Source organism: gamma proteobacterium SS-5, from assembly GCA_009497875.2.
Taxonomy (GTDB): Bacteria; Pseudomonadota; Gammaproteobacteria; order Chromatiales; family Chromatiaceae; genus Magnetovirga; species Magnetovirga frankeli.
Window position 1 is genome coordinate 403,701 of record CP032508.2, and the last position, 922,746, is coordinate 1,326,446.

Consider the following 922,746-nt stretch of genomic DNA (forward strand, 5'->3'; position numbering starts at 1 on the left):
AACACCGAGCCACAGCTGGGCTGGCTGGTGGGCTGGCTGGCGGCGCGTTGCTCCAGCAGGGTCTTGATGCGCGCCATGCCCGATTCGGCATCCCCCGCTTCCAGCTGCCAGACCCCGGCCAGGAACCACTCCTCTGCCGGGCCGCTGACGCTGCGATAGCCCACCTGGTATTCCTCTGCCGGACGCTGGCGCATCTGGCCCTGGCGGTCCAGGGTCTCGACCCGCAGCAGGCGCTGCCAGGTCTCGCCGCCGAAGGCACCGGCGTTCATGCGCAGGGCACCACCAACGGTGCCGGGGATGCCGGCCAGAAATTCCAGGCCGCAGAGGCCGTTCTTCACCGCGAAGCGGGCCAGATGGGCGCAGGCCACGCCGGCCTCGGCGCGTATCTGCCCCCGGTCCAGCAACTCCAGGCCGGTCAGAGCGCCCTGGGTGGCGATAACGCTGCCGCGGATGCCGCCATCGCGCACCAGCAGGTTGCTGCCCAGACCGACCCAGGTGATGGGCTCATCGGTCGGCAACTGGGCGATAAACCGGGCCAGATCGGCCGCGTCCGTCGGCTTGTAATAGCGCTGCGCCGGGCCACCGACGCGCCAGCTGGTGTGGCGGGCCATGGGTTCCTGCTCCAGCAACTGTCCGCGCAGTCCTTTCATTCTAAAAGGGCATTTGGCCACAGAGTACACAGAGAAAAATCAATGTATTGAAGACTGAACATTAACACCTTCCTATGCCTTTCAGGTGAGCGTGATTAAGGCGTAACGCATTTAAAAAACTCCGTGATCTCTGTGGCTTGCTTATCTTCATACCAAGGCCTCCAGCTGTTGCGGCAGGCGCGCCGAGGCGCTACCTATGTTGCCCGCGCCCAGGGTGAGCAGCAGGTCATGGGGCTGCAACTGGGCGGCGAGTACCTCGGCCAGCTCATCCAGCGGGTCCACCAGCACCGGCTCCACCAGCCCGCGCTGGCGGATGGCGCGGATCAGGCTGCGCCCATCGGCACCGGGGATGGGCTCCTCACCGGCGGGATAGACCTCGCACAGCAGCAGCACGTCGGCCTTGGACAGGCAGATGACAAAGTCGTCGAACTGCTCCTGGGTGCGGCTGTAGCGGTGCGGCTGGAATACCAGCACCAAGCGCCGCCCCGGCCAGCTATCCCGCGCTGCCTGTAGGGTGGCCTCGATCTCCCGTGGGTGGTGGCCGTAGTCATCCACCAGGCTGATGGGGCCCTGGGGCAGGTCCAGCTCGCGCACCTGAAAGCGCCGCCCTATGCCCTGAAAGCCGAGCAGGGCGGCGGCCATGGGCGCATCCTCCACTTGCAGCAGACGCGCCACCGTGATTGCCGCCAGGGCGTTGAGCACGTTGTGCCGTCCCGGCAGGTTGAGGCACAGGGGCAGATCGGCATGGCCGCTCTGGCGCAGGGTGAAACGGGTTTGCAGGCCCTCGAAGCGGATATCCAGGGCGCGTACATCGGCCTCGGGGTGCTCGCCGTAGGTGATCACCGGCCGGGCGATCTGCGCCAGCAGCCCACGGGCGTGCTCGTCGTCGATGCAGACCACCGCCCAGCCATAGAAGGGCAGATGGTGCAGGAACTCGAGAAAGGTATCGCGCAGGCGCTCGAAGTCGTTGCCGTAGGTGCCCATGTGATCGGCATCCACGTTGGTGACCACGGCGATCATCGGCTGTAGATAGAGAAAAGAGGCATCGCTCTCATCCGCCTCGGCGACAAGAAAATCGCTCTCGCCCAGCTTGGCATTGCAATCGGCGCTGTTGAGCTTGCCGCCGATGACAAAGGTCGGGTCCAGCCCGCCCTCCGCCAGCAGGCTGGTAGCGAGGCTGGTGGTGGTGGTCTTGCCGTGGGTGCCGGCGATGGCGATGCCGAAGCGAAAGCGCATCAGCTCGGCCAGCATCTCGGCGCGGCGCACCACCGGGATCAGCGCCCGCCGCGCCGCCTGGATCTCTGGGTTGGTCTCGTCGATGGCGCTGGATACCACCACCACGTTGCAGCCACTGATGTGGCCTTCGGCATGGCCGATATGCACCTCGATGCCGACGCCGCGCAGATGCTCTACCGTAGGGCTGTCGCGCAGGTCCGAGCCGCTGACCCGGTAACCCAGGTTGGCCATGACCTCGGCGATGCCGCTCATGCCGACGCCGCCGATGCCGACGAAGTGGATGTGCTGCACCCGATTTCTGATCCAGTCCTGACGCGCGCTTGGGCTCATGCTGTCAGCACCTCCTCGCAGATATCCGCCACCCGCTCGGTGGCATCGGCCTGACCCAGGGCGCGGGCCTGCCGCGCCATCTGCAGCAATCCAGCACGATCGGTCAGCAACTCACCGAGCAGCCCCGCCAGGCTGGCCGGGGTCATCTGCTCCTGGGGCAGCAGCCGTGCCGCCCCGGCATCGGCCAGATAGGCGGCGTTGCGCGTCTGATGATCATCCACCGCATGGGGATAGGGCACCAGGATGGCGGGCACCCCGGCGGCGGCCAGCTCGGACACGGTCAGGGCACCGGCACGACAGAGGATCAGGTCGCACCAGGCATAGGCCTCGGCCATGTCCTCGATGAACTCGCTGACCTGGGCCTCTATGCCCAGGCCGCGATAAGCGGCTGCCGTGCTCTCGGCCTGGTTGCGCCCGCTCTGATGGCGCACCTCCAGGGCCGAGGTTGGCGACAGCGACAGCCCGGCCAGGGCCAGAGGGGTCTGTTCGTTCAAGGCCTTGGCACCCAGGGAGCCGCCGATGATCAACAGCCGCGCCGGGCCTTGGCGCAGGCCATAACGCTGCTCGGGGGCGGCCAGCTCGGCGATCTCCCGGCGCACCGGGTTGCCCACCGTGCGCAGCTTGGCAGATTCGGCGAAACTATCGGGAAAGGCCTGCAGCACCCGCTTGGCGATGCGTGACAGCAGGCGATTGGCCAGACCCGGTACGGCATTCTGCTCATGGATCAGCAGGGGGATGCCCAGCAGCCGGGCCATGAGCCCGCCGGGACCGCTGACAAAGCCGCCCATGCCGATCACCAGATCGGGCCGACGCCGACGCAGCACCGCAGCGGCTTGCCAGAGGGCGCGGGCCAGGCTCAGCGGCGCGGCCAGCCAGCGTAGCAGGCCGTTGCCGCGCAGGCCCTTGATGGCGATGGCGTCCAGTTCGATCCCGGCGCTCGGTACCAGGCGATTCTCCATGCCATTGGGCGTACCCAGCCAACTGATGCTGTGGCCGCGCCGGATCAACTCACGGGCCAGGGCCAGGCCAGGGAAGACGTGGCCACCGGTACCGGCGGCCATGATCAGGATCCTTGCCATCTGGCCTCCTCATCCGATAGATGCCGGTTTTCCCAGTCCACCCGCAACAGCAGGGCGGCAAACACGCAGGCGGCGAGGATACTGTTGCTGCCGTAGCTGATGAAGGGCAGGGTCAGGCCCTTGGTGGGAAACAGTCCGATGTTCACGCCGATGTTGATGGCGGCCTGGACGAATACCCAGAGGGCAAAGCCATAGGCCAGGTTGGCGGCAAAGCGCCGCCCCCGCTGCTGGGCCTGGATGGCGATGACGAAGGCGCGCCAGATGACCAGGCCAAACAGGCCGATCACGCTCAGGGTACCGAGCAGGCCCAACTCCTCGCCAATCACCGCCAGGATGAAGTCGGTATGCGCCTCGGGCAGGTAATAGAGCTTCTGGATGCCAGCCCCCAGCCCTACCCCCAGCCATTCGCCCCGGCCGAAGGCGATCAGCGCCTGGGTCAGCTGAAAGCCGGAGTTGAGCGGATCGGCCCAGGGGTCGAGGAAGCTGGTCACCCGCGCCAGGCGATAGGGCTCGAACACCACCAGGAACAGCCCGGCCGCCACCACGCCGCCCACCAGGATGGCAAACTGCCAGACCGGTACGCCGCCGAGAAAGAGCATGCCCAGCACCGTCATCACCAGCACGGCGACGGTGCCGAAGTCCGGCTGCATGAGCAGCAGCACGCAGGCGATGGCCACCAGCAGCATGGGCTTGAGGGCACCGCCCAGGGTGTGTACCACCTCTCTTTCGCGGCGCACTATGTAGCTGGCGACATAGATCACCATGAACAGCTTCATGAACTCCGAGCCCTGGAAGTTGATCGGCCCCAGGCTGATCCAGCGCACCGCGCCGTTGACCTCACGGCCCACGCCGGGGATCAGCACCAGCACCAGCAGGGCCAGGCCGATGACATAGAGCCAGGTGCCGAAGCGCTGTAGATGGCGCAGGGGTATCTGCAGGGTCAGATAGGCCGCCACCAGGCCCAGCGCCAGGGCGAGCAGGTGGCGGTTCATGTAGAACAGCGGATTGGTCCCGGAGCGGTGCAGGGAGGCGGAGGTGACCATCACCAGCCCCAGCGCGAGCAGGCCGAGCAGGGTCAGCAGCAGGATGTAGTCCATCGCCGGTAGGCTGCTCAGGCGTACGCTGATGGCCTGGCTGGGGCTGAAGGCCTGGCTGGAGTTGGCGCTGCTCATGTCGGCAGGCCCTCCACGGCGCGGATGAAGACATCGCCCCGGTGCATGTAGTTATCGAACATATCTAGGCTGGCGCAGGCCGGTGACAGCAGCACGCTATCGCCGGGCCGGGCCTGGGCCTGGGCCTGGGCCACCGCCTGTTTCATGTCGGCGGCATGGAGCAGGGGCGTATGACCGGCCAGGGCCGCCTCGATCAGGGGCGCATCGCGGCCGATGAGGATCACCGCCCGGGCGTGGGCCGCCACGGCCGGGGCCAGCTCGCTGAAATCAGCGCCCTTGCAGTCGCCACCGGCGATCAGCAGCACCCGGCCCTCGCCCTGTTCGGCCAGCCCTTGCAGCGCCGCCAGGGTGGCGCCGGGATTGGTTCCCTTGGAGTCGTTGTACCAGCGCACCCCGCGCAGCTGGCGCACCAGCTGGGTGCGGTGGGGCAGGCCGGTGAAGCGGCGCAACACCTGGGCGATGCCGACATCATCCAGGCCCAGCCCCTCGGCCAGGGCCCAGGCGGCGAGGGCATTGGCCCAGTTATGGCGACCGGGGATGAGCAGCTCGGCGCAGGCGAGCAGGGCCTGCTGCCCACGGCACAGCCAGGGGCGGCCGTCTATCTGGCGCAGGCCGTAGTCATCCCCCTCCGGCTCGTCCAGGCCGAAGCTGCGGCAGGCCAGGCCCAAGGGCAGAGTCTGCTGGATCAGGGGATCGTCACGGTTGATCAGTCCCGCCTCGGCCCCCAGAAACACCCGCGCCTTGGCGTCTCTATAGGCCGCCAGGTCCGGGTAACGGTCCATGTGATCGGCGGAGATGTTGAGCAGGGCCGCCAGCCGGGGGCGCAGGGAAGACAGGCAGTCCAGCTGAAAACTGGACAGCTCCAGGATGAAGAGCTCAGCCTTCTGGCCCAGCAGGTCCAGCACCGGTTCACCCAGATTGGCCCCAGCGACGGCCTGGATACCGGCGGCCTTGGCCATCTCCGCCAGCAGGCTGGTGACCGTGCTCTTGCCGTTGGAGCCGGTGATGGCCACCACCGGGGCCTGCACGGCGCGGGCAAACAGTTCCACATCCCCCAGCACCGGCTTGCCCTGGCGTATGGCCTGGGCAATCAGGGGCTCCTCCAGGGACACACCGGGGCTGACCACCAGGGAATCGGCGGCGGCAAAGGCGCTGGCCTCGAAGCCGCCGACAAACAGCGGCAGGTCCGGCCAGTGCTCACGGCACGCCTCCAGCCCCGGCGGCTGCGCCCGGCTGTCGGTCACCGCCACCTCATGGCCCCGCTGCATCAGGTAGCGCACCACCGACAGCCCGGTCTTTCCCAGGCCCACCACCAGCACCTTGCCCTGCAGGGGGCGGGCAGAGAAATGGCCCTGGCCTTGGAGTGGATGTTGATGTTGGGTTCTGGCCAGCATGTCAGCGGATCTTCAGGGTGGAAAGGCCGATCAGCACCAGAATCAGGGTGATGATCCAGAAGCGCACGATCACCTTGGGCTCGGCCCAGCCCTTGAGTTCAAAGTGATGGTGGATAGGTGCCATGCGGAAGATGCGTCGCCCGGTGAGCTTGAATGAGGCCACCTGCAGGATCACCGAGACCGTCTCCAGCACAAAGATGCCGCCCATGATGAACAGCACCAGCTCCTGGCGCACCACCACGGCGATGACGCCCAGGGCCGCGCCCAGGGCCAGGGCACCCACATCGCCCATGAACACCTGGGCCGGATAGGTGTTGAACCAGAGAAAGCCGATACCTGCACCCACCAGGCCGCCGCAGATCACCGCCACCTCACCGACGCCGGGCAGATGGGGGATGAGCAGGTAACTGGCGAAGTTGGCATGGCCGGCGGAGTAGGCAAACACCCCCAGGGCACCGGCCACCAGCACCGTGGGCATGATCGCCAGGCCATCCAGACCGTCGGTGAGATTCACCGCGTTGCTCGCCCCCACCACCACCAGGTAGGTGAGCAATATGTACCAGGCCCCCAGGTTGATCACCACGTCCTTGAAGAAGGGGATGATCAGCTGGGTCTCCGCCGGGGTCTGCGCCGAGCTGTAGAGAAACAGCGCCACGCCCAGGCCGGCCACCGATTGCCAGAAGTATTTGTAACGGGCGATCAGGCCCTTGGGGTCGCGGCGCACCAGCTTGATGTAGTCATCGACAAAGCCGATGACGCCAAAGATCAGGGTGGTGAGCAGCACCGCCCAGACATAACGGTTGGACAGATCGGCCCAGAGTAGAGTGGCCAGGCTCACCGCCAGCAGGATCAAGGCACCGCCCATGGTCGGCGTACCGGATTTGCTCAGATGGCTCTGCGGGCCGTCATCGCGCACCGTCTGGCCGATCTGGTGATGGGTCAGGCGGCGGATCATCAGCGGGCCAAGCACAAAGGAGAACACCAGGGCCGTGAGCACCGCCAGTATGCCGCGCAGGGTGATGTAGCGAAACACGGTAAAGCCGCTGTTCCACTGGCTCAGATAGTCGGCGAGGATCAACAGCATGAGTTCTTCTCCGGCAACAGGGCCGCCACCACCCGATCCATGGCCGAGCTGCGCGAGCCCTTCACCAGCAGGGTCTCACTACCCCGCAGGGCCTGGCCCAGGGCCTGGATCAGGGCCTGCTGATCACTGAAATGGGCCGCGCCCGGACCAAAGGCCTCCACCGCCTGTTGCGCCAGGGGGCCGACGGCGTATAGCCGATCAATACCGGCCGCGCGGGCCTTGGTGCCGATCTCGGCATGCAGGCTGGCGCTGTCCGCGCCCAGCTCGGCCATGTCGCCCAGCACCAGGATGCGCTCGCCGGGGGCGCTTCTGAGCACCTGGATGGCGGCGCTCAGGGATTCGGGGTTGGCGTTGTAGCTGTCATCCAGCAGGAAGCCGCTGCCCAGAGGGCGGCAGTGCAGGCGTCCCGGCACCGGGGCGATGCGGGCCAGACCCTGCTGCACCTGGGCATCGGGTATGCCCAGGCAATAGCAGGCGGCGATGGCGGCCAGGGCATTGAGCCGGTTGTGCTCACCGGCCAGGGCCATCTGCACCTCGAAGCTGTCCGCTGGGGTCTCCACCAGAAAGCGGCTGCTAAAGCCCTGGGCATCCCAGCGGGTCTCCACCTGGGCCGGGCTGCGGATCTCCGCGCCCTTGGCCAGGCCAAAGCCCAACCGCCGCTTGCCCGCCGCCAGCTGCCGCCAGAGGGCGGCCCAGGGGCTGTCGAAGTGATAGACAAAGCAGCCATCCTCGACCAGGCCTTGGATAATCTCGCCTTTGCCCCGGGCCACGCCCTCCAGGGAACCAAAGCCCTCCAGATGGGAGCGACCGGCGTTGTTCAGTATGGCCACATCGGGCCGCGCCAGCCGGGTCAGGTAAGCGATTTCACCACCATGATTGGCCCCCATCTCGATCACGGCCAGGGGCTCGTCACGCAGGCGCAGCAGGGTCAGGGGCACGCCGATGTCGTTATTCAGATTGCCCTGGGTGGCCAGTACCGGGGTGCCGTTCTGGCCGAGGATGCAGGCCAGCATCTCCTTCAGGGTGGTCTTGCCGTTGCTGCCGGTCAGGCCCACTACCTTGGCCGGGCTGGCCTTGCGCCAGGCGGCGGCCAGCTGGCCCAGGGCCAGGCGGCAATCGGCCACCAGCAGCTGAGGCAGGTCGATGGGGCTGGGGCGCTCCAGCATCAGGGCGATGGCACCGCCGGCCTGGGCCTGCTGCAGATAGTCATGGCCGTCGAAGCGCTCGCCGCGCAGGGCGATGAACAGGGGCTGGCCCTGCAGCCGACGGCTGTCGATGGCGACCGAGCCAAACGCCAGGTCTTGCCCCACCAGCAGACCGCCGGTGGCCGCCGCCGCCTGACTGAGCCGCATGTTCAGCATGCCCCGGCCCCCTCTGCTTTCCTGACCCCGAGCAGTTGCGCGGCCAGATCGCGGTCGCTGAACGGGCGCGTCTGATCATTCAGGGTCTGGCTGTCTTCATGGCCCTTGCCGCAGATGGCCAGTACGTCGCCGGGACCGGCCTGGCGGAACATCTGCTCCATCGCCAGGGCGCGGTCACGCTGGATGAGGATGTCAGCGGGCCGCCGTACCCCGGCGAGGATCTCATCGATGATGGCCTGGGGGTCTTCACCACGGGGGTTGTCGTCGGTGAGCATGACCCTATCGGCCAGGCGCTCGGCCAGTGCGCCCATCAGCGGGCGCTTGCCCCGGTCGCGCTCGCCGCCGCAGCCGAACACGCACAGCAACTGTCCAGCGCAGTGTTCACGCAGGGCCAGCAGGGCCTGTTCCAGGGCATCCGGGGTGTGGGCGTAGTCCACCACCAGCAGAGGTTGGCCGGGGGCGCTGAAGGCCTCCATCCGCCCCGGCGGCGCCGGGGTCTGCGCCAGCAGTTGCAGGGCGCGCTGCTCGCCCACCCCCTGTTCCAGCAGCACCGCCAGTACGGCCAGCAGATTGGCGGCATTGAAGCGGCCCAGCCAGGGGCTGTCCAGCCGACTCGGCTGGCCGTTGATGCGCAGCCGGATGCTCAGGCCGCTGGCATGGGTGTCGATCTGCTCGGCCTCCAGACGCAGGTCGGCCCGCTGGGTTAGGTTTGGATCAATCTGGCTGCCGTAGAGGGCCAGACGTACCTCGGGGGCCAGCTGCGCCACCAGTTCGGCGGCGAAGGGGTCATCGGCGTTGATCACCGCCAGCCCCAGCCCGGCGAAGCGAAACAGGCGCGCCTTGGCCTGGCCGTAGCGGGCCATGTCGCCGTGGTAATCGAGATGATCCCGGCTGAGGTTGGTGAAGACCGCCGTATCGAAATGAATTGCCGCCACCCGGCCCTGGTCCAGGGCGTGGGAGGAGACCTCCATCACCGCCACCTCGCCGCCCTGATCGAGAAAATGCGCCAGATGGCGCTGCAGCTGGATGGCATCGGGGGTGGTGTAACCCGTGGGCCGCAAGGCACCTGGCCGTCCCAGGCCCAGGGTGCCGATCACCAGGGTGGCGGCGAACTGGTCCAGGCATTGGCCCAGGGCCAGGGCGCAGCTGGTCTTTCCGTTGGTGCCGGTGATGCCGATCACGCGCAGGGCGGCGCTGGGGTTGGCGTAGAAAGCGCCGGCCAGGGCGCTGGCCCGTTGACCCAGATCGGTCAGGGGCAGTATGGGTACAGGGCTTTGGCCAGCCAGTTGTTGGATGCGCTCCAGCGGCCAGCGCGGGCCGGGCTCGGCGAGGATGGCGGCCACGCCCTGTGCCTGGGCGGCGGCATAAAAGTCCAGCCCGTGGCTATGCAGGCCGCTGCGGGCGAGGAACAGATCGCCCCGCTGCAGTTCGCGGCTGTCCTGGCTGATGCCGGAGAGGGGGCAGTCGCGCTCGGCGGGCAGCCCCTCCAGCAGGTCGCTCAGATGCAGGTCAGGCCGAAATGGGGCCGGTCTGCTGGGGCCTGGCCTGCCGCAAGCGGTCCGGTTTGGCTGGGTCTGGACGATCTGAGTCATCTTGGCCCCCCGGCGGCGACCAGCGTCAGGCCCTCGGCCTGGGGGGCGTCCGGGGCGATGTTCATCATGCGCAGGGCACCGGCCATGACCTCGGCAAACACCGGCGCGGCCACCTGACCACCGTAGTATTTGCCGCTGCGCGGCTCGTCGATCATCACCACCATCACCAACCGGGGATCGGACATGGGGCCCATGCCGACAAACACGCCCTGGTATTCGTTATCCGCATAGCCCTGGGCACTGTGCTTTTTCACCGTGCCGGTCTTGCCGCCGATGCGGTAACCGGGCACGGCGGCACGCCGGGCGGTGCCCTGCACCGACACCACCTGCTCCAGCATCGCCTGGACCTGGCGAGCGGTCTTGGCATGCATCACCCGCTGTAGCTCGGGCATCTGCGACCGCAGCAGAAAACCGGGCTCCACCAGCAGGCCGTCATTGGCCAGCACGGCATAGGCCCGCGCCAGCTGCAGGGCGTTGAGCGAGATGCCGTAGCCGAAGGAGATCACCGCCTGATCGAATTCGCGCCATTTGGCCGGGTCGCTGAGGCGGCCATTGATCTCGCCGGGAAAACCGGTGTGCAGGGGCTGACCGACGCCGACCCGGCGGTAGGCGTCCCAGATGCGCTCCGGGCCCAGGTCCAGGGCGATCTTGGTGACGCCTATGTTGCTGGACTTGCGGATCACCCCGGCCACATCCAGCAGGCCGTAGTTGTGTACATCCTTGACCCGGCCAGAGCCCACCCGCAGATAGCCTGGATCTGTGTCCACCGGGGTATCGGGCTGGTAGCGGCCGGACTCCAGGGCAGCGGCGACGACAAAGGGCTTGATGGTGGAGCCGGGCTCGAACAGATCGGTCACGGCGCGGTTGCGCAGCCGACCGCCGGTGCGGGCCTTGTTGCCATTGGGGTTGAAGCCGGGCTGATTGACCATGGCCAGGATCTCGCCCTTGCGCGCATCCAGCAGCACGGCGGTGCCGGCGATGGCATTGTGTTCATCCATGGCGGATTTCAGTGCCCGGTAGGCGAGAAACTGCAGGCGCAAGTCCAGACTCAGCTGCACTTGCTGGCCGGGGCGGACCGGCTCGATGCGCTCCACGTCCTTGACGATGCGCCGCCGACCATCGCGGATCACCCGCTTCTTGCCAGGCCGACCGGTGAGCCGCTCGTTGAAGGCCAGCTCCAGCCCCTCCTGGCCCTGATCGTCCACATTGGTGAAGCCAAGCACATGGGAGACCACCTCGGCGGCCGGATAGAAGCGCCGATACTCCCGGTCGGAATGCACCCCAACCAGCTTAAGACCCTGCACGGCAGCGGAGATATCCGGCGAGACCTGGCGCTTGAGATAGACAAAGCTGCGCCCCTGGCTCTTTTGCAACAGGGCCGCAAGCTCGGTGGGCGGCATCTCCAGCGCCTTGGCCAGTTGGCCGAGGGATTGCCGATCCAGCTCCAGCTGGCGCGGGTCGGCCCAGATGGAATCCACCGGGGTGCTCAGGGCCAGGGCCTCGCCGTTGCGATCGACGATGGGGCCGCGATCGGCCGGCGTCTCGATCACGCGCAAATAGCGCCGCGCCCCCTCCTGCTGCAGGAACTCGGTCTGAATCACCTGCCGCTCCAACGCCCGCCCCACCAGGGCCACGCCCACCAGACCCATGAGCACAAACAGAAAACGCCGCCGAGCCGAGTAGCTGGGCAGCTTGAGGCGCTTGGCCTGTCCGGTTTTCTTCAGTTTGGCTGTGGGCATCCCAATTCACTACTCGATGACGATGATTTCTTCGGCCTTGACCATGCGCATGTTCAGGCGCTGTCTGGCCTCCTCCTCAATCCGCGCGGGGGAGGCCCAGGTGCTTTGCTCCAGCTGCAGCCTGCCCCGCTCAATCTCCAGGTTATCGCGCTCTTTCCGCAAGCGCTCCTGCTCTACAAAAAGAACACGACTACTATACTTCGCATATACCACGCCAAGCCCGCTGGCAGCCACCAGGGCAAACAACACCAGCACCCCGATGACCTGCCGATGGCCGCTCACAGCCGCTCCGCCAGGCGTAACACGGCGCTGCGCGCACGGGGATTGGCCACCACCTCGGCAGCGCTTGGGCGAATCGCCCCGCCCAGGGGGCGCAGACGCCGGTTGAGCTGATCCTGGGTGACCGGCAGCCCGGCGGGCAGGTGGTCGCCACGGGCCTGATCCCGGATAAAACGCTTCACCCTGCGATCCTCCAATGAATGAAAGCTGATCACCGCCAGCCGCCCCCCCCCATGCAGAAGATCCAGGGCCTGCTCCAGCCCGCGATCCAGGTCCCCGAGTTCATGGTTGAGGAAGATCCTTATCCCCTGAAAGCTCTTGGTGGCCGGATGCCGACCCTTCTCCCAGGCCGGATGGGCCAGCTTGATGATCTCCGCCAGCTGGCCGGTACGTCCGATCGGCCCCTGCAGGCGCGCCGCCAGGATGGCAGCGGCGATGCGCCCGGCATGGCGCTCTTCGCCAAACTCGCGCAGCACCCGGGCCAATTCCTTCTGGGTCACCCCTGCCAGCCACTGGGCGGCGCTCTGACCCCGGCTGGGGTCCATGCGCATATCCAATGGTCCGTCATGCAGAAAGCTGAAGCCCCGCTCGGCCTGATCCAATTGCGGCGAGGATACCCCCAGGTCCATCAACACCCCATCCAACCCGCTCCAGCCCTGGCCGCGCAGCAGTTGGGCCAGATCGGCAAAGCTGCCGTGGATGATGCCGAAACGCGGTTCCTGCTCGGCCAGGGCCTGGCCCTCGGCCACTGCCTGGGGGTCCTTATCCAGGCCCAGCAGACGTCCCGCGCTACCCAGCTGGGCCAGGATCGCGCGGCTGTGGCCACCCCGGCCGAAAGTGGCGTCCAGGTAACGCCCGTCCGGTCGGATCGCCAAACCCTGCAGCGTTTCTTCCAGCAGGACCGACCGATGCCGGTCCTGGCTCAATAGGTCAGGCTCCGTAACGGGGAATCCTCCGCCATGGCGCTCAGGTCCAGCTCCTCGGCCCAGGCATCGCAACGGCTGCTCCACAGGGCCTCGTCCCAGATCTCAAAGCGATTGATCAGGCCCACCAGCACCACCTGATTGCCCAGACCGGCATATTCACGATGCTTGCCCGGCAACAGGATGCGCCCCTGGCGGTCCATCTCCACCTGGATGGAACGACCGACGAACAGACGCCTGAAGGTATTGGCCTGGGGATCGGCATTGGGCAGGGTCTTGATCTGTTCGACCACCGAGCGCCATTCGTTTTGCGGATAGAGCAACAGACAGGGCTCGCGGGAGCCCGGATCGACGGTAATCACCAGCTGCGAGGCGCAACTCTCCCTCAACCCGTCCCGGAACCGGGCAGGTATGGCCAGACGACCCTTGTCGTCAAGACTGAGATAGCTGTCCCCACTGAACAATGGAAAGCCCCCACATGAGTGCCAACTGACACCACTTTCCCCCACTTCCCTCCATCTTAAGTAACCGGATAGGCCAGTGTCAAGACAAAACAGCTTTCAGGACAGTAACTTATGCAAGAAATTTGAGACAGACGGAGGACGGCCGATTAAAATTGTTTAATCAGAGAGTTATGTTTAGAAGTTAATGTAGATTATTAAGAAAGGGGCCTGTTCCACTGAAGAACATTGAGGAGAAAGCCGATCGACCTGCCTCAGCCCTCTACCAGCGCCCCTGCACCGCCTGACCGGGCTGCAGGGCTGTTTCTGGGGGCAGGCTGAAGAGTACGTCCAGCCGGGTTCCGTTTTCTGCATCCCTGCGCAGGGCTTGTGCCTGGCCCTGAATCTGCCTGCCTGCCAGGCTTAGCTCTACCTGCTGGCCAAGCTCGGGTGGGGTTTGCTCGGGGGTGAGCCGGAGCCGGGCGATGCCTTGCCCCGCTGCCGCCAGCCCAAGCACCGCTTGCGGGCCGCAGTGGCCGCGCAGGGCCTGACCGGGATGGGCGTGCAGCTGGAGTATCAGGGCATCGAAGGGGGCGCGCAGTTCGCTCTGTTGCAGGCGGAAGGCGGCGCGTACCTGCTCGGCCTGGGCCTGCGCCAGCTGGGCCTGGGCCAGGGCCTGGGCGATCTGCGCCAGCTGTTTGTCGTGCTCTGGCAACTGGCCGCGATCATACAGCTCCAGGGCGCGGTCCAGCTCCCGCTGGGCCTCTCCCAGGGCCAGTTGACGAGCGGCCAGGCGCTGTTCGGCGGCGTTCAGAGCGGCCTGGTAGGTACGTCCGTCGAGCCGGGCCAGGGGGCTGCCCTGGGCGACGCGCTGGCCGGGGCGGACGGGGATCTCGGCGATCACGCCGTCCACCAGAAAGCCCAGTTGCCGGGACTCATGCCAGTGGACCTGACCCTCGGCCTCGGCCGCCCAGGACTTGCTGCCTGGGCCCAGCAGCAGGAGCAGGATGGCATAAATCAGGGGGCTGTTGAGCGGGCGTTTCATCCTGGGTTGTTCCTCTTTGACAGGCGGCCGCCAAGGGCGTCGATCTCGGCCCAGACCAGCTCGGCGCGGTAGTTGAGTTCGGCCTCGTCCAGGCGCTGTTGGGAGATGCGCAGCATGGCATCGCCCAGGTCGGTGCTGACCTCCATCTGGTAGAGGGCGCGGCTGCGATCCAGATTCAGTTCGTGGTAGTCGGCCGCCTGTTGCAGCGCGGCGCGGCGGGCTTGCAGGTCGTGCAATTCGCTCCACAGCTGGGTCAGACGGTGGCGCAGTTCCAGCTCGGCGGCCTTCAGCTCGGCGCTCTTGAGCAAGACCTCAGACTCGGCCTGGGCCTGTTCGGCGCGATTGCGGGCACCGGCAAACAGTGGGATCTGCAGGGTCAGTTCGGCGGTCAGTGGGCTGTAGCTGCCCATCTGCCGGGCGTAGGCGGTGGCTCCCAGGCTGCCGCTGATGCTGGGCCTTTGCTCGGCAATCACCTGTTTTACCCGCTGGCGCTGCTGGCGTATCTCGCTGCGCAGGGCGGCGAGCAGGGGGCTGTCGCTCAGGGCCTGCTCGATCAGCCCCTCCAGTGCCGGTATGGCGCGGCGCAGGCCGGACAGCTTGCCCGGCTCCAGCCTGGCCGAGAGCTGGCCGGGCCGGTTCAGGGCCAGTGCCAGGCGATGGCGGCTGCTGCGGCGGGCGTTGTCGCTGATCTTGAGATGCTGCTGGCTGAGCTGATAGGCCTGTTCCTGGCGCATCAGGTCCAGCTCGGACAGCTGTTGCTGCTGCTGGCGGCTGCGCGCCTTGTCCAGGCCGACATAGGCCACCGCCATGGCCTCGCTGTTGCGTTCGTGACGCAGGTCGGCAAGGAGCACGGCGAAGAAGCACTGCATCACCTCCAACCGGCGTTGCTGACGGGCATTGAGCAGGTGCAGCTGGCTGCCGGCGATCTGCGCCTCGGCCAGGGCCTGGCCGGCCTGCTGGCGGCCGAAGTCGTACAGCCTTTTCGATACAGACAGACGCAGATAGCTATCATTGCTTGTCTGGTCGGCGGCCCGAGAAGCGGGATCCACCAGCCGCAGGCCGGCGCTGAGGTTGGCCTCCAGGTCATTCGCCCGCTCGGCCAGATCGCGCTGCGCCAGGCCGGCGGCAAGCCGGGCGCGGGCCTTGAGCAATTCCGGGTGATCGGTCTGCGCGGCCAGGCGCAGGGCCTGCTGCAGATGCAGGGGTTCGGGCAGGGGCGAGGCGTTGAGGGCCGTTGTCCACAGCAGCAAGGCGAGCAGCCAGGGCGGGTTCGGCCTCACCGCCTAATCCTGCTGGCGCTTGGCTTGCTTGAAGCGGGTGAAGTTGGTGGTCTGGTAATGGCCATCGGCAACAAACTCACCCAGCCAGAGGAATTCCTCCACGCTGGAGGCGGCACCGGTGAAGCGGTGGACCAGCCTGCCATCGAGATCAAAGAAGGCGATTACCGGGGTGGCACGGACCCGGTATTGCTTCAGGGCAAAGTCCTTTTGGATGCTTTCATTGCCTTGAAAATCGACCACTTCCAGGTCGCCCTCCACGTCCACCGGGAAGAGCAGGAAGTGCTCCCGGTACCAGTCCTGTACCTGCGGCTGGTTGAGTATCTTGCGCTTCATGCGTTGGCAGAAGGGGCATTCGTCCATCTCGAAGAACAGCATTATGCCCTTCTTGCCCGTCTCCCGCGCCGTCTCCAGTTCCTCCTGGAAGTTGCCGAAACTGCTGTGGAAGAAGTGGCTGTAGGGGTCACGCTCGGCCTCGGCCAGGGCCTGTCCGCCAAACAGCAGCAGCCAGGCCAGAATCAGGGGTTGCAGCGTCTTCATGGGCTCGGGTTCCTGGTATTCATGCCGATGGGTGGGGTGGCGGCGGATCGATCTTACTGCTGGTTGGTGATGAAGCCCTCCAGCTCCTCGGCGGTGATGCCGCCCTCCTGCTTGGCCACCAGCCTGCCCTCGGGATTGACCAGGTAGGTGGTGGGCATACCCCCCAACTTGCCGAACACCGACCGGCTGGATGGCTTGGTGGGCACTATGGGAAAGCTGACCTGACGCTTGGCCAGGAAGCTGCGCAGCCGCTCCTCGCTGATCTTCTCCATGTTCATGCCCACCACCACAGCCCTTTCGGCCTTGTGGGTGTTGTGAAAGCGCTCCAGCTCGGGCAGTTCCTTGATGCAGGGTGGGCACCAGGTGGCCCAGTAGTTGACCACTACCCACTTGCCCTTGTAACCGGCCAGGTTCTGTTCCTTGCCGTTGAGGTCCGTGCCCAGCACCGCAGCGGCCAGGGGCGCACTGAGGCAGAACAGCAGGGTTGCGATGAGAATATAAGACGGCTTCATGTGGTTTGCCCAGAATCTGTGTCGTGAATGGTCTTTTGTACCCCATTCGGGCTAAGGGTTCAACGAAAAACGGGGACCTGGGTCCCCGTGTCGGTAGTCAATCCCGCTGTGGCCGATCAGGAGCAGCCACCGCCCTGGGATTGGGACGAGGAGCAGCCACCACAGCCGCCACCACCGCCCATGCTGGGCAGGTTGTTGAAGACGAAGCTGGCATTGCCATCGCCACGGTCAACAAAATCTATCTCTACGCCCTTGAGGTATTGCAGGGTGCCCTGATCGACGATCACCTGAAAACCCTCGCATTGCAACACGCCGTCTTCTTCGGCGTTGATCTGATCGGTGAAGTTCATGCCAAAGCTGACGCCGCTGCAACCGCCGGGGCTGGCAAATACGCGCACGCCGGCAACGTGATCGTCCACCTGCTGCATGAGTTCGGTAAATTTTGCCTGGGCACCTGCGGTCAGGCTCAGGTCTTCGGCCCCCAGGGCGGTTACTGCTTCGGACATGGGTAATTCCTCTCTATTTTAGTCAACAATAGGCTTATCATAGTCAGTTTGAGCGGCGCAAGTCAAATCGACGCACGGATCGGGGTTCTATACCCCCATAATCGGTCGGCTTGGCATCCTAACGGACATGGGGCGATCCCACCCCGATCTGAGCTCGGCGTGGGCACCCCGAAACACGAAACATCTCTTACTGTGTTTTCGCCTGCTCGGCCTTGACTGCCCAGCCAGGTACCCTTTTCCTTCCAATGCGGGTCGGCAACTCAGGAACGGATGACGGATGGATGGCAATTTGTTTGCAAATGCGAACCCTTCTCATTTAGAATCGCATCTCGCAATTCAGTTGTTAACGGTTTCAGCCCTTGCCGGGTCGTCGAACACCCGGCCAATGGTGCTAAACTCCTTGATTCAAGAGGATACTCCAGTGGAAGCCAAGGCCGAATATTTCCCTCAAGACCCTGCTCCTGTGACCGAGACCGTCCGCACCAAGTCGGCCGCCGCCAATTGCGCGGTCGCCTCTCCCCGCCAGGGCAAATGTCCCCGCGCCGCCAGCCAAGGACGCAGGCGACCGGTTGCCAGCAAAAGGCGCGTAGGCAAGGAGGCGGTGAAGGCGGGCATGGCCACCTCTCTGGGGGTGGCCATGCTGACGGGGCTGAAGATCCTCAAGCCCATGAGCCTGCACGGCCCGGCCAGCTGGATCTTCGTCGGCCTGACCCTGGTACACACCCTGGTCTATGAACTGCCCAATAGGTCATCGCGCCAGTAGCCTGTGCGGGTTGGCACAGACCGGGTTCGACAAACGCCGGTTGCCGCTGGTCGAGGCCTTCCCTTTTAGAATCCTCTGCGTTCCGCTCCTGGCCTCGGCAATGCTTAGCCTTTAGCCTTTACGCCCCTACAACAGCACCTGTTCCACGCCGCCATTTTGCAGCTGACGCAGGTAGTCCTGTTGCCAGTTCAGCCCCAGGCGCTGTTCCGCCAGCTCTACGACGATGTAGCGCGGTTTCAGGCCGGTTTGCTCGGTGTAGCGGCTCAGGCCCTGCTGGCAGGCCGGGCAGCTGGTGAGCAGGCGGGTTTCACTGCCAGCCTGGGCATCCAGCAGGCTGCGCGCCTTGTCCAGCTCCTCCTGTTTGCGGAAGCGCAGCTGATTGGCGATATCCGGCCGCGCCGTGCCCAGGGTGCCGGCCTCGCCGCAGCAGCGTTCGGTCTGCACCACCGGCCGGGCGAGCAGGCGCTGCGCCACGCCGAGGGGGGACTGGGTCTTGATCGGGCTGTGGCAGGGGTCGTGATAGAGGTATTGGCGCTGGCTCGCGGGCTTCGCGCCCAGGCCCTTTTCCAGCAGGAACTCATGGATATCCAGCAGGCGGCAGCCGGGGAAGATGCGCTCGAATTCGTACTGCAGCAGCTGATCCATGCAGGTGCCGCAGCTCACCACCACCGTCTGGATGTCCAGATAATTCAAGGTATTGGCGACGCGGTGAAACAGCACCCGGTTCTGCGTGCTGATCTGCCGACCCAGCGCCGCCTGACCCACGGCGGTCTGCGGGTAGCCGCAGCACAGGTAGCCCGGCGGCAGCACGCTGCGCACCCCGGCCTCGCCGAGCATGGCCAGGGTGGCCAGGCCGATCTCGGTGAACAGGCGCTCAGAGCCGCAGCCGGGGAAGTAGAACACCGCCTCGGACTCGTCACTGACGCGCTGAGGGTTGTGCAGGATCGGCACGTGGCTGGCGTCCTCCAGCTGCAGCAGAGATCTCAGACCGGGGCCGCTCAGCTGCACGCGCACGCCGTGCTGCAGGCTGTTGCTGATCAGGGCCTTGGGCGCGCCCGAGCTGGCGGCGGGCAGGCTGCCGGGGCGCTTGAGCAGGCCGAAGCGCTTGAATACCTCATGGCCCAGGTTGATGCCGGCAAAACCACCCTTGAGCAGCAGCAGGCGCAGCAGCTCTATGCCCTTGGGATGATGTAGGTTGAGGAAGGCCAGCGCCGCCTTGGCCAGCAGGCTGCCACGCTTTTGCCCGCGCTCCACCAGGATCTTGCGCATGCGCGTGGTGACATCGCCAAAGTCGATGTTCACCGGGCAGGGATTGAAGCATTTGTGGCAGACGGTGCAGTGGTCGGCCAGATCGTTCATCTCGGCGAAGTGGTTGCGCGAGATGCCGCGCCGGGTCTGCTCCTCGTACAGAAAGGCCTCGATGATCAGGCTGGCACCGAGGATCTTGTTGCGCGGTGAGTAGAGCAGGTTGGCCCGTGGCGCGTGGGTCATGCACACCGGCTTGCACTTGCCGCAGCGCAGGCAGTGCTTGATGTCGTCGTTGAGATCCCCCAGCTCGCTTTCTTCCAGGATCAGCGCCTCCTGCTCCACCAGTTGCAGCGAGGGGGTGTAGGCCCGCTCCAGACCGGCGCCAGCGAGCAGCTTGCCCTGATTGAAATGGCCCTGGGGGTCGATGCGCTGTTTGTAGGCGGCAAAGGCGGCCAGCTTTTCCGGTTCCAGGTACTGTAATTTGGTCAGGCCGATGCCATGCTCGCCGGAGATGACGCCGCCGAGGGACTCGGCCAGGTGCATGATGCGCTCCACCAGGCGGTCGGCCTCGCGCAGCATGCGGTAGTTCTGCGAATGCACCGGGATGTTAGTGTGTACATTGCCATCCCCGGCATGCATGTGCAGGGCGACGAACAGCCGCGCATTGCGCAGCCGGGCATGGATATCGAGAAAGCGCCCGCGCACCCCGGCCAGCTCTTCGCCGCTGAAGATCTCCGCCAGGGGCTGGCCGATCTCGCGCCGGTAAGAGTGCAGCAGCCGACGGCGCAGCATCAGCTCCAGCAGGCTGCCGGGCTCGTCTGTCGCCAGACCCTGGCGCGCCAGCAGCTCGGGGAACTCGGCGGCCGGCCGGTCCAGCCCGTCCAGCACCCGCTGCCAGCAGGCCATGGATTGCGCCAGCAGAACCAGCGCCGCCTGCCGCTTGCCGCCGATAATAGCGCTGTTTTCCTCGGAGGCCTCGAAGTTGTCACTATAGCGCACCTCGGCCAGATCACCGCTCAGGTACGCTTGCAACCCCGCCATGATCTCCAGCTTGTTGGCGATGGACTGCTCGATGTTGATCCGCTCTATGCCCTGGCTGTATTCGGCCAGGCGCTGCAGGGGGATGACCACGTCCTCGTTGATCTTGAAGGCGTTGGTGTGGGCGGAGATGGCAGCGGTGCGCGAGCGATCCAGCCAGAAGCGCCGCCGCGCCTCCGGGCTCTTGGCAATGAAACCCTCGGCACCGCGCCGCGCCACCAGCTCCACCAGACCGCTGCAGCTCTGCTCCAGCAGGGCCTCGTCGTCGCTGATCAGGTCCGCCAGCAGTACCATCTTCGGCCGTTGCGAGCGGGCGGATTTGACCGCGTACTTCACCGCCTTGATGTAGCGCTCGTCCAGATGTTCCAGGCCCAACAGCTGCACCCCGGCAGTAACCTCCACCTGCTGCATCAGCTCGACGATGGCCGGCACCGCCAGGGCGATGTCATCACCAAAGAACTCCAGGCAGAGGGTGCGGATATGCGCCGGCATCCGGTGCAAAATAAATCGCGCCGAGGTGATCAGGCCGTCGCAGCCCTCCTTCTGCACCCCCGGCAGACCGGCGAGGAACTTGTCGGTGACGTCCTTGCCCAGGCCCTGCTTGCGAAACAGCTGGCCGGGCATGCTGAGAATCTCCTCACTGCCGTCCTGGCGCTTGAGGCGAAAGCGCACCTGTTGCTGCAGGTGAATCTTGCCCAGATTGTGCTCCAGCCGTTCCACCTCCAGCCACTGGCCATCGGGCATGACCATGCGCCAGGAGGCCAGGTTGTCCAAGGTGGTGCCCCAGAGCAGGGCCTTCTTGCCGCCAGCATTCATGGCGATGTTGCCGCCGATGGTGGAGGCATCCTGGGAGGTGGGATCGACAGCAAAGGCCAGGCCGTGGCGATCCGCCAGCTCGGAGACGCGGCGGGTGACCACCCCTGCTCCCACCTCTACCGTGGCCACCTCTTGCTCCACACCGGGGAGCTGGCGGTATTCCACCGCGCCGATGCGCTCCAGCTTTTCGGTGTTGATCACCGCCGACAGGGGCGTCAGCGGCACCGCCGAGCCGGTGTAACCGGTGCCGCCGCCGCGGGGGATCAGGGTCAGACCCAGCTCGATGCAGGCGCGCACCAGCTCGGCCACCTCCTCCTCGGTGTCCGGGGTGAGCACCACCAGGGGCAGCTCCACGCGCCAGTCGGTGGCATCGGTAGCATGGGCGACGCGGGCGGTGGCAGAAAAGTCGATGTTGTCGCGTCGGGTAATCTTCAGCAGACGCCTGAGCACCCCCTGGCGCAGCCCCTGCTGGCGTGCCAGCCCCTGCTCGAATGCCTCCACCGCGTTACGCGCCAGGCCCAACAGCTCAATCGCCATCTGGTTGCCGTCGGTGCGCTGCTCGAACTGCTCCAACCGGTGCTTGAGTGCGCCGATCAGGGCCTGGCGGCGCTTGGGGTTGGCCAGCAGGTCGTCCTGCAGCAGGGGGTTGCGGCTGACCACCCAGATATCGCCGAGCATCTCGAACAGCATCCGCGCCGAGCGGCCGGTGCGGCGGGTGCCGCGCAGCTGTTCGATCAGCTGCCAGCCGCGCTCGCCAAGAAAGCGGATGAGGATCTCGCGGTCGGAGAAGGAGGTGTAGTTGTAAGGGATTTCGCGGATACGGGGCTGGGTCATGGCGGTCACTCTCGGCGCGGGCTCGCTATTGTAGCCCCTCAGCGGTGAAATGCCGGAATTTTGCGTTGCAGCATTGATGAGGGGATTGGCCGGCGGGGGAAATCGGGACGCAGAGGGCGCAAAGAAGCGCAGAGATCGCAGAGTTATACAGGTTTTACATTCATTCCTCTGCGTCCTGAAGGCCGTTCACAGAATCCTGAGGATTTTGCAGGCGATCTGATATTGGCCTGAGTCGGCCTGGTTGCAGCGGACCACCTCCAGCTCGGCTTCTAGCGGCGGGGTGATGGGGTGACCGGGGGTGATGCGCACCTGCACCTGGTCGGCCTCCGCCAAGACGAAGTCCGTCAGCAGAAGCATACCGGCGGCGCTCAGGTCGCTGACGCGGCACTGCCGATGAGCGCTGTCTCCCTGCAGGACCAGTTGTGCCTCGGCCTCAACGGACATACGCAGAAAATCACGGTTATCGCCGATGATCATGTTCTCTCCCAGAGGCCAGTGAAGGGATATTCAGGAGTTTGTCCGTTAAGAATAGGTAACTGATTACTCCCTCTCCCCCAAGGGGCGAGGGGCTTAACAGCCTGAGTCATTGGGTTTCAAATCCAAATCTCTGCGCTCTTCGCGCTCCTCGACTCGGGCTTCCTGCTTCGTTCTACCTCCTGCGTCCATGCAGTCGTTTGCGCCATCTGCGTCCTTTTACTGTGAAACAACATTGCCGTCTGTCGATCTGGGAGCTCCGAGCGCTGGCTCGGAGGTGCAACGGGGTAGCCATGTCTAACGGCAACCCCGGATTCCGTTTCACTCCATCCGGGCTACTTCTTCCTCATTCTTCTCTGCGTCCTTTGCGCTCCTTTGCGCCCTCTGCGTCCTTTTAGGCCCTCTCGCTCAGTTGATTTGGCAGGAAGCGCCGCTGGCGGTTTGCTGGTCTTCCGGGGTGGCGTCGCGCACTTCTTTGATGTCCACGGTGAGCTTGAGGTTCTTGCCGGCGAGGGGGTGATTGCCATCCACGGTGAGCTTGCCGTTTTCGATGCGGGTGACGAAGAAGCTTTTTACGTCACCCTGGTCGTTCTGCATCTGTACCTCGGCACCCAGTTGGCGGAATTCCTCTGGCACGTTTTCGATGTCGTCGGTGAAGGTGAGGTTGGGATCGTGTTCGCCAAAGCCGGCATCGGCGGCGCTGATGTCGATCTCGACCCGATCACCGGCCTGCTTGCCGCGCAGGGCGCGATCGACGCCGCCGAGCAGTTCCATCTCGCCACCAAAGACATAGCTGACCGGGATGTCGTTCTGCTCCAGGACATTGCCTTGGTCATCGGCGATGACGTAGGTCATGGAGACAAATTTGCCGAATTGGATGCTATCGCTCATGGTGTATCCTGATCCTGTGTGACTGGTTCCAGATAAAGAAGGACGCAGAGGCCGCGGAGTAGCGCAAAGATCGCAGGGTTGAATGATGTTGCGCATGAGAAAGGGAAAACGGCAAGCTCAGCCAGCATTCAGCGCTGGCTTGGCGTTGGTCCGGTACTGGCCCAAGCAAGGCTAGCTGCGGTTGCCCTTGCGGATCTTCTCCAGGGTGCGCAGTTGGGCCACGGCCTCGGCCAGCTCGGCCTGGGCCTTGGCGTATTCAAACTCGCCGGCGCGGTTGGCCAGGGCCTCCTCGGCCTTGCGCTTGGCCTCCAGGGCGGCGGCCTCGTCCAGGTCCTTGGCGCGCACGGCGGTATCCGCCAGCACGGTCACCACATGGGGCTGGACCTCCAACATGCCGCCGGAGACGTAGATGTGTTCCATCTTGCCCTCGTGCTGTACCCGCACCTCGCCGGGCTTGAGCCGACACAGCAGGGGGGCGTGACGCGGGGCTATGCCCACCTCGCCTAGCTCGGCCGGGGCATAGACCATCTCTGCCTTGCCCGAGTGGATGGCCCCCTCGGCACTGACAATGTCAACATGAATGGTCATGGCCATAGTGCGCTCCCCTCGCTCAACCGCGCGTCGCGGCCTCGTCGATGCTGCCGATCATATAGAAGGCCTGCTCCGGCAGGTGGTCGTATTCACCGGCCAGGATGGCCTTGAAGCCACTGATGGTGTCCTTCAGGCCGACGTACTTGCCCGGCGCGCCGGTGAACACCTCGGCGACGAAAAAGGGCTGCGATAGGAAACGCTGGATCTTGCGCGCCCGCGCCACGGTGAGTTTGTCTTCTTCCGACAGTTCGTCCATGCCGAGGATGGCAATGATGTCCTTCAGTTCTTTGTAGCGTTGCAGGGTGCCCTGTACGCCACGGGCCACGTCGTAGTGCTCCTGGCCGACGATGTGCGGGTCGAGGATGCGCGAGGTGGAGTCGAGCGGGTCCACCGCCGGGTAGATGCCCAGCTCGGCGACCTGACGCGACAGCACCAGGGTGGCGTCCAGGTGGGCGAAGGTAGTGGCTGGGGAGGGGTCGGTGAGGTCGTCGGCGGGCACATAGACCGCCTGAAAACTGGTGATGGAGCCGGTGTTGGTGGAGGTGATGCGCTCCTGCAGGACACCCATCTCCTCGGCCAGGGTGGGCTGATAACCCACCGCCGATGGCATGCGCCCGAGCAGGGCCGATACCTCGGTTCCAGCCAGGGTGTAGCGGTAGATGTTATCCACGAACATGAGCACGTCACGACCTTCATCGCGGAAGTACTCGGCCATGGTCAGGCCGGTCAGGGCCACGCGCAGGCGGTTGCCCGGCGGCTCGTTCATCTGGCCATAGACCAGGGAGACCTTGTCCAGCACGCCGCCTTCTTTCATCTCATGGTAGAAGTCGTTGCCCTCGCGGGTACGCTCGCCGACGCCGGCGAACACCGAGAAGCCCGAGTGCTCGACGGCGATGTTACGGATCAGCTCCATCAGGGTCACCGTCTTGCCCACCCCGGCTCCGCCGAACAGACCCACCTTACCGCCCTTGGCGATAGGCATGATCAGGTCGATGACCTTGATCCCGGTCTCCAGGATCTCGGTGGCGGCGGCCTGCTCTTCAAAGCTGGGCGGGGCGCGATGGATGGGCATGGAGGCCTCGGCACCGATCTCGCCCTTTTCGTCGATGGGCCGACCGAGCACGTCCATGATCCGGCCCAGGGTTTTTTGCCCCACCGGGACCGTGATCGGCTGACCGGTGTTGCTCACCTCCAGGCCGCGGCGCAGGCCATCGGTGGAGCCCATGGCGATGGTGCGCACCACGCCGTCACCCAGCTGCTGCTGCACCTCCAGGGTGAGGCCCTTGCTGTCAATATTCAGGGCATCATAGATCTTGGGCATGGATTCCCGTGGAAACTCCACATCGACCACGGCACCAATGACTTCGACTACTTTACCGGAGCTCATTGCTGATTCCTCGTACGCAAATAATTCGTGTTAACCCGTTACCGCCGCGGCACCACCGACGATCTCGGCGATTTCCTGGGTGATGGCGGCCTGGCGGGCCTTGTTGTAGATAAGCTGAAGCTCCCTGATCAGGTCACCGGCGTTGTCGGTGGCCGACTTCATCGCCACCATGCGCGCCGATTGTTCGCAGGCGGCATTTTCCACCACGCCCTGATAGACATCGGATTCGATGTAACGAATCAGCAGATCGTTCAGCACCGAAGCGGCCTCGGGCTCGTAGATATAGTCCCAGTGATGGGTGAGCTTTTCGTCCTTTTTTGCCTGGATGGGGATCAACTGGCGGGTCACGGGCTGCTGGGTCATGGTATTGACGAAGCGGTTGTGGGCCAGGTGCAGGGCATCGATCTCGCCACGCTCATAGGCATCCAGCATGACCTTGACCGGACCGATGATTTCGCTGATGGCCGGGCTGTCGCCCAGGTGGGTGGCCTGGCACAGCACGTTGCCGCCAAAACGCTGGAAGAAGCCCAGGGCCTTGCTGCCAAACACGCAAAAATCCACCTGTACGCCCTGCTCCAGCATCTGCTTGATGTCCTTCACCAACCTGCGAAACAGGTTGCTGTTGAGGCCGCCGCAGAGACCGCGATCGGAGGAGATGATGATGAAGCCAACCCGTTTCACCTCCCGCTCCTTCATGTAGATATGCTGATACTCGGGATGCGCGTGGGCCAGATGCTGGATGACGCTGCGGATCTTCTCGTCATAGGGGCGCGAGGCGCGCATGCGTTCCTCCGCCTTGCGCATCTTGGAGGCCGCCACCATCTGCATGGCGCTGGTGATCTTCTGCGTGCTTTTGATCGAGGCAATCTGGGTGCGTATCTCTTTGGCGCCTGCCATATCTGCTGATCCTGTTGTCGCTTACCAGGTACTGTGGGTCTTGAAGGCCTTGATCGCCTGGTGCAGATCCTCGGCTATGCCGTCGTCAAAGCCGCCTTCCTGGTTGATCCGCTCGATCAGTTCGGCATTATGGCTCTTCACATGGGATTGCAGGGCGGCCTCGAAATCCACCACCTTGGTGACATCCACATCGTCCAGATAACCCTCGTTGGCGGCGAACAGGGAGAGGGCCATCTCACCCACGCTCATGGGCGAGTATTGCCCCTGCTTCATCAACTCGGTGACCCGCTGACCGCGCTCCAGTTGCAGTCGGGTGGACTCGTCCAGGTCAGAGGCGAACTGGGAAAAGGCGGCCAGCTCACGGTACTGGGCCAGGGCCAGGCGGATGCCGCCACCGAGCTTTTTGATTACCTTGGTCTGGGCCGAGCCGCCGACACGGGATACCGACAGGCCGGCGTTGATGGCCGGGCGAATCCCTGAGTTGAACAGGCTGGTTTCGAGGAAGATCTGTCCATCGGTGATGGAGATGACGTTGGTCGGCACGAAGGCCGAGACGTCACCGGCCTGGGTCTCGATGATCGGCAGGGCGGTGAGCGAGCCGGTCTGGCCCTTGACCTTGCCCTCGGTGAGCTTTTCCACCTCGGCCTCGTTGATCCGGGCGGCGCGTTCCAGCAGACGGGAGTGCAGGTAGAAGACATCACCCGGATAGGCCTCGCGGCCCGGTGGGCGGCGCAGCAGCAGGGATACCTGGCGATAGGCCCAGGCTTGCTTGGTGAGATCGTCATAGACAATCAGGGCATCCTCGCCCTTGTCACGGAAATATTCGCCCATGGTGCAACCGGCGTAGGGGGCGAGAAACTGCATGGCGGCAGAATCGGCGGCGGGGGCGGCAACTATGATGGTGTGCTCCATGGCACCGTGCTCTTCGAGCTTGCGCAGCACCTGGGCGATGCTGGAATTCTTCTGCCCCACGGCGACATAGATGCACTTAACCCCGGTGCCCTTCTGATTGATGATGGCGTCTATGGCCACGGCGGACTTTCCGGTCTGGCGGTCGCCGATGATCAGCTCGCGCTGGCCACGACCGATGGGCACCATGGCGTCGATGGCCTTGATCCCGGTCTGTACCGGCTGATCGACGGATTTGCGCGCGATGACCCCAGGGGCGACCTTTTCCAGCGGTGAACTGGCCTCGGCCTGGATCGGACCCTTGCCGTCCACCGGGTTGCCCAGGGCATCCACCACGCGACCCAGCAGGGCCTCGCCCACCGGCACCTGCAACAGACGACCGGTGCATTTCACCGGATCGCCCTCGGTCAGGTGTTTGTAGTCGCCGAGGATGACCGCGCCCACCGAATCGCGCTCCAGGTTCAGCGCCAGGCCGTAGGTATTGCCAGGGAACTCCAGCATCTCGTAGGACATGACATCCTCCAGCCCGTGCAGGCGGCAGATGCCGTCGGTCAGACTGACGATGGTGCCTTGGGTACGGGCCTCGGTCTTGAGATCGAAGCCCTCGATGCGGCTTTTGATGAGTTCACTGATTTCTGAGGGATTGAGTTGCATGTTGGCTTCTCACTTAGATTCCGAATTCTGTGGCCAGGCGCGACAGTTTGTTTCTGATGGATCCATCGATCACCAGATCGCCGGCGCGAATCTTTACCCCACCGATCAGGCTGGAGTCTTTCTCTGTGCTGACCCGGACCTCGCGGCCAAGGCGTTTCTTCAGGCCCTCGGCCAGTTTCTTTTCCTGGGCCTTGTTCACCGCATAAGCAGAGATGATGGTGACATCTATACTGCCCAGGCGTTTGTTCTTCAGCGCCTCATAGGACTGGGCGATATCGGGCAGCAGGCCGATACGGCCATTCTCCAGCAACAGGTCGATCAGGTTGACGCAGGCCGGGTCGATCCGTCCCTCGGTGATATCCAGCAACAGCTGCCTGAGACGCGCCCTGCCCAGCTCCGGATTGTCCATCAGGCGCTGCATTTGCGGGTCGCTGATGATCCGGCGCAGCAGTTCCAGCATCTCCGACCATTGCTCCAGGGTGTCGCTGGCATCGGCCAGTTCAAACAGGGCCCGGGCATAGGGCCTGGCGATGGTTTGATTGTCTAAGGCCATGGGCGGCTAGATCTCCGCTGCCAGTTTGTTGACTATGTCCTGATGCACCTTGGCGTCAATCTCCTTTTCCAGGATCTTTTCCACGCCGCTGATCACCAGCCCGCTCAGCTGCTCCCGGAGCTGCTCCCGGGCGCGGTTGGCTTCCATCTCGATCTCGGCTTGGGCGGCGGTGAGGATGCGCTCACCCTCGCTGCGGGCATGATCCTTGGCTTCTTCGATCATCTCTGTGGCCCGCTGCTGGGCGTGACGGACGATCTCGGCGGCCTGCTGCCGGGCATCCACCAGCACCTCTTTGGCGCGGTCCTGGGCCAATTCCTGGGACTGCTTACCCCGCTCGGCAGCCGCCAGACCCTCGGCAATGCGCCCCTTGCGTTCCTCCAGCGCCTTGATGATCGGCGGCCAGATGAAGCGCATGGTGAACCAGACAAAGAAGATGAAGGCGACTGATTGTCCAAGCAGCGTCGCGTTGATATTCATGAGGCTATCTCCAGGCTGGAAATCGGTTTGACTTCGTACTTGGGGGCTCTATCAACCGGCAACGGCAAACATCACGTACATGGACAGACCGACGGCGATCATGGGTACGGCATCGACCAGGCCCATGACGACGAAGAACTGGGTGCGCAGGACCGGGATCAGCTCCGGCTGGCGGGCCGCGCCATCGAGAAATTTACTACCCAGAATGCCGATGCCGATGGCCGCGCCCAGTGCGCCAAAACCCATCATTACGGCGGCTGCGATGAACAGTATTGCTTGTTCCATGAGAGTCTCCCCTAGAGGTTTCGTAAAAAGAAATCAGTGATGTTCCTGGTGCGCCATGTCCAGATAGACGATGGTCAGGGTCATGAAGATGAACGCCTGCAAGGTGATCACCAGGATATGGAAAATGGCCCAGCCCAGTTGCAGAAGGGCACCAAAGGCCCCCACGCCGAGGGATACGCCGTACATGAGCGCTATCAGAATAAAGATCATCTCGCCGGCGTAGAGGTTGCCGAACAGCCGCAAGGACAGCGAGACCGGCTTGGCCAACAGGGCCACGCCTTCCAGGATCAGGTTGGCCGGCAGGCCCCACTTGCCCAGGGGCTGCAGGGTCAGTTCGGCGGCGAACCCGCCCAGACCCTTGATCTTGATGCTGTAGTAAAGAATCAGCACGAACACGCCCAGGGCCAGGCCAAAGGTGGCATTGGGGTCCGTGGTGGGCACCACCTTCATGAAGTGGAACCAGCCCAAGCCGTGGTCGCCCAGGACATGGGGAATCCAGTCCACCGGCACCAGGTCCATCAGGTTCATCAGAAAGATCCAGACGAATATGGTCAGCGCCAGGGGGGCGACCAGGGGGTTGCGCCCGGAGAAGGAGCCACGCACGCTGGTATCGATGAATTCAATGACCGCTTCGGCGAAATTCTGCAGGCCGCTGGGGACATCCGCCGTGGCCTTGCGCGCCGCTTGATGGAAGATGGCTACAAAGACCGCGCCCAGAAACACCGACCAGAACAGGGTATCCACATGAAAGGCCCAGAAGCCCATGGCCGATGCCTGTTCAGCGGTTTCGGCAAGCCCCCAACTGCCATCGGGTCTTTGCCCGAAGGTGAGATTGGTCAGGTGATGCTTGATGTATTCCGTAGAGGTCAGGGCTTGGTCGGCGGCCATATCACTCAGCTCGTTCGTGTTTCGATGCCCCCAGCCGGCCACTCGGCCTGGCCATCAAGGGTGCCAGATATACCACAATAAATGCCAGCAAAAAGGGCAGGTGAAGCAGCCATTTCTGCGTCTTGAAAATCAGTGCGAAGGCGGCTGCGAAGAACAGCAGCTTGAATACCTCGGACATCAACATGCCCGCCAGCAGCGCCCCCGGCTGCGCCGCCCTATAGGGGCGAAAAAACCGCAACGCCTGCCAGGCCAGACCGCTGCTTGCCACCAAGCCACCCAACAGGGCGGAGCCCGCAGCCTCCATGGAATGCGCCGCGAATACCAGCGGGGCGAGGATTGTGGCCGCAAATTGCGTGACAAGCAAGTGTTTCAGGGTGTCCCTTGCCGGTTTGCTCTGGCCCTGTTGGCTGGGCGGGCGGGTAGAAAGCGCCACGTAGTATAGGTTTTATCGATTAATGGGTCAAACTGATATCCGCATTTTATAAATTTATGGCCCGACCGGGCCAGGGGGATATCACTGGATATGGTCGAGTATGCCGTCCAGCTCCTCCAGGCTGTTGTAGCTGATCACCAGCCGACCCTTGCCGGCCCGGCCCTGCTGCAACTTGACCTGGGCCCCGAGCTTTTCGCTCAGGCGGGTGATCAGGCGCTCCACATCGGGGTCGGACTTCTGTTGGGTCTTGGGTGGGGCCTCGGGCTGTGGCTGGTTCTGCTGCAGACTGCGCGACAGCTCTTCGGTCTGGCGTACCGACAGCCCCTTGCTCACCACCTCCTGGGCCGCCTGGGTCTGCATCTGGGGGCTCAGGGGTAACAGCGCCCGGGCGTGGCCCATCTCCAGCTGGTGGCCCTCGATCAGGCCCTTGACCTCTTCGCTCAGCTCCAGCAGGCGCAGCAGGTTGGAGACCGCCGAGCGGGATTTGCCCACCGCATCGGCCACCTGCTGGTGGGTCAGGCCAAACTCATTGAGCAGCCGATGCAGGGCACCGGCCTCTTCCACCGCGTTGAGATCCTGGCGCTGGATGTTTTCGATCAGGCCCATGGCCATGGCGGCCTGATCGTCCACCTCGCGGATCACCACCGGGATCTGACTCTTGCCGGCCAGCTGGCTGGCGCGCCAGCGCCGCTCCCCGGCGATCAGCTCATAGCGGCCGCCCTCCACCGGACGCACCACCACCGGCTGCACCACGCCCTGGGCGGTGATGGAATTGGCCAGCTCTTGCAGGCCCTCCTCGTCAAAGTCACGCCGTGGCTGATAGCGGCCACGATCGATCAGGTCCACCGGCAGTTCGCTCAGACCGGCCTGGGCCGATGCCGGGGCCTGCTCCTCCTGACTGCTCAGCAGCGCATCGAGCCCACGCCCCAGTCCTCGTTTTTTTAGTGCCATTGCAGGGATATCCAGAAGAAAAGCGGCTCAGCTTAGAGCCAGTTCAAAAACCATGGGGCAACTCAGGCCCAAGCCCTTCGCCGCGGACGCAGAATAGTAAAGGTATTTATTTGTGAATATTCAATCCTCTGCGTACCCTGCGCTTGGCGACTCTGGCTCCCTGCCTCGTTCTGCCCCCTGCACCCTGAAATTTTCGCCATCTTGTTCAGTGCTTCAGTGGCCTGCAATCAAGCGCCTGCCTCCGCCGCAAGCATTTCCTTGGCCAAATCCAGATAGGCCAGGGCCCCGCGCGAGGTTTTATCATACATCAAAATCGGCAGCCCATGGCTGGGGGCCTCGGCCACCCGCACGTTGCGCGGGATGATGGTGCGGAACACCTTGTCGCCGAAATACTGGATCAGCTGGGCCGAGACATCGTTGGCCAGGTTGTTGCGCGGGTCGTGCATGGTACGCAATATGCCGACTATATCCAGCTGGGTATTGGCCGATTTCTGAATCTTGAGGATGGTTCCCATCAGGGCGGACAGTCCCTCCAGGGCGTAGTATTCGGTCTGGATCGGCACCAGCACGCCATCGGCCGCCACCAGGGCATTGAGGGTGAGCATGTTGAGCGAGGGCGGGCAGTCGATCAGCAGGTAGTCGTATTCCTTACGCACGTCCTCCATCGCCAGGCGCAGGCGTTTCTCGCGCAGGGGGGCATCCATCAGACCTACCTCGGCGGCGGTGAGGTCACCATTGGCCGGCACCACGTCGTAGCCCAGATCCTTGGGGCTGTAGGTGGCCTGGCGGAAGTTGGCCTCACCCAGCAGCACCTCACAGGAGGAAAAGGCCAAATCGTGCTTGTCCACCCCTGAACCCATGGTGGCGTTGCCCTGCGGGTCCAGGTCCAGCAACAGCACCTTCTTCCCAAGGCTGCCCAGACTGGCGGCCAGGTTGATGGTGGTGGTGGTCTTGGCGACCCCACCCTTCTGATTGGCTATGGTTATGACTTGGCCCACGGTTTGACTCCGGTATAAGGAGGGGGATTCTAGCAGATAAGCCTGGGAAGCTGGGCATTGCGGACCCTTGGCTACGGCCCAAGCTACATGCTCAACCCAACAGCAGGCGCTTTTCGTCGGCGCTGACCTCGGTGTCGGCCGGGCGCTTGGGCGTGGGGGCGCAGACCCGGTTGCGGCCGGCGTCCTTGGCCTTGTACAGGTAGTGATCGGCGTGGGCGGTGAACTCCTGACGGCTGATGAATTCGCCACCGGTGAATACAGCCACGCCGTAGCTGGCGGTGAGCGGGAGGCCCTCGCCATCGGGTAGGGGCACAGGCTCCTGCTCACGCAGTTGGCGCAGGCGCTCAGCCACCTCCATGGCCTTCTCCAGCTGGGTATTGGGCAGGATCAGGGCAAACTCCTCACCGCCGTAGCGGCAGCCGATATCCAGCTTTCTCAGGTGGGTCTGAATCTGCTGGGCGGTCTGCTTGAGGGCCAGATTGCCCACCTCATGGCCGTGCTCGTCGTTCACCCGCTTGAAAAAATCCAAATCCACCAGGATCAGCGCCGTGGGTTGCAGGCTGCGCCGGGTGCGCTCCATTTCGTTGTCCAGGGATTCGGCAAAGTGACGAAAGTTGTACAGCCCGGTGAGCGGGTCGGTGCGTACCTGGGTCTCCAGCAGGGCCAGCTGACTTAGGCAGTGTCGCAGCCGATCGATCTGCGGGCAGTCTTCTGCCCCCATTGGGCAGATCCGTTCCTCTGTGTAGCTCTGATTTGGACTCATGGCTGTGACCTGCGGTAGATCAGCAGGTGGCGCTGCTGGTCAGGGAGAAAGGGGATGTTCAGTGGCACTATATTTAATGACTGGTTTAATGAATGGCTTGATACGTTGGAATCCAGGCCTCGGGTTTCTTCGCCAATGCTTTCGCGTGCCCCCTTGAGGGCGAGGAGCTCGCCTCCAACCACAAGCAAGGGCGAGGCCAATTGCATGAGTTGATCTAAGCTTGCGAAGGCACGCGCGGTGATCTGGTCAAATTGGCCGCCAAGCGCCTCTGCGCGCTGCTGTATGGGGTGGATATTACCTAGCTGCAGCTGGAGTTGCACCTGACGGATGAAGCGGATCTTTTTGCCATTGCTATCCAGCAAGTTAAACCGCAGGTCTGGCCGGGCTATGGCCAGGGGTACGCCGGGCAGGCCAGCGCCGGTGCCCATGTCCAGGAGCCTGGGGCCTCGGATGTAGGGCAATATGGCCAGGCTGTCGAGCAGGTGCCGACTGACCATCTCCAACGGGTCTCGCACGGCGGTGAGGTTGTAGGCCTGGTTCCACCGATGCAGCAGCTGCAGATAGGCCATGAGCTGCCCCTCGCCCCCCTCGGGCAGCGTGATCTGCAATTGATGCAGGCCTTGGCTGAGCCGTTGCCGACAGGTATCGAGCTGTTCCAATCCGAGGTTCAAAGCAACCTTCAACCCAACCTCGCGCTCTTTTTCAGGTGGATCAGCAGCAGACTGATGGCCGCCGGGGTAACGCCAGGGATGCGGCCGGCCTGGCCCAGGGTCTGCGGGCGGACCCGTTGCAGTTTTTCGCGCACCTCGGTGGAGAGGCCGCGTACCTCGGCATAGTCCATATCCATGGCCAGGGCGATGGACTCGTTGTTCTGCTGGCGCTGGATTTCCTCGGCCTGACGCTTGATGTAACCGGCGTATTTGGTCTGGATCTCGATCTGCTCGGCCACCTGTTCATCGCCCACACCTGGACCCATGCCGGGTAGCTGCATCAGCTTGGCGTAGCTCAGCTGGGGCCGAGTGAGCAGTTCCAGGGCGCGGGTTTCCTTGCTCAGGACCGCGCCAAAGCGTTGTTCCTGCTCACTTTCCGGCAGATCAGAGGGGCGGATGAGCAGGCCCTGCAGACGCTGGCGTTCCCGCTCTATGGCCTCGCGCTTGTGCTCGAAGGCTCGCCAGCGCTGATCATCCACCAGGCCCAGATGGCGGCCGGTCTCGGTCAGGCGCAGGTCGGCATTGTCCTCGCGCAGCAGCAGGCGGTATTCGGCGCGGCTGGTGAACATGCGGTAGGGCTCGCTGGTGCCCCGGGTGATCAGGTCATCCACCAATACGCCCAGGTAGGACTGATCCCGGCGCGGACACCAGGGCTCTTGCTCCCGTGCCCGCAGGGCGGCGTTGGCGCCGGCCAGCAGGCCCTGGGCGGCGGCCTCTTCATAGCCGGTGGTGCCGTTGATCTGACCGGCGAAGAACAGGCCGGGGATGGCCTTGGTCTCCAGGCTCTGTTGCAGGCCCCGGGGGTCGAAGAAGTCGTATTCGATGGCATAGCCGGGGCGGGTGATGCGGGCCTGCTCGAAACCGACCATGGAGCGCACCAGTTGCAGCTGGATATCGAACGGCAGGCTGGTGGAGATGCCGTTGGGATAGACCTCGTTGACCTCAAGGCCCTCGGGCTCGATGAAGATCTGATGCGAGTCCTTGTCGGCAAAGCGCACCACCTTGTCCTCGATGGACGGGCAATAGCGCGGCCCCACGCCCTCGATCACCCCGGCGTACAGGGGCGAGCGCGACAGACCGCTACGGATGATGTCGTGGGTCAGGCCATTGGTGTGGGTGATGTGGCAGAGGGCCTGCCGCGGGTGATCCTCACGGCTGCCGATAAAGGAGAACACCGGCCTGGGCTCATCACCGGCCTGGGCCTGCAATTGGCTGAAGTCGATGCTCCGGCGATCGATGCGCGGCGGGGTGCCGGTCTTCAGCCGCGCTACCTGCAGGTCCAGTCCACGCAGCCTTTCTGCCAGGGCATTGGCCGGCGGATCACCGGCGCGTCCTCCTTGATAATGACTCAGGCCGATGTGAATACGCCCGGCGAGAAAGGTGCCCACGGTGAGCACCAGGGCCTGGCAATGAAAACGCAGGCCCATCTGCGTCTGTACCCCTATGACCCTGTCCTGCTCCAGCAGGATGTCATCCACCGCCTGCTGAAACAGGTCCAGACGGGGCTGATTTTCCAGGGCCTGGCGCACGGCGGCGCGATACAGGACGCGATCGGCCTGGGCGCGGGTGGCCCGCACCGCCGGGCCTTTGCTGGAGTTGAGGGTGCGAAAATGGATGCCGGCCCGGTCGGCGGCCCGCGCCATCAGGCCACCCAGGGCATCCACCTCCTTCACCAGATGGCCCTTGCCGATGCCGCCGATGGCCGGATTGCAGCTCATCTGCCCCAGGGTCTCGATGTTGTGGGTCAACAACAGGGTGCGCGCCCCCATGCGGGCAGCGGCCAAGGCGGCCTCGGTACCGGCATGGCCACCTCCTACGACAATTACTTCATATCTTTGCGGGTATTGCATCTCGGCCCAGGTCTTATCTGTTTTATCATGCGATCTATTCGCTGCCTGCAACAGGGCCTGCAAGGGCCGCGTTGCACAGGGCGCTATAGTACTTGACCCAGCCTCAGGATGTCCCGGCATGAACCCATTGTTACACGCAGTCGCCGCCCAGATGGGGCAGATCCTCCTCGGCAAGGAGTCGGCCATCAAGCTGTCCCTGGCCTGTCTGCTGGCCCGTGGCCATTTACTGATCGAGGACCTGCCGGGGGTGGGCAAGACCACCCTGGCCCATGCCCTGGCACATCTGCTGGGGTTGGAGTATCGGCGCATCCAGTTCACCAGCGATCTGCTGCCCTCGGATGTGGTGGGCGTGTCCATTTTCGAGCGGGACTCTGGCGAGTTTCGGTTTCATCCAGGCCCGGTCTTCTCCCAGGTGCTGCTGGCCGATGAGATCAACCGCGCCACGCCCAAGGCCCAGAGCGCCCTGCTGGAGGCCATGGAGGAGCGGCAGGTGTCCGTGGAAGGCCAGACCCGCAGCCTGCCGACGCCCTTTTTCGTCATCGCCACCCAGAACCCCGGCTATCAGGTGGGCACCTATCCCTTGCCCGAATCCCAGCTGGATCGTTTTCTGATGCGTATCCACATCGGTTTTCCCACCGAGGCCGCTGAACGGGAGCTGCTGCGCGGCGAGGATCGCCGCAGCCTGCTGGCCCGCACCCAGTGCCTGGTCAGCGTTGAGCAGTTGCTGGAGTTACAGCGCCAGGCGGCTGACATTTATACCTCGGATGCCCTGCTCAATTACTGCCAGGCCCTGCTGCAATTTACCCGGGTGTCGGATGATTTTATCCACGGCCTCTCCCCCCGCGCCGGGCTGGGCATGTTGGCCGCTGCCCGCGCCTGGGCCATGATCGAGGGGCGGGATATGGTGATCCCCGAAGACGTGCAGGCGGTATTGCCCGCCGTCTGTGGCCACCGGCTGCAGGGTACCGACAGCCAGGGGCAGAATGCCGAGCGCCTAGTGGACCTGCTCATAGGCTCAGTCGCCATCCCATGAAATGGGATCTGACCAGCCTGGCGCGGGTCAATAGACCGGCTGAGACCGGGGCCATACGGCTGCGGCCGTCGGCTATCTACATATTGCCCACGCCCTTTGGTCTGGTGTTCTTTATCCTGCTGGTGCTGCTGCTGATCGGCTCGATCAACTACGCCAATAATCTGGGCTTTCTGCTGACCTTTTTCCTCGCCTCCGTGGGCCTGCTGGCCATGATCCACAGCTGGCGCAATCTGCTCGGCCTGTGCCTGATGCCGCGTCGTTGCCACCCGGTTTTTGCCGGTGAGGCCTGTAGCTTCGAGTTCGATCTGAGCGCGCCCACGGAGCGTCTGCGGGGTGATCTGGAGTTGAGCCACCCCAGCGGCGCCCTCAGCGCCCTGGATTTTGGCCCTGGACAGATTCAACCACGCTTTCATCTGGAGCTGCCCAGCAAGGTACGCGGCCTTCTGCCCTTGGGCCGCTGCCGACTGGAGACCCGTTATCCCCTGGGTATTTTCCGTGCCTGGTGCTATATCCATTCCGATCTGCGTGGCCTGATCTATCCCCGGCCCGAGCCCTGGAATCTGGAGATGAGCACGGGCAGCGAGGCGGCGGACAATCAGGGTTTTCCCCGGCGGACGCCAGCGGGCCAGGACTTTCATGGCATTCGTCAATACCAACCCGGTGACCCGCTAAAAAGTATCCACTGGCAGTCCCTGGCCCGGGGCAATGAGCTGATGAGCCGGGAGTATGAAAGCCAGATCGCCCGTGACTTCTGGCTGGACCTGGCGGCGATGCCCGGCCCCCATACGGAGATACGCCTGGGTCAGCTGTGCTACGCCGTGCTGCAAGCGGTAGAGCAGGGCCATCCCTTTGGCATCCGTTTGGGTGGTCTGGAAATAGCCCCAGACCTGGGGGAGCAGCACCTGCAGCGGGTACTGCGCGCCCTGGCCCTGTTTGGCAAGGCTGAAACAGCCACTTAGAATTTGAAACCTCAGGGTGGCGTGGTGGGTGGGGTTTGGCCAACTTCATTTGAACAAAAGGTTACCTCTTTTGCTAATACTTACCCAAACGGACGCTTTTTCTATCCGAGTTGGACTATGCAAGCTAATCAGCGGGTTATGAACAGGTATCAGGCATGGCACGTATAGGCCGTAAATGGGTACAGCAAAGCCCGCTAGTGCAGGTTCCTGATCGGTCCCTGTTACTACTGCTGCTTGGCTTCATGGGCCTGGCCGCTGCCCCCTTGCTGGCCCATCTAAAGCCCCAATTCATCGGCCTGTTTTATCTGTTTCTCCTGTTCAAGCTGGTCATTGCCTTCGTGCCCCGGCTGCAACCCCATAGATTCATTCTGTTGGCACTCACTCTGGGCGGTTTTGCCTTGGTGCTCGGCCTGAGCCAGCCCTTGGTCAATTCCCAGACCGGGATATCCCTACTGCTGGTCATGGCCGGCTTGAAGTTGCTGGAGATTACCCGGCGGCGAGATATTCAGTTCAGCGTACTGCTGGGGTTTTTCATCCTCATCACAGTGTTTCTCTACGAAGATGCCATGCAGATGACGCTGCTCCTGCTGGCCGTTGCCATAGGCCTTATATCCGTACTGATTCGCATCAATTCCCTGCGAGAAATCGCCTATTGGCGGACAGCGCGCCAGGCCATGGGCATGGCCTTGCAGGCGCTGCCCTTTACCCTGCTGCTGTTTTTCATCTTCCCCCGGCTGCAAGGCCCCCTGTGGGCCTTTCATTCCACCGAGCAGGCGGCCAAGACCGGCCTTTCCGATAGCGTGACCCCGGGCAGCATCAGCAACCTGATCCAGTCCCGCGAGACCGCCTTTCGGGTAGAATTCGACCAGGCAAAGCCGCCCAAGGCCCAGCTTTATTGGCGCGGCCCGGTGATGTGGCAGACCGATGGCCGCCGTTGGACCCGCTCGGCTCAGATGATGCTCCCCCTGCAACAGCCAGTCACCGGCCTGGAGAGCTACAGCTATCGCATATTTCTGGAGGCTACCGACAATAAACGCTTGATTCTGTTGGATCTGCCGGCCAAGGCACCAGGCAAGGCCAAACTGACCCGTGATTTTCAGGTAATCAGCCAGGAGCAGGTGAGCAAGACCAAGTCCTACAGAGGCACCTCCTTTACCCAGTATTTTTCTGCCGATTTGAGTCTGGATGAACGCCGTCTGGCCCTGCAATTGCCGGATCAGGTCAGTGACAGGGTGCGCGATCTAGCGCTGGGCTGGCGGACCAAGGCCAGCTCAGATCGGGCCGTGGTGGAGCAGGCCCTGAGTCATTTTCGTGAACAGCCCTTTGTCTATACCCTGCGTCCCCCACTGTTGGGCAAGGACCCCACAGACGGCTTCCTGTTTGAGACCCGACGAGGCTTTTGCGAGCACTATGCCACCAGCTTTACCCTGCTGATGCGCCTGGCCGGCATCCCCAGCCGCTTGATCACCGGCTATCTGGGTGGTGAGCAGAATCCCCGGGGGGATTATCTGATCGTGCGTCAATCCGACGCCCATGCCTGGAGCGAGGTCTGGCTGGAGAGCGAGGGATGGGTGCGGGTGGACCCCACCGCCGCCGTTGCCCCGGAACGGATTGAACAACAGTTGGACCTGGATCAGGGAGGCGATCGAGTCGGTTTTGTGATGCAACGCAATTCTTTCACCGATCTGCTGACACGCAATCTGCGCTGGGGCCTGGACGCCCTGAACATGTCCTGGTATCGCTGGGTCATAGGTTATGACCGTGGGGCACAACGCAATCTGCTGGAACAATTGGGCCTGGCCAATCTGCCTTATCGCAGTCTGGGGGTGATTGCTGCCTTTATCCCCCTGGCCCTATTGCTGGTCTATTATCTGTTTTATTACCGCCGGGCAGGCCCACCCAGGGATCAGGTAGAGCAGGCCTTTGAACCTGTATTGCGCCATTTAATCAGGCTGGGTTTGAACCGCCGGCCCAGCGAAGGCATGCGGGATTTTGGTCAACGCGTAGCCAGGATCAGACCGGATATAGCCCCTCAACTGGAGCCTTTGATTCAGGTTTATGTAGAATTGCGCTACGGTCAATCAAACCAAATCCAGGACTTTATTCAAAGCTGCAAGGTGTTTAAAGTCTGATTTTTCTGCAATCGGCTTTTACACAGTGCCGCTTGCGTTTAGAGTGCGGCGGGTAAGCCTAAATTTTGGCTGCCTTGCTACTTTCCAATACAAAAACGGGAGAATATTTCTCCCAAGAGGTCATCGCTGGAGAATTCCCCTGTGATCTCACCCAGGGCGGACTGGGCCAGGCGCAATTCCTCGGCGATCAATTCCCTGCCCAACTGGGCCTGATTCAGTTCCTGCGCCTGCTGAACATGACCTCTTCCCCGTGCCAAGGCCTGCAGGTGGCGCCTTCGGGCAATGAATTCCCCTTGGTCGTTTTCCCTCAGGCCTGCATTTTTTTTTATCTGCTCGCGCAAGGCCTCCATGCCCGCCCCAGTCTTGGCCGAAACCCCAATCTCAACCCAGGGTTGTTGAGATAACACACCAGCAGGGCTGAGACTGAGATCGATCTTGTTACGAATCAGGGTCAGATCGATCCCCTCAGGCAAGTCTTCGGGTATCTGCTGGGCTTCGTCCAGGCTGTCATCCAGAATCCACAACAATTGATCGGCCGTTTGCATGGCCTTGCGGGTACGCGCTATACCCAGTAGCTCAATAGGATCTTCAGATTCCCTCAGACCCGCAGTATCTATGATCTGCAGGGGAATTCCATCCAGATTGATCTGCTCATGCAAGGTGTCACGGGTAGTGCCAGGGATTTCAGTGACTATGGCCGAATCCTGACCGGTGAGACAATTCAGCAGGCTTGATTTACCCGCATTGGGCCTTCCAGCTAGAACCAGTTTGAGGCCCTCCTGCATCAGCCTACCCAGCTTGGCAGAGGCTATTACTGCATCATATTGCCCCATCAGACGGAACAGTTTCTCATGCAACTGACTGCAAGAGAGGAACTCTATTTCATTCTCACTGAAATCAAAATCTGCCTCAAGATGCAGGCGCAAATGGACCAGCTGATCAAGTAGTCCCTGAATTCGATGGGAAAATACACCGTTAAGGCTGAGACTGGCCAGTCGTGCTGCCTGACGCGATCCAGCATCGATTAGATCGGCAATGGCCTCGGCTTGGGTCAGGTCTATCTTATCATTCAGCAGGGCCCGATAGCTGAATTCTCCCGCTTGAGCCAAGCGCGCACCCAGCTTGATTGCCTGCTCAATCAGCATATCCAGAACATGGGGACTGCCATGGACCTGAAACTCTGCTACATCCTCTCCGGTAAAGCTGAAGGGTCTGGGAAAAAAAAGGCCCAAGCCAGTATCAATAAGACGATCCAGATCATCTTTAAAATGACAGAAATGGGCCTTTCTGGGAGTAAATTTTCGTTCCCCGCTTATGCGGTTAAGGATAGAGTAAGCAAGCGGGCCTGAAAGACGTACTATGCCAATGCCACCACGTCCCTGTGGGGTCGTTTGAGCGACTATAGTAGAGGCATCATTGCTGGTCAGTTGCCCTTGGCCTCTATGAGCTTGGTAATGCGCCATTGTTGCAGTATGGAAAGTAGATTATTCACAACCCAGTAGAGCACCAGGCCTGAGGGGAAGAAGGCAAAAAATACAGTAAAAATAAAGGGCAGGCTCATCATGATTTTGGCCTGCAATGGGTCTGGTGGAGCCGGATTTAGTTTCTGCTGTATGTACATGGATACACCCATGACCAGAGGCAGAATATAGTAGGGGTCTTTGACCGATAGATTGTCAATCCAGAGAATAAAGGGTGCATTGCGCAACTCGACACTTTCCAGGAGCACCCAGTACAGGGCAATGAAAACCGGAATCTGTACCAGGATGGGCAGGCATCCACCTACTGGATTGATCTTCTCCTTTTGATATAGCTCCATCATTGCCTTATTGAATTTTTCCTTGTCATCTCCATAACGCTCTTTAATCTGCTGCAAGCGCGGGGCCAGTTGACGCATACCAGCCATGGATCGATAACTGGCGGCTGAGAGTCGGTAAAAGGCCAGTTTGATCAGGACGGTTAGCAATACTATGGCCCAGCCCCAGTTACCCACCAAGTCATGGATACTTTTTAGTATCCAAAACAAAGGCTTCGCAATCACAGTTAACCATCCGTAATCAGTAGTTAATTCAAGTCCAGGGGCCACATCCTCCAAATGTTCTTGGAGTTTGGGTCCCAACCACATACGGCCAGTGAATTCTGCTGATTCGCCAGGTGCTAGATTCTTTGATGCGCTATAAAGGCCTAGGATAAAACGTTCATCAGAGGCCTTCTTGGAGTAGAAATGCTGCGGTTTATCATGATCGGGAATGAAGGCCCCCAAGAAATAATGCTGCATCATGGCAATCCAGCCACCTGTAACATCCTTTGACAGTGTCTCTTTGGCCAATTCATCAAAATCAAGTTTTGAAAATTTCTCTTCTGGGGAAAAGATAGCACCACCAGTATAGGTGTAGATAAATGCCGACTCCTGAGACATGCTGTTGTTGCCACGCATGAATTGACGATAGTCACGGATTGGCAGATCTGAGCTGGATAGGTTTTTTATTCTATGGATTAACTTTATTTCATAGGAACCACGCTGAAATTCATATATTTTTTCTACCTCAAGATTATCTGATTTCCAGCGCAACAAAACACTTAGCTCATCGGAATTCTCAGCCAGTGCATAATCTCTCTTCTCTGCCCTATAGGTCTTTTTATGATTTGGTACATCAACTGATTCATCAGATAATAGGCCAGACTGAGCAATAAAATAATTGTTTGGATTATCTGACATCAATCTAAAAGGTATATCATCATTTTCCGGAGATAAAGGATATTCCAGAAGGTCCAATTCCTTGATAGTTCCGCCCTGAGTGTCTAATTCAAGTGATAAGACATCCGTCCTGACTAGAATACGCTCACCCTTTGTGTTGTTTTGTGTAGATTCTTTACTTTCTGAAGGCAGGGAGGTATTACCTTGGGGTTCTACCCTGGCCTCAGGAATATCAGAACCTGTAGGTTTGACCGGATTTGCCTGATTTCCAACCTGTGCAGAAACGGAATTGTTATAGTCATTCTGCCAGCTTGACCATAGCATAACGCTCAGGAAGGCCAATGAAACGATCAATATTAATCGGTAGTTATCCATGGGTTATATTTCCTGTGCTGTCACTTCCCCATGAGTTTTTGCCAAAACGACTCAAGGGATTGAAATATCTGTTTGTTGCTTGCCAATCTGACTTCCTTTTTGGCAAGCACCACAATATCCAGGGCCGGCAGATCGCCCCAACTCTGTCTGAATGATTCTCGGGTCAAGCGCTTTACCCGGTTACGATCAACAGCCCGGCGTAGGTTCTTTTTTGCAATAGCCAACCCCAAGCGTGCCCTTTCTTGGTCTGAGATGGCATAAACCAGTGAAAATAACCTATCTTGGATTCTATTCCGAGCTAAAAAAACCCGATTGAATTCACCGGTCTTGGTTAACCTTTTCTGGCGTGTGTAAGCGCATGGCATAGTCGATGAAAAAATCCTTGCCTGGAATTCTATTGACTTGCTGAGACAGGATTAATTGGCATTATGGACCGCACCTGACAGATGATCCTATCAGCTTAAACGGTAAGGCGTTTGCGCCCCTTGGCGCGTCTGGCGCTGAGTACCTTGCGACCATTTTTGGTGGCCATTCTGGCCCTGAATCCGTGAGTACGTGCACGCTTAAGTACGCTGGGTTGAAAGGTTCTTTTCATAAGTCTATCTCCTGGATAATGCTATTGTGTTTAATGCTAAGATGCCGGTTGAAAAGGTGCGAGATGGTAGCGTAGTATGTTCCATTTGTCAATCAAACCTGTATAACAGCCTCAGTAAACCCTATGCAACACCTTAAAATATGACAAATAGTGAAGAAAAACTCTGCTGGCAGCAGTGCCAGGAAAGATTGCGATCAAATCTCTCAGCGCAATTGTTCAACACTTGGATATTGCCCCTACAAGCAGTGACCGAACCAGGCAGCATCATTCTGCTTGCGCCAAACCGTTTTGTATTGGATTGGGTTAGCAAGGAATATTTTTCCTTGATCAAATCCTATATTGCAGACATAAGTCATTCACATTTCAAGGTCAGACTGGAGATAGGTAGTACAAAGAAACAAAATATTTCCGATGTCAGCCCTCTCACCGCAAACGATCGTCCCTTAGCCCAGCATAGGGTTTCTACGGGGACGCAAGCCACTATCTCAAATCTTAACAAGGACTTTAGCTTTTCAACCTTTGTTGAGGGTAAATCAAATCAATTGGCGAGAGCCGCTGCTGTGCAGATAGCAGAAAACCCAGGAACAGTATATAACCCCTTGTTTGTTTATGGTGGTACTGGTCTTGGCAAGACCCATCTGCTACACGCCATAGGAAATGCCCTGTTGGCCAAGGACCCTGGATTGAAGGTCTGCTATCTTTATGCAACAGGTTTTATCAATGAAATGGTAAACTCTTTGCAGCAGGGCAATATTGAACAATTTAAGAAGAAATACCGTGATATGAATGCACTGCTGATAGATGATGTGCAATTCTTTGCCAACAAGGAAAAAACCCAGGAGGAATTTTTTCATACCTTCAACTCCTTATTTGAAAGTCGGCAACAGATTGTACTTACCAGTGATAAATATCCCAAGGAATTAAACCTGGAAGATCGACTCAAGTCCCGTTTTGGTTGGGGTCTGGTAGTAAGAGTAGAGCCCCCAGATTTGGAAACCAGGGTAGCAATTCTAAAGAAAAAATCGATAGATCTTTTTCAAACAGACCTTCCCGATGAAGTAGCCTTTTTCATTGGCAAGCGGTTTCAAGCCAATATTCGGGATGTGGAAGGTGCCTTGAGGCGGGTCATCGCAAGTACAAAGTTTACCGGCCAGGAGATTAACCTGGAGACTACCCGGCGTTCGCTGAGGGATATGCTGGCTGCTCAGGATAAATTGGTGACTATAGGAAATATTCAGAAGACAGTGGCTGAGTTTTATGGCATAAGAACCTCAGATCTATCATCCAACAGCCGCAGCAGGAATATCGCCAGACCCAGACAGATCGCCATGGCCCTTTCGCGGGAATTGACGAATCAGAGTATGCCGGAAATCGGTAAATCCTTTGGTGGAAGGGATCACACTACAGTACTCTATGCGGTACGTAAGGTAGATGAGTTACGTGGTGAAAACAGCAGAATCGATGAAGACTACAATAACCTGTTGAGAACACTGACCAGTTGATTGGACAAGTTTAATGATCCTTATCTTTACTGAATTTACAGTTTTTTTACTGGCAGCTTATCCACAGGTAAAGAGACTGGTTAAAATCTTTCGATTTTTATTTAACTAAATGAAATTAAAAAATTTTTTAATTTTATACACAGATTTCTTTTCCTTAATCTTAATAATAAGTTTTTAATTTATGCTTTTATCTATTACCAAGAAAAAATTATTCGATGTGACCCAACAGGTTTCCGGTGTCATAGAAAAAAGGCAAACGCTGCCTATTTTGTCGAATATGCTATTCGAGATCGGACAGGGGAGATTGAGTGTTGTGGGTACAGATATGGAAATTGAGGTACGTGCAGCAACTGAGATCGATACCGATACCGAAGAAGCCTTCACCGTAGGGGCGCGTAAGTTTATTGATATCATCAAACTTATTGATGATGATGCCAGCATAGAATTGGAACTGAAGGATGATCGTCTGAAGCTAAAGACGCCATCCAGTAAATTTGTTTTAGGTACATTGCCTGCAAATGGCTATCCACAGATTGAGGCATCGGCGGCCAATCATAATTTCAAGATAAAGGAATCGGCGCTGAAGAACTTGGTGCGTTTTACCCAATTTGCCATGGCTCAACAGGATGTAAGATATTATCTGAACGGCATGTTGTTTGAGATCAGCAGTAATTCATTACGCGGTGTAGCAACGGATGGACACAGACTGGCGATGGCGGACAAGGAAAAGGACAAACAAATAATTGAAAATCTACTTCAAGTGATAGTGCCCAGAAAAACTATTCTTGAATTAAATCGTCTGCTGACCTTTTCTGATTATGAGGTGGGTATTGAACTTTCATCCAATCATATTAGTTTCTATCTACCCTCGGTAAGTATCACCTCAAAACTAGTCGATGGGCGGTATCCTGATTATTTAAGAGTGATACCCGCTGATCTTGATAAAGCCATTACCTTGAACAGACAAGATCTAAGAAACAGTCTGCAACGTGCCTCTGTGCTATCTAATGAGAAGTTTAAAGGAGTACTTTTTCAGTTTACCGAAAACCATCTCACAATAAGTGCTCATAATCCGGAGCATGAAACAGCTGAGGAAACCTTGGATATAGAATATAGTTTTGATGACCTCTCGATTGGATTCAACGTTCTTTATCTCTTGGATATATTGTCTGTAGTAGAGGCCGATAATATTGTTATGAATCTGAGCGATTCTAATACCAGTGCCCTAATACATGCTGAACTGGATGAAGAAACGAAGTATGTGATTATGCCGATGCGGCTTTAATGAATGTTTCTGAAATCTGTTCATGTTAAGCAGGTTCGCAATCTGGATTCAGTAGAGATAAAGCTAGCAAAGGGAATAAATTTCTTTCAGGGCCTTAGTGGATCAGGCAAGACATCTATCCTTGAATCTATTTATGTGGCACTGCGTGGTAAATCATTTCGTGCCAGACGCTTGGATAAACTTATTCCCTTGACCAAGCAGGTTAAGCCTCAGATAGATTTGGTAGCTATTTCTGACTCAGAAGCTTCTTATAGAATTCAATTTTCCTTGAACGATTCGGCTATTCTAATCCGGATCAATGAAAGGCCACTACCTCGGTTGTCTCAATTGGCACGGCTTGTGCCTGTTCAATTTTTTGGTACTTCTGTTGCTCATTCTTTTTTTGGTATGAGGCAAGAGCGTTCTGCTTTCTTAGACTGGGGATTGTTTCACGTGAAACACGATTTTCACGATGTCCTTATTCAATATAATCGTTGTCTAAAGCAAAGAAATGAAGCTTTAAAACAAAATAATCATGCAGTTATCAAATCCTTTACGGGAAACCTTATACAACTTGCTAATAAATTAGATGAATATCGGGCTGAGCATATCAAAGATATTGGCTTAACATTATGTAAATTAGCCCAGTTGGATCTTGAATTGCGCTATTCTCGTGGCTGGTCGGTTAATAGGCCTTTAGTCGAGGTGTTAGAATCGAATCTACAAACCGATATTAAACGGGGATTTACCTCTGCTGGTCCACATTACTGCAATATAGATTTAATCAAGAATAATTATTCATTAATTGATTACTGCTCCAATGGTGAACGAAAATACTTTCTCCTCCTTCTTTATTTGGCTCAGATAGATTTGTTAGCCAATCAGACTGATAATAAGCCTATTTTTCTTTTAGATGATTTTGATTCTGAATTTTCTACAGATATTCAGGAGTTATTCTTGAGTACTCTTAAACAAAAAAATATTCAGTGTCTAATTACAGGTAATTTTTCAACTCTTGAACTAAAACGATTTTCAAACTCTGTGTTTCACGTGAAACACAGCAAGGTTTCGACTGACTCAATTGGAGAATAAATGTCATATCAAGCATCTAGCATTCAGGTACTAAAGGGTTTGGACGCAGTACGCAAGCGCCCTGGCATGTATATAGGTGATACCGATGATGGAACAGGTTTGCACCACATGGTGTTTGAGGTGGTGGATAATTCAATCGATGAAGCCCTTGCTGGGTATTGCACACAAATCGATGTGATCATCCATGCGGACACAAGTGTGACGATTTCTGATAATGGACGTGGTATTCCAGTTGATATGCATGAAGAGGAACAAGTATCTGCAGCTCAGGTCATTATGACAATTCTGCACGCTGGAGGTAAATTTAATGATAATTCCTACAAGGTCTCGGGCGGACTCCATGGTGTAGGTGTCTCTGTAGTAAATGCGCTGTCAGACCAGCTGCTATTGAATATTCACAGGGATGGAAAAAAATACTTCCAGGTGTATCACCTCGGGGTACCAGAAAAACCCTTAGAGGCTATTGGAGATTCGGATAAAACAGGTACAACAATAACCTTTAGAGCAAGCCCTGAGATATTTACAAATATCGAGTTCCATTACGATATTCTTGCAAAACGCTTGAGAGAACTCTCTTTTCTTAATGCAGGGGTCCGAATTCATTTAAAGGATGAGGGTAAAAACAAGGAGGATACTTTTGAATACCAAGGCGGTATAAAGGCCTTTGTAGAGCACCTTAATATAAATAAAATTCCTGTGCATGAAGAAGTTATCTACTTCAAAAAAAATAAAGAAGGTATTGAGGTAGAGATCGGTATGCAATGGAATGATACCTATCAAGAAAATATCTTTTGTTTTACCAATAATATTCCGCAAAAGGATGGTGGATCTCATCTTGCTGGTTTTAGATCTGCACTCACTAGAACAATGAATAGTTACATTGATCAAGAAGAATTAGCAAAAAAAGGCAAGGTTAACACTACCGGAGATGATGCCAGAGAGGGGTTGACGGCAATAGTCTCTGTAAAAGTGCCAGACCCCAAATTTTCATCTCAAACCAAAGATAAGCTGGTTTCATCCGAGGTAAAGACGGTTGTTGAAAGCCTGGTGAATGAAAGCCTTCACGAGTTTTTGTTGGAAAGGCCAAGCGATGGTCGCGCTATATGCAACAAGATGATCAGCGCAGCTAGGGCCCGTGATGCAGCCCGCAAGGCCCGAGAAATGACCCGGCGTAAAGGCGTATTGGATATTGCAGGACTACCAGGAAAATTGGCCGATTGTCAGGAGAAAGATCCAGCGGAATCCGAACTCTATCTAGTGGAAGGGGACTCAGCGGGCGGCTCTGCTAAACAGGGTAGGGACCGTAGAACTCAAGCCATTCTTCCCCTGAAGGGTAAGATTCTCAACGTAGAAAAGGCCAGGTTTGACAAAATGCTCTCCTCAGCCGAGGTGGGTACTCTGATCACGGCACTGGGATGCGGAATAGGCAAGGATGACTTTGACCCAGATAAACTGCGTTACCACCGCATCATCATCATGACAGATGCGGATGTGGATGGTGCACACATACGAACCCTTTTACTGACCTTCTTTTACAGACAAATGCCAGAATTGATAGAGCGCGGCTATATTTATATAGCTCAGCCACCCCTTTACAAGCTAAAGAAAGGCAAGCAGGAACGCTATCTAAAAGATGAGCAGGAACTTAATCAGTACCTACTTCAGTTGGCCATGGAAAATGCAGAACTGCATATATCACGAGATGCCCCGGCACTTTCAGCCAAGGCTTTTGAAGAGATAGCCAAGGAATACATTACCGTTCAATTAATTATCAAACGTCTGGCAAGGCAATATCCAGAGGAACTGGTATCACTTCTGCTTTCCACGCAGACCTTAAATACAGAGGATTTGGATAGTACAGACAAGATAGAGGCCTGGATAAGAGAGATAGAAGAAAAACTCTCACATACCAATGAAAAACGCATGTCCTTAACCCTTACTTACCATGGTGGCAAAGAGATAGAGATTAGGGCACAGACCCATGGGATCACCAATGTCACCGTACTGGATTTAGACTTTTTCAAGACCAATGAGTACCGAAAGATTAAGGGCCTATCGGACAAACTCTGGGGTCTGATCGAGCCTGGTGCCTATGTAAGGCGCAAGGATAAAAGCCAGGAAATCAGTAATTTTGGCCAGGGCTTGGATTGGCTGATGGAAGAAGGCAAGCGGGGAATAAGCACCCAACGCTATAAGGGTTTGGGTGAGATGAATCCAGATCAACTCTGGGAAACCACTATGAATCCCGATAGCAGACGACTGCTTCAGGTACGCATAGAGGATGCCATTGGTGCCGATGAAATATTCACTACCTTGATGGGCGATGTGGTTGAACCCAGAAAGGAATTTATCGAGCGCAATGCAATGGCGGTAGAGAATCTAGATATCTAAGGTTAGAGAGGATAGATTGGATTAATGCTTAGTTGAACCAACCAATCTATCCATTTCAGATTCTATCTGTTGCTCAATTCGAGTACCAATTTCTCTAGCCTTGAGTCCCTGGGTAGGGATGGGTTCACCGATTACGAGTTGAACAACTCCAGGTTGGATGATAAAACCCTTAGGCCAGAGCAAACCGGCATTGTGGGCTATGGGTATTACCTGCGCCTGGGAGCGTTCGGCCAGCATGGCACCACCCTGATGGTACTTGCCTTTGCTACCAAATGGAGTGCGTGTTCCCTCCGGAAATATGATCACATTAAAGCCTTGCTGTAGGGCCACAATGCCCCTTTCAAACAAGGTGCTCAATGCCTTCTTGCCTTGGGAGCGATCAATGGCTATCTGACCTGTTGCCCTGAGCGCCCAGCCAAAAAACGGATAGGCGAGCAACTCCTTTTTTAATACCCAGGCTTGATTCCACGGAAGTAGCCCGCGCAGGGCTATGGTCTCCCAAGCGGATTGATGCTTCACCATGATGATACTGGGTACCTCAGACTGATGCAGTTTTTCAAGACCGCGAACCTCATAGGATAGACCACAGATAAATCGCAATAAACCCAGATTGACCCACCCCCAGTGGGTAGCAATACGAGACAAAAAACCCTTCTGAAGAAAAGGGGAAAGGATAAGTATCAGGCTGGCATAAAGGGCAACACTGACCCCCATGCAGACCAGATAGAGGATAGAGCGCAGCAGGGTCACAGGCAGGTTAGATCAGCAGGGGCAAGCAACAACAGGCGCAACTGATCCAGCATTGCCAAGCGATTAAGACGCAGTTCGGTATTTTCATCCATAACCATGACAGCCTCAAAAAAGGCTGCAACCGGGTCTTTCAGGCTTAGCAACAGACCCAGCGCATTCGCGAAGTGCCCCTCCTGCACCGCTTGCTCGATCTCTGTATGCACTGCTTGCAAGGCGTTGAACAAGGCTGTTTCCTCTACCTGCTGGAACAGATCTGCTGAGGGTTGGCCAAGGTCATGCTCATCTTGTTTACGCAGGATATTGTTAATTCGCTTGTTCAATTCAATCAACTCGGCAGCTGCCTGTGTTTGAGTAAATTCACTGATGGCCTGAATCTTGGCATTCATCTCGGCAAAGGATGAGGGGCAGGTAGCCAAAACGGCCTGAATGCTGGAAAGGCTAAAGCCCGCATCCAGATAGACCGCCTTGATGCGTTCGATGAAATAATCCTCAACCTCACGGCTATCACCTATCTGGGATCTCGGTTGATTATTCAGTGAGGCCTGGATCAATTCCCTGAAATTTATCAGCGGCTGATAATTTTTCAGTATACGAATGATACCTATGCTGGCACGCCGCAAACCGTAGGGATCCTTATCGCCACTGGGTTTCAGGCCTACAGAGAAGATACCGCACAGGCTATCCATGCGATCTGCCAGGGCCAAGCATTGACCAATCTGCCCCTTGGGTAAATCATCGCCGGCATGTCTGGGTAAATAGAACTCAGCCAGGGCAGTGGCAATTTCTTCATCTTCGCCATCGCGAAGCGCTTGATACCTACCCATGTGACCCTGCATCTCTGGGAATTCATAGACCATCTCGGTAATCAGATCGCAACGGCTGAGCAGGGCAGCACGATCAACAGCCTGGATATCGGCTCCAGTCCTTTCTGCCAACCAATGTGCAAGCTTCTGAACTCTGAGGGTCTTGTCGAAAAGTGAACCCAGATCCTTCTGAAAGGTAACCTGAGAAAGTCGTTGCACCCTGTCTTCTAAACGGATCCTGCCATCTTGCTGCCAGAAGAACATGGCATCGCTCAAACGTGGACGAATAACCCTTTCATTGCCTTCTTTGATCAATTCGGGTTTTGGGCTATCGATATTGGCAATGGTGATGAAATGATTGGCGAGTCTGTGTTGGGCATTGTATAAAGGAAAGTATTTCTGGTTCTGCTTCATGGTCAGTACCAGGGCCTCTGTCGGCACCTGCAGAAAACCGGCATCGAAGGAACCACTGATGGCAACAGGCCATTCGGTTAGAGCGCAGACCTCATCCAACAGGTGGGTATCTAAATCCACTTGCAGACCCAGACGCTGCGCACTTTGCTCAATCTGCTTGGCTATGCTGGAACGGCGCTTGCTAAAATCGGCAATCACCTTACCTGGTTCCTGTAAGCGGGCCTCATAATCTGCTGGGCTGTCCAATTCAATGGCTTGGGGGTGATGAAACCTGTGCCCATGGGTATAGGCAGCGGCCTGAACACCATACAGGGTACAAGCCACCGTTTGATTGCCAAAAAGAAACAGCAGCCAGTGGACAGGACGCAGAAATTGAAAATCCTGATTGCCCCAGCGCATACGTTTGGGGATGGGCAAGCTGGCCAGGGCCTGCTCGGCAATGTGCGGTAGCAGATCCCGGGTTAAGGAGCCTGGCTTGATGTAGCTATGCCCCATCCATTCACCCTGATCGGTTTTTATGCTTATCAGTTGACTTGGATCCACCTTGCAAGAGCGGGCAAAGCCCAGCAGGGCCTTGCTGGGCTGACCATGCTCATCAAAGGCGACCGTTCGGGCAGGTCCACGCCGCTCTATCTGCTGATCAGGCTGACGGCATTCCAATTGGCTGATCATCAGGGCCAGGCGGCGTGGGCTTGCAAAACTTTTTATGCTGGAATAGTTGAGCTGCTCTTGCTCAAGCCCTTGGGCAAAACCTTGTTGCAGGGCATCGGCTAACCTGAGCAGGGCCTTGGGGGGTAGTTCCTCGGTGCCAATTTCAAACAGCAGATCGGCGCGATCAGACATTGGCAGGCTCCTGAGTCATCTTGTTCATGGGAAATCCCAGTTTTTCTCTGGCTTCATAGTAGGCCTGAGCCACGGCGCGGGCCAGGGCGCGTACGCGCAGGATAAAGCGTTGACGTTCAGTGATAGAGATGGCATGTCGGGCGTCCAGCAGATTAAAGCTGTGAGAGGCCTTGAGAACCTGTTCGTAAGCCGGCAGGGGCAGATTGGCGTTGATTAGTTGATTGGCCATGCGCTCGCATTCATCGAAATACTGAAACAGAAACTCCACATTGGCCTGCTCAAAATTGTAGGCGGATTGTTCCACCTCATTCTGATGGAATACATCACCATAGGTCACAGGACCATTCGCCCCCTGGGTCCAGATCAGATCAAATACGCTCTCTACACCCTGCAGATACATGGCGATACGTTCCAAGCCGTAGGTAATCTCCCCGGTAACCGGGCGGCAGTCAAGCCCCCCCACTTGCTGAAAATAGGTGAACTGGGTAACCTCCATGCCGTTGAGCCAGACCTCCCAGCCCAGACCCCAGGCACCCAGGGTGGGTGATTCCCAATTGTCTTCCACGAAGCGAATATCATGCACCAGGGGGTCAATACCCAGCATCCGCAGGGAATCCAGATACAAATCCTGGATATTCGCCGGTGAGGGCTTGAGAACCACCTGATACTGGTAATAGTGCTGAAGGCGGTTGGGGTTCTCGCCATAGCGGCCGTCCGTGGGGCGGCGTGAGGGCTGTACATAGGCGGCACTCCAGGGCTCGGGACCTATGGAGCGCAGGAAGGTAGCAGTGTGAAAGGTACCGGCACCCATTTCCATATCAAAGGGCTGCAGTACCACGCAGCCCTGTCTTGACCAATAGGACTGAAGTGAAAAAATCAGTTCCTGAAAGGTAAGCAGTTGTGATTCATCGTTATTCATATACATTCAAAATGCTTGCTATCTGTTTGATTAAGTGAATTATATCTTATTTATAAAGCATACAGTATCAATTTATTGACAAGGACGATAGCCTTGCGTCCCGTCAAGGGATCTCAAATCCTTTAGCAAGCATTGGCTCGGCCAGGCCCAAGCCCACGCCCTAAGGGATTTTCGACCTTATGCATACCCTATCCAGCCAGATTGTAAGCCATGAAGCATAGAAAGAAAGCCGTTGTACTGATTTCGGGGGGGCTGGACTCCATGCTCGCCGCACGCGTCATGCAGGAGCAGGGGATCAGGGTCGAAGGGATCAATTTCTATACGGGATTCTGTGTTGAGGGGCATACCCGGGCGATACGAAACAGGGGCGCAAAACAGCGCCACAACGCCCTCTGGGTGGCAGAACAACTCAAAATAAAGCTACATATAATCGATATCATGGAAGAGTATAAGGATGTGGTCCTCAATCCCAGATACGGCTATGGTGCCCATCTCAACCCCTGCCTGGATTGCAAGATCTTCATGGTGCGCAAGGCGCATGAATGGATGCTGCAAAATGGCTTTGATTTCATAGTCAGCGGTGAGGTCAAGGGCCAGCGGCCCATGTCCCAGCGTAAGGAAACCCTGCCCCTGATAGCCAGGCATTCCGGTGCCGATGACCTGCTGCTGCGCCCTCTGTGCGCCAAATACATGCCTGCTACCTTGCCCGAACGGGAGGGCTGGGTGGATCGAGAAGGCTTGTATGGCTTTACCGGCCGTTCGCGCCGACCGCAGATCCAGCTGGCCAAATCCTTCGGCATCCAACAATGGGCGCAACCGGCAGGCGGTTGCTGCTTTTTGACCGATAAGGACTATTCGGTGAAATTGGCCGATCTCTGGGCATCCAGAGGGGAACGCCACTACGAGATCGACGACATCATGCTGCTCAAGGTGGGTCGGCACATACGCCCGGCAGAGAATTACAAACTCATCGTCGCCCGCGAGGAAGGTGAAGTAAAATACCTGCAAGGCTACCGCAAGGACTACGCCCATCTGGACAGCGAAAGCCATCCCGGTCCGCTGGCGCTGATCGATGGCGAGCCGGGGCCGGAGCAGATCGAACAGGCGGCGCGCATCCTGGCCCGCTACGGACAGGGCCGCGAAGCTCAGCAGGTGGGTATCTCCCACACCGACCGGCAAGGTCAGACCCGCCTGCTGCAGGTGGCCCCCCTGCACCCCGATGACCTGAAAGCGGACTGGTTGCTGTGAAGGTCTCACTGGATGCCCGCCGCCTGCTCTGCCCCTTGCCGGTCATCCGGGTGCAGGAAAAGATGGGGCAATTGCACGCGGGTGATCAATTGCAGCTGATCTGCACCGATCCTGGCACCCTGCAGGATATCCCCGCCTGGTGTAGGGTGCAGGGTCACAGCCTGATCGCGCAGCGTCAGGAGGGCGATGAATACCACTTTCTGCTCCAGGCAGAGGAAACCGAAGATGAATGAGATAACGGATGCAAAGGAGCGCAGCGGTGCTGCGCAGCGGGTGACCCTGATCGGTGCCCTGATCAACCTGTTACTCTCGGTGATCAAGATCATCATCGGCTACACGGCCAGCTCCCAGGCCCTGATTGCCGATGGCATACACTCCCTATCGGATCTATTTTCTGATGCCGTGGTCTGGTTGGCGGCGCGCCAATCCATCAATCGGCCGGACCGGGATCACCCCTATGGCCATGGCCGTTACGAGACCCTGGCCACCCTGTTTCTGGGCACCTTGTTGCTGTTGGTGGCCATTGGCATAGGCTGGGATGCAGCGGAGCGCCTGTTCAACCCCGATGAATTGCTGATCCCCGGCGTGTTGGCCATCTATGCCGCCCTGGCCTCGATCCTGGCCAAGGAGGCGCTGTACCATTACACCCTGCATGTGGCGCGGCAAAGTCGATCCAAGTTGCTGGTGGCCAATGCCTGGCACCATCGCTCGGATGCCATCAGCTCCATCGTGGTGTTGATTGGCGTGGCTGGGGTCATGGCTGGGCTTGAATACCTGGACGCCATCGCCGCCATCGCGGTCGCCCTGATGATCGCCAAGATGGGCCTGGAACTGGGCTGGGAGGCCATGCAAGAACTGGCCGACCGGGCCCTGGCAAAGACTCGGGTAGAGGAGATCAGGCACTGGATCGGCCAGGTTGGTGGGGTACGGGATGTACACATGCTGCGCACCCGCAGCCTGGGCGGGGATGCCTCGGTGGATGTCCATGTGCTGGTAGAGCCGCGCATCAGCGTCTCTGAAGGGCATTTGATCAGCGTATTGGTAGAGACCGGCCTCAAGCAGCACTTCGATGAGATCATGGACGTCACCGTACACATAGACCCAGAGGACGACGAAGACCCGCCCGATGGGCCCATCCTGCCCCAGCGCTCCCAGGTGGTGGCCGACCTGAGGCAGCGCTGCGCTGATCTGCTGCCGGACCTGAACAGCCTGGACCTGGTACTGCACTACCTGAACGGTCAGGTCCATCTGGAACTACAGTTGAATGATGCCGCAGTGGCCGAGCAGGACCTGGCCGCCCGCCTTGGTGATCTGGGTTATCTGGGCTCGATCAAACTGCTACGCACAATTCAGGTGCAAGACCCAAATAAAGCGCACCCTAATGGTGCGTAGGTCAGGGCTTGCGACGAAAAAATCCCCTTCAGCGTCGGCAAAGTCCCTGGCTCAGATTAAAAAAACCTATTAAATCAACAGCCCTGATCTTGACCCATGAGGCTGGCACAATTACTGCTCACACTTGCAGCGAAACCCCGCAACAAGCGGATAGTTAAACCCCGGTTGGAGACCCTAAGCAATGTCCAAAGTCATCGATATCATCAAGGAAAACGAGGTCAAATTTGTTGATTTTCGTTTCACCGACACCCGTGGCAAGGAGCAGCACCTGAGCGTGCCGGCCCACACCATAGACGAAGAGGTATTTACCGACGGCAAGATGTTCGATGGCTCCTCCATCGCAGGCTGGAAGGGCATCAACGAATCGGACATGGTGCTCATGCCCGACGAAAACACCCTGGTGCTGGACCCCTTCACCGATGAGGTCACCCTGAACATCCGCTGCGATATCCTCGAACCCAGCACCATGCAGGGCTACGAGCGCGATCCCCGTTCGGTGGCCAAACGCGCCGAGGACTACCTCAAATCCACCGGCATTGCCGATCTTGCCTTCTTCGGCCCTGAACCCGAGTTCTTCATCCTGGATGACATTCGCTGGGGTGCAGACATGAGCGGTTGTTTTGTCAAAATCGATTCGGAAGAGGCCGAATGGAATTCGGAACGGGTGTACAACGACGGCAACATGGGCCACAGGCCCACGGTCAAGGGCGGCTATTTCCCGGTCCCCCCGGTGGACTCCCTGAACGACATCCGCAGTGCCATGTGCCTGGCCATGGAAGAGATGGGTGTACCCGTGGAGGTCCACCATCACGAGGTGGCCACCGCCGGCCAGTGCGAGATAGGCACAAAGTTTTCAACCTTGGTAGAGCGGGCCGACTGGGTACAGATCCAGAAATACGTCACCCAGAACGTGGCCCACGCCTACGGCAAGACGGTCACCTTCATGCCTAAGCCCATCGTCGGCGACAACGGTTCCGGCATGCATGTCCACATGTCCCTGGCCAAGGGCGGGGAGAACCTGTTTGCCGGTAACAAATATGGCGGCCTGTCCGACCTGGCGCTGTACTACATCGGCGGGGTGATCAAGCACGCCCGCGCCCTTAATGCCTTCACAAACGCCTCCACCAACTCCTACAAGCGTCTGGTGCCCGGCTTTGAGGCCCCGGTAATGCTGGCCTACTCGGCCCGCAACCGCTCTGCCTCAATCCGCATCCCCTACGTCACCAACCCCAAGGGACGCCGTATCGAGGTCCGTTTCCCCGACCCCACCGCCAACCCCTACCTGGCCTTTGCCGCGCTGATGATGGCCGGGCTGGATGGCATCCAGAACAAGATCCATCCCGGTGAGGCCATGGACAAGGACCTCTACGACCTGCCGGCGGAAGAGGCCAAGGCCATCCCCACCGTCTGTCACTCACTGGATCAGGCGTTGGAGTCGCTAGATGCCGATCGGGCATTCCTCACCGCCGGCGGGGTATTTACCGATGACCTGATCGACGGCTACATCAAATTGAAGATGGATGAGGTCACTCGCCTGCGCATGACCACCCATCCAGTGGAATTCGATATGTACTACAGCCTCTGATCGAAGCACTGGCAGCACAACAGACAAACGCCCCGCAAGGGGCGTTTTTTTGCCCAATGCCAGACAATTCACTAGACTAGCCCCATGCACCCTCTATTTATTGCCCTGCTGCTCTTGCCCCAGCTGCTCTGCGCCGCTGAGGTATATCGCTGGACCGATGCCCAGGGCCGGGTCCATTTTGGCGATGAGTACCCAGATGGGCAGGCAGAGGTCAAACCGCCAGAAAAGATCAAGCTCAAGCAACCCAGCGTCTATACCGCACCGCCCCCCGCCACCCAGCCGGAAACGGCCCAAAAGGCGAAGGAAGCGCCCATCGCATACCGGCTGGAGATCCTCTCCCCCAGGCCGGAGCAAAGCATCCACAGCGCCGCAGGCATAGTCCAGGTACAGGCCCGGCTGAGACCTGCCCCGGAGCCAGGCCTGGAGTTCCAGTTCCTGCTCGACGGCCAGGTCCGGGCCCGCGGTCCGCAGCCCTCAACCCAGCTGAGCGGCGTCCAGCGTGGGGCCCATGATCTGCAGGTCATAGTGCGTGATGCCGAAGGCCGCCGCCGAGCCGCCAGCCGCCTGATCAGCTTCTATCTGCACCAACCCAGGGTAAAAAAGTCTCCATAAGCCTCAAGCCCCTGCCTGCATCCCCCTATGCACCAAAATAGTGCATAATCCCCACTTAAACAAAACCCGCGCAGCCCGAGCGGGATAGATTTCCATAGATGGCATGATTCAAACCCTGAATAAATATAATAACACTTTGTTTAAAAAAGCATTTATTCATACAGTTGGGAGCAACAAACAAGACTGGATCGGATATTGCTAAAGGGCAAGGAAACATCCGGCTAGAAGGGCTCATGCAACAGATCGAACAAGGCATTCTCGACAATCTCAACAGCTCAATCCTGCTGTTCGATGCACAACTGCGGCTGCTGTATATCAACCCCGCCGGCGAGATGCTGTTTGCCGCCAGCAGCAAGGTATTGTTGGGCCGCTCGGTGGATCAGCTGCTCAGCAGCCCCAGGCCGGGCAAGCGCCAGCGCCTGTGCCTGAGCATGAGCCGCAACCGCCCCTTCACCGAGCGTGGCCTGCTCCTGCAACTGGCCGATGGCCAGGAGATAAGGGTGGATTGCACCGCCACCCCCCTGCAAGACAAGGTTGGCAGCCAGGGCCTGCTGGTGGAGTTGCAACAGGTGGACCGGCAGATGCGCATCAGCAAGGAAGAACAGTTGATCTCACAGCAGAAGGCCGCCGCCGCCGTGGTGCGCAATCTGGCCCATGAGGTAAAGAACCCCCTCGGCGGCCTGCGCGGTGCCGCCCAGCTGTTGCAACAGGAGCTGCACGACCCCAGCCAGCGGGAATACACCCAGGTGATCATCGAAGAGGCCGATCGTCTGCAGGCCCTGGTCAACAAACTGCTCGGGCCGAATAAGCTGCCCGCCTTTACCCGAGTGAACATCCACCAGGTCCTGGAACGGGTGCGTCAGCTGATCCTTGCCGAAAGCGCCCAGAGCATCGAGGTGCAGCGGGAATACGACCCCAGTATCCCGGAGTTCATGGCCGAGCCGGACCTGCTCATCCAGGCCCTGCTCAATATCGCCGGCAACGCCGCCCGTGCCGTGGGCGAGAACGGCCACATCCGGTTCCGCACTCGGGTCCAGCGCCAATACACCATAGGCAACCAGCGCCACCGGCTGGTGCTGCAGGTGGATATCCAGGACGACGGACCGGGCATTGCCGAAGACCTGCAAGAGAAGATCTTCTTCCCCATGGTCAGCGGCCATGCCGGTGGCGTAGGCATTGGTCTGTCCATTGCCCAGTCCCTGATCAGCCAGCACGGCGGACTGATCGAATGCGCCAGCCGCCCCGGTGAAACCACCTTCACCCTGTTACTGCCACTGGAGCCGGTCGATGCATAGGGTCTGGATCATAGATGACGACCGATCGATCCGCTGGGTGCTGGAAAAGGCCTTGAAAAAGGCCGGTCTGGACTGCACCGCCTTCACCAGTGCCGCCGATGCCCTGCGCGAACTGGCCCGCTCGGCACCGGACGTGATCCTCTCCGACATCCGCATGCCCGGCATGGACGGTCTGAGCCTGCTGCAGCGCATCCGCGCCGAGCAGCCGCAGATCCCGGTCATCATCATGACCGCGCACTCGGACCTGGACAGCGCCGTATCCGCCTACGACGGCGGTGCCTTTGAGTATCTACCCAAGCCTTTTGATCTGGATGAAGTGATAGAACAGGTAGGCAAGGCATGTCGATTCAGCAAGGAGCGCAACCCCACCCGCCCAGGCGGCGAGCAAAGGGTCAGCGAAATCATCGGCGAGGCCCCGGCCATGCAGGAGGTGTTTCGCGCCATCGGCCGTCTGGCCAAATCCAACATCACCGTGCTGATCAATGGCGAGTCCGGCACCGGCAAGGAGTTGGTGGCCCATGCCCTGCACCGCCATAGCCCCAGATCGGGCGGGGCCTTCATCGCCCTCAACATGGCCGCCATCCCCAGGGAGTTGCTCGAATCCGAGCTGTTTGGCCATGAAAAGGGTGCCTTTACCGGTGCCCAGGGCCGCCGCAGCGGCCGCTTTGAGCAGGCCAATGGTGGCACCCTGTTTCTGGATGAAATCGGCGACATGCCCGCCGAACTGCAAACCCGCCTGCTGCGGGTACTGGCCACCGGCGAGTTCTATCGGGTCGGCGGCCATGAGCCGGTATCCGTGGATGTCCGCATCATCGCCGCCACCCACCAGCATCTGGAGCAACAGGTGGCGGAGGGCCGCTTCCGCGAAGACCTGTTCCACCGTCTCAACGTGATCCGCATACAGTTGCCCGCCCTGCGCGAGCGGCGCGAGGATATCCCCCTGCTGATGCAGCATTTTCTTCGGCAGGCGGCAACCGAGCTAGGTGGCGAGCCCAAACGCCTGCTGCCCCCTACCCAGGCGTTTCTCAAGCAACTGGACTGGCCGGGCAATGTACGCCAACTGGAAAACACCGCCCGTTGGCTCACGGTGATGGCCTCGGGGCAGGAGATCCACGTCGAGGACCTGCCCGCGGAACTGGGTCAATCGGGCCTGCGTAACGGGCAGGGCCAACCCGCCTGGCAGGATATGCTGCGGCAATGGACCCAAGAGGCTCTGACACAGGGCCGCGATGACCTGCTCAGCGAGGCTGCGCCGGACTTCGAGCGCATCCTGTTGGAAACCGCCCTAAGTTATACCGGCGGGCGCAAGCAAGAGGCCGCCAAACTGCTTGGCTGGGGCCGCAACACCCTGACCCGCAAGCTCAAGGAGTTAGATATTTCCGATTGACCCTGACCCGGCGAAGCCTTAACCAAAAAGGACGCAGAGGACGCAAAGAAGCGCAGAGATCACAGAGTTGAACAAGGAAATAGTCAGAGAAGAGCATGGTAAACATTGCCTGGGCTGCGATTTTCGTCTCTGCCATCCTTGCTTTCTTCTGGCCCTCAAGTTCCGCCTCAGCCCAGGCCGCACATGCCGCCACCGCAGCCGCCACTGCCACAGCTGGGCATGGGCGGTAGGTCGCCGCCGCCACTGCTGGCACCGATGATGTTGCCACCGGTGGCCATGCGCGTCACCGGGGTTTCACTGGGGGTGTCACCGGTCTCCAGCCCGGCCTTGGCGCAGAGCTGGCCCCAGTTCTCCATCTTTTCGCTCATGCGGTGGTTGACCTCGACGATACGGCCATTGGCCTCACAGCGGTAATCATAGGTTGGCATGGATAATTTCTCCGTAAGTAGAATGTGCCGCAATTCGGCGGTAAATGACATGTATTGAACCCAAAAAGCGCAATTAGCCACAGAGCCTCAGAGCGCACAGAGAAGGATTTATCCGTTGCGCTGCTGCCGAGCCACTCATCCTGGGAGCTTCGAGCGCTGGCTCGGAAGTACAAAGGGGCAGCCCGGATTCCGCCCTTCGACAGGCCTTTCGGCAGGCTCAGGACATCGCTTAGTTGCATCCGGGCTACGGGTATTGTTGATTCCCGAAGTGGCCAAGCGATGTTTAATGTTCCTGAGTGGCTTTGCTGGCCCCTGGCCTTAACCTGGGGCAATTCTATGGGCGCTGCGGAGGCTTTTCAATCCGCTGCTGTCTGTGGTTGAGCGGCTTTTCGGGTAAAGTACGCGCCTTTGAGATCTTACCCAAAGAGGCCCGCCATGCAGATTGGACCCCGCGAAATCACCACCCCCTTCCGTCCCATCCCGCTGGAGGTGCCGGAGGGGATGAAGCCCAATGAGTTCTTCAACAGTACCGAAAACCTCAATGATCTGATCCACAACAATGGCCTGCTGGTCAACGCCGAGGACCTGTTGCTCTACCGCAAGGCCCTGGGGCATAGCACCGAGTTCGACACCTCCATCATCTACAACACCTCCAAGACCGTGCTCAACCCCCTGGGTCGGCCGGTACGCCGTACCCAGGTACCGACCGAGGTGAAACAGGTCTGGAACCGCATGAACCAGATCATCATCGACTACCTGCTGGAGCGCTACCCGGACCCGGAGCAGGCCCTGGTGCTGGCCGGCGAGGCCAGCCTGGATGCCACCTGGCCGCTGACCTCGCCCGGCGTGCCCAGCATCCGTATGCTACACAACCATTTCATCGTCTTTCCCATGGAACAGTTGCGCCAGGCGCGGCTGGCCGATGTGGCCAACCCCAATCTCACCGATGGCGGCCAGCATTCCCTGTTTCAGGCCTATATGCGGGATGTCTATCGGCAGTTTTTTGAACAGGCGCTGGACCTGCGCATCCTCAAACCCCTGGATAATCACGAATCCAGCCTGCGCCTGACCGGCTACCCCCAAGGCCTGCCCTGCTGGGAGATCCAGGGCGGCACCGAGGCCCTACAAGAGATCCGCTTCTGGCAGGAGTACGACGAGATCCTCAAGGGCTTTCTCGACTTCTACCGCAGCTTTTTCGCCCAGGTCTCCAGCCGCAATTCGCCCATGCTGGCGGATGTCTATTACCCGCAGCAGGTGGAGAGCGTGCTGTTGTTCAACAACTGCTTCATGGGCGCGGCCAAGAAGGTGCGCGAACAGTGCATCAAAGACCCGGCCTACGCCAACGCCATCCGCTGGCAACCGGCCTTCAAGCAACTGATCTACCGCAACGAGGCGGGCAAGCTGATCGTCACCATCAGCCAGAACTCCATCGGCAACGCCATCACCGAGTTGCTTGGCGTGGTGGTCAAGCGCGAGCCCGATGCCGAGGCCTACGGCCGTTTTGAACCGGCCCTGATCGAGCGCCTGCTGGAGGTACGCGCACGCCTGATCCAGGCCGACCTGGGCGATGCCATAGCCACCGAGCAGTGGGGCGCGGAATAGGGCTGATCTGGGGCCAAAATCAGATCACGCCCTGGGCCAGCATGGCATCGGCCACCTTGACGAAACCGGCGATGTTGGCCCCATCCACATAGCTGACGCTGCCATCGGCGCGGGTGCCATGCTTGACGCAGGCGGCGTGGATGCCCTGCATGATCTGCAACAGGCGGCCATCCACCTCGTCTCTGGGCCAGGACAGGCGCAGGGCGTTCTGGCTCATCTCAAGCCCAGAGGTGGCCACGCCACCGGCGTTGCTTGCCTTACCCGGGCCGTACAGCACGCCGGCACCTTCGAACGCCTTGACCGCTTCGGCGGTGCAGGGCATGTTGGCCCCCTCGGCCACGCACTTGACGCCGTTTTTGATCAGGGTGGCGGCATCGGTACCGGACAGCTCGTTCTGGGTGGCACAGGGCAAGGCGATATCGGTGGCCAGGCTCCAGGGGTTGATGCCCGCCTCAAAGTGTGCGCCGGTGCGCTCGGCATAATCACTGACCCGGCCATAGTGGTGGTTTTTTACGTCCATCAGGATAGCCAGTTTCTCCGGGGTGAAGCCTTCCTCATCGATGATGGTGCCGCTGGAGTCAGATACGGTGATCACCCGCGCGCCCAGGGCCATGGCCTTCTCCACCGCATACTGGGCAACGTTACCGGAGCCGGAGACCGACACGCGCAGGTTCTCCAGGGACAGGTTGCGGGTCTTGAGCATCTCGGCGGCGAAATAGACGGTGCCATAGCCGGTGGCCTCGGGGCGGATCAGGGAGCCGCCAAAGCTCATGCCCTTGCCGGTGAATACGCAGTCGGCCCGGTTGGTCAGCTTCTTCAGCATACCCGCCATGAAGCCGACCTCGCGCCCGCCCACGCCGATATCACCAGCGGGGACATCGGTATCCGCGCCCACATGCCGGTACAACTCGCTGATGAAGGCCTGACAGAAGCGCATCACCTCGCCCGGACTTTTACCCTTGGGGTCGAAGTCGGAACCTCCCTTGCCGCCACCCATGGGCAGGGTGGTGAGGGCGTTCTTGAAGGTCTGTTCAAAGGCCAGGAACTTGAGCACCGACAGGTTCACCGAGGGATGGAAGCGCATGCCGCCCTTGTAAGGCCCTATAGCCATATTGTGCTGGATGCGGTAGCCCCGATTGACTTGCACATCGCCATGGTCGTCCACCCAGGAGACGCGGAACATTACCACCCGCTCCGGCTCCACCAGCCGGTCCAGCAAGCCATGCTCGGCGTACTTGGGGTGTTCCGCGATAAAGGGCCAGAGGCTATCCATGACCTCGGTCACGGCCTGGAGGAACTCAGGCTGGCCTGGATTCTTGTCGCTGACCTGTTGAAGAAATTCGTCAAGGCTGGTGTATCTCATCAATAAAACCCCAAATTGGTGCAGGTAAAAGGAGCGCTATCTTACAACAAAGATTTGGCCAAGCCGTGGCCATGGAGGGTTTTTTTATTCTGCATTTGGGCCGCGCAGGTCCGGTTGCCTCAAGTTAGTGCCCAATACCGATGCCTTGCGCACAAAAACAGTGCATGGCCCGAGGTGCTCTTCATGGCCAGCCTGAGCCGAGCGAATGGCTTAAATCGACGCCGTGGCAAAAAGGCATTTGGCCACAGCGCTTGAGATACAGGGGTCAACAGGCAGGTCAATGGTCCGAGCCCTTGGCCTATTAGATTATTTAATTGGCTTATTACTGACTATTCTGCTAAGTTATTAATCAGCATCACCCGCCCCATGCTGCTAATGAGCACCTTGGATAAGGTTGGGGTTTTCGAAAGGGAATCTGCACAGTTTGTGCAACCATACAGAAGGTAGGTGGTGCTTCAGGAGAATGACATGCACACGACATCCCCCGTCCAGACCGCACCGGCCATCCGATTTGAATTCGCCAATTGGACCGCCACCGATCCACTGCCCCGTGACCAGACCCAGAGCCTGAGGCTGCATGAACCGGAGTACCGGGTCGATACCATAGACCCCATGACCGGCAGGGACATCAAAGACATTGGCGGCCACCCCTACCTGATCGATGGCAATCTCACCATCTATTTTGAGACAGAGGCCAGCCGCCAGGCCTATGTCGATATGCCCCTGGACCACCCCAATCCACGCCTGCCCTTCCCTGCGAGCGTTGAGGATGATCGGGGTGGCTGAGCCTGAATGCATGGCCTAAACGGACCCCTACCGCCTTGTGGCACTGGCCCTGAGCAAGGGCCTAACCCAATGTGACCGGGTCGCAAGGGCCTGTGGTTGAACTAAACCCTCTCTGTAGAGGGTTTTTATTTGCCCGCTAAAAAGGGCTGGCCGGGTGGACGCATTGAAACCGCCTCACTGACGCCAAAAGGCCGGGGTGAGGATCACCAGCAGGGTGAAGATCTCCAGGCGGCCAAGGATCATGGCAAAGCAGAGTATCCACTTGGCGGTGTCGTTGATGCCGGCGTAGTTGGTTCCTACCTGGGCCAGGCCGGGGCCGAGGTTATTGATCGAGGCGGCCACCGCCGAGAAGGAGGTCATCAGGTCCAGGCCGGTCAGGGCCAGGGCCAGATACATCAGGGTAAAGGTGCCCACATAGAGGGCAAAGAAGCCCCACACCGACTCGATCACCTTGGGTGAGATGATACGCCCGCCCAGGCGGATGGGGATCTGGATGCTGGGGTGGATCAGCTTGATGATCTCGCGCATGCCCTGCTTGATCAGCAGCAGGATGCGGATCACCTTGATGCCGCCGCCGGTGGAGTTGGCGCAACCGCCGATGAAGCTGGTAAACAGCAGCAAAATGGCGATAAAACCGGGCCAGACGTGGTACTCGGCGGTGGTGAAGCCGGTGGTGGTGCCGATCGATACCGCCTGAAAGATGGCCTTGAGAAAGGCGGTCTCCCAGTCCAGGTAGATGTTCTGCCAATAGAGCACCAGGGTGACCACCAGGGTGACCGTGGCCAGCACGCCGATGTAGAAGCGAAACTCGGCATCCTGCAGATAACCGCGCAGGCTGCGATGGCGCCAGGCGAGAAAATGCAGGCTGAAGTTGACCCCGGAGATGAGCATGAACAGCACCGCGATCATCTCGATCAGGCTGCTGTTGAAATGGCCCATGCTGGCATCGTGGGTGGAAAAGCCACCTATGGCCACGGTGGAGTAACTGTGGCCGATGGCATCGAACAGGCTCATGCCTGCCGCCCAATAGGCCAGGGCGCAGGCCACCGTCAGGCCCAGGTAGATATACCAGAGGGCCTTGGCCGTCTCCGTGATGCGCGGCGTCAGCTTGTTGTCCTTCATCGGCCCCGGCGTCTCGGCGCGGTACATCTGCATGCCGCCTATGCCCAGCATGGGCAGCACCGCCACCGCCAGGACGATGATGCCCATGCCGCCGAGCCATTGCAGTTGCTGGCGGTAATAGAGGATGGAGCGGGGCAGATCATCCAGGCCAACAATGACGGTGGCACCCGTGGTGGTCAGGCCGGAGATGGACTCAAACACCGCATCGGTAAGGCCGATGTGCAGGTCGGACAGGAGCAGAGGTACCGCGCCACTGAGGCCGAGCACGGTCCAGAACATCACCACGATAAGAAAGCCATCGCGCAGGCGCAGCTCACGCTTGAAGTCGCGCACCGGTGCCCAGGCGCTCAGCCCCAGCAGAAACAGCAGGGCCAGGCCATTGAGGAAGGCCAGCAGGGCACCGTCCTGGTAATACCAGGAGACCAGCAGCGGCGGCAGCATGGTCAGGCTGAACAGCATCAAAAGGATGCCGAGAATGCGTTGGATGCCTTTCAACTGCATGAATAACTCAGGGGTCGTGGTGTTCTGTCTGCGGGTGGCATGGCCTGCTGTGGCTACTGGGAAACAGCATTGCCGCAGCCAGCCATCCTGGCGGCTCCGGGCGCTGGCTCGGAGGTGCTAAGGGAAGGCGTGGCCCTACCCAGCGGCAACCCCGGATTCCGTTGCGCTTCATCCGGGCTACAGGAGCAGCCGAACCCCGAGGTGGCCAGGAGTTTCATGTTCCGGGGCGATGCTGTCCGTTTCATGTGCCTTACTGTGAAAGTCGCGAAGCGCTCGTTTGCCCCCCCTCCCCCCTGATCGTTAGGGTGAAGGGCGCGATCAGGGAGCAGGCACCTGTTGTGCCAGCCAGGTCTCCAGGATCAGCTTGGCGGCGAAGGCGTCCAGCCCCAGACGCCGCGTAGCCTTACTGAATTCACCAAACTCGGCCTTGGCCGCCTTGCTGGTCAGGCGTTCATCCACCAGTTCCACCGGCAGTCGGTAGCGGCCCTCCAGTTGCCGGGCAAAGCGACGCGTGCGCTCGGTCAGGAAGGTCGGCGTATCGTCCATGTTGAGTGGCAGGCCGACAATCAGCCGCTGCGGCCGCCATTCGGCTATCAGGCGGCCGATGGCATCCCAGTCCGGCCGTTGCTGGACCATGGCCAGGGTGGTCAGGGGCGCGGCCTGGCCGGTCAGGTCCTGGCCGCTGGCCACGCCGATCTTGCGCGTGCCGTAGTCAAAGCCAAGCAGGATCACCCTGAGCGGCTGCCCGGCTGGGGCCGTTCGCTGGCCGGGTCAGGCATGTCCCGCCTGGGTAGAGATCAGGTTCAGGTCTATGCCCAGCTGGCTGGCGGCCAGGGCCAGGCGTTGCTCCGCCGGGGCGCGGAACAGGATCTCGTCACTGGCCGGACCGCTGAGCCAGACGTTGTCGCTCAGCTCGGCCTCCAGCTGGCCCGGCCCCCAACCGGCGTAGCCCAGGGCCATGAGGATGTTGGCCGGGCCTTCACCCTTGGCGATCGCCTCCAGGATGTCGCGCGAGGTGGTCACGCTAATGTGCTCGCTGACCGCCATGGTGGAGTCCCAGACGCTGTTGTCGCTGTGGATAACGAAGCCCCGCTCCGGTTGCAGCGGACCACCGTGATAGACCGGCTGGCGATAGACGATCTCGCTGCCGGTGTTGTAGGAGAGCTGGTCGAGGATGTCGCCCAGCACCAGTTCCGCCGGCCGGTTGATGATGATGCCCATGGCGCCCCCGGCGGAATGTTCGCAGACAAAGCTCAGGGTGCGGCTGAAATTGGGATCCTGCATCCCGGGCATGGCAATGAGAAACTGGTTGGTCAACTGGTTGTTATCCGGATTCATCATCTGTCTCTGTCGGTCAGTTACTCTTGAACAGCGGCTGGCCACTGACGAATTGCCAGGTGCGCATGATCTCTAGAATATCAGTCTCGGCGGCAATATTCGCGGGAAAAGGGGCAAAAGGGGCAGACAGGCGGACGATGCGGATAGCGGCATCGTCCAGCACCCGGTGCCCGGAGGACTTGCGCAGCTGTATGCCCTCGATGCTGCCATCGGCCCGCAGCGCCACCTGCAGCACCAGGTTGCCGTACAGTTTCTTGCGCTTGGCCTCATCCGGGAAGTTCAGCGTGCCGACCTTCTCCACCTTCTTGCGCCAGGCCTGCAGATAGGCGGCGTATTTGTATTCCTGGGTGGAGGCGCTGACGTATTTGCGCCTGGGCTGCTTGGCCGAGGCGTCCAGCTTGTGATCCAGCTCGGCGGTGAGGCGGGCGATCTCCAGATCCCGCGCCGCCAACAGGGCACCCACCTGGCGCTGCGGCTTGGACTTGCTGCGCGGGGCGCTGTCGGCGGGGGGGCTGGGCTTGCGGCTGGGCCGACTGATGGCCGCTGGCGGCGGGCTGGCCTCGGGCTCGGCCAGCTCCATCTGCGGTTGCGGCGGTTGCTCCTGGGGTCGCTGCGCGGGTGGTATCTGGCGCGTTTTTGGCGGTTTCTTCTGCGTCTGCTCGCCTGCCCCCAGCTGGCTGGTCTGGGCGAGAAAGTCCGCCTCCGGGTTCTCCTCCGGCGGCCGGGGGTGGCGCACCAGGGTGATCTCCAAGGCCCGCTGCAGACGCTGGGCAGGCCCCGGCTCGAACTCGAAATGGACCAGCAGCAACATCCCATGCAGCAGCAGCGCAAGCAGCAGGCTCAGGCTGAAACGATCGATCTGTGAAAGGTCAGATACAGGCATAGGGCCTATTATGATCCCAACCCGGCAGGGTCGAAACCCGAATTTCAGGGATTGGGCAGGATCTATTGGTTGGGTTTGGACCCCAGTAACTCAGCGATCAGCCCCAGCAACCGCTGGCCGGCCCCGCGGTTGGCCTCTACCACCGCCCTACCGCGCTCGCCCAGCTGTTCGCGCAGGCTGGCATCGCTCAGCCACCTGGCCATCAGCTCGGCCAGTTCGCCGGGGCCTTGTACCCTGCTTGCGGCACCGGCATCCAGCAGCAGTTGGCTGATGGCGGCAAAGTTGAACATGTGCGGGCCAAAACATACCGGTTTGCCCAGTACCGCCGCCTCCAGCACGTTGTGCCCACCCAGGGGCACCAGGCTGCCGCCGACAAAGGCGGCATCGGCCGCCGCCAGCAGCAGGGGCAGCTCGCCCATGCTGTCGCCCAGATAGACCTGGCAATCGGCCTGACATTGGGGCTGGCGCGAGCGCCGCTGGACCACAAAACCCCTCTGCCGACAGAGGGATTCCACCGCGTCGAAGCGCTCCGGGTGGCGTGGCACCAGGATCAGCAGGGCATGGGGCAGGTGCTGCAACAGGTCGTGCTGGGCCTGCAGGATCAGCGCCTCCTCGCCGTCACGGGTGCTGGCCGCCACCCACACCGGCCGTTGCTGGCCAAAGCCCCGGCGCAGTACCTCGGCCTGTTCGTAGAGGCTGGCGGGCAGGTTGAGATCGAACTTCAGGCTGCCGGTGACCTGCACCCGCTGCGGCGCAACGCCGAGACCGCGGAAGCGGGCCGCATCGGCCTCGGATTGGGCGGCGATACAGTCGATCCAGCCGAACACCTGCTGGGTCAGGTCACCGGCCTTGGCATAGCGGCGGGCAGACTTCTCCGACAAACGGGCATTGGCCAGCAGGCTGGGGATGCCGCGCTTACGGCAGGTCTGTAGCAGGTTGGGCCAGATCTCGGTCTCCATCAGCAGCAGCAGGCCAGGTTGCACCCGGTCGAGAAAGCGACCTACGGCACGGGGCAGGTCGATGGGGAAATAGCAGTGATGGACCCGCTCGCCGTACAGCTTGAGGACGTGATCGGCCCCGGTGGGGGTGGTGGTGGTGAGTAATATCTCCCGCTCGGGGTAGCGCTGCAGCAACTGGCGCACCAGGGGCTCGGCGGCCTGGGCCTCGCCCACGGAGACGGCGTGGATCCACAGACAACCGGGGATCATGGTGATCGGGCAATGGCCCAGCCGTTGGCGCCATTTCTGCCGATACACCGGATTCTTGCGGCTGCGCCAGAGCAGGCGCAGAAAGATCATCGGCGTGGCCAGGCGCAGGATGCTGTTATAGGTGCGAAAATTCATCCCGGACGCGACCGTGCAGGGGCTGACTTCATAGACTTCAATCCCATCCGGCAGCTGCCGGGACCCAGAAACAGGCGGCGATTGTACTGGAATCCGGTCATTCAACCACCCGCTCAGGCATTCGGCCCCTTGTCATCCAGGGCCACCAGCCAGTCGGCCTGATCCAGGCGGGCTATCTGGCTTGCCGGGTAGGCCGGGTCCCCTTTGTGCAGCACCCGCTGGAGCATTTCGGCCTTGTCTGCCCCGGCCACCAGGACCAGGATGCGGCGGGCATTGGCGATCACCGGCAGGGTCAGGCTGATACGCCAGCTATCCAGCGCGGCCACAGGGCAGGCCGAGACCGGCTTGTCCCCTTCCGCCAGATTGGCCGAGCCGGGGAACAGGGAGGCGATATGGCCGTCCGCCCCCATGCCCAGCATGACCAGATCAAACAGCGGCCAGCCACCGCGCTGGGGCAGGCTGCCCAATTGTTTGGCATAGCGCTCGGCGGCCAGGGTCGGCTCCAGCTCGCCGGGTATGCGCTCCAGCTGCACGCCCAGCTCGGGATTCAGACCGGCCTCTAGCACCATGCGGTAGTTGCTGTCGGCATGTGCTGGCGGCACAGCCCGTTCATCACCAAACCAGAGGCCGATCTGCCCCCAGTGACCGCGCAGCAGGCGATTGCGCGCCAGGCGTTGATACAGCCGACGCGGGGTACGGCCACCGGAGAGGGCGACATCAAAGCGGCCACGCCAATCGAGAGCGGCCAAGGCGCAGTCCACCCACCAATTTTCGGCGGTGGCAATCAGTTGTTGCGAGTGGGTTTGAATCAGCATGGTTGTGGTTTTGCTGGGGAACAGGTCCGCCGATGGGTGCCAATGAACTGTACAACATTCAAAGATGCACAGGGCACGCAGAGGCGGACAAGTTTAGCGCAAGCTGTGGTACATTTCGCCGCAGATTTTCCTGATCCTATTCCCCATAGGCAAGCCGTAACCTGGCTGTAATACCCTGGGGCCTCCCTTTCATTTCATTGCAGGAGTTTTTGTTGATGAGCAGCGTCTTGATCATTGGTGCCGGTGGCGTTGGTCGGGTGGTGGCGCACAAGTGCGCCCAGCTGCCCGAGGTGTTTTCCTGTATCTGCCTGGCCAGCCGAACCCAGTCCAAGTGCGAGCAGATCGCCGAAGAGATCCAGCAGAAGACCGGCCGCCGCATCGATACCGCCCAGGTGGACGCCGATCAGGTGCCCGAGCTGGTGGCGCTGATCCAGCGGGTCAAGCCGGAACTGGTGATCAACGTCGCCCTGCCCTATCAGGACCTGACCATCATGGATGCCTGCCTGGAAACCGGCGTGCATTATCTGGACACCGCCAACTACGAACCCCTGGATGAGGCCAAGTTCGAGTACAAATGGCAGTGGGCCTATCAGGAGCGCTTCGAGAAGGCCGGGCTGATGGCCCTGCTCGGCTCCGGCTTCGACCCCGGCGTGACCAATGTATTCACTGCCTATCTGATGAAGCATCATTTCGATCAGATTGATTACTTGGACATCCTCGACTGCAACGGCGGCGACCACGGCTACGCCTTCGCCACCAACTTCAACCCGGAGATCAACATCCGCGAGGTCACGGCCAACGGCCGCTACTGGCAGGACGGTGCCTGGGTCGAGACCCAGCCGATGGAGATCCGGCGCAAGTTCGACTTCGACCAGGTGGGCGAGAAGAACATGTACCTGCTCTACCACGAGGAGATGGAATCCCTCGCCAAGCATTACCCCGGCATCAAGCGCATGCGCTTCTGGATGACCTTTGGCGACGCCTACCTCAAGCACCTGGAGGTGTTTCGCAACATCGGCCTGGATTCCATCGAGCCCATCGAGTTCCAGGGTCAGCAGATCGTGCCCATCCAGTTCCTCAAGGCCCTGCTGCCGGACCCCGCCAGCCTCGGCCCGCGCACGGTCGGCAAGACCAACATCGGCGTCATCGCCAAGGGCAGCAAGAACGGCCAGCCGGTGCAGCGCTATGTGTATAACATCTGTGACCACCAGGAATGCTACCGGGAAACCCTTGCTCAGGCAGTGTCCTACACCACCGGTGTGCCGGCGATGATCGGCGCCCTGATGATGCTGCAGGGCCACTGGATGAAGCCCGGCGTCTGGAACATGGAGCAGTTCGACCCCGATCCCTTCATGGCCGCCCTGAACCAACACGGCCTGCCCTGGGTGGACGTCGAAAACGACATCGATATCGACAGCCTGCCTGAATAATTCAGGACGCGGAGCTCGCGGAGAAGCGCAGAGCACGCAGAGATTTTGATTTTCTCCGCGTCCTCTGCGCTTCTTTGCGCTCTCTGCGTCCTTCTTTGACTGGACAAAGCCATGCCCGAACTTGATATTTCCCAGATACCCACCCCTTGCTACGTGCTGGAGGAGGCCAAGTTGCTGGCCAATCTTGAGCTGATGCAGCGGGTGCAGGCCGAGTCCGGTGGCCAGATCATCCTGGCGCTGAAGGGCTTTGCCATGTGGAGCACCTTCCCGCTGGTGCGCCAGTACCTGCAGGGCTGTACCGCCAGCTCGCTCAACGAGGCCCTGCTGGCCAGCGAGGAGTTTGGTCGCCAGGTGCACGTCTATTGCCCGGCCTACACGGATGCCGAGATGCCCCGGCTGCTGGAGCTGGCCGATCACCTGATCTTCAACTCCTTCAGCCAGTGGGCGCGGTTCAAGGACCAGGCCCTGGCCGCCGGCGTGTCCTGTGGCCTGCGCGTCAATCCCCAGGTGTGCGAAGTTACCACCGACATGTACAACCCCTGCGGTACCACCTCGCGCCTGGGCATTACCCCGGATGAATTTCACCCCGAGCTGCTTGACGGCATTGAGGGCCTGCACTTCCACGCCCTGTGCGAAAGCGGCACCGACAGCCTGGAGCGCACCCTGACGGCCTTCGAGCAGCGCTTTGGCGCCTATCTGCCGCAGATGAAATGGGTCAACTTCGGCGGGGGTCACCTGATGACGCGAGAGGGCTACGACGTCGAGCTGCTGATTCGCCTGATCCGCGACTTCCGTGAGCGCCATGGCGTCAAGGTCTATCTGGAACCGGGTGGCGCCGTGGCCTGGCGCACCGGCGTGTTGGTGGCCTCGGTGCTGGATGTCGTGCGCAACAATGTGGCTATAGCCATGCTGGACACCTCAGCGGCGGCGCACATGCCCGATGTGTTGGAGATGCCCTACCGGCCCAGGGTCACAGGCAGCGGCCAGCCCGGCGAGAAGGCCCATAGCTACCGGCTCGGCGGCAACACCTGCCTGGCCGGTGATGTGGTCGGCGATTACAGCTTCGATGAGCCCCTGCAGGTGGGCGACAAGCTGGTATTCGAGGACATGATCCACTACACCTTCGTCAAGAACACCACCTTCAACGGCGTCAACCTGCCGGCCCTGGCCATCTGGACTCGTGAGGGCGAGCTAAAGCTGGTACGCCAATTTGGTTACCAGGACTTCAAATCCCGGCTGTCCTGATGGCGATTCCGGGCTATAGTTTGGCCAATTTTAGTTGGGACGCAGAGAACGCTGAGAAGCGCAGAGTTCGCAGAGCATGCACTTTAATTATCTCCCGAATTGCTTTTTAGCTCCGCGATCTCTGAGCTTCTCTGCGTCCTCTGCGTCCTCTGCGTCCTTTTATGATCCCCGCCTCGCCGGGTTAGGAAGAATTCATGGCCAAAGCCGACCACAACAAAACCAAAAAACCGTCAAAAAAAATCGCCAAGAAAAAGGACCAGGCGCATAAGCTGGTCCTGCGGCCCTTGCTGGAGTCTGACTACCCCAGCTTCAAGCTGGCCATGGACGCCGCCTATCCAACCCTGGACGGTGCCTGGAGCAAGGAGCAGTTTCTCTCCCAGCTCAAGCACTTCCCCGAGGGCCAGCTGTGCATCGAGGACCGGGGCAAGGTGATTGCCGCCGCCATCAGCCTGGTGGTGAACTATGACCTGTACGGCGATGAGCACAGCTACAAGAAGATCACCGCCAACGGCTTTCTCACCACCCACGACCCCAAGGGCGATACCCTCTATGGCGTGGATATCTTCGTCCACCCCGATTACCGCGACCTGCGCCTGGGTCGCCGCCTGTACGAGGCGCGCAAGGATCTGTGCGTGCGCCTGAATCTGCGTCGCTTCGTCGCCGGCGGCCGCATTCCCGGTTACCGCAAGCAGGCCAAGGAGATGAGCCCGGCCAAATACATCGAGCTGGTGGTGAACAAGGAGCTGCACGACCCGGTGCTCAGCTTTCAGCTGGCCAACGGCTTTCATGTGCGCCACATGATCAAGAACTACGCCCCGGACGACCGCGACTCCGGTGCCGCCGCCACCCTGCTGGAATGGATCAACATCCACTATGAGGCCGACAGCAAGGACCTCAACAGCCGCCGCAACTCGGTGCGGGTAGGCACGGTGCAATGGCAGATGCGCCCGGCCGCCAGCTTCACCGACCTGATGCAGCAGGTGGAATACTTCGTTGACACCATTGCCGGCTACAAGTCCGATTTTGTGCTGTTTCCCGAATTCTTCAACTTCCCGCTGATGGTGCAGTTCAACCAGGAAAACCCGGCCCAATCCATCCGCGACCTGGCCAGCTACACCGATCAGCTACGCGACGAAATGCTGCGCCTGGCCCTGGAGTACAACATCAACATCATCGCCGGCAGCATGCCCGAGTACGAAAACCAGGTGCTGCGCAACGTCTCCTACCTGCTGCGCCGTGATGGCACCTGGGATAGGCAGTACAAGCTGCACATCACCCCGGACGAGTTCGGCTATTGGGGCCTGCGCGGTGGCGAGGGGCTGCGGGTGCTCGAAACCGATGCCGGGCGCATCGGCATCCTCATCTGCTATGACGTGGAGTTCCCGGAGCTTGGTCGCCTGCTGGCGGAGCAGGAGCTGCAGATCCTGTTCGTACCCTACTGGACCGACACCAAGAACGCCTACGAGCGGGTGCGCCGCTGCGCCCAGGCCCGCGCTATTGAGAACGAGTGCTATGTGGTCATCACCGGCAGCGTGGGCAACCTGCCCAATGTGGAGAACATGGACATACAGTACTCCCAGGCGGCGGTATTCACCCCCTCGGACTACAGCTTTCCGCACGATGCCATTGCCGCCGAGGCCACCCCCAACACCGAGATGAGCCTGATCGCCGATCTGGACCTGCACAAGCTGCAACTGATGCACCACACCGGCAGTGTGCGTAACCTGCGCGACCGCCGCCAGGACCTGTATCGCGTACAATGGCTGAAAGAATAGCGGCCAGCTTTACCAGCATTTAGCCACAGAGCCACAGAGAGCACAGAGTATTGAATTCATGCATTGCTAACATGCTGATTTTGATATTTCAGCCTAATTTATCTCTGTGTGCTCCGTGGCTTAACTGCCGACTTTAGGTTTATTGACTTTATCTGCGTGCATTTGTGTTCATTTGCGGACTTTTCCCCCATCCAGAGAGACTTTCATGAGCGGTCCGAATCACCACCACTACGGCATCCAGCGCTGGGGCAACGGCTATTTCGAGATCGATGGCGCGGGTCGCCTCTGCGCCAAGCCCGATCCCGATGCCAGCACCACCATCGATCTCTACCAGCTGGCTCAGGAGATCCGTGAGTCTGGCCTGTCCTGGCCCATTCTGGTGCGCTTCACCGACATCCTGCATCACCGCGTTGGCGTCATCTGCAAGGCCTTTCACACAGCCATGGAAGAATTCGAATACCAGGGTCATTACAACCTGGTCTATCCGATCAAGGTCAATCAGCAGCGCGTAGTGGTGGAGGAGATCATCAACGGCAGCCCCAGTTGCGTTGGCCTGGAGGCGGGCAGCAAGCCGGAGCTGATGGCGGTGTTGGCCCTGTCGCGGCCCGATGGGGTGATCGTCTGTAACGGCTACAAGGACCGTGAATACATCCGCCTGGCGCTGATCGGCCAATCCCTGGGGCACCGCATCTACATCGTCATCGACAAGCTCAGTGAGCTGGACCTGGTTCTGGAGGAGGCCGCCGACCTGGCCATCACCCCGCTGCTGGGGGTACGCCTGCGCCTGGCCGCCACCGCCTCGGGCAACTGGCAGGACAGCGGCGGCAACAACTCCAAGTTCGGCCTCACCTCGCTGCAACTGCTGCAATTGATCGAGCGCCTGAAGCAGGAGAACATGCTCGACTGCCTGCGTCTGCTGCACGCCCATATCGGCTCCCAGATACCCAATCTGCGCGACATCCGCCGCGCCATGGCCGAGGTGGCCCGCTTCTATGGTGAATTCATGCGCTTAGGGGCCGGCATCGAGGTGATCGATGTCGGCGGTGGTCTGGGCATAGACTACGAGGGCACCGGCACCCGCCATCACTGTTCGATGAACTACAGCGCCGAGAGCTACGCCCGCGAGGTGGTCAAGGCGCTCAACCGCATCTGCCAGGAGCAGGACCTGCCACCGCCGGACATCTTCAGCGAATCCGGCCGCGCCGTCACCGCCCATCACGCCCTGCTGCTGGCCAATGTCAGCGACCGCGAACACGCCCCCGGCAGCCCGATAATGCCCACATTGCCGGAGAATGCCCCGGAGGTGCTGCAGATGATGGCCGACAATCTGGAGCAGCTGGATGAGTTCTCCGCCCTGGAGCTGTTTCACGAGGCCGAACACGCCCTGGACGAGGCCAATGAGCTGTTCCAGCAGGGGGCCCTCAACCTGGAGATGCGCGCCCTGGCCGAGCAGCTTTACTACCACAGCTGTCGCACCGTGCAGCCCCTGTTGCGAGCCGACTCCAAGCGCCACCGCGAGACCCTGGATCAGATCAACAAGATCCTTGCCGACAAACTGTTCGTCAACATGTCCCTGTTCCAGTCCCTGCCCGATGTCTGGGCGGTGGACCAGATCTTCCCGGTGATGCCCCTGCACCGGCTCAACGAGCCCACCACTCACAGCGCCAAGCTGCATGATTTGACCTGTGATTCCGACGGTTGCATCAACCAGTACGTCGAGCAGGAGGGCATAGAGTCCACCCTGCAGGTCCACTCGGACAAGCCCGGCGAGCCCTACCTGATCGGTTTTTTTCTGGTGGGGGCCTATCAGGAGATCCTCGGCGACCTGCACAACCTATTTGGCGATACCGACACGGTGAACATAGAACTCACCCCCAGCGGCTATCAGCTGAGCCGTCCGGAGCAGGGCGACACCATCGACGAGATGCTGCGCTACGTCCACTTCGACACCGACGCCATGCTGGAAAGCTACCGGCAGAAGCTACAGCAGGCCAAGATCCCGGCCCGCATCGCCGATCACTACTACGATGAACTCAAGGCCGGGCTGTACGGCTACACCTATCTGGAGGACTGACGCCCTGCGGGCCCTTTGGCAATTGGGACAGGACGCCGCTGGATGTGGGATATCCCGGCTGCGCTGTTAGGAGAGACTCAAACCCCCCTTTACAAAGGGGGGCTAGGGGGGATTTCTTCAATCCCCCTTTTGCAAAGGGGGAGGCCAACCGCTTCAAATTTTTTGAGTAGCAAGCCCGGATTCCGTTGCACTCCATCCGGCTACAACCTATCCGCCGCTGCTGTGACGCTATTCACTCACCGTCTGCAGCATCTTGTCGGTCAGACTTTGTGGGGTTTCCGGCGCTTCATCGCCGCTATCCTTGCCGAAGGTCGAGTCGAAGCGAGGTTCCAACTCCAGGCGCTGCACCAGTAGCTCCTTCAGCATATCGCTGGGGTTGCCAAAACGCTCGCCCAGGGCCAGACCGGCCCGTTCACCGCTGTCACGCAGCTGCTGTAACAATTGACCTGGCGGGGTGCCCGGAGCCCTGTCCCTGGGGCGGCCTTCCAGTTGATCCACCTGTTGATAGGCGCTGGCCGCCAGGCGGCTCTGGCTGTGGTTCATCTGCAGGTTGAAGCTACCCAGCTGGTCTGAGTCAAAGCCGTTCTTCAGCCCTGTCTTGAGCAGGTCCGGGGTGTTGCCGGCAAAGAAATCATCGGCCAGCTTGTCCACGTCCTTGAGCAGGTCCTTGATCGCCCGCTCCTCTTCCTGGTTGAGGTTGCCTTCTACCCGGTATTGGAAGGAAAACTCGCTCTGGCGCTGCTGCATGTTGAGGGAGAAGCGCCCGTTATCATCCTCCGCCTGATAGGCCAGGCTGGCGTTGCTGCTGCTGCGCTGCAGGTCGATGCTGATCTTGTCGCCCTCGGCGGTCTGGATCTCCAGGGTGAGGCTGCGGGACTCGGCCTGGGCATTCACCTCCAGCCCTGTGTTGGCCTTTTCCGCCTCGCCCGCCAGCAGGGGCTCGCCCCGGTCCATGCGGTCCAGGCCCTGTTGCAGGAGTTCGTAGGTCTTTTCCACATCCTCCTTGACCTTGCCCTGCATCATGCCCAGCCCCTCAAGCATGTCATAGGCCTTTTTGTAGCCCGCCTCGACCCCGGCACGGGCCTGCTCGCGCATACGCTCCAGCTCGTCGGCGTCGGCCCCCTTGGCCTCGGCCTGCTTGATAGACAGATCGATGAAGTTGAGGATGCGATCCGAGACCTTATCCGGGGTGTAGTCGGCCGGATCGAGGCGTTCTATGGTCTCAAAGCCCTCCGCCTTGAGGTAATCGTTGAGGCCGCCGATGGCCTGCATGATCTGGTCATTGAGCAGTTGCTGGGCAGAGGGCTTGCGCAGTTCAAGGCTGTCATCGGCCACCGCGCCGAGAGCGCCTGTTTCTGCCCGGGAAGCCGCCGCGCCGCGCTCTTTCAGCGCCCCGGCCTGGGCCGAATTCTGCGCCTGGGTCTGAGGCGGAAGACCGATGGATTGGATACTGTTGGCCATGTGGGTTCCCCCGTAAATCCGGTAAAAAATGTCAACTCGATAGACCTGTCTTGACGCATATCATCGCCAATTACCCGATCAGGTTGGCGGCAGGCGCGCTGGAAACTTGAGCGAAAATCGGCCAAATGGTCCCAACCCCATCAGGCCCTGTCTTCCTGGGCAAGATTAAAGCGCTTCTGCGCCAGCTTCACCAGCAGTAGAACGGGCACCCCCATAAGCGAGGCGATAATGAAGAAATTGCTATAACCGAGGCTATCTACCATAGTGCCCGAATAGCCGCCGATGATCTTCGGCAGCAGGGTCATCAGGGAGCTGAAGATGGCGTACTGCACGGCGGTGAAGGAGACATTGGTCAGACTGGACAGGAAGGCGATGAAAGCGGCGCTGGCCAGGCCTGCGGTGAGATTGTCGGCCGAGATGACAAAATACAAGATAAACAGATCATTACCGGCACTGGCCAGGAGCAGATAGAGCAGGTTGGTGAGCACGGTGAGCAGGGCGCCGAGAAAGAGTATGCGCATCACCCCAAAGCGCATGGCCAGAAAGCCCCCCAGAAAACCGCCGAACAGGGTCATGAACAGGCCGAAGGTCTTCACCACGCTGGCGATCTCGGTCTTGGTGAAGCCCAAATCCTGAAAAAACACGTTGGAGATCACCCCCAGGACTATGTCCGAGATGCGGTACAGCCCCACCAGGGCCAACAGCAGCCAGGCCAGGCCCAGGCCGTAGCGGGCAAAGAAATCCCGGATCGGCTCGATGTAGGTCTCCTGCACCATCTGCCGCTTGACCAGACCGGCCAGGATGCACAGCCGCGCCAGCAGCACCGCCAGCAGCAGGGCAAGGCCCAGGCGCAGCAGCTCCACCAGAAACTCCGCCAGATGCCGATTGCCCAGGGCCGAGGCCAGGGCGGCCTTGGCGCTAGCGGCCACATCGGCGGAATAGACAAAGCCCAGGATAAAACCGGCCAGGGCGATGGCGAACAGGGCGACAAAACCCAGGTAATCCCGGGTATCCCGCTGCGTCTCAAGGCTGCGGTTGACCTCGGGCTCGTCGATGATCAGGGTGGTGGCCAGGCCCACCAGCAGGGTGGCGGCCATCAGGCTATAGGTCCAGGCCCAGGCCTGATAGCTGTAGCTGCCCAGCTCCGAGCCAAACCAGCTGGCCAGAAACAGGGCGCCCGCGCCGGCCACCAACATGCCGATGCGGTAACCGGCGATATAGGCCGAGGACATCAGCGCCTGTAGCTCGCTGCCCGCCGACTCAATGCGGTAGGCATCGATGACAATGTCCTGGGTGGCGGAGGAAAAGCCCAGCAGCACCGCCGCCAGGGCCATGCGGGTGAGCTGGCCGGGGTCCAGGGGGTCGGTGCTGGCCATCCAGAGTATGGCGCCGATGATGCCCAGCTGGGCCAGCAGTATCCAGGCCCGCCGCCGCCCCAGGCGGCGCGTCAGCCCCGGCACCGGCAGCCGGTCGATCAGGGGTGCCCAGACAAACTTGAAGGAATAGCCCAGGGCCGCCCAGCTGAAAAAGGTCACCGAGGCGCGATCCACCCCCGCTTCCCGCAGCCACAGCCCCAGGGAGGAAAAGATGAGCAAGATGGGAATGCCGGCGGAAAAGCCAAAAAACAGCATGGTCAGCACCCGAGGGTGCAAAAAGGCGCGCAGGGTTTGCTGCCAGCTCATCGCGCTGCCGCTGTGATCGGCCATGGGTCTGCTCCGGTGAAAATCCGGTGTCATCTTAACCCCAGAAAGGGCAGACCGCTTGGAAGTGCAAGTACTGGCTCATTACCACAATCCCCGTAATAAATGGCGCGAAGCGACCATAACAGCCCCCTGCCCTCCGTCCTCCGTCACGCCGGGTTGTTTTGATCGAGGAAGGTCATCTCCAGGCCGAACTCCTCTGCCAGGTGGTGGCCCAGGGCCTGTACGCCGTAGCGTTCGGTGGCGTGGTGACCGGCGGCGAAGTAGTGTAGGCCCAGCTCAGCGGCCAGGTGGTAGGTGGGTTCGGAGACCTCGCCACTGATGTAGGCCTGGGCCCCGGCCGCGGCGGCTTGTTCGATGTAGCCCTGGGCCGCGCCGGTGCACCAGGCCACGCGTTGGATCTCCCCCTTGGCGGTAAAGCGCAGCGGGGTGCGGCCCAGTGCCAGGTCCAATCGCTGGGTGAACTTGCCCACCCCCAAGGGTGTCTCCAGATCGGCGATCCAGAGTAGGCCATGCTCTTCCAGGGGCCGGCCCTCCAGCCCCAGCCGTCGGCCCAGTTCGGCATTGTTGCCCAGCCCGACATGGGCATCCAGCGGCAGATGATAGGCCAGCAGGCTCAGGCCGCCCTGCATCAGCTGCCGAACCCGCCGCCCTTTGATCCCCACCAGGGGCTGCGCCTCGTTCTTCCAGAAATAGCCGTGATGCACCAGCAACAATTCCGCCTGCCAGCGCAGGGCCTGTTCGATCACCGCCTGCGAGGCGCTCACCGCCGTGGCCAGCCGCTTGATTTCCACCGCTCCGGCATCTACCTGCAGGCCATTGGGGCAGTAGTCGCTGAAGGCCTGCACCTGCAACAGGGTGTTACAATAACGCTCGATCTCGTATAGGTTTGGCATAGGTTCTCCGCTGATGAAATTCACTCTTGGCCCGCGCTTTGTGCTCAAATCCAGCCTCGCCGGGCTGGCCCTGACCCTGATCGTCCTGCTGCTGCACAGCCAATTGCTGGCCCAGCCTTCCGCCCCCGCAAGGGCACCTGCCTCAGCCCCCCTGTCCTATGCCGACGCCGTGGAGCGGGCACTGCCCTCGGTGGTCAACATCTACATCGCCAAGGTGCGGGTGCAGCCTGGGCTGTCCCTGTTCAATGACCCTCTGTTCCAGCACTTCTTCGGCGATCAGTTGCGCATCGAACCGCGCCAACGGCTGGAGACCAGCCTGGGCTCTGGGGTGGTGGTGCGCGATGGCTATATTCTCACCAATCACCATGTGATCGAAGGGGCCAACCGTATTCAGGTCGCCACCGCCAGCGGCCGTACCCTGGACGCCGAGGTCATAGGCACCGACCCGGACACCGATCTGGCGCTGCTGCGCGCCGAGCGCAAGGACTTGCCTGCCATTGGCATTGCTGATATCAACCGCATCCGCATCGGTGACGTGGTGCTGGCCATAGGCAATCCCTTTGGCGTCGGCCAGACCGTGACCCAGGGCATCATCAGCGCTACCGGGCGCAACAAGCTGGGCATCAACACCTATGAGAACTTCATCCAGACCGATGCCGCTATCAATCCGGGCAACTCCGGTGGTGCCCTGATCGATGCCCAGGGCCGCCTGGTCGGCATCAATACGGTGATCTTCTCTAAATCCGGCGGCTCCCAGGGTATAGGTTTCGCCATACCGGCCGATCTGGCCATGGGCGTGATGGAGCAGATCATCCAGTACGGCCGAGTGCGCCGGGGCTGGCTGGGGCTGTCCGGCCAGGAGATGACGGCGGAGCTGGCCGAGACCTTTGATCTGAAAAACATCAAGGGCGTGCTGGTCACCGCCGTGATGCGCAATGGTCCGGCGGACCAGGCCGGTCTGGCACCGGGGGATATCATCACCCAGTTCAACGCCAAGGAGGTGCGCGATACCCTGCTGCTGACCCAGCTGATCGCCGATACCCAGCCCGGCACCCAGGTCAGCATCCAGGGCTGGCGTGGCAAACACCGCTTTCGTTTCAAGGCAAAGATGCAGGAGCGGCCCAAGCAGCGGCAGCGGTTGAATTGACCCCAGTCGTTAGGGCACGCGGATGCTCAGCGCGGTCTGCAGCGCCCGCAGGCAGGCCTGATTCTCTTCCGGGGTGCCTATCGTCAGGCGCAGACAGTCCCTGAGACTGGGGTGGGCACCATGCAGATTTTTCACCAGCACGCCCTGCTGTTTCATGGCGGCGAACACCGCGCTGGCGCGCCCCTCGGGCAGGCGCAGCAGGATGAAATTGGCCTCTGAGGCATAAGGGGTCAGCCCTGGCAGGGTCTGCAGCTGGCCCTGCAGCAGGGCGCGATCCCGGCGAATCTGCTGGGTTTGTTGCTGCAGCACCTGGATATGGCGCAGGGCGAAGGCGGCGCTGGCCTGGGTCAGGCTGTTGATATTGTAGGGCATGCGCACCTTGTCCAGCTGTTCAAGCCAGGACCTGGGCCCGGCCAGCAGGCCCAGGCGCAGCCCGGCCAGACCCATCTTGGACAGGGTGCGCATCACCAGCAGGTTATCGAACTGACCCAGCCGGGCCATGAAGCTGGCATCGGTGAAGGGGGCATAGGCCTCGTCGATCACCACCAGCCCCGGCGCGGCCTGGATGATGGCCAGCAGGGCCTGCTCATCGAACAGATTGCCGGTGGGGTTGTTGGGGTAAGCAAGGAACACCAGCGCCGGCTGCTCCTGCTCCAGGGTCTGCAGCAGGGTCGGCAGGTCGAGGCTGAAGTCCTCGGGGTTCAGCGGCACGCCGCAATAGCGCAGGCCGCAGAAGCTGGCGATCAGGCGGTACATGACAAAGCCGGGCTCCACCGAGAGCAGCGTGCGCCCCGGCCCGGCCAGGGCCAGGCACAGCATCTGGATGATTTCGTCCGAGCCGTTGCCCAGCAGCAGGCCCATGTCATCGGCTATGCCCATGGCGGCGCGCAGCGGCCCTTGCAGTTGCGTTGCCTGGGGGTCCGGGTAGCGGTTGATGGCCACCTGGCTGAGCAGCGCCGCCCACTCCTGCTTCATCCCCTCCGGCCAGCCATAGGGGTTCTCCATGGCATCCAGCTTGATCAGACCCCGGGCATCGGCTACCTGATAGGCGCTCAAGGCCCGCAGTTCGGGGCGAATCCAGTGATCAATGAGATGGTGCATGGTGTTTGGCCTGGGTGATGAGTGAGGACGCAGGGTACGCAAAGGAGCGCGCAGATCGCAGGGCCCAAGGCCTAGCCTGCCCGCTAATCCTTGCTCTGAGGTGACTATTTCAGGGGCGCAGGGCCCTGTTTTTGCTGTGTTACATAATCATCAAGCAACTTGCCTATCACCCGTTGGTAGGGCAGGTGGTGCTTCTCCGCCACGCCTTTGAAATAGCTGAGCGCCTCAGTACTCAGGGGAAGGGTAACCTGAGTTTGCTCCTGCCTGAGGATCAATTGGTCAGGGCCTGGCAAAAAGTCAGCCACCTTTTTGCCGTCTGCCATAGGCTCATCCTGATAGTGAATTGACTTGCTCATAGATTTTCTTGCCTTTGCGCCAATATCCAGCGCCAATCAGCCGAATGCGCCCCTTTCGATAGGTGAAGCGCACTGTGAGAATGCCGGTTTTCTCCTCATTCAGCCCGAAGCAGAAATAACGGGGTTCATCCTGGCTATGGCTGAGGTCTTCGGCAATGACGCGTTGCTTATCGAGAAAGGCATACTGGGCCTGATAAAAGGAAACCCCGTGCTTTTCTTGGTTCTCTCGATTCTTCGTGTCATCCCATTCAAAACTGGCCTTTTTCATTTTTCAAAGAATAGGCCGACGCTGACCACAATGCTACCTGATTCGTTTAGAGCCTCGGTCTGTTACTGTGAAATAACACGGGGATTTGCCCCTCATCCTGGGAGCTCCGAGCGCTGGCTCGGAGGCGCAATGGGGCAGGTGTGGCCCTGTCTAACGGCAACCCCGGATTCCGCTGCGCTGCATCCGGGCTACGGGGCTGCCGAGTCCCGAACCCCGAGTCCCGAAGCGGCTAAGAGATGTTTCATGTTCCGGAGTGGTGCTGTCCGCTCCATGTCCGTTGGGTAAGGCAGCGCAAACCCTAGAGTCTGCCTTACTTCAACCGATACTCCGCCGAGCGGGCATGGGCGGTGAGGCCTTCGCCACGGGCGAGGATGGAGGCGGTGCGGCCCAGGCTCTGTGCGCCCTGGGCCGAGGCCATGATCAGGCTGGAACGCTTCTGGAAGTCATAGACCCCCAGGGGTGAGCTGAAGCGGGCGGTGCGCGAGGTGGGCAGGACGTGGTTCGGCCCGGCGCAGTAGTCGCCCAGGGGCTCCGAGGTATAGCGGCCCATGAAGATGGCGCCGGCGTGGCGGATCTTCGGCAGATAGGCCTGGGGGTCGGCCAGGGACAGCTCTAGGTGCTCGGGGGCAATGCGATTGCACAGCTCGGCGGCCTGGTCCAGGTCGCGGCAGTGGATCAGGGCGCCACGCTGGCGCAGGGCGCTGGCGATGATCTCGCGCCGCTCCATGCCCGGCAGCAGGCGGTCGATAGCGGCTTCCACCCGGTCGATAAAGGCCGCATCCGGGCAGAGCAGGATGGACTGGGCGTCCTCGTCGTGCTCGGCCTGAGAGAATAGGTCCATGGCGATCCAGTCCGGCTCGGTCTGGCCGTCGCAGATGATCAGAATCTCCGATGGCCCGGCGATCATGTCTATGCCCACCTGACCGAACACATGGCGTTTGGCGGTGGCCACGTAGATGTTGCCCGGGCCGACGATCTTGTCCACCGCCGGCACGCTCTGGGTGCCGTAGGCCAGGGCCGCCACCGCCTGAGCGCCGCCGATGGTAAACACACGATCCACCCCGGAGACACGTGCCGCTGCCAGCACCAGTTCGTTGAGGGCGCCACCGGGGGTGGGCACCACCATGATCAGCTCCGCTACCCCGGCCACCTTGGCCGGTACGGCGTTCATGATCACCGAGGAGGGGTAGGCCGCCTTGCCGCCGGGGACATAAAGACCGACCCGGTCCAGCGCTGTCACCTGTTGGCCGAGCAGGGTGCCTTCCTCGTCCAGATAGTCCCAGGAGGCCATTTTCTGCCGCTCGGCGTAGCGGCGTACCCGCTCGGCAGCGTGCTCCAGGGCCTGTTGCTGTTCGGCGGGAATGCTGTCCCAGGCCTGCTGCAGGCGCTGCGGCGGGATGATCAGATCGGCCATACTGGAGGCGCCGCACTGGTCGAAGCGGTTGCTGAACTCCACCAGGGCGTCATCGCCACGGGCGCGGACCTGATCGATGATCTCCAGCACGGTGTCGTTGACGCTGCGATCGGACACCGATTCCCAGGTCAGCAGGGCATCCAGCTGGGGCAGAAAATCGGCAGCAGCGGTATCGAGTTTGCGTATGTCAGTCATGTTGATCACCTAAGTTTTGACGCTGGAGTGTTTAGGACGCAGAGGACGCGGAGAAGACGCAGAGCACACAGAGAAAAATAATGTTACTTCAGTCTCACTCTCCCCTTGAGGGGAGATGGTGGGGGTGAGGGGGGCTTTACAGCCTCATTTTTCTCTGCGTTCTCTGCGCTTCTCGACTCGGGCTTCCTGCTTCGTTCTACCTCCTGCGTCCGTGCAGTCGTTTGCGCCCTCTGCGTCCCTCCAGCATCGCTAATCGGTACAAACCGCCTCGCGCAGCACTTCCACCAGGCCGGCGAGGCTGCTGTGTTTCATTTTCCAGCTGGCCTTGTTGAGGATCAGCCGCGAGCTGATGTCGGCCATGTGCTCCAGGGGCTCCAGGCCATTGGCCTTGAGGGTGTTGCCGGTTTCCACCAGATCGACGATGAGATCGGACAGGCCGACCAGGGGCGCCAGTTCCATGGAGCCGTACAGCTTGATGACCTCGATCTGCTGGCCCTTGGCGGCGAAGTGGCGGCGTGCGCTGTTGACGTATTTGGTGGCGATGCGCAGGCGGCGGGCGCTCAGATCGGCACCGGGTCGGCCGCAGACCATCATGCGGCAGCGGGCGATGTTCAGGTCCAGAGGCTCGTAGAGACCCTCGCCGCCGTGCTCCATGAGCACATCCTTGCCCGCCACGCCCAGGTCCGCCGCGCCCCACTGCACATAGGTAGGCACGTCGGTGGCGCGGATCAGCACCAGCTTTACCTGCGGCTGGTTGGTGTCCAGAATCAGCTTGCGGCTGGTTTCCGGGTCCTCGGTCGGTTCAATCCCGGCCTGGGCCAGCAGCGGCAGGCTGTCCTGGAAGATGCGCCCCTTGGACAGGGCGATGGTGAGGGGTGCGTCAAAATTCATCGGCAATCCTGTTGGGTTCAGTCTATCCCGGCGAAGTCGGCATCAAACAAGGACGCAGAGTACGCAAAGAAGCGCAGAGACCGCAGAGTATTAAAATCGATAGCCTCTCAAGGGGCATCTCCCGGAGAGAGCGCTAGGTTCAGGCTGCAAGAGCTTGATTTTCTCTGTGTGCTCCGTGGCTCTGTGGCTAAATACTGAGCTGTTTTTGGGCTTGGCTGCCAGCTTTACATTTCACTGTTCAAACCTCAGTCTTCAGACTTTGGGCTTAGCCCGGCACGCGGCGTATGTTGGCCCCCAGGCTGGCCATCTTTTCTTCGATGTTCTCGTAGCCACGGTCGATATGGTAGATGCGATCCACCAGGGTGTCGCCCTCGGCCACGCAGCCGGCCAGTACCAGGCTGGCGGAGGCGCGCAGGTCGGTGGCCATGACCTCGGCGGCGGTGAGCCGCTCCACCCCCTTGACGATGGCGGTGTTGCCCTCGACCTTGATCTGGGCACCCATGCGCTGTAGCTCCTGGACGTGCATGAAGCGGTTCTCGAACACGTTCTCGGTCACCGTTGCCACCCCCTCGGCCACAGCGTTCATGGCCATGAACTGGGCCTGCATGTCGGTGGGAAAGGCTGGATAGGGCGCGGTGTGTATGTCCACCGCCTGGGGCCGACGGCCCTGCATGTCCAGTTCGATCCAGTCCGCCCCGGTGTCGATCCTGGCCCCGGCCTGGGTCAGCTTTTGCAGCACGGCGTCCAGCAGGGTGGGGTCGGCATCCAGCACACGCACCCGGCCACGGGAGATGGCCCCGGCCACCAGGAAGGTGCCGGTCTCGATGCGATCGGGCAACACCCGATGGCTTGCGCCCCTGAGCCGCTCCACCCCGTCGATGACAATGGTGTCCGTACCCGCGCCGCTGATCCTGGCCCCCATGGCGATGAGGAAATTGGCCAGGTCCACCACCTCCGGCTCGCGCGCGGCATTTTCGATCAGGGTACGCCCCTCGGCCAGGGTGGCGGCCATCAACAGGTTCTCGGTACCGGTCACGGTCACCATTTCCATGATCAGCCGCGTGCCCTTGAGACGCTTGGCCCTGGCCTTGACGTAGCCGTTCTCCACGCGGATATCCGCGCCCATGGCCTTGAGCCCGTCGATGTGCAGATTCACCGGCCGCGTACCTATGGCGCAGCCGCCGGGCAGGGATACCTCGGCCTCGCCGAAGCGGCTGAGCAGCGGCCCGAGCACCAGGATCGAGGCACGCATGGTCTTGACCAGGTCATAGGGGGCGATGTAGGAGTTGATGGTGCGGGTATCGATCTGGATGCGCATGCGCTCGTCGATCTCTATGTCCACCCCCATGCGCCCGAGCAGGCCGACGGTGGTGGTCACATCCTGTAGATGGGGCACGTTGCTGATACTCACCGGCCCCTCGGCCAGCAGGCTTGCCGCCAGAATGGGCAGTGCGGCGTTCTTCGCCCCGGCGATGCGTACCTCGCCATCCAGCGGCTCGCAGCCGCTGACAATCAGTTTATCCATCGCCAACCTGTGTGATGTATTCGGGAAAGCGAGACATCATACTATGGATCGGCCATTTTTTGGGACAACCCCCCTCAAACATCCCAAAGCCTGCCCTCATGCAGGTCCAGCTGCCTTTGACAGCGGCGGGCGAAGGCGCGGTCGTGGGTGACCAGGACCAGGCTGGTCTGGCCCTGCAGGGCGAGCAACAGGTCCTGCACCTGACCGCCGGTGGTCTCGTCCAGGTTGCCGGTGGGTTCGTCGGCGAACAGGATGCGCGGCCGGGTGACCAGGGCGCGGGCTATGGCCACCCGCTGCTGCTCGCCGCCAGACAGGGCGCTGGGGGCGTGGCGCAGGCGATGGCTCAGTCCCACCTGCGTCAAGGCGGCGCTGGCCTGTTCGCGGGCCTGGCCCATGCCGAACAGCTCCAGCGGCATCATCACGTTTTCCAGGGCGTTCATGCCCGGCATCAGCTGGAAATTCTGGAACACAAAGCCCACCTGACGGGCCCGCAGCCGGGCCCGCTGGTCCTCGTTGAGGGTGCCCAGGTTCTCACCAAATAGGGCTACCTGGCCCGAGCTGGGGCTGTCCAGCCCGGCCATCAGGGCCAGCAGGGTGGATTTGCCGGAGCCAGAACGGCCGACAATGGCCAGGCTCTGGCCGGGTTCGACACTGAGCGTGCAGCCCTTTAGGATGACCACCTCTTCCCCTTGGCTGGTCACGCGGTAATGCACATCGTCCAATTGCAGTATGCTGGTTTCAGATTCGGTTTTGGCATCCATCTTGGCATCCATCAGGCTAGGCTTTGGCTCCGGGGGCGCGGGTGGCGTGGTCTGGGGCTGGCCCTGCTGCTGCTTTGGCCCCTGACCGGTTCGACGCTACAGGCGGCAGAGCGCTGGCTGGTGCTGGGCGATAGCCTCAGTGCCGCCTATGGTATCCCACAGCAGGCCGGTTGGGTGGCCCTGCTGGGACAAAGGTTGGCGGCCTTGCAGCCGCCCATCGAGCTGATCAACGCCAGCCTCAGCGGCGAGACCACCTCCGGCGGCCTGCAACGCCTGCCGGATTTACTCAGACAGCATCGGCCAACACGGGTTCTGTTGGAGCTGGGTGCCAACGACGGCCTGCGTGGGCAGGATCTCAGGGCGAGCCAGGCCAATCTGGAGCGAATGGTGCAGATGATCCAGCGCCAGGGCGCGGAGGTGGCGCTTCTGGGCATCCGCCTGCCGCCCAACTACGGCCCGGCCTACAACCGCATGCTGGAGCGGATGTATGCCGATATCGCCGAGCGGCACGGGTTGCTGTTCGACCCCTTCTTTCTGCAAGAGGTGGCGCTGCGGGCCGAGCTGATGCAGGACGATGGCCTGCACCCCAACGCCAAGGCCCAGCCGCTGATCCAGGAACGTATCTGGGGCCTGTTACGGCCAGGCGCAGGCAATTAGCCTGCTGCCCTTGGCCTCCCCCTTTGCAAAAAGGGGATTGAAGCAATTCCCCCTGACCTCCTTTGAAGGGGGGAATCTGAATCTCTCCTTAAAGGTGAGAGGGAGCAAGGAGTTGGTTTACTGCGCTTGCGCCCATTAACCCGCAGACCCCAGCTCCTTGTAATTGCCCCGGCCTTTGGTTAACTTAGCCCGACGCTAGGGGTGCCTGCCAAGGCTGAGAAAGTCCCTTTGAACCTGTCCAGGTAATGCTGGCTAGGGAAGCTGACCGCCCTGCGCTCACCTTCCCTCATCACCACTGAGAGATACCATGAGCGCCATCCCTGAAGACTTTGTCCGCAAGACCACCGCCCTGTCCGCCGAGGTCACCCGGCCCTTTCCCAAATCCCGCCGCGTCTATGTCACTGGCAGCCGGGCCGACCTGCGCGTACCCCTGCGCCAGATCGAACAAGACCCCACCCCGGCCAGCTTCGGCATGGAGGAAAACCCGCCCATCTGGGTCTATGACACCTCCGGACCCTACACCGACCCCGAGATGCAGATCGATCTGCTGCAGGGCCTGCCGGAGCTACGCGCCAGCTGGATTGCCGAGCGCGACGACAGCGAGCAGCTATCCGGCCCCAGCTCCCAATTCGGCCAGGCCCGCCAGGCCGACTCCAGCCTCGCCAGCCTGCGCTTCGAGCATCTGCGCGCACCGCGCAAGGCCAAAGCCGGGCGCAACCTGAGCCAGATGCACTATGCCCGTCAGGGGATCATCACCCCGGAGATGGAATTCGTCGCCATCCGCGAGAACTGCCGCCTGCAGGAGATGCGCGCCGACCCGCGCTACGCCAAGCTGCTGCGCCAACACGCCGGCCAGGGTTTTGGTGCCCGAATTCCCGAAGAAATCACCCCGGAGTTCGTGCGCAGCGAGGTCGCCGCCGGGCGGGCCATCATCCCCGCCAACATCAACCACCCGGAGCTGGAGCCGATGATTATCGGCCGCAACTTCCGCGTGAAGATCAACACCAACATCGGCAACTCGGCGGTCACCTCGTCGATTGAAGAAGAGGTGGAAAAGCTGGTCTGGTCCTGCCGCTGGGGTGGCGACACCCTGATGGACCTGTCCACCGGCAAGAACATCCACGAGACCCGCGAGTGGATTCTGCGCAACTCGCCGGTGCCCATCGGCACTGTGCCCATCTATCAGGCCCTGGAGAAGGTCAACGGCGTCGCCGAGGATCTGACCTGGGAGATCATGCGCGACACCCTGATCGAGCAGGCGGAGCAGGGGGTGGACTACTTCACCATCCACGCCGGGGTGCTGCTGCGCTATGTGCCACTGACCGCCGAGCGCATCACCGGCATCGTCAGCCGCGGCGGCTCCATCATGGCCAAGTGGTGTCTGGCCCATCATCAGGAGAATTTTCTCTACAGCCACTTCGAGGAAATCTGCGAGATCATGAAGGCCTACGATGTCGCCTTCAGCCTGGGCGATGGCCTGCGCCCCGGCTCCCTGGCCGATGCCAACGATGCCGCCCAATTCGCCGAGCTGGAAACCCTGGGCGAGCTGACCCAGATCGCCTGGCGGCACGATGTGCAGGTGATGATCGAAGGCCCCGGCCATGTGCCCATGCAGATGATCCAGGAAAACGTTACCAAGGAGTTGAGTGACTGCCATGAGGCACCCTTCTACACCCTGGGGCCACTGATCACCGACATCTCCCCCGGCTACGACCACTTCAGCTCCGGCATAGGCGCGGCGCAGATCGGCTGGTATGGCACCGCCATGCTCTGCTACGTCACCCCCAAGGAGCACCTGGGCCTGCCCAACAAGGAGGACGTGCGCGAGGGCATCATCACCTACCGCATAGCCGCCCACGCCGCCGACCTGGCCAAGGGCTTCCCTGGGGTGCAGGTGCAGGACAACGCCATGAGCAAGGCGCGCTTCGAGTTCCGCTGGCACGATCAGTTCGCTCTCGGCCTGGACCCGGAAAAGGCCATCGCCTCCCACGACGAAACCCTGCCCGCCGAGGCCCACAAGGTGGCGCACTTCTGCTCCATGTGCGGACCCAAGTTCTGTTCCATGAAGATCTCGCAAGAGGTGCGCGAGTACGCCGAAAAGGGCATGAACGAGATGGCACAGCAGTTCAAACAGGGCGGCTCGGAGATCTATCGGGAGTTGTAGCCAAGGGTTGTTCTTCCCCTTTACCAAAGGGGGTAATCCCCCCCCGGCCTCCCTTTTGCAAAGGGGAGGAAAATCCCCCCCCTTTGTAAAAGGGGGGGTTAGGGGGGATTTACAAATACCGGCTCGATCATCGACGCAATAAAAAGACCACGGGCCGAAGGCGCGGACCGGTATGCGATGCCATTGGATGGGGACTTGGTTGCTCGAACCTGATGGGATAGATTTCGTTGCGGATCGATGTTCAGCCTGGTTTCAGCTTAAGCCGTTACACTTCCCCTCATTCCGGCTATCTCCCCTTGAAGGGGCTAACTCCTTACAATTTGGCAACCTAAGGGTCTGCAAGATTCTTGCGCTCTGTGCCACAATCCCTTGCCTAACCACCCCGGAGATCACCATGTTCAATCCCCTGAAGCCGCTTCTGTTTGGCCTGCTCGCCCTGGCTCTGGCGGACCCCCTCGTGGCTGCCGAGGCCGATGCGGCCCAGCCCAGCCTGCTGGAGCGCTGGTTCGGTGGCAAGGAAGGGCCGGACGCCTATCGCCAGGATGCCGATTTTGCCCTCTACCAACAGGCCTGCAGCGACTGTCATCTGGCCTATCCGCCGGGGCTGCTGCCCGGCAGCTCCTGGCAGCGCATCATGGGCGGGCTGGCCGATCACTTCGGCCAGAAGGCCGCCCTGGATGATGCCTCCGTGCTGCGCCTGCAGGCCTATCTGTTGCGCCATGCCACGGAGAAATCCGCCGCCCCCTATGCCCAACAACTGGCCCGCACCGCCGGGTATAAGCCAATCAATCTGCGGATTACCGAGTCCGAATACTTCAGCATCAAGCACCAGGACATCTCCTTAACCGAGGTCAAGGCCAACCCCAGGATCGGTAGCCTGAGCCAGTGCCAGGCCTGCCACAGCAAGGCCGATCAGGGATCCTTCAAGACGGATGAGGTGGTGGTGCCCGCCCCCGAATAGGCTACAAACGGAGGCGGATACGGCTGCGCAGGCCGCCAAGCTCGGTGGAGCGGTCCATCTGTAACTGGCCGTTGTAGCTCTCCACTATGTCCTTGACTATGGCCAGGCCCAGGCCCTGGCCTGGGGTCTGCTCGTCCAGCCGCTTGCCGCGTTGCAGCAGGGCCTGGCATTGGCTGGCGTTCAACCCTGGGCCGTCGTCCTCCAGACAGATCAGCAGGCCCTGCGCGTCCTGTTCCAGCCGGAGGCGTATCCGCTGTCTGGCCCACTTGGCGGCATTGTCCAGCAGGTTGCCGAGTAGCTCCATCATGTCGTCCTGATCCAGCGGTAGTTGCTCCGCGCACTGGCAGCGCCAGTCCAGGTGGAGCTGTCGATCGGCGTACAGGGCCTGGATGCCTTCAACCAGATCGGCCAGGTCGTGCTGGGCGACAAAGTGTCTTCCGGCCATGGCGCTGCCGGCCAGGCGGGCACGGTGCAGCTCCCGCTCGATCAGGTGGTGCATCTGTTCGGCCTGTTGCTGCAGGCCCTCATGTCCAAGCTTACGGCCCTGATGGGCAATCCGCTGCAGCGGCCCCTTGAGGGCGTGGGCCAGGTTGCCCGCGGCCAGGCGGCTGCGCACCAGATGCGCTTGCAGACGACCGAGCAGCTGATTGAACTCCGCTACCAGCGGCTGGATCTCGCTGGGAACCGGCGCGTCCAGCTGCTGGCGCTGGCCACCGCTGACCTCGGCCAGCTGGCCGCGCAACCGATCCAGCCGTTGGAACAAGCGCCGCAACAGCCAGCCCTGGGCCAGCAGCAACAGGGCCACCATGGCCAGGGCCAGCAGCAGGCCGTACAGGAGCAGTTGGCGAAAGTGTAGGTGCAGGCTGCTGATATCCTCCGCCACATGCAGGCTGAAGGCCAGGCCATCCTTTTCGTAACCGGCCGACCAGAGCAGCAGGCGCTGCCCGCTGGGTCCGGCCAGGTGCCGGGTCTGCTCCTCGCCCAGGGCCGGGCTGGGCGGGTCCAGCGTCTCGTCCCACAGGGAGCGGGAGCGCAGCTCGCCGCCGTCGGCAAAGCGCACCAGCAGATAGTGACCGGACAGGGGCTGGCGGTAGATGGGTGGCAGCGGGCTGTGCAGCCGCTGGCGGTGGGGGTCGATGGCGCTGAGCATGGCCTCGCCATCGTGGGCCAGGCGGGTGGCGACGAATTGCAGGCTGCCAAGCCAGGTCAGGCGCAGCCCCAGCACCAGCAGCACGGCCAGCATCAGCACCAGCAGCCCGCCCAGCAGCCAGTGCAGGCGGGATTCGATCGAGCCCTCAGGGCTCAGGATGGAAGACATAGCCCTGACCACGGCGGGTTTCGATGTGTTGCGGGCCGAGTTTCTCACGCAAGCGGCGCACATAGACCTCTATCAGATTGCTGTCGCGATCAAAGTCCTGGTCATAGACATGCTCGGTGAGGCGGGTCTTGGACAGGATCTTGCCCGGATGCAGCATGAAATAGCGCAACAGGCGAAACTCGGTGCCGGTCAGGGCCAGCGGTAGCGCATCGGTCCTGCACAGTTGCTGGCGCTCCTCGTCCAGGCGCAGATCCGAGGCCCACAGCTGGCCCTCGGCGCGGCCCTGGGCACGCCGGATCAGGGCCTGCAGCCTGGCCAGCAATTCCTCCGGGTAGAAGGGCTTGGTCAGATAGTCGTCGGCCCCCGCCTTGAGGGCATCTACCTTGTCCCGCCAGCTGCTGCGCGCGGTCAGGATCAATACCGGCATGAGCCGCCCCGCGCCGCGCCAGCGATCCAGTAACTGCCTGCCGGGCAGGCCCGGCAGCCCCAGATCGAGGATCACCGCGTCGTACTCCTGGTGCAGGCCCATAAACAGGCCATCGCTGCCGTTATCGGCCAGGTCCAGGGCATAGCCTGCGGCCTTCAGCTCCGGCCGCAGTTGCTCCACCAGGTCGGCGTCATCCTCCACCAGCAGCAGGCGCATCGCTCAGTCCTTTTGCTCGCGCTGGAGGATTTCCGCGCTCAGGGCATCCACCTTCAGTTCCTCCACCCGGCCATCGGGCAGCAGGTATTCGATCTCATACAGGTGACGGTCGCGCTTTTGTTCGTACTCCACCTCCAGCACCCGCGCATCGACGGGTATGTGTACTCGCTGCAACAGCACTTGCAGCGGCAGCACCTGGTGGGATTGGCGCAGGGCGTAGGCCTTGTCGGCGTCTTTATCCTCGCTGGCCCAGGGTTGACTGGACAGGCCCAGAACGAGACCGAGCAGGGCGCTAAGCCCCAGGGCTTTCATGGCTAGGTTTTTCATGCGTGTTACTCCCGTGTGATCAGGTTGGCAAGGCAGGGGCTATCCCCTGCAATACAGCCTATCAAGCCAAGCTGAAACCAAACTGAAAAGTAACGGTCTGGGCACCAGTCGGGTTTAGGTGCCCGTAGCGGGCATCCCAAACCCGACAGGCTCCTAGATCAATTGCACATGGCGCCCGGCCACGGCGTAGGTGCTGATCAGCAGGCCGAGGATGAGATTGGTCAGGATCAGCTTGCGGATCAGGCCCAGGGCGCTGGCGGCATCGGGCCAGCGCTGTTCACCCACGGCCAGGCCCATCTTGCGGTAGGGGACAAAGTAGAGGAAGGCGAAGATGGCCGCCATCACCAGACCGACCGCTGACATCAGGTGTACATGCAGGCCGGCCTTGCCCTGGAAGGGGCCGAGGAAGACCCAGAAACCGCTGCTCAGCAACAGACCGATGCAGCCCCAGACCCAGGGAAAGAAGCGCCGGAATACCCCCAGCATCAGTTGCAGGCGCTGCGCCGGTTCCAGTTCGGCGGCCGCCGGGCGCAGCATCAGATGGGCGAAGAACATGCCGCCGACCCAGATCAGGGCGGCGAGAAAGTGCAGGCTAATGGCTAGGGCGAACATAGGGCTCCCTTTGGAATCAAGGTGGTGACCTAACCTCTTGCCCCTCCCTTAAGGCCTGTGAGGGCCAAGGGAATAAGCGGGGGGTTGGCGGCTAAGCTCAATTGGACCCAAAAAAACCCGCAACGTTGCACAGCCTGGCGATATTTTGCAGGGCCTCGGGGATGGCGTGGAAGCTCAGTTGCCCCTTGGCCCTTTGTGATTGCTCCAGCCATTCCAGCATCAGGGCCAGGCCGGCGCTGTCGGCGTGCCGGATCTGCCCCAGGTCGATGTGCAGGGCCTGGCTGAAATCCAGCTGGCCCTGGGCTTGGCGTAACAGATCGGGGACCGAGTGAAAACCCAGGTCACCCAGCAGTTGCCAGTGATTGGCCTCGCCTTGCAGTTGACAGGGTTGGAGTTGGCTCACGGGCGTTGTCCAGGTTAGGGCCAGGGGCTGCGGCAAGATCAGCCGCAGGCTCCGGCTAGCGGTTTTTCGTCTTCATCTCCTGAATCAGGCCGGATACGCCGATCTGCCCTACCCGGCCGCCGAAGCTGGTGCGGTAGTTGGAGACCAGACTGACGCCGCCGACCTTGATATCCACCACCTTCCAGCTACTGCCGCCACCGCGCAGACGGTAATCCACCGCGACCGGCGCGCCGCCGGAGCGGGGCACCTTGGTGCGGACCACGGCGTATTTGCCGCTGACCTGGGCCGGCTTGTAGTCGATCTGGCCGCCGGAGTAGTTCAGCAGGGCGGTGCCATAGGTGCGCACCAGCAGCTGGCGAAACTCGCGCACAAAGGCGTTGCGCTGGCTACCAGAGGCCTGGTTCCAGTACTTGCCCAGTACCGAGCGGGACATGCTGTAGAAGTCCACATGGGGCAGCACGCTGGAGCGGATGATGGCATAGAGCTTGTCTGGATTGGCCTTGAGGCTGGCCTTGTTGGCCAGTACCTTGTTCAGCACCCGCTCGGCGTGGTTCTTGACGAAGCTGTCGGCACCGCCGGCCAGGGCCTGCCCACTCCAGCCGAACAGCAAAAGGACGAGGATCAGGGGCCAGAGGCCGGATTTTGCGGGGATCTTTTGCATCATGGGCATCATAGTTTTTCTCCTTCGGGCTTGGCACCCTCTGCCGCCTTGTTGAACAGGAATTGGCCAACGATCTCTTCCAGCACCATGGCCGATTGGGTCATGCCGATCTCGCCCCCTTCGCGCAGATACTCGGGGCTGCCGCCGGCCTCCAGGCCGATGTACTGCTCGCCAAGCAGGCCGGCGGTGTAGATCTTGGCGAAGGTGTCATCGGGTATCCTATCGTACTGGTGATCTATGGTCAGGGTCACCAGGGCCTGATAGCTGTCGCTGTCGAACCCTATGGCGCTGACCCGGCCCACGCGCACCCCGGCCATGCTCACCGGGGCCTTGACCTTGAGGCCGCCGATATTATCGAAGCGGGCGCTGATGCGATAGCCCTCGCCATTGGACAGGCCGCTGAGGTTGCTCACCTGCAGGGCAAGGAAGAACAGCGCCAGGATACCGGCGGCCATGAAGGCCCCTACGCCTATTTCGAGGCTGCGCTTGTGCATGATCGATTACTCCCCAAACATGAGTGCGGTCAGGATGAAGTCCAGCCCCAGCACCGCCAGGGCCGAGTGCACCACGGTACGGGTGGTGGCGCGGCTCACCCCGGCCGAGGTGGGCAGGGCGTCATAACCCTGGAACAGGGCGATCCAGCTGCACACCAGGCCGAACACCAGGCTCTTGATGACGCCGTTGTAGATGTCCTCGCGCAGGTCGATGGTGGACTGCATCTGTGACCAATAGGCTCCGCCATCCACCCCCAGCAGGTTGACCCCAACCAGATGGCCGCCGATGACCCCCACGGCGCTGAACAGGGCAGCGAGCAGGGGCATGGCGATAAAGCCGGCCAGAAAGCGCGGCGTCAGCACCCGCCTGATCGGGTCCACCGCCATCATCTCCAGGCCGGACAGCTGTTCGGTGGCCTTCATCAGGCCGATCTCGGCGGTCAGGGCAGAACCGGCCCGGCCGGCGAATAGCAGGGCCGTCACCACCGGGCCCAGCTCGCGCACCAGGGAGGCGGCCACCATCACGCCCAGGGTCTCGGAGGCGCCAAATTTGGACAGGACATAATAGCCCTGCAGGCCCAGCACCATGCCGACGAACAGACCGGAGACGAGGATGATCATCACCGACAGTACGCCCACGGAGAACAGCTGCGCCACCAGCAGGCGCGGCCGTGGCAGCAGATCCCCCAGCCCCTGCAAGATGCGCAGCAGCAGCAGATGGGCACGGCCCACGGCGGCCAGATAGTCCAGTCCAAAGCGCCCCAGCCGGGCCAGGGCGTCAAACACGCTCGGTCTCCAGCAGGTCGGCGGCCAGGTCCGGGGCCGGATAGTGAAAGTGCGCTGGACCATCGGCCAGGCCCTGCATGAACTGCTTGACCCAGGCGGAGTCCGATGCGGCAATCGCCTGGGGCGTACCCGAGGCCACCACCCGGCCATCGGAGATGACGTGGATGCAATCGGCAATGGAGGCGGTCTCGGCCACATCGTGGGAGACGATCACCGAGGTCAGGCGGCTGGCCTCGTTAAGGTCGTGGATCAGTTTCACCAGCACCGCCAGGGAGATGGGGTCCTGGCCGGTGAAGGGCTCGTCGTACAGTACCATCATCGGGTCCAGGGCAATGGCCCGGGCCAGGGCCACGCGCCGCGCCATGCCGCCGGACAGCTGGGCGGGCATCATCGCCCTGGCACCGCGCAGGCCCACCGCCTCCAGCTTGAGCAGCACCAGCTTGCGTATCATCGAGGCCGGCAGGCGGGTGTGTTCACGCAGGGGATAGGCAACGTTATCGAACACATTGAGATCGGTGAGCAGGGCCCCGCTCTGAAACAACATGCCCATTTGCTTGCGCAGCTCGAACAGCTCGACATGGCCGAGCCGGTGCACATCCTGGCCATTGAATTCGATCCGCCCCGCCGCCGGGCGCAGCTGACCGCCGATCAGCTTGAGCAGGGTGGTCTTGCCGCTGCCGCTGGGGCCCATCACGGCGGTGACCGCGCCACGGGCTATGTCCATATCGACCCCATCGAAAATCACCCGCTCGCCGCGCGCAAAACGCAGGCCACGGATCTTTACCAGGGGTTCCTCGCTATTCACTTGGGGCCGGTCCTGTGTGATGGGACCGAAGATTCTGACCCCCATTGCCATCGGGGTCAAGATGGGGTAGTGGGGAATGAGGTGACAGAGGCACAGAAAACCTTGCCTTTTCTGACCCAATTGGCGTACTTTTGCCCTTCTTCAATACGGGCCTGGGTTAGCAAAAAACAAGGGGAAAGCGGATGGAGACTATCGAAAGTCTGATTGGTGGCCTCAATGGCATTGTCTGGGGTCCGCCCATGCTGGTGTTGATCCTGGGCACCGGCCTGTTTCTCACCGTGGGTCTGCGCTTCATGCCCATCCGCCATCTGGGCGCGGCCTTTCGTACCCTCTGGCAAGGGCGCAAGTCCGAAGAGCAGGGTGATATCACCCCGTTCAACGCCCTGATGACCTCCCTTTCCGCCACCATAGGCACAGGCAATATCGCCGGGGTGGGTACCGCCATCGCCATCGGTGGGCCGGGGGCCATCTTCTGGATGTGGTGCACCGCCCTGGTGGGCATGGCCACCAAGTACGCCGAGGCGGTGCTGGCGGTGAACTACCGTGAGGTGGACGAGGCGGGCAACCACGTCGGCGGGCCCATGTACTACATCAAAAACGGCCTGGGCAAGAACTGGGCCTGGCTGGGCCTGCTGTTTGCCGTCTTCGGTGCCCTGGCCGGGTTCGGCATAGGCAACATGGTGCAGGCCAACTCGGTATCCCATGCCATGCAGGCCAACCTGGGTGTGCCCGAGTGGCTGACCGCCGTGGTCATGGCCTTCTTTGTCTTTCTGGTGCTGATCGGCGGCATCAAGCGCATCGCCCAGGTGGCCGGCAAGCTGGTGCCGCTGATGGCCGCAATCTATGTGTTCGGCGGCCTGGCGGTGATCGTGGTGAATATCGCCGAGGTGCCAGCGGCGCTCTGGGGCATAGTGCAGGCCGCCTTTACCCCCACTGCGGCCACTGGCGGCTTTGTCGGGGCCGGGGTGATGCTGGCGGTGCAGATGGGCGTGGCACGGGGCATCTTCTCCAACGAGGCTGGGCTTGGTTCGGCCCCCATCGCCCATGCCGCCGCGCAGACCAATAACCCAGTGCGTCAGGGCACCATTGCCATGCTGGGCACCTTCATTGATACCATTATTATCTGCACCATCACCGCGCTGGTGATCATGATCTCCGGCCAGTGGGACAGCGGCCTGAAGGGTGCCGAGTTGTCCTCCGCCGCCTTTGCCAGCGGTATCCCCGGTCTGGGCCAGTTCGTTGTCACCTTCGGTCTGGTGATCTTCGCCTTTACCACCATCCTCGGCTGGAGCGTCTATGGCGAGCGTTGCGTTGAGTATCTGCTGGGCATCAAGGCGATACTGCCCTTCCGCCTGCTCTGGGTAGCGGCCATCCCGCTGGGTGCCCTGGTCAAGCTGGACCTGGCCTGGCTCATTGCCGATACCCTCAACGCCCTGATGGCCATCCCCAATCTGATCGCCCTGCTGCTGCTCAGCCCGGTGGTATTCAAGCTGACGCGGGAGTACTTCGACGCACAGGGCTGAGGCATTATTTACTGCCCCGGCAAGGCGGCCAGCGCCTCCCCCACCCGCGCCATGCGCTGCTCCAGCGTGCCTGACAACAGGATGTAGGGCCGCAGGCCACGCTCCAGTTCGGCCCGAATCGCCTGCTGCATCCGCTGTCGATTGGCCGCGCCGGAGCGGTCCCAGGTATCGGCATAGGGAATATCATCGGCACACAGAAAGCACAGCGCATACCGCTGCGGGCACTGGGCCGCCAGCTGTTCCAGGCGGGGCGGCACCCTGCCGTGATAGTAGAGGGCGAACTGGCGGGTGGTGCTGGCATCGGTATCCACGAACAGGTAGCGATTGGCCTGCTCCGCCCAACGGTCCTCATGCCGACAATGCCCCTCGGCAATCGCCACCAACTGCTCCGGGCTGAGGCGGCGCTGACGCTGATGGGCCAGCCAATATTCCCGACCGTACTCCGGCATCCAGCAACTGGAATGGCGTTGTGACAGGGCCTCGGCCAGGGTGCTCTTGCCGGTGCTGGGGGCACCGATGAACGCTAGGCGGTGGATCAGGTCGCGATACACCAGCGGTTGCAGAAAATGCCGGTTGGCGAAGGGCGCGGCGCGGATGGCGGTGGCGGAAATGGGCACGCGGACGCGGGCCGGGTCGATGCGCCTATCCTCAGCGCCCAGGGCGCGGCTGACGTGGTCGCCGTAGAACTCGCTGGAGTAAAAGCGGTCGATCCGGCACCCTGCCAGCCGGGACAGGATATAGACCTCGTGCAGGCGCATGATCTCGGGCGCGTCACTCACCTGGCAGGGGCCGTCCCAGGCCTCGATCACCTCCACCTGGGGGTAGAGGGCGCGAATCCAGCCCGAGCGCACCGGCAGCGGCACCTGGGTGACCTCGCTGGCCGGGTAGATCAGCAGCAGCACCCGCTCATTTTCCGCCAGCGCGGTCTCGATCAGCAGTTGATGACCGCGATGCAGGGGGGCGAACTTGCCCAGCAGCAGGCCGGTGCTCATGCTGGCGCTGATTCGGGCAGCAATTGCCTGGACCGGACGCGGTAGTCGCGCCGCCAGGCCAGCAGGCCCAAAAGGGCCAGGATCAGAAAACAGGCGTATAGCCCGCTGGTGAGATACAGCGCCTTGAACCAGTAGATGCCAATGGCGGCCAGATCCACCAGGATCCAGAACAGCCAGGTCTCCAGCAGCTTGCGCGCCAGCAGCCACTGCGCCACCAGGCTGGCCACCGTGGTGAACGCATCGGCATAGGGCAAGGCGGCATCGGTCTGGCTGGCCATCAACCAGCCCCATACCAGGCTGGCGCTGATCACCAGCAGCGGCCAGCCGATGCGGGCGCTGGCGCTCAAGCGACGGATTGGCAGGCGAGAGACAGGGGTACCGGCCTGCCGACCGCCGTGCAGCCACCAGTACCAGCCATAGAGCTGCATCAGCACATAGATGCCATGCAGCAGCATGTCCGAATAGAGCTTGACCTCATAAAAGATGAACAGGTAAAGCACCACCTGCACCAGTCCGGTGGGCCAGCACCAGATATTCTGGCGTATGCACAGCCAGACACAGACCAGACCGAAGACCACGGCGATGGCCTCAATAGCGATCATATCTACCTCCATCAGCAGCTGTTGGTCTTTGATACAAGTGTTTCGCGTTCCCAGGCGCCAAGTGGGAACGCCGAAGTTCCGCGCTGCGGAACCTCTTTGCCCGAGCAATCTGTCCGCGCCCACCGCGCGCCCCAAATAGGATAGGCCCAGTGGGAGCGGCCTTGCCCGCGATTTCAGAAAGCACACGCCGAATCTTGATGATGCCCCAGTCAGGAAAACAATTTGATTTCAATCCTGGGATTTCCTAACCTCACAAAGTCAAGGGAACAAAAAACAGGGCCGCCCCATGCAAACCGCTACCGCACCGGACGCCAACAGCCACATCCCCATCGACACGGACAACATCGTCCGTGGCTCCATGCTGCTCGGTGACCTGCGTGACCTGCTGCGGCGCAAACACTACAGCATCAGCACTGAACAAGCCTACCTTGACTGGGCCAGGCGCTACATCCTCTTCCACGGTAAACGCCACCCCAACGACATGGGCGAGGCCGGGATCGTCGCCTTCCTCAACCACCTCGCCGTCCACCGCAAGGTCGCCGCATCTACCCAAAACCACTTTATATCAAGTATCGTGTTCAATCGATAAAGGACGAAATAATTGTTAAGGACGAGATTCAGAGGAAAAAAAGAAAGAAGAATTAATAGCCAGCAAAATGAGGGAAAAAGAAAGGCGAGAAAAGATTGCCGCTCAGCGTAAAGAAGAATTCAGAAAACAGCTTATAGACGCTCTGCTTTTTATTGGCATTCTCATTATTCCGTATATTTTTTCTTGGTTTACATTGCAAAAAAGATATTCCACCACATGGAAAGTAATGAGTTTTGGCTGGTTGGGTTTGATGCTGCGGGTGGCTTTCAACGGCAACAGCGACTAACAAGGCAAATCCAGCCGACGCCTTCAGTCGCTACCGCTCCTTACAGCTCGGCAGATTTGCAGCGCTAGCTGCTCAAAAACCGCCAATCTCTCAAGTTTATGGACAATCAGACGTAATTACATTATAGTTACATCTGATTCAGTTAATAACGGGAGTACATTCAAATGACTCAGCTAGTACGGATAGGAAATTCCCAAGGCATAAGAATACCTAAGCCTTTGATCGAACAGGCTCATTTAGAAGGAAAAGAGATTAAATTACAATTGGTTAACGGTGGCCTCCTCATAACCCCAGAGAATGGAGTTAGAGAAGGCTGGAAAGAAGCTATAGAGCGAACAATTTCGGCTCACGGTCAAGAGTCGCTAGATGATGAATGGTTGGATTTCACTCTGGACTCGGATGATGAGCTGGAGTGGTAATGATAACGCGATTTGAAGTTTGGCTAGTTGACCTCAATCCCACGAAAGGAAGGGAAATCAATAAAACACGCCCTTGCGTCGTGATTTCTCCCAATGAAATGTCAGCACTCTCTACAGTGCTTATGGCTCCAATGACGACCAAGGGTTTCGAGTATCCTTGTCGTGTTTCTTGTAAATTCAAAGGAAAAAGCGGTCTAGTTCTTCTGGATCAGATTAGGGCCGTTGATAAATCAAGGCTTATTAAAAAGGTTGGGACAGTGAGTGCAAAGACACAAAAAGAACTGTGTTCGTGCTTACAAGAAATGTTTGAGTATTAAATGCAGCTAACAAAGCAAATTCACACGGAAAAATTTCCGCAACGTTCATTTGTGCTATGAATAGCACAAGCCTCACATTGCTACAATTTGCCGGTGATTTGCGGCGTTATATTTCGGAGGTCGCGTGAGTGACGTAGTTGATAAATCAGCAATCAAAATTGTCAGGATGATTGATAGAAGCAGTGATATGGCGTATTGGAAGTCACAATCATACTCTAGCAGGTTAGAAGCGTTAGAAGAAATTAGATCAGAATATATAAACTGGAAATACGGTGTTAAACAAGAATTTCAAAGAGTTTATAGAGTTACTAAACTCAAATCATGTTAAGTACATGATCGTTGGTGGGTATGCGCTGGCTGTCCATGGATATCCTCGGTACACCAAAGATATTGATATTTGGATATTAACTGACCCGCAAAATGCAAAAAATATCGTTCAAGCCACTAGTGTCCCGTTAAATTATCGAATAAATCCAATTGCTTAGGGTTGCCATGGTCTTCCTGCGCGCGATCTCTTAAATTAAGTACTTGTTCTATAGATGTTTTCTCAAACAAGGTTAGGCTCAGAACCTGTAGGATTGTGTAGAGATCGGCCTTGATGTCGTGGCGCTTTTTGATGATGGCCACGAGCACGTAGACTGAGATGGCAATCCAGATTTGGCTTTTGACCGCATTCTCTGTGGTGCCGAAAAACGACTTGATGCGTAGATGCTGCTTGATCCATTTGAAGAACAACTCCACTTGCCAGCGATAGCGGTATAGGTCGGCCACCGTCTGTGCCTTGACGCTGAAATTGTTGGTCAGAAAATCGAATGTCTTGCCGGTCTGGGTATCGTGATACTTGATCCGGCGTAACGGCTGCGGGTAATCGACGGCTGAGCGCACACCCGTGAGTACGACGGTCTGATCGCAGCGCACCCCGCCGGCGGTGTCGACGGGATGGGAATAGCGGCGCCGATACTTGGTATTGGATTTGGCGCGGATGACAAAGAATGCGCCTGCGGCGTTCAAGGTGAATAAGCGTCGGAAGTCCACATAGCCACGGTCCATGATGTAGAAAGCGCCCGGTTCCGGCAGCAACATATCGAGGGCGTTGACGTCGTGTACCTTGCCGTCCGTGATATGGATAAACGTGGGGATGTTGCCACGCAGGTCCAGCAGGGTATGAAGCTTGACGGCAGACTTGGTGGTACGAAACAGCGCCCAAGGGAATATCGATAGACACAGGTCGATGGTGGAGGCATCCAGCGCATAGACCGTATTGTCCAGTTCCAGCCCTAGGTCTTCGTCGGCATAGAGAGGGCGGGCGACACGAATCAGGGCTTGTGCGAAGTCGGCGTAGATACGCCAGTCCCGACGCTCGTTGGCTTTTGCCAGGGTATTGCGCGCGACGGAGGGAGCACGAAGCCCCATGTGATAAAGCTTGCTCTGGTGGGCACGAAGGCAAGCCTCGATGTCGCGCAAGCTCTCCCGATAAGTGAGCTGGGCAAAGGCCATGACATAGTATTGGTCGAGACAGCGGAAATGCTTGACGTAGTGTTCGCCTCGATAGCGAGCGACACAACGCCGAAAAGTGTGCAGTGGCAAGTGCGCCATGACCTGCGAGAAAATCAGCCTGCCGGTGTACATGATCTATCCTCGTTGGAGTCCAGCAGGAATGATCAATGGGTATCGGATCGATTTTCAAGTTGCTAACACCACAAATTTTAGAAATTACCAAATAGAAACATTATCTTGCAGGGATCTATGGCTTTTTTAACGGGACACTAGTGCGTTCAAGCGTTAAAAGACTTTGGATTTTCACAACTGGGTTTGAAAGAGGATGATTTTATTATCCCCGGAAATGTCATACAGCTGGGATATCCTCCAAATAGAATAGATATTATCACCCAAGCAACGGGTATTGATTTTGACAAGTGCTACCCTAATAGGGTCGAAATACAAATTGATGGAATAGCAATTAGCGTCATTGATGTGGAAAATCTTAAGATAAATAAACAAGCAATAGGCAGGTTGCAAGACTTGGCAGATATCGAAAAACTTGAAGACGAAATATAACATGCGGCTAAACTCGGACCACCCAAAGCGGTGCTTTTTATTCGCTACGTGCCACGGCACGGCTCAAGGCCGCCATCCCCTTCAGCTTCGACGACTACCTGGAACTGGTGGAAAGCACAGGGCGTTGTCTCAGACCGGACAAGCGCGGTGCCATCCCGGAACAGGTACCCCGCCTGCTCCAGCGCTTCAACATCGACCCCGAGCACTTCCTGACCTGCGCCAATCCCCTGATGACCGCCTTCGGCAGCGCCATCGGTGTCCCCGCGCACCTGACCCAGCTCTGTGTTCAACGCCAAACCAAGTTCTTGCATGGTATGCGGGCGGCAAGGGCGGTGTTTGAGCAGAAGGCGGCCTAGGCTAGCCAACCGCCCCAACCCATGCCACACTCCCCCCATGAGCCATACCGAAAGGACATCCACTTTGTTTTTCTCGTTCCCACGCGCCGCGTGGGAACGTCGATACTCCGCGCTGCGGAGCGTTGAATTGGTATCCGTCCGCGATTTCGCTATGGTGCAGAGCGAGGGTGGTGGGAAATCGCGGTGATCGGTGTTCGTTGACGGTCGTGAGGCGTTTGCGCTGGTTAGGTTCCGCGCTGCGGAACCCCTACTTTCTAGTGAATGAGTCCACCACTGGTTATAGACTACATCAAGGTCCAATGGCGTAAAATTAAGCTGTTCGTTGTCTCCGCAGAGCGGAGGCGCTGCGTCCCCACGCAGCGCGTGGGAACGAGAAAAAAGCCGTCAACAAAATTTGCTCAGTGAGCCGGGCGTTATGCGCAGGAAAAGAAATGAGTCCAACCGTATTTAGAGATAGAGGCTATAGATTTTTCTTTTTCTCAAGAGAAGAGGAAAGAATGCATGTACATGTGATTTCGAGTGATGGTGAAACGAAATATTGGCTAGAACCAGAAATAGAGCTCGCAAAAACCACAAACATACAAGAAAACAACTGAAACAAATAGAAGTATTAATTGAGGCTCACTATAATGAACTCGTTAGCTCATGGCAAACACAATTCGGAAGTTGAAATTGGGAACATTTCAATCCATGGGATTTGGTTAATAACTCACAATAAAGAGCTATTCATGCCATATGAAACTTTCCCATGGTTTAAAGACCAAATAATAAATTCAATAATTAATGTCGAGGAGCAAAGCCCAGGCCATTATTATTGGCCAGACCTGGATATAGATTTAACTGATGAAATTATTGAACACCCTGAGCGCTTTCCCGTATTTCGTCGCAGCGCATAACATGCGGGTCAACCTGACCTACCAAGGCGGTGCGCCCATCGGCTTACCGCTTTGGTGGGCAGGTTACCCTTGACGTTAACACCACAAGAAATAAAGCTGTATCCTCTGGAATTTTCTCGTTCCCACGCGCCGCGTGGGAATGAGAAGGAAAAAGGATCAGCAGTTTAAATTAGTGTAATTGGTAAGGTGTCACCGAAATTCCTCTGTATCAGGCAGGCCAATGGACAGCAGCGCCGCCAGCAGGACAAAGCCGGTGGACCAGAGCAGGCAGCCCTCCAGCCCTTGGGTCTGGTAGGCCCAGCCGGAGATCAGGGTGCCGATCAGGCGACCGCCGGCGTTGGCCATGTAGTAAAAGCCGACGTTCATCGCCACCCGGTTCTGGTCCGAATAGGCCAAAATCAAATAGGAATGCACCGCCGAGTTGATGGCGAACACCAGCCCGAACAGCACCAGCCCAACCACCACCACCCAGTCCGCCGGCCAGCCCTGGCTCAGCCCCAGCGCCATCAGGGCCGGAAACAGCGCCAGCACAAAGGCCCAGAGCCGTGCCGTACCGCCGCCGGGCCCCTGACCGCCGTGACTGCGCTTGAGCAGGCGCGGGGCGCTGGCCTGGACCAGGCCGTAGCCGATCACCCAGGCGGCCATGAAGCCGCCGATCAGGCTCAGCTGCCAGCCCAGTACCTCGTACAGGAACACAGGTAGGCCGACCACGAACCAGACATCCCGCGAGCCGAACAGAAAGAACCGCGCCGCCGACAGCTGATTGATCGCCCGTACCTTGGAGAATACCTGGCTGAACTTGGGCTTGGCCTTCATCTTGCCCACACCGCTTGGCAGCAGCCAGGCGGTGAGGATCAGCACCAGCAGCAAGGCCCCGGCCAGCACCGCCAGGGCACCGCGAAAACCCAGCCATTCCAGCAAGGCCCCGCCGAGAAAGAAGCCCACCCCCTTGAGCGCATTCTTCGAGCCGGTGAGCACCGCCACCCATTTGAACAACTTGCCCTCACCACTGCTGGCAATCGCCTTGACCGACGCCTTGGCGGACATCTTGTTCAAATCCTTGGCAATCCCCGACAGGGCCTGGGCCGCCATCACGTATCCCACCGACAGCCAGGCATCGGGCACCGTCAGCATGGCCAGCGCCACCACCTGCAGGCCCATGCCGATGTGCATGGTCAGATTCAAGCCGATGCGGGCCCCAAGCCAACCGCCGACGAGGTTGGTGACAATGCCAAAGAACTCATAAAACAGAAACAGCATGGCCACTTCCAGCGGGGAGTAGCCAAGTAGGTGAAAATAGAGCACCACAAGCATGCGGATGGCGCCGTCGGTCAGGGTAAATGCCCAGTAGCCGCCGGTGACCACAAGGTAATTACGCAGATTACTGGACATCAGCACCCTCAGGGCGGGGGAAATCAGCCAAACAGCAACGCCCCGAGGGATTTCTTGCCTCGCAGGCACACTGACCCTTCTGGGTTTGCGCAATGACAAACTGGCGCAGTGAGGGCTCAACCGATTGCTCTTTGCTAATGCCATAGCAATAACAGACCGTTGCCTGTGGCGATGCGGACTTCAGACCCACCTGGGTGCGAATGTCAGCTTGGTAGACGCAAGTCCCGGTTGAAGCGAAATAAATCGTGTCACAGCTGGGGTTGGCGCAGAAGTTGAAATCTCCAGCCCTGTCCGCCCACTGCCAAGGGGCTTTCAGATGGAGCAAGACCCAGTGCCAGGAGATAGGACGACCCTTATCCCCGCAATCGGGGCATAGATTTGAGCTTACTCCTGGGGTGCCACTGGAACAGCAACTACTCACGTGGGACTACTTCAGACCGAGGGCCACTTTGCACGCCAGGTCCATCATGCGATTGACATATCCCCACTCATTGTCATACCAAGCATAAATCTTCACCTGGGTGCCGTTGATGACCATGGTGGAGAGGGCATCGACGATGCTGGAGCGGGGGTCGTTGACGTAGTCCACCGACACCAGCGGGCGTTCTTCGTAGCCCAATATGCCTTTCAGCTCGCCCTCGGCGGCGGCTTTGAAATAGCCGTTGATCTCCTCGGCGCTGACCGGGCGCGCCGCTTCAAAGACGAAGTCCGTCAGCGAGGCGTTGAGCAGGGGCACGCGCACGGCGTGGCCGTTGAGCTTGCCTTCCAACTCGGGGAAGATCTTGGTGATGGCCTTGGCCGAGCCAGTGGTGGTGGGGATCAGGGAATTGCCGCAGGCCCGCGCCCGGCGCAGGTCCTTGTGGCCTTTATCCACTATGGTCTGGGTGTTGGTGATGTCGTGGATGGTGGTCATGCAACCGTGCTTGATGCCGACCTTTTCGTGCATCACCTTGACCACCGGCGCCAGGCAGTTGGTGGTGCAGCTGGCGGCAGTGATCAGGTGGTTGACCGCTGGGTCGTAGAGATGGTCGTTGATGCCGTAAACGATGTTGAGCGCACCCTGGGTTGGGGCGGCGACTATGACCTTCTTCACCCCCTGGTCGAAATAGGCCTGCAGGCTTTCGGGCTTCTTGTGGTGCTTGCCGGTGGCCTCGATGACGATATCGCAGTCGGACCAGTCGCCATCGGCAATGGCAGCATGGCTGCTGTAGGCCAGCTGCTGGCCGTCGATCTGCATCTGCTCCCCTGCGCCGCTGCACTCGGGAGCCCAGGTGCCATGCACCGAGTCAAACTTGAGCAGGTGCGCTGAGCCCGCCGCATCGGTGGCGATCTCATTCACTCGCACAAAGCGCAGCTCCGGCTTGCCCCAACCCGCCCGCAAACCCAGCCGTCCCATACGGCCAAAGCCGTTGATACCTAATCTGATAGTCATCGTGATACTCCTGAAAATTGAATCAAGGGACGCAGAGGACGCAAAGAAGCGCAAAGACCGCAGAGTGGTTTCAAGCTGTAATCTGGCTTCAGACCAATGAGCACGGGCGGGTCACAGCCGCCCGCGCGCCCATTCAGCCCGCGACCGCAGAAACAACTTGGCGTTAATTCGCGTTCATTTGCGGACTCATTCTCTGTAGAACAAAGGACTTCCTTCTCTGCGCTTTCTGCGCTTCTCAGCGCCCTCTGCGTCCGAAACTCTTACAAATCAAAATCGCCGCTGTAGGGCTGTTCGCCCTCCACTACCGGCAGGGTCAGCTGGTTGCCCCAGTGCGACCAGCCGCCGTTATAGAGTCGCACATCTGTGTAACCCAAATGTTTCAGCTGCACATAGGCCAGGCCCATGCGAAAGCCGTCGTGGCAGTAGGCGTAGATGCGCTTGTCCTTGGGGATGGCCTGATACATGGCCGCAAGCTCCGCGTCCGACTTCCATTTCTGGCTGCTGGTACCGTCCAGGCTGACCACGTTGATGGCGCCGGGGATGTGGCCGGCCATGATGGAGTGGCGAATGACCTTGCCGGTATACATATCCTTGGGTCGGGCATCCAGCAGGACCACAGCGGGGTCGCGGCGGGAGACCACGTCGTCATAGACCTGCGGCCATTCAACGAACAGCTCGGGGTTGGCCTGTTTGAGGGTCACTGTGCCCGGTGTTGGCGTCGGCGTTGGCTCCTGAGTCAGTTCTTCAAAGGCCGCCCAGTCGAGGGTGCCGCCGTTGAGAATCTTCACCTGCGCCATGTTGAAGCCGTAGAGCTCCAGCAGGTAATAGAGGCGCGCAGCCAGGGCGGTGCTGGAGTCGTCATAGAGCAGCAGGGTGGAGTCGTCGTTCACACCCCAGCGGCGCAGGGTCTGCTCAAAGGCCTGGCGCGAGGGAAAACGCATCAGGGTCGCGACCTGGTTGTCGCCCAGGTCCTTGAACCGCTGCACCTGGATGGCGCCGGGCATATGGCCGACGGTGTAATAACGGTGCGGGTGATAGCGCACCTCCAGGATCACCAGCTTGTCATCGTCGATACGCTCACTCAGCCAGTCGGCATCGACGAGGAAATCCGCCGCCCAGAGGGGGCCGGTCAGGCATATCAGGAGCAGCGCAATGACTTTATTCATGTGTTTTCCTAGATAAGATTCAAGGGCATTTGCAGGTCTGTCCGCGGCTGGCCAAGGCCGTCAGGTACACTGCGGTGGCTGCTGGCGTCCGGCCATCACCGCATCTGGCGGTCGGTCCAGCAGGGGTGGTAGATCGAAGGACCGGGCCGCTTCGCGCAGCACACCCATGGCCCAGTCGGGTAGCTGAGGGTTGATTCGGTAATGCACCCACAGCCCCTGGCGCCGGTCGAGCAAGATGCCGTCCTTGCGCAGCTTGGCCAGGTGGTGGGAGACATGGGGCTGGGCCAGCGCCAGCGCCTGGGTCAGCTCGCAGACGCACAGCTCGCCGTGCTTGAGCAGCAGCATCAGGCAGGTCAGGCGGGTCTCCTGGGCCAGGGCGGAAAACAGGGTCAGATGCTTGATCATTCTCGATCCCTACGGATGGGCAAAGACAGGGCCAGGGGAAGCCTGAGAAGGCGCAATATATAAATATTTATGTATATTAGTACAGGTTGAGCAGATTTCAAAGCGCTCGTCCAGGACCATGACAATCAGACGTTAACTTTTTAAAATAATAAGATAATTGACCTGATGCCTTGCTTACCGGCGGCCATACCGGATATGATTGCACAGTCAAAACATGTTATTGCTTTTATATTGAAATAATTAGATATAATCGCCCTGTATCTGATTTCATCCCGATCCGGAAAGGTAGAACCCATGTCCGTTCAACGCGAAATCACTGCCAAGGCCTTCGCCAATCATTCAAGGATTGTCACCCATGTTTGACGCCCTTGCCCAGCTGCTGGTGTTCGATCTGCTGGGCCTGGAGCCTGCCTCCCAGGTCGGCGCGGCGCTGCATTTCTTTGTCATGGACCTGGTTAAGATCTTCGTCATGCTGGTGCTGATCATCTACCTCATGGGCCTGCTGCGCGCCCTGCTGTCAGCGGAGAAGGTGCGCGACTACGTGCGCGGCAAGCCCAAGTGGCTGGCGCGCAGCGCCGCCGTCGGCCTGGGCGCGGTGACGCCTTTCTGCTCCTGCTCCTCGGTTCCACTGTTTATCGGTTTTGTCGAGGCCGGTATCCCGCTGGGCGTCACCTTCTCCTTTCTCATCGCCTCGCCCATGATCAATGAAGTGGCCGTGGTGCTGTTGATCGGCATCCTCGGCTGGAAGCTGACCCTGATGTATGTCGCCGCTGGGCTGACGGTTGCCTATGTGGGCGGGGTGGTCATGGAAAAATTCAGGCCAGAACGCTGGGTAGAGGGCTATGTGTGGAAGATCCAGATGGGCCAGATGCAACTAGCAGAACCCGACACCTCCCTGCGTGGCCGCCACCGTTATGCCTGGGGCGAGGTCAGGGAGATCCTGCGCCGCCTATGGAAATGGGTGGTCGCCGGCATCGCCGTCGGTGCCCTGTTTCACGGCTATGTGCCGCAAGACTGGGTCAGTCAACACCTGGGTGGTGCCAGCAACTGGCTGGCGGTGCCCGCTGCCGTGCTGCTCGGCGTACCCCTGTATTCCAACGCCGCCGGCGTCATCCCGGTGGCCGAGGCCATGCTCGGCAAGGGGGTAGCCATAGGCACCACCCTGGCCTTCATGATGAGCATTGCCGCCCTGTCCCTGCCGGAGATGATCATCCTGCGCAAGGTAATCCAATGGCCCGCCCTGGCTCTCTTTGCCGGCGTACTGGCCACAGCCTTCACCCTGGTAGGCTGGGGCTTCAACCTGTTTGCCTGAGGGCGTTGCAAGCAGGCTTGCAGTCTCACCCGCCGGGCTTAGGCCCCGAGTTCCGGAGCCGCCAGGGGATGTTTCGTGTTCCGGGATGCCCCGCACCTGGCTCAGATCGGTGTGGGGCTGCCCCATGATCGTTAAACTGCACCTGTCGGCAGCAGGCGTCTGCTGATATCCGCCAACAGGGCCTCAAGATTCGCTTGGGGGAAGAAATGTCCCCCCTCGATCATCAGGGTATCGCTGCCCCAGCGGCTGTGCTGGGACCAGGCATCCAGCTGGGCAGGCGTCGTGGAGCTATCCTGGGTGCCGCCGTAAACGCTGATGCGGCAGTCCAGGAGTGTGCCTGGGCTATGGCAGTAGGTCTCCAGCAGGGTCAGATCGGCGCGGATGATGGGCAGGAAATAATCGAGCAGTTCCCGGCTTTCGCGCACCACATCCGGCAGGCCGCCGTATTTCTGCTGCAACTCCTGGATGAAGGCCTCATCGGGTAGATGATGAATCGGTCGATCATAGGGCAGATGGGGTGCGCGCCGAGCCGCCACCAAGAGATGATTGAGGCCGATCCCGGCTTGCCCGGACAGGCGGTGCGCCACCTCGTAGGCGAGCAAGGCACCCATGCTGAAGCCAAACAGGGCGATGGGTCTATCGGTCATGGCCAGCACATCGGCGGCAAACTCATCTGCCATGGTCGCTATGTCGGTCTGCAAGGGCTCATGCCGACGCCGCTCCCGCCCCGGCAACTGGGCCGCGTGCAACTCGATACCCTCGGGCAATAGCTCCGGCCAGGCATGAAAGGCCGTCACCCCGCCCCCGGCATGGGGAAAACAAAACAGGCGCAAGCGTGCCCCTGGCCTGGGCAGGCGGCAAAAGAAAGACCTGAGTTCTGCTTTACTCATCAGATTTACCCATCAGCTCCTAACCACTCGCCCACTCTTGATCCTAAAAAGAGCATTTGGCCACAGAGCCACAGAGCATACAGAGAAAAATCAATGTGTTGGAAAGCGAACGTTCATCGCCTTTTATGTGTAACTCTTTGAAACAACTCTGTGATCTCGGCTCTGGCTCCAGGCTTCGCTCTACCTCCTCCGTCCCTGGAGTCGTCGGCTCTGGCTCCAGGCTTCGCTCTACCTCCTCCGTCCCTGGAGTCGTCGGCTCTGGCTCCAGGCTTCGCTCTACCTCCTTCGTCGGGCCTACAGGGAGGTAGGTCATGCCAAACCGATGACTGGATCATCGGTGGCCCTGGAGGCGTCTGTGTCTCTGTGGCTTAACTGAGGAATATAGGTTGATCTCTAAGGAGAGCGAGTCAAATCCTCCTTTACCAAGGGGCAACTCAAATCCCCCCCTTTTGCCAAGGGGGAGGCCAAGTCTCTACCCATATTGTTAAGAGAATCGTGCAATATAACTGCTCAACCGGTTGCGCCGATAGGCCCGCTCCCCTGGTGATACAAGGGTTATTGCCCCTGGCCAGGCGGGATTGGGTTAACATGCGCGTTTCAATCATGTCAGGAGTTATCTTAAATGAAACAGATCAAGGTGCTGGGTTCCGGCTGCGCCAATTGCGAAGCCACGTTGAAGCTGATTGAAGAGCAGGCCAAGGCCCAGGGCATCGAGGTACAGCTGGAAAAGGTAGAGGATGTTGCCGCCATTGCCGCCTATGGCGTGATGACCACTCCCGGCGTGGTGGTGGATGAGCGGGTGGTGCATGCCGGCGGGCTGCCCTCGCGGGATGCGGTCAATCTCTGGCTTGGCGGCGGACTGGTCGGCCGCTGCGCGGGCAACGCCAATGCCGAGAGCTGCTGCGGCGGTTAGTTCTACCTGACTACTCAGGCCGTTAGCTCCCCTGTCCCTCAGCGGGATCAGCATTAACCCCGGATTCCGCTGCGCTCCATCCGGGCTACGCCCGGTTGTCGGTTGCTTCTGGGTTTAATCAACTCGGGCTGTCCTGGGCCTTGCCCCATCGCCGCTTTTGAGCTGGGCCTCCAGCTCGTTCAGGCGCTGCGGGGTGCCTATGTCCATCCAGCAGCCTGCATGGCGCTCACCGCTGACCTGGCCCCTGGCCATGGCCCGGCGCAGCAGGGGGGCCAGGGGGAAGGGGCCATCCGCGCAGCCAGCGAACAGCTGTGCCCGATACAGGCCTATGCCGCTGAAGGTGAGCCGTTCGGCCCCGGCCGTTTCTGTGTCCGTATCCCGCACCTGGCCTTGTTGCAGGTAGAAGTCCCCGGTCGGATGATGGGGCGGGTTGGGTACCAGGATCAGGTGGGCCAGGCCCTGGGGTTGGAGCCGATGCAGTCGGGCCAGGTCCAGGTCGGTCCAGACATCGCCGTTGATCACCAGAAAGGGCCCGCTACCGAGCAGGGGCAGGGCGCGGAAGATGCCGCCGCCGGTCTCCAGGGCGGGGGCCTCGGGGGAATAGCGGATGCTCAGCCCCCAGCGGCCGCCATCGCCCAGGTGGCGTTCGATCTGCTCGCCCAGGTGGGCGTGGTTGATCACCAGCTGGTCGAAGCCCGCCTCGGCCAGACGCTCGATGTGATACTGGATCAGGGGTTTGCCGGCCACCGGCAGCAGTGGCTTGGGACAGTGGTCGGTGAGGGGCCGCATACGCTCGCCGCGCCCGGCGGCCAGGATCATTGCCTTCATCATCGAGACTGGCGGCGCTGCGTCAATGCAGCGCGTGCAGTCCGCTGCCGCCCGGCCCCAGGGCGTCGGGCATCCAGGGGTTGATCAGATCCCAGTCCTCGACCTTGGCCAGCATCTCGGCCAACAGCTTGTGCAGCTCCGAGATAGTTAGCACCAGGATCACCTCCTGCTGACGGTCGCCGTTGATGAAGCTCAGGCGTACCGAGCCGTTGCCCAGCAGATTCATGTTGAGGGTTTCTATCAGAAAGCTGGCCGATGGGGCCGCCAGGGAGACCTGATTCTGCATCACCGGCACCTGCTGCTGGGCCTGCTGGTGCTGTAGCTGCTCTATCTCCCGCCGGTATTGCGAGTTGGCGTGGGGTGAGTGCTTGCTCAGCCAATCCGGCAGCAGATCCAGCCAGCCCTTGAGCAGACGCCGGGTGAGCACGCCGGTCAGGCGTTGCTGTTCGGCATCGAGGAACAGCAGGTTGAGCCGGTCCCGCCCCTGGTCGTAATACAGGGTGATGGATTGGGCAATCAGCGCCATCAGGCGGTTGGCAATTCTGTTTGGAGTATCTGCAGGTAGGTGTTGCGCGCGGTCTGGGCTATGGCCAGCTGGGTGTTGAGGCGCTGGATCTCGGCATCGGTCAGCTGGATGTTTTGCACCTGCGCCTTGGCCGCATCGGACAGGTCGGCCATCTTGTATTCCTTGCCATCCAGGGTCAGTGTGGGTTCTTCGCTCATGGGATTTCCTCTTGGGCTTGTGGGTGTAAACCGGGTTCAGGCCAGCCAGCCGTCGTCATCGAGCAGGGTGCGCATGGCGGTGAGTTTGACCACGCCGGGGCCGAAGCTGCCGCCGACCGGGTTGAATACGTCCAGATAGAAGGTCTCATCCGGCTCGGCCAGGGTATCACCTATGACCTCCACCGGGATCACCGCCTGGTTCTCTCCGGGGTAGAGATTCAACCGGCCACTGACGGCGATGTAGTCGCTGCCGGCCTGGGCGCTGCCATCGCGGCTGGCATAATCCACGCTGACGATGGCCTCGGGCTGGCTGCGCACCCCGCTGAACTGGAGCAGAAAAAAGACCAGCTGGGTGCCGACATCGCCCTCGGCCAGGGCCTTGATCACCTCGGCCGGGCTGGTTGGGGCCTCATTGTACTGGCTGCGCAGGCTCTGGTCGATCCATTGCTGGTAGTGACTGGCCCGCTGCCAGGCGGCCAACTCGCCGAAGCTGCTGTTGCTGTATTGATCGATATCCGGATTCACGCCCGCACGGCTCAGGCTGGCGGTGTAGGTGGCAATGCCGAGGATCTGGCCGCCAAGCAGCGCCGGGCCGCCGCTGTCACCCTGGGCGATCAGCCCCTCCGCCAGCCCCAGTCCCAGGTCGTTCAGGCCCATAAGCCGTCCCAGGGCATCATGGGCGGCGCTGCCGTCGTCGAAATCCGCCAGCAGCTGGCTGCCTGGGGTGGGGCTCCAGGACATGCCCGCGCCCATCTGCGTCTTTAATTCATCGCCCTCGGCCTCAAAGCGATTCTCTGCCCGGTAACGCACTATGCTGCCAGTCTGGCTGCTGGCACCGCTACTGCCACTGCCGGTGGCACCGTAGCCCACCAGGCTGAAGGCTTGCCCCAGTTCATCGGCATCCCGATAGAGGTTGTAGCGATCGGCATCCGCCGGTGCCTGCTCCAGCCAGACCAGGGCCAGGTCGTTGTTGCCCTGATCACTGTTGTAGTCGGGGTGAATCAGCACCCGCCCGGCCTCCTGGGTGCTGCTGCCCGAGGGGGTATCAAAGCGCACCTGGACACGGCCGCTGACGCCATCGAACAGGTGCGCGGCGGTGAGCAGGGCGCGGCCATCGTAGAGCAGGGCCCCACTGCCGCTGTGGCCGTTGATGCTCAGCCGTGCCACGCCGTCGTAGCCCTCGCCGCTGTTGGCGCGATAGCGGGGGTCCGTGGTGCTGGTGGTGGTGACCATGGGTCAATATAAACCTGTAACAGGGGGAGATGCAGGATAAAGGAAGTGCTGGTTATTACGAAAGCCGCCAGTTTTCAGCTTTCAGCGGTCAGCACCAGGCCCAGGTTGTCGATCAGCCGCGCCTGGCCCAGTTGGGCGGCGGCCAGCAGGCGCAGGCTGTGGTCTTGGGGGCCGGCTGGGGCCAAATCCTGGCTGCGCCGAATACTGACGTAATCCGGCTGGAAACCGGCCTGGCTCAGGCGTGCGCAGGCTTCCTGCTCCAGCAGCGCAAAGTCCCCTGCGCCCGCCTTCAGACCCTCGGCCAGCCAGCACAGGGTGCGGTAGAGCCGTGGGGCCTGCTGGCGCTGCTCGGTGCTCAGGTAGCGGTTGCGTGAACTCAGGGCCAGGCCATCGGCCTCGCGCACCGTGGGTACGCCGATGATCTGCACCGGCAGGGCCAGATCGGCCACCATGCGGCGGATCACCAGTAACTGCTGATAGTCCTTCTCGCCGAACAGGGCCAGCTGTGGCCGCACCAGGTTCAGCAGCTTGCACACCACGGTGGCCACGCCGCTGAAGTGCCCCGGCCGACTGGCACCACAGAGTTGCGCCGAGATATCCGGCACCTCTACCTGGGTATGCCCCTGCTGGCCCTGGGGATAGACCTGCTCGACGGGCGGGGCAAACAGCAGATCGGCCCCCTGTGCCTGCAACAGCTCCCGGTCCGCCTGCAGGGTGCGCGGGTAGCTGGCAAAGTCCTCCTGGGGACCGAACTGCAGGGGGTTGACGAAGATACTCACCACCACCCGCGATGCCAGGGCCTGGGCCTCGCCCACCAGCCGCAGATGGCCCTCGTGCAGGTTGCCCATGGTCGGCACCAGGGCGATACGCTCCCCAGCTGCGCTCCAGTCCTCAAGGCTGGCCTCCAGTTGCCCCCGCGTCTCGGCCAGGATCATGTCCGGGCCTTGGCCGTGGCAGGAAACTGCCCCTGACGCACGGCCTTGACATAGGCCTTGAGGGCCGCCGGGATGGTGCCCGTAGCCTGCATGAAGTCCTTGGCGAAGGGGGGTGGGGCGCTGGTGATGCCGAGCACGTCGTAGAGCACCAGCACCTGGCCGTCGCAGTCCGGGCCTGCGCCTATGCCGATCACCGGGATGCTCAGGGCCTGGCTGATGCGTGCCGCCAGCGCGGCGGGTACGCATTCGAGCACCAGCATCTGCGCCCCGGCGCTCTCCAGCAGGCGCGCCTCGCGCTGCATGCGCTCGGCGCTGTCGACGTCCTTGCCCTGGGTGCGGTAACCGCCCAGTTGGTGTACCAGCTGGGGTTGCAGGCCGAGATGGCCGCACACCGGTACGCCATGGGCGGCCAGATTGGCCACCCGCGCCAGCTGGCCCTCGCCGCCCTCCAGCTTGACCATCTGCGCCCCGCCCTGCTGCATCAGCTGGGCGGCGCTGCGCAGGGCACTGGCCTCGTCGTAATAGCTGAGAAAGGGCAGGTCGGCGATGACGAAGCTGCGCTGGCGGGCACGGCTGACGCAGGCGCAGTGATAGACGATCTGCTCCACGGTCACTGGCAGGGTGGTGCCATGGCCCTGGATCACCATGCCCAGGGAGTCGCCCACCAGCAAGACATCCACCCCGGCCTGCTCCAGCAGGGGGGTGAAGCCGGCGTCATAACAGGTGAGCATGGCGATCTTCTCGCCATCTTGTTTCATCCCCAGCAGGGTCTGGATATTGATCTGGCTCATGGTCTGGGTCCATGGATTGGGTTCAGGCGGTCAACAGGGGCATGGGGTTGAAGTAATGGCGGCCGTATTCGCATTCAATGATGCGCTGCATGAGCAGGTTGAAATCCTCTTCGCCCTCGGCCAGGTTCAGCCCCTCGGTGTTGACTATGAGCAGGGGTGAGCGGTCATAGTGGTAGAAAAACTCACTGTAGGCATCACTCAGGCGTTGCAGGTAATCGGCATCCATGTTGCCTTCACTGGGGCGATTGCGCCGTTTGATGCGCTCCAGCAGGCATTCCACCGGGGCTTGCAGGTAGATGACCAGGTCCGGCCGGGGGGATTCCAGCCGCATGTTGGTGAATACCTGTTGGTACAGCTCCAGCTCATCGCCGTCCAGGTTGACCCGGGCGAACAGGGGGTCCTTGTCCAGCATGAAGTCCGCCACCAGGCGCGAGCGGAACAGGTCGCCCTCCATCAGGGCCTGGATCTGGCGGCTGCGCTGGAACAGGAAATAGAGCTGGGTGGGCAGGGCCAGATTGCATTTTTCCTGATAGAAACGTTCCAGAAAGGGGTTTTCCTCCGGTGCCTCGAACAGGGTATCGCTGCCCAGGTGGTCGGCCAGACGCTGGGCGAAGCTGGTCTTGCCCACGCCAATGGCCCCCTCCACCACCACGAAGCCGAGCCGTTGCAGCTTCTCGGTGCTCATGCCGCTAGGCCTGACCTAGTGATCATTGCCAGGGTCAAGGTCGATCGCCTCAAGCTCATAGGTGTCACAGGCCTCCAGCAGCTTGGCCACCGAGCCCAGGCCGGGCACCACCAGCTCCGGGGCGATTTCATACAGCGGCAGCAGGACAAAGGCGCGCTTGGCAAGGCCAGGGTGGGGCACGGTCAGGCGCGTGCTATCGATGAACTCCTCGCCATAAAGCAGTATGTCCAGGTCCAGGGTGCGCGGCCCCCAGCGTTCACCATTGCGCTCGCGGCCGTGTTCGTTTTCGATCCGCTGCAGCTGCTCCAGCAGGGCCTCGGCGGGCATGTCCAGCTCCAGCTCGACCACGGCATTGATGTAGTCCGGCTGATCCTGCGGCCCCATGGGCGGGTTGCGGTAGAAGGAAGATGTCTGACGCAGGCGCACGCCGGGCAGGGCGGCCAGCGCCTGCAGGGCGGTTTGCAGCTGTTCGACCGGGTTCTCCAGGTTGCTGCCCAGGCCGATGTAGCAGGTCTTGCTCATGATTGGCTTTGCTCCGGTTTTTTCCGTGGTCGTCGGCGACGGCGTTTTTTGGGTGCCGTATCCTCGCTCAACTCGGGGTCTATTGTCACCCCGGCACCCTCGTTTTGCTGGAACTGGGTCCACCAGTCGGCCAGCTCCTGTTCCACCTCGCCGGCCTGGGCGCGCAGCAGCAGGAAGTCGTAGGCGGCGCGAAAGCGCGGGTGGCTGGCCAGGCGCAGCGGTCGCTTGCCCTGACGCTGATCAAAGCGCGGCTGTAGCTGCCAGATCTCGCGCATCATCAGGCTGAAGCGGCGCGGTACCGCTACCCGCCTGACCAGACGCGCAATCATCTCGCCACCGGCCTGCTGCAGGGCGGGGATCTCGGCCTCGCCCTCCTGCTCACGCAGGATTCTGGCCTGACGCCGCACCGGCTCCCACAGCAGGACGGCGAACAGGAAGGCGGGGGTCACCGGCTTGTCCTGATTGATGCGCTGGTCGGTATTGTGCAGGCCGTGGCTGACGAAGGTGATGGGGAAGTGCTCTTCTTCATCTGCCAGGCAGCGCTCGGTGTCGGGAAAGAGCACCTCGAACAGGTGATAGTGGCGCAGCTTCTCGAAGGTCTCCAGGGCCTGGCCGCCGTGGAACAGCTTCAGACATTCGTCATACAGCCGGGCCGAGGGTACCTCCTTGAGCAGGTCGGCGTGGCGCGGGATCAGGCGCTCCATCTGGCGATCTATGTTGAAGCCCAGCTTGGCGGCAAAGCGCACCGCCCGCAACATGCGCACCGGGTCTTCCTGGAAGCGCTGCTGCGGATCGCCGAGCAGGCGCAGGGTGCCGGCACGCAGATCGACCATGCCCTGGCCGAAATCCAGCACCGAGAAATCGGCAATGTTGTAGTACAGGGCATTGATGGTGAAGTCGCGCCGCAGGGCGTCTTCCTCGATGCTGCCGTACACATTGTCCTGCTGCAACATGCCGTTGCCGGGGTCCGCCCCTGGCTTGGCATCGGCCCGGCCGCGGAAGGTGGCCACCTCGATGATCTCGCGCCCCATGCGCACATGGGCCAGGCGGAAGCGGCGGCCAATCAGGCGGCAATGGCGGCCGAACACCTGTTTGACCTGATCCGGATGGGCGTCGGTGGCCACGTCGAAGTCCTTCGGCTCACGCCCCAGCAGCAGGTCGCGCACGCCGCCGCCTACCAGATGGGCGGCAAAGCCGGCATCCTTCAGCTGGCGCAGCACGCGCAGGGCACCCTGGCTGATGTTGGCGCGGGAGATGTTGTGCTCGGGGCGGGGGATCAGGGTGGGTTGAATCGCTGTCGTCCTCTGGCGGTTGGCGGTCATTTTTTCCACCCCCCGGTTCAGCAGGGTGCCCAAATTACGCACAAGGGGTGAAACTATGGGGGAAAGATCGAAGGCCATGGCGCTATTTTACATAGCCAAAGACAAGACGACCAAGGATTTGCTAAACCCTCTCCCAGTTTCTTGCCCGTGAAATGCCGAATAAAATGTCAAGAAATTGCATCCTACCCATGCGGGATTCCGCTGCGCGCCATCCGGGCTGCGGCCTTTCAATTTGTATAAGGCTTTGCGTTGTTAGCGTTTTCTTTGCGATCTTTGCGTTCCGATTGCGCCAGGTTAAGGGCATCCTAACGGACATGGAGCGGACAGCGACACCCCGGAACATGAAACATCTCTTGGCGGCTCCGGGACTAGGGACTCGTGAGTTGCCACGGATGTTTCACAGTAAATCCGGCAGGCTCCTGGTGTAAACTCAAACGCTGTCGGCCCACGCCCGACCCAACGGCTGAAAAACCCATCCACCACCTGGAATAGCCCGGCATGCCTGAAACCGAAAACAAGAAAGTCACCCTGCTATTATCCGACCTGCGCGGCTTTACCGGCATCTTCGAGACCACCAGCGCCGAGGACGTGGTGGGCATGCTCAACCGCTATTTCGCCCAGATGAACGAGATCATTGCCCAGTACGAGGGCACTATCGACAAATACATGGGCGACTCCATCATGGCCGTGTTCGGCATGTTGGATGAGCACGAGGACGACGCCCTGCGCGCCGTCGCCTGCGCCGTGGAGATGCAGCTGGCGATGGACGACGTCAACCGCACCAACCAGGAGCTGGGCCTGCCCGCGCTGCACATGGGCATAGGCATCAACACCGGCACGGTCACCGCCAGCCTGCTCGGCTCTTATCTGCACAACGAATTCACCGTGATCGGTAACGAGGTGAATCTGGTCTCGCGGATCGAGGCGCAGACCCTGCGCGGCCAGATCCTGCTGAGCGAAAACAGCTACCGCGAGGTGGCCGACCAGGTCGAGGTAGGCACACCCAACGCCATCCGCGTCAAGGGCAGCGAGAAGGTAGTCACCCTGTACGAGCTGCTCTCCACCCGCTGGCCCCTGCCCATGGACGTGCCCCGGCGCGAGGAGCGGGCCGGCCCACGGGTGGCCTTTGATGCCCCCTTCGAGTTCCAGGTGGTGGAGAAAAACAAGCAGGTGCTGCCTCAGGTCTATACCGGCCGGGTCAAGGACATGAGCTATCAGGGCATGTTCGCCCTCATCCCCCACATCGAGCCGGCCCCGGTGGAGATCAAGCTCAGCTTCGCCCCCTCCCTGCTGAGCAGCCAGACCCGGCCCATCTACGCCAGGATACAGGCCCTGCGCCAGGTCGGTGACCGGCTTGGCTGCGGCATCGAGTTCACCAGCATGGACCAGGCCTGCCAGCAGGCCCTGAAGGACTTCGTCGATCGCATCATCCAAACCGCCTGAGCCTGACTCCCCACCCTCAACCCCAGGAGCCACACCATGCGCTATCTGATCCTCGGCCTGCTGTGCATCGGCCTCAATGGCCAGGCCGCCGTCTGGCCCAACAAGAATCAATGGAATGAGCGTTGGGAGCAGCGCTTCAGCGACTGGGTGGCGAAGGAATTCGGTGCCGACTTCTTCACCCGAGGCCCCTATGCCGGGATCCGGCACGACTGCGCCGATGCGGTCTATTACGCCCGGCTGATCTTCGCCTATGAGAACCGGCTGCCATTCGCCGCCCTCAACGGCCGCCTGAGCAACAGCAGCGGCGAGTTCGATCACCTGCCCGCACGCCAGCGTCTGCGCCGCTTCATCGACCAGGTCGGCAACGGCGTCAGCTCGGTGACCATCATGCAGGATACCTATCCCATAGCGCTGGAGCGAAAGCACTTCCGCCCTGGCGTGGTGGCCGCCCTGCCCAGACGCCTGAAGGACGGCAGCGAACAGCCGGGGCATGACCAGATCGTCACCCGGGTGGAGCGCAACGGCGTCGTCCACTACCTCAAATCCACGGTGCCGGCCAAGGTGCAGCGCCTGGAGCACACCACCCTGGTCAGCTTCATCCCCGAGCGCAAGGGCGGCTCCTTCCGCTGGTGGAAGCAGCCCGGCCAGTTCAACCAGGCCGAACGCCGTCTGCCCGGCTACGGTATCGATCAGTACGACCTGCCCAGCGCCAGCGAAGGTATCTACGCCGACGCCCTGCAACAGAAACTGGCCCTGGAGGCAGAGCCCAAGCAGGCCAAGCTGACGCGTCTGTCCGGTGAGATCTGCCATCAGATCCAGCAACGGGTGGGCAGCGTGGATGAGGCACTGGCCTTCAAGCGCAAGATCGGCTCGCGCTGCATGGACTACGCCGAATACGACGCCTACTCCACCCCCTCCCGCGATGGCAAGATCAAAAAGGCCCTGGCCCACCTGAGGCTCACCGCCACAGGCTCGGAAAGCGGCAGCCTGGATACCATCAGCCCCTATCTGGACCAGGCCTGCGGCCGTATCCAATACCAGCCGGGCAAGCAGATCAGCGCCGCTCGATTCGCCCGACGCCTGTTGGCAGGTCAGGTCGCCTACGACCCCAACCAAAACGCCGCCGCCCGCTGGGGCGATGCCGAGCCGGAAAAGCTCGGCTGCAAGGTGTTCTATTAGTCGGCTGTAGCCACAGGCCCCCTGCTAATATCTTGTCCTCAGGTCCTTGAGCTTTTTCAGATCGATAAAACGGTTGTTCTTGTCCAAACGCAACTCGAATCGACCGTAAATGCCTTCGTGGGTAATGAAGTCGCGCAGGTGCCGAGCGGGAAACCGAATGCGTCGGCCATCCTCGGCGGTTACCGTGACAATGGCGGCCTCACCCTGGTAATAGCGCAGAAATTCCGCCGCGCTGATGAACAGCCAGAAGCGGATCTGCTGCTGACCCGGCCGTTTCAGGGGGCCCGTGAAGAAGGGGACGCGTCGCTGCATGAAAAAGATTCATCCAATTGTGAATTGTCATTGTCGATAAGTGATTAGAAGAGGATTATAACCCCCACAGTTAGGTGGCTCTAACTGCACTCCTCCACTTTTCCGCCGGACCTGCAAAGCTCCGGCGGTTTTTTTTGCCCGCAACAAAGGGACAGAAACCCAGGCTAAACAGGGCACCGTCCTGGGTCTGGCAGAAGGGTCGAAGCCTGCCGCCCCTGGCCTTTTTGCCGCTCTTGATGTATATCAAGAGACCAATTTCTTCCCTCATCCTGGAGACCCCTATGTCCACCGCTTACGAAAAAGCCCTGACCCTGTTCGATGCCGCTAATGGCGAAGACCCCAATCAGGAAATGGCAGACGGCAAGGCCTGGCCCAAGGAGCTGCTCTACTCAAGGCGCATGGCGGATATGATCGATCGTTTTGCCCCGGATGCCAACGAGGTCGTCAAGCTGGCCGTGCGTGCCCAGCACATAGAACGCTGGAAATCACCCCGCAGCGACTACCCCATGGACCGCAACGGCTACCTGCAGTGGCGTACTGCACTCTACAAATTCCATGCCGAAACCGCCGCCAAGCTACTGGCCGAGGCCGGCTATGCGGCGGAGTTTATCGAAGAGGTAAAAAAGGCGGTAGGCAAACGCGGCCTCAAGGTCAACGCCAACAGTCAGCTGCTGGAAGACTGCGCCGATCTGGTGTTCATCGAGCACTATCTGCTCGGTTTTGCCGAAAGGCACCCAGAATACAGCGAGGAAAAATGGCTGGAGATCATCCGCAAGACCTGGCGCAAGATGTCCCAGCAGGCGCGGGATTTTGCCCTCAGCGGCAAGCTGAGGTTGCCCGAATCCCTAACCCCCCTGATCCACAAGGCCGTGACCGGGGACGCGGCCTGAGCCAATCCCGCCAGAGAGCCTATTTCCGAATAGGCCGGTCCGAACCTGCCTCCCCCTTTCGGAGGCAACTTCAGCCTTGTTGATGAATATGGCCCTGAGAGATTGATGGAGCAGGCGTTTCAAGATGACAGCAATGAGGTTCTCAGAAACAAGGGCCAGTATCCGCTGGCCACAGCTCAGTGTCCAGCCCCTGTTGCAAGGGCGGGAGTCGCGCTTGGAGGACAAGCAAATGACTGATCCCCGAAAACAAAAATTGATGGATCTGGGGCCAGCGGCCCTTGCAGATGCCTTGTTGAGTCTTGCCGTCTATTCCGCTGAGGCAGATGATCTAATAGAACAGCTGATTGCCACAACAAAGGAAAATACTCAGCGCTTCAAGAAGAAGCTTGCCGCCCTGAAACGTTCAAGGCGGTTTTTTGACTGGCGGGATGCTGGTGGTTTTGCCCAGGATCTGGTAACCCTGCTGAAGGATTTGGAATCCGGCGTGGATGACCCACTAACCGGCCTAGAACTGGTTGCCGCATTTTATGAGGCAGACGAGACCGTTTTTGAGATGTGTGATGACTCCAGCGGGTATATTGGCGATGTGTTTCGCCATGATGCCAAAGTGCTGTTTGTTGACTATGCCAAACGATGTTCCGACAAGGACAAAATTGCGGACATCATGCTGAAAGTGAATAAAAAAAATAACTACGGAATCCGGGACGCCTTAATTGATTGTGCCGGAGAGTGCTTGCCCGAAAAGGTTATCCGCACCATGCTCACAAGGCTTCAGAAACGGGCAGACAATGAAACAGATGAATATAACAAGCGCCATCACCTGATCCTAATTGAATCACTGGCCCGCCAGATCAAGGATGCAAAACTGTTTGAAAAGACTCGCATCGTGGCATGGGGCGAGCTGCCCACGGCAGCACTTATCGACATTGCCCGCGTCTATCTGGAAAGCGGTGATGTTGAAACCGCCCATTCCTGGCTTAAGAAAATTCCTGAAGGTGAAACCTATCAGGCATACGAACGGGACAAGCTCCTTGAGGACATCTACCACAAGCAAGGCGACTCTGAAAAACTGACGGCGCTTCTGTACCAGAAGTTCAGGTCCTATCATTCCCTTGACAGCCTGCAGGCACTGCTGGATGTCATCGGTCATGACCAGAGGGATGATGTTATCCGCGATGAAGTCCAGCAAATCCTGAAAACCGACAGGTTCCGGGGATCAGATGCAGAATTCCTGATTGCAGTCGGGAAAATAGATGAAACCGAGGCATATCTCCTGAGGCGTACCGATCAACTAGATGGTGACCATTTCGGCAGCCTGCTCTCTCTGGCAGACGCAATGGAGGCAGAAAACCGACACCTTGCTACCAGCCTGATATACCGTGGTCTGCTTGTCTCAATTCTGCGCCGCGGCTACACCAAGGCCTATCCACACGGAATTAAATATCTAAAAAAATTAGATAAACTGGCAGCAAGGGTCATCGACTGGAAGGAATACAATCACCATACAGTGTTCAAAGAGCAGATCATTCAGTCCCATGGCCGAAAACGCAGTTTCTGGTCAAAATATGAGATGATGAAATGAATGAAGAATCGCCGACCCAGGGACTCGCTATATACTCAAATCCGCGTGAAACGTCGAGGGGCCGTTTGGTGATTTCTCTCTCGTGAATCATTTGTGCGCATCCTGCCTAACCAAGTCTGCCTGCCACTCAAGAATTTTACTGTCTGCGGTAACCAGCAGCGCATCATGCTGCATAGCGGTGGCGATAATAAAACGATCGGCAGGGTCTCGATGTAAATCATGAAAGGATGCTGCCAACATGGCAATGCGCCCGTTGACAGAGATTTCCTGAACACCTGCCTGCAACAAATCCGCACGCAAAGTCTCCACTGCCACCGGCAATACAATGCGCCCGCGCTGGGCAAGCATCGCTACTTCCCAAAAACTGATTGCACTCACGGCAACCGTATCCCTGTGCCACGCATCTTCAATCAGGTGACGCGACTGGGATCCCAAGGATGCATCATTACGATCCATCCACAGTAGCGCATGAGTATCCAGAACGATCACTCAAGCACCTTCCAGTCGTCTTCCTCTACTGGCGATAAAATATCCCCGGTAATTTCAAGCCCTGAATGCAAACCAAAAGGCGATCCCTGTTTACCCCCGGAATAAGGTCGCAATTCAGCAACCGGTCGCCCATTTTTGGTGACCACCAACACCTCGCCCGAGCGCGCTACATCATCCATCAAGGCAAGGCATCTCGACTTAAATTCAGATGCTTGGATTGTCTGCATAATGATCCCTCAAAACATAATAGACACACTGATGACTATAGTCTCCAAACTGGTCAACATCAAGAGGAAGCTGGAAGCTTGGGGTCAGGTCTAGAATAGAAGCCTTTATTCGGCTAGGTCGGCAAGCGTTTGCTGGCGTAAGTCCTCGGCAAGCTGTAGAGAATCGTCGGGAACCCGAGTCATGTCGTGTCCGCATCGTCGATCAGCTGTTAGATGTCAGTCCCAATTCAATGCCCCGCCGGTCTGGTATTCGGTGACCCTTGTCTCAAAGAAGTTCTTTTCCTTGCGCAGGTTGGCCTGCTCGTCGAGCCAGGAGAGGACGTTCTGGGCACCGGGGAAGGGCTCTTGCTCGAAGCCGAGCTGGCGAGCGCGGCGGTTGGCGATGTAGCGGAACTGCTCCAGGTGGTCCGCCGCCGAGTAGCCGAGGATGGGATCGCGCAGTATGTAGTGGGCGTATTGGCTTTCCGCCGCTTCGCATTCGTCCCACAGGTCGCGCAGGGCCTGGGGCTGGGGCTTGATCTTCTCCTCGTGCATGATCTGCTTGGCGACACGGATGCCGAAAGAGGCGTGCAGGACCTCGTCGCGCATGATGTACTGAAACTGCTCGGCGGTGCCCTTCATCAGGCCGCGCCTTTGTAGGGAGAAGATGGGGCTGAAGCCGTTGTAGAACCAGCAGCCCTCGAAGATGCCGGCGAAGAAGATGTAGGCAAGGAGAAAATTCTCCAGCTCGTCGCGGTCGTGCAGGTCGATGTCGGCGCGCAGCACCGAGTTGAGCCGCCGGTTGGCGATCTGGATCTTGCCGTTGATCTCCGGCACCACCCGGTAGCGGTTGTAGATCTCGCCCTGATCCAGGCCCAGGGTCTCGATGCAGTGTTGGTAGGTCCAGGTGTGCAGGGCCTCTTCATAGACCTGGCGCGCCTGGTAGATCTGCAGCTCGGGGGCGGACATCTTTTCCATCACCGCCAGGCCGATGTTGCGCATGGCGAGGACGTCGGAGGTGGTCAGGTAGGCGAGCACGTTCTCATAGACGTGACGCTCTTCCACCGTCAGCCTGTGGTGGTAGTCGTGCACATCCGGGGCCATGTTGATGTCCAGCGGGGTCCAGTGGTTCTTGTTGGCGTTGAGGAAGAACTCCCAGGCCCAGGGGTATTTGAAGGGTGCCAGCTGGTTGATGTCTGTCATGCCGTTGACCACCCGCTTGTCGTCCGGGTTCACCGGCTTGCGCTCGGCCAGGGTGTGCAGGGGATTGGCCGCATGGGTAGCCATGAGCTGAGCGGCACGGTTTTCCAGCAGGGGGTTGGCCTCCTGCTGTGGCTGTTTCTCTATGGCTGTGGCTTTGGTCACAACGGTCGGTGCGGCAAGGGGGTCATCCCAGTTCAACATGGCGGTGGACTCCTGTAATCGGTATTTAGGGCTGTTCGGGAATTTCAGTCCGCAAAAAACGCAAATAAACGCAGATCAATAATGGCTAAAGGCGTGATTGCTGCGAGCTGAGCCCCGCGCTGCTGCCTGCTTTCAATGCCTTCTATTTGCGTCCATTCGCGTTCATTTGCGGACCAAAGTCTTTTACTGACAGGCCTCGCACTCGGGGTCGAGGATGCTGCAGGCCTTGGGAGCGTCGCTGTTGGCGGCGAACTCGCTCGGGCCGAGCTTGTTGGCCGAGCCGTCAGTGACATTCTTTTCTATATGGGTCGCGCCCATGGAACGCAGGTAGTAGGTGGTTTTCAGTCCCCGCACCCAGGCCAGCTTGTACAGGTTGTCGAGTTTTTTGCCCGAGGGTTCGGACAGGTACAGGTTCAGGCTCTGCGCCTGATCCAGCCATTTCTGCCGCCGCGCCCCGGCCTCCACCAGCCAGCGCGGGTCGATCTCGAAGGCGGTGGCGTAGAGCGCCTTGAGGTCCGCCGGGATGCGGTCGATGGGCTGGACCGAGCCGTCGTAGTACTTGAGGTCGTTGACCATCACCTCGTCCCACAGACCGCGCTGCTTCAGCTCCCGCACCATGTAGGGGTTGACCACGGTGAACTCGCCGGAGAGGTTGGATTTGACGAACAGGTTCTGATAAGTCGGCTCGATGGACTGACTGACGCCGACGATATTGGAAATGGTCGCCGTCGGCGCTATGGCCATGCAGTTGGAGTTGCGCATGCCCACGCTCATGACGCGCTGGCGCAGGCTGTCCCAGTCCAGGGTCTGGCTCATGTCCACTTGCAGGTAGTTGCCGCGCTGTTCCGCCAGGCGCTGCATGGAATCGATCGGCAGCACGCCCTGGCTCCACAGCGAGCCTTCAAAGCTGGAATAACGACCGCGCTCTTGCGCCAGATCGGTGGAGGCCTTGATGGCAAAGTAGCTCAGCGCCTCCATGGAGCGGTCAGAGAACTCCAGGGTCTGCTCCGAGGCATAGGCGTAGCCGAGCTTGTACAGGGCATCCTGAAAACCCATGATGCCCAAGCCCACCGGGCGGTGGCGCAGGTTGGAGCGGCGCGCCTGGGGCACGCTGTAGTAGTTGTAGTCGATGACGTTATCCAGCATGCGCATGGCGGTGCTGACGGTGCGCTCCAGGCGGGCCAGGTCCAGGCCATTGGCGTCCACATGGGCGGCCAGATTCACCGAGCCCAGGTTGCACACGGCGATTTCCTGATCGTTGGTGTGCAGGGTGATCTCGGTGCACAGGTTGGAGCTGTGCACCGAACCCAGATGCTGGTTGGTATAGCGGATGTTGCAGGGGTCCTTGAAAGCAATCCAGGGATGACCGGTCTCGAACAGCATACCCAACATCTTGCGCCAGAGGTCCACCGCCTGGAGCTTGCGGGTGATACGCATCTGCCCCTGCTCGGCCTTTTGCTCGTAAGCGGTATAGGCCTGCTCGAAGGCCTTGCCGGTGAGATCGTGCAGGTCCGGCACCTCGTTGGGGCTGAACAGGGTCCAGCTGCCGTTCTCCGCCACCCGCTGCATGAACAGGTCGGGAATCCAGTTGGCGGTGTTCATGTCGTGGGTGCGGCGGCGCTCGTCGCCGGTGTTCTTGCGCAGTTCGAGGAAATCCTCGATGTCGATGTGCCAGGTCTCCAGATAGGCGCAGACCGCGCCCTTGCGCTTGCCGCCCTGGTTCACCGCCACCGCAGTGTCGTTGGCTACCTTGAGGAAGGGCACCACGCCCTGGCTCTTGCCGTTGGTGCCCTTGATGTGCGAGCCCAGGCCGCGCACCCGGCTCCAGTCGTTGCCCAGGCCGCCGGCGTACTTGGATAGCAGGGCGTTGTCCTTGATCGCGCTGTAGATGCCATCCAGATGATCCGGCACCGAGGTCAGGTAGCAGCTGGACAGCTGCGGTCTGAGGGTGCCGGAGTTGAACAGGGTCGGCGTGCTGCTCATGAAATCGAAGGAGGAGAGCAGGCTGTAGAACTCGATGCTGCGCTCCTCGCGGTCGATCTCGTTGATCGCCAGACCCATGGCCACGCGCAGGAAGAAGGCCTGCGGCAGCTCGAAGCAGCTCTTGTCCCGGTCGTGGATGAAATAGCGGTCGTAGAGGGTCTGCAGGCCGAGATAGCTGAAGTTGAGGTCACGCTCGGGCTGGATCGCGGCGATCAGCCGGTCCAGGTCATACTGGGCCAGGCGCGGGTCGAGCAGCTCCAGCTCAATCGCCCGCTGCAGATAGGCCCTGAAATAATCGGCATAGGCCTGCCCCATCTCCGCCTGGTTGTTGACCGCCTCCAGATGCAGAAAGCCCAGCGCCTCGCGGCGCAGCTGGTCGAGCAGCAGGCGCGCGGCCACCTGGGAGTAATTTGGCTCCTGGTCGATCAGGGTGCGCGCGCTCATCACCAGCGACTGGGCCACGTCGATTTCACTGACGCCATCGTAGAGATTGCGCAGGCAGTGTTGCAGCACGGCCTCGGCCGCCACCTCATCCAGGCCGTTGCAGGCCTCCTCCACCAGGGCGCGCAGGCGCTGGATATCCAGCGGCCGCTTGCCGCCGTCGGCCAGGCTGACCTGAATCCGCTGCTCCTTGGCCAGGCCGGCATCCTCACCGCTACGCGCCGCCTCCTGCTCGCGCTCCTTGGCACGCTCGGCGCGGTAGAGCACATAGGCGCGGGCGGCCTTGTGCTCGCCGGAGCGCATCAGCACCAGCTCCACCTGATCCTGGATGTCTTCCACATGCACGTTGGAGGCGGTGCGGGTCAGGGCCTGGATGACTTGGCCGGCAAGCTTGTCCACCGTCTCGTGAATCCGTCGGGAGGCAGCGGCATTGCCGCCCTCCACGGCGAGGAAGGCCTTGGTCATGGCCACGCTGATCTTGTTTGGATCAAAGGGCATCATCTTGCCGTTGCGGCGGATGACGTGGAAGTCGTAGCTATGCTCCGGGGTGATGGGCCCGGAGTGCTGCGCTGAATGGGGGGCTTGGGGCAGGGGGGGCTGATCGGAAATCACGGGGTTCAGGGCTTCTTGTGCCATGCCATCTCCTGGGCGCTGGGGTTACTGGATAGGGTGTTTTTGCAGGTCGGTTGGTTTTATTTCGTTAAATTGGGCTTGGCTGTCCCGGCAAGCCCTTGGTCAGGACGCCGTAAACCCGTCCCTGGGGACTTGACGCTCCCCGTCCAGGGCAGAGACACCTGCCCAAGGGCTCGCCGAGACGCCTCTGATAACTCCGACATAAGGCGAATTAGGATAGCCTCAGACCCGGCCCTTGGCAAGGGTCGGCACAAGATATGGTGTTTTGCCAGCAGATGAGACACAAGATGTTGTGTTTTGCTGAATAAAGGGTGATTTAGCTGTGGATCAGCTGTGGATAAGTTTACGGCCTCAGTGGCCGGGGTCGGCCGACTGCGCCAGGATCTCTTGTGCGCGGGCGAATACGGCGGCGAACATCGGCGCGCTGAGGCGGCCGGTTTGGGTGTTGTAGCGGCTGCAGTGGTAGGAGTCGATCAGCCTCAGCCGACCCAGCTGGTGCTCGGCGGCGTGACCGAATTTGTACTGGGCGGGCCTCAGCCCCAGGCCACGCAGCACGGCCTGATGGGCAATGGCCCCCAGCGCCAGCACCAGGCTGCCATCGGCCAGGCCCGCCAGCTCGGCGGCGAGGAAGGCGTTACAGCGGCGAATCTCCTCGCCGCTGGGCTTATTTTGTGGCGGCAGGCACTTGACGGCATTGGTGATGCGGCAGTCGATCAGTTGCAGGCCATCGTCCTGGCCGATGGACTCGGCAGCCGAGGCAAAACCGTACTGATGCAGGGTGCGATAGAGCAGGATGCCGGCGTGGTCCCCGGTGAAGGGGCGGCCGCTGGCATTGGCCCCGTGCATACCGGGGGCCAGCCCGACCAGCAGCAGGCGCGGCCGTTCCACGCCGAAGGGGGCTACCGGGGCGGCATGATAATCGGGGTACTCGCGGCGTACCTGGTCAAGAAATTGGCTCAGGCGCGGGCAGGCACGGCAATCGGGGTCAAACACTGGCGGTTTCATTGCTCCTATCCTTCAGTAGGCCGTGGCGCAGGCAGAGCAAGAACAGACCCAGGTCCGTATCCACATCCAGCTTGCAGCGAACGCGGTGCAGATAGGTGCGCACGGTGCGGGGTTTGAGGTCCAGCAGCTCGGCGATCTCCTGCTGGCTGTGGTTGGCCAGCAGCAACATGAGCACGTCCAGTTCCCGCCCGCTGAGCAGGCTGAGGGGGTTGGTCTCGCGGCCGCGTATGCCGCTGATGCTCAGATTTTGCGCCACCTCGGTGGAGATAAAGGGCCGCCCCTGACCGACCGCGACCAGGGCCTTGAACAGCTCCTGTGGCGTGCAGCCCTTGCTGATGTAGCCCAGCGCCCCGGCCTTGTGCAGGGAGTTGGGAAAGGGGTCTTCAGACAGGGCGGTGAGGGCGATCACCCGGGTATCCGGATAGGCGGCAGTGATGCGCCGGGTGGCCTCTATGCCGCCCATGCCGGGCATATTGAGGTCCATCAGCACCAGATCCACCGGCTGCCGTTGCAGCAGGACGAGGGCCTGTTCGCCGCAATCGGCCTCCCCCACCACCTCAAATTCGGGGCGGGTGGCAATGATATGGCGCATACCGACGCGGACCAGGTCATGGTCATCGACAAGAAGGATCTTGATCATTTGGCCAACCTTGTGTCATCGCCTTCCCATTCAGCGCTGGGCCCTTATTCCTGGGCAAGTCAGGGCTGCAGGAGCGATGCAGATTATTGTTTGAATGGCAGATGTCGAAGATCTGCTGGCCGGGCCAGGCAAGGCCCGTCAGAAAGTTGTAAGCCTACAACAAATTGGCGGAAAATACCCCATCTGTTGATTCTCTGATGGATTCTGGCGCTGTCTTGGGGGAGCGCCGGTTCGGCCCGGTTGGACCCGGTCTGGGATGAAACTGGCATTCGGGCTTTCAACCTGTTTGCAGGGAGGCTAAACTCGCCCCTCGTACTTATTTGGAAAGGGAACCGCACCGCGATGACCGACGAGCCCAACGGCCAGAAGAGCAGCGCTGAAGACGTGCTCCAGCAACAATACCTCAGGGCCCTGAGTTCCTTTGAGGGCATAGTGCTGAGCCAGATCGACCTGAAGAATCGCCTCGGCGACCGGCTCAACTACAGCATCCGCACTGGCGTCATCATCCTCGGCGTAATCGCCATCTCCATCCTCATCCTGCTGCTCAGCCTGTCTTCCCAGGTCAACCGCATTGCCAGCGTGGTGGGGGACATCAACAGCCACTTCCGCGTCATCTCCAGCAACATGCAGCAGATCAGCCTGCACATGGACACCATGGAGCAGAAGGTGCGGCTGATGGAGTCGATAAGCCAGCAGATGGCCCTGATGGACAAGGAAATGGCGGCCATAGATACCGATATGAACGACATGAATGCCACCGTCAACGGCATCCGCCAGAACCTGGGCCTGGTGCGGCAGCGGGTAGGCTCGATGGCGCTGAATGTGGATCAAATCAACCGCGAGATGCAGGGCATCACCCATGAGGTGCACCGCTTTGGCGCACCGGCCCGTAGCCTGAACAAGATGTTTCCCTTTCAATAGGGCAATCCACAACCCAGCCCCCTGCCCCCGCTCCATCCGGGGCCGGGGGTTGACGGCCTGAGCAGTTACTCCAGCAACAAGGACCAATGATCATGCAAGAAGACCCAAGACGCGCCATAGTCGAGGTCATGGCCCGGCTGGGCAAGGAGACCCAGTTTCACCTGGACGAGCGCGACAGCAGCTTTCAGGTAACCGACCTGGTGATTATCGTTGTCTCCCTGCTGCTGGTGGTGCTGGCCACCCTGAACATCTACTACATCCGCGTGCTCTACACCGATCTGGGCAAGATAGTCACCAACATGGACTCCATGTACGAGAACCTGGTGACGGTGGATGAGGATATGGGCAAGATCACCAAGATCGTCGGCCGCTTTGACCAGCACATCCGCCACATGCAGCCGATCCACGACCACATGGAGAACATCGCCCAACGCCTGCCCAACACCCGTGGCAACATGGACCAGCTGCGCGATGACATGCAGCTGATCCAGGCCGACATGGGCCTGCTCGGCGGTGCCATGACCCACATCGACCTGAACATCTTGCAGATGAAGGGCGGCATGGGGGTGATGCGCAGCAACATGCGCAAGATCGCCAACCCCATGTCCATCATGAATCCGATGATGCCTTGAACCCCTCAGCTGAAATCCAAAGTTAGGACGCAGAGGGCGCAGAGCAGCGCAAAGAGCGCAGAGTTAATAGAGTGTCGATTGCGCTACTGAACAGGTAAACTTTGCGTCCTCCGCGCTTCTCTGCGCCCTCTGCATCCCATTCAACATGCAACCTCCAGGATACCCATGGCCCAGTACATCTTTACCATGAACCGCGTCGGCAAGGTGGTCCCGCCCAAGCGGGTGATCTTGCGCGACATCTCCCTGTCCTTCTTCCCCGGCGCCAAGATCGGCGTGCTCGGCCTCAACGGCTCGGGCAAGTCCAGCCTGCTGCGCATCATGGCCGGGGTGGATACCGACATCGAAGGCGAGGCGCGGCCGCAGCCGGGCATCAACATCGGCTATCTGCCGCAGGAGCCGCAGCTGGATCCCAACAAGGACGTGCGCGGCAATGTCGAGGAGGCCCTGGGGCATGTGAAGGAGGCCATGATCGAGCTGGATCAGGTCTATGCCGCCTATGCCGAGCCCGATGCCGACTTCGATGCCCTGGCCGCCAAGCAGGCCAAGCTGGAGGACATCATCCAGGCCGCCGATGGGCACAATCTGGAGCGCAAACTCGAAGTCGCCGCCGACGCCCTGCGCCTGCCGCCCTGGGAGGCCGATGTCACCACACTGTCCGGTGGCGAGCGCCGCCGCGTGGCCCTGTGCCGCCTGCTGCTGTCCAACCCGGACATGCTGCTGCTGGACGAGCCCACCAACCACCTGGATGCCGAATCCGTCGCCTGGCTGGAGCGCTTCCTGCACGACTACCCCGGCACCGTGGTGGCGGTGACCCATGACCGTTACTTCCTCGACAACGTCGCCGGCTGGATTCTGGAGCTGGACCGCGGCCACGGCATCCCCTGGGAGGGCAACTATTCCTCCTGGCTGGAGCAGAAGGAGGCCCGTCTGGAGCAGGAGCAGAAGTCCGAGGCTGCCCGCATCAAGACCATGAAGCAGGAGCTGGAATGGGTGCGCTCCAACCCCAAGGGTCGCCACGCCAAGAGCAAGGCGCGCCTGGCCCGCTTCGACGAGTTGCAGAGCCAGGAATTCCAGAAGCGCAACGAGACCAACGAGATCTACATACCGCCGGGCGAGCGCCTCGGTGACCTGGTGGTGGAGGCTAAGGGCATCAGCAAGTCCTTCGGCGACAAGCTGCTGTACAAGGACCTCAGCTTCAACCTGCCCAAGGGCGGCATCGTCGGCATCATTGGCCCCAACGGTGCCGGCAAGACCACCCTGTTCCGCATGATCACCGGCCAGGAGCAGCCCGATGGCGGCGAGCTGCGCATCGGCGAGACGGTGCAGATTGCCTACGTCGATCAGTCCCGCGATGCCCTGGATGGCAAGAAAACCGCCTGGGAAGAGATCTCCGACGGCCATGAGATCCTCACCATCGGCAAGTACGAGCTGAACTCCCGCGCCTGGCTATCGCGCTTCAACTTCAAGGGTGCCGATCAGCAAAAGCGCGTCGGCGACCTGTCCGGCGGCGAGCGCAACCGCCTGCACCTGGCCAAGCTGCTGCAGACCGGAGGCAACCTGCTGCTGCTGGACGAACCGACCAACGACCTGGACGTGGAAACCCTGCGCGCCCTGGAAGAGGCCATCCTCGCCTTCCCCGGCTGCGCCGTGATCATCAGCCATGACCGCTGGTTTCTCGACCGCGTCGCCACCCACATCCTGGCGTTTGAGGGCGACTCCGAGGTGGTCTGGTTCGAGGGCAACTTCGCCGACTACGAGGCCGACAAAAAACGCCGCCTGGGGGCCGAAGCCGACCAGCCACACCGGATCAAATACCGCCGTATCGACGCTTGATAAACCGGATCGAAAAGGACGCAGAGGACGCAAAGAAGCGCAAAGCACGAAGAGCTTGCAATTCTTCTCAGCCCATGACTGCTCACACGTCATTCCGGCATGGATTGCCGGAATCCAGTCGCCAGGGAGGGCAAGGCCTTCGTGAAGCCTGTTGGGTTTGGGTGCCCGTAGCGAGCACAAATTTCCATGATTTTGAGGCGCATAGTGTACCTAAGCAACCAAAAATCGGGGAATTTTAGGCCATTCTCCCGCCGGTGGAGTAGGTGTATCCTAAATCCGATAGGCTCCTCGGGCTGACATAGATTTAGCGGGACGTGACAGCTTTTGGGTTCCGGCCTCGCCGGGTTAGGATAATCCCCCATGAGCCCAGCCGAGACCCCCTTCGATCCCCAGGCCTTCGTCAAGACCCTGACCCCGCGTCCGGGGGTGTATCGCATGCTGGACGCCGAGGGTAACTGCCTCTATGTGGGCAAGGCAAAGAACCTGCAGCGGCGTGTGGCCAGCTACTTTACCCGCTCCCTGAGCCGGCGCATCCAGCTGATGGTGGCGCAGATCGCCAGCATGGAGGTGCTGGTGACCCACACCGAGGCCGAGGCCCTGATCCTGGAAAACAACCTGATCAAGGACCTCAAGCCCAAGTACAACGTGCTGCTGCGCGATGACAAGAGCTATCCCTACATCCACCTCACCGACCACCCCTTTCCACGCCTGCGCTCCCATCGCGGCGCCCGGCGTGAGGGCGGGCGCTACTTCGGTCCCTATCCCAACAGCGGCTCCATCCGTCAGACCCTGCAGCTGCTGCAGAAGCTGTTCCCGGTGCGCCAATGTCAGGAGAACACCTACCGCAACCGTTCACGGCCCTGCCTGCAATACCAGATCAAGCGCTGCAGCGGGCCCTGTGTCGGCCTGATCAGCGAGCAGGACTATGGCCGCGATGTGGCCGATGTAAGCCTGTTTCTGGAGGGCCGCGCCAACGAGGTGGTGGAGCGACTGGTGGCGCGCATGGAGCAGGCCGCCGCCGCGTTGGAGTTCGAGCAAGCCGCCCAGCTGCGCGATCAGGTGGCGCTGTTGCAGCGCATCCAGGAGCGCCAGTACGTCAGCAACGAAAAGGGCGATCTGGACCTGCTCGCGGCGCACTGCGCGGGTGGCCAGGCCTGCGTGCAGCTGTTTTTCATCCGTGGCGGGCGTAATCTGGGTAACAAGGCCTTCTATCCCCGTGTCGGCGGCGAGGAGGACGAGCAGCAGGTGCTCAGCGCCTTCATCAGCCAGTATTACCTGGGCAGCCAGGCACCGGCGCAGCTGCTGCTCAGCCATGCGCCGACGGAGCTGGCGCTGCTGCAGCAGGTGCTCAGCGAACAGGCCGGACATAGGGTGCAGCTCAGCTGCCACCCCCGGGGCGATCGTGCGCGCTGGCTGCAGATGGCGCGGCAGAACGCCCAGCTGGCGCTACAGGCCAGGCTGGCGCGCAAGGAGGGCACCGAGGCGCGCCTTGCCGCCCTGGCCCAGGTGCTCGGGCTGGAAGAGCCGCCGCAGCGGCTGGAGTGCTTTGACATCAGCCACACCGGCGGCAGCAAGACGGTGGCCTCCTGCGTGGTGTTTGATCAGAACGGCCCGCTCAAGTCCGACTACCGCCGCTTCAATATCGAGGGCATAGCGCCGGGGGATGACTACGCCGCCATGGACCAGGCCCTGCAGCGGCGCTACACCCGGCTCAAGGCGGGCGAGGCGGCCCTGCCGGATGTGCTGCTCATCGACGGCGGCAAGGGCCAGCTGGGCCGGGCGGCCGAGGTGCTGGCCGAGCTGGGCCTGGTCGATGTGCTGCTGCTGGGCGTGGCCAAGGGCGCCGACCGCAAGCCGGGGCTGGAGCAGCTGTTCTTGTGGGGCGATGAGACCGCCACTATACTGCCCGCCGACTCCTCGGCCCTGCACCTGGTGCAGCAGATCCGCGACGAGGCCCATCGCTTCGCCATCAGCGGCCATCGCCAGCGGCGTAACCGGGCGGCCACGGTCTCGGTACTGGAGTCCATTGCCGGGGTCGGTGCCAAGCGCCGCCAGCGCCTGCTCAAGGCCTTTGGCGGCCTGCAAGGGGTGGCCCGCGCCGGGATCGAGGACCTGAGCCGGGTCGAGGGCATCAACAGCGCCCTGGCTCGGTCGATCTATGACGCCTTTCACGGCGAAGGGGACAGCCCATGAACATACCCAATCTGCTTACCCTGCTGCGCATCGGCCTGATTCCGGTGTTCGTGGTGCTGTTCTATCTGCCGACAAAATGGGCCTACCTGGCCTGCGCCCTGGTGTTCGCCATTGCCGCCCTCACCGATTGGCTGGACGGCTGGCTGGCGCGCAAGCTGAAGCAGACCTCGGCCCTGGGTGCCTTTCTCGACCCGGTGGCGGATAAACTCATGGTGGCCGCCGCCCTGGTGCTGCTGGTACAGCGCGACCCGGCACCCTGGATGGCGGTGCCGGCCCTGGTCATCATTGGCCGCGAGATCACCATCTCCGCCCTGCGCGAATGGATGGCCGAGCTGGGCGAGCGCGCCCAGGTGGCGGTGAGCACCATCGGCAAGGTCAAGACCGCCGTGCAGATGGTCGCCATACTGCTGCTCATCTACCGCGACCCGGTGGGCGTAGTTCCCAGCTACACTGTGGGCTACGTCCTGCTCTACCTGGCCACCCTGCTCACCCTATGGAGCATGCTGCTCTACCTGCGCGCCGCCTGGCCGGCACTGATGCGCAACGAGACCCAAGCCTGATTGTTTTGTTGCAGAGGCTTGACAATTCCCTCGGGCCGACTAGAATACGCCGCACATTATCCCAGCGGGAATAGCTCAGTTGGTAGAGCACAACCTTGCCAAGGTTGGGGTCGCGAGTTCGAGTCTCGTTTCCCGCTCCAATTTCTCCCCAACGCATTGAATAACCAAACAGAACCTGAAATTACTGTTTGGTTTATATCCATCTGCACTGCACAAAACACCTTCCCTGAAAATCTCAGTCCCCAGCGGCAGTCCCGGTCCATAGCCAGGATTGCGTGTCGGCTTCCCTTACCCAACTCCATGGACCTCAACCAGCGTTTCTGCCGCCCCTGTATCTGAGGTTCGGGGTTGCGGGAAATTGGCGTCGCCACTTACTGGGTGGGATAATGGCAGCCAGACTTTATTCTTGACCCGGTCAGCCTAAAAAGAGTATTTGGCCACAGAGCCACAGAGCCACAGAGTACACAGAGAAAAATCAATGTGTTGGAAAGCGAACATTCAACACCTTCCAGGTGAGCCCGGTCTGATAGGTAACTCACTTGAACCAACTCTGTGATCTTTGCGCTTCTTTGGGTCCTCTGTGTCCTTTTGTCCCGGCTTCGCCGGGTCAGGTTAATCTCTCTCAAACCGCGAGGAAACCACCATGGCCAAATCCACCTTTCCCGTACCCATCAACCTCCTGCTGCTGGACCTGGTCGGTGCCCTAATGACCGCCCTGGGCATTATCGAGACCGCAGACCCTGGCGTTTTTCTTGACCCCGAGCAGCTCTATCCGGGCTATAACTGGTTTCTGGTCATCATTGGCAGCCTGCTGATGCTGCCCATGGTGCTGCACATGGTCAAACGTGCCAAGCAGCAGGCCGCCGCCCAACGCGCTGCGGCCGACGGCCAGCCTGCCAGTCCGCCGAGCCAGCCCAAGGCCCCGAAGACAAAGACAGTGCAGCGGCGCAGGCCCTGAGCCAAGGTCATCAACCTAACGATCATGGGGCAAGGCGGCCATCCCAGAAGATGAAAGTCGTCTGTGGTTCTGTGGCTAAATGCCCTTAATTTGGATAATCCGCTTTACCCATAGGCCAACCCATGAACGCTGAACAATTCGCCGCCCTGGCCAAGCAGGGCTACAACCGTATCCCTGTGGCCTGCGAGGTGCTGGCGGACCTGGACACCCCGCTGAGCACCTACCTAAAATTGGCCGATGGGCCTTATTCCTATCTGTTTGAGTCGGTGCAGGGCGGTGAGAAGTGGGGGCGCTACTCCATCATCGGCCTGCCCTGCCGCACCCGGCTGCTGGTGTATGGCCAGCAGGTGCGGTTGGAGGACGATAATGGCCTGATCGAACAACACGAGGTGGCCGACCCCCTGGCCTTCATCGAGCAGTTCCAGGCCCGCTTCAAGGCCGCCGAGATCCCCGGCCTGCCCCGCTTCAATGGCGGTCTGGTGGGCTATTTTGGCTACGATTGCATCCGCTACATCGAACCGCGCCTGGGCCTCTGTACCAAGCCCGATGCCATAGGCGCGCCGGATATCCTGCTGATGGTCTCAGACGAGGTGCTGGTGTTCGATAACCTCAAGGGGCGCTTGTATCTGATCGTGCATGCCGACCCCAGCCGGGGCGATAGCCTGGAGAGCACCCGCGAGCGTATCGATCGGCTGGTGGCGCAGATGCAGCGCGGCGCGCCGCGCCATCGGTTGGAGCTGAAGCGCGAGGTGGGCGAAACGGACTTTGTCTCCGGCTTCACCGAGGCGGGCTTCAAGCAGGCGGTGGCGCGGATCAAAGACTACATCCTGGACGGCGACTGTATGCAGGTGGTGCTGTCCCAGCGCCTGAGCATCCCCTTTGCCGCCGCCCCCCTGGACCTGTACCGTGCCCTGCGCGGGCTCAATCCCTCGCCCTATATGTATTTTCTCAACCTGGGCGGCTTGCATATCGTCGGTTCCTCGCCGGAGATCCTCGCCCGGCTGGAGGATGGCCTGGTCACCGTGCGCCCCATCGCCGGGACCCGCCACCGTGGCCGTACCGAGGCCGAGGATCAGGCCCTGGAGGCGGAGCTGCTGGCCGACCCCAAGGAGCTGGCCGAGCACCTGATGCTGATCGACCTAGGGCGTAACGATGCCGGGCGCGTGTCCGAGATCGGCAGCGTGCAGCTGACCGATAGGATGGTGGTGGAACGCTATTCCCACGTCATGCACATCGTCTCCAATGTCACCGGCAGGCTGCGCGCCGGCCTGAGCGCCATGGACGTGCTGCGTGCTACCTTCCCGGCCGGCACCGTGTCCGGCGCGCCCAAGATCCGCGCCATGGAGATCATCGACGAGCTGGAGCCGGTCAAGCGCGGCATCTATTCCGGCGCCGTCGGTTATCTGAGCTGGAACGGCAACATGGACACCGCCATTGCTATCCGCACGGCGGTGATCGAGGACGGCCAGCTGCACATCCAGGCCGGTGCCGGGGTGGTGGCCGACTCCCAGCCCGAGCTGGAATGGCAGGAGACCCTGAACAAGGGCCGCGCCGTATTCCGCGCCGTGGCCGAGGCCGAGGGCGGGATTCATGATCGCGTTTGCCTGACGGAGGTTGGCCTCCCCCCTTTGCAAGAGGGGGAATTTGATGCTCTCCTTGAAGGTGAGAGGGAGCGAGTAGTTACGCAAAAATTAGACTAATCTTGTCAAGGAAAGGCAAATTTCAGCGAGCAGACTATCCATCTCACACCCTGAGTGAAGCGAGCCATGGCGATTAGCAGCGATACCGATGTCAATGCCCTGTTGAGCGGCGTGCTGGAGACCATTCAGGCCTATGTCGGGCGGCAGAATGACCACATCCAGAGCCTGTACCGCATCGGCGCGGCGCTGTCTTCCGAGACCCGGCTGGATCACCTGCTGGAGATGATCCTGACCGAGGCCATGGGCTTCTCCAACGCCGATGGCGGCACCCTCTACGTCACCAGCGAGGATGCCCGTTACCTGCACTTTCGGGTGGTTGAGACCCGCTCCCTGGGGATCAAGATGGGCGGGGCCGGGGAGGCCATCAGCTGGCCCGACCTGCCCCTGTATAAGGCAGACGGCGAGCCCAACCGTGAGATGGTCGCGGCCCTGTGCGCCCTGGAAGACCGTACCATCAACATCGCCGATGTCTATCTGGCCGATGAGCGCTACAACTTCGAGGGCACCCGCCAGTTCGACGCCAAGACCGGCTACCGATCGCGTTCCATGTTGGTCATCCCCATGCGCAACTACGAGAACCAGGTGATAGGCGTCTGTCAGCTGCTCAACCGTATCGACCCGGATAGCGGCGAGGTCACCCCGTTCAGCGAGGAGGACGAAAAATCCCTGCTCTCGCTCGCCTCTCAGGCGGCCATAGCCATGACCAACGTGCAGCTGATCCAGGACCTGCGCAAGCTGCTCGACTCCTTCATCGACGCCATCGCCCGGGCCATCGACGACAAATCCCCCTACACCGGCGGCCATGTACAAAAGGTCGCGCAACTGGCGATGATGCTGGCCAGGGCTGTGAATCAGGCCGACAGTGGCCCCTACCAGGAGGTCCATTTCAGTGACGAGGAGCTGGACCAGATCCACATCGCCGGGCTGATGCACGACGTGGGCAAGATTACCACCCCCGAGTACATCATGGACAAGTCCACCAAGCTGGAGACCATCTACGACCGCATCGAGACGGTACGCACCCGGTTTGAGCTATATATCCGCGAGATCGAGCGCGATGCCGACCGGCAAAAGCTCGACCTGCTGCGCCAGGGTGCCCGGTTTGACGACCTGAACGACATCGACGAGCGCACCCAGGAGGCCATAGACCAGGCCCGCGCCGACCTGGCCTTTCTGGAGAACGCCAACTTCGGCGGCGAATTCATGCGCGATGAGGATATAGAACGAGTCCAGCAGATCGCCAGGCACTGGCTCCATCGGGATGGCGAGATGATCCCCCTGCTGAGCGAGAACGAGGTAGAGAATCTATCCATCCGCAAGGGTACCCTGACCCTGGAGGAGCGGGCCAAGATCAACCACCACGCCTATATGTCCACCGAGATGCTGGAGGCCCTGCCCTTCCCCAAGAGCCTGCGGCGGGTGCCGGAGATCGCCGGTGGCCACCACGAAAAGCTCAACGGCAAGGGCTACCCCAAGGGACTCAGCGCGGAGCAACTGAGCCTGGAGGCGCGTATCATGGCCTTGGCGGATATCTTCGAGGCCCTGACCGCCTCGGATCGGCCCTACAAGCGCCCCAATACCCTGAAAGAGGCCATGCGCATCATTGGCTTCATGGTCAAGGATCAGGAACTGGACGCCGACCTGGTGGACTTCTTCTACCAGGCCGGCCTGCACCTGGAATACGGCAGGCAATCCCTGCTGCCGGAGCAGTTGGATGTTTAAAGCGGCCAGCCGTCAGCGGCCAGCCTTCAGCCAAACCGCTGGCCGCTGATGGCTGGCGGCTCAGCCTAACCCACAGGAGCCCCCATGGCAGACTGGTATTTGAGTTACGACGGCCAGCAGATTGGCCCCTTCGACCTGGCCGAGGCACGCCAGCGCGCCCAATCGGATAGCGACGGCTTTGCCTGGCGCAGCGGCATGGCCGACTGGCTGCCGATCAACCACATTGGCGAGCTGCACGGCAGCAGCGGCGGACCGCCGCCGGTGACCCAGGCCCAGCACGCCCTGACCCGCCGCTCGGACGAGATCGACTACGAGATCTTCGGCAACGAGAGCCAGTACGTGGTGATCGAACTGGACCCCGGCGAGAGCGCCGTGGCCGAGGCCGGGGCGATGATGTACAAGGATGCCAGCATCGAGATGACCACCCTGTTCGGCGACGGCTCCGGCGGTCAGGATGAGGGCTTCATGGACAAGCTGCTCGGTGCCGGTAAGCGCCTGATCACCGGCGAGAGCCTGTTCACCACGGTGTTCACCCACCAGGGGCATGGCAAGGCCCATGTCGCCTTTGCCGCCCCCTTTCCCGGCAACATCATGCCGGTCCATCTGGGTGAAACCGGTGGTCGGCTGATCTGTCAGAAGGACAGCTTTCTGTGCGCCGCCAAGGGGGTCTCCATCGGCATCTATTTCCAGAAAAAAATACTCACCGGCCTGTTCGGCGGCGAGGGCTTCATCATGCAAAAGCTGGAGGGCGACGGCATGGCCTTCGTCCAGGCCGGTGGCGCGCTGATGGAGCGCCAGCTCGGCGCGGGCGAGGTGCTGCATGTGGATACCGGCTGCCTGGTGGCCATGCAGGACAGCGTCCAGTTCGACCTGCAACAGGCCGGCGGCATCAAGACCGCCCTGTTCGGCGGCGAGGGGCTGTTTTTCGCCCAACTGCGCGGGCCGGGGCGGATCTGGCTGCAATCCCTGCCCTTCTCCCGCTTCGCCGGGCGCATGCTTGCCGCCGCGCCCCAGGGCGGCGGCCGTGATGTGGGCGAGGGCTCCCTGCTCGGCGGCATCGGCGACATTGTCATGGGCAACCGGAAATTCTGATACGACAGGAACCAAGACATGACCCAGACCCTGATCAAAAACGCCCTGCTGGTCAACGAGGGCCAGCGTTTCGAGGGCGACCTGCTGATCGAGCAGGGACGCATAGCACGCATTGGCGCGGACATCCCAGCGGCCGGGGCCGAGGTTTACGATGCCGCGGGTCGACTGCTGATGCCGGGAATGATCGACGATCAGGTGCATTTTCGCGACCCCGGCCTGACCCACAAGGCAGACTTGGTCAGCGAATCCCGCGCCGCCGTGGCCGGCGGCATCACCAGCTTCATGGAGATGCCCAACACCAACCCGCAGACGGTGACCCTGGATGCCCTGGAGGCCAAATACCAACGGGCCGCCGGACGCAGCCACGCCAACTTTGCCTTCTACCTGGGCGGCACCAACGACAATCTGGAGCAGATCAAGCGCCTGCGCCCGGATCAGACCTGCGGCATCAAGGTATTCATGGGGGCCTCCACCGGCAACATGCTGGTGGACGACCCGGCCATACTGGAGGCCATCTTCCGTGAGGCCCCCATGCTCATCGCCACCCATTGCGAGGACACGCCGAGCATCCAGGCCAACGAGGCGCGCTACCGTGAGCAGTACGGCGCAGACATCCCCATGGCCCTGCATCCCCGGATTCGCAGCGCCGAGGCCTGTTGGAAGTCCTCTGCCCTGGCGGTGGAGCTGGCCCGGCGGCACGACACCCGCCTGCATGTATTGCACATCACCACGGCGCGGGAACTGGCCCACTTCAGCCCAGGCCAGGGGGACAAGCGGATCACCGCCGAGGCCTGTGTGCACCATCTGTATTTCGATGAGGGCGACTACGCCGAGCTGGGCGGCCTGATCAAATGCAACCCGGCCATCAAGACCCGAGCCGATCGCGATGGCCTGCGCCAGGCCCTGATCGATGGCCGCATCGATCTGATCGGCACCGACCACGCCCCCCACACCCTGGCGGAGAAGGCCGGCAGCTACTTCAACTGCCCGGCCGGCCTGCCGCTGGTACAACACGCCCTGCCCATGGCCCTGGAGCTGTATCACGACGGCCTGATCGCGCTGGAACTGCTGCTGGACAAGCTCACCCACAGCCCGGCACGGCTGTTCGACCTGGCCGAGCGCGGCTACCTGCGCGAAGGCTACTGGGCCGACCTGGCCCTGGTGGACCTGAACGCCGAGGATCGGGTAGAGCGGGAACGGCTGCTGTACAAATGCGGCTGGTCGCCCCTGGAGGGCCGCCGCCTGCGCTCGCGTATCGCCGCCACCTGGGTCAACGGCCTGCAGGTCTATGATGGTGAACAGGTAGCGCAACAGGCCAACGGCCAGCGGCTGAAGTTCCAGCGCCAGCCCTGATCACGAGGATTTCCGCCCAGACAGGGCGGCCTACCCAGCCCGCCCCGGTCAGAACTCAACTTGAGCATCGGAGATCAGCGGCCAGCGGCATTTGCGCGGCAAATGACCTTTCCGGGATAATCCGGCCCAGTTCAACCCCACAAGACAGGCCCCTACCCATGCATCAAGCCCTACTCGAAACGGCGCGCCACAACATGATCATGCAGCAGATCCGTCCCTGGAGCCCCATCTCTGACCGGGTGCTGGAGACCCTGCAAAGCATCCCGCGGGAAGACTTTGTACCCGCCGCCTACCGCAACCTGGCCTTTGCCGATCTGGAGATCCCCCTGGCTGGGGGCCGCTGCCTGCCGCCACCCCGAGTCGAGGCGCGCATGCTCGACGCCCTGGCCATCCGCGCCAACGACAACATCCTTGAGATAGGCACCGGCAACGGCTACCTCAGCGCCTGTCTGGCCCGACTGGGGGGCTATGTCACCAGCATCGACAGCAACCCCGACTACAGCGCCGAGGCCGGCAAGCGGCTGGCGCGGCTGGGCATCCACAACATCTCCCTCAGCCGGGGCGATGTGCAGCACCTGCCCGGTGGCTCCTTCGATGTCATCCTGCTCAACGCCGGTGCCCTGCAGCGGCGTCATCCCGGGCTGGAACAGGCCCTGGTCCCCGGCGGCCGCCTGTTTGCCGTCATCGGCCAGGCCCCGGCCATGCAGGCCTGCCTGATCCGCCGCAGCGCTCAGGACCAATGGCAATGCCAAGCCCTGTTCGAGACCCAGATCCCCCTGTTGGAAGAGGCACCAGCACAGGCCCAGGGCTTCAGCTTCTGAGGCGGTACGGGGCCCTGTGCTATGCTCGGCACAGCAGCAGGCGATGAGTGGCAAACCCCAATGTTGTTCACAGCAACCCAAAGGAACCCCATGAAGCTCGGCATCATCATTCTCGCCGCCGGTCAGGGCACGCGCATGCGTTCGGCCCTGCCCAAGGTGTTGCACGACCTGGCCGGTCGGCCCTTGTTGCAGCATGTCATCGACACCGCCCTGGAGCTGCAGCCGGAGCTGATCGCCCTGGTCTATGGCCATGGCGGCGAGCTGCTGTGCCAGAGTCTGCCGGATGCGCCGGTGGTCTGGGTGGAGCAGGCCGAGCGGCTGGGCACGGCCCATGCGGTGGCCCAGGCGATGGAGGCGGTGGCCGGACTGGATCGGCTGCTGGTGCTCTATGGCGATGTGCCCCTGATCCGCGCCGAGACCCTGCGCCATCTGCTGGACTGCGCCGAGGGCGGGCTGGGGCTGTTGACCGCCGAGCTGGCCGATCCTGGCGGCTATGGCCGCATTGTGCGCAATGATCTGCGCCATGTGCAGCGGATTGTCGAGCACAAGGACGCCGATGCCGAGGAGCTGGCGATTCGCGAGGTCAACAGCGGCATCATGAGCCTGGATCGGGCGCAACTGCAGGGCTGGCTGCAGCGCATCGGCAACGATAACGCCCAGGGCGAGTATTACCTCACCGACGTGGTCGGCCTGGCGGTGGCCGATGGGGTGCCGGTGGAGGGGGTGGTGATCGCTGATCCCAACGAGATCCTCGGCGTCAACGACCGCGTCCAGCTTGCTGACCTGGAACGCCGCTACCAGCACCGCGCGGCGGAGGGGCTGATGCGCGCTGGGGTGAGCCTGCGTGATCCGGCGCGGTTTGATCTGCGCGGTCGCCTGCAGGCGGGGCAGGATTGCCTGATCGACATCAATGTGATCATCGAGGGCGAAGTGGTGCTGGGAGATGGGGTGCAGATCGGCGCCCATTGCCTGCTCAAGGACTGCCAGATCGCTGCCGGCACCCAGGTGCTGCCCCACTGCGTCATCGACCAGGCGCTGATCGGCCCGGATTGCCGCATCGGCCCCTTCGCTCGCATCCGCCCCGGCACCGAGCTGGCCGGGCACAACCACATCGGCAACTTCGTCGAGACCAAGAACGCCCAGGTGGCCGAGGGCAGCAAGATCAACCACCTCAGCTACATCGGCGACAGCCAGATCGGCCGCAAGGTGAATGTCGGCGCCGGCACCATCACCTGCAACTACGACGGTGCCAACAAGCACCGCACGCGGATCGGCGATGGTGCCTTCATCGGCTCCAACAGCGCCCTGGTGGCGCCGGTAGAAATCGGCGCGGGTGCTACCATTGGCGCCGGTTCGGTGATCAATAAGAACGCCCCCGATGGGGAGCTGACCCTGACCCGGGCCAAGCAGATGACCCTCAAGGGCTGGAAACGGCCACAGAAGGAGCAGAAATAATGTGCGGCATTGTCGGCGGCATCGCCCAGCGCGATCTGCGCGAAATCCTCATCGAAGGCCTGCGGCGGCTGGAATACCGCGGCTACGACTCCGCTGGCCTGGTGCTGATTCAGCCGGACCAGCGCCTGCAGCGCTGCCGCCGCCTGGGCAAGGTGCAGGCCCTGGCGGAGGCGGTAGCGGCGGAGGGGCTGAGCGGTTCGCTGGGTCTGGCACACACCCGCTGGGCCACCCACGGTGCCCCCTCGGAGCAGAACGCCCATCCGCATCTCAGCGGCGACCAAGTGGCCCTGGTGCACAACGGCATCATCGAGAACTATCAGGAGTTGCGCAGCGCCCAGCGCGCCGCCGGCCATAGCTTCAGCTCGGAGACGGATACCGAGGTCATAGTCCACGCCATCGCCGATCAGATGGACCAGGGCCATGACCTGCTGCAGGCGCTGCAGGGCACCCTGGGTCAGCTCAAGGGGGCCTACGCCCTGGGGGTGATCTGTCAGGCCGAGCCCGAGCGGCTCGTCGCCGCCCGCCACGGCAGCCCGCTGGTGATCGGCCTGGGTTTTGGCGAGCACTTCATCGCATCCGATATGGCCGCCCTGCTGCCGGTGACCCAGCGCTTCATCATCCTCGAAGAGGGCGACATCGCCGAGCTGAGCCGCGACGGCGTTAAGGTCTATGACGCCGAGCTGCGGCCGGTGGAGCGGCCGGTGCATGAGTCGCGCCTATCCGCCGATGCCGTCGAGCGCGGCGAATACCGCCACTTCATGCTCAAGGAAATCCACGAGCAACCCCGCGCCCTGGCTGACACCCTGGAGGGGCGGCTGTCTGCCGACTGCCTGCTGATCAGCGCCTTTGGCTACGCCGCCGAGGAGCTGCTGGGGCGGGTGCGAGCGGTGCAGATCGTCGCCTGCGGCACCAGCTATCACGCCGGCTTGACCGCACGTTACTGGATAGAGCGCTATTGCGGTCTGCCCTGCAGTGTCGAGGTGGCCAGCGAATTCCGCTACCGCCAGCCGGTGGTGCTGGCCGATTGCCTGTTCGTCAGCATCTCCCAGTCCGGCGAGACCGCCGATACCCTCGCCGCCCTGCGTCAGGCCAAGCAGCTGGGCTATGTCGCCAGCCTGGCCATCTGCAACGTGGCGGAAAGTGCCCTGGTGCGCGAATCTGACTTGGTGCTGCTGACCCACGCCGGGCCGGAGATTGGCGTTGCCTCTACCAAGGCCTTTACCACCCAGCTGGCGGCGCTGCTGCTGTTGCTCGGCGCCCTGGGACGTAGCCGTGGCCTGATCGGTTGCGACGAGATCGAACTAGTGGCCCAGCTGCGCAGCCTGCCGGGGCTGTGCGAGCGCATCCTGCAGCTGGACGAGCCGATCCGCGCACTGGCCGAGGCCTTTGTCGATAAGCAGCACGCCCTGTTTCTCGGTCGCGGCAGCCTCTACCCCATCGCCCTGGAGGGCTCCCTCAAGCTCAAGGAAATCTCCTACATCCACGCCGAGGCCTACCCAGCGGGTGAGCTCAAGCACGGCCCCCTGGCGCTGATCGACGAGGACATGCCGGTAGTAGCGGTAGCCCCCAACAACGCCCTGCTGGACAAGCTCAAGGCCAATCTGGAAGAGGTCCGCGCCCGCGGCGGCCAGCTCTATGTGTTCGCCGATGAGGCCGTCTGCCTCAGCGAGACCGGCGAGGGCTATACCGTGCTGGCCCTGCCGCATTCGGCGCAGCTGGTCGCCCCCATCGCCTACACCCTGCCGCTCCAGCTGTTGGCCTACCACGTCGCCGTGCTCAAGGGCACCGACGTGGATCAGCCGCGCAACCTAGCCAAGTCTGTCACCGTGGAATGAGCCGCCAGGATAACAGCGCGGAAAGCGGCCAGGAGCGGCGTTTTGCCGGGGTGGCCCGGCTCTATGGCCAGACCGCTGTGCAGGGCTTTGCCAGCGCCCATGTCTGCGTGGTCGGGGTAGGAGGGGTAGGTTCCTGGGCGGTGGAGGCGCTGGCGCGCAGCGGTATAGGCCAGCTCAGCCTGATCGACGCCGACCACCTGGTCGAATCCAACATCAACCGCCAACTACAGGCGCTGGACACCACCCTGGGCATGGCCAAGACCCAGGCCCTGGGCCAGCGCATCGGCCAGATCAACCCCCAGGCCAGGGTGCATTCGCTAGAACAGATGCTGAGCGAGGAAAACCTAAGCGCGCTGCTGCCAGGGGACTGTGATTATCTGCTCGACTGCATCGACAACTTCCGCGTCAAGGCCGCCCTGATCCACCACTGCAAGCGCCGCAAGCTGCCCCTGCTGACCCTGGGCGGCGCTGGCGGCAAGCGCGATCCGGGCCTGATCCGCCTGGCCGATCTGAGCCGCACCGAGCACGATCCCCTGCTGGCCAAGACGCGCAAGCAGCTGCGTCAGGGCTACGGCTTCTCCAGCAACCCCAAGCGCCGCTTCGGCGTGCCCTGCATCTATTCACAGGAGCAGTCCCGCCCCAGCCAGGGCTGCCCCCAGTCCGACGCCAGCCTCAACTGCTCCGGCTTCGGCTCCTCCATGGCGGTCACTGCCAGCTTCGGCCTGTTCGCCGCCGCCCAGGTGCTCAAGTATCTCAGCGAGCGAGAATTACGAACAGAATAGGGTCAGGTCTAGAATCATAGTCATTTCCTTCTTTTAGAGTAAAAGACATACTTTGTAGTCTAAAATCTAGACCTGACCCCTTTTCCCGCTTGACCCCTTTTCCCGCATGAGCTGATCATGCCGGTTTCCGATGAAGGCCGCCAAGGTCAAGAACTCCCCGGATTCCGCCCTTCGACAGGCCCTTCGGCAGGCTCAGGACACCGCTCAGGACATCGCTTCGCTACATCCGGGCTACAGGGCAGATACGATGCCGAGAAGCGCAGCGCGTGCGTGGAGCGTTGAGTTATTCTTTCTGCAAGAACACCTCTGTACCTCTACGATCTCCACGCTTCTTTGCGTTCTCTGCGTCCTGACCTGTTTTGGCTTGATCGGGTAGGTTCGGTGGTTATCCAGAGGTTAAATCAAATCCGGAGTTAGCATGAAATTCAGCCGCGCAGAGGACATCCTCCAGGGCCTCAGCCATGAGGCCGGCCACCTGGCCCTGGCCCTGGCATTGGCCTGGGAGGCCCAGCCCAAGACCACACTGTATAAGATACTTGCCCCCCTGGACCTGAAGAACGCCGCTGGCAAGGCCTACCAGGCGGGAGAATTGACCGCCATGGTGCAGGAGCTGAAACAGAAAAAGCTGCTGGACACACCCAAGCCGCGCCTGCTTAAAGGTCGATACCCGGCTGAATTCCTGGTCCTCAAGCATGAAATCCGCGTCCCGCTGTATGAGCATCTGCTCAATCGCTATACCGCAGGCCAGCTGACAGGAGCCCTTTATCCTGCCGTCGGCTATATCCACCGCAGCATCTATAGCTGGGGACTGCACGATCTGGCCTCAAGCCTGGGGGTACTGCGCCTGATGCTGGCCACGGCGGAAAATGCCGATACATTCCATGCCAGCCTTGACCTGTTCGCCTCACATAACGGCTTCTATTATGAGTATCTTGCACTGCTGGGCCTTGATCCCTGGGACCCCCTGCTGGTGGAGCGCATGCTACCGGCCATTCGCAACAACTTCCTGCATCAGGCTCTGACCCAGCAGGTTAATCTCTACACCAACCCCAATCGACCCCTGCTGGACTATATCCACCAGCAGCTGCAGACGGTGCCGCAAAACCTGGATGAAAATGTCCGTCTGACGATGGTCGAAAACCTGCTGCAACAGGGCCAATGGCAAGCCATAAAGCCATGGCTGGAGGGGCTGGAAAAGGCTCCCGTAACAGCCCACTACTGCCAGTACTTCGAAGGCTCGGTCCTGACCCTGCAAGGCCAGTTCGACAAAGCCATACCCCTGTTTGAAGAAGCCCTGAAGCAGGGGCGTAAGTTCACCGGCCTGAAACGCAATCTGCTGCCCCATAGCTCAGCCTGGCACTATCCCCTTGCCCTCATGGCCAGCAATGATCAGGCGCAGCTGGAAAAGGCGTTGAAGTATTGCCTCGCGGAATCACGCAAGCGCAAGCCGGAACCCTCCAGCTACTGGGGCCTCTGGGTGCATGTTCTGGAGGTGCGCCTGGGGCTGAAGGAAAACCAGTTTGATCTCAGCGAGACCCTTTCCGATGAGGTGCATTTGGGCGATGTGACCTTTCTGCTGGCCTGCGCCTGGCTCGGCCCCCAGACCCTGGGTCTGACCCCGGCCAGGATCAAGACCCTCCAGCCGAAGATCGATGCGTATCGCCGACAGCTACGCGATAGCGGCCGTCAGGCCCTGCTGGACTGGCTCAATGCCGCCTGGGACCGGCTGCAGGACAAGCCCGTGCCCGACTGGTTCTTCACCGCCGCGCAGCCAGAGCCCTGGCGCCAGACCCTGGAGATGCTGCGCAGCCTGGCCGAACCCCAGGAACAAACCCCAAGCCGCAGCACACGCCTGATCTGGACCCTGAGGATCGACGCCGATGGAGCCCTCAAAGGCATCAAGCCCCTGCAGCAAACCCATGGCAAACGCGGCTGGAACAAACCCAGAGCCATCAGCTTCAACCAGCTGATGAAGGCCGCCGACCTAGCTCCCTGGGATCTGAAACTGCTCGCCTCGATTCGGCCGGATCGTTACGACAAACGCTATTTCAGCATTGACCTGGCCAGCGCCATCGCCGCCCTGGTCGGCCACCCGGCGGTAGCGCTGGAAGATCAGCCCGAGCAACTGCTGGAGCTGGTTGAAGGCCAGCCGGAACTGGAACTCAAGGCCCAGCGCGGCGGCTTCGTCCTGCGCATCAATCCCAAGCCCCGTGGCTTGGAGCATCTGAGCCATTACAGCTATCTGAGTAACGCCGAGCAGGATTCCCTGCGGGATCTCTGCTTCACCACCCTGGTGCAGGACAGCCCCAGCCGCCTGCGCTTGATCCGCTTCAGCCCGGCGCAGCAGCGCATCGCCCAGGTGTTGGGCGAGAGTCTGAAGCTGCCGGAGCAGGCCAAGGAACCCCTGCAAGAGCTGATGCACAGCTTCGCCGGTCAGTTCCAGGTGCAGGGCGAGGCAGTTCAGGCCAGCCGCGAGGTAACGGCGGAAAGCCGCCTGCGCGCCGAGCTCAGCCCGGTCGGCGAAGATCTGCTGCTGCGCCTGGTGGCCGCACCCCTGGGTCCCGATGGCCCACGCCTACCGCCGGGGCAGGGTCGCAAGCAGCTGATCGGCCGTATAGGCGAGGAAACCCTCGGCTGCCAGCGCGACCTCAAGGCCGAACAGCAGCATCTCAATCAACTGCTGGACGCCCTGCCCTTTCTCGTCGATCCGCAACTGCAAGGCGGCTGCGAATGGCTATTGGATGACCCCGAGCAAGCGCTGGGCACCCTCGAACTACTACCGCAACTGGACGGCCTGGCCGGGCTCGACTGGCCCAAGGGCAAGCCGGTGCAGGTCATCCCACTGGAAGGCTCGGCGGTCAAGCTGCAGGTCAAATCCCAGCAGGACTGGTTCAACCTGCAGGGCGAGGCCGAGCTGGACGAAGGCCTGGTGGTCAGCTTCGAGCTGTTGCTGCAAGCCGGGCGCAGCGGCAGCCGCTTCATCCCCCTCGGCGAAGGCCGCTACGCCGCCCTCAGCCGCCGCCTGAAAGAGCGCCTGAGCGAACTGGCTGGGGTGGTGGAAAGCCAAAAGAACCAGCTGCAAGTGCCGCGCCTGGCCCTGCCCTGGCTGCAGGAGCAGCTCGACGGCCTTAACGCCCAGTTCGACAAGGGCTTTCGTCAATCCCTGGAGCAACTGCAACAGGCCCAGGACCTGCAGCCCAAGCTGCCCAAGGCCCTGCAGGCCGAGCTGCGCCCCTATCAAGAAGACGGCTACCAATGGGCCATGCGCCTCGCTGCCGCTGGCTTTGGCGGCTGTCTCGCCGACGACATGGGCCTGGGCAAGACCCTGCAGGCCCTGGCCGTGCTGCTCGCCCGCGCCGCCGATGGCCCGGCCTTGGTGGTCGCGCCCACCTCGGTGTGCGGCAACTGGCTGGCGGAATGCGCCCGCTTCGCCCCCAACCTCAACGCCAGCCTCTACAGCGAGGCCGACCGCGAAAGCCTGATCGCCGAAGCCGGGCCGATGGACCTGATCATCGTCTCCTACGGCCTGTTGCAACAGGCCGGCGATCGCTTCGCCAGCCGGCGCTGGCACAGTCTCATCTGCGACGAGGCCCAGGCCTTCAAGAACGCCGCCGCCAAGCGCGCCCAGGCCATCTTCGAGCTGGAGGCCGACTTCCGCCTCGCCCTGTCCGGCACCCCGGTGGAAAACCGCCTGGCCGAGCTCTGGTCGATCATGCGCTTCGCCAACCCCGGCCTGCTCGGCAGCCTGCCCCGCTTCAACCAGCGCTTCGCCAACCCCATCGAACGGGACCAGGACCGCAACGCCCAGCACATCCTGCGCCGCCTCATCGCCCCCTTCGTCCTGCGCCGCACCAAGACCCAGGTACTGCAGGAGCTCCCCGCCCGCACCGAACTGGTGATGGACATCGAACTCCCCCAGGCCGAGGCCGCCCACTACGAGGCCCTGCGCCGCCAGGCCCTGGTGGACATCGAACAGAGCATGAAGGAAGGCGGCCCCGGCAGTGCCCGCTTCCACATCCTCGCCCAGCTCACCCGCCTGCGCCGCGCCGCCTGCGACCCGCGCCTGGTCAACGAGCGCTTCGCCAGCCAGGGTGCCAAGTTGCAGGCCTTCGCCGAACTCGCCGCCGAACTGGTCGCCAACGGCCACAAGGCCCTGGTGTTCAGCCAGTTCGTCGATTTCCTGCAAATCCTGCGTCAGCCGTTGGACGAAGCCGCCATCAGCTACCAATACCTCGACGGCAGCACCCCTGCCACCGAACGCACCCGCCGCGTCAACGCCTTCCAGGCCGGCGAGGCCGACCTCTTCCTCATCAGCCTCAAGGCCGGCGGCTTCGGCCTCAACCTCACCGCCGCCGACTACGTCGTCATCACCGACCCCTGGTGGAACCCCGCCGCCGAAGACCAAGCCATGGGCCGCGCCCACCGCATGGGCCAACAACGCCCGGTCACCGTCTATCGCCTGGTCAGCCAGGGCACCATCGAAGAGCGCATCATCCAACTCCACCACGCCAAACGCGCCCTCGCCGAAGGCGTGCTCTCCGGCGAAGAAAGCACCGCCCTGCCCTCAACCGATGACCTGATGGAATTGATGCGGGGTGGGGAGTAGGATTTGGGGTTTATGGGTTAGGATGTTCAGATTCAGAAAAATCCACGGAACGGAAGAACAAGGTAATAGGCAAACTGTCACCGTAATTAAATCGGGTATGCACATATAGAGATCTAAATGTAGATATCTATATGTGCATGCCTAAATATAGAGACAAGATAACTAAATCTAGATATTCATCTCTACATTTAGAGATTATTCACGGGACGGCTTGTCCGTCCATTACATGTTAGCTGCATGAACCCAAAATTTTACGGAGTCGAAATTTGAAGAAGCAAGAGTTACAAGCCATAAGCCTGTTTTCGGGTGCTGGTGGCATGGACATAGGCGTACGGGATGCAGGTTTCAATATTCTTGCAGAGATAGAGTTAGACCAGCACTGCTGCGCAACACTTGAGGCCAACGCCGAAGCCCAAGGGTATGGTTCTAAAGTCATTCATGCAGACATACGAAATCTTAACCCAAAGCAATTAATGACCGAATTATCCGTAAAGAAGGGTGAACTTGATTTACTTTTCGGTGGGCCACCTTGCCAATCCTTCTCTTTGGCAGGAAAGCAGCGTGGCTTGGAAGATGAACGAGGACTACTCCTTTTTGAAATAATTAGGTTTGCTAAAGAGATGCAGCCTAAAGTTATTTTTCTTGAGCAAGTCAAAGGGTTGCTTTCCTCAAAGGGGCAAAACAATAGGCGGGGCGAAGTATTTGAAAAGTTCCTTGGAGAACTGGAAGCCATAGACTACACACCGAAGTGGCGCGTCATTATGGCAGCCGATTACGGTGTTCCACAATTAAGGGAACGGCTTTTTGTCATAGCAACCAGAGGACGCAACGGATTTTATTACCCTGAACGAACACACGCGCCTATAGAGGAATGCAATGGGTTATTTTCGTACAAGCCATACATCGGAATAGGTGAAGTTCTAAATGGACTGTCAGAGCCAGACCCAAAAATTAAAGGCAAAACTGTGTACGACAGGGAGGACAGCCATGTCGATGTAACTCCACCACGAGATCGTGAGCGAATTGCTCAAGTCCCTGAAGGCTCTTATTTAGCGGCCCAAACCCACCTTGGGGAAGAACTCCGTTGTGGTTTGTCACCAAAGGATACAACAAAATATTTACGCCTTCACCGAAAACGCCCCTCAAATACATTGCGGTGCGGGGAAATCTTTTATCACCCTACTAAAAGTCGATATTTGACTCCTAGAGAATACATGCGAATACATGGTTATCCTGACAGCTACATATTGAAGGGGCCTATTCGATCAAGAACGGGGTCGGTTCCAAACTTAGATCAGCACAGGCAAATTGCCAATTCTGTCCCGCCCCCCTTGGCTACAGCAATGGCACTCCAAATCAAAGGATTTCTAGATGAGCAAAATATTTGAACTGTACGGTTATCGTCTTGACTGCTGGAATGTAGAAGCCTCTGACAACAGAAAAAAAGCATGGTGCCCTTTTATGGATGCCGAATGTGACGGTGGTGGAAACCGTTACCTTTCCGCACTAGACATCAGTAAGAATCCAAAGCTGGGGAAGTTTTTCCCAGGAAAGAAAATAGTCCAGTCCGGTGTTTGCTCTTTGCGTTTGCGAGATTCTGAACAGCCATGGATTGTTTGCCCACGTCGTTTGTTGTCCTTGAAAGGGCAGAAGTCCAACTATCAAACTCATGTTCGTGAGCAATTGGTCAAATATTCAAATCTTGAACAGGGAAAACTCTACCGGGCATGGTCTGAAGTTAAAATGAAAGTGGAAACCACCAATGATGACGAGGAGGCAAAATCCTTCGATTACACTTTTGATTATGTCATAGCTGGCTCGAGCCGAAAAAAACTATCTGAAGTAGCCGTCCTTGTTGGAAAGGGTCTTGGCGCAACCCAAAAAATGGCTGAAGACAATCAATATACATTAGCATCCCGAAACGGCGAGCTTTGGATTGATGACTTTCCTTCTGATCCAATTGTTATTGTTGAAATCATGACGTCAAGCACATCAGGGGGAGATAAAAAGAAGCGAACCCAGATTGCAATGGCTTGTGAGGATGCCGTTGTTTCTCCAGAAAATCATAACGGTCCAGGAATTAACTATCGCCAAGTATGGGCGAGAATGGTTAGTCAGTTGATCGTAAAATCTCAAGTCGGGCTTGCTTGGAATGGCAAAACCATCTGGCTTCTTCAGGATCTTCTTGCCCAATACATTTCATCTACTACAGCGCTGGATTTGTCAAAGTATATCTCACAACATCCTGATGAGGTGAATATTCTTGCATTCGGTTATGGCGAAGTCGATGCGAAGCCTACAGTTCCAATCATTGAATTGCGCGATTCTACTTTTTATGCAGGGCCTATTACTGAAAACGCGGGCAATTCTGTTTCTAAAGGATTTGTTGAGATTGTAAAAATTGGTGCTCCACCTGGGAAAGAGCACCTATGGCGATCTTTGTTTAAGAAAAAATCATGTGGAAATGTCACTTGGAAATGAAGAAACAAGCAGCTAACGCATATTAGGGGACAGACCCCAATTTTTTCCAAGAAAGCCAGCCAGCGTTGAAGTTTAGAAGACATTCAAAATCATCTTTTCCATCACTCTTAATGTCATCAAGTGAGAGCAAGCAGTTGTAATATGTTGTTTCTATGCTGATATTCATGTTTTATTATTTCAGCTAACGCCAAGCCTCAGCGGACCCGCGCGCCTTTGGCGCGGGGTCCGCTGGAGGCTAATGTTAGCATTCGTTGTGGACTTTTAGTTTTTCTAAACTATAAATATATGGCTGGTGTCTGCCGCCTAAAAATCCTTTCATATAAACGATAGCTTTGTTGTTCTCTGGGCCAACACTTACATGAAATGGACTATGCGGCGAGTAAAAATATAGACGATCATAGTTTGTATTTTCTGCTACCCAGCACGCCACGACAAGAGAACTAACTCCGCCAACATAAAAATCAACTGCTATCCCTCGCCGATCACAAATCAGCTTATTGTTTTTGTTTAGCTCTGACCCAGAATGCTGATCACCCGATGGCGTAATGTTTGGATAATGGTTCTTTTTTATTTCCTTCACCAATGTTGGGGAGCTGAAACCATAAGTAAGATTTACTTTGCCAAAGTATTCTTGGACAGGATCAAGTATTTCCTGAGTGATTCGTTCGATGGCGCGGTACGTATCTATTTGTTGCGGGACGTTGCGTATACGGGTTTTTTTCCATGTATCACTACATTCTATAAAGTCACGGTATGAGAAATGCAGTCCGCATTTATCATCTATGTTTGGCAATTCCATAATTCAACCCTGCAAAATTTATAATGCTAACGCCGCAAATCAGCCGCGCACGCCTTTGGCGCGTCGGCTGAATTTTCCGTGTTAGGAATGCGCCATAGATGCCGACTAAGCATGACTTTGAACTGGGCTGCTATAATGCAAGCCAAACTCAACTCTAAAGTCCGTAGCTTTTACTTTTGGTACTAGTTTGCTACCTTGCTTAGGCAATTCAACAATGCCATATCTCTCAAGCGTTTTTAGGGTTCGAGATAAATTCGATTTCTTTCTATGGCTAAGGGTTTCAAGCTCAGCGAGAGAACGAGGTTTATGCTCGATAATTATTTTAAGCAATTCCTGATTGTCGCTACTTAAAATCTGTGCCATTGAACTCAAAGATTCAAACCAAACTTTTGGCTCGTCTCTCCTAGGCTTATATTCACCTTTAGCTATAGCTATAGTTCTTTTCATATAATCTTGCCTAGATATGATTCCAACTTTCATTACTTTTGTAGCCATATCAATTTCACCTATTAAGAACCATTTATAATACCATTTACATCATTCCAAAAATCTTCGAGCAACTGCGCTGCAGTTTCAAACTCGTATAGTGTTACTATGTGTCTTTCATGCTTATGGTCCCATTCTAACCTTTTGCCATAGTAATTATTTCGTTTGGGCTTAATGCCGTGCGCATTATCATACCCTATAATTCTGGTATTATATTTATCGTGTAGAGTTAATGAGTATTTTATCCCGTGCGGTATCATATCATTCGGATCTACGACTTTGGCTTCGATCTTGGTCCAATACTCGTTATCCATAGGGAACACCTCTCCATTCATGTCTAGCAAGGTGGATAGCCCGTGATCAAAGCTAAATTTATCAGTCATTTGCGCTCGCTGATTGACAAGTTATCATCTGCTGATAACGCTAATATAGCACAGTTCCATGGATATTTCTAATATATAATAGACGGCGCAGCCGTCATTCTCGAATATATCTATATGTAGATACTTATTTCTGTATCTAGATATACAGATGTAGATACCCTATTATTCCATTCGGGTTGCTTCTATTTCAATATCGTCAACTAAGCGCGGAAGCGCTGGCTGAGCGAAGCCGAAGCCAGCCGCTGCTGGCTTCGACTCCGCTCAGCGAACGGCTCAAGCAGCCAGAAAATGACTCCATTGGATTCTAAACCCAACGATCATGGGGCGACCCCACACCTATCTGCGCTAGGTGTGGGGCACCCCAAACAATGAGCGTCGTTTTGCCCCTGATTATTCCCCCCCCCAACCCCGTCCCGGGGGGAGGGGGAGCAAACGCGCGCTTCGCGACTTTCACAGTGAAGCTACCACTCCTGAATAGCGAAGTGCCCACGGTCTCGACCTTGGTCTCCAGATTCCGCCAGCGGCCTTAGTCTTGTCACACAGTTCGGAACGAGGATCGACGGCGGTTCCAGGTTTTGAATGGGCAGCTCACTAAGCAGCTTGGAGCCTCGGGCGATGTTGTCCGTGTCGATGGGGATGTGGCTGTTGGCGTCCGGTGCGGTGGCGGTTTGACTGGGGCCGTTGCTTTCCATCCAGGCCAGTGGCGGTTGTTAAACCGGCGATAGTTCCGAGCTGTAGGACAGCAGCTTGCCGCCGGGTTGGTCATTGCCCAGATGGGGGGTCTCGATGATCTCCAGGGGTAGTGGGCCGAACAGGGCGTCGAAGCCTTGGCGCAGGGCCTGCTGGTCGATGCGCACGCCCAGCGCCGGGCGGACGCACAGGCGCAGGGAGCCGTCGGCGGCCTGATGCAGTTGGTGCTGCACCCAGACCTGGCCGCGCAGCACATAGCCTATGTCCAGCGGGTGGATGCTGGTGCCGTTGTGGGCGCGAAACAGCACCGGTTGGCGTGCCTGCAGGTCATACAGCCGAGGGGCTGGGTCGGCGCGGCTGCCGACGTGGTCAAGGCGGGCGTAATCGCCGGTGCGGTAGCGCAGCAGGGGCAGGTAGGGGTTACGGCCGCCGCTGATGCAGATCTCCCCCAGCTCGCCTGCCGCCACCGGATAACCCTCGGCATCCAGCAGTTCCAGATAGATGTCCGGCGGCAGCTGGCTGAAGCCGGCATCGTCCGGCCCGGCGTAGGCGATGGGGCCGGTCTCGGTGCTGGAGTAGAAGTCGATCACCGGGCAGCCGTAGCGGCTTTGCAGTCGTTGTTTCAGCCCGCTGGACAGGCAGCTGGCGGTGGAGATCATGGCCTTGGGGCGGTAGTCCAGGCCCCAGTCGGCGTAGGTGGCCAGGGATAGGGGGTCGCCGGTGAGAAACTCGGGGCGCAGATCGGCGAAGAAGCCCTGGGCCTGCTCCCGTCCCCAGCTGGCCGGGTGCAGGTTGACCTTGGCGAAACCGGCATTGCCCCAGGCGGCGAAGACATTGGCGAAGGTGACGGTGCGTGCCTCGCTGCCCAGGTTGATGCAGGCGACATGCTGGGCGTCGAGCTTAGGCCGGACCCCGTGCTGGGCCAGGGCGAATTCCAGCAGGGGATGATTGAGGGCCACCGCCGCCGGGTGGTTGGGCACGTCCAAGGCATGGCCGCTGCTGGTGCCGCTGGTCTCATAGACGATCAGCCGTTCCAGCTCGGCCTCTTGCGGCAGCAGCTGTTCGATACGGCTGGCGATGTCCTCGCGGCAGCTGGTGGGGATCTGGGTCCAGTCGCGGCGCAGGGCAAACCCGGCCGGCAGCCGCTGGCGCCACAGGGGCACCTGGGGTCTGAGGCGTTCGATCCAGGCCAACAGCCAGTCCGGCGGGCCGGGCTGCCAGCGAGGGCGCTCCTCGGCGATCTGGCGTCTATAGGCGTGCAGCGCGGGCAGGTCAGCGGCCTGCAGGCGGTCGCCGACGCGGTAGTTCCAGCGCGGTGCCAGGGGATGTTGGTGCAGACGGCAGAACATGCGCCAGCCGGCCTCATCCAGTAGGGGATTGCGCTCCTGGCGGGCGGCAAATTCGGCGTCCCAGGCTACCATTCGCGGTTGGCCTTGGCGGCGGCCTCACGCGCCTGTTGTTCCGCCATTTGCTTCTTCAGCTGGCGCGCCTTGGCCGCCTCCTTGCGGGCGCGGGCCTGGCTCAGCACCCGCTCACGCTCGATGCTGTCCAGGGCGCTCAGACGATCGGCGGCCTGGTGTTCCGACTCGCCAGCCGGGCGCAGCTGCAGCCAGGCCAGCACGCGGCGCGCCAGTTCCTCGCGCCGCTCTGCCTCGCTGATGAAGCGCTCGGCATCGATCAGCCCGGCCAGCTCGGCCAGCTCGCCCGGCCCCAATCGCAGCCGCTCGGTCAGCAGGGTCAGGCGCTCGGGTTGTTGGGCCAGCGCGGCGCGCAGCTCCTCGGCATACAGCAGCCAGCAGCAGATGGCCAGCAGGCGGGCCTGGTTGCGCTGGGTCTTGTCCTTGGGGCTGAAGGCGGCGGCCTGCTCCACTGACAGCGGGGCGCCGCCGAGGAGTAGCAGTAGGTCACTGACCAGGGCGGGCAGGTACAGCTGGCCGTGGCGGCCCAGACGCGGCTCGGCCAGAAAGGGCGCCGGGGTCTCCGCCAGATGCCGGGTCAGCGCGTGCAGCAGGGGGGCTGGGTTCATGCCAGGTCCTCCCGGTGGTAGGTGGCGCGGGCGAAGGCGCGGGCAAAATCCAGCATCTGCTCCTGGCTGGAGACCCGATGCACGCGCCAGCCGCTGGCCTGCAGGCGGGCGATGGCGCTGCCCTCCGCGCTGCCATAGGTGTAAGGCAGATTGAGCACGGCGCTGGCCCCGCCGCCGGCGCGTCGCGCCGCCTGTTCGGCCAGCTGCCAACCGTTGCCGTCGCTGTTTTTGTAGTCATCCAGCATGCTGAACAGGTCGGCATCGCTGATGATCAGCAGGTGCAGCGGTCGCTTCGGTGGCGGCGGGTCCATGATGGCGTCCTGCAGGCGGCCGATGCCAAAGGCGTAGCCCGTGCCCAGATAGCCGGTGAGCAGGCGCAGCACCTCCTCGGCGCTGCGGGTAAAGCCCTGGGTCTGAGCGAACTCACCGGGTTCGCCGGACAGGCAGGCCATCACCCGGGCGTTGGCGCGTAGGGCGGAGAGGGCGATGACGGCCCCGGCCAGCACCGGGTAGGACAGCTGCCGCTCCGGGTTGGCCATGGAGCCGGAACAGTCTATGCCCAGATAGAGGTCCAGGGGCAGACGCGCCGGTTCGCCGCCCGGGCTTTCGCCATAGCGGCGTTGCAGGGTGGTCAGGCCGGGGATGAGCAGCGGGCTGCGGCTGAGGGACTCCAACCAGTCCACCGCCGCCAGGGGCTCGCCCGTGTCCCAGGGGTCCAGCCCCTCCGGCAGGGGGTCACTGGCCTGCTGCGCCCGGCGGCTGGGGTAGGGGATCAGATGGGGCCGCGCCAGTTCCTTGTAATAGCGCATGACCAGCTCCTTGCGCGGCACCCGCACCCCGGCGGATTGCATCAGCCCCAGATAGTCCTGCGGCCCTCGGTAGCGGCGCTTGCGGCCGCCCTGTTGCTCGCGTCCGCTGGTGGTATTGGGCGTCTCGGCCTTGTCGGCAGCCTCCGGCGGCTCGGCGGGCCGGTCGATGCCGGACAGGCGCGGGTCATCCCGTGGGTCCAGGTTGGCCTCGGTCTCGGTCGGGTCCAATTCCGCCAGGCCATCGGGGATCTGCTCGCCGCTACCGGCCGCGCTGGCGTCCAGCAGGCGGCCAAAGGCCTGCTGCGGCCGGTTCCGCTCTCGGCTCAGATAGGGATAGAGCAGGCCGGCGAAGCGTCCGGCGCCCTCCAGCCAATCCTGGCTATAGACCCGGATCAGGCGGGCGCCCAGGGCGGCATCGGCGGCTAGCTCCGCGCTGATGCGGCCCTGGCTCAGGCTACCGCTGGGCAGGGACCAGAGCTGTTCATAGATGCGCATGTAGAGATTCCACAGCGGACCGGGGTCTTCCTTGGGGCGCAGGGCGCGATACAGACCGGCCAGGTCGAGACCGGCGCTGCGCGCCAGGCGGTCATTGATCAGCAGATCGGTATAGAGATTGCCGACCCAGGCGGCCTGCTGTTGCAGGCCGGGCAGGGCGGCGCGCAGGCGGGCCAGCAGGCGGGCGTTGTCCGCCAGATCGGCCGGGGCCAGTACATGATGGCCCACCTCATGGGCCAGCACCTCGCGGGCGAAGCCCTCAAGCCCCAGCTCGACCACCTGCCGCAGACTGACCAGCACGGCGTGGTCGTTGAGGCGGATCATGGCGAAGCTCTGCGCCAGGCCCTCGGCCTGTTCCGCCGCCTCATCCAGCAGAAAGCGCGGCGGCGGCAGGCGGGTAAAGGGGCTCCAGCTGGCCAGCGCCTCGGGCCAGGCCTGACGCCAAGCGGGCAGCAGGGCCTCGGCGCGGGATGGGCCGCTAACCAGGCGGGAGAGCCGCTCTAACACAGGGCCACCAGGAACAGATAGTGGCTATGGGGCAGGGATACCACCAGGCAGTGCTCAGTGGATGCCGCTGAACTCCAGCCGGCCAGCTGGCTAAACTGGGCGCGGTGCGGGCCACGGCTGACGCGGCCATCGCGCTCCAGGCCAAAGTGGGTCCAGCTGTCCGGCTCGCCCTCGGGCAGGTCGTTGCCCACCGGCTTGAGGGTCTGGCCATAGGCGTCGGCGTAGAGACGCCAGGCCTGGCGGCTGTCCAGGGCATAGATGGCTTGATCGAAGCGCATCAGCTCGGGCGGGTCGGCAAAGGGGCCGTCAAAACCGATAAAGCCGCCGATTCGGCCCAACAGGCGCAGGGTCTTTGCGTCGCCTTCCGGTTGGTCTGGCCGGTACCAGGGGTCGGCCAGCTTAGCTAGCAGGGCGGCATCCGCCAGCTCTGGCCGCTCCATGAGCGCGCCCACTAGCCCAGGGGGCAGGGCGGACGCGGCCTGCAGGGCACCCTCGCGGTAATGGGCCAGACCGCAGCGCCAGGCGGCCAGCTGGCCGACACGCAGCAGGCTATCCAGATCCCGCAGCCGGGGTGCCAGGGCGGTCAGGCGCTCGATCCAGCAGGTCGGGTCAGCCCCTGGCTCCTGTGCCAGGTTATAGACGGCATTGCCCAGGGCGGCGAGGAGCGGCCGCGGCTGGGCCAGCAGCAGCGGGGTCAGGGCGGGTAGCAGGCGCTCGAACAGCAAGGCCAGCGCCGGCAGCCTTGCCCCTGCTGGAGTCCCTGGCCCCAGCAACTCTTGCGCCGTCAGTTGCAGGCAGAGGTCGTAGAGTGGCGAGACCAGCCGGTCCAGGGCGCTGTCATCGGCCTCGGCCAGGGGCTCCAGTAGGGGCGCGGCATACTGGCGCAGTACCGCAAAAAAGGCATCCGCCTGCAGGTGCCGGTGCAGATGCCGGGCCTGGGCAAAGCGCTGATTGTAATCGGCGCGCTGGCGCAGCAGGGCCTGGGCCAGGACTAGGTTTGCCACTTGAGCCAGCCCAGATAATTACTGTAGCGCTGATGCAGGTACTTGAGCTTAAGGATGTCGTCGAACATGTGGCCATAGAGCTTGCGCCCGTTGGACCAGTCGCGCAGCACGCCTTCGATACGCGCCAGGCGCTTGCGCACCTCGCTCGCGCTCAGGCCCTCCAGACCGCGCTCAAACTCCGCCTCCAGCTCGCTCAGGGGGTCGTCCCGCTCCAGGCCCAGGCGGTCGAACTCCTGACAGGAACGGTCAAACAGGCCGCGCAGCCAGCTGATGCGATCCACCCGCAGGGTAAGCTGCCCTTCCTGCTCGAAGGCCGGGGCGTCCGGGTTCTGGCTGAGCTTGTCGTGCATGACGAAGGGGATCATCTGGCGCATGTCCTCAAAGCCCACGGCGCGGGCGCCGCGAAAATAGGCCATGGCCTTGATGAAGACGATGCAGGTCATCAGGGCGCGCACGGAAAAGCCGTTCAGCGACTGGCTGCCCAGGTCCATCTGCGCGCTCTTGCCGCTGGACTCGACGTTCAGGCTGGCAAATTCCAGGCCGGAGAGCTTGACCGTGTCCTTGGTCAGGTATTCAAACTGATTGGCGGCCGGTTCAAAAAACTCAAAATGGCTGGCGAAAAACTCCAGCCGCCGACGCAGGTCGGGCGGGAACTCCACCGCCAGGATCTCGCCCTCCAACCGCTCCAGCTCGGCGGGGCTGAAGATGATCTGGTCGGGCACCAGGCGCTCCGGCTGCAGGCCCTCCTCGATGCGCAGCAGCAGCTCGCCGAGAAAGCGGGTGTTGAAGTGCAGGGCCTTGACCACCACGTCGATGCGATCACGCAGGGCCTCTATCACCTGATAGGTGCCGCCGCCGGCATCGTCGTTGGCGGTCAGATACCAGGCCGCCGGTGGGCACTCGTAGATCTGGTCGTAGATCTCGGCGTAGTTGTCCGCCAGGGTGGTGAGCAGGGCCGACTGGGTGCGAGTGGGGATGCGGTTGTATTCATCGATGATCTTGACCCGCATGGACAGCCAGCGGCGCCAGGCGATCTTCACCTCGTCCATGGACTGGGCGCTGACCAGGCTGGAGGGCAGCGGATTGCCGAGCAGATCGGCAATGGTCATCTGCGGCTGGCCGTGCTGGATGGCGCGACGGATCTCGTGCAGGTCGTAGCCCGCCAGCACCCCCATGAGGATGGCGATGGCGGTCTTGCCCCGCCCCGGACCGCCCACCAGCAGGCAGCGCCGCCGCACCGCCAGATTCAGCAGCGGCACCAGGGCGTAGCTGGAATAGCTTTGATCCGTGGGCAGGTTGAGGCTTAGCTTGCGGTCGCCCAGGGTAAAGTGCATGGGCGGCGTGCTGTTGTATTCGATGTCGTAGAAGGGCGAGATGATGGCGTGGTTGACGACCCAGAAATAGGCCTGGCGCAGCTTCTCATCCAAGGGTTGGTCCGCTGCCGCGCTGTCTGTCTTTTCTAGCGCTAGGGGGCCGCTGTAGAGATCGGCCACGTCAAACGCCTGCCGCGCACCTGGGCTGCCGGGCCGGGTCGGGGCTTGGGAAACCTTGGTAAAGCGGTCGATCTGGCTCATCGGCAGGCTCCGGTTGAACGGCTTGCTATGGTACAGCGGCTCGATTCAGCACAAGCCAGGGCCTGCGCAAGGGGCCCTGCAGTGGCTTGGCGGTGGCCGCGGACAGATTGCCAGGGCAAAGAGGTTCCGCAGCGCGGAACTTGCGCTACATCAAGGTCTAATCCTATCCTTGTGTATTCTGGTCCACCAGAATAAAGGCTTCTATTCTAGACCTGACCCCTGTTTCCTGACCCCTGTTTCCTGGTAGAAAAAAAGGACGCAGAGAGCGCAAAGAAGCGCGGAGATCGCAGAGTTGAAAAAGCTCTAGCCACGTAGCCCGGGTGCAGCAAAGCGGAATCCGGGCAGGCCCTGCAAAGCAAGCGAGCACCTTCCCAACGGCAATCCCGGACCCCGAAGCACAGGGATGTCGTGAGGCTGGGTGGCAGAAAGGATCGTTGCACTCCAGGGTACAAAATACCTCAGCTGATCACCTGCGCCGCAAAATTGGGTCGTTACCACCCTGGCGCATGGAAATCATTAACCTAAAAAGAGCATTTGGCCACAGAGCCACAGAGTACACAGAGAAAAATCAATGTGTTGGAAAGCGAACACTCAATACCTTCTAGGTGAGCCCGGTCTGATAGGTAACTCATTGAAACAACTCTGTTATCTCGGCTTTGGCTCCAGGCTTCGCTCTACCTCCTCCGTCCCTGGAGTCGTCTGTGTCTCTGTGGCTTAACTGAGGAATATAGGGATTAAAACTCTCCGTGCTCTGCGCTTCTCAGCGTGCTCTGCGTCCTAAAATTCGTGTTCATTCAGCGCTTTTTCGGTGGCAGCAGGTCGGTGATGCTGCCTTCGGCCATTTCTGCAGCCAGGCCCAGGGTTTCGCACAGGGTTGGGTGGGGGTGGATGCTCAGGCCGATGTCTTCGGCGTCGGCGCCCATTTCCAGGGCCAGTACCGCCTCGCCGATCAGCTCGCCGGCGTTGACGCCGACGATGCCGGCACCGAGGATGCGCTTGGTCTCGGGGTCGAACAGCAGCTTGGTAATGCCCTCCTCCCGGCCAATGCCCAGGGCGCGGCCGCTGGCAGCCCAGGGGAAGACACCCTTGTCGTAGGCTATGCCCTTGGCCTGGGCCTCGGTCTCGGTCAGGCCCATCCAGGCCACCTCGGGGTCGGTGTAGGCCACCGAGGGGATGGTCAGGGGGTCAAACAGGGCCGGCAGGCCGGCGATGACCTCGGCGGCCACCTTGGCCTCGTGGGTCGCCTTGTGCGCCAGCATGGGGTTGCCCACCACGTCGCCGATGGCGTAGATCTTCGGCACATTGGTGCGCATGTGCTGATCCACCGGAATGAAGCCGCGCTCGTCCACCTGGATGCCGGCAGCAGCGGCGTTGATCTTGTGGCCGTTGGGGCTGCGCCCCACCGCCACCAGCACGCGGTCGTACAGCTCGGCCTGCGCCGGTGCCTGCTTGCCCTCGAAGCTGACCTTGAGTCCGTCCTTTTGTGGGCTGATCTGGCTGACCTTGGTCTCCAGCATGATGCGGTTGAGCTGCTTTTTCAGGCGCCGCTCAAGGGGCTTGACCAGGTCGCGGTCACAGCCGGGGATCAGCCCCGGCTGCAGCTCGACGATGTCGATCTGGCTGCCCAGGGCGCTGTACACCGTGGCCATCTCCAGACCGATGATGCCGCCGCCGATGACCAGCATCCTGGCTGGAATATCGGCCAGTTCCAGGGCATCGGTGGAGTCCATAAGACGTGGGTCTTCGTTGGGGAAGCCGGGAATCTTCACCGCGCTGGAGCCGCAGGCGATGATGCAGTGATCGAAGCTCACCTGCTGGGTACCGTTCTTGCCCTGCACGGCGATGCGGTTGGAGCTGACAAACTGCCCCACCCCCCGCACCAGCTGTACCTTGCGCTGCTTGGCCAGGGCCGCCAGACCGCCGGTGAGCTTGTTCACCACCGCCTGCTTGCCGACACGCATCTGTTCCAGATCGATCTGCGGCGCGCCGAAGCTCACTCCCATGTGACTGATCTCCTTGGCCTCGTTGAGGATGGCGGCGGTATGCAGCAGGGCCTTGGAGGGGATGCAGCCGACATTGAGGCAAACCCCGCCGAGACTGGGATAGCGCTCGATCAGCACCGTCTTCAGGCCCAGATCGGCAGCACGAAAGGCCGCGGTATAGCCGCCAGGGCCAGCCCCCAGCACCGCCACCTGGGCCTGGATCACCTCGTTAGTCTGTGTATCGGTCATGTCGGACTCCTGGTTAAGAAAAGGGACGCAGAGGACGCAAAGAAGCGCAAAGAACGCTGAGAAACAAATATGTTACCACTGCAGCCAGCATATCCCGGCGCGCTGGGTATCCATTTGTTGTATGGCATTGCCGCCGTCCGTCATTCTGGGAGCTCCGAGCGCTGGCTCGGAGGTGTAAAGTTATAGTCTGCTGAGCAGACAATCGTATGCTTTGCAGCGCATCCCCAAATTCCGCCCTTCGACAGACCCTTCGGCGGGCTCAGGACATCGCTCAGTACATCGCTTCGCTGCATCCGGGCTAGCGGCCGCCGAGTCCCGAGTCCCGCAGCGGTGTCGAGTCCCGGCTGATCATCAATGCTTTTATTCATCTTAGCAATTGCCGGCTGTTTAATATGCAGCGTCTCAGCTATCAGCTCTTGAGAGAGTCCGCGAGCCCGGCGAAGTTCATGCAAAGGCATCTCCGCAAGTATGGCAGCGGTTTTTGCCCTCGCTCTTTCTCTCGCCTCGGGTGACATCTTCTCCCGTAGTTCTGCGTATTTCTTTGCCATCAGAGGGCACCCTCTCTATACAATTGTTCAAGGTGTTCGTCATACAGCCGATCAGCGACGGGAATCATTCTGTCATACCAGAAATTATCACCCGTCTTATCTCCACCAATAAGCAAAGAAATAGGGGGCTGACCCCTAATTTTCATTTATGCACTTGTTATGTGCTCCGACGAAATACGAGGGAAGCGCTCGGGATGCTCAATAATCTCTTCGGACAAATCAACATCCAGGTCTGGCCAATAATAATGACCTGGGCTTGGCTCCTCGACATTGATTATTGAATTTATTCTTTGGTCTTTAAACCATGGGAAGCTTTCATATGGCAGGAACAACTCTTTGTTGTGAGTTATTAGCCAAATCCCATGGATTGAAATGTTCCCTATTTCAACTTCTGAAGTGTGTTTGCCATGAGCTAACGAGTTCATTATAGTGATCCTCTATTAATCCTTCTATTTGTTTCAGTTGTTTTCTTGTATATTTGTAGTTTTTTTCGAGTTCGATTTCTGGTTCTAGCCAATATTTCGCTTCACCTTCCCCCGAAATCACATGAACATGCACTCTTTCCTCTTCTCTTGAGAAAAAGAAAAATCTATATCCGCTGTCTCTAAATACAGTAGGACTCATTTCTCTTCCTGTATAAACAAAGGGACCAGTTTCGATTTTTTCTCCAGCCTAAGACCACAATTAATTTAAATGGTAATGTGTCACCGTAATTCTGGTTCGAGTTTATGCTTTTGTTATGCCTTGACTGCTCAATTGATTAGAAATTTCAATGTCTTTTTTCAGCAACGAATTGATAACTTGATTTAACGAGAACTCTTGACCTTTGATTTTAAGCCTCTCGATAAAAAACGCCTTTACCTCTTTATCAAGGTAGATTGGTATATCAAGCTCTTCGATTGGCCTATAGAACTTGCCCTGCTCTGCACCACTAAAATCATACTCATCTTTCATCATGGATGCCTTCTTTGATATTCTTTACTTTCATTATTGCTCGCTTTTCGAGCACTAATAATTCTTACTAGCTCTATGCCATCTTGATCTTTGTTGTTCCCTCGTGCTGTGTGGGAATGCAGTACATCCGCGCTGCCGATCACGGCGAATGGTCTGACCCCTATTATTCTGCGCGTGATGGGTTGCCCTTATCGGAGTAGTCAGAGAAGTTATCGATACGCACATCGCCGTCGGGGAAATGAGCTATTACATCCAGGCGACCGCCCATAGCCTCGATGAACTTGCGCATGGTCGATAGATACATATCCGTCCGCTTCTCCATCTTGGCAATTGCCGGCTGCTTAATATGCAGCGTCTCAGCCAAAAGGCAGATGGACGCGTCCAAATCGATCTGCTCCCCTCGGTTAAGGACTCCCACCGCGCCTCAAATTCATCGGTGTATTCGATTTCCCAGTTCATGCCTTAGAGTATTAACCAGAAGAAAACAGAGGCCTGACCCCTAATTTGCAATCAAATTAGTTCAAATAATCGTGGTCTGTCCCCTATTATTCGCTATTATTTCGCTTCGCTTTCCCTAGCAGTCAGCGTCTGAACGGTTTGGCGGCGTGGGATTTCCACAAAGTGAAATCCCAAAGCATGGCAATGTGATTCAGCCGCTTTTGAATAAGCTAGCAAATCGTTATGGTATTGATCGGCGAGCAGCTCACGAGCAGCATGAATTTCAGCCACAATAGAATCGCGCCATGTTTCAGTGGTATTCATAGTGAAACCTCCATTAGCTCAAAAGGTGTTACCAATTCGGGTAGCTTATACCCCTTGGCGGCACATAAACCACGCATCACGGGTAATTGCGCCGGATTGGCAATGTGTGTGCAATTCCAGGTAAGAAGAATATCGATTTGATGATATGCTGCGCAGGCAATATGTAAAGCATCAATTCGCGCTTTAGCGGGTAAGCCACCACCCAGTAAGAGAAATTCCGCTAGCTCTGGAATTTCAGGGGTGATTGGGAGAACTGAAATATCGCGTAATGCGTTTAACCGCTCAGATGCGGCTTGCGGATCGCCCAAACTAGCTTCTTCGACAACATACGGCGAAATATAAGATATTATGATTACCCTTACATGCTCCCACCATGACTTGGTAATCTTCTGGTAGGCCGACTTTATCATGTCATTACTTGGGCGCGAGGTTAGATATTAATCGTTGCATAAGTTCTTGCAGTTGATGTTATTCACTGGGCGCTTCTAATTCAGGCATCAGGAAGGAATTTAAACTGCCATTACTTTTGCAACAATTAATAGCTAACAATGGAAGTTTCGATGTAAACAGTTTTGCCCATTCGTTCCCCTTTATTCAAGCACCTAAAATGGCGGATGCGCTGTCGCCAACCCGCCAGCAGCGCTTATTAACGCAAAGTTTCAATCCTCAGCATAACGTTCGACTGCATAACGCTGACCACTATCCTATGTTATGCTTATCCGTCACGCTGCATAACGACTAGCGTAACCGGCGGGCTTTGGAGCGCAGCGGAAAAGCCGGTCCGAGTTGACGGTTCTGTTAGCTGTGAATTGATGCATGTACGAAAGGCTTAAACCCCTCCTTGTACATTTGAACAATAGTTTTCTGTGTCATAACTTGCACAACCTGATTATTAGAGGGTGACGGGAGCATTACCTGTTTGTTCCAATCGATAACGGCCTCCCAAAAAAGCGCATTTCGGCAGATCAAAATCAGTTATTAGCAATACAAAACGGGATATAATCAGTTTCTTTTTGGCAAAACCAGATGTTGGGACAATCAGGTAATGCTCCCGCAAAGTACAGGGAGCTGTCCTTTATTGCCAACCATGCATTCAGTAAATTAATAATCAAATTGGTTAAAATAATCGTGGTCTGTCCCCTATTATTCGCTGCTGGGTATAGACCGAATCAAGCCCAAGGGCGTCAAATCAAGCTGTCCGTTGTCTCCGCAGCGTGGATGTACTGCATTCCCACACATCGCGAAAAGGAAATAGGGGTCTGACCCCTAATTTTCCTATACAGTCGATCAGCGACGGGAATCATTCTGTCATACCAGAGATTATCACCCGTCTTATCTCTACCAATGAGTAGGATAGCCGTCCGTCTCGGGTCAAAAGCAAACAATGTCCGGTAAGGTGATCCGTGAATCTGCGTGCGCAATTCCTTCATATTGGCGTGCCTCGAACCCTTCACATGATCCGCATGAGGTCGGGCCAAGAGGGGACCACGCTCAGCCAAAAGGCAGATGGACGCGTCCAAATCGATCTGCTACTCCTAGGTTAAGGACTCCCACCACGCCTCAAATTCATCGGTGTATTCGATTTCCCAGTTCATGCCTTGGAGTATTAACCAGAAGAAAACAGAGGTCTGACCCCTGATTTTCAATCAAATTAGTTCAAATAATCGTGGTCTGTCCCCTATTATTTGTCCCCTATTATTCGAGCTGTGCGGCACAAACGGAGCGAGCGTAGTTTGCGTCCGAACGAGCGCCTTGTTATGTGTTGCCTTCAATTTTGTATGGTTCTAGGATTTGACTGAAGCGTGACGTTAATTTTGTTTGAAAATAAGTGCCTTTTTCTTGCCATTTTTTATCCGATATGACCTGCTCTACTTGATTTAAGATTTCGTCGTGTGGATATAGATAGACATTGCCTTCACTCATAAAACAGATGTACAGTTTTTTGGCACGGTATTTTTTAGCGAATGACGGGCCTCCTTTTAATTGAACCTTAATATCAGAAACCCCATCAATATGAACCGCAATGAAGTCAGCGCCATTCCAATCATTAGATAGCCATATTGACGTGTAACCATAATCAGCTAGAACTGCAGCCACTTTGTGGAAATTGTACATTTCCTGAGCTTTGGCATTTAGATCTCTATAATTGATTCTTTCAAGCTTCATGATTTTTACACATAACGGTTAAGCTAAGGGGTAGAAAAAGGCGCTAGCCTGTAATACCACGCATATTGCCACACACAGAACATTTTGCCTTTGTTTTATTATTCAGAGCAATAATAAGCCATATAATTGCCCAAGAACCAACAGTTACAATTGTAAGTATAAAATGGATAACATGAGCAGTATTTGGAGCTTTATGTATTGTTTCTCTACCACATTTTTTACACATTCGTAAATTGCTTTCCATACCTTTCGATATAGGTAATCCACAATGTGGACATGAAGGAGCACTATCTGATATTTCTTTTTGACACTCTGGACATTCTATTAAAGCCATAATGACTCCGTTGGTGTTTATATTTGTTTGCATATAACGTTGCCGGTAAGTTGCCCAAAATTACGGCTTACCGAAATTGAAATTTGCCACAAAACTCGAGCTGCGTTTTTGGGTCAACTTGAGCGTCCTTGTTATGCGATGGAGTTGAACTATGACGAGTCACTTGAAGTCACCGCCTGCAAACTCATTAGCAGTGTTCAGCCGGAGCAATGGCATGCAACTGTGATTAAACATAGACGATGCCAACAATATGAAACGAAGGCGGAGGCTGAACACCAGCAATATTTTAATGGATGATAGCGCAATGCTTTGGAAGTAGGAGTTATCTTGACGCATAGTATTATTTTTGATGAAGCGCATAACAGTGAAATAGACTAACGTCTTCCAGTATTGTGCTAGACTGTAATCATCTAGCATAGAATTTTAAGAGAGAAATAGGGGTCAGACCCCTGTTGTCCCAATCGGGTGATTCTATCAACTGGCGGGTAACCAGCCATCCTGCAGAACTTCATCAAGCATTGACCAAAGGCAGGTCTCTGGAAAATCAGCCAAACCGGTTTCGCTAGCGGCCTGTGCAACGGCATCAGCCCAAATCTCTGCTTGCCAATCCGCATCGGCAAGAACGGGCTGCAATCCAGGACTCTTTGCCAGACGCTTTTTGATGCCTTTTCTCTGTTCAGTAATGGTTCGCGCCCAACTTGCTGTTTGGCGACCAGGTTGATATTCCCACTTCAGCAAGTGAGCCAACAACAAAGCCATCCGGTTTGCCAATTCGCGTTGCTCACTTTTGCCTACGTCCTCAATCTCCTCCGCAATGTGTTCTATATCCAGGAGGTCAAAGCGGCCAGCACGAATAAGGCCCGCCTGTTCCTTCGCCCAGGCAACAACATCGGCTTCGTACGTATGCATGCTCAACACCTTTACTAAGAATCCAATACAAGCACAGAGCGGGTTTACCGCTGGACGCATAGCTCTACCAATTTCTGCGGCTTGCTAGGGCACTGCCGAATTCCTTGAGGAAGCGGTGGGCGTAGTTAGTGCCTGAAATGAGGCTTGCAGGCTCGCCAACCCGCTGGAAAAGGCCCATTAAACTCTACCTGATTACCCACAAACCTCAGCCTATCGGAGAGACTGGCCTTTACCTGCACCTGACAGCACATAGGGCGGCCCATGGCCGCTGCGCCCTCGCAAGGAGCAATCTCATTGCAAGCGGCTTGGCGGCGGGCGCGGCCCGCCCTATGCCTCGCGGCAAGCCAACGCCAGACGAAGGCTGAGATACATGGGTCATCAGGTCAGACTTTGCGCCCTTTGCGTTTCCCTATTTAACTGTGAAACAACATGGCCGCCTGTCAATCTGGGAGCTCCGAGCCCCGGAAATTCCGATCTGATGCTCGGAGGGGCAAAGGTTAGGCGTGGCCCTGCCCAGCAGCAACCCCGGATTCCGCTGCGCTGCATCCGGGCTACTTCTTCCTCATTCTTCTCTGCGTCCTTTGCGCTTCTTTGCGTCCTCTGCGTCCCATCGATTTGGAGATGTTTCATGTTCTGGGGTGGTGCTGTCTGCCCCATGATCGTTAGGTTTAACTACAACAACAACCGGCGGATGTCACCCAGCAGGCTGGTCAGCAGGCTGGTGAAGCGTGCACCCTGGGCACCGTCGATGACGCGGTGGTCGTAGGACAGCGACAGCGGCAGCATCAGCCTCGGAGCGAATTCGCTGCCGTTCCACACCGGTTTCATCGCCGCGCGGGACACACCCAGTATCGCCACCTCCGGCGCGTTGACTATGGGGGTGAAGGCGGTGCCGCCGATGCCTCCCAGGCTGGAGATGGAGAAGCAGCCGCCCTGCAGGTCGCCGGGCAATAGCTTGCCCTCCCGCGCCTTGGCACTGAGCTGCATCAGCTCGGCGGCCAGGTCGAACAGGGATTTCTGCTCCACATCCCGCAGCACCGGCACCAGCAGGCCGTTGGGGGTGTCCACCGCCACACCGATGTGGACGTATTTTTTCAGCACCAGGCTATCGCCCTCGGGACTAAGGGAGCTATTGAACTCAGGCAGGGCCCTGAGGGCGGCGGCGCAGGCCTTGAGCAGGAAGGGGAACAGGGTCAGCTTGAGGCCACGCTGTTCCGCCTCGGCCTTGAGCCCCTGGCGGAAGGCCTCCAACTCGCTGATGTCCGCCTCGTCGAACTGGGTGACGTGGGGAATGTTCAGCCAGCAGTTGTGCAGATGGCCGCCGCTGAGCTTTTTGATCCGACTCAGGGGCTTGATCTCAATGCCGCCGAACTTGCTGAAATCCACCTGGGGCAGCGGCGGCAAAGCGAAGGCGCCGCCGCTCGCCGCTGGCGCACGTGCCTCGCCGCCGAGGGCCTTTTTGACGAAGTTCTGCACGTCCTCCTTGAGCACCCGGCCCTTGGGTCCGCTGCCGCTGACCTGGGCCAGTTCCACCCCCAGCTCGCGGGCAAAACGGCGCACCGCAGGTCCGGCATGGGCCTTGCGGCCGCGGGCTATGGCCTGCATGTCGTTGGGGGTGGGCATTACCGGCGGTCGCCGCCTTTGCTGCTCTCCGGCCGGGCGGGCGGTCTGTTCTGTATCGGGCTCGCTTTCGGATTGGCCAGCGGGCTCGGCCTCGGGTTGCAGCTCGGCGGCAGGCAGGTCGTCCAGTTCGCTGACCTCGAACAGGGCGATGATGTCGCCCTGATTGAGCCTGTCGCCCAGCTTGATGCGGTATTCCAGCAACTTGCCGCTGAAGGGGGCGGGTACCTCCATGGAGGCCTTGTCACTCTCCAGGGTAACCAGGGAGGCGTCCTTTTCGACCTGATCGCCCGGCTGGGCGAGGATTTCGATCACCTCCACGTCCTTGAAGTCGCCTATGTCCGGCAGGGTCACCTCGACCTGGGATGCCGCGCCAGTGCTGGGATCGGGCTTGGACTCGGTCTCGGACTCTGCCTGCTCGGCTGCGGCCTGTTGTGGCGGCTGCGGCTCCTGTTGCGGGGCTTGCTCGACCTGTAGCTGGAGGATCAGATCCCCCTGGTTGAGTTTGTCGCCGATCTTCACCGCGATGGACTCCACCACCCCGGCCTGGGGGCTTGGGATCTCCATCGAGGCCTTGTCGCTCTCCAGGGTCAACAGGGAGGTCTCGGCCTCTACACGGTCACCTGGGGCAACCAGGATCTCGGTAACCTCCACATCGCTGAAATCACCAATATCCGGCAGCAGTACTTGGCTTTGCTTTGACATCTTCGCTCCCCCTGCCTTAGGCCGAGATCGGGTTGGGCTTGGCGGGATCGATCTTGTATTTCTTGATCGCCTGATCCACCACCTCGGTCTTGATCCTGCCCTCATCGGCCAGGGCCTTGAGAGCCGCCACCGTCGTGTAGTAGCGATTCACCTCAAAGTACTTGCGCAGCTGGGTGCGCAGGTCGGAACGGCCAAAGCCGTCCACGCCCAGGGTGAAGTAACGCCGCCCGTCCAGATAGGGACCAATCTGCGCCACATGGGCGCGGATGTAATCGGTCACCGCAATCAGCGGGCCCTGGCTGGGGCCTATCTGTTGCGCCAGGTAGCTGGTGCGCGGCTTCTCGCTCGGGTGCAGCATGTTCCAACGCTCCACCGCGGCGGCATCCCGCTGCAGTTCGCTGAAGCTGGTCACGCTCCAGACATCAGCGGCGATGTTGAAGTCCTGCTCCAGCAGCTCGGCCGCGGCCAGGGCCTCGCGCAGTATGGTGCCGCTGCCGAGCAGTTGCACCCGCGCCTTGGCCTTGGGCTTGGCCGACTCGCGGCAGCGGTAGATGCCACGGATGATGCCCTCTTCCGCGCCCTCGGGCAGGGGCGGCTGGGGGTAGTTCTCGTTCATGGTGGTGACGTAGAAGAAGACATTCTCCTGCCGCTCCATCATGCGTTGCAGGCCGTTGTGGATGATTACGGCAAATTCGTAGGCGTAGCAGGGATCATAGGCGACGCAGTTGGGGATGGTGCTGGCCACCAGCAGGCCGTGGCCGTCCTGGTGCTGCAGGCCCTCGCCGGCCAATGTGGTGCGCCCGGCGGTGGCACCGATGAGGAAGCCGCGCGCCTGCATGTCACCGGCCGCCCAGGCCAGATCGCCGATGCGCTGGAAGCCGAACATGGAGTAGTAGATGTAGAAGGGGATCATGCCGATGCCGTGGTTGGCATAGGCGGTGGCAGCGGCGATCCAGGAGGACATGGCACCGGCCTCGTTGATACCCTCTTCTAGGATCTGACCCTGCTTGTCCTCGCGGTAGGACATCACCTGGTCATGGTCCACCGGCTCGTACAGCTGGCCGACGGAGGAGTAGATGCCGAGCTGGCGGAACATGCCCTCCATGCCGAAGGTGCGCGCCTCGTCCGGCACTATGGGGACGATGAACTTGCCCAGGGCCTTGTCGCGGCTGAGCAGGGTGAGCAGGCGCACGAAGGCCATGGTGGTGGACATCTCGCGCTCGCCGCTGCCCTCGGTCAGGCTGCCAAAGGCGCTCAGGGGCGGGGCCTTCAGCGCCTCGGCATCGGTGCGCCGGGCCGGCAGATAGCCGCCCAGCTGCTGCCGACGCTCATGCAGATATTTGATCTCTTCGCTGTCGTCGGCGGGCTTGAAGAAGGGCGCTGAGGCGATCATGTCCTCGGGGATGGGGATATTGAAGCGGTCGCGGAAAGAGCGCAGATGGGCCTCGGCCATCTTCTTCTGCGAGTGGGTGATGTTCTGCCCCTCGCCGGCCACGCCCATGCCGTAGCCCTTGACCGTCTTGGCCAGGATCACCGTCGGCTGGCCCTGGTGGTTCATCGCCGCGGCATAGGCGTTGAATACCTTGATCGGGTCATGGCCACCGCGATTCAGGCGCCAGATGTCCTCGTCGGACATGTTCGCCACCAGGTCCGCCAGCTCCGGGTACTTGCCGAAGAAATACTTGCGCGTGTAGGCACCACCGTGGGCCTTGTAGGCCTGGTATTCGCCGTCCACCGCCTCTTCCATGCGCTTGACCAGCAGACCCTGCTTGTCGCGGGCAAACAGGGGGTCCCAATAGCTGCCCCAGACCACCTTGATCACGTTCCAGCCGGCACCGCGGAATACCGCCTCCAGCTCCTGGACGATCTTGCCGTTGCCGCGCACCGGGCCATCCAGCCGCTGCAGGTTGCAGTTGACCACGAACACCAGATTATCCAAACGCTCGCGCGAGGCCAGGGAGATGGCACCGAGGGATTCGGGCTCGTCCATCTCGCCATCGCCGCAGAAGGCCCAGACCTTGCGGTTGCCGGCGTTGATCAGACCGCGATCGTGCATGTAGCGCATGAAGCGCGCCTGATAGATGGCCATCAGCGGCCCCAGGCCCATGGAGACGGTGGGGAACTGCCAGAAGCCGGGCATCAGCCAGGGATGGGGATAGGACGACAGGCCCTGGCCATCCACCTCCTGGCGGAAGTGGTACAGCTGTTCTTCCGTAATGCGGCCTTCGAGAAAGGCGCGGGCGTAGATGCCGGGGGCCGAGTGGCCCTGGAAGAACACCATGTCGCCGTCGTGGTCCTTGTCGCGGGCATGAAAGAAGTGGTTGAAGCCCACATCGAACAGGGTGGCACTGGAGGCAAAGCTGGCGATGTGCCCGCCCAGCTCGGTGGAGATGCGGTTGGCCTGCACCACCATGGCCATGGCGTTCCAGCGGATGAAAGAGCGGATGCGCCGCTCCATCGCCTGATCCCCCGGATAGGGCAGCTGCTTGGTCACCGGGATGGAGTTTACATAGGCCGTGTTCGGCGTATAGGGCAGATAGGCGCCGGAGCGGCGAGCCTTGTTGATTAGACGGGTAATCAGATAATGGGCGCGCTCGGTCCCTTCGTTTTCCAGCACGGAGTCCAGAGCATCCAGCCATTCCTGGGTCTCCTGGGGATCGGTATCGGGTTTTGCAGTCATAAGCAGGGATTTCCTCGCCGGACAGGTAAACCTGGAAACAGCATTTGACCAGGGAGCCACAGAGATCAGAGCGAATGCTCAATGCGTTACATCTCAGTCCCGCTGACCTTGAAGGTGTTGAGCGTCAACCCTGCAAGCCATGGATTCTGCTCTGTGGGTGCTGTGGCTTAACTGCCGAATTTTGGGTAAATAGGGTGTGGTCCGTTTTGGCCGAAGGGTGCATTAAACGGCCTAGACGGGCGAAGTGCAAGTGCAGAAATTCTGAGCCATGGGGCAATTCTTTTTTTATTCAAACAGTTGAACTGCATCCACTAGCCGGTTCGGGGACAAAAAAAGGGCGCAGATCACTCGGAACTGCGCCCTCGGAGAGGATTGACCGGTCTGGCCGATTAGCGGGTAAGGCTGGGCTGTTCCGGATAGAAAGGCGCAGGAGCAGCACCCATCATCTGGCTGCGGCGCTCTTCCATCTGCTGCATCATCTCAGCGCGACGCTGTTCGGCGGCCTTGCGCATCTCATCTCTGGAGCTGTTCATGGCCATGCCGGGCCGGGCCTGACGGCGCTCCTCGGCCTGCTGACGCATCTCGTCTCGACGCTGCTGGGCCTGCTGCATACGCTGTTCCATCACCTCGTTGCCATAGCCGGGCATGCCAGCGCGCTGCTGCTGCATCCGTTCCTGCATGGCCTTGCGCTGGGCCTGCATCTGTTCGCGGCGCTGTTGCAGATCGGCAGGCATGGCCGGGGTGGTGCCCATGCGTTGCTCCAGAAACTTGCGCTGGGCCTCGGCGGCCTTCTCGAAGGCGGCCATTTGCTGTTGCTGAAACTGTTGCATCTGTTCCGCGCTCTGCTCGGGGGCCTGGTGGCCGGGGGCCACTGCCGGGCCGTAGGCGTGCGGCGGATAAGCGTAGTAGTAGGGTGCATCATAACCGTAACCACGGCCCCAACCGTTGCCACGGGCGTTCATGCTCATGTTGAAGTCACCAACACCATCACCGAACCAGTCATTCATGCCATGGCCGGGACCACCCCACCAGGCTTGCGCGGAGGCAGAGAAGGCCAAAGCGGCAGTGGCCGCCAACAGAGAAATCTTTTTCATAGTGCACCTTGGGAAAATAGTGTGGGGAGGGCGACACATCCCTGTGCCAGGTACCGGTGCGATTACGCGGGCCTTGGGCCTGCCGCGCCGGTGTTTAGATCCTGGGCAGGATCAGTCGGCCTGCTTGGCAGCCGGGGCGGCGGGAGCGGCCGGTGCGGCATAGGGGGCGTAGCCGTAGGGCGCGCCATAGGCGGGGTAGCCATAGCCGTAGGGGCCATAGTAGTAGGGGTTGTAGTAGTTGTTGTAACCACGGCCCCAGCCGTTGCCACGGGCGCTCATGTTCATGTTGAAGTCACCCCAGCCGTCACCGAACCAGCTGTTGTCGTTGTAGCCATTGTTCCAGGGGCCCCACCAGGCCTGGGCAGAGGCAGAGGCGGCCAGCAGGGTGGCGATAGAAGCGGCTTTGATCAGATTTTTCATTGAGCAATCTCCAAAAAAAGTAGAAATGTATTCGTCAACAGCCGCGCTGTGCGACCGTGAGGAGAAGTCTATAAGTAAATGCTTAAATTGCTAAATACTATTTTTTTATGGAGAGATAGATTTTTTTATGAGATAGGGGGGGGACAGAGGACAGAGGCGCTTCTTTGCGCCCCCTGTCCCTGCGTCCTTTTTGGCTCTGGCCGTCCTTACCAGTCTGCTGGGGCGTCTTCCGTGCCCAGGTCGCCCTCGAAGCTGATCTGGCCGTCTCTGACCAGGCTTTCGCGCCGTTGCAGATAGGCGTCACGCACGAAGCTGTAGGGGTCTAAGGCCGCTACCTCCAGTACATCGCTGGCGGCCAGGTTGTCGGCGCGCATATCGACGAACTCCAGCACCTTCAGGCCGTATTGCCAGTCCTTGTCGATATCGTATTTCCAGTGATCGGGCCAGTCGTCGTGGGCGGCGTAATTGACCGGGTCCAGATAGGAGTCAGCCACCATGCCCAGGGTGTCGCGGATGTTGCGCGGGCCGAAGAAGGGCAGCACCAGATAGGGGCCGGGGCCTATGCCCCAGTAGCCCAGGGTCTGGCCGAAGTCCTCGCCGTATTTCTCCAGCTTGAGCTGGCTGGCGACATCGATGAGACCGAGCAGGCCCAGGGTGCTGTTGATTGCCACCCGGCCCACATCGGAGGCGGCCCGGGTCAGCTTCAGCTGCAACAGGTTGTTGACTGCCGAACCCACATCATCGAGATTGGAGAAGAAGTTGGTGACGCCCTGATCCACGGGCTCCGGGGTGATTGCCCTGTACCCCTTGGCGACGGGCTTGACCAGTACCCGGTCAACGCCGTCATTGAAGGCATAGACCACCCGGTTGACGCCCTCCAGGGGGTCACGCGGGTCGGTGCTGGCGCAGCCGCCAAGGCCGCTCAGCAGGGCGATGATGAGGAGGGTCTGTAGTGGGCGCTTGCCGGACATCTCAGGGCTCCTTGGCCAAATTCCCGCATGGAGAAGTCGATTCTGCGGTGAGTTTGCCGCCAAGGATAGAGAATCAACCGTCTTCAGGCAACATTATTTCGCATTTTTCGCTATACTGGGCCAAGAATTTTGCCCTGATCTAGATTTTAACAATCAATCGGTTGCAAATACTAGCTCAGGCTGCATCTCAATTTCAGGCCGCGCTATCGGCAAGGGGACTCATGGCACAGACAGATCAAGACATTGGCATGCACAACCGCTTTCGCGGCTATCTGCCCGTGGTGGTGGATGTAGAAACTGGCGGCTTTGATGCCAGAACCCATGCCCTGCTGGAGGTGGCGGCGGTGACCCTGCGCATGGACTCCACCGGCATGATCCACCCGGACGAGTGCCTGGCCTGTCACCTGGAGCCCTTCGCCGGTGCCAAGCTGGACCCCAAGGCCCTGGAGTTCAACGGCATAGACCCGCAACACCCGTTCCGCGACGCCCTGCCCGAGGCCGACGGCCTGCGCCAGCTGTTTGCGCCAATCCGTCACGCGGTGAAGGAAAACGGCTGCAAACGCGCCATTCTGGTGGGGCACAATGCCTTTTTTGATCTGGGCTTCATCAATGCGGCGGTGGAGCGCTGCAAGATCAAGCGCAATCCCTTTCACCCCTTCAGCACCTTCGATACCGTCTCCCTGGCCGGTCTGGCCTATGGTCAGACGGTACTGGCCAAGGCCGCCCTGGCCGCCGGGCTGAATTGGAACAGCAAATCCGCCCATTCGGCCATCTACGATGCCCAGCGCACCGCCGAGCTATTCTGCCGAATCCACAACCAATGGCAGGAATTCAGCCCCAAGCGGCCTTGGCTGGGGGCTGATTAGAGTGCTCATCAGGCTTTTCAAACTTCACCCTTCAAACTTTCTTTAGCCACCGCATCCTTGACCATCTGCTGCAACTCACCGCTTTCGTGCATCTCCAGGGTGATGTCGCAGCCGCCAATCAGCTCGCCGTTGATATAGACCTGGGGGAAGGTCGGCCAATCGGCAAAGCGCGGCAGGTTCTCGAAGATCTCCTGATCCTGCAGCACATTGACATAGGCGAACTTCTCGCCGCAATCCTGCAACGCCGCTGCGGTGCGCGAGGAAAAACCGCACATGGGGAACTGCGGCGTGCCCTTCATGTAGATCACCACCGGGTTGCTCTCGACCTGCTCTTTGATTCTATCCAATACGTCCACGTCATTAACCTCGTCTTGAAACGGATGCCAGCTGGCCAGTTTGGGGTTCATGGCCGGAATGTCAACCATCGAAGCCTTGCAGGTATTGCCCTACCCCGCCGCCCCATCGACCTGCTGCTGTAGCCAGTACTCCAGCAGCGCCAGCTGCCAGAGCTTGCTGCCGAGGATGCGGGTGTGGTGCATCTCCGGGGCCGACAGCAGCAGCTCGACGTAGCCGCGCCGGTAGAGACCGCGCTCGCGGCAGGCCTGGGCGTTGAGAATGTCGCGCATGAAGTCGAGGAACTCGCCACGCACGAACTTCAGCGCCGGCATGGGGAAATAGCCCTTGGGGCGGTCGATCACCGCGTCCGGCAGCAGGCCACGGGCTATGGCCTTGAGGGGAAATTTGCCGCCGCTGGCCAGCTTGAGGCTGGGCGGGCAGCGCGCCGCCAGCTCCACCAGCTGGTGATCGAGAAAGGGCACCCGCGCCTCCAGGCCCCAGGCCATGGTCATGTTATCCACCCGTTTGACCGGGTCATCGACGATCAGGGTGCTGGCGTCCAGGCGCAGCACCGCGTCCATGAACTCATCAGCGCCGGGCGCTTCCAGCTGCTCGGCCAGCCAGTCGCCGGTGTAATCGGCACCGGCAAACGGCGCCTGCACCAGGCTCAGGAATTCGGCGTGGTCGCGATCCAGATAGTGCCTGGCGAAGCGATCCGACCGGCTGCCCTGGGTCTCCGCCTGCATCCTTGGGTACCAGAAATAGCCGCCGAACACCTCATCCGCCCCCTGCCCGGACTGCACCACCTTGACCTCCTGGGATACGCGCTCGGCGAGCAGGTAGAAGCCGATGGCGTCCTGGCCGAACATGGGCTCAGCCATGGCCGCCACCGCCTCCGGCAGCCGCTTGAGCACCTGATCGTTGGGCACCAGGAACTTGTGATGCCGGGTGGCATAGCGCTCGGCCACCGGGTCGGAGTACTCGAACTCGCTGCCTTTTTCCTCCGGGTGATCCTCAAAGCCGACGGAGAAGGTGCGCAGGTCCGCCACCCCCGCCTCCGCCAGCAGGGCCACCAGCAGACTGGAGTCCAGACCGCCGGAGAGCAGCACACCCACCGGCACATCGGCCACCTCGCTGCGTTTCTTGACTGCCTGGCGCAGGCCCTGGTGAATCGCCTCGATCCACTCTGGGTCGGACATGGGCCGCTCTGGCCGGGTCGCCTGCAGCTGCCAATAGCGCACCGGCGCGGCGGTTTGCGCTGATTCTCCCGCCGACAGGGTCAGATGATGCGCCGGCGGCAGCTTGCGGATGCCCTGCAAAATGGTGCGTGGTGCCGGGATCACCCCGTGCAGGCTGAACAGGAAATGCAGGCCCACCGGGTCTATGGCCGTATCTATCTCGCCGCTGGCGAGCAGGGCCTGGCTGTTGGAGGCAAAGCGAAAGCCGCTGGCATTCTGGCTGAAATACAGCGGCTTGATGCCGAAGCGATCGCGGGCGAGAAACAGCCGCCGTGGGCCCCGCTCCCAGATGGCGAAGGCGAACATGCCGTGCAGACGCGCAACGCAGGCCGCGCCCCAGCGGTGATAGGCCTTGAGGATGACCTCGGAATCGCCCTCGGAGAAGAAGCGATAACCCAGCCCGCCCAGCTCGGCGCGCAGGGCCTTGTAGTTGTAGATGGTGCCGTTGAACACCAGCACCAGACCCAACTCATCGTCCAGCAGGGGCTGATTGGAGCGCGCCGACAGGTCGATGATCGCCAATCGGCGATGCCCCAGGGCCATCTCGCCATCGACAAAGCGCCCGCCGCTATCCGGCCCGCGCCGTTCCAGCCTGGCCAGCATGCGCTCGATACGCTGGCCGTCGGCCGGCCGCCGGTCATATCTCAACTCACCGCAGATTCCGCACATCCTCGGGTTGCCCTCAATCGGCCCGGGCTTTTGCGCCGTCGGCGGACAGCGGCGCAAAAGCCCAGGGTTTGCATGGAAAGTTTGCCATCCGCTTGCATTTTCGTCCCCTGCACCCCATGTCGCTGGTTCAAATTCATCAACCAAAGGAGCGCCACCATGGCCCATGAACTGCCTGTCCTGCCCTATGCCATCGATGCCCTGGAGCCGGTGATTTCCAAGGAAACCCTGGAGTTTCACCACGGCAAGCACCACAACACCTATGTCACCAACCTGAACAACCTGGTGCCCGGCACCGAGTTCGAGAACGCCAGCCTGGAAGACATCATCCTGAAGTCCGAAGGCGGCATCTTCAACAACGCCGCCCAGGTGTGGAACCACAGCTTCTATTGGAACTGCCTGCGCGGCCCGAGCGACAGCAACGCCCCCAGCGGTGAACTGGCTGCGGCCATCGACCAGGCCTTTGGCTCGTTCGATGAGTTCAAACAGAAGTTTGCCGCCTCTGCCGCCGGCAACTTTGGCTCGGGCTGGACCTGGCTGGTGAAAAACAGCGACGGCAGCCTGGAGATCTTCAATACCTCCAACGCCGGCACCCCCATGACCAGCGGCAAACAGGCCCTGCTTACCGTGGATGTCTGGGAACATGCCTATTACATCGACTACCGCAACGCCCGGCCGAAGTACCTGGAGGCCTTCTGGCAGCTGGTCAACTGGGACTTCGTCGCCAGCAACCTGGCCGCTTAAGCCGACCCAGTATCCCTTGAGCCTATAAACCGCAGATTAAGCCGATTATTGCAGATTAAATAATTTATTTTCATTGGGTTAGAGTGACTTGGCCAGTCACCCGCTGGGTGAGTGGGTGTACTTGGCAAACACACTGAAAAATCTGTGTAAATCGGTGAAATCTGCGGTTCAAATGCTCTTTTTAGGTTGAGTAAACCAGGCAAGGCCGGGCGCTATCGCCCGGCCTTTTTTATTAAAACCACTCCGGCAATGGCCCCGCCCCCGAGGGCTGTCATAGCCATCGTTTGATTCTGGCCCATAACTGTTCGGCATCCAGGCCGGCGTCGGCTCGCTGCTGATCCTGACTGCCGTGCTCGATGAAGCGGTCCGGCAGGCCCAGATTGCACAGCCTGACCGGTCGGCCCTGGGCCGCCAGCCACTCGTTCACCGCCGAGCCAGCGCCGCCCTGCACGGCGTTCTCCTCCAGGCTGATCAGGGTAGCGTGACCATCCGCCAGCTCGCCCAGCAGGGCCTCATCCAGGGGTTTGACAAAGCGCATGTCCGCTACCGTGGCGTTGCACCGCTCGGCCACGTCAAGAGCACTCCCGAGCAAGCCGCCAAAGGAGAGGATGGCCAGCCCCTCACCCTGGCGTACAATCCGCCCCTTGCCGATCTCCAGCGGCTGCGGCGGCGTACCCGGCTGGGCACCGGGGCCCGTGCCACGGGGATAGCGCACCAGCGCCGGGCCGGGATAGCGGTAGGCCGTCTCCAGCATACGCTGGCATTCGACCTCGTCGGCCGGGGCCATGACCAGCAGATTGGGGATGCAGCGGCAGAAGCTCAGATCAAAGGTACCGCCGTGGGTGGCACCATCGGCCCCCACCAGACCGCCACGATCCACGGCCAGGGTGACATCCAGGTTCTGCAGGGCGACATCGTGGATCAGCTGGTCATAGCCGCGCTGCAAGAAGGTGGAATAGATGGCCACCACCGGCTTTAGACCGTCACAAGCCATGCCGGCGGCCAGGGTGAGGGCATGTTGCTCGGCGATGCCGACATCGAAGTAACGGTCGGCAAAGCGCTCACGGAAGGCAACCATGCCCGAACCCTCGCCCATGGCCGGGGTGATGGCCACCAAACGAGGGTCTTGCTCCGCCTTGTCGCACAGCCACTGGCCGAAGATCTGGGTGTAGGTCGGACGGCCGGAACCGCCGTTCATCTCGCCGGTGTCCGGATCAAAGGGGGTGACGCCGTGATAGACGCAGGGGTCGTTCTCCGCCGGGTGGAAGCCGCGCCCCTTCTGGGTCACCACATGCAGCAGGCGTGGGCCCTGCATCTCGCTCATGTTACCCAGGGTGGTGAGCAGGCTGGGCAGGTCGTGGCCGTCCAGTGGACCGATGTAGTTGAACCCCAGCTCTTCGAAAAAGGTGCCGGGCATGACCATGCCCTTCATGTGTTCCTCCCAGCGGCCCATGAAATCGCGCATACCGGGGATCTTGCCGATGGTGGCCTTGCCGCCGTCGCGCACGCTGTTGTAGAAGCGGCTGGAGAGCACCTTGGCCAGGTAGTTGCTCATCGCCCCTACCGGCTTGGAGATGGACATATCGTTGTCGTTGAGCACCACCAGCAGGTCCAGGTCGCGCATGGAGCCGGCGTGATTCAGGGCCTCCAGGGCCATGCCGCCGGTCAGGGCACCGTCACCGATGACGGCGATACTGTGGCGCTTGAGGCCTTGCCGCCGGGCGGCGATAGCCATGCCCAGGGCGGCGCTGATGGAGGTGCTGGAGTGGCCCACACCAAAGGTGTCGTAGGGTGATTCGCTGCGCTTGGGAAAGCCGGAGATGCCTCCGCTCTGGCGCAGCCCGGCCATCTGCTCGCGGCGGCCGGTGATGATCTTGTGCGGATAGGCCTGATGACCCACATCCCACACCAGGCGGTCCTCCGGGGTATCAAAGACATAGTGCAGGGCCAGGGTCAGCTCCACCACCCCAAGCCCCGCCGCCAGGTGGCCGCCGGTGCGGGATACGGACTGGATCAGAAAGCGACGCAGCTCATCGGCCAGCGGCTGTAACCGCTGCGGCGGCAGGCGGCGCAGGTCGGCCGGACTGTCCAACAGACTCAGCAGCGGATAATCCGCCCCCTCGGACGCGACATTGCTCATGTTTCCCCTTTGCCAAGCAAAGCGGCCATAGTACCCCCGCCCCTGCCTGAGCGTCCATGCGTTCTCCCTTCTCCCTTAATCCTCCAGGGTTTCAACAAAATCACATTCCTTTTGTGGACAGACCTTCTGGCTGCCGCTGCGCTTGGTGGTCTTCAGGGTCAGAATCGGCCAGCCGCACTTGGGACAGGGTTCGTTCAGCGGCTCATTCCAGGTGGCATAGTCACATTTCGGGTAGGTAGAGCAGGAATAAAATATCTTGCCGCGCTTGGATTTGCGCTTGAGCAGGCTACCCTGCTGGCACTGCGGGCAGTCCACGCCAGTGTCCTCGGGTTTGTCCAGGGGTTCGATGAAGCGGCACTTGGGGTAGCCGGTGCAGCCGATGAACTTGCCGTAGCGACCCTGCTTGATCACCAGGGCCGAGCCGCATTCCGGGCACTCACGGCCCTCTATGGTCTCGGGCTGGGCCTGGGGCTCGCTGCCGTCGCTGTCCAGGTTGCGCGTGTAGGAGCAGGTCGGGTAGTCGGTGCAGCCGATAAAGCGGCCATGCTTGCCCAGCCGTATGGCCAGGGGCTTGCCGCATTCGGGACAGGCCTCGTCCATCTGCTCCTGGGTCACGTCGCTGCGCTTGACGTTTTCCTGGGTGTGATCGACGCGGTCCTTGAACGGCTGCCAGAACTGCTCCAGCAGGCCGACCCAGTCCTCTTCGCCACGGGAGACGGCGTCCAGCTCGTCCTCCAGCTTGGCAGTGAAGTCGTAGTCCACGTACTGGGTGAAATAGGCGGTGAGGAACTTGTTCACCACCCGGCCCACATCCGTGGGCTGAAAGCGTTTCTTATCCAGGGTAACGTATTCCCGGTCCTGCAGGGTGGAGATGATGGAGGCGTAGGTGGAGGGGCGGCCGATGCCGTATTCCTCCAGGGTCTTCACCAGGCTGGCCTCGGTGAAGCGCGGCGGCGGCTCGGTGAAGTGCTGTTCCGGGCGGATGGCGCGCAGATCGACCTCATCGCCCTCCTGCATGGGCGGCAGCAGGCGGTCCTCGCCATCGGTTTTCTTGGCATCGTCCTGGCCCTCCTGATAGAGCTGGATGAAGCCGGGGGTGACCAGGGTGGAGCCGCTGGCGCGGAAGATATTGCCCACCCCGGCGCTCAGGTCGATGGTGACCACCGACAGGGTGGCGTGGATCATCTGACAGGCCAGGGTGCGCTTCCAGATCAGCTGATAGAGCTTGAACTGGTCGTTGTTCAGATGGGATTTGATCTGCTCCGGGCTGTGGTAGGCCGAGGTGGGGCGGATCGCCTCATGGGCCTCCTGGGCGTTCTTGGATTTGGTCTTGTATTGGCGCGGCGTGCTGGGCAGGTTGGCCTGGCCGTATTTTTCGGCGATGTACTGACGCAGCTCGGCAATGGCCTCATCCGCCAGGTTGACCGAGTCGGTACGCATGTAGGTGATCAGGCCCACCGCGCCTTTGCCGATGTCTATCCCCTCGTACAGCTGCTGGGCGGTGCGCATGGTGCGCTGGGCGGTGAAGCCGAGCTTGCGCGCCGCCTCCTGTTGCAGGGTGGAGGTGGTGAAGGGCGGTGCCGGGTTGCGCTTGCGCTGTTTCTTCTCGACCTTTTCCACCCTGAGCCGACCCTGGGCCTCGGCCTGCAGGGTCTGCTCCACCGAGCGGGCGCGGTGTTCGTCGGTGATGCTGAACTGCTCCAGCTTGTCGCCGCCGAAGTAGGTCAGCTTGGCCTCGAAGGCCTGGCCCTGATGGGCGGCATCGGCCTCTATGCTCCAGTATTCGCGGGCCTCGAAGGCCTCGATCTCCAGCTCCCGCTCGACGATCATGCGCAGCGCCGGGCTCTGCACCCGGCCGGCCGACAGGCCGCGGCGGATCTTCTTCCACAGCAGGGGGGAGAGGTTGAAGCCCACCAGATAGTCCAGCGCGCGGCGGGTCTGCTGGGCGTTGACCAGGTCCATGGACAGGCCCCTGGGGTTGGCCACCGCATCGCGCACGGCGTTCTTGGTGATCTCGTTGAACACCACCCGATGCACCGCCTTGTCCTTGAGCAGCTTGCGCGTGTTCAAAAGCTCGTACAGGTGCCAGGAGATGGCCTCGCCCTCGCGGTCCGGGTCAGTGGCCAGGTAGAGGGCATCGGCATTCTTCAGCGCCTTGCTGATGGCCTGGACGTGCTTGTCGTTGCGCTCTATGACCTGATACTTCATGCGGAAGCGGTCATCGGGATCGACCGCGCCCTCCTTGGGTACCAGATCGCGCACATGGCCGTAGGAGGCCATGACCTCAAAGTCCTTGCCCAGGTATTTCTTGATGGTCTTGGCCTTGGCCGGGGATTCGACGATGACCAGGTTCATGGATAGACAATTCCTGCGGTTGCGGATGGTGGGTGCTTTTTTAGTAATACGGGGCAGGGGGATGGGATGTCAATAGCCCCAGGGCGAAAGCGTTGGATGGGTTCAGGCGGTCGCCGGGTAGCGCCTTGCGCAGCCTAGGCAGCTGGCTGACCGCTGACGGCTGATTGCTTCAGTGCAAATAGACCGGCTCGTCGTTATACACCAGGTCTTCCATGCGGGCGAAGGCCAGCTCCTCGCCGGGCTGGTTCATCAGCACCAGCAGCACCGTCCATTTGAGTTCTTCTTCGCTGATCAGGGGGGCATCCAGGGCCAGTACCCGCTCGATCACCAGTTCCCGGGTGAGCGGGCCGATCAGCTCGTTCTGCTCCAGAAACAGCAGGTAGCCACGGCAGTCCAGGTCCAGCCGCTGCTGCTCCTCGTCGGTATAGATGCGCATGGCGTTGAGTTGCGGGGCGCGCCCTGTGGGCTCTTGCTGGATCAGGGCCAGCTCGTCGAGCCATTGAATGGCCTTTTCCACCTGCCGGTTGGGAAAGCCGGCCATGTTCAGCTCGTCCAGCAGGTCTTCGTGATCGACCGGCGGCGGCGCTTCGGCATCCATATAGTTCTCGTACAGATAGATGAGTACATCCACCATGGTATCTGTCATAGTCGCTCCGCTAGAGTGTTACTGTGAAACATCCGTGGCAACGCACGAGTCCCGAGCCCCGAGTCCCGAAGCGGCCAAGATAGGTTTCATGTTCAAGGGTGTCGCTGTCCGCTCCATGTCCGTTAGTGCAAACGGCAGTATAGCCCGCCGGGGACCGATGATACATGACCCTCCAGTTCGAGCAACAGCAGCATGGAGGCAACCTCCTCCACGCGCAGCCCGCACAGCGCCACCAGCTGATCCACCGAGATCGGGTCAAAGCCCATTTGATCAAGCAGTTGGCGGTGATCTGCGGGCATCTCGGTCGGTGCGTCCGGGGCCGTTTGCGCGGCCTGCCCCGACACCAGCAGGCTGCCCAGCAGGGGGGCCAGTTCCTCGACAATGTCCTGCGCCGTCTCCACCAGCTTGGCCCCGTTCTTGATCAGGAAATGACAGCCACGGGCCTGGGAGTTGTGGATCGAACCGGGGATGGCAAATACCTCGCGGCCCTGTTCGTTGGCCAGGCGGGCGCTGATCAGCGAGCCGCTCTTGAGCGCCGCCTCCACCACCAACACCCCCAGGGACAGGCCGGTGATGATACGGTTGCGGCGCGGGAAGTTGCTCGCCTGCGGGGCGCAGCCCAAAGGGAATTCGCTGACCAGGGCCCCGCCGCCCTGGACGATGGCATGGGCCAGGTCACGGTGGCGCGGCGGATAGATGCGGTCCACCCCGGTACCCATCACGGCCAGGGTATGGCCCCCGGCGTCCAGCGCGCCCTGATGGCTGGCACCGTCTATGCCCAGGGCCAGGCCGCTGGTGATGCACAGGCCGCGTTCGGCCAGATAACGGGCAAATTGACGCGCCGTGCGCTCCCCGCTCGGGCTGGGGTTGCGGCTGCCCACCAGGGCCAGCTGCGGCAGGTGCAAAAGCTCGGCATCGCCGCAGACAAACAGCAGCGGCGGCGGGTCGGGCAATTGGCGCAGCAGTTCGGGGTAGTCGTCCGAGGTGGCCAGCAGGAGCCGGTTGCCGGGCTGCTCAAGCCAGGCCAGATCGGCCTGGATGCGGCTCAGGTCGGGCCGCGCCAGCCAGTCCAGGGCGGCGTCCTTGAGCCCCTCCTCGCTCCAGCCGGAACGGCCCGCGCCAAGGATCGGCAAGGGGCCGCCGAAGCGCTCCAACAGCCGTTGCAGCCCCCGTGCGCCGAGCCCAGGGGTGCGATGCAGGATCAGCCAGGCGCTGAGTTCATCCATCTCCAGGCCGATGGGCCGGGCTCAACGATCCGGGCTGCGCGCCCGGTCCAGCAGGCTGATGGCGTCGGTGGATTGCATGATCAGGGCAAAGCTGACCTGATCAAAGGTGCGGAACACCATGAGGGTGCCGACGGGCTCGTCGGGCAGCTCCAAGCGGGAGTTTTCATCCGGGAACACCCAGCGTTCGACGCGGCTGTAGGACTGCGGCTGTTCGTATTCGTCCAGCCAGCGGTGACGGGTCTGGATGCGTCGTTCGGGGGCATCGCGGTCGAACCAGACCGGGTCATAGATGGTATCGCCGCGCTGGTCAATGGTAAGCACATCGCCGGGCACCACCCCCTGATCCTCGCCGCAGTCGATGGCCACCACATCGTAGCGGCCCATCTTGGACAGGCCGCTGAGGTTGTTGATCACGGCACAGTCGATGGGGTCTTCCGGGGCGCTGGGGAAGAAGCGGGTGATTACCTGCTCCTCCGAGGCGGGCTTGAGGCGGTCGCCTACCTTGAGTTCGATCTCCGATTGCAGCACCACGGCGGTGGCCGGATCGCCCCGCCGCACCGTCTCTACCTCGCCCACATAGATGGCCTCCTGGCCAATCACGGCATTGCTCACGGAGTCCCGGTAGAGCTTGCCGGGGCGCAGCACAAAGTAGCGCTGATCACGCAGGCGGCGGCCGTTGTCACGGATGTAGATCTTCTGCCCGGGGCCGCCGATGATGTGACTCTTGCCGGCGTTGACCACATAGGGTGCGTCCTCCAGCTCGCCCGGCTCCACCACATAGGGCCGGGTGAGAAATTGATGGATGATGTTCAGCGGGATCTCGGGGATGGGGTTTTCGATATGCTCTGCCCGCACCCTGGGGCTGAGCTTGACCACCCGCAGTTCGGCGCGCTGGACGCTGAGGCTGGGCAGGCCATCGGCATCCCGGCCCAGCACTACCGTATCGCCGGGGTAGATCAGGTTGGGGTCGCTCAACTCGGGGTTGCCCTTCCATACCTGCGGCCACTGCCAGGGTGCGCGCAGGAATCGCTCGGCGATGCCCCACAGGGTATCATCGGCCTGTACCTGATAGCTGTCGGGGGCATCCGGCCTGAGGGCAATTGTATTCTCCACCGCCAGCACAGGTGCCATGAGCAGGCCCGTCAGGAGAATCCCTGCGATTTTTAGGCTGAACTTGGACATGGAAATTCCTTATAGTTGAGTATTGCTGCGAAGTTTAGCCTAAAATTTACCCAATTCAAAGCCGATCGTCAAATTTGTTTCTAGCCCAATCAGAGGGTTAGCGTACAAAGCTTTTGCGGCTTCATAAGAACGGCACTCAGCAGCCCAATTCCACTAACGATATGTGACTCATCCATGGCCATTCTCGATATCCTGCACTTTCCCGATCCCCGTCTGCGCACCCTGGCCAAACCGGTCGAGGAGGTGGATGATGACCTGCGTCAGCTGATCGACGACATGTTCGACACCATGTACCAGGCCCCCGGCATCGGCCTGGCCGCCACCCAGGTCAACGTCCATCGGCGTCTGATCGTGATCGACGTGAGCGAGGACCAATCCGACCCCCTGGTGTTGATCAACCCGGAGATCATCGACCGGGGCGGGGTCGAGAGCATGGACGAGGGCTGTCTGTCGGTACCGGGATTCTACGAAAAGGTCAGCCGCGCCGATTGGGTGCAGGTACGCGCCAGCGGCCGTCTGGGCGAGCCCCTGGAATTGCGGGCCGAGGGCCTCAAGGCGGTGTGCATCCAGCACGAGATCGACCACCTGGACGGCAAGCTGTTCGTCGATTACCTGTCCAGCCTGAAGCGCCAGCGCATCCGCAAAAAGCTGGAGAAAGAGGCCAGGGACAGGCCGGACGGTCGGGCCGATGCCAGCCACAAACAGCAGTTGATCTGATGGCCGGGCCGGGCTGCCCGTTGCAACAAACAGAATAAGGGGAGACAGATGACCCAACTCAAGGCATTGATCGTGGATGACATGCAATCCATGCGTCTGATGATAAAGCAGGTGTTACAGCAACTGGGCTTCGGCCAGGTGGATCAGGCCCCCAACGGGGCCAAGGGTTTCGAGCTGGTCCGCCTGAACGGCTACGACCTGGTCATCTCCGATGTGGAAATGCCGGAGCTGAGCGGTCTGGACATGCTCGGCCTGATCCGCAAGGATGCGAAACGCAAACAAACCCCGGTGATCATGCTCACCGCCGTGCAGGACCGTCAGCAGATCATGCGCGCGGTGGAGGCCGGGGCCAGTGGCTACCTGGTCAAGCCGGTCAACCCCGCCAGCCTGGCCACCCGGGTACGGGCCGTGATGAACCAGAACAACAAGCCTCTGCCGCCCCGGGGGGCCTGATTCAGCTGCCTACCTCGCGCATCAAGTCCTCCTTCTTCTGCTCTGCCCGGGCGATCTCGGCCTGACGGCGCAGCTCCCAGACCTCCTGGCGCTCGACCACGCGCCGCTCCCAGACGCCCTCCTGTTCCTCGATGGTCTTCTCGCCAAACAGCACCTGCTTGAGGAAGGCCATGGCGAACTGCAGGGCGAAGACGTCGTCGTGCTCGATCTGCTCGAACACGCTGGCATCCAGGGCATAGGAGGCGCGGAAGGAGGCACTGGCGACAAACTTGCGGAAGCGGTCGATGTCGTAACAGGCCATGAAGAACAGCTGCAGGCTGGTCTCCGAGGGGCGGCCGATGGCGGGCCCGGCAGACTTCTTTTTCAGGATCAGCTGCAGGAAATCACGGTTGTGCTCGTCGTAGTCGATCACCCCCTGTTCGGCGCGGTATTCGTCGATGCTCTGCTCCTGCTCCTCCTCGTGCCCCTTGCAGTGCTCCTCCTTGACCAGGCTGTAGGCCTGTTTCTCGTTGGGCTCGTCGCTGGGCTTCATGGCCAGCAGGGCCACCGGATAATAGCGGCAGGCGGTGGGGCGGTTCGCATAGATGCTACAGCCCTCGCCCTCCACCATGAACAGGCAGGCACCCTCGTCGGTGGTACGCATCTTGATGCCGGGTATGCCGTGGTTATCCATCTCAAAGGGCACCGTATGCCTCTGCAGTACCTCGGTGGAACCCAGCCCCAGGTGCTGCTTGATGCGGATCAGGTCATAGGGGGTGAGGGTGATATCGGCCTGGCGACAACAGGCATTGAAGCAGGATACCTGCGGGTGACAACGGAAGTTAAAGCGCTTGCCCTCCACCATCAATTCGGGAAGGACGCTGCTCTTGAAGGGAATTTCCATGGAATCGCTCATAATTGAATTACCGGGTTGGATGGGCTGGCACTCTGCCAAGTGGTGAAAGAAGTTAAGTATAGAGGCTTGGGTGATGAAAGCGGACCGGGATGGCTTAAATTCAGGCAAAAAAAATCCGGGCCTCCGCAGAGGCCCGGATGAGAGAGTTTTACCGCGCCCGCAAGCGCGGCTCAATCACTCTTAGTGGCCGCCCTGGAACAGCTTGGCCTTATCCACCACATCTACGTGCGCCCGCTTGAAGCACTTGTAGGTCTTGGCTTCCTTGTCATAGATGGAGTTCACGAAGCACTTCCAGTTTTCCTCATCGACAAAGTTCTTGTCCATGCGGTAGTAGAAGCCCGGATAACGGGATTCTTCACGGAACTGGATGTGTTTCATGTGGGCCTCAGCCGTCATCACGCGATGGTAGTTTTCCCAGGCGCGCAGCAGTTCGTGCAGGTCTTTTGCACGCAGCTTGAGGGAGTCTTCCTTCAGCATTTCCAGCTTCTGCTCGGCCAGTTCCAGCATGTGCTCGTTGGTGGTGTAGTAGGTGGCCACACCGGCAACGTATTCGTCCATGACCTTCTGCAGACGGAACTGGAACATCTTCGGCGTGATGTAGTTGGGGTTCACGTCGATGGCGGTGCTGTAGTCCTTGTGCTCCAGGTAGTTGCGTACCGGACGGTAGATCTCATCCACCAGGTCTTCCACCGAGGTGTCCAGCTCGGGCTTGAGGTCCTTGTTGTCCATCACGTACTTGACCATGGCCTTGGCCGCCAGACGGCCTTCGGCATGGGAACCGGAGGAGAACTTGTGGCCGGAAGCGCCAACGCCGTCACCGGCGGTGAACAGGCCAGACACCGTGGTCATGCCGCGGTAGCCCCAGTTCCAGCCCTTGGGCAAGTGCTCGGGAACGCCGGCCTCGGTCTCGTCGGTGGGCGCGCCCACATCTTCCGGGCCAGAGGTCCAGATGCCGCAGCAGCCGGAGTGCGAGCCCAGCAGGTAGGGTTCGGTGGGCATCAGTTCGGAGTTCTTCTTCTCCGGTTCGATGTTTTCACCGGCCCAGATACCGCACTGGCCGATACACATGTCGAGGAAGTCTTCCCAGGCTTCGGCTTCGAGGTGCTTGACTTCACGCGGCGAGAGGGTTTCACGCAGGTTGGCCAGAGCAGTGACGGTATCCATCCAGATGGGACCGCGACCTTCCTTCATTTCCTTCAGCATCAGGTGGTTACGCAGGCAGGATGCGGGTACGGCGGCCTGGCCATAGGGCGGGTAGTCGTCCAGCATCTCCTTGTTGGAGACCATGTAGGGTTCGCCGTAGGCATTGGTGGCCTTGGACTTGAACAGCAGGAACCAGGCACCCACCGGGCCGTAACCGTCCTTGAAGCGGGTGGGCACGAAGCGGTTTTCCATCATGGTCAGCTCGGCACCGGCCTCGGCGGCCATGGCATAGGTGGAACCGGCATTCCATACGGGATACCAGGCGCGACCCGTGCCTTCACCGACGGAGCGGGGACGGAAGATGTTGACGCAACCGCCAGCGGCCAGCAGGATGGCCTTGGCCTTGTAGATGAACAGCTTGTGTTCACGCACCGAGAAGCCGACAGCGCCGGCGATGCGGTTCTTGTCGTTCTTGTCGTTGACCAGCTTGACGATGAACACGCGCTCGTCGATGTTGTCCACGCCGATGGCCTTCTTGGCCGCTTCAGCGACGATCCACTTGTAGGATTCGCCGTTGATCATGATCTGCCACTTGCCGGAACGCACCGGCTTGCCGCCGTCCTTCAGCGGGGTCATGCCCTTGGAGCCGTCGTGACGCTCGCCGTTTTCGTCCAGCTTCCAGATCGGCAGGCCCCATTCTTCGAACAGGTGCACGGACTCGTCCACGTGACGGCCCAGGTCGTAGGCCAGGTCGTCGCGGGTGATGCCCATCAGGTCGTTGGAGACCATGCGCGCATAGTCAGCCGGATCCTGTTCCGAACCGATGTAGGTGTTGATGGCGGACAGACCCTGGGCGACAGCGCCGGAACGGTCCATGGCGGCCTTATCGACCAGCTTGATGCTGATGTTGCCACCGGCGGCCTTGACCCAGGGGCCAATTTCATAGGCCGCGCCACAGCAAGCCATGCCACCGCCGATCAGCAGGATGTCGACCTCTTCTTGGACGACTTCCGGATTTCCGAATTCTCCAGCCATTGGATATATACCTCTATAGATTACACATTGGGTTTGCTTGAACGAGCGCGCTTATTTGCGGATCAGTTCGCTGGGGTCGCCGGCACGGTAGCCGTTCTGCTCGTTGTGATTGAAGAAGCCAGGCTCTGCAATCTTGGCGATATCCGCTTCGGGCTTGTTGCCGTAAGGATCGATGGAGCCTTCAGCGGTGGTGCGGATGGGGAACTTGAAGCGCTTCATGGTGCCGTTGCGGAACTTGATGGTCCACATGATGGAGTCGGTGCCGCGCAGGGGTTGCACGGAAGCGCCCAGGGGCACGATGTCGGCGTAAGGACGGGCCTCGATGGCCTGCTGCGGGCAGATCTTGACGCAGGAATAGCATTCCCAGCACTGCTCGGGTTCCTGATTGAAGGACTTCATGGCATGGCCGGTTTCGGAGCCGTCCTTGTCCAGTTTCATCAGGTTGTGCGGGCAGATGTACATGCACGCAGTCTTGTCCTGGCCCTTACAGCCATCGCACTTCTCAGTACGCACAAATGTTGGCATAGTCGGTTTCTCCTAATTCACTGCTGTGAAACGTGCCCCAGATGGGGCTTGGTTAAATGCGGCCGACATCGCCTGCCGCTGTAACTGCATCTGAGCGGACCAATGCGGGTCGGCCCGGGCGGTCAGAATCCGCCAGTGTCAGTGGGTAGGGGAAGATAAAGCCAATGGGCCAAAAGCGCCAAACAGTTTTACCCACGGCGGCCATAAAGCAGCTTTATTTGAGTGGTTTGATAGGTTATTGCCCCCTCCCCCAGACACGCTCAGGCCGGGCAGTCCGGATCAATAATGCGGCGGCCGCTCTGGGCCATCCGCACCCAGGGGCGAGGGGCTGATGGCCTTGAGCCGATCCTTGAGCTGCTCGACCTGCTCGGCCAGCCGCTCGATCTGCCGCTGCTGGTTGAGCACGGCCTGATTAAGCCCGTCTATGGCCTCGTCCTGAAACGCCAGGCGGGTCTCCAGTTCAATGAGTTGATCGTTCATGACATTTGAATAGCCAAAGAGTGAAAACCAAAATCGGAGCGCAAAGAACGCGAAGAAGGCGCAAAGGACGAATCGCGGGCAAGCCTTGAGCGCTAGCTAGCTAGCGATAGCGGTCATCCAGATTGGCCGGGCAGAGCACCGAGCGCATGATGCCGATCAGCTCCAGCAGCTTGGGATTGCGGATGCGGTAGAAGATGCGGTTGGCCTCCTTGCGCGAGACCAGGATGTTCTTGTTGCGCAACTGCTCCAGATGCTGGGAGATGTTGCTTTGCGAGGTGCCGGTCTGATCGACGATATCGCCCACCGACATCTCCTCCTCGCCCAGGGTGCAGAGGATCTTCCAGCGCAGCGGATGGGCCATGGCCTTGAGGGCGTTGGCGGTCAGTTCGGTGTCCTCTTCATCCTGCGGCGCCTGGTCCGTGGCGGTTGGCCTGGGTGCGGTGTCGCTCATGGGTTGTCTCCGGCGCTGGCGAGCAGCTCACAGCCTGCGTCCTGGCATTGTTTGATGTAGCCACTCATGTTCTTTGCAATACAGAGGATATCACTGATGCCACCGTCCTCATCGCGCAAGGCCGAGCGGGAGAACAATATAGGTACGCGTCGCCCATCGTGGGTGATGAAACGCGCCTCTATGTCCTTCAACGCGCCGGTACGGATCAGCGCCTCCAGCCAGGTGCCCATGAAGGCCCCGGCCTGCTCGTCGTCCGGCTCCTCGAACACATCGCCTATGCCCATGCCGAGCAGGTCGGCCTCGGCATAGCCGAGCATGGCGCAGGCGGCGGGGTTGACCCGCTGAATCACCCCCCCAGGGTCGAGCACCAGCAGGGCCTCGCCCATGAACTGGATGATGTTGTGCAGATACTGGTTGCTGCGCTTGAGTTCGGCGGTGCGCTCGGCAACCTGGCGCTCCAGTTCCTGATTGAGCTGGCGCTCTTTTTCGATCAGGCGGAAATAGGTGCTGATCTTGTTGATCAGCTGGTTGTCGTCGATCGGCTTGAGCAGATAGTCCACCGCGCCCACGTCATAGCCCTTCTGCTGAAATTCCTCGGTCTTGAAGGCGGCGGTGAGGAAGATGATGGGGATGTCCCGGGTGCGCTTGCGGATCTTGAGCATGGAGGCGGTCTGAAAGCCGTCCATCTCCGGCATCTGCACATCCAGGATGATCAGATCGATATCGGGCTGGTCCAGGGCCAGTTGCAGGGCCTGCTTGCCCGAAGCGGCCTCGACGATCTCCACCTCCATGTGCTGACGGATCAGCTGGCGCAGGGTGAACAGATTATGGGCGTTGTCATCAACGGCAAGCAGTTTGAATCCGGTGTAGCGTTTCATCATGGATAGGGATCGGGCTGGTTTTTGATTGGTCCGCGAATTATGAGCCTCCAGCGGTCAGCAGCCAGCCGCCAGCTGAATGAACTGATCGTTCCCACGCCAAGCGTGGGAACGATCCAACGCTCCATTATTGGGGCAGCTTTTAGCTGGCGGCTGACCGCTGGCCGCTGGCCGCTTCCGAGATCAGCCGACTGATGGCCTGTTGCAGGTGCATGGGGTTGAAGGGTGGATCCAGCACCCGATCAACACCCTCCAATTGTTGCCCCTGGGTCTTGGCCAGCAGCAGCACCCTGGGGCGCTGGTCCGGCTCCAGGCTGGCCAGCAGGCCGATGGTAGCACGCAGGCCGCTGCCGCCCATAGCGCCATTGAGCAGCACCAGGCCGCAGTCGCCGCCCTGATCGCGCAGGGTGTCGGCCGCCTCCTCGCTATCGGCGGCGGCGCAGACGCGCATGCGCCAGCCCTCCAGCAAGGGGGTCAGGCGCAGCAGGGAGTCGATGTCGTTATCCACGATGAGTATGCCCTGGCCGGAGAAATCCGCCTCCGGCGAGCCCGCCAGTTCCAACTCCGGCAGGCTCAGCTCGGCGGGTTCGTGGCCGATGCGGCGGCCCTCGGCCAGTTGCTCATCGAACGCCTGCGGCAGTCCCAGGGTAAAGCAGGAGCCCTGGCCTGGGGTGCTCTCCACCAGGATATCGCCGCCGAGCAGCTGGGCCAGCTGGCGGCTGATGGTCAGGCCCAGGCCGGAGCCGCCGTAGCGGCGGCTGGTGGAGCCGTCGGCCTGATGAAAGGCGGCGAAGATGCGCCCCAGGCTGGCCGAAGGGATGCCGATGCCGCTGTCCTCGACGCTGATGCACACCGGGTAGCGCTTGTCCGGCCGGTTGCCGTGCAGGCGCAGGGTGGCACCGCCACGGTCGGTGAACTTGACCGAGTTGGAGAGGAAGTTGCGGATGATCTGGGCGATCTTGTCCGGGTCGCTGTGCAGCAGCGTGGGCGCACCAGGCTCGATCACCAGCCTGAGGTTCAGTCCCTTGTCGGCAAACTGGGGGGCAAGCAGGCTATGGATGTCGGCGAGCAGGTCCGGCAGGGGTACATCCTGGATGCTCAGGGCGGCACGGCCGGCCTCGATGCGGGACATATCCAGGATATTGTCGATCAGGCTCTTGAGGTTGCCCGCCGCCTCGTGGATCACCCGCGCCTGCTCGGCGGACTGGGCCGGTAGCCGGGCGCTCTCCTGGGCGAGCATCTTGGACAGCAGCAGGATGGAGTTGAGCGGGGTGCGCAGCTCGTGGCTGACGTTGGCGAGAAACTCGGATTTGTAGCGGTTGGAGGCCTCCAGCGCCTGGCTGTGGGCGCGCAGGCGAGCGATGTTCTCATGGTGTTGCTGGCCCAGGGCGGTGAGGCTCTCGCCGAAGCGGCGCAACTCGCTGGGGCGCTTCCAGTCAAACAGCACCGGCTTGTTCAGCTCCACCACCTGGCGGATGCCCTCGGTGACCCGGTGACTGACCCGCGCCGCCCGCTTGGCCACCCAGTGGGCGGCGATCAGGGTGAGTATCACCAGGCCTGTGATGATCGCCGCCACCCGCAGCGACAGGGAGAAGCTGACGCTGTCCAGGGGCGAGGGGTCCACCGCCCGGCCCACCCAGAGGATGCCGTCGCCATCGGTGGGGAACATGGGTAGCCAGATGGCCTGCTGGCGGCCGCTCTGCCACAGCGCCAGCTGCTGGCTGGCGAACAGCTGCTCCAGCCCGGCGAAATCGGCAAAGGCGTTGCCGCTGTCCTCTTGCACCCCCTCAAAGCGCAGATAGCTGCCGTCCTCCAGCACCCAATGGATATCCCGGTATTCCCGCGCCATGCCGCCGATATCCACCGACATCACCGCCGCGCCCACCGGGTCCTTGCTGCCGTTGAAGGCGATCGGGGCGACTATGTGCAGGTGCATGCTCTCCTGCGCTGCCTGGCGGTCGCCAATCACCAGCGGGCTCACCAGCACGGTATCGTGGCGCTCGGCCAGGGCCGCCTGAATCAGCTCCTGGGAGGGCATCACCGGCATCTCGGGGTCCGGCTTGAGGGGGGCATCCGCGTCCTTGCGGCTGAGCCAGAACTGGGGCAGACCGGCCTGATTCAGAAACAGCACCTGCTCGATATCACCCATATTGGCCAGCAGCCGGTTCATCCAGTTGCTGTAACGGGCGCGCTCCTGGTCCAGGCGCTGCTGGTCCAGCTCCTCCTCCCGGCCCTGGCGGAACATGATGCCCGGCTCCGGCAGCTTGGCCAGCACCCGAGCCATCTCGTTACGCCGGGCCAGGTGCTGGTCCAGGTTGCGAAAATCGGCGCGCAGGTTCTGCAGATGTGCCTTGTGGTAGAGCGACTCCATGCGCTCCAGTACAAAGGGCAGATTGAGAAACACCGCCCCCAGCAAGGGCAGCAGGCCAAACAGGAACAGAAACAGCAGGATCTGGGTGCGGAGTTTCACCTGGAACGGGATTCAGGGTTTGGGACTCGGGGCTCGGCAGCCTCTGTAGCCCGGATGGAGTGCAACGGAATCCGGGGTTGCTGGTGGGCAGGGCCACCCCGGATTTCGCCCTTCGACAGGCTTCCTGTGCTGAGCATCGTCGAAGCAAGGACAGCGCTCCGCTGCATCCGGACTAGCATTTTGCGGCTCCCAGTCAGGGCTCGGAGCTCCCAGGATAAGAGGCAACAGCCAGGTTGTTTCACAGTAAGTTTAGATATGTGGCGGCAATCAGCTTACAGGCCGCTCTTGGCAGCCCCACCTCAAAGCGCTTTCACCAACTCCAGGATCTGCGCCGCATGGCCTTTGGGCTTGACGTCGTAGAGGGCGTGGCGGATGACGCCCTGCTGGTCGATGATGAAGCTGGAGCGGACTATGCCCAGACGCCGCTCGCCGTTGCGCTCCTTCTCCTGCCAGACGCCAAAGGCCTCGCACAGGGTGCCGTCGATGTCTGCCAGCAGGTTGACGGTGAGGCCGTGGCGATCACGGAAATCGGCGTGACTGACGCAGTCATCCCGGCTGATGCCGAACACCAGGCTATCGGCGGCATCGAATTCCTCCATCAGGTCGGTGAACTCTATGGCCTCCAGTGTGCAGCCGGTGGTGTTGTCCTTGGGGTAGAAAAACAGCACCAGGTTCTTGCCCGCCAGGCTGGTGGAATCCCACATGCGCATGTCGGCATCGGGCAATTCAAAGACAGGTGCGGGCTGGCCGGGTTGAAGCATGCGGGTTCTCCTCGGAACGGGTGCCCTAAGGCTGGGCAGATGGGGCGAATCCTAACGGGGATTGGCCGACTGTCAACGAAAAATTGCGCGGTCGTGAGTCAGCTTTCAGCCTTCAGCCATCAGCCCCCTGCTCCTGGCCAGCGCCAGTTGCAATCCTGTCTCCACCCCTTGGCGCATGGCCTGCAGCACCTGCCGCTGGCCGGGTAGTTGCAGCAGGGCCGCTACCTCGGCCCAGTCCCGGCCCTGTAGCACCTTGAGGATCAAGGGCCGCAGCAGTTCGGCGTCCAGTCCGCTGGCCGCTGCCCGGCAGGTCCAGCGCCACAGGGCCAGGCGCGCCCCGGCGTAATCCCGCTGGCCCTGGGCGAAGGCCTGCGCGTCCCGCCAATCCGTCTCACTGAGCGCGGGCAGTCGGGAGGCGGAATGAAACAGCAGGGCGGCGACCTCCGGCTCCAGCTGACGCAGGGGGTCGCCCAGCAGATAGGGTAGCTGCTCGTCAAAACGCCCTTGCAATTTCCCCTGCAATGCCTGACCCGCCGCCGAGAGCCCCTGCAGCATGAGCGCCGAATGCTGGCCGCTGGCGGCATCCCGACGCACCCCCAGGCGTACCGGCACCAAGCCGGCGGCATACCAGAAGGGCAGCAGCTGGGGGCTGGCACCAAAGCTTGCGCCGATACAATCCAGCCCCTGCTGACGGCAATGCTCGATCAGCTGGCGCAGCAGGGCGCTGCCCAGCCCCTGCCGCTGGCGCTGCGGATGCACGGCAATGCGCATGATGCGGCCATAGCGCAACTGCGCCGCCTCCGCCCGACCGCTGTGCAGGGCCAGGCCCTGGGGCAGCAAATGGCCGCGCAGCCGCCGCTCGCCCCGGCTGACGGCACAGGCCAGGGTCTTATCCAGACCGCCCTCACGCAGACAAAGCAGCACCGCCAGGGGGCCTTGGTCCGGATCGGGGCCATCCAGCAGCCAGCAGGCAAGCTCCGGGTCATCCAGCAGGCGGCGCAGGTCGGAGGGCCGGGTCTGGTAATGGGCCGCCAGCAGCAGGCCATGGACCTGGCGCAGCAGGCCCTCGTCCTGGCTCAGCCGCTCGCCATCGACCCGGCGGCAGGACAGACCCTGCTGGGCTAGGGGCTGAGTGTGGATGATGCCAGGGTCGGCCTGCTGCCTGACCCGCCCCCCTGAGCTAAGCGAAGCACCTGGGCTGAGCGAGGCCTCGGCATCCAGCAGCAAGGCCTGATAGAGAAAGCCCTCCAGGGGATCATCAAGGGCCCAGCGAACCGGTTGCCGCAAGTGGCACTGACGCCAGCCAGGGGCGAGCCGGTCCAGACGCTGGGCAAAGCGCAGCACGAAGCCGCGTCCGGTGCCTTCGTAGCCCTGTACCGTGGTGGCGAAGACCATGCGGTTGTAGCGCTCCAGCAGGGTCTCCAGCAGGGGGCCGGGGATGGCGGCGGCCTCGTCCACCAGCAGCAGGTCGGCATCTGGCTGGCAGCGTAGCAGCGCATCCGGCGCTACAAAGACGAGGCTGCCGCCCGCTATGTCCAGTCGCCAGCCCCGGCGCCTGGCCCCTGGCAGGGCCTGCTCGGCCTGGGCAAACAGGGTCTCGACCATATCTACCCTGGGGGCAGTGACCCGGATTCGCGCCAGCCCCTGCTGCAACAGCCCCGCCGCCGCCAGGCCCAGCAGGCTGGACTTGCCCCGCCCACGATCGGCCACCAGCACCAGGGGTTGCCGCGCTCGACCCAGGGCGGTACGCCGCAGGGGCTCAAGCGCCTGCCGCTGATCCGGGGTCAGGCACAGGGGCTGGTCGGCCAAGGGCCGGGGCGGGGCCTGCCACTGGGGCAGATCGGTGTCGGCAGCAAACCAGCGAAAGCCGGGCTGTTGGCGCAACATGCGCTCCAGCCGCTGCATGAAATGGTGACGAAAGCCCTGCGGGTGGTCGCTGATGCGTTGCAGGTAGGGGTCGGGGACAGATCCGTCGGACAAGGACGCCGGCAACAGCAAGAGCAACAGACCGCCGCCGCGCAGACAACCACAGCCGGCGGCCAGGGCATCGGGGTCCAGTCCGCTGTGGGCGTCGAACACGAGCAGATCCAGCTCCTGGCCCAGCTTCTGGCGGATTCGCTGGGCGGGCAGGCAGTCCATCCCCGGCGGTCCCTGCTCACCCAGCCAGAGGGCGCGGCAGGGCGCTGCGGCCAGCGGGGTCAGCCGAGGCCACAGGGATTCAGGGGGGGCCTGGCTGATCCAGACCTGGCGGATTTCAGGAGACAGGGGACAGATGACAGAGGACAGAGGGTGAGGGGCTGAGGACGGAGGTCAGAAGACAGAGGGCGTGCCTTGGTGTTGCTCCGCGCCGCCGCACAGCGACGCAAAAATCTGTCTTCCGTCCTCCGTCTTCTGTCCTCAGCCCAGCAGCCCGGACACCAACTGGGCATTGATGTTGCTGGCCTGGCCCATCATGGCGGCGGAGGATTGTTGCAGGATCTGGCCGCTGGTCATGCTGGAGGTTTCGCGGGCAAAGTCGGCATCCATGATGCGGCCCTCCGCCCTTGCCTGGGCCTCGGACATGCTCTGCAGGTTGCTGATTACGGAGTCCATGCGATTGGCGCTAGCACCGATCTCGGCCTGGGTCGAGGCGACCTGATCCATGGCGGTATCCAGGGAACCCAGTGCCGCGCTGGCGTCGGCGGCGGTGCCTATGGAGAAGCTGCTGTCCAGCACGTTGCTCAGGTCCGATTGGAGGTTGCCGGTAGGTACGCTCAGGGTATCGCCATTGTTGGCCCCCACCTGAATTTCCACTGAATCCCCTGAGGTGAACAAGGGTTTGCCATTGAAGGTGGCGTTGCCGAGGGTATCGCTGACCTGGCTTTGCAGCTGAGAGAACTCCTGCTGCATCATGGCCCGGTCGCTGTCGCTGTAGAGGCCGTTGGAGGCCTGCATGGCCAGGTCCCGCATACGCATCAGGCTGTCGTTGACCTCACTGGTGGCGGCATCGGCCACCCCCAGCATGGAACTGGCATCACCGGCATTGCGCTCGGCCATGTTCATGCCGTTGAACTGGGCCAGCATACGCTGGGCCACCGCCAGACCGGCGGCATCGTCCTTCGCCTGATTGATGCGCTGGCCGGAGGACATGCGCTGCATGGCCTGTTCCATCTGGTTGTTTGTCTTGTCCATCCGGTTGCCGGTGAACAGGGACATGGACTGATTGTTGGCGGAAATGCTGGCCACCATCTGAACCTCCGTCTGTGCGTCTGCTAGGGAATGATCCCGGACCGCGCTACCCCCGCAGGAGGTCTTTGGTCTGGGATGACTGTACCTTCAAGCATAGCAATTTTTTGCCGAAAGTTTCCAGCCGTTTGCCAGGTAAAGGCAAAACTGTGACGCAGTACACAGAATGGGGCCGCAGGCTGGTGCTGTTTCCCGCAAATGCCTGGGTTATACTGCCCGGCCAATGTGATGGCCACGATGGCTGCCCCCTCCCCGACCCCAAGGCCCATCCGATGAAGATCGCCCTGCTCTCGCGCAATCCCAAGCTCTATTCCACCCAGCGCCTGGTGGAAGCCGCCCAAGAGCGCGGCCATGAGATCCGCGTGCTCGATGCCCTGCGCTGCTACATGAATATCACCATGAACCGCCCCAGCGTACATTACCGAGGCGAGGAGCTGGCCCTCTTCGATGCCGTGATCCCGCGTATCGGTGCCTCGGTCACCTACTACGGCACCGCCGTGCTGCGCCAGTTCGAGATGATGGGCACCTTCCCGCTCAACGAATCGGTCGCCATCACCCGCTCCCGCGACAAGCTGCGCTCCCTGCAACTGCTGTCGCGCAAGGGCCTGGGCCTGCCGGTGACCGGTTTTGCCCACAAGCCGGACGATGTAGAGGACCTGATCAAGATGGTCGGCGGCGCGCCGCTGGTGATCAAGCTGCTGGAGGGCACCCAGGGCATAGGCGTGGTGCTGGCGGAGACCCCGCAGGCGGCGGAGAGCGTGATCGAGGCCTTCATGGGCCTGAAGACCAATATTCTGGTACAGGAGTTCATCAAGGAGGCCGGCGGCTCCGACATACGCTGTTTCGTCATCGGCGAGAAGGTGGTGGCGAGCATGAAGCGCCAGGGCAAGGAGGGCGAATTCCGCTCCAACCTGCATCGCGGCGGCACCGCCAGCCTGGTGCGGATCAGCCCGGAGGAGCGCTCAACGGCGGTGCGGGCCGCCAAGACCATGGGCCTGAACGTGGCCGGGGTCGATCTGCTGCGCTCCAACCACGGCCCGGTGGTGATGGAGGTTAACTCCTCGCCGGGGCTGGAGGGCATAGAGCGGGCCACCGGCAAGGATATCGCCGGGATGCAGATCCAGTTCATCGAAAAGCGCCTGGAAGAGCTGCACACCAGCCGCTCCAATCCGAGCAAGACGCGGGGCCGTGGCTGATGCGCAAGGCCTTTGAGCTGCTCGGCCAGCAGGTCCCTGCCGGTAGCCGCCGGGTCGTCGAGCTGCCCATGCCCAAGCTCAACTCCCACAGCCAGCTGGGCATGCCGGTACATGTCATCCACGGCCGTCAACCAGGCCCCGCGCTCTTTGTCAGCGCCGCCATCCACGGCGATGAACTCAATGGCATAGAGATCATTCGCCGGGTACTGGCCAGCAAGACAGTATCCCGTCTCCGTGGCACCCTGATCGCGGTGCCCGTGGTCAATGTCTATGGCCTGATCCAGGAGAGCCGCTACCTGCCTGACCGACGTGATCTCAACCGCTCCTTCCCCGGCTCTGACCACGGCTCCCTGGCGGCGCGTCTGGCCGATCTGTTCATGCAGGAGATAGTGCAGCGCAGCAGCCACGGCATCGACCTGCACACCGGCTCCCTGCACCGCAACAACCTGCCGCAGATCCGCGCCAATCTGGACAACCCGGAAACCCTGCGCCTGGCCCACTGCTTCGGCGTGCCGGTGCTGCTCAACTCCCTGCTGCGGGATGGTTCCCTGCGTCAGGCCGCCTGTGAGCGCGGCGTGCCCATTCTGCTCTACGAGGCCGGCGAGGCCCTGCGCTTCGACGAGCTGGCGATTCGCGCCGGTTACAGCGGGGTGCTCAATGTGATGCGTGAGCTGGGCATGTTGACCGCCCCGCGCAACCGACCCAGGCCCAAGCGGCCGCCCTTCATCGCCCGCAGCAGCAAATGGGTAAGGGCACCGGACAGCGGGATGTTGCGCACCCGGGTGGCGCTGGGGGCCTCGGTGGCGGTGGGGGACCTGCTTGGCTTTGTCGATGACCCTTCCAGCGGCAGCCGCGAGGAGATCCGCGCCGAATATGCCGGGGTCGTCATCGGCCGCCTGGAGATGCCGCTGGTACACGAGGGCGATGCCATTTTTCACATCGCCCGCTACAAGGATGAGATCGCCGAGGTCAGCGAGCAGGTGGAGAGCTTTCAGGCCAACTATGCCCAGATCATCGAACCCGGAGCCAACCCATGAACCTGTCCGTGCTCGGCTGGCGCGAATGGCTGGGGCTGCCCGAGCTGGGCATAGCCCAGATCAAGGCCAAGGTGGACACCGGCGCGCGCAGCTCCTGTCTGCACGCCTTCTTTGTCGAGCGTTTCCGCCAGCAGGGCCGGGACTTCGTCCGCTTTGGCGTGCATCCGCTGCAAAAGAGCAGGGAACAGGCAGTGATCTGCCAGGCCCCATTGCTCGATCAGCGTATCGTCTCCGACTCCGGCGGCCATCGCGAGCAGCGCTGCGTGATCCAAACCCCGGTGCTCATAGGCCAGGCCCGGCACCCGATCGAGATCACCCTCAGCGACCGCGACAGTATGCGCTTTCGCATGTTGCTCGGCCGCACCGCCCTGATCGGCCGCTATCAGGTCGATCCCCAGGCCTCCTACCTCAGCGGCAAGCCTGTCCTCCCACCTTCGATCTGAGCCGAAGCGATCAACCCGCCTGAGCGACGCGGGTATCCTCTGTGTCACCGCCTGGGCGTTTGATGAAATACACATCCTTGAGGTTGTAGGCCTTGTAGCGGCCGGGCTTGCGTCGGCCCTCGCCGCCGTAGCTGAGCACCTTGCCGATCTTCCGGTCGAAGTCGATCCAGTGGACAAAGATGCCACTGTGCCCGACGCGGTTGTAGGAGTGATTGACGAAATAGAGCCAATCGCCAGGGCGGATTTGCCCAGGCTTGGCGTAGGGGCCCTGCTTCCTGCCCTTGAACAGGATGCGATTGTTGTCGCCATAACCGGCACGGTGAAACACGGTATTGATCCAGTTCCAGCAGCTGCCGCGGATAATGGCCCGCTCCTCCAGCGCCAGCTTGCGCCCGGTGCGCAACACCTCCCGCGCCGCTGGTGCCGCCTGCACCTCGGCCAGCACCACCTCGCCCAGAGCAGGGTCTGTAGCCTGCCCCTTGCCTGTAGCGGCCCTGGCGGCTGGGGTCAGGGCCGCCACCATGGGTTGGACCACCGGCCTCAGCACCGGGCCGGACAGGTCCAGATCGGTGCGGGTGCAGCCTGAGAGCAGGCCAAGCAGCAAGACTGGGTATAGGTAAATCTTCATTTGCCACGCAGGTATTCTTCGTCGCGGAAAGAATAAACCCACTCCGGCTTGAATACCACCAGCAGGGTGATGATCCAGCCATTGAGCACGGCCTCGGGGAAGAACATGATAGGAAAAAAGGGCAGCAGGCTGTCTTCCAGGGCGGCGTAGCTGGTCACCCCGCTGGCCGCCAGCAGGGCGGCGGACAGGTAGCCGCAGAGCATACCGGTGAGACCACCGGCGACAAAGGCATTGATGAAGACGAAGACAAAGAAATGCCGGGGCAGGAACTGGCGCACCAGCAGCAGGAACAGATAACTGATGGAGACAGGTGCCAGGGCCACGGTGATCAGGCTGAAGGGGAAGGCGGCCCAGTCGTTCCAGCCGGCCAGGGTGACCCCGAGCAGGGCCAGGCTGGCACCGAGCAGGCCCAGGGCCCAGCCCTGCATCAGGGTCAGGGCGGTAACGCCCAGCAGATGAAACTCAAGCCCGGCACTGACCTCGGTACGCAACAGCCAGAGCATCATCAGGCCGACGATGGCCGCCAGCCAGCCGTTGCCCCGCGCGGGATCGGCCATCAGCGCCCGCCAGGGGGCAAAGCGGATCGCCGCCGCCAGCAGCAGGCCCATGGCCAGCAGGGTGCCCCACCAGAGCGCGGGGCTGAACAAGTTTCCGGTAAATTCCATACAGCTTGGCCGTTGCAGTCTAAACCCAGATTGTAGCCCGGATGGAGGCGATAGCCGGAATCCGGGGTTGTCGCCAGGCATGGCCCATGCCTACCCCGTTGCGCCTTAGAGCCAGCGCAAACCTCAGACCTCCTCCGGCAGGGGCTCGGGCACCCGTGGCAGGTGGAAGGCGATGACCAGGGTGGCGAGCATCACCGTCAGGCCCAGCAGGCCCAGGGCTATTGCTGGATTGGCTTGCTGGGCGGCGGCCCAGGTGTAGAGACCAACCCCTGCCAGCATGGCCAGGTTCTCGAAGAAGTTCTGGATCGCCACCGCGTTGCCGGCGCCGATGGCACGGTGGCCGATCTCCTGCAGGGTGGCGTTGAGTGGCACCAGAAACAGGCCGCCGCTGATACCGATCAGGCTCAGGGTGATGGCGGCGCTGGCGCTGTTCTGCATCAGCCCCAGCAGCAGGATCAGGGCACCCATCAGATAGGCCGCCATGCGCGCCCGGCGCAGCAGCTGCGCCGGGATCAGGCGCGGGGCCAGGGCGGCGCCGGCCACCACCCCCAGGGCCAGCCAGAGGGTCAGGCCGCCGATCTGCGCCGAGCTGTTCATGCCCAGCACCAGCGCCGCCCAGCCCACCAGGGCCACCCGCAGCACCGCCGCCGCGCCCCAGAACAGGGCCGCGCCGAGCAGGCTGAAGCGGGCCCTGCCGGTCTGTAGAAAGCGCCGGGTACGGCCGATGAAATGGCGCAGGGGCTGGGGCTCGGCACCCCGTGCGGGCAGCCGGGGCAACAGCAGGGCGATGCCGATGGAGGCGGCAAAGCTGGCGATGATCAACAGCAGGGCCAGGTCGATGGAATGGTCCGCCAGCTTGCCGCCCACCAGGGTGCCCAGCACGATGGCGACTATGGTGGAACCCTCGATCAGGGCATTGGCCTTGACCAGCTGGTTGCTGCCCACCATCTCCGGCAAGATGCCGTACTTGGCCGGGCCATAGACGGCGGCCCCGGCCCCCACCAGGGCGTAGGCCAGCAGGGGGTCGGTACCGAGCAGGATCAGGGCGGTGCCGAGCAGCTTGAGCAGGTTGCCGGCCAGCAGTACCTGCGGCTTGGGCCAGGCATCCGCCAGCTGCCCCACCCAGGGGGCGAGCAGCACTGGGGCGATGAGAAACACGCTCTGCAGCGCCGGAATGTACCAGCCGCTGGCCATGCCCACCTGCAGGGCCATGGCGATGGCGGTGAACAGGATGGCGTTATCGGCGAAGGCGGTCAGAAACTGCGCCGCCATCAGGGTATGCAGGGGCTGGGTAGGCAGGGATTTCATGGCTTATTCTCCTGTCAGGGCCAGCTGGCTCAGGCTGGGGTAGTCGATCTTGCCGGTGGCCAGCAGGGGGATCTTATCCAGCCGGATCAGGCTGCGGGGGACATGTAGCTCACTCACCCCCTGAGCGCGGGCGTACTGGCCCAGGGCGGCGCGTTCGGCCTCCGGCTGGGTGGTGAACAGCACCAGCTGTTCGCCCTTGCGCGCATCCGGGCGGCTGACCACGGCGTGCTCCGCCGCTGGCCAGAGGCCCTTGGCCAGCTCCTCCACCAGCCCCAGGGAGACCATCTCACCGGCGATCTTGGCAAAGCGCTTGGCCCGACCGAGGATATGGATGAAGCCATCGCCATCCACCTCGACGATATCGCCGGTGTCGTACCAGCCCCCCGCCGGGGCCACCAGCTGGCCGGGTTGCTCGGCCAGCAGATAGCCGAGCATGACATTGGGCCCGCGCACCCGCAGACGACCGCCGCGCTCCACCCCAGGCACAGGGTCCAGCACCCAGTCGATGCCGGGCAGGAAGCGGCCCACGGTGCCGGAGCGAGCCGCCATGGCGCTATTGACGGCGATCACCGGGCTGGTCTCGGTGGCGCCATAGCCCTCCAGGATGCGCTTGCCGAATTTGTGCATCCACAGCTCGCGGGTCTCCGGGGTCAGCTTCTCGGCCCCGGCGAAGACGTATCTCAGGCTATAGAAATCATAGGGATGGGCATGGCGGGCATAACCGGCCAGAAAGCTGTTGGTGCCGAACAGTATGGTGGCGCCGGTGTCGTAGGCCACCTCGGGCACCATGCGGTAGTGCAGCGGCGAGGGGTAGAGAAAGCACCGCAGGCCATTGAGCAGGGGTAGCAGGGTGGCGGCGGTGAGGCCAAAGGAGTGGAACAGGGGCAGTGCGTTGCACACCAGATCCCTGGGTGAAAAATCCACCCTTGCGGCCATCTGCGCCTGATTGCTGAGCAGGTTGTGATGGGACAGCACCACGCCCTTGGGCGCGCCCTCGGAGCCGGAGGTGAACAGCACCACGGCGGGGTTCTGGCTGTTGCCTCGGCCCGCCGCCGGGTAGAGACCCAGCCGGGCGCGCAGCCAGCCGCCAAGCTTGTCGCCCAGGCCGATCTGTTCGGCCAGATCTTCCAGATAGATGATTTGGATGTCCGCGCCCAGCTCGGTCAGGGTCGCCTCCAGCTTGGCCATCTGGGCAAAGCGGCGCGAGCTGAAGAGGACGCGCACGCCAGCGGTGGCGCAGGCGCTGCGCAGGGCGCGGCTGCCCAGGGTGAAGTTGAGCATGGCCGGGGTGCGGCCCTGGCCGCTGAGGGCGAAAAACAGTACCACGGCGGCATTGGACGACGGCAGCAGCAGGCCCACCCGATCCCCCGCCGTGGTCCACTGGTCGAGCTTGCCGCCGAGGATCAGGCTGCGCGTGATCAGGTCGTTGTAGCTCAGGGGCTTGCGCTGTATGTCCTCCAGCACCGGATGACCGCCGCCGTGGACGCGGCGGGCATCCAGCAGGGCCTGGAACAGGGTCTTATCGCGCTGGCTGGTGTGAAACAGCATCCGCGCCATCAACTCGCCCAGCTCATCGCCCAAGGCGCGACGGCGGGCCCGGCCACGGATCGCAAGCCCAGCGCCCAGGTATTGGGGGGCGAGCAGGCTGATGCGCACCGGCGGGAACCAGCGCAGACGGTAGATGCCCTTGAGGTAGGAGAAGGGGGTGTACTGGGGGCCATCCAGACGTACTGGTAGCAGCGGGGCCTTGGCCCGGTCGGCGGCCATGGCGGCACCGTCATAGACCTTCATCAGGGCGCCGGTGCGGGTGATGCGGCCCTCGGGGAAGATCACCACCTGCTCATCGGCCTTGAGATGGCGGATCAGGGTCTTGATCGAGATGGGGTTGGTGGGGTCCATGGGCAGCAGCCGCACCAAGCCGTGGAAGGGCCGCATCCACCAGCGCTGGGCCACCAGGGTATTGATGGCGAACACCGGCCGACCGGGCAGGAACAGGGCCAGCAGCAGGGCGTCCAGATAGGAGGTGTGGTTGGCGATGATCAGGGCGCGGCCCTGCAGCCGGGCGGCGTGCTCGGCCCCCTCCAGGCGGACCCGGTACAGGCAGGTAAGCAAAAGTCGCAACAGGGTTTTGAACAGGTTCATGGGTGGCTCCGGTTTTGGGGTCTGTGTACCCTTGCAGTCAATTTCTGTGCCATGTCAGAGGGCGGAGGACAGAGGACGGAGGACAGAAGACTGACCGCTTGGGTGCATTTTATGTCATGATGGCATGCAAAATTTGCCCAAGGTTCTAGCTCAGAGACCCAGCCCCATGCCCGAAACCCCGCTCGCCGCCGAGGACCGCCGTTTTTTCGATCTGGTGGCCGATGTCATCTTCGCCAATCCCTTCAGCACCCAATATCAAGAGGTGGCAGCGCGTCTGTCCGAGGTCACCCGCCTGCCGGCCAGCGACAGCAAGCAGCGTTACCTGGATGCCGTGGCCGAGATCCTTTGCGAACGGCTTGCGCAGCTGGCCGGGCGGGGTATCCGCCGGGTCGGGGATGTGCATCCCCGCGATCAGAAGGCCCTGGAATACGTGCTGCTGTTCCGCTGCTATCACAGCTATAACGCGGCCTTTGACGGGCTGATCGAGACCCAGCTCAAACGCGGCGATGAGTCCGTGCCCGTGCCCTTTGCCGATGAACTGCTCGGCGAGCTGGCCGATTGCGGCGTGGCGGCGCTGGATGCCCTGCGCTACATCAGCCTGTTCTATCAGCTGCGCCGTGCCTATCACTTCATCGACCAGACCCTGATCGGCCAGAGCCCCTGCATGGTACGCCTGCGCCATGCCCTGTGGAATAACGTCTTCACCACCGATATCCGCACCTACGGCAACCAGCTGTGGGGGCGCATGGAGGACTTCTCTACCCTGCTGCTGGGGGAGACCGGCAGTGGCAAGGGTGCTGCGGCGGCGGCCATAGGCCGCTCCGGGGCCATCCCCTTTGATCCGGCCAGCGGTCGTTTCAAGGCCAGCTTCACCACCAGTTTTATCGCCACCAATCTGTCCCAGTTCCCGGAGAGCCTGATCGAGTCCGAGCTGTTTGGCCACCGCAAGGGGGCCTTTACCGGTGCCATCGACCACCATCAGGGGGTGTTTCAGCGTTGCAGCCCCCACGGTGCCCTGTTTCTGGATGAGATTGGCGATGTCAGCCTGCCCACCCAGATCAAGCTGCTCAATGTGCTGCAGGAGCGGCGCTTCTCACCCGTGGGCAGTCATCAGGTGATGAAGTTCTCCGGTCGGGTCATAGCCGCCACCAACCGCCCCCTGGACCGGTTGCGCCAGGAGGGGCGTTTTCGCGAGGATTTCTATTATCGACTCAGCTCCGATGTCATTTTGGTGCCCAGCCTGCGCGAGCGCCTGGCGGAGCAGGCCGATGAGTTGGACGCCCTGCTGGCCCTGCTCATCCAGCGCATGACCGGCGGCCAGAATACCAGCCTGGTGGAGCAGGCGCGCCGGGCGCTCAAGGCCCAGTTGCCGCCAAACTACCCCTGGCCGGGCAATGTGCGCGAGCTGGAACAGGCGGTGCGGCGGGTGCTTCTCACTGGCAGCTATCGCCCCGATCTGGATAGCAACCTGGACGCCAATGGCCCAGCCGACCCCTGGCTGGAGGCCCTGACCCAAGGCCAGCTCAGCGCCCAGGAGCTGTTGGCGGGCTATTGCCAGCGGCTTTATCGGCAATGGGGCAGCTATGAAAAGGTAGCGCAACAGACCGGGCTGGATCGGCGCACGGCGAAGAAGCATATAGAGGCCTGTCGGCTTTAGCTCCCCCCTACAGCGCCGGTGGGGGCGACCAGATGCAGCATATCGTGCTCCATCAGCAGGCGTTCCATGAGGATTTTCACCGTCTCCGGTTCCTCGCAACAGAGGGCGGAGGCGGCCATGTGCTGGGCCAGGGGCAGGTCGATGTGGCTCAGCGCGTATTTGATCTTGAGCAGGCCGCCGGCGCTCATGCTCAGGTGACGATAGCCCATGCCCACCAGCAGGATGGCAGAGAGAGGGTTGCCGGCCATCTCGCCACAGACGCTGATGTCCTCCACCTGTGGCCCGGCGTCGCGCATCACCTGATGGATGGCCTTGAGCACCGCCGGATGCAGGTCGCTGAACAGGTCCCCGACATTGGGATTGTTGCGGTCCACCGCCAGCAGATATTGGGTGAGGTCGTTGGTGCCCAGGGAGATGAAATCCACCAGACAGGCCAGGGCCTCGGCCTGAAATACCGCCGAGGGCACCTCGATCATCACCCCCAGTTTGGGCCGCCGTACCTTGCGCCCCTCTTGCAGCACCTCGTCTAGGGCCTGTTGGATCAGGCGCTTGGCGTCGATCACCTCGCTGATGTGACTGATCATGGGCAGCAGGATGCGCAGATTGTCCAGCCCGACCGAGGCGCGCAGCATGGCGCGGACCTGGGTGAGGAAGATCTCCGGGTGATCCAGGGAGATGCGGATGCCGCGCCAGCCGAGGAAGGGATTGGATTCATTGATGGGGAAATAGGGCAGCGGCTTGTCGCCGCCGATATCCAGGGTGCGCAGGGTCACCGGGCGCGGATGGAAATGCTTGAGTACGCGGCGGTAGTTGTTGCGCTGCACCTCTTCGCTGGGAAAGCGGTCACGCACCATGAAAGGCAGTTCGGTACGGTACAGGCCCACGCCTTCGGATTCCTCCAGCCCCAGGCTGCTGGTCTCGGACACCAGGCCGGTGTTCAGATAGACATGCACCCGTTCACCATCCCGGGTCTGTGAGTGACAGCCGCGCATCTGCTCCAGCACCGCGCTCTGGCTGTGCATCTCGCTGATCAGCTTGGCGTATTCCTCCAGCACCGAGGGCGGCGGTTGCAGGTGCACCCGGCCCAGGTAGCCATCCACGATCAGCTCATGCCCCTCCAGTCGGCCGACCTGCAGATCGGCCACACCCATGATGGCCGGAATGCCCAGGGCGCGGGCCAGTATGGCGACGTGGGAAGCACTGGAGCCGGTGGCGCAGACTATGCCCTTGAGCTGGCCCACCGGCACCTCGGCCAGCTGGGTGGCACTGACCTCCTCGCCCACCAGGATGGTGCTCGCGGGGTAGTTCTCCGGCGGCAGGCTTTGGCTGTGCTGCAGGTGCGAGAGGATACGTCGCCCCAGGTCACGGATGTCCGAGCCGCGCTCGCGCATGTAGGCATCTTCCATGCTCTCGAACACCTTGCAGTGCTCGTCGATGGTGCGGCGCAAGGCCCCCGGTGCCCAACAGCCCTGCTGGATCAGCTCTTCCACCCGATTGAGCAGGGAATCGCTGCGCAACAGCATGGCCCAGGCATCGAACAGGGCGGCATCCTCCTCCGACAGGCTGATCGCCATCTGCTGCTTGAGGCCGCCGATCTCGGCGCTGGCCTTGTCCAGGGCGGCGTGAAAGCGGGCCACCTCCTCCTCCGGCCGGTCCACCGGCCGGTCCGGCACCAGCCGCAGCTCGGCCGGCCTGAAGGCCACCACGGCGGTGCCTATACCGACCCCCGAGGCGCTCGGCCGCCCGGTCATAAAGCGCTTTTGCCGCCGCTTGGCCGCCTGCATGGCGGCCAGCTCGCCGCTGGCGTTGGCATGGGTGATGGCCCCGGCCAGCTGCGAGGCCAGGGTGAGCAGAAAGGTGGCCTCATCCTCGGCAAAGCGGCGCTGCTCCCTCTGCTGCGCCACCAGTACCCCCAGCACCCGGCGATGCTGGATGATGGGCACGCCGAGGAAGCCGTTGTAGGGCTGCTCGCCGGTCTCGGGGATGAAGCGGTAGTTGGGGTGGCTGGTGGCGTCTTGCAGGTTGATCGGCTCGGCGCGGTCGCAGACCAGGCCGATCAGGCCCTTGTGCAGGGCCAGATGGACCCGATCCACCGCCTCCGGCCGCAGGCCGTCACTGGCCCGCAGCACATGTCGGCCCTTGTCGAAGTCGGTCAGATAGACGGAGCAGACATCGGCCTTTACCGCCACCTTGACCCGCTGCACGATGACCTCCAGGGCAGCGCGCAGGTTGGGCGCGTCGTTGACCTCCTGAACGATACGGCGCAGGGTCTCCAGCATCTAGCGGACCCCGCTCAACGGCGCAATGGACAGGCGGTTCAGCGTCTTGCTCCCTGGCGCTGGCTGGATTGACGGCCGTAGCGGGACTCCCGCTGCCAGTCGCTGCGCTGGCGTGGCGCGCCCTCGGGAAACAGCAAGGGGGCCAGCTCGCGCAGGGCCCTGGTATAGACCTGGCGCTTGAAATAGACCACCTCATTGACCGGCCGCCAGTAGTGTACCCAGCGCCAGTGGTCGAATTCAGGCTTGGCGTTGCGGTCGAGGCAAAACGCGCTCTCCTCGCACAGTACCCGCAGCAGGAACCAGCGCTGCTTCTGGCCCACGCACAGGGGTTGGCAGTTGCGCCGAATAAAGCGTTTGGGCAGGTAGTAGCGCAGCCAGCCACGGGTGTTGCCGATCAACTCCACCTGCTGGGGCAGCAGCCCGACCTCCTCCTCCAGCTCACGGTACATCGCTTGTTCCGGCGTCTCCTGCTCGTCGATGCCGCCTTGAGGAAACTGCCAGGCATTCTGGCCGATACGCCGTCCCCAAAAGAGTTTGCGCTGCTCGTTGCAGAGGATGATGCCGACATTGGGACGAAAACCATCGGAATCGATCACTTGAGTAATTCTTGTCTGAGTTTGATATGGTCCGCATTCTTTCACATCCACGGCCCCAGCGGCAACCGCTAAAGGTGCTGGCCTGGCCGGATGATGGATAGATAAGCTACTGCTAATAAAGAAAATTCATCTCAACTATACCCGTTAGCGCTGAGGAACAGCCCATGGCCCTTGCCCTGTTTGATCTCGACAACACCCTGCTCGGCGGCGACTCCGATCACCTCTGGGGCGAATACCTGGTGGAGCTTGGGGTGGTCGATGGCGAGCAGTACCGCGCCGCCAACGACCGCTTCTACCAGCAATACCGGGATGGGCTGCTGGATATCGACCAATTCCTCGCCTTCGCCCTGCGCCCGCTGAGCCAGCATCCCCTGGAACAACTGGAGCAATGGCACGCGCAGTTCATGCGGCTGAAGATCGAACCCATCGTCCTGCCCGCCGCGCTGGAACTGGTGGCGCACCACCGCAGCCAGGGCGATCAGCCGGTGATCATCACCGCCACCAACCGCTTCGTCACCGCCCCCATTGCCGCGCGTTTCGGTGTCGATCAACTCATCGCCACCGAGCCTGAGTTCATCGATGGCAGTTACAGCGGCCGGGTGGCCGGCGTGCCCTGCTTCCGCGAGGGCAAGGTGACCCGGCTGCGGCACTGGCTGCAACAGCAGGGGCTGGACCTGAGCGGCAGCAGCTTCTACAGCGACTCGCACAACGACCTGCCCCTGCTGGAACAGGTCAGCCAGCCGGTCGCCGTCGATCCCGACCCGACCCTGGCAGAGCAGGCCCAAGAGCGCGGCTGGCCGATCATCAGCCTGCGCGGCTAGGCTGGCCATGGGTTTTTTGGGACGCAGAGTCCGCCGAGAAGCGCGGAGCCATAGGGCCTGTAGGTCGGGCTTCAGCCCGACAGGCCTGGCCACTGGTGCGAGAGCCAACCCCGTAGCCCGGATGCAGCGAAGCGATGTCCTGAGCCTGTCGAAGGGCGGAATCCGGGCTACGTCACCCTCATTCTTCATCTGCGTCCTCTGCGCTGCTTTGCGTCCTCTGCGTCCCGCTCTTACCTAGCCGACATGCCTAACAACCACCGCCTGCTCCTCGGTCTGCTGCTGGCTACCCCGCTGGGGCTGCTTGCCGCCCTGGCCAGCGGCAGCCTGGCCCTGGGCCCGGATCAGCTCTGGCAGGCGCTGAGCGGTGGCGGCGAGCCCCTGCTGCGGGGCCTGGTGCTCGACCTGCGCCTGCCCCGCGCCCTGGCGGCGCTGATCTGCGGCGGCCTGCTGGCCCTGGCCGGGGCCCTGATCCAGGTGCTGCTGCGTAACCCCCTGGGCGACCCCTATGTGCTCGGTATCTCCGGCGGGGCCAGCGCCGGTGCCCTGGCCGCCCTGCTACTGAACAGCCCGCTGCTGCCACTGACCCCGGCGGCGGCGCTGGGGGCTTTGGTCTCCCTGCTGCTGGTGTTCGGCCTGACCAGCGCACGCGGCTGGAGCATCCAGCGCCTGCTGCTCACCGGGGTGGTGATCGCCGCCGGTTGGGGCGCACTGATCAGCCTGGTACTCGCGCTCAGCCCCAGCGAGCGCCTGCCGGGGATGCTGTTCTGGCTGATGGGCGATTTGTCCACCAGCCAGGGCCTGCTCGGTCCCGGCCTGATCCTGCTTGGCGGCCTGCTCATCGGCCTGCTGCTGGCACCCCAGTTGAACCTGCTGCTGCAAGGCGAGCTACAGGCCGCCGCCCTGGGGGTGGAGGTACGCCGCCTGCGCATCATCCTGTTCCTGCTCAGCTCGGTGCTCACCGCCAGCGCCGTCACCCTGGCCGGCAGCATCGGCTTCATCGGCCTGGTGGCGCCGCACCTGTTCCGCCTGCTCGGCGGCAGTGACCACCGACTGCTGTTGCCCGGCGCCCTGCTCATCGGCGGTCTGCTGTTGCTCCTGGCCGACACCCTGGCGCGCAGCCTGATCGCCCCGCAGCAACTGCCCCTGGGGGCGCTCACCGCCCTGATCGGCGTGCCCCTGTTTCTCTACCTGCTCAACCGCCGCTGATGCTCCAGATCGAAGACCTAAGCCTGGGCTACGGCCAACACTGCCTGGTCAGGGGGCTGCACCTACGCATCCGGCCCGGTGAGCGCTGGGCCCTGCTTGGCCTTAACGGCAGCGGCAAGACCAGCCTGCTGCACTGCCTGGCCGGGCTGATGGCACCACAGCGCGGCCAGATTCACCTGCAAGGTCAGCCCCTGGGCCAACTGCGTCGGGCGCGGATCGCCCGCCAGCTTGGCCTGCTGTTGCAGCAACAAAACGACAGCTTTCCCATCGGCGTGCGCGAGGCCCTGCTGGCCGGGCTCCACCCCCATCTTGGTTTCTGGGGCTGGCCCAGCCCGGCCGAGCGACGCCGGGCGGAGGATCTATTGGACCTGCTGGAATTGACCGAACTGGCCGAGCGCCAAAGCGACAGCCTCTCCGGCGGCGAGCGCCAGCGCCTGGCCATAGCCCAGCTGTTGTTGCAGCGGCCCAGCCTGGCCCTGCTGGATGAGCCCGACAGCCAGCTCGATCCCTGCCGCCGCACCTGTCTCACCGAACTGCTGGCACAGCGCTTCAGCCAGCCCGGCCACGCCTGCCTGATGAGCCTGCACGACCCCAACCTGGCCCAGCGCTGCTGCAACCGGGTGCTGCTGCTGTTCGGTGATGGCCGCTGGCGGGCCGGGCGCAGCGAGGAGTTGCTCAGCCAGGAACACCTGGAGCAGGTCTATGGCTGTCGCGTGAGTGAATACGAAACCGACCGGGGCCGCCTGTTTCTGCCGGGGTTTTGAACCTGAGGCCCATGGGGTACCGGATCAGGGGTCTTTTGGGTCCAGCTTGGCGCTGAGCCCTTGTACCTCCCTGCGCAGCTGCCTAAGCTCCTCCTCCAGGCCGTGGGTGGCCTGGATGTCCTGCTGGATCAGGCCGCTGGTCTCTTCCTTGTTGGCCTGTTCTATGGCGTTCATGCTGTTGACTATGATGGCGATGAACAGGTTGAGCATGGTGAAGGTGGCGATCAGGATAAAGGGTACAAAAAAGGCCCAGGCCCAGGGATAGACCTCCATCACCGGCCGGGCTATGCCCATCGACCAGCTCTCCAGGGTCATCACCTGGAACAGGGTATAGAGGCTCTGGCCCAGGCTGCCGAACCAGTGCGGAAAGCCCTGGCCGAACAGGTTGGTGGCGATGACGGCGAAGACATAGAACAGCACCCCCATGAGCCCGGCGATGGAGGCGATGCCGGGCAGGGAGCCGAGCAGGGCCTCGACCACGATGCGTAGTTGGCGAAACTGGGAGATCAGGCGCAGTACCCGCAACACCCGCAGCACGCGCAATACGGCAAACTGACCGCTGGCCGGGATCAGGGCGATGGCGACCACGGCGAAGTCGAATAGGTTCCAATTGCTGCGGAAGAAGGACCAACGCTGGACATAGAGCTTGAGCAGTATCTCGACGATGAAGACGCCGAGGATGATCTTGTCCAGCCGCAGCAGCAGCTCGCCGTAGCTGGCCATGATGGCAGGCGAGGTCTCCAGGCCGAGGATGATGGCGTTGATGATGATCAGGCCGATGATCAGTTGGCCAAAGCCCTTGGCCTGGACCAGGCGCTCGGCGCGTTGGCGCAGGCCCAGGTTGGGGCCGAACGGGTTGGGGCTGGATGGGGTGGGGTCGGACATGGGCCTTGGGTGTTTGCGTTCTGGGTTTTAAAGGGAAGTTTGCTCGTGAGTTACAGGGCCTTCATTTTCCCTGATTGCCCACAAATCTCAGCCAATCGAATAGGGCGGCCCGTGGCCGTAGGCGCGGCTTTCATTTTTTGCGCCGATTCTGTCTCAACCCCGCTGTAGTTGGCGGATCAGCCGGGCGGCGTGGCTGTAGTCGTAGGCCTCCAGGGCCCGTTCTATGGCCTTGATGGCGGCGGCATGATGCTCGGCACCGGGGCACTGGGCCAGTTGGCCGACCATCTCGTGGGCGCTGAAATCATCCGCCTGCAAGAGATCCAGCAGGCGCTGCAACTGGGTCTTGAGTTCGGCCGCCAGGGTCGGCCGGGCCGCCTGGGCCTCTGGCTGCAACCGCTCCAGGCCGGTCAGCACCTGCTCCAGCTGCTCGCCCAGGGCCTGTAGCTGCCCCTGCCATTGTGGCCCCTGCTCGCGGCAGCTCTGCTCCAGCAGGGACGCCTGCTGTTGTACCTGGGTGATGCCGAGGTTACCCGCCACCCCCTTGAGGGAGTGGGCCAGGCGTCTGGCCTCTTCCCAGTCGCCCTGTTCGATGGCCTGGCGGACGTCCAGCGCAAAGCCCTGCGGGAAGTCCCTGTAGCTGGCGTAAAAGCGCTTGAGCAGACGCCGGTAGAGGGCCAGGTTGTGCTGCGTGGTGGCCAGCCCCTGGGCGCTGTCGATGCCGGGCAGCCCGGCCAGCTGGGCCAGTTCGTCGGTCTCATCGGTCGGCAGGTCGCCGCTTGAGGCCTGTAGCACGCCCTGGCCGGCCTGCAACCAGCGGCCCATGACGCGAAACAGGCTGTCCGGGTCGATCGGCTTGGCGATGTGGTCATTCATGCCCGCCGCCAGGGCCTTTTCCCGGTCGCCGATCATGGCATTGGCGGTCAGCGCCAGTACGGGTAGCTGCCGATAGCGCGCTTGGGCACGGATGCGCCGGGTCGCCTCGTAGCCATCCATCCGTGGCATCTGGCAGTCCATCAGCACCAGATCGAAGTCGTTCTGCTCCAGCCGCCTCAGCGCCTGTTCGCCGTTCACCGCCACCTGGGTTCTGACCCCCCGGCTGGCGAGCAGTTCCACTACCAGTTCGCGGTTGATCTCGTTGTCCTCTACCAGCAGCACTCGGGCACCGCGCAGACGCGCCTGGATCTGCTCCAGATCTTGGACATCCTGGGCCAGGCTCGGTATTGCCTCGGGTTCCGTGGCGCGCCAGCCCAGCTCGATACTGAAGGAGAAGGTGCTGCCCACGCCGGGCTCGCTCTCCAGCTTGATGTCGCCGCCCATGTAGCCGATGATCCGGCGGGAGATGGTCAGGCCCAGCCCGGTGCCGCCGTACTTGCGGGTGGTGGAGGCATCGGCCTGGCTGAAGGCCTGGAACAGTCTTTGCTGGTCTTCCTTGCTGATACCAATGCCGCTGTCCGCCACCGAGAACAGCAGGCGCACCCGTTGCGGGTTTTGTTCCTGCAGCGCCACGCTCAGGTTCACCCTGGCCCCCGGCGGGCTGAACTTGACTGCGTTGCTGAGCAGGTTGAGCAATACCTGACGCAGGCGCAGGGGGTCGCCGAGGAGCATGTTGGGAACCTCTGGGGCCACCCTGATCTGGATCGATAGGCCCTTCTCCTCCGCCTTGGAGCCGACCAGGCTGTTGAGCTGTTCGATCAGTTCGTTCAGGCGGAAACCCACTACCTCCAACTCCAGGCGACCGGCCTCGATCTTGGAAAAATCCAGGATATCATTGAGTATGCCCAGCAGGCCGACGGCGGAATCGTGAGCCCGGCGGGCAAAGTTGCGCTGTTTGGGCGCAAGCTCGCTGGACAGCAGCAGGTGGGTCATGCCGATGATGCCGTTCATCGGCGTGCGGATCTCGTGGCTCATGTTGGCCAGAAATTCCGACTTGGCACGGTTGGCCTGCTCCGCCTCGGTCTTGGCCTGCTCCAGCTCCTGGGTGCGCTGGGCCACCAGGCGCTCCAGGTTGTCGCGGTAGTCGCGCAGCTCGCGCTCGCTGGCCTTGGCCTCGGTGATGTCCTCGGAGATGCCGAGCAGAAAGCGCGGCTGGCCCTGTTCATCCTTGATCGGCACCTTGCGCGTGTGCAGTATCCTGCGCCCCCCTGGGGTATGGATCTCCTCCTCGGCGATATCCAGTACCCGGCCCTGCTCCAACACCTCTCGATCCTTCTGGCTGAAGATATCGGCCTGTTGCGGGTCAAACAGGTCTGCATCGCAGCGGCCAAGCAGGTCTTCCTTGCGTATCCCCAGCAGGCGCTCCCCGGCCGGGTTGAAGTGGACAAAGCGCAAACCCTCGGCCTCCTTGACAAAGAGCATCAGCGGCAGCTGGTCGATGATGGTTTGCAGGAAATGCTCCCGTTCGCGGATATCCTCGGCCATCTGATTCATCGCCTGGGCCAGCTCGCCCAACTCGTTGCGGCCGGGCACCTGCACCGGCCTGAGGTAGTCCCCCGCCTGGAACCGGCGCGCCCCCAGGGTCAGCTCATGCAGGGGGCGGTTGATCATCTGCCGCAGCCAGATCAGGCTCAGGGGGATGACCAGCAGGGTAACCAGGAGGATGGCCATAAGGACCGAGCGGCGGGTGCTCTGGCTGGCCACGCTGTAGCTGCTGTCGGGATAGCGCGCCAGGGTGTAATAGTCACCCAGACGGGGTGCCGGGGCCTGACGTATGCCGACAAAGCCCAGCCTGGGGCTATAGCTGAGGTGTTCACCCGGAATGCCCCGGCGCAGCTGGGCGATGACAAAGTCTTGCAGGTCCTCACTGACCTGACCGGCCACCACCGCAAGACCAGGGGCCAGCAGGCTGAATTCCAGGCCGCTGGCGGGCAGGGCCTGGAAGAACCCTTGATCCAGCCGCTTGGCCAGTACCAGGCTGCCGATCGGGCGTTGCTCGTCGGGGCCCAGTGGCAGCAGCAGGGTGCGTTTGGCAAACAGATGCAGGTGTTGTTCGTAGAGCCGGTAGTCGATCAGCTCACCGGCGGGAAAGTCGCTGTGCAGGCGCTTCTCCAGCCCCTGGCGCAGGTGCCGTTGCTGGTCGAGGGGCAGTTTGGGGTCATCCAGGAATTGCAGCTTGGGCAGGCCATCGCGGAAGCTGAGGATGCCGCGCACATGCTCCGTGCCCCTGCCGATGATGAACAGCACCAGCTGACCCCGGTCATCATAGAGAAAGAGTTCGTTGGCCTGGCTGGTGCGCAGCTGCGGCAGCAACAGATCGAGCAGCTTTTTCTTTTCCGCGTCGAACAGGCCGGCCTTGTAGTCCTTGGGGTCCTGATAGCGGGCAATGAGATTGAGCGAGGCGCGCAACCGCTGGCTGCGGGCCATGGTGGCGGTATTTTCCAGCACCGATTGCTCCAGTTGCCGCAGATGGTTTTGCACCAGATCAAAGCCCGAGCGGATCTGCTCCTGGGCCTGATTACGGTGATAGTCGAGCAGGCTGCTGTTGATCAAATAGCCCACCCCAGCCAGGGACAGGACCACGCTGAAAAAGGAAAACAGCAGGAGTCTGAAGCTGATGGAAGAAGGATTCATGTCAGGCAAGGACCTTGCTGTGTGGCACTGGGCTTCGGGCTTCCGCTTTACTCAGCCAGCGGTGTTAGTGTGAAACTTGCGGCAGCGACTGGCTTGCCATGCGGCATAGGGCGGGCCGCGCCCGCCATGGGCCGCCCTATGTTCTCCCGCCCATCATGGGGCTGGCAACTCACGAGTCCAGAATCCCGAAATCGCCAGAAGATGTTTCGTGTTCCGGGGTGCCCCACATCCAGCTCAGATAGGTGTGGGATCGCCCCATGATTCTTAGCTTCTTGCTCAGAAAACCGGCTCAACCTCGGCGGCATTGTCCCGGTTTACCGGCACCGACTCCAGGAGCCATTCTTTTGGTACGTGCTCCCCACGCAGCAGGCGCAGGGCCATCTGCGCGCCTTCCCGGCCGCCGGTGGGGTAGGTGAAGCTGAGGCTCTGCTCACCGGCCAGTATCGCCTGACGCGCCTCAGGCACGTAATCGATCCCCACGATGGGCAGGCTGCCGGGGGCTATGCCCTGATATTTCAACGCCATGCGCGCACCGGCGGCCATGCTGTCGCTGTGCGCGTAGATGGCATCAAAACGCACCCTGCGGGCGAGCAGTTCCTCCACCGCCAGAATGGCATCGGCGCGCAAAAAATTGGCCACCCGATGGGTGATGCGGATCTCGGGGTAGGCCTGGGTCACGGCAACAAAGGCCTGGGTGCGCTGCCGGGTGGTGGTGGCCTCGGGGATGCCCTGCAACATCAGGATATGACCCTTGCCGCCGAGCCGTTCGACCAGATACTCCGCCGCCTTGCGCGCAATGGCGGCGTTGTCCGGGCGGATAAAGCAATCGTAGTCATCACTGGCTATGCCGCGACTCAGGAGCACCACCGGCGTGCCCTGGGCGCGGACCCCGGCGATGACCTCGGCCAGCAGGTTTTGGTCCCTGGGGCTGGTGATCAGCAGGTCCACCCCCTGGCGCACCAACTGCTCGATGTGCATGGCCTGCAGGGCGGTATCGCCCCTGGCATCGGTATAAATGAACTCCACCCCAGGGTGTTTTTGCAACTCCCGCTGCACCTCCCACACCTGGGCCCGACGCCAGTCATTGGCCAGGGTATCCTGGGCAAAACCGATGCGATAACCGGCCGCGCCCAACAGGCCGGGCAGCAGCCAGAGCAGAATCAGACAATACGGCAGAAGCAAGCGATTTAGGTTCATGAATCAGTGGCCCGGGGTCAGAAAACAGAAGACAGAGGACAGAGGCCAGAAAACAGAGGACAGTAGAAACCACCCATTGGTACTGGCTCGCGGGTTTAGGAGATATTTGCCCACAAAAGGCCGCCGACCCTGCGTATGATCTGGAACCTTCATCGCGCCCTGGGTATTCCTGCAGAAAGCCTCATTCGCCCGCCAGCGGGCATATAGGCAGCCACTGACCTTGCCAGGTCAAACCGCCATGACCGACCTCCATTTCATCGAGCAGCAATTTCCCCTCGCTCGCATCTGCGCCGTTCAATCCTCTGCATCCTCTGCGTCCCTGATGGAGTTTACCCGAATCCGGTGCGGATGGCGCAGGGGGCAAAAAAAGGCCCTGGCTACGGGAAGCGGCCAGGGCTAGAGTTGAGTTGAGTTGAGTGTTCAGGCTTGGCCTGATTCAGGCATAGACATTCAGATTTTGGCCCAGATTTCCCTCGGGAGCGGCCTGTGCAGCAGAATCCACCAGCTTCAGCGCCGCCTGGCCCTGTTGCTCCATGACGTCTTTTTGTTTGCCCAACATGGCCGCCTGCAGTTGCAGGTTGCCGCTCATAGCGGTCGATGAGACCGGGTTTAGTGTCGCGTCCATTAAACCTCTCCAGTACGAGTGAAAAAAATGCCCATTGTCGAAAGGGACGATCAGGTTGGCGGCCGGATTCTGGCAAACTTTAGGCCCTTAGTTCGATTTGCTGTCACATGCCCTCCCAGAAGGCCGAATCCCGCGCCAGAAACTGGTCGTAGGGGATGTAGTGGGAGCCATCGCAGGAGAAATTCAGGCCGACGATGCCGTTGAAGATATTGATGGAGCCGGCCCGCAGGTAGAAGGTTTGATCGGCAAAGCGCAGGTGCTTGAAGGTGTCCAGTATCGGCCGGATGCTCTCCACCGGGACCATGGCGTCCTTGGGGTAGGGGTAATGCGGGTAGGCCAGGCAGATGTCCGGGTCCATCAGCTCTTCGTGGCTGAGGATGTGGAACCGGTAGGGGTCTTCCAGGCTCCACACCGTGGCGCGGCTGCTGGAGAAATGCAGCTTGCCGTGGAAGATGCCGTTTTGCGCCATCAGTTCCGCCAGCACCGGGATGACCAGGTCGATCTGCCCATCCAGGGCGCTGTCGATGCGGCACTGCTTGAACACCTGGCCGCGAATGGCCGGATCGCCCTTGATCTGCCGCCACTGACCGGGCTGCTCGTAATGCTCGCGGGTGAGGGGCAGATCACGCAGGTCAAAGTCGGCCCCCAGATAGCCCAGCAGCTGGCCATCGCGCTGGATCTTCTGCACCGCGGTCACCGAGGGACGGTTGGCGCGCAGGCTCAGATAGGCCTCGGACAGGGTCATGTCGCGCTCGGGGTCCAGTTGCTGCATGTAGGGCCGATCCGAGCGGTCGCGGTTGAAGTCCTTGCCAACCAGACCGGCATGGGAGGCGTTGTCGGACAGCTGGCGGCAGCTGGCGTCCATCACGTACATAAAGGTGGCATAGGGCAGGCGCTGCAACTGGTGTTGCAGGGTTTCATCCAGGGCCTGCTTGTCGTCCAGCACCTTGGCGCAACGCCGCGCCGCCCGCTGCATGGGATCGAGCAGCAGGTTGTAGAGCGAGGCCCGCTGACGGGCGATCAGCGCCTTGAGTTGACTGTTTTCCGCTGGAGTCGGGGTCATGGTGTGGTGCGTCCCCCTGGTGGGTAGAAGCCGGTGGGAAAGGGCATGACATTGCCCTTGCCGTCGATCTCGTGGATCTTGCTGGTGCCCTTTTTCTCTACCTCGTCCACGCGGATCACGGCGTGTATGGGCACCAGGGTGCGCGAGACACCGCTGAATTCGTCCTTCAGCCTTTCCTCGGCGGGGTCGATCACCAGCCCCTTGTGCTGGTCGAACAGCAGGCCCTCGACCACGACAAAGCCATACATCTCGCTCTGATGCACGGATTCGGCATAGAGTTCGTAGATCTTGCCCTGGTTGATGAAGCTGATGCGATAGATAGAGGTCATGGGGTCTTTCAAGCTGGCCGGTGGGGTATTGTACCCTGTCGGCGTATGATATGGCGGTCGAACAGGGATTAAGCAATCGCTAAGGCCCTGGCGGCCCCAATTTGGAGGTAGAGCATGTCGCTGAAACAAACTGAATCCATGCAGCCGGGCAGCTCCATCGGCCTGGGCGAGGCCCTGGATAGCCTGCCCTGGGATGCCGCTGGCCTGCTCCCGGCCATAGCCCAACAGCACGACAGCGGCGAGGTGCTGATGCTGGCCTGGATGAACCGCGCCGCCCTGGAGGAAAGCCTGCGCACTGGCCGGGTCTGCTACTGGTCACGCTCGCGCCAGGCCTACTGGCGCAAGGGCGAGGAGTCCGGTCAGGTGCAGTGGCTCAAGGAGATGCGGCTGGACTGCGATGGCGATGCCATTCTGCTGCGGGTGGATCAAACCGGCCCGGCCTGCCACACCGGTCGCCGCAGCTGCTTCTACCATCGCGTGGCGGGCGACCGCCTGGTGGTGGACTCGGCCCCCCTGATCGACCCGGCCGAACTCTATCAGTAGCCTGCCCCGTGCCGCCTGTTTTCGTTTTTTATTCAGTATGTTACTGGTAAGGAGCTGATTGCCATGCCCATCACCGCCATCCCTGCCTTTACCGATAACTACATCTGGCTGATCCCCCATGCCGAGCCCGCCGACTGGGTCAGCGTGGTGGATCCCGGCGATGCCGAGCCGGTCTTGGCCCGGCTGCGCACCGAGGGCCTGAGGGTGGCGGCGATCCTCGTCACCCACCAGCACGGCGACCACTGTGGCGGTGTGGGCGAGTTGGTGCAGGCCTTTCCCGGCATCCCGGTGTATGGCCCGGCCCATGAGTCGGCCAGCGGGGTGAGTCATCCCCTCAGTGATGGCGACGCTATCACCCTGCCACACAGCGACATCCGCCTGCAGGTGCTGGAGCTGCCCGGTCATACCCAGGGCCATCTGGCCTATTACCGGCCTGGTGCGTTGTTCTGCGGCGATACCCTGTTCGCCTGTGGCTGCGGCCGGGTGTTCAGCGGCACCCCAGGCCAGCTGCACGCCTCCTTGCAGCGCATCGCCGCCCTGCCGCCGGATACCCTGTGCTACTGCGCCCACGAATATACCCAGGCCAACATCGGCTTTGCCCAATGGGTCGAGCCGGATAGTGCCGCCCTGGCCGAGTACGCCCGGCAGGTGGCCGCGCAGCGGGCGGCGGGGCGGCCCAGCCTGCCCACCCCGCTGCGGACGGAGCTGGCCTGCAACCCCTTTCTGCGTACCCAGGTGCCTGAGGTGATCCTCGCCGCCGAGGCCTATGCCGACCGACCCCTGACCGATAGCGAGGCGGTCTTTACCACCCTGCGTGCCTGGAAGGACAAGGATTACGATTGATTCGGCCCGGTTGCCAGGCCCTGTCTGATATCATTTGCCGATGGATGTCTCCCACCTACTCGACGGCCTCAACGATGCCCAGCGTCAGGCCATAACCCTGCCCCCCGGCGGTGCCCTGGTGCTGGCCGGTGCCGGCAGCGGCAAGACCCGGGTGCTGGTGCACCGCATCGCCTGGCTGTTGGAGGTGGAGCAGGCCCGGCCCTGGTCGATCCTCGCCGTGACCTTCACCAACAAGGCGGCGCGTGAGATGCAGCAACGCATCCAGCAGCTACTCGGGCGGCCGACCCTGGGCATGTGGGTGGGCACCTTTCACGGCCTGGCCCATCGCCTGCTGCGCGAGCACTGGCAGGCGGCCGGGCTGCCGCAGGAGTTCCAGATCCTCGACTCCGACGACCAGTTTCGTCTCGTCAAGCGGGTGATCCGCGCCCTCGACATCGACCCGGACAAGTGGCCGCCCCGGCAGATGCAGTGGTGGATCAACGGCCAGAAGGACGAGGGCCTGCGCCCCCAGCACCTGGATGCAGACAACCCCCATCAGAAGCGGCTGATCCAGATCTACAGCGAATACCAGGCCACCTGCGAGCGCGGCGGGCTGGTGGATTTTGCCGAGCTGCTGCTGCGCGCCCTGGAGCTGCTGCGGGACAATCAGGCCATCCGCGAGCATTTCCGCGACCGCTTCCAACACATCCTGGTGGACGAGTTTCAGGACACCAACGCCATCCAGTACGGCTGGCTGCGGCTGATCGCCGGTAACCAGAACCGACTGTTCGTAGTGGGCGACGATGACCAGTCCATCTACGGCTGGCGCGGTGCGCGGGTGGAGAACATCCAGGATTTCCAGCGCCAGTACCCGGATGCCGAGCTGATCCGCCTGGAGCAGAACTACCGCTCCAGCGGCAATATCCTGGCTGCCGCCAATGCGGTGATCGAGCACAACAGCGGCCGCCTGGGCAAGAACCTCTGGACCGAGGACAGCGAGGGCGAGCCGATCCGCATCTATGAGGCCTACAACGGCGTGGATGAGGCGCGCTTTGTGGTGGAGCGCATCCAGCACTACGTCGAACAGGGCCTGGCCCGGCGCGAGTGCGCCATCCTCTACCGCTCCAACGCCCAATCGCGCCTGTTTGAAGAGACGCTGATGCAGATGGGCATGCCCTACCGGGTGTATGGTGGCCTGCGCTTCTTCGAACGGGCCGAGATCAAGGACGGCCTGGCCTATCTGCAACTGCTCAGCAACCGCCACAACGATGCCTCCTTCGAGCGCGTGGTCAACCTGCCCACCCGTGGCATCGGCAACCGCACCCTGGATGCGGTGCGCGCCCATGCCCGCGCATTCGGCTGTTCCCTTTGGCAGGCCAGCGCCGAGCTGATCCGTGGCGGCCAGATGAGCGCCCGCGCCGCCAATGCCCTGCGCGGCTTTCTCGATCTGATCGAGGAGCTGGCTGCCAACAGCGCCGAGCTGGAGCTGCACGAACGCACCGCTCACTGCCTGCACGGCTCCCGGCTGATCGAACACCACAAGAACAGCAAGGACGGCAAGGGCCAGGACCGGGTAGAAAACCTGGAGGAACTGGTAGCGGCGGCCAAGCAATTCGGCCTGGGGCATAACCCTGAGCAGGGCGATGCCCTGTTCGCCTTCCTCTCCCACGCCGCCCTGGAGGCCGGTGAGGGCCAGGCCGACCCCTATGAAGACTGCGTCCAGCTGATGACCCTGCACAGCGCCAAGGGCCTGGAGTTCCCCCTGGTGTTCATGGTCGGCATGGAAGAGGGGCTGTTTCCCCACAGCCTGTCCAGCGAGGACCCGAGTCGGCTGGAGGAGGAGCGCCGCCTGTGCTACGTGGGCATGACCCGGGCCATGCGGCGGCTGTTCCTCTGCCAGGCGGAAAACCGTCAGCTGTATGGCAAGGAGACCTACCCCCTGCCGTCGCGTTTTCTGCGCGAGATACCGCGCGGACTGGTGGAAGAGGTACGCAACCGGGCGCGGGTGAGCCGACCGGCATTCACCGATGACAGGGACCTGGATTCGGTCGGCTTCCAGCTCGGCCAGCGCGTACGTCACCCCAAGTTCGGCGAGGGCGTGGTGCTCAACGCCGAGGGCCAGGGCGGCAAGGCGCGGATTCAGATCAACTTTGAGACCGCAGGCAGCAAGTGGCTGATGACCGCCTATGCCAATCTGGAGCCGCTTTGACTCGGAACGCCCAAGATAAGAGGCAATCCCCAGGGTTGTTTCAGGGTCACTACTCAGCCGTCATTCCGGCATGGATCGCCGGAATCCAGTGGCCAAGGAGGGCAAGGTCTGTTCGTTGCGAAGCCTGCCATCCATGGCACGGGATTCCCGCCACTGCCTGGCAGGAATGACGAGGGTCAAGCAGTTATGCTTCACAGTAATATCCGGCAGTATGGCATTCATTTTCCTCTGCGTGCCCTGTGGCCCCCTGGCCAGATGCGCTTTCTGGCTTGATAATTCACCATGAATCCCTGAGATTCGCGGTTAAACTGCCGCATTCGGGCAAAATTTACCCCAGAGGGCCTTGATGAAACCCGCCACAACCCCCCAATCGACCTGGCGGCAACGCCTGTTCAGCTCCTCCGGCGCGGCCATGCTCGCCGCCGCCCTGCTGGTGATGCTGCTGATCATCGCCGTGGCGCCCCTGATGCAGACGGCGGGCCTGCAAAGCGAGCTGGACGCCTTTTACCAGGGCGAAATCGAGCTGCAACCCCAGGCCTGGCCCTGGCAACCCGAGCCGGACTCGACTAACGCGGAATTGCCCCGGCCCAGCGCCGCCCAGGCCAACGCCACCCAGGCCAACCCTATCGAACAGCTGGAACGGCAGGCCTTCCGCTATGGCATAGGCCGCGGGCTGATCAAGCTGCGCCTGAGCGAGGGGCCCTGGCGAGCGATTCTGGCCCAATACCCGGAACAGCCACCGCTGTGTGGCCAGGATATTCCCCACTGCGGCGATCGCCGCACCCTGGCTCTGGCCGGCGGCTACTGGGCCCTTGCCGCCTTTGGCCGCTGCCAGTCGGGCCTGGAGCCAACATTCAGCGCGGAGCTGGCGGGCAGGCTCCAGGCCCCGAGCCAGCCCCGGCCCTCTGTCCTGGAACAGCGCCTGAGCAGCCTGGCCACCCAGGCCGATTGCGCCCAGGTACGGGGTCTGCTGGACTGGGCCCATCTGCCCTGAGTAGGTGATTCGAGCAAACAGACCATGGCCGAGACGGAAGAAAAACTGGGCGTTCTCGCCGTTGATGATGTGCCAGACAATATCGATCTGATCATCGAGGCACTGCGGGACGACTATCAGATCTACGCCGCCATCAATGGCGAGCGGGCCATCAACATCGCCCGTAATCAGCCGCTGGACGCCATCATCCTCGACATCATGATGCCGGGGATGGACGGCTTTGAGGTCTGCCGTCGGCTGAAGGAAGACCCCGACACGCGCAACATCCCCATCATCTTCGCCTCCGCCCTGGACAGTGAGGAGGACGTACTGCGCGGCATGGCCATGGGGGCCTTCTATTACCTCACCAAGCCGGTGGATTTTGTCCAGCTCAAGACGGTGGTGGCATCGGCCATTGACCACTTCCACAGCTACCGTACCTTGGAGCGGGCGCGCAACGATGTGGTGCACTCCTTTCTGCTCATCGACAGCGGCCGGTTCCGCTTCCGTACCCTGGACGAGGCCAAGAACCTGGCGCTGCTGCTGGCCAAGGCCTGCCCCGACCCGGAGCAGGCCCTGCTGGGGCTGACCGAGTTGATGGTCAACGCCGTGGAACACGGCAACCTGGGCATCAGCTACAGCGACAAGAGCAGGCTGAACATGAGCGGGGACTGGCGCGAGGAGATCCACCGGCGCTTGCAGCTGCCGGAAAACCAGGACAAATACGCCACCCTGGAGCTGGAGCGCGGTAGGGATCGGGTGGAGGTGCTGATCGAGGACAAGGGAGAGGGCTTTGACTGGCACCGCTTTCTCGACATGGACCCGGAGCGGGCCTTCGACAACCACGGCCGAGGCATCGCCATGGCCCGCGCCCTCAGCTTCAGCCAACTGGAATACCTGGGTAGCGGCAACCGGGTGCGGGCGGTGATCGATTAGCGCTTACTGTCAGCTCCCGGTGGTCCAAAATCCGAAGACGCCGCTTCACCGGGTCAGATGCCTACCTGCCAACCACCAAGATGAGGACCGAGCGTGCAGCAATATCTGGATTTGATGCGCCAAGTGCGTGAGCGGGGGGTGCGCAAGGCGGATCGCACCGGCACCGGTACCCTGAGCCTGTTTGGTTACCAGATGCGCTTTGACCTGGCCCAGGGCTTCCCCCTGATGACCACCAAGCGGCTGCATCTGCGCTCCATCATCCACGAATTGCTGTGGTTTCTGCGCGGTGAGAGCAACATCGCCTATCTGCGGCAAAACGGCGTCTCCATCTGGGATGAATGGGCCAATGCCGAGGGCGAGCTGGGCCCGGTGTACGGCCGCCAATGGCGCAGCTGGCCCGGTCCCGATGGCCGCCACTATGATCAGATCAGCCTGCTGATCGCGCAGATCAACAGCAACCCGGATTCGCGCCGTCACATCATCAGCGCCTGGAACGTGGCCGACCTGCCGGACGAGGGCCAAAGCCCCCAGGCCAACGCCGATCAGGGGCGCATGGCCCTGGCCCCCTGTCATACCCTGTTCCAGTTCTATATCGCCGAGGGTCGGCTATCCTGCCAGATGTATCAGCGCAGCGCCGATGTCTTCCTCGGGGTGCCCTTCAACATCGCCTCCTATGCCCTGCTGACCCTGATGCTGGCGCAGGTCTGCCGCTTGCAGCCGGGGGAGTTCATCCACTGCCTGGGCGATGCCCACCTCTACCTCAATCACCTGCAGCAGGTGGACCTGCAACTGGGCCGGGAACCGCGCCCCCTGCCGCAGATGCGGCTCAACCCGGAGGTCGGCTCTCTGTTTGATTTTCGCTTCGAAGACTTCAGCCTGGAGGGCTATGACCCGCACCCGCACATCAAGGCACCCATAGCGGTCTGAACCGGAAGCGAAAACGGATCGCAAAGAACGCCCTCAGGCGCGCCTTGGCGTCCTGTAAGGCCCATTCACGCATGACTTTTCCTCGCCAAACCAAGTCAGGCTGGTCAGTGTAAGGCGGGGCGGCCGATCACTCAATTACCCGATACTCGGTAAAGAGGTTGCGATAAAGGGGTTGGGTCTAGGTTTCAGACTATAGACCCTGTTCTCTCCTCCAAAGCTGGAAATGGCTATGATTCTAGACCTGACCCCTCTTTTTGACCCCTCTTTTCCTTAGGGAATTTATGAGGGAGTACGTCAATAAATCCAGATTCGCTAGACAGACAGATTTATTTGTGGCGGAGCCACAAAAACCTTACCTAAATGCACTAGTGTCCCGTTAAATTATCGAATAAATCCAGTTGCTTAGGGTTACCATGGTCTTCCGACGTGCGATCTCTTAAATTAAGTACTTGTTCTATAGATGTTTTCTCAAACAGGGTTAGACTCAGAACCTGTAGGATTGTGTAAAGATCGGCCTTGATGTCGTGGCGCTTTTTGATGATGGCCACGAGCACGTAGACTGAGATGGCAATCCAGATTTGGCTTTTGACCGCATTCTCTGTGGTGCCGAAAAACGACTTGATGCGTAGATGCTGCTTGATCCATTTGAAGAACAACTCCACTTGCCAGCGATAGCGGTATAGGTCGGCCACCGTCTGTGCCTTGACGCTGAAATTGTTGGTCAGAAAATCGAATGTCTTGCCGGTCTGGGTATCGTGATACTTGATCCGGCGTAACGGCTGCGGGTAATCGACGGCTGAGCGCACACCCGTGAGTACGACGGTCTGATCGCAGCGCACCCCGCCGGCGGTGTCGACGGGATGGGAATAGCGGCGCCGATACTTGGTATTGGATTTGGCGCGGATGACAAAGAATGCGCCTGCGGCGTTCAAGGTGAATAAGCGTCGGAAGTCCACATAGCCACGGTCCATGATGTAGAAAGCGCCCGGTTCCGGCAGCAACATATCGAGGGCGTTGACGTCGTGTACCTTGCCGTCCGTGATATGGATAAACGTGGGGATGTTGCCACGCAGGTCCAGCAGGGTATGAAGCTTGACGGCAGACTTGGTGGTACGAAACAGCGCCCAAGGGAATATCGATAGACACAGGTCGATGGTGGAGGCATCCAGCGCATAGACCGTATTGTCCAGTTCCAGCCCTAGGTCTTCGTCGGCATAGAGAGGGCGGGCGACACGAATCAGGGCTTGTGCGAAGTCGGCGTAGATACGCCAGTCCCGACGCTCGTTGGCTTTTGCCAGGGTATTGCGCGCGACGGAGGGAGCACGAAGCCCCATGTGATAAAGCTTGCTCTGGTGGGCACGAAGGCAAGCCTCGATGTCGCGCAAGCTCTCCCGATAAGTGAGCTGGGCAAAGGCCATGACATAGTATTGGTCGAGACAGCGGAAATGCTTGACGTAGTGTTCGCCTCGATAGCGAGCGACACAACGCCGAAAAGTGTGCAGTGGCAAGTGCGCCATGACCTGCGAGAAAATCAGCCTGCCGGTGTACATGATCTATCCTCGTTGGAGTCCAGCAGGAATGATCAATGGGTATCGGATCGATTTTCAAGTTGCTAACACCACAAATTTTAGAAATTACCAAATAGAAACATTATCTTGCAGGGATCTATGGCTTTTTTAACGGGACACTAGTGACCTAAATGAGGAAAAACAATGAGTAATCTACGCAGCATCGAAATATGCGCCGGGGCCGGGGGCCAGGCATTAGGCTTAGAGAAAGCCGGTTTTGAACCGGAAGCATTGGTAGAAATCGACAAGCATTGTTGTGAAACACTACGGTATAACCGGCCTAGTTGGAATGTCATTGAGGCTGATATACGTGAGTTTCATGCTGATAAATACAAGGACATCGATTTGTTGGCAGGTGGTGTGCCTTGCCCTCCTTTCTCAAAAGCAGGGAAACAGCTTGGGCAAGGCGACGACCGAGATTTATTTCCCGAAGCGCTAAGGCTAGTAAGCGAGTGTAGACCCAGAGCAGTAATGCTTGAAAATGTACGCGGGTTTCTGGATGCGGTATTTGAAGACTACAGATGCAGTCTCAAACGGCAACTTGAGAAACTCGGGTATGTTACAGAGTGGCGCTTACTTAACGCTTCCGATTTTGGTGTGTCGCAACTAAGGCCTCGCGTTATTATTGTCGGCATCCGAAAAGATCTGGCCGAAAATTTTTCTTGGCCGACATCTCATAAATCTAACCCTAAAACGGTAGGGGAATTGCTATACGATCAAATGGCCTCCAAGGGGTGGAGAGGTGCGAAGAAGTGGGTGAAACAGGCAGATGATATTGCACCGACTATTGTAGGTGGTTCTAAGAAGCACGGTGGACCCGACCTGGGGCCAACTCGCGCGAAATGCGCTTGGGCAACTCTTGGCGTTGACGGTATGGGCATAGCTAATGAGCCACCAGAAAAAGACTTTGTTGGCATGCCTCGACTTACTGTTGAGATGGTGGCACGAATCCAGGGCTTTCCCGACGATTGGGTTTTCAGCGGTAAAAAAACTCCGGCATATCGTCAGGTTGGGAATGCATTCCCGCCTCCGGTTGCACACGCTGTAGCTGAAAAAATATACGGATGCCTAACACACAAGAAAATATTCTCAATGGCGGTTTGAGCATGACAAAGAAACAGGGTGCCCGCACAAGACTCAGAGCGCATTTTCTCGCAAACATCGGAAAGATAATGGACTCGGATGAGCTGCGAGAAGTTGCTGGAGGAATTACTGAGTGGGCAAGGCGTGTTCGAGAGCTTCGTAACGAGGAAGGCTATAGAATACTTACTCACAATGACAGAAATGAGCTAAAGGCTGGACAATATCTCCTCGAAGACCCAAAACCAATCCCAGCGTTCGAGCGAGCGATATCAAAGGAAACTCGCGCCTATGTCTTGGATAGGAACGGTTTTACCTGCCAAATGTGTGGTGCGGTTGCCGGTGAGCCACACCCTTATGATCCGGCCAGAAAGACGCGATTGCATCTCGGCCACATCATAGACAAAAGTCAAGGCGGAACAGACGACCCATCAAATCTCCGTGCATTATGTTCAGTGTGTAACGAAGGGGCCTCGAATCTGACGTTAGATCGGCCAACATCCCAAAAATTACTTATTCAGGTGCGAAGAGCCAGAGGTATAGATCAAGAAGAAGTGCTGAAGTGGTTGCTAAACAAGTACCCGAAGCGTGCAAAAGAAATCCTTGGTGAGATAGAGGATTGAGGGCGAGTCCCTTAAGCAAGAATCGCATAACAAAGAGAATTACGGTGAGAATTACGGTGACACCTTACCATTTACACTAATTGTCTTGCGCTTCTTGTTTTTCTCGTTCCCACGCGCGGCATGGGAACGCGAAAAGATTTCAGCCTGGAGGGCTATGACCCGCACCCGCACATCAAGGCACCCATAGCGGTCTGAACCGGAAGCGAAAACGGATCGCAAAGAACGCCCTCAGGCGCGCCTTGGCGTCCTGTAAGGCCCATTCACGCATGACTTTTCCTCGCCAAACCAAGTCAGGCTGGTCAGTGTAAGGCGGGGCGGCCGATCACTCAACTACCCGATACTCGGTAAAGAGGTTGCGATAAAGGGGTTGGGTCTAGGTTTCAGACTACAGACCCTGTTCTCTCCTCCAAAGCTGGAAATGGCTATGATTCTAGACCTGACCCCTTTTTTCCTGACCCCTTTTTTCCCTCTTTTCATGCCAGCTGCCCGGTTGGGCTTCGAGTACGCCGGGCAAGGGGTTGGCGCAGTGGCGGCAGCGGCCTTCGGCGTCCAGGTTCCACTGGGTCAGCCGATACCAATCGCGGCCGATGAGCAGGCTGCCGCAGTGGCTGCAATAGCTGCTGTCTGCCTCGGGGTCATGCACATTGCCCAGATAGACATGGCGCACGCCGTTGTTGCGGGCGATCTGACGCGCCCGCAGCAGGCTGGCATGGGGTGTTGGCGCAGGCTCGGTCATCCTCCAGGCCGGGTGGAAGGCGCTGAAGTGCATGGGTACGTCCGGCCCCAGGTGCTCCACCAGCCATTGGCTCATGGCCTCCAGCTCCCGCTCCGAGTCGTTCTCGCCGGGGATCAGCAGGGTGGTGGTCTCCAGCCAGACCTGGGTATCCCGGGCCAGGTACTCGAGGGTCTCCAGCACCGGTTGCAGTTGACCACCGCAGAGGCGCTGGTAAAAGGCGTCGCTGAAGCCCTTGAGGTCCACATTGGCGGCATCCATCCAGTGGTAGAACTCGGCCCGGGGCGCGGCATCGACATAGCCTGCGGTCACCGCCACGGATTTTATGCCCAGCTCGCGGCAGGCCTGGGCGGTGTCCATGGCGTATTCGTGGAAGATCACCGGGTCGTTGTAGGTAAAGGCAACACTGCGGCAGCCCAGCCTGAGTGCCGCCTGGGCAATGGTCTCGGGGCTGGCCTGTTGCATCAGTCGGTTCGTCTCGCGGGATTTGCTGATGTCCCAGTTCTGACAGAATTTGCAGGTCAGGTTGCAGCCGGCGGTGCCGAAGGAGAGCACCGGGGTCCCCGGCAGGAAGTGATACAGGGGCTTTTTTTCGATGGGGTCTATGGCATAGCCGCTGGCACGGCCATAGCTGGTGAGCGCCACCGCGCCCCGATGATTGATGCGGATGAAACAGAGCCCGCGCTGGCCTTCCTTGAGCCGACAATGGCGCGGGCAGAGGTCGCACTGCACCCGGCCATCGGCCAGGCCGTGCCAGTGGCGGGTGGGCCAGAATTCCTCCGTCGCGGACTGCGGCTCAGGCATGGCGTACCGCCAGCACATCACAGCAGGCCAGGTGCAGCACGCCATCGGTGGTGGAGCCAAGCAGCAACCGCAGGCCGTGGCGGCCATGGCTGCCAAGCATGATCAGGTCCACGCCAAGCCCCTCGGCCAGCCGCTCGATTTCATGCCGGACCGAGCCGTTAGCGACATGCCAGTCCATCTGCACGCCATCAAGTTGCCCGGCCCGTTGCGCCAACTCCACCTCGGCCTGTTCCTGCAGGCCTTGGCGCAGGCCTATCTCCTCGCTTACCGGGAATTCGGAGACATAGCCCAGGCTGGGCTGCGTGATCACATGCAGCAGGCTCAGTCGGGCACCGCACAGGGTGCACAGGTCGGCGGCCCGCTGCAGCAGGCGTTGGTCCTCGGCGGAGAGGTCCAATGCCAGCAGTATGTGCCGGTACAAGGCCATGGGTGTTCTCCTGTGTGGGTTGTCGGTGCCTTAAGCGGTCGGTCTTCAGTGCCCTGAATTGTTAAGATAGCCCATTCACTCGTCCCTTGCAGGCCTACGGAGACAAGCCCAATGACCGCACTGACCCCGGGATTCATGCTGCTGCAGGGCAACCAGCTGGAGCTGTTGCGTGATCTGCTGGTGCGCTGGGTCAGTGAACAGCCGCTGGCCCCGCTGGAGCCCGAGTGTCTGCTGGTGCAGAGCAACGGCATGGCGCAGTGGCTGAAGCTGGCCCTGGCCGAGGACCCCGGCTGCGGCATCGCAGCGGCCCTGGACATGCAGCTGCCTGGACGCTTTGTGTGGCAGGCCTATCGCTCGGTGTTCGAGGACCTGCCCAGCCAATCCCCCTTCGACAAGGCCCCGCTGGGCTGGCGGCTGTACGGCCTGCTCGGGGACCTGCCGGGGCTGGCGGCGCGTCTGCCCCAGGGCCAATGCCTGGAGCCGCTACAGGGCTTTCTGCAGCAGGACGACGACCCGCGTCGGCGCTATCAGCTGGCCATGGGGCTGGCCGATCTGTTCGATCAATATCAGCTATACCGGGCCGACTGGCTGCACGACTGGGCCGAGGGGCGCGACCGGCTGCGCCTGGCCAAGGGCCAGCTACAGCCACTGGCCGCCAAGCAGCTCTGGCAACCGGCCCTTTGGCGTTTGCTGCGCGAGGGGTTGGCCGCCGAGCGCCAGGATCGACAAGCCCCCTGGAGCAGCGCCAGCCGGGCCGAGATCCACCAGGCCTTTGTGCGCCACTGCGCCACTCTGGGCATGGAGGACCGGCCAGCACAGCTGCCGCGACGGCTGATCCTGTTCGGCATCTCCTCCCTGCCGCGTCAGGTGCTGGAGCTGCTACAGGCCATAGCCCCCTTCACCCAGGTGATGGTGTTCAGCAGCAACCCCTGTCGGGAATACTGGGGAGATCTGATCGAGGGCAAGGAGCTGTTGCGCCGGGAATACAGGCGTATTCGCCAGCGCAAGCTGCCCAGGGATGCCGAGCGCGAGACCCTGCACCAGCACGGCAACCCCCTGCTCGCGGCCTGGGGCAAGCAGGGCCGGGATTATCTGCACCTGCTCGATGAGCTGGACCAGCCGGAGCGCTATCGCGACCAATTTACCGAGGGGCGCATCGACCTCTGGCAGGACCCCGGCGAGGACTGCCTGCTGCACCAGCTACAGGGCGACATACTGCGTCTTGACTCGCTGCCGGAGCGGCACCAATTGGCGAGCCTGATCGACCCTGCGCGGGATCGCAGCCTGGAGTTCATCATCGCCCACAGCCCGCAGCGGGAGGTGGAGATTCTGCATGATCAACTGCTCGATGCCTTCGAGCAGGCCTGCCGACAGGGCCGATCGCTGGCCCTGCGGGATGTGCTGGTGATGGCGCCGGACATAGACACCTACGCCCCGCACATCCAGGCGGTATTCGGCCGCCATGCCGCGCGGCCAGGGGCATCGGGCACGGCGAGGGAGCCACGTTTTCTGCCCTTTCATATCTCTGATCGCGGCCAGCGCCGCCACAACAGCCTGATCATCGCCCTGGAGCGGCTGCTGCAGCTGCCCGAATCGCGCTTTGCCGTGAGCGAACTGCTCGACCTGCTCGACACCCCGGCCCTGCGCCGCCGTTATGGCCTGAACCCCGCCGATCTGCCCCGTCTGGGCCAATGGATACGGGGGGCCAACATCCGCTGGGGGCTGGATGGGGCACAACGCGCCAGCCTGGATCTGCCGGACCTGGAGCAGAACAGCTGGATGTTTGGTCTCAGGCGCATGTTGCTGGGCTATGCCCAGGGCGATGCCGGGGCCTGGCAGGGGATTGAGCCCTATGCCGAGATCGGCGGCCTGGAGGCGGCCCTGGTCGGCCCCCTGTATCGCCTGCTGCAAGACCTGGCCGCCAGCCGGGAACAGCTGCGCCAGGCACAGACGCCAGAGGCCTGGCTGAATCTGCTACAGGATCTGCTGCAGCGCTTTTTCCTCAGCGACAGCACCGAGGACGACTGGGCCCTGAACCAGCTGGAGCTGCAACTGGAGCGGCTGCTGGAGTTCTGGCTAGAGGCCGGGCTGGCAACCCAGACCCTACCCCTGGAGGTGGTGCGCGAGGCCCTGCTCGCCGCCCTGGACCGGCCCAGCCTGAGCCAGAAATTCCTTGCCGGGGCGATAAACTTCGCCACCCTCATGCCCATGCGTGCCGTACCCTTCAAACAGATCTGGCTGCTCGGCATGAACGATGGTGACTACCCACGCAGCCACCGGACGGCGGATTTCGACCTCATGGCACGGGATTACCGGCCAGGGGACAGATCGCGCCGGGAAGACGACCGCTACCTGTTCCTTGAGGCCCTGCTCTCGGCGCGGGAACGGCTGGTGATCAGCTGGGTGGGGCGGGATATCCGCGATGGTTCCCTGCGGCCACCCTCGGTACTGCTCGGCCAATTGCGTGACCACATAGCCGCCGGGTGGCGGCTGGCTCAGGACCAATCGGAACCCTGCTCCGAGGCGGCGCGGCGCAAGCAACTGCTCGCCGCCCTGACCACGGAGCACCCACTACAGCCCTTCAGCCGCCGCTATTTCAGCCTCGCCCCCGAGGGCAAGGATACCCGCCTGTTCACCTACGCCCATGAGTGGCGCCGGGTACATACCGGTCCCGAACGGCCCGAGCAGGGCCAATCCGTCAACGCCCTGGCCAGCTACCGCCCGGAAGGGGCCTTGGGTCTGGGCGACCTGGCCGAATTTCTGCGTCGGCCGCTGCCCTGCTTCTATCAGCGCCGTCTGGGAGTGGCCGATTTCCGCATCGACGCAGCCCAGGAGGACAGCGAGACCTTCGCTGTGCAGGGCCTGGAGAAATGGTCGCTGCAGGATCAAATGCTGCGTCAGGTCGGCCTGGAGCTGGCGCAGGCAGCGGGGCAGGTTGCGAACAAGGCCCCCGCCGAGCTGCTGGCCTGCGCCGCACAGGGCCTGCGCCGCGCCGGGCAACTGCCCATGCCGCCCTTCGCCAGTGCCCTGCAACGGCAGCTGGGCGAGGAGTTGCAGCCGCCCCTGGAGCGGTACCTTGGCCTGCTGACGGAATACACTCAGGCCCTGCCCGCCCAGCTGGGTGAGCTGGGCCAGGCCCCCGCAAAGGTGCAGTTGCAGGCACGCCTGGCCGACCTGCGCGCCAATGCCCAGGGCGAGGTGATTCGGCTGGTGCTGCAGGCCAGCCGTCTGTACCAGGGCGACGAGATCAAGTGGTATCAGCTGGTGCGGCACTGGCCGGCCCATCTGTTTGCCCAGCTGCGCCAGCCGGTAACCACTCGGCTGCTGGGCCCGGAGAGTGACATCATTCTGCCGCCCCTGGCCGCTGAACAGGCCGAGACCTGGCTATTGGATCTGCTGCAAGCCTGGCATGAGGCCATGCAACACCCCCTGCCGCTGCCCTGCAAGACCGCCTTTGGCTGGCTGCTGCAAGGCAGGCCGCAGCAGACCTACGAGGGAGGCTTCCGGCAGGAAGGCGAGATCCAGGAGCACCCCGGCTACCAACGCCTCTGGCCGGACTACGCCAGCCTGGCCGCCGAGCCTGCATTCATGGCCTACAGCCAGCGCCTGTATGGACCGGTTGTTAACAGTGTGAAGCCAGACCTGTGAAGCCTGAATCAATATTCCTCCATCAAGCATCAATCCCCATGCCGCAAACCCCAATCTACGGAGTCGGCCCATGAGCGCGCCCTTGTCCCTGGACCCGCTGGACTTCCCCCTGCATGGCAGCCGTCTGATCGAGGCCAGCGCCGGCACCGGCAAGACCTATACCCTGGCTCTGCTCTATGTGCGCTTGGTGCTGGGTCATGGTGGGCAGGGGCAGGCCTTTGCCCGGCCCCTGACGCCGGCCGAGATCCTGGTGGTGACCTTTACCGAGGCCGCCGCTGGCGAGCTGCGCGAGCGCATCCGCGCCCGCCTGGTGGAGGCAGCCGATTGCTTCCAGATGGACCCCGATACCCGGCTCGATGATCCGGCCGATATCGCCCTGCGGCGGCTGCGCGCCTCCTATCCGGCTAAGGACTGGCCCGGCTGCGCCTGGCGCCTGCAGATGGCGGCCGAGGCCATGGACGAGGCCTGCATCTCCACCATCCATGGCTGGTGCAATCGTATGCTCAGGGAACACGCCTTCGACACCCGGGGCCTGTTCCAGCGAGAGCTGCTCAGTGATACCAAGGATCTGCTGACCCAGGCGGTGCGCGATTACTGGCGCATCCACTTCTACCCTCTGAGCGAGCAGCAGGCCCAGTGCGTCAGCCAGGCCTTCTCCCAGCCCGATAGCCTGCAAGCGGCCCTGATCGGCCTGCTCGGGGCCGATACCCAGGGGGTCAGCTTCAAGGGTGAGCCCCTGCGGGTGGATGATCTGGGGCCCTTTATCCAGCTCCAGCTGGACTACGAGCACCGGCACCAAGCGGCCCAGGCCGAGCAAGAGGCCAGTCAGCAGGCCCTGCAGGCCCAGCAGGCCGAGGTACGGACCCTCTGGCGGCAGGACTGGACCGAGATCCGCAACCAGCTGCTACAGCTCAGACCCCACCTCAACGGTACCCGCCACGACAGCAGCACGGAGGAGAAGTTCAACGCCCTGCTGGACGCCATCCAGGCCTGGACCCAGGGTGGCCCCGAGCCTGCCAAGCTGGCCAATTTCGCCTGCGGGCAGTTCCGCTTCAAGGCCAAGGCGGCGCTGCAGCAGGCCCCGGACCTGGCCGCCTTCGACCGGCTCGGGGATTTGCTACAGGCACGGGCGCAAAGTGAGACCGCGATCGACGCCCTGCAACCGCCGCAGCCTGGCCTGCAGGCGGCCATCCTGGCCCATGCCCTGGACTGGGTAGGGCAGCGCCTTGCCGAGAATCTCAAACGCCAGGCCGCCATGGGCTTTGATGACCTGCTGCTGCAACTGCAACAGGCCCTGGACCCGCAATATGCCGGTGATCACGCCGAGCACCTGGCCGAGGTACTGACCGAGGCCTTCCCGGTGGCCCTGATCGACGAGTTTCAGGACACCGACCCCATCCAATACCGCATCTTCGAACGTATCTATGGGTTAAGCGATGCCGAGCAGGCCGCCAACCCCCAGGCTCCCGCCCGGCCCATCACCGGCCTGTTTCTCATCGGCGACCCCAAGCAGGCCATCTACAGCTTTCGCGGTGCCGATATCCACAGCTACCTGGAGGCCCGTCAGGCCACCGCCGGGCGGCACTACAGCCTGAGCCGTAACTTCCGCTCCAGCCAGGGCCTGGTGACGGCCTGCAACTTCCTGTTTGGTCAGGCCGAGGCCTTCCCCGGCGGGGCCTTTCGCTTTGCCCAGGGCGGGCACAATCCGCTGCCCTATGTGCAGGTCGAGGCGCAGGGGGTTGACGAGCAGCTTTATCTGCCAGGCCAGCAGGGCCAGGCCCAAAGGCCCCTGACCCTCTGGTATCTGCCGCCAGCAGCGGGTGCTGAGGCGCTGGGCATGGAGGATTATCGCGCCCAGGCGGCCCGGCTGGCGGCCCGCCGGGTGGCCCAGTGGCTGGCGGCGGCAGGCCAGGGGCAGGCCGGGTTCGGCCCCCTGGCCCAAGGGGTGCGGGAAGGCCAGGCCAACCCCATAACCCGGCCGCTGCAGGCGGCGGATATCGCCATCCTGGTGCGTCAGGGCAGCGAGGCCCTGCTGCTGCGCCGGGAGCTGGACTCCCTGGGTGTGGCCAGCGTCTATCTGTCCGACCGGGAATCCGTATTCTGTAGCGCGGAGGCGGTGGATCTGGTGCATTGGCTGAGCGCCTGCAACGAACCGGGCAACGAGGCCCTGGTGCGCAAGGCCCTGGCCAGCAACAGCCTGGCCCTGCCCATCGAACAGCTGGCCGCCTGGCAGGAGGACGAGCTGGCCTGGGAGGCGCAGATGCAGCGCTTTGCCCGCTTGCAACAGATCTGGCGGGGGCAGGGTGTGCTGGCCATGCTCTATTGCCTGCTGGATGAGTATGAGCTGCCAGCGCGGCTTAAGGGGAGCGGCGAGCGCAGCCTGACCAACCTGCTGCACCTGGCCGAATGGCTGCAACAGGCGCAGGCCCAGCTGGATGGTGAACAGGCCCTGATTCGCCACCTGAGCGAACACCTGGGGCTGAAGGACGAACAGCAACTGCTGCGCCTGGAAAGCGATGAGGCCCGGGTCAAGCTGGTCACCATCCACAAGTCCAAGGGCCTGGAATACCCCCTGGTACTGCTGCCCTTCATCGCCGCCTGGCGTGAGATCGACGGCAAGACCCGGCAGGTGCCCTGGCGTCATCAGGGGGCCAGCTACCGGGAGGTGGCCGGCAAGCAGGCCTTTGGCCAGGCCTGGGAACAGGCCAACACAGAGCGCCTGAGCGAGGACATGCGCCTGCTCTATGTCGCCCTCACCCGCGCCCGCCATGCCCTCTGGCTGGGGTTGGCGCCGCTCAAATCCGGCAACGCCAAATACCCCCAGCTGGAACGCTCGGCACTGGGACACCTGCTCAACGGCGGCACAAGGATCAGCGGCCCCGAACAGCTGCTGGGGCGGTTGCGGGCCTGGCTTGCGGCCTGTGATCAAATCGCCCTGGAAGCGGTGGACGGGGAGCAGGGCCTGGACCTGAACCTGAACCCGGATTCACCCGACTCTACCCCGCAGGACGACACACAACCCGCCCCGCCCCTGGGCCAAGCCCGACCCGCCCCCGAGCTTGGCGATATCGCCGACTGGTGGATCGCCAGCTACTCGGCCATAGGTTATCAGGACGGCAACGACCGGCCCGCCCCGGCACCGGCCCAGGCGCAATCCCCCTATCTGCGTGATCAGGAGCCGGACAGTGCCCGGTCAGCCAAGGCCGATGAGCTGCGCGGCCAGACCGAGGCCGAGCTCGAGCCCACCAAGCTGGAGGCCCAGGCCACGACCAGCGGCGGCCCGCCCGGCAAGGCCCAGGTGATGCGGCAGCTACCCGCTGGCAGCCTCTGGGGCACCTTCCTGCACGGCCTGCTGGAATGGGCCGCCGAACAGCGCTACCGCAGCACAGATGGCCGGTTGCTGCGCGGCTTTGCCGCTGCTGTGGCAGACGATGCCGGGCGGCGGGATCAGCTGGCCCGGCGCTGCCGTCTGCGCGCTATCGGGCATCTGGCCGGGCCACTGAGCGACTGGCTCAAGGGCTTTTTGCAGCAACCCTGGACGCTGCCCGGCAGCGGCATCCAGGGCTTCTCCTTGGTCGATCTGAACCCGGCCGAGATGGCGGTGGAGCTGGAGTTTCTCATCGGCTGCCAGGGCCTGGACATCGCCGAGCTGGATCGACAGATCATCGACCTCAGCCTGGATGGAGCACCACGGCCCTGCGCCCAGCCAACCCGGCTCAAGGGCCTGCTGAAGGGCTTTATCGACCTGGTGGTGGTGCATCAAGGGCGCTATTACGTGATTGACTGGAAATCCAACCACCTCGGCCAAGGCCCCCAGGCCTACAGCCAGTCGGCCATGCGTCAGGCCATCCTGGGGCACCGCTACGACCTGCAATACCTGCTCTACCTGCTGGCCCTGCACCGGCTGCTACAGGCGCGCCTGCCGGACTACGACTATGATCGCCATGTGGGCGGGGCGATCTACGTATTCCTGCGCGCCCGACCCGGCCCGGATCCAGCCCAGGGTCTGTTCTTCGACCGCCCCTCAAGGCGGCTTATCGAGCGGATGGACCGGGCCTTCCGCCAGGGCAATCCCGGGCTGGAATCAACCAAAGGCAACCCATGACAGCGACATCCGAGGAAATACTTGCAGGACTAAAGACCTGGGTCGAGCTGGGTGCCCTGCGCTGGCTGGACCTGGCCTTTGCCCAGTTCGCCGCCGAGCAATGTGCCCAGGCCCAGGCCGTCATCCCCTTGGCCGCAGCCCTGGTCAGCGGCCACAACGGCCATGGCCACGTCTGCCTGGACCTGGCCGACCTCTGGGCACGGCCGCAGCTGCAACTGCCCCAGTTGCAGGAGGCCGACCCCAGGCCCCTGCGCCAACTCCAGGCCTGGCTGGCGGGCTGGGGCCTGGAGCATTGGCTGGAACAACTGGAGGCCAGCGGCCTGGCCCAGGCCCGCTGGTCGCCCGACTGGGATTCGGCCGGCACCAGCCCCCTGGTACTGGATGGCGGGCAGCAGCGGCCGCTGCTCTATCTGCGCCGCTATTGGGGCTATGAGCAGCGCATTCGCCAGGGCATAGAGCAGCGCCTGCAACCCCTGCAACTGCCACAGGGGCAGGTACGGGGCCTGCTCGACGGCCTGTTTGCCGATGACACGGCCCAGCCTCGGCCCAATTGGCAGAAGATTGCCTGCGCCCTGGCGGCGCGTAGCGGCTTTGCCATCATCACCGGCGGTCCGGGCACCGGCAAGACCACCACAGTGGTGCGCCTGCTCGCCCTGCTGCAGGGGCTGCGCCTGCGCAACGGCCAGCCGCTGTTGCAGGTTCGCCTGGTGGCACCCACCGGCAAGGCTGCGGCACGACTGAACGAATCCATCGCCGGCAGCGTGCAGGGGCTGGCGCTGGACGGCCTATTGCCGGGGGATCAGACCCAGCACTGGCGCAATGCCATCCCCACCGAGGTCAGCACCCTGCATCGGTTGCTGGGCAGTCGGCCGGGCAGCCGCCGCTTTCGACACCACCCAGGCAACCCCCTGGCGCTGGACCTGGTGGTGGTGGATGAGGCCTCCATGGTGGATGTGGAGATGATGGCCAGCCTGGTGGCCGCCCTGCCGGATCAGGCGCGGCTGATCCTGCTCGGCGACAAGGATCAGCTGGCCTCGGTGGAGGCCGGCTCGGTGCTCGGCGACCTCTGTCGCCAGGCCGAACGGGGCCGCTACTGGCCTGCCACCCAGGACTGGATCGAGCAGGCCAGCGGTGAGCAGATCGGCCAATCGGCTGCCGGGCCAGGCCTGATCGACCCCCAGGGACCGGCCCTGCTGCAAGCCACCACCATGCTGCGGCACAGCTACCGGTTTGACGCCCACCCCGGCATCGGTCGGCTGGCCGAGCGGGTCAACACTGGCCAGGCACGGGTGGCAGAGATCAAGACGCTGTGCGTGGAACAGGCCTGGCAGGGGCCGGGCAAGACCGGCTCCCTGGGCTATCTGCAATTGGACCGGCACGACGAGCAGCGGCCGGACAGCACATTGCTGGAGCTTGTCATCCAGGGCTACTGGCCCTATCTGCAGCGTATCGGCCAGATGCCCCAGGGTACCCAGCCCGAAGATTGGGATGCCTGGGCCCTGCAGGTGTTCGCCGCGCAGCGGCGCTTTCAGCTGCTCACTGCGGTGCGCGCTGGGGCCTTTGGCGTCGAGGGCATGAACCGGCTGATCTACCAGGCCCTGCGCGCGCGCCTGAGCCAAGACCGGGATCAGGAGCCGAACCCGAACGGAGCAGAGGTCGAACGGCGCTGGCCGGTCCAGGCCGGGCTCTGGTATCTGGGTCGGCCCCTGCTGGTGACCCGCAACGACTATGGCCTGAGGCTGATGAACGGCGATATCGGCATCTGCCTGCCACGGCCCGGCCCACAGCGGCAGTGGCAGCGGCTGGCGGCCTTCCCCGATGGCGGGGGCGGGGTGCGCTGGATACTGCCCAGCCGTCTGCAGCAGGTAGAGACGGTGTTCGCCATGACGGTACACAAGTCTCAAGGCTCGGAGTTCGAACACAGCCTGCTGCTGCTACCCGACCAGCCAAGCCCTGTGCTGACCAAGGAACTGCTCTACACCGGCATCACCCGCGCCAGCCAGCGCTTCACCCTGGCCTGCCCCAGCGACCCGGTGCTGCAACAGGCCCTGTCCAGCCGGGTAAGCCGGGGCAGCGGGCTGTAAAACAGAGGACAGAGGATGGAGGACGGAGGACAGCGGGTTGAGGCCAGACCGGCCGCCGTGTCGGCTATGATGTTATTCTGATTCCCGTTCACTACCCATTGGAGAGAAAACCATGTTCGATGCCAAGCGTTTACTCGATCAACTGGTCAGCAGCGGGGCCGCTGGCGGTCTCGCCGGAGGCCTTGCCGGGGGTGCCCTGGTCAACCTGCTGGGCGGCAAGAAGACCAAGAAACTGGCCGGCTCCGCGCTCAAGATGGGCGGCATGGCCCTGGTAGGCGGCATGGCCTACAAGGCCTGGCAGAATTACCAGCAGGGCAACACCCAGGCCGCCGCCAGCGCCGAGGGCGTGCCACCGGCCCCGCCGGGCAGCGGCTTTGCCCTACCGTCAAGCCAGGATGCGGCGCAGCGGCTCAGCCTGCTGTTGGTGCGGGCGATGATCTCCGCCGCCAAGGCGGACGGCCAGATCGACACCCAGGAGAGCCAGGCTATTCTTAATCAGATCAACGAATTGCAGCTATCGGCGGAGGACAAGGCCTTTTTGTTCGAGGAATACGGCAAGCCCCTGGACATCAGCGGCCTGAGCGGCCAGGTGGAGGGGCCGGAACAGGCGGCAGAGGTCTATGCCGCCTCGGCCCTGATCCTGGAGCCCCCCTCGGCAGCGGAACAGATCTACCTGGACGGCCTGGCCCAGGCGCTGAACCTGCAACCCGGCCTGCTTGAGCAAATCCAGGCCCAGGTCAGGGCTGCGGTTTGAGGCCAAGTCTATTTGATTGGCCATGCGGCATAGGGCGGGCCGCGCCCGCCAGCAGACCACCTATGTCGGCGCGCGGCGGCCACGGGCCGCCCTATGCGCTGCGCTGAGTCCGTCGAAGGGCGCTGCGCTGAGTCCGTCAAAGGGCGCTGCCCTGAGCCTGTCGAAGGGTCAGCAAAAATCCCCCCACAAGGCCTGCAAGGCCGCTATGGCGGCCAGGGGCGCAGTCTCGGTGCGCAGCACCCGTGGCCCCAGGCGGATGGGGCTGAAGCCCCGTTTGGCGCAGGCCTGGATCTCATCTGCGGCAAGACCGCCCTCGGGGCCGACCAACAAGCGGATGGGCCGCCCCGCCGCCGGGGCGGACAGATCGGCCAGGGTCTGCCCCCCGCCGGGGTCCAGCACCAGGTCCAGACCCAGTTCCGGTCCATCGGCCGGGGGCTGTCCCAGCCAGCCCTCCAGGTCCGTCACCTGGGCTAGCTGGGGCAGCCACCGCCGCCCGCTTTGCTCACAGGCGCTGAGGATGATCTGCCGCCAATGGCGGGCCTTCTTCTCCCGCCAATCCCCCTGCTGGCGCTGATTACAGAAGGCCAGCAGCAGGGGCTGAATCCCGCTCACCCCCAGCTCCACCGCCTTTTGCAGGGCCAGGTCCATGCGCTCCGGGCGGGAGATGCCCAGGGCCAGCTCGATCACCAACCGGGGCGGGCCCTCCGGCTCGCCCTGGCCGGTGACCAATACCCGGCAGGCGCGTCGGTCGCTGCGTAACAACCGGGCCGGGTAATCGCGGCCATCGCCATTGAACAACAGCAACTCGGCCCCGGCCTGGAGCCGCAATACCTGGCTCAGACGTCGGCAGCCATCCGGCCCCAGCTCGATTTCGCTATCCACGGCCAGGGCTTGGGGGGTGTAGAGGCGGGTGATGCGCATGGGGTGACCGGGGTTCAGTGTTGGCAGTGGGGGCAATAGTAGCTGGAGCGCTGGCCCAATCTTATCTGACGTATGCCCTGGCCGCAGCCTGGGCAGGGCTGTCCCGCCCGGCCATAGACCTTTAGCTCCTGGGCAAAATACCCCGGCCTGCCATCGACCCGGCTGAAGTCCCGTAGCGTGGTGCCGCCCTGATCTATGGCCCGCTGCAACACCTGCTTGACCTCAAGGCTCAGGCGCTGCAAGCGGGCCTTGCCAATACGCCCGCCAGCGCGGTTCGGGTGAATACCGGCGGCAAACAGGGCCTCGTTGGCGTAGATATTCCCCACCCCCACCACCAGCCTGCTGTCCATCAGCAGGGTCTTGATCGCGGCACTGCGGCCCTTGAGCCGGGCCTGTAGATACTCGGCAGTGAAGGCATCACTCAGGGGCTCAGGCCCCAGCCCGGCCAGCAGCGGGTGGCGCAGGGGCTCGCTACTCCACAGGGCAGCACCAAAGCGACGCGGGTCGTGCAGGCGCAGACAGCGCTCTCCCAGGCAGACATCCAGGTGATCATGCTTGCCCGCCGGCGTATCAGTCGGCAGCACGCGCAGGGAGCCGGACATGCCTAGGTGCAGGATCAAACAGCCGGATGCCGTGTGCAGCAGCAGGTATTTGCCGCGCCGAGCGACCTCCAGGATGCGCTGGCCAACCAGCTCCTGCTCCAGCTCCGGGCTGACGGGCCAGCGCAACAAGGGCTGGCGCACCCGCACGGCGCTCACCAAAAGCCCCTCGATGAGCGGGGCAATGCCGCGACGGCTGGTCTCTACCTCGGGTAATTCGGGCATCTTGTCTGTCTGATCTGGCAAGGTTTGGGGAAAAAATCGGATCGCAAAGGGCGCAAAGGAACGCAAAGAGGAAATGCCAAACACCTGGCAGAACATAGGGCGGCCCGTGGCCGCCGCGCCCGCGCAAGGTGCAGCCTCATTTCAAGTGGCTTGGCGGCGGGCGTGGCCCGCCCTATGCCTCCTCTGCGTCCTAAGCAAACCACCCGCATCGGTTCGTTATTGCTCCTTGGCACCCTGTTCTACCGCTGGCTGGGGTGGGCTCAGCAGGGGGCTGTCGCCAGGCAGGCGATAGCCGATGCCATTGTCGCGGCGTATCAGCCAGTTGCTGCCGTCCTGCTGGCGTAGGCCAAACACCAGCCGCTCGCCGCTCTCCAGGGTCAGGCCTATCTCTGGCAGGCCATCGATGGCGTCAAAATGTTGCAGGCTCAGGCCCTGGGCCTGGCTCCAGGCGCTGGCTTGTTCGGCCAACTGGTCGGCGCTGAGCCTGGGATCATCCGGGGTCAGTTGCCAGCCCTGGGGGCCGTGCTCCAGACGATAGTTGGGGGTCACTATGGCTTGCAGGCGGGCGTCGATGGGCAGCAGGGCGGGGCTGAGCAGTTGCTCGGCGCTGGCGCTGAGGTGGTGATAGAAGCGGTCCAGGATCAGCGCCAATTGCTCACCCTGGCGCACATAGCGGTGAAAGTTGATCGGGTCATTACCGCCAAACTCCAATTGCAGATCATCCAGCCGCAGCCGTAGGGGCCGGTCCAGACCGAATTCCGCCAGCCTATCCAGGGGCAGCGGGAACCGGCTGAGCACGGGGGCCTCCAGCACCCGCGCCAGGGCATCCAGGCGCACCCCGTTGGCGGGCATGGCATAGGGCTCCAGCATCTGCCACCGGCCGGCCTGGCGGGCAAAACGCAGCCGCGTCCCGTCGGGGCGTTCGATCAGCAGACGCTGGACCCCATCCGGCCGGTGTGTGGTCAGGGACTCAAGCTGGGTCTCCGGGGCCTTGCCCGGCAGCAGCCAGGCCAGCAGGCCCAGGGTGATCAGCAGCAGGAGCAGCAGGAGATTGATCAGCAGTTTGGGTTTCATGCCAAGTCTCCCCGGATGCGGTTGTTGGTCAGGCTGTCTGGAAATTCTGAACGACGCTCGGAGGTGTAGGTTCGAGCCAGTTGTAGCCCGGATGAACCTATATTCCTCAGTTAAGCCACAGAGACACAGAGATCACAGAGTTGTTTCAAAGAGTTACATATCAGACCAGGCTCACCTAGAAGGTGTTGAATGTTCGCTTTCCAACACATTGATTTTTCTCTGTGCGCTCGGCTCTGGCTCCAGGCTTCGCCCTACCTCCTCCGTCCATGGAGTCGTCTGTGGCTCTGTGGCCAAATGCTCTTTTTAGGATGAAGCGTAGCGGAATCCGGGTAGGCCACGCCCAGCGGCTTCCAACACATTGATTTTTCTCTGTGTGCCCTGTGGCTCTGTGGCCAAATGCTCTTTTTAGGTTCATGTTCCGGGGTGACGCCGCCCGCTCCCTGATTGTTAGGCCTCAGCGATTGCGCCGTCGCCACCAGATCATGCTGCCGGTACCGATCAGGCCCAAGGGCAGCAGGATGAGAAACAGCAGGCCGAGCAGGGCACCTTGGATCTGGCTCAGTTGCAGGCTGAGGTCGGGGGCGGTCTTGGCGGGAATGTCGAGCAGTTGCTCATCACCGCCGAGCCAACGGATCAGGTTCAGGCCCAGGCCGAGGTTGCCGCCGTTGCCCAGGTAGGCGTTGGCGAGGAAATCGCCATCGCCAATCAGCGCCAGCTTTTGCGTCTTCTCGCCCTGTTGCCGCTCCAGCGTCAGCCCCAGATCCAGCGGCCCGCTGTGCTCGCCCGCCTCGGCATCGGGGCGGATCTCGCCCTCTAATGGCCCGGTCTCGTTCCAGGTGCGATCCAGGGTCTGCAGCAGGGGCTGGCTGGACCAGCCCTCCGGGGCTTGGAGGCTCAGGGCGGCGGCATGGGGGAACAGGCTGATCTGATCCAGGCCGCGAACCGCCGGGTGCTGCGGGTATTGGGTGACCAAGGCCATGGCCGGGTCCTGGATGCCCAGGGCATAGGCGTTGATATCGACGATGGTGCCCGGCAGCAGCTCCAGGCCCAGCTGTTTGGCCAGGGGCTCCAGGCCCTGCAGGGGTTCGGGGTCGAGCAGCCAGAGCAGGTTGCCGCCCTGTTCGACGTGCTGCTGGATCAGCGCCACCTCGCCCGGCAGCAGGGCCGCCCGCGGGCCGGCGATGACCAGCAGGCTGAGGTTGCGCGGCAGGCTGGCGTCCTCGGTCAGGTTGATGCGGCGAATCTGGTAGCCCTTGCGCGTCAGTTCGGCGGCGAAGCTGCCCAGGTCGTGATTGGCCTGACCCTGGGGGTCGCGCTCGCCATGGCCGCTGAGGAAGCCGATCCAGCGCTCGCCACCCAGGGCCAGGCGCTGGATGGCGTTGCTCAGGGCCTCTTCGTCCAGCCGCTCCAGGGTCTCGCTGCGGCCCTGGTATTCCAGCAGCAGGGCGCCGCTCTGGCGAATTCCCAGGCGTCGGGTCAGCTCCGGCTCGCGCTCGGGGTCGATGAAGCTCAGCGTGATTTGGTCGGAGTGGCGCTGGTAGCGTTCGATCAGTTCCCGGATCGGCTCGCGCAGCAGCTTGTTGTCCGCGGCGAAGGCCTTGATGCTGAGCGGCCCCTCAAGCCGCCCGAGCAGCTGTAGCGAGGTCTGCGACAGGCTGTTGCGGCCACCGGCAGTCCAGTCCCATTGCGCGTTGTATTGGATGCTCAGCCAGGCGGCCAGGCCGAACACGGTACCAAACAGCAGGTAGAACAGCAGGCCGTTGAGGCGGCGCAGCAAGATGTCAGGCAGGGGCAGTTTCACCCTCTCAGGCCTCCCGCCGCCGGTTGTCCAGCTGGCGTATGGCCAGCAGCAGGAAGGCCAGGATCACCAGGCCGTAATAGGCCAGGTCCTGGCTTTGCACCAGGCCCTTGCCGAGGGCGACAAAGTGGCTCTGCAGGGACAGCCAGTGGAATAGGGCGCTGGCCTCGCCACCGCCCTCGGCGGCCAGGTTGATGATCCAGAAGAACAGCAGCACGCCGTAGCTGGCCACCGCCGCCACCGCCGGTTGGCTGGTGAGGCTGGACAGCCAGAGCACTATGGCGCAGAAGGCCGCCACCATCAGCGTCAAGCCCAGAAAGGCGGCGGCCAGCTTGCCCCAGTCCAGGTTACCGCCAAGGGCCAGGGACAGGGGCATGAGCAGGCACAGTAGCAGGGCGATGGCGAGAAAGCCCAGCAGCCCCAGGTACTTGCCCAGGGCGATCTGGGTCATGGAAACAGGCGCGGAGAGCAGCAGGCTGAAGGTGCCGTTGCGGAACTCGTCGCTGAACAGGCGCATGGCCAGCAGGGGCATGAACAGCAGGATCAGACTGCCGGCTGAGCCGAGGATGGGCGCGGCCACCAGGTCGGTCAGCCCAGGCGCGCCCTCCAGCCCCGCCAGGCGCGGCTGAATCTGCACGAACTGCTCCAGCTGCACCAGAAAGATCCAGGCCAGGATCAGCTGCAACACCCCGAGCAGGCTCCAGGCCAGGGGTGAGAGGAACAACAGGCGCAGTTCCTTGGCGGCGATGACGCGGATCATGCGGCCTCCCCGGTGGTCAGTTGGACGAAGATCTGCTCCAGGCTGCGCCGCTGCGGCTCCAGCGCCAGCAGGCCCCAGCCCCTCGCCACCAGCTGCGCGGCCAGCTCGGCGATATCCGCCGTTGCCTCCAGGCCCAGCTGCCAGTGTCCATCGGGAAGCCGCTGTGCCGTGCGGACCCCGGCCAGGGTCAGCAGCTGCCCCTCTGGCGGATCCTGGCGCAGGCGGATGCGCAGGCCCTCCACCGCCGTCTGGGCCTGGCTGAGGCGGTCGCTGTACAGGGTGCGGCCCTGGTGGATGATCTGCACCCGGTTACACAGGCTCTGCACCTCGGGCAGTATGTGGGTGGAGAGGATCACGCTGTGGGCCTCGCCCAGCTCGCGGATCAGGGCGCGGATCTCGCGGATCTGATTAGGGTCCAGGCCGACGGTGGGCTCGTCCAGCACCACCACCAGGGGGTCGTGGATGATGGCCTGGGCAATGCCCACCCGCTGCTGATAGCCCTTGGACAGGTTGCCGATCAGCCGCCGCCCCACATCCCTCAGGCCGCAGCGCTGCTTGGCCCGCTCCACCGCAGCGGCGCAGGCGGCCTTGGGGATGGCATTGATGCGGGCGGCAAAGGCTAGGTATTCGTCCACCGTCATCTCCCGATACAGCGGCGGGGTCTCCGGCAGGTAGCCGAGGTTGCGTTTGGCTTGCAGGGGTTGTTCCAGCAGGTCGATGCCGTCGATCAGCACGCGCCCGCCATGGGGCGCCAGGTTGCCGGTGAGCATGCGCATAGAGGTGGATTTGCCCGCCCCGTTGGGGCCGAGAAAGCCCAGGATATCGCCCCGGCACAGCTCAATATCCAGCCCGGCAACGGCCAGGTGGCTGCCGTAGCGGCGTTCCAGTTGGGTGGCGTGGATCAGGCTTTGCATGATGGTCGATTGGAAGGGATTTTTATCCCTGAGTTCCCAGATATCGGGCTGTTTGAATCGCGGGCAAGCCCGCTCCCACCAGCAAGCCCACTCCCACCAGCAGGCCCGCTTCCGCCTGTTGGGCCTTTACAGACAGCATTTTTTGTATTTCTTGCCGCTGCCGCAGGGGCAGGGGTCGTTGCGGCCTACCTTGGGTTTGGTGATGGCCTGTTCCATGTGCGCTACCAGCCTTTCTCCGGTGAAGTGCTGATAGATGATCTCGGCCGCTGAATCTATGGAACTGAGCACTTGTTCGGCGTCCTCGTAGGGGATCTGCTCGGGTCCTGGGGCCTGCTCTGCCCAGAACAGGGCCATGGGTTGGCTGTGGAGGCGGAGTATCTCGGCATTGCTTGGGTCGAGTTCGGGCCAGATCTCCAGGCCCTTTTTGTAGCCCCGGCACCAGACCCTGGGTACCCCCCAGGGGTCTTGGTCCAGGTGCCCCTCGTAGAGGGCCTCGTCGATGCCGATGCGGTCCATGCCGGGTTCAACCCAATCGTAGAGGAAGAGCGCCAGCTCCACCAGTTTGCGCAGATCATCCTTGTCCATGCCCGTGGGGTACTGCCCCGGTGCACCCCAGAGCATGTATATCCATGCCTGGGGGGCGAAAAAACAGGGGGCCGAGCGGATGGCGTAGAGAAAGCCTTGCAGCTCCAGCAGGCTGTTGATCGCCTGGGGGCTGTCGAACTGCTCCAGATAGCCGCGTATCTCCATCAGCTCTTCCCAGGGCAGGTCATCGTCCGCGTCGATCAGTTCGTCGGCAAAGTCCGGGTAGGGGCTTTCACGCCATTGGCGCACCCCCATTTCGATCTCCACCTGCTCCAGGTCACCGCAGAATTCGTAGTTGACCGCTCCCTCCTGGAAGCGGCGGGTAATGACTCCCAAGGCATCAACCGCGCCCAGTTCAGCCAGGGAGGCCACTACATGGCTGTTGAACAGGGGGTCGCTGGCCTGGCTGGAGTCCAGGTAGTTGGTCAGCTGCCGCACCACCCGTGGGTACAGGTCTGACTGATGACGGCCCAACATGGCCAGGGTGGTCACCGCAATCGTCCTTTGTATCATCTGTTTCGGGTCTTCCTTCCAGAGCAGGTGCAGCAGGTGCTCTATCAGGGGTTCGCCGAACAGGGTCAGGCCTTCGATCATGAAGTCTTCAAACAGCCAGGTATCCAGGTAGGCATCCAGGTGCTCCAGCAGGGGCGGGATGGATTCGGGGCAGCCCAGCCGCGCGAGCACGAACAGGGCATGGGCCGGTGCCAGGTCTTCGTCCCCTTGCGCGGTCAGCTCCCCGGCCTGGCTTACCAGGTCGAGCAGGTCAGGCACATCGGCGCAGCTGAAGCCGTAGGCCTGATAGTCGATCTCGGTCGAGGGTCTTGCTTTCTCGCCAAGTTCAAGCAGGGCCCGGATCTTGCCGGATATCGTCATCTTGTTGCCTTTTCTCTAGGTGGCTGTGGCCTGCGGGCGGACGCCACGGCCTAACGCAGGATGGAGCCGAGGATACCGCGCACTATCTTGTTGCCGATCTGGCGGCCGATGCTGCTGGACAGGGAGCGGACCAGGCTCTTGCCGATGGCCTCGCCAAAGCCCTGTCGGCTGGGGGCGCGGCGGCCCTGGCCCGGTTCGGCGGCGCTCTGGGCGTCGCGTTGGGCGGCGGCCTGGGCCTCATGCTCGGCCCGTTGCATGAGGATCTCGTGGGCCGATTCACGGTCTATGTCCTGATCGTAACGGCCCTTCAGCGGTGAGCGTTCCAGGGTCTGCGCCCGCTCCGCCGGGGTCAGGGGGCCGATGCGCGATTCCGGTGGCCGTACCAGTATGCGCTGCACCTGGCTGGGCGCGCCCTGCTCGTCCAGTACCGAGACCAGGGCCTCGCCGGTGGCCAGTTCGGTGATCACCTGTTCGCTGTCCAGCTCGGGGTTGGGGCGGAAGGTCTCGGCCACGCTGCGCACCGCCTTGCGGTCACGCGGGGTGAAGGCGCGCAGGGCGTGTTGCACCCGCGCACCGAGCTGACCGAGGATATCGGCCGGCACATCCAGCGGGCTCTGACTGATGAAGAATATCCCCACGCCCTTGGAGCGGATCAGCCGCACCGCTTGTTCGACCTTGTCCAGCAGGGCGCGCGGGGCGCGGTCGAACAGCAGATGGGCCTCATCGAAGAACAGCACCAGCCTGGGCTTGTCCGGGTCGCCCACCTCGGGCAGGGTCTCGAACAGCTCGGACAACAGCCAGAGCAGGTAGGTGGCGTAGAGCCGGGGGGATTTGTTCATCAGGTCGGTGACATCCAGCACGCTGATAACGCCGCGGCCGGAGAAGTCGGTGATCATCAAGTCGTTGATGTTCAGCGCCGGTTCGCCAAAAAACTGTTCCGCCCCCTGTTCCTCCAGCACCAGCAGGCGGCGTTGGATGGCCCCCACGCTGGCCCGGCTGATGTTGCCGTACTGGCTGCTCAGGCTGCGGGCGTTCTCGCTCAGCCAGTTGAGCATGCTGCGCAGGTCCTTGAGGTCCAGCAGCAACATGCCGTGGTCATCGGCCAGGGCAAAGGCGCTGTAGAGCACCCCGGTCTGGGTGTCGTTCAGCTCCAGCAGGCTGGACAGCAGCAGCGGGCCCATGTCGGAGATGGTGGTGCGCACCGGGTGGCCGAGACGGCGGAACAGGTCCCAGAACAGCACCGGACTGGGCTGGTTGCGATAGTCCGCGATGCCGATCCGATCCAGCCGCTGCTGGATGCGCTCGTTCATGCCGCCGGCGCTGGCCAGGCCGGACAGGTCGCCCTTCACGTCGGCCATGAACACGGGTACGCCGATGCGCGAGAAGCCCTCTGCCAGCACCTGCAGGGTGACCGTCTTGCCGGTGCCGGTGGCCCCGGCGATCATGCCGTGACGATTGGCGGTGGCGGCCGACAGGGATACCTGTTGGCGGCCGTTACCGCCGATAAGAATCTCTTGTTTCAACCTACTATTCCTCAGTTAAGTCACCTGACTCAGCCAACAATCGGACCTGGATTGAGATGCAGGAAGTGCAGGTAGGACCAGGCCACCAACAGGGCCAGGGCTATGCCGAGCAGGCCCTGCAGTATGGTCATGCCCTCGGCCCGTTTCCAGCCGCGCACCACCCAGTAGGCCTGCAGGCCGGCAAAACCGGCGCAACCGGCGGCCACCAGGATCAGGTCCTTGTTTTCGATCTTCACCGGCAGCATGAAGATGACGAAGAACAGGAAGGCGATGGTCAGGGGTGCCAGGGACATGAACCATTTTTCCATCTCCTTGTCGTCGCGGTACTCGCCAAACATCTTCTCCAGCCGTTCGGTCAATTTCATGCCTTTTCTCCTCTGTTGTTGTGTTCTCTGAGTAGGACCTTGTTGCGCTTTTCCCGCAGCAGCTTGCGGATGCTGGCCATGAGTTCCGCCTCCTGGAAGGGCTTGCCCAGGTAGAGGTTCACCCCCAGGTCCATGGCGTGCTGGCGGTGTTTGTCGCCGGAGCGCGAGGTGATCATGATAATGGGTATGTCGCGGTATTCCTCGGCGTGGCGCAGGTGGCGGGTCAGCTCGTAGCCGTCCATGCGCGGCATCTCTATATCCAGCAGGAAGATGTCCGGCAGCGCTTCTTGCAGCAGGGCCACGGCGTCCACCCCGTCCTTGGCGGTAACCACCCGCATAGCGTGGCGGCTGAGCAGGCGGCTGGTGACCTTGCGCACGGTGATGGAGTCGTCCACCACCATGACCAGGGGCTCGTCCTTCTTCTCCGGCGCGGCGGGCACCGGCTCGTCGAAGCTGACATCGGGCAGTTCGCCGTGCTTGAGCACCTTGAACTGGCTGCCGCTGCGGCTGGACAGACGCACCAGGGTGGAGACATCCAGGATCAGCGCCACCCGGCCGTCGGCCAGGATGGTGCCGCCGGTGATCCAGCGCACCGTGGCCAGCTGCGGGCCGACGGTCTTGACCACGATCTGGCGGCTGCCGAGCATGCGGTCCACCTGGATGGCGACACGCTGCTCGCCGTGGCGTACCAGCAGCATGGGGTACCATTTGCGCTGTTCCGGGAAGAAGTCGCCGAGGGGATCGACAAAGCCGAGCATGTCCGCCAGATAGCGCACCCGGTAGATGCGTCCGGCGTATTCCACCCCTTCCTGGAGGCCGTCATAGCAGGCCTTGAGCTGCTCCCTGGGCATGCGGATGACCCCCTCGACGCTGGTGTGGGGCACGGCGAAGGTGTCCTCGCCCACGGCCACCAGCAGGGTCTCGGTAAGGGATAGGGTGGAGGGCAGGCGAATATCAAAGCGCGTGCCTTGGCCGCTCTTGGAGCGGATATCCAGCACACCGCCGAGCTGTTTGACCTCGCTCACCACCACGTCCATGCCCACCCCCCGGCCGGAGATCTGGGTCACCTGGCTGGCGGTGGAGAAGCCCGGTTCCAGCAGGAACTGGATCAGCTCGTCGTCGGACAGCTCCATCTGTTCGGTCATCAGGCCCCGGTCCAGGGCCTTTTTGCGCACCGCCTTGAGGTTCACCCCAGCGCCGTCGTCCTGCACCCGGATCAGCATGTCCTTGCCCTCGCGCAGCAGGGACATCTGGATGCGGCCGCGCTCATTCTTGCCCGCCGCCTGGCGCTGGGCCGGTTCCTCGATGCCGTGGGAGCAGGCGTTACGCAGTATGTGCTCCAGCGGGGCGACGATGCGGTCCAGGATGCTGCGGTCCACGTCACCACCGGCACCGCTGACCACCAGCTCGGCCTGCTTGCCCAGGGTCTGGGCGGTCTGACGCACCAGGCGTTGCAGCCGGGGCACCACCTGGGAGAAGGACACCATGCGCGTGCGCAGCAGGGCATCCTGCAGGTCGTTGTTGACCCGGGACTGCTGCAGCAGCAGGCTCTCACTGACCCGGTTGGCGTCGTTTATCGCCTCGTTGACGTTGACCAGGTCGTCCACCGTCTCGGCGATGCCCCGGGCGATCTGCTGCATGGTGGTGAAGCGGTCCATCTCCAGCGGGTCGAAGGCGTCGCTCATGCTGGCACCCTCTTCCCGGGCGCGCTCGTAGCGGAACTGGATCTGCGCCTCGGTCTCCAGCTCCAGGCGGCGCAGCTGACCGCGCAGGCGCAGGGCGGTCTGCTCCAGCTCCTCCAGATTGAAGCCGATCTGCCCGGACTGCTGTTCGATACGGGCGCGGAAGATACTGATCTCGCCAGAGTTATTGATCATCTGATCGAGCCGGTCGGCGCGTACCCGCACCATCTCCTGCTTGCTCAGGGTCTTGCTGCTCGGCCGGTTGTGGGCCCTTGGCGCGGCGCTCGGGCCAGGTACCGCCGTCGGTACCGGTGCCGATTTCGCCGCAGGGCCGGATGGGGCCGATGCCGGGGCCTTGGCTGGCGCGGCCCGGGTCGGCGCGGGCAGGGTCTCGCTGGCCGACCAGTCGCCCTGCTGGGCCCGCTCCAGGGCCTGCAACAGCGGCCCACTGGAGGGCAGCTTGCCGCATTCGGCGAGGGATTCGATCTGCGCCAGCAGGTGATCGGCCACGCGCCGGGTCAGGGTCAGCACCGGCTCGGTCACGCCGATATTGCCCTGGATGATGGCCATGAACAGGGACTCATAGGCATGGCTCAGATCGCCCATCTGCATCACCCCGGCCAGGCGTGCGCCCCCCTTGAGGGTATGCAGCACCCGCTTCAGCGGTTCCAGGGCGGTCTTGTCCTGGGGGTTCTGTTGCCAGGATTGCAGGGCACGGTCCATCTCCTCGCCCAGCTCCTGGGCCTCTTCCAGGAAGATGCCCAACAACTCGGCATCCTCACTGGCCACCTCCTCCAACAAAGGCTCCCTGTCCCCTGTCATCTGCCTCCCATCCTCTGTCCTCTGTCCCCTGTCCTCTGTCTTCTGACCTCTGTCCTCTGTCCTCTGATCAGGGCCTCCCTGCCCATTCAGCGCTCCCCCCTCTGGGCCACCTCCAGCGCCTCGATCAAGCGTTGGCTGGAAGGCACCTTGCCGGTGGTGGCCAGGGCATCGATCTGCGCCAGCAGGTGGTCGCCCACCTGGCGGATCAGGCCCAACAGGGGGTCGTCCACCGGCAGACGGCCCTGCTCTATGGCCATGAACAGGGATTCGTAGGCATGGCTCAGATCACCGATCTGTATCACCCCGGCCAGGCGCGAGGCCCCCTTGAGGGTGTGCAGCAGGCGCTTGAGCTGGTTCAGGGAGTCGCTGTCCTGCTGGGCCTGCCAGCCCTGCAGGGCGGCATCCATGCCCTCGCCCAGCTCCTGCGCCTCCTCCAGGAAGATCTCCAGCAGCTCGGGGTCACTGCCCTCGACATCCTCCAGCAGGTCCAGATCATTTGCCGCCGTTGCCCCTCGATCGCTCTGGGGCACGCTGGCCAGGGCATCCAGACCGGAGTCCTCGTCCAGGCGCAGGTCCGAGTCGCTCAGCTCCTGCTCCAGGCCCAGGCGCTGCTCCAGAGACTTGACCGGCTCCTCGGCGGCGTCCGGGTCCAGCTCGTCCAGGCTGTTGCCCATGGCCTCCAGGAAGGGGTCTTCCATGGGCTCATCATCGTCTTCCTCCTCGACCTGGGGCACGGCCGCCCGCGCCGCCTCGAAGAAGGGGTCTTCGCTGATGGATTCATCTTCGTCCTCGGCCCCTGGCCGTGCCTGTGTGGTCACCTCTGGCCCTGGCGCTGCGGCGGGCTCGGCTTCGGGCTCAGGCTGAGGCTGAGGCTGAGGCGTAAGTTCAGGTTCAGGCTGAGGCCCAGGTTTGGCTCGGGGCGTTGGCGGGGCCGGGAGGTCATCCGGCTCCAGGCGCGAGTCGGCAAACAGGGTGCTCATGCCCTGGGTGGCCTCGGCCTCCAGGCGCACCAGCTTGGCCTGCACGTCGTCCAGGTGGCCATGCCAGTCGGGCAGCTGGGCACCCTGGGCATTGATCACATCGAGGATGGCGCGCACCATTTCGGCCGTGGTCACCAGCAGGTCGGCCTCCTCCTCGCGCACCGGGATGGCGTAGCCCTGCATGATCTCGAAATAGCGCTCGCTGGCCTTGGCGATGCGGGCGATGGGGCCGCATTCGGCCATGTGGGCGCTGCCCGCCAGGGTGTGCAGGGCGCGCAGCAATTCGTTGCTGACCGCGCAGCCCGCCTCTACGTCACAGGCCTGCAGGAAGGCCTCGATGCAGTCGATGTGCTCCCGCGCCTCGGCCTCGAATATCTCCTTCAGCGTGGCATCCATCTGCAAGGGGGAGGGGGGGCTGTCTTCCAGCGCCTGATCCAGATCAGTCAGCAGGCTGGTGTCCAGGTTGATCTCCGGGCCGGGCCCCTCGTCCTCGTCCCGGTCCGCCCCCAGGGGTTGTTCCGGCACCTCTTCTTCCTCGGCCAGGGCCAGGGTCTCGTCCATGGCGATGGGCGCTTCCGCCTCTTCTTCTGTCGGCCGGGGCTCGGCCTCGGCCAGTGCCTGGGTCTCGTCGAACCCGGCCAGGTCCAGCCCTGCGCCCTCCAGGGCGCGCCCCTCGGCCAGGGCGAAGGCGCGTTGCATCAGCGCCTGATAGCCCGCCGGGGCCTTGCCCCGGTCGCGCTCGGCCTCGATCAGGGCGGGCAGTAGTTCCAGCACCTCGGCCATCAGGCCGGTGAGATCGGCATTGGCCTCCAGCCGACCCTCCAGCAGCTTGTTGAGCAGGTTCTCCAGCGACCAGGCGAATTCGCCAATGGCCTCCAGACCCACCAGCCGACCACTGCCCTTGAGGGTGTGGAAGGAGCGCCGCACCCGGCCGATGGATTCCTTGTCGGCGGTGTTCTCCAGCCACAGGGGCAGCACCTGCTGGATGACGTCCAGCTCTTCCTCGGCCTCTTCGAAAAAGACCTCGAGGATCTCGCTGTCCGGACCTTCGTCGTCCGCTGCCTCGGCCATGGGTTCGGGCTCCGGTTCCGGTTCGGGTTCAGGTTCGGGCACTGGCATGGCCTGGGGTTGCTCAGGCGCGGTGGCGGCTTCCGGGGCCGATTCCGGGTCGGCCTGGATCTGACGCAGCCGCTGTTCGGCCTGCTCGGCGAGCTGGGCGAAGGCGGGGTCCATGGCCTGCCCAGGGGCCAGCGCCGCCCGGTAGTGTTGCAGGGCGGTCATGAGTTCTTTCAAGGCGGCCTGTTGCTGGGCATTTGCCGGGGCCGGTTGTGTGGCTTCGGGCTCGGGCTCGGGCTCGTCCCAAGCCAGCTCGACGGCCTCTGTTGCGGCTGCCGCCTGTGGGCTGAGCGGGGCCTGTTCCTGTTCATCCGCCATGGCATCGGCCAGGGGCTCCAGGCTGATTTCTTCCTCTTCCTCTGCTGGGTCCAGCTGGGTTTCAGGTTCTGATTCGGGCTCGGGCTCGTCCCAGGCCAGCTCGATGGTCTCTGCGTCAGCCGCCGTTGGCGGGCTGAGCGGGGCCTGTTCCTGTTCATCCGCCATGGCATCGGCCAGGGGCTCCAGGCTGATTTCTTCCTCTTCCTCTGCTGGGTCCAGCTGGGTTTCAGGTTCTGATTCGGGCTCAGGCTCGTCCCAGGCCAGCTCGATGGTCTCTGCGTCAGCCGCCGTTGGCGGGCTGAGCGAAATCTCTTCTTCATCAGCCGCGTCGCTCAACGGCTCCAGGCTGATTTCTTCCTCTTCCACGGCCTGGCTCGACTGGTCCTCGGGCTCAGGCTCGGCCAGGGGGGCCAGCTCGATTTCTTCCTGCCCTTGGCCGCTCCAGGGCTCGGCTTCAGGCTCGGGCTCGGTCTCTGCGGCCAGTTCGGCATCCAGGTCGGGCAGTTCGCCCAGTTCGGGCAATTCTAGCTCGCCTTCGGTGGCATCGGCCAACTGCTGCTCCAGACCGGGTTCGGCCTGGGGCTCAGCCGCAGGTTCTGGTTCTGGCTCGGGTTGGGGCTGGGGCTGGGGCTGGGGCAAGGCATCGTAGATGGCCTGCAGGCGCTGCCGGGCACCCCGCGCAGCGGGCAGGATACGGCCCTCCAGACCCAACCCCTCGGCGATGGACTCCATGTAGAACTCCACCGCCGCGACCAGGTCGGCCAGGGCCTGGAGTTCGTCCTGCTGGGGCAGCTCGGCACCCCCCAGGCGGGCCTGGGTATAGTCCTGTACCAGCCGCACCATGGCCGCCAGTTCATCCATCTGCACTATGCTCAGGGCCCCCAGCACGCCGCTGAAGCGGGCCGGGAGATTGTCCGGCAGGCCGTTGCCGGGGCGCTCCAGGTAGAGGCCCAGGCCTTCCTTGATGTGGGACAGCTCCAGGGTGGATTCACGCAGGGTGGCGGCCATCAGGTCGTCCAGGTCCACCCCGGCGCTGTCCGGCTGGGCACCGCCCAAGTGCAGGTTGTCCAGCGCCATTTCGACCTGCACCAGGCCGCCGGCCAGGTCCATCAGCTGGTTTTCGTCCGGCCGCTGGCCAACCTCGATCCAGCCCTGGATCTGCTCCACCTGCTGCTTGAGCAGTTGACTCAGGCCGCCCTGGCCGAGCATGCCTATGGTGTCGGCGAGGCGGTTGATCTGCCCCTGGATGCCATTCAGGTCGGTATCCTCGGCCCCCTTGCCGTAGCGGTTGAAGGCGTCCTTGATGGCCTGCAGGTCGTCCTTCACCGCAGCGCTGATGGATTCGATCAGTTCCTGGTTGAGGCCGCCGACGCTGCCGCCCTCATCGGCCTGGCCCAGTGGTTCCAGGCCGAAGCGCTCGCGCACCTGCAGCACCCTGGGGTCCTGGCTGCGGGATTGCACCACATAGTAGAGCAGGGTCTTGAACAGCTCGGGCTCGGGGTCGTCGATGAAGGCCTGCTCGCCGCCGGCGATGATCTGCTTGATCTCGCGGTCGATCTTGGCCAGCAGCTTTTTCAGCGCGGCGCCGCCCTCCAGCTCATCGTTGGCCAGGGAGACGCAGACCGCGCCCAGGGCCTGGAAGAAGTATTTGACCTGATCGGTGCCGGCGTATTGGACGAAGCGGTCCACCACCCCCAGCACCAGTTTGATGCCGTCCTTGCTGGCGGGGTTGCGAATCCAGTGCAGCAGGCCCTTGATGTAGCTGTCGCGCAGCTTGGCCGCGATCTTGGGCATGTTGGGGTTGGTCTGGCCGCCGCTGACGTAGTGTTCGGCCAGGCGCTGTTCCACCTCCTGGCCGAACAGGGCCAGGCCGTTGACCAGGGGTTCATCGCGGCACACGCGCAGGTCGTTGACCAGATCGAGCAGGGCCATGGGCGAGTCGGCACCGCCCTGCTGGATGCGATCGAGCCGGTCCGGCAGGCGCACCAGGGCGGTCATCAGTACCTCGGTGGCCTCGTTGACCTTGGTCACGCGGCCCTGCAGCAGGGCCAGGGCCAGCTGTTCCATCTCCTCGGCGAGCAGGGCCACGCCGTACAGCTCGATCATCTTCAGGCTGCCCTGCACCTGGGCCAGGCTGTCGCAGGCGCGCTGCATGGGCTCGGGCTGGTCGGGCTGGGCGGCGAACTCCTCCAGACCGGCCTGGGCCGTCTTGATCAGCTCATCCAGGCTGTCGCGGACCCATCCGAGGCTGCTTTGATTGCCGAGGTTGCGTTGATCGATGTTGTTCATCACTAGGTTCCCCTAAGGTAGGCGGAAGCCGGAGACCGACTGCTGCAGTTCCTGGGCCACATCCACCAGGCCGCCGACGGTGACGGCGGTCTTGCCGGTGCCCTCGGCGCTCTGTTCGGAGATGGTGCGCACCGCGCTCATGCCGTTATTGATTTCGCCCGCCAGGGAGGACTGGATCTGGGCGATCTTGGAGATCTGGTCGGTGCTCTTGGCGAGGAAGTTGGAGACGTTTTCGATCTCGCCCAGGGATTCACCGGCGGCCTCGGCCAGGCTGGCCACCCGCACCACGCCGGAGGTGCTGCTCTCCATCGAGGTGACCGCCTCGCTGGTGTCCGCCTGGATGGTCTTGACCAGGGCCTCGATCTGTTTGGTGGCGTGACCGGAACGCTCGGCCAGGCGCTGCACCTCGTCGGCCACCACGGCGAAGCCACGTCCCGCCTCACCGGCCATGGCCGCCTGCATGGCGGCATTGAGCGCCAGGATGTTGGTCTGGTCGGCGATGTCGTCGATCAGCTCGACGATGTCGCCGATCTCCTGCGAGCTCTCACCCAGGCGCTTGATGCGCTTGGCGGTCTCCTGGATCTGTTCGCGGATCTGGTCCATGCCGTGGATGGTGTTGCGCACCGATTCGCTGCCCTTCATCGATGCATCCACCGCCTTGCGTGCCACCTCGGCGGACTGGGCGGCCTCTTTGGACATGCCATCGGCGGAGGTGGCCATCTGTTCGATGGAGCTGGAGATGTCGGTGATCTGCTCGGCCTGCTGCTTGCTGGCATCGGCCAGCTTCATGGCGTCATCGCGGCTCTCCAGGGCCGAGGTGGAGACCCGGTGCACGGCGCTGTTGATGCCGGTGACCAGGCTGCGCAGGGCCTCGACGGCGTAGTTGACCGAGTCGGCGATGGCCCCGGTGATGTCCTCGGTGACCGTGGCCTCAACGGTCAGGTCACCGTCGGCCAGGTCGCCCATTTCGTCCAGCAGACGCAGGATGGCGCGCTGGTTGCGGTCGTTGACCTCGCTGCTGATGCGCTCCCGTTGGCGGGCATCGCGGATGATGAGCAGCCCGGTGAGGAGCAGGAAGACCACCGCCATGGCCCCCAGCAGGGTGACCAGGGTGGGGCTTAGGGTTACTCCGGCGATGGCCATGCGGCCGTGCTTCTGCCCCAGTTCGCGGATCAGCCGGTTGGCCGCGTCGCTGAGCTGGTCGGCCAGCTGGCCTATCTGGCGGATGCCATCCATGTCCTGCTGTAGTTCCGGGGCCTTCTGCGCGATCGGGGTTACCTTGTCGCGGATCGGCTCGAAGGCCTTGTCGATACGTTCCAGATTGGCCTGCACATCGCGCTCGCGAATACGCGGGATGCGGCGCTCGGCATCGCCCTGGCGCAGGCCCCTGAGCACCTGATCAAAGCGCCGGGCATCGCGGGCAAAGCGGGCGGCGGCATCCTTGCCCGCCTCGCCACCGAGCAGGATCTGCTGTACCCCGGTGCGCATGCGCTCCAGCAACAACAGCAGCTGACCGGTGGCGGTGAGGGCACCGTCCTCGGCCTCGGCCTGTTCCAGCAGGTTCAGGGCCTGTTCCAGGGGGGCCTGCAGCTGGGGGGTGATGGCCTCGATCTCGATGGCGAACTGATACAGCCCGAGCAGGGTGTCCTGTTTCTCCAGCACGCTGTTGGCGGCCTTCTGCAGGGACTGCCAGGCCTGCTCCAGCTGCTCCAGGGCGGCCGCCAGCTCCTGGGGCAGGGGCGGCAGCTGGCCGTCACCCTGCTGCAACAGGCGCAGGGAGGCGGCCAGCTGATCACGCGAGCCTTGCAGGGCGGCAAAGGCCTGGGCGTCGCCGCGCAGGGCGGTCATCGCCTCCTTGGCGATGCGCTGGGCGAGCAGGGCCTGCTGCCCGGCCGCGGTCAGGTATTGCTCGTCCTGGGCGTCCTTTACATCCAGATAACGGTTGGCGGCCAGGGCCGCCAGCAGCAACAGCACCACCATGGCGGCGGGCAGAATGACCAGACCATTGGCGGAGGTGCCGTCACGCCTTCCCTTGGATGACCAGAGCTTCATAGGTGTTTCCCCCTTGGATACCGCCTGGGCGGTGTGTCATTTTCAGCCTTCAGCTTTCAGCTTTCAGCGGTCGGCCTTCAGTTGTAGCCCGGATGGAGTGCAACGGAATCCGGGGTGCCCCACGCCGACCTGGGCCAGGCGTAAGGCCGATCTATGCCCGTCAGGCCTAACGGGCCGCGCTGTGGTAGTCCGGATAGGCATGCAGCCGGGCCAGGCTGAAGATCGGCCACTGTTCGCCGTCAATCCAGGCCGCGCCTTCGATCAAAGGGGCCAGGCCGGGGTCGAGGATCTCCGCCGCCGCCAGTTCGCTGCGCGGAAAGCGCTTGCGCCCGGCCACCCCGGCCACCAGCAGGCCACTACTCACGCCCTCCCGGTTGACCACCAGGATGCGGGTGTGCCGGTCGATGCCCAGGGGCTTGCCGCCCATCAGTTGCTGCAGGTCCATCAGCGGCAGCAGGTTGCCGCGAAAATTCACCACCCCGCGCACCCAGGGCTTGGCACCGGGCACCCGGGTCACCGGCGGTACCTGGATCAGGATCTCGCTGATCTCGTCCATGCTGGCGAGCAATTGCTGGCCGGCCACCTGAAAGGCAAAGCCCTCCCAGTAGAGGGAGCTGTCACGCCCGTCGGGCAGGCCCTTGGTCTCGTTGTGGCTGCGCGCCTCTAGCCTGGCCAGCAGCTGGAGCGGGGTGTCTGCCTGGGATGCCGTCGTTGCCGCCATTGCTGTCAGCCGAGGATGTCCTTGATTTTAGATAATAATTCCGCCTTGTTCACCGGTTTGACCATGTAATCCCGCGCGCCCTGGCGCTTGGCCCAGGTCTTGTCCGTCTCCTGATCCTTGGTGGTGACCATGATGATGGGGATGTCGGCGGTCTGCGGCTGCCTGCTCAGCTTGCGCGTGGCCTGAAAGCCGTTCATGTTGGGCATCACCACGTCCATCAGGATCAGGTCCGGCAGGGTCTCGTTTGCCAGCTTGATGCCCGCCTCGCCATCGTTGGCAGAGCTGACGCTATAGCCCGCGCCCTCCAGCGCCGTGCGCAGTACATACTGCTCGGTGGGCGAGTCGTCGATGATGAGGATGTGCGCCATGCCTGCCCGGCACTCAGGCCTGTGCCTGCCGGGTGAGGGTGCGCACCGTGTCGATCAGTTCGTCCCGGGTGAAGGGCTTGGTCAGGTATTGCTCGGAACCGACGATGCGGCCGCGGGCCCGGTCGAACAGGCCATCCTTGCTGGAGAGCATGACCACCGGGGTCTGCTTGAACAGCGGATTGTTCTTGATCAGGGAGCAGGTCTGGTAACCGTCCAGACGCGGCATCATGATATCGACGAAGATGATGTCGGGCCTTTGCTCGACGATCTTGGCCAGGGCCTCAAAGCCATCTTCGGCGGTGATGACCGCGCAACCGGTCTTCTTCAGCAGGGTCTCCGCCGTGCGGCGGATGGTCTTGCTGTCGTCTATGACCATGATCTTCAATCCGGTAAATTCGGAATCACCTTGTTCTGACACTGTCATCTCCGTTACTGGGTGCGGCTTTGCGCTCAATCTAGGCAATTATGCCCACTTATTCAACTGAAAACTCCGATCGTCGCGCCCAAGGATGCAATCTGCCCAGGATGCCGGGGTCATCACACTCAGGCAAACCGGGTAAAATCGGCCCAATCAGGCCCCACTCCGAGCGGTGCCAGGCTCCTAGCCCCGTGATCGTTACCGGCAACCAGTCGCCATCCAGGATGTAAACATGAACCATACCACCCGCGCCATTGCCGTTGAGGCCGCCCGCCTGCTCACCAGTCAGGCCGAGGCCGACCTGGCCTGCGCCTGCCGCAAGGCGGCCAAGCGGCTTAAGGTCAGCAACCGTCGTCTCTGGCCCGATCACAAGCAACTGGAGCAGGCCCTGCGCGAGCAGCAGGCCCTGTTCGCCGCGCCGCGACAGCATGATGCCCTGTGGCAGCTGCGTCAATCCGCGCTGGAGCTTATGGACCTGCTCGAACCCTTCCGGCCCATGCTCACCGGCCCCGTTCTCAGTGGCCTGGCCGACCGGCACAGCCCGATCGAGCTGCACCTGTTCAGCGATTGCTGCGAGGACATAGCCCTGCACCTGTACGACCTGGGGCTGCGCCCGCAACCGGCCCAGCGCAACTTCCGCTACCCCGACGGCAGCCAGCAGTCAAGACCGCAGTGGCAGCTGGAGACAGGGCAGCAGCGGGCCGAACTCAGCTGCTTCCCCCTGAGCGAACGCCAAGGCCGGGCACCCCTGGAGCCCCTCAGCCGGGAACCCATGCAGCGCCTGAACCGGGCGGCGGCCGAGCGCCGGTTTGAGGCATAAGGCAGGGTGATTGCCTGGCCGTCAAGGCCGCCAGCTACCCGCTGTCAGCCGTTAGCTGGGTGTGGCCGGGATGGAACGCAGCGCTGCCCCGAGCCTGCACACCTGGCCCCACCCCAGGCCTTCAACCCAGGGCGCACAAGGCCAAAAACGCTGCTACACTCTGGGTTATTGCGACAGGGTTACAAGAAAGCTAACCATTCGTCCTCTCTTTCCCTCGGATCGTCAAACCGTCCTGTGGGTTGACGGCCTGGGCAGTTACTACAAAACAATAAAACAAATCTGTGAGGAGTGAGCCTGGTGAGACCCATTGCCCTGGTAGTACTGCTGCACTGCCTGCTCTTTGCCCCCCGCGTCTGGGCGCAACCGCCCCAGCCGCCGTTGGTGCTGGGCTTCATGCCCTATCTGAATGCCGAGCGGCTGGTAGAGAAATACCGTCCCCTGGCCGATTATCTGGCCCGCCAACTGGGCCGCGAGGTACGCATCCGGGTGGCCAGGGACTACGCCGAGCACAACCAGAAGGTCGGCCGGGACCTGCTCGATATCGCCTTTCTCGGCGGCAGTCCCTATGTCGAGGTCAGCGCCGACTACGGCCCCAAACCCCTGCTGGCGCGCTTTGTCTTCGCCGGCAAGCCCAGCTTCCGCTCGGTCATCTTCGTTGCCAGCGACAGCCCGCTGCAAGGGCTTGCCGAGCTGCGTGGCAAGCGCCTGGCCCTGGGCAATATCCACTCCACCCTGAGCAGCCAGGTGCCGGTGTACATGCTGGAGCAGGCCGGGGTGGCGCTGGATGGGCTGAGCGGGCGTGAACACCTGCGCAATCACGAAAACGTCGTGCTGGGGGTGAAATACGGCGATTTCGATGCCGGTGCCGTGGCCGAGGAGGTGTTCGAACAATACCTCAGGCAGGGCGGCATCCGCGCCCTGGCCTATTCCCAGGAGCTGTCCACCCACCTGTTTGTCACCCGCAAGGACCTGCCCCTGCCGACCCAGCTGGCCCTGCGTGAGGCCCTGCTCGGGCTTGCCGAACAGGCCGAGGCGGGCCCCATCCTCAGCGCCATCGACCCCAATCTGAGCGGCTTTGCGCCGGTGAGCGATGCCGATTACGACCCGCATCGGCGGATTCTCGCCCGCGTCCTGCCCCTGTTGGAACCCTGAGGCAGACCCGAATGAGTAATGGCCGCGACTTCACCCGCCAACGCAGCATCTTCATCGCCACCGTCAGCCTGCTCTCGGTCAGTCTGATCGCCCTGGCCAGCATCTACCTGTATTGCAGCCAGGAGCGGCAGCTGATCAGCGCCAAAAAACAGGAGATGGAGACCGAGGCGGAGCTGATCGGCGGCTTTCTGCGCGACTACCTGCTGCGCCACGACTACAGCGAGGCACGCCAGTTGCTGAAGAGCTGGCCGGACACCCATACAGAGGTGGAGCGCCTGCAGGTGGTGCTGGACAACGGCAGCATCTTTTTCTCCTTCAACCGGCACGGCACGGCGGATGTGATGGACGTACAGCGCCAGCTGGATTATGCCGGGCGCAGCCTCAGCGTGCGCCTGGGCCATAGGGTGACGGAGCTGAAGCGTACCCTGTCGCGCCTGGCCTGGGAGCTGTTCGGCCTGGCCCTGTTGATGAGCCTGTTTACCGGCTTGCTGCTTTGGTATGTGCTGTTTCGCTGGGCGATCAAGCCCATGGAGCAGGAGATCAGGGCACGCACCGCCGCCCTGCACGACAGCGAGGAGCGCTTCCGCCGCCTGGCCGAGAACGCCCAGGATATGATCTACCGCATGTCCCTGCCCGAGGGCCGTTATGAATACGTCAGCCCCGCCTGTCGCCGACTGACCGGCTATACGCCGGAGGAGTTGTACGCCCGGCCCCGGTTGGTCGAGCAGGCGCTGCACCCGCAGTGGCGGGATTATTTCGAGCGCGAGTGGCAGGCCCTGTTGCGCGGTGAGATGGCACCCAGCTACGAGTATCAGATCATCCACCGCAATGGCAATCCGCGCTGGCTGCATCAGCGCAATGCCCTGGTGCGCGACGCCCAGGGCAGGCCGCGGGCGATAGAGGCCATAGTCACCGACATCACCGAGCGCAAGATGCTGGTGGATAGCCTGTTCCGCTACAAGCAGATCATCGAAAGCACCCAGGAGGCGATCTTCCTCACCACCCCCGAGGGGCGCATCATCGACGTCAACGAGGCCTTTTGCCGGATCACCGGCTACAGTGCCGCAGAACTGGCCGGGCGGGTCAATTTCCTTGAGTCCGGCGAGCACCCGCCGGGCCTGTTGCAGGACATGCGCCAGCAGCTGCAAGAGACCGGCAGCTGGTCCGGCGAGCTGTGGGATAGGCGCAGGAACGGCGAGGCCTATCCCAAGTGGCTGTCGCTCAGCGCCATCCGCAACGGCGCGGGTGAGACGGTCAGCTATGCCGGCATCTTCACCGATATCAGCGAACGCAAGCGCGCCGAGCAGGAGCTGATCAGCTACCGCCACCACCTGGAGGAGCGGGTGGAGGAGCGCACCGCCGAGATGCGCATGGCGCGCGATGAGGCCGAGCGCGCCAACCGGGCCAAGTCGGACTTTCTGTCCAGCATGAGCCACGAGTTGCGCACCCCGCTCAACGCCATCCTCGGTTTTGCCCAGCTGTTACAGCTGGAGTTTGAGGAGGGCGGCGACCCGCAGCTGAAGCAGAGCGTGAGCGAGATCATCCGCGCCGGTGAACACCTGCTGGGGCTGATCTCCGACCTGCTGGAGCTGACCAAGATCGAGACCGGCAAGGTGTCGGTACAGATCGAGGATCTGGCCCTGCACAGCCTGCTGCAAGAGTGCATCGATCTGCTCGGCGGCCAGCTGGAGGCCAATCAACTGACCCTGGATCGGGGCGATGTCTGTGATCAGCCGCGCTATGTCCGCGCCGACCGGGCGCGGCTCAAGCAGGTGGTGCTGAACCTGCTCTCCAACGCCATCAAATACAACCATCAGGGCGGTTGGGTGCAGCTCTACTGTAGCCCCATGCGGGGTGGGCGTTTGCGCCTGGTGGTGGCCGACTCCGGCAGGGGGATTGCGCTGGAGTCGCAGGGCAAATTGTTCATCCCCTTCGAGCGGCTGGGGGCGGAGCGCTCCACCGTGTTGGGTGCCGGGATCGGCCTGGTGGTGAGCAAGAAGCTGATCGAGCTGATGCAGGGCGAGATCGGTTTTCAGTCCACCCCAGGGCAGGGCAGTACTTTCTGGATCGAGCTGCCCCTGGGGCAGGAGCCGCCAACGCCGCAGCTGCCAGAGCCACCGCCGCAGTCCGATTGCTGCACCAGTGGCAGCGCCTGTTGCTGCCGGGTGCTCTATGTGCAGGACGACCCGGCCGATATCCGGCTGGCGCGGCGTATCCTGGAGCAGCTTGGTTCGGTAGAGCTGGTTACCGCACACACCGGACCCCTTGGCCTGCAACTGGCCAAACAATATCCCTGCCAGCTGATCCTGATCGACATCAATCTGCGCGGCCTGGATGGCCTGGACCTGGTCGGCCAGTTACGCCAACTGCCAGGCTGCGCCCAGGTGCCCATGGTGGCGATCTCCGCCGATGGCCTGCAAGGCGACATCGATCGGACCCTGGCGGCGGGCTTCGATCACTTCGTCACCAAGCCCATCGATCTGCCCTGGTTCAAACAGCTGATTGCCGAGCTGTTGCCCAAGGCCAGCGTGCTGGACCCCCAGGAAGCGGGGTAAGCGCGGCCTGACGGGAAGGCAGCGGCCCGTGCCCGCCGCTGGCACCTACCGCCATGGCTGGTCCCACGGCGGCCACGGGCCGCCCTATGTACGGCCAGTCGCTTGGGTTAGCGCATGCTGCGCAACAGCTATATTCTGTCAGGTCGCGTAGCCCTATAGCTCCAACTCCTCGGTACCGGCAAACAGCAGGTAGGCGGGGTTCTCGCTTTCGTCCCAGAAGGGGTAGCCGAGCCTCTCCAGCATCTGTTCGAACAGCGCCTGCTCCTGGCGCTGCACCTGTATGCCCATGAGCACCCGACCATAGGCGGCACCGTGATTGCGGTAGTGAAACAGGCTGATGTTCCAGCGCTTGCCCAGGCCGGTGAGGAACTTGAGCAGGGCACCGGGACGCTCGGGGAATTCGAAGCGATAGAGCAGCTCGTTCTCCAGCCCCGGCGCATGACCGCCGACCATGTAGCGGATGTGCAGCTTGGCCACCTCGTTGTGGGACATGTCGGTGACCGGAAAGCCGTTTTCCTTCAGCCGACCGATCAGCTCCAGGCGCTCATCGTCGCCGCCCACCTCGACCCCGGCAAACACCTGGGCGTTGCGGCTGTCGGCATAACGGTAATTGAATTCGGTGATGTAGCGTCGTCCCAGGATGCGACAGAAGCGGTGAAAGCTGCCCGGCTGTTCGGGGATCTCCACCGCCAGCAGGGCCTCGCGGCCTTCCCCCAGCTCGGCCCGTTCGGCGACGTGGCGCAGGCGGTCGAAGTTGATGTTGGCACCGCTTTCAATGGCGATCAGGCCCTTGTCGCAGGCCCCCTCGCGGGCGACGTATTTCTTCAGCCCGGCCACCGATAGGGCACCGGCGGGCTCGGCGACGGTGCGCGTGTCCTCGAATACGTCCTTGATCGCGGCGCAGATCTCATCGGCGCTGACCAGGATGATCTCATCCACATAGTCCCGCGCCAGCTTGAAGGTCTCCTTGCCCGCCTGGCGCACCGCCACGCCATCGGCAAACAGGCCCACCTGCTTGAGCACCACCCGGCGCCCGGCCTGGAGGGCGGCGTGCATGCTGGCGGCATCCTCCGGCTCGACCCCAATGACCTTGATCTCGGGCCGAACATATTTGATGTAGGCGGCGATGCCACCGATCAGGCCGCCGCCGCCCACCGGCACGAACACCGCCTCGATGGGGTCCGGGTGCTGCTTGAGAATCTCTACCGCGATGGTGCCCTGACCGGCGATAACATCCGGGTCATCGAAGGGATGGATCAGGGTCTGGCCCTGCTCCTTGACCAGCTCCAGGGCATGCACATAGGCCTCATCGAAGGAATCACCCTGCAGCACCGGCTTACCGCCCAGGCGGCGCACCGCCTTGACCTTGATCGGCGGCGTGGTGCGCGGCATGACGATGGTGGCCTTGATGCCCAGATGCCGCGCCGCCAGCGCCACGCCCTGGGCGTGATTGCCGGCCGAGGCGGCGATGACGCCGCGCTCACGGGCCTCGGCATCCAGCTGGGCCATGCGGTTGAAGGCCCCGCGCAGCTTGAAGGAGAACACCGGCTGCAGGTCCTCGCGCTTGAGATAGACCGGGCTGGCCAGCTTCTCGGTCAGCTGTCGGGCCGGGTCCAGGGGGGTCTCCTTGGCCACGTCATAGACGCGGGCGCGCAAGATACGTTCGATATAGTGCTTGGGCATGGGCAGGTCCAATGACAGCAGGCTGTGGGCTGGGTATGATAGCCCGTATCAGCGGGCGCGTCTGGCCGACAACCCCTTTTCCGGTCCCAGGCCCGCATCACCTTGTACACCCAGATGGAGCCAAAAATGAATCAAGACGAGATGAAAAAACAGGCCGCCGAGGCCGCCCTTGCCTATGTCGAGGGGGGGGTTGTCGGGGTCGGCACCGGCTCCACGGTGAATCACTTCATCGACTATCTGGCCGGTATCAAGGGCCGCATCGAGGGTGCCGTATCCAGCTCCGAGGCCTCCACCCAGCGCATGCGTCAGCACGGCATCAACGTGATTGATCTCAATGCCGCAGGCCCCCTGTCCCTCTACGTCGATGGCGCCGATGAATCCAACCACCAGCTGCAGCTGATCAAGGGCGGCGGCGGTGCCCTGACGCGGGAGAAGATCGTTGCCGCCGCCAGCGCCCAGTTCGTCTGCATTGCCGATGAAACCAAGCTGGTCAGCTGCCTGGGCCAGTTCCCCCTGCCGGTGGAGGTGATTCCCATGGCGCGCAGCTACGTCGGCCGCGAGCTGGTCAAGCTGGGTGGCAACCCGGTGTGGCGGGAGAACTTCGTCACCGATAACGGTAACCTGATCCTGGATGTACACAACCTGGAGATCATGGAGCCGATCAAGCTGGAGAATCAGATCAACGCCCTGGCCGGCGTGGTCACCGTCGGCCTGTTTGCCAACCGCCCGGCAGATGTGCTCATTCTCGGCAGCCAAAGCGGCCCGCGCACCCTGAAGGCCGATTAGCCCCTATTCCGGCCGGATATGTTCGATGTATTTGGCCGGCTCCTCCATCACCAGACGTACCGACTCGGCCTGGATCTGGATGCCGTTTGGCTGCCCTTCCAGCTTGATCTTGCAATGGGCCTGGCCCTGCGAGGCCAGCGGCAGGGGGATCATGTCGCGGTAGGTATAGATATTTTCACCCACATCGCCACCGCTGCAGCGGGCCGGGAGCTGCGGCAGGGGCTGCTGCAACTGGGCACCGGAAAAGATCAACATGCCCTTCTGCTGCCACTTGGTGCGCTCCGCCGAGCCGGTCATGGTCTTGATCACCAGGGCGGGGTCGAACAGGACCCGGATCACCTCGCCATCCTGCTCCACGCCAGAGATCTGGCTGCCCACTAGTTCGATGCTGCTGCTGTCCACGGATGTTTCCTCATGCAAGTAGGGGCTATGCAGAATAGGGCGCTTGGCGCAGAAATCAACCTCAGCGATCATATCGGCCAGCGCCGTTGCCAGGCCCCCGCTGGCTGCTACCCGGCCTTCACGCCAAGTTTGTTTTACAGTAACTGCCCTGCGCCAGTGTCCCGCTTTCTGTCATTTTGAGGGTTTAACTGCTAGGATTACTGGGTTATTTGACCGGCCAGACAGGCCCACCAGCAGTACATCAACAGGGAATCATGCCCACTCGGGCCCCACTCGTCGGCGGCCGCGCCGCCATGCCCTGTGCTGGATCATGCGATGACGCTCAAGCGTAAGCTGTTGTTTTTGATAGCAGGCCTGCTGATTGCCGGGCTGGGCCTGTTTCAATACCTGATGTACGACTACACCCACAGCCAGGCTGAGGCGGACCTGCTGCGCTCGGCCGAGCGGGTGCGCGGCGTGCTCATGGCCACGCGCCGGGTTTATCACCACCAGTTTCTGGATAGTGGCATTCCGCTCACCGACAAGACCCTGGGCTTTCTGCCCGCCCACGCCCTGGGGTTGATCTCGGAGGACTTTCCCAATTGGGAGCAGTCCGGCTTCTCCTTCAACAACGTCAGCCATGACCCGCGCAACCCGGAGCATGAGGCCGACCCCGTCGAGCGCCAGGCCATCGACCACTTCCAGGCCCACCCCCAGGAGCAGCGCCGCTTCGTGCCTTACCGCAGCGAGCAGGGCGAGCTGTTCTATCACTATGCCCAGCCGATCTGGATCGAGCCCTATTGCCTGGAGTGCCACGGCAGCAAGGCCAGCGCCCCCGCCGCCATCCGCGCCCGCTACGACCGCGCCTATGATTATCAGGTCGGCGAGCTGCGCGGCATCCTCAGCATCAAGATCCCCGCCCAGGTGCTGGAGGAGCGCGTGGCCCATGTCTTTTTCGTCCAGTTCTGGTGGAGTCTGGGGTTGATGCTGCTCCTGGGGCTGGGCATTGTCGCTGTCGTGCGGCGCCATGTGCTCCACCCCATAGGCACCCTGCAGAGCGGTATTGAGCGGATGACCCAGGGCCAGACCCGGCAGCCGTTGCCGGACCTGCCCGGTGAGTTTCGCCAGATCGGCAATGCCTTCAACCAGATGGTGGAACGCCTGGCGAGCAAACGCGCCGCCCTGGAGGACAGCGAGAAACGCCTGCGCATGCTGATGCAGACGGCGGCGGATGCGGTGGTGCTGACCGACAGTCTGGGGCATATCCAGCTGTGGAACGACGGTGCCGAGCGCATCTTTGGCCACAGCGCCGAGGCCATGCAGGGGCGGGATGTCGAATGCCTGATCCCGGAGCCCTCGCGGGCGGCCCACCGGCGCGGCATGGAGCGGGTGCGCCGGGGCCTGCCGCCGAAGTACGCCGGGCGCACCCTGGAGCTGTACGCCCAGCATCAGAAGGGGCATCTGTTTCCCATCGAGCTCTCGCTCAACTTCTGGGACAGTGGCGCAGAGCGTCATTTCATCGCCATTATCCGCGACATCAGCGCCCGCAAATACGCCGAGGAGGCGCTGCGGGAGAGCGAGGCCAAGTTCCACACCATAGTCAACTGGTCCAGCGACTGGGTCTATTGGATCAAACCCGATGGCGGCTTTCATTACATGACCCCGGCGGTGGAGCAGCTCACCGGCTACCGCGCCGAGGATTTCGAGCGCGATCCCGACCTGATCAACGCCATAGTCCACCCGGATGACCAGGCCCTGTGGCTGGACCATGTACAGCAACACCTGCCCGAGGCCAGTGACGCCAACCCAGGCAACCTGGAGCTGCGCATCCGGCGCAAGGACGGTCAGGTACTCTGGGTCAATCACCGCTGCCGAGCCGTGTTTGATCCCACCGGCCAATACCTGGGCCGTCGCGTGTCCATGAGCGACATCAGCGAACGCAAGGCAGCGGAGGAGCGCATCTACAGCCTGGCCTATTACGACCCCCTCACCGGCCTGCCCAACCGCCGTCTGTTCCTCGATCACCTGAATCAGGCCCTGCTTGCCAGCCAGCGTGGCCAGTTGTTCGGTGCCCTGCTCATGTTGGATCTGGACCATTTCAAGAACATCAACGAAACCCACGGCCATGAGCTGGGCGACCTGCTGCTGATCGAGACGGCCAAGCGCATCCAAACAGGCGTGCGCCTGGAGGATCGGGTCTGCCGCCTGGGCGGCGACGAGTATCTGATCCTGGTGGAGGGTCTGGCCAGCGCCGAGCAGCTGGCGGCGACCCAAACCGAACAGATCGCCGAAAAGCTACGCGCCGCGCTGTCTCAGCCGATTTACCTGAAGGCCGCCAACGGCGAATACCAGATCACCCCCAGCATCGGCATCAGCCTGTTCCGCGGTGCCGACAAGGGTGCCGAGACCCTGCTCAAACAGGTAGAGGTGGCCCTGTATCAGGCCAAGGACGCCGGGCGCGACACCATCCGTTTCTTCAATCGCGCCATGCAGGAGGCAGTCAGCGCCCGCAGCGAGCTGGAGGCGGCCCTGCGCCGTGCCATCCGGCTGCGGGAATTTGTTCTCTACTACCAGCCCCAGATGGATCAGCAGGGCCGCCTGATTGGCGCCGAGGCCCTGTTGCGCTGGAATCGCCCAGGGCAGGGGCTGGTGCCGCCGGACCAGTTCATCCCCCTGGCGGAGGAGACCGGACTGATTGTCGAGATCGGCGGCTGGGTGCTGGAAACCGCCTGTGAACAGCTGTCCGCCTGGGCTGCCAATCCCCGCACCCAGAGGCTGCAGATCGCGGTGAACGTCAGCACCCGCCAATTCCAGCAGCCGGATTTTGTCGAGCAGGTCCAGCGCGCCCTGTCCGATAGCGGGGCGCGACCGGAACGGCTGAAGATCGAATTGACCGAGAGCGTGGTGCTGAACGATTTTCTCGGCGTGAGCGAACGCATGAAACGGCTGCATCAGCTGGGGGTGCGCTTCTCGCTGGACGATTTCGGCACCGGCTATTCCTCCCTGTCCTACCTCAAGCGTCTGCCTATCGACCAGGTCAAGATCGACAAGTCCTTCGTGCAGGACATCCCGGACGACAGCGGCGACATGGCCATAGTCCGCGCCGTGCTGGCCCTGTGCCAATCACTGGGCCTGGAGGTGGTGGCCGAGGGGGTGGAGAATCAGACCCAGCGGGAGTTCTTGCAGCAGCACGGCTGCCAGACCTACCAGGGCTATCTGTTCGGTCGCCCCAGCCCGATCAGCGCCTGGCCCGAGCTGTTGCAGAGGACAGAAGGCTGATGACAGAGGACAGAGGACAGGGGGCAGGGGACAGGGGACAGAATTTGGTGTCGCTGCGCGACAGATCAGTAAATCCGGCGCAAAGCGCCCTCAATGTTCAGTCTTCTGTCCTCTGTCCTCTGTCTTCTGTCAAACCACCCCCGCCCGCAGCAGATCGTGCATGTTCAGGGCGCCGATCAGCTGGCCGCCCTCATCGGCCACCAGCAGGGCATTGATCTTGCGGCTTTCCATCAACTGCAGGGCCTCGGCGGCCAGGCTGTGCCGGGGCAGGGTGACGCAGCCGGGGGTCATCACCTGACGTATGCCGATCTGATGTATGTCCAGCCCCTGGTCCAGGGTGCGGCGCAGGTCGCCGTCGGTGTAGATACCGAGGATACAGCCCTGATCATCCACCACGGCGGTCATGCCCAGGCCCTTGCGGGTCATCTCCAGCAGGGCCTGATTCAGGCTGGCATCCTGGCCGACCTGGGGGATGGCCTCGCCGCTGCGCATGATATCCGCCACATGCAGCAGCAGGCGCCGACCCAGGCTGCCGCCGGGATGGGAGCGGGCGAAGTCCTTCTCGGTGAAGCCCCGCGCCTCCAGCAGGGCCACCGCCAGGGCATCGCCCATGGCCAGGCTGGCGGTGGTGCTGGAGGTAGGGGCCAGCCCCAAGGGGCAGGCCTCCTTCTCCACGCTGACATCCAGGTGTACGTCGGCCTCGCGCGCCAGGTTGGAGCCGGGGTTGCCGGTGAGGGCGATGAGCGGCACGCCGAGGCGCTTGATCAACGGCAGTATGGTGAGGATCTCGCCGGTCTCGCCGGAGTTGGATAGGGCCAGCACCACGTCCTTATCGGTGAACATGCCCAGATCGCCATGGCTGGCCTCGCCGGGGTGGACGAAGAAGGCCGGCGTGCCGGTGCTGGCCAGGGTGGCGGCGATCTTGTTGCCGATGTGGCCGGACTTACCCATGCCGGTGACGATCACCCGGCCCTGGGCGTGCAGCATGTGGCCGCAGGCGCGGTCGAATTCGGCGCCGATGCGTTGCTCCAGGGCGGCCACTGCCTGGGTCTCGTTGCGGATCACGGCGCGGCCCAGGGTACTGAAAGCGTGGTTATCGCGGCTCAAGGGTATTTTCCTCAACCAATCAGCGGGGTGCCGCTGGCATCGAAGTACAGCCAGGCCTGATAGCCAACGAAGCAGGCCAGCAGGGCCAGGCCCTCCCAGCGGTTGATATCACCCCGGTCGCTCTTGTGGTAGCCGAAGATGAGCACGGCCAGGGTCAGGGCCAGCATCACCGGCACATCCCGGTACAGGGCCTGGGGGTCAAAGGGGCCGGGTGCCAGCAGGCCGGGCACCGGCAGCACGGTGAGCAGGTTGAAGATATTGGAGCCGATGACATTGCCGATGGCGATCTCGTGCTCGCCCTTGAGGGCGCTGGTGACGCTGGCGGCCAACTCCGGCAGGCTGGTGCCAATGGCAACTATGGTCAGGCCTATGACCAGGTCACTCACCCCCAGGGCGGTGGCTATGTTTACCGCCCCCCAGACCAGGGCGCGGGAGCCGAGCAGCAGGCCGACCAGGCCGACGGCAAAGAGAATGCTGGCCTTGCCCATGCCGCCCTGCTCGGTCAGTTCCTCGTCAAATTCCACCGCGAGCAGGTCGCTGCCCTCCCGATCCTGCAGGGCAAAGCGGGCCAACAGCCCCAGCACCAGAAGAGACCCACCCAGCAGGATCAAGCCGTCGATCAGGGTAAGCTGCAGGTCCAGCATCAAGGCCGCCGCCAGCAGGCTGACCCCGAGCATGATGGGGTATTCCCGGCGCAGGATGCGCGAGCGCACGGTGAGCGGCACGATCAGGGCGGTAAAGCCCAGAATCAGCCCGACATTGGCGATGTTGGAGCCCACCGCGTTGCCTATGGCCATGCCCGCGTTGCCCTGCCAGGAGGCCATGATGGAGACCAGTATCTCAGGTGCCGAGGTGCCCAGGCCGACGATGGTCAGACCCACCAGCAGGGGCGATACGCCCAGGTGCCGGGCGATGGCCGCGGCCCCGTTGATGAAACGCTCGGCCCCCCAGATAAGCAGGACGAAACCGACCAGGATAGCGGCCAGGTTGAGCAGGTGATCTATCATCACAGGGATGCCTTGAGCAGGGGAGAGTGGCGCATTCTTTCAAAAGCCCCTGGGCCACTGCAAGCAAAACCGCTCGCCGGGGAAATCATCGTCCCCGGCACCGCCCTGGCTTTTGGGGTCTTGGTCAGGATCTAAACCGGCCCCAGTTGCGCGGCGGTCAATCTCGGCTCGAACAGGTCGTCGGCAATCTCCAGCGGTAGTTGCCGGTTGTCCTTGTCAAACAGGGGCAGTTCGTAGTCGTTCCAGCCGCGCAGGCCGGTGCGCAGGGAGGCCACGTTGACATAGCCCATCTGGCTCAGGGTGTGGGCGGCGAGGATGCTGCGGTTGCCCGAACGGCAGATGAGAATGACGCGGCGCTCTCGTGCCGTCACCAGCTCAGGCTCGGTCTCTTCGTAGCCGTAATCGGCGGCAATCTCCAGGATGCCACGGGGGACATTGATCGAACCCTGAATGCGTGCGCGGTCATATTCGTGCGGGCAGCGCACATCCAGCAGCAGATGCGCCATGCCCTGCTCGCGCTCATCCATCAGGTCCCAGGGAAAGACCTCCTCTACCTGCCCGGACAGGGCCTCGACCAGGCTGCGATAGCTGGCTCGGGTGCTCATGCGGTTTGTCTCCCAGGCCGATTCTGCCGAATGGCCAGCCCGCTGAGGGCTGGCCGCCCTTGGCCTGCTATTTATTGCCATCCAGCGGACAGGTATTCAGGCCCAGCAGGGGATAGAGGGCGCAGAACCTGAACAGGCCGGTGGCCAGCGGTACCACGCCGATCCAGGCCGAGACCGGGCCGCCAAGTAGGGCCCAGGCAATCAGCGCCAGGCCGACGACAATGCGAAGAATACGGTCGATACCACCTACGTTTGCTTTCATCAGATCTCTCCAGTTGGGTTGGTTGTCAGCACTTAGCCAACCCCTGTTATAGACCCTTTCTTGGCTTTAACCAATGAAAATAGTCAAATAAGGCCCCTGCTCGGCCGAACTTTTTGGTAGGCCCTTTTTTGGCCGACCCATTTCTGTCCCCGATGGCGCATAAGGGCGTAGAATGGGGGTCTTTGATTGCCACTGAGTGAGCCCCTTGGAAACCGATATCCCCGCCCTGTTGTTGAAAAAAAACCAGGATAAACGCCTGCGTAGCGGCCATTGCTGGATCTTCAGCAACGAGATAGACAGCGAGAAGACGCCGATCAAGGCCCTGCAGCCGGGCGAGCAGGTGGCCGTGCTGGATGAGAAGGAGCTGTTCATCGGCTTTGGCTATGTCAATCCCCAGTCCCTGATCGCGGTGCGCCTGCTGAGCCGGGATCAGTCCCATCCGATCAGCGAATCCCTGCTGGTGCATCGGCTCAATATCGCCCTGTCCCTGCGCCAGCGGCTCTATGCCGAGCCCTATTACCGGGCAGTGTATGGCGAGGCCGATGGTCTGCCTGGGCTGGTGGTGGACCGCTATGGCGACTATCTGGTGGCGCAGCTGGGCACCGCGGGCATGGAGGCCTTGCGCCAGCCTCTGCTCAATGCCCTGGATAAGGTGTTCAAGCCCCGAGGCGTGCTGCTGCGCAACGACAGCGCGGCGCGGGAGCTGGAGGGCCTGCCGCGTCAGGTGGAGCTGGCCGCTGGCGAGATACCGGAACAGGTGGAGTTGAGCGAGGGCGGCTGCCGCTTCCGCGTCTCCCTGCACGAGGGGCAGAAGACCGGCTGGTTCTTCGATCAGGCGGCCAACCGCGATCGTCTCATGCCGCTGCTGCGCGAGCGCCGGGTGCTGGATCTGTTCAGCTATGTGGGCGGCTGGGGGGTGCGCGCCGCCCAGGCCGGGGCCAGCGCCGTAACCTGTGTCGATTCCTCCGAGTCGGCCCTGACACAGCTGCTGGAGAATGCCCAGCTCAATGGCGTTGAACAGCGGGTTGATAGCCTGCGCGGCGATGCCTTCGAGATACTGCGCCAGCTGAAGGAATCCAAACAGCGCTTCGATGTGGTGCTGGTGGACCCGCCCGCCTTCATCAAGCGGCGCAAGGACCAAAAACAGGGCGAGCTGGCCTATAGGCGCATCAATCAGGCGGCGATGCAGCTACTCAGCCGGGATGGCCTGCTGATCAGCTCCTCCTGCTCCCACCACCTGAGCGGCGAGCGCCTGCTGGGGCTGATCAACCAGGCCGGACGCCATCTGGACCGCAGTCTGCAACTGCTCATCAGCGGCGCCCAGGGGCCGGACCACCCGATCCACCCGGCGATCCCCGAGACCGCCTATCTGAAGAACTTCAGCCTGCGCGTGCTGCCCCGTTTCTGATGCTGACCTATCCCGACATCGATCCGATCGCCCTGGCCCTGGGGCCGCTCAAGGTCCATTGGTATGGCCTGAGCTACCTGGCGGCCTTTGTCGCCGCCTGGTGGCTGGGGCGGCTGCGCAGCGGTCATCCGCAATCACCGATCCGCAAGGAGCAGATGGAGGACCTGCTGTTCTACTGCGCCCTGGGGGTGGTGCTGGGGGGGCGGCTGGGTTACATCCTGTTCTACAACTTCAGCGGATTCCTGCAGGATCCGCTGCTGCTGCTGCAGATCTGGCAGGGGGGCATGTCTTTTCATGGCGGTCTGATCGGCGTGCTCATTGCCATGGGGCTCTATGCCCGCAAGCTGGGCACGGGCTTCTTTCAGGTGGCGGATTTTGTCGCCCCGCTGGTGCCCCTGGGGCTGTTCAGCGGCCGTCTGGGCAACTTCATCAACGGCGAGCTGTGGGGTGGGCCGACCGACTCGGCGCTGGGTATGCAGGTGCCCTGCGCGGTCAATCCGGCCACCGAAGGGCTCTGTCTGCAGGTGGGTACCCTGGATGGGGTCTATTCCCTGCCGGTACATGCCAGCCAGCTGTATCAGGCCGGGCTGGAGGGGCTGCTGCTGTTTTTCATGCTGTGGCTCTATGCCCGCCGCGAGCGCCCGAGCATGGCGGTGTCCGGGCTGTTTCTGCTGGGTTATGGGCTGTTTCGCTTTGCCATCGAGTTTGTCCGTCTGCCCGATGCCCACCTGGGTTATCTGGCCTTCGGCTGGCTGACCATGGGCCAGCTACTGAGCCTGCCGATGATCCTGTTCGGCCTGCTGCTGCTCGGCCTGGCCCATGGCCGCTCAGGGCCCAAGCACCCTCAGGGGTGACAGCACGGGGGCTGTCGGGTCAAATAATCTAGGGGATGCCCCATGCAACTGCATTACCGACTCTATGGTGACCTGCAAGCGGCTGCCAAGCCGCCGCTGATGTTGCTGCACGGCCTGCTGGGCTCGTCGAGCAACTGGGCCGGCATTGCCCCGCGTCTGGTCGAGCAGGGCCATGTCTGCCTGGTGCCGGACCTGCGCAACCACGGCCGTTCGCCCCAGGATCACCACATGGATTACCCGCTGATGGCCGGTGATCTGCTGCGCCTGCTGGACAATCTGGAGCTGGAGCAGGTGGTCCCCATCGGTCACAGCATGGGGGCCAAGGCGGCCATGTGGCTGGCGTTGAGCTATGCCGACCGGGTGGATCGGCTGGTGGCGGTGGACATGGCACCTGTGCCCAGCCCCAATCGGTTTGAGCCTATCTTTGACGCCCTGCTGTCTTTGGACCTGCAACAGATCAGTAGCCGCCAGCAGGCCGAGGAGTACCTGGCCGAGTCCCTCGCAAGCCCCATGCTGCGACAATATCTACTGCAAAACCTGCTACCCGGCGATGAGCAGCAGGGCTGGCGCTGGCGGGTCAACCTGCGGGTGCTGGATGCGGCCCTGGAGCAGATTCTCGACTTCCCGCCGCTCGACGCGGTCAGTGCCTTTCAGGGCGATGCCCTGTTTCTGTATGGGGCCGAGTCCAATTACGTCAGCACCGAGTCCGCCCCCAGCATCCAGCGCCTGTTTCCCTTCGCCCGCCTGCGCGCCGTGCCCGGTGCCGGTCACTGGGTCTATGCCGAGCAGCCCGAGGCCTTTCTCGCCGCGCTGCTGAATTTTCTTGACCTGGGTGCCAAGCCCCAGCCCAAAATCTGCTAGTACCAAACCTCCTTGTCAAGCTGCTGTAGCAGTCGGCAGGCAGGATGGCTGCTGTAGATTCGAACCCATTCGCGTGTATTCGCGGGCCATAAATTACCCCTCCGAGGATCAACCCATGAGTCTGCTGGAACCTGTGCCGCCGCTGAAGATGCGCCGCACCAAGATCGTTGCCACCCTGGGGCCGGCCTCCAATTGCGAGACGACCCTGGTGGACCTGGTGGATGCCGGGGCCGATGTATTTCGCCTGAACATGTCCCATGGCAGCCACGCGCAACATGCCGAGACCTATCACCTGGCCCGCGCCGCCGCTGCCGGTGGGCGGCGCAGCATTGCCATATTGGCCGATTTGTGTGGCCCCAAGATCCGCGTCGGCCGGTTGCAGGAGGGTGCCGTGAACCTGGAGGATGGCGAGCGGGTGGTGGTGACCACCCGTGATCTGGTCGGCGGGCCGGGGCTGATCCCCTGTGGCTACCGCTCGCTGGCCTCGGATGTCTCGCCCGGCTCGCGCATCCTGATGGATGACGGCATGTTGGAGCTGATGGTGGAGAGCGTCGCCGACAGCGAGATCGGCTGTCAGGTGCTGCGCGGCGGCCTGCTGCGTGAGCGCAAGGGCATCAACCTGCCCAATGTGCGCGTCTCCGCCCCGTCGTTGACGGACAAGGACAGGGCCGATGCCCACTTCGCCCTGGATCTGGGGGTGGATTTTCTCGCCCTGTCCTTCGTGCGCGAGGCGCAGGATATCCGCGACCTGCGCCAGCTGATCAGCGAGCACGGCAGCAAGGTCAACATCATTGCCAAGATCGAGCGGCCCGAGGCGCTGGACAATATCGACGAAATCCTGCACGAGACAGATGCCATCATGGTCGCCCGTGGCGATCTGGGCGTGGAGCTGCCGCCGGAGGAGGTGCCGCTGATCCAGGAGCTGCTCATCAACCGCGCCCACCAATGCAACAAACCGGTGATCGTCGCCACCCAGATGCTTGAATCCATGGTGCAGCACAGCCTGCCCACCCGCGCCGAGGTGTCCGACGTATCCCGTGCCGTGCGCCATGGGACCGATGCGGTGATGCTCTCGGCGGAGACCGCCGCCGGCCGCTACCCGGTACAGGCAGTGCGTATGATGAACCGCATTACCCGCCAGACCGAGGCGCACATGGCCGCCAAGGGCCGCTACGGCCACATCGGCCGGGTGGAGGACAAGGAGTTGCCGCTGCCCCCGGCCATCGCCGCCGCCCGCGCCGTCTCCCTGCTCAGCCGCGACCTGCGGATCAAGGCGGTGGTGGTGCTGTCGCAGACCGGGGTCACCGCCGCCATCGTCAGCGCCACCCGGCCAGCGGCACCGGTGCTGGCGGTGTCCTGGGAAGACGATGCGGTGAGCCGGATGAACCTGATGTGGGGGGTGATGCCGCGACACGCCCCGGCCGAGGGCTTCGAGGTGGCCGACGCCCTGGCCCGACGGCTGGTGCTGGAGACCCAGCTGGCCGCCCCCGGCGAGCACGTCTTGCTGGCCCGTGGCTTTCGCTCCCTCAACGAGGACATCTGCACCCCTTCCATCGCGGTGTTGACCATTTGACCCTGAAAAGAGCATTTGGCCACAGAGCCACAGAGCCACAGAGTACACAGAGAAAAATCAATGTGTTGGAAAGCGAACATTCAATACCTTCTAGGTGAGCTCGGTCTGATAGGTAACTTATTGATACAATTCTGTGATCTCGGCTCTGGCTCCAGGCTTCGCTCTACCTCCTCCGTCCCTGGAGTCGTCGGCTCTGGCTCCAGGCTTCGCCCTACCTCCTCCGTCGGGCCTACAGGGAGGTAGGTCATGCCAAACTGATGACTGGATCATCGGTGGCCCTGGAGTCGTCTGTGTCTCTGTGGCTTAACTGAGGAATATAGGTTAACCCAAGGATCATGGGGCGAGACGGCCAGCACCGGAAAATGAAAGTCGTCGCCCATGATCCTTACTGTGAAACATCCGTGGCAACTCGCGAGTCCCGAGTCCCGAGTCCCGGAGCCGCCAAGAGATGTTTCATGTTCCGGGGTGGCGCTGTCCGCTCCATGATCCTTAGGTTAAATGATTCGGGACTCGGGACAGGCCACTCGTGCTGCAAAGCACAAAAGTTTTTTGGTGGAGTGCCGCCTCAGGTACAATGACCGGCCCTTTGCAGTTTTCTTACGTCTTTCAGTGGAGCTTTGCATGTCCCAGGTAAACAAGGTGGTGCTCGCCTATTCCGGCGGTCTGGATACATCCATTATCCTTAAATGGCTACAGGATACCTACGGTTGCGAGGTCGTTACCTTCACCGCCGACATCGGTCAGGGGGAGGAGGTCGAACCGGCCCGGGCCAAGGCCCAGGCGGCCGGGATCCAGGAGATCTACATCGACGACCTGCGCGAGGAGTTCGCCCGCGACTTCGTCTTCCCCATGTTCCGCGCCAACGCCGTCTATGAGGGCGAGTACCTGCTTGGCACCTCCATCGCCCGGCCGCTGATCGCCAAGCGCCTGATCGAGATCGTCAACCAGACCGGTGCCGATGCCATCGCCCACGGTGCCACCGGCAAGGGCAACGATCAGGTGCGCTTCGAGCTGGCGGCCTATGCCCTCAAGCCGGATATCCGGGTGATCGCCCCCTGGCGCGAGTGGGACCTGCTCTCCCGCGAGCGGTTGATGCAGTACGCCGAAGAACACGGCATTGCGGTGGATTTTGCTAAACAGGGCAAAAAATCGCCCTATTCCATGGATGCCAATCTGCTGCATATCTCCTACGAAGGCGGTATTCTCGAAGATCCCTGGAGCGAGCCGGAGGAGGATATGTGGCGCTGGAGCGTCGCGCCCGAGGCGGCACCGGACCGGCCCACCTATGTGGAGCTGACCTACGAAAAGGGCGATATCGTCGCCATCGACGGCCAGCCCATGACCCCGGCTAGGGTGATGGAGCACCTGAACCAGGTGGCCGGGGCCAACGGCATCGGTCGGGATGATATCGTCGAGAACCGCTACGTCGGCATGAAGTCCCGTGGCGCCTACGAGACCCCGGCAGGCACGGTGATGCTCAAGGCCCACCGCGCCATGGAGTCGCTCACCCTGGACCGCGAGGCGGGCCATCTGAAGGACGAACTGATGCCGCGCTACGCTAAGATGGTCTATAACGGCTATTGGTTTGCACCGGAACGGGAGGCCCTGCAGGCGTTGATCGATCAGACCCAGCAGGTGGTCAATGGCGTGGTGCGGGTCAAGCTGTACAAGGGCAATGTCATCATTGCCGGGCGCAAATCCGCCAGCAACAGCCTGTTCGATGAGTCCATCGCCACCTTCGAGGACGATGCCGGGGCCTACAATCAGAAGGACGCCGAGGGCTTCATCAAGCTCAACGCCCTGCGCCTGAGGGTAGCGGCGCGTCATCGCCGCTAGCGGTGAAGGTAATTGTTCGGTAATCTGACGCTGGCCAAAGCCTGGAGTCGCCATGTTTCGTAAACTATTGATCGCCAACCGAGGTGAGATCGCGGTCCGTATCATCCGCGCCTGCGCGGAGATGGGCATACGTTCCGTAGCCATCTATTCCGATGCCGACCGCTACTCGCTGCACGTCAAGAAGGCCGATGAGGCCTACAGCCTGGGGGCCGATCCCCTGGCCGGTTACCTCAATGTACACCGCATCGCCAACCTGGCCGCGTCCACCGGCTGTGATGCGGTGCATCCCGGCTACGGCTTCCTGTCCGAGAACCCGGAGCTGGCCGAGGCCTGTGAACGGCGTGGCATCGTCTTCATCGGCCCCAGCGCCGAGGTCATTCGCCGCATGGGTGACAAGACCGAGGCGCGTCAGGCCATGGTCGCCGCCGGGCTGCCGGTGACGCCGGGCTCCGAGGGCAACCTCTACGACCTGGATCAGGCCCTGGCCATGGCCAACAAGCTGGGCTACCCGATCATGCTCAAGGCCACCTCGGGCGGCGGCGGGCGCGGCATTCGCCGCTGCGACAGCCCCGAGGAGCTGCGCAACAACTACCAGCGGGTGATCTCCGAGGCCACCAAGGCCTTTGGCCGGGCCGATGTGTTCATGGAGAAGTGCGTGGTCGATCCGCGCCACATCGAGGTGCAGGTACTGGCCGACAGCCACGGTAACGCCATCCACCTGTTCGAGCGCGACTGCTCCATCCAACGGCGCAACCAGAAGCTGATCGAGATCGCTCCCTCGCCCCAGCTGGACGAGGCCCAGCGCCAATATATCGGCGGTCTGGCGGTGATGGCGGCCAAGGCGGTGGGCTACACCAACGCCGGTACCGTAGAATTTCTGCTGGACGACGATAACCGCTTCTATTTCATGGAGATGAACACGCGGGTGCAGGTGGAACATACCATCACCGAGCAGATCACCGGCATCGACATCGTCGAGGAACAGATCCGCATCGCCGCCGGCCTGCAGCTGCGCTTCAAGCAGCATGAGGTGCAGCGGCGCGGCTTCGCCATGCAGTTCCGCATCAACGCCGAAGACCCGAAGAATAATTTCCTGCCCAGCTTCGGCCGCATCTCCCGTTACTACGCCCCCGGCGGGCCGGGGGTGCGTACCGATGCCGCCATCTATACCGGCTACACCATCCCGCCCCATTACGACTCCATGCTGGCCAAGCTGATCGTCTGGGCGCTGAGCTGGGAGGACGTGGTCTCCCGCGGGGAGCGCGCCCTGCAGGACATGGGGGTGTTCGGTATCAAGACCACCATCCCCTACTACCTGGCCATACTGGCCAACCGCGAGTTCCGCGCCGCCCAGTTCAATACCGGCTTCGTCGAGGCCCACCCGGAGTTGATCGAATACTCCTGCAAGCGCCGTAAAGAAGAAATCGCCGCGGTCATCGCCGCCGCCATTGCCGCCCACGCAGGGCTGTAACACGAGGTTAAAGATATGCCAAAGGTCCAAGTCACAGACGTAGTCCTCCGCGACGCCCACCAGTCCCTGCTGGCCACCCGCATGCGCCTGGAGGACATGTTGCCGATCTGCCCCAAGCTGGATCAGGTCGGCTACTGGTCCCTGGAATGCTGGGGCGGTGCCACCTTCGACGCCTGCGTGCGCTTCCTCAAGGAAGACCCCTGGGAGCGGCTGCGCAAGCTGCGCGAGGCGCTGCCCAACACCCGCCTGCAGATGCTGCTGCGCGGCCAGAACCTGCTCGGCTACCGGCACTATTCCGATGACGTGGTTCGCCACTTCGTGCGCAAGAGCGCCGACAACGGCATGGACGTATTCCGCATCTTCGACGCCATCAACGACGTGCGCAACCTCAAGGTCTCCATCGAAGAGACCAAGAAGGTCGGCAAGCACGCCCAGGGCACCCTCTGCTACACGGTCAGCCCGGTGCACGACACCAAGGGCTATGTGACCCTGGCCAAGGAGCTGGAGGCCATGGGCTGTGACTCCCTGGCGATCAAGGACATGGCCGGCCTGCTCACCCCCTACACCACCGCCGAGCTGGTCAAGGCGCTGAAGGATTCCGTCGGCCTGCCGCTGCACCTGCACTCCCACTCCACCGCCGGGTTGTCGGAGATGTGCATGCTCAAGGCCATAGAGAATGGCTGCGAGAACATCAATACCGCCATTTCATCCCTGGGCGGGGGCACCTCTCACCCACCCACCGAAAGCATGGTGGCGGCCCTGCGCGGCACCGAGCACGACACCGGCCTGGACCTGGAGCTGTTGCAGGAAATCGGCTTCTATTTCTACGAGGTGCGCAAGAAATACCACCAGTACGAGAGCGAATATACCGGCGTGGATACCCGGGTACAGGTCAATCAGGTACCCGGCGGCATGATCTCCAACCTGGCCAATCAGCTCAAGGAACAGAATGCCCTGGACCGCATGAACGACGTGCTGATGGAGATCCCGGCGGTGCGCAAGGATCTGGGTTATCCACCCCTGGTTACCCCCACCTCGCAGATCGTCGGCACCCAGGCGGTGCTCAACGTGCTCACCGACAGGCGTTACCAGACCATCACCAACGAGGTGAAGCGCTATCTGCAGGGTGGCTATGGCAAGGCCCCGGCCGCAGTCAACCCCACCCTGCAGCAGGAGGCGGTGGCGGGCGAGGATCTGATCGAATGCCGCCCGGCCGATTTGCTGCCGCCGGAGATGGACAAGCTGCGCGAGGCCATCGGCCTGCTGGCCAAATCCGAAGAGGACGTGCTCACCTTTGCCATGTTCCCCGAGGTGGGGCGCAAGTACCTGGAAGAACGCGAGGCCGGCAGCCTGACCCCGGAGCCGCTGGAGCCGATCAAGAGCGAGGATGGCCGCGTCGCCCCTACCGAATTCAATGTCGCCCTGCACGGCGAGACCTACCACATCAAGGTCACCGGCGCGGGTCACAAGGAGGAGTCCGAGCGTCACTTCTACCTGGCCATCGACGGCGTACCCGAAGAGGTGGTGGTGGAGACCCTGGATGAATTGGTGCTGGAGGGCGGCGCCAAGGGCGCGGTGGCCCAGGCCATCTCCGGCAAGCGGCCCAAGCCGAGCAAGGAGGGCGACGTGACCACCTCCATGCCTGGTAACATCGTCGATGTGCTGGTCAAGGAAGGCGACGTGGTCAGCGCCGGCCAGGCGGTGCTGATCACCGAGGCGATGAAGATGGAGACCGAGATCCAGGCCCCCATCAGCGGCACGGTCACCGGCGTATTCGTGCAAAAGGGCGACGCGGTCAACCCCAACGAGGTGCTGGTGGAAATCCAGGCCTGATGTCAAGCGGGACGCAGAGGGCGCAAAGAAGCGCAAAGACCGCAGAGAATTTTGAGTTATCTCGGCGTACTCTGCGCTTCTTTGCGCCCTCTGCGTCCTGCGCTTAACCCATGAGAGCCTATGACGGTATCGATCGGCGCTTGACCCTGGAGGACCTGCTGCCGGATCTGGTGGCCGATGGCCTGATCCTGACCGAGCAGGCGGATGAATTGCGGCGGCTGTTTCGCGGCACCCATGCCCCCCGCGCCGAGACCCATCCCCTGGTCTGGCTGTCCGAACGTGACCTGTTCAACGCCAGCGACCCGGCCGAACCCCTGACCCTGGACCGCCTCACCCGCTGGCTGGCGCAACGCCTGCAGCTGCCCTTCTTTCATATCGATCCGCTGAAGATGGACGTGGATTCGGTCACCCGCATCATCGCGCCGGCCTATGCCGCCCGCTATCGCATACTGCCGGTGGCGGTCAGGCCCAACAAGGTCACCTTCGCCACCGCCGAGCCCTTTGAGCGGGCCTGGGAGCAGGAACTGAGCCAGGTGCTGCGGCGCGAGATCGCCCGCGTTATCGCCAACCCGCTGGAGGTGATGCGCTTTCAGGAGGAGCTGTTCGGCCTGAGCAACAGCATCCGCAAGGCCGGGCTGAACGAGGACTGGCGCCAGCTGGCCGGGGTGACCAATGTCGAGGCCCTGGTGGATCTGGGCAAGGCGGGCAAGCTGGATGCCAACGACCGCCACATCGTCAATATCGTCGATTGGCTGTTTCAATACGCCTTCGAGCAACGCGCCAGCGACATCCACCTGGAGCCACGGCGCGAGGTGGCCAATATCCGCTTCCGTATCGACGGCATGTTGCACAGCGTGTATCAGGTACCGGCGGCGATCATGGCGGCCATCACCAGCCGCATCAAAAGCCTGGGGCGCATGGACATAGTCGAAAAGCGCCGCCCCCAGGACGGCCGGGTGAAGACCCGCACCCCGGCCGGTCAGGAGGTGGAGCTGCGCCTGTCCACCATGCCCACCGCCTTTGGCGAAAAGCTGGTAATGCGTATCTTCGACCCCCAGGTGCTGGTGCGCAGCCCCGAGCAACTGGGCTTCAGCCAGGGCGACAGCCGCCTGTGGCAGGAAATGACCCGCCACAGCCACGGCATAGTGCTGGTCACCGGCCCCACCGGCTCAGGCAAGACCACCACTCTGTATTCGACGCTTAAGAGCCTGGCCCGACCCGAGGTAAATCTATGTACCATCGAAGACCCCATCGAGATGGTCGAGCCCAGCTTCAATCAGATGCAGGTGAACCATGCCATCGGCCTGGACTTCGCCAGTGGCGTGCGCACCCTGATGCGCCAGGATCCGGACATCATCATGGTGGGCGAGATCCGTGACCTGGAGACCGCCGAGATGGCCATCCAGGCCGCGCTCACCGGCCATCTGGTACTCTCCACCCTGCACACCAACGACGCCGCCTCGGCCATCACCCGATTGATGGACATAGGCGTACCGCCCTATCTGATCAACGCCACCCTCATCGGCGTGGTGGCCCAGCGCCTGCTGCGCACCCTCTGCCCCCATTGCAAGACCCCGGTGGCGGTGGATGCCGGCCACTGGCAGGACCTCACCCAGCCCTGGAAGAGCCAGGCCCCCAAGCAGGTATTCGAGCCGGTGGGCTGTCTCAAGTGCCGCGAATCCGGCTATCAGGGGCGCATCGGCATCTATGAAATGCTGCGCCTGTCCAGCGCCGTCAAGGGCCTGATCCATGCCGACTGCGGCAGCGAGGAGATCGCCCGCCAGGGCCTCAGGCAGGGCATGGAGTCCCTGCGTATCAGTGGCGTGCGCAAGGTGCTGGCCGGGCAGACCTCCATCGATGAGGTGCTGCGGGTCACCCCGGTGCAATAAATCCTTGGCTTGCCGCGAGGCATAGGGCGGGCCGCGCCCGCCGCTAAGCCGCTTGCAATGGGGCTGCACCTTGCGAGGGCGCGGCGGCCACGGGCCGCCCTATGTGCTGTCAGGTGCAGGTAAGGGCCAGTCTCTCCGATAGACTGAGGTTGGTGGGTAATCAGGTGGCTTTTTGTCATGGCCTCTAGCTCGGCTCCTAGGTATCATGCCCAGCCTTGCGCAACCCCGAAATCAATCACCCGATCCCGTCCCCACCGCAAAGGGATGCTGTTATGGAATTTCAGCTCATGCGTCTCACTACAAAACAACCGCTTTTTAGCCTATTTAGGCCTTTTGTCCAGCACCGGGGGCCATGTCCATGTTGAAAAAGATCAAGGTCGAACAGCTGGTGATGGGCATGTTCATCAAGGAGTTCTGCGGCTCCTGGATGGAACACCCCTTCTGGCGCACCCGTTTTCTGCTGAAAAACCCGGCGGATCTCAAGAGTATCCGCGCCAGCAGCATCAAGGAGCTGTGGATCGACACCGACAAGGGCCTGGACCTGCCCGAGGGGACCGTCGAGATGGGTCAGGCCGAGAGTGAGGCGGAGGTGGATCGGGCCCTGAATGAGGCGGCGCAGAGCGGCCGCACCCTGGAGAAGGTCTCGGTCAGCGAGGAGCTAAAGCAGGCCGCCAAGATCTGCGCCCGCTCCAAGGAGGCGGTCACCTCCATGTTCGCCGAGGCACGCATGGGCAAGGCGGTGGACACCAACACGGCGCGCAGCCTGGTGGAGGAGATCTCCGCCTCGGTCACGCGCAACGCCGCCGCCCTGCTCAGCCTGGCGCGGCTGAAGACCGCCGATGACTACACCTACATGCACTCGGTGGCGGTCTGCGCCCTGATGATGGCCCTGGCCCGTCAGCTGGACCTGGACCCGGAGCAGACGCGTCAGGCCGGCATGGCCGGGCTGATGCACGACCTGGGCAAGGCGCTGATGCCGATGGAGGTGCTGAACAAGCCGGGCAAACTGACCGATGCCGAGTTTGCCATCATCAAGAGTCACCCCGCCGAGGGCCACAAGATGCTGCTGCAGGCCGCTGAGCCTGTGGATCCGGTGGTACTGGATGTCTGCCTGCACCACCATGAAAAGACTAATGGCTCAGGCTACCCCAAGGGGCTCAAGGACGAGCAGATCAGCCTGTTCGCCAAGATGGGCGCGGTCTGTGATGTGTATGACGCGATCACCTCCAACCGCCCCTACAAGGCCGGCTGGGACCCGGCGGAGTCAATCCGCAAGATGGCCGAATGGGCCGATGGCCATTTCGATCAGCGCATCTTCCAGGCCTTCGTCAAAAGCCTGGGCATCTATCCCACCGGCTCACTGGTCAAGCTGGCCTCGGGCAAGCTGGGTGTGGTGCTGGAGCAGTCCAAGCAGTCCCTGCTCAAGCCCCAGGTCAAGGTGTTCTACTCCACCAAGACCCGCGCCCGCATCGCCCCCAAGGTGGTGGACCTGTCCGCCTCCGGCTGCGACGACAGCATTGTCAGCCGGGAAGACCCGTCCGCATGGAAATTCCCCGATCTGGACGAGCTGTGGTCGGGCATTCCCCGCCCCTGATCCCGATTGTTTGCACGGCATGGACCGTGCCGTGCCCGCGTCTGCCGGTACTCAATGGGCCTCATCCCAGTTGGCACCCCTGCCTATATCCACCAGCAGGGGCACGGACAGCTCAGCGGCACCCTGCATGAGCTGACGGACCTTCTGGCTGGCCGGGTCGAGATAGTCCTCGCGTACCTCGAACACCAGCTCGTCGTGGACCTGCATCAGCAGCCGCAGCGGTGGTTGCTCGCTCTGAATCCAGGCATCCACCGCCAGCATGGCGCGTTTGATGATGTCCGCCGCGCTGCCCTGCATGGGGGCGTTGATGGCGGTGCGCTCGGCAGCGGCGCGGCGGTTGCCGTTGCGGGCGTTGATCTCTGGCAGATAGAGGCGGCGGCCGAACAGGGTCTCGACATAGCCCTGCCGGTGGGCCTGATCACGGGTGCGGTCCATGAAGGCCTTGACGCCGGGGTAGCGCTGGAAATAGAGATCGACATAGTCCTGCGCCGCAGACCGCTCTATGCCCAGCTGCCTGGCCAAGCCGAAGGCGGACATGCCGTAGATCAGACCGAAGTTGATCGCCTTGGCGTTACGCCGCTGCTCCGGGGTAACGGCACTCAAATCGCCATCGGCGAAGACCTCGGCGGCGGTGGCGCGATGCACATCGGCACCCTGGGCGAAGGCGGTCAGCAGGCTGTCATCAGCAGACAGATGGGCCATGATGCGTAGCTCGATTTGCGAGTAGTCCGCCGCCAGCATGACAAAGCCCGGCTCGGGGATGAAGGCCTGGCGGATGCGCCGGCCCGCCTCGCTGCGGATGGGGATGTTCTGCAGGTTGGGGTCGGATGAGCTGAGCCGCCCGGTGGCGGCCACCGCCTGGTGGTAGGAGGTGTGTACCCGGCCGGTGTGCGGGTCGATCATCTGCGGCAGCTTGTCGGTGTAGGTGGATTTGAGCTTGCTCAAGGCCCGGTGGCGTAAGATCAGGCGGGGCAGTTCGTGGCCTTCGTCTGCCAACTCCTCCAGCACGGATTCGGCGGTAGAGGGCGCGCCCTTGGGGGTCTTGGCCTTGACCGGCAGGCCCAGCTGGTCGAAGAAGATCTCGCCGATCTGCTTGGGCGAGCCCAGGTTGAAGGGGCGTCCGGCCACCTGATAGGCCTGCCGTTCCAGCTCGGCCAGCTGACCGGCCAGCTCACCGCTCTGCTGGCGCAGCATGGCGGCATCGATGCGCACGCCGCTGCGCTCGATGCGTGAGAGTACCGCCGCCAAGGGTATTTCCAGATCTTGATAAAGCCGTTGCAGGCCAGGCTCGGCCTGCAATCGGGGCCAGAGCATCTGATGCAGGCGCAGGCAGATGTCGGCATCCTCGGCGGCGTAGGGTCCGGCCTGTTCCAGGGGGATCTGGTCGAAGCCCAGCTGCTTGCTGCCCTTGCCGGCGATGTCCTCGAATGTGATCGTTTTCAGCCCCAGATAACGCTGCGCCAGGCTGTCCATGTCGTGGCGGTTGGCGGCATCCAGCACATAGGATTGCAGCATGGAGTCATGCGCCACGCCCTCCAGCTGGATCCGATAATTGGCCAGCACGCTCATGTCGTACTTGAGGTTCTGCATCACCTTGGGCCGGGCCGGGTCTTGCAGCAGGGGCTTGAGCTGGTCCAGCACGGCGGCGCGATCCAGCTGCTGCGGGCTGCCCGGGGCGGTATGGGCCAGGGGCACATAGGCCGCCTCGCCGGGGTGGATGGCGAAGCTCAGGCCCACCAGTTCGGCCTGCATGGGGTTGAGACTGGTGGTCTCTGTGTCCAGGGCAAACAGCTCGGCCTGGCGCAGGCGCTCGATCCAGGTATCGAGCTTGGCCTGATCGAGAATGATCTGGTATTGACACTCGATGGGTGCCGCAGTTGCCGATGGGGCCTGGACCCCGCCGCCTTCCTCCCGCTCCAGCCAGGCCAGCAGCTGACGTGCCTCCATGCGCTCATAGTGTTGGCGCAACAGGGCCCGATCCGGCGGCTGCACCACTAGTTCGGCAGGCCCCAGGGGCAATTCCACGTCCAGCTTGATGCAGGTAAGCTGGCGCGACAGGGGCAGAAACCCCAGCGAGGCGCGCAGGCTTTCGCCGATCTTGCCCTTGATCTCATCGGCATGATTCATGAGGTTGTCCAGGGTCTGATACTGCTCCAGCCACTTGGCGGCGGTCTTGGGACCGCACTTGGGTACGCCGGGGATGTTGTCGCTGCTGTCGCCGGTGAGGGCGAGAAAATCGATGATCTGCTCCGGCCGCACGCCGAACTTGGCCATCACGCCAGCGGGATCCAGCAGGCGGTCATTCATGGTGTCGATCAGGGTCACCCGCTCGCTCACCAGCTGGGCCATGTCCTTGTCGCCGGTGGAGATCAGCACCGGCCCCTCGGCTTGCAGCGCCAGGGTGCCGATGACATCGTCCGCCTCCACCCCTTCAATCAGCAGCAACGGCAGCCCCATGGCCTGCACCAGTTGATGCAGGGGCCTTATCTGTACCCTAAGCTCCTCCGGCGTCGGCGGCCGGTGCGCCTTGTACTGGTCGTAGAGCGTATCGCGAAAGGTCGGTCCTGGGGCATCGAACACCACCGCCATGCGGCTGGGACGGTACTCCTGCAGCAACTTGCGCAGCATGTTGGCCACGCCAACGATGGCACCAGTGGGCTCGCCCTGGCTGTTGGTCAGCGGCGGCAGGGCGTGGTAGGCGCGAAACAGGTAGGAGGAGCCATCCACCAGGATCAGGGGGCTATCAGAGGGCATAGGGTTCTTGTCCATTGCGCCAGCAAAGGCGCTGAGTTGGCAAAGGCGGGGTACTGGCGTGAAGAATAACCGATAACCCGAAAAAGGGCATTTGGGAATTACGGGAATTACGGTGACACCTTACCATTTACACTAATTGTCTTACGCTAACATCAAGCCATCGCATGACTTTCCAGAATCATTGTTCCAGGCGTTCCCCACCACGTAACTCAGCGTGGCAACAGTCGTCAGCCAGTGTTCCTTGAAGAGGGTGACTACGCCCTTAACAAGGATTGGCTATCGGTGTCCTGTCAGGAGAATGGGGTGGCGGTATGGTCTTAGTGTCTGACGCCCAACCACGTCCACCTGATTCTGGTTGCTTCAGACGAAATCGGTTTATCTCGGGCAGTCGGGGAAACGCATCGCCGTTACAGCGCCTATATCAATGCACAGTGTAATTGGTAAGGTGACACCGTAATTCGGAGGTCAATTCATGAATATCGCGGTTCTCGTCGAAAAACTTCAGGGTCTGCCCGCAGAAAAGCAGGTAGAAGTCTTTGACTTCGTTGATTATCTCGCGAGCCGGTTTACCCCATCGGCAGCACTGACTCAGACCGACTGGCCTGAGGGCGATTTTTCAACGCTGTCACTCAGCCAGGCCATGCGCGGCATGGAGGAAGAAGCCGAGCTTTATAGCCTGGCGGATATCAAGGAGCCTTGGTCGTGAAACAGCCTGGCTATTCACGCTGAACTTTGGCCATCTGAAGTGGTATGAAATTTAAAAGCCACGAAGGGTTCAGATGTATTCCATCCCCGTTAGCTGTATCCCTGAGAGCAGAATGGCGACATCGGGCTGGTGGATCCCCAATCCTGCTACTGTGGCTAGAAAATCGGCCTGACTGTAATTGGCCGTTGTGCCGTTCATGTAGCCCACCAGCAGGTCGGTGGTGGCCTGATCGGCCGGGTTACCGATGAGGTTCAGGTAGGCCATTTTTGCTATGGCCTCGTTGCTTGCAGCACCGGCCAGGCTGGTTACCAGGCCGCTATTGATCGCCTCCTGGAACAGGCTGCTGAGACTGTGGCCCTGATCGAAGAAGCCGAGAATGAGCCCACGGGTGGCGGTATCGGTGATGGTGCTGGGGGCCAAAACGTTGATGAACTCCAGGGCCATGCCGGCGTTCTCGTTGGCCGCCAAGTCGAAAGCACGGTTTTGATCGGCAAAATAGAGCCGTTCTACCCCGGACAGGCTGTCGTTGCCCTGAGGCCCGGTGATACTCAAACTACCCTGTGCCCTGTTCAGTTCATACAGGTCGAAGGCAAGGGCGGACTGCAGGCTGTCAATGCCCTCGTCTCCCCTGAAAACCTCATCTGCCGTGGTATTGATCCACTTGTCGTTTGCAGATGTACCCAGGCGCTCGTTGTCACGGGATATGTCCCGTACCGGGCGCACATGGTTTTCGATTCGAATGACATCCCCCTGTGGTCCGAAACCGTAGGGGTAATCCGCTGCATTACCGGTTTTGGGGTCACTGCGCTGCGCCCCTGCACCGTGCACGTCCATCAGCTCATAGCCCGTTGTACTCGGGATGTTCATCCAGCCCAATGCCCGGCCAAAGGAGAGATAAACCGCATGATCCCCGGCCCCGTTTTCTACATGGGTCGTTCCTGTCCAGTAAAAGGGGTAATCCAATGCGCCGCCTTCGTTGCTGATCGTGCTGCTGGTGAACAGGGGGTCAATGGCAGCCGTGCCGGTGACATCCGGTGCCCTGTTGTAATCAACCAGGCTCTGCAACTCCTTGGCATTGGGTAAGCGCCAGTCGTCATGGCCGCCGTATTCAAGACCCTCGGCCCAGGCCAGGGCCTCTTGCCAGGTCATGGCCTGGCCACTGTCTGCCTGCAGCCACATGAGCCCAGTCGCTTGGTCAGAGATGGTGCCATCCTTGTTGTCAATCAAGGCATTCTCGGCATAGTCAGTGTTGCCCCGGACATAGCGAACATAGCGCTCCATGGCCAGGCCGCCATCGCTGCCATTGGGGTAACCCTTGATGCGACCGTCAGCGAAATTGACGCCAAAGGTGGTGGCTGCATCCAAGATGGTGGTGGATAGGTATTCGGTGGACGACCAGTATTGGGCATCGATGAACCTGTTGCCGATCACATCCCCGTACTCGAAGGTAAAGTAGTCGGTATCCAGGTAGGGTGAAGAGTCGGCAAGGGAGGTGCCGGTGAATCCACTGAAATCCATCAGGGAATAGAGTTCTTTGATGCTGGGTAAACGCCAGTCCGAGTAACCGGCCAATGACAGGCCTTGCGCCCCATTTTTGGCCTCAGTGTAGGTTATTTGACTGAGGGGTATCTGCTGCCAGGTAAGCCCGGTATTCAGATCGGTGACAGTGCCATCACCATTGTCCCAATAGGCCGGTTGCAGGCCCTGGTAATGGGCGTCCTGACCAAAGAAGGCCGCACCTGGCGTGGGTGCTTGAATGACATTGCTGGCGTCATAGTAAGAACTCTGACCGGTATCAACTATAGGATAGGTCTGGCCCATGGGTACATCTCAAGTAAGGAAAGAAAACCATAAAGAAGCCCAGTATCAATGGGGTTAACTTATCGAAGTGGACGGCGGCGAATGGGCTCAGGCCTTGGCGCGGGTGAAGCTGGCGGGGTTGTGTTCGGTGTAGCCCTTTTTGCCATAAGTGCGCGGCTTGTCTTCCGGTGGGGTGGCCAGGTCCAGGGCTATTTGCGTGCGCTGCTGGCTGAGTTGGATCATGCTGCCGTTGATCTCGTTCTGCCGATCCAGTTCCCCGGCCAAGTCCACCAGCCTGCGCCAGGCGGGCAGGGCCGGGGCGGCCCGTTGCTGGATAAAGGCATGGATGCGTTCCACTTCTTGCTCAGGACAGCCGACTGAGTGCAGGTATTCGGCGCGCCGATTGGCGTGTTGCGCCATCTGCTCCAGCAATTCCACCTTGCGCGCCACCGCCTGTTCCAGGGCCTCGGCAGAGAATTGACGCAATGCCTCCTGCTCCTGTCGGAGACAGCCCAGCAGGTCCTCGGCCGTTTGGATCTCGGCCTGGATCAGTGTGGCAAAGGCATTGGTGCTGGCGTGCATCACTTGCTGTTGAGCAGGCCTTCCATACCCAGCATTTTTTCGGCGATCTTGTCGGCATCAAAGGGGTAGTCACCCTTCTGCAGGGCGTCCCTGATGGCCTCGATCTTGCTGCGGTCAATGCCTTCGGACTGGGCGACGCTGTTTTCCAGCTTGGCCATATCCACTCCAGCGGAGCTGATTTTTACCGAGTCACCAGCCGCGGCAGAGGTGCCGCCGGTCTGACCCGGTGCATCCTTTTTGGCCTCGGCGGCCTGTTTGTCGTTGGTTGTGCCCGTCACTACAGAGGGCGGTAAGCCTTGGATCTTCATAATGCTACCTGCGTATGCTGCCTGCGAAAATGGGGGTTTCCCAATCACTGTTTCGGCCGATATGGCGGGAACTTTAACATTTTTTTCAAGCCACCTGGCCGATCATCGGATTTAGGGATAAAAGGCTTTCTAAACAATGGCTTGTTATTGGACCTCGACCACCCCAGAGGCGCGGATGATGCCCTCCACGGTGCGTTCCGAGCTGAGATTTTTCACCGCTACCCGCTCGCCAATGCCGCCCTGACCCATGGCCTTGCCCTTCATGCGCACCTCCAGGCCCGCCAGGCGGCTGATCAGGGTGACCCGGCTGCCGTATTTTACGGCCTTGGGGACGATAAGCATACCATTGTTGAGCACATCGCCGGCCTTGATGTTACGCCGCAGGCGTTTGCCCAGGGCGTCGGCCGGGCGGGTCAGATAATTGTTGTAGAGCTTGTCGCTGTTGACCGGTTTCAATTTCAGATCGGCGGCCTGCACCAGGCTGTTACGGGCCAGCGGACGGGCGGCCACGACCACCGGCAGATCCACGCTGACCTGGGCGCTGACGTACAGCGACCAGGGCTTGCTGCCCTCGCAGCTTACCCCCACCGAGGTACGGCCGAGGGCGCGAAAGCTGGGCGGGTCGAAGGTCTGCAGGGGTTGATCGCATTGCTCCAGGCTCAGGCGGCGATCCAGCGGGTTGATCTGGATCTCCGGTTTGGCCTCAATCTCATCCAGGCGCTGCTCGATGTGTCCGTGCACGGCCTGATAAATGCTTGCATGGGACTGATCGGCAGCCAGGCCGGCCGTAGCAGGCAGCAGGGCAAGCAGCAGGGGCAGGGTCGGCAAAAGGGGGGATGTTTTCGCCATAAGTTTGACACCTCATTGGTTGGTTTTGGTCCATCTGCCGAATGATTCGCAATTTATGTGCCGATGGCGTGACAAGCCGCGTCAATTGGGTATGATTGAGGCGGCTCCATTTTCTTTCCAATCGGCCGCTAAGCTATCCAAGCCAGAGCGTTATCTGAAGCAGATTGATCTGGAACACCCACTATAACGATGAGGAGTCACAAGCCTTGACCAGTATCCTTGATGGTGTTGACCTGCGCACCCAGTTGGCAGGTGCCAATCGCCTGGAGTTGCTGTTGTTTCGCCTCAGTGGCAAGCAGCTGTTCGGCATCAACGTATTCAAGGTGCAGGAGGTGATCCAATGCCCGCCCCTGACCAAGATACCCAAGGCCAACCCGGTGGTGCGCGGCATCGCCAACATGCGCGGCAAGACCATCAGCGTGATGGACCTGTCCATGGCCATCGGCAGCGTGCCCCTGGACGATATCGACAACCGCTTCGTCATCGTCACCGAATACAACTGCAACACTCAGGGCTTCATGGTGGGCTCGGTGGACCGCATCATCAATATGAACTGGGAGGACATCAAGCCGCCGCCCAAGGGTGCCGCCGCCAGCAGCTACATGACCGCCGTGACCCAGGTGGACAAGGAGCTGGTGGAGATCATCGACGTGGAAAAGGTCATGTCCGAGGTACTCGGTGCCTCCGAGCTGATCGACAGCCAATCCCTGCTGGAGGGGCTGGACAGCTCCAAGCAGCACATCCTGGTGGTGGACGACTCGGTGGTGGCGCGGCATCAGGTCACCTCGGTGCTGGACCAGCTCGGCGTGACCTATACCGAATGCCGCAACGGCCGCGAGGCCCTGGATCAACTGCGCCTCTGGGCCAGCGAGGGGCGCGACCTGCTGCCCTGGCTGGCGCTGGTCATCTCCGACATCGAGATGCCCTCGATGGACGGCTACTCCCTCACCTCGGCGATCCGCAAGGAGCCGGGCATGGAGAGCCTCTATGTGATCCTGCACAGCTCGCTCAGCGGCGTATTCAATGAGTCTATGACCAGCAAGGTGGGGGCCAACCAGTTCCTGCCCAAGTACGAGCCCAACGTCCTGGCTAAGGCGGTGAGTGACCGCCTCAGGGTCCATCAGCAAGAGCATGGGCTGGATGACTGAGCGTTATGGCTACACGGCGCAGCCCAGGTTGCAGCCGCAGGATTACCGGGACCTGTGCGATTTCTTCCTCAAGGCCAGCGGTATCGTCCTGGGCGAAGGCAAGGAGTACCTGGTCTCCAGCCGTCTGGGCCGGGTACTGCGCGAGCAGGGGCTGGACAGCTTTGCCGAGCTGCTGCGGGAACTCAAGGGCAGCCGCAACCCGCGCCTGCGCACGGCGGTGCTGGATGCCATTACCACCAACGAGACCTTCTGGTTTCGCGACATGGCCCACTTCAACCTGCTCACTCAGACCATATTGCCGGAGCGGGCTACCGAGCCTGGTGCCTTCCGCGTCTGGTCGGCGGCCTGCTCCTCCGGTCAGGAGCCCTATTCCCTGAGCATGGTGGGCAGCGACTTCCGCAAGAAAAACCCAGGCTACCGGCGCAACCTGGAGATCACCGCCACCGATCTGTCCGAACAGGTGCTGGCGGAGGCGGCCAAGGGCCTCTACTGCGGCCTGTCCACGGTGCGCGGCATCACCCCGGAGCAGCGCAGGCGTTATTTCATCCCCCGTGGTGACTGCTTTGAGGTGGACCCCGAGCTGCGCCGGGTGATCAGCTTCCGTAAGCAGAACCTGATGGAGAGCTTCGCCGGTCTGGGCCGGTTTGATGTCATCTTCTGCCGCAACGTGCTCATCTACTTCTCCGCCACCACCAAGGCCGATGTCATCGCCCGCATGGCCCAATCCCTCAAGCCCAAGGGCTATCTGCTGCTCGGCTCCACCGAATCCCTGAGCGACCCCAAGGGCCGGTTTGAGATGATCACCGGCCAAGGCGGCATCGCCTATCGCCTGAAGTAGAAACAGCCTCAACCATCCACAGAACCCTTTCTTCCCCAAGCGGCAACAGCTTGCCGTTTGCCGCAGCCTTGTAGCCCGGATGAAGCGAAGCGGAATCCGGGGTTGCTTCCAGCCATCAGCCTTCAGTCCCGAGTCCCAAAAACTTGGCACGTCTCCTGCTTTAGTCTTGGCAGACCAACAGCAGATGACGGTAAACCGCCATGAACATCGACAACTTTATGGGCATCCACGAGCAGGCGTTGCGGGTGCGTGACTATCGCTCTGAATTGCTCGCGGCCAATCTGGCCAATGCCGACACCCCCGGCTACAAGGCGCGGGATATCGACTTCAAGCAAATACTCAGCCAAGAGGCGGGTCAGCAACAGGGCCTGGCCACCACCCATCAGCGCCATATTCCCCTGAGTCAGGGCACGGTTTCCACCAATCAGGTGGGCTACCGCATCCCCGAGCAGCCCTCCCTGGACGGCAACACGGTCAACACCGAGCGTGAACAGGTGGAGTTCGCCTCCAACAGCCTGCGCTATCAGGCCAGCCTGGAGTTCGTCAACGGCAAGATCAAGGGCCTGTTGCGCTCGTTCAAGGGCCAATAGGCCACTAAGGTAGGAGGATCAATCCCATGTTCAAGGTATTCGACGTAGCGGCCAGCGGCATGTCGGCGCAGAACCAGCGCCTAAATCTGGTGGCCAGCAACATGGCCAATGCCGATGCGGTGAGCAGCAGCATGGATCAGACCTACCGCAGTCGGCAGCCGTTTTTTCGTACCCTGGAGAACCAGTTCAATCCGGAAGACCCCACGGTAGGGGTGAAGATGGCCGGGGTGGTGGAAAGCCAGGCGCCCCTAGTGCAGGAATACAGCCCTAACCATCCCATGGCCAATGCCGATGGTTATATCTTTCGGCCCAACGTCAACATAGTGGAAGAGATGGCCAACATGATCAGCGCCTCGCGCTCCTACCAAAGCAACATCGAGGTAGTGAACTCGGCCAAGGCCATGGCCACCAAGACCCTGCAGATGGGTAAAGGGTAAAAAAGCTTAGATCAGGATTTAGATAAAAATAGGTCCGCCAATGAACGCCAATGAACACAAATTATATCAAGCACGCCAGGGCATAGGGCGGGCCGCGCCCGCCGCCAAGCCCAAGGGTGTAGGAGCGGCCTTGGCCGCGAAGGCTGTCGGAATCGCGGGCAAGCCCGCTCCCACCGCCAAGGCCAAGGATGTAGGAGCGGCCTTGGCCGCGAAGGCTGTCGGAATCGCGGGCAAGCCCGCTCCCACCGGTAGGCCCAAGGGTGTAGGAGCGGCCTTGGCCGCGAAGGCTGTCGGAGTCGCGGGCAAGCCCGCTCCCACCGCCAAGGCCAAGGATGTAGGAGCGGCCTTGGCCGCGAAGGCTTTAAACATCCGCGTTTATTCGCGTTCATTTGCGGACCCCAAATTTTAACCAGGTAAGAGACCATGACAGCCATAACAGACAGCTCCAGCCTTGAGGCCCTTGGCCTGCGCACCAACGACCAGCTCAAGGCGTTGGAGAAGGAGGACAAGGATGAGATGGGGATGGACACCTTTCTCAACCTGATGACCGCCCAGATGCAGAATCAGGACCCGCTCAACCCCCAGGACAGCAATGAATTCCTCAGTCAGATGGCGCAGTTCACTGCGGTCGAGGGGATGGTCACCCTGAACGAAAACTTTGATGCCCTGGCCAACTCACTCACCTCCAGCCAGGCCCTGCAGGCCGGCGGGCTGGTGGGCCGCAGCGTGCTCACCGAGGGCAATCAGGCCTACTTCAGCCCGGACACCGGCCTGGAGGGCGAGCTGCAACTGGACTCCAGCACGCAGAATCTGCAGGTGCGTCTGTTTGACTCCGCTGGCGGCCTGGTCAAGTCCCTGGACCTGGGCACCCAGCCCGAAGGCCCCCTGACCTTCAGCTGGGATGGCAGCCTGGATGCCGGTGGTCAGGCCCCTGAGGGCATCTACCGGATAGAAGCGGATTATCTGGACGGCGACGGCCGGACACCGGTCAGCACCCTGGTCCCGTCCCGGGTGGAGAGCGTGGTGGTGGGCAAGAACAACGAAGAGCTGGTGCTTAATCTCACCGGCATGGGCAGCGTGCCCTTCAGCAGCGTTTCACGCATTCAGTAGATTCAGTTGATAGATTAAAGATCAGGAGAACAGAGATGTCTTACGCAATTGCCGTCAGTGGCCTGTATGCCGCCCAAACGGACCTGGACGCCACTTCACACAACATAGCCAACTCCAGCACCGTGGGCTTCAAGGAGGGCCGCGCCGAGTTTGCCGATGTCTATGCCAACACCATCGGCGAGGTCGAGGGCCAGTCCACCGGCCGCGGGGTCAAGGTAACCGGCGTGACCCAGCAGTTCACCCAGGGTACCGTAGAGTTCACCGGCAACAGCCTGGACCTGGCGATGAATGGCGAGGGTTTTTTCATCACCAAATCGCCCAACGACGAGATCTACTACACCCGCGCCGGTCAGTTCTCCGTGGATAAGGACGGCTATGTGGTCAACCATGCCGAGCGCCGGGTGCAGGTGTTGCCGGTGAAGGGAACCACGGACCCCTTTGATATTCCCAATGTGGAGTTCGTCGATTCGGCGGCCCCCGAGGCCTTGGATGACCTGAAGCTGCCGCCGGACCAGGGGGAGCCCAATGCTACCGAGGATGTATCCTTGGCGATCAATCTGGATTCTACAGAGACTATCCCAGCGCTAGCCTTTGATGTAAGTGATCCAGATACCTATAATAGCTCGACATCAATGAATTTTTACGATTCACAGGGTAATTCACATATTGCCAATTATTATTTCGTCAAGACAGCAGATAATGAGTGGAATGCCCATGTGCAGGTAGATGAGGGTGATGGTACTTTTACCGATACCGCAAACTCGCCCATTGCCCTGACATTTGATTCAAGTGGCAAGCTTGCTACTGTTGGCGGTACAGCAGTAGATCCTACCGATCCCACTACATACCAGTCTTCTGAATTAGTAACCCTTAGTAACGGAACTAACATTGGGGCATACGATAGTACAGCAAATAGCTATAATGATACTGTTGTGCTGGATTTTTCATCCTTGACCCAATATGGCAGCCCCTTCAGTGTCAATAATCTGTCTCAGGATGGCTATACCGTGGGCCGCCTCAACGGTATCGACGTGGAGCCAGACGGTGGCGTCTATGCCCGTTACACCAACGGTCAGTCCATGGCCATGGGTAAGATTGCCCTGGCCAACTTCAACAACCCCCAGGGCCTGAGCAAGGCCGGTGATACCGCCTGGCAGTACTCGGCGGCGGCCGGCGAGCCGCAGGTCGGCGGCCCCCTGACCTCGGACTTCGGCAGCGTGCAGTCGGGTGCTACCGAGTCCTCCAACACCGATCTGGCCAGCCAGCTGGTGAAGCTGATCATCGCCCAGCGCAACTACCAGGCCAACGCCCAGGTCATCACCACCAACAAGACCCTGACCCAGACCATTCTGAATATCTAGTAATAGGGTATTTTCTCGTTCCCACGCGCTGCGTGGGAACGAGTGAAACTCGGCGCTCTCTGCGCTTCTTTGCGCCCTCTGCGTCCCTAATATAGAGGAGCTAATTGACCATGGACCGTATGCTGTATGTCGCCATGAGCGGCGCCAAAGAGACCATGCTGGCCCAGTCGGCCAACAACAACAACCTGGCCAATGCCTCCACCACGGGCTTTCGCGCCGACCTGCAGCAGTTTCGCAGCATGCCGGTGTTTGGCAACGGTCACCCCACCCGGGTCTATGCCATGAGCGAGCGCCCGGCCACCGACTTTACCGCCGGGCCACTGATCCAGACCGGCCATGACCTGGACGTGGCGATCAATGGCAACGGCTGGATCGCGGTGCAGGCCAAAGACGGCACCGAGGCCTATACCCGAGCCGGTGATTTTCGTACCGATGCCAACGGCATGCTGACCACGGGCACCGGCCTGCCGGTGATGGGCGATGGCGGCCCGATTGCCATCCCCCCGGCGGACAAGGTGATCATCGCCGCCGATGGCACCATCTCCATCCGCCCCCCCGGTGCCAACCCCAATGAACTGGCCGTGGTGGAGCGCATCAAGCTGGTCAACCCCGACCTGCAGCAGATGAAAAAGGGCAACGATGGCCTGATCCGCAACAACGACGGTGAACCGGCCGAGGCCGATGCCAATGTGCGTCTGGTGCAGGGGGCGATCGAGGGCAGCAACGTCAATCCCGCCGAGGCCCTGGTGGATATGATCGAGCTCTCCCGCCGTTTCGAGCTGCAGGTGAAGATGATGAAGACCGCCGACGACAACGCCGAGCGCTCCGCCGCCATCATGCGTGCCACATAGGGCGGCCCTTGGCCGCCGTGTCCCTGGCCCTGTGGCCTGGCGGCGGGCACGGCCCGCCCTATGTTCATCCCCCCCCTTATTCTGTCCCAGCGCCGTCAACCCTCTGTCATCTGTCCCCTGTTTCACTGCACCCCAAAGGGGTCTTCGGCCTTGTGGTCCTGGTCTGGACCCTTGGCGTCGGTTTCGTCCTGGCCATAGCGGCGGATCTGGGGGTTGTCCCAGGGGCCGTTGAGCAGGTAGCGCACCCGGCTGATCTTGTTCAGCTCCTTGCCGATCACCTGGTTGGCCAGAAACAGGGCCGCGCCCACCACCGGGCCGCCGACGAGGGTGCCGGCGGTGGCCAGGGTGCCGGTGATGTCGGGGATCACCTCGATCATCTGATCCAGCTCCTTGCTTTGCAGGTGGGTGCGGCCGTAGAGATTGATCACCCCGGTGGGGGCCTCGATGGACAGGTTGTTGGTGTCGGCCACGCCGTCATGCAGGACAAAGCGGCCGCTGATACGGTCAAAACCAAAGCCCTTGCCCAGCAGGTCGCTGAAGTCCAGGCTCAGGCGGCGCTGCAGGGCACCCAGGTTGAGCAGGCCAAATACCCGCCCGGCACCGGGCTCCAGCTCGATGATGCTGCCCTTGTCCAGGTCCAGCTCCAGCTCGCCGTCCAGCTCCCGGTTGGCGATATCCAGCGGCGAACCGGACCAGCTCAGGTTGCCGGCGATGCGCCCCGGTGCCCGGTGCAGGTCGGCCACGTCGTCCAGTACCCGCTGCAGGCGGCCCATGTCGCTGGCCTCCAGCTTGAACATGGCGCTGCATTGGGGCACCTGCTTGGCCTTCTGCCGCCATTGGCCGCGCAGATTGAGCTTGAACCAGTCGGATTCGATCTTCAGCCGACTGAAGTCCAGGCCTTCGCCCGTCTGCTGGCTGTGCAGCTCCAGCCGCCCCAGGTTGTGGCCGTTGAGCAGCAGTTGCTCACTGCTCAGGCGCAGGCCCGGCAGTCGGGCGGGGTCCAGGCGGCTGGGCGGTTTGGGCTGGTACGGCTGGTCATCGGCGCTGAGGTTGAAGGCCAGTTGCTTGAGCCTGAGCTCGATCGGCCCGGCCTTGAGATCGGCGGGCAGGCGCAGCTGGCCCTGCAACTGGGGGCTGTTCAGCTGTGCCGCCCAGCCCTGGGCCTGGGCGCCGCCCTGGATGCTCAGTTCATTCAAGCGAAAGCCGAACAGCTCAAGCTGGCCGAGCCGCAGATTGACCTGGGGCAGGGGGAGCCGCAGGTCGCTGGCTGGGCCCTTGTTCAGCAGTTCGATCCAGGGATCGAGCTGTAACCTGGGCAGTTGCCCCTGGACCATCAGCCCCTTGGCCGCGGGCGGCTTGGCCGCAGCGCCGCCCAGTTGGATGCTGCCGCTGTGTAGCTGACCGTCCGCCAGCAACAGCTGGGCCTGGAGCCGGTCACCCCAGCGCAGCCGGGCCGGCAGGGGTGTCTGGGCCAGCTCCAGATGCAGCTCCAGCGGCATCTTCTGCTTGGCGGTCTTGCCCAGAGGGGCGGGCAGATCGAGCTTGACCCCTTGCAGATCGGAGCTGAGTTGCAGGCTCACCGCTGCCGGTTTGTCCTGGCCTTCTGCTGGATGAGGGACTTGCAGCAGCAGGTGCCAGTCGCTGTGGCCGGAGGCAAACGGCAGGGCCTGGCCCAGGCGCTGCTGGCTCAGCTGCGCCGGGTCGAAGCGGCCCAGGGCCAGGATCTCGGTGCGGCGCGGCCCCTGCCGCGCTGGCTTGATCTGCAGGCGGATGGCGCTGCCCAGGGTCTCGGCCTGCAGCCCCTCGGCCCTCACCCCCTGATCATCAAATTCCAGCTCGCCGCGCAGCCGCGCCAGGCGCAGGTCCCAGCGGGCCAGCTCCAGGCTGTTGTCGAGAAAATGCAGCCGCCCCTGCACCTGGATCTCATCCGGGTCTTCTTTGCGCAGGGGTACGCGCAGGCCAATGGCCAGGCGGACATCGCCCTCGGCGCTGACCCCTTCGGTCAGGCCGCCGAAGCGCCGGGCCAGGGGGGTTTCCCGCAGCACCCGCAGCTCATCCGATAGCGGCCCCTGTACCTCGCCCTTCAGCTCCAGGGCGGTGACCGGGAACAGGCGGTCAATACGCACCTGGGCCTGGAGCACCCGGCTGGCGGAGATCTCCGCCTCCTGCAGCTGGGCGCTGAAGCTGTTGTTGGCAAAGCGCAGGCCGATGCGGGCCCTCTCCAGCCGGGGCCAGCCGGTTTGGTAATCCAGGGTCACCGCCTGGGTGTCGAGGCGGGCATCGAAGTGCCCGCTGCGGCGCTGGTCGAAGGGGAAATCCCGCAGCGGGCCGAGAAACACCGCCTCGCCACTATGGATGCGCCCCGCCACCAGGGCGCGGTCCAGCCAGCGCACCACCTTGGGGTTCATGATGCCCACCGGCAGATACTGGTGCACATAGGCCACATCGCCCTGTTCCAGGCGGCTGTGCAGGTCCAGGTGGGCCTGGCCCTGGTCGGGGATGCTCAGGCTGAAGCGGGTGCCGGTCTTGAAGTCCGGCGTGTTCAGGCGCAGGTCCTGGCTGCCGAGCTGCCAGCCCTGGGGGTGGCGCTGCCAATGGACCTCGCCCAGTAGGCGGGCCAGGCGCATGGGCTGGGAGAAGAGGTCGTTGGCGAAGGCCAGCTGCACATCCCGGTTATCCAGCTGGGCGATGCCGCCGTCCTGGTCGGCGCGAAATGTCGCCGACAGGCTGTTGATGGCCGGTACATAGCCCCAGGCCAGGGTGCGGATGCGCTCGGCGCTGCCGGTCAGCCGCCAGCGCGGGCCATCGCGCTGAAAGCGCAGCTGGCGCAGATCCCCCAGCGGCTGCACCCGCTGCAGGCCGGTAAGCAGGGTCTCGGCCCGGTTCTCCGGCAGCAGCATGACCAGGGCGAGTATGTCCTCCAGGCGCAAAAACTCGATCGCCGCCTGTATCTGCTGGGTGCCCCGTCCCTGTAGCTGGATGGCGGTCTTGGGCCACTGGGTCTGCTGCCGGGCCAGTTGCAGGTCATCAAGCGCCAGCCCCCAGTCCTCGCCTTGGCGCCGCCAGTGGAAGCGTCCCTGCAGCAGGTCCAGGTCATAGCCGCTGAGGCGCTGGCGTAGTTGCCGCAGCAGGCGCAGCCCGGCCAGCCGCACATCCCCCTGCAGGTCCTGCAGCTGGCCTTGGCTCAGGTTGGCCCAGAGGCGCAGGCCGAGCTGGCCCTGCAGCTGCCGCCAGTCCGCCGGGACCAGGCGCGCCAGGCTGGCGTCCAGGGCCAGCTGTTGCAGTTGCACATAGAGCTGGCCGGACCAGAGCTCGGGCCGCGGCAGCGGGCCCTGGATCCGGGCGCCGAGGCGGATGTGATTGGCCTGCTGGCTTGGCTCGTTCTGGGATCGCTCGGCCTGCCGGGTGCCAATCTGTAACCGCCCCTGGAGGCTGAAGCCCTGCTGTTGCAGGTCCAGGCGCAGGTTGAGTTGCTCCAGCTGCAGGGGGGCATCGCCCTGGGCCAGCTGGAGCTGGATCTGGCTGTCGATCAGGTCCAGCTGTCGGGGCAGGAGGCTGGGGATTCGAGACTGAGGATTGGCTAGCTCAGATGTCCTGTGCGGCCAGTCGCCCTGCGGGACGACAGTCGGGCTGAAGCCCGACCTACCTGGACTGGCTGATCCGTTGATCCATTGCACAGAGCCATCCGCCAGCTGGCGCAGCCGAAGCTTAGCCCCGATCAGTGAGACGCGGCCCAGTACCGGCCGCAGCTGCCAGAGGGAGTCCCACAGGGCCAGCTCTAGTCGTACCTCGGCCAGATCCAGGGCTTGTCCCTGCTGCCCGCTCAGCCGCAGCCGGTGCAGGCGCAGCTGGGGGCCAAGGCCCTGCCAGCGGGCGCTGATGCGCTGGATACTGAGGGATTGCAGGCCCAGGCCGGGGTGCAGGGCATGGCTCAAGGCCTGCAGCAACTCCGGCTGCCAGCGCTCCGCCAGCAGCGGCAGCCCCAGCCGCGCCAGCCCCACCAGCAGGCCCCAGGCAAGCAGGGCGCCAAGCAGCAGCCGACGCAGGCCAAGGGGTATCAGCAGGGGCATGGGCAAGAGGGGCGATCCAGGTGGGTCTTGGCGTCCTTGGCGAATCCTTTGCGTCCTTTGCGATCCGAGTGGGGTCGCATCGGCATGGCCGTCAGACCGGCACTATGTCGAACTGCTCCTGCGAATAGAGCGGTTCGGCCTGCAGCTTGATCGGCTTGCCGATGAACTGTTCCAGCTCCGCCAGGTGGTCGGATTCCTCGTCCAGCAGGCAGTCGATCACTTCCTGACTGGCCAGTACCAGCAGCTGTTCCATCTCGAACTGACGGGATTCGCGCAGCAGCTCGCGGAAGATCTCATAGCAGGTGGTCTGCACCGATTTCATCGAGCCCTTGCCGCCGCAGCAGCTGCAGGGCACGCAGAGCACATGGCCGAGGGACTCGCGGGTGCGCTTGCGCGTCATCTGCACCAGGCCGAGGGAGGAGACCTCGGACACATGGGTACGGGCATGGTCATGGGACAGGCACTTCTCCAGGGCGCGCAGCACCTGGCGCTTGTGCTCCTCGTCCTCCATGTCGATGAAGTCGATGATGATGATGCCGCCCAGATTGCGCAGCCGCAGCTGGCGGCAGATGGATTGGGCCGCCTCCAGGTTGGTCTTGAAGATGGTCTCTTCCAGATTGCGGTGGCCGACAAAGGCGCCGGTGTTGACATCGATGGTGGTCATCGCCTCGGTCTGGTCGATCACCAGATGGCCGCCGGATTTGAGCTCCACCTTGCGCTCCAGGGCCTTCTGGATCTCGTCCTCGACGCCGTACAGATCAAAGATGGGCCGCTCACCGGGGTAATACTCGATCTTCTCCGCCATCTCCGGCATGAATTGCTCGGCAAAGGCGTTGAGCCTGCTCCAGGTGGAGCGGGAGTCGATGCGCACCTTCTCCACCTGGGGGCCGATCAGGTCGCGCAGGGCGCGCAGGGCCAGAGGCAGGTCCTCGTGGATCAGGCTGGGCGGCTGGGCGCTGGCGATGCGCTCCTGCACCGACTGCCAGAGGCGGCTGAGGTATTCGATATCGCTGCTCAGGGCCTCCTCGGTGGCACCCTCGGCAGCGGTGCGGGCGATGAAGCCGCCGTTTTGGGCGATGCGCTCGCCCTCGGGGCGGTTGAGCAGGTCGCGCAGGCGCTGGCGCTCCTCCTCGTTGAGGATGCGTTGCGATACCCCGGCGCTCTTCAGCGAGGGCATATACACCAGATAGCGCGAGGGGATGGAGAGGTTGGTGGTGAGGCGGGCACCCTTGGTGCCCAGGGGGTCCTTGACCACCTGGACGATGATGCCCTGGCCCTCGCGCAGCTGTTCATCGATGCTCTGGCCGGGGTTGTCGCCGTTGCTGCTGATGATGTCCGAGGCATGCAGAAAGGCGGCCCGCTCCAGACCGATGTCGATGAAGGCGGCCTGCATCCCCGGCAGGACGCGGGATGCCAGACCCTTGTAGATGTTGCCCACCAGGCCGCGGCGGCGCGAGCGCTCGATCATCAGCTCCTGCACCGAGCCGTTCTCGATCAAGGCCACGCGGGTCTCGGGGGGGGTGACGTTGATCAGTATCTCTTCGCTCATGGGAGGGTTTCTTGTGTTGTCTGCTTATTATTTAAGCAGTTATAAGATATTTTTGCACTAGTTTATACATTTTTGCCCGCAACCACCAGTCGATAAGCCGCCATGGGGTTCTGTAATATCCCTTGGAGTGCAAAGTACGCTAAAGGATTCGCAAAGGACGCAAAGGTTTGCCTGATCACCCCGTTTACCCGGTGAACCACACCGGGCTTCCCCTCTGTCCTCTGTCTTCTGCTATCGCAAAGCCCTCTGGGGCCTTATACTGCCCCGCTAGGAGCCTGTCGGGTTTAGGTGTCCGTAGCGAGCAAGGTGGGAGAACGAGAACAAATTTTCACGATTTTGAGGCGCATAGTTTCCCTACGCAACGAAAAATCGGGGCCAATGTTCAAAACAATTCTGGGCCGTTCTTCCCACCGGCGCAGTAGGAGCATCCTAAATCCGACAGGCTCCTAGGCCGTCCTTTCCCTCATTCCAGGTACCTTCATGTCCGATACTTCCCCCGCCGTCAGCAGCTTTCGTGAGCTGAATCTGCCCGCAGCCCTTTTGTCCGTACTCGACGAAGTCGGCTACGAAAGCCCCACGCCGATCCAGGCCCAGGCCATTCCACCCCTGCTCAATGGGCTGGACCTGCTCGGTCATGCCCCCACCGGCACCGGCAAGACCGCCGCCTTTGCCCTGCCCCTGCTGGCGCGCATCGAGATCGACAACCCTCAGGTGCAGGTGATGGTACTGGCACCCACCCGCGAGCTGGCCATTCAGGTGGCCGAGGCCTTTCAGCGCTACGCGGCGCACATCAAGGGCTTTCACGTCCTGCCCATCTACGGCGGTCAGGACTATGCCGGCCAGATCCGCCAGCTCAAGCGCGGCGTGCATGTGGTAGTGGGTACCCCAGGGCGGGTGATGGATCACATGGACAAGGGGCGGCTGAATCTCGACGGCCTCAAGACCCTGGTGCTGGACGAGGCCGATGAGATGCTGCGCATGGGCTTCATCGACGATGTGGAGTGGATCCTGCAGAAGATGCCGGAAAAGCGACAGATGGCGCTGTTCTCCGCCACCCTGCCCAAGGAGATCCAGCGCATCGCCCGCCAGCACATGCAGGATCCGCAGGAGATCGCCATCAAGACCCGCACCGCCACCGCCGACACCATCCGTCAGCGCTACTGGCTGGTCAGCGGCCTGCACAAGCTGGATGCCCTGACCCGCATCCTGGAGGTGGAGACCTTCGACGGCATCATCCTCTTCGTGCGCACCAAGACCGCCACCCTGGAGCTGGCGCAGAAGCTGGAGGCGCGGGGCTATGCCGCCGCCGCCCTCAACGGCGACATGGCGCAAAAGCAGCGCGAGCAGATGGTGGAGCGGCTCAAGCAAGGTTCCCTGGATATCCTGGTGGCCACAGACGTGGCCGCCCGTGGCCTGGACGTGGAGCGGGTCAGCCACGTCATCAACTACGACATCCCCTATGACACCGAGGCCTATATCCACCGCATCGGCCGTACCGGTCGGGCCGGGCGCAAGGGTGACGCCATCCTCTTCGTCGCCCCCCGCGAGCGGCGCATGTTGGCCGCCATCGAGCGTGCCACCAAGCAGAAGATCGAACTGCTCAAGCTGCCCTCCACCGAGATGGTCAACAGCAAGCGCATTGCCGCCTTCAAGCAGGGCATCAGCGACGTGCTGGCCGCCGGTGAGCTGGACTTTCTGCAGGGTTTGATCGAGCAGTATCAGCAGGAACACGATATCTCCGCCCTGGAGATCGCCGCAGCCCTGGCCAAGATCTCCCTGGGTGAGCGGGAGTTGCTGCTGAAGCCGGAGCCAAAACGTGCGCCATCTGCGGAGAAATACGAGCGGCCGGAGCGCTCCGAACGGCCGGAACGGCCCAAGCGGGACAAGGGGGAGGGGCGCGGCTTCAAGGGCCCGGAGCGGCCACCCAAGGGCATGGAGCGGTTTCGCATCGAGGTGGGGCACAACCACAAGGTCAAGCCAGGCAATATCGTCGGTGCCATCGCCAACGAGGCCGGGCTGGATTCCCAGTACATAGGCCACATCGATATCCAGGAGGAGTTCAGCCTGATCGACCTGCCCCTGGGCATGCCCGAGGATGTCTTTGGCGATTTGAAAAAGGTCTGGGTCTGTGGCCAGCGGCTGAACATCAGCCGTATCCAGGAAGACAACAAGCCAGCCCGCAAGGGCAAGGAGAAGAAAGGCAAGGGTTAAGAGCCCTGTTGGATTTGGCCTCACCCCTTTGCAAAAGGGGGATTGAGGGGGATTCCGGCGCTGCTGGTTAGGCGGGCGCTGAAGAAATCCCCCCTGCCCCCCTTTGGTAAAGGGGGGGGGTTGAAAGCCCCCTTTTTAAAGGGGCGATTTGACTCTCTCTCTAGAGATGAGAGTGGGGGACGTAGTCAGGCTAAAGAGATCACAAAGTCTTTGAGTGCTCTGTGGCAACTGCTCTTTTCGGCCTTACCGGCCAAGGCCTACTTGACGTTGCGACCACCCAGGATGGCGACCACGGCGTAGTTGTGCTCCGGGCCACGGGCCAGGGCGGGGAAGCTGACGCCTTCGGGCAGCTGGATGTCGGCCAGGTGTACCGAGTCACCCACGTCCAGATCGGCCATGTTGATCTCAATGAACTCGGGCAGATCGGCCGGTACGCAGGCCAGCTCGACGCTGGTCATGTACTTGGTGGCGGTGCCGCCACGCTTGACGCCGGGGGCAGTGGCCTCGTTCCGGAAGTGTACCGGCACGGTCATGCGGATGGCCTTGCCTTCCTTCACGCGCAGGAAGTCCACGTGCTGGATGAAGGGCTTGGCCGGGTGGCGCTGCAGGTCCTTGAGTACCACCTTTTCTTCCTTGCCATCCAGGTTCAGGGTGAGGATGTGGGAATAGAAGGCCTCATGCTCCAGGTGGCGCTGCATCTCGCTGTGCTCCAGCTCCAGCATCTGTGGCTCGGTATCACCGCCATAGACGATACCGGGGATGTTGCCGCCGTGACGCAGGCGGCGGCTCGCACCCTTCCCTGTGTCTGTGCGCGGCTTGGCGTTGACAATAAAGTTTTCCATGGGTTTTCTCCAAAATAGGCTGGGATAAAAAAACCGTCCTCCCCCGCGACCAGGGTTGGACGGCAGTCTGCTTGGCCTTGCGGCCGACCGGTCAGTCCACAAACAGGGAGCTGACCGATTCGTTGTTGCTGATGCGGCGGATGGTCTCGGCCAGCATCTCGCCGATGCTCAACTGGCGAATTTTAGCACAGGCCTCCGCCTCGGGGGAAAGGCGAATGGAGTTGGTCACCACCAGCTCATCCAGCACCGAGTTGTTGATGTTGCTCACCGCAGGCCCGGACAGCACCGGATGGGTGCAGTAGGCCGTCACCCGCGAGGCACCCTGTTCCTTCAGCGCCTTGGCCGCCAGGCAGAGGGTGCCGGCGGTATCCACCAGGTCGTCGATGAGCACACAGCTGCGCCCTTCCACGTCGCCGATGATGTTCATCACCCGTGCCTCATTGGGCTTGGGCCGACGCTTGTCGATGATGGCCAGGTCGGCATCGTCCAACCGCTTGGCCAGGGCACGGGCACGCACCACGCCGCCCACGTCGGGGGAGACCACCATCAGGTCATCGCTCATGTGGCACCAGATATCGTGCAGCAGTACCGGCGAGGCATAGACGTTGTCCACCGGGATGTCGAAGAAGCCCTGGATCTGATCGGCGTGGAGATCGACGGTGAGTACCCGGTCGGCACCGGCGCTGGCGATCATCTTGGCCACCATGCGGGCGGTGATGGGCACCCGCGCCGAGCGCGGACGGCGGTCCTGGCGGGCATAGCCGAAGTAGGGGATGACGGCGGTGATGCGCCCGGCCGAGGCCCAGCGCAGTGCGTCTATGGTGACCAGTAACTCCATCAGGTTGTCATTGGTGGGTGCCGAGGTGGATTGCACCACATAGACATCCCGGCCACGCACGTTCTCCTGCACCTCGACCAGGATCTCACCGTCGCTGAACTGGGCCACCACCGCCTTGCCCAGGGGGATGGTGAGGCGTTGCACGATCTCTTCGGCCAGACCGGGATTGGCGTTGCAGGAAAATACCATCATGCCGGCATTTGGCATCAGGAGGCTCCTCGTAGGCGCTGTGGGTGGTGGGGACTGAGTGGTCAGGGGGCAGCGTCCAGCCATAAGCAGCCAGCTGTTTGGCTCGCGGATTAGACTCCGAAGTTAAACTCGCTTCCTTTCATACTTCACCCTTCAAACTTCACCCTTCAAACTTTTTGATTTGGCTGGGGCGGAAGGATGATCCCGGGCGCCCTGCCCTCCACCCCTGCGGGGCCGCCTCCACTGCGCTGCGGCGTTCAAATTCGCTCCCGGCGAATTTGTCGAACCTTCGCCTGCCGGGATCAAAACCCGGTGCCTTTTAGTTTGGCTGGGGCGGAAGGATTCGAACCTTCGCGTGCCGGGATCAAAACCCGGTGCCTTAACCACTTGGCTACGCCCCAATGATCAGTGGCCAGCCGCGAGCGACCAGCCTTTTTTCAACACTGTAACTTCGCCAGCAGTGGTGATTGATTCATCCCCTTAGCGACAAAGCCCTTGAATCCCTGTTGTTGCGCCTGTTGCAGCAAGCCTTCGGCCTCTGCCCGGCCGACGCAGTCGAGAAATACCGTGGCACCGGTGCCGGTGAGGCGGGCCTGGCCGTGTTGGCCGAGCCAGGTCATGGCCGCGTCCACCTGGGGGTAGCGTTGCCGCACCAGGGTCTCACAGCTGTTTTCCACCTGGCCTGCGCGAAAGGCGGCTATTCTGATTGGGGCGGCGTCCCGTGTCAATTCCGCTGCGCCGAACACCGCCCCGGTGGAGACCTGGCAGGCCGGGGAGAGGCACAGATACCAGGGCTCGGGCAGGTCCATGGGGGTCAGTTGCTCGCCCACGCCCTCGGCCCAGGCCGCCTGGCCGAGGATGAAGATGGGGACATCGGCCCCCAGGCGCAGGCCCAGCTGGGCCAGGCGCTGGCGGGGCCAGTGCAGCCGCCAGAGCCGGTTCAGCGCCAGCAGGCAGGTGGCGGCGTCCGAGCTGCCGCCGCCCAGGCCCGCGCCCGCGGGGATGCGCTTGTGCAGGCGGATGTCCACCCCCTGGCCGCTGTCGGCCTCGGCCTGCAGCAGGCGTGCGGCGCGTATCACCAGGTCTTGATCCTGCGGCACATCCGGCTGCGGGTTGAGCAGCCGCACAAGGCCGCTGGGGTTGGTGTGGAATTCCAGCTCATCGCAGTGGTCGATGAACTGAAACACCGTTTGCAGCCGGTGATAGCCGTCCTCCCGTCGGCCGAGCACGCGCAGCATCAGGTTGAGCTTGGCCGGGGCCGGCCAGGGGCCGGTTTCAGCCGCGGCGGTTGTACTCATTGATGATCAGTTTGATGCGCACCTGGTTACGCTCCAGGCTGAGTTTGCCGGGCATGGGCCTGCCGCCGCGCTGGCCCCAGTCGCTGTAGATCACCCGCCAGCCCAGTTGGCGCAATTCCTTGAGCTGGCCCTTGGCATCCCGCTGGGGGCTGGCCTGTTCACCGGGGAAGGGGTGGCCGTGCAGCCAGTAGGGCAGGGCGTTGACCGGCAGCGAGGTACCGAAGGTGTCGCGCTCCCAGGCGGCCAGGCGTGGTCCCGAGACGGATTTACCGTTGGACCCGCGCAGTTCCAGCTTGTCGTTGCGGTGGCGCAGTTCGGCCTGCTCGCCGCCGAAGGGGCCGAGGATGCGGATGGTAAAATCGGTCTTGTCCTGCCGCCAGTCCATCTTGCCATGCCAGCCCTCGCCGCCCTTGAGTACGCCGATGCGCCCGGCAAGTACCCAGTGCTGCGGCAGCTCGGGGCCGATCAGGGCGGCCTTCTTGGTCTGTTTCAGGCTGGGGCTGAGGGTGTTGCAGCCGACCAGCAGCAGGGAGCAGGCCAACAGCAGTGGTAATCGCCAGTTCATTGCGCCTCAGCCCCCGTGTCGCCTGCCTTGATCTGTTCAATCTCGGCCGCATTAACGCCAAGCCGCTCCAGGGTGGCGCGCAGAACCGGGTGGTCGGAGAACTCACCCAGCACCTGCCCCCATGCCCTCAGCGCCTGCTGGCGTTCGCCCTTGACCCAGAGCACCTCGCCCAGGTGCGCGTTGATCTCCGGGTCGGTGACCTTTTCCGCCGCCCGGCGCAGGTAGTCCAGGGCCTGATCCAGGTTGCCCAGGCGGTACTGCACCCAGCCCATGCTGTCGAGTACCGCCGGGCTGTTTGGTTTCAGCTCCAGGGCCTGGCGGATGTAGCCCAGGGCCTCCTGATGGCGCTCGGTGAGATCGGCCAGAGTGTAGCCCAGGGCATTGAGGGCATCGGCGTGTTTCGGGTTCTGCCGCAGTACCTGGGTCAGGTCTTGCTCCAGTTGCCGCACCTGGCCTTGAGCGGCGGCGAACAGGGCACGGGCATAGAGCAGGTCGATATGCTCCGGGTGCTCGCGCAGGGCCTGTTCGAACAGCTGCCAGATCTGCTCGGCGCTGAATTCATGCTCCTTGAGCACGGCGATTTCCGTGACATAGATGGCCACCGCCTGCTCCGGCCATTGCTCGCGTGCCGCCGCCAGGGCGGCGCGGGCCTGCTCCAGCTCCCCCAGGCGGGCGAGCAGGTCGGCCGCCCGGATCTGCGCCTGCAACTGGAACTCGCTACCCAGTACGCGCCGGTACCAGTCCACCGCGGTGGCCAGGTCTTCGCGCTGTTCGGCGATGCGTCCCAGGTAATAGGAGGCCTCATCGCGTCGGCCGCGGCTGTCCTTGATCTGGCGGAAGTGCTGCTCGGCCTGATCGAATTTCTTCAGCTCCATCGCCAGCACGCCCAGGGGGTAGCGCAGGGTCAGGTTATCGGGCTGCCGCTGCAACAGCTGCTGATACTGGTCATAGGCCTCCTGATACTGCTCCATCTGTACCAGCAGCCGGGCTAGGGCATGGCGCAGTTCCAGGTCCTCTGCCGCTGCGCTGACCGCCTCGCGCAGCAGTTGCAGCGCCTGAGCCTTCTGCCCCTGGCCCAGCAGTACCTGCACCTTGAGCGAGATGGCCTTGTCCCAGACTGGGGCGCGTTGCAGCAATTCCTGCAGGGCCTGCTCGGCGCGGCTGAAGTCCTTGTGCTCCGCCGCCAGCAGGGCCAGGGCGTACCAGGCCTCGCGGCCCTCCGGCTGGCGCTGCACCAGCCCCTGCATCAGGTCGATCGAACGCTGTGGCTCCTTGCTCTTGCTCAGGGCCCGGGCCACCAGGATGAAGCCGTCCTCGCCCTTGGCCTGGGCCAGGGTGATCAGCTCATTGAGTTGCCGCTCCACCTCCCCTTCGCTGCCCATCTCCAGCGCCACCGAGAGGGCAAAGCGGCGCGCCTCCAGGCTGTTGGGATCACGTTCCACCCAGAAACCAACCACCTCCTGCAGGGCCTGCTGGTCCTTGTTGAACAGGGCCAGGCGGGCGCTGCGCTCGGCCAGGCGGGCATCGCCGGTCTGGCTGGCCGCCTTGCGGGTGTAGGCAAAGGCCTGGTCCAGCTGGTGGCGGTGCGCCGCCACCTCGCCGGCCAGGACATTGAACACCACCTCGGCATTCAGCTCCCCAGGCTGCGCCGGTGGCGCTTGAAAGGGCTCGGCAACGGCCTCGGCTGCGGCAACCAGGGTGGCGGCAGGGCAGGACAGCAGGGCGAGCAACAGGGCCGATGATCTATAGCGCATGGATAGGGCCTATCCGGGGCAAAAAAGCCGGTATATCACAAGATGGGGGCTTTGTCGCAGATACCGATGTGTAGTATCTTGCCCCCGTTACACAAGCATGAATGACAATTCTCATCTTTTGAAGTCCCAGGTCATGAGCATCTACGCCCTCGGCGTCAATCACAAATCCGCTCCGGTCGCCCTGCGCGAGCGCCTTACCTTTGGCCCCGATATCCTCGGCGAGGCCCTGGCCGCGCTGGCCGGGCAGGATGATATCAATGAGGCGGTGATCCTCTCCACCTGCAATCGCACCGAGATCTACTGCGCCAGCCAGAACGGCTGCGATGGCCTGATCGAATGGCTGGCCCATTTTCACGGCATCGACTCTGCCAGCCTGACCCCGCACCTGTACTGCTACCATGACGAGGAGGCCGTCAGCCACCTGCTGCGGGTAGCCGGTGGGCTGGACTCCATGGTGCTGGGCGAGCCGCAGATCCTCGGCCAGGTGAAGAGCGCCTTTGCCGCCGCGCAGGAGGCAGGCAGCATCCGCAAGCTGCTCGGCCGCCTGTTCCAGCACTGCTTTGCCGTGGCCAAGCAGATCCGCACCGACACCGCCATCGGCTCCAGTCCGGTGTCGGTGGCCTTTGCCGCGGTCAGTCTGGCGCGGCAGATCTTCGCCGACCTGTCGCAGCAGACGGCGCTGTTGATCGGCGCGGGCGAGACCATCGAACTGGCGGCGCGTCATCTCAGCCAGCACGGCATCGGTCGTATCCTGGTGGCCAACCGTACCCTGGAGCGGGCGCACAACCTGGCGATGGAGTTCGATGGCTACGCCCTGGCCCTGACCGAGCTGCCCAATCACCTGGCCGAGGCGGATATCGTCATCTCCTCCACCGCCAGCCCCCTGCCGGTGCTGGGCAAGGGTACGGTGGAGAGCGCCCTGAAAAAGCGCAAGCACCAGCCCATGTTCATGGTGGATATCGCCGTACCCCGGGATATCGAGGCCGAGGTGGCCGAGCTGCCCGATGTCTATCTGTACAGCGTGGATGACCTGCAGGAGGTGATCCAGGAAAACCTGCGCTCGCGCCAGGAGGCCGCCGAGCAGGCGCAGGAGATCATCGACCTGCAAACCCGCGAGTTTGCCGGCTGGCTGCGCTCCCTGGACGCGGTGGAGGTGATCCTCGACTACCGCAGCCACGCCGAGCAGATGCGTGATCAGGTACTCCGCCGCGCCCTGCGCATGCTCGACAACGGCAAGCCCGCCGACGAGGCCCTGCGTTACCTGGCCCACACCCTGACCAACAAGCTGCTCCACGCCCCCAGCGCCAACCTGCGCCAGGCCGGTTTCGAGGGCCAGCAGGAGGTGCTGCAAGCGGCCAACAACCTGCTGCAAATCAAGCGCCAGGCGGCGTCTAATTGACGCACCGGATCGCAAAGGACGCCAAGGACGCAAAGATATCCTGAGAAATGCACGGTTAATCCGATCAGGCTGCTACGGGGCATGCGCTACAGATCGCGACGGCAGAGGTAAACCCTCTCCCTTCTTTGCGTCCTTTGCGTTACCTTAGCGTCCTTTGCGATCCTCCTGACAGTCAACCCGATGAAACCTTCACTCCTCAGTAAACTCGAACAGATCAGCGAACGGTTGGAAGAGATCACCGCCCTGCTGGCGGAGCCCTCGGTGCAGGGGGATCAGAACCGGTTCCGCGAACTCAGCCAGGAATATGCCCAGCTGGAGCCGGTGGTCAATTGCTACCGTAACTATCGCCAGTTGGAGCAGGATCTGCTGGGTGCGCAAGAGATGCTCAAGGACCCGGAGATGGCCGATCTGGCCGCCGAGGAGATCGAGCAGACCGAGCAGCGCCTGGCCCAGCTCAGCCCGCAGCTGCAGAAACTGCTGCTGCCCGCCGACCCCAACGATCACCGTAATATCTTCCTGGAGATACGCGCCGGTACCGGGGGTGCCGAGGCCGCCCTGTTTGCCGGTGACCTCTACCGCATGTACAGCCGCTACGCCGAGGCGCGCCGCTGGCAGGTGGAGCCGATCAGCATGAGCGAGGGCGAGCAGGGTGGCTACAAGGAGATCATCTGCCGTATCAGCGGTCAGGACGTGTTCTCCCGCCTCAAGTTCGAGTCCGGCACCCACCGGGTGCAGCGGGTGCCGGATACCGAATCCCAGGGCCGCATCCATACCTCCGCCTGCACCCTGGCGATCCTGCCCGAGGCCGAGGCCATAGACCACATCGACATCAACCCCAACGACCTGCGCATCGACACCTACCGCAGCTCCGGGGCCGGCGGCCAGCACGTCAACACCACGGATTCGGCGGTGCGCATCACCCATCTGCCCAGCGGCATAGTGGTCGAATGCCAGGACGAGCGCTCGCAGCACAAAAACAAGTCCCGCGCCCTGTCCCTGCTCACCGCCAAGCTGCTGTCCGGGGCCCAGGCGCAACAGGCCGACGAGCAGGCCAGCTCAAGGCGGCTACAGGTAGGCAGCGGCGACCGCTCCGAGCGCATCCGCACCTACAACTTCCCGCAGAACCGCCTCACCGACCACCGCATCAACCTGACCCTGTACAAGCTCGACGAGTTCATGGAAGGTGTTTTGGACCCCGTTATCGATCCGCTGACACACGAATATCAGGCCGATCAGCTGGCGGCGCTGGCAGAGGACAGATGATAGAGGACAGAGGACAGCGGTTTGAGGAAACGACTCTAGGAGCCTGTCGGATTTAGGATGCTCCTACTGCGCCGGTGGGAAGAACGGCCCAGAATTGTTTTGAACATTGGCCCCGATTTTTCGTTGCGTAGGGAAACTCAGCGCCTCAAAATCGTGAAAATTTGTTCTCGTTCTCCCACCTTGCTCGCTACGGACACCTAAACCCGACAGGCTCCTAGGCGTGACTGTGAGCAGCATTGCCGCCGCCGGTCATCCTGGGATCTTGGGTTATCAGCCTTTTTCTTCTATGTGTTGGCGGACTTTCTCTGCATAAATGCGCAACTATCGCACCGCCCTGACCTGGGCTCGGGCCGAGCTGGCCGGGCTGGACAATCCGGCGCTGGAAGCTGAGGTGTTGCTGGCCCATCTGCTGGGCCGCTCCCGCAGCCACCTGCTGGCCTGGCCCGAGCGGGCCCTGGATGCCGTGCAGCAGCGGGCCTTCGCCGGGCTGATCCAGCGCCGTCGCGCTGGCGAGCCCCTGGCCTATATCACCGGTCGGCGCGAGTTCTGGTCCCTGGAGCTGGAGGTCGGCCCTGGGGTGCTGATCCCCCGTGCCGATACCGAATTGCTGGTGGAGTTGGCCCTGGGACTGATACCGGAGCTGATCGCCGAGCAGGCCCCAACCCAGGGCCCGCTACGTATCGCCGATCTGGGCACCGGCAGCGGTGCCATCGCCGCCGCCATCGCCAGTGAGCGGCCCGATTGTCAGGTTCTGGCGGTGGAGCGCAGCGACGCGGCGCTCGGCATCGCCCGGGCCAATCTTCAGCGGCTGGGGCTTGGCCATGTGCAGACCCGCCAGGGTGACTGGTGTCGGGCCTTCAATCCGGGAGAGCGGTTTGATCTGATCCTCTCCAACCCACCCTACATCGCCAGCGATGACCCCCACCTGCAACAGGGTGACCTGCCCGCCGAGCCAATCCAGGCACTGGTCTCGGGGGCGGATGGCCTGGATGATCTGCGCCTTATCAGCGCCTGCGCCCCGGCCCATCTGCGCCCCGGCGGCTGGCTGCTGCTGGAGCACGGCTTTGCCCAGGGGGCCTGTGTGCGCCAACTGTTGCGCCAGGCCGGGCTCGAAGCGGTGCGCAGCGAGAACGACCTGGCAGGCCAGCAACGGGTCAGCCTGGGACGGGGCAAAAATGGCCGTTTGCCCAAACCGGCTTTTGCGTTAGGCTAGGCCCATGACCAGCGCCAGCGACAACCTCAAACGACGGGAGATCCCTTTCTGCAAGCTGCACCCGGATCAGAATCCGGCGCACACCGCCGCCCTGGTGCTGGATGAAACCCCCGGCATCCTGCATCTGAACGCGTGCGGCCCCCACCTGCTGGAGGTGGACTACGAGCTGCATCTGATCAGCCTGAAAGAGGTGGAGGAGCTGCTGGTGGAGGTGGGCTTCCATCTGGCCGGCGACCTGCTGGTGCGCCTCAAGCGCGCCCTTTATTACTACACCGAGGAGATCCAGCGGGAGAACCAGGGCCATGCCGCCGACCCCCAGGCCACGCGCAAGGTCTTCATCGAACGCTATCAACGCCTCAACCACGCCTGTCGCGACGAGCGCTCGGACGTTTGGCGGCACTATCGATGACCGGGCTTTGGGCTGGGCACTGCGGCAAAATCTGTGCTTCAGCGGCTGACTGAAGGCATGAACGACGAGCAGCTATTGCGCTACAGTCGGCAAATCCTGCTGCCTGAGCTGGACCTTGCCGGTCAGCGGCGCCTGCTGCATAGCCGGGTGCTGATTCTGGGTCTGGGCGGGCTGGGCTCGCCGGTGGCCCTGTACCTGGCCGCCGCCGGGGTAGGGCGGCTTGTCCTGGCCGATCCCGACCGGGTGGAGCTGTCCAATCTGCAACGCCAGATCGCCCACGGCAGCGCCGATATCGGCCAGACCAAGGTGGCATCGGCGGCGGCGGCCATCGCTCGTCTCAATCCCGACTGTCAGACCCGCAGCCTGGGCCAACGCCTGGACGCGGAGCATCTGCCCGCCCTGCTGGCCGAGGTGGACCTGGCGCTGGATTGCAGTGACAACTTTGCCACCCGCTTTGCCCTTAATCAGGCCTGCCGTCGGGCTGGTGTCCCCCTGGTCAGTGGTGCCGCAGTGCGCTGGGAGGGCCAGGTGGCGGTGTTTGGCGGCCAGCCCGGTGATGCCTGCTACCGCTGCCTCTACACCGAGGCCGGCGAGGACGAACAGACCTGCAGCACGACCGGCGTGGCCGCCCCCCTGGTGGGGATCATCGGCAGTCTGCAGGCGATGGAGGCGCTCAAGCTGCTCGGCGGCTGTGGCGAGTCCCTGAGCAACCGTTTGCTGATCTACGATGGCCTGCGCGGTGACTGGCGCAGCCTGCGCCTGCGGCCTGACCCGCAGTGTCCGGTCTGCGGGTCAGAGGACAGAGGACAGAAGACAGAGGACAGAAGATAGCGAGTTGAGGAATGACTCTGCCTTACAGACCCAGTGGCCCGGACTTTACCTCTCCGAGCCAGCGCTCGCAGTTCCCAGGATGATGGACAATACCCAAGGCTGTTTCACTTCCCCCCTTTTTTCAGGCCAATCCCATGAACCTGTTGCCCGATAACCTTGATGAAGACAAGCTCCAGTGGCTGGAGGGCCTGCGTCAGGACCTGCTGATCGAGACCAGCCTGCGTGGCCAGCCTCTGCGTTTTCATACCACCTGGGGGCTGTTTTCGCCCAAGCAGATCGACGAGGGCAGCCGCCTGCTGTTGGATCATATCGAGATCGCGTCGGACCAGGACAGCGCCGATCTGGGTTGTGGCTATGGCCCGCTGGGTCTGACCCTGGCCAGGCTGGCCCCGCAGGGCCATCACTGCCTGCTGGACAAGGACTTTGTCGCGGTGGAATACAGCCGCAAGAACGCCCGCCTGAACCGCCTGGATAACGTCGAGGTGCTGCTGAGTAACGGCTTTGATCAGCTGGACGGGAGGCGCTTCGGGCGCATCGTCTCCAATCTGCCGGCCAAGACCGGCAAGGAGCAATATTACCTTTACTTCTATGAGGCCCTGGCCCGGCTGGAGCCGGGTGGCCGCTTTTATGTGGTCACCATCAACGGTCTGCGCGAGTTCATCAAGCGCAGCTTCAAGGAGGTGTTCGGCAACTACAGCAAGCTCAAGCAGGGTCGCAGCTATACCGTCTCCCTGGCCTGCAAGGACTAGGTCGGTACGGTGACATCCCGGGCAATTCCCGAGTCCCGAGCCCTAAAACGGGCAAAAACCGGCGTTATTGTGTAATCTACCGGGATAAAATTTGGTATAGACCCAGCCTGCTTAGAGAAACCCTTGATGGCCCAGGATAATAATTACGATCGTAACGCGGAGCTGCTGCGCCAGGCCCTGCCCCTGATGTCCAAATATCGTATCCCCGCCACGCCGGACAACTACGGCGTTTGGTATCAGTATGTGGCCGGTGACAATGCCCAGTTGCGCATGGAAATCGATGATCTGATTGGTCGGGAGGCCGAGTTTACGGCTCAGATCAATCGGGAGCTGTTCAAGAAATATGGCGCGGACTGCAACATCGACCGCATCGAGGGGATACGCGGCAATCTTCAGGTATTGATGGAGGACGTCAACAGCACCCTGGTCACCGCCGATCGGGAAACCGATGACTTTGGCGGCAATCTCAACCAGTTCAGCCATTCCATCCAGGGCAACCTGGGCCTGTCCGATGTGCAGCAGCTGCTCGGTTCCCTGATCGTCGAGACCGGCCGCATGCAGGAGATCACCAAGGTGTTGCAGCAGCACATCATGGCCAAGACCCAGGAGGTGGAAAACCTGCAAAAGGAGCTGAATCAGGAGCGTACCCGCGCCCGCACGGACCTGATGACCAATCTGTTCAACCGCAGCGCCTTTCTTGAGGCCCTGCAGGACTCCCTGCGCCAGGACGACGTGATCCGCCGGGGCCGCCTCTGCCTGCTGATGCTGGATATTGACCACTTCAAGGCGGTCAACGATACCCACGGCCATCTGGTCGGCGACCGGGTGATCAAGTTCGTTGCCGAGACCATCCGCAAGTGTATCAAGGGCCGGGATATTGCCGCCCGCTATGGCGGCGAGGAATTTGCCGTGCTGTTGGACGATACCCCCAAGGAGGGTGCCCGGCGGGTGGGTCAGCAGATTCTGTTTGAGATCTCCAGCGCCAAGCTGCTGCGCGCCGATACCAAACAGCCCCTGGGGCCGATAACCATCTCCATCGGCCTGGCGGTGTACAAGCCTGGCGAGGAGCTGCTGGATTTCCTTGAACGCGCCGACCAGGCCCTCTATCAGGCCAAGCGCCGCGGTCGCAATCGGCTGTTTGCCGATCAGAGCTGCTGAACAGAAGACAGAAGACAGAAGACGGAGGGCAGAGGACAGGTCTTTGAGTCGCTTCGCGACAGTGAGTTGAAAGGCGCACAGCGCCCTCAACCCTCCGTCCTCTGTCCCCTGTCCTCAGTCTTCTGTCCGCTGTTTTGCCTTGTTGTTGATCTCATCGGGCTCCAGTCCGGCCTCCAGCAGGGCCTCGTCGATCAGGCCGTTGAGGTCATCCTGGCCAAATCCGTCGTCGTCCAGGTTGATGCTGTCCTCGTCGGTATGCACTGAGGCCTCGCTGGCGGATTGTTCCAGCAGGGCATCCAGGTCGTCCTGGTCCAGGTTGGTCTGCGCGGCTTCTGGTTGATCGGCCTTGGCCGGGGCCTGGCTCTCGGTAGAGGCCTGATCGAACAGGGCATCGAGATCATCCTGAGTGAGATCGACCTCGGGTTCGGGCTCGGGTTCGGGTTCGGCGGCCTCGACCTGGCTTGCCGCCTCGTCGAACAGGGAGTCCAGATCGAAATCCTCCTCTTCGGCGTCTGATTGACTGGTTGGCGGTTCCTCCGGGGTGGCCTGCATCTCGTCCTTGGCCTGATCCAGCAGGGCATCCAGATCATCCTGGTCCAGGTCGATCTCCGGCTCCGGTTCGGCTGCGGCCTTGACCTGTTCGGTAACGGGCTTTTCGTGCTCGTCAAACAGATCCTCCAGCTCGGTGTCGGAGACCTCCTCTGCCTCTTCTGTGGCAGCCTCCGGGTCGGCGTCGCTGTCTGAGGGAGGCGCGGCCTTGGTGGCCGCGCTGGGCTCTAAGTGCTCGCTGGAGTCGATGTCGTCTTCGGAGAATACCGAGGCATATTCGCTGAGCACCCGGCCCAGGGTGTCCATGGTGATGCGCATCTCGTCACTGAGTTCCTTGTTTTCCTGGCGCAGGATCTCTATATCGGCGGCATCGGCCTTGGGTTCGTTGCTGGCTGCCGAGCCGCTGGGGGCAAGGTCCTGATAGGGGGCCAGGGCCTGTTGCAGCAGTTCGGGCAGGCTGGGTAGCTTTGCCGCATCCCGGTTCAGATAGAGGGTCAGCAAATTCCGGTACAGACTCATCTCTGCCTTGCGGATACGCTTGCTGTGCTGCTCCAGTTGTTCGCCCTGGTAGCCGTAGGTCTCGCTCAACAGGCGCTCGATCTCGGTGCTGCGCTGGGCGGCGGATTGCTTGATCTGGGCCACCAGCGCCCGGCCGGCCTTCTGGTCGCGGGCGTGGCGATAGTAGAGTATCCCGAGCAACCCCAACAGCAGCACGAAAAACAGCAAAAGCGCCTCGGCCATGCCCCAGAAGAGCACGCTGGATACCTGCATCATGGTGCCTGTATCCCCCGGTTATTCATCTGTATCTGCATCTGCATCGTCGTCTTCCAGTTCGTTCATTTGCGCCGCTAGCCGCTGCTTGCGTTTGCGCCAGAGCCACCAGCCGCCGCCGGCCAGCAGCAAGAGCAACAGGTTGGCTCCAGCGAACAGCAGCCAGCCCATCAGGCCCAGGTCCTCGCCCATCTGCTCCGGTTCGGCCTCCTCCGGGGCGGGTTCGGGCTTTGCCTTGGGCTCGGCCTTGGGCTCGGCCTTGGGCTCAGGGGAGGGTGGCGGGGCGGCCTCCGTTTCTGCTGGCACTGCCGGCAGGTCCGGCTTGCTGCCGCTGATGGGCAGGGGGTCTGGGCGCAGCACCACAGGCTGGCCCCTGTGATTGCCCTCCACCCTCAGGTGCAGACTGCCCTGACCGCTGAAGCCGAGGGTGGAGACCTCCACCTCGTAGCGGTTGATCTGCACCGGCAGCACCATCTGCGGCAGCTCCCCTTCCGGGGTGTTGAGCTGGGCACGGATGCGCACATCGCTCAGGGTCTCCGGGGCAATCTCAAGCAATACCCGTACCTGCTCGGCCTCATCCTGGCGACTTAGGCTCAGGGCCGGGCGTACCTCGAACTGATGCCGCAGTTCCCGGCTGAAGGTCTCGCCCTGGCCGCTAATGACCAGCTGATAGCGACCAGGCTGATTGGGCAGGGGCGCGTCCAGCACAAAGTCGCCTGGGGTGTCGGCAGGCCTGAGCTGGAAGCGGTTGGCCCCTGGGCCGCCCATGATCTCACCGCTGACCGTCACGATTTTGACGAAATCCTCATCCGTCAATTTTTCACCCTTGTTGCTGAAGTGCACCCGAATCTCCGGCCGCTGCTCGGCCAGACACACCACCGGCAGATCATTCAGGTGCATCTTCAGGTCGGTGACCACCATGACCCGGTTGTCCGGGTCCATGTCCGCCACCAGCTGCCACTCCCCAGGCTCCGGGGACTTGATGGTGATCAGCTCATAGCCCTGGTCGCTGTGCCAGCGGATGTTGCTGGGCAGGGCGCGGGCGCTGAATTCACGCTGGGCGGGGTCGAGCAGGCGGGTTTCATCGGCGCGGGGGCCGGTGAACAGGATTACCGTGGCCTCGCGGATACCGGCATCCACCAGAAAACGGTTATCCCTCAGGGGCAGGGTATCGGGCTTGCCGGCCTGCTGAAACAGGCGCATGAAGACGCGCTGCATGCGATCGGCATTGCCTATGGATTCGTTCAGGCCGGCCGTCTCCCGGGACAGGATCTGCAACAGCTTGAGATCGGCCTGGTGCGATAGGGCAATGCTATGTACCTTGGCCCCGGCGGCCTTGAGGTCGCCGAGGATCTCGCCAAAGATGCGTTCACGCGAGGCCAGGCTGTCGGCCGGGTCATGGGAGACATCGACCATGCCATCGGTGAGCAGGATGAGGTGGCGGTCCTTGCTCGGATCGGGCTGATACCAGTCGCCCACGGCCACCCGCAGGCCCCCTTCGATATGGGTGAACTGACCGGAGGAGTGGATGTTCTGACTACCGGAAATGGCCTGCTGCCGCCAAGTCTCATTCACCGGCTGTAGGGGGGCGATGACGCTGACATCCCGGTCGAAGGTCCAGACCCCGGCCATGATGCCATCGGGCAGCAGCCCGGCCAGCAGGCGCAGGGCCGGCTGGCGCAGATTCTGCGGGTCGTTCTTCTTCATGCTGCCGGAGACGTCGATCAACACGCGCACGTCCAATTGTCTCTGCGGCTCGGCCAGCAGGGGGCCAAGCACGAGCGCGTAGAGCAGCAGGCCGGCGATAATCCTCACAAAGACATACCTCGAGTGCTTTTCATGCATATTGAGCCTAACTGGGCATCTGGCCACAGGGCACAGGGAGAAAGATCAATCTGATGAGTAACTCGCCAACTTTCATTTCCAAGGGGAGGGTCAAACTCTCCCCCCCTACAAAGGGGGCTACTCAAATCCCCCCCCTTTTTTGCAAAGGGGGAGGCCAACTTCTCCCCCTTTACCAAAGGGGGGCAGGGGGGATTTCTTCAGCAGCCGCGTAGCTACCAGCGCCGGAATCCCCCTCAATCCCCCTTGTGCAACGGGGGAGGCCAACCTCAACCCTCCTTTACAAAGAAGGAGACCCACCTCGATACAGGGGTAATCGGGAAAATCAATCTGTTGAAAAATGAACATTCCAGCAGGATGGACTGTTGATTTTTCATTTGATCCCGTATAAAGATTAAACCCTTTTCTCAGAAAAACAATGCAACCGGCGTACCAAAAAGCCGAATGTGGGCAACGCCGTTTCGCTGAGACGAATGCCATGGGGTCTCAATGCCCTTGGATGTTGGATTTCGCCCTGCCGAGTTCGGTTGATAAGATAGCCCGCTACGGCGTTCGCGCCCTTTCCCTGATATCGGCCAAGGAGCCCATTTCATGACCATTCGCAACAAGCCCCGCACCCTCAGTATCCTCGTCATCGCCCTGCTCAGCCTCGCCCTGTTGGGCGGTTGCAGCCAACGGGAAACCGGCAATGTAGTCGGCGGAATCGCCGGTGCCGCCCTGGGCAACCAATTCGGCCACGGCAGCGGCCGTGTCGCCATGACCGCCCTGGGGGCCATTGCCGGTTCGGCCATCGGCGGGGCCATCGGCCAGAACATGGACGATACCGACCGCCTCAAGACCCAGCGCGCCCTGGAGCGCGCCCGTACCGATGAGACCAGCAGTTGGACCAACCCGGACACCGGTCACCGCTACCAGGTCACCCCGACCCGTACCTATAACCAAGGCGGCCGCGCCTGCCGTGAATATACCACCCGCGCCTATATCGATGGCCGCAAAGAGGTGATTCGCGGCACCGCCTGCCGCCAGGCCGATGGCAGCTGGGTTGCATCCTGATTCCTCTGACTCGGCACAGCCGGAATCAAAGGGGGGCCTGGTTACCCACAATGCTCAGCCAATCGAATAGGGGGCCGTGCCCGCCGGGCAACCACTAGGGGCAGGCTCCATTGCCGTGGCTTGGCGGCGGGCGCGGCCCACCCTATGCCGCACGGCAAAGTCGGCCTCCCAGCCCGGGACGTGCACGGCCAGCCAAGCCGAGATAATGGCTGAGATACAGGGGTAATCAGGAAGAAGGATGCAGAGTACGCAAGGCAGCGCGGAGATAGCAGAGGTGTAAAGGTGTTGCGCTGCCTGCTCAGGCCGTTCGCTGAGCGAAGTCGAAGCGAGGACCTTCTCGCTAAGTTGACCTGATGGCCTGAGTCCTTAGCCTCGGCCTCGGATCAGGGTAGCGGGGGAGGGTTGTCGTGGCGGGTGCGTAGGTAGGCGATGAGCCGGGCGCGCTGGCTGTCCTTTTTGATGCCACGAAAGTTCATCGCCACGCCGGGTATGGCGCGGTCGGTGCGGGTGAGGTAGTAGTTGAGATTAGCATAGGTCCAGTTGAAGTTGGCCTGTTGCAGGGCCTCGGAATAGGCAAAGCCCTGGGCCCGACCGGCCGGACGGTTGAGCAGGCCCCACAGGTTGGGGCCCTTGCCGTGCCCTATGCCCTTGGCGGTATCGTGGCAGGAGCTGCATTTGCGCAGGAACAGCCGCTGGCCCTGGGCCGGATCGGCCTGGCGGATCATCTCTGCCACCTCGGTGTCCAGCTCCGGCTGATAGTTGACCAGGGCCTCGGCGGAGTCCTCTGCCAGCAGGGGGCCGCTGGTGAGCAGGATCAGGCCCAACAATATTCGGTTTTTCATTATCTTGACCTCTTGTTCAGCCTTCAGCGGTGAGCCCGTTGACGGCGTATCACCCCGGCTATTCCGCTAGGCCCTTGCCATTGAGGCTGCGCAGAAAGGCGCTGATGTCGGCGATCTCTTCTGGCTTGAGTTCCGTGCCCAGTTGCAGCTGGGCCATGAGGCGTATCGCCTCTTCCAGGGTGTTGATCGAGCCGTTGTGAAACCAGGGGCCGGTCAGGGCGATGTTGCGCAACTGGGGCACCTTGAATACCTGTCTGTCCTCCTCCTTGCCGGTGACGGCGAAGCGGCCGGGGTCTGTGCTGGGGAAATCACCATGCCCGGCCCCGCCGAGACGCTCATAAAGGCCGCCGCCGAGCAGGGGGCCATCGTGACAGCGTATGCAGTTGTGGCTCATGAAGGCATCCAGGCCGCGCTGTTCCTGCTCGCTGAGGGCGCTGGTGTCGCCCTTGAGGTAGTCGTCAAAGCGGGACTCGCTGCGCAGGGTGCGCTCGAAGGCGGCCAGGGCCTCGCTCAGGTTGGCGTAGCTGATCGGCTCGGCGGCATCCGGGAAGGCCTGGGCAAACTCGGCCGGGTAGTCCGGGGTCTGGCGCAGCTTGTCCACCACGGCCTGCTCGTTGGGCATGGCCATTTCTACCGGGTTGAGTATGGGCTGACCGGCCTGGTCGGCCAGGTCCTTGGCGCGGCCGTCCCAGAATTGACTGGACTGCCAACCGGCATTGAGCACCGTCGGGCTGTTGCGGTCTCCCAGCTGGCCCTCGGCACCGGGCGAGGTAGGCAGATTGTCCACCCCGGCGCGGCCATCCCTGACCGGGTGGCAGGAGGCGCAGGATTGGGCGTTGTTGATGGATAGGCGGGTGTCGTGATAGAGCTTTTCCCCCAGGGCGATGCGCTCCGGGGTGTCGTTCTCGGCCCCCGGCATGGCCGCCGGCAGGGGGGCCAGGTAGCGGTTGGCCTTGCGTATCAGGCGTTCAGGGTCGGCAGCAAGGCCTGGGCCGCTGAGCAGCAGGGCAAGGGCGGTGACAAGAACAAGATTGAGAGTGCGATAAGGCATGGCTCATTTCTCCAGTTATCCTAAAAAAGTTGTGACTGCCGAAGCCGCCTGCCGGGTGTGGCCCGGATGGAGCAAAGCGGCGGGTTCAAAACAGCAGGCGGTTGAGGTCGTACAGGCTGCGGTGAACCCCGTGGCAGCGGGCGCAGATCATCACCGAGGCCTGCCCCAGGTGGCGGCCGCTGTTTTTTGCATCCTGCTGGCGCAAGGCCTGATCCAGTTCACCAAGGGCCTCCTGGCTGGCCTGGCCGAGGATACGCTCGACCGGAACCGGGTCCTTGCCGTGGCAGTTGCTGCATGCCCCTTCGAGCAGTTGCAGCCGACCGCGCAGCTGCCCCAGGGCCTGTTGGGCGGCGGGCCAACGGGCGTCTTCACTGGCGATTTTGATGCGGTTCACTTCCAGGCTGAGCTGGCCCATCAGGTCCTTAAAGGCGATGGCCTCGCCCTCGGCCGGGATGATCTCCAGGCCGTGAAAGTCGGCGGCGCGATAGCGGGCGGCGGCCAGGGCGCGGTAGTCACCGTGACAGCCCTGACAGCTCTGCCCCAAGCGACGCAAGGCCGGGCGCAGCTCACTGGAATCCTGTTCGGCCAGGGCCTGCCGCATCCGCTTCAGATTGGCCAGGTCCAGTTCGTCCCGCCACTCGGGCACCATCTCGGCCAGGGAAAGATAGTGCTCGGCCAGACGTTCTCCCCATTTGCTGGCCAGGACCCATTCACCGCCCTGGCTGTATTCACTCACCGCCTGTAGCTCTCGCCTGAGGGCGAACATGCTGTGCAGCCAGACCTGACGCTTGTTGTTCGGCCTGTACCACTGGGCCAGGCTGTCGGGTAGTTGAGAAGTCTGCTCCGCCACTGAGTCCGGCCCATTGGCCAGGGCCGTACCCCAGGCCAGGCTGGCAGCCAGCCAGATCAGTCCGACCTGCAGCGGCTTGGGGGGCTGGCGTCCGAGTTTCACGCGACACCAGCCTGACCGCAACCTTATCCCAAGTCCCGAGCCCCAATAGGGCCTGCAAAGCGCTTCATCGTCCCTTGTCCCGCCCGTTCCATGGGCGTCTGGCAAACTACTGAGCAATGACATTGATCTCCGCCTCGGGGTTGTCCAGACCCAGACGATAGCCGAGGGAGACGTGGTGGAAGCGTGAATCGCTGAAGTCATCGTGGATGGCGAAGCCGAAGTTATACAGCTTGCCTGCCTCCAGGGGCAGATCGCCGGGATTGTCGGCGGCCAACGGGCGTTTGATCACCAGCGTCCAGTAACCGCCCTCCAGGGTGCCGTGGGCAGACACCGGGCCCTTGTCGTTCATTACCCTTTGTTCCAGGACGTGGCCGTTTTCCACCGCGCCGCTGCTGTTCCAGCGCAGCAGGTCCATGAACTGACCGCTGGCCAGGGCGGCCTCGATCTCGGCCTGGTCCTTGAGCTTGTCCCAGCCGCCGAGCACGGCACCGCGTCGGCCCTTTTCCTCGATCTCGGTGCGCGAGGCGGCGATGTACTTGGTGATGCCCTGGCTTACATCCAGCTGCCCGGCCACCGCCGAGGGGTCTTCCGGGTGCTCCGGCATGTGGCGCAGATCGTGGTGGCAGGTGCCCCAGCAGCCGGCCTGACCGGCGTATTGGACCTCATCGGTGGACAGCATCAGGGCCAGCTTGACCGGGTTTTCCGGGTCCATCTTGCCACCATCGACGAAGGGCACGGCCACATGCTCGCCCTCTTCCCACTGGAAGCGCAGGTAGAGGTTTTCCTTGTCATGGGTGGCCTGTACCGAAACCGGTATGCCCGGGCGCTTGCCGGGGATGGGCGAGGTCTCGGCCTTGTCGCCGCCGACCATCTTGGCCCCCATGTCAGCGGTTTCCTTATCGTGACAGGTGGTGCAGCGGTCGCCCATCATGAACGGTCGGGAACCGCCGTGGTACTTGCCCACCAGGGTCCATTCCATGGAGGTCTGGCCGGGGTAGAACAGGGTGACCAGACGTTCGTCCACCTTGTCCCAGTCGATGCCTTCATCCACGGCGGCTCCGACCTCCGGAGTGGCCGCTGCGGCGGCGGCACTGGCGGCAGCCTGGACGGGTGCCGCTGCCGGGGCGCTGACCTCTGCCTTGACCACATTGACATCGGCCTCCGGGTTGTCCAGCCCCAGGCGGTAGCCAAGGGAGACGTGGTGGAAGCGTGAGTCGCTGAAGTCATCGTGGATGGCGAAGCCGAAGTTATACAGCTTGCCCGCCTCCAGGGGCAGATCGCCGGCGGTGCTGGCGGCCAGCGGGCGCTTGATCTCCACCGTCCAGTAGCCGCCTTCCAGCCAGCCCTGGGCCTCCAGCGGGCCCTTGTCGTCCATCACCCGCTGTTCCAGTACATGGCCGTTTTCCACCGTGCCGCTGCTGTTCCAACGCAGCAGGTCCATGAACTGACCGCTGGCCAGGGCGGCCTCGATCTCGGCCTGGTCCTTGAGCTTGTCCCAGCCGCCGAGCACGGCACCGCGACGGCCCTTTTCCTCGATCTCGGTGCGCGAGGCGGCGATGTACTTGGTGATGCCTTGGCTCACATCCAGCTGCCCGGCTACCGCCGAGGGGTCTTCCGGGTGTTCGGGCATGTTGCGCAGGTCGTGGTGGCAGGTGCCCCAGCAACCCGACTGACCGGCGTACTTGACCTCGTCGGTAGACAGCATCAGGGCCAGTTTGACGGCGTTTTCCGGGTCCATCTTGCCGCCATCGACGAAGGGAATGGCCACATGCTCGCCTTCTTCCCACTGGAAGCGCAGGTAGAGGTTGTCGCCATCATGGGCGGCCTGCACCGTTACCGGGATGCCAGGGCGCTTACCGGGGATGGGGGTGGTCTCGGCCTTGTCGCCACTGACCATCTTGGCCCCCATGTCGGCGGTTTCCTTTTCGTGGCAGGTGGTGCAGCGGTCGCCCATCTTGAACGGCCGGGCACCGCCGTGGTATTTGCCCACCAGGGTCCACTCCATGGAGGTCTGACCGGGGTAGAACAGGGGGATCATGCGCTCGGGTACCTGATCCCAGGCCACGCCGAAGCCACGGGCGGCCTCCACCGCTGCCTGGGGTTGCGCGGCGGCATCCCCGCCCGCGCCCAGGCGGGCACGCTCGGCGGTCAGGGCCTTTTCCACGGCATCCTGGATGCGCTGTTTTTGTGCGCTGATCTCGGCCTTGCGCTTTTCCCGCTCCTTTTTGGCCTCTTCCTGGGCCTCTTCCGCCGCCTTGGCTTCGGCCGCCTCGGCCCGGGCCAGGCCTTCCTTGAAGGGTTCTGGCAGCTCGGTCTTGTAGGCCGCTACGGGCTTGGCCCATTCGTTCAGTTCCTCTTCCGAGATCTGGGTGTGGGCCGGGCTGTGGGCTATGCCCTTGTGGCAGTCGATACAGGTATTGCCGTTCTCCATGGCGAATTTATGCTGATTGCGCGCACGCGGCTGCTGCTTGGACGGGTCCATGGTGTCCCAGTCGTGGCAGTTGCGGCATTCCCGTGAATCGGAGTCCTTCATGGCCTTCCAGACGCGGCGGGCCATGGTGAGACGGTGGGCGTCGAACTTCTCCGGGGTGTCCACCGTCCCCAAAATCTTGTGCAACACCTCGTTGCTGGCCTGGATCTTGCGTTTCATTTTGTGCAGCCAGGGGCGCGGCACATGGCAATCCGGGCAGGTGGCCTTGACGCCACTGCGGTTGGCATCGTGGATGGTGCCAACGTATTCGTTATAGACGTTGTCCTTCATCTCGTGACAGCTGATACAGAAGGGTTCGGTATTGGTTGCCTCCATGCCCCAGTTGAATCCCCCCCAGAGGATCACGCCGATGATCATGAAGATAACGGCGCTGCCCAGGGTTGCGCCAAACACAACCTTGCGCGCCAAAAGGCCTTTGATAAGGGATTGATGCGGCATCATTCAACTCCAGCAGGGATAAGATTCCGGGTACAAAAGACAAAAAATGGCGGGCATGAAGTATTGCTCCATGCCCGCCATCGATTCCCGATTATGACATCAGGAGGTTTGTGGCTAGGTCACGTGCTCGGAACGGATGGTCACGTTGAACTTGCCGGTAGGTGCATACAGGCCCTTGACGCGGCCCTTTTCTTCCAGGGTGTTGGCGTCATAGATGACCATTTCGCCATTGGGCTCCTTGGAGTCCTTCATGTTCCAGACAGATACCCAGACCTCGGTGCCATCGGCATTGAACTCCTGATGGACCGCAGCATATCCGGGCTTGTCGGTGACCTGGATGGTCTTGACGATCTTGCGGGTTTCCTTGTCGATGACCTGCACCGATTGCTGGATTTCCGGCTCCGGATGCTTGGTCTGGTCGGCCCAGAAGTACTTGCTGTTGGGATGGGTGCGGATGAACAGGCCGGGGCCGTCGGTTTCCACCTCGTAGCAGACCTTCCAGGCCTGATCGGGATGACCCTTGGGATCGTTACCCCAGACGGTGACCTTGCCTACGCCCAGGTGGGTGGTGCCGGCCACAGGACCGCACTTGGGGTCGTTCCAGTTGGCACCGGGGCCCGGATGGGGCAGCTTGTCGGTATCGATGATGGCCTCTTTCTTGCGTTCAACCGAGTCCACCACCACCATCTGGTTGGAGGCGTTGGCGGCGATCTGGAAGTAACGGCCAGTGGGATCGAAGAAACCGTCATGCAGGAACTTGGCGGTATCCATCTTATCGATACGCAGGTTATCGATATCGGAGTAGTCCACCTGCCACATCTGGCCCAGTTCCTTCATGGCGACCAGCCAGGAAGAGGCCAGGGGGGTGTCGTAGATGGCGGCGACGCGGGATTCGTTGACGTACTCACCGTCCACGTTCACGCCACGGGTGGAGACCACCTTGAGCGGGTCCATGGTCTTGGCATCGACGATAACGAAGTGCGGCGGCCAGTAACCACCACCGATGATGTACTTGCCATCGCCGGATACGGCAACGTCACGGGCATCGTAGGCGACCTTGGTTTCGGCAACCAGCATCTTGTCCGGCGTCTGCCAGAGGTCGATCTTGGTCATCTTGCCGTCACGGCCCTGGGTGTACCAGAAGCGGCCCACATCATCGGGGTTTTCCGGGTGCACCACCTTGTTGTGCTCCAGGGCCTTGATCACGTGTACGGCATAACCGGTGGGGATGTGCGCCAGCACTTCCTTGGTGTCACCGTCAACCACGGCGACCTTACCCACATCGCGTTCGATAACGACGAAGAAGTTCTTCCAGTTGCGGCCATGCAGGGGCTTGGTGGGGTAGTCTTTGGGATCCACGTGGACCTTGGTGTGGGACTTCATCTGCGCCAGGGACATCTCAGGCGGAATCGGTGCTTCCATCTGGATGTAGGTGGCCATGGCCTTGATTTCAGCATCGGTCATGATTTCACTGAAATTGTTCATGCCGCCTTCGGTGCCGAACTTGATGATCTTTTCCAGACGTTCCTGACCCAGCTTCTGGGTCTCTTTCGGCAGCAGGCTCTTGCCGGTGGCACCCTTGCGCAGGGTGCCATGACAACCGGCGCAGTGCTGGAAGTAGATGGTCTTGGATTTTTCGAAATCTGCCTCGCTCAGGCTCGGCTCGGCGGCGTTGACGCCAGTGGCGCCAAAGGCCAGGCCTACGGCCAGAGACAGGAGACTGGTCTTGAACATGGGTACAGCTTGGGATTTAACTTGCCTCAGCATTGGGATAACCCTCCGAAATTGCGTATTGTTGGCGCGGTAATTACGCAATAACCGTCCCGGCATAACCTTGATTAAGGTCAAGACTTACGGACAAATGCTGAACTATCGTTTTTGCCAGGGTCGCAGGGGGGGCAGCCCGGCGGAGCCTGTCCTTGTACAAGCCCCCTGGCCTTCCATATTAATAGGTATGCTGGCCGCCGCAGCCCCTTCGGCAGTCCTTTCAGGCCATGGGCTTGCGCCTCTGGCGTGCTATCATGGGCCACAGACAGGGGTGGATAAAGCCCCCATCATCCGGTAATAAAACCCGTTCCATTGAGGATCACCGTCATGCGCAAGAGCCTGCAAACCTTCGGTCTTTCCCTGTTCATCATCCTGGCCTTCATTGTCATCGGCTTCGGCTTCACCTACGGCATCGGCAACCCCGTGCCCTGGATCATGATCGTCCTGCTGCTGGCGCTGCCCTATGCGCACCAGCGCTTGACGGAAAAGCGTTTTGTCACCTGGAGCGATGATCTGAGCGTTGGCATAGAGGCCATAGACGACGACCACAAGCGCCTGCTGGGGCTGATCAACAACCTGCAAAATGCCGTTTACTACCCCACCGGCGAGGCCTTTGAGCGCCAGTCCCTGGAAGAGTTGGTGGCCTACACCAAGTACCACTTCGAGCGCGAAGAGGCGCTGATGGAAAAGCACGGCTATGCCGATCTTGAGCCCCACAAGCAGCAGCATGAAAAGATGATTGCCGAGGTGGAGCGCTATTTGCAGGCCTATGAAAAGGACCCGGAGAGCACCATCGAAGGCCTGACCCGGTTCCTCAAGGACTGGCTGATCAAGCACATCCGTGGTACCGATCAGCAGTATAGCGCCTACCTGCGCGGCAAGGGAGAACGCTGATGAGCGCGCCTGTACGGACGCAGGCGCAGACAGAGCCCAGCGGCATCGGCAAGACCGCCAACAATATAAGAAGAATCCAAAAATGGACATCCTGAACTCCCTGCAGGAGCACTTCCTGTTCCGTGCCTTCACCCCGCAGCAGATGCAGCAGGCCTGCAAGGATGCCCGCTGGGTAAGCGTCGCGCGCAATCAGTACCTGTTTAGCCAGGGTGATGATGCCTCGTATTTCTACTTTCTCAAGGAAGGGCAGGTCAAACTGGTATTGCTGTCCCCTGGCGGGGATGAAAAGATCCTGGAGATCATCAATCCAGGGGAGATCTTCGGCGAGGCAATGATGTTCATCCAGGACTGCCACTATCCGGTAGCGGCGCAGGCGATGAGGGGCTGTCGCCTGATCCAGATCGACAACGCCAACTTTCTTCGCGTGCTGCATCAATCCAACGAGGCCTGCATCTCCCTGCTGCAAGACATGAGCGTCCGGCTGTACGATTTTGTCCATGAGATCTACGCCCTGACCCTGAGCGATGCCGCCTGCCGCGTGGCCGGTTACCTGCTGGCGCAAAACTCCAAACGGGGCGCGGTATTCGAGCTGGATGTGCCCAAGGTCGCCCTGGCCTCGCGCCTCTCGGTCAAGCCAGAGACCTTCTCGCGCATCATCAAGCAACTGAGCAGCAACGACCTGATCGCCGTGAACAACAAACAGATCACTATCCTTGATGAGCCCAACCTGAGGACGCTCACCGAGAGTTGCACCCGGCAGGAGGCCTGCCAACAACATTCCCTCAGCCTGAACGCCTGAGCCGAGCGTCCATGAACCCGGCCCCAACGCAAGGAAGACAGACTATTCGCTGGCAAGGGCGGTCCGCCAGTAGCGAAACCCGTGGCGGGCAAGCGTTTACCCTGTTTCCCTGGCACGCCAGCTTTGCCACCGGCATCGACTCCATCGACGAGCAGCACAGGGTACTGCTGGACATACTCAACCAACTGGCAGCGCAGCTGGCCAATCCCTCCAGCGCCACCCGGCTGGATCAGATCTTCGATCAACTCGGCGATTACGCCCAGTATCATTTCCAGACCGAGGAACAGCTCTGGGCGGCGCAATTCCCGGACGATGCCGAACTGCTCTCCCACCAGGCGGAACACCAGTACTTTGTCCACAAGCTGGAACAGATGCAGCAGCAGCGCAAGGCCAGGCCCGAGCAGGTGCGTGACATGGTCGGCTTCCTGTTCCAGTGGCTGATCTCCCACATCCTCGATGGTGACCAGCACCTGGCCCTATACTACCTGGCCCTGCGCCAGGGGCTGACCCCGGAACAGGCCCGTGCCCAGGCCGACCAGGAGATGGCCAGATCCCAGTCACACATCATCCGCACCCTGCTGGGCATGTACCAGCACCTCTCGGAGCGCAGCCTGCAAAGCTTTCTCGGCCCCAGCCGCAGGCCGGACAATGGCCCGGCCAAGGCGGCCGACCCGGATCAGGCCGAGGCCTTCGCCGACCTGCCCGGCATAGACACCAGCGCAGGCCTGGCGGTGACAAACGGCGACCACAGGCTGTATCTGAAGCTGCTGCGCCTGTTTCACCAGCAGCAGCGCGACTTTGAGCAGGAATTTGAGACCGCCCTGGCCACCCTGGACAACCACAAGGCCGAGCGCATAGCCCATTCACTCAAGGGGGTGGCCGCCAACATAGGTGCCCTGGAACTGCGTGAAACCGCCGCCCAGCTGGAGCGCGCCTGTCGCCAGGGAGACGATTGCAGCCTGCTGCTGCACGTGCTCATGGATGAACTTAACCCGGTGCTGAAGGGTATAAGCAAGGTGCTTAACTTGGCACCGAGCAAGGGGCAGGCAGCCCCCGCTGAACTCAAGCCCGTCCAGGAGGAAACCCTGCGCGGCCTGCTCAGGGAGCTGCGCAACCGGCTGCGGGACGACGATTTTTACGCCCTGGAGTTTGTCGAGCAGATCAAGCCCCTGATGGTCAAACACGGGCGGGGCGAGGAGTGGACCCAGCTCAATCGCGCCATCGAGGTGTACAACTTCGACACCGCCCTGGATCTGCTGGAACAGTTGATCCAGCCTGACCCAAAGCGTAAGGATTGAGCCGTGACTCCACGGGAGTCAAGATGTTCTTCCGGAACCGCCACAAACCTCAGACAATCGGCCAGGGTAGTCCAGGCCGACCTGGGATGGCAGCGTGCTGCGCGACCTGACAGCCAGGCCCAGTGGGAGCGGGCTTGCCCGCGATGCTAAAAAACGCCCGAAGGGCTCATTACTTCAAACTTCACCCTTCAAACTTCTGACTTTTTAAGCGCCCTTCGCGGCCAAGGCCGCTCCTACGCTCTTGGGCTGGCCAGTGGGAGCGGGCTTGACCGCGATTCCAGCCACTTGCCGATCGGGGTGAGACAGGTGGGTAATGCGCCCCGCAGGACTAACCCAGCTTGGCCTGCAACAGCTGGTTCACCTGCTGCGGGTTGGCCTTGCCCTGGCTTTGCTTCATCACCTGACCGACAAAGAAGCCAAGCATCTTCGGCCGCTTGGACTCATCCGCCGCACGGTAGTTGTCCACCTGCTTGGGGTTGGCTGCGATGACCTGATCGACAATCGCCTCGATGGCGCCGCTGTCGGTGATCTGCCTAAGCCCCTGCTCCTCGATCACCGCATCGGCGCTGGCCGCCCCGGCCCACAGCGCCTCGAACACCTGCTTGGCCAGCTTACCGGAGATTGTGTTATCCAGAATGCGCTGGATCAACCCGCCCAGGGCCTCGGCGCTGACCGGGCTGGCGCTGATGTCCTTGGCTTCCTTGTTTAGCGCTGCCGCCAGCTCGCCATTAACCCAGTTGGCCGCCAGGCGGGCATCACCACAGACCTGGGCCACCCGCTCGAAGTAGTCCGCCAGGGCGCGGCTGCTGGCCAGGGTCTCGGCATCGGCCTCGCTCAGGCCGTAGTCCTGGGCAAAGCGATGGCGCTTGGCATCGGGCAGCTCCGGCAGGTCGCTACGCAGGGTCTCGATGAAGGCCTCGTCCAGTTCCACCGGCAACAGGTCCGGGTCGGGGAAGTAGCGGTAGTCGTTGGCCTCTTCCTTGCTGCGCATGGAGCGGGTCTCGTCCTTGGCCGGGTCGTAGAGGCGGGTCTCCTGCACCACGCTGCCGCCGGATTCGATCAGCTCGATCTGCCGCTCCACCTCGAAGTTGATCGCCCGTTCCAGGAAGCGGAAGGAGTTGAGGTTCTTGATCTCGGCGCGGGTGCCGAACTCAGCCTGACCCTTGGGCCGTACCGAGACGTTGGCATCGCAGCGGAAGGAGCCCTCCTGCATGTTGCCGTCACAGATGCCCAGGTAGCGCACGATCTGATGGATCTTCCTGGCATAGGCCACCGCCTCGCGCGCCGAGCGCATGTCAGGCTCGGAGACGATCTCCAACAGGGGTGTGCCGGCGCGGTTGAGGTCGATGCCGGTCATGCCGCCCATGCCCAGGGAGTTGTCCTCGTGCAGGGACTTGCCGGCGTCCTCTTCCAGATGGGCGCGGGTCACGCCTATGACCTTGACCTGGTCATCGAGGACGATCTCCACCTGGCCCTTGCCGACGATGGGCAGCTCGTACTGGCTGATCTGGTAGCCCTTGGGCAGGTCGGGGTAGAAATAATTCTTGCGCGCAAACACCGAGCGGCGGCCGATCTCGGCATCAATCGCCAGACCGAAACGCACCGCCATGCGCACCGCCTCCTGGTTGAGCACCGGCAGCACCCCGGGCAGACCCAGATCAATGGCACAGGCCTGGGTGTTGGGCTCGGCACCAAAGGCCGTGGCCGCAGCGGAGAAAATCTTCGAGCGAGTGGCAAGCTGGGCATGAATCTCAAGCCCGATGACGGTTTCCCATTGCATAGGTTTTGTCTCTGATTGTCTGATTAGTCCGCAAATGAACGCGAATGAACGCCAATGGACGCAGAGGACGCAAAGAAGCGCGGAGTACGCAGAGTGTTTATTTGCGGCAGCCAATACTGGTGGCAGCAGCATCCGCTCCACGGCCCCTCATCCAGATCCAATCAGCGTTCATTTGCGGACTTTATATTAAATAACTCCGCGTCCTCTGCGCTTCTTTGCGTCCTGATTTAAATCCCATCTCCCGTAGCCCGGACGCAGCGCAGCGGAATCTGGGGAGGCCCCCGCAGCAACCCCGGATCAGGTTGCACTCCGTGCGGGCTAGCACTTGACACCTCCGAGCCAGCGCTCGGAGCTCCCAGGATGGGCAACACCCAAGGCTGTTTCACAGTAAAAATCTTGGTAATTCTGTGAAATCCGTGTTCATTTGCGGACCTTATATTAAATAACTCCGCGTCCTCTGCGCTTCTCTGCGTTCTCTGCGTCCTGATTTAAATCCCCGACGGCGCCTGCAGGTGCCAGTCGGTGGCTTGTTGGTAACGGTGGGCGGCGTTGAGCAGGCGTGCCTCGCCGAAGTAGCGACCGATCAGCTGCATGCCTACCGGCAGGCCCTTGACCGGGGCTACCGGGATGGACAGCGCCGGCAGACCCGCCAGATTGACCGCTATGGTGTAGATGTCCGACAGGTACATGGTCACCGGGTCGTCGGTCTTTTCGCCGAGCTTGAAGGTAGTCTCCGGGGTGGTCGGCGCCAGGATCAGATCCACTTGCCTGAAGGCCTCGGTAAAATCATTGGCGATGAGCTGGCGGATCTGCTGCGCCTTGAGGTAGTAGGCATCGTAGTAGCCAGCGGACAGGGCATAGGTGCCGATGAGGATGCGCCGCTTCACCTCGGTGCCAAAGCCCTCCTGGCGCGAGCGCTTGTAGAGGTCTTCCAGGTCCTTGGGGTTCTCGCAGCGGTGGCCGAAGCGCACGCCGTCAAACCGCGCCAGGTTGGAGGAACACTCCGCCGGGGCCACCACATAGTAGGCCGGCACCGACAGGGCGTTGTGCGGCAGCTGGATGTCCACCAGCTCAGCGCCCAGTCGCTTGAACTCGGTCACCGCCTGCTCGATGGAGGCGGCCACCTCGGCGTCCAGACCCTCGGCGAAGAACTCCCGCGGCAGGCCGATCTTCAGCCCGCGCAGATCATCGTTGAGACCGGCGCAGTAGTCCGGCACCGGCTCCTCGGCGCAGGTGGAGTCCTTGGGGTCGAAACCGGCCATGGCCTGCAGCAGCAGGGCGGCGTCCTCGGCACAGCGTGTCATGGGGCCGGCCTGATCCAGGCTGGAGGCGAAGGCGATCATGCCGTAGCGCGACACCCGGCCGTAGCTGGGTTTGAGGCCGGTAAGACCGCACAGGGCGGCAGGCTGACGGATGGAGCCGCCGGTATCGGTGCCGGTGGCGGCGGCGCAAAGCCGGGCGGCTACTGCTGCGGCCGAGCCACCGGAGGAGCCGCCGGGCACGCGCTCGGTATCCCAGGGATTTTTCACCGGGCCGTACCAGCTGGTCTCGTTGGAGGAACCCATGGCGAACTCGTCCATGTTGGTCTTGCCCAGCACCACCACCCCGGCATCATGCAGACGGCTGACCACCGTGGCATCGTAGGGGGCGATAAAGCGATCCAGCATCTTCGAGGCGCAGCTGGTGCGCAGGCCCTGGGTGCAGAAGATGTCCTTATGGGCAATGGGCACGCCGCACAGGGCCGGGGCATCACCGCTGGCCAGGCGCTGGTCCGCTGCCGCCGCCTGGGCCAGGGCACCCTCGGCATCGACCGTGATGAAGGCATTGAGCCCGCCATCCAGGCGCTCGATGCGATCCAAATACAGCCGAGTCAGCTCGACGCTGGAGATCTCGCCCTTGCGCAGGGCCTCGGCCTGTTGGGCCAGTGTCTTGTTGTACATAGGTCCTAACCACTGAAAGTCGTAAACAAATATCTAAATTTCAGGACGCAGAGATCGCAAAGAAGCGCAAAGAACGCGGAGAAGCGTTGAGTACTTCCCGTTACAGCTCTCTGTATCCATCTGCGCCGTACCTGCAATACTCTGAGTTAAAAGCCGTTTCTGGCTGGCACCTAACAACTGTCAGCAGAAAAACTCTCTGCGCTCTCTGCGCTTCTTTGCGTCCTCTGCGTCCCTTCTTAGGTCTGCACTCTGCGGAGAAGCGTTGAGTACTTCCCGTTACAGCTCTCTGTATCCATCTGCGCCGTACCTGCAATACTCTGAGTTAAAAGCCATTTCTGGCTGGCACCTAACAACTGTCAGCAGAAAAACCCTCTGCGCTCTCTGCGCTTCTTTGCGTCCTCTGCGTCCCTTCTTAGGTCTGCACTCTGCGGAGAAGAGTTGAGTACTTCCCGTTACAGCTCTCTGTATCCATCTGCGCCGTACCTGCAATACTCTGAGTTAAAAGCCATTTCTGGCTGGCACCTAGCAACTGTCAGCAGAAAAACCCTCTGCGCTCTCTGCGCTTCTTTGCGTCCTCTGCGTCCCTTCTAGGTCTGCAATCTGTTGGCGGTTGGCGGCCGACTACTCAATCACCCTCGGCACCAGATAGAGCCCGTTTTGCGTGGCCGGGGCTATGGACTGGAACCGCTCGCGCTGGTTTTGTTCGGTTACCACGTCGGCACGCAGGCGCTGGGCCATGTGCAGGGGGTGGGCCATAGGGCTCAGGCCGCTGGTGTCCACCGCCGCCATCTGCTCGACAAAATCCAGGATGCCGGACAGGGAACCGCCCAGCTCGGCGGCCTCCTGCGGGGTCAGGGCGATACGCGCCAGATGGGCAATTTTTTCGACATCGGTCAGATTAAGGGACATGGGTCCACCCGTACTGTGCAAACAAGGGCGGCAAATTATCACAGCAGGCCAGCATCTTCTATAGGCCCCATGCCCGATAACAGGTAGAATGCCCGTCCATATCTGCCTGCAAAGGCGAATGTTCAGCCTGTTAACCCGACATCGAGACCACCGACGAATGTTCCTGAAAGCCCTGCGCGGACTCTTTTCCAACGACCTCTCCATCGATCTGGGCACGGCCAACACCCTGGTCTATACCCGGCAGAGCGGCATTGTCCTGAATGAGCCATCGGTGGTGGCCATCCGCCACGAGAAGAACGGCAACAAGACGGTAATCGCCGTGGGCCACGAGGCCAAGAGCATCTTCGACAAGACCCCGCGTGGCGTCGAGGCCATCCGCCCACTCAAGGAAGGCGTGATCGCCGACTTCACCGTCACCGAGAAGATGTTGCAGTACTTCATCCATAAGGTACATGAGACCAAGATCATCCGCCCCAGCCCGCGGGTGCTGATCTGCATCCCCTGCGGCTCCACCCAGGTGGAACGCCGCGCCATCAAGGAATCCGCCGCCGGTGCCGGTGCCCGTGAGGTATTCCTGATCGAAGAGCCGATGGCTGCGGCCATGGGGGCCGGCCTGCCCATCGAACAGCCGCGTGGCTCCATGGTGCTGGACATCGGCGGCGGCACCTCGGAGGTGGCGGTGCTGTCGCTCAGTGGCGTGGTCTATTCCAACTCGGTGCGCATCGGTGGCGACCGCTTCGATGAGGCCATCATCAACTATGTGCGACGCAACTTCGGCTCCATGATCGGCTCGCCCACCGCCGAACGGATCAAGAACGAGATCGGCACCGCCTTCCCCACCAATGAGGTGCAGGAGATCGAGGTCACCGGGCGCAATCTGGCCGAGGGCGTGCCGCGCAGCTTCACCATCAACAGCAACGAGGTGCTCGAAGCCCTGCAGGAACCCCTGGCCGGCATCGTCAGCGCGGTCAAGCAGGCCCTGGAGCAGACCCCGCCGGAGCTGGGTGCCGACGTGGCCGAGCGCGGCATAGTGCTCACCGGCGGCGGTGCCCTGCTGCGCCAGCTCGACCGGTTGATCTCTGAGGAGACCGGCCTGCCGGTGATCGTTGCCGACGACCCACTGACCTGCGTCGCCCGTGGCGGCGGCAAGGCCCTGGAGCTGCTCAATGACCGGGGCGCGGTGCTGTTTGCCTCTGAGTAAGGCCATGGAACGGGATTCGGGACTCGGGACTCGGGACTCGCAGCCCAGCCGCTGGCCGCTGACGGCAAGCCGCTGAAGGAGCAGCCGCCATCAAGCCCATATTCCTTGTCGGCCCCTCGGCCACGGTGCGTCTGGCCATCGCCGTGCTGCTCTCCCTGACCATGCTCGGCATGGAGTACCGCGAGCGCCACCTGAGTGGCTTTCGCAGCCTGTTGGCCACCATCACCTATCCCCTGGTCTATCTGGTGGAGCTGCCCTACCGGGTATCGGAGGCCCTGAGCCATGGCCTGGCCTCGCATCGCGCCCTGTTGGCGGACAACCAGCACCTGTTCGAGGAAAATCTGCGCCTGCGTGCCCGCCTGCTCAGCTTCGATGCCCTGGAAAAGGAGAACATGCGCCTGCGCGCCCTGCTCGATTCCTCGTTCAAGATCGGCGATAACGTGCTCATCAGCGAACTCATCCATGTGGACCTGGACCCCTACCGTCATCACATCCAGATCAACAAGGGCAGCCAGGCCGGGGTCTATCAAGGCCAGCCGGCGCTGGACGCCAATGCGGTCATGGGCCAGGTGGTGCAGGTCAATCCCTGGGACAGCACGGTGCTGCTGATCACCGACAGCGAACACAGCCTGCCGGTACAGATCAGTCGCACCGGCCTGCGCACCATCGCCGTGGGCACCGGCAAGATCGATAGCCTGCGCCTGCCCTTCCTGCCCAACAACTCGGACGTGCGCGAGGGGGATAGAATCACCACCTCCGGCCTGGCCGGCCAGTTCCCCGCCGGTTACCCGGTGGCCACGGTCAACTCGGTGCAGCGCAAGCCCGGTGCCCCCTTCACCGAGGCCCTGGCCACGCCGGATGCCCAGCTCGACCGCAGCCGCGAGATCCTGCTGGTGTGGAGCAACCGGCTGGAGGATGCCGACAACGGCGAGCAGGCGGCCAGGCCGGAGGAGACGCCCTGATGCAGGACTCCCATCAGTCCTCTGTATTCACCATCCTGCTGGTGTTCATCTTTGCCCTGCTGCTGCAGATCTCGCCCCTGCCGGAGTGGAGCCAGGGCTACCGCATCCCCTGGACCAGCCTGGCGCTGATCTATTGGGTGCTCTCCGCGCCCCATCAGGTGGGGGTGTTCAGCGCCTGGCTGCTGGGCCTGACCCAGGATGCCCTGACCGGTGCCATGCTCGGCCAACATGCCCTGACCTTTTCCATTACCGCCTTTATCTGCCTGCAGCTGTATCAGCGCATCCGCGTGTTCCGCGTCTGGCAGCAGACGGCCATCGTCATGGCCCTGCTTTTGTTGGAGCGTATCATCCACTTCTGGGTGATCAGTAGTTCCGGCCACATGCCCCTGACCCTGGCCTTCTGGCTGCCGGTGCCCCTGGGCGCGCTGCTCTGGCCATTGATCCAGTTGCTGCTGCGCGATGGGCGCAGGCTGAACAAGATTTGAGCTGACTCGGGACTCGGGACTCGGGACTCGGGACTCGGGACTCGGGACTCGGGACTCGGGACTCGGGACTCGGGACTCGGGACTCGGGACTCGGGACTCGGGACTCGGGACTCGGGACTCGGGACTCGGGAGGCTTCGCCTCCCTTGATAGCGCTGACCGCTGATGGCTGACCGCTGGCCGCTGATGGCTGGACGCTGGCCGCTGGCCGCTCTCTACTCTATTTGACTGCATGAACCCAGATTAGTGGACTACCAGCAACGCTCCTTTCGCAATTACCCCCATGAGGCGCGCCTTTTTGTTGGCCGCGCCTGGGTGGCGGTGTTGCTTATTGCCCTGCTGTTTCTGGTATTGCTGGGGCAGCTGTTTCGGTTACAGATCATCGACTATGAGCGCTATCGCACCGAGTCCCGCGACAACCGGGTCAAGCTGCGCCCACTGTCGCCCACCCGGGGCCAGATCTTCGACCGCAACGGGGTGGCCCTGGCGGTCAACCGGCTCAATCACAGCCTGGAGATCGTGCCGCAACACACCGACAGCTTCGATGACACCATCGAGCGCCTGGGCCAGGTGGTGCGTATCACCGAGGAGGACCTGGAGCGCTTTCAACGCCTGCGCCGCCAGCGTCGCCGGTTCGACAACATCCCCATCCGCACCCGCCTGGATCAGACCGAGCTGGCCCGCTTTGCGGTGCAGGGCCACCTGTTCCCCGAGGTGGTCATCAGCGCCGTGCCGACCCGGGAATACCCGCTCAAGACCCTGGCCTCGCACCTGGTGGGCTATGTCGGCCGCATCAGCGACCAGGACCTGGAGCGCATCAACCCGTCCGACTATGCCGGTACCAGCCACGTCGGCAAGGCAGGTCTGGAGAAGAGTTACGAGGGCCTGCTGCACGGCAGCGTCGGTATGCAGCGCGAGGAGGTCAACGCCGTTGGTCGTCCCCTGCGCATCCTGGAGCGGGAGCCGCCGGTCACAGGGCGCAACCTGCACCTGTATCTGGATACGCGCATCCAGGAGATTGCGCGCACCGCCCTGGGTGAGTACAACGGTGCCATAGTCGCCATCGAGGTAGAGACCGGCGGGGTTATCGCCATGGTCAGCAAGCCGGGCTTCGACCCCAACCTGTTTGTCGATGGCATCTCCAATGCCGACTATCAGGCCCTGCTCAACTCGCCGGATACCCCCCTGTTCAATCGCGCCATCAAGGGCCAATACCCGCCGGCCTCCACCATCAAGCCCTTCATTGGCTGGGCCGCCCTGTTCAGCGGCAGCATAGAGCCGGAAGAGAAGATCAGCTGCCCCGGCTATTTCCAGCTGCCCAAGCAGGAGCACCGCTACCGCTGCTGGAACCGCTGGGGCCACGGCCCGGTCAACCTGCTGCAGGCCATCGCCAACTCCTGCGATGTCTATTTTTACGATCTGGCGGTGCAGATGGGCATTGACCAGCTCAATCTCTATTTGCAGCCCTTCGGTTTCGGCCAGGCCAGTGGCATCGACCTGCCCGGCGAAAGCCCTGGCCTGCTGCCCTCTCGGGACTGGAAGGAGGCCACCTACGGCAAGCCCTGGTATCCGGGTGAGACCGTAATTGCTGGTATCGGCCAGGGCTATTTTCTGACCACCCCGCTGCAACTGGCCTCGGCCACCGCCACCCTGGCCAGCGGCGGCGTGCGGCGCGAGCCCAAACTGGTGCGGGCGGTGGACCTGGGCAGCACGGTGGGCAAGCCGGTGGCCCTGCGTGCCAACAGCCAGCGCTTTGACATGGACCGGCAACACAGCCACGCCCTCACGGTGCAGGCCATGGACGAGGTGGTGCAGGGCAAACTGGGTACCGCCAAGGGTATCCGCAACAGCAATTACCGCATCGCCGGCAAGACCGGCACGGCCCAGGTGTTCGGCATTAAGCAGGACGAGACCTACGACAAGGAGACCCTGGCCCGGCGCCTGCTGGACCATGCCCTGTTCATCGCCTTTGCCCCGGTGGAGCGGCCGCGCATCGCCGTGGCCGTGGTGGTGGAGAACGGCGAGAGCGGCGGCAAGGTGGCCGCCCCCATCAGCAAGCGGGTGATGGATGCCTACCTGCTTGGCCCGGAGTACGATGAGCTGGATGAGGGCCTGCCGCCGACCCCGGACAATGCCCGCTCACCCGGCCCGACCCCAGACCGCGAGACCGCCATCGAGGAGGGCTACAGCGAATGAAGGATAACCCAGGCTACGACCGCAAGGTCCACCCGGACGGCAATCGCGCCAGCCAACAGGGGCTGCTCAGCCTGCTACGCCTGGACCTGCCCCTGCTCAGCGCCCTGTTGCTGCTCTGTGGCTTTGGCCTGGTGGTGCTGTACAGCGCCAGCGGCGGTGACGGGGATATGCTGCAACGGCAACTGCTGCGACTGGGCTTCGCCTTCGGCCTGATGCTGCTGGCGGCGCAGATCAGCCCCCTGCAATGGCAACGCTGGGCGGCGCTGATCTTTGCCGCAGGCCTGGTGCTGCTGCTCGCCGTGCTGCTGGTGGGGGCCGTGGGCAAGGGGGCGCAGCGCTGGCTGGATTTCGGCCTGTTCCGCTTTCAGCCCTCGGAGCTGATGAAGCTGGCCCTGCCCATGCTGCTGGCCTGGTTTTTCTCCATCCGTCACATACCGCCAAAGAACAAGGACCTGATCATAGCCGTCCTGATCATTGCCGTGCCGGTGGGGCTGATCGCCAAGCAGCCGGACCTGGGTACCTCCCTGCTGGTGGCCAGCGCCGGGGTCTTCGTGCTCTTTCTCGGCGGCCTGAGCTGGCGTCTGATCGGCTTTCTGCTGGCGGCGGTCGCGGCCGTGGCCCCCCTGGCCTGGCATTTTCTGCACGATTATCAGCGCCAGCGGGTGCTCACCTTCCTCGATCCGCAGAGCGACCCCCTGGGCTCGGGCTACCACATCATTCAATCCAAGATCGCCATCGGCTCCGGCGGGGCCTACGGCAAGGGCTGGCTGGAGGGCACCCAGTCGCATCTGGAGTTTCTGCCCGAACGGCATACCGATTTCATCTTCGCCGTGCTGGCAGAGGAGCTGGGGCTGTTCGGCGTACTCCTGCTGCTGTTGCTCTATCTGTTTATCATCTATCGCGGCCTGTATATCGCCAGCCAGGCCCACGACACCTTCAGCCGCCTGCTCGGCGGCAGTATCACCCTGGTGTTCTTCGTCTATGTCTTTGTCAACATCGGCATGGTCAGCGGTATGCTGCCGGTGGTGGGGGTGCCCCTGCCCCTGATCAGCTATGGCGGCACTTCCCTAGTGACCATCATGGCCGGGTTCGGTATCCTGATGTCCATCCACAGCCACAAAAAGCTTCTGCCTACCTGATCATGAACAGACTTATCCCCCTGCTTCTCTGCCTGCCCCTGGGCACCGCCCTGGCCGCGTCAGGCGCCAACCTACAGGCCTTTATCGACCAGATGCACCAACAGCACGGCACCCCCAAACAGGAAGTGGCCGATCTGCTGGCCCAGGCCCAACACCAGCAAAAGATCATCGATGCCATGCAGCGGCGGGCGGAAAAGCACAAGGCCTGGCACGAATACCGCGCCATCTTCATGACCGACAAGCGCATCCAGGGGGGCGTGCAATTCTGGCAGGACAACGCCCAACTGCTGCAGCAGGCGCAGCGCGAGTTCGGCGTACCGGCGCAGATCATAGTTGCCATCCTCGGCGTGGAGACCCTGTACGGCACCCGTACCGGCGACATGCGCGTGCTCGATGCCCTCTACACCCTGGCCTTCAACTATCCCAAGCGGGCCGACTTCTTCCGCAAGGAGCTGATGCAGTTCATCCTGCTGGCCAAGGAGGCCAACTTTGACCCGACCCAGGTCACCGGCTCCTATGCTGGGGCCATGGGCGCGGCCCAGTTCATCTCCAGCAGCTACCGCCACTACGCCATCGACTACGACAAGGACGGCCGCACCGACCTGTGGAGCAGCCCGGCGGACATGATCGGCAGCATCGCCAACTACCTCAAGCTCAACGGCTGGCAGGCCGGTGGTCCGGTGGCCGTGCCTGCCCTGGGGGTGGATGCCCAGGCCCACCAGGGGCTGTTCTTTGCCGAGCCGGGCCGCAGCCTGAAGGAGGTGGTCGGCCCCAAGGACAGGCCCACGCACCCACTGCCGGAGCTGGCCAAGGCCGGCATCCAGCCCGCCACGCCCCTGGAGACCGAAAGCCTGGCCTATCTGATGGCCTTCGAACAGCCCAACCGGGCCTTTGAGCACTGGCTTGGGCTGCACAATTTCTACGTCATCACCCGCTACAACCGCAGCCCCCTGTACGCCATGGCGGTGTATCAACTGGCCCAGGCCATCGCCGAGCAATATCAGGGGCAGAGCCCCGCCAGACCCCAGTCCGTCGAGCAGGAGAACCCCTTTGTCTTCCATTGATTCCCTGTGGCGTCCCGCCCTGATCCTGCTGCTGGTCGCAGGGGGGCTGAGCGGCTGCTATGTGCCCGGCAGCGACCTGCTCGGTGCCAAATTCAAGTCCGATGGCCAACTGCCTGCCGACCCTATACCCCGCCGCGAGCCCCTGAGCAAGAAGGGCAACATGCCCACCTATGTGGTGTTCGGCAAGCGCTACTACACCCTGAAAAGCTCGGCCGGCTTTGTCGAGCGGGGCATAGCCTCCTGGTACGGCCCGCAGTTCCACGGCAAGAAGACCAGCAACGGCGAGGTGTTCGACATGAACAGGATCAGTGCCGCCCACCCCACCCTGCCCCTGCCCACCTATGTGCGGGTGACCAATCTGGAGACCGGCAAGCAGATCGTGGTGCGGGTCAACGACCGGGGGCCGTTCAAGAAGAACCGGGTGATCGACCTGTCCAAGGCCGCAGCCACCAAGCTGGGCATCATCGCCAAGGGCACCGGGCTGGTGGAGGTACGCGCCATCGACCCCGGTCGGCCGGGCCAGGAGCCGCCCAAGCCGCAGCCGATTCACGGCGACCTCTTCATCCAGGTGGGTGCCTACGGCGACCCGGCCAATGCCCGCGCCATGCAAGGCCGTATCCTCAGTCAACTGGGCCAGAAGGCACGCATAGTCCCCCCCGCTGGCAGCGGCCGCGCCCTGTACCGGGTCCAGGTAGGCCCCTACAAGAGCGTGGAAGAGACCGACACCCAGGCGGCACGCATCTCGGGGATGGGTATAGAGACCTATATCATTATTCAGTAAGGGAGTGCGGCAAACCGCCAGCAAACAGGGGTCACAGCAAACAGGGGTCAGGTCTAGAATAGAAGCATTTTTCTCGTTCCCACAGGCTGCGGATCATTTCGGCCTGAGCAGGGTTATTCTCTGTGCACTCTGTGGCTAAATGCCTTTTTTAGGTTAAAGGGTCAGGCCGAATGCGCCACCTTCGCCAACCGCTTGGCGGCCCGCCTGTTCAGACTGGGGCCTGGGTGCTTGCTGGGGCCTTGGCGGCGGCGGCATGGATGACCGGGGCATTTCGCGGCATCAGCCTGCTGTTGGCGGGTTTGTCGGCCCTTGGTCGAGTGTTCGCAAGCCCGCTTACTCATGTAGAATGCCACCCATTAACAAGCAAGCCCCAAGCCGAATCATGTTTTTTAGCCCACTGCGTTTCCTGCTGTTGCTCCTGCCCCTGTTGTTCGGCTCCGCGCTGGTGGCGGCACCTGCCGCGCCGCAGATCAAGGCCGAAGGCTACATCCTGGTGGATTTTGCCAGCGGCAATGTGCTGGCCGAGCTGGAGGCGGACAAACGCCTGGAGCCGGCCAGCCTGACCAAGATCATGACCGCCTATGTGGTGTTCCGCGAGCTGCAACAGGGCCGCCTGGCCCTGACCGACAAGGTGCGGGTGAGCGAAAAGGCCTACCGCATGACCGGCTCGCGCATGTTCATCGAGATCAACTCCGAGGTCAGTGTGGAAGACCTGTTGCGGGGCATGATCATCCAGTCCGGCAACGACGCCAGCGTGGCCCTGGCCGAGCGGGTGGCAGGCAGCGAAGAGATCTTCGCCCAGATGATGAATCAGCAGGCGCAACGCCTGGGAATGGACAAGACCCACTTCACCAACAGCACCGGCCTGCCCGGTCCCGAGCACTACACCAGCGCCCGCGACATCGCCAAGGTAACGGCGGCGCTGATCCGGGAGTTCCCTGATTTCTACCGGCTCTATTCCGAACGCTCCTTCACCTACAACAAGATCAAGCAGTTCAACCGCAACAAGTTGCTGGGCAAGGATGATAGCGTGGATGGGGTAAAGACCGGCTACACCGAGGCGGCCGGTTACTGCCTGGTGGCCTCGGCCAAGCGGGGCGACAGCCGGTTGATCTCGGTCCTGCTGGGTGCCCCCAGCCCAGAGACCCGGATCAGTGAAAGCCATGCCCTGCTCACCTACGGCTTCAATTTTTTCGAGACCCACCGCCTCTACCAGGCCGGTCAAGCCCTGGCCCGGCCCAGGGTCTGGCTGGGCGATAAGCCGACCCTGGCGGTTGGCCTCGCTGAAGACCTCTGGGTGACCATACCCCGTGGCAACTACGACCAGCTCAAGCCCGAGCTGAAGCTGCCGGACCGCCTGCAGGCCCCGATCCAGCAGGGCCAGCCCCTGGGCGAACTACGCCTATCGCTGGGTGATCAAGGCCTGCGCACCCTACCGGTATTGGCCCTTGAGCCGGTAACCGAAGGCGGCTTCTTGTCGCGCCTGATCGACAAGGCCAAGCTGTGGTGGGAGTGAGTCAGCTGACAACCGACCGCTTTTAACCATCGGAGCAAAGATCACGCGATGAACAACCCCCTGGTGTATCTCAACGGTGAATTTCTGCCCCTGGATCAGGCCCGTATCTCGGTGCTGGATCGGGGATTTCTGTTCGGCGACGGCGTGTATGAGGTCATCCCCGCCTATGGCGGTCACCTGTTCCGTCTGAAACAGCACCTGGACCGCCTCGCCGACAGTCTGGCCGCCATCCGCATGGCCCCGCCGCTGGATCACGAGCAATGGCTCGACCTGCTCAAGCGGTTGATCGCCGACCGGCCTGGCGATCAGGGCATCTACCTGCAGATCACCCGGGGGGCCGATAGCAAACGTGACCACGAGATCCCCCAGGGCCTGACGCCAACGGTGTTTGCCATGGCCACGCCGATCAAACCACCGATGCCGGAGCAGGCCGAGCGCGGCATCGGCTGCATCACCCTGGACGATATCCGCTGGGCGCACTGCAACGTCAAGGCCATTACCCTGCTGGCCAATGTGCTGCTCAAGCAGCAGGCCATCGACGAAGACGCCTACGAGGCCATCCTGATCCGGGATGGCCAGGCCATCGAGGGCGCGGCCAGCAACCTGTTCATCGTGCGCAATGGCCTGATCATCACCCCGCCAAAAGGCCCGCAGTTGTTGCCCGGTATCACCCGTGACCTGGTGCTGGAGCTGGCGGAGAGCGCCGGTCTGCCCTATGCCGAGGCCAGCATCGACCTGGATGAGTTATTGTTTGCCGATGAGATATGGATGACCAGCTCCACCAAGGAGGTGATGGCGGTGACCCGTCTCAACGGCCAGCCTTTCCAGGGTGGCCGCCCCGGCCCGCTCTGGTATCAGATCACCCGCCTGTATCAGGCCTGTAAGGAGCGCCTGCGTCTGGGCGAGGAGCATTGCTGATGCAATGTTCACTGGAGCTGCCCGAGGGCGGGCTGTTGGAATTCCCCTGTGAGATCACCATCAAGGCCATGGGCCTGGCCTGCGACGAGTTCGAATTGCTGGTGGTGGAGCTGGTTCGCGCCCACGCCCCCCAACTGGGCGAGAACGCCGTGCGCAGCCGCCCCAGCCGGGGCGGGAAATACCTCTCGGTCTCGGTCAGGCTACAGGCGCACAGCCGCGAGCAGATGGACGCCATCTATCAGGCCCTGAGCGACCACGAACAGGTGCTGATGGCCCTGTGAGCCAGATCCGGCTGCGCCGCCTGGGCCTGCTGCCCTATCTGGACTGCTGGCAGGCCATGCGCGCCTTCACCGAACAGCGCGGCACCGACACCCCGGATGAGATCTGGCTGCTGCAACATCCGCCGGTGTTCACCCAGGGCCAGGCCGGGCGGCCCGAGCACCTGCTGGACCCCGGCGACATCCCCCTGGTACACAGCGACCGGGGTGGCCAGATCAGCTACCACGGCCCCGGCCAGCTGATCGCCTATGTGCTGCTCGACCTGCGTCGGCGCAACCTGGGGGTCAAGGCCCTGGTGCAACTGCTGGAGCAGGCGGTGATCGACCTGCTGGCGGAACAGGACATCCACGCCCAGGCCCGCCGCGATGCCCCCGGCGTCTATGTAGCCGGGGCCAAGATCGCCGCCCTCGGGCTTAGGGTGCGCCAGGGCCGCAGCTACCACGGCCTGAGCCTGAACTGCGACCTGGACCTGAGCCCCTTCCAGCGCATCAACCCCTGCGGCCATGCCGGTATGCCGGTCACCAGCCTGGCCAAGTTGGGTTGCCCAATCAGTCTGGCAGAGGCAGAGGAGTTGCTCGCGTCACAGCTGATAAAAAGGTTTGAAGTGAGAAGGGTGAAGTGATGTAGCCTGCGGCCCTTTATTTAAAAAACGCGCGTAGCGCTCATTCCTTCACACTTCAAACTTCACCCTTTCTTCTTCAGGCTTCATTCCCTGGTTTTTAAACAAAACAACATGGCCAACCCTTTAGACGCCCCCTCCCGCAGCCAGCCCGACAGCCACCAGCGCGGTGCCGATAAGCTGGCCCGCATCCCGATCAAGGTGCAGGCCGCCGCCGAGCCCCTGCGCAAGCCGCACTGGATTCGCGCCAAGGCCCCGACCGGCGTCGGTGTCGGACGCATCAAGCGCATCCTGCGCCAGCGCGGCCTCAGCTCGGTGTGCGAGGAGGCCCTCTGCCCCAACCTGGGGGAATGCTTCAGCCAGGGCACGGCTACCTTCATGATCCTGGGCGATGTCTGCACCCGTCGCTGTCCCTTTTGTGATGTCGCCCACGGTCGGCCACAGCCGCCGGACCCGCAAGAGCCGCTCCAACTGGCCGAGGCCATCGCCGAGATGGGCCTGAACTACGTGGTCATCACCTCAGTGGACCGGGATGACCTGCGCGATGGCGGCGCCGAACATTTTGCCCAATGCCTGCGTCAGATCCGCCGTCTGTGCCCGGCTACCCGCATCGAGATCCTCACCCCGGACTTTCGCGGCCGCCTGCCGCTGGCCCTGCAGGCCTTTGCCGAGGTGCAGCCGGAGGTGTTCAATCACAATCTGGAGACGGTGCCGCGCCTGTATCGTCAGTGCCGACCGGGGGCGGACTATGCGGGCTCGCTGCAGCTGCTGGCCGCCATCAAGCAGCGCCATCCCGGCGTGACCACCAAGTCCGGCCTGATGCTGGGCCTGGGCGAGCGGCCAGACGAGATCGAACAGGTACTGCGCGACCTGCGCGCCCAGGGCTGCGACATGCTCACCCTGGGCCAATACCTGCAACCCTCGGCGCAGCATCTAGCCGTGGCCCGCTTCGTCAGCCCGGAAGAATTCGACGCCCTGGGCCAGCTGGCCAGAGACCTGGGCTTCAGCCAAGTGGCCAGCGCTCCTCTGGTGCGCTCCTCCTACCACGCCGAGCGGCAGTTTGGGGCATAGGGCTTGTCGAGTCCTCTTCCCTGCTCACCCGGCAAATTGACCTATGTCAACATTAATCCGGGGCTGCTAGCATAGGGTTGCCTTGGACTTAACCGCTGCATCTCCGAGATCTCATCCATGCAGGACTCCTTCAACCGCACCATCAGCTATCTGCGCCTGTCGGTCACCGACCGCTGTGACTTCCGCTGCGGTTACTGCCTGCCCCGTGAGCACCGCGACTTTGCCACCCCGGCCAGCTGGCTGAGCCCGGCGGAGATCCAGCGCCTGGCGGAGCGCTTTGTCGGCCTGGGGGTGCGGCATATCCGCCTCACCGGCGGCGAGCCCCTGGTGCGCAAGGAGCTGCTGGAGATCAGCCAGCGCCTGTCCGCCATCGACGGCCTGGAGGACCTGTCCCTGAGCAGCAATGCCTCGCGTCTGGGGCTGATGGCCGCCGATCTGCGCGCCGCCGGCGTCTCCCGGCTGAACCTGAGCCTGGATTCCCTGGATGCCGCCCGCTTCCGCCAGATCACCGGCAACGGCGATCTGCATCAGGTGCTGGCGGGCATAGACGCGGCCCGCGAGCAAGGCTTTGCGCCAATCAAGATCAATATGGTAGCCATGCGCGGCATCAACGATGACGAGGTGGAGGCCATGGTGGCCTACTGCCGCGACCGTGGCCTGGCCCTGCGCTTTATCGAGACCATGCCCATCGGCAGCGGCGGGGTGGCCGCCAGCCAGCATTACATCCCCCTGAGCGAGATCGAGCAGCGTCTGCGCCAAAGCTACCGCCTCAGCCCCGCCGCCCTGCGCGGTTCGGGCCCGGCGCGCTATTATCAGGTGGACGACAGCGCCCTGGTGCTGGGCTTCATCACGCCGCAGTCGCAGCATTTTTGTGACAGCTGCAACCGCGTGCGCCTGTCGGTGGATGGCCAGCTGCACCTGTGCCTGGGCCAGGAGCACCGTGTCGATCTGCGCGCCCTGCTGCGGGCGGGCGCCTCTGACGCCGAGCTGGAGGCGGCCATAGTGCAGGGCATACGCAACAAGCCCGAGCGGCACCACTTCGGCCAGGCCGATAGCCAGATCATCCGCCCCATGTCGGCGCTGGGGGGGTGATGGGAGAGCCCAATGCACAATAGAACATTGGCCGATGAGGCACTGAAACTGCCGCCGGATGAACGCTTTGCCTTGATCGATGAGTTGTTGCACAGCTTGGATCAACCAGACCCCAGGCTTGATCAGATCTGGCTAGCCGAGGCGCAACGCCGACTGGCGGCCTACCGAGCAGGCCAAGTGAAGGCCATTCCCGCCGAGGAGATTTTTGGGGACTTTTGATGCGGATCCGCTTTTCCCCAGAGGCTGCGGCAGAATTTCGCGATGCAGAAAATTATTACGAACAGCAAATGCCGGGCTTAGGTGCGCGGTTTCGGCTCGAAGTTCGAGATGCACTGGTTCGCTTGCGCTATTGGCCGCTGGCCGCCCCCATTGAGCGGGGTGAGATTCGTCGGCTGCTGTTGAGCCGCTTTCCTTACAAGTTACTTTACTCTATAGAAGCGAATCATGCCTATGTCATTGCCTTGGCACATTTTCACCGTCGGCCTGATTACTGGATCGAGCGAAGCCAACAAGGTGTGAGCTAAAGTATGCTTTGGCCCATGGAGCTAAGGATCCACAGGCAACCCCATACCCACCCTTAATTTACTGATACAGACTAAAGACAACCCATGACCTCATTCCCCCTCAACATTGCCGTTCTTACCCTGTCCGACAGCCGTTCTCTGGCCGAGGACAAATCCGGCGCCTATCTGGCCGAGGCCCTGCAGGCGGCCGGTCATGTGCTGATCGAACGCGATCTGGTGCCGGATGATGTGTATCAGATGCGCGCTGTGATATCGCGCTGGATTGCCGATGGGCGCATCCAGGTGATACTCACCACCGGCGGCACCGGCGTCACCGGCCGCGACAGCACCCCCGAGGCCATAGCCCCCCTGCTGGATAAGCAGATCGAGGGCTTTGGCGAGCTGTTCCGCCAGATCTCCTTCGCCGAGATCGGCCCATCCACCCTGCAGAGCCGCACCCTGGCGGGCATGGCCAATGCCACCCTGATCTTTTGCCTGCCCGGCTCCACCGGCGCCTGCCGCACCGCCTGGGGTCAGATCCTGCAACCACAGCTGGACATAGCCACCCGGCCCTGTAACTTCGCCAGTATGTTTCCACGCTTCCGCGAGGGCCAGCAATGAGCCAGCCAGATATAAAGCCAGAGATGAAGATAGAAAGCGGCGAATGCGGCTGCGGCCCGAGCAAGGATCCGCTCAAGGGCTATGACGAGGCCTTGGCGCAACTGCTGGCCGCCGCAAATCCTGTCACAGGGACCCAGACCCTGCCCCTGGAGCAGGCGCTCAACCGTATCCTGACCCAGCCGGTGAGCAGCCGGATCGACGTGCCCGGCTGGGACAACAGCGCCATGGATGGCTACGCCGTCAACAGCGCGGATCTGACCGCGCCTGGGGTGCGCCTGCCCATCAGCCAGCGCATCCCCGCCGGGCTGCGCGGCGAGCCGCTGCAGCGCGGCACGGCGGCGCGCATCTTCACCGGCGCGCCGATTCCTGAGGGCGCGGATACGGTGGTGATCCAGGAGGTCTGCTGTGAGGCGGACGGCCAGGTCAGTATCAACCAGCCACCCAAGCCCGGGGCCAATGTGCGCCGTGCCGGCGAGGACATCCGCGCCGACAGCTGCATTATCGAGGCCGGCGTGCGCCTGCTGCCGCAACACCTGGGCTTGGCCGCCTCGGTGGGCGTGGCCGAGCTTGAGGTATTCCGCCCCTTGAAGGTGGCCCTGTTGGCCAGCGGCGATGAGCTGGTGATGCCCGGACGGCCCCTGGGGCCAGGGCAGATCTACAACTCCAACCAGTTCACCGCCAGCGGCCTGCTGCAGGCCCTGGGCTGTGAGCTGATCCCCCTGGGCATAGTCGCCGACACCCTGGAGGCGACCCGCGCCGCCTTGCTGCAGGCGGCAGAGGGCGCCGATCTGATCCTCAGCTCCGGTGGCGTCTCCGTCGGCGAGGAGGACCACGTCAAACCGGCGGTGGAGCAGCTGGGCACCCTGGATCTGTGGAAGATTGCCATCCGCCCCGGCAAGCCGCTGGCCTTTGGCTGGATTGGTCAGGGTGAGGGACGCACCCCCTTCATCGGCGTGCCCGGCAACCCGGTCTCTCTGTTTGTCACCTTCCTGCTGTTCGCCCGCCCCTTCATTAAGAAGATGCAGGGCGCCAGCGACTGCCTGCCCCGGCCAATCGAGGTGATAGCCGATTTCGACTGGCCGCGGCCGGACAAGCGGCGTGAGTTCGCCCGTGGCCGACTGAGCCTGGATGAGCAGGGCCAGGCCCGGGTGCAGGTCTTCCCCAGCCGTTCCTCCGGCGTGCTCAGCTCGGTGACCTGGGCCAATGGCCTGGTGGAGATCGCCGAGGGCCAGTGCATCCAGCGCGGCGATCCGGTGCGTTTCCTCAGCTTTGCCGAGCTACTGGCATGATCCGCCTGCTCTATTTCGCCAGCCTGCGCGAGCGTCTGGGCTGTGACGCTGAGGAGCTGCCCCTGCCCCAGCCCGCCACGGTGCAGGGTTTGATCGATCAACTGGCGGCGCGGGGCGGCGTCTGGGCCGAGGCGCTGCAGGGCGCCACCCCGGTGCTGGCGGCGGTGAATCAGGACATGGCCCGCCCCGAGCAACCCTTGAATGAGGGCGACGAGGTGGCCCTGTTCCCGCCGGTGACCGGGGGCTGAGCCGACCCGGTGGGAGCGGCAACCGGCCAGACTATAGGTTCACCTGGGGGCAGCCGAGTTAGGTTCATTCCACCACCGCCACCGATTTGATCTGCAGCCAGATGGGCTTGCCCGGTGCCAGTTCCAGGGCAGCGGCGGAGCGGGCGGTGAGGCGCACGACAAAGGGCGTGGCACCCACCTCCACCCGCACCAGCATTTGCGCGGGATGCTCCCCTGCCTGTAGCTGGCTGACAACCCCCTGCAGGTGGTTGAGGATACTGGTGCCGGTTTGCTGCTCCAGTGTCAGGCTCAGGTCGCGGGCCAGGGCGCGCAGGCGCAGGTGCTGCTGCAACGCCAGTCCCGCATCCCGCACCCAGAGGCTGCCGCCGGCGAAGGCGACCCGAGCCAGGCCCCAGCGCTGATCTCGCTCCACCACCTGGCCCTGGATCACCACCCCGGCCTCCTCGCCCAGACGGATAGGCAGATCGATGCGCGCCAGGGTTTCCACCAGCGGACCCTGGGCCAGCACCCGGCCTTGCTCCAGCGCCACCAGATAATCCGCCAGCCGCGCCACCTCATCGGGGGAGTGGGTGACGTAGAGGATGGGGATTTCCAGGCTGTCGTGCAGCCGCTGCAGATAGGGCAGGATCTCACGCTTGCGCGGCAGATCCAGCGCTGAGAGGGGTTCGTCCATCAGCAACAGACGCGGCCCCACCGCCAGGGCGCGGGCAATGGCCAGGCGCTGACGCTCGCCGCCGGAGAGCTGATCGGGCCGGCGCTTGAGCAGCGGCGCCAACCCCAGCAGCTCGATGATCTGCGCCAGATCGGGCTGACTGAGGGCGGTGCGCGAGCGCTTCCAGCCGTACTCCAGATTGCCCTGCGCGCTCAGATGGGGGAACAGGCTGGCCTCTTGAAACACATAGCCGATGGGGCGGCGATGCACCGGCAGAAAATGCCGCCCCTCCTGCCAGCATTCACCCGCCACCCAGAGCCGCCCCAGGCTGGGTCGCTGCAGCCCGGCAATGCAGCGCAGCAGGCTGGTTTTGCCCGATCCCGAGTGGCCAAACAGGGCGCTGACCCCGCGCCCGGGCAGGCGCAAGTCCACATCCAGGCGAAAATCCGGGTAGTCGAGACAGAAGCGGGCCTCTATAGCTTTACTGTGTAACACCATTGGGCTTTGCCGCTCATGCTGGGAGCTCCGAGCACTGGCCCGGAGGCGTTACTGTGAAACATCCATGGCAATTCATGAGGGCCGAGTCCGGGAGCGTCCAGGAGAGCTGTCATGTCCCGTAGTGATACCGCTCGTTCCATGCTCGTTGAGTTGTAGCCCGGTTGCAGTGTAACGGAATCCGGGGTTGCCCAAAAAGAAAGCGATTGTCCTTCTGTTGCTGTTGCTTGAAACCCAGCGGCCCCAATGAACCTCTGGCTTAATACCGCTGTCCTACTTTCAGTGTCCTTGCTGCACCCACTGGGTGCAGCAGACATGCCAACCAAGCCACTTGTACCAAGCCGCCCTAACGATCATGGGGCAAAGCGGCCACCCCAGAAGATGAAAGTCGCCTTGCCCCTGATCGTTCCCTCCCCCCAACCCCCTCCCGGAGGGAGGCGACTGCAGGGATGCAGGAGGTAGAACAGCGTCAGGAACAGCTGTCGAGGGAGCAAACGAGCGCTTCGCGAGTTTTACAGTAATATTGGTGTTTCATGCTCATCGAAAATCTGTTCGTCCAAATTGGCGCCATTCTCGGACTGTCCGTGGTGGGCGGTGCCTTGGCGCTCTGGCTGCGCCAGCCGCTGATCGTCGCCTTCATCGCCGTGGGCATAGCCCTGGGCCCTTCCGCGCTGAACGTGGTCAACCAGAGTCATGAGGTCGAGCTCTTCGCCAGTCTGGGCATAGCCCTGCTGCTGTTTGTCGTCGGCCTCAAGCTGGACCTGCACATCATCCGCACCGTTGGCCCGGTGGCACTGGCCTCTGGCTTGGGGCAGGTGCTGTTTACCTCGGTGATTGGCTATGTCATTGGCCTGCTGCTGGGCCTCTCGCCGGTGGCGGCGCTGTATGTGGCGGTGGCCCTGACCTTCTCCAGCACCATCATCATTGTCAAGCTGCTGTCCGACAAGCGTGAGGTGGATTCCCTCCACGGCCGTATAGCCGTGGGCTTTCTCATCGTCCAGGACATTGTCGTGGTGCTGGTGATGATCGGCCTGACCGCCTTCGGCCAGGGCGGCAGCGAAGAGCTCAGCCTCGGCTGGGAAGCCCTGAAGATACTCCTCAAGGGTGGCCTGATGCTGCTCGCCGTGGCCCTGTTGATGCGCTATCTGCTGCCCTGGCTGCTGCACCGGCTGGCCCATTCGGCGGAGCTGTTGATGCTGTTTGCCATTGCCTGGGCGGTGCTTGGCGCCATCGCCGGCGATCTGCTTGGCTTCAGCAAGGAGGTGGGTGCCTTTCTCGCTGGCGTTTCCATTGCCTCCACGGTCTATCGCGAGCAGGTGGCGGCGCGGCTGGTGAGCCTGCGTGACTTCCTCCTGCTGTTCTTCTTCATCGAGCTGGGGGCGAGCCTGGACCTCGGCGCCATGGGTGGTCAGCTGGGCGCGGCGGCGGTCTTCTCCCTGTTCGTGCTGATCGGCAATCCGCTGATCGTGATGGCGATCATGGGCTATATGGGCTATCGCAAGCGCACCGGCTTTCTCGCCGGCCTGACCGTGGCGCAGATCAGTGAGTTCTCCCTGATCCTTGCCGCCCTGGGTCTGAGCCTGGGCCATCTGGATCAGGCCAGCGTCGGCCTGATCACCCTGGTGGGCCTGATCACCATCAGCGTCTCGACCTACATGATTCTGTATAGCCATCCTCTGTACGAGCGCCTGGCCCCCTATCTGAGCGGCTTCGAACGCAAGGTGGCCCATCGCGAGCAGGATGATGGCCTGCAGGATGAGGGCCAGGCCGACATCCTGCTCATCGGCTTGGGGCGCTTCGGGGCAGCCATGGCGCAGAGCCTGCGCGCCCGTGGCTGCCGCCTGCTGGCGGTGGACTTCAACCCGGATGCGGTACAGCGCCATCTGCGCGATGGCTATGCGGTGCACTACGGCGATGCCGAAGACCCGGAACTGATCGCCAGCCTGCCGCTGCAGCAGTCGAAGTGGGTGGTCAGCACCCTGCGCGATCGCAGCCTCAACAACATGCTGCTGCATGCGCTGCAGCAACAGGGCTACAAAGGCCGGGTTGCCCTGTCCACCACCAGCCGCCTGGAGGCCGAACATCTGCGCCAGGCGGGGGCCGATCTGGTCCTGGTACCCTATGCCGATGCCGCACGGGAAGCGGCCGATCGGTTGTTCGAGTCCCTCAATGCCAGCCCCGAAGGACAACTCAGATGAAACGCTTCAGCAAGATCCTCTACATCCATAACCACAGCGCCCAGCCCAGCACTGCACTGGCCCGGCTGGCCAGTCTGGCGGCCAACAATCAGGCCGAGGTCTGCATTGCCACCACCCAGCCGGATATTCGCGGCGGCTTTGGCTTGCCCCCGGGCGGCCCCACCAGCGCCATCCTGCAATCCCGCGCGATTGCCGATGCCAAGCGCGACCTGCGGCAGATGCTGAGCCAAACCCCATTCGGCCAGACCCCTCGCGGCCCGGCGCCGGAATTGCGGGTATTGGTGGGCGATGCCTACATCCAGATCATCCGTGCGGTGCTGCGTGATGGCTTTGATCTGGTCATCAAACCGGCGGAAAACCCCAGTTGGATCAGTCGGCTGTTTGGCACCACAGACATGCAGTTGCTGCGCGAATGCCCCTGCCCGGTGTGGCTGATGCGCGAGCCGGAACGGGATAACTACCGCTGCATCGTTGCTGCCATCGACTTCGATCCGCAACAACCCGAGTCCGCCTGGCAGGGCATTAACCAACAGATCCTCGAATTGGCCAGCTCGCTCGCCCTATCCGACTTCGCCAGCCTGCATCTGCTGCACGCCTGGGAGGCCCCGGGCGAGATCATCATGCGCAGTCACGGTGACCTGGATGCCACCGCCATCCTCAACTACGTGGAACAGGAACGCCTCCGCCAGCAGGACATCATGGAGCGCGTGCTGCAATGGCTGAAACAGCATCTGGGCGAGCAAACCTACGCCTACCTCAAACCCCAAGTACATCTGCTGCAAGGCGACCCCAGCAGACTCATCAGCGCCCAGGCCAAGCGCCTGGAAACGGACCTGCTGGTGATGGGCAGCCTGGCGCGCGCCGGCATCTCTGGCCTGTTCATCGGCAACACCGCCGAGACCATTCTCGAGCAGATTCAATCCAGCGTGCTGACGGTCAAGCCCGAGGGCTTTGTCACCCCGGTGACCTTGGAACACTGAGTCGCTGCTTGCAGGTCCATGAGCCTTATTGTGAAACAACATTCAGGCTCGCCTCTCATCCTGGGAGCTCCGAGCGCTGGCTCGGAGGGGCAAAGGTTAGGCGTGGCCCTGCCCAGCAGTAACCCCGGATTCCGCTTCGCTGCATCCGGGCCACTTCCTCCTCATTCTTCTCTGCGTCCTTTGCGCTCCTTTGCGTCCTCTGCGTCCCATTGATTAGAAGATGTTTCATGTTCCGGGGTGGCGCTGTCCGCTCCATGTGCATTAGGCGTGCTCAAAGGATCACCCGCGTCCGGCGATTGAAGCTGTAGAGCAGCAACAGCACCACGAAGGAGAAGATCAGCATGCTCGCCGACAGCCAGTGGGCCTGAGTGTAGTCCATGGCCTCGACGTGGTCGTAGATCTGTACCGAGATCACCTGGGTGGCACCGGGGATATTGCCGCCGATCATCAGCACCACGCCGAATTCGCCCACCGTGTGGGCAAAGCCGAGGATGGCGGCGCTGAGCCAGCCGGAGCGGGTCAGCGGCAATACCAGGCTGAAGAGGCGATCCACCGGCCCGGCCCTGAGGGTGGCGGCCACCTCCAGGGGGCGGCTGCCCAGGCCCTCAAAGGCATTCTGCAGCGGCTGCACCACAAAGGGCAGCGAATAGAACACCGAGGCTACCACCAGCCCTGCGAAGCTGAAGGGCAACAGGCCGATCCCCAGCCATTGGGTGAACTGACCCACCGGCCCCTGCGGCCCCATCGCCAGCAGCAGGTAAAAGCCCAGCACCGTCGGCGGCAGCACCAGCGGCAGGGCCACCAGCGCCCCAACCGGCCCCTTCCACAGGGAACGGGTATGCGCCAGCCACCAGGCGATGGGCGCGCCGATGAGCAACAGCAGCAGGGTGGTGACCCCGGCCAGGCGCAGGGTCAGCCAGATGGCGGCCAGATCGGCATCGCTAAAGCCCATGACACCTCACCATTGAAAATCGTCGAAATTTGGGACGCAGAGGGCGCAGAGCTCGCAGAGTTGAAAAGGAGCTGGGCGAGAGGTTTATTCCAACCAGCTCTGCGTTCTTCTTTGGCTCCAGCTGCGCTGGCTTGACCTCATAGCCCATAACCGAAAGACTGGATGATGCTGCCGGCTGCCTCGCTGCGCAGAAAGGCAAGCAAGGCCCGAGCGGCAGGGTTGTCCTTACCCCGTAGCAGCAGCACCGCGTCTTGGCGCAGGGGCGGGTGCAGCCGCTCCGGCACCGGCCAGGCCGAGCCCGCCTGCAGCTGGCCATCCCGCATCACCTGGGAGCGGGCGACAAAGCCCAGCTCGGCGTTGCCGCTGGCGACGAACTGGTAGGTCTGGGCGATGTTCTCCCCCTGCACCAGCTTGGGCCTGACCATCTCTAGCAGGCCAAGACCCTCCAGCACCGCCAGGGCAGCGGCACCGTAGGGCGCTACGCGGGGATTGGCTATGGCCAGGCGACTAAAGCGCCCCTGCTGCAGGGCCGAGGCATCGGCATCCAGCAGGTCCGGCTGGCTCGACCAGAGCACCAGGCGACCCCGCGCATAGGTGAAGCGCGAATCCGCCAGGGCCTTGCCCTCGGCCACCAACCGCGCCGGGGCCCGCTGATCGGCGGCCAGAAAGACCTCAAAGGGCGCGCCGTGGCTGATCTGGGCAAATAGCTTGCCGGTGCCGCCCAGGGAGACCCCTGCCCTGTGGCCCGTGCTCCGCTCGAACTCGGCGACGATCTGCTGCATCGGCAGGGCAAAGTTGGCTGCCACCGCAACCCTTACTTCGGCGGCCAGGGTGCCGCTGGTCAGGCAAAGCCCGCAGAGACCGAGCAGGAGGGGGCTAAGGCCCTGCCAGGGGCCTGACGATCGCCTCGCACAAGGCCAGGCGCGGCCCGCTTGTCGGGTAGGGAGGCTATTGGGCTGGATCGACATGGGGCCGATGATACCGAAGATACCCCAGAGAACCTAGGAGCCTGTCGGATTCAGGGTGCCCCTACTGCGCCGGTGGGAAGAACGGCCCAGAATTGTTTTGAACATTGGCCCCGATTTTTCGTTGCGTAGGCCAACTCAGCGCCTCAAAATCGTGAAAATTTGTTCTCGCTCTCCCACCTTGCTCGCTACGGGCACCTAAACCCGACAGGCTCCTAGCAGGAACCGATCAGCCTAAAAAGAGCAGTTGAACCGCAGATTTCACCGATTTACACAGATTTTTCAGTGTGTTTGCCAAGTGCACCCAGTCACCCAGCGGGTGACTGGCTAAGTCATTATAACCTAATGAAAATACATAATTTAATCTGCGATAATCGGCGTAATCTGCGGTTTATAGGATCAGGCCGCAAGACCGGGGCTTTTTGCCATGTGCTGGGTCGGATTCCGGCCTTGCCGCTGGGTATAAAAAAGGCCCGGCGATTGCTCGCCGGGCCTGTTTGGCTTGCCCCGCCCTGGGTTCAGGGCGGGTCTTGGGCCTTGCCTGGGTTACATCATGCCGCCCATTCCGCCCATGCCGCCCATTCCGCCCATGTCGCCGCCCGGCATGGCGGCAGACTCTTCCTTGGGTTCTTCCGCCACCATGCATTCGGTGGTGATCATCAGGCCGGCCACGGAGGCGGCGTTCTGCAGTGCGGTGCGGGTCACCTTGGTGGGGTCGAGTATGCCCATGGCCACCATGTCGCCATACTCGCCGTTGGCGGCGTTGTAGCCGAAGTTGCCGCTGCCATCGGCCACCTTGTTGAGCACCACTGAGGCCTCATCGCCGGCGTTGCTGACGATCTGCCGCAGGGGCTCTTCCATGGAGCGCTTGCACAGGGTGATGCCGACATCCTGATCGTGGTTGTCGCCCTTGACGTCTATACCCTTGAGGGCACGAATCAGGGCCACGCCACCGCCGGGGACTATGCCTTCTTCCACGGCGGCGCGGGTGGCGTGCAGGGCATCTTCCACGCGCGCCTTCTTTTCCTTCATTTCCACCTCGGTGGCGGCACCCACCTTGATCACGGCAACGCCGCCGGCCAGCTTGGCCAGGCGTTCCTGTAGCTTTTCCTTGTCGTAGTCGGAGGTGGTTTCCTCGACCTGGGCGCGGATCTGCTCACAGCGGGCCTTGATGTCCTGCTCGGCACCGGCACCGTCGATGATGGTGGTCTCTTCCTTGCTGACGGTGACCTTCTTGGCGGTGCCCAGCTCGTTCAGGGTGGCCTTCTCCAGGGTCAGGCCGACCTCTTCGGAGATCACGGTACCGCCGGTGAGCACGGCGATATCCTGCAACATGGCCTTGCGCCGGTCGCCGAAGCCTGGGGCCTTGACCGCGCAGACCTTGACGATGCCACGGATGGTGTTCACCACCAGGGTGGCCAGGGCCTCGCCTTCCACGTCCTCGGCAACGATCAGCAGCGGCTTGCCGGCCTTGGCCACGGCCTCCAGCACCGGCAGCAGTTCACGGATGTTGGAGATCTTCTTGTCGTGCAGCAGGATGTAGGGCTCTTCCAGCTCGGCATTTTGGCTCTGCTGGTCGTTGATGAAGTAGGGTGACAGGTAGCCACGGTCGAACTGCATGCCTTCTACCACGTCCAGTTCGTTACCCAGGGAGGTGCCTTCTTCCACGGTAATGACGCCTTCCTTGCCGACCTTTTCCATGGCCTCGGCGATGATCTCGCCGATGGAGTCATCGGAGTTGGCGGAAATGGTGCCCACCTGGGCGATTTCCTTGTTGTCGGCGCAGGGCTTGGAGAGGGACTGGAGCTGGGCAACGGCGGCGATTACGGCCTTGTCGATGCCGCGCTTGAGGTCCATCGGGTTCATGCCGGCGGCGACGGCCTTGAGGCCTTCGCGCACCATGGCCTGGGCCAGCACGGTAGCGGTGGTGGTGCCGTCACCGGCGATGTCCGAGGTCTGCGAGGAGACCTCCTTGACCATTTGCGCGCCCATGTTTTCGAATTTGTCCTTGAGTTCGATCTCCTTGGCCACGGAGACGCCGTCCTTGGTCACGGTGGGGGCACCGAAGCTCTTTTCCAGCACCACGTTGCGGCCCTTGGGGCCGAGGGTGACCTTGACCGCGTTGGCCAGGGTGTTGACGCCGTGCAGCATCTTCTTGCGGGCATCTTCGCCAAAACGTACTTCTTTTGCAGACATACTTGAGATTCCTATGTTGATGTTTGAAGGGGATTCGCGGGTTGCGTCGGCCTAGCCTTCGACTATGCCCATGATGTCTTCTTCGCGCATGACCAGCAGCTCTTCGCCATCGATCTTGACCTCGGTGCCGGAATACTTGCCGAACAGCACCTTGTCGCCGACCTTGACATCCAGCGGGCGGGCCTCGCCGTTGTCCTTGATCTTGCCGTTACCCACGGCCAGCACCTCGCCCTGGATGGGCTTTTCCGTGGCGTTGTCGGGCAGGACTATGCCACCGGGGGTGGTGCGCTCTTCTTCCATACGACGGACGACCACGCGGTCGTGCAGGGGACGAATGTTCATCAATTTCACTCCTTCAATGAGGTTAATCTGAAGACCAAAAAGTATTGTCTCCAAGCAGTAAGGGCCAGAACACCGGGGTGTTAGCACTCACTGATGGTGAGTGCCAATAATAGGGGCGAAGTTTTCAGAGTCAAGGGGTGAGGGGAAAATTTACTGGGGACAAGGGCAGGGGCCTGAGGACGGAGGACAGAATTTTGCGTCGCTACGCGACAGATCAGTAAACTGGGCGCAAAGCGCCCTCAAATTTCTGTCTTCAGTCCTCTGTCCTCTGGCCTCTGAGCCGTTTTACCCGGTCCTTGAGCAGGGCCACCTGTTCGATCAGGGTTTGCTTGCTCTCCAGTAGATCGGCCATGCCGGCGCGGGCGGACTCCAGCTCGCCGTGCCCATGCAGCTGGATCAGCCTGCGTGCCTGGTCGTGGATCCTGCGGTGGGTCTCGCCCAGGGTGATGAACTCCGGCAGCTGGGCATAAAGCCGGGTTCCTACCCCCTTGTACCAGCGGCCAAAGCGGCATTGCCGGTGATGCAGGTTGAGCAGGTGGGCATCGCTTGGCTGGTCGCTGTCGAGGTAGGTCTGCACCCGGTCGATCCAGTTGCTGTGATGCTGGTCCACCAGCAGCAGGGGCAGGTCATCGCGGGTCCAGCGTTGGTTCAGGCAGTCCTGCCAGCCGGGGCTGGGGGCGTAGCCCTCGATCCAGTCGGGCATCTGTTCTGGCGGCATGGGGCGGGCAATCTCATAGCCCTGGGCATAGACGCAGCCGAGCATGAGCAGGGCCACGCCGTGCTGGGGGGTCTCCACGCCCTCGGCCACCAGCCGTCGCTGGAAGGCCTGGCTCAGGCCGATGATGCCCTCGATCACGGCCAGATCGTCCTCATCGTCGATCATATCCTTGACGAAGCTGCGGTCGATCTTGACGCAATCCATGGGCAGGCGGCGGAAGTAGGAGAGGGAGGAATAGCCGGTGCCGAAGTCGTCCAGGGCGAAGCCGATGCCGAGGGCGCGGCAGCGGCCGACCCGGTTGGAGACCCGGCCGATGTCGTCCAGTGCGGCGGTCTCCTGGATCTCCAGGCCGATGCTGTAGGGCGGCAGTTCGGCGTGTTGTTGCAGCAGGTGTTGCAGGTGGTCGATGAACCCCTGATCCAGCAGATGACAGGCGGAGACGTTGATGTTCAGGCTCAGCTCCAGCCCCTGGCGGTGCCAGCGGGCCAGCTGGTCGAAGGCCTGGTCCATCACCCAGTAGCCCAGGTTGACGGCAACCTCGCTGTTTTCGATCACCGGCAGGAAACGCTCCGGCAGCAGCAGTCCCTCCTGCGGGTGCTGCCAGCGCAGCAGGGCCTCCACCGCCACCACCTTGCCGGTACACATATCGACTATGGGCTGATAGTAGAGCAGGAACTCCTCATTGCGCAGGGCCTGTTCGATGCGTTCGCGCTCCTCATGGCGGGTGCGGGTGCCGCTGTCGCTTTGCCGCTCGAACAGATGGTAACGGCCCTTGCCCGAGGTCTTGGCCACGTACATGGCCTGGTCGGCGTTGCGCAGCAGGGTGTCGTCGGCCCCCTCGATCAGGGGGTAGAGAGCGATGCCGACGCTGGCGGAGACCTGTACCTGGACCTCATCACCGATGTCGATGGGAGTGGAGATCAGCGCGATGATGCGGTCGGCGGCCTGTTCGCATTCATCCACGCTGTGCAGGTCGCTTAGCAACAGGACGAATTCATCGCCGCCCAGGCGCGCCACCGTGTCCTGGGCGCGCAGGGAGGATTTGAGGCGATAGGCGATCTCCATCAGCAGGTGGTCGCCGGCCTCGTGGCCGTGGTCGTCGTTGACCGGCTTGAAGCCGTCCAGGTCCATGTAGGCCACCGCCAGCAGGGTGTTGTGCCGGTCGCTGTAGGCGATGGCCTGTTTCAGCCGGTCATGCAGCAACATGCGGTTGGGCAGGCCGGTCAGACCGTCGTGGTGGGCCAGGTGTTCGATGTGGTTCTGCCGCTCCAGCTGTTCGGTGATGTCGGAAAAGATGGCTACATACTGACGGGCACCCTGATCTCCGCTGCGCACCGCCGAGATGGTCAGCTGCTCGGCGTATTCCACGCCGTCCTTGCGCTTGTTCCATACCACGCCCTTCCAGAAACCGCGATCGAGCAAGGCGTTCCACATGGCCTGATAGAATCCCTCATCATGCCGGCCGGATTGGAGGATGCGCGGGGTCTTGCCCTCCACCTCTTCCAGGCTGTAGCCGGTGATGTGGCTGAAGGCGGCATTGACATCCAGGATGCGGGCATCGGCATCGGTGATCAGTATGCCCTCGGCGGAATGCTGGAAGACGTTGGCGGCCAGGCGCAGCTTGTGTTCGTTTTCCGATTGCTCGGTGATGTCCTGGATGCTGCCGGTGGAGATGATCGGCTCGCCGCGCTCGTTGACCACATTGATCGATTTCTCCAGCACCGTGCGCACGGCCCCGTCCGGGCGCAGGATGCGGTGCACCATCTCCCAGGACTGGTTGTTCTTGGCGGCATTGAGAAAGGCCTGCTCCACCCGCTCGCGGTCCTCCGGGTGGATCGCCTGCAGGTAGGTCTGGTAGGTGGCGACAAAGGCCCCAGGCTCATAGCCGAACAGGCGATAGACCTGGTCGGAGATGGTCAGCTGGTGGTTGCGGTGATCCACCGACCAGCTGCCCACCAGGGAGATCTCCTGGCTCTTCTTCAGCAATTCCTGCATCTCGAACAACTGCTTGCGCGAGCGCATGACAGTGACCAGGGTCAGAAACAGGGCCAGCAACAGGAGTCCGGCCAGGCCGGTAAATACCGGCCAACTGCGCAGGATCAACTCCTTCAGGGCCAGGGGGGCGGGCTTGAAGGGGCCCAGGCCGACCTCGCGGAACAGGTTCAGCACCGGGCTGTAATCACCCACCACGCTCCAGCCACGGATATTCGCCGAGAGCGAGGCCGGGTGCTCCGGCCCCAGCGCCAGCAGGGCGGTGAGCACCGACTTGGCCAGGTCCTGGGGCACCCCGCTGACCACCGCCAGGGGCCATTCGGGATACAGCCGGGTGCTCAGGCGATGGGGGTAGCCGGGCTGCTCGATGGGGTTGGCCAGGCGCAGGGCATCGGCCTGCAGCCGACCCTTGGCGATCAGATCGTCCAACACATCGCTACGGATGAAGCCGACATCGCCCTCGCCCCTGAGCAGGGCCTCGACCACGGCGTGGTGGTCATCGAGCTGAACGATATGCGTTTGGGTGCGCAGGTCCAGGCCCTGCTGCAGGGCCTCGCGCAGTTGCGACTGCCAGGCCCCCAGGCTGTGCACCGAAGGGATCAGCAGGGTCTTGCCGCGCAGGTCCTTGTAGCTCTGGATGTCCTGCCGATGGGGCAGGGTGACCAGGCTGCCGCCGAAGCTGTCGATGATGCCATTGGACCCCTGCACCCGGCGCGTGGCAATGGCGGTGGCGTGCCCACCCAGCTGTAGCTCGATGTAGTGGCCGGGGTTGGTGATGATGAAATCCACCAAGCGCCCTTCTACCGCCAGGGTCATCTCTCGGTTGGCGAAGGGCAGTGGAACGATCTCAAACCGCAGGGGGGCGAGGCGTTCATTGAGGTAATCGGCATGGCCCTGCCAGGACTCCATGACCAGGGCCTCGCCACGGTGGGCCAGTACGCCGATGCGCACCGGATCCCCTTCCTCAGCCAGGGTAGGATTACCGAATAAAAACAGCCAGATACAGACAGCAGTAAACGCAATCCGGCCGGATTGCGTTCGGGATTTCCAGTGCAACATCCTCCAACTCCTTGTTTGTCTTATATTGAAACCCCGTCTGCGCAGGGTTTATTGTGATGATCACTGGCCAGCAAAGCCCTGTCCAGCGCACCCTATTTGAATTGCTTTTTATTTTGCTGCGTCGTAACTGCTCAGGCCGTTAAGCCCCTCGCCACTTGGAGGGGGAAGGGAAAGTAGCTACGCTACGGCCTGTCTAATGTAGCACCGAAAGCCCCAGCCCTCCAGAGGCGCGAATTTTCTGGCCGGTCGCGGTGCCAGGGCTTATACGCTGGGCTCCCAGAGGATTCCCGCTACCGGGTTGCGGCCCTCGGCGGCGAGGATGTTGAAGGTGCGGCAGGCCGCAGCGCTGTGCATGACTTCAATCCCCAGGCCGCGTGCATAGAATACCGCCAGCAGGTCCACGGCGGGGAAGCGCTGCTGCGCGCCAACACCAAGCAGATAGACATCCGCCGGATGTGCCAGCATCAGTTCCAGATGGTCTCGCGTCAGCTCGGCAAACCGCTGTGGCGGCCAGGGTTGCAAGCGCTCGGCTGTCAGCAGCAGGCTGTGGGCATGGATCTGGCCGCCGATCTGTATGCCGCGCGCGTCCAGGGCCTCTATGCCCATGCCCTTGGGGTTGGTGTCCAGGCTAAAGTTGATCATTTGCCCAGTTTAGCACCCGAGTGCGCGCTTCAGAGTTCAAAAGTACAGGTTCAAAAGCACTTTTGACAGACCCTTGGCCACTCAGTTAATTTACTTCGTTTAATCCCCTAACCGCAGAGGTCCCCGTGTCCACACCCGAGATGGCAGAGTTTCATAGAATCAACCGCTTGCCGCCCTACGTCTTTGCCATCGTCAACGAACTTAAGGCCGAGGCACGGGCCAGGGGCGAGGATATCATCGATTTTGGCATGGGCAACCCGGATCAGCCGACGCCGCAACACATCGTTGACAAGATGATCGAGGTGGCCAGCCGCCATGATACCCACCGCTACTCCGCCTCCAAGGGCATTCCCCGCCTGCGCCGGGCCATCTGCAACTGGTATCGCGACCGCTACGCGGTGGAGCTGGACCCGGATAGCCAGGCCATAGTCACCATCGGCTCCAAGGAGGGCCTGGCCCATCTGGCGCTGGCCTGCATGGGGCCGGGGGACTCGGTGCTGGTACCCAACCCGGCCTACCCGATCCACCCTTACGGCTTTATCATCGCCGGTGCCGATGTGCGTCATGTGCCCATGCAGGACACGCAGAGCTTTTTCGATGAGCTGGAAAAGGCGATCAAGGACTCCTGGCCCAGGCCCAAGATGCTGGTGCTCAACTTCCCTGGCAACCCCACCACCCACTGCGTCGAGCTGGACTTCTTCGAGCGCGTGGTGGCCATAGCCCGGGAGCACAATATCTGGGTGATCCACGACCTGGCCTACGCCGACATCGTGTTCGACGGCTACAAGGCCCCCTCGATCCTACAGGTGCCGGGGGCCGAGGATATCGCCGTGGAGTTCTTCTCCCTCTCCAAGAGCTATAACATGCCCGGTTGGCGGATCGGCTTCATGTGCGGCAACAAGACCCTGGTGGGGGCGCTGGCGCGGATCAAGTCCTATCTGGATTACGGCACCTTCACGCCGATCCAGGTGGCCGCCATCGCCGCCCTGGAAGGCCCGCAGGACTGCGTCGAGGAGATCCGCGCCATGTACGAACGGCGCCGTAACGTGCTCTGCGATGGCCTGAATAACATCGGCTGGGCGGTGGAGCGGCCCAAGGCCACCATGTTCGTCTGGGCACCCATCCCTGAACCCTACCGGGCCATGGGCTCGCTGGAGTTCTGCAAGAAGGTGTTGCATGACGCCAAGGTGGCGGTATCGCCTGGCATCGGCTTCGGCGAGCACGGCGACGGCCATGTCCGCTTCGGCCTGATCGAAAACGAACACCGCACCCGCCAGGCCGTGCGCGGCATCCGCGACATGTTCCGCAGGGATGGTTTGTTGCAATAAGTCTTGAACCTAAAAAGAGCATTTGGCCACAGAGCCACAGAGTACACAGAGAAAAATCAATGTCTTGGAAAGCGAACATTCAACACCTTCTAAGTGAGCCCAGTCTGATAGGTAACTCATTGAAACAACTCTGTGATCTCGACTCTGGCCTCCTGCTTCGTTCTACCTCCTCCTTCCCTGGAGTCGTCTGTGTCTCTGTGGCTTAACTGAGGAATATAGGTTGAACGGGATCGCAACGGACTCAGAGAAAAGACATTTTAAGTCAAATTGTTGCCCTCATCATGGGTGGCCTGGGCTGAAGAAGTCATCTCTATCAACCTCTGCGTACTCTGCGCTTGTTTGCGTCCTTTGCGATCCGATATCTAAACCCCAGGAGTAACTTGTGAAACCAGTCAAAGTGGGCCTGATGGGCCTGGGCACCGTCGGTGGCGGCACCGTCAGCGTATTGCACCGCAACGCCGAGGAGATCGCCCGCCGCGCCGGGCGTGGCATTGTCATCTCCCATGCTGCGGCCAGGGACTACAACCCCGAGGGCATAGACGGGCTGGGGCGGATCGGCACCATCGGCGATGATGCCTGGGCCGTGGTCAACGACCCCGAGGTGAAGATTGTCGTCGAACTCATCGGTGGCTATTCGCCGGCCAAGGAGTTGGTGCTCCAGGCCATAGAGAACGGCAAGCATGTGGTCACCGCCAACAAGGCGCTGATCGCCATGCACGGCAACGAGATCTTCGCCGCCGCCCAGCACAAGGGCGTCACCGTGGCCTTCGAGGCCGCCGTGGCCGGCGGCATCCCCATCATCAAGGCCCTGCGCGAGGGCCTGGCGGCCAATCGCATCGAGTGGATCGCCGGTATTATCAACGGCACCGGTAACTTCATCCTCACCGAGATGCGCGACAAGGGGCGCCAGTTCGATGAGGTGCTGCGCGAGGCCCAGGCCCTGGGTTATGCCGAGGCCAACCCGGTGTTTGACGTGGAGGGCATAGACGCGGCGCACAAGCTGACCATCCTCGGCTCCCTGGCCTATGGCATACCGCTGCAGTTCGACAAGTGCTACATCGAGGGGATTACCCGCATCACCCCGGAGGATGTCAGCTATGCCGCCGATCTGGGCTACCGCATCAAGCACTTGGGCATCACCCGCAAGACCGAACAGGGGGTGGAGCTGCGGGTACACCCGACCCTGATCCCGGAGCGGCGTCTGATCGCCAATGTCGATGGGGTGATGAACGCTGTACTGGTGCAGGGTGATGCCGTGGGCCCGACCCTCTACTACGGTGCCGGTGCCGGTGCCGAGCCTACCGCCTCCGCCGTGGTGGCCGATCTGGTGGACGTGGTGCGTACCCTGACCACAGACCCCAATAACCGGGTACCCCACCTGGCCTTCCAGGCCGATGCCCTGTCCGACACCCCGGTGCTGGGCATGGATGAGGTGGAGACCGCCTACTACCTGCACCTCAAGGTACTGGACAAGCCCGGTGTGCTGGCCACCATCGCCGGGATCCTGGGCGATGCCGGCATCAGTATAGAGGCCACCCAGCAGAAGGAACCCCTGGAGGGGCAGAGCGTGGTACCCCTGGTGCTGCTCACCCAAAGGGTCAAGGAGAAGGCGATGAACGCCGCCCTGGCAGCCATTGCCGAGACCGACCTGACCGCCGATGAGATCGTGCGTATCCGTGTTGAACGTCTGATGTAAACAGAGGGCAGCTGCCGAAGTGAACGCTGGCTGGAACCCCGTTGCTTTGGCAGGGGTCCAAGCTGGTAAATCAGGCTAGTTCTATAGTTCGGTGAAGCCAGGTTTTGTCAGGGGGTGCCGGTGTCTTATCAGTCTCAGGTGGAGGATTTGGTGGGTGAGCATGTGGCCCGGTTTCAGGCCGAGCTGACCCTGGCCCGTCAGTTACTACAGGGCAAGGTCGAGACGCCCATGCCCTATGGCTATCCCCCCAGGGTCTATCGACCCCTTCATATCTGCAGGGCCCCTCAGTTTCGCGCCTTCATAGCCCGCAGTGGTGGCCGTTTGAGCAACGGCGTGCCCAGGGTGTTGCGTGATCAATGGCAGGGGGATTCCTTGCTCGGTATCTACAACCCCGCCGCTGCCTCAAGCAGGGGGTAGTAAAGGCCGATCTGCCTTCTGTCTGGTGGGCGAGTGGTAACCATTGGAGATTAAATTTTTCTCTCCAGCCCTTCACATTCGCCGTAAATTGGGTAAAATGCCGCGTTCTCTCTGGCCCTGGCGTGAAACACGACCGGGGTCGCTCAACTGGTACAGGATTAACGATGGTCTCTATTCGTCTGCAGCGTACTGGCGCCAAGAAGCGCCCCTTCTATCATGTCGTAGCCACTGATTCGCGCAATTCCCGCGATGGCCGTTATATCGAGCGCCTGGGCTTTTTCAACCCCGTTGCCAAGGGCAAGGAAGAGGAACTGCGCCTCGATCTGGCCCGGGTGGAACACTGGATCGGCCAGGGTGCCCAGCCCACCGAGCGCGTGGTCAGCCTGATGAAGCAGTCGCGTAAGCAGGCCGCTCAGGCCGTCGCCTGATCAGGTACTGGTGTCGATAGGGATGTCGGGTTCCGCTGCGGACTCCACTGACAGCCATGTGATCATCGGCCGGGTAACCGGCCTTTATGGTATCAAGGGCTGGGTCAAGGTCTATTCGCATACCCGCCCGATCAACAACATTCTCGGCTATCGGCCCTGGTATCTCCAGCGAGCCGATGGCTGGGAGGAACACCAGTTGGCAGAGGGGCGTATCCAGGGCAAGGGCCTAGTCGCCCGTCTGGCTGGCTACGACGACCGCGATCAGGCCGCCGAGTTGCTGGAGCGCGACATCGCCATCAAACGTGCGCAATTGCCCCGTGCCGAAAAGGGCACCTACTACTGGGCCGAACTGGAAGGGCTGCAAGTTTTTACCCTGGAAGGCGTGGCGCTGGGGGTGGTGGATCACCTGTTCGAGACCGGGGCCAACGATGTGCTGGTGGTCCAGGGCGAGCGGGAACGCCTGCTGCCCCTGCTGATGGATCAGGTGATCAAAGAGGTGGATCTGGACGCCGGTCTGATGCGGGTGGATTGGGACCCGGAGTTTTGAGGCACAACGCCCCCGTGAGGACGCGCTTTGGGGATGGGCGGTGAGGTTTGATCTCATCAGCCTGTTCCCCGATATGTTTCGGGTCTTCATCGAGCAGGGGGTGACCGGTCGGGCCTTCAAGCAGGGCAGGGCCCAGGTGGGCCTCTGGAACCCGCGGGACTACACCTCTGATGTACACAGAACCGTGGATGATCGCCCCTACGGCGGCGGCCCCGGCATGCTGATGAAGCCCGAGCCGCTGCAGCAGGCGATAGAAGCCGCGCGGCAGGCGGCACCCCAGGGCACCAAGGTGCTTTACATGAGCCCCCAGGGGCAAAGATTTGATCAGCAAGCGGCGCTGAGGATGGCCGCCCACCCCGGCCTGATCCTCCTGGCCGGGCGTTACGAGGGCATAGACGAGCGCCTGATCACCTGCTGCGTGGATGAGGAATGGTCCATTGGTGACTATGTCCTCAGCGGCGGCGAACCGGCCGCCATGGTGATCATGGACGCGGTACTGCGGTTGTTGCCCGGGGTCCTGGGTGACGAGGACTCGGCCCAGCAGGACTCCTACATGGACGGACTGCTGGATTGCCCGCACTACACCCGGCCGGAGTGGTTCCAGCAGCAGGCGGTGCCCCAGGTGCTGCTCAGCGGCAACCACGAGGCCATCCGCCGCTGGCGGCTGCAGCAATCCCTCGGCCGCACCTGGCAGCGGCGCCCGGATCTGCTGCAGGGACGCCAGATGAGCGATGAAGAAACTGAACTACTGAACGCATTTATTCACGAATCTACCGCCGGCCGCGAGGCCGTCACCTGAGTTATAGGAGCAAAGGGCCATGAGCAACATCATTCAACAACTGGAAGCCGAGCAGATGAACCGGGAGGTACCCAACTTCCGTCCCGGCGACACCCTGGTGGTCCAGGTCAAGGTCAAGGAAGGCACCCGCGAGCGCCTGCAGGCCTTTGAGGGCATCTGTATCGCCCGCCGCAACCGCGGCCTGAATTCCTCCTTCACCGTGCGCAAGATGTCCTCGGGCGAGGGCGTGGAGCGCGTGTTCCAGACCTACAGCCCCAGCCTGGCCGAGATCAAGGTGGCCCGTCGTGGCGACGTGCGCCGCGCCAAGCTCTACTACCTGCGCGGCCTCACCGGCCGGGCGGCGCGTATCAAGGAAAAGGTATAAGCCGCAGCGACAGCCGTCGCACCGCAAGCAAAAGGCCGCCTCGTGCGGCCTTTATAAAAACGGTGACACCTTACTAATTACACTAATTTGTGCTGCTGATCTTCTTTCCATGGAGACGAAGGGCGAACGCGCTTGCCCGGTCTCAACAGGTGCCCCAGCTTCTTTTCAAGTTCCTCTAAGGCTTGATCCCCCGTCAGTGGACGGACAATACTCTGCCCCTTCGTCAAAGCAGTTTCGAGTTCCGCATTCGGCGTTACATCCAGAAAATCACCCCGTTGTTCGACGCGATCGAGAAGCGGCTTCACAACGACCAGGCCGTCATCCTCGCCCTTGAAATGGGCTGGTGTACTGGACCATAACCATTCCACCGCGCTGGCGGCTGATCCCCTCTACTGGTATCTTTGACTCCTTTTCCCCTGGAGCCTGGTTGTGATCTCTGTCCCTTCCATCCCGAGCATACGTCTGCTGATCGGCCTGGCGCTTTGCCTGTTGTCGCTTGGGGTCCTGGCCGAGGCCCCGGCACCGATTCGCGTCGGCGTACTCTATTGGTCCATGCAGATCCCGGGTCAGGTGGCCATGCGTCAGGGGCTGGAGGCGGAAGCGGCGCGCATCAATCGGCGGGCGGCGAGCCAGGGCCTGCCCCAGGTGGAGTTGCTGGCCAAGGTGGCCGGGGATGGCCCCGAGGGGATTGAGCGGCAGATCGCCCAGATGAAGACCCTGGTGGCGCAGCAGCCGGACATCATCATCGTCCAGCCCACCGATAACGCCGCCCTGGCCGAGCCCCTGCTGGCGGCCAATGCGGTCGGCATCCCGGTGGTGGCCTATGACCAGTACATCAGCGGCGGCCGTCTGGCCGCCTACGTCACCTCCGACAACCGCCAGGCTGGCTATCTGGATGGCGAGTACATCGCCGACCACTTCACCGATCAGCGCCCAATTCGCTTGGTGCTGGTGGAATACCCCCATGTGTCTTCCACGGTGGAGCGCCTCAATGGCTTTCTCGATGCCCTGGATGATCAGGGCCAGCCCTACCGCATCCTCAAGGCCTACAAGGCGGTGCAGCCCGAGGAGGGGCGGCGCGTCGGCGAGGCCATGCTGCGCGACTTCCCTGAGCCGGGCAGCATCGATGTGGTGTTCGCGGTCAACGATGGCGGCGGTCTGGCGGTGGTCGAGGCCCTGGAGGCGGCTGGGCGCGATGAAATCGTCGTGGCCAGCATCGATGGCGATCCGAAATCGGTCCGGCGTATCGCTAACGGCGGGCTGATCCACATCGACTCGGCCCAGTTCTGCGGCCCGCTGGGGGCCGAGGCGATGAAGACGGCCTATGCCATTGCCACTCAAAGGCCACATGCCCGCCATCTGCTGGTGCCCGTGTTCCCCGTCACCCGGCACACGCTGGATCGCTATCCCGGCTGGCTTGGCCCCATCCCTGGTCCCTTCGACAAGCCCTGGAAGGCAGAGAATCCGACCTGGGATGGTCAACTGCGGGCGCTGCAGTGAGCCCTGGTCGGGACCTGCTCAAACCGGACATGGACGCCCTGGCAACGGTGGACCGACGGCTCAGCGTCAGTTTCGGCGTAGTCATCGCCGCCCTTATGTCCATCGTCCTGCTGGTGGGCGGCATCTACATGACCCGCATCATGGAATACGAGGAGCGCAAGCTCACCACCCAGCTCACCCAGGTGCTCTCCAGCGCCATCTCCCGGGTCAGCTTCTCGGGCAAATATCACGCCCAGCTGCTGCTCAACGATATCAAACGGGCGCAGCCGGAGATCGGCTATCTGCGCGTCACTGACCGTCAGGGCCTGGTGCTGGCCAGCACCGAGCCGGAACTGCGCGACCGGCCCCTGCCCAGGGCGGCGATGGAGCAGGCGGTACGCGCCCTGCTCAACGAGGACGAGAGCCTGACGCGGCGGCTGCAACAGGGCGACTACCCCATCCTGGAGGTGACCCTGCCCTATCGCGGCGGCTTTGATCACTCCATTCAGGGGGTGGTGCAGGTGGGCATCTCCCTGCAAAAGCGGGATGCCGACCTGCGCCAGGGTATGCTGCTGATGGCCGCCACCGTGCTGCTGTTGCTGGTGCTGGGGCTGCTGTTGGTGGGCCTGCTCGGGCGCCGCTTCGGCAACCCGGTAAAGCAGCTGGCCAGCGACCTGGCGGCCACCCTGCAGGCGGTGCCCGACCTCATGTTCGAACTGGATCTGGACGGCCGCTACCTACAGGTAATGGCGCAACGCCAGGACCTGCTGATGGGTACCGAGGAGGATATCCTCGGCCGCAGCGTGCACGATGTCCTGCCCGGCGAGGCGGCCAGGGCCGTGCACCAGGCCCTGTGGGAGGCCATGGCCAAGGGCCAGAGCTACGGCCATCAGATCAAGCTGCCGCTGTCCCTGGGGGTGCGCTGGTTCGAGCTTTCCGTGGCGCGCAAGGGGGGCGACATCCAGGCCCGGCCGCGCTTCATCGTCCTCGCCCGCGATGTCACCGAGCGGGTGCTGGCGGAGCGGGAGATCAGCCTCTATGCCAATGTGATCCAGCACAGCAGCGAGGCCATCCTGATCACCGACCACAACAACCGCATCATCAGCGTCAATCAGGCACTGATGAAATACAGCGGATATTCCCTGGAGGAACTCAAGGGGCAGAACCCCAAGGTGCTCTCTTCGGGCCACACCCCGCGCGATGTCTATCGGCGGATGTGGGCCTCAATCAACCAGGCCGGCCACTGGCAGGGCGAGCTGTGGGACCGGCGCAAGAACGGCGAGTCCTATCCCAAGTGGGTAAGCATCTCCGCCATCAAGAACAGCCAGGGCCAGGTCAGCAACTACATCGCCAGCTATACCGACATCACCGACCGCAAGCTGGCCGAGGAGCGCATCGACTACATCGCCCATCACGACGTGCTCACCGGGCTGATCAACCGCTTCAGCCTGGAGGAACGCCTGGATCAGGCCCTGCACACCGCCCACCACGAGGGTGCCCGGCTGGCCATGCTGTTCATCGACATGGACCACTTCAAGGACATCAACGACAGCCTCGGCCACCACACCGGCGACACCCTGCTGGTGGAGGTGGGCAAGCGCCTCAAGGCCCTGGTGGAGGAGAACGACATCGTCGCCCGCATCGGCGGCGATGAGTTCGTCGTGGTGCTGGCCCAGGCCGAATCCAGCCTCAAGGTGGCCAGCATCGCTGCAAGCCTGGTGCAGCGCCTGGGCGAACCCTATGAGATCCAGGGCCGGGTGCTGCGCTCTACCCCCAGCATCGGCGTGTGTCTGTTCCCGGACGACGGCAAGGACGCCGAAGAGCTGATGATGAACGCCGACATGGCCATGTATCACGCCAAGAATCAGGGGCGCAACCGGTTCCAGTTCTTCTCCATGGAGATGAACCTGGCGATCCAGAAACGCTTGCAGCTGGAGCAGGAACTGCGCCTGGGCCTGGAGGACGACCAGCTGGAGCTGTACTACCAGCCCATCTGCACCGCTCAGGGCCATGCCAGCGGGGTCGAGGCCCTGGTGCGCTGGAATCACCCCCAGCGCGGACTGCTCGGGCCGGATCAGTTCATCCCCCTGGCCGAGGACTCAGGCCTGATCCTGCCGCTGGGAGCCTGGGTCATAGAACAGGCCTGTCGGCAGCGCGCCAGCTGGCGCGCCGAGGGCCTGGAGCTGAGCATATCGGTCAATCTGGCGGTACAGCAGCTGTATCTGGAGGGGCTTGTCGAGCAGGTGCGCCAGACAATGCAAGGGCAGGGCATAGGGCCGGGCGAGATCCGCTTTGAGATCACCGAATCCACCGCCATGCACGACCCCCAGCACGCCATCGAGCAGCTGAAAAAGCTGCGAGAACTGGGGCTGGACATAGCCATCGACGACTTTGGCACCGGCTATTCCTCCCTGGCCTACCTGAAGCTGCTGCCCATCGATGTGCTCAAGCTGGATCGCACCTTCGTCAAGGACATAGAACACGACGAAAACGACGTGGCCATCTGCGCCGCCAGCATCAACCTGGCCCACAGCCTGGGCCTGAAGGTGGTGGCCGAAGGGGTGGAAAACGCCGCCCAGCAGCGATTCCTGCTGGACCACGGCTGCGACCTGCTGCAGGGCTACCTGTTTGGCAAGCCCATGCCCGCCGCCGAGATCCCCGCCCGGGTTGAGCAATTGGCCAGGGGCAGTCAAAACCAGCCCGGCCAAGCCTGACCCGGATGCAGCACAGCACCTTCTGTCGCCTTGACCCGCAGGGGCGCTTGTTAGAGAATGCGTGGGTTTTTACAAGAATAAGTATATTCTGATAAACCTGAGCAGCCCGTTCGGGTTAACTTTTATTTATTATATCAAGTAGTTGGGAGTCCAGCGTATGAGCGCAGACGAGGTTGATCTGAAAAAGCGGCGGTTGCTTACTGTCGCGACTTCCGTTGTCGGGGCCGTGGGGGCTGCCTATGTGGCGGTGCCCTTTGTGGCGTCGATGAATCCAAGCGCCAAGGCCCGTGCCGCTGGTGCCCCGGTTGAGGCCGATATCAGCAAGCTTGAGCCCGGTCAGCTGTTGCGCGTTAAGTGGCGCGGCAAGCCGGTGTGGATCGTCAAGCGCACGGAGAAGAACCTGAAGGACATGGAGACCCTGAACGACCGTCTGGCCGACCCCAACTCAGAGGTGCCCACCCAACAGCCCGAGTATTGCCAGAACCCGCATCGCTCGATCAAGCCGGAGATCCTGGTGGCGATTGGTATCTGCACCCATCTAGGTTGCTCGCCCACCTACCGCCCCGAGGTGGCCCCGGCCGACCTGGGTCCGGACTGGAAGGGCGGCTTCTTCTGCCCCTGCCACGGTTCGCTGTTCGATCTCGGCGGGAGGGTCTATGCCGGTGTGCCGGCCCCCACCAACCTGGAGATCCCGCCCTATCATTTCATCGACGACACCCATGTGTTGATCGGTCTTGACGGAGGTGCCGCCTGATGAGCTTCATAAACTGGGTCGATGAGCGCTTTCCGCTCACCAAGGTGTGGAAAGAACACCTGTCTGAATACTACGCGCCGAAGAACTTCAACTTCTGGTACTTCTTTGGCTCCCTGGCCCTGCTGGTGCTGGTGATCCAGATCCTCACCGGCGTCTGGCTGGCGATGAACTACAAGCCCGATGCCGAGCTGGCCTTTGGCTCGGTCGAATACATCATGCGTGATGTCGATTGGGGCTGGCTGATCCGCTACATGCACTCCACCGGGGCCTCGGCCTTCTTTCTGGTGGTCTATCTGCACATGTTCCGGGGCCTGATCTACGGCTCTTACCGCAAGCCGCGGGAACTGCTGTGGATCATCGGCGTGCTGATCTACGTCGCCATGATGGCCACCGCCTTCATGGGCTACCTGCTGCCCTGGGGGCAGATGTCCTACTGGGGTGCCCAGGTCATCGTCAACCTGTTTGCCGCCGTGCCGGTGGTGGGTGAGGAGCTGTCGGTCTGGGTGCGCGGTGACTACGTTATCTCCGATGCCACCCTGAATCGCTTCTTCGCCTTCCACTTCCTGCTGCCCTTCGTACTGGCCGCGCTGGTGTTCATCCACATCGTCGCCCTGCACAAGGTGGGTTCCAACAACCCTGACGGGGTGGAGATCAAGAAAGGCCCCAAGGGCAACAGATGGAGCGATACGGCACCGGCCGATGGCATCCCCTTCCACCCCTATTACACGGTGAAAGACATCGTCGGCATCGGCGTGTTCCTGATCCTGTTCTCGGCGGTGGTGTTCTTTGCCCCAGAGATGAACGGCTTCTTCATCGAGGCACCCAACTTCGAACCGGCCAACCCGCTGAAGACCCCGGATCATATCGCCCCGGTGTGGTACTTCACCCCCTTCTACGCCATGCTGCGCGCCGTTCCGCCCATGTTCGGCTCCCAGTTCCCCGGCGTGGTGGTGATGTTCGGTGCCATCATCATGTTCTTCCTGCTGCCCTGGCTGGACCGTAGCCCGGTCAAGTCGATCCGCTACAAGGGCATGATGTTCAAGGTCTGGATCGGCATCTTCGTGGTCTCCTTCGTGGTGCTCGGCTGGCTCGGGGTACAGGCCTCCACGCCGACCAAGACCCTGCTGGCGCAGATATTCACCGGGCTGTACTTCCTGTTCTTCTTCTTGATGCCTTGGTACAGCAAAATCGACAAGACCAAGCCCGTTCCAGAGAGGGTGAGCCAATGAAAAAACTGATCTTTGCACTCTTCCTGCTGGCCTCGGCCGGCGCCGCCCAGGCCGCTGGCGGCGGTGCCAAGCTGGACCCGGCCAATGTCGATTTATCCGACCAGGCCTCCCTGCAGCACGGTGCCAAGCTGTTCATGAACTACTGCCTGAACTGCCACTCCCTGCAGTATCAGCGTTATCAGCGCATGGCCGACGACATCGGTCTGACCTATGAGGAGGTCGAGGACAACATGATCTTCGGCAACCACAAGATCGGCGATCTGATGACCGTGGCCATGAGCGCCGAGGACGCCACCCGCTGGTTTGGCGCGCCGCCGCCGGACCTGTCGGTGATTGCCCGTGCCCGTGGTGCCGATTGGCTCTATACCTACCTGCGCAGCTTCTATGTGGATCCCAAGCGCCCCTTCGGTGTCAACAACACGGTATTCCCCGATGTGGGCATGCCCCATGTGCTGTGGGAATTGCAGGGTATGCAGAAGGCCCTCTTCAACGAGACCAAGGATGCCGGTGGCAATCCGCACAAGGAGTTCGCCGGGTTTGAGAGCGTCAGCGCCGGCAGCATGAGCCCGGATGAGTACGACAATGCCATGCGTGACCTGACCGCCTTTCTGGTCTATGTCGGCGAGCCGATCCAGATGGAGCGCAAACGCCTTGGCGTCTATGTCATCCTGTTCCTGCTGGTGTTCACCGTGCTGGCCTATCTGATGAAGAAAGAGTACTGGAAAGACGTACACTGATCGGTCTGAAGGCTGCATACCCAAGGGCGCTCGTTTTGCTACAATGAGCGCCCTTTTTATTGCCCGCGACAATTTCGGGGACTCCCCCTGATGCGTACGCGGGGGGAATCGTCCGGGTTATTTAGATGATTGGAGTTGATTTGATGGCGGTTGCTGCAAACAAACGTTCCGTTATGACCCTTTTTTCCAATCCCAAGAGCGCCTATAGCCACCGTGCGCGCCTGGTGCTGATGGAAAAGAACATTACCGTCGAGATCCTCGACGCCGATCCCCAGGACCTGCCCGAGGATGTGGTCGATCTCAACCCCTACGGCACCCTGCCAACCCTGATCGACCGCGATCTGGTGCTCTATGAGTCACGCGTCGTCATGGAGTACCTGGACGAGCGCTTTCCCCATCCGCCGCTGATGCCGGTGGACCCGGTGAGCCGGGCCAACACCCGGCTCTATCTGTGGCGCATCGACTACGACTGGTATCGGCTGATGAACCTGATCCTGGCCGACGGCAAGGATGCCGCCAAGGTGCGCAAACAGCTCAAGGAGCGTCTGGTGGCGGCCAACGCCGTGTTCGCCTCCAAGCCCTTCTTCATGAGCGAGGAGTTCACCCTGGTGGATTGCAGTATCGCCCCCCTGCTCTGGCGCCTGCCACAGATGGGCATAGAGCTGCCGCCCCAGGCGGCCGATATCAGCGCCTATGCCGACCGCCTGTTCGCCCGCGCCGGTTTCAAGCTGAGCCTGACCGAATACGAGAAAGAACTCCGTGGCTGATTCCGATGGCATGAGTTCCAGTCGGCCCTATTTCATCAGGGCCATTTACGAATGGCTGGTGGACAACAACATGACCCCGCACCTGCTGGTCAATGCCGATGCCAGGGGGGTGGAGGTGCCGGTGCAGTATGTGGAAGACGGTCAGGTAGTGCTCAACATCGGCCCCGGCGCGGTCAAATTTCTGCAGATGGATAATCGGGCCATCACCTTCAACGCCCGCTTTGGCGGCCTGCCCACGGACATACGGGTACCCCCCCACGCGGTGATGGGCATCTACGCCCGGGAGAACGGCCGCGGCATGCTCTTCCCCGAGGACGAGGAGTTCGCCGAAGACGAAGGCCCGGAAGAGCCGCCTCCACCCAAACGCCCCAAGCTGCGGGTGGTCAAATAAAACAGAAGACAGAGGACAGAGGACAGAGTGTTGAGGCGCTACGCGCCAGGTTATTGATCTGTCGCGCAGCGACACCAAACACCGTCTTCTGTCCTCTGTCTGTTTTCAGGATATCTTGCGCAGCTCAGCAGGTGCCATGCTGACCTTGACCGGCTTGTTCAGGAATTCGATCAACACCAGGGCGCGCTGCTCGCCGCTGCTCATCTGAAATACCCCCTCAAACCCGGCGAAGGGACCGCTGGTCAACTGTACCCGCTCGCCGGCCTTGAACAGGGGCTCGGGCGCGTTCTGCTTTGCCTCGCGCTGTTGCAGGAAGGCGATCAGGGCATCATCCACCCGCGCCGGTTCATCGCCAAAGCGTACCAAACGACTGACCCCCAGGGTGGAGCGGATCGGGCTCCAGTCCTGCGGCGTGTCATCCCCCCCCAGCCGAATGAACAGATAACGCGGAAACAGGGGTTCATCAAACCACTGCAAGCGCTTGCGTCTCAGCCGCTCTACCCGCAGTTGCGGCAGATAGCAATGAAACCCCTGCGCTTGCAGGTTCTCCAGGGCGCGAAACTCCTGGCGCGGTTTGCTGTGGATCAGATACCAGGTCATGGATGCTTTTGTTGATGGTTGATGGCAGGTCTATGCTACATAGGATGGCAGCTGGAGGGTAGTAGGCGGAAAGAGAGATAGGCTGGGTGCTATGATTCATTGAAGAATTAGAATATTCTAATACGCAAATATCTTGATAAACCCATCCCTGGCCACCATCTGACCCCCTCTGGCCCCTTGCAACCAGCCCGCAGGCCTGGCCTAGGTCGCGTTCCGGCCCTGCCGGACCGGTCGGCGTGACAAATCGGGGGGATCAAGTCCTTTCAGATAACAGGGGCTTTGCGGTACATTGCAGGCTGCCGCTGCCGACTTGCCGCATCGAGAACAAGGATCAGGGCCGAGGCCGGGCCAAGCTCAGTCATCCGGCCCAAGACCCTGGCGACAAGGCCTGATGGATGTGATCAACCAAACGATCATAGGGTGACCCCACACCTAATCTGAGCTAGCTGTGGGGCTCCCTCTCCCCAATCCTCTCCCAGAGGGAGAGGGAGCAAACGAGCGCTGCGCGAGTTTTACACTAACCACGACCGAGCCGAGGAAACCAACATGAGCCGATTGACTGGAATTGTTCTGATCAGCCTCTGGCTGCTGCCGCTTGCCGCCCTGAGCGCGGGGCAGGCCGCCGACCTGGCCACCCAGGCGGCGCAAAAGACCCAGGCACCCCGCGAGGTGCGCCTGGACAGCCGGGTGGAGGCGGTGCAGCAGGCCACGGTATCGGCCCAGACCGGTGGCCAGATCGAGCAGTTGCTGTTCGATGTGGGCGATGTGGTGGAAAAGGATGCCCTGGTGGTACGCCTGCGTGATACCGAGCAACGTGCCCAGTTGGCCCGTGCCGAGGCGGCCCGCGCCGAGGCCGAGGCCGATCTCAAGCGCAATCGCGACAATCACAGACGCATCAGCGACCTGTTCGCCAAGCAGCAGGTGTCCACCGCCGAGCGGGATCAGGCCCAGGCCGCCCTGGACGCCGCCGAGGCCCGGCTGGAGCAGACCCAGGCCAGCCTGCGTCAGGCCCAGGAGCAGCTGGACTACACCCAGGTGCGTGCCCCCTACAGCGGTATCGTCATCCAGCGCCATGCTGAGCTGGGCGAGGTGGCCCAGCCGGGCAAGCCGCTGATCACCGGCATCTCCCTGGACCGCCTGCGCACCCTGGTGGCGGTGCCTCAGACCCTGGTGGAGCAGGTACGCAGCCGGGCCAAGGCCGAGGTGGAGCTGCCCGATGGCAGCCGTGTGGCGGCCAGCCGCATCACCGTGTTCCCCATCGCCGATGCCAACAGCAATACCTTCCTGGTGCGCGTCTATCTGCCCGAGGGGGTAGAGGGCCTGTTTCCGGGCATGTTCATCAAGACGATATTTCAGCTGGGCCAGACCCAGTGGCTGAGTATCCCGGACCAGGCCCTGGCCCAGCGCGGAGAGGTCAGCGGTGTCTATGTGCGCGATGACGATGGCCGCCTGAGCTTCCGCCATCTACGTATCGGTCGCCAGTTGCCAAAGCAGCGGCTGGCGGTGCTGGCGGGCCTGGAAGAGGGTGAGCAGGTGGTGTTGGAGCCGATTGCCGCCGGTGTTGCCCTGAAGGCCCAGCAGGGGATGAGCCATGGCCAGTGAAACCCCCCTGGGCATCTCCGGCGGCACCGCCAAGCGCTTTCTCACCACCGAGATCACCCCATTGCTGGCCCTGGTGGGGCTGTTGCTGGGGCTGTTCGCCGTGGCGGTGACGCCGCGTGAGGAAGAGCCGCAGATCAACGTCACCTTCGCCAATATCTTCATCCCCTTCCCCGGTGCCAGCGCCAACGAGATCGAAAGCCTGGTGGCCACCCCGGCCGAGCAGGTGCTGTCCGAGATCGAGGGCCTCAAGCACGTCTATTCCACCTCCATGCCTGGCATGGCGGTGATCACGGTACGCTACAAGGTAGGCGAGGACCGCACCGATGCCATAGTGCGGCTGTATAACAAGATCTTCTCCAATGAGGACTGGCTGCCGCGCAACCTGGGCGTGGGCCAACCGATCATCAAGCCCATGGGCATAGATGATGTGCCTATCATCACCGCCACCCTGTGGAGTGAGGACCAGAGCATGGGGGCCTATGAGCTGGGCCAGGTGGCCCACGCCATCGAGGCCGAACTGAAGCGGGTGCCGGGCACCCGCGACATCTACACCCTGGGCAACCCCGAGCGGGTGGTGCATGTGCTGCTCGATCCCCAGGCCCTGGCCGGCTACAACATCGACCTCAACGACCTGCGCCAGACCCTGCAGGCGGCCAACAGTACGCGCGATAACCTGCCCATCACACGGGATAACACCGAGGTCATGGTGCAGGCCGGTGCCCTGTTGACCACGCCGGAGGAGATCGGCGACCTGGTGATCGGCGTATCCAATCAAAGACCGGTGTTCCTGCGCGATGTGGCGCGGATCAAGCACTATGCCGACCAGCCCGAGGCCTTTGTCTGGATGGGGGCAGGCCCGGCCGGGCAGATCAGCGCCGGTTTTCACCCGGCGGTGACCATCGCCGTGGCAAAGAAGCCCGGCACCAACGCGGTGGAGATCGCCGAGCAGGTGATCGAGCGGTTTGAACACCTCAGGGGCATCTTTATCCCGGATAACGTCGAGATCACCATCACCCGCAACTACGGTGAGACCGCCGATCAGAAGGCGCAGAAGCTGATCACCAAGCTGGTGTTCGCCACCCTCTCGGTGGTGCTGCTGGTGTGGCTGGCGCTGGGCTGGCGCGAGGCGCTGATCGTCGGTGGTGCCGTGGTGCTGACCCTGGCCATCACCCTGTTTGCCTCCTGGGCCTGGGGCTTTACCCTCAACCGGGTATCCCTGTTCGCCCTGATCTTCTCCATCGGCATCTTGGTGGACGATGCCATCGTCGTGGTGGAGAACATCCACCGCCACCTGGCCCTGGGCGCGGACAATCTGTTGGAGGCCATCCCCAAGGCGGTGGACGAGGTGGGCGGACCGACCATTCTGGCCACCTTCACCGTCATCGCCGCGTTGCTGCCCATGGCCTTTGTCACCGGCCTGATGGGGCCCTATATGAGCCCGATCCCGATCAACGCATCCATGGGCATGCTCATCTCCCTGGTGGTGGCCTTTGTCGTCACCCCCTGGATGACCTATCAGGGTCTGCGCCGGGTCGCCCATCGCTATGCAGGCGATGCCAGCCATGGGCATGGCGGCGGCTCGCCGGGGCTGGAGCGCTTCTTTGGCCGGGTGATCAACCCCTTCGTGCTGGGTCAGGCCGCAAGGCGCAACCGCTGGCTGCTGCTCGGCGGCATACTGCTGCTGATTGCCCTGTCCATCGGCCTGGCCGGGGCCAAGCTGGTGGTGCTGAAGATGCTGCCGTTCGATGATAAGTCGGAGTTTCAGATCGTTGTCGATAGGGACGAGGGCGTCAGCCTGGAGCAGACCGCGCGGGTGGTCAACGAACTGGGCGATTACCTGCGTCAGGTGCCCGAGGTGATGAACTATCAGGCCTACGTCGGTACCGCAGCACCCATCGGCTTCAACGGCCTGGTGCGTCAGTACTACCTGCGCGAGGGTGCCCATGTGGCCGATCTGCAGGTGAATCTGGTGGACAAGGGCCAGCGCAACCGCAAGAGCCATGAGATCGCCCTGTCGGTGCGCGAGCCCCTGCAGGCCATAGGCCGCAAATACAACGCCAACGTCAAGATCGTCGAGGTGCCGCCAGGCCCGCCGGTGCAATCACCCCTGGTGGCGGAGATCTACGGCCTGGACTACACAGGCCAGATCGCCATGGCGCGCCAGGTACGGGCGCAGTTCGAGCAGACCGCCGACATCGTCGATGTGGACGACAGCGTCGAGCACCCGGCGGCCAAATTCCTGGTGCAGGTGGACCGGCAAAAGGCCAGCCTGCTCGGCGTGCCCCAGGCCGAGGTGGCCCGCGCCCTGGCCACGGTGCTGGGCGGCGAGGACGCCGGCTTTCTGCACGGCGAAAACATGAAATACGCCGTGCCCATCCGCATCGAATACAGCGAGGCCGACAAGGCCGACCTGGATCAGGTGCTGTCACTGCGGGTGCGCGCCCTGTCTGGCAGCCTGGTGCCCCTGTCGGAGATCGTCAAGGTGATCCCCACCACCCGCCAGCACTCGATCCAGCACAAGGACCTGCTGCCTGTGGTCTATGTCACCGGCGACATGGCGGGGCAGACCGACAGCCCGCTGTACGGCCTGTTTGATATAGTCGCCGGGCTCAAGCAAGAACTGCCGGGGCTGGAGCAGTCCTTCATCAACGCGCCAGAGAACCCCTACGACTACAGCCTGAAGTGGGACGGTGAGTGGCAGATCACCTACGAGACCTTCCGCGACATGGGCATAGCCTACTCGGTGGGGCTGATCCTGATCTATCTGCTGGTGGTGGCCCAGTTCCGCTCCTACCTGGTGCCGCTGGTGATCATGGCGCCGATCCCGCTGACCCTGATCGGCATACTCCCCGGCCACGCCCTGGCCGGGGCCCAGTTCACCGCCACCTCGATGATCGGCATGATCGCCCTGGCCGGCATCATAGTACGCAACTCCATCCTGCTGGTGGACTTCATCAACGAGCAGACCCGCGCCGGCATGGCCTTCTCCAGGGCCGTGGTGCAGGCGGCGGCGGTGCGCTCCAAGCCCATAGTGCTGACCGGCCTGGCGGCCATGGCCGGGGCCTTTTTTATCCTGGATGACCCCATCTTCAGCGGCCTCGCCGTGGCCCTGATCAGCGGCATCCTGGTCTCTACCGTGCTCACCCTGGTGGTGATCCCGGTGGTCTATTACGCGGCGATGGAGAAACGCTTGGGTTAATATCCGGGCCTGGGGTCAGGGATCTGTCGGGTCTGGCCGGTTTGGCGGGGGCGGTTCTTCTCTGTGGGCCCTGTGGCTGATCTGGCGAATCTTGCCTCATTTACCACCGGGAAACCCCTGCTGCCGCCAGGCCTCATAGACCATCAGCGCCACGCTGTTGGAGAGGTTGAGGCTGCGGCTGTCTGCCCGCATGGGCACCCGCAGGCGCTGTTCGGCGGGCAGTTCATCCAGCACCTGCTGGGGTAGTCCTCGGGTCTCGGGGCCGAACAGCAGGCAGTCACCGGGGCGGAATGCCACCTCGCTGTAGATGCGCCGAGCGCGGGTGGAGCAGGCAAACAGGCGTCGGCCAGGCAGGGCGGTCAGGGCGCTTGGCAGATCGGCATGCACCCGCAGCTGGGCAAATTCGTGATAATCCAGCCCGGCGCGGCGCAGACGCCGGTCGTCCAGCTCAAAACCCAGCGGTTCGATCAGGTGCAAGTGGCTGCCGCTGTTGGCGCACAGGCGTATGATGTTGCCCGTATTGGGCGGAATCTCCGGCTGATATAACAAGACGTGACAGACAGGTTCGGACATGACTAACGACTCGGCCTTGGCCATAGAATTCTGCGGGCTCCCCTTCGCCACCCCGCTGGTGTTGCTCTCCGGCTGCGTGGGCTTTGGCGAAGAGTACACGCGGGTAGCGGGCTTTTCCAACCGGGAACTGGGCGCGGTCTGCCTCAAGGGCACCACGGGCGCGCCCCGTCTGGGCAACCCGGCCCACCGGCTGTACGAGACCCCCAACGGCATGCTCAACGCCATCGGCCTGCAGAATCCGGGGGTGGATGCGGTGATCAAGGACATACTGCCGCAACTGGATTTCAGCGAAACGCGCTTCATCGCCAATGTCTCCGGCTCCAGCATCGAGGAGTACGAAGAGGTCACGCGCAAGTTCGATGACTCACCCATCGACGCCATCGAGATCAATATCTCCTGCCCCAACGTCAAGGAGGGCGGGGTGGCCTTCGGTAACGACCCGGCCATGTCGGCGCGGGTGGTGGAGGCCTGCCGCCGGGTGACAAAAAAGCCCCTGATCACCAAGCTCTCACCCAATCAGACCGACATCGCCGCCAATGCCTGCGGCTGCATCGAGGCCGGCACCGATGCCTTTGCCGTGATCAACACCCTAATGGGCATGGCCATAGACATCGAAAGCCGCAGGCCGGTGATCGGCAACAACCAGGGCGGCCTGTCCGGCCCGGCAATCAAGCCGGTGGCCCTGCTCAAGGTGCATCAGGTGTATCAGGTGGCCAAGGCCCATGGTGTGCCCATCATCGGCCAGGGCGGTATCACCTCGGCCAATGACGCCATCGAGTTTCTCATCGCTGGTGCCAGCGCGGTGGGGCTGGGCACGGCGCTGTTTTACGATCCGCTCATCTGCGCCAAGATAAACACCGGCATCAGCGCCTATCTGCAACGCCAGGGCATGGAGCATGTGTCCGAGCTGACCGGCAGCCTGCAACTGCACCCACCGGGGCCTATCCGGTGCGGCTGCTGAAACATCTTTCCTGATTACCCACAAATCTCAGCCAATTGAATAGGGCGGCCCATGGCCACCGCGCAACCACTGGGGGCAGGCTTCATTGCTGTGGCGTGGCGGCGGGCGCGGCCCGCCCCATACCGCTATATTAGCCATGACCTTGGCCTGGATGACCGTGCGCGGCCAGAAGAGGTCGGGTTTGCCGGACGACCTAGCGATCCGTTTTTGGCTCCGGCTTTTCCGGGTTAGGCCCAGGGGCCTTTTTTTTGATCCGCGCATCCTCGGGGATATTGGGGTCGTCATCGTCCATCAGGATCCGGTAGGCCGGGCCTTCCAGGTCGTCGAACTGGCCGCTGCGCACCGACCAGATAAACACCCCCACGGCGGCGGCCACCAGGATCAGAGCCAGGGGGATCAGGTAATACAGGCTATCCATTGACGTGCTCGCCGGTACCAATGGAGCGCGGCGCCTTGTTATCTGTTCTCTTCATCAGTTGCTCTCAGGTATTGTTTGAAATGGGTCAGGCATTTCTGCTCGGTTAATGGTGCGGTTACGATTAGCATCCAGGGTGTTTACCGACGCACTGCGTAGTGCACTTGCCGCTTGAATCTGGCAGCCATTACACCAACTCCTTCCGCAATGCCAAAACAACTTATCACTAACTATTTTCCCGTATGTATTTCTTCAACTTTTCATCAAAAGTGAAGATTCTTTGCTGATTGACATGGCAATAGGCCCATAACAAGGTATCAACAAAATCCAATCGAGTTGTAGTAAAGGCTTCCAAGGCTTTGAGAAATACAACAGGTTCTTGCATCTGTATAAGTTGCTCATCCAGCAGGGCTTGTAGGTTTTGCCGTATTTCTGGACGCGCTACTTTGTAAACTTTCTGCAAAACATAGACGACCTCGCATGCCACTTCCATGGGTAGGCTGACTACATTTTGCTCAATGATGTTGGCGGCTTGTGCAGACAGGGTTTCATGGTCATCCAGCAAATAGCGTAAAATGATATTGGCATCAACGAGACTCATATTTTTCCTTGACAGCATTTTGCCATGTCCCCTCTTCTTCACCAATCAAACCTGCTTGGGCGTAGCGTTTTAGATTACCTCGCAGGCTTTTTGGCGCCTGTTTCCTGGGCTCTTCGCCTGCTGGCAATACGATGATTTCGACCGGTCGCCCCCAAAACTCTTTGGGAAGTTGCAGTTGAATTTGGCCGTTTTCAACGGTCTGTGTTTCACGAATGGCGTGCATAAAAAACACTCCCCTCCAAGAATAATTATTAGGTTTCCCCGGCGCTAGCTCCAGTTTCAGTCTCAAAAACTGGCATTTATCAGGGTTAGAGACTGTGAAAATCGCGAAGCGCTCGTTTGCTCCCTCGACAGCTGTTCCAGACGCTGTTCTACCTCCTGCATCCATGCAGTCGCCTCCCCCCGGGCACGCCGGGAGGGGCTTCACTCCATTCGGGCTACTTCCTCCTCATTCTTCTCTGCGTCCTCTGCGTCCCGCCGATTAGGAGATGTTTCATGTTCTGGGGTGGCGCTGTCCGCCCCATGACCGCTGGGTAGAAGGAAGGTAGCCTGCTAGGAGCCTGTCGGGTTTAGGTGCCCGTAGCGAGCAAGGTGGGAGAACGAGAACAAATTTTCACGATTTTGAGGCGCATAGTTGGCCTACGCAACGAAAAATCGGGGCCAATGTTCAAAACAATTCTGGGCCGTTCTTCCCACCGGCGCAGTAGGAGCATCCTAAATCCGACAGGCTCCTAGTAGTGACTTCAGCCCGACGGGCGAGTTCAGGCAAATACCAATCCTCACTTCTTCAACCGGAAGGCGTTGATTACCACCAGCAGCGAGCTTAGGGACATGCCGATGGCGGCCATCCAGGGTGCCACCAGGCCGACGGCGGCCAGGGGGATGGCGGATAGATTATAGCCAATGGCCCAGCCCATGTTCTGCCGGATCACCCGGCTGGTGCGCCGCGCCAGGGTCAGGCCGGTCACCAGGGGCAGCAGCCGCTCGGACAAGAGCACCATGTCGGCGCTGGCGTGGGCCAGCTGGGCGCCGCCGCCCACCGCCAGGGACACCTGGGCACCGGCCAGCACCGGGGCATCGTTCACCCCATCGCCCACCATCAGCACCACCTCGCCCTGCTTTTGCATCTGCCGTACCCGCGCCAGCTTGTCCTCCGGGTGCAGGCGGGCGGCGTAATCCGCAATCCCCAGCTGGCTGGCCACCGCCGCCACCGCGCCCTCGCCATCGCCGCTGAGTATGCTCAGCGCTATACCCTGGACGCGCAGCTGGCGCAGGGTCTCCTCGGCATCCGGGCGCAGCTGGTCGGCCAGCTCGAACCAGGCCAGCAGGCCGGACTCATCGCCCAGGGCGACCCGGGTTAGTGTGATCTGGGCCAGGTTGTCGGGCTCTAGCGCCAGCTCGGCGTTACTGAGTTCGCTGACAAAACGCGGACTGCCGACGCGGTAGCGCCGCCCCTCGATCAGCCCCTCGACGCCATGACCAGGGCGTGATTTCAGCTCGCTCACCGGCGGTAGCGGTGCGCTGTTGCTGGCCAGCAGCAGGCGGCCGATGGGGTGCTCCGAGCGCTGCTCCAGGGCGGCGGCCAGCTGCAGCGCCCGCTGCGCGTCCATCTCCCCCAAGGGGATGGTCTGCTGCAGGCGCAGCTGGCCCAGGGTCAGGGTGCCGGTCTTGTCGAACACCACCCGGGTCACCCGCGCCAGGGTCTCCAGGGCATGACCCCGGGTGATCAGCAGGCCCTGGCGGGTCAGGGTGCCGGTGGCCACGGTCAGGGCCGCCGGGGTGGCCAGGGACAGGGCGCAGGGACAGCTCACCACCAGCACCGATAGGGTGATGACAAAGGCCCGCTCCGGTGCCTGCAGTCCCCACCACAGGGCCACGCCGCTGGCCAACAGCAGCAGGCCGAAGACAAAGCCGCCGGCCACGCGATCGGCCATCTGCGCCAGACGCGGTTTCTCCGCCTGGGCGCGATCGAGCAGGCGCACTATGGCGGAGACCACCGTATCCTCGCCCACCTGTTCCACCTGCATCACCAGCGGGCTTTCGATATTCAGGCTGCCGCCCACCAGCCTATCCCCTGGCCCCTTGGCCAGGGGCAGGCTTTCGCCGGTGAGCAGGGACTCATCCACCGAGCTTTCCCCCTCCAGCAGCAGGCCATCCACCGGGATGGTCTCCCCCGGTCGTACCAGCAGCCGGTCCCCTGGTGCCAGGTCGGCCACCGTCACCACCTGATGTTCTTCCCCCTGCAGGCGCACCGCCGTGGCCGGCAGCATCTTCACCAGGGCCTCGGCGGCCTGACCGGCGCGATGCCGTGCGCCCATCTCCAGAAAGCGCCCGGCCAGCAGGAATAGGGTGAACATACAGACCGAATCGAAATACACCTCGCCGCTGCCGGTCAGGGTATGCCAGGTGCTGGCGCTGTAGGCCAGGCCAATGGCCAGGGCCACCGGCACATCCATGCCCACCTGGCGCAGGCGCAGATTGCGCCAGGCGGCCTGGAAGAAGGTGCGCGAAGCATAGAACACCACCACAGTGGCGATGATCAGACTGACCCAGCGGATGAAGTGCATCAAGTTGCCCTCCACCCCGCCGTACAGGGGCACCGCCAGCATCATCACCTGCATGGCGCCGATGCCGGCCACCGCCAGACGGCGCAGGGCCAGGGAGCGCTCGCGCTTGAACACCGCCTCCTGGCGGCCGGGGTCAAAGGGATGGGCGATATAGCCGATGGCGCTGATTGCCTTGAGGATGTCGCTCAGCTGGATGCGCGAGGCGTCCCAGCGCACCCGGGCGCGGTGGGTGGAATAGTTGACCGAGAACTCCAGCACGCCGGGCAGGGCATTGACCTGTTTCTCGTTGAGCCAGACGCAGGCGGCGCAGGTGATACCCTCCAGGATCAGCGAGGCGCTGCGCAGATTGTCTTCATCCACCTCGACAAAGCCCTGTTGCAGGCGTTCCTGATCGTACAGCTCCATCTGCCGCAGCTCATCGGGCACCAGGTCCTCGGCCTTGCGCGAGGGCGCGGTGCGGTGCTGATAAAAGCTCTCCAGCCCGCCGGCGACAATGGACTCGGCCACCGCCTTGCAGCCATGGCAGCACATGGGCCGGGGCTCACCCAGGATGGTGACCGGATAGTCAAAGTTGTCGGCTACTGGCAGGCCGCAGTGAAAACAGCTGGTCTGGGTCTTGTTGTCGTTCATAGATCGATCATGGGCGCAATGCGCTCCGGGGTTGGGGGTTGCATATAGGCAATCCGGCCCAGGCAGGGGGCCGGAATCAGGGCCTCCAGGCTGGCCAGGTTTTGCTCCAGGCGCTGCATCCGCGGGTCTATGCCGTTGGCTACCCAGCCGGCCAGCGGGCAGCCCTGGGCCTGGATTGCCGCCAGGCTGAGCAGGGCGTGATTGAGACAACCCAGGCGCATGCCCACCACCAGGATCACCGGCAGACCCAGCCGCTGGGCCAGATCGCCCATGTCGCCATCCCGGCCCAGGGGCACGCGCCAGCCCCCGGCCCCCTCCACAATCAGCCAGTCGGTCTGTTGCCGCAGGGCCTGATAGGGCCGCAGGATGGCGTCAAAGCTGATCTCCACGCCTGCCTCGGCGGCGGCCAGGTGGGGCGCTATGGCCGGTTCCAGGGCGATGGGGTTGATCATTTCATAGACCAGGGGGCGGCTGCACTGGCGCTGGATGCGCAGGGCATCGGCGTTGACCAGGCGGCCCTGCTGCCAGTCGCAGCCGGCGGCCACCGGCTTCATCCCCAGTACCTGCTTGCCCCTGGCCTGTAACGCGGCCATCAGCCCCAGGGTCAGTTCGGTCTTGCCCACGTCGGTATCGGTGCCGGTGACAAAATAACCCTCAGTCATGGCCGCCCGCCAGATTCAGCCCGGCCAGGGGGATCTGGGTAACCCCGCCCAGCTGGCGCTGTTGCGGTGCCCAGGCCAGGCCATAGACCACCTCGTAGCTCAGCGGCAGGCCGGCCGGGGTACGCCGGGCCTCGTAGGCCTCGGCCAGGGCGCGGATGCGGCCTTTTCCGGTGAGGCCGCGGTGGCGGTCGGCGCGGGCGTTGGCCGCGCCCAGGCCCTTGAGATCGGCCATGAGTTCATGCACCGAGGCATAGTGCAGGGTGAAGCGGTCTATATCCAGCACCGGGTTCTCCCAGCCCAGGCCGAGCAGGGCGTCGCCCAGGTCATGCATGTCGGCAAAGGGGCTGACATGGGGACGGTCGTCCACCTGCGCCCAGGCCCATTCCAGCTCGGCCAGGCTACCCACAGCAAAGCTGGCGAACAGCAACAGACCGCCCGGTCGCAATACCCGCAGCCATTCCTCGAATACCCGCTGCGGCGGGTCGCACCACTGCAACATGGCGTTGGAGATGAGCAGGTCTTGCGACTGGGCCGCCAGCGGCAGGGCCTGGGCATCGGCGCAGACGCAGTGGATGGGCTTGAGCCAGCTGCCCTGACGCCTGGCCTGGCGCAACATGGCCGGGGCGAAATCCAGGGCCAGCAGCCTGGCTTTGGGGTAGCGGCGACGCAGCTGGCCGGTCATCCAGCCGGTGCCGCAGCCCAGATCCAGCAGCTGGCGGGGCTGGATGCGGATGTAGTCCAGCCGACCGATGAGCCGCTCGGCCATCTCCCGTTGCAGCCCGGCCAACTGGTCGTACCGGTCCGCGGCGCGCTCGAAGCGACGGCGCACCTGATGCGCCTCCAGTCTCATGGGCAGGCCTCCCAGACCCAATCCAGCCAGTCGTCCGGGTGGGACAGAAAGGGGGCGTGACCGGCCCCGGCGATGCGCCGGACTCGGGCCGCCGGGCAGAGCGCGGCCAGGTCATCGGCCAGGGCGATGGGGATCAGGCTGTCGCGCTCGCCGAAGCAGAAATGCAGCGGGCAGTTCAGCGCCGTCAGGGCCGGGCGCAGATCGGCCCCGCGCAGCAGGGCCAGCCCAGCGGCCAGGGCCCTGGGGTCGGCCGCCGGGCGCTGGCTCAGGCCCTCCCTGAGCTGGCGCAGCACCGCCTTGGCCTGGGCGCTGCCGCGCACCTGCAGGGCGAGAAAGCGCCCCAGGGTGCCCAGATAATCCTGTTCCAGGGCCTGGGCAAACTGGCCCAGGGTGCCCTCTGGCATGGCCGAGGGCCAGTCCCCGGCACGCACGAACAAGGGTGTCGAGGCGGTCAGCAGCAGCCGCTGCAGCCGTTGCGGGGCCTGCATCGCCGCCTGCAGGGCCAGCTGTCCGCCCAGCGACCAGCCCAGCCAGATGGCCCGCTGCGGGGCCTGCTCCAGCAGGGCGCAGGCCCATTGGGATGGGTCTTGCTGGTCGGCATAGGGTTGCCTGCCATGGCCGGGCAACTCGGCAAGGTGCAGCCGAAAACGGCCGGACAGTGGCCCCAGCAGGGGTGCCCAGACCGCCGCGTTCATGCCCCAGCCGTGGATCAGAAACAGGTCTTGCATGATTGCATAAAGGCTAGATTACCGAGAGGTGATTACTGCTAATTCAAATACTGTGAGACAAACTATTGTTGACCCTCATGCGGGGAGGCCTTGCCCGGCGGCAACCCCGGATTCCATTGCGCTGCATCCGGGCTACGCCCAGCTGGCGGTTTTGGTTACGGCCTAACCCGGCAGAGAGATGCCGGTGAGCTTTTTGTAGGCGCTCACCGCATAGGAGTCGGTCATGCCGGCGACAAAGTCGGTCAGGCGCAACAGCCGGGTGTAAAGGTCGTCGTCCGGCAGACCCTCGGGGCCGATGAACTGCTCCGGGATCAGGCGCAGCATCATGCGGCTTTTCGGCTTGGCCCGTTCGCCATGCAGGGCGACATCATCCAGCACCTGAATGAAGCGCTCCAGCAGTTCGTTCATCACCTCAAAACCGGCCGCCTCGATCTCCACCACCTCGGGGGCGCAATAGAGCTTCCGGGTAGCCAGGTCGATCAGTTGATCCATCTCGGCGCGGTGGGGGATCTGACTGAGCAGGGGCTGGTCGAAGCGGCCGTTGAGCAGGTCGGTCTCCAGATCGAGAAAGCACTCCATGGCCTCGGCCACCGCCTGGTTGATCACCTTGGCGCGCAGGAACTCCACCCGCTCCTTTTCACCGCTGATGGCCTTCAGCCGTGCCTGTTGCAGCCCTGGGTCGGGCAGCACGGCAAGGAACAGCCCCAGGGCCTCTTGGTAGCCGATATGGCCGAGGCGAAAACCGTCCTCGATATCGATTACCCGGTAGCAGATATCGTCTGCCGCCTCCACCAGAAAGGCCAGGGGATGACGGTGCCAGATGGCCCGATGGGGGTCGCGGCGGAGCAGACCCACGTTGGCTGCCACCTCCTCGAAATAGTCCCTGTCCTCACAGACAAAGCCTTGCTTGCGGGCGCTCACCCCATCAAAGTCATTGCCGCCCAGCCAGGACTCACGCGGGTACTTGGTGAAGGCGGCCAGGGTGGCGCAGGTCAGTTGCAGGCCGCCGGGGTTGTCCCGATTCTGCAGCCGGGTGAGTACGCGAAAGCCCTGGGCGTTGCCCTCGAAGCTGGTGAAGTCCTCCTGCTGGCCCTGGTCGTGGATAGCCGCTACCCGTTCCCGGCCGGGGCCGAACACCGCCCAGTGGCGAATGCCGTCCTCGCCGGAATGGCCAAAGGGCGGGTTGCCGATATCATGCCCCAGGCAGGCCGCAGCGCAGATGGCCCCTATGTCTGCCGCCTCATAGCCCTGGAGCCGGTGGCGGGCGATGATCTGCTCGCCCACCAGGGTGCCCAGGGAGCGGCCAACGCTGGAGGACTCCAGGCTGTGGGTCAGGCGGGTGCGCACATAGTCGATCTTCGACAGGGGGAAGATCTGGGTCTTGTCCTGCATACGGCGAAACGCCGAGCAGAAGACGATACGGTCGAAATCCCGCTGAAAGTCGGTACGCGCCGTGCTCTCGCTGGGGGCCTGGGTGGAACCCAAACGCTTGCGCGACAGCAGCTCAGGCCAATGCATGCTCATGGAGGCTACTCGGATGAAACCGGGGCAGTGTACCTAGATCAGAGGACAGAGGACAGAGGACAGAGTGCTGAGGCGCTTCGCGCCAGTTTTACTTAATCTGTCGCGCAGCGACGCAAAATTCTGTCTTCTGTCTTCCGTCCTCTGTCTTCAGGCAGAGGGGCTGAGCAGTAACCTTTCCTTTTCAGACTTCAAACTTCACCCTTCAAACTTACTCCTCATCTCCCGCCCATGTCGTGTTTCTTCCAGGCCCCTAAGGTGAGACACTTGCAGCATCATGATCAGCGTGAATACCAGCCGCCTCCTGCCCGACCGCTCCCGACGTTGTTTTCCGCAACCGCTGGGCGGGGCGCGGCTGAGCCTGTCGAATGATCCGCAGTTGCTGGCCTGCGGTCGTTTTTTGCCCTGGGAACAGCACGCATGACCTTCTATCGATCCATCGCCTTCTTCCTGCCTGCCGCCATTGCCCTGACCGTGGTACTGGGCAGTATAGCCGCCCTGGGGTTCGGCCTGGAGCAGCGCATGCAGGAGTACCGTAAGGATATCCAGCGTGAGCTGCGGATGCGCGCAGGCCAGCTTGGGCGCATGGCCGAGACCCTGCTGCACAGCCAGCCGGAGCTGCTGGAAAAGGAGCTGATGTTCATCGCCACCGCGTTGGATGCCAGCGTGGCCCTGTTGATCGATGCCGATGGCCGCATCCGGTATGCCCACGACAGCCGTTGGAAGCAAGATCCCGTGCAGCAGCTGCTGCCGCACCTGAGCCAGCAGCGGCTGGACCAGGTGGCCGAGGGCTTCAGTGCCGAACTGCGCCAGCACCCGGAGCGGGAGTACATCGAACTGCTCAGCCCCTTCGCCTATCCCGCCGCTGGCGCGGATGGTGGCGGTCAGCGGGTCGGCTTCGTCTATTTGGCGCGGGACTTCCAGGCCGACCGGCAGCGCGTGCAGCGGCAGGAGCTGTGGCATCTGCTGCCACTGCTGTTGCTGGTGATGGTCTCGGCCTCGGCCCTCAGTCTCTGGCTGCACCAGCGCCTGGCCCGGCCGATTCGCGCCCTGGCCCGGGCCAGCCGCCGCCTGGGGGAAGACCTGCACAGCCGCATCCCGCTCAAGGGGCCGGGGGAGATCAGCGAACTGGCCCAGGCCCTGAACGACATGGCCACGCGCCTGTCGGCCCAGCAGGACGCCCTGGAGGAAAACCTGACCCTGGTGCGGGCGATCCTGGAGCAAGCCCCGGTGGCGATCGAGCTGGCCGACCCGCAAAGCCAGCGTCTGATCGACGCCAACCCGGCCAGCTGCCAACTGCTGGGTTATGCCGAGGATGAACGCATCGGACAGAACATGCGCGCCTTCCAGACCGAGCTGGCGGGGGAGTGCTGCGACCCGCTCGGTAAGGCCCGTTTCACCACCCAGTACCGGCGCAAGGACGGCAGCCTGATCGATGTGGAGGTCAACCTGACCCGGCTGACCCTGCAGGGCGAGGACTACCTGCTGGCCATCTGGCACGATATCACCGAGCAGGTACGCATGCAGGCGGAGCTGAAGCGGCACCGCTATCACCTGGAGCAGGAGGTCAAGCAGCGTACCGCCCAGCTGGTCGCCGCCACCCGCCGCCTGGAGGAGAGCAACGAGGAACAGCAGGCGGTGTTCGATGCCGCCAACTCCGGCATCGTCTTGGTCAAGAACGGCGTGGTGACCCGCGCCAACCGGCGCATCTACGGCATCCTCGGCATCGAGGAGGGCAACCTGGTGGGCCACAGTACGGCCGGTTGGTACCTCAGCCCGGAGGACTATGCGCAGATGCAGGCGGAGGCCTACGCCCAGATCCTGGACGGCCAGCCCCACGCCCGCGAACAGCGCCTGCGACGCAGCGACGGCACCCTGTTCTGGACCCGCATGACCGGCCGCGCGGTGGACGTACACAACCCCGAGCAGGGGGTGGTTTGGGTGATCGACGATATCACCGAGGAGCGCATGGCCGCCGAGGCCCTGGGCCAGTCCTACCTGGAGCAGCAGGCCATCTTCGACACCGCCGGTTCCGGTATCGCCCTGATCAAGGAAGGCACGCTGATGCGCTGCAACCGCCACATGCACGAGATGTTCGGCTGGCCGGAGGGGAGCATGATCGGCCAATCGGCGCGCATCTGGTATGCCGATGCCGAGGCCGACCGCATCGCCGAGGAGCCCTACGCCCTGATCTGGGCCGGCGAGACCCACTGGCGCGAGCAGCAGCTGCAACGCCGCGACGGCAGCCTGTTCTGGGCGCGCATGGCCGGGGCCGCGGTGGACGTGCAGGACCGCAACAAGGGCACCGTCTGGGTGATCGACGACATCACCGTCGAGCGCGACGCCATCCAGGGCATGGCCGAGGCCAAGCGCCTGGCGGAGTCGGCGGCGCGCACCAAGGCCGAGTTCCTGGCCAACATGAGCCACGAGATCCGCACCCCGATGAACGCCATCATCGGCATGTCTCACCTGCTGGAACAGACCGAGCTTGAACGCCGTCAACGGCAATATCTGAAAAAGCTCGGGGCCTCCGCCAAGCACCTGCTCGGCATCATCAACGACATCCTCGACCTGTCCAAGCTGGAGGCGGGCAAGATGGCGGTGGAGCAGATCGACTTCGACCTGGAGGAGGTGCTCACCCAGGTCACCGACCTGATCAGCGAACGGGCCGCCGCCAAGGGGCTGGAGCTGATCCTCTGGGTCGAACACGAGGTGCCCCGGCACCTGCTCGGCGACCCCCTGCGGCTGGGCCAGATCCTGATCAACTTCAGCTCCAACGCGGTGAAGTTCACCGATCAGGGCGAGATCAGCCTGCACGTCAGCCAGCAGCGCCGCCAGGACCGGCGCGTCTGGCTGCGCTTCGAGGTCAGCGATACGGGTATCGGCATCAGTGAGGAACAACGCCGCTGCCTGTTCCAGCAATTCCAGCAGGCCGACTCCGGCACCACGCGCAAATACGGCGGCACCGGCCTGGGTCTGGCCATCTCCCGTCAGCTGGCCGAGATCATGGGCGGCGCGGTCGGCGTCAGCAGCAGCCCAGGCCAGGGCTCCTGCTTCTGGCTGGAGCTGGGCTTCGACGACCGCAGCCCGCAGGACAAGGCCCTGCCCGACCCGGCCCTGGAGCGCCGCCGCATCCTCCTGGTGGTGGTCAACCAACACGCCCGCCAGGCCCTGAGCGCTACCCTGCGGGGGATGAACTTCGATGTCAGCGCCTTGGCCGATGCCCCCAGCGCCCTGCAGCAGGCGCAGCAGGCCGATCAGGCCCAACAACCCTACGAGGTTGCCCTGATCGACACCCAACTGCCCGGCCCCGGCGGCATCGACCTGGCGCGGGGGCTGCAACGGACGCTGAAGGATCAGGCCCCGCAGATCGCCCTGTTGAGCAATCAGGAGGATCTGGAGCTGGTGCGCGAGGCCGCCGAGATGGGCATCCACCAGGTGCTGGCCAAATATGCCAGCCCATCCAGCCTGTGGGACACCATCGCCCAACTGCTCGGCGTGGAGCGGCAGACCCGGCGTAAGTCCGAGCGCCAGGCAGGCCCCGACCTGAGCGGGCTGAGCGGTGCCCGTGTGCTGCTGGTGGAAGACAACGAGATCAATCAGGACGTGGGGCAGGAATTGCTCAGCCAGGCCGGGCTGCAGGTGGACCTGGCGGAAAACGGGGCCCTGGCCCTGGAGATGGTGCGCGCAAGCCAGGCCGAAGGGGGCTACGACCTGGTGCTGATGGACATGCAGATGCCGGTGATGGACGGCCTCAGCGCCACCCGCGCCATCCTCCAGCTGCCTGGCTGCGCCGACCTGCCCATAGTGGCGCTCACCGCCAACGCCCTGCAGGGCGACCGTGAACGCTGTCTGCAGGCCGGCATGAAGGGCTATGTGGCCAAGCCGGTGGACCCGGCACGGCTCTGGGAGCAGGTGCTGGCCTGGTGCCGCCGCCCTGATCAGACAGCCGGGGCAGGGTCGGCTCAGGATCAGGCAGCTAGGGAGCCTGTCGCTGGCGAGTCCAGCCAGGCCGTCGAGCTTTCAACCGGCCAGGGTCTGAGGCAAAAGCTGGCGGACCTGCCCGGGCTGGACATCGACCTGGCGCTGAAGCAGGCCCTGGGGCGGGAGAAGCTGCTGGCCACCGTGCTGCAACGCTTCATCGACAAGCAAAAGGATTTTGCCGAACAGATCGATCAGGCCCTGCGGGCAAACGACAGGCGCAGCGCCGAGCGCCTGGCCCACACCCTCAAGGGTAACTGCGCTCAGATCGCCCTGGAGCCGTTGCGGCAACAGGCAGAAGACCTGGAGCGCAGCCTGCGCCAGGCCAAGGAAGGCCCCGAGCAGGTGCAACAACGCATCAGGGATATGCAGCTGCCCAAGCTGATCGAACAGCTGCAACAGCGCCTGCCCCAGCCAGAGCCAGAGGTCGAGCCGGAGCCCAGCCCGGAGGATCAGGCGGCCACCCAGGCGGCCATCGCCGAGCTGAAACTGGATCTGGAGCAAAACCGTATCGACAGCCTGGAATGCCTGCATCGCCACGAGGCACAGCTCGCCCAGGCCCTGGGGCAGGACTACAAGCAACTCAGCAACAGCGTGGAAGGCTACGACTTCGCCGCCGCCCTGGAGATTTTGCAGAAGGCAGAAATCAGGGGGCAGAAGACGGATCTTTGAGGCGCTGTGCGACAGATGAATAACCTGGTGCAAAACAGCCTTCAGCCATCAGCCATCAGCCTTCAGCCATCAGCCTTCAGCATTCAGCCTTCAGCCTTCAGCCTTCAGCCTTCAGCCTTCAGCATTCAGCCATCAGCCTTCAGCATTCAGCATTCAGCATTCAGCCATCAGCCTTCAGCATTCAGCCTTCAGCCATCAGCCCCCTGTCTTCTGTCCCCTGTCCGGGTTAGGATAAGACCTGGCAGCTGGCAGTCTTTCATTGCCCAGGGTATCCCATCATCGTTAGGCCTATTCGAGGTAGAGAAATCCCATGAAAAAGAAACTTCTGAAGTACGCTTTCGCCCTGACCCTGAGTGTTACCACGCTATTTGCGGCCCCCTTGCAGGCGGCCGACAAGGTTTACCGGCTGAAGCTGGCGGAGACCTGGCCGACCAACTTCGGCGTATTCAGCCATGTTGCGCGCAACATGGCCAAGCTGGCGGAGGAAATGTCCAATGGTCGGCTGAAGATCCGCATCGACTCGGCCAACAAGCACAAATCGGCCATGGGCGTGTTTGATATGGTGCGTGCCGGTCAGTACGACCTCAGCCACACCGCCTCCTACTACTGGAAGGGCAAGGACTTCCGCACCCAGTTCTTCACTACCATGCCCTTTGGCATGACCGCCACCGAACAATACGGCTGGTTCTACTACGGCGGCGGCATGGAACTGATGCAGAAGGTATATGAGCCCTATGGCATGATCTCCGTCCCCGGAGGCAATACCGGCATCCAGATGGGCGGCTGGTTCCGCAAGGAAATCAACTCAGTGGAAGATCTCAAAGGGCTCAAGATGCGCATCCCCGGCTTTGCCGGCGAGGTCCTGGCCAAGCTGGGTGCCAGCCCCACCAACATCGCCCCCGGCGAGATGTACACCTCCCTGGAGCGCGGCACCATCGACGCCCTGGAATGGGTCGGCCCCTCCATGGACCTGCGCCTGGGCTTCCACAAGATCGCCCCTTACTACTACACCGGCTGGCATGAACCGGCCACCGAGCTGCAATTTCTCATCAATAAAAAGAAGTTCGACAGCCTGCCCAAGGACCTGCAACAGATCCTGCTCACCGCGATGAAGGCCTCGGCCTATGACATGACCATGGAATCGCACCACCTGTCCGGTGCCAACTGGGCAAGGATGAAGTCGGAATACCCGGATGTGCAGGTCAAGTCCTTCCCCGCCGAGGTCATGGCGGCGCTGAAACAGGCCAACGATGAACTGCTGGCAGAGGCGGCCGCCGCCGACCCCCTGACCAAGGAGATCCTGGATTCCCAGAGCGCCTACCTCGAGCAGGTACGCCAGTGGACCAACATGGCCGACCGCGCCTACCTCAACAGCATGGCCGAGTAAGCCCCGGTCGCGCCCCGCCCCGGCCGTTTGCCCCTGGGGCAGGGCGCAGGGCAGCAGCAATTCCGATACGGAGCGAGCCGTGAATAATCTGTTCTACCTCAACCCCAATCGCCAGCAGCCCCTGTGGCACCCCGACCTGCAGCCCCTGTTCACCGAGGCCGACGAGGTGGTCGAGATCCCCCTGCTGGGCTATGTCAGCGCCGGCCAGCCGGTGGATATCCCTGAGGAGCGCGAAAACGTTCTTATCCCCAAGGGGATGCTGCGTAAAAACAGCTACGCCCTGCGTGTGCGCGGCTACTCCATGGTCGATGAAAACATCCAGGATGGCGACATCATCGTCATCGAAAAACGCGAAACGGCCGCCAACGGCCAGACCGTGGTGGCCATGATCAACGGCGAACAGGTCACCCTGAAGCGTTTCTACATCGAAGCCGAGGGCATCCGCCTACAGCCAGCCAATCAGGCCATGCAGCCCATCTACCTGCGCCATGAACAGGTGCAGATTCTCGGCATAGTCTCTGGCGTGATTCGGCATTGCCAATAACTGGAGGTAACTGTTAAAGAATCCCCCCTGGCCCCCTTTTGCAAAGGGGGGAATTTGCCCTTGGCTGTCTTTTGCAAAGGGGGATTTGCGTCCCCCGCCGAGGGATGTGGTTGTCCTCCCCCTTTATCAAAGGGGGATTGAGGGGGATTTTGGCGGTCGAGAGGGACGCTCTGTAATGACCGGTTACACTCCCATGGGATATCTAATAGGTGCCTACCTTTCAGAATTCTCCATCTCGAACCAGGTTACCCTTACTGATTACCTTGATGATCTTGGGTTGAACCGGTTCGTTGTCCGGCAGCAGTCCTTTGCCTTTCTCAATCACCTTGGCAGCGACACTGGTCAGCTTGCCTAATGTGTCCGAACCGGCAAGTGCCTTGCTGTCATCGTAATAGTCAAACCAGGGCAGGTCGGCTTCTGTGTAATCCTTGGCCGTTGCAGGTTGATGTGGTGGTTGATGCCCGGTAATCATCTGGTATTGCTCACTGTTGGCCAGGTGGATGAAGCACCGGAAACCATTGTCCTGATCCCAGGCATCAATGCCGTACTCGTCCTCATAAATCTCCTGCCGCATCAAGCCGCCTGGTGCCAGACCCATATCCAGGGGGGCGGATTCGCAGACAGATCGACGAAGAAATGCCGGCATATCAAGGTAGTCCATGTCCGCTTGCACGGTTCGCTCGAAATGCTCGACGTAAATGTCATGCTTCATCGGGTAGACAATGATCTGAAGTCCGCCATGTTCAGCCTTACCCGTAATCTGCTCTTCGGCCGTGAAGCCTTCACCCAGGGGCATGGCGACAAACTGCCGTATAAAATCCTCCGAGACGTTGAAACCGTCCAGCCAGGGCTGTTCCGGAATCACTGCATAGTCCTGCGGATCAGCCGAAAGCCCATTGCTCCAGGTCTCCCCGGAAACCGCATTGATCTTGCCGGCGGCAATCTTGACGGCACAGGGGTAGTCACCAGAGAAATTGATCCACAGTGCCTCTGACTGATACATGGGTATGAAGACGCCACCATGCGTCCGCCATGTATCAGGCAACTTGTTGGCAAAGTCATCCACGTGCTCCACCGGGAATCGGCCCAGGCCGGGGGGCAGTGGGTATTCCCGGTTGTCATCCGGGATCCGCAGGGTGCGCTGGAAGTCGATGCTGCACGCCGCTTTTTGGTGGACCTCCGGAAACCGGAAGCTCAGTTGGTTGTTCAGTAGTTCGATCATTGTCTTTTCTCCCCTGAGTCGATTTTTCAGGTGTTACCAGTCGCCATCACGGACATCCCGGGCAATACGCAACAGAGCATGATCCGGTGCGGATTTGAGCTGGCGGATCAGGTCCGCGAACAGTTGCGGACGCTTACGGATGATCTCCTGTAAATCCAACGATACCTTCCCGGCCATTGCCAGCAGCACGTCCGGGTCTTCGCCGAGTTCCTCGGCCAATGCCCGGATCTTCGCCTCCGACGGTGGTGCCACATCCCCGCGTTCTATCTTGCTGAGGTAGGCGGGTTCCACACCAATTCGCTGGGCGACCTGCCGGACGGAGAATCGTCGGTCCTGTGGTTTCAGGGCCTCACGATGCTTGCGGATGTATTCTCCGAATGTCATGTGTACTATATACTACACATAGGGGGCTTTGGCAAACTAGCGAGATAAGGGCGTGAATGGGGGTAGGGGTTCATTGAGTAACTGCTAGCCTATAAACTCGTCTCATTCAGATAGTGATCTGGTCAAATCGGCAATAATCGGTTGACTTTGGGCGCTAAACTGCATAATTTTCAATCATCTGATTCAGGTGGCGGAGGCTGGTTACTCCAGTGTCTGTTGTTCGCAGACCTATGACGTCTTAACTCATGGTTCATAAGGAATCTGAGGAATGGTTGAGATGGAAGACCGCTGGTTATCAATAATCGAGATTTGCAAGTACCTCGGGGTCAGTAATGACACCCCGTACAAGTGGATCGACAAGCATGGTATGCCCGCCCACCGCATGGGTCGTCTTTGGAAGTTCAAAAAAGATGAAGTGGACGCTTGGGTCAAGGCTGGCGGCGCGGCCGAGCCTGCGGACAAAATCGCCGGGAGCGATTTTGGACGTCCGAAGGACGCCCGCAGGGTGAGCGCCAAGGATGGCGCGAATCAAACCGACAAGAAGCGCAAGGAGTAACAGCGGGCTATGAACCATGTGATCCACAACAGCATCGTAAATTTTATCTGGGGTATCGCCGACGACGTGCTGCGCGATGTTTATGTGCGCGGCAAGTACCGCGACGTGATCCTGCCGATGACGGTCATCCGCCGTCTCGACGCGCTGTTGGAGCCGAGCAAGGAAAAAGTCCTCGGCATGAAGAAGCAGCTTGACGGGGCCGGGATTGCCAACCAGCACGCCGCGCTCTGCCAGGCCGCAGGCGAGGCCTTTTACAACGTCTCGCCCTTTACCCTGCGCGACCTGAAGAACCGCGCCAAGCAACAACAGCTCAAGGCCGATTTCGAAGCTTATCTGGACGGCTTTTCACCCAACGTCCAGGAGATCCTCGGCAAGTTCAAGTTTCGCAACCAGATCCCCACGTTGATCGAGGCCGATATCCTCGGCCACCTGATCGAGAAGTTCCTCGACGGCCGCATCAATCTCAGCCCCAAGCCGGTGCAGGACGTGGACGGCAACGAGATCCTTCCGGCGCTCGACAACCACTCCATGGGCACCATCTTCGAGGAGCTGATCCGCCGCTTCAACGAGGAGAACAACGAAGAGGCCGGAGAGCATTTCACGCCCCGCGACGTGGTCAAGCTCATGGCCGACCTGATCTTCCTACCGGTGGCCGACGACATCGAATCGGGTACCTACCTCGTTTATGACGGTGCCTGCGGCACCGGTGGCATGCTGACCGTGGCGGAAGAGCGCCTGGCCGAGCTGGCCGAAAGCCACGGCAAGGATGTCTCCATCCACCTCTTCGGCCAGGAGGTGCAGCCGGAAACCTACGCCATCTCCAAGGCCGACCTGCTGCTCAAAGGCGAAGGGGCCGAAGCCGAGAACATGAAGTACGGCTCCACGCTCTCCAGCGATGCCTTCCCGTCGCAGGAATTCGATTTCATGCTCTCCAATCCGCCCTATGGCAAGAGCTGGAAGACCGACCTGGAGCGCCTGGGCGGCAAGGGCGATATCAAGGACCCGCGCTTTGTCACCCAGCACGGTGGCGACCCGGAATACAAGATGATCACCCGCTCCTCGGATGGGCAGCTCATGTTCCTGGTCAACAAGCTCGCCAAGATGAAGCACACCACCCGCCTCGGCAGCCGCATCGCCGAGGTCCACAACGGCTCGTCGCTCTTCACCGGCGACGCAGGTCAGGGTGAGAGCAATATCCGCCGCTGGATCATCGAGAACGACTGGCTGGAGGCCATCATCGCCCTGCCGGAGAACATGTTCTACAACACCGGCATCGCCACCTACATCTGGGTACTGGCCAACCGCAAGAGCGAAGAGCGTAAAGGCAAGGTCCAGCTCATCGACGCCACCGAATGGTTCGTGCCGCTGCGCCGCAACCTCGGCAAGAAGAACTGCGAATTCTCCGAAGAACACATCCGCGCTATCTGCGACCTGGTGGTGAATCCGGTCGAAACCGGGAAATCTAAGATCTTCCCCAACGAGGCCTTCGGCTACTGGAAGGTAACGGTGGACCGTCCGCTGCGCCTCGCCGTCGACCTGGACCCGGCCCGATTGGAACGGTTTGTGAAAACCTGCACCAAGGCCAAAGAAGAGCCGCTGGCCAACCTGGCCCGTCGCGTGGCCGAGACGCTCGGAGCCGGTCCGCATCTAAATTTCAACGCCTTCATGGACGCCTGCGCCACCGATGCCGACAAGCACGGGGTGAAACTCACGGCCAAGCGTAAAAAGCTGCTGCAAAGCGAACTCTGCGACACCAGCGAGGACGCCGCGCCGGTGCTGAAGAAGGTTCACAAGCCGGGCAAGGCCACGCCCGACCCCATCCACGGCTTGTTCAAGACCGAGGTGGGCGGCAAGGCCTGCGTGGTCGAGTACGAACCGGATACCGCCCTGCGCGACAGCGAGCAGGTGCCGCTGCTCGAAGAAGGCGGTATTGTGGCCTTCTTCCAGCGCGAGGTGCTGCCCTACACCCCGCATGCCTGGATCGACCCGAGCAAGACGCTGGTGGGCTACGAGATTTCCTTCACACGCCATTTCTACCGGCCCGCGCCCATGCGCACCTTGGATGAAATTAAGGATGACATCTATGCCCTGGAGCAGGAGACCGAGGGGCTGCTGGGGCAGATTGTCGGGGAGGCGGAGTAATGAAAAAGGTCACAAAGTCCGCCGAATTTGGGGGTTTGGATTCGGGTTTCAGCGGCGTGCTGTTGAACGATATCAGGGGCTTGATAAAGGAAACTCGCGCGCAGGTGGCAACTGCCGTCAACGCTGGCCTGACGCTGCTCTACTGGCGTATCGGTAAGCGAATTAACGAGGAAATTCTCAACCGAAACAGGGCCGAGTATGGTACACAGATTGTCTCCGCAGTGGGGAGACAATTGGAGTTGGAGTTCGGACGGGGATTTTCTGAGAAGTCTCTTCGGCATATGATCCGGTTTTCCGAGGTGTTTTCCGATGAGTTAATTGTCAACGCATTGCGGAGTCAATTGAGCTGGACCCATTTCAAGTCGATCATTTATCTCGATGATTCGTTGAAACGTGACTTCTACGCTGAAATGTGCCGAGTTGAAGGTTGGAGCACCCGCACTCTGCAAAAAAAGATCGGCTCCATGCTCTATGAACGTACTGCCCTGTCTCGCAAGCCTGAAGAACTGGCCCGGATCGAACTGGATGCCTTGCGGGAAGAAGACATCCTGACCCCTGATTTGGTCTTTCGCGATCCCTACTTCCTTGATTTTCTCGGACTCAAGGACGCATACCTCGAAAAAGACCTCGAAGCCGCCATCCTGCGTGAGATGGAATCCTTTCTGCTCGAACTGGGCGCGGGGTTCTCCTTTGTTGCCCGACAAAAACGCATGACCGTGGATGACGACGATTTTTATCTGGATTTGTTGTTTTTTCACCGTGATCTCAGACGGCTAATCGCCATTGAACTGAAACTGGATATATTTCGGCCCGACCATTTTGGGCAAATGTCCCTGTATCTGCGCTGGCTCGATAGGTACGAGCGCAAGCCGGGCGAGGAAGCGCCGCTGGGTATCATCCTCTGCTTCGGCAAGGATGACGAACGGATCGAGCTACTGGAGCTTGGGCAGTCAGGCATACATGTAGCCGAATATCTGACCGAACTGCCGCCCAGGGAATTGCTACAGGAAAAACTCCATGCCGCCATCAAGATGTCGCGCAACCGGCTCGGAAACAAGGAGGCGGAATGATGAAGCTGACCCCTTATCCGGAATACAAGAACGCAGATGTGAGCTGGCTCGGGAGTATTCCTGCACATTGGCCTGAGAAGCGGGCAAAGTATTACTTCAAAGAGATTGATGATCGCTCCCAGACAGGCGATGAAGAAATGCTCTCGGTGTCGCACATCACCGGAGTGACTCCGCGCAGCCAGAAGAACGTGACCATGTTCAAGGCCGAGTCGAATGTCGGTCAGAAACGTTGCCAACCCGGTGATCTGATCATCAATACGATGTGGGCCTGGATGTCTGCATTGGGCGTCTCGAACCACGATGGAATTGTGAGTCCCGCCTATGGCGTTTATCGGCCAAGAAGCAACCAGGATTACGACTACTACTATCTCGACAGCCTGTTGCGGATTGAAGGATATCGATCGGAATACATTTGCCGGTCAACGGGCATTCGCTCTTCCCGACTCAGACTCTATCCCGATAAATTTCTGAGCATGCCGGTGGTTTGCCCCCCGCAGGAAGAGCAGCAAGCCATTACTCGATTCCTGAAGGCGCAAGACCGCTTGTTCCGCAAGTTCATCCGCAACAAACGGCGACTCATCGAACTGCTCAAGGAGCAGAAGCAGAGCGTCATCAACCAGGCCGTGACCCGGGGGCTTGATCCCAAGGTCAAGTTCATGCCCAGTGGCGTGGAATGGATCGGAGATATTCCGGAGCATTGGGAGGCAACGAAACTCAAACGCGTTGTCAGCTTCAACCCATCAAAGTCTGAGACACGAGCGAATCCGGCGGATGAAGAAAAGGTTGTCTTTCTTCCGATGGAGAACATCTCCGTCAATGGGGATATCGACTGCACCGAAAAACGCACTCTGTCCGAAGTCTGGAATGGATTTACCTATTTCCGACGCGGGGATGTGGTTGTCGCGAAAATCACGCCCTGCTTTGAAAACGGCAAGGGAGCTTACCTTGATAGGCTTGAATCTGATTTCGGCTTTGGCACTACCGAACTGATCGTTCTTCGCCCCACAAAGGCAATTGACGGTGCTTTCCTTCGGTTCCTCACATCAACCAAACAGTTCCTGTTGCTGGGCGAGCAATACATGACCGGCGCGGCTGGACAGCAGCGGATTCCATCGGATTTTGTGAAAAATTATCCAATTGGTTTGCCACCAATTGATGAGCAACTGGAAATTCTTGAACGCATCCAGGAAAAATCGGCAGAGATCGACCAGGCCATTATCCGCGCCCAACGCGAGATCGAGCTGATGCGCGAATACCGCACCCGGCTGATTTCCGATGTGGTCACCGGTCAGGTGGACGTGCGCGGCATCGAGGTGCCGGAAATTGCCGGGGAAGAGCCTCTGGCGCTGGATGAGGACACCGATGAGTCCGATGACGTGATCGATGACGCGCTGGAATTGGAGGTTGAGGAATGACCATCGACCGGCCCACCGAGTACCTCATTGGGCTTGTGCATGAACTGCGCAAGCTGCCCACCGAAACAGAGTGGGTGGAGTTTAAACACAACAATGCCGATCCGGAACAGATCGGCGAATATCTGTCAGCCCTGGCCAATTCTGCGTCACTCCTGGGTAAGGTCAATGCCTATCTAGTCTGGGGTGTGGATAACGAAACCCACGACATTATTGGTACCACGTTCAACCCCACGGCTACGAAGGTCGGCAACGAAGAGTTGGAGAGCTGGCTGCTGCGGTTGCTGGACCCCAAGATCAATTTTCGTTTCTATACGCTGGAAATCGATACCAAACCGGTGGTCCTGCTGGAGATTGGTGCGACTTTCCGCCATCCGGTGCGGTTCAAACATCAGGAGTTCGTCCGCGTCGGCTCCTACAAGAAAAAGCTGAAGGACTATCCGGAGAAAGAACGCGCGCTCTGGAGGGTATTCGATCAGGTTCCCTTCGAGCGCGGTGTCGCCGCCGAACACGTCTCCAGCGAGAACGTCCTGAAGCTCCTCGACTATCCCGCCTATTTTGACTTGCTGGAGCTCCCACTGCCCGATGGTCGTGCAGCGATTCTGGATGCCCTGGCTAAAGACGAATTGATTCATGCCTGCGATGCCGGGGACTGGAACATCACCAATCTCGGCGCGATCCTTTTTGCGAAGAAGTTGGATGATTTTCCCGGACTCAGGCGCAAGGCTATGCGAGTGGTCCATTACAAAGGACGGGGTCGGGTTGAAACCTTGCGGGAGCAGGTCGGTGGCAAAGGCTACGCCAACGGTTTCGAAGGCTTGATTGGTTTCATCATGGCACTGGTGCCCACCAATGAAGTGATCGAACAAGCGTTGCGCCGGACGGTGCCCATGTTCCCGGAGCTGGCGGTTCGTGAGCTGGTAGCCAACGCACTGATTCATCAGGATCTGTTCGTGACCGGTGCGGGGCCGATGGTGGAAATATTCGACGACCGGATGGAGATCACCAGCCCCGGCGAACCGCTGATTGACACTCAGCGTTTCGTTGATACGCCGCCGAAATCCCGTAATGAGGCACTCGCCTCCCTGATGCGGCGCTTCCGCATTTGCGAAGAGCGCGGCAGCGGTATTGACAAGGTGGTGGACCAGGTCGAGTTTTACCAGCTTCCCGCCCCGTATTTTGAGGCGCTGGAGGGGTTTACAAGGGCTGTGCTCTTTGCCCACAAACCACTCAATGAGATGGACAAAGCAGACCGCGTGCGGGCCTGCTACCTGCATGCTTGTCTGAAGCGGGTGATGCGCGACTACTTGACGAATGCCTCACTCAGGGAGCGGTTCGGCGTAGCGGAGAAGAACAAGGCGGCGGTTTCCCGATACATCCGAGAGGCAGTCGAAGACGGCGCAATCAAGCCGTTTGATGAAAAAGCCCCGAAGAAATTGATGAAATATGTTCCGTTCTGGGCCTGAGTTTTCGTTGATGGGTAATTGATGGGCACTGGCACAGCTGCGGAAGAAAAGGCGTAACATATTGAATTTAAATGCATTGATATGAAGATATTTCATTGATGGGTAATTGATGAAAGGAGGTTGAGAGAGTGCCAGACAACAAATACAGGTTGACCGTAACTTCAGCAGATCAGGCATCCTTGGTAGCCCTGATGCACCGCTATTTGAGTGGACTGCTCGATCCATTGGTAACGCTGCTTGAAGTTCACAAGCTGATGTATTTTATGCAGGAAGCGGGTGAACCGTTAAAGCTCCGTTATCAGAAAGCTCCTTATGGTCCCTATGCCGAGAATCTTCGGCATGTGTTGAATGCTATTGAGGGACATCTGGTTTCCGGCTATGCCGATGGCGGCGATGCGCCGGACAAGCCGCTTCAGCTTGTGCCGGGGGCGATAGAGGATGCTACCGAATTTCTCAGTGAGCATGCTGAGACCAGGCAACGATTCGAGCAAGTCACAAAATTGGTAGAGGGTTTCGAATCTCCCTTCGGGCTGGAATTGCTGGCCACTGTGCACTGGGTGATGAAGCATGAGCAGGCCGATTCCGTGGATGAAGTGGTTCGCCGTATTCATGCCTGGAATGAGCGTAAGCTGCAATTCACCCCACGCCAGATCGGTCTTGCTGTCGATGTATTGTCGCAGAAGGGCTGGGTTAATTCACATTAGCCGCGAGGGAGCGCATGAAACCAACTGACACCAGTGAAAAGGGGCTGGAATCCATCATCGTTGCCTCTCTGGTGAACGATGCGGATTACCAGCAGGGAGACCCGAAGGACTATGACCGTGAACATGCGGTTGACTGGGTCAAACTGCTCGAATTTCTGGCCGTGACACAACCCGATACGCTGGATGATCTGGGTATAGAGCAGGAAGGACCTAAACGAACCCAATTCCTGCACCGCCTGCAGGGCGAGATCGCCAAGCGCGGCGTGGTCGATGTGGTGCGTGGCGGCATAAAGCACGGCCCGTCCCATGTGGACCTTTTCTACGGTACGCCGACCCCGGGCAACGTGAAGGCGGCCGAACGGTTCGCGGCCAACATTTTCAGCGTCACGCGTCAATTGAGATACAGCCGCAATGAGACCGCGCTCTCCCTCGACATGGCAGTGTTCATCAACGGCCTGCCCATCGCCACCTTCGAGCTCAAGAACAAACTCACCAAGCAGACGGTGCTCGATGCCGTGCAGCAGTACCAGCGCGACCGCGACCCGAAGGAGCTGCTGTTCCAGTTCGGCCGTTGCGTCGTCCATTTTGCCGTGGACGATCACGAGGTGCGTTTCTGTACCCACCTCAAGGGCAAAGGCTCGTGGTTTCTGCCCTTCGACAAAGGCTACAACGACGGTGCTGGCAATCCGCCCAACCCGGCCGGGCTCGCCACCGACTACCTGTGGAAGGAGACCCTCTCCAAGGCGGGGTTGACCGACATCCTGGAAAATTACGCCCAGGTGGTGGAGGAAAAGGACGAGAAGTCCGGCAAAAAAAGGTACAAGCAGATATTCCCTCGCTACCACCAGTTGAAGGTGGTGCGCATGCTGCTGGCCAATGCCGCCGAGAGTGGCATCGGCAGGCGCTACCTGATCCAGCACTCGGCGGGCAGCGGCAAGAGCAACTCCATCGCCTGGCTGGCGCACCAGCTCGTGGGGCTGGAGCATGAAAGCAGGGCGCTGTTCGATTCGGTCATCGTGGTCACCGACCGACGGGTGCTCGACAAGCAGATCCGCGACACCATCAAGCAGTTCGCCCAGGTCTCCGCCACCGTCGGCCATGCCGAGCACTCCGGCGACCTGCGCAAATTCCTCAAGGCCGGGAAGAAAATCATCATCACCACGGTGCAGAAGTTCCCGTTCATCCTCGATGAGATCGGCGACGAACACCGCCAGAGCAAGTTCGCCATTATTATCGACGAGGCACATTCCAGCCAGGGCGGCAAGACCACCGCCGCCATGAACATGGCCGTTGCGGAAAAGCCGGGTGAATACAAGGCGGAATGGGATGAACTGGATGCCGAGGACAAGATCAACAAGATCATGGAAGGCCGGAAGATGGTGACCAACGCCAGCTACTTCGCCTTCACCGCGACCCCAAAAAATAAGACCCTGGAGATCTTCGGCGAGCCGGACCCGCAGCCGGACGGCACCGTGAAGCACCACCCGTTCCACAGCTACACCATGAAACAGGCCATCCAGGAGGGCTTCATCCTCGATGTGCTGAAGAACTACACCCCGGTGGAGAGCTATTACCGCCTGGCCAAGACCGTGGAGGACGATCCGCTCTTCGACGCCAACAAGGCCCAGAAAAAGCTGCGCCGCTATGTGGAGTCCCATGATCACGCCATCCGCGAGAAGGCGGAGATCATGGTGGACCACTTCCACGCCCAGGTCATCGGTCATCGCAAGATCGGTGGTCATGCCCGGGCCATGGTCATCACCAACGGCATCGTGCGGGCCATCCAGTATTTCCACGCCTTCAGGGACTACCTCAAGGAGCGCAAAAGCCCTTACGCATCCATCGTGGCCTTTTCCGGGGAGCACGAGTATGGCGGCAAGAAGGTCACCGAAGCGACTCTGAACGGCTTCCCCAGCAGCCAGATCCCGGACAAGGTGCAACAGGACCCGTACCGCTTCCTGATCGTCGCCGACAAGTATCAGACCGGCTACGACGAACCGCTGCTGCACACCATGTACGTGGACAAGGCGCTCTCCGGCATCAAGGCGGTACAGACGCTTTCACGCCTTAATCGCGCCCACCCGAAAAAGCACGATACCTTTGTCTTGGATTTCTATAACGACTCGGAAATCATCCAGAAGTCGTTCGAGCCCTATTACCGGACCACCATCCTCAGTGACGAGACCGACCCCAACAAGCTCCATGATCTGAAGTCGGATCTGGACGGCTACCAGGTCTATTCGCAGGTACAAATCGACGACCTGGTGGGGCTCTATCTGTACGGCGCGGACCGCGACAAGCTCGACCCGATCCTGGACGCCTGCGTGGCCACCTACAACGCCGATCTCGATGAAGACGGACAGGTGGATTTCAAGGGCAAGGCCAAGGCCTTCGTGCGCACCTACGGCTTCCTGGCCTCGATTCTCCCGTACCCGAATGCAGACTGGGAAAAGCTGTCGATCTTCCTGAACTTCCTGATCCCGAAGCTCCCCGCGCCCAAGGAGGAGGATCTTTCCCGGGGCATCCTGGAAGCCATCGACATGGACAGCTACCGTGTCGAGGTGAAGACCAGTCTGAAGATCGGTCTTGCGGATCAGGATGCCGAAATCGGACCGGCGCCGACCAGCGGCGGTGGCCGCAAACCGGAACCGGAGCTGGACCAACTGAGCAACATCATCAAGGCGTTCAACGACCAGTTCGGCAACATCGACTGGAAGGACGGCGATAAGATCCGCAAGGTCATTGCCGAGGAGATCCCGGCCAAGGTCGCGGCGGACGCGGCCTACCAGAACGCCATGAAGAATAACGACAAGAAAACCGCCCGGATCGAACACGACGCTGCGCTGCAACGCGTCATGATCGACCTCTTGTCCGACCACACCGAGCTGTTCAAGCAGTTCAGCGACAACCCGTCATTCAAGAAATGGCTGGGCGACACCATCTTCGGCGTGACCTATCAGCAACAGGCCGAACAATCCGCAACGGGGGCGAGTCATGGACGTTAAACCTAAAAAGAGCATTTGGCCACAGAGCCACAGAGCACACAGAGAGAAAATCAATGAGTTAGAAAGCGAACATTCAACACCCTCTAGGAGCCTGTCGGGTTTAGGTGCCCGTAGCGAGCAAGGTGGGAGAGCGAGAACAAATTTTCACGATTTTGAGGCGCTGAGTTGACCTACGCAACGAAAAATCGGGGCCAATGTTTAAAACAATTCTGGGCCGTTCTTCCCACCGGCGCAGTAGGAGCATCCTAAATCCGACAGGCTCCTAGGTGAGTCTGGTCTGAGGTGTAAATCTTTGAAACAACTCTGTGATCTCGGCTCTGGCTCCAGGCTTCGCTCTACCTCCTCCGTCCCTGGAGTCGTCGGCTCTGGCTCCAGGCTTCGCTCTACCTCCTCCGTCCCTGGAGTCGTCGGCTCTGGCTCCAGGCTTCGCTCTACCTCCTCCGTCCCTGGAGTCGTCGGCTCTGGCTCCAGGCTTCGCTCTACCTCCTCCGTCCCTGGAGTCGTCGGCTCTGGCTCCAGGCTTCGCTCTACCTCCTCCATCCCTGGAGTCGTCTGTGTCTCTGTGGCTTAAATGAGGAATATAGGTTAAAACCGCTGCCATTCAGGTTTTGCAGCAGGCGGGTACGTCGCTGCATGCCAAGGACATTGCCGAGAGGCGCATGGCGGATGGTTTCTGGCAGCCCAATAGTAATACACTAGGTGCTGGGAGCCTGTCTTAATTCAGATATCAGGACGAAGGGGAGCAAATCGGCCTTCGTGAAGTTAGTTTTTTAGGGTAATTGGCATTGCCTTCAGAACAGTTCTATGCCATCGCTATCATTGGCGTCCCAGCTGTCGTCTTCGTCCTCTTCGGTATCCGGCCTGGCCTGCTCCACCTGTTCCAGGGCCTGGCGGATGCGCTTGACTATGCTGGAGAAGTTCTCCTCCAGGGCTAGACCCTGTTGGAAGATGGCACCGGTCTGGCGTTGCGCGGCCTCGACGATGTGGCGCTGGGAGGCCTCCTGCTGGTCGGTCAGGCCCAGGCTGAGGAAGGACTCCTCCAGATCCTCAAGCAGGTCATCGAAGATGTCCTCGCTCAGGGTCTTCTGCTCCTGATAGGCCTGGTCGATCTGGCCCACCGCCTCTTGCAGCTGGCCGAGCAGTTCCAGCAGGTCCTGCTGCTGGCGGCGCAGCAGCAGTTCAGAGCGCAGGCTGCGGATCTTGGCGTCCGCGCCCTGGGCGATCTGGGCGATGTAGTCGCGGATGCGGCCACTGAGGGCCTCGTCGTGCAGCGGCATATTGCGCACTATGAGGCTGAAGTGGGGGTAGTTCACCGCCGCCCGCTGGGCCCGTTCGATCAGGCGGCCACGGTTGCGCACAAACTCGAACACGCTGCGCTCCAGGGGGATATCCACCCCGGTGGTGCTGAAGTGCATCTGCTCATCGTCCACCCGCATTTCCATGGCGATCTCCAACCCCAGTTGCTCGTGGGCCTGGATGATGCGCCGTGCCAGGCTGGCATAGCTGTGGCAGGCAAAGCTGCCCTGGAAGAAGCTCACCACTGTGCCCATTTCGCCCATCATTGTGACCATCTGGGATACCGTGGTCTCGGCGCTGTGGGCGCTGTGGCGCACCTCTTCCACCTGCCGCCTGCGGTTCAGTGCCGCGTTTACCTTGGCCAGCACCTCGGCGGCGGCAAGGGGCTTGGTCAGATAGTCATCGGCACCGGCGCTGTAGCCCTCCATGCGGTCATCCAGGGTACTGCGGGCGGAGGCAAAGATCACCGGCACATCGCTCAATTCCGGCATCAGGCGCAGTTGGCGGCAGGTCTCCAGGCCGTCCATCTCCGGCATCATCACATCCAGCAGGATCAGGGCCGGGGCCTCACGCTGGGCCGCCTCCAGGCATTGGCGGCCATTCTCCAGGGGCAGGCAGCGAAAGCCTTCCAGCATGTCCATCAGCGTCAAGCGATTGATCTCATCGTCATCCACGCAATGGATCAGCGGTGAATCCGTCATTTTCGTCCCCCTGTTTTGGCCACCGGTCCATGCCCGAGTGTGGTGCAGACTCTACGGCAGAACGCGACCGATGGAAAGCGGGGACAGATGACAGAAGACAGGGGACAGGGGACAGAACATTGAGGGCGCTTCGCGCCAGTTTGATCGATCCGTCGCGCAGCGACACCAAGGTCTGTCTTCTGTCTTCCGTCCTCTGTTTAGAAGATCAGGTTCATCATCGGGATCATCACCAGCAGGAAGAGCAGCGTCATGATGCCACCGGCGCGCATGAAGTCCGCTACCCGGTAGCCGGCCGGGCCCATGATCAGGGCGTTGACCTGGTGGGTGGGGATGAGGAAGGAGTTGGAGGTAGCAATGGCTACGGTGAGGGCGAATACCGCCGGGTCCGCGCCCACCTGAATGGCGATGTTCACCGCCAGGGGCACCAGCAGCACGGTGGCACCGACATTGGACATGACCAGGGTGAAGAAAGTGGCCAGCACGGCGATGGCGGTCTGGATCATCCAGGGGGCGGCGTTGCCGACCACGCCGACCACCTCCTCGGCAATCCATTTGGCCGTGCCGCTGGTCTCCACCGCCAGCCCCAGGGGGATCAGCGAGGCGAGCAGGAATACCGTCTTCCAGCTTACCGCCTCATAGGCCTCTTCGATCTTCAGCACGCCGGACAGGATCATGCCCACGGCACCGGTGAGCAGGGCCACCGACAGACGGATATCGGTGAACAGCACCATGAACAGGGCCACGCCGAAGAAGGCCAGGGCCGGGGTGATCTTGTGCGGGCGCAGTTTTTCCTCGCGCGGGTACTCGGTGGTCACGACCAGGAAGTCGCGGTCCTTTTCGATACGCTCCAGGGCGTTCCAGGCGGTGTGTACCACCAGGGTGTCACCGGCCAGCAGGGGCATGTTGCGTATGTCATCACCCTCGCGCATGGTCTCGCCATTGCGGTGCAGGCCGATCATGGCCAGGCCGTAGGTCTTGCGCATCCAGACATCGCGCGCGCTCTTGCCGATCAGCTTGGAGCCGGGGCGGATCAGCACCTCGGCGATACCCGCCTTGCTCGCTGCCAGAGAGTCGGCAAAGGCGCGCAGCTCGGCCCGCTTCTTCAGCTGATATTTGTCGATGAAGTGGCCCAGGTCGCGGGGATCGGCCACCACGCCGAGCACCATGCTGGGCTGGATCTCGGTATCCCGCGCCAGGGTGCCTGGGCCGACCCGGCTCTCCTCGCCGGCCAGCTTGCTGGCGATGATGCGCACCCGGTAGCTGGTCTCCACATCGTCCAGCTTCTTGCCCACCAGCTCGCTGTCGTGGGGCACGGCTAGCTCGTTGAGGCTGTAGTCCACGCCATAGACATCGTGGAAATAGGCCATGGGATCGGTGCCCACGGTGCTGCTCTCGCTCTTCGTCTTGGGCAGTACGAACTTGCCGGCCAGGACGAAATAGATGATGCCGGTGGCAACCAGGACGACACCGATGGGGGTCACCGAGAACAGGCCCCAGGTCTCCATCTGCTGCTCGGCGGGCAGGGCCTCGTTGGAGGTCAGGATCAGGTCATTGAGCAGGATCAGCGGGCTGGAGCCGACCATGGACACGGTGCCGCCGAGGATGGCGCAGAAGCCCATGGGCATGAGCAGGCGTGACATGGGCAGGCCGGAGCGGGCGGAGATGCGCGACACCACCGGCAGGAACAGGGCGGCGGCACCGACGTTCTGCATAAAGGAAGAAATAAAGCCCACGGTGGCGGAGATGATGGGGATGATGCGCGCCTCGGTGGTGCCGCCGATTTGGAGGATGAAGCCGGCCACCTTGGTCATCAGCCCGGTCCGGTCCAGCCCGGCGCCTATGATCATCACGGCGATGATGGAGATCACCGCGTTGGAGGAAAAGCCGTTGAACAACTGCATGTTATCCACCAGGCCCTGCTCCAGCCCCATCAGCGGAGCCAGCAGGCTGGTCAGGCCGAGCAGTACCATGACGCTCACTGCGGCCACGTCCACGCCGACGATCTCAAACGCGAACAGGTAGATGGTCAATAGCAATATGGCGGTAACCCAGGCGATCTCGATACTGGGCACCACACTGGCCAGATAAAGCCCCACGGCGGCAAAGATGACGGCGGCGATGGCGGCTTTGGGGCTGATCACCGAGGACCATTTTAGCGGGGACTTTTCTGAGCTGGATTCGACCATCTTGTTCTCCGTATGAGGGCGCGGTGGGTGTCGGGGCGGTAACCGGGCTGCCGCCGCAAGGGCTGGCGATTATACCGGCCGGGGTAGGGCTATTCAAATCCCAGGCCTGGGGCTAGTATGAGTCCATGGATTACAAAGACCTCCCCGATCTTCGCTCCCTGGCTACCCTCAAGGCGGTGGTGGAGCTGGGTGGCGTGGAGCAGGCGGCGCAGGCGCTGAACCTGGGCCAACCGGCGGTGACCAAGCGCCTGCGCGCCCTGGAACGCTGCTATGGCCTTGAGCTGATGCAGCGCAAGGGGCGTCGCCTGGAACTGACCCTGGCCGGCCAGCGGGTGTATGACTTTGCCCGCCTGGCGCTGCACCACCAACTGTTTCTGCTGGAGGACCTGGATGCCCTGCGCAGCGGGGCCAAGGCCCTGCGCCTGGAGGTCACACACGCCATCGGCGAGCACCTGCTGCCCAACCTGCTGCTGCAATTCGATGACCAGTACCCGGAGTTCCAGATCCAAAGCCGCATGGGCTACACCCGCGCCATCCAGACCCGGCTGGCCACAGGCCTGGCCGATATGGCCCTGCTGGAGCAGGCCCCGGATCACCCGGATATCCTGGTGCAGCAGTGGCTGGACGACGAGCTGTTGCTGGTGTGCGGCCATGGCCACCCGCTTTGGGGCAGTGATCTGTTACCCCTGGGGGAACTGCCCCGGCTGCGCTATGTGCTGCGCGAGGCCAGGTCCTCCATGCGCATCATCCTGGACAAGGCCCTGACCGATATAGGTATTGAGCGCCTGCCTGTCGCTATGGAGGTGGGCTCTACCGATACCATAGTGGAGATGCTGGAGCGTGGCAGCCACGTCAGCTTTCTGCCTCGCTTCGCCGTAGCCGAGGCCCTGGCCGAGGGCGGCCTGTTTCATATCAAGATCCAGGGCCTGCGTATCAAGCGCACCCTGTGGATCGCCCGCACCCGCTCCAACCTCAACAATCAGGTGGCGGAGGCCTTCATTGGCCTGCTTCGTGGCTGAGGGAGAGGGCTCAGGCCGTTTGACACTGCTCGGCGCAGTCGAGCAGCACCTCCAGGAGCCTGGGCGACTGGCCGATGTGGCCGCTCAGGCGTATCTCCAGATCGGGCAGCTCGGCCTGGGCCTCGGCCAGGGCGGCAGGGATGTCCTCGATCACATGCCGTCCGGCGGCCAGCAGATAGGGCACCACGCTGACCTGGGTGGCACCCTCGGCGGCGGCCTGACGTATGGCCTGGGCGATGCTCGGCTCGGCCAGCTCCAGAAAACCGGCGCGACAGATGGGATAGCGCGCCCCGGCCAGCCGGGCCAGGCGCTCGGCCACGCCATGGACCTCCTGATTGGATGCCTGGCGGCGGCTGCCATGGGCGGCGATGATGAGTGCATGCATGGGGTGATTCTCCGGGTTGCTGGGACGGTCAGGGGCCCATGCTATGACACAGAACAGCAGGACGCTATCCTAAAGAAGACAGAGGGCCGGGTTTTTTTGACCCGCCAAGCCGGGCTGCTGTATTATGCTTCGCCCGTCTTCTCCGTGGGCGTTCCCCTGTGTTCGCCTGTTCAGCGCCCTGCGATTGGGTGCTCGGCGCAGGCTGAGACAAAGCATCTGGCAATTTGGGAAGTAGTATGGCTCAAATCATTCTTGGCCTTCTTGCGGTCACCCTGGGTCTGTGGGGTCTCTCCGCCTGGTGGTTCTCGGTGGAGGAACTGCTGCGCGGTCTGCTGCCTATCCTTCTGATTCTGTTCGGCGCGGCCGCCCTGATGGCGGGCGTGAGTCGGCCCTCGCCCGCCGAGCGCGAGCGCAGCGATCAGGAACTGGTCGATCAGATGCGCGAGCGCGACTGAGCCCCTTCCCCCTTCAACTGGCTGGTATCTATGGATTTCAACTTCGGCAAATTCGGCACCGCCGATCACTGCGGAAAAGACACGCGCAAGTACCTGTACTTTATGGCAGGCTTGGCGGTATTTGTTTTGCTTTCCACCTATATCTATGAATATCACTACCTGCCCAGTAAGCAGAAACAGCAGCAGGTGGCGGCCGTCAACCAGCCGCAGGGCCAGCCGGTACAGTTCGCCGGCCCGATGGCAGGGATGGGCATGAATGCCCTCGCCCCCGGCGCGCCGCCGGCAGTGAATGTGGCGGCACCCCCCGTGCCGCCGGTGATTTCACGCAATGCCACGCCGCCGGGCAATCACCAGCAGGATGGCCGGGCGCAGATGAACTGCACTACCTGCCACCAGATCCAGGGTGCCAACGGCGCTGCGGTGGCCTTTGCCAATGGCCAGGCCAATAACTCCATGACCCTGTTCAACCCTGGCGCGGGCATGACCGTGGCCGCGCCGGGCATGCCGCCAACCATCCCGCATACCGCCACGCCACCGGCCAACCATCAACAGGACGGCCGCGCCAAAATGGTGTGCAGCAGCTGTCACCAGGTGACCGGGGCCAATGGTCAGGTGGCCGCCTTCCAGAACAACCCGGGCATGATGTTGCCGGTGGATAACCCGCCCCCGCAGAATCACTTCCATGACGTGGTCCTGGGTCTGAAGGGTGCCATCGTCAGCATCAGCGCCAGTCAGGGGGCAAGCCCGGTTGCGGCGGCCCAGGGCAATGCTCAGGCCCAGGGGCCCAGCTTCGCCAACCCCTTCACCGGGGTCAGCACCGAGAGCATAGGCTCCGGCGTGGTGGTGAGCCGTAACGGCTACATAGTCACCAACAATCATGTGGTGCGTAACAGCACCGGCCTGATGGTGACCGTGTTTACACCGACCGGAAGTAAGCGCTATCGGGGCGAGATCGTCAAGCTGGACGAGACCCAGGACCTGGCCTTGCTCAAGATCAGCCCCGACGAACTGCTCAAGCCCGCCCCCCTGGGCGACAGCAGCAAGGTGCAGGTGGCCGATTCGGTGATCACCATCGGCAGCCCCTTCGGCCTGGACCTGACCGTGAGCCGGGGCATAATCGCCGGCCTGCGCCGTGCCATAGTGATCGATAACGTCACCCACGATCAGCTGATCCAGACCGATGCCGCCATCAACCAGGGCAACTCGGGCGGGGCCATGGTCAACCGCGATGGCGAGGTGATCGGCATCAATACCGCCATCTATACCCCCACCGGGGCCTTCTCCGGTATTGGCTTCGCCATACCCATCAACAAGGTCAAGGTCTTCATGCAGGACAGCGTCAAGGTGGATGGCATGGCACCGGGTCAGGGCAATGCCATGCAGATGCTCGACCCCCTGCCGGTCAACCAGCGCAGCCCGATGCCGGGCATGGGCCAGCCCGGGATGGTTCAGCCGGGAATGGGTCAACCGGGAATGGGCGGCCAAGCGGGTAACTGCATGGCGGGTCAGGTGGTGGCCATGGGTCAGGGCGGCTGCGCGGCTGGGGTGCAGGCGCAGACCATTGCCGCCCAGCAAGGCCCGCCGATCCAGCCCAATGCGCCCATCCCAGGCAATCACAAGCGTGATGGCCGGGGCAAGGTGGCCTGCGAGAGCTGTCATGCCATCACCGGCGGCGGCAAATGGCAGGGCCAGCTGTTGCCGGCCGCGATGACCACCGTCGCCGCCCAGCAAGGCCCGCCGATCCAGCCCAATGCGCCCATCCCCGGCAACCACAAGCGTGATGGCCGGGGCAAGGTGGCCTGCGAGAGCTGTCATGCCATCAACGGCGGCGGCAAATGGCAGGGCCAGCTGTTGCCGGCGGCCTTTGGCTCCGGTATGCCGCAGAATGTAGCGGGCGGCGGCAATGCCCTGCTGCCCTTCTCCCTCGGCGTTGCCCAGCAGGGGGCTGCCGTCAATCCAGCCCCATTGCAGCTGGAAGGGGCCGTGCTGGAGCCCCTTACCGACCTGCTGCTGAGCCGCATCAACGCCCAGGTGAGCGATGGGGCCTTTGTCTCCTCGGTCTATCCCAGCACCCCAGCGGAGCGGGCCGGTCTGCAGGCCGGGGACATCATCTTCAAGCTGGAAGGGCGCTGGGTGATGACCCCAGAAGACCTGCTCAGTCAGGTAGGCAACTACCGCGCGGGCGAGAACCTGCGCCTTGGCGTCTATTCCGGCGGGCAGAGACGCAATCTTTATCTGGTCCTGGGCGGCCAGGGCCAGCAGTGAGGATGCATACCGGTGTTTAGGGCCGTCATATCACTGCTGATCATAGTCACCCTGCTGATCTTCGCCTCGCAGAACATGGAGGATGCGGAGATCCATGTGGTGGCCGGTCGGCCCCAGCATGTGCCCCTGATCCTGATTATCGCGGTTTCCTTTGTGAGCGGATACGCCATGGCGATCCTCTCTTTTATCTTCAGCAACAGTCGCAAACGCAAGAAACGCGACAACCTGCCAACCAAGCTGCCGCCGGGTCGGCGCTAGTGGTTGCGGCAGTCAACACCAACCTAGGGGTGGGCGTTCTCTCATGAGATATTCGAAGTGTGTCAGATGTGCCAGCATGGTCGGCTGGATTGGCTTGTTTACCAATCTGGTGCTGCTGATCCTCAAGGGCTTTGTCGGTATCATCTCCGGCTCCCAGGCCCTGGTGGCGGACGCCATGTACTCGGCCAAGGACGTGGTCAGCTCGATCCTGGTGATCATCGGCCTCAAGGTGTCGAACCAGCCCCTGGATCGAGAGCACCCCTACGGCCACGGCAAGATCGAGTTCATCCTGTCCATGGTGATCAGCGTGGTGTTCCTGGTGGTCACCGCTTTCCTCTTCGTGCATGCCGTTCAGATCCTGATGAACGGCGACGAGCACCGCGCACCGCACATGATCGCCCTGTGGACGGCGCTGATCTCGGTGTCGGTCAACGTGGTCATGTACTACTACACCCGCTGCGTCTCCATCGAGGTCAACAGCCCCATGGTGCGCACCCTGTCGCACCACCACTATGCCGATGCCACCTCCTCGGTGGCGGTGGCCATAGGTATCATCGGTGCCCATTACCTGGGCATGCCCTGGATCGATACCATGGTGGCCCTGTTCGAGATCGTCCATTTGATGTATCTCGGCGGTGATGTGTTCAAGGAGGCCTACAAGGGCCTGATGGACCGCAGCGCCCCCGAGCCGGTTCGGGAGAAGATCGATGCGGTGGTACGCAAGGTGGATGGCGTGCATGACGTGGATGAATTGCGTACCCGTCTGGTAGGCCAGGAGATCTGGGTGGACCTGATCATTCAGGTGGATCCCGGCCTGAGCGTGGAGCAGGCCACCGAGATCAGCGAGGCGGTGATCGAGCGCCTGAGCGCGCGCATACCCCATATCGGCAGTGTGCAGGTCAAGTTCACCTCCCATGAGATCCAGCACATCGATCACGGCCAGGGGACGAACCCGGAACCGGGACAGGATGCGCTGCCCGAGAACGCACAATAAAGACCCCTTGCATCCCTGGCGAAATCCAGCCGAGAGCCCATAGGCAAACGAATGCACAAAGAAGAATTTCAACTGGCACCAAACAACTTTGTCTTCTGTGACAAACGCTGGCGCCTGGCCGCCGGGCTGCTGGGCACGGCGGTATTGCTGACCTTTCTGTGGGCGCTGTATCTGCTCGGTATCTCCCTGGAGCAGTATCGGCTGGACGACTACAGCATCAGCCACCACCCGGCCCATGTCACCCACGGCACCGCCGGCCTGACCCCGGTGGCCGGCGAGCTGGCCGCCCTGCAACAGAAGATCATGCCGGCCCTGGTGCATGTGCACGGCATGGGCCAGATCCGGCGCGCCCAGGGCGGCGTGCCCAACATGCTCGGCTCCGGGGTGATCGTCCACCCGTCCGGTTATGTGGTGACCGCCGCCCATGCCGTGGCCAATCATCCCAGGCTGATCATCGATGTGGCTACCGCCAATGGCCCCAAGCGCTATCCGGCGCGGCTGATCAAGCTGGACCCGGAGCGCAACCTGGCCCTGCTCAAACTGCGTACCCAGGAGCGCTTCCTGTTCCTCAAGCTGGCGGATACCCGCCAGATGCAGCCGGGCGAACCCCTCTACGCCTTTGGCTACGGCCTGCGCAGCTCGGTGATCGGCAAACAGGGCAGCCTGCTACAGCGCGGCCTGATGCTGCAAACGGCCGACCGCAACCTGTCACGCCTGTTCCAGACCGATGCGGTCTATTCCTGGGAGCAGACCGGCGGTGCCCTGGTCACCGGCCAGGCGCAACTGGCCGGGGTCAACCTGGCGCTGAACGCCAACGGTCAGACCCTGGGCTATGCCATCCCCTCCTTCCAGATAGACCAGGCCTTTGGCGATGAACTGGCCCTGGCCTCGGCCACCTCGGCCCAGGTGACCCAGATGGCCGCCTGGCCCTCGCTCGGCATCAGCGTGGCGGCCACCGGCAACAGCCCCAACCCCAGCGCCAATCCCAGCCCCGGCGCGGACCCGGCAGCGGCGGACCTGGAACACGCGAACAGCTTCACCATCTCCGGTCAGACGGTAGAATCGGCCGTTGGCCTGGCCCTGCTCGGCCTGGCCTCGGGCATAGTCGGCGGGCTGGTGACCATGGGCGGCGGCATCTTCCTGGTCAGCGGCATGCTCATCTTCTTCGGTTACGGCATGGCCCTGATCCGGCCGGTGTCTTTCATCACCAATGTCTTCACCTACGGCGCGGCCAGCATCAAGAACCGCGCCGCCGGGTTGATCATGTGGGATCGGGTGCTGCCGCTGATCCCCTGGGCCGTGGCCGGCGTCATCCTCGGCTATATGGTAGGCTCCAAGCTGGACGACCAGGTCATCGCCTACCTGCTGGGCTTTTTTGCCCTGCTGATGGCGGCCAAGACCCTGCATGAGATCTTCCACGACGAGGAAGACATGCAGATCGTGTTCGAGCAGAAGGGCGACCTGGACCCCGGCGAGCGGGTCAGTGATCGTGAGGCCCTGGGCGAGATCCTGGAGGGTATTCAGGACTCCGGGGCGGATGATCAGGCCAAGGCACCTGCCGCCAAGGGCCGCTCGGATCTTCTCAGCAACGGCGTGCTGGGCGTGCCCATGGGCCTGGTCAGCGGCCTGTTGGGGATCAGCGGCGGCGTCATCGAGGTGCCCTTGCAGCGGCACCTGGCCAATATCTCCCTGCAGAACGCCATAGCCAACAGCTCGGTGATGGTGTTCTGGGCCTCCCTGGCGGCGGCCGTGGTGGCCTTGGTACATGGCAGCAGCATAGGTGCCTTCGAGTGGCAGAAGGTGCTGGGCATCGCCCTGGTGATGATCCCCAGCTCCTACATCGGCGGCATGTTGGGGGCCAAGATGCTGCCTCACCTGCCCACCCATAAGCTGAGGTGGGTCTATGTGGCGCTGATGCTGTTGATCGGCGTGCGTATGCTGTTTGGTCAATGAGGCGGTGCTGCTGCTCCCCGCTTGACCCCCAGATGAATTCCGAGTCTCAACGCCAAATTATTTTCAGAGAAACGCTATGAACATCAAAATGGACCTCTTCGATCTGCTCGGCCTCTATGCCAGGGCCGGGGTGAATATTGCCAGCCAGCTCAGCAGCAGGATAGTGCAGGGCTTTCAGCAGGTCTTTGTCATCGACGATGCGCTTAAGTACAACTACTTCCGCGACAAGGGCATAGCCCACGCCAAGTCACGCCGCTATCGCCAGGCGATGACGCTGTTAGAGCAGCTGTATGAGATTGACCCGGAGGACGCCGAGGTGGCGCTCTATCTGGGCGTCAGCCTGATGAAGACCGGCCAGCGCGAGGAGGGCCTGAAGCTGCTGGAAAAGGCCAGCGCGGCCTTCCCGGACAATACCCGCATCGCCACCATACTGACCCTGGCCTACAGCCAGGACGAGGACTATGCCAAGGCCCTGCCCCTGCTCAAGCGCATGGCCGATGCCGATCCCGAGGATGCCCAGCTGCACTATCGGCTGGGCGAGGCCGCGCACAAGACGGGCAACAACAAGCTGGCCATGGAGGCACTGAATCGAGCCTGTGAACTCAATCAGCGCGACCGCAAGAGCGCCAACCTGTTGGGCCGCATCTATGAGGCCGAGGGTATGGCCGACGAGGCGGCGGAGCAGTTCAAGCGGGTGGCCGATCTGGAAGCGGCGCAGGCCGAGTGATAGGTATTCCGAGCAGTAGCCATGGCCAGTGAATTCGACAAAAAGGAGCGTATGCGCAACAGCCGCGAGCGGTTGCGCGAGCTGTATCACGACGAGGTCAGTCCCGGCTTCCGGGTGCCGCGCATGGCTGCGGCCAAGACCCTGCTGGTACTCAGCCTGCTCACCCTGCTGTTGTTCTCGGCCACCCTGCTGTTCAAGTTCAACTACTTCATCACCATCCAGGAGGTGGTGCTGGCCAAACGCGGTCACCTGGAGGGGGCCTACCAGCGCCGCTCCAACCTGTTTGAAAACCTGCTCAAGCTGACCCTCAATCACGCCGCCCTGGAGCACGAGGTGTTCTCCCACGTGGCCGACGTGCGCAAGGACATCATCAAAAAGCTGGAGCTGCCGCCAGAGGTACAGCAGGCCGTGGTGGCCAATCTGGAGAGTCGCCAGAATCCCAGCTTCTCGGACATCTCCAAGGCCCTGCAGGGGATGACCTCGGGCAACCTGGAGACCTCCATCGGCCGCCTGCTCGGCGTGGTGGAGCAGTATCCGGACATCAAGTCCTCGGAGACCTATAAGCAGATGATGGACTCGCTGATGATCATCGAGGACCGCATCGCCGAGCGGCGCATGGAGTATCAGGAATCCATCCGTCAGTTCAACCGGGAGATCTCGCAATTTCCCTGGTATATCCTGGCCAAGGCCACCGGCTTCAAGCGTTTCGACTACTTCTATGCCGAGCGTGGGGCGCATATACGGCCGCAGATCCATGCCGACATCTTCGAGCAGCTGTTGCCCATGGTGCGCCTGGGTGAGGGGGCTGGCGGTCATGGCGTGCCCCAGGGCGAAACCCTGGCCCCGCCGCAGGATGACCCCTACAAACGCCTGCGCAAGGATGAGAACTCCAGGCTGGAGCCGATCCATGAGCGGGCGCTGGAGCAACCGGGCCTGCGCACCCTGGAGACCGATGAGGCCAGTGGCGTCAGCGAGGACCCGGCACAGGGAAGCGAGTAGGCGATGTTCTGGACCTCCATTGCCCGCCTGCTCACGGCCCTGCACCTGACCTATGCGCTCAAGAACCTGACCGATCAGGGGCGGCGTGAGCGGTGCGAGATCAACCCCAACCGCATCTATAACAGCAAGGAGGTGGCGCGGTTATTGGAGATGGAACGCAGGGACGTGTTGCGTTTGATTACCCAGGGGGCGCTCAAGGCGCGATTGGTAAATGGCAACTACCGCGTGAGCGGACAATGCATCCTAGAGTATCTGAAAAATGAAGTTTGAACATTGCAAAGAGTGTCGCAACGAGGTGGTCTGGTGGGCCTTCTTCGTCAACATTGCGCAGATGACCTACAAGGGGCTGCTTGGCGTCATGACCGGCAGCGCGGCCCTGATTGCCGACGCCATGCACTCGGGTGCCGACGTGGTGGCCAGCAGCGTGACCATGGCCAGCCTGAAGATCTCCGCCAAACCGGCCGATGAGCGCCACCCCTACGGCTATGGCAACATCCAGTTCATCTCCTCGTCCATCGTGGGTCTGATCCTGATCCTGGGGGCCATCTATCTGATCTATGAATCCTTCATGGCGATTCTCGCCGGTGAAATCAGCGCCCCCAACGTGGCTGCGGTGCTCGGCGCGGCCCTGTCCGCCCTGACCAACGAGCTGATGTACCGTTACCAAAGCTGCGTGGCCACCGAGAACAACAGCCCGGCGATCATGGCCAACGCCTGGGACAACCGCTCCGATGCCCTGTCCTCCCTGGCCGTGCTGGTGGGCATACTGGTGGCGGTGATGGGCTTCCCCATCGCCGACAACTTGGCCGCCATCGCCGTCGGCTTCATGGTGGTGCGCATCGGCGTGGAACTGAACACCGATGCCATCAGTGGCCTGATGGATTCTTCCATCGAGATCGAAGACCTCAAGGAGGTCTATGACCTGGTCAACGAGATCGACGGCGTCGAGGGCATCGCCTATCTGCGCGGACGCAACGTGGGTGAAGACCTGCATGTGGAGATCAACATCAAGGTCAACCGTAACCTCAGCGTGGCCGAGTCAGACCAGATCAGCGACTGGGTCACGGAGAAGATCGAATACGAGGTCGGTCACGTCAAGGACGTGCTGGTGCTGCTCACCCCGGTAGAGGTGGTCGGCAAGAAGAAACCCCGGGTAATCCCCGATCCTGCCTAGGTAACAGCTCATGAGTCAGATGCGCAAAATGGGTCCCGAGACCTGGATCATGCTGGTCACGCTGCTTTTCATCCTGGTGCTGGCGGTGCTGGCCCTTAGTCCTGAAGAGCGGCCCAAGGCCGTCACCAAGGGCGTCACCCTGGCCAACCCGGCCACCGGCATGACGGCGGCCTGGAACAGCAACCCGGCCCGGGCCAACAACGCGGCGGCCCTGCAGCCGGTCCAGCCCATCACCACCTATCCCTACAACGGCGTGGTGGATCAGTTCGTCAACCGTGACCCCAAGGGTTGGGGCCAGGTCCACATCCTGGTGAACGATGGGGCCGGTCTGATCCAGGATGTTTCCCTCGCGCCGGAGTGGTATCTGTCCTTCCAGGGCTGCGTCATCCGCCGTGGTCTGCACGTGGAGGGCGTGGGCTTTCATTTCGACGGCGTTACCCAGGGCGGCAGGCTCTATGCCAAGAACGTCATCGTCAACGGCGTGCGCTGTCGCCTGCGTACCGATCAGGGCCTGGCCCTGTGGACCGACCAGATCCGCTGACCCCATGCCCATTGGCCGATGAACTGGAACCCCAAAACCCTGCGCAGAAACGCCGGCTGGCTGGCCCTGGGCCTGGTGGTGCTGGGTTTCGCCCTGTTCTGGGTGCGTGAGTTTCAGGACGTCTCCGTGCGCGCCCTGAACAACGCCTACGACGGCCGCCTGCCCAAGCCCACCGAGCCCAGCCTGTTCGACCCGCTCAAGGAGATCCTGGCACCGCCCCAGACCCGGCCCATGCGCATCAGCCACATACCCAGCATCAACATGGGCCAGAAACTGCCGCACCCCTATGTTGGCCCCTGCACCAACTGCCACCTGCTGGAGGGCGGCCCGGCGGCGGGCAGCCAGGCCAAGACCCCGGTGGGTGCCATTCTGGAGGAGCTGAGCCGGGACGTAGGCAAGCTTGGCCCCAATATCACCCCCAGCTCAGAGCGCCCCCATCCCCCGGCCGGACGCTGCATCAAGTGCCACGACATCATCGTCCAGGTGCCGGTGGAGAAAAGCAACTTCATCTGGCAATAGCCGAAGATCAGGCAGCGAGCAGCGCCCAGGCTGGCCTGTTGGGGCCCATTACTGTGAAACTTGCGCCTTGCTCGCTACGGGCACCTAAACCCGACAGACTCCTAGGCAGCCAGTGAATGTCTTAAGTTCGCCATTGGAACGACACCGCGCCCCATCCAGCCTGAATTGGTCCGATCTAGCTGATTTTTCTTTTGTTCTGCGATCTTGCTCAGCTCGGGGCGGCTCCGGTGCGGCTCCAATTTGGCTGATTTCTATTTTTTTTTTTTTTTTTTTTGCGAAATCGCATACCATAGCCCTAACTGATTGATCGGCCTTGTATTTAAGAACTGTTCTTATTTGTGAAGCGGTCGATTTTGGCAGTGATGCGTTTGTATTTACTGCATAGTAAAAACTTTAGTTAAGTCATCAAATGGGGAAGCCAAAATGGTAACAGGTCAAGCAATGAATAATGGTGCCGCAGGGGCCATGTTGGGGAATCGAGCGGTGGAGATGGAAGGTGCGCGCAACCTGGCCGCCGCCAAGGGTGCGGGTGCGGCCAAGGCCGCAGGCGCAGCCAAGGGTGCCGCTGGCGCGGCCATGGCAGGCCTTCCCGAGATGGAGATGGAAGGGGCACGCAACCTGGCTGCGGCCAAGGGCGCGGGCGCGGGCAAGACCGCTGCTGCCGCCAAGGGCGCAGGCGCGGCCAAAGGTGCCGCTGGCGCGGGTATGGCGCGCCTGCCTGAGGTAGAGATGGAGGCGGCGCGCAACCTGACCGCAGCCAAGGGCGCGGGCGCGGGCAAGACCGCTGCTGCTGCCAAGGGCGCAGGCGCGGCCAAGACCGGCGTGGCGGCCAAGGGTGCCGGTGCCGCTGGGGCCCAGGGCAATGCCATGGCCCAGGCTGCTCAGGCCAAGGCGGCTGCGGCCACTAAGATGGGCAGCATCGGCAAGGGGGCCATGATCAGCCCCGCCGCCACCATCGACCCCACGGCGATTATCGGCAAGGGGGTGATCGTAGGTGACGGGGCCAGCATCGCCGCCGGTGCCAACATAGGCAACAACAGCGTGATCGGGGCCGAGGCCACCATCGGCAAGGGCGCAACCCTGTCCAAGAGCGTGGCCGTGGGTCAGGATGCCAGCATCGGCAAGATGGCCAGCATCGGCAAGGGCGCGGTGATCGGCAACGATGCCAGTATCATGAAGGGCGCCAGCCTGGCCAAGGGCGCAGTGGTGAAGAATGGTGCCACGGTCGCCGCGCCCAAGGCGGCGGCAGCGGCCAAGATGGGTGCCGCCACCCAGGCCGGCACCGCAGCCAAGACGGGTGTCGCGGCCAAGGCCGGTGCCGCAGGCGCAGCGGCCAAGGCAGGCGCGGCCTCTCAGGCCGGTACGGCGGCCAAGGCCGGTGTTGCCAATGGCACCCTGGTGGCCGCAGGCGGCGGCATGACGCCAAAGATGATGACGGTCGTGGCCACCGGCAGCAGCAGTGGCAGCGCCATGGCGGCCACCGGCGGCACGGCGGTCAAGGGGGTCAGCGCCGGTACCTTCTGGAGCGGCGGTGGCATGGGGCTGGGGCTGGGTATAGGGGCCTGGGGTACGGTATTGGTGGGCGGACTGGCGGCCGCAGCCGTGTATGGCTATGTGCGCAGTCGCCGTGCCGAGGCCGAACAGAGCGGCCAAGAGGAACAATTCCACGAACAACGGGAAAAGATTCTGGATCAGGCCGAGTCAGTCGCGGTATCCTGAGCCCAGTTTTTGCTGATCCCAATCCCTGCCCCAGCCCTGCTGGCTGGGGCAGGGGGTTGATCAATCATTTGAAATTTTAGGTCTTTTTAGCATTAGGGGGATTTATGAGTGTGGAAGTTGTAGTACATGGCGAGAACAACATGCGTTCTCGGGTATTGGCTCTGATGAGCTATCTGGGGGTTTTGGTGTTCGTGCCCCTGGTGACCAACCGAGATGACGAATACGTGCATTTCCATGCCCGCCAGGGCCTGGTGATCTGGACCTTTGGCGTTCTGGCCATCTTCATGCTCTATGTGCCCGGTCTGGGTAAGCTGATTTTCAGTTTCCTGGCCATGGCGGTCATGGCATACTCTCTCATTGGCATAGTCTCGGTAGCCTTGCACAAGGCCTGGAAACTGCCCTTCATCTACGGGCTGGCCAGCAGGCTTTGAATTCAACTCCGGGTATCCGGGCCGAGCCATTCAGGCCCCGTTTTTGAGTTGATACCACTGGCCTGTCATAGGGCCGATGGCACTGCGCGTCGGGGGCAAGATTCGTCTTGCCCCTGTTTTTCTGTAAGCAATAGCGAAGTTCACTGGCTGTGACCGTCGAAAACCACTACCGCAACACCCTCTACCTGATCTCGGCCCTGTGCATGATCTTCATGACCATGATCCTGGCCCTGCAGCCGGTCTATCTGCGCGTGGTGCTGGGGGTTTCGCTGGAGGATGCCGGTGCCATCAACGCCAACGTGCAGGTGCTCACCGAGGTGCTGGATCTGCTCATCATCGGCTACATGGGCCATCTGTCCGATGTCTATGGCCGGGTGCGGGTGGTGGTCTGGGGCTTTGTGGTGGCCGGCATTGCCGCCCTGATTGTGCCCTACAGTCTGGAGGTGGGGTTGTTTCTTGGCATCGGCGGCCTGGCCGTGTTTTATCTGATGCGCATTGTCATGTCCCTGGGCACCACGGCGGTCACCCCGCAGCTGGCGGCGGTGACCGGCGACTTTTCCGACTTCAAGGACCGCGCCCCGCTGATGTCCAAGATGGCCTTCATGATGGCCTTCGGCGCGACCCTGGTGTACGCGGTGCTGATGCAGATGCCGCGCTATGTGGGCCTGATCCCGACCATGCTGATCATGCCGGCGGTGGCCTTTATCGGGGCCTGGCTGGCGCACAGGTATCTGATCGACCTGACCCCGCCGGTGAAGGAGCGCAAGATGCCCTGGCGCGAGGGCCTGGCCCTGATCAAGGCCGACCGGCGCCTGCGTCTGGCCTTCCTGTCGGCCTTTTCCTCGCGCAACGACCTGGTGCTGATTGGCCTGTTTCTGATGCTCTGGTTCGTCTATTTCGCCGATGTCATCGGCATGGGGCATGAGGAGGCCGCTGCCCGGGGCGGCGCCCTGATCGGCCTGATTGGCCTGGTGATCCTCATCTCCATCCCTGTCTGGGGCTGGTTCATTCAGCGCTTCGGGCGCATGGCCGCGCTCGCCGCCGGGCTGTTTCTGTCCGGTATCGGCTTTATCTCTATGGCCTTTGTGGTCAACCCCTACGACTGGGGCATCTATGTCCCGGCCCTGTTCATGGCGGTGGGCCAGGCCGGCACCCTGATCGCCCCGCAGGTGTTGACCATCGACCTGTCGCCGCCGCCCATGCGCGGTTTCATCCTGGGGGCCTTCAATACCATCGGCGGCATAGGCATGATCTTTTTCGTCCAGATCGGCGGTTTTCTGTTCGACTGGATCGGCCCCTATGCCCCCTTTGTCTTTACCGGCATAGGGAATCTTCTTATCATGCTCTACGCGCTGTGGTTGATGCGGGTGGAGGACGAGCCGGAGGCAGGGGACTGAGGACAGAGGACGGAAGATAGATCTTTGTGTCGCTACGCGACAGATCAATAAACCTGGCGCGAAGCGCCTCAGCAATCTGTCCTCTGTCCTCAGTCCCCGGCCTGCCTTTCTTAGGATATGAATATGCTGCAAATAATTACCGGTCTGCTGGCGTTGGCTTTGGGGCTTTGGGGCCTTTCGCTGTGGTGGTTTTCGGTCCAGGAGCTGTTGCGCGGTCTGCTCCCCGTGCTGTTGATCCTGCTGGGCGCGGCGGCCCTGATGGCCGGTGTCAGTCGGCCTGCGCCACGCAGCGACAGGCCCCGCTCGGACCAGGAATTGATCGACGAATTGAGCAATGAACCCGGTTCCTGACCTGACGCGGCCCGCCCTGGCCCGTATCGGCGGTCGGCCTGCCTGGGGCCGCTGTGGTGCAGACTATTCCCGACAGAACCCTTGACCCTGACCTATGCAACTCAACCTAGGCACCTTTGGCACGGCGGATCATTGCGGCAAGAATACCCGCAAGTATCTGTATGTAATGGCAGGCATGGCCCTGTTCATACTGCTGGCCACCTACGGCTATGAATACCATTATCTGCCGAAGAACCAGAAGCAGCAGACCCTGGCTGCGGTGAATCAGCCTGCGGGCCAGGCGCTTGCCTTCACCGCGCCGCCCGCCATGCAAGCCCCCCCTGCCGGTGGTGCGGCCCAAGCGGTTGCCTTTCAGGGCAATCCGTCGATGATGCTGCCGGTGGACCGGCCGCCGCCCAGGCCCCAATTCCAGGATGCGGTGAACGCGCTCAAGGGCAGTATTGTCAGTGTCACTGCCAGCAGTACCCGGCTGGCCGCAGGCCAGGTCGCTGCCCTGGGCCAGACCGGCCCCCGCTTTGCCGCGCCCAGCAACGGCAGCAGCAGTGAGCGCATGGGCTCGGGTGTAATCCTCAGCCAGCGCGGCCACATAGTCACCAATCACCACCTGGTGCGGCAGAGCACTGGCCTGATGGTCGGCCTGTTCACCGATCAGGGGCTCAGGCAGCATCGCGCCGAGATCATCAAGGTCGATCCGACGCAGAACCTGGCCCTGCTGAAGATCAACCCGGAAGGGCCGACCCGTCCCGCTCCCCTCGGCGACAGCAGCAAGATCCAGGTGGCCGACTCGGTCATCACCCTGGGCAATCCCTTCGGCCTGGAGCTGAGCGTCAGTCGGGGCATAGTCTCAGGTATGCGCCGCGCCATCACTATCGGCGGCGTGGTGCATGATCAGCTGATCCAGACCGACGCGGCGATCAACCAGGGCAACTCCGGCGGTGCCCTGCTCAACCGGGCCGGGGAGGTGATCGGCATCAATACCGCCATCTATACCCCCACCGGGGCCTTCGCCGGGATTGGCTTTGCCATTCCCATCAACCGGGTCAAGGCCTTCATCCAGGACGCGGTCAGGTTGACCGACATGGCCCAGGGCCAGGGCAACGCCATGCAGCAGCTGGCCCCCCTGCCGATCAACCTGACCGGCTCGGCGACCGGGGCCAGGGGCCCGATGCAGAATATCGCCGCGCCCCAGGGGCCGCCGATTCGCGCCAATGCCATGCCCCCGGCCAGCCACAGCGACGGCCGTGAGCGCATGGCCTGCGCCACCTGTCACCGGATCCAGCCGAACGGGGCGAACAACCCGGTCGGCCCGCCGCCACAGACACCCTCCAGCCAGGCGCTTCGAACCCAGCCCGTGGTGGCGCAAAACCATTCACTGTACCTGGAGGGGGCCGTACTGGACCCGCTCAGCGACCTGCTGGTCAGCCGCATCAATGCCCAGGTCAGTGACGGGGCCTTCATCAGCACCGTCTATCCCGGCACGGCGGCGGAGCAGGCCGGTCTGCAGGCGGGTGATATTGTGTTCAAGCTCAACGGTCGCTGGGTACTGACCCCGGATGAACTGTTGGCGCGGGTGGCCGAGTACCGGGTTGGCGACAATCTCCGGCTGGGGGTCTATCGCGGTACCGAGCGGCTCAATCTCAATCTGGTGTTGTCCGGACAACTAGAGCAGGCCAACCCCAGGGCACCGGCGCAAACCGCGCAGCCACTGCTGGAGGAGCTGCGTTGGATCGGCATGGAACTCAAGCCCATCACGCCGGAGTTGATGGCCAAGAAGCCGGAATTGCAGGGCAAAAAGGGGAGTCTTGCGGGCGATGTAGGCCCCGGCTCTCTGGCCGAGCGGTTTGGGATGCAAAAAGGCGATATCATTCGACGCATCAACGGTACCCCGGTGAATGATATGCTGGAGTTGGAACGGGCGATCAACGCCGCCCGGTTGAATCAGGGGGTATTGCTCCTGTTGGAGCGCAACGGCAGGGCGATCTATCTGACCATCAGGCAATAGCCGGGTCGGGCCTTGTGGGTGAGTGACAAAGGGGCCACAGGAGAAACCAGGTGACCGCAAAGGGCAACAAGCCACAAACAAGCAACCGAGCAGGCACGCAGACGGCCAACCCCTGGGCTGCCAAGGGGTCTGCCGCGACCCAGGCCGAGACGGGGCAGATTGCCGCCAGCGAGGCGGGGGATGATGCGCAGACCCCGGACCCGGCCCCAGCAGCGCAAGGGCAGGGCACCAGCACCAGTGCCAAGCAGCCCCCGGCCCGCACGGCCAGGACCAGGGCCGCATCGAACAGGCCCAAGGCAGACACAAGGGCCGCAGCAGGCACAGAGCGGGCCACCGAGACGGAATCCGGGGCAGAGGCCAAGGCGGGCAAGGCAGCGGTCAGCGGCAAGAAAACGGTCGGAAAAAAGGCAGCCAGCAAAAGAACCGCCAGCAAACAGACCGCCAGCAAGAAGACGCCAGCCAGGAAGACCACAACCGGCAGGGCAGTAACGGACAACCGCAAAACCCCTGAGGAGGGGGTGGCCAAGGCCGCTCCAAGGGGATCGGCCGCAGCGCAATCGCAATCGCAAGCCCAGCCGGAGCCAGCCCAAACCGCAGCACAACCGGCCCAGGCTGCGCCAACTTCAACGCCAGCTTCGGCACCTGTTGTAGAGACGGCACCGGGGGGCGAGGCGCAACAGGCATCCGGCTCAGATCCCCTGCTGGCGGCGGCCCAGGCCAGCGGCCGCGCCCCCCGCCTGCGGCTTGCGGGCATGGGCGCGGTCTGGAACCGCCCGCAGGGCCAGGCCCTGGCCCCCCAGCGCGCCGTAGTGGCCATGGCCCGGGCCGATGGCAGGCCCCAGCGTCTGGCCACGCCAGCGGAACTCTGGCCGGGGCTGATCCCGCGCAGCAGCCAGGAGGTCAATCGCCCGGCTGAGGCGCAAGCGCCAGGGACGGACCAGCCATCAGAGGCGGGTGGGTCGGCACAACCAGCCGGGGCCGATCAACCCAGCGCGGGGCCGGAGGAACAGAGGCCGATCGGGCAAGAGGCGCTGGACAAGGAGCAGAACGAGCCGGGACCGGCACTGTACGCCGGGCTGGGCTCGGTGGTGATTGAATCCCAACCGGCATACGCCACCCCGGCCTATGCGGAAGACGAACAGGACGCGGCCAATGAGAGCGCCTATCCAGCAGAACCCGAGCCAGAGGCGGAAGCGGCACCCAGTCCGCAGTCAGGGCCTGTGCCCGAGCCCGAGTCAGTGCCAGTGCCAGAACCTGAGCCTGAGTCAGAGCCTGAGCCAGAGCCCGAACCCGAACCCGAACCCAAGTCGGCCGACGGCGTGGCGGATTGGGCCTTGGCGCGGGAAGAGGTCGGCGAGGTCTGGGTCTTGAGCGCGCAGATGCCGGATGGCTCGATCAGGGATATCCAGTGGCTGGGCATGGGCGAGGAAGGGCTGAGGGCCGACACCCAGCCGGGCCAGCAATCGGCCGATACCCCTGGCGTTGAGGACCAGGGCGGTCATGAACAGGGCCTGCGCCAATCGCTGGAGCAGCTGAGCCATGCGGTGGACGACCTGGATCGGGAACTGCAGGGCGTGGCAAGCGGCAGGCCGACAGACACACAGACAAACACCCCGGCAGCGGGGCAAACCCAGAGTGAGACCGACATGAGTGGCGCAGAAAAGACAGAGGCCGAGCTGGCCGAAGAGGAAGAATTCAATCCCGACGACCATCCCGAATTCGCCAGCGTGCTGGATGGCGTGGGCGCGACCCGCACGCCCTCCCTGGTCGCCCGGCAGATCGAGGCGGCCACCGCACGGGCCCAGGCCAATCCCCAGCCAGGTCCCCAGGCGCAGCGCCATGAGGTGCCGGTTGAACCCCTGTTCGCCGGGGTGGTAAGCAGCCTGGGCAATGGCCTCAGTTCGGTGGCCCAATCCGGTCGCTATGCCGTGCTGGGGGTAAAATACAGCGCCGAGGACAGCAAGGCCCTGATGCGCAGGCTCGGCTCGGTGTTCCGCCGTGGCAAGGCCGATGACAGCAGCGGCTAAGGGCGTGCGGAAACAGGTTTAACAGGTACAATCAAAACTCAACTTTGGCTGGAGGATTCGATGGAAAAACACGACTTGTTGATCGGTATTGACCTGGGTACCTCGCGTACCTCGGTGGTATCTAGCCGGGGTGCCCGCATCACCTTTGATTCGGTGGTGGGCTTCCCCAAGGACGTCATCGGCGTGCGGCTGCTGGGCAGCACCTACGCGGTGGGCGATGAGGTGCTGGACAAGGGCTATCTGGACCTGCAATACCCCCTGGAAGACGGCGTCCTCAAGGAGTCGGGCGACCAGGACACGGCGCGCAAGCTGCTGGAATACGCCATCGCCCAGGCCGAGCCCAATGAGGGCGAGCGCGTCTGCGCCATCATCGGCGTCCCGGCCGATGCCAGCGGCGTGAACCAGTCACGGGTGCTGGAGCTGGTGCGTGACATGGTCGATGTGGCCATGGTCACCTCGGAGCCCTTCCTGGTCGCCTTCGGCCTGGAAAAGCTGATCAACAGCATCGTCATCGATGTGGGGGCCGGCACCGTGGATATCTGCGGCCTCAAGGGTGGCATCCCGCGCAGCGGCGACCAGAACAGCCTGACCAAGGCCGGTGACTTTATCGACGACCTGCTGCTGAAGGCCATCTCCAGCCGCTACCCCGGTGCCAAGCTGACCAAGCGCCTGGTAAAGGAGATCAAGGAGGCCCATGCCTTCGTCGGCAAGCCGGAACAGCCCGTCGAGGTCACCCTGCGCGAGGCGGGCAAGCCGGTGCTGGTGGACATCACCGAAGAGCTGCGCCATGCCTGCGAGGCCATAGTGCCGGAGATCCTGGAATATACCGAGAAGCTGATCGCCGGATTCGACCCCATGGATCAGGCCGAGGCCCTGCAGAACATCATCCTCGCCGGTGGCGGTTCCAAGATCACGGGCCTGGCGCAGATGGTGGCCAACGGCCTGAGCGACTACGGCGATGTCAACGTCAGCAATGTCCAGGACGTGGTCTATGCCGGCTGCGACGGGGCCCTGAAACTGGCCCGCGAACTGCCCCCGGAATACTGGAGCCAGATCGGCGCAACGACCTAGAGATTTGGCCTCCCCCTTTGCCAAGGGGGGTGAAGAACTCCCCCCCTCCGACCCCCCCCCTTTTGCAAAGGGGGGGGTGAAGACGTCCCCCCTCGGTCCCCCCTTTTGCCGAAGGGGGGGAGAGGAACTCCCCCCCGGTCCCCCCTTTTGCGAAAGGGGGGGATTTGCATCACTTTTTTTGAAGGTGAGAGGGGGCAAGTAGTTACATTTTGTTCAACATCTCACGGGCAAGGACCCGGAGTCTGCCAACCGCTGACAGCTGAAGGCCGACAGCCAACCCTTTTGAGATACCACAGCACAGAGGCACTCGCCATGAGTATGACCGATTATCCGGAGCCTGAGGTCTGGCGCAGGCAGGCCGATGCCGCGCCCACCGCTACCACCCGGGTCGCCAAGGCCCGCGCCACGTCGCCGGCCAGGGCCGCACAGCAATTGCCTTGGCAGCGGCAGGCGGCCAACCCGGCCTGGGTCGGGGACAGGTCCGCTCCGGCGGCGGGTCAGGCCCGGCAGCAACTGAGCGAGGCGGCCCAGGTGATCCTGCGCCTCGGCAGACCGGCCCGCCCCGAGGCGGCCGCCAAGGCAGCGCCGCAGCAGGGTCGGCCCCAGCAGGCCCAGGGGCAAGGCCCGCAGCGGGAAGCGGCGGCGGCTATCCCGCCCAGGCCCAGGCTAGTCTCGGTATTTCAGCGCAAAAGGCCCAAGGCCGAGGCAGCGGAGCGCGGCGCTGGGGTGCAGCGGCAGCCCCAGCTTCAGACTCAGTCCCAGGTTCAGGCCCAGACCCAGACCCAGACCCAGACCCAGACCCAGACCCAGACCCAGACCCAGACCCAGACCCGAAGCGGCGCGGGTTACGCCCAGGTCGGTGCCGAGATCGGCGGCGGCGCACGGCAACTGCTCAGCGGAACCACGCAGATCCTCTGTGGTGCCCTGCACGGGGTGACCGCCACCGGGCGTTATTCCCTCGACGGCGTGCTGGCCGGTACCCGTCTCACCCTGGGCGGGGCCCTGGCCGCCGGTCGTTACAGCCTGCTGGGGGTCAGATATGCCCTGCATGACAGCCTCAGCCTGGCCCGAGGGGCGCTGGGTCGGATCTGTCCCGAACCCAAGGCCAGCCCAGAAAAATGCTAATATGCCGGCCTGAACCCGCGCCATCGGCGCATCCACCGGAGATACCTCGCCCATGAGCGAAAACGACCTTCTTCTCGGCATCGATCTGGGCACCTCGCGCACCGCCGTGGTCAGCAGCCGTGGGCTGCGCACCCTGTTCGACTCGGCGGTGGCCTATCCCAAGGATCTGATCGGCGTCAAGCTGCTCGGCGCGGCCCACGTGGTGGGCAGCGAGGCCCTGGGCAAGAGCTTTCTGGAGGTGGACTATCCACTCAAGGACGGCGTCCTCAAGCAAAGCGGCGACATGCAGCAGGACGCGGCGCGCAAGCTCATAGCCTATGCCGTGCAGGAGGGCCAGCCACGGGAGGGGGATCGCATCTGCGCCATCATTGGGGTACCGGCCAACGCCAGCCGGTTCAATAAATCCCTGCTGCTGGAACTGGCCCAGGAGTGCCTGGACCTGGCCCTGGTGGTGTCCGAGCCCTTTTTGGTGGCCTATCAGCAGGAGCGCCTGGTAAACAGCATCGTCATCGACATAGGTGCGGGTACCACGGACCTGTGCGGCCTCAAGGGGCGGCTGCCCCAGCCGGAGGACCAGAGCAGCAACACCAAGGCCGGTGATTACATCGATCAACTGCTGATGAGCGCCATGCAGCTGCGCTATCCCGGCCTGCAGCTGACCAAGGCCCTGTGCAAGCAGATCAAGGAACAGCACGGCTTTGTCGGCCCCGCCGAGGGACCCATCGAGGTATCCCTGCGCGAGGAGGGTCGGCCAGTTGTGGTGGATGTCACCGAGGAGCTGGGCTATGCCTGTCAGGCCATAGTGCCGGAGATCATCGAGGCGATCGAATACCTGGTGGCCCGTTTCGATCCGTCTGACCAGGAAACTGTCCTGCAGAACATCATCCTGGCCGGGGGCGGTTCCCGCATCCGTGGGCTGGATCGGCTTATTGCCGCCAAGCTCAAACCCTTCGGCGAGGTGCGCGTCAGCCGCGTGGAAGACATCGCCTACGCCGGGGCGGAGGGTGCCCTGAAGCTGGCCAGTGAGCTGCCACCGGATTACTGGGGCCAACTGGGCGAGTCCATGCTGGGTGCCTGAGCCAGCGGGGCGGTAGGCGATGATTCAACTGGCGGTGAAGGGCAAGCTGGAGCACACCCTGGCGCGGGTGGAGCGCGCCGTGTTGGACCAGGGTGGCCAGTTCCAGGGTGACAGCCGGGCCGGCACCTTCTCCGGCAAGACCCCGCTGGGCGAGGTGCAGGGCGAATACCGGGTGAGCGACGGGCAGATCTGTATCCGCATACTGCGCAAGCCCAGCATGGTGCCCCTGGGCATGATCGAGAAACAGATCCGCGCCTTTTTCGCGGAGCAGAAAGCGACCTGATGGCCTGCTAGACGTGCGCTAAATCAGTACACAGGAGACCCTGAATATGCCCCTGATACCCTTCATGATTGTGGGTGGCATCACCGTTTTGCTGGCACCGCTGTTGCTTATCCTGCTGGGCCGCCCCAAGGGCGGTAAGCCCCGGATCGAGGGCATAGAGCTGGACAAGGACAGCGATGAGGATGTCATAGTCACCAGCGAAGAGATCCCTCTGGACAACGGCCAGGGCAGTGATGTCATGAGTTCGGAGCACGAATTCAGCTGCTGCGCCGGTAACGAATTATCCCTGCACCGCAGCCATGAGATCGAGATGGGGCTGGATCACGCCCTGTTTCCCCTGCTGGAGGCGGGCATAGCCAAGAGCCTGAGAAAGGGCATGGGCCTGGAGATGAATGAACGCATCACCCGCTCGGTAAAGATACGCTTCAACGTCGCCCCAGGGGCGCGGAACCGCTACCGCATCATCTGGAAGCAGCAGCGCCGTCGGGGCAGCCTGGTGTTCAAGCAAGACAGGCAAGAGTTGCGCCTGCCCTTCGAGATCACCTACGGCCTCAGCCACGAGGTCGAATCCCTGCCTGGCTCCGCCTGAGCCCCGGCCGCCCCAGGGACGGGCAGACGCTTGATAATTCGCAATCTTCCTGGTCACTGTGTGTAACTCCTGTTACAATTCGGCTTCGTTTTGCCGGGTCAATGTACGAGGGCCATTGTGGAGATCGAAACCGCCGAAACCGGTGTATTGCTGCTCAAGGGGGCAGGCATCAAGGCCGCCGCCAGCAAGGCCAGCCTGCTGGCCCTGCCCAAGGGTGCCTTTGCCATCGGCCTGGGCACCGGCCTGCTCTCCGGCGTGGCGGTGGTTACCCTGGGCATGATCGCCATCAGCTATGTCATCGACCGGGCGCAACAGGAGAGCCACAGCCTGTCCATTCCCCCGCTCTGATATCTCCCTTCGCCCTGACCTGAGCCGATTTGTCGTACTCAACCCATCATTTACCGTGGAAGCGCCTGACCCCCATGGAGCCTTGGCGCACGCTGGGGTCGAGCTTGGGTGCGCCAACCCCGGCATCGCTGTAGGTCATCCAGGCGGCCCCCAGGGTGAGGCCGCCGAACAGTAGAAAGATAAGGCTCTTCATAGGCTCAACTCAATCTCAAGATCCCGGTGTGCTTAGGTCCCGCTCCGCGCCTGTCGGCCAGGCCCAGCAGGCGGGCTTTGGCGGTCTGCTGGCCGCTGAACGCATCAATCGTCTTCATCCTCGGCCACCGGTGCCCAGCGTCTTGTCTCCAGGGTGCTGCGGCGGATCAGAGGCACGAAACTGGCCAGCAGGGTCAGTAGCAGCAGGATAAGGAACCAGCGTAGCAGCAATACCCCCTCGCTGACCTTGATGTAAACCCGGCTGCGGTAACCGGAGCCGCCGCCCTCGGCGTTGAGTTCCAGCCGGTACAGGCCGGGCTCGGGCACCTTGAACAACAGCTTGGCGCTCTGCGAGCCCTCGCTCCAGGACTCGCCGCCCTCACGGCCATAGTAATAGCTGATCTCCTTGCCGGTGTTGAACAGGGGCGCGCCGTCCTTGAGCAGGCTGATCTCCAGCCACATCCAGGCATTGCTGACGTTGGTGATGAACTTGGCCTCCACCAGACGCTCGGCATTGCTGACCCGGAAGTCCTGGGTCTGCGCCCCTTCGGGCTGGCTGATCTGCTCCCAGGCCAGGGCCTGCTTGAGCACTTGATTGCCACCGCCAACGGCCATCAGGCCGATCAAGACCAAAAAGGCCAGGGGGGCAAACAGGAGGCCGCTGGCCTTCAGGGCCAGACCCAGCTCGCTGGGCCTGAAGGGCTGGGCGGGATGCACCCCGCTGGGCTTGCGCGGTTCTATGCCAAAGGCCTCGGCCACCTCTTGGTGGTCAAGGTATTCGCCCAGGTAATACTCCGTCTCTTCCCCCTCCATCTCTTGCGACAGACTGTAGGGCGGGGCAATGGCCTCGGCTACCCGTAGTCGGTCACCCACCTCGGCGCGCCAGGGCAGTTCCCCCGCTACGTCCAGCACTTCGGCGGTATAGGCCTCATAAAAACGAAACGAGTGCCTGCCCAGACGGACCTTCTGCTTGAGCTTGAGATCGCCCCAGCTGCGCGAGGGCACGGGGATGTCCCGCTCGCGCCGGTGAAACACGAAGTGGCCGTTGCTCCAGGCCAGAAAGGCGTAGCCGTGGGTGGGCGAGAACAGGCAGAACTCGGTCCAGACGTCCTCCTCGGCGCGGTAGCTGATCAGGCCGATGACGCGGAATTCCACCCCCTTGAGCTGGCCCTTGATGCCGATTTGCAGCGGCAGGTAGCTGCGCCTGCCCTGATCCTCGGCGTGGCGCTTGAGGATGTTGAAATCGGCATGGGCATCGAGCAGGGTGCCGCAGTAGCTGCAGGTGAGGGTCTCCACCTTGTGGCCGCCGTATAACTCCAGCGGCGCGCCGCAGGCGGTGCAGTTGATGCGGCGTACCTCGCTCTCGGCCATGCTCAGAGTGCCTCGATACGGAAGGGGTCCATCCACTCGCCCAGGAATACCCCAGGGGCGGCGGCCGGGTCGTCATACTCCAGGGTAATCAGCTGACGGCCAGGGGCGGAGAGGTGCACATAGTCGAAGGTACGCCCCGGCTTGACCACTTCGGGCAGGGCACCGGCCATGCCCTGATACTCGGCACGGCCGAACTCGGTGGCGACCCAGCGGGCGTTGAACAGCTCCAAGATACCCCGCCGACGAATCTCTTCCAGGGCCGGCAGGGCCAGGTTGCGCTGCGCCTGTTCCATGACAAAATCGCCCTCGTCAACGCTGATCCAGACCCCATCGGGGCGGTCGGTCTGGCACCACCATTCGTCCCAGCTGCCCCGGCCGTAGCTGAAGCGCAACATGCCGGCGGGCACCAGCAGCAGATCGCCGTAGCGGTATTGGCGGCCCAGCTCGAACAGGGAGGGGTAGTCGGCCAGCTCGGCCTGCTTGCCCAGGGGGTCAACCCCCTTCTTGCCCAGCAGGAGCACCGAGCGGCAGTTGTCACAGGCCACCAGACGGCTGCCGGAGTAGGTCTTGGGCAGGGGCGCGCCGCAGGAGGGGCAGTTGAGCTGCTTGCCCTGCTCTTGAAACAGCGGGGTCGGCTGGGCCCTGGCCATGCTCAGTCGCTACGCAGGGGGTTGCCGCAACTGGCGCAGAACTTGGCCGTCTCCGGGCTCAGCTGGTTGCACTTGAGACAGCGCACCATGATCTGCTGCTGGGCCGGGGTTGCCTGTGCCGAGGTCGATTGCTGACCACCTATGCCCAGGGCACCACCCATGGCCTGCCCCATGGCCAGGCCCATGCCGGCCCCGGCCCCGGCGGCGGCCAGGCCGCCCTCGTTGCGTGCCGCATCGGGGATGGAGTTGGCCACCTGAAACTTGGTGTAGGCATCCAGATTGCCTACCGCCGCCATGCTGGAGCGTTGGTCTATGGCCTGTTCCACCGCCTCGGGCAGGGATACGTTTTCGATGAAGAAGGACTCCAGCCCCAGGCCGTAACGGGCAAAGTCCGGCTGCAGGGCCTGATGCAGGGCATTGGAGAATTCGTTGAGATTGGCGGCATAATCCAGGAAGGGGTGATCCGCCTCGCCGAAGAAGTCGCTCAGGCGGGTGATGATGGTCTTGCGCAGCTGGTCTTCGATCTGATTGACCCGAAAGTGGGCGGAGGTGGCGCTGATCTCGCTCATCACCTGGCGCGGGTCGAGAATGCGAATGGCATAGACGCCAAAGGCGCGCAGGCGGATGACGCCGAACTCGGGGTCGCGCAGGGTCACCGGGTTGGGCGTGCCCCAGCGCAGGTCGGTGAATTGACGGGTATTGAAGTAATAGACCTCGGACTTGAACGGTGCGTTAAAGCCGCGGGTCCAGTTCTGCAGGGTGGTCAGTACCGGCAGGTTCTCGGTCTTCAGCTTGTAGTGACCGGGGCCGAAGACATCCGCCACCTGGCCCTGATAGACGAAGATGGCCTGCTGGCTTTCCCGTACGATCAGGTCGGAGTCCATCTGGATCTCCCGATTGTGGGTGGGAAAGCGATACACCAGGGTATCTTCGGAATCGTCCACCCATTCGATGACATCGATGAATTCACCGGCAATCTTGTCCCAAAGGCCCATGCTATCCCCCGTTTGCTGCTGGATGTTGGTCTGACTGCAAGGCTAGCACCATCGGCACCAAGCACCAAGCCCATTAGAAGTCAAAACAGCTTTAGCCGTCCAGGATCATCTGGTTCACCCTGGAACGGCTCTCGCCCACCGAGCTGACGCGGATCGCCGCCAGGTCTTCCACCGGGCATTTGTTCTCGCAGACCCCGCAGCCGATGCACAGGCGCGGATCCACATAGGGCTGCTTGAGCGGGATGCTGCCGCCATCGCGGGTGGCGATGTCCACCTGTTTGTACCAGATCGCCTTGGGCGAGGTGGGGCAGACCTCCTCGCAGACGATGCACTCGGTGTGCATGGACCAGGGCAGACAGCGGCCGTGGTCGTAGAAGGCGGTGCCGAGCTTGATCGGCTTGTCGAAGGGTGCCTCGCCGATCTTCTCCGCCACGCTGATGCGGCGGATGGCCCCGGTGGGGCAGGCCTGGCCGCAGAGGGTGCAGTGGTGCTCGCAGTAGCCCAGCTTGTTGACCAGGATCGGCGTCCACAGCCCCTCCAGCCCGGACTCCAGCAGGGCCGGTTGCAGCACATTGGTGGGGCAGATGCGCATACAGGCGGCGCACTTGATGCAGCGGGCGAGAAAGTCGGTCTCCTCCAGCGAGCCGGGTGGGCGGATCGCCTGGTGGGTCGGCGCGCTGTGGGCGGCCAGTGAGCTGCGCATCATCGGTAGCAGGGCGGCGCTGGCCACAGCGGTCTCCACCAGCCTTCGGCGGTTGATGTCCAGGGGTTTGTGCACCGAGCTGCGCTGCTTCGGCAGGCCGTAGTGCAGGGCCTGGGTCGGGCATTCCTCGATGCAGTTCATGCAGACGTGGCACTCGCTGACGCGCAGTTCGGCATGGGGGTCGCAACCGCCCTGACAGGCCTTGAGGCACTTGTCGCAATCGATGCACTTATCCACGTCGCGCTGGATGCGCAGGGGCGCCCGCCGTGACAGCACGCCGAGGAGGGCACCGAGGGGGCAAAGGGTGCGACACCAGAAGCGCGGCAGGAAGCGGTTGGCGAGCAAGATGGCGAGCAGGATCAGGGCGATGAAAACGCCGCCGAGAAACACCGGCTGATTCAGATAGATGGGCACCCCGGCCTGGTTCAGCGCCGGGAACACCGCCAGGCTGAAGCTGCGCACCATCAGGGCGATGGGATCGAGCAGCCCCACCTGCAGCGAACCGAGCAAGGCCAGCACCAGCAGCGCGGTGAGAATGTAGTACTTGAGCCGATAAATGGGCCGATAGCGGTTCAGCTCGTAGCGCTGGGACGGGCGCAGACCGTGGAACAGCCAGCCAAGAAACTGGTTGGCTATGCCCAGGGGGCAGATCCAGGAGCAGAAGAAGCGCCCCATGAACAGAGTCGGCAGGATGATCAGCAGCGCCAGCAGCAGGCCCATATAAAAGGTACCGCTGGTGAAGAAGGCGGCGATGGCGGTGAGCGGGTCCAGTTCCAGCAGTAATTTGGTCGGGTAGCCCTGCATGCGGCTGTAGTCGGTAACGAACAGCAGGCCGACGAACAGGGCAAAAAAGAACCCGGCATAGATGCGGCGGTAGGTGCGGAGTTTTTTCGGTAGCAGGGTCATTTCAGTCGCTCCAGAGCACGTCCAGCGGAAAGCTCAGGGCCTCAAAGGGCGGTGCCGCAACCGGGTCCCCCTGTCCGTAGCTGCGCAACAGCAACCAGTGCTGTTGCTTCAGGCCATAGACCTCCAGGGTGCGAATCTGCGGGTCCAGCAGCCAGACATGCTGTACCCCCTCGCGGGCGTAGATGGGCATCTTCAGTACCCGGTCCTTGCGTGCCGTAGCCGGCGAAAGGATCTCACAGACCCAGTCCGGTGCCAGCTCGAACCAGGCCGTATCGGGCAGCGAAGGCATGCGCTCACGCCGCCAGCCAGCCAGATCGGGCACCATAATATCGGCACCCAAGTGCAGCTCGGGCTCGTCCAGTATCCACCAACCACCGGGGCCTCCCAGACCCTGATCGAAAGGCCCGTTGATGCGGGCACCCAGCCGCGACTGGGCATGGGCATGGCGCGGCCCCGGTCGCGGCTGGGTCTCCAGCGCACCCTGGATGATCTCCCCTACCCAATGCTCAGGCAGGGCAAGCAAATCACTATAGCTGGCGGGTTTGAGTACGGTTTGGGGCATCTGTGCCTTTACGATTCAATTCCAACTTCTAACTTAGCCAATTTGGCTCTCCTTGACCCGCAACTGCCGCCAATCCACCAGCCCCAGCCCACGCGCTTCGGCCATGGCGAGGAAGGGTACCTGCTCCGGCTTGAGGTCGAGGAAGCGCAGGCTGTAGCTGTCGATGGCCACCGGATCGACACCGGCGATGATGGTGTTTTCGCGCGCCACGTCATCCAGGCTGCCGCCGGTGGGACCGTTGTGCTTGAGCACGCGCACCGCGTCCATCACCGTCAGGGTCGGGGTGACTGCGGCGGCGAGATCGACGATGGAGGTGTGAATGTCCTGGTGCAGCTGGTTGCGGCGGCCGCCGATGGCACCGTAGAGGTTCTTCATCCCCAGGGTGCAGCCACAGAGGGAGTGGTGCTTGACGATAGGCACATTGATCAGCTTGTCGGCCCAGTGGTAGTGCTTGGCCACGGGCCAGATCTTCAGCAGCTGGCCCTGCATGTCGGTGTCGATGAAGTCGTTGCCGCCGGGCAGCTCGACCCGGGCACCGGCCTCCTGCGCCGCCTGCTGGATGCCGGAACGGACAAAACAGCGTTTGGGGTCATTGAGGGACACGTCGCTGACGATAATCTCGCCAGCCCCTGCCTCGCGACAGAGCCTGACCAGGGCGGCGACCACCTCGGGATTGGTGTTGGCGGCCTGCTCGGGCTGACGGTCCCAGCCGATGTTGGGCTTGATCAGCACCCGGTCACCCTTGGCGATGAAGCGCTGCATGCCGCCGAGCAGTTGCAGGGCCTCGCGCACCATGGGTTCCACCTGGCTGCCACGCACCACGCTCAATTGCGCCAGGCTTTGGGACGGCGGCAGGACGAACCCCTTGAGCGGGTCGGCCTGGATGATCTGCTCGCGCACCGGGTCCTGGCTGTAGCTGGACAGGCCCAGGGCGGTGAAGCCGCCGGCCACCAGGGCGGTGGCGCCAAGGTCACGCAGAAACTCGCGCCGGGTGCGCGGTGCCAGGGTGCGTTTGTACTGGGGCTTGTCGCGGCGGGCCATCAGTCGGCTCGAATCGCCTGTAACAGGCTCGGCTCGGGGGCGGTGAAGGTGCCCAGCAGGCGGGTCTTGCCGATGACGAAGAACCACTCGCCCTCGTAGGGGTCATCCACCCGGTAATAGCTCAGGCCCTGGTGTTCCGCCTGCTCGACGGCGATGCCATCCTGGCTGAGAAAATCCAGCAGGGCCTGGCCGGTGATCTGGATCTGCTCGGCGCTGTCGAGAATCTGAAAGGCGGTGAATTCCCCCTCGGGCCCCTGAAATTGGCGCTCCAGCACCTGATTGAGAAAGCCCATGCCACGATAGGCCTCCTTGACGAAGTAGGTGGCCAGGGGTCTGCCCAGACGGGGGAAGCTCAGGTCCAGCTCTTCGATCTGTCCCAGACCCTGGCGCAGGCTGGTGGCCAGGGCTTCAGCCGCCTGGGCCAGGTCCAGCTGGGCGTCGAAGCGGCTGAGCTGGATGTAGTAGGGGCCGAGGATCAGGTTCAGCCCATCCCCGCTGGCAAAGGCCATGCTGCCGATGCCCTCCAGCGGCTGGGCTTCCGGCGAGAGTTCGTCCATCAGGGCACCAAAGGCGAACAGGGGCTCGCCCATGTGATAGAGATTGGCCACCAGTTGCGGCTGCTGCGCACCCGCCGTGGCGTATTCCACCACGGTCAGACCGGTGAAGCCGGAGCTGAGGTAATACTCGGCATGGCCGTTGATGTACTCGTAGAGGTTATCGGCGTTGTAGGGCCGCGGCGGACCAAAGCGCGGCAGGCCAAGCAAGGCGTCCGGCAGCGGCGGCAGTTTGGTCTTTGCCTGAGCCTGAGCGGAAGCCTGCAACTGCACCAGCCCCGGATCAAAATGCTGGCCCTGCCACCAGATGGCCCCGGCCATTAGCGGCAGCAGCAGGCTCAACAACCAACGGCTCCAAACCGGAGCATCCAACGAAGGCAGAATGGCTTTACTCATGCTCGTGATCTCAAGTCAGGACGCAGAGGACGCAAAGTAGCGCGGAGATCGCAGAGTAGAAAAAGGATCTGCGTGAGAAGAGAAAATACAAACTCCGCGTGCTCTGCGCTTCTCCGCGATCTCTGCGTCCAAATTTACCAATCAACCAAAGCTCAGGCTGCGGTGGGCGTCGCGTAGCTTGGCGCTGACCGCCAATTCGTGCGGGCAGGCCTGGTTGCAGGGCGCGTCGGCGCAGCCCTGGCAGCCATCGGCCTTTCGATCAAGCTGGGCGTACTGGCTCATGGCATCCTTCTCCTGGCCGTAGTCCTCGAAGTACATCTGGAAGCGCAGGATGCTGGCGATGGAGATGCCAAGCGGGCAGCTGGCCTCGCAATCACCGCAGCCGGTGCGGCAGTAGTCGCGGCCGTGCAGGCCGGCGTAGCGGTCCAGCAGCTGTTGGTCCAGGGCACTGAGGGCCTGGCCGGAGGCGGGCAGGTAATTGTCCAGGTCGGATACCTTGCGCATGGTCACCACCAGGCCGGCCACCTGCGGGTGTTGCAGCACCCATTTGAATGCCGCCTGCTCGAAGGAGGCCCCGGCCAGGTCCAGGTCCATGGCGCGGGCACCGGCCAGGGTCTTCATCGCCACCACGCCGACGTCCTTGGCCTGAGCGGCCTTGATCACCTCGGGCACGCGGGGGAATTTCATGAAGTTGAAGGCCGGCATAATCAGATCATAATGGCCGCTGTTGACCGCCTCCAGCAGCAGTTCTTCCATGCCATGAGGCCCATGGGAAGAGACCGCCAGGGCGCGGGCCTTGCCCTCGGCCTTGAGCTCGGCGAAGGCGGCGAGCATGTCCTCGTCCAGCAGGCGACGGCGCTCGCTGGCCAGATCGCTGCCCTCACCCATGGCATGGACGAACACCGCGTCCAGGTAGTCTGTGTTCAGCCGTTTGAGGCTGTCTTCCACCGCCTTCTTGTAGGCCGCCTTGCCGACGCCTGGCTGCAGATGGCTCTTGCCAGTGACGTAAGGTCCGGCATCGCAGAACTTGGAGACGATATAGACCTTGTCCCGCTGCTTGAGGCGCTTGAGCGCCTGGCCCAGGTATTCTTCGCTGCGGCCATAATCGGGCGCGGTATCGAAGTAGTTGATGCCCCGGTCGATGGCACGCAATACCATGCCCGCCGAGGGCAGCTTGCCGGCACCGAAGGAGATGTCGCTGATCTTCATCCCGGTGCGGCCAAGGCGGCGGTAACTGCGCACCTGGGCCTTGCCATCGGCCTGGGCCCAAGCCTGCGGCACGCTCAGGCCTGTGCCCAAGGCAGCGGCGGAGGCGACAGAGTGTTTGAAGAATTCGCGACGTTGCATGATGCGGCTCCTTGAGATGGGTTTTGCATTGCCGAGTTCTGATTTTAGCTCAGTAAGCACCGGGTTGCAGGACTCCTGCGCAAGGCAAGGCCCAAGTTACCTGTCCGCTCGGGGTCTCTTTGGGCAGGGGCGCTCCGGGTGCTATGATCCCCCAAGCTAAAACGACCTGGCGTTAATCCGGAAAAGGGCATTAAGTCAGGATTACTAATAATACAATCAATGGGTTGAAGCATTAACACCCCATCGCGACTTACATAACACTTAGGGGTTATTGGCATGAGATTGACAGGGATGACGTGGCGCTTTCGGATGGTTCTGGCTATCGGCTTGTCGCCGTCCGCCGGGGCGGCGGCCTCGCGCCCATGAGGCTGCCGCGTCTGGGGCTGATTGCCCGGATCAGCCTGCTGGTGCTGTTTACCCAGATCACCGCCTTTGGTGCCCTGGGCTGGTTCTATGTGGACCACTTCATCAATCAGGACGAACAGCACCTGCATGGCCGTATTCGGCACCTGGGCCAGATGCTGGCCAGCGGCGACCTGGCGCTGAACGCCATTGCCCGCCGCCCCTACATGAGCGACCTGCTGGAGGCCCCCTACCTGAATGGCGTGCTGCTCGACGAGGCGCGGCGCGTCCGCGTCTCCAGTGACCCAAGCCAGCTGGGCCAGCCCGCCACGGGGCTCGACTGGGTGTCAGGCGACTGGCTGGACCCGCAGCCCCCGGCCCCGCGGTTTCTGCTGCAAGACGAGGTACTCACCGCCATCCTTCCGCTAACCACCGAGGACCGATCGGCCTACACCCTCATCCTGCGCTTGAGCAAGGCGGAGGTATTGGCCGAGAAGCGGCGCATCATCCTCTGGGCCGGTCTGGGCTCGCTGCTGTTCATCCTGCTCAGCGGCCTGGCGGTGGTGGCCGTCACCTACGGCTTCAACCGCAGCGCGCGGGAGGTGCGCCAGATCAAGCGGAAACTGGAACAGGTATTGTGGAGCAGCGGTGATGGCTGGTGGGACTGGGACCTGAGCAACAACCGGGTCTATTTCGACGAACGCTGCACCGCCATGCTCGGCTTTGGCCAGCAGGCATTCGGCCAGGATCTGGACAGCGCCTACCAGCGCATTCACCCGGACGACCTGGAGCAGGTCAAACAGGCCGTGCGCCAGCACCTGCACGGCCACAGCGAGGACTTCAACAGCAGCCTGCGCATGCAGTGCCGGGACGGCAGCTGGCTGTGGGTGATGGCGCGCGGCAAGCTGGCCGAGCGCGATGCCCAGGGCCAGCCCCTGCGCATGACCGGCACCCTGAGCGACATCTCCGAGCGCAAGCGGCTGGAGGCCAGCATCCAGGAAAGCTTCGAGATCTATCAGGCGGCGATCAACACCTCGGCCCTGGGCTTCTGGGTGGCCGATCTGGAGGGTCGGCTGCTGGAGGTAAACCAGGCCTATTGCCGCCAGTCGGGCTACAGCAGCGAGGAGCTGTTGCAGCTGAGTATTGCCGACCTGGTGGCAGAGGGGGATGTGGCGCGCTGCCTGGAACTCATTCGTGGCGAGAGCTACGCCCAGTTCCGTACCGAGCATCGGCACCGCGACGGCTCCCTCTGGCCGGTGGAGGTCATGAGCACCTACTCGCCGGTGCAGGGCGGGCGTTACTTCGCCTTCATCGAAGACATCAGCGCCCTGGTGGAGCAGGAGCGGGAGCTGCAACTGGCCCATCAGGTATTCCACAACATCGATCAGGCGGTGGTGGTGACCGACGCCCGCAACCGCATCATCTCGGTCAACCCGGCCACCAGCCAGATCACCGGCTATTCCGTGGAAGAATTGCAGGGCCAGGACCCCAAGATCTTCTCCTCTGGCCGCCAGAGCCCTGAGTTCTACCGCCAGATGTGGCACGACATCCAGCATGACGGCCACTGGGAAGGGGAGATCTGGGACCGGCACAAGAGCGGCCGCTTCTTCCCCAAGTGGCTGAGTATCGACGTGATCCACGGCCAGGACGGCCAGGTGCGCCAATACGTCTCCATCTTCAAGGACATCACCGAGCGCAAGAAGAGCGAGGAGCTGATCTGGCGGCAGGCCAATTTCGACGCCCTCACCGGTCTGGCCAACCGCAACCTGTTCCACAGCCGCCTGCAGCAGGAGCTGGCCCACGCCGTGCGCAACAACAAGCGTCTGGCGGTGCTGTTTCTCGATCTGGACGGCTTCAAGCACGTCAACGACAGCCTGGGCCATGCCGCCGGTGACGAGCTGCTCATCGAGGTAGGCAAGCGGCTGCAGGGGCGGATACGCAAGACCGACACCGTGGCGCGCCTGGGCGGGGATGAGTTCACCCTGCTGGTGCTGGACGTGGAGCGGCCTGAACGGGTCGCCTCCCTGGCCGAGCAGGTGCTCGATGCCCTGCGTGAGCCCCTGCTGATCAATCAAAGCCGCATTCACATCAGCGGCAGCATCGGCATCGCCCTCTACCCGGACGACGGCGACACCATGGACGCCCTGACCAAACATGCCGACACCGCCATGTATCAGGCCAAGGCCAGCGGCAAGAACGCCTTCCAATTCTTCATGCCAGAGATGAACGTCAGCGCCGGTAACCGCCTGGCGCTGATCCACGACCTGCATCAGGCGGTGGCCGAGCAGGCCTTCCAGCTGTACTATCAGCCCAAATTCCGCCTCAGTGATCAGACCCTTGTCGGCATGGAGGCGCTGGTGCGCTGGCCCCGACCGGAGGGTGGTATGGTCTCGCCGGCCGACTTCATCCCCTGCGCCGAGGAGACCGGGCTGATCCTGCCCCTGGGCCGCTGGGTGCTGGGTGAGGCCTGTCGTCAGACCCAGATCTGGAACCGGCAATACGGCATGGGGCTCAAGGTGGCGGTGAACTTCTCCGCCAAGCAGTTCCGCAACATCAACTTCCTGGCCGAGCTCGGAGACGCCCTGGAGGGCCAGGGGCTGGCAGCGGAGTTTCTGGAGCTGGAGATCACCGAAAGCGCCCTGATGGGCAATGTGGAGGAGGCGATCAACCTCATGCACCTGATCCGCGACCGGGGCATCACCATCGCCATCGACGACTTCGGCACCGGCTATTCCTCGCTCAATTACCTGAAGAGCTTCCCGATCAACACGCTGAAGATAGACCAATCCTTCGTCCGCGACCTGACGGTGGACTCCGAGGACGCCGCCATCGTCCGCTCCATCATCTCCCTGGCCGAAAGCCTGGGCCTGGACGTGGTGGCCGAGGGCCTGGAGCGGGCAGAGCACCTGAAGTTTCTCAAGGCCCACGGCTGCGAATACGGCCAGGGCTACTACCTGGGCAAGCCCCTGCCGGCGGAGCAGTTTGGGGAGTTTTTGGCTAACAGAGGACAAAGGACAGAGGACAGAGGTTAGAGGATAGAGGATAGAGGATAGAGGACAGGCCCTTCGACAGATCGCTCAGGACAGCGCTGCGCTGTATCCGGGCTAGGGATCGCCTGCATCTGCCGAGTCCCGAGCGCTATACGCCCTCAGCCCTCTGTCCTCTGAAAAGTGCACAGCCAGTCAGCAAAGGACTCGGCCGGCATGGGGCGGGTGATGTAGTAGCCCTGCACCTGGTCACAGCCGAGACGGCGCAGATGATCCAGCACCCCGGCCTGTTCAACGCCCTCGGCGGTAACGCTCAGGCCGAAGCGGTGAGCCAGTTCGATGATCACCTCGACGATATGCTCATTGGCCGGGTCGCTCTGCAGGCCGCTGATGAAGGAGCGGTCTATCTTGAGTTCATCGGCCGGCAGGTCGCGAAAATAGGACAGGCTGGAGTAGCCCGCGCCAAAGTCATCGATGGATATCTTCACCCCCAGTCGGCGCAGTTCGCTCAGGTTTTGGTGCGCCAGGCACTGGGCCGAGACCATGGACTCCTCCAGTACCTCCAGATAGAGATCCAGCGCCTGCTGCCGCCAGAGCCGTTCGGTGCTGGTGACAATATCGACAAAATCCGGTCGATCCATCAGCTTGGGCGGGATATTCACCGACACCCCCAACCGCCCCCATTTATCGGTCCAGCTGGCGCTGTGGCGCAGGGCGCTGTTGAGCATCCACAGGGTGATGGGTTGCATCATGCCCAGGGTCTCGGCCAAAGGCAGGAACTGGCCTGGCGGCAGCAGGCCGTGGCTGGGGTTCTGCCAACGGATCAGGGCCTCGGCACCTACCGGCAGGCCGCTACTCAGGTCCAGCTTCGGCTGAAAAAAGACGCGCATCTCGCCGCGTTCCAGACTCCCCTCCAACTGGGACTCCAGCTCGACGTTCCACGCCGCCCCCTGCTCGTCGCGGTGCGGTGCCAGGCCGATAGGCTGTTCCAGTCGGCGCGCCTCGGCCAGGGCCTGCTCGGCGCAGCGCAGTAGTGCTTCGGCACCATCGGCCTTGGCCGGATACAGGCCGATGCCGATACGCAGATTACAGCGCAGCCGACGCTGGCCCAGGATGAAGGGCTGTTCCAGCAGGCGCTGCACCTTGAGGGCGGCCAGCTGGGCATGGCCCTCGTTGGCCAGCTGGGGCAACAGCATGGCAAAGCGATCGGAACCGATGCGAGCCAGGCTGTCACCACGCCGCGCCACCCGCCCCAGCACCCCGGTGACGGCCTGGAGCAGGGCATCGCCCAGGGCCTGACCAAAGCTGTGATTGATATGCTGAAAGCGCTGGATATCCAGCACCAGCAGGGCCAGGGTGCTGGCCTCTCGCTCGGCCTCGGCCACCGCCTCGGCCAGCCGCTGCAGAAAAGACTGGCGATCCTCCAGGCCGGTGAGCGGGTCGCGCCCCTGGCTCACAGAAAGAACTCGTGCATGTCGATGCCATAGGCACCGGGCGGCAGGCCCCGACTGATACGCAGATCCCGTGACTCGCTAGCCAGGTCCAGGTAGTGAAACTCAGGGTAGGGCTGCTTGTTGCTGTCCAGGATCATCATCAGCTTGGGACGCAGGCGGCGCAGGCCGTTGACCGCCACCACCGCACCCACCTCGCCGCTGCTCAGCTCCACCAGGGAGCCGGTGGGGTAGAGGCCCACCGCCTGGATGAACTGCTCCACCAGCTCGGCCTGAAAACGGCTGTCGCGCAGGCTGTACAGCTCGGAGATGGCCTCGTGGGCCGAACGCGGCCCACCCTGGACATAGGGGCGCAGGCTGGTGATGGCGTCGAAGCTGTCCACCAGGCCTGCGATGCGGCCAAATATGGGGATTTGCTCGTTGCTCAGGCCCTGGGGATAGCCGCTGCCGTCGGCCCGTTCGTGGTGGGTGGCAATCATCTGTAATACCTGCATATCCACGCCCTGCTCGGGCTGTTTTTGGCCCTCCAGGGCCAGCAGACGCACCCCCAGATTGACGTGGCGATGCACCAGGTGGCGCTCCTTGGCGCTCAGGGGCTTGCGTTTGGTCAACAACTCCGGCGGCAGGCGGGTCTTGCCGATGTCCAGCAGCAACCCGCCCAGGGCCAGCTGGTTGACGGCGGCAGGCTCCAGCCCCAGATGGCGGCCAAAGGTGGCGCACCAGACCGAGCTGCCCAGGGCGCGGGAGTAGCTGTAGTCATCGGTGCGCTTGAGTTCCACCATCCACATCATGGCAGAGGGATTGCGCAGCACACTGTCCACCATGTCACAGATCCCGGCGCGCACCTGCTGGAGGTCTATATCCCTGTTTTGCTGCAAATCAGCCACCAGGCCATCGTAGGTATTGCTGAGTTGTTGCGATACCTTGCTGGCGGTGTCTATCTCCGCTTCCAGGGATTGGGTGTCATCGTACTGAGTGATGCGCAGGGCCAGGAATTCATCAGAGGCCGCGCTGGGTTTCGGCTGCGGTGGTGGCGGCGGCAGGTCCTCATCGCCAATCCAATAGCCGGGTTCCGGGCTGGGGCCGAGCAGGGGATCGACATAGACATAGTTGCAATGCTGGCTCAGGCGCTGGATATCCGCCCGATCCAGGATGCTGAAGCCCTCCAGCTCAAAGGGGGTGCCGATCCACGGTCGATCCAGCCGGGAGACAAACATGCCTACCCTTAGCCCTTCAACGCTGGTCTTGATCTCACGGCTCATGGTCTCGCTGGGTTAATCCTTATTGGCATGGGGTTATCACGAAGGAGGCCATTATCCACAATTTTTCCGGTGAGGGGGACAGAACAGGACCGATAGGGCGGACCGCGCCCGCCGCCAAGCCGCTTGCAATGGGGTTGCACCTTGCGAGGGCACGGCGGCCACGGGCCGCCCTATGTGCTGTCAGGTGCAGGTAAAGTCCAATCTCTCCGATAGGCTGAAGTTGGTGGGTAATCAGGAACCTCATTGCTGTGGCTTGGCGGCGGGCGCGGAGTCGCGCAACAGGCTATACACCACCGGCACCAGCACCAGGCTGATCAGGGTGGAGCTGACCAGACCGCCGAGCACCACCCGCGCCATGGGGGCCTGGGCATCGGCCCCCTCGCCTATGCCCAGGGCCAGGGGCAGCAGGGCGAGGATGGTGGTCAGACTGGTCATCAGGATCGGCCGCAGACGCCGCCGACCGGCCTCCATGGCCGCCGCCTGGCTTGGCATCCCGCCCCGGCGCAACTGGTTGGCCTGGTCCACCAGCAGAATGGCGTTATTCACCACGATGCCGCCGAGCATGATGGCACCCATGGCCGATTGCAGGTTCAGGCTGGTGTCGGTAAGAAACAGGGTCAGCACCACGCCTATGCCCGCCAGGGGGGCGCTAAGCATGACAATCAGCGGGTCGCGCAGGGATTCGTACTGCGCCGCCAGCACCATATACACCAGCAGCAGCGCCAGCCCCAGGGACAGCAGCAGCTCGACGAAGGCCTTTTGCTGCTCCTCGAAATTACCGGCGATGATCAGGTCGTAGTTGGGCGGCCGGACGATACGGTCCAGCCGCTGCTGGAGGTCGGCGGCCACCGAGCCGGTATCCCGCCCGGAGACATTGGCCTCTACCCGCAGCAGGCGCTGGCGGTCCTTGCGCTCTATGCTCACCGGACCCAGACCTGAACGGGTGCTGACCAGGTTGCGCAGGACCAGATTTTCACCGTCCGGGGTGCGCAGGCTGAGGTCCAGGATCTCATCCAAAGAGCGCTGCTCGGCATCCTCCAGCTGCAGCAGGATGCGGTAGGAATGGCCATCGACCCGGTATTCGCCTACCTTGGAGCCGGCCACGGCGGTCTCCACCAGGTTCAGCAGGTCGCGCACGCTCAGGCCCAGATCGGCGCTTTTGGCGCGATCGATGAGGAGCTCCTGCTGCGGCACGCCGCTGTCACGGTTCTGTTCCACATCGGTCACCCCGGCCACCCCGGCCATGGCCTCGGCCACCTGGTCGGCGAGCAGGTTGAGGGTATCCAGGTCATAGCCGCGCACCTCCACCGTCACCCCCTCGCTGCCGCTGGCGAGCAGGCGCTCCAGCAGGTATTGACCCTGGGGGGCGCGGGTGCGGATCTTCATACCGGGGATCTGGCCATCCAGCTGACGGCGCAGGTCATCGGCAATCTGCCGATTGGAGCGTTCCCGCTGCGCCGCCGGGACCAGGCTGATAGTGATGCTGCTGCGCGCCTTGGCGCTGCCCCGGCTGCCCGAGGCGGAGACGCTGGTCACCGAGGAGACCGCCTCCGGCACCAGGGGCAGCAGCCGCTGCTCCAGCAGGCGCGACTGGGCATCCACCAGGTCCAGCCGGGTGCCCACGTCCATCTCGGCATAGATGCGCACCTCGCCCTCATCGCTGGGCGGCATGAACTCGCTGCCGAGAAAGGGCAGCAGCGGCATCACCCCCAGCAACAGCGCCAGAGCCAGGCCCAGGCTCAGGCCGCGATGACACAGGGCCAGCTGCAGTAGGTCCAGATAGGCGGCGGTGAGGGGGTTGGCAGTAGCGGGACTCGGGACTCGGGACTCAGTGAGATCGGGACTCGGGACTCGGGACTCGGGACTCGATGAAGAAGTGGAGTCGGAGCCTCCCTCAGTTAAAAGCTGACGGCTGACGGCTGGCGGCTGGCGGCTGGGAATCTTCGCCGCCAACATGGGCAACAACCCCAACGCCACCAGCAGGGCGCAGATCAGGGCAAACATGATGACGTAGGCCAGCTCCTTGAACAGCTCGCCGCTGACGCCGCGGATAAAGATCAGCGGCAGGAAGATGACCAGGGTGGTGAGGGTGCCGGCCACCACCGCCGAGCTAACCTCGCGGGTGCCGCGCACCGCCGCCTGCTCGGGCGACTCGCCCTGCTCCTGCTGGCGGCGGAAGATGTTCTCCAGCACCACCACCGAGCTGTCCACCATCATGCCCACCCCCAGGGCCAGACCGCCCAGGGTCATCAGATTGAGGGTAAAACCGCTGAAATAGAGCAAGGCGAAGGTGGCCACCAGGGAGATGGGGATGGACAGGGCGATGATCAGAGTACTGCGCAGGCTGCGCAGAAACAGTAGCAGCACCAGCACCGCCAGACTGCCGCCGAACAGCACCGATTGGGCCACGTTGGCAATGGAACGCTGGATGAAATTGCCCTGATTGGTCACCGCCACCATGTCGATCTGGGGGAAGTCACGACGCGCCCGTTCCACCTCCGCCAGCACCGCCTTGGCCACCTCCACGGTATTCGCCTCGGGCTGCTTGCGGATGGCCAGGCGCAGCCCCGATTGGCCGTTGACGCGGATGATGCGGTTGAGCTTTTCGTAGCCGTCCTGGATCAGGGCCACCTGATTGAGCCGCACCAGGGCGCCCTGATGACGGCCGATGACGGTGGCGCCGATCTGCTCCAGGCTGGCAAACTCGGCCGGGGTGCGCAGGCTGACCTCGTAGCTGCCCTGCTGAATCTGGCCACTGGGGCGGTCCAGATTGGCATCGCGGATGGCATCGCGCACCTGATCCAGTGACAACCCCAGGGCCTTGATCCGCTCCGGCTTGAGGGCCACCCGCACCTCGCGGTTGAAGCCGCCCCAGGGGTCCACCTGGGCCACCCCAGGCACCCGGGCAAAACGGTGGCGCAGCTGGTTTTCCAGGATCTGGGTCAGTTCCACCGGGTCGAGCGGGCTGGAAAGGCCGAGGATCACCACCGGGTAGGTGTCGATGTCGAACTTGCTCACCCGAGGGCCGACGATGTCGTCCGGCAGCTCGCTGATCTCGTCCTCCAGGGTGGCGCGCACGTCCACCGCCACGGCGTCGATGGAGGTGCCCCAGCCGAAGCTGACCTTGACCGTGGAGCTGCCCTCGTAGGAGGTGGAGCTGAGTTCCTCCACCCCCGGCACGGTGGAGACGATCTCTTCCACGATCTGGGTCACCAGCCGCTCCATCACCACCGGATCGGCCCCGGCGTAACTGGTGCGCACGCTCAGGGTGGGCAGCTCTATGGCCGGCAGCAGGTCGATCTGCAACCGGCTCAGGGCCACGCCACCGAGCACCAGCACCATCAGGGTGATCATGCTGGCGAACACCGGGCGGCGAACGCTGAAGCGGGCGAGGGTCATGGGTCAGCTACCAGCTGCCAGCGGATCGTAGCCCGGATGCAGCGCAGCGGAATCCGGGATGGGCGCTAACTGCGACGCTGCTGGCAACCTATTCATCCTTGCGCCCCTGTGCCTCGGGCAGCAGGATTTGGCTGCCGTCCTTGAGCAGCTGCTGGCCCAGGGTTACCACCTCAGCGCCCTCCCCGTCCAGGCCATCCCCGTTCAGGCCCTCGGCGCTGACCTGCAGGCGCTCGCCCTGTTGAATGCCGGCCTGCACCGGCTGCCAGCGCACGCTGTTACGATCGGCGCTGAGCACGAACAGCCCCTCCACGCCATCACGCCGGGTCAGGGCCGCCGCCGGTGCCACCCAGGCCTGCGCCAGCTGTTTGAGCACCACCTGGGCGCGGACAAACATCCCCGGTTTGAGCAGGCCCTCGGCATTGGCCACCTCCACCTCGATGCGGGCCTGGCGGCTGGCCTCGCGAAACACCGGGGCGATGCGCCGGATCTGGCCGCTGAAGGCGCGCTGCGGATAGGCATCGGTAGCCAGGCTGACCGCTTGGCCCAGGCGCAGCTCGGCGTAATCGCGCTCGGTGACATGCAGCACGGCAATAATGGGATCAAGCTTGACAATACGCAGCAGGGGTGCGTTGACCGCCACCGTCTCGCCCTCATCCACATAGCGCTCGGCCACCAGGCGGCGGCCATCATCCCCCGGCCAGTTGGCCCGCAGCTGGGTGTAGTCCAGGCGAATCTGCGCGGCGCGCAGCTGTGCCTCGGCCTTGGCCAGCTGCGCCAGGGTGACCTGCACCCCGGCCTGACGGGCCAGCTGCTCGGCCTCGGCCAGATCGCGCTGGGAGGCGGAGCTGACGCCGCGCTCGCTGAGTTGATCGATGCGCTGCAGCTCGCGCTCGGCAATGCGCAACAGGCTGCGCGCCTCGGCCAGGTTGGCCTGGGCCACGGCCAGCTCGGCCTCGGCCTGGGCCACCGCCTGGATGTATTCGGCGCTGTCCAACCGCGCCAGCAGCTGACCGCGCTGGATGGCATCACCCAGGTTCACCGCCAGCTCCTGCAGCAGACCGCTGATCTTGGGCGCGGCGACAAACTCCGCCGAGGCCTCCAGGGTGCCGCTGAAGTCCCGTACCAGGGCGATGGGGCCTTGCTCGATGGGGGCGACCTGCACCGGCGCCGGGCGCTCGCCCTTGCCAGCCCGCTCCGTCGGCGCAGCGCCACCCCAGAGGCGCGGCCCCAGATGGCCATAGAGCTTCCAGCCCAGGGCGGCGAGCAGCAGGAGTAACAGCACGAATAAAAGACGCAGGAGTTTCATGCACCGACTATCCAACTTTAGGCCGAGCAGGTCAAAGGTTAAGCCTGATCCAAGGGGATTAAGCCCTGTAGCAGCCTCAATCTTCGATCAGGCCGCTCTGCCAGACCTGGCCGACCACCCCCCAGTACAGCTCCTGCAGGCGTTCGTGGGTGATTCCGGGGTAACTCATGTTGGGCCAGTCGTGGCGTTCGTGGCCGATGGCGCAGCGCAGCAGGGTACCGCCGGGGCCTTGCTGCCGGAGCAGGGCGGCGAGCACCTCCTCGGCCAGGGGCAGCTTGGCCAGGATATCTTCCAAGGGCTGGTCCAGCAGCACATCGAGCATGGAAAACAGGCCGATGGTGAAGGCGGTGTCCGGGCCCAGGCTGCGGGCTTCGCGGGCCAGGGCCTCGCACATGCGGGCGCGGATCAGGGCCAGGACGATCACCTCGCTGGACTTGCCCTTGACCCCGGACATGGCCATCAGGCTGGCCCAGACGCGGATCTTCTGCAGGCCCATCACCACCAGGGCGCGGCGGATGCTATCGACCTTGCGCGGCAGGCCCATGGCGGCGGAGTTGACGTAGCGCAGCACCTTGTAGCTCAGGGCGGCGTCCTGGCTGATCTGCTGGTCGATCTCCTCCATGCTGGAGCTGGGGTCGTTGAGCTTTTCCAGCAGGCGCAGCACCACCAGCTGATTGTCATCCAGGGTCTTGCCCTGAACGATGTTGGGGCGGGAGAAGAAAAAGCCCTGAAACAGGTCAAAGCCCAGTTCCCGGCACAGGTCATAGACCGCCTGGGTCTCGATCTTCTCCGCCAGCAGGGTCAGGCCCTTCTGCTTCAGCGGCCCGACCCGCTGGCGCAGCTGCGCCTCGGAAAGGCCGGGAATCTCCACCTTGATGATGTCCACATGGCGCATCAGCGGTTCCCATTTGGACTCGAACAGGTAGTCGTCTATGGCCAGGGTAAAGCCCTCGGCCTTGAGCTTGGCCACCGCCCGGCAGAGGGCATCGTTGACCTCCAGGTCTTCCAGTAGTTCCAGCACGATGCGGTCACGTTCAAAGGGGATCGGCGGCAGGTCGGTGAAGAAACCCTGCGGCAGATTGACGAATACTCGGCTGCCACCGGCCAGATTGTCCAGGCCGATCTCCATGAAGGTGTTGAGCAGCACCTGGGTGGTGGCGCTCAGGGCATCGGGGAACTCGGCACGGTTGTCCAGCCCCGCCCGGTACAACAGCTCATAGGCAAACACCCGCTGGTCACGGTCGTAAATGGCTTGACGGGCAACGAATATCTGTTTCATGCCGGGCAGGATATGTCAGGCGTTTGGCCACCGCAACCGACGCGATGAGAAGTTTGAAAATAGAGGTTCGAACCTAAAAAGAGCAGTTGAACCGCAGATTTCACCGATTTACACAGATTTTTCAGTGTGTTCGCCAAGTACACCCACTCACCCAGCGGGTGACTGGCTAAGTCATTCTAACCTAATGAAAATACATGATTTAATCTGCGATAATCGGCGTAATCTGCGGTGTATGGGTTGAAGATTAAAAGATTTCACCTTAGGGTACCCAGACCACAGAGGAAACCAAGATGACCGCACTGCGCGTTACCCAGATGACCCTGCACCAGCAATCACGCAGCTTGGAGGTCGGCTTCAGTGATGGCAGCCGCTATCAGCTGCCCTGCGAGTACCTGCGTGTCTATTCCCCCTCCGCGGAGGTGCGCGGCCACTTTGGCGTGGGTGCCAAGCTGGTCACCGGCAAGCAGGGGGTGAACATTACCGAGATCAGACCTGTAGGCCAGTACGCGGTAAAGATCGTATTTGACGACGGCCATGACTCGGGCCTGTTCGATTGGGATTATCTGCACAAGCTGGGCAAGCAATACGGGGTGCTCTGGACCCAGTACCTGGACCGCTGCCGGGAGGCGGGGATAGCGCGTTCTTCTGCTTAGGCATCCCCCTGCCTGGCTTGGTCCCGATCCTGCAAAAAGGCCAGAAAATCGGCCGCCGGCAGGGGCTTGCTGTGCAGATAACCCTGGATGTAGTCGCAGCCGATCTGGCGCAGGATCTCCTGCTGCCCGTCGTGCTCCACGCCTTCGGCCACTACCGCCAGGCCCAGGCTGCGGGCCATGGCGACGATGGCCTTGACGATCACCTGATCCTCCATGTTGAGGGTGATGTCGTCGATGAAGCTTTTGTCGATCTTGAGGTTGTCGATGGGCAGCCGTTTCAGGTGATTCATCGAGGAATAGCCGGTGCCGAAGTCGTCTATGGCCAGGTCCACCCCGGCTTCCTGTAGCTTGCTCAGGATTTCTATTACCCGGTCGGTGTCCTCGATGATGGCCGATTCGGTCACCTCCAGCTCCAGATACTCGGTGGCAAAGCCCATCCGCCGCAGCAGGGCCAGGGTGTTCTCGGCAAACTGGGGGTCGCGCATCTCCACCGCCGAGACATTCACCGCCACCTTCAGCGGCCAGCCCTCGGCCAGCCAGGCGGCGGTCTGGCGACAGGCCTCTTGCAGCACCCAGCGACCGATCTCGCGGATCATGCCGCACTCCTCCGCCACCGGGATGAAGCGATAGGGCGCGACCAGCCCCAGCTTTTTGGAATGCCAGCGCACCAGGGCCTCCATGCCCAGGATGCGGCCAGTGCTCAGCTCGATCTTGGGCTGATAGTACAGCTCCAACTCGTTCTTGCTGATGCAGGTCTTGAGGTTGCTGATCAGGTCCAGCTTGTCCAGGCTCTCCTGGTTCATCGCCTCGTTGAAGAACTTGTAGCCGTTCTTTTCCCGCGCCTTGATGAAGTACATGGCGGTATCGGCGCGCTTGATCAGTTCATCGCTGCCCTCTCCGTCGGCGGGATAGACGCTGATGCCAATGCTGGCCCCGGAGAATATCTGCTTGCCCTCCAGGTCCACCGGACGGGCGCAGCACTCCAGCAACCCCTGACAGATGCGCGTTGCGACATCCTGGGCCTGGGCTGCCTCCACCAGGATGGCAAACTCGTCGCCACCGAAACGGGCCAGCAGATGACGCCCCTGCAGGATATGATCTATATCCCCGGCCACCTGCTGCAGGAACTGGTCGCCCTTGATATGGCCCAGGGTGTCGTTGATGTATTTGAAGTTATCCAGGTCCAGCAGGAGCAGGGCCAGCTGGTGCTTCTTGCGCTGCGCCAGGATGATGGCCTGATCCAGCCGCTCGGTGAAATTGCGCCGGTTGGGCAACTTGGTCAGGGGATCGTAGTAGGCCAGGTGGTAGATCTCGTCCTCACGGGCCTTCTTCTCGGTGATGTCGTAGGAGATGGCCACATAGTGCTCCACCTCGCCGGCCTCGTTCTGGATCGCGCTGATGGAGGCCAGGGAGACGTAGATCTCGCCATTCTTGCGCCGCTCGTACAGCTCGCCCTCCCAGTAACCCTGCTGCTGGATCTCGCGCTCCATCTCGGTAAAGAACTCCGGCCCATGCCAGCCGGAGGAGAGCAGGCTGGGGCTCTTGCCCAGCACCTCTTCCCGGCGGTAGCCGGTGGCCTTTTCAAAGCCGTTGTTGACGCTGACGATACGCCTTTGGGTGTCGGTGACCATGATGGATTCCACCGAGTTTTCGATGATCCGCGAGGCCAGGGCCAGGTCCTTGGTGCGTTCCTGGATCTTGCGCTCCAGGCTATTCTGAAACAGCACATCCTGGGCGTTGATGCGGCGCACCAGCAGAAAGATGCCGGACAGAAACAACAGGCCGATGAACAGGGTGAACAGGGAATTGGTGAAATAATCTTGCAGCAGGCTGGCTCGCAGGGGCTGGCCGTCGATCTTGATGCTGACCACGCCGCGCAGGTCGCCTTCGCGGTAGCCAAAGGCGGTGTCGTACTGCTTGCGGATCCAGTCCAGGGTCTCGCTGGGGTTGCCGTGGCACTTCAGGCAATGCTTCTTGATGCGGATGGGGCTGGCGAAGAACAGCTGACGGCCATCGGCGGTGCGGCTGAAATACTCTTCCTGGTCGGGGTTGGCGCGGAAATAATCGATCGCCTTCTGCTCGATCAGGTCGGCACGATTCTCCGGGTTGCGCGGCCGGTCACTGACCGTGGCCAGGCTGGCGCGGCGGCCGGTGAGGCGGCCAAACTCCTTGGAGATCTGGCCGATGCTCACGGCCGGCAGCAGCGGCAGGGTCTGCTCGTTCAGCTCCACCACATGATCGGTAAGAAAGAGTTTCTGATAGGTTTGACGAAAGGCGGTGAGAAAGGCCCGCAGGGACTTGGACTCCTCCCGTATGACCTTCTCCTCCAGATAGCTGACATTGCGATACTCGAACACCTGCTTGGCCACCACCAAGAGGATAAACAAAACCACCACGGCGCTGAATATTTTACCGGTTTTGTTGGTCTTCATTACTCCAGCAGATCTCTCAGAGGTTGGCGACAGATAGCTCGATGGAAGGGGAAGGCGAATCCCGCAGCATTTGCCGCTACCCCATGGTTCATGATTCTAACAGCCGGTCCACCCGATGGGGCAAAGATTGAAGCCTTTGTTGCCGATTTTTTTCACTCGACCCGCTCCGGGGCCAAGCCTTGGTCTGCGCAGGGGCCTCTGGGTTTGGGCTAATCCCCCAAACAGATCCCCAAGCGCCGGGCAGTGTCCACCCAGGGGTGATCCAGGGGTACCAGTTTCTTGTTGCCGGCCACCTCTTCCAGCGGCACCGTGGTGTAGCCCTCGCCGCAGGCGGCGACCATGACACCGGTGATGCCCTGCTCGATGCAGTCGGCGCAGGCGGTGCCCAGGCGGCTGCCGAGGATACGGTCCACCGCCGAGGGGGTGCCGCCGCGCTGCAGGTGGCCAAGGATGGTGGGGCGGGATTCCAGCCCGGTAAGGTCCTCCAATTGATGGGCCAGCTTGAGGGTGTGGTCGCCGCCGCTGGCCTCGAAGCTGCGCAGGGCGGCCTTGGCCTGCTTGCGCGCCCTCTTGTCCTCGCCCTCTTCCGCCTTGGCCAGTTTTTTTACCAGGTCGCCCACCTCGGCGGCGTCCTCCACCGACATGGCCCCCTCGGCCACGGCCACTATGCTGAAGTTCTTGCCATGCTTGAGCCGGTGGGTAATGGCATCGGCCACCTTGTCCAGGTGATAGGGGATCTCCGGCAGCAGGATCACATCGGCCCCGCCGGCGATGCCCGAGCCCAACGCCAGCCAGCCGGCCCGATGGCCCATGATCTCCACCACGATGATGCGATGATGACTGTGGGCGGTGCTGTGCAGCCGGTCTATGGCCTCGGTGGCTATGCCCAGGGCGGTGTCGAAGCCAAAGGTGGTGTCGGTCAGGCCCACGTCGTTATCTATGGTCTTGGGCATGGTGATGATGTTCAGCCCCTTCATCTTCAGCTGCAGGGCGTTTTTCTGGGTGCCGCCACCGCCGATGCAGACCAGGGCATCCAGGTGGTGGGCGTTGTAGTTTTCTACGATGGCGTCGGTCATGTCCTGGGTCTTGCCGCCGATCTTCATCTTGTGCGGCTTGTCGCGGCTGGTGCCGAGGATGGTGCCGCCGATGGTGAGTATGCCCGAGAGCATGCCCGGCTCCAGCATCAGGGTGCGGTTTTCCGCCAGGCCGCGAAAACCGTCCTTGAAGCCGATCACCTGCATGCCGTAGATGTTGCGGGCGGCCTTGGCGACGCCGCGAATGGCGGCATTGAGTCCGGGGCTGTCGCCGCCGGCAGTGAGGATTCCGATGCGTTTGCTCATGGGATGCTCTTTGTTTGCTGTTTTGATTGATAAGGTCCGCAAATGAACGCGAATGAACGCAGATAAAAATCCTTTGCGTTCTTTGCGTTAACTTTGCGTTCGTTGCGATCCGCTGTTTTTGTGCGCCTTTACCAAGTCGGGCCGGGCCGCCTCAGGTCAATTCTGCCTTGAGTTGTTCCAAGGCCTCGCTTTGCTCCAGCCAGGCATCTTCCCTGGCCTGCAGTTGGCGGTCAATCTCCGCCTTCTGCTCGAGCAGGCCCCTAAGCTCCTGCTTGCGTGATTCATTATATATCTCACCGTCGGCCAATTGTTGCTCCAGCGCCACTTGCTCGGCGGCAAGCCGTTCCATCTGCCGCTCCAGCTGGGCGACGGCCTTGCTCAGCGGCTGTAGCTGTTGCCGCTGTTGCGCCTCCAGCCGTTTGCGCTCCTTGCGCGCCGCTGCCCCCTCGGCGTTCACAGGCGGGGCAGTCTCGGCGCTTATTGTTGCATTTTCATGACCCCTTGCTCGATGGGCCGATTGACGGGCCAGCCAGGCCGGATAGTCATCCAGGCTGTCGCTGAATTCATCCAGCCGACCCTCATGCGCCAGCCAAAGCACGTCGGTGCTGCTGCGCAGCAGGTGACGGTCGTGAGACACCAGCAGCATGGCACCCTCGAAGTCCTGCAGGGCCAGGGTCAGGGCCTGACGCATCTCCAGGTCCAGGTGATTGGTGGGCTCATCCAGCAGCAGCAGGTTGGGCCGCTGGTAGATCAGCAGGGCCAGCACCAGACGCGCCTTTTCGCCGCCGGAGAAGGGGGCCACCGGGCTGGTGGCCAGATCGCCACTGAAGGCAAAGCCACCGAGATAATCACGCAGGGCCTGCTCGCTGGCGCGGCCGCCCCGCTTTGCATCCAGCTGGGTCAGGTGCTCCAGCGGGGTCGATTGCAGATGCAGCTGGTCCAGCTGGTGCTGGGCGAAGTAGCCGATGTGCAGGTGACGGGCGTCCTCGCGCTGGCCGCTGTGGGGCGGCAGCTCCCCGGCCAGGGTCTTTATCAGGGTGGATTTACCGGCGCCGTTCTGGCCCAGCAGGCCGATACGATCACCGGCGTTGATCACCAACTTGTCGATACGCAGCACCGGCCGGTCGGCGTAGCCCAGCTGCGCCTGATGCAGTTGCAGCAGGGGGTTGGGGATCTTTTCCGGCGGCAGAAAGCTGAACTGGAACGGTGAGTCCACATGGGCCGGGGCGATCAGGCTCATGCGCTCCAGGGCCTTGAGCCGACTCTGCGCCTGGCGTGCCTTGGTGGCCTTGGCGCGGAAGCGGTCGATGAAGCCCTGCACATGGGCCAGCTCGCGCTGCTGCTTGCTGTAGGCGGCCTGCTGCTGGGCCAGGCGCTCGGCGCGCATACGCTCGAAGGCGGAGTAATTGCCGGCGTAGAGATTCACCCGCTCCTGCTCGACGTGCAGGATCTGGTTGACCACGGCATCGAGAAAATCCCGGTCGTGGGAGATCATCAGCAGGGTGCCGGGGTAGCTGGCGAGCCAGGATTCGAGCCAGATCACCGCCTCCAGATCCAGGTGGTTGGTGGGCTCGTCCAGCAGCAGCAGGTCGGAGCGGCACATCAGCGCCTGGGCCAGGTTCAGGCGCATGCGCCAGCCGCCGGAGAAGCTGTCCACCGGCCGCTGTTCCTCGCCTATACCAAACCCCAGACCGTGCAGCAGGGCCCCGGCGCGACTCGGCGCGGTGTAGCCGCCAGCGGCCTCCAGCTCGGCATGCAGCAGGGCCAGGCGGTGGCCGTCATCGGCCTGTTCCGCCTCGATCAGGCGGGCCTGGATACGGCGCAGGGCCTGGTCGCCGTCCAGCACATAATCCAGCGCCGTCTGCTCGCTGTGGGGGGTCTGTTGGCGCACATGGGCGATCTCCAGCCCCGCCGGATGGTCAAACTCACCGGCATCGGCCTGCAACTCGCCCAGGATCAGGGCAAACAGGCTGGACTTGCCGCAGCCGTTGGCCCCGGTAATGCCCACCCGCTGTGCGCGGTGGATGATGAAATCGGCCTCGGCAAACAGCAGCTTGCTGCCGCGCCGCAGGGCCAGTTGTTGAAATCTCAGCATGGATTTTTTGGCTGCAAGGGCAAAGGCTGCCAAGGGTACGCAAAGAAGCCCCCCGGCGGCAAAGTTTTTGCCCCATGCCCGTGAAGCCGTATTGAACCCCTTCCTGCAAGGGGTAGAATCCTGACCATGAACGACCAGCTCAAACCCCTGCCCACCGGTCACAGTACCCTCGCCACCCTGATCGATGAGGGCATGGTCTATATCGACAAGACCCCGCTGGTACACCGGCTCACCCGGTACCCTGGGCGCTTTTTCCTCTCCCGCCCGCGCCGTTTCGGCAAGAGCCTGCTGGTGGATACCTTTCAGCAACTGTTCGAGGGCAATGAGCGGCTGTTCCGCGATCTCTATATCCACGATCAATGGGACTGGTCGCGCCGCCATCCGGTGATCAAGATCGATTTTGCCGGGGCCGAGCTGAGAACCCCGCAGGCCCTGGATGAGCACGTCGCCTATCTGCTGGAGGAAAATCAGGAACGCCTGGGCCTGGACTGTGGCGAATACACCAGCGCCTCCAGCTGTCTGGGCCGCCTGATTCGCCATGCCAGCGAACACTTTGGCGAGAAGGTGGTGGTACTGGTGGACGAGTACGACAAGCCGATGCTGGATAACATCGAGAACCTAGAGACAGCCGCCGAGATGCGTAGCGGCTTGAAAAATCTCTATTCGGTGCTCAAGGCCCATGACCCTTACCTGCAATTCGTCTTCCTCACCGGGGTGACCAAGTTCAGTAAGGTGAGCATCTTCTCCGGCATCAATCAGCTGGAAGACATCACCCTGGACAAAAGCTACGCCACGATTTGCGGTTACACCCAGCAGGACCTGGAGACCAGCTTTGCCGGGCATCTGGCCGGGGTCGATTGGGCCAAGCTGCGCCGCTGGTACAACGGCTACCGCTTTCTCGGCGATGCGGTCTATAACCCCTTCGATATCCTGCTGTTCATCAGCAAAGACCGCATGTACCGCAATTATTGGTTTGAGACCGGCAGCCCGTCCTTTCTGGTCAAGCTGTTCCGCCAGCGGCGCTATTTTCTGCCCGAGCTTGAGACCATCGAGGTGGGCGAGGAGATCCTGGACTCCTTCGATATCGAGCACATCAACCCGGTCACCCTGCTGTTCCAATCGGGTTATCTGACCATAGCCTCCACCCAGACCCGGCGCTCGCGCCTGGTGTTTCGTTTGACCATCCCCAACCAGGAGGTCAAGCTCTCCCTGCACCAGTATTTCCTCGATGGCTATTTGCAGGCGGAGATGGACCAGCGCAGCCGCTATCAGGACCAGCTGTACGACCAGCTCATCAGTGGTGATCTGCCCCAGCTCATCGCCACCCTCAAGCGCCTATTTGCCGCCATCCCCTGGCGCAACTTCACCCACAACGCCATGGCCGATTTTGAGGGCTACTACGCCTCGGTGCTGTTTGCCTTTTTCGAAAGTCTCAACGCCCAAGTCACCCCGGAGGACATCACCAACCAGGGCCAGGTGGACATGACTATCGAATTGGAAGGCTGGATCTATGTGATGGAGATCAAGCTGCTGGACTCCGCCGCTGAATTGGTTGAAGGGGAAAACCCGGCGCTGGAGCAGATCCAGGCCAGGGGCTACAGCGAGAAGTATCGCGGCAAGGCCAGCCAGGGGCTGTTCGAGCTGGGTCTGGTGTTTGGCCGTGCCGAGCGCAATCTGATCCAGGCGGATTGGCTGAAAATCAACTAAGGGACATGGAGCGGGCGGCATCACACCGGAATATGAAACATCTCTTGGTGGCTTTGGGGCTCGGCAAACCCGTAGCCCGGATATGAAGTGCAACGGAATCCAGGGTTGCCGTTAGGCATGGCCACCCCCACCGCTTTTGCACCTCCGGGCCAGCGCTCGGGGCTCCCAGGATGAGGGGCAAACCCAATGTTGTTTCACAGTAACTCCTTGGTGTAACAGCTGAAATAACAGGGGTGAAATTAAAAGGGTCAGGTTTAAGATCGATGGGCAATGCATCGATCAGTTAGCGGCCCTTTCTCAGCCCGAGCGAAGTCTATGGCGCTAAGTGCTGGTGAGCTAGTGAAAAAGGGCAGTTGTCCACAAAGTCTGTGGATAAGTCTGTGGAGCAGGGCAGAGTAATGCCCGCCAGCCCGCTTGATATATGGGCTTTTTACAGATTGATCAAAATTTGGACAAAATGATAAATAAGTTTTTTTATCAATAAGATAGGATTGTCAATAGGGCGTTTGTCTGTGAATGCCTGAGCGCCAGCCCCAGCAAAAGTCAAGCCCTTTGACGCTGTGAAGAAAATAAATCTGATGGCCAGTTTGGGGGCTGGTTGCTTGATGGGAAGGCAGCTTGCTGCGCGACCTCCAGGGGCAAGCCTCAGTCCTGTGGCCTGGTGGCGGGCGTGGCCCGCCCTAGGCCGCCACGGCAGGCCTGTTGCCCGTAACCGCACAAGAGGTAGAATCCCACCCATGAACAGCCAGCTCAAACCCCTGCCCACCGGCCACAGCACCCTCGCCACCCTGATCGACGAGGGCATGGTCTATATCGACAAGACCCCGCTGGTGCACCGGCTCACCCGGTACCCTGGGCGCTTTTTTCTCTCCCGCCCGCGCCGTTTCGGCAAGAGCCTGCTGGTGGATACCTTTCAGCAGCTGTTCGAGGGCAATGAGCGGCTGTTCCGCGATCTCTATATCCACGATCAATGGGACTGGTCACGACGCCATCCGGTGATCAAGATCGATTTTGCCGGGGCCGAGCTGAGAACCCCGCAGGCCCTGGATGAGCACGTCGCCTATCTGCTGGAGGAAAATCAGGAACGCCTGGGCCTGGACTGTGGCGAATACACCAGCGCCTCCAGCTGTCTGGGCCGCCTGATCCGCCATGCCAGCGAACACTTTGGCGAGAAGGTGGTGGTACTGGTGGACGAGTACGACAAGCCGATGCTGGATAACATCGAGAATCTCGAGGTAGCCGCCGAGATGCGTAGCGGCCTGAAAAATCTCTATTCGGTGCTCAAGGCCCATGACCCTTACCTGCAATTCGTCTTCCTCACCGGGGTAACCAAGTTCAGCAAGGTGAGTATCTTCTCCGGCATCAATCAGCTGCAGGACATCAGCCTGAACAAAAGCTACGCCACGATTTGCGGCTACACCCAGCAGGACCTGGAGACCAGCTTTGGCGGGCATCTGGCCGGGGTCGATTGGGCCAGGCTGCGCCGTTGGTACAACGGCTACCGCTTTCTCGGTGAGGCGGTCTATAACCCCTTCGATATCCTGCTGTTCATCAGTAATGACCGCATGTACCGCAATTATTGGTTTGAGACCGGCAGCCCGGCCTTTCTGGTCAAGCTATTCCGCCAGCGGCGCTATTTTCTGCCCGAGCTGGAGAGCATCGAGGTGGGCGAGGAGATCCTGGACTCCTTCGATATCGAGCACATCAACCCGGTCACCCTGCTGTTTCAATCAGGCTATCTGACCATAGACTCGGTGCGCACCCGCCATGAGGAGCTGAAATTTCGTCTGGTGGTACCGAACCAAGAGGTCAAGACCTCGCTGAACAAGTACTTCCTGGACGCCTATCTGGCCATGCCCATGGATCAGCGCGGGCGTTATCAGGATCAGCTGTACGACACCCTGATCGAGGCTGATCTGCCCCAGCTCATCGCCACCCTCAAGCGCCTGTTCGCCGCCATCCCCTGGCGTAACTTCACCAACAACGCCATGGCCGATTTTGAGGGCTACTACGCCTCGGTGCTGTTTGCCTTTTTTGAAAGCCTCAACGCCCAGGTGATCCCTGAGGACATCACCAACCAGGGTCAGGTGGATATGACTATCGAACTGGAAGGCTGGATCTATGTGATGGAGATCAAGCTGCTGGACTCCGCCGCTGAATTGGTTGAAGGGGAAAACCCGGCGCTGGAGCAGATCCAGGCCAGGGGCTACAGCGAGAAGTATCGCGGCAAGGCCAGCCAGGGCCTGTTCGAGCTGGGGCTGGTGTTTGGCCGTGCCGAGCGCAATCTGATCCAGGCGGATTGGCTGAAAATTCACGAAATCGAAGGCGTAACTGCCAAATTAAAGACTGTCAGGCATTGACCCATCCAGTTAAGATGCGACGCCAATCTCCACCCAACCCGAACATCCACGCCAGGAAATCAAGGAAAAGCCATGTTCAAGACCCTGCCCCTGTGGGCCAATATCATGATCGGCTATGGCATCTCACTGGTGCTGGTGGTGGCCGGCATGCTCAGCAGCGGCCTGAGCAACATGCGCGAGACCATAGAGATCGCCGAGCGGGCCGAACTCAAGCAACAGGCGGAGACCATGCTCTCCGCCGTGGCCCGGGAGACGCGCATGGCCGAGGCCATGAGCGCCCTGCTGGCCAACATGCCCGAGGTGCAGCAACGTTTTGCCGAGGATGACCGCGACTGGCTGCGCGAGCAGCTGGTACCGGCCTACAAGGTGCTGGAGAAGGACTACGGCGCGCGCCAGTTCCAGTTCCACCGGCCCCCGGCCACCTCCTGGCTGCGTCTGCACAAGCCGGAGAAATTCGGCGATGACTTGTCCAGCTTCCGCCACTCGGTGGTCAATACCAACGCCAAACAGACCCCCACCCGTGGCCTGGAGACCGGCGTGGCCGGCCTGGGCGCGCGCGGTATAGTGCCTGTGTTCCATCTGGGTCGGCACCTGGGCTCGCTGGAGTTCGGCATGTCCTTCGGCCAGGCCTTCTTTGACGAGATCAAGGCCAAGCGCGGTCTGGACGCCGGCCTGCACATCCAGCGCAAGGACGGCTTTCAGACCTTTGCCGCCACCTTCCCGGAAAAGGCCCCGCTGCTGAAGACCGGGCTGTTTGATCGGGTGATGCAGGGCGAGGACCACTACAGCACCAGCCAGCTGGGCAACACCCCGGTGGCCATCTATGCCACCCGGGTGCTGGACTATTCCGGCGCACCCCTGGGCGTATTGGAGGTGGCCATGGACCGCAGCCACTACCTGGCCCTGCTCAAGCGCAGCAGCGCCAACGCCTGGACCATCGGTTTCCTTGCCTTGCTGCTGGGCCTGGCGGGGGCCCTGCTCACCGCCCAGCGCCTGAACAAGCGCATCCGTACCGTGGTCGATGGGGTCAATCAGGTGGCCGCGGGCGATCTGACCCGGCCCATCCTGGATGACGGCAGCGACGAGATCGGCGTGCTGGCCAAGGCCGCCGAGGGCATGCGCCGCCAGCTGCACGACCTGGTGGCCAGCATGGAGCAGAACGCCGCCCAGGTATTGCAGGCGGCGCAGGAGATCACCGCCTCGGTGGACAATCAGGCCGCCACCTCCAGTGAGATGTCCTCCTCGGTCTCCGAGATCACCTCCACCATGGAGGAGCTGTCCGCCTCCTCCTCGCAGATCGCCGAGAATTCCGAATCCGTGGTCAATATCGCCAACCGCACCTTCGAGAACGCCCAGAGCGGTGCCGATGCCATGCAAGTGATGGTGGATTACATGCGCGATATCCGGCAGGACAACCAGGACAGCATCCAGGAGATCCTCAACCTGGGGCAGAAGTCCAAGGAGATCAGCAAGGTGATGGAGATCATCAACACCGTCGCCGACCAGACCAAGCTGATTGCCTTCAATGCCGCCCTAGAGGCCTCCAGCGCCGGCGAGGCCGGTCGCCGCTTCGGCGTGGTGGCCGCCGAGATCCGCCGTCTGGCGGATAACGTCACCCAATCCACCGGCGAGATCGAGACCAAGGTGAATGAGATCCAGGACTCTATCAGCCGCCTGGTGGTCACCTCGGAAAAGGGCGCCAAGGGCATAGAGGAAGGCATGCAGGCCTCAGGCCGTACCGCCGAGCGGCTCAATGGCCTGGTCGAGGACGCCAGCCAGTCGGCCGACTCGGCACAGCAGATCTCGCTCTCCACCCAGCAGCAGAAGACCGCCAGCAAGCAGGTGGTCACCGCCCTGCGCGAGATCGTCAGCGCCAGCAGCAACACCGCCGAGGCCATCCGCCGCATCTCCACTATCTCACGCGAGATGGCGACCCTGTCGTCCAGCCTGAAACAGGAGGTGGAGGTATTCACCCTCAACAGCGAGGCGGGCGAGGCAACGCCAGCGGCCAACGCCGGGCACTGATACATGGCCCAGGTCCGCGTCCTCATCGTCGATGACAGCGCCCTGCTGCGCGACATCGTGCGCGATCTGCTCAGCCAGGATGCCCGGATCCAGGTGGTGGGCGAGGCAGAAAACGGCGCCCAGGCCCTGGAGCAGGCCCGCGCCCTGCGCCCGGATGTGATCACCATGGACCTGCAGATGCCGGTGATGGGCGGCATCGAGGCGATCAGCGCCATCATGGCCGAGGTGCCCACGCCGATCCTGGTGCTCAGCAGCATCGCCGATGCCAGCAACGCCTGCGAGGCCATAGCCCGTGGTGCCCTGGAGGCGATGGACAAGAGCCCCGCCTCCCTCTCCAGTCAGCTGTGCCGCAAGCTGCGCATGCTCGCCGGGGTCACCGTGATCCGCCACTACCGCAAGCGCGGTCAGGCCGACCCACAGCCTGCCGCTGCCGGTCTGGATCATGCCCACACGCACCCGCGTCATGTCGGGGCGGCCTTCTTCATCGCCTCCTCCACCGGCGGCCCGCAGGTACTGGCGGAGCTGTTGCAGCTGTTGCCGGCCGACTTCCCCTGCCCCATCCTCATCGCCCAGCACATTGCCGATGGCTTTGCCGGCGGCATGGCCGAGTGGTTCGATGGCATCTGCCCGCTGCCGGTGCGACTGGCCGAGCAGGGCCAGCCGATTCGACCGGGGGAGGTGCTCATCTCCCCCTCGGAGCGCCACCTGGGCCTGGATCAGCGGCGCTGCGTGCGCCTGCTAGAGCCCGCCGAGGGGGACATCTACCACCCCAGCTGTGACCAGCTGCTGATCAGCGCCGCCCAGGTCTATGGCAAGCAGGCGGTGGGGCTGATCCTCACCGGCATGGGCCGTGACGGGGTGCAGGGCATGGGCCAGATCAAGGCCGTTGGTGGTGCCACCCTGGCGCAGGACGAGGCCAGCTCGGTAATCTTCGGCATGAACCGGCTGGCCATAGAGGCCGGCTGCATCGATCAGGTGCTGGCACCTGTGCAGCTGGCCGAGGAGATGCAGTGGCTGGCGGTAACCCGCCAGTGAGCAGCGATGACCTGGCCCCGATCAAGGCGCTGATCAAGTCCAGCTCCGGCCTGCTGTTCGAGGAGGACAAGGCCGACCTGCTGCGCCAGTCCCTGGCCAGCCGCATGGCCCAGCTGCGGCTGGGTGACATGCAGGCCTATCTGCGTCAGCTGGAGCAGGACGCGGAAGAGATGCCGCACCTGCTCGACCTGCTCACCATCAACGAGACCTACTTTCTGCGCGAGCCCGAGCCCTTGCGTCTGGTCGCCGAGCGGTTGTTACCGGCGCACCTCAGCCAATACCCCGGCAGCCCCCTGCGCATCCTCTGCCTGGGCTGTTCCAGCGGCGAGGAGCCCTACTCGCTGGCCCTGGCCATCGCCGAGGCCCAGGGCCTTGCCGCCCTGGCGCAGGTCAGCATCCAGGGGGTGGACATCGACCGCCCCAGCCTGAGACGGGCCGATGAGGCCATCTATGGCGGCCAATCCTTCCGCGCCCTCTCCGCCGAGCTGTTGGCGCGCTACTTCCAGCCCCTGCCCGCTCACTCGGGGCAGGGCCCGCGCCGACAACTGTGCGCCGAGCTGCGCCGACCGGTGCATTTCCAGCACCTCAACCTGTTGGATGAAGACTGGCCCCTGGCCTTGCAGGGACAGGATCTGGTGTTCTTCCGCAATGTCTCCATCTACTTCGACGCCGCCACCCGCGAGGCCATCCAGCGGCGCATCGGCCAGATACTCAAGCCCGATGGGCTGCTCTTTCTCAGCTCCACCGAGACCCTGTCGAACAACTTCGGCCTGCTGGAGCTGGTACATGAGCAGGGCCTGTTCTTTTTTCGCAATCGGCCGCCCAAGGTCCCTGTCGCAGGCAGCGCGGTCAAGCCAGAAGCAGGCCCGGCCAATAATCCCGCGACTCAGGATCTGGCGTTCGGGACTCGGCCATCGCACGGGCGGCTGCCCCGTCAGTCAGCGCCAGCTGCCCCCTCCGCCACCGCCGATTATGAGCAGGCCTTGGCCCGGGTCGAGCAGGGCGACTGGCCCAGCGCCCTGCAGCTGGCGCAACAGCTTTGCCAGCGGGCCCCGGAGCACAGCCGCCACCAGCGCCTGCTGGCGGTGGTGCTGAGCCAGCAGGAACAGTTCGACGCCGCTGAGCAGGCCGCCCGCACCGCCCTGGCGCAGGACGATCTCAACCCCTTTCACCACTTTTTGCTGGGCCGCATCCTGCGCTGGCAGGGCCGGGCCGGGGAGGCCCTGGCCCAGTTTCGCGCCGTGGTATTCCACCGCCCGGATCACTGGCAGGCCCATTATCACCTGGCCGATCTGTACCGCAGCCAAGGCCAGGACGAGCAGGCGGCGCGCAGCTACCGGCGCGTGTTACAGCTACTGCAGCAGGCCCCGAGCGCTGAGGCCGAGCCGCTGATGCAGGCACTGGCCGCGCCGCCGGGCCGGGTCATCTTTCTCTGCCAGCGTCATCTGCAGCAGCTGAGCGAGCAGGAGGCCTGACATGGCGCTGGACATGAGCCGCTTTATCAACCGCTTCGTGGACGAGGCCCGCGAGCACCTGGCCACCCTGGAACAGGGCCTGACGGACCTGGAGGCAAGCCCGGATGACGCCGAACTGATCAACGCCCTGTTCCGCTCCGCCCACACCATCAAAGGCGGCTCGCGTATGCTCAAGCTGGGCGTCATCACCGATCTGGCCCACCAAATGGAAGACCTGCTCGGTGCCCTGCGCGAGGGTAGTCTGGGCTTCACCGGCGAGCTGGCGCGGCTGCTGGAGCGGTGTCTGGATTACCTCTCCGGCCTGATCGATCAGGTCGCCGCCAAACAGCCCCTGCCGCCCCTGGATGCCGAGTTGTCACAGGCCCTCAAGGCCGCCCTGGAAGGCGGCGGCGCGGCTCCGGCGGCGGAGGTCAGAACACAACCGGCAGCGGGCCCGGAAACGCCGACCAGCGACGCCCCTGCCGCCAGTGCCAAGCCGACCAAGGCGGCCGACTCGGTACGGGTTCGCATGGACAAGCTCGATGACCTGATTAAGCTGATGGGCGAGCTGGTCTCCAATCAGGCCCTGCTGCAGCAGCTCAGCCAGGGCCTGGACCAGCTCAACGGCCAGCTGCGGCGTCAGGCCGATGACCTGGACCGGCCGCATCTCACGGCCCTGCGCGGCATGGCCGATGAGCTGCGCGAGCTGGTCTCCAATCAAGACCTGCTCATGCTCCAGCTCAACGGCCAGGCCCTGAATCTACGCATGTTGCCCCTGGCCAGCGCCTTTGAAAACAGTGCGCGCATGGTACGCGAGCTGGGCCGATCCCTGGGCAAGGAGGTACGCTGCCAGGTCAGTGGGGCCGAGATCGAGCTGGACCGGCAGATGATCGCCCGGCTCGCCGACCCCCTGGTCCACATCCTGCGTAACGCCGTGGACCACGGCCTGGAGACCCCCGAGGTACGCCAGGCGGTGGGCAAGCCCAGCCACGGCACCCTATCCATAGAGGCACGCCAGGACGGCTCGGCGGTGCTGCTGGAGATCAGCGACGACGGGGTCGGGCTGAATCTGGAGCGCATCCGCAGCAAGGCGGTGCAGAAAAACCTGATCAGCGCCGAGCAGGCCGCATCCCTCACCGAGGATCAGGCGCTGGACCTGGTATTCCTGCCCGGTTTCTCCACCAGCCCCATCATCACCGATGTGTCCGGCCGCGGCGTGGGCATGGACGTGGTCAAGCGCACTATAGTCGATGAACTGCACGGGGTGATCCAGGTACACAGCCAGGCCGGCAAGGGCAGCCTGTTCCAGATCCGCCTGCCCCTGTCCCTGGCGGTGATGCGGGTCATGCTCTGTCAGGCCGGGGGTCAGACCTTCGGCTTCACCGCCCAGTACATCCACGAACTGGTGCGGGTGCCTGCCCGTGAGCAGATGAACATCGCCGGGCGGCAGGCCTTTGCCCTGCACAACGAGTTCATCCCCCTGGTGGATCTGGCCGTCCTGCTCGGCCTGCAGGGCAAGGGTGGGGAGGTGGCGGCCAGGCCAGCTGGCGATCTGGTGGTGGTGGTGCGCGGTCGGCAGAGCAAGCTGGGGCTGGTGGTGGATCAATTGCTGGACGAGCGTGATATGGTGATCACCCCCCTGCCCGAGCACCTGGCCGGCCTGCCGCTGGTGGGCGGCATGGTGGTCACCGGACGCAACCGGCTGGTCAGTCTGTTGCAGGCACCGGCCCTGATCGAACGGGCGCGACAGCTGCGCGGCGAGAGCCTGGCCCTTGCCGACAGCGGCCCAAGCGCCAGTCCCGAGGGGCCAGCCAAACAATGGCACATCCTGGTGGTGGACGACTCGCTCAACACCCGCGAGATCGAAAAAGAGGTGCTGGAGGCCCACGGCTACCAGGTCAGCCTGGCCAAGGACGGCATGGACGGCCTGCGCCGGGCCCAGCAACAGCAGTTTGATGCCGTGCTCACCGACGTGGAGATGCCGCACATGGACGGCTTCAGCCTGACCGAAAGGCTGCGCGAACTGCCCGGCTACGGCGGTACGCCGATCATCATAGTCACCTCGCGAGAGCGGGAGGAAGACAAGCGCCGCGGCATCCAGGCCGGTGCCGATGCCTACATCGTCAAGGGCGACTTCGACCAAAGCAACCTGGCGCAAACCCTGGAAAACCTGCTGGCCTGATGGTCGGCCTTTGGTCAGAAGTTCGAAGGGTGAAGTTTGAAGAGTGAATACAGGCTGACCACTCAACATAGAGGAGACAACAATGAAGATTCTGGTGGTGGATGACGACCCCATGGCGGCGGAGATGATCTGCGCCATTCTCGAAGATGGCGGCCATCAGGTGCGCTATGCGGAAAACGGCGTCGAGGCCATGGAACTGCTGCAGGCCGAGCCCGCCGGATTGATCATCTCGGACATGAACATGCCCCTGATCAGCGGCGTGGAGCTGTTTGCAGAGCTGCGCGCCCAGGCCGACAGCACCCCCTTTGTGCTGCTCACCGGCGATGACCCCAGCCAATACCAGGCCCAGGCACCGCAGATCAACGCCTGTCTGATGAAGGACGAGCAGCTGTTCGAGCGCCTGCTCGACACCGTCGAACAGTTCGAGGGTTGAGCCTTGAACCTAAAAAGAGCATTTGGCCACAGAGCCACAGACGACTCCATGGACGGAGGAGGTAGGGCGAAGCCAGGAGCCAGAGCCGAGCACACAGAGAAAAATCAATGTGTTGGAAAAGCGAACGTTCATCACCTTTTAGGTGAGCCTGGTCTGATATGTAACCCTTTGAAACAACTCTGTGATCTCTGTGTCTCTGTGGCTTAACTGAGGAATATAGGTTGAACAAGCCCAACTTTCAGCAACGGGCGCAGCAGCTGCGCGAGAAATTTCTCAGCCAGATCCCCCAACGCCTGCAGCGAGCCGAGGAGGAGTTGGCGCGACTGCAACGGGACGAAATGGACCTCGGTCAGGGCCTGAGCGAGCTGCGTACCCTGTTTCACAACATCAAGGGTACCAGCTCCACCTACGGCCTGAGCGAGGTGGCCCAGCTGGCCGAGCGCGCCGAGGCGGCCTTTGCCGAGGCCCTCAACCGCAACGACGGCCAGACCCACGCCAATCTGCTGATAACCATCGGCGAGGGCTGGGGGCTGATCGCCCAATTGCGCGAACTCAGCGGCCAGGATCAGACCGATGACCCGCAGCAGAGCGGCTTCGATCTGAGCAGCTGCAAGACCCCGGACTGCCCCTGCGTGCGTCCGCTCAATACCCGCATCATCTACCTGTGCGACGACGACGCCGACCTGCGCCATCAGCTGATCAACCAGCTGGGCTGCTTCGGCTACCAGGTACGCGGCTTTGCCAACGGCACGGAGCTGTTGGCGGCGGTGGCCGAGCAGGCCCCGGACGTGGTGATCATGGACATCATCCTGGCCGAGGGTCAGGACGCCGGGCTGCAGCTGGCCCAACGGCTGCACCAGGAGCTGACCAGCCCGCCGCCGGTGATCTTCATCTCCGGCCGGGGCGACTTCAACGCCCGCCTGGATGCGGTGCGTGCCGGCGGCGTGGCCTATTGCACCAAACCGGTGGCCCCCATCGAACTGGTGGACATACTCGACGCCATGAGCGCCCAGGCCGAGCAGGACCCCTACCGCATCCTGGTGGTGGACGATGACCCCAATCTGGCCAGCTACACCGCCCTGGTGCTGCGCGAGGCGGGCATGACGGTGGAGATCATCACCGACCCCAAGACGGTGCTGGCGGCCCTGCCCAGCTTCAACGCCGACCTGGTGCTGATGGATCTCTACATGCACGACTGCGTCGGCATAGAGCTTGCACGCATCCTGCGCCAGATCCCCGGCTATCTGAGCCTGCCCATCGTCTATCTGTCCGGCGAGACCAACATGGAGGAGCAGTTCAACGCCCTGAGCGTGGGCGCCGATGGCTTTCTCACCAAGCCGATCAAGCCGCAGCAGCTGATCACCGCCGTCTCCCTGCGGGCCGAGCGCATGCGCAGCCTGCGTAACCTGATGGTGCGCGACAGCCTCACCGGCCTGTTCAACCACACCAACATCAAGCAGATGCTGGAGCACGAATGCATCCAGGCCGAGCGCCAGGGCTGGCCGGTATGCTTCGCCATGCTGGATCTGGACCGCTTCAAGGAGATCAACGACAACTACGGCCACGCGGTGGGCGATCAGGTACTCATCGCCATCGCCCGTCTGTTGCGTCAGCGCTTGCGCAAATCCGACATCATCGGCCGCTACGGCGGCGAGGAGTTCGCCGTGATCCTGCCCAACACCGAGCTTGGCCAGGCCACCGAGGTGATGAACGCCCTGCGTGCCAGCTTCGCCACCATCGAGTTCTTCACCCAGGGCCAGGTATTTCACGCCAGCTACAGCTGCGGCATCGCCAGCTCGCTGCAATACGCCAACCCCTCCGATCTGCGCAGCGCCGCCGACCGCGCCCTCTACCAGGCCAAGCAAAAGGGGCGCAACCGTATCCAGGTGGATCAAACCCCGGAGCCACAGCCCCATGTCTGAACAACTGGACGAACTCCTGGCGCAGCGCCAGACCGAGGCCGACAAGGTGATCGAGGTGGATGAGGCGCAGATCAAGCTGGTGATCTTTCGCCTGGGCACTGAGCACTTCGCCCTGCGCGGCCAGCAGGTGCGCGAGATCCTGCCCGCTGGGGAGATCTTCTACGTCCCCGGCTGCCCGGATTCACTGATCGGCGTGATCAACCTGCGCGGCGATGTGGAATCCGTAGTGCAGCTGGACCTGCTGCTGCAACGCGGCAGCGCCAGCGAGGCGTGTAGTGGTGGCTTCATCCTCCTGACCCAGGCCAGCGCCATGCGCACCGGCCTGCTGGTGGACCAGGTGGAGGATGTCATCGATCTCGTGGAAAGCGCCCTGCAGCCCCCACCGGACACCCTGCCCAGCCCCTTGAATCAATGGGTTGATGCAGTCCTCGGCTGGCGGGGGCAGGCCATCCCATGCCTCGATGCCGAGCGCCTGCTGGGCGACTACCGGACGCGCCTGGACAACCAGGGCTGAGCATGGTCGGGCTGGAGATGGTCAGTTTCCACCTGGCAGGCTACCCCCTGGCCGTGCAGGCTAGCCAGGTGGGGCAGATGCAGGCCCTGGATGACCAGGCCCAAGCCAACCGCCAGCGCCTGTGCCAGCTGCTGGGGCTGGATAAAGGCAAGACCCATGCCCCGCAACAGGCCCTGCTGCTGCACACGGCCAAAGGCCCCCAGCCCTGCGCCCTGGATCAACCGGTAGAGCTGTTTCCGGCCCGGGCCGAACAGCTCCTACCCCTGCCGCCGCTGCTGCGCGCAGCCAGCAAAATCCAGGCCGTGCGCGGCCTGCTGCGCCAGGACCAGCACCTCTGGCTGGTGCTCGACCTGAAGCGGCTGGATCTCGGCACAGATCGGGGTCACGGCACAGATCGGGGTCAGGTCTAGGGTTATAGCCATTTCCAGCTTTGGAGGAAAGAACCGGGTCGATAGTCAAAATCTAGACTCAACCCCCTTTATCCTATATTCCTCAGTTAAGCCACAGAGACACAGAGATCACAGAGTTGTTTCAATGAGTTACCTATCAGACTGGACTCACCCAGAAGGTGTTGAATGTTCGCTTTCCAACACATTGATTTTTCTCTGTGTACTCTGTGGCTCTGTGGCCAAATGCTCTTTTTAGGTTTATCGTTAATTAGCCGATTAAAGGCTTCTATTCTAGACCTGACCCCAATTTCGCTAGGAGAGTCGGAGAATGAGAGTGAGAGCGAGGACGAGAATGAAACGGAAGATGATTCGAGCACTTCGGAGAGCAGCAGTTCCTGACCTGTATTCGTTGTGCATCCAATAGGTGTCACAGAGCTACAGCGCCCCCGATGTCACCAGAAAAATCAGGTACATTGGGTGACGGCTTCAGCATTCTGGGTCGTCACTCTGGAAAAACCTGCTCTGAAGAACAACTGTTCTACAGGCAGTTTTTCTATCTGGATTTCCGGCTCAAAGGTATTCCATTCCCGCCTGCTGCAGTCCCAACAATCCGACCGCCTGTTGGTTAATCTCCATGCCCGCTACAGCTGCAAGGAATCCAGCTTGACCCATGATATCCACGTAGCCTGTAAGGGTGGCAGTAGTGGCTTGATCGGCCTCTGTGCCAAGCAGGTTGCGATAGGCTAATTGGGCAACCGCTTCGTTGCTGCTGCCACCGGCGAGCGTAGATACCAAGCCAATGTCTACAGCCAATTGGAACAGGCTGTTTAGGCTATGGCCTTGGTCGAAGAAGTTGAGGATCAGACCACGTGTGGAGGCATCATTGACTAGGCTCGAAGCAATAACGTTGATGAACTCCAAGGACATGCCAGCGTTTTCTGTGGCACCAAGATCATAGGCAAGCTTTTTGTCGGCAAATTGCAGGCGTTCGATATTGGTCAGGGTGTCGGTGCCATCAGGACCAGTCAGGGTATAGCTGCCGGCTGATCCGTTGATGCTGTAGCTGCTGTGATTGCCGCTAAATACAGCAATATCGACACCGGCACCCCCATCAATCGTATCGTTGCCGGCACCGCCTGTGAGAATGTTGTTGGCACTAGAGCCGGTTAGGATGTTGTCCAGCTCGTTACCAGTGGCCTGCACGGCGTTATCAGTAAGCGTTAGATTTTCAACGTAGGCGGTCAATGCGTAGTCGATGCTTGCAAAGACTTGGTCGATGGTGCTGCTGATGTCCAAGGCCAGCAGGATTCGCGCCGCCGCTTCTGGCTCTTCAGGATTATTGTCCGTTTCGACGACTTGATCGCCAATATCATCGATGAAGTATTTGTCGGCCCCCGAGCCTCCCTCCATGTAGTCAGCACCCGTGCCTCCGTAAAGTTCGTCATTTCCTCGCCCACCGTAGAGAAAGTCGTTGCCTGCCTCACCGTAGAGAATGTCATTGCCGTCACCGCCACGGAGGATATCTGAGCCGGCACCACTGTAGACCACATCGGCAGCGCCAGAACCATCAAATGTATCATCACCATCAGTTGCCGTAACCGCGGTATTGGCTTCCATCAATAGCTCAAAACCAATACTGGCTACTTGGGCCATGTCGAGGCTGAAACCAGAAACTGTTTTTACGTTGGAAAATTCTGTGGTGGTGGCATCGTAATCACCCCAGGCAAAACTGCTGGCTATACCGGTTAGGAGTAAGGTGGCGCTATCACTGATACTGATCTGCCCCTCTAAGGCGGCAGCATCCCTTTCATGGCTGACAAAAAGTCGCTTTAGACTGCCTTCTGGAACCGTTCCATTCCAGACGAAAGAGCCATCCAAGGTAATAGAAAAGCCATTAGCCAAGAGTTCCACTGTTGAAAACGATGTACCAACTGGCGTATTACTGAGTTGGCCAAAACCAGCTTGCAAGGCATCAAGAACTTCTTGATAGGTGAAAACAAGTTCTGCAGCAAGATGATGAGACATAGCGGACTCCTCTCAGGTCCAACGGCTTGGATGCCAAGTATGGCTGATTATGCATCCTAATCAAGACCGCACGAATAGGACATCGCAAAGTCCAAATACCGACCCTGCTTCCGAACCTCTGGCCGAAAGGCTTGGAGTGCGCATTCCGCCGAAGATGACCGTTGATTCCGGTGATCGTGACCGACTGGCTCATCGGTCCCGCACTGGTGTGGGTTTTTTACGCTGACCGGTCACGATCCGTCAACTCGGCGGTCATTTTCCGCATCGACTCGCCGCGCAGTGGGAGCCGATGGGCACCGTGCAAAAGGCGGTCGAGAATGGCGTCTGCCAGCGTCGCCTCGCCGATGAGATCATGCCAGTGTTCGACGGGTAGCTGACTGGCGATCAACGTGGAGCGTCGGCCGTGGCGGTCCTCGATCACCTCCATCAGGTCGTGCCGTTGGGCGGCCGTCACCTTCTGGATGCCCCAGTCATCCAGGATCAGCAGATCCATCTTCAGCAGCTGGTTCATCAGACGCGGGTAGGAGCCGTCGCCGTGGGCGATGCGTAGCTGTTCGAACAGCGTGGGCAGGCGCAGGTAGCGCACCGCCAAGCCGTGCCGACACGCCTGATTGCCCAAGGCACAGGCCAGCCAGGTCTTGCCACAGCCGGTGGGACCGGTGATGCAGAGGTTATGGGCCTGGCGGACCCAGTCACAGCTCGCCAGCGCCGCCAGGCGGGCCTTCTCCAAGCCGCGGGGATGGCGGTAGTCGATGTCCTCGACACAGGCGTGGATACGCAACTTGGCGGCCTTGAGCAGGCGCCCCAGACGCCGGTTCTCCCGGTGCAGCACCTCCCGCTCCACCAAGAGCGCCAGGCGCTCCTCGAAGGCCAGATCGTGGGTTTCGGGTTGCTCCCGTTGCTGTTCCAGGGCATCCAGCATGCCGGTCAGCTTGAGGGCGCGCAGGTGTTCGGTGGTCTGTTGGTTCAACATGAAAGACTCCTCAGTGGTAGTAATCGGCGCCGCGCAGATTGGCGTGTTCGGGTAGCTCAGCCTCAGGCTCATCGGCCTCCTGGGGTTGCCGATCCAGGCCTTGCTTGAGAATGGATGCCACGCTCGGATAGGTGACCGAGCGGATCGCCAGGGCGCGCTCACAGGCCTGCTCCAGCCGCGTCCGGTCGTAGCGTCGCCCCAGGAGCAACAGCCCGAGGCAGGCGCGGTAGCCGTGCTCGGGATGAGGGCGGCCCTCCAGTTGCTGCTGGATCACCTGCGCCGTGCAGGGGCCGATGTCACGGGCCCAGTTCAAGAACCGTCCCGGCGACCAGTCCCGATGGGCCTGATGGGACTTGGGCATGTGCTCGGTGAGCGTGCTGTAGCGGCCTCGGCCGTGACGTGGGTGAGCGGCGACCCGCCGGCCCTTGTGCAGCACCTCCAGCGTGGTGGCGGTCAGGCGCAGGTCCAGGGTCTGACCAACCAGGCTGTGGGGGACGCTGTAGAGGCGCTTGTCCACTTCGACGTGGTAGTCGATGCCCGGCTTGGCCTTGCGCCACTCGGCATAGACGTAATCGTCCTGGGGCAGCGGTTTGAGCGCCGGCCGGTCGATCGCCTCGAACAGGTCCCGGCGGCTCTCCTCACGGCCCTGGAACGGCCGTTCGTTGAGCGGGGGCAGCAACTCGGCGATGGCCTGATTCAGCTCGGCCAGGGAGAAGAAGGTGTGATGGCGCAGGCGCGCCAGAATCCAGCGTTCCACCACCTGCACCGCCACCTCGGCCTTGGCCTTGTCTTTCGGCTTATAGGGCCGTGCCGGCAAGACGGCGGTCCGATAGTGGGCGGCCATCTCGGCGTAGGTGGCGTTGATCGTCGGCGTATAGCGACAGGCCTGGGTCACCGCCGCCTTGAGGTTGTCGGGCACCAGCAGGTCGGGCACGCCACCGAAGAACCGCAGCATGCGCTGGTGGGACGCGATCCAGTCCGGCAGGGACTGGGTGTAGGTCGCCTCGGCGTAGGTATAGCTGGACGCCCCGAGCACGCCGACGAAGATCTGCGCCGAACGGACCTCACCGCTGTGGCGGTCGACGATATCCACCGTCGGGCCGCAGTAGTCGATGAAGGCCTTCTCGCCGGCTCGGTGCAGTTGGCGCATGCTGCGCTTCTGCCGGTCTCGCCATTGGCGGTAGCGGTGGCAGTATTGGCTGTAGCCGTAGGCCCGATCCTCATGCACAGCGGCATACTCGGCCCACAGCAGTTGCAGGGTCACGCCCTTGCGCTTGAGCTCCTGGTGGATCTGGAAGTAATCCGGCTCGGCACGCGAGGCAGGCGCCTCACGGGGCGGGTACAGCAGGGCCTCCAGGCGCGCTTCGTCCACCCCGTCAGGCAGCGGCCAACTGATCCCTTTGGCCTGGGCCAGGCTGACGTACTTGCTGACGGCCCCCTTGGACAGGCCGCAGGCGCGACCGATCTTCTCGTGGCTGAGTTGAGCCTCGTACTTGAGGCGTAAGACGTCGATGATTTTCTTCATGGGAATCCTCGTTGCAGGCATGGCGTCCTCCGGGTAAGCAAAAGGACGCGGTTATGCCGGTTAAAGTCGAAGAATTCCAGTGGGTTGGATGGGCATTCCGGCATCGTGACCGGTGATTCCAGACACGTGACCGCGGATTCCGGAAACAGACCCGGAATCGGTCACGATCAATCGGAATCGGCGGTCACGTTCAAACGGAATGGGCGGTCACGATGGGGCGGAATACGCATGGAGATGGATGTATATAAGGAGTGTGCCCGAATCCGAGCTAAGTGCTTGTAGCAGACGGTGGATGGCGGAGGAGGTGGGATTCGAACCCACGGAACTCTTGCGAGTTCACCTGATTTCGAGTCACGCTATAATTTACTAATTTAATTTAAAAACAATCACTTACGCAGATCGCCCCTAATTTACTAAGTGTCTTAAAGTCAATGACTTACGTTTTTATTGACTTCAGCCTAGCACAAAACTGGCACACCTTGAGGCTAGGGTCTGTATAGTTTCTGTTGCCTTCATAATGACGAGATTCTCTCGACGCAAAGTCCGTGTCAATTCTGTGCCGCATAATGCGGCATAGATGTCACTGCTTTTTGATCAGGTATATCAGCCTGACGGGCGTTCAGGACGCTCCATAAACGGCTGCAGATGCGGTCCCGGTCCCGGTTGGCAGCTGTCTGGGATATACTCTCGACTTGATCCAAGCCTTGTGGAATGCTGCGATTCCCTATAGCACCCAAGCCAGAAACACCAGGGGCTGCTGTGTTTGACGGGGTTCCGTAGATTCGAGAAGAGGAGATAGTTCCGATGCACGTGTCATTCAACATCGCCGATGACATCCCCTTTGCACTAAAGGAATCTGCCGAGGACTTCACCCGGGACATCCGGTTTTTATCGGCGCTGATGTGGTATCGCAAGAACAAGCTGTCCCTAGGCAAGGCGGCGGAATTGGCGGGTTACGATAAATTGGCGTTCATCGAACGCATGAAGCTGGAAGGCGAGGCGATCTTTGCCTATGACGCCGATGACATGGAAGAAGTCTTTGCGGACGTGGCCCGATTACCGTGAAGGTCGTCGCCAACACGACGCCGATCATCTCGCTGGCATCCATCGGTCGACTCGATCTGCTGGAGCGCCTGTTCGGCAGCGTATTGATTGCAGAGGCCGTCTATCGTGAAATCAAGGCCAAGCCGGGATATGGGTACTGTAGCGGATTTAGCCTTAGCCTTCTTGTTTGGCTCCTCCACCTGGAGGTCTGTATTAGCATTGATCAGGGTCTGCATCGCCTGGATTTACCCCTCGGGGTCGCCCTTCTGCATAGAGCGTTTGCCCTTGGACACCACTACGCCCTTGGCCAACAGCGCTCCCATTATGAAGCCAGCAGTATTAGCTGATCTTCCGCGCAGGATGGAGTTCAGCAGGATGCTGGTAATACTGGTCTCGGGATCGATCTTTTGGAGCTTGTCGTGGATAGCATTGACACTAACGAATTCACAACTGAATAAGCCCCCACCGCTGCTTTTTGCAATGCGTATAAAGAGCTCCTTTTTATCATTGCAGACAATATGATATTCCAGCTCGGACTTCTGGGTGAGGCTGGGGCAGGTGCCTACTTGCAGGATGCGCAGTGGCTGGGTTTCTGCTGTTTCGATTTTATTGGATGGATTCATGGGATTTCTCCTGTATGGATTAGATCGAAAGTGATGATGGGATAGGGCTACTAGTCCTTCCATCATAAGTTACTACTACTAGCGCAAGTTACATTTGCCCCAGAGATGGGGCTTTTAAATGCAATCAGTCCGCCTCTTCCCAAGGCGTATCCAGATTGTCGAGGATAGATTGGCGCAGCTCTCCGGTGATCCAGGGTGCATCGGGAATGATGAACACGAAACCGCATTCATTGTTGGCCAGGAAGACCGCCTGCCAGTAGCCATCGACCACCGACATGATGCCCTCCCAGCTATGGCGGAGATCGAGCAAGATGGTAGGATCATCGGGCCATATCGCAAATGGCGGATTCTGATCGCCCTCTTCTTCGATGAGCACGATGTAGCCATCGTCCTCGGGGTTGTAGGGCCGGTGCTGTGGTGGCCAATCCACGATCAGGCGTTGCACCAGATCGGCGATGATGTTGTAGGCGGGATGGCTGGTGGGTAGTTGCCGGAGATCGGCGGCGGATTTGAAGGTAAGCATGATGGATTGCTCCTGTTAGTTGATACTGAGATAGCGTCCTTGCTGAATTGTCCCTTGCCGCCTTTCCATGTTTTGAGTCTCCGAATCAGCGGCCGAAAAGGTCTTGGCATCAGTGCCGGAACTGCTCCTCCTGCAAGTTCTGTTGGGCAAAGAAAAACCCATGGCATCCGGAGACGCGGTGGGTTCGAAGGGAATGGCTTTTGGACCGAAGTCGCAGGCAAAAAGAAACCCGCCGGAGCGGGTTATCAGTGCAACTTGTATTGCTATTTCAAATAAATCGTGGTCTGTCCCCTATTATTCGTGACATCCTGGCCCTCTTCGCTATTTGGCTCCCCGGGACGGGCTCGAACCGCCGACCTAGTGATTAACAGTCCAGCGGACAGTGTAGCAAGCACGAGGGGTAGGGCAGTGTTTTTACCCGAAACCGAATCCAGACCGAACCTCTGGCGAGCATTGTCCGTGATGGCCAGCCCCGATGCCAGCGATGGCAATGGCTGGGCTATGGCTGTGCCGAACCGAACCCGAACCTATGCTATGGCTGCGACCGGGCCTGGTGCCCCAGATGTTGCCGAGGAGGGTTCGCGTTTCAGCTGAGAATCAGGCTCGACAAACTGCAAGCTGTCTCAATGTCACACATATTCGATACCGCTGTAGGCTAACCCGGCCAGGTCTATGTTCAACGCATTGAGTTGAAGGTCTGCTGCGAATACCGCAAGTTCTTCTTGGCTGAAGAGGCCGTCTTCCAGTAGGTCCACAAACTGATCCTGAACATCGAAGCTCGGTAGGCAGCCTGCTAGGTTGAAATACAGCAGGTCCACCACGTCCTCGTTGCTGTAGGCACCCACATCATCCAAGGCATAGCCCATGACAGCTTCAAAGCTGTACCCAGTATCCAGATAGTCCAAGTAGTAGCCGACGGTGGCAAGATTGTCAATTTCTGCTGCACCATAGACCGCGCCAATCAGGCGAACTGCGTCACCCGCATTCCCATCCAAGTCGTAGGCAAGGGTGAAGGCGTCGAATTCGATCCGCTCGATATCCTGGAGCACATGGGTCATGTGGCCTCCAGCAGCACTGTAGGCATCCACGTAGATCAGATTGTTCTCGGCCGATGCCACCTCGATATGCACCGGCGAGAAGGCATTGCTGTAGTAGACTGTATCGATCTCATCCCATGCATTGCTGGAGTCATGCTCCGTGCCGCCGTAGTATTCATCGCTGCCGATGCTGGCCACGATGCGATCATCGCCCGCTCCTCCGATGAGGATGTCTGAGCCCCAATCGCCAAACAGAAGATCGTTACCGGCACCGCCATCGATGAAGTCATCGCCAAGCCCCCCGTCCAGATCATCGTCACCGGCGTAGCCGTAGATGTCGTCGTCATCGATGGAGCCGTAGATCCAGTCGTTCCAAATCGTGCCTTCGTAAACCATCACATCCGGTTCGGCGGAGAAAAGGTCGAATTCGATGGAGAATTCAAAGCTCATGGTTATCGCTCCTGTGTTGACTCATCTCAGGAAAGCCCGATGGCTTCCGATCTTGGAGATAAGCCTACGCCAGGGTCGATGAACCTAAGCTGAAGCCTTGCTGAATGGATGCTGAATAGAATGGGCTTCCGTGCCCCTGCCGGTGTCATCGATGTCCGGTTAGCACCTGACTATCGGAGATAACTCTGCTAACGGTGGCACTGGCTTCCTGCAAAGTCTTGGTCATTCCCGTACACTGCTCGCCTTGTCCAGAATCTCGGATAAATTCTGGCTTGCTCGCTTCAATGCAGCATCTGACACGGCACTATAGCGTTCGGATGTGCGGACGTTTCGATGACCAAGCAGCTTGCTTATGATATAGATACTCTCTCCTTGTGAGGCAAGCTTAGATGGTCCCAAATGTCGAAGATCATGCAACCTAAGCCATTTCATATCGCATTTTGCTCTAAGAATAGACCATCCCTTAAATATTGTAAATTACCGAATAGAAACATTATCTTGCAGGTATCTGTGACTTTTTTAACGGGACACTAGTGTCGCCTGGTGTCTATTTCGGGAGAGCCATTGCCAATCAATGGGTTGGCTACTGGCGCAAGGCCACTGCCAAAAGGCGCCAAGCGATTATGAGTTCTGCGGTGTATTTGATATTCTCTGCAGCGATGTTTGGAGTTGGTCATGGCCAAGAAGCTTTCCCGTCTATTCCTGCGCCCTTACGACGATCGGATACGGATTACCGAGAAAAGGCGCAGCAAGAAGGCCTCCATCATCTGGATCACGGTGGCCTTCATGGCCATACAGCCCTTCATCATTCTTGGGTTAGGGCCTCACGGTATTGGCGAGCCCATTCCAACGCAAGAATTGCCGCTCTACGCCGCAGTGATGGCAGGACTGTACCTGCTTACCATTGGCGTTTTGCTGCTGCTCGATTGGCTGAGGGCTCGTTAAGCAATACCGACTCAGCCATCGAGGCAGTCATTCGGTCGCACTGTTGCAGCTTTTCAATGCTCCAATTTCCCTCGGGCTTCTGCCCTGAAGACCCATTCGCCGTTTTTCTCGATCAGCTCATGGTGTCCTACCGCCCGCTGGTCGTCGGCAAATAATTGCTTCTTTCGGCCCAGCAAGGCTTGCATTAGCTCCAGATAAGCGGGCGGCATGCTGCTCAGATGGCTCATGAACTGCTTTTGCATGCTGTCATCATGGTTCCACTCATCCATCACCACCGCATTCCAAGCAGTCACGACAATGCCAAGGTAGGCTTCAAATTCGCGTTTGCTCGCGCCCTCTGGCAGTAGATCCAGGAAGGGCTGGCCAAACTCCAGGATAGTGGCGGATATTTTTTGCATAGTAAGGATTTTCCACAGAATGCAGGCTGGCCCAATTCCGACCACGCCACCGAACCCAGAGAAACGTCCATATATGAAATACGCCCAGATCCGAGCTCCAGGCGGAATTTGGATCAGGCCAGTAGGTCCAGGTCAACGTTCAGGGCTTTTGCCATGGCTTTTTGCTGGGGAGGGGTCAACTCGCCCTTGCCGGTCTCAATTTGCGTAAGGAGGCTGGGTGAAATACCCAGGGTAGCGGCCAAGGCTGTGCGGCTTAAACCCCGGTATTCTCGCCAGACTCTGATGGGGTTCTCGCCCGAGAGCAGACGTTCTACCAGACTGTCTGGGTAGGTTTCTTCGCCTGCGTCTATGGCGCTGGATAGCCGTGCCGCGCTGGCAAGTTCATGAAAGGCCTCTGCATCTTCTTTCAGTACCTGATACTCAGCCCAGGGCACAACCGCATATTCCGGCTGGCCTGCCCGTTCAATAATCTGTGTCGTCATTTATATACATCTCCCCTTGGCCCAATTTTCAAGGTCATCAACACCAGACGCTGTTCGCGTAGTTCCAGAATGGCACGGTAACCTCCAACCCGTAAGCGGTATAACGTGCAACCGCTCATTTTGATGAGATCTCCGGCATAGCCATCGAAGTCAGCAGCAAGCTTTTTCAGTTCCAAGCGCAGAGCACTTGCCTGCTGTTTGGGCATTTTCGACAAATACTTGATGGCTTGCTTGCTGTATCTGAGTTCCATCGTCAAATCATTAACCAGACACGGGCTTTTCGTCAATCTAGGTACCGAACCAATACCGACCCCACACCCGAACTACCGACCGAATAGTTTTGGAGATGGATGTGCATAGAAATAAGCCCCGAATCCGAGCTAAGTGATTGAAGCAGAAAGGGATGGCGGAGAGGCAGGGATTCGAACCCTGGGAACTCTTGCGAGTTCAACTGATTTCGAATCAGTCCCGTTCGGCCACTCCGGCACCTCTCCAATAGGACAGCCGCTGGCATTGCGCCACGGCAGGCAAGAAAAAGGGCCGGGACATGACATCCTGGCCCTCTTTGCTATATGGCTCCCCGGGACGGGCTCGAACCGCCGACCTAGTGATTAACAGTCCAACGGACAGTGTAACTGGCACGAGGGCTGCGGCAGCGTTTTTGCCAGAAACCGAACCAGGACCGAACCTCTGGCTGCCATCGTTCGCTGTTGCCTGCCGCAATGGCAAGTGGGCTATGGCTTTGGCAATGGCTCTGCCGAACGCCGACCGACCCGGCCGCAATGGCTAGGGCGCTGGACCCTGTGGCCCAGAGTTGCCCGAGGTGGCGCGGCTGGGGGTGCCCCACGGGGGTCGCCATGCCCCGGGGTCGAGTGGGCCGCAGGGTGGCACTCTGGGGCAGAGGCGACGGCGCTCGGGTTCAGGGCCGGGGTTACTCCGGGTGCGGCGTGCGGCCAGGGGCAGCTATCGGAGGTTGAGCTGCCGTTGGTCGTTGGTAGGTGAACAACACATAATCAGGGGTATAGGGACATTGGCCAGGTGACTGGAAGCTTCGCTCAGATGACCGAAATCGCCAAGTCTAACGCCGCAAATCACCGGCAAAAAAAACAGAGCGAGGAACGAGTGGTGCTTTTTTCTTTCCGAGTGCATGTGATTATTAGCGAAAATTTTTTCTCTGAACTCAATTACCATCAATTTACCAGAAAAACATGACTACATGATTGACATACTCTCAAGCGATTCCATAGTTCCAAACGTTCTTCTTTGATACTGGTAACTTTCTTATTATGTAGATTAACTGAAATATGGTATTCTTTTTCTAACTTTTCCAAATTTTTTCTGTACTCTACCATCATTTCTTCATATTCTTTTTCTATCGCTTCTTGTTCCTTTTTTTTCTGTTTTTGATTACTTTCATAATTACTAAGTTCAGTATTGTACTTGTCCAAGTTCGTATCATATTCTTTCATATCATTAATGTATTTGTTCTTAAGCTTCTTGTTTCCAAAAAAAGCACTAATAAATGCCATTGGAAAATTAACCACCAACAAGGGGAGACATACGGCAATAAAAACGATTATCTTCCTTGTTAATGGTGAAATATATTCTCCCTTCCATATTGCTTTAATGTCATCAATGACACCAACTTCAGTAGGTGCCAGATATGCTATAAAAAGCGCAATAATTACTGAAAAAACAGCATATTTAATTAGTGCCATTTTGAAGTGTGAAGACCAAGATTGACTTTCTGGTTTTTGCGGTTCCAAAGGTCTTACCGGTGGAACATTCGAAATTTTCTCAATAATATTTTCTTGAATCTTTCTTTTCTGTGGTTCTTTTGGTGGAGAAAACTTAGGGATTGGCTTTGGTAGTTCTAGAATATCCGTGTTATCAATTAATGTGCTTTTAATTTTGTTTATGACATATTTAATTTGTTCATTTGACTGGAGAGATTTGCGTAAATTTATTTTTTTATCCCAAGAGAACCATGCATCTGAGGACAAGAAACTATTTATATTATCAGACTCATTGTCTTTTCTTACGCCATCATGAAAACCGCTTAAATTTTTACTAAAAGAACTTACTTTTTGTTGCAATGCCTTTGTAAGTGAATTTGTAGTGGAGATGTTTTTTTCCAGAAAATCACTCGTTCTTTGTATTCCATCTACAAATATCTCTGTTGGTCTATTTTCAGTGGAAACCGTCTCATAGACATACCTAGTTGCATGTTTCGTTTTTTCCTTAGAACATTTCGGGCATGCTTCAATATCAACAAATTGCATTTTTAAATACCAGTAATTTTATAAACTTGACTTTTACCGTTCCATAGAAAGATTGAATGCTACCTGCTACGTGAATTCGATTGCAGGCAGAAACCAGTGTAACATCTGCAATTGCAGCGTAACATGAAAATTGTGCCATAACCGATACACCCAAACCACTCCCCGGTTGCCGGACCAAATGCGTGAGGCGTTACGTTAACGTCACTATAGCCTCCGCACCGAACAAGCCTACACCCACTAAGCCACTCGCTTCATTCTTTTCCATCATACGGCACTTGCATGCAAGTGTTGCGAATCATCTTGGGTTGACACCAGCCACAAAACGTAAAGGGCCTCCCTGCCCATAGCGCCCATCACTGATGCCCGGTCAGCACCTGACTCACAGTAGCCGATGCTTCCTGCAAAGTTTTAGTAGATAGATGGGCATATCGTTGCGATACCCGTGGATCGGCATGGCCCAACACCTGCTGCACCTCATAGAGCGTCCTTCCCGCGTTCACCAGGATAGAGGCATGATTATGCCGGAGGTCGTGGATGCGCAAGTGCTCCAACCCGGCCTTGGCCCGTATCCGCTCCCAGACCTTCTGGATGGTAGTGTAGTGGCTTTTGCTCTTGGGGTTCACAAAGACATAGGTATGCTGTCCCTCAGTGCCCTGCTGGTCCAGGATCGCCATGGCGGCATCGTTCAGCGGCACCGACCGTACCCGCTTCCCTTTGGCAATGGCCGCCGGGATAGTCAGGGTGCGCTGGTTCCTGTCGATGTATTTCCACTGGGCCGTCAATGCCTCATTCAGGCGAACCCCGCTGGCCAGGAGGAACTGCAGGATGGAACACACTGGCCTGTTGGGATGGCTCCGCAGTACCTCCAGCAACTTCGCCATCTGGCTGTCGTTCAGATAATGCTCCACCTGGTTGTCTTCCCGCAAGAGACCGATCTTGGTGGCCGGCGATGACTCCAGCATACCCCACTCAACAGCCAGGTTCAGCACCCTGCGGATCAATCCCACATAGCGATTATTGCTACTGTTTTTCAGGCCTTCGGCTTTTAGTTGGTTCTGGAACTGCACGATCTGCTGCCGTGTGATCTGGTTGAGCCGCAGGTGGCCAATCGCCTTGGATAACCGCAGATCGAACATCTCCTGGTCCTTAGCTGCCGAGCGCTTCCTGCCCAGAGCATAGGGCATGTAATGATCCGTGAAGAACTCGCCGAAGATCAGCACGGCTTTCCGGGCCTTTTCCTCTTCCCGAGGATTGGCGCCCTTGGCGATCTCGGCCTTTAGCTCCAGGGTGCGTTTGCGGGCATCGGTCAGGGACAGCTCCGTGGTTCTGCCGATGCGCTGGTGGCAGGTTTTGCCGCTGCTATCCTTGTAGCGGAGGTAGAACGTGCCTTGCCCCGGCGAGGTGTGGCGAACTTCTACATACATGCCACTGCTATAGGTGGCATCGGTGATTTCGACACGCTTCTTACCTTCCGGGCAAAAAAGGCCAGTGTCTATCAGTTTCTGCGTCAGATGTGCCTTCATGTTACCTCCTAATTGATTATGGAATCGTTTAGTGAACTCAAGTTCGGCATATGAGCCTGTAACTCGAACGGAAGTGCTTTTATGAGTTCTCGCCAGCGCGCCATATTGATGCGATATTTGGCGGTTCCGCTCTTATTAATACGCACCAAGGGCAAGTAGCCCTTGCGAACTAAAATGGCTAAGCATCGGCCTCCTGAATATTGCAGGTGACGGCTCTTCAATTGCTTCCACTTGGCCTCCCCTAGAAGGATTTCCAAAGTTAGAGTCCACTCAGGTTTGATGGCAGGTAGTACCTCATCAACGGACTGAAAAATGGAACACATCAACCTTCCCGATGTGTGGTACCGATGAGAAAGCCTTATCTGTTCCGGGAATCCACGTTGGTTGCAGTAATTGGTTGGACATTTCATTTCTTACTACCCTATTAAAATTAATAAAAAAATCGCCACAATGGCGTCTTGTCAAGACATTCGGGATCACTAGTGCTGCAGTTCGCTGATGGGCGAGGGTACCGGAAGCGGAAACTCCGACTTTTCCGATTAACCCTACTCATAGCTCGGGTATTAGGTCGGAAAAGGCGGATTTTTGCCCCCAGGGGGGCTTGCCGGTAAATGGATGCTGTATCGCCCGCCGTTTTCCGCCGACCTGCTTGCTGGTGCGCGTTGGGGCCATCCGTGGCCCTTTTGCTATGGCTTCAAAAAAGGATGTCGCCGATCAGATCGTCCTCCTCAATGCCTTCCAACTCGCCAGCGAACTCTTTTTGCACCTGGCCTTCGGGCGTTTCCCGAATGCCCTTTAGGGTATCGATGCCTTTCAACTCGACCATGCGGATGGCGTAGTTCAGGTTGTTGCGCAGCAGGTCGTACGCCTTCCCTTTCGCAAACGGTTTGCGGCCATTTTCACTGCACCACGCGACATAATCCCGGTAGAACGCCGCCCGTTGGTAGGTGTAACTATCGTCACCAATGTCACAAGACTCATGGATAAATTCGTCCAGGGAATTGCTGCTGCGCCGCCATTGCGCCATCAGCCGGTCATGGACGCGAGAAGGCGAGAATTTCCCCTGTTGTAGCAAGCGAATCGCGCCTTGCAGTGCCCAATGGGCGATTCCAGGCAACTCCTGCTGGATGATGCGCTCGGCGAGATCGGGGTCAATGGGTTTGCCCGATTTCAGGCGCGAGTTGGGGAACTCAACCAACCGCCAGCGGGCGAAGAAGGCCTCGGACTGGTCCTTTGTGGTGATGAAATGATTGGTCATAAACAGATGCGCTGCCTCGTTCACAAACGAAAACGGCCGTTCTGTTGGATGCCGACCGGACAACAGATCGCCGCCAATAACGGTTTTGAATTCCGCCGAGGGCAGCGGTGTTCCTTCCGGTAGTTCGCCGACTACATTAAGACGCGATCCCGCCAGGGTTGCCAGGTGGTAGTCGCTGCGCCAGTGGAAAGGTGAAACGGCTGTGATAAATAGCGCATGGACCAGCCGGCGAATGATGCGCTCTAAGGTGCCCTTCCCGGCCCTTCCATATGGGTCATAAAAAAGAATCGCCATTTGCAATTTAGCAACAAGACCCAACAGGATGCCGCCCATCACCTCACGGACCAGCCTGACCTGATCGGCCTCTTCGCCCTCGATGGAGGATGCGAAGGTTTCGTGGAGGAAGGCATCGAACAGCGGCGTGGGCATTTCCGTAGGTGCCACATCCAGCTTGAAACGCTGGCGATGCTCAACGGTGAGAGGCTCCACGGTGACCTTGCCATCCACAATCCGGATGAACCCCTGTGAACAGGCCACGCCAATTGGTGCCTTGGCGAAGAACTCATCATCTTCGGCCAGCGACAGGGCCAAGTCAGCAACCGCTTTGTAGTCACTGTGGCGCTCGCAGAGGTATTGGCCGTCGTAAAGTTCCGCCACACGCTTGATCAGCGCCCCTCGCGATAACGACACCCTAATGCCCTGCTTTGGCTCCCACACGTAGAGCTGGCCTGCGTAGCCCACCGGTGCATTGCCGTCGACAGTAAGGTCTTTGAGCAAACCATTGGCGAAGCCCAAATGGGTGCCGGGAACATCATCACGTCGCAACTGCTTGGCCAGCTGCCTGTCCAACTCCTGAACCGAGATCTCGGCATTGACTTTTTTCAGCTTGATGCGGGCTCTTTGGAAATCAGCAGGGGATTGAGCCTTGATAACCGCAAGGGCCGCTATCGCATTCGACTCGAAAGGCGCACCGGGATCATCCACAGCTGCCTGCAACGCCTTGGCAACCACGGCCTTGGCCTGGAGAAGAACCAACTCCTCGGCATCCTCGTCTCTGAGCCAATGCGTCGTGCCAGTGCCCACATCGTGGACGAAAGGCTTGCCCTGAGCATTGGTGCTGTAGAAGGCGGCAAAACTGTTGGATTCCCGGAATGGCGTCTGGCTGCGAACCTTCACAAGTGTGCCTTGTTCCTGCAGCGCCCTGACCGTGACAGTACCCTGATGCTGGGTCTCCAGTTCCGTGTCGAGGGTCAAATCCTGGACATGGCACACCAGCCCCTTTTCGCCTTTCTGGATACGCATCTCGCCGCCTGCCTTGCGGGTGATGGCCCGGACTTGCTCCGGTTCGGGCAGTTCTACCAGCGCAGTATCGATAGCATTTAATGTATCCTTATGGACTTGCACCGACTGCGGTTCAACCACCAAGCCGTCGCTGGCCATTGGCTTGCCCACGAACACCAATCGCCCCGGCGTGAATACGCTGGTGTCGATGATGGTGGTCAGGGATTGGCCAATAACCTTTCCGGGTTCCGTTCTGCTGTAGCGTGGCTTCAGCCAGGTCAGGCCGTTAGCTGCTGCTTGCACCATGAAGGCAACCCGGAAACGCTCGATATCGCTGGGGTCCTGAACGCGAAACCACAGGTGGCCATTGCCAGCGCCGACGGGTTTGCCATCCTTTAAGACCCTGGAAGATGTGGACGCCGCCAAGAGATAGGATACCTGCTCAAACCCAGGCACCACCTTGGCTATCGCTGCAACCCATTCCTCATTAGACAAAGCGGCGATCGGGGCTGGCGTGTGTTCATCTACGTCGCGGTCCATGTACTGCCAACAGGATGGCGTGACGTTCTCCTTGAATCGCACCATCGCCTTCATCGTCTTGCCGTTGTACTCAACCGAGTGAATGCCCAGTTGGGCCTGTCGATTGCTCTGCGGGATGCCTGTACGCTTTTCAAGCTCGGCACCGGACAGCAGCAGGAATTCCTCGCCGATCTCGATACCGTAGAAGCCCGCATTGATGATGGCGGCGTGGGAATCGTTGCCGACCTGTTCTAACAGCTTGGCCAGTTCTTCCAGGGTTTCCACACGATGCTGTACGGCAATGCCCAGGGAAACGCTGACTGCAGCATGTTTGCTGATGGAACCATCGGCGTGTTCCTTAAACTGTTTTCCGAGACTATGGGCAGGGTCGCACACCACCGTGATGACGGCCCTGGGATCAGCTGGCTTGACCGGAATTGAACCGATCCTAATGGAACGAGGGTCAATCGTTGATTTTGATTCAGACATTCTGAATCTCCTCTTATTACGAGTGAGAAAAATACCAATGCGAAACCGCCTTGGCGTGAATGCCCGATCTTTGCGACGTCTATATTGATATAGGTTTGCCCCTTGATATGGGGCTTTAAACTGGGTGAGTCCACTGCGCTTTTCTAGCAGCGCTTATCAATGGATCTCACTTTTCTTTATGGTGCGGCACTTGTAATGCGGGTTTTCTCGAAGAGACGTTATGCTGGGTATTTGCAGTTCCAGTGTTTAAAGGTGCTTTCAGTAGGTATTTTGCTTTTTATCTGGCTAAGCCGCCTTCGCCTTGATAATTTTAATTTCCTATTTAACGGGCCCCAAGCCCTTGTGTCATCTATTTTTTTTGTCGCTCTGTGATCGAACAGAGTTAATGATGGCACAAACTCGAGATGAGTCAAGCTAACTTCAAAATTCTTTTCCTCGCAGCACCTATATCACTTTATATTGCTGGATTGCACAGCTGTCATGAACTCAGCTTGATAACGAAGTGACGGAGCAAATCCCTGCACTCATAATGGCGAACACCCCCCACCCCCAAAAGTCCGCCTTTTCCGACCTAATAACCAAATTGCCAGTTGGGTTAGTCGGAAAGGTCGGAAAACTCAGCATTGGGGGACGTATCAGTAGCGGAATAGGACCGGGGTGACATAGCTTCCATTTACGGCGAACGCCCCCAGCCCCAAAAAATCCGCCTTTTCCGACCTAATACCCACACTGTCTGCTAGGTTAGTCGGAAAAGTCGGGAAATCGCCTCAGGGCCATTTGTCGGTAGCGGGAGAGGGATCGGGCCGGGGCACCACAGCCTCCGTTTTCGGCGAACGCCCCACCCCCGAAAAATCCGCCCTTTCCGCCCTCTCAGGGCACAGTCTCCGTTTACAGCCAAAGCCCCAGCCCCAAAAAATCCGCCTTTTCCGACCTGAGCCAGGGGCCCTGTGCCCTCCATTTACAGCCGAAGCCCCCACCCCTGAAAAATCCGCCTTTTCCGCCCCCAGTCACTCCACCAGGTCGCACCCCGGCGGTAGCTCCTGTCCCAGATCCCGCAGGCTGAGGCAAGCATCGCGGATATCCAGCGCCAAGCCGCCAGCCAATGCCGCCCAGCCCAGCACCGGTACCGCCTCTAATGGAGCAGCCGCCAGATTCCGACCTATGGCCAGTATCGAGCGGCGGGCTATACGTTGGCCGACTCGCTGGTGATGCCGGATTTGGCGCTGGTGTTCCAGGCGGAGGGTTTCATGGCGGATTTCCAGCTGACGGTGCTGTTGCTGGAGCTGGTGGTGGCGCTGTTGGAGTTGGCGCAGGCGGATTGCAGGGAGAGAGGCCATTACAGGTAGTCGCGGCAGTAGCCAATCGGGGAGAGAGATTTGGGAGAGGGCCAGCAATGTGGCAAGCAAGAGGATCAGAGTGCAGCGCATGGGGCTCCTTTATCGGGGGACAGCTGGTGCTGGACCAGGCTGTTGATTTATCGAAGGGGGGTAATTGCAAAATGATACGTTTTGGCATTTTGAGCATCCCTGCTCCGGCTCCGGCCTAGTCGATGGCCCTGAGAATGTCCTCGGCCTCGGGCTGATCCAGCAGGTAGTCCCGCAGCCAATGGAAATGCTGGGCGAACACCTGAGCCATGGCGGGGTTGTCAATGAACGACAGCTGACTGTAGGCGTACATACAACAAACGATGCCAAAAGCGTCGGCAGAGAGCCTGCCTTCATAGCCGTTGTCGGCGATAACCCGAAAGGCATGATCGGCTTCCGGTGCCATGCAGAATCCGCCGTTGCTCAGATGGAAAAATTGCCAGTAACCGCCTTTATAGTCTGGGCTAAGCCGAGAGGCCCAGCCATAGACTGTGGGCTCCAACAGCAGGGGAAAGGCTTGGCCAAACAGGTGGTCGGTATGTGACAGCCGCTGGTTCGTGGGCACGCAGGTTGCGGTGATGGGATTCATAGTGATATCTCCAGATTGGTGCCCTCCTCATCCATCCACAAACAAACAGGCACAGTGCGCTCTCAGCAATGAAGCTGCTTCTGACTTGATCTGTTTGGGATGGATAGAGAGGCGGGTGTTGAGGAAGGACTACTGAGGTTAGGCCGTATCAGATGCAGAGGTTGGGCGAAAGCGCCTCTCCTGATAGCGGCCAGGGATCGTGCTCGGGACTGCGGCCAGACAGTAACAATATTTGATCATGGAGCACAGCAGCAAGCTCGCTGTCTTCCAGATCGATCAGGGGCAAGAGCTCCAGAGCGGTTTCGACGGGGTTGGGGTAGTACATGGATTTACTCTCCGGTTGTTGTGGTTAGAAACAGACTCAAGCTGAGCAGAGCCATCAGAATGACCAGGGCCAGGGGTGCTGTGTGATACAGAACAAAGGCCAGTACCAGGCCTATGCCGAGCATGGGTTGGAACGCGAACAGCAGTAACAGAACGACACCAAAGATCAGGTAGGTCATCATGGAACCTCCAGGGTGGGCAGTAAGTGGTTGTGGGGAAACGCGCTTGAGAAAGAGCGCTTGGGTCGGTATAGGCTCGGTCTGGACAGACCGGTGAAGAGAAAAGCCTTAGGCTTCAGGGACTATGAGAAACAGACTTGGTGACTACAACTCTCTCGATCAGGCGGGGTTACTGGATGCGGCAGTTTTCTTAGTGTTCGCTGCTTTGGCTTTGGCGCTGGGCGGTTCAGCCTTACTATCTTTCGCTTTGGCCTTGCCGGGTTCCTCCACCTGGAGGTCAGTCCCAGCATCGATCAGGGCTTGCATGGCTTGGACAAACCCCTCGGGATCGCCCTTCTGCATAGAACGCTTGCCCTTGGAGACCACTACACCCTTGGCCAGGAGCACTGCCATTATGAAGCCCGCTGTGTTAGTGCTACGGCCTCGGAGGATGGGATTGAGCAGGATGCTGGTGATGGTGGCTTCAGGGTCGATCTTGGATAGCATTTGGTGGATAGCAGTAAAGCTAACAAATTCATGACTAAACAAGCCACCTCCACTATTTTTTGCTATGCGCAGAAACAGCTCCTTTTGTTCATTGCTGCCGATGTGATATTGCAGCTCCGACTTGTTACTAAGACTGGGGCAAGTGCCCACTTGCAGGATACGCAAAGGGTTGGTTTCTACTGATTCGATTGTCTTGGACATTGGGATTTCTCCTGTAAGGATTGAATAGGATTTATTCATATAAGATGCTCAAAAGAGCGCAGTTAGGTTGGTGCATTAAACATCCAGGTTCTCCAGAATGGATTCCCGCAGTTCGCCGGTGATCCACTCGGCATCGGGAATGACAAAGACAATGCCGGCCTCGTTGTTGGCCAGGAAAATCGCTTGCCAATGGCCGTGCCTAGCAGGCATGATGCCTTCCCAGCTATAGCGGAGATCGAGCAGCGTGATGGAGTCATCGGGCCAGATTTCATGGAGAGGTCTATCTTGATCGCCCTCCTGGATAAGGCAGATAAAGCCATCATCCTCAGGGGCGTAGCTCCGATGTTGCATGTGCCAGTCCACGATCAGGCGTTGCACCAGATCGGCAATGAGGGGATAGGCGGGATGGTCTGTGGGGAGTTGCCGGAGATCAGCAGCGGATTTGAATAACAGCATTGGATGGCTCCTGTGGTGTGGGTTTGATGGGGTGGCATCCTTGCCAACTTGTCCCTTGCCGCCTTTCCATCTTTAAAGACCCCGAATCAGCGGCCCAAAAGGTCTTGGCATCGTGCCGGTACGGCTTCCTTCCTGCAGGATCAGTGGAAGTTGGAAAATCACAGGCAATAAAAAACCCGCCGCTGCGGGTTAAATTGAGTGCGATTGATTCATGGCTTTTGGCGTTCCAATAGGCTACCCTATTGCAAATTTTGGAGTTTGCTAAACTCCTGCTATAAATCAGATTAGTGAAATCAGGTGGATATATGGTTAGGTTTTTATTTGCGGTTGCATTAGTGCTGAGCTTTAAATCAATTCATGCAGGCGAATTAGAAGATATAAAGGCATGCTCTGAAGCTGCAAAAGTAACTGCCAACGTGTCATTAGAAATTACTTCTGCAATGTGGACGCCAAATATATTCAGCCCAAACACTGTAAAGTGGTCAAATGCCTACTGCGAAGTCAAGAATGATGCGACTGTATTTCACCTCACTGTAGATGGTAAGCGGCATATTATCGAAGGTTTTTATGGAGTACCGGCAAAGAATCTCATGTTGGAAATTGATCGGATTGGCGATCACACAATAGAAGAACTTCGCAAACGCATAAAAATTATTGAGACCGCTCGTAACTCATCTATGCTGCTTCTTAAATCACCAAATCCAAAGCTAGAACAGATCAAGTCTCAATTTGAAGCCAAAGTAGAAAAGGTGCTAAATGATGGTGGAGTTGAGTTTGTTAAGGAGCGCATGGTAGCCGATAAGGCTAAGCAAGAAGAAGCACAACGGCTTGAAAGGGAGAGAACTGCTGCGCGTGCGGAGGCGGATAAATTGAGGAAGGAGCGCATTGCAGTTGAGAAGGCTAAGCAAGAAGAAGCGCAACGGCTTGAAAGGGAGAGAACTGCTGCGCGTGCGGAGGCGGATAAACTGAGGGAGCAAAGAGAGTCAGAAAAGAGCAAAGAGTCAGCATGGATGAATCGTGGAAAACAGGCGGTGAAGGAAAAATTGAGAGATCCAAGTTCAGCTAAATTCAGAAATGTTTATTTTCATAGAGGTTCCGACAATGTCCCTATGACTTGCGGCGAAGTTAGCTCTAAAAACAGTTTTGGCGGGTATGGTGATTATCAGAAGTTCATGTCTGCCGGGGAATCTGACCTTACATTTCTCGAAGAGCAATTCAAAGATTATAATGAATTTGTCAAACTCTGGAACAAGTTTTGCGCCACACCTCGGCAGCAGACAGGTGATTCAAAAGTACAAAAAGATGATGGGATATTAATACCTCGTAGCGTTTCAGGTGACAAAGGAAAATATTTTCTCATCGAGAAGACGAGAAGCGGAGACATTGTCCGTGTTTTACATAAGCGCGAGGGTGTAGACAGTGTTGTATACACTATAACTGAAACAAACTGCGCCACTATGAAAATGCGTGAAATAGGCTATAGCGAGCAATCACCATCTAAAATCAAAGAAGACCCAACAAAGTGGTTCGAATTACTGCCTGGCTCAAGCAAAAGTGATCTTGCTAATTTTGTTTGCAAGTAATGATAGCCTGATTGTATAAGGGCCGTCAGTTATAAAACAAGAGCATTGCTGATCTATAGGATTATTGGATAAGTTGTTTTACTTTATTTCTATACCACATCCACGCAAGTTGGCTTTAGTCATCTAAGTCTATCTAGACTAAGTATTGACCATTTTTTTGTGAATACAGAATCGCCCATAGTTGTGCTTGTGAACTTCCATCCATGATCAGAAACCCAGTTTAATAGTGCAGGCCCACCTCTGAACATTCCTTCAGAATCAGTAATCGCATAGAGTTCATCAAAATTTGGTTTTATTTTTCTAGCAATCTCTACATTTATATTTATCATTCCTCCTTTTCGCAATGATTCTAAAATAACCGGAATTTCAGATATCTCCGAATCTCGATCCTCAATCTTAACAATTAGGATGCGATAAGAACTATCTATTGCGGCATCGTAAAAGAAAAACATGTTAACCAATAACAGTAAAACAAGCGCATACCAGAGTCTGTTCATTATTTACCCTCTTTCTCAACTCAACAAATCAGCCGATCAAATTCAGGAAAATTTATTCAGTTACACTTTATCCTATCGCTACATATACTCCGACATCTGCGTGCCTCCACATGATTACCTCCAGGGCATGATGCTCTGCAGGTTTCTCTTTGAGCCAAACAAATTTGCTTGTGCCGCTTTGCTTCCAGTTCTCTTTGTCTTCGCTCCTCCTCCCGCTTGCTATTGCTGAGTCGCTCCTCCTCTTGCTCTTTCTGCATTATTTTTTGGTCGATAGCCTGGCTAGTCTGATCAATTAGAGTCTGCATTTCGGAAGAGACCTGATTAAGCTCCTTCCTCATTTCATCTTCTTCGTTAGTTTTATAAGCTAGCAACACATCAAAGCATGCTGATTTGCTATCACATTTACCAATGAATTTGTTTGACCAAAACAGGCCTGTCCGCTCATAGTAATTGCCTTTCCAGATACCCCCGTCTTCATCATTCATCTCTCTCTTACGGAATTCAGCAAGCGGTATTTTTTCGGACCCAAATCCCATTTTGAAACCTTTTTTGAAAGTCCCCTCAAAAACAATTCCATTGGCCCATGTGTATTTTCCTTGGCCGGTACGCTGACCATTTAGCCAATCGCCTTCATAGATATCGCCAGGCCAGTCGGAGTTTTCCCCCCAAATATATTTTCCTCTTCCATGTTGTACACCGGCCTTGAATGAACCCTCGTACTCGTCTCTTCCTCGTGCCACTCCTACTCCATCGGCCAAGCCGTTTTTACAGTCACCACTATAGAACTCCCCATTATCCGGATCGTTCACTTTGCAGTCAAGCAGGCCTGCAGAGTATGAATTTGAAGTCATTATTATGAGGTATAGCACTATAAGTGCCATTCCAATATGTCGAGAATTAATGCTAAATTTCATGCGCGATCTCCTGTGTATTCTTTTGGCTGTCGACAATTTGTAAGCGCCGCCGCCAGCTCCACCAGGGCTGCCAGTCCCCTTGAGGGCTGAGAATTGATTGAGCTCCCTGAGTTTTGGCGCTGTGGCAGCACGTCCGGGCTACTTGCTTCATAACGCCGGATTCAAGTCGCAATTACCCCACGCAGGGCGTTGCCAGAGTCATGTCGCCCGGTACTTCAGTTACTCGCGGAGCCGCCATTGGCCTGCTCGTCCTACAAGGCCTAGGCAGATGTCTAGGCTTCGCGGCCGAGGAGGTTGGTGTAGAGTTGCTTGACGAAATCTGCTGTTGCCATTGAGTCTATTTCCATTTTTAGCGTGAGGTTTGGCGGTAGCTTACCAATCTAAAGTAGCTCGGAGCGTCACCGACTATACATCGTGTTGAATCAGTCGTCTGTAGGCCTTCGCCTACAGGGCTGTAAGCCTAGGCCTACATGGCACAGAATGTTTTTATGCTGGAAAAATGAAACTTATGGTCGATAGGGTAGGTCAGTCCCCGAAAACTCGGTGGCCGTAATACCGAGCCTGCTTCCGAACCAAGGTCCGAAAGGCTTGGAGATGGATGTATATGAGGAGTGTGCCCGTATCCGAGCTAAGTGCTTGTAGAAGAAGGTGAATGGCGGAGAAGGTGGGATTCGAACCCACGGAACTCTTGCGAGTTCACCTGATTTCGAGTCAGGCCCGTTCGACCACTCCGGCACCTCTCCAATAGGTCTCCCACCGGGCATTGCACCAAGGCGGGCAAGAAAAAAGGCCTGACAGCGAGCTGCAAGCCTTCTTCTGTGTCTGGCTCCCCGGGACGGGCTCGAACCGCCGACCTAGTGATTAACAGTCACCCGCTCTACCGACTGAGCTACCGGGGAAAAGAAGGCGGCATTATATAGGGCTTCGGCTTTATGTCAACCGCGTGAAGGCCTTTTCAACCCGGTCCAGGGCCTTTTCCAGGTTGTCCATGCTGGTGGCGATGGACAGGCGGATGTGGCCTGGGGTGCCGAAGGCGGAGCCGGGAATCAGGGCCACGCCGGCCTTTTCGATCAGGTATTCGGCCAGGGCCAGGTCGTCCTTGATGCTGGGGATGTTGTCTATCGCCTCTTGTACGCTGGGGAAGCAGTAGAAGGTGCCGTCCGAGGGCTGGCAGTTGAAGCCGGGGATCCGGTTGAGGCGTTCGACCACGTAGTCGTGGCGTTGTTTGAAGTGGACGATCATTTCGCCGATGCACTCCTGCGGCCCCTCCAGGGCGGCCTGGGCCGCCACCTGGGAGATGGAGGTGGGGTTGGAGGTGCTTTGCGACTGGATCTTGGTCATGGCCTTGATGATTTCCAGCGGGCCGGCGGCATAGCCGATGCGCCAGCCGGTCATGGAGTAGGCCTTGGAGACGCCGTTGAGTACCAGGGTGCGGTCCTTCAGCGCAGGGCAGGCGTTGAGGATGTTGACGAAGGGTGCATCGCCCCAGCGGATGTGCTCGTACATGTCGTCGGTGGCGATGAGCACACGCGGGTGTTCCAGCAGTACCTCACCCAGGGCGAGCAGTTCCTGCTTGCTGTAGGCCATGCCCGAGGGGTTGGAGGGGCTGTTGATGACGAACAGTCGGGTGTTGTGGCTGATCACGGCACGCAGTTGTTGCGGGCTGATCTTGTAGCGCTGGGCGGGGCCGGTTTGTATGTACACGGGGGCGGCACCGGCCAGCAGGCACATATCCGGGTAGGATACCCAATAGGGCGAGGGGATGATCACCTCGTCGCCGGGGTTGAACAGGGCCTGGGCCATGTTGAAGAAGCTTTGCTTGCCACCGCAGGAGACCAGTATTTCTTCTGGCTTGTAGTCCAGCCCGTTGTCGCGCTTGAATTTATCTGCCACCGCCTGTTTGAGTTGCGGGGTGCCGGCCACGGCGGTGTATTTGGTGAAGCCGTCGTTGATGGCCTGGATGGCGGCCTGTTTGATATGCTGCGGGGTGTCGAAGTCCGGTTCACCGGCACCCAGGCCGATGACATCCTGACCGGCGGCGCGCATTTCCGCAGCACGGGCGGTGATCGCCAGGGTGGGCGAGGGTTTGATGGTGGTTACGCGCTGCGATAGCCTGATGGTCATTAGATGATCCCGCTTGCAATCAGGGGGCTGCTTGCCCCGGAAAATTAACGTCTGCTGAGGGGCGCTTAAATCGGCACCTCTGTCTGTTCAGCCCTGCATAATAGCCCAAGACAACTGGCGAGCAGTATAAGGTTCATGACAAAAAAATTCGAGTTGGAAACCCTCTACCGGCCGGCCGGTGATCAGCCAGAGGCCATCGCCCGCCTGCTGGAGGGGTTGCAGGACGGCGAGGCGGGCATGACCCTGCTGGGTGTGACCGGCTCGGGCAAGACCTTCACCATCGCCAACCTGATTGCCCAGACCCAGCGACCGACCCTGATCATGGCGCACAACAAGACCCTGGCGGCACAGCTCTATGGCGAGTTCAAGGCCTATTTTCCCGACAACGCGGTGGAGTATTTCGTCTCCTATTATGATTATTACCAGCCGGAGGCCTATGTGCCGGCCTCGGATACCTTCATCGAGAAGGACTCATCCATCAACGAGCACATCGAGCAGATGCGCCTGTCCGCCACCAAGGCCCTGCTGGAGCGGCCGGACAGCATCATCGTCGCCACCGTCTCCTGTATCTACGGCCTGGGTGACCCGCGCCAGTACCTGAGCATGGTGCTGCATCTGGTGCGCGGCGATCGCTTAGATCAGCGCGCCATGCTGCGCCGCCTGGCGGAGCTGCAGTACACCCGCAACGAGGTTGAGTTGCACCGCGCCACCTACCGGGTACGCGGCGATGTCATCGATATCTACCCGGCGGAATCCGACGGCGAGGCGATCCGCGTTCAGCTGTTCGATGACGAGATCGAGGCCATCGCCGTGTTCGACCCCCTCACCGGCGAGGTGCTGCGCAAGGTGCCGCGCTACACCGTCTATCCCAAGAGCCATTATGTCACCCCACGCGAGACCATCCTGGAGGCCATAGAGCAGATCAAGGTCGAGCTGAAGCAGCGGCTGGACCAGCTGCGCGATCTGAACAAGCTGGTGGAGGCGCAGCGGCTGGAGCAACGTACCCGCTTCGACATCGAAATGATGCTGGAGCTGGGCTACTGCTCCGGGGTGGAGAACTACTCGCGCTATCTGTCCGGCCGCGCCGCCGGCGAGCCGCCGCCGACCCTGTTCGACTACCTGCCGGACAACGCCCTGCTGGTGATCGACGAAAGCCACGTCACCGTGCCGCAGATCGGCGGCATGTTCCGTGGCGACCGCTCGCGCAAGGAAACCCTGGTGGAATACGGCTTCCGCCTGCCCTCGGCGCTGGACAACCGACCCATGCGCTTCGAGGAATTCGAGCGCCGTGCACCTCAAACCATTTATGTCAGCGCCACCCCGCGTGACTACGAAATCCAGCACTCCGGCGCCATTGTCGAGCAGGTGGTGCGCCCCACCGGCCTGGTGGACCCGCAGATCGAGGTGCGCCCGGCGACCACCCAGGTGGACGATCTGCTCTCGGAAATCCACCAGCGTACCGCCCAGGGTGATCGCGTGCTGGTCACCACCCTGACCAAGCGCATGGCCGAGGATCTGACGGATTACCTGATGGAGCACGATGTCAAGGTGCGCTATCTGCACTCGGACATAGATACGGTCGAACGGGTGGAGATCATCCGCGACCTGCGCCTGGGCGAGTTCGACGTGCTGGTGGGCATCAACCTGCTGCGCGAGGGCCTGGACATGCCCGAGGTCTCCCTGGTGGCGATATTGGATGCGGACAAGGAGGGCTTTCTGCGCTCCGAATCCTCACTCATCCAGACCATAGGCCGGGCGGCGCGCAATGTGCGAGGCAAGGCAATCCTCTATGCCGACAAAATCACAGGCTCGATGCAGCGGGCGATGGACGAAACCGAGCGCCGACGAAAGAAGCAGATCGCCCATAACCTGGCCCACAACATCACCCCCAAAAGCATACTGAAGAAGGTAACGGACATCATGGAGGGGGCCTATCCCGGTGCCCCCCTGCCAGCAAAAAAGTATGCCAAGGTGGCCGAGCAGGTCGCCCAATTCAAGGCCCTGAGCCCGGAACAGATGCACAAACGCATTCGACAACTAGAACAGGAGATGTATGAGAAGGCGCGCAATCTGGAGTTTGAGCAGGCGGCTCGAATCCGTGATGAACTGCGTGAATTGCAGGCCAGCGGGCTATGGGTTTGAGCGTGCCGAACGGGGCCCGGTCAGGCGGAACGGGCGGACAGCAAAATCAGCCCCAACAACACAATCGCACTTGTATATTGTAAAACTCATGTTATCCTAACGGCCGTTGGTATAAACAGACAGGTGAAATCAAACATGAGTGAGACAATACAAGAGCTAAGCTCCGAAGAACTGTTCAAGCTGGCCGAGCAGCGCAAACAAGAAGAAGAGGCCAAACGCCAGGAGGCGGTAAAGCAACAAGTAGCCGAGGTCCGCGCCGAGATCCGCAAGCTGGATACCCAGTACCGCAAAGATCGTTTAGCGCTGGAAAATGAAATTGCCAAGCTCACCGGTAAGCCCGGCAGTTCAGGCAAGGGCCGAGGTAACAGCCGTTCTGCGGGCATCTCCTCCAAGATCGTTGATATCATTCGTGAGGCCGGTGAAATCAGCACCAAGGAGATCAACCAGAAGCTGCAAGAGGCCGGCTTCGAGGCCAAGAACCTATCCCAAAGCATGGCCTATCTGAAGAAGCGCGGTGAAGTAACCTCCATCAGTCACGGCATCTATAAACTGAGCTGATTCTGGCCCCTGGATGTCCACTGGAAAGCCGCCTTCGGGCGGTTTTTTAGTTTACTGTGAAACTCGCGGCAGTGACTGGCCTGCCGTGCGGCATAGGGCGGGCCACGCCCGCCGCCAAGCCACAGCAATGAGGCTTGCCCCTGGCACGGGTACAGCGGCCACGGGCGGCCCCATGCACTCCCACCCATCATGGAGCTGGCGGTTACTGTGAAATATCCGTGGCAACTCACGAGTCCTGACATGTTATGCGGTTGTTTCATTTTCTGGGGTCGCTCCAAGAGGTCAGATGAGGTCCAATTCCATGCACTATCGCCTGCGCCAAGCCCAGCGTGTGCTGGATTCCGGTGGCATCATCGCCTACCCCACAGAGGCGGTGTATGGACTGGGTTGCAACCCGATCAGGGGGGATAGCGTGGCGCGCCTGCTGGCGCTCAAGCAACGCCCCTGGCGCAAGGGCCTGATCCTGGTCTGTGACCGCTTTGATCCCCTGCTGGACTGGATTGAACCCCTGCCGCCGGAGCAGATGGCCCCGCTGTTGGCCAGCTGGCCCGGCCCCCACACCTGGCTGCTGCAGGCCCAGCCCTGGGTACCGCGCTGGGTGCGCGGCCAGCATGACAGCCTGGCCGTGCGGGTCAGCGCCCACCCCCTGGTGGCGGCGCTCTGTCGCGGTTTCGGCGGCCCACTGATCTCCACCAGCGCCAACATCAGCAACCTGCCCCCGGCGCGCAGCCCGACCCAGGTGCGCTTGCAGTTTGCGCGGCGCATCGACTATCTGCTCAGCGGCCCGCTGGGTGGGCTGGCGCAGCCCACGCCGATCCGTGACGCCCGCAGCGGCCGGCAACTCAGGGGCTGATCGACAAACAGGCCCGCAACGCGCTACATTGCCCCTGTCAAGTACAGCCTAACCCAGCCCAGCGGAGAGCCCCATGTCCATCCGGAAACGCCAGCATGGATGAAAAAACCCTCAAGGCCTTGATCGCCGCCGGGGCGGTCAAACGGGTGCATATCATTGCCAACGGCGGCCACTTCTACGTCAGGATCGACACCCCCAACGATTCCTTCACCGCCCTGACCCTGAAGGGCACGGCCAAGATCTGGACCTCCCTGGACAGCGCCGCCAAGTGGATTCGCGCCTTGGGCCTGGGTAACGCCCGGCTGGATCTGGTCAACTGGCAGCCGGGCCAACGGGGCCTGGGGCTCTGAACTTTTGCCAACGACCCCGGTCTTATGCCATGAACGACGAGAGGAAAAGGCTGTCAGAACCCCCCGCTTGGACAGCCTGCTCCGGTTTGTGGAGCGAAGGTTGCCCCGGTACACCCCCCCAAGTACCGGGGCTTTTTTTCTCTGGGCTCAATGCAGGTTATGATGGGCCATCCCCATTACCCATGCAGCAGGAGACCCCATGAATCTCGATCGCGTCGGCCCAGGTTCAGACATCCCCAATCAGATCAACGTCATCATTGAAATACCGGCCCACTCGGACCCGGTCAAGTACGAACTGGACAAGGCCACCGGCGCTATGTTTGTCGATCGTTTCATGTCCAGCGCCATGCACTACCCCTGCAACTACGGCTATGTACCGCGTACCCTGTCCAAGGACGGCGACCCGGTGGATGTGCTGGTGCTCACCCCCTATCCGCTGATCTCCGGCTCGGTGATCAAGGCCCGGCCGGTGGGCGTGCTGAAGATGACCGACGAATCCGGCGACGATGCCAAGGTGCTGGCGGTGCCCATCGACAAGCTGTGCAAGACCTATCGAGCGGTGACTAACTTCCGCGACCTGCCCGGCGAGATCCTCAACCGCATCGCCCATTTCTTCGAACACTACAAGGATCTGGACGAGGGCAAATGGGTGCGGGTAGATGGTTGGTACGGCCTGGAGGAGGCCAAGCAGGAGATCATGGACTCGGTGCGCCTGTATGATGATGCCCCAGAAAAGCCGAATTTCTGAGTCAAGGCTGATGAAGGCCTGCATCCTCTCCGACAGCCATGATCATATCCCCCTGCTGGACGCCGCCGTGGCCCAGGCCAAGGAGTTGGGCGTTGAGGCGGTACTGCACTGCGGCGACATCGTCGCCCCCAGCACCTTGCGCTGTCTGAAAAAGCACGAGTTGCCGGTGCACTTTATCCACGGTAACAACAGCGGTGATCTTTATGTGCTGACCACCATGGCGGCGCAGGCGGACAACCAGTTCCACTACCACGGCATGGACGCGGGGGTAACCCTGGCGGGCAAGCGCATCTTTCTGGTGCACTACCCCCACTATGCCCGCGCCATGGCCGCTACCGGCGACTGGGATCTGGTCTGCTGCGGCCACAGCCATGAGCTGACCATAGAACAGGTGACCAACGCCAAGGGCGGCAGCACGCCCCTGGTCAATCCGGGCACCATCGGCGGCGTCGGCCGCGCCCCGGCCACCTGGATCCTGGCCGACCTGGAGGCCATGGACTTTCAGCCGCAGCAAGTGCCCAAGCTGATCGAACAGGGCTACAGCGAGCTGGCGGGCTAAGAAATCATGGATGTGGAGAACGCCATGATCACCTGGGAGCTCCGAGCGCTGGCTCGGAGGGGTTGAATCCCTGTAGCCTGGATGGAGTGCAACCTAATCCGGGTTGGCCGCTGGACAGGCGTTTGTATGCTGCGCAGCGCCTCCCCGGATTCCGCTTCGCTGCATCCGGGCTACAGGGGCTGCCGAGTCCCGAGCTCCGAATCCCGAAACGGCCAAGAGATGTTTCATGTGCCGGGGTGGCGCTTTCCGATCCCTGTCCGTTGGATTTATTATCGGTCGCGACGGAATTAAATCTCTGTGTGCTCTGCGCTACTTTGCGCACTCTGCGTCCCTTTCTGCATCGATTAACGACGGAGTTGAGCCTTATGAACAACCTGACCCATTTCAACAGCCAGGGCGAGGCGCACATGGTGGATGTGGGGGGCAAGAGTCCCAGCCACCGCAGCGCCATCGCCGCCGGCCAGATCCGTATGCAGCCCGAGACCCTGGCCCTGATCGAGTCCGGCAGCCACAAGAAGGGCGATGTGCTGGGCATTGCCCGCATCGCCGGCATCATGGCCACCAAGCGTACCGGTGAGCTGATTCCCCTCTGTCACCCGCTGGGGCTGACCCATGTGGCGGTGGATTTTCATGTCGATCACGCCCTGCCTGGGGTGCAGTGCGCGGTCAAGGCCGAGACCCACGGTCAGACCGGGGTGGAGATGGAGGCCCTGACCGGGGTGCAGATCGCCCTGCTGACCATCTATGACATGTGCAAGGCGGTGGACCGGGGCATGGTCATAGAACAGGTGCGCCTACTGGAGAAGCACGGCGGCAAGTCCGGCTCCTGGCTGCGGGAGGGTTGAGGGCGCAAGGAAGCAACCGAGCGCTTCGCGATTTTCACAGTAAGCTCAATCAGCTGGGGGATGTTGGATACTTGCTCCACCTGGGATGAACTTCTGGCGGGCTATGCCGCGCTGCAGAAGGGTGCGGGCAAGGCCTAGCTGTCATAGTGAAAACGGCAAGCGATGATGACCAGTTCGGTATCAGTTACTCGGTAAACCAGACGGTTTGTTTCATCCATGCGCCTAGACCAGTAGCCGGATAATTCGCCTCGCAGGGGCTCAGGTTTGCCAATAACCACGAAGGGCTCACGCGCAGCGGCGGTAATCAACCCATTCAGGCGTTTCAGCGTCTTCTTGTCCTGCGCTTGCCAGTACAGGTAGTCGGCCCAGGCATCGGGCACGAAACGCACGCTGCGCACGCTTATTCAGCCGGTAAAAGCTGGCGAGTTTGCGCCAGACCGGCCTTATCCTGGGCAATGGCCCTGGCCAAGGCCGCCGCATTTGCCGGATTGCTGGTCAAATGCAGGGTCTCCATGATGCTGTTATAGCTATCCAGCGACATGATCACCGCATCACCCTCAGCGTCACGGCGACTGATGATGGTCACATCGGCGTCTTGCACCACCCCATCCAAAATGGACTTGAGCGCATTGCGTGCATGAGAATAGGTAACGACCTTCATGGCGGCTCTACTTGTTCAGAAAGTTGAACAAGTATGCCCTGCGGATGCGCGTAAAACAAACCGCTTCTGGCTGATCGCCCATACGCAGACCTCAAACTCACCCCCAACAAAGGCAATACCCATGAAAATCAGCATCATCAATGGCAGTCATCGGCACAACGCGCAGAGCGCCAAGGTGGCGGGCTTTTTGGCCGGGCAGCTGGAGCAGCTCCGGCTGGCGGATGAGATCTGGCGCTTTGATCTCACCGACAACCCCCTGCCCCTGTGGGATGAGGGCATCTGGTCGGGGGATGCCAAATGGCAACAGCTGCTGACACCCCTGTCCGCCCAGCTGGCCAGTAGCGATGGCTTTATCATCATCGCCCCCGAGTGGCACGGCATGGCCCCCTCGGGGCTGAAGAACTTCCTCCTGCTGTGGGGTAACAACGAGCTGGCGCACAAGCCGGCCCTGATCGTCGGCGTCTCCTCCAGCGTCGGTGGCACCTACCCGGTGGCCGAGCTGCGCATGAACAGCAGCAAGAACAACCGTCTGTGCTACATCCCCGAGCATCTGATCATCCGCAACGTCGAGCAGGTGCTCAATGAATCGGGGGAGAACGACACCGAGGCCGATACCTATTACCGCGAACGCAGCGCCTTCGCCCTGGGGTTGCTGGAGCAATACGCCCAGGCCCTGCGCCCGGTGCGGGCTGCCGAGGGCACCTTTAACGCCAAATTCAAAAACGGCATGTAGGACAGGGGGCTGTCCACTGACCGTTGAGCGCCGGATTCAGCGTGAAAACAATACTGAGTATTCAGCTAAACAATAATAAGTCAATAAAATAAAATCAATAAATTACACAAATAACTTAATAATCCAGCCGAGATAAGCTCCGTTGTTTTTATAGGCGCATAGAGGCAATGAGGCCTTGCTTCGGTTGCTCAAAGCCGATTCATAGGTGAGAATGGCGGCCCCTTGCGTCTCGGTGGGCGGGCCCTGCCCGAGCGCGCAATCAGACACGAATTTCCTGGCTGCTGCCCCGTGGCGGCGGCCTACAGAGGTCAACAACCCGTTTTTTCAGTACTCAAAATATAGATTAGGGGAGACAACCTATGTCGTCACGCAAAGAGCTAGCAAATGCCATTCGCGCCCTCAGCATGGATGCCGTGCAGAAGGCGAACTCCGGCCACCCCGGCGCGCCCATGGGCATGGCGGATATTGCCGAGGTGCTGTGGAACGGCCACCTGAAGCACAACCCGGCCAACCCCAAGTGGGCCGACCGTGACCGCTTCGTGCTCTCCAATGGCCACGGCTCCATGCTGATCTACTCCCTGCTGCACCTGACCGGCTACGACCTGAGCATGGACGACCTGAAGAACTTCCGTCAGCTGCACTCGCGCACCCCAGGTCACCCGGAATACGGCTATGCCCCCGGCATCGAGACCACCACCGGCCCCCTGGGTCAGGGTATTTCCAATGGCGTCGGCATGGCCCTGGCGGAGAAGATCCTGGCCGAGCAGTTCAACCGTCCTGGCCATGCGATCGTCGATCATCACACCTACGTCTTTCTCGGCGATGGCTGCATGATGGAAGGCGTCTCCCACGAGTCCTGCGCCTTTGCCGGCACCCTGGGCCTGGGCAAGCTGATCGCCTTCTGGGACGACAACGGCATCACCATCGACGGCGATGTGGATGGCTGGTTCACCGACAACACCCCGGCCCGTTTCGAGGCCTACGGCTGGCAGGTAATCCGCGACGTGGACGGCCACGATGCCGCCGCCATCGATGCCGCCATTCAGCAGGCCAAGACCGAGACCGGCAAGCCAACCCTGATCTGCTGCAAGACCGTGATCGGCTTTGGGTCGCCCAACCTGTGCGGCAGCCACGACTGCCACGGTGCCCCCCTGGGGGACGAAGAGATCAAGCTGACGCGGGAAAAGCTGGGCTGGAAGCACGAGCCCTTTGTCATTCCCGACGAGGTCTATGCCGGCTGGGATGCCAAGGCCAAGGGAGCCGAGGCGGAACAGGGCTGGACCGAGCGGTTTGCCGCCTATCGCGCCGCCCACCCCGACCTGGCCGCTGAATTTGAACGCCGCATGGTCGGCGAGCTGCCCGCCGATTGGCAGGAAAAGGCCAGTGCCTTTATCAAATCGGTACAGGAAAAGGCCGAGAAAAAGGCCACCCGCCAGCACTCCAAGGCCTCCCTGGACGGCTATGCTGCCCTGCTGCCGGAGTTTGTCGGCGGCTCTGCCGACCTGACCCCGTCCAACAACACCTTCAACAGCAGCTCCAGATATATCAATCCGGGTCACGGCAAGCCGATGGACTTCGGCGGCAACTACCTCAGCTACGGGGTACGCGAGTTCGGCATGTCCGCCATCATGAACGGCATGACCCTGCACGGCGGCGTGCGCCCCTACGGTGCCACCTTCCTGATGTTCTCCGAATACGCCCGCAACGCCCTGCGCATGGCGGCACTGATGAAGATCAACCCGATCTTCGTCTATACCCACGACTCCATCGGTCTGGGCGAGGACGGCCCCACCCACCAGCCCATCGAGCAGATCCCCACCCTGCGCATGATCCCCAACATGAGCAACTGGCGGCCCTGTGACGGCACCGAAACCGCCGTGGCCTGGAAGGCGGCGATCGAGCGCAAGGACGGCCCCAGCTGCCTGATCTTCACCCGTCAGGCCCTGACCCCCATGCCGCGCAGCGATGAGCAACTGGCCGATATCGCCCGTGGCGGCTATGTGCTGCGGGATTGCGATGGCGCGCCTGAGGCCATCATCATCGCCACCGGCTCGGAGGTGGAACTGGCCGTGGCCGCCGCCGAGGCCATGAGCGGCAAAAGGGTGCGCGTGGTCTCCATGCCCAGCACCGATGTGTTCGAGGCCCAGGATGCGGCCTACAAGGAATCCGTGCTACCGGCCGCCTGCACCGCCCGCGTCGCCGTCGAGGCCGCTGTCACCGATGGCTGGTATAAGTACGTCGGCATGAACGGCAAGGTGATCGGCATCAACCGCTTTGGTGAATCGGCCCCGGCCGGTCAGCTGTTCAAGGAATTCGGCTTCACCGTGGAGAACGTGGTTCAGGCGGTCGAAGCGGTTCTTTAGTGCCAACATTTGAGGACGCAGAGACCGCGGACGACTGCACGGATGCAGGAGGTAGGGTGAAGCAGGATGCCCGAGCCGAGAAGCGCAGAGGGCGCGGAGGAAAATATTTTTTCTCTTTTAAACTCCTCCACAACTCTGCGATCTCCGCGCTGCTTTGCGTCCTCTGCGTCCTTTTTGGTTCCGGCTTTGCCGGGTAAGGTTTGAGACTAAATTCAAGCGGGCATCAGGTTGCGCGACTTCTCGCTCAGCCGCCCACTTTTCCCACTGAAAAATCAGGAGAAAATTATGGCTCTTAAAGTCGGTATCAATGGTTTTGGCCGCATCGGCCGCATGGCGTTCCGCGCCATCAGCAAGGATTTCCCCAACATCGAAGTGGTCGGCATCAACGACCTGCTCGACCCCGATTATCTGGCCTACATGCTCAAGTACGACTCCGTACACGGCAATTTCCCCGGCGACATCGCCGTGGAAGGCAACAGCATGATCGTCAACGGCAAGAAGATTCGCCTCACCGCCGAGCGTGATCCCGCCAACCTGAAGTGGGACGAAGTGGGTGCCGAGCTGGTGATCGAGTGCACCGGCTTCTTCCTCACCGACGAATCCTGCCAGGCGCACATCAAGGCCGGTGCCAAGAAGGTGGTGCAGTCCGCCCCCTCCAAGGATGCCACCCCCATGTTCGTCTATGGCGTCAACCACAAGACCTATGCCGGTCAGGCCGTGGTCTCCGCCGCCTCCTGTACCACCAACTGCCTGGCCCCTGTGGCCAAGGTGCTGCACGACAACTGGGGCATCAAGCGTGGCCTGATGACCACGGTACATGCCGCCACCGCCACCCAGAAGACCGTCGATGGTCCCTCGCAGAAGGACTGGCGCGGTGGCCGCGGCATCCTGGAGAACATCATCCCCTCCTCCACCGGCGCGGCCAAGGCCGTGGGCAAGGTGCTGCCGGAACTCAACGGCCTGCTCACCGGCATGGCCTTCCGCGTGCCCACCTCCGACGTCTCCGTGGTCGATCTCACGGTGGAACTGAACAAGGATGCCGACTACGCGGAGATCTGCGCCGCCATGAAGTCTGCCTCCGAGTCCGGCGACCTGGCCGGCGTGCTGGCCTACACCGAAGACAAGGTGGTCTCCACCGACTTCCGTGGCCACGGCACCCCGTCCATCTTCGATGCCGGTGCCGGTATCGCCCTGGACAAGACCTTCATCAAGGTCGTCTCCTGGTACGACAACGAGTACGGCTATACCTGCAACATGCTGCGTTTTGTCGAGCATGTAGCGGCCAACTAAGGCCAGGTTGCCACCCCCCTCACCCCCTCTCCCCCAGGGGAGAGGGGATGGGGGTGGGTAGCCACTAGCCCGTCGCCCAAGAGCTTTGAGCTTAGGCCGCTGTCAACACCCTGGCCTGATCTGAATGCTTTTTTCTCTTCCATCTGCATCCAAGGAGCGTCCCATGGCGTTTATCAAACTCACCGATCTCGATCTGGCCGGCAAGCGCGTACTGATTCGCGCCGATCTCAATGTCCCGGTCAAGGATGGCAAGGTCACCTCAGATGCCCGCATCAGCGCCTCCATGCCCACCATGGAGCACTGCGCCAAGGCCGGTGCCCGGGTCATGGTCATGTCCCACCGTGGCCGTCCGGAAGAGGGGGTGTATGACGAAGAGAACTCCATGGCCCCCATCGCCGCCGACATGAGCGCCAAGCTGGGCAAGGACGTGCGTCTGATCAAGGACTACCTCGACGGCGGCTTCGAGGTCGCCGAGGGCGAGGTGGTGCTGCTGGAGAATGTCCGCTTCAACAACGGCGAGAAGAAGGACAACGAGGAACTGGCGAAGCGGTACGCCGCCCTCTGTGATGTCTTCGTCATGGACGCCTTCGGCACCGCCCACCGCGCCCAGGCCTCCACCCATGGGGCCGGCAAGTTCGCCCCTGTGGCCTGCGCCGGTCTGCTGCTGGCCGATGAGCTGGAAAACCTGGCCAAGGCCCTGGCCAAACCGGCCCGGCCCATGGTGGCCATTGTCGGCGGCTCCAAGGTCTCCACCAAGCTCACCGTGCTGGAGGCCCTGTCGGAAAAGGTCGATCAGCTGGTGGTCGGCGGCGGCATCGCCAACACCTTCCTCAAGGCCATGGGGCATAACGTCGGTAAGTCGCTGTGCGAGGACGACCTGGTGAATACCGCCAAGGCCCTGATCGAAAAGATGCAGGCCCGTGGTGCCCATATCCCGATCGCGGTGGATGTGGTCTGCGGTAAGGAGTTCTCCGAGACCGCCGAGGCCACCCTGAAGGACGCCAGCGAGGTGGCCGATGACGACATGATCTTCGATATCGGCCCCAAATCCGCTCAGGAGCTGGCCGATATCATCGCCAAGGCCGGTACTGTGGTGTGGAATGGCCCGCTGGGCGTGTTTGAGTTCGATCAGTTCGGCGCGGGCACCAAGACCGTCTCACTGGCCATAGCCAATTCGGACTGCTTCTCCCTGGCCGGCGGCGGCGACACCATTGCCGCCATCCAGAAGTACGACATCTACGACAAGGTGTCCTATATCTCTACCGCCGGCGGTGCCTTCCTGGAATACCTGGAAGGCAAGACGCTGCCCGCCGTGGCCATGCTGGAAGAAAAGGCCAAGGGCTGAAATCCGACCATGCTCAGACGCACCAAGATACTCGCCACCCTCGGCCCGGCCACCCAGGACCCCAAGGTATTGGATGATCTCATCCATGCCGGGGTGGACGTGGTGCGCATCAATCTGTCCCACGGCAACCACGAGGAACACCGCCAGCGGGCCGATGTGGTGCGTGACCGTGCCCGCGCCAGCGGTCGTCAGGTGGGCCTGTTGGCCGATCTGCAGGGGCCCAAGATCCGTATCGGCCGTTTCCGGCAGGACAAGGTCAACCTCAATGAGGGCGACTCCTTCTGCCTGGACACCCAGCGGCCCCTGGATCAGGGCGACGAGCAATCGGTGGGCATCACCTTCACCCGCCTGGTGGATGACGTCAAGCGGGGCGATACCCTGCTGCTGGACGACGGGGCCATAGTGCTCTGGGTGGAAGAGGTGGGCGAGACCCAGATCCAGTGCAAGGTGGTGGTGGGCGGCGAGCTGTCCAACAACAAGGGCATCAACAAACAGGGCGGCGGCCTGTCGGCCAATGCCCTGACCGAGAAGGACAAGGAAGACATCAAGTTTGCCGCCGCCGTAGAGGCGGATTATCTGGCCGTATCCTTCGTGCGCAGCGCCGAAGACGTGATCCAGGCCCGCGAGCTGTTGCGCGCCGCCGGTGGTCAGGGCGGCATAGTCTCCAAGATCGAGCGGGCCGAGGCCCTGGATAATATCGAGGCCATCATCGAGGCCTCGGATGCCATCATGCTGGCCCGTGGCGATCTGGGGGTGGAGATCGGCGATGCCGAGCTGCCCTCGGTGCAGAAGCGGCTGATCAAGCTGGCGCGGGCGAAGAACTGCGTGGTGATCACCGCCACGCAGATGATGCAATCCATGATCGCCAGCCCCATGCCCACCCGGGCCGAGGTGTTCGACGTAGCCAATGCCGTGATCGACGGCACCGATGCGGTCATGCTCTCCGCCGAAACCGCAGCCGGCAAGTACCCGGTCAAGGCGGTGGAGGCCATGGGCCGGGTCTGCCGCGAGGCGGAAAAGCAGGCCGAGGTTCGCACCTCCAGCCACCGGCTCGACTCGGTCTTCGGCCGGGTGGACGAGGCCATCGCCATGGCCGCCATGTACACCGCCAATCACCTGGGGGTGAAGGCCATCGCCGCCCTCACCGAGTCCGGCTCCACGGTGAAATGGATGTCGCGCATCAGCTCCGGCATCCCTATCTATGCCCTCACCCGGCATGTGGCCACACGGCGCAAGGTGACCCTGTATCGCGGCGTTTATCCGGTCAGTTTTGACGTATCCAGTACCGACGTCAACGCGGTTAACGAAGAGGTCATAGAAGAACTGCTGCGTCGTGGTACGGTACGCGACAAGGATCTGGTGTTGATCACCAAGGGCGACCGCTCCGGGGTGGAAGGCCAGACCAATATACTCAAGATTATGCGCGTCGGCGAACATACGATCGTCCCGGCGGATTGATGTCTTTCCTCATCACCAACCCAAGGAGAACCACATGTCTCTGATTTCCCTGCGTCAGCTTCTCGATCATGCCGCCGAACATGGCTACGGCCTGCCGGCCTTCAACGTCAACAACATGGAACAGGTCAAGGCGATCATGGAGGCGGCCGATGCCACCGACTCCCCGGTCATCCTGCAAGGCTCCGCCGGTGCCCGCAAGTACGCCGGTGAACCCTTCCTGCGCCATCTGATCAACGCCGCCCTGGAGGCCTACCCGCACATCCCGGTGTGCATGCACCAGGACCACGGCGCCAGCCCGGCGGTCTGCGTCAACGCCATCCAGTCCGGCTTCAGCTCGGTGATGATGGACGGCTCCCTGAAGGAAGACGGCAAGACCCCCTCCAGCTACGAATACAACGTCGAGGTCAGCCGCAAGGTGGTGGAAATGGCCCACGCCTGCGGTGTCTCGGTAGAGGGTGAACTGGGCTGCCTGGGCTCCCTGGAGACCGGTGAAATGGGCGAGGAAGACGGCCACGGTGCCGAAGGCAAGCTGGACATGGATCAGCTGCTGACCGACCCCAACGAGGCCGCCGACTTCGTCAAGAAGACCGGCGTGGATGCCCTGGCCATCGCCATTGGTACCAGCCACGGTGCCTACAAGTTCACCACCCAGCCCACCGGCAAGATCCTGCGTATCGACCGCGTCAAGGAGATCCACGAGCGCATCCCCAGTGTCCATCTGGTCATGCACGGTTCCTCCTCGGTACCCCAGGAGTGGCTGGCGATCATCAACAACTACGGCGGTGACATGGGCCAGACCTATGGCGTGCCGGTCGAAGAGATCGTCGAGGGCATCAAGTCCGGCGTGCGCAAGGTCAACATCGACACCGACCTGCGTATGGCCTCCACCGGCTCAATCCGCAAGCACCTCAACGACAACAAGGCCAACTTCGACCCGCGCAAGTACCTGAAAGTGGCCCAGGACGCCATGCGCGACATCTGCAAGTCCCGCTACGAGGCCTTCGGTGCCGCCGGCAACGCATCCAAGATCCGCGCCCTGTCGCTGGAAAAGATGGCAGGACGCTACAAGGCCGGCGAACTGGACCCACAGGTCAACTGAGGCCAAGGGGTTTCCTGATTACCCACAAGGCTTGGCCAATCGGGCAGGTCGGCCCGGTGCGGCCTGGTGGGAGGGGGCAGGGGGCCTTAGGCGGTCAAGATAAAAACAAAAAAGGCGCTTCGGTGCCTTTTTTGTTGTTGCTAATGCCGGTGGCCCGAACGATCAAAATGGATGTTGGCACCTTTACCCCTCACCTCCTGGGCGCTGAGCCGAGCAAAGTGCGTCATGCCGCTGCCGGTCACCAGGTTCTTGATGGAGGTCAGACCCATCTGTAGGTCCATAAAGTAAAACAACACGCCCCCGTGCTGGCCATAAGAATAATAGCCGTGTACCAACTGGTACTTGTCCAGGCCCATGATATCGCGAAACTTGACCTTGGGTTTTTGGTGCCTGCTGGGCGGGTCGACGAAACTCAGGGCGTTTTCTGTTACCAACTGGGTCAGGGTCTGTATCTTGCTTCTGCTATCCTTGTTTTTTAACGACGTGCTTTGCTGGACAAAGCGGTCATCCGCCGCCAGGACATCAAAAAAATACACAATGGTCTTGTGAAAATCCGATTCATTGACCAACAGGTTTTTCAGATGGTCTATCTTTTCACTCAATTTCATAGGTCACCTACCCGTGCGTTTCAGGGTGCGACAGATCACCACCCCTAATGACAGTAAAGGCCGCCCGCAGAGAGGTCAGGGCGTCTTCTCTAACTCGACATTGGCCAGGCCCTCGGCACCGACATAGACCGCCAACAAGCGAACCGTCTCCGTACCCCGATTCATGCCCCGATGGGGGACATCCATGGCCTCCACCAGGGCATCGCCCTGACGGTAGGTCCTTACCCCCTTGGGTCCATAATCTACGCTGAGTTCGCCCTCCAGGATGTAGGCCACCAGGGGCACCGGATGCCGATGAAAGGCGGCCGGGGCCCCAGGCTTCACCGTCACCAAGGCAACCGTGATCTTGGCCGCGCCCGTGCTGGGGTAAAGGATCTCCTCGCCCACCACCGTCTTGCCGGTCACCAGCAACTCCTCCACCGGATAATAGCCCTGATCTCGCGCCTGCAGCCCAGGGGCCAACAGCAAGAGCAGCCCGGTCAGCAGCCCCTGAAACACATAGGATTTATTTGAATTCAATAACATAAGTAACTCCACTCACAGCTGGTCAGAAACAGTCCACATCGCCCACGGCAACCCTGCCCGATCTAGCTTCCGAGTGCCCGCCTCAGCCCTGCATGAACCTTGGCGGGCCTTTTGATTTCCCTCTGGTAAATCCCCCCCCCTTTTTTTTTCTGGGGGGAGAGGTTAGCGCTCCAAAAGCTAAATCCCCAACTCCCCCCAGATCTGATCCACCCGTGCCACCACATTGGGGTCGCGGGCGATGGGCCGGCCCCATTCGCGCTCGGTCTCGCCGGGCCATTTATTGGTGGCGTCCAGGCCGATCTTGCCGCCCAAGCCGGATACCGGCGAGGCGAAGTCCAGGTAGTCGATGGGGGTGTTGGCCACCAGGGTGGTGTCGCGCACCGGGTCCATGCGCGTGGTCATGGCCCAGATGACGTCGTTCCAGTCGCGGGTGTTGATGTCGTCATCCACCACGATGACGAACTTGGTGTACATGAACTGACGCAGGAAGGACCAGACGCCGAACATCACCCGCTTGGCATGGCCGGGGTACTGTTTTTTCATCGAGACTATGGCCATGCGGTAGGAGCAGCCTTCCGGTGGCAGATAGAAATCGACGATCTCGGGGAACTGCTTGCACAGGATGGGCACGAATACCTCGTTCAACGCCACCCCCAGCACGGCGGGCTCATCCGGTGGGCGGCCGGTGTAGGTGGAGTGGTAGATGGGGTCACGACGGCTGCTGATGCGGTCGATGGTGAAGACGGAGAAGCGATCGACCTCGTTGTAATAGCCGGTGTGGTCGCCAAAGGGCCCTTCATCGGCCAGATCACCGGGGTGCAGGTGGCCTTCGAGGACGATCTCGGCGCTGGCCGGCACCTGCAGGTCGTTGCCCAGGCTCTTGCATACCTCGGTGCGGCTGCCGCGCAACAGACCGGCGAAGGCGTATTCCGACAGGCTATCCGGCACCGGGGTGACGGCGCCGAGGATGGTGGCCGGGTCCGCGCCCAAGGCCACGCTGATGGGAAAGGGCTGGCCGGGGTATTTGCGCTGCCAGTCCCGATAATCCAGGGCACCACCGCGATGGGCCAGCCAGCGCATGATCACGCGGTTGCAGCCGATCACCTGCATGCGGTAGATGCCCAGGTTCTGCCGGGGTTTGTCGGGCCCGCGGGTGATCACCAGGCCCCAGGTGATCAGCGGTCCGGCATCCCCCGGCCAGCAGGTTTGCACCGGCAGCTGGCCCAGATCGACGGCATCGCCCTCAACTACCCGCTCCTGACAGGGGGCATTGCTGCGCGGCTTGGGTGCCATGTCCAGCACCTTTTTGAACATCGGCAGCTTGTCCCAGGCGTCTTTCAGGCCCCTGGGCGGCTCGGGCTCCTTGAGCTGGGCCAGCAGTTGGCCCACCTTACGCAGGGCGCTGACGGATTCCTCGCCCATGCCCAGGGCCACCCGCTGCGGGGTGCCGAATAGGTTACCCAGCAGGGGCATGGCCGAGCCCTTGACCCGCTCGAACAGCAGCGCCGGGCCGCCGGCGCGCAGGGTGCGGTCGCAGATCTCGGTGATCTCCAGGAAGGGATCGACTTCGAGCGAAATTCGCTTCAGCTCGCCGCGCGCCTCCAGCTGGGTGATGAAGTCTCTCAGGTCGCGGTAGTTCACAGGCGCACGTTGTAACGGTAACGGGAACGGAAGTCGAACAGGGCAAAGCCGGCGATGATGCCGGTGAGCAGGGTCAGGGCCAGTACCAGGTAGATCCATACCGGCAGAACCTGCTCCGTGCTGGCCTCGGGTTGGGCGCTGGAGGCCGGTCTCTCGGGCTCGACCGGGGGGGGTGGCGGGCGGGGGATGATACGGGTGGTGGTGAAGGCGGAGGCCGGGATCAGCACAGGCACCTCGCCGCTGGGGGGCAGGTCCAGCAGCTTGGCCGCCTGCTGCATGACCTCACGCAGACGTTCATTCTCTGCCGCCAGGCCCTCTTGTTCCTCTTGGGTAAGCCGGGCCAGACGCACCTGGCATTGCAGCTGCTTGGCCTCCATTTTGTCCAGCGTCTGCTCGCAGCTGGGTTGGCCCTCCTTGCCCAGGTTGAGCCGTTGTTGCAGCCGTTGCTCCAGCTCCTTGACCTTGAGATTGGCCGCTGCCAGGGCCTCCTTGAGAATATTCTCCTCGTTGCCCTGACTCAATTCCTGCTGCAGGGTGTTCAGCTCCTGACGGGCCTGCTCCAGCTCCATGCGCACCTGCGCCAGCTCCTTGCGGCTGGTCAGCAGGGAGCGTACCGCCGGTTCCTCTTCACTCAGATACTGGCGGCCGATCCAGCCGGTGCTGCCATCCTTCAGCTCTACCCGGTAAAAGCTGCCCTGCTGCTCCAGCAGCCTGATCTCCTCACCGCTGCGCAGCACCTTCAGCGGCTTGCCCTGGGTGTTTGGCTCCGGGTAGAGGCCGACGCGGATCTGGTCGGTGATGAAGGCGGCCTGCAGATCGCAAAGGGCGAACAGCAGCAGCAATGTCCAGGGCAGGAACCTCATTCTATAAACCGCAGATTGCGCCGATCATCACAGATTAAATGCTTTTTTTTCATTTGCTTATAATATTTCAGTCAATCACCTGCCAAGGCAATGGGCACGCTGGGCCAAGGGCCTGAACAATGGGCGTAACCCTGTGCAATCCTCGGTTTTGCAGCCCTTTTGGGGTTTGTGGGCAAATCCTACCACTAGCGGCGGGAAAAGGCCCAATCTACCAACCGGGGCATGAGCCAGGTCAGGCCCAGGGCCAACAGCAGAAGCAGCACACCGGTGTAGAGGCTGTTGAGCGCCTCGGGCCAGAACAGCAGGATCAGGCCGAGCAGGGTCATCATGATGCCAGAGAGCAGCTTCAGGCCCTTGCCCTCTTGCTCACTGAGCTTGCGCCGCCCCATGGTCAGGGTAAACAGCAGCACAATCAGCAGCAGGGGGGTGATGTAGATCAGGTTGTAGAGCAGCAGATAGGCGTAATAGGCCCCGTCGGAGCCGGCCTGCAGGGTCAGCACGCGGGTATAGACCATGGGGAAACCGGCGGTACAGAGCAGCTCGTAGCTGTTTGCCGCCAGCGCCAGGGTCAGGGTGCCAAGCAGCATCATGCCCAGATTATCCCCCGAGAGCAGCGCCCTCATGCGGCCAAACAGGCGCCGGCGGGCGCTATCGCTCAGGCTCAGGCTGGGGCCTTGGCGGAACAGGAAGTAGTCCTTGATGTTCAGCCCGCCCATGAGCAGGGCCAGAAACCCTGCCGCCAGGGTCACCCAGGAGACCGCACCGACCAGCAGGAACAGCTCCAGCCAGGCGGCCATGAAGAGGAAATACAAGAGCCCGGAGACCAGCACAAAGACCCCGCCGATAAGCAACATGCGACGCCGGTTGCGGGCATTGACCATCAGGCTGAGCAGAAACAGCAGGACGAAGAAGGCGCAGGGGTTGAAGGCATCCAGCGCCGCCAGGGTGAGGGTGAACAGGGGCAGGGAGAGTGTTTGCGGGTCCAGCCCGGCGGGCAGCTCGGGCACCTCAGACCCGCTCGGGGCCAGTCCGGCACGGCAGTCAAGCAGGGCCTGGCGCAGCTGGGCACCCACCCCATCGGCGTGGTCAAAGCCCACATAGAGCCGATCACAGATAAAAAAGGCCGGTACCGAGCGGGCCGTCTCCCCCAGGGCCGCCGCCATTCGCTGATAGCGCTGGGCATGGGCCGGGTTGTCGCCAAGGCCATAGCTGCGCAGCCGCAGCCAGGGGTAGTCGCGCTCCAGCTGGGCGACAAAGGGCTGTGCCTGTTGGCAGTGGGGGCAGTTGCTGGACCAGAAAAAATGCAGCTCAACCCGGTTATCTGGCTGTTTATCCGCCTGCCCTGCCCCGGCCTCTTCCCCCGCACTGGTCCAGCCCGGCAGAAACAGCAGCAGCAATAGAAGAAAACGCAGCACCCTGATTGCCTCAGATATCCATGAACAGCTGAATCACCTGCTTGGCGATAAAGCCCACCATGCCGGTGGCCAGGGCCAGGAACAGGATGAAGGTGCCAAACTTGCCCGCCTTCGACTCCCGCGACAGCTGCCAGATGATGAACAACATATAGCCCATCAGCGCCGTCAGCCCCAGGTTCAGGGCAATGGTCTCGTAGAGTTCGATATCGTCCATCGGCAAGGTGCTCGGTTGAGGGGATGCTTACTGGCTATGGATTATCAGGGATATGCAGCGGATTATCCATGCTCGCGCAACGACCCGCGCCAGGGTTGCGCTGTCGAGTCAGGGCCGATCAGCCTTCCCTCACCGGCTCCGGGGTAAGCGCGCCCGCCTCCGGGGCCTTGGGCCCTGTTTGTTGTTGCAGGGGTTGTTGAAAGCGCTCTTCCAGCTCCTCTTGCAGCCCTTGCCTTTGCTCATCCAGCCGCTGCCAGAGGTCCTCTTGCTGGGCCCGTTGCGCCGCGCTGAAGGCCGCAATGCCCCGCTTGAGGCCCTGCTGCAGTATGCCGCTGGCGCTGGGCTGGGACCTTTGCCGCAGCAGGCGGGGGATGAGCCAGCCCAGGCCAATCAGCAGCAGGGAGTGGATGGCGAAGTCCAGGCCGAGAAAATCGCCCTGCTCGCGGGTGCCCAGATAGTACTGCACCAGGGCGTGTTGGATGGCCCAGCCGCTGGCGGCCAGGGGCAGCAACCATTCCAGCTGGCGGGATAGGGCATGCAGGCGGCGTTGCAGCCAGTGACCGGGCTTGAGCAGGGCCTGATCCAGCTGTTCATTGAGCAGGCGGCGCAGCAGCGGGGCGGCGGGGGGTAGCTGCTCCAGGGCCTGGGCAAAGGGGGGCTGGGGCAGGTCTTTGCTGGCCAGGCCGTTGAGCAGCTGTAGTTGCAGGCCGCTGACCTGGTCCAGGGTTCTGGGGCTGGCCAGGGCCTGGCTGAGGGGCTCGAAGCGGGCCGCCAGCCCCGCCTCGGCCGACCTCTCCCCGGCCACCTCGGCGAGCTGGCGCTGGGCGCTGGCGCGCAGCTCCAAGGCGATGGCATCCAGCCCCTGATCCAGTTGTTCGAACCACTCCTGGCGGGCCTGCTGCCAGCGATTGTCGTCCCCCAGCTGGCGGCCGATCTGGCGCAGCAGCTGGCGCTGCTCCTGACGCCGGGCACCCTGCCCCAGCTGTTGCAGCAGCTCCAGGCTGTGTTCCTGGATGGCCTGGTTGATGCGCCGTTCCAGCTGGTCGAAGTCGTCCTCGCCCTGATTCTGGACTTGACCCTGACCTTGACCCTGAGAGGCCAGACAGCTGCTGCGCAGCACCACCGGGTCGCTGAAGCCTTCCCTGGCCAGGCGCTGGCGAAAGTCTTGCATCTGCTCCGGGCGGCCCTGATCCCACTGATTCATGACGAAGATCCAGGCATGGCGCTGGCCGCGCTGTTGCAGGAAGCGCCAGCCCAGGTCGTCGTGGTAGCGCTCTGGGCTGACGACGTAGATGATCCAGTCGATGTAGGGCAGCCAGGCCTCCACCAGCTGGCGGTTGGCCAGGGCGGTACTATCCATGTCGGGCATGTCGATCCAGGCCAGCAGACGACGGTCCTTTTCGTCGTGATAGGCGATACGGGTCTGCGCCATGGGCAGCTGGGGCGGCAGCAGGTCGAGCTGAAAGTCCCGGTGCAGGTAGAGGCTGACCTCCTGGGAGGTCGGCCGCTGCAGGCCGGTACGGGCAATCTCTGCCCTGGCCAGGCGGTTGAGCAGGCTGCTCTTGCCCACCCCGGTGCCGCCGAACAGGGCCACCAGCAGGGGCCGGTGACTGCGGTCGCGGAACAGGTCCTCGGCCTGCTGACGCTCCTGCCGGTCCAGCTGCTGGAGGGTTTCGGCGGCCAGCCAGCCCTGTTCGATGCCTTGTTTGATCCAGGCACGCAGGGCCTGTTGTTCGTCGTGCTTCATGATCCTGCCTCCTCCAGGCCGGTACGGGCCTGTTCGGCCCGCTCCAGGGTCTTGGCATCCAGGCCGAACAGCAGGTCTCCCGGCAGCTCGGCGTCGAGTTCCAGCAGCTGTTGCCGCAGGGGCAGAAATACCCGTTCGTGGATGGAGTCCTGCTGGGCCTGTTTCAGGTCCTTGGCGATGCCCTCCATGTACTGGCCCACCGCCCCCTCGGTAAGCAATGAGCTGAAGGCGAGCATGGCCGGGGTGAAGACCAGATCACTCAGGCCGATGCCGCCGCTCTTCAGGGCGAAGGCCACGGCGGCGGCATCGGCCGAGGCGCGGGTGGCACGCAGGGTGTTGAGGGTGCGCGGATGCCCCTGCAGATGCCCCAACAGGCGGCTGGCGGCGCGGTCGATCTCGGGCTGGAATTGGCGCTGGTGGTCCTCGATCAGGGCCAGGGTCCGTGCTTGCAGCTGGGCATCCTGCTGCTGCAACAGGCCCCAGAGGTGCTGCCACCAGAGCTGTTGCCGACCCCGGCTCTGGCTGGCCTGCACCGTGGCCTGGTGCAGCAGTCGGGTGCGCGCCTGGCGCAGGGCCTCCAGCAGCAGCTTGTGCTCCACCGAGGGCCTGCCCGGATCGGCACCACGGGCGCTGTGGAACAGGCTCACGGCCTTGCGCACCGGCCAGGTGACCAACTCGCGGGCGCGGGCCAGGGGCGCGGCCAGGCCGGGCAGTTCCAGCAGCTCCAACAGCTGCAATATGGCCTGATCCAGGCTCTCGCGGTAGTCGGGGTTCTTCAGGTAATCACGCTCGAACTGCTGCTCGGCGCTGCGCAGCTCGGTCTTTACCCGCTCCTGCCAGGTGCGCCCGGCGTCCAGCTCCTGCCGCAGGGGCCCGGTCCAGTCCGGCCAGTGCCGGCGCAGCAAGCCGCCCAGCTGGGCCGAGCCGGGCCGGGCCAGGTCGTCGAGCAGGGGGCGCAGGGCCTGGAGCAGCTGCTGGGCCGCCGGGTCCGAGGCCAGCTCGGCCTGGGGCTGGGCCAGATAGGGCAGGCAGAAGATCGGCGGCGGGGCCAGGCCCTCGGCGTGGAACTTGTCGGCGATGATGCCCTGTAGGGTCTCGGCCGCGCCACCTGGGACCTTGTTCACCACCAATACCAGGGGCAGCCCGGCCGGTACGATCAGGCGCAGCAGCTGCCAGACGCTCTGATCGGCGTATTTCTCCTTGCTCACCAGCACCAGCAGCAGATCGGCCAGGGCGCACAGGGCAGGTACCGTGGTGCGGTAATGACGCGAGCTGACCGAGTCAAAGTCCGGGCTGTCCCATACCAGCAGGGGCGGCAGGGGGCCAGCCCTATGCCCCTCGGCCAGCTCGATCAGGCTGTAGTAGCCGACCCGGTCGGGGAACAGCTGCTCCGGCTGGGCCGGGGTCAGTCCCGGCAGCAGGGCGTCGATCTGTTCACGCTGGCGCAGGTCCAGGCCCAGCTGGCTGAAGCCCTGGGCATGGCGGGTGTAACCGGCCAGGGCGCTGACCCCGGCCTGCTCGCCGCCCAGCAGCAGGTTGACCAGGCTGCTCTTGCCCACCTGGGTGGGACCGATCACGGCCAGCTGCGGCGGCAGGGGGTTGCGCTGCTGGGCCTTGAGCAGCAGGCCGTTGGCGTAGATCAGCGACAACAGGGCGGGGTTGTCGGCATCGAGCGCCCGGTAACGGGCAATCAGGTGGGCGCTGAAGTGGCTCAGGCTGCGTAGGTGGGCCGGGTTCATGGCAGCGACTTTAGGCTAATCTTCATCGAGCGGGCAGCACTACCCCAGAACATGAAACATCTCTTGCTGGCTCCGGGACTCGGGACTCGGTACTGGTGAGTTGCCACGGATGTTTCACAGTAATCTTCATGGAGCAAGCAGCTATACCCCGAAATAGCCCAATGCCCGGCCTCAGCGCTGGGCGCGGGGCGGGTAGTCACGCTTGCCGTGGCCAACATAGAGCTGGCGCGGGCGGCCGATGCGGTGGGCCGGGTCGCCGATCATCTCCATCCAGTGCGAGACCCAACCGGTGGTGCGGGCGATGGCGAACATCACGGTGAACATGGTGGTGGGTATGCCCAGGGCGCGGTAGATGATGCCGGAGTAGAAGTCCACATTGGGGTAGAGCTGGCGCTCGACGAAGTATTCATCCTGCAGGGCAATCTCCTCCAGACGCATGGCCAGCTCGAACAGGGGGTTGTCGTTGACCTGGGTATTGAGGATCTCATGACAGACCGAACGGATGATCTTGGCGCGCGGGTCATAGTTCTTATAGACCCTGTGACCAAAGCCCATGAGGCGGAAGGGGTCGTCCTTGTCCTTGGCCTTGGCGACGTATTTTTCGATGTTCCTGACGCTGCCGATCTCATCGAGCATGGCGATCACCGCCTCGTTGGCACCACCGTGGGCGGGCCCCCACAGTGAGGCAATACCGGCGGCGACGCAGGCGAAGGGGTTGGCCCCGGAACTGCCCGCCAGGCGCACAGTGGAGGTGGAGGCGTTCTGCTCGTGGTCGGCATGGAGGATAAACAGCAGATTCAGGGCCCGCTCCGCCAGCGGTGTAACCTTATACTCCTCACAGGGGGTGGCGAACATCATGTGCAGGAAGTTGGCGCAGTAGGAAAGGTCATTGCGCGGGTAGATGATGGGCTCGCCGATGTTGTGCTTGTAGGTAGCGGCGGCGATGGTGGGCATCTTGGCGATCATGCGGTGGGCGCAGATCTCCCTGTGGTCCGGGTCATTGATGTCCAGGGAGTCGTGGTAGAAGGCGGACAGGGAACCGGCCATGCCCACCATCATGGCCATGGGATGGGCGTCGTAGTTGAAGCCCTCGAAGAAGCGCAGCAGGCCCTGGTTGAGCATGGTGTGGTGCAGGATGATGTGGCTGAATTCCTGGTATTCCTGGGTCGTGGGCAGCTCGCCGTAGAGCAGCAGATAGGCCACTTCCAGAAAATCAGAATACTCCGCCAGCTGCTCGATGGGATAGCCCCGGTAGCGCAGCACGCCCTGGTCGCCATCGATGTAGGTGATGGCACTGCGGCAACTGGCGGTGGAGAGAAAGCCGGGGTCGAAGGTGAACATGCCGCTATCCCGGTAGAGCCGGGAGATATCAAATACATCGGGGCCTTCGCTGCCTTCCAGCAGGGGCAGATCCAGGTCAACGCCTGCGTCAGGCCGGTTCAGTTTGACCAGTTTATCGTTCATGGAGCGGTTCTCCTAAGCCGGCACAGCCGGGACTAAAAAGGACGCAGAGGACGCCAAGAAGCGCAGAGAGCGCTGAGTCTTTCTCGTTCCCACGCGCCGCGTGGGAATGCAGCAGGTCCGCGCTGCGGACAACCAACGCCTGCAACAGCATAGCCCAGCTCAGCCCGAAAACGATCCGCAGCGCGGATCACCCAGGGTTCCCACGCAGCGCGTGGGGAACCCGAAATCTCTGCGTTCTCTGCGCTACTCAGCGTTCTCTGCGTCCTTATGGCTTTCTTTCTCGTTCCCACGCGCCGCGTGGGAATGTAGCAGGTCCGCGCTGCGGACAACCAACGCCTGCAACAGCATAGCCCAGCTCAGCCCGAAAACGATCCGCAGCGCGGATCACCCAGGGTTCCCACGCAGCGCGTGGGAACCAGAAATCTCTGCGTTCTCTGCGCTACTCAGCGTTCTCTGCGTCCTTATGGCTTTCTTTCTCGTTCCCACGCGCCGCGTGGGAATGCAGCAGGTCCGCGCTGTGGACAATCAACGCTTGCAACAGCAAGGCACTGCCCAGTCTGCAAATAAATAATCTCTGCGTTCTCTGCGCTACTCAGCGTTCTCTGCGTCCTTATGGCTGTTTAAACTACTGCCGATAGATCGCCGGCAGTTCCTTGTGTGCCACGCCGCTGGCCACCGCCGCCCGCGCCACGGCACCGGACACCTGCAACTTTAGGCGCGGATCCAGGGGCTTGGGGATAATGTAATCGGGGCCGAATTCCAGCCGGTTCAGGCCGTAGGCATCCAGCACCGCTTGCGGCGTGGGCTCACGGGTCAGATCGCGCAGGGCATATACCGCAGCCACCTGCATCTCCCGGTTGATGGCGCTGGCGCGTACATCCAGGGCACCACGGAAGATGAAAGGGAAGCCCAGCACATTGTTCACCTGATTGGGGTAATCGCTGCGACCGGTGGCCATGATCAGGTCATCGCGCAGGGCCAGGGCCACCTGCGGCCGAATCTCCGGGATGGGATTGGACATGGCGAATACCACCGGCCGGGGTGCCATGGCCTGAAGCATCTCGCCACTGACCAGGTCCGGCCCGGACACGCCGATCAGCACATCGGCCCCGCTCAGGGCATCGGCCAGGCTGCGCCGGTCCGTGGTCACGGCGACGGCCTGCTTGTAGCTGTTGAGATCGTCCCGACCAGGATGGATCACGCCCTTGCGGTCCACCGCCAGGATATTCTCCGGCCGCGCCCCCAGATTGATCAGCAGATGAATCCCGGCAATCCCGGCGGCACCGGCACCCAGCACCACAATGCGCGCCTGCTCCAGCTCCTTGCCCTGCAACTCCAGGGCGTTGAGCAGGCCGGCGGCGGTGATGATGGCGGTGCCGTGCTGGTCGTCGTGGAATACCGGTATGTTCAGGCGCTCACTGAGCACGCGCTCGATCTCGAAGCAGTGCGGCGCGGCTATGTCCTCCAGATTGATGCCGCCGAAGGTGGATGCGATGCGCGTGACCGTGTCGATGAACTGCTCCGGTGTCTCGGCATCCACCTCGATGTCGAACACGTCGATATCGGCAAAGCGTTTGAACAGCACGCCCTTGCCCTCCATCACCGGCTTGCCCGCCAGGGCACCCACGTTGCCCAGGCCAAGCACCGCGGTGCCATCGGTGATCACCGCCACCAGATTGCCCTTGCCGGTGTACTTGTAGGCATCTTCCGGGTCATCGGCGATGCGGCGCACCGGTTCGGCCACCCCAGGGGTGTAGGCCAGGGACAGGTCGTGCTGGGTCTCGGCGGGCTTGGTCAGGGTGACGCTGAGTTTGCCCGGCACCGGCTCGGCATGATAGGCCAGCGCGGCCTGGTTGATGTCGTCATCGAGATGGCTGCTATCGGCGGTGGTTGTGGTCATCTGCTTACCCCGAGTGAATGGAGCGGACATTGTACCCAAGCTGGAGTGAAAGTACCCAACCCAGCGAAGCCAGAACCAAAAAGGACGCAGAGGGTTGGATGGATCAGGCGCTCAGGACATGCTAGATTCCCCTGCCATCCTTTGGGGTTGGCGGCTTTAACAACAGATCAGGGCCTGGGTGCCGACAAGGGGTTCGGGATGCCGACTTTTTATGAATTTTTTGCAGGCGGAGGCATGGCGTGGGCCGGCCTTGGGGATACTTGGCGCTGTCTGTTTGCTAATGATTTCGACCCCAAAAAGGGGCAGATTTACCGCTACAACTGGAACCCTGGCCGAGAACTACTGATTGCCGATGTGGCCTCGTTGACTACAGACAGCCTGCCTGGCCACGCCGATCTCGCCTGGGCCTCCTTTCCTTGCCAGGACCTTTCCCTGGCAGGCACCGGCGCTGGCCTGAAAGGGGCCCGCTCGGGCTCCTTCTGGTCCTTCTGGCGGCTCATGGACGCGCTGGGCACGGAGAATCGCGCGCCGCCCCTGGTGGTGCTGGAGAATGTCTCAGGTGCCCTTGGCTCCCATGCTGGCCAAGACTTTAATGCAATCTGCCTGGCACTTGCCGACCTGGGCTATCGCGTCGGTGCCCTGATCATGGATGCGGCGCATTTTGTTCCCCAATCCCGGCCGCGCCTGTTCATCGTTGCCGCCCTTGCCCCGGCCTTGCCCTTGCCGACCTTGTTGCAGACCCCTGCCCCCCTTGAGCCCTGGCATCCCCGCGCGCTGATACAGGCCCAGGATAGATTGAGTCCAGCCGCCAAGGCCGCTTGGGTGTGGTGGCGTTTGCCCGCAGCACCATCATGCGCTCGTGTTTTTGCCGATCTGCTTGTGGACCAACCGGATGATGTCTGCTGGCATGAGCCGGAGACCACCCAGGGCCTGCTGCAGATGATGAGTCCACTGCATCAAGCCAAAGTCGAACAGGCCAGAAAGGCCGGTCGGCGCATGGTTGGCACCCTGTACAAGCGTACCCGGCGCAATGGCCCCAATGGTGAAAAGGTGCAGCGCGCCGAGATTCGTTTCGATGACCTGGCCGGCTGTCTGCGCACCCCTTCCGGCGGTTCCAGTCGCCAGACAGTGATGATCGTAGAGGGCAATTCGGTTCGTTCGCGCCTGCTCAGTTCGCGTGAAGCGGCTCGGCTCATGGGACTGCCAGACTCCTATACCCTGCCGAAGAACTACAACGATGCCTACCACCTGGCCGGTGATGGCGTGGCCGTGCCCGTGGTGCGTTTCCTGGCCGAACATATCCTTGAACCCTTGCTGGCACAGATACAGCCAAGTCGGCGGAAGGCAGCATGAAGATGGACGATTTGATCAAGGCCGGTCTGGGTGAGCGTATCGATGTGTTTGAGATAGAGCAGTTTATCGCGCTTAATCTCTACGAGCTGGGCAAGTTCGGCGCAGAGGGACGGCGCATCGCCGTGGATGATCTGGTCATGCGCTACAACGCCATCATCGATGCGGTTGAGACCGACCCGAGCCTGAAGATCGAATTCAGGCATTAACCGGGGTGAAGAAACGAACCATCCTGGGGTAATCTTGCCCATCGCCCGCCCCTTGCCCAGCGCAGCAACAAAAAAGGCACCTTGCGGTGCCTTTTTGCGGGGTGTTGTGGGCTCAGCTGCGGGCGTATTTGCGGCGGAACTTGTCAACCCGGCCAGCGGTGTCAACAATCTTTTGCTTGCCGGTGTAGAAGGGGTGACAGGACGAGCAGACTTCCACCTGCAGATCTTCCTGACCCAGGGTGGATCGGGTGGTGAAGCTGTTGCCGCAGCTGCAGACAACCTTGATCTCGCTGTAGTTGGGATGAATATCGGCCTTCATGTCTCTGTCCAAATGGGTTAAAGGGGGGCGCAATCGTGCGAAGCCGGGCATTATATCGACTTGCGCGGGGATTTCAACCGGGATTTTACCCTTCCTGTCCCGGTCGCCCTTGTCGGCAGTCAACCCAGGCGGGTCATTTAGGTTGACAGCGGGCCGAGGGCTGTCGATCATGCCAGGCCCTGGAGACTGCTACTGGAGACCGCCATGTCGGATACCCCGCTGAGACACGATTGGGCCCGCGATGAGATCGAGGCCCTGTTGGACCTGCCCTTCAATGACCTGATGTTTCGCGCCCAGCAGGTACACAGGGCCGGTTTCGACCCCAATCGCATCCAGGTCAGCTCCCTGCTCAGCATCAAGACCGGGGCCTGCTCCGAAGACTGCGGCTACTGCTCGCAGAGCGCCAAGTACAACACCGGCCTGGAGAAGGAACGCCTGCTGCCGCTGGACGAGGTAATCAGCGCCGCCGAGGCGGCCAAGGCCAAGGGTGCCAGCCGCTTCTGCATGGGCGCGGCCTGGCGCAACCCCAGCGACAAAAACCTGGAGCGGGTGATCGAGATGGTGCAGGCGGTGCACGATCTGGGCCTGGAGACCTGCATCACCCTGGGTATGCTGGAGGAGGAACAGGCACAGCGCCTGAAACAGGCCGGGCTGGATTACTACAACCACAATCTGGACACCTCGCCGGAGTTCTATGGCCAGGTGATCAGCACGCGCCGCTTCCAGGACCGTCTGGACACCCTGGCCCATGTGCGCAAGGCCGGCATCCATGTCTGTTCCGGCGGCATCCTTGGCATGGGTGAGTCGCGCTCTGATCGCGCCAGCCTGTTGCAGGAGCTGGCCAACCTGCCCCGCCACCCGGATTCGGTGCCGATCAACCTGCTGGTGCAGGTGGAGGGCACGCCCCTGTTCGGCACCGATGCCCTGGACCCGCTGGAATTCGTTCGCACCGTGGCCGTGGCGCGCATCATCATGCCCGCCTCCCTGGTGCGCCTGTCCGCCGGTCGGGGCGAGATGAGCGATGAGATGCAGGCCCTGTGCTTCCTCGCCGGGGCCAACTCCATCTTCTACGGCGAGCGCCTGTTGACCACCGACAACAGCGCCACCGACAAGGATCGGCAACTGTTCCAACGCCTTGGCCTGCACATGCAGCCGCAGGCGGAGGGCGGGGCGGAAATGGCCTCGGTCTAAATCTGTGGCTCCATGGCTTAACTGGGACATTTAGGGTGAAAGACCTCAGCGCCGATCTACAGCAGACGCGCCAGCAGCAGCGCTATCGTAGCAATCGGGTGCTGCAACGGGATGGGGTGATCTGCCGCACCGAGGATGGCCGCGAACTGCTGGCCTTTTGCAGCAACGACTATCTGGGCCTGTCCCAGCACCCCCAGGTGGTGGCCGCATTCCAGCGCGGGGCCGAGCGTTATGGCGTCGGCAGCGGCGCGGCCCACCTGATCAATGGCCACGGCCCGGCCCATCAGGCCCTGGAGGAGGAATTGGCCGAGTTTCTCGGCCGCCCCCGGGCGCTGCTGTTCTCCACCGGCTACATGGCCAATCTGGCGCTCATCTCGACCCTGCTCGGGCGGGGCGACTGGGTCGTTCAGGACAGGCTCAATCACGCCTCCCTGCTGGATGGGGCGCAGCTGTCGCGGGCCAGGCTCAAGCGCTATGCCCATGCCGACCTGGCCGATGCGCGGCAACGCCTGACGCAGACCGGCAGCGGCGCGACCCTGCTGGCGACCGATGGCGTGTTCAGCATGGACGGTGACCTGGCCCCGCTGGCCGAATTGCAGTGCCTGTGTAGCCAGCACCACAGCTGGCTGTTGCTGGACGATGCCCACGGCTTTGGCGTACTCGGCAAAGGCCGGGGCACGGCGGCCCATTACGGCCTGACGGCAACGGATGATCTGATTCAGATGATCACCCTGGGCAAGGCACTGGGTACCTTTGGCGCGGCGGTGGTGGCCAGCGAGGCGGTGATCGAGACCCTGATCCAGCGGGCGCGGCCCTACATCTTCACCACGGCCAGCCCGCCGGCCAACGCCGAGGCCAGCCGCGCCGCTCTGCGCCTGCTGGCCAGTGAGCACTGGCGGCGGGAGCACTTGCAGGCCTTGATCGCCCGCTTCCGTCAGGGGGCCGAACAGATCGGGTTGCCGCTGATGGCCTCAACGACGCCGATCCAGCCCCTGCTGCTGGGCAGCGAGGCCCGCGCCCTGGCCTGGAGCCGGGGGCTGGAGCAGGCCGGTATCCTGGTCAGCGCCATCCGCCCGCCAACGGTGCCGCAGGGGGCCTCCCGCCTGCGCATCACCCTGAGCGCGGAACACAGCCCGGAGCAGGTGGATCGGCTGCTTGACGCCCTGCAAAACAGAGGACAGATGACAGATGACAGATGACAGAGGTGCTTCACGCCAGGTTTATTGATCTGTCGCGCAGCGACGCAAAATTCTGTCCCCCGTCCCCCGTCCCCCGTCCCCCGTCCCCCGTCCTCAGTCTTCTGACCTCTGTCCCCTGCTCCGTTCCAACAGCGAGGCGGTGATGACCGCGACCACGCCGATGGCCGTCAGGCTGCCCCAGCTGTCGAGGCTGAAGCTGGTCAGGGCCAGGGCGATCTGGCGCAGCAGGCTGAGGATCACCAGCAGGGCACCCGTGCCCAGGATGAGCCTTTGCTGCCGACGCAGGCCCCAGCCGAGCAGGCCCAGACCCAGGGCCAGGCTGAACAGGCCGTGTCCCAGGCCAGTGAACAGCAGCAGATCCAGCCCCAGGCCGAACAGCAGCACCAGGCTGGCCAGCCAGCGCAGGCCGATCTCATAGAGCATAGCTGCCAGCAGGGGGGCCAGCAGAGGCAATACCCAGGCCTCTTTGTGTTCGACCAGATCGAACAGGGCCAGGGTCACCAGCAGGGCGCTGGCCAGGCCCAGCAGATCGGCAAAGCGCCTGCTCCAGCCCTCCAGGTGATGGGCGCAGGAGCGCAGCAATAGATGCACCCCGGCCAGGCTGAGCAGGACAAACAGCTCGTTGCCGCCATACAGCCAGAGGCCGCGACCGACCAGCAGGGCGGCGGGCAGAAAAAGTACCGCCAGGGCCAGCCAGCCCTCGAAGGTGCCAGCCAGGCGGGCCGCTTGCAGCCTGCGCGGCAGCAGCCAGAGCAGGCCCATGATCATGATCAGGGCGAGCAGGCCGCTAAGCTCCGGGGAGCGACTGGGGATGGCGATGGCCAGGTTGGCGACCAGGTAGGTCAGGCCCAGGCGGGTCTCCAGGCCACGGGCATGGACCTTGAAGGCAAAGTGCGCCAGGGCCGCCAGCAGGGGGCTGGCCAGGGCGAACAGGATCAGCGCCGTGGCTGGATTGTCCACCTGCCAAAGGGCGCTGGGCGGATACTGGGGCAGGCTGCCGTCCAGGCCGAAGTGCTGGTAGATAAAGGCCCCGAGCACGGCAAAATTGACCGGCAGCGAGGCCAGCGCCAGGGCGAGGAAGGTACGCGCGCCCTTCTGCTCCTTCAGCCAGAGGCCGTTGATCAGGCCCCCGGCCCCCAGCCCCAGGGTCAGGCCCAGCAGCATCAGGTAACGCAGCAGGTCGTTGCCGCCCTGCCATTCCTGAAACAAAAAGGTGATGAAGGCCCCACTCAGGGCGGCCACCCCGATCCAGCGCAGCAACTGCGCCAGGCTTGGCAAACGGGGCCGGGGCAGGGAGAGGATGCGTGACTTGATGCTCTGCTCATTCATCGCCCTGCTCCTTACTCAGCAGCACCTGCAGTTGCCGGCGCAGGGCCTTGTCCTGCTCCTCACGGGCAAAGCGCTGGGCCAGGGGGTCGGCCGCTGCAACACCTGCCTCTGGACCGAATTCCGGGCCAAATTCCACGCCCAGATCCGAGTCCAGCGGGCTGCATGAGGCCGACACGGGCTCGGCCTCGATCAGCCGCCCCTCCCAGCGCTCGAACACGGACTCCACATCGATCGGGCCATCCTGCCTCGGCTGCATCAGCCGCTCGGCCTGCAGGCTGCTCTCGCGGGTGCGCAGCAGGTGGCGGCGCTGGCTCAGCTGGCCGATGCGCCGCTCGTTCTGCTCCAGCCGGGCGCGCAGCCTGTCTTCCTCCAGCCGTTGCTGGGCCAGATCCTGCTCCAGCTGTTGGCATTGCTCGGTACAACGGTTGTGCCGCTGCAGGCAGGCCAGGGCGGTGGTCTCGTCCGCCGCCGAGCGCAGGGCCCGCTGCCGCCACTGCTCGGCGGCCTGTTGCAACTCATCGCGTCGGCTCTGCAGGGTCTGGCGGTCGCGCTGTACCCGGCCCAGGCGGGCGCGGGCACGGGCATTGGCCTGCCGCATCTCGCCGATGGCGGCCTCGATCAGGGCATCCTGGTTTTCGATCTGGTCAACCGCCTGCTCGATGTTGGCGCGCAGGCTGGTGGTGATGCGTTGGATAAGGGACATGATGGCTTCTCCTGTCAGGTTGTGGTGAACACTTGCTGTCAGAATCCGTGCCGTTTTGATATTTACTTTATATTCAGTAAGTTGATATTTATTATGAGATCAGGTCCTGGGGCCAATCATAGGCAGATAGGCATTTTTTGTCTTTGTTCTGTACATATAGTGTACGATCCAGGCTCAGTCGAGTCCTTGCCGATTATGGAATTCCAGCCGGATGCCGCCAGGCTCCAGGCCGTTTTCGTCGCGGCGGAAGCGGCTGATACCGGCGGTGTCGATGCGGGCCCTGTACCAGGCGCTGGGCGGGGCCTGCAGGGCCAGGCCGAGCACGGCGCGAATCACCCCGGCATGGGCCACCACCAGCAGGTGTTCACCCGCATGGCGCTCCACGGCGCGCTCCAGGGCGGTGGATACGCGCTGGCTGAATCCCTCCAGGTCCTCGGCACCCTCGGGGCGGTTGCGCAGGGGGTCTTGGTAAAAGGCCGCGTAGGCCTGGGGTTGCTGCTCGGCCACCTGGTCGGGGCTGAGGCCCTCCCAGCAGCCAAAGCCGACCTCGCGAAAGTCGGGCTCGATCGCCAGCGGCAGGCCATGGCGCTGGCTCAGGCGCTCGGCAAAGGCCCGGCAGCGCAGCAGGGGGGAGCTGATAATGCCCTGCCAGGGTGCCTGATCCGGCACAGCGGCCCAAAGCTGCCCCCAGCCCCTGGTCGAAAGGGGGTCATCGATGCGGTGACCCCGGTAGCGGCGCCCCCCTTCGGGCTCGCCATGGCGGATGAAGTCGATCAGTGTGGGCATAGGGTTCAGAGGTCAGAGGTCAGAGGTCAGAGGTCCCCCTTTGGCAAAGGGGGAGGCCAATACAATCCCCCTTTACAAAGGGGTATGCCAACACAACCCCCCTTTTGCAAAGGGGGAGATCAACCTCAAAGAAATCAGCCTCCGCTGGCCAGTTGGTCCAGCTCTTGGGTGATTTGTCTCAGGGTTTGCTGGCTGAGTTGCTCGGCCCTTTGTTGCAGTTGCTTGCCGTATTCATGCTTGATGGCGCGGGTGGCGTCCTGCACCAGTTGACCGTTGTTGCGGGCGAATTTGCGTCCGGTGGGTGAGCGGTAGAAGGCCACCAGGTCCTGCAGTTCGCGTTGGCTGAAGTGGCGCAGATAGACCGGGATATAGACATCCCGCACCAGGCGCTCCCAGGGCATGGTCTGCTTCATCAGGGTCTGGAAGCGGGTGATGAATTGGCCGAAGTTGCGATCCAAAATCGCCTTGGCCTGGCTGCGCTTGCGCTCCCCCAGCGGGCGTTGCTTGAGGGCCTCGGCCAGGCCGGTGCTGAAGCTGGTCTGGATGTTGCGCGTCATCACCTGCAGCAGCTGGCTGTATTGCCGCTCGGCCCCGGATAGCTGCAACAGCTCGCGCACCTCGCTGGCACCGCGCTGCTCATCCGCCCCGGTCAGGGCGGGTAGCAGCAACAGGCAGCTGACCAGCAGATGCCGCAGGTATTTGCCTAAAAATTTCATAATTTAGCCTTTTTACGCTGCGTGGGCTTGGCCAGGGTCAGTTGCAGCAGGCGGCTTGGGCTGTCTTGCGCCTCGGCCGCCACCTCCAGGCTGATCTGGGTGCCGGGGGGCTTGTCGAGCAGGGCCAGCTTGAGGTCGGTGAAATCCCTGATCGGCTGCTGGTCCAATTTCAGGATGCGATCACCCTTGCGCAGCCCGGCCCTGTGTGCCGGGCCCTTGGGGTCGATCTCCACCACCACCGACTGCTGCGGGGTGTGGCGCAGCTCCACGCCGAGCTGGCCGATGGGCGGCAGCTCGGCCTGGGGCGCGCTGAGCAGAAAGTCCGCCAGCTGCGGGTCGAGTTCCCCATCCAGGGTCGGTAGCAGTGTCTTGCCCAGCAGTTCGGTGCGCCGTTCCACCCGGTCGGGGATGCCGTGGCCGTATTCCAGATGACCGACCCCGGCCAGCACCACCAATGTGGTCTCGCTGTCGTTTTCCAGAAAACGGGTGACCTGTTCGGCCATGGTCTCATCCCAGGTCAGCTGCACCTCGTAGAAGTTACCGAACGAGCCCTTGATGCCCTGATGGCGGGCATAGATCCGCTGCAGCCGCTGTTTGTAGGTCTCGTTGGTGAAATAGTATTCCTCTGGCAGCTGCGCCACATAGAAGTCATCCAGGCCCTTCAGGCCACCCTGCATGATGGCCTGGATCAGCTCAGAGGGGGCGTTAAGCGCGATCAGCGGCAGCCCCTCGCGTTTGGCAAACTGCACTATGGGGCGGTAGTGTCGGTAATCATGCCCCCAGCGGGAGAAGTATTGGGTGCGGCGCAGCATCTCCGCCTCGTCGATGCGATCGGCGATGAAGTCATCCAGGTGCTGCTGAAACGGCCGTTGTATCCATTCCACGCCTATGGCCAGCTTGACCTTGCGCCGGTGCAGGGCCTCCAGCAGGGCCAGCTGCATCCTCTGGTGGCCGTACTCCGAGTGAATCTCGCCAATAAAGATAACGTCTTCCTGCAACAGCTGTCCGATCAGGCCGGTAAAGCTCAGCGCCTGCCCGGCATCGGCCAGCCGCGGCAGGCCCTTGCCGCCTACCACCTGGATCGCCTCTGCCTGGTCGATGGTCTCCTGGCTGCTGCAGGCGCTCAGGCCGAGCAGCAGCAGGGGCAGCAGCAGTTGCAGCAGGGGCAGGGCGGGAAACTGGGGCACGGATGTCTCTGACTATAGTCTGAATGGGGTAAAACAGCGCGAATCATAGCATTTGCCCAGGCTTCGTGCCGATTCGCCAACCTTGAACCTGGTGGATTGCCGCACCCCGCCGGGTTCGACCTGCAGGCCGCAATCTGGCAAAGTATCCGCCCTATCAATCAAGCCAGGGCCTGGGCCCTGGGCGGGAAAACAGTTTGGAGGAGCGGTGTGAATACGAGGAATCTATCACCAGGCCCGGCGGCGGGGCGGGTACGGGGCCTGACGCTGGCGCTGGTGCTGGTCGGGTTGACCGGGGTGGCCGTGGCCTCGCCCTGGGCGCGGCTTAAAACCAGCACGCCGGGGCCGACGCAGGTGATCGGCAAGGTCTCCCTGGGCTGTATCGGCGGGGCCCAGGCCCTGGCCGAGACAGGCACGGGCTACGTCAGCATCCGCCGCAAGCGCAACAGATACTATGCCCATCCCGCCACCCTGGAACTGGTGCAGCGGCTGGGCCAGGCGATGCATGAACGCCGTCCGGATCGGCTGATCATGATCGGTGACCTGTCCCAGCCCCGAGGTGGGCGCATGGACTCCATGCACCGCAGTCATCAGAACGGCGTGGACGTGGATGTCTGGCTGACCCTGACCTCATCGGCAAAAGACGCCAAAAAACTGGCACCCGAAGGCAATGACCCCCCCAGCATGTTGCAAAAGGACAAGCGTCTGGTCAGCAAGCACTGGGGAGAGGACCAGATATTCCTGCTCAAGACGGCGGCCCAGGACCCGGCCGTGGCGCGCATCTTCGTCAACCCCGGCATCAAGCTGGCGCTCTGCGCCTCGCAGGGGGTGGAGGCGGAATGGCTGCGCAAACTGCGCCCCTGGTGGGGCCACGATGCCCATTTCCATGTGCGCCTGAACTGCCCCAAGGACAGCCCCCAGTGTGAGTCCCAACCGCCCATCGGCAAGGGCAGCGGCTGCGGTGTCGAACTGGCCTCCTGGTTCAAACCCAAGCCCGTGGTAAAGCCCGCGCAGAAGCCGGAGAAACAAGCGGCGAAGAAACCGGTCAAGATCGCCAAGCCCAGGCCCCCCGCCATCCACCCCAGATGCAAGCCGGTGCTGGCCTATCAGAAGACAGAGGATAGAAGACAGAGGGCAGATAATTGAGTCCCGTTCACTGAGCGAAGCCGAAGTGTGGTTTGGTTTTTGCATCACCCTGGCCGTGTTCAGTGTTTTGCCGGAATCAAACCATGAAATCGATCCGCCTTGTTGTCTTATCTCTGCTCGCCCTGCTGGCCGGGCCGACCTTGGCCGAGTGCTATTCCAACGTCAAGGCCGGTGGGTATTGCGAAGATCCCATTGCCGATATCCAGGCCCAGGCGGGGCAGCGCAAGTTCCGTCTGCCCAACCCCTACCGCCAGCCGGTGGTGATCGACTCCGACCTCAAGGACATGGGCATGAGCTGCGCCGATCTGCAGCGGGAGATCAACTACCTGCGTAAAATGACCTACAGCTACAAACCCAACCCCTACAACGACCCCATCACCGGCATCTCCGTGCTCGGCGGTGCCCTGGTGGCCTGGCCGCTGTACGCCGGTCTGGGCTGGAGCAGCTACCTGGGCGGACAGGAGAACAAGCGCATCGCCGAGGCCGAGGATCAGATCGAGGAGCTACGCCGCCTCAAGGCCGAACGCCACTGCTTTGAATGCGGCGGCCGCAAGGGTTGCCCCTGAATCACCAACTGATGTAGGCAAAGCCCCGTTCTTGCAGCAGCATCAGGTCCACTGCGCCTATGGGCACTACCTTGGCGAAGGGCAGCAGGTCTTCCTTGCTCCAGCCCAGGCCCTCCAGGGTGTTGCCGCAGGCATGGAAGGCAACGCCGTAGGTGGCCAGGGAGGCGGCGCGTTGTTGATGGATCTCGGCCACGGGCCGCCCCGGCTTCTTGCCCAGCAGGTGCAGACCGGCACCGCTGCAAGAGATCACCACCTCCACGTCATCACCGTATTTGCGGATCATCTCACCGGCGGAAAACAGGACATGGCCCAGGTAATCGTCATCCGCCTTGTTGCACTGGAAGACCACATGGTGCAGGGAGTCGTCCTCCATGTGGGTCTCGGTATGGTGGGCCAGGGCAGGCAGAGCGGCCGCAAGGCCCAGGCCAGCCAGGCAACGCAGCAGATGACGACGGCCAATGGGGCTTGAATTCATGGGACACTCCTCGTGAATAAGACGACTTTGTATCACTCCAGCCCGCTCAAGTGAAGCGCCCAGCCGCAATTAGCCCGAGCTGATGGGCGAGCCTCATCGGTCAGACCGTTAAACCAAAAAGGGGCATTTGGCCACTGTCGAGTCCCGGCTCCAGGCCTCGCTCTACCACCTCCTTCCGTAGAGCCATCTGTGTCTCTGTGGCTTAGCTGAAGGATTTACTGTGAAACAACCTGCTGTTGGCGATCATCCGGGGAGGCCTTGCCCAACGGTTGCCCCATGCAGCTGGACCGGTTCGGGGGCCTGCCAGCCGGGGGTTCGGTGTTCGGCAGTGATCAGGGTGTAGATGCCGCCGCGCACCTTGAAGTCGGCGCTCAGGCGCATGAATTTGGGCTCTGCCGCTGCCGCCATGGCGTTGAGCATGCGGTTGGTGACGTCTTCATGAAAACCGCCTTCATTGCGGAATGACCAGATGTAGAGCTTGAGTGATTTCAGCTCCAGGCATTTCTGGTCAGGTACATACTCCAGCAGCAGTTCGGCAAAGTCCGGCTGGCCTGTCTTGGGACACAGGCAGGTGAATTCCGGTATGCGGATACGGATACTGTAGTCCCGCTCGGGATGGGGGTTGGCGAAGGTTTCGAGGGTCTTGCTGGGTTCTGTGGCCATGATCGAGGTTCACTGCTGGGTAATCAGCCGCCGATCATATCGCAAAAGCGCCCCCGACTCCTGCACGAACAACGCTTTCCTTCCACCTGCCGCTTTGGCCAGCTTGGCTGGCCTTAAAAGAGGATTTAACCTGTGTTAATCGCGCCCAAGCTCAATCCTCAACCGGAAAACCGCCATGACCCCCAACCCCGCCGGTGCCATCCATCTGCAATTGACCACCAATGCAGAGCGGGTGATTGCCGTGGATCTCGACTCCAGTCGCCCCACCAATCTCAGTCAGCGGCTGTTTCGCGGTCGTGGCAGTGAGCAGGTGCAGGCCCTGGTCCCCCTGGTGTTCAGCGTTTGCGCCACGGCCCAATCGGTAGCGGCCAGCCAAGCGCTGGAGCAGGCCGCAGGGCTGGACCTGGACCCAGCGCAGGAGCGGGCGCGGGAGTTGCTCTTGCTGGCGGAGACACAGCGCGAGCACCTGTTCCGCGTACTGCTGGGTTGGTCCGCCTGGCTGGGGGCCGAGCCCGATGGGGCCGCGCTGGGGGAGCTTGGGCGTCTGCGTGGCGACCTGGTGCCGGCCCTCTATCCCCAGGGGGATGGCTTCAGACCGGGTGGTGGTCGTCTGCAGCCGGACCGAACCCGGCTTCAGGCCATGTTGCAAGGACAGGAGCGGTTGTTGCGGGACCTCCTGGGGCTGGGCCCGGCGGACTGGCTTGGGCTGGGTTCCCTGGCCGAGATTCAGGCTTGGGCCCAAAGCGGGGATCGCCTGGCCCAGCGATTCTGTCGCCAGATAATGCAGCAAGGACTGGCGCAAATGGGCGCGGTTTCTGTAATGCCGCTACCCCCTTTGGATCCCGCCCGGCTGAGCGCCCTGTTGCAGGCCGAGGGGGCCGCCGAGTTTGTCGCTGCACCGCTCTGGCAGGGCCAGGTGCGGGAGACCGGTGCCCTGCAGCGGCAACAGGCCCAGCCCCTGTTACAGCCCGTGCGCCAGGCCCATGGCACGGGCCTGCTCTGCCGCCAGCTGGCGCGTCTGTGTGAACTGGTCCAGGGCCTGGAGCGCATGGGCGAACTGGTGAACAACCTGGCCCCGGCCCGGCCCGGCGGTCAGGCCCTGCGCCCCTCGGGTCAGGGCCTGGCCCAGGTCGAGGCCGCCCGTGGGCGGTTGGTGCACTGGCTGGATCTGCGCCAGGGCCGGATTGCCGACTACCGCATCCTCGCCCCCACCGAGTGGAATTTTCATCCCCGAGGGGTGCTGGCCCAGGGCCTGATGACCCTACCGGCCAACCGGAAACTGCCCCAGCTGGCGCAGTTGCTGGTGGACGCCATAGACCCCTGCGTGGAGGCCAGGCTAAGTGTTCAGAAGACAGATGACAGATGACAGATGAAAAAGGACAGAGGGTTGAGGGCGCTTTGCGCCCGGTTTTTAAATCTATAAACCGCAGATTACGCCGATTGTCGCAGATTAAATTATGTATTTTTATGTGGTTAGAGTAATTTGGCCAGTCACCCGCTGGGTGAGTGTGTGCACTTGGTAAACACACTGAAAAATCGGTGTAAATCGGTGAAATCTGCGGTTCACCGATGATCCCGTCATCGGTTTGGCATGACCTACCTCCCTGTAGGCCCGATGCAGGAGGTAGAACAGCGTCTGGAACAGCTGTCGAGTGCATAATCCTATATTCCTCAGTTAAGCCACAGAGACACAGAGATCACAGAGTTGTTTCAATGAGTTACCTATCAGACTGGACTCACCCAGAAGGTGTTGAATGTTCGCTTTCCAACACATTGATTTTTCTCTGTGTACTCTGTGTACTCTGTGGCTCTGTGGCCAAATGCTCTTTTTAGGATAATTGGGGTCTGTCCCCTAATTTTCGCTAATTTTCGGTGCTATCATGGTGGCATGAAACGCAAAAAACTCCCCACCGGTATTGCCAACCTCCGCGAGATGCGCGAGGAGGATCATTACTATGTGGACAAAACCGCCTATGCCCTGCGGCTGGTCGATGAGGGAAAATACTACTTCCTCTCCCGCCCGCGCCGCTTTGGCAAATCCCTTTTTCTCGATACCCTGGCCGAGCTGTTTCAGGCCAATGAGCCGCTGTTTCGTGGCCTCCATGCCCATGAGCACTGGGATTGGTCGATCCAATACCCTGTCATTCGGCTGAGCTTTGGCGGTGGCCTGATGCGCGATCGGGCACAGCTAGAGGCCAAGTTCCGCGAATTGCTCGATATCAACCAGGCCAAGCTGGGCATCACCTGCCGCCAACCCACCGCTCCGGGCTGTTTTGCCGAGCTGATCCAGAGCGCCGAGCAAAAATACGGCCAGCGCGTGGTCATTCTGGTGGACGAATACGACAAGCCCATCGTCGATAACCTGACCCAACCCGAGCTGGCCCGCGAGATGCGCGATGGTCTGCGTAACCTCTATTCCGTGATCAAGGACAACGACGCCCAGATCAAATTCGCCTTCATCACCGGCGTGTCCAAGTTCAGCAAGGTGAGCATCTTCTCCGGCCTGAACAACCTGGAAGACATCACCCTGAATGCCGGCTATTCGGCGATCTGTGGCTATACCGAGGATGACCTGGATGAGGTATTCGCCCCCGAGCTGGAAGGCCTGGACCGGCAGCAAATCCGCGATTGGTACAACGGCTACAACTGGACCGGAGAGGCGGTGTATAACCCTTTCGACCTGTTGTTGTTACTGCGTAACCGTCAATTTCGCGCCTACTGGTTTGAAACCGGCACGCCGACCTTCCTCATCGACGTACTCACCCAGCGCCAGACCTTCAGCCCCAAGATCAGCGACTGGCACGCCACCGAGGCCCTGCTATCGCGCTTTGATGTGGACGACATGGCCACCGAGGCCCTGCTCTGGCAGACCGGGTACTTGACCATCCACGGTCAGCGTCAGGTGGGCGCTGCCCGCGTCGAATACCGGCTCGGCTATCCCAATCTGGAGGTGGAAAGCGCCCTCAACGAGGCCCTGCTCAGCCGGCTCTACGGCAACGCCAGCCTGGCCAGCGAGTCCGTCAGCCGTCTTTACGATACCTTGATGAGCGGCGATTTTGAGCAACTGCACCAGCACGTTCACAGCCTATACGCCAGCATCCCCCACGACTGGTACCGCAACAACCCCATCACCCACTACGAAGGCTACTGGGCCAGCGTCTTCTACAGCCACTTCGCCGCCCTGGGGCTGGATATTCGCCTGGAAGACGCCACCAATCAGGGCCGACTGGACATGGCGCTGCTATTCAACGGCCAGGTCTGGCTGTTCGAGTTCAAGGTGGTGGAGCTGGTGCCGGAGGGCAAGGCGCTGGAACAGCTGAAGGCCAAGCATTACGCTGAAAAATATCTGAGCCTCAAGCAGCCGATCCATCTCATCGGCATCGAATTCAGCAAAGAGCAGCGTAATCTGGTGGGGTTTGAGGTAGAGTCCTTGCTGTGAAAAGAATTACGGTGACAGTTTACTAAATTACACAATTCATGTTCTCTAGGAGCCTGTCGGATTTAGGATGCTCCTACTGCGCCGGTGGGAAGAACGGCCCAGAATTATTTTAAACATTGGCCCCGATTTTTCGTTGCGTAGGCCAACTATGCGCGTCAAAATCGTGAAAATTTGTTCTCGCTCTCCCACCTTGCTCGCCACGGGCACCTAAACCCGACAGGCTCCTAGTCAGAGGGCATAATTGGGCTCTGTCCCCTAATTTTCTAATTTGCTAGGTCCTGATACACCTCATCCAGGCTCAGCTCCAGCTCCAGACAAGCCAGATACAGGCCGCCCTGGGTCAGGATCTCCCCGCGCCAGTCACGGCTGCGCCTGAAGCACTCCAAACGGCGCTCGTCCTGGGCCACCAGCAGGTACTCCTGCAGGCTGGGGATCTGCCGATAGGACAGAAACTTCTCCTGCCGATCCACCCGCTGGGTGGATTCGGAGAGCACCTCGACGATCAGGCAAGGACTGCTCCTGAAATAGGCGTGACGATCGTCCCCATCGCAGGACAACAACAAATCCGGGTAGTAAAAGATGCTGCTGCCGCCGATCTCCAGGCGTACCTTCATATCCGAGGTAAACAGCTGACAACCCCGGCGGCGGGCGGCGGGCGTGAGGGCAAAGGCCAGGGCATTCACAATCAGGCCATGCCGATCGCTGGCTCCGACCATGGCATAGACCTGGCCGTCGATGTATTCATGCCGAATCTCGCTCTGCTGCTCCCCTGCCAGATAATCTTCAACGCTCAGCTCGGGATAAGACGGAATCTGTAAGCCCATTGGATTCTCCTCTTGGTGTCTGTTGTTGCTGGTTGCGCCCCGGCCTCACTTGACCTTGAGGCGCTTTTTCTCCTTAGGCTGCCTCTCCACCGGCCAGCCAATCGTCGAGACTCGACAATTATGGCATGATTGACACGACCTGTTTACAGGTGCTGTTAACACTAATTGACGAGGAGCTTTATGGATACCGTATTTTCTGAAGATATCATTCCCCTATCTGACCTAAAGATCAACCCAGGCAAAGTCGTAACCCGGACAACAGACACGCATCGGCCCATTCTTCTCACCAGCAGAGGGCGAGGTGTTGCTGTGGTTCAAGGGCTTGACGATTACGAGAAAGCGAAGGAAGAAATGCAATTTCTAAGGGCTGTAGCCCAAGGCCTAGCCGATATTCGAGAAGGCGAGACCCTATCATTACAAGAAGCGAAGAAAATACTGGGTTTCGATTAAATATGAAAGTCGTACTCGCCAAGTCTGCTCTGAGTGATCTGCAGGAGATAAGAGGCCATTATTCGGAACAGGGTCTTCCAGAGGTAGGGCAACGACTCGTAAACGACATATTGAAACACGTGCAGCATCTGGCTGATCATCCCGACCTCGGCAGAAAAGTCCCAGAGTTTGATCAGGAAAACATTAGAGAAATAATCCATCCACCCTTCCGAATTGTCTATCTGAGGAATCCATCGAAAATCAACTTGATCCGTGTTTGGCGGAGTGAACGATTGCTCATGCTTCCCGATTCAGGCGATGCGCCAGATCTGTGATATGGTATTTTCTTAAGGGCACCCTTGCGAACTTGTCCCTTGCCGTTTTCCCAATTTAAAGCCCCCGGACCGACGGCCCAACGAGTCTTGGCATCATGCCTGTGCTGCTTCTACCTGCAGATACGCAGTGGAAAGCCGTATAGCCTGAGGCAAAAAAGCCCAAGGCATACAGAGACACCTTGGGCGTGAGCTATGAATTACTGTGAAACAGCATTACCGCCGTCTCTCAACCTGGGAGCTCCGAGCGCTGGCTCGGAGGTGCAAGTCCGAGCCAGTTGTAGCCCGGATGAAGCATAGCGGAATCCGGTGAGGTCACGCCCGGCGGCACTCCCTGCCGAGTCCCGAAGCGCTCGTTTGCTCCCCCTCCCCCCCGGGAGGCGACTGCATGGCCACCGATGATCCCGTCATCGGTTTGGCATGACCTACCTCCCTGTAGGCCCGATGCAGGAGGTAGAACAGCGTCTGGAACAGCTGTCGAGGGCTGGGGGGAGGGAAGTGCATAATTGGGGTCTGTCCCCTAATTTGCAGTGCCTTGAATTGGTGCTGCACGAAACTATACTATTAACAAAGCACTTCAAGGAGCCTAAACATGGCCATTTCAGCGCACCCTTCAACCGTTAAAGTGGTTGGCACCAACGGTCAAATCTCGCTGGGCAAGCAATACGCTGGCCGCCATGTGCTGGTGGAAGAATGCGAGCCTGGCGTCTGGGTCGTGCGCACCGCAACCATCATCCCCGACAACGAGCGCTGGTTGCACAAACCCAAGGCGGCTGCGGACCTGGAAACAGCAATGAACTGGTCCATCGATCATATCGCCAGCGATGACGACATCGAAAGCTCGCTCAAGCGTCTTGACCATGGCGAGCAATGAAGCCAAGGTCAGGCTCGACCTAAACAACCCCATGCATAATTGGGGTCTGTCCCCTAATTTCCAGAGGTGTAGGAGCGGCCTTGGCCGCGAAGGGCGCAGAAATCGCGGGCAAGCCTGCTCCTATTGGGCCTACCCCATTGATGCGGTAAAAATCACCGGTATAGGCTGGAACAAAGGGGTAATGCTCCCACCGGAACTGTTTAATAAAAGTCACTAGTGTCCCGTTAAATTATCGAATAAATCCAATTGCTTAGGGTTACCATGGTCTTCCTGCGCGCGATCTCTTAAATTAAGTACTTGTTCTATAGATGTTTTCTCAAACAGGGTTAGGCTCAGAACCTGTAGGATTGTGTAGAGATCGGCCTTGATGTCGTGGCGCTTTTTGATGATGGCCACGAGCACATAGACTGAGATGGCAATCCAGATTTGGCTTTTTACCGCATTCTCTGTGGTGCCGAAAAACGACTTGATGCGTAGATGCTGCTTGATCCATTTGAAGAACAACTCCACTTGCCAGCGATAGCGGTATAGGTCGGCCACCGTCTGTGCCTTGACGCTGAAATTGTTGGTCAGAAAATCGAATGTCTTGCCGGTCTGGGTATCGTGATACTTGATCCGGCGTAACGGCTGCGGGTAATCGACGGCTGAGCGCACACCCGTGAGTACGATGGTCTGATCGCAGCGCACCCCGCCGGCGGTGTCGACGGGATGGGAATAGCGGCGCCGATACTTGGTATTGGATTTGGCGCGGATGACAAAGAATGCGCCTGCGGCGTTCAAGGTGAATAAGCGTCGGAAGTCCACATAGCCACGGTCCATGATGTAGAAAGCGCCCGGTTCCGGCAGCAACATATCGAGGGCGTTGACGTCGTGTACCTTGCCGTCCGTGATATGGATAAACGTGGGGATGTTGCCACGCAGGTCCAGCAGGGTATGAAGCTTGACGGCAGACTTGGTGGTACGAAACAGCGCCCAAGGGAATATCGATAGACACAGGTCGATGGTGGAGGCATCCAGCGCATAGACCGTATTGTCCAGTTCCAGCCCTAGGTCTTCGTCGGCATAGAGAGGGCGGGCGACACGAATCAGGGCTTGTGCGAAGTCGGCGTAGATACGCCAGTCCCGACGTTCGTTGGCTTTTGCCAGGGTATTGCGTGCGACGGAGGGTGCACGAAGCCCCATGTGATAGAGCTTGCTCTGATGGGCACGAAGGCAAACCTCGATGTCGCGCAAGCTCTCCCGATAAGTGAGCTGGGCAAAGGCCATGACATAGTATTGGTCGAGACAGCGGAAATGCTTGACGTAGTGCTCGCCTCGATAGCGAGCGACACAACGCCGAAAAGTGTGCAGTGGCAAGTGCGCCATGACTTGCGAGAAAATCAGCCTGCCGGTGTACATGATCTATCCTCGTTGGAGTCCAGCAGGAATGATCAATGGGCATCGGATCGATTTTCAAGTTGCTAACACCACGAAAATTGGAAATTACCGAATAGAAACATTATCTTGCAGGTATCTGTGACTTTTTTAACGGGACACTAGTGAATAAAAGTATTGATGATCAGACGGGACTCGACAGCTAGGCGAAGAAAATAGCCTGATGAACATCCCTATTTTTATGCAGAACGCGAATTACCTGGATTTCTTCGTCAGAGAGGCATTCGTAAAAAACCACATGGCTCTGGAAAGGGTATTTGCGTAGATCCGACTCGATGTAATCACAGGCATTCCCAAGTCTTGGCGAATCGGCCAGCATGTTGAATGTTGCATCCAAGCCTTTCAGGTAATGCAAGCGTTGGGTCCTCCCCCAGCGCTCTTCTGTGAATCGAGCAATTCCACGCAAATCAGCTTTTGCCGCACGGGTAAGTGAAAATGCGCCCATTAGCTCAATTCGTTATCAAGCTCAGCCATAAAAGTTTCATAACGGTATTCAGCCCTGCCACTGGCACGGCCTTCTGCGATCAATTGGCGCAGTGTTTCCAGTTTCTGTTCTTCATTCTCAAGCAGACGCAAACCAGCTCGCACCACCTCTGTAGTAGAGCTATAGCGTCCCTTCGCAAGTTGAGCCGCAATAAACTGGTCAAAATGGTCTCCCAGGCTCACACTGGTGTTTTTCGCCATTGGGGCAATCTCCAAGAAATACCAATAGTTGGTAAATAAAGCCGAAGACGACTAACAAATCAATCCGACCGAGCCACTTTACCTCCTACGGGCAGATCCTGGTGCTGGCCATCTTCATGGGCGGCATGGCCAAACAAAGTGATTGTCTCATTTCTCGTTCCCACGCGCTGCGTGGGAACGAGAAAAGAGCTTCTCGCTCCGGTTGTTGCTGGGACGCTCGTTCGGGTAGGAAATCATCACTCACACCCGGACCGCCCAAAAAGAAGCTGTTCCAGGATTGACCGAGGGGTGCGATGATGCGTTCTTGACCTTTGACGCGAATTTCCACCTTGTGGACACCCTCAGGCAAGCGGACGTCCAACGGAAGCCGGACGGCTTGGGTGCGGTTGTTGACGAAAACGGTACCAATAGACATGCTCGACTCCCCGCATAAAACTATACCTGATTACCCACAAACCTCAGCCTATCGAATAGGTCGGTCTTTACCTGGACCTGGCAGTACATAGGGCGGCCCGTGGCCGCCGTGCCCTCGCAAGGTGCAACCACATTGCAAGCGACTTGGCGGCGGGCGAGGCCCGCCCTATGCCTCGCGGCAAGCCGACGCCAGACAATGGCTGAGATATAGGGGTAATCAGGAAACTATATGTCGAGTGTATATAGCGCCATCAAGGCAGTCAAATCTACAGTCGCGAAAGACCGCTGATCCGTGGCCAATCCGTTCCCACCTTGCAGGCATCGATGGGTGTTTTTCATCTTTATCAATGGGACGCAGAGGACGCAAAGAAGCGCAAAGGACGCAGAGAAGAATGAGGAAGAAGTGGCCCGGATGGAGTGCGGAGTATCCGGGGTTCTTTTCGTTCCCACGCGGCGCGTGGGAACGAGAAAATTGTCTCCACATTGTTTGCCACAGTGGGAGCGGGCTTGCCCGCGATTCCAGACGCTCCCGATCAGCTTGCTTGCTTGAATCGCTCGATAGGCGGGCGATTCTTATTGCGTTCGGCCTGGCTCAGATCGTAGGCGGCTTGCATGCGCAGCCACATTTGCGCGCTGATGCCCAGCCAGTCCTGCAAGCGCAAAGCCATGTCGGCACTGATGGCGGCATGGCCATTGAGGATGCGCGACAAGGCCGCCCGCGTCACGCCAAGCTGCCGTGCCGCTGCCGTGATAGTCACCTCATCCGGCCAGCCATCCTTCAGAACTTCGCCGGGGTGGGCTGGATGGTATATGCCATTCATCGTCACTCTCTCTAGTGGTAATCCAGATAATCGACTAACTGTCGAGTCCCGGTGGTTCGCTACACCCGCAGAGGGCTGGCACATTCAAACGCAGCCAGCTTGTCCCCGACATAAAGTGACTGTCCCCTTGTTAACTCCTACCCGCAACAGGCTGGCCTCGTCCAGATCATCGCCTTTCCCGGCCAGAACCTGCCGCACCAGCAGGGGGCCTTCAAACAACTGCGTCCAGCGGTTGAGTACCTCGTCCTGGCTCCAGGCCTGCGCCCGCTCGGCATCCACTCGCACCACCAGGTGGTAGTGGTTGCTCATCACCGCATAAGCGGCGACATCCACGGCAAAGACGGCGGAAAGCTGCTTGATGCGCTCAACGATCCAGCCCCGGCGGTGCTCGTAGCTGATGCCGGTGAGTGCATCCTCACCACAGAGAAAGGCGCGGCGAACGCAACGGTTGACCAGATGATACCAGGGGGTATCGCTGAGGGAGACCAGGGTTGAGCGGGGGCGTGTCATGGGGGAAGTATTGCGCGGAATGGGTTTTATGTCAAGAAAGTGGGTGTCCTTTACTGGGTTAGTATGGATTCCACAATAAGTGGGTGTCCTTTAGTTGTTAGTTTGTTGCGCGAGGGGTGACGCAAATGGTCACCCTGACACCGCTGAGAGGCAGTTACCGGGCAAAATGTGAACCGACTCACGTTTTTCAGCAGGCAGCGTGAGGATGCCAAGTGGTTGATAATTCGTGCGGTTGAACGCGGATGCGGCAGGCTTGCCAATTTGGCATAGGGCTTGCTTGGTCAGGGTAGCTCGAAACTGATCGAGCGGTTTTCGAAAACTTCTTAGGAGAATGTAAATGAAAAAGCAAATGTCAGGCTTCACCCTCATCGAATTGATGATCGTGGTGGCTATTATCGGTATTTTGGCGGCTATTGCATTGCCGGCGTATCAGGATTACACCATTCGCGCCAAGGTCAGTGAGTGCGCCATGGTTGCTGCCTCATGTAAAACCGCAGTTTCTGAGACCTTTGCCTCTAACGGCAGCTTGCCAACTAATGAAACAGTTGCTGGTTGTGCAACTACAAGCACTCAATATTGTGCAGCACCCACAGTTGCTGCCGGTGCGGTCACTGTAGCCGTGAGTGGTCACGGGGGAACTCCTGATCCCTGCAACCTTGTCTTGACTCCACAGTTAGACGCTGGTGGTAATGCAATAACCCAATGGAATGGCAGCACCACTTGCGACGGCAAGCATGTACCAGCTAACTTCCGTTAAGTAGAATTATAGCAGTCGTGGAGAAAACGAACCAAGGAGAGAATATTTTTTGACTGCCTGAATTTTAAACCCGCACCCTAAATTGGTGCGGGTTTTTTTACTAATAAGAAACCCGGGTATGCAAAAAATCCTTTTACACACTGGCATCACATTTGCCTTTATCCTCTGTCTACTAATTGCCGTTTTCTTTTTCTGGTATCCAGCGCCCTTGCTGTCGATGCAGGCTGGATGGCCAACCTTCATCATAGCACTAGCCACCACGCTGATCCTAGGCCCATTGATGACCGCATGGCTATGTCGACCAGGTAAAAAAAACAAGAACTGCGCCCTTGATGTTTCAATCATCGTCCTCCTACAGGCCATTGCGCTTGCCTACGGCGCCTATATTCTGTATCAGCAAAAACCCAAACTGCTGGTACTGGTTCTGGACCAATTTTACATTGTCACAGAAAAGGATCTAACCAAGCCATTGTCTCCGAGCATCGCCAGTAATTTGCCGAGGTACAAAAATGGCCCCTACATCGCCCAGGTACCCATAAAATTCAAGGGCAAAAAAGCCAATGCACTCAGCCCATTGACGTCTGATCTATCCCATCTTGCGTTTGTTCCAGATCCTTTTCAGAGAATTAGCAAAGCGTTCCTGCCCACCTACCTTATCCCTGATAAGACAACGCATCCGGACCAGGCCAACGCTGTGACAGATATTCGCCTGCCAATAACAGGCCGTAACGTGAGAGGCACTGTCACGCTCGATGGTGAGACACTGGAAATCACCACTATCGCCTTGGATGACTTTTGAACACCAATAATCAGACAACATCCACGGACATGGGCATTATTAGTCAAAAAAGCCTGTTTGCCTATATGCTGGCAATCAGCCTGATTGTCTTGGCCAGCTACTGGGGCGCCATCCCAAATGGATTCCACTTTGACGATTACCCCAATTTTGTCGATGTTCAGGATATGCACTTATCAAGTCTCGACTGGGATCAGTTCAAGATGGGCCTTGAAGCAGCCAGAATTCCCGAAAGAGTTTTGCCAAATGCAACCTTCATCATTGACTGGTGGCGCGGTGGTGGCAACTCAAAAGCCTTTCAGCAAACAAACATACTCATACACATACTAAACAGCATTCTCCTTTTTCTTTTTATCATCAAGATACTTACATTAAAACAGCAGCCCGGCTCGTCAACGGAAAAGCAAGCCCTGGCCTATCTGGCCTTTGCATTTTCATTGCTCTGGGCTCTCCACCCAATACAATTACAAGGCGTCACCTACGTTGTCCAAAGGATGGCCTCCATGGTCAGCCTGTTTATGTTGCTTTCCACCCTGAGCTATGTTTATGCGCGCACAACTACAGCGTGGCATAACAGGTTCATCTGGCTTGTCACCTCTCTTTTTTTTGGCTTCCTTGCTTTTCATACAAAAGAGAATTCATGGATTCTTCCTTTGTTGTTATTGGCAGCCGAATACGGAGTCGTAAGACATAGCAAGCAGCTTTTTCGTTGGTGGTTTGACCGATATATCTGGTTATTCTCAGGGCTAACCTTTTTATATATTATTCTTGACATCTTTATCATCAATGGACCACTCTCCGTGCGGTTTGGCAGTAGTGGTTACATAAATCGTGACTTTAATATGAATGAACGCTTGTTGACCCAGGCCAGGGTCATCTGGTTTCATCTCTCACAACTGGCATTTCCCCTGCCCAGTAGGTTCTCGCTTGAGCATAACTTTCCCGTATCCAGCAATCTGACAACTCCACTCACTACACTACCCGCTGTTTTGGGGATTGCGGCATGGAGTCTAGCTGGGTTTACATTGCTTTTGCGCAAACAACTCAGGCTTTATGGCTTTCTGTTGCTCGCCCCATTGATTCTATTGATACCTGAAAGCACCGTAGTTGCGTTGGAAATTATTTTCGAGCATCGCTTCTACCTCCCTAGCATGATCATCTTCACGCTTTGCGCGGTTATCGCCTGGCAACTTGTATTACAGCATAACCTACGCATACTGTTGTTAGTTATCCTCAGCCTGCCAGTTGGGGCTGTCTTGGCCTATGCAACAATTCAGCGAATCCCGGATTGGCGAACCCCCATCTCACTTGGCCAGGCAAATGTAAAGGCCGCCTCAGACTCAGCACGAGCCTGGTTCAACCTTGGCCATGCCTACCGTGAGGCAGGTATTAGAGAATCAGCATTGGAGAATTACGCCACCGCCTATAAGCTCGCCACAAATGACCGTGAAGTTCTGGAAAGACTTGCTCAGGAATATGCCAATTATTCGTACTATGGAAACGCGCTTAAAATCGTAGTGCGGATTAATCAAATTAATGTTAGGGCACCATTACCACGACACCTGATTTGGCAAAAAGAATGGGCAGATTCCTGTGACAATCATTTGTTGGCTGCACAAGCCACTGAAGCACTTAAAAACAAGTATCCGTGGATCAATACTGACCAAATTACACTCACCACCCCACCCAAGGACACTGCTTTAGTTTGCGAAACAACCCTACTTGATAAGTAGGAGTTCCTCGATGTCAAACATATAAAACACCCTTGTGATTTTCTAAGCCGGCCTATTTGTGACTTCTGTTTCACCCTACAAATCGCTCAAGAAGCGTCTGCACGGCTTGCGCAAGACCCCCGTTCATCCGCAATGGCTGGTGTTTCTGCAAGGACACAGGGCAGCAGCGCATGCACTACAGCAATTTAGTGGCACGGTCCTCGATATCGGCTGCGGCAACCGCTGGGTAGAAAGCGAACTGAACCAACATTGCCGCTACTTGGGGCTTGACTATCCCGACACCGTTGCCATGGGCTATCAAGGCAAACCGCATCTGTTCGGGGATGGCCAGAACCTGCCCCTGCAAGATGCATCCATAGATGCCATCCTCATGCTCGATGTCCTCGAACACATGCCCAAACCCGCCCAAGCAGTCGCAGAAGCCACACGAGTACTCAAGCCCGGCGGTGTCCTTCTCATTCAGGTGCCCTTCCTCTATCCACTGCATGACGAACCCTATGATTTTCAGCGCTGGACAGAACATGGGCTGACCGTACTCATGCAAACCCAAGGATTGGAATGCAAGCGAATCGTGAGCCATGGCGCACCAATCGAAACGTCCGCCGCATTGGGTGCCATCGCCTTGGCCAAGGCCGTGCTGGATGCTGTGACCAATAAGCGCCCCAGTCTGTTGCTTGCCCCCTTGCTCATCAGCGCCATCCCGATACTCAACATCAGTGGCTGGCTTCTGGCCAAACTCATGCCCAGTAGCAATTTCATGCCCCTCAGTTACCTCATCCTGGCGAAAAAGCCACAATGAGTAATTATGAATTAAATGACAGCCAGTTTTCCGCCAACACGAGGTTGCCAGCAAACCTCGCTGCGTAGCCCCGTCGCCACAGGCCACTACAATGGTTGTAAAAGGACACCCACTTAGTTGACATAAAACCCATCTATAGAAATTGACTGGACTGACAAATGTACATACAATTACGAAATGGAAATTGAATTCGATCCCGAAAAGGCCAGGGCGAACCCCATCAACCATGAAGGAGTAACCATTGAGGAGGCGAGGCTGGTTCTGCTTGATCCCTATGCGCTGACGCGGGAAGACAGGGACACCAAGGGGGAGATCCGGTTCGTTTCTCTCGGGATGGGCGGCAAGGGACCGGATTCTGGTGGCGGTGTGGACGCTGAGGGATGACCGTATTCGAATCATTTCTGCTTGGAAGGCCAATCAATCACAACGGAGATGCTATGAGCAACAATTCTGACCCACTGTTTGATCGTTATGCCAACATGGATTTTAGCGATGCCAAGCCCGTATCTGCCGTGCCAGCACTTGCAAAATTACAAGCTGAGCATGGTGGCAAGTCACGCGTAACGATACGATTGGATAATGACATACTGGCCGTTTTCAAGGCGCGAGCAGAAATCAGCGGCAGCAACTATCAAACGCTGATCAACCAGGCTTTGCGAGATGCCGCACAGGGCGTGACGCTGGCCGAAGTGGTAAGGCAGACTATTCGGCAGGAATTGCACCAGGGCTGACCTGGGAATAATAGGGGGCGTACCACGATTAACCGATATTCAGCAGCTCAAAGCCATCGCCGCGGGCGGCTTTCTTGTCAAACGTTTAGTTTCTGCCTTCTGTGCGTGGTTGCCATGTGTAGCGTCTGCCACTACAATCGGACATGATCAAGCGTTTTAAGCATAAGGGTCTGCAGTCGTTCTTCGAGACAGGAAGCCGGTCGGGCATTCGTCCAGATCACGCACCCCGCCTAGCACGGCAACTGCGGCAGTTGAACGATGCTTCAAGCCCGCAGGAGATGAATATGCCGGGATGGCGGCTGCATCCGCTTGCGGGTGATCTGGCTGGGCATTGGTCGGTAACGGTCAACGGCAACTGGCGGATGACTTTTGTGTTTGAGGGTGAAGATGCGGTCCTTGTTGATTACCGGGATTACCACTAAGCAGGAGACCCTATGGCCAGAATGCATAATCCGCCGTATCCCGGCGAAACCCTGCGTGAAGATGTGCTGCCGGCGCTGGGATTAACCGTAACCCAGGCGGCAAAGGAACTCGGTATCAACCGGGTAACGCTCTCTAGGGTGTTGAATGGTAAAGCCGGTATCAGTGTCGATCTGGCCTTGCGCTTGGAGGCGTGGCTTGACGGCCCGAGCGCAGAAAGTTGGCTGAAGGGCCAGCTTGCCTATGATCTTTGGCAAGCGGAGCAGCGCGGTCAGACGAAGGTGGCTGTTCGTCACGCGGTAATGGCTTGACCGACGGTAACGACCGTGCATCATGACGTATAAAGAAGGAGCATCAAGATGCGTACCATGCTTACCCTGGATGACCAGATCGCGAAGAGTTTGCAAGAACGGGCGCATCAGACCCACCAATCCTTCAAGGATGTGGTCAATCAGGCACTCAGCCTGGGCCTCGGCGTGATGGAGCAGCCGAGCCAAGCTCGCCCTTATCAATTGTCTGCTGTCTCAATGGGCAAACCCTGCGCCGGTATTAACCTGGATAAGGTGCTAGATTTGGCGGAAGAACTGGAAGATGAGGCCATCGTGCACAAGCTGGAAGCACGCAAGTGATTGTGGTGGATGCCAACTTATTGCTGTATGCCGTCAATCGCGACCTGCCGCAACATGACGTAGCGCGGGCCTGGTGGGAGAGCCTGTTATCCCGAAACACTTCGATTGGCCTGGCGTGGGTGGTGATACTTGCCTTTTTACGCATCAGCACTCACCCGCGAATAATAGGGGCCGTACCACGATTAATCGTCTAACTGTCACGTCCCGATAGGTACATAGCAGGCCAGCCGCTGTTCACCCTAGGCAGCAGGGGCATCTTCCCGGCACAGCATCAACTCCCACTCCAATTCCTTGGCCAAAACCAAGGAGACGCCATGCTTGGCAATGTTTTTGGCGTCCTTAGCAGGATCGAAGCTGATCTTCATGGCTTCACCCTAGGTCTGTAATCAATTATTGTCAATACGGAACCAGTTGAAGGGCTTAGCTCAGCCAGCGCTGCGCGACTTTCACAGTAAGCTTTGCTTGACTATGCCTGGAGATTTGCGCAGATTTATCCTTAGGGATCCGATAGACAGCCTGTGTAACTGCTCAGTCCATTTAGCCCTCGCCCCGTGAAGGAAGGGGCTAAGTCATTAGCCTGTTTTAATTGATTTTTACTAAAAATAAGGGAGATTCTCTCATGGCATCGGTTACTTATGATGAGATTTGGGAGTTGTTTCGCGAAGTCGCTCGGCGCTTTGAGGAAACCGACCGCAAGTTTCAGGATACGGACCGTAAGTTTCAGGATACGGATCGTAAATTCCAGGAAACAGACCGGCAATTCAAGCTGTCTGATCGCAAGTTACAAAAATTGGAGGACTTGTTTACCAGCCAGTGGGGCCGCTTGATGGAGTCCTTGGTGGAGGGTGATCTGGTCTCGATCCTGAATCAACGGGGTATTTCCATCAGTGATACCACCACGCGCCTGAAGGGGCGCCGGGCCGATGGCGGTAATTTCGAATTCGATATTCTGGCCCACAATGGCCATGAGGTGGTGGTCATTGAGGTCAAGACCACCTTGCGCCCGGATGATGTGAAGACATTCATCCATAAGCTGGATCAGATAAAACAGTGGCTGCCACGCTATGCCAATAATACTATCTACGGCGGCATGGCCTGGCTTACTGCCGTGGCGGGGGCGGAAGCAATGGTGCAGAGCCGGGGTTTATTCAGTATTCGCGCCACGGGTGATTCGGCTGCCCTTGTGAATCCCGCTGATTTTCACCCCAAGGCGTGGTGAACCTGTCGCGGCGTGCCCAGTGCGTCTGCTCAGTCCATTTAGCCCTCGCCCCGTGAAGGAAGGGGCTAAGTCATTAGCCTGTTTTAATTGATTTTTACTAAAAATAAGGGAGATTCTCTCATGGCATCGGTTACTTATGATGAGGTTTGGGAGTTGTTTCGCGAAGTCGCTCGGCGCTTTGAGGAAACCGACCGCAAGTTTCAGGATACGGACCGTCAGTTCAAGGAAACTGATCGCAAGTTCCAGGAAACGGACCGTAAGTTTCAGGATACGGATCGTCAGTTCAAGGAAACTGATCGTAAATTCCAGGAAACAGACCGGCAATTCAAGCTGTCTGATCGCAAGTTACAAAAATTGGAGGACTTGTTTACCAGTCAGTGGGGCCGCTTGATGGAGTCCTTGGTGGAGGGTGATCTGGTCTCGATCCTGAATCAACGGGGCATTTCCATCAGTGATACCACCACGCGCCTGAAGGGGCACCGGGCCGATGGCGGTAATTTCGAATTCGATATTCTGGCCCACAATGGCCATGAGGTGGTGGTCATTGAGGTCAAGACCACCTTGCGCCCGGATGATGTGAAGACATTCATCCATAAGCTGGATCAGATAAAACAGTGGCTGCCACGCTATGCCAATAATACTATCTATGGCGGCATGGCCTGGCTTACTGCCGTGGCGGGGGCGGAAGCAATGGTGCAGAGCCGGGGTTTATTCAGTATTCGCGCCACGGGTGATTCGGCTGCCCTTGTGAATCCCGCTGATTTTCACCCCAAGGCGTGGTGATACGCCCCTTAGTCCTTTGGCTGGGTTTCGGCCTTGTTGGTACCCCAGGGCATCAGGGGTACGCTGGAGATGGCGTTTTTCGGCGAGCCATCCACCAGTTTGTCGGAGTAGGCCAGGTAGATCAGGGTGTTGTTGGGCTTATCGTAGAAACGCACCACTTGAAGCTTCTTGAACAGCAGGGAGCGGCTCTCCTCGAATACCTCCTCGCCATCTTCCAGTTCCTCCTTGAAGCGGATCGGGCCGACCTGACGGCAGGCGATGGAGGCGTCCGAGGTATCCTCCGCCAGGCCGACCATGCCCTTCATGCCACCGGTTCTGGCGCGGCTGACGTGACAGACCACGCCCTCGACCTTGGGGTCATTGAAGGAGTCGATGCAGACCTTGTCGTTGGCCCCGAGCATCTTGAAGCGGGTGGAGACGCAGCCCACCTGCTCGGCTTGCACGGGCAGAATGGCCAGAGTGCCAAGCAGCAGCATAAATAGAGAACGGAGCCTGGCAGGCAGGCGGGTTTTGGGTGCGGGCATGGGGCATCTCCAGGTAAAGGGTGTCAAAGGCCGAGGGGCAAGCGGTTCAGGGGGTTGGTGACTACTCAAGGTTTGATCAGCTCCACCTCGCCCTGGGCCAGACGCACGCTGAGGCGGTCGCCGCTGCGGATCTGCTCGCTGCGGCGCACTATGCTGCGCTCGGGTAGTTTGTGGACTATGGCGTAGCCGCGCTCCAGGGTGGCCAGGGGGCTGACGGCTTGCAGTTGCCGGGCCAGCGCCCGCAGCAGTTGCTGTCTGTCCGCCAGCAGGCGCTGGCTGGCGCGCAGCAGGCGTGGCGAGAGGGGCTGCAGGCGGGCGCGCAGGCGCTGTAGCTGCTGGCTGGGGTGGCGCGCCTGCAGGCGGGCCTGGAGCTGGTCCAGGCGTTCCCTGGCACGCTGTAACCGCTGGCGCTGGCTGCGCTGTAGGCGCAGGCCGAGTTCGTCCAGGCGCTGCTCTTGCTGTTGCAGCCGTCGTGCCGGGTGGATGTGCCTCAGCCGCTGGTCGGCCCGTTCCAGCCGTTGCCCCTGGCGCTGCAGCTGTTGCCCGATCAACAGGCCCAGACGCCGCTGGGTCTGAGCCAGCTGCATCAGCAGTTGCTCGCCGCTGGGGCTGGCCAGCTCGGCGGCGGCGGAGGGGGTGGGGGCGCGCTGGTCGGCGGCCAGGTCGGCCAGGCTGGTGTCGATCTCATGGCCGATGGCGGCGATCAGCGGGGTGCGCAGCTGGCTTAGGCAGTGCGCCAGTTGTTCGTCGTTGAAGGCCATCAGGTCCTCCAGGGAACCGCCACCTCGGGTGAGGATGAACAGGTCGCACTCGCCCCTGGCATCCGCCCGGCGCAGCATCTGTACGATCTGCTCGGGGGCCTCCTCGCCCTGTACCGGGATCGGATAGATGATTACCTCAACGGCCGGATAGCGGCGCTTGAGCACGCTGAGCACATCATGCACGGCGGCCCCGCTGGGGGAGCTGAGTACGCCAATGCGGCGGGGATAGGCCGGCAGGGGCCTTTTCCGGGCGGGGTCGAACAGACCTTCACTGGCCAGGCGGTGCTTGAGCGCCTCCAGGGCCTGGCGCAGGGCACCCTCGCCGGCCGGTTCCAGGGATTCGGCAATCAGCTGGAAGTCGCCCCGGGCCTCATACAGGCTGAGGCGGCCGCGCAGCAGGACCTGATCGCCCTCCTTGGGGCGAAAGCGCAGCAGCTGTGCCTTGTGGCGGAACAGGGCGCAGCGGACCTGGGCCTGGGCGTCCTTGAGGGTGAAATAGAGGTGGCCGGAGCGGGGGGCGGCCAGGTTGCCGATCTCGCCCTGCACCCAGAGCAGGGGAAAGCCCTGCTCCAGGGCCAGGCGCACCTCGTTGGTGAGGCGGGAGACGCTGTAGATATCACGCGTGTTTGGGTTCATGGAGGGCCAGATCGCCGGGCGGGGGGGGTGGGTCCACGCTAGCAAAGCCGGTGGCCGACTGCAAGGTCGTGGTGGCGGGGGTGATCTGCAACCTCGGTTCGTTCGAACTGTCTCGGACTGCTATAATGCGCAGCCCCTCCACCCTCAATCTGGACCCTTGCCATGCGTGTTGCAGAAGAAGCCCTGACCTTTGACGATGTCCTCTTGTTGCCCGGTTACTCCAATGTCCTGCCCAAGGATGTGGACCTGAGTACCCGGCTTACCCGCCAGATCGACCTGAATATCCCCCTGATCTCGGCGGCCATGGATACGGTCACCGAGTCACGCCTGGCCATCGCCATGGCGCTGGAGGGTGGCATAGGCATCATCCATAAGAACATGAACGCCGAGCAGCAGGCCTACGAGGTGCTGCGGGTGAAGAGATACGAGGCCGGGGTGATCCAGGACCCGCTGACGGTGCGCCCCGATGCCAGCATCGGCGAGGTGGTGGATCTGACCCAGCGGGAGAAGATCTCCGGTCTGCCGGTGGTGGACGGGGCCGAGCTGGTGGGCATAGTCACCCACCGCGACCTGCGTTTTGAGACGCGCATGGGCGAGCCGGTATCGGCCATCATGACGCCAAAGGAGAAGCTGGTGACGGTGAAGGAGGGGGCGAGCAAGGACGAGGTGCTGCGCCTGCTGCATCAGCACCGCATCGAGAAGGTGCTGGTGGTGAATGACAACTTCGAGCTGCGCGGCATGATCACGGTGAAGGACATACAGAAGGCCAAGGACTATCCCCAGGCCTGCCGCGATGAGCAGGAGCGCCTGCGCTGTGGTGCCGCCGTTGGCGTGGGCGAGGGTACCGAGGAACGGGTCGAGGCCCTGGTCAGGGCCGGGGTGGATGTGATCGTGGTGGATACCGCCCACGGCCATTCCCAGGGGGTGCTCGACCGCGTTGCCTGGGTGAAGAAGCACTTTCCCGAGGTACAGGTGATCGGCGGCAACATCGCCACCGGCGAGGCCGCCCTGGCTCTGGCCAAGGCCGGAGCCGATGCGGTCAAGGTGGGTATTGGCCCCGGCTCCATCTGCACCACGCGCATCGTGGCCGGCGTCGGCGTGCCTCAGGTGACCGCCGTGGCCAATGTGGCCAAGGCCCTGGAGCGCAGCGGTCTGCCGCTGATCGCCGATGGTGGCCTGCGCTATTCCGGCGATGTCTCCAAGGTGCTGGTGGCCGGGGCCCATTCGGTGATGATCGGCGGCCTGTTCGCCGGTACCGATGAGTCCCCCGGCGAGGTGGAGATCTACCAGGGCCGTTCCTACAAGTCCTACCGCGGCATGGGTTCACTCAGTGCCATGCAGGCACGCCACGGCTCCAGCGACCGTTATTTCCAGGAAGACACCAAGGAGGCCGACAAGCTGGTGCCCGAGGGCATCGAGGGGCGGGTGCCCTACAAGGGGCCGCTGGTGAACGTGATCACCCAGCTCACCGGCGGCGTGCGTTCCAGCATGGGCTACACCGGCTGTGCCAGCATTCAGGAAATGCGCACCCGGCCGCAATTCGTCCGCGTCACCGGCGCGGGGATGCGCGAATCCCATGTCCACGACGTGCAAATCACCAAGGAAGCGCCCAACTACCGCCGGGATTAAGTTTGAATCTTGCCACAGAGGCACAGAGATCACAGAGAAGACGACGGCCTGAGTAGTCATTAAGGGGGCACGGGGCTGGCCTGCAATCTCCATCGCTCTGTGGGCTCTGTGTCTCTGTGGCTAAAACCCTTCGAGAGAACACCATGACTGCCCAGAACATCCATGCCGACCGCATCCTGATCCTCGATTTCGGCTCCCAATACAGCCAGCTCATTGCCCGCCGCGTGCGTGAGGCCGGGGTCTATTCCGAGCTGCACCCCTGGGACATGACGGCCGAGGCCATCCAGGCCTTCGCCCCCAGGGGCATCATCCTCTCCGGCGGGCCCGAGTCGGTGCATGGAGACGAGCCCCCCCGCGCCGCCGACATGGTGTTTCAACTTGGCGTGCCGGTGCTTGGCATCTGCTACGGCATGCAGACCCTGGCGGCCCAGCTGGGTGGCGAGGTGGAGCCCTCCAGTCACAAGGAATACGGCTACGCCCAGGTGCGCGCCCGCGGCCACTCTGCCTTGCTAAAAGACATCGAAGATCACACCAACGACCAGGGTTGGGGCCTGCTGGATGTGTGGATGAGCCACGGCGACCGGGTCAAGGCCCTGCCGCCGGGCTTTGCCGCCATCTGCGAGACCGACAACGCCCCCCTGGCCGGCATGGCGGATGAAACTCGCCACTTCTATGGCCTGCAATTCCACCCCGAGGTCACCCATACCAAGCAAGGCAAGCGTATCCTGGAACGCTTTGTCCACGGCATTTGTGGCTGCGGCAATCTGTGGACGGCGGATAACATCATCGACGACATGATCCATCGGGTACGTGCCCAGGTGGGCAGGGATCGCGTCCTGCTCGGCCTGTCCGGCGGGGTCGATTCTTCCGTGGTGGCGGCCTTGTTGCACAAGGCCATCGGTGATCAGCTGGTCTGCGTGTTTGTGGATAACGGCCTGCTGCGCCTCAACGAGGGCGATCAGGTGATGACCACCTTCGCCCGTCACATGGGAGTCAAGGTAGTGCGGGTGGATGCCGAGCGCCGCTTTCTCGACCGCCTCAAGGGCGTGGCGGACCCGGAGCAAAAGCGCAAGATCATCGGCAACACCTTCATCGACGTATTCGAGGAAGAGGCCGACAAGCTCAGCGAGGTCAAATGGCTGGCCCAGGGCACCATCTACCCAGACGTGATCGAATCCGCCGGTACCCACAAGGGATCGGGTTCGGGATCAGCCTCGGGCAAGGCCAAGGTGATCAAATCCCACCACAATGTCGGCGGCCTGCCGGACTACATGAGGATGGGGCTGGTGGAACCCCTGCGCGAGCTGTTCAAGGACGAGGTGCGGCGCATCGGCGTGGAGTTGGGCCTGCCCTCAGAGATGGTCTATCGCCACCCCTTTCCCGGTCCGGGTCTTGGGGTGCGTATCCTCGGCGAAATCCACAAGGACTTTGCCGATACCCTGCGTCTGGCGGATCACATCTTCATCGAAGAGCTGGTCCGGCACGATCTCTACGACAAGGTCAGCCAGGCCTTCAGCGTCTTCCTGCCGGTGAAATCCGTCGGCGTGGTGGGCGACAACCGCCAATACGCCCATGTCGTCGCCCTGCGCGCGGTGGAAACCATAGACTTCATGACCGCCCGCTGGGCGCATCTGCCCTACGATTTCCTCGATCATGTCTGCCGCCGCATCGTCAACGAAGTGCCCGATGTCTCCCGCGTGGTCTATGACATCACCGGCAAACCGCCGGGGACCATTGAGTGGGAGTGACTGGAATTTATAACACATTGATTAATAAGAATAATTACTCATCTATTGATAATATAATTTGCATCATCAATGGTATTTTTCATGGTATTTCTTGCGGGTGGCAAGGCAGAATACATCGATGCCATGAGATAAAAATTGAGCTTGGCATGGTATTGGGGGAGCTTGATTTATAGGTGCTCTGCATCAATCCGAAACCGGCAATTCCAACAAAGTGTTTCAGAAAAACAGTACTGTTTTTCTGAAATTACTGACAGAGTGGTGACTCCATAACTTACTGAAACTGCAATTATTTTCGTAGTTCTTTTCGTGGAGAAGGTTGGACCTCCCCGCGATGCCTGTGTCTATACGCTCCGCGTCTGTTGCTTGCAAAAAGTAACCAAGTACGTTACAGTTTCTCATCAAGAAGGAGATTGCCATTGATTCAAAGTTTTCGGGACCGCTGGCTGAGGGATTTTTATCTGGAAGATAAAACCAGCAAGAAGATACCCGCTGAAGTCCAGGACCGACTGTTCCGAAAGCTGCAGTTAATCGATGACGCGACCTGTGATCTCGACTTGCGGTCGCCTCCAAGCAATCATTTTGAAAAGTTGAGAGGGAATCTGGCCGGGAAGCATTCGATCCGCGTTAACAAGCAATGGCGCTTGGTGTTTTCCTGGTCAGGCGAACGTGGCGAGGCCCGGGACATCTATCTGGATAACCACGATTATCGGTGAGGCAGGCTATGAATATCACAAAACGGCAACCCGTCAGTGTCGGTGAAATGATTACCGAGGAATTCCTCGTACCCATGGCGCTGACTCAGGGACAACTGGCAGAAGCGATGGGGGTCAGCCGAAAAACCGTTAACGAGTTATGTACCAACCGCCGCGCAATTACGGCGGACACTGCGCTGATGCTGGCTACTGTATTTGGGAATACCGCTGATTTCTGGTTGAATCTGCAGCAGCGCAACGAGCTGTGGAAAGCGCTCAACACGCCAAAGCGACGGGCACGGATAGATAAGGCCAAACCAATTGCAGCCTGAGTTTGAGGACAGTGGCCGTTAGTAAGCACAAGTGGGCCTTCCTCTCACGATTCCGGGCTGGCGCTTATAGCTGGAAGGCATCAAGGCTGGCGTGTCAGCGTCTTCGCGAAGCTGTCTCCGAAGTCAAGAAGGTTGCAAGGAAAGATCCGCTAATTGGCGCAGAGGGTGCTGTCCGTCTGATGGAAAAGATCTGGCCGGCGCTGGAGCACGTGGATAGTTCCAGTGGTGCGCTGGGATCGGCAGTTAACAAGACACTAGATGCATTGATGCCGATCCTCGTCAACGCATCTGCTGACGAGAAGACACGCGACAAATGGCTTGATCGCCTCTGGCAGGCCATGGAGGATGACGGTGTCGATTACCTCAGCCCTGTTGGTGATCACTGGGGTGAACTCTGTGGCTCTCCGGAAGTCGCCGGCCGTTGGGCGGATGAGTTGGTATCTACGTTGCGATCCTGTTGGTCAGATCCGAATCCGGGCGGTTACTTCCACGGCACGACAGCGTGTCTTTCCTGTCTATTGACGACAGGCCGCTACGCAGAGTTGCTCGATTTGTTGGAACTGCCGCGGTACCCGTCCTGGCATTACCGTCGCTATGGCGTCGAAGCACTTCTGGCCCTGGGCAGGAAGGCGGAGGCGGTCCAGTATGCCGAAGCCTCGCGGGGACTGAACCAGCCTGATACCGTGATCGACCAGACCTGCGAGCAGATCCTGATTTCATCCGGCTTGTATGATGAGGCCTACCGCCGCTACGGATTGAGTGCTGCGGTGGGTAATTCCTATATCGCCCGGTTTCGCTCAGTTGCAAAACGCTATCCAATGAAGGACAAGTTGCAGATCCTGTCAGACCTCATAGCCGCAGCTCCGGGTGAAGAAGGGAAGTGGTTTGCAACGGCCAAGGAACTCGGATTTTATGATCTGGCATTGGAACTGACCAACCGGAGTCCGTGTGATCCAAAAACCCTGACCAGGGCAGCCAGGGATTACCTCGACGCGGAACCGGCATTTGCTCTCGGATCGGCAGTAGCCGCCCTTCGCTGGTTGAGTGAGGGGTGGGGTTACGAGGTAACCAGCGTCGATGTGGTGGAGGCCTATGATCGGGCGATGGATGCTGCGGTCAAGTTAAATCGGGTTGACGATTTGACCAAACAGATTCGACAACTCGTTGAGGCGAGTGACAATGCGGCGGGACGGTTTGTTCGGGAAGCCGTGCAGGGACGCTTGAGTGTCTCTGTTTAAGGTTCTCCATCACTTGCAGGAGCAGGAGGGCATTCACCTGGAAGTCAAAGCCCGGAAGGTTGCCTAAGGTGCTGTGTATCAGTGTTCAATCTGCAATTTTTTTCGAGCATTTTGAAGGATTTTCTGAGCATGGTATTTTTCATGGTATTTCGATTTAGCAGGAAAATAAGCCATTGAATATAAAAGATAAAAAAGGCTTATTTACAATAGAGTGGGAGTAGCGCGTCGGGCTGGGGACGAAAACCCAACCCCCGCTTTGTTTGGCTGGCCTAGATGGACTCTTGTACTAACGACGTCTATTCTTCGTCAGTACATCAACCTAAAAAGAGCATTTGCCCACAGAGCCACAGAGTACACAGAGAAAAATCAATGTGTTGGAAAGCGAACATTCAACACCTTCTAGGTGAGCCCAGTCTGATAGGTAACTCATTGAAACAACTCTGTGATCTCTGTGTCTCTGTGGCTTAACTGAGGAATATAGGATCAAGCCTTACTGTGAAACATCCGTGGCCATTTTCGAGTCCCGAGTCCCGAACCCCGAGTCCCGATGCGGCTAAGCGATGTTTCATGTTCCGGGGTGGCGCTGTCCGCTCCATGTACGTTAGGAAGTCGCACCATGTCCAAAGAAGCCGTTTTCACCATGAAGCTGGAACCGGAGCTACGCGCCGAGTTCATGGCCGAGGCTGAAGCCAGCCATCGCCCGGCCTCGCAGATCCTGCGTGAGTTGATGCGTGAGTTCGTCCAACGCCAGCGCCAAGCCCGCGAATACGATGAGTTTCTGCAGGGCAAGGTGGAAAACGCCCGAGAGCAGATCCGTGCCGGTAACTATGTCAGTTCGGATGCTGTCGAAACTCGCGCTGCTGTTCGACGCGCGCAATTACAGGCCATGGCCAAGGCAGGCACTGCTGACGCATGAAGGTCTTCTGGACCTCAGCTGCCGAGCAAGACCGTACCGCAATTATTGACTACGTCAGCCGAGACAATCCGTTTGCTGCCATCCGCATGGACGACCTTTTTGCTGAAGCGGCTGGTCGCTTGGCCGAACACCCAAACCTGGGCAAGCCAGGGCTAATTTCTGGCACACGCGAACTGATTCCCCACGAAAGTTACCGTCTGGTGTATGAGGTGCGGGACGATAGCCTGTGGATTTTGGCCCTGGTGCACACTGCACGAATGTGGCCGCAGAGGCAGCCGTAAAACCGTCTTCCAAGTATTTTATGGACGCCGTTCAGTTGCGAGTTCTTGATCGAAGATGGCGTTATTGCGGGCTATAATCACGCCATATAAATGCTGTAATATGGCGCGAATAAGCGCTACAATCACGCCATGACAAAGTGGCAGGACAGGCAGTTTGCACGGCTGAAGGCCGCCCGTCAGGGTGCGGCACAGGGATGTGCCGCATGAAATGGATCTGGCAACAACCCGATTGGCCCGATTTCCGCTACGACGAGCTTGCTCTCGAACACCGGGAGCTTGAATTTCGCCTGAACTCAGAGCGTCTGGCGGGCAGCTTTGATGTACTTCCTATGGCCTCTCAAGAGGATGCCACGATTGACTTGATGCTTTCCGAGGCCATCAAAACCAGCGCCATTGAGGGCGAGATTCTGGATAGGGAATCGGTCAGGTCATCGCTACTCTCTTTAATTGCATCGGATACGCTACCGGACATCTCAGACCAGAAAGCGGCCGGGGCCGCGATGCTGCTGGTGGATGTTCGCAAGAACTGGCAAATACCGCTGACACATGATCTGCTGGGCAGGTGGCAATCCATGGCTGTCCCGGAACAGCGCTACACGCCTATCTTGCGAGGCGCATACCGCAACGATCTCTCACCGATGCAAATAGTGAGCGGGCCTTACGGGCGGGAAAAGGTTCACTATGAGGCCCCGCCAGTGGCTCAGGTGCCTGATGAAATGGCGAAACTTATCGAATGGTACAACCAAACCAGCCCCTTGAGCGGGGATAAGACCATATACGGGATCGTCCGGGCAGGTATTGCCCATCTCTGGTTCGAAGTGATTCATCCTTTCGATGACGGTAATGGGCGAGTTGGCAGGGCAATCGCTGACCATGCGCTTTCGCAGTCTCTCGGCTATCCAACCACGGCCTGCCTTGCCACGGCGATAGAAGGGGATAAAAAGTCCTATTATCTGCAGCTGGAGAAAGCGAGCTGCGGGAGCCTGGATATTAACCTTTGGCTGGACTATTTCGCTGATACAGTCATTAAGGCACAGGAAATTGCCAGGGAAGAAGTGAACTTTGTTCTGGCCAAGACACGTTTTTATGAAGTCTATAGTAATCAGCTGAATGACCGGCAGGCCAGGATGGTGTCACGGGTTTTTGCTGAAGGGCGGAAGGGATTTGAAGGCGGAATAACGACCAAGAAATATGAAGCGATCACCAAGTGTCCCAATCGAACGGCCAGCCGTGATCTTTCTGACTTGGTTGCCAAGGGTATCATTATCCCGTTACCCGGTGGTGGCAGAACGACGCGATATGAGTTGACGATTGTTGAGTCGGCTCAGTCTGGTCCGACGAAGATTTCTGGTTGCTTTACGTGCGTGCATTATGCGGAATAATGGCTAATTGTCAATGTTATTGCCAATTAGCGGATAAGCCAGTTCATGGTATCGGTGATTTCACTTAATTAATGTATTATTCATGTTACATTAAATGCACTTAATGTCTTTGGAATAAAACATTATGCCAAAACCACATATACCCTCTTTTGCTGTCAGGCGCGTCTTGCGCAAGTTGGGTACCGATCTCCGCGAAGCCCGGCAGCGGCGCCGATTGACCATGGCCGTGGTCGCCGAGCGTGCCTTTACCAGCCGGGCTACCCTGCAGCGGATTGAGGCGGGGGATCCGGGTGTGAGTATGGGTATTTACGCTGCGGTCTTGCAGGCGCTGGGCTTGCTGGACAGGCTGGATCAGCTCGCCGACCCGGCCCATGATGAAATCGGACGTTCGCTTACTTCCGGGGAACTGCCCCAGCGTGTACGCATGTCGAATAAGCGCAGGAAAAAATCGGATGACTGACGTAGAGGTCCATATTGATCTGGAAGGGCAGGTACGACCCCTCGGGATACTTCATCGTCAGGCATCACGCCGTGGAGAGACCGTCACCTTTGAATATGACGAGACCTGGCTTGGCGATGCAAACCGGTTTTCGGTTGAGCCGGCACTGACTCTGACGGCAGGGGCATTCCCGCCGCAGGCGGGTCAGCCCCTATTCGGGTCGATTAGCGACTCGGCACCGGATACCTGGGGCAGACGCCTGATGCAGCGTGCTGAACGGCGTTTGGCGGAACGTGAGGGGCGGCAGGTACGCACGCTGGGGGAACTACATTATCTACTCGGTGTAGCAGATGAGACCCGCATGGGTGCGCTCAGGTTTCGCTGGCGTGGTGAGGAGGTATTTCAGTCACCCGTACGTGACGGTGTTCCTGCGCTCATTGAGCTGGGTCGTCTGCTTCAGATCACTGAACGAATAGAGCGTGATGAGGAGACGGATGATGATCTGCAACTGATTTTCGCGCCGGGGTCGTCACTGGGTGGCGCTCGTCCCAAGGCATCCGTGATCGATCAGCATGGCCATCTGTCGATCGCAAAATTCCCCAAGGAGTCCGATGACTACAGCATTGAAACCTGGGAAGAAATCGCGCTCAGACTGGCGGAGCAGGCGGGTATTCAAACCCCCGAGCATGCATTGCTGCAGGTTGCCGGTAAACCGGTACTGTTGTCGCGCCGTTTTGATCGTGACAACGGCTGGCGGCCGAAATCCGGCTCCTGCAATTCCGGCACTTCCGCCATCCCTGGCGATCGAATTCCCTTTCTGTCAGCGATGTCGATGACGGGGTCACGTGATGGTGAACGTGGCAGTTACCCCGAACTGGTCGATGCGTTGGCGGCGCATGGCACCCAGGCCAGGGAAGATGCGTTGCAGCTTTATCGCCGTGTGGTTTTTAATGTTCTGGTGTCCAACGTTGACGATCACTTGCGCAACCATGGGTTCCTATGGTCGGGGCAGGGGGGCTGGATCCTTTCGCCTGCCTATGATCTCAATCCGACACCGGTGGATGTGAAGGCACGGATACTGACAACAAACATTGACCTTGATGAAGGTACTTGCTCAGTGGAGTTGTTGCAGGAAACGGCTGGTTATTTTGGACTTGGTGACGTACAGGCATGTACGATTATCCGCGAAGTGGCAGAGGTGACGCGTACATGGCAGACAGTGGCGGCGGAGGTGGGTGCAAAGCGTGCTGAGATCACACGCATGGCCAGCGCATTTGAGCACGAAGATTTACAGGCGGCATTGAAATTATAGGGTGACGAGGAATCCAGTTTTTGAAGAAATTTCTGAGCAGGGTATTTTTCATGGTATTGCCATTTAGCATGAAAATAAGCCATCCTGATTAGCCACAAATCTCAACCAATCGAATAGGGCGGCCCGTGGCCGCCGCGCAACCACTGGGGGCAGGCTTCATTGCTGTGGCTTGGCGGCGGGCGCGGCCCGCCCTATGCCTCGCGGCAAGCCAACGCCAGACGAGGGCTGAGATCCATGGGTAATCAGAAAAGCCATTGAATATAAAAGACTAAAAAGGCTTATTGATAATAGAGTGGGAGTGATTCCACGTCTGGTACTGGCAGGCACCGCCAGGCAAACTTTGAGGATGCGCTGACCCGCGCCTTGGTCGCTCAGGGATACTTTTGCTCAGGATGCTGCGCCATGAGACTGCACATTGGGGCGAGTGCCAAGGAACTCATGGGGAACTTCAGACCTAGATGATGAAAGCGGACAAACACATCGCAACCTATCGTCGTATGCGTAATCAGCCGCTTTGGCGGTTGCTTGCCGCTGTCAATGGGCCGACGATTATCGGTCTGCTGCAATCGCACCTCTATGAAAAAGAGCGCAGTCTGCCGGCTTCGATCCTGTTTGAGCGACTGACGCGAGACCTGGAAGGGCTGCGGGCCCAGGGTGACGATCTGCCTCAGCCGGCGCAGGCCTATGTGGCCAGCTGGCTGAGTGACGGCTACCTGCAACGGAGATTCCCGCCGGGTGCCAGCGAGGAAGAATATGAACTCTCTACCGCCAGCCTGGAGGCGATTCGCTTCCTTTCCGGCATCGCCAAGCCCCACTCGGCAGCGACCGAGAGTCGCCTGTCGCTGGTCATCCAGGCCCTGCAAGGGCTGGCCGAGGATACCGATGCCGACAAGCAGCGCCGGATCGAACGACTGAAGGCCGAGCAGGTCCGCATCGACAAAGAGATCGATGCCATCCATAAGGGCCGGATGCGCGTCCTGCCGCGTGATGCGGCCTTGGAGCGGATCCGCGAGATCATCTCCCTGGCCGACGATCTGACGGGCGACTTTCGCCGCGTGCGTGACCAGTTCGAGCAGCTCAATCGGGATCTGAGAGAGCGCATCATGGACAGTGAAGGCAATCGGGGTGAGGTGCTCGATTCGCTGTTTGCCGGTATCGACCTGATTGCAGAGAGCGAGGCCGGCCGGACATTTTCCGCCTTCTGGCGCCTGCTCACCGATCCCGAGCAGGGCGCGATGTTGGAGGAGTCCCTGGATAGCGTGATGTCACGCGAGTTTGTCGGCGAACTGGAGATGCGGGAACGCCGTTTTCTCCTGCGCTTGACCCGAAATCTACTGGAGCAGGGTGGCGCGGTGCACGAGGTGTTGCAGACCTTTGCCCGCAGCCTCAAGCACTTTGTGCAAAGCCGTGAGTACCTTGAGCAACGTCGCGTAAGCCAGCTCCTGAAGGAGGCGCAACGTACCGCGCTGACGATCAAGGATGCGGTGAAGGCAACCGAACCCTTGGAATACTCCCTGGAACTGACCAGTAGCCGCTTGCACTCCCTGTCCCAATGGGTACTCTACGATCCATCCTTGCAGGCAGAGCCAGAGGCGATGCGTGAGGGCGAACCACCACCTATTGACCTGGAATCGGTCAGCGAGTTGGTGGCGCAGTCGGAGATTGATTTTCGCACGTTAAAAGAACATGTCCGTGCCTTGCTTGCAGAGCGAGACCAGGCCTCGATCGGCGATGTGCTGGAACACTTCCCGGCTGAGCAGGGCCTGGGGACTGTGGTCGGTCTGCTGGCCCTGGGCAGTCGCTATGGGATCCGGGGCACCCTATCAGGTACAGATGCCATCGAGACGGTGGCCTGGGTGGGTGAAGACGATCAGGGACGTCGTGCCCGTATTCCAAAAATCTATTTCTTGAGGGATTGCCTAGATGAACTGGTCTGACCCTGGGGGCGAAGATGGGGCGTCAGAGGGAACGCTGCTGCCACTGGAGGACGCCGAACAGGCCTCGGACCAGGCACTCTATCAAGGCGACAGTGGTGAGCTGTCACTGGATACCCGGCGTGTACTGGTACAGCTCCTCGCCGGTCCATCACTGGATGGCCAGCGGCATTCCCGGCTCTGGCCGATAATGATTCGCGATGAGGCGGTGATCTGCGGCCGTTTGTCGGAGCTGTTTCTGCAGCTGGTGATCGACCGTGACCAGCAAGTGGCCTTTACCCGCCAGGCCGACACGGGCGACCTGGAAGCACCCCGGCTTCTGCGTCGCGCCAATCTGACCTTTCTGGATTCCATTGTCCTGCTCCACCTGCGCCAGCGACTCACCCAGGCCGAGGCGCATGGTGACCGCGCTGTGGTATCGACCGAAGAGATCGTCGAGCTTCTCGGGGTTTATGAACAGGTCGGCAACACCGACCGGGCGCTGTTCGAGAAGCGCATCCATGCATCCATCGAGAAGATCAAGAAACACAGCATCTTGCACAAGATTCGCGCAAGCGAAAATCGCTTCGAGATCTCACCCACGCTGAAGCTGCTGTTTTCGGCGGAAGAAATTCAGGTACTGACCGGGATCTACAAAGGCATGGGCGCGGCTGAGGCATCTACGGGGCAAGAGGAGAAGATGCCGTCTGGGGAGAATAGGGAATGAGTGTCGAGGCAAAGACGCAAAACCTCTTTGCGCCGGAGCAGTTTCGCATGTCTCGGCTTCAGGTCTATAACTGGGGCACCTTTTCTGATATTCACGATATCCCGATCACGCAACAGGGCTTTTTGTTTGTGGGCCGCTCGGGTGCGGGTAAATCGACGCTGCTCGATGCCTTCTCGGCGTTGCTGGTACCGCCACGTTGGGTCGATTTCAATGCGGCGGCGCGGGAGGCGGAAAGGACAGGACGTGATCGAAACCTGGTGAGTTATATCCGCGGTGCCTGGGCGGAACAAAAAGACGACGCCTCGGGCGAGATCGCCACGCGCTACCTGCGTCTCGGCACCACCTGGTCGGCCTTGGCGCTGACCTACCGGAACGCCCTGGATCGGCATGTGGTATTGGTGCAGATCTTATGGCTGCGCGGGAGCGCCAACGGCGCAGGCGATGTGAGGCGTCATTTCATGATCTTCGAGCGACCCTTTGAACTCACTGAGTTGGAGGCGTTCGGGCAGTCCAATCTGGATCTGCGCAAGCTCAAACAGACAGTTGCGGATGCCTTTCATCGCAGCGAATTCAGCGCCTACGCCGAGCGGTTTCGTCGATTGCTCGGTATAGAGAGCGAGATGGCGCTGCGTCTGTTGCATAAGGCCCAGTCGGCCAAGAATCTCGGCGACCTCAATACCTTCCTGCGGGATTTCATGCTGGACAGGCCAGCGACCTTCGAGGTGGCGGATCGACTGGTCAGTGAGTTCGATGAACTCAACGCCGCGCACCAGGCGGTGGTTACCGCACGGCGGCAGGTGGAGACCCTGGTTCCGGCACGAGAGAGGCATCGGCAGCGAGAGTCGCTGCTGCACAAAAATGCTGAGCTCGACGAACTTATGGTCGGCATCGACAGTTACGCTGGCCATCGCCGTATTGACCTGCTGAAAGATCAGATCGAGCGCTTGAATATTCAGGCCGAGGGCTTGCAAGGTGAGATCAGCCGGAAACAGGCCGCGCTCAACCAGCATAAGGATTCCTTGCGTGAACTGGAACGTCGGCATAGGGAGGTTGGAGGCGACCAGGTAGAGGCCTGGCAAGCAGAGAAGTCTGCGCTGGAGTTGCAGCGCGAGCAGTGCCTGAGAAAGCAGGGACAAGCCAAAGAGGCCTGCCGACAACTTGGCCGGGCCTTGCCCAACAGCCCGCAAGCCTTTGCCGAGTTGGTGGGTGAGGCGCGTCAGGAGCTTGAACGCTGGGAGAGTGGCAGTAGCGAGATGCGCGAGAAGCGAGATCTGCTGGTGATCCAGAAAAGGGAGGCCGAGACGGCGTTTACGCACACTGCCGGTGAGCTGAAGGCCCTGGAGCGGCAGCCCTCCAATATCCCTGCTCAGATGTTGGATCTGCGCCAGGGGATTGCCACGGCCATCGGTGCAGCGGAAAGCGCGCTGCCCTTTATCGGTGAGCTGATTGAGGTCAAGCCAGATGAGGCCCCATGGCAAGGGGCCATCGAGCGGGTGCTGCATGGCTTTGCGCTCTCCCTGTTGGTCGATGAGCGTCACTATTCCGCCCTATCCAATCACATCAACAGTTGTCACCTGGGGCAGCGGCTGGTCTATTACCGCACGGGAAAGCGGGATGCTCGGCAGGCCAGGCCGGTCGGCACGGATTCGCTGGTGCTCAAGCTGAATGTCAAGAAGCACAGCCAGTCCGAGTGGTTGAGTTCCGAGCTGCGCCATCGCTTCGATTTTGCCTGCGTCGAATCCATTCAATCCTTCCGGCGTGCAGACCGGGCCTTGACCCGCGAGGGTCAGATCAAACACAGCAAGACCCGCCACGAGAAAGATGACCGGCGCAGCATTGGCGATCGCCGCAACTGGGTGCTCGGATTTGATAACCGTGAGAAACTGGCGCTCTACCGCAAAGAGGCCCAGGGGCTTGCCGGGAGAATCGCTGAACTGGATGAGCATATCAAGGCGCTTACTGACCAGGAGGGTGCACGGGCCAAACGGGCAATCCACTGTCAGACGCTGGTCAACCTGCAATGGCAAGAAGTGGATATTGCGCCGCTGCTAACGGGCATCGACAAGCTGGAACGCCGGATTCGCGATGCCCTGGAAGGCAATACGGAGCTGAAGAATATAGCCGACCGGATCGAGCGGCAGAAGAAGGTCGTCAGGGATGCCGATGAGGCGCTGCGCAAGGCAACCATCGACTATGAGAAGGTTATAGGTCTTGTCGATGAGCAGGAGGATGCCTTAAACAGGCTCCAGGATGATCCCAGCATTGTTCCCTTGACGCCCCGACAGCAACAGGGGTTGGACGAGCGATTCGATAGGCTCTCGGAGCCAGTACGGTTGGAAAACCTGGATAGGCTCATCCGTTCTGTGGAGAGGGCGATACGCGACCAGATGGAGGCCCTGACCAAGGAGGTGGGCAAGTGCGACCGATTCATCGAAAAGCAGTTCGACGAGTTTATTTTCGAGTGGCCTGCCGAGGCGGAGGGGCTCGATGCGACACTGGCTGCCGCGTCGGACTTTTTCACCAAGCTGACCCGACTGGAGAGCGATGGCCTGCAGGCCCATGAGCAGCGCTTTTTTGAATTGCTGGAGAGTCAGAGCCACCAGAATCTGGCGGCGCTTTCGACCTACTTGAGCGATGCCCGCAAGGAGATCCTGGAGCGCATGGATCTGGTCAACGATAGCCTGGCCCAGGTGCCCTTTAATCAAACAAGCCACCAGAGCAGCAACCAAACCACCTATCTGCAAATCGACCCCAGCGACCGGCAACTGCCGGATGTGCGCGAGTTCAAACAGGAGATTCAGCAGGCCCTGAGTTATGCATGGGGCCGCGCCGGGCCTGATGATTCGGAGCTGGCGGAGTCCCGTTTTCTGGCGTTGCGTCGTCTGGTAGAGCGCCTTTCCAGCCAGGAGCCGGAGAACAAACGCTGGCGCCAGGCGGTGCTGGATGTACGGCAGCACATGGAGTTCATCGGCCGGGAGACCGATGAGAGCGGCGTCGAGGTGGAGGTCTATCGCAGTGGTTCGGGTAAGTCTGGTGGTCAACGGCAGAAGCTGGCCACGACCTGCCTGGCCGCGGCCCTGCGCTACCAGTTGGGCGGCAATGAGCATGGTGTTCCCCTGTATGCGCCGGTGGTGCTCGATGAGGCCTTTGACAAGGCCGACAACGAGTTCACCGCATTGGCGATGAATATCTTCAAGAACTTCGGCTTTCAGATGATTGTCGCCACGCCCTTGAAGTCGGTCATGACCCTGGAGCCCTTCATCGGCGGTGCCTGCTTTATCGATATCAGTGACCGGCGCATCTCCGGCGTGCTGATGATCGAATACGATTCGCAGCAGCAGCGCCTGAAACTGCCTGCCCATGCCCCTGTTCCTCAGGAGTCGGCTGTTGAAGTTTCCTGATGATGTCCAAAAGGAGTTGAGGCGCCGCTTCAAGAACCGGCATCCTGGGTGGCTGGAGGCAAGCGGCGAGCCCAAACAGTTGGAAGACAGTGCCTGGCCACTGGAGGTCAATCTGGGTGTTCCCACCGAAAACCAGGCACTGAAGCAGGTTAAAGACGTTCAGGCCTGGGTGGCGGCCTGGCAATCCTGCAATGCCGTGGGATCAGTTTCCTGGGGTGATCGACGTTGGCGCAAGCTGGGCACGCAGCCTGTTCCCGAAAAACTGCTGCTGGCAGGCCCTGGCGAAGTTGCACAATGGACTGGGCAGGCAGAACGATGGGATCGAGCCCAACAACGATACAGGGGGCTTATCGGGCGTTGGCCCCAGCTTGGCAACAGGCTGCCTCGTTGTTTTACGATTCTCGCCGATTACAGCGAAGATGATTATCGACGCCTGATCGATATGGTCGCCTGGATGGAGAAGAACCCCGCCTCCAGGCTTTATCCCAGGCAATTGCCCGTGACTGGCCTGGACAGCAAGTGGCTTGAAAAACGTAAGGGGCTGGTTGCTGATCTGGTTGACGCGGTACGCGGTAGATCCACGACCGATGCCGATTTCTTTGGGCGTTGCGGGCTCAGGTCGCCGCCGCAACTCATCCGTCTGCGCATACTGGACCAAGGCCTTAGACAGCGGGTTGGCGGCTTAAGCGACCTGGCTGTACCCTGGGAGCAGCTGGCCGGACTGGATCTTCCGGTCAGCAACCTGTTCATTGTGGAGAACCTGCAGACCGGTCTCGCCTTCGATGATCTGCCGGGGTCGGTGGTCATCATGCAGCTGGGTTATGGGGTCGATGTGCTGGGTCGTCTGCCCTGGGTCATCAAGGCCCGCTGCATCTACTGGGGGGATCTGGACACCCATGGCTTTGCGATCCTCAATCGCGCCAGAGGCTATCTCCCTGGGCTGAAATCCGTATTGATGGACGAAGGGACCCTCCGAAGTCATCAGGATTTATGGGTTGAAGAGAAGGATCAGCATGCTGCGGAAACACTGCCCTTGCTGACGGATCCCGAGCAGGCGGTGTATCAGGCCATCAAACGCCATGTCTGGGGCCAGAATATCCGTCTGGAGCAGGAGCGGATTGCCTGGGACCTTGCCTGGAATACCGTGCAACAAACCGCTCTGTCGGCCAGTTGAAGGGGATCTAAGTTGTCTCGACTCGGGCTCCGGGCCTCGTTCTGCTTTCTTCACGCAAGAAGGCTGGAGCGGGGTGCCGGGTTTATACACAGTGGGCGGCCGACGGGTGGGGTTTTACTCTAAACTACGGGGGGTTCGGATGTGAGTATTGAAATTCAGGGGCTTACCGGTCTGATCGTTCTGGTTCTGAACGTCTGGGCCATTATTCAGATTGTGCAGAGTGGCGCGAGCACCGGGGGCAAGGTGTTCTGGACGGTGCTGATCCTGCTGTTGCCCATCCTGGGCTTTATCATCTGGCTGCTTGCCGGGCCGCGCGCACCCCGATAAGGGCTGGGCGGCCTGTTTGGTACGGGGCCTGCGTAAACACAAAGGGGCCAGTTGGCCCCTTTGTTGACGGCGTGTTTTGCGCCGTTTATTTCGGTTTCGCTTGAGCGAACGGCTCAGGTTGACGCCGCTGGATCAGTAGCCGCCCTTGCGGAATACAAAGGGCAGACCGGCGATGCGGTTGCCCTGCTTGCTTGGGGCCAGGGGGAAGAGTTTGTACAGGTCCTTGCTGCCGATCTTCTTGCCCCAGATCTTGCCCATGTCCTTGACTATGGCCCGCTCCATGGGTTGTTCGTTGTCGTCGATGTATTTCTTGCGCAGGTAGTTGAGTACGTCCCAGTGTTCCTGGGTCAATTCACCCATGGTTTCCTCGGCTGCGGCCAGGGCTTTTGCGACATCCTCGTCCCAGTCGAGGTAGTTGGTCAGGTTGCCGTGGTCGTCGGTTTCTAGGGTTTTGCCGTTAACTTCGATGGCCATGGTTACTCCTTCGATATCGGTAGTAAAGGTAAAGACTCCGTCAGGTCAGGCGCGCTGCCAGGGCAGGGCGGCATCTGAGCCCCCTGGAATCCGTGAGGGGTTTATGTTAAAGCCCGCTAATATTACCCCGCTTACTCGGTTCCGTCATCTGTGCTTTTGCCTACCGCCTCAATTCCCTTGTGCGGGATGAAGATGCCGCAGCCGAGCAGGCGGTGTTGACCCAGTCCGCGCTGCTGCAGGCGCAGGGATTCCTCCAGGGGGAGGCTGGCCAGCAACAGGCTGCGGGTGTGCAGGCCGCCTTGCGGGGTGTGGATGTGGACGGATTTGCCGCTCAGCGCCTTGCGTATGCCTATGTCCATGGCCTTGAGTTGCTCGGCCACGCCCTGCAGGAAGTCTGCTTCAGACAGGTCTTCTGCGCAGACCAGGTGGCGGGCGAACAGGCAGTCCAGCTTGGCCAGGGGTTTGATCTGCGTCTGCCCCAGGGTGAGGGGGTGGCCGGCCACCTCCAGGGTCTGTCCGCTCAGGGCCTCGGCGGCCTGCAAGCGGTGCTGTGGCAGGCGCAGGCGCAGGCGGGTGCGCCTGGATAGCTGAAGCAGTTCATCCGGGCTGTGGCGCGGGCGGTTCCAGCCGTTTTGCGAGCCGGCCGCGTGGATTGGATGGATGGCGGCCCGAGGTTCTTCCAGCAGCCAGGGCAGGGCGCTGGTGAGGGCCTGCGACAGGGCGTGGATGTGATCTACCGGTAGTTGCCGACATTGGATGCGAAAGCTCAGATCGACCACCTCGTCGGGGTTGGTCTGGGGCTTGAGCGCGCTGTCTTCTTGCCAAAACATCTCAGTCCTCCGGCAGCTGGGATTGGATCTGTTCGCGGTCGAACCACCAGTCGTCCTGCACCAGTACATCGACCACGTTACGCAGCCGGACGAGGAATTTTTCCGGCTCCTTCAGCTCCAGGCGTTCCAGCCAGAGGTCGAATTGCTCCTGGGTCTCTACCTGGCTGTGGCGGCGCGCCACCTGACCGAGGATCTGGCTGGCGAAGAAGTGCAGCTTTTCGTGCAGTTTGGGTTCGGTGACCCGGTGATCCACCAGGAACAGCGCGGTGACGGCGGCGACGGCGGCACCATCGGCGTCGTCCGGGGTCTCGTCCACCAGGTGGGTGAGCAGGTGGACGGTGAGTTCCGGGTCCAAAGGGAAGGTGACCACCAGCCAGATGCCCTGACCCAGGGCGGCGATGGATCCTTCCTGATTGCACCGGTAGAGCACATCGCAGCAGTCGGCGGCATTGTCCCAGTCGTGCAGTTGCAGGAACAGCTCAAGGGCATCGCGGCCCAGGGGCCAGGCCTCGGCACCCCGCTCCAGCCCCATCAGGGTGCGCGCCAGTTCCAGCTTGTGCAGGGCACGCTGCGAGGGGTCGGCCAGGTTCTGGCTGTGTTCGGCCTGTTGCAGTTGGTGCAGACGGCCCTCCAGGTCGGCCTGCTCACGGGCCTTGAGGGCGGCGATGGAACCCGCCTCGCTGTCTTGCAGGGGTTGGCTGGGTTCAAAGGTGTTGATCATGGGCTTTTGTCTCGTCATACGCGGCCGCTAAAGGCGGCCTCCAGGCGGTCTTCCCAGTTCTCCGGGGTGTCGCTGTATTGGGGTTTTACGTCCATGCGGAAGAACCGCTCGCCCTGGCGGGCGTGTTCCTCTACCAGTTCCATCAGCTGGTCAAAGCTGTCCAGGTCCTGGTGGGCGATGAGTATCTGGCTCAGATAGAGCATGCTTGATTCCTCTGGGTGGTTTTTAAAGCGGTCAGTTTTCAGCAGTCGGCTGAGTCCGATTGGGTCCGTCCCCTGCGCTTGGCGAGGGTGCCGCTTGGGCTTCAGACGATGCGGTCGTAGTAGCGGGCGCGGAAGTAGAGCCGGGTCTGGCCGCGCTGCGGGTCATCGGTGAAGGCATCCCGGTAGTGCAGCAGGTTGTTGCACAACAGGCCCTGCCCCGGTTCCAGTCTGACAGAGAAGATAGGGGGCGCGTCCTCGGAAAACAAGTCATCCAGCTCGGTCAGGGCGGCCTGGGTGGTGGCGTCGTCCGGCCAGATGATGTTGCGCTTGCGCGCCGTGTAACGCATGTGCAGGGTACCGCTGCTGGCGTCCACCGAGAACACCGGGCCGAAGGTGGCCTGGCGCAGCACCTCGCCTTCCACGTCATTGGCCGGTATGCCCATGGCATCGGGCTGGGATAGGGCGCGGATGAAGTCCGGGTTGGCATCGCGCAGACGGATATAGGCCAGCTCATGGTCCAGCACCTTATTGCCACCGCCCTCGGCGGCCTGCTGGGCGCAGTACAGGGCCAGGCCGTGGATCTGCTTGTCCAGGGGGTTGTAGTAGCCGTCGGTGTGCCAGTTGATCTTGCGGTTGGTGTAAGGGATGTAGTGCCGCTTGTGGCCCTGATCCGAGACCTGCAGATTGCTGATGCCATCCTCATCGGTACACAAGTGATTGTCCAGCCGCTTAAGGCCGAACTGGGCCGATAGGGCGCTGAGGCTGGCGTGATCGGTGAATGGCCGCTGGCAGGCGAACAGCACCATGTTGGCGCGCTGGATGGCCTGGCGCATCTGGCCCTGTTCAGCGGGCGTCAGCTGGGCGGGGTCCTGGATCTCGACGATCAGCTCTTCGGCCCGTTGCGGGGCCTGGCGCAGTTTGTCATCACGCCAGCGCCCATAGGCGGACTCGTTGGTGAGATCAAAGGGGTGCTGGCTGTGCATCTGGGGGCGCTCCGTTTGGGGTTATGGGCTTAGGTTGACGACATGGGGTACTGACTCCGAATCCAGGCCCAGCGGATCGCTGACGACTGACGGCTGGCGGCTACATTCGAATATTAGAAAATATTGACCTTATGGTAACAAAAAGGCCATAATCCGCAGCGATTTTATCGCGGGTGTTGCGGGGCGCTTGCCTCAGGTCTGCAAGGTTTCAGTCCTGTTGGCGATGAGGGCAGGCAGGTGCCTCGTGGCTTTTGCCACACGGCTATCCCAAAGGGGATAGGGTGGTCGGGAAGTACCCCCCTTTGGTGGAATAGGCCGTTGCCGCTGGCTTGTCTATATTGTCGCGGCTATTGGGGGCTGAGTCCTGGGTCCGCTCCCGTTAGGCGTGATGCAACCCAAAGGCTGCTCCCCGCAGAGTTTCAGTTGACCGCCAGGTGCCGGTCACGCAGGCAAGACCTAATTTATACCTACCTTTGAACCTATGTCAGGAGAAGAGTGAGATGGCAATTGAGAAACACCATACTCCGATGATCGACCAGCTGGAAAGCGGCCCGTGGCCGAGTTTCATTACTGGCATCAAGCGCATGCGCGACGAACACCCGGATGGGCGCATCAACGAGGTTGTCAATGACCTCCTGGGCCAGCTGGAACACTCCTACGAAACCCGCAAGGGCTACTGGAAGGGCGGCACGGTCTCGGTTTACGGCTACGGTGGCGGCATCATCCCGCGCTTCTCCGAGGTGGCCAAGGCCTTCCCCAAGTCCAAGGAATTCCACACCATTCGCGTCCAGCCGCCGGCAGGCAACCATTACACCACCGGCATGCTGCGCCAGCTGGCCGACAGCTGGGAGAAGTTCGGCTCCGGCCTGGTAACCTTCCACGGTCAGACCGGCAACATCATGTTCATCGGTACCGACACCCAGCGCACCCAGGATTTCTTCGACGATATCAACGACTACGGTTGGGATCTGGGCGGTGCTGGCCCCTGTGTGCGCACCGCCATGTCCTGCGTCGGCGCGGCCCGCTGTGAGATGTCCTGCGTCAACGAGCAGAAGGCCCACCGCCTGCTGGTGAACAACTTCACCGATGACGTGCACCGTCCGGCCCTGCCCTACAAGTTCAAGTTCAAGGTCTCCGGCTGCGGCAACGACTGCCAGAACGCCATCGAGCGCGCCGACTTCGCCGTGATCGGTACCTGGCGCGACGACATGAAGGTGGATCAGGAAGAGTTCAAAAAGTACGTTGCCGAAAAGGGGCGTCAGCATGTAATGGACAACATCATCACCCGCTGCCCGACCCAGGCCCTGGCCCTGAACGATGACGACAGCCTCAAGGTCAACAACCGCGACTGCGTACGCTGCATGCACTGCCTCAACGTGGTACCCAAGGCCCTGCACCCCGGTGACGACAAGGGCGTGACCATCTGCATCGGCGGCAAGCGCACCCTCAAGATCGGTGACCTCATGGGCACCGTGGTGGTCCCCTTCAAGAAGCTGGAGACTGAAGAGGACTGGGAATCCCTGGTAGAAATGGCCGAGGAGATCATCGAGTTCTGGGCCGAGAACGCCCTGGAGCACGAACGCTGCGGTGAGATGATCGAACGCATCGGTCTGGTCAACTTCCTCGAAGGCATCGGCATCGAGCCCGACGCCAACATGGTGAATGAACCACGGCAAAGCTCCTACGTCCGCATGGACGGCTGGGACGAGGCGGCAGAGGCCTACTTTGCACGCAAGGCCGAGGCCTGATCCGCGAACCCTGTAACACCGGTAGGCCGGGGCCAAGGCCCCGGCCAGGGGTCGCTTTTAGTGCAAGACCCTATTCTGATTAATGTTTTTTAATCTTTGGAGGTTATGATGGCCAAAGAAATGCGTGAGCCTATCGAAACGGGATGTCCCGACGCATTCCAGTACATGCATCCCGTGATGCGCAAGAATTACGGCATGTGGAAATTCCACGAACATCCCCGCCCCGGCGTACTGCGCCATGTGGCCTACAGCGGCGATGAGATCTGGACGGTACGCGCCGGTACCCAGCGTATCCTCGACCTGTACACCCTGCGCAAGCTGTGTGATATCGGTGACCAGTTTGCCGATGGTTTCGTCCACTTCACCATCCGTTCCAATATCGAATACATGGTGGCCGATGGTTCCAAGGTCGATGGCCTGATCAAGGCCATCGAAGACGCCGGCTTCATCGTCGGCGGCACCAAGAACTCGGTGACCATGATCTCCCACACCCAGGGCTGGCTGCACTGCGACATCCCCGGCACCGACGCCTCCGGCGTGGTCAAGTCCATGATGGACGAGCTGATCGACGAGTTCCGCGAGTGCAACATGCCCAACCGGGTACATATCACCACCTCCTGCTGCCAGATCAACTGCGGTGGCCAGGGTGATATCGCCATCAACGTACAGCACACCAAGCCGCCGAAGATCAACCACGACCTGGTGGGCAACATCTGCGAACGCCCCTCTGTAGTAGCCCGCTGCCCGGTGGCTGCCATCCGTCCGGCCATGGTCAACGGCAAGCCCTCGCTGGAAGTCGATGAAAAGAAATGCATCTGCTGCGGTGCCTGCTTCCCGCCCTGCCCGCCGATGCAGATCAACGACGCCGAGCACACCAAGCTGGCCATCTGGGTCGGTGGCAACCACTCCAACGCCCGTGGCAAGCCCACCTTCCAGAAGCTGGTGGCCGCTGGCATCCCCAACAACCCGCCGCGTTGGCCCGAGGCCACCGCCTTGGTCAAGCGCATCCTCAAGGCCTACAAGGAAGGTGCGCGGGATTGGGAGCGCGTGGGTGAGTGGGTCGAGCGGATCGGCTGGTCGCGCTTCTTTGAAGAGGTCGAGCTGCCCTTCACCAAGTATCACATCGATAACTGGCGTGGCGCGCGCAAGTCCTTTAACGCCTCCAACCACATCCGTTTTTGATCGAGGTTTGGCATGAAGTTCACGATTCAGGTAAACGAAGGCCCGTACCAACATCAGGCTACGGACTCCGCCTACCAGTTCACCAAGGCCGCCCTGGAAAAGGGGCACGAGATCTTTCGTGTCTTCTTTTACCACGACGGGGTGAATAACGGCACCCGCCTGACCACCCCGCCGCAGGACGACCGTAATGTGGTCAACCGCTGGTCGGAACTGGCCGCCAAGCATGATCTCGATCTGGTCATCTGCGTGGCGGCGGCCCAGCGCCGCGGCATCGTCGATGAGGGCGAGGCCAGCCGCAACGGTAAGGACGCCACCAACATCGCCCCCGGTTTCCGTATCTCCGGGCTGGGGCAGTTGGTGGAGGGTGCCATCCAGAGCGAACGCCTGGTTGTGTTTGGTGATTGAGGGGGAAGCGAGAATGTCTGCAACAAAAAAGTTCATGTACGTCAATCGCAAGGCCCCCTACGGCACCATCTATGCCTGGGAGGCGCTGGAGGTGGTGCTGATTGGTGCTGCCTTTGAGCAGGACGTCAGTCTGGCCTTCATCGATGACGGCGTCTATCAACTGACCAAGGGGCAGGATACCAAGGGGCTGGAGATGAAAAACTTCTCCCCCACCTACTCCGCCTTGGGCGATTACGAGGTCAACAAGATCTACGTGGAGAAGGAGTCGCTGGAAGAACGGGGCCTGACCCTGGACGACCTGCAGCACCTGGTATGGGAAGACGAGGATGACGACTACGCGGAGAAGGACTCCATTCGTCTGGTGTCCCGCGCCGAGCTGGCCGACGTCTTCGCCGATCAAGATGTCATGTTCAATTTCTAAGGGGAAAACACATGTCCATTCTGCATCTGGTAAACAAGTCCCCCTATGAGCGTAACAGCCTGAGTACCTGCGCAGGCTACGTGAAGGACGGTGATGCCGTACTTCTGATCGAAGATGGCGTCTATGCCGCTATTGCAGGCGGCAAAGCCGCTGATGAACTGAAGGGGCTTGAGGTCTCGGTCCTTGGACCCGACCTGGCCGCCCGTGGCATCAGCGAAGACAAACTGGTAGGCGGTGTGACCGTCGTTGATTACGCCGGTTTTGTGGACCTTAGCGTGGCCAAGGATAAGGTACAGTCCTGGCTGTAATAGTCATTAACCTAGCACAACAACTGGAGAGAAATTATGCCTATCGAAGTAGAAGGTAAGTCATTAGAGACCGATGAAGAGGGTTACCTGGCTAACCTGAACGATTGGGTCCCTGGCGTTGCCGAAGTCATGGCAAAGGAAGATGATCTGGAACTGACCGACGAGCACTGGGACATCATCAACTTCCTGCGCGAGTACTACGAAGAGTACCAGATCGCCCCGGCGGTGCGCGTCCTGACCAAGGCCGTTGGCAAGCGTATGGGCAAGGACAAGGGCAACAGCAAGTATCTGTACAACCTGTTCCCCTACGGCCCAGGCAAGCAGGCCTGCCGTTACGCCGGTCTGCCCAAGCCGACTGGCTGCGTCTAAGGTTCGACGCTCGTGTGTTCCGGGGTGCGGCGCACCCCGGGCTACCCATTAGCTATTGAGGATGCGGAAACATGTCGTTTCTGACGATTGCATACGCGCTGCTGTTTTATTTTGCCACCGCCATTCTGGTTATAGGACTGGCGCGCAAGATGATCATCTTTTACCGCGCGCCCGCCCCATTAAAGATTCCCACCACCCCGGCGCCGACAACGCAGACCGGTGTGGTTATGCGCCTGTTCCGTGAAGTGGTGTTCTTCGAGAGCCTGTTCAAGGGCGCCAAGTGGACCTGGCTGTTCGGCTGGTTGTTTCACTTCGGCCTGTTTCTGGTCACCCTGCGCCACCTGCGCTATTTCCAGGACCCGGTGTGGCTGCCCATAGAGCTGATCCAGCCCTTCGGCATCTATGCCGGCTTTGCCATGGTGGCAGGCCTGGTCGGCCTGATCGGCCGCCGTATCCTGGTGGACCGGGTGCGCTATATCTCCGCCCCGTCCGACTTCTTCATGCTCGGCCTGCTGCTGCTCATCGGCTTCAGCGGCCTGATGATGAAGTTTGTCTCCCACACCGACATAGTGGCGGTGAAGTCCTTCTTTCTGGGCCTGATGACCTTCAGCTGGTCCGAACTGCCGACGGATGTTGTCCTGCTGGTGCACCTGTTCCTGGTGGCCCTGCTGATGATCATCTTCCCGATCAGCAAACTCTTGCATGCACCGGGACTGTTCTTCAGCCCCACCCGCAACCAGGTGGATAACCCACGGGAACAACGCCACCTGGCCGAGTGGGCGCGCAAGTTTGAACAATAAGACACGCTGAGCCCCACTCAGCCCGGTCCCCAAGCAGAATTATCGAGGCATCAGAAAATGGCAAAGGCCGATTTCGAAGTACCTGAACTCAAGGAATACCCCGAAGTCCCCATGTATGTCGAAGGGGCCATGGCGAAAAGCTCGCCCTTTGTCGCCAAGCCGGATCACAACACCCCGCTGGGTTTTCCCGGCGAGCTGGTGGACGATTGGCACGCAAAGACCCTGGAGGCCATGGGCGACCTGCTCGGCAAGTACCGATCCTTTCAGGTCTATCTGGACTCCTGCGTCAAGTGCGGTGCCTGTACCGATAAGTGCCATTATTATCTGGGCACCAAGGACCCGAAAAACATGCCGGTGGCCCGCCAGGACCTGCTGCGCAAGGTCTATCGGCGCTACTTCACCTTTGCCGGCAAGTACTTCCCCAAGCTGGTGGGGGCAGAGGATCTCACCCGCGAGACCCTGGACGACTGGTACAGCTATTTTCATCAGTGCTCCCAGTGTCGGCGTTGCTCGGTATTCTGCCCCTACGGCATAGACACCGCCGAGATCTCCATGGCCGCGCGCGAGATCCTTGACCGCATCGGCTACGGCCAGAAGTACTGCAACGAAATCATCGCCAAGGTCCACAAGATCGGCAACAACCTGGGTCTGCCCGGGCCGGCCATCCTGGACACCCTGGAGGGCCTGGAGGAAGACGTATTCGACGAAACCGGGGTCGAGGTGAAATACCCCCTGGACGTCAAGGGTGCCGATATCCTGCTGGTCACCCCGTCGGCCGACTTCTTCGCCGAGCCCCATGTGGATGGCCTGATCGGCTACGGCAAGGTATTCCATGAGTGCGGCGTCAGCTGGACCCTGAGCACCCATGCCTCCGAGGCGGGTAACTTCGGCATGTTCATCGGCTCCTACGAGAACATGCGCCGGGTCTCCATGCGGGTGCGAGAGGCGGCACTGGAGCTGGGCGTGAAGCGTATCGTGTTTGGCGAGTGCGGCCATGCCTGGCGCGTGGCCTACAGCTTCCTCAATACCCTGGCCGGTCCCTTTGACTTTCTTGATCCCAATTACCCGGTACCCCAGCACATCCTGGAGTTCACCTGGGATGCCATTCAGCAGGGCAAGCTGAATCTGGACAAATCCGCCAACGACGAGATGGTTCTGACCTTCCATGACTCCTGCAACGTGGCCCGAGCCAGCCGGATGGGTGACAAGCCCGGTGGCCAGTTCGAGATACCGCGTAACGTAATCAAGGCGGTGTGCAACAACTATGTGGACATGGACCCGGATACCACCCGTGAGCGCACCTTCTGCTGCGGTGGTGGCGGCGGTCTGCTCACCGACGACCTGATGGAGATACGGGTCAAGGGGGCCAAACCGCGCATGGAGGCCCTGAACAACGTCATGCAGGAGCAGGGGGTGACCCACATGGCCGCCATCTGCGCCATCTGCAAGAGCCAGTTCACCAAGGTGCTGCCCTATTACGGCATGGACATGGACCAGATCGTCAGCGTCCACCAGCTGGTCAGTAATGCCATCGTCCTCACCGGTCAGAACAGCGATGATGACGAGGATCAGGCCGAGGCGGAGGGGGCCGATTAGCCCCAGGCCTGCGAATTTAGTTATAGAGAATTCAGATATAACGACACAACCCAGGGTCCAGCCCCGGCGGACCTGCCACTCAATTGAGCATTACCCGGAAGGAGATTTACATGGCTACTCCTACTCAAGACACCAACACCAATCTGACCTGGCGTCGTTTCGAAGATGGTGTAGATCAATGGGATGAACTGACCGACAAGATCTTTGTCCAGGATACCTCCCATAAGTGCCCCACCTATATCCACAAGACGCCGCCCTGTCAGGGTAGCTGCCCGTCAGGTGAGGATATCCGTGGCTATCTGGCGATCGTCCGGCAGCAGGAAAAGCCACCGGCAGACATGGATTGGCGTGAGTACGCCTTCCGCCGCTCCACCGATGCCAACCCCTTCCCCTCCATGATGGGCCGGGTCTGTCCGGCACCCTGTCAGGATGGCTGTAACCGCAACGACGTGGACGACTTCGTCGGCATCAACGCCGTCGAGCAATATATCGGCGATACTGCCCTGGAGCAGGGCTACAAGTTTCAGGCCGGTGCCGATACCGGCAAGAAGGTGGCCGTGATCGGTGGCGGTCCGGCCGGCATGGCTGCGGCCTATCAGCTGCGCCGCATGGGTCACGGGGTCACCCTTTTTGAACGCGACCCGGAGCTGGGCGGCATGATGCGCTATGGCATCCCCAACTACCGCATCCCGCGTGACAAGCTCGCAGCCGAGATCCAGCGCATCCTGGACATGGGCGTAGAGGCCCGCACCGGGGTCAGCGTGGGTACAGATATCCCGGTCGCCGACCTGGAGCGGGACTACGACGCCATTCTCTGGGCCCTGGGCTGTCAGACCGGCCGTGGCCTGCCCGTGCCCGGCTGGGAAGGTACCCCTAACTGCGTCAGCGGCGTCGCCTTCCTCAAGGCCTTCAACGAGGGTCGGATGAAGGCCACCGGCAAGAAGCTGGTCTGTATCGGCGGTGGCGATACCTCCATCGACGTCATCTCCGTGGCCCGTCGGCTGGGCTCCAATGAGGCCGCCGGCAAGCCGGAGGACGTGGTGCATGATCGCAGCATGCAGCACGATCAGGCCATCGCCGATGCCGCAGTGCCCTCTGAGGCGACCCTGACCTCCCTGTTCACCAAGGACAAGATGTTCGCCGCCGAGCACGAGATCCACGACGCCCTGACCGAGGGCTGCGCCATCCTCGATGGCGTCATGCCGCTGGAAGTAATCCTGGGTGCCGATGGCCGTGCCACCGGCCTCAAGGTGTGCGACTGCACCATGGACGGCATGAAGCCGGTCCCAGTGGAGGGCACCGAGCGCGTGCTGGAGGCGGATATTATCGTTTCGGCCATTGGCCAGGGCGGCGACATGACCGGGCTGGAGGAGCTGGCCAATGAGCGTAACCTGATCGATGCCGACAAGTTCTATCAGGTGCCCGGCAAGAAGGGCCACTTCGTGGCTGGTGATATCGTGCGTCCACACCTGCTTACCACCGCCATCGGTCAGGCCTCCATCGTATCCGACTCGATCAACGAGTACCTGAACAACCAGGAGCACAAGAAGCGCCCCAAGATCGATGTACACCACTTTGATCTGAACAAGAAGCTGGAAGAGACCGGCCTGACCCCCGAGCCCTTCGTGCATGACGATCGGGGCGATCTGCGCGGCACCGATGGTGGCGACTGGGCGGTGCACAACTACGACGACCGTTCCTTCGCCGAGGTGGTCGGCAGCGATGAGCTGTTCCTGGGCCATTTCAAGTACGAGGCGCGCTACCTGCGCTCGGAAGACGTACCCAGCAGCGATCAGGTACTGCACCACTTCACCGAGCGCATGTCGGCCCTGGCAGAAGAACAGGTAGTGGGCGAGGCCAAGCGCTGCATGAGTTGCGGTATGTGCTTCGAGTGTGACAACTGCGTCATCTACTGCCCGCAGGATGCCGTGTTCCGCGTCAACAAGAGCAAGAGCACCACGGGCCGCTATGTGGATACCGACTACACCCGCTGCATCGGCTGCCACATTTGCGCGGATGTCTGCCCCACCGGCTACATCCAGATGGGTTTGGGTGAATAAGGAGGCCCCATGGCTTCAGCGCTGAAAGCTAATCTGTTCCGCCTGTTGGCCCTGCCCCTGTTGTTGGGGCTGGCCTGGGCGGTGGTGGCGGGGCAGGGAGCCCCGTCGGGGGCCGGTGTGCCTGGCACGTCCAAGGCCGAGCAGGCCGGGGCGACCTGTGTCAGGCCCACGGAGGAAATGCGCCGTTACCATATGGACCTGATTCAACATGAGCGTGATCGCACGGTGCGCGAGGGTATTCGCGTGACCGATGGCAGCCTGGCCGGTTGCGTGGATTGCCACAGTCGGCAGGATGCCAACCAGCAGCCGGTAGCGATTGATGCCGAGGGTGAATTCTGTCAAGGCTGTCATGGCTTTACCGCAGTGAATATCACCTGCTTCCAGTGTCACAGTTCCGTGCCGGCCACTGTCAGTGCAAGCCGCTGAATTCGGATAAAGGTAGAAGATCGAGATGAGCAAGTCTGAGGTTCACACTTCCGAGGATCAGGTCAACGCGTCACGCCGATCCTTCATCGGCAAGACCGCGGCCCTGACCACTGCGGCCATTGCCCCTGGCCTGTTCCTGCACACCAGCGCCGGTGCCCGCGACCCGTCCCAGGCCGTGACCGACAAGGTGCGTTGGGGCATGTTGATCGACACCAACAAGTGCGCCGACGGCTGCACCGAGTGCGTCAGCGCCTGCAACAAGGAAAATGGCCTGCCCGATCACGGCCGCCCGGCATCGGACCCGCAGTGGATCCGCAAGGTCAAGCTGCGTGACAACCTGACCGGTCGCGAGACCAACCTGCCCATGCTCTGCCAGCACTGCGAGCATCCCCCTTGTGTCGATGTCTGCCCCACCGGGGCCTCGTTCAAGCGGGCCGATGGCATCGTCATGGTGGACCGTCATGTCTGCATCGGCTGCCGCTACTGCATGATGGCCTGCCCCTACAAGGCGCGCTCCTTCATCCACGAGACCATCACGGAAAAGCCCACCCATGCCCCCCGTGGCAAGGGCTGCGTCGAGTCCTGCACCCTCTGCGTGCACCGGCTGGACCGGGGCGAGACCACCACCGCCTGCGCCGAGGCCTGTCCCCATCAGGCGATCCTGTTTGGTGACCTGAACGACCCCAACAGCGAGCTGGCGCAGCGTCTCAAGTCTGAACCCAGTCGGCAGATCCGCGCCGATCTGCAGTTGAACACCGGCGTGCGCTACACCTCTATCTGAGCGGAGACCCAAGACCGATGAAAAAGATGTATTTCCGCGAATGGGCCATAGAAAGCCCCAAATACTGGGGCATACTGGCCTTCCTTGGCCTGTTCATCGGTGCCGCGGCCCTGTCCGTGCTTTATATGGAGCACGAGGGGCACTACGTCACCGGTATGAACAACCAGGTGGTCTGGGGCACGCCCCATGTGTTCGCCGTGTTTCTGATCGTCGCCGCCAGTGGCGCCCTCAACGTCGCCTCCATCGGCTCGGTGTTCGGCGTCAAGCTGTACAAGCCCTTGGCACCCCTGTCCGGCCTGCTCGCCATCATGTTGCTGGTGGGCGGCCTGCTGGTGCTGGTGCTGGACCTGGGTCGGCCGGATCGGCTGTTGGTGGCCATGACCACCTATAACTTCAAGTCCATCTTTGCCTGGAATATCTATCTCTACACCGGCTTCATGGTCATAGTGGCGGCCTATCTGTTCACCATGATGGAGCGCAAGGCCAACCAGTACACCCAGCAGATGGGCCTGCTGGCCTTTGTCTGGCGCCTGGCCCTGACCACGGGTACCGGCTCCATCTTCGGCTTCCTAGTGGCGCGTCAGGCCTATGACGCTGCCATCATGGCACCCATGTTCATCATCATGTCCTTCAGCTACGGTCTGGCCTTTTTCCTGCTCATGCTGATCTACACCTTCAAGGCCGAGGGCCGCCCCCTGGGTGATATGATCCTGCATCGGCTGAAGAACCTGCTCGGCGTGTTCATCGCCGCCGTGCTCTTCTTCACCATCGTCTATCACCTGACCAACCTCTATGTGACCGAGAACCATGCCCTGGAGTCCTTCATCCTGGTCAGTGGTGGCGGCTATACCCTGGCCTTCTGGGTGTTTGAGGTCTTCCTCGGTGGTCTGCTGCCCCTGGCCATCCTGTTCCACCCGGCATTGGGCATAAACCGCAACTGGATCGTTGGCGCTGCCCTGCTGGTCCTGCTCGGTGGGCTGGCCAAGATCTTTGTCATCATCATCGGTGGCCAGGCCTTTCCCATGGCCCTGTTTCCCGGTCAGACGGTGATCGAGAGCAGCTTTGGCGATGGCATCAACGGTCAGGCGGCGCAATACATGGCCTCCCTGCCAGAGGTCCTGCTCGGCTTCGGTGGCGTGGCCCTGGCCATTGCCGGCACCCTGGTGGCGGTGCGCCTGCTCAAGTTCCTGCCCCGCGCCCTGGATGACGAATCCCTCGACACCCAGGTCGCCAAGCACTGAGCCCAGAGGCGGGGCATGGCTGCCTGATCTGAGTCGATGCGGCTGGTGTTGATGGAGCAGGGGGCGAGAGGCTCGATATCCCGAGCACTTGCCCAGTGGCTTTGTGACATGACTTGCGATTCGTCTCTTGCGCCCCAGAGGGATCGGCCACTACCGGCCGCGCCAGGTTGGAACTATGACCGCCTTTTATCTCTCCGCCACCCATAAATCCTCCGGCAAGACCAGCCTCAGCATAGGCCTGGCCGCTGCCATGCGCCAATCCGGCAGGCCTGTGCAGACCTTCAAGAAGGGCCCGGACTACATCGACCCCCTGTGGCATGCCCGTGCCTCTGGCCGCCCCTGTTACAACCTGGATTTCAACACCCAGGGGCGGGAGGAGATCCTTGCCCTGTACCGGCGCAAGGCCCAGGGGGCCGAGGTGGTGCTGGTGGAGGGCAACAAGGGCCTGTTCGACGGCATGGACCTGCTCGGCTCGGACAGCAATGCGGCCATGGCCCTGCTGCTCGATCTGCCCATAGTGCTGGTGCTGGACGTGCAGGGCATCATCCGCGGCGTGGCCCCCCTGCTGCTCGGCTACAGCCAGTTCCAGCCCGGCGTGCGCCTGGCCGGGGTGATCCTCAACAAGGTGGGCGGCAGTCGGCATGAGGCCAAGGTGCGCCAGACCATCGAGCACTATACCGATATCCCCATCCTGGGCGCGGTACACCGCAGCGAGGAGCTGCGCATCGAAGAGCGCCACCTGGGCCTGGTGCCGAGCAACGAGGCCGCCGGGGTGGACGCCACTATTGCACGCTTTGCTGATAGGGTGCGCGAGCAGGTGGATCTGTCGGCCCTGCTGGCCCTGCGAGGGCCGTCCCTTGGCCCAGTCCCGACCGAGCCTGTCGGCCGGATGCCCGATGTGCGCCTGGCCATAGCCCGGGATGCCGCCTTCGGCTTCTACTACGCCGATGACCTGGAGGCCCTGGAGCGGGCCGGTGCCCGGTTGCTGCCCTTCAGCCCCCTGCACGACGGGTGCATGCCTAAGGCCGATGGCCTGTTTCTTGGCGGCGGATTCCCTGAGACGCACATGGAATCCCTGGCCGCCAATGGCGCTATGCTGGAATCCATACGCCGCTTCATCCGGCAAGGTGGCCCCTGCTACGCCGAGTGCGGCGGCCTGATGTATCTGTGCCGCGAGCTGCGCTGGCGGGGCAGGGCGGCCCCCATGGCCGGGGTGATCTCGGCCGATGCCGTGATGTATGATCAACCCCAGGGCCGGGGCTATGTGCTGATGCAGCAGACCCCAGCACACCCCTGGCCGGGTGGTGATCAGGATCGCCAGTTGCCGGTGCATGAATTCCATTATTCGCGCCTGGAGAATCTGGCCCCCGGCCACGCCTTTGCCTACAGCCTGAGCCGTGGCATGGGCATAGACGGTAGCCGGGACGGCCTGATCAGCCAGAATCTGCTGGCCAGTTACGGCCATCAACGTCAGGTGGCGGGTAACCCCTGGGCAGACCGCTTTCTGGCCTTTATCCGGCAGTGCAGGGGCGCTGCCGCAAAACCATCGATGGGGTGAGACTATGTTCAGAATGACTTCAGCCGCAGCGCAACAGGTTCAGCAGGCAATCAGGCAGGGCGGTGCCGAGGGCATGGCCCTGCGCCTGGCGGCAGTGACCCGGGAGGATGGCAGCCTGGATTACCGCATGGGCTTCGATGAGGTCAGTGACGACGACATCAGCATCACCAGCGAGGGCATAGAGGTGGTAATGGAGCCGGAATATGCCCCCCTGCTGGATGAGACCCTGCTGGATTTCGCACGCCTGGAGGGTGAAGAGGAGCCGCAGTTTATCTTCATCAACCCCAAGGACGCCAACTACGCCCCGCCGCAGGGCAACTGAGACTGGGGTCGGCCATGGAAGAGGTCTGCGCCGAGGACAGTCTGCGCCTCAATGTGCTGCTTGCCAGTCGCCCCCTGGCTATCCGTATCCAGCAATCAGGTCTGCGTCTGCAGGCCCTGACCGAGTCCGGAGAGCGCGAGATCGCCCTCAACCCCAATTGCCGGGAAGACCTTTACCTGCGTCGGGTGCGCGCCCTGATCTCCGGTCACCTGCTCGGCTCGCCCGGTGGTTATCCGGTGTATATCAAGCGCTGGACGCGCATGGGTCAGATGCAGATGCGGGATGAGAGCCTGGAGCAGTTGCTCCTGTTGGCCGAGCCCGAGGCGGTGATGGCGGCGGTAAGCGCCCCCGGCCTGACAGACGAGCTGGCCCGGCGTGCCTGGTGGTGCCTGCCGGATGCCGACAACGCCCGCTCCATGCTGGCCAATCCCCGCATCTGTCAGGGCCGCATGGGGCCAGAGCTGGCCGCCTACCTGTTGGAGCACCTGCCGTTTGAGACCGAGCCCGAGCCGATGATACAGAGCGTGGCGCTGGTCTTGCAGGAGGGGCTGATCGACGAGGCGGCACGGCTTGAGCTGTGGCACAAGGCGGCGCGCAAGAGCGCCTATCTGGTGGGTTTTCTCGTCGGTGCCCCGGACGCCATTCCGCTGAGCCTGCCGCCAAGCCCCCTGCTGGCAGGGGTGGCCGATGACCTGCAGCGGCTGGCGCAACAGGGCAATGCCCATGCCGCAGCCCTGGCTCGCCTGTTGCAGCCCCAGGGTCAGGCCTTTCTCAAGACCCTGCAAGGGGTGCTGAAAAAACCGCCCAATCAAGAGGTGTTGGAGGCCGCCCTTGCCGCCGTGCAGGGCTACCTGGCAGCCCTGAGGCCCGAGGGTGGGCCAAACCAGGACCTGATTCAACTGGCCGAACAGGCGGAACAAGAGCTAGGGCAACTGCCCGAGCTGGTCGCCTGCCAGCAGGCCCTGCCCCAGCTCAGGCCGCAATGGCTGGCCCTGCGCCAACTCTCTGGATTGGGCTACGCCATACTGCGCCCGCACCTGGGCGACAGCAGCGCCATCGGCAGCCTGATGCGGCGCAAGCTGGAGCCGGTCACCCAGGGGCTGAACCAACTGATCGAAACCCTCAGCAGCAGGCCTTGATAAACCCCGTAGCCCGGATGCAGCGAAGCGGAATCCGGGGTGGCCCCTTTACACATACGAGTAGGCGCTCGGAACTCCCAGGATGGCTTGCGCTCTGTCCTCCGCCTGCTCAGGCAAAGAAATACAGGCTGATGAGAATGCCGCCGAAGGCCACCAGGGCACCGGAGATCTTCAGGTTCACCTCGGGTGATTTCAGGTTGCTGTGGCCGCGGAACATGGGAAACATGGACAGCAGGCCAAGCAATACAAACAGCCCGCCCAGTCCCAGGGAGGCAAACTTGAGCAGCTTGGCCTTGTCTATGCCCACCCCGGAGACGCCGCTGCCTATGGTGTTCAGGCGATTGGCCCAGACCGGCTCGACCAGGACGAGCAACAATAGGAAAGAGAAAAAAATCATCAAAACAGGTAGTTTTGCAAACATGATGGACCTCATTGAGCAGCCAGTATGCGGCAGGTAGAAGCAATAGTGGCATAGATGAGGGGCCAGCGCCAGAAGGCCCAGCCGGGTCTGATCCGGCCTTGACCATCCTGTGCGCTGTTTGGCCACAGAGCCACAGAATACACAGATAAAGCAAGGTATTGCGGCAGAGATGCCGCCCCCTGATAGGTGACCCTGCCGGAGATGCAACGCAGGGAAAATAGGCCGTGATTCCGGCAACTGTCCTGCGCGGCCCCCCTTTACTAAGGGGGAGGCCAACTTCCCCCCCCCCTTTTTTTTTCACAAAGGGGGGCAGGGGGATTTCTTCGGCCCCCGCGTAATTACCAGCGCCGGAATCCCCCTCAATCCCCCTTTTGCAAAGGGGGAGGCCAACCTCAAGCCCCCTTTTGCAATATGGCCTCGGCCTGGGCCAGGGCCTGCTCCAGCGCTGCACCATCCGGCGCACTGAGGTTGATATGCCCCAGCTTGCGGCCGGGACGCCCCTGTTTGCCATAGTCGTGCAAATGGGCGCCTTCGATGGTCAGCACCTCGGCGGCGGGCGGCATTCGGCCGATGCAGTTGAGCATGGCGCTGGGGCCTAGGGCACGGGGACTGCCCAGGGGCAGTCCGGCAACGGCGCGCAGGTGGTTCTCAAACTGACTGGTCTCGGCACCGTTGAGGGTCCAGTGGCCGGAGTTGTGCACCCTGGGGGCGAACTCGTTGGCTAGCAGCCGATCCCCCAGTTGAAACAGTTCCAGGGCGAGTACGCCGACATAGTCCAGCCGTTCCAGCAGGCGGCCGATGTACTCCTCCGCCAGGGGCTGCATGGGGTCGTCGGGGCGGGCGATGGAGCGGGACAAGATGCCCTGCCGGTGGGTATTTTCGGTCAGGGGATAGCAGCGCACCTCACCGCCGGGATGGCGCACGGCGATGATCGACACCTCACGCTCAAAGGGTACCAAGGCCTCCAGGATGGCCGCCCTTTGGCCTATGGCCGCCCAAGCCGCCGCAGCATCCTGGGGCTGGCGGATCACCGCCTGGCCCTTGCCGTCATAGCCCTCGCGGCGGATCTTCAGCAGGGCCGGCAGGCCGATCTGGTCCATTCCCCGTTGCAGGTCATCCAGGCCGTCGATGGCGACAAAGTCCGGCGTGGCAATGTCGAGCTGGCGGAACAGGCTGTTTTCCTGCAACCGGTCCTGACCCAGGGCGAGGGCCGCCAGCGGGGGATAGACGGTACAGCGCGGGGCCAGGAACTCCAGGCTGCGGCTGGGCACGTTTTCGAATTCGTAGGTGATGCAATCCACCCGCTCGGCCAGCCGCAGCAGGGCCTCAAGGTCGTCAAAGGCGGCCTGGTGCTGCACGGCAACGGAGGCGGCGCAGGCCTCGGCAGAGGGGTCGATGAATTCCAGCCTAAGCCCCAGGGGATGCCCGGCCAGGGCCAGCATCTGCGCCAATTGCCCGCCGCCCAGTACGCCGATCCTCATGCCGGTTCGCTGTCCGGCTGGCTGGGGTCGGGCCGGGCCAGCACCCGCTCGGTCTGGGCCTGACGAAAGGCCTCCAGCGCTTGTAGATACTGCGGGAATTTATTGGCCAGGATGGCAGCGGCCAACAGGCCGGCGTTGGTGGCACCGGCACGGCCTATGGCCAGGGTGCCCACCGGGATACCGGCCGGCATCTGGGCGATGGAGAGCAGGGAGTCCATGCCGTTGAGCGCCTTGGACTGCACCGGCACGCCGAGCACCGGCAGGCTGGTCTTGGCCGCCGTCATGCCGGGCAGATGGGCCGCCCCGCCGGCACCGGCGATAATCACCTCGATGCCTCGCCCACGGGCGCTCTCGGCATAGGCAAACAGCCGATCCGGGGTGCGGTGGGCGGAGACCACCTGGGTTTCGTGGGGTATGTCCAGTTGCTGCAGGACATCCGCAGCGTGGCGCATTGTGTCCCAGTCAGAGGTAGAGCCCATGATGATGCCGACCAGAGGTTCCATGTTGTGTCCTCAATTTGATCAAGCGGGGCAGTTTACCCCATATTTTTTACCCCTGGCCAACCACAAATGCGGAATTCGGCGGAATTCTGCTAATCTTGCCGCCATAACAATCGGAGAGGGGCGCTCAACCCATGCTCAATGACAAGTCCATACTGGTAACCGGGGGCACCGGCTCCTTTGGCAAGGCCTTTATCCGTCGGGTGCTGGCCGACTACCGGCCCAGGCGGCTGGTGGTATTTTCCCGCGATGAGCTCAAACAGTTCGAGATGCAGCAGGTGTTTTCCACTGAGGAGCACCGCTGTCTGCGCTATTTCATCGGCAGCGTGCGCGACAAGGACCGCCTCTACCGTGCCCTGGACGGCATAGATATCGTTATCCACGCCGCCGCCCTCAAACAGGTGCCGGCCTGCGAATACAACCCCATGGAGGCGGTCAAGACCAACATCATGGGCGCGGGCAACCTGATCGACGCCTGCATCGACAAAGGCGTGGAGAAGGTCATCGCCCTAAGCACCGACAAGGCGGCCAACCCGATCAACCTCTACGGTGCCACCAAGCTCTGCTCGGACAAGCTGTTCATCGCCGGCAACCACTACTCCGGTGGCCAGCCGCCTTGGTTCAGCGTGGTGCGCTACGGCAATGTGGTCGGCTCACGCGGCAGCGTGGTGCCCTTTTTTCTGAAGGAGCGGGACAAGGGCGTGCTGCCCATCACCGACCCGCGCATGACCCGCTTTTGGATCACCATCAACCAGGGCGTGCAGTTTGTCCTCGACAGCCTGACGCGGATGCGCGGTGGCGAGATCTTCGTGCCCAAGATCCCCAGCATGAACATCATGGACCTGGCCCGCGCCATAGGCCCTGACTGCCGTACCCAGGTGGTGGGCATACGCCCGGGGGAAAAGCTGCACGAGGTCATGGTGCCCGAGGACGAGGCCCACAACAGCCTGGAGTTTGCCGATCACTTCGTCGTCTTCTCCGAGGAAGCCCGTCTGGAAAAGGCCCTGGAACGGCAGGGCGGCCAGCGCTGCGTCGATGGCTTCTCCTACAACAGCCACAGCAACCCGGTCTGGCTGGACGGCGACACCCTGGCCAGCTATATCCAGGATCTGGAGCTGGAATGAGCCAGAAAGAGTCATTCAGGCGGATCTTTCAGCCTGTTTGCCAGGCAGGCCCACTCACCCATCGGGTGATGGCCTCAGGCATTGTGATCCCATGAAAAGACAAGGTTTAATCTGCGCAAATCGGCCTAATCCGCGGTTTATAGGATGATCCCCTACGGTCGTCACAGCCTGGATGCCAGTGATCTGGCCGCCGTGGTCCAGGTACTGGAGGACGGCCTGCTCACCGGCGGGCCCCAGGTGGGATGCTTTGAGCAGGCCCTGGCCCAGTTCAGCGGCGCAGCCCAGGCGGTGGTGGTATCCAGCGGCACCGCCGCCCTGCACCTGGCCTATCAGGCCTTGGGGCTGGGGCCGGGGGATGAGGTCATAGTCCCCGCCATCACCTTCGCCGCCACCGCCAATGCCGCTCTCTACTGCGGTGCCCGACCGGTATTTGCCGATGTGCTGGCCGATAGCCTGCTCATCGACCCGGCCTCCGTCGAGGCCTGCATCAGCCCCGCCAGCCGCGCCCTGGTGGCAGTGGACTACGCCGGCCAGCCCTGCGACTACGCCGAGCTGAGCGAGCTGGCCCAGCGCTATGGTCTGCACCTGGTTGCCGATGCCTGTCACAGCCTGGGGGCCAGCTACCAAGACCGGCCAGTGGGGCAGCTGGCAGATGTCAGCTGTCTGAGCTTCCATCCAGTCAAGCCCATCACCAGCGGCGAGGGCGGTGCCCTGCTTTGCCAGGATGCCCAGCTGGCCGAGCGACTGCGCCGTCTGCGTAATCACGGCCTGGACAGCGATTTCGCCCAGCGCGAGGGCTGGCAATACGCCATGCTGGAGCTGGGCTACAACTATCGTCTGACCGATATCCAATGCGCCCTGGGTCTGTCGCAACTCCAGCGCCTGCCTGACTTTATCGCCCGCAGACAGGCCATAGCCAGGCGCTATGCGGCCGCCTTCGCCGCACTGCCCGCTATCCAGCCGCTAGGCCTGCGCCCCTACCGCAGCCACGGCTATCATCTCTATGTGGCGCGCCTGCCCGGTGGTGCCGGGCGCTGGTTCCAGCCCCTGCGTCGGCTGGGGCTGGGGGTCAACGTGCACTACCAACCGGTCTATCTGCACCCCTACTATCAACAACTGGGCTACGCCGCCGGGCTCTGCCCCCAGGCCGAGCGGGCCTACACCGAGATCCTCAGCCTGCCCCTGTACCCGGCCATGAGCGATGCCGAGGTGGAGCAGGTGATCCACTGCCTGTGCCAGGTGGGTGAGGAGATTGGGTTGTGATGGGGAATTGACACAGCAACGGGGCCAGCTGGCCCCGTTGTTGGTGTTGCCCGGCAGAGGTGGGGAGGATGTGGCTCAGGCGCCGGTGATGCGCTCGAACTTGGCCATCAGCTCTTCCTGGGACTCGTCGTGGTTGGGGTCGGGTATGATGCAGTCCACCGGGCACACCTCCACGCACTGAGAGGTCTCGTAATGGCCCACGCACTCGGTGCAGAGGTCGGGGTTGATCTCATAGATCTCGTCGCCCTGGTAGATTGCCTCGTTGGGGCATTCGGGTTCGCATACATCACAGTTGATGCATTCATCGGTAATTATCAAAGCCATGCTGGTCTCCTGTCACTGGCCCGGCTTGCGCCCGGCTAATTTCTTGTTTAATGCGGCCTCGACCGCCGGGTGGACAAAGTCTGCCACATCTCCGCCCAGGCTGGCGATTTCTTTGATCAGGCTGGAGGAGATGTAGCCAAATTGCTCGGCCGGGGTCAGGAAAAGGGTCTCCATCTCCGCCGCCAGGCGGCGATTCATCCCCGCCAGTTGAAATTCATACTCGAAATCCGATACCGCGCGCAGGCCGCGCAGTATGACCTGCGCCTGCTGCTCGCGGCAGAAATCCACCAGCAGGGTGTCGAAGGGGCAGATCACCACGTTATCGCAGCCCGCCACCACCTGATCGATCAGGGCCACCCGCTCGTCCAGGCTGAACAGGGGTTGCTTGCCCTGACTCACCGCCACACCCACCACCACCCGGCCAAATAGCCGACAGGCGCGGCTGATCAGGTCGCTGTGACCGTGGGTGATGGGGTCAAAGGTGCCCGGATAGACGGCGGTAATCATCGAGTCTTGTCTCCTCGCCCAGGGAGCGGCAGCAGGTCCGGCCCAACCTGGGTTGGCCAAAGGATAGCGACATCTGCGTCAGAGGCAAATGATATTACGCATTAATTGGCTTGCAAACAAAGAGGCATTGGGACGCAGAGCGCGCTGAGTCTGTGCTTGCTCCATTCAACCCAGCGATCTCTGCGCTTCTTGGCGTTCTCTGCGTCCTTTTCATGGAAAAAAGGACTATCCCTGAAAAGACCCAGCTGGCCAGCTACGCCCAACCCGGCTAAACTTGCCATGAGCGAACCAAAACCTGGAACGCCTCATGAACCTGGCCAAAGAAGACATCGACTACATCAAGCATCACATAGGCGAATGGCTTGCCGAGGCCTCTCTTGGCAAGCCACCTGTGGTCTATGAGATCGAGCTGCGCGAACGCATGGTGCGGGTCGAAGAAGAACTCAAACACCAGCGTGAACTCATGAAGCAGGGCTTTGACGCCATGGACAGGCGCTTCGAGGCCATGGACAAACGTTTTGAGATGGTGGAGAAGCGTTTTGAAGACCTGAACAAGCGTTTCGACCGATTCATGATCTGGAGCCTCAGCCTGACCCTCAGCGTCGGTGGCATGGTCATTGCGGCCCTCAAGCTCTGGCCCTGATTTCAGACCACGCCATCCGCCCCTCGCCCTCGCCTACATTCCCCACCCCAACAGGCCGTAGCGCACCTGGCCTGCCCGTTTTTCGCGCAGGGGGCTTAGCCCCGTTGGAAATTCCGCCAGCGTATCGGCGGCATCCATCTCCCAATAGATGCGAGCGGCTGGCCTGAGCAGGGGGGATTGGGTCAGGGCCTGGAGCACCTGGGGCAGCAGGCGCTGGGCGAAGGGCGGGTCGATAAATACGAGATCAAAGGCCAGACCAAAGCCCTGAGCCGGGTTTCTCACCCTGTCTTGCAGCCAGCGCAGGGCGTCGGTCTGCAGGACCTCCACCTGTCCCAGGTCCAGGGCCTGCTGGCTTTGGCGGAGGGCGGCGGCCACCCGTGGTGCCTGCTCCAGCATCAACACCTGAGCTGCCCCCCGCGAGGCCGCCTCGAAGCCCAGGGCACCGCTGCCGGCGAACAGGTCCAGGCAGCGGGTGCCGCTGATCAGGGGTTGCAGCCAGTTGAACAGGGTCTCACGGGTACGGTCGGCGCTGGGGCGCAGACCGGCGGCATCGGGGAAGTCGATCCAGCGGCCGCCGTGGCTACCGCCGATCAACCGCACCCGGTTAGCGCTGCCCGGCCGCTTGTTCATCCACTGGCTTATCCGCTGGCCCATCTACCGACCCACCTTCCGAACTGGCCGCCTTCTGGCCCACGGTGATCAGCACCAGGCGTTCCGGGTCCAGGCGGCGCATGAAGGCCTCGCGCACCTGTTCCGGGGTCACCGCCAGCACCCGCTCCACCAACCGATCCAGATAATCCAGCGGCAGGTCGTAGAAGCCGATCATGGCCAGGTATTCGACAATCTTCTTATTACTGGCGATGGTCAGGGGGAAGCCGCCGCTGATGTTGCGCTGACTGGCCTCCAGCTCCTCTGCCGTCGGCCCGCGCTGGCGGAACTCCCGCAGGGCATCGAGCATCACCCGGACCGCCTCCTCGGCCTGGCTGTTGCGTGTCTGGGCATTCATCCGGAAGGGGCCGGGCTGGCGCATGGGCAGAAAATAGCTGGAGACGCTGTAAGACAGGCCGCGCTTCTCACGCACCTCTTCGCTGAGGATGGAGACCAGGCCGCTGCCGCCGAATACATGGTTGCCCACATAGAGGGGGAAGTAATCGGCATCGCCCCGCTGCATACCCGGCTGACCCAGATAGATATGGGTCTGCGACGAGGGGTGCTCGATATGCCGCACCAATGGTCCGCTCAGGGGCTTGGGCGCGGGCAGGGCCGGGGCCGCCTGACCGGCGGGCAGGTCCTGGCTGATCTGCTCGGCGATCTGCCGCGCCTGCGCATTGCTCAGATCCCCCACCATGGCGATGACCGCGTTACGCGCCACATAATAGGCGCGGTGGAAGGCGCGGGCCTGCTCCAGGCTCAGGGCCTGCACCGACGCGGTAGTGCCAGTGGTGTTGCTGGCATAGGGATGATCGCCGTAGATGGCCTGATAGAAGGCCTTGCTGGCGATATCCGCCGGGTTTTCCTGCTCGCGCTGGAGTGTGGCCAGGATGGAGCTGCGCATACGCTCGAAATCCTTTTCAATGAAGGCCGGTTGGGCCAGGGTCGCGGCCAGGGTAGAGAGGCTGACCTCCAATACCGAAGGATCGGTAAGGCTGCGGATGCTGACCCAGGCCATGTCGCGCAGGGCACCGTTACTCAGATCGGCGCCGACAAACTCCATGCGCTCGGCCAGCTCATCGGCGCTCCAGGGCCCCGCCGCCTCGGTGAGCATGGCATTGGTGATCAGGGCCAGGCCGGGCCTGTCGCCATCGCGGGCGCTACCGGCATCAAATACCACGCGCAGGTCCAGCATGGGCAGGCCCGGCGCGGGCACGAACAGCACCTTGCTGCCCTTGCTCGTGGTCCAGCTCTGGATCTGGGGGGCCGCCTGCAGCACAGCGCTCAACAGCAGCAGCGCAAGCAGCAGCGTCAATCTCGGCACCAATCTTAGGCAGGGCGTGGCGGGCAGTCGTCCGGATACCGGTCGCGTTGCGTAATACGGAGACTTAACCACCATGACGACCTCCTGAAATCAGCGGACGGGCAAAACCCCTTGGTTTGTCCATGGGTTGCGGCACCAACTCGGCCAGGGTCAGGTTGTCCGCCACCAGATACTTGCGCGCCACCGCCTGCACCTGCTCCGGGGTTACCTGGCGCATACGCTCCACATAGTTCTCCGCCAGCCGCCAATCCAGGCCAATGGTCTCCAACATACCGATCTGCATGGCTTGATAGAACACCGAGTCACGCTCGTACACCTTGGCCGCCAGCAGCTGGTTGCGCACCCGCTCCATCTCGCGCTGGGAGATGGGCTCAGCGCGCAGCCGCTCGATCTCGCCGCGCAGGGCCTGTTCCAGCTCGGCGATACTATGCCCCTCGGCGGGGATACCGCTCAGGCTGAGCATGGCGGGCAGACGGCTGAAACTGCTGTAGCTGGCCCCGGCGGAGACGGCAATCTGCCGCCCGCGCACCAGCTCTTTCTCGATGCGGGCGCTGGAACCGCCGTCCAGCACCGCCTGCAGCATGTCCAGGGCGTAGGGCTCCCACTCGGCATCGGCATGGCCCAGCACCGGGGTTTTGTAGCCCATGAGCAGATAGGGCTCCTTGGCCGGGGCCTTGACCTTGAGGCGTACCTCGCCCATCTGCGGCGGCTCCACCTCGGGCTTGAGTGGGGTCAGCTCAGAGGGCGGCAAGGGGCCGAAGTACTTCTCCGCCAGGGCGACAATCTGCTCCGGCTGCACATCGCCCACCACCACCAGGATGGCATTATTGGGGGCATACCAGCGTTGATACCAAGCCTTGAGGTCGTCGATCCGCATGGACTCCAGGTCGCTCATCCAGCCGATGATCGGATTGCGGTAGGGCGAGGCGCGGTAGGCGGTGGCATTGAATTTTTCATAGGTGAAGGACTTGGGCTTGTCCTCGGTGCGCAGACGGCGTTCTTCCTGCACCACCCGGATCTCCTTGGCGAACTCCTTCTCATCCAGCAGCAGGTTGCGCATCCGGTCGGCCTCCAGCTCAAAGGCAATCTCCAGCCTGTCGTTGGCCAGGGTCTGAAAGTAGGCGGTGTAATCGCGGCCGGTGAAGGCGTTCTCCTGGCCGCCCTGCTCGGCGATCAGCTCGGAAAACTGATTGGGACCGTATTTCTGCGTACCCTTGAACATCATGTGCTCCAGGGCATGGGAGATGCCAGTAATGCCGTTGGGCTCATAGCTGGAGCCTACCCGATACCAGACCTGGGTCACCGCAATGGGGGCGCGGCTGTCTTGCTTGACGATTACCTTCATGCCATTGGCCAGCCGATGTTCATGCACCGGCGGGGCCTGCAGCGCCAGCGCCACCAGGGGCAGCGCCAGCAAGGTGAGTAGAGCAACAGGCTTGAGGATCAAACGCATCTTTGAGAACTCCTTGAATGACAGAAAACCACAGTGAAAGGATGAGCGGTCAGCCGCCAGCTGGGTGTAGCCCGGATGGAGCGCAGCGGAATCCGGGGTTGCCGCTTAACACCTCCGAGCCACCGCTCGGAGTTCCCAGGATGATGGCCAACAGCAAGGTGGCCTCACAGTAAGGGCAACCCCCAGCACCCTGGCTTGGCGGCGGGCGCGGCCCGCCCTATGCCGTGCGGCAAGCCAAAAGCAGAGAATCCCGCCCCACCCCGCCGCATCGACTAAGGACACTCCAAGCCAATCAGGGTATCCTGTTTGGCCGGTAAACATCCACCAGCGGCTGTGTCTGACAGCTCGCCTCAGATCAGGGTTCCCCACAGATATGTTCGGATTTGGCAAACGCAAGCACAAAGAGGCCGAGGATCAGGAGGCGCAAAGCGGCGAGCCACAGGCGCTTGCGCCTGATGTGGTCGAGGCAGCGGTTGACGCAGCCGATTCCCAGCCCGAAGCGCCCGTGGCCGAGGCCCCGGAGGAGAGCCAGGAAGAGACCCAGCTGGAGACCGGGCCCGCCGACAAACCCCGTGGCCTGCGCCGCTGGTTTTCCCGTACAAAATCCGAGGAGATTGAAGAAGAGGCAGGGGCAGATGCATCCACGCCCAAGCCAGAGCCAGAGCCAGAGCCAGAGCCAGAGCCAGAGCCAGAGCCAGAGCCAGAGCCAGAGCCAGAGCCAGAGCCAGAGCCAGAGCCCAAGCCAGAGCCAGAGCCAGAGCCAGAGCCAGCCGAGGCCCAGGCGGAGAAATCCGGTGGTCTGTTCGGCCAGCTGCGCCAGGGTCTGGCGCGTACCCGGCGCAACCTGGGCGAGGGCCTGGCCAGCCTGGTGCTGGGGCAGAAGCAGATCGACGACGCGCTGCTGGAGGAGATCGAAACCCTGCTGCTCACCGCCGACGTGGGGGTGGAGGCGGTCAACCAGATCATCCAGCGCCTGACCAAGCGGGTGCGGCGCAAGGAGCTGACCGACCCCCAGGCCCTGACCGACAGCCTCAAGGCCGAACTAGTGGAAATACTCACCGCCTGCGACCGGCCAGCCATCGAGGTGCCGCCGGGCAAGACCCTGGTGGTGCTCATGGTGGGCATCAACGGTGCCGGCAAGACCACCACCATCGGCAAGCTGGCTAAGCAATTCCAGAACGACGGCCACTCGGTGATGCTCGCCGCCGGCGACACCTTCCGCGCCGCCGCGGTGGAGCAACTGCAGGCCTGGGGCGAGCGCAACGCCGTGCCGGTGATCGCCCAGCACAGCGGCGCCGACTCCGCCTCGGTCTGTTTCGATGCGGTACAGGCGGCCAATGCCCGGCATATCGACGTACTCTTTGCCGACACCGCCGGGCGCCTGCACACCAAGACCAACCTGATGGACGAGCTGGCCAAGATCGCCCGGGTGATGAAAAAGGTCGATGCGGACGCGCCCCACGAGGTGCTGCTGGTGGTGGACGCCACCAGCGGCCAGAACGCCGTCGCCCAGGCCCTGGAGTTCAATCAGGCCATACCCCTCACCGGCCTGGTACTGACCAAACTGGACGGCACCGCCAAGGGCGGCGTGGTGTTCGCCCTGGCCCAGCGGGTGGGCGTGCCGATCCGCTTCATCGGCGTCGGCGAAAAGATCGACGACCTGCGCCCCTTCGACGCCGAGACCTTCGTCTCGGCCCTGTTTGATCGGTAAAAACGAGGCTCGACCGAAAGCAAAAACAGGACGCAGAGGACGCAAAGGAGCGCAGAGAACGCAGAGAAGAATGAGGCAGTAAAGCCGGGGCTAGCTATTGGACACACTGGAGACAATGGTCGTTTACTGAACGACACTGGCCAGCAGTACTGGCCATCGGTTGTCGGACCGCAGCCCGACCTCCAGCAACCACCCGGCGTGAGGTTACTGGTAGGGTGAGGGGTGCAAGATGAGGTAAAAGCCCGTGGCGAGGTGCCCCACGCGGGCAGGGCGTTACAACTCTGCGTCCTTTTTTGCTTACCCAAACTGTAAACTACGGACCCATGATTCGATTCGAGCAGGTCAGCAAGCGTTATCCCGGTGGCCATGAGGCCCTGCGCCAGCTGAGCTTTCACATAGCGCCGGGGGAGATGGTGTTTCTCACTGGCCACTCGGGGGCCGGCAAGAGCACCCTGCTGCGCCTAATCGCCCTGCTGGAACGCTGCAGCAGCGGCCAGGTGCAGGTGGATGGGCGCAATCTGGCCAAGATCAAGCGCGCCCAGATCCCTGAGCACCGGCGCAAGCTGGGCATCATCTTCCAGGACCACCGCCTGCTGCACGACCGCAATGTGTTCGAGAACGTCGCCCTGCCCCTGCGCGTGGCCGGTTGTCGGCCGGAGGAGACCGGCAAGCGGGTGCGCGCCGCGCTGGATCAGGTGGGCCTGCTGCACAAGGAAAAATCCATGCCCATCACCCTTTCCGGCGGCGAACAGCAGCGCATCGGCATCGCCCGGGCGGTGGTGGCCCGCCCGCCCCTGCTGCTGGCGGACGAGCCCACCGGCAACCTGGACCCCGAGCTATCCAGCGAGATCATGCAGCTGTTCCAGCGCTTCAATCAGGTGGGCGTGACCCTGCTTATCGCTAGCCACGACGTGGAGGTGATCCGCCAGCTGGGCAAGCGGGTGTTGGTGCTGGATCAGGGCGAGCTGACCCACGACCTCTCGCCGGGCTGGTGCAATGACTAGCCTGCTGCGCGAACACCTCGCCGCTCTGCGCCAGACCCTGAGCCGCCTGGCCCGCCAGCCCGGCTCCAGCTTGATGACCCTGGGCGTGATCGCCATCACCCTGGCCCTGCCCGCCGGCCTGCATCTGGTGCTGGACAGCGCCCAGGGACTGAGCCGCCACTGGGCCGGCGGCAGCAGTATCTCCGCCTTTCTCAAGCCCGATCTGAACGCCGCGCACGGGGCGCGGCTGCTGCACGAGATCCAGGCCCTGGAAGGGGTGGAGCAGGCGCAACTGCTGACCCAGGAGGAGGCGCTGACCGAGTTCAGCCTGTTCAGCGGCTTTGACGAGGCCCTGGGGCTACTGGAGGAAAACCCCCTGCCCATGGTGGTGCTGATCCGACCCGACCCGGCCCTGACCAGCCCCGAGCCGATGGAACAGCTGCTCACCCAGCTGCGCCAGGAGCCCCAAATAGAGCATGTGGTATTGGATCTGGAATGGGTGCGGCGTCTGGCGGCCATCACTGAGACGGCCAGTCGCGTGGTGCTCCTGCTCTGGCTGCTGCTGGGGCTGGCGGTGGTGCTGGTGATCGGCAACACCATCCGGCTGGAGATCCGCAACCGCCAGGAGGAGATCATCCTGATCAAGCAGGTGGGCGGCTCCGACGCCTTCGTGCGCCGCCCCTTTCTCTACACCGGCCTGTGCTACGGCCTGTTCGGCGGTCTCGGCGCCTGGCTGCTGATCCTGCTGGCGGCGGTGATTTTGGAAGGACCGATCACCGAACTGGCCAGCCTCTACCAAAGCGACTACCGCCTGGCCCTGTTCAATCTGCAGACCCTGGGCCTGTTGCTGCTCGGCGGCCCCCTGCTCGGCCTGCTCGGCGCCTGGAGCGCCAGCGGCCAGCATCTGAGGACAGAGGACTGAGGATTGAGGACAGAGGACAGAGATTTGTGTCCGCTGTGAGGACCTTCTTCTGTTCTTTGTCCCCTGTCTTCTGTTAGTTGAACTCGGCCAGCTTTTGTTCCAGGGTCTGGGCCAGGTTGCGCAGTTCGTTGCTGGCGTTGGCGGCACCGCCGACCTGGGAGCTGACCCGTTGCGCCGCTTCACTGATGGCCACCAGGTTGCGGTTGATCTCCTCGGCCACCGCGCTTTGCTCCTCTGCCGCCGTGGCGATCTGGGTGTTCATCTCGGTGATGCGGCCGACCGCCTGGGTGATCTCGCCCAGGGATTTGCCCGCCTTGGCCGCCTGCTCCACGCTCAGATGGGTCTGTTTGCGGCCCGACTCCATCACGTTCACCGCCTCCATGGCACCCAGCTGCAGGGTCTCGATCATGCTGTGGATCTCCTGGGTGGACTCCTGGGTACGGCTGGCCAGGGTGCGCACCTCATCGGCCACCACGGCAAAGCCGCGCCCCTGTTCGCCGGCCCGGGCCGCCTCGATGGCGGCGTTCAGGGCGAGTAGATTGGTCTGTTCGGCAATGCCGCGAATCACGTCCAGCACCTGACCTATGCCCTCGGTACCCGACTTCAGTCGCTGCATCACCGCAGAGGCGTTCTCCACCTCCCGCGCCAGCTCCTCGATGCTGCCGATGGTGGCGCTCACCACCCGCTGACCGTCGCTTGCGGTCTGGTCGGCCTGCTCGGTGGCGCTGGCGGCCTGCTGGGCGTTGCTGGCCACCTCGCGCACCGAGGCGCTCATCTCGGTCATGGCGGTCACCACCTGCTCACTCTGGGTCAGTTCATCCTGTACCTCGCGGCTGCTCTCATCGGTGATCTTTTGCAGATTACCGGCCGCATCGGTGAGTTGATCCACCGCCCCCCGCACCTCCTGCACAAAGCCCTGGAAGCGGTCCAGCAGGCTGTCGAAGGCCTTGGCCATGGCCCCCACCTCGTCGTTCTGCCGGATCTGGCTGCGTGCCGACAGATTACCCTGGGCGACCTCATGGATTACCTGCTTGAGCTGCCCCAGGGGGCCGCTGATGGAGCCACCCACCAGAACGGAAAAGCCCAGCTGCACCAGCAGTATGACCAGGCCGACCAGGAGCATGGTCAGGGCCTGGCTGTGATAGATGGCCTCCACATCATCGATGTAGATCCCGCTGCCGACGATCCAGCCCCAGGGCTTGAAGCCCTTGACATAGGAGATCTTGGGCACCGGCTTGTCATGGCCCGGCTTGGGCCAGAGGTAATCGACAAAGCCCTCGCCATCGCGCTGTACGGTCTCGACAAAGGCGACGAAGAGCCGCTTGCCATTGGGGTCGGCGCTGGCGGAGAGGTCCTTGCCATCCAGTTCCGGCTTGGTTGGGTGCATCACCATGGTCGGATGCATGTCGTTAATCCAGTAGTAACCGTCCTCGCCGAAGCGCAGCTTGCCCAGGGCGATCTTGGCCGCCTGCTGGGCCGCCTGCTGGTCCATCTCCCCGGCCTCGGCCAGCTGATAATAGTGGTTCAGCAGGGTATAACCGGCCTCTACGTGCTCCTTGGTCTTGTGTTCCCGATCCAGATTCAGATGGGTCTTCAGTGCCTCCATGGAGTAGAACAACAATACGGCATAACCGATCATGGCCAGGCCAATGGTCAAGCGAAGCTTGGCGGCCAGCGAGAGGGATCCCAGAAAACGCTGCATGACTTTCTCCTGAATGAATGAACCTGATAAATGGCTTCTGGCCGCAGAGCCACAGAGCACTAAAGTGGACCCCAGAGTCCCGGCCCGGCTATAACCCCAAAAAACCCGATGCCATTGGCAGACAGGATAGCGGTAATCCGGGGGCAAACTTAAACACTATTTTCTGCTTTGTGCGACAGGATGCAGAATTGCAAGGGATTTAACCCATTTTTCGGCCTATTTCGGATCTGTGGCCATGGGCGCTGCCGCAAGGGGTAAATGGGTGGATTTCTGTTAGCACTCCACTTGGGTGAGTGCTAAAATATGGTTGCAAACTCGAAAAAAGGGGTTTAACATGCAATACCAGACTAAATTGGTGAGGAATTAAGCATGACCCAGGCACACGCACTAACCCATGCCATGCTGCCCACGGGCAGCATAGACGCCTATATCAGCGCCGCCTACCAGCTGCCCATGCTGACCCCGGAGGAGGAGCGCGAACACGCCCTGCGCCTGCGTGACCATGGCGATCTGGCCTCGGCCCGCGTCATGGTGCTCTCGCATCTGCGCTTTGTGGTGCGCATCGCCCGTGGTTACTCCGGCTACGGCCTGGCCCTGAACGACCTGATCCAGGAGGGCACTGTGGGCCTGATGAAGGCGGTGCGCCGCTTCGACCCGGATCAGAACGTGCGGCTGGTGTCCTTTGCTGTCCACTGGATTCGCGCCGAGATCCACGAATTCATCCTGCGCAACTGGCGCATCGTCAAGGTGGCCACCACCAAGGCCCAGCGCAAGTTATTCTTCAATCTGCGCAGCGCCAAGAAGCGGCTGGGCTGGTTTAACCGCGAGGAGGTGGAGGACGTGGCCCGTGAGTTGGGGGTGAAGCCCGCCGAGGTGCTGGAGATGGAGGCCCGTCTGGCCAACTACGACATGGCCTTCGATACCCCGGATTCCGACGACGACGAGGACATGGGCACCACCCCCTCGGCCTATCTGCAGGATATGCGCTCCGAGCCCGCCGCCCTGCTGGAGCGCCGCGACAGCAGCGAGAAGCAGCAACTGCAGCTGTACCGGGCGCTGAACGACCTGGACGAGCGCAGCCGCGACATCCTTCAGGCGCGTTGGCTGTCCGACCAGAAACGCACCCTGCACGAGCTGGCGGCAGACTACGGCGTGTCTGCCGAGCGTATCCGTCAGATCGAGAAAAACGCCATGACCAAACTGCGCGAGCAGATTGCCTAAGGGCATGGGGCGGGCCATGCCGCCCGCCCCATGAGCCTTAGGGAAGCTTGATGAATACTACATCCACTATACGTCCATCCAGATTGTGCATTTTTCCTGCCCAGGCCAATTTGCCGTCGCGTACTGTCTTGTGCAGCTCGACGTTAGCGGTATGTCGGCCATTGGTGTATTCCTTGAATTGCAGCACACCATCCTGCCGGTTATCCCCCTGTAACTGATAGACGTTACCCAGCAACTGGGTGACGTATTCGCCAATCACGCTATCGTCGTGGTAGTAACTGAGTTTCACCTTGACCGAGGACTTGCCCACCTGGCCCTGGTATTCCGAGGTGAAATTCAGGCGTGCCCTGGGGCCGGACTCCTTGGCCGCAACCAGGGGCTGCTCAGCCTTCCTGAGTTTTTTGCACAGGACAAACTCGTCGTTGTTACTGCCAATGTTCGGATAGTGCAGAAACAGCTTCTTGTCGCGGTTTATATCCAGCGCAATGGTGTCATCAAATTGCAGGCTATGGTTGCTACAGCCCAGATCGAGCAGATAGCGAATCCCGCCATAATGGCGTATCTCTTTTATATCGCAATTGAAATCCTTGAACCTTATAGCCTTGCCCTGGAACTCGAAAAACAGGGCCTGAGAATCCTTGCAGCCGGATTTCTTCACCACCCATTGGCCGGGCGCAATGGGCAGGCTGGCAACCGATTTGGCCTCCGTCTGGGCAGCCTGGGCGCTTGATGCCAGCAGGCCAAGGGCCAGCAGAGGCAGGGCCGGTGATAAAAAGAGACGATGTCCGATGCTGGGTATGTGCATGAGATGGTCCAGGGTTGGCGAGGAGCCTGTCGGATTTAGGATGCTCCTACTCCTAGGAGCGGCGCAGGGTGTTCAACGGACAACTTGCCCCTGCTGGGGCAGGTCGTTGGGCCAATCTTAGCCGCTTAGCGGGCAAAGTGAAAATTGGCATTGACGTGGATTTCTGGCTTGAGTAAGATGCCCGCTTCACAACCTGCCGAGGTGGTGAAATTGGTAGACACGCTAGCTTCAGGTGCTAGTGGGGGCAACCCCGTGGAGGTTCAAGTCCTCTCCTCGGCACCATCTTATCCGCTTGGTTTTTAAGTAAATTTAGAAACTTAGCTGCGACAAAGCACCACTCTCATCAGATTTACACACATTTTCACACACAAGTTGTGTGTGAGTCTGTTTGATGGGAGTGAGACATGGCTTACCTTCAGCGCCACCCGAGCGGTGTTTGCTATTATCGTCGGCGAATCCCTGCGGCGTGCCAGCACGCATTCGAAACGCGAGAGGTTTTTCTCAGCTTGCGCACCCGAGACTGGGTCCACGCGAATGAAGTTTAGCGCAAGCTTACTGAGCGATACGATCAGATTTCTTTCGACATCCAGCAGAAAGACATGACGGATATTAGTGAGCTGGTTACAGCCATCTTGCAGCGAAAGAAGCGCCTAGGAGCCTGTCGGATTTAGGATGCTCCTACTGCGCCGGTGGGAAGAACGGCCCAGAATTGTTTTGAACATTGGCCCCGATTTTTCGTTGCGTAGGGAAACTCAGCGCCTCAAAATCGTGAAAATTTGTTCTCGCTCTCCCACCTTGCTCGCTACGGGCACCTAAACTCGACAGGCTCCTAGAAGGAAAGTCCGCTGATTGCGGGTCCGCGTTGATGGCCGTATGGGGGCTGGAATCCCTTTTCCCGTGGACAATCGAGCAGGCTTGCAGTAGCTTCCCTGTCACAGAACAATACACCCTCCGATGACCTTCACCGTCGGCCACAGGGGACAGGGAGCCAGCATTGAATCAGCAAAATCTCGCCAGTTTCATCTGGTCCGTCGCCGATCTGCTTCGGGGCGATTTCAAGCGGTCCGAATTCGGGCGGGTCATTTTGCCCTTCACCTTGCTTCGCCGTCTGGAATGCGTCTTGGAGCCGAGCCGTGAGGCCGTGCTCGAACGCCACAAGGCGCTGAAGGATACGGGCATCGAGCTGGATACGGTGTTGCCGAAGATCTCGGGGCATCGGTTCTACAATGTGTCCCGCTATGTCCTCGCCAACCTCGGCGAGACCGAGACCCGTGCCAACCTCGAAGACTACCTTGCCAAATTCAGCACCAATACCTGGCAGATCTTCGACTATTTCAACTTTTCCACCTGGCTGGACCGCCTGCATGAGGCCAATCTGCTTTATCTGGTCGTGCACAAGTTCGCCTCCATCGACCTGCACCCCGACACCGTCTCCAACCACGAGATGGGGCTGGTGTTCGAAGAGCTGATCCGCCGTTTCGCAGAGAGCGCCAACGACACCGCAGGGGAGCACTTCACGCCCCGTGACGTGGTGAGGCTGTCGACGACCTTGATCTTTTCCGCCGATTACGCTGCCCTGACGGGTGAAGGCGTGGTGCGCACCATCTACGACCCCTGTTGCGGAACAGGAGGTTTTCTGGCGTCGGGCATCGAACAGGTGCTGGAATGGAACCCCAATGCCCGCATCGTTCCCTTCGGTCAGGAACTCAATCCCGAATCCTACGCCATCGCCATGGCCGACATGATGATCAAGGGCTACGACCCGAAGAACATCCACTTCGGCAACACCCTCAGCGATGATCGGTTGCCCTTTGAGCGGTTCAATTACTGTCTCGCCAATCCCCCCTTCGGCGTGGACTGGAAAAAGGTGCAAAAGGCCATTATCGACGAGCAGAAGAACAGCGGACACGACGGGCGCTTTGGTGCGGGCTTGCCGAGGGTTTCCGATGGCTCCCTGCTGTTTCTGATGCACCTGTTGTCGAAGCGCAGTCACGAGGACGGCGGTACCCGTATCGGCATTATCCTCAACGGTTCACCGCTGTTCACGGGTGGAGCGGGGTCGGGGGAATCGGAGATCCGCCGATGGATACTGCGCATTCCGCCGAAGATGACCGTTGATTCCGGTGATCGTGACCGACTGGCTCATCGGTCCCGCACTGGTGTGGGTTTTTTACGCTGACCGGTCACGATCCGTCAACTCGGCGGTCATTTTCCGCATCGACTCGCCGCGCAGTGGGAGCCGATGGGCACCGTGCAAAAGGCGGTCGAGAATGGCGTCTGCCAGCGTCGCCTCGCCGATGAGATCATGCCAGTGTTCGACGGGTAGCTGACTGGCGATCAACGTGGAGCGTCGGCCGTGGCGGTCCTCGATCACCTCCATCAGGTCGTGCCGTTGGGCGGCCGTCACCTTCTGGATGCCCCAGTCATCCAGGATCAGCAGATCCATCTTCAGCAGCTGGTTCATCAGACGCGGGTAGGAGCCGTCGCCGTGGGCGATGCGTAGCTGTTCGAACAGCGTGGGCAGGCGCAGGTAGCGCACCGCCAAGCCGTGCCGACACGCCTGATTGCCCAAGGCACAGGCCAGCCAGGTCTTGCCACAGCCGGTGGGACCGGTGATGCAGAGGTTATGGGCCTGGCGGACCCAGTCACAGCTCGCCAGCGCCGCCAGGCGGGCCTTCTCCAAGCCGCGGGGATGGCGGTAGTCGATGTCCTCGACACAGGCGTGGATACGCAACTTGGCGGCCTTGAGCAGGCGCCCCAGGCGCCGGTTCTCCCGGTGCAGCACCTCCCGCTCCACCAAGAGCGCCAGGCGCTCCTCGAAGGCCAGATCGTGGGTTTCGGGTTGCTCCCGTTGCTGTTCCAGGGCATCCAGCATGCCGGTCAGCTTGAGGGCGCGCAGGTGTTCGGTGGTCTGTTGGTTCAACATGAAAGACTCCTCAGTGGTAGTAATCGGCGCCGCGCAGATTGGCGTGTTCGGGTAGCTCGGCCTCAGGCTCATCGGCCTCCTGGGGTTGCCGATCCAGGCCTTGCTTGAGAATGGATGCCACGCTCGGATAGGTGACCGAGCGGATCGCCAGGGCGCGCTCACAGGCCTGCTCCAGCCGCGTCCGGTCGTAGCGTCGCCCCAGGAGCAACAGCCCGAGGCAGGCGCGGTAGCCGTGCTCGGGATGAGGGCGGCCCTCCAGTTGCTGCTGGATCACCTGCGCCGTGCAGGGGCCGATGTCACGGGCCCAGTTCAAGAACCGTCCCGGCGACCAGTCCCGATGGGCCTGATGGGACTTGGGCATGTGCTCGGTGAGCGTGCTGTAGCGGCCTCGGCCGTGACGTGGGTGAGCGGCGACCCGCCGGCCCTTGTGCAGCACCTCCAGCGTGGTGGCGGTCAGGCGCAGGTCCAGGGTCTGACCAACCAGGCTGTGGGGGACGCTGTAGAGGCGCTTGTCCACTTCGACGTGGTAGTCGATGCCCGGCTTGGCCTTGCGCCACTCGGCATAGACGTAATCGTCCTGGGGCAGCGGTTTGAGCGCCGGCCGGTCGATCGCCTCGAACAGGTCCCGGCGGCTCTCCTCACGGCCCTGGAACGGCCGTTCGTTGAGCGGGGGCAGCAACTCGGCGATGGCCTGATTCAGCTCGGCCAGGGAGAAGAAGGTGTGATGGCGCAGGCGCGCCAGAATCCAGCGTTCCACCACCTGCACCGCCACCTCGGCCTTGGCCTTGTCTTTCGGCTTATAGGGCCGTGCCGGCAAGACGGCGGTCCGATAGTGGGCGGCCATCTCGGCGTAGGTGGCGTTGATCGTCGGCGTATAGCGACAGGCCTGGGTCACCGCCGCCTTGAGGTTGTCGGGCACCAGCAGGTCGGGCACGCCACCGAAGAACCGCAGCATGCGCTGGTGGGACGCGATCCAGTCCGGCAGGGACTGGGTGTAGGTCGCCTCGGCGTAGGTATAGCTGGACGCCCCGAGCACGCCGACGAAGATCTGCGCCGAACGGACCTCACCGCTGTGGCGGTCGACGATATCCACCGTCGGGCCGCAGTAGTCGATGAAGGCCTTCTCGCCGGCTCGGTGCAGTTGGCGCATGCTGCACTTCTGCCGGTCTCGCCATTGGCGGTAGCGGTGGCAGTATTGGCTGTAGCCGTAGGCCCGATCCTCATGCACAGCGGCATACTCGGCCCACAGCAGTTGCAGGGTCACGCCCTTGCGCTTGAGCTCCTGGTGGATCTGGAAGTAATCCGGCTCGGCACGCGAGGCAGGCGCCTCACGGGGCGGGTACAGCAGGGCCTCCAGGCGCGCTTCGTCCACCCCGTCAGGCAGCGGCCAACTGATCCCTTTGGCCTGGGCCAGGCTGACGTACTTGCTGACGGCCCCCTTGGACAGGCCGCAGGCGCGACCGATCTTCTCGTGGCTGAGTTGAGCCTCGTACTTGAGGCGTAAGACGTCGATGATTTTCTTCATGGGAATCCTCGTTGCAGGCATGGCGTCCTCCGGGTAAGCAAAAGGACGCGGTTATGCCGGTTAAAGTCGAAGAATTCCAGTGGGTTGGATGGGCATTCCGGCATCGTGACCGGTGATTCCAGACACGTGACCGCGGATTCCGGAAACAGACCCGGAATCGGTCACGATCAATCGGAATCACCGGTCACGTTGCGCCGGAATCGGCGGTCACGTTCAAACGGAATGGGCGGTCACGATGGGGCGGAATACGCAGGATACTGGAGAACGACTGGCTGGAGGCCATCGTCGCCCTGCCCACGGACCTGTTCTACAACACGGGCATCGCCACCTATATCTGGGTGCTGACCAACCGCAAACAGGCAGTGCGCAAGGGTAAGGTCCAGCTCATCGACGCCACGGCCCACTGGGCCTCCATGCGCAAGAGCCTCGGGAGCAAGCGCCGATACATCACCGACGAGCAGATTGCCGATATCGCCCGTCAGCTTGATGCCTTTGAAGAATCACCGACCTGCAAGAATTTTGAGACTACGGATTTTGGCTATCGGCGCATTACCCTGGAGCGACCCCTGCAACTGGCGTTCTACCCCAAGGATGGCGCCTGTTGGGAGGCCCTCGCGGCGGATAAGGGATGGGACAAGCTCGAAGCGGATCGTCAGGTTGCTCTTCTGGGTGCGCTGGGCGGACAGGCCGAGGAGAAATTCCTATCCCGCTCCGCCTTTTTCAATGCCCTGAGCTGTCAACTGACCGACAAGCTCACCCCGGCTGAAAAAAAGCTGTTGCAGAAGCACCTGGGCAAGCACGACCCCGAAGCGGAAATCTGCAAGACCAAGGGGGCCATCGAGCCGAATCCCGATCTGCGGGATTACGAGAACGTGCCCCTGCGGGAGTCCGTCACCGACTATTTCGCCCGAGAGGTCAGGCCCCATGTCCCCGATGCCTGGATCGACGAATCCAAGCGGGACGAAAAGGACGGCGAGGTCGGCATAGTCGGCTACGAGATCAACTTCAACCGCTATTTCTACCAGTACCAGCCTCCCCGACCGCTGGAGGTCATCGACGCCGAATTGAAGCAGGTCGAGCGGGAAATCATGGCGTTGCTGGGGGAGGTGACGGCGTGATCATTAAAATTTATGCCTGCATTTACTTTACTTATTGGATAAGCATGGCCTCACGCCCTAGAGTTATATCCAACAACACCCGCCAAGGCTATGCTCCTCGGAGTACCCTCAAACCGGCGGGTTTCTATTTTATGGGGTTGGCGTGAAATACGAAAAGACGCCAACCACCATTTCTCAGCAGATGGAAATGTTGAAAGAGCGGGGTATGACGCTTGATCCTACCACTGCTAAGTTCTACCTTTCTCACATCGGTTACTTCCGCTTACGGGGTTATTGGATACCCTTCGAAGCATTATCCACAACCAATGGCCATCACGTATTTAAGGCGGGCACGTGCTTTGAGCAGGTGCTAAACCTTTATACTTTTGACAGGGAATTGCGCCTTCTGGTTATGGACGCCATCGAGCGCATTGAGGTATCGGTTCGGAATCAATGGGTTGATGCCCTCTCAGCAAACCACGGCGCCCATGCCTATCTGAAATCAAGCCTATTTCTCGGCTCCAAGCAATTTGGTAAAAGCCTCGCAGAAATCACAAGCGGGTTCGAGCGTAGCAAGGAAGCCTACATCAAGCACTACAAGAAAAAGTATAGCGAGCCTGACCTTCCGCCTCTTTGGGCTATCGTGGGCATCATGACACTTGGTCAATTTTCGCATTGGTTCTCGAATTTGAAACAGAAATGTCTTCGGGCAAAAATTTCCAAGGTATACGGACTTGATGAAGGTGTACTTGCATCATTTCTCCATCACCTGACGGTCATTCGAAACCTGTGCGCTCACCATGGGCGCTTATGGAACAGTGAGTTGATCGTCACTATGCAACTGCCTCGTAGCAAGCCCAAGATGTTGGCATCCAATATCGAATTTGGCCCCGACCCGAATCAGGCTCCACGAAAACTGTACAACACCCTGGTCATGCTGGCTTACATGATGGATGTCATCAGCCCCGATCACCACTGGAAGCACCGCCTCAAGTGTCTGATCACCCAACATGACATCGATACCCGCCACATGGGCTTTCCTGAAGATTTCGCTGAGCGGAGCCTTTGGGCGGACACATGGAAGGAGACCCCATGAGCGACATCAAGCTGTTCCGTTTTGTCGGCACCACGGCGGAAGAGATCTCGGGTAGCGCCGTGGCGCTGGAGAAATCGCTCCAAACGCAGATGGAGCAGAACCTCGACACCCTGTTGGGCATTCGCTTTTTGGCGTCCGAATACAGCACGGGACCCAAGCACGGCGGGCGTATTGATAGCCTCGGCATCGACGAGAACGGCAACCCCGTCATCATCGAATACAAGCGAGCAACCAACGAGAACGTCATCAATCAGGGGCTGTTCTACCTCGACTGGCTGATGGACCACAAAGCGGAATTCAAACTGTTGGTGATGGAGCGGTTGGGCCACGAGTCGGCGGAAGCCATCGACTGGACCGCCCCCCGTCTGCTCTGTATCGCAGGGGGTTACACCAAATACGACGAGCACGCCGTCCAGCAGATCAACCGCAACATCGAACTGATGCGCTATCGGCGCTTTGGCGACGAGTTGCTGTTGCTGGAACTGGTGAATGCGACCAGTGCAACGCCGACCCAAACCACGGACACCAGCACGGGCGGGGGCAATCAGTACCAGTACAAGGCCGTGAGGCAAGTCATCGCCGAGCTATCAGACGATCTCAGTGACCTATATGAAGAGCTGAGAGCCTACCTGCTGGCACTGGGGGATGATGTGCTGGAGAAGACCCTCAAGTTCTATATCGCCTTCAAACGCATCAAAAATTTCGCCTGCATCGAAGTGCACCCCGCCAAAGGTTGTCTCTCCTGCTATGTGAAGGTCGACCCCGATACCGTCACCCTGGAAAAGGGCTTCACCCGAGATGTGCGCCAGATCGGCCACTTTGGCACGGGGGACCTGGAGATTCGTATCCACAACAGAGAGGAGCTGGAAAAGGCCAAACAGCTGTTCCTCAAGAGCTACGAATCGGCGTAAAGGATAGTGAGCATGACTTCAACATCGTTTGAATGGAAAACCATTCCACTACGCCACGTTTGTCATCTCTATCCTTATATTGACTTCAGAGGAATCAGCGAGGATGACGAATTGACATTCCTGCCTATGGATCGAGTGAAGAACGGCTACTTTATTCCAAATACTGATAAATTCTCGAAGTATTCATCTTCATACAATGCCTTTGAAGAAGGTGACATTTTACTTGCCAAAGTTACGCCCTGTTTTGAAAACGGAAACATTGCTATAGCAGAACATTTGGAACTGGGTAAGGGTTTCGGCAGTTCTGAGATTTTTGTGATCCGCCCTACAAAGGCACACCGAAAATTCCTCTTCTATTATTTTCAGTCTTCAGCGTTTAAGCAGGAGGGGGTCGCCTCAATGACAGGCGCAGGAGGTCTCAAGCGAGTTTCCCCCGAAATGCTTCGCCAACATCACTTGCCTTTCCCTTCGCAGGAGACCCAGCGTCTGGTCGCAAACTTCCTCGACAACGAAACCGCCCGCATCGATGCCCTGATCGAAAAGAAACAGCGCCTGATCGAACTGCTGAAGGAAAAACGCCAGGCGGTGATTACCCAAGCCGTGACCAAGGGGCTTGATCCCAGCGTGCCGATGAAGGATTCGGGGGTTGAGTGGTTGGGGGAGGTGCCTGAGCATTGGTCTGTTATTCCGTTCCGCAAATGCATGTCTTCCATCGTTGATTATAGAGGTCGAACACCTGAAAAAGTTGATGATGGTGTTTTTCTACTGACGGCAAGAAACATTGGCGAAGGTTGCATCAATTACGATGCTTCTCAGGAGTACACAACGGAAGAAGATTACAGAGAAATCCTTAAGAGGGGTGTTCCAAAAGTAGGTGATGTCGTATTTACCACGGAGGCCCCACTTGGACATGTTGCAAGTCTTGACCGAGATGATATTGCTATAGCTCAGCGTGTAATTAAGTTTAATGGTAATGAGGATATCGTTGATAACCAGTTTTTGATGTATTCGATGTTGTCCAATTACTTTCAATCACAAATTTATTCTTATGCGACTGGATCTACTGCTCTTGGATTAAAGGCGGAGCGTATGGTTTATTTACGATTAGTCATTCCACCTATTGAAGAACAGCGAAAACTTATTGAACTCGTGAAAAAGTCAATTCGCGCAATTGATGCCTTAATTGCGAAGACCGAGAACAGCGTCAATCTTCTTTTAGAACACCGCTCCGCCCTCATCACCGCCACGGTCACGGGACAGATCGACGTGCGGGACGTTGCCTGAAGGAAACCGCCATGGACGCCCACAAGGAATACCACTTCGAAGACTTCATCGTCGATTATCTTGGCAACCACGGCTGGCTTGTAGGTGATGCCGACCGCTACGACCCTGTGCGGGCACTCTATCCCGAAGACCTGATCGGTTATGTCCAAGAAACCCAGGCCGATGCCTGGAGCAAGCTGGAGAAGCTGAACGGTGCCAACACCGAGTCGGTGCTGTTGGAGCGAGTGGTCAAGGCACTGGAAAAGGACGGCACCCTCGAAGTGATCCGCCGTGGCGTCAACGTGGCGGGCGGGGGACGCCTGACCCTGTGCCAGTCCCTGCCCGAAGACGAGCGCAACGAGGCCGTGATCGATCGGTACCGCAAGAACCGTCTTCGGGTGGTACGCCAACTCAAATACGCCCCCGACAGGGAATGGGCGCTGGATCTGGGCTTTTTCATCAACGGCATCCCTGTCGCCACGGCTGAGCTGAAATCCGATTTCACCCAGTCCGTGGAATCCGCCATGCACCAGTACCGTGCCGACCGCCAACCGAAGGACAAGCAAACGGGGCTGGCCCATCCGCTGTTGACCTTCAAGCGGGGCGCTCTGGTCCATTTCGCCGTCTCCACGTCCGAAATCTTCATGACGACCCGCCTGTCGGGGAACAAGACCTTCTTTCTGCCCTTCAATCTCGGCAACGACGGCGGGGCGGGCAACCCGCCAGCGCAGACGGGCCCAAATGGTGAAGCAAGCTACGCCGTCGCCTACTGGTGGGAGCGCATCCTCGCACCCGATAACTGGCTCCGCATCTTCCATCGCTTCATGTTGCTGGAGCGCAAAGAGAAACAGCACGCTGACGGGCGGTCCTACTGGTCGGAGACCCTGATCTTTCCCCGTTTCCATCAGTTCGAGGCCGTCAGTCAATTGATCGGCACCGTGCGGGACGAGGGGCCAGGACAACGCTACCTGATCCAGCACAGCGCAGGGTCGGGCAAAACCAACTCCATTTCCTGGACCTGTCACGAACTGATCCGCTTGCGACAACCCGACGGTGCCAAGTATTTCGATACCGTCATCGTCATTACCGACCGCACCGTGCTCGATGCCCAGCTACAGGAGGCCATCCAGCAGATCGACCACCAGATGGGCGTGGTCAAGGCGATCGATCGAGAAAACAGCTCGCTACCCAAGAGCCAGCAACTGGCGCAGGCGCTGATGCACCGAACCCCCATCGTTGTGGTGACCTTGCAGACCTTCCCCTGTGCCATGGAAGCCATCCTGTCCGAAACCTCCCTCAAGGACCGCACCTTTGCCGTCATCATCGACGAGGCGCACACCTCCCAAACGGGCACCTCCGCCAGCAAACTCAGGGCCGTGCTGGCCCTGGACAAGGAAGAAGAATTGGCGGAAATGACCGCCGAAGAGATCCTGCAACGCCTGCAGGAGGTGCGGAAATTCCCGACCAATGTCTCCTATTTTGCCTTCACCGCCACACCGAAGCACAGCACCCTGACCCTGTTCGGGCGTCCCGCCGATCCCACTCAACCGCCCTCCAAGGACAATCTGCCTCAACCCTTTCACGTTTACACCATGCAACAGGCCATAGAAGAAGGCTTTATTCTCGATGTCTTGCGCAATTACACCGCCTACAAGACCGCCTTCAAGCTCGGCCAGGCCCTCGAACAGGACGAGCGGGTTGACAGCAAGCAGGCGAAACGCTCCCTGGCCAAGTGGTTGGCACTGCACCCGACCAATGTCGGCCAAAAGGTCGAGTTCATCATCGAACACTTCCGAACCAACGTGGCGCACCTGTTGGGCGGACAGGCCAAAGCCATGGTCGTGACGGGATCCCGTGCCTCGGCGGTCAAGTACAAACTGGCCTTCGACCAGTACGTGGCCGACAAGGGCTATGACGGCATCCGAGCCTTGGTCGCCTTCTCGGGCAAGGTAACGGGGAGCGACGTCGATGAAAAATACGCGGGCGAAGACTTCGACGAAATCAACATGAACCCCGATGCCAAGGGGCAAGACCTGCGCAAGGTGTTCGACACCCACAAATTTCAGGTCATGCTCGTGGCGAACAAATTCCAGACGGGCTTTGACCAGCCCAAGCTGGTCGCCATGTACCTGGACAAGAAGATTTCAGGCGTGGATGCCGTGCAGACCCTCTCCCGCCTCAACCGCACCCATGCGGGCAAGGACCGCACCTACGTCATCGACTTCGTCAACGAACCCGAAGAGATCCTGTCCGCCTTCCAGCTGTTCTACCGCAAAGCAAAAATCGAAGACGTGCAGGACCCGAACATCGTCTATGACATCAAGGAGCATCTGGACAAAGCCTACATCTACCCGCCCGAAGAGGTGCGCCAGTTTGGCGAGGAGATGACCCGCAAGGAGCCGAGACAGGCCAAACTCATGGCGATCACCGATCCCGCCACGGAACGCTTCAACAACCGCCTGAAGGCACTCAACGACAGCATCGAGAAATGGGAGCAGGAGTACCAGCGATGCCACAAGGCGGGGGACGAGAAGGGTAAGGAGCAGGCCGACCTGAACCGATCCGAGCAGACCAAGGAGCGGGATACCCTGCTGAAGTTCAAGGAAGGATTGACCAAATTCGTGAAGTTCTACGAGTACATCGCCCAGCTTATTGATCTTGGCGATGCCGAACTGGAAGCCTTTGCAGGTTACGCTCGCCTTCTACGCAACCGACTCAAAGGCATCAACCCCGAAGAGATCGACCTGCACGGACTGGCGCTGACCCATTACGGCATCAAGGCCAAAGGCCAGCTGGATGGCGTTGCCGAAGGGGGCGGGGAATACCAAAGCCTCAAACCCGCCACGGGGGTCGGCACCGCCGAAGGAAGAGACCGTGAACGGGCTTTTTTGTCCGAACTCATCAATGCCCTCAACGACCTCTTTGGCGAGGGCATCACCGAAGAAGACAAGGTCTCCTTCGCCGTCCACATCAGCGACAAACTGCGCACCAACGACACCGTCATGGCGCAGGTCAACAACAACACCCGAGAGCAGGCACTGAAAGCGGACCTGCCCGACGCCGCTACCGATGCCATCGTCGAGGCCATGGCGTCGCACGAAAAGATGGCGACACGCCTGCTCTCGGATGAAGGGGCGAGAACGATCTTCCTCGGGTTGCTGTATGAGATGTTGAAAAAACCTGATGCGCCCAGTTTGCTGGCAGACAGGTGAGCAGAAGAGCAGAAGAGCAGGGACAATCCGCCATTGAGATGAATTGAATTTTGGAGACGCATTTATTGCCTGCGCTTCAGCCAATCTGTCCTGTCTGCACCCGATTGAATCGGGTTCCAATGGCCTTTTTGGAGCCGGATCAGTCTGGGAGGATAGGTAATATATTTATATAAATCAACCAGATATTCCATTACATAGAGTCTGGTAGATGGAACTTCAATAAAACATTTATTGGATGCCATCGGCCGCTATTCCTAAGCTTCACCCAGCAATCGAGTTCAACCTCACCGACTGGCAGAAACAGCGAAGAATAGGAGTAGATCATGGCCTCGAAATCCTACGATGCAGGCGTTAAAGAATACCGCGAGATGTATTGGACCCCGGACTATGTGCCGCTGGATACCGATCTTCTGGCATGTTTCAAATGCACCGGTCAAAGCGGTGTTCCACGGGAAGAGGTGGCCGCCGCCGTGGCTGCTGAGTCCTCCACCGGTACCTGGAGCACCGTCTGGTCGGAATTGCTCACCGACATGGAGTACTACAAGGGACGTGCCTACCGCATCGAGGACGTACCGGGCGACTCCGAATCCTTCTATGCCTTCATTGCCTATCCCATCGACCTGTTCGAGGAGGGCTCCATCGTCAACGTGCTCACCTCCCTGGTGGGTAACGTGTTCGGCTTCAAGGCCCTCAAGCACCTGCGGCTGGAGGACATCCGCTTCCCCATTGCCTACATCAAGACCTGTGGCGGCCCGCCGGCGGGCATCCAGGTGGAGCGTGACCGGCTGAACAAGTACGGCCGCCCCCTGTTGGGCTGCACCATCAAGCCCAAGCTGGGCCTGTCGGCGAAGAACTACGGCCGCGCCGTGTATGAATGCCTGCGCGGCGGCCTTGACCTGACCAAGGACGACGAGAACGTCAACTCCCAGCCCTTCATGCGCTGGCGTGACCGCTTCGAGTTTGTGGCCGAGGCGATCCAGAAGGCCGAAGCCGAGACCGGTGAGCGCAAGGGCCATTATCTGAACGTGACCGCAGCCACACCGGAAGACCTCTACGAGCGGGCCGAGTTCGCCAAGGAACTGGGCATGCCCATCATCATGCATGACTTCCTCACCGGCGGTTTCACCGCCAATACCGGTCTGGCCAACTGGTGCCGCAAGAACGGCATGTTGCTGCACATCCACCGCGCCATGCACGCGGTAATCGACCGTCACCCCAAGCACGGCATCCACTTCCGCGTACTCGCAAAATGTCTGCGCCTGTCCGGTGGCGACCACCTGCACACCGGCACCGTGGTGGGCAAGCTGGAGGGCGACCGCGCCTCCACCCTGGGCTTTGTCGATCAGTTGCGTGAATCCTTTGTGCCGGAGGACCGCTCCCGTGGCGTCTTCTTTGATCAGGACTGGGGCTCCATGCCCGGCGTATTCGCCGTCGCCTCCGGTGGCATCCACGTCTGGCACATGCCGGCCCTGGTGACCATCTTCGGTGACGACTCGGTACTGCAATTTGGCGGCGGTACCCAGGGTCACCCCTGGGGCAACGCCGCCGGTGCCGCCGCCAACCGCGTGGCGCTTGAGGCCTGCGTCAAGGCACGCAACCAGGGCCGCGAGATCGAAAAAGAGGCGCGCGATGTGCTCACCGAGGCCGCCCGCCACAGCCCGGAACTGGCCATGGCCATGGAGACCTGGAAAGAGATCAAGTTTGAGTTTGAAACCGTGGATAAGTTGGACGTGGCCTGATCCGGTCGCGCTGAGCAGTCAAACCGCCAAGGCCCCCTGTGACAAACCTGCCCCGTCGGGGGGCTGGGGCCTGAACCGGGCATTGCCCCAAGCACAGCACACAGCAAGAGGAATACATCATGTCGAGTTTTGAAGTAGGTGACTACCAGACCGCCCAGACCCTGGAGACCTTTGGTTTTTTGCCCAAGCTGACCCAGGACGAGGTCTATGACCAGATCGATTATCTCATCGCCCAGGGCTGGACCCCGGCCATTGAGCACGAGCACCCCTCCCGCTCTGGTAACCACTACTGGACCATGTGGAAGTTGCCCCTGTTCGGCGAGCAGAACCTGAACAACATCGTCGGCGAGTTGGATGCCTGTCGCCGCGCCTATCCGGACCACCATATCCGCTTGATCGGCTACGACAACTACACCCAGAGTCAAGGGGTCTGCTTTGTCGTCCACGAGGGGCGGATGTAATCACCCGGTCTGGCAAGCGGCAAGGCGTTATCTGAATCCAACCATCTGAGCAAGCTGAAAGCACGGGGAAGACCATGGCAGACAAGGCACAGGTAGCAAGCGGCAGGGCACTGGCCCTGGCACGGCGTAAGGCAATGTCCAACGGCGGCAAGACGGCAGTGGTCCGTCCCAGCGGTAGGCAGGCACAGGTTAGTGCCCCCTCATCCGCTCGGCCTGCCCCGGCCAAGGCATCGGCCAGTCGAAACCGTCCGCCAGCCGCCGCCCCCATGCAGGAACCTGCCGCTACCGCTCAGGACAGCGTCGGTCGCGCTAGTGCCGCTCGCGCGGGGGGTAAGGCGGTCGGCGCTAGTGTCGCCCGCCAGGCCTCACGGGCGCGTCGTCAGGCGCTTTCCAGCCAGGGCAAGCGCGCCCTGGGGCCGCTGTCGGCTCAGGCCGGTCAGCGCACCCGTGGGGCACGGGATGCCTTGGCGCGCGCTGGTCGTAACACGGCCGGACCCTCATCGGCACCTGTTCAGGATTGCGGTTGCGGTTGTGGCGGCAGTGCGGCCCCTCAGGAAACCGCTCGGGAAAGCCAGCCACGCGAGCGGGTACAGCCCGTGCAGGAGCGTCCGCGCAATCGACGTAACAAGCGTCCGGCCTTGGTGCAGAGCACGGCAAAGGCCGCCGCCCTGGCACGGCGCAAGGCCCTGTCCGCGCGTGGCAAGGCGGGGCTGGGTAGTTCCGGCCTGAGCCAGGCGCAAACCGCCCGTGCCAGCAATCCACAGCTGTCCAGCCGGGAGCTGGCCAAGACCCTGCGTGAACAACGCAGCAGGCAGGGTGGCGGCGGGCAGAAGAAATCCGCCCCCTGCGGCAAGCGGCGCAAGTCCCAGGATAAGGTTCAGGCAGGTGCCCAGGATGCCAGCTGGAAGGTGGGTGCCAGTCAGACCAGCCAGGGTCAGCGGGTATCGGGTACCCAGCTGGGTCGGGATCAGGCAGTCACCGGCAATGAAGCGGGGAGCTGCCGCAGCGTAACCGGCACCGAATACCTGGCTGCGGATATCTTTCGCGAGTTCTGCCACACCGATCTGCCTGCCAGCCCGCAGCGGGTTAGTCGGACCTCCACCGCTCTGGGTAGCAGTGTCACCGGTATCGAGGTGGGGCGCAGTGACAAGGTCACCGGCAATGAACCCGGTAGCTGCAAGCGCGTTACCGGCTCGGAGTACCTGTCTGCAGAGCAGATGCAGGGCTTCTGTGGTGTCGCGCCCGAGCCGGGCCCGGCCCGCGGCAGCGCCAGCCAGACGCGCAGGCAACAGCGGGTCACAGGCAGCAGTCCCGATCGCATGGCGCGGGTCACAGGCGCAGAAAGCGGCAGTGATCGCGAACTCACCGGCAGCCAATACACCAATGTCAGTGAGGTCAGCGAGGGCGACAGGCCGGCACCGGGCAAGGTAGGCCAGAGCAGCACCCTGCGTGGTGGTCGCGTCAGTGGAACCCGGCTGGGTCGGCGGGAGCGCATGACCGGCGATGAGCCGGGTAGCTGCCAGCAGGTCACCGGTGACGAATACCTCAGTGCCGAGCAGTTCAGCCAATTCTGTGATGCCAGCCCGCAACCCCAGGGGCGCAAGGTCGGCCGCTCGCGCACCCTGGGTGGGGAAGATATCACCGGCAGTCTCACCGGTCGCTCCCTCAAGATAACCGGCGACGAGCCCGGTACCTGCAAGGCAATCACCGGCACGCCCTATGTGGGTGCCGAGCAGTACAACACCTATTGTGAGGCCCCGGAGGCCGCCGCAGCGGTGAGCCGCGCCGCGCCGAGCAAACGCCAGTTCGGCAAGCCCCTGACCGGCCAGCAGCCTGCCCTGGCGGGCAAGATCAGCGGTGATGCCCGAGGTGCCTGCGCCCCTGTCAGTGGCACCGCCTATGTCGGTGCCGATCAGGCAGTGGCCGCCTGCCCCAGCCTGTCGGCAGAAGACATCAGCCCCGATTTCCCGCAGCCTTTGACCCTGGCCATGGCAGCGAGCAGGGCCCGGTCCAAGGCAGCGCCCCAGGACCTGGCGCAGGAACAGACACCGCCCAGCTCTCGCATCACCGGTGCCAGTCGGGTCATGCAGGGTCAGATCACCGGTCCCTTTGATAAGGCCGATGGCAGGGTCACGGGTACAGAAGAGGCGCGTTTTGGCCGCAACCCGGCGCAGGGCCCAGCTCTGCCCCCTGTTGAGGGAGCGGTCTTGGCCGAGATCGACGGGCGCATCAAATCCCGTATCACCGGTGAAGGCATGGATGCAGGTGTCAAGATCACCGGCGATGACTGGGATCGAGGTGAGCGCGTCACGGGCACCGAGGGGGCCTCTGCCATGCGCCGCAACCCCAGCCTGCGCGGTGGACCCATGCAGCCCATGGCGGCCCGTGCCGCTCAGCCGCAGGAAGCCGCTGAGCCGATCAGCAAGGTCACCGGCAGCAGTGGCAATACCAGCAAGGGTGCCCTGATCACCTACTCCGGCGGGGCCCGGGGCTAAGCAGCGTGAAGGCGGAGACGGACATGTTGCATTCAGGTCGATATCAGCCACAGCGGGGGGTGCGTCCTCTGGCCAGCGCCCCTCCGGGCCGACCAGGGGCCCGCAGCCCGCTACCGATGGCCCGCAGCGGCCGGGGGCAGGATGAGAACGCCGCCCTTCATGCCTATGAGCGCCGAATCAAGGATGCCTTCGATGCCATAGTGCCGACGCTCAAGCAGCTATCTGTCCTGCAGCATGGGCCTGAGTTTGAGGCACGCGCCCAGCGTCTGGCGCAAGAGCGACTGGGCTTTGATCTGCCGCAACAGATACTCGCCGATGCCTGGCTGGATCGGCTGGATATGCGCCGCCTGTTTGCCTGGTGCGTCTTTTCCAGCTACCACCGCTTCTGCGACGACTATTATCTCAATGCTCCCCTGGCCGTTCAGGGTGCGGCGGGGTTTGACGCCTTCTTGCAGGAGTGCGGATTCCATACCCTGGATATCTCGCCCTGTGCCGACGGCCGTCTTGCCCATCTGGTGCGCTATGTACTGCGCCTGCCGCAGCAAGCGGTGCGGCGCAAATCCTACGCCGGGGCGCTGTTTGATATCGAAGACAGCATCCAGAAATGGACCGAGGTGGAACTGCGCCGCTTCCGTGAGGGCCAGCCCAACGAGGCCGACGCGCCCACCCGCTACCTCAAGCTGCTGAGCTATCACTTCAGCTCGGTGGACCCCGAGCGGCAGGGCTGCGCCGCCCACGGCTCGGATACGCAAAAGGCGGCCCAGGCCGGGCTGGAACGGCTTCTGGCCTTTCGTGAGGCGATAGAGAACAGCTTCTGCTGCGGTGCCTCTATCGACCTGCTGCTGATCGGCCTGGATACAGACACCGATGCCATCCGCGTGCATCTGCCCGATGCCCAGGGCGAGCTGGATCTGCAACGCTGGCTGGACGTGGCCGAGTTGGAGCGGTGCGGCGGCAGCAGTGGCGAGGCGATTCGTGCCATCTCATCGGACCTGGACGAGGGCATGGCACGGCTGATCGAGCGGTTGATCGACAACAACCGTCGGCAGATTGCCTATGTACGCCAGTACCACGGTGGACATTATCAGGACATCGGCCATGCCGAGCGCTTCATCGGTGCCGGGGTGGGCTTTGAGGAGATTCAGCTGCGCAATCTGATGTATTTCGCCTACATGGATACGGTGGAAGAGGCGGCAGCGGACCTGGATGTGGGCATGGCTATCTTTACCCGCCTGAATGTGGAGCGGGGGCTGCCGGTGCCGGTGATCCTGCGGTTTGATCATCACAGCCGGGTGCCCGGTTCGCGCCAACGTGCCGTGCAACATTGCGCCCGCGTGGCCCAGGCCCTGCAGACACGCTATGCCGAACTGCACCGGCGCGGCCTGCTGCACCTGCTGCAGGTGACGCGGGATTGCGATGCCCCAGGCTCCATTGAGGTACTGGATTGCTCACTGCTGAATCACTCGGTATTGGCCCAGCCCCAGGCAGGAGATCACTGATGAAGATATGTCAGGTAGAGCGCCCCCTGGTGGCCACCAACCGCATCGCCGAGATGGAGCACAAGCACCTGCAGGTGGTGCGTGATGGCAGCTCCCAGCAGGTGGCGGTGGATGCCGTGGGGGCCAAGCCCGGCGATTGGGTCATCTGCGTGGGCAGTTCCGCCGCCCGCGAGGCCGCAGGTACCAAGGGCTACCCCAGCGACTTGACTATAGTCGGCATCATCGACCAGTGGCCACCGCAGCAGGCAGACAGCGATGAACATCATGCAGGTTGAGGGTGCCCTGGTCTGTACCAGCCGCATCGAGGGCCTGAAATATACGGTATTTCGTCTGGTGCGCGATGAGTTGGGCAAGTTACAGGCAGCCACCGACCCGGTCGGCGCCAAGCCCGGCGACTGGGTATTTCTCACCAGCGGCACGGCGGCCCGCTACGCCACTGGCGATTATGCGGTCCTCACCGATCTGTGCATTTGCGGCGTCATCGACCACTGGCCGCCGGCAGCCGAAGCTCAAGGGTGAGGGGGAAAAACCAACAGCTTCAAATTTCACACACAGGATGTGCGTCAACCTAAAAAGAGCATTTGGCCACAGAGCCACAGAGTACACAGATAAAAATCAATGTGTTGGAAAGCGAACATTCAACACCTTCTGGGTGAGTCCAGTCTGATAGGTAACTCATTGAAACAACTCTGTGATCTCTGTGTCTCTGTGGCTTAACTGAGGAATATAGGATTAACCAAGGTGGATTCAGCTTCATTTTTACTTAGCCAACAGGAGACTCAACCATGGCAACTGAAAACTACGGCATAGCGCTGGGTATGATCGAAACACGGGGCTTGGTACCCGCCATTGAAGCGGCGGACGCCATGACCAAGGCGGCAGAGGTGCGTCTGATCGGACGCGAGTTTGTCGGTGGTGGCTACGTCACCGTACTGGTACGCGGTGAAACCGGCGCGGTCAATGCCGCCGTGCGCGCCGGTGCCGATGCCTGTGAACGGGTTGGTGATGGCCTTGTGGCGGCGCACATCATTGCCCGTCCGCACAAAGAGGTGGAACCGGTTCTGGGCAAGCAGTGAGTTTGGGCTTCCCCGCTCCCCAATCACTCTCAGAGGGGCAAGCGCGGACCCATTTTTTCTCAATCTAACGGAGAACAGCAATGGCAAATGAAAACTACGGTATCGCCCTGGGCATGATCGAAACCCGAGGCCTGGTGCCCGCCATCGAAGCGGCGGACGCCATGACCAAGGCGGCAGAGGTACGGCTGATCGGTCGTGAATTCGTCGGCGGTGGCTACGTCACCGTCCTGGTACGCGGTGAAACCGGCGCGGTGAACGCCGCCGTGCGGGCCGGTGCCGATGCCTGTGAACGGGTCGGTGACGGCCTGGTGGCGGCGCACATCATCGCCCGTCCGCACAAAGAGGTCGAACCCGTGCTGCCCGGTGGTGGCAACAGCGCCTCCAGCGCTGCCTGAGCCTGAACGGCGGGGCAGACCCTATGCTCAATGCATGCAGCAGCGATCAGAGGGTTCTGGGCTATCTGGGTCGCGCCCTGAGCCTGGAACTCTCTGCCGTGCAGCTCTATACGACCCAGGCGTGCCTGGCCTCGCTCTGGGGCCTGAAGCCGGCGGCGCAGCGGCTGAGACAGGAGGCCAGTGAGGAGATGCAACATGCCGAGCGCATCATCGAACGCATGCTGGCCTTGGGGGTAGCCCCCGCAGCCTCGCAGTTGCTACCGGTACGTCTGGGGCAATCCCTGCCCGAGCTGCTGTTTCAGGCCCAGGCCTTCGAGCAGGAGATCGTCCAGCTGTATGCGGATGCCCGGCAGCATTGCGCCCGCATTGGCGCCCATGATGATCGCTTGTTTTTTGCGGCATTGCTGCAGGAAGAACAACAGCATCAGCAGGGGCTGTTAGACTGGTTGCATGAGGTGGAAGGCGTGCAGCCGCAAACAGCGAGAGGGTGGCAGACATGAGTCAGAACTGGCAAAAACGCAGTCGGCCGGAGCGGCTGGAGCGACGTTATCTGTTTGCCGACTACAGCCGGTTGCGCGACTTTCTCGATCGCGCGGCCGAGCTGTCGGAGCAACAGGGGCTCTATCCGGACATGGGCTTTGGCCGGGACTACCTCAACATCACCATCCACGCCGACCCGGACACCGGCCAGCTGGGTCCGCAGGAAGAGGGTTTTGCCCAGTTGCTGGATGATCTGGGTGGTTACCAATAAGGCCGGGCGAGATGGCTTATTGCGCCAGTCTGCTACCGGCGCAGTAGAGCAGGCCAAATCCGACAGGCTCCCAGGAGCATTGACCCAGTAACAGAGGAGCAGGAGATGACAGAGTCCAACCAGGGCGGTGCCAAACCGGCGCGTGTGGCACAGGCGCGGCGTAACACCCCGGCGCGAACAGCCCGTGCAGAGACCCAGCCCGCGCCAGATGGGTCGGCACAAATCAAGTCAAGGGGCAAGGCGCAGATGCCAGGTCAGGCCAAGTCGGCGTCTGCCACCAGGGCTCAAGCCAAGGCGAGCAAGGCGACGGACACCAGCCCGCCGGTTGCGGCCTTTGCCCCCCGCTGTCGCGTCTGGCCCGACTGATGCCGTACAGCGAGCCCAACTACACACCGCCTGCGGCCATACCCGAATTTCTCATCCGCCACACCACCCTGCGGCAGCTACAGATTTTCGAGGCCATAGTGCGTCTGGGTAGCTTTACCCGGGCCGCCGAGGAGCTGTTTCTCACCCAGCCCACGGTTTCCATGCAGATCAAAAAACTATCCGATTCCCTTGGTTTGGCCCTGTTCGAACAGATCGGTCGCAACGTGCGTCCCACAGAGCCGGGGAAAGAGCTGTATCAGGCAGTGCGTAGTATCTTTCAGACCCTGGCCAATCTGGAAATGAAGTTTTCGGACCTCAAGGGCATTCGCCGTGGGCGTTTGCGTCTGGGGGTGATCACCACCGCCAAGTACTTCGCCCCCGAGGTGCTGGGGGAGTTCTGTAGCCTCTATCCGGGGATAGAGGTGGCGCTCAAGGTATCCAACCGCGACCGCATCATTGAGCGTATCCAGGCCAACGAGGATGATCTCTACATCATAGGTCAGGCACCCCTGGACCAGCCGGATGTGGAGACCCATCCCTTTGCCCCCAACCCGCTGGTGATGATGGCGCGGCGCGACCACCCCCTGGCGCGGGAAAAGCAGATCCCTCTGGCACGCCTGGCGGATGAGCCGCTGATCCTGCGTGAGCCGGGCTCCGGCATACGCGATGCTACCCTGCGCCTGTTCGAGCAGCACGGCCTGCGCCCCAAGGTACGCATGGAGCTGGGCAGCAATGAGGCCATCAAGCACGCCATTGTCGGCGGACTGGGTATCTCGGTGATGTCCTTGCATACCCTGGCCCTGGAAGGTCCCGAGGGCCCCGTGGCCCTGCTGGATGTGCAGGGTTTTCCCATAGTGCGCCAGTGGTACATGGTGTACCCCAAGGGCAGGCCACTGTCCCTGGTGGCCCAGGCCTTCCTGGACTTCTCCCTGGAGATAGAACCCCAGCTGCGCCAGCGAATGCAACGGCAATGGCCGGAGCTGGCAGAGCATTTGCGCTATCGATAAAGGTAACTGCCAACGCCGGAATCCCCCTCAATCCCCCTCAATCCCCCTTTGGAAAAGGGGGAGGTCATGCAAAACCGATGACCGGATCATTGGTGGCCATGGAGTCATCTGTGGCTCCGTGGCTAAATGCCCTTTGTCGGATTAACACTCCTGCAACGCAAAGGGTCTAGGCTTGGCCGAATTTTCCCGCTCGGTGGCCCTGTGCGCATTCTCAAGATCTCTGATGTCTATTTTCCCCGCATCAACGGGGTCTCCACCTCGATCCAGACCTTTCAGCGCGAGTTTCGCGCCCTCGGGCATGAGGTTACCCTGGTCTGCCCCGACTACGGCATCCCCTACGCGGACGAGCTGGAGGCGGATATAGTGCGCATCCCGGCCCGGGTCATCCCCATGGACCCGGAGGATCGTTTTCTTCACCTGGGTGCCTTGCGCCGCTGGGGCCGCCAGCTCAGGCCCGGCGACTATGATCTGGTGCATATCCACACCCCCTTTGCCGCCCATTATCTGGGCCGATCCATCGCCCGGCGGCTGGGCGTGCCCACGGTGGAGAGCTATCACACCTTCTTTGAAGAATACCTGTTCAACTACGTCCACTGGCTGCCCAAGGACTGGCTGCGGTTTGCCGCGCGCCGCTTCTCCCGTGCCCAGTGTAACGAGGTGGACGCCCTGGTGGTGCCCTCAGGACCCATGTTGCAGACCCTGCGTGACTACGGCGTGGACAACCGGGCCGAGATCATCCCCACCGGTATCTACCTGCCCGAGTTCACCCGGGGCGATCGCAACCGCTTTCGCCAGGCCCATGGCATAGAGCCGGATCGGCCGGTGCTGGTGCATATCGGTCGCCTGGCGCACGAGAAGAACATCGGCTTTCTGCTGCGGGTGCTGGCCCGACTGCGCCAGCAGGTGCCCGATGTGCTGCTGGTGCTGGCCGGTGAAGGCCCGGCGCGCCAGGCCCTGCAACAGCAGGCGGAGCAGCTGGATCTGGCCGGTCATGTGCTCTTTGTCGGCTATCTGGCGCGGGGGGCGGACCTGGATGATTGCTACCTGGCCGGCGATGCCTTCATCTTCGCCTCGCGCACCGAGACCCAGGGCCTGGTGCTGCTGGAGGCCATGGCCCTGGGGGTGCCGGTGGTCTCCACGGCGGTGATGGGCACCCGCGATATCCTCGACCCCGGTCTGGGCGCCCTGGTGGCGGAGGAGGATGAGGCCGGGTTTGCCCAGCAGGCGCTGCGCCTGCTGGCCGATAGCGATCTGCGCCGCCAGCTGGGCGAGCAGGGCAAGGCCTATGCCGAGCGCTGGTCCGCGCCCCTGCTGGCGCGGCGCATGCTGGACTACTATGCCGAGGTGGTGGAAGCGGCGAAGGCTCGGCGCAGCACGGAGTCCGAGCCCTCTTGAATCCCTTTGAGACCATCGCCTGGACCGCCTTTCTGATGGGCCTGATCAGTGCCTGCTCCCTGCCCATGGGCGCCCTGCTGGGCAGTTTTTGGCGGCCCAGCGATAGGGTCACCGCCGTGTTCATGGCCTTTGGCGGTGGCGCCCTGCTGGCCGCCCTGACCATCGACCTGGTGGGCACGGCCCTGGCCGAGGGCCACAGCCATGCCCTGTCCCTGGGGGCTATCCTGGGCGGGTTGATCTTCGTCCTGCTCAATCGCCTGGTCAACGATTACGGCGGCTTTCTGCGCAAGGCCTCCACCACCATTTATCACCTGCGCCGCAAGGAATACGAGCGGCTCAAGCAGATCGTCCGCCAGCTGACCCAGGCCGAACTGTTCGATGACCTCTCCAACCGGGATTACAAGGCCCTGGCCCCCTCGGTCAAACCCCAGCGCCTGAGCGCGGGGGAGACCCTGTTTCACGCCGGGGATGCCGCCGATGCCCTGTATATCCTGATCGATGGCCGGGTGGACCTGTTGGATCAGGGGCTGGGGCCAGATTTGAACAGACCACGCCAGCAGGCCGAGCGTTTCGATCTGCTGGATTGGCGCGCCGCCCTGTTGGGCACGCCCCAGGCGCAGAGCGCCATCGCCAGTCGGGACAGCACCTTGCTGCTGATCCCGCGCCGGGCCCTGGACGGGCTGCTGCTCAACTCAGAGGCATACCGCCAGCGGGTGCATCTGCTGTTGCGCAGCCCGGAGACCGCCGCCTACCTGCAGCAGGCCCAGGGCCTGACGGCGCAGCAGGCCGAGGACTGGCTGCAACAGGCCAGCCGCCAGCTGATCCGCAACGGGCGGCTGCCCCAGGCCATAGCGCCGCTGCGTAATTGCGCGGCCTTTATCGGTCAGCAAGGCGCCTTTGGCCGCTACGATCTGCTGCAGGGCCTGCCCGAGACGGAGATGGAACGCATCGGCCAGCGCCTGACCTACCACGAATACAGCGAGGGCCAGCAGATCTGCCACCAGGGCGAGCTGGCGGATCGCCTGTTTCTGCTCGATCAGGGCCGGGTCAGCCTGATCGAGCACCATGCCAGCCAACAGCTGGGTGGACGCAATCTGTTCGGCCTGCTCTCCCTGATCAGCGGCGGTCGCCACCGGGCCAGCGCCATCGCCCTGGAAACCAGCCGGGTGTGGGAGCTGCGCCGTCAGGACCTGGCCGAGCTGCTGTCCCAGTGCCCGCATTTGCTGGAGCGGCTGCGCCAGCTGTTGCAGGGTCCGCAGCTGCAAGATTACCTGACCCAGAGCCAGGGCCTCGGCCTGCAGGAGGCCGAGCAATGGACCCGCGTCGGCCTGCAGGCCCTGGCGCAGCGCCAGCTGCCACCCCGGCTGCTGGAACGCGGCGGCCGCAACCACGCCAGTCAGGGCGCGCCCCTGGCGATCTTCCTCGGCATCACCCTGGACGGCATCCCCGAATCCCTGGTGATCGGCGCCAGCATGATCCATCATCAGGTCAGCCTGTCGCTCATCGTTGGCCTGTTTCTCTCCAACTTCCCCGAGGCCCTGTCCAGCTCCGTGGGCATGCGCCAGCAGGGCGTGTCCTTTATCCGGGTGATGTCCATGTGGAGCGGCCTGATGCTATTGACCGGGGTGGGCGCCGCCGCCGGCAGCCAGTTCTTTGTCGGCGCCGGCGGCGGCAGTTATGCCCTGGTGCAGGGCATAGCCGCCGGGGCCATGCTCACCATGATTGCCGAAACCATGCTGCCCGAGGCCTATTTCAAGGGCGGCTCCGTGGTGGGCATGTCCACCCTGCTCGGCTTTCTCGCCGCCATCTTCGCCAAAACCCTGGAGGTATGAATCATGGACCTGCACGCCCCAACGGACCAACACAGGCCCCAAGACGGCCCAGCGCTCAGGCCATGGGGCCAGCTGAGCAGCAGGGAGCAGCTGGAGCTGCGCATCGAATACGGCAAATACCTCGACCAGCTCCCGCCCACCTGCATGATCGGCCTGAAGCAGGAGTACTTCCGCGCCTGGCTGCAGGAGCAGGGCATAGACTATGAACCGGACAGGCAGGACCGGGGCTGACTTTCACCCAGCGGCAACAATCCGCTCATCAAGGGGTCATATTCCAGGCCCAGGATGAGCGCCCTTTTGCCTCAGTCCGCCAGCCATGAACATCCGCAGACGTCTGACCCTGATCACCCTGACCATACTCCTGCTGCTCTCGCTGATGCAGTATGGCTCCGCACTGTACGTGCGCCACAACATGCAGGCGCGCATCGACCATAGCCTGCTGCTCGGTGGCCGACTGATCTGGAGCCAGTTGCTGGCAGATCAGGGCGAGCGCCTGGCGCTGGTGCGGCAGGAACTAGATAACGAATTTGACCTGCGCACCGCCCTCAAACAGGGCAACAGGGAGGAGATCAGGCAATATGCCGAGCGCTATGTGCAACTCACCGGGGGTACGGGCAAATACCACAGCCTGCTGTTGCTCAGCCCGGAGGGCGAGCTGCTCTACAACTCCGCCGAAGCGGACGCCATAACCCAGCTTGCGGCCCTGCAGCGGCGCGTACTGGAGACCCAGCAGCCGCTCACCGACCTGCTTCTGAGCCAGTCGGGCAGGCTGCTCAATGGGCTGATCTTTCCCATACATTCGCGCAAACGGCTGATTGCCCTGGGGCTGGTGACGGCCTCGCTGGAACCCTTGCTGGAGCGGATCGCCCAGCGTATGGACGGCGGTGCCGGTCTGCTCGCCCAAACGGGCGGGCTGCTGGCGCAGCGGGAGCTGCAGGTTGACGACCCGGCCGGGCTGGGGCTTGGGCTGTCCGCCCAGGCCGAGGTAGTCAGCCGCGAGGCCGATGGCCGCTATCTGCTGATCAGCCGTCTGCCCCTGTTCGATGCGCAGCAGGGCCTGCTCGGCCATCTGCTGATCTCCCGCGATGACACGGAAAACCTGCTGCGCATCCAGACCATCCAGTGGCTATCGGTGTTGTTGAGCCTGCTGGCCATTGGCGTGGCCCTGGTCATTGCCTCGATCCTGAACAAGCACCTGATCCAGAAACCGGCCCTGGCCATCCGTGACCACATGGCCCTGCTCTCGCGGGGCGATCTGTCCACCCCCTTCAGGCTGGACAGCACCGGCGAATTCGGCGAAATCGCCCAGAGCATCAATCAGGTCAGTGATCAGCTGGGGGATCTGGTGCGCCAATTGCAGTCGGCCGCAGCCGATCTGCTGCAGGCATCAACCAGTGTGGAGGGCCACAGCCAGCGTAATCTCCAGCTGCTCAACCTGCAGCGGGAGGAGACCGGCAAGGTCTCGCTGGCCATGACCGAGATGTCCAGCACCATCCAGCACATAGCCGCCAATGCCACCCAGACCGCCAGCCAGGCGGAAGAGGCCGACGGTCTGGCGCACAGCGGTGATGCCAAGGTGCGGGGGGTGGTCGATGCCATGCAACACCTGATGTCCGAGGTGGAGCTGACCGCCCAGGCCATTGGCCGGGTGAAGCTGGATTCCGAGGCCATCATCAAGGTGATGGATGTCATCCGCAATATCGCCGAGCAGACCAATCTGCTGGCGCTCAATGCCGCCATCGAGGCGGCCCGCGCCGGCGAGCAGGGGCGCGGCTTTGCCGTGGTGGCCGACGAGGTGCGTTCCCTGGCCAGCAAGACCCAGCAGTCCACCGCCGAGATCGGTGACATGATCGGTCGTCTGCAGACCGGGGCCAGCGGCTCGGTCAGCGCCATGCAGCGGGAGCGGGAACATACCGGCCAGACCCTGGCCTCGGCGGAGGAGGCGGGCAAGTCCCTGCTGCTGATCACCCAATCGGTCTCCCTGATCAAGGATGCCAATATCCAGATCGCCAGCGCTTCAGAGCAACAGAGCGCCGTGGCCAACGAGGTGAACGCCAATGTCGCCACCATCCGCGACCTGGCCGACCGCATCGTCAGACACGGGCAGGAGGTGGACCAGTCCAGCCATCACCTGCGCGAACTGGCCACCCAGATGAACCAGCTGGCCGGGCATTTCCGGGTTTAAGCCTGGGATTATGCGGGGATTGGCAACAACAAGGCGGTTGCGCACTAACCGAAGGGGGTTTAATGGGTAGAGAGTTGGCCTTCCTCTTTTGAAGAAATCCCCCTGCTTCCTTTTTAAGAAATCCCCCCTGCCCCCCTTTTACAAAGGGGGGGGAGTTGGCCTCCCCCTTTGCCAAAGGGGGATTGAGGGGGATTTAGGCGCTGGTAGTCACGCCCATCCTTCAATACATTGCTTATGCGCTTTCTCTGTGCGCCCTGTGGCTCTGTGGCCAGACAACCTTATCTAGGAGCCTGTCGGATTTAGGATGCTCCTACTGCGCCGGTGGGAAGAACGGCTCAGAATTGTTTTGAACATTGGCCCCGATTTTTCGTTGCGTAGGCCAACTATGCGCCTCAAAATCGTGAAAATTTGTTCTCGCTCTCCCACCTTGCTCGCTACGGGCACCTAAACCCGACAGGCTCCTAGGCCTAGTGCTGGCCCTGCTGCATATCCGCCAGGCGGGCCTTGAGCTGGGTGATGCGCTGTTGGCGCTCGGGTTCGGCCAGGGATTGGTCGGCCTGTAGGGATTGGATCTGGCCGAACAGGTTGAGGATGCGTACATGCTTGAGCTGTTTATTGCTGGATTGCTTGAAGCCGCCCCATTTGGCCCGGCCCAGGCGCTGCCTCTCCTGCGCCAACTTCTGCTCCGGTTTGCCTTCGCTCTCCTGGCCGTAATCCAAAAAGAATTTGAGGATCTGGGGCTTGAGTTCGGGGTCCAGGTCGCGCCGCCAGAGCAGGGGGTCGGAGGGGATCAGGGGGGAGGCCCAGATCACCTTCAGGCGGTCGTAGTGCTGGGGCCAGGAGACCTCGAAGCGCTTGAGCATGTTGCTGCTCAGGGTGGCCACATCGATCCGCCCCTGGGCCACGTCGAGAAAGTTTTGCTCGTGATTGGCGTGACGGTAGCTGCGGAAATCAAACTGGCTGACGTCCTTATCGGCGAACAGGTAGAACAGGGGCACAGTGGTGCCCGAGGTGGAACCCTTGCTGCCCAGCCCCAGGGACAGCCGGTGGCGTTGTTGCAGCATTTCCGCGGCGGACTTGAAGGGCTGCTCGTTGCGGGTGATCAGCAGGCTGTAATAGCCGGGCACGCCGTGGCTGTCCAACACCTGGGCGAAGATCTCCGCCTGCCCGGCATCCACCGCATCGATGGCGCTGCGGTTGCCCAGCCAGCCGAACTGGGCCTGGCCCGAATCCAGGGCGGCAACGGCATCCCCGTAGTTGTCAAACAGGCGGGGCTCCACCGGACGCCCCAGGGCCTGACCCAGATCCCTGAGCAGGGGCTTCCAGATGCTGTCCAGGGTGGCGCTGGCGGCGGCACCGGGGATGGCAAACACCAGCGGCGTTTGCGCCTGGCTGGCAAAGACCAGTCCCGGAAGGAGACAAAACAGGGCGATCAGGGTTTTGGTCCGCATGATGTTATCTGTTTGACATCTATTTCGAGCAGAATGGCCCGAATTCGCCGCCGATCCTAGTCAAAGAGACACGCCATGGCAAATGACAAATCCGTGAAAGGCTTTCGCCTCCGCTACCTGCTCGGGCTGACCGCCATTGCCCTGCTGGTGACTGCCTCCTATTTCACCATGATGCACGTCATCTCGGCCCAGCGCGGCTTTTCCAGCCTGGTCAACCTGGCCGGCCACCAGAGCGGCCTGACCACGCGCATCGCCTTCTTTGCCCACGTCATGGCCAACACCGAGGATGAGACCGAGTTCAATATGGCCCGGCAGCAGGTGGGGCGCACCATCCACAAGATGGAGCAGGCCCACCAGATCCTCACCCAGGGCTCGGAGGAGCTGGGCATACCCCAGGTGAGCAACGACAACCTGAAGATTATCTTCGACGATCCCATGGTTGGCCTGAGCCTGGCCCTGGAGCGTTTTCTGGAACGCGCCCGCATTGTCTATGAAGAACCCATGGGCCAGCTCAACCCAGACTCCATCAGCTTTGTCTTCCTCACCACCTACGGCCCCCATGTGCTGGAGCCCATGTTCGACGCCGTGGTGGAGGAGTTCGAGAAGATTGGCCAGGAGGCCATTCTGCACATTGAACAGCTGGAGATGGGCATCTGGCTGACCGCCCTGGGCATGTTGCTGCTGGAGGTGGTGTTGATCTTCCGCCCCCTGGAGCGGCGCATCGCCTCGGCGCTGGAATCCCTGCGCGGGGAGAAGAACTTTTTGCAGCACATCATGAACAGCGTGGATGACCCCCTGCTGGTGTTCGACCGCGACCTGCGCCTGCTGCGCATGAACGGCGCGGCGGATGGCATGGCCCAGGATCAGGGTATAGGGCTGCGCAAGCACCAGCCGGTGGCCTTGCTGGACAACAGCGAGCGGCTATGGGATGCCAATCTGCAACAGAACATGCAGGAGGTGGTGGAGCAGGTGCAGCCGCGCCGCATCGTCCAGACCCTGAGCCGGGAGGGGCAGACGGACCGGGTATTCGAGGTCTCCCTCTCGCCCCTGTGCGATGAACGCCAGCGGGTGGTGGGGGTGATCGAGGTATTCCGCGACATCAGCGAGCATCAGCTGCTGCTGGAACAGCTGCAGGCCAGCCAGAACAGCTACGCCCACCTGGCCCAGCACGACACCCTCACCGGGCTGCCCAACCGCCTGTTGTTCAGCGACCGGCTCAATCAGGCCATCCACCGCGCCCACCGGGAGAAGATCAAGCTGGGCATCATGTTCATCGACCTGGATGGCTTCAAGCTGGTCAACGACAGCTTTGACCACAGCGTCGGCGACCTGGTCCTCAAGGACGTGGCCGAACGCCTGAAACGACTGATGCGCGAGGACGATACGGTGGCGCGCATGGGCGGTGATGAGTTCACCATCATCCTCAACGGCATCCACAACGCCCAGGCCGCCGCCATCGTCGCCCGCAAGGTGCTGGAGGTGATCAAACCGCCCTTTCTGGTACAGGGCCATCAGGCCTTTCTCGGTGCCAGCATCGGCATCAGCATCTACCCCAAGCACTCGGAAAGCGCCGAGGATCTGGTGCGCATGGCCGATGCCGCCATGTACCGCGCCAAGGAGGAGGGCAAGAATACCTTCCGTTACTACACCGAGGGCATGACCGCCAAGGCCTTTCGCCGCATCACTCTGGAGACCAGCCTGCGTCAGGCCCTGGAGCGGCAGGAGCTTATTCTTCACTACCAGCCCCAGTATGACCTCAAAAACCTGCGCCTGACCGGGATGGAGGCGCTGGTGCGCTGGCAACACCCGCAGCAGGGCCTGCTCGGGCCGTGTGAGTTCATCGCCATCGCCGAGGAGTCCAAGCTGATCATCCCCATCGGCGAATGGGTACTGACCGAGGCGGCCCGCCAGATGAAGCACTGGATCGAGCAGGAGTACCTGGCCGCCGACGCCATCATCTGCGTCAATCTCTCCGCCAAGCAGTTCGAACAACACTGCCTGCGGCGGCTGGTCGAGGGGGCACTGGCCCAATCCGGCCTGAACGCCGCCAATCTGGAGCTGGAGATCACCGAATCCATCATGATGCAGTCGCCCAAGCTGACCGGCAAACTGCTCGATCAACTGCGTTCCCAGGGGGTCAAGGTGTCCATCGATGACTTCGGCACCGGCTATTCCTCCCTCAGTCTGATCAACCAGCTGCCCCTGACCAAGCTGAAGATCGACATGTCCTTCGTCGCCGGTCTGCCGGAGGACGCCAGCCAGGTGGCCATCACCCGCGCCATTATCCTGCTCGGTCAGAGCCTGGGACTGGAGGTGCTGGCCGAGGGCATAGAGACCCAGGCGCAGCTGGATTTTCTGCGACAGGCCGGTTGCGATTCAGGCCAGGGCTATCTGCTCTCCCGCCCCCTCTGCGCCGAGGCGCTGGAGGCAGAGGCGCTGGAGACAAAAGGGCCAACCCCAGCCCAGCAGGAAGCGGAACAGATGCCGGAAGGGGGAAACCTACAGGCGGTTTATGCCGTTTGATTGACAGAGGACAGGGGGCAGGGCAGAGGACAGATTTACTTAATCTGTCGCGTAGCGACGCAAAATTCTGTCCTCTGACTTCTGTCCTCCGTCTTCTGTCTTCTGTACCGCGTGCCAGGCCAGGAAGCTTTCTGCCGCCTCGCCCATGTAGCGCTGCAACACCTTGGGGTCGGTGGCGGTCAGATCGACCATGATCAGGCCATCCACGGCGTTGTTGAAATCCCGGTCCACATTGAAGGCCAGCAGCTGGCCGCCGAGCTTGAGGTATTGCTTGAGCAGGATGGGAATGCCCTTGCCATCGGGTTCCAGCTGGGTGAGCAGGTCGGAGACGGCATCCAGGTTGCCCATGGCTGTGGGGCTGGAGCGGCACAGACGGCTGAGCCACTGCTGGGAGCGAAACGGCCTACGCGCCTTGACCAGCCGCCCCAGTTCGGGGCGGGAGTGACTGGCCAGCAGGTATTCGATGAGCAGGCGCTGGGAGTCGTCCTGATAGCTCTGGCTGATGCTCACCGGGCCGAACAGGATCTTGTAGCGGGGGTTCTGCGCTATGTACTGGCCTATGCCCTTCCACAGCAGCATCAGGGGCGAGAAGCTGCGCTGATACGCCTGACGCACGAAGGAACGGCCCAGCTCTATGGCTGGGTTGATCTGGGTTAGCAGGCGGGTGCGGTAACGGAACAGGGAGTGGGAATACAGGCCCTTCTTGCCATAGTGGGCGAGGATGTCATCGGCCCGGCCCAGGCGGTAGGCACCGACGACTTCCTGCTGGGTTTCATGCCAGATGAACAGGTGGGTATAGTAGTTGTCGTACAGGTCCAGATCACAGCTGCGGCCGGTGCCCTCGCCCACGGCGCGGAAGGTCTGCTCGCGCAGACGGCCGATCTCCCGCAGCAGGTGGGGGATCTGGGGGGCACGGGCCTGATAGACCCGCATCTCGCCGCCATCCACCAGCAGCTGTTCAGACGGCAGGTTGGCCACCTCTCGCGCCAGCAGAGCGCCCGGCTCGGCCTCGATCAGCGGCTGCCACTGGGGGTTTTCCAACCCCGGCAGCCCCGCCGCCTCCTCGTCACGATGCTGGCGCAGCATCTCGCAGCGCAGACGCAGGTGTTCGATCAGCTCCGCCGCATCGGTGATGCCCTTGAGTCGCTTGGCCGGGATCGGCCGACCGACGTGCAACTGTAGGCACTGGCCGCGCTTGTTCAGCATCTGCCGCGCCAGCAGCAGGGTGCGCAGGCGCGGATGCAGCAGGCCGGCGGCCTGGAACAGCAGGCTGTTGCGGCCCTCGATGCCGATCGGCAGCAGGGTGGCACCGCTGGCCTGGATCAGACGGCCTATGCCGCGCTGCCAGCGTGGCTCGGCCACGCGCAGCTGCAAGGGGTCAAAATGGGCCACCTCGCCGGCCGGGAACACCACCAGGGCACCGCCATCCTTCAGCCAGCGCAGGGCCTGACGCATGGGCGCGCCGTTGCGCTGGGCCGCCGCCGCGCCACCGAATACATCGACGCCGATAAAGCGCTGGCTCAGCTCGGGGATGCGCTGTAACAGGCCGTTGGCCAGGATGCGCACATCGGGCCGAACCCGGCCCATGATCTCGGCCAGGATCACCCCCTCGATGGCACCAAAGGGGTGATTGGCCACCACCAGCAGCGGCCCCGTGGCCGGGATCCTGGCCTCGTTACTGACCCTATAGTCGATTTGCAACAGATCCAGCACATGGCGGATGAAATCCGCCTCATCCAGCTCCGGGGTGGATGCGTATTCCCGGTTAAGCCAGGCCAGGCCGGTCAGGCGTTCGGCCAGCCGTTCCAGTTGCCCGCTCAGGGCAGGGGGCAGCAAGGGCAGCGCATCGCGCAGAACACCGGTGAGGCTGAAGGGCATGGGATGACGTAGGGGCATGGCCGGTTTCCTGGGAAATTAACTGGCCGCAGTCTAGTGAGCAGGCATGACGCCGGGGTGACCATTGCACGACAAAAAGATGAAATCCGCTGTAAAAACAAGATGTAAAAAAACATTCACCGGATTGTTGCAGGGCTGTCACAGGGCTGTCGGATAGTTGCGCCGACTTCAGCCACGGGGAGCGCCTGCCATGGCCCCTTCATACCGACGCGCGCTGTTTGTTTCAGATATCCATATAGGTACCAGAGACGCTCAGGTGGACTATCTGCTTGAGCTGCTCGGGCAAACGCGCTGTGATTATCTCTATCTGCTCGGCGACATCATAGATATCTGGAAGATGCGCAGCGGCTGGCACTGGACCGGCAGCACCAACGCCCTGATCGAACGGGTCTGCCAGATGGCCGCGGAGGGCACCCAGGTGTACTACATCCCGGGCAATCACGATGAGATGCTGCGTGACTACGTCGGCGGATCCTTCTACGGGGTGCAGATCTGCCATGAGGCCATCCACGAGACCGCCGATGGCCGCCGCCTGCTGCTGATCCACGGCGATGAGTTCGACAGCGTGGTGATAAACAACCGTTGGCTGGCCCACCTGGGCAGCTGGGGCTATGACCTGCTGCTCTGGCTGAATCGTCACTTCAATCAGCTGCGCCGCCGCCTGGGCTTTCCCTACTGGTCGTTATCGGCCTTCATCAAGGGCCAGGTGAAGAACGCGGTGAACTTCATCCACGGCTACGAGCAAGCCCTGATCCGCGAGGCCCGCCAGCGCGGCTTCGACGGCATCGTCTCGGGTCATATCCACAAGGCCTGCCTGCGACAGATCGATGGCATCCAATACGCCAACGCCGGTGACTGGGTGGAAAGCTGCACCGCCCTGGCCGAGGACGCCCAGGGCCAGCTGAGCATCATCAACTGGACCGATGAACTGCGTCAGCGCCGCAGCCAACCCCAGTCGGCCGCCAACAGCGTCGCCGAGGCGCATCTGGCCGGAACCCATCTGGCAGATGTAAAGAAAGCGGCCTGATGGCCAGAGGATTCAGAACACAGATGCGTATTGCTATCATCACCGACGCCTGGAAACCCCAGATCAACGGCGTCGTCACCACCCTCGGTAAAATGGGCGAGGAGCTGGGCCTGCAAGGCCATGAAGTCCGCTTCTTCACCCCTAACGACTACCGCAGTATCCCCTGCCCCAGCTACCCGGAGATCCCCCTGGCCCTGTTCCCCGGCAGACAACTGGCCCGTCAGCTGGACGCCTTCGCCCCGGAGCGCCTGCACATTGCCACCGAAGGCCCGCTGGGGCTGGCGGCCCGGCGCTACGCCCTGCGCCGGGGGCTGAGCTTCACCAGCGCCTACCACACCCGCTTCCCCGAATACCTGCGCCTGCGCGCCCCGGTGCCTCTGGCCGTCAGCTACGCCTTCATCCGCTGGTTCCATGGCCCGGCCGTGCGCACCCTGGTGCCCACCCACTCCATCACCGAGGGGCTGGCAGAGCGCGGCCTGAAACACTTGGTGGTCTGGTCGCGGGGGGTGGACACCCAGCGCTTCTATCCCTGCGGCAAACAGGCCCTGGGCGATCTGCCACGCCCGGTCAGCCTCTACGCCGGGCGGGTAGCGGTGGAAAAGAACCTGGAGGCCTTCCTGCGCCTGGATCTGCCCGGCACCCAGGTGGTGGTGGGCGATGGCCCGGACCTGGCCATGCTCAAGGCCAAATACCCCCAGGCGCTGTTCACCGGCTACCGCACCGGCCATGACCTGGTGCAGGCCATCTCCGCCGCCGATGTCTTTGTCTTCCCCAGCCTGACCGACACCTTCGGCCTGGTCCTGCTGGAGGCCATGGCCTGCGGCGTACCGGTGGCGGCCTTCCCTGCCCCCGGCCCCAGGGACGTGGTGCGCAACGGCGAGAACGGCCATGTCAGCGAGGACCTGAAACAGGCCATAGAACAGGCCCAAGGCCTGGACCCCGAGCGCTGTCGCCGCATCGCCCTGGACTACAGCTGGCGTCGCTGCGCCGAGCAGTTTCTGGGCTACCTGACCCCCACTCAAGGCCCAGCAAGCGCGGAACAAAACACCCCTGGCCAGCAGGCCACCGCCAGCAGCGCCCAGGATGCCTGAGCCGCCAGTCCAGGGTTGTCACGGCCTGCTGGACTGCAATGCGCTCATCCAACAAACACCCAACGATTACGGAGCGGACAGCGCCACCCTAGAACATGAAACATCTCCTAATCGACGGGACGCAGAGAACGCAAAGGAGCGCAAAGGACGCAGAGAAGAATGAGGAAGAAGTAGCCCGGATGAAGTGCAACGGAATCCGGGGTTGCCGCTGGGCAGGGCTACACCTACCCTTTGCACCTCCGAGCCAGCGCACGGAGCGCCCAGATTGACAGGCGGCAATGTTGTTTCACAGTAATACGCTTGTTTGCGGTGCGACAGTGCGCCGCTTGCCGGGGCGGGTTCTCCGATCGACAATGCCCCTTTCGTCAATGCCCCTGAAAAGCTAGACTGCAATCATCCTTCTTATTGCCCCTGCAGGAGTTCTTATGGGATTGGCCGCTGAAGAATTGGTACTGGATCGCGCCGGGTTTCTCGACTGGGAGGCCGGGCAGGAGATGCGCCACGAGTTTTATCGCGGCGAGGTGTTTGCCATGACCGGGGCGCGGCAGGCCCATGCCATTGTCAGCGGCAATTGCTATGCCTTGCTGAAAAGCCATCTGCGCGGCAAGCCCTGTCGGGCCTTTGTGGCCGATATGCAGGTGGAGGTGGCGGCCGCCGATGCGGTGTTTTATCCCGATGTGGTGGTGACCTGCGACCCGGCCGACCTAGCGGCCGAGCGTACCCTGCGCCAGCCCAGGGTGATTATCGAGGTGCTGTCCGAGACCACGGCAGCCTATGATCGGGGTGAAAAGTTCGCCAGCTATCGACAGCTGGAATCCCTGGAGGAATACGTCCTGGTGGCACCGGAAAGCCGGGGGCTGGAGATCTATAGACGCACCCCGGCGGGGGATTGGCTGCTGGCCCTGCGCGATGCCGAACGCGGGCTGATCCTGCCCTCATTGGACTTTAGCGCCTCCCTGGCCGAGGTATTTGAAGACCTGGATGCCGATGGCCTGCCTCTGATCCTGCCCCCAGCCAAGACCGACTGATGCGTCCTGGGTCTGGAACCAACCAAGCGTCTGTCTTTCAATAACTGGCTGATCTGGCACCGCCCCGCCGGGTGTTCCGCCATCTTCCGGCTTGTTACTATGAAACATCCGTGGCAATTTTCGAGTGCCGAGTCACGAGGCGGCCAAAAGAGGTTTCATGTTCTGGGGTCGCTCCATGACCCTCATGTTATCCCTGTATCTCAGCCAGGGGCTCTGTTCCTTGCAGATAGAAATAACGCCAGGCCTGGCCTGAGTGGTGCTTGCCGAGTTGTTCCAGCAGGCCGGGCAGGGGGCGGGCCTCGCCGGGGAATATATTGAAGATCTCCAGCAGGGTACGGCCCATGCCGGCCTGGCGCTGCCAGTTGAGCCGACGCGGGTCTATGTGGCTGGCGCAGTGGGGGCAGGCCAGGGCGCTACCGTCGAGCTGCCAGCGCTGCATCAGCGGGAGCCAGCCGCTTAGCCCCTTGCGGCATTGGGGGCAGGCCGGTGGTCTGCTGTTGCTGGCGTACAGGAATTGCGGCCTGGGCCCGCTGATGCGATGCAGGCGCAGATGGCAGAAGTCCCGATCCTGGTCCGACTCTGGGCTGAAGCGGATCAGGGGCGAGCAACCGGTGAAGCTGATCCAGTGCATGAAATCGGTACCGACGGCATAGGCCTGGTCTCGTCCCGACAGGGGCTCGGCACAGAGTTGCAGTGCTTGCAGGAGGTCCAGCAGGGGCTCGGCGGGCAGCAGTAGGTCGGGCTCGGCGGGGCAGAGATAGAGTTGGCCGGTGGACATGGTCGGATAGGGGTCTGGGTGGTCGGGCGGCCCATGGTATATCATTTCCGGCCTGGCCAACGCCGCAGGCAGGCTACAATCGCCGCAGGCAGGCCGTCCTAATCAGGATCACCCATGCCCGATACCCCGACCAACCCGGCTCAGTGGCTGTTGATCAAGCTGGTACGTTTTTATCAGTTGGTGTTCAGCCCGCTGCTGGGCCGCAGTTGCCGCTATGAACCCACCTGTTCCAGCTATATGCTCCAGGTGGTGGCCCGGTTTGGTGCCCTGCGCGGGGGCTGGATGGGCATCAAACGTATCTTCCGCTGCCACCCCTTTCACCCGGGCGGTTATGATCCGGTACCGGAGCGGCCCGATCAGCACAGGCAGAAACATGACCACTGAGCCCCACCCCTTTGCCAGCCAGAAAGATTTGCGCCAGGCCTTCAGTCAAGGCCTGTTGCGCCTGCTGGATGAGGACGAGGGCATGGGGGCCTTCATTCTGGCCCTGGCCAATGCCCATGCCGAGCCAGGCCGGTTCGATGCGCTGGAGGCCAGGCTGCTGCCGCGCTATCGGCAGCTGAGCGAAGACTGTCGCCGGAGCTTGGCCGCCGGTGAGCCGATCAACGCGCCGGTGGATGACCTGCTGGTGCTGCTCAAGCTGATGGCCCTGGGCTATGATCGGCTGCCCGCGCCCGAGCAGCGTCGGGCGGGGCCTTGGCAGTTGCAGTTCAATCTGCTCCGCTCCCTGCGTCCGGAGCGGGCCGGAGGCGAGCAGATCAACCAGTTGCTGCGGCCCTTCAATCCGGCCGGTTTTCATTTCAACAAGCCCTTTCTGGCCAGCGAGACCTTCTGGCGCGGGGAGTTTCTCGCCCGGCCCATTGCCTTGCTGTACAACAAGTTTCCCTTCATGCCCCTGCACGGCCTCTGGGTGCCGGAGGCCGAGCAATGCCTGCCGCAGTACCTGACAGAATCCCTTCACTATCATGCCTGGGCCTGTTGCCTTGAGCTGAGCGGGCGGATCCCTGGTCTGGGGCTGGGCTACAACAGCCTGGGGGCCGGGGCCTCGATCAATCATCTGCATTTTCAGCTGTTCCTGGAGGCCGGTCTGCCCCTGGAAGACCCCAGCTGGCGGCACAACGGTGGCCCGCATGCCTATCCCTTGCCCTGTCGGCGATTCGATCGGCCGGAGTCGGCCTGGCAGGCCATCAGCCGCTGTCATGAGCACAATATTGCCTATAACATGCTCTATCGGGGGGAGCGGCTGTACCTGCTGCCGCGCCGTCTGCAGGGCTGCTTTGAGCGCCAGCCTTGGCTGTCGGCCCTGGGCTGGAGCGAGCTGTGCGGGCGCTTTGTGCTGTTTAACCGGAGCAACTATCAGGGGCTGCGCGCGCAGCAGATCGAGCAACAGCTAAGGGCGCTGGGGACAGAGGACAGAGGATGGAGATAGAAGATTGATGCATGCCGAACAGCTGGAGATTATAGATTTTCTGCGCCGGACCAGCCCCTTTACCGAGCTGCCCGATGAGGCCCTGGCTGAGGTTGCCGGACAGGTGGAGGTGGCCTACTACAAGGCGGGCAGCCCCATTCTGAGCTTTGCCGAGGAGATCCATCACTGGTATCTGATCCGCAGCGGCGCGGTGGAGGTATTCCGGCGCAACGGCGAGCTGTACAACCGGCTCAGCGAGGGCGGCTTTTTTGGCGAGTTCGGCCTGCTGCGCAACAACCGGGTGCGGTTTCCGGTAACGGCGTTGGAAGATACTCTGGTCTATCTGATTGCCGAGCCCCTGTTCAACCGGCTGTTCGAGGCCCATGAGCGCTTTGCCGACCTGGTGGAGGTGGAGGACCAGACCCGGCTGCGCCATGCGGTGGAACGGCAGAAGGACGCCAACCCCCTGCTCAATGCCCCTGCCGAGACCCTGATTGGCCGTCCGCCGCTGTGTTTGACGGCCGATGCCAGCGCGCGCACGGCGGCCCAGCGCATGAGCGAAGAGGGGGCCTCTTCCCTGCTGATCAGGGGGCCGGGGGCGGATGACCGGGCCGGCCTGGTCGGCATCCTCACCGACCGCGACCTGCGTGACCGCCTGCTGGCCCCTGGTCTGCCCTACGACACCCCGGTCAGCCAGATCATGAGCACCGATCTGCACTGGGTGCGGCACAGCGAGTTTGTGTTCGAGGCCATGCTGCTCATGCTGCGCCACAATCTGCACCATCTGCCGGTGCTGAAGCGGGATCAGGTGCTGGGGGTGATCGCCCTGTCGGACATCATCCGTCATGAATCCCAAAACAGCCTGTTTGTGGTGCGCAGCATCTATCAGGCGCAGAGCCTGGAGGAGCTGGTGGCCCTGCGCCAGGACGTGCGCGCCAGCTTCAGCCGCATGGTCAACGAGGACGCCAACTCACGCATGATCGGCGGTGCCATGGCCATGATCGGACGCAGTTTCAAGCAGCGTCTGTTGGAGTTGGGGGAGGAAAAGCTCGGCGAGCCACCTGTTCCTTATTGCTTTCTGGCCCTGGGCTCCATGGCGCGCGAGGAGCAGCTTATCGTCACCGACCAGGACAACGCCATGATCCTGGATAACCGCTACGACGCCAGCCTGCACGAGGGCTATTTTCGGGATCTGGCCGAGTTCGTCTGCGATGGCCTGGCCGCCTGCGGCTACAGCTATTGCAGCGGCAAGATCATGGCCAGCAACCCCCAATGGCGGCAGCCGCTGCGGGTGTGGGAGGAGAATTTCAGCCAGTGGATCGAGCAGCCCACTGCGGAATTTCTGCTGCACAGCTCCATCTTCTTCGATCTGGAAGGGGTCTGGGGCAATCTCCACTGGGCCGACATGCTCAACCAGTTGATCCGCCGCAAGGCGCGGCAGAATCGCCGCTTTCTCGCCGCCATGGCGCGTAACGCCCTGCACCGTACCCCGCCGCTGGGCTTCTTCAAGGGCTTTGTCATGGAAACCGATGGCCAGCACAGTCACTCAATCAACATGAAACGGCGCGGCACCGCCCCCCTGGCCGATCTGCTGCGGGTGCATGGCCTGTCGGTGGGCTCCCAGGCGCGTAACAGCTTCGAGCGCCTGCGCGATGTGATTGACGCCAACATACTGCCGCCGGGGCGTGGACCGGACCTGCGCGATGCCCTGGAGCTGATCTCCATGGTGCGCATCCGCCACCAGGCCCTGGACCTGGAGGCAGGACGGGAGCCGGACAACAGGGTGGAGCCGGATAATCTGTCGGATTTCGAGCGCAAGAACCTCAAGGATGCCTTCCAGATCCTCAGCAACGCACAGAAGTTTTTGCGTTACCGTTACGCCTGATGCTCTATCTCAAGCCCAAGAGCGAGGCACCCCAGGCCCCGGAGGGGCAGGCGGTAAGCCAGCCGCCGGACTGGCCCGAACGCCTGGCCGAGCTGGCCGAGCAGGCCCGGCACCCGGCCCTGCAGGCCTACTATCGGGCCGGCTGCGTGGCCGCCGATACCCCGCTGGAGGCGGCCCCCCTGCTGGCGATGGACTTTGAAACCACCGGCATGGACCCGGCCAAGGACGACATCGTCAGCATCGGCCTGCTGCCCATGAGCCTGCGCCGCATCCGCTGCGCCGAGGCCAGCCATTGGCTGATCCGACCACGCGGTCGGCTGCATGAAGACTCGGTGGTGATCCACCGCATCACCCACTCGGCGCTGCATCGGGCACCGGACCTGCTGGAGATACTGGAGCCCCTGCTGGAGCAGATGCAGGGGCGGATTGGGGTGGTGCATCACCGGGGCATGGAGCGTGCCTTCCTCGACGCCGCCCTGCGCCAGCGCATCGGCGAGGGCATCAGCTTCCCGCTGATCGATACCATGGAGCTGGAGGCCCGCCTGCACCGCAACAAGCCGCTTGGCCTGTGGCAGCGGCTGCGCGGCCAGCGACCGGTCTCCATCCGCCTGGGGCAAAGCCGGGCGCGTTATCATCTGCCTTTCTACCGGCCGCACCATGCCCTGACCGATGCCCTGGCCTGCGCCGAACTGTTGCAGGCCCAGGTGGCCCACCGCTTTTCCGCCAACACCCCACTGCACGAGCTGTGGTGCTGAGATCAGAGGGGCGACCGGGGTTCGGGGCTCGGCAGGCCCCTAGCCCGGATGATGGTCACTAGCAAGGTGGTTTCACGGTAAGGACGCAGAGAACGCAAGGGAGCGCGTAGATCGCGGGCTGGCGTAGGCTCACCCCATGGGCGCGATCGGGTGGATAATGGGCATTGCGCGATCTTACACACTCACCCGGACCCCCCAATGCACCTGCTCATCCCTAGCCTGTTTTGCCCTCCCGCGTCCCTGACCGACCCCGCCCAGGTACAAGCCCCAGGCTTGCAGCGGTTATTGGATCGGGCCAGGCCCCTGCCTGGGGTGGAAGGCTATTTCCCGCAACTGTTGCAGCTTGTCGGCCAGCCGCTGGATACCCCGGCTGCCCCCATTGCCCTGCTTGGCGAGGGCCTGATACCGGGCGATGGCATCTGGATGCAGGCAAGCCCGGTGCATCTGCGCGCCGATCTGGCCAATCTGCTGCTCTTTGCCGATAGGGATCTGCCGATCCAGACCACCGAGGCCGAGTCCTTGTGTACCGCTTTCAATGCCCACTTCGGCGGGCAGGGTCTGGTCCTGACCGCTCCCCATGCGCAACGCTGGTACCTGCGCCTGAATACCATGCCCCGGCTCAGGACCTGGCCCCTGGAACAGGTGGTCGGGGGCTCGCCCCAGCCGTTTCTGCCCCAGGGGGCCGATGCCCACCACTGGCGTGCCCTGCTGACGGAGACCCAGATGCTGTTTCATGGTCAGGAGCTGAATCAACAGCGGCAGATGCAGGGCCTGCCCGCTATCAACGGCCTTTGGCTGCACGGCGCTGGCCGCCTGCCCCGGCCCGCGCCCTGCCCGATCTCGGCCTTGATGGGGGAGGACCTGCTCGCCCGTGGCGTGCAGCGCTGGCTTGGTCTGGGGCAGGGGGCGGAGACAGCCGGGGACGGAGAACTACGGCTGTTTCTGGCGCTGGCCCAGGCACGCAGTGCGGCGCACTGGCTGGAGGCCCTGCAGCGGCTGGAGGCCTGGCTGGAGCCGCACCTGGCCTGGCTCCAGGCCGACCGGCAGCGGCGGCTGCGGTTGTACGATGGTGGTGGGCGCGGCCTGGAATGCAGCCCTCGCCAGGGCCTGAGACTCTGGCCTAGGCCCCGGCCCTTCGGCCATTATCTCCGCCAGTAGAAGGGATTTTCCTGAAGGGGGGCTGATGGCCTGCTTTTCCGCCTGAAATGTCACAAAAAATCCCAAGCATTTTGATAGGATGGTCCCTTCAATGTGACAGACGGGTTACAGCGGCCATGCAATTCCAACTCTCCGGCCTTTGCGCCGATGAATTCGAGCAGCGCTTGGGTGAGCGTTGGCCCCTGCGGCAGGGGGACAGAGAGGCCTACCGGGCCGATTACCTGGACACCTTCGACTGGCGCCTGTATCGGGACGGCCTGCTGCTGCTGGCCGAGCAGGCCGATGCGGGGTACTGGCTGGAGCTGTGCGCCTACGAGACGGCAGGGCTGCTGCTGGCGGGGCGCAATGAGGCCGAGCCGGGCCTGCTCGATTCCCTCCAGGCCCCGGCCCTGCGCCAGCGCCTGGCCGAGGTGGTGGAGATGCGTCGGCTGCTGCCCCAGGCGTGCCTGAGCGGTGAGCGCAAGCGCCTGCGCCTGTTGGATGATGAGGAGAAGACCCTGGTGCGGCTGGAGCTGATCCGCGCCCAGGCCAGCGGCCCGGCCTTGGCCCAGGCCGGTGCCGAGACCAAGCAGGCGGTCGAGTTGCCGCCCCTGATCCGGGTGATCGGCCTGAAGGGCTATGAGGCCGAGCGCGACCGCCTGATCCGCTGGTTGGAACAGTCCGATGGGGTGCTGGACGCGGCCCATTTCTATCCGCGCCTGCTCAAGGCGGTTGCCGCCGAGCCCGGCGCGTACAGCGCCAAGCTGGACTTCTCCCTCAAACCGGAGCAACGCGCCGATGCCGCCGCCAAGCAGATCCTGCTGTTTCTGCTGGGGGTGATCGAGGCCAATCTGGAGGGGGTGAAGGCGGATACGGATTCCGAGTTCCTGCACGATCTGCGCGTGGCGGTGCGGCGTACCCGTTCGGCCCTGAGCCAGATCAAGCAGGTGTTCGACCCCATCAGCCTGGCCCATTATCGGCAGGAGTTCGGCTGGCTGGGCCAGATCAGCGGGCCGACCCGGGATATGGATGTCTATCTGCTCAAGTTCCCCGACTACAGCAACAGCCTGCCGGAGGAATACCGCGATGCCCTGGAGCCCCTGCATCGCTATCTGGAGCGCCACCAACGCAGCGAGCAGAAGAAGTTGGCGCGGCGGCTGCAAAGCAAGCGCCTGCTCAGCCTGCTGGCCGACTGGCGTGAGTTTCTGCAGCAACCGGTGCCGCAGGTGGCGAACCATGCCAACGCCGTGCGGCCGGTGCTGGAGGTGGCCAGTCGGCGCATCCACCGGATGTACAAACGGGTCATGCGCGAGGGCCGCCTGATCGAGGACGACAGCCCTGCCGAGGAGCTGCATGAGCTGCGCAAGAGCTGCAAGAAGCTGCGTTACCTGATGGAGTTTTTCCAGAGCCTCTATCCTGCCAGCGAGATCAAATCGCTCATTAAATCGATCAAGGCGCTGCTCGACAACCTGGGAGATTTTCAGGACCTGGAGGTGCAGGCGGGGAAGATGAAGCAGATGTCCGAGGAGCTGCGCCAGTCCCGCGTCAGCACTGAGACCCTGCTCGCCATAGGCATGCTCATCGATGGCCTGCTGGAGCGCCAGCATCAGGAGCGCACCCGCTTTGCCCAGCGTTTTGCCGAGTTTGCCAGCGCCGAAAACCGGGCGCTGTTCGATGATTTGTTCAAACAGCGGGCGACAAACAGCGGAGGGCAGGGGGCATGAAGATCATCGGTGTGTACAACATCAAGGGCGGCGTGGGCAAGACTGCGGCTGCGGTCAACCTGGGCCATATCTCCGCCAAGGCCGGTATGCGTACCCTGATCTGGGACCTGGACCCGCAAGGGGCCTCAAGCTTTTATTTCCGCATCAAGCCCAAGGTCAAGGGGCCGAAAAAACTGCTGCGCGGTGAACGCGATCTGGATCAGGTCATCAAGGCCACAGACTATGAGCAGCTGGACCTGCTGCCGGCGGACTTTTCCTTTCGCAACATGGACCTGCTGCTGGAGGGGATGAGCCATCCCATGCAGCGCCTGCTGGCCCTGCTCAAGCCCCTGTCGCAGCAGTACGACCGCGTCTATCTGGATTGCCCGCCGAGCATCTCCCTGGTGTCCGAGAACGTGTTTCGCGCCTCCTCGGCCTTGGTGGTGCCGACCATTCCCACCACCCTGTCGCTGCGCACCCTCCATCAGCTGCTGGAGTTTCTGCAGGGGCACAAGCTGGGCAAGACCCCGGTCTGGCCGCTGCTGTCCATGGCCGACCGTCGCAAGAAGATGCACAAGGAGGTGATGGAGTCGCCACCCGAAAACAGCTTCCAGTCGGTGATCCCTTACAGCAGCAGCGTTGAGTTGATGGGCGAATACCGCAAGCCGCTGCTGGAGTATTCCCGCAGTTGCCCGGCGGCGCGGGCCTATGTGGAGCTGTGGAAGGAGCTGGAGCGCCGCCTGCGGGCAAAGTAGGGCACGGCTGGATTCTTGCCCGCCCCAGGGTCGGCCCGTGCCGACCCTGGGGCGGGCCTGCTGGCCTACTCGGCGGCGGCCTCTGTGGCGGCCTCTTCCGCTGGGGCCTCTTCCGCCGCCGGAGCCTTGGTCTTGGGCGGGGTGATCAGACCGGCATCGAGCAGGATCTGGGTCTTTTCCTCACCATTGACGAATTTCTTGTTGGCCAGTGCCTTGACGGCATGGCGCTGGTTGCGTTTGAGATAAATGACATACTCATCGGTTTTCTTTACGACTTTCATCTAGGTTCCTTGGGTTGCATGATGGAATGAAGGGCCGTTTTGGGATTTACCTAAGCGGCCTGCTTCGACTTCGCTCAGTGGGCCAGGGCGATCTGCATCGCCCAGGCCGCCGGCGCGCATTAGACCATTTGCCCGCCTTCCTCGCCAGCCTGGTTTCAGCTGGCCCTCTTCTGCTGAATCGAGCCTCCTGATTACCCCAAAACTCAGCCAATCGGGTAGATCGGCCCTTGTGATCTCTGCGCCTCTGTGGCTTAAGGGCGCAATAGGGGTTTCTTGGGCTCAGACCAGCCGGGCCTTGCGGGCGCGCAGGCCGTTGCGCAGGACCATCAGCAGGGCGGTCAGCCCGATCAACAGCCACAGGCCGATCCAGACCAGCTCGGGGATGCCGGTCAGCGCACGCAGATCGGCGGCGTCGCCCCTGCCCTGGACATAGCGCAGAAACAGCGGTGATTGAATCGAGCTGATCAGGATAAACAGGCCGATGAATTCCACCGCCAGCTTGAGCAGGGACTGTTCACCGTGGCGCAGCAACAGGAGCAGTATCCCGGCCATCAGCAGCAGGATCAGCCAGGTCTCCAGATCCCGCGCCCAGAGCAGGGCCACCAGCGCCAGGCTGGCCAGCAGCAGAGCAATGAGCAGATGGGCGGTGCGCTTGTTCAGCGCCGCTGCGGCGCTGTAGATGGCAAGGCCCCAGAGGCTGGCCCCGGCATAACCGGCAAAGGCCACCAGGGGGCGAAACCCGCCACGGTAATGACAGGTGCCGGAGCCGCCGAACTGGAGGTCCACCCGCAGGATATCGCCGCCACTGAGCAGGGCCGCCAGGCCGTGGGAGAACTCATGGAAAAACACCTCGAACCATTTCAACGGGGCCAGCAGCCAGCCAGGGGCATAGAACAGGCTGGCGATAATGGCCAGTACCATGAGCAACAACAGCAGAGGATTCACGGCGGGGACTCCAGGATGGGGCAGAAACAGCGACCGGCCCCATTCTCGCAATAAACCGGCGACAGCAACAGCCTCTCCCCGTGCGCCGACCAGACGGACCTTTTTCTTGGATGAAGTCGGCCGCTAAAGGGGGTAGAATTGTGCGCTGCAAAAAAACGACCCTGCAATCCCCCGGTTTGGAGCCCTGCCCATGCGCATTCTAGTGATCAACTCCGGCAGTTCCTCGATCAAGTTCCAGCTGTTGCAGATGGCCGATGAATCCCTGCTGCTGGCGGGCCTGCTGGAGCGCATAGGCGAGGGCGAGGCCAGCCTGCATCTGCAACTGGCCGGGGCGCAGGGGCAGCAGCGGTCGGTGTTGGCGGTGGATCACCAGCAGGGCATGGGGCTGATTCTGGACGCCCTGCAGCAGGCGCGGGTACTCAGCGAGGCCCGGCCGCTGGCGGCCATTGGCCATCGAGTGGTGCAGGGCGGCGAGCATTTTCGTGCCCCCTGCCTGCTGGACGGGGCGAGCATCGAGCGCATCCGCGCCTGCATCCCCCTGGCCCCGCTGCACAATCCGGCCAATCTGGCCGGCATCCAGGCCTGCCGCGCCCTGTTTCCCGATCTGCCGCAGATTGCCGTATTCGACACCGCCTTTCATCAGGGGATGCCCGAATCCGCTTGGCGCTATGCGGTGCCGGACGACTGGTACCGCAACCATGGGGTGCGCCGTTACGGCTTCCACGGCAGCTCTCATGCCTATGTCGCCAAGCGGGCGGCGGACTGGCTGGGTCGGCCGCTGGAGCGGTGCAACCTGATCAGCCTGCATCTGGGCAATGGAGCGAGCATGGCGGCCATCCGAGCTGGCCGCTGCGAGGATACCTCCATGGGCATGACCCCGCTGGAAGGCTTGGTGATGGGCAGCCGCAGCGGTGACCTGGACCCGGCCATCCCGGCCTATCTGAACCGGGTGGCCGGGCTCTCCGCCGAGGCCATAGATGCCGCCCTCAACCGCGACAGCGGCCTCAAGGCCCTGTGTGGCGAGAACGACATGCGCCGTATCCTGCAACGGGCCGAGGCCGACGACCCCAAGGCCGAGCTGGCGCTGGAGATCTACTGTCGGCGCATCCGCAAATACCTGGGCGGCTACCTGGCCCTGCTCGGCCGGGTCGATGCCCTGATCTTTACCGGTGGCATCGGCGAGCACGCCGCCCCCATCCGCCAGCGAATCTGCGCCGATCTCGATGGCCTGGGCATCCAGCTGGATCTGGCTGCCAATCAAGCAGTGAACGGCGAAATAGCCCCGATTCATCGCCCCGGCAGCAGGCCCCTGCTGGTGATCCGCACCAACGAGGAGCTGGAAATCGCCCGCCAGTGTAAAGCGCTAATCGCCAAGGTTGAACCTGAAAAGCGCATTTAGCCACAGAGCACGCAGAGGGCTTAGGGCGGGTTTGATTCATTGGCCTCCTCCTTTGCAAAAGGGGGATTGAGGGGGATTCCGGACGCGGGTAGTTATGCTGGCGCTGAAGAAATCCCCCTGCCCCCCCTTTGGTAAAGGGGGGTGACTCTCTCTCCTTGGCGATGAGGGTGGGCGTGCAGTTACCTTCAAACTTTGAATCAAAGGCCTAATCCATGTCACATCTTTATATCACCGGCACCGCACGACGCACGGGTAAATCGGCGCTCAGTCTGGGCTTTATGGATCGACTCAGCGCCAGCAGCGGCAATGTGGCCTATTTTCGGCCCATCATCATCGACAAAAACGACTCGGTGATGCGTCTGATGCGCTCCCGCTACGGCAGTCATGAGGGGTCCATTCACTACGGCCTGCTGGCCAGCGAGGCCCGCCCTCTGCTGGCCGCCGGCGACAAGGAGGAGATCGTCAAGCGCATTCTGGCCCGTTTTCAGCGCCTGGAGCACAGCTACAGCCACATCCTCTGCGAGGGGGTGGACTATGCCGCCAGCCTGCCGGGGGTGGAGCTGGACTTCAACCTGGAGCTGGCCAGCCACCTGAACTGTCAGATTATCGCCGTGCTTGATGGCTATCAGCGCGACTTCAGCCAGCTGAGCGAGGACCTACAGGCCCTGCAAGAGACGCTGGAGGAACACCACAGCGCCCTGTTCGCCCTGTTCATCAACCGGGTGGAGGAGGGCCTCAAGGCCGACATCAAGGCCCAGCTGAAGGAAGACCCGGAACTGGCGCGGATGCCCATCTATTTGATCAGCCAGCGCCCCCTGCTGGACATGCCCAGCGTGGGCGAGGTGGCCCGGGCGCTCGATGCCAAGGTACTGGCCGGCAGCCCCGCCAGCCTGGAGCGCGAGGTAGTGCATTTTCAGGTGGCGGCCATGGAGCTGCCGCATTTCCTGCGCCGGGTGCAGGATGGCAGCCTGGTGATCACCCCCGGCGACCGCTCCGATCTCATCGTCGGCAGCCTGATGGCCGATGCCAGCCGCAACTACCCGCAGATCGCCGGCCTGCTGCTCACCGGCGGTCTCAACCCGGCGCCCGAGGTGCTGCGTCTGGTGGACGGCCTGGGGCGGGCCAATCTGCCCATCCTGCTGGTGGAGCCGGATACCTTCGCCACCGCCCTGGCCGCCAGTCGGGTGGAGTCCCACCTGAACCCGGAGAACCCGCGCAAGCTGGCCGCCGCCCTGGCCCTGACCGAGGAGCTGGAGATCGACTGCAGCAGCCTGATCGGCGATGAGCTGGCCGACCGCTCCGAGCGCACCACGCCGTTGCGCTTTGAATATGAGATCATCCAGCGGGCGCGCGCCAACCGCCAGCGCATCGTCCTGCCCGAGGGCAGCGAGGAGCGGGTGCTGCGTGCCGCCGAGGTGCTTCTGCTGCGTGACGTGGCGGACATCATCCTGCTGGGCGATGTGGATGAGATTCGCGCCAAGGCGGCCCGCCTGGGGCTGCGCCTGGACCAGGCCCAGGTGATCGATCCGAGTCGTTCAGAGCTGCGCCAACGCTATGCCGATGCCCTGTTCGAGGCCCGCCAGGGCAAGGGTCTGACCCCAGAGGGTGCCTGGGATCTGGCCGAGGATGTGAGCTATTTCGGCACCCTGATGGTGCAGTGCGGCGATGCCGATGGCATGGTCTCGGGCGCGGTGCACACCACCCAGCACACCATCCGCCCGGCATTTCAGCTGATCCGTACCGCGCCGGGCCATGAGCTGATCTCCAGCGTATTCCTCATGAGCCTGGCCGACCGGGTGCTGGTGTATGGCGACTGCGCGGTCAACCCCGAGCCCAATGCCGAGCAGTTGGCCGAGATCGCCATCACCTCGGCGGCCACCGCCGAGCGCTTCGGCATCATCCCGCGGGTGGCCATGCTGTCTTATTCCACCGGCGATTCCGGCGCGGGCGAGGCAGTGGAGAAGGTGCGCCAGGCGGTGGCCATCGCCCGCCGCCAGGCACCCTGGCTGAAGCTGGAGGGGCCGATCCAGTACGATGCCGCGGTGGATGCCTCGGTGGCCCGCACCAAGCTGCCGGACAGCGAGGTGGCGGGACGGGCCACGGTGTTCATCTTTCCCGATCTGAATACCGGCAACAACACCTACAAGGCGGTACAGCGCACCTCCGGCGCCCTGGCCATAGGCCCGATTCTGCAGGGGCTGAACAAACCGGTGAACGACCTGTCCCGTGGTTGTACCATAGCCGATATCGTCAACACCGTGGCGATCACCGCCATCCAGGCCCAGGCCAGTGCGCGTTAACATCTGAAGTGCGGAGGGGTAAGCATGAGTCTGACGAAACCCGAGCCACCGGTCATGATCCTGCGGCTGCGCGAGGCGGGCATAAGGGGCGGCATCTGGGCCTTTATTGGCCTGCTCTATGCCGTGCTCTTTGTCTTCTTCGTGGTCTTCTCCCGGCGCTGGGACATACCGGCGGACCCCTTCTTTGTCGCCGCCGTGCTGGCCGCCACCATAGGTGCCCTGATCTACAGCAGCATGCGTCTGGCGGTGTTGATGGCCGGTCTGTTGTTTCCCATCAGCATCATCATGTTCACCCTGGGTGGCGGCGAGCTGGACCTGCTCCACCTGCTGGCCATCATGCTACCGGCCGGGGCCTTGATGGGGGCCTTGTATGGCTATCTGTCCCATGGCTCGCGCATCCGCTGCGCCGATGCCAAGACCCTGGCAGGCTTCTGTGTGGGTGTGTTGGTGGGGCTGCTCTATATGCTGTTGTCATCCCGCCTGCAAGGGGTGCCCCTGGCCTGGCTGGTGGCCGCCATGAGCCCCCTGACCGGGGTGCTCTATGTGTTGCTGGTGCCGACCTTTATCCACCTCTATGACGATCTGCTGCCGCCAGTGGGGGACGGTGCCCTGGTGGGGGGCTTTGTGGCCGTGTTCATCTCCATCTGCTCCTTTGTCATGGCCAGCAGCGTGGATACCGGCATGGCCGGCAACCTGGTGCCCGAGGTGGAGCTGGTGCTAGAGCAATTGCCCAGCGCCATGCTCGGCGGCGTTATCGGGGCCGGCCTGGCCGGGGTGATCTCCGGCCTGTTGCTGACCGACTGGCAGGATCTTTAGTATCCTGGCGTTAACCCGGATTCCGCCCTTCGGCAGGCTCAGGACAGCGCTGCGCTCCATCCGGGCTACACACTAATCTCTGTCCTCTGTCCTCTGTCTTCTGTCCTCTGTATTCACCATCACCAATAGGACTGCCAGCATGTTTGCCATTCGCCAGGTTATCAGTGATCCAGAGGAGTGGATTGCCGTTCCGCCAGAGATGCGCCATCGCCCTACGGAAGTGATATTCATCGCTATGGATGCCCCCGCCAAGCCCCCTTTGAATATCGAGGATGATCCTATCCGTAGTTTTTGTGGTTGTGGCTCAGGCGGTTCTACCGAGCGACTCCTGGAGGAGAGGCAAAAAGATCAGGGGCACGAATAGTGGGCCCTGTTTATCTGCTGGACACCTCTGCCTTGCTCACTGCTCGTGATAAGGAACCGGGTTGGGAGCGGGTAGCTGAGTTGCTCTATGCGGCGTGGGACGGAAAAACTATTTGCTTGGGCTGTTTCATTACTCTGATGGAAGTCTATTACCGGGTCTGGAAAGACGAAAATACGCTGGCTGGGCGGAGCGCCTACCAAGGCTGTTTGGCCTTGCCCATTCAGTGGGTTCATGAGTCCCCTGCCTTATTAGAGCGTGCGGCAATGCTGAAGGCGACACACCGGCTTTCTCTTGCAGATGCCTGGATTGCCGCTGCCGCACTGGAGTCTGAGGCCATACTGATTCACAAGGATCCAGAGTTTGAGTCATTGGAATCTGTTGCACAGGAGCGGCTACCCTATAAATGATTCGCTTCCGGTCGGCCTTTTTGTCCCAAGCAAAAGTTGTATTTTTGGGGTGGGCCGCTGCTGACCAACTGGCAGGATCTTTAGTATCCTGGCGTTAGCCCGGATGCCGCCCTTCGACAGGCCCTTCGGCAGGCTCAGGACACCGCTCAGGACAGCGCTGCGCTCCATCCGGGCTACACACTACCCTCTGTCTTCTGTCCTCTGTTCTCTGAATCAGCCCCCCTTCTTGTCTTCATCCTTGTCGATCAGGGAGATGCCGGACAGGCCGCCGAGTACCTTGCTGTCGTCACCGGCCCCGGCCCCTTCGGCAATGCGCTTGCCGGTCTCCTCGGCGCGGATCTTGAGCTTGGCGTTGGCCACCGAATCGGCGTAGTCATATACCGTCTGCTCCTCGATGATGCCATCAAAAAACAGTTGTACCAGGTGCTGGTCGAAGGACTGCATACCGTAGTTCGTGCCCTTTTCCACCATCTCCTTGATCTCGCCCAGCTCCATTTTTTCGATCAGGTCGGCGATGCGCGGGGTGTTCACCATGATCTCGATCACCGCCTTCTTGCCGCCGCCGATCTTGGGTACCAGGCGCTGACAGACGATGGCCTTGAGGTTCTGCGCCACGCGCTGGGCCAGGGCCTCGCGCTCGCTGCCGTCGTAGAAGCCGAGCATACGCTCGATCGCCAGGGAGGAGTTGTTGGCGTGCAGGGTGGATAACGCCAGGTGGCCGGTGTTGGCGAATTTCAGCGAATACTCCATGGTCTCCACGTCGCGGATTTCCCCCAGCAGGATGACGTTAGGGGCCTCGCGCAGGGCCGATTTCATGCCGGCGCTGAAGGATTCGGTATCGCTGCCGATCTCGCGCTGGGCGACGATGGATTTCTTGTGGTTGTGCATGAATTCGATGGGGTCTTCCAGGGTCAGGATATGGCAGGCCTTGTTGCTGTTGACGTGGTCGATCATGGCTGCCAGGGAGGTGGACTTACCTGAGCCCGTTGCACCCACGACGATGATCAGGCCGTTCTTCTCCATCATTAGCTTCTTCAACACCTCGGGCAGGCCGAGTTGATCGATGGTGGGTACCTCGGTGGGGATCTGGCGCAGCACCAGGGAGATCTCGCCACGCTGGCGGAAGGCGTTACCACGGAAGCGGCCGATGCCGCGATAGGCCAGTGAGAAGTCCAACTCGCCGGTCTTTTCCAGCTCGGCGAATTTCTTTTCCGGCAGATTCTCTCGTACCGCCTGTTCGGTCTCGCCCGGTTGCAGCCTCTCCCCCAGCTGGGCAAAGCCGTTGGGGGTCTTGATGGTGATCTTGGCACCGGTATGGAAAAACACGTCGGCACCGTCGTTTTTCACCATGATCTGTAGGATTTTGGGTAGATCTACGGCCATGAATAATCCCCTTTGTGCATTCAATCGGGCTAAAAGTATCACGCCCAAGAAAGATTGTTTATCCAAATTTTAGCCCGGCCTGGCCCGGCAAATGTACCCGCGTCGGCGCGGCCTGGGGTAGAATGCGGTCTTTTCCACCACAGACCCAGTCAGGAGCAACCATGGCCTACGATAAGATCCAGGTACCCGCAGCAGGCACCAAGATCAGCCTCAACCCGGACCAGTCCCTCAATGTGCCGAACAATCCCATCATCCCCTACATCGAGGGCGATGGCATTGGCGTGGATATCACCCCGGTGATGATCAAGGTGATCGACGCGGCGGTGGCCAAGGCCTATGGCGGCGAGCGCCAGATCGCCTGGATGGAGATCTTTGCCGGTGAGAAGGCGAACAAGCTGTACGGTGGCGATACCTGGCTGCCGGAGGAAACCTTCGAAGCGGTGCGGGAGTTTGTGGTCTCCATCAAGGGCCCGCTGACCACGCCGGTGGGTGGTGGTATCCGCTCCCTGAACGTCAGCCTGCGCCAGGTTCTGGACCTGTACGTCTGCCTGCGGCCGATACGCTACTACGCCGGCACCCCCAGCCCGTTAAAAAAACCGGAGCTGACCGACATGGTCATCTTCCGCGAGAACTCCGAGGACATCTACGCCGGGGTGGAGTGGGCCGCCGAGAGCGCCGAGGCACGCAAGCTGATCGGCTTTTTGCAGCACGAGATGGAGGTGAAGAAGATCCGCTTCCCCGAGACCTCCGGCATCGGCATCAAGCCCGTCTCCCGCGAGGGCACCGAACGTCTGGTGCGCAAGGCGTTGCAGTACTGCATCGACAACGACCGCGATTCCCTGACCCTGGTACACAAGGGCAATATCATGAAATTCACCGAGGGGGCCTTCAAGGACTGGGGCTATGCCTTGGCCAAGAGCGAGTTCGGCGCGGTGGAGATCGACGGCGGCCCTTGGTGTCGCTTCACGAACCCCAACACGGGCAAGGAGATCGTCGTCAAGGACGTGATCGCCGATGCCTTCCTGCAGCAGATCCTGCTGCGCCCGGCGGAGTACGACGTGATCGCCACCATGAATCTCAATGGCGACTATATCTCCGATGCCCTGGCGGCCCAGGTGGGTGGCATCGGCATCGCCCCCGGCGCCAATCTGTCGGATACGGTCGCCATGTTCGAGGCCACCCACGGCACCGCGCCCAAGTATGCCGGGCAGGACAAGGTCAACCCCGGCTCGCTGATCCTGTCGGCGGAGATGATGCTGCGCCACATGGGCTGGGTCGAGGCGGCGGATCTGGTGGTCAAGGCGATGGGCGCGGCCATCTCGGCCAAGACGGTGACCTATGACTTCGAGCGGCTGATGGAGGGGGCCAAACTGCTGTCCTGCTCCGCGTTCGGCGAGGCCATGATCGGGCAGATGTAGCGATATTAAAGCGGTCAGCGGTCAGCGATCATCCGGGGGTTCCGAGCGTCGGCTCGGAGGGCAGCTTTGCTGCCCCACACCCAGCCCAGGTAGGTGTGGGGCACCCTATGGTCCTTGGGTTACACCGCCTCCAGGGAAACGGCGTGCAGGCCCTTGGGGCCTTCGGTGACCTCAAACTGCACCCGCTGACCCTCTTGCAGGGTCTTGTATCCATCCATGGCGATGGAGGAGAAATGGACAAAGATGTCCTGTTCGCTATTATCGGGCACGACGAATCCATAGCCCTTGACGTTATTGAACCACTTGACGATTCCAGTAGGCATGTACAACTCCTATCCACTGTAGGTTTGATTGACGAAGGTTTTTCACGGCCGCGTCTGCGCACGGCTTGAGAAATTCCGCCGCCGATTATAGCGGTATAAAACCAACGGTCAATTTGGCTTCATTTTTGTGACAATCGGGTTGTGGGCAGGGTGCGGCGAACGGCTTGAGTTGACAGCGCTTCGCCCAGCCTACCTTGTTCCGTTACAATCACGCCATGGCCGATTTAGACGACGATGAGCAACAACAGGGTGATCTTGCCGTAGAAGAGGCGAGGCCCGAGATCAAGCAGCCGCCGCTGTTCAAGGTGCTGCTGCTCAATGATGACTACACCCCGATGGAGTTCGTGGTCCATGTCCTGGAGAGCTTCTTCACCATGCGAAGGGAAAAGGCAACGCAAATCATGTTGCATGTACATACCCGAGGCGTCGGCATCTGCGGCGTCTTTACCCGTGAGATCGCCGAAACCAAGGTGCAGCAGGTGAACGACTACGCCCGCGCCAACCAACACCCCCTGATGTGCAGCATGGAGGAGGCCTGATGCTCGGCAAAGACCTGGATTTCTCTCTGGCCCGCGCCTACAACGAGGCCAAGGGCAAGCGGCATGAATTTCTCACCATAGAACACCTGCTGCTGGCCCTGCTGGACAACCCCTCCTCGCTGGAGGTGCTCAGGGCCTGCGGTGCCAATCTGGACCAGTTGCGCGCCGATTTGACCCGTTTTCTGGATGAGACCACGCCGGTGATCCCGGAGCGGGACAAGCGCGACACCCAGCCCACCCTGGGCTTTCAGCGGGTATTGCAGCGTGCCGTGTTCCATGTGCAATCGGCCGAGCGCAATGAGGTCACCGGGGCCAATGTGCTGGTGGCCATCTACAGCGAGCAGGACTCCCAGGCGGTATTCTTTCTGCACCAGCAGGACGTGCAGCGGCTGGACGTGGTCAATTATCTGTCCCACGGCATCTCCAAGCAGATGCCCGAGAGCAACCGCGACCTGTCCCGGCCGGAGCAGGAGGGGGCCGCCTTCACCGCCGAGGACGACGAGCGTGAAACGGCCAGCCCCAGCGCCCTGGACAGCTACGCGGTCAATCTCAATGTCCTGGCCATGCGCGGTCGCATCGACCCCCTCATCGGCCGCAATCAGGAGGTGGAGCGCAGCATCCAGATCCTCTGCCGACGACGCAAGAACAACCCCCTGCTGGTGGGCGATGCCGGGGTGGGCAAGACCGCCATCGCCGAGGGCCTGGCGCTGAAGATCGTCGAAGAGGAGGTGCCTGACGTACTGCTCGATTGCACCATCTACTCCCTGGACCTGGGTGCCCTGGTGGCCGGCACCAAGTACCGGGGCGACTTTGAAAAGCGCCTCAAGGCGGTGCTGGCGCAGTTCAAGAAAGAGCCCGATGCCATCCTCTTCATCGACGAGATCCACACCCTGATCGGGGCCGGCTCCGCCTCCGGTGGATCCATGGACGCCTCCAACCTGATCAAGCCCATGCTCGCCTCGGGCGAGCTGCGCTGCATTGGTTCCACCACCTACGAGGAGTTTCGCGGCATCTTCGAGAAGGACCATGCCCTGGCGCGGCGCTTCCAGAAGATCGACGTGGCCGAGCCCAGCATCGAAGAGACCAAGGAGATCCTCAAAGGCCTGCGGCCGCGTTTCGAGGAGCACCATCAGGTGCGCTACACCGATGCCGCCCTGTCGGCGGCGGCGGAGCTGGCCGGGCGTTATATCAATGACCGCCACCTGCCGGACAAGGCGATTGACGTGATCGACGAGGCCGGCGCGGCCCTGCGCCTGCTGGCGGAGGACGAACGGCCAGAGGTGATCGACATGTCCCATGTGGAGGCGGTGGTGGCCAAGATCGCCCGCATCCCGCCGAAGAGCGTCAGCGCCTCGGATACCGAGGGCCTGAAAAACCTGGACCGCGACCTGAAGATGGTGGTGTTCGGCCAGGATCAGGCCATCGACAGCCTGGTGGCCGCCATCCGCATGAACCGCTCCGGCCTGGGCGGGGCGGAAAGGCCGGTGGGTTCCTTCCTCTTCGCCGGCCCCACCGGGGTAGGCAAGACCGAGGTCACCCGCCAGCTGGCTCGGATTCTGGGCATAGAGCTGATCCGCTTCGATATGTCGGAATACATGGAGCGACACACGGTATCACGCCTGATCGGCGCGCCGCCGGGCTATGTCGGCTACGATCAGGGCGGCCTGCTCACCGAGGCGGTGACCAAGACCCCCCACGCGGTGCTGCTGCTGGACGAGATCGAAAAGGCCCATGCCGATGTGTTCAACCTGCTGCTGCAGGTGATGGACCACGGCACCCTGACCGATAACAATGGCCGCAAGGCGGATTTCCGCAACATCATCCTGGTGATGACCACCAACGCCGGGGCCGAGGTGATGAGTCGCGCCTCCATCGGCTTCACCCATCAGGACCATTCCAGCGACGGCCTGGAGGCGATCAAGCGCCACTTCAGCCCGGAGTTTCGCAATCGCCTGGACAGCCTGGTGCAGTTTGGTGCCCTGGGCAGCGAGGAGATCGCCGGGGTGGTGGAGAAGTTCATCTTTGAGCTGGAGGGACAGCTGGAGGAGCGCCATGTCTCCCTCAGCCTGAGTAATGAGGCCAAGGTCTGGCTGGCGGAAAAGGGCTATGACCCGAAGATGGGAGCACGCCCCATGGCGCGACTGATCCAGGAGCAGATCAAAAAGCCCCTGGCGGAGGAATTGCTGTTTGGCCGCCTCAGGCAGGGCGGCAGGGTCAGGGTGCTGCGCGGGGAGGAGGGCTTGAGCTTCGAGATAGCCGGGCTGATGCAGGAGGCGGAAACGGAACAGCCACTGACCCTGCACTGAGGCACGGGCCGATCAGCGTTCCCGATAGGTGATACGGCCCTTGCTCAGGTCGTAGGGGGTCAGCTCCACCTTGACCTTGTCACCGGTGAGGATGCGGATGTAGTGTTTGCGCATCTTGCCCGAGATGTGCGCCGTGACTACATGACCGTTTTCCAGTTCCACGCGAAAGGTGGTATTGGGCAGGGTGTCGATCACCGTGCCGTCCATTTCGATTACATCTTCTTTTGCCATTACCTGTATTGCTCGGCTGTTTGGAAGCCGCGCATTATAGCACAGTAAGTCTGGGGGAGATCAAAACAGGTGCGCTTCGGCCGCCCACTTAGGCTTCGCTCAGTGAGCCTGAGGTCGTTCCGTTCGCCGGGCAAAGCCGTTCGCCGGGCAAAGCCGTTCGCTGAGCGAAGCCGAAGCGAATGGCCTTGCGCGCAGCCGCTCAGTCCCCCGTGGTCGGCTGCTGTTTCAACAAGGGGCCGATTTCCCAGCTGGGCAGGGGGCGGGAGAAGAGGTAGCCCTGGCCTATGTCGCAGCCCTGTTGGTGGAGGAAGTCCCTTTGCTCCGAGGTCTCTACCCCCTCGGCGACGACGCTGAGCTTGAGCGCCTTGGCCATGGCCAGGATGGATTGGACTATGGCCAGGTCGTCCTGGTTGTGCGGGATCTCGTCGATGAACTGGCGGTCGATCTTGAGCACGTCGATGGGCAGGTGGCGCAGGTGGCTCAAAGACGAAAAACCGGTGCCGAAGTCGTCGATATGGATGGCGATGCCTCGCTCGCGCAGGGCCTCCAGGGTCTTCACGCTGTACTGAAAGTTGGGCATGGCGGCATGTTCGGTGATCTCCAGAGCAAGTCGGCTGGCGGGCATGCCGCTCTCGCCCAGCACCTCGTCGATGAGGCTGATCAGGTTGCTCTGCAGGAACTGGTGGGGCGAGAGGTTGACCGAGATCAGACCGACCTCTGTGCCCTCCTGACCCCAGTGCAGAAACTGTTGTACCGCCCGGCGCAGCACCCAGGCCCCGATGTGTACGATCAGGCCGCTCTCCTCGGCCAGGGGGATGAACAGGTCGGGCGGGATCATGCCCTGTTCCGGGTGATTCCAGCGCAGCAGGGCCTCTACCCCAAACCAGCTGCCGTCGCTGAAGTTCCACTGGGGTTGGTAATGCAGCTCCAGGCGGTCGTGCCTGAGGGCCTCGCGCAGGTCGTTTTCCAGCAGTACCCGTTCGGCGATGTCCTTGTTCAGGCTCAGGTTGAAGCTACTGAAGGTGTTACGGCCACTGTCCTTGGACCGATACATGGCGATGTCGGCATGTTTGATCAGGGTCTCGGCATCCAGCCCGTCATCGGGAAAGCGACTGAGGCCGACGCTGATACTGACATGGTACAGTCGTCCCTCCAGATCGAAGGGCTGGGCCATCAGGTCGAGGATCTTGCCGGCCACCTGCTCCGCCGCCAGCTGGCTGTCCACCCCCGGCAGCAGCATGAGGAACTCATCACCGCCCATGCGCGCCACGGTGTCGTTCTCGCGCAGGGTACGGGCCAGGCGTCGGCTGACCTGCAACAGCAACTCATCGCCAACCGTGTGGCCGAGGGTGTCGTTGATGCTCTTGAAGCGGTCCAGGTCCATGAACAGCAGGGCAAAGGCCCCCCGGTTACGGCGCGCATGGGCCAGTTCCTGGTTGAGCCGGTCCATGAACAGGTGGCGGTTGGGCAGTTCGGTGATGCCGTCAAAATAGGCCAGCTGATGCAGCCGACGGCGGGTGCTCTCCTCGCGGGAGATATCGGAGAAGACGCCGACATAATACTGCGGCTGGCGCTTATCCCCCAGAATGGTGCTGATGCTCAGCCACTCGGGGTAGATCTCGCCGTTGGCGCGGCGGTTCCACACCTCGCCGTGCCAGCAGCCCTCTTGGTTGAGACGATTCCACATATCGGCGTAGAAGGTCGGGGTGTGCTTGCCGGACTTGAGCAGGTCGGGGGTCTTGCCCAGGGCCTGGGCCTGGCTGTAACCGGTGGTCTTCTCAAAGGCCGGGTTGACGTAGCAGATCTTCAGCTGGTTGTCGGTGATCATCACCCCTTCCAGGGTGCTTTCCAGGGCGCGGCCCTTTATCTTCAGTTGCAGGGCCAACTCCTGCAGCTGGCTGATATCGCTCAGGGCGACCAGCCAGGTGGCCTCGCTGCCCTCCAGCGGGTTGCTGATGCGATGCAGGTTGAGCAGTAGGTGCAGGGGCAAGGTGCGCTGTGGGTGGCTAAAGAGCAGGGCCTGCTCCATGGTGACCTGGTCACTGTGCAGCAGGTGGTGCAGTATGCTCAGGTTGCTTGCCTCGACGAACTGGCCCAGCGGGTAGCGCAGCAGCTTGATCCGCTCCAGACCCAGCAGCTGGCACAGGGCATGGTTGCACTCCAGGATCAGCCCCTTGGCGTCCAGGGTGCAGTAGCCCACCGGCGCGGCATCGAACAGCTGGGAGAACTTGTCACGCGAGGCCGACAGCACGGACTGCGTCTTGCGCAGTTCCTCGTTCTGCATTTCCAGCTCGATCTGATGCACGCGCAGGTCGTGCATCAGGCCCTGGATCTGGTGCGGCGTGAGGTGTTCTATCTCATTCAGGGAGGGTGGGGCGGTCAGCTCGCTGGCCTGGGAACGCAGCGACTGCAGGTCGGGGTCGTCGCTCATGCCATGCCTCGGTGATCGACCACCGGCATACCGATGGAGCAGACGCCCGTGGGCCGACGGCTGTTGTCGTAGATGGGGGTGTTGCTCCAATAGACCTGTAGCCGACCGCCGTCGCCCTGCAGGATGGGGTTCTGGTAATTGCGCAGCATGGGGGCATCGCCGCCGATAAAGCCCTCGAACACGCGGCGCACCTCGGCCCGCTGGTCTTCGGGTATGCAGCGCTCGAACCAGGATTGGCCCATGAGGTCTTTACGTTGCCAGCCGAGTTGCTCCAGGAAGTAATCGTTGACGAAGCTGATATGGCCGTTGCGATCCAGTTGCACCGCCACCAGGTCCAGGTTCTCCAGGGTGGAGCGGAACAGGTCCTGGGAGCGGATCAGGGCGTCCTCGGTCTGGTGGTTCTCGGTGATGTCCTTGACCATGCCCAACATGCGCTCCGGCAGGCCCTGCGGGTCCAGATGGACGCGGCCGTTCTCCTCCAACCAGCGCACCTGGCCATCGGGCCAGATGGCCCGGTGGCGCACCGTATAGGGTCGGCTGGGGTCGTCCAGTGAGCGCTTTACCTCTCGCTCCAGGCGCTGGCGGTCGTCCTGCGGCAGAAGGGCGAGAAATGCCTCGTAGCCGCCGGTGAACTGCCCCGGTTCCAGTCCGAACATGGCCTCCACCTGGGGCGACCAGGTCAGTTGATTGTTGCCAATATTCCACTCCCAGCTGCCCAGCCCGGCCGACTCCTGGGCCAGTTTGTAGCGTTCCTCGCTGCGTTGCAGGGCCTCGCGCATCTGCCGGGTGGCGTTGATGCTGACGAAGGTGAGCAGCACCCCAGAGTAGAATTCCGGGCCGATACGGTAGGGGAAGATACGCATCAGATAGGCATTGCCGCCACGGTCGCTGACCTCCTGTTCGACCGATTCATGCTTCTGATTGACCCCCCGCACCAGGCCGTCCAGGTCCACATCGGCCAGGTCGTGGGTGAGGTGGTCGAAGGGGCGGCCTATGTCCTGCTCGATGATGCGCATGAAGTGGGCGATCTCCGGGGTGAAGCGGCGGATCTCCAGGTTCTGGTCGAGGAACAGGGTGGCCACGCGGATGTTGTCCAGCAGGTTGTCCAGGTCGTTGTTGACCTCGGTCAGTTCGGCGATCTTGCTCTGGTGCTCGGCATTCACCGTGTAGAGTTCCTCGTTGACCGATTGCAGCTCCTCGTTGGTGGATTGCAGCTCCTCGTTGCTGGCCAGCAATTCCTCGTTGGTGGCCTGTAGTTCCTCGTTGGAGGTCTCCAGCTCCTCCACCGTGGCCTGCAGGTTCTCGCGGGTGAACTGCAACTCCTGCTCCAGGTCGTTGATGCGCTGCTCCGCCTCCTTGCCCACGTCGTAGGTGAGTACCGGGGTGCCGCGCAGCGGCAGGCCCTGGGCCGCTGGCTGGCCGCTGCTTACCACCTCTTCGATGAATACCGCCAGCAGCACATCCTGGGCCTTGGTCTTGGGCAGCAGGCCGATGCGCATGTTGACCGTGCGGCTGTTGTCCTCATCGCGCAGATGGATATTGCTGTAATGGGCCTCCTGCTGCTTTTTCAGCACCTTTTGCACGCCGGTGGCCAGCGGGATGGCCAGGTCCTTGTGTACCAGTCGGCTCAGGTCGGTGATCATCTTGCCGGAGGGGAAGCGCAGGTAGCTGCGCGCATCGCCGGCCATGTAGAGCAGTTCCATGCCCTCGTTGATCACCAGGGTGAAAGGCAGGTAGCGCTCGCCCAGGCTTTGCAGCAGGCGATCAAGCAGGCGTTCTTCCTCGTGCAGGTTGTGCCGGTAGGCCTGGCCCATGATCATGCTGGCCGGCCGCGACAGGCGGGCACCCACGTCAAAGTGGGCGGCCTGATCGGAGAGGACATCACGCCGCTTGCGGCCACGGGAGCGGTACAGCTTCCATTTGTGGTGCAGCGGCTCGAAGTATTCGGCCATCTCGCCGGTGGTCTCGCTGGAGCCGAGCAGGAGGATGCCGCCGGGCCTGAGGGAGAAGTTGAACAGCTCGATCACGCGCTGCTGCAATACCGGCTGCAGGTAGATGAGCAGGTTGCGGCAGCTGACCAGGCTGATGTTGGTGAAGGGCGGGTCCTTGATCACGTTGTGCTGGGCAAATACCACCATCTCGCGGATATGGCGGGCGATCAGGTAGTCCTTCTCGCGGCGGTGGAAGTATTTGGCCAGAAACTCCGGCGGCACGTCGGCGGAGATGCTCTCCGGATAGATGCCGATGCCGGCGGTGGCGATGGCATCGCGGTCCACGTCGGTGGCGAAGATCTTGATCTCCAGCAGCTTGCCCAGGCGGGACATCACCTCATGGCAGGCCATGGCCAGGGAATAGGCCTCCTCGCCGGTGGAGCAGCCCGCCACCCACATGCGCAGGCTGTTGGACTCGGCCCCCTCGATCAACTCCGGCAGCCATTTGTCGTTCAGCTGCTGGAACACCAGCGGGTCGCGGAAGAAATTGGTCACGCCGATGAGCAGGTCGCGGTAGAGGGTGTCCACCTCGCCCGGATAGCGCTCCAGGTAGCGCAGGTAATCGCGCAGGTCGAGGATCTGATTGACGCTCATGCGTCGTTCGATGCGGCGCACCATGGTGCTGGGCTTGTAATAGGTGAAATCGACCCCGCTCTTCTCCCGCAGCAGGGCAAAGATGCCGTTGGTGCTGTCCTCGTCGCTGAGCAGTACCTCGGACCCCTCCGCCTTGTTGGCGTAGGGGTGCTTGATGTAGGACACCAGCTGTTGCGGCATCTCCTCCGGGGCCAGGATGTAGTCCACCAGCCCGGTGGCTATGGCCGAGCGCGGCATGCCGTCGAAGGCGGCGGTGTCCTCGTTCTGCACCATCACCATGCCCACCTTCTCTTTGATCGCCCGCACCCCGCGGGTGCCGTCCGAACCCGTGCCGGAGAGGATGATGGCCACCGCCTTGTCACCCTGGTCCTCGGCCAGGGAGTTCAGAAAGATGTCGATGGGCAGGTTGATGCCGCCGTGGCGGTCCTGCTCATTGAGCAGCAGCTTGCCGTGGAAGATACGCAGATCGTGATTGGGCGGGATCAGATAGACGTGATTGGGCCGCACCAGCATGCCCTCTTCGGCCCGGCTCAGGGGCATCTCGGTGCGCTTGCCGAGCAGCTCCACCATCAGGCTCTTGTGGTCGGGGGACAGGTGCTGCACCACGATGAAGGCGCAGCCACTGTCCGGCGGCATGTTCTTGAAGAAGGTGTCTATCGCCTCCAGGCCACCGGCGGAGGCACCTATGCCCACATAATGTGATGGGGTGTCCTTGAGATCAGAGGGGGTTTTGGGGGTCATGCGGGGGCTCCGATACCAAGGTCGGGCCGGTTGGCCCTGAATGATTCAGTATATTAGAGGATAATTTTGAATCTGAATAGAATGAATCTACTCATTAATTAGAGTATATTTACTCTATTTAAGCGGGCAGTGCCAATGAACTCAAGCAAGCCGGTCCTACAATCCCACTATCCGCAGCTGTACCTGATCAACCCGGACCGGGTGGGTGCCAGCGTGCTCCAGGGGATGCTGGCCAACGCCGGTATCCAGAGCCGGACCTTCGACTCACCCAGCCAGTTGCTGCAGGCCCTGCCGCTGGCCGCGCCGGCCTGCATCATGTTCGACTTCGTCATGCCGGAGATGAGCGGCCTGCGCCTGTTGCAGTTGCTGCGCCATCAGCAGTGCCTGCACCCCTGCATCCTCAGCGCGTCGCGGGCGGAGCCGGAGCATCTGGCCCAGGCCATGCAGCGCGGGGCCTTCGGTTTCATCAAGCGGCCGCTGCAGGCCCTGGAGCTGATCGAGCTGGTGCAGGCCGCTCTGAGCCGCCATCGGGCGATCCAGCCGCACATCGAAAACGCCCTCGACTACCAGCGCCAGCGCGACCGGCTCAGCCCGCGCGAGCGGCAGGTGTTGATGCATCTGGAGCTGGGCAAATCCGCCCGAGAGACCGCCGCCGAACTCAAGCTCAGCCCGCGCACGGTGGAAAACCATCGCCTGCGCCTGCTGCGCAAGCTCGATCTGAACACCAGCACCGAGCTGATCCAGCGCATAACCACCCTCAACGTACTGCGCGCCACCGGATTGATGGAGTAGGGGTGACATGGGGTCAGGTCTAGAATCATAGCTATTTCCATCTTTGGGTATGAACAGGGTCTATAGCCTAAAATCTAGACCTGACCCTTTTTCGCCAAAATCCCCCTCAATCCCCCTTTGATAAAGGGGGAGGCCAAGCATGTTGCTCTTTGGAGGTAAGAACAGGGCCTAAGGTCTAAAATCTAGACCTGACCCCTTTTTACTACAGCCCGCGCAGTACCATGCCGATGATGCCGCGCAGCTGGGCGGCGCTGGCTCCGGCCTTGGACTGGGTCTTCAGGCCGCTCATGCTGCTGACCAGGTAGTTGGCGGTGGTCTGTGGGTCCAGTTCGGGGTTGATGCCACCTTCCTGCTGGCCGCGTTCCACGGCCGTTTTGAGCACCCGGCGAAAGCGTTCGATGGCGGCGCGCACGTCCTTGGCGATGACCGGATCGGACTGGGCGAACTCACAGGCGGCGTTCATCACCAGACAGCCGCGGCGCTCGCAGCGGTTGCGCGTCTCATCCAGTGCGGAGTGCAGGAAGTCCTCGATAAAGGCGCGGCCTGAGCTGGCTGCGGCCAGGTCCTGGCGCATCTGCTGAGAAAACCGATCACTGTAATGGCCGATGCAGCGGCGAAACAGCTGCTGCTTGCCACCGAAGGTCTGATACAGGCTGCTCTTGGAGATGCCGGTATGGGCCAGCAGGTCGTGCAGGGAGGTGGCCTCATAGCCCTGTAGCCAAAACAGCTGCATGGCGCGCTCCAGCACCTGCTCGGGATCAAACTGTAGGGGACGACCGACCTGCTTGCTCATGGGGTATTTTTGTACCAATGAGTCCTATATGTCAAAGCGGCTTGTCCCTATTGGCTCAGTCTGTCATATTTATTCCGTACCAGTTGGTACATAATCCAATCCTGTCCTGTTCCATCCCGTCCGAATTCGAGGAAATTTCCATGCCCGAATACAGCCTGAGCCCACCCGAATGTTGGCTGGACGAGCACGGTTCGGCGCTCTATCGCTATGCCCTGAGCGCCACCCGCGACAGCCATCAGGCCGAGGAGCTGGTGCAGGATACCCTGGTCACCGCGCTACAGGCCTGTGCGCGCTACAACGGCCAGTCGGCACCGCGCACCTGGTTCATCGGCATCCTGAAGAACAAGCTGATGGATCAGTTTCGCCGCTCGGCCAGGCAGGTCTCCCTGGATGAGGAAGAAGACGATGGCGATTGGGCGGGTGCCTTTAACAGCAGGGGCTTCTGGGCTGACAAACCGGCCGGCTGGGGCAACCCGGATGAACTGCTGGAGCGTAGTGAATTCAGGGAGTTACTCAGCCGCTGCCTGGCCTTGCTGCCGCAGCGCCTGAGCCATCTGTTCTGGCTGCGTGAGGTACGTGGCGAGGACAGTGAATTTATTTGTAAGGAATTGGAGATCAGCCCGACTAACCTCTGGACGATGTTGCACCGGGGCCGCATGGGCCTGCGCAAATGTCTGGATAAACACTGGGCGCAGGGGAGTTTTCGATGCTGAATTGTAAAGACGCCAGTCATCTGATCTCTCAACGCCTGGACAGGCCGCTGGGGCGGCGGGAACGCTGGGGGCTGCGCATGCATCTACTGATGTGCCGCTACTGCCGCCGATTCTCCCGGCAGCTGGGCTTGATTCATCTGGCTCTGCGCAAACTGGGTCGGGAGTCGGAGCAGGCCGAGGAGGGGGCCGAACTCAGTGCCGAGGCGCGTGAGCGCATCGGCAAGGCCCTCAGACGGCAGCAGGGCCGGCCCTGAGGCACCGGGAACAGATATCCACGAAAGCTTTTACGCTTGTTTACGGACCAATTGGTCCATTTTAGTTGATTACACCCAACCACTCATCTTTGGAGATAGCATCATGAAATTGAACAAAACCACTCTGACCCTCGCCCTGGCCGCTACTCTGGGTAGTGCTGGCCTGGCCCAGGCCGCTGCCAATCCCTTTGCCATGCAGTCACTGAGCGGCGGCTACCTGCAGACCGCCGCTGGCGAGAAGGGCATGGAAGCCAAGTGCGGCGGTGACAAGAAGGCCGCCGAGGCCAAGTGCGGCGGCGACAAGAAGGCTGCCGAGGCCAAGTGCGGCGCTGACAAGAAGGCCGACAAGGCCAGCCAAGGCAAGTGCGGCGAAGGCAAGTGCGGCGGCGCCAAGTAAAGGAGGCCCATCCCATGCGTGGCTCAACGCTGCATGGGGTAGGGCTGGGCCTGAGGCGGGAGCTGATCCCCGACCTCAGGCGGTCCATGCCCCGCATCATCGACTTCCTAGAGCTGGCCCCGGAAAACTGGCTGGAGATGGGCGGCAGCTATGCCCGTGATCTGGATGCCATCGCCCGCCAGCGGCCCCTGGTGGCCCACGGACTGTCGCTCAATCTGGGTGGCTTTGCCCCCTTGGACGAGGCCTTTTTGCGGCGCATCAAGGCCTTTCTCGACCAGTATCGCATTGCCCTGTTCAGCGAGCACCTGTCCTGGTGCGCCGATGACGGTCATCTCTATGACCTGTTGCCGATCCCCTTCACCGAGGAGGCCGTGGCCCATGTGGCGGCGCGCATCCGCCGTACCCAAGAGCTGCTGCAACGACGGATTGCCATTGAAAACCCGTCCTATTACATGACCCCGGACATGGCCGAGATGGGCGAGATCGAATTCATCCTGCGGGTGTTGCAACAGGCCGATTGCGACCTGCACCTGGATATCAACAATGTCTATGTCAACAGCCGCAACCATGGCTACGATGCTCGCCAATTCATCGATGCCATGCCGCCCGAGCGGCTGGTCTATATGCACATGGCCGGCCACCATGTGGAAGACGACGGCCTGCTGGTGGATACCCACGGCGCGGCGGTGATCGATCCGGTTTGGTCCCTGCTGGACTACGCCTATCAGCGACTGGGCCTGGCACCCACCCTGCTGGAGCGGGATTTCAACATCCCGCCGCTGGCCGATCTGCTGCCGGAGCTGGGCCGCATTGCCCAACTGCAACAGAACCGGGAGGTGCAGCGTGCAACCGGCTAACCCACTGCATTTCGCCCGTTATCAGGCCAGCCTGGGCACCCATCTGCGCAATCCGCGCCGGGCAGCTCCTGAGCAGGCCCCGCAGCGCCCCCTGGCGATCTACCGGGAGCTGTTATTCAACAACCTCAAGGGCTTTGTCGGGGCTGCCTTTCCCATCAGCCAGGAAATCCTGGGCGAACAGGACTGGGATGCCCTGGTGCGGGATTTCTATCGTCGGCACCGCTGCCGATCGCCGCTGTTTCGCGACATCGCCGGTGAATTTCTCGATTGGTTTGAGCCCCTGGCCGTGGAGCGCTTTCCCCACTGGCCCTTTCTCTGGTCCTTCATGCACTACGAGTGGCTGGAGCTGGCGGTATCCATCAGCCCACAGGGGATCAAGCCGAACCGGATCAACCCCTGGGGGGATCTGCTGCAACAGGTGCCAGTGCTCAATCCCAGCGCCCGGCTTGCCCACTATGCCTGGCCGGTACATCAAATTGGCCCGAACCACTTGCCCGATGCCGCCGCCGAGGCCGGATACAGCTATCTGCTGTTCCGTGATCAGCAGGATCAGGTACGCTTCAATCTGCTCAACCCGTTGTCGGCCTGCCTGATCGAGGCCATAGGCAGCCAACCGGGTTCAGAGCCACGGCCATCGGGCCGGACCCTGCTGCTGCGGCTGGCGGCCGATGCCGGGCAGGATGACAACCCCGCCTTCATCGACGCGGGGGCCGAACTCCTGCGCCAACTCCGCGCCCAGGGCGCGCTGATTGGAACCCAAATTTAAACCCAAGTCTGAACCCGGAGAAACCCATGAACCTACAGCCCATCCCCCTGATACAAAATGCCTTTGGCTTGCTGGACAAGGTTGGCCAATGGCTCGCCCTGCTGCCGGTGCGTCTGTTACTGGCCTATGAATTCTTCGAGGCCGGTCTGGAGAAATTCAATGGAGATAACTGGTTTACCCATATCCAAGAGCAGTTTCCCTTTCCGTTCAATCTGATTCCCACGGAGATCAGCTGGCAGCTGGCCACCTGGACCGAACTGCTCGCCCCTATCGCCCTGGTGCTGGGGCTGGGCACCCGTTTTGCCAGCGTCTCCCTGATCATCCTCACCCTGGTGGCCTGGGCCAGCGTCCATGCCGGGTTGGGCTATAACGTATGCAGCAACGGCTTCAAGCTGCCGCTGATCTACCTGGTGCTGTTCGTGCCCCTGCTGCTGTCCGGCCCCGGCAAGCTGAGCCTGGATTATTGGATCGCCCGCCGCTTGGCCAAGGCCTGAGCCGTGCCAGGTTCGGACGCAGGCATGGAGAGCCGGGTTACCCCCTGGCTGCTGGGGCTGTTCTTGCTCAGTCTGCTGATCCTGTTGGGGCTGGCCCGCTTCGTCTGGCTGGAGGGTCAGGGCATGGCCCGCCAAGTCGATCAGCTGGCGGCCAGGGATCTGGCCCGGCTGGTGCAGATCAACCGGCTGAAATCCAGTTTTCTGGAGCAGTCCCTGGCCCTGCAGCGGCTCTATGCCACGGCGGATACCCAGGACTTTGGCCGTGACCAGCAGGCCCGGCGTGACCGGGTTCAGCGGCAGTTGGATAGCTGGCAGCGGCTCTGCCCGGAATGTGAGCAACTGAACGCCTTGGGTCAATTGCAAGCGCGTTTCGAACAACACTGTAGTGCGCTGTATGAACTGATGCAGGCCAAGCCTATCGATTGGGATGCCGCCCGTACCCAGCTCTATGCCGCCGATGATCTGGCGATGCAGGCCGATGCCCTGCTCACCAACTGGGTTGACGTCATCGAAGACAGCACGGAGCAGGGCCGCCGACAGCTGCAGGCCAGCGCCCATGATCTGGTCCTTGGCGTGCTGGCGGCCAGTCTGGCCATATTGTTGCTGGCTGGTTTTGTTGCCTATTTCAGCTGGCGTCTGCTGGTCGAGGCACGCCTGCGTCGGCGTCTGGCCCTGTTTCCCGAGCGCAATCCCCTGCCGGTGTTCAGCCTGAGTCCCAGTGGCCTGCTCTACGCCAACCCCGCCGCCGAGGAGCTGGCGCAACAGTTGAGTCCGGATGAACCCCAGGTTTCCCGGCTGTTGCCGCCGGATTTGGCCCAGCGGTTGCCACAGTTGCTGGCGCAGGAGGGCTCGGGCAGCTGGGAATATGAGCTGGGCGGTGCCAGCCTGCAGGCCGGGGTGCATTGCATGGCCGATCTGGGCGTCTGCCATGCCTATGTGCGCGACATCAGCGCCCAGCGCCAGGCCGAGCGGCAGTTGAGCCACCAGGCCCTGCACGATGCCGTCACCGGCCTGCCCAATCGGCGCGCCTTTCAGCAGGAACTGACCGATTGGCTGGAGCAGGGCCACAGCGGCACCCTGTTGTTGCTGCACCTGAACCGTTTTCACGCCCTGATCAAGACCCTGGGGCATGGGGTGGGTGATCAGGTGCTGGAAGCGGCGGCGGCTCGTCTGAGCCAGGCGCTGGCGCGGAGCGCCGCCTCTACCCAGCTGTATCGCTTCGAGGGCGAGCTGTTCGTGCTGCTGTTGGCGGCAGAGGATTCCCTGGCCGCCAGCCAGGCGCTGGTCCTGCAGCTGGAGCAGGCCATGGCGCAACCCCTGCAGGTGGCGGGACGTGACCTCTTCTTCAGCCTGGCCCTGGGTGCCAGCCACTTCCCCCAAGACGGGCGGGAGCCTGGTCTGCTCATGCGCCATGCACACAGCGCTCTACAGCAATTATTGCAGTCCAGCGGTCAGGGCCTGCTGCATTTCAACGCGCAGATGGACCATCGCGCCCTGGAGCTGTTGGAGCTGGAGCAGGAGCTGCGCCAGGTGGAACAGCGCGGTGAGCTGGAGCTGTTCTATCAGCCGCAGATCGACCTGCGTCGGGGTCAGGTGGCCGGGGTCGAGGCCCTGGTGCGCTGGCGGCATCCCCGGCGCGGTCTGGTCTCCCCCGCCGACTTTATCCCCCTGGCCGAGGAGACCGGCCTGATCCTGCCCATGGGCGCGTGGATACTGCGCCGCGCCTGCGCCCAGGCCCAGGCCTGGCAGGCGGCCGGGCTGGCGCCGCTGGTGATGGCGGTGAACCTCTCGGCCCGGCAGTTCCAGGACCCCCAGCTACCCGAGCTGGTGCGCCAGGTGCTGGCCGAGACCGGGCTTGCGCCGCGCTGGCTGGAGCTGGAGATCACCGAAAGCGCGGCCATGCAGGACTTTGATCAGGCCATCCGCTGCCTACAGACGCTCAAGGAGATAGGGGTACGCCTGGCGATTGACGATTTCGGCACCGGCTATTCCTCGCTGGCCTATCTGAGCCGCTTCCCGCTGCACAAGCTGAAGATCGATCAGTCCTTCGTGCGCCAGATGGTCAGCGAGGCGGGGGATCTAAGCATAGTCCACGCCGTGGTGGCCCTGGCCAAGGGGCTGGGTCTGGGGCTCATCGCCGAGGGGGTGGAAACCGAGCGGCAGGAACAGCTGTTGCGCGAGCTGGAATGCGACGAGGTGCAGGGCTATCTGCACAGCAAACCCTTGCCTGCCGATGAGTTGGAGCGGTTTTTGCGAGCGCATTGTCCGAAGATTTCAGACTGACGCGCCCGCAAAGGATACCCCCATGTCGCTAAACTCCATCAACGCCAAGGTCATGTTCGGCTATGGCCTGATCCTGCTCCTGTTTCTCGGCAGCGCCAGCCTGCTGTTCGGCCTGGGCAAGGACATTGCCGGCAAAAATGCCGAATTCGTCCAGCGTCAATTGCCCGAATTACAGCGGTTGGAACAGGCCAGCGCCGATCTCAACCGCCTGCACATCGCCGCCTACGCCTACTACGGCACCACCATAGAACATGCCGACTATGAGGCCAGCTACCAGCGGCTGTGGCCGCGGATCAGCCGGGCGCTGGAGCAGTCGGCCGGGCATTCCGCGTTCCTGCAACAGGCCCAGCCCAGTGTTCGGGCAGTGAAAACAGCGGCAAACCGGCTGAAGGACATACTCCATAGCGAAGGCATCGACTGGGACCGGGCGCGGGAACAGCTTGCCGCCCTGCAAGGGGCCATGGAGCGGGTACAGAACGCCCTGGACGAGACCAAGGAGGGACTGGCCAAACAGGCCGCCGCCAATGCCGCCGAGGTAGAGGCGTCCCTGGCCAGTATGCAGCAGGCCACCCTGGCAGCCAGCCTGCTGGTGCTGGCGATTATCGCCCTGGCCTTTGTCATCGCCCGGCGCGGCATAGTCAATCCGGTCACCCGGCTGTCCGCCCAGCTCAATCGCATCGGCCACGAGCGTGATCTGACCCAGCGTATCGAGGTCGTCTCCCGTGACGAACTGGGGGTGGCCGCCGAGGGCATGGACGGCCTGATTCAGGGCTTTCATCAGGGCATGATGAAGATCCGTGACTCGGTGCAGGTGCTGTTGGATGCCATGGGGCAGATGGAGAACCTGGCTGCGGTATCGGAGGACCAGCTTGGCTATTTCTCCGGCCACATCGGTCAGCTGCTGGATCTCATCGGTGGCCTGGAGGCCAGTATCCAGCACGTTGCTGGCCATTCCCGTTCCGCCTCCAAGGCGGCCTTCGAGGGTGCCGGTCAGGTCAACCAGGGCAGTCAGGCCGTCAAAAAGACGGCGCAGACCATCGCCGAGCTGAGCCGCAGCATCGAGTCCTCCTCCAGCATGTTGCTGGAGTTGCGTAATGCCGGCAGCCAGATCGGTCAGGTGGTGGGCACCATCGCCGAGATCGCCGAGCAGACCAATCTGCTGGCCCTGAATGCCGCCATCGAGGCGGCCCGGGCCGGCGAGTCCGGTCGCGGCTTCGCCGTGGTGGCCGATGAGGTGCGTGGGCTGGCCACCCGCAGCCACGACTCCACCCATGAGATCAACCGTATCGTCGCCACCGTGGTGGACTCCATCTCCGCCACCGTGGAGGCCATGGAGGCCAACACCAATATGGCCAATCAGGCCGCCGAGATGGCCAACGCCACGGTGGACTCCCTGGCGCAGATCCAGAGCAGCATTCAGAACCTGAGCGAAGAGAATGCCTCTTTGGCTGGGCTGGCCGAGGAAAACGAAAAGTCCCTGGAGACCATGCGCAGCCACATAGAAGAGGTGCGCCTGGCCAATAGCGCCCTGGTAGATAGCGGTCGCGATACGATTTCCGCCGCCAAGCAGCTATCGGCCCTGTCCGACTCCCTGAATCAGGTGGTGGGACTGTATCGGATTTGATGTTATTTCTGACCCCATCGAGGCGCAAGGGCAAACGGACCGGGGCCTGTAGCGCCGCTCAGGCTTAAGCCCCGCGCCCCTGCTTAAGTTCCAGCACCACCTTGGCCAGGTCGTCGGCATTGTACTTCTGGATGAACTTGTTGGCGCCGGTTTCACGCACCCGATCGACGTTGAACTCGCCGCTGATGGATGAGTGCAGCAGTATGTAGAGCCCTTGCAGCCGGGGGTGGGAGCGGATCGCCTGGGTGAGCATGTAGCCGTCCATCTCTGGCATCTCGATATCGGAGATGACCATCATGTAATAGGTGTTGATGTCCTCCCCGGCGCTGATCTTTTCCTCCAGCAGTTCCAGGGCCAGCCTGCCGTCGGCGGCGGTTTCGCAGGCTATGCCCAGCTGCACCAGGGCGTCGCTGATCTGGCGCCGCGCCACCGAGGAGTCATCCACGATCAGCACGCGCTGATTCTCACTACGCGCCTGACTGCTCAGTTCATCCGACACATGGGTCTGGGCCGGGACGATCTGGTCGAGCACCTTTTCCACATCGAGTATCTCGATCATCTGATCGTCGATCAGGGTGATGGCGGTGACATAGCCGTTTTTGCCGGTGAGCTTGGGAGGCGGCTGCACCCTGTCCCAGTCGGTGTGGACGATGCGGTCCACCTGGCGGATGAGAAAGCCGTGGCGCGAACGGTTGTACTCGGTGATGATGATATTGCCCTGGCCTGGGTCGTTCAGGGGCATGCCGCCAATGGCCTGGGACAGGTCGATAATGGGCATGGCGTTGCCGCGCAGGCTGGCAACGCCGCGAACGCTGGCGTGGGAGCCAAACAGCCGGGTCAGGCGCTGGTAGGGGATGATCTCCAGTACCTTGAACACGTTGATACCGAACAGCTGGGGTTTTTCCAGCCGAAACAGCAGCAATTCCAGGCGCGTGCCCGCCAGTTTGTTGGATTCAAGGACGCCTTGATCAGGATGGACTTGCATGATGGCTTGCCTGTTTGATGCGGCTCTGTGGGGGGCCATTCTACTCTTTTGAGCCCGGTTTGACCCTGTCGGCAGGCCCGCAGCGGGGGCTTGAGTTGGGCCTGCGTCGGTCATCGCGTTTGGCCGGTTTTTTGTTGCCGGTTTTTGGGAATGTCCGCCTGAATTTGTTAGACTAGTCGGCCTTTTTTCTTATTTCTTTAGTAATTAGTAAGTTATAGCCTATGATGCTGACCCAGTCGCAAATTACGCCGGTTCGTGATCGGTTTACCGGGGTAACCCGGTTCAGGGTCTATACCGACCGTCATCTGGATCAGATCGAACCCCTGCTGCGGCTTACCCCTGAACAGCGGTTTGACATGCAGGTGGTGGCCTCGGTGCTGCCGTTCCGGGTCAATCAGTATGTCATCGATGAGCTGATCGACTGGGGCGCGATCCCCACTGACCCCATCTTCCAGCTCACCTTTCCGCAGCGCGGCATGCTTGCCGAAGACCAGTTTCAGCGCATGGCCAGCCTGCACCGGCGCGGTGCCGAGCGGGCCGAGATCGAGCGCCTGGCCTGGCAGATCCGCGACGAACTCAACCCCCATCCGGCCGGCCAGATGCAGCTCAATGTCCCCCGCCTGGACGGCCGTCCGTTGCAGGGCATCCAGCACAAGTACGATCAGACCGTGCTCTTCTTTCCCACCCAGGGCCAGACCTGTCACAGCTACTGCACCTTCTGTTTCCGCTGGGCCCAGTTTGTCGGTGACAAGGACCTGCGCTTTGCCGCCAGCGAGGTGGCCGACCTGCATCGCTACCTGCGCCAGAACCCCCAGGTGACCGACCTGCTGATGACCGGCGGCGATCCCATGGTGATGAAGACCAAGTACCTGGCCAGCTACCTGGAGCCCTTGCTCGGGCCTGAATTTGACCACATCGTCAATATCCGCATCGGCACCAAGGCGCTGACCTTCTGGCCCCAGCGGTTTGTCACCGACCCGGACGCCGATGCCCTGCTGGCCCTGCTGGAACGGCTCAACCGCCAGGGCAAGCACGTTGCCCTGATGCTCCACTTCAACCACTGGCGCGAGCTGGACACGCCCATCTGCGAGGAGGCGATCCGTCGTATCCGCGACACCGGTGCCATACTGCGCAGCCAATCGCCGCTGATCGCCCACATCAACGATGATGCCGAGGTCTGGGCAAACCTGTGGCAGCGGCAGGTGTCCTTGGGGATACAGCCCTACTATATGTTTGTCGAGCGCGATACCGGCTCCAAGCACTACTTCGAGGTACCCCTGGAGCGGGCCTGGAACATCTATCGCGATGCCAAGCAACAGGTCTCCGGCCTGGCCCGCACCGCCCGTGGCCCCTCCATGAGCGCTGGTCCCGGCAAGGTGGAGATCCAGGGCATTGCCGAGGTGCAGGGCGAGCAGGTGTTCGTCCTGCGCTTCATTCAGGGGCGCAACAGCGACTGGGTACAGCAGCCCTTCTTTGCCCGCTTCGACCCCCAGGCCACCTGGCTGGACCAACTGCGCCCGGCGTTTGGCGAGCAGGCGTTCTTCTTTGAAGCGGAATATGCCAAGATGGAGCAAGTGGCAATGGACGCCGAGGAGTAGTCAAACCCACTTTAACCCAGTAGAACCCAGCCCTGATGGACTTCACCCCCAAGGCGATCATCGATCTGGCCGCCCTGCGCCACAACCTGGCGCTGGCCCAGCGGCAGGCCCCGCAAGCCCAGGTGATGGCGGTGATCAAGGCCAATGCCTACGGCCATGGCGTGGAACGGGTACTGCCGGCCCTGGAACAGGCCCAGGGCCTTGCCGTGGCCCGCTGTGACGAGGCCCTGCGCCTGCGCGCCCTGGGGGCGCGCAAGCCGATCCTGGTCATGGGCGGGGCCTACAACATCGAGATGATCAGCGCCGCCGCCGAGCAGGGCCTGATTTTAGCGGTGCATCACCCCGGCCAGATCGATCTGCTGGAATCCCTGCCGAAAAAGGCCCTGCCGCGTTGCGTGCCGAAGATCGACAGCGGCATGCACCGCCTTGGCCTGCTGCCGGAGCAGACGGAGGCGGCCATGGCCCGCCTCAAGGCGCTTAACTGCCTGGGCGAGCAGCCCCTGCTGATGACCCACATGGCCTGCGCCGATGACCCCACCAGCGCTATGACCGACCGCCAATGGCGGCAAATACAGCCCCTGCTGCAGCGCTACGATGCCCAGCTCAGCGCCGCCAATTCGGCCCTGATCCTGAGTCGGCCCGAGATGCAGGGCAACTGGGTGCGCCCCGGCATCATGCTCTACGGTGCCTCGCCCTTCATCCAGCGCAGCGGCCCCGAGGTCGGCCTGCGCCCGGTGATGACCCTGCAGGCACCCTTGTTGGCGGTCAAGTACCTGAAAAAGGGCGAGACCCTGGGCTACGGCGCGACCTGGACCCTGCCCGAGGACATGCCGGTGGGGGTGGTCGGCATCGGTTATGGCGACGGCTATCCGCGCCACGCCCCAACGGGCACCCCGGTATTGCTCAACGGGGCAGAGGTATCCCTGGTGGGTCGGGTTTCCATGGACATGATCACGGTCGATCTGCGCCGCCAGCCCCAGGCCAGGGTAGGCGACTGGGCCACCCTCTGGGGCCGGGGCCTGGCGGCGGACCGCATTGCCCAGGTCGCTGGCACCATCGCCTATCAGCTGTTTTGCAACCTCACCTCTCGGGTGCGCGTGGAGATCCATGGCCAAGGCTAAGACCCAGTATCAGTGCAGCGAATGCGGTGCCAAGAGCCCCAAGTGGGGCGGCCAGTGCCTGGAGTGCAAGGCCTGGAATACCCTGGTAGAGACGGTCGTCGAGGCCAGCCCGGCCAATCCGCGTTTTGCCGGTTATGCCGGAACCGCCGTGGGTCAGGAGGTGATCGAACTGGCAGGCCTTCAGGCCGAGCCCGAGGTCAAGCAGGGCACCGGCATCGGCGAGCTGGATCGGGTGCTCGGCGGTGGCCTGGTACCCGGTTCGGTGGTGCTCATCGGCGGCGACCCCGGCATCGGCAAATCCACCCTGCTGACCCAGACCCTGGCCCAGCTCAGCCAGGGCATGAGCAGTCTCTATGTCAGTGGCGAGGAATCACCGCGTCAGATCGGCCTGCGCGTACAGCGCCTGGGCCTGAGCGCCAACAACCTGCGCCTGCTGCCGGAGACCAACGTCGAGCGTATGCTGGCCATCGCTGGGCGCGAGGCACCCGATGTCATGGTGATCGACTCCATCCAGACCATCTACACCGAGCTGCTGCAATCGGCACCCGGCTCGGTGGCCCAGGTGCGCGAGAGCGCCGCCCAGCTGGTGCGCTTCGCCAAGGCATCGGGCACCACGGTGCTGCTGGTGGGGCATGTCACCAAGGAAGGTGCCCTGGCCGGGCCGCGGGTGCTGGAGCACATGGTGGATACGGTGCTCTATTTCGAGGGCGAGCAGGGCAGCCGTTTTCGCCTGATCCGCACCATCAAGAACCGCTACGGCGCGGTCAACGAGCTGGGCGTGTTCGCCATGACCGACAAGGGCCTGCGCGAGGTCGGCAACCCCTCCGCCATCTTCCTCTCCGGCCATGCCGAGGAGGTGCCCGGCAGCACCGTCATGGTCACCCGCGAGGGCAGTCGGCCGCTGCTGGTGGAGGTGCAGGCCCTGGTGGACGAAAGCCGCCTGGCCAACCCGCGCCGGGTCTGCGTCGGCCTGGAGCAGAATCGCCTGTCCATGCTGCTGGCGGTGATGCACCGCCATGCCGGCATCGCCATGTACGATCAGGATGTGTTCGTCAACGTCGTCGGCGGGGTGCGCATCAACGAGACCGCCGCCGACCTGCCGGTGCTGCTGGCGGTGCTCTCCAGCCTGCGCAACCGCGCCTTGCCCGAGGGCACGGTGCTGTTCGGCGAGGTGGGGCTGGCCGGCGAGATCCGCCCGGTGCCCAACGGCCCGGACCGCCTGCGCGAGGCGGCCAAGCACGGCTTCAAGCGCGCCATCGCGCCCAAGCAGAATCTCTCCCGCGAGGCTGCCGAGGGCATGGAGTTGATCGCCGTGGAGCGCCTGGAGGCGGCGGTGGAGGCGGCTTTTTGAAGTTTGAAGGGTGAAGTTCAAAGGATGAATGGGTAGGTCGGCCCTTAGGCCAGGTCCGCATAGGCCTGCACCCGGTTGCGGCCGGCCCGCTTGGCGGCGTAGAGGGCCTGATCGGCGGCCTCCAGCAGGGGCTCAAGCTCGCTGATCTGTTCCTCATCCACGGAGGCCAGGCCGATGGACAGGGTGAAGGGGATGCTCACCCCGTCGTCCAGGACCAGGGGCGAGTGCTGCACCCGCTGGCGCAGCCGTTCGGCCACCTCTTGCGCCTTGGCTGGCGGGGTGTCCGGCAGCAACACGGCGAACTCCTCGCCACCGAGGCGGGCGATCAGGTCTTCCTCGCGCAGCACGGCGTGACAGAGCTCGGCCAGGTGCTTGAGCACGGCATCGCCCACCGCATGGCCATAGGTGTCGTTCACCTGCTTGAACAGGTCCAGATCCATCATCAGCAGGGACAGCTCACGGGGGTGGCGCTTGCTGCGGCTGATCTCCCGCCGCGCCAGCTGCATGAAATGGTGCCGGTTGAGCAGGCCGGTGAGATCGTCCTGACGGGCCTGGTCGGCCAGTTCCTCTTCCCGCTGCTTGCGCTCATCTATGTCCACCGAGGTGCCGATCAGGCGCAGGGGGCGGCCCTGCTCGTCCCAATCCACCACCTTGCCCCGGCTCAGTAGCCATTTGTACTGGCCATCGGCGCAGCGAACCTGCTGCTCTACCTCATAGTATTCGCTGAGGCCGTCCCGAATCCGCTGCAGGGCCTCCAGGCTGCGGTGCAGGGATTCCGGGTGCAGCACAACATCCAGCCCCAGCCGGGGCCAGTGCTCGGGGTTCGGGCCGTTCGTTTGGTCACGACTGGCGGCATCGGAGTTCATGCACAGGATGCGAAAGCTCCCCGGCGAGACCCGGTTGATGCCGGTCTCCAGGTCATATTCCCAGATGCCATCGCCAGCCCCCTCCAAGGCGAAGCGCAGGCGTTGCTCGCTGATGCGCAGGGCGCGCTCGGAGCGGTGTTTTTCGATGGCGATGCTGGCCAGGGCCGCGTTCTGCTCGATCAGCTGTATATCCTCGGGGCTGGGGCTCTGCGGCGTGGCGTGGTAGATGGCGAAGGTGCCCAGCAGCCGCTCCCCCGCGCCGAGGATGGGTTGGGACCAGCAGGCGGCAAGGCCCGCCTGGCGGGTCAGGTGGCGGAATGCGCTCCAATAGGGGTGGCGCTCTATGTCCTCCACAATCACACGCTTCTTGCGGTAGGCGGCGGTGCCGCAGGAGCCCACCCCTGGGCCTATGGGCGAGCCCGAGACCGCCTGCCGGTAGAACTCGGGCAGGCTGGGTGAGGCGGCATCCAGCAGGCGTTCGCCCGCCTCGTCCACTAGCAGGATGCTGCATTTCATGTCCGGATTGAGCTGTTCAACCGCCAGCACCATGGCACGCAGGATCTGCGCCAGCGGGGTGCCCTTGATGATCAGCTCCAGGATCTGGCTGCGGCTGGTCTTGCGCTGTTGCGACCGGCGCTCCTGACTGATGTCCTGGATGGTGCCGAACATGCCGCTGATGTGGCCCTGGGCATCCCGCTGCAACTGGCCACGGCCATGCACCCAGCAGGGCGCGCCATCGGCCTGGCGGCGGATCAGGTATTGGCGGTCAAAGCCTATGCCCTCGTTGAGTACCTGCTGCAGATAGGCCTGCATCCGTGGCCGCTGTTCTTCGTCAATCAGGCTCAGCCAGCCGTCCACATCACGCGGGTAGTCCGGGCCAATGCCGAAGATGCGGTCCATGTTCTCACTACTGCCCCAGCGGCCGCTGGCCAGGTCCAGCCGGTAATGGCCCAGGTGGGCGATCCGCTCGGCCTCGGTCAGGGCGGCATGGCTGAGGTTCAGCTGCGTCATGTCCTGCTCACGCCGCCGCCAGGCGCGATCGATGGAGCGACCAAGGGTCAGGCAGGCGAGGATGAAGGTCAGGTCCAGACCGGCAATCAGGTAGGCCTTGTGCTGCCAGCTATCCCCGATCAGCCCGGTCTCGCCCTCGCTGGCGGGCGGCAGCAGCAGGATGGACAGCAGGATGACGCTGAGCATGGCCAGGCCAATACCGGCCAACAGGCCCAGGCGGGCCCAGGTCTGGGGGGCTTTGGCAGGTTCGATGTCGTGCGACTGCATAAAAAGGCCTTGGTCTGTCCGGCAGGGTCAGGGTCGCCTGATCCGTGCCTGGGCCTGAGCCTGGGTCTTTGCCCTGCTTCAGTCCGTCGGTTATCGGCCTCCTCCAAGGAAAGTCTAGTCCAGATCAGGCCCTGTTGCCGGATTCTGCCGATTTTTCCGGGCCATTGGGGTATGATCTTGACTTCAAAAACCGCGCCACCATGGACGCCGATTTCCGTCTTCTGTTCGGGGGAAAGAATAATGATCATCGACAGCGTCAAGCGAGCCTTCGAGGTCGCCGCTGTATTCATGGCCCACAGGTCTTATCAGTCCCTGACCCATGCCATGATTCAGTTCCTGGAGGAGTTTGAAGGGGTTGAGGACGTGGCCGCTTATGAGGTGTTCAATGGCGTGGGCCGTAACGGCAGCGCCATCCGCCGCTTTCCCCTCACCCTGGATGAAGACTTTCAGGACCGCAATACCGAGCTGTTGCAGCGTATTCTGGCCCAGAGCAATGGCGGGGTCAGTGCCAACGTGACGGAGGGCTGGGTCTGCCTGGATGTGATCAAGGAAGTCAAGCCGCGCCGCATGATTCTGCTCAGGGGAAGTCTGTCGGAAGAGAACAGATCCATCGTGGAGGGGATCTACGCCATCTATGCCAGCCAGGTGGCCCTGCTCGACTCCAAGGAGCGCGATGCCCTCACCGGCCTGGCCAATCGCCAGAGCATGGAGACCACCATCAACGACATTATCGTCTTCTATCGCAACAAGGAGTCCCGCAAGGACAGGCGCTACTCCTGGCTGGCGCTGTTGGATATCGACTTCTTCAAACGGGTGAATGACGAATACGGCCATCTGTATGGCGATGAGGTGCTGCTGCACTTTGCCGGCCTGATGGAGCACAGCTTCCGCCACACGGATTTTCTGTTCCGCTTCGGCGGCGAGGAGTTCGTGGTGATAGTCAACAACTGCGACGAGGCCCAGGTCAGCGCCATCCTGGAGCGCTTTCGCCAGCAGGTGGAGGCCTATGAATTCCCCTCGGTGCGCATCACGGTGAGCATTGGCTATTGCATGATCGACCCCATAGCACCACCGACATTGCTCATCGAACGGGCCGACCAGGCCCTCTATCACGCCAAGGACAAGGGCCGCAACCAGGTGATCAACGCCGCGCAGTTAGAGATCAAAAGGGCCAGCGCCGCCCGGCAAGAGGTGGAGTTGTTCTGAAGCCGGGCAGCCTGTGTTACTGGGCCGGGGTGGGCTGATGCAATTGCCGTTTGATGGCGCGGTAGCGCCAGGCGGCCTGGGCCAGTTGATACCAGAGCAGCAGGGCGGAGGCCGCCAGCAGCAGGCCGCCAAGCCGGGTTGTGATTGGGCTTGACCAGAGCGCGGCGGCCACTAACAGCGACAGGGCCAGACCGTGCAGCAGCAGGTGCAGGCCGGGCAGGCGGCCACCGATAAAGCCGTGCATGCTGGGCAGGCGCACGTCCTTGCGCCTGAGTCTCACCTTGAGGGTCTGCAGGTGGTACCAGCTGAGAAAGGGCAGGATCTTGAATAGGGTGCCGGTGGTGAAGGAGAGCCCGGCACCAACGATCAGCAGCACGCCCAGCAGCGGCGCAGGGCCTTGCGTGATCCAGCCCATCACCGCCAGCAACAGGCTGGCCTGACCCAGCCACCAGAAGCCCAGACTGGGGTCTTTGCGCGCCCGCTGGCGGCGCAGCAGGGCGATAAAGCCATCGATCATGGAGAAGGCAAACAGCAGGCCCAGCCCCAGGGCCAGCAGGCGGCCCAAGGGACCGGTCGGGTCGTGCAGCAGGGCCAGGCTGAACAGGACCAGCAGGGCGGCGACCAGACCGGCCAGCAGCATCTTCTGCCAGCGCCGGCGGCTCGGGGCCAGGTAGAACATGGGGATCAGCTCGCCGCCGATAGCCAGTAACAATAGCCCCATCCAGCCGACCAGGCCCCAGCTCAGGTGCAGGTCGGTCCAGGCCTTGCCCAGATCCAGCCCCAGCCCCAGGTCCGCCCCCAGCCAGCCCTGGCGCTCGGCCACCAGGCCCAGGCCCAGCAGCAGGGTGACGCCCAGGCACAGCACCGCCAGCACCAGCGGCAGGCGCAGGGGCGAGGCCAGCCCGGACCGGAGCAGGGCCTGCAATACCCGCAGGATAAACAGCAACAGCACGCCAGCGGCGAGCAGGGCACCGCTGAGCAGGGCAGCCTGGTCCAGGCGATACAGGCCATAGGCCAGCAGCAGCGCGCCCAGGCCCAGGCCCAGGGCCATCGGCAGGGCCAGGCGGGGGGAGATGCGGGCCGGTGCCCCGACCAGTACCGCCAGCAGTTGTAGCAGGGCACCGCACATGATGGGGGTGAGAAAGCCGAGCAGCAGCAGGTGGGCCAGGGCCAGGGCGGCGGGGGTCCAGCGCGAGGTCAGGGCGGTATCGGCCTCCAGCATCAGCAGCAGCCCGGCCAGCCCGGCCAGTGCCGGGGCGGTGAGGAAGAAGCTCAGGGGTACCGCCAGGGGCGGGGATTTGGCCAGGTCCAGGCCGGAGGTGTTGAGCATTTAGCTATCCGTCCCGGCCGCGTCGGCCGGGGCTGGGCCCATGGCCTGGGGCCAGATGAGAATGTCGTATTGCTCCGGCCCCAGCTGCCGGGTGCGCCAGCTGTAGTCCAGGTCATGCAGCATGGGGTAGAGGGGCAGGGGTTCGCGCCGGTGGCGCACCCTGAGCCAGTCGCCCTGGGGCAGGTCCGCCAGCCGATCTAGGATCTGTTCCATCGGCTCGGGCGGTTGCAGGGCGCTGACATCAAGCCGCTGTTCCATCCTGGCTGGGCTGTTGGCTGAATTGCTGAATAAGCTGCTCGGCCTGGTCGTCAAGCATGCGATCGGCCATCAGGTAGAGGATCTGCTCTTCCTTGGCGTTGTGCTGTTGCAGCATGATCATCAGGGTGTCGCAGTGGCCGGCAAAGGCGTTGCGGTCCTGCTGTTGTATGGCCTGCTGCAGGTCTTCGATCAGCTGGCGCATGTCGCTGTGCTCCATACGCATCACCTGGGTCGGCCCCTGGCTGTGGCCCATGGCCTGCTCCAGGGCCGGGAACAGGGCCTCTTCCTCTATCTGGAAGTGGTGCAGGGTGTCGCGGATGAAGGCATCGCTGGACTGCCTTGCCTGGGTCCAGTCACCCCGTTCAACCGCCTGCTCAGCGGCGGCAAACAGGCGGTCGCAATGACCGTGCTGGTCTTTGAGAAAATCGGAAATGAGCATGGAGGGGCCTTGGTTATCAAATGGTTAGGAAGTGGTGCGATGCACTATTATGCGTCCCCCGATGGTGCTGACCTTGATCTAAGTCAGAAGAACAGGGGTATCCTAGATCCGACAGCTCCCCAGGCCCTCGCCCATGCGCAGGGCCTGGCCTTGGTTCAGGTCATCGCGCCAGCTTAGGGCGTCCTCGGGCATGAGCAGGATCACCGTCGAGCCCAGGTTGAAGCGGCCCATCTCGGCACCGCGCTGGAGTTGGATCTGGGTCGCAGGCGTTGCATAGGGCCAGCGGCTGATGCGCAGATCGGCCGGGGCGACGGTGCCGGCCCAGACCGTATCCATGCAGCCGACAAAGATGGCGCCGACCAGGATCAGCGCCATGGGGCCGACCTCGGTGTTGAACAGGCAGACCAGGCGCTCGTTGCGGCTGAACAGCCGGGGCAGGGTGCGGGCGGTGCGGGGGCTGACGCTGAACAGCCGACCGGGGATGTGGATCATCTCCTGCAACTGGCCGCTCAGGGGCATGTGTACGCGATGGTAGTCCCCTGGCGAGAGGTAGATGGTGGCGAACTGGCCGCCCCGAAAGCGCTCGGCCAGGTCCGCGTCGCCGCCGAGCAGTTCGGCCAGGGAGTAGTCCATGCCCTTGGCCTGGAACAGGCTGTCGCCCTGAATCGCGCCAAAGGCGCTGAGCTGGCCATCGGCGGGGCAGGCCAGCTGGCCCTCGGCGCAGATGGGCCGGGCATCCGGGCGCAGGGCGCGGGTGAAAAAGGCGTTGAAATCGACATAGTCCACCGGGTAGGGCGATTGCGCCTGGCCCATGTCCACCTGGAACAGGGGGATAAAGCGGCGGATCGCCCAGTCCTTGAAGGGTGCCCAGCGCCAGCGGCACAGCATCCATGCCAGGCGCGATAGCAGGTGATGGGGCAGCAGTTGCAGCAGCAGGACAAACAGGCGGTCAACCAGGGGGTGGTTCATGGCTCGAAATGCTCAAGGATGGATCGGAAGTCGCGGGCCATGGTAGCCCCTGAACCGATGCCGGTAAAGACGGCCTGCAGCCTGGCCTGGGGGTTGACCAGAAACAGCAGGTTCTGGCCCGGACCCAGCTGCCAGTGGCGGTAGAGGCGCTGGCGTTGCTCGGCATCCAGCTGCCGGGGCTGGATGAAGGGCGGCAGGGGCAGCTCGCATGGCTCTAGCAGCCAGACGCGAAAGCGCCCTTGCAGCCTGGCCTCATCGGCCAGGCGGTTATGGGCGCTGATCAGGCGTTGCAGATCGGCCTCGCCCAGGGGGCCGCCCCAGAGCAGCAGCCAGTCGTCCACCGCCTGGGCAAAGGGCAGGGCCTGACCGTCCTGGCGCAGGGCAAAGCGCGGCAGGGGCTGGGCCGGGCTGAGCAGCAGGGCCTGGAGCTGGGGCAGGTCCGGGGCCTTGTAGCGGTTACCCAGCCAGTAGCTGAAGACAAAGAGCCCCACCGCGATGGCAAAGGCGGCCAGGCGGAAGGCCGGGCCTTTGGAGGGACGTGGGCGCTTGGTGGCTTGCATGACGGCGATTATCGCAGGCTAATGAAAACTTCATCTTTACGGGTTATCATCCCGTTCGTTCGGTTATTCGTTCGATCACTTTAAACCTGAAAAGGGCATTTGGCCACGGAGTTCTGGAGTAAGCAGAGTAAATTCAATGCCTTCCAGGTGAATGCCATTGATAATGCAGCATTTGGCTGAAAATACACTGCGCTTTCCCTGTCTTTAGTGGCTTAATTGTCGAATTTAGGTTCAAACAAGCATGGGCAGACAATGAAGATAGCGGTCCCAAAAGAATCCAGGGCAGACGAGAGTCGAGTGGCGCTGACCCCGGAGATGGTAAAAAAACTGCGCGCCAAGGGCTTTGAGATCGGTCTGGAGCAGGATGCTGGCCTGGCGGCCGGGTTCGATGATGCCGCTTACCAAGAGGCAGGGGCGCAGATCCTGAGCCCGGACGAGGCCTGGTCCGGCGAGCTGGTGATCAAGCTGCGCAAGCCCAGCCTGGAGGAGGCGGGTCGGCTGCGGGAGGGTGCCGTTCTCATCTGTCATCTGGAGCCCTGCACCCAGGACGAGGTGATCCGGGCCCTGCTGGCGAAGAACATCAAGGCCATCGCCATGGAGCGCATCCCGCGCATCTCCCGCGCCCAGTCCATGGACAGCCTCAGCTCCCAGAGCAACATCGCCGGCTATCGCGCCGTGATCGAGGCGGCGGCCCACTACGGTCGCTTCCTGCCCCTGATGATGACCTCCGCCGGTTCCGCCAAACCGGCCCGGCTGGTGGTGCTGGGCGCTGGGGTGGCGGGCCTGCAGGCCATAGCCACGGCGCGCCGCCTGGGTGCCGATGTGCATGCCTACGACGTGCGCCCGGAGACCCAGGAGCAGATCGAATCCCTGGGTGCCAAGGCCATAGTCCTGGACCTGGGTGAGTCAGGCTCCGGCGAGGGCGGCTACGCCAAGGAGCTGTCCGCCGAGGCCAAGGCCAAGCAGCAGCAACTGCTGGCCGATGAGCTGGCCAAGGCCCATATCATCATCACCACAGCACTGATTCCCTGCCGCCCGGCACCGACCCTGATCACCGAAGAGGTGGTGCAGCGCATGCGTGCAGGCTCGGTCATCATCGATCTGGCCGCCGCCAACGGCGGCAACTGCCCGCTGACCGAGGCGGACAAGGTGGTGGTCAAGCACGGCGTCACCCTGGTGGGCCACACCAATTATCCGGCCATGGTGGCGGCCGATGCCAGCAACTTCTACGCCGGTAACATCAAGAACCTGCTGGAGATCATGGTGGAAAAGGGCGAAAACGGACTGCTGCTCAAGGACCTGGATCAGGACGAAATCACCAAGGCCGCGCAGCTGCGGGCCGAATGAACCCCTTGGGACGCAGAGAACGCAGAGAAGCGCAAAGCACGCAGAGAATTAACTGAATGGCTCTGCGATCTCTGCGCTTCTTTGCGCCCTCTGCGTCCTTACTTCAACTGAGGAACTGACATGCCTGATTCACTGATTGCCCTGTACGTCTTCGTGCTGGCCTGTTTTATTGGCTACTACGTGGTCTGGGGGGTGACCCCGGCGCTGCATACCCCCCTGGTGGCCCTGACCAATGCCATCTCCGGCATTGTGCTGGTGGGGGCGCTGCTGGTCACCGGCCTGGAAGAGGTGGGCACCCTGGCCGAGATCATCGGCTTTTTCGCCGTGCTGCTGGCCTCGATCAACGTCTTTGGCGGTTTTCTGGTGACCAACCGGATGCTGTCCATGTTCAAGAAGAAAGCAAAATAAGGGGCTCCCATGGAACTGTCTGCCAACACCCAGGCCCTGGCCTATCTGGTCTCCGCCGTTCTGTTTATCTTCGCCCTCAAGGGCCTGACCCATCCGCGCACCGCGCGGCGGGGCAACTTTCTGGGCATGGCCGGCATGGCCATCGCCATCATCGCCACCCTGATGGGGGCGAACATCAGCTCCTACGGCTTTATCGTGGCCGGCGTGGCGGCGGGCGCGGTGATCGGCTCGGTGGTGGCCTTCCGCGTACAGATGACCGCTATGCCGCAGCTGGTGGCGGCGCTGCATAGCTTTGTCGGCATGGCGGCGGTGCTGGTGGCCCTGGGTACCTTCATCAACAAGCGTGCCGCCGGTGAACTCAACGGGGTGCTGATGGGCGAGCTGTCGGCCGGCATCATCATCGGTGCCATCACCTTTACCGGCTCGGTGATCGCCTTCGGCAAGCTGCAGGGTATCCTCAGCGGCGCGCCGGTCAAGTTCAATGGCCAGCACGCCCTCAACGCGGTGCTGGGCCTGGCTACCCTCGTTCTGGGGGTGCATTTTGCCCTGACCGGCAGCATCAGCTCCCTGGTATTGATGACCCTGCTGGCCTTTGTCATCGGCGTCACCCTGATCATCCCCATCGGCGGTGCCGACATGCCGGTGATCGTCTCCATGCTCAACTCCTATTCGGGCTGGGCGGCGGCGGCCACCGGCTTTACCCTGCACAACAACCTGCTGATCATCGTCGGTGCCCTGGTGGGTTTCTCCGGTGCCATCCTCTCCTACATTATGTGCAAGGCGATGAACCGCAGCATCATCAACGTGGTGTTCGGCGGTTTCGGCTCCGGCGATGGCGGTGGTGACTCGGGTGCCGGTCTGGCGGCGCAGAAGGGGGTCAAGTCGGCGGCGGTGGAGGACGCGGTGTATTGGATGGAGGATGCCAACAAGGTCATCATCATCCCCGGCTACGGCATGGCCGTGGCTCAGGCCCAGCACTCCTTGAAGGAGATGATGCAGTTGCTGGAGGCGCGCAACGTCGAGGTCAAGTTCGCCGTGCACCCGGTGGCCGGGCGTATGCCGGGGCACATGAACGTACTCCTGGCCGAGGCCGACATCCCCTATGAGAACGTGCTGGAGATGGACGACATCAACCCCGAATTCCCCAGCTGTGACGTGGCCCTGGTGGTAGGGGCCAACGACGTGGTCAACCCGGCAGCCAAGACCGACCCCTCAAGCCCCATCTACGGTATGCCGATCCTGGAGGCGGCCAAGGCGCGGCAGGTGTTCTTCCTCAAGCGCTCCATGCGGCCGGGCTACTCCGGGGTAGATAACCTGCTGTTCTATCAGGATAACTGCTCCCTGGTGTTCGGCGATGCCAAGGACACCATCGAGGGTATGGTGAATGCGCTCAAGGGCGCGGGACATTAAAGTTTGAAGTTAGAAGGGTGAAGCTTGAAGGAATCTGGCCTTTGGTCGGTTGTTGAGAAATCAACCGGGTTTTTCTTGCCACCGAAATGCACAACGAAATATCAAAAATTTTAGGGCGCAGCGTTGTAAAGTTGTTCGCGGGCGTAGTGTCGGCATCCCAGGCAGGCCGTCCATGAAGATTGGGGATCTGCTTCAGGCACTGAACAACGTCCAGGTGGATTATGTACTGGTGGGTGGCCTGGCGGTGCAGATGCACGGATTTTTGCGGGCCACCATCGATATCGATCTGGTTTTGGCCATGAATGAAGCCAATCTGGAACGATTCATCCAGGTGGCCCAGGGCTTCAACCTGGTTCCGGTGGTCCCTGTGCCCCTTGCTGCATTGAAGGATAAGACCCAGGTCGAGGAATGGTACCAGCACAGGAATATGCTGGCCTTTGCCTTGAGGGAGCCTGCGGCCACAGGCATGGTCGTAGATGTAATGATCAGGCCTGAGCCGCCATTCGAGAAGCTGTTGGCCGATGCCACAAAGGCACAACTCTTTGGGCAGGATGTCTGGATTGCCTCTATCGAAGATCTTATCAGCATGAAACTCAAGGCCAACCGTCCCAAGGACCACCTGGATATAGAGGCCCTGAGGAAGATCCTGCGCGGAGAAGACCCCAATGCCTGAGCCCAAGACCATCCCCGAAGAGGTCCTGCTTGCCCGTATCGAGCAATCGGAGCAGATGCGCGCCTTCTGCATCCAGGTCTGGCGGGAGAACCCGCAACTGGCGCGGCAGGCCGGTGAGCGCGTCAGGCAGTTGATGCAGGCGTTGCCGGAGCCACCAGCGCCCGCCTCAACCCCTAAGTAGATCAGGATTGGGTCAGCACCCGCTCGGGGATCATCCTTGTATTCTTGGCGATTGCCAGCTGGCGCAGCAGCTGGCGTTTTTGCCCTAGTCGTTGCGGCGGGTTCAGCTGCCCCAGAACCCATTGTCCGAGTGTCTCCGGGTCAGGCCGCTGGCGCAGGTCCCGGACCTGAAACCAATCGCTGTAGGGTGGTCGCAGGGCCGGGGCCTGGTTGTCGGCAACCACCAAGGCCAGGCCCGGCAGGGCCATGTAGGCCAGCTCCAGCAGGGTGGAGCCGGCAGCGGTGATGGCCAGGTCCGCCTGCTGCATCAGCCGGGCCATCTGCTGGCTGTCCTGGTGCAGACTCAGCCGCTGCGGATAGTCCTTGGCCAGCCTCTGGGCCTGTTCCTTGCCGCTTGTCGCGGCCGCCCCCATGACCAGATCGATGTGCAGCCCAGGCTGCCTGTCCAGCAGTAGCCGGGCCAGGGCCGGGCCCAGGTTGAGTATGTCGCTGCCGCCCAGGCTGATCAGGATACGTCCGGGTGCCGCTGCGGGGTCCGGGGCAGCGACTGGGTCGGGCCGTGCCAGGCGCAGGAATTCCTGGCGCAGTGGGGCGTATTCCATGCCCAGCAGGAGCCGGGCCTGGGGGGCGCGTCGGCGGTAGTCCTCGGGCCTGGCCTGGGGGCTGCTGTTGAGTACATGGCTGGCGTACAGGGGGCGGTCGTCCTGGGCGTCGTCCAGGGCCAGGGTGGCCTCGGCCAGCTGGGCCAGTTGGCGGCGGTAGGCCGGGGTGAACTGATAGCCGTCCAGGACCAGCAGTTGCGCCCGCAGGGCCTGCAGCCGGGATTGCGGGTCCGTGCCGGATAGGGCCAGGGTGCCCAGGCCGGTGCGCTGCGCCCGTTGCAGCAGGGTCGGCGGACACTGCGCATAGGCCAGGGTGCAGTCATGGCCCTGATCCAGAAACAGCTCCGCCAGGGCCAGGCAGCGCATCAGGTGCCCGGTGCCTATGCGGGGGCTGGCATCGACGCGGAATATGACCTGTGCCGGGCTGGACAACTCAGGTGGGCTGGCCGGGCGGTTCGGCCGCCATGGTCTGTTCGGCGAGACTGCGGAAGTGAATCAGCTGGCCGTTGTTGGGCAGGCGCGTCAGCATTTCCTCGCACAGGGTGCGCAGCTGATCGGCATAGCCCAGATCCAGCATGATCCTGCCCAGCTGGGGGATGACCGAGGCGTCCGAGGGGTGGTGCTCCAGATAACGGGCGTAGCTGTCGATGGCGTCCTCGTACTGTTGCAGGGAGCTGTGCGCCTCGGCCTGGACCCTGAGGTATTTGGTGTCGATCTGCGCCAGGGCATCGATGGCGAAGAGGACGTTCTCCAGGTCTTTGTGCTCGATGCAGATCTGGGCGATCTGCTGCAGGGCCTCCTTGAGGGTAGGTGCCTGGTCGATCTTCAATATCTGCTGATAGGCATCCAGGGCCTCCTCTGCCTGGTCGTTCAGCTCGGCGCTCATGCCCAGACAGAGCAGGCGATAGGGCCTGGCCTCCTTGGGATAGTGCTGCAGCAGATCGGCCAGGGCCTCCATGGCCTCCGGGTCGCGCTGGCGGTAGAACCTGTGGGCCAGCAGGCTGACCGATTCGAACACCTCCTTGAGCTGGGACTGGGTCCAGCTGGGCGCGCCCTGCGGCGGATCACGCTGGACCTGGTCCAGTAACAGCTGGGCGCAGCGCTGCACGGCCTGTTTCCAGTCGTCGTCCAGGGCCTGGAATTTTTCCGGGTAGGCCTGCATCCATTTGTAGCAGATGCCGTCATAGCCGTAACTGGCGGGCAGGGGCAGACCGGCCAGGTATCTGCCCCAGTCGAGTACATTGACCCCTTCGCTGACATCGGCCTTGGCCTCCTCGCGCAGTAGCTGGATCTTTTTCAGCGGCTGGTCGATGAGGCGCTTGGTGGCGGCTATGGATTTCTCATACAGCTTGAGATACCAGTCCTGACCCTTGATGCCAGAGGAGGCCTCCTCGCTCTCCAGCACCATGGAGATCTCGGCAAAGTCGATCCAGTGCAGCTGTTTGACGTAGTCGGCCAGGTCGTCCGTGCCCAGTTTGCTGGTGATCTTGCGTAGCTTTTCAAAGGGGTTTTTGTTGTTGCGCTTGCCCTGTTTGATCTGCTCCAGCAGGGTCTTGCCCAGGCGTACCTGCTTGAGCAGGCCATCCAGCCGCCGCTGGGTCTGACGCAATTCCTTCTCCAGACGGCCCCAGTAGGCTTCCCGGTCGGCATCGCCCAGGGCCTGATCCAGTATCTCCCGGGCGGTGCCGTCCAGGGGGGGTGTAGGGATCTGTTCGATGGGCAGGTGTTCAACCGCCTCGATCTGCATGGAGTCGGGGCTGGGGTTGATCAGTACCGCCCCCTGCATGCGAAACAGGGTGGCCTGAAAGGCGATGCCACGGGCCGATTCAAGATAATCTTGGGTGGTGAAGACCACCCCGCCGTCGTTGGTGGTGGCCTTGAACAGGCGCGGATTGATGGAGCGGGACAGGTCGGCCGAGCCCTCGGCATAGACCCGGCCGCTCTTGCTGTGGCAGAGGTCCACCCCAAGCAGGACGATCTGGCGGCAGCCCAACCAGAAGGCGGTGGTGATGGAGGCGTTGCTGACGGTGATGTCGTAGCTGTCAATGTAGCCCTCATTCAGGCTGGAGTTCCAGGGCAGGCGCTCGCCCAGCATCAGCTTTTTGCCCGGCCAGATACTGGTCAGGCTGTGGTCACAGTAGGCGGGATAGACAAAGACGCTGTGCTTGCAGCGCAGCATGGGCAGGCTTTGGCGGTAGTTGATGGTCTGCGGGTCCAGGCTGACGATGATATCCGGCTCCACGCCGTACTTGAGCAGGCTGGCGGCGATGCGCGAGATGGCAATCAGGACCAGATCGGCCCGGTGCGCCTTGATCCAGTCCATGAATCCGGTCATCGAGTGGCCGGCGGCGAAGACCACGGCGGTCTTGCCGGGGAACAGGTTCTGGATCAGGGGGGCGCACTGATAGGCCTCGGCGGCATTGAGCAGGCGGTTGGTCAGGTGCTTCTGCTGATTGCCACGGCCCTGGTGATAGAAGGCGCGGGCATTGACCTCTTCCTCGAATTGACGATGCAGCTCCTGATAGCGATCCAGATGGCCACGCATGGAGGCCACCGATTTGTGCAGCAAGACATGACCCAGGTAGAAGTAGAACACCTCGCCCAGATCGGACTGATCATTGAGCTGGCCAAAGGGGTCGTCCGGCGGGCACAGCAGGATGCGCTCGCTGTTGCTGCGGCAAACCCCTTGGATCAGGGGGAACAGATCCTCTGCCTCAATGAACAGGTATCTGGCCCCCTCGGGTATGCCCCGGTATTCGACAAAGGCCGGTAGCAGGCCCGAGTCCGTGCCTATCACCACATGCAGGTGATGGGGTTCGAAGAAGCGTGCGTCCAGCAGGGCGGGAAACACCTCTGCCGCCGGTTTCTCGGTAAAGTCCTCGCGGTTTACCGAGTACAGATAGTCTTCGCCAAAGGGATTGGTGAGGAATTCTTCCGCAGTTGGGTTCATGGCTGGTCCTGGTGGCGCAGCGGGCTATCTTAACGTGAAATCCGGGCCAGCGGCCAGCGCTCGGCCCGGTATGGCGCGGGCTCGGCGGTGAAAAAAATACTCAAGGAATCCCGTCTCGGGCCGTTACAGGTCACGGAAGCGGTAAATGTGGTTTTTCAACGGCATATCCGCTATGAGTTAAACAGCCAGGTAAGAGCGACCTAGAGTGGCGCTCAGGCTAATTGAGGACACGACAATGGCACTTGTAGTAAACACCAACGTTCATTCGCTGGCTGCCCAGCGTAATCTTACCCGCACCATGTCTGATCTTGAGACAGCGATGCAGAGACTTTCTTCCGGCCTGAGAATCAATATGGCCAAGGACGACGCCGCCGGCCTGGCCGTGGCGCAACGCATGGAGGGCCAGGCGCGCGGCGCTGCCATGGCCCAGCGCACCATAGGTGATGGTATCTCCTACCTCGGCATTGCCGACAGTACCCTGAGAAATATCAACGATTCATTGCAGCGCATGCGTGAATTGGCCATACAGGCGGCAACCGAGACCTATACCTCCTCCGATCGCCTGAAGATGGAGGTGGAATTCCAGCAGCTGCGGGCTGAGATCAGTGGTTCTGAGGTACGTGGTACCTTCAATAGTCGGCAGGTGGTTGGCAATAGCGCCGTCAATGTGGTTATCGACTCCAACGCAGGCCGGATCACAATCAGTGGCGGGCAATCCGTGGCCCAGTATTTCACCACCAGTCTGGCTGCAGGGGGCATTCTGACCCTGTCAGGGGGAACGGGTGCCAATGCCGTCAGCTCATTACAAATGATCAGCGGTGCCCTGGAGCAACTGGCCTCCAGCCTGGCCAGCGTCGGTGCCTACCAAAGCCGCATGGAGAAGGCCCTGGGCAACGCCATGGCGGTGGAAGAGGCACAGTGGACCGCCCGTGGCCGCATCATGGATGCCGACTTTGCCAAGGAGACCTCGCGCATGACCAGCGCCCAGGTGGTTCAGCAGGCGGGTGTATCCGCCCTGGCTCAGGCCAATCAAATACCACAGATGGCCTTGGGGCTACTCCAATAAAGGCTAATCTACCCGGTTTATACAGGGTCCTCATGACTCAGGGATGAGTCTCCTTCTTTGCCCGGCAGCGCTCTGCCGTGCCCGTCAGAGGCGGGTCTGGGGCTATGTTTCGCTTCAAGCGAGTCCAGGCCTGTTGGGCCAGTGGTACTCGCCAGGGCTGCCCCCTGCCCCATCCGATTCCAATCCAGGGGAGTCGTCATGTCTTCATCGCCCACCCCTGCTTGCCGCCCACCACATGCCCGGTCCTGTCATGGCCCCCATTTGGGGCAGCGTATCCCTTGCGATCTGGCCGAGGATCATCCCGGCGCATGCATAGCCTCCCAGCCCGATAGTCACCAGCAGATAGGCTGTGCCTGGTCACGCAGCAAGCCTCCCCCTCAAGGTGCCCCGAACCCCGTGCCCCGCGTCCCGATCTTCGGACCAAGACCGCTCGGGGTTCGGGACTTGGAACCCGGGACACGGGAGCGGCCCTGGATGCTTCACGCTAGGCCCACCCCTGTCGGGCTGAAGCCCGACCTACAGCCCGGCCAGCCCCCCTGGTCGCCCGCTAGGGCGGCCCGTCCCCGTGCCCCGAACCCCGTGCCCCGCGCCCCGATCTTCCGATCAAGACCTCTAGGGGTTCGGGACTTGGGGCACGGGACCCGGGAGCGGCCCTGGATGCTTCACGCTAGGTCCACCCCTGTCGCGCTGAAGCCTGATCCGCCACCTGGCCAGCAGTTCAATCTACAGCCCCGCCTACAGCCCGGCCTAGGGCCAGACCGGCTTCCCTGGTCGCCCCGCCGGGCGGCCCGTCCGCGTGCTCCGAATTCCGACCGAGTTCCGACCTTGCGCAGGCTTCTGCGCCCGCCCTGGATTGGTCCGATCTGCACCAACAGGCTATTGCTCTACGATCCGGTTGGTCCGCGCCAACCGGCGTGGCCGACTGTTGCCTGCGCCCAGCTCGGGTCTGTGATGTCAGCGGCGGTCCGTTGTCGATCGCCCTAGCTCCGGCTGCCCGGTCATAACCCAGGCGGTCCAGGCCGTGCTGTGCCCTGCCGAGGCTTGGCCCTTGGGTCAGGGCCTGGCTGGTCTGGCCTGGGCCTGCGCCGATGGGTGGGGTGCCGACCTGTGCCTGGATGCGCGGCAGTATTCTGCCGCCAGGGCGCTGTCGTGCCCGCTGTTGGCGGTAAAGTTCCGGCCAGTTCCTGCCGCTATTGAGGCAGGGGCTTGCCGCTGTGGGCGAAAAAGTGCCGGGGTTTTAATTGAAGTTTTTTATGCGCCAATAATTCATTCTATGGGTGGGGCTGGCCCTGACGCTTAGGCAACCCCTGCCTATTGGGTTTTGCTCAGGGATGAGCCCTGCCCGGCGTTACTTGGTCTCCGGGTCGCTGTCATTTTATTCTTTAATATATACAATGGGTTGTATCCATTGACAGGGTGGGTGTCGGCGTTCGTTATCTATGAGGTAGATCCGGGCTGCCCCTTGGGCACAGGTCAGAATGGTGCATCAATCCCCTGCGAGTAGGCAGCGGAAAAAAATTGCCAGATGGCAAAAAAATTCCTCAAGGTTGCCGCCTGGCTGCCGTTACAACACACGGAGGCGGTAAATATCAGACTTCAACAGCATATATCCGCCAATGTTAAATACCTGAATCTGCTTTAAGTTCAGGGCTCTAAATGAGGAAGCAATCATGGCAATGACAGTTAACACCAATTCATACTCCCTTAATGCACAGCGTAGCCTGGCACGTACCCAGGGCGATCTGGCGACGTCAATGGAACGTCTGTCTTCGGGTTTGCGTATCAATCGGGCAAAGGATGATGCCGCCGGTCTGGCCGTGGCCCAGCGTATGGAGGGTCAGGCCAGGGGTGCTGCGGTGGCGCAGCGGAATATCGGTGATGGCCTGTCCTATCTGCAGGTGGCCAACAGCGCCCTAAATGATATTGGCGAGAACCTGCAGCGTATGCGTGAGCTGGCGGTGCAGTCACAGAACGGCACCTACACCAGTGGTGACCGTGAGAAGATGGCGACGGAGTTCAATCAGTTGCGCCAGGAGATCTCCGGTGCCATCACCCGCGCCACCTTCAACGGGGTTGGCGTGGTCTCGGGCGGTGCCAAGCTGATCTATGTGGATGGCAATGGCAACAACATCACCATCAGTGGTGGTGGCGGATCAACGACCCTTGGTATTGCCGCCACTGTCAGTATCAGTGGGGCGGATGGTACTGCTGCAACGAGTGCCCTGACCGCAGTCAGTGCCTCGTTGAATAACCTGGCAACCGCCCTGTCCAGCGTCGGTGCCTATCAGAGCCGTCTGGAAAAGGCCATGTCCAGCGCCATGGCCATCGAAGAGGCCCAGTGGTCCTCCCGTGGGCGCATCATGGATGCCGACTTCGCCAAGGAGACCTCGCGCATGACCAGCGCGCAGATCGTCCAGCAGGCCGGCGTTTCCGCCCTGGCGCAGGCAAACGGCATACCGCAGTTGGCACTTGGGCTTTTAGGCTAGATGATATAGGCTATGCTACTAGCTGAGGGGTCCCAGCTTCAGGGCTGGGGCCCGCAGCAATTTTCATAAGAGAGGTATAAGGCAATGGCTATTACAAGTCTTTCACAGCAGCTACCGCCTGGAGGCGCGGTCTCTGTTGCCATGCAAAGGCCCGAAAGGGCTAACCTGGCCTCTACTGCCGATGCTGATCCCAGCAAGCTGGAGGCGCGGCGCGCGGAAAAGGCCGAGGAGCAGAAGGCCGCCGCGCTGGATGCATCCAAGCTGCGCGAGATGGTCGATCAATCCAATCAGACCCTGGATGCCAAGCACATGCGCCTGCAGTTCAGCGTGCATGAGGAGACCGGCTCTCAGGTGGTGCAGGTATTTGATCGGGATACGGACAAGCTGTTGCGTCAATATCCGCCTGAGGAATACCTGAGCGTGGCGGAACAGATTCAGGAGATGGGGCCGGAGGCGGCCATGGGTATGATGTTCAAGGTCGAGGCCTGAGGCCGGATTCAGGCCCACAGCTGGGGGTTATATCATGGCTAGCATAGGTTCTTTGGGGGTAGGTACAGGTATTGACCTGAACTCGCTCCTGAGCCAACTGATGGAGATCGAACGCAGACCCCTGTATGCCCTGCAGGACAAGGAGAAGTCCATCCAGTCGCAGATCAGCGATTATGGCAGTCTGAAGAGTTCGGTCTCCAGTTTCCGAAGTTCCGTGGATCGGCTCAAATACGAGAGCGATTTCAACGCATTCAAGGCCTCATCCTCCGAAGATGGGGTCTTTTCGCCTTCCGTGAGTGGTGTCGCCACCGCCGGCAGCTACGATATCGAGGTCACCCAGCTGGCCAAGTCCCACAAGCTAGCCTCACAGCGCTTCGCCGAGGATCAGACGCTTGCCTCGGGCAGCCTGACCCTGAGCGTTGGCGACAAGAGCATGAGCCTGACCGTGGATGAGACCAACAACACCCTCGCCGGTCTGCGAGATGCCATCAACAAGAGCGAGGACAACCCCGGCGTGACCGCCACTATCATCAACGAGGGCGGCGGCAGCCGACTGATGCTTAGCTCCAATGAGACGGGGGCGGAAAACGCCATAGTGATCACCGACCAGGCCACGACCCTGGGGGGCATGTTTGACACAACCAATGACCTGGATGGAGACGAGGGCAATAATGTCGATGGCCAGGCCGAGGTGGTCACCACAGCCCAGGACGCCCAGTTCAGCGTGGATTCCTTTCAGGTCACCAGCGCCAGCAACAGCGTGGAAGACGTGGTCCAGGGCATCACCCTGAATCTGGCCACTGTAGGCAGCGCCAAGCTCACCGTGACCCAGGATCTGGATAAGTCAACCGATCTGGTGCAGGGCATGGTGGATGCCTACAACAAGATGCGTGACAAGATTGAGTCCTTGCAGGCCGGCAACCTCAAGGGGGATTCCACCCTGCGCCAGATCGACAGCATGTTCATTACCGAAATGACCAAATCGGCCGATCTGAATGGGCTGCAGAACCTGTTTGAGGTGGGTGTGACGCGCACCAAGGAGGGGCGTCTGAGCTTTGATAAGGACGTGTACAAGACCGCCCTGGAAGAGAAGGGTGATCAGGTGGTCAGCCTGTTTACCGATGCGGAACAGGGCTTTGCCGAGCGCCTGTCGGGCGTGGCAAACGACATGCTCAGTTACGATGGCATGTTTGCCGTGCGCAACGAGGGGCTGGATAATCGGCTGCAGTACCTGAAGTCATCCCAGGAGCGCATGGAGAGGCGGTTGGAAGAGACGGAGGATCGCCTGGTGAAGAAATTCACCGCCCTGGATACCACCATGTCCCGCCTCAACTCCACCAGTTCCTACCTGAGCAGCCAGTTCTACTGATCCCAGGCTAACTATTTGCCCCTCACCCCGAGGGGCTTGATGGTTTGAGCCGTTTTGCCCCCATAAGGCAGGCCCTGTCGCCCAGGTTCCGGACGGACGGCAACCAGTGCTTCTCCACTTTCCCTCCAATGAGGTAAGATGCTGCCCTGGCCGGGGCCAGATGGTGCTGCCCCGGTGGTTTGCTGTTCGCTAGTCGGAGTCTTCAATGGTCAGTTACGGTAACAAGCGATCCCCCCTTGCCAAGTATCGCCAGGCCGATGCCAGCGAGGCCAACTATGCCACGCCTCATCGTTTGGTGCAGATGCTGATGGAAGGGGCGCTGGACAAGATCGCCATTGCCCGCGGTGCCCTGGATAGAAAGGACCTACAGTCCAAGCATGACCACATCCACTGGGCCATCGCCATCATCGATGGCCTACGCTCGGGGCTGGACTTTGATCGGGGCGGCGAGGTGGCGGCCAATCTGGACTCCCTCTACGGCTACATGAGGCGCAGGCTGAACGAGGCCAACGCCACGGCAAACCCAGAGGCCCTCGACGAGGTCACATCCCTGCTCAAGGAGATCAAGGACGCCTGGGATGCCATGCCCGAACAGGTACGCATGGCCAAGTCCACGGCGGAAATCGAGGCCATGGCAGTCCGGCAGTAATGGCATTCTCAAGAGAGGCATTGCAGCAGGCCCTGGAGCTGAGCCAGGAGATCCAGACACTGGCCGAGGCGGAAGACTGGCAGCAACTGGCGGAGCGGGATGAACGGCGTATGCAATTGCTCAGGTCCTGCCTGGACCAGGGCATACCCGAGGCGGAGCAGGGCTTTGCCCGCGCAATCCTGCAACAGATCCAAGGCCTCAATGATGCCCTGCGTACACGGCTGGACAAAGAGCGAAACGAGGTGCAGGAGGCCCTCAAGCTGCTGCAAAAACGCAAGGAGGCCTCATCCGCCTACGACCGCTGTCCCTGACCAGGGGCTCCTAGACCCGCAACACAAACTCCAACACAAACTTGCTGCCGAAATAGGCCAGCGCCAAGAGCACGAAGCCGCTCAGGGCCCAGCGGATGGCGGTGCGGCCGCGCCAGCCGAACTGAAAGCGACCCCACAGCAGGGTGGCGAACACCAGCCAGGAGATCAGCGAGAGTATGGTCTTGTGCACAATGTGCTGGGCCAGCATGTCCTCCAGATAGACAAAGCCGCTGATCAGCGCCAGGCTGAGCAGGAAGAAGCCGACGCCAATCATCTCGAACAGCAGGGTCTCCATGGTCTGTAGCGGCGGCAGGGCGCGAATAAAGCCGCCGGGGTGGCGGTTATGCAGGTGTTGCTCCTGCACCGCCAGCAGCAGGGCCTGTACTGCGGCCAGCATCAGCAGGCTATAGGCCACCAGGGAGAGCAGTATGTGCGCGTTCAGCCCGGGCTGGCTGGCACCGCCAAGCAGTTTCAGATCGGGAAAGCGCAGGGCCAGAATCACCGTGATGCCGGCCATGGGCATCAGCAGTATGCCCAGATTCTCCACCGGCTTGGTCAGGGCCGAGATCATCAGCAGGGCCACCACGGTCCAGCCCACCAGGGCCCCGACGCTGAAAAAGCCCAGGTTGAAGCCCACCGGGGTAACCAGTTCCTGATACAGTGAAAACAGGTGCAGCAGCAAGGCAGCGTAGCCTGGCAGCAGTGCCAGGGCGCGCGGCGGCGCATAGGGCTGGTCCGGGCGCAGCAGGCGCAGGCCAATGAGCGCCCCGCCGGTGAAGTAGCAGGCAACGGCGGCAAGGGCAAGAAGCTGGGTGTGCATGGATTCAGGTCCTGTATCAGAGCCCTATAATCTACCGCGAATGGCCCAGAACTTCAGCCCTTGCGGCCATTTTTGCTAGACTTCGCCCCTCTGTCGCCAACTAAAGCGGTTTAAGCATGTTTGATAACCTATCTGAACGCCTCAACAAGGTCGTCGCCACCCTGCGTGGTCAGGCCCGTCTCACCGAGGACAACATCAAGGACGCCCTGCGCGAGGTGCGCATGGCCCTGCTGGAGGCCGATGTGGCCCTGCCGGTGGTCAAGGAATTCATCGAGCGGGTGCGCGCCAAGGCGGTGGGCGAGGAGGTGCTGCAAAGCCTGACCCCAGGGCAGATGCTGATCAAGGTGGTCAACGACGAGCTGACCGCCCTCATGGGCGAGACCAACGAGGCCCTGGACCTGAGCGCCCAGCCGCCGGCCGTGGTGCTCATGGCCGGCCTGCAGGGGGCGGGCAAGACCACCAGCGCGGCCAAGCTGGCCAAGCGTCTGATGGAGGTGGACAAAAAGAAGGTAATGCTGGTCAGCTGCGACGTCTATCGCCCCGCCGCCATCCACCAGTTGCAGATCCTGAGCCAGGAGATCGGTGCCGAATTCTTTCCAAGCGCCACGGATCAGCAGCCCATCGCCATCGGCCGCAGCGCCCTGGCGGAGGCGCGGCGCCGCTTCATGGACGTGCTGATCGTGGATACCGCCGGTCGTCAGCATATCGATGCACAGATGATGGCGGAGATCAAGGCCCTGCATGCCGATCTCAGGCCGGTGGAGACCCTGTTCGTGGTGGACGCCATGACCGGCCAGGATGCCGCCGTCACCGCCAAGGCCTTCGGCGATGCCCTGCCCCTGACCGGGGTGGTGTTGACCAAGGCCGATGGCGATGCCCGTGGCGGTGCCGCCCTGTCGGTGCGCCAGGTCACCGGTCGGCCGATCAAGTTCATCGGCGTCGGTGAGAAAACCTCGGCGCTGGAGGCCTTCCACCCGGACCGCATCGCCTCGCGCATCCTCGGCATGGGCGATGTGCTCAGCCTGATCGAAGAGGTAGAGCAGAAGGTCGATCAAAAGCAGGCGCAAAGGCTGGCAAAGAAGCTGGTCAAGGGCAAGGGCTTTGATCTGGAGGACCTGCGTGACCAGCTTGGGCAGATGCTGGGCATGGGCGGCATGTCCGGTCTGCTGGACAAGATGCCGGGCATGGGCGATATCCCCGATGCGGTGAAGAATCAGCTGAACGACCGCGAGGTGCGCTGGCAGATCGCCATCATCAACTCCATGACGCCGCAGGAGCGCCGGTTTCCCGACGTGATCAAGGGTGCGCGCAAGAAGCGTATCGCGGCCGGCTCCGGCTTGCAGGTACAGGACGTGAACAAGCTGCTCAAGCAGCACAAGCAGATGCAAAAGGTGATGAAGAAGCTCAAGGGCGGCGGCATGGAGAAGATGATGCGCGCCATGGGCGGCAAGCTGCCCGGCGGGCTGCCCCCGGGTGGGTTGCCGTTTTAGGCCCCAGCTACCGTAAAGCGCTCTGAGAGGCTGTCAGCCCTCATGTCTTAAATCCGGTTGAGCCGGGGAGGTGATCAGATGAACAACACCGCAGAACAGCTGGGCTTTGGCCCGCAGGATTATTTGGCCTGGGAGGCGGAGCAGGCGGTCAAGCACGAATACCTGCGTGGTGAAGTATTTGCCATGACCGGGGTCAGTATTGCCCATAACAAGGTAAATCTGAATCTCGCACTGTCACTAAAGCAGAGGCTTCGAGGCGGCCCCTGTCAGGTCCTGATGGCAGAGGTCAAGTTACAGGTGGAGGCGGCAGATGCCTTCTTTTATCCCGACTTGATGGTGACCTGTGGTGCTGAGGCGAAGCAAGACAGTCACACGGTCAGTAAGGCCCTGCTGGTGGCGGAAATCCTCTCTCCCAGCACCGAGGCCTACAATCGTGGCGAGAAGTTTGCCTGCTACCGCAAGCTGCCCAGCCTGCAGGAATATCTGCTGATTGACCCCGATCGCCTCAGCGTCGAGCTATTTCGCCGTGACGCCAGTAACCACTGGGTGCTCTACACCTTCGCCCTGGAAGATCAGCTGGAACTGGCCAGCCTGGATCTGCTCATCCCGCTGAGCGAGCTGTTTGAGGACCTGCTGCCTGGCTGACCACCGAGCGGGAGCGCGGGCCGCTGGCCTGCCAATCGTCTCAGCTGGTCAGGGGTTTGTAGCTGTTCAGCACCTTGATGTAGTTGGCGCGGGCGAACTCGCTGGGGTCGGACACCGTCAGTTGGCTGACCCGGCCGCGCACATCGGCCAGGGAGTCAAACCCCTTGGCCTCCATCCACTCCAACAGGCCGCGCTGGATCAGCCCGATCTGCTGCGGGCCATGCTCCAGCAGGGTCGAGCACAGGTGCACCACATCGGCCCCGGCGAGCAGCAGCTTGATCGCATCCTCGGCCCGGTGTATCCCGCCGGTGGCGCTCAGTGACAGCCCGGTGCGGCCGTAGAGTATGCCGATCCAGCGCATGGCCAGCAGGGCCTCCTGGGGGCTGGACAGGTGCAAGCCGGGGGCCAGGCGCAGGGTCTGGATGTCGATGTCGGGCTGATAGAAGCGATTGAACAGGCTGATGCCAGAGGCACCGGCCTGCTCCAGGCTGGCGGCCAGGTGGGCCGGTGAGCTGAAAAAAGGGCCCAGCTTCATGTTGATCGGCAGCTGGATCTCCGCCGCAAGCTGCTGCAATACCTCGATGTAACGCCGCTCCACCTGGTTGCCGGACTCCTGCATGTCGGCGGCGATGTGGTAGATATTCAGCTCCAGGGCATCGGCACCGGCCTCGGCCAGCTCCCGGGCATGTTTTATCCAGCCACCGGGGGTGACGCCATTGAGGCTGGCGATGATGGGTATGCCCAGATGGCTCTTCAGCGCCGCCAGCTGTTCCAGATAACGATCCAGCTCGCTGGGAAACTGCGCCGGCTGGGGCAGATAGCCCTGGGCCTCGCTGTGGCCGCTGTCCTGCTGGTGGAGGAATTCGGCCATTTCCGCATCAAAGGCGCTGACCACCTCCTCGTACAGGGAGTGCATGACGAGGGCGGCGGCACCGGCATCCTCCAGGGCCTTGGCCGAGTCCAGGCTCTTGCTCAGGGGCGATGAAGAAGGGACAAAGGGATTGCTCAGGGTCAGTCCCAGCCATTCGGTGGTCAGGTCCATAGGGGGCTCCGTATCGAGGGTTGGCGGTTAGTGTATCAGTTAGCAAGGATTATGTGGCGAGCCAGGCCGGCACCTTAAAGTACTTTTCAACGGCTTCGGGACTCGGGACTGGGAACTCGGGATTCGGGATTCGGGACTCGGGACTCGGGACTCGGAAAAGAGCAACTGCGCTGCAGGCTCCTAGGCTTTGAGTCTGATGGATTACGGTGAAACATCCATGGCAACTCACGAGTCCCGAGTCCCCGGTCCCGAGTCCCGTCAATTTTCACAACGGCTTGCGGAACAGCTTTGAATTGCGCTGGAAGTTGTACAGCCGCTGCCGCTCCCTGGGCAGGTCGTCCAGGGAGACGCCGGTGAAGCCGCGTTCCTGGAACCAGTGGGCGGTCTGGGTGGTGAGCACGAACAGGCTGCGCAGGCCCTGGTTGCGGGCTATGGCCTCCATGTTCTGCAACAGCGCGTCGCCTCGTCCGGCATCGCGGTAGTCGGGGTGTACGGCAACGCAGGCCAGCTCCGCCGTGTGTTCCTCCGGGTAGGGGTAGAGGGCGGCGCAGGCGATGATGGCCTCGTCGCGCAGCATCAGCACAAAGCGGTCGATCTCCGTCTCCAGCAGCTCGCGGGAGCGCTTTACCAGCACCCCGGCCTGCTCCAGGGGTTCAAGCAGGTTGAGGATGCCGCCGACATCGTCGATGCGCGCCGTGCGGAGGGTCTCGAAGGCCGAGGCGGTGATGATGGTGCCCACCCCCTCGCGGGTGAACAGCTCCTGAAGCAGCACACCGTTCTGGCCTCGCTGGAGCAGATGCACCCGCTTGATGCCACGGCGGCAGGCATCGCTAGCGGCAAAGATCTGCTGATAGCATTCCTCTGATATCTCATCGATGCGTTTTACCAGCAGCTCATCCGCCTCTATGGGCAGCAGGTGGGTGATGGTCGCGCCCCCCTCATCGCGCAGGCTGTCCTCCTCTTGCAGATAAATCAGCTTGTCGGCGTGCAGTTCCAGGGCGATGGCGGCGGCCAGATCGGGCGCGGCCAGGTTGAACACCTCGCCGGTGGGCGAGTAGCCCAGGGGCGGGATCAGGGCGATGGCACCCTCCGCCAGTACCTTGCGCAGGGCCGCGCCATCCACCTTGCGCACCTGGCCGGTGTGGCAAAAGTCCACCCCATCGCGTACCCCCAGGGGCTGGGCGGTGACGAAGTTGCCGGAGGCGGCGCGGATGCGGATGCCGGCCATGGGGGTATTGGCCAGGCCGGTGGATAGCTGCGCCTCGATCTCGACGCGGACAAAACCGGCCGCTTCCTTGACGCAGGTCAGGGCGTGCTCGTCGGTAATGCGCAGGCCGTTGTGGATGCGCATCTGCGCCCCGCGCAGGCGCAGGCGCTCCTCGATCTGCGGCCGCGCCCCGTGCACCAGCACCAGCCGCACCCCCAGCCCCTGCAGCAGGGCGATGTCGTGAATCAGGTGGGAGAAGGATTCTCGTTGCTCCAGCGCCTCACCGCCAAAGCAGACAACAAAGGTCTTGTCCCGGTGGGCATGGATATAGGGCGTGGAGTGGCGAAACCAGTCGAGAAAACGATTGTCTTTGAGCATGGATGGGGTCTTGGTTTAACCAAAAAAGGGCATTTAGCCACAGAGCACATCGAGAAAGATAAATCGGTCAGAAAGCGAATATTCAATACCTTGTGGTGAGCCTGAGACACATGGGTAATCAGGGCCCTTTTTGCTGGGAGCAAAGCCTAGCATTCCCTGTGCCTCATGTCATGGCCCTGGCTCCAGGCAGAACCGTCGTACCAGGCCCTGGATCAGCCGCACGGCGGGCTCGATTTGGTCCAGCGCCAGGTATTCGTCGGGCTGGTGCGCCTGGTCGATGCTGCCGGGGCCGAGGATCACCGTCTCCAGCCCCAGTTGGTTGAAGTAGGGGCCTTCGGTGCCGAAGGCCACGGCCCCGGCGGGGTGGCCGGTGAGCTGCTCCACCGCCTGCACGATCTCGGCGCTGGCCGGGGTTTCCATGGCCGGGATGCCGGTGAACAGGGGGGTGATCTCCAGCTCCAGGCCCAGTCGCTCGGCGATGGGTTGCAGCCGCTGCCTCAGGGTGGCGCGCAGATCCGCAAGCTCCATGCCGGGCAGGGGGCGCAGGTCGATATGCAGCTCACAGGCACCACAGATGCGGTTGGGGTTGTCGCCACCCCGGATGTGGCCCAGGTTCAGGGTTGGGGTGGGCACCTGGAACAGGGGGTTGCGCCTCTGCTGCAACTGGTCACGCCAACGCAGCAGCTCGCCGATGACCTGGTGCATGCCCTCCAGGGCGTTGCGCCCCAGGGCCGGATCGCTGGAGTGACCGGACTGGCCGTGCAGGCGGATGGATTCCATGGTGATGCCCTTGTGGCTGCGCACCGGCCGCAGCCCGGTGGGCTCGCCGATCACCACATGGCGGCCCAGGCGCTGCGCCAGTGGCTGGCCCATCTGGGTGATCTGCTGAATCCCGCACATGTCGCTCTCTTCGTTGGCGCTGGCGATGATCAGCAGGGGCCGCTGCAGGTGCTGCAGGGGCAGCTGCCGCAGGGCCTGGATAATCAGGCCGAAAAAGCCTTTCATGTCCGCCGTGCCCAGGCCGTAGAGGCGGCCATCGCGCTGGCTCAGCTGGAGCGGGTTGCTGTGCCACAGGTGTTCGTCAAAGGGCACGGTGTCGCTGTGGCCGGACAGTACCAGCCCGCCGGGGCCGGAACCCAGGCTGGCCAGCAGATTGAACTTGCCCGCATGGCCGGGAATCGCCAGGGTCTCCACGGCAAAGCCGAGATCGGCAAACCAGCCGGCCAGCAACTCGATCACCTGGCGGTTACTCTGGTCCCAACCGGGGCTGACGCTGCTCACCGAGGGGGCGGCAATCAATTGCTCAAGGCTTGGGATCAGGCCGGGAGGCTGGGGCACTGGGGTTTCCTCATCAAATGCTGGGGAGCAAGGTACCCTAAAGGCGCTGGCATGGGAATGCCTGCTGATCCAGCCCAGGACAACGGCTCATCGCAGGAGCAACTGCGTCGCGGTGAAGGCATTGTCATTGCGAACAGCCAGGATCTAACCAAGCGATAAATAAGCGACAACAGCAGTCAAACAGGAAAGAGCATTTGCCTTTGATACATGCCTTTGCGTACTCTGCGTGCCTGAGCTTATGACCTGCGGAGATTTCCATGCCTAAGTACCGTTCCCACACATCCACCCAGGGCCGCAACATGGCCGGCGCCCGCGCCCTCTGGCGCGCCACCGGCATGCAGGATGGCGACTTTAACAAGCCGATCATCGCCGTGGTCAACTCCTTCACCCAGTTCGTCCCCGGCCATGTGCATCTGAAGGATATGGGCCAGCTGGTGGCGCGTGAGATCGAGGCCGCCGGTGGTGTGGCCAAGGAGTTCAACACCATCGCCGTGGATGACGGCATCGCCATGGGCCATGGCGGTATGCTCTACTCCCTGCCCAGCCGCGACCTGATTGCCGATAGCGTCGAGTACATGTGCAACGCCCACACCGCCGATGCCATGGTCTGCATCTCCAACTGCGACAAGATCACCCCCGGCATGCTCATGGCCGCCCTGCGCCTGAACATCCCGGCAGTGTTCGTCTCCGGCGGGCCTATGGAGGCGGGCAAGGTGCGCCTGGACTCCCGTGGCGAGATCAAGCTCGACCTGGTGGATGCCATGATCTCCGCCGCCGATCCCCAGGAGAGTGATGCCGACGTGGCGGCCATAGAACGCTCCGCCTGCCCCACCTGCGGCTCCTGCTCCGGTATGTTTACCGCCAACTCGATGAACTGCCTGACCGAGGCCCTGGGCCTGAGCCTGCCGGGCAACGGCTCCCTGCTGGCCACCCATGCCGATCGTAGGGCGCTGTTCCTGCAGGCCGGGCGCCTGATCGTGCAACTGGCCAAGCGCTGGTACGAGCAGGATGATGCCAATGCCCTGCCGCGCTCCATTGCCAGCTTCCAGGCGTTCGAGAACGCCATGAGCCTGGACATCGCCATGGGCGGCTCCACCAACACCGTGCTGCATCTGCTGGCGGCGGCCCATGAGGCCGGGGTGGCCTTCAGCATGGCGGACATCGACCGCCTCAGCCGCCAGGTGCCCAATCTGTGCAAGGTGGCGCCGGCGACGCAGAAGTACCACATGGAGGACGTGCACCGTGCCGGTGGCGTCATGGCCATACTCGCTGAACTCGACCGCGCCGGCCTGATCCGCCGCGACGTGCCGACTGTGCACAGCCCCAGCCTGGACGCGGCCCTGCAGCAGTGGGATATTCGCGGCGGTGATGCGGCGGCGCTAGAGCGCTACTCCGCCGCCCCCGGTGGCGTGCCCAGCCAGACCGCCTTCAGCCAGGACAAGCGCTGGCCAAGCCTGGATCTGGATCGCGCCGAGGGCTGCATCCGCGACCGCGACCACGCCTACTCTCAGGACGGCGGTCTGGCGGTGCTGTTCGGCAACATCGCCGAGGAGGGCTGCATCGTCAAGACCGCCGGGGTGGATGCGTCCATCCTCCAGTTCAGCGGCCCGGCGCGCATCTTCGAGAGCCAGGAGGCGGCGGTGGCCGGCATCCTGGGTGATCAGATCCAGCCCGGTGACGTGGTCATCATCCGCTACGAAGGCCCCAAGGGTGGTCCCGGTATGCAGGAAATGCTCTATCCCACCAGCTACCTCAAGTCCAAGGGCCTGGGTGCCGCCTGCGCCCTGGTCACCGATGGCCGTTTCTCCGGCGGCACCTCGGGGCTGAGCATCGGCCACTGCTCGCCGGAGGCAGCGGAGGGCGGCACCATCGGCCTGGTGGAGGAGGGCGATCGGATCCTGATCGATATCCCCAAGCGCAGCATCCGCGTCGATCTCAGCGACGATCAGCTGGCCCAGCGCCGCGCCGCCATGCAGGCCAAGGGAGAGCCCGCCTGGCAACCGGCCCAGCGTGAGCGCCAGGTATCCCAGGCGCTGCAGGCCTACGCCGCCCTGACCACCTCCGCCTCCCGCGGCGCGGTGCGTGATCTGAGCCAGTTGAAGGTGAAATAGCGGTCAGCCGTCAGCTTTCAGCAGCCAGCCTTCAGCGGCCAGCCTTGAGGAGGGACGCGGAGCAGCATGAAAGAACGCGGAGTCGAAAGGAGATGCTCGGCGTGCCTGTGGGAAGGCTCACTCGGTTCCCTCGATTAGGCGCTTGTAGAGAATCCGCGTGGCGTCGTCCGCCACCGCCTGACTGACCCCTATGTGAAAGCACAGCTGCGAGGGGCTTTGGTCGATCATGGCGATGGGGATATGCGCCTCGGCCAGGGCCCCCAGGGCATCGGCTATGGGAAAGCTGTTGCCCTTGAGCCCGGCACCCACCAGGGTGAGCACGGCCAGGTTGTATTCCACGCTCATGTGATCGGGCTTGAGGTGGCGGTCGATGCGTCGGCGCAGGTCGTTGATGGTGCCGGTGAGGTCGTCCTGACTGACCAGCACGGCGATGTCGTCCTTGTCGGTGGGGTAGTAGTAGGTGTTGATGCTGAATTCCTGAAAGATGGTCAGCAGGGCGGCGGTAAAGCCCACCTCCTCGCCCAGGGTGTCCTTCTCCAGATAGATGGCGGCCATGTTGTCCAGCCGGGCGATGCCGACAATGCCCTCTTCCGGTACACGCTCGTTGAGGATCAGGGTGCCCGGCTCCTGGGGGCGGTTGGTGTTGCGGATGTTGATCGGGATCTTGCGCTGTTTGCAACGCTGCATGGCATTGAAATGAAAGACATTGAAGCCCTTGGATGAGAGCAGGCGGATCTCCTTGAAGGTCAGCCGGGGGATGGCCCGCGCCTCGGGGATGACGCCGGGGTCGGCATCGAACACGCCACTGACATCGGTCCAGTTCTCGTAGGTCAGGGCATCGATGGCATAGGCGATCTCGCCACCGCTCAGGTCCGAACCGCCACGGGAGAATACCGCCACATCTCCGCCCTCGGTGACGCCATAGAAACCGGGGATCACGGCAATGAACCCCTCGATATCCACCCCGGCGATGTTGTCGTAGGCGCGCTCCAGCACCTTGGCGTCCAGGTAGTCCGGGCTTACCAGCAGGCCGAATTCCTCCGGCAGCAGGGCGCGGGCCGGCATCTGACACTGGCTGAAATAGGCGGCGATGATGCGGGCGTTGTAATGCTCGCCACGGGAGGCGAGAAAGGCGCTGCGCCGCTCGTCCTCCAACTCGGTATCCAGATCCCGCGTGAGGGCCTGGATGATCTCCGCGCCATCCAGCTTGAGTTCCCGCAGGATGTGGCCGAACTTGTCCAGCACGGCGCGGCGGCTGCCGTCCGGGGTGATGGTTGGGCGCAGCTCGCGGAAATGGCTGCCGTAGGTGGCGATATTGAGCAGGTGGTCGGTCACCTTCTGCTCGTCGGGCCGACTGCGTCCGGGGGCGGAGACAACGATATAGCGCCGCCGCCCATCCTCCTTGACGATCTGGCGTACCTTTTCGATCTGTTGGGCGTCGGCAACCGAGCTGCCGCCGAATTTGCATACAATGAAATCAGTCATGGGTCTGCGCGTTTGTGGGTTGCGGTGGAAAGACAGGCTCAGCGATTGCGGCCGCCGAGCAGGTTGGGGCCGATCTCGTCCTGGTGCTGGATCACCAGCCAGAGCAGGGGCAGCAGGTGCAGTAGCAGGATCAGGCCGTTGAGCAGATCACCAGTGGACCAGATCAGCTTGACCGGAAAGAAGGGGCCGATGAAGACGCAGGCAATCAGCAGCCAGCGAAACCGGTTGATCTGATGGAATCCCAGATAATTGAAACAGCGTTCGGCGAAGTAAGACCAGGTGATCACCGTGGTGTAGGCAAAGAATATCAACACCCCAAGCAACAGCAGGCGGCCGATCTCGCCAAAATGGGCGGAGAAGGACTGTACCGTCAGATAGGCCCCATTGAGGTTCTGCCAGTCGCCCTGGGTGAGTACCACCAGGCCGGTAACGGTGCAGATGATCAGGGTATCCACCACCGGCACCTGGGCCGCCAGCAAGGCGTTCTGGCGTCTATCGCCGGTGTTTGAGGCCAGGGTGAAGGGGGCCGTGCCCAGTCCGGAGGAATGGGAGAAGATGCCCCTGGATAGGCCAAACTGCAGGGCCTGCATCACCGTATAACCGGCCAGACCGCCGCCCAGGGCATAGGGCTGGAAGGCATAATGCCAGACCTCCGCCAGGGCAGCGCCGGTGGCGGTCAGGTCGCTAAGCAGTATGGTCAGCCCGGCGAGCAGGTAGAGCAGCACCATCAGCGGCACGATCACCGAACTGACCTCGGCGATCTTGCGCAGCCCGCCCAGCACCACCACCGCCACCCCAGTGGCCAGCAGCAGGCCTACCAGCAGGTGCGAGCCGCCCACCTGATCCTCTACCGCGTGGGCCACCGAGTTGGACTGGATCAGGGCGCTGAACAGCCCCAGCAGCAGCATCTGTCCGGCAATGGCCAGGGGGATCCAACTGCGGCCCTGGTCCATGAAGCGCTCCAGATAGCCCATGGGGGTGGCGAACAGGGGCGAGTCATGGTCCTCCGGCTGGTAGCGCATGGCAAGCCAGGTGGAGCACATGCGCATGCTCATCCCGGCCAGGGCCGAGACCCAGATCCAGAACAACGCCCCCGGCCCACCCAGATGGATGGCGGTACTCACCCCGGCCCAGTTGCCCACCCCCACAGTGGCCGCCAGGGCGGTGAGAAAGGCGCGGCCCTGGCCGAGATGGCGCTCATGCTGCGGCCCGCCGCTGGACGCTTGGGTGCCGCGCCAGAGGCCAGCACCCAGCCTGCGCCAGGCAGCAAAACGGGTGAGAATCAGCAGCAGCAGGCCGATTTGCAGGTAGAGAAAGCTCAGGAAGGGGTTCCACAGCCAGGCAGCCAATGTATCCAAGAGACCTCCTTGGGTGATTCCGAGCCTGTCGATTATCCCGGAAGTTGAGCCGATTTGCGAACCGGGCCTTGCCTGGACCTTACCGGCTGGCTGGATAAGGGCCGGGTTTTCCGACCACCTGCCGGCCTGTGGTATCTTTGCCCGGATAAAAGCCGTCAGCCATCAGCCCCGTAGCCCGGATGCAGCGAAGCGGAATCCGGGGTGGCCTTGCGCAGGGTGGGAGGGCTGCCCCTTTTCACCTCCGGGCCAGCGCCCGGATCTCCCAGGATGAGTGGCAAACCCCAATGTGGTTTCACAGTAATAAAAGTCGTCAGCCATCAGCCGGCCGATGAATCGCAAACACAAGCCCCAGCCAATCAGATCATGCCAAACAACCCCTTGACCTCGCTCCGTTGCCGCATCTTCTCCTCCCTCTGGCCCCTGCTGGCCCTGCTGCTGCTCAGCGGCCCCCTGAGTGCCGAGGCCACGGACCCGGCCAAGCTGCTGGGCCTGCCCGCTGGCGAGCAGGCCCCGGCCGATGTGGTCAAGGCCGAGGCCAAGCCACAGGTGCCCGAGGGGCTGCGTAGCCCACGCGCCACCATGGCGACCTTCCTCGAAGCCATGAAAGGGGTGAAGCAGGAAGAGGAAGGACAGCTGGAGATCGCCATCGGTACCCTGGACCTGGAGCACCTCAATCCCATGATCCAGAAGGAGCGCGGCACCGATCTGTCCTGGATGCTGCTGGAGGTGCTGGACCGCACCCGCCTGGTGCGCATGGAATACCTGCCGGACTGGAAGGAGGGCGAGCCCTTCGTGTTCGAGGAATACCCCCAGGGAGCCCTGACCATCGCCCGCAAGGCCGACGGCCGCTGGCTGTTCAGCCAGGATAGTCTCAAGCGCCTGCCAGAGATCCATCGCGGCCTGGCGGACAAGCCGGTGGCCTACGGCATAGATCAGGACCTGTCGAAGATGCCCCTGCATCTGAAGCTGCGCCGGGCCATCCCCGAGCCCTGGCGGGCGCAGACCTTTCTGCTGGAGAACTGGCAGTGGCTGGGCCTGCTGGTGATCGTCGGCCTCGGCCTGCTGCTGGACAAGTTCTTCAGTCTGGCCCTGGCCCTGGCCATGCGCCAGTGGAAGTCACGCACCGGCAACGCCCAGTTCAAATCCCTCGATGACGGCATGTTGCGCCCCTGGGGGCTGATGATCATGGCCTTCGTCTGGTGGCTTGGCATCAACCTCATGGGCCTGCCCGAGGATGCCCTGCTGGTGCTGCTGGTGGCGGTCAAGTTCCTCGCTGCCTTCTCCAGCGTCTGGGCTGCCTACCGGCTGGTGGACCTGCTCGCCGCCCACCTCATGGCCTACGCCGGGCGCACCCGCAGCAAGCTCGACGACGTACTCTATCCGCTGATCCCCAAGACCCTGAAGGTGTTCATCACCGTGGTCGGCATCGTCTTCATTGCCGACAACATGAACATAGACGTCACTGGCCTGCTCGCCGGTCTGGGTCTGGCCGGCATGGCCTTCGCCCTGGCCGCCAAGGATATGGTGCAGAACCTGTTCGGCTCGGTTACCGTGCTGCTGGATCGCACCTTCTCGGTGGGTGACTGGATCATCATCGACGGCGTCGAGGGCACGGTGGAGGCGATTGGCTTTCGCAGCACCCGCATCCGTACCTTCTACAACTCGAAGGTGACGGTGCCCAACTCCAAGTTCATCACCGCCAGCGTGGACAACATGGGCGAGCGCCACTACCGGCGCTACTCCGCCAACCTGGGCCTGACCTACCAGACCCCGCCAGACCGGATCGAGGCCTTCTGCGAGGGCATCCGCGAGCTGGTGCGCCAGCATCCCTACATGCGTAAGGACTATTACCACGTCTATTTCAACGGCTACGGTGCCTCATCCCTGGATATCCTGGTCTATGTGTTCTGGTCTGTGCCCAATTGGGGCACCGAACTGCGCGAGCGCCACCGCTTTTTGCTGGATATACTGCGCCTGGCCCAGCGCATCGGGGTGGATTTCGCCTACCCGACCCAGACCCTGTTCATGGCCCAGCCGAGCGACCCGGCCAGCAGTCTGGAACAGCTGGATCAGGCGGCTGCCTTCACTCAGGGCCAGCAACAGGCCAGGGAGCTGGTGGATAGCACCCTGGGCCTGGGCAAGCGCCCGCCACCGGCGGCGTTTTAGCGGTTGCCAGCTGCCAGCGGTCAGCTTTCAGCGATCGGCTTCTCTAACTTGTTCAGCATGTCAGGGGTAAGGAACTATGAAATCAGTTGTTGGCTTGATGGCCTTGATGCTGCTGGGCCTGGCTCAGGTCGGCCTGGCCGAAGAGGAGTTGCTGCTGGAGGACGAGCCCATGCAGCTGGGCCACCGGGCCTATGTCAGTGGTGATTACCGCCAGGCGGCGCGTATCTGGACCCCCCTGGCCGAGCATGGGCTGCCTCAGGCCCAGTTCTATCTGAGTAATCTCTACGCCCGTGGCGAGGGAGTCGAGGCCGACCCGGTGGCGGCCCTTGCCTGGCTGACCCGGGCGGCCAGCGCCGGTCATGCCGCAGCCCAGTTCAATCTGGGCAATCGCCATTACCAGGGGCTGTGGGTCAAGCAGGACTTTGCCCAGGCGCGGGAATGGTGGGGCAGGGCGGCGGAGCAGGGCCTGCAACAGGCCGCCTACAACATCGCCGGGCTGTATTACAGCGGCCAGGGGGTGGAGAAGAACCATGCCGAGGCCTTGCACTGGTACCGGCGCGCCGCCGAGGCCGGCTCGCTGGAGGCCAAGGTGGTACTGGCCAAACTGGAGGCCGGGGGCGAGCCGCCGATGGCCGCGCCGAGCGAGACCGGGCCTGAGCCGGTGCCTGCCATCTCAGCCCCAGCCAAGCCCCAGCCACAGGCAAAACCCAAGCGGCCGGTGGTGGTGGGCACGCCAGAGGATAGCGCTATCTGGATCAAGCAACAGCGGCCCGATCACTACACCCTGCAACTCTATGCCGCCAACAATCTGGCGGCGGTGGTGCGCTTTATCCGTGACCTCAAGGCCGAAGACCGCCTGGCGGTGTTCGGCTTCGCCCGCGACGACAAGCCCTATTTCGCCGTCATCCAAGGCAGTTACCCAAGCTTCACCGAGGCCAGCGCCAAGGCCGATCAACTCATCGGCCTATCCAGCTGGATCCGCGACTTCGCCAGCATCAGGGGCATCATGGTGGAATGAACCGACCAACCCCTCGCTGGCTGAGCCTAGCCAAAGCCAGAAGCCGCGCACTTCGGCCCTGCTCGGTGAACGGTATGAGTTGACGCTGGCCGAGCGAAGTCGAAGCCAGAAGCTGAAGCCAGCCCCTCAGGCCTCAACCAAATGTTCCAGGTCCCGTTCCAGCAAGCTGCTGTCGCCCAGGTTGAGTTCCACCAGGCGGCGCAGGCGGGTGATGCTGTCCAGGTCGATGTGCTGGCAGCTCAGGCCGACGCTATCGGCCGAGATGCGCATGACCTCGGTCTGCATCTGGATCGCCGGGCCGTCTTCCTCGGTCAGGGGCATCTGCAGACCGACCTGTTCCCCGGCGCGGGGCTGCCAGTCCGGATGGCGTTTGACCATCACCCCGTGCAGACTGCAATCCAGGATCAGGGATTGGATCTGGCTAGACTCCAGGGTCAGGTTGGCCGGGGCGTCGAAATGAATGCGGTGAAAGCGGCGGCGTTCTTCAGTCATGGTATCCCTTGAGGCGATTGAACTTGCCCAGATCATAGCCGCAAAGCGGAGAAAAAGCATTTCCCATGAGCATTCAGCAACTGCCCGAACAGCTGGTCAATCAGATCGCCGCCGGCGAGGTGATAGAGCGCCCGGCCTCGGTGCTCAAAGAGCTGGTGGAAAACAGCCTGGATGCCGGTGCCCGGCGCATTCAGGTGCAGATCGAACAGGGTGGTGCCCGCTTGATCCGGGTGCAGGATGACGGCTGCGGCATCCCCCGGGATGAGCTGGCCCTGGCCCTGAGCCGCCACGCCACCAGCAAGATCAGCAGCCTGGCCGACCTGGAGGGGGTGCTGAGCATGGGGTTTCGCGGCGAGGCCCTGCCCAGCATCGCCTCGGTATCCCGCCTCAGCCTGTGCTCCCGCGCGGCGGGGGCGGACAGTGCCTGGCTGATCGATGGCCAGTCGCCGGCACGACCGGCGGCCCTGCCCCAGGGTACCCTGATCGAGGTGCGTGACCTGTTCTACAACACCCCGGCGCGGCGCAAGTTCCTCAAGGCGGAAAAGACCGAATTCGGCCACATCGAGACCCTGCTCAAGCGCCTGGCCCTGGCCCGGCCGCAGGTGCGTTTCGACCTGCAACACAATGGCCGCGAGTTGTTTGCCCTGGCCGCAGCGGAGGACGAACAGGAGCGCAGTCGCCGCCTTGGCCTGCTGCTGGGCAAGGGCTTTGTGGAGAACAGCCTCGCCTTCGAGCAGCAGGCCGCCGGGCTGCGTCTGTACGGCTGGCTGGCCCTGCCCAGCTTCTCCCGCAGCCAGGCGGACATGCAATTCTTCTACGTCAACGGCCGCATGGTGCGCGACAAGCTGGTCACCCACGCCGTGCGCCAGGGTTATCAGGACGTGCTTTATGCAGGCCGTCACCCGGCCTATGTGCTGTTTCTGGAGATCGACCCGGCACAGGTGGATGTCAATGTGCATCCGGCCAAGAGCGAGGTACGCTTTCGCGACAGTCGGCTGGTGCATGATTTCATCTTTCGCACCCTGCATCAGGTACTGGCCGATGCCGGCCCTGGGGGCGCGTCGGGACAGGGCAGCAGGGCACAGTCCGGCCCCGCCCCAAACACCGATCCAGGCCCGCCGACCGCCAGGCCGCAGGCCCCGCCCCGGCCCCCCTTGCGGCCACGCCCCATGCCCCTGCAGGTGGCAGAGACCGCGCGCCACTACAGCGCCAGCATGGGCTGGCAGATGCCACCGGCCCGTGCAGATGGCCCCGCAGAGGCTGGGGGCGAGATGCCCCCCCTGGGCTTTGCCCTGGCCCAGCTGCACGGGGTCTATATCCTGGCGCAGAACGCCACCGGGCTGGTGCTGGTGGACATGCACGCGGCCCATGAGCGGATCAGCTACGAGCAGCTCAAGCAGCGCTTCGAGCAGCAGAATGTGGCCGTGCAGCCCCTGCTGGTACCGGAGCCGGTGGCGGTGAGTGCCGCCGAGGCAGACCGCTGCGAGGCCGAGGCCGACTTCCTGGCCCAGCTCGGCGTGCAGGTGGACCGCATCGGCGCGGAGAGCCTGCTGGTGCGCGCCCTGCCGGCCCTGCTGCGCGGGGCCGATGCCGCCCAGCTGGTGCGCGATCTGCTGGCCGATCTGATGGAGTTCGGCAGCAGCCGCCGCCTGCAGGAGCAGGGCAACCGCATCCTCGCCACCATGGCCTGCCACGGCTCGGTACGCGCCAATCGCCGTCTGAGCAGGGAAGAGATGAACGCCCTGCTGCGCGACATGGAGCGCACCGAGCGCAGCGGCCAGTGCAACCACGGCCGCCCCACCTGGGTACAGCTGGACATGAAGGCCCTGGACGGCTTGTTCATGCGCGGGCAGTGAATTAAAGAATTACGGTAACACCTTACCATTTACACTCAGAATTACGGTGACACCTTACCATTTACACTCAGAATTACGGTGACGCCTTACCATTTACACTAATTGTCTTGCTTTTGGAGTCGAACGCATGGATACCACCAAGTTCTCCAGCAAGGGGCAGGTCATCAGTCCCAAGCGATTCCGCCAACACCTGCGCTGGGAGACGGCCTAGGATTTTCTCGTTCCCACGCAGCGCGTGGGAACGAGAAAATTTTTATTCACTGACGAGTGCTTTGGCAGCATCATGAATCGGCGTAATCCGTTGGCATCCAATCCTCCCGACCGTGTCTTACTCGGACGATAAAAATATCGTCCGACTCTTTCCTGACGTAGAGGACCATATGGACACCCACCGGATGGACTCGAACAGGCGGCTTCATTTCAATTCGTTGCCGGGCCACATAGGGATTCTCAGCCAAGTAGTGAAAGGTCTTTTCCAATAGCTGGTGGTATTTCTCTGCCTGAGCAAAGCCGAATTGTTGCGCGCCAGCCAGCAAGATGTTGATGAGGTCTTCTTCTGCCGCACGACTGAGAATGTAGCCCATGGATCAGATATCGTTGTACTTGGCGCGGGCTTCTTCAAGTAGCGCACTCATGGATCGACTACCCTCTCCACTGGAGAGTCCCTCTGTAATCAATGCCTGCATCTGCTTGATTTTACGTTCCTTATCTTGATCTTTGCGAATCAGGTCGCGCACATAATCACTGATATTGCTGTATCTCCCGGATTCCGCTTGATTCGCAACCCAGGTGCGCATTTCGTCGGGAAGCGACACATTCATAGTGGCCATCAAAAATTTCCTCTCCAATCAATCATGGCAATATTTTAGCAAATTTTGCCAACTATGCGCGGCTAGGAGTTAAGGGCCAGGATGCGGCGCTTTGGATTGGAATCTGCTGCGCAGACAGCGAAGCGGCGATTTGCGGTACGGAAGCGTAACGGACACAGGATGGTCGGGACTCAATGACTGCGTTGGCGAGTCAATATTTTTCTCGTTCTCACGCGCCGCGTGGGAACGAGAAAAGCGGCTTTGACGAAGGGGGCAGGGGCCGTCCGCTGATAAGGGGTCAAGCGTTAGAGGAACTTGAAAAGAGGCCAGGGTGCCTGTTGAGACCGGGCAAGCGCGGTCGCCCTTCGTCTCCAAGGAAGGAGGATCAGCAGCATAAAATTAGTGTAATGGGTAAGGTGTTACCGTAATTCCTTTGAAATCAAAATTCTAGGTGGCGGAGGGTCAGAACGCCACACACTCATCCAGAGCCTACTTTTCAGTCTTAATAAATAATTTTATTAATCTAATTCAATCAGTTGGTGTCCAATACAGTCCAGAGCCTGCTATACTAGCAAAAAGATTTGACGGTTCACTTGACGGTTCGCTACAGAACCATCCGCCAAACGATTAACAAGGACTTCGACATGGCTCTCACCAATACCCAAGTAGCTAACGCAAAGCCCAAAGAGAAGATTTACAAGCTCTTTGACGGTGGCGGTCTTCATCTGCTGGTTAAACCAACTGGATACCGTGGGTGGAAGTACGACTACCGCTTAAATGGAGGACGCGAAACCTTCACCATCGGCAAGTACCCAGAAATCTCCTTGAAGGAAGCCAGGGAATACCATCGTGAAGCGCGGTCTCACGTTGAACAAGGTAGAAAACCCTTAGCGATCAGAAAGAAAAAGGAAGTGCAGCAAAACCAGCAGGAAAAATCCTTCAGCGATTATGCCAAGGAATGGATTGCTAAGCAGAATTTAGTCGATTCAACATTGACAGACCTGGTACAACGCCTAGAAAAGAACATTTATCCCTACCTAGACGAGAAACCCGTTACGGAGTTTAGTACCCGAGACCTATACCAAATCTGCCTGCTTATGTCTGATAGAGGCTCTAAGGAAACAGCAATCCGAATGGCAGGCGTAATGCGCAGAGTCTTCAACGAACTATTGATTTTTGGCATCATTGAAAACAACCCAGCACAGGGTTTAGCTGAACTGCTACCGAAACCAGACCACAAGAAGAAGGAAAACTTCGGCCATGTAACCTCTGCAGATGCACTCAAGAATTTGCTTCTGCAGATTGAGAACCCATCAAATCGCCAAGATCCAGTGGTGACACAAGCATTAAAATTAATGCCCTTGGTTTTCCTCAGACCCAAGAACATCCGCTTTATGCGCTGGAGCCAGATTGATTTTGATGAACAGATGCTCACCATACCTGCCGAAGAAATGAAGGCGCATAAGGAGCACAAGGTTCCCCTACCCCATCAAGCCATTCAGATTCTGGAAGACTTGAAACCCCTCACAGGAGACTGCGAGTTTGTTTTCGTTAGTGGCCATAGCAGAGACGGAAAACCTTTAAGCGAGAACACTACTACACAGGCTCTGAGACGCTTTATCAACCCAGAGACAGGGGAACCCTTCGGAACAGGCTACATGACCTCTCACGGCTTTAGACACACTGCTAGCACCATGCTCAATGAAATGGGTTACTCTGCTGATGCCATTGAATTACAGCTTGCTCATCTCAGTAAGGACAGAATCAGGGCTACCTACAACAAAGCTCAGCTGATGCCTGAGAGGCGAAAGATGCTTCAGGAATGGGCAGACTACCTAGATGAGTTAAAACAAGCTTAGAGACAAGCCTAGAAGGCCTCAGATGCCATCAATAATCCTTCCAAATACAGTCCCCCTACTCATTGCCTGCAAAGAGCTTAACTTAGTAGGAATGACAGATGAATTGGCCATAAATTTATTATTAAGATATGCCAATGACTTTCAGTTGCCAATCTACTTTATTGAACCAATTAGTGGAAGTAGACGTAACAACACTGACCAACTTGAAGACAAATTTGATGAAGATGGCAATTACTTACGAACCATGACTGATGGAAAATCAGAAACTTATAATTATGGAATCATAAAGAGACTGCTATCAGGCTATTGCACTACATCAGATTGCAAAGAAATAACAGTAAATTCGTTCCTTGTTAATGATGAAGAGTGTTTTCCTCTTGATTACACAGATATGTGGCTAGAGCCAGTACAATTACCCACCCAATGCTTTTATCTTCTTCCAGAAGAGATATGCGCTTTCAAGAATACAATGAAGCTGAAAAGCAATAATATTTCACAGATGAGTCCTTTAGCAACTTTTAACCAGAACCCAGGAGAGATTACCGATCAAATAAATCAAGAACAATCACAGACCCCAAAAATCAATGGTCTAAAAGTATTTTGTGGAATGAAAAACTTGTCGTTTAGTGATATAAAAATTCTAATTGACGTAGAAAACAAAATATTACACATCAAAGGAATGGGGAAACAGGAAAGTGTACCGTACTCAGCATTAGGCTTAACTACAAAAAACGGAATCACCCCAAACAGTCAAGGCAAATTATTTTTTAAAATAATTAATGAAGAATACAACCCCAACAAAAGAAGAAAAGGAGAAAAATCTGCTTTTGATAGGCTATCTAGTAACCTAAAAAAAGCCTTCAATACAAAAGACCAACCATTTCATACTTCAACACACAGACCAAGATTTGAATATAATTTCATTAAAGATACCCACGCAAAGAAACAGACTAAACATTCATCAGCAGATGATCGTACCGATTCAAAATCTATTACTTCTCAAGAAACGACAGATCCTAGTGAACTAGTTGAGTTTGGCCCTAGCCGATATTATAAAAGCAAGCGCATTGATGAGCTTAGTGCAGAGGAGCTTATAGAATTTTACGACCAACAAGTTCAATTTGAAAGAAATTGAGCATTATCAATCACCACCATAAGTCAAGCAATTATCTTACCCATCCATAGCCTTCACCTCACCCTCAAACTCCCTCAAACCCCCTCACAATAAGCATTTCACCAGGAAATATCCTTTTGAATTAAAAGTGATTTTTTCCATGAAACCATCTGAGGCTACACGCTAATAGAGGAAAACGACTAAATCGTTTCCCTCAGAGCAATAACCTAATTAACAGATGGAGAATTCAAAATGATGATCTACAAACAAAATGAGAAATATGGATCAACTTATAGACTGCTACGGATAGGCAGAGTGTCAGATTTAACAGGAATATCTAAGTCATACATATACCACCTATGTAATCAAGGCCTTTTCCCTAAACCAGTTCCATTAGTCCCAGGTGGATCATCAGTAGCCTGGCTTGAATCAGAAGTATTAGCTTGGATTGATCAGCGCGTACAAGCAAGAGATTGTGCCATTGGTGACAGCAATGGATAAGAAATCATCAATGAGCCAGGCCACAAAGCAATACAAGAAAGCAGAACAAAAACGCCTCAAATTAATGAACCATCAGGCCAGCAAGCCAGGATTAAGAGGCACAATTAACGCTAAATGTATTGAGTGCATCTATGACCCCTTCTCAGAAGGAACCTGGAGAAAACAGGTACAGGATTGCACCAGCTGGAGTTGCCCACTCTTCCCTATAAGACCAGTTACAGAGAAGAAAAGGGGAAATCCAGATGAATAACCAAATCAATCAGACAGCAATACGGATCATCGACAAACCTTGCGGATTTGGTAAAACATCAGGGTTACATAGTGAAGCGAAGCAATTGATTAGGATTTCCTCAAGAGAGCAATTTATATTTGTAGTACCAGAACTGAGTGAAATAGAAAGATACAAAGCAGAACTTGGTGACTGGGTACAAGAACCAAGTGATAAAGGTGGTAGCAAATCGGAATCAATAATAAGATTACTTCAAATGGGAAAAAATATAGTTACTACTCATTCACTATACGACCAGATCAGAAAATTTGAGCACCTTCTTCCTTCATATCATGTAGTGATTGATGAAGTGCCAACTACAGCAAAACAAGTGCCTGTGAAATTCGGAAAGGGATTATTCAAAAACCTGATACACCACAAGAAATACATATCAATTGATATGCAGACTAATTTGATTTCAACCACAGAAAACTGGATGATCGAAAAGGATGACTTTGAATCTGGGGATGATCTTCACATTAAGGCATTTATGAATACAGTTGAAAACAGGGAGGTTTACTATGTTGAAGGCATTTATTGTGTAATACCATTACCAGATGCTTTCTTCACAAAACCAAAAAGCTTAACAATCCTGACCTTTCTATTTGAAGGAACTCAGTTGCACCATTGGATGATGAAACGTGGCTTTGATTACACAATACTTAAAGACCATATAGAGCATCAGCAATTTAAGATCCAAATGAACCAGAACATAATCTATCGAATGAACAATTCAAATTCAAAAACTGGGTACACAGCAATGACATCTAAAGACTCACCAAGTAGAAGAAATGTAGGAAACTGGGCGAAAAACGAGTGGAATGCATTGAGAAAATTTGATCCTACAGTTACTACTGATCGGGTCTTAGTGGCATCACATAAAGATGCTTGGCATGGTAAAGAGAAAAATCCAAAAAGCAACGTAACCAATAAAACCTCTCTTAGCTCATTGTCCAGATTAGGCAAAGCAACCTGGACAAGTCTAATAACAAGAGGAACCAATAAATACAAGGAGAAGGACATAATTTTCATATTAGGAACAGAGAACATGAACCCTTCTCTAGCCAAATTTCTTGGCATGACCACTAAAGAAGCGCAAAACAGGCACACTCTTAGCGAATTAGTGCAATTGATCTACAGAACAGCAATTCGTGATGGATATCCGATTTATGTGTTTATTGCTGATGATCACAATGAGAAAATATTGAAGGAATATCTTGAGTCCTGAGACACCCTAAAGGCTAGAAAGAACTGAATTATCCAAAAATTCTGGATAACAGATCACGTAACTTATTGTAATAAAATACAAAATTAGGTGTTGTCCGTGAAGAATAAAACCAGACTAAAATAAGAACTCTTTAAACCATATAAACTAAAGCCTATAGATCCAAGCACACTGGTTGTAGTACAAGGAATCATAGCGAGGCTGAAATAATTCTAAAGCGCAGGGAGCATTTCAATGCGACCGAGCACTTAGAATTATTGAAAGCCGAGAGAAGATGACGCAGTGCGGAAACCAGGTGCTTGGCTCTATTTAGACGATACTAATAGATAAAATTAGATTCGTAATTTTAGAGCATATACAAAATTAGAGAATGCAAAGGGCAGATCGAATTTTAAGAATAATCAAGTTGAATTGAATCACCACCAGTCATCTAATGCCTTCTTAGCAGGCTCATATTCTTCATTTGCGGCACATTTGAGCCAGTACTTTGCAGCATCATCATCCTTCTTTACTAATTTTCCTTCGTAGAAAATTGATGCCAAGATAAACTTCGCCTTAGAGTAACCATAAGTGTTAGCCAAATCTTCTAAGTCACCAAATGTTTTAAACTCTTCGTAGTCGAGCAGTATTTTTCTTCGTTCTTTTAAGTTACGGTCATTCTCTATTTGTTGCCTTTCTTTCTCCTTAGATTTTTTCCTCTTTTCTTCCTCTATCTCTGCTTTCATTTTTTTTAATAATTGATCTTTTATCTCCAACTCATCCTTCATAGATTGCACACGATATTTAATGTAAAGACCCATTGCTTTATTTTCGTTTCCAGAAGATTCAGCTAGGGCTTTAGCCCATAAACCGTCACGGATAAACCCTAGTCTAATTTCATTCATTACCTCCTCGTATTGAGTTTCTTCAACAAGGCGATTATTAACTGTAGTTTTTTTAAGTTTATCGAAAAAAAACATAACCCCATCCTTTAATCAGCCAAAAAAATACTTGGCACTTAAAACTTAAATGCTCATAGCTACAGTCCGCATCTGCGCTCCGTTGGCACTTCGCTTGATGCTACCTTCGCTATTCGCATTAAATTGATTGGTTCCTTTCTTCAAAGCAAGCTAAACCTAAATCTTGCCTAAACTTCTACTGATATTTACTACTCTTAAAAAACTAAACTCTAATTGTTCAAAATTTGAACAATTACTACTAGGTACTGCCTAAACCCTACCACTTGAAATGAACACAAATTTTCCTACTCTTAAAGAGACTATTTTTTGTGTTCAATCTTCTCGCGTACTATAAGACTATTGGTTCCTCTTGATTCTCTTCATTTTTTTTCTTTCTGCCTGGCTTGTCTGGCTCCAACAACCCCTTCTCTCTGAATTTATCTTGTATTCGCTTAATCTGAGTTTGAGTATAAGTCTTAGTATCATTACTAATATGTTTAGCTATATCTCGCTGACTCATATTAGCTCTAGTCAACTCTAGTACCTTTAACTCTATTATGCTAAAAGTCAACTCTAGCACTAGAGAAGTAACCTGCTTACCGTATTTATTCGTATAGCCTAATTCTTGTACTACTGATTTAAGCTCTATTGGTTTTGGGGGTTCTGCATCCTTAATATGCTTACATGAAAGCCTTATGGTTTTCTTAGATGGTTCTTCATCATTTTCTTCTAATTCATCCTTAGTATGTTTAACTCTAGAAATCTCATATACGCACTCTGCATTACCTTCTATTGAAGAACCACCCCTAGCACCTTTAGTACGATCTTTTCCTGTATGATGAACCACTAACACTGTGCAGTCATATCTAGCTTTAAATTTAGTCTTAAGTACATTCAGAAATTCAGCCATATCTGTAGGACTATTCTCATCGCCTGCACCCATAGAGGAAGCCAATGTATCAATAACGATTAGTCCTAATGGCTGCTTGAATCTTTCTACTGCAAAGTCAACATGCTCAAGCCATTCTTCAACTACTGATTCTTTAAGGATACTAATAGCGTTCTTACTAATAGCAATAGGGATCTTATCTAGTTCCTGCTTATTGTATAGAGCCCATGCTCTAACTCTTTTCCTTAACCCATAATTCCCTTCACCAGCAATATAGAGCACTGCACCTTGCTCTACTTCAAAACCTTTCCAGGGAATACCAGTAGCAATACAAAGAGCCCAGTCTATTGCGAGAAAGCTCTTAAAGTGATCTTTAGGTGCATATAGAACACTTACACCATCTTTAGGTAACCAGTCCTCAATTCGGTATTCAGCTTCTTCATTGTCCAAAAATTCATCACTGTATAGGAAATAATGATCTTTAGACTTACTCATTTGAGCTATATCCTTGTTCGTTAGGTTTAGTGGTTTAATCATACTATTAGTAGAGCCTATTTAAATATGGGTTTTGTGGTTTTAAAGATAATCAATCCACAAAACCAATTTCTACCTAAACAAATTATAAGCGTTATTTGCTCTAGAAGAGCTAAGCGGGTTAGCCAACCTAAAGCAAGAGAGACAGGTTGACTCCCTGAAAGAATACTCTACTTGAACTCAATCTCAAGCATCAACTACACCCACACAGGCGCCGAACGGCGCAGATTCAGATTCCTATTCCTTCTTTATAGCTTTGCAACCGTTAACGGTTCAGCTTAATACGAAAAGTTTATTCACGATTAGTAACTTTAGTACAATGACAAATTCAACTTCCAAATCTTACTCAGGAGAAATCATGTCTAAAGGATCAATCAATAAAGTAATTCTCATTGGCAATCTAGGTGCAGAGCCAGAGACCAGGAGCTCTGCAAATGGAACCAATGTAACTAATATCCGTATAGCAACCACAGAAAGCTGGAAAGATCGAAACACAGGAGAGAACCAAGACAGAACAGAATGGCACAGAGTAGTTCTATTCGGAAGGCTAGGAGAAGTAGCAAGCCAGTATCTTACTAAGGGTTCAAAGGTGTTTATTGAAGGAAAAGTACAAACCAATAAATGGCAAGATCAAAATGGACAAGACAGGTACACCACAGAAGTAGTAGCAGAACGATTAGAAATGCTGGATAAAAAACCAACAGATCAATACTCACCTAATAGACCTGGTGGAGTTCTAGGGATCGAAGAAGGCTATCAAGGTACTACTAGTATTGATGATCTTGATTTCTCTAGATCAGAACCAATTGATGATATTCCCTTTTAATGATTTAGTTCAAATAAGAAAAGGTTGGCATGGTCTATGTGGTTTTTTTATAACCGGCAGACCCATTAGTCAATACGTCATTTATGTATTTATTAAATATTAAATTTGGTTTCGTGGATTAAATATGAAGACAAAGATTATTCAGAGCCTACTTGTTCTATCACTGTACAGTTTTACGAATCAATCATTCTCAACTGAACTAAGTTTTTCACAAGCAAAAGTAAAATTGACTGGTCTGTATAAAAATACAGGCCTAAAAACTTTTTATTGTAATTGTGATATTCAGTGGCAAGAAAAGCTAGGGGTACCTATTAGGACAATATGTGGTTATAAGCCAAGAAAGAGTCATACAAAAAATGGATCCATTAACCAGCGCGCTACTAGAATAGAATGGGAGCATGTATTTCCTGCATATTGGTTCGGAAATCAATTACAGTGCTGGAAAGACGGTGGAAGAAAAAATTGCCGTAAAGACAAAGATTTTAGAGCTATGGAAGGAGATATGCATAACTTATATCCTGCTATAGGAGAGCTTAACGCTGACAGATCAAATTATCGTTTCGGCATGATTGAAGGAGAACCAAGAATTTATGGAGAATGTGACTTTGAAGTTGATTTCAAAAATAGAGTCGCTGAGCCAAGGCCAGAAATCAGAGGCGATATTGCCAGAATCTATTTTTATATGTCTGATAAATACAATCTTCGATTATCTAAGCAACAAGAACAATTATTAAAGGTTTGGAACAACCAAGATCCTGTAGATGATATTGAGCGACTTAGAAATGCTAAAATAGCAAGCATACAAGGCAACAGTAATCCATTTATCGATCCACCCTGATTAGCTATCAGGGTGGCTGTATGAATATGGACTATTATGTTACCTAGTATAAGGAGACTTTTGGGGTGCTATATTATCGTCATTATTGCTATAATTGATGGGCGTCATTTGTATGCCTTGATCAGGTCTATTACCATTATGGCAATGCCGGGCATCTTGTTCAACACCCCATTTTTCGCAATTTGTTCTGCAGTAATGACAGCCATCCGCTGCTGTTCTTCCTGGGTGCGCACCAAGAGATGCAGAGAACCATGTTATGCAAATGGATACCAATATAGTAATTTTCAACATTATTTTCATTTCATAACTCCAGTCGGTGACTACTTATAGTTAGGGTAACCATAACTATTCATATTGTAACTTGGCGTTTTGTCATTCCATGTTTGAGGCTTTGTTCCATAGCTTCCAGTATAAGGATTCTGATTACCTCTAACGCTCCAGTTATCATTATAAGAACTATTAGGAGAAGATCTGTAGTGTGGTTGTACATACGTTCCATCTGATTTTGTATATCCTTTTACATAGGTCTCTGATAAAGCACTACCACTAATTGACAGAAAAGCAAAAAACACCAGAGTTGCTTTAAATATCTTGAAAACCATATCACATACTCCCAGAAGAATTTAAAATTAAGACATGAATAACCACTAACTACAAGTCAGTGGCTATTTAGTCGGCTAATCTAGTGGCAATGGTAACCGCCATTTTTATGGTCATAATGGCAGCCTTTAGAATCAGTTCCACCAGAATGCCCCATCTCTGTATTTGGGTGACCAGCTAAAGCAGTCCCGATCATTGACATTAAAATGAAAGTAAAAGCAAATAACATATTTTTCATTGATTTATCTCCGTTAATTTAAAGAAATCAGATTCTAAATAACTCTTCAACATTATCCTATAATCACCTCCTGATTACTGATTGATAGTGCTATTGCCTTATATTAATAATGCCATTACACCTTGGGTAATTTTGACAGCCCCAAAACCTCTGTCCTGCATAAATTCCATGCCTAGCAGTTTTCAGTATCATTGTGTCTCCACAATTAGGACAGATTGGAGTGTTTACGGCTTCACTATTTGACAGCGAATTTTGAGCCAATCTCTCATTGGTCGATGCATTCGAATCTTCACTTGATTTAACAATAAATGTTAATATTAGAGCTAAAACGAAAGTATGTGGCAAAGCAGCGGCTATACAGTATGGTTTAAAGCATGCATTAAAAATAAAAATTTGATTAGCAATCAGAATTACCGACCAAGCCACCAGTAAGAATAAAAAATTATTAACAATTAAATTGACTGCCTTCTTCACCAAATATGCTCCGAATTTAGTAATTTGGCACACCACTGTACTTACATGAGTAATTACCTTTAACTTTATTCCTGTAGAATCTTCCTAATGAATTAGAAGATATCCAACTAGAGACTACAGACTCAGGCATCCTACAGTAGTGGTAGTAGGTCGAATTAAGCTGAACCAATAGATATTGGTTACTTGTGTCGTAGCAGATTCGATTGACAAAAGAGCTTCGTTTAAGAGAAGGACAGACAAAATTACCTTTACTGGTATCTACTGGTGTTGATCTGTATTTGACGTAAATAATTTCTGCTGAAGCTTGGCTAATAAGCAAAAAAAATGTAATTATTATAGCTAATTGTCTCATATTCTTCACCTTGTACTATTGTCTATGCTTGATGATATATATCTTAAGGCATCTGAAACATCATCAAGTTGATCTGAGACTGTTCCTATTGCCGTGCCAATTAATATCATAGAAAATATTAGAAGAGCAATTGGAAATAATCTTGTGTAATCAAAGCTAATATTATTTCTTAGTATGCGGAAATTCCAATACACACCTAATGGAAGCATTGCAGCAACACTACCTGAAATCATATTATTTGTATTTCCACGACCGATACTATCAACTACTATAAAACCTAGAAAACATACCCACCAAAAACTTAAACTTAAAGCAATCTTGTCTTTTTTTGATATAAGTCTAATCTGACCATTATCTTCAATATCTCTATTAATATTAATATTTTGTGAACTATTATCATGTCCCTCTTTCGTAGTTAATGGTGCTGCCTTTTCTTCAATTGCCAAAGAAATAATTTCTGATACATCTGATTTACAAAATGGACAAAATTTATTATAGAAGACAACATCCCAGCTCTTATCCGCATTTGTTACAGATTCTCCACAGCCGGTACATGAATATTTATTATCTGAATCTTGGATGAATTTTACAGTTTCCATATTAAATCGATTTCTATATATTTATAATGAAAGAGATTTTTGTCCTGGCATCCAGTTAGCTATATTGATCTGTGCTGTTCCAATACCCAATGATCTAATCCATTTTGCAGCTGTATCAATTGAACTCCAGGTCTTTACTGCTCCTTTCAAAGTAGAGGCGACTACAGAACCAGTGGACGTAAATTCAACAAGATTGGCAACACTTCTGTTATCCAGTAATGCTGCTTGCTGAACTGCATCTTTAATACCTGGTTCAATGCGTAGATTAAGAGTGGCTGTCTTCTTTGGTGGCATAAGGGAGAACTCGATTGCAGATGCTACACAATGTAACGCATTTTCTATCCTTTGCTATTGAATTTTTCTTTGTGGGCATAAGGTGAATCAATATTATTAATGCATTAAAGTGCTTCCACTCTGCTGTCGCGGTACTTAAATGAAGATAGGCCCTTTGATGATCTGATGCCTTGGGTGATGCCGAAGTCAGAAGAAATTGGGGAATGGGGTTAACTCAGGCGCTAACGTTTAAAATGTGTTGCATGAAACGAAACTTCCTGTTCTAAAGCATTGCGTGTATCTTGGTTTATAAGCTTGAACTGCACTCGATATTGCTTGGCTTTGTGCGGCTGCGGCTTGTTGTTGCATTGCCTGTACCTTTTGGGATTCTATGTGATAATTCATTTCTTCCTTAGACACGACACTGCTACAACCAATGTTTCCAGACTTTATAATTGCATCGCGTTCTTTTTCACTTACATTTGCATTTGCATATTTACTATTAACCCAGGATACTTGACCTATCTTGCAAGATATTCCCATGCGCTTTAAATTTTTTTTAACTTCTGAATCAACATACCAATATCTGGAATTATATGGAACTTTGTATGGTTTATCATTAACAAAGACTATCCCTCTATCTGCAGGATTAAATGTTGCACATCCACTAATAAAAATTAACATCAAGATTATGCTTATGATCTTCATGATTGTCCCCAATTTACTCTTATTCATCGCTTAACGATTCGCTCTTGAATTGATTAATATTCTGTTCAGAAGGGTTTGCATAAATCATCAACTACCTATGATTTCAGTACTAACTGGTCGTTTCCCCTTCGGAGAAACATCCCCCCCCCTGATAACACCCTAAGGTGTCTTTTCTTACTCTCCATCTAAACCCTATCCCATCTAGTCTCTATTCCCTTCTACAAACCAGGCAGGAAGGGGTGATAACTAGCACTCAGAGCCATGAACCAACTTAACCTATAGGTAGGCATACCCTAGCCATTGGAACACTCCACGGTGTTGTATATCAGGCCTTCCTGGCCTATCTGTCACACCATGCAAACTCTTCCCTGAGTTTGGCATTGAGTAGGTGACACACTAACTGCATCAGAGTAGCAATCTCTTTTGGTTCTGCTAGGCCCTAGGGTCAGGTTCATGACGGTCATTTGCCTTCGGCTTCATGCCCTTACATCAACCTTCCCCATGAGGTGTTTTAACCCAGTTCCCTACTGGGCTAAAAGGCTTTTCTCTTCACCCTGTTCTTGAGGAACAGCGTGAACACCCTTCGCTCCCCTTGGTTCGCGGTTGTATCACCCTGACTGTACATAATCTGGGATTCTGCGCAGATGAATCTGTCCGCTGTCCCCAGCCGCAGAATCTAGATTATGTAAAATCAGGGTGATGGATTGTTTTTGATATTGGCTCCCAGGTATGACTAAGGCCTTCAAGATGGCTAACGCTTAAGCCCTACACCAGTTGATCAGCCTGCACCCCGATTATCGCCTTGGTTTCTGCTTTGTGGAATAGGCCTAGGCTTACACGGCTGTAGGCCTAGGCCTACAACACCCAAAAGTTTTCTATGCAGGAACAACTCAATTTATTGACCTAGTAATACACTTTGTTTGGCTCTGCTGTTCTCGGCTGTCTCCTCTTGGTGAATGGGATTAAAGCCCCACTCCGCTTTTAAGCACTCCCATCTGTAGGGGTTATCTACCTGATCTATCCCATCAACTGATTGAAACTCTTGATATTCCGTCAGGAGTACTCGCCTATTGGAGAACCAAAATGAACAGTTACCAAATCCGAATCTTAAATGGTGTGCGCCATGTTTATTCGTGAATCCGACCACCACTACAGTGTTGATGGCTTTGTCACGGTGGACGAGATCATTAACCATGCTCGTCAGTTACTGGTTCAAAGTCTGCGGCTTCCTGGTGAGGCATTCACCGATCCAGACAAGGTACGTCAGTTCCTGGAGTTGCAGCTAGTCCATCAGGAGCGAGAGGTATTCGCTTGCCTGTTTCTCGATAACCGTAACCGCTTGATTGAGTACCGGGAGTTGTTCTTCGGCACCATTGATGGAGCCAGCGTCCACCCGAGAGAAGTGGTCAAGGTGGCTCTGCAACTCAATGCCGCTGCAGTCATCTTGGCCCACAACCATCCCAGTGGTGTGGCTGAACCCAGTGGTGCTGACCGTCAGATCACGCAACGCATCAAGAATGCCCTGGCTTTGATTGATGTCCGTACCCTGGATCATTTCATAGTGGGGCATGGCGACCTGTACAGCTTTGCTGAATATGGCTTGCTCTAACAACCAGCCTCCACCTTCACCCATCGGCTATCGATCTTGATAAACCGTTAATTTCTATTTCATTTCAACCGTGACAGAACCGGGCATTGCTCGGTTTTGTCGTTTCTGGAGAACCAAGATGAACAGCACAGACATTTACCAGAAGATCACCGCTCAAATCCTTGCCCTGATGGAGCAGCAGGGTACCGATTGGACTCGACCCTGGACAGGCACTGGAGCACCCTTTAATTGCCTAACAGGGGATACCTACCGAGGGATCAATACCCTACTGCTTGGCCTAAAGGCACATCAGAAGGGCTACAGCTACCCACAATGGGCAACCTTCAAGCAGTGGCGCATGAAAGGTGGCTCGGTTAAGAAAGGAGAGCAAGGCACTCTTTGCGTCTTCTTCAAACGTACCCTGATCGACAAGGACGGTGAACTGAAGCCTATCCCGGTACTCAACCACTTCTATCTGTTCAATGTGGATCAGGTAGAAGGGGTAGAAGCTGCTCCAGCTATACCCCTGGCTCAGAAAGAGCGTAATGCTCAGGTGGATACCTTCATTCAATCCACAGGAGCCATAATCCACGAAAAGGGGCATAGAGCCTTCTATTCACCGGAAACAGACATGATCTGGATACCAGACCTTGGTGCTTTCACCAATCAGGAGTACTTCTACAGTACCCTCCTGCATGAGCTAGCCCATTGGACAGGTCATAAAAGCCGGTTGGATCGTAGAGAAGGTATGCGGTCCCGCTTTGGTGATGAAGCCTATGCGATGGAGGAGTTGGTAGCAGAACTGGCTTCAGCCTTTCTCGGCATCCAGCTTCAGGTGTCCCATGAACCCAGGGAAGACCATGCCAAGTACCTGAACAATTGGCTCCAGGTGCTGAACAAGGACATGAGAGCCTTTAGCTCTGCGGCTTCTAAGGCTCAGGCAGTAGCGGATTATTTGCTGGGTTTCCAGCAGCTTGAATCCATAGCGGCCTGATCCAACCCCATCTGCCCATCTCTTCGGAGGTGGGCATTCTTTTTTCAATTAATTTAAGCCACTATATTTATTGATGTTTACTGCAAATTGTTGAACCATGTTGGCAGAAACACTAGCGACATATTGGCTTAAGTTGTCGAACCAATACAGATTCTGGTCGCCAAACACCATCAATAGACCCATCTGTGGCGATTTAGCAGGTGATCTTCACCTAGATTAGCTCAGGTACTGGTTTAAGCACCTAGCTTGATCCAGTGTATTTAAATCCCTTTTTCTGGTGGTCAATCTGCTGCAAAAGCGTCTGAAAAAAATTTAACTGATTGAACATCAATACTTTTATTAATGTTTATGCGAATTTGGTTTAGAATATCGCCATTAACCACTAATAGTACCACTAATGACTAGATCAGAACTAATCCAGAAGATCTTTGAAGGACAGAAGCAACTCCCCTACTCTGATGTTGCAGCTGCTATCAAAACCATGATTGAACACATGGTTCAGGAACTGGTAGCAGGAAATCGAATTGAAATCAGAGGTTTTGGTTCGTTCTGTCTTCACTACAGAGCACCAAGATTAGCCAGAAATCCAAAAACTGGCGAGACTGCAGCTATGCCAGCAAAGTATTCTCCGCATTTCAAGCCTGGAAAAGAACTCCGAGAGAGGGTGAATTCCATCACTTGAAGTACCAGGCAAAGAAAAACCGTCAATCCAGAGCCTACGATTCAAGCAACATTGATTGACGGTTTATTTGACGGTTTGACATGCTTTATCTTCTGAAATTTTCAAGATAAAACAATTGATTATGCCTAGTTAGTGGCGGAGGGTCAGGGATTCGAACCCTGGAATGGGATTAACCATTGCCGGTTTTCAAGACCGGTGCATTCAACCGCTCTGCCAACCCTCCGTAAGGCCTGTCTGTGGTGTTGCAGTCAAGCCCGGTAGGATACTGAAATGCGGTGCTGTTTGCCAGCCTTGGTTGCGGGGCACGGCCCGTCGGCTGCGCGGGGTGCTATTGAACTTTAGCAAGGGACTTGTATCCTACCTCAGGAATCACCACTTAAGACCCTAACCAACCTTTGGAGACGCAAGACCTATGAACCGCTACGACATTCCCATGGAGCGATCTGAATCCTCCGTTCTGTCCACCAACAAGATGATCAAGAACACCTACATGCTGCTCTCGGCAACCCTGGTGTTCAGCGCCATCATGGCGGCCGTTTCAGTGGTTATGCAGATGCCTAGCTGGACCTACCTGGCCTCGGTCATAGGTGCCATGGTGCTGGGTATCTTCGTGCTGCCACGGGCGGCCCAGTCCAGTTCCGGCCTGGGGGTGATCTTCCTCATCACCGGCCTGATGGGCTTTGGCCTGGGGGCGGTGATCAGTCAGTATCTGGCCCTGCCCAATGGCCCGCAGATCGTTGCCACGGCCTTCGGTGGTACCGGCATCATCTTTCTTGGCCTGTCCGGCTATGCCCTGACCAGTAAGCGTGATTTCAGCTTCATGGGCGGCTTTCTGTTCGCCGGTATGTTGGTGGTGGTGGTTGCCGCCCTGGCCAATATCTTCCTGGAGATGTCGGCCCTGAGCCTGGCCATTTCCGGCGTGGTGATCATGCTCATGAGCGGCTTTATCCTGTTCGACACCAGCCGCATGGTCAACGGTGGCGAGACCAACTACATCTTCGCTACCTACGGCCTTTACCTGGCCATCTTCAATATATTCATCAGCCTGCTGCAGATACTTGGCGTGATGGGCGGGGATGACTGAGTACGGCGGATAGCACCTGTAACCCCGGCATTTGCCGGGGTTTTTGTTTGATGGGGGTAGAGCATGGATCTGTGGATGAAGATTGCCTGGGCGGCGGCCCTGGTCATGATGCTTTGGGTGCTCTATCCCCGTGCCAAGGAGTGGCTGGAGCATGGCCCCAAGGCGGAGAGCGGTGACTGGCAGGCGGTGCTGGTTCCCATCGGCCTGGTGATTGGCTTTGTCGTGCTCTTGGTGCTGATGGTTTGATGGACAGAAAAAAGCCCCTTGCGGGGCTTTCTGTGTTTTATATTTCAGCCGCGTCGGAAACCGCCGCCGCCGCCTCCTCTAGGGCTGTTTTCACGGGGACGCGCCTCGTTGACCCGCAAGGGCCTGCCCCCCATGTCGGCCCCGTTCATGGCCTCAATGGCCGACGCGCCCGCGCTGTTGTCGCTCATCTCGACAAAGCCGAAGCCCTTTGAACGGTTGGTGTCACGATCCATGATCACCTTGGCCGAGGCCACCTCTCCGTACCCACTGAACATCTCCTTCAATTCATCGTCCCGTACCGAGTACGGTAGATTTCCCACATAGATATTGATCATTGCTTAAGACCCCTGGCGTTTCCTACTGATCACGGCAAACCAACCCAACGCCACAAGGCCCTGCTACCGATGGCCGCCACTTATCGACCTGGGTTCATTATCCACGAAAGCATTGCGGGAACAATGCAATTTCGTTGCAGTCAATGAAATTTTTCAAGATTGTGCGTTTTTTGGCTGATTTGGGGTGTTTGGCAACTGTTTGAGTGAGCCATGGCCAATGCTTGGGCTGGGGATTTAGCCGGTCAAGCGCCCCTGGCCGCCCATGTAGGGGCGTAGGGCCTCGGGGATGTTGATCGAGCCGTCGGCCTGCTGATGGTTCTCCAGCAGTGCCACCAGGGTGCGGCCCACTGCCAGGCCCGAGCCGTTGAGGGTGTGCAGCAATTCCGGCTTGCCGGTATCGGGATGGCGTCGCCTTGCCTGCAGGCGGCGGGCCTGAAAATCGCGGAAGTTGGAGCAGGAGGAGATCTCCCGATAGGCCTGCTGGCCGGGGAGCCAGACCTCCAGGTCGTAGGTCTTGGCCGACGAGAAGCCCAGATCCCCGGTGCAGAGGCTGACCACCCGGTAGGGCAGTTCCAACCGCTGCAGGATGGCCTCGGCGTGGCCGGTGAGCTGCTCCAGGGCGTCGAAGGAGTCCTCCGCGCGCACCGCCTGTACCAGTTCGACCTTCTCGAATTGGTGCTGGCGGATCATGCCGCGCACGTCCTTGCCGTAGGCCCCGGCCTCGCTGCGGAAACAGGGGGTGTGGGCGACCCATCTACGCGGCAGGTCGGCGTCTTCAACGATCTGGTCACGCAGCAGGTTGGTTACCGGCACCTCGGCGGTGGGGATCAGGTAGAGGCCGCCGTCGCCGTTGAGGGCGAACAGGTCGGCGCTGAACTTGGGCAGCTGGCCGGTGCCGAACAGGCTCTCGGCATTGACGATGTAGGGGACATAGACCTCGGTATAGCCGTGCTCACGACAGTGGGTGTCGAGCATGAACTGGATCAGGGCGCGGTGCAGCCGGGCCATGTCGCCGTACATGACGCTGAAGCGGGCCCCGGTGATACGCGCCGCGGCCTCAAAGTCCAGGCCGCCCAGGGCGGTGCCCAGATCGACGTGGTCCCTGGGCTCGAAGTCCCGTTCGGCCGGGGTGCCCCAGCGCCTTTCTTCGCGGTTGTCGTCCTCGCTGTTGCCCTCGGGCACGCTGTCATGGGGCAGGTTGGGTATGCCCAGGCTGATCTGCAGCAAGGCGTTTTGCAGGCCGCTGAGGGCCTCTTCCGCCGTTTTCAGCCGCTCGCCCAGATCGGCCACGGCATCGAGCAGGGGCTGGATGTCCTCTCCCGCTGCCTTGGCCTTGCCTATGGCCCTGGACTGGGTGTTGCGCGCGTTCTGCAGGGTTTGGGTCTCTACCTGCAGCGTCTTGCGTTGTTCCTCCAGGGTTTGAATCTGGGCCACATCCAGGTTAAAGCCACGCCGCGCCAGGGTGGCGGCGGTGGCTTCCAGTTCGCTGCGTAACAGCCGGGGGTCAAGCATTGTGCGGTTTCTCAGTAAAGGTCAATGGGCCAGCTGATCAGGTGGCTGGGCGCGATGCGCGGCCGCAGATCAGCCAAAACGGAGGCCACCTTATCTGCCTGATCGAAGAATTCAAGCACCAAAGGCAAATCCAGGGATAAATCGATCAGGCCAGAGCCGTGCAGCTTGCCCGAGGGGCCGAAGCCCGCGCTGCCGCGAAACACCGTCAGTCCGCTGAGGGTCTCTTGATCGTGCAGCAGGTCGATCAACTCTTGCAGCCGGCCGTCCCGTTCCGACAGGTAGATGCGCACCAGGGTGCCCTGGGTCATAGCTGCCTCCCGAGTAAGAGACCGAGCCAGGCGGCCAGCAGGCACAGCAGGACGCTGAGCAGCACATTCAGCGCCGCCTTGAAATAGGCCGCCTGTTCGATCAGATTGTAGGTTTCCAGGGAAAAGGTGGAAAAGGTGGTAAAGGCCCCAAGCAGGCCAATCAGCAGGGCGGCGCGCAGCTCGGGGGCGGCGGCGAAGCGTTCGGTAAGCAGCACGAAGAGCAGGCCCATGAGCAGGGAGCCGAGCAGGTTCACCGCCAGGGTGCCGTAGGGGAAGCCACGGCCGAGCAGTTGATAGACGCCGTTGGACACCCAGAAACGCAACAGCGCGCCCAGGGCACCTCCGGCGGCAATGGCGAGGGTTTGCTGCAACCAGGGCCTCTTCTCGATCGATCTGCCTTGGCTACTCAAAAGCGCAGCGAGGCGCGGGCGAAGTAGTGCGGGTCCGGGTCCAGCCCGGCGGCCTCGTCGCTGAGGATGTTCTCCACGGAGAACTGTAGGTTGAGCATCTTCGCCGGGCTCTCCCAGCTGGCCTTGAGCGCCAGGTCCCAGCCCGCCGCCAAGTAATCTTGGTTGCGCTCGTCCTCGAAGCGTTCGCTACGGTAGGTGGCGCTGGCACCCAGCAGCCAGCGCTGCGGCAGGCTCCAGTGGCTGGACAGGCGCGCCTTGAACTCGGGCACGAAGGGGATCATGAAGCCGGCCAGGCGCCCGGTCTGTTCGGCATCGCTGTAGATCAGGTCCAGGGCGATGGACTGGCGTTCGTTGAGGATGGCGTTGAAGTTCAGCCCCAGGCTGCTGACCTTGCCAGCGGCGAAGCTGGGGGTTTCCTCGTAGGGATCGGGGGCGGCGAAGAAGTCATACTTGTTCTGCAGCTGTTGCAGGTCTTCCAGATTCAGATCCAGGGTATAGCTGGACTCGGCAAAGCTGAGATTATCGATCTCCTCGTGATCGGCATAGAGGCGCAGGAAGGCATTGGGCGACAGCTGGCGGTCATACTGGGCGCGCAGGCGCTGGTACTCGCCACCGGCGCTGACCAGGCGGTCATTGACGCTGATACCCAGGGTATCGACGGGGCTTAGGCTGTTGACGCTGGCCGGGCGACGCCATTGCTGGCCCACCAGGGTCAGGCTCTGCGCCTCGTCCATGCGGTAGCGCAAGCCCAGGCGGGGGTTGAGCTCATCCAGTTCCCGCTCCAGTTGGTTGGCAAACACCGTTGGTTGGCCATAGATGCTGGCCAGATAAAAGCCGTCGTCCTGTTGCAACCGGGTGCGCTGCCAGAACAGATCGGCCTGCAGGCTCAGCCGGGGCGTGGGCTGCCCCAGCCAGGAGACATAGAGATCGCGGGATTCCAGGTGGCGCTCCTGCCCGATGAGCAAAAATTCGCTGGGGTAGAGCACCTGCAACAGGGTTGGCTTGTCTTGCTCTGAGTATTCATAGCCCCAGGTCAGGCTGTGACCCTCGCCCAGCTGGAAGCTGTGGCGCAACTGCCTGTCCTTCTGCTCCACCTCAGCGAGGTAGTACATGTCCCCCTGCAGCGGCGAGATGCTGAGATAGGCCGAGCCCAGCAGGTCACTGCTCTCCTTGCCCTTGCCCGCCTTCAGCCAGAGCTGGTTCTTTGGGCCAAACTGGTAGCTCAGACCCAGGGCCTGCTGGTCGTTCTCCACGCCCACCCGGCTGTCCTGAAATTCCGCCGAATCCACATCGGCATCGATCTGGGTGTGGGTCTTGAAGGCAAACAGGCCCAGGTATTCGGTCAGCTTGCTGCCCAGGCCCAGAGTGAGGTTGTCGCCATCGCCGGTGCTGGTACCGTCCACCGATTCGGCATCCGCCAGGGTGCCGCTGACAAAATAGGCCAGGGGCAGCGGATTGATCAGATAGCCGTTGAGGGCCAGCTCGCCGGAGTGATGACGCCAGTCGGTCTTCTGGTAGTTGTAGTCCAGGCGGCCATAGTGGCCCGGGGTGAGCACCAGGTGGCTGAAGCGGTTGGAGGCGCCGAATACCGTCGGATCGGTGAGAAAACCCTGGAACAGCTCGCTGTTCTTGTTGAACAGGCCAATGTGGCGGTCGGCCATGAACAGGTGGCTGCCGGCCCAGAACGGCGAGTAGGACTGCACCGCCATCTGGTTGGCCCAGGTCTCCAGGCCGAAGTCCGCCAGGGCGCTGCCCAGGTTGGCGCTGCCCTTCTGATCATTGGCCAGCTGGTTGATGGATTTGAGGTTGGGCATCAGCGTCAGCGCCTTCTGCGCCGAGCGCACCGCCGGGACGTATTCCAGGGCATCGCCCTGCACCCGGCTGCGCATCAGATAGGGCAGCGGATCCTTGTCATCCTGCTGCGAGGCCTGCTCGAAGGCCTCCAGGGCACGGTCACGCTCACCCAGCTGGTAGAAGGCGACACCGGAGTAGAACCAGCCCCGGGCATAGTCCGGCTCGATGATACCGGCCTTGAGGAAGGACTCCAGCGCCTGCTTCGGCCGCCCCTGCTTGAGACGCAACATGCCCTGGCCGGTGAGGGCGATGAAGTCGTCCGGCTGGGTCTGCAGCAGCTCATCGAACAGGCGCTCGGCCTGGCGCAGATTGCCGGAGCGGGTCTCCAGGGTGCCCAGCTCCGCCTTGGGGCTGGTGAATTCCTCATCCAGGCCCACCGCATGGCGCAGCAGACGACGGGCGCGGCGGCTGTCCTCCAGCTCGGATTCGATTACCCCCAGCCCGAGCCAGCCGCGCGGGTTGTCCGGGTAGTGCTGGGCCACCTGGCCGTAGGCGGCGCGGGCCGGTTTCTCCTCACCCTCGAACAGGGCCAGCTCGCCCTGCAACAGCAGCAGCTCGGGGTGCAGGGGATGGACCTCCAGGGCCTTGGCCAGCAGGTCGCGCAGGGCCTCGCGCTGGTCCTTGAGCAGCAGGGCATGGCCGATGAGGGCGCTGGCAAAGGGGTCGCCCCGACCGCCAGCGGCCTGGGCGCGTAGCAGACCAATGGCCCGGTCCAGCTCACCCTGATAGATGGCGATGTCCGCCAGCAGGCGGGCCGCCGCCCGGTCACGCCGGGCCGACTGGCGCAGGCGCTGTAGCGCCAGGGCATAGTCTTGCTGTTCGATCAGCTGGATCAGGTTGGTCAGGCGCTGGCGCTCGGGTGCGCTCAGCCAGCGCCCCGGCTCGGGCCGCCAGGCGGTGACCCACTGCACCCGGTCGCGGGGGTTGGTCAGGTGAAACTTTACCGGTGCCTTGCCGCGCTCTACCCTGGCCGCCTCACCGGAGCCGACGCTGAGCTGGCCCTGCTCGCTGGCGATATCCACCAGGCCAGATAGCACCACCAGCTGGGTGTCGCCCTGGGCGTCCACATCCACCATCCAGACGGTGCCGCGAATGGACAGGGTGGCGGTGGGGGTTTCCATGCTCAGGGGCGGCATCTCGGCATCATTGCGCGCCGAGACCTGCTGCCCCGCCTTGGCCTTGACCGGCCGGGCATGGCTCCAGGCGCGGCCCTGGTGCAGCTTGACCTGGGTCTGGGTCCACTGCTCGGCATCGGCCACCGTCTTGATCTGCATCATGCTGTTCTGATTCAGCCGCAGCTGGCTGCGATCCGCCAGCAGCACCCCCATCTCACTAGCGGCAAAGGTCTTGACGTATCCCCCCGCCTGCACGGTCTGGTTGATCTTGGCCTTCTGCCAGCGTGCCTCGGGCTCTTTCTTTGCCCCCTTGCCGCTCAGGGTGACGATCTGCGCCTCACTGGCCGCAAACAGAGGCGGGCCCAGCCCGAGAAGGCCCAGCGCGAGCGCAACTAACAAAGTGACTTTCAACGAATTCATTGGTATTCCCCCCTGCCTCGGAACATTGCACACAACCTGCGGGGCAATGTCTAGCACAAATCCAACTATTTCATGGCGCAGCGGGCAAGGGACGGCTTGAATTGACGTCCTTGGGTTTTCAACTCGGCGTTCTCCGCACTCCTTTGCGTCCTCTGCGTCCCTCTTGAGTTCTGTCATTTCCGGCGCAGTAGAGATATCCCAAATTCGACAGCCCCCTTGGGGCTGGGTAAGATCGGCCGCTTTGAAGCCATAGCCAGGCCCAAAACCATGACAGAAGTCGAAGAGATCCTGAAAGACAGCCAATGCAGCCTGAGTGAAAACTATGCCGCCCAGGTGCTGGGTGACAGCATGGAGCCTGAGTTTCCCGATCAATGCGTGGTCATCATCCACCCCACCGATCGGGCCTACAACGGGGCCTACATCTTTGCCGAGGTGGAGGGCGTGCGCTGGTTTCGCCAATACCAGCGCGATGCCGAGGGCGAGCGCCTAGTGGCCCTCAACGACCTCTATCCGGAGATCTATCTGGATGATCTGCAATGGCAGGTGCTCGGCGTGGTGGTGCAGCGCAATATCCGGCGCAAGGTCAAACACTACCACCCCAGCAGCACAGACCAAGGCCTCGCCGTACCCCTGAACCTGTAGTGGCCCTTGGCTTTATTCCAGATCTAGCAGCAAGGGGGGGCTGACTTCATCAAAGCGCAGTAGGCGCTGGCCTTGATGATCGGCCATGAACGCCTCGGCATCCTCCTGGCTTTGCAGGGGGATGAGTTCCTTGCCCATGGGGCCCAGTACATCCGATCCGATCACATACCAGGCCTGGCGGGCGTCGATGCGGTTCAGGCTGTAGTAGTCGGTAACGCCTATGGCCTGGATCTCCTCGGCCCTGTGTCCGGGTGCCCATTTGGCCAGATCAAACAGATACTTGAACATATCCTTGGCGCCATCAAAGTGATGCGCGTGGCCATCGCGGTAGAGTACGGTGGCAATCCATTCCGGATACTTGGTGACGAACATGCCGCACACCGGGCAGGTGTCCTTGGGGCCGGGTGCGGGCAGGGTTAGAGGTTCGCTCCAGACCGATAGGGGGGTGAGCAGCAGACAAAGCAGTATTAGGGCGGCCCTGGTCATATTCATCAGCCCGCCTTTGGTTGCGCCTTTTCCTGCATCTTGCGCCGCCGCTCGGCGCGCATCTTGCGGATGCGCTGGCTGTCCTTGGCCATGTCCAGATAGGCCTGGGTCAGGGCCTGATCGAAGTTGACCAGGGTGCCGCCCTGGGCCGCCATGGCCGCTTGGGCGGCGTCCAGCGAGGCGAAGGCCTTCTTGCTGTTGGCGGTCATGGTGCCCTTGAGCTTGGAGCCCACGAGGTAATGGGTGCCATCCACCAGCGCCAGGGGCTTGATCGCCGCGCTGCTGCCAAAATCGGCGGCGTAGATGGCCTTGGGGCCACGGTCCATGTTGAGGGAGAGGCTGATGGCCAGGCAGTGGAGGGAGCAGACGCCGTCCACCAGGTCATCGTCGTATTGCACCAGATGACGGCTGTGGTGGTATTCGGCGCGGTCCATGCCGCAATAGGGGCACTTGGGGTATTTTCTCAGATCATCCTGCAGCGGGTTGGCGTCCGGCGCGGTCTTGGGTATGAATTGCAAGGGGGTGCCATCGCCCTCGCAGACCTGGCCGCTGGACTCCAGCCAGCCCTTGCCGGGCAGCAGGGCACCCGGGCCCGCCTGCGCCCAGCCGGCAATGCCCAGCAGGCCTGTGCCACCCAATAGCTTCAAGAGATCGCGGCGTGTGCCCAAAATCGCTTTACCCATGAATCTGTACTCCACTGATGATTGATTTCCCCTATTCTCTGACCAGTTTTTTCCGGGGACAAGCAAAATCCAACGCCAGCGGGGTAGCGGGCCAGGCGGTTGAGTGATTTCACTCAGGCCTTGAGCGGCCAGCCGACAGGCCCCCCTGGGTGTCAGGTCCTGCGCCAGCGCCCCGGGCTTCCGGGGCGGGGTCTGCCACAGGGCCGAGGCCAAAGCTTGCAGTGAAATCTGGCAAAGTCGGCGTAGAATAGCCCCTGCACACTCACAGCCTCAGGAGCCCAGCATGAGCCGCAAACAACGCATCAGCCAACGCCTCAGCGAACAACTGGAGCCGGTCTATCTGGAGGTCAATGAAGAGACTCAGATGCACAATGTTCCCGCCGATGCCGAGTCCCACTTCCGCGTGGTGGTGGTCAGCAGCCGGTTTGAGGGCCTGACCCCGGTGGCGCGCCAGCGCCTGGTCAATCAGCTGGTGGCGGATGAGTTCGCCAACGGCATGCACGCCTTTTCTGTCTATACCTGGACGCCCCAGCAGTGGGTGGAGAAGGGCGGTCAGGCACCCAGTTCACCGCCCTGTCTGGGTGGCTCGAAGGAGAAGCGCTGATGAAGCTGAACAACCCTATGCAACACGCCCGCCGCCGCTCAACCGGGCCTCTTGGCGGCCTGCTGCTGATCCTGTGCCTGCTGCTCGGCCTGCCCCTGCAGGCCGCCCAGCCGCCGGGTCAGGCCATAGCCACCGCCCATCCCCTGGCCACCCGAGCCGGGGTGGCCATGCTGCGCCAGGGCGGCAATGCCTTTGACGCGGCGGTGAGCGTGGCCGCCGTGCTGGCGGTGGTGGAGCCCTATGGCTCCGGCCTGGGCGGCGGCGGCTTCTGGCTGCTGCACCGCGCCGCCGACGGCCATGAGACCCTGCTCGACGGGCGCGAGACGGCGCCCCTGCAGGCCCGCGCCGAGCTCTATCTGGACGCCCAGGGCCATGCCGACCCCGAGTTGTCCCTCAACGGCCCCCTGGCCGCCGCCATCCCCGGCGTACCCGCAGCACTGGAAAGACTGGCCCGCGATTACGGCAAGCTGCCCCTGAGCGCCAGCCTGGCCCCGGCCATCCGCCTGGCCCGCGAGGGCTTTGTGGTGGACCAGAGCCTGCGCCACTACATCCAGATGCGGCGCGAGGTGCTGGCCCGCTCGCCGGCCACCGCCAGTATCTTTCTCATCGACGGCGAGGCCCCGCCCCTGGGCAGCAGCATCCGCCAGCCGGACCTGGCCCGCAGCCTGGAGCTCATCGCCGAGCAGGGGGCCGATGCCTTCTATCGCGGCGAGCTGGCCCAGCGGTTGGTGGAGGGAGTGCGCGGCGCCGGTGGTATCTGGCAGCAGGCGGACCTGAGCCGCTACCAGCTGGTGGAGCGCGAGCCCCTGCGTGGCGAGTTCCTGGGCATGCGGATCAGCGCCGCGCCGCCGCCCTCCTCCGGTGGTGCCACCCTGATCCAGGCGCTGAACCTGATGGAGCAGATACCCGAGCAACTGGACGACGAGGTCGGCCGCATCCATTGGCTGACCGAATCCCTGCGCCGCGCCTACCGCGACCGCGCCGAGTTCCTGGGTGACGCCGACTTTGTCGAGATCCCCCTGGATCGCCTGCTCAGCAAGGACCGCGCCCGCCAGCTGGCGGCCGACATCGACCCGCTCCGGGCCAGCGCCAGCGCCGATCTGCCGCCGATCCCGCCGGATCAGTCGAAGAAGGGGACCAAGGGCGAGGACACCAGCCACTACTCCATCATCGACGCCGAGGGCAACCGGGTGGCGGCTACCCTGAGCATCAACACCCCCTTTGGCTCCGGCTTCATGGTACCCGGTACCGGCATACTGCTGAACAACCAGATGGACGACTTTGCCATTCAGCCCGGCAGCCCCAATGCCTATGGCCTGGTCGGCGCCCAGGCCAATGCCCTGGCCCCTGGCAAGCGGCCGCTATCGAGCATGGCGCCGACCTTTCTGGAGACCGCAAACGGCTTGGCCATCCTCGGCACCCCCGGCGGCAGCCGCATCATCAGCATGGTGCTGCTGACCAGCCTGGGCCACTACGGCGGTGCCAGCGCCGGTGAACTGGTGGCGCGGCCGCGCTTTCATCACCAATACCTGCCGGACCAACTGCTGCATGAGCCCGATGTCTTCCGCCCAGAGCTGGCCCAGCGCCTGACCGCCATGGGCCATCGACTGCAGCCCAGCAGTGGCGGCAAGGACGGCAACGGCCGCTACGGCAACATGCAGCTGGTGCTCTGGCGCAAGGACCAAAACCGGCTGGAGGCCGCCAGCGACCCCCGTGGCATCGGTTGCTCCTGGGTGGAAACAGAGGATAAATGACAGAGGACAGCGGCATAGGGCCATGCCCGCCGCCACGCCCAGCGAGGGCACGGCGGCCACGGGCCGCCCTATGCGATTGGCCGAGGTTTGTACTTAGGCCGCTAGAAACAAGACAGCAGACGAAGACAAATGACAGGCCATAGCATTTTTACAAGGCCCGGGTCTTGCCCGGCGTAGGCCAAATCTGGGTGGATGCCGATGCCTGCCCCAAGGTGATCAAGGAAATCCTCTACCGGGCCGCGCAGCGCCGCCAGTTGCCCCTGACCCTGGTGGCCAATCAGGCCTTGCAGACGCCGCGCTCGCCCTATATCCGCAGCCTGCAGGTGGCCCAGGGCTTTGATGTGGCCGATCACGCCATCGTAGAGCGCATCGCTGCAGGCGATCTGCTGATCACCGCCGACATCCCCCTGGCCGCCGACGCCATCGCCAAGGGTGCCCTGGCCCTGAGCCCCCGTGGCGAGCTGTTCACCCCGGACAACATCCGTCAGCGATTGAATATGCGCGACTTCATGGACAGCCTGCGCGGCAGCGGCATAGACACCGGCGGCCCGCCCGCCTTCAGCCCGACCGACAACAAGGCCTTCGCCGATCAGCTCGACCGGCTGCTGAACAGATGACAAGGGGCAGGGGACAGCGTCTTGCGTCCCGCACTATGGCTTGGCATGGGGCGAGCCAGCGGTGCCGGGTTGGGCCTAATCCTGGGGCAGGTGCTGGCGCAGCCAGTCCTCGATCCAATGCTTGGACTGGGCGCTGGAGAAGCGGGCGACTTCCTCGCCCTTGACGAACAGGATCACCGTGGGAAAGCCGCGCACCCGGTAATGCCCGGCCAGCTTCATGTTCTCGCCCTCGTCCACCTCCAGCTTGGCCAGTTTGACCCGGCCTTTGAAATCGGCCATTACCCGCTCCAGGGTCGGTGCCAGGGCGATGCAGGGGCTGCACCAATCGGCCCAAAAGTCCACCATCACCGGGATCTGGTGCGAGGCCTCGATCACCTGAGCGGGAAAATCCGCCAGATGCACATCAAAGATATCGGGGTTGGAGCTTTTCATCGGCAGCGGTCCACATTATTCTGAGGTCGTGAATTCTAAACCCAGCGCCGCCAGAACCAAAAAGGACGCAGAGCACGCGAAGAAGCGCAGAGATCACAGAGGCATTTTTTGCCGAATTGCTATTCCAACTCTGCGACCTCCGCGCTCCTCTGCGTGCTCTGCGTCCCAACTACATCACGACAGGACTCCCAATGACCGCTTTCCCCACAGCCCGCTACCCCGCCACCCGATTGCGCCGTATGCGTCGGGATGACTTCTCCCGCCGCCTGATGCGCGAGACCCACCTGACCCCGGACGATCTGATCTACCCCCTGTTTGTGCTGGAGGGTAGCGGCCAGCGCGAGCCGGTGGCCTCCATGCCCGGCGTTGAGCGCCTGAGCATCGACCTGCTGGTCAAGGAGGCGCGTGAGATCCAGGCCCTGGGCATCCCGGCCCTGGCGCTGTTTCCGGTCACCCCGGCCAGCGCCAAGAGCGAGGACGCCCGCGAGGCCTTCAATGCCGATGGTCTGGCCCAGCGTGCCGTGCGGGCGATCAAGGACGCGGTGCCGGGGCTTGGGGTGATCACTGACGTCGCCCTCGACCCCTTCACCAGCCACGGCCAGGACGGCCTGATCGACGCCAGCGGCTATGTGCTCAACGACGAAACCGTCGCGGTGCTGGTTAGGCAGGCCCTGTCCCATGCCGCCGCCGGGGCCGATGTGGTTGCCCCGTCGGACATGATGGACGGGCGCATCGGCCAGATCCGCCAGGCCCTGGAGGCCGAGGGGCATATCCACACCCGCATCCTCGCCTACTCGGCCAAGTACGCCAGCAGCTACTACGGCCCCTTCCGCGATGCCGTCGGCTCCGCCGGCAACCTGGGCAGCGGCAACAAATACAGCTACCAGCAAGACCCGGCCAACAGCGACGAGGCCCTGCGTGAAGTCGCCCTGGACCTGCAAGAGGGTGCCGACATGGTCATGGTCAAGCCCGGCATGCCCTATCTGGACGTGGTGCGGCGGGTGAAGGAAACCTTCGGCGCGCCCACCTACGTCTATCAGGTCAGCGGCGAATACGCCATGCACCTGGCTGCGGCGCAAAACGGCTGGCTCGACGAGCGCGCAGTGGCACTGGAGTCCCTGCTGTGCATCAAACGCGCCGGTGCCGACGGCATCCTCAGCTACTTCGCCAAAAAGGCGGCGCAGTGGTTGGCGGAATAATTCAGGACACAGGAGTTAGGCCGAAGCAGGTGGCCAGGGCAGTACAAAATGGCTTTACTGGGATTAAGGGAACAGGGGTAAGGGTTCCTGGCAGAGTTGCAGTCGGCAGGGGCTGCCGATCTCGATGCGATGGTGGCTGGGCATCAGCGAGAGCAGGGTTTCACCGGAGGCCAGGCGTAGGCTGTAGAGGTATTCGGCACCACGGAAGGCGCGTTTGCTGACTTCGGCCTCGATCTGGCCCTGTTCGCTCAGGCGCACATCGTCGGGACGCAAGAGCAGACGCACCGGGCCACTGTAGCCCCTCGGGTTGGCGACGCGCAGGGGACCGAGCGGTGAATCTGCCCAGTCGCTGCCATCGGCCTGACCACAGATGAGCACCCCTTCGCCGATGAAGTTGGCGACAAAGGGGCTGGCGGGGTTATGGTAGAGCTGATGGCTGTCCGCCCATTGCTGCCTACCGAAAAGCAGAAAAAAGCGGAATAAGGCCAAGGGGAGCCATTGCTGGTCGGCAGTCGCTACCCGAGGCATGGTGTGAGCCAGGCCAGGAGCGATCCCAATTCGACAGGCTGCCAGATGCCCGTCGGGTTGGGTGCCAGGGAGCAGGATACGGCAGGTCGCTGGAGATGGCGAATCGATCAGCAAGGAGGCCATCAAGTCCCCAGATTACGCATTTCAGGCTGCGCTATGTTACAGTTGTGTGACATTTATGTGACATTTCGCCAAGCGCGCAGCTGCTCTCTCCCCCGGTACGGCATTCCTGTTCACGGCCAGCGGGGCCAGACCCCCCCGCTGGCCTGCCCGGTTTGCCGGTGGCTGGCTTCGGGCTTTGCCGGTTTGCTGCGGGCCTCTGTGCCATGGGGACTCTCAGCATGCTTCAAAAGATCTTTTTGCCGACCATCTTTCTCACCCTGGCCTATGGGTTTTGGCTGAGCCCGGATTTCAAGGAGATCTCCGCTGGCGTGGCGATCTTTCTGTTTGGCATGCTCTCGCTGGAGGAGGGGTTTCGTAGTTTCACGGGTGGTCTGCTTGAGCGCATCCTCAAGCGCGCCACGTCGAATCTTTGGAAGAGCCTCGGTTTCGGTGTTCTTTCCACGACCCTGATGCAGTCAAGCTCCTTGGTTTCGGTCATTACCATCTCCTTTCTCAGCGCCGGGCTGATCACCTTGGCCGCTGGGGTCGGCATCATTTTTGGTGCCAATCTGGGTACTACCACGGGTGCCTGGCTGGTTGCCGGGCTTGGTCTGAAGGTGAAGATCTCCGCCTATGCCATGCCCATGCTGGTGTTCGGCGTCATCCTTGTTTTCCAGAAGTCAAAGGCCCTCAAGGGCATCGGCTACATCCTCTCCGGCCTGGGCTTCCTGTTCCTCGGCATTCACCACATGAAGGAGGGCTTTGAGGCCTTCAAGGACACCATAGATTTGGCGCAGTTTGCCGTTACCGGTGTGCAGGGGCTGCTGCTGTTCACCGGCATTGGCGTTTTTGCCACTGTGGTGATGCAGTCGAGCCACGCCACCTTGGTGCTGATCATCACCGCTCTGGCCGCCAGTCAGATCACCTACGAGAATGCCTTGGCCCTGGCGATTGGCGCCAACATCGGTACGACCATCACGGCGATCATCGGCTCGCTTAGCGCCAATGCTCAGGGTAAGCGCCTGGCCCTGGCGCACCTGATCTTCAACGCCATTACCGGGCTGATTGCCATCCTGTTTATGCAGCAGATGGTCGTTGCGGTGGAGTGGGCCAGCGGTCAGGTGGGTATAGCCCAGGATGACTACACCCTGAAGCTGGCGGTATTCCACAGCCTGTTCAATCTGGTTGGCATCCTGGTCATGCTGCCCTTCACCAGCCGACTGGTGCGTTTTCTTGAGCATGCGATCCACTTTGTTCGCGTCGAGGTGGATCGGCCCAAGCATCTGACCGACTCGGCCGCTGAATTCCCCGATACCGCGGTACGGGCAGTGCGTCAAGAGACCGAGCATGTGTTCGATAATGCCCACGGTATTATCATCCATACCCTGGGCTTTCGCCGTAACGAGGTCGAGGGCGATGCCGATCTGCTCGCCCTCGCCGGTGCCCAGAAGCACCTGTCAAAACTGGATGTGGATGCCGCCTATGCACGCAGCATCAAGAGCCTCTATGGTGCTATCATCACCTTCATAAGCCGGGTCAGCTTCAGTTGGGATCAGGAGCAGTCCGGCGCCTTGCACCACCTGCGCGTAGCCAATCAGCAGTTGGTCGAGTCGATCAAGGACGTGAAGCATTTGCAGAAAAACCTGCTGCATTATATCAATGGCAGCAATCTGCCCATGCGGCGGGCCTATGATCGGCTGCGGGTGGAGATCGTCGAAATCATCCGCGGGTTGCAGAGACTCCAGGCCAGTGAGGATCTGGATGGCACCCTGCTTGATCTGGATGCCATCAAGGTGGAATTGCGCGACAAGAAGCACGAATTCAACGACACCTTGGGTGAATTGATTCGTTCTGAGCGTATCAGCCCGGAGATGGCCTCATCGCTGATGAATGATACCGCCTATTTTTACGATATTGGCTCGGGGCTGATCAATGCCGCCGAGAGCCTGCTGGTCTCGCCTGACCCGGAAACGACCAAGAGCGCTCGCAGCATGACCCTGGACGAGGATCAGCTGAGTGAGTTGGTCGGCTGATTCCACCCAAAGCGGCCACCTTTGACACCAACCCTGAGAACGGAAAGAGGCCAATGACTGCAAAAAAAATGTTCAAACAGCTGGGTTTGTTGTTCGACATGAGAAAGCGCGAACTCTGCAAACGGCGTAGCGAGGTGAAAAAGCTGCTCAAGCAATTGCGCAAGAAAGAGCGTGACCTGATCGATAAACTCAAGGAGGAAAAAAACGACAAAAAAAAGGAGAAGTGGAAGAAGCACATCCGTGTGATCCATGCCCAGCGACTCAAGGGCATCAAGAACCTGAAGAAGATGGACTGCGGTTGATTTTACGCCGTGGCGCGCAATCTGGAGGGCCTTTGATTACAGTTTGATGATATTTTTGCTACAGATTTATTACTGTTTTATGAAATTTGGTGTAGGCTTGCCTCGTTGATTTGACTCGGGCGGCCTCAATACCAGCCTGAGCCAGGCGGAACGCTCTCGGGAAAGCCCCGGGTTTCACCTCTCTGATACAGGCGAGTGCCCTGTTCGCGATGGCTCAATGAAGGCGAGAAAGCAGACGCGATCGAATGAAGCCAAGCAAGGCGTTGCCGTACCCGGCAGTGCTGTACCTTCCCGCCCAGTCAATACCCCAGAAAACTCATCAACTACTCCCGATTACCATGCCCTGCTGGCGGAGCATGCCGCCCTGAAGCAGCGCTTGCAGGCGAGTGACCAGGAGCAGCAACTGGCCCTGCGCAAATACAGAAGAGGGCAGGAACTCCGCCCTTACCAGGCCGAGCTGATCCGCATGCAGCAGTGCCTGGAGCGGCAGGGCCGCAAGATGATCATCCTGTTCGAGGGGCGCGGTGCCTCGGGCAAGGGCGGCACCATCCGCCGCATCACCCAGTACATGAACGCAAGGCGCTATCGCGTGGTTGCCTTCGGCAAGCCGCGGGAGGCCGAGCGCAGCCAATGGTTCTATCAGAAATATGTGCGTGAATTTCCATCCGCTGGCGAGATCCTTCTGTTCGACCGGAGCTGGTACAGCCGCGCCCTGATCGAGCCGGTCTTTGGTTTCTGCAGCCAGACGGAATACGAGAATTTCCTGCGTGGGGTCAAGGGGTTTGAAAAGGATCTGCGGCGCCAGGGCATCATCCTGATCAAACTCTATTTCAGCGTCAGCAAGGCCGAGCAGGCCAGACGCTATGCCCAGCGGCGTCAGGACCCCCTGCAAAGCTGGAAGCTGGAGGAGGCGGACCTGGATGCCGAGGAATACCGCGATGCCTTCACCGAGGCCAAGCGTCGCATGCTGCAGCACACCCACTCATACCAAAGTCCCTGGACCATCATCCGCTCCGATGACAAGCATCTGGCGCGGCTCAATGCGATCAAATTCATCCTCAGCCAGATCGACTACGAACCGCTCGATCCCGGGCTTGAGCGGTTTCCCGACGGCAATATCGTCGTGTCCGGCGCCACCGAACTGGAGCGCCTGGAGGCATGCCGCATCCGCAAACTATCGTCGTGAAGACCCGCCTCCCTGGCCTCTGGCCCAGGGGGTGAATGCCAATCCACAGCCCGAGGAGGCGTTATGCACAGCAAAAACCCTATTGCTTCGCTGCTGGGAAGCAGTCCGTTCAAGCCCCTGCAGGAGCACATGCGCATCATCCGTGAGTGCGTCATCGAGGTGCCTGTGCTGTTCGATGCCCTGGCCCAGGGCAATGCAGAGGCTGTCGGTGTGCAACGGGACAAGATTTTCGCCAAAGAGGCCGAAGCCGACCGGCTGAAGCAGCAGCTCAGCGCCCACTTGCCGAAAAGCCTGTTCATGCCGGTGGACCGCCGCGACCTGCTCGATCTGCTGGGCGTGCAAGACAGTATCGCCAACATTGCTCAGGACATCGCCGGACTGCTCACCGAGCGCCGGATGACGCTGCCGGAGGGCATGGAGGATGGGGTGCAGGCCTTCGTCAGCCGCTCCGTTGATGCCTGCACGCACGCCGCGACCATTGTCGAAGAGCTGGATGAACTGCTTGCCTCGGGCTTTCGCGGCCGGGAGGCGGGACGGGTTGGCGAAATGATCGCCGAGCTGCACCGGATAGAGAACCATACCGATGAGATGGGCGTTGCCCTGGCGCGCCAGCTGTTTGCCATGGAGGACGAGATGAAGCCGGTCTCGGTGATGTTCTGGTACCAGTTGCTGCACTGGATCGGTGATCTGGCCGACGCCGCCGAGAAGGTCGGTGACCGCATGGAGCTATTGCTCGCCCGCTAAGGCCAGCGCCGGCCAAGCCCATAAATTTTCCGCCGGCTTTCAGTCCGGCCAGCGATCCGCTATTGCAGGAGTCAAACATGGAAATCATCGCCACATACGGTCACATTTTTCTCGCTCTGGCCCTCATCTTCGGCCTGTACATGACTTGGGGCATAGGGGCCAACGATGTCGCCAATGCCATGGGCACCTCGGTCGGTTCGGGTGCTATCACGGTCAAGCAGGCCATCATCATCGCCGCTATCTTTGAATTTGCCGGTGCCTTCATTGCCGGTGGCCAGGTCACCGCCACCATCCGCAAGGGCATCATCGACCCTTCCAGCATCACCGGCTCGCCGGAACTGCTGGTGTACGGCATGCTCGCCGCCCTGTTGGCCGCGGCTATCTGGCTGATGATTGCCTCGGCCCGTGGCTGGCCCGTCTCTACCACGCACACCATCGTCGGTGCCATTGTCGGCTTTGCCATCGCCGGTATCGGCATGGATGCAGTGCAGTGGGGCAAGATCGGCGGTATCGTCGCCAGCTGGCTGATCTCGCCACTGATCGGCGGCACCCTGGCCCTGCTGCTGATGCTCAGCGTGCGGAAACTCATCATCAATACCGAGCAACCCTTCAAACAGGCCAAGAAGTGGGGGCCATTCTATGTCTTTCTGGTCGGCTTTATCGTCGCCCTGGTCACCCTGTTCAAGGGTCTCAAACACTTGAAGCTGGAGTTCAGCATGCTGGAGAGCTTCATTGCCGCCACTGTCATCGGCCTGATTCTCGCCTTCATTGGCAAGTTGATGATCGATCGCGTCAAGGTGGACGAGGATGCCGACCATGACTACCACTACGCCAGCGTGGAGAAGGCCTTTGTGCCAATGATGATCTTCACCGCCTGCGCCATGGCCTTTGCCCATGGTTCCAACGACGTCGCCAACGGTATCGGCCCCATGGCCGCGGTACTGTCCATCGTCGGCAGCGGCGGCGAGGTGGCGCAGAAGGCAAACCTGCCGATCTGGGTCTTGCTGCTCGGGGGGGGCGGTATTGTCGTTGGCCTGGCCACCATGGGCTATCGGGTGATGCAGACCATTGGCACCAAGATCACCGAGCTGACCCCAACCCGGGGGTATTGCGCTACGCTGGCCGCCGCCAGCACCGTGGTGCTGGCCTCCAAGACCGGCCTGCCGGTCTCCACCACCCATATCGCCGTGGGCGCGGTCATGGGCGTGGGGCTGGCCCGTGGTATCGGCGCGCTGGACCTGCGCGTGCTCGGCAATATCGTCATCTCCTGGATTGTCACCCTGCCGATAGGTGGTATCCTCGCCGCTTTGATCTTCTTTATTCTCAAGGGTATTTTTGGTTGAGCCTGGCTACTGAGGCCGTTCAGCCCTTTTCCCTCAACGGAGCGGCAATGCCATCAACACAGGCCAGCGATAGGGGGTAGGGGGGCCAGTGATTGAGCGATTCCAGTCAGTTCAATCCGTGCCTGCCTGCCCCATCGGCGGTTCATCCTGATGGACCGCCATGCAACCCAGGAGGCCAGCGACACCCAAGAGATCAAGGGTGTTCGCTTTCCCGGTCATATCCGCTTCAGGCAGCTGTTGATCACAGGTCCACCCGGCTGCGGCAAGACCAGCATGATCATTACGCTTGGCGGCTGGTCCGAGGAGGGCTATATCAACCTGGCGCTGAACAAATGGTGGAGCGCCCAGAGCCTGTCCATCCGCCCGCGGGAAATCCATCTGGGTTTTCCCTTCAAGGGCTTTGATCAGGCCCTGGTGGTATTCGACAAGGCCTGGCTGGAGCGCCAGCCACGACCGGAGCTGGACCTTGCGCGCTTGCGCATCCCACCGCGCAAACGCCATTTTTTTTCGGTTGACTGGCGCGGTCGCTTTTGCTTCGAGTTTCTCCTGCCACCGGCCGAACTGCTGCTGGAACGTCGCCTCAAGCGGGGCAAAAAGGGCACCCATCGGGTTGACCGGCATCTCTCCCTGGAGCGGGTCCGGGAGCAGCTTGATGTCTATAGAAGGGCGGCCTATTACATGCATAGCCAAGGTATGCAGGCCTACATCCGTGAATCCCTCGATGGCCCGCCCTTGACGATTGTTTCGAGCCCCTGATGGCCAAGCTGATTTCAAAAAAGCACAAGTCCTGGCTGAAGAGGCTGGAGGACGCCCTTACCGATCTGGAAGAATGCAAAAGCATTGACCTGAAGCAGTCCTACGATCTGACCGGCAAGAAGATCAGGCTGCCGCTGTATGACTACCCGGTGCAGATCAACATCGGCAAGACCCGCAAGGCCCTGCACATCTATCCCGAGCGGCCCATCGATCACACCCTGAGCCACGAATCGGCAGAGAACTATCTGGTGTTCGATCCGCACACCTATTACCAGCAGATCAGCGCCTTTTTTCGGCTCAAATCAGGCGATGAGCTGATCCTTGGCAGGGAGGATGAGGCGCAGCCCTGCCTGATGAATCTGCCCGACAGCATCGGCCAACGCCACCTGCGCATCCGTAACGAGAACGGCGCCCTCAGCTTCAAGTGCCTGGCCGAGCGCGATGGCAGCTGCATTGCCCCGCTGACCAAGAAAAAACACCTGTTGCGGCTGGTCCGCTGGCGTGCCGCCAAGCTCAAACGCATTGCCTCGATCTACGGCGGCCCCCTCAAGCCCCTGAACGAGAAGGAGGCACTCGGCCTGATCGAGCAGGTCAATCAGATCCACGCCAAGGGGCATGCCTGGCGTAAGAAGGATGACCAGGGTGCCCCCGGCGCCCTGGTCAGGATCCCCGATGGGGTACAACCGATCCTGATTGGTGATCTCCATGCCCGCATCGATAACCTGCTGGTCATCCTCAGCCATAATGGCTTCCTCAAGGCGCTCAAGAAGGGCACCGCCTGTCTGATTTTCCTGGGGGACGCGGTTCACTCGGAACAGCCGGGGCAATTGGAGCGCATGGATGAGTCGATCCTGATGATGGACCTGATCTTCAAGCTCATGCTGCGCTTTCCCGATCGCATCTTTTATCTGCTGGGCAATCACGACAGTTTTTGCGAGCGCATCTCCAAACAGGGCGTACCCCAGGGCCTGCTTTGGGAGCGGGCCTTGCTCAAGGTCCGGGGCAAGGCCTACCGCAACGCCATGCAGCAATTTTATGATCAACAGCCCTTGCTGGCCTACTCACGGCGGGTCATCGCCTGCCATGCCGCCCCGCCGGTGAGCCAGGTGGGCTATGCGGATCTGGTCAATCTGCGCCATCAGCCACGGGTGCTGGAACAAATGATCTGCAACCGCATTCGCCGACCCAATCGCCCGGGTGGCTACAGCAAAAAGGATGTCAAGCGTCTGCGCAAGGTACTCAACCGGGATGCCGATACCCTGCTGGTGGTGGGCCACACGCCAATGAGCCATGACGACACCTTCTGGGAGGTGCCGGAGATCGAGAACCATTGCGTACTCTATGCCGGTGACGAGAGTTGGGTGGCCGTGATGACCGAGATCTGCGGTGACATGCACTGTTTCTACTACCCCACCGAGCGCCTGATCGCGCAGATCAACGCAGCCACTTGAGGATCAGTTGCAACAGCTCCTGAAGCCCCAGCGGTTTGCTGATGTAGTCGTCCATGCCCGCCTCCAGGCAGCGTTCGCGGTCGCCCGGCATGGCCATGGCGGTCAGGGCGATGATTGGCAGATGGGCAAGGCCGGGCATGGCGCGTAGCTTTTGCGTCACCTCCAGACCGTCGATCAGGGCCAGTTGTACGTCCATCAGGATCAGGTCCGGGGGCGTATCCCGCGCCAGGCTCAGGGCCTCCAGGCCATTGCTGGCGGTGGTTAGGGCAAAGCCCTGACGCTGTAGATAGGCGCGGGTCATCTCCCGATTGGCCGGGTTGTCTTCCGCCAGGAGGATGGCCGCGCCCTGGCCCCCCGACGTCGGCAGGGCCAACCCGGTGGTCTGCTTGGTCTCATGGCCGAGCGCCGCCGGGTCGTTCTGTTCCGGGTCCCAGGGCAGTCGCAGGTTGAAACAACTGCCTTGCCCCGGCGTGCTTTGCACGGAAATGCTGCCGCGATGCAGCAGCGCCATGCGGTTGACCAGGGTCAGGCCCAGGCCGGTGCCCGGATTGTGGCCGCCAGGCACCTCCTGTAGCTGCACAAAGGGCTCGAACAGCTTGTCAAATTGCTCTGGATCTATGCCGATGCCGGTATCCCAGACGCGGATCAGCACCGTCTTGCGCTCCGCTTCGGCCAATACCTCGATGCCGATGCGGCCCTGGGCCGGGGTAAACTTGAGCGCATTGCCCAGCAGATTGAGCAGCATCTGTTTCAGGCGGCGGATATCCCCCTGGATCAGGGCCACGCGCGGGTCCAGCTTTACCTCCAGCGCCTGCCCCTTGCTCTCGGCGCTGGAGCGAACCAGCGACAGGCTGGATTCGATCAACTGCTGCAGCGGCACATGATCGGTATGCAGTTCGATCTTGCCCGACTCCACCTTGGCCAGATCGAGAATGTCATTGATCAGGCTGAGCAGGTGGTGGGCGCTCTCGTCCATGGTCTTCAGTGCCTCTTGCTGGGCCGGGTTCAGTGGCCCGTAGAGCTGGTCGCGCAGCATCTCGGTGAGACCGATCAGGGTGGTCAGTGGGGTGCGCAATTCATGGCTCATGCCGGCCAGGAACAGATCCTTGGCCTTGGCCGCACGGGCCAATTCTTCATTAACGAAACGCAGTTCGCGGGTGCGCTCCTTGACCCGCTGCTCCAGCAGGGCCTTCTCCCGGTTCAGCGCCTGTTCCCCGGCCAGCAGATTGGCTTGCATGGTCTGCAGGGCCTGGTGCAGGCGGGCCATCTCGCCGCTGCCCTGGATGCTGGCCTGGGTATGGCGACTGCCGGCCGAGATGGATTGGGCCATCTGGATGGCCAGGCTGATCGGTCGGGCGATGATGCGCTCGGCCAGAACCAGCAGGCCAAGCAAGCTCAACAGGAGCAGCCCGAGTACTACCGCCAGCAATTCATTTTCCCGCTGTTCCAGGCGCTCGGCCATCTGTGCCAGCTGGTCCCTCTTGTAGTACTCGGCCGCCAGTATCAGCTCATCGATCAGATCGGTCAGCGGGCGATCCATCCCCCGCACCTGACGATCGACCCGGATCTGCGCCAGGGGGTCCTCACGGTCGAACAGGAGCAAGGCCTGCCGATAGGTCTGCGTCAGCCGTTGATGGGCCTGCTCAAAGGCCTGCGCCTGTTGCCAGGAGGGCGAGCCAGGCTCTAGCCTGCCCAGCAGTCTGCCGCTGAGTTCCTCCACCCGCTGCCGCTCTTGTTCGAACTGCGCCAGATACTTGGCATAGAGGTTTGGCTCATGACCGCGCAAGAGGATGTTCTTCCACTCCTGCACCTGCTTCTTGAAGTGGACCTGCACCGAAATGGCCTGGGTGACCGTCTCTGCCGTCTGTTGATGGATGCGGCCGGATTCGGTCATGGCCCCCTTGTAGGCGCGCAGCACATGCAGTCCCAAGCTCAGGTTGACCGCCAGGATCAGGCCAGCGGCAAGCAGCAGTTTGCAGCGGATACTCATGGCGTAACCCCTTGGCGCTGGGCCGGTGGTAAGTAAGGGTAAAGGCGGGCCTGGTACCCCTTGGACGCTCTGGCCAGGGGCTGCCTCAGCAGCGGCCTGTCAGCGGGGCGGGGGCAAGGGGGGATGGCCCGCCATTGCCCTATCGGCCGCCGGTGCGGCCTCGATCCTGGCCTGCAGGCGCTGCAGGAGTTGGTCGCGCAGTTGGTGTAGCCTGGCCAGGCCCTGCCGGGCACCGGCCGGATCGCCGTTTTGCCGTTGACGGATAAGTGCCTCGGCCAGTTGGTGGACTTGCAGGTGCAGGGGCTCGATTTGCGTGTGTAACTCCAGGCTGTCATAGCCACCTTGGTCGCGGAGGGAGATCAGCCACTCACCGAAGCGGCACTGGTCGTGCTCCAGCTCCGGCGGTTCGCCCTGGCTGTCTCGATCGGCCTGCAAATACTGGCCCAGGCGGTTGATCCAGGCCCGATGCTCGGCCATGGCATAGAGCAGGGGCATGAGTTCATGGTTGAGCTTGCGTACCTGGCCCCAGCTGGGATCGGGCTGCCAGTTTGCAATCCAGGCCTGTAGCCGATCCGGCGGCATGGGTCGAGCGATAAAAAAGCCCTGGGCCAGCTCGCAACCCAGAGAGAGCAGCATCTGGCCCTGCTCCCGGGTCTCCACCCCCTCGGCGATGGGGCGGCGGCGAAAGGCGCGGGCCAGGCAGAGCACACTATCGACGATGGCCAGTTGCTCGGCATCTTCCAACATCTTGCCGACAAAGCCCCGGTCGATCTTCAGCGCCTGGGCCGACAGATGCTTGAGATAGGCGAGAGAGGAATAGCCGGTGCCGAAGTCGTCCAGGGCGAAGCCTACCCCCAGGTCATCACAGCGATGAATCAGCTCGGCCACCCGCTCCCTGTCGTTCAGGGCATTGGCCTCCAGCACCTCCAGTTCCAGCCGTCCTGGCCGGATCGGTGGGGCTTGCTGGAGCAGGGCCTGCAGGCGGTCGATAAAGTCCGTCTGATGCAGGTGATGGGCGGCGATGTTGACGCTCAGCGTCAGATCCAGGCCCTGGGCCTGCCAGTGGGCCAACTGGGCGATGGCTCCTTGCAGCACCCAGTCACCCAGGCGCAGGCCGAGTTCATCGTTTTCCACCTCGGCCAGGAAGTGCTCCGGCAGCAACAGGCCGCGGCTGGGATGGTGCCAGCGGATCAGGGCCTCGACGCCGATCAGCGCGCCGCTGCGCATGTTTACCTGGGGCTGGTAATAGAGCTGGAACTGCCCCTGTTGCAGGGCCTGTTCCATCTCTTGCAGGCTTTGGCTGTGGCGGCGCAGGCTCAGGTCCTGGGCCTGATCGAACACATGATAGCGGTTCTTACCGGCCTGCTTCGCCTTGTACATGGCCTGGTCGGCCTGGCGCAGGAGTTGGTCGGCCTCGATCGGCCCCTGCTGTGGATAGAAGGCCACGCCGACGCTGGCAGACACCTGCACCGAACCGGCCTCGGTCTGCACCGGCTGCGAGGCCGCCAGCAGCAGGCGTCGCAGCAGTGGCTCACTGGCCTGCACATCGGCCAGATCGATGAACACGGCGATGAACTCGTCGCCGCCCAGGCGGGCCAGGGTGTCGCCCTCGCGACAGGTGGCCCGCATCCGCTGCGCCACCTCGCGCAGCAGTTGATCGCCGATCCGGTGGCCGTGGGTATCGTTGACCTGCTTGAAACCATCCAGGTCGATGAAGGCCAGCACGATGCGCTGATTGCGCCGCTCGGCATTGACCATGGCCTGACCCAGACGGTCGGCCAGCAGGCTGCGGTTAGGCAGGCCGGTGAGGGCGTCGTAGTGGGCGATGCGCTCCAGTTCATGCTGATGCCGCTTCTGTACCGTGATGTCGAAAAACAGCGCGACGTGGTGATGTACCTGACCCTGTTCATCGTGCACGGCGCTGATATTGAGCATCTCGGCATAGATCTCGCCGTCCTTGCGCCGGTTCCAGACCTCGCCGCGCCAGTGGCCGGTGTCGGCCAATTGCTGGCGCATCTGGGCGAAGAACTCAGGCTTGTGGTGGCCGGAATTAAGCAGATTGGGGGTCCGACCCAGGGCCTCCTCCCGGCTGTAGCCGGTGATGTCGCAGAAGGCCTGGTTGATGTCGATGATCCGGTCCTGGGTGTCGGTGATCATTATGCCCTCCTGGGCATCGGCAAACACGCTGGCGGCCAGTTGCAGGCGTGCCTCGCTGCGCTTGCGCTGCTCGATGTCGGTATGCGAGCCGAGCACCCGGTAGGGCCGCCCCTGGGCATCACGCAGGGCCAGGCCGCGGGCCATGATCCAGCGCCAACTGCCATCCTTGTGGCGCAGGCGCATCTCCACCTCATAGACGCGGCTGTCGCCCTCCAGGTAGCCGTTGATCTGCTCCACTACCCGGTCCATATCGGCGGGATGCAGCAGTTGCAGGAAGGTCTCGTAACGCCCCTCCAGTTCCCCCGGTTGGTAGCCCAGCTGGGACATCCAGCGTGGCGAGAAATACACCTGGTTGCGCAGCAGATCCCAGTCCCAGACGCCGTCATTGATGCCGTTGAAGATCAGCTGCAGGCGTTCTTCCGACTCACGCAGGCGCTCCTCACTGACCTTGCGCGCGCTGATATCGCGGATATGGCCATGCCAGAGGGTGCTGCCGTCATCCAGCCGCTCGGGGCTGGCCTCGCCTTCGACCCAGCGTACCTCGCCGTCCTTGACTACCCGGTACTCATCGTGCCACAGGCTGAGTTGTTCGGCAGAGGTGCGCACCCCCTGGCGCACGCGCTGCACATCCTGTGGATGCAACACCTGAAACGCCGCCCGGGCATCCTCATGCACCTGCTGCGGACTGAGGCCATAGATGCTCTCTATGCCCTGGCTGCAGTAGGGGAAGGAGGAGTGGCCATCGGGCCAGAGCCGGTACTGAAACACCATGCCCGGCACATGGGTGACGATCTTCTGCAGCCGCCTTAGCAGGTCGCCGCGCTGATCGCTGTTGTTTGACCGGGAATCTGGGGGATTCATATTCGAGCGGTTTGCTGCAAAAACGGGATTCTAGCCCATTTCCCGGCCGCAATTCCTGCTTGATTGCAATACTGTTACGCCCTGCACGCCATACCCCATCGGCCGCTTGCTATTGGCCGCTAGTCAGTTCGGCGGCGGTGCCCTCGGTTGCCGCACCGGCGGCGCGCAGGTGGATGGGGGCGAAGGGTTCGGCCTGTACCAGCACGATCAGGGATTCCTTCACCAGCTCCAGGATGGCCATGAAGGACACCACCACGCCGGGGCGGCCTTCGCTGAGGTCAAAAAAGCTGCCAAACTCGGCAAAGCCCCGTTGGCTGAGGATGTCCAGCACCCGCGACATGCGCTCGCGCAGGGAGAGATTCTCCCGCTCGATACGGTGGTGGGTGAACTTGTCGGCGCGGCGCAGCACCTCGGCGAAGGCAGCGGTCAGTTCCTTGAGGCTGACATCGGGCAGGGGTTGGATACGCTCGTGTGGCGGCGGCTGGGCGCTGGCGGTATGAAAGTCCCGCCCCTCTCGCGGCAGGGCATCCAGGTCTTCTGCCGCCTGCTTGTAACGCTCGTACTCCTGCAGGCGGCGCACCAGCTCGGCGCGGGGGTCCAGCTCGTCCTCCTCCTCGCTGGGCGGGCGCGGCAGCAACATGCGCGACTTGATCTCGGCGAGCATGGCGGCCATCACCAGGTATTCGGCGGCCAGGTCCAGGCGTACCTCGCGCATCAGCTCGACGTATTCCATGTATTGGGCGGTTATCTTGGCGATGGGGATATCGAGGATATCCAGATTCTGCCGCCGGATCAGATACAGCAGCAGGTCCAGCGGGCCCTCAAAGGCATCCAGAATCACCTCCAGGGCATCCGGCGGGATGTAGAGGTCCTTGGGCACCTTGACCCAGGGCACGCCCTGCACCAGGGCGAAGGGCATTTCTTCTTGGACTGGGTGGGTCATTTCAGCTGCCAGCTGTCAGCGGCCAGCGGTCAGCCTCCAGCAGCCAGCTTTTAGCGGTCAGCTGCCAGGAGCAAGCCTCCAGCCTCCAGCGGCCCGCTGTCAGATGTTGGTTGGGGCCACGCAAAGGGTCACCGCCCCCCCTCCCCCCAACCCCTCTCCCCGCGGGGAGAGCAGCTTTTTGCTGGCAGCTGACGGCTGGAAGCTGACGGCTGGAAGCTGGCCGCTTCATGAATAACTCAACGACATCGCCTGGCGTACTTCCGCCAGGGTTGCCTGGGCGCTGGCGCGGGCGGCGGCACCACCCTGTTCGATCACCTGGCGCACCAGGTTGGGCCTGGCCTCGTATTCGGCGGCGCGTTGCTGCATCGGACCCAGCTCCGCCAGCACGGCGTCGATCACCGGCTGCTTGCAGTCGATGCAGCCGATGCCGGCGCTCTTGCAGCCCTGCGCCACCCAGTCTTTGGTATCTGCGCTGGAATAGACCTCGTGGAATTGCCATACCGGGCAGCGCGCTGGATCGCCGGGGTCGGTGCGGCGCACCCGGTTGGTATCCGTGGGCATGGTGCGCAGTTTCTGCTCGACGGCCTTGGGGCTGTCGTTGAGCGCCAGGGTGTTGGCGTAGGATTTGGACATCTTGCGCCCGTCCAGACCGGGCATCTTCGACGCCTGGGTCAGCAGGGGCTGGGGTTCGGGCAGGATCACCCGACCACCGCCCTCCAGATAGCCAAGCAGGCGCTCGCGGTCTTCCAGGCCCAGGTTCTGCTGCTCTGCCAACAGGTCACGGGCGGCCTGCAGGGCCTCGGTATCACCGGCCTCCTGATAGGCGCGACGCTGGCTGGCGAAGGCCTTGGCCGCCTTTTTGCCCATCTTTTTCAGCGCCGCCTCGGCCTTTTGCTCGAAGTCCGGCTCGCGGCCATAGAGGTGATTGAAGCGCCGCGCCACCTCGCGGGTGATTTCCACATGGGCCACCTGATCCTCGCCCACCGGCACCAGACCGGCTCGGTAGATGAGGATGTCGGCGCTCTGCAGCAACGGATAGCCCAGAAAGCCGTAGGTGGCCAGGTCCTTTTCCTTCAACGCCTCCTGCTGATCCTTGTAGCTGGGCACCCGTTCCAGCCAGCCCAATGGGGTGATCATCGACAGCAACAGGTGCAGCTCGGCGTGTTCCGGCACCTGCGACTGGATAAACAGCCGCGCCTTGTCCGGGTCTATGCCGGCGGCAAGCCAGTCGATGACCATCTCATGCACCGCCCTGGGGATCAGGCTGGGGTCTTCGTAGTGGGTGGTCAGGGCATGCCAGTCGGCGACGAAGAAAAAGCAGTCGTACTCCTGTTGCAGCGCCACCCAGTTCTTCAGCACGCCGTGGTAATGACCCAGATGCAGGCGGCCGGTGGGGCGCATGCCGGAGAGAACGCGGGCGTGTCGGTCGGCTAGGGAAGTCACTTTTTCTACCTCAGGTCAGGGTTTCGATGAACAGGGCCATCCACTGTTGGCTGCCGCTCACCAGGGGGCCGACGATTTGCCAGAGCAGGCCGGTAAACAGCAGGATCAGCAGGATGATGATGCCATAGGACTCCAGCCTGCTCATCCCCAGCGCCAGGCGTCGGGGCAACAAGGATACCAGCACCCGGCCACCATCCAGGGGCGGCAGGGGGAAAAGATTGAGTACCATGAGCACGGCGTTGATCATCAGGCCAAAGCCGCCGGCATAGACCAGCGGCAGCGCCGCCCAGTCCCAGCCGGTGCTGTGCAGGGCCATGCCCAGCCGGGCCAGCAGGCCCCAGAACAGCATCATCAGCAGGTTGGCAGCGGGCCCGGCCAGGGCCACCAGGGCCATGTCCCGGCGCGGCCGATGCAGACGGCCAAAGTCCACCGGTACCGGCTTGGCCCAGCCGAAGATGAAGCCGGTGGAGACATACATGAGGATCGGCACCAGCAGGGTGCCGAGCAGATCGATATGCTTGAACGGATTGAGGCTGATACGGCCCAGTTTGCGCGCGGTGTCATCCCCCAGCAGGGAGGCCACCCAGCCGTGGGCCACCTCATGCAGGGTGATGGCGAACAACAGCGGCAGCAGCATGATGCTGATCTGCTGCAGATTGGTCAGATCGCTCAAGCCTGGCTCTCCAGAAAGCCGGCATCGCCCTTGCCCTGGCGCAGCACCTTGGGGGTATCGTCTTCCAGATCGATCACCGTGCTCGGCTCCAGGCCGCAGTAGCCGCCATCGATGATCAGATCCACCGCATGGGAGAGCAGGTCGCGGATGTCATAGGGGTCGGACATGGGCAGATCGTCTTCTGGCATGATCAGGGTGGAACTCATCAGGGGTTCGTTCAGTTCCTCCAGCAGGGCCAGGGCCACGCGGTGGTCCGGCACGCGGATGCCAATGGTCTTGCGCTTGGCGTGCATCAGCCGCTTGGGCACCTGCTTGGTGGCCTCGCAGATGAAGGTGTAGGGGCCTGGGGTGAGGTTCTTCAGCAGGCGGTACTGCTGGTTGTCGATCTTGGCATAGGTGGTGATCTCGGACAGGTCACGGCAGACCAGGGTGAAGTGGTGGTGGTGATCCACCCGCCGGATCTGACGGATGCGCTCCATGGCCGATTCGCGCCCTGACTTCCTCAGCATAGTCCTTTGTCCACTTGGCCGCCTGCCTGAGCTGCCATTCAGCCGCCAGGGCGGCGAAGCTGTCCTCCTTGATCTGAGCCTTCTCTACCCGCTTGGCGGTGCTGGGGTCTATGTTTTCGGCAAGCTGCTTGCGGGCCTTGGTCTTGGCCTCTCTCGCTTCCGCGAGTGAGATGTCGGGATACTTGCCGATGGATAGCAGGCGCTCCTTGTCGGCAAACCGATATTTGAGCCGCCAGAGCTTTGACCCGTTGGGGTTGACCTGCAGGAATAGCCCCTCTCCATCGGCTAGCTTGTACGGCTTGTCGGTCGGCTTGGCGTTTTTTACTTGCTGTGCTGTCAGTGCCATTCGATACCCCCAAAATGTGCGTTTTCGATACCCCCAGCAGGGTGGCCATGTGGTGAGGCAATGCAGGCGCAAGCCATTGCCAGCGTTGAAGAATCTAGCGTTTTGGGGGTATCGTCTCTCAGTACCCCGAAAGTACCCCCAAAAATACCCCCAAATTTTCGGGTAGCAGCGGGTTTTCCTGGGGGTGAATGATAAACTACAGACAGAAAAAAACCAGCTTTTACGCTGGCTTAGGGGTTTCTTGGGGGTGGTTGATAATGTCTAATGGTGGAGCTGGCGGGAGTCGAACCCGCGTCCAACGCGCTTCCACTCCAAATTCTACAGGCTTAGTCCGCTCTATTGAGTTTTAACCACTCACCACCCGAGGGACAGGGCCGGTGAAGCGGCGATTTCGGTTAGGTTTTAGCGAATTGGCCCCGAACCTGCCGCTTCGCGATCTTGTGAGCATCGACGCCTGAAATGCCCCTAAGGGCGCTGGACGCACAAGCACGGCTCCAGTCAGACGGCACCCTACTGGTGTTTAAGCAGCGAGTGCGTAGTTGTCGTCGTTGGCAACTATCAGTTTGCGAATGATTAACGAGGTGTCCGCCCCTCGGCCTGCCTTTGGAATTTCCATCACGCTGTCGAAGCCATGTCAGCCCCATTGCGAGGTTGGACAGTCTATGCCTGACAAGGTTCTGTAGCAAGAGGGAGTTTAGCTGTGCTTTAGCAGCCGCTGTTTTTCCCGTTGCCAGTCGCGTTCTTTCTCAGCGTCGCGTTTGTCGTGCTGTTTTTTGCCTTTGGCCAGGCCGATTTCGATCTTGACCCGGCCCTTACTCCAGTAGAGGGCCAGGGCGATGAGGGTGTAGCCCTTGCGCTCGACGGCACCGATCAGACGGTCGATCTCGCGTCGGTGCAGCAGCAGCTTGCGTACCCGGGTGGGTTCGGGTTGGATGTGGGTGGAGGCGGTCATCAGCGGCGTGATGAGCAGGTTGGAGACCCAGGCCTCGGCGTTCTTGACGAAGACGTAGCTGTCCACCAGCTGGGCCTTGCCGGCGCGCAGGCTTTTCACCTCCCAGCCTTCCAGGACCAGACCGGCTTCAAGACGATCCTCGATGAAGTAGTCGTGGCGGGCCTTTTTGTTCAGGGCGATGGTGCTGCCGCCGTTGGTTGATTTTTTTTTCGCTTTCTTTGCCATGGGTGCATTCTAGGGTGATAGGCTGGTGACAGGCCAGCGATTTAGTCGCTGCCTGCTTGAGCCGAGGGGTTGAATTGCGCACAATTGAGGCCCGATTCGGCCCCCTTTGGCAGGCCCAGGGCTGTGCTTTGACTTCGTTCAGCGAAGGGTTCGTGTCCGCTCAGCGAGCGGTTTTAATTGACGCCATCGGATGTGATAGGCAGGTGAAATCATGCGGTTAAGATCATGACTGAGCGGACGTCCATGCATGGCCAGTGGTCTTCGCGGCTGGCCTTTATCCTGGCGGCTACCGGTTCGGCGGTGGGGCTGGGCAATATCTGGAAATTCCCCTACATCACCGGGGAATACGGTGGTGGGGCCTTTGTGCTGGTGTATCTGGCCTGCGTGGTGGCCATTGGCCTGCCGGTGATGATCGCCGAGGTGCTGATTGGTCGGCGCGGGCGACAAAGCCCGATCAACACCATGCGTTGTCTGGCGAAAGAGGCGGGCCGCTCGCGGGTCTGGTCTCTGCTGGGTTGGACCGGGGTGCTGGCGGGGTTTCTGATCCTTTCCTACTATAGCGTGATCGCCGGTTGGGCCATGGCCTATGTGTTCAAGGCCGGCTCCGGTGTCTTGCAGGGGCTGGATGGTGCGGCCGTGGGGTCGGTCTTTTCCGCCCTGGTGTCTGATCCCGTGCAGCTGGTGTTCTGGCATAGCCTGTTCATGCTGATGACCGGCCTGGTGATCGCACGCGGGGTGCAGTCTGGCCTGGAGCGGGCGGTACGGGTTCTGATGCCGGCCCTGTTTGCGCTGTTGCTGGTGTTGCTGGGCTATGCCCTGACCTCGGGCGGGGTGGCGCGGGGGTTTGATTTTCTGTTCAGCCCGGACCTGAGCAAGCTCAGCACCGGCGCTATCCTGACCGCCATGGGGCATGCCTTTTTTACCCTGAGCCTGGGCATGGGGGCGATCATGATGTATGGCTCCTATCTGCCGCAGGATGCCTCCATCGCCAAGACCTCGCTGGTCATTGCCGGGCTGGATACCCTGGTGGCCCTGCTGGCGGGGATGGTGATCTTTCCCATTGTATTTGCCAATGGACTGGAACCGGGTGCCGGGCCTGGACTGATCTTTCAGACCCTGCCCATCGCCTTTGGTCAGATGCCTTGGGGGGGCTTCTTCGGTACCCTGTTTTTTCTGTTGCTGGTGTTTGCCGCCTGGTCTTCGGCCATCTCCCTGATCGAACCTGCGGTGGCCTGGCTGGTGGAGAACCACGACATGGGTCGCGCCCGCGCCACCCTGCTGGTGGCCTTGTCCACCTGGTTTCTGGGCCTGGCCAGTGTGCTTTCCTTCAGTGACTGGGCCTTCGATTTCAGTTTTCTGGGGGCGCAGAAGGAGAATGGCATTTTTGATATTCTCGACCTGCTCACCTCCAACTTCATGCTGCCCCTGGGCGGGCTGGCCATGGCCCTGTTCGCCACCTGGGTGATGCGGCGGGCGGACGTGGTGGAGGAGCTGGCCATGGGCGATGGCGCAGGCTTTCGCGGCTGGTATTATCTGGCCCGCTATGTCACCCCGGTGGGTTTGGTGTTTATCTTCTTGAATGGGTTGGGCTTGCTTTGAGTCGGGTGGAAAAGAGTGCCTTGGTGCTGCATCCTGCGGCGCGGATGTTTGAATTGGTGGCCGACGTGGAGGGCTATAAGGACTTTCTGCCCTGGTGCAGCGACAGCCGCTTGCTGTCACGGGACGAGCAGCGCCTGTGCGGGGAGATCGAGGTCAGCCGGGCCGGCATCCGCCAGCGCTTTACCACCTGCAATGATCTGGAGAAAGACAGACGCATGGGCATCCAGTTGGAAAAAGGCCCCTTCCGCCGCCTTGAGGGGGTCTGGCTGTTCACTCCCTTACGGGAGGACGCCTGTAAGGTGGAGTTACAGCTGGAGTTCGAGTTCTCCGGTGCCCTGATCGACAAGGCCTTTGGCCGGGTGTTCAACCAGATAGCCGGCACCCTGGTGGATGCTTTCTGCCGCCGGGCGGACCAACTCTATGGATGAGGCAGGCACAGAACAGGGGCAAGGGCCATCGGCCCAGGCGGGGCTGCGGGTAGAGGTGGCCTACGCCCTGCCGGACGAGCAGGTGATCCTGGAGGTCAGCGGCGAGCCCGGCCTGACCCTGGAGCAGGCGGTGGAGAAGAGCGGCCTATTGCAGCGTTTTCCCCAGATCGACTGGCCCCAGGCCGATGTCGGCATCTTCGGTAAGATTGCCAAGCGCGATGCGGCCCTTCGCGAGGGCGACCGGGTCGAGATCTATCGCCCACTGATCGCCGACCCCAAGGAGATGCGCAAGAAGCGCGCCGCCCAAGGCAAGGCCATGCGCCGGGGCGGCGGAGAGGTGGAAAATGCCTGACTCGGACCCGACGAAGGGGAAAGATTGAATTGGCCCTTGCGCTCTGGCCAGGGAAGTCGTATTATTGCTGTCTCGATTGCGGGGTGGAGCAGCCTGGTAGCTCGTCGGGCTCATAACCCGAAGGTCGTCAGTTCGAATCTGGCCCCCGCTACCATTTTTTAGAGAACCCCGGCCAGACGGGGTTTTTTAATGTCCACCGGGGCCGAAAGACCCCGGCCAGGGACGTATCAAGAATGGGCCTATGGCCCTTTTTTTGTTTTTGTCGCCAGGTAGTTGCGCCTTGCCTATCTATCAGTCTGGCCTGAATCAGACAGGCACGGCGCGACTTGCACACTAAATTGACAGGATATGCCAAGGGCCAACGACCATCTCACCAACCTGCTGCAACCCGTGGTTGAGGCCATGGGCTACGAGTGGGTGGGCCTGGAATACCTCAGCGGCCTCAAGGGCAGCGGGCTGTTGCGCATCTACATAGACACCGAGGGCGGCATCACCCTGGATGATTGCTCTGCCGTCAGTCACCAGGTCAGCGGCGTTCTGGACGTGGAAGACCCGATCCGGGAAAACTACCGTCTGGAGGTCTCCTCCCCCGGTCTGGACCGCCCCCTGTTTACCCAGGAGCACTACCAACGCTTTGCCGGCCACCCGGTCAGCCTGAAGCTGCACGGCAAGTGGAACAACAGGCGCAAGCTGGTGGGCCAATTGCGCGGCTGCGACGGAGAACAGGTGGCCATGACCCTTGAGGGCGAGGAGATCCAGGTCCCCCTGGACATGATCAATAGCGCCCGGCTGGTGCCGGATTTTAATGAGACTGAACGATGAGCAAAGAAATTTTGTTGGTGGTAGAGGCCGTCTCCAACGAGAAGGGCGTCAGCAAAGAGGTGATCTTTCAGGCGATAGAAGAGGCCCTGGCCACTGCCACGCGCAAGAAATCACCGCTGGACATAGACGTGCGCGTCAGCATTGATCGCAACAGCGGCGACTACAGCACCTTTCGCCGCTGGCAGGTGGTGGCGGACGAGGCCATCGAGGCCCCCGAGGACGAAGACTTTGAATTCAGCCCGGAGCGCCACATCGGTCTGACCGATGCCCAGGCCCGTGAGCCCGAGCTGCAGCCGGGCGACTTCATCGAAGAGCCCACCGAGTCGGTGGACTTTGGCCGCATCGCAGCCCAGGCGGCCAAGCAGGTCATAGTACAGAAGGTGCGCGAGGCGGAGCGGGCCAAGGTGGTGGAGGCCTATCAGGGGCGCGAGGGCGAGCTGATCACCGGCGTGGTCAAGCGCATCGACAAGGGCAACATCTTTCTCGATCTGGGCAACAATGCCGAGGCCTTCATCGGCCGCGAGCACCTGATCAACCGCGAGGCGGTGCGGGTTGGCGACCGCCTGCGCGGCTACCTCTACGAAGTGCGCTCCGAACCCCGTGGCCCGCAGCTGTTCGTCAGCCGCACCATGCCCGAGCTGATCATCGAACTGTTCCGCCTGGAGGTGCCCGAGGTGGGCGAGGGCCTGATCGAGATCGTCGCCGCCGCCCGCGACCCCGGCTCGCGGGCCAAGATCGCGGTCAAGGCCAACGACCCCAGGCTCGACCCCGTTGGTGCCTGCGTCGGCATGCGCGGCTCGCGGGTGCAGGCGGTATCCAACGAACTCAACGGTGAGCGGGTGGACATCATCCTATGGAACGAAAACGCCGCCCAGTTCGTCATCAACGCCATGTCACCGGCCGATGTGGTCTCCATCATCGTCGATGAAGAGGCCCACGTCATGGATGTGGCGGTAAAGGAAGAAAACCTCTCCCAGGCCATCGGCAAGGGCGGTCAGAACGTGCGTCTGGCCAGCCAGCTGACCGGCTGGGAGCTGAACGTGATGAACGAAACCCAGGCCAGCGAGAAGAGCCAGCAAGAGGCCGCAGGCCTGGTGCAGAACTTCATGGACCGGCTGGACGTGGACGAAGACATCGCCATGATCCTGGTAGAGGAAGGCTTCACCAGCATCGATGAAGTGGCCTATGTCCCCCTGAATGAATTTCTTGAAATCGAAGAATTCGATGAAGAGCTGGTCAACCTGCTGCGCAACCGGGCCAAGGACATACTCCTGACCCAGGCCATTGCCAGCGAGGAAAGCCTGGTGGAGCCGGCCGATGATCTGCTCAACATGGAAGGCATGACCCCAGAGCTGGCCTTCAGGATGGCGGCCAAGGGCATAGGCACCATGGAGGAGCTGGCCGAACAGTCGATCGATGACCTGATGGAGCTGGACGACATGGACGAGGAAACGGCAGGCAAGTTGATTATGACGGCGCGGGCCCCCTGGTTCGAATAAGTCGATTCCGACACAGATAGCCAAGAAAAGAAATTTCGGAGACAGTATTAATGAGCGAAGTGACTGTCAAGCAACTCGCTGAAGACGTCCATATCCCGGTTGACCGCCTGCTCTCCCAGCTGGCCGAGGCCGGTGTGCAGAAAGGCAGCGCCGAGGACGTCATCAGTGAAGACGAAAAGCTGAAGCTGCTGAATCACCTGCGGTCCGCCCACGGCAAGGGTGAAGGCGGTGGTGCCGGTGCGCCGAAAAAGATCACCCTCAAGCGGCGCACGGTGAGCGAACTCAAGCAGCCCAGCGGCGGCCGGGCCACGCTGCGTGGCGCGGCGGCGCGCGGGGCAGCTGCCGCCGCCAAGACGGTCAGCGTCGAGGTGCGGCGCAAGAAGACCTACGTCAAGCGCGAAGACCTGACCGACGATCAAGAAGGCAGAACCCGCGAGGTGGAAGACGCCAAGCGCGCCCTGGCCGAACAGGCCGAGCAGCGCCGTCAGCAGGAAGAGCAGGAACGCGCCCGGCGCGAGGCAGAGGAGGCGCGCCGCGCCCGCGAGGCGGAGCTTGAGCGACAGAAACAGCAGAAGGAAACCGCCCGCAGCCAGGAAGAAGCCCCCACCCACAGCAGCGAAGAGCGCAAGCGCAAGGAAGAAGAAGAACGCCTGGCCGCCCAGGAGGCGCGCAAGGAACGCGAGGCGGCGCGGCGGGAAGAGGCCGTGCTGGAACAGGGCGAGAAGAAAAAGGGCAAAAAGGTCAAGAAGGGACAGAAGAAATTCAGCGACGTGCTGGAAGAATTCGAAGAGGAACTGATCCCGGTCGAAGAGGAAGCAGAGGCCCCAGTGGTGGAAGAGTCGGTTGTGGCCAAGCCCGAGCCGCCCACCCGCTTAAGCCGCAAGGCGGCCAGCCCGCGCAGCAGTAATCGGCAAAAGACCGGCCGGGGCCGCAAGCCGGAGCAAACCCGTCACGGCTTCACCAAGCCCACCACGCCGGTGGTGCGCGAGGTGCCCCTGCCGGAGGCCATCGCCGTGGGCGAACTGGCCAACCGCATGTCGGTAAAGAGTGGCGAGCTGATCAAACAGCTGATGCGCATGGGCGTGATGGCCACCATCAACCAGACCATCGACCGTGATACCGCCGCCCTGGTGGTGGAAGAGATGGGCCACACCCCGGTGGTACAGAAGGACGAGGACATAGAGAGCGAACTGCTGGCCGAGATCGAACTGCTGCAGCAGCAGGTGGACGAAAAGCCGCGTGCCCCCGTGGTCACCATCATGGGCCACGTCGATCACGGCAAGACCTCCTTGCTCGACCACATCCGTGCCACCCGCGTGGCCTCCGGCGAGGCCGGTGGCATCACCCAGCATATCGGTGCCTATCATGTGGACACCGACCGCGGCATGATCACCTTCCTCGACACCCCAGGCCACGCCGCCTTCTCCTCCATGCGTGCCCGGGGTGCCCAGGTCACCGACATCGTCATCCTGGTGGTGGCGGCGGACGATGGCGTCATGCCCCAGACCAAGGAGGCGATCCAGCACGCCCGCGCCGCCAAGGTGCCGATCATCGTCGCGGTGAACAAGATCGACAAGGAAGACGCCGCGCCCGATCGCGTCATGCAGGAACTGGTGGCCGAAGAGGTAGTGCCCGAGGCCTGGGGTGGCGACACCATGTTCGTGCAGGTCTCGGCCAAGGTCGGCACCGGCATCGACGACCTGCTCGACTCCATCTCCCTGCAGGCGGAGATGCTGGAGCTGACCTCCACCGATCAGGGCCTGTGCAAGGGCATCATCATCGAATCCAGCCTGGACAAGGGGCGCGGCCCGGTGGCCACGGTGCTGGTACAGTCCGGCACCCTCAAGCGCGGCGATATCCTGGTCAGTGGCAAGGAGTTCGGTCGGGTGCGCGCCATGTTCGACGAGAACGGCAAGGCGGTAAAGACCGCAGGCCCCTCGCTGCCGGTGCAGGTGCTGGGTCTGTCCGGCACCCCCAACGCCGGGGATGACGTGATCGCCGTGAGCGACGAACGACGCGCCCGCGAACTGGCTCAGCTGCGCCACGAACGCGCCCGCGACAGCAAGCTGGCCGACCAGAAGGCGGCCAAGCTGGATCAGATGTTCTCGCAGATGACCGAGGGCGAGACGGCCACGGTAAATCTTATCGTCAAGGCCGACGTGCAGGGCTCGGTGGAGGCCCTGAAGGAATCCCTGGTCAAGCTCTCCACCCCCGAGGTGGAGGTCAAGGTTGTCGCCTCCGGGGTCGGCGGCATCAACGAGTCCGATGCCAACCTGGCCATCACCTCCAGCGCCGCCATCATCGGCTTCAACGTCCGCGCCGATGCCAGCGCCCGCCGGGTGATCGAGGAAAAGGGCATAGACCTGCGTTACTACAGCATCATCTACGAGATCCTCGACGATGTGAAAAAGGCCATACTGGGCAAGCTCTCGCCGGAGATCCGCGAAGAGATCATCGGCCTGGCCCAGGTGCGCAGCGTGTTCCGCTCCTCCAAGCTGGGGGCCATCGCCGGCTGCATGGTCATCGAGGGCGTGGTCAAGCGCAACAACCCGATCCGCGTGCTGCGCGACAATGTCGTGGTGTACGAAGGCGCGCTGGAATCCCTGCGCCGCTTCAAGGACGATGTGCCCGAGGTCAAGGCCGGCACCGAGTGCGGCATCGGCGTAAAGAACTACAACGACGTCAAGGAAGGTGACCAGATCGAAGTCTTCGAGCGCACCGAAGTGGCGCGCGAGCTGTGATCGGCAAGCCCTATGCCGCGTGACTTCAACCGGGCCGAGCGGGTCGGCCGTCAGCTACAAAAAGAGCTGGCGGACCTGATCCGCAACCAGCTCAAGGACCCACGCCTGGGCATGGTCACGGTACAGGCGGTGCGCCTGAGCCGCGACCTGTCCCACGCCAAGGTCTATGTCACCCTGTTTGACGCCGCCGAGCGCAAGCAACAGCTGGGCCTGCTCAAGGACGCCGCACCCTTTCTGCGCCGCGAGATCGGTCACCGCATGCGCCTGCGCATCACGCCGGTGCTGGAGTTTGTCTATGACGAATCCATCGAACAGGGCGCGCACCTCTCCGAGCTGATCGAGAGGGCGCTGAGGCAGTAGCCTAACGCAGGACGCAGAGAGCGCAGAGAAGCGCGGAGATCGCAGAGTTGGAAATAGTCTCTTGAGAAAGCGTTGTGGTTGGGCAGGTTGCATTTGCCAATCTGCAATCCAGGGCAGGGTTTAAGCAGGGAGCGAATGATTGAACGCAAAGAGTTCAGGGCAAAGTAAGGAAATTTGTTTTTCTACGCGCATCGGTTCACAGAGTCAGGCTCTTAGCTCTCTGCGTTCTCTGCGCTTCTTTGCGCTCTCTGCGTCCTGTCTTGGATTTGGCTTTCCCGGATCGGGCATGAATGAGTTTTGGGTAGATAATGGCTAGACAAAAGCGCCGTGGGCGTAACATCAACGGCTTGCTGCTGTTGGATAAACCGCTGAAGCTGACCTCCAACGATGCCCTGCAGCGGGTCAAGTGGCTGTATCAGGCGCAGAAGGCCGGGCATACCGGCAGCCTGGACCCATTGGCTACCGGCCTGCTGCCGCTGTGCTTTGGCGATGCCACCAAGATCTCCGCCTACCTGCTGGATGCCGACAAGCACTACTGGGCGCGCATCAAGCTCGGCCAGACCACCAGCACCGCCGATGCCGAGGGCGAGGTATTGCAGGAACGGCCGGTGCCCGAGTTCAGCCAAGAGCAGTTGCTTGACGTGCTGGCCGGATTCAGCGGTGAGATCAGCCAGATCCCGCCCATGTACTCGGCGATCAAGCACAAGGGTGAACGGCTGTATAATCTCGCCCGTAAAGGAGTGGAGGTGGAGCGCGAGCCGCGTCAGGTGCAGATCCATCGGCTCAGCCTGACCCAATTCGGCAGCCCCGAGTTCGAGATCGAGGTACATTGCTCCAAGGGCACCTACATCCGCACCCTGGCCGAGGATATCGGCGAGAAATTGGGCTGCGGCGGCTACCTCAGTGCCCTGCGCCGCACCGGCGTTGGCCCCTACCGGGAGGGCGAGCAGGACCTGGTGGGCATGGAACAGCTGGAGCAACTCAGCCAGGACGGTTTTGCCGAGATGGATCGGCTGCTGCTGCCCCTGGACAGCGCCCTGGGCCACTGGCCGGCGGTCCGGCTCACGGCGGATTCGGCCTTTTACATGAAATCCGGCCAGCCGGTATTGGTGCCCAAGGCCCCCACCAGCGGCTGGGTACGCATCTACGATGAACTGGATCGCTTCATCGCCGTGGGCGAGATCCAGGAAGACGGCAAGGTAGCGCCGAGAAGACAATTTAAGGTTTGAAGTTTTACGGCCTGAAGTTTTAAGAATGTTTGGTCCGCAAATGAACGCGAATAAACGCAAATAAAGGCTAAATAGATCAAGGAGATAGTCTCTTAGTTGTTTAGTATCTTAGCGCGACCCCGGATTCTGTTGCGCTGTTTCCGGGGGCTTGCAGCCTTGGCGTTCATTTGCGGACTTCATTAAATAAATCGAGACAGTCAACCAGCTAAATTCTAACCAGCTGGTCACTATCTCCTAACCCCGTTTTTCACCGGGCAGCCTGTCTGAACTCATTGTTGGATAGGCAACGGCCATGCCGGCCCATTTTTCCATCAGTTGAATCAGGAGACTGACATGACAATGAGTGCAGAAGACAAGGCAAAGGTAGTAGCCGAGTATCGGCGTGACGAGAAAGACACCGGCTCCCCGGAGGTGCAGGTGGCCCTGCTCACCGCGCGGATCAACGATCTGTCTGGCCACTTTGCCGCCCACAAGCAGGACAATCATTCCCGTCGTGGTCTGGTGCGCATGGTCAATGCGCGACGCAAGATGCTCGACTACCTCAAGGGCAAGGATGTCGAGCGCTATCGCAGCCTGATATCCCGTCTGGGCCTGCGCCGCTAAATCCATTCCTCCGTAACGCATAGGAAGATACCGTGAGCCAAATACCGACCCCGATTAAGAAAGAATTCCAGTTCGGCGACCACAAGGTCGTGCTTGAGACCGGCGAAATCGCCCGTCAGGCCGATGGTGCCGTACTGGTCAACATGAACGATACCGTCGTCTTCGTTACCGTGGTGGCGGAGAAGAACAGCGGCGAGGGCAAGGACTTCTTCCCCCTGACCATCGACTATCAGGAAAAGACCTATGCTGCCGGCAAGATCCCCGGCGGCTTCTTCAAGCGCGAGGGGCGTCCCTCGGAGAAGGAGATCCTCACCTGCCGCCTGATCGACCGGCCCATCCGGCCGCTGTTCCCCAAGGGCTTCAACAAGGAGACCCAGGTCATCGCCACGGTGAAATCACTGAACCCGGCGGTGGACCCGGAGATCCCTGCCCTGATCGGTGCCTCCGCCGCCTTGATGCTATCCGGTCTGCCCTTCGAAGGCCCGGTGGGCGCGGCCCGGGTCGGCTACAAGGACGGTGAGTACCTGCTCAACCCGCCGGTCACCGGCCTGAGCGAGGTCAGCGACCTGGACCTGGTGGTGGCCGGCACCAGCGAGGCGGTGCTGATGGTGGAATCCGAGGCCCGTGGCCTGTCTGAAGAGATCATGCTCGGTGCCGTGCTGTTCGGCCACGAACAGATGCAGGTGGTGATCAACGCCATCAAGGAACTGGCCGCCGAATGCGCCAAACCGGCCCTGGTGTTCGAACCCGCCGCCGCCGATGCCGAACTGCAGGAGGCGGTGCAGGCCGAGTGCGAGGCCGCCATCGGCGAGGCCTACACCATCGCCGACAAGATGGCCCGCTACGGCCGTCTGGACGAGATCGTCGCCGCCGCCAAGGCCAAGCTCTGCGCCGCCGCCGAGGGAGAAACCCCCAACTGGAGCGGCGATCAGGTCTATGCCGCGATCGACAAACTGAAGAAGAAGATCGTGCGCGGCCGCATCCTGGATGGCCAGCCGCGTATCGACGGCCGCGACACCCAGACCGTGCGGCCCATCTGGGTGCGCACCGGCGTGCTGCCGCGCACCCATGGCTCGGCCCTGTTCACCCGTGGCGAGACCCAGGCCATGGTGATCACCACCCTGGGCACCGAGCGCGAGGCCCAGGTGATCGACGCCCTGGAAGGGGAGCGCAAGGACCACTTCATGCTGCACTACAACTTCCCGCCGTTTTGCGTCGGTGAACTGGGCCGGGTCGGCAGCCCCAAACGGCGCGAGATCGGCCATGGCCGTCTGGCCAAGCGCGGCATACTGGCCTGTATGCCCAAGCCCGAAGAGTTTCCCTACTCGATCCGCGTGGTGTCCGAGATCACGGAGTCCAACGGCTCCTCCTCCATGGCCTCGGTGTGCGGCACCAGTCTGTCGCTGATGGATGCCGGGGTGCCGCTCAAGGCCCCGGTGGCCGGCGTGGCCATGGGGCTGATCAAGGAAGGCGAGCGCTTTGCCGTGCTCACCGACATACTGGGTGACGAGGACCACCTGGGCGACATGGACTTCAAGGTGGCCGGTACCGCCGAGGGCATCAACGCCCTGCAGATGGACATCAAGATCAACGGCATCACCCGCGAGATCATGCAGGTGGCGCTGGAGCAGGCCAAGGCCGGACGTCTGCACATTTTGGCGGAGATGAATAAGGTCATTGACCATCCCCGCGAGGTGATGTCCGAGCACGCCCCGCGCTTTATCACCATCAAGATCCACCCGGACAAGATCCGCGACATCATCGGCAAGGGCGGGGCCACCATCCGTGGCCTCACCGAAGAGACCGGGGCCACCATCGACGTACAGGACGACGGCACGGTGAAGATCTTCTCGGTGGACAAGTCCGCCGGTGAAGAGGCCAAGAAGCGCATCGAGCTGATCACCGCCGAGGTCGAGGTGGGGCAGATCTACGAGGGCCGCGTGGCCCGCCTGATGGACTTCGGCGCCTTTGTCACCATACTGCCCGGCAAGGACGGCCTGGTCCACATCTCGCAGATCTCCGACGAGCGGGTGGAAAAGGTCAGCGACAAGCTCTCCGAGGGCGACATCATCCGCGTCAAGGTGCTGGAGGTGGACAAGCAGGGCCGCATCCGCCTGAGCATGAAGGCGGTGGAGATGGGCGAATAACCCAGGCCAGGCAAGGCCCCCTCGGCCCACGTCGGGCTGCGGGGGGCTGTGGCCTCTCGGCACGCCTGAGAGGGCCGCCCCGCACGCTATGAATATCCTCTTCATCCACCAGAACTTCCCCGGCCAGTTCAAGTTTCTCGCCCCGGCCCTGGGCGGCCAGGGTCACAGCGTCGTCGCCATGAGGATGCAAAAGACCGACCTCAGGGAATGGCAGGGCGTAAGGCTGGTGCCCTACAGCGCCCAGCGCGGCAGTACGCCCAACATCCACCCCTGGGTATGCGACTTCGAGACCAAGATCATACGCGCCGAGGCCTGCTTTCGCGCCGCCCTGCAACTCAAGGCGCAGGGCTTTATGCCGGATGTTATCATCGCCCACCACGGTTGGGGCGAGAGCCTGTTTCTGAAGGACGTATGGCCCCAGGCCAGGTTGGGCATCTATTGCGAATTCTTCTACCACCCGCAGGGTGCCGATGTGGGGTTCGACCCGGAGTTTCCCTCCCAGGATGCCGGCGAGGTGTGTCGGCTGCGGCTGAAGAACCTCAATAACCTACTGCACTTCGAGGCGGCCGATGGCGGTATCAGCCCCACCCACTGGCAGGCCAGCACCTTTCCCGAACCCTTCCGTGAGCGCATCAGCGTGGTCCACGACGGCATAGATACCCAGGCCCTGGCCCCCAATCCGGCGGTCAGGCTGAAGCTTAACAACGGCCTGGAACTGACCCCGCAGGATGAGATCATCACCTTCGTCAACCGCAACCTGGAGCCCTACCGGGGTTACCACATCTTCATGCGCAGCCTGCCGCAGATCCTCAAGCGCCGCCCCAGGGCGCGGGTGCTGATCGTAGGCGGCGATGGCGTCAGCTACGGTGCCCGACCGAGCACCGGGCAGAGCTGGAAGGACATCTTTGCCGCCGAGGTCCGACCGCAGATCAGCGATGCCGACTGGGCACGGGTACATTTTCTCGGCAATGTCCCCTATCAGCACTTCATTCCTCTGTTGCAGCTATCCAGCCTGCACGTCTATCTGACCTACCCCTTCGTGCTCTCCTGGAGCCTGCTGGAGGCGATGAGCCTGGGTTGCGCCATTGTCGCCAGCGACACCCAGCCGCTGCATGAGGCGATCAGGCAGGATGAGACCGGGCGACTGGTGGGGTTCTTTGACCGGCAGGGGCTGGTGGACGAGGTCTGCACCCTGCTGGATGATCCGGCGGCACGCCAGCGTCTGGGGGCCAATGCGCGGGCCTTTGCCCAGGCCCATTACGACCTGCGCCAGGTCTGCCTGCCCCGGCAACTGGCCTGGGTGGAGGGCCTGCTGGCAGGCTGAGCCTGTCGCTGATCCCATGCAACAGCGCTATGACCTGCACAGCCACTCCAAGGCCTCTGACGGCACCCTGAGCCCGGCGGAACTGGTGTGCCGGGCCCGGGCGGCGGGCATTACCCATTTTGCCCTGACCGATCACGACACCCTCTCCGGTATTGCAGAGGCGCAAGGTCAGGCCCAGGCCCTGGGTCTGGGCTTCACCAGCGGGGTGGAGATCTCGGTGAGCTGGAACAAGCGCACCCTGCATCTGCTGGGGCTGGGGGTCGATGCAAACCACCCCGGACTGCTGCAGGGCCTGGATGGGCTGCTGGCCTTTCGCGTCTGGCGCGCCGAGGAGATCGCCCGCCGCCTCAAGCGCGATGCCGGTATCGCCGATGCCCTGGCCGGTGCCGCCGCCCTGGCCCAGGGGGATCTCATCGGCCGCACCCACTTTGCCCAGTTTTTGGTGCAGGCGGGCCGTGCCAAGGGGGTGCGCGAGGTGTTCAAGCATTTTCTGGTGAACGGCAAGCCCGGCCATGTGCCCGGTGACTGGGCCAGCCTGGAGCAGGCCATCGGCTGGATCCGTGCCGCCGGCGGTCAGGCGGTGCTGGCCCATCCGGCCCGTTACTCCCTCACGCGCAACAAGCTGCGCGGCCTGCTGGGGCAGTTCCAGGAGCTGGGCGGGGCGGGGCTGGAGGTGGTCTCCGGCAGCCACAGTCTGGACGATTGCCAAACGATGGCGCATCATGCCCGCGACTTCGCCCTGCTGGCTTCGGCGGGCTCGGACTACCACGGCCCGGAAAGCCCCTGGCTGGAACTGGGCCGCCTGCCGCCCCTGCCAAGCATCTGCCGGCCCATCTGGCAGGACTGGTGATTAGTGTTGATTGGGACGCAGAGGCCGCGAAGTAGCGCAGAGCACGCAGAGGGTTAGGAGTTTGTTTTCCTGGCTTGTCCGCAGTCATTTTCAACTCCGCGTTCTCTGCGCTTCTTTGCGCTCTCTGCGTCCTTTTTGATTGTTAGGTATTAATTGTTGCAAAAGTAATGGCAGTTTAAATTCTTTCCTGATGCCTGAATTAGAAGCGCCCAGTGAATAACATCAACTGCAAGAACTTATGCAACGATTAATAATTATCGCGTTGATTCGCGTTCATTTGCGGACTGATTTCCCATGGCCCAATTCTTTCAGATTCATCAGGACAACCCGCAGCCGCGCTTGGTGCGTCAGGCGGTGGAGATCATCTCCGCCGGTGGGTTGGTGGTCTATCCCACCGACTCCAGCTATGCCCTGGGCTGCCAGATCGGCGACAAATCGGCCATGGAGCGCATCCGTCAGATCCGGCGGGTGGATCACCACCACCACTTCACCCTGGTCTGCCGTGACCTGTCCGAGATCACCACCTATGCCAAGATCGACAACCAGCAGTACCGCCTGCTGAAGAACCTCACCCCAGGCCCCTACACCTTCATCTGCGAGGCCACCAAGCAGGTGCCCAAGCGGCTGATGCACGCCAAGCGCAAGACCATTGGCATCCGCGTGCCGGACCACCGCGTGGCCCTGGCCCTGCTGGAGGAACTGAACGAACCCCTGATGAGTTCCACCCTGATCATGCCAGAAGACGATCTGCCCATGTCCGACCCCTATGACATCCGCGACCTGCTCTCCCATGCGGTGGATCTGATCATCGATGGCGGCTACTGCGGCCTGGAGCCGAGCACGGTGATCGATCTGGAAGACGATACCCCCAAGGTGCTGCGCCAGGGCAAGGGCGATGCCGGCTTTCTGGAGAGCCAGGCTTGAGCGATCTGACCAATCTGCAGCAGATCAGCATCATGCTGCTGCCGCTGTTGTTCGCCATCACCCTGCATGAGGTGGCCCACGGCTGGGTGGCCTCCCTGCTGGGGGATGACACCGCGCGCAAACTGGGCCGTATCAGCCTCAATCCGTTCAAGCATATCGATCTGCTCGGCACCCTGCTGGTGCCGATCCTCATGTATGTCTCCACCGGCTTCATCTTCGGCTGGGCCAAGCCGGTACCGGTGGACTTTGGCCGTCTGCATCGGCCGCGCCGGGACATGGCCCTGGTGGCCCTGGCCGGGCCCGCTGCCAACCTGCTGATGATGCTGTTCTGGGGCCTGCTGGCCCGGCTGGGCATGGCCCTGCACAGCACCGGCTGGGACTGGGCGGCGCTGCCGCTGGTCTATGCCGGCGGCTTTGGCCTGATGATCAACGCCGTGCTCATGGTACTCAATCTTTTCCCCCTGCCGCCCCTGGATGGTGGCCGGGTGCTGGTATCCTTGTTGCCCCGACGCCTGGCGCTGGGGATGAGCAGGCTGGAGTCCTATGGCATCATCATCCTGCTGATCCTGCTGTTTACCGGCCTGCTCTGGCAAATCGTCGGCCCCCTGGTGAGCGGCAGCCAACAGTGGATGGCCCTGTTCATCGAAACCCTGACCTGAGGTAGAAAAAGTGACTTCCCTAGCCGACCGACACGCCCGCGTTCTCTCCGGCATGCGCCCCACCGGCCGCCTGCATCTGGGTCATTACCACGGCGTGCTGAAGAACTGGGTGGCGCTGCAACAGGAGTACGACTGCTTTTTCTTCGTCGCCGACTGGCATGCCCTGACCACCCACTACGAAGACCCCAGCCTGATCCCCAGGGCGGTGCATGAGATGGTCATCGACTGGCTTGCCGCCGGCATAGACCCGGACAAGGCGCGGCTGTTTATCCAGTCGCAGGTGCCGGAACACGCCGAGCTGCACCTGTTGCTGTCGATGATCACCCCATTGGGCTGGCTGGAACGGGTGCCCAGCTACAAGGATCAGCAGGAGGCGTTGAAGGAAAAGGACCTGGCCACCTACGGCTTTCTGGGCTATCCGTTGCTGCAGAGCGCCGACATCCTCATCTACCGAGCCGGTCTGGTGCCGGTGGGCGAGGATCAGGTGGCCCATGTGGAAATCACCCGCGAGGTGGCGCGGCGCTTCAATCACCTCTATGGCCGCGAGCCGGACTTCGAGCAAAAGGCCGAGGCGGCGCTGAAAAAGATGGGCAAAAAGGCGGCCAAGGCCTTCGCCAGCCAGCGTCGCGCCTATCAGGAGGCCGGTGATACCGAGGCCCTGCAGGCCGCCCGTGACCTGTTGGCAGAGCAGCAGAACCTGGGCCTGGAAGACCGCGAGCGCCTGCTTGGCTATCTGGAGGGCGGTGGTCGGGTGATCCTGCCCGAACCCCAGCCCCTGCTGACCCAGGCGTCGAAGATGCCCGGTCTGGACGGGCGCAAGATGTCCAAATCCTACGCCAACACCCTGGCGCTCAACGACAGCCCCAAGGCCGTCGAGCAGAAACTGCGCACCATGCCCACGGATACCAACCGGGTGCGCCGCACCGACCCCGGCGATCCAGCGCGCTGCCCGGTATGGCAATTCCACGAGGTCTATTCCAGCGCAGATACCAAAGACTGGGTGGCGCAGGGCTGCAAGAGCGCCGGCATCGGCTGCATCGACTGCAAGCAGCCGGTGATCGACGCCGTGCTGGCGGAGCTGGGTCCGATGCAGCAACGCGCCGCCGAATACGAGGCCAGGCCCAACCTGGTGCGCCAGGTGATCGAACAGGGTGGTGCCGCCGCCCGCGCCAGCGCCCAGGCAACCCTGGCGGAAGTACGCCAGGCGATGTCGTTGAGTTATTCATGAAGCGGCCAGCTTCCAGCCGTCAGCTTCCAGCCGTCAGCTGCCAGCAAAAAGCTGCTCTCCCCGCGGGGAGAGGGGTTGGGGGGAGGGGGGGCGGTGACCCTTTGCGTGGCCCCAACCAACATCTGACAGCGGGCCGCTGGAGGCTGGAGGCTTGCTCCTGGCAGCTGACCGCTAAAAGCTGGCTGCTGGAGGCTGACCGCTGGCCGCTGACAGCTGGCAGCTGAAATGACCCACCCAGTCCAAGAAGAAATGCCCTTCGCCCTGGTGCAGGGCGTGCCCTGGGTCAAGGTGCCCAAGGACCTCTACATCCCGCCGGATGCCCTGGAGGTGATTCTGGATGCCTTTGAGGGCCCGCTGGACCTGCTGCTGTATCTGATCCGGCGGCAGAATCTGGATATCCTCGATATCCCCATCGCCAAGATAACCGCCCAATACATGGAATACGTCGAGCTGATGCGCGAGGTACGCCTGGACCTGGCCGCCGAATACCTGGTGATGGCCGCCATGCTCGCCGAGATCAAGTCGCGCATGTTGCTGCCGCGCCCGCCCAGCGAGGAGGAGGACGAGCTGGACCCCCGCGCCGAGCTGGTGCGCCGCCTGCAGGAGTACGAGCGTTACAAGCAGGCGGCAGAAGACCTGGATGCCCTGCCGCGAGAGGGGCGGGACTTTCATACCGCCAGCGCCCAGCCGCCGCCACACGAGCGTATCCAACCCCTGCCCGATGTCAGCCTCAAGGAACTGACCGCTGCCTTCGCCGAGGTGCTGCGCCGCGCCGACAAGTTCACCCACCACCGTATCGAGCGGGAGAATCTCTCCCTGCGCGAGCGCATGTCGCGGGTGCTGGACATCCTCAGCCAACGGGGCTTTGCCGAGTTTGGCAGCTTTTTTGACCTCAGCGAAGGCCGCCCCGGCGTGGTGGTGTCCTTCATGGCCATCCTGGAGCTGGTGAAGGAATCCCTGATCGTGCTGGTACAGGCCGAACCCTTCGCCCCCATCCACCTGCGCGCCGCCGGTGCGGCAACCGAGGGCACCGCCGCCGAACTGACTAGCGGCCAATAGCAAGCGGCCGATGGGGTATGGCGTGCAGGGCGTAACAGTATTGCAATCAAGCAGGAATTGCGGCCGGGAAATGGGCTAGAATCCCGTTTTTGCAGCAAACCGCTCGAATATGAATCCCCCAGATTCCCGGTCAAACAACAGCGATCAGCGCGGCGACCTGCTAAGGCGGCTGCAGAAGATCGTCACCCATGTGCCGGGCATGGTGTTTCAGTACCGGCTCTGGCCCGATGGCCACTCCTCCTTCCCCTACTGCAGCCAGGGCATAGAGAGCATCTATGGCCTCAGTCCGCAGCAGGTGCATGAGGATGCCCGGGCGGCGTTTCAGGTGTTGCATCCACAGGATGTGCAGCGCGTGCGCCAGGGGGTGCGCACCTCTGCCGAACAACTCAGCCTGTGGCACGATGAGTACCGGGTAGTCAAGGACGGCGAGGTACGCTGGGTCGAAGGCGAGGCCAGCCCCGAGCGGCTGGATGACGGCAGCACCCTCTGGCATGGCCATATCCGCGATATCAGCGCGCGCAAGGTCAGTGAGGAGCGCCTGCGTGAGTCGGAAGAACGCCTGCAGCTGATCTTCAACGGCATCAATGACGGCGTCTGGGACTGGGATCTGCTGCGCAACCAGGTGTATTTCTCGCCACGCTGGATGTCCCAGCTGGGCTACCAACCGGGGGAACTGGAGGGGCGTTACGAGACCTTCCTGCAACTGCTGCATCCCGCCGATATGGACCGGGTAGTGGAGCAGATCAACGGCTACCTGGAGGGCGACAGCCGCGTCTATGAGGTGGAGATGCGCCTGCGCCACAAGGATGGCAGTTGGCGCTGGATCATGGCCCGCGGCCTGGCCCTGCGTGATGCCCAGGGGCGGCCCTACCGGGTGCTCGGCTCGCATACCGACATCGAGCAGCGCAAGCGCAGCGAGGCACGCCTGCAACTGGCCGCCAGCGTGTTTGCCGATGCCCAGGAGGGCATAATGATCACCGACACCCAGGACCGGATCATCGACATCAACCAGGCCTTCTGCGACATCACCGGCTACAGCCGGGAGGAGGCCCTGGGTCGGACCCCCAATCTGCTTAATTCCGGCCACCACAAGCCTGAGTTCTTCGCCCAGATGCGCCAGCAATTGGCCGACACCGGCCACTGGCGCGGCGAGGTCTGGAACCGGCGCAAGGACGGCGAGATCTATGCCGAGATGCTCAATATCAGCGCCGTGCACGATGAACAGGGTCAGGTACATCACCACGTCGCGCTGTTTTTCGACATCACGGTACAGAAGCGGCATCAGCATGAACTGGAGCGCATCGCCCACTACGACGCCCTCACCGGCCTGCCTAACCGCAGCCTGCTGGCCGACCGTCTGGGTCAGGCCATGGTCAATGCCGAGCGGCGCAATCAGCGCATCGTGCTGGCCTTCATCGACCTGGATGGTTTCAAGCAGGTCAACGATACCCACGGCCACCGGATCGGCGATCAACTGCTGCGCGAGGTGGCGCAGCGGATGCGGGCCACCTGTCGCGAGGGCGACACCCTGGCCCGCCTGGGCGGCGACGAGTTCATCGCCGTGTTCATCGATCTGGCCGATGTGCAGGCCAGTGAGCCACTGCTGCGACGCCTGCTGCTGGCGGCCTCGCAGCCGGTGCAGACCGAGGCCGGTTCGGTGCAGGTGTCTGCCAGCGTCGGCGTGGCCTTCTATCCACAGCAGGGGCCGATCGAGGCCGACCAACTCCTGCGCCAGGCCGACCAGGCCATGTACAAGGCGAAGCAGGCCGGTAAGAACCGCTATCATGTGTTCGATCAGGCCCAGGACCTGAGCCTGCGCCGCCACAGCCAAAGCCTGCAAGAGATGGAACAGGCCCTGCAACAGGGGCAGTTCCAGCTCTATTACCAGCCCCAGGTAAACATGCGCAGCGGCGCGCTGATCGGCGTCGAGGCCCTGATCCGCTGGCACCATCCCAGCCGCGGCCTGTTGCTGCCGGAGCACTTCCTGGCCGAGGTGGAAAACGATGAACTCGGCCTGCGCCTGGGTGACTGGGTGCTGCAAGGAGCCATCGCCCAGTTGGCCCACTGGCAGGCCCAGGGCCTGGATCTGACGCTGAGCGTCAACATCGCCGCCCATCACCTGCATCAGACGGACTTTATCGACCGCCTGCAGGCCCTGCTCCAGCAAGCCCCACCGATCCGGCCAGGACGGCTGGAACTGGAGGTGCTGGAGGCCAATGCCCTGAACGACAGGGAGCGGGTGGCCGAGCTGATTCATCGCTGTGATGACCTGGGGGTAGGCTTCGCCCTGGACGACTTCGGCACCGGCTATTCCTCTCTCGCCTATCTCAAGCATCTGTCGGCCCAGGCGCTGAAGATCGACCGGGGCTTTGTCGGCAAGATGTTGGAAGATGCCGAGCAACTGGCCATCGTCGATAGTGTGCTCTGCCTGGCCCGCGCCTTTCGCCGCCGCCCCATCGCCGAGGGGGTGGAGACCCGGGAGCAGGGCCAGATGCTGCTCTCTCTGGGTTGCGAGCTGGCCCAGGGCTTTTTTATCGCTCGACCCATGCCGCCGGATCGGCTACAGGCCTGGATTGCAAACTGGCAGCCCGATCCCAGCTGGGGCCAGGTACGCAAGCTCAACCATGAACTCATGCCCCTGCTCTATGCCATGGCCGAGCATCGGGCCTGGATCAACCGCCTGGGCCAGTATTTGCAGGCCGATCGAGACAGCCAGGGCGAACCGCCGGAGCTGGAGCACGACCAGTGCCGCTTCGGTGAGTGGCTGATCTCCCTCCGCGACCAAGGTGGCTATGACAGCCTGGAGTTACACACGCAAATCGAGCCCCTGCACCTGCAAGTCCACCAACTGGCCGAGGCACTTATCCGTCAACGGCAAAACGGCGATCCGGCCGGTGCCCGGCAGGGCCTGGCCAGGCTACACCAACTGCGCGACCAACTCCTGCAGCGCCTGCAGGCCAGGATCGAGGCCGCACCGGCGGCCGATAGGGCAATGGCGGGCCATCCCCCCTTGCCCCCGCCCCGCTGACAGGCCGCTGCTGAGGCAGCCCCTGGCCAGAGCGTCCAAGGGGTACCAGGCCCGCCTTTACCCTTACTTACCACCGGCCCAGCGCCAAGGGGTTACGCCATGAGTATCCGCTGCAAACTGCTGCTTGCCGCTGGCCTGATCCTGGCGGTCAACCTGAGCTTGGGACTGCATGTGCTGCGCGCCTACAAGGGGGCCATGACCGAATCCGGCCGCATCCATCAACAGACGGCAGAGACGGTCACCCAGGCCATTTCGGTGCAGGTCCACTTCAAGAAGCAGGTGCAGGAGTGGAAGAACATCCTCTTGCGCGGTCATGAGCCAAACCTCTATGCCAAGTATCTGGCGCAGTTCGAACAAGAGCGGCAGCGGGTGGAGGAACTCAGCGGCAGACTGCTGGGCAGGCTAGAGCCTGGCTCGCCCTCCTGGCAACAGGCGCAGGCCTTTGAGCAGGCCCATCAACGGCTGACGCAGACCTATCGGCAGGCCTTGCTCCTGTTCGACCGTGAGGACCCCCTGGCGCAGATCCGGGTCGATCGTCAGGTGCGGGGGATGGATCGCCCGCTGACCGATCTGATCGATGAGCTGATACTGGCGGCCGAGTACTACAAGAGGGACCAGCTGGCACAGATGGCCGAGCGCCTGGAACAGCGGGAAAATGAATTGCTGGCGGTAGTACTCGGGCTGCTCCTGTTGAGCTTGCTTGGCCTGCTGGTTCTGGCCGAGCGCATCATCGCCCGACCGATCAGCCTGGCCATCCAGATGGCCCAATCCATCTCGGCCGGCAGTCGCCATACCCAGGCCAGCATCCAGGGCAGCGGCGAGATGGCCCGCCTGCACCAGGCCCTGCAGACCATGCAAGCCAATCTGCTGGCCGGGGAACAGGCGCTGAACCGGGAGAAGGCCCTGCTGGAGCAGCGGGTCAAGGAGCGCACCCGCGAACTGCGTTTCGTTAATGAAGAATTGGCCCGTGCGGCCAAGGCCAAGGATCTGTTCCTGGCCGGCATGAGCCATGAATTGCGCACCCCACTGACCACCCTGATCGGTCTCACCGAGATGCTGCGCGACCAGCTCTACGGGCCACTGAACCCGGCCCAGCAAGAGGCACTGAAGACCATGGACGAGAGCGCCCACCACCTGCTCAGCCTGATCAATGACATTCTCGATCTGGCCAAGGTGGAGTCGGGCAAGATCGAACTGCATACCGATCATGTGCCGCTGCAGCAGTTGATCGAATCCAGCCTGTCGCTGGTTCGCTCCAGCGCCGAGAGCAAGGGGCAGGCGCTGGAGGTAAAGCTGGACCCGCGCGTGGCCCTGATCCAGGGGGATATCCGCCGCCTGAAACAGATGCTGCTCAATCTGCTGGGCAATGCGCTCAAGTTTACCCCGGCCCAGGGCCGCATCGGCATCGAGGTATTGGCCGAAGCGGAGCGCAAGACGGTGCTGATCCGCGTCTGGGATACCGGCATCGGCATAGATCCAGAGCAATTTGACAAGCTGTTCGAGCCCTTTGTGCAGCTACAGGAGGTGCCTGGCGGCCACAATCCGGGCACCGGCCTGGGCCTGACCCTGGTCAACCGCATGGCGCTGCTGCATCGCGGCAGCATTTCCGTGCAAAGCACGCCGGGGCAAGGCAGTTGTTTCAACCTGCGACTGCCCTGGGACCCGGAACAGAACGACCCGGCGGCGCTCGGCCATGAGACCAAGCAGACCACCGGGTTGGCCCTGCCGACGTCGGGGGGCCAGGGCGCGGCCATTCTCCTGGCGGAAGACAACCCGGCCAATCGGGAGATGACCCGTGCCTATCTACAGCGTCAGGGCTTTGCCGTAACCACCGCCAGCAATGGCCTGGAGGCCCTGAGCCTGGCGCGGGATACGCCCCCGGACCTGATCCTGATGGACGTACAACTGGCCCTGATCGACGGTCTGGAGGTGACGCAAAAGCTACGCGCCATGCCCGGCTTTGCCCATCTGCCAATCATCGCCCTGACCGCCATGGCCATGCCGGGCGACCGCGAACGCTGCCTGGAGGCGGGCATGGACGACTACATCAGCAAACCGCTGGGGCTTAAGGAGCTGTTGCAACTGATCTTCAAGTGGTTGCGCTGATCTGCGCGCTCAGGCGCTCGGCGGCCGACCTCGACCGGGCTCAGCCAGCGCTTTGTAAGTTGACGATATTGGACCAGTAGTGCCACCAATCATCACCGATGGTGGCGTGGAAGCCAACCCGATTTTTACTTGGTCATCCCTTGTGAGAAAACGTAAAATCAGCCTGAAATTCTATGAGAGATAGAAAATGGCATTTGCATCGATAGAAATATGTGCTGGCGCTGGCGGACAGGCTCTGGGTCTAGAGCAGGCAGGCTTTGATCACGTCAGCCTTGTAGAGATTGAAGCCGCAGCTTGCCAAACCCTTAGAATCAACCGAAATCATTGGTACGTCACGGAAGGCGATCTACATTACTATTCAGCCGAGAATTGGAAAGGCGTTGAGCTATTTGCAGGCGGAGTACCTTGCCCGCCATTCTCAAAGGTGGGTAAGCAATTGGGTGGTGAGGACGATCGTGACCTGTTTCCAGAAGCAATCAGGCTGGCATCTGAATGCAAGCCGCAGGCCGTAATGCTCGAAAATGTTCGCGGCTTTCTCGATTCTGTTTTCGATACGCTGATCAGTCATATCAAGTTTGACGTCATCAATCAGCCATGGAGTGTTTAAGCCCATTAGCTGGGCGTAATGTTCAGTAATATCCATCTTCGATTATCACCTTGCCAAGCATTAAATCGATGATCGAATTTTACGGGATTTCTACAAGAATCTACGAAGAACCATTCATTAAGGAGAAATCCATTGGACGAGCAACACAGCATGGCGAGGCTGGTCCGTGAGCTTCGGGAACTTACCGGTCTGACTCAGGAAAAGTTCGCCGCCAAGCTCGGCGTGACCTTCCCCACGATCAACCGCTGGGAGAACGACCGCGCCAAGCCGTCGCCGCTGGCGCTGGAGAAGATCGAAAGCCTGCTGCGCAGCCTGGGGGACAAGGGCAAGGCCCTGCATAAAACGTATTTTGGGAAGGAAGCCTGAGCATGGCCCAGCTTGAACATATCGAAGCCATTGAAAAGCGGCTCTGGAGCGCGGCGGACACCCTGCGGGCCAACTCCAACTACGCCAGCAATGAATATTTCCTGCCGGTCATGGGCCTGGTCTTCCTGCGCCACGCCTACAGCCGCTTTCTCGGCGTCAAGGACGCCATCGAGGCGAACCTGCCCACCCGAGGCGGCAAGACCCGGCCGCTGACCAAGGAAGACTTTTCGCAGAAGAGTGCCATCTTCCTGCAGCCCCAGGCCCAGTTCGACACCCTGGTGGCCCTGCCCGACAGCGCCGACCGCGCCAAGGCGATCATCGATGCCATGGAGTCCATCGAGGCCGACTACGAGAACCTGCGCGGCGTGCTGCCCAAGAGCGAATATCAGGAGCTCGACAACGCCGTGCTCGGCCAGCTGCTGCGCACCCTCAACCCCGAGGAGCTCAAGCGCGTCTCCGGTGATGTCTTCGGCCGCATCTACGAGTATTTCCTGACCCAGTTCGCCGACCAGAAGGCCCACGACGGCGGCGAGTTTTTCACCCCGGTGTCGCTGGTCTCGCTCATCGCCAACGTCATCGAACCGGCGGGCGGCACGGTGCTCGACCCGGCCTGCGGCTCGGGCGGCATGTTCGTGCAGGGCGCCCGGGTGGTGGAACGACGGCACGAGAACCCCACCGAGAAGCTCACCTTCTACGGCCTGGAAAAGAACGCCACCACCATCCGCCTGGCCAAGATGAACCTGGCGGTGCACGGCCTGGAAGGCGACATTCAGAAATCGATCACCTACTACGAAGACCCGCACGAGCTGCGGCACTTGGCCGACTTCGTCATGGCCAATCCGCCTTTCAACGTGGACGAGATCGACGCCGACAAGGTGGGGAGCGACCCGCGCCTGCCCTTCGGCCTGCCCGGCGTCAACAAGAAGGGCAAGGTCAGTAACGGCAACTACGTCTGGATCAGCTATTTCTACAGCTACCTCAACGAACAGGGCCGGGCCGGGTTCGTCATGTCGTCCCAGGCCTCCAGCGCCGGGCGGGATGAAGCCAAGGTGCGGCAGAAGCTGGTGGAGACCGGCGACGTGGATGTCATGGTCGCCATCCGGTCGAATTTTTTCTACACGAGGACAGTTCCGTGTGAATTATGGTTTCTCAATCGCGCTAAGCCGCAAGCGCACCGCGACAAGGTGTTGATGATCGATGCCCGCAATGTCTATCGCAAAGTCACGCGCAAGATTTTCGATTTTTCCCCCGAGCAGGAACAGAACCTCCTGACCATCGTCTGGCTCTACCGGGGCGAGACCGGGCGCTATCTCGACCTGGTGGCGGGTTATTGCCAGCGGATGCTGGCCGAGGGCGCGGCCTGTTTTGACAACGTAGGGGCGGCCCCCTGTGGCAGCCCTGAAATAGACAAGGGCGAACACGGGGGTTCGCCCCTACCGGATTTTATCGGTGCGCTGACCACGCTGCGTGGCGCCGTTGAACCATTCATTAAAACCCTGGACGTAGGGGCGATTCATGAATCGCCCCTACAGGAACTGGATGACGCCATCCCGCTGTTCAAGGCGGATGTGGATTCTTTCCGGAAGACCATCAGCGAGCAGCAGGCGGCCTGGGGAACACAGAAGACCACCAACGGCGAACTCAAGAAAGCCGTGGATCGTCTCGCAACCCTGGCCGAGACCAGCCGCGATCTGGTCAAGCAGACCGACCTGCTCTACAAGCTCGCCTGCCGTCTGATCGAAACCTGCGAGAACGAATGCGCCGCCCGCGACAGCGACGCCTGGGCGGGCCGTGACATCACCCGCGCCCGCAAGGCCGCCGATGAGGCCCGCGCCCTGGCCGTGGAACAGCTCAAGCAGGTGCGCTACTTCTGGAAGCAGGCCCACTGGCTGACCGAACGCTTCCCCGAAGCCGAACTCTGTGATGTGGAAGGGCTGGTCAAGCTGGTGGACCGGGCCGCGATCGAAGCTAACGACTGGAGCCTCACCCCCGGCCGCTATGTGGGCGTCGCGCCGGAAGAAGAGGACGAGGATTTCGACTTCGAGGAGGCCCTGCGCGACATCCATGTCGAACTGGAGGACCTGAACACGGAGGCGGTGCACCTGGCCGCCATGATCAGGAAGAACTTCGAGGAACTGGGAATATGAGCATTGCCGATCTGCTCAAGGCCGACGAAGGCAAGACCTTGGAGTTCAAACAAAACCTCTCCTCGCCGCGCAATCTGCTCAAGACGCTGGTGGCCTTCGCCAATACCGCCGGTGGCCGAATCATCATCGGCGTGGCGGACAAAACGCGGGAACCGGTGGGGATCGACAACCCGCTGGACGAGGAGGAACGACTCTGCAACCTGATCGCCGACTCCATCAGCCCCCGCCTGGTGCCCAATGTCGAAATGACCACGGTCGATGGCAAAACCCTGCTGGTCATCGAAGCCTTCCTGAGCAGTTCCCGGCCCCATTACCTTCGCGCCGAGGGGCCGGAAACCGGGGTCTATGTCCGGCTCGGCTCCACCAGCCGCCAGGCCGACCGGGAGCTGATCGGCGAACTGCGCCGCTCGGTGGAAGGCGTTGCCTTTGATCAACTGCCCATGCCGGAGTTGTCCTTGGACGACCTGGATATCGATGCCGCGCAAAGGGTCTTTGGATCAGAACGAAAGCTCGATGAGCAGGCATTGCTCTCCCTGAAACTACTCACCCATCATCAAAACAAACGGGTGCCGACCAAGGGAGGCATTCTCCTCTTTGGCAGGCAGCGTACGCAGCATTTTTCCGATGCCTGGATCCAATGCGGCCGTTTCTTTGGCACCGAGAAGGTCGACATTTTTGACCATATCGAGATCGACGTTCCGCTGCCACAGGCCGTGGACGAGATCATGCTGTTTCTGAAAAAGCACGCCTACCGTGGCGCGGACCTTTCCCAAGTACGGCGTAAGGATGTCTGGAGCATTCCGCTGGGGATTCTTCGCGAGGTCGTCATCAATGCTCTTGTGCACAGTGATTATTCGCAGCGTGGCGCGCCCATCCGGGTTGTCTTTCTCGATGATCGCATTGAAGTGGAGAGCATGGGCATCCTCCTCCCCGGCCTGACCATCGAAGAGATGAAACAGGGCGCCTCGCGCATCCGCAACCCGGTCATCGCCCGCGTATTCAAGGAACTGGGTCTGATCGAGCAGTGGGGCACCGGGGTGCGCCGCATCTTTGCCGAGGCCCGCGAGCTGGGGCTACCGGAGCCCAAAATCGAAGAAGTCGCCATGCGGCTGCGCTTCACCGTCTATCTGGCTGAACCCTTGCCCCTGGCAGCAACGGCCAGTGAGCAAGTCGAGCACAAGTCAGGGGTAGAGTCAGGGGTAGAGTCAGGGGTAGAGTCAGGGGTAGAGTCGGATATGGCTCTTCAGATACTTGCCGCGCTGAACAGCGCCCTGCTTTCCAAATCCGAAATCGCCAAGGCCCTCGGGAAGGCCAAGCCGACCCGCTATCTCAATGATCTCATGGCCAGACTGTTGCACGAGGGCTATGTGGAATACACCATCCCCGACAAACCCAACAGCCGCCTGCAGAAGTACCGCCTGTCTGAAAAGGGGAAGCGCGTATTGGAGGGCGGAAAATGAGCTTGGGCAACATTCATGTGGAGCTGGAGGACCTGAACGCCGAGGCGGTGCAACTGGCGGCGACGATAAAGAAGAATTTTGAGGAGCTGGGGGTATGACCAAACATCAACTCACCGGCATGGAGGTTCTGGAACTGCAGGAGCTTACAGATCCTGAGCGCCCCATCACTTATGGCGTTGTTAAACCCGGCCCAGAAGACCCGGAAACAGGCGTAATCTTCATTCGCGGTGGTGACATCTCGAACGGCACTATCAATGAGGCGAACCTTCGCACAATTACTCAAGAAGTCTCGCGTCCCTACGCAAGAACGATCCTGCGCGGCGGCGAAGTTGTTATGTCTCTTGTGGGAAATCCTGGAGAAGTCGCTGTGGTCCCCGACCGACTTGCTGGTGCAAACCTGGCGAGACAGGCTGGACTAATCGCACTGCGGCCCGAAATAAACGCGCCTTACATCAAATACTATCTGATGGCTCCACAAGGCCGAGGAGAATTATTCCAGCGTACCCAAGGGGCTGTTCAACAAGTAATAAACCTTTCCGACTTAAAACGGGTCAAGGTTCGCTTGCCAGCGGGACAAATTCAACAGCGAATTGCTAATATCCTCTCCGCCTACGACGACCTGATCGAGAACAACCGGCGGCGGATTCAGTTGCTGGAACAGGCGGCGCGGCTGCTCTACAAGGAATGGTTCGTCCACCTCCGCTTCCCCGGCCACGAACACACCCAAATCATCGACGGTGTGCCGGAGGGGTGGGAGAAGAAGGTTCTCGGTGACCTATGTTTTGAAGTGCGTGAGACAGTTTCACCCAGTGCCTTTGAAGCAAACACCCCATACATTGGCCTTGAACACATGCCTCGCCGCTCGATCACTCTTTGCGAGTGGGGACAAGCGGAACAGGTCACAAGCAGCAAGCATCGTTTCCGCGAGGGAGAAATTCTCTTCGGGAAGATACGGCCGTATTTTCACAAGGTTGGCATTGCATTCACGGATGGAGTGGCATCCTCAGACGCCATCATAATTCGACCAGTTCATTCGCACCTTTTGCCGCTTGTCCTGATGACGACATCCAGCGATGGGTTTGTGGCTGTAACAGCCCAGCAAATGAAGGAGGGCTCCAAGATGCCGCGCGCCGACTGGAAGCAGATGCAACAGTATCCTGTTCCTCTTCCTCCGGACGGATTGCTGCGTGCTTTCAACGACTTCATTGATCCCATACTAAACCAGCTGAAAACACTAGCATTTGCCAATCAACGACTCACCAAAGCCCGCGACCTCCTCCTGCCCAAACTGATGAACGGTGAGGTGGCGGTATGAAATCCCTATCTGCCGCAATGTACGGGCATGGCAATCGGGCAGGCACGGGGGCCTGCCCCTACGTGGGGGACGATCTGGCCATGTACGGGCGGCCCCCTGTGGCCGCCCAGATCGCAGGTGGAAACGGAAAATACGATCCCGCCATTCACCACCGCCGTTCCATCCGGTTGCAGGGATACGATTATTCCCAGGCCGGGGCGTATTTTGTCACCCTTTGCACCCAGGACCGGGAATGCCTGTTCGGGGATATCGTCAATGGGGAAATGCGAATGAACGATGCGGGGAAAATGATTCAGGCGGTTTGGGATGAAATCCCGGCCAATTATCCGGGCGTCGATATCGATTCATTCATTGTCATGCCCAATCATATCCACGGCATTGTCGTAATCGTAGGGGCGGCCCCCCGTGGCCGCCCTGATTCGGCATATTCGCAGGATGGACAGGCACGGGGGCCAATCGGGCAACCACAGGGGGTTGCCCCTACGAGGTTGTCATTGCCGGATATGGTGCATCGATTCAAAACCATGACCACAAAACGATATGCCGATGGCGTGAAACGAAACGGTTGGTCAACGTTTCCCGGTAAATTATGGCAGCGCAATTATTGGGAACACATCGTTCGCAATGAACCGGAATTGAACCGCATTCGGGAATACATCCACAACAATCCAGCGCAATGGGAATTGGACAAATTGCATCCCAATAACCCTGTAGGGGCGGGTTTGAAACCCGCCCCTACACCCGCCCGCAATCCCGCCCCTACGGAAATTAGGGAACCGACAACCGAATATGGCATGGAGGCATGGATGGTATGAAACGATCCGACCTCCTCTCCCAAATCGCCCTCGGTGAAGACTCCACCCGCCAGTTCAAGGCGGATGTGAAGAATGCCGACTCCCTGGCCTCGGAGATGGCGGCCTTTGCCAATACGAACGGAGGCACGATCTTTATCGGCGTGGCCGATGATAGTTCGACGCCGGGTATGTCGCAGCAGGACGTGGCCCGCATCAATCAGCTCATCAGTAATGCGGCCAGCCAACTGGTGCGCAGCCCGCTGGCGGTACAGACCGAGAACCTGGCGCTGGAGAACGGCCGCATTGTCATTGTGCTGACCGTGCCCAAGGGGATCGACAAGCCCTATTTCGACAAGAACGGGGTGATCTGGCTCAAGGCCGGGGCCGACAAGCGGCGGGTGAATTCCAAGGAGGAGCTGCGCCGCCTGTTCCAGTTCAGCAACCAGTTCCACGCCGACGAGCTGCCCACCAAGGCGGGGATCGACAAGCTGGACAAGCTGCGCTTCCGCGACTTTCTGCGCGATGTTTACAAACAGGAATACCCCGATTCCCCCGCCGACCTGACCCGGCTGCTGCAAAACATGAACCTGGCCAACGACGACGGCAGGCTGAACCTGGCCGGGGTGCTGCTTTTTGCCGAGCAGCCCGAGTGGATCGTGCCGCAGTTCGTGGTCAAGGCAATCCGCTACCCCGGCAACAAGATCCACGCCACCGATTACCTCGACACCGAGGATTTTTCCGGACCGCTGCCCAAGCTCTTCGAGGGTGCGCTGGCCTTTGTCATGCGCAATCTGCACAAGGTGCAGGCCGGGCGCGGGGTGAACGCTCCAGGCCTGCCCGAGATCCCCGAGGCGGTTTTCGAGGAGCTTTTGGTAAACGCCCTGGTTCACCGTGACTATCTGGTCAGCGCCCCGATCCGCCTGTTTGTCTTCGACAACCGCATCGAGATCATCAGCCCTGGCCATCTTCCCAACAACCTGACGGTGGAGAAGATCCGGGCCGGAAACTCCAATATCCGCAATCCGATTCTGGTTTCCTATGTCGCCAAGGGGCTGCTGCCCTACCACGGCCTGGGTTCGGGCATCAAGCGGGCGCTGGAAAAGTGGCCGACCATCGACTTTAGCGATGACCACGACGGCTGTTTGTTCACCGCCACGGTTCATCGGAAACCAGTCGAAGAGCTGGAATTGGCGGATAAAGGTGCATTAAAGGTGCAGATAAAGGGGCAGCTCGCACCTATAAAAGCATCTTTATCCGCGATTCAGGTGCAATTGCTTGATTTTATTCGTTCAAATCCGACTATTTCCTATGACGAACTGGCGGAGATGACCCAAAAGGACCGCACTACCGTCATGCGTAATATAGGAAAACTGAAGGATGTAGGCATCCTGCGGCGTGTGGGCTCCAAAAAAACCGGCCACTGGGAGGTGGTTGAATGACTCCCGCCCCCTACACCGAAGACACTCTCGTTCAGCAGACCACCGCCGAGTACCTGGAGCAGGAACTGGGCTGGCAGTCGGTGTACGCCTACAACAATGAGGATTTCGGACCGGATAGCCTGCTGGGCCGGGAATCGGACCGTGAGGTGGTGTTGACCCGCACCCTGCGGGCCAAGATTGAGGAGATCAACCCCGGCCTGCCCGCCACGGCCTATGACGATGCCGTGCGCCAGATTGTCACGGTTTCCGCCTCGCAGACCATGGCCGCCACCAACCGCGAGAAGTATGAACTGATCAAGGACGGGGTGCAGGTCACCTTTCGCAATGCCAAGGGCGAACGGGTGCGCCAGCGGCTGCGGGTGTTCGACTTCGAAGTTCCTGAGAACAATCATTTCCTCTGCGTGCGGGAGCTGTGGGTGCGCGGCGATCTGTACCGCCGACGGGCCGACATCGTCGGCTTCGTCAACGGCCTGCCGCTGCTGTTCATGGAGCTGAAGAACGTCAGCAAGGATATCCGCGCCGCCTACGAGCAGAACTTTCTGGACTACAAGGACACCGTCCCGCATCTGTTTCATCACAACGCCATGGTGGTGCTGGCCAACGGGGTGGATGCCAAACTCGGCTCGCTCACCAGCCGGTTTGAGCATTTTCACGAGTGGAAACGGCTTGATGAGGCTCAGCCGGGCGTGGTGGCCATGGAGACGCTGCTCAAAGGAGTATGTGCCAAAGCCAATTTCCTCGACCTGGTGGAAAACTTCATCGTTTTCGACGACTCGGCCGGGGAGTCGCGGAAGATTCTGGCCCGCAACCACCAGTTCCTGGGCGTCAACCGGGCCATCGAGGCCGTAGCGAAACGCTACCGGCCTGCGACCCTCACCCAGCCTCTCCCAGAGGGAGAGGAGCAATATAGTCGCCCCTCTACCTCTGGGAGAGGGGCCGGGGGTGAGGGAAAGACACCAGTCGACCCGCGTCAACTTGGTGTCTTTTGGCATACCCAGGGTTCGGGCAAGAGCTATTCCATGGTGCTCTTCACCCGCAAGGTGCATCGCAAGCTGGGCGGCAACTTCACCTTTCTGATCCTCACCGACCGTGACGACCTGGACACGCAGATCTACAAGACCTTTGCCGGATGCGGCGTGGTGGACAACGACCGCGACCCGTGCCGGGCGGCGAGCGGCGAGCATCTCGCCCAGCTACTGGCCCAGCACAAATCGCATGTCTTTTCGCTGATCCAGAAATTCAAGTCGCTGGACGCGACACCCTCACCCGGCCTTCGGCCACCCTCTCCCACTGGGAGAGGGGCTGGGGATGAGGGTCAACAATCGCAAACACCCATCCTTTCAATTCGTGACGACATTATTGCGATTGTTGATGAGGCCCACCGCACCCAGTACGGCACCCTGGCGCTCAACATGCGCAATGCCCTGCCCAACGCCAGCTATATCGGTTTCACCGGCACGCCGCTCTTTAAGGACGACGAGATCACCCGGCGGGTGTTCGGCGATTACGTCTCCACCTACGATTTCCAGCGGGCCGTGGAGGACAAGGCCACGGTGCCGCTCTATTACGATGCGCGTGGCGATAAGCTCGGCGTGGCGGTCGGCGATCTGAACGAGCGGATCGCCGAGAAGCTGGAGGAGTTGGAAAGCTCCCCTCTCCCTGTGGGAGAGGGGCCGGGGGTGAGGGGGCGTCAGCTAGATGTGGAACAGCGCCTGGAGCAGGAGCTCAAGCGCGATTATCACATCATCACGGCCGGGAAACGCCTTGACCAGGTGGCCCGCGATTTTGTGCAGCACTACTCCACGGCGTGGGAAACCGGCAAGGCGATGCTGGTCTGCATCGATAAGATCACTTGCGTGCGCATGCACAAGCTGGTCGAGTTCTACTGGAACGAGAGAATCGGCGAGTTGGAGGCTCAATTGCCCAGGGTCGAGGATGAACAAGAGGAGATATATCGCCGCCGTCAGATCGAGTGGATGCGCCAGACGCAGATGGCGGTGGTGGTCAGCGAGGAACAGGGCGAGGTCGAGAAGTTCCGCAAATGGGAGCTGGACATCACCCCGCACCGCCGCCTGATCAAGGAGGGCATCGACCTGCCCGAGGCGATGGGTCAACAGCCGCAGTTCCAGAACATGCAGCGGCTGTCGCTGGACGATGCGTTCAAGGCCGAGGAACACCCGTTTCGCGTCGCCATCGTCTGTGCCATGTGGCTGACCGGTTTTGATGTCCCCAGCCTCTCCACCCTGTACCTGGACAAGCCGCTCAAGGCGCACACGCTGATGCAGGCCATTGCCCGGGCGAACCGGGTCAACGAGGGCAAGAACAACGGGATGATCGTCGATTACTGCGGTATCCTGAAGAACCTGCGCAAGGCGCTGGCGACCTTTGCCGGAACCGGCGATGACGGACGCGGCGGCGATGGGGGCGAGCGTGAGCCGGCCAAGCCCGATGAGGAATTACTGGCCGATCTCGCGGAAGCGATTGCCTTTGTCCGGGCCTTCTTGGAGGAGCGAAGCGCATCCTTGGATGGAATTATCCGGCAGACCGGATTTGCCCGAAATACGGCGATACGTGATGCGATATTGGCCGCCAAGGAGGCGGCGAACGAAAACGACGAGACGAGGAAACGCTTTGAGGTAATGTGCCGGGCGGTGTTCTCGAAGTTCAAGGCCTGCATCACCATCGAAGGCGTCAATGCTTGCCGGGGCGACTTCGACGCCATCAACATCGTCTATAAAAGCCTGCAACAGGACCGTGAGCAGGCGGACATCACCGATATCATCCGCCAGCTGCATCGGGTGGTCGATGAGGCGATCGAGGTGCGTGATGAGCCCGCCGAGCGGTCGGATGGGATTTACGACATCAGCAAGATCGATTTCGACCGGTTGCGCCGGGAGTTCGAGCGCAGCCCGGCCAAACGCACCACCGTGCAGAATCTGAAAAACGCCATCGAACAACGCCTGCAACGGCTGCTCCAGCAGAACCCCCTGCGGACCGATTTCCAACGGCATTACGAGGAGATCGTGGCCGAGTACAACCGCGAGAAGGATCGGGTGACCATCGAGAAGACCTTTGAAATGTTGTTCCGGTTGGATCATGACCTTGATGATGAGGAAAAAAGAGCCGTGCGTGAAGGGCTCGATGAAGAGAGTCTCGCCGTATTCGACTTGCTGAGGAAGCCGGACTTGACGTCCGGTGACATCAAACGCATCAAGGCCGTGGCCGTTGACCTGCTCGAAACACTCAAGGCGGAAAAACTGCGGATCAATCACTGGCGCGACAAGGAGGCCACTCGGGACGCGGTCCGTCTGACGATTCAGGATTATCTCTGGAGCGAGCAAACCGGGTTGCCGGAGGCCTATTCAGAGGAGGATGTGCGAGACAAGACAGAGGCGGTATTCGTGCATGTGTTCCGAGCGTACCCAAGGGTACCGTCAGCCTACTATGCCAGCATGGCAGCGTAGAGAGCAGCGAAGGATAAGATGAAATATCAGCCACCCTACGCCATCACGTTGGCGATGGCGATTTTGGCCATGCTCGGTCCTTAATTGTGGCTGGCTTGGCTGGCTGCTTGACCTGGCTTGTCCGGCTCACCAAGGCCTGGGTTCGTACAGCGGGCCGCCGCGAGCGCTGGGCTGGATCCGGCGCATTTCTTCGAACAGGAAGCGGTTGCGCATGAGATAGGCGGGGTCGCCTTCTATGCCGTCCAGCCATTGCTCCATCAGGACGCTGTGGGCGCTGCCCTCGGCGTTGAGGTCTTCGCCGACGGCCTGGCCCTGGTCACCGGCGCGCTGGTCCGGCATCTGGCCGCGTTGGTCGAATTCCTGCACCGCCTCGATCTGCTGGCCCAGTTCCTCGGGCTTGCCCTCTTCGCCCTGGCTGGACGGGCCGGGCTTGGCCGGGCGTGGCTGTGCTGCCGCCGTTTGGCTGGCCTGTTGCTGGTCTGACTTTGGGCTTTGCTGGCCCTGGTCGCCCTGTTCCTTGGGCTGCTCGCCCGTCTCGCCCTCGCTCTCGCTGGGTTTGCCTTGGTCCTTGGCCTCCTCTTCACCCTCGGGGCCCTTGCTGTCGCGCTCCTTATCGGCCTTTTGCTCGCCGTCCTGCCGTTGTTCGGTCTCCTGCTCGCCGCTGGCGTCGTCCTTTTGTTCCTTGTCGCCCTTGGCGTCTTTTTGCTCTTGCTCGCGCTCTTGGGGCTGCTCGGATTTATCCTCGCTGGGCTTGTCGCTGGCCTCGCTGCCTTGCTGCTCCTGCCGTTGATCGGCGCCCTCGGCGTCGGACTCGCCCTGTTGCTGGCCGGATTGCTCCTGCTCTTGTTCGGCATCGCCCGGCTTGGGATCAGATTCACCACCGCCCTGGCCGTCCTGCTGTTGTTCGCTGGATTCGCCCTCGGATTCCTGCTCCTGTTCGCCCTTGCCGCTTTGCTGCTGTTCGCTCTCCTGCTGGCCGGACTGCTGCTGCTCGGATTCTTGTTCGCCGGATTCCTTTTTTTCCTCAGACTTCTCCTCGCCCTTTTGCTGTTCGTCTTTTTTCTGTTCTTCTTGTTTCTGCTCGTCTTTCTTTTGCTCTTCCTTCTTCTGCTCTTCTTTTTTCTGTTCTTTCTTTTGCTTCTGCTGTTTTTCCGGCTGTTCTGGCTCTTCTTCCTCGGCCTGTTCGATGTCGGCCTGGGCCAGCAGGGTGCGGGCCAGACGCATGTTGAAGCGGGCGTCCTGGTGCTCGGGATTGCGCTGCAACACCGCCTCGTAGGCACTGATGGCCTGCTGGTAGTCACCCAGCTGCATCAGGCTGTTGCCCAGGTTGTAGCGGGCGGCCTGCTGCACCTCAGGCCGCTGTGCCTGGCCGAAGGCCTCGGCGGCCTGGGCATAGTTACCGGCCCGGTACTGGGCCACGCCCTGGCGATAGGGGTCGGCGAACACCTCGGCGGCCTGGCCGTACTGGCCCTGCTCGAACAGCTTGGCGGCCTCCTGCTCACGGTTGTCAAAGAGGCCGGCGTTGGCCCTGAGGCCAACCAGACAGAGCAGGGCAAGCAGGGAAGCGGCATTCCATTTCATCGACGCGCCTCCTGCTGGCGGTGGTGGCGGCGGAAGCGGGGTAACAAGAGCAGCATGAGCAGGAATAGTGGCAGATAGAAGCGTTCATTCCAGACCCGGGTCTTCTGCTGGGCCACCACCTCGGCGCGGGCGTCCTGGCCGATCCGTTGCAGGATATCGGCGGTATCGCTGGCGCGGTAGTCGGCGCGGCGGTAGATGCCGCCGCCCTGCTCGGCCAATTGTTGCAGGGCCGCCTCATCCAGGCGGGAGATGACCGCCTCGCCCTGGCCATCGCGCAAGGGCACGCCATCGGGACCGGGCACGGGGCCACCTTCGGGGCTGCCTATGCCCAACACATGCAGACGGATGTTATTGAGCCTGAGTTCTTTCAGGGCCTGCTCGCCGGGGCTGAGGCCGAAGTCGCCATCGCTGATCAGCAGCAGGTGGCGGCTGCTGTCGTCCGGCTGTCCGGCCAGCATCTGTTGGGCGCGGAGCAGGGCCTCGGGCAGGCGGCTGCCCTGTAGCTGCACCAGGTCGGTGGACAGGGCCGGCAGCTGCTGGCGCAGGGCATGGGCGTCCTCGGTCAGGGGCGCGACCACATGGGGCAGGGTGGCGAAGGCGATCAGTCCGATGCGGGCCTGGCGGTTCTGCCCGATCAGATCCTCAATCTCCTGGCGGGCGCGAGCCAGACGGCTGGGGCTGACATCGGCCACATCCATGGAGCGGGACAGGTCGAGCAGTACCACTAGATCGGAGCCGGGGCGGAACAGCTGGATATCGCGATAATCCCAACGCGGCCCGGCCAGGGCCAGCACCAGCAGGGTCCAGAGCAGGGTCCAGAGGACAAAGCGGCGGTACCTGCCGCGCCCCTGTTCCGATTGCAGGCCGAGCAGCTGAGGCAGCAGGTGGACATCGGCATAGGCGCGGTAGCGGGCGGTGTCGTGGCGCGGCACGGTCAGGCGCAGCCAGAGCCAGACCCCCAGAGGCATGACCAGCGCCAACAGCCACAACGGCTGGGAAAAATGCAGGCTGATATCGCTAGGCATGGCTTAATCTCGGGACTCGGGGCGCGGTACGGAAGCGACCACCGCAACCCTCAGCGACCGACTTTCTGGCACTCGCTTCCCCCAACCACCTCCCATGGGCGGGGGGAGCAAGCGAGCGCTGCGCGACTTTCACAGTATGGACACATCGGCGCTTATTCGCGTTAATTTGCGCACTGACCATCACCGCTTCGCCCTCACCCGGGGTCGGCCATCGGGGAACAGGCCCAGCAGCAGCAACAGCAACAGGGCGGCTGCCAGTGGCCAGTGATACAGGGGATGGGGGATGAGCACGGTGCGTGACTCCGCCTCGGTCTTCTCCAGCTCGCTGATGCGCCGGGCGATTTCGCTCAGGGCGTTGCTGTCGGTGGCGCGGAAGTAGGCCCCGGCGGTGGTGGCGGCGATCTGTTGCATAAGCTTTTCGTCAAAGCCCAGGTCATCGCGGGTGATCAGGCGGCCGTTCTCGAAGATCTGCACCGATTTCTGGTCACTGCCCACACCGATGGCATAGATACGGATACCGCTGGCGGCGGCCAGACGCGCCGCCTCCAGCGGCGGCAGGCTGCCGTCGGTGCTGTTGCCGTCGGCGATCAGCAGCATCACCCGCGAGCCCTCGGGCCGTTCGCGCAGCTTCTTCACTCCCAGGCCGATGGCGTCGCCCATGGCGGTGCCCTGGCCGGCGATATTGGGGTTGATGGCGGACAGCTGCTGACGCACGGCGAGCAGGTCGTAGGTCAGGGGCGAGAGGGTGTAGGCCTGGCTACCAAAGATAATCAGCCCCAGGCGGTCCCCCGGCCGGTTGGCGATGAAGCGGTCCATCACCCCCTTGAGCACCGCCATGCGCGTGACCTGACGGCCATCCACGCTGAAGTCCAGCGCCTCCATGGAGTGGGAGGCATCCACCGCCAGCATCAGGTCGTAGCCCTCGGTGCGGCTCTCGGTGTAGGGCTCCAGCCACTGCGGCTGCATCAGGGCCAGGCAGAGGCAGGTCCATAGCCCCCAGAGCAACAGCTGATGCAGGCGGCTGGCCACCGAGGTGCTAGGGGTGCGGCCGCCGAAGCTGGCGCGCAGATGGGTCAATGAGGGGTTGAGCAGGGTCTGCTGACGGCCCGGCTGCTGCTCTTCCACGTCCGCCACCACCCGTGGCCAGAGATAGCGCACCAGCAGGGGCAGCAGCAGGAGCCAGGCCAGCCAGGGCCAGTGAAAGTGCAGGTTCATGGCCGCTGACCCCCTTCATGCCCCGATTGCAGGGGGCAGTGCTCGGCGGCGCTGATCCAGGCCTGGGCAGCGCGGATCAGACGGCCCAGGTCGGCCTGCCCGCCTGGCCCGCCCGACCCATTGGTCTCGATCAGGCGCGGCGGGGCGAAGGGCAGCTCGATCAGCGCCCGGCCCTGCCCCGGCCAGTCAAAGCCCTTGGGGTCGTGCTGTTTGAGCCATTCCAGCCAGGCCTGGCCCTGCAGGCCGGCGCAGCTATCTCGGCCGCAGCGGGCCATGGCGATGCGGCGCAGCAGCTCGGACAGATCGGCCGCCAGCTGGCGCTGGTCTTCGGCCGAACCCTGGCCCCTCTGCCTCTGATGCAATTGGCGCAGCTGGCGCAGTTGGCGGGCAGCATCGGCCCGCCAGGGGGCGCGAGCCTGGCCACCCGTCAGGCGCGGCCAGAGGCGCAGCGCCAGCATCAGCCCCAGCGCCAGCAAGATCAGCAGCAGCCACCAGCCCGGCCCCAGCGGCCAATGGCCGATGGCATCCAGGCCCTGGATATCGCGCAGCTGACGCAGGTAGATGTCGGGGTTCATGCTGTAAACCTAACGGACATGGGACAAGACGGCCAACCCAGAAGATGAAAGTCGTCTTGCCCCTGATCCTTCCCGACCGCCAGGGATGGCGGAAGTGTCGGCGTTGTTGGGAGCACTCGCCGCCCACCCCCCAACCCCCTCCCGGGGGGAGGGGGAGCAATCGAGTGCTTCGCGAGTTTCACAGTAACCCGGCGAGGCCAAAGGATTGCAAAGGACGCAAAGGGAGCACAGAGGACGCAAAGAAGCGCAGAGATCGCAGAGTTAAAAATGAAAGAGTCTGCCAAAAATTGCAACCTTTGCGGGCTCTGCGCTTCTCCGCGTCCTCTGCGTCCTAATCTTTCGGCGTGGCTCTGGTTTGAATCTCGTTGTGCCATCTGCGCCTCATGCGCCATTTCTGCATTCATTGCCGCATCCTCACCCGGGCGCGGCGGCGCAGACCCTGCATCAGGCTCAGGTGTACGTCCTCTTCGGTGCTGATCGGGATCAGGGTCATGTTGAGCCGGTTGCACAGCTGCCGCAGGGCCTCGCGCCGCTGTTGCCAGCCGCTGGCGTAGGCGGCGCGACCGACGGCATCATCGGTATCGATCTCGATCAGCTCGCCCTGGGCATCGCGGAACAGCACATGACCCATGGCCGGCAGCTCGCGGTCGGCGGGGTCATCCACCGGGATCACCACCACCGCGTGTTTCTGACAGAGCTGGCCGAGGGCCTTGTCCAGGCCAGCGATGGCGCGGTTGAAGTCGGCGATAACGAAGATCAGGGCGCCGGTGCCGGTGCCGCGCTCGGCCCGCTGCAGGGTCAGCTGCAGGCAGTCAACCCCCTGCTGGGCGCGGCGGCTGGGGTTGGCCAGCTCGCTGAGCAGGCGCCACAGGGCGCGGCGGTCCTTGGTCGGCGGAAAGTGCTGCAAGCCCGCCTCGGCATCGCCAAACAGCAGGCCGCCGACACGGTCGTGGCGGCTGTTGGCGGCCCAGCCGAGCAGGGCGGCGGCACGGGCGGCCTGGACCGATTTGAAGCAGTTGCGGGTGCCGAAGAACATGTGCGGTCCGTGATCGACGCAGAGCACCACGCTGCGCTCGCGCTCCTCCCGATAGACCTTCAGATGGGGCTTGTTGGTGCGGGCAGTCACCTTCCAGTCCATGTTGCGGATGTCGTCGCCCTCACGGTACTCGCGCACCTCCTCGAAGTTCAGCCCCTGGCCGCGAAACACCGAGGCATAGACCCCGGCAAAGGCGCTGTTGACCAGGTGATGGGAGGCAATGCCCAGGCTGTGGGCCTGGTGGCGCAGCTCCAGCAAGTCGTCCAGACGCGGATGGCTGGCCCCCGTCGCACCCCTCGTCACCCCATCTGTCACGGCCCCTGTCAAGGAATCGCCACCAGTTCCAGCAGCTGCTGGATGAAGTCATCGCTGTTGATGCCCTCGGCCTCGGCCTCGAAGCTGAGCAGTACGCGGTGACGCAGCACCTCGGGGGCCACCGCCTGGATGTGCTCGGGGGAGACGTAACTGGCCCCCTGCAGCCAGGCCTGGGAGCGGGCGCAGCGGGCCAGAGCCAGGGAGGCCCGTGGCGAGGCGCCAAAGCGGCACCAGCGGCCCAGCTCGGCGCGATAGACGCCGGGGTTGCGGGTGGCCTGCACCAGATCGACGATATAGCGCAGCAGCTTGGGGTCCAGGTAAAGCTCGGCCACCGCAGCGCGCATGGCCATCAGGTCTTTCTGGCTCAGGACCCGGGCCGGCGGCGGCAGCACCTGTTTCTGCTTGGTGTTGTCCAGCTCCAGGATGCGCAGCTCCTCGTCGCGGGTCGGGTACTCCACCCGCACCTGCATCAAAAAGCGGTCCAGCTGGGCCTCGGGCAGGTGGTAGGTGCCCTCCTGCTCAATCGGGTTCTGCGTGGCCAGCACCATGAACAGCTCGGGCAGATTGTAGCTGGTCTGACCGACGGTGATCTGGTGCTCGGCCATGGCCTCCAGCAGGGCCGCCTGCACCTTGGCCGGGGCGCGGTTGACCTCATCCGCCAACAGTATGCTATGGAACAACGGGCCGGGGCTGAACTCGAACTGGCCCTTGTCGTGGCGATAGATATCCGTACCCACCAGGTCCGAGGGCAGCAGATCAGGGGTGAACTGAATACGGTGGAAATCCCCCTCGATGGCCTCCGACAGGGCATTCACCGCTGTGGTCTTGGCCAGGCCGGGCAGGCCCTCCACCAGCAGGTGGCCGTCGCTGAGCAGACAGACCAACATGCTGTCCACCAGCTTCTGCTGGCCGATAACGCGGGAGGCGATGTGTTCCCTGACGGGGTCGAGGTCTTTGCTGTTCACGGGCGTTTCTCTGTGGTTTTGCGGTATTGACCGCCGCTTTGCTGTTGAAATCGGGTTGTTGAATCAGGCCTGGGCGCTCCCTCAGGGCCGCCCGCTCAGAGGGGGCGCAAGGGGCTGGCTTGCTGGGCCTGAATCGGCGATGCCCGAGTTTGTGGGCTTTTCCCTTTCAGTGCAAGGGGGGATTTATCCCCGCTTCGGCCTGTACTGTCTGGCGGATGTGGTGTCAACTCAAGCCATTCGCTTCAATGCCGACAGTCTCTGACATTCCTCCTTGAAGCCGAGGATGATAGTTGTTAGAACGTAGCCTGAACAACCAAGGTAGGTACGCCATGTACGAAGCTGCAATAAACCATATCACCAGCCGGGCCTCTGTCTCCACCCCCCAGGTGCTGGAAGACCTGGCCGAGATCTTCCCGTGGAGCGACAACTTTGCGGTTGGTATTGAGGTCATCGACAACCAGCATAAGCGCCTGGTGCAGTTGATCAATCTGCTCGCCAGCCACCTGGCCTACCAGTCCGATATCGACACCCTGAACCACATCTTCGACGAACTGGCCAACTACGCCAGCTACCACTTCGAGAGCGAGGAGCGCATCTGGCAGGAACACCTGGCGGCCACCGAACTGAACCGTAACCACATCCATGAACACTGCGAATTCAGCAATCATATCAGGGGATTGCACCAGGAAATAGCAAACCAAAGCATAGATAGCATAGTCGAGAAGACCCTGTCCTATCTGACCCAATGGCTGGCCTTTCACATCCTGGAGAGCGACATGCGCATGGCCAAGCTGTGCCAGCGGCTGATTAACGGGGAGCCGCTGGACCAGGCCCGGTTGCAGGCCGAGGAGGAGATGAAGGGCGCGGTGGGCGTGCTGGTGAAGACCATACTGACCATGTACGACAGCCTCACCACGCGCACCCTGCAGTTGATGCGCGAGATGATCGCCCGGCAGAAGAGCGAGGCCCGCCTGCGCCTGGCGGCCGATGTTATCAACCACACCCTGGAGGCGATCTGCATCACCGATGCGCAAGGGCGCATCATGGAGATCAACCCGGCGTTTAGCTACGCCACCGGCTTTGCCGAGGATGAGGTCTGCGGCCGAGCGTTGCAGGATCTGGAGTCCGACCCCGGCATCCAGGAGAGTGATGCCCAGGCGCGCTGGAACACGGTCCGGCAGCGCGGCCACTGGAGCGGCAGCATCTGGTACCGGAATAAGGACGGCAGCAATCGCGAGCAATGGGTCACGCTCTCGGCCATCCGCAATGAAGAGGACCAGATCAGCCATTTTGCCGCCATCTTCTCCAATGTTGGCGATCTGATCAGCGACCAGCAGGAACTCAAGCGCATCGCCCACCACGACAGCCTCACCGGCCTGCCCAACCGGATCCTGCTGGATGACCGCCTGGAACTGGCCCTGGCCCATGCCGAACGCAATCCCCACATGCTGGCGATCTGCTACATCGACCTGGACGGCTTCAAACCGGTCAACGACCGCTACGGCCATGATGTAGGCGATCAACTGCTGCAACAACTGGCCCTGCGCCTGAAGCAGGTAGTGCGCGGCGAGGACACGGTGGCGCGTGTCGGCGGCGATGAATTCGTCCTGCTGCTGACCCGGCTACAGTCCAGCGCCGAGCTGCCGCCCCTGTTGCAGCGCCTGCTGCAACAGATCACCGCGCCCATGGAGCTGGCTGGGCAATCCATCAGCATCAGCGCCAGCATCGGCGTGGTCCTCTACCCCCAGCACGGGCAAGACAAGCTGAGCCTGCTGAAGAGGGCGGACGAGGCCATGTATCAGGTCAAGGCCAAGGGCAAGTCGGATTTCTGTATACTCGACTGATTTCAGTCTGTTGCCCCAACCCACCCGGTCGAGCTGCTTGATATGCCTCAAGCGGCCAACCGGACCGGCGGCATAGACTCCGGCCATGATCCCATCCACCCCCCTATCCCCGGCCATCGACCCTGCCTCGATGACGGCCAGCGAGGTCCGCGCTGTGCCCGGCAATACCGGCATCTGGGTGGGCATCTTCTGCGTGCTGGTGGAATACCTGCTGCTGTTGGCGGTGTATTTCATCGCCAAGGCGCACAACCCAGAGGCCTTTGAGCTGGGTCCGGACAAGCTGGCCGACAGCGCCGGGCTGGCCATCACCCTGCTACTGCTAAGCAGCGGCTATGCCATGCTCAAGGCGGTACAGGCGATCCGCCGCGATGCCGTCCGTGCCGCCCTGCGCTGGGTGGTAACGGCCTTTGTGCTGGGCCTGGGCTACCCCCTGATCAAGCTGATCGAATTTCGCTGGAACCTGGCGCAGGGCGTAAACGTCGAGGGCGGGGTGTTCTACACCGTCTATTACTACCTTACCCTGAACCACCTGGTACATGTCTTCTGGGGCCTGCTGGGGCTGATCTGGGTGGCGCTGCGCCTGCTCGGCGGGGCCTACTCGGCGGCCGATCATCGCGGCCTGGAGGCCGCCGCCCTGTACTGGCACACCACCGACCTGATCTGGCTGGCGCTGTTCTCCCTGTTCTACGTGTTACGCTGATGCCAGGTCACGCCGAACGGGTCTGGCTAAGCCTGCTGGGGTTGACCCTGATAGGCTTCTTTTTGGCCGAGACCGGCCAGGCCAGCTGGGGCCTGAGCCTGGCCGTGGCTGTGCTGGTGGGCCTGAAGAGCCACCTGCTGATCGCCAATTACATGGAAATAGGGCAAAACCACTGGCGCCTGGCGCTACCCCTGTATCTGTTCATCGGTCTGATTGCCCTAGTGATACTGCTCAGCCACGCCTGGGGCGACTGGCTGGCGGGCCTGACCCGGCTGGATGGCTGAAGCCACCAACAACCGGGGGCTCAGGCCCCAGTGAGAGTGGGCGAGTAGTTACGAAAAATAAATACCGGGCTTCAGACCTGAGAACGCGCCCAACGGACTATGTCCGCCGCGCCCATGGCACCGGGCTGTCTGGCCAACTCTCTGCCCTGATGGAATAGCGCCAGGGTGGGGATGCTGCGGATCTGGTATTGAGCGGCGACCTGCTGTTCCTGCTCGGTATTCAGCTTGAGCAGGCGCAGCTGGGGCTCCAGTTCCGTGGCGGCCTGCTCGAAGGCCGGGGCCATCATCCGGCAGGGGCCGCACCAGGGTGCCCAGAAGTCCACCAGCACGGGAATCTCGTTGCGCGTGATCATGCGTTGGAATGTGTCGCCGTTGACCTCGATTGGCCGATGCGTAAACAGCGGCTGTTTGCATTTGCCGCAGATAGGCGCATCGGACAAGCGTTCAGCCGCCAGACGGTTGACCGCCAGACAGTGGGGACAAAGGATGTGTTTGGACATGACGGGATTACCTCTTTGAGAGATTGAATCTGCCGCTTATTATGCAACAACCCCGGCAACGGGTGCCTAGCGGCCTCAATCGGCCTTGTCTGACACTATGTGCACCTCCAGCGGACTGCGCGTGTCCAGGTGTACATCCCGCTGCGGGAAGGCGATGCTGATGCCGGCCTGATTGAATTTCACATAAATGGATTGGTGCAGCTCACTGACGGTGGTCAGCAGCCGATCCACACTGGGCAGGTAGCAGCGCGCCAGCAGGTTGAGGGTGTTGTCGCCGAAGTTTTCAAAGGTCACCAGGGGTGCCGGGTCGGCCAATACATTGTCGTGCTCATGCGCCGCCTCTTCGATCAGGCGCAGGGCCAGGCCCACGTCGGAGCCGTAATCCACCCCGACGGGGACGGTAATGCGGGTGACCTGATCGCTCAGGGACCAGTTGAGCAACTGATTGGTGATGAATTCCTTGTTCGGCACCAGCAGTTCCTGACGGTCCCAGTTGGTGATGGTGGTGGCGCGGATGCGTATCTTGGAGACCACGCCGGACACCTCACCCACGGTAACCACGTCGCCGACCCGGATCGGGCGTTCGAACAAGATAATAATGCCACTGACGAAGTTGGCCACTATCTCCTGCAAACCAAAGCCAATACCTACCCCCAGGGCCGCTACCAGCCATTGGATCTCGGACCAGCTGCCGCCAAGCAGGGAGAAGAATACGGTCACCCCCACGCCCACCACCAGATAACGGGTCAGGGTGGTGTAGGTGTAGCGCGCACCGGCGTCCAGGGCCATCTGCTTGAGCAGGATGATCTCCAGCACATTGGGCAGGTTACGCGCCGAGGCCAGGGTAACCAGAACAGTAAGACCAGCCAGCAGCAGGCTGGCCAGGGTCACCGGCACCTCACGCGCCTCCTGTCCCGAACTCACGGTATAGCGCCAAAGCTCAACCTCATTGAAGATATTGAAGGCGGGCAGCAACGGGGCCCAGATGAACCAGAGCCCCACTATCAGGCCCAGCTGAAACGCCGTGCCGAGCAGCTTGCGGCTGCTGGTATCCACGGCGTCCAGATCCATCTCCGGCTCCTCTACCCTGGGCAGTACCTCGGCCTCCTCGCTGGACTCTTCCTCCATGCGCGCGCGGGCCTCTTCCCGTTCCCGCTCGCGCACGGCGCGACGCGCCTGCAGCAGACGCAGCAGCAGCCAGCGCAGTACCAGCTCACGCAGGATCACCAGGGCAAACAGCAACAGCAGGCTGTTCACCAGGCCACGCACGAACACCCCCGCTGTGTAGAAATAGCCCAGCAGAATCAATGCCACCATGGCCAGGGGTATGGCCAGCAGGGCGGGGTACCAGAGGTGACGGCTGCGCGCCAGCAGGCCCTGACGGTTCATGCCGACCCGCAGCGCCGGCAGCCCCTTGCCGGGGTGCAGTATGCGGGCCAGGAAACGACCTATGGCCAGCAGCCCAAGGATCAGGAACAGGTGGTTGAGCACCCCGCCCTGTACGTCTCCGCTGATCCAGGTGAAAAAGCCCGCCGGCAGCATGGTCAGCATGAGCAGCATCAACTCCTTGCGCAGCAGGCGGGCGTGGATCGGATTCCAGCGAAAGTGCTTCTGGGCCACGCCATCGGGCTCGCACAACAGCCAGAACAGGCGCAGCTGCAAGAACATGGGCGACAGGGTCAGCAGGGCAGCGCCGCTGAGTGCCACCAAACCCTGCTCCTGCGTCAGGCGCAGCTGCAGGCCCATAAGCAGCATCAGCAACGGCCAGGGCAAGGCGCGCAACAGCAGCCAGAGCAGGGCGCGCAGGCTCAGGCCGATGTGGTCCTTGAACGGGTTGCCGATATGCTGGCCGCTGGCCAGCACCTGTTGCTTCAGCCGCGGTGCCAGGCCAAGCAGCACGGCTACGACCAACACACCAAACAAAAGCGGCAGGCTATAGGCATGGCCGGCGACGCTGGCCCTAGCCAGGGCCTGCCATTGCTCGGCGGCGAACAGGTCGGCCAAATGGTCGGGTAATTGGCTCAGGGTCTTGACCCCTAGCCCTTCGGAGCTGGGGATCCACAGCAGGTTTTCCGCCAGCAGTTCATCGAATTCCTCCAGCACCTGGAGCAGACGCCGTTCCGCAAAATCCAGCTCCACCAGTACCTGCATATAGGCGCTGGACTGGGCAATGGCGCGATCGATCAACTCCCGTTGACTGGCCAGTAGCTCCTGCGCCTCGGTCTCCACCAACAGGCGCTCGGCCGGGGCCAGCGGGGACAGCATTTCGGTCAGGGCCTGCCCCAGGTCGGCCAGGTGGCGGCGCTCGTCGGTAAAGGAGATCTGCTGCAGGCCGATCTCGGCCATGACCTCTTCACGCTGGCGCAGGCGCTGGCGTAGCTGCCCCAGATCGGGCAGGCTGCGCCTTTTTTCAAACAGGGCACGCCCCAGGGCACCGCTAAGCCCGGCATATTCCAGCTTCTGCTGGATGCTTTGCAGATCGTCCTGATAGCGTTTCATCAGGGAACGGGCCTCTTCGATCAGGCCGTTGCTGCGTTCCATCTCGCTCACCCGGTCCTTGATGCGTGATGCCAGCTGGGTATTTTGCTCGGCCAGCTCGCCCAACAGGGGGTGCTTGCCCTGGGCCGATTCCTGCACCTCCTGCGCCTTGGCCGTGGCGCGTTGGGCCTCGGCCAGGCGCTGCTGGTCGGTGAGGCCGCGCAGCTGCTCCACCAGCTTATCGGCGTAGTTCAGGGCGCGGGCATTCATATCCCGCTGGGCACGCAACAAATCCAACCGTACCGGCTGGCTGAGCAGTTCCTGATCCAGGGCCTTGATCTCGGCGCGCAGGGCCCGTTGGCGCAATTCCTTGGCCTGCGTCCGGGCCTGCACCAGGCTGGCGGATTCACCCTCCACCTCCTCCAACGACTCATCCACCAATTGCCGCAACTGCTGGCGCGCCTCCTCCAGCCGCTGGCGGGCGCTTGCCGTCCGCCCTACCTGCTTATGCAGTTCGCTCTCTATATCCGCCAGGGTGGATTCCAGCTTCAGCCGCCTGCTCTGCTGCTCGGCCAGGCGTTTCTCCAACTCGGCCAGCTCGGTTGTCGCAGACACCCCAAGGTCCTGTGCCGTCTGCACGGGCGACTCCAGCGACAGGGCCTGCTTGAGGACCTCGATCTGATAGGGTGCCTGCTCTTGGGCCGCGACATAATCGGCATATCTGGCGGCGAATTTCTGCTCCGCCTTGAGATCCAGCAGGGCCTGTTGCAACAGGCTCAGCCGCTCCTGCTTGACGGCCGCATCCAGGGTGCTGCTGGCCTCGGTCTCTTTTATCCTGGCCTGCAAGGCCGCCTCGGTGACCTCGCCGCTGACGGTTACCGGCACCGGTTCCAACGCCTGGACCTGGGGCTGAGGTTGGACCTGGGCCTGGGCCGACTCCTCTGCCAGCAAGGGCGTTATCAGTCCGCACCAGAGCAGGCCGCAAAGCAGGCCGCCGATGGGGCCGAGCGTAAAGCCCGCTTGCCCCTGATCCTTTCCTCTTTGCAACCCTCTCCCGAAGGGATTGAGGGCAAACGAGCGCTTTGCGACTTTCACGGCAATCACTCCCGTCAAACCACGCCCAGATGGCGCAAAAGTATCCCGCCCAGGGCCGCGATGTGGTCGGCGCGGTCGTTCAGCGCTGGAATGTAGCCGAAGCGCTTGCCGCCGGCGTGGAGGAAGTATTCCCTGTTCTCTTCGTCGATCTCTTCCAGGGTTTCCAGACAGTCGGCGGAGAAGCCGGGGCAGATGACCTGGACGTGATCCAGCCCCTCCTTGCCCCATTTTTTCAGGGTTTCATCGGTGTAGGGCTTGAGCCATTCCTGCAGACCGAAGCGGGATTGGAAGCTCTGCAGCCATTGCTCGTCCCTCAGCCCCAGCTCTTCCGCCAGCAGCCGGGCGGTGGTGGCGCAGTCCTGCGGGTAGGGGTCGCCCTTGTCGGCATAGTCGCGGGGGATACCGTGGAAGGATATGAGCAGCCGATCCGGTTCGCCGTGCTCCTGCTGATACTCGCGCACCGAGTTGGCCAGGGCCTGGATGTAGGCCGGCTCGTCCGGGTAGGAGCGGATGAAGTCGATGGCGGGGATGTTGCGCCGGGCCATCAGCACCCGCGCCAGCTGATCGAAGGTCGAGGCGCTGGTGCTGGCGGAATACTGCGGATACAGCGGCAGCAGGATGATGCGCTCCAGGCCCTGCGCCATCAGCCGGTCGAGTACCGACTCCATCGAGGGATTGCCGTAGCGCATGGCCAGCTCCACCGGGACCTCGCCCAGGCCCTGCTGGTGCAGAAATTGGCACAGCGCGGCGGTCTGGCGCAGGGCTATGGCCAGCAGCGGCGAGCCCTCTTCGCTCCAGACCTGACGGTAGGCGGCGGCGGATTTCTTCGGCCGTACATTGAGAATGATGCCGCGCAGGATCGGCTGCCAGGCCAGGGGATGCAGCTCCACCACCCGGCGGTCGCTGAGAAATTCCTTGAGGTAGCGCTTGAGCGCCGGGGCCTCGGGGGCATCCGGGGTGCCCAGATTGGTCAGGAGGATACCGGTTTTGTTCTGTGCTTGAGCCATCGGGGTTCTGAACCTATGATCAGGGTTGGCCATTCTAGCGCAACCTGGCGCCTGGGGAATCGATCCATGTCCGTTCTGACTCTGCTGTTTCTGCTGCTCTTCAGCCCCACGCTCCTGGCAGCGGTCTATGAGCTACCGCCCGAGGGCCAGCACCTGGTGGGCGAGGGCTTTTTTGTCATCGCCCGGCACGAGGATACCCTGGTGGACATCGCCGCCCGCCACGGCATCGGCTATGACGAGATCAAGGCGGCCAACCCCGAGGTCGATCCCTGGCTGCCCGGTGAGCGCACGCGGGTATTCATCCCCGCCGAGTTCGTATTGCCGGCCGAGCCGCGCCAGGGCATGGTGATCAACCTGGCGGAGAAGCGTATCTATTACTATCCCAGGCCCGCCGCCAATGAGCGGCCCAAGCTGCACACCTACCCCATCAGCATAGGCCGACAAAATTGGGAGACACCCCTGGGCCAGACCCGAATCGTGCGCAAGCGCAAGGACCCGACCTGGACGCCGCCGGAGTCGATCCGCGAGGAACACGCCGCCAAGGGCGATATCCTGCCCGATGTGGTTCCTGCCGGGCCGGACAACCCCTTGGGGGACAGGGCCATGTATCTGGGCATCCCCGGTTATCTGATCCACGGCACCAACAAGCCTGCCGGCATTGGCATGCGCGTCAGTCACGGCTGCATCCGCATGGAGCCGGACAACATCCGCGAGCTGTTTGAACTGGTGCCTGCCAATACGCCGGTCAAGCTGATCGATGTGCCCTTCAAGTTCGGTATCCGCCAGGGGCTCATCTACCTGGAGGCACAGCAACCGGCCAACAGCTCTATCCACATGCACCAGGACCGGGAGCAACTGACCGGCCTGCTGCTGGAGGCCACCGGCGGTGAATTTGATTTTGAACTGGACTGGGATCGGCTGGATCAGGCAATAAAAAACCCACGGGGCATTCCGCTACCCGTGGGTTCCTTGAGCTCGGTTGGAGTTGGGGTTGGAGTTGGGGTTGGACCCCAAACCGAGACAGGGCTGTTCTAAGCCTTGGGCTCGACCTACTTGGCCATGGCCTTTTCGAACATGCGATCGATACGCGCGGTGTTGCTCTCGCAACAGGCACGGGCCTTCTTGGCAATGCTGCGAACCTCTTCCAATTCGGCACGGGTAACCCCGCCCTCGGCATTGGTGGCGCTGCACGCGGGCAGAACAGATACGGCTATGGCTGCAACAAGCGCGAGCTTGAAAATCTTCATGGGTTTCTCCGGTAAAGTTGATACGACAGCTAGGTATTATGCGTCATTGATGCGCAAATAAAAAGGTCAAAAAGGACAGGCTCGGTATCCCCCTTAGCCATAGCGGACGGGTGGGATGCGATATGTTTCATGTTCCGGGGTGCCCCACGCCTGGATCAGATAGGTGTGGGGTCGCTCCATGTCCGTTAGGCCTTTACCCGGCTGATATCTGCCCTGGCCTTGGCGTGGCGGGCGATGGCGGCGCGTTTTCTCGGCTGATAGAGATAGACGTGCCAGAGGGTGAAGCCGAGCAGGCCCATGCCGGCCCAGGTGTGCAGGTTCATCGCCTTGCGCCCGCCCTTGAAGCCGGTATAGACCAGTACCGCCAGGGAGCTGGCCATGCCCACCTTAGCGGCGGTGCGGCTGGCTTTAAGCTGATCTTTTCTCTGTCCCACTGCCTGATTTCCTCGTGTTGATCTAGGGTTGAATGCCATTCCGAGCCAGCGCTCGGCGCTCCCAGGGCTGGCCGCTACCAATTAGCCAGACCCTTGATGGCGTTGAAGAAGGCCAGGCCCTGCAGCAGGGTGCTGACGCCTAGGGCGATAATAAACACGGCAGCGATTTTAAGCAGGCGGCCGCGCAGCTTGGCGCCGAGCTTGCCGAACAGGGCGCTGACAAAGATCATCGAGGGCAGTGTGCCCAGGCCGAAGGCGAGCATCAACAGACCGCCCTCCAGCGGGCCACCGGCGCTGGTGGCCTTGACCGCCACCGCCAGGGTCAGGGAGCAGGGCATGAAGCCATTGACCACCCCGCCAATCAAGGCACCGGTCACCGGCCCCTTGTCGGCGGCGGAGAGAAAGGCGCTGCGCAGCCGCGCCAGCGGCAGCCAGTTGTAGCTCATGCGGAAGGGCCCTATGCCGAGGATGTCCAGCCCGAGCAGGATGACGATAAGCCCGGCGATGATCTGCAAAATACCCTGGGTCTTGCCGATCAGGCCGGTGGAGGTCAGCGCCAGGCCGATCAGGCCGGCGGCCACGCCGATCAGGGTATAAACGCCGATGCGCCCACCGTGGTAGGCGGCATAGGAGATGGCGCCGCCGCTCTTCTCGCCGAAGCGGATGAAAAAGGCCGACACCAGCCCGCCGCACATGCCGATGCAATGGCCGCTGCCGAGGATGCCAGCCATGAAGGCCATGCCGTAGTCGTATTCCAATGCCATGTTTTAACCTCAGTCAATCGAATAGGGCGGCCCGTGGCCGCCGTGCAGCCACTAGTGGCAGGCTTCATTGCCGTAGCTTGGCGGCGGGCGCGGTCCGCCGCATGGCAAAGTCGGCCTCCCACACCAGCCCGTAGCCCGGATGCAGCAAAGCGCCGTCCTGAGCGCTGTCCTGAGCCTGCCGAAGGGCCTGTCGAAGGGCGGAATCCGGGATTGCCGCTGGGCAAGACCGCCGTGGAACATAAAACACTCACCCTTTGCGTCCTTTGCGCATTCTTTGCGTTCCCGCTCTGGGTGCTGGCTTCTCCGTAAGAGGCTTAATCAGGATTAACCGGCCGCTGCAGGCGCAGCGAATTGGTCACCACCGACACCGAGCTCATGGCCATGGCGGCGGAGGCGATCATCGGCGTGAGGCGGCCGGAGGCGGCCACCGGGATGGCGATGCTGTTATAGGCCAGGGCCCAGAACAGATTTTGGTGGATGATCCTCAGGGTGCGCCGACTCAGCTGCACCGCCTCGGCCACCCGCAGCAGGTCACCGCCCACCAGGGTGACGTCGGCGGCCTCTATGGCCACATCGGTGCCGCTGCCAATGGCCAGGCCGACATCGGCCAGGGCCAGGGCCGGGGCATCGTTGACGCCATCCCCCAGCATGCCCACCTTCAGCCCCTGGTCACGCGCCGCCTGGATATAGGCCAGCTTGTCCGCCGGTGTGGCCTCGGCCACCACCTCGTCTATGCCCAGCTCGGCGGCCATGCGCTCGGCACTCAGGCGGTTATCGCCGCTGAGCATGACCACACGCAGGCCCAGGGCCTTGAGCGCCGCCACCGCCTCGGCGGCCTCGGTGCGCGGACGATCGGCAATGGCAAACAGCGCCGCCAGCTGCCCATCCAGGGCCAGATACACCGGGGTGCGCGCCTCGGCGGCCCAGGCATCGGCCTGGGTCTTGAGTTCGCCACAGGCCACGCCCTCGGCCTGCAGCCAGGCGGCGTTGCCGATCAATAGCCGATGACCGGCCACCTGGGCGCTGATGCCGCGCCCCGGCACGGCCTGGAAGGCCTCTGCCACCAGCGGCTGCACCCCCTGGGCACGGGCATATTCCAGCAGGGCACGCGCCAGATAGTGCTCTGAGCCCTGCTCGGCCCCGGCGGCCAGGGCCAGCAGCTCGGCATCGCTCCGGCGGGAGCAGTTCAGCCAGTCGCTCAGCTGCGGTCGGCCCTGGGTCAGTGTGCCGGTCTTGTCCATCACCATCAGGTCGAGATGGGCGGCCAGCTCCAGGGTCTCGCCACCCCGGATGAAGATGCCGCGCTGGGCGGCGCGTCCGGTGCCGACCATGATGGCGGTGGGGGTGGCTAGACCCAGGGCGCAGGGGCAGGCGATGAGCAGCACGGCGATGGCGTTGGCGGCGGCAGTGGTGAGGCTCGCGCCCGCCAGCCACCAGCCGACGGCGGTCAGGCCGGACAGGCCCATCACTGCCGGCACGAAGCGCGCCGAGATGCGATCCGCCAGCTTCTGCACCGGCAGCTTGGCACCCTGGGCCTGATCCACCAGGCGGATGATGCCGGCCAGCACCGTATCCCCGGCCACGGCGGTGATGCGCGCCTGCAGGACACCGCTGCCGTTGATGCAGCCGCCGAGCAGGGGGTCGCCGGGGTTCTTCACCAGTGGGATGCTCTCGCCGGTGACCAGAGACTCATCGACGCTGGAGAGGCCGCTGACCACCTCGGCATCGCTGGGGATGCGCTCGCCGGGGCGCACCAGCACCAGATCGCCCAGGCGCAGCTGCTCCACCGGCACCACAATCTCCGCGCCATCGCGCAGCAGGGTGGCGGTCTGGGGTTGCAGGTCGATGAGGCGGCGGATGGCCTCGCTGGCCTTGCCCTTGGCGCGCTCCTCCAGATAGCGCCCGAGCAGGACGAAGCTGATGATGCCGCCGGCGGCCTCGAAATACAGGTGATGCTGACCCAGCAGCCAGGCCGGCACGCTGTAGCCATAGGCCGCGCCGGCGCCCAGGGCGATCAGGCTGTCCATGTTGGCCTCGCGCTGCTTGGCCAGCGCCCAGGCCTTGCTGAAGAAGGGACGACCGGCCCAGAACACCAGCGGCGTGGTGAGCAGGAATTCCACCGATTTGAGCCAGAAGGAGCGCGGCATGGCCATGCCTATGGCCATCAGCGGCAGGCACAGTAAACCGGCGCCCAGCATACGGCGGCGGGCATCCTCCAGGCGCTCGCGCTCCTTCTCCACCAGCAGGCGGCGCTGGGCCAGGCTGTCCATGGGTCGTGCCTGATAGCCCAGATCGTCCACCAGCCGGAACAGCTGCTCGCGCGGGATGACGCCCTCCACCTGGGCGGTGCCGGCGGCAAAGTTGACCCGCGCCTGACGCACGCGCGGGTCGCGGTTGAGGCGCATCTCAATCAGGGCGGCGCAGGAGGCGCAGGTCATGCCCTCCACCGCCAGGGAGCAGCGCACCGATTCGCCGGTGTCGGGCGCGGGCTCGGCCTGGGGTGAAGCAGTGGCCTCAGGCCGGGTGAGCAGATGGCCGATGATGGCATCCAGCAGCGGCAGCAGCCGGGCCTCAGCCATCTGCCGGGGGTCGTAATGCAGCGCCAGGGAGCCAATGCCCGCCACAGCACGCACCTGCTTCAGCGCCTGATGCTTGCGTAACAGGATCTCCAGCAGGGCCATGCGCTCGGCATTACGGCGCAGACCCGGAATCAGCACGCGCAGGCGGTGCCTGAGGCGATGGGCAAGGATGAAGTGTTGTGGCTGGTAGTCCATTGCAGTGAGTGTTTTCTGGATAAATATAGTTGGCTACAGGGCCACTGAGGGCACAGGCCGCCCGGTACAGCTGCCTTCCCAGCGGGGGCCACCCCTTTGCACCTCCGAGCCAGCGCTCGGAGCTCCCAGGATGAGTGGCAAATCCCAACGTTGTTTCACAGCAACTCTTTGCGTTCTTTGCGATCCGGCGTTGTGGTTTCTGCTTTACTGTGAAACAACATTGCCGCCTGTCAATCTGAGGACTCCGAGCCCCGGAAATTCCGATCTGATGCTCGGATTCCGCCCTTCGACAGGCTCAGGACGCCGCTCAGGGCACCACTCAGGACATCGCTTCGCTGCATCTGGGCTACTTCTTCCTCATTCTTCTCTGCGTCCTTTGCGCTCCTTTGCGTCCTCTGCGTCCCATCGATTAGGAGATGAATCATGTTCCGGGGTATCGCTGCTTGCCCCATGATCCTTAGGGTTAAGTAAGCTATTTACGCGAGCGCACCAGCAGATAGACGAAGTAAAACACCGTCAGCCATTCGTAGCGGTGTTTCAGCGGCGATTTCAGCCACTTGCCCAGGATCAAATCCCAATGCACCTTGATCAGATAGAAGGTGACCGAGTCGTTGATAAAGCCCACCAGGGCCTTCTCCGGGTTATCCCCCAGCAGGCGCAGGGCCGGGTTCATGCGCCACTGGGCGTTGAGCAGGGCCTTGGCGGTGCGGGTCTGGTTTTGCCAATCCTGGAAGCGCGATTTGAACCCATCCAGCGATGCCCAGCGCCGCACCCTGTCCCTGATCCGCCGACCCAGACCGGGCGGGGGCAGCCCGCCCTCGGCGGTAAGCAGGCCGTGCTCCAGCAACAGGTCCAGCAACTGGGCCAGCTTGCGCACGATTTGATGCCGATCGCACAGGGTATCCAGATAAAAGATCGACAACTTGCCCTGATTGCGCCACACCTGTACCCGGCGCACCCCCTCCAGCGGCTGCAGGCCCTGCTCCAGATACTGGGCCAAAGGCTCAGTGCAGAGCACGGCAGGCAGCTGAAAGCGCAGATGGCCAGGGCCCTGGTAGCGCAGGCGCACCTCGGACAGCAGCGGGGCCTTGCTCATGGCGGCTATCCCTTAGGCCGCGCCGCCAGGTCCAGCCTCCTCGGCCTCCCGCGCCTCCTCCAGCAGGTCTTCCAGGCTTTCCTTGCCCTGCTGCATGTAGTCGCGGCCCATGTCCGTCGCCCGCGAGGTCAGGGCGACAATGTCCTTGCGGTGCTTGTAGGCGTAGTAACCGGCGGCGGCACCCAGGGTGAACCAGAGCCAGGGGCTGCGCAGTAGGCTGTTGGTGGTCATAGAATTTCTCCTAACAATCAGGGGGCGAAACGGCCTCCCTGGAAAATGAATGATTTTTGGCTTAAATAACAGTCAGTCAGGACGCAGAGAGCGCAGCCAGGAGTGGGAGGCCGGCTCTGCCGGGCGACTTGGCAGTGCCTTGCTGGTCGCGCAGCAAGCTGCCCTCCCACGGATGGAAAAGTCGCCTGAGAACCCCGAGGGGCTACTGCCCCATTTTTCTCTGCGTTCTTTGCGCTTCTCGACTCTGGCATCCTGCTTCGTTCTACCTCCTGCATCGGGCCTACAGGGAGGTAGGTCATGCCAAACCGATGACTGGATCATCGGTGGCCATGCAGTCGTTTACAACCTCTGCATCGCATGGGTTAGTGTGAAACAACATTGGGGTTCACCCCTCGTCCTGGGAGCTCCGAGCGCTGGCTCGGAGGTGTAACGGGATAGGGGTCGCCATGCCTAGGGGCAACCCCGGATTCCGCTGCACAAGGATGTGCGAGTGTCCCGTGAGGCAGGATGCCGATAGGGACCGCTTCACTCCATCCGGGCTACGGGGCTGTCCCATTTTTCTCTGCGCCCAGCTCAACCTCCTCAGGCGGCACTTCCTCGGGCTGGTGCAACATGCGGTAGATGCCCTGGCAGCCATCGCAGCAGAAGTGCAGACGGGTCTGGCGAGTATGGATGATGTAGCGATCTTTCTCCACCACCAGGCCGCACAGATCGCAGGCCAGCTGGCCGTCGGCATCCTGGGTCACAGCAGGGGTGCCAGAACCTGGCGGAACATGGCCGCATCCGACTCACCGAGGATCTTGGACTGTACCCGGCCCTGGCGATCGACAAAAAAGGTGGTGGGCAGACCGATGGTGCCATAGGCACGGGCGGTGGCCGAGTCCGGGTCGAGTAGGGTCGGGTAGCTGATACCCAGCCGCTCGACAAAACGCCGTGCCGTCTCCCGGTCCTGGCCCACGTTTACCGCCAATACCTCTAGCCCCTTGGGCTTGAGTTCCTGATAGACCTTCTCGATGTCCTGCATCTCGGTCTCGCAAAAGGCGCACCAGTCGGCCCAGAAGCGAATCGCCAGCACCTGACCGGCCAGATTCTGAGGCACCTGCAGCTGGCGGCCATCCAGCACCTCGGCGCTGAAGGCCGGGGCGGGCTGGCCGGGCTCCAGCTTGGGCCGGTCGCTGTCGCAGCCGCTCAGGCCGAGGGCAAAACCAAGTAGGAGCGGCAAAGCTAAGTGAGAAATATGTCGTATCAACGCATCACCTGATCGGGTTCGGCGCGGGCGGCGCGCCAGATGGGGCCAATGCCGGCCAGGGTATAGGGCAGCAGGGTGGCGAGTGATAAGAGCAGCAGCTGGCCAGCATCGATAAAGGGTACCAGGCGGTAATCGGCATGCAAGACCGACCAGCCCTTGAGCACCGGCTGCAACAGCGCGGCGCCGGTGCCGAACACATGCCAATAGGCCAGCACATAGCCGATAAGAAAGGCGGCCAGGGATATCAGCAGCCCCTCCCAGCACTTGAGCAGCAGCACATCCTGGGTGCGCCAGCCCAGGGCACGCAGTATGCCCACCTCGTTGCGCTCCTGGGCCGACAGGCCGGAGGCCTTCTGTACCACGAAGATCAGCAGGGCCAGCCCGGCCCCGACCCAGAGCACCAGCACCAAACCGCCACGCCAATCGAACAGGGCAGAGTATGTCTTGAGCATCTGCTGCTGATCAATAAGGCGCAGATCCGGCAGGGCCTGGCGGATGGCCGACTCGACCTGGGGCCGCTGCTCCGCCCTCAATCCGCTGAGCTGCACATCGGTAAACCAGCCCTCGCTGATGCCGAAGAAGTGGCGAAAATCCGCCTCGTTGAGCAGTATCAGATCGGCGCTGAGGATGGCGCTATCCGCCGGTAGTATCTCCACCACCTTGAGGGGAAACAGCTGGCCGTCGTGGGTGCGGAAGGACAGCAGATCGCCCACCGAGGCACCCCGCGCCTGCGCCACACCGGGGCCGATGCGGGTCTCGCCGGGGGTCAGCTCGGCCTGACCGCTGGCGGCATTAGGCGCCAACAGGCTGTAGTTGGACGAGGTCAGAGGGTCATAGTGGTAGCCCCACAGCCGGGGCACAAGCCGCACGTCATCGCCCAACAGGCCCCGCAGGGTGGCGACATGGGCTGCGGGTATCAGCTCGTGACGGCCCAGCAGCTGCCGCTGTAGCACCAGCTCCGGCGCCTTGCTGAGCAGGGTATGGGCCTCCACCCGCAGGGCGTGGCCGAACAGCATCACCGAGGCCAGGCTGAACACCAGCAGGCTAAGCACCAGCAACAGGCCTAGATGCAAGGCCTTGCGCCGCGCCAGGCTGGCCAGGGCGTGATCCAACAGGAAATGCTGCTGCCGCAGCCAGCTATTCATGGCCCGCCGCCTGCAAGGAATGGGGGGCTGGCATGAGGGAGCCGGAGGGGAAATGCTCCAGCGCCAGGGGGTGATCCTGCAATGGGCTGTGCAGGTCGGCCTGGGAGGGGTGGCGGGTATAGCGCGCCTCGGTAAACAGGCACAGATCGGTCAGGCCAAGCTGCACCACCAGTCGCTGGCGCTCAGTAATGGCCGCACCCGCCTGCCCGCGCCCCAGCCAGGCATGGGCCTGACTGAGCGCAAACAGCAGCGCCAGCAGGCCCAGCAGGCCCAGCAGGCGCCGACTGCGGCGGCGGGAATCATGGTGGTTGGTCAGGGACATGGGTCGGGATATAGCCAAGCGAAGACGAAACAAAAAAGGACGCAGAGAACGCCAAGAAGCGCAGAGCACGCAGAGGAGTGAATGCTGACTTCTTGCACAAACTAACTAGCGATCATGGGGCAAGACGGCCACACCAGAAGATAAAACCAATCCCGATTAGCCACAAATCCCAGCCAGTCGAATAGGGCGGCCCCTGGCCGCCGCGCAACCACTAGGGCAGGCTTCATTACTGTGGCTTGGCGGCGGGCGCGGCCCGCCCTATGCCGCACGGCATAGTCGGCCTCCCAAAACATCAAAACATGAAACCTATTCATTCTTCTCTGCGTCCTTTGCGCTTCTCGACTCTGGCATCCTGCTTCGTTCTACCTCCTGCATCGGGCCTACAGGGAGGTAGGTCATGCCAAACCGATGACTGGATCATCGGTGGCCATGCAGTCGTTTGCGTCCTCTGCGTCCTGATTTGAGGCTCAAACCTTATGCGAGGCCTTCATCAGCGCAGCGCGCAGGGCGCCGGTGAGGGCCGGACCCATGCCCACGCGCTGGGCCAGGGCGGGTAGCAAAATCAGAGAGGCCAGGGTCAGGCCCGCGCCGGCCAGCAGGGAGGGCAGCGGCTTGGCAGGGGCTTGCTCTAGGGTCTGGCTCATGGGGACTTGGTTCACGGTCATCTCTCCTCTGTTACTGTCTAGGGAACGATCTGGTGACTTAGGCTACAACAAGCCAGAAACAAGGCCAGCCCGGCCTTGCACGCAGCCCCCAGCCCCACAGCCGCTCCCGTTATGCGCTACTGCCCAAGCAAATAATTGATTTTTCGCAAAATGAGCGCCGGTCTGGCCGACAGAGACAAGCCTGGAGCCCGAGAGCAGCCCACAACCCCGTCCGCAATAAGTGAAATATTGGGTCATTTGCCACAGTCTTCTAACTGAATTCGCGCAAATCCCCCGCCCGGAGTGCGCAGATTGGTGGTCTGTCCCTGGTACAGCCGGGCCACCCTGAGCAGGGTGCGCCCGGCATAGACGAAATAGCGCAGATCCAGCTTCAGCTCGCCCTCGGGGCCGGGCACCCGGCTGGGCGCCACCCAATCCTGCGCCACATAGCCGCCCTGGCAGATGGTCTGCCAGACCCTCAGGGTCAGTTTGTCGCCCCGGTAGGCCCCCTTGCTGCCATAGCCTTGAGCAGGCTTGAAAAACAGGCCACGGCGCTGACGCCACAGGGCCTCGGCATTGTCCGCTTGCACCTCGCGGGTGCGCGGCACGCCCAGGGCCAGCACCTGTAGCTGTTGCGGCGAAAGCCCCCAGTCGGCCAGGCGCTCAGGTTGCGTCAGCAGGGCCAGGTTGCGCTTGTCGGCATGCAGGGCATGGGCCCAGGGGTGCGGACTGAGCACCACCCAGGCCTGCTCATAGGCCTGGCGCAGGGCCTGATGGGCCGGCTGCTGCAGGGCAAAATCGGTCAGTCGGTTATAGACGAAATCCACCGGCCAATCCCCCAGACACAGGCGCTGATCCTGCAGGTGCAGCTGGCGCGGATCACCGATGCGCGCCTCAATGCCCGCAGCCTGAAACAGGGCCTGATAGGCAAGGAACTCGGGGTAGAGAAACTGCTCGCTGGGGCTCTCGTCCAGGATCAGCAGCCGACGCGGCAGCCCCTCGCCTCCGGCCTGCCGCCATTCCTGCTGAAAGATTTCCAGAATGGCCGACTCCAGGCCATCCTCCGGCCGGGCGCAGAGCAGCAGGCCGCCGGGGTTGGTGTTGATCTCGATCAGCGCCGGGCCCGCAGGACCCAGGTGAAAGTCATAGCCCAGACAGCCGCCCAGCGGCCCCGGCTGTACGGCACCCGGACGGCCCAAGCGCTGCGCCACCGCCTGCCGATAGCCCGGCAGGGCCGCCAGGGCCTCCAGGGCGGCAATGATCGCCTCCATGGCCCCTGCCTGTTCGGCCTGCAGCAACAGCTCCCGCCCGGTCAATCCAGGCAGGCCGGGCCGCCCCGGCCCAGCGGTTGGGCTAACCCCAGGCGGGGCGAGTTGCTCAATGGCCATGACAGCAATCTCCGGGCGCAAAAAAGGCGCACAGGCTACCATGCCTGGGGTGCTTGGGGGGGGTCCGGGTGGTACGCGGCAAGGGCGGGCTGACCAAACAGAGGAGATCAGGGTGAAGCGCAGGAGCTCAAGACGTGAGAAAGAAAGCCGAGTACAACTCGCGCTGCCAGAGTTATTGATCTGAATGGATCAGGCCACTCTCAAGGATGGCACCTGACTGACATCAATTTCACGTTCCACATGCCAGGCATCATAGGCGGCCTGGAGACGAAGCCACAGGACGGGGCCGTTGCCGAACAGCTTGCCCAGTCGTGCGGCCATTTCCGGTGATACGGGCTTGCGTGCGGCCAGTATGGCATGCAATTGCTGGCGTGATATCCCCAGCATCTGAGCAATACGGCTCTTGCTGTAGTCCAAATCCGCCAGCAGGTCTTCAATCACCTCACCGGGATGTGGCGGGCAACGATTGGGGTCTGGCATTGCTGTGGTGATCATGGAGGTTGTTCCTCGCTCAGTGGTATTGCTCGAAATCTACCTCATAGGCATTGCCACCGACAAATTCGAAGGTAATGCACCAAGGGCCGTTTACATGTTACATAAACCCTGGGGTGATAGGCCTGTTCTGTCGGACGGCTAGAACATCGCGAGTCGCGCAGCAAGCTGCCCTCCCACCCGACATTCATGGAGCTGGCAATGACGACCGGGAACATGGAATATCTCCTGGCTGCATCGGGACTCGGGGTTCGGGACTTGGTAATCAGCAGCCCCGTAGCCCGAATGCAGCGAAGCGCTGTCCTGAGCCTGTCGAAGGGCGGTCCCTATCGGCATCCTCGGCTTTGGCATCCTGCGTCGCCCTACCTCCTGCATCCATGCAGTCGCCTCCCGGGGGGAGGGGGAGTAAACGAGCGCTGCGCGAGTTTCACAATAAAGGGGCGAGTGGCCCTAGCGCTCCATTCTTCTCTGCGTCCTTTGCGCTCCTTTGCGTTCTCTGCGTCCAGGAGGATCGGCTGGTAGGCTGACGGCTGACGGCTGGCCGCTGATGGCTGACCGCTGACCACCGCAAAGGCTTGCTTCCCCTGTCCTCGTCGTTAACATAGCCGGGCATTGGCCTTGCCCTGGAACCTTCTCATGCCCGCTGTGCTGCGTCATCAAGCCTATCTGCTGCGCTTCAGCCTGGCCGCCCTGGCGCGGCGCAAGGGGCGTAATCTGGCCCTGCTGCTGGTCTATGTCGGCATTGTCTTTCTGCTCGCCTCGGTGATGTTCAGCGCCCAGTCCCTGCGCAAGGAGGCCGAGCTGCTGCTGGCGGACTCGCCGGAGATCCTGGTGCAGCGCATGCAGGGCGGGCGTCATGCCCTGATCCCGGCGGATTATCTGCACCGCATGGGCCGGCTGCGCGGGGTCAGTCAGCGCCAGGGGCGGCTGTGGAGCTATTTCCAGGATGCCGCCGATGGTCAGACCTACGCCATGCGCGTCGATCCGGCGCTGGACCTGGCGCCGGGCGAGGTGTTGATCGGCGCCGATCTGGCCCTGGCGCGCTCGCTCAGGCCCGGTGATGACATCAACTTTTACCTCAGCCTGGACCAGGCCATGGACCCGGCCCACAGCCTCCAGGTCAAGGCCCTGCTGGATGATCCCTCCGCCCTGACCAGCGCCGCCCAGGTCGTGCTGTCCGAGGCGGATTTTCGCCGCCTGTTCGCCATTCCTGAGGGGCAGTTCACCGACCTGGCGCTCTGGGTGCGCAACCCGCGCGAGGTGCGCAAGATCGCCGAGAAGCTGACCCTGGCCCTGCCCGATAGCCGCCCCCTGCTGCGCGAGGAGATAGAGCGCACCTATGACAGCTTGTTTGCCTGGCGTCAGGGCATGATCTTTCTGCTGCTGGCCGGGGCGCTGATGGCCTTTGCCATCTTTGCCTGGGACAAGGCCGCCGGCCTGAGCCTGGAGGAGCGGCGCGAGATCGGCATCCTCAAGGCGGTGGGCTGGGAGACCGGTGATCTGCTGCGGATGAAGTTCTGGGAGGGGGCCTTTATCTCCCTCAGCGCCTTTATCATCGGCACCCTGGCGGCCTATCTGGCCCTGGGGCTGGGGCTGGGCGCGGTATTCGACTCGGTGCTCAAGGGCTGGGCGGTGCTCTATCCGCCGTTCCGCCAGCACCCCAGCCTGGATGGCCTGGAGCTGGCGACGCTGTTTTTCTTTACCGTGTTTCCCTACAGCGTGGCGACCATCATCCCAGTGTGGCGCTGTGCCATTACCGACCCCGATCAGGAGATGCGCTAATGCAGATCAGGCTCCACGACGTGAAAAAGGCCTTCAATCAGGGCCGCAGCAATGAGTTCTGGGCGGTGCGCGGCGTGTCCCTGGCGATAGACCCTGGCGCCGTGACCTGCCTGAAGGGGGCCAGCGGCTCGGGCAAGACCACCCTGCTGTCCATGATCGGCTGCCTGTCGCGGCCCACCTCGGGGCGCATCACCCTGGGCGATGAGATGCTGTCCGGTCTGCCGGAGCGCTTCATGACCGAGATCCGCCGCCACACCTTCGGCTTTGTATTCCAGCGCTTCAACCTGATCCCCGGCCTGAGCCTGCTGGATAACGTCATGCTGCCGGCCTACCCCCTGGCCCCGCCCCATGCCGAGCTGGTGGCCAGGGCCGAGGCCCTGCTGGAGCGCTTTGGCCTGGCCGGGCGCGGCAACGATCGGGTGGAATGGCTGTCCGGTGGCGAAGCGCAGCGGGTGGCCATCTGCCGCGCCCTGATCAACGAGCCGCGCATCATCATCGCCGACGAGCCCACCGCCAACCTGGATAGCCGCCTGTCGGCGGAGTTCATGGGCCTGGTGGAAGAGCTGCGCCGCGGCGGCAAGACCCTGCTCATCACCAGCCATGACCCCCTGGTGTTTGAGGCCGGCTGCGTCGATCGGGTGGTGGAGCTGCACGATGGCCAGGTGCTGGATCAGGTCTTGAATCAGGTTTTGAACCAGGGAGCGGGCTAGCCATGCTGCTCTCCCCCGCCATCCTCGCCCTGGTGCTGGTGTCGGCCACCGTGAGCCTCATGCTGCTGCTGGCCAGCGGCTTTGCCGCGCAGCTGCTGCGCCATTGGGACCTGGGCAGCGGCAGCGAACGCCAGCTGGTGCTGGAGCGGCGCACCTACCTGATCTCCACCCTGTTGGCCTGGGCCTTTGCCGCGCAGCTGCTCTCCCTGCTGTTGTTTGTGTATAACGCCGAGTCCCTGTCCGGCCAGTTCGTCGGTGCCATGTGCGCCACCGGCGTACTCAACGTCAATGGCTATGGCTGGCCGGCGCTGTATCTGAAGATCGCCCTGTTCTTTGCCGGCGCGGTCTGGCTGGTACTCAATCATCTGGACAACCAGGGCCGTAACTACCCCCTGATCCGCCTCAAATACCGCCTGCTGCTGCTCATCGCCCCCCTGGCCCTGGCGGAGTTCGGCCTGCAGCTGGCGCATTTTCTCGCCATGGACCCGGACGTCATCACCTCCTGCTGCGGCAGCCTGTTCTCCAGCGATGCCGAGGGGGTGGCGGCGGAGCTGGCCGGTCTAAGCCCCGCCAGCGCCCTCTGGTCCTTGCTGGCCAGCGCCGCTGCCCTGTTTGCCGCGGGTATCTACCATGGCCGCAACACCCAAGGCGGCGCCCTGTTTGCCCTGCTCAGCCTGGCCGCCTTTGGCGTCGCCCTGGCCGCCATGGTCTCCTTCATCGCCCTCTATATCTACGAGCACCCGCATCACCACTGCCCCTTCTGCATCCTCAAGCAGGGTCATGACTATGTCGGCTATCTGCTCTATCTGCCGCTGTTTGCCGGCACCGCCCTGGCCCTGGCCGCCAGCCTGGTATCCCCCTGGCACCGCATCCCCAGCCTGAGCCAGGCGGTGGCGCGCATGGCCCCACGCCTGACCTGGGTCGCCCTGGGCCTGTTTCTGTGCTTCTATCTGTTGACGGCCTGGGTGGTGCTGCGCTCGAATCTGAGCATGGGCGGGGTGTGGTGGTAGCGGGGAACGCCAGGCCCGGCTCAGAGGTGTGAGCTGGGAAGAGGCCAGGGTTTTTCGCCCCGTTCCGATAATGGGCGAAGCCCACCGCTTTCAGGTTAGAATGCCCCCTTGCCTGTCCAACACCCAACAGAAGGAGTTCACTGATGAAAAAGGTCGATGCCATCATAAAACCTTTTAAGCTGGACGATGTGCGCGAGGCGCTATCCGCAGTGGGGATCACCGGGATGACCGCCACCGAGGTCAAGGGATTCGGTCGTCAGAAGGGGCATACCGAGCTATACCGGGGTGCCGAATACGTGGTGGACTTCCTGCCCAAGGTGAAGATTGAGGTCGTGATCAACGACGACCAGCTGGAACAATGCCTGGATGCCATCACCGGTGCCGCCCGTACCGGCAAGATCGGTGACGGCAAGATCTTCGTCTATCCGGTGGACAAGGTAATCCGCATCCGTACCGGCGAAGAGGACGAGTTGGCGGTGTGATTCAGAGGACAGGGGACAGAGGACAGAGGTGTTTTGTGCCAGGTTTATTGATCTGTCGCGTAGCGACGCAAAATTCTGTCCTCCGTCCTCCGTCCTCCGTCTTCTGTCTGGCCGGTTGATCATCGCCTCTGATTGCGCCATGCTGAACGCCCCTGAACCAGATCCCAGTCATCTGTCTTCTGTCTTCTGACCCGGAGGTCCCATGTCTCATCCCCTGTTCCGGCCCTATGCGCTCAAATCCCTCGACCTGAAAAACCGCGTGGTGATGGCCCCCATGACCCGCTCCCGGGCCCAGGTGGCCGATGAGCCGACACCCCTGATGGCCCAGTACTACGCCCAGCGTGCCAGTGCCGGGCTGATCATCACCGAGGGCGTTCCCGTATCCAGCCGCGCCCGCGGCTACCTCTGGACCCCAGGCATCTACACCCCGGCCCAGGTGGCGGGCTGGAGGGCGGTGAGCGACGCCGTGCACCAGGCCGATGGGCGCATCTTCGTCCAGATCTGGCACGTTGGCCGCATCTCCCACGACAGCCTGCAACCGCCCGGCGAGCACCCGGAAGGCCCTACCGCCGTGCAACCCGAGGGGGCCGTCTGCTTCGCCCTGGACGCCCAGGGCAACCCGACCGGAGGCCTGGCCACCAGCAAGCCGGTGGCCATGGATGCCGAGGCCATGGACCGGGTCCGCGCCGAATTCGTCAATGCCGCCGAAAATGCCCTCGCCGTCGGCATGGACGGGGTAGAGATCCACGCCGCCAACGGCTACCTGTTCGACCAGTTCCTCAACTCGGTGGTCAACACCCGCGACGACGCCTACGGCGGCAGCCGGGAGAACCGCTGCCGCTTCCTGCTGGAGGTGGTGGATGCGGTCACTGCCGCCATAGGTGCCGAGCGGGTGGGCCTGCGCATCTCCCCCAATGGCCGCTTCAACGCCATGCCCGAGGACCCGGAGATGGAGGCCTGCTTCCTCTACCTGGCCGCTGAACTGAGCCGCCGGGAGATCGCCTACCTGCACATCAACGACCAGGCCACCTTCGGTATGCCGGCCATCCCCGAGGGGCTGATCCCCCTGCTGCGCGCCCAATTCAACGGCTGCCTGATCCTCTGCGGCGGTTACGATGCCGAACGGGCGAAACAGGCCATAGATCAGAACCTGGCCGATCTGGTGGCCTTTGGCGTACCCTTCATCGCCAACCCCGACCTGCCGGCCCGGCTGGAGCACGGCTGGCCGCTGAACAGCCCGGACCCGGACACCTTCTACGGCGGAGATGCCAAGGGCTACACCGACTATCCCAGCCATTCCGCATAGCCCTCTACCAATCAGGCCAGGGACGGCACGCAGGTCCTGCCTTCGTTCCCGTCTATGGGGTTGAATGGATCGCCCGATAAAGCATCTGCGCCCGCTGCCAATCCTCTTCGTCATCTATATCCTGCACCCGAAAACGCGGCAAAATCACCGGCCTGGCTCGATCGCTGAACATACCCCCATCCCCAAGCCAGGCCTGGGTTCGGCCCCAATAGAACTGCCCGGCATCATGGTAGGCCGGTTCCAGGTCCTGGGACCGGCACGGAATGAACTCCGGAAAAAACGGGGCCACGCCACCCTCAGTGGTCAGTTTCAGACCACGCTGAAAGGGATAGGGAAAGCTGGTGACGGAGAAGGCAAAGTCCTTCTCCGGCCGGTCCTGCAAGGCCTGCCAGCCCTGAACCAGGTATTCGCTGGTCAGCAGGGGCGTCGTGGCATAGATACAACAAACCAGCTCCGGGGCCTCGCCCTGCTCCAGCAGCCAGTTGATGGCATGGCGCACCACCGGCGTCGTACCCGCCTGATCATCGGCCAGCTCGGCCGGCCGGGTAAAGGGGGTCTCGGCACCCTGCTGCCGGGCAATGTGGGCAATCTCGGCATCATCGGTGGAGACGATGATGCGCCCAAACAGCCCACTCAAGCGGGCCGCCTCTATCGGGTAGCCGATCATCGGCCGACCCAGAAAATCCTTGATATTCTTGCGTGGGATACGCTTGCTGCCGCCACGGGCAGGGATGATGGCAATGCTGGTCATAAAGGGCTCCTTCGGTCAAGCGTCAGGCCAAACAGCCGGTTGGATTTGGCAGGCTCTCATCAAACGGATAACAGGATGGTTTGCTGCGCTACAGCGCGCCGCCCACCGAGACGGATTCTCCTGGCAACAGATCCTGTTTGTCTAGTAGAAATAACGATTGTCATTAAATAATAACTATCTTAGAGCGGCTAAATGTTGACCATCTGCCCAAAAGGTTTGACTTCCCTGTAAAAAAAGGGGTAGTTTGGCTCCGGCTTGGATTGCGGGTTCATCCAGGTCAGTTCTGAATCAGTTCAATCACCTATGGAGAGCATTTTGATGATCAAGAAACACCAGAGTCTCGTTGTTTTGGTTTTTGTAATGGCTTTGTCGGCGGCATCGGCCGTGCAGGCAAACGAGTGCAAAGGCCTTGAAGAAAAGAAATGCCTTGAGGCCGAGGCCTGCAGCTGGGTAAAGGGGTATAAAACATCCTCCGGAAGCGAGGTTAAAAGCTACTGCCGCAATAAGCCAAGCAAGAAAAAGGAGAAGTCAGAGTAAGCACGGGACTGGGGAGAGCGGGAACAAATTTACACGATTTTGAGGCGCATAGTCGTCCAACACAAAGAAAAATCTGGGAAATTTGGACCGTTCTCCCGCTCGTGCAGTCGGTTTGTCGGGTTAGGCTATCGCTAACCCGACCTACATTTTCTTTGCTGCGTCAGGCGTGGTAGGTGTCGGCAATGCAGGCGATGTCTTCGTAGGTTGGGTTGGCGCAGCCTAACCCAACATTTTCTGCTTGATGTTTTTGATTGGCGGAGAGGGAGGGATTCGAACCCTCGGTACGCGATTAACGTACACACACTTTCCAGGCGTGCTCCTTAAGCCACTCGGACACCTCTCCGGAACCTGGTCGGCCACTGGATTTGCTTGCGGCTGGCCAAGACGGCGCACTTTATCCGAGAAATGCGCGATTGACAACCGTTCCTGACGCAGGCTCCTGACAGACGGGCCCGGTCCAAGGCCCCTGCGCCCTATTTGGCGCTTCGCTCTACACCCTGCCCAGTTGCTGGATGACCGGTGCCGTGTGCGGCCGCACACCACGCCACAGGTAAAAGGATTCCGCCGCCTGTTCCACCAGCATACCTAGCCCGTCCAGCGCCTTGCTGGCCCCGTGCGTCTGGCCCCAGCGTACAAAGGCGGTGGGTTCTGTGGCGTACATCATGTCGTAGGTGACACCGCCGGGTTGCAGGCAGTCCTGTGGGATGTCGGGTACCTGGCCGCCCAGGCCGGCCGCCGTGCCGTTGATGATCAAATCAAACCCCTGCCCCGCCAGCTCATCCAGCCCGCAGCCCTGCACTCTGGGATCGGCCAGCAGGGTTGCCAGGTCGCGTGCCTTGGCTGCGGTGCGATTGGCAATCAGCAGCTGTGCCGGGCCCTGCTCCAGCAAAGGCCGCAGCACCCCGCGCGAGGCCCCTCCGGCACCCAGCAGCAGCAGCTGTTTGGCCTTGATCTCAACACCATGGTTTTGCGTCAGATCGCGCACCAGCCCGGTACCATCGGTGTTCTCTCCGCGCAGTCGGCCACCGGCCTGCGGCATGAGCGTGTTCACCGCCCCGGCCAGTTGCGCCGCCGCGCTGCGCTCATCGGCCAAGGCCCAGGCCTGCTCCTTGAAAGGCAGGGTCACATTCAACCCCTTGCCTCCAGCGGCAAAGAAGGCGCGCACATCCTGCTCGAAGTCCTCGCTAAGGATAGTTCCATAGTCGATGTCTGCACCGGTCTGCACGGCAAAGGCGGCGTGGATCAAGGGTGATTTGGAGTGGGCTATGGGGTTGCCGATAACGGCATAACGATCAGTCATGGGATAAATCCGGAATGCTAAGGACGTAAAAGTGACGCAAAGAAGCTCGATTAGAGCGAAGACCCGAACAAATGTCGAGCTACGGCCTTGTCCAATATGAAATGAGTCTGAATGGAGGGTCGTATTTCTAACATGGGTTGGGCAGTGGCTGGAAACATGAAATCACCGGGTTGCGGACTCACTCCTGGGCCCGATCCCGGTACCAGCCAAGTTCGGCAAGGGCGAGGAAGCAGGCGGGGATGAAGAACAGCGACAACAGGGTGGCGCTGAGCAGCCCAAAGGCTAGGCTGGCCACCAGCGGGATCAGCAATTGGGCCTGGGTGCTCTGCTCCAGCAGCAGCGGCAGCAGCCCGGCGATGGTGGTGAGCGAGGTCAGCAGCACGGCGCGAAAACGGTCCCGCGCCGCCTCCAGCGCCGCGTCCAGCATGTTACCCGTGGCGGCGTAGTAGGTCTGGGTGAAACCGACCAGCAGGATGCTGTCGTTGACCACTACGCCCAGCAGGGTGGCCAGGCCCACCAGGCTGGGCATGGAAAGCTCCAGCCCCAATGCCAGGTGCCCCCAGACCACGCCGACCAGCCCGCTGGGCAGGGCCAGGAGCACCGCCAGGGGTTGCAGGTAGCTGCGAAACTGCAACGACAGGACGATAAAGATCCCAATCAGGCCTATGACCAGGTTGGTTATCAGGGAGCCGCCTGTCTCGGCGCTCTCCTTGCCCTGACCGACGAAACCGAACCGTACCCCCGGATAGCGCTGGTTCAGCCTGGGCAACAGCTCGCGCTTGGTCAGCCCCATGAGTTCGCGGGCGTTGATCCGGGTGCTATCTATGCTGCCGCTGAGGGTCAGCGTGCGCAGGCCGTTGACCCGGTGGAGGCGGGCATAGCCCTGGGTTGGCAGGATGCGTGCCACGGCGGAGAGAGGGACCAGTTCACCGCTGCTGCTGCGCACGGGCAATTGCTGGAGATCCTCTATGCCGTGCAGGTCGTCAGCGTGCAGGCGCACCAGCACGTCGTGGGGCTCACCGGCGAGTATCACCTCCAGCGCCGTGGTGCCATGCACCGCGCCGCGCAGCTCGCTGGCCAGGCTGCGCGCATCCAGGCCTAGGCTGGCGGCCTGATCGCGCAGTACCACCCGATACTCGGGCTTGCCTGGGTGTAGGTCAGAACTGACATCCAGCACCCCGTCAAAGCCCGCCAGCCAGTCGCGTAATTCGGTCGCCGCCGCCTCGATCTGCGCCAGCTGGCCCCCCATGACGCGGATGTCGATCGCCTTACCGGCCACGCCACGCTCCTTGTCGGTGAAACGCAGGGCAAGGGCATCGGGCAGCGGGCCGACCGCCTCGCGCCACACCGCCAGCATTGCCGGCACCTCGCCGCTGCGCTCAGCGGCGGGGCGCAGGTCGGCGCTCAGGGTGGCCAGATGGGCACCGCTTTCGCTGACATCGGGGTTGCTGGCGTAGAGCAGCGAGACCTGCCGGACCAGGGGTTCGTCATCGGCCTGGGGAAAGGCCTTGCGCACGGCGTCCAGGCCTGTCTCGATGCGCTGCATCAGGTCCTGGGTACGGGCGAAGTCGCTGCCCTGGGGCAGCAGCAGGCGTGCCTGGATCACATCGCTCTCCAGCACGGGCAGGGCCTGATACTTGAGCTGGCCGGCCGGGATCATGGCGTAGGAGGCCAACGCCAGGGCCAGGATCAGCCCCAGGGTGAGAAAGGGCTGGACCAGGGCGCGTTGCAGCAGGGGGATGAACAGGCCATCGCGCAGGCCGCAGAAGGCGCGGTCGAAACCCCGGTGCGGGGCCGATCGGCGCGCGCCGAGCCCGGCATGACGCAGGTGCGCGGGGAGGATGAGAAAGGCCTCGATCAGGCTCACCGCCAGGGCGATCAGCAGTACCGCCGGGATGTACTTGAGCACCGCCCCCATCTTGCCGGCAAGGAAGGCAAGGGGGCCGACGATCATCAGCGTGGTGAGGAAGGAGGAGAGCACCCCCGGCAGCACCTGACGGCTCCCCTCCAGCGCCCCTTGCAGGGCATCGCCGCTGCGCTGCATACGCGCCGCCACGTTTTCGGCGATGACGATGGCGTCGTCCATCAGCAGGCCTATGGCCACCAGCAGGGCCACCAGGGTCATCATGTTGAGGCTGTAGCCGAACAGCTGCATGAAGAAGAGGGCACCGAGGAAGGAGACCGGCAGTCCCATGGCCACCCAGAAGCTGTAGCGCAGATTAAAAAACAGCCACAGGGTAAGGAAGACCAGCAGCAGCCCTTGCAGGCCGTTGTCGATGAGGATGCGCAGGCGGTCGCGGATATTGCTGGTGACATCCTGACTGATGGTCAGCTCCACCCCGCGTGCTGCCATGGCCTGCTCGCGCTTGAGCAGCTCGCCGATGGCGTCACGCACGCGCAGGGAGTCCTGGGTGTGGTTTTTGCTGATCTCAAGCAGGGCGGCGCGCTTGCCGTTGAACAGGATCTGCTCCTCGGGGTGCTCGAACACACGGCTGATGCGGGCGATCTCCCCCAGCCGCACCAGGCCGCCTGCGGCGTCTGCCCGCACCACCAGGTCACGGAATTCCTGTGGCGTGCGCCTTTCCTGGGTCAGGCGCAGGCTGATCTCGCCCTCGCTGCCGATGAAGCTGCCGGCCGGGTGGTCGAGACTCTGCCGCTCGATGGCGGCGCGCAGTTCGGCCAGGCCCATGCCGTAACGCTGCAACACCTCGCGGCGCGTCTCGATCAGGATCTGCTGGGCGGAGAAACCGCGCAGATCGACCCGGGCGATGCGTCGGTCCGCCTGCAACCGCGCCTTCACCTTGCGCGCGTAATCGGCCAGGTCCTCGACCGACATGGGGCCTGTGATCATGATCCCGGCAACGCTGGCGATACGCTCCAGGATCTCCACCCTGGGCTGCTCGACCAGCTCGGGCAGGCCGGTGATGGCGTCCACCTGGCGCTGGATCTCGGCCTGAAAGGGCTCGATTGGTCGCCCCTCCTCGATCACCGCTGTGGCCAGGGCCAGCCCCTCGCGGGCCATGCAGCGCTGTTCACGCAGGTAGGTGACCCGCTCCAGGGCCTCCTCGATGCGCGGACAGAGGCGCTGCTCCACCTCCGCCGGGCTCGCCCCTGGGTAGGCAAAGCGGATTTCCACCTCGCTCGGCGGGGTGAGCGGAAAGGTATCGCGCTGCAACTTGGGCAGGGCGCTGAGGCCCAACAGCATCAGCGCCAGCATCAACAGATTGGCGGCGGTGGGGTGGCGGACGAAGTAGGCGATCATGCGCCGCCGTCCTTGCCCTGACGCCCGCCTTGAGACTGACCAGCCCCCTGCCGCGTGGCCGCGCCGCCTGCCTCCTGCTGGATGCGTTGCAGTAGCTTGGGGTCGTCCTCGGGATCAAGCAGCATACCCTCCACGGCGGGCATCAGGGGCGATACCACCACCCGCTCGCCCGGCTCCAGGCCGTGCCGCACGGCGATTACCGAGCCCTGCGTCAGGGCCGGTTTGATCGGGCGCATGAGCAGCCGGTTGTCGGCATCGAGCAGATAGACCTGACCCTTGCGCAGGGCCGATTGCGGCAGCAGGATCGGCCGACCCTGACTGGGTCGGCTCAGCTCCACCTCGACAAAGGTGCCGCGCATCAGCGGTGGCCGCTCACCCACCCGCGCCTGGGCATAGGGCTTGTCGATCCGCACCACCACGCCGATGGTCTGGGTCTGCGGATCGACCTCGCCGGCCACCCGCGTGACCTGGGCCGGCCATTCCACCGAGTGGGTCGCGCTGTGCAGACGGACCCTGGCCTGCAAGCGCATGGCCCCAGGGGTGCGTCGCAGGGGCGTTGGCGGCTGTTCGCCCGAGCTTGCCTGGGATTGGCGCAGCAGGGGGCGCAGGGCACCTACCGGAAAGCGTGCCTCCACCTCCGCCACCTCGATGCCGTCGCCGCGCAGCAGGCGCTGGCCCTTGCTGACGTACTGGCTCGGCCCCACCAGCACCTCGGCCAGGCGCAGGTCAAAGGGGGCGCGCAGCTCAGTGCGGGCCAGGTCCAACTCGGCCGCCGCCTGCTGGGTCTCGGCCACGGTGATCTCGGCGCGGGTCAGCTCCTGGCTGTTGCTCAGCCCCTGCACGACCACCTCGCCCTTGAGCCAGGCCCGCTCGGCCTCCTCCAGCTGGGTGGTGGAGAGGGAGCCATCGCGGTTGAGCTGGCGCTTGCGTTCCAGTTCCCGCCGCAGCAGCGCCTGCCCCTGCTGCTCCAGGGCGATCAGGCGCTCGGTGGTGACCAGCTTGACCCGCAGGGCCTGCAGCTGGGCCTTGGCCTGGGCCAGCGCCAGCCGGTAAGGGGCCTGGTCGATGCGCAGCAGCGGGCGGCCCTTGGCCACCAGCTCACCGGCCCTGAGTTCATCGGCAAGCCAGACCAGGGTTCCGGCCACCTCGGCCACCCCATCCCAGCGGTCCAGCGGCTGGCTCCTGCCATAGCCCAGGGCGCGTGGCACCAGGGGCGCAGGGGTAGCCTCGATCACCCTCACCTTGACCGCCCGCTCGGCCTGCTCCAACGGTTGCGGCGGCCGACTGAAACGGGGCAGCAGGAGGACCAGGGCCAAGCCAAGCAACAGCGGCGGCAAGACCCAAAAGGGACGCAGGGATGAGGTGGGCATGGGGCTCCAGGCGCAGGGCGCGGGTGTGTTGAGGGGGATTATGTTAACCCATCAATCCAGGACCAGGGCCAGCGGCCCACCGCTGTCGATGTACGGGTTTCCTGATTACCCATGTATCTCAGCCATGATCTCGGCTTGGCGGGCCGTGCGTGGCCTGGGGTGGGAGGCCGGTCTTGCCGGGCGACCTTGGCGGGTAGCGTTGATCGCGTTGCAAGTAGCCCTGGCAGGTCGCGCAGCAAGCTGCCCTCGCACGACTTCGCCCAGCGAACGGGCTAAGCAGCCAGTGAATGTCTTGAGTTGACGACTTGGCCTTCTATGACGCCCTGGAGGTCAAGGGTAGTGCCGCGCAGGTGCCAGGTGACGAACAATTACGATTGATTGCCCGTGAGTTGGTGGATAAGGTGAAGCAGAACGCCACCATCGACTGGACGGTGAAGGAGAGCGCGCGCTCCATGTTGAAGGTGATCGTGAGAAGGGTATTGCGTAAGTACGGCTACCCGACAGACACGCAGGTGGCCGCCACAGAGACCATCCTGAAGCAGGTGGTGTTGTTGGTGGATAGCTGGACATCGTGATCCGGCCCTGCGGGTGGTAAGCTGGGGATGCAGGGTAACCGGGAAGGCCGCTTGGTTGCGCGACAGGCCCCGTGTTGGCGGTTGGTTCCGCATCAACGCATGCCTCCTCCGCGTCTTTTTTGGTTCCGGTTTCTTGCCTCAGGCCAGGCGGAAATAGACTATGAGATATAAGCAAAAAATGAATTCTGCTACCTCCCTGACCCCTTGGCGGTCCCATTTTAGCGTGAAAGTCGCAAGGCGCTCGTTTGCTCCCTCGACAGCTGTTCCTGACGCTGTTCTACCTCCTGCGTGCCTGCAGTCGCCTCCCCCCGGCAGGGGGTTGGGGAGAGGGTGGCGAGTGTTCCCAGCAAGTCTGGCACTTCCGCTATCGGGCCTACAGGGATGTAGGTCATGTCAAACCGATGACTGGATCATCGCTGGCCCTGGCGGTCGGGAACGATCGGGGCGAGCGGACGTTCATTTTCCGGGCTGGCCGTCTCGCCCCATGATCCTTGGATTGTTCCTGCTGCTGTTCTGCACCGGTCTGGCGGCCCAGCCGCTGCCTGGGCAGCAGGGGCTCAGCTATCGGCCGCAGGGCGATACCGATGCCCGTGGCGTCTATCCCCAGCCGATCCCCACCCAGCAGCGCAGCTGGAGCAGTCAGAACCCGGACGGCCCGACCCCTTATCAGCAAAGCTGGAGTTATGGCTATCCGCCGGGTCGGCCCGGCAGCGCCCCTGGCCCCTTCGGCTACGGCCAGTCGCAGCCGCCCTGGGGTCAGCCCCAGCAACCCGGCTGGCCTGCTGCGGGGGGGCAACCCCAGCTGTCCTGGCCGGGGCAGAAGCCCGCCGTGACCGGCGGCGCTGGCCAGCCTCGGGTGCAGGTGCAACTGCACCAGACCCAGGCCTATGTGCACCAGAACCTGATCCTTGGCCTGGAGATCATCAGCCAGGAAAACCTCAGCACCCTAGCGGTGGACCTGCCCCAGACCCAGGCCCTGGTGCTGCGTGAACTGGGCGAGACCAGTGCCGAGGCGCGCATCCGCAACGGCCGCCGCGAGATCGTCAACCGTCAGTATTATCAGCTGACCCCCATGCAGAGCGGTGATATCGAGCTGCCGCCGCTGCGGGTGAGTGGGCGCGTGGCAGGCGGTACCGAGTACAGCGCCGACTCTGGCCTGCCGATCCGCCTGAGTATCCGCGAGGCCGACCCCAGTGTGCGCCCCTGGCTGCCGCTGACCAACCTGGAACTGGATGCCAGCCTGCTCAACGACGAACAGGTGGCCGAGGGCCAGCCGCTGACCCTGGTGCTGGAGCAGACCGCCGAGGGCATGAGCGGGAATCAGCTGCCCTCTCTGGAGGCCCAGTTGCACAGCCCCCAGCACAGCGTCTATCGGGAAAAGACCGAGACCAGCGGCCGCATCGACAAGCAGGGTCGGCTGATCGGCCGACGCATGGATCGGTTCACCCTGGTGCCCCAGCAGGGCAATCGGCTGCAGATCCCGGCCATCCGCCTGGATTGGTGGAACGCCGAGCGGCAGCGTAAGGAGACCGCCATCATCCCGGCCCGCCTGATCGGTAGCGGGGCCATGTTCCACGACCTGTCGGACAAGTTCAGCGATATCCCCTTCGTCGGCAGCCAGGGCTGGCTGTTCTGGCTGCCGATGATTGTCTTCGCCTTTGTCGCCGGGCTGTACTGGAGCTGGGTCTGGGCGCGCAGCCGCTCCCTTGGCCAGGGTCTGCGCAACTGGCTGGTGCTGGTGCTGCATCCCCTGAGCAGCCGCCTTGAGCCCCTGGCCGCGCGACTCTCGCCGCAACGCCAGATGCATCGCCTGCGCCGCCTGTTCGCCAACCTGCTGCCGCGCTCCTTCCGCCTCTGGTATTGCGTGCGCGCCGCCGATCAGGAGACCGATCCCGACGACTGGGCCCAGGTGCTGCGCTTTCTGCTCAATCGTCGCCTGGGCATCACCGCCCAGCGGCCCATGGCCCAGCTGGCCGAGGAGATCATCCGCCTGCATCGGCCCAAGCGGCCAGAGGAGCTGCGCCAACTGCTGCGCGAGCTGGAGGCCGACCTGTTCAGCGCCCAGGGCCAGGTGAGCGACTTTGCCAACTGGAAGCGCCGCTTCAAGCGTCAGATCCGTCCCAACCCCCTGCGCCTGCTGCGTCTGGGTCAGCCCCGGCAGGGTTGGCAGCTGCCCGCGCTGAATCCCCAGCTGTGACGGGAGGTCCCCATGCTCACTATCTACCGCCTGGACCATGACCGCCTGCTGCGGCTGAAGGCCCATCAGACCACGGAGACCCTGTCCAATCACTGGCTGGAGTTGGTGCGGCCGAGCCGCGAGGAGATGGCCTTTGCCCAGAGCCTGTGCAGCGAGCCCCTGCCCAGCCTGCGCGATATCGAAGAGCTGGAGTCAAGCTCCTTTCACGTCAGCCTGATCGACGGCTTTCAGGTCAACAGCCTGTTCTTCTACCGGCCCGATGGGGTGCCCACCAATCTGAATACCGCCTTTATCCTCAAGGATGGCGGGCTGATCTCCATCAGCAGCCATGAGCTGCCCCACATCCGTCTGCTGCGGCGGCGCAACCGCAACCGCGTCACCCCGCTGCCGGACGCCCTGGCCATACTCATGGCGCTGATGGATATCAAGGTGGATGGCCTGGCCGACGAGATCGAGCAGGCCTACCGCGATCTGGAGGAGATCAGCCGCAAGGTGATGGGACGCCGTCACGCCGATCTGGAGTCGGCCATCGACGGCCTGGCCGAGCAGGAGGACCTGGTGGGTAAGGTGCGCCTGGGCTTGATGGACGTGCAGCGCGACATGCGCTTCATTCTGCGCCAGCCGATGGTGAACAAGAAATACCGCAAGCAGGGCAACGCCGTGCTGGCAGACATCGCCACCATACTGCCGCACAACGATTTTCTCTCTGATAAAGCAGATTTTCTGCTCAACGCCACCCAGGGCTTCATCGACATGGAGCAGAACCGCATCCTGAAGATCTTCTCCGTCACCGCCCTGGTGTTCCTGCCGCCGACCCTGATCGCCGGGATCTACGGCATGAACTTCCAGCACATGCCCGAGCTTGCCTGGCCCTGGGGCTACCCCCTGGCTCTGTTGCTGATGTTCATCGCAGGCTCCGGCCCCTTCATCTACTTCAAGCGCAAGGGCTGGCTGTAGTTCTTGAGCACTGTGTCCGGTGCGGGGTTTTATTCATCCTTGCCCCGGCCGCCGATCTGTTGCGGGGATATGCTGACCGGTTGCGCCGGCAGTTCGACATTGGGCCGGTCGATGCTGAAGCAGCGCTGGCCGTGGACCATGGCGGAGATGTCGCTGTTTTTGCCCCTGAGGTCATGCAGTATCACCGCCAGCAGGTGCAGCAGGATCAGCCAGAACATCACCGAGGCCAGTTCCCGGTGCAGGCTGGGCAGATAGATGCCGAGCAGTACCAGGCGATCGCCCATCAGCCCGCCACTGAGCGCCAGCACCAGGAGCAGCAGATAGATGAGCAGGTAGATGGGCCGCCAGAGGGGGTTCTGGGCATACCAGCGCGGCAGTGGGGCGCGGCCCAGGCTGAGGTAGAAGCGTAGCATGGCGACCATGCCCGGCCATTCGTTGCGCTGCGGCAGCAGGGCCCTGGCCCCCTGCACGGGGTCGCTGGAGATGGCCAGGGCCAGGCGTATGCACAGGGCGAACACCAACAGGGCGGCGCTCAGGTAGTGGTAGTCGATGGCGGTCTCGGTCAGGCTCGGCGCATAACGCATGAGCCAGCCGCTGACCAGCAGCGCCAGGCAGGCCAGGCCGATGAGGGCATGGCTGAAACGCAGCCAGCCATCCCAGATGGGCAGACGTTGGATGGGTTCGGGGGTCATGCTGTAGGGCTCATATTCAGAGAACAGAGGTCAGGGGACAGAGGACAGATGATAGAGGACAGAGGATAGGGTACCCCAAAAACCGCTGATCGGATCGATTTCCACAAACTAAACATCCTATTTTCAGCTGGTTGATCATCAGCCTTCCGTCCTCAGTCCTCTGTCTTCAGTCTTCTGTCCTCAGTCCTCAGTCCTCAGTCCTCAGTCCTCTGCATCGCCCAGCGCATGAAGTTGGGCTGCTGCTGGTAGCCCTTGCTGAGGATGAAGTTCAGCACGGCGCGCAGGCGGAAGAAATAGGCCACCGAGTCCACCCGCATGATCTCCCGGCCCTGTTCGTCGAAGAACAGCAGCGAGGGCGTGTAAAACAGCCCCAGCTGCCGGGACCAGTCGCGGGGGGTGCTGCGCTGGCCGTCCGGGGTGATCAGCGGCTGCTGCGAGCCGATGTCCAGCTGCACGGCATCGAATCGATGGAACAGGGACAGCAGGGCGGGGTCGCGCAGGGTCTGGGCGTGCAGCACATTGCAGGCATGACAGTCGCCGCGCTCGAAGAACACCACCAGCGGGCGCTCGCCGGGGTGGCGGCTGCGGTCCAGCTGGTGCGGCGGCTTGGCGAAGAAGGGCTCCTCGTTCAGCTCGCCGGGCTCGAAGGTGAGGGTGGCATCACCCCGCTCCAGGAAGGCCAGAAAGGGCTCGCGCTGGTAATGACCACCGGCCACGTATTCCAGGGCGGCGCGGAACTTGTAGGGCGGGTAGTAGCCGCGCAGCATCAGCGCCTGACGGCCCTGGGCATCGTAGAAGATCAGCGAGGGGGTGAAGTTGGCATCCTCGCGCAGGGCAAAGTCACGCACGCTGATGGCCTGGCCCTGCAGGTCGGTCAGCTCTTCCGCGCCCCAGATGTTCAGCCCCACCACATCGAAATGCTGCCGGGTGTAGGCGACTATGTCCGCCATCCCCCAGTTGTGCTCCAGCATCATGCGGCAGTAGGGGCAGCGCGGCTGGCCAAAATAGACGATCAGGCCGCTCTTGCCAGCGGCCACGGCCTCCTCCAGGTCCTCGCCCAGGTGCAGAAAGCTGCGTTCGAACCAGCTGGGGTGCTCATGCCCCTCGGGCAGTGGGGCGTCGTTGAACAGGGGCGCGTCATCCGGGTCATCCTCGGCCAGGGCCGGGGCACCCAGGAGCAGGGCGGCGCACAGGCCAAGACCCAGGTGGATCAATAAACGGCGCAGAGGCATGGCTACTCCTTCGGGCGGTTCAGGTGGCGTTGTAACAGCAGCAAGGCAAGCCGGGAGCGGGCCTCGGTGAAGTCGGTGCGCCCCAGCAGCTCGTCGCTGCGGCTCAGGGGCCAGGGTACCACCTCGATGGGCTCGGGTTCATCACCGGGCAGGCGTTGGGGATACAGCCGCCGCGCCAGCACCAGGTGTGTGGTGTGTTGCAGATAGCCCGGCGCCAGGGTGACCGAGTCCAGCGGCTCCAGCCGCTCGGCGGCATAGCCCACCTCCTCCTGCAGCTCGCGGTTGGCCGCCTGTTCGGCGCTCTCGCCCGCCTCGATATGGCCCTTGGGAAAGGCCAGTTCATAGCGTTCCATGGCGGTGGCGTATTCCCGGATCAACAGCAGGGTGTCGGCATCCAGCAGGGGTACCACCAGCACCGCCCCCTGGGGTGAGCCCAGGATGCGCTGATAACGACGGCAAGCGCCGTTGCTGAACTCCAGCTCCAGGGACTGAACACGGAAGATGCCGGTATCGGCGATCAGCTCACGGTGGTGGATCTGGGGCAGGGGGCGGGAGTTTTTGCTCATGCTTGGCGGGCTATCTCTCTGTGTGCTCGGCTCTGGCTCCAGGCTTCGCCCTAGCTCCTCCGTCGGGCCTACAGGGAGGTAGGTCATGCCAAACCGATGACTGGATCATCGGTGGCCATGGAGTCGTCTGTGGCCAAATGCCTTTTTAGCTGGCCGCTGATGGCTGGCGGCTGGCGCTCACCCCGGATTCCGCTACGCTCCATCCGGGCTACATCTCTGACTGCTGCTGGCTGGCCGCTGATGGCTGACCGCTGGTAGCTGGGGCAAAGCCCCGTGTGGAGTCGATGACGTAGATCGGTCGGCCCTTGACCTCGTCGTGGATGCGGGCGATGTATTCGCCGAAGATGCCGATGAAGATCAACTGCACCCCGCCGAAGAAAAGGATGGCGGTCATCATCGAAGGATAACCCGGTACCGGGTCGCCGAACAGCAGGGTGCGCAGCACCAGAAAACCGGCGTAGCTCAGGCCGATCAGCGCGGCGAGCAGGCCCAGGTAGGAGGCCAGCTTCAGCGGCACCGTGCTGAACGAGATGATCCCCTCCAGGGCGTAGTTCCATAGCCGCCAGTAGTTCCACTTGGTCTGGCCGCCGGCGCGCGGGGTGCGCTCGAAGGTGAGGCTGGTGGTGGGAAAGCCGACCCAGGCGAACATGCCCTTCATGAAACGGTGGCTTTCGCGCATGGAGCGCAGCACATCGCAGACGCGGCGCGAGAGCAGGCGAAAGTCCCCGGCGTCGCTGGGGATGGGGGTCTCGGCCAGGGCGTTGATCAGGCGGTAGAACAGACGGGCGGTGATGCGCTTGGCCGGTGGATCGCTGCGCCGGGAGGCGCGCACGGCGTTGACCACGTCAAAGCCCTGCCGCCACAGGTCAATCATTTGCGGGATCAGTTCCGGCGGGTCTTGCAGGTCGGCGTCCATGGGGATGACGGCGTCTCCACAGGCCAGGTCCAGGGCGGCGGTAACGGCCCGCTCCTTGCCGAAATTGCGCGACAGGTTGATCACCTTGATGCGGCCATCCCGTTCATGCCAGCGCCACAACTGCTCCAGGGTATCGTCCTGACTGCCGTCGTTGACACAGATGATCTCCCAGTCCAGACCCAGGCCCTCAAGGATGGGCAAGACCCGCCGGAAGAAGGGGTCGATGACCTCGGCCTCGTTGTACATGGGCACCAGCAGGGAGAGTTTTTCCGTCATGGCTTGGGTCGGGCGAAGACAAAGTGCTTGGATAGGGTGAAATTCCACAGGAAGCCAAGGCCGATGGCAATCGCCTTGGCCCAGGCCATACCAATCACGGGGCCCAGCCAGTGCAGCAACAGGCTGCTGATCAGCAGACCGCCGGCGTTGAACAGCAGAAAGCGGCCATAGGCACCCAGCGAGGGCTGGCTCGCGGCAAAGGTCCAGCGCTGGTTGAGCCAGTAGCTGTTGCTCGCCGCCAGCCAGAAGGCCAGGGTGTTGGCCAACTGGGGCGCAAGCCCCAAGACCCCGTAGAACAGGATAAACAGCGCAAAATCCAGCGCCGTGTTCAGCACCCCCACCAGGCCAAAACGCAAAAACTGACGTTGGGCGGCAATCCTGCTGGGAGGCGAGTCCCGAGTCCCGAGTCCCGAGTCCCGAATCAAGGTACATCCTTGCAGCAGCGGAAGCCCTCTTGATAGAAGGAGTGGCCAGTGTCCTTGCTGATCTCCTTGGTGTGCTCATAGGGCTGGCGCACGCGGCAGTCGTCCGGGTATTTCTGCACCCCGCCCCGGCCCTTGAGTTTGGAACGATCAACGAAGAATGAGCCCTTGCGCTCGGTCAGGCCGGTGACCCTGCCCCGAGCGATATTGCCCTTGTGGCTGGGCAGATTGACCACCTCGGCCAGGTTGCCGTGCAGGTCATAGACCCCCTGCCGACTGACGCATTCGTGCTTGTAACCGGCTGGCCAGCTGTTGGTGCCGCAGGTCTTGTAGGCGGACTTGTGCGGGGCGCAGTTGAGGGACAGGCCGGGGATGGGGCCTGGGGAGATGTTGGCGCGGGCCTCGGGCAGCACATCCGGGTCCTCGCCGCTATACACGGCGCAGAGCACCTGAGAGCGGGTGCGCTCGGCGTATTCAGGCTGGTGCTGGAAGGCCCAGACCTTTTCCCGTGCCTGATTCACCGCGCGGCGGCGGGCCTGGTCATTGCCGATGTCAAAGCGATAGCTGTCGATGGACTGCACGGCACCGGCGCAGGCGCCCTCCCACTCGTGACTGTTGCACAGGCGCTTGCCCATGCTCTGGCAGATCTGATGGGCGGTCTGCGAGGGCACCCAGACCAAAGGGTATTCACAGGGGATGTTGGGGAATTCGAACTGATCCATGCACAGGGCCGGCTTGCCATCGACGCCGGGCACCGGGACCATCCACTTGGCCTGACACAGGGCCTGGTCCTCGGTCGAGGTCTTGATCAGCCCCTGATCCAGTACCCGCTCACGGCACTGGGCGCGGCTGACCGGGTGGTAAGAGTTGTTCGGGCCGATGAAGGCATCGGGGTCTTCCGTGCCTATGTTGCGCGTCAGGCCGTAGCCCTGGGTGAGCAGGCGGCGCAGGCGCTCGGCCTGGGCGCCCTGGATGCCATGTTCCTGGATCACCTTGTCGGCGAACTCAGGACTTTCCTTGGCCACCGCAGGGCTGAGCAGCAACAGGCCAGACAGTGCGGCGATGAGTGTGGTGTTTAGGGTTTTTAGGCTTTTCTGCGGGGGTGCTGTTTGTTTCATGATCGTTGGTTCCTTAACCGGTGAAATGCTGAACAAATTGCCGAAAACTTACTGTGAAACAACCTTGCCATTGCCTATCACCCTACTGAATCATTTTTCACCGCGTCGATAGGATAGGCCCAGTGGGAGCGGGCTTGCCCGCGATTTCTGCGCCCTTCGCGGCCAAGGCCGCTCCTACACCCCTTGGGCTGGCCGGTGGGAGGGGCTTGCCCGCGATTTCTGCCGCTTGTTGATCCCGACTTCGACGGATCAGGGCCTCAATCCTTTTTGAAAATGTAGAAAAAGTCTTTGTAATCGGGCTTGAGCAGATAACGGGGGTTCTTGCCGTAGTCGCCCATGTACTGGTTCATGTTGCGCACCAGAAGCTCCATGTCTATGGCCTTGCCGCCCTCGGTGGGGCGGAACAGGCTGGCGTAGGCCTGACCAGGGCTGTTCAGATCCAGGTGGATGGCCACCTTGCAGCCATAGGCCTGGAAGGTACGCGCCATGGCGCTGGGGGTGGCACCGGAGAAATAGCTATACACCAGATAGCGCTTGTCGCCCTGCTCCAGCAGGCAGGCCGCCCCTCGGGGGGTACGCAGTTTTTTATCCGCCGAGCCGGACCAGTTGCCTGCGCCCCAGTGCTTGACCCAGACGCCAGGGATGCCCTGGCCCGTCTCATCGGGGTGGATCAGGGGCACGCCGTTCTGGCGCAGGTGGCGGATGCGCGGCAGCTTTTCCTCATCGCCCTTTTCCCACACCTTCATATCCACAGTGCCATCCTGATACATGATCAGGGTAACCAGATTCTCCGTGGGCGAGCTGAGCAGTACCCCCTTCTCCATGAAGCCGTAGTGATGGGCCTTGTTGAAGGTGGACATCTTGCCGTAACGAAAGGCGCTGTGGCGCAGCTGGAAACCGGCGGAGAAGGTGCCTATGGTGCGTGCCCACTCGTAGGGCGGCACCTGACCCATGGGGATCAGGGGGTCCAGGCGGTCAAAGCCATCCGGGCCATGGGGGTTGTCCTTCTTGATGCGTATCGCCCGCTCGGACCAGCCCACGCCGGGATGGTCGGTGCCGTGGCCCCAGCCCAGGCTGTATTGATCCAGGTCCACGGCCAGGGAATAGACCAGGGCATTGCGCTCGACCCCATCCAGGGGCTTGACCCTGTCCCTGTGACTCTTTTCTATCTCCTGCGGGACGAGCCCAGGCAGCATCAGGCTGGCATAGACGCCATCGAAGTGCTTCAGCGGATACCACTGGCCGGCCAGCAGGCTGGGGCTGTCTTCGGCCAGCACCAGTTGCAGTTCCCGGGTGGATAGGCTGTGCCCCTCCTGGCCCGCCCTGATCCGTGCCCGCTCAGGCCCGCTCTGCTCCTGTTGCTGACGGGAGGGGGTGGTCTGTTCGGTGTCGTCTGCGATGGTGTAGCGGTCCTGAAAAAAGTGCTCCTTGACCGTGTTGATGAAGCCCTCGCCGACATCCCCGGCAAACCAGCGGATCAGCTCGGCACCCTTTTCGATGGCCGGTTGAAAGCCGTTTTGTTTGATCGTCAGCAGCAGTTGGCCATTGCATACCGGTAGATAGCCGGTGCTGCGCTTGTCGGCCTGTTGCCGGGCCTGGACTATGCCGCTGTCGATGGGACAATCATAATCCTGTTCGTCACGCTCGCCGGTGATCAGAACCTCCGCGGCCCTATTGTCCAGGTCCAGCACCAGGCGGTCGTCCAGGGTGATCAGGTTGTACACCGACTGGCGGCCCTGGCGGTCGGTCAGGGCCAGCAGATACCAACGGTTGACAGCCTGGTTGAGGTTGATCAGGCTGGCCTGGCGATAGGGGCCATCTGTGTAGTCCTGATTGATCTCATGCAGTTGGGCTTGCAGCTTGAACAGGGCGGGGTTGTCGCTCTCGGCCAGGTAGGAGGCGGCCGCCAGCCCAGGCAGCAGGGCGGTCAAGGTGAACAGACAGAGGGCTATCAGGCCGGTACGGCGCGCAGATTTGAGCGGGGGATGTGATTTCATGCTGACGGGTCCGGTTTTTTTGGCGCGGCAGGGAATGGGGTGCCGGGAGCAGGGCCTTCCGCTGGTCGCTGGAGACTAATGGCTGTATCTTCACAGCCGGGCCTATACTAAAAAATGTGAACGGGCATTTCTATCGGATTTTCATGACACGCAGGTTTTTTTATGACAACTTCCCTGATTGATTGGTCGGCAGTGGATTGCGTACTGCTGGATATGGACGGCACCCTGCTGGATCTGCACTTCGACAACCACTTCTGGCTGGAGTTCGTGCCCCAGCGCTATGCCGAGGCCAAGGGGCTGCCGCTGGAGCAGGCCAGGGCGGAACTCATGGCCCGTTACGAGGACGTGCTCGGCACCCTGGAGTGGTATTGCATCGACAGCTGGAGCCAGAAGCTGGGCCTGGATATCGCCCTGTTGAAGGAGGAGGTCAGTCACCTGATCGCGGTGCATCCCCATGTGGTGGACTTCCTTGAGGGCCTGGGGCGGCTGGGCAAGCGCGTACTGCTGGTGACCAATGCCCATCAGAAGGCCTTGCAGCTGAAGATGGAGCGCACCCGGCTGGCCGGGTATTTCGATGCCATCATCTCCTCCCACGATCTGGGCCACGCCAAGGAGGAGCAGGCCTTCTGGCAGCGTCTGCGGCAGGTGGAACCCTTCGACCCGGCACGCACCCTGTTCGTGGATGACAGCCTGCCGGTGCTGCGCTCGGCACGGGAATACGGCATCCGCTGGCTGCTGGCGATCCTGGCACCGGACTCCCGCCTGCCCCAGCGTCAGGTGGAGGAGTTTCCGGCGGTACGAGACTTTGCCGGCTTATTGCCGGAAAAGGTTGAAGGGTAAGGTTTGAAGTTTGAACAGGGGTTGTCTTCGGCAGATTTTTCACCTTCAAACTTTGGCTACCGCCGTGGCGGCCCGCGGCGATTACCGCCGGAACGATTACCGCCGGATCGGCCTCGGGGCGGTGGCCGGTCGGTCTTGATCATGCTTTTCGGATCGACCTTGGCGAGGAGTTCGGGATTGACCGGGTTGACCGGGATCTTGTGCTGCACATAGTCCTCGATCTCGGGCAGGGAGAAGGCGTAGGTCTCGCAGACAAAGCTGATGGCGTCGCCGCTGGCACCGGCGCGGGCGGTGCGGCCGATGCGGTGGACATAATCCTCGCTGTCTTCCGGTAGATCGTAGTTGATCACATGGCTGACCGCCGGGATATGCAGGCCGCGGGCGGCCACGTCGGTGGCCACCAGCACCGCCACCTCGCCGTCCTGGAACTTCTTCAGCAGGGACATGCGCTTTTTCTGTGGCACATCACCCGAAAGTATGGCGGTGGGAAAGCCATTGCCCTCCAAAAAGCCCCAGACCCGGTCGGCCACCCGCTTGGTGTTGACGAAGACTATGGTGCGGCTCATGCCCTTGTGCTGCATCAGGCCCAGCAGCAGGGGGATCTTCTCCTCGTTGGCCACCATGTAGGCGGTCTCCTGGATGCGATCGGCGGTGATGCTGTCGGTCTCGACGATCACGTCCTGAGGGTTGTTCATGTGCTCGTAGGCCAGTTCCTTGACCCGGTAGGAGAGGGTGGCGGAGAACAGCATGCCAAGGCGCTCCTGTGGCGGCGGCATACGCCGCAGCAGGTAGCGGATGTCCTTAATGAAGCCCAGATCGAACATGCGATCGGCCTCGTCCAGCACCAGCACCTCGATGCTCTTGAGGTTGTAGATGTGCTGCTTGAAGAAGTCGATCAGCCTGCCTGGGGTGCCGATGAGGATGTCCAGCCCGGCGGAGACCATCTCGCGCTGACGGTCGTAGTCGGCACCGCCGAACACCACGCCAATGCGCAGGCCGGTGTGGCGGCCGAGCAGTTCGGCGTCCTTGTGGATCTGGAATACCAGCTCCCGGGTGGGGGCAACAATCAGCGCCCGCGGCTGATTGTTGCCCTTGGCCTCGACGCTGAGCAGGCGCTCAAGCAAGGGCAGCATGAAGGCGGCGGTCTTGCCGGTGCCGGTCTGGGCCTGACCGGCCAGGTCCTTGCCCTGCAGGGCCAGGGGTATGGCCAGGGCCTGGATCGGGGTGCAGAGATCGAAGCCGGCGTCGCGCAGGCCGTTATTGATTTCCGTTTTCAGACCGAAGCTGTCGAAATGGACGTTGCTGAGGTGTTGATTGGGTTGTTCATTGTTCATGGGCCGGAAAGCATACAGCAAATTCGGGCCGGGCAATACGGTTGCATTGCAGAGGGGTTTGGGCTGAAATACACCCATCGGGGCGGTCCTGCCCCCAAACGTATTGAATCAGGAGTGAGATTGAAGTGAGCGAACATATAGTTCAGTTGACCGATGCCAGCTTTGAAGACGAAGTGGTCAAGTCCGACATACCCGTGCTGGTGGATTACTGGGCCGAGTGGTGTGGCCCCTGCAAGATGATTGCCCCGGTGCTGGATGAGATCGCCGGTGAATACCAGGGCCGGGTCAAGGTAGCCAAGCTGAACATCGACGACAACCCGCAAACCCCGCCGCGCTTCGGTATCCGTGGCATCCCCACGCTGATGCTGTTCAAGGAGGGCGATGTGGAGGCCACCAAGGTGGGTGCCGTGTCCAAGTCCCAGCTGACCGCCTTCCTCGACGGCAATATCTGACCCGGTTCGGCCCTGAGTCCACTGCCCTTGGGGCGCACGGCGAGGTATAGGCTGGGCTGACACCGCCTGAGCGCCGTCTCGAGCCTGCCGAAGGGCCTGTCGAAGGCGGGGCCGAAGCCGACCCAGGCTGCTTCGCCCCTCGGCCAGGATATTTCTCTATTTGCCCCCTTGTCTGGGTAGGGGGCAGGAATGTCTTGTTGACGGTTTCTTTTTGGTGTTACACTCCGGCTACGGTGTCGGTCCCGGCACCCAAGCTACTTCCAAAACCCATTGCCCCAGATAATGCCATTCCGCGCATCAACCGCCCCTGCGGTGCGCCTGATCCCCTCGTACCATTCAAATAAAAATCATCCTCTATGAACCTGACTGAACTCAAGCAGAAACCCGCTTCACAACTTGTTGATCTGGCCACGGAGATGGGCATAGAGGGCATGGCCCGATCACGCAAACAGGACGTTATCTTCGCCATTCTCAAGGCCCAGGCCAAACGCGGCGAAGACATCTACGGCGATGGCGTGCTGGAGATCCTCGCCGACGGTTTCGGCTTTCTCCGCTCCGCCGACAGCTCCTATCTGGCCGGCCCCGATGACATCTACGTCTCCCCCAGTCAGATCCGCCGCTTCAATCTGCGCACCGGCGACACCATCTCCGGCAAGATTCGACCCCCCAAGGAGGGTGAACGCTACTTTGCCCTGCTCAAGGTGGATGAGATCAACTTCGACCGGCCAGACAACGCCAAGAACAAGATCCTGTTCGAAAATTTCACCCCCCTGTTCGCCAATCAGAAATTTTCCCTGGAGCTGGGTAACGGCAGCACCGAAGACCTCACCGCCCGCACCATCGAACTGTGCGCCCCCATCGGCAAGGGCCAGCGCGGCCTGATCGTCTCGCCGCCCAAGGCGGGCAAGACCATGCTGATGCAGAACGTGGCCCAGTCCATCGCCCACAATCACCCCGAGTGTTATCTGATCGTACTGCTGATCGACGAGCGGCCGGAAGAGGTCACCGAGATGCAGCGCTCGGTACGCGCCGAGGTGGTCGCCTCCACCTTCGATGAGCCCGCCACCCGCCACGTCCAGGTGGCCGAGATGGTGATCGAAAAGGCCAAGCGCCTGGTCGAGCACAAGCGCGACGTGGTCATACTGCTGGACTCCATCACCCGCCTGGCACGGGCCTACAATACGGTGATCCCTTCCTCCGGCAAGGTACTCACCGGGGGCGTGGACGCCAACGCGCTGCACAAGCCCAAACGCTTCTTTGGCGCGGCGCGTAACGTGGAGGAGGGCGGTTCGCTGACCATCATCGCCACCGCATTGGTGGAGACCGGCTCACGCATGGACGATGTGATCTACGAGGAATTCAAGGGCACCGGCAACATGGAGGTGCACCTGGATCGGCGCATCGCCGAAAAGCGCATCTTCCCGGCAATCAACATCAACCGCTCAGGCACCCGCCGCGAGGACCTGCTGATGAAGCCCGATGACCTGCAAAAGATGTGGATCCTGCGCAAGATACTGCACCCGATGGACGAGCTGGCGGCGATGGAATTCCTCTACGATCGGCTGAAAAAGACCAAGACCAACAACGAGTTCTTCGACTCCATGAAGGGCTGAGGGGCGGCCAGCCCTTGCCCCGTCCCCTGTTCATGCCCCTGCCGTGTCTTCCGCCGCTCTGCCCCTGCTGATCGGCCTGCTGGCGCTGGTTGCCTTCTGGCTGGACGCCGCCCGCGCCCGCGAGCTGGCCTCGGCCCTGGCCCAGACCCTGTGCCAGCGTCAGGGGGTACAGTTTCTCGATGGCAGCGCCGCGCTGGAATCCCTCCGTCTGCAACGCACCCCCAAGGGCCTGCGCCTGCGCCGGGTGTTTTCATTCAGTTATTACAGCGAGGAGGCGGGCCGCCGCCAGGGCACGGTCACCCTGGTCGGCGCGCAGATCAAGGCCTTCCGCATTGACGAGCACACCCAGGTAGAGGGTTGAATGCGCAGGCCTTGAAGGGGAGAAGCGCGGGTCTTATGCCTGTCCGTCCTATTCCCCCAGGATGGGCTCCACCAGGGGGCGGGCAAATTCGTACCAGTCCTGCACCGCCTCTCCCCGGCGGATGCGCTCGGCCAGCATCTGTTCCAGCTGCTCGGTCTGCTGGGTGCGCATGGCCCAGCGGCACAGCTGCTTGGGTACGGTCTCGCCAAAGCGGCTGAAGTAGGCCAGGCTCTTCAGGGTGACCACGCCCCCATGCACCCCGGCAAAATGCCCGTACTCTTGATCCAGGCCGCGCTCGGCCAGATGGCTTTGCATGTAGCTTCTCCTTTCACTGGTCAGCGGCCAGCGGTTGGCCGTGGTTGGGCGTTAAACCTAAAAAACAGCTGAACCGCAGATTTCACAGATTTACACCGATTTTTCAGTCACTTTGCTGGATACATCCACTGATCCAGCAGATGGTCTCGTAGATTATTTTACCCTATTAAAACAAACACTTAATCTTCTATAATCGGCGCAATCCGCGGTTCATGGTTAAATCCGACAGGCTCCTAGGCCCGGCTCCTGAAGTGTTCCACCAGCATCAGCGCACCGCCGAGGATGAGGACGCCGAGGGCGACCTTGATCTGGTCGCTCATGCTGTAGGCGAGGATGCTGGCACCCACCACCAGCAGCATGTTGCGTTCGGACCTGGAGCCCATGTTGTAGAGCATCCAGGCGAAGGCCAGGCCGCCGATGAGAAACAGGTTGTCGCTGACGAAGCTGAGTAGTTGGTTCATGATGACCTCCCGGTACACCTGTGTTTACCTGAGTCAAAGCATAGGCGCGTAACGGCGGAAAAACTGTCGCCTGGGTCATGAAGCCGATTTGAACCCCGTCACAGTTTTGCCCATTGCCGGTTGCAGGTCCCGGTTGCTGATCAGTCCCCTGTGCCCGTTTTTGCCACCTCTGTTATCATGCCAGGCCTTCAGACCGAACCACTGCGGCCGCCGCCCGGCGCTGGCGGCCGGTCCCCTTTTTATGCCGCTGTGTGGCGGTGCATCAACCCAAGAGGCCAGACATGAGCGAACAGACCGCCAACAACAAGCAATTTGAACTCCAGCGTATCTATCTCAAGGATGTCTCCTTCGAGACCCCCAACTCGCCGCAGATCTTCCTGCAGGAATGGAAACCGAAGATCGACCTGCAACTGGGTACCGAGGCCAATCGCCTGGACGAAGGCGTGTATGAGGTGGTGCTCAAGGTCACGGTCACCAACAAGGTAGGCGAAAACACCGCCTTTCTCGCCGAGGTGGAGCAGGCCGGTATCTTCATCCTGCGCGGCTTTGCCGATAATGAAATGGCGCAGATGCTGGGCAGCTACTGCCCCAATGTCCTCTTTCCCTATGCACGCGAGGCCGTGTCGGACCTGGTCACCAAGGGCAGCTTCCCGCAATTCCTGCTCGCCCCGGTCAACTTCGATGCCCTGCTGGCGCAGCACATCCAGGAGCAGCAGGCCAAGCAGCAGGGCGAGTCCGATGGCGCACCCACGGCCCCTGAAACCAGCCACTGAGGCGGCCCCTTGAACGGCCCCATTGCGGTATTGGGCGCGGGTTCCTGGGGCACCGCCCTGGCCATGCTGCTGGCGCGCAACGGCCAGCAGGTGCGGCTTTGGGACCACGACCCGGAGCAGGTCGCCAGGCTGCGGCAGGAGGGTGAAAACCGCCGCTTTCTGCCCGGCATCCCCCTGCCCGAGGGGATAACGCCCCAGGCCGATCTGGCCACCGCCCTGGCCGACTGCGCACTGCTGCTGCTGGTGGTGCCCAGCCACGCCTTTGCCGAGGTATTGCAGCAGGTGCGCCCGCATCTGGCTGCGGCAACCCCCCTGGCCTGGGCCAGCAAGGGCCTGCATCCGGGCGATGGCCGCCTGCTCAGCCAGGTGGCGGCGGACAGCCTGCCTGGGCATGACCTGCTGGTGCTGTCCGGCCCCACCTTTGCCGGCGAAGTGGCGCGGCAGCTGCCCACCGCAGTGACCCTGGCCTGTAGCCATGCGGCCCGGGCGCAGCAGGTCGCCGACCTGTTCGGGGCCGACTGCTTTCGCCCCTACACCAGCCTGGATCTGGTCGGCGTACAGATCGGCGGGGCGGTGAAGAATGTCATGGCCATAGGTGCCGGCATTGCCGATGGCCTGGGCTTTGGCGCCAACACCCGCGCCGCCCTGATCACCCGTGGCCTGGCCGAGATCACCCGCCTGGGGGTGGCCCTGGGCGGTCAGGCGGAGACCTTCATGGGCCTGGCGGGACTGGGGGATCTGGTGCTCACCTGCACCGATAATCAGTCACGCAACCGGCGTATGGGCCTGGCCCTGGCGGCGGGGCAGGGCATAGAGCAGGCCCGGGCCGAGATCGCTCAGGAGGTGGAGGGGGTGGGCACCGCCCGCGAGGTCTATCAACTGGCCCAGCGCCTGGGGGTGGACATGCCCATCACCGAGCAGGTCTATCAGGTGCTCTACAGCGGCCTGGCCCCGCGTGAGGCGGTGATCAAGCTGATGGGGCGGCGCCTGAAGAGCGAGGCGGTTTGAGCACAAACCGCCGAGTGAATGGGGTCGCCTGTTTGCAGAGGCGGCCAATAGTGCTATCTTCGCCTTACTGATTTTCTGATCTAAGCCCGTAATGGCCCAAGAAATCTCTCAACAAGCACCGCTGATCCTCATCGTCGATGACGCCGATGCGGTGCGTATGCTGATGAACTACTCCCTGCCCGAGGCCAATCCCCCCTGCCCGGACAGCACCAGCGGCGTGCCCTGGCGACGCCTGCTGCCGGCCGATGCCGACACCCTGGCCCAGATCGATCAGGTACTGCAACGGCGGCAATTGCAGCACCAGGCCGAGCTGGAGCAGGAGGTGGCACGGCGCACCGCCGAGCTGGAACAGAGCCGGATGGAGCTTAACAGCATCTTCGAAAGCCTGCCGGCCATGGTCTGTATCAAGGAGCTGGATGGCCGCTATTGCAGGATCAACCGGCGCTTTGAGGAAGAGACCGGCCTGGACCGGGACCAGGTCATCGGCCGGGATGACCGCCAGCTGTTCGATGCCGAACGGGCCGAGGCCCTGATGCGGCTGGACCGGCAGGCCCTGAACGACCAGCGGCCCATCAGCCGGGAAGAGGTCCTGCCCGGCCCCAACGGCCTGCCCCACAGCCTGCTCTCCACCCGGGTACCCCTGCTGGACGGTCGGCAGCGGCCCTACGCCCTGCTCGGCATCTCCATCGACATCAGCCCCCTCAAGCAATTGCAGCAGCAGCTCTCCCGCGCCGAATCCCTGGCCCATCTGGGCAGCTGGGGCTATGACATCGGCAGCGGCGAGATGAGCTGTTCGGAGGAAACCTACCGCATCTTCGGCCTGGAGCCGGGCAGCAAACCGCGCATCGAGGACATCTGGGCGCGTTTCCAGGGGCAGGACGCCGATCATATGCGCCAGGCCTGGGCCGAGGTATTGCACCAGGGCCGGACCCTGGACCTGGAAAAGGTCATCGAATACCGGGGCGAGCAGCGCTGGCTGCACTGCCAGGCCGAGGTGCTCTACGACGACGCCGGTCAGGCGGTGCAGGTGGAGGGCTCGGTGCAGGACATCACCGGGGTCAAGGACTTTCACGAGGCCCTGCTGGCGGCGCTGGCCGAATCCGAACGCCTGGCGCGCATCCGCAGTGAATTCCTCGCCAACATGAGCCACGAGATCCGTACCCCGCTCAACGGCATCCTCGGTCTGGCCCAGATCGGCCAGCGCGAGGCCGGGGAGGCAAAGAGCCGCCAGCTGTTCGACCAGCTGCTGCAATCGGGCAACCTGCTGCTGGGCATAGTCAACGACATCCTCGACTTCTCCAAGATCGAGGCCGGCAAGCTACAGGTCAACCCCGCGCCCATGCAGCTGGAGCAGGTCATCGACCACCTCAACCTGATTTGCGCCGAGCGGGCCGCCGACAAGGGCCTGGGCCTGAGCATAGAGCGCCAGCCCAGGCAGCTGCCCTGGATCATCGGCGATGCCCTGCGCATCTCTCAGGTGCTGGTCAACCTGGTTGGCAACGCCATCAAGTTCACCGAGACCGGCGCGGTGGCGCTGCGCATCCGCGTCGATCAGGGGCAACTGGAATTCGAGGTGCGCGACACCGGTATAGGCATGAGCCCGGAACAGCTGGAAAGCCTGTTTCGCCCCTTCGAACAGGCCGACGGCTCCATCACCCGCCGTTTCGGCGGCACCGGCCTGGGCCTGAGCATCAGCAAAAGCCTGGTGGAACTCATGCAGGGCCAGATCGAGGTAGAAAGCCAGCTCGGTGTGGGCAGCTGTTTCCGCCTGCGCCTGCCGGTACAACTGACCGAGGCCCCCGCCGCCCAGGCCCACGGCCGGGATCAGGCCAGCGCCGGGCAACGCCTGGCCGGGCTCAACATACTTGCCGCCGAGGACAACGCGGTAAACCGCATGGTGCTGGAAGACATGCTGCGCCTGGAGGGGGCCAGGGTATTCTGCGTGGAGGACGGCCAGCAGGCCCTGGACCTGGTACGGCATGATGGTGGCCAGGGCTGGGACATACTGCTCAGCGACGTACACATGCCGGTGATGGGTGGTTGCGAACTGGCCCAGAGCCTGAGCCAGGAATGCCCCAGGCTGCCGGTGGTCGGGGTCACCGCCCTGGCCATGGAGGACGAGCGCCAGCACTGCCTCAAGGCCGGCATGGTCGATCAGGTCACCAAGCCCCTGGTGCTGGACGATCTGGTGGATACCGTACTGCGTCACGCCCGGCGGCAGCCGAGCCAGAGCGCCGTCCCGGCCACAGGGGCAAGCCCCGCCCCGGCGCAGGGGCCTACCCAAGCGGCAGACCAATCCCCGCCCGATTGCAGCTGGCCGCAGCGGGAATTTATCGACGAACAACAGCTGCTGGAGCGGTACAATGGTCGCCGCGCCTTCATCGACAAGCTGTTCGACTCCCTGCTCAGCTCCCACGGCAACAGCCCGGAGCGGCTGCGTCAGGCCTTGGCCCGCAGCGACTGGGAGCAACTGGCCTTCACCGCCCACAGCCTGGCCGGGGTCCTCGGTGCCCTCTGCGCCCACCGCCTGCGCGCTCAGGCCAAGGCGCTGGAAGAGCAGGCCAGGGCGGGGGTCAGCGCCACGGAACAGGCCATTGAACAGGCCACCGAACAGATCGCCAGCGATGTCGAGCAGATGCTGAACAGGATCACCCACTACCGGGCAAACGCGCCCCAACCAAGAGACTGAGCCATGGCCAGGATACTGATCGCCGATGACGACCTGCTGATACTCACCCTGCTGCAGGAAATACTCGATGACGCCGGCCATGAGGCCATCAGCGTCAGCACCGGCCTGGAAGTGGAAAAGATCCTTGCCCAACAGCCCGTGGACCTGCTCCTGACCGATATCTTCATGCCCGACCGGGAGGGCATAGAGACCATCATGCTCACCCGCAAGGCCTACCCCGACCTGCCCATACTCGCCATGTCGAGCAACAGCGACTACCTGCGCATGGCCAACAAGCTCGGTGCCGACGCCATCCTCGCCAAACCGGTCAACGAAGACGAACTGCTGCAACTGCTCGACCGCCTGCTCAAGCCCTAATCCTGGAGCCAGAGCCGAGCACACAGAGAAAACCCTAGAGGTAGTCTTTGTAGCGCTGATCTTCACCGAGTATGTGCTGGCTGAGCCAGTCGCTCAGGTAGTCCAAAACCCGTGGGCCAAGCGGTCGCCTGCCATAGGTGAGGTATTCGTCGCGTAGTTTGGCCACCCAGGTAACAAATGCCTGGTGAATCTGCTTGTGCCCATCAAGCTGCGGGTAGCCGACGCGCTCCATCAGGCGCTCCTCGTAATCGAAGTGAAAGGCCGCGTAACTGGCCAGCTCGTCGATGATCATCAATACCGCGTTGTGGTTACGCAGGCTTTCCGCGCTGGCCAGCTGGTTGATGGTGTCGATCAGGATCGAATGCTGCTCGTCGATGTGCAGATCACCCACGCTGAAGGCATCCCGCCATTGCACGATGGAGACCTGCTCGCGTTCTTCAAGGAAGGCAATGAAGGCCTCGACCACATCGGGATCGAACTGACTGCCGCACCGTTTGTGGAGCAGATCGACAGCGCGCTCCTGCTCCCAGGGGGCCTTGTAGGGGCGGCGCGAGGTCAGGGCATCGAACACATCGGCGACGGCGCAGATCTTTCCGGACAGGGGGATGTCGTCACCGGCCAGGCCCTGGGGATAGCCTGTGCCATCGAACCATTCGTGGTGGCTCAGGGCGATCTCCGCGCCCAGGTCGAGATAGGCGCTTTGCCCCATTGCCAGACTTGCCTGCCTGAGCAGATGGGCACCATCCGCGGCATGTCGCATCATGATTTCGCGCTCGTCCTTGGTAAGCGCGCCGTTCTTCAGCAGGATGCGGTCGGGTGTGGCTATCTTGCCCACGTCGTGCAGAATCGAGGCGGTGCCGACCTGCTCAATAAACTCCTCGTCGAGGGCCGGATAGCGGCCACTGGCCAGCAGTTTGCGCGCGGTCTGGCCGACCAACCGGGCCACCCGCAGCACATGGACGCCGGTGTCGGTATCGCGGTGCTCGGCGAAATTGGCCATGGCCGTCACCGTGGCCTTGGCATTGCGCTGCAACATCATGCGCGCCCTGCGTGCCTCGGTGACATCGAGATAGGTGAGGATGATGCCGCCGCTGGGCAGCGGCGTGCCCTTCACCAACAGGGCCTTTCCGTTGGGGCGCACGCGCTCGAAGGCGAATGCCTCGCGCTGGACGAGCGCATGCAGGCGTTCGTCAAGAAAGCCCTGCTGATCATCGATGAAGAACTCACCACGGGCGATCAGGTGATTCAACAGGTCACGATAGGGGCGGCCGATGTAGTCCGTCGCCTGTGGCAGATCGAGCAGACGCCGGTAAGCGGCGTTGCATCCGTCGATGCGCAATTCCCAATCGAGTGACAGCAGGCCCTGATCCATGGCATCCATGGCCTCGGCGGGGAGTTTGGCCTGTGGCTGATAACTCGCGCCATCATACAGGCCGGCCTGGGTAGGGAGAGGGTCATGCCCTTGTGGTTCGGTCAATGTCGTCATCTCGGCTTGGCTCCAAGATAAATTGATTGGAGATACTATGGGTTCTGGGGCGGGGTGCCTATCGGATTTGCGCAAAAATGCAGGGATATGGCGGCGTCTGAGCCTGCCAGGGTTTCGGAGGGGCGTTCGCCGAACAGGCGTTGGTAGTCGCGGGCGAATTCGCCCAGGTGAAAGAAGCCCCAGCGGGTCGCCACCTGGGTCACTCGGGTATCGGTGCTGGCGGTGTTTTGCAGGGCGCTGCGTACCCTGTTCAGGCGCAGGGTGCGCAGATAGACCATCGGCGTCATCTGCATTACCTCGTGGAAGGCGTACTGCAGGGTACGGGCCGAGCAGCCGGTGTGGGCGCAGAGTTCGACCATGCTGGGTATCTGTTCTGCCTGCAGGCTGGCGTCGATAAAATCCCTCGCCCGCTTGACCCGATGCACGGCTCTTTGGCGTGCCCTGTACTTTAGGCTATCGCAATTGAGCACCTCGGTGGCCTGGTTAAGGGCGAGGGCTATAGAGTCGAGAAGCAGGGATTGGGTCCGCGCAGAGAGGCCTGCATTGACCTCAGGGTTGAACAGGCCGAGCAGGCCCTTGACCAATCTTCCGGTCTCAGGGGTGTTGAACCCATGCAACCCCCGCAGGGGCCGTTCCCAAAAGCGGGGACTGAGGGTGCGTACAGCGGCCAATAACCGGTCCTGCTCCAGGCAGATATAAAGGGTTTCGACCTGGGCAGGCACCAGGATATCGAATTCGGTTTGCTCAGGCAGCAGGAAGGTGAGTGGCTCCGGATCTAAAAAGTGCGAGAAGCGCTTGAGTGGATCCGATCCCAAGGCAAAAGAGATGGTGCAGGTATTCTTCGGCAGTATGCCGGTCTTGTGGATTAGCCGGTTTTGCCGTTCGTGCACCAGGCGCGTGCGCCCGGCACCGTAGTGGGTACAGTGCCCTTGATAGGCACCGGCACCCAGTTGATGCACCTCTAATTCAAGCCAGGATTGAAGCTGGGCTTGCGCATGGGCATGGGTGAGCACCTGTGTCTCAGGTGCCGATGCTTCGGCCCCGGATTCGGGACGATAGGGGGCGGACATCTCAGGGCCATTGGTGTCTATCATGTGGTTCAGGATAGCCTATGGTTTTATGCGAGAAAACGGTGGCTGCTGTCTTTTATCCCGACCTGGGGTGAGTATGGGCGAGGTCTGGCTGTGAGATACGAGCTCGCTTGTTACATCAGCGCCTGGCGGATGGCTGCCAGGCGGCCCTGATGGATGCGCTGCTTGATCTGCTCGCCGCGCAGCCCGGCCATGTCGATGCTGGCCGGATCGAACCCCTGGGCGGCGCTCAGGGCGCGGCGAAAACGCTCGGCCTGGGGGTAGGGGGCCTGCTCGAAGCCCAGGCGGCCACGGCTGTCGGCCTCGCAAGCGATGAGGATTTGCTCGAAGCGCTGCGGGCGGCGCAGGGCATCGCACTGTTCCAGTACGCGCAGGAAGGTGTCGGGGCGCAGTTCATCGGCCTTGTGGATGTGGCCGTGGAAGCGTGCGGTGAGCAGGGCCAGGTCACGGTATTCGGTGGGTACCCGCAGGCGCTGGCACAGGGCTGAGACCAGGGTCGCGCTGCGCTCTTCGTGGCCGTGATGGGCGGGCAGAATCTCTGCCGAGGTCAGGCCCTTGCCCAGATCGTGACAGAGGGCGGCGAAGCGGGTGCGGGGGTCTGCATCCAGCAGCGCGGCCTGTTCCAGCACCAGCAGGCTGTGGATGCCGCAGTCGATCTCCGGGTGGTATTTTTCCGGCTGGGGCACGCCAAACAGCCGATCCAGCTCGGGCAGTATGACCTTGAGCGCGCCGCACTGGCGCAGGACCTCGATGAAGCGTGGCGGATGGCCCTCGCCCAGGGCCTTGACCAGTTCCTGCCAGACCCGCTCCGGCACTAGATGATCCAGCTCGCCCGCGGCCACCATTTGACGCATCAGTTCACGGGTTTCCTCGGCGACGCTAAAGCCCAGATGGGCGTAACGGGCGGCAAAGCGGGCAATGCGCAGCACTCGCACCGGGTCCTCGGCAAAGGCGGGGGAGACGTGGCGCAACAGCCGGGCCTGCAGATCGGCCTGACCGCCGAAGGGGTCGATGATCTCGCCGGAGGCGGTCTCGGCCATGGCGTTGATGGTCAGATCGCGCCGCTGCAGGTCCTGCTCCAGGGTCACATCCGGCGCGGCATGGACGACAAAACCGCGATAGCCCGGCGCGCTCTTGCGCTCGGTGCGTGCCAGGGCATATTCCTCATGGCTCTGGGGGTGCAGAAATACGGGAAAGTCCTTGCCCACCGGCTTGTAGCCCAAGACCAGCATCTGTTCGACACTGGCACCCACCACCAGCCAATCGCGCTCGCTCACCGGCCGACCGAGCAGGCGGTCGCGCACCGCGCCGCCGACCAGATAGATCTTCACAGGGGTTCAGTCCTCGCCCGGGCGCTGGGATCTTTTGCCGATCAGCTCGATGGGATAGCCATCAGGGTCGGCAAAAAAGGCGATGATGGTCTGACCGGCATTCATCGGCCCGGCCTCACGCAGGACCTTGGTGCCAGCGGCCTTCATCCGCTCGGCGGCGGCATAGACGTCATCCACCTCCAGGGCGATATGGCCAAAGGCATTGCCCAGCTCGTAGCCATCGACGCCCCAGTTGTAGGTCAGCTCGATCACCGTGTTGTCCGCCTCATCGCCATAGCCGACAAAGGCGAGGGTGAACTGGCCCTCGGGGTACTCCTTGCGGCGCAGCTCGCGCATGCCCAGCACCTGGGTGTAGAAGTGGATGGAGCGATACAGATCGCCGACGCGCAGCATGGTGTGCAGTATTCTCATGGTCTTCTCCGGGTGGTGGTAATGAAAAGTCCGCCAATGAACGCATTTGAGGACGCAGAGATCGCGGAGAAGCGCAGAGAGCGCAGAGTCTGTATTGCTACTTGCCAATCCATTGGACTGAACCATTTATCTCTGCGACCTCCGCGCTCCTTTGCGTGCTCTGCGTCCTTATACAAGGATTCCAGCTTGGCATTATACCCGCGCGAGTGCAGAATCTGTGCCTTTCCCCAGCCACTCCAGCGAACATCAGGCAGGCTCCCTTGACTCGACCGGCAAAGGCCAAGACCGCCACTCTACCGAACATTTTGCACACGGCCCGGCTGTTTTTGCCGCTGTCTCTGCTGGGAGGCGGTCTGCTGTTGTGCATCAGCTCGGGGTTGTTTGGCCCGCTGCTGCCGGGGCAGTCCTTCATCGCCTGGCTGTTGGTGATTGCCGCCCTGGGGCTGGCCGGGTTGCGGCTGCACCGCTATCTGTTTCTGCCCCTGCTGGAGATGCAAAACGCCCTCTATCACTTCAACCTGGGCGAGCCTGGGGTGCGGGTAGGGGATGGCCGTAGCGGGGTGCTGCACGGCATGGCCACCGACATCAACAGCATGATCGAGGAGCTGGCCGACCTGTACGACGACATGGACAACCGGGTGGCGGCCCAGACCAAGCGCCTGGCGCAGAAGACCGCCTCGCTGAAGATCCTCTACGATGTGGCCAACAGCATCAATCAGGCGGATAACCTGGACGACCTGCTGGTGCGTTTTCTGCGCATTCTCAAAAGCATGGTCAATGCCCGCGCCGCCACCATCCGCCTGCGTACGCCGCAGGGGCAGATGCGCCTTGTGGCCTGCCTGGGCATGGACGATCAGGTACAGCGTGAGCGTGACCTGCTGCCCATCCGTCTGTGTCGTTGTGGTGATACCCTGACCCCGGCGGATATCCTTTGTCAACACGACCCGGAGCACTGTAGCCTGGCTCAGGACAGGCCCATGTTCGGCAACGACGAAATCGAGGCGATTGAGGTGCCTTTGCCCTACCATGAGGATCTCATGGGTTATTACCGCCTTTATGTGCCGCGCTTTGGCCTGCGCGAGCGGGAGGACGAGATGGAGCTGCTCAAGGCCATAGGCCGTCACCTGGGCATGGCCGTGGCCAAGCAGCGTTCCGATTCCGAGGCCAGGCGCCTGACCATTATCGAAGAGCGCACCAGCCTGGCCCATGAGCTGCACGACTCCCTGGCCCAGACCCTGGCCAGCCTGCGCTTTCAGGTACGCATGTTGCGCGATACCCTACAGGGCGGTGGTGATGCCAGGCAGGCCATTGACGAGGTGGGGCGCATCAGCAACGGCCTGGACGAGGCCCATGACGAACTGCGCGAGCTGCTCAACAGCTTTCGCGCCCCGATGGACGAGCGGGGCCTGAAACCAGCGCTGGAGAAGCTGATTGGCCGTTTTCGCCAGGAGACCGGCCTGCTGGTGCTGCTGCAACTGGAGGGGCAGCAACCACTGCTGTCCAGTAATGAAGAAATGCAATTATTGCGAATTATTCAGGAATCCCTGGCCAATATCCGTAAACATGCACAGGCCCACACGGTGCGCGTCTTGTTGCGTTGCAGTCGTGCAGGTGACTATGCCCTGCTGGTGGAGGATGATGGCCTGGGCTTCGACAACGCTCAGCGCATCGGCCGTCCAGGGGAGCACATCGGCCTGTCCATCCTGGAAGAACGCGCCCACCGGCTCAACGGTGAGCTGCGTATCGACAGCGAGCCGGGGGAGGGCACTCGGGTGGAGCTGAGCTTTACCCCGAAACGGAAGTTGCAATGAACCCTTTGGAACTGATGAAAAGTTTGAAGGGTGAAGGGTGAAGCTTGAAGTGATGTTGCCCTCGGCTGTTTTCACATTTCAAACTTCCCGAAGGGGTAGGTTGGCCGCTAACTCCATGCAAATCAACTGGAAACAGCCATGCGCCTGTTATTGATCGATGACCACGCCCTGTTTCGCATGGGGCTTAGGGAGCTGCTGCAGCGGCGCAATCTGCAGGTGCTCGACGCCGTGGGCAGCGGCGAGCAGGGCCTGGAGGTGCTGCGCCATGAGACCCCGGACGTGGTGCTGTTGGACATGCGCATGCCCGATCTCAGCGGCCTGGACATCCTCAAGCGGCTGAAGCAGGAATACCCCAAGCTGCCGGTGGTTATGCTCACCACCAGCCGTGACGAGCGGGATCTGATCGACAGCCTGCAGCAGGGTGCCCAGGGCTATCTGCTCAAGGACATGGAGCCGGATGAGCTGATCAATGCCCTGATGCGCATTGTCCAGCGGGGCGAGACGGTGGTGGCACCGGAGTTGACCGCCGTACTGGCCAAGGCGGTGCAAGGTGGCGAAAATAGCGCGCCGGGCAGCGACCTGATGGATGCCTTCGCCAACCTCACCCCGCGCGAGCGGGAGATCCTCTGCCACCTGGCCGACGGTCAGAGCAACAAGCTGATCGCCCGTAACCTGGGTATCTCCGATGGCACGGTGAAGCTGCACGTCAAGGCCATATTGCGCAAGCTGGAGGTCCACTCGCGGGTAGAGGCGGCGGTGATGGCGGTGGAAAAGAACCTCTGCGACCGGGTGGTGGATTGAGCATACTTGATCTGAAAAGAGCATTTAGCCACGGAGCCACAGAGTACACAGTGAAAAATCAATGAGTTGCAGTGTGAATATCCAATACCCTACTGGCTTGCTGAGCTTGGGACGCTACCCATTGAAAACCCTCTGTGGCTTAATTGCTGAATTTAGGCCTATCGCTGACCGCTGATGGCTGACGGCTGATTATTGAGAGCAACACCAGATGAAACGCTTTTTGCAACTGATCCGCGAATGTCTCACCGATGTGCGCGAACTCATGCCCTGGGACCTGGAAGAGCGCATCCAGGCCAACCCGGACCTGTTGATCCTGGACGTGCGCGAGCCCGATGAGTTCGCCGCCATGCACATCGAGGGCTCCATCAACATCCCCCGTGGCGTGCTCGAATCCGCCTGTGAGTGGGACTATGAAGAGACAGAGCCCGAGCTGGTGCGCGCCCGCCAGCGGGAGATCGTCGTCGTCTGCCGCTCCGGTTACCGCAGCGCCCTGGCGGCGCACAGCTTGCAGGTGCTCGGTTATAAAGATGTCACCTCGCTGCAGACCGGCCTGCGCGGCTGGAAGGACTACGAGCAGCCCCTGCGCGACCAGCACGGCGAGGACGTGGACTTGGATGACGCCGATGACTACTTCACCCCCAAGCTGCGCGACGAGCAGAAACGCCCGGCGGATTGGCAGGATTAAACCCATCGATGGGGCGCAAAGGACGCAGAGGACTCATAAGGACGCAGAGGACGCAAAGGAGCGCAGAGGACGCAGAGAAGCATGAGGCAGAAGTAGCCCGGATGGAGTGCAGCGGAATCCGGGGTTGCCGCTGGCGGAGTTCTAAAAGAACGGACGCAGAGGACGCAAAGGAGCGCAGAGGACGCAGAGAAGAATGAGGAAGAAGTAGCCCGGATGGAGTGCAACGGAATCCGGGGTTGCCGTTGGCGGAGTTCTAAGAGAATGGACGCAGAGGACGCAAAGGAGCGCAGAGGACGCAGAGAAGAATGAGGCAGAAGTAGCCCGGATGGAGTGCAGCGGAATCCGGGGTTGCCGCTGGCGGAGTTCTAAGAGAATGGACGCAGAGGACGCAAAGGAGCGCAGAGGACGCAGAGAAGAATGAGGCAGAAGTAGCCCGGATGGAGTGCAACGGAATCCGGGGTTGCCGCTGGCGGAGTTCTAAGAGAATGGACGCAGAGGACGCAGAGAGTTAAAAGTCGCAAATCCTCAGGTCAGGTAAAACAAATCGGTCCCGATCGGCATCCGCCGTCGCGCCACCTCTTTTTGATATTTTGATCAGCATTTCACTGGAAGGAACTAATCCATTGCAACCCAATAAAAGGCCGAACGTAAGTGCTCAGGCCATTAGGCCCCTCACCCCTTTGAATAAACGACTGTAGGGAGGCGTCAGGTGGAACAGTTGTGGAAACCATCTCAGCCCTTGGCGACCGGTTATTGCCCCTAAGCAAAGGGGGTTTGATGGGTAGAGAATTGACCTCCCCCTTTGCAAAAGGGGGATTGAGGGGGATTCTGGCTGAAGAAATCCCCCCTACCCCCTTTGCAAAGGGGGGAATTAGATGCTCTGTCCTTAGAGATGAGAGTGGGCGAATAATTAGGGTCAAACCTAAAATCGGCGTAATCTGCGGTTTATAAAATGAAAATTCTTAAATTCCTGCGCCCCCTGCTGATCCTGGCCCTGGCCGGGGGGCTGGGCTTTTTCATCATCAAGGGCAAGCCCACGCCCAAGCCGGTGGAGGTCAAGGAAAAGGCCTGGCCGGTGCGGGTGCAGCTGGCCGAGCCCGCCACCCTGGCGCCGACCCTGACCCTCTATGGCCGCATCGAATCCCTCTGGTCCAGCCAGCTCACCGCCGGCATTGCCGCCGATGTGCTGCAGGTGGCGGTGCTGGAGGGTGACGAGGTGGCCAAGGGCGACCTGCTGCTGCAACTGGACGAGCGCGATGCCCGCCTGCTGCTGGCCCAGCGCGAGGCCGAGCTGGCCGAGGCGCGGGCGCGGATTCGCTCCGCCGAGAGCCGCCATCAATCCAATCAGGAGAATCTGCCCCGCGAGCAGCAGCTCTATGCCCTGACCGAGAAAGAGGTACAGCGCCTGCAAGACCTGGCCGAGCAGCAGATGGCGGCGCAATCGGCCCTGGACAAGGCGATCCAGGACCTGCAGCGCCAGGCCATCAACCTGCGTGGCCGGGAGCAGGCGATCAGTGAGTTCGAGGCCACCCGCGCCGAGCTGGAGGCGCGCCTGAGCCGCGCCCAGGCCCTGCGTGATCAGGCCCAGCTGGAGCTGGAGCGTTGCCGTGTCAGCGCCCCCTTTGCCGGGCGCATCGCCAAGGTGCTGGTCTCCCCCGGCAAGCGGGTGCGTCTGGGTGATCCCCTAGTGGAGTTGTATGACCTGGAGGCCATGGTGGTGCGCGCCCAGCTGCCCAGCCGCCATATCGCCCAGATCAAACAGGCCCTGGACCGGGGTCAGCGGCTGCAAATCAGCGGCGAGGTGGATGGCCAGCCCCTGCGGGCGCGGCTGCTGCGCATCGCCGGTGAGGTATCCAGCGCCAGCGGCGGGGTCGAGGCCCTGTTCGCCATCGATCAGGGCGAGCAGTTCCAGCAAGGGCGCTTCGTGCGCATCGACCTGGGCCTGCCCGAGCGGCACAACCTCCTGGCCGTGCCCGCCGAGGCCATCTACGGCACCGATCGTCTCTATCGCCTGGCGGCCGAACAGCGCCTGCAACCGGTACAGGCGCGCCGGGTCGGCGAGCGCCGTCTGGCCAACGGCCTGACCCAGGTGCTGATCGAGTCCGAGCAGATCCAGCCCGGCGACATGCTGGTGACCACCCAGCTGCCCAACGCGGTGGAGGGCCTGCTGGTGGCCCCAAGCGATGCCGAGGGCAATCCCCTGGTGCAGATCCGCAGCTCCGAGAAGGCCGAGTGATGCAGCCGATGAATCACCAAAACGATTCCATCGGCCTGTTCGCCCAGCACCCGGTAGCGGCCAATCTGCTCATGGTGATCATGCTGCTGTCCGGCGCTTGGGCCCTGAGCCAGCTCAATACCCAGTTCTTCCCCAATTTCGAGGTAGAAATGGTCAGCGTGCGCACCCTCTGGCCCGGCGCCAGCGCCGAGGACGTGGAGCGCTCCATCACCATCCCCCTGGAGCAGGCCCTGCGCTCGGTGGATGGCCTGGACAAGATGAGCTCCACCTCCAGCGAGGGGGTCAGCCTGATTAGCCTGGAGTTCCCCGAGGGCAGCGACATGGCCAGCGCCACCAGCCGCGCCGAGGAGCTGGTGAAGACGGTGCGCAACCTGCCGGACGACGCCGAGGATACCGAGGTCAGCCACATGTTGCGCTATGAGCCGGTGGCGCGTCTGCTGGTACACGGCGGCAACGACATCCGCGAGCTGCGCCCGCTGGCGCGCCGCTTTGAGCGCGAACTGCTCGCCCGGGGCATCGCCAAGGTGGAACTCAACGGCCTGCCCGAGGAAGAGATGGCCATCCAGCTGTCCAGCGCCAGCCTGCACGACCTGGGCCTGTCCCTGGGCCGGGTGGCCGAGGTCATAGCTGCCGGGTCCGAGGACGCCCCGGCCGGCATCCTGGGCCGGGATGACGTGGGCCGCGATATGCGCAGCCTGGGCCAGCGCCGCAGCGAGCAGGAGTTCGAACAACTGCCCCTGCTGGCGGACCAGCAGGGCCGACTGGTGCGCCTGGGCGATGTCGCCCAGCTGGAGCGGCGGCCCAGGCCCAATCAGGCCAGCCTGAGCTTTCAGGGTGAACCGGCGGTGGAGCTGCAGGTGCAGCGCTCGGCCAGCGCCGATTCCCTGGAGTCGGCCCGCATCATGGAGCAATGGCTGCGGGAGACACGGCCGGTGCTGCCGCCGGGGATCGAGATTGTCGTCTATGACGAGAGCTGGCAGCTGATCGCCGATCGCATCAACCTGCTGCTGAAGAACGGCTTGGGCGGCCTGGTGCTGGTGGTGGCCATCCTGTTTCTGTTCCTCAATGGCCGGGTCGCCTTCTGGGTCACCCTGGGCATCCCCATCTCCTTCATGGCCACCCTGGCCATCGTCTGGCTGGTCGGCGGCAGCATCAATATGATCTCCCTGTTCGCCCTGATCATGGCCCTGGGCATCATCGTCGATGACGCCATCGTGGTGGGCGAGGACGCCCTGACCCACTATCAGACCGGCGAACATTCCCTGCAGGCCGCCGAGGGCGGTGCGCGGCGCATGCTCGCCCCGGTGCTGTCCTCCTCCCTCACCACCATCGCCGCCTTCATCCCGCTGATGGCCATCAGCGGCGTGATCGGCAAGATCCTGTTTGCCATCCCCATGGTGGTGATCTGCGTCATCCTCGCCTCCCTGGTGGAGAGCTTCTATGTGCTGCCCGGACACCTGCGCGGCAGTTTTCACAAGATGCGCCATGCCAAGGCCAGCGGCCTGCGGCGGCGTCTGGAAGACGGCTTCAACCGCTTTCGCGACGGCGCCTTCCGCCCCCTGGTCAGCGCGGCGGTGCGCAACCCCGGCACCACACTGGCCTCGGCCCTGGCCTGCTTCGTGCTGGCCTTCTCCCTGCTGCTGGGCGGGCGCATCGGCTTTACCTTCTTCCCCAGCGTCGAGGGCAACATGGTCACCGCTAATCTCACCTTTGTCGCCGGTACGCCGCCACAGCGGGTGGCGGACTTTGTCAGCGAGGTGGAAAAGGCCCTGTACGAGACCGATCGCCACTTCGGCGGCGGTCTGGTGCGGGTGGCCCAGGTGGCCAATGGCCAGGCCTTTTTCAACGCCATCTCCAGCCAGAACGGCGAGCAATTCGCTTCGGTGGTGGTGGAGCTGATCCCCTCCGACCAGCGCGAGGTGCGCAACGAGCAGTTTCTCAAGCACTGGGAGGGCCGCTTTAGGCGCCCGCCGGGGCTGGAGAACATGACTCTGACCTCGCGCAAGGGCGGTCCCCAGGCCCGTGACCTAGAGGTCAAGCTCACCGGCGCCAGCCCCGATGTGCTCAAGGCGGCGGCCCTGGAGCTGAGCGAGAGCCTGCGCGCCATCGCCGGGGTGCACGGTCTGGAGGACGACATGCCCTATGGCCGCCAGCAGCTGATCTTCGCCCTCAACCCCCTGGGCGAGGCCCTGGGCCTGACCCTGGCCGAGGTGGGCCGACAGTTGCGCGGCGCCCTGGATGGCCATTTGGTGCAGATCTTCACCGAGCAGGAGGAGGAGATCGAGGTGCGGGTGATGCTGCCAGACGCCGAGCGCCATCGCCTGGTCACCCTGGAGAATATCAATCTGACCCTGCCCCAGGGCGAAACAGTGCCCCTGCCCTCGGTGCTGGAGCTGAAGGAGCAGCGCGGCTTCAAGGCCCTGCGCCATGTGGATGGTCAGCTGGCGGTGACCCTCTACGCCGACGTGGACCGCAGCCAGAACAACGCCAACCGCATCCGCGAGCAGATCGGCCAGACCCTGCTGCCGGAACTGACGAGCCGCTATGGCATCAGCTGGGAGTTCTCAGGCGGCGCCGAGGATCAGCGCGAGACCGCCGCCGACATGAAACGCGGCGCCCTGTTCGCTCTGGCCATGATCTACATCGTCCTGGCTTGGGTATTCGGCTCCTACGGCTGGCCGCTGGTGGTGATGTCGGTGATTCCCTTCGGCATCGTCGGCGCCCTGGTGGGCCACTGGGCCATGGGCATAGAGCTGACCATTCTGTCCCTATTCGGCCTGTTTGGCCTGTCCGGCATAGTGGTCAACGACTCTATCATTCTGGTGGTGTTCTACAAGGAACTGCGCCAGCAGGGCATGGCGGTGCAAGAGGCGGTGATCGAGGCCGCCTGCCGCCGCCTGCGCGCCGTGCTGCTCACCTCACTGACCACCATCGCCGGGCTCACCCCGCTGCTGTTCGAGACCTCGCTGCAGGCCCAGTTCCTCATCCCCATGGCCACCTCCATCGCCTTCGGTCTGGCCTTCGCCACCTTTCTCATCCTGCTCATGGTGCCGGTTCTGCTCAATGCCCTGGAGCGGGCCAAGCAGCGGCTGAACCCCAGCCCAGCCGAGGCACTGGCAGAGGGGGCACAGTAAACCCCAGCGGCGGGCCTTGCCCGCCGCCAAGCCACCTGTAATGGGCCTGTGCTTTGCCACGGGCCGACCTAGCCGTTTGGCTGATCTTTGTGGGTAATCAGGTTGATTTTTCTCTGTGCGCTCTGTGGCTCTGTGGCTAAATGCCTTTTTAAGATTTATTGATCATTGGTTCAGGACTTAAATCATGCAATCCAGCAACACCCTCTGGCACCACGCCAGCGTCACCCGCGAGCGGCGCGAGGAACAGAACGGCCACCGCTCGGTGGTGCTCTGGTTCACCGGCCTGTCCGGCTCGGGCAAATCCACCCTGGCCCATGCGGTGGAAGAACAGCTCCATCAGCGCCGCTGTCGGACCATGGTGCTGGACGGCGACAATGTCCGCCACGGCCTGTGCGGCGATCTGGGCTTCAGCGATGACGACCGGCGCGAAAACCTGCGTCGCATCGGCGAGATGGCCAAGCTGTTCGTCGAGGCCGGGGTGATCACCCTGACCGCCTTCATCTCCCCCTTCCGCGCCGAGCGGCGGCGGGTGCGCGGCCTCATGCCCCACGGTGATTTTCTTGAAATTTTCTGCGATACCCCGCTGGCGATCTGCGAGCAGCGCGATGTCAAGGGCCTCTACGCCAAGGCCAGAGCCGGGGAGATACCCGAGTTCACCGGCATCAGCTCACCCTACGAGGCGCCGCAAAATCCCGAGCTGATCGTCGATACGGGCAGCTCCAGCCTGGAGCACTGTGTGGAGCAGATACTGGACTTCATGCAGCAACGGGGGGTGTTCGATGTCACTGCCCGGCCTTGAGTCCTTTGATCCCCTGTTGGCCGATATCCTGACTATCGCCCAGGAGGCCGGCGAGCGCATCCTGCAGGTCTATGGCCGCGAGGATTTCGGCGAGCGGCTGAAATCCGACAGCAGCCCCCTGACCGAGGCCGATCTGGCCGCCCATCGCCACATAGTGCAGCGCCTGCAGTCCCTGACCCCCGGTTGGCCGATACTGTCCGAAGAATCCGCCGCCATCCCCTGGCCCGAGCGCCAAGCCTGGCAGCGCTACTGGCTGGTGGACCCACTGGATGGCACCAAGGAATTCATCAAGCGCAACGGCGAGTTCAGCGTCAACATCGCCCTGATCGACAACCACCGGCCGATCCTCGGCGTGGTCCATGCGCCGGTGCTCAACAGCAGCTGGCTGGGGCAGCCAGGGCAGGGCGCCATCAAGCAGACAGCCAGCGGGCTGGAACCCATCCGGGTACGGCCACGCCAGCCCGGCGAGCCCTGGCGCGTGGTCGGCAGCCGCTCCCACGCCGGTACCGGCATGGCCGCCTTCCTCGCCGAGCTGGGGGAGTACGAGCTGGTGCCCATGGGCAGCTCGATCAAGCTCTGCCTGGTGGCCGAGGGCAGCGCCCACCTCTACCCGCGCCTGGGCCTCACCTCAGAATGGGACACCGCAGCGGCCCAGGCCGTAGTAGAAGCCGCCGGCGGCGAGGTCATCACAGCCGACACCGGCAGCCCCCTGAACTACAACCGCAAAGACAGCCTGCTCAACCCCTTCTTCATCGCCCGCGCCGCAGGGTAAATGGGGCGGCCGCCGGACAATTAGGGGACAGACCACGTTTTTTAACCTTCAGCCAGCTACTGTGAGTTTCCCGTGCCTACAATCAGTATGTTCTATGGGATCATTGTCGCCTTGATCTACGAAGACAATAATCGCCATCACCTGCCACACTTTCATGTGCGTTATCAAGGTACTAATCCCGCACTGACGGCCACTGTATAGCCGCGTGCAAGACACGCAGCATGCGCACCATATCGCCGGTCACGTCATAGACCAGAACGTAATTTTGATGCGCGACCAGTTCACGCGTTCCGGCAATGCGACCCGGCCGGCCAAGGTTGGGGTGATCTACCAAGCGGCCAGCCTTCTCTTCAAACAGTTCATCGAGGGCCAGCGCTGCGGCCGGGTTGTCAGCCTCGATGTAGTCATAGATTTCGTCGCGGTCTTGTATCGCCTCTGGCGTCCAGAAAAGTTCCCTCATTTGGAGGCGTCAATCCGGCGGTGTGTTGCGGCCCGCTTTGCCGCGAACTTGGCTTCTGCTTCGGCCGAGGGAATCAAGTTGCCGTTGTTGGCAGAATACAGGCCGATTTGCACCTGGCGACGGAACCAGGCGTCATGCTCGGCAGCATCTTCCTGATGTCGCACGTACTCGCGCATGAAGTCGCGTAGGAGTTGTGCGCCAGTACGGTCGCGTTCCTTCGCGGCTGTGGAGAATTGGCTTTTCAGCGCCTCATCGACCCGAAAGGTAAAAGTGACTTCGCTCATGGTGCTGCCCTCACGTGTTACATTGTAAGTGCATGATAGCACAGCGCCAAGTAAAGGAAAACTAAAGGACACCCAGTGCGCCGGGACAAGCTGGCGATCCAAATCCCGAAACCTGCTGGAACGGTTGATTCAGTTCGAAACCGATGTCCTGCGCTTCATGGTGGAACGCGACGTGCCCTTTACCAACAATCAGGGAGAACGGGATCTGCGCATGAGCAAAGTTCAGCAGAAGATCTCCGGCTGTTTCCGTTCAGAGCTTGGGGCAAGAATCTTTGCACGCATCCGCAGCTATCTGTCCACCTGCCAGAAAAATGGGGTATCTTCCGAACAGGCATTGCGGCTCCTCTACGAGGGGCGGTGGCCTGACTTCATGGGGATGACCCCTGAATAGTTACTGATGGATTTATCAGCGTAAGTGACGATATTTCCACTGAGGTCAAGAGTTTCATCGAAACAAGCCCCGGTGTGCTTAGCGTTGTGCTGAAAAACACCGCAGGTGACGGAGGGCACCTTGGGGCCTTCTTAACGGGAGACATAGTGGACATCTACTTCGCTGCGGCGGCCTTCACGGATGTGGCGGGTAATGCCTCAGCCGAAGTCACCTTGACTGGACAGCCGGATCCGATCATGGTTGCTTAACGGCATTTGCTGACCCCCTTGCCAAGGGGGAAAGCACTTCAAACCCCGCTTCTCAAAAGGAGGCGGGGTTTTTCTATGTCAGAAAGCAGTTTGAAGGACACCCACTTAGTTTCGACATAAATCCCATTATGCGCCATACTCCCCCCATGACACGCCCCCGCTCAAGCCTGATCTCCTTGTCCGATACCCCCTGGTATCACGTCGTCAACCGCTGTGTGCGCCGCGCCTTTCTTTGTGGCCAGGATGCCCTCAGCGGCAGGAGCTACGAACACCGGCGCGGCTGGATCGTCGAGCGCATCCAACAGCTGTCCGCCGTGTTTGCCGTGGACGTAGCCGCCTACGCGGTGATGAGCAACCACTACCACCTGGTGCTGCGGGTGGATGCCGAGCGGGTACAGGACTGGAGCCAGGACGAGGTGCTGAAACGCTGGACCCAGCTGTTTGAAGGGCCCTATCTGGTGCGCCAGGTGCTGGCAGGGCAGGGCGACGACCTGGACGAGGCCAGTTTGTTGCGGGTAGCGGAATACGCCGAGACCTATCGCCAGCGCCTGGCCGATATCTCCTGGTTCATGCGCATACTCAACGAAACCATCGCACGCAAGGCCAATGCCGAGGACGAGATCAAGGGCCGTTTCTGGGAAGGCCGCTTCAAAAGCCAGGCCCTGCTGGATCAACAGGCCGTGCTCAGCGCCATGGCCTACGTCGATCTCAACCCCATTCGCGCCCAGATGGCCGACACCCCGGAAGACTCTGCATTCACCTCCATCGCCGAGCGCCTGTCGCAACTGGCCGCGCCCAAGCGCCAGTATCGGCGCAAGGCCCAACCAGAGACACCTGCACCCGCACAAGAAACCCCCGCAGTGGCAAGCGGCCCGCCAGCATCATTAGCCCAGCCCAACACGTGGGGCGTCAAACTGCGCTGTGAACGCCAGTTGGCGCAGATTGCCCCGCAACCGCTGATGCCCTTCGACGCCACGGCCCGCCTCAAGGCCGCCATCCCCTTCAGCTTCGACGACTACCTGGAACTGGTGGAAAGCACGGGTCGTTGCCTCAGACCCGACAAGCGCGGCGCTATCAGCGAGAAGACCCCCCGCCTGCTCCAGCGCCTCAACATCGACCCCGAGCACTTCCTGACCTGCGCCAATCGTCTGATGACCGCCTTCGGCAGCGCCATCGGCGCCCCCGCGCACCTGACCCAGCTTTGTATCCAACGCCAAACCAAGTTCCTGCACGGTATTCGCACGGCAAGGGTGGTGTTCGAGCGAAAGACGGCCTAGACAGGCAATCATCGCCATAAAGACCAGTCGTTTTGTTTGCATTCCTGGCCTTTCCGCCGCTTCCCCGAACACGGGGGAGCTTGAACCTCTCTCGCCCCGTCGCCCACCAGGCTGCGTGGCTTTTGCTTGCTGTCTGGCCAGCACCGACTTTTGCTCGCGTTGTTTTATTCAGCCCTTTCTTCTACTATTTTCGAGTGATTTCAATCAATAGGCTATTGATAACTATGCGAAGGTTCAAATTTACCTCGTGGCAGGATGGAGATTTTTTTATCGGTTATCTCAACGAATATCCCGACTACCAGACGCAGGCCGTCACCAAAGAGGAACTCATCGAGAACCTCAAGGACTTGGTGATTGATTTCGAGTCCGGTCAGGTTCCATTCGTGCATAAGGTCGAAGAGCTGTTGGTTGCATGAAGCGACGCGATCTCATCCGTTTGCTCGAGCAAATGGGGTGTGTTCTTGTACCTAATGGCGGTCGCCATGACTGGTACACGAACCAGAAAACACGCTAATCCCAGCCTGTTCCCCGACACAGCGAAATTAACGAACATCTTGCGAAGTCCATTATCAAGAAGCTCGCCGACGATTGATCCCATTAACCAACAAATCAGGATTTCCTGTTCGACGAATGGCGGAGGAACAATCCATGAGCGAGTACTTTTTTCCGAAACTGGAGGCGGTTGAGGCTTTGGCACCTTATCGTCTGCGCACCATCTGGAGCACGGGTGAAGTGCTTGAGGTCGATGTTGGCGACATCCTGCGCAAGATCCCGGCGCTCGCCCTTGCTCTCGACCCCGAGGTTTTTGCACGGGTTCATATCGCCGAATGGGGCGGCAGCATCGAGTGGTTTGATACCGAATTCGGCGAAGACAACGTCTACGCTTGGGCAAAGGAACAAGCCGGCGAAGTGAGTCACGAGATGTTCGGTGACTGGATGCATCGTAACGATCTGTCGCTGACCACGGCTGCCGAAGCACTGGGTATTAGCCGCCGCATGGTGAGCTACTACCGCACCGCGCACAAGGCCATCCCGCGTTCCATCTGGCTGGCCTGCCTGGGCTGGGAAGCCACGCGCCCGAAGACGAAGACACTGCCTCGCACTTTGCCGACCGCCCGCGAGTACGCTGCTGCTCACGCTTGATAGCTGGATTGACGGTAGCGACGCACGCTGAATCTTCCAAGCAAAACCCCGATGGCAAAGGCCAGCAGGGACAAGCCCATCTCGAATCCTCAGGTTGGCAGAAAAGCGATGAGAATATGGGAGGCGGATTCTACAACGGAACGCCTGAAAAGCACTTGCTTATTGTAGCCTCAGGGCTACAATGACCCGATGTACGAATTGCGCCATTACATGGATCCCGAAGGGCATGATCTCTTTGCCGATTGGCTGGATCACCTTCGGGATCGAGTGGCTCAGGCACGCATTGCAGCGCGCTTGCTGCGGTTGCAGAACGGAAACTTCGGCGATTGCAAACCCGTTGGCTCAGGGGTATGGGAGCTGCGTGTGGATTGGGGGCCGGGTTACCGGGTTTACTACGCTATTGCCGGTAAGCGGGTGGTTCTGCTCTGCGAGGGTGGTGACAAGCGGACGCAATCGAAGGACATTGAACGCGCAGTCCAGCGCTGGAACGAATGGCAAACCAGGAGCAACCGATGAAAACTTGCGCCAAGCACGATGATTGGCTGATGTGCCAACTCGCAGATGTCGAATTTGCCGCAGAGTACCTGAATGCGGCAAGCGAGGACGAGGATCCAGCAAGCTATCTGGCGGCACTGAGGAAGGTTGTCGAGGCTCGGGGCGGGATGGCCTTCGTGGCCGAAAAAACCAACTTGTCGCGTGAAACCCTCTATCGAACCCTGTCGAGTCGGGGCAACCCAACGATCCGAACGCTCAACGCGGTGCTTAAGGCAACGGGATTGAGGTTTGGTGTTTCAGCAAACGCGAGCTGAAAACAATCGCCTTCGAAGCCGAGACTGCCGGCTGGCTGCCAGTGGGGTGCCTGGCCTATATGTGCGTGATAGATTCGGATGCATGGGTGATTAAGGTGGTCGGGGTGGCTCGGGACAGGCGTGGTCTATTGTTGGTGGCGTAGTAATGCCAAATGCTAGCGAGTCTCCGTCAAGTATCGGCGCATGGCCCAGCCAGAAACACCTGCACACGGGCAAGACCCCCCCCGCAGCGGCAAGCGGCTCGCCAGCATCATCAGCCCAGCCCGGCCCATGGGGCATCAAACTGCGCTGTGAACGCCAACTGGCCCAGATTGCGCCGCAATCGCTGATGCCCTTCGACGCCACGGCCCGCCTCAAGGCCGCCATCCCCTTCGGCTTCGATGACTACCTGGAACTGGTGGAAAGCACAGGGCGTTGTCTCAGACCGGACAGGCGAGGCGCTATCAGCGAGAAGACCCCCCGCCTGCTCCAGCGCCTCAACATCGACCCCGAGCACTTCCTGACCTGCGCCAATCGTCTGATGACCGCCTTCGGCAGCGCCATTGGCACCCCTGCGCACCTGACCCAGCTTTGTGTCCAACGCCAAACCAAGTTCCTGCACGGGATGCGAGCGGCCAGGACTGTGTTTGAGCAGAAGGCGGCTTGAAGAGGCAACTCCAGCGGTCAAAGACTTCGCCAATCCGGCTATAGCCGCTACAATGGTCATAGATGCCCCTTGTCCAGGACCAACGAATGCCCAGTTTCAACACCCCAGCCCCCACCTTTGACGATGTCTGGCGAATGATCCAGGAACTGGTCATGGCGCAGAAGGAGAGCCAGAAAGAGGCCGACCGGCGCATAAAGGAGACAGAACGCCTGATGAAGGAGAGCCAGAAAGAAACCAGCAAACAAATCAAGGCACTAGCCAAGCAGTTAGGCGAGCATGGCAACCGCCTGGGTCAGTTTGTCCAAGAAATGGTGCGCCCAGCCGTGGTGGATTTATTTCAAGATCGCAAGATTCCGGTGCATCAAGTCCACCCCAACATTGTCGCCTATGACGACAACCGACAGTTTGTCATGGAGGTCGATTTGCTGGTGGTGAACACAGATACAGCCGTAGCCGTGGAATGCAAATCCCGCCTGACCTATGAAGACGTGGACGAACACCTGGCCCGAATGGCCAAGTTCAAGTCCTGTTTCCCCCAGTTCTCAGCCCACATCTTGTTTGGTGCCGTGGCTGCCATGGTCTTACCCGATGATGTAGGCCATTATGCTCGCAACAAGGGCCTGTTTGTGCTGGCCCAATCCGGTGAAGCCGTAGAGATACGCAACGAAGATGGGTTTGATCCGAAGGCTTGGTAAGGCCCGGCTGATGCCGCCCAAGCACCACTAATACATTCCCTCTAATCTATCTCCAAGATCCGCTACGGCGGGTTTTTTATTGCTTCAGCCCCAAGGGGCTTCTTCTCCGACTTTGTTCCTTCGGTCCTCCTCTTTGACCTGCCTTTTGACGCATCAATAATAGGGGACAGACCGTTCGCCGTGATCGGCGATATATCCAGCGGGTTAAAGTCCCGTGAAAGGAGTCGTCCGTACGCCTTTTTAGCACCGGGGACACCGGGGACATTACCGGGGACATTAAGGGACAGATCCGTTTAATTTCTGCCAAGTCCCCTGACACTCAATCCACCGCGCACGCAACAACCCGAAACCCCCGTTACTCAAAAGGCTGCGGGGGTTTTTCCGTCTACAGCGCCGTCTCGCCAGCGCCGACTTTTTTGCTAAGCGAGTTGTTGGCATAAGCCGTCTCACGGTATAAGATATGCAGAAATCTGCATTTACTAAAAGCTTGACTGTAAGGGGTTCAACATGAGAACGACACTGGATATTGACGATGGATTGCTGACGCAGGCCAAGTCGTTTGCCGCCAGGGAGCACACCAGCCTGACGCGCCTGATCGAGGAAGGCCTATCGTTGCGCTTGCGTGCGGCACAAACCGTACGGCCGGATGCGCACCACCTGGTGTTGCCGGTCTATGCCGGCCGTGGAGGTTTGCAGCCATCGGTACGCGATACCTTGAGTCAGCGTGCCCTGCTCGACGCGGCCGATGAATCAGGCCCGGCTCGATGACGCCCGATGTCAATGTAGTGGTGGCGGCTTCCCGTCAGGATCATCCGCACCACGCAGTGGCGCATGCTTGGCTGAAGACGGCGCTTATCAATAGCGGTGCCAAGCTGCCATTAGCGATCTTGCCGATGGTGGCCTCTGGTTTTTTGCGCTTGGTGACGCATCCCAAGGTATTCCAGGAACCAACACCGCTTACGGCAGCACAGGCATTTTTGCGTGCCATTCTGGATTCGCCGGGAGTTTATTTGCCTTCCTTGGGCGACGAGTGGCCAGAGGTTGAGCGATTGTGCGCGCAACATGATCTCACGGGTAATGCGATTCCCGATGCTTGGATTGTAGCGGCGGCTCACCACCATCACTTGCATCTGGTCACCTTCGATAAAGGCTTTCGTCGGCTACTGAAGCCGAGCTTGGTGACGGTATTGAAGGTTTGACGTTCCTGACCAAGCTGGGGCAGGCGGTGGCGATGCTGCGGCCTTTGGCTCAAGCCTTTTCGGCTCCGGTGTTGGTGGTGACCGATAGTTGGTTCGGCAATCAGGGGTTGTACCGCCCCTTGGACGCGACTGAGGATTCGTTCGATCTGCTTGCGTATTCCGCCCCATCGTGACCGCCCATTCCGTTTGAACGTGACCGCCGATTCCGGCGCAACGTGACCGGTGATTCCGATTGATCGTGACCGATTCCGGGTCTGTTTCCGGAATCCGCGGTCACGTGTCTGGAATCACCGGTCACGATCCCGGAATGCCCATCCAACCCACTGGAATTCTTCGACTTTAACCGGCATAACCGCGTCCTTTTGCTTACCCGGAGGACGCCATGCCTGCAACGAGGATTCCCATGAAGAAAATCATCGACGTCTTACGCCTCAAGTACGAGGCTCAACTCAGCCACGAGAAGATCGGTCGCGCCTGCGGCCTGTCCAAGGGGGCCGTCAGCAAGTACGTCAGCCTGGCCCAGGCCAAAGGGATCAGTTGGCCGCTGCCTGACGGGGTGGACGAAGCGCGCCTGGAGGCCCTGCTGTACCCGCCCCGTGAGGCGCCTGCCTCGCGTGCCGAGCCGGATTACTTCCAGATCCACCAGGAGCTCAAGCGCAAGGGCGTGACCCTGCAACTGCTGTGGGCCGAGTATGCCGCTGTGCATGAGGATCGGGCCTACGGCTACAGCCAATACTGCCACCGCTACCGCCAATGGCGAGACCGGCAGAAGTGCAGCATGCGCCAACTGCACCGAGCCGGCGAGAAGGCCTTCATCGACTACTGCGGCCCGACGGTGGATATCGTCGACCGCCACAGCGGTGAGGTCCGTTCGGCGCAGATCTTCGTCGGCGTGCTCGGGGCGTCCAGCTATACCTACGCCGAGGCGACCTACACCCAGTCCCTGCCGGACTGGATCGCGTCCCACCAGCGCATGCTGCGGTTCTTCGGTGGCGTGCCCGACCTGCTGGTGCCCGACAACCTCAAGGCGGCGGTGACCCAGGCCTGTCGCTATACGCCGACGATCAACGCCACCTACGCCGAGATGGCCGCCCACTATCGGACCGCCGTCTTGCCGGCACGGCCCTATAAGCCGAAAGACAAGGCCAAGGCCGAGGTGGCGGTGCAGGTGGTGGAACGCTGGATTCTGGCGCGCCTGCGCCATCACACCTTCTTCTCCCTGGCCGAGCTGAATCAGGCCATCGCCGAGTTGCTGCCCCCGCTCAACGAACGGCCGTTCCAGGGCCGTGAGGAGAGCCGCCGGGACCTGTTCGAGGCGATCGACCGGCCGGCGCTCAAACCGCTGCCCCAGGACGATTACGTCTATGCCGAGTGGCGCAAGGCCAAGCCGGGCATCGACTACCACGTCGAAGTGGACAAGCGCCTCTACAGCGTCCCCCACAGCCTGGTTGGTCAGACCCTGGACCTGCGCCTGACCGCCACCACGCTGGAGGTGCTGCACAAGGGCCGGCGGGTCGCCGCTCACCCACGTCACGGCCGAGGCCGCTACAGCACGCTCACCGAGCACATGCCCAAGTCCCATCAGGCCCATCGGGACTGGTCGCCGGGACGGTTCTTGAACTGGGCCCGTGACATCGGCCCCTGCACGGCGCAGGTGATCCAGCAGCAACTGGAGGGCCGCCCTCATCCCGAGCACGGCTACCGCGCCTGCCTCGGGCTGTTGCTCCTGGGGCGACGCTACGACCGGACGCGGCTGGAGCAGGCCTGTGAGCGCGCCCTGGCGATCCGCTCGGTCACCTATCCGAGCGTGGCATCCATTCTCAAGCAAGGCCTGGATCGGCAACCCCAGGAGGCCGATGAGCCTGAGGCCGAGCTACCCGAACACGCCAATCTGCGCGGCGCCGATTACTACCACTGAGGAGTCTTTCATGTTGAACCAACAGACCACCGAACACCTGCGCGCCCTCAAGCTGACCGGCATGCTGGATGCCCTGGAACAGCAACGGGAGCAACCCGAAACCCACGATCTGGCCTTCGAGGAGCGCCTGGCGCTCTTGGTGGAGCGGGAGGTGCTGCACCGGGAGAACCGGCGCCTGGGGCGCCTGCTCAAGGCCGCCAAGTTGCGTATCCACGCCTGTGTCGAGGACATCGACTACCGCCATCCCCGCGGCTTGGAGAAGGCCCGCCTGGCGGCGCTGGCGAGCTGTGACTGGGTCCGCCAGGCCCATAACCTCTGCATCACCGGTCCCACCGGCTGTGGCAAGACCTGGCTGGCCTGTGCCTTGGGCAATCAGGCGTGTCGGCACGGCTTGGCGGTGCGCTACCTGCGCCTGCCCACGCTGTTCGAACAGCTACGCATCGCCCACGGCGACGGCTCCTACCCGCGTCTGATGAACCAGCTGCTGAAGATGGATCTGCTGATCCTGGATGACTGGGGCATCCAGAAGGTGACGGCCGCCCAACGGCACGACCTGATGGAGGTGATCGAGGACCGCCACGGCCGACGCTCCACGTTGATCGCCAGTCAGCTACCCGTCGAACACTGGCATGATCTCATCGGCGAGGCGACGCTGGCAGACGCCATTCTCGACCGCCTTTTGCACGGTGCCCATCGGCTCCCACTGCGCGGCGAGTCGATGCGGAAAATGACCGCCGAGTTGACGGATCGTGACCGGTCAGCGTAAAAAACCCACACCAGTGCGGGACCGATGAGCCAGTCGGTCACGATCACCGGAATCAACGGTCATCTTCGGCGGAATGCGCACTGCTCTCGCGGTTACGCAGCAATGCGGTGCTGTACGCGCGTCCGGCACCGGGGCAAGCGACAGGTCGAGGGCGGCCCCGGCGCTATGGTGCGAAGCTGGGCTCGGTGTCGGAACTGGCCCGGCGGTTGCGCGATCAGGCGACTCCTCTGAAGGTGTTTCTCTACGGCCGCCACCGGGAGGTGCTGGCGGTTGAGACGGTGGTGATGCACCGGCGCCTCAAGTGCCCGGTGCGGGTGGTCTGGGTGTTTCGCCAAACCCGCTTTGTGGCCTTCTTCAGTACGGATTTGCGCCTGAGCCCGGAACAGATCATTGAATACTACGGGGCCCGCTGGAAGATCGAGTCGGGGTTCAAGGAGATCAAGCAGGAGCTGGGCAGCACGAGTTGTCAGGCTCGCACGGCTGATGCGGTGACCAATCATTTGCAGTTTTGCCTGATGGCCGCTACGCTGACATGGATTTACGCGGATCGGATCGTTCCCGATCCACAGCGCCGCCATGTGGTTAAGGGGCGCGCCAGTTTTGCCTTTTCCGATGTGCGCCGATTGATCGCCGATGCCGCACTGGACCCGGATTTCATGCGACTTTGGCCCGGTGAGCGCAAAGCGCCGAAAAATGGATTCGCCGCCCTGTTGCTACGGCTTGTGGCATGAGGCTGGCAGGGTTCAAAAGCGCGAAACTTCAGTTGCATTATTGATGTGCTTGAAATTCCATGTCAATAAAAAATCAACGTTCTGAATAGTTGCTATGGCAATATGTAAAGCATCTTCGATACTTGTTCTTGGAACAGCATTTCTTAAATTCAAAGATATTCTATTACTGTACCAATCCCCGAACTCTTCCTTTATAAGTTTCTTGATCTTTGATTCCTGAGTGTTTTGATAGTTGATAGACTTTTTGTTTATGTAGGCAAGAAAAAGATCTGACAAAAAAGTTTCGAATGCCACATATTAATTGTTGCATAAGTAATGGCAGTATATAATTGGCTGCATGAGCACACAGATCGAAATACGTGAACAGCGCCGTAGGGAGGTGGTCGAGGCCATCGTGTTGAGGCAAGAGCCTGTGCATTTAGTGCAGCGAATTTACAATGTGCCGGAACGCTCCGTGTTTAACTGGCTGTCTCTGTATCGCAGTGGTGGCTGGGATGCGTTACGTGAGGGAGCGCGCAGTGGCCGTCCGCGCAAACTGTCAACGGAAGACATGCGCTGGGTCTATTACGCGGTAACCCTGGGAAACCCGCAGCAGTACCAGTTCGATTTCTGCCTGTGGACACTCAATGCCTTACGGACGCTGATCGAAAAGGAACGCAAGGTCAAACTGAGCAAGAGCGCCGTCAGTCGTCTGCTGAGGCATTTGGGCCTCAGCCCGCAGCGCCCCATCTACAAGTCCTACCAGCAAGACCCGCGCAAGATCGACCGCTACCTCAAGGAAACCTTTCCCGAGGCCGTGGCACAGGCGCAGCGCCTTGGCGCGGCCATCTTCTTCGTGGATGAGGCTGCAGTGCGCAGTGATGCCCATCGCGGCCTGACCTGGGGCAAGATCGGCCAAACGCCCGTGGTGAAGAACAGCGGTGGCCGCTTTGGTCTGAAGGTGATCAGCGCGGTCTCGCCTCGCGGCGACATGCGTTTCAGCTTTATCGAAGACAAAATGAACTCGACGAAATTTATCGCCTTCCTGAAAAAGCTGCACCGTGATGCCGGCCAGCCGATCTTGGTCATTACCGACAATGCCCGCTATCACCACAGCAAGGAAACGCAGCGATTCATCGCTGAACAGGAGGGCAAGATACTGCTGGCTTTCCTGCCCGCATATTCCCCGGAGCTCAATCCCGATGAGCAGGTGTGGAACCATGCCAAGCGACGCTTGAGCCAACTTTCAATATTCAACCTGCGCGATATGAAGCGGCACCTGACGTCCATACTGCGCTCTATCCAGAAGCAGGGCTCGCTCATTCGCAGTTTCTTCAGAATGGACAGCACCCGGTATATATTGGAAGCCTTGGGATAAACTGCCAATACTTTTGCAACGATTAATATGAATTCAGGAACACCAATTCAGAAAGTGTTGTGAGGTTCTTTTGTTCATGAGGGCTACCGGCAAACCCCATGGAAGCATCACGATAAAAGGCCACAAGAGAGTCTGCCTCTTGTTGATATATTCTCCGGATTTCGTTGGGTCGTTTCTTATTCATTCTCTATATGCACATAACGCCAGCAATAACCGGCGCAATTGGAGCGCAGCGGAAATTGCGTCCGGGTTGATTGCATTGTTAGGGCTCGCGGACTAATATGTACGGCATTACCGTACGTAATTGAGGATGCAACAGTGGACACCGTAAGCGTCAACCATTTCCGAGATAAGCTAAAAAGTTTTATAGAACAAGTAATTAGCACACATGCGCCCATTAAGGTAACCCGCAGAAATGGTAAGGATTTTGTCGTTATTAGCGCAGAAGACTGGGAACGTGAGCAGGAAACCTTTTTTGTGCTCCAAAATTCTAGTTTGATGAAACAGATCGCCGAATCAGCCCGCACGCATGCGGAACGCTCCGGGTACACGCCAACGGATGAGGAAACTAATGAGATCCTTGGTGTTTGAAGGTAATACATGGGCCATCTATGAAGAACTTAGAACGCGCGATAAACGGTTGCACAAAGCGCTTTGTGTCATCTTGAAGGAAATGCTCCGCAATGATCCGGCCACCGGAACAGGTAAACCTGAGGCCCTTCGCCAAAACCTGTCAGGTTTTTGGTCGCGCCGACTTAGCCAGAAGGACCGTGTAATATACAAATTCGACGACCAATACATATATATTTTCGCTATCGGTGGGCACTACGATCAGTTCAAGCCCTAACGTGCGAGCTTAAGGGCGCGCCGCTTGCGGCGCGTCCCTTGGAGCGTAATGTTAGGCATCGGTGTCATTGTTGCTGCCGACACTGGCGCGGCAAATACTTGTCTGGTATCTCTTGGCTCATACACTTCCAAGTAATTTGGTTATTTGTATCAAGTGATGGCACCAGTAGCAGTTCTTGGCCTTTAATAGGAGCGGTAGCCATCGTAATGCTCACAATCCCATTTTGACTATCGACAGCAATGTTCTTCACTGAGGAGGGAAGTGATGCTGTAAAGCCAGCTACATCCAAACTACTCGGAACTGATTGATGCTGGTAATAATATTGAGCGATGGATTCGGCTGCGGAATTACCGACATAAGCAGCTTCTGCAAGACGAGCGCGTGTTGTGTAGTCTTGATATGCGGGAATAGCAATTGCGGCCAAGATGCCGATAATGGCAATAAAAGCTAATACAAGAACGATAATTAGAGCTACGTTGCTTGTGCCACCTTTTCCAGAAAGCTCCCCGAGCTGTCTTTGCATGTCGTGAGACGACGCTTTAGCCTCTATGATCTTTTTATTGCAATGTTGGTAATACAAGGTATTCGCGTATAAAGGGGGGGAGCAAGAATATACCTGCCAAATATAAGAGATATCCAAAACCAATCACCGCATCCGCAGCGTTACCAGCCATCGCACCAATAATTCCTAGTGGAATCATTACAAGATAAGGCAAGAAGAAATATATGAGCGCATTGCGCCACATCTTTCTATAGAGGAGCCAGTAAAACGTTATAAAGAAGGCTGGCCAATGCCATGAAACCCCTGTCTTTCCATCGTTCTCAAAATGCTGAAAAATACGTAAGTAATAACTTTGATTCTTAGGGCCTATCGCGGCTTTATAAAACTCTTCCGGATTCCCTGACACTTTTGTCCCTGCATGCGCGTTAGGTGCTTCTTGACCAATTTGAGGCAGGGTAAAACCACAGCCTGAACAAAATTTCGCAGAAATATCGCTTGAGTTACCGCATTGTGGGCAAAACACATTTTTCTCCTTGCTATTTGTAGAGTGCCGTGTTCTCGCGGCCTAACGTCTAGGGTAACCTGCCCACCAAAGCGGTAAGCCGATAGGCGCACCGCTTTGGTGGGTCAGGTTGACCCACATGTTAGCTGCGCATTCATAGAGTTTGACATTAACCCCTGGGGTTGTCGTATACCACCAGTTTTCGACGACTTTGAATGAAAATATGAGCCGTGGTTTGGCCGTAGCTTTGCCTATGCGATGCTCAGCTCTTTGAATACTTCAAACCAACTTGATACGGGGCGAAGGCCAAACCACACTGCGCTTTGATGGCGACGAACCTTGGATCACGACGATTCGGCATGAGATCATAGGTTTTGGCTTGGCCGTAGCAATTCTATTGCGTAACTCCACACCTTGAAAAATCAACATCAGCCTGATGCGGGGCGAAGGCCAAGCCACACAGCAACTTAGAGACGACGCCTTTGGATCGCAAATCTAATGGTTCCAAATTCCGGTTGTATTACCTTTCGCTTGCCCGTACTGTATTTTTCTAGCGGCTAACGCCAGCCATAACCGGACCCAAAAAGCGAAGCGCAGCGTAGCTTTTTGGGGTCCGAGTTTATGGCATTGTTAGGCGCAATCATCGCAATTATTTTTAACTTGCTCTTCAAGAATTTCAATTTCTTCTGATAAGCGCCTCATATGCCGATTATGTTTTTCTCGATCATATTTACCCTCTACGTCTTCAGGTGTGGCAATACCACCATGCATTTTTAAGTAGTCCACAATCATTTGGTGACCTTCATCGATTGCCACATCTAAAGGCGTAAAATCATATTCTCCACGTTGATTTACTTCAATTCCATTTTCAACCAAAAGTTTTGCTGCTTCATAATCCCCCCAATAACACACGCAATGAAGAGCATTATCTCCAAGTTCGTTTACGTCGTTGATGGTATCGAATTTGACGTATCCATGATCTGGCGTGCTCTGGACTTTCATTAGTAATTTTCGCAGCTCTTCATTCATCTTGATGCGCCTAACGCCAACCATCAGCGGCGCGCGCCTTTGGCGCGTCCGCTGGATGGTTTTGTTAGCCTCTTTTCAATTCTTTAGGCAAAAAAGCATCAATTTCATCATCTGAGAATGTCATATCCTCATTG

General features: G+C 61.4%; 833 protein-coding genes, 9 tRNA genes, 1 other RNA gene, 11 pseudogenes and 1 riboswitch (2 of these 855 running past the window's edge). Of the genes and pseudogenes, 446 read left to right on the plus strand and 408 right to left on the minus strand.

The features are described from left to right. The 17 genes from murB to D5125_07180 all read right to left on the minus strand — a co-directional run. Positions 1-650, minus strand: the 5' portion of a protein-coding gene (gene murB, locus D5125_07100) for a UDP-N-acetylmuramate dehydrogenase (protein ID QFY89267.1). Its footprint begins 232 nt before the window's first position; only the first 650 of its 882 coding nucleotides appear in the window; it begins with the start codon at positions 648-650; its stop codon lies off the left edge, out of view. A 147-nt stretch (positions 651-797) separates the two neighbouring features. After that, positions 798-2,216: a UDP-N-acetylmuramate--L-alanine ligase gene (gene murC, locus D5125_07105; GenBank protein ID QFY89268.1), complete on the minus strand. Its 1,419-nt coding sequence runs from the start codon at positions 2,214-2,216 to the stop codon at positions 798-800. Next, positions 2,213-3,295 carry an undecaprenyldiphospho-muramoylpentapeptide beta-N-acetylglucosaminyltransferase gene (gene murG / locus D5125_07110; GenBank protein QFY89269.1) on the minus strand — a complete coding sequence of 361 codons (1,083 nt, stop codon included), beginning with the start codon at positions 3,293-3,295 and terminating at the stop codon, positions 2,213-2,215. Before murG ends, murC begins: the two co-directional genes overlap by 4 nt. Further along, the gene (ftsW, locus tag D5125_07115) at positions 3,280-4,467 is read right to left on the minus strand and encodes a putative lipid II flippase FtsW (protein QFY89270.1); all 1,188 of its coding nucleotides are present in this window, start codon (positions 4,465-4,467) and stop codon (positions 3,280-3,282) included. The genes murG and ftsW overlap by 16 nt, the downstream gene beginning before the upstream one ends. Continuing rightward, positions 4,464-5,861 carry a UDP-N-acetylmuramoyl-L-alanine--D-glutamate ligase gene (locus D5125_07120; protein ID QFY89271.1) on the minus strand — a complete coding sequence of 466 codons (1,398 nt, stop codon included), beginning with the start codon at positions 5,859-5,861 and terminating at the stop codon, positions 4,464-4,466. Before D5125_07120 ends, ftsW begins: the two co-directional genes overlap by 4 nt. Before the next feature lies 1 nt (position 5,862). Further along, complete coding sequence (locus D5125_07125) at positions 5,863-6,945, minus strand: phospho-N-acetylmuramoyl-pentapeptide-transferase (GenBank protein ID QFY89272.1); 1,083 nt, start codon at positions 6,943-6,945, stop codon at positions 5,863-5,865. Then, the gene (locus D5125_07130) at positions 6,936-8,306 is read right to left on the minus strand and encodes a UDP-N-acetylmuramoyl-tripeptide--D-alanyl-D-alanine ligase (protein QFY89273.1); all 1,371 of its coding nucleotides are present in this window, start codon (positions 8,304-8,306) and stop codon (positions 6,936-6,938) included. The genes D5125_07125 and D5125_07130 overlap by 10 nt, the downstream gene beginning before the upstream one ends. Beyond that, positions 8,300-9,898 carry a UDP-N-acetylmuramoyl-L-alanyl-D-glutamate--2,6-diaminopimelate ligase gene (locus D5125_07135; GenBank protein ID QFY89274.1) on the minus strand — a complete coding sequence of 533 codons (1,599 nt, stop codon included), beginning with the start codon at positions 9,896-9,898 and terminating at the stop codon, positions 8,300-8,302. The genes D5125_07130 and D5125_07135 overlap by 7 nt, the downstream gene beginning before the upstream one ends. After that, a complete protein-coding gene (locus tag D5125_07140; protein QFY89275.1) occupies positions 9,895-11,637 on the minus strand; it encodes a penicillin-binding protein 2 in 1,743 nt (580 codons plus the stop codon). Before D5125_07140 ends, D5125_07135 begins: the two co-directional genes overlap by 4 nt. 9 nt (positions 11,638-11,646) lie before the next feature. Continuing rightward, entirely contained in the window at positions 11,647-11,919 is a 273-nt protein-coding gene (gene ftsL, locus D5125_07145; GenBank protein QFY89276.1) for a cell division protein FtsL, read from the minus strand. After that, positions 11,916-12,842 carry a 16S rRNA (cytosine(1402)-N(4))-methyltransferase RsmH gene (gene rsmH, locus D5125_07150; GenBank protein ID QFY91083.2) on the minus strand — a complete coding sequence of 309 codons (927 nt, stop codon included), beginning with the start codon at positions 12,840-12,842 and terminating at the stop codon, positions 11,916-11,918. The genes ftsL and rsmH overlap by 4 nt, the downstream gene beginning before the upstream one ends. Beyond that, positions 12,839-13,303: a division/cell wall cluster transcriptional repressor MraZ gene (gene mraZ / locus D5125_07155; protein ID QFY89277.2), complete on the minus strand. Its 465-nt coding sequence runs from the start codon at positions 13,301-13,303 to the stop codon at positions 12,839-12,841. The genes rsmH and mraZ overlap by 4 nt, the downstream gene beginning before the upstream one ends. A gap of 259 nt (positions 13,304-13,562) precedes the next feature. Then, positions 13,563-14,324 (minus strand): biotin/lipoyl-binding protein, encoded by a 762-nt coding sequence (locus D5125_07160; protein ID QFY89278.1) that lies wholly within the window; start codon positions 14,322-14,324, stop codon positions 13,563-13,565. Further along, entirely contained in the window at positions 14,321-15,604 is a 1,284-nt protein-coding gene (locus tag D5125_07165; GenBank protein ID QFY89279.1) for a TolC family protein, read from the minus strand. Before D5125_07165 ends, D5125_07160 begins: the two co-directional genes overlap by 4 nt. Positions 15,605-15,607: 3 nt before the next feature. Further along, complete coding sequence (locus D5125_07170; GenBank protein ID QFY89280.1) at positions 15,608-16,141, minus strand: thioredoxin family protein; 534 nt, start codon at positions 16,139-16,141, stop codon at positions 15,608-15,610. A 53-nt stretch (positions 16,142-16,194) separates the two neighbouring features. Beyond that, positions 16,195-16,653, minus strand: coding sequence for a TlpA family protein disulfide reductase (locus D5125_07175; GenBank protein QFY89281.1), 459 nt, complete (start codon positions 16,651-16,653; stop codon positions 16,195-16,197). Between the two features lie 116 nt (positions 16,654-16,769). Next, positions 16,770-17,159: an iron-sulfur cluster assembly accessory protein gene (locus tag D5125_07180; GenBank protein ID QFY89282.1), complete on the minus strand. Its 390-nt coding sequence runs from the start codon at positions 17,157-17,159 to the stop codon at positions 16,770-16,772. Between the two features lie 463 nt (positions 17,160-17,622). On the opposite strand from D5125_07180, the gene D5125_07185 reads away from it, so the two are divergent. Beyond that, positions 17,623-17,922 (plus strand): hypothetical protein, encoded by a 300-nt coding sequence (locus tag D5125_07185; protein QFY89283.2) that lies wholly within the window; start codon positions 17,623-17,625, stop codon positions 17,920-17,922. A 126-nt stretch (positions 17,923-18,048) separates the two neighbouring features. Here D5125_07185 and D5125_07190 read toward each other — a convergent pair whose 3' ends face one another. The 17 genes from D5125_07190 to mnmG form a co-directional block, all read right to left on the minus strand. Then, positions 18,049-21,858: a DUF3683 domain-containing protein gene (locus D5125_07190; protein ID QFY89284.1), complete on the minus strand. Its 3,810-nt coding sequence runs from the start codon at positions 21,856-21,858 to the stop codon at positions 18,049-18,051. Positions 21,859-22,044: 186 nt separating this feature from the next. Beyond that, complete coding sequence (locus D5125_07195) at positions 22,045-22,335, minus strand: PilZ domain-containing protein (GenBank protein QFY89285.1); 291 nt, start codon at positions 22,333-22,335, stop codon at positions 22,045-22,047. A gap of 405 nt (positions 22,336-22,740) precedes the next feature. Next, positions 22,741-23,223, minus strand: a complete 483-nt coding sequence (locus D5125_07200; protein ID QFY89286.1) for a peptidylprolyl isomerase — start codon at positions 23,221-23,223, stop codon at positions 22,741-22,743. Positions 23,224-23,394: 171 nt separating this feature from the next. Further along, on the minus strand, positions 23,395-23,817 hold the full coding sequence (locus D5125_07205) for a F0F1 ATP synthase subunit epsilon (GenBank protein ID QFY89287.1): 423 nt from the start codon (positions 23,815-23,817) through the stop codon (positions 23,395-23,397). A 16-nt stretch (positions 23,818-23,833) separates the two neighbouring features. Further along, on the minus strand, positions 23,834-25,201 hold the full coding sequence (gene atpD / locus D5125_07210) for a F0F1 ATP synthase subunit beta (protein QFY89288.1): 1,368 nt from the start codon (positions 25,199-25,201) through the stop codon (positions 23,834-23,836). Between the two features lie 30 nt (positions 25,202-25,231). Beyond that, a complete protein-coding gene (gene atpG, locus D5125_07215; GenBank protein ID QFY89289.1) occupies positions 25,232-26,098 on the minus strand; it encodes a F0F1 ATP synthase subunit gamma in 867 nt (288 codons plus the stop codon). Between the two features lie 21 nt (positions 26,099-26,119). Then, positions 26,120-27,661: a F0F1 ATP synthase subunit alpha gene (locus D5125_07220; GenBank protein ID QFY89290.1), complete on the minus strand. Its 1,542-nt coding sequence runs from the start codon at positions 27,659-27,661 to the stop codon at positions 26,120-26,122. A 13-nt stretch (positions 27,662-27,674) separates the two neighbouring features. Beyond that, positions 27,675-28,214 carry a F0F1 ATP synthase subunit delta gene (locus D5125_07225; GenBank protein QFY89291.1) on the minus strand — a complete coding sequence of 180 codons (540 nt, stop codon included), beginning with the start codon at positions 28,212-28,214 and terminating at the stop codon, positions 27,675-27,677. Positions 28,215-28,220: 6 nt separating this feature from the next. After that, positions 28,221-28,691, minus strand: a complete 471-nt coding sequence (locus D5125_07230) for a F0F1 ATP synthase subunit B (GenBank protein ID QFY89292.1) — start codon at positions 28,689-28,691, stop codon at positions 28,221-28,223. Between the two features lie 51 nt (positions 28,692-28,742). Continuing rightward, a complete protein-coding gene (gene atpE / locus D5125_07235) occupies positions 28,743-28,976 on the minus strand; it encodes a F0F1 ATP synthase subunit C (GenBank protein QFY89293.1) in 234 nt (77 codons plus the stop codon). A 33-nt stretch (positions 28,977-29,009) separates the two neighbouring features. After that, positions 29,010-29,864: a F0F1 ATP synthase subunit A gene (atpB, locus tag D5125_07240; protein QFY89294.1), complete on the minus strand. Its 855-nt coding sequence runs from the start codon at positions 29,862-29,864 to the stop codon at positions 29,010-29,012. Position 29,865: 1 nt separating this feature from the next. Further along, complete coding sequence (locus tag D5125_07245) at positions 29,866-30,228, minus strand: ATP synthase subunit I (GenBank protein ID QFY89295.2); 363 nt, start codon at positions 30,226-30,228, stop codon at positions 29,866-29,868. Between the two features lie 150 nt (positions 30,229-30,378). Further along, positions 30,379-31,248 (minus strand): ParB/RepB/Spo0J family partition protein, encoded by an 870-nt coding sequence (locus D5125_07250; protein ID QFY89296.1) that lies wholly within the window; start codon positions 31,246-31,248, stop codon positions 30,379-30,381. Between the two features lie 227 nt (positions 31,249-31,475). After that, a complete protein-coding gene (locus tag D5125_07255; protein QFY89297.1) occupies positions 31,476-32,246 on the minus strand; it encodes a ParA family protein in 771 nt (256 codons plus the stop codon). Positions 32,247-32,337: 91 nt separating this feature from the next. After that, positions 32,338-32,967: a GGDEF domain-containing protein gene (locus D5125_07260; GenBank protein QFY89298.1), complete on the minus strand. Its 630-nt coding sequence runs from the start codon at positions 32,965-32,967 to the stop codon at positions 32,338-32,340. Positions 32,968-33,005: 38 nt separating this feature from the next. After that, positions 33,006-33,668 (minus strand): 16S rRNA (guanine(527)-N(7))-methyltransferase RsmG, encoded by a 663-nt coding sequence (gene rsmG, locus D5125_07265; protein QFY89299.1) that lies wholly within the window; start codon positions 33,666-33,668, stop codon positions 33,006-33,008. A 20-nt stretch (positions 33,669-33,688) separates the two neighbouring features. Continuing rightward, positions 33,689-35,569, minus strand: a complete 1,881-nt coding sequence (mnmG, locus tag D5125_07270; GenBank protein ID QFY89300.1) for a tRNA uridine-5-carboxymethylaminomethyl(34) synthesis enzyme MnmG — start codon at positions 35,567-35,569, stop codon at positions 33,689-33,691. Positions 35,570-35,687: 118 nt separating this feature from the next. Here mnmG and D5125_07275 point away from each other — a divergent pair, with 118 nt between their 5' ends. The 3 genes from D5125_07275 to D5125_07285 all read left to right on the plus strand — a co-directional run bounded on the left by D5125_07275 (position 35,688) and on the right by D5125_07285 (position 39,693). Then, on the plus strand, positions 35,688-36,602 hold the full coding sequence (locus D5125_07275) for a MoxR family ATPase (protein QFY89301.1): 915 nt from the start codon (positions 35,688-35,690) through the stop codon (positions 36,600-36,602). After that, complete coding sequence (locus D5125_07280; GenBank protein QFY89302.1) at positions 36,599-37,561, plus strand: DUF58 domain-containing protein; 963 nt, start codon at positions 36,599-36,601, stop codon at positions 37,559-37,561. The genes D5125_07275 and D5125_07280 overlap by 4 nt, the downstream gene beginning before the upstream one ends. 155 nt (positions 37,562-37,716) lie before the next feature. Beyond that, positions 37,717-39,693 (plus strand): DUF3488 domain-containing transglutaminase family protein, encoded by a 1,977-nt coding sequence (locus D5125_07285; protein ID QFY89303.1) that lies wholly within the window; start codon positions 37,717-37,719, stop codon positions 39,691-39,693. A gap of 77 nt (positions 39,694-39,770) precedes the next feature. On the opposite strand, the gene mnmE is transcribed toward D5125_07285, so the two are convergent. The 4 genes from mnmE to rpmH form a co-directional block, all read right to left on the minus strand. After that, positions 39,771-41,156: a tRNA uridine-5-carboxymethylaminomethyl(34) synthesis GTPase MnmE gene (mnmE, locus tag D5125_07290; protein ID QFY89304.1), complete on the minus strand. Its 1,386-nt coding sequence runs from the start codon at positions 41,154-41,156 to the stop codon at positions 39,771-39,773. After that, positions 41,117-42,766, minus strand: coding sequence for a membrane protein insertase YidC (gene yidC / locus D5125_07295; protein ID QFY89305.1), 1,650 nt, complete (start codon positions 42,764-42,766; stop codon positions 41,117-41,119). Before yidC ends, mnmE begins: the two co-directional genes overlap by 40 nt. A gap of 20 nt (positions 42,767-42,786) precedes the next feature. Next, complete coding sequence (gene rnpA / locus D5125_07300; protein ID QFY89306.1) at positions 42,787-43,131, minus strand: ribonuclease P protein component; 345 nt, start codon at positions 43,129-43,131, stop codon at positions 42,787-42,789. Between the two features lie 95 nt (positions 43,132-43,226). Next, positions 43,227-43,361, minus strand: a complete 135-nt coding sequence (rpmH, locus tag D5125_07305; protein QFY89307.1) for a 50S ribosomal protein L34 — start codon at positions 43,359-43,361, stop codon at positions 43,227-43,229. A 140-nt stretch (positions 43,362-43,501) separates the two neighbouring features. On the opposite strand from rpmH, the gene dnaA reads away from it, so the two are divergent. From dnaA to gyrB, 4 genes are all read left to right on the plus strand, one after another. Continuing rightward, positions 43,502-44,863 carry a chromosomal replication initiator protein DnaA gene (gene dnaA, locus D5125_07310; protein QFY89308.1) on the plus strand — a complete coding sequence of 454 codons (1,362 nt, stop codon included), beginning with the start codon at positions 43,502-43,504 and terminating at the stop codon, positions 44,861-44,863. 181 nt (positions 44,864-45,044) lie between these two features. Beyond that, the gene (locus tag D5125_07315) at positions 45,045-46,148 is read left to right on the plus strand and encodes a DNA polymerase III subunit beta (protein QFY89309.1); all 1,104 of its coding nucleotides are present in this window, start codon (positions 45,045-45,047) and stop codon (positions 46,146-46,148) included. A gap of 3 nt (positions 46,149-46,151) precedes the next feature. After that, positions 46,152-47,219, plus strand: a complete 1,068-nt coding sequence (gene recF, locus D5125_07320; GenBank protein QFY89310.1) for a DNA replication and repair protein RecF — start codon at positions 46,152-46,154, stop codon at positions 47,217-47,219. Next, positions 47,220-49,610, plus strand: a complete 2,391-nt coding sequence (gyrB, locus tag D5125_07325; protein QFY89311.1) for a DNA topoisomerase (ATP-hydrolyzing) subunit B — start codon at positions 47,220-47,222, stop codon at positions 49,608-49,610. It abuts the gene before it with no gap. Between the two features lie 21 nt (positions 49,611-49,631). Here gyrB and D5125_07330 read toward each other — a convergent pair whose 3' ends face one another. From D5125_07330 to glyQ, 3 genes are read right to left on the minus strand one after another with little or no spacing between them, the layout of a single operon-like run. After that, positions 49,632-50,360, minus strand: a complete 729-nt coding sequence (locus D5125_07330; GenBank protein ID QFY89312.1) for a 1-acyl-sn-glycerol-3-phosphate acyltransferase — start codon at positions 50,358-50,360, stop codon at positions 49,632-49,634. Beyond that, positions 50,357-52,420: a glycine--tRNA ligase subunit beta gene (locus D5125_07335; GenBank protein ID QFY89313.1), complete on the minus strand. Its 2,064-nt coding sequence runs from the start codon at positions 52,418-52,420 to the stop codon at positions 50,357-50,359. Before D5125_07335 ends, D5125_07330 begins: the two co-directional genes overlap by 4 nt. Continuing rightward, complete coding sequence (glyQ, locus tag D5125_07340) at positions 52,413-53,339, minus strand: glycine--tRNA ligase subunit alpha (protein ID QFY89314.2); 927 nt, start codon at positions 53,337-53,339, stop codon at positions 52,413-52,415. The genes D5125_07335 and glyQ overlap by 8 nt, the downstream gene beginning before the upstream one ends. A gap of 210 nt (positions 53,340-53,549) precedes the next feature. Between glyQ and D5125_07345 the strand changes: the two genes are divergently transcribed. From D5125_07345 to glnG, 7 genes are all read left to right on the plus strand, one after another. Then, the gene (locus tag D5125_07345; GenBank protein QFY89315.1) at positions 53,550-54,587 is read left to right on the plus strand and encodes a tRNA (5-methylaminomethyl-2-thiouridylate)-methyltransferase; all 1,038 of its coding nucleotides are present in this window, start codon (positions 53,550-53,552) and stop codon (positions 54,585-54,587) included. Beyond that, the gene (locus D5125_07350; GenBank protein QFY89316.1) at positions 54,575-54,820 is read left to right on the plus strand and encodes a sulfurtransferase TusA family protein; all 246 of its coding nucleotides are present in this window, start codon (positions 54,575-54,577) and stop codon (positions 54,818-54,820) included. The genes D5125_07345 and D5125_07350 overlap by 13 nt, the downstream gene beginning before the upstream one ends. Next, on the plus strand, positions 54,813-55,979 hold the full coding sequence (locus D5125_07355; GenBank protein ID QFY89317.1) for a cation transporter: 1,167 nt from the start codon (positions 54,813-54,815) through the stop codon (positions 55,977-55,979). Before D5125_07350 ends, D5125_07355 begins: the two co-directional genes overlap by 8 nt. A 181-nt stretch (positions 55,980-56,160) precedes the next feature. Further along, positions 56,161-57,564, plus strand: coding sequence for a glutamate--ammonia ligase (gene glnA / locus D5125_07360; GenBank protein QFY89318.1), 1,404 nt, complete (start codon positions 56,161-56,163; stop codon positions 57,562-57,564). An 84-nt stretch (positions 57,565-57,648) separates the two neighbouring features. After that, positions 57,649-58,176, plus strand: a complete 528-nt coding sequence (locus D5125_07365) for a DUF4124 domain-containing protein (GenBank protein QFY89319.1) — start codon at positions 57,649-57,651, stop codon at positions 58,174-58,176. A gap of 233 nt (positions 58,177-58,409) precedes the next feature. Beyond that, positions 58,410-59,471 carry a nitrogen regulation protein NR(II) gene (gene glnL / locus D5125_07370; protein ID QFY89320.1) on the plus strand — a complete coding sequence of 354 codons (1,062 nt, stop codon included), beginning with the start codon at positions 58,410-58,412 and terminating at the stop codon, positions 59,469-59,471. Further along, entirely contained in the window at positions 59,464-60,858 is a 1,395-nt protein-coding gene (gene glnG / locus D5125_07375; GenBank protein ID QFY89321.1) for a nitrogen regulation protein NR(I), read from the plus strand. The genes glnL and glnG overlap by 8 nt, the downstream gene beginning before the upstream one ends. A 167-nt stretch (positions 60,859-61,025) precedes the next feature. Here the strand turns inward: glnG and D5125_07380 are convergent, their stop codons facing one another. After that, on the minus strand, positions 61,026-61,286 hold the full coding sequence (locus D5125_07380; GenBank protein ID QFY89322.1) for a zinc ribbon domain-containing protein: 261 nt from the start codon (positions 61,284-61,286) through the stop codon (positions 61,026-61,028). 435 nt (positions 61,287-61,721) lie between these two features. Here D5125_07380 and D5125_07385 point away from each other — a divergent pair, with 435 nt between their 5' ends. Then, positions 61,722-62,888, plus strand: a complete 1,167-nt coding sequence (locus tag D5125_07385) for a hypothetical protein (GenBank protein QFY89323.1) — start codon at positions 61,722-61,724, stop codon at positions 62,886-62,888. Positions 62,889-62,907: 19 nt separating this feature from the next. Here the strand turns inward: D5125_07385 and gdhA are convergent, their stop codons facing one another. Beyond that, positions 62,908-64,251 carry an NADP-specific glutamate dehydrogenase gene (gdhA, locus tag D5125_07390; GenBank protein QFY89324.1) on the minus strand — a complete coding sequence of 448 codons (1,344 nt, stop codon included), beginning with the start codon at positions 64,249-64,251 and terminating at the stop codon, positions 62,908-62,910. A gap of 468 nt (positions 64,252-64,719) precedes the next feature. On the opposite strand from gdhA, the gene D5125_07395 reads away from it, so the two are divergent. Beyond that, a complete protein-coding gene (locus D5125_07395; protein QFY89325.1) occupies positions 64,720-65,037 on the plus strand; it encodes a hypothetical protein in 318 nt (105 codons plus the stop codon). 174 nt (positions 65,038-65,211) lie between these two features. Here the strand turns inward: D5125_07395 and D5125_07400 are convergent, their stop codons facing one another. From D5125_07400 to pgl, 6 genes are all read right to left on the minus strand, one after another. After that, entirely contained in the window at positions 65,212-66,660 is a 1,449-nt protein-coding gene (locus D5125_07400; protein QFY89326.1) for a potassium transporter, read from the minus strand. Between the two features lie 318 nt (positions 66,661-66,978). Beyond that, complete coding sequence (gene ruvX, locus D5125_07405) at positions 66,979-67,392, minus strand: Holliday junction resolvase RuvX (protein QFY89327.1); 414 nt, start codon at positions 67,390-67,392, stop codon at positions 66,979-66,981. Positions 67,393-67,431: 39 nt separating this feature from the next. After that, complete coding sequence (locus tag D5125_07410) at positions 67,432-67,998, minus strand: YqgE/AlgH family protein (protein QFY89328.1); 567 nt, start codon at positions 67,996-67,998, stop codon at positions 67,432-67,434. Positions 67,999-68,014: 16 nt separating this feature from the next. Further along, on the minus strand, positions 68,015-68,881 hold the full coding sequence (locus D5125_07415) for a TonB family protein (protein QFY89329.1): 867 nt from the start codon (positions 68,879-68,881) through the stop codon (positions 68,015-68,017). Positions 68,882-68,943: 62 nt separating this feature from the next. Further along, positions 68,944-70,224, minus strand: a complete 1,281-nt coding sequence (waaA, locus tag D5125_07420; GenBank protein QFY89330.1) for a lipid IV(A) 3-deoxy-D-manno-octulosonic acid transferase — start codon at positions 70,222-70,224, stop codon at positions 68,944-68,946. Between the two features lie 113 nt (positions 70,225-70,337). Further along, on the minus strand, positions 70,338-71,039 hold the full coding sequence (gene pgl / locus D5125_07425; GenBank protein QFY89331.1) for a 6-phosphogluconolactonase: 702 nt from the start codon (positions 71,037-71,039) through the stop codon (positions 70,338-70,340). A 215-nt stretch (positions 71,040-71,254) separates the two neighbouring features. Here pgl and D5125_07430 point away from each other — a divergent pair, with 215 nt between their 5' ends. The 4 genes from D5125_07430 to speA all read left to right on the plus strand — a co-directional run bounded on the left by D5125_07430 (position 71,255) and on the right by speA (position 77,563). Further along, on the plus strand, positions 71,255-72,469 hold the full coding sequence (locus D5125_07430; GenBank protein ID QFY89332.1) for a saccharopine dehydrogenase family protein: 1,215 nt from the start codon (positions 71,255-71,257) through the stop codon (positions 72,467-72,469). Positions 72,470-72,580: 111 nt separating this feature from the next. Continuing rightward, positions 72,581-73,714: a carboxynorspermidine decarboxylase gene (nspC, locus tag D5125_07435; GenBank protein ID QFY89333.1), complete on the plus strand. Its 1,134-nt coding sequence runs from the start codon at positions 72,581-72,583 to the stop codon at positions 73,712-73,714. Positions 73,715-73,908: 194 nt separating this feature from the next. After that, positions 73,909-75,489: a GNAT family N-acetyltransferase gene (locus D5125_07440; protein ID QFY89334.1), complete on the plus strand. Its 1,581-nt coding sequence runs from the start codon at positions 73,909-73,911 to the stop codon at positions 75,487-75,489. 205 nt (positions 75,490-75,694) lie between these two features. Then, positions 75,695-77,563, plus strand: coding sequence for a biosynthetic arginine decarboxylase (gene speA, locus D5125_07445; GenBank protein QFY89335.1), 1,869 nt, complete (start codon positions 75,695-75,697; stop codon positions 77,561-77,563). 228 nt (positions 77,564-77,791) lie between these two features. Here the strand turns inward: speA and D5125_07450 are convergent, their stop codons facing one another. The 3 genes from D5125_07450 to D5125_07460 form a co-directional block, all read right to left on the minus strand. Then, positions 77,792-79,024 carry a DUF5610 domain-containing protein gene (locus D5125_07450; protein QFY89336.1) on the minus strand — a complete coding sequence of 411 codons (1,233 nt, stop codon included), beginning with the start codon at positions 79,022-79,024 and terminating at the stop codon, positions 77,792-77,794. 140 nt (positions 79,025-79,164) lie between these two features. Continuing rightward, a complete protein-coding gene (locus D5125_07455) occupies positions 79,165-80,706 on the minus strand; it encodes an MFS transporter (GenBank protein ID QFY91084.2) in 1,542 nt (513 codons plus the stop codon). Positions 80,707-80,873: 167 nt separating this feature from the next. Next, positions 80,874-81,620, minus strand: a complete 747-nt coding sequence (locus D5125_07460; protein QFY89337.1) for a Nif3-like dinuclear metal center hexameric protein — start codon at positions 81,618-81,620, stop codon at positions 80,874-80,876. Between the two features lie 13 nt (positions 81,621-81,633). Between D5125_07460 and D5125_07465 the strand changes: the two genes are divergently transcribed. Next, positions 81,634-82,767 (plus strand): trypsin-like peptidase domain-containing protein, encoded by a 1,134-nt coding sequence (locus D5125_07465; protein ID QFY89338.1) that lies wholly within the window; start codon positions 81,634-81,636, stop codon positions 82,765-82,767. Positions 82,768-82,776: 9 nt separating this feature from the next. Here the strand turns inward: D5125_07465 and D5125_07470 are convergent, their stop codons facing one another. The 7 genes from D5125_07470 to D5125_07500 all read right to left on the minus strand — a co-directional run bounded on the left by D5125_07470 (position 82,777) and on the right by D5125_07500 (position 89,278). Then, entirely contained in the window at positions 82,777-83,868 is a 1,092-nt protein-coding gene (locus D5125_07470) for a histidinol-phosphate transaminase (protein ID QFY89339.1), read from the minus strand. Positions 83,869-83,972: 104 nt separating this feature from the next. Then, positions 83,973-84,224 (minus strand): CopG family transcriptional regulator, encoded by a 252-nt coding sequence (locus tag D5125_07475; protein QFY89340.1) that lies wholly within the window; start codon positions 84,222-84,224, stop codon positions 83,973-83,975. After that, the gene (locus D5125_07480) at positions 84,196-84,492 is read right to left on the minus strand and encodes a BrnT family toxin (protein QFY89341.1); all 297 of its coding nucleotides are present in this window, start codon (positions 84,490-84,492) and stop codon (positions 84,196-84,198) included. The genes D5125_07475 and D5125_07480 overlap by 29 nt, the downstream gene beginning before the upstream one ends. A gap of 310 nt (positions 84,493-84,802) precedes the next feature. Continuing rightward, the gene (hisD, locus tag D5125_07485) at positions 84,803-86,101 is read right to left on the minus strand and encodes a histidinol dehydrogenase (GenBank protein QFY89342.2); all 1,299 of its coding nucleotides are present in this window, start codon (positions 86,099-86,101) and stop codon (positions 84,803-84,805) included. Between the two features lie 249 nt (positions 86,102-86,350). Then, positions 86,351-86,992: an ATP phosphoribosyltransferase gene (locus tag D5125_07490; protein ID QFY89343.1), complete on the minus strand. Its 642-nt coding sequence runs from the start codon at positions 86,990-86,992 to the stop codon at positions 86,351-86,353. 265 nt (positions 86,993-87,257) lie between these two features. After that, positions 87,258-88,517, minus strand: a complete 1,260-nt coding sequence (murA, locus tag D5125_07495; GenBank protein ID QFY89344.1) for a UDP-N-acetylglucosamine 1-carboxyvinyltransferase — start codon at positions 88,515-88,517, stop codon at positions 87,258-87,260. Between the two features lie 74 nt (positions 88,518-88,591). Then, positions 88,592-89,278 (minus strand): ABC transporter ATP-binding protein, encoded by a 687-nt coding sequence (locus tag D5125_07500; protein ID QFY89345.1) that lies wholly within the window; start codon positions 89,276-89,278, stop codon positions 88,592-88,594. Here D5125_07500 and D5125_07505 point away from each other — a divergent pair. From D5125_07505 to D5125_07515, 3 genes are all read left to right on the plus strand, one after another. Next, positions 89,225-89,935, plus strand: coding sequence for an arylesterase (locus tag D5125_07505; GenBank protein QFY89346.1), 711 nt, complete (start codon positions 89,225-89,227; stop codon positions 89,933-89,935). The two genes, D5125_07500 and D5125_07505, sit on opposite strands and share 54 nt — an antisense overlap. Before the next feature lie 187 nt (positions 89,936-90,122). Further along, positions 90,123-90,211: riboswitch (TPP riboswitch) on the plus strand. Between the two features lie 31 nt (positions 90,212-90,242). Further along, positions 90,243-92,099 carry a phosphomethylpyrimidine synthase ThiC gene (thiC, locus tag D5125_07510; GenBank protein QFY89347.1) on the plus strand — a complete coding sequence of 619 codons (1,857 nt, stop codon included), beginning with the start codon at positions 90,243-90,245 and terminating at the stop codon, positions 92,097-92,099. A 394-nt stretch (positions 92,100-92,493) separates the two neighbouring features. Then, the gene (locus D5125_07515) at positions 92,494-93,060 is read left to right on the plus strand and encodes a diheme cytochrome c (protein QFY89348.2); all 567 of its coding nucleotides are present in this window, start codon (positions 92,494-92,496) and stop codon (positions 93,058-93,060) included. 1 nt (position 93,061) lies between these two features. Here the strand turns inward: D5125_07515 and D5125_07520 are convergent, their stop codons facing one another. From D5125_07520 to D5125_07560, 9 genes are all read right to left on the minus strand, one after another. Beyond that, complete coding sequence (locus D5125_07520) at positions 93,062-94,378, minus strand: sensor histidine kinase (protein QFY89349.1); 1,317 nt, start codon at positions 94,376-94,378, stop codon at positions 93,062-93,064. Next, positions 94,356-95,021 (minus strand): response regulator transcription factor, encoded by a 666-nt coding sequence (locus D5125_07525; protein QFY89350.1) that lies wholly within the window; start codon positions 95,019-95,021, stop codon positions 94,356-94,358. The genes D5125_07520 and D5125_07525 overlap by 23 nt, the downstream gene beginning before the upstream one ends. A 3-nt stretch (positions 95,022-95,024) precedes the next feature. Then, positions 95,025-95,348: a peptidase gene (locus D5125_07530; GenBank protein ID QFY89351.2), complete on the minus strand. Its 324-nt coding sequence runs from the start codon at positions 95,346-95,348 to the stop codon at positions 95,025-95,027. 153 nt (positions 95,349-95,501) lie between these two features. Next, entirely contained in the window at positions 95,502-95,960 is a 459-nt protein-coding gene (locus tag D5125_07535; protein QFY89352.1) for a CopD family protein, read from the minus strand. Between the two features lie 97 nt (positions 95,961-96,057). After that, positions 96,058-96,363: an STAS domain-containing protein gene (locus D5125_07540; protein ID QFY89353.2), complete on the minus strand. Its 306-nt coding sequence runs from the start codon at positions 96,361-96,363 to the stop codon at positions 96,058-96,060. Between the two features lie 55 nt (positions 96,364-96,418). Continuing rightward, entirely contained in the window at positions 96,419-97,036 is a 618-nt protein-coding gene (locus D5125_07545; protein ID QFY89354.1) for an ABC transporter substrate-binding protein, read from the minus strand. Beyond that, a complete protein-coding gene (gene mlaD, locus D5125_07550; GenBank protein ID QFY89355.1) occupies positions 97,033-97,518 on the minus strand; it encodes an outer membrane lipid asymmetry maintenance protein MlaD in 486 nt (161 codons plus the stop codon). Before mlaD ends, D5125_07545 begins: the two co-directional genes overlap by 4 nt. Positions 97,519-97,524: 6 nt before the next feature. Next, positions 97,525-98,367: a lipid asymmetry maintenance ABC transporter permease subunit MlaE gene (mlaE, locus tag D5125_07555; protein ID QFY89356.1), complete on the minus strand. Its 843-nt coding sequence runs from the start codon at positions 98,365-98,367 to the stop codon at positions 97,525-97,527. Further along, entirely contained in the window at positions 98,297-99,160 is an 864-nt protein-coding gene (locus D5125_07560; protein ID QFY89357.2) for an ABC transporter ATP-binding protein, read from the minus strand. The genes mlaE and D5125_07560 overlap by 71 nt, the downstream gene beginning before the upstream one ends. Positions 99,161-99,291: 131 nt before the next feature. Here D5125_07560 and D5125_07565 point away from each other — a divergent pair, with 131 nt between their 5' ends. Then, positions 99,292-100,632, plus strand: coding sequence for a sodium:alanine symporter family protein (locus D5125_07565; GenBank protein QFY89358.1), 1,341 nt, complete (start codon positions 99,292-99,294; stop codon positions 100,630-100,632). A gap of 8 nt (positions 100,633-100,640) precedes the next feature. Here D5125_07565 and D5125_07570 read toward each other — a convergent pair whose 3' ends face one another. Next, the gene (locus D5125_07570; protein QFY89359.1) at positions 100,641-101,624 is read right to left on the minus strand and encodes an AAA family ATPase; all 984 of its coding nucleotides are present in this window, start codon (positions 101,622-101,624) and stop codon (positions 100,641-100,643) included. Continuing rightward, positions 101,621-102,226 (minus strand): nicotinamide mononucleotide transporter, encoded by a 606-nt coding sequence (locus D5125_07575; GenBank protein QFY89360.1) that lies wholly within the window; start codon positions 102,224-102,226, stop codon positions 101,621-101,623. Before D5125_07575 ends, D5125_07570 begins: the two co-directional genes overlap by 4 nt. A 286-nt stretch (positions 102,227-102,512) precedes the next feature. Here D5125_07575 and D5125_07580 point away from each other — a divergent pair. The 4 genes and pseudogenes from D5125_07580 (at position 102,513) to D5125_07595 (ending at position 103,837) form a co-directional block, all read left to right on the plus strand. Further along, positions 102,513-102,806, plus strand: a pseudogene (locus tag D5125_07580) (phage integrase N-terminal SAM-like domain-containing protein). A 76-nt stretch (positions 102,807-102,882) separates the two neighbouring features. After that, entirely contained in the window at positions 102,883-103,101 is a 219-nt protein-coding gene (locus tag D5125_07585; protein ID QFY89361.1) for a hypothetical protein, read from the plus strand. Positions 103,102-103,265: 164 nt separating this feature from the next. Next, positions 103,266-103,520, plus strand: a complete 255-nt coding sequence (locus D5125_07590) for an AbrB/MazE/SpoVT family DNA-binding domain-containing protein (protein ID QFY89362.1) — start codon at positions 103,266-103,268, stop codon at positions 103,518-103,520. After that, positions 103,520-103,837, plus strand: a complete 318-nt coding sequence (locus D5125_07595) for a type II toxin-antitoxin system PemK/MazF family toxin (protein ID QFY89363.1) — start codon at positions 103,520-103,522, stop codon at positions 103,835-103,837. Before D5125_07590 ends, D5125_07595 begins: the two co-directional genes overlap by 1 nt. 444 nt (positions 103,838-104,281) lie before the next feature. On the opposite strand, the gene D5125_07610 is transcribed toward D5125_07595, so the two are convergent. After that, positions 104,282-105,466, minus strand: coding sequence for an IS4 family transposase (locus tag D5125_07610; GenBank protein QFY89366.1), 1,185 nt, complete (start codon positions 105,464-105,466; stop codon positions 104,282-104,284). Positions 105,467-105,649: 183 nt separating this feature from the next. On the opposite strand from D5125_07610, the gene D5125_16960 reads away from it, so the two are divergent. The 4 genes and pseudogenes from D5125_16960 (at position 105,650) to D5125_07630 (ending at position 107,147) form a co-directional block, all read left to right on the plus strand. Beyond that, the gene (locus D5125_16960; GenBank protein QPB72221.1) at positions 105,650-105,895 is read left to right on the plus strand and encodes a hypothetical protein; all 246 of its coding nucleotides are present in this window, start codon (positions 105,650-105,652) and stop codon (positions 105,893-105,895) included. A gap of 107 nt (positions 105,896-106,002) precedes the next feature. After that, a complete protein-coding gene (locus D5125_07620) occupies positions 106,003-106,251 on the plus strand; it encodes a hypothetical protein (protein QFY89368.1) in 249 nt (82 codons plus the stop codon). A gap of 431 nt (positions 106,252-106,682) precedes the next feature. After that, a pseudogene (locus D5125_07625) lies at positions 106,683-106,921 on the plus strand (DUF4160 domain-containing protein). Further along, the gene (locus D5125_07630; protein QFY89369.1) at positions 106,881-107,147 is read left to right on the plus strand and encodes a DUF2442 domain-containing protein; all 267 of its coding nucleotides are present in this window, start codon (positions 106,881-106,883) and stop codon (positions 107,145-107,147) included. The pseudogene D5125_07625 and the gene D5125_07630 overlap by 41 nt, the downstream one beginning before the upstream one ends. A 189-nt stretch (positions 107,148-107,336) precedes the next feature. Here D5125_07630 and arsJ read toward each other — a convergent pair whose 3' ends face one another. The 5 genes from arsJ to D5125_07650 all read right to left on the minus strand — a co-directional run bounded on the left by arsJ (position 107,337) and on the right by D5125_07650 (position 111,542). Continuing rightward, positions 107,337-108,539, minus strand: coding sequence for an organoarsenical effux MFS transporter ArsJ (gene arsJ, locus D5125_07635; GenBank protein QFY89370.1), 1,203 nt, complete (start codon positions 108,537-108,539; stop codon positions 107,337-107,339). After that, positions 108,529-108,960, minus strand: a complete 432-nt coding sequence (locus tag D5125_16965) for a hypothetical protein (protein ID QPB72222.1) — start codon at positions 108,958-108,960, stop codon at positions 108,529-108,531. The genes arsJ and D5125_16965 overlap by 11 nt, the downstream gene beginning before the upstream one ends. 6 nt (positions 108,961-108,966) lie before the next feature. Further along, on the minus strand, positions 108,967-109,971 hold the full coding sequence (locus D5125_07640; protein QFY89371.1) for an ArsJ-associated glyceraldehyde-3-phosphate dehydrogenase: 1,005 nt from the start codon (positions 109,969-109,971) through the stop codon (positions 108,967-108,969). A gap of 260 nt (positions 109,972-110,231) precedes the next feature. Further along, positions 110,232-111,137 (minus strand): sulfurtransferase, encoded by a 906-nt coding sequence (locus D5125_07645; protein QFY89372.1) that lies wholly within the window; start codon positions 111,135-111,137, stop codon positions 110,232-110,234. Positions 111,138-111,197: 60 nt separating this feature from the next. After that, complete coding sequence (locus D5125_07650; protein ID QFY89373.1) at positions 111,198-111,542, minus strand: metalloregulator ArsR/SmtB family transcription factor; 345 nt, start codon at positions 111,540-111,542, stop codon at positions 111,198-111,200. A gap of 355 nt (positions 111,543-111,897) precedes the next feature. Between D5125_07650 and D5125_07655 the strand changes: the two genes are divergently transcribed. Next, positions 111,898-112,854, plus strand: a complete 957-nt coding sequence (locus D5125_07655) for a permease (GenBank protein ID QFY89374.1) — start codon at positions 111,898-111,900, stop codon at positions 112,852-112,854. A gap of 131 nt (positions 112,855-112,985) precedes the next feature. On the opposite strand, the gene D5125_07660 is transcribed toward D5125_07655, so the two are convergent. Beyond that, a complete protein-coding gene (locus tag D5125_07660; GenBank protein ID QFY89375.1) occupies positions 112,986-113,744 on the minus strand; it encodes a thioesterase in 759 nt (252 codons plus the stop codon). Positions 113,745-114,366: 622 nt separating this feature from the next. Here D5125_07660 and D5125_07665 point away from each other — a divergent pair. Further along, a complete protein-coding gene (locus D5125_07665; protein ID QFY89376.1) occupies positions 114,367-114,657 on the plus strand; it encodes a thioredoxin family protein in 291 nt (96 codons plus the stop codon). A 114-nt stretch (positions 114,658-114,771) separates the two neighbouring features. On the opposite strand, the gene D5125_07670 is transcribed toward D5125_07665, so the two are convergent. From D5125_07670 to pcnB, 9 genes are all read right to left on the minus strand, one after another. Further along, complete coding sequence (locus tag D5125_07670) at positions 114,772-115,485, minus strand: nucleotidyltransferase family protein (protein ID QFY91085.1); 714 nt, start codon at positions 115,483-115,485, stop codon at positions 114,772-114,774. A gap of 22 nt (positions 115,486-115,507) precedes the next feature. After that, the gene (locus D5125_07675) at positions 115,508-116,011 is read right to left on the minus strand and encodes a hypothetical protein (GenBank protein ID QFY89377.1); all 504 of its coding nucleotides are present in this window, start codon (positions 116,009-116,011) and stop codon (positions 115,508-115,510) included. Then, positions 116,011-116,208: a hypothetical protein gene (locus tag D5125_07680; protein ID QFY89378.1), complete on the minus strand. Its 198-nt coding sequence runs from the start codon at positions 116,206-116,208 to the stop codon at positions 116,011-116,013. Before D5125_07680 ends, D5125_07675 begins: the two co-directional genes overlap by 1 nt. 36 nt (positions 116,209-116,244) lie before the next feature. Then, the gene (locus tag D5125_07685) at positions 116,245-117,441 is read right to left on the minus strand and encodes a trypsin-like serine protease (GenBank protein QFY89379.1); all 1,197 of its coding nucleotides are present in this window, start codon (positions 117,439-117,441) and stop codon (positions 116,245-116,247) included. A gap of 74 nt (positions 117,442-117,515) precedes the next feature. Beyond that, positions 117,516-118,376, minus strand: coding sequence for a pantoate--beta-alanine ligase (locus D5125_07690; GenBank protein ID QFY89380.1), 861 nt, complete (start codon positions 118,374-118,376; stop codon positions 117,516-117,518). Then, on the minus strand, positions 118,373-119,167 hold the full coding sequence (gene panB, locus D5125_07695) for a 3-methyl-2-oxobutanoate hydroxymethyltransferase (protein QFY89381.1): 795 nt from the start codon (positions 119,165-119,167) through the stop codon (positions 118,373-118,375). The genes D5125_07690 and panB overlap by 4 nt, the downstream gene beginning before the upstream one ends. Positions 119,168-119,189: 22 nt before the next feature. Then, complete coding sequence (locus D5125_07700) at positions 119,190-119,852, minus strand: deoxynucleoside kinase (GenBank protein QFY89382.1); 663 nt, start codon at positions 119,850-119,852, stop codon at positions 119,190-119,192. Between the two features lie 15 nt (positions 119,853-119,867). Beyond that, positions 119,868-120,374, minus strand: a complete 507-nt coding sequence (folK, locus tag D5125_07705; GenBank protein QFY89383.1) for a 2-amino-4-hydroxy-6-hydroxymethyldihydropteridine diphosphokinase — start codon at positions 120,372-120,374, stop codon at positions 119,868-119,870. Further along, positions 120,371-121,696: a polynucleotide adenylyltransferase PcnB gene (gene pcnB / locus D5125_07710; protein ID QFY89384.1), complete on the minus strand. Its 1,326-nt coding sequence runs from the start codon at positions 121,694-121,696 to the stop codon at positions 120,371-120,373. The genes folK and pcnB overlap by 4 nt, the downstream gene beginning before the upstream one ends. Before the next feature lie 498 nt (positions 121,697-122,194). On the opposite strand from pcnB, the gene D5125_07715 reads away from it, so the two are divergent. Together D5125_07715 and D5125_07720 are read left to right on the plus strand one after the other, a co-directional pair. Further along, the gene (locus D5125_07715; GenBank protein ID QFY89385.1) at positions 122,195-123,139 is read left to right on the plus strand and encodes a PilZ domain-containing protein; all 945 of its coding nucleotides are present in this window, start codon (positions 122,195-122,197) and stop codon (positions 123,137-123,139) included. 36 nt (positions 123,140-123,175) lie between these two features. Then, positions 123,176-124,318, plus strand: coding sequence for a hypothetical protein (locus D5125_07720; GenBank protein QFY89386.1), 1,143 nt, complete (start codon positions 123,176-123,178; stop codon positions 124,316-124,318). Positions 124,319-124,342: 24 nt separating this feature from the next. Here D5125_07720 and D5125_07725 read toward each other — a convergent pair whose 3' ends face one another. After that, positions 124,343-124,630, minus strand: coding sequence for a DUF2835 domain-containing protein (locus D5125_07725; protein QFY89387.1), 288 nt, complete (start codon positions 124,628-124,630; stop codon positions 124,343-124,345). Between the two features lie 281 nt (positions 124,631-124,911). Between D5125_07725 and D5125_07735 the strand changes: the two genes are divergently transcribed. Next, positions 124,912-125,520 carry a DUF4202 domain-containing protein gene (locus D5125_07735; GenBank protein ID QFY89389.1) on the plus strand — a complete coding sequence of 203 codons (609 nt, stop codon included), beginning with the start codon at positions 124,912-124,914 and terminating at the stop codon, positions 125,518-125,520. A gap of 229 nt (positions 125,521-125,749) precedes the next feature. Then, complete coding sequence (locus tag D5125_07740; protein ID QFY91086.1) at positions 125,750-127,102, plus strand: hypothetical protein; 1,353 nt, start codon at positions 125,750-125,752, stop codon at positions 127,100-127,102. A gap of 87 nt (positions 127,103-127,189) precedes the next feature. Here D5125_07740 and D5125_07745 read toward each other — a convergent pair whose 3' ends face one another. The 6 genes from D5125_07745 to D5125_07770 all read right to left on the minus strand — a co-directional run bounded on the left by D5125_07745 (position 127,190) and on the right by D5125_07770 (position 133,903). Further along, on the minus strand, positions 127,190-127,591 hold the full coding sequence (locus D5125_07745) for a type II toxin-antitoxin system VapC family toxin (GenBank protein ID QFY89390.1): 402 nt from the start codon (positions 127,589-127,591) through the stop codon (positions 127,190-127,192). After that, complete coding sequence (locus D5125_07750) at positions 127,588-127,818, minus strand: type II toxin-antitoxin system Phd/YefM family antitoxin (protein ID QFY89391.1); 231 nt, start codon at positions 127,816-127,818, stop codon at positions 127,588-127,590. Before D5125_07750 ends, D5125_07745 begins: the two co-directional genes overlap by 4 nt. Positions 127,819-128,034: 216 nt before the next feature. Further along, positions 128,035-129,201: a ribonucleotide-diphosphate reductase subunit beta gene (locus D5125_07755; protein ID QFY89392.1), complete on the minus strand. Its 1,167-nt coding sequence runs from the start codon at positions 129,199-129,201 to the stop codon at positions 128,035-128,037. Between the two features lie 183 nt (positions 129,202-129,384). Beyond that, entirely contained in the window at positions 129,385-132,261 is a 2,877-nt protein-coding gene (locus D5125_07760; GenBank protein QFY89393.1) for a ribonucleoside-diphosphate reductase subunit alpha, read from the minus strand. Between the two features lie 348 nt (positions 132,262-132,609). Beyond that, positions 132,610-133,263: a uracil-DNA glycosylase gene (locus D5125_07765; GenBank protein QFY89394.1), complete on the minus strand. Its 654-nt coding sequence runs from the start codon at positions 133,261-133,263 to the stop codon at positions 132,610-132,612. Next, positions 133,244-133,903 carry a response regulator gene (locus D5125_07770; protein ID QFY89395.1) on the minus strand — a complete coding sequence of 220 codons (660 nt, stop codon included), beginning with the start codon at positions 133,901-133,903 and terminating at the stop codon, positions 133,244-133,246. The genes D5125_07765 and D5125_07770 overlap by 20 nt, the downstream gene beginning before the upstream one ends. A gap of 342 nt (positions 133,904-134,245) precedes the next feature. Between D5125_07770 and D5125_07775 the strand changes: the two genes are divergently transcribed. The 18 genes from D5125_07775 to D5125_07865 all read left to right on the plus strand — a co-directional run bounded on the left by D5125_07775 (position 134,246) and on the right by D5125_07865 (position 158,847). After that, complete coding sequence (locus tag D5125_07775; GenBank protein QFY89396.1) at positions 134,246-134,824, plus strand: translation initiation factor 2; 579 nt, start codon at positions 134,246-134,248, stop codon at positions 134,822-134,824. A 92-nt stretch (positions 134,825-134,916) separates the two neighbouring features. Then, positions 134,917-135,456: a translation initiation factor 2 gene (locus D5125_07780; GenBank protein QFY89397.2), complete on the plus strand. Its 540-nt coding sequence runs from the start codon at positions 134,917-134,919 to the stop codon at positions 135,454-135,456. 165 nt (positions 135,457-135,621) lie between these two features. Then, positions 135,622-137,289 carry an energy-dependent translational throttle protein EttA gene (gene ettA, locus D5125_07785; GenBank protein QFY89398.1) on the plus strand — a complete coding sequence of 556 codons (1,668 nt, stop codon included), beginning with the start codon at positions 135,622-135,624 and terminating at the stop codon, positions 137,287-137,289. A 360-nt stretch (positions 137,290-137,649) separates the two neighbouring features. After that, positions 137,650-139,482, plus strand: a complete 1,833-nt coding sequence (gene uvrC, locus D5125_07790) for an excinuclease ABC subunit UvrC (GenBank protein ID QFY89399.1) — start codon at positions 137,650-137,652, stop codon at positions 139,480-139,482. After that, positions 139,479-140,042, plus strand: a complete 564-nt coding sequence (pgsA, locus tag D5125_07795) for a CDP-diacylglycerol--glycerol-3-phosphate 3-phosphatidyltransferase (GenBank protein ID QFY89400.1) — start codon at positions 139,479-139,481, stop codon at positions 140,040-140,042. The genes uvrC and pgsA overlap by 4 nt, the downstream gene beginning before the upstream one ends. A gap of 64 nt (positions 140,043-140,106) precedes the next feature. Then, positions 140,107-140,182 (plus strand) — tRNA-Gly (locus D5125_07800). 503 nt (positions 140,183-140,685) lie between these two features. Next, the gene (locus tag D5125_07805; GenBank protein ID QFY89401.1) at positions 140,686-141,000 is read left to right on the plus strand and encodes a hypothetical protein; all 315 of its coding nucleotides are present in this window, start codon (positions 140,686-140,688) and stop codon (positions 140,998-141,000) included. A 122-nt stretch (positions 141,001-141,122) separates the two neighbouring features. Further along, the gene (locus tag D5125_07810) at positions 141,123-142,700 is read left to right on the plus strand and encodes an anthranilate synthase component I (protein ID QFY89402.1); all 1,578 of its coding nucleotides are present in this window, start codon (positions 141,123-141,125) and stop codon (positions 142,698-142,700) included. Between the two features lie 66 nt (positions 142,701-142,766). Continuing rightward, the gene (locus D5125_07815; GenBank protein QFY89403.1) at positions 142,767-144,422 is read left to right on the plus strand and encodes an HD domain-containing protein; all 1,656 of its coding nucleotides are present in this window, start codon (positions 142,767-142,769) and stop codon (positions 144,420-144,422) included. 84 nt (positions 144,423-144,506) lie between these two features. Further along, positions 144,507-145,514 carry a TIGR00266 family protein gene (locus D5125_07820; protein QFY89404.1) on the plus strand — a complete coding sequence of 336 codons (1,008 nt, stop codon included), beginning with the start codon at positions 144,507-144,509 and terminating at the stop codon, positions 145,512-145,514. Positions 145,515-145,532: 18 nt separating this feature from the next. Next, positions 145,533-146,867 (plus strand): dihydroorotase, encoded by a 1,335-nt coding sequence (locus D5125_07825; GenBank protein QFY89405.1) that lies wholly within the window; start codon positions 145,533-145,535, stop codon positions 146,865-146,867. 158 nt (positions 146,868-147,025) lie between these two features. Next, positions 147,026-147,688, plus strand: coding sequence for a protein-L-isoaspartate O-methyltransferase (locus tag D5125_07830; protein QFY89406.1), 663 nt, complete (start codon positions 147,026-147,028; stop codon positions 147,686-147,688). Between the two features lie 90 nt (positions 147,689-147,778). Beyond that, positions 147,779-149,143 (plus strand): bifunctional UDP-N-acetylglucosamine diphosphorylase/glucosamine-1-phosphate N-acetyltransferase GlmU, encoded by a 1,365-nt coding sequence (glmU, locus tag D5125_07835; protein ID QFY89407.1) that lies wholly within the window; start codon positions 147,779-147,781, stop codon positions 149,141-149,143. Next, positions 149,143-150,978 (plus strand): glutamine--fructose-6-phosphate transaminase (isomerizing), encoded by a 1,836-nt coding sequence (glmS, locus tag D5125_07840; GenBank protein ID QFY89408.1) that lies wholly within the window; start codon positions 149,143-149,145, stop codon positions 150,976-150,978. The genes glmU and glmS overlap by 1 nt, the downstream gene beginning before the upstream one ends. After that, entirely contained in the window at positions 150,975-151,760 is a 786-nt protein-coding gene (locus D5125_07845; GenBank protein QFY89409.1) for a tRNA threonylcarbamoyladenosine dehydratase, read from the plus strand. The genes glmS and D5125_07845 overlap by 4 nt, the downstream gene beginning before the upstream one ends. A gap of 1,798 nt (positions 151,761-153,558) precedes the next feature. Continuing rightward, a complete protein-coding gene (locus D5125_07855) occupies positions 153,559-156,366 on the plus strand; it encodes a DEAD/DEAH box helicase (protein ID QFY91087.1) in 2,808 nt (935 codons plus the stop codon). Positions 156,367-156,632: 266 nt separating this feature from the next. Further along, complete coding sequence (locus D5125_07860) at positions 156,633-157,754, plus strand: DNA cytosine methyltransferase (GenBank protein ID QFY89411.1); 1,122 nt, start codon at positions 156,633-156,635, stop codon at positions 157,752-157,754. Beyond that, the gene (locus D5125_07865) at positions 157,738-158,847 is read left to right on the plus strand and encodes a hypothetical protein (GenBank protein ID QFY89412.1); all 1,110 of its coding nucleotides are present in this window, start codon (positions 157,738-157,740) and stop codon (positions 158,845-158,847) included. Before D5125_07860 ends, D5125_07865 begins: the two co-directional genes overlap by 17 nt. A 241-nt stretch (positions 158,848-159,088) precedes the next feature. Here the strand turns inward: D5125_07865 and D5125_16970 are convergent, their stop codons facing one another. From D5125_16970 to D5125_07995, 24 genes and pseudogenes are all read right to left on the minus strand, one after another. After that, the gene (locus tag D5125_16970) at positions 159,089-159,646 is read right to left on the minus strand and encodes a hypothetical protein (GenBank protein QPB72223.1); all 558 of its coding nucleotides are present in this window, start codon (positions 159,644-159,646) and stop codon (positions 159,089-159,091) included. 105 nt (positions 159,647-159,751) lie between these two features. Beyond that, positions 159,752-160,141, minus strand: a complete 390-nt coding sequence (locus D5125_07875; GenBank protein ID QFY91088.2) for a transcriptional regulator — start codon at positions 160,139-160,141, stop codon at positions 159,752-159,754. A gap of 14 nt (positions 160,142-160,155) precedes the next feature. Continuing rightward, positions 160,156-160,515, minus strand: coding sequence for a hypothetical protein (locus D5125_07880; protein QFY89414.1), 360 nt, complete (start codon positions 160,513-160,515; stop codon positions 160,156-160,158). 710 nt (positions 160,516-161,225) lie between these two features. Beyond that, a complete protein-coding gene (locus D5125_07885; protein QFY89415.1) occupies positions 161,226-162,626 on the minus strand; it encodes an AMP-binding protein in 1,401 nt (466 codons plus the stop codon). Next, positions 162,620-163,231, minus strand: coding sequence for a hypothetical protein (locus tag D5125_07890; GenBank protein ID QFY89416.1), 612 nt, complete (start codon positions 163,229-163,231; stop codon positions 162,620-162,622). The genes D5125_07885 and D5125_07890 overlap by 7 nt, the downstream gene beginning before the upstream one ends. Further along, positions 163,228-165,042 (minus strand): VWA domain-containing protein, encoded by a 1,815-nt coding sequence (locus D5125_07895; GenBank protein QFY89417.1) that lies wholly within the window; start codon positions 165,040-165,042, stop codon positions 163,228-163,230. Before D5125_07895 ends, D5125_07890 begins: the two co-directional genes overlap by 4 nt. Next, on the minus strand, positions 165,036-166,046 hold the full coding sequence (locus tag D5125_07900; protein ID QFY89418.1) for a hypothetical protein: 1,011 nt from the start codon (positions 166,044-166,046) through the stop codon (positions 165,036-165,038). Before D5125_07900 ends, D5125_07895 begins: the two co-directional genes overlap by 7 nt. Next, a complete protein-coding gene (locus tag D5125_07905) occupies positions 166,034-167,620 on the minus strand; it encodes an AAA family ATPase (GenBank protein QFY89419.1) in 1,587 nt (528 codons plus the stop codon). The genes D5125_07900 and D5125_07905 overlap by 13 nt, the downstream gene beginning before the upstream one ends. 794 nt (positions 167,621-168,414) lie before the next feature. Next, positions 168,415-169,851 (minus strand): dihydrolipoyl dehydrogenase, encoded by a 1,437-nt coding sequence (gene lpdA / locus D5125_07910; GenBank protein QFY89420.1) that lies wholly within the window; start codon positions 169,849-169,851, stop codon positions 168,415-168,417. A gap of 694 nt (positions 169,852-170,545) precedes the next feature. Beyond that, a complete protein-coding gene (locus D5125_07925) occupies positions 170,546-170,824 on the minus strand; it encodes a DUF2442 domain-containing protein (GenBank protein ID QFY89422.1) in 279 nt (92 codons plus the stop codon). Continuing rightward, positions 170,784-171,023 (minus strand): DUF4160 domain-containing protein, encoded by a 240-nt coding sequence (locus D5125_07930; GenBank protein ID QFY89423.1) that lies wholly within the window; start codon positions 171,021-171,023, stop codon positions 170,784-170,786. The genes D5125_07925 and D5125_07930 overlap by 41 nt, the downstream gene beginning before the upstream one ends. A gap of 102 nt (positions 171,024-171,125) precedes the next feature. Further along, positions 171,126-171,353 (minus strand): hypothetical protein, encoded by a 228-nt coding sequence (locus D5125_07935; protein ID QFY91090.1) that lies wholly within the window; start codon positions 171,351-171,353, stop codon positions 171,126-171,128. Between the two features lie 163 nt (positions 171,354-171,516). Further along, a pseudogene (locus tag D5125_07940) lies at positions 171,517-171,717 on the minus strand (transcriptional regulator). Positions 171,718-171,908: 191 nt separating this feature from the next. Then, complete coding sequence (locus D5125_16975) at positions 171,909-172,115, minus strand: hypothetical protein (GenBank protein ID QPB72224.1); 207 nt, start codon at positions 172,113-172,115, stop codon at positions 171,909-171,911. Continuing rightward, on the minus strand, positions 172,112-172,525 hold the full coding sequence (locus D5125_07945; GenBank protein ID QFY89424.1) for a type II toxin-antitoxin system VapC family toxin: 414 nt from the start codon (positions 172,523-172,525) through the stop codon (positions 172,112-172,114). Before D5125_07945 ends, D5125_16975 begins: the two co-directional genes overlap by 4 nt. A gap of 774 nt (positions 172,526-173,299) precedes the next feature. Then, a pseudogene (locus D5125_07950) lies at positions 173,300-173,710 on the minus strand (type II toxin-antitoxin system RelE/ParE family toxin). Positions 173,711-173,870: 160 nt separating this feature from the next. Continuing rightward, positions 173,871-174,281: a hypothetical protein gene (locus D5125_07955; GenBank protein QFY89425.1), complete on the minus strand. Its 411-nt coding sequence runs from the start codon at positions 174,279-174,281 to the stop codon at positions 173,871-173,873. Positions 174,282-174,324: 43 nt separating this feature from the next. After that, positions 174,325-174,615, minus strand: a complete 291-nt coding sequence (locus D5125_07960; GenBank protein ID QFY89426.1) for a zinc ribbon domain-containing protein — start codon at positions 174,613-174,615, stop codon at positions 174,325-174,327. Positions 174,616-175,089: 474 nt separating this feature from the next. Continuing rightward, entirely contained in the window at positions 175,090-175,524 is a 435-nt protein-coding gene (locus tag D5125_07970) for a DUF29 domain-containing protein (protein ID QFY89428.1), read from the minus strand. Between the two features lie 672 nt (positions 175,525-176,196). Continuing rightward, on the minus strand, positions 176,197-177,849 hold the full coding sequence (aceF, locus tag D5125_07975) for a dihydrolipoyllysine-residue acetyltransferase (protein QFY89429.1): 1,653 nt from the start codon (positions 177,847-177,849) through the stop codon (positions 176,197-176,199). Between the two features lie 16 nt (positions 177,850-177,865). Then, positions 177,866-180,529 (minus strand): pyruvate dehydrogenase (acetyl-transferring), homodimeric type, encoded by a 2,664-nt coding sequence (aceE, locus tag D5125_07980; GenBank protein QFY89430.1) that lies wholly within the window; start codon positions 180,527-180,529, stop codon positions 177,866-177,868. A gap of 389 nt (positions 180,530-180,918) precedes the next feature. After that, the gene (locus D5125_16980) at positions 180,919-181,623 is read right to left on the minus strand and encodes a hypothetical protein (protein ID QPB72225.1); all 705 of its coding nucleotides are present in this window, start codon (positions 181,621-181,623) and stop codon (positions 180,919-180,921) included. Positions 181,624-181,734: 111 nt separating this feature from the next. Beyond that, positions 181,735-182,043: a sulfur globule protein CV1 gene (locus D5125_07990; protein ID QFY89431.1), complete on the minus strand. Its 309-nt coding sequence runs from the start codon at positions 182,041-182,043 to the stop codon at positions 181,735-181,737. A gap of 206 nt (positions 182,044-182,249) precedes the next feature. Further along, on the minus strand, positions 182,250-183,014 hold the full coding sequence (locus D5125_07995; protein ID QFY89432.1) for a VacJ family lipoprotein: 765 nt from the start codon (positions 183,012-183,014) through the stop codon (positions 182,250-182,252). A 221-nt stretch (positions 183,015-183,235) separates the two neighbouring features. Here D5125_07995 and rnt point away from each other — a divergent pair, with 221 nt between their 5' ends. Continuing rightward, positions 183,236-183,880 (plus strand): ribonuclease T, encoded by a 645-nt coding sequence (gene rnt / locus D5125_08000; protein QFY89433.1) that lies wholly within the window; start codon positions 183,236-183,238, stop codon positions 183,878-183,880. Between the two features lie 17 nt (positions 183,881-183,897). Here the strand turns inward: rnt and grxD are convergent, their stop codons facing one another. Together grxD and D5125_08010 are read right to left on the minus strand one after the other, a co-directional pair. Further along, positions 183,898-184,236: a Grx4 family monothiol glutaredoxin gene (grxD, locus tag D5125_08005; protein QFY91091.1), complete on the minus strand. Its 339-nt coding sequence runs from the start codon at positions 184,234-184,236 to the stop codon at positions 183,898-183,900. Positions 184,237-184,326: 90 nt separating this feature from the next. Further along, positions 184,327-186,123: an N-acetylglutaminylglutamine amidotransferase gene (locus D5125_08010; protein QFY89434.1), complete on the minus strand. Its 1,797-nt coding sequence runs from the start codon at positions 186,121-186,123 to the stop codon at positions 184,327-184,329. A 156-nt stretch (positions 186,124-186,279) separates the two neighbouring features. On the opposite strand from D5125_08010, the gene D5125_08015 reads away from it, so the two are divergent. Next, positions 186,280-186,864, plus strand: coding sequence for a superoxide dismutase [Fe] (locus D5125_08015; protein ID QFY89435.1), 585 nt, complete (start codon positions 186,280-186,282; stop codon positions 186,862-186,864). 271 nt (positions 186,865-187,135) lie between these two features. Here D5125_08015 and dxs read toward each other — a convergent pair whose 3' ends face one another. The 5 genes from dxs to D5125_08040 all read right to left on the minus strand — a co-directional run bounded on the left by dxs (position 187,136) and on the right by D5125_08040 (position 194,413). Continuing rightward, positions 187,136-189,004: a 1-deoxy-D-xylulose-5-phosphate synthase gene (gene dxs / locus D5125_08020; GenBank protein ID QFY89436.1), complete on the minus strand. Its 1,869-nt coding sequence runs from the start codon at positions 189,002-189,004 to the stop codon at positions 187,136-187,138. 75 nt (positions 189,005-189,079) lie between these two features. Continuing rightward, on the minus strand, positions 189,080-191,359 hold the full coding sequence (topA, locus tag D5125_08025; GenBank protein QFY89437.1) for a type I DNA topoisomerase: 2,280 nt from the start codon (positions 191,357-191,359) through the stop codon (positions 189,080-189,082). Positions 191,360-191,528: 169 nt separating this feature from the next. Continuing rightward, positions 191,529-192,005, minus strand: coding sequence for a DUF494 domain-containing protein (locus D5125_08030; GenBank protein QFY89438.1), 477 nt, complete (start codon positions 192,003-192,005; stop codon positions 191,529-191,531). Positions 192,006-192,127: 122 nt separating this feature from the next. Further along, positions 192,128-193,231: a DNA-protecting protein DprA gene (dprA, locus tag D5125_08035; protein QFY89439.1), complete on the minus strand. Its 1,104-nt coding sequence runs from the start codon at positions 193,229-193,231 to the stop codon at positions 192,128-192,130. Between the two features lie 21 nt (positions 193,232-193,252). Further along, complete coding sequence (locus D5125_08040; GenBank protein ID QFY89440.1) at positions 193,253-194,413, minus strand: LysM peptidoglycan-binding domain-containing protein; 1,161 nt, start codon at positions 194,411-194,413, stop codon at positions 193,253-193,255. 174 nt (positions 194,414-194,587) lie between these two features. On the opposite strand from D5125_08040, the gene D5125_08045 reads away from it, so the two are divergent. Then, positions 194,588-195,130 carry a peptide deformylase gene (locus tag D5125_08045; protein QFY89441.1) on the plus strand — a complete coding sequence of 181 codons (543 nt, stop codon included), beginning with the start codon at positions 194,588-194,590 and terminating at the stop codon, positions 195,128-195,130. A gap of 48 nt (positions 195,131-195,178) precedes the next feature. Then, the gene (locus tag D5125_08050) at positions 195,179-195,583 is read left to right on the plus strand and encodes a response regulator (GenBank protein QFY89442.1); all 405 of its coding nucleotides are present in this window, start codon (positions 195,179-195,181) and stop codon (positions 195,581-195,583) included. A gap of 1 nt (position 195,584) precedes the next feature. Here D5125_08050 and D5125_08055 read toward each other — a convergent pair whose 3' ends face one another. From D5125_08055 to D5125_08100, 10 genes are all read right to left on the minus strand, one after another. Continuing rightward, positions 195,585-196,478, minus strand: coding sequence for a YkgJ family cysteine cluster protein (locus tag D5125_08055; GenBank protein ID QFY89443.1), 894 nt, complete (start codon positions 196,476-196,478; stop codon positions 195,585-195,587). Positions 196,479-196,658: 180 nt separating this feature from the next. After that, positions 196,659-198,656 carry an adenylyl-sulfate reductase subunit alpha gene (locus D5125_08060; GenBank protein ID QFY89444.1) on the minus strand — a complete coding sequence of 666 codons (1,998 nt, stop codon included), beginning with the start codon at positions 198,654-198,656 and terminating at the stop codon, positions 196,659-196,661. A gap of 51 nt (positions 198,657-198,707) precedes the next feature. Then, positions 198,708-199,181 (minus strand): adenylyl-sulfate reductase subunit beta, encoded by a 474-nt coding sequence (gene aprB, locus D5125_08065; GenBank protein QFY89445.1) that lies wholly within the window; start codon positions 199,179-199,181, stop codon positions 198,708-198,710. A 279-nt stretch (positions 199,182-199,460) separates the two neighbouring features. Further along, complete coding sequence (locus D5125_08070) at positions 199,461-199,661, minus strand: SlyX family protein (GenBank protein QFY89446.1); 201 nt, start codon at positions 199,659-199,661, stop codon at positions 199,461-199,463. 100 nt (positions 199,662-199,761) lie between these two features. Continuing rightward, positions 199,762-200,112 (minus strand): helix-turn-helix transcriptional regulator, encoded by a 351-nt coding sequence (locus D5125_08075; GenBank protein QFY89447.1) that lies wholly within the window; start codon positions 200,110-200,112, stop codon positions 199,762-199,764. Next, positions 200,109-200,990, minus strand: a complete 882-nt coding sequence (locus D5125_08080) for a response regulator (GenBank protein ID QFY91092.1) — start codon at positions 200,988-200,990, stop codon at positions 200,109-200,111. Before D5125_08080 ends, D5125_08075 begins: the two co-directional genes overlap by 4 nt. Before the next feature lie 142 nt (positions 200,991-201,132). Then, entirely contained in the window at positions 201,133-203,460 is a 2,328-nt protein-coding gene (locus tag D5125_08085; protein ID QFY89448.1) for a histidine kinase, read from the minus strand. A gap of 299 nt (positions 203,461-203,759) precedes the next feature. Then, the gene (locus D5125_08090; protein QFY89449.1) at positions 203,760-204,221 is read right to left on the minus strand and encodes a peroxiredoxin; all 462 of its coding nucleotides are present in this window, start codon (positions 204,219-204,221) and stop codon (positions 203,760-203,762) included. A gap of 105 nt (positions 204,222-204,326) precedes the next feature. Beyond that, positions 204,327-206,360, minus strand: coding sequence for a tRNA(Met) cytidine acetyltransferase (locus tag D5125_08095; protein QFY89450.1), 2,034 nt, complete (start codon positions 206,358-206,360; stop codon positions 204,327-204,329). A 258-nt stretch (positions 206,361-206,618) separates the two neighbouring features. Then, a complete protein-coding gene (locus D5125_08100) occupies positions 206,619-207,449 on the minus strand; it encodes a flagellin FliC (GenBank protein QFY89451.1) in 831 nt (276 codons plus the stop codon). 269 nt (positions 207,450-207,718) lie between these two features. On the opposite strand from D5125_08100, the gene rimK reads away from it, so the two are divergent. Genes rimK through D5125_08115 form a run of 3 tightly spaced genes read left to right on the plus strand, consistent with a single transcriptional unit; the run spans position 207,719 to position 210,122 of the window. Further along, on the plus strand, positions 207,719-208,642 hold the full coding sequence (gene rimK, locus D5125_08105) for a 30S ribosomal protein S6--L-glutamate ligase (protein ID QFY91093.1): 924 nt from the start codon (positions 207,719-207,721) through the stop codon (positions 208,640-208,642). Then, positions 208,642-209,679: a succinylglutamate desuccinylase/aspartoacylase family protein gene (locus D5125_08110; GenBank protein ID QFY89452.1), complete on the plus strand. Its 1,038-nt coding sequence runs from the start codon at positions 208,642-208,644 to the stop codon at positions 209,677-209,679. The genes rimK and D5125_08110 overlap by 1 nt, the downstream gene beginning before the upstream one ends. Further along, entirely contained in the window at positions 209,676-210,122 is a 447-nt protein-coding gene (locus D5125_08115; GenBank protein ID QFY89453.1) for an ATP-dependent zinc protease, read from the plus strand. The genes D5125_08110 and D5125_08115 overlap by 4 nt, the downstream gene beginning before the upstream one ends. 10 nt (positions 210,123-210,132) lie before the next feature. Here D5125_08115 and D5125_08120 read toward each other — a convergent pair whose 3' ends face one another. The 4 genes from D5125_08120 to D5125_08135 form a co-directional block, all read right to left on the minus strand. Beyond that, the gene (locus D5125_08120) at positions 210,133-210,750 is read right to left on the minus strand and encodes a hypothetical protein (protein QFY89454.1); all 618 of its coding nucleotides are present in this window, start codon (positions 210,748-210,750) and stop codon (positions 210,133-210,135) included. Beyond that, positions 210,747-211,415, minus strand: coding sequence for a molecular chaperone DnaJ (locus D5125_08125; GenBank protein ID QFY89455.1), 669 nt, complete (start codon positions 211,413-211,415; stop codon positions 210,747-210,749). Before D5125_08125 ends, D5125_08120 begins: the two co-directional genes overlap by 4 nt. A gap of 123 nt (positions 211,416-211,538) precedes the next feature. After that, positions 211,539-212,723, minus strand: coding sequence for a lysophospholipid transporter LplT (lplT, locus tag D5125_08130; protein QFY89456.1), 1,185 nt, complete (start codon positions 212,721-212,723; stop codon positions 211,539-211,541). A 3-nt stretch (positions 212,724-212,726) separates the two neighbouring features. Continuing rightward, entirely contained in the window at positions 212,727-214,865 is a 2,139-nt protein-coding gene (locus tag D5125_08135; protein QFY89457.1) for an AMP-binding protein, read from the minus strand. Between the two features lie 166 nt (positions 214,866-215,031). Between D5125_08135 and D5125_08140 the strand changes: the two genes are divergently transcribed. Continuing rightward, positions 215,032-216,522 carry a sigma-54-dependent Fis family transcriptional regulator gene (locus tag D5125_08140; protein QFY89458.1) on the plus strand — a complete coding sequence of 497 codons (1,491 nt, stop codon included), beginning with the start codon at positions 215,032-215,034 and terminating at the stop codon, positions 216,520-216,522. Here the strand turns inward: D5125_08140 and ptsP are convergent. Together ptsP and D5125_08150 are read right to left on the minus strand one after the other, a co-directional pair. Next, positions 216,519-218,801 (minus strand): phosphoenolpyruvate--protein phosphotransferase, encoded by a 2,283-nt coding sequence (gene ptsP, locus D5125_08145; protein QFY89459.1) that lies wholly within the window; start codon positions 218,799-218,801, stop codon positions 216,519-216,521. The genes D5125_08140 and ptsP overlap by 4 nt on opposite strands. A gap of 38 nt (positions 218,802-218,839) precedes the next feature. Further along, positions 218,840-219,397, minus strand: coding sequence for an RNA pyrophosphohydrolase (locus D5125_08150; protein QFY89460.1), 558 nt, complete (start codon positions 219,395-219,397; stop codon positions 218,840-218,842). Between the two features lie 164 nt (positions 219,398-219,561). Between D5125_08150 and D5125_08155 the strand changes: the two genes are divergently transcribed. The 3 genes from D5125_08155 (at position 219,562) to D5125_08165 (ending at position 222,188) form a co-directional block, all read left to right on the plus strand. After that, positions 219,562-220,218, plus strand: coding sequence for an HAD family hydrolase (locus D5125_08155; GenBank protein ID QFY89461.1), 657 nt, complete (start codon positions 219,562-219,564; stop codon positions 220,216-220,218). Positions 220,219-220,461: 243 nt separating this feature from the next. After that, positions 220,462-221,424: an iron ABC transporter permease gene (locus D5125_08160; GenBank protein ID QFY89462.1), complete on the plus strand. Its 963-nt coding sequence runs from the start codon at positions 220,462-220,464 to the stop codon at positions 221,422-221,424. Further along, positions 221,424-222,188, plus strand: coding sequence for an ABC transporter ATP-binding protein (locus tag D5125_08165; protein QFY89463.1), 765 nt, complete (start codon positions 221,424-221,426; stop codon positions 222,186-222,188). The genes D5125_08160 and D5125_08165 overlap by 1 nt, the downstream gene beginning before the upstream one ends. 24 nt (positions 222,189-222,212) lie before the next feature. On the opposite strand, the gene D5125_08170 is transcribed toward D5125_08165, so the two are convergent. The 6 genes from D5125_08170 to D5125_08195 all read right to left on the minus strand — a co-directional run bounded on the left by D5125_08170 (position 222,213) and on the right by D5125_08195 (position 229,854). Continuing rightward, entirely contained in the window at positions 222,213-223,073 is an 861-nt protein-coding gene (locus D5125_08170; GenBank protein QFY89464.1) for an ion transporter, read from the minus strand. Positions 223,074-223,226: 153 nt separating this feature from the next. Then, positions 223,227-226,640, minus strand: a complete 3,414-nt coding sequence (locus D5125_08175; GenBank protein ID QFY89465.1) for a response regulator — start codon at positions 226,638-226,640, stop codon at positions 223,227-223,229. 276 nt (positions 226,641-226,916) lie between these two features. Continuing rightward, positions 226,917-227,837, minus strand: coding sequence for a substrate-binding domain-containing protein (locus D5125_08180; GenBank protein ID QFY89466.1), 921 nt, complete (start codon positions 227,835-227,837; stop codon positions 226,917-226,919). Positions 227,838-228,273: 436 nt separating this feature from the next. Next, positions 228,274-228,462 carry a putative motility protein gene (locus D5125_08185; GenBank protein QFY89467.2) on the minus strand — a complete coding sequence of 63 codons (189 nt, stop codon included), beginning with the start codon at positions 228,460-228,462 and terminating at the stop codon, positions 228,274-228,276. Between the two features lie 103 nt (positions 228,463-228,565). After that, positions 228,566-229,525: a PDC sensor domain-containing protein gene (locus D5125_08190; GenBank protein ID QFY89468.1), complete on the minus strand. Its 960-nt coding sequence runs from the start codon at positions 229,523-229,525 to the stop codon at positions 228,566-228,568. Then, positions 229,522-229,854: a DUF1820 family protein gene (locus tag D5125_08195; GenBank protein ID QFY89469.1), complete on the minus strand. Its 333-nt coding sequence runs from the start codon at positions 229,852-229,854 to the stop codon at positions 229,522-229,524. Before D5125_08195 ends, D5125_08190 begins: the two co-directional genes overlap by 4 nt. Positions 229,855-229,992: 138 nt before the next feature. Between D5125_08195 and hisI the strand changes: the two genes are divergently transcribed. The 6 genes from hisI (at position 229,993) to D5125_08225 (ending at position 236,264) form a co-directional block, all read left to right on the plus strand. Then, complete coding sequence (hisI, locus tag D5125_08200; GenBank protein QFY91094.1) at positions 229,993-230,397, plus strand: phosphoribosyl-AMP cyclohydrolase; 405 nt, start codon at positions 229,993-229,995, stop codon at positions 230,395-230,397. Positions 230,398-230,460: 63 nt separating this feature from the next. After that, a complete protein-coding gene (gene gloB, locus D5125_08205; GenBank protein ID QFY89470.1) occupies positions 230,461-231,240 on the plus strand; it encodes a hydroxyacylglutathione hydrolase in 780 nt (259 codons plus the stop codon). Positions 231,241-231,280: 40 nt separating this feature from the next. Continuing rightward, positions 231,281-233,428, plus strand: a complete 2,148-nt coding sequence (gene uvrD / locus D5125_08210) for a DNA helicase II (protein ID QFY89471.1) — start codon at positions 231,281-231,283, stop codon at positions 233,426-233,428. Positions 233,429-233,774: 346 nt separating this feature from the next. Beyond that, a complete protein-coding gene (locus tag D5125_08215) occupies positions 233,775-234,422 on the plus strand; it encodes a hypothetical protein (GenBank protein QFY89472.1) in 648 nt (215 codons plus the stop codon). A 24-nt stretch (positions 234,423-234,446) separates the two neighbouring features. Next, positions 234,447-235,337, plus strand: coding sequence for a response regulator (locus D5125_08220; protein QFY89473.1), 891 nt, complete (start codon positions 234,447-234,449; stop codon positions 235,335-235,337). 93 nt (positions 235,338-235,430) lie between these two features. Further along, on the plus strand, positions 235,431-236,264 hold the full coding sequence (locus tag D5125_08225) for a thymidylate synthase (protein ID QFY89474.1): 834 nt from the start codon (positions 235,431-235,433) through the stop codon (positions 236,262-236,264). 365 nt (positions 236,265-236,629) lie between these two features. Here D5125_08225 and D5125_08230 read toward each other — a convergent pair whose 3' ends face one another. Further along, positions 236,630-237,814, minus strand: coding sequence for an IS4 family transposase (locus tag D5125_08230; GenBank protein ID QFY89475.1), 1,185 nt, complete (start codon positions 237,812-237,814; stop codon positions 236,630-236,632). 162 nt (positions 237,815-237,976) lie between these two features. Here D5125_08230 and D5125_08235 point away from each other — a divergent pair, with 162 nt between their 5' ends. Together D5125_08235 and D5125_08240 are read left to right on the plus strand one after the other, a co-directional pair. After that, complete coding sequence (locus D5125_08235) at positions 237,977-238,936, plus strand: DNA cytosine methyltransferase (GenBank protein QFY89476.1); 960 nt, start codon at positions 237,977-237,979, stop codon at positions 238,934-238,936. A 68-nt stretch (positions 238,937-239,004) separates the two neighbouring features. Continuing rightward, positions 239,005-239,535, plus strand: a complete 531-nt coding sequence (locus D5125_08240; protein ID QFY91095.1) for an HNH endonuclease — start codon at positions 239,005-239,007, stop codon at positions 239,533-239,535. A 430-nt stretch (positions 239,536-239,965) separates the two neighbouring features. Here the strand turns inward: D5125_08240 and amrS are convergent, their stop codons facing one another. Together amrS and D5125_08250 are read right to left on the minus strand one after the other, a co-directional pair. After that, positions 239,966-241,072, minus strand: coding sequence for an AmmeMemoRadiSam system radical SAM enzyme (amrS, locus tag D5125_08245; protein ID QFY89477.1), 1,107 nt, complete (start codon positions 241,070-241,072; stop codon positions 239,966-239,968). Further along, complete coding sequence (locus D5125_08250; GenBank protein QFY89478.1) at positions 241,065-241,499, minus strand: universal stress protein; 435 nt, start codon at positions 241,497-241,499, stop codon at positions 241,065-241,067. Before D5125_08250 ends, amrS begins: the two co-directional genes overlap by 8 nt. 111 nt (positions 241,500-241,610) lie before the next feature. On the opposite strand from D5125_08250, the gene recC reads away from it, so the two are divergent. The 4 genes from recC (at position 241,611) to D5125_08270 (ending at position 252,090) form a co-directional block, all read left to right on the plus strand. After that, entirely contained in the window at positions 241,611-245,147 is a 3,537-nt protein-coding gene (gene recC / locus D5125_08255) for an exodeoxyribonuclease V subunit gamma (GenBank protein ID QFY89479.1), read from the plus strand. A 70-nt stretch (positions 245,148-245,217) separates the two neighbouring features. Beyond that, complete coding sequence (gene recB / locus D5125_08260) at positions 245,218-249,252, plus strand: exodeoxyribonuclease V subunit beta (GenBank protein ID QFY89480.1); 4,035 nt, start codon at positions 245,218-245,220, stop codon at positions 249,250-249,252. Beyond that, positions 249,249-251,336, plus strand: coding sequence for an exodeoxyribonuclease V subunit alpha (gene recD / locus D5125_08265; GenBank protein ID QFY89481.1), 2,088 nt, complete (start codon positions 249,249-249,251; stop codon positions 251,334-251,336). Before recB ends, recD begins: the two co-directional genes overlap by 4 nt. Before the next feature lie 112 nt (positions 251,337-251,448). Then, the gene (locus D5125_08270) at positions 251,449-252,090 is read left to right on the plus strand and encodes a tellurite resistance TerB family protein (GenBank protein QFY89482.1); all 642 of its coding nucleotides are present in this window, start codon (positions 251,449-251,451) and stop codon (positions 252,088-252,090) included. Between the two features lie 168 nt (positions 252,091-252,258). Here D5125_08270 and D5125_08275 read toward each other — a convergent pair whose 3' ends face one another. The 15 genes from D5125_08275 to D5125_08345 all read right to left on the minus strand — a co-directional run bounded on the left by D5125_08275 (position 252,259) and on the right by D5125_08345 (position 272,499). Then, positions 252,259-253,011, minus strand: coding sequence for a 16S rRNA (uracil(1498)-N(3))-methyltransferase (locus D5125_08275; protein QFY89483.1), 753 nt, complete (start codon positions 253,009-253,011; stop codon positions 252,259-252,261). 14 nt (positions 253,012-253,025) lie between these two features. After that, positions 253,026-253,835: a bifunctional DNA-formamidopyrimidine glycosylase/DNA-(apurinic or apyrimidinic site) lyase gene (mutM, locus tag D5125_08280; GenBank protein QFY91096.1), complete on the minus strand. Its 810-nt coding sequence runs from the start codon at positions 253,833-253,835 to the stop codon at positions 253,026-253,028. A 216-nt stretch (positions 253,836-254,051) separates the two neighbouring features. Continuing rightward, on the minus strand, positions 254,052-254,909 hold the full coding sequence (locus D5125_08285; protein QFY89484.1) for a hypothetical protein: 858 nt from the start codon (positions 254,907-254,909) through the stop codon (positions 254,052-254,054). A 454-nt stretch (positions 254,910-255,363) separates the two neighbouring features. Further along, positions 255,364-256,710, minus strand: coding sequence for a GldG family protein (locus tag D5125_08290; protein QFY89485.1), 1,347 nt, complete (start codon positions 256,708-256,710; stop codon positions 255,364-255,366). A gap of 4 nt (positions 256,711-256,714) precedes the next feature. After that, a complete protein-coding gene (locus D5125_08295; GenBank protein ID QFY89486.1) occupies positions 256,715-257,467 on the minus strand; it encodes an ABC transporter permease subunit in 753 nt (250 codons plus the stop codon). Next, a complete protein-coding gene (locus D5125_08300) occupies positions 257,464-258,381 on the minus strand; it encodes an ATP-binding cassette domain-containing protein (protein QFY89487.1) in 918 nt (305 codons plus the stop codon). Before D5125_08300 ends, D5125_08295 begins: the two co-directional genes overlap by 4 nt. Before the next feature lie 126 nt (positions 258,382-258,507). After that, positions 258,508-259,839 carry an SEC-C domain-containing protein gene (locus D5125_08305; protein QFY91097.1) on the minus strand — a complete coding sequence of 444 codons (1,332 nt, stop codon included), beginning with the start codon at positions 259,837-259,839 and terminating at the stop codon, positions 258,508-258,510. 50 nt (positions 259,840-259,889) lie between these two features. After that, on the minus strand, positions 259,890-261,362 hold the full coding sequence (locus tag D5125_08310) for a DUF853 family protein (protein QFY89488.1): 1,473 nt from the start codon (positions 261,360-261,362) through the stop codon (positions 259,890-259,892). A 29-nt stretch (positions 261,363-261,391) separates the two neighbouring features. Next, a complete protein-coding gene (locus tag D5125_08315) occupies positions 261,392-261,727 on the minus strand; it encodes a YibE/F family protein (GenBank protein ID QFY89489.1) in 336 nt (111 codons plus the stop codon). Continuing rightward, positions 261,724-264,231, minus strand: a complete 2,508-nt coding sequence (locus D5125_08320; GenBank protein QFY89490.1) for a response regulator — start codon at positions 264,229-264,231, stop codon at positions 261,724-261,726. The genes D5125_08315 and D5125_08320 overlap by 4 nt, the downstream gene beginning before the upstream one ends. Positions 264,232-264,317: 86 nt before the next feature. After that, entirely contained in the window at positions 264,318-268,934 is a 4,617-nt protein-coding gene (locus tag D5125_08325) for an Hpt domain-containing protein (protein ID QFY89491.1), read from the minus strand. 12 nt (positions 268,935-268,946) lie between these two features. Continuing rightward, entirely contained in the window at positions 268,947-270,914 is a 1,968-nt protein-coding gene (locus D5125_08330) for a type IV pili methyl-accepting chemotaxis transducer N-terminal domain-containing protein (GenBank protein QFY91098.1), read from the minus strand. A 238-nt stretch (positions 270,915-271,152) separates the two neighbouring features. Beyond that, positions 271,153-271,707 (minus strand): chemotaxis protein CheW, encoded by a 555-nt coding sequence (locus D5125_08335; protein ID QFY89492.1) that lies wholly within the window; start codon positions 271,705-271,707, stop codon positions 271,153-271,155. Positions 271,708-271,712: 5 nt separating this feature from the next. After that, a complete protein-coding gene (locus tag D5125_08340; protein QFY89493.1) occupies positions 271,713-272,075 on the minus strand; it encodes a response regulator in 363 nt (120 codons plus the stop codon). Between the two features lie 13 nt (positions 272,076-272,088). Continuing rightward, positions 272,089-272,499, minus strand: coding sequence for a response regulator (locus D5125_08345; protein ID QFY89494.1), 411 nt, complete (start codon positions 272,497-272,499; stop codon positions 272,089-272,091). 226 nt (positions 272,500-272,725) lie between these two features. Between D5125_08345 and D5125_08350 the strand changes: the two genes are divergently transcribed. The 3 genes from D5125_08350 (at position 272,726) to D5125_08360 (ending at position 277,020) form a co-directional block, all read left to right on the plus strand. Next, a complete protein-coding gene (locus D5125_08350; protein ID QFY89495.1) occupies positions 272,726-273,313 on the plus strand; it encodes a hypothetical protein in 588 nt (195 codons plus the stop codon). A 297-nt stretch (positions 273,314-273,610) separates the two neighbouring features. After that, positions 273,611-274,465, plus strand: coding sequence for a phosphate/phosphite/phosphonate ABC transporter substrate-binding protein (gene phnD, locus D5125_08355; protein QFY89496.1), 855 nt, complete (start codon positions 273,611-273,613; stop codon positions 274,463-274,465). Positions 274,466-274,476: 11 nt separating this feature from the next. After that, positions 274,477-277,020, plus strand: coding sequence for a PAS domain S-box protein (locus tag D5125_08360; GenBank protein QFY89497.1), 2,544 nt, complete (start codon positions 274,477-274,479; stop codon positions 277,018-277,020). Between the two features lie 153 nt (positions 277,021-277,173). Here D5125_08360 and ilvA read toward each other — a convergent pair whose 3' ends face one another. Next, positions 277,174-278,703 (minus strand): threonine ammonia-lyase, biosynthetic, encoded by a 1,530-nt coding sequence (ilvA, locus tag D5125_08365; GenBank protein ID QFY89498.1) that lies wholly within the window; start codon positions 278,701-278,703, stop codon positions 277,174-277,176. Positions 278,704-278,829: 126 nt separating this feature from the next. On the opposite strand from ilvA, the gene rpiA reads away from it, so the two are divergent. After that, positions 278,830-279,489: a ribose-5-phosphate isomerase RpiA gene (rpiA, locus tag D5125_08370; protein ID QFY89499.1), complete on the plus strand. Its 660-nt coding sequence runs from the start codon at positions 278,830-278,832 to the stop codon at positions 279,487-279,489. A 3-nt stretch (positions 279,490-279,492) separates the two neighbouring features. Here the strand turns inward: rpiA and D5125_08375 are convergent, their stop codons facing one another. Then, the gene (locus D5125_08375) at positions 279,493-279,891 is read right to left on the minus strand and encodes a hypothetical protein (protein ID QFY91099.2); all 399 of its coding nucleotides are present in this window, start codon (positions 279,889-279,891) and stop codon (positions 279,493-279,495) included. Positions 279,892-280,206: 315 nt separating this feature from the next. Here D5125_08375 and D5125_08380 point away from each other — a divergent pair, with 315 nt between their 5' ends. Further along, complete coding sequence (locus tag D5125_08380; protein QFY89500.1) at positions 280,207-283,149, plus strand: EAL domain-containing protein; 2,943 nt, start codon at positions 280,207-280,209, stop codon at positions 283,147-283,149. A 129-nt stretch (positions 283,150-283,278) separates the two neighbouring features. Here D5125_08380 and D5125_08385 read toward each other — a convergent pair whose 3' ends face one another. The 4 genes from D5125_08385 to D5125_08400 form a co-directional block, all read right to left on the minus strand. After that, positions 283,279-284,136 carry a KpsF/GutQ family sugar-phosphate isomerase gene (locus D5125_08385; GenBank protein ID QFY91100.1) on the minus strand — a complete coding sequence of 286 codons (858 nt, stop codon included), beginning with the start codon at positions 284,134-284,136 and terminating at the stop codon, positions 283,279-283,281. 131 nt (positions 284,137-284,267) lie between these two features. Beyond that, the gene (locus tag D5125_08390; protein QFY89501.1) at positions 284,268-285,263 is read right to left on the minus strand and encodes a calcium/sodium antiporter; all 996 of its coding nucleotides are present in this window, start codon (positions 285,261-285,263) and stop codon (positions 284,268-284,270) included. A 131-nt stretch (positions 285,264-285,394) separates the two neighbouring features. After that, positions 285,395-285,868 (minus strand): rhodanese-like domain-containing protein, encoded by a 474-nt coding sequence (locus tag D5125_08395; protein ID QFY89502.1) that lies wholly within the window; start codon positions 285,866-285,868, stop codon positions 285,395-285,397. A 67-nt stretch (positions 285,869-285,935) separates the two neighbouring features. After that, a complete protein-coding gene (locus tag D5125_08400; GenBank protein QFY89503.1) occupies positions 285,936-286,130 on the minus strand; it encodes a DUF2892 domain-containing protein in 195 nt (64 codons plus the stop codon). Between the two features lie 205 nt (positions 286,131-286,335). Here D5125_08400 and D5125_08405 point away from each other — a divergent pair, with 205 nt between their 5' ends. From D5125_08405 to D5125_08445, 9 genes are all read left to right on the plus strand, one after another. Further along, positions 286,336-287,538, plus strand: a complete 1,203-nt coding sequence (locus D5125_08405; protein QFY89504.1) for a class I SAM-dependent rRNA methyltransferase — start codon at positions 286,336-286,338, stop codon at positions 287,536-287,538. Beyond that, positions 287,538-288,392 carry a prolipoprotein diacylglyceryl transferase gene (locus D5125_08410; GenBank protein ID QFY89505.1) on the plus strand — a complete coding sequence of 285 codons (855 nt, stop codon included), beginning with the start codon at positions 287,538-287,540 and terminating at the stop codon, positions 288,390-288,392. The genes D5125_08405 and D5125_08410 overlap by 1 nt, the downstream gene beginning before the upstream one ends. A 42-nt stretch (positions 288,393-288,434) precedes the next feature. Next, entirely contained in the window at positions 288,435-289,253 is an 819-nt protein-coding gene (locus D5125_08415; GenBank protein QFY89506.1) for an alpha/beta fold hydrolase, read from the plus strand. Positions 289,254-289,368: 115 nt separating this feature from the next. Then, entirely contained in the window at positions 289,369-290,826 is a 1,458-nt protein-coding gene (gene pyk / locus D5125_08420) for a pyruvate kinase (GenBank protein ID QFY89507.1), read from the plus strand. 621 nt (positions 290,827-291,447) lie between these two features. After that, the gene (locus D5125_08425; GenBank protein QFY89508.2) at positions 291,448-292,662 is read left to right on the plus strand and encodes an argininosuccinate synthase; all 1,215 of its coding nucleotides are present in this window, start codon (positions 291,448-291,450) and stop codon (positions 292,660-292,662) included. A gap of 52 nt (positions 292,663-292,714) precedes the next feature. Then, positions 292,715-294,133, plus strand: coding sequence for an acetyl-CoA carboxylase biotin carboxylase subunit (locus D5125_08430; protein ID QFY89509.1), 1,419 nt, complete (start codon positions 292,715-292,717; stop codon positions 294,131-294,133). Between the two features lie 15 nt (positions 294,134-294,148). After that, a complete protein-coding gene (gene oadA / locus D5125_08435) occupies positions 294,149-295,966 on the plus strand; it encodes a sodium-extruding oxaloacetate decarboxylase subunit alpha (GenBank protein QFY89510.1) in 1,818 nt (605 codons plus the stop codon). A gap of 110 nt (positions 295,967-296,076) precedes the next feature. Next, positions 296,077-297,855, plus strand: coding sequence for a type II/IV secretion system protein (locus D5125_08440; GenBank protein ID QFY89511.1), 1,779 nt, complete (start codon positions 296,077-296,079; stop codon positions 297,853-297,855). Between the two features lie 358 nt (positions 297,856-298,213). Next, positions 298,214-299,449 carry an HD-GYP domain-containing protein gene (locus D5125_08445; protein ID QFY91101.1) on the plus strand — a complete coding sequence of 412 codons (1,236 nt, stop codon included), beginning with the start codon at positions 298,214-298,216 and terminating at the stop codon, positions 299,447-299,449. Positions 299,450-299,500: 51 nt separating this feature from the next. On the opposite strand, the gene polA is transcribed toward D5125_08445, so the two are convergent. Beyond that, positions 299,501-302,203 (minus strand): DNA polymerase I, encoded by a 2,703-nt coding sequence (polA, locus tag D5125_08450; GenBank protein QFY89512.1) that lies wholly within the window; start codon positions 302,201-302,203, stop codon positions 299,501-299,503. A gap of 324 nt (positions 302,204-302,527) precedes the next feature. Here polA and D5125_08455 point away from each other — a divergent pair, with 324 nt between their 5' ends. Together D5125_08455 and D5125_08460 are read left to right on the plus strand one after the other, a co-directional pair. Beyond that, positions 302,528-302,647 carry a hypothetical protein gene (locus D5125_08455; GenBank protein ID QFY91102.1) on the plus strand — a complete coding sequence of 40 codons (120 nt, stop codon included), beginning with the start codon at positions 302,528-302,530 and terminating at the stop codon, positions 302,645-302,647. A gap of 28 nt (positions 302,648-302,675) precedes the next feature. Further along, complete coding sequence (locus D5125_08460; protein ID QFY89513.1) at positions 302,676-302,909, plus strand: DUF2281 domain-containing protein; 234 nt, start codon at positions 302,676-302,678, stop codon at positions 302,907-302,909. Between the two features lie 69 nt (positions 302,910-302,978). Here D5125_08460 and D5125_08465 read toward each other — a convergent pair whose 3' ends face one another. The 4 genes from D5125_08465 to flgA form a co-directional block, all read right to left on the minus strand. Then, positions 302,979-304,730, minus strand: coding sequence for a DUF1566 domain-containing protein (locus D5125_08465; protein QFY89514.1), 1,752 nt, complete (start codon positions 304,728-304,730; stop codon positions 302,979-302,981). Positions 304,731-304,817: 87 nt separating this feature from the next. After that, entirely contained in the window at positions 304,818-305,291 is a 474-nt protein-coding gene (locus D5125_08470; GenBank protein ID QFY89515.1) for a flagellar protein FlgN, read from the minus strand. Continuing rightward, on the minus strand, positions 305,291-305,599 hold the full coding sequence (gene flgM, locus D5125_08475; GenBank protein ID QFY89516.1) for a flagellar biosynthesis anti-sigma factor FlgM: 309 nt from the start codon (positions 305,597-305,599) through the stop codon (positions 305,291-305,293). Before flgM ends, D5125_08470 begins: the two co-directional genes overlap by 1 nt. Positions 305,600-305,743: 144 nt before the next feature. Next, positions 305,744-306,448, minus strand: a complete 705-nt coding sequence (flgA, locus tag D5125_08480; GenBank protein QFY89517.1) for a flagellar basal body P-ring formation protein FlgA — start codon at positions 306,446-306,448, stop codon at positions 305,744-305,746. A 206-nt stretch (positions 306,449-306,654) separates the two neighbouring features. On the opposite strand from flgA, the gene D5125_08485 reads away from it, so the two are divergent. From D5125_08485 to flgF, 8 genes are all read left to right on the plus strand, one after another. Then, the gene (locus D5125_08485) at positions 306,655-307,596 is read left to right on the plus strand and encodes a chemotaxis protein CheV (protein ID QFY89518.1); all 942 of its coding nucleotides are present in this window, start codon (positions 306,655-306,657) and stop codon (positions 307,594-307,596) included. Next, positions 307,589-308,434 carry a chemotaxis protein gene (locus D5125_08490; GenBank protein ID QFY89519.2) on the plus strand — a complete coding sequence of 282 codons (846 nt, stop codon included), beginning with the start codon at positions 307,589-307,591 and terminating at the stop codon, positions 308,432-308,434. The genes D5125_08485 and D5125_08490 overlap by 8 nt, the downstream gene beginning before the upstream one ends. A 200-nt stretch (positions 308,435-308,634) precedes the next feature. Beyond that, positions 308,635-309,024, plus strand: coding sequence for a flagellar basal body rod protein FlgB (gene flgB, locus D5125_08495; protein QFY89520.1), 390 nt, complete (start codon positions 308,635-308,637; stop codon positions 309,022-309,024). 26 nt (positions 309,025-309,050) lie between these two features. Next, entirely contained in the window at positions 309,051-309,461 is a 411-nt protein-coding gene (gene flgC, locus D5125_08500; protein ID QFY89521.1) for a flagellar basal body rod protein FlgC, read from the plus strand. Positions 309,462-309,501: 40 nt separating this feature from the next. Next, positions 309,502-309,870 carry a hypothetical protein gene (locus tag D5125_08505; protein QFY89522.1) on the plus strand — a complete coding sequence of 123 codons (369 nt, stop codon included), beginning with the start codon at positions 309,502-309,504 and terminating at the stop codon, positions 309,868-309,870. 14 nt (positions 309,871-309,884) lie between these two features. Beyond that, complete coding sequence (locus D5125_08510; GenBank protein ID QFY89523.1) at positions 309,885-310,571, plus strand: flagellar hook assembly protein FlgD; 687 nt, start codon at positions 309,885-309,887, stop codon at positions 310,569-310,571. Between the two features lie 35 nt (positions 310,572-310,606). After that, on the plus strand, positions 310,607-311,932 hold the full coding sequence (flgE, locus tag D5125_08515; GenBank protein ID QFY89524.1) for a flagellar hook protein FlgE: 1,326 nt from the start codon (positions 310,607-310,609) through the stop codon (positions 311,930-311,932). Positions 311,933-312,042: 110 nt separating this feature from the next. Continuing rightward, positions 312,043-312,783 (plus strand): flagellar basal-body rod protein FlgF, encoded by a 741-nt coding sequence (gene flgF, locus D5125_08520; protein QFY89525.1) that lies wholly within the window; start codon positions 312,043-312,045, stop codon positions 312,781-312,783. Between the two features lie 122 nt (positions 312,784-312,905). Here the strand turns inward: flgF and D5125_08525 are convergent, their stop codons facing one another. Both D5125_08525 and rng read right to left on the minus strand, forming a co-directional pair. Beyond that, on the minus strand, positions 312,906-316,853 hold the full coding sequence (locus tag D5125_08525; protein QFY89526.1) for a TIGR02099 family protein: 3,948 nt from the start codon (positions 316,851-316,853) through the stop codon (positions 312,906-312,908). A 91-nt stretch (positions 316,854-316,944) separates the two neighbouring features. Continuing rightward, a complete protein-coding gene (rng, locus tag D5125_08530) occupies positions 316,945-318,402 on the minus strand; it encodes a ribonuclease G (protein ID QFY89527.1) in 1,458 nt (485 codons plus the stop codon). Between the two features lie 480 nt (positions 318,403-318,882). Here rng and D5125_08535 point away from each other — a divergent pair, with 480 nt between their 5' ends. Then, positions 318,883-320,613 (plus strand): DEAD/DEAH box helicase, encoded by a 1,731-nt coding sequence (locus tag D5125_08535; protein ID QFY89528.1) that lies wholly within the window; start codon positions 318,883-318,885, stop codon positions 320,611-320,613. Between the two features lie 257 nt (positions 320,614-320,870). On the opposite strand, the gene D5125_08540 is transcribed toward D5125_08535, so the two are convergent. From D5125_08540 to D5125_08565, 6 genes are all read right to left on the minus strand, one after another. Next, positions 320,871-321,455 carry a 50S ribosomal protein L25/general stress protein Ctc gene (locus D5125_08540; protein QFY89529.1) on the minus strand — a complete coding sequence of 195 codons (585 nt, stop codon included), beginning with the start codon at positions 321,453-321,455 and terminating at the stop codon, positions 320,871-320,873. Positions 321,456-321,546: 91 nt separating this feature from the next. Further along, positions 321,547-322,500 carry a ribose-phosphate diphosphokinase gene (locus D5125_08545; protein QFY89530.1) on the minus strand — a complete coding sequence of 318 codons (954 nt, stop codon included), beginning with the start codon at positions 322,498-322,500 and terminating at the stop codon, positions 321,547-321,549. Between the two features lie 307 nt (positions 322,501-322,807). Further along, positions 322,808-322,883: transfer RNA gene (locus D5125_08550), tRNA-Gln, on the minus strand. A 36-nt stretch (positions 322,884-322,919) separates the two neighbouring features. Continuing rightward, complete coding sequence (gene ispE, locus D5125_08555; protein QFY89531.1) at positions 322,920-323,780, minus strand: 4-(cytidine 5'-diphospho)-2-C-methyl-D-erythritol kinase; 861 nt, start codon at positions 323,778-323,780, stop codon at positions 322,920-322,922. After that, positions 323,758-324,345, minus strand: a complete 588-nt coding sequence (gene lolB, locus D5125_08560; protein QFY89532.1) for an outer membrane lipoprotein LolB — start codon at positions 324,343-324,345, stop codon at positions 323,758-323,760. The genes ispE and lolB overlap by 23 nt, the downstream gene beginning before the upstream one ends. Then, complete coding sequence (locus D5125_08565) at positions 324,342-326,099, minus strand: tetratricopeptide repeat protein (GenBank protein ID QFY89533.1); 1,758 nt, start codon at positions 326,097-326,099, stop codon at positions 324,342-324,344. The genes lolB and D5125_08565 overlap by 4 nt, the downstream gene beginning before the upstream one ends. 133 nt (positions 326,100-326,232) lie before the next feature. On the opposite strand from D5125_08565, the gene D5125_08570 reads away from it, so the two are divergent. From D5125_08570 to D5125_08600, 7 genes are all read left to right on the plus strand, one after another. Continuing rightward, entirely contained in the window at positions 326,233-327,498 is a 1,266-nt protein-coding gene (locus D5125_08570) for a glutamyl-tRNA reductase (GenBank protein ID QFY89534.1), read from the plus strand. Positions 327,499-327,678: 180 nt separating this feature from the next. Beyond that, positions 327,679-328,761 (plus strand): peptide chain release factor 1, encoded by a 1,083-nt coding sequence (gene prfA / locus D5125_08575; protein ID QFY89535.1) that lies wholly within the window; start codon positions 327,679-327,681, stop codon positions 328,759-328,761. A 313-nt stretch (positions 328,762-329,074) separates the two neighbouring features. Next, a complete protein-coding gene (gene prmC, locus D5125_08580) occupies positions 329,075-329,974 on the plus strand; it encodes a peptide chain release factor N(5)-glutamine methyltransferase (GenBank protein ID QFY89536.1) in 900 nt (299 codons plus the stop codon). Positions 329,975-329,978: 4 nt separating this feature from the next. After that, a complete protein-coding gene (locus D5125_08585) occupies positions 329,979-330,383 on the plus strand; it encodes a hypothetical protein (GenBank protein ID QFY89537.1) in 405 nt (134 codons plus the stop codon). A 57-nt stretch (positions 330,384-330,440) separates the two neighbouring features. After that, positions 330,441-331,214, plus strand: coding sequence for a molybdopterin-synthase adenylyltransferase MoeB (moeB, locus tag D5125_08590; GenBank protein QFY89538.1), 774 nt, complete (start codon positions 330,441-330,443; stop codon positions 331,212-331,214). 134 nt (positions 331,215-331,348) lie between these two features. Further along, positions 331,349-331,963: a methyltransferase gene (locus D5125_08595; GenBank protein ID QFY89539.1), complete on the plus strand. Its 615-nt coding sequence runs from the start codon at positions 331,349-331,351 to the stop codon at positions 331,961-331,963. Between the two features lie 126 nt (positions 331,964-332,089). After that, positions 332,090-333,121, plus strand: a complete 1,032-nt coding sequence (locus D5125_08600) for a GGDEF domain-containing protein (GenBank protein QFY89540.1) — start codon at positions 332,090-332,092, stop codon at positions 333,119-333,121. A gap of 114 nt (positions 333,122-333,235) precedes the next feature. On the opposite strand, the gene D5125_08605 is transcribed toward D5125_08600, so the two are convergent. Then, positions 333,236-334,444, minus strand: a complete 1,209-nt coding sequence (locus tag D5125_08605; protein ID QFY89541.1) for a hypothetical protein — start codon at positions 334,442-334,444, stop codon at positions 333,236-333,238. An 18-nt stretch (positions 334,445-334,462) separates the two neighbouring features. Further along, the gene (locus tag D5125_08610) at positions 334,463-336,256 is read right to left on the minus strand and encodes a VWA domain-containing protein (protein ID QFY89542.2); all 1,794 of its coding nucleotides are present in this window, start codon (positions 336,254-336,256) and stop codon (positions 334,463-334,465) included. A 618-nt stretch (positions 336,257-336,874) separates the two neighbouring features. Between D5125_08610 and D5125_08615 the strand changes: the two genes are divergently transcribed. Further along, positions 336,875-337,336 carry a glycine zipper 2TM domain-containing protein gene (locus D5125_08615; protein QFY89543.1) on the plus strand — a complete coding sequence of 154 codons (462 nt, stop codon included), beginning with the start codon at positions 336,875-336,877 and terminating at the stop codon, positions 337,334-337,336. A 383-nt stretch (positions 337,337-337,719) separates the two neighbouring features. On the opposite strand, the gene D5125_08620 is transcribed toward D5125_08615, so the two are convergent. From D5125_08620 to D5125_08640, 5 genes are all read right to left on the minus strand, one after another. Further along, positions 337,720-338,178 carry a c-type cytochrome gene (locus tag D5125_08620; protein QFY89544.1) on the minus strand — a complete coding sequence of 153 codons (459 nt, stop codon included), beginning with the start codon at positions 338,176-338,178 and terminating at the stop codon, positions 337,720-337,722. A gap of 58 nt (positions 338,179-338,236) precedes the next feature. Next, a complete protein-coding gene (locus D5125_08625) occupies positions 338,237-339,229 on the minus strand; it encodes a c-type cytochrome (GenBank protein QFY89545.1) in 993 nt (330 codons plus the stop codon). 85 nt (positions 339,230-339,314) lie between these two features. Then, complete coding sequence (locus D5125_08630; GenBank protein QFY89546.2) at positions 339,315-340,181, minus strand: cytochrome c; 867 nt, start codon at positions 340,179-340,181, stop codon at positions 339,315-339,317. 106 nt (positions 340,182-340,287) lie between these two features. Further along, on the minus strand, positions 340,288-343,110 hold the full coding sequence (locus D5125_08635) for a NapC/NirT family cytochrome c (GenBank protein ID QFY91103.1): 2,823 nt from the start codon (positions 343,108-343,110) through the stop codon (positions 340,288-340,290). Between the two features lie 114 nt (positions 343,111-343,224). Beyond that, entirely contained in the window at positions 343,225-344,844 is a 1,620-nt protein-coding gene (locus D5125_08640) for a c-type cytochrome (GenBank protein QFY89547.1), read from the minus strand. A 360-nt stretch (positions 344,845-345,204) separates the two neighbouring features. On the opposite strand from D5125_08640, the gene D5125_08645 reads away from it, so the two are divergent. The 3 genes from D5125_08645 (at position 345,205) to D5125_08655 (ending at position 347,868) form a co-directional block, all read left to right on the plus strand. After that, positions 345,205-345,771 (plus strand): hemerythrin family protein, encoded by a 567-nt coding sequence (locus D5125_08645; GenBank protein ID QFY89548.1) that lies wholly within the window; start codon positions 345,205-345,207, stop codon positions 345,769-345,771. A gap of 82 nt (positions 345,772-345,853) precedes the next feature. After that, positions 345,854-346,570 carry a Crp/Fnr family transcriptional regulator gene (locus tag D5125_08650; GenBank protein QFY89549.1) on the plus strand — a complete coding sequence of 239 codons (717 nt, stop codon included), beginning with the start codon at positions 345,854-345,856 and terminating at the stop codon, positions 346,568-346,570. 11 nt (positions 346,571-346,581) lie between these two features. Next, the gene (locus D5125_08655; protein ID QFY89550.1) at positions 346,582-347,868 is read left to right on the plus strand and encodes a bacteriohemerythrin; all 1,287 of its coding nucleotides are present in this window, start codon (positions 346,582-346,584) and stop codon (positions 347,866-347,868) included. A 328-nt stretch (positions 347,869-348,196) separates the two neighbouring features. Here the strand turns inward: D5125_08655 and gatB are convergent, their stop codons facing one another. The 3 genes from gatB to gatC form a co-directional block, all read right to left on the minus strand. Then, the gene (gene gatB, locus D5125_08660) at positions 348,197-349,648 is read right to left on the minus strand and encodes an Asp-tRNA(Asn)/Glu-tRNA(Gln) amidotransferase subunit GatB (protein QFY89551.1); all 1,452 of its coding nucleotides are present in this window, start codon (positions 349,646-349,648) and stop codon (positions 348,197-348,199) included. A gap of 488 nt (positions 349,649-350,136) precedes the next feature. Continuing rightward, the gene (gatA, locus tag D5125_08665; GenBank protein ID QFY89552.1) at positions 350,137-351,588 is read right to left on the minus strand and encodes an Asp-tRNA(Asn)/Glu-tRNA(Gln) amidotransferase subunit GatA; all 1,452 of its coding nucleotides are present in this window, start codon (positions 351,586-351,588) and stop codon (positions 350,137-350,139) included. Between the two features lie 621 nt (positions 351,589-352,209). Beyond that, on the minus strand, positions 352,210-352,497 hold the full coding sequence (gatC, locus tag D5125_08670; GenBank protein ID QFY89553.1) for an Asp-tRNA(Asn)/Glu-tRNA(Gln) amidotransferase subunit GatC: 288 nt from the start codon (positions 352,495-352,497) through the stop codon (positions 352,210-352,212). Positions 352,498-352,654: 157 nt separating this feature from the next. Between gatC and D5125_08675 the strand changes: the two genes are divergently transcribed. The 18 genes from D5125_08675 (at position 352,655) to moaD (ending at position 368,479) form a co-directional block, all read left to right on the plus strand. Beyond that, the gene (locus tag D5125_08675) at positions 352,655-353,698 is read left to right on the plus strand and encodes a rod shape-determining protein (GenBank protein ID QFY89554.1); all 1,044 of its coding nucleotides are present in this window, start codon (positions 352,655-352,657) and stop codon (positions 353,696-353,698) included. Positions 353,699-353,787: 89 nt separating this feature from the next. Further along, positions 353,788-354,660 (plus strand): rod shape-determining protein MreC, encoded by an 873-nt coding sequence (mreC, locus tag D5125_08680; protein QFY89555.1) that lies wholly within the window; start codon positions 353,788-353,790, stop codon positions 354,658-354,660. After that, on the plus strand, positions 354,660-355,145 hold the full coding sequence (gene mreD / locus D5125_08685; protein ID QFY89556.1) for a rod shape-determining protein MreD: 486 nt from the start codon (positions 354,660-354,662) through the stop codon (positions 355,143-355,145). The genes mreC and mreD overlap by 1 nt, the downstream gene beginning before the upstream one ends. Positions 355,146-355,389: 244 nt before the next feature. Beyond that, on the plus strand, positions 355,390-357,339 hold the full coding sequence (mrdA, locus tag D5125_08695) for a penicillin-binding protein 2 (protein QFY89557.1): 1,950 nt from the start codon (positions 355,390-355,392) through the stop codon (positions 357,337-357,339). Next, positions 357,336-358,478 carry a rod shape-determining protein RodA gene (gene rodA, locus D5125_08700; GenBank protein ID QFY89558.1) on the plus strand — a complete coding sequence of 381 codons (1,143 nt, stop codon included), beginning with the start codon at positions 357,336-357,338 and terminating at the stop codon, positions 358,476-358,478. Before mrdA ends, rodA begins: the two co-directional genes overlap by 4 nt. A gap of 2 nt (positions 358,479-358,480) precedes the next feature. Then, positions 358,481-359,542 (plus strand): lytic murein transglycosylase B, encoded by a 1,062-nt coding sequence (gene mltB, locus D5125_08705; protein ID QFY89559.1) that lies wholly within the window; start codon positions 358,481-358,483, stop codon positions 359,540-359,542. Between the two features lie 160 nt (positions 359,543-359,702). After that, on the plus strand, positions 359,703-360,323 hold the full coding sequence (locus D5125_08710; protein QFY91104.1) for a septal ring lytic transglycosylase RlpA family protein: 621 nt from the start codon (positions 359,703-359,705) through the stop codon (positions 360,321-360,323). A 382-nt stretch (positions 360,324-360,705) separates the two neighbouring features. Then, positions 360,706-361,839 (plus strand): D-alanyl-D-alanine carboxypeptidase, encoded by a 1,134-nt coding sequence (locus D5125_08715; GenBank protein QFY89560.1) that lies wholly within the window; start codon positions 360,706-360,708, stop codon positions 361,837-361,839. A gap of 48 nt (positions 361,840-361,887) precedes the next feature. After that, entirely contained in the window at positions 361,888-362,757 is an 870-nt protein-coding gene (locus D5125_08720) for a D-amino acid aminotransferase (protein ID QFY89561.1), read from the plus strand. Then, on the plus strand, positions 362,757-363,038 hold the full coding sequence (locus D5125_08725) for a DUF493 domain-containing protein (GenBank protein QFY89562.1): 282 nt from the start codon (positions 362,757-362,759) through the stop codon (positions 363,036-363,038). The genes D5125_08720 and D5125_08725 overlap by 1 nt, the downstream gene beginning before the upstream one ends. After that, a complete protein-coding gene (lipB, locus tag D5125_08730; protein ID QFY89563.1) occupies positions 363,035-363,658 on the plus strand; it encodes a lipoyl(octanoyl) transferase LipB in 624 nt (207 codons plus the stop codon). Before D5125_08725 ends, lipB begins: the two co-directional genes overlap by 4 nt. Before the next feature lie 111 nt (positions 363,659-363,769). Next, positions 363,770-364,726, plus strand: a complete 957-nt coding sequence (gene lipA, locus D5125_08735; protein QFY89564.1) for a lipoyl synthase — start codon at positions 363,770-363,772, stop codon at positions 364,724-364,726. A gap of 117 nt (positions 364,727-364,843) precedes the next feature. Further along, positions 364,844-365,818, plus strand: coding sequence for a GTP 3',8-cyclase MoaA (gene moaA, locus D5125_08740; protein ID QFY89565.1), 975 nt, complete (start codon positions 364,844-364,846; stop codon positions 365,816-365,818). 12 nt (positions 365,819-365,830) lie between these two features. Continuing rightward, positions 365,831-366,037, plus strand: a complete 207-nt coding sequence (locus D5125_08745; GenBank protein QFY89566.1) for an addiction module protein — start codon at positions 365,831-365,833, stop codon at positions 366,035-366,037. After that, entirely contained in the window at positions 366,037-366,342 is a 306-nt protein-coding gene (locus D5125_08750) for a type II toxin-antitoxin system RelE/ParE family toxin (GenBank protein QFY91105.2), read from the plus strand. The genes D5125_08745 and D5125_08750 overlap by 1 nt, the downstream gene beginning before the upstream one ends. Positions 366,343-366,426: 84 nt before the next feature. Beyond that, positions 366,427-366,942, plus strand: coding sequence for a molybdenum cofactor biosynthesis protein B (moaB, locus tag D5125_08755; protein QFY89567.1), 516 nt, complete (start codon positions 366,427-366,429; stop codon positions 366,940-366,942). 23 nt (positions 366,943-366,965) lie between these two features. After that, positions 366,966-368,231 carry a molybdopterin molybdotransferase MoeA gene (locus D5125_08760; GenBank protein QFY91106.1) on the plus strand — a complete coding sequence of 422 codons (1,266 nt, stop codon included), beginning with the start codon at positions 366,966-366,968 and terminating at the stop codon, positions 368,229-368,231. Continuing rightward, positions 368,228-368,479 carry a molybdopterin converting factor subunit 1 gene (gene moaD, locus D5125_08765; protein ID QFY89568.1) on the plus strand — a complete coding sequence of 84 codons (252 nt, stop codon included), beginning with the start codon at positions 368,228-368,230 and terminating at the stop codon, positions 368,477-368,479. Before D5125_08760 ends, moaD begins: the two co-directional genes overlap by 4 nt. Positions 368,480-368,543: 64 nt before the next feature. Here moaD and modC read toward each other — a convergent pair whose 3' ends face one another. Further along, positions 368,544-369,629, minus strand: coding sequence for a molybdenum ABC transporter ATP-binding protein (gene modC, locus D5125_08770; protein QFY89569.1), 1,086 nt, complete (start codon positions 369,627-369,629; stop codon positions 368,544-368,546). Between the two features lie 530 nt (positions 369,630-370,159). Between modC and D5125_08775 the strand changes: the two genes are divergently transcribed. Next, positions 370,160-371,824 (plus strand): cation:proton antiporter, encoded by a 1,665-nt coding sequence (locus tag D5125_08775; protein QFY89570.1) that lies wholly within the window; start codon positions 370,160-370,162, stop codon positions 371,822-371,824. Beyond that, entirely contained in the window at positions 371,821-372,804 is a 984-nt protein-coding gene (locus tag D5125_08780; GenBank protein ID QFY89571.1) for a universal stress protein, read from the plus strand. The genes D5125_08775 and D5125_08780 overlap by 4 nt, the downstream gene beginning before the upstream one ends. A 271-nt stretch (positions 372,805-373,075) precedes the next feature. On the opposite strand, the gene modB is transcribed toward D5125_08780, so the two are convergent. The 6 genes from modB to D5125_08810 all read right to left on the minus strand — a co-directional run bounded on the left by modB (position 373,076) and on the right by D5125_08810 (position 381,670). Beyond that, positions 373,076-373,756, minus strand: coding sequence for a molybdate ABC transporter permease subunit (gene modB, locus D5125_08785; GenBank protein QFY89572.1), 681 nt, complete (start codon positions 373,754-373,756; stop codon positions 373,076-373,078). 137 nt (positions 373,757-373,893) lie between these two features. Then, a complete protein-coding gene (gene modA, locus D5125_08790; GenBank protein QFY89573.1) occupies positions 373,894-374,724 on the minus strand; it encodes a molybdate ABC transporter substrate-binding protein in 831 nt (276 codons plus the stop codon). A 543-nt stretch (positions 374,725-375,267) separates the two neighbouring features. Further along, positions 375,268-376,917 (minus strand): chaperonin GroEL, encoded by a 1,650-nt coding sequence (gene groL / locus D5125_08795; protein QFY89574.1) that lies wholly within the window; start codon positions 376,915-376,917, stop codon positions 375,268-375,270. Positions 376,918-376,968: 51 nt separating this feature from the next. Next, positions 376,969-377,259, minus strand: coding sequence for a co-chaperone GroES (gene groES, locus D5125_08800; protein ID QFY89575.1), 291 nt, complete (start codon positions 377,257-377,259; stop codon positions 376,969-376,971). 253 nt (positions 377,260-377,512) lie between these two features. Next, positions 377,513-381,028 (minus strand): EAL domain-containing protein, encoded by a 3,516-nt coding sequence (locus D5125_08805; protein QFY89576.1) that lies wholly within the window; start codon positions 381,026-381,028, stop codon positions 377,513-377,515. Positions 381,029-381,289: 261 nt separating this feature from the next. Beyond that, positions 381,290-381,670, minus strand: a complete 381-nt coding sequence (locus D5125_08810; GenBank protein ID QFY89577.1) for a hypothetical protein — start codon at positions 381,668-381,670, stop codon at positions 381,290-381,292. Positions 381,671-381,810: 140 nt separating this feature from the next. On the opposite strand from D5125_08810, the gene alaC reads away from it, so the two are divergent. The 7 genes from alaC (at position 381,811) to rplS (ending at position 387,249) form a co-directional block, all read left to right on the plus strand. Continuing rightward, positions 381,811-382,998, plus strand: a complete 1,188-nt coding sequence (gene alaC / locus D5125_08815; GenBank protein QFY89578.1) for an alanine transaminase — start codon at positions 381,811-381,813, stop codon at positions 382,996-382,998. 382 nt (positions 382,999-383,380) lie between these two features. Continuing rightward, on the plus strand, positions 383,381-384,694 hold the full coding sequence (locus tag D5125_08820; GenBank protein ID QFY89579.1) for a homoserine dehydrogenase: 1,314 nt from the start codon (positions 383,381-383,383) through the stop codon (positions 384,692-384,694). Positions 384,695-384,814: 120 nt separating this feature from the next. Further along, the gene (locus tag D5125_08825) at positions 384,815-385,111 is read left to right on the plus strand and encodes a hypothetical protein (GenBank protein ID QFY89580.2); all 297 of its coding nucleotides are present in this window, start codon (positions 384,815-384,817) and stop codon (positions 385,109-385,111) included. Between the two features lie 164 nt (positions 385,112-385,275). Further along, positions 385,276-385,539 carry a 30S ribosomal protein S16 gene (gene rpsP, locus D5125_08830; protein QFY89581.1) on the plus strand — a complete coding sequence of 88 codons (264 nt, stop codon included), beginning with the start codon at positions 385,276-385,278 and terminating at the stop codon, positions 385,537-385,539. Between the two features lie 22 nt (positions 385,540-385,561). Beyond that, complete coding sequence (rimM, locus tag D5125_08835; protein QFY89582.1) at positions 385,562-386,086, plus strand: ribosome maturation factor RimM; 525 nt, start codon at positions 385,562-385,564, stop codon at positions 386,084-386,086. A gap of 40 nt (positions 386,087-386,126) precedes the next feature. After that, positions 386,127-386,885: a tRNA (guanosine(37)-N1)-methyltransferase TrmD gene (gene trmD / locus D5125_08840; GenBank protein ID QFY89583.1), complete on the plus strand. Its 759-nt coding sequence runs from the start codon at positions 386,127-386,129 to the stop codon at positions 386,883-386,885. Between the two features lie 19 nt (positions 386,886-386,904). Beyond that, a complete protein-coding gene (rplS, locus tag D5125_08845) occupies positions 386,905-387,249 on the plus strand; it encodes a 50S ribosomal protein L19 (GenBank protein QFY89584.1) in 345 nt (114 codons plus the stop codon). Positions 387,250-387,326: 77 nt separating this feature from the next. On the opposite strand, the gene D5125_16985 is transcribed toward rplS, so the two are convergent. Continuing rightward, a complete protein-coding gene (locus tag D5125_16985) occupies positions 387,327-387,617 on the minus strand; it encodes a hypothetical protein (GenBank protein QPB72226.1) in 291 nt (96 codons plus the stop codon). A 184-nt stretch (positions 387,618-387,801) separates the two neighbouring features. On the opposite strand from D5125_16985, the gene D5125_08850 reads away from it, so the two are divergent. The 7 genes from D5125_08850 to D5125_08880 all read left to right on the plus strand — a co-directional run bounded on the left by D5125_08850 (position 387,802) and on the right by D5125_08880 (position 395,320). Next, positions 387,802-388,749 (plus strand): sugar ABC transporter substrate-binding protein, encoded by a 948-nt coding sequence (locus D5125_08850; GenBank protein ID QFY91107.1) that lies wholly within the window; start codon positions 387,802-387,804, stop codon positions 388,747-388,749. Next, positions 388,746-391,442: an EAL domain-containing protein gene (locus D5125_08855; GenBank protein QFY89585.1), complete on the plus strand. Its 2,697-nt coding sequence runs from the start codon at positions 388,746-388,748 to the stop codon at positions 391,440-391,442. The genes D5125_08850 and D5125_08855 overlap by 4 nt, the downstream gene beginning before the upstream one ends. Before the next feature lie 157 nt (positions 391,443-391,599). Further along, a complete protein-coding gene (petA, locus tag D5125_08860; GenBank protein ID QFY89586.1) occupies positions 391,600-392,196 on the plus strand; it encodes a ubiquinol-cytochrome c reductase iron-sulfur subunit in 597 nt (198 codons plus the stop codon). Continuing rightward, positions 392,196-393,425, plus strand: a complete 1,230-nt coding sequence (locus tag D5125_08865; GenBank protein QFY89587.1) for a cytochrome b N-terminal domain-containing protein — start codon at positions 392,196-392,198, stop codon at positions 393,423-393,425. Before petA ends, D5125_08865 begins: the two co-directional genes overlap by 1 nt. Then, complete coding sequence (locus tag D5125_08870; protein ID QFY89588.1) at positions 393,422-394,162, plus strand: cytochrome c1; 741 nt, start codon at positions 393,422-393,424, stop codon at positions 394,160-394,162. The genes D5125_08865 and D5125_08870 overlap by 4 nt, the downstream gene beginning before the upstream one ends. 143 nt (positions 394,163-394,305) lie before the next feature. Further along, positions 394,306-394,929, plus strand: coding sequence for a glutathione S-transferase N-terminal domain-containing protein (locus tag D5125_08875; GenBank protein ID QFY89589.1), 624 nt, complete (start codon positions 394,306-394,308; stop codon positions 394,927-394,929). A 10-nt stretch (positions 394,930-394,939) separates the two neighbouring features. Beyond that, complete coding sequence (locus tag D5125_08880; GenBank protein QFY91108.1) at positions 394,940-395,320, plus strand: ClpXP protease specificity-enhancing factor; 381 nt, start codon at positions 394,940-394,942, stop codon at positions 395,318-395,320. 105 nt (positions 395,321-395,425) lie between these two features. On the opposite strand, the gene rfaH is transcribed toward D5125_08880, so the two are convergent. Further along, positions 395,426-395,920, minus strand: coding sequence for a transcription/translation regulatory transformer protein RfaH (rfaH, locus tag D5125_08885; GenBank protein ID QFY89590.1), 495 nt, complete (start codon positions 395,918-395,920; stop codon positions 395,426-395,428). Positions 395,921-396,466: 546 nt separating this feature from the next. Here rfaH and D5125_08890 point away from each other — a divergent pair. Then, positions 396,467-397,522, plus strand: a complete 1,056-nt coding sequence (locus D5125_08890; GenBank protein ID QFY89591.1) for an efflux RND transporter periplasmic adaptor subunit — start codon at positions 396,467-396,469, stop codon at positions 397,520-397,522. Next, positions 397,512-400,721: an efflux RND transporter permease subunit gene (locus tag D5125_08895; protein ID QFY89592.1), complete on the plus strand. Its 3,210-nt coding sequence runs from the start codon at positions 397,512-397,514 to the stop codon at positions 400,719-400,721. The genes D5125_08890 and D5125_08895 overlap by 11 nt, the downstream gene beginning before the upstream one ends. 96 nt (positions 400,722-400,817) lie before the next feature. On the opposite strand, the gene D5125_08900 is transcribed toward D5125_08895, so the two are convergent. Then, on the minus strand, positions 400,818-401,294 hold the full coding sequence (locus D5125_08900; GenBank protein ID QFY89593.1) for a tRNA (cytidine(34)-2'-O)-methyltransferase: 477 nt from the start codon (positions 401,292-401,294) through the stop codon (positions 400,818-400,820). Here D5125_08900 and D5125_08905 point away from each other — a divergent pair. Beyond that, positions 401,293-402,255 (plus strand): dihydroorotate dehydrogenase, encoded by a 963-nt coding sequence (locus tag D5125_08905; protein ID QFY89594.1) that lies wholly within the window; start codon positions 401,293-401,295, stop codon positions 402,253-402,255. The genes D5125_08900 and D5125_08905 overlap by 2 nt on opposite strands. 193 nt (positions 402,256-402,448) lie before the next feature. Here D5125_08905 and ccoS read toward each other — a convergent pair whose 3' ends face one another. From ccoS to dgt, 8 genes are all read right to left on the minus strand, one after another. Beyond that, positions 402,449-402,673: a cbb3-type cytochrome oxidase assembly protein CcoS gene (gene ccoS, locus D5125_08910; protein ID QFY89595.1), complete on the minus strand. Its 225-nt coding sequence runs from the start codon at positions 402,671-402,673 to the stop codon at positions 402,449-402,451. 223 nt (positions 402,674-402,896) lie between these two features. Beyond that, complete coding sequence (locus D5125_08915; protein ID QFY89596.1) at positions 402,897-403,271, minus strand: PIN domain-containing protein; 375 nt, start codon at positions 403,269-403,271, stop codon at positions 402,897-402,899. Continuing rightward, positions 403,258-403,659, minus strand: a complete 402-nt coding sequence (locus D5125_16990; GenBank protein QPB72227.1) for a hypothetical protein — start codon at positions 403,657-403,659, stop codon at positions 403,258-403,260. The genes D5125_08915 and D5125_16990 overlap by 14 nt, the downstream gene beginning before the upstream one ends. A gap of 391 nt (positions 403,660-404,050) precedes the next feature. Continuing rightward, positions 404,051-406,468 (minus strand): heavy metal translocating P-type ATPase, encoded by a 2,418-nt coding sequence (locus D5125_08920; protein ID QFY89597.1) that lies wholly within the window; start codon positions 406,466-406,468, stop codon positions 404,051-404,053. Continuing rightward, positions 406,465-407,130: a dethiobiotin synthase gene (gene bioD / locus D5125_08925; protein QFY89598.1), complete on the minus strand. Its 666-nt coding sequence runs from the start codon at positions 407,128-407,130 to the stop codon at positions 406,465-406,467. The genes D5125_08920 and bioD overlap by 4 nt, the downstream gene beginning before the upstream one ends. After that, on the minus strand, positions 407,123-407,980 hold the full coding sequence (gene bioC, locus D5125_08930; GenBank protein ID QFY89599.1) for a malonyl-ACP O-methyltransferase BioC: 858 nt from the start codon (positions 407,978-407,980) through the stop codon (positions 407,123-407,125). The genes bioD and bioC overlap by 8 nt, the downstream gene beginning before the upstream one ends. Next, positions 407,977-408,708 carry a pimeloyl-ACP methyl ester esterase BioH gene (bioH, locus tag D5125_08935; GenBank protein QFY89600.1) on the minus strand — a complete coding sequence of 244 codons (732 nt, stop codon included), beginning with the start codon at positions 408,706-408,708 and terminating at the stop codon, positions 407,977-407,979. Before bioH ends, bioC begins: the two co-directional genes overlap by 4 nt. A 162-nt stretch (positions 408,709-408,870) precedes the next feature. After that, complete coding sequence (gene dgt, locus D5125_08940) at positions 408,871-410,226, minus strand: dNTP triphosphohydrolase (GenBank protein ID QFY91109.1); 1,356 nt, start codon at positions 410,224-410,226, stop codon at positions 408,871-408,873. Positions 410,227-410,506: 280 nt separating this feature from the next. Here dgt and D5125_16995 point away from each other — a divergent pair, with 280 nt between their 5' ends. The 4 genes from D5125_16995 to lexA all read left to right on the plus strand — a co-directional run bounded on the left by D5125_16995 (position 410,507) and on the right by lexA (position 416,813). Next, positions 410,507-410,653 (plus strand): hypothetical protein, encoded by a 147-nt coding sequence (locus D5125_16995; GenBank protein ID QPB72228.1) that lies wholly within the window; start codon positions 410,507-410,509, stop codon positions 410,651-410,653. Further along, the gene (locus D5125_08945; protein QFY89601.1) at positions 410,650-414,882 is read left to right on the plus strand and encodes a PAS domain S-box protein; all 4,233 of its coding nucleotides are present in this window, start codon (positions 410,650-410,652) and stop codon (positions 414,880-414,882) included. Before D5125_16995 ends, D5125_08945 begins: the two co-directional genes overlap by 4 nt. Before the next feature lie 310 nt (positions 414,883-415,192). Beyond that, positions 415,193-416,269: a TRAP transporter substrate-binding protein gene (locus D5125_08955; GenBank protein ID QFY89602.1), complete on the plus strand. Its 1,077-nt coding sequence runs from the start codon at positions 415,193-415,195 to the stop codon at positions 416,267-416,269. A 79-nt stretch (positions 416,270-416,348) separates the two neighbouring features. Next, positions 416,349-416,813 carry a repressor LexA gene (gene lexA, locus D5125_08960; GenBank protein QFY89603.1) on the plus strand — a complete coding sequence of 155 codons (465 nt, stop codon included), beginning with the start codon at positions 416,349-416,351 and terminating at the stop codon, positions 416,811-416,813. A gap of 220 nt (positions 416,814-417,033) precedes the next feature. Here lexA and D5125_08965 read toward each other — a convergent pair whose 3' ends face one another. Both D5125_08965 and D5125_08970 read right to left on the minus strand, forming a co-directional pair. After that, a complete protein-coding gene (locus D5125_08965) occupies positions 417,034-418,035 on the minus strand; it encodes a hypothetical protein (GenBank protein QFY89604.1) in 1,002 nt (333 codons plus the stop codon). Between the two features lie 33 nt (positions 418,036-418,068). Beyond that, positions 418,069-418,419: a helix-turn-helix domain-containing protein gene (locus tag D5125_08970; GenBank protein ID QFY89605.1), complete on the minus strand. Its 351-nt coding sequence runs from the start codon at positions 418,417-418,419 to the stop codon at positions 418,069-418,071. 268 nt (positions 418,420-418,687) lie between these two features. On the opposite strand from D5125_08970, the pseudogene D5125_08975 reads away from it, so the two are divergent. From D5125_08975 to D5125_09005, 7 genes and pseudogenes are all read left to right on the plus strand, one after another. Beyond that, a pseudogene (locus D5125_08975) lies at positions 418,688-418,870 on the plus strand (helix-turn-helix domain-containing protein). A 114-nt stretch (positions 418,871-418,984) separates the two neighbouring features. Then, positions 418,985-421,117, plus strand: a complete 2,133-nt coding sequence (locus D5125_08980; GenBank protein ID QFY89606.1) for an SAM-dependent DNA methyltransferase — start codon at positions 418,985-418,987, stop codon at positions 421,115-421,117. Beyond that, positions 421,117-422,187, plus strand: coding sequence for a DUF1016 family protein (locus D5125_08985; protein ID QFY89607.1), 1,071 nt, complete (start codon positions 421,117-421,119; stop codon positions 422,185-422,187). The genes D5125_08980 and D5125_08985 overlap by 1 nt, the downstream gene beginning before the upstream one ends. Next, the gene (locus D5125_08990; GenBank protein QFY89608.1) at positions 422,184-423,602 is read left to right on the plus strand and encodes a restriction endonuclease subunit S; all 1,419 of its coding nucleotides are present in this window, start codon (positions 422,184-422,186) and stop codon (positions 423,600-423,602) included. Before D5125_08985 ends, D5125_08990 begins: the two co-directional genes overlap by 4 nt. Next, positions 423,599-425,065: a putative DNA binding domain-containing protein gene (locus D5125_08995; GenBank protein QFY89609.1), complete on the plus strand. Its 1,467-nt coding sequence runs from the start codon at positions 423,599-423,601 to the stop codon at positions 425,063-425,065. The genes D5125_08990 and D5125_08995 overlap by 4 nt, the downstream gene beginning before the upstream one ends. Positions 425,066-425,256: 191 nt before the next feature. After that, positions 425,257-425,769, plus strand: a complete 513-nt coding sequence (locus D5125_09000) for an Appr-1-p processing protein (GenBank protein ID QFY89610.1) — start codon at positions 425,257-425,259, stop codon at positions 425,767-425,769. A gap of 14 nt (positions 425,770-425,783) precedes the next feature. Then, positions 425,784-428,774: a type I restriction endonuclease subunit R gene (locus D5125_09005; GenBank protein QFY89611.1), complete on the plus strand. Its 2,991-nt coding sequence runs from the start codon at positions 425,784-425,786 to the stop codon at positions 428,772-428,774. A gap of 791 nt (positions 428,775-429,565) precedes the next feature. Here D5125_09005 and D5125_09010 read toward each other — a convergent pair. Both D5125_09010 and D5125_09015 read right to left on the minus strand, forming a co-directional pair. Then, on the minus strand, positions 429,566-430,771 hold the full coding sequence (locus D5125_09010) for a response regulator (protein ID QFY89612.1): 1,206 nt from the start codon (positions 430,769-430,771) through the stop codon (positions 429,566-429,568). Between the two features lie 197 nt (positions 430,772-430,968). Beyond that, entirely contained in the window at positions 430,969-432,957 is a 1,989-nt protein-coding gene (locus tag D5125_09015; protein QFY89613.1) for an SLC13 family permease, read from the minus strand. A gap of 125 nt (positions 432,958-433,082) precedes the next feature. On the opposite strand from D5125_09015, the gene D5125_09020 reads away from it, so the two are divergent. After that, a complete protein-coding gene (locus tag D5125_09020) occupies positions 433,083-433,976 on the plus strand; it encodes a LysR family transcriptional regulator (GenBank protein ID QFY89614.1) in 894 nt (297 codons plus the stop codon). A 10-nt stretch (positions 433,977-433,986) separates the two neighbouring features. On the opposite strand, the gene D5125_09025 is transcribed toward D5125_09020, so the two are convergent. After that, a complete protein-coding gene (locus D5125_09025) occupies positions 433,987-434,361 on the minus strand; it encodes a CbiX/SirB N-terminal domain-containing protein (GenBank protein ID QFY89615.1) in 375 nt (124 codons plus the stop codon). A 236-nt stretch (positions 434,362-434,597) separates the two neighbouring features. On the opposite strand from D5125_09025, the gene D5125_09030 reads away from it, so the two are divergent. The 23 genes from D5125_09030 to D5125_09160 all read left to right on the plus strand — a co-directional run bounded on the left by D5125_09030 (position 434,598) and on the right by D5125_09160 (position 456,667). Further along, on the plus strand, positions 434,598-434,816 hold the full coding sequence (locus D5125_09030) for a hypothetical protein (GenBank protein ID QFY89616.1): 219 nt from the start codon (positions 434,598-434,600) through the stop codon (positions 434,814-434,816). Between the two features lie 30 nt (positions 434,817-434,846). After that, positions 434,847-437,081 carry a trypsin-like peptidase domain-containing protein gene (locus D5125_09035; GenBank protein QFY89617.1) on the plus strand — a complete coding sequence of 745 codons (2,235 nt, stop codon included), beginning with the start codon at positions 434,847-434,849 and terminating at the stop codon, positions 437,079-437,081. 12 nt (positions 437,082-437,093) lie between these two features. Continuing rightward, complete coding sequence (locus D5125_09040) at positions 437,094-437,339, plus strand: LapA family protein (GenBank protein QFY89618.1); 246 nt, start codon at positions 437,094-437,096, stop codon at positions 437,337-437,339. A gap of 76 nt (positions 437,340-437,415) precedes the next feature. Continuing rightward, on the plus strand, positions 437,416-438,333 hold the full coding sequence (gene mamM / locus D5125_09045; protein QFY89619.2) for a magnetosome biogenesis CDF transporter MamM: 918 nt from the start codon (positions 437,416-437,418) through the stop codon (positions 438,331-438,333). Between the two features lie 51 nt (positions 438,334-438,384). Continuing rightward, the gene (locus D5125_09050; GenBank protein QFY89620.1) at positions 438,385-440,286 is read left to right on the plus strand and encodes a TSUP family transporter; all 1,902 of its coding nucleotides are present in this window, start codon (positions 438,385-438,387) and stop codon (positions 440,284-440,286) included. Positions 440,287-440,362: 76 nt separating this feature from the next. Next, positions 440,363-441,013, plus strand: a complete 651-nt coding sequence (locus D5125_09055; GenBank protein ID QFY89621.1) for a tetratricopeptide repeat protein — start codon at positions 440,363-440,365, stop codon at positions 441,011-441,013. Between the two features lie 21 nt (positions 441,014-441,034). After that, entirely contained in the window at positions 441,035-442,012 is a 978-nt protein-coding gene (locus tag D5125_09060; GenBank protein ID QFY89622.1) for a LemA family protein, read from the plus strand. Between the two features lie 3 nt (positions 442,013-442,015). Beyond that, positions 442,016-442,282: a helix-turn-helix domain-containing protein gene (locus D5125_09065; protein ID QFY89623.1), complete on the plus strand. Its 267-nt coding sequence runs from the start codon at positions 442,016-442,018 to the stop codon at positions 442,280-442,282. Continuing rightward, positions 442,272-443,186: a magnetosome biogenesis CDF transporter MamB gene (gene mamB / locus D5125_09070; GenBank protein ID QFY89624.1), complete on the plus strand. Its 915-nt coding sequence runs from the start codon at positions 442,272-442,274 to the stop codon at positions 443,184-443,186. Before D5125_09065 ends, mamB begins: the two co-directional genes overlap by 11 nt. A 10-nt stretch (positions 443,187-443,196) precedes the next feature. Then, positions 443,197-443,727 carry a hypothetical protein gene (locus D5125_09075; protein QFY89625.1) on the plus strand — a complete coding sequence of 177 codons (531 nt, stop codon included), beginning with the start codon at positions 443,197-443,199 and terminating at the stop codon, positions 443,725-443,727. 18 nt (positions 443,728-443,745) lie between these two features. Beyond that, entirely contained in the window at positions 443,746-444,246 is a 501-nt protein-coding gene (locus D5125_09080) for a magnetochrome domain-containing protein (protein ID QFY89626.1), read from the plus strand. Between the two features lie 441 nt (positions 444,247-444,687). Next, the gene (locus D5125_09085; GenBank protein ID QFY89627.2) at positions 444,688-445,965 is read left to right on the plus strand and encodes a hypothetical protein; all 1,278 of its coding nucleotides are present in this window, start codon (positions 444,688-444,690) and stop codon (positions 445,963-445,965) included. Between the two features lie 104 nt (positions 445,966-446,069). Continuing rightward, positions 446,070-446,396, plus strand: coding sequence for a hypothetical protein (locus tag D5125_09090; protein ID QFY89628.2), 327 nt, complete (start codon positions 446,070-446,072; stop codon positions 446,394-446,396). A 203-nt stretch (positions 446,397-446,599) separates the two neighbouring features. Beyond that, positions 446,600-447,793: an MFS transporter gene (locus D5125_09095; protein QFY91111.1), complete on the plus strand. Its 1,194-nt coding sequence runs from the start codon at positions 446,600-446,602 to the stop codon at positions 447,791-447,793. Between the two features lie 123 nt (positions 447,794-447,916). After that, complete coding sequence (locus D5125_09100; GenBank protein ID QFY89629.1) at positions 447,917-448,144, plus strand: hypothetical protein; 228 nt, start codon at positions 447,917-447,919, stop codon at positions 448,142-448,144. A gap of 94 nt (positions 448,145-448,238) precedes the next feature. After that, complete coding sequence (locus tag D5125_09105) at positions 448,239-450,146, plus strand: trypsin-like peptidase domain-containing protein (protein ID QFY89630.1); 1,908 nt, start codon at positions 448,239-448,241, stop codon at positions 450,144-450,146. A 50-nt stretch (positions 450,147-450,196) separates the two neighbouring features. Continuing rightward, positions 450,197-452,173: a hypothetical protein gene (locus D5125_17000; protein QPB72229.1), complete on the plus strand. Its 1,977-nt coding sequence runs from the start codon at positions 450,197-450,199 to the stop codon at positions 452,171-452,173. A gap of 60 nt (positions 452,174-452,233) precedes the next feature. Beyond that, positions 452,234-453,244: a rod shape-determining protein gene (locus tag D5125_09130; protein QFY89634.1), complete on the plus strand. Its 1,011-nt coding sequence runs from the start codon at positions 452,234-452,236 to the stop codon at positions 453,242-453,244. Positions 453,245-453,556: 312 nt separating this feature from the next. Then, positions 453,557-454,369 carry a hypothetical protein gene (locus tag D5125_17005; protein QPB72230.1) on the plus strand — a complete coding sequence of 271 codons (813 nt, stop codon included), beginning with the start codon at positions 453,557-453,559 and terminating at the stop codon, positions 454,367-454,369. Between the two features lie 52 nt (positions 454,370-454,421). Continuing rightward, complete coding sequence (locus D5125_09145) at positions 454,422-455,447, plus strand: rod shape-determining protein (protein QFY89637.1); 1,026 nt, start codon at positions 454,422-454,424, stop codon at positions 455,445-455,447. A gap of 19 nt (positions 455,448-455,466) precedes the next feature. After that, positions 455,467-455,730, plus strand: a complete 264-nt coding sequence (locus tag D5125_09150) for a hypothetical protein (protein QFY89638.1) — start codon at positions 455,467-455,469, stop codon at positions 455,728-455,730. 46 nt (positions 455,731-455,776) lie between these two features. After that, positions 455,777-456,319, plus strand: coding sequence for a hypothetical protein (locus tag D5125_09155; protein ID QFY89639.1), 543 nt, complete (start codon positions 455,777-455,779; stop codon positions 456,317-456,319). Positions 456,320-456,436: 117 nt separating this feature from the next. Further along, positions 456,437-456,667, plus strand: a complete 231-nt coding sequence (locus tag D5125_09160; GenBank protein ID QFY89640.1) for a hypothetical protein — start codon at positions 456,437-456,439, stop codon at positions 456,665-456,667. 46 nt (positions 456,668-456,713) lie between these two features. Here D5125_09160 and D5125_17010 read toward each other — a convergent pair whose 3' ends face one another. From D5125_17010 to D5125_09200, 9 genes are all read right to left on the minus strand, one after another. After that, positions 456,714-456,860 (minus strand): hypothetical protein, encoded by a 147-nt coding sequence (locus D5125_17010; protein QPB72231.1) that lies wholly within the window; start codon positions 456,858-456,860, stop codon positions 456,714-456,716. A gap of 104 nt (positions 456,861-456,964) precedes the next feature. Then, the gene (locus D5125_09165) at positions 456,965-458,230 is read right to left on the minus strand and encodes a DUF4178 domain-containing protein (GenBank protein QFY89641.1); all 1,266 of its coding nucleotides are present in this window, start codon (positions 458,228-458,230) and stop codon (positions 456,965-456,967) included. Between the two features lie 2 nt (positions 458,231-458,232). Continuing rightward, a complete protein-coding gene (locus tag D5125_09170) occupies positions 458,233-458,880 on the minus strand; it encodes a DUF4178 domain-containing protein (GenBank protein ID QFY89642.1) in 648 nt (215 codons plus the stop codon). A gap of 2 nt (positions 458,881-458,882) precedes the next feature. Then, positions 458,883-459,875 carry an SPFH domain-containing protein gene (locus D5125_09175; GenBank protein QFY89643.1) on the minus strand — a complete coding sequence of 331 codons (993 nt, stop codon included), beginning with the start codon at positions 459,873-459,875 and terminating at the stop codon, positions 458,883-458,885. 91 nt (positions 459,876-459,966) lie between these two features. Further along, positions 459,967-461,484 (minus strand): 4Fe-4S binding protein, encoded by a 1,518-nt coding sequence (locus D5125_09180; GenBank protein ID QFY89644.1) that lies wholly within the window; start codon positions 461,482-461,484, stop codon positions 459,967-459,969. 1 nt (position 461,485) lies between these two features. Beyond that, positions 461,486-462,046: a Uma2 family endonuclease gene (locus D5125_09185; protein QFY89645.1), complete on the minus strand. Its 561-nt coding sequence runs from the start codon at positions 462,044-462,046 to the stop codon at positions 461,486-461,488. Positions 462,047-462,079: 33 nt separating this feature from the next. Further along, entirely contained in the window at positions 462,080-463,087 is a 1,008-nt protein-coding gene (locus tag D5125_09190; GenBank protein QFY89646.1) for a DUF362 domain-containing protein, read from the minus strand. Continuing rightward, positions 463,087-464,037: a hypothetical protein gene (locus D5125_09195; protein QFY89647.2), complete on the minus strand. Its 951-nt coding sequence runs from the start codon at positions 464,035-464,037 to the stop codon at positions 463,087-463,089. Before D5125_09195 ends, D5125_09190 begins: the two co-directional genes overlap by 1 nt. Before the next feature lie 141 nt (positions 464,038-464,178). Further along, positions 464,179-465,384 (minus strand): aldo/keto reductase, encoded by a 1,206-nt coding sequence (locus D5125_09200; GenBank protein QFY89648.1) that lies wholly within the window; start codon positions 465,382-465,384, stop codon positions 464,179-464,181. A gap of 362 nt (positions 465,385-465,746) precedes the next feature. Here D5125_09200 and D5125_09205 point away from each other — a divergent pair, with 362 nt between their 5' ends. Next, positions 465,747-468,758, plus strand: a complete 3,012-nt coding sequence (locus tag D5125_09205; protein ID QFY89649.1) for an EAL domain-containing protein — start codon at positions 465,747-465,749, stop codon at positions 468,756-468,758. A gap of 116 nt (positions 468,759-468,874) precedes the next feature. Here the strand turns inward: D5125_09205 and D5125_09210 are convergent, their stop codons facing one another. The 5 genes from D5125_09210 to D5125_09230 form a co-directional block, all read right to left on the minus strand. After that, complete coding sequence (locus tag D5125_09210) at positions 468,875-470,170, minus strand: bifunctional diguanylate cyclase/phosphodiesterase (protein ID QFY89650.1); 1,296 nt, start codon at positions 470,168-470,170, stop codon at positions 468,875-468,877. Then, positions 470,167-471,426, minus strand: a complete 1,260-nt coding sequence (locus D5125_09215) for a DUF3391 domain-containing protein (protein ID QFY89651.1) — start codon at positions 471,424-471,426, stop codon at positions 470,167-470,169. Before D5125_09215 ends, D5125_09210 begins: the two co-directional genes overlap by 4 nt. A gap of 240 nt (positions 471,427-471,666) precedes the next feature. After that, positions 471,667-474,825 (minus strand): efflux RND transporter permease subunit, encoded by a 3,159-nt coding sequence (locus tag D5125_09220; GenBank protein QFY89652.1) that lies wholly within the window; start codon positions 474,823-474,825, stop codon positions 471,667-471,669. 88 nt (positions 474,826-474,913) lie between these two features. Next, entirely contained in the window at positions 474,914-476,131 is a 1,218-nt protein-coding gene (locus D5125_09225; protein ID QFY89653.1) for an efflux RND transporter periplasmic adaptor subunit, read from the minus strand. Positions 476,132-476,207: 76 nt separating this feature from the next. Further along, positions 476,208-477,410 (minus strand): HDOD domain-containing protein, encoded by a 1,203-nt coding sequence (locus tag D5125_09230; GenBank protein ID QFY89654.1) that lies wholly within the window; start codon positions 477,408-477,410, stop codon positions 476,208-476,210. A 290-nt stretch (positions 477,411-477,700) separates the two neighbouring features. Between D5125_09230 and D5125_09235 the strand changes: the two genes are divergently transcribed. Beyond that, positions 477,701-478,063, plus strand: coding sequence for a DUF971 domain-containing protein (locus D5125_09235; GenBank protein QFY89655.1), 363 nt, complete (start codon positions 477,701-477,703; stop codon positions 478,061-478,063). On the opposite strand, the gene D5125_09240 is transcribed toward D5125_09235, so the two are convergent. The 3 genes from D5125_09240 to D5125_09250 form a co-directional block, all read right to left on the minus strand. Beyond that, positions 478,060-480,495 (minus strand): EAL domain-containing protein, encoded by a 2,436-nt coding sequence (locus D5125_09240; protein ID QFY89656.1) that lies wholly within the window; start codon positions 480,493-480,495, stop codon positions 478,060-478,062. The genes D5125_09235 and D5125_09240 overlap by 4 nt on opposite strands. Before the next feature lie 209 nt (positions 480,496-480,704). After that, on the minus strand, positions 480,705-481,835 hold the full coding sequence (locus tag D5125_09245) for a 6-phosphofructokinase (GenBank protein ID QFY89657.1): 1,131 nt from the start codon (positions 481,833-481,835) through the stop codon (positions 480,705-480,707). 151 nt (positions 481,836-481,986) lie between these two features. After that, entirely contained in the window at positions 481,987-483,930 is a 1,944-nt protein-coding gene (locus tag D5125_09250; GenBank protein ID QFY89658.1) for an ATP-binding cassette domain-containing protein, read from the minus strand. Positions 483,931-484,056: 126 nt separating this feature from the next. Here D5125_09250 and D5125_09255 point away from each other — a divergent pair, with 126 nt between their 5' ends. From D5125_09255 to D5125_09300, 10 genes are all read left to right on the plus strand, one after another. Beyond that, entirely contained in the window at positions 484,057-485,637 is a 1,581-nt protein-coding gene (locus D5125_09255) for an ATP-binding protein (protein ID QFY89659.1), read from the plus strand. 737 nt (positions 485,638-486,374) lie between these two features. Beyond that, a complete protein-coding gene (locus tag D5125_09260) occupies positions 486,375-487,997 on the plus strand; it encodes an ATP-binding protein (protein ID QFY89660.1) in 1,623 nt (540 codons plus the stop codon). Positions 487,998-488,069: 72 nt separating this feature from the next. Beyond that, positions 488,070-490,022, plus strand: a complete 1,953-nt coding sequence (locus tag D5125_09265) for a methyl-accepting chemotaxis protein (protein QFY89661.1) — start codon at positions 488,070-488,072, stop codon at positions 490,020-490,022. A 3-nt stretch (positions 490,023-490,025) separates the two neighbouring features. Beyond that, positions 490,026-491,057, plus strand: a complete 1,032-nt coding sequence (cheB, locus tag D5125_09270) for a chemotaxis-specific protein-glutamate methyltransferase CheB (GenBank protein QFY89662.1) — start codon at positions 490,026-490,028, stop codon at positions 491,055-491,057. Beyond that, positions 491,033-492,532, plus strand: a complete 1,500-nt coding sequence (locus D5125_09275; protein QFY89663.1) for a tetratricopeptide repeat protein — start codon at positions 491,033-491,035, stop codon at positions 492,530-492,532. The genes cheB and D5125_09275 overlap by 25 nt, the downstream gene beginning before the upstream one ends. A gap of 1 nt (position 492,533) precedes the next feature. Further along, a complete protein-coding gene (locus tag D5125_09280; protein ID QFY89664.1) occupies positions 492,534-494,693 on the plus strand; it encodes a hybrid sensor histidine kinase/response regulator in 2,160 nt (719 codons plus the stop codon). A gap of 82 nt (positions 494,694-494,775) precedes the next feature. Continuing rightward, complete coding sequence (locus D5125_09285; GenBank protein QFY89665.1) at positions 494,776-495,126, plus strand: response regulator; 351 nt, start codon at positions 494,776-494,778, stop codon at positions 495,124-495,126. A gap of 221 nt (positions 495,127-495,347) precedes the next feature. Further along, the gene (locus D5125_09290) at positions 495,348-497,048 is read left to right on the plus strand and encodes a diguanylate cyclase (GenBank protein ID QFY89666.1); all 1,701 of its coding nucleotides are present in this window, start codon (positions 495,348-495,350) and stop codon (positions 497,046-497,048) included. Continuing rightward, positions 497,041-497,562, plus strand: a complete 522-nt coding sequence (locus D5125_09295) for a purine-binding chemotaxis protein CheW (protein QFY89667.1) — start codon at positions 497,041-497,043, stop codon at positions 497,560-497,562. Before D5125_09290 ends, D5125_09295 begins: the two co-directional genes overlap by 8 nt. Before the next feature lie 2 nt (positions 497,563-497,564). After that, positions 497,565-497,972: a hypothetical protein gene (locus D5125_09300; protein QFY89668.1), complete on the plus strand. Its 408-nt coding sequence runs from the start codon at positions 497,565-497,567 to the stop codon at positions 497,970-497,972. Positions 497,973-498,521: 549 nt separating this feature from the next. Here the strand turns inward: D5125_09300 and D5125_09305 are convergent. From D5125_09305 to D5125_09315, 3 genes are all read right to left on the minus strand, one after another. Beyond that, positions 498,522-499,976, minus strand: coding sequence for a hypothetical protein (locus D5125_09305; protein ID QFY89669.1), 1,455 nt, complete (start codon positions 499,974-499,976; stop codon positions 498,522-498,524). A 217-nt stretch (positions 499,977-500,193) separates the two neighbouring features. Further along, the gene (locus D5125_09310; GenBank protein ID QFY89670.1) at positions 500,194-500,949 is read right to left on the minus strand and encodes an ATP-binding protein; all 756 of its coding nucleotides are present in this window, start codon (positions 500,947-500,949) and stop codon (positions 500,194-500,196) included. A 10-nt stretch (positions 500,950-500,959) separates the two neighbouring features. After that, a complete protein-coding gene (locus tag D5125_09315; protein ID QFY89671.2) occupies positions 500,960-502,495 on the minus strand; it encodes an IS21 family transposase in 1,536 nt (511 codons plus the stop codon). A gap of 783 nt (positions 502,496-503,278) precedes the next feature. Here D5125_09315 and D5125_09320 point away from each other — a divergent pair. After that, on the plus strand, positions 503,279-503,539 hold the full coding sequence (locus D5125_09320; protein QFY89672.1) for a UPF0175 family protein: 261 nt from the start codon (positions 503,279-503,281) through the stop codon (positions 503,537-503,539). Between the two features lie 224 nt (positions 503,540-503,763). Here the strand turns inward: D5125_09320 and D5125_17015 are convergent, their stop codons facing one another. The 4 genes from D5125_17015 to D5125_09340 form a co-directional block, all read right to left on the minus strand. Next, positions 503,764-504,141, minus strand: coding sequence for a hypothetical protein (locus D5125_17015; GenBank protein ID QPB72232.1), 378 nt, complete (start codon positions 504,139-504,141; stop codon positions 503,764-503,766). A 124-nt stretch (positions 504,142-504,265) separates the two neighbouring features. Then, complete coding sequence (locus D5125_09330) at positions 504,266-504,664, minus strand: hypothetical protein (GenBank protein QFY89673.1); 399 nt, start codon at positions 504,662-504,664, stop codon at positions 504,266-504,268. Positions 504,665-505,293: 629 nt separating this feature from the next. Further along, positions 505,294-506,151, minus strand: a complete 858-nt coding sequence (locus tag D5125_09335; protein ID QFY89674.1) for a hypothetical protein — start codon at positions 506,149-506,151, stop codon at positions 505,294-505,296. 222 nt (positions 506,152-506,373) lie between these two features. After that, positions 506,374-506,583 (minus strand): tyrosine-type recombinase/integrase, encoded by a 210-nt coding sequence (locus D5125_09340; GenBank protein ID QFY89675.1) that lies wholly within the window; start codon positions 506,581-506,583, stop codon positions 506,374-506,376. A 243-nt stretch (positions 506,584-506,826) separates the two neighbouring features. Between D5125_09340 and D5125_09345 the strand changes: the two genes are divergently transcribed. Further along, positions 506,827-507,096 (plus strand): hypothetical protein, encoded by a 270-nt coding sequence (locus D5125_09345; GenBank protein QFY89676.1) that lies wholly within the window; start codon positions 506,827-506,829, stop codon positions 507,094-507,096. A gap of 53 nt (positions 507,097-507,149) precedes the next feature. Here the strand turns inward: D5125_09345 and D5125_09350 are convergent, their stop codons facing one another. From D5125_09350 to D5125_09390, 13 genes are all read right to left on the minus strand, one after another. Continuing rightward, positions 507,150-507,494 carry a hypothetical protein gene (locus tag D5125_09350; protein ID QFY89677.1) on the minus strand — a complete coding sequence of 115 codons (345 nt, stop codon included), beginning with the start codon at positions 507,492-507,494 and terminating at the stop codon, positions 507,150-507,152. A gap of 113 nt (positions 507,495-507,607) precedes the next feature. Further along, positions 507,608-507,976 (minus strand): helix-turn-helix domain-containing protein, encoded by a 369-nt coding sequence (locus tag D5125_09355; protein ID QFY89678.1) that lies wholly within the window; start codon positions 507,974-507,976, stop codon positions 507,608-507,610. After that, positions 507,973-508,227 (minus strand): type II toxin-antitoxin system RelE/ParE family toxin, encoded by a 255-nt coding sequence (locus D5125_09360; protein ID QFY89679.2) that lies wholly within the window; start codon positions 508,225-508,227, stop codon positions 507,973-507,975. Before D5125_09360 ends, D5125_09355 begins: the two co-directional genes overlap by 4 nt. 153 nt (positions 508,228-508,380) lie before the next feature. Beyond that, positions 508,381-508,470: transfer RNA gene (locus D5125_09365), tRNA-Ser, on the minus strand. 696 nt (positions 508,471-509,166) lie between these two features. Then, positions 509,167-510,258, minus strand: a complete 1,092-nt coding sequence (locus D5125_17020; protein ID QPB72233.1) for a hypothetical protein — start codon at positions 510,256-510,258, stop codon at positions 509,167-509,169. Between the two features lie 353 nt (positions 510,259-510,611). Further along, positions 510,612-511,781, minus strand: a complete 1,170-nt coding sequence (locus D5125_09370; protein QFY89680.1) for a tyrosine-type recombinase/integrase — start codon at positions 511,779-511,781, stop codon at positions 510,612-510,614. Between the two features lie 694 nt (positions 511,782-512,475). Beyond that, positions 512,476-515,328, minus strand: coding sequence for a hypothetical protein (locus D5125_09375; GenBank protein ID QFY89681.1), 2,853 nt, complete (start codon positions 515,326-515,328; stop codon positions 512,476-512,478). A 1,007-nt stretch (positions 515,329-516,335) separates the two neighbouring features. After that, on the minus strand, positions 516,336-516,665 hold the full coding sequence (locus D5125_17025) for a hypothetical protein (protein ID QPB72234.1): 330 nt from the start codon (positions 516,663-516,665) through the stop codon (positions 516,336-516,338). A gap of 205 nt (positions 516,666-516,870) precedes the next feature. Next, complete coding sequence (locus tag D5125_09380) at positions 516,871-517,281, minus strand: antirestriction protein (protein ID QFY89682.1); 411 nt, start codon at positions 517,279-517,281, stop codon at positions 516,871-516,873. 148 nt (positions 517,282-517,429) lie between these two features. Beyond that, positions 517,430-517,606, minus strand: a complete 177-nt coding sequence (locus tag D5125_17030; GenBank protein ID QPB72235.1) for a hypothetical protein — start codon at positions 517,604-517,606, stop codon at positions 517,430-517,432. 4 nt (positions 517,607-517,610) lie between these two features. Then, positions 517,611-517,787, minus strand: a complete 177-nt coding sequence (locus D5125_17035) for a hypothetical protein (GenBank protein QPB72236.1) — start codon at positions 517,785-517,787, stop codon at positions 517,611-517,613. A 156-nt stretch (positions 517,788-517,943) separates the two neighbouring features. Continuing rightward, positions 517,944-518,471 (minus strand): hypothetical protein, encoded by a 528-nt coding sequence (locus D5125_09385; protein ID QFY89683.1) that lies wholly within the window; start codon positions 518,469-518,471, stop codon positions 517,944-517,946. Positions 518,472-518,546: 75 nt separating this feature from the next. Further along, complete coding sequence (locus D5125_09390; GenBank protein QFY89684.1) at positions 518,547-518,927, minus strand: hypothetical protein; 381 nt, start codon at positions 518,925-518,927, stop codon at positions 518,547-518,549. Between the two features lie 305 nt (positions 518,928-519,232). On the opposite strand from D5125_09390, the gene D5125_17040 reads away from it, so the two are divergent. Then, positions 519,233-520,510 carry a hypothetical protein gene (locus tag D5125_17040; protein QPB72237.1) on the plus strand — a complete coding sequence of 426 codons (1,278 nt, stop codon included), beginning with the start codon at positions 519,233-519,235 and terminating at the stop codon, positions 520,508-520,510. A gap of 119 nt (positions 520,511-520,629) precedes the next feature. Here D5125_17040 and D5125_17045 read toward each other — a convergent pair whose 3' ends face one another. From D5125_17045 to D5125_09415, 5 genes are all read right to left on the minus strand, one after another. Next, positions 520,630-521,007: a hypothetical protein gene (locus D5125_17045; GenBank protein ID QPB72238.1), complete on the minus strand. Its 378-nt coding sequence runs from the start codon at positions 521,005-521,007 to the stop codon at positions 520,630-520,632. A gap of 56 nt (positions 521,008-521,063) precedes the next feature. Next, on the minus strand, positions 521,064-521,921 hold the full coding sequence (locus D5125_09400; protein ID QFY89685.1) for a hypothetical protein: 858 nt from the start codon (positions 521,919-521,921) through the stop codon (positions 521,064-521,066). A 653-nt stretch (positions 521,922-522,574) separates the two neighbouring features. Further along, positions 522,575-522,664: transfer RNA gene (locus D5125_09405), tRNA-Ser, on the minus strand. 80 nt (positions 522,665-522,744) lie between these two features. Then, a tRNA-Asn gene (locus D5125_09410) sits at positions 522,745-522,820 on the minus strand. A 31-nt stretch (positions 522,821-522,851) separates the two neighbouring features. Further along, on the minus strand, positions 522,852-524,039 hold the full coding sequence (locus D5125_09415) for a pyridoxal phosphate-dependent aminotransferase (GenBank protein QFY89686.2): 1,188 nt from the start codon (positions 524,037-524,039) through the stop codon (positions 522,852-522,854). Between the two features lie 141 nt (positions 524,040-524,180). On the opposite strand from D5125_09415, the gene uvrB reads away from it, so the two are divergent. The 7 genes from uvrB (at position 524,181) to moaC (ending at position 530,100) form a co-directional block, all read left to right on the plus strand. Beyond that, positions 524,181-526,187, plus strand: a complete 2,007-nt coding sequence (uvrB, locus tag D5125_09420) for an excinuclease ABC subunit UvrB (GenBank protein ID QFY89687.1) — start codon at positions 524,181-524,183, stop codon at positions 526,185-526,187. Between the two features lie 135 nt (positions 526,188-526,322). Then, complete coding sequence (locus D5125_09425; protein QFY89688.1) at positions 526,323-526,745, plus strand: hypothetical protein; 423 nt, start codon at positions 526,323-526,325, stop codon at positions 526,743-526,745. Between the two features lie 301 nt (positions 526,746-527,046). Continuing rightward, positions 527,047-527,598 carry a Sua5/YciO/YrdC/YwlC family protein gene (locus tag D5125_09430; GenBank protein ID QFY89689.1) on the plus strand — a complete coding sequence of 184 codons (552 nt, stop codon included), beginning with the start codon at positions 527,047-527,049 and terminating at the stop codon, positions 527,596-527,598. 95 nt (positions 527,599-527,693) lie between these two features. Continuing rightward, on the plus strand, positions 527,694-527,948 hold the full coding sequence (locus D5125_09435) for a hypothetical protein (GenBank protein QFY89690.1): 255 nt from the start codon (positions 527,694-527,696) through the stop codon (positions 527,946-527,948). Between the two features lie 199 nt (positions 527,949-528,147). Further along, positions 528,148-528,696, plus strand: coding sequence for an inorganic diphosphatase (gene ppa, locus D5125_09440; protein ID QFY89691.1), 549 nt, complete (start codon positions 528,148-528,150; stop codon positions 528,694-528,696). A 10-nt stretch (positions 528,697-528,706) separates the two neighbouring features. Further along, positions 528,707-529,255, plus strand: a complete 549-nt coding sequence (locus D5125_09445; GenBank protein QFY89692.1) for a metallophosphoesterase family protein — start codon at positions 528,707-528,709, stop codon at positions 529,253-529,255. Positions 529,256-529,620: 365 nt separating this feature from the next. After that, positions 529,621-530,100 carry a cyclic pyranopterin monophosphate synthase MoaC gene (gene moaC / locus D5125_09450; GenBank protein QFY89693.1) on the plus strand — a complete coding sequence of 160 codons (480 nt, stop codon included), beginning with the start codon at positions 529,621-529,623 and terminating at the stop codon, positions 530,098-530,100. Positions 530,101-530,234: 134 nt separating this feature from the next. Here moaC and D5125_09455 read toward each other — a convergent pair whose 3' ends face one another. Beyond that, on the minus strand, positions 530,235-530,498 hold the full coding sequence (locus D5125_09455; GenBank protein QFY89694.1) for a Txe/YoeB family addiction module toxin: 264 nt from the start codon (positions 530,496-530,498) through the stop codon (positions 530,235-530,237). A 2-nt stretch (positions 530,499-530,500) separates the two neighbouring features. After that, positions 530,501-530,761 carry a type II toxin-antitoxin system Phd/YefM family antitoxin gene (locus D5125_09460; protein QFY89695.1) on the minus strand — a complete coding sequence of 87 codons (261 nt, stop codon included), beginning with the start codon at positions 530,759-530,761 and terminating at the stop codon, positions 530,501-530,503. A 121-nt stretch (positions 530,762-530,882) separates the two neighbouring features. Between D5125_09460 and D5125_09465 the strand changes: the two genes are divergently transcribed. The 6 genes from D5125_09465 to D5125_09495 all read left to right on the plus strand — a co-directional run bounded on the left by D5125_09465 (position 530,883) and on the right by D5125_09495 (position 539,049). Further along, entirely contained in the window at positions 530,883-531,494 is a 612-nt protein-coding gene (locus D5125_09465; GenBank protein QFY89696.1) for an NAD(P)H-dependent oxidoreductase, read from the plus strand. A 359-nt stretch (positions 531,495-531,853) separates the two neighbouring features. Beyond that, entirely contained in the window at positions 531,854-533,857 is a 2,004-nt protein-coding gene (gene tkt, locus D5125_09470; GenBank protein ID QFY89697.1) for a transketolase, read from the plus strand. Between the two features lie 285 nt (positions 533,858-534,142). Continuing rightward, positions 534,143-535,147, plus strand: coding sequence for a type I glyceraldehyde-3-phosphate dehydrogenase (gap, locus tag D5125_09480; GenBank protein ID QFY89699.1), 1,005 nt, complete (start codon positions 534,143-534,145; stop codon positions 535,145-535,147). 163 nt (positions 535,148-535,310) lie between these two features. Beyond that, complete coding sequence (locus D5125_09485) at positions 535,311-536,492, plus strand: phosphoglycerate kinase (protein ID QFY89700.1); 1,182 nt, start codon at positions 535,311-535,313, stop codon at positions 536,490-536,492. Positions 536,493-536,501: 9 nt separating this feature from the next. After that, positions 536,502-537,950 (plus strand): pyruvate kinase, encoded by a 1,449-nt coding sequence (gene pyk, locus D5125_09490; GenBank protein QFY89701.1) that lies wholly within the window; start codon positions 536,502-536,504, stop codon positions 537,948-537,950. Positions 537,951-537,984: 34 nt separating this feature from the next. Continuing rightward, positions 537,985-539,049, plus strand: a complete 1,065-nt coding sequence (locus D5125_09495) for a fructose-bisphosphate aldolase class II (protein QFY89702.1) — start codon at positions 537,985-537,987, stop codon at positions 539,047-539,049. 140 nt (positions 539,050-539,189) lie between these two features. On the opposite strand, the gene D5125_09500 is transcribed toward D5125_09495, so the two are convergent. From D5125_09500 to D5125_09545, 10 genes are all read right to left on the minus strand, one after another. Further along, entirely contained in the window at positions 539,190-539,657 is a 468-nt protein-coding gene (locus tag D5125_09500) for a hypothetical protein (protein ID QFY89703.1), read from the minus strand. A 75-nt stretch (positions 539,658-539,732) separates the two neighbouring features. Further along, positions 539,733-540,182: a cupin domain-containing protein gene (locus D5125_09505; protein QFY89704.1), complete on the minus strand. Its 450-nt coding sequence runs from the start codon at positions 540,180-540,182 to the stop codon at positions 539,733-539,735. Between the two features lie 177 nt (positions 540,183-540,359). Further along, on the minus strand, positions 540,360-541,823 hold the full coding sequence (ubiD, locus tag D5125_09510) for a 4-hydroxy-3-polyprenylbenzoate decarboxylase (GenBank protein ID QFY89705.1): 1,464 nt from the start codon (positions 541,821-541,823) through the stop codon (positions 540,360-540,362). Continuing rightward, the gene (locus D5125_09515; GenBank protein ID QFY89706.1) at positions 541,820-542,686 is read right to left on the minus strand and encodes a TIGR04211 family SH3 domain-containing protein; all 867 of its coding nucleotides are present in this window, start codon (positions 542,684-542,686) and stop codon (positions 541,820-541,822) included. Before D5125_09515 ends, ubiD begins: the two co-directional genes overlap by 4 nt. 185 nt (positions 542,687-542,871) lie before the next feature. Continuing rightward, positions 542,872-544,107 carry a thioredoxin family protein gene (locus D5125_09520; protein ID QFY89707.1) on the minus strand — a complete coding sequence of 412 codons (1,236 nt, stop codon included), beginning with the start codon at positions 544,105-544,107 and terminating at the stop codon, positions 542,872-542,874. 4 nt (positions 544,108-544,111) lie between these two features. Then, entirely contained in the window at positions 544,112-544,315 is a 204-nt protein-coding gene (locus D5125_09525) for a DUF2788 domain-containing protein (GenBank protein ID QFY89708.1), read from the minus strand. A gap of 118 nt (positions 544,316-544,433) precedes the next feature. Next, on the minus strand, positions 544,434-546,062 hold the full coding sequence (locus D5125_09530) for a 50S ribosome-binding GTPase (GenBank protein ID QFY89709.1): 1,629 nt from the start codon (positions 546,060-546,062) through the stop codon (positions 544,434-544,436). Then, positions 546,059-547,801, minus strand: a complete 1,743-nt coding sequence (locus tag D5125_09535; GenBank protein ID QFY89710.1) for a 50S ribosome-binding GTPase — start codon at positions 547,799-547,801, stop codon at positions 546,059-546,061. The genes D5125_09530 and D5125_09535 overlap by 4 nt, the downstream gene beginning before the upstream one ends. A gap of 171 nt (positions 547,802-547,972) precedes the next feature. Then, a complete protein-coding gene (locus tag D5125_09540; GenBank protein QFY89711.1) occupies positions 547,973-549,265 on the minus strand; it encodes a citrate synthase in 1,293 nt (430 codons plus the stop codon). A 625-nt stretch (positions 549,266-549,890) separates the two neighbouring features. After that, a complete protein-coding gene (locus tag D5125_09545) occupies positions 549,891-551,165 on the minus strand; it encodes a malate dehydrogenase (GenBank protein QFY89712.1) in 1,275 nt (424 codons plus the stop codon). A 198-nt stretch (positions 551,166-551,363) separates the two neighbouring features. Between D5125_09545 and D5125_09550 the strand changes: the two genes are divergently transcribed. Then, complete coding sequence (locus D5125_09550; GenBank protein QFY89713.1) at positions 551,364-552,518, plus strand: DNA cytosine methyltransferase; 1,155 nt, start codon at positions 551,364-551,366, stop codon at positions 552,516-552,518. 20 nt (positions 552,519-552,538) lie between these two features. Next, positions 552,539-552,724 (plus strand): annotated as a pseudogene (locus tag D5125_09555) (DUF4928 family protein). Positions 552,725-552,836: 112 nt separating this feature from the next. On the opposite strand, the gene rpmE reads toward D5125_09555, so the two are convergent. Continuing rightward, on the minus strand, positions 552,837-553,043 hold the full coding sequence (gene rpmE / locus D5125_09560; protein ID QFY89714.1) for a 50S ribosomal protein L31: 207 nt from the start codon (positions 553,041-553,043) through the stop codon (positions 552,837-552,839). 204 nt (positions 553,044-553,247) lie between these two features. On the opposite strand from rpmE, the gene bioB reads away from it, so the two are divergent. Then, on the plus strand, positions 553,248-554,234 hold the full coding sequence (gene bioB / locus D5125_09565) for a biotin synthase BioB (GenBank protein QFY89715.1): 987 nt from the start codon (positions 553,248-553,250) through the stop codon (positions 554,232-554,234). Positions 554,235-554,269: 35 nt separating this feature from the next. Then, positions 554,270-555,433 (plus strand): 8-amino-7-oxononanoate synthase, encoded by a 1,164-nt coding sequence (gene bioF, locus D5125_09570; protein ID QFY89716.1) that lies wholly within the window; start codon positions 554,270-554,272, stop codon positions 555,431-555,433. A gap of 93 nt (positions 555,434-555,526) precedes the next feature. Here bioF and D5125_09575 read toward each other — a convergent pair whose 3' ends face one another. From D5125_09575 to D5125_09595, 5 genes are all read right to left on the minus strand, one after another. Next, positions 555,527-556,762, minus strand: a complete 1,236-nt coding sequence (locus tag D5125_09575; protein QFY89717.1) for a hypothetical protein — start codon at positions 556,760-556,762, stop codon at positions 555,527-555,529. Next, on the minus strand, positions 556,755-557,465 hold the full coding sequence (locus D5125_09580; GenBank protein QFY89718.1) for a PspA/IM30 family protein: 711 nt from the start codon (positions 557,463-557,465) through the stop codon (positions 556,755-556,757). The genes D5125_09575 and D5125_09580 overlap by 8 nt, the downstream gene beginning before the upstream one ends. A gap of 174 nt (positions 557,466-557,639) precedes the next feature. Next, the gene (locus D5125_09585) at positions 557,640-558,251 is read right to left on the minus strand and encodes a histidine phosphatase family protein (protein QFY89719.1); all 612 of its coding nucleotides are present in this window, start codon (positions 558,249-558,251) and stop codon (positions 557,640-557,642) included. A gap of 134 nt (positions 558,252-558,385) precedes the next feature. Next, positions 558,386-558,967 carry a DUF2059 domain-containing protein gene (locus D5125_09590; GenBank protein QFY89720.1) on the minus strand — a complete coding sequence of 194 codons (582 nt, stop codon included), beginning with the start codon at positions 558,965-558,967 and terminating at the stop codon, positions 558,386-558,388. Continuing rightward, positions 558,964-560,154 carry a ChaN family lipoprotein gene (locus D5125_09595; GenBank protein QFY89721.1) on the minus strand — a complete coding sequence of 397 codons (1,191 nt, stop codon included), beginning with the start codon at positions 560,152-560,154 and terminating at the stop codon, positions 558,964-558,966. Before D5125_09595 ends, D5125_09590 begins: the two co-directional genes overlap by 4 nt. A 207-nt stretch (positions 560,155-560,361) precedes the next feature. On the opposite strand from D5125_09595, the gene mepA reads away from it, so the two are divergent. Beyond that, positions 560,362-561,297, plus strand: a complete 936-nt coding sequence (gene mepA, locus D5125_09600) for a penicillin-insensitive murein endopeptidase (GenBank protein QFY89722.2) — start codon at positions 560,362-560,364, stop codon at positions 561,295-561,297. 83 nt (positions 561,298-561,380) lie between these two features. Beyond that, positions 561,381-561,863 (plus strand): hypothetical protein, encoded by a 483-nt coding sequence (locus D5125_09605; GenBank protein ID QFY89723.1) that lies wholly within the window; start codon positions 561,381-561,383, stop codon positions 561,861-561,863. A 1-nt stretch (position 561,864) separates the two neighbouring features. On the opposite strand, the gene D5125_09610 is transcribed toward D5125_09605, so the two are convergent. Together D5125_09610 and queF are read right to left on the minus strand one after the other, a co-directional pair. Then, entirely contained in the window at positions 561,865-562,338 is a 474-nt protein-coding gene (locus tag D5125_09610) for a DsrE family protein (GenBank protein QFY89724.1), read from the minus strand. 243 nt (positions 562,339-562,581) lie between these two features. Further along, positions 562,582-563,001, minus strand: a complete 420-nt coding sequence (gene queF, locus D5125_09615) for an NADPH-dependent 7-cyano-7-deazaguanine reductase QueF (protein ID QFY89725.1) — start codon at positions 562,999-563,001, stop codon at positions 562,582-562,584. 175 nt (positions 563,002-563,176) lie between these two features. Here queF and D5125_09620 point away from each other — a divergent pair, with 175 nt between their 5' ends. Both D5125_09620 and D5125_09625 read left to right on the plus strand, forming a co-directional pair. Beyond that, positions 563,177-564,367, plus strand: a complete 1,191-nt coding sequence (locus D5125_09620; protein ID QFY89726.1) for a nickel-dependent hydrogenase large subunit — start codon at positions 563,177-563,179, stop codon at positions 564,365-564,367. Between the two features lie 522 nt (positions 564,368-564,889). Continuing rightward, positions 564,890-566,440 (plus strand): ATP-binding protein, encoded by a 1,551-nt coding sequence (locus D5125_09625; protein QFY89727.1) that lies wholly within the window; start codon positions 564,890-564,892, stop codon positions 566,438-566,440. Positions 566,441-566,703: 263 nt separating this feature from the next. Here D5125_09625 and D5125_09630 read toward each other — a convergent pair whose 3' ends face one another. Continuing rightward, on the minus strand, positions 566,704-567,264 hold the full coding sequence (locus D5125_09630) for a Uma2 family endonuclease (protein QFY89728.1): 561 nt from the start codon (positions 567,262-567,264) through the stop codon (positions 566,704-566,706). A gap of 180 nt (positions 567,265-567,444) precedes the next feature. Between D5125_09630 and D5125_09635 the strand changes: the two genes are divergently transcribed. The 3 genes from D5125_09635 to D5125_09645 all read left to right on the plus strand — a co-directional run bounded on the left by D5125_09635 (position 567,445) and on the right by D5125_09645 (position 568,899). Continuing rightward, positions 567,445-567,714 (plus strand): type II toxin-antitoxin system Phd/YefM family antitoxin, encoded by a 270-nt coding sequence (locus D5125_09635; protein QFY89729.1) that lies wholly within the window; start codon positions 567,445-567,447, stop codon positions 567,712-567,714. Positions 567,715-567,716: 2 nt separating this feature from the next. Continuing rightward, a complete protein-coding gene (locus tag D5125_09640; protein ID QFY89730.1) occupies positions 567,717-568,028 on the plus strand; it encodes a type II toxin-antitoxin system RelE/ParE family toxin in 312 nt (103 codons plus the stop codon). Between the two features lie 589 nt (positions 568,029-568,617). Continuing rightward, positions 568,618-568,899 carry a hypothetical protein gene (locus D5125_09645; GenBank protein QFY89731.1) on the plus strand — a complete coding sequence of 94 codons (282 nt, stop codon included), beginning with the start codon at positions 568,618-568,620 and terminating at the stop codon, positions 568,897-568,899. A gap of 213 nt (positions 568,900-569,112) precedes the next feature. On the opposite strand, the gene D5125_09650 is transcribed toward D5125_09645, so the two are convergent. The 6 genes and pseudogenes from D5125_09650 to D5125_09675 all read right to left on the minus strand — a co-directional run bounded on the left by D5125_09650 (position 569,113) and on the right by D5125_09675 (position 572,762). Beyond that, complete coding sequence (locus D5125_09650; protein ID QFY89732.1) at positions 569,113-570,297, minus strand: IS4 family transposase; 1,185 nt, start codon at positions 570,295-570,297, stop codon at positions 569,113-569,115. Between the two features lie 178 nt (positions 570,298-570,475). Next, positions 570,476-570,778, minus strand: coding sequence for a type II toxin-antitoxin system RelE/ParE family toxin (locus D5125_09655; protein QFY89733.1), 303 nt, complete (start codon positions 570,776-570,778; stop codon positions 570,476-570,478). Next, positions 570,778-571,017 carry a type II toxin-antitoxin system ParD family antitoxin gene (locus D5125_09660; protein ID QFY89734.1) on the minus strand — a complete coding sequence of 80 codons (240 nt, stop codon included), beginning with the start codon at positions 571,015-571,017 and terminating at the stop codon, positions 570,778-570,780. Before D5125_09660 ends, D5125_09655 begins: the two co-directional genes overlap by 1 nt. A 226-nt stretch (positions 571,018-571,243) precedes the next feature. Continuing rightward, a pseudogene (locus tag D5125_09665) lies at positions 571,244-571,432 on the minus strand (antitoxin). Positions 571,433-571,964: 532 nt separating this feature from the next. Beyond that, the gene (locus tag D5125_09670; protein QFY89735.1) at positions 571,965-572,252 is read right to left on the minus strand and encodes a HigA family addiction module antidote protein; all 288 of its coding nucleotides are present in this window, start codon (positions 572,250-572,252) and stop codon (positions 571,965-571,967) included. 180 nt (positions 572,253-572,432) lie between these two features. Beyond that, positions 572,433-572,762 (minus strand): annotated as a pseudogene (locus tag D5125_09675) (transposase). Positions 572,763-573,099: 337 nt separating this feature from the next. On the opposite strand from D5125_09675, the gene D5125_09680 reads away from it, so the two are divergent. The 9 genes and pseudogenes from D5125_09680 to D5125_09720 all read left to right on the plus strand — a co-directional run bounded on the left by D5125_09680 (position 573,100) and on the right by D5125_09720 (position 578,627). Next, the gene (locus D5125_09680) at positions 573,100-573,519 is read left to right on the plus strand and encodes a pilin (protein QFY89736.1); all 420 of its coding nucleotides are present in this window, start codon (positions 573,100-573,102) and stop codon (positions 573,517-573,519) included. A 118-nt stretch (positions 573,520-573,637) separates the two neighbouring features. Further along, positions 573,638-574,318 (plus strand): hypothetical protein, encoded by a 681-nt coding sequence (locus D5125_09685; GenBank protein QFY89737.1) that lies wholly within the window; start codon positions 573,638-573,640, stop codon positions 574,316-574,318. Then, positions 574,315-576,048, plus strand: coding sequence for a tetratricopeptide repeat protein (locus tag D5125_09690; protein QFY89738.1), 1,734 nt, complete (start codon positions 574,315-574,317; stop codon positions 576,046-576,048). Before D5125_09685 ends, D5125_09690 begins: the two co-directional genes overlap by 4 nt. A gap of 106 nt (positions 576,049-576,154) precedes the next feature. Continuing rightward, positions 576,155-576,847, plus strand: coding sequence for a class I SAM-dependent methyltransferase (locus D5125_09695; protein QFY89739.2), 693 nt, complete (start codon positions 576,155-576,157; stop codon positions 576,845-576,847). A 177-nt stretch (positions 576,848-577,024) separates the two neighbouring features. Next, a pseudogene (locus tag D5125_09700) lies at positions 577,025-577,301 on the plus strand (BrnT family toxin). Then, positions 577,285-577,578, plus strand: coding sequence for a BrnA antitoxin family protein (locus D5125_09705; protein QFY89740.1), 294 nt, complete (start codon positions 577,285-577,287; stop codon positions 577,576-577,578). Before D5125_09700 ends, D5125_09705 begins: the two are co-directional and overlap by 17 nt. 143 nt (positions 577,579-577,721) lie before the next feature. Further along, a complete protein-coding gene (locus D5125_09710; protein QFY89741.1) occupies positions 577,722-578,000 on the plus strand; it encodes a type II toxin-antitoxin system RelE/ParE family toxin in 279 nt (92 codons plus the stop codon). A gap of 12 nt (positions 578,001-578,012) precedes the next feature. Further along, complete coding sequence (locus D5125_09715) at positions 578,013-578,309, plus strand: HigA family addiction module antidote protein (protein ID QFY89742.1); 297 nt, start codon at positions 578,013-578,015, stop codon at positions 578,307-578,309. 48 nt (positions 578,310-578,357) lie between these two features. After that, positions 578,358-578,627, plus strand: coding sequence for a DUF2191 domain-containing protein (locus D5125_09720; GenBank protein ID QFY89743.1), 270 nt, complete (start codon positions 578,358-578,360; stop codon positions 578,625-578,627). Between the two features lie 239 nt (positions 578,628-578,866). Here the strand turns inward: D5125_09720 and D5125_09725 are convergent, their stop codons facing one another. Further along, entirely contained in the window at positions 578,867-578,992 is a 126-nt protein-coding gene (locus D5125_09725) for a BrnT family toxin (GenBank protein QFY89744.1), read from the minus strand. A gap of 254 nt (positions 578,993-579,246) precedes the next feature. On the opposite strand from D5125_09725, the gene D5125_09730 reads away from it, so the two are divergent. Then, positions 579,247-579,846, plus strand: a complete 600-nt coding sequence (locus D5125_09730) for a hypothetical protein (GenBank protein QFY89745.1) — start codon at positions 579,247-579,249, stop codon at positions 579,844-579,846. Between the two features lie 120 nt (positions 579,847-579,966). After that, the gene (locus tag D5125_09735) at positions 579,967-580,629 is read left to right on the plus strand and encodes a hypothetical protein (protein QFY89746.2); all 663 of its coding nucleotides are present in this window, start codon (positions 579,967-579,969) and stop codon (positions 580,627-580,629) included. Between the two features lie 8 nt (positions 580,630-580,637). Here D5125_09735 and D5125_09740 read toward each other — a convergent pair whose 3' ends face one another. Together D5125_09740 and D5125_09745 are read right to left on the minus strand one after the other, a co-directional pair. Continuing rightward, positions 580,638-581,105: a CreA family protein gene (locus D5125_09740; GenBank protein ID QFY89747.1), complete on the minus strand. Its 468-nt coding sequence runs from the start codon at positions 581,103-581,105 to the stop codon at positions 580,638-580,640. A gap of 113 nt (positions 581,106-581,218) precedes the next feature. Continuing rightward, on the minus strand, positions 581,219-582,550 hold the full coding sequence (locus D5125_09745) for an exodeoxyribonuclease VII large subunit (GenBank protein ID QFY89748.1): 1,332 nt from the start codon (positions 582,548-582,550) through the stop codon (positions 581,219-581,221). A 162-nt stretch (positions 582,551-582,712) separates the two neighbouring features. On the opposite strand from D5125_09745, the gene guaB reads away from it, so the two are divergent. The 15 genes from guaB (at position 582,713) to D5125_09825 (ending at position 600,061) form a co-directional block, all read left to right on the plus strand. Then, entirely contained in the window at positions 582,713-584,179 is a 1,467-nt protein-coding gene (gene guaB, locus D5125_09750; protein ID QFY89749.1) for an IMP dehydrogenase, read from the plus strand. Positions 584,180-584,322: 143 nt separating this feature from the next. Beyond that, the gene (gene guaA, locus D5125_09755) at positions 584,323-585,927 is read left to right on the plus strand and encodes a glutamine-hydrolyzing GMP synthase (GenBank protein ID QFY89750.1); all 1,605 of its coding nucleotides are present in this window, start codon (positions 584,323-584,325) and stop codon (positions 585,925-585,927) included. Positions 585,928-586,343: 416 nt separating this feature from the next. Beyond that, positions 586,344-586,640: a type II toxin-antitoxin system RelE/ParE family toxin gene (locus D5125_09760; protein ID QFY89751.1), complete on the plus strand. Its 297-nt coding sequence runs from the start codon at positions 586,344-586,346 to the stop codon at positions 586,638-586,640. 8 nt (positions 586,641-586,648) lie between these two features. Further along, on the plus strand, positions 586,649-586,951 hold the full coding sequence (locus D5125_09765; GenBank protein ID QFY89752.1) for a HigA family addiction module antidote protein: 303 nt from the start codon (positions 586,649-586,651) through the stop codon (positions 586,949-586,951). 11 nt (positions 586,952-586,962) lie between these two features. Beyond that, positions 586,963-588,189: a hypothetical protein gene (locus tag D5125_09770; GenBank protein QFY91112.1), complete on the plus strand. Its 1,227-nt coding sequence runs from the start codon at positions 586,963-586,965 to the stop codon at positions 588,187-588,189. Between the two features lie 616 nt (positions 588,190-588,805). Then, positions 588,806-589,105 carry an antitoxin of toxin-antitoxin stability system gene (locus tag D5125_09780; GenBank protein ID QFY89753.1) on the plus strand — a complete coding sequence of 100 codons (300 nt, stop codon included), beginning with the start codon at positions 588,806-588,808 and terminating at the stop codon, positions 589,103-589,105. Further along, positions 589,102-589,386 carry a type II toxin-antitoxin system RelE/ParE family toxin gene (locus D5125_09785; GenBank protein QFY89754.1) on the plus strand — a complete coding sequence of 95 codons (285 nt, stop codon included), beginning with the start codon at positions 589,102-589,104 and terminating at the stop codon, positions 589,384-589,386. The genes D5125_09780 and D5125_09785 overlap by 4 nt, the downstream gene beginning before the upstream one ends. A gap of 203 nt (positions 589,387-589,589) precedes the next feature. Continuing rightward, positions 589,590-590,768, plus strand: a complete 1,179-nt coding sequence (locus tag D5125_09790) for a Fic family protein (protein QFY89755.2) — start codon at positions 589,590-589,592, stop codon at positions 590,766-590,768. A gap of 124 nt (positions 590,769-590,892) precedes the next feature. Next, positions 590,893-591,228 carry a helix-turn-helix domain-containing protein gene (locus D5125_09795; GenBank protein QFY89756.1) on the plus strand — a complete coding sequence of 112 codons (336 nt, stop codon included), beginning with the start codon at positions 590,893-590,895 and terminating at the stop codon, positions 591,226-591,228. Further along, positions 591,221-592,519: a type II toxin-antitoxin system HipA family toxin gene (locus tag D5125_09800; protein ID QFY89757.1), complete on the plus strand. Its 1,299-nt coding sequence runs from the start codon at positions 591,221-591,223 to the stop codon at positions 592,517-592,519. Before D5125_09795 ends, D5125_09800 begins: the two co-directional genes overlap by 8 nt. Positions 592,520-592,980: 461 nt before the next feature. Next, entirely contained in the window at positions 592,981-594,456 is a 1,476-nt protein-coding gene (locus D5125_09805; GenBank protein QFY91113.1) for a DUF3375 domain-containing protein, read from the plus strand. Further along, a complete protein-coding gene (locus tag D5125_09810) occupies positions 594,443-595,159 on the plus strand; it encodes a DUF4194 domain-containing protein (GenBank protein QFY89758.1) in 717 nt (238 codons plus the stop codon). Before D5125_09805 ends, D5125_09810 begins: the two co-directional genes overlap by 14 nt. Further along, the gene (locus D5125_09815) at positions 595,156-598,560 is read left to right on the plus strand and encodes an ATP-binding protein (protein QFY89759.1); all 3,405 of its coding nucleotides are present in this window, start codon (positions 595,156-595,158) and stop codon (positions 598,558-598,560) included. Before D5125_09810 ends, D5125_09815 begins: the two co-directional genes overlap by 4 nt. After that, positions 598,547-599,734, plus strand: a complete 1,188-nt coding sequence (locus D5125_09820; protein QFY89760.1) for a hypothetical protein — start codon at positions 598,547-598,549, stop codon at positions 599,732-599,734. Before D5125_09815 ends, D5125_09820 begins: the two co-directional genes overlap by 14 nt. A 141-nt stretch (positions 599,735-599,875) precedes the next feature. Then, positions 599,876-600,061 carry a PLDc_N domain-containing protein gene (locus D5125_09825; GenBank protein ID QFY89761.1) on the plus strand — a complete coding sequence of 62 codons (186 nt, stop codon included), beginning with the start codon at positions 599,876-599,878 and terminating at the stop codon, positions 600,059-600,061. Between the two features lie 132 nt (positions 600,062-600,193). Here D5125_09825 and D5125_09830 read toward each other — a convergent pair whose 3' ends face one another. From D5125_09830 to D5125_09850, 5 genes are all read right to left on the minus strand, one after another. Continuing rightward, positions 600,194-600,535, minus strand: a complete 342-nt coding sequence (locus D5125_09830; protein QFY89762.1) for a TusE/DsrC/DsvC family sulfur relay protein — start codon at positions 600,533-600,535, stop codon at positions 600,194-600,196. Between the two features lie 131 nt (positions 600,536-600,666). After that, positions 600,667-601,365 (minus strand): type I-MYXAN CRISPR-associated protein Cas6/Cmx6, encoded by a 699-nt coding sequence (gene cas6 / locus D5125_09835; GenBank protein ID QFY89763.1) that lies wholly within the window; start codon positions 601,363-601,365, stop codon positions 600,667-600,669. A 1-nt stretch (position 601,366) separates the two neighbouring features. Then, positions 601,367-602,086, minus strand: a complete 720-nt coding sequence (locus tag D5125_09840) for a hypothetical protein (GenBank protein ID QFY89764.1) — start codon at positions 602,084-602,086, stop codon at positions 601,367-601,369. 14 nt (positions 602,087-602,100) lie between these two features. After that, positions 602,101-602,289: a sulfur relay protein DsrC gene (locus D5125_09845; GenBank protein ID QFY89765.1), complete on the minus strand. Its 189-nt coding sequence runs from the start codon at positions 602,287-602,289 to the stop codon at positions 602,101-602,103. Positions 602,290-602,390: 101 nt separating this feature from the next. Next, entirely contained in the window at positions 602,391-603,272 is an 882-nt protein-coding gene (locus D5125_09850) for a TauD/TfdA family dioxygenase (GenBank protein QFY89766.1), read from the minus strand. Positions 603,273-603,772: 500 nt separating this feature from the next. On the opposite strand from D5125_09850, the gene dsrA reads away from it, so the two are divergent. The 15 genes from dsrA (at position 603,773) to D5125_09925 (ending at position 617,628) form a co-directional block, all read left to right on the plus strand. Beyond that, positions 603,773-605,020 carry a dissimilatory-type sulfite reductase subunit alpha gene (gene dsrA / locus D5125_09855; GenBank protein QFY89767.1) on the plus strand — a complete coding sequence of 416 codons (1,248 nt, stop codon included), beginning with the start codon at positions 603,773-603,775 and terminating at the stop codon, positions 605,018-605,020. Between the two features lie 105 nt (positions 605,021-605,125). After that, entirely contained in the window at positions 605,126-606,202 is a 1,077-nt protein-coding gene (gene dsrB / locus D5125_09860; GenBank protein ID QFY89768.1) for a dissimilatory-type sulfite reductase subunit beta, read from the plus strand. Positions 606,203-606,214: 12 nt separating this feature from the next. Continuing rightward, positions 606,215-606,607, plus strand: a complete 393-nt coding sequence (tusD, locus tag D5125_09865) for a sulfurtransferase complex subunit TusD (GenBank protein ID QFY89769.1) — start codon at positions 606,215-606,217, stop codon at positions 606,605-606,607. A 13-nt stretch (positions 606,608-606,620) separates the two neighbouring features. Next, entirely contained in the window at positions 606,621-607,028 is a 408-nt protein-coding gene (gene tusC, locus D5125_09870) for a sulfurtransferase complex subunit TusC (GenBank protein ID QFY89770.1), read from the plus strand. An 11-nt stretch (positions 607,029-607,039) separates the two neighbouring features. Continuing rightward, positions 607,040-607,336: a sulfurtransferase complex subunit TusB gene (gene dsrH / locus D5125_09875; protein QFY89771.1), complete on the plus strand. Its 297-nt coding sequence runs from the start codon at positions 607,040-607,042 to the stop codon at positions 607,334-607,336. A 36-nt stretch (positions 607,337-607,372) separates the two neighbouring features. Next, positions 607,373-607,705: a TusE/DsrC/DsvC family sulfur relay protein gene (locus D5125_09880; GenBank protein QFY89772.1), complete on the plus strand. Its 333-nt coding sequence runs from the start codon at positions 607,373-607,375 to the stop codon at positions 607,703-607,705. Positions 607,706-607,776: 71 nt separating this feature from the next. Then, positions 607,777-608,505, plus strand: coding sequence for a respiratory nitrate reductase subunit gamma (locus tag D5125_09885; protein QFY91114.2), 729 nt, complete (start codon positions 607,777-607,779; stop codon positions 608,503-608,505). A gap of 57 nt (positions 608,506-608,562) precedes the next feature. Beyond that, positions 608,563-610,101, plus strand: coding sequence for a (Fe-S)-binding protein (locus D5125_09890; protein ID QFY89773.1), 1,539 nt, complete (start codon positions 608,563-608,565; stop codon positions 610,099-610,101). A 110-nt stretch (positions 610,102-610,211) separates the two neighbouring features. Continuing rightward, the gene (locus tag D5125_09895) at positions 610,212-612,161 is read left to right on the plus strand and encodes an NAD(P)-binding protein (GenBank protein QFY89774.1); all 1,950 of its coding nucleotides are present in this window, start codon (positions 610,212-610,214) and stop codon (positions 612,159-612,161) included. Between the two features lie 9 nt (positions 612,162-612,170). Then, positions 612,171-612,587: a hypothetical protein gene (locus D5125_09900; GenBank protein ID QFY89775.1), complete on the plus strand. Its 417-nt coding sequence runs from the start codon at positions 612,171-612,173 to the stop codon at positions 612,585-612,587. A gap of 25 nt (positions 612,588-612,612) precedes the next feature. Then, positions 612,613-613,368, plus strand: a complete 756-nt coding sequence (locus tag D5125_09905; GenBank protein ID QFY89776.1) for a 4Fe-4S dicluster domain-containing protein — start codon at positions 612,613-612,615, stop codon at positions 613,366-613,368. Between the two features lie 17 nt (positions 613,369-613,385). Beyond that, the gene (gene nrfD / locus D5125_09910) at positions 613,386-614,609 is read left to right on the plus strand and encodes a polysulfide reductase NrfD (protein QFY89777.1); all 1,224 of its coding nucleotides are present in this window, start codon (positions 613,386-613,388) and stop codon (positions 614,607-614,609) included. A 175-nt stretch (positions 614,610-614,784) separates the two neighbouring features. Continuing rightward, positions 614,785-616,167, plus strand: coding sequence for a cobyrinate a,c-diamide synthase (locus D5125_09915; GenBank protein ID QFY89778.1), 1,383 nt, complete (start codon positions 614,785-614,787; stop codon positions 616,165-616,167). Positions 616,168-616,171: 4 nt separating this feature from the next. Then, on the plus strand, positions 616,172-616,489 hold the full coding sequence (locus D5125_09920; protein ID QFY89779.1) for an iron-sulfur cluster assembly accessory protein: 318 nt from the start codon (positions 616,172-616,174) through the stop codon (positions 616,487-616,489). 14 nt (positions 616,490-616,503) lie between these two features. Beyond that, positions 616,504-617,628 (plus strand): sulfur reduction protein DsrS, encoded by a 1,125-nt coding sequence (locus D5125_09925; protein ID QFY89780.1) that lies wholly within the window; start codon positions 616,504-616,506, stop codon positions 617,626-617,628. Between the two features lie 109 nt (positions 617,629-617,737). Here the strand turns inward: D5125_09925 and D5125_09930 are convergent, their stop codons facing one another. The 3 genes from D5125_09930 to purE all read right to left on the minus strand — a co-directional run bounded on the left by D5125_09930 (position 617,738) and on the right by purE (position 620,033). Continuing rightward, entirely contained in the window at positions 617,738-618,025 is a 288-nt protein-coding gene (locus tag D5125_09930) for a hypothetical protein (GenBank protein QFY89781.1), read from the minus strand. 416 nt (positions 618,026-618,441) lie between these two features. Next, complete coding sequence (locus D5125_09935; protein QFY89782.1) at positions 618,442-619,530, minus strand: 5-(carboxyamino)imidazole ribonucleotide synthase; 1,089 nt, start codon at positions 619,528-619,530, stop codon at positions 618,442-618,444. Then, entirely contained in the window at positions 619,527-620,033 is a 507-nt protein-coding gene (purE, locus tag D5125_09940; protein QFY89783.1) for a 5-(carboxyamino)imidazole ribonucleotide mutase, read from the minus strand. Before purE ends, D5125_09935 begins: the two co-directional genes overlap by 4 nt. A 131-nt stretch (positions 620,034-620,164) precedes the next feature. On the opposite strand from purE, the gene pseB reads away from it, so the two are divergent. Next, positions 620,165-621,154 (plus strand): UDP-N-acetylglucosamine 4,6-dehydratase (inverting), encoded by a 990-nt coding sequence (pseB, locus tag D5125_09945; protein ID QFY89784.1) that lies wholly within the window; start codon positions 620,165-620,167, stop codon positions 621,152-621,154. 144 nt (positions 621,155-621,298) lie between these two features. Continuing rightward, on the plus strand, positions 621,299-622,417 hold the full coding sequence (gene pseC, locus D5125_09950; GenBank protein QFY89785.1) for a UDP-4-amino-4,6-dideoxy-N-acetyl-beta-L-altrosamine transaminase: 1,119 nt from the start codon (positions 621,299-621,301) through the stop codon (positions 622,415-622,417). A 75-nt stretch (positions 622,418-622,492) separates the two neighbouring features. On the opposite strand, the gene D5125_09955 is transcribed toward pseC, so the two are convergent. Both D5125_09955 and coaD read right to left on the minus strand, forming a co-directional pair. Further along, a complete protein-coding gene (locus D5125_09955; GenBank protein QFY89786.1) occupies positions 622,493-622,741 on the minus strand; it encodes a YfhL family 4Fe-4S dicluster ferredoxin in 249 nt (82 codons plus the stop codon). 12 nt (positions 622,742-622,753) lie between these two features. Then, on the minus strand, positions 622,754-623,248 hold the full coding sequence (gene coaD / locus D5125_09960; protein QFY89787.1) for a pantetheine-phosphate adenylyltransferase: 495 nt from the start codon (positions 623,246-623,248) through the stop codon (positions 622,754-622,756). 307 nt (positions 623,249-623,555) lie between these two features. On the opposite strand from coaD, the gene D5125_09965 reads away from it, so the two are divergent. Continuing rightward, entirely contained in the window at positions 623,556-623,891 is a 336-nt protein-coding gene (locus D5125_09965) for a hypothetical protein (GenBank protein QFY89788.1), read from the plus strand. 33 nt (positions 623,892-623,924) lie between these two features. Here the strand turns inward: D5125_09965 and rsmD are convergent, their stop codons facing one another. The 3 genes from rsmD to D5125_09980 are packed head-to-tail and all read right to left on the minus strand — an operon-like array spanning position 623,925 to position 627,319. Next, complete coding sequence (rsmD, locus tag D5125_09970; GenBank protein ID QFY89789.1) at positions 623,925-624,545, minus strand: 16S rRNA (guanine(966)-N(2))-methyltransferase RsmD; 621 nt, start codon at positions 624,543-624,545, stop codon at positions 623,925-623,927. Continuing rightward, on the minus strand, positions 624,496-625,941 hold the full coding sequence (locus tag D5125_09975) for an insulinase family protein (protein QFY89790.1): 1,446 nt from the start codon (positions 625,939-625,941) through the stop codon (positions 624,496-624,498). Before D5125_09975 ends, rsmD begins: the two co-directional genes overlap by 50 nt. Then, complete coding sequence (locus tag D5125_09980; GenBank protein QFY89791.1) at positions 625,931-627,319, minus strand: insulinase family protein; 1,389 nt, start codon at positions 627,317-627,319, stop codon at positions 625,931-625,933. The genes D5125_09975 and D5125_09980 overlap by 11 nt, the downstream gene beginning before the upstream one ends. A 373-nt stretch (positions 627,320-627,692) precedes the next feature. On the opposite strand from D5125_09980, the gene ftsY reads away from it, so the two are divergent. From ftsY to D5125_09995, 3 genes are all read left to right on the plus strand, one after another. Continuing rightward, complete coding sequence (gene ftsY / locus D5125_09985) at positions 627,693-629,030, plus strand: signal recognition particle-docking protein FtsY (GenBank protein ID QFY89792.1); 1,338 nt, start codon at positions 627,693-627,695, stop codon at positions 629,028-629,030. 323 nt (positions 629,031-629,353) lie between these two features. Beyond that, entirely contained in the window at positions 629,354-630,034 is a 681-nt protein-coding gene (gene ftsE, locus D5125_09990; GenBank protein ID QFY89793.1) for a cell division ATP-binding protein FtsE, read from the plus strand. Next, positions 630,027-630,935 carry an FtsX-like permease family protein gene (locus D5125_09995; protein QFY89794.1) on the plus strand — a complete coding sequence of 303 codons (909 nt, stop codon included), beginning with the start codon at positions 630,027-630,029 and terminating at the stop codon, positions 630,933-630,935. Before ftsE ends, D5125_09995 begins: the two co-directional genes overlap by 8 nt. A gap of 73 nt (positions 630,936-631,008) precedes the next feature. Here D5125_09995 and D5125_10000 read toward each other — a convergent pair whose 3' ends face one another. Continuing rightward, entirely contained in the window at positions 631,009-632,637 is a 1,629-nt protein-coding gene (locus D5125_10000) for a methyl-accepting chemotaxis protein (protein QFY89795.1), read from the minus strand. A 369-nt stretch (positions 632,638-633,006) separates the two neighbouring features. Between D5125_10000 and rpoH the strand changes: the two genes are divergently transcribed. Further along, positions 633,007-633,858 (plus strand): RNA polymerase sigma factor RpoH, encoded by an 852-nt coding sequence (gene rpoH, locus D5125_10005; protein ID QFY89796.1) that lies wholly within the window; start codon positions 633,007-633,009, stop codon positions 633,856-633,858. Between the two features lie 37 nt (positions 633,859-633,895). Here rpoH and D5125_10010 read toward each other — a convergent pair whose 3' ends face one another. Next, the gene (locus D5125_10010) at positions 633,896-634,663 is read right to left on the minus strand and encodes a hypothetical protein (protein ID QFY89797.1); all 768 of its coding nucleotides are present in this window, start codon (positions 634,661-634,663) and stop codon (positions 633,896-633,898) included. A gap of 195 nt (positions 634,664-634,858) precedes the next feature. Here D5125_10010 and D5125_10015 point away from each other — a divergent pair. Both D5125_10015 and D5125_10020 read left to right on the plus strand, forming a co-directional pair. Next, positions 634,859-634,945, plus strand: a tRNA-Leu gene (locus tag D5125_10015). A gap of 712 nt (positions 634,946-635,657) precedes the next feature. Beyond that, positions 635,658-636,842 carry an SAM-dependent DNA methyltransferase gene (locus D5125_10020; GenBank protein QFY89798.1) on the plus strand — a complete coding sequence of 395 codons (1,185 nt, stop codon included), beginning with the start codon at positions 635,658-635,660 and terminating at the stop codon, positions 636,840-636,842. Here D5125_10020 and D5125_10025 read toward each other — a convergent pair. After that, positions 636,834-637,589, minus strand: a complete 756-nt coding sequence (locus tag D5125_10025; GenBank protein QFY89799.1) for an ATP-binding protein — start codon at positions 637,587-637,589, stop codon at positions 636,834-636,836. The genes D5125_10020 and D5125_10025 overlap by 9 nt on opposite strands. Before the next feature lie 10 nt (positions 637,590-637,599). Then, positions 637,600-639,135: an IS21 family transposase gene (locus tag D5125_10030; GenBank protein QFY89800.2), complete on the minus strand. Its 1,536-nt coding sequence runs from the start codon at positions 639,133-639,135 to the stop codon at positions 637,600-637,602. Positions 639,136-639,284: 149 nt separating this feature from the next. Here D5125_10030 and D5125_10035 point away from each other — a divergent pair, with 149 nt between their 5' ends. From D5125_10035 to D5125_10135, 21 genes are all read left to right on the plus strand, one after another. Further along, complete coding sequence (locus D5125_10035) at positions 639,285-640,232, plus strand: N-6 DNA methylase (protein ID QFY89801.1); 948 nt, start codon at positions 639,285-639,287, stop codon at positions 640,230-640,232. Positions 640,233-640,413: 181 nt separating this feature from the next. Then, positions 640,414-641,307 carry an Abi family protein gene (locus D5125_10040; GenBank protein QFY91115.1) on the plus strand — a complete coding sequence of 298 codons (894 nt, stop codon included), beginning with the start codon at positions 640,414-640,416 and terminating at the stop codon, positions 641,305-641,307. Then, positions 641,304-642,218, plus strand: a complete 915-nt coding sequence (locus D5125_10045) for a DUF91 domain-containing protein (GenBank protein ID QFY89802.1) — start codon at positions 641,304-641,306, stop codon at positions 642,216-642,218. The genes D5125_10040 and D5125_10045 overlap by 4 nt, the downstream gene beginning before the upstream one ends. Positions 642,219-642,230: 12 nt before the next feature. Then, a complete protein-coding gene (locus D5125_10050; GenBank protein ID QFY89803.1) occupies positions 642,231-643,502 on the plus strand; it encodes a restriction endonuclease subunit S in 1,272 nt (423 codons plus the stop codon). Between the two features lie 11 nt (positions 643,503-643,513). Next, entirely contained in the window at positions 643,514-646,693 is a 3,180-nt protein-coding gene (locus D5125_10055; protein QFY89804.1) for a type I restriction endonuclease subunit R, read from the plus strand. 323 nt (positions 646,694-647,016) lie between these two features. After that, entirely contained in the window at positions 647,017-648,432 is a 1,416-nt protein-coding gene (locus D5125_10060) for a form I ribulose bisphosphate carboxylase large subunit (GenBank protein QFY89805.1), read from the plus strand. Positions 648,433-648,551: 119 nt separating this feature from the next. Then, entirely contained in the window at positions 648,552-648,893 is a 342-nt protein-coding gene (locus D5125_10065; GenBank protein ID QFY89806.1) for a ribulose bisphosphate carboxylase small subunit, read from the plus strand. A 266-nt stretch (positions 648,894-649,159) separates the two neighbouring features. Then, positions 649,160-651,388, plus strand: coding sequence for a carboxysome shell protein (locus D5125_10070; protein ID QFY89807.1), 2,229 nt, complete (start codon positions 649,160-649,162; stop codon positions 651,386-651,388). 23 nt (positions 651,389-651,411) lie between these two features. Then, positions 651,412-652,887, plus strand: a complete 1,476-nt coding sequence (locus D5125_10075) for a carboxysome shell carbonic anhydrase (protein ID QFY89808.1) — start codon at positions 651,412-651,414, stop codon at positions 652,885-652,887. After that, positions 652,887-653,162, plus strand: coding sequence for a carboxysome peptide A (locus D5125_10080; GenBank protein QFY89809.1), 276 nt, complete (start codon positions 652,887-652,889; stop codon positions 653,160-653,162). The genes D5125_10075 and D5125_10080 overlap by 1 nt, the downstream gene beginning before the upstream one ends. Further along, positions 653,143-653,406, plus strand: a complete 264-nt coding sequence (locus tag D5125_10085; GenBank protein ID QFY89810.1) for a carboxysome peptide B — start codon at positions 653,143-653,145, stop codon at positions 653,404-653,406. Before D5125_10080 ends, D5125_10085 begins: the two co-directional genes overlap by 20 nt. A 266-nt stretch (positions 653,407-653,672) precedes the next feature. Continuing rightward, positions 653,673-653,963 carry a BMC domain-containing protein gene (locus D5125_10090; protein ID QFY89811.1) on the plus strand — a complete coding sequence of 97 codons (291 nt, stop codon included), beginning with the start codon at positions 653,673-653,675 and terminating at the stop codon, positions 653,961-653,963. A gap of 80 nt (positions 653,964-654,043) precedes the next feature. Beyond that, the gene (locus tag D5125_10095; protein ID QFY89812.1) at positions 654,044-654,358 is read left to right on the plus strand and encodes a BMC domain-containing protein; all 315 of its coding nucleotides are present in this window, start codon (positions 654,044-654,046) and stop codon (positions 654,356-654,358) included. Positions 654,359-654,381: 23 nt separating this feature from the next. Continuing rightward, a complete protein-coding gene (locus D5125_10100) occupies positions 654,382-654,858 on the plus strand; it encodes a bacterioferritin (GenBank protein QFY89813.1) in 477 nt (158 codons plus the stop codon). After that, positions 654,855-655,109, plus strand: coding sequence for a 4a-hydroxytetrahydrobiopterin dehydratase (locus D5125_10105; GenBank protein QFY89814.1), 255 nt, complete (start codon positions 654,855-654,857; stop codon positions 655,107-655,109). The genes D5125_10100 and D5125_10105 overlap by 4 nt, the downstream gene beginning before the upstream one ends. 105 nt (positions 655,110-655,214) lie before the next feature. Further along, positions 655,215-655,475: a hypothetical protein gene (locus D5125_10110; GenBank protein ID QFY89815.1), complete on the plus strand. Its 261-nt coding sequence runs from the start codon at positions 655,215-655,217 to the stop codon at positions 655,473-655,475. Next, positions 655,475-656,482 carry a LysR family transcriptional regulator gene (locus tag D5125_10115; GenBank protein QFY89816.1) on the plus strand — a complete coding sequence of 336 codons (1,008 nt, stop codon included), beginning with the start codon at positions 655,475-655,477 and terminating at the stop codon, positions 656,480-656,482. Before D5125_10110 ends, D5125_10115 begins: the two co-directional genes overlap by 1 nt. Before the next feature lie 201 nt (positions 656,483-656,683). Further along, positions 656,684-657,877, plus strand: coding sequence for a glycosyltransferase (locus tag D5125_10120; protein QFY89817.1), 1,194 nt, complete (start codon positions 656,684-656,686; stop codon positions 657,875-657,877). After that, the gene (locus tag D5125_10125; GenBank protein QFY89818.1) at positions 657,874-659,709 is read left to right on the plus strand and encodes a cyclic nucleotide-binding domain-containing protein; all 1,836 of its coding nucleotides are present in this window, start codon (positions 657,874-657,876) and stop codon (positions 659,707-659,709) included. The genes D5125_10120 and D5125_10125 overlap by 4 nt, the downstream gene beginning before the upstream one ends. Positions 659,710-659,712: 3 nt before the next feature. After that, the gene (locus tag D5125_10130) at positions 659,713-659,940 is read left to right on the plus strand and encodes a hypothetical protein (GenBank protein ID QFY89819.1); all 228 of its coding nucleotides are present in this window, start codon (positions 659,713-659,715) and stop codon (positions 659,938-659,940) included. Between the two features lie 85 nt (positions 659,941-660,025). After that, on the plus strand, positions 660,026-661,894 hold the full coding sequence (locus D5125_10135) for a methyl-accepting chemotaxis protein (GenBank protein ID QFY89820.1): 1,869 nt from the start codon (positions 660,026-660,028) through the stop codon (positions 661,892-661,894). A gap of 467 nt (positions 661,895-662,361) precedes the next feature. Here the strand turns inward: D5125_10135 and phnD (D5125_10140) are convergent, their stop codons facing one another. Beyond that, complete coding sequence (phnD, locus tag D5125_10140) at positions 662,362-663,345, minus strand: phosphate/phosphite/phosphonate ABC transporter substrate-binding protein (protein QFY89821.1); 984 nt, start codon at positions 663,343-663,345, stop codon at positions 662,362-662,364. 75 nt (positions 663,346-663,420) lie between these two features. On the opposite strand from phnD (D5125_10140), the gene D5125_10145 reads away from it, so the two are divergent. Continuing rightward, a complete protein-coding gene (locus D5125_10145) occupies positions 663,421-665,868 on the plus strand; it encodes an EAL domain-containing protein (protein QFY89822.1) in 2,448 nt (815 codons plus the stop codon). 39 nt (positions 665,869-665,907) lie between these two features. On the opposite strand, the gene D5125_10150 is transcribed toward D5125_10145, so the two are convergent. Beyond that, positions 665,908-667,764 carry a lysophospholipid acyltransferase family protein gene (locus D5125_10150; protein ID QFY89823.1) on the minus strand — a complete coding sequence of 619 codons (1,857 nt, stop codon included), beginning with the start codon at positions 667,762-667,764 and terminating at the stop codon, positions 665,908-665,910. A gap of 190 nt (positions 667,765-667,954) precedes the next feature. On the opposite strand from D5125_10150, the gene D5125_10155 reads away from it, so the two are divergent. From D5125_10155 to D5125_10165, 3 genes are all read left to right on the plus strand, one after another. Further along, complete coding sequence (locus D5125_10155; protein ID QFY89824.1) at positions 667,955-668,791, plus strand: UDP-2,3-diacylglucosamine diphosphatase; 837 nt, start codon at positions 667,955-667,957, stop codon at positions 668,789-668,791. 23 nt (positions 668,792-668,814) lie between these two features. After that, entirely contained in the window at positions 668,815-669,882 is a 1,068-nt protein-coding gene (locus tag D5125_10160) for a glycosyltransferase family 1 protein (GenBank protein QFY89825.1), read from the plus strand. Between the two features lie 425 nt (positions 669,883-670,307). Beyond that, positions 670,308-670,910, plus strand: coding sequence for a Uma2 family endonuclease (locus tag D5125_10165; GenBank protein QFY89826.1), 603 nt, complete (start codon positions 670,308-670,310; stop codon positions 670,908-670,910). A gap of 187 nt (positions 670,911-671,097) precedes the next feature. Here the strand turns inward: D5125_10165 and D5125_10170 are convergent, their stop codons facing one another. Continuing rightward, positions 671,098-671,733 (minus strand): hypothetical protein, encoded by a 636-nt coding sequence (locus D5125_10170; protein QFY89827.1) that lies wholly within the window; start codon positions 671,731-671,733, stop codon positions 671,098-671,100. 69 nt (positions 671,734-671,802) lie between these two features. On the opposite strand from D5125_10170, the gene yidD reads away from it, so the two are divergent. From yidD to D5125_10205, 7 genes are all read left to right on the plus strand, one after another. Beyond that, a complete protein-coding gene (gene yidD, locus D5125_10175) occupies positions 671,803-672,072 on the plus strand; it encodes a membrane protein insertion efficiency factor YidD (protein ID QFY89828.1) in 270 nt (89 codons plus the stop codon). Continuing rightward, the gene (locus D5125_10180) at positions 672,062-673,117 is read left to right on the plus strand and encodes a hypothetical protein (GenBank protein ID QFY89829.1); all 1,056 of its coding nucleotides are present in this window, start codon (positions 672,062-672,064) and stop codon (positions 673,115-673,117) included. The genes yidD and D5125_10180 overlap by 11 nt, the downstream gene beginning before the upstream one ends. A 7-nt stretch (positions 673,118-673,124) precedes the next feature. After that, positions 673,125-674,981 (plus strand): cyclic nucleotide-binding/CBS domain-containing protein, encoded by a 1,857-nt coding sequence (locus D5125_10185; GenBank protein QFY89830.1) that lies wholly within the window; start codon positions 673,125-673,127, stop codon positions 674,979-674,981. Then, positions 674,981-675,736 carry a 3'-5' exonuclease gene (locus D5125_10190; GenBank protein QFY89831.1) on the plus strand — a complete coding sequence of 252 codons (756 nt, stop codon included), beginning with the start codon at positions 674,981-674,983 and terminating at the stop codon, positions 675,734-675,736. The genes D5125_10185 and D5125_10190 overlap by 1 nt, the downstream gene beginning before the upstream one ends. Before the next feature lie 198 nt (positions 675,737-675,934). Further along, complete coding sequence (locus D5125_17050) at positions 675,935-676,894, plus strand: hypothetical protein (GenBank protein QPB72239.1); 960 nt, start codon at positions 675,935-675,937, stop codon at positions 676,892-676,894. A gap of 116 nt (positions 676,895-677,010) precedes the next feature. Further along, positions 677,011-678,597 carry a CHAD domain-containing protein gene (locus D5125_10200; protein QFY89833.2) on the plus strand — a complete coding sequence of 529 codons (1,587 nt, stop codon included), beginning with the start codon at positions 677,011-677,013 and terminating at the stop codon, positions 678,595-678,597. After that, on the plus strand, positions 678,594-679,331 hold the full coding sequence (locus D5125_10205; protein ID QFY89834.1) for a ParA family protein: 738 nt from the start codon (positions 678,594-678,596) through the stop codon (positions 679,329-679,331). The genes D5125_10200 and D5125_10205 overlap by 4 nt, the downstream gene beginning before the upstream one ends. 65 nt (positions 679,332-679,396) lie before the next feature. Here D5125_10205 and D5125_10210 read toward each other — a convergent pair whose 3' ends face one another. Then, on the minus strand, positions 679,397-679,612 hold the full coding sequence (locus D5125_10210; protein QFY89835.1) for a hypothetical protein: 216 nt from the start codon (positions 679,610-679,612) through the stop codon (positions 679,397-679,399). Between the two features lie 279 nt (positions 679,613-679,891). Further along, positions 679,892-680,557 (minus strand): M50 family metallopeptidase, encoded by a 666-nt coding sequence (locus tag D5125_10215; GenBank protein ID QFY89836.1) that lies wholly within the window; start codon positions 680,555-680,557, stop codon positions 679,892-679,894. A gap of 190 nt (positions 680,558-680,747) precedes the next feature. On the opposite strand from D5125_10215, the gene D5125_10220 reads away from it, so the two are divergent. From D5125_10220 to D5125_10240, 5 genes are all read left to right on the plus strand, one after another. Further along, positions 680,748-681,956, plus strand: a complete 1,209-nt coding sequence (locus tag D5125_10220) for an acetate kinase (GenBank protein QFY89837.1) — start codon at positions 680,748-680,750, stop codon at positions 681,954-681,956. A gap of 212 nt (positions 681,957-682,168) precedes the next feature. Beyond that, a complete protein-coding gene (gene pta, locus D5125_10225) occupies positions 682,169-684,256 on the plus strand; it encodes a phosphate acetyltransferase (protein QFY89838.1) in 2,088 nt (695 codons plus the stop codon). Between the two features lie 24 nt (positions 684,257-684,280). Beyond that, positions 684,281-685,072, plus strand: coding sequence for a hypothetical protein (locus D5125_10230; protein QFY89839.2), 792 nt, complete (start codon positions 684,281-684,283; stop codon positions 685,070-685,072). A gap of 139 nt (positions 685,073-685,211) precedes the next feature. Then, positions 685,212-685,436 (plus strand): hypothetical protein, encoded by a 225-nt coding sequence (locus D5125_10235; GenBank protein ID QFY89840.1) that lies wholly within the window; start codon positions 685,212-685,214, stop codon positions 685,434-685,436. Then, positions 685,436-685,843 carry a PIN domain-containing protein gene (locus tag D5125_10240; GenBank protein QFY91116.2) on the plus strand — a complete coding sequence of 136 codons (408 nt, stop codon included), beginning with the start codon at positions 685,436-685,438 and terminating at the stop codon, positions 685,841-685,843. Before D5125_10235 ends, D5125_10240 begins: the two co-directional genes overlap by 1 nt. A 213-nt stretch (positions 685,844-686,056) precedes the next feature. Here D5125_10240 and D5125_10245 read toward each other — a convergent pair whose 3' ends face one another. After that, complete coding sequence (locus D5125_10245; GenBank protein ID QFY89841.1) at positions 686,057-687,226, minus strand: PilT/PilU family type 4a pilus ATPase; 1,170 nt, start codon at positions 687,224-687,226, stop codon at positions 686,057-686,059. A 161-nt stretch (positions 687,227-687,387) separates the two neighbouring features. Between D5125_10245 and icd the strand changes: the two genes are divergently transcribed. Continuing rightward, positions 687,388-688,644, plus strand: a complete 1,257-nt coding sequence (gene icd / locus D5125_10250; GenBank protein ID QFY89842.1) for an NADP-dependent isocitrate dehydrogenase — start codon at positions 687,388-687,390, stop codon at positions 688,642-688,644. 119 nt (positions 688,645-688,763) lie between these two features. Here the strand turns inward: icd and D5125_10255 are convergent, their stop codons facing one another. Continuing rightward, positions 688,764-688,967 carry a cold shock domain-containing protein gene (locus D5125_10255; protein ID QFY89843.1) on the minus strand — a complete coding sequence of 68 codons (204 nt, stop codon included), beginning with the start codon at positions 688,965-688,967 and terminating at the stop codon, positions 688,764-688,766. Between the two features lie 215 nt (positions 688,968-689,182). Here D5125_10255 and clpS point away from each other — a divergent pair, with 215 nt between their 5' ends. Then, complete coding sequence (gene clpS / locus D5125_10260) at positions 689,183-689,506, plus strand: ATP-dependent Clp protease adapter ClpS (GenBank protein ID QFY89844.1); 324 nt, start codon at positions 689,183-689,185, stop codon at positions 689,504-689,506. Next, entirely contained in the window at positions 689,506-691,812 is a 2,307-nt protein-coding gene (gene clpA, locus D5125_10265; GenBank protein QFY89845.1) for an ATP-dependent Clp protease ATP-binding subunit ClpA, read from the plus strand. Before clpS ends, clpA begins: the two co-directional genes overlap by 1 nt. Before the next feature lie 12 nt (positions 691,813-691,824). Here clpA and infA read toward each other — a convergent pair whose 3' ends face one another. From infA to D5125_10280, 3 genes are all read right to left on the minus strand, one after another. Next, a complete protein-coding gene (infA, locus tag D5125_10270; protein QFY89846.1) occupies positions 691,825-692,043 on the minus strand; it encodes a translation initiation factor IF-1 in 219 nt (72 codons plus the stop codon). Between the two features lie 199 nt (positions 692,044-692,242). Continuing rightward, entirely contained in the window at positions 692,243-694,474 is a 2,232-nt protein-coding gene (locus tag D5125_10275) for an EAL domain-containing protein (protein QFY89847.1), read from the minus strand. Continuing rightward, a complete protein-coding gene (locus D5125_10280; GenBank protein QFY89848.1) occupies positions 694,471-697,800 on the minus strand; it encodes a PAS domain S-box protein in 3,330 nt (1,109 codons plus the stop codon). Before D5125_10280 ends, D5125_10275 begins: the two co-directional genes overlap by 4 nt. Before the next feature lie 135 nt (positions 697,801-697,935). Between D5125_10280 and D5125_10285 the strand changes: the two genes are divergently transcribed. Continuing rightward, complete coding sequence (locus D5125_10285; GenBank protein QFY89849.1) at positions 697,936-698,592, plus strand: response regulator; 657 nt, start codon at positions 697,936-697,938, stop codon at positions 698,590-698,592. A gap of 202 nt (positions 698,593-698,794) precedes the next feature. On the opposite strand, the gene D5125_10290 is transcribed toward D5125_10285, so the two are convergent. Next, positions 698,795-699,385: a TetR/AcrR family transcriptional regulator gene (locus D5125_10290; protein ID QFY89850.1), complete on the minus strand. Its 591-nt coding sequence runs from the start codon at positions 699,383-699,385 to the stop codon at positions 698,795-698,797. Between the two features lie 140 nt (positions 699,386-699,525). Between D5125_10290 and D5125_10295 the strand changes: the two genes are divergently transcribed. From D5125_10295 to D5125_10330, 8 genes are all read left to right on the plus strand, one after another. Next, positions 699,526-700,098 carry a sigma-70 family RNA polymerase sigma factor gene (locus D5125_10295; GenBank protein ID QFY89851.1) on the plus strand — a complete coding sequence of 191 codons (573 nt, stop codon included), beginning with the start codon at positions 699,526-699,528 and terminating at the stop codon, positions 700,096-700,098. Continuing rightward, positions 700,092-700,352: a zf-HC2 domain-containing protein gene (locus D5125_10300; GenBank protein QFY89852.1), complete on the plus strand. Its 261-nt coding sequence runs from the start codon at positions 700,092-700,094 to the stop codon at positions 700,350-700,352. The genes D5125_10295 and D5125_10300 overlap by 7 nt, the downstream gene beginning before the upstream one ends. Before the next feature lie 103 nt (positions 700,353-700,455). Next, positions 700,456-700,749 carry a low-complexity protein gene (locus D5125_10305; GenBank protein ID QFY89853.1) on the plus strand — a complete coding sequence of 98 codons (294 nt, stop codon included), beginning with the start codon at positions 700,456-700,458 and terminating at the stop codon, positions 700,747-700,749. A 14-nt stretch (positions 700,750-700,763) separates the two neighbouring features. After that, the gene (locus tag D5125_10310; protein ID QFY89854.1) at positions 700,764-701,606 is read left to right on the plus strand and encodes a DUF692 domain-containing protein; all 843 of its coding nucleotides are present in this window, start codon (positions 700,764-700,766) and stop codon (positions 701,604-701,606) included. Beyond that, positions 701,593-702,372 carry a putative DNA-binding domain-containing protein gene (locus tag D5125_10315; GenBank protein ID QFY89855.2) on the plus strand — a complete coding sequence of 260 codons (780 nt, stop codon included), beginning with the start codon at positions 701,593-701,595 and terminating at the stop codon, positions 702,370-702,372. The genes D5125_10310 and D5125_10315 overlap by 14 nt, the downstream gene beginning before the upstream one ends. 26 nt (positions 702,373-702,398) lie before the next feature. Next, complete coding sequence (locus D5125_10320; protein ID QFY89856.1) at positions 702,399-702,866, plus strand: DoxX family protein; 468 nt, start codon at positions 702,399-702,401, stop codon at positions 702,864-702,866. Between the two features lie 3 nt (positions 702,867-702,869). Then, entirely contained in the window at positions 702,870-705,149 is a 2,280-nt protein-coding gene (locus D5125_10325) for an EAL domain-containing protein (protein QFY89857.2), read from the plus strand. A 22-nt stretch (positions 705,150-705,171) separates the two neighbouring features. Next, positions 705,172-706,773 (plus strand): methyl-accepting chemotaxis protein, encoded by a 1,602-nt coding sequence (locus tag D5125_10330; GenBank protein QFY89858.2) that lies wholly within the window; start codon positions 705,172-705,174, stop codon positions 706,771-706,773. A 64-nt stretch (positions 706,774-706,837) separates the two neighbouring features. Here D5125_10330 and D5125_10335 read toward each other — a convergent pair whose 3' ends face one another. Then, the gene (locus tag D5125_10335) at positions 706,838-707,758 is read right to left on the minus strand and encodes a chemotaxis protein CheV (protein QFY89859.1); all 921 of its coding nucleotides are present in this window, start codon (positions 707,756-707,758) and stop codon (positions 706,838-706,840) included. A gap of 224 nt (positions 707,759-707,982) precedes the next feature. On the opposite strand from D5125_10335, the gene D5125_10340 reads away from it, so the two are divergent. From D5125_10340 to radA, 3 genes are read left to right on the plus strand one after another with little or no spacing between them, the layout of a single operon-like run. Further along, the gene (locus D5125_10340; protein ID QFY89860.1) at positions 707,983-709,356 is read left to right on the plus strand and encodes a lysine 2,3-aminomutase; all 1,374 of its coding nucleotides are present in this window, start codon (positions 707,983-707,985) and stop codon (positions 709,354-709,356) included. Between the two features lie 35 nt (positions 709,357-709,391). Further along, on the plus strand, positions 709,392-710,477 hold the full coding sequence (gene alr / locus D5125_10345; GenBank protein ID QFY89861.1) for an alanine racemase: 1,086 nt from the start codon (positions 709,392-709,394) through the stop codon (positions 710,475-710,477). Next, positions 710,464-711,828, plus strand: coding sequence for a DNA repair protein RadA (radA, locus tag D5125_10350; GenBank protein ID QFY89862.1), 1,365 nt, complete (start codon positions 710,464-710,466; stop codon positions 711,826-711,828). The genes alr and radA overlap by 14 nt, the downstream gene beginning before the upstream one ends. Positions 711,829-711,872: 44 nt before the next feature. On the opposite strand, the gene D5125_10355 is transcribed toward radA, so the two are convergent. Further along, entirely contained in the window at positions 711,873-713,972 is a 2,100-nt protein-coding gene (locus D5125_10355) for a diguanylate cyclase (GenBank protein QFY89863.1), read from the minus strand. Between the two features lie 240 nt (positions 713,973-714,212). On the opposite strand from D5125_10355, the gene D5125_17055 reads away from it, so the two are divergent. Further along, on the plus strand, positions 714,213-715,178 hold the full coding sequence (locus D5125_17055) for a GGDEF domain-containing protein (GenBank protein ID QPB72240.1): 966 nt from the start codon (positions 714,213-714,215) through the stop codon (positions 715,176-715,178). A gap of 16 nt (positions 715,179-715,194) precedes the next feature. Here the strand turns inward: D5125_17055 and D5125_10365 are convergent, their stop codons facing one another. From D5125_10365 to D5125_10385, 5 genes are all read right to left on the minus strand, one after another. Then, positions 715,195-716,508, minus strand: coding sequence for a hypothetical protein (locus D5125_10365; protein ID QFY89864.1), 1,314 nt, complete (start codon positions 716,506-716,508; stop codon positions 715,195-715,197). Further along, positions 716,509-716,766 carry a DUF2249 domain-containing protein gene (locus tag D5125_10370; protein QFY89865.1) on the minus strand — a complete coding sequence of 86 codons (258 nt, stop codon included), beginning with the start codon at positions 716,764-716,766 and terminating at the stop codon, positions 716,509-716,511. It abuts the gene before it with no gap. Next, positions 716,750-717,205: a hemerythrin domain-containing protein gene (locus tag D5125_10375; protein ID QFY89866.1), complete on the minus strand. Its 456-nt coding sequence runs from the start codon at positions 717,203-717,205 to the stop codon at positions 716,750-716,752. The genes D5125_10370 and D5125_10375 overlap by 17 nt, the downstream gene beginning before the upstream one ends. A 102-nt stretch (positions 717,206-717,307) precedes the next feature. Continuing rightward, positions 717,308-718,162, minus strand: coding sequence for a phosphatidylserine decarboxylase (psd, locus tag D5125_10380; protein QFY91118.1), 855 nt, complete (start codon positions 718,160-718,162; stop codon positions 717,308-717,310). An 8-nt stretch (positions 718,163-718,170) separates the two neighbouring features. After that, the gene (locus tag D5125_10385) at positions 718,171-718,734 is read right to left on the minus strand and encodes a hypothetical protein (GenBank protein ID QFY89867.1); all 564 of its coding nucleotides are present in this window, start codon (positions 718,732-718,734) and stop codon (positions 718,171-718,173) included. A 252-nt stretch (positions 718,735-718,986) separates the two neighbouring features. Between D5125_10385 and D5125_10390 the strand changes: the two genes are divergently transcribed. The 5 genes from D5125_10390 (at position 718,987) to D5125_10410 (ending at position 722,753) form a co-directional block, all read left to right on the plus strand. After that, the gene (locus D5125_10390; GenBank protein QFY89868.1) at positions 718,987-720,081 is read left to right on the plus strand and encodes a Re/Si-specific NAD(P)(+) transhydrogenase subunit alpha; all 1,095 of its coding nucleotides are present in this window, start codon (positions 718,987-718,989) and stop codon (positions 720,079-720,081) included. Between the two features lie 120 nt (positions 720,082-720,201). Continuing rightward, on the plus strand, positions 720,202-720,489 hold the full coding sequence (locus tag D5125_10395; protein ID QFY89869.1) for an NAD(P) transhydrogenase subunit alpha: 288 nt from the start codon (positions 720,202-720,204) through the stop codon (positions 720,487-720,489). A 9-nt stretch (positions 720,490-720,498) separates the two neighbouring features. After that, on the plus strand, positions 720,499-721,899 hold the full coding sequence (locus tag D5125_10400; GenBank protein ID QFY89870.1) for an NAD(P)(+) transhydrogenase (Re/Si-specific) subunit beta: 1,401 nt from the start codon (positions 720,499-720,501) through the stop codon (positions 721,897-721,899). Positions 721,900-722,071: 172 nt separating this feature from the next. Next, a complete protein-coding gene (locus D5125_10405; protein QFY89871.1) occupies positions 722,072-722,572 on the plus strand; it encodes a nucleotidyl transferase AbiEii/AbiGii toxin family protein in 501 nt (166 codons plus the stop codon). Then, positions 722,565-722,753 (plus strand): hypothetical protein, encoded by a 189-nt coding sequence (locus tag D5125_10410; GenBank protein QFY89872.1) that lies wholly within the window; start codon positions 722,565-722,567, stop codon positions 722,751-722,753. The genes D5125_10405 and D5125_10410 overlap by 8 nt, the downstream gene beginning before the upstream one ends. A 1-nt stretch (position 722,754) precedes the next feature. Here the strand turns inward: D5125_10410 and pseG are convergent, their stop codons facing one another. Together pseG and D5125_10420 are read right to left on the minus strand one after the other, a co-directional pair. Further along, on the minus strand, positions 722,755-723,786 hold the full coding sequence (gene pseG / locus D5125_10415; GenBank protein ID QFY89873.1) for a UDP-2,4-diacetamido-2,4,6-trideoxy-beta-L-altropyranose hydrolase: 1,032 nt from the start codon (positions 723,784-723,786) through the stop codon (positions 722,755-722,757). A 1-nt stretch (position 723,787) separates the two neighbouring features. Continuing rightward, positions 723,788-726,304 (minus strand): DUF115 domain-containing protein, encoded by a 2,517-nt coding sequence (locus tag D5125_10420; protein QFY89874.1) that lies wholly within the window; start codon positions 726,302-726,304, stop codon positions 723,788-723,790. A 235-nt stretch (positions 726,305-726,539) separates the two neighbouring features. Here D5125_10420 and D5125_10425 point away from each other — a divergent pair, with 235 nt between their 5' ends. The 6 genes from D5125_10425 to D5125_10450 all read left to right on the plus strand — a co-directional run bounded on the left by D5125_10425 (position 726,540) and on the right by D5125_10450 (position 732,674). Further along, positions 726,540-727,370 (plus strand): flagellin FliC, encoded by an 831-nt coding sequence (locus D5125_10425; protein ID QFY89875.1) that lies wholly within the window; start codon positions 726,540-726,542, stop codon positions 727,368-727,370. Positions 727,371-729,040: 1,670 nt separating this feature from the next. Continuing rightward, positions 729,041-729,856 carry a flagellin FliC gene (locus D5125_10430; GenBank protein QFY89876.1) on the plus strand — a complete coding sequence of 272 codons (816 nt, stop codon included), beginning with the start codon at positions 729,041-729,043 and terminating at the stop codon, positions 729,854-729,856. 141 nt (positions 729,857-729,997) lie between these two features. Beyond that, positions 729,998-730,345 carry a flagellar protein FlaG gene (locus D5125_10435; protein QFY89877.2) on the plus strand — a complete coding sequence of 116 codons (348 nt, stop codon included), beginning with the start codon at positions 729,998-730,000 and terminating at the stop codon, positions 730,343-730,345. A 34-nt stretch (positions 730,346-730,379) separates the two neighbouring features. Next, entirely contained in the window at positions 730,380-731,714 is a 1,335-nt protein-coding gene (fliD, locus tag D5125_10440; GenBank protein QFY89878.1) for a flagellar filament capping protein FliD, read from the plus strand. Between the two features lie 205 nt (positions 731,715-731,919). Then, positions 731,920-732,363, plus strand: a complete 444-nt coding sequence (gene fliS, locus D5125_10445) for a flagellar export chaperone FliS (protein ID QFY89879.1) — start codon at positions 731,920-731,922, stop codon at positions 732,361-732,363. Continuing rightward, on the plus strand, positions 732,363-732,674 hold the full coding sequence (locus D5125_10450) for a flagellar protein FliT (GenBank protein ID QFY89880.1): 312 nt from the start codon (positions 732,363-732,365) through the stop codon (positions 732,672-732,674). The genes fliS and D5125_10450 overlap by 1 nt, the downstream gene beginning before the upstream one ends. 10 nt (positions 732,675-732,684) lie before the next feature. Here the strand turns inward: D5125_10450 and ccsA are convergent, their stop codons facing one another. Further along, on the minus strand, positions 732,685-733,494 hold the full coding sequence (gene ccsA, locus D5125_10455; protein QFY89881.1) for a cytochrome c biogenesis protein CcsA: 810 nt from the start codon (positions 733,492-733,494) through the stop codon (positions 732,685-732,687). 116 nt (positions 733,495-733,610) lie between these two features. Between ccsA and ffh the strand changes: the two genes are divergently transcribed. Both ffh and D5125_10465 read left to right on the plus strand, forming a co-directional pair. After that, complete coding sequence (ffh, locus tag D5125_10460) at positions 733,611-734,984, plus strand: signal recognition particle protein (protein QFY89882.1); 1,374 nt, start codon at positions 733,611-733,613, stop codon at positions 734,982-734,984. A 78-nt stretch (positions 734,985-735,062) separates the two neighbouring features. After that, positions 735,063-735,629, plus strand: a complete 567-nt coding sequence (locus tag D5125_10465; protein ID QFY89883.1) for a Uma2 family endonuclease — start codon at positions 735,063-735,065, stop codon at positions 735,627-735,629. A 40-nt stretch (positions 735,630-735,669) separates the two neighbouring features. On the opposite strand, the gene D5125_10470 is transcribed toward D5125_10465, so the two are convergent. The 3 genes from D5125_10470 to argE form a co-directional block, all read right to left on the minus strand. After that, entirely contained in the window at positions 735,670-736,671 is a 1,002-nt protein-coding gene (locus tag D5125_10470; protein QFY89884.1) for a dihydroorotate dehydrogenase-like protein, read from the minus strand. Positions 736,672-736,936: 265 nt separating this feature from the next. Continuing rightward, on the minus strand, positions 736,937-738,256 hold the full coding sequence (gene argA / locus D5125_10475) for an amino-acid N-acetyltransferase (GenBank protein QFY89885.1): 1,320 nt from the start codon (positions 738,254-738,256) through the stop codon (positions 736,937-736,939). A gap of 168 nt (positions 738,257-738,424) precedes the next feature. Continuing rightward, the gene (argE, locus tag D5125_10480; protein QFY89886.1) at positions 738,425-739,594 is read right to left on the minus strand and encodes an acetylornithine deacetylase; all 1,170 of its coding nucleotides are present in this window, start codon (positions 739,592-739,594) and stop codon (positions 738,425-738,427) included. Positions 739,595-739,851: 257 nt separating this feature from the next. Between argE and ilvD the strand changes: the two genes are divergently transcribed. Beyond that, on the plus strand, positions 739,852-741,705 hold the full coding sequence (gene ilvD / locus D5125_10485; GenBank protein ID QFY89887.1) for a dihydroxy-acid dehydratase: 1,854 nt from the start codon (positions 739,852-739,854) through the stop codon (positions 741,703-741,705). 117 nt (positions 741,706-741,822) lie between these two features. Here ilvD and D5125_10490 read toward each other — a convergent pair whose 3' ends face one another. Next, positions 741,823-743,190 carry an aspartate kinase gene (locus tag D5125_10490; protein QFY89888.1) on the minus strand — a complete coding sequence of 456 codons (1,368 nt, stop codon included), beginning with the start codon at positions 743,188-743,190 and terminating at the stop codon, positions 741,823-741,825. A gap of 38 nt (positions 743,191-743,228) precedes the next feature. After that, positions 743,229-744,548 carry a sodium:alanine symporter family protein gene (locus D5125_10495; protein ID QFY89889.2) on the minus strand — a complete coding sequence of 440 codons (1,320 nt, stop codon included), beginning with the start codon at positions 744,546-744,548 and terminating at the stop codon, positions 743,229-743,231. A 363-nt stretch (positions 744,549-744,911) separates the two neighbouring features. Here D5125_10495 and D5125_10500 point away from each other — a divergent pair, with 363 nt between their 5' ends. Together D5125_10500 and D5125_10505 are read left to right on the plus strand one after the other, a co-directional pair. Then, positions 744,912-746,714 carry a mechanosensitive ion channel family protein gene (locus tag D5125_10500; GenBank protein ID QFY89890.1) on the plus strand — a complete coding sequence of 601 codons (1,803 nt, stop codon included), beginning with the start codon at positions 744,912-744,914 and terminating at the stop codon, positions 746,712-746,714. A gap of 76 nt (positions 746,715-746,790) precedes the next feature. Continuing rightward, positions 746,791-747,732: an SEL1-like repeat protein gene (locus tag D5125_10505; protein ID QFY89891.1), complete on the plus strand. Its 942-nt coding sequence runs from the start codon at positions 746,791-746,793 to the stop codon at positions 747,730-747,732. Between the two features lie 126 nt (positions 747,733-747,858). On the opposite strand, the gene D5125_10510 is transcribed toward D5125_10505, so the two are convergent. Then, on the minus strand, positions 747,859-748,224 hold the full coding sequence (locus D5125_10510; GenBank protein QFY89892.2) for a PilZ domain-containing protein: 366 nt from the start codon (positions 748,222-748,224) through the stop codon (positions 747,859-747,861). Positions 748,225-748,289: 65 nt separating this feature from the next. Here D5125_10510 and mutL point away from each other — a divergent pair, with 65 nt between their 5' ends. Then, the gene (gene mutL, locus D5125_10515; protein QFY89893.1) at positions 748,290-750,080 is read left to right on the plus strand and encodes a DNA mismatch repair endonuclease MutL; all 1,791 of its coding nucleotides are present in this window, start codon (positions 748,290-748,292) and stop codon (positions 750,078-750,080) included. A gap of 281 nt (positions 750,081-750,361) precedes the next feature. Here the strand turns inward: mutL and D5125_10520 are convergent, their stop codons facing one another. Together D5125_10520 and D5125_10525 are read right to left on the minus strand one after the other, a co-directional pair. Then, positions 750,362-750,664 carry a type II toxin-antitoxin system RelE/ParE family toxin gene (locus D5125_10520; protein ID QFY89894.1) on the minus strand — a complete coding sequence of 101 codons (303 nt, stop codon included), beginning with the start codon at positions 750,662-750,664 and terminating at the stop codon, positions 750,362-750,364. Between the two features lie 3 nt (positions 750,665-750,667). Next, positions 750,668-750,910, minus strand: a complete 243-nt coding sequence (locus D5125_10525) for a type II toxin-antitoxin system ParD family antitoxin (protein QFY89895.1) — start codon at positions 750,908-750,910, stop codon at positions 750,668-750,670. Positions 750,911-751,533: 623 nt separating this feature from the next. On the opposite strand from D5125_10525, the gene D5125_10530 reads away from it, so the two are divergent. The 5 genes from D5125_10530 to D5125_17070 all read left to right on the plus strand — a co-directional run bounded on the left by D5125_10530 (position 751,534) and on the right by D5125_17070 (position 755,859). Then, a complete protein-coding gene (locus D5125_10530) occupies positions 751,534-752,748 on the plus strand; it encodes a tyrosine-type recombinase/integrase (GenBank protein QFY91119.1) in 1,215 nt (404 codons plus the stop codon). A 22-nt stretch (positions 752,749-752,770) separates the two neighbouring features. Then, entirely contained in the window at positions 752,771-753,883 is a 1,113-nt protein-coding gene (locus D5125_17060; GenBank protein QPB72241.1) for a hypothetical protein, read from the plus strand. A gap of 234 nt (positions 753,884-754,117) precedes the next feature. Continuing rightward, positions 754,118-754,363 carry an AlpA family transcriptional regulator gene (locus tag D5125_10535; protein ID QFY91120.1) on the plus strand — a complete coding sequence of 82 codons (246 nt, stop codon included), beginning with the start codon at positions 754,118-754,120 and terminating at the stop codon, positions 754,361-754,363. Next, positions 754,356-754,613, plus strand: coding sequence for a hypothetical protein (locus D5125_17065; GenBank protein ID QPB72242.1), 258 nt, complete (start codon positions 754,356-754,358; stop codon positions 754,611-754,613). The genes D5125_10535 and D5125_17065 overlap by 8 nt, the downstream gene beginning before the upstream one ends. After that, entirely contained in the window at positions 754,606-755,859 is a 1,254-nt protein-coding gene (locus tag D5125_17070) for a DEAD/DEAH box helicase family protein (protein QPB72243.1), read from the plus strand. Before D5125_17065 ends, D5125_17070 begins: the two co-directional genes overlap by 8 nt. A 413-nt stretch (positions 755,860-756,272) precedes the next feature. Here the strand turns inward: D5125_17070 and D5125_10540 are convergent, their stop codons facing one another. Continuing rightward, entirely contained in the window at positions 756,273-756,815 is a 543-nt protein-coding gene (locus D5125_10540) for a hypothetical protein (protein ID QFY89896.1), read from the minus strand. A gap of 328 nt (positions 756,816-757,143) precedes the next feature. Beyond that, positions 757,144-758,178, minus strand: a complete 1,035-nt coding sequence (locus D5125_10545) for an AAA family ATPase (GenBank protein QFY89897.2) — start codon at positions 758,176-758,178, stop codon at positions 757,144-757,146. A 397-nt stretch (positions 758,179-758,575) separates the two neighbouring features. Here D5125_10545 and ssb point away from each other — a divergent pair, with 397 nt between their 5' ends. Together ssb and D5125_10555 are read left to right on the plus strand one after the other, a co-directional pair. Continuing rightward, the gene (gene ssb / locus D5125_10550; protein QFY89898.1) at positions 758,576-759,043 is read left to right on the plus strand and encodes a single-stranded DNA-binding protein; all 468 of its coding nucleotides are present in this window, start codon (positions 758,576-758,578) and stop codon (positions 759,041-759,043) included. Positions 759,044-759,167: 124 nt separating this feature from the next. Then, the gene (locus D5125_10555; GenBank protein ID QFY89899.1) at positions 759,168-759,881 is read left to right on the plus strand and encodes an endonuclease; all 714 of its coding nucleotides are present in this window, start codon (positions 759,168-759,170) and stop codon (positions 759,879-759,881) included. 682 nt (positions 759,882-760,563) lie between these two features. Here the strand turns inward: D5125_10555 and D5125_10560 are convergent. The 6 genes from D5125_10560 to D5125_17080 form a co-directional block, all read right to left on the minus strand. Beyond that, entirely contained in the window at positions 760,564-760,719 is a 156-nt protein-coding gene (locus tag D5125_10560) for a YHYH domain-containing protein (GenBank protein QFY89900.1), read from the minus strand. A 90-nt stretch (positions 760,720-760,809) separates the two neighbouring features. Further along, a complete protein-coding gene (locus D5125_10565) occupies positions 760,810-761,196 on the minus strand; it encodes a topoisomerase DNA-binding C4 zinc finger domain-containing protein (GenBank protein QFY89901.1) in 387 nt (128 codons plus the stop codon). Positions 761,197-761,209: 13 nt separating this feature from the next. After that, complete coding sequence (locus tag D5125_10570) at positions 761,210-761,545, minus strand: KTSC domain-containing protein (GenBank protein ID QFY89902.1); 336 nt, start codon at positions 761,543-761,545, stop codon at positions 761,210-761,212. Positions 761,546-761,550: 5 nt separating this feature from the next. After that, on the minus strand, positions 761,551-762,144 hold the full coding sequence (locus D5125_17075; protein ID QPB72244.1) for a hypothetical protein: 594 nt from the start codon (positions 762,142-762,144) through the stop codon (positions 761,551-761,553). A 21-nt stretch (positions 762,145-762,165) separates the two neighbouring features. After that, positions 762,166-762,438 carry a hypothetical protein gene (locus D5125_10575; GenBank protein ID QFY89903.1) on the minus strand — a complete coding sequence of 91 codons (273 nt, stop codon included), beginning with the start codon at positions 762,436-762,438 and terminating at the stop codon, positions 762,166-762,168. A 228-nt stretch (positions 762,439-762,666) separates the two neighbouring features. Continuing rightward, positions 762,667-763,125: a hypothetical protein gene (locus tag D5125_17080; protein QPB72245.1), complete on the minus strand. Its 459-nt coding sequence runs from the start codon at positions 763,123-763,125 to the stop codon at positions 762,667-762,669. A gap of 1,123 nt (positions 763,126-764,248) precedes the next feature. On the opposite strand from D5125_17080, the gene radC reads away from it, so the two are divergent. The 3 genes from radC (at position 764,249) to ihfB (ending at position 766,389) form a co-directional block, all read left to right on the plus strand. Further along, positions 764,249-764,734, plus strand: coding sequence for a DNA repair protein RadC (gene radC / locus D5125_10580; GenBank protein ID QFY91121.1), 486 nt, complete (start codon positions 764,249-764,251; stop codon positions 764,732-764,734). 118 nt (positions 764,735-764,852) lie between these two features. Then, positions 764,853-765,707: a DUF1738 domain-containing protein gene (locus D5125_10585; GenBank protein ID QFY89904.1), complete on the plus strand. Its 855-nt coding sequence runs from the start codon at positions 764,853-764,855 to the stop codon at positions 765,705-765,707. A 397-nt stretch (positions 765,708-766,104) separates the two neighbouring features. Beyond that, positions 766,105-766,389 carry an integration host factor subunit beta gene (gene ihfB / locus D5125_10590; protein ID QFY89905.1) on the plus strand — a complete coding sequence of 95 codons (285 nt, stop codon included), beginning with the start codon at positions 766,105-766,107 and terminating at the stop codon, positions 766,387-766,389. A gap of 133 nt (positions 766,390-766,522) precedes the next feature. On the opposite strand, the gene D5125_10595 is transcribed toward ihfB, so the two are convergent. Next, positions 766,523-766,612, minus strand: a tRNA-Ser gene (locus D5125_10595). Positions 766,613-766,801: 189 nt separating this feature from the next. Here D5125_10595 and D5125_10600 point away from each other — a divergent pair. Together D5125_10600 and D5125_10605 are read left to right on the plus strand one after the other, a co-directional pair. Then, a complete protein-coding gene (locus D5125_10600) occupies positions 766,802-767,473 on the plus strand; it encodes a Bax inhibitor-1/YccA family protein (GenBank protein ID QFY89906.1) in 672 nt (223 codons plus the stop codon). A gap of 63 nt (positions 767,474-767,536) precedes the next feature. After that, positions 767,537-767,719, plus strand: coding sequence for a hypothetical protein (locus tag D5125_10605; GenBank protein QFY89907.1), 183 nt, complete (start codon positions 767,537-767,539; stop codon positions 767,717-767,719). A gap of 44 nt (positions 767,720-767,763) precedes the next feature. On the opposite strand, the gene D5125_10610 is transcribed toward D5125_10605, so the two are convergent. From D5125_10610 to D5125_10630, 5 genes are all read right to left on the minus strand, one after another. Continuing rightward, positions 767,764-768,054: an RNA-binding protein gene (locus D5125_10610; protein ID QFY89908.1), complete on the minus strand. Its 291-nt coding sequence runs from the start codon at positions 768,052-768,054 to the stop codon at positions 767,764-767,766. A gap of 234 nt (positions 768,055-768,288) precedes the next feature. Then, positions 768,289-769,566 (minus strand): serine--tRNA ligase, encoded by a 1,278-nt coding sequence (gene serS, locus D5125_10615; protein ID QFY89909.1) that lies wholly within the window; start codon positions 769,564-769,566, stop codon positions 768,289-768,291. Between the two features lie 11 nt (positions 769,567-769,577). Continuing rightward, positions 769,578-769,874: a DUF190 domain-containing protein gene (locus D5125_10620; GenBank protein QFY89910.1), complete on the minus strand. Its 297-nt coding sequence runs from the start codon at positions 769,872-769,874 to the stop codon at positions 769,578-769,580. After that, on the minus strand, positions 769,871-770,245 hold the full coding sequence (crcB, locus tag D5125_10625) for a fluoride efflux transporter CrcB (protein QFY89911.1): 375 nt from the start codon (positions 770,243-770,245) through the stop codon (positions 769,871-769,873). Before crcB ends, D5125_10620 begins: the two co-directional genes overlap by 4 nt. 35 nt (positions 770,246-770,280) lie before the next feature. Continuing rightward, positions 770,281-773,652, minus strand: coding sequence for a tetratricopeptide repeat protein (locus D5125_10630; GenBank protein ID QFY89912.2), 3,372 nt, complete (start codon positions 773,650-773,652; stop codon positions 770,281-770,283). A 288-nt stretch (positions 773,653-773,940) separates the two neighbouring features. Here D5125_10630 and D5125_10635 point away from each other — a divergent pair, with 288 nt between their 5' ends. Continuing rightward, positions 773,941-774,315, plus strand: coding sequence for a S24 family peptidase (locus D5125_10635; protein QFY91122.1), 375 nt, complete (start codon positions 773,941-773,943; stop codon positions 774,313-774,315). Positions 774,316-774,327: 12 nt separating this feature from the next. Here the strand turns inward: D5125_10635 and D5125_10640 are convergent, their stop codons facing one another. Then, positions 774,328-774,801: a nitrous oxide reductase accessory protein NosL gene (locus tag D5125_10640; GenBank protein QFY91123.1), complete on the minus strand. Its 474-nt coding sequence runs from the start codon at positions 774,799-774,801 to the stop codon at positions 774,328-774,330. 5 nt (positions 774,802-774,806) lie between these two features. Further along, the gene (locus D5125_10645) at positions 774,807-775,484 is read right to left on the minus strand and encodes a nitrous oxide reductase accessory protein NosL (GenBank protein QFY89913.1); all 678 of its coding nucleotides are present in this window, start codon (positions 775,482-775,484) and stop codon (positions 774,807-774,809) included. Positions 775,485-775,767: 283 nt separating this feature from the next. Here D5125_10645 and D5125_10650 point away from each other — a divergent pair, with 283 nt between their 5' ends. The 3 genes from D5125_10650 to D5125_10660 all read left to right on the plus strand — a co-directional run bounded on the left by D5125_10650 (position 775,768) and on the right by D5125_10660 (position 778,459). Continuing rightward, positions 775,768-776,088 (plus strand): BolA family transcriptional regulator, encoded by a 321-nt coding sequence (locus tag D5125_10650; GenBank protein ID QFY89914.1) that lies wholly within the window; start codon positions 775,768-775,770, stop codon positions 776,086-776,088. Between the two features lie 17 nt (positions 776,089-776,105). Continuing rightward, entirely contained in the window at positions 776,106-777,842 is a 1,737-nt protein-coding gene (gene ggt, locus D5125_10655) for a gamma-glutamyltransferase (protein QFY91124.1), read from the plus strand. 164 nt (positions 777,843-778,006) lie between these two features. Continuing rightward, positions 778,007-778,459 (plus strand): YaiI/YqxD family protein, encoded by a 453-nt coding sequence (locus tag D5125_10660; protein ID QFY89915.1) that lies wholly within the window; start codon positions 778,007-778,009, stop codon positions 778,457-778,459. 75 nt (positions 778,460-778,534) lie between these two features. Here D5125_10660 and D5125_10665 read toward each other — a convergent pair whose 3' ends face one another. Then, positions 778,535-778,891 (minus strand): thioredoxin fold domain-containing protein, encoded by a 357-nt coding sequence (locus tag D5125_10665; protein QFY89916.1) that lies wholly within the window; start codon positions 778,889-778,891, stop codon positions 778,535-778,537. A 191-nt stretch (positions 778,892-779,082) separates the two neighbouring features. Here D5125_10665 and hemB point away from each other — a divergent pair, with 191 nt between their 5' ends. Further along, positions 779,083-780,090 (plus strand): porphobilinogen synthase, encoded by a 1,008-nt coding sequence (gene hemB, locus D5125_10670; protein ID QFY89917.1) that lies wholly within the window; start codon positions 779,083-779,085, stop codon positions 780,088-780,090. Between the two features lie 63 nt (positions 780,091-780,153). On the opposite strand, the gene D5125_10675 is transcribed toward hemB, so the two are convergent. After that, positions 780,154-780,618, minus strand: a complete 465-nt coding sequence (locus D5125_10675; GenBank protein ID QFY89918.2) for a TOBE domain-containing protein — start codon at positions 780,616-780,618, stop codon at positions 780,154-780,156. A gap of 341 nt (positions 780,619-780,959) precedes the next feature. Here D5125_10675 and D5125_10680 point away from each other — a divergent pair, with 341 nt between their 5' ends. The 7 genes from D5125_10680 (at position 780,960) to D5125_10710 (ending at position 788,535) form a co-directional block, all read left to right on the plus strand. Continuing rightward, positions 780,960-782,753 carry a Na/Pi cotransporter family protein gene (locus D5125_10680; GenBank protein ID QFY89919.1) on the plus strand — a complete coding sequence of 598 codons (1,794 nt, stop codon included), beginning with the start codon at positions 780,960-780,962 and terminating at the stop codon, positions 782,751-782,753. A gap of 53 nt (positions 782,754-782,806) precedes the next feature. Then, a complete protein-coding gene (locus D5125_10685) occupies positions 782,807-783,055 on the plus strand; it encodes a hypothetical protein (protein QFY89920.2) in 249 nt (82 codons plus the stop codon). 217 nt (positions 783,056-783,272) lie between these two features. Further along, positions 783,273-784,241 (plus strand): polyphosphate kinase 2, encoded by a 969-nt coding sequence (locus tag D5125_10690; protein ID QFY89921.1) that lies wholly within the window; start codon positions 783,273-783,275, stop codon positions 784,239-784,241. Between the two features lie 63 nt (positions 784,242-784,304). Next, positions 784,305-784,985: a TIGR00153 family protein gene (locus tag D5125_10695; protein ID QFY89922.1), complete on the plus strand. Its 681-nt coding sequence runs from the start codon at positions 784,305-784,307 to the stop codon at positions 784,983-784,985. Between the two features lie 77 nt (positions 784,986-785,062). After that, entirely contained in the window at positions 785,063-786,328 is a 1,266-nt protein-coding gene (locus D5125_10700) for an inorganic phosphate transporter (GenBank protein ID QFY89923.1), read from the plus strand. Positions 786,329-786,478: 150 nt separating this feature from the next. Further along, positions 786,479-787,084 (plus strand): serine/threonine protein phosphatase, encoded by a 606-nt coding sequence (locus D5125_10705; protein ID QFY89924.1) that lies wholly within the window; start codon positions 786,479-786,481, stop codon positions 787,082-787,084. Next, a complete protein-coding gene (locus D5125_10710) occupies positions 787,084-788,535 on the plus strand; it encodes a metallophosphoesterase (GenBank protein ID QFY89925.1) in 1,452 nt (483 codons plus the stop codon). The genes D5125_10705 and D5125_10710 overlap by 1 nt, the downstream gene beginning before the upstream one ends. Here D5125_10710 and D5125_10715 read toward each other — a convergent pair. The 9 genes from D5125_10715 to smpB all read right to left on the minus strand — a co-directional run bounded on the left by D5125_10715 (position 788,519) and on the right by smpB (position 798,634). Then, entirely contained in the window at positions 788,519-790,525 is a 2,007-nt protein-coding gene (locus D5125_10715) for a response regulator (GenBank protein ID QFY89926.1), read from the minus strand. The genes D5125_10710 and D5125_10715 overlap by 17 nt on opposite strands. A gap of 99 nt (positions 790,526-790,624) precedes the next feature. Then, on the minus strand, positions 790,625-793,543 hold the full coding sequence (locus D5125_10720; GenBank protein ID QFY89927.1) for an EAL domain-containing protein: 2,919 nt from the start codon (positions 793,541-793,543) through the stop codon (positions 790,625-790,627). Positions 793,544-793,652: 109 nt separating this feature from the next. Further along, positions 793,653-794,486: a segregation/condensation protein A gene (locus D5125_10725; GenBank protein ID QFY89928.1), complete on the minus strand. Its 834-nt coding sequence runs from the start codon at positions 794,484-794,486 to the stop codon at positions 793,653-793,655. Between the two features lie 225 nt (positions 794,487-794,711). Next, complete coding sequence (locus D5125_10730; GenBank protein QFY89929.1) at positions 794,712-795,929, minus strand: tryptophan--tRNA ligase; 1,218 nt, start codon at positions 795,927-795,929, stop codon at positions 794,712-794,714. A gap of 10 nt (positions 795,930-795,939) precedes the next feature. Continuing rightward, the gene (locus D5125_10735; protein ID QFY91125.1) at positions 795,940-796,566 is read right to left on the minus strand and encodes a site-2 protease family protein; all 627 of its coding nucleotides are present in this window, start codon (positions 796,564-796,566) and stop codon (positions 795,940-795,942) included. A gap of 32 nt (positions 796,567-796,598) precedes the next feature. Next, a complete protein-coding gene (locus D5125_10740; GenBank protein ID QFY89930.2) occupies positions 796,599-797,111 on the minus strand; it encodes a threonylcarbamoyl-AMP synthase in 513 nt (170 codons plus the stop codon). Next, entirely contained in the window at positions 797,017-797,457 is a 441-nt protein-coding gene (locus D5125_10820) for a DUF4102 domain-containing protein (protein QFY89943.1), read from the minus strand. Before D5125_10820 ends, D5125_10740 begins: the two co-directional genes overlap by 95 nt. 265 nt (positions 797,458-797,722) lie before the next feature. Next, positions 797,723-798,099: a transfer-messenger RNA gene (gene ssrA, locus D5125_10815) on the minus strand. Between the two features lie 52 nt (positions 798,100-798,151). After that, positions 798,152-798,634, minus strand: a complete 483-nt coding sequence (gene smpB / locus D5125_10810; GenBank protein QFY89942.1) for an SsrA-binding protein SmpB — start codon at positions 798,632-798,634, stop codon at positions 798,152-798,154. A 225-nt stretch (positions 798,635-798,859) separates the two neighbouring features. Here smpB and D5125_10805 point away from each other — a divergent pair, with 225 nt between their 5' ends. The 27 genes from D5125_10805 to D5125_10895 all read left to right on the plus strand — a co-directional run bounded on the left by D5125_10805 (position 798,860) and on the right by D5125_10895 (position 833,184). Next, complete coding sequence (locus D5125_10805; protein QFY89941.1) at positions 798,860-800,233, plus strand: sodium-dependent transporter; 1,374 nt, start codon at positions 798,860-798,862, stop codon at positions 800,231-800,233. Then, on the plus strand, positions 800,230-800,661 hold the full coding sequence (locus D5125_10800) for a type II toxin-antitoxin system RatA family toxin (protein ID QFY89940.1): 432 nt from the start codon (positions 800,230-800,232) through the stop codon (positions 800,659-800,661). The genes D5125_10805 and D5125_10800 overlap by 4 nt, the downstream gene beginning before the upstream one ends. Next, the gene (locus D5125_10795; protein QFY89939.1) at positions 800,654-801,013 is read left to right on the plus strand and encodes an RnfH family protein; all 360 of its coding nucleotides are present in this window, start codon (positions 800,654-800,656) and stop codon (positions 801,011-801,013) included. Before D5125_10800 ends, D5125_10795 begins: the two co-directional genes overlap by 8 nt. Positions 801,014-801,090: 77 nt before the next feature. Then, a tRNA-Met gene (locus tag D5125_10790) sits at positions 801,091-801,167 on the plus strand. A 194-nt stretch (positions 801,168-801,361) separates the two neighbouring features. Next, positions 801,362-801,835 carry a ribosome maturation factor RimP gene (gene rimP / locus D5125_10785; protein ID QFY89938.1) on the plus strand — a complete coding sequence of 158 codons (474 nt, stop codon included), beginning with the start codon at positions 801,362-801,364 and terminating at the stop codon, positions 801,833-801,835. Further along, positions 801,832-803,334 carry a transcription termination/antitermination protein NusA gene (gene nusA, locus D5125_10780; GenBank protein QFY89937.1) on the plus strand — a complete coding sequence of 501 codons (1,503 nt, stop codon included), beginning with the start codon at positions 801,832-801,834 and terminating at the stop codon, positions 803,332-803,334. The genes rimP and nusA overlap by 4 nt, the downstream gene beginning before the upstream one ends. A 50-nt stretch (positions 803,335-803,384) precedes the next feature. Further along, positions 803,385-806,075, plus strand: a complete 2,691-nt coding sequence (infB, locus tag D5125_10775; protein ID QFY89936.1) for a translation initiation factor IF-2 — start codon at positions 803,385-803,387, stop codon at positions 806,073-806,075. A gap of 12 nt (positions 806,076-806,087) precedes the next feature. Next, complete coding sequence (gene rbfA / locus D5125_10770) at positions 806,088-806,435, plus strand: 30S ribosome-binding factor RbfA (GenBank protein QFY89935.1); 348 nt, start codon at positions 806,088-806,090, stop codon at positions 806,433-806,435. Positions 806,436-806,743: 308 nt separating this feature from the next. Further along, positions 806,744-807,664, plus strand: coding sequence for a tRNA pseudouridine(55) synthase TruB (gene truB, locus D5125_10765; GenBank protein QFY89934.1), 921 nt, complete (start codon positions 806,744-806,746; stop codon positions 807,662-807,664). Positions 807,665-807,997: 333 nt separating this feature from the next. Continuing rightward, positions 807,998-808,267, plus strand: a complete 270-nt coding sequence (gene rpsO, locus D5125_10760; protein ID QFY89933.1) for a 30S ribosomal protein S15 — start codon at positions 807,998-808,000, stop codon at positions 808,265-808,267. A gap of 41 nt (positions 808,268-808,308) precedes the next feature. Then, a complete protein-coding gene (gene pnp, locus D5125_10755; protein QFY91126.1) occupies positions 808,309-810,414 on the plus strand; it encodes a polyribonucleotide nucleotidyltransferase in 2,106 nt (701 codons plus the stop codon). 88 nt (positions 810,415-810,502) lie between these two features. Continuing rightward, positions 810,503-811,738, plus strand: coding sequence for a glycosyltransferase family 4 protein (locus tag D5125_10750; protein QFY89932.1), 1,236 nt, complete (start codon positions 810,503-810,505; stop codon positions 811,736-811,738). Positions 811,739-811,754: 16 nt separating this feature from the next. Next, entirely contained in the window at positions 811,755-812,588 is an 834-nt protein-coding gene (locus tag D5125_10745) for a PHP domain-containing protein (protein ID QFY89931.1), read from the plus strand. A gap of 294 nt (positions 812,589-812,882) precedes the next feature. Continuing rightward, on the plus strand, positions 812,883-813,512 hold the full coding sequence (locus D5125_10825; GenBank protein QFY89944.2) for a threonylcarbamoyl-AMP synthase: 630 nt from the start codon (positions 812,883-812,885) through the stop codon (positions 813,510-813,512). A gap of 32 nt (positions 813,513-813,544) precedes the next feature. Next, entirely contained in the window at positions 813,545-814,171 is a 627-nt protein-coding gene (locus D5125_10830) for a site-2 protease family protein (protein ID QFY91127.1), read from the plus strand. Positions 814,172-814,181: 10 nt separating this feature from the next. Further along, the gene (locus D5125_10835; protein ID QFY89945.1) at positions 814,182-815,399 is read left to right on the plus strand and encodes a tryptophan--tRNA ligase; all 1,218 of its coding nucleotides are present in this window, start codon (positions 814,182-814,184) and stop codon (positions 815,397-815,399) included. A gap of 225 nt (positions 815,400-815,624) precedes the next feature. Beyond that, positions 815,625-816,458 (plus strand): segregation/condensation protein A, encoded by an 834-nt coding sequence (locus tag D5125_10840; GenBank protein QFY89946.1) that lies wholly within the window; start codon positions 815,625-815,627, stop codon positions 816,456-816,458. A gap of 109 nt (positions 816,459-816,567) precedes the next feature. Continuing rightward, positions 816,568-819,486, plus strand: coding sequence for an EAL domain-containing protein (locus tag D5125_10845; GenBank protein ID QFY89947.1), 2,919 nt, complete (start codon positions 816,568-816,570; stop codon positions 819,484-819,486). 99 nt (positions 819,487-819,585) lie between these two features. After that, the gene (locus D5125_10850; protein QFY89948.1) at positions 819,586-821,592 is read left to right on the plus strand and encodes a response regulator; all 2,007 of its coding nucleotides are present in this window, start codon (positions 819,586-819,588) and stop codon (positions 821,590-821,592) included. A gap of 187 nt (positions 821,593-821,779) precedes the next feature. Then, positions 821,780-822,199 carry a DNA cytosine methyltransferase gene (locus tag D5125_10855; GenBank protein ID QFY89949.1) on the plus strand — a complete coding sequence of 140 codons (420 nt, stop codon included), beginning with the start codon at positions 821,780-821,782 and terminating at the stop codon, positions 822,197-822,199. Between the two features lie 150 nt (positions 822,200-822,349). Continuing rightward, positions 822,350-822,565: a helix-turn-helix transcriptional regulator gene (locus D5125_10860; GenBank protein QFY91128.1), complete on the plus strand. Its 216-nt coding sequence runs from the start codon at positions 822,350-822,352 to the stop codon at positions 822,563-822,565. A gap of 2 nt (positions 822,566-822,567) precedes the next feature. Further along, positions 822,568-824,712, plus strand: a complete 2,145-nt coding sequence (locus tag D5125_10865) for an N-6 DNA methylase (GenBank protein QFY89950.1) — start codon at positions 822,568-822,570, stop codon at positions 824,710-824,712. Beyond that, positions 824,709-826,172: a putative DNA binding domain-containing protein gene (locus D5125_10870; GenBank protein ID QFY89951.1), complete on the plus strand. Its 1,464-nt coding sequence runs from the start codon at positions 824,709-824,711 to the stop codon at positions 826,170-826,172. The genes D5125_10865 and D5125_10870 overlap by 4 nt, the downstream gene beginning before the upstream one ends. A 94-nt stretch (positions 826,173-826,266) precedes the next feature. After that, positions 826,267-827,487, plus strand: coding sequence for a restriction endonuclease subunit S (locus D5125_10875; protein ID QFY89952.1), 1,221 nt, complete (start codon positions 826,267-826,269; stop codon positions 827,485-827,487). An 80-nt stretch (positions 827,488-827,567) separates the two neighbouring features. Beyond that, the gene (locus D5125_10880) at positions 827,568-828,302 is read left to right on the plus strand and encodes a transposase (protein QFY91129.1); all 735 of its coding nucleotides are present in this window, start codon (positions 827,568-827,570) and stop codon (positions 828,300-828,302) included. Beyond that, entirely contained in the window at positions 828,299-829,720 is a 1,422-nt protein-coding gene (locus D5125_10885; protein ID QFY89953.1) for a putative DNA binding domain-containing protein, read from the plus strand. Before D5125_10880 ends, D5125_10885 begins: the two co-directional genes overlap by 4 nt. 260 nt (positions 829,721-829,980) lie before the next feature. Further along, positions 829,981-833,184 (plus strand): type I restriction endonuclease subunit R, encoded by a 3,204-nt coding sequence (locus D5125_10895; protein ID QPB72259.1) that lies wholly within the window; start codon positions 829,981-829,983, stop codon positions 833,182-833,184. 126 nt (positions 833,185-833,310) lie between these two features. Here D5125_10895 and D5125_10900 read toward each other — a convergent pair whose 3' ends face one another. The 6 genes from D5125_10900 to D5125_10925 form a co-directional block, all read right to left on the minus strand. After that, positions 833,311-834,765 carry a tetratricopeptide repeat protein gene (locus D5125_10900; protein ID QFY89954.1) on the minus strand — a complete coding sequence of 485 codons (1,455 nt, stop codon included), beginning with the start codon at positions 834,763-834,765 and terminating at the stop codon, positions 833,311-833,313. Beyond that, a complete protein-coding gene (locus D5125_10905; protein ID QFY89955.1) occupies positions 834,762-835,790 on the minus strand; it encodes a VWA domain-containing protein in 1,029 nt (342 codons plus the stop codon). The genes D5125_10900 and D5125_10905 overlap by 4 nt, the downstream gene beginning before the upstream one ends. A 180-nt stretch (positions 835,791-835,970) precedes the next feature. Further along, a complete protein-coding gene (locus D5125_10910) occupies positions 835,971-837,005 on the minus strand; it encodes a VWA domain-containing protein (GenBank protein QFY89956.1) in 1,035 nt (344 codons plus the stop codon). Continuing rightward, the gene (locus tag D5125_10915) at positions 837,002-837,562 is read right to left on the minus strand and encodes a DUF4381 domain-containing protein (GenBank protein ID QFY91130.1); all 561 of its coding nucleotides are present in this window, start codon (positions 837,560-837,562) and stop codon (positions 837,002-837,004) included. The genes D5125_10910 and D5125_10915 overlap by 4 nt, the downstream gene beginning before the upstream one ends. Before the next feature lie 418 nt (positions 837,563-837,980). Next, on the minus strand, positions 837,981-838,919 hold the full coding sequence (locus D5125_10920) for a DUF58 domain-containing protein (protein ID QFY91131.1): 939 nt from the start codon (positions 838,917-838,919) through the stop codon (positions 837,981-837,983). Positions 838,920-838,939: 20 nt separating this feature from the next. Further along, positions 838,940-839,818 (minus strand): MoxR family ATPase, encoded by an 879-nt coding sequence (locus tag D5125_10925; protein QFY89957.2) that lies wholly within the window; start codon positions 839,816-839,818, stop codon positions 838,940-838,942. Positions 839,819-840,225: 407 nt separating this feature from the next. Here D5125_10925 and D5125_10930 point away from each other — a divergent pair, with 407 nt between their 5' ends. The 3 genes from D5125_10930 to D5125_10940 all read left to right on the plus strand — a co-directional run bounded on the left by D5125_10930 (position 840,226) and on the right by D5125_10940 (position 842,724). Next, positions 840,226-841,740 carry a bacteriohemerythrin gene (locus D5125_10930; protein ID QFY89958.1) on the plus strand — a complete coding sequence of 505 codons (1,515 nt, stop codon included), beginning with the start codon at positions 840,226-840,228 and terminating at the stop codon, positions 841,738-841,740. Positions 841,741-841,870: 130 nt separating this feature from the next. Further along, positions 841,871-842,440: a cytochrome c oxidase subunit 3 family protein gene (locus D5125_10935; GenBank protein ID QFY91132.1), complete on the plus strand. Its 570-nt coding sequence runs from the start codon at positions 841,871-841,873 to the stop codon at positions 842,438-842,440. Further along, positions 842,440-842,724 (plus strand): hypothetical protein, encoded by a 285-nt coding sequence (locus D5125_10940; protein ID QFY89959.1) that lies wholly within the window; start codon positions 842,440-842,442, stop codon positions 842,722-842,724. Before D5125_10935 ends, D5125_10940 begins: the two co-directional genes overlap by 1 nt. Positions 842,725-842,795: 71 nt before the next feature. Here D5125_10940 and trxC read toward each other — a convergent pair whose 3' ends face one another. The 3 genes from trxC to D5125_10955 all read right to left on the minus strand — a co-directional run bounded on the left by trxC (position 842,796) and on the right by D5125_10955 (position 847,804). Then, positions 842,796-843,224, minus strand: a complete 429-nt coding sequence (gene trxC, locus D5125_10945) for a thioredoxin TrxC (GenBank protein ID QFY89960.1) — start codon at positions 843,222-843,224, stop codon at positions 842,796-842,798. 75 nt (positions 843,225-843,299) lie between these two features. Then, positions 843,300-846,797 (minus strand): mechanosensitive ion channel, encoded by a 3,498-nt coding sequence (locus D5125_10950; GenBank protein QFY89961.2) that lies wholly within the window; start codon positions 846,795-846,797, stop codon positions 843,300-843,302. A gap of 14 nt (positions 846,798-846,811) precedes the next feature. Further along, positions 846,812-847,804: a ferrochelatase gene (locus D5125_10955; GenBank protein QFY89962.1), complete on the minus strand. Its 993-nt coding sequence runs from the start codon at positions 847,802-847,804 to the stop codon at positions 846,812-846,814. A gap of 66 nt (positions 847,805-847,870) precedes the next feature. Here D5125_10955 and D5125_10960 point away from each other — a divergent pair, with 66 nt between their 5' ends. After that, positions 847,871-848,839 carry a L,D-transpeptidase family protein gene (locus tag D5125_10960; GenBank protein QFY89963.2) on the plus strand — a complete coding sequence of 323 codons (969 nt, stop codon included), beginning with the start codon at positions 847,871-847,873 and terminating at the stop codon, positions 848,837-848,839. Positions 848,840-848,853: 14 nt separating this feature from the next. Here the strand turns inward: D5125_10960 and D5125_10965 are convergent, their stop codons facing one another. The 13 genes from D5125_10965 to D5125_11025 form a co-directional block, all read right to left on the minus strand. Continuing rightward, complete coding sequence (locus tag D5125_10965; protein QFY89964.1) at positions 848,854-849,051, minus strand: hypothetical protein; 198 nt, start codon at positions 849,049-849,051, stop codon at positions 848,854-848,856. A gap of 185 nt (positions 849,052-849,236) precedes the next feature. Continuing rightward, positions 849,237-849,485: a hypothetical protein gene (locus D5125_10970; GenBank protein QFY89965.2), complete on the minus strand. Its 249-nt coding sequence runs from the start codon at positions 849,483-849,485 to the stop codon at positions 849,237-849,239. Between the two features lie 74 nt (positions 849,486-849,559). Beyond that, on the minus strand, positions 849,560-850,249 hold the full coding sequence (locus tag D5125_10975) for a sulfite exporter TauE/SafE family protein (GenBank protein QFY89966.1): 690 nt from the start codon (positions 850,247-850,249) through the stop codon (positions 849,560-849,562). A 314-nt stretch (positions 850,250-850,563) separates the two neighbouring features. Next, entirely contained in the window at positions 850,564-853,023 is a 2,460-nt protein-coding gene (locus D5125_10980) for a copper-translocating P-type ATPase (GenBank protein QFY89967.1), read from the minus strand. 472 nt (positions 853,024-853,495) lie between these two features. Continuing rightward, positions 853,496-854,119 (minus strand): hypothetical protein, encoded by a 624-nt coding sequence (locus D5125_10990; GenBank protein ID QFY89969.1) that lies wholly within the window; start codon positions 854,117-854,119, stop codon positions 853,496-853,498. 12 nt (positions 854,120-854,131) lie between these two features. Further along, entirely contained in the window at positions 854,132-854,350 is a 219-nt protein-coding gene (locus D5125_10995; protein QFY89970.1) for a hypothetical protein, read from the minus strand. Between the two features lie 539 nt (positions 854,351-854,889). Next, entirely contained in the window at positions 854,890-855,096 is a 207-nt protein-coding gene (locus tag D5125_17085; GenBank protein ID QPB72246.1) for a heavy metal translocating P-type ATPase metal-binding domain-containing protein, read from the minus strand. Next, on the minus strand, positions 855,093-855,572 hold the full coding sequence (locus D5125_11005) for a TlpA family protein disulfide reductase (protein ID QFY89971.1): 480 nt from the start codon (positions 855,570-855,572) through the stop codon (positions 855,093-855,095). The genes D5125_17085 and D5125_11005 overlap by 4 nt, the downstream gene beginning before the upstream one ends. A 23-nt stretch (positions 855,573-855,595) precedes the next feature. Then, entirely contained in the window at positions 855,596-856,744 is a 1,149-nt protein-coding gene (locus D5125_11010; GenBank protein ID QFY89972.1) for an FtsX-like permease family protein, read from the minus strand. Then, positions 856,737-857,066, minus strand: a complete 330-nt coding sequence (locus D5125_11015) for a hypothetical protein (protein QFY89973.1) — start codon at positions 857,064-857,066, stop codon at positions 856,737-856,739. Before D5125_11015 ends, D5125_11010 begins: the two co-directional genes overlap by 8 nt. Before the next feature lie 467 nt (positions 857,067-857,533). After that, a complete protein-coding gene (locus D5125_17090) occupies positions 857,534-857,725 on the minus strand; it encodes a hypothetical protein (GenBank protein ID QPB72265.1) in 192 nt (63 codons plus the stop codon). A gap of 239 nt (positions 857,726-857,964) precedes the next feature. Beyond that, complete coding sequence (locus tag D5125_11020; GenBank protein ID QFY91133.1) at positions 857,965-858,981, minus strand: hypothetical protein; 1,017 nt, start codon at positions 858,979-858,981, stop codon at positions 857,965-857,967. Between the two features lie 306 nt (positions 858,982-859,287). Next, positions 859,288-859,593 carry a HigA family addiction module antidote protein gene (locus D5125_11025; protein ID QFY89974.1) on the minus strand — a complete coding sequence of 102 codons (306 nt, stop codon included), beginning with the start codon at positions 859,591-859,593 and terminating at the stop codon, positions 859,288-859,290. A gap of 633 nt (positions 859,594-860,226) precedes the next feature. Between D5125_11025 and D5125_11035 the strand changes: the two genes are divergently transcribed. From D5125_11035 to D5125_11055, 5 genes are all read left to right on the plus strand, one after another. Then, a complete protein-coding gene (locus D5125_11035) occupies positions 860,227-861,372 on the plus strand; it encodes an FtsX-like permease family protein (GenBank protein ID QFY89975.1) in 1,146 nt (381 codons plus the stop codon). Further along, positions 861,372-862,082, plus strand: a complete 711-nt coding sequence (locus D5125_11040) for an ABC transporter ATP-binding protein (protein ID QFY89976.1) — start codon at positions 861,372-861,374, stop codon at positions 862,080-862,082. Before D5125_11035 ends, D5125_11040 begins: the two co-directional genes overlap by 1 nt. Positions 862,083-862,084: 2 nt before the next feature. Beyond that, on the plus strand, positions 862,085-863,092 hold the full coding sequence (locus D5125_11045) for a hypothetical protein (GenBank protein QFY89977.1): 1,008 nt from the start codon (positions 862,085-862,087) through the stop codon (positions 863,090-863,092). A gap of 143 nt (positions 863,093-863,235) precedes the next feature. Continuing rightward, positions 863,236-863,574, plus strand: a complete 339-nt coding sequence (locus D5125_11050) for a P-II family nitrogen regulator (GenBank protein QFY89978.1) — start codon at positions 863,236-863,238, stop codon at positions 863,572-863,574. A 202-nt stretch (positions 863,575-863,776) separates the two neighbouring features. Beyond that, positions 863,777-864,880 (plus strand): alkene reductase, encoded by a 1,104-nt coding sequence (locus D5125_11055; protein ID QFY89979.1) that lies wholly within the window; start codon positions 863,777-863,779, stop codon positions 864,878-864,880. A 52-nt stretch (positions 864,881-864,932) separates the two neighbouring features. Here D5125_11055 and pseF read toward each other — a convergent pair whose 3' ends face one another. After that, positions 864,933-865,631 carry a pseudaminic acid cytidylyltransferase gene (gene pseF / locus D5125_11060; GenBank protein QFY89980.1) on the minus strand — a complete coding sequence of 233 codons (699 nt, stop codon included), beginning with the start codon at positions 865,629-865,631 and terminating at the stop codon, positions 864,933-864,935. 318 nt (positions 865,632-865,949) lie between these two features. On the opposite strand from pseF, the gene D5125_11065 reads away from it, so the two are divergent. Next, positions 865,950-866,168, plus strand: coding sequence for a hypothetical protein (locus tag D5125_11065; protein ID QFY89981.2), 219 nt, complete (start codon positions 865,950-865,952; stop codon positions 866,166-866,168). A gap of 252 nt (positions 866,169-866,420) precedes the next feature. Here D5125_11065 and D5125_11070 read toward each other — a convergent pair. From D5125_11070 to D5125_11085, 4 genes are all read right to left on the minus strand, one after another. Continuing rightward, positions 866,421-866,511, minus strand: a tRNA-Ser gene (locus D5125_11070). 147 nt (positions 866,512-866,658) lie between these two features. Continuing rightward, the gene (gene aroE / locus D5125_11075) at positions 866,659-867,468 is read right to left on the minus strand and encodes a shikimate dehydrogenase (protein ID QFY89982.1); all 810 of its coding nucleotides are present in this window, start codon (positions 867,466-867,468) and stop codon (positions 866,659-866,661) included. A gap of 178 nt (positions 867,469-867,646) precedes the next feature. Continuing rightward, positions 867,647-870,730 carry an efflux RND transporter permease subunit gene (locus tag D5125_11080; GenBank protein QFY89983.1) on the minus strand — a complete coding sequence of 1,028 codons (3,084 nt, stop codon included), beginning with the start codon at positions 870,728-870,730 and terminating at the stop codon, positions 867,647-867,649. After that, positions 870,727-872,100 carry an efflux RND transporter periplasmic adaptor subunit gene (locus tag D5125_11085; GenBank protein QFY89984.1) on the minus strand — a complete coding sequence of 458 codons (1,374 nt, stop codon included), beginning with the start codon at positions 872,098-872,100 and terminating at the stop codon, positions 870,727-870,729. Before D5125_11085 ends, D5125_11080 begins: the two co-directional genes overlap by 4 nt. 305 nt (positions 872,101-872,405) lie before the next feature. Here D5125_11085 and D5125_11090 point away from each other — a divergent pair, with 305 nt between their 5' ends. From D5125_11090 to corA, 3 genes are all read left to right on the plus strand, one after another. Beyond that, positions 872,406-872,675, plus strand: coding sequence for a DUF3387 domain-containing protein (locus tag D5125_11090; GenBank protein ID QFY89985.1), 270 nt, complete (start codon positions 872,406-872,408; stop codon positions 872,673-872,675). A 484-nt stretch (positions 872,676-873,159) separates the two neighbouring features. Continuing rightward, positions 873,160-874,872 (plus strand): BatD family protein, encoded by a 1,713-nt coding sequence (locus tag D5125_11095; GenBank protein ID QFY89986.2) that lies wholly within the window; start codon positions 873,160-873,162, stop codon positions 874,870-874,872. 12 nt (positions 874,873-874,884) lie between these two features. Then, positions 874,885-875,829: a magnesium/cobalt transporter CorA gene (gene corA, locus D5125_11100; GenBank protein ID QFY89987.1), complete on the plus strand. Its 945-nt coding sequence runs from the start codon at positions 874,885-874,887 to the stop codon at positions 875,827-875,829. 29 nt (positions 875,830-875,858) lie between these two features. Here the strand turns inward: corA and D5125_11105 are convergent, their stop codons facing one another. The 7 genes from D5125_11105 to D5125_11135 all read right to left on the minus strand — a co-directional run bounded on the left by D5125_11105 (position 875,859) and on the right by D5125_11135 (position 883,048). After that, complete coding sequence (locus D5125_11105) at positions 875,859-876,521, minus strand: cytochrome b/b6 domain-containing protein (protein ID QFY89988.1); 663 nt, start codon at positions 876,519-876,521, stop codon at positions 875,859-875,861. 194 nt (positions 876,522-876,715) lie between these two features. Beyond that, on the minus strand, positions 876,716-877,753 hold the full coding sequence (locus tag D5125_11110) for a thioredoxin fold domain-containing protein (GenBank protein QFY89989.1): 1,038 nt from the start codon (positions 877,751-877,753) through the stop codon (positions 876,716-876,718). 2 nt (positions 877,754-877,755) lie between these two features. Next, a complete protein-coding gene (nudE, locus tag D5125_11115; protein ID QFY89990.1) occupies positions 877,756-878,319 on the minus strand; it encodes an ADP compounds hydrolase NudE in 564 nt (187 codons plus the stop codon). A 208-nt stretch (positions 878,320-878,527) separates the two neighbouring features. Then, positions 878,528-879,511 carry a glycosyltransferase family 2 protein gene (locus D5125_11120; protein QFY89991.1) on the minus strand — a complete coding sequence of 328 codons (984 nt, stop codon included), beginning with the start codon at positions 879,509-879,511 and terminating at the stop codon, positions 878,528-878,530. Next, complete coding sequence (locus D5125_11125; GenBank protein QFY89992.2) at positions 879,508-879,936, minus strand: GtrA family protein; 429 nt, start codon at positions 879,934-879,936, stop codon at positions 879,508-879,510. Before D5125_11125 ends, D5125_11120 begins: the two co-directional genes overlap by 4 nt. After that, positions 879,933-881,051 carry a hypothetical protein gene (locus D5125_11130; GenBank protein ID QFY89993.1) on the minus strand — a complete coding sequence of 373 codons (1,119 nt, stop codon included), beginning with the start codon at positions 881,049-881,051 and terminating at the stop codon, positions 879,933-879,935. Before D5125_11130 ends, D5125_11125 begins: the two co-directional genes overlap by 4 nt. A gap of 257 nt (positions 881,052-881,308) precedes the next feature. After that, the gene (locus D5125_11135; GenBank protein QFY89994.1) at positions 881,309-883,048 is read right to left on the minus strand and encodes a hypothetical protein; all 1,740 of its coding nucleotides are present in this window, start codon (positions 883,046-883,048) and stop codon (positions 881,309-881,311) included. A gap of 162 nt (positions 883,049-883,210) precedes the next feature. On the opposite strand from D5125_11135, the gene yrfG reads away from it, so the two are divergent. Continuing rightward, the gene (yrfG, locus tag D5125_11140) at positions 883,211-883,888 is read left to right on the plus strand and encodes a GMP/IMP nucleotidase (protein QFY89995.1); all 678 of its coding nucleotides are present in this window, start codon (positions 883,211-883,213) and stop codon (positions 883,886-883,888) included. 56 nt (positions 883,889-883,944) lie between these two features. Here yrfG and D5125_11145 read toward each other — a convergent pair whose 3' ends face one another. Then, positions 883,945-885,222, minus strand: a complete 1,278-nt coding sequence (locus D5125_11145; GenBank protein ID QFY91134.1) for a DEAD/DEAH box helicase — start codon at positions 885,220-885,222, stop codon at positions 883,945-883,947. 125 nt (positions 885,223-885,347) lie between these two features. Between D5125_11145 and trxA the strand changes: the two genes are divergently transcribed. From trxA to D5125_11160, 3 genes are all read left to right on the plus strand, one after another. Further along, the gene (gene trxA, locus D5125_11150) at positions 885,348-885,674 is read left to right on the plus strand and encodes a thioredoxin TrxA (protein ID QFY89996.1); all 327 of its coding nucleotides are present in this window, start codon (positions 885,348-885,350) and stop codon (positions 885,672-885,674) included. A 356-nt stretch (positions 885,675-886,030) separates the two neighbouring features. Next, positions 886,031-887,287, plus strand: coding sequence for a transcription termination factor Rho (gene rho, locus D5125_11155; GenBank protein ID QFY89997.1), 1,257 nt, complete (start codon positions 886,031-886,033; stop codon positions 887,285-887,287). A gap of 43 nt (positions 887,288-887,330) precedes the next feature. Further along, positions 887,331-887,648, plus strand: coding sequence for a DUF3301 domain-containing protein (locus D5125_11160; GenBank protein ID QFY89998.1), 318 nt, complete (start codon positions 887,331-887,333; stop codon positions 887,646-887,648). A 48-nt stretch (positions 887,649-887,696) separates the two neighbouring features. Here D5125_11160 and D5125_11165 read toward each other — a convergent pair whose 3' ends face one another. Both D5125_11165 and D5125_11170 read right to left on the minus strand, forming a co-directional pair. Beyond that, positions 887,697-887,963 carry a hypothetical protein gene (locus D5125_11165; GenBank protein QFY89999.1) on the minus strand — a complete coding sequence of 89 codons (267 nt, stop codon included), beginning with the start codon at positions 887,961-887,963 and terminating at the stop codon, positions 887,697-887,699. Positions 887,964-888,196: 233 nt separating this feature from the next. Then, positions 888,197-888,424, minus strand: coding sequence for a hypothetical protein (locus tag D5125_11170; GenBank protein ID QFY90000.2), 228 nt, complete (start codon positions 888,422-888,424; stop codon positions 888,197-888,199). A gap of 281 nt (positions 888,425-888,705) precedes the next feature. On the opposite strand from D5125_11170, the gene secB reads away from it, so the two are divergent. The 4 genes from secB to D5125_11190 all read left to right on the plus strand — a co-directional run bounded on the left by secB (position 888,706) and on the right by D5125_11190 (position 893,251). Further along, positions 888,706-889,197 carry a protein-export chaperone SecB gene (gene secB, locus D5125_11175; protein QFY90001.1) on the plus strand — a complete coding sequence of 164 codons (492 nt, stop codon included), beginning with the start codon at positions 888,706-888,708 and terminating at the stop codon, positions 889,195-889,197. A 9-nt stretch (positions 889,198-889,206) separates the two neighbouring features. After that, positions 889,207-890,205, plus strand: a complete 999-nt coding sequence (locus D5125_11180) for an NAD(P)-dependent glycerol-3-phosphate dehydrogenase (GenBank protein ID QFY90002.1) — start codon at positions 889,207-889,209, stop codon at positions 890,203-890,205. Positions 890,206-890,296: 91 nt separating this feature from the next. After that, the gene (locus D5125_11185) at positions 890,297-892,894 is read left to right on the plus strand and encodes a PAS domain-containing protein (GenBank protein QFY90003.1); all 2,598 of its coding nucleotides are present in this window, start codon (positions 890,297-890,299) and stop codon (positions 892,892-892,894) included. A gap of 3 nt (positions 892,895-892,897) precedes the next feature. Next, positions 892,898-893,251, plus strand: coding sequence for a response regulator (locus D5125_11190; GenBank protein QFY90004.1), 354 nt, complete (start codon positions 892,898-892,900; stop codon positions 893,249-893,251). A gap of 34 nt (positions 893,252-893,285) precedes the next feature. On the opposite strand, the gene D5125_11195 is transcribed toward D5125_11190, so the two are convergent. The 4 genes from D5125_11195 to gloA form a co-directional block, all read right to left on the minus strand. Then, complete coding sequence (locus D5125_11195; protein ID QFY90005.1) at positions 893,286-894,737, minus strand: bacteriohemerythrin; 1,452 nt, start codon at positions 894,735-894,737, stop codon at positions 893,286-893,288. Positions 894,738-894,772: 35 nt separating this feature from the next. Continuing rightward, positions 894,773-895,831, minus strand: a complete 1,059-nt coding sequence (locus D5125_11200; GenBank protein ID QFY90006.1) for a helix-turn-helix domain-containing protein — start codon at positions 895,829-895,831, stop codon at positions 894,773-894,775. Between the two features lie 110 nt (positions 895,832-895,941). Further along, positions 895,942-897,159: a multifunctional CCA addition/repair protein gene (locus tag D5125_11205; GenBank protein ID QFY90007.1), complete on the minus strand. Its 1,218-nt coding sequence runs from the start codon at positions 897,157-897,159 to the stop codon at positions 895,942-895,944. A 6-nt stretch (positions 897,160-897,165) separates the two neighbouring features. Further along, the gene (gloA, locus tag D5125_11210) at positions 897,166-897,570 is read right to left on the minus strand and encodes a lactoylglutathione lyase (GenBank protein QFY90008.1); all 405 of its coding nucleotides are present in this window, start codon (positions 897,568-897,570) and stop codon (positions 897,166-897,168) included. A 491-nt stretch (positions 897,571-898,061) separates the two neighbouring features. Between gloA and D5125_11215 the strand changes: the two genes are divergently transcribed. The 8 genes from D5125_11215 (at position 898,062) to D5125_11250 (ending at position 908,009) form a co-directional block, all read left to right on the plus strand. Next, the gene (locus tag D5125_11215; protein QFY91135.1) at positions 898,062-899,381 is read left to right on the plus strand and encodes a histidine kinase; all 1,320 of its coding nucleotides are present in this window, start codon (positions 898,062-898,064) and stop codon (positions 899,379-899,381) included. 138 nt (positions 899,382-899,519) lie between these two features. Beyond that, positions 899,520-900,182: a response regulator transcription factor gene (locus D5125_11220; protein ID QFY90009.1), complete on the plus strand. Its 663-nt coding sequence runs from the start codon at positions 899,520-899,522 to the stop codon at positions 900,180-900,182. 208 nt (positions 900,183-900,390) lie between these two features. Continuing rightward, entirely contained in the window at positions 900,391-900,867 is a 477-nt protein-coding gene (locus tag D5125_11225; GenBank protein QFY90010.1) for a rhodanese-like domain-containing protein, read from the plus strand. 952 nt (positions 900,868-901,819) lie between these two features. Continuing rightward, positions 901,820-903,103, plus strand: a complete 1,284-nt coding sequence (locus D5125_11230) for an HlyD family efflux transporter periplasmic adaptor subunit (protein QFY90011.1) — start codon at positions 901,820-901,822, stop codon at positions 903,101-903,103. 8 nt (positions 903,104-903,111) lie between these two features. Beyond that, the gene (locus tag D5125_11235; GenBank protein QFY91136.1) at positions 903,112-906,237 is read left to right on the plus strand and encodes an efflux RND transporter permease subunit; all 3,126 of its coding nucleotides are present in this window, start codon (positions 903,112-903,114) and stop codon (positions 906,235-906,237) included. 184 nt (positions 906,238-906,421) lie between these two features. Then, positions 906,422-907,036, plus strand: coding sequence for an adenylyl-sulfate kinase (gene cysC / locus D5125_11240; protein ID QFY90012.1), 615 nt, complete (start codon positions 906,422-906,424; stop codon positions 907,034-907,036). Beyond that, the gene (gene cysQ / locus D5125_11245; protein ID QFY90013.1) at positions 907,017-907,808 is read left to right on the plus strand and encodes a 3'(2'),5'-bisphosphate nucleotidase CysQ; all 792 of its coding nucleotides are present in this window, start codon (positions 907,017-907,019) and stop codon (positions 907,806-907,808) included. The genes cysC and cysQ overlap by 20 nt, the downstream gene beginning before the upstream one ends. A gap of 72 nt (positions 907,809-907,880) precedes the next feature. Continuing rightward, on the plus strand, positions 907,881-908,009 hold the full coding sequence (locus D5125_11250) for a DUF4160 domain-containing protein (protein QFY90014.1): 129 nt from the start codon (positions 907,881-907,883) through the stop codon (positions 908,007-908,009). Here D5125_11250 and D5125_11255 read toward each other — a convergent pair. Both D5125_11255 and D5125_11260 read right to left on the minus strand, forming a co-directional pair. Then, on the minus strand, positions 907,981-908,268 hold the full coding sequence (locus D5125_11255) for a type II toxin-antitoxin system RelE/ParE family toxin (GenBank protein ID QFY90015.1): 288 nt from the start codon (positions 908,266-908,268) through the stop codon (positions 907,981-907,983). The genes D5125_11250 and D5125_11255 overlap by 29 nt on opposite strands. Then, positions 908,265-908,552 (minus strand): hypothetical protein, encoded by a 288-nt coding sequence (locus D5125_11260; protein QFY90016.1) that lies wholly within the window; start codon positions 908,550-908,552, stop codon positions 908,265-908,267. The genes D5125_11255 and D5125_11260 overlap by 4 nt, the downstream gene beginning before the upstream one ends. A gap of 94 nt (positions 908,553-908,646) precedes the next feature. On the opposite strand from D5125_11260, the pseudogene D5125_11265 reads away from it, so the two are divergent. From D5125_11265 to D5125_11345, 18 genes and pseudogenes are all read left to right on the plus strand, one after another. Next, positions 908,647-908,943: pseudogene (locus D5125_11265) on the plus strand (transposase). 394 nt (positions 908,944-909,337) lie between these two features. Continuing rightward, the gene (locus D5125_11270; GenBank protein QFY91137.1) at positions 909,338-910,468 is read left to right on the plus strand and encodes a transposase; all 1,131 of its coding nucleotides are present in this window, start codon (positions 909,338-909,340) and stop codon (positions 910,466-910,468) included. 224 nt (positions 910,469-910,692) lie between these two features. Beyond that, positions 910,693-910,884 carry a type II toxin-antitoxin system HicB family antitoxin gene (locus tag D5125_11275; protein ID QFY90017.1) on the plus strand — a complete coding sequence of 64 codons (192 nt, stop codon included), beginning with the start codon at positions 910,693-910,695 and terminating at the stop codon, positions 910,882-910,884. Further along, positions 910,881-911,060, plus strand: a pseudogene (locus D5125_11280) (type II toxin-antitoxin system HicA family toxin). The gene D5125_11275 and the pseudogene D5125_11280 overlap by 4 nt, the downstream one beginning before the upstream one ends. A 56-nt stretch (positions 911,061-911,116) precedes the next feature. Next, a complete protein-coding gene (locus tag D5125_11285) occupies positions 911,117-911,611 on the plus strand; it encodes a DUF2442 domain-containing protein (GenBank protein QFY91138.1) in 495 nt (164 codons plus the stop codon). Between the two features lie 189 nt (positions 911,612-911,800). Continuing rightward, entirely contained in the window at positions 911,801-912,127 is a 327-nt protein-coding gene (locus D5125_11290) for a type II toxin-antitoxin system RelE/ParE family toxin (protein QFY90018.1), read from the plus strand. After that, entirely contained in the window at positions 912,124-912,420 is a 297-nt protein-coding gene (locus D5125_11295; GenBank protein QFY90019.1) for a putative addiction module antidote protein, read from the plus strand. Before D5125_11290 ends, D5125_11295 begins: the two co-directional genes overlap by 4 nt. Positions 912,421-912,748: 328 nt before the next feature. Then, positions 912,749-913,066, plus strand: coding sequence for a hypothetical protein (locus tag D5125_11300; protein QFY90020.1), 318 nt, complete (start codon positions 912,749-912,751; stop codon positions 913,064-913,066). Between the two features lie 134 nt (positions 913,067-913,200). Beyond that, positions 913,201-913,761, plus strand: coding sequence for a DUF3782 domain-containing protein (locus tag D5125_11305; GenBank protein ID QFY91139.1), 561 nt, complete (start codon positions 913,201-913,203; stop codon positions 913,759-913,761). A 507-nt stretch (positions 913,762-914,268) separates the two neighbouring features. Then, positions 914,269-914,529 (plus strand): DUF2191 domain-containing protein, encoded by a 261-nt coding sequence (locus tag D5125_11310; GenBank protein ID QFY90021.1) that lies wholly within the window; start codon positions 914,269-914,271, stop codon positions 914,527-914,529. Further along, positions 914,526-914,960 (plus strand): PIN domain-containing protein, encoded by a 435-nt coding sequence (locus D5125_11315; GenBank protein QFY90022.1) that lies wholly within the window; start codon positions 914,526-914,528, stop codon positions 914,958-914,960. The genes D5125_11310 and D5125_11315 overlap by 4 nt, the downstream gene beginning before the upstream one ends. Beyond that, positions 914,957-915,133, plus strand: a complete 177-nt coding sequence (locus D5125_17095; protein QPB72247.1) for a hypothetical protein — start codon at positions 914,957-914,959, stop codon at positions 915,131-915,133. The genes D5125_11315 and D5125_17095 overlap by 4 nt, the downstream gene beginning before the upstream one ends. A gap of 209 nt (positions 915,134-915,342) precedes the next feature. Continuing rightward, complete coding sequence (locus D5125_11320) at positions 915,343-916,878, plus strand: IS21 family transposase (protein QFY90023.2); 1,536 nt, start codon at positions 915,343-915,345, stop codon at positions 916,876-916,878. Positions 916,879-916,888: 10 nt separating this feature from the next. Continuing rightward, a complete protein-coding gene (locus D5125_11325) occupies positions 916,889-917,644 on the plus strand; it encodes an ATP-binding protein (GenBank protein QFY90024.1) in 756 nt (251 codons plus the stop codon). A gap of 107 nt (positions 917,645-917,751) precedes the next feature. Next, on the plus strand, positions 917,752-918,375 hold the full coding sequence (locus tag D5125_11330; protein QFY90025.2) for a transposase: 624 nt from the start codon (positions 917,752-917,754) through the stop codon (positions 918,373-918,375). Positions 918,376-918,712: 337 nt separating this feature from the next. Then, the gene (locus D5125_11335; protein QFY90026.1) at positions 918,713-919,732 is read left to right on the plus strand and encodes an IS630 family transposase; all 1,020 of its coding nucleotides are present in this window, start codon (positions 918,713-918,715) and stop codon (positions 919,730-919,732) included. 318 nt (positions 919,733-920,050) lie between these two features. Further along, a complete protein-coding gene (locus D5125_11340) occupies positions 920,051-920,323 on the plus strand; it encodes a type II toxin-antitoxin system Phd/YefM family antitoxin (protein ID QFY90027.1) in 273 nt (90 codons plus the stop codon). Beyond that, complete coding sequence (locus tag D5125_11345) at positions 920,304-920,579, plus strand: Txe/YoeB family addiction module toxin (GenBank protein ID QFY90028.1); 276 nt, start codon at positions 920,304-920,306, stop codon at positions 920,577-920,579. Before D5125_11340 ends, D5125_11345 begins: the two co-directional genes overlap by 20 nt. Before the next feature lie 64 nt (positions 920,580-920,643). On the opposite strand, the gene D5125_11350 is transcribed toward D5125_11345, so the two are convergent. The 4 genes from D5125_11350 to D5125_11365 form a co-directional block, all read right to left on the minus strand. Then, complete coding sequence (locus D5125_11350; GenBank protein QFY90029.1) at positions 920,644-921,102, minus strand: pilin; 459 nt, start codon at positions 921,100-921,102, stop codon at positions 920,644-920,646. Between the two features lie 34 nt (positions 921,103-921,136). After that, entirely contained in the window at positions 921,137-921,604 is a 468-nt protein-coding gene (locus tag D5125_11355; GenBank protein ID QFY90030.1) for a DUF2628 domain-containing protein, read from the minus strand. A gap of 609 nt (positions 921,605-922,213) precedes the next feature. After that, positions 922,214-922,612: an ankyrin repeat domain-containing protein gene (locus tag D5125_11360; GenBank protein QFY90031.2), complete on the minus strand. Its 399-nt coding sequence runs from the start codon at positions 922,610-922,612 to the stop codon at positions 922,214-922,216. A 64-nt stretch (positions 922,613-922,676) separates the two neighbouring features. Then, positions 922,677-922,746, minus strand: partial view of an SLATT domain-containing protein gene (locus tag D5125_11365; protein QFY90032.1) — the end only. Its footprint extends 569 nt past the window's final position; 70 of the gene's 639 nt are visible here — the last part of the coding sequence; its start codon lies off the right edge, out of view — the gene reads right to left on this strand; its stop codon occupies positions 922,677-922,679.

What these genes read in the sequence shown, in the direction of transcription:
- D5125_08620 (QFY89544.1), bottom strand. Translation starts at nt 338,178, where the DNA reads ATGAAAAACCGAATATTGTTGGGCCTGATCCTGCTCACCAGCGGCCCC.
- D5125_07380 (QFY89322.1), bottom strand. Translation starts at nt 61,286, where the DNA reads ATGCCAACCTATGATTACCGCTGTGAGGCCAATGGCCGTATCGTCGAG.
- D5125_10170 (QFY89827.1), bottom strand. Translation starts at nt 671,733, where the DNA reads ATGATATACCATGGGCCGCCCGACCACCCAGACCCCTATCCGACCATG.
- D5125_09195 (QFY89647.2), bottom strand. Translation starts at nt 464,037, where the DNA reads ATGAGTAAAGCCATTCTGCCTTCGTTGGATGCTCCGGTTTGGAGCCGT.
- D5125_09830 (QFY89762.1), bottom strand. Translation starts at nt 600,535, where the DNA reads ATGGCCATCGAAGTTAACGGCAAAACCCTAGAAACCGACGACCACGGC.
- D5125_10795 (QFY89939.1), top strand. Translation starts at nt 800,654, where the DNA reads ATGGATGAGGCAGGCACAGAACAGGGGCAAGGGCCATCGGCCCAGGCG.
- groES (QFY89575.1), bottom strand. Translation starts at nt 377,259, where the DNA reads ATGAACATTCGTCCCCTGCACGACCGCGTGGTCGTCCGTCGTATGGAA.
- D5125_11335 (QFY90026.1), top strand. Translation starts at nt 918,713, where the DNA reads ATGAGCACACAGATCGAAATACGTGAACAGCGCCGTAGGGAGGTGGTC.
- D5125_08900 (QFY89593.1), bottom strand. Translation starts at nt 401,294, where the DNA reads ATGTCCGAACCTGTCTGTCACGTCTTGTTATATCAGCCGGAGATTCCG.
- D5125_09620 (QFY89726.1), top strand. Translation starts at nt 563,177, where the DNA reads ATGACCCCCAACCCCGCCGGTGCCATCCATCTGCAATTGACCACCAAT.
- D5125_10585 (QFY89904.1), top strand. Translation starts at nt 764,853, where the DNA reads ATGAACAGCACAGACATTTACCAGAAGATCACCGCTCAAATCCTTGCC.
- D5125_07780 (QFY89397.2), top strand. Translation starts at nt 134,917, where the DNA reads ATGCAAGAAGACCCAAGACGCGCCATAGTCGAGGTCATGGCCCGGCTG.
- D5125_10395 (QFY89869.1), top strand. Translation starts at nt 720,202, where the DNA reads ATGCCTGATTCACTGATTGCCCTGTACGTCTTCGTGCTGGCCTGTTTT.
- D5125_10400 (QFY89870.1), top strand. Translation starts at nt 720,499, where the DNA reads ATGGAACTGTCTGCCAACACCCAGGCCCTGGCCTATCTGGTCTCCGCC.
- pta (QFY89838.1), top strand. Translation starts at nt 682,169, where the DNA reads ATGTCACATCTTTATATCACCGGCACCGCACGACGCACGGGTAAATCG.
- D5125_09030 (QFY89616.1), top strand. Translation starts at nt 434,598, where the DNA reads ATGGCTCAAATCATTCTTGGCCTTCTTGCGGTCACCCTGGGTCTGTGG.
- D5125_07750 (QFY89391.1), bottom strand. Translation starts at nt 127,818, where the DNA reads ATGCAGACAATCCAAGCATCTGAATTTAAGTCGAGATGCCTTGCCTTG.
- D5125_09810 (QFY89758.1), top strand. Translation starts at nt 594,443, where the DNA reads ATGAACTGGTCTGACCCTGGGGGCGAAGATGGGGCGTCAGAGGGAACG.
- yrfG (QFY89995.1), top strand. Translation starts at nt 883,211, where the DNA reads ATGACAACTTCCCTGATTGATTGGTCGGCAGTGGATTGCGTACTGCTG.
- D5125_07720 (QFY89386.1), top strand. Translation starts at nt 123,176, where the DNA reads ATGCGCTATCTGATCCTCGGCCTGCTGTGCATCGGCCTCAATGGCCAG.
- flgE (QFY89524.1), top strand. Translation starts at nt 310,607, where the DNA reads ATGTCTTACGCAATTGCCGTCAGTGGCCTGTATGCCGCCCAAACGGAC.
- moaB (QFY89567.1), top strand. Translation starts at nt 366,427, where the DNA reads ATGACCTCATTCCCCCTCAACATTGCCGTTCTTACCCTGTCCGACAGC.
- D5125_10045 (QFY89802.1), top strand. Translation starts at nt 641,304, where the DNA reads ATGAGCGACATCAAGCTGTTCCGTTTTGTCGGCACCACGGCGGAAGAG.
- D5125_17020 (QPB72233.1), bottom strand. Translation starts at nt 510,258, where the DNA reads ATGCAATTTGTTGATATTGAAGCATGCCCGAAATGTTCTAAGGAAAAA.
- glmS (QFY89408.1), top strand. Translation starts at nt 149,143, where the DNA reads ATGTGCGGCATTGTCGGCGGCATCGCCCAGCGCGATCTGCGCGAAATC.
- D5125_11025 (QFY89974.1), bottom strand. Translation starts at nt 859,593, where the DNA reads ATGATCACCACAGCAATGCCAGACCCCAATCGTTGCCCGCCACATCCC.
- flgF (QFY89525.1), top strand. Translation starts at nt 312,043, where the DNA reads ATGGACCGTATGCTGTATGTCGCCATGAGCGGCGCCAAAGAGACCATG.
- D5125_09050 (QFY89620.1), top strand. Translation starts at nt 438,385, where the DNA reads ATGCACAAAGAAGAATTTCAACTGGCACCAAACAACTTTGTCTTCTGT.
- D5125_07830 (QFY89406.1), top strand. Translation starts at nt 147,026, where the DNA reads ATGCATCAAGCCCTACTCGAAACGGCGCGCCACAACATGATCATGCAG.
- gatB (QFY89551.1), bottom strand. Translation starts at nt 349,648, where the DNA reads ATGCAATGGGAAACCGTCATCGGGCTTGAGATTCATGCCCAGCTTGCC.
- D5125_09400 (QFY89685.1), bottom strand. Translation starts at nt 521,921, where the DNA reads ATGAAATTTAGCATTAATTCTCGACATATTGGAATGGCACTTATAGTG.
- rsmD (QFY89789.1), bottom strand. Translation starts at nt 624,545, where the DNA reads ATGGGCCAGCGGATAAGCCAGTGGATGAACAAGCGGCCGGGCAGCGCT.
- D5125_07970 (QFY89428.1), bottom strand. Translation starts at nt 175,524, where the DNA reads ATGCATACGTACGAAGCCGATGTTGTTGCCTGGGCGAAGGAACAGGCG.
- D5125_09895 (QFY89774.1), top strand. Translation starts at nt 610,212, where the DNA reads ATGGCTACTCCTACTCAAGACACCAACACCAATCTGACCTGGCGTCGT.
- D5125_07500 (QFY89345.1), bottom strand. Translation starts at nt 89,278, where the DNA reads ATGGATGCCAAAACCGAATCTGAAACCAGCATACTGCAATTGGACGAT.
- gdhA (QFY89324.1), bottom strand. Translation starts at nt 64,251, where the DNA reads ATGAGATACACCAGCCTTGACGAATTTCTTCAACAGGTCAGCGACAAG.
- D5125_09025 (QFY89615.1), bottom strand. Translation starts at nt 434,361, where the DNA reads ATGCATGCACTCATCATCGCCGCCCATGGCAGCCGCCGCCAGGCATCC.
- D5125_09710 (QFY89741.1), top strand. Translation starts at nt 577,722, where the DNA reads ATGATCAAGCGTTTTAAGCATAAGGGTCTGCAGTCGTTCTTCGAGACA.
- D5125_08060 (QFY89444.1), bottom strand. Translation starts at nt 198,656, where the DNA reads ATGGCTGGAGAATTCGGAAATCCGGAAGTCGTCCAAGAAGAGGTCGAC.
- D5125_08585 (QFY89537.1), top strand. Translation starts at nt 329,979, where the DNA reads ATGACCAGCGCCAGCGACAACCTCAAACGACGGGAGATCCCTTTCTGC.
- D5125_08615 (QFY89543.1), top strand. Translation starts at nt 336,875, where the DNA reads ATGACCATTCGCAACAAGCCCCGCACCCTCAGTATCCTCGTCATCGCC.
- D5125_16980 (QPB72225.1), bottom strand. Translation starts at nt 181,623, where the DNA reads ATGAAAAAGATTTCTCTGTTGGCGGCCACTGCCGCTTTGGCCTTCTCT.
- D5125_07530 (QFY89351.2), bottom strand. Translation starts at nt 95,348, where the DNA reads ATGAAAAACCTAGCCATGAAAGCCCTGGGGCTTAGCGCCCTGCTCGGT.
- D5125_09015 (QFY89613.1), bottom strand. Translation starts at nt 432,957, where the DNA reads ATGGTCGAATCCAGCTCAGAAAAGTCCCCGCTAAAATGGTCCTCGGTG.
- recD (QFY89481.1), top strand. Translation starts at nt 249,249, where the DNA reads ATGACAGCGACATCCGAGGAAATACTTGCAGGACTAAAGACCTGGGTC.
- D5125_08110 (QFY89452.1), top strand. Translation starts at nt 208,642, where the DNA reads ATGCGCAAGGCCTTTGAGCTGCTCGGCCAGCAGGTCCCTGCCGGTAGC.
- mnmE (QFY89304.1), bottom strand. Translation starts at nt 41,156, where the DNA reads ATGGCGCATTACCAAGCTCATAGAGGCCAAGGGCAACTGACCAGCAAT.
- D5125_10545 (QFY89897.2), bottom strand. Translation starts at nt 758,178, where the DNA reads ATGAGTAAGTCTAAAGATCATTATTTCCTATACAGTGATGAATTTTTG.
- D5125_09080 (QFY89626.1), top strand. Translation starts at nt 443,746, where the DNA reads ATGAACTGGAACCCCAAAACCCTGCGCAGAAACGCCGGCTGGCTGGCC.
- rimM (QFY89582.1), top strand. Translation starts at nt 385,562, where the DNA reads ATGTCGGGTTCCGCTGCGGACTCCACTGACAGCCATGTGATCATCGGC.
- D5125_07770 (QFY89395.1), bottom strand. Translation starts at nt 133,903, where the DNA reads ATGATCAAGATCCTTCTTGTCGATGACCATGACCTGGTCCGCGTCGGT.
- D5125_08525 (QFY89526.1), bottom strand. Translation starts at nt 316,853, where the DNA reads ATGCCCCTGCTGATACCCCTTGGCCTGCGTCGGCTGCTGCTTGGCGCC.
- D5125_10410 (QFY89872.1), top strand. Translation starts at nt 722,565, where the DNA reads ATGCCTGAGCCCAAGACCATCCCCGAAGAGGTCCTGCTTGCCCGTATC.
- D5125_17080 (QPB72245.1), bottom strand. Translation starts at nt 763,125, where the DNA reads ATGAAGATCATAAGCATAATCTTGATGTTAATTTTTATTAGTGGATGT.
- D5125_09815 (QFY89759.1), top strand. Translation starts at nt 595,156, where the DNA reads ATGAGTGTCGAGGCAAAGACGCAAAACCTCTTTGCGCCGGAGCAGTTT.
- D5125_07775 (QFY89396.1), top strand. Translation starts at nt 134,246, where the DNA reads ATGACCGACGAGCCCAACGGCCAGAAGAGCAGCGCTGAAGACGTGCTC.
- D5125_08715 (QFY89560.1), top strand. Translation starts at nt 360,706, where the DNA reads ATGTTTTTTAGCCCACTGCGTTTCCTGCTGTTGCTCCTGCCCCTGTTG.
- D5125_09925 (QFY89780.1), top strand. Translation starts at nt 616,504, where the DNA reads ATGGAAGAGGTCTGCGCCGAGGACAGTCTGCGCCTCAATGTGCTGCTT.
- D5125_08050 (QFY89442.1), top strand. Translation starts at nt 195,179, where the DNA reads ATGACCCAACTCAAGGCATTGATCGTGGATGACATGCAATCCATGCGT.
- D5125_08865 (QFY89587.1), top strand. Translation starts at nt 392,196, where the DNA reads ATGAGCTTCATAAACTGGGTCGATGAGCGCTTTCCGCTCACCAAGGTG.
- D5125_07355 (QFY89317.1), top strand. Translation starts at nt 54,813, where the DNA reads ATGAATGAGATAACGGATGCAAAGGAGCGCAGCGGTGCTGCGCAGCGG.
- atpD (QFY89288.1), bottom strand. Translation starts at nt 25,201, where the DNA reads ATGAGCTCCGGTAAAGTAGTCGAAGTCATTGGTGCCGTGGTCGATGTG.
- D5125_11110 (QFY89989.1), bottom strand. Translation starts at nt 877,753, where the DNA reads ATGCCTCTGCGCCGTTTATTGATCCACCTGGGTCTTGGCCTGTGCGCC.
- D5125_08850 (QFY91107.1), top strand. Translation starts at nt 387,802, where the DNA reads ATGCAGATCCCGGGTCAGGTGGCCATGCGTCAGGGGCTGGAGGCGGAA.
- D5125_10910 (QFY89956.1), bottom strand. Translation starts at nt 837,005, where the DNA reads ATGAACCTGCACTTTCACTGGCCCTGGCTGGCCTGGCTCCTGCTGCTG.
- D5125_08160 (QFY89462.1), top strand. Translation starts at nt 220,462, where the DNA reads ATGCCTAACAACCACCGCCTGCTCCTCGGTCTGCTGCTGGCTACCCCG.
- D5125_10575 (QFY89903.1), bottom strand. Translation starts at nt 762,438, where the DNA reads ATGCCACCAAAGAAGACAGCCACTCTTAATCTACGCATTGAACCAGGT.
- D5125_10975 (QFY89966.1), bottom strand. Translation starts at nt 850,249, where the DNA reads ATGGCATTGGAATACGACTACGGCATGGCCTTCATGGCTGGCATCCTC.
- D5125_09300 (QFY89668.1), top strand. Translation starts at nt 497,565, where the DNA reads ATGGTCGGGCTGGAGATGGTCAGTTTCCACCTGGCAGGCTACCCCCTG.
- nusA (QFY89937.1), top strand. Translation starts at nt 801,832, where the DNA reads ATGAGCAAAGAAATTTTGTTGGTGGTAGAGGCCGTCTCCAACGAGAAG.
- rplS (QFY89584.1), top strand. Translation starts at nt 386,905, where the DNA reads ATGAGCAACATCATTCAACAACTGGAAGCCGAGCAGATGAACCGGGAG.
- D5125_10150 (QFY89823.1), bottom strand. Translation starts at nt 667,764, where the DNA reads ATGCCCCTACGTCATCCCATGCCCTTCAGCCTCACCGGTGTTCTGCGC.
- D5125_11270 (QFY91137.1), top strand. Translation starts at nt 909,338, where the DNA reads ATGACACGCCCCCGCTCAAGCCTGATCTCCTTGTCCGATACCCCCTGG.
- D5125_08190 (QFY89468.1), bottom strand. Translation starts at nt 229,525, where the DNA reads ATGACCCCGACTCCAGCGGAAAACAGTCAACTCAAGGCGCTGATCGCC.
- bioH (QFY89600.1), bottom strand. Translation starts at nt 408,708, where the DNA reads ATGCAAGACCTGTTTCTGATCCACGGCTGGGGCATGAACGCGGCGGTC.
- D5125_08810 (QFY89577.1), bottom strand. Translation starts at nt 381,670, where the DNA reads ATGATCAACTTTAGCCTGGACACCAACCCCAAGGGCATGGGCATAGAG.
- D5125_08945 (QFY89601.1), top strand. Translation starts at nt 410,650, where the DNA reads ATGACCTTCTATCGATCCATCGCCTTCTTCCTGCCTGCCGCCATTGCC.
- D5125_09800 (QFY89757.1), top strand. Translation starts at nt 591,221, where the DNA reads ATGACTGACGTAGAGGTCCATATTGATCTGGAAGGGCAGGTACGACCC.
- D5125_08675 (QFY89554.1), top strand. Translation starts at nt 352,655, where the DNA reads ATGTTCCTGAAAGCCCTGCGCGGACTCTTTTCCAACGACCTCTCCATC.
- D5125_10330 (QFY89858.2), top strand. Translation starts at nt 705,172, where the DNA reads ATGTCGCTAAACTCCATCAACGCCAAGGTCATGTTCGGCTATGGCCTG.
- D5125_09785 (QFY89754.1), top strand. Translation starts at nt 589,102, where the DNA reads ATGAAGGTCTTCTGGACCTCAGCTGCCGAGCAAGACCGTACCGCAATT.
- D5125_11225 (QFY90010.1), top strand. Translation starts at nt 900,391, where the DNA reads ATGAAACGCTTTTTGCAACTGATCCGCGAATGTCTCACCGATGTGCGC.
- D5125_10205 (QFY89834.1), top strand. Translation starts at nt 678,594, where the DNA reads ATGAAGATCATCGGTGTGTACAACATCAAGGGCGGCGTGGGCAAGACT.
- D5125_07955 (QFY89425.1), bottom strand. Translation starts at nt 174,281, where the DNA reads ATGAAGCTTGAAAGAATCAATTATAGAGATCTAAATGCCAAAGCTCAG.
- D5125_07465 (QFY89338.1), top strand. Translation starts at nt 81,634, where the DNA reads ATGAAATTCACTCTTGGCCCGCGCTTTGTGCTCAAATCCAGCCTCGCC.
- D5125_10935 (QFY91132.1), top strand. Translation starts at nt 841,871, where the DNA reads ATGACGGCCAGCGAGGTCCGCGCTGTGCCCGGCAATACCGGCATCTGG.
- D5125_08595 (QFY89539.1), top strand. Translation starts at nt 331,349, where the DNA reads ATGAACCTGTTGCCCGATAACCTTGATGAAGACAAGCTCCAGTGGCTG.
- D5125_10750 (QFY89932.1), top strand. Translation starts at nt 810,503, where the DNA reads ATGAATATCCTCTTCATCCACCAGAACTTCCCCGGCCAGTTCAAGTTT.
- D5125_07535 (QFY89352.1), bottom strand. Translation starts at nt 95,960, where the DNA reads ATGTTCGCCCTAGCCATTAGCCTGCACTTTCTCGCCGCCCTGATCTGG.
- D5125_10840 (QFY89946.1), top strand. Translation starts at nt 815,625, where the DNA reads ATGACCCACCCAGTCCAAGAAGAAATGCCCTTCGCCCTGGTGCAGGGC.
- D5125_09660 (QFY89734.1), bottom strand. Translation starts at nt 571,017, where the DNA reads ATGGCGAAAAACACCAGTGTGAGCCTGGGAGACCATTTTGACCAGTTT.
- D5125_07190 (QFY89284.1), bottom strand. Translation starts at nt 21,858, where the DNA reads ATGACCCAGCCCCGTATCCGCGAAATCCCTTACAACTACACCTCCTTC.
- D5125_08090 (QFY89449.1), bottom strand. Translation starts at nt 204,221, where the DNA reads ATGCTTCAACCCGGCCAGCCCGCACCTGTCTTTGAATTGCCCGATGCC.
- mnmG (QFY89300.1), bottom strand. Translation starts at nt 35,569, where the DNA reads ATGCAATACCCGCAAAGATATGAAGTAATTGTCGTAGGAGGTGGCCAT.
- mreD (QFY89556.1), top strand. Translation starts at nt 354,660, where the DNA reads ATGCAGGACTCCCATCAGTCCTCTGTATTCACCATCCTGCTGGTGTTC.
- D5125_09345 (QFY89676.1), top strand. Translation starts at nt 506,827, where the DNA reads ATGGCCAAGAAGCTTTCCCGTCTATTCCTGCGCCCTTACGACGATCGG.
- nspC (QFY89333.1), top strand. Translation starts at nt 72,581, where the DNA reads ATGCCCGAACTTGATATTTCCCAGATACCCACCCCTTGCTACGTGCTG.
- D5125_08725 (QFY89562.1), top strand. Translation starts at nt 362,757, where the DNA reads ATGCAATGTTCACTGGAGCTGCCCGAGGGCGGGCTGTTGGAATTCCCC.
- D5125_07995 (QFY89432.1), bottom strand. Translation starts at nt 183,014, where the DNA reads ATGTCCGGCAAGCGCCCACTACAGACCCTCCTCATCATCGCCCTGCTG.
- D5125_07640 (QFY89371.1), bottom strand. Translation starts at nt 109,971, where the DNA reads ATGACTATCAGATTAGGTATCAACGGCTTTGGCCGTATGGGACGGCTG.
- D5125_08180 (QFY89466.1), bottom strand. Translation starts at nt 227,837, where the DNA reads ATGAACCTAAATCGCTTGCTTCTGCCGTATTGTCTGATTCTGCTCTGG.
- D5125_10405 (QFY89871.1), top strand. Translation starts at nt 722,072, where the DNA reads ATGAAGATTGGGGATCTGCTTCAGGCACTGAACAACGTCCAGGTGGAT.
- D5125_08080 (QFY91092.1), bottom strand. Translation starts at nt 200,990, where the DNA reads ATGAAACGCTACACCGGATTCAAACTGCTTGCCGTTGATGACAACGCC.
- D5125_11105 (QFY89988.1), bottom strand. Translation starts at nt 876,521, where the DNA reads ATGACCCCCGAACCCATCCAACGTCTGCCCATCTGGGATGGCTGGCTG.
- D5125_09670 (QFY89735.1), bottom strand. Translation starts at nt 572,252, where the DNA reads ATGAATGGCATATACCATCCAGCCCACCCCGGCGAAGTTCTGAAGGAT.
- D5125_10435 (QFY89877.2), top strand. Translation starts at nt 729,998, where the DNA reads ATGCAAAGGCCCGAAAGGGCTAACCTGGCCTCTACTGCCGATGCTGAT.
- D5125_11230 (QFY90011.1), top strand. Translation starts at nt 901,820, where the DNA reads ATGAAAATTCTTAAATTCCTGCGCCCCCTGCTGATCCTGGCCCTGGCC.
- D5125_07930 (QFY89423.1), bottom strand. Translation starts at nt 171,023, where the DNA reads ATGAGTCCTACTGTATTTAGAGACAGCGGATATAGATTTTTCTTTTTC.
- D5125_08880 (QFY91108.1), top strand. Translation starts at nt 394,940, where the DNA reads ATGAGTTCCAGTCGGCCCTATTTCATCAGGGCCATTTACGAATGGCTG.
- pseB (QFY89784.1), top strand. Translation starts at nt 620,165, where the DNA reads ATGCTCAATGACAAGTCCATACTGGTAACCGGGGGCACCGGCTCCTTT.
- D5125_07285 (QFY89303.1), top strand. Translation starts at nt 37,717, where the DNA reads ATGGCACGTATAGGCCGTAAATGGGTACAGCAAAGCCCGCTAGTGCAG.
- D5125_09500 (QFY89703.1), bottom strand. Translation starts at nt 539,657, where the DNA reads ATGAAATTGAGTGAAAAGATAGACCATCTGAAAAACCTGTTGGTCAAT.
- D5125_17055 (QPB72240.1), top strand. Translation starts at nt 714,213, where the DNA reads ATGATCATCGACAGCGTCAAGCGAGCCTTCGAGGTCGCCGCTGTATTC.
- D5125_08445 (QFY91101.1), top strand. Translation starts at nt 298,214, where the DNA reads ATGTTGAAAAAGATCAAGGTCGAACAGCTGGTGATGGGCATGTTCATC.
- D5125_09485 (QFY89700.1), top strand. Translation starts at nt 535,311, where the DNA reads ATGGCGTTTATCAAACTCACCGATCTCGATCTGGCCGGCAAGCGCGTA.
- D5125_09320 (QFY89672.1), top strand. Translation starts at nt 503,279, where the DNA reads ATGCACGTGTCATTCAACATCGCCGATGACATCCCCTTTGCACTAAAG.
- mutM (QFY91096.1), bottom strand. Translation starts at nt 253,835, where the DNA reads ATGCCCGAATTACCCGAGGTAGAGACCAGCCGTCGCGGCATTGCCCCG.
- D5125_10995 (QFY89970.1), bottom strand. Translation starts at nt 854,350, where the DNA reads ATGACCACCAACAGCCTACTGCGCAGCCCCTGGCTCTGGTTCACCCTG.
- yidD (QFY89828.1), top strand. Translation starts at nt 671,803, where the DNA reads ATGCCCGATACCCCGACCAACCCGGCTCAGTGGCTGTTGATCAAGCTG.
- D5125_07810 (QFY89402.1), top strand. Translation starts at nt 141,123, where the DNA reads ATGAACGCTGAACAATTCGCCGCCCTGGCCAAGCAGGGCTACAACCGT.
- D5125_10865 (QFY89950.1), top strand. Translation starts at nt 822,568, where the DNA reads ATGGCCCAGCTTGAACATATCGAAGCCATTGAAAAGCGGCTCTGGAGC.
- D5125_11190 (QFY90004.1), top strand. Translation starts at nt 892,898, where the DNA reads ATGGCCAGGATACTGATCGCCGATGACGACCTGCTGATACTCACCCTG.
- D5125_09680 (QFY89736.1), top strand. Translation starts at nt 573,100, where the DNA reads ATGAAAAAGCAAATGTCAGGCTTCACCCTCATCGAATTGATGATCGTG.
- cysC (QFY90012.1), top strand. Translation starts at nt 906,422, where the DNA reads ATGCAATCCAGCAACACCCTCTGGCACCACGCCAGCGTCACCCGCGAG.
- D5125_08055 (QFY89443.1), bottom strand. Translation starts at nt 196,478, where the DNA reads ATGAGCGATTCCATGGAAATTCCCTTCAAGAGCAGCGTCCTTCCCGAA.
- D5125_09885 (QFY91114.2), top strand. Translation starts at nt 607,777, where the DNA reads ATGTCGTTTCTGACGATTGCATACGCGCTGCTGTTTTATTTTGCCACC.
- D5125_07960 (QFY89426.1), bottom strand. Translation starts at nt 174,615, where the DNA reads ATGGCTTTAATAGAATGTCCAGAGTGTCAAAAAGAAATATCAGATAGT.
- D5125_11095 (QFY89986.2), top strand. Translation starts at nt 873,160, where the DNA reads ATGATCCTTGGATTGTTCCTGCTGCTGTTCTGCACCGGTCTGGCGGCC.
- D5125_09315 (QFY89671.2), bottom strand. Translation starts at nt 502,495, where the DNA reads ATGCCTGCAACGAGGATTCCCATGAAGAAAATCATCGACGTCTTACGC.
- D5125_07885 (QFY89415.1), bottom strand. Translation starts at nt 162,626, where the DNA reads ATGGTAGCCTGGGACGCCGAATTTGCCGCCCGCCAGGAGCGCAATCCC.
- D5125_08070 (QFY89446.1), bottom strand. Translation starts at nt 199,661, where the DNA reads ATGAACGATCAACTCATTGAACTGGAGACCCGCCTGGCGTTTCAGGAC.
- D5125_09840 (QFY89764.1), bottom strand. Translation starts at nt 602,086, where the DNA reads ATGATCAACACCTTTGAACCCAGCCAACCCCTGCAAGACAGCGAGGCG.
- D5125_07205 (QFY89287.1), bottom strand. Translation starts at nt 23,817, where the DNA reads ATGGCCATGACCATTCATGTTGACATTGTCAGTGCCGAGGGGGCCATC.
- gatA (QFY89552.1), bottom strand. Translation starts at nt 351,588, where the DNA reads ATGTACAACAAGACACTGGCCCAACAGGCCGAGGCCCTGCGCAAGGGC.
- D5125_09165 (QFY89641.1), bottom strand. Translation starts at nt 458,230, where the DNA reads ATGGCCGAGAGCGAGGTACGCCGCATCAACTGCACCGCCTGCGGCGCG.
- D5125_07655 (QFY89374.1), top strand. Translation starts at nt 111,898, where the DNA reads ATGTTTGACGCCCTTGCCCAGCTGCTGGTGTTCGATCTGCTGGGCCTG.
- D5125_10390 (QFY89868.1), top strand. Translation starts at nt 718,987, where the DNA reads ATGAAGATAGCGGTCCCAAAAGAATCCAGGGCAGACGAGAGTCGAGTG.
- D5125_10375 (QFY89866.1), bottom strand. Translation starts at nt 717,205, where the DNA reads ATGCTCATTTCCGATTTTCTCAAAGACCAGCACGGTCATTGCGACCGC.
- D5125_10675 (QFY89918.2), bottom strand. Translation starts at nt 780,618, where the DNA reads ATGCCTCGGGTAGCGACTGCCGACCAGCAATGGCTCCCCTTGGCCTTA.
- purE (QFY89783.1), bottom strand. Translation starts at nt 620,033, where the DNA reads ATGGAACCTCTGGTCGGCATCATCATGGGCTCTACCTCTGACTGGGAC.
- D5125_10905 (QFY89955.1), bottom strand. Translation starts at nt 835,790, where the DNA reads ATGCCTAGCGATATCAGCCTGCATTTTTCCCAGCCGTTGTGGCTGTTG.
- D5125_08040 (QFY89440.1), bottom strand. Translation starts at nt 194,413, where the DNA reads ATGTCCAAGTTCAGCCTAAAAATCGCAGGGATTCTCCTGACGGGCCTG.
- ggt (QFY91124.1), top strand. Translation starts at nt 776,106, where the DNA reads ATGCAACACGCCCGCCGCCGCTCAACCGGGCCTCTTGGCGGCCTGCTG.
- D5125_07805 (QFY89401.1), top strand. Translation starts at nt 140,686, where the DNA reads ATGGCCAAATCCACCTTTCCCGTACCCATCAACCTCCTGCTGCTGGAC.
- topA (QFY89437.1), bottom strand. Translation starts at nt 191,359, where the DNA reads ATGAACCTGGTCATCGTCGAATCCCCGGCCAAGGCCAAGACCATCAAG.
- phnD (QFY89821.1), bottom strand. Translation starts at nt 663,345, where the DNA reads ATGCGGACCAAAACCCTGATCGCCCTGTTTTGTCTCCTTCCGGGACTG.
- D5125_08980 (QFY89606.1), top strand. Translation starts at nt 418,985, where the DNA reads ATGAACCATGTGATCCACAACAGCATCGTAAATTTTATCTGGGGTATC.
- D5125_08185 (QFY89467.2), bottom strand. Translation starts at nt 228,462, where the DNA reads ATGGACGCGACACTAAACCCGGTCTCATCGACCGCTATGAGCGGCAAC.
- D5125_07855 (QFY91087.1), top strand. Translation starts at nt 153,559, where the DNA reads ATGCTGCGCAGCCTGGCCGAACCCCAGGAACAAACCCCAAGCCGCAGC.
- D5125_09740 (QFY89747.1), bottom strand. Translation starts at nt 581,105, where the DNA reads ATGCTGCTGCTTGGCACTCTGGCCATTCTGCCCGTGCAAGCCGAGCAG.
- D5125_08325 (QFY89491.1), bottom strand. Translation starts at nt 268,934, where the DNA reads ATGAACAACATCGATCAACGCAACCTCGGCAATCAAAGCAGCCTCGGA.
- D5125_09010 (QFY89612.1), bottom strand. Translation starts at nt 430,771, where the DNA reads ATGACGGATTCACCGCTGATCCATTGCGTGGATGACGATGAGATCAAT.
- cysQ (QFY90013.1), top strand. Translation starts at nt 907,017, where the DNA reads ATGTCACTGCCCGGCCTTGAGTCCTTTGATCCCCTGTTGGCCGATATC.
- D5125_07595 (QFY89363.1), top strand. Translation starts at nt 103,520, where the DNA reads ATGATAACGCGATTTGAAGTTTGGCTAGTTGACCTCAATCCCACGAAA.
- D5125_08010 (QFY89434.1), bottom strand. Translation starts at nt 186,123, where the DNA reads ATGTGCGGAATCTGCGGTGAGTTGAGATATGACCGGCGGCCGGCCGAC.
- D5125_10645 (QFY89913.1), bottom strand. Translation starts at nt 775,484, where the DNA reads ATGGGTAAAGCGATTTTGGGCACACGCCGCGATCTCTTGAAGCTATTG.
- D5125_07335 (QFY89313.1), bottom strand. Translation starts at nt 52,420, where the DNA reads ATGTCTGATCGCGCCGATCTGCTGTTTGAAATTGGCACCGAGGAACTA.
- D5125_10500 (QFY89890.1), top strand. Translation starts at nt 744,912, where the DNA reads ATGCCAAACAACCCCTTGACCTCGCTCCGTTGCCGCATCTTCTCCTCC.
- D5125_09685 (QFY89737.1), top strand. Translation starts at nt 573,638, where the DNA reads ATGCAAAAAATCCTTTTACACACTGGCATCACATTTGCCTTTATCCTC.
- D5125_09505 (QFY89704.1), bottom strand. Translation starts at nt 540,182, where the DNA reads ATGTTATTGAATTCAAATAAATCCTATGTGTTTCAGGGGCTGCTGACC.
- D5125_11135 (QFY89994.1), bottom strand. Translation starts at nt 883,048, where the DNA reads ATGAAATCACATCCCCCGCTCAAATCTGCGCGCCGTACCGGCCTGATA.
- D5125_09965 (QFY89788.1), top strand. Translation starts at nt 623,556, where the DNA reads ATGAACCTGGCCAAAGAAGACATCGACTACATCAAGCATCACATAGGC.
- D5125_09805 (QFY91113.1), top strand. Translation starts at nt 592,981, where the DNA reads ATGAAAGCGGACAAACACATCGCAACCTATCGTCGTATGCGTAATCAG.
- D5125_10275 (QFY89847.1), bottom strand. Translation starts at nt 694,474, where the DNA reads ATGAGCGACGACCCCGACCTGCAGTCGCTGCGTTCCCAGGCCAGCGAG.
- D5125_10510 (QFY89892.2), bottom strand. Translation starts at nt 748,224, where the DNA reads ATGACTGAAGAACGCCGCCGCTTTCACCGCATTCATTTCGACGCCCCG.
- D5125_07230 (QFY89292.1), bottom strand. Translation starts at nt 28,691, where the DNA reads ATGAATATCAACGCGACGCTGCTTGGACAATCAGTCGCCTTCATCTTC.
- D5125_08640 (QFY89547.1), bottom strand. Translation starts at nt 344,844, where the DNA reads ATGTTCAAGACCAGTCTCCTGTCTCTGGCCGTAGGCCTGGCCTTTGGC.
- D5125_07385 (QFY89323.1), top strand. Translation starts at nt 61,722, where the DNA reads ATGCAGATTGGACCCCGCGAAATCACCACCCCCTTCCGTCCCATCCCG.
- bioC (QFY89599.1), bottom strand. Translation starts at nt 407,980, where the DNA reads ATGAGACTGGAGGCGCATCAGGTGCGCCGTCGCTTCGAGCGCGCCGCG.
- D5125_08440 (QFY89511.1), top strand. Translation starts at nt 296,077, where the DNA reads ATGAGAGCCTATGACGGTATCGATCGGCGCTTGACCCTGGAGGACCTG.
- murC (QFY89268.1), bottom strand. Translation starts at nt 2,216, where the DNA reads ATGAGCCCAAGCGCGCGTCAGGACTGGATCAGAAATCGGGTGCAGCAC.
- D5125_07160 (QFY89278.1), bottom strand. Translation starts at nt 14,324, where the DNA reads ATGAAACGCCCGCTCAACAGCCCCCTGATTTATGCCATCCTGCTCCTG.
- D5125_07260 (QFY89298.1), bottom strand. Translation starts at nt 32,967, where the DNA reads ATGGGGGCAGAAGACTGCCCGCAGATCGATCGGCTGCGACACTGCCTA.
- murA (QFY89344.1), bottom strand. Translation starts at nt 88,517, where the DNA reads ATGGATAAACTGATTGTCAGCGGCTGCGAGCCGCTGGATGGCGAGGTA.
- D5125_09585 (QFY89719.1), bottom strand. Translation starts at nt 558,251, where the DNA reads ATGCCCACACTGATCGACTTCATCCGCCATGGCGAGCCCGAAGGGGGG.
- D5125_07130 (QFY89273.1), bottom strand. Translation starts at nt 8,306, where the DNA reads ATGCTGAACATGCGGCTCAGTCAGGCGGCGGCGGCCACCGGCGGTCTG.
- D5125_09225 (QFY89653.1), bottom strand. Translation starts at nt 476,131, where the DNA reads ATGAAACTCCTGCGTCTTTTATTCGTGCTGTTACTCCTGCTGCTCGCC.
- uvrC (QFY89399.1), top strand. Translation starts at nt 137,650, where the DNA reads ATGAGCCCAGCCGAGACCCCCTTCGATCCCCAGGCCTTCGTCAAGACC.
- D5125_07665 (QFY89376.1), top strand. Translation starts at nt 114,367, where the DNA reads ATGAAACAGATCAAGGTGCTGGGTTCCGGCTGCGCCAATTGCGAAGCC.
- D5125_09100 (QFY89629.1), top strand. Translation starts at nt 447,917, where the DNA reads ATGCTGCAAATAATTACCGGTCTGCTGGCGTTGGCTTTGGGGCTTTGG.
- fliS (QFY89879.1), top strand. Translation starts at nt 731,920, where the DNA reads ATGGTCAGTTACGGTAACAAGCGATCCCCCCTTGCCAAGTATCGCCAG.
- D5125_17075 (QPB72244.1), bottom strand. Translation starts at nt 762,144, where the DNA reads ATGGAAACTGTAAAATTCATCCAAGATTCAGATAATAAATATTCATGT.
- rodA (QFY89558.1), top strand. Translation starts at nt 357,336, where the DNA reads ATGAAGGATAACCCAGGCTACGACCGCAAGGTCCACCCGGACGGCAAT.
- D5125_08350 (QFY89495.1), top strand. Translation starts at nt 272,726, where the DNA reads ATGAACCATACCACCCGCGCCATTGCCGTTGAGGCCGCCCGCCTGCTC.
- D5125_07490 (QFY89343.1), bottom strand. Translation starts at nt 86,992, where the DNA reads ATGAATTTTGACGCACCCCTCACCATCGCCCTGTCCAAGGGGCGCATC.
- D5125_07345 (QFY89315.1), top strand. Translation starts at nt 53,550, where the DNA reads ATGAAGCATAGAAAGAAAGCCGTTGTACTGATTTCGGGGGGGCTGGAC.
- D5125_07585 (QFY89361.1), top strand. Translation starts at nt 102,883, where the DNA reads ATGAGGGAAAAAGAAAGGCGAGAAAAGATTGCCGCTCAGCGTAAAGAA.
- D5125_10955 (QFY89962.1), bottom strand. Translation starts at nt 847,804, where the DNA reads ATGGCTCAAGCACAGAACAAAACCGGTATCCTCCTGACCAATCTGGGC.
- D5125_11360 (QFY90031.2), bottom strand. Translation starts at nt 922,612, where the DNA reads ATGAATGAAGAGCTGCGAAAATTACTAATGAAAGTCCAGAGCACGCCA.
- D5125_11010 (QFY89972.1), bottom strand. Translation starts at nt 856,744, where the DNA reads ATGAATAGCTGGCTGCGGCAGCAGCATTTCCTGTTGGATCACGCCCTG.
- D5125_10135 (QFY89820.1), top strand. Translation starts at nt 660,026, where the DNA reads ATGAACATCCGCAGACGTCTGACCCTGATCACCCTGACCATACTCCTG.
- D5125_09920 (QFY89779.1), top strand. Translation starts at nt 616,172, where the DNA reads ATGTTCAGAATGACTTCAGCCGCAGCGCAACAGGTTCAGCAGGCAATC.
- D5125_09790 (QFY89755.2), top strand. Translation starts at nt 589,590, where the DNA reads ATGAAATGGATCTGGCAACAACCCGATTGGCCCGATTTCCGCTACGAC.
- D5125_09285 (QFY89665.1), top strand. Translation starts at nt 494,776, where the DNA reads ATGAAGATTCTGGTGGTGGATGACGACCCCATGGCGGCGGAGATGATC.
- D5125_08345 (QFY89494.1), bottom strand. Translation starts at nt 272,499, where the DNA reads ATGACAGTGTCAGAACAAGGTGATTCCGAATTTACCGGATTGAAGATC.
- D5125_09310 (QFY89670.1), bottom strand. Translation starts at nt 500,949, where the DNA reads ATGTTGAACCAACAGACCACCGAACACCTGCGCGCCCTCAAGCTGACC.
- aprB (QFY89445.1), bottom strand. Translation starts at nt 199,181, where the DNA reads ATGCCAACATTTGTGCGTACTGAGAAGTGCGATGGCTGTAAGGGCCAG.
- D5125_10850 (QFY89948.1), top strand. Translation starts at nt 819,586, where the DNA reads ATGAGTATCCGCTGCAAACTGCTGCTTGCCGCTGGCCTGATCCTGGCG.
- D5125_07760 (QFY89393.1), bottom strand. Translation starts at nt 132,261, where the DNA reads ATGGCACAAGAAGCCCTGAACCCCGTGATTTCCGATCAGCCCCCCCTG.
- D5125_10285 (QFY89849.1), top strand. Translation starts at nt 697,936, where the DNA reads ATGAACTCAAGCAAGCCGGTCCTACAATCCCACTATCCGCAGCTGTAC.
- gyrB (QFY89311.1), top strand. Translation starts at nt 47,220, where the DNA reads ATGTCATATCAAGCATCTAGCATTCAGGTACTAAAGGGTTTGGACGCA.
- D5125_07880 (QFY89414.1), bottom strand. Translation starts at nt 160,515, where the DNA reads ATGACTGATAAATTTAGCTTTGATCACGGGCTATCCACCTTGCTAGAC.
- D5125_08140 (QFY89458.1), top strand. Translation starts at nt 215,032, where the DNA reads ATGCCCGAAACCCCGCTCGCCGCCGAGGACCGCCGTTTTTTCGATCTG.
- D5125_08870 (QFY89588.1), top strand. Translation starts at nt 393,422, where the DNA reads ATGAAAAAACTGATCTTTGCACTCTTCCTGCTGGCCTCGGCCGGCGCC.
- D5125_07865 (QFY89412.1), top strand. Translation starts at nt 157,738, where the DNA reads ATGAGCAAAATATTTGAACTGTACGGTTATCGTCTTGACTGCTGGAAT.
- D5125_08750 (QFY91105.2), top strand. Translation starts at nt 366,037, where the DNA reads ATGCGGATCCGCTTTTCCCCAGAGGCTGCGGCAGAATTTCGCGATGCA.
- infB (QFY89936.1), top strand. Translation starts at nt 803,385, where the DNA reads ATGAGCGAAGTGACTGTCAAGCAACTCGCTGAAGACGTCCATATCCCG.
- rnt (QFY89433.1), top strand. Translation starts at nt 183,236, where the DNA reads ATGGCACAGACAGATCAAGACATTGGCATGCACAACCGCTTTCGCGGC.
- D5125_10535 (QFY91120.1), top strand. Translation starts at nt 754,118, where the DNA reads ATGATCTACAAACAAAATGAGAAATATGGATCAACTTATAGACTGCTA.
- moaC (QFY89693.1), top strand. Translation starts at nt 529,621, where the DNA reads ATGAACAACCTGACCCATTTCAACAGCCAGGGCGAGGCGCACATGGTG.
- oadA (QFY89510.1), top strand. Translation starts at nt 294,149, where the DNA reads ATGCCAAAGGTCCAAGTCACAGACGTAGTCCTCCGCGACGCCCACCAG.
- D5125_08505 (QFY89522.1), top strand. Translation starts at nt 309,502, where the DNA reads ATGAACGCCAATGAACACAAATTATATCAAGCACGCCAGGGCATAGGG.
- D5125_09935 (QFY89782.1), bottom strand. Translation starts at nt 619,530, where the DNA reads ATGAGGATCGGCGTACTGGGCGGCGGGCAATTGGCGCAGATGCTGGCC.
- D5125_17065 (QPB72242.1), top strand. Translation starts at nt 754,356, where the DNA reads ATGGATAAGAAATCATCAATGAGCCAGGCCACAAAGCAATACAAGAAA.
- D5125_08340 (QFY89493.1), bottom strand. Translation starts at nt 272,075, where the DNA reads ATGGCGCACATCCTCATCATCGACGACTCGCCCACCGAGCAGTATGTA.
- D5125_17040 (QPB72237.1), top strand. Translation starts at nt 519,233, where the DNA reads ATGGTTAGGTTTTTATTTGCGGTTGCATTAGTGCTGAGCTTTAAATCA.
- cheB (QFY89662.1), top strand. Translation starts at nt 490,026, where the DNA reads ATGGCCCAGGTCCGCGTCCTCATCGTCGATGACAGCGCCCTGCTGCGC.
- argA (QFY89885.1), bottom strand. Translation starts at nt 738,256, where the DNA reads ATGCTCAAAGACAATCGTTTTCTCGACTGGTTTCGCCACTCCACGCCC.
- D5125_09535 (QFY89710.1), bottom strand. Translation starts at nt 547,801, where the DNA reads ATGAACCCGGCCCACCTACGCAGCCTGAGCCACTTCAGCGCCCACCTG.
- D5125_09425 (QFY89688.1), top strand. Translation starts at nt 526,323, where the DNA reads ATGAGTGAGACAATACAAGAGCTAAGCTCCGAAGAACTGTTCAAGCTG.
- D5125_09095 (QFY91111.1), top strand. Translation starts at nt 446,600, where the DNA reads ATGATCTTCATGACCATGATCCTGGCCCTGCAGCCGGTCTATCTGCGC.
- D5125_10650 (QFY89914.1), top strand. Translation starts at nt 775,768, where the DNA reads ATGAGCCGCAAACAACGCATCAGCCAACGCCTCAGCGAACAACTGGAG.
- D5125_09035 (QFY89617.1), top strand. Translation starts at nt 434,847, where the DNA reads ATGGATTTCAACTTCGGCAAATTCGGCACCGCCGATCACTGCGGAAAA.
- ptsP (QFY89459.1), bottom strand. Translation starts at nt 218,801, where the DNA reads ATGCTGGAGACCCTGCGCCGTATCGTTCAGGAGGTCAACGACGCGCCC.
- D5125_09545 (QFY89712.1), bottom strand. Translation starts at nt 551,165, where the DNA reads ATGACCACAACCACCGCCGATAGCAGCCATCTCGATGACGACATCAAC.
- D5125_11315 (QFY90022.1), top strand. Translation starts at nt 914,526, where the DNA reads ATGACGCCCGATGTCAATGTAGTGGTGGCGGCTTCCCGTCAGGATCAT.
- rpsP (QFY89581.1), top strand. Translation starts at nt 385,276, where the DNA reads ATGGTCTCTATTCGTCTGCAGCGTACTGGCGCCAAGAAGCGCCCCTTC.
- radC (QFY91121.1), top strand. Translation starts at nt 764,249, where the DNA reads ATGTTTATTCGTGAATCCGACCACCACTACAGTGTTGATGGCTTTGTC.
- D5125_10190 (QFY89831.1), top strand. Translation starts at nt 674,981, where the DNA reads ATGCTCTATCTCAAGCCCAAGAGCGAGGCACCCCAGGCCCCGGAGGGG.
- D5125_17050 (QPB72239.1), top strand. Translation starts at nt 675,935, where the DNA reads ATGCACCTGCTCATCCCTAGCCTGTTTTGCCCTCCCGCGTCCCTGACC.
- queF (QFY89725.1), bottom strand. Translation starts at nt 563,001, where the DNA reads ATGGCCACAGAACCCAGCAAGACCCTCGAAACCTTCGCCAACCCCCAT.
- D5125_10845 (QFY89947.1), top strand. Translation starts at nt 816,568, where the DNA reads ATGAATCCCCCAGATTCCCGGTCAAACAACAGCGATCAGCGCGGCGAC.
- D5125_17045 (QPB72238.1), bottom strand. Translation starts at nt 521,007, where the DNA reads ATGAACAGACTCTGGTATGCGCTTGTTTTACTGTTATTGGTTAACATG.
- D5125_10940 (QFY89959.1), top strand. Translation starts at nt 842,440, where the DNA reads ATGCCAGGTCACGCCGAACGGGTCTGGCTAAGCCTGCTGGGGTTGACC.
- aroE (QFY89982.1), bottom strand. Translation starts at nt 867,468, where the DNA reads ATGACTGATCGTTATGCCGTTATCGGCAACCCCATAGCCCACTCCAAA.
- cas6 (QFY89763.1), bottom strand. Translation starts at nt 601,365, where the DNA reads ATGTTTTGGCAAGAAGACAGCGCGCTCAAGCCCCAGACCAACCCCGAC.
- D5125_09090 (QFY89628.2), top strand. Translation starts at nt 446,070, where the DNA reads ATGAGTGTGGAAGTTGTAGTACATGGCGAGAACAACATGCGTTCTCGG.
- D5125_09845 (QFY89765.1), bottom strand. Translation starts at nt 602,289, where the DNA reads ATGCTCTATCTGAGCCAGATACTCATCGCCCACCAGGACCTGGACAGC.
- D5125_11295 (QFY90019.1), top strand. Translation starts at nt 912,124, where the DNA reads ATGAAAACTTGCGCCAAGCACGATGATTGGCTGATGTGCCAACTCGCA.
- D5125_07660 (QFY89375.1), bottom strand. Translation starts at nt 113,744, where the DNA reads ATGAGTAAAGCAGAACTCAGGTCTTTCTTTTGCCGCCTGCCCAGGCCA.
- flgM (QFY89516.1), bottom strand. Translation starts at nt 305,599, where the DNA reads ATGAAGATCCAAGGCTTACCGCCCTCTGTAGTGACGGGCACAACCAAC.
- D5125_08710 (QFY91104.1), top strand. Translation starts at nt 359,703, where the DNA reads ATGCCCACCTATGTGGTGTTCGGCAAGCGCTACTACACCCTGAAAAGC.
- D5125_10820 (QFY89943.1), bottom strand. Translation starts at nt 797,457, where the DNA reads ATGGCACTGACAGCACAGCAAGTAAAAAACGCCAAGCCGACCGACAAG.
- D5125_08990 (QFY89608.1), top strand. Translation starts at nt 422,184, where the DNA reads ATGATGAAGCTGACCCCTTATCCGGAATACAAGAACGCAGATGTGAGC.
- D5125_09435 (QFY89690.1), top strand. Translation starts at nt 527,694, where the DNA reads ATGGATGAAAAAACCCTCAAGGCCTTGATCGCCGCCGGGGCGGTCAAA.
- D5125_09645 (QFY89731.1), top strand. Translation starts at nt 568,618, where the DNA reads ATGGCCATTTCAGCGCACCCTTCAACCGTTAAAGTGGTTGGCACCAAC.
- ssb (QFY89898.1), top strand. Translation starts at nt 758,576, where the DNA reads ATGTCTAAAGGATCAATCAATAAAGTAATTCTCATTGGCAATCTAGGT.
- guaB (QFY89749.1), top strand. Translation starts at nt 582,713, where the DNA reads ATGCGTGTTGCAGAAGAAGCCCTGACCTTTGACGATGTCCTCTTGTTG.
- D5125_09375 (QFY89681.1), bottom strand. Translation starts at nt 515,328, where the DNA reads ATGTCTGAATCAAAATCAACGATTGACCCTCGTTCCATTAGGATCGGT.
- D5125_09065 (QFY89623.1), top strand. Translation starts at nt 442,016, where the DNA reads ATGTTCTGGACCTCCATTGCCCGCCTGCTCACGGCCCTGCACCTGACC.
- pgl (QFY89331.1), bottom strand. Translation starts at nt 71,039, where the DNA reads ATGCTGATTCAAACCCACTCGCAACAACTGATTGCCACCGCCGAAAAT.
- D5125_08780 (QFY89571.1), top strand. Translation starts at nt 371,821, where the DNA reads ATGAAACGCTTCAGCAAGATCCTCTACATCCATAACCACAGCGCCCAG.
- D5125_10105 (QFY89814.1), top strand. Translation starts at nt 654,855, where the DNA reads ATGAGTCAGAACTGGCAAAAACGCAGTCGGCCGGAGCGGCTGGAGCGA.
- hisI (QFY91094.1), top strand. Translation starts at nt 229,993, where the DNA reads ATGCAGCCGGGCAGCTCCATCGGCCTGGGCGAGGCCCTGGATAGCCTG.
- D5125_09330 (QFY89673.1), bottom strand. Translation starts at nt 504,664, where the DNA reads ATGCTTACCTTCAAATCCGCCGCCGATCTCCGGCAACTACCCACCAGC.
- D5125_10230 (QFY89839.2), top strand. Translation starts at nt 684,281, where the DNA reads ATGAGTCTGACGAAACCCGAGCCACCGGTCATGATCCTGCGGCTGCGC.
- D5125_10540 (QFY89896.1), bottom strand. Translation starts at nt 756,815, where the DNA reads ATGTTTTTTTTCGATAAACTTAAAAAAACTACAGTTAATAATCGCCTT.
- D5125_09880 (QFY89772.1), top strand. Translation starts at nt 607,373, where the DNA reads ATGCCTATCGAAGTAGAAGGTAAGTCATTAGAGACCGATGAAGAGGGT.
- D5125_10340 (QFY89860.1), top strand. Translation starts at nt 707,983, where the DNA reads ATGCTGACCCAGTCGCAAATTACGCCGGTTCGTGATCGGTTTACCGGG.
- ettA (QFY89398.1), top strand. Translation starts at nt 135,622, where the DNA reads ATGGCCCAGTACATCTTTACCATGAACCGCGTCGGCAAGGTGGTCCCG.
- D5125_08095 (QFY89450.1), bottom strand. Translation starts at nt 206,360, where the DNA reads ATGGACTGCCTGCCCGCCCAGCGAATCCGCCAGAAGCTGGGCCAGGAG.
- D5125_09580 (QFY89718.1), bottom strand. Translation starts at nt 557,465, where the DNA reads ATGTCCCTTATCCAACGCATCACCACCAGCCTGCGCGCCAACATCGAG.
- D5125_08565 (QFY89533.1), bottom strand. Translation starts at nt 326,099, where the DNA reads ATGCGCTATAGATCATCGGCCCTGTTGCTCGCCCTGCTGTCCTGCCCT.
- D5125_10155 (QFY89824.1), top strand. Translation starts at nt 667,955, where the DNA reads ATGGCCCCTTCATACCGACGCGCGCTGTTTGTTTCAGATATCCATATA.
- D5125_07735 (QFY89389.1), top strand. Translation starts at nt 124,912, where the DNA reads ATGTCCACCGCTTACGAAAAAGCCCTGACCCTGTTCGATGCCGCTAAT.
- D5125_09980 (QFY89791.1), bottom strand. Translation starts at nt 627,319, where the DNA reads ATGCGTTTGATCCTCAAGCCTGTTGCTCTACTCACCTTGCTGGCGCTG.
- D5125_08165 (QFY89463.1), top strand. Translation starts at nt 221,424, where the DNA reads ATGCTCCAGATCGAAGACCTAAGCCTGGGCTACGGCCAACACTGCCTG.
- ilvD (QFY89887.1), top strand. Translation starts at nt 739,852, where the DNA reads ATGCCTAAGTACCGTTCCCACACATCCACCCAGGGCCGCAACATGGCC.
- D5125_16995 (QPB72228.1), top strand. Translation starts at nt 410,507, where the DNA reads ATGATCAGCGTGAATACCAGCCGCCTCCTGCCCGACCGCTCCCGACGT.
- pyk (QFY89507.1), top strand. Translation starts at nt 289,369, where the DNA reads ATGAGTCTGCTGGAACCTGTGCCGCCGCTGAAGATGCGCCGCACCAAG.
- D5125_08720 (QFY89561.1), top strand. Translation starts at nt 361,888, where the DNA reads ATGAACAACCCCCTGGTGTATCTCAACGGTGAATTTCTGCCCCTGGAT.
- D5125_09735 (QFY89746.2), top strand. Translation starts at nt 579,967, where the DNA reads ATGGCATCGGTTACTTATGATGAGGTTTGGGAGTTGTTTCGCGAAGTC.
- rng (QFY89527.1), bottom strand. Translation starts at nt 318,402, where the DNA reads ATGAGCGAAGAGATACTGATCAACGTCACCCCCCCCGAGACCCGCGTG.
- D5125_09215 (QFY89651.1), bottom strand. Translation starts at nt 471,426, where the DNA reads ATGAGCCGTGAGATCAAGACCAGCGTTGAAGGGCTAAGGGTAGGCATG.
- D5125_07250 (QFY89296.1), bottom strand. Translation starts at nt 31,248, where the DNA reads ATGGCACTAAAAAAACGAGGACTGGGGCGTGGGCTCGATGCGCTGCTG.
- D5125_09280 (QFY89664.1), top strand. Translation starts at nt 492,534, where the DNA reads ATGGCGCTGGACATGAGCCGCTTTATCAACCGCTTCGTGGACGAGGCC.
- D5125_08895 (QFY89592.1), top strand. Translation starts at nt 397,512, where the DNA reads ATGGCCAGTGAAACCCCCCTGGGCATCTCCGGCGGCACCGCCAAGCGC.
- coaD (QFY89787.1), bottom strand. Translation starts at nt 623,248, where the DNA reads ATGATTACCGCCGTCTATCCGGGCACCTTTGACCCCATCACCCACGGT.
- D5125_10605 (QFY89907.1), top strand. Translation starts at nt 767,537, where the DNA reads ATGGATCTGTGGATGAAGATTGCCTGGGCGGCGGCCCTGGTCATGATG.
- D5125_07520 (QFY89349.1), bottom strand. Translation starts at nt 94,378, where the DNA reads ATGTCTTCCATCCTGAGCCCTGAGGGCTCGATCGAATCCCGCCTGCAC.
- D5125_09745 (QFY89748.1), bottom strand. Translation starts at nt 582,550, where the DNA reads ATGAACCCAAACACGCGTGATATCTACAGCGTCTCCCGCCTCACCAAC.
- D5125_09730 (QFY89745.1), top strand. Translation starts at nt 579,247, where the DNA reads ATGGCATCGGTTACTTATGATGAGATTTGGGAGTTGTTTCGCGAAGTC.
- ccoS (QFY89595.1), bottom strand. Translation starts at nt 402,673, where the DNA reads ATGGATAGCCTGTATTACCTGATCCCCCTGGCTCTGATCCTGGTGGCC.
- D5125_09780 (QFY89753.1), top strand. Translation starts at nt 588,806, where the DNA reads ATGTCCAAAGAAGCCGTTTTCACCATGAAGCTGGAACCGGAGCTACGC.
- dsrB (QFY89768.1), top strand. Translation starts at nt 605,126, where the DNA reads ATGATGGCCAAAGAAATGCGTGAGCCTATCGAAACGGGATGTCCCGAC.
- D5125_09765 (QFY89752.1), top strand. Translation starts at nt 586,649, where the DNA reads ATGAATATCACAAAACGGCAACCCGTCAGTGTCGGTGAAATGATTACC.
- D5125_10805 (QFY89941.1), top strand. Translation starts at nt 798,860, where the DNA reads ATGACTGAGCGGACGTCCATGCATGGCCAGTGGTCTTCGCGGCTGGCC.
- D5125_10085 (QFY89810.1), top strand. Translation starts at nt 653,143, where the DNA reads ATGAACATCATGCAGGTTGAGGGTGCCCTGGTCTGTACCAGCCGCATC.
- D5125_08905 (QFY89594.1), top strand. Translation starts at nt 401,293, where the DNA reads ATGACTAACGACTCGGCCTTGGCCATAGAATTCTGCGGGCTCCCCTTC.
- D5125_08645 (QFY89548.1), top strand. Translation starts at nt 345,205, where the DNA reads ATGCGCAAGAGCCTGCAAACCTTCGGTCTTTCCCTGTTCATCATCCTG.
- D5125_08570 (QFY89534.1), top strand. Translation starts at nt 326,233, where the DNA reads ATGAGCATCTACGCCCTCGGCGTCAATCACAAATCCGCTCCGGTCGCC.
- petA (QFY89586.1), top strand. Translation starts at nt 391,600, where the DNA reads ATGAGCGCAGACGAGGTTGATCTGAAAAAGCGGCGGTTGCTTACTGTC.
- dsrA (QFY89767.1), top strand. Translation starts at nt 603,773, where the DNA reads ATGGCAATTGAGAAACACCATACTCCGATGATCGACCAGCTGGAAAGC.
- D5125_07455 (QFY91084.2), bottom strand. Translation starts at nt 80,706, where the DNA reads ATGAGCTGGCAGCAAACCCTGCGCGCCTTTTTGCACCCTCGGGTGCTG.
- D5125_10185 (QFY89830.1), top strand. Translation starts at nt 673,125, where the DNA reads ATGCATGCCGAACAGCTGGAGATTATAGATTTTCTGCGCCGGACCAGC.
- D5125_10520 (QFY89894.1), bottom strand. Translation starts at nt 750,664, where the DNA reads ATGGGCTACATTCTCAGTCGTGCGGCAGAAGAAGACCTCATCAACATC.
- D5125_07685 (QFY89379.1), bottom strand. Translation starts at nt 117,441, where the DNA reads ATGGTCACCACCACCAGCACCACGGACCCCCGCTATCGCGCCAACAGC.
- nudE (QFY89990.1), bottom strand. Translation starts at nt 878,319, where the DNA reads ATGAGCAAAAACTCCCGCCCCCTGCCCCAGATCCACCACCGTGAGCTG.
- D5125_07875 (QFY91088.2), bottom strand. Translation starts at nt 160,141, where the DNA reads ATGGCTACAAAAGTAATGAAAGTTGGAATCATATCTAGGCAAGATTAT.
- D5125_07755 (QFY89392.1), bottom strand. Translation starts at nt 129,201, where the DNA reads ATGTTGAACTGGGATGACCCCCTTGCCGCACCGACCGTTGTGACCAAA.
- D5125_10030 (QFY89800.2), bottom strand. Translation starts at nt 639,135, where the DNA reads ATGCCTGCAACGAGGATTCCCATGAAGAAAATCATCGACGTCTTACGC.
- D5125_10980 (QFY89967.1), bottom strand. Translation starts at nt 853,023, where the DNA reads ATGGACTACCAGCCACAACACTTCATCCTTGCCCATCGCCTCAGGCAC.
- D5125_08775 (QFY89570.1), top strand. Translation starts at nt 370,160, where the DNA reads ATGCTCATCGAAAATCTGTTCGTCCAAATTGGCGCCATTCTCGGACTG.
- D5125_09230 (QFY89654.1), bottom strand. Translation starts at nt 477,410, where the DNA reads ATGAAACAGATATTCGTTGCCCGTCAAGCCATTTACGACCGTGACCAG.
- D5125_08315 (QFY89489.1), bottom strand. Translation starts at nt 261,727, where the DNA reads ATGAAATTGACCGAACGGCTGGAGAAGATGTTTGGCGAGTACCGCGAC.
- D5125_08465 (QFY89514.1), bottom strand. Translation starts at nt 304,730, where the DNA reads ATGGGCCAGACCTATCCTATAGTTGATACCGGTCAGAGTTCTTACTAT.
- D5125_08240 (QFY91095.1), top strand. Translation starts at nt 239,005, where the DNA reads ATGGACTCGGATGAGCTGCGAGAAGTTGCTGGAGGAATTACTGAGTGG.
- D5125_08075 (QFY89447.1), bottom strand. Translation starts at nt 200,112, where the DNA reads ATGAGCGACACCGCACCCAGGCCAACCGCCACGGACCAGGCGCCGCAG.
- D5125_09890 (QFY89773.1), top strand. Translation starts at nt 608,563, where the DNA reads ATGGCAAAGGCCGATTTCGAAGTACCTGAACTCAAGGAATACCCCGAA.
- D5125_10875 (QFY89952.1), top strand. Translation starts at nt 826,267, where the DNA reads ATGACCAAACATCAACTCACCGGCATGGAGGTTCTGGAACTGCAGGAG.
- D5125_07845 (QFY89409.1), top strand. Translation starts at nt 150,975, where the DNA reads ATGAGCCGCCAGGATAACAGCGCGGAAAGCGGCCAGGAGCGGCGTTTT.
- D5125_10695 (QFY89922.1), top strand. Translation starts at nt 784,305, where the DNA reads ATGCACAGCAAAAACCCTATTGCTTCGCTGCTGGGAAGCAGTCCGTTC.
- D5125_10825 (QFY89944.2), top strand. Translation starts at nt 812,883, where the DNA reads ATGGCCCAATTCTTTCAGATTCATCAGGACAACCCGCAGCCGCGCTTG.
- clpA (QFY89845.1), top strand. Translation starts at nt 689,506, where the DNA reads ATGCTCGGCAAAGACCTGGATTTCTCTCTGGCCCGCGCCTACAACGAG.
- dprA (QFY89439.1), bottom strand. Translation starts at nt 193,231, where the DNA reads ATGGATGAACTCAGCGCCTGGCTGATCCTGCATCGCACCCCTGGGCTC.
- D5125_10680 (QFY89919.1), top strand. Translation starts at nt 780,960, where the DNA reads ATGCTTCAAAAGATCTTTTTGCCGACCATCTTTCTCACCCTGGCCTAT.
- D5125_10050 (QFY89803.1), top strand. Translation starts at nt 642,231, where the DNA reads ATGACTTCAACATCGTTTGAATGGAAAACCATTCCACTACGCCACGTT.
- D5125_10040 (QFY91115.1), top strand. Translation starts at nt 640,414, where the DNA reads ATGGAAATGTTGAAAGAGCGGGGTATGACGCTTGATCCTACCACTGCT.
- D5125_07125 (QFY89272.1), bottom strand. Translation starts at nt 6,945, where the DNA reads ATGCTGTTGATCCTCGCCGACTATCTGAGCCAGTGGAACAGCGGCTTT.
- lolB (QFY89532.1), bottom strand. Translation starts at nt 324,345, where the DNA reads ATGAACTGGCGATTACCACTGCTGTTGGCCTGCTCCCTGCTGCTGGTC.
- D5125_08745 (QFY89566.1), top strand. Translation starts at nt 365,831, where the DNA reads ATGCACAATAGAACATTGGCCGATGAGGCACTGAAACTGCCGCCGGAT.
- D5125_07170 (QFY89280.1), bottom strand. Translation starts at nt 16,141, where the DNA reads ATGAAGACGCTGCAACCCCTGATTCTGGCCTGGCTGCTGCTGTTTGGC.
- D5125_09220 (QFY89652.1), bottom strand. Translation starts at nt 474,825, where the DNA reads ATGACCCTCGCCCGCTTCAGCGTTCGCCGCCCGGTGTTCGCCAGCATG.
- D5125_11320 (QFY90023.2), top strand. Translation starts at nt 915,343, where the DNA reads ATGCCTGCAACGAGGATTCCCATGAAGAAAATCATCGACGTCTTACGC.
- D5125_10025 (QFY89799.1), bottom strand. Translation starts at nt 637,589, where the DNA reads ATGTTGAACCAACAGACCACCGAACACCTGCGCGCCCTCAAGCTGACC.
- D5125_10745 (QFY89931.1), top strand. Translation starts at nt 811,755, where the DNA reads ATGCAACAGCGCTATGACCTGCACAGCCACTCCAAGGCCTCTGACGGC.
- D5125_10725 (QFY89928.1), bottom strand. Translation starts at nt 794,486, where the DNA reads ATGACCCACCCAGTCCAAGAAGAAATGCCCTTCGCCCTGGTGCAGGGC.
- D5125_09155 (QFY89639.1), top strand. Translation starts at nt 455,777, where the DNA reads ATGCCCCTGATACCCTTCATGATTGTGGGTGGCATCACCGTTTTGCTG.
- D5125_10525 (QFY89895.1), bottom strand. Translation starts at nt 750,910, where the DNA reads ATGGCCACTATGAATGTGTCGCTTCCCGACGAAATGCGCACCTGGGTT.
- D5125_08410 (QFY89505.1), top strand. Translation starts at nt 287,538, where the DNA reads ATGCTGACCTATCCCGACATCGATCCGATCGCCCTGGCCCTGGGGCCG.
- tkt (QFY89697.1), top strand. Translation starts at nt 531,854, where the DNA reads ATGTCGTCACGCAAAGAGCTAGCAAATGCCATTCGCGCCCTCAGCATG.
- D5125_08320 (QFY89490.1), bottom strand. Translation starts at nt 264,231, where the DNA reads ATGACAGGGGACAGGGAGCCTTTGTTGGAGGAGGTGGCCAGTGAGGAT.
- D5125_07645 (QFY89372.1), bottom strand. Translation starts at nt 111,137, where the DNA reads ATGAATAAAGTCATTGCGCTGCTCCTGATATGCCTGACCGGCCCCCTC.
- modB (QFY89572.1), bottom strand. Translation starts at nt 373,756, where the DNA reads ATGGGCTTTAGCGATGCCGATCTGGCCGCCATCTGGCTGACCCTGCGC.
- D5125_07935 (QFY91090.1), bottom strand. Translation starts at nt 171,353, where the DNA reads ATGAAAGATGAGTATGATTTTAGTGGTGCAGAGCAGGGCAAGTTCTAT.
- D5125_08335 (QFY89492.1), bottom strand. Translation starts at nt 271,707, where the DNA reads ATGGCGGCAACGACGGCATCCCAGGCAGACACCCCGCTCCAGCTGCTG.
- D5125_09145 (QFY89637.1), top strand. Translation starts at nt 454,422, where the DNA reads ATGAGCGAAAACGACCTTCTTCTCGGCATCGATCTGGGCACCTCGCGC.
- glnL (QFY89320.1), top strand. Translation starts at nt 58,410, where the DNA reads ATGCAACAGATCGAACAAGGCATTCTCGACAATCTCAACAGCTCAATC.
- dnaA (QFY89308.1), top strand. Translation starts at nt 43,502, where the DNA reads ATGACAAATAGTGAAGAAAAACTCTGCTGGCAGCAGTGCCAGGAAAGA.
- D5125_10925 (QFY89957.2), bottom strand. Translation starts at nt 839,818, where the DNA reads ATGTTGGTCTGTCTGCTCAGCGACGGCCACCTGCTGGTGGAGGGCCTG.
- D5125_09515 (QFY89706.1), bottom strand. Translation starts at nt 542,686, where the DNA reads ATGAGGTTCCTGCCCTGGACATTGCTGCTGCTGTTCGCCCTTTGCGAT.
- D5125_09655 (QFY89733.1), bottom strand. Translation starts at nt 570,778, where the DNA reads ATGGGCGCATTTTCACTTACCCGTGCGGCAAAAGCTGATTTGCGTGGA.
- D5125_09380 (QFY89682.1), bottom strand. Translation starts at nt 517,281, where the DNA reads ATGAATCCCATCACCGCAACCTGCGTGCCCACGAACCAGCGGCTGTCA.
- alr (QFY89861.1), top strand. Translation starts at nt 709,392, where the DNA reads ATGGACTTCACCCCCAAGGCGATCATCGATCTGGCCGCCCTGCGCCAC.
- pyk (QFY89701.1), top strand. Translation starts at nt 536,502, where the DNA reads ATGCTCAGACGCACCAAGATACTCGCCACCCTCGGCCCGGCCACCCAG.
- D5125_08015 (QFY89435.1), top strand. Translation starts at nt 186,280, where the DNA reads ATGGCCCATGAACTGCCTGTCCTGCCCTATGCCATCGATGCCCTGGAG.
- D5125_08230 (QFY89475.1), bottom strand. Translation starts at nt 237,814, where the DNA reads ATGTACACCGGCAGGCTGATTTTCTCGCAGGTCATGGCGCACTTGCCA.
- D5125_17010 (QPB72231.1), bottom strand. Translation starts at nt 456,860, where the DNA reads ATGAAGAGCCTTATCTTTCTACTGTTCGGCGGCCTCACCCTGGGGGCC.
- D5125_08965 (QFY89604.1), bottom strand. Translation starts at nt 418,035, where the DNA reads ATGATCGAACTACTGAACAACCAACTGAGCTTCCGGTTTCCGGAGGTC.
- D5125_09350 (QFY89677.1), bottom strand. Translation starts at nt 507,494, where the DNA reads ATGCAAAAAATATCCGCCACTATCCTGGAGTTTGGCCAGCCCTTCCTG.
- D5125_10320 (QFY89856.1), top strand. Translation starts at nt 702,399, where the DNA reads ATGAACCTACAGCCCATCCCCCTGATACAAAATGCCTTTGGCTTGCTG.
- D5125_08425 (QFY89508.2), top strand. Translation starts at nt 291,448, where the DNA reads ATGTCCCAGGTAAACAAGGTGGTGCTCGCCTATTCCGGCGGTCTGGAT.
- mamM (QFY89619.2), top strand. Translation starts at nt 437,416, where the DNA reads ATGGTCGGCTGGATTGGCTTGTTTACCAATCTGGTGCTGCTGATCCTC.
- pseF (QFY89980.1), bottom strand. Translation starts at nt 865,631, where the DNA reads ATGACCAGCATTGCCATCATCCCTGCCCGTGGCGGCAGCAAGCGTATC.
- D5125_08535 (QFY89528.1), top strand. Translation starts at nt 318,883, where the DNA reads ATGTCCGATACTTCCCCCGCCGTCAGCAGCTTTCGTGAGCTGAATCTG.
- dsrH (QFY89771.1), top strand. Translation starts at nt 607,040, where the DNA reads ATGTCCATTCTGCATCTGGTAAACAAGTCCCCCTATGAGCGTAACAGC.
- D5125_07180 (QFY89282.1), bottom strand. Translation starts at nt 17,159, where the DNA reads ATGTCCGAAGCAGTAACCGCCCTGGGGGCCGAAGACCTGAGCCTGACC.
- D5125_08215 (QFY89472.1), top strand. Translation starts at nt 233,775, where the DNA reads ATGAAACCCGCCACAACCCCCCAATCGACCTGGCGGCAACGCCTGTTC.
- flgC (QFY89521.1), top strand. Translation starts at nt 309,051, where the DNA reads ATGTTCAAGGTATTCGACGTAGCGGCCAGCGGCATGTCGGCGCAGAAC.
- D5125_09795 (QFY89756.1), top strand. Translation starts at nt 590,893, where the DNA reads ATGCCAAAACCACATATACCCTCTTTTGCTGTCAGGCGCGTCTTGCGC.
- ilvA (QFY89498.1), bottom strand. Translation starts at nt 278,703, where the DNA reads ATGCCCAAGCACTATATCGAACGTATCTTGCGCGCCCGCGTCTATGAC.
- D5125_08305 (QFY91097.1), bottom strand. Translation starts at nt 259,839, where the DNA reads ATGACGATATCCGGCAAGATCCGGGCCCTGCTTGAACTTGGCGAGAAA.
- D5125_09530 (QFY89709.1), bottom strand. Translation starts at nt 546,062, where the DNA reads ATGAAGCACGACGAACAACAGGCCCTGCGTGCCTGGATCAAACAAGGC.
- D5125_09575 (QFY89717.1), bottom strand. Translation starts at nt 556,762, where the DNA reads ATGAATGAGCAGAGCATCAAGTCACGCATCCTCTCCCTGCCCCGGCCC.
- D5125_10010 (QFY89797.1), bottom strand. Translation starts at nt 634,663, where the DNA reads ATGCACATACCCAGCATCGGACATCGTCTCTTTTTATCACCGGCCCTG.
- D5125_17005 (QPB72230.1), top strand. Translation starts at nt 453,557, where the DNA reads ATGAGTATGACCGATTATCCGGAGCCTGAGGTCTGGCGCAGGCAGGCC.
- D5125_09085 (QFY89627.2), top strand. Translation starts at nt 444,688, where the DNA reads ATGAATAATGGTGCCGCAGGGGCCATGTTGGGGAATCGAGCGGTGGAG.
- lipA (QFY89564.1), top strand. Translation starts at nt 363,770, where the DNA reads ATGGCCAACCCTTTAGACGCCCCCTCCCGCAGCCAGCCCGACAGCCAC.
- D5125_09055 (QFY89621.1), top strand. Translation starts at nt 440,363, where the DNA reads ATGAACATCAAAATGGACCTCTTCGATCTGCTCGGCCTCTATGCCAGG.
- D5125_09460 (QFY89695.1), bottom strand. Translation starts at nt 530,761, where the DNA reads ATGAAGGTCGTTACCTATTCTCATGCACGCAATGCGCTCAAGTCCATT.
- D5125_07945 (QFY89424.1), bottom strand. Translation starts at nt 172,525, where the DNA reads ATGATAAAGTCGGCCTACCAGAAGATTACCAAGTCATGGTGGGAGCAT.
- D5125_07825 (QFY89405.1), top strand. Translation starts at nt 145,533, where the DNA reads ATGACCCAGACCCTGATCAAAAACGCCCTGCTGGTCAACGAGGGCCAG.
- D5125_10665 (QFY89916.1), bottom strand. Translation starts at nt 778,891, where the DNA reads ATGAAAAGCTCCAACCCCGATATCTTTGATGTGCATCTGGCGGATTTT.
- D5125_07315 (QFY89309.1), top strand. Translation starts at nt 45,045, where the DNA reads ATGCTTTTATCTATTACCAAGAAAAAATTATTCGATGTGACCCAACAG.
- D5125_08045 (QFY89441.1), top strand. Translation starts at nt 194,588, where the DNA reads ATGGCCATTCTCGATATCCTGCACTTTCCCGATCCCCGTCTGCGCACC.
- ftsW (QFY89270.1), bottom strand. Translation starts at nt 4,467, where the DNA reads ATGAGCAGCGCCAACTCCAGCCAGGCCTTCAGCCCCAGCCAGGCCATC.
- arsJ (QFY89370.1), bottom strand. Translation starts at nt 108,539, where the DNA reads ATGTCCAGTAATCTGCGTAATTACCTTGTGGTCACCGGCGGCTACTGG.
- D5125_10160 (QFY89825.1), top strand. Translation starts at nt 668,815, where the DNA reads ATGCGTATTGCTATCATCACCGACGCCTGGAAACCCCAGATCAACGGC.
- D5125_10530 (QFY91119.1), top strand. Translation starts at nt 751,534, where the DNA reads ATGGCTCTCACCAATACCCAAGTAGCTAACGCAAAGCCCAAAGAGAAG.
- D5125_11050 (QFY89978.1), top strand. Translation starts at nt 863,236, where the DNA reads ATGAAAAAGGTCGATGCCATCATAAAACCTTTTAAGCTGGACGATGTG.
- pseC (QFY89785.1), top strand. Translation starts at nt 621,299, where the DNA reads ATGATCCCCTACGGTCGTCACAGCCTGGATGCCAGTGATCTGGCCGCC.
- D5125_11170 (QFY90000.2), bottom strand. Translation starts at nt 888,424, where the DNA reads ATGAACCAACTACTCAGCTTCGTCAGCGACAACCTGTTTCTCATCGGC.
- D5125_07570 (QFY89359.1), bottom strand. Translation starts at nt 101,624, where the DNA reads ATGAGCACCGGCCTGCTGCTGGGCAAGTTCGCCCCCCTGCATCGCGGT.
- gloA (QFY90008.1), bottom strand. Translation starts at nt 897,570, where the DNA reads ATGAGAATACTGCACACCATGCTGCGCGTCGGCGATCTGTATCGCTCC.
- moeB (QFY89538.1), top strand. Translation starts at nt 330,441, where the DNA reads ATGAACGACGAGCAGCTATTGCGCTACAGTCGGCAAATCCTGCTGCCT.
- dgt (QFY91109.1), bottom strand. Translation starts at nt 410,226, where the DNA reads ATGCATTGGCCTGAGCTGCTGTCGCGCAAGCGTTTGGGTTCCACCCAG.
- D5125_08360 (QFY89497.1), top strand. Translation starts at nt 274,477, where the DNA reads ATGAGTAATGGCCGCGACTTCACCCGCCAACGCAGCATCTTCATCGCC.
- D5125_11305 (QFY91139.1), top strand. Translation starts at nt 913,201, where the DNA reads ATGATCCAGGAACTGGTCATGGCGCAGAAGGAGAGCCAGAAAGAGGCC.
- D5125_10640 (QFY91123.1), bottom strand. Translation starts at nt 774,801, where the DNA reads ATGACCAGGGCCGCCCTAATACTGCTTTGTCTGCTGCTCACCCCCCTA.
- truB (QFY89934.1), top strand. Translation starts at nt 806,744, where the DNA reads ATGGCTAGACAAAAGCGCCGTGGGCGTAACATCAACGGCTTGCTGCTG.
- moaD (QFY89568.1), top strand. Translation starts at nt 368,228, where the DNA reads ATGATCCGCCTGCTCTATTTCGCCAGCCTGCGCGAGCGTCTGGGCTGT.
- D5125_11220 (QFY90009.1), top strand. Translation starts at nt 899,520, where the DNA reads ATGCGCCTGTTATTGATCGATGACCACGCCCTGTTTCGCATGGGGCTT.
- D5125_09235 (QFY89655.1), top strand. Translation starts at nt 477,701, where the DNA reads ATGACCGCACTGCGCGTTACCCAGATGACCCTGCACCAGCAATCACGC.
- D5125_09335 (QFY89674.1), bottom strand. Translation starts at nt 506,151, where the DNA reads ATGAGCTTTGAATTCTCCATCGAATTCGACCTTTTCTCCGCCGAACCG.
- fliD (QFY89878.1), top strand. Translation starts at nt 730,380, where the DNA reads ATGGCTAGCATAGGTTCTTTGGGGGTAGGTACAGGTATTGACCTGAAC.
- D5125_11255 (QFY90015.1), bottom strand. Translation starts at nt 908,268, where the DNA reads ATGAGGGAACTTTTCTGGACGCCAGAGGCGATACAAGACCGCGACGAA.
- D5125_10610 (QFY89908.1), bottom strand. Translation starts at nt 768,054, where the DNA reads ATGATCAATATCTATGTGGGAAATCTACCGTACTCGGTACGGGACGAT.
- D5125_07395 (QFY89325.1), top strand. Translation starts at nt 64,720, where the DNA reads ATGCACACGACATCCCCCGTCCAGACCGCACCGGCCATCCGATTTGAA.
- D5125_10335 (QFY89859.1), bottom strand. Translation starts at nt 707,758, where the DNA reads ATGCAAGTCCATCCTGATCAAGGCGTCCTTGAATCCAACAAACTGGCG.
- glnG (QFY89321.1), top strand. Translation starts at nt 59,464, where the DNA reads ATGCATAGGGTCTGGATCATAGATGACGACCGATCGATCCGCTGGGTG.
- D5125_10715 (QFY89926.1), bottom strand. Translation starts at nt 790,525, where the DNA reads ATGAGTATCCGCTGCAAACTGCTGCTTGCCGCTGGCCTGATCCTGGCG.
- D5125_07700 (QFY89382.1), bottom strand. Translation starts at nt 119,852, where the DNA reads ATGAGCACCGAGAAGCTGCAACGGCTCGGCTTCGTGGTGGTGGAGGGG.
- D5125_08390 (QFY89501.1), bottom strand. Translation starts at nt 285,263, where the DNA reads ATGATAGATCACCTGCTCAACCTGGCCGCTATCCTGGTCGGTTTCGTC.
- D5125_10685 (QFY89920.2), top strand. Translation starts at nt 782,807, where the DNA reads ATGACTGCAAAAAAAATGTTCAAACAGCTGGGTTTGTTGTTCGACATG.
- D5125_08920 (QFY89597.1), bottom strand. Translation starts at nt 406,468, where the DNA reads ATGAACGACAACAAGACCCAGACCAGCTGTTTTCACTGCGGCCTGCCA.
- D5125_11290 (QFY90018.1), top strand. Translation starts at nt 911,801, where the DNA reads ATGTACGAATTGCGCCATTACATGGATCCCGAAGGGCATGATCTCTTT.
- radA (QFY89862.1), top strand. Translation starts at nt 710,464, where the DNA reads ATGGCCAAGGCTAAGACCCAGTATCAGTGCAGCGAATGCGGTGCCAAG.
- D5125_07525 (QFY89350.1), bottom strand. Translation starts at nt 95,021, where the DNA reads ATGCGCCTGCTGCTGGTGGAGGATGACGCCGACCTGGTGGAGCAACTG.
- D5125_10370 (QFY89865.1), bottom strand. Translation starts at nt 716,766, where the DNA reads ATGGAACAGCGGCTTGATGTCAGCGCCCTGCAACCGCCCGAGCCGATG.
- D5125_10180 (QFY89829.1), top strand. Translation starts at nt 672,062, where the DNA reads ATGACCACTGAGCCCCACCCCTTTGCCAGCCAGAAAGATTTGCGCCAG.
- D5125_10290 (QFY89850.1), bottom strand. Translation starts at nt 699,385, where the DNA reads ATGAGCAAGCAGGTCGGTCGTCCCCTACAGTTTGATCCCGAGCAGGTG.
- recB (QFY89480.1), top strand. Translation starts at nt 245,218, where the DNA reads ATGAGCGCGCCCTTGTCCCTGGACCCGCTGGACTTCCCCCTGCATGGC.
- D5125_07140 (QFY89275.1), bottom strand. Translation starts at nt 11,637, where the DNA reads ATGCCCACAGCCAAACTGAAGAAAACCGGACAGGCCAAGCGCCTCAAG.
- D5125_09725 (QFY89744.1), bottom strand. Translation starts at nt 578,992, where the DNA reads ATGAAGATCAGCTTCGATCCTGCTAAGGACGCCAAAAACATTGCCAAG.
- ccsA (QFY89881.1), bottom strand. Translation starts at nt 733,494, where the DNA reads ATGCACACCCAGCTTCTTGCCCTTGCCGCCGTTGCCTGCTACTTCACC.
- D5125_09245 (QFY89657.1), bottom strand. Translation starts at nt 481,835, where the DNA reads ATGAGCAAACGCATCGGAATCCTCACTGCCGGCGGCGACAGCCCCGGA.
- infA (QFY89846.1), bottom strand. Translation starts at nt 692,043, where the DNA reads ATGGCAAAAGAAGATGTAATCGAAATGGACGGCACGGTGATCGACACC.
- D5125_08195 (QFY89469.1), bottom strand. Translation starts at nt 229,854, where the DNA reads ATGACCTCTATCTATCGCATCAGCTTCATCAACCAGGGCAAGATCTAC.
- D5125_10430 (QFY89876.1), top strand. Translation starts at nt 729,041, where the DNA reads ATGGCAATGACAGTTAACACCAATTCATACTCCCTTAATGCACAGCGT.
- ispE (QFY89531.1), bottom strand. Translation starts at nt 323,780, where the DNA reads ATGAGTACAACCGCCGCGGCTGAAACCGGCCCCTGGCCGGCCCCGGCC.
- recC (QFY89479.1), top strand. Translation starts at nt 241,611, where the DNA reads ATGACCGCACTGACCCCGGGATTCATGCTGCTGCAGGGCAACCAGCTG.
- moaA (QFY89565.1), top strand. Translation starts at nt 364,844, where the DNA reads ATGCAGGACTCCTTCAACCGCACCATCAGCTATCTGCGCCTGTCGGTC.
- D5125_09190 (QFY89646.1), bottom strand. Translation starts at nt 463,087, where the DNA reads ATGGCCCGCCGCGACAAGCCCCAGTACAAACGCACCCTGGCACCGCGC.
- D5125_11310 (QFY90021.1), top strand. Translation starts at nt 914,269, where the DNA reads ATGAGAACGACACTGGATATTGACGATGGATTGCTGACGCAGGCCAAG.
- D5125_09975 (QFY89790.1), bottom strand. Translation starts at nt 625,941, where the DNA reads ATGGTGGTTAAGTCTCCGTATTACGCAACGCGACCGGTATCCGGACGA.
- rfaH (QFY89590.1), bottom strand. Translation starts at nt 395,920, where the DNA reads ATGACCTGGTATCTGATCCACAGCAAACCGCGCCAGGAGTTTCGCGCC.
- D5125_09240 (QFY89656.1), bottom strand. Translation starts at nt 480,495, where the DNA reads ATGAAGACCAACAAAACCGGTAAAATATTCAGCGCCGTGGTGGTTTTG.
- D5125_07650 (QFY89373.1), bottom strand. Translation starts at nt 111,542, where the DNA reads ATGATCAAGCATCTGACCCTGTTTTCCGCCCTGGCCCAGGAGACCCGC.
- D5125_10965 (QFY89964.1), bottom strand. Translation starts at nt 849,051, where the DNA reads ATGAAGATTTTCAAGCTCGCGCTTGTTGCAGCCATAGCCGTATCTGTT.
- D5125_07400 (QFY89326.1), bottom strand. Translation starts at nt 66,660, where the DNA reads ATGCAGTTGAAAGGCATCCAACGCATTCTCGGCATCCTTTTGATGCTG.
- ftsE (QFY89793.1), top strand. Translation starts at nt 629,354, where the DNA reads ATGATTCGATTCGAGCAGGTCAGCAAGCGTTATCCCGGTGGCCATGAG.
- D5125_07715 (QFY89385.1), top strand. Translation starts at nt 122,195, where the DNA reads ATGCCTGAAACCGAAAACAAGAAAGTCACCCTGCTATTATCCGACCTG.
- D5125_07990 (QFY89431.1), bottom strand. Translation starts at nt 182,043, where the DNA reads ATGAAAAATCTGATCAAAGCCGCTTCTATCGCCACCCTGCTGGCCGCC.
- D5125_08875 (QFY89589.1), top strand. Translation starts at nt 394,306, where the DNA reads ATGGCGGTTGCTGCAAACAAACGTTCCGTTATGACCCTTTTTTCCAAT.
- D5125_07410 (QFY89328.1), bottom strand. Translation starts at nt 67,998, where the DNA reads ATGAATCCGGATAACAACCAGTTGACCAACCAGTTTCTCATTGCCATG.
- D5125_10355 (QFY89863.1), bottom strand. Translation starts at nt 713,972, where the DNA reads ATGCAGTCGCACGACATCGAACCTGCCAAAGCCCCCCAGACCTGGGCC.
- rbfA (QFY89935.1), top strand. Translation starts at nt 806,088, where the DNA reads ATGCCGCGTGACTTCAACCGGGCCGAGCGGGTCGGCCGTCAGCTACAA.
- D5125_10900 (QFY89954.1), bottom strand. Translation starts at nt 834,765, where the DNA reads ATGAAATGGAATGCCGCTTCCCTGCTTGCCCTGCTCTGTCTGGTTGGC.
- D5125_07905 (QFY89419.1), bottom strand. Translation starts at nt 167,620, where the DNA reads ATGAGCCAGATCGACCGCTTTACCAAGGTTTCCCAAGCCCCGACCCGG.
- D5125_10060 (QFY89805.1), top strand. Translation starts at nt 647,017, where the DNA reads ATGGCCTCGAAATCCTACGATGCAGGCGTTAAAGAATACCGCGAGATG.
- D5125_07545 (QFY89354.1), bottom strand. Translation starts at nt 97,036, where the DNA reads ATGATGCCCATGATGCAAAAGATCCCCGCAAAATCCGGCCTCTGGCCC.
- D5125_10000 (QFY89795.1), bottom strand. Translation starts at nt 632,637, where the DNA reads ATGCAGCGTTTTCTGGGATCCCTCTCGCTGGCCGCCAAGCTTCGCTTG.
- murG (QFY89269.1), bottom strand. Translation starts at nt 3,295, where the DNA reads ATGGCAAGGATCCTGATCATGGCCGCCGGTACCGGTGGCCACGTCTTC.
- D5125_09205 (QFY89649.1), top strand. Translation starts at nt 465,747, where the DNA reads ATGAGGCTGCCGCGTCTGGGGCTGATTGCCCGGATCAGCCTGCTGGTG.
- D5125_10990 (QFY89969.1), bottom strand. Translation starts at nt 854,119, where the DNA reads ATGAGCAAGGCCCCGCTGCTGTCCGAGGTGCGCCTGCGCTACCAGGGC.
- D5125_08890 (QFY89591.1), top strand. Translation starts at nt 396,467, where the DNA reads ATGAGCCGATTGACTGGAATTGTTCTGATCAGCCTCTGGCTGCTGCCG.
- D5125_10895 (QPB72259.1), top strand. Translation starts at nt 829,981, where the DNA reads ATGGCCGCCACCAACCGCGAGAAGTATGAACTGATCAAGGACGGGGTG.
- D5125_10210 (QFY89835.1), bottom strand. Translation starts at nt 679,612, where the DNA reads ATGAAAGTCGTAAAGAAAACCGATGAGTATGTCATTTATCTCAAACGC.
- D5125_09060 (QFY89622.1), top strand. Translation starts at nt 441,035, where the DNA reads ATGGCCAGTGAATTCGACAAAAAGGAGCGTATGCGCAACAGCCGCGAG.
- rpmE (QFY89714.1), bottom strand. Translation starts at nt 553,043, where the DNA reads ATGAAGGCCGATATTCATCCCAACTACAGCGAGATCAAGGTTGTCTGC.
- D5125_09905 (QFY89776.1), top strand. Translation starts at nt 612,613, where the DNA reads ATGAGCAAGTCTGAGGTTCACACTTCCGAGGATCAGGTCAACGCGTCA.
- D5125_10555 (QFY89899.1), top strand. Translation starts at nt 759,168, where the DNA reads ATGAAGACAAAGATTATTCAGAGCCTACTTGTTCTATCACTGTACAGT.
- bioB (QFY89715.1), top strand. Translation starts at nt 553,248, where the DNA reads ATGTCGGATACCCCGCTGAGACACGATTGGGCCCGCGATGAGATCGAG.
- D5125_10705 (QFY89924.1), top strand. Translation starts at nt 786,479, where the DNA reads ATGGACCGCCATGCAACCCAGGAGGCCAGCGACACCCAAGAGATCAAG.
- D5125_08510 (QFY89523.1), top strand. Translation starts at nt 309,885, where the DNA reads ATGACAGCCATAACAGACAGCTCCAGCCTTGAGGCCCTTGGCCTGCGC.
- D5125_09000 (QFY89610.1), top strand. Translation starts at nt 425,257, where the DNA reads ATGCACCGCTATTTGAGTGGACTGCTCGATCCATTGGTAACGCTGCTT.
- D5125_07590 (QFY89362.1), top strand. Translation starts at nt 103,266, where the DNA reads ATGACTCAGCTAGTACGGATAGGAAATTCCCAAGGCATAAGAATACCT.
- D5125_09390 (QFY89684.1), bottom strand. Translation starts at nt 518,927, where the DNA reads ATGCTGTTATTCAAATCCGCTGCTGATCTCCGGCAACTCCCCACAGAC.
- D5125_07630 (QFY89369.1), top strand. Translation starts at nt 106,881, where the DNA reads ATGAACTCGTTAGCTCATGGCAAACACAATTCGGAAGTTGAAATTGGG.
- secB (QFY90001.1), top strand. Translation starts at nt 888,706, where the DNA reads ATGAGCGAACAGACCGCCAACAACAAGCAATTTGAACTCCAGCGTATC.
- rho (QFY89997.1), top strand. Translation starts at nt 886,031, where the DNA reads ATGAACCTGACTGAACTCAAGCAGAAACCCGCTTCACAACTTGTTGAT.
- D5125_11055 (QFY89979.1), top strand. Translation starts at nt 863,777, where the DNA reads ATGTCTCATCCCCTGTTCCGGCCCTATGCGCTCAAATCCCTCGACCTG.
- D5125_08135 (QFY89457.1), bottom strand. Translation starts at nt 214,865, where the DNA reads ATGAACCTGTTCAAAACCCTGTTGCGACTTTTGCTTACCTGCCTGTAC.
- D5125_11065 (QFY89981.2), top strand. Translation starts at nt 865,950, where the DNA reads ATGATCAAGAAACACCAGAGTCTCGTTGTTTTGGTTTTTGTAATGGCT.
- rpmH (QFY89307.1), bottom strand. Translation starts at nt 43,361, where the DNA reads ATGAAAAGAACCTTTCAACCCAGCGTACTTAAGCGTGCACGTACTCAC.
- D5125_11200 (QFY90006.1), bottom strand. Translation starts at nt 895,831, where the DNA reads ATGATAGACACCAATGGCCCTGAGATGTCCGCCCCCTATCGTCCCGAA.
- D5125_07275 (QFY89301.1), top strand. Translation starts at nt 35,688, where the DNA reads ATGAACCCATTGTTACACGCAGTCGCCGCCCAGATGGGGCAGATCCTC.
- D5125_07565 (QFY89358.1), top strand. Translation starts at nt 99,292, where the DNA reads ATGGAGACTATCGAAAGTCTGATTGGTGGCCTCAATGGCATTGTCTGG.
- D5125_10700 (QFY89923.1), top strand. Translation starts at nt 785,063, where the DNA reads ATGGAAATCATCGCCACATACGGTCACATTTTTCTCGCTCTGGCCCTC.
- lpdA (QFY89420.1), bottom strand. Translation starts at nt 169,851, where the DNA reads ATGACCGATACACAGACTAACGAGGTGATCCAGGCCCAGGTGGCGGTG.
- D5125_11035 (QFY89975.1), top strand. Translation starts at nt 860,227, where the DNA reads ATGCCCGCTGTGCTGCGTCATCAAGCCTATCTGCTGCGCTTCAGCCTG.
- D5125_10930 (QFY89958.1), top strand. Translation starts at nt 840,226, where the DNA reads ATGTACGAAGCTGCAATAAACCATATCACCAGCCGGGCCTCTGTCTCC.
- ppa (QFY89691.1), top strand. Translation starts at nt 528,148, where the DNA reads ATGAATCTCGATCGCGTCGGCCCAGGTTCAGACATCCCCAATCAGATC.
- D5125_09295 (QFY89667.1), top strand. Translation starts at nt 497,041, where the DNA reads ATGTCTGAACAACTGGACGAACTCCTGGCGCAGCGCCAGACCGAGGCC.
- D5125_09635 (QFY89729.1), top strand. Translation starts at nt 567,445, where the DNA reads ATGGATACCGTATTTTCTGAAGATATCATTCCCCTATCTGACCTAAAG.
- D5125_08970 (QFY89605.1), bottom strand. Translation starts at nt 418,419, where the DNA reads ATGACATTCGGAGAATACATCCGCAAGCATCGTGAGGCCCTGAAACCA.
- D5125_07430 (QFY89332.1), top strand. Translation starts at nt 71,255, where the DNA reads ATGAGCAGCGTCTTGATCATTGGTGCCGGTGGCGTTGGTCGGGTGGTG.
- D5125_09105 (QFY89630.1), top strand. Translation starts at nt 448,239, where the DNA reads ATGCAACTCAACCTAGGCACCTTTGGCACGGCGGATCATTGCGGCAAG.
- D5125_09305 (QFY89669.1), bottom strand. Translation starts at nt 499,976, where the DNA reads ATGTCTCATCATCTTGCTGCAGAACTTGTTTTCACCTATCAAGAAGTT.
- mltB (QFY89559.1), top strand. Translation starts at nt 358,481, where the DNA reads ATGAACAGACTTATCCCCCTGCTTCTCTGCCTGCCCCTGGGCACCGCC.
- D5125_17035 (QPB72236.1), bottom strand. Translation starts at nt 517,787, where the DNA reads ATGATGACCTACCTGATCTTTGGTGTCGTTCTGTTACTGCTGTTCGCG.
- speA (QFY89335.1), top strand. Translation starts at nt 75,695, where the DNA reads ATGAGCGGTCCGAATCACCACCACTACGGCATCCAGCGCTGGGGCAAC.
- D5125_10075 (QFY89808.1), top strand. Translation starts at nt 651,412, where the DNA reads ATGTTGCATTCAGGTCGATATCAGCCACAGCGGGGGGTGCGTCCTCTG.
- D5125_10220 (QFY89837.1), top strand. Translation starts at nt 680,748, where the DNA reads ATGCGCATTCTAGTGATCAACTCCGGCAGTTCCTCGATCAAGTTCCAG.
- D5125_07725 (QFY89387.1), bottom strand. Translation starts at nt 124,630, where the DNA reads ATGCAGCGACGCGTCCCCTTCTTCACGGGCCCCCTGAAACGGCCGGGT.
- D5125_17070 (QPB72243.1), top strand. Translation starts at nt 754,606, where the DNA reads ATGAATAACCAAATCAATCAGACAGCAATACGGATCATCGACAAACCT.
- D5125_09640 (QFY89730.1), top strand. Translation starts at nt 567,717, where the DNA reads ATGAAAGTCGTACTCGCCAAGTCTGCTCTGAGTGATCTGCAGGAGATA.
- D5125_08330 (QFY91098.1), bottom strand. Translation starts at nt 270,914, where the DNA reads ATGGTGGTGCTGTTGCTGCTGGCGGCCCTGGCCGCCAACCGTTATCTG.
- D5125_08540 (QFY89529.1), bottom strand. Translation starts at nt 321,455, where the DNA reads ATGGAAAACTTTATTGTCAACGCCAAGCCGCGCACAGACACAGGGAAG.
- D5125_08985 (QFY89607.1), top strand. Translation starts at nt 421,117, where the DNA reads ATGAAAAAGGTCACAAAGTCCGCCGAATTTGGGGGTTTGGATTCGGGT.
- D5125_11145 (QFY91134.1), bottom strand. Translation starts at nt 885,222, where the DNA reads ATGAACAATGAACAACCCAATCAACACCTCAGCAACGTCCATTTCGAC.
- D5125_07195 (QFY89285.1), bottom strand. Translation starts at nt 22,335, where the DNA reads ATGATCATCGGCGATAACCGTGATTTTCTGCGTATGTCCGTTGAGGCC.
- D5125_07280 (QFY89302.1), top strand. Translation starts at nt 36,599, where the DNA reads ATGAAATGGGATCTGACCAGCCTGGCGCGGGTCAATAGACCGGCTGAG.
- D5125_11085 (QFY89984.1), bottom strand. Translation starts at nt 872,100, where the DNA reads ATGCCCACCTCATCCCTGCGTCCCTTTTGGGTCTTGCCGCCGCTGTTG.
- D5125_10570 (QFY89902.1), bottom strand. Translation starts at nt 761,545, where the DNA reads ATGAGACAATTAGCTATAATAATTACATTTTTTTTGCTTATTAGCCAA.
- D5125_08490 (QFY89519.2), top strand. Translation starts at nt 307,589, where the DNA reads ATGACTGAGCGTTATGGCTACACGGCGCAGCCCAGGTTGCAGCCGCAG.
- D5125_10280 (QFY89848.1), bottom strand. Translation starts at nt 697,800, where the DNA reads ATGACCCCCAAAACCCCCTCTGATCTCAAGGACACCCCATCACATTAT.
- D5125_07740 (QFY91086.1), top strand. Translation starts at nt 125,750, where the DNA reads ATGACTGATCCCCGAAAACAAAAATTGATGGATCTGGGGCCAGCGGCC.
- D5125_09955 (QFY89786.1), bottom strand. Translation starts at nt 622,741, where the DNA reads ATGGCTTTGATAATTACCGATGAATGCATCAACTGTGATGTATGCGAA.
- D5125_09995 (QFY89794.1), top strand. Translation starts at nt 630,027, where the DNA reads ATGACTAGCCTGCTGCGCGAACACCTCGCCGCTCTGCGCCAGACCCTG.
- amrS (QFY89477.1), bottom strand. Translation starts at nt 241,072, where the DNA reads ATGCCTGAGCCGCAGTCCGCGACGGAGGAATTCTGGCCCACCCGCCAC.
- rpiA (QFY89499.1), top strand. Translation starts at nt 278,830, where the DNA reads ATGAATCAAGACGAGATGAAAAAACAGGCCGCCGAGGCCGCCCTTGCC.
- D5125_08760 (QFY91106.1), top strand. Translation starts at nt 366,966, where the DNA reads ATGAAGATAGAAAGCGGCGAATGCGGCTGCGGCCCGAGCAAGGATCCG.
- D5125_08460 (QFY89513.1), top strand. Translation starts at nt 302,676, where the DNA reads ATGAATATCGCGGTTCTCGTCGAAAAACTTCAGGGTCTGCCCGCAGAA.
- D5125_10620 (QFY89910.1), bottom strand. Translation starts at nt 769,874, where the DNA reads ATGACCCAGGGCACCCTGGTGCGCATCTACCTGTCGGAACGGGACGGC.
- yidC (QFY89305.1), bottom strand. Translation starts at nt 42,766, where the DNA reads ATGGATAACTACCGATTAATATTGATCGTTTCATTGGCCTTCCTGAGC.
- D5125_10130 (QFY89819.1), top strand. Translation starts at nt 659,713, where the DNA reads ATGGACCTGCACGCCCCAACGGACCAACACAGGCCCCAAGACGGCCCA.
- D5125_09605 (QFY89723.1), top strand. Translation starts at nt 561,381, where the DNA reads ATGAAATCGATCCGCCTTGTTGTCTTATCTCTGCTCGCCCTGCTGGCC.
- D5125_09850 (QFY89766.1), bottom strand. Translation starts at nt 603,272, where the DNA reads ATGCACAGCCAGCACCCCTTTGATCTCACCAACGAGTCCGCCTATGGG.
- D5125_11275 (QFY90017.1), top strand. Translation starts at nt 910,693, where the DNA reads ATGCGAAGGTTCAAATTTACCTCGTGGCAGGATGGAGATTTTTTTATC.
- D5125_09355 (QFY89678.1), bottom strand. Translation starts at nt 507,976, where the DNA reads ATGACGACACAGATTATTGAACGGGCAGGCCAGCCGGAATATGCGGTT.
- D5125_07820 (QFY89404.1), top strand. Translation starts at nt 144,507, where the DNA reads ATGGCAGACTGGTATTTGAGTTACGACGGCCAGCAGATTGGCCCCTTC.
- guaA (QFY89750.1), top strand. Translation starts at nt 584,323, where the DNA reads ATGACTGCCCAGAACATCCATGCCGACCGCATCCTGATCCTCGATTTC.
- rnpA (QFY89306.1), bottom strand. Translation starts at nt 43,131, where the DNA reads ATGCCATGCGCTTACACACGCCAGAAAAGGTTAACCAAGACCGGTGAA.
- D5125_07675 (QFY89377.1), bottom strand. Translation starts at nt 116,011, where the DNA reads ATGGCGCTGATTGCCCAATCCATCACCCTGTATTACGACCAGGGGCGG.
- D5125_11215 (QFY91135.1), top strand. Translation starts at nt 898,062, where the DNA reads ATGCAAAACGCCCTCTATCACTTCAACCTGGGCGAGCCTGGGGTGCGG.
- D5125_09650 (QFY89732.1), bottom strand. Translation starts at nt 570,297, where the DNA reads ATGTACACCGGCAGGCTGATTTTCTCGCAAGTCATGGCGCACTTGCCA.
- D5125_17015 (QPB72232.1), bottom strand. Translation starts at nt 504,141, where the DNA reads ATGAATCCATCCAATAAAATCGAAACAGCAGAAACCCAGCCACTGCGC.
- gap (QFY89699.1), top strand. Translation starts at nt 534,143, where the DNA reads ATGGCTCTTAAAGTCGGTATCAATGGTTTTGGCCGCATCGGCCGCATG.
- D5125_10245 (QFY89841.1), bottom strand. Translation starts at nt 687,226, where the DNA reads ATGGCCGTAGATCTACCCAAAATCCTACAGATCATGGTGAAAAACGAC.
- polA (QFY89512.1), bottom strand. Translation starts at nt 302,203, where the DNA reads ATGCCCTCTGATAGCCCCCTGATCCTGGTGGATGGCTCCTCCTACCTG.
- D5125_10860 (QFY91128.1), top strand. Translation starts at nt 822,350, where the DNA reads ATGGCGAGGCTGGTCCGTGAGCTTCGGGAACTTACCGGTCTGACTCAG.
- trxC (QFY89960.1), bottom strand. Translation starts at nt 843,224, where the DNA reads ATGTCCAAACACATCCTTTGTCCCCACTGTCTGGCGGTCAACCGTCTG.
- D5125_16970 (QPB72223.1), bottom strand. Translation starts at nt 159,646, where the DNA reads ATGGAATTGCCAAACATAGATGATAAATGCGGACTGCATTTCTCATAC.
- D5125_07440 (QFY89334.1), top strand. Translation starts at nt 73,909, where the DNA reads ATGGCCAAAGCCGACCACAACAAAACCAAAAAACCGTCAAAAAAAATC.
- D5125_09265 (QFY89661.1), top strand. Translation starts at nt 488,070, where the DNA reads ATGTTCAAGACCCTGCCCCTGTGGGCCAATATCATGATCGGCTATGGC.
- D5125_07200 (QFY89286.1), bottom strand. Translation starts at nt 23,223, where the DNA reads ATGAGCGATAGCATCCAATTCGGCAAATTTGTCTCCATGACCTACGTC.
- D5125_09465 (QFY89696.1), top strand. Translation starts at nt 530,883, where the DNA reads ATGAAAATCAGCATCATCAATGGCAGTCATCGGCACAACGCGCAGAGC.
- glmU (QFY89407.1), top strand. Translation starts at nt 147,779, where the DNA reads ATGAAGCTCGGCATCATCATTCTCGCCGCCGGTCAGGGCACGCGCATG.
- mlaE (QFY89356.1), bottom strand. Translation starts at nt 98,367, where the DNA reads ATGGTCCAGCGCACTTTCACTATCCGGCCCCGGACCTGGCCGCCGACC.
- D5125_11325 (QFY90024.1), top strand. Translation starts at nt 916,889, where the DNA reads ATGTTGAACCAACAGACCACCGAACACCTGCGCGCCCTCAAGCTGACC.
- D5125_10310 (QFY89854.1), top strand. Translation starts at nt 700,764, where the DNA reads ATGCGTGGCTCAACGCTGCATGGGGTAGGGCTGGGCCTGAGGCGGGAG.
- D5125_10505 (QFY89891.1), top strand. Translation starts at nt 746,791, where the DNA reads ATGAAATCAGTTGTTGGCTTGATGGCCTTGATGCTGCTGGGCCTGGCT.
- D5125_10740 (QFY89930.2), bottom strand. Translation starts at nt 797,111, where the DNA reads ATGCTGAGGAAGTCAGGGCGCGAATCGGCCATGGAGCGCATCCGTCAG.
- D5125_07365 (QFY89319.1), top strand. Translation starts at nt 57,649, where the DNA reads ATGCACCCTCTATTTATTGCCCTGCTGCTCTTGCCCCAGCTGCTCTGC.
- dxs (QFY89436.1), bottom strand. Translation starts at nt 189,004, where the DNA reads ATGAGCAATGTCGCGTCCGAGGGGGCGGATTATCCGCTGCTGAGTCTG.
- ihfB (QFY89905.1), top strand. Translation starts at nt 766,105, where the DNA reads ATGACTAGATCAGAACTAATCCAGAAGATCTTTGAAGGACAGAAGCAA.
- D5125_08625 (QFY89545.1), bottom strand. Translation starts at nt 339,229, where the DNA reads ATGCCTTATCGCACTCTCAATCTTGTTCTTGTCACCGCCCTTGCCCTG.
- aceF (QFY89429.1), bottom strand. Translation starts at nt 177,849, where the DNA reads ATGTCAAAGCAAAGCCAAGTACTGCTGCCGGATATTGGTGATTTCAGC.
- D5125_10065 (QFY89806.1), top strand. Translation starts at nt 648,552, where the DNA reads ATGTCGAGTTTTGAAGTAGGTGACTACCAGACCGCCCAGACCCTGGAG.
- D5125_10090 (QFY89811.1), top strand. Translation starts at nt 653,673, where the DNA reads ATGGCAACTGAAAACTACGGCATAGCGCTGGGTATGATCGAAACACGG.
- D5125_08125 (QFY89455.1), bottom strand. Translation starts at nt 211,415, where the DNA reads ATGGAATTTACCGGAAACTTGTTCAGCCCCGCGCTCTGGTGGGGCACC.
- D5125_11185 (QFY90003.1), top strand. Translation starts at nt 890,297, where the DNA reads ATGGCCCAAGAAATCTCTCAACAAGCACCGCTGATCCTCATCGTCGAT.
- D5125_10830 (QFY91127.1), top strand. Translation starts at nt 813,545, where the DNA reads ATGCTGCTGCCGCTGTTGTTCGCCATCACCCTGCATGAGGTGGCCCAC.
- D5125_09020 (QFY89614.1), top strand. Translation starts at nt 433,083, where the DNA reads ATGGATTACAAAGACCTCCCCGATCTTCGCTCCCTGGCTACCCTCAAG.
- D5125_10425 (QFY89875.1), top strand. Translation starts at nt 726,540, where the DNA reads ATGGCACTTGTAGTAAACACCAACGTTCATTCGCTGGCTGCCCAGCGT.
- D5125_09180 (QFY89644.1), bottom strand. Translation starts at nt 461,484, where the DNA reads ATGACCCTGCTACCGAAAAAACTCCGCACCTACCGCCGCATCTATGCC.
- D5125_11045 (QFY89977.1), top strand. Translation starts at nt 862,085, where the DNA reads ATGCTGCTCTCCCCCGCCATCCTCGCCCTGGTGCTGGTGTCGGCCACC.
- clpS (QFY89844.1), top strand. Translation starts at nt 689,183, where the DNA reads ATGGCCGATTTAGACGACGATGAGCAACAACAGGGTGATCTTGCCGTA.
- folK (QFY89383.1), bottom strand. Translation starts at nt 120,374, where the DNA reads ATGAGCAAGACCTGCTACATCGGCCTGGGCAGCAACCTGGAGAACCCG.
- D5125_10385 (QFY89867.1), bottom strand. Translation starts at nt 718,734, where the DNA reads ATGCAAGCCACCAAGCGCCCACGTCCCTCCAAAGGCCCGGCCTTCCGC.
- D5125_09525 (QFY89708.1), bottom strand. Translation starts at nt 544,315, where the DNA reads ATGGACGATATCGAACTCTACGAGACCATTGCCCTGAACCTGGGGCTG.
- ffh (QFY89882.1), top strand. Translation starts at nt 733,611, where the DNA reads ATGTTTGATAACCTATCTGAACGCCTCAACAAGGTCGTCGCCACCCTG.
- D5125_08250 (QFY89478.1), bottom strand. Translation starts at nt 241,499, where the DNA reads ATGGCCTTGTACCGGCACATACTGCTGGCATTGGACCTCTCCGCCGAG.
- atpG (QFY89289.1), bottom strand. Translation starts at nt 26,098, where the DNA reads ATGGCAGGCGCCAAAGAGATACGCACCCAGATTGCCTCGATCAAAAGC.
- D5125_10070 (QFY89807.1), top strand. Translation starts at nt 649,160, where the DNA reads ATGCAGGAACCTGCCGCTACCGCTCAGGACAGCGTCGGTCGCGCTAGT.
- D5125_10635 (QFY91122.1), top strand. Translation starts at nt 773,941, where the DNA reads ATGACAGAAGTCGAAGAGATCCTGAAAGACAGCCAATGCAGCCTGAGT.
- D5125_08100 (QFY89451.1), bottom strand. Translation starts at nt 207,449, where the DNA reads ATGGTGGCCAGCATTTCCGCCAACAATCAGTCCATGTCCCTGTTCACC.
- prmC (QFY89536.1), top strand. Translation starts at nt 329,075, where the DNA reads ATGCGCAACTATCGCACCGCCCTGACCTGGGCTCGGGCCGAGCTGGCC.
- D5125_09130 (QFY89634.1), top strand. Translation starts at nt 452,234, where the DNA reads ATGGAAAAACACGACTTGTTGATCGGTATTGACCTGGGTACCTCGCGT.
- D5125_10720 (QFY89927.1), bottom strand. Translation starts at nt 793,543, where the DNA reads ATGAATCCCCCAGATTCCCGGTCAAACAACAGCGATCAGCGCGGCGAC.
- D5125_08295 (QFY89486.1), bottom strand. Translation starts at nt 257,467, where the DNA reads ATGATCCGCGTCATCGCCGCCAAGGAACTGCGCCTGTTGTTCCTCTCA.
- D5125_09360 (QFY89679.2), bottom strand. Translation starts at nt 508,227, where the DNA reads ATGGAACTCAGATACAGCAAGCAAGCCATCAAGTATTTGTCGAAAATG.
- uvrD (QFY89471.1), top strand. Translation starts at nt 231,281, where the DNA reads ATGGATGTCTCCCACCTACTCGACGGCCTCAACGATGCCCAGCGTCAG.
- D5125_09250 (QFY89658.1), bottom strand. Translation starts at nt 483,930, where the DNA reads ATGCTGAGATTTCAACAACTGGCCCTGCGGCGCGGCAGCAAGCTGCTG.
- D5125_07175 (QFY89281.1), bottom strand. Translation starts at nt 16,653, where the DNA reads ATGAAGCCGTCTTATATTCTCATCGCAACCCTGCTGTTCTGCCTCAGT.
- serS (QFY89909.1), bottom strand. Translation starts at nt 769,566, where the DNA reads ATGCTTGACCCCCGGCTGTTACGCAGCGAACTGGAAGCCACCGCCGCC.
- D5125_10145 (QFY89822.1), top strand. Translation starts at nt 663,421, where the DNA reads ATGGCAAATGACAAATCCGTGAAAGGCTTTCGCCTCCGCTACCTGCTC.
- D5125_11015 (QFY89973.1), bottom strand. Translation starts at nt 857,066, where the DNA reads ATGTCCCTGACCAACCACCATGATTCCCGCCGCCGCAGTCGGCGCCTG.
- D5125_07480 (QFY89341.1), bottom strand. Translation starts at nt 84,492, where the DNA reads ATGAAAAAGGCCAGTTTTGAATGGGATGACACGAAGAATCGAGAGAAC.
- D5125_10055 (QFY89804.1), top strand. Translation starts at nt 643,514, where the DNA reads ATGGACGCCCACAAGGAATACCACTTCGAAGACTTCATCGTCGATTAT.
- ftsY (QFY89792.1), top strand. Translation starts at nt 627,693, where the DNA reads ATGTTCGGATTTGGCAAACGCAAGCACAAAGAGGCCGAGGATCAGGAG.
- D5125_10300 (QFY89852.1), top strand. Translation starts at nt 700,092, where the DNA reads ATGCTGAATTGTAAAGACGCCAGTCATCTGATCTCTCAACGCCTGGAC.
- D5125_07560 (QFY89357.2), bottom strand. Translation starts at nt 99,160, where the DNA reads ATGGCAATGGGGGTCAGAATCTTCGGTCCCATCACACAGGACCGGCCC.
- D5125_10960 (QFY89963.2), top strand. Translation starts at nt 847,871, where the DNA reads ATGTCCGTTCTGACTCTGCTGTTTCTGCTGCTCTTCAGCCCCACGCTC.
- D5125_08955 (QFY89602.1), top strand. Translation starts at nt 415,193, where the DNA reads ATGAAAAAGAAACTTCTGAAGTACGCTTTCGCCCTGACCCTGAGTGTT.
- D5125_08470 (QFY89515.1), bottom strand. Translation starts at nt 305,291, where the DNA reads ATGCACGCCAGCACCAATGCCTTTGCCACACTGATCCAGGCCGAGATC.
- D5125_10235 (QFY89840.1), top strand. Translation starts at nt 685,212, where the DNA reads ATGTTTGCCATTCGCCAGGTTATCAGTGATCCAGAGGAGTGGATTGCC.
- D5125_09930 (QFY89781.1), bottom strand. Translation starts at nt 618,025, where the DNA reads ATGATTTTTTTCTCTTTCCTATTGTTGCTCGTCCTGGTCGAGCCGGTC.
- D5125_16990 (QPB72227.1), bottom strand. Translation starts at nt 403,659, where the DNA reads ATGGATGCAGGAGGTAGAACAGCGTCTGGAACAGCTGTCGAGGGAGCA.
- D5125_07470 (QFY89339.1), bottom strand. Translation starts at nt 83,868, where the DNA reads ATGCACCATCTCATTGATCACTGGATTCGCCCCGAACTGCGGGCCTTG.
- D5125_10490 (QFY89888.1), bottom strand. Translation starts at nt 743,190, where the DNA reads ATGACTGATTTCATTGTATGCAAATTCGGCGGCAGCTCGGTTGCCGAC.
- D5125_07610 (QFY89366.1), bottom strand. Translation starts at nt 105,466, where the DNA reads ATGTACACCGGCAGGCTGATTTTCTCGCAGGTCATGGCGCACTTGCCA.
- D5125_09720 (QFY89743.1), top strand. Translation starts at nt 578,358, where the DNA reads ATGCGTACCATGCTTACCCTGGATGACCAGATCGCGAAGAGTTTGCAA.
- uvrB (QFY89687.1), top strand. Translation starts at nt 524,181, where the DNA reads ATGACAAAAAAATTCGAGTTGGAAACCCTCTACCGGCCGGCCGGTGAT.
- D5125_08270 (QFY89482.1), top strand. Translation starts at nt 251,449, where the DNA reads ATGTTCGATGCCAAGCGTTTACTCGATCAACTGGTCAGCAGCGGGGCC.
- D5125_10450 (QFY89880.1), top strand. Translation starts at nt 732,363, where the DNA reads ATGGCATTCTCAAGAGAGGCATTGCAGCAGGCCCTGGAGCTGAGCCAG.
- D5125_11350 (QFY90029.1), bottom strand. Translation starts at nt 921,102, where the DNA reads ATGCAAAGACAGCTCGGGGAGCTTTCTGGAAAAGGTGGCACAAGCAAC.
- D5125_10885 (QFY89953.1), top strand. Translation starts at nt 828,299, where the DNA reads ATGAAACGATCCGACCTCCTCTCCCAAATCGCCCTCGGTGAAGACTCC.
- D5125_07220 (QFY89290.1), bottom strand. Translation starts at nt 27,661, where the DNA reads ATGCAACTCAATCCCTCAGAAATCAGTGAACTCATCAAAAGCCGCATC.
- D5125_11020 (QFY91133.1), bottom strand. Translation starts at nt 858,981, where the DNA reads ATGGAGGCGATCATTGCCGCCCTGGAGGCCCTGGCGGCCCTGCCGGGC.
- pcnB (QFY89384.1), bottom strand. Translation starts at nt 121,696, where the DNA reads ATGACCGCCAACCGCCAGAGGACGACAGCGATTCAACCCACCCTGATC.
- rpoH (QFY89796.1), top strand. Translation starts at nt 633,007, where the DNA reads ATGACCCAGGCACACGCACTAACCCATGCCATGCTGCCCACGGGCAGC.
- groL (QFY89574.1), bottom strand. Translation starts at nt 376,917, where the DNA reads ATGTCTGCAAAAGAAGTACGTTTTGGCGAAGATGCCCGCAAGAAGATG.
- D5125_11040 (QFY89976.1), top strand. Translation starts at nt 861,372, where the DNA reads ATGCAGATCAGGCTCCACGACGTGAAAAAGGCCTTCAATCAGGGCCGC.
- D5125_11130 (QFY89993.1), bottom strand. Translation starts at nt 881,051, where the DNA reads ATGAAACAAACAGCACCCCCGCAGAAAAGCCTAAAAACCCTAAACACC.
- D5125_08400 (QFY89503.1), bottom strand. Translation starts at nt 286,130, where the DNA reads ATGAAAGCAAACGTAGGTGGTATCGACCGTATTCTTCGCATTGTCGTC.
- D5125_08300 (QFY89487.1), bottom strand. Translation starts at nt 258,381, where the DNA reads ATGCAAAGCCTGATCCACGCCACCCAACTGGAACGCCGCTACGGCAGC.
- bioD (QFY89598.1), bottom strand. Translation starts at nt 407,130, where the DNA reads ATGACTGAGGGTTATTTTGTCACCGGCACCGATACCGACGTGGGCAAG.
- D5125_08415 (QFY89506.1), top strand. Translation starts at nt 288,435, where the DNA reads ATGCAACTGCATTACCGACTCTATGGTGACCTGCAAGCGGCTGCCAAG.
- rimK (QFY91093.1), top strand. Translation starts at nt 207,719, where the DNA reads ATGAAGATCGCCCTGCTCTCGCGCAATCCCAAGCTCTATTCCACCCAG.
- D5125_10690 (QFY89921.1), top strand. Translation starts at nt 783,273, where the DNA reads ATGAAGGCGAGAAAGCAGACGCGATCGAATGAAGCCAAGCAAGGCGTT.
- D5125_09175 (QFY89643.1), bottom strand. Translation starts at nt 459,875, where the DNA reads ATGGGCCTTTGGGACAAGATTGCCGGTGAATTCATCGATGTCATCGAA.
- D5125_08600 (QFY89540.1), top strand. Translation starts at nt 332,090, where the DNA reads ATGGCCCAGGATAATAATTACGATCGTAACGCGGAGCTGCTGCGCCAG.
- D5125_09495 (QFY89702.1), top strand. Translation starts at nt 537,985, where the DNA reads ATGTCTCTGATTTCCCTGCGTCAGCTTCTCGATCATGCCGCCGAACAT.
- gatC (QFY89553.1), bottom strand. Translation starts at nt 352,497, where the DNA reads ATGTCCCTTAATCTGACCGATGTCGAAAAAATTGCCCATCTGGCGCGT.
- D5125_09005 (QFY89611.1), top strand. Translation starts at nt 425,784, where the DNA reads ATGAAACCAACTGACACCAGTGAAAAGGGGCTGGAATCCATCATCGTT.
- D5125_08650 (QFY89549.1), top strand. Translation starts at nt 345,854, where the DNA reads ATGGACATCCTGAACTCCCTGCAGGAGCACTTCCTGTTCCGTGCCTTC.
- glyQ (QFY89314.2), bottom strand. Translation starts at nt 53,339, where the DNA reads ATGAATAACGATGAATCACAACTGCTTACCTTTCAGGAACTGATTTTT.
- D5125_07475 (QFY89340.1), bottom strand. Translation starts at nt 84,224, where the DNA reads ATGAGCAAGTCAATTCACTATCAGGATGAGCCTATGGCAGACGGCAAA.
- D5125_11080 (QFY89983.1), bottom strand. Translation starts at nt 870,730, where the DNA reads ATGATCGCCTACTTCGTCCGCCACCCCACCGCCGCCAATCTGTTGATG.
- smpB (QFY89942.1), bottom strand. Translation starts at nt 798,634, where the DNA reads ATGGCAAAGAAAGCGAAAAAAAAATCAACCAACGGCGGCAGCACCATC.
- D5125_10305 (QFY89853.1), top strand. Translation starts at nt 700,456, where the DNA reads ATGAAATTGAACAAAACCACTCTGACCCTCGCCCTGGCCGCTACTCTG.
- prfA (QFY89535.1), top strand. Translation starts at nt 327,679, where the DNA reads ATGAAACCTTCACTCCTCAGTAAACTCGAACAGATCAGCGAACGGTTG.
- D5125_07415 (QFY89329.1), bottom strand. Translation starts at nt 68,881, where the DNA reads ATGCCTGTATCTGACCTTTCACAGATCGATCGTTTCAGCCTGAGCCTG.
- D5125_07925 (QFY89422.1), bottom strand. Translation starts at nt 170,824, where the DNA reads ATGAACTCGTTAGCTCATGGCAAACACACTTCAGAAGTTGAAATAGGG.
- D5125_07460 (QFY89337.1), bottom strand. Translation starts at nt 81,620, where the DNA reads ATGCCAAACCTATACGAGATCGAGCGTTATTGTAACACCCTGTTGCAG.
- D5125_07680 (QFY89378.1), bottom strand. Translation starts at nt 116,208, where the DNA reads ATGAGCGAAGAACCCACACTGACCCTGGATGGCAAGGAATACAAGATG.
- aceE (QFY89430.1), bottom strand. Translation starts at nt 180,529, where the DNA reads ATGACTGCAAAACCCGATACCGATCCCCAGGAGACCCAGGAATGGCTG.
- D5125_10095 (QFY89812.1), top strand. Translation starts at nt 654,044, where the DNA reads ATGGCAAATGAAAACTACGGTATCGCCCTGGGCATGATCGAAACCCGA.
- D5125_17060 (QPB72241.1), top strand. Translation starts at nt 752,771, where the DNA reads ATGCCATCAATAATCCTTCCAAATACAGTCCCCCTACTCATTGCCTGC.
- D5125_08170 (QFY89464.1), bottom strand. Translation starts at nt 223,073, where the DNA reads ATGTCCGACCCCACCCCATCCAGCCCCAACCCGTTCGGCCCCAACCTG.
- hisD (QFY89342.2), bottom strand. Translation starts at nt 86,101, where the DNA reads ATGACTGACATACGCAAACTCGATACCGCTGCTGCCGATTTTCTGCCC.
- D5125_08430 (QFY89509.1), top strand. Translation starts at nt 292,715, where the DNA reads ATGTTTCGTAAACTATTGATCGCCAACCGAGGTGAGATCGCGGTCCGT.
- corA (QFY89987.1), top strand. Translation starts at nt 874,885, where the DNA reads ATGCTCACTATCTACCGCCTGGACCATGACCGCCTGCTGCGGCTGAAG.
- D5125_11300 (QFY90020.1), top strand. Translation starts at nt 912,749, where the DNA reads ATGCCCTTCGACGCCACGGCCCGCCTCAAGGCCGCCATCCCCTTCGGC.
- D5125_10470 (QFY89884.1), bottom strand. Translation starts at nt 736,671, where the DNA reads ATGGACCTGACCACCGAATGGCTGGGACTGACCCTGAGCAATCCCTTT.
- D5125_08395 (QFY89502.1), bottom strand. Translation starts at nt 285,868, where the DNA reads ATGAGCACCCGAGCCAGCTATCGCAGCCTGGTCGAGGCCCTGTCCGGG.
- D5125_16975 (QPB72224.1), bottom strand. Translation starts at nt 172,115, where the DNA reads ATGAATACCACTGAAACATGGCGCGATTCTATTGTGGCTGAAATTCAT.
- D5125_09150 (QFY89638.1), top strand. Translation starts at nt 455,467, where the DNA reads ATGATTCAACTGGCGGTGAAGGGCAAGCTGGAGCACACCCTGGCGCGG.
- D5125_08275 (QFY89483.1), bottom strand. Translation starts at nt 253,011, where the DNA reads ATGCGCATCACCCGCCTCTACACCCCCCAAGCCCTGGCCGTGGATAGC.
- icd (QFY89842.1), top strand. Translation starts at nt 687,388, where the DNA reads ATGGCCTACGATAAGATCCAGGTACCCGCAGCAGGCACCAAGATCAGC.
- D5125_10255 (QFY89843.1), bottom strand. Translation starts at nt 688,967, where the DNA reads ATGCCTACTGGAATCGTCAAGTGGTTCAATAACGTCAAGGGCTATGGA.
- D5125_17025 (QPB72234.1), bottom strand. Translation starts at nt 516,665, where the DNA reads ATGGCCTCTCTCCCTGCAATCCGCCTGCGCCAACTCCAACAGCGCCAC.
- D5125_11195 (QFY90005.1), bottom strand. Translation starts at nt 894,737, where the DNA reads ATGACGACATTGACCGAACCACAAGGGCATGACCCTCTCCCTACCCAG.
- D5125_08115 (QFY89453.1), top strand. Translation starts at nt 209,676, where the DNA reads ATGAACCTGTCCGTGCTCGGCTGGCGCGAATGGCTGGGGCTGCCCGAG.
- D5125_08995 (QFY89609.1), top strand. Translation starts at nt 423,599, where the DNA reads ATGACCATCGACCGGCCCACCGAGTACCTCATTGGGCTTGTGCATGAA.
- panB (QFY89381.1), bottom strand. Translation starts at nt 119,167, where the DNA reads ATGAGCCAGATCAATATCCAGACCCTGCTGGGGATGAAACAAGATGGC.
- D5125_07225 (QFY89291.1), bottom strand. Translation starts at nt 28,214, where the DNA reads ATGGCCTTAGACAATCAAACCATCGCCAGGCCCTATGCCCGGGCCCTG.
- modA (QFY89573.1), bottom strand. Translation starts at nt 374,724, where the DNA reads ATGTCGATCCAGCCCAATAGCCTCCCTACCCGACAAGCGGGCCGCGCC.
- D5125_07890 (QFY89416.1), bottom strand. Translation starts at nt 163,231, where the DNA reads ATGAACCCAGCCCCCCTGCTGCACGCGCTGACCCGGCATCTGGCGGAG.
- D5125_08235 (QFY89476.1), top strand. Translation starts at nt 237,977, where the DNA reads ATGAGTAATCTACGCAGCATCGAAATATGCGCCGGGGCCGGGGGCCAG.
- D5125_10100 (QFY89813.1), top strand. Translation starts at nt 654,382, where the DNA reads ATGCTCAATGCATGCAGCAGCGATCAGAGGGTTCTGGGCTATCTGGGT.
- D5125_09185 (QFY89645.1), bottom strand. Translation starts at nt 462,046, where the DNA reads ATGCCCCAAACCGTACTCAAACCCGCCAGCTATAGTGATTTGCTTGCC.
- D5125_07120 (QFY89271.1), bottom strand. Translation starts at nt 5,861, where the DNA reads ATGCTGGCCAGAACCCAACATCAACATCCACTCCAAGGCCAGGGCCAT.
- D5125_08380 (QFY89500.1), top strand. Translation starts at nt 280,207, where the DNA reads ATGACGCTCAAGCGTAAGCTGTTGTTTTTGATAGCAGGCCTGCTGATT.
- D5125_09915 (QFY89778.1), top strand. Translation starts at nt 614,785, where the DNA reads ATGACCGCCTTTTATCTCTCCGCCACCCATAAATCCTCCGGCAAGACC.
- D5125_07450 (QFY89336.1), bottom strand. Translation starts at nt 79,024, where the DNA reads ATGGCCAACAGTATCCAATCCATCGGTCTTCCGCCTCAGACCCAGGCG.
- D5125_08605 (QFY89541.1), bottom strand. Translation starts at nt 334,444, where the DNA reads ATGATGCAGGTATCCAGCGTGCTCTTCTGGGGCATGGCCGAGGCGCTT.
- D5125_09705 (QFY89740.1), top strand. Translation starts at nt 577,285, where the DNA reads ATGAGCAACAATTCTGACCCACTGTTTGATCGTTATGCCAACATGGAT.
- D5125_08220 (QFY89473.1), top strand. Translation starts at nt 234,447, where the DNA reads ATGGCCGAGACGGAAGAAAAACTGGGCGTTCTCGCCGTTGATGATGTG.
- D5125_09630 (QFY89728.1), bottom strand. Translation starts at nt 567,264, where the DNA reads ATGGGCTTACAGATTCCGTCTTATCCCGAGCTGAGCGTTGAAGATTAT.
- D5125_09430 (QFY89689.1), top strand. Translation starts at nt 527,047, where the DNA reads ATGCACTATCGCCTGCGCCAAGCCCAGCGTGTGCTGGATTCCGGTGGC.
- modC (QFY89569.1), bottom strand. Translation starts at nt 369,629, where the DNA reads ATGGTGTTACACAGTAAAGCTATAGAGGCCCGCTTCTGTCTCGACTAC.
- mamB (QFY89624.1), top strand. Translation starts at nt 442,272, where the DNA reads ATGAAGTTTGAACATTGCAAAGAGTGTCGCAACGAGGTGGTCTGGTGG.
- atpB (QFY89294.1), bottom strand. Translation starts at nt 29,864, where the DNA reads ATGGCCGCCGACCAAGCCCTGACCTCTACGGAATACATCAAGCATCAC.
- D5125_09200 (QFY89648.1), bottom strand. Translation starts at nt 465,384, where the DNA reads ATGCAACGTCGCGAATTCTTCAAACACTCTGTCGCCTCCGCCGCTGCC.
- D5125_11260 (QFY90016.1), bottom strand. Translation starts at nt 908,552, where the DNA reads ATGAGCGAAGTCACTTTTACCTTTCGGGTCGATGAGGCGCTGAAAAGC.
- tusD (QFY89769.1), top strand. Translation starts at nt 606,215, where the DNA reads ATGAAGTTCACGATTCAGGTAAACGAAGGCCCGTACCAACATCAGGCT.
- D5125_09260 (QFY89660.1), top strand. Translation starts at nt 486,375, where the DNA reads ATGAACAGCCAGCTCAAACCCCTGCCCACCGGCCACAGCACCCTCGCC.
- waaA (QFY89330.1), bottom strand. Translation starts at nt 70,224, where the DNA reads ATGAATTTTCGCACCTATAACAGCATCCTGCGCCTGGCCACGCCGATG.
- D5125_10295 (QFY89851.1), top strand. Translation starts at nt 699,526, where the DNA reads ATGCCCGAATACAGCCTGAGCCCACCCGAATGTTGGCTGGACGAGCAC.
- D5125_09625 (QFY89727.1), top strand. Translation starts at nt 564,890, where the DNA reads ATGAAACGCAAAAAACTCCCCACCGGTATTGCCAACCTCCGCGAGATG.
- D5125_10600 (QFY89906.1), top strand. Translation starts at nt 766,802, where the DNA reads ATGAACCGCTACGACATTCCCATGGAGCGATCTGAATCCTCCGTTCTG.
- D5125_10200 (QFY89833.2), top strand. Translation starts at nt 677,011, where the DNA reads ATGCAATTCCAACTCTCCGGCCTTTGCGCCGATGAATTCGAGCAGCGC.
- D5125_07815 (QFY89403.1), top strand. Translation starts at nt 142,767, where the DNA reads ATGGCGATTAGCAGCGATACCGATGTCAATGCCCTGTTGAGCGGCGTG.
- D5125_09385 (QFY89683.1), bottom strand. Translation starts at nt 518,471, where the DNA reads ATGTCCAAGACAATCGAATCAGTAGAAACCAACCCTTTGCGTATCCTG.
- D5125_08915 (QFY89596.1), bottom strand. Translation starts at nt 403,271, where the DNA reads ATGAGTCTCGTTGATGCCAATATCATTTTACGCTATTTGCTGGATGAC.
- D5125_07515 (QFY89348.2), top strand. Translation starts at nt 92,494, where the DNA reads ATGTTCAATCCCCTGAAGCCGCTTCTGTTTGGCCTGCTCGCCCTGGCT.
- D5125_08120 (QFY89454.1), bottom strand. Translation starts at nt 210,750, where the DNA reads ATGAAGATTTACCTATACCCAGTCTTGCTGCTTGGCCTGCTCTCAGGC.
- D5125_09370 (QFY89680.1), bottom strand. Translation starts at nt 511,781, where the DNA reads ATGAAGGCACATCTGACGCAGAAACTGATAGACACTGGCCTTTTTTGC.
- D5125_08155 (QFY89461.1), top strand. Translation starts at nt 219,562, where the DNA reads ATGGCCCTTGCCCTGTTTGATCTCGACAACACCCTGCTCGGCGGCGAC.
- D5125_10855 (QFY89949.1), top strand. Translation starts at nt 821,780, where the DNA reads ATGGCATTTGCATCGATAGAAATATGTGCTGGCGCTGGCGGACAGGCT.
- D5125_08385 (QFY91100.1), bottom strand. Translation starts at nt 284,136, where the DNA reads ATGCTGCACGCCCAGGGCCGGGTGATCGTCACCGGCATGGGTAAGTCC.
- D5125_07575 (QFY89360.1), bottom strand. Translation starts at nt 102,226, where the DNA reads ATGATCGCTATTGAGGCCATCGCCGTGGTCTTCGGTCTGGTCTGTGTC.
- D5125_11165 (QFY89999.1), bottom strand. Translation starts at nt 887,963, where the DNA reads ATGCAAAGCCATCTGGCCGAGCGCGGCCTGGATCAAGAGTACGGGCAT.
- D5125_10710 (QFY89925.1), top strand. Translation starts at nt 787,084, where the DNA reads ATGGCCAAGCTGATTTCAAAAAAGCACAAGTCCTGGCTGAAGAGGCTG.
- D5125_10165 (QFY89826.1), top strand. Translation starts at nt 670,308, where the DNA reads ATGGGATTGGCCGCTGAAGAATTGGTACTGGATCGCGCCGGGTTTCTC.
- D5125_07505 (QFY89346.1), top strand. Translation starts at nt 89,225, where the DNA reads ATGCACATCGTCCAATTGCAGTATGCTGGTTTCAGATTCGGTTTTGGC.
- rimP (QFY89938.1), top strand. Translation starts at nt 801,362, where the DNA reads ATGCCAAGGGCCAACGACCATCTCACCAACCTGCTGCAACCCGTGGTT.
- D5125_09715 (QFY89742.1), top strand. Translation starts at nt 578,013, where the DNA reads ATGGCCAGAATGCATAATCCGCCGTATCCCGGCGAAACCCTGCGTGAA.
- D5125_10420 (QFY89874.1), bottom strand. Translation starts at nt 726,304, where the DNA reads ATGAACCCAACTGCGGAAGAATTCCTCACCAATCCCTTTGGCGAAGAC.
- D5125_09900 (QFY89775.1), top strand. Translation starts at nt 612,171, where the DNA reads ATGGCTTCAGCGCTGAAAGCTAATCTGTTCCGCCTGTTGGCCCTGCCC.
- hemB (QFY89917.1), top strand. Translation starts at nt 779,083, where the DNA reads ATGACCGCTTTCCCCACAGCCCGCTACCCCGCCACCCGATTGCGCCGT.
- D5125_10560 (QFY89900.1), bottom strand. Translation starts at nt 760,719, where the DNA reads ATGAAAAATATGTTATTTGCTTTTACTTTCATTTTAATGTCAATGATC.
- D5125_11120 (QFY89991.1), bottom strand. Translation starts at nt 879,511, where the DNA reads ATGACGGAAAAACTCTCCCTGCTGGTGCCCATGTACAACGAGGCCGAG.
- recF (QFY89310.1), top strand. Translation starts at nt 46,152, where the DNA reads ATGTTTCTGAAATCTGTTCATGTTAAGCAGGTTCGCAATCTGGATTCA.
- D5125_10115 (QFY89816.1), top strand. Translation starts at nt 655,475, where the DNA reads ATGCCGTACAGCGAGCCCAACTACACACCGCCTGCGGCCATACCCGAA.
- gloB (QFY89470.1), top strand. Translation starts at nt 230,461, where the DNA reads ATGCCCATCACCGCCATCCCTGCCTTTACCGATAACTACATCTGGCTG.
- D5125_10465 (QFY89883.1), top strand. Translation starts at nt 735,063, where the DNA reads ATGAACAACACCGCAGAACAGCTGGGCTTTGGCCCGCAGGATTATTTG.
- D5125_07765 (QFY89394.1), bottom strand. Translation starts at nt 133,263, where the DNA reads ATGAAACCGCCAGTGTTTGACCCCGATTGCCGTGCCTGCCCGCGCCTG.
- D5125_09255 (QFY89659.1), top strand. Translation starts at nt 484,057, where the DNA reads ATGAACGACCAGCTCAAACCCCTGCCCACCGGTCACAGTACCCTCGCC.
- lplT (QFY89456.1), bottom strand. Translation starts at nt 212,723, where the DNA reads ATGAAATCCCTGCCTACCCAGCCCCTGCATACCCTGATGGCGGCGCAG.
- D5125_10870 (QFY89951.1), top strand. Translation starts at nt 824,709, where the DNA reads ATGAGCATTGCCGATCTGCTCAAGGCCGACGAAGGCAAGACCTTGGAG.
- D5125_17030 (QPB72235.1), bottom strand. Translation starts at nt 517,606, where the DNA reads ATGTACTACCCCAACCCCGTCGAAACCGCTCTGGAGCTCTTGCCCCTG.
- atpE (QFY89293.1), bottom strand. Translation starts at nt 28,976, where the DNA reads ATGGAACAAGCAATACTGTTCATCGCAGCCGCCGTAATGATGGGTTTT.
- D5125_10735 (QFY91125.1), bottom strand. Translation starts at nt 796,566, where the DNA reads ATGCTGCTGCCGCTGTTGTTCGCCATCACCCTGCATGAGGTGGCCCAC.
- D5125_08545 (QFY89530.1), bottom strand. Translation starts at nt 322,500, where the DNA reads ATGCCAAATGCCGGCATGATGGTATTTTCCTGCAACGCCAATCCCGGT.
- D5125_10365 (QFY89864.1), bottom strand. Translation starts at nt 716,508, where the DNA reads ATGCTCAACACCTCCGGCCTGGACCTGGCCAAATCCCCGCCCCTGGCG.
- D5125_09540 (QFY89711.1), bottom strand. Translation starts at nt 549,265, where the DNA reads ATGAACGATAAACTGGTCAAACTGAACCGGCCTGACGCAGGCGTTGAC.
- D5125_11345 (QFY90028.1), top strand. Translation starts at nt 920,304, where the DNA reads ATGAGATCCTTGGTGTTTGAAGGTAATACATGGGCCATCTATGAAGAA.
- D5125_10110 (QFY89815.1), top strand. Translation starts at nt 655,215, where the DNA reads ATGACAGAGTCCAACCAGGGCGGTGCCAAACCGGCGCGTGTGGCACAG.
- D5125_07670 (QFY91085.1), bottom strand. Translation starts at nt 115,485, where the DNA reads ATGAAGGCAATGATCCTGGCCGCCGGGCGCGGCGAGCGTATGCGGCCC.
- D5125_10880 (QFY91129.1), top strand. Translation starts at nt 827,568, where the DNA reads ATGTACGGGCGGCCCCCTGTGGCCGCCCAGATCGCAGGTGGAAACGGA.
- glnA (QFY89318.1), top strand. Translation starts at nt 56,161, where the DNA reads ATGTCCAAAGTCATCGATATCATCAAGGAAAACGAGGTCAAATTTGTT.
- D5125_09075 (QFY89625.1), top strand. Translation starts at nt 443,197, where the DNA reads ATGAGTCAGATGCGCAAAATGGGTCCCGAGACCTGGATCATGCTGGTC.
- D5125_11285 (QFY91138.1), top strand. Translation starts at nt 911,117, where the DNA reads ATGAGCGAGTACTTTTTTCCGAAACTGGAGGCGGTTGAGGCTTTGGCA.
- D5125_09445 (QFY89692.1), top strand. Translation starts at nt 528,707, where the DNA reads ATGAAGGCCTGCATCCTCTCCGACAGCCATGATCATATCCCCCTGCTG.
- D5125_08285 (QFY89484.1), bottom strand. Translation starts at nt 254,909, where the DNA reads ATGAAACCCAAACTGCTGATCAATCTCCTGCTGCTCCTGCTGCTGATC.
- D5125_11235 (QFY91136.1), top strand. Translation starts at nt 903,112, where the DNA reads ATGAATCACCAAAACGATTCCATCGGCCTGTTCGCCCAGCACCCGGTA.
- flgA (QFY89517.1), bottom strand. Translation starts at nt 306,448, where the DNA reads ATGGCGAAAACATCCCCCCTTTTGCCGACCCTGCCCCTGCTGCTTGCC.
- flgB (QFY89520.1), top strand. Translation starts at nt 308,635, where the DNA reads ATGAACATCGACAACTTTATGGGCATCCACGAGCAGGCGTTGCGGGTG.
- D5125_09590 (QFY89720.1), bottom strand. Translation starts at nt 558,967, where the DNA reads ATGAAATTTTTAGGCAAATACCTGCGGCATCTGCTGGTCAGCTGCCTG.
- tusC (QFY89770.1), top strand. Translation starts at nt 606,621, where the DNA reads ATGTCTGCAACAAAAAAGTTCATGTACGTCAATCGCAAGGCCCCCTAC.
- rpsO (QFY89933.1), top strand. Translation starts at nt 807,998, where the DNA reads ATGACAATGAGTGCAGAAGACAAGGCAAAGGTAGTAGCCGAGTATCGG.
- thiC (QFY89347.1), top strand. Translation starts at nt 90,243, where the DNA reads ATGAGCGCCATCCCTGAAGACTTTGTCCGCAAGACCACCGCCCTGTCC.
- D5125_08030 (QFY89438.1), bottom strand. Translation starts at nt 192,005, where the DNA reads ATGACAGATACCATGGTGGATGTACTCATCTATCTGTACGAGAACTAT.
- D5125_08805 (QFY89576.1), bottom strand. Translation starts at nt 381,028, where the DNA reads ATGTTGCACTGGAAATCCCGAACGCAATCCGGCCGGATTGCGTTTACT.
- nrfD (QFY89777.1), top strand. Translation starts at nt 613,386, where the DNA reads ATGAAAAAGATGTATTTCCGCGAATGGGCCATAGAAAGCCCCAAATAC.
- pgsA (QFY89400.1), top strand. Translation starts at nt 139,479, where the DNA reads ATGAACATACCCAATCTGCTTACCCTGCTGCGCATCGGCCTGATTCCG.
- D5125_08635 (QFY91103.1), bottom strand. Translation starts at nt 343,110, where the DNA reads ATGCCGCATCAATCCCTTATCAAAGGCCTTTTGGCGCGCAAGGTTGTG.
- D5125_09340 (QFY89675.1), bottom strand. Translation starts at nt 506,583, where the DNA reads ATGAAATGGCTTAGGTTGCATGATCTTCGACATTTGGGACCATCTAAG.
- D5125_08175 (QFY89465.1), bottom strand. Translation starts at nt 226,640, where the DNA reads ATGAATCCTTCTTCCATCAGCTTCAGACTCCTGCTGTTTTCCTTTTTC.
- D5125_09170 (QFY89642.1), bottom strand. Translation starts at nt 458,880, where the DNA reads ATGGCCAGGGCCCAGCCGACCCCGCTGTTTCAAGAGCAGGGCAAGCAG.
- D5125_09550 (QFY89713.1), top strand. Translation starts at nt 551,364, where the DNA reads ATGCCGACTTTTTATGAATTTTTTGCAGGCGGAGGCATGGCGTGGGCC.
- D5125_07690 (QFY89380.1), bottom strand. Translation starts at nt 118,376, where the DNA reads ATGATCCTGGCCGAGACGCGGGGGCAACTGGAGGCCAGCCTTGAGGAC.
- D5125_09610 (QFY89724.1), bottom strand. Translation starts at nt 562,338, where the DNA reads ATGAATTCAAGCCCCATTGGCCGTCGTCATCTGCTGCGTTGCCTGGCT.
- D5125_10080 (QFY89809.1), top strand. Translation starts at nt 652,887, where the DNA reads ATGAAGATATGTCAGGTAGAGCGCCCCCTGGTGGCCACCAACCGCATC.
- alaC (QFY89578.1), top strand. Translation starts at nt 381,811, where the DNA reads ATGGCAGAGTTTCATAGAATCAACCGCTTGCCGCCCTACGTCTTTGCC.
- D5125_07135 (QFY89274.1), bottom strand. Translation starts at nt 9,898, where the DNA reads ATGACTCAGATCGTCCAGACCCAGCCAAACCGGACCGCTTGCGGCAGG.
- mlaD (QFY89355.1), bottom strand. Translation starts at nt 97,518, where the DNA reads ATGCACAAGCGCAGCCTCGAAATAGGCGTAGGGGCCTTCATGGCCGCC.
- D5125_08655 (QFY89550.1), top strand. Translation starts at nt 346,582, where the DNA reads ATGAACCCGGCCCCAACGCAAGGAAGACAGACTATTCGCTGGCAAGGG.
- mutL (QFY89893.1), top strand. Translation starts at nt 748,290, where the DNA reads ATGAGCATTCAGCAACTGCCCGAACAGCTGGTCAATCAGATCGCCGCC.